A 922,746-nucleotide genomic window follows, 5' to 3' on the forward strand; every position below is an offset into this window, starting at 1 on the left:
CGGCGGCGACGATGCAATGACCACGCAGTCGGGCCGCCGCGCTCCTGCCGATCGTCAGGGGCCCGTCTATCGCGGAAGCTGATCCGCAGATCGCGAAGCGCTGGCTCGCCGGCGCTTCGCCTCTCGCCGGGTTTGCACGCCCAGGTCCAGCAATGCTGTCGAAAAGAAGCAGCCCATCACCGCAGACAGGATGATGAAAATCGACGCTGCATCGACGAGCAAGCCGAAGTATTTGAACAGCAGCAGGCAACTCGCGAGCAACAGCAGGTTGAGCAGCAGGCCGAGGACCGCGGACGCTTTCGGCACGGCCCGCACGAATGCCGCAAGACGCGAATCGGTATGCGGCAGATACCAGATGATCAGAATCCCGAAGGCGAGGACGAAGATCGTCTCGGCCCACTTGAGCCAGACAGGGCGGCGCAGGAAACGCCCGTCGAAAATCGTCTCGATGATCTGAGCCTGAATCTCGATACCCGGCACCAGTTCGCCCAGCGCGGTCGTGCGCATGTCGGTGTTGCCCGTTCCCGTCAAGCCGACCAGCACCAGCTTGTTATGAAAGCGGTCGGGATCGACCTGGCCTTGCAGGACGTCGCGCGCGGAGACGTAGCGATGTTGCGTCGAGCGTATCGACGCGAAATGCAGCCAGATGTCGCCGTCGGGCTGGGTGGGCACTTCCACATCCGCGACGCCGACTGACTGCATGCCCGTCGTGTTCGCATACACGTCGACAGCCGCCGATCCCGTGACGACGCGCAGCATTTCGACGGGCATGCACGGCACGAGCTTGTCGCCCAACCCAAGGATGAGGGGGATGCGCCGGACCGTGCCCTGTTCGAGCGCGACATTGAGCATCGCCTGTCCGTGCGCCGCCGCCTGCAATTCCGGCAGGCTCGCGAGCACGTAGTTGTACCGCTTCACGCGGTTCAGCGGATCGACGCCGTGCACGAGGATCGGCGCGCTGCGCAGGTCGGTGCTGGTGTCGAACGCGGCGTGATCGACGGCGGCGGCGCCGAGTATCGAAGGCGCGGCGCGTAGCGAGTTCGCAAGAATGGCCTCGTGGCGAGGCAGCGCGCGCAAGCCCGCTGCGAGCGTGGCGGCCGAGGCGGGCAGGTTGTCGGCGACCTTGTCGGGCGAGGTCTGATCGGCTTCCGGCATATAGATGTCAAGACCGATCGCGAGCGGCTTGTGCACCGCGATCGCGTCGACGAGGTTCGCCAGCCGGTTGCGCGGCCACGGCCATTGACCGACGGCCGCGAGCGTCCTGTCGTCGATCGCGACGATGGTCACAGGCTGCGAGGCGGGCACGCGCGGGAAGCGGCGCTGGTAGTGATCGAACAGCAGTTGCCGCGCCGTGCCGAACGTATCGGGCACCATGTCGTCGAGCTTGTCCAGCAGCGCCGGTCGCGGAATGACGCCGGGCGATTCGCTGTACAGGTTCAGCAGACTCAGGCCGAGCAGCACCGCGAGCGCGACGGGGCGGCCTTGTCCCGCCCTCATCAGCTTCATGAAAAAAATCAGCCATGAGTAGTCGCGAAAGCGTTTCATGTCGGCAGCGGCAGATCAGTGCGCTTGACAGGCGCAGTGACGGATCACCCGGATCACTGGATTGTAATGACGACGCGCCGATTCATCTGGTTAGGGACGCCGTCCGCGGTGTGCACGAGTGGTTCGCGCTTGCCGCGTCCCGCCGTTTCGATTTCTTTCGCGGGGATGCCCGCCTTGATCAGAAACTTCGCGACGGTCTGCGCGCGCTGCATCGACAGCTTGTCGTCGTATTCCTGCGAGCCTGCCAGATCCGTATGGCCCACGACGGTCAGATGCGGCGCGGGCCACGTCGCGAGCGCCGCTTTCAGCTGCTGGACGGTCGCATTGGACTGCGGTGCGAGTTCCGTCGCCGAGTCGAACAGGAAGTTGATCGTGAAGGTCTTCGGGCGCGGCGGCTGCGCGGCGAGCACGTCGCCATAGCGTGTTTCGACATTGGCCGCACTGCTTGCCGTCTGCTCGATCGCGCCGCCTTTCGCGACTTCGGCCGTCGCGTAAGCCTTGTCGATGACTTGCGTCTTGTTGCCGCTTCGCACGATCACGCTGCCGACCGTGCCGTCCGGATTGGGCAGCAAGGTGATCTTGTCGGGCGTCGAGCTGCATGCCGAAACCAACGCGAGCGTCGCGCAGCTTGCGCACCACGTGAGCCTTCGCCGTTGTGCCGCGGGCTTCAATGCCCGTTCTCCCCGTCGCCGACCTCGATGATGAATTCGGTGCCGCGCACGCCGAGCGTCGTGGTCGGCGTGCTGAAACGCACCGCTTCCGGATGGGCCTTTGCCAGCTTGCCGTCGACGACCGCGAGCGAGCCGCGCCGGATGGTTGCATCGAGCGTGCCGTCGTGGGTGGTGGTATCGAAGGCGAACTGGTTGAGCTCGAGTACCGAACTGGAGCCCTCGGAAAGCAGCGTATTGTCGCGCAGCGTGATGCCGACGGAAGACGCGGGGCCCGTTACGATGCGGTCGCTTTTGAACACCTCGCTGCCGACGGCGGCGTCCATGCTTTGCGCCGTGCGCTCGATATGAACCGAGCCTTTCACCGTCTTGACGACGCCGATCGAATCCGCGCCGAATGTGTCGATGGCCGCTGCGCATCCGCAGGCGAAAACCAGTGCATAGTTGACGGCTTGCTTGTGCATGGGTGACGACCGTGATGGCGGTTGGACGACGCGCGCCAAAGCGAAGGCCGCGCGGCAGAAGCGGGCGCGGTTCGCGGTGATCTTCGGGAGAATAACGTGCCGCGACCGATCGTTCCGTGCGCTGCCGCGCATTTCGCGAGATTGATGGGCATGTTTCTGGCAAAAGACTTGCAGAGCTTCGGGCGCTGGTCGCCACCCGAAGCGGGCTGCTACGCGTGACGCGATGGCGCGTCAGTTCGCGGTGCACCGGCGCATAAAGGTGCGCAACGTCATCGACTTTTACGCGGCGGTTTTCAATCAGGAAGCGTATTGAAAGCGTTGAAGCCAGAGGCGGCGCTCACGCCTCGGCGTGCGGCTGTTTCATGTCGCGCAGGTTGGCTGCGGACGCGCTGAGCATCTGCGGAATCTCTTCCCTCAGAAACTCGACGAAGGTCTTGATCTTCGCGTCGAGATAGCGGCGCGACGTGTAAAGCGCATAAGCCGAGAGCGGCTGCAAGTGATAGTCCGGCAGAACGCGCATGAGCGATCCGTCGCGCAGCGCCGACACGGCCGTCGACATTGGCACCGCGCCGATACCGATGCCTTCCTTCAACGCGACGGCAAGCTCGTCCGCCGAGTTGATGCGAAAACCGCCGGCCGGCAGATGCACGGTCTCGATGCCATCCGGTCCTTCGAGCAACCAGCGGTCGGTGGGATAGACGGAGGAGACGAACTGGAAGCATGCGTGCTGCGTCAGTTCATGAACCTCGCGCGGCATGCCGTGCTCGCGCAAGTACGCGGGCGCGGCGCACAGCACGCTATGCACCGTGCCGAGCCGCTGCGCGACGAGGCTCGAATCGGGCAATTCGTCAACGCTCAACTGGACGCTCACGTCGTAGCCTTCGTCGATGATGTCGGGCATATGCTGCGACAGCGTCAACTCGATGGAGACGGACGGATAGCGCTGCCGGTAGCGCACGATAGCAGGCGTCACGTACGTTTGGCCGAAGCTCGACGTCGCATGCACGCGCAACTGGCCGGTGGGCCGGACCTGTGCATCGGCGGCTTCGGCTTCGGCCTGATCGACGAAAGCGAGAATCTGCTCGCAGCGTTGCAGATAACGGTACCCCGCTTCCGTCAGAACGACCTTGCGGGTGCTGCGGTTCAACAGGCGCGTGCGCAGATAGGCTTCGAGCGCGGACACGGCACGCGATACGGCGGGCACCGTGACGTTCAAGCGCTGCGCGGCGCCCGTGAAGCTACCTTCCTCCGCTACGCGAGCGAAGATCCGCATGCTGGTGAGAGTATCCACTGGTCAAACGCTCCACAGTGCGCGCCGCGCACCTTCCTCAAGCTTGCACACTGCAAATCTGCAATTGATGTTGATGACGCTTTGCAGAATACGCGATCAATCGATTTGCCGCTGGTAGAGCGCAAAGAGCCCGCCGCAAAGCGAGAGGCCGATCAGGAAGTAAAAGCCGTCCAGTGAGCTCAGAAAGCTCGCCTGTTGCGAGACGACGCGGCTGAGCTCGACGAGCGCGAGGCCCTTCGCGTCGCCAGCCGTGTGCCCCAGCCCTTCGAATGCGCGTGTCAGGCCGTCGAAGGCATTCTGGAACGCGGGATTGAACGGATTCACGAACTCGGTCAGGCGCGTCTCGTGCACGGCCTCACGGTGCTGTTCGAGCATGATGATCGTCGCGGTCGAGAACGAGTAGGTCAGTTGCTTGACCATGTTCTTGAAGCGGTAGCCGTGGTTGTACTCTTCGACCGAGAAGATGCGGAATGCGAGATTAGCGACGGGCAATACGATGGACACGAGCAGCAAGCCGCGCAGCAGAAGCGGCGGTAACAGCCACGGCATGCTGACGTCGGGCGGCATGCTCGCCATCCAGCCGCCGATCAGCGCGGCGATCAGAAAGCCGGGGACGATCAGCCAGCGCTTATGCTTGATGAGCGGGGAAACGCGGAAATAGACGAACGCGAAGGCAAGCGACCCAAACGACGTGAGACCCACGAGCCGCCCCGCGTTTTCGACGGGATAGCGAAGTCCGCCTTCGAGAAAGCGCGAGACCAGATAGCTCATCGCATTGCTGATGTAGTAGAACAGCACGTACAGCGCAATGCCCGTCTGGAATGTCCGCTCGCGCAACGCGTGAAGCCGCACGAGAGGCGCGGGATGATGCCATTGATGCCACGCGAACCAGCCGAGCGACAGCAATCCCGCCACCGTCAGTCCAACCAGCGTGGGCGAACTGAAGAACAGCTCGAACCGCACCTGTTGCATCGCGATCTGCAGCGCGCCCTGCGCGAACGCAAACACCATATACGGCCAGAAGTGCGCTTCGCCGCGCGCTTCGGGAAGCAGCTTGCCAGCGGGCGGCACGACGAGCAGCACGAGGAGCGCAAGGCCGGCGGCCGCGAGCGTCGTGCAGGTGAAGAGTGCGCGCCAGTCGAACGAAGCGACCAGATAGCCGCCCGCGAGCGGCGCGAGCGCGCTCGCCAGCAGGATCATGCTCAGGAACGCGCGCACCGCCGAAGACCGCCGCTGCGGCGTGAAGCTGGTCTGAATGAGAATGCGGCACGCGCTCATCATGGGGCCGATGAAGTAGCCCTGCGCACCGCGCGCGAAGGCGAGTTCGATCGACGATTCGCTCAGCGCCGCCGCTACGGAGCCCGCCGCGAACAACACCAGGCACCCGCCGATATAACGCCGGTAGCCGACCCGCTCGACCCACCATTGCTGCTGAAGAATGGCAAGTACGGAAGCGACGGCATACGCGCTCGACGACCACACGAGTTCGTCTGTCGATGCGTTGATGCCGCCCGCGATATAGCTGGTGAAGAAAGAGAAGATCGTGTTGTCGAAATACTCGAGACCGGTGGCGAGCGCAATGACCCAGGGGAAGAGGTCCTCGCGAAAGCGCCTGGCGACGACGGGCGTGTGTGCGGCCGGCATGGCGGTTACGTGCCGCTGTGCGACGCCCCAGCAGCGTGCGTAAGGAGCGTGGCGCCGATCGTGACGACGGTGGGGGTTTTGGTGGACATGCGCGAAATGCTGCTGCGATACGGTCAGGAAGCTCCGCATTATACGTCAACGTGAACGTTCGCGTACAGGTTTGGCCGTGCCACGGGATTGTCGTGGCATGCGCGTTAGCGCATCGAGGCGGTGGAAAAGACGCAGCGTGACGGGCGAATCAACCGCGCAGCACCGCTTCACCGTGTTCGGCATACGCGCGCAACAGATGATGCGCAATCGCGAACGGCTTCGGCGCGGACAGGTTGTCCGCATGCGTGCTCTCGAGCATCGCGGTGACTTCGGCGCGCGTGAACCAGCGCGCGTCTTCGAGTTCGTTGGTGTCGATGACGATCTCCCGGCTGCTGGCGCGCGCGAAGCAGCCGATCATCAGCGACGAAGGAAACGGCCACGGTTGCGACGCGAAGTAGACGACCTCCGCGCATGCCACGTGGGCTTCCTCATGCACTTCGCGGCGCACTGCGTCTTCGACGGTTTCGCCCGGTTCGACGAAACCTGCGAGCGCCGAGTACATGCCCGGTGCGAACTGGCGCTGGCGTCCGAGCAGACAGCGCTCGCCGTCAATGGTCAGCATGATGACGACGGGGTCCACGCGCGGGAAGTGGCGCGTGCCGCACGCGTCGCACAGGCGTTGCCAGCCGGCCGCCGTCGCGCGGCTCGGCGAGCCGCAGTTCGCGCAGAAGCGATGGCGGCGGTGCCAGTCGAGCATCGATTTGGCCTGGCCAAGCACACCGAGCATTTCCTGTGCGACGAGGCCTTGCAACGCGATCGAGCGCAGATCGATGCGATCGTGCAGCTTTTCTTGCGGTTGCCCTTCGTGTTGCGCGAGACCGGATGCGAAGCCGAGCGCGAAACGTCCGCTGCCGTCGCTGTCCTGGCCGAGAAACACGCGTTGCAGCGGCTCGCCGAACGCGGCCGCCTCGCTTGCGGAGAACCAGGCTTCGTGCGTGTCGCCGCGTTTGAGCAACGGAATGTCGCCATCGAAGACGAGAAAGCGCGCGGTGGGAGCATCGTGCAGGCTGGCAATGAAGGCGTCGTCGTCGCGTTGTTCGGAGCGGCGGTCGAGCAGGTTGAGATTGAAGCCGATGGAAGCGGAAGGGACGATCATTACGTTCGAATGTGGGCCGGGACGATCCGCAAGTATGGCACGGCGTCCCGCCCTGCGCAGACGGCTGGCGCTTCGGGACGAGCCGCCCAGCCGTCTGCGCGCGAGAGCGTCAGATCTGCTTCACTGCTGCGAGCGCATCGGCGAGGCCCGCGCCCGTCGCGCCGTCTTCGCCGACGCCCGCCGGCACGCCCGCGCCTTGCGGATCGCTCGCCGGGTTGGCGTGGCCCTTCGTCACGTCGCGCGCGGTGCGGCGCAGGATCGCCTTGATGTCGCCCGGCGACAGGTGCGGGTCTGTCTGCAACAGCAGCGCGCACAGGCCCGCCAGTTGCGGCGCAGCCGCCGACGTCCCGCTGAACACACCCCAGCCGTCGTTGGGCGCGGTGCCGTCGAAGGCGGCGTTTTCACGGTCGATCTCGCAACCGGCCGAAACGGGCAGCGAGATGTAGGTGGCGTGCGGCAGCATGCCGACCAGCCCGCAGACGTCGGGCACGCTGCGGCCCGAGTAGATCAGGCTCGTGAATGCGCTCGCGTAGTCCGATGCGCGCATCGCGCCGTGCTGATCGACGAACACGCCCCCCGCTGAAATGATGTCGGGCATCTGGCCGGGAAACGAATAGTGGCCGTTGCCCGCCGAGAAGACGATCACGATGCCGCGCTTCACCGCCGCCTGAATTTCCGCCTCCAGCGCGACGAGTCCGTTCGGCAGCGTTTTCAGCGGCGTGTCGCCGGGGCCGCGCAGGTCGTAGCCGAGGCTCACCGAGATCACCTGCGGGTCATGCTTGAGCGCCTCTTGCAATCCTTCGAGCACGGAAGCGCCGCTCGAAGGATCGGCTTCGTTGTCGAGCTTCACGCCGATAAAGGTCGCGCCCGGCGCGATCGCGAAGATGTTGGCGGATTCGCCCGTGCCGTGGCCGTTGCCGTCGCTGCGGCGGTCGGTGGCGCCGGGCGCGAGCACGATCGACGACGAATAGCCGTGCGCCTTGAAATACGGATGGCCGTGAGCAAAGCCGCTATCGATCATCGCGATGCGCACGCCTTTGCCCGTGATGCCCTGCTGGTGCACGGGCGTCGCGTTGAGCTGGAGCGCGATGTCGGCGGGCGCGGCGAGATGGAAGTAGGGCACGGCGGGCGCCGTCGCGGATGGCGCGCTGGCCTCGTGCGGCTTCTTCGTGGCGGGGCGTTTCCCGGCTGCCGTCGCGGTCTTTTTCGCCTTCGTGCTCTTTGCTGCTTTCGCCGCTCTCGCCATGTAGATGTGCGGCCACTGGATATAGACGTCGTCGAGCAGCGATTTGATCGCGGGGTCCGGATTCCATGGCGCGCCGTCGGGCGGATAGAGCACGGAGCTGAACTGCGCCGCCGACGCGCACGGCGCCTTCATGCGCTTGAGGCGCGTCTGGAACACCGCTTCGAATTGCGCGCGCGTGCAGCGCATCGACGCCGACAGCGAGCCGCGGCCCGTCAGCGTGAAGCCGCGCCGCGCGAGTTCGGCGAGCGCGAGATCGGCCTGCGCGGGATCGGGGATGAACGAAGCGACAGTTTCCGTCGACATGCGCGCGCCGAACCGGGTCGGCCCGCCGTCCGAGCCGGGCCGGTTGAAGGTCACGGCAACGCGGAGTTCTTCATGGGCGGCGTCGCCGCGCGCGGGCCGCGCGGCCGCGTCTTTGGGATCGTAGGCCTTCATCGTTTCTTCTCCAGTGACGACGGCTGCACGCGCGTGAGTGCGTTGGCGTGGACGCCGTCTCATGCAAGACGAATGCGGGTTAATCGAATGAAAGATGCTGCGGCGCTTCGCTGATCGACGCGACGTACGGTTGCAGACTGCGCGGCACGGCAAGGGTTCCGCTCGTGCCGGAAGAACCGGAAAAAAGCTGGCGGAATGCATCATCGGGCATACGCGCGGACAAGGTGGCATGACCTTCGCCGCTGATCTGCATGCCGAGCTGTTCGGCGGCGAGCCGCGCCGCTGCGCGTGCCGCGTCGGTGCGGCAGGGGTCGCGCAGCAGAAGCTGCAGACGATGTACAGGGCAGGTTTCGTTCATCATCGCCACCTCCGGATGGGTCGCAACAGAACGCGCCGTTGTGCCGTCAAGAAGGCTTTCGATCTTACGCCTGCTCGTGCAATTGCGCTGCCTGTGCCGTCTGGCGCGGATGCGCCTGCGACTGCGCGATGAAGCGGTCGATGGCCGTGGCCAGCGCATGCGGATACTGATACATCATCGCGTGCCCCGCCGAGCGCACCACCACTAATTGCGCATCCGGCAGCGTGCGGGCGAGCGCTTCGGCGTTCTGCTTCGACAGGACGGCGTCGTCGTCGCCGGTGAGGATCAGCGTGTCGGTGTGCAGGGTGCGCAGCGCGCCGGCGGCGGCATCGTCCTGTTCCCATGCGCGCAACAGCGCCTTCTGGCCTGCCGTCACGGTCGCGGAGATGGCAGGCGACGCGTACCCCGCGGGCACGAACATGTTCTTGCGGAAGCATTCGCCCGCCGCGTTCGCAGCCGATGGCGGAAACAGCAGCTTCATCACGTCGTCGAACGTGGTGCCCGGCCTGCCCGACAGCATGGCTTCGACGCCGGGCGCGATAGGCACGCCAAGGCGTCCCGGCGCGGGCGCGCTCATCAGCACGATGCGCTGCACGTTCGCCGGGTGGTCGATCGCGAGCTGCGTGGCGACTGCGCCGCCCATCGACCAGCCGAGCACCGTGACGTCGCGCAGCTTCAGCGTGTCGATCAGCGCCGAGAGGTCGCTTGCCATGTCCTGCACGGTGAAGCTCGACGCCTTTGTCAGCGAGCGGCCCACGCCGCGATTGTCGAAGACGACGACTTCATGATGTTTCGCGAGGTCGGCGAGCAAGGCCGCGTCCCATTCGGAGAGCGTCGCGCGAAAGCCGGTTTGCAGGACGATGGGACTGCCGTGGCCGAAGCGGTAATACGCGATGTCGCCCTGTGGCGTGTGCGCGATCTGCTCGCGTGTCGACGGATCGTGGTCCGGGCGGTTCGCGACGACAGGGCAGGCGTTTTCGAGCGGATAGCTGACGGTCCTTGCGTCGGCAGGCGCCGCGATGATGCCGGCGAGCAATGCGGCGAGCGGGACGAGTGCATGCAGACGTTTCATGACGATGATCCTTTCGCGGCAGGCGGACGGCGGCTCGATCAAGCAGTTTGGTGCGCGTTGCTCACAGCAGGTGCGAGGTTTCCGCATGACGAACCACCACGGGACGCCGGCTCGAAACACGCGCCGTTTGCCGCGTGAGCCAGTTGTCGACCTTTTCGGCGGCGATCGCGAGCAACACCGAAACGATCATGACGCTCGCGCCGAGCGCACAGAAGACGAGAAAGGGCGGGTGAAAGTCCATGGTGGCTCCTGATTTCCGTGATGCTCGATGTCGTTGTTTCCAGCTCGACTGTGCGGTCCTGGCTGGCTGTGACGACATCATGCTTCAGGCAAGTGAGGAGAAAATTAGCCGCGCGGATACGGTCCTGGCACCGCTCGCGCCTACCGCGGCGGCGCGTTTTCGCCCTGTCCGACGCCTGCGCGCCCGAGCAGCCAGTGCGTGAAGGCGGCCACCTTCTCGACGCGGGATTCGTTCTTCCGATACGACAGAAAATGCGTGTCGCGCTCGAAGCGCACGAACGCGTCGCTGCGCACTTCGATCAGGTCGCCGCGCACGATTTCGCGCTCGGCGAGCCGCATGCTTTCGAGCACCACGCCCATGCCGTCGGCTGCCGCCGAGATGCCGAGCGCCGCGCGATCGAACGAGGGGCGGGGCGTGGTCGGCATGTCGATCCCGTTGGCCGCGAACCAGTCGGCCCACGTGACGCGACTCAACTGCGTGTCGATCAGCGTCAGTTCGCTCATGCGCGTCTCGACGGGCGTGCCGTCGCCGAGCAGCGCGGGCGAGCAGAGCGGCACGATCGCTTCGCGGCCCAAAGGCACGGTGTCGATGCCGGGACGATCGAGCGCGCTGCCGTACGAAATCTCGACGTCGACTTCCTGCACGCGCGTGAGATCGAGCGGCTCGGCGCCTGTCGACAGGCGGATGGTGATGTGCGGATACGCCTTGTTGAACTCGGGCAGCTTCGGCCCGAGCCATTTCACCGCGAAGCTCGGCGCGCAATGCACGGCGAGCACCTGCGAATCGGGCGCGAGCATGACCTCGCTGCAGGCCGCCTCGACGACGTCGAATACGCGGCTCAGGCTTTCGAGCAGGCGCACGGCTTCGGGCGTGGGCTCGATGCGCCGGTTGCGCCGCAGAAACAGCGGACGCCCGAAATACGCTTCGAGTTCTTTCACCTGATGACTGATCGCGGATGGCGTCAGATGCAATTCCTGCGCGGCGAGCGCGAAGCTCTCGAGGCGGGCGGCGGCCTCGAAGGAACGCAGCAGCACGAAGTTGGGCATCCGCCTCATGTGGTTCCTCTTCAGGTGAATGTCATTCATGCTTTCATGAACAACCATCGTTTGTCAACGCGATCGGCGGGAACGACCATGTGCTTACCTGATGTCCACATGTTCAAAAGGAGCCGACATGTCCGAAGTGATGGAAGCCCCATCGAAAGCGATCGACCTCAAGGGCCGCATCTCGATCTATCAGCCCGAGCAGGACGGCCTGATCTTTCCCGAACTGCCAGATTTCGAGAGCCACGCGCAGCACCGGCAGTATCTGAAGGAGCGTCTTGTCGCCGCGTGCCGCGCGTTTGCGCTGCAGGGCTTCGATTACGGCTTCGCGGGCCATCTGACGGTGCGCGATCCGGAGCATCCCGGCCTCTACTGGACGAACCCGATGGCCGTGCATTTCTCGCAGGTGAAGGTGTCGAACCTGATCTGTGCGGACCACGAAGGCCATGTCGTCGAAGGCGACTATGCGATCAATCGCGCGGGCTTCGTGCTGCATGCGGCTGTTCATGAGATGCATCAGGACATCGTAGCGATGTGTCACGCGCACACCGTGTACGGCACGGCGTTCGCGTCGCTTGGCAAAAAGCTCGATCCCATCAGCCAGGATGCTGCCGCATTCTTCGAAGACCATGTCGTGATCGGCGAGGAAGCGGGGCAGGTGGCCGTCGAAGTGAAGGCGGGCCACAAGGTCGCGCATGCCTTCAAGGGCGTGAAGGCGGCGATCCACCAGAACCACGGGCTGCTGACGGCGAGTCGGCACAGCATCGAGTCGGCCGCGTTCTGGTTCATTGCGCTCGAACGCTGCTGCCAGCAGCAACTGATGATCGAGTCGACGGGCATCAAGCCGCGCTTCGTGACGGAAGAGCGCGCGCGCTATAGCCGCGAGCATGTGGGCAGCGAGTACATCGGCTGGCTGCATTTCCAGACCATCTGGGATCAGCTCGTGAAGACGCAGCCCGACATGTTCGACTAACGCAGGCTCTTGCAGTGCGATGCGGCGGGCGAAATGCAAGGTCCGACCGCCGCGATCAGCTCACGATTAATACACGACGGAGACATCCCCATGAGTTCGATCAGCCAGGACGTGTATCTGCAGCGTTCGGGAACGGGCGTCTATGCGAAGGTTGCATGGCGCCTGATTCCATTTCTGTTCTTCTGTTATCTGTGCGCTTACCTCGATCGCATCAATGTCAGCTTTGCGAAGCTGCAGATGCTGCAGGATCTCGGGATGAGCGATGCCGTCTATGGGCTAGGCGCGGGGATTTTCTTCGTCGGTTATCTGATGTTCGAAGTGCCGAGCAATCTGATTTTGCTGAAGGTGGGGGCGCGGCGCTGGATTGCGCGGATCATGGTGACATGGGGTGTGATTTCGGCGGCGATGATGTTTGTGTCGACGCCTACGCAGTTTTATGTGGTGCGGTTTCTGTTGGGCGTGGCCGAGGCTGGATTCTTTCCGGCGATTCTTTTATATCTGACGTACTGGTTTCCTGCTGGGCGCCGTAGCAAGGTGACCGCGCTTTTCATGACGGGGATTCCGATGTCGGGTGTGATAGGCGGTCCTTTGTCGGGCTGGATCATGCATTCGATGAGCGGCGCGCATGGGATTGCCGGCTGGCAGTGGCTGTTTCTTCTGGAAGGTATTCCGACGGTGCTGGTTGGGATCGTGGCGTACTTCTATCTCGACGACAAGGTGTCCGATGCGCGGTGGCTGCGCGATGACGAGAAGGCGTTGATCGAGGCCGATCTGCAGGCGGAGAGTGGGCATCACAAGCTGCATTCGCTGCGTGATGGGCTCGCGAGTCCGCGAGTGTTGTTGCTGTCGGCGATTTATTTCTTCTTCACGATGGGGTTGTATGGGGTGAGCTTCTGGCTTCCTTCGCTCGTCAAGGCTTCGGGAGTGTCGGGGACATTGAATATCGGGCTGTTGTCGGCTGTGCCTTATGCGGCTGCTGCTGTCACGATGGTGCTCGTCGGGCGTAGTTCGGATCGGTATGGCGAGCGGCGCTGGCATCTCGCGGTGCCGGGTGTGGTTGGCGCGATTGCGTTGTGTGCGAGTGTCGTCTATGCGCATCAAACCGTGCTTGCGATGATCGCGCTGACGATCGGTACTATGGGGGTTATTACGACGATTTCGCAGTTCTGGACTGTGCCGCCCGCTGTTTTGCAAGGTACCGCTGCTGCGGGTGGGATCGCGCTTGCTAATTCGGTTGGGTCGATTTCTGGAGTTGTTAGTCCGTATGTGATTGGGTTTTTGCAGACTTCGACTGGGTCGACCGGGAGTGGTGTGGTTGGGATTGCAGTGAGTATGGTGTTTGGTAGTCTGCTGACGCTTGCCCTTCGGCCGGCGCATGTTAATGTTTTTTCTCAGCGGGAGTAGGTTGGGTTTTTTTGTCTGCGACGCTGGGGTTGAGTTGAGTTGAGTTGGGTTGGGTTGGGTTGGCGTGGCTTTGCGCTGGCATCCGCGTATCGTTAGCGTGCTTCAGGCGTCGCCCCTGTGCGGGGCGGCACCTACTTTTCTTTGCCGCCGCAAAGAAAAGTAGGCAAAAGAAAGCGGCTCACACCGCCAGCGCTAATTCTTGCCTGAGGGCCCCCAAAGGTTCTTACACTTCACACGGCAACCACGTGACCGACGTCCGTTGCCAACGCGCTGAATGAGCGCCCTCACCCGCTTCACGCACCTGCGCTTCAGCACGCCGCGCCAGCCAGTCGGCCGCCGCCCAGGTGGCAAACTGTGTGTAGGCCGTAGTGCCTCGCACGTTTCACTCCGGACCGATAGCGCACGCGTCCCACCTTGTAAGAGCGCCACCCTATACGACGCGACAACCTACACACAGTTTGCCACCTGGGCGGCCCATACCATTCGCTGCCGCCGGCTCATGTACGGGTGCCTGAAGCGGGTGAGGCACCTGTTCGAAGCGTTGGCAACGGGCATCAATAAGCGCGTTGCCGTTTGAAGCGTGGGGACGTTGGGGGCCCGTGGATAACCGTCAAGCACTGGCGGTGTGAGCCGCTTTCTTTTGCCTACTTTTCTTTGCGGCGGCAAAGAAAAGTAGGTGCCGCCCCGCACAGGGGCAACGCGTGAAGCACGCTAACAATTCGCGGATGCCAGCGAAAAGCCAACGCAACCCAAGCCAGCCGAACCCAACCCCAGCGTCGCAGACAGAAAAAACCAAACCTTCACCCAGCTTTAAGCATCTCCCCCAACCTCGCAACAAGATTCTGCCGCGCACTGCTAGTGTGCAACTCGGTAAGCTCAGCAGCCCGCGCGGGATCGCGCGCAGCGATCGCCTCGGCGATAGCCTGATGCTCATCCCAGATCGAATCCCGCAACCGCGAAGACTGCAGCACCGCGCCCATCACCCGGCGCAAATGAACCCAATGCAACTGTGCACTCTCAACGATCAGCGGATTCCCTGACGCCTCATAAATAGCCGAATGAAAAGCAATATCGGCATCGATCATCGCCTTCACGTCCTTGCCCTTCGACACCAGCCGCCCACGCATGATCAACGCGCTATCGATCACAGCGCCACGCTCCGCAGCAAGCCTCGCAGCAAGCGTATCCAGCGCACCGCGCACCTGATAAAGATGACTCGTCCACTCGACATCGAGCGGCGCAACCAGAACGCCCCGCCCCGGCGCATCCTGCACCAGCCCGTCCTTCTTCAACAAACGCAGCGCCTGCAGCACGGGTGACCGCGATACCGCGAACTGCTCCGCAATCTCCTCCTGTGTCAATCGCGTGCCGGGCGCGAGCGACCCGTCGCTAATCGCATCCGCAAGCACCCGATACACCTCCTCGACATAGTCGGGACGAACCTGCAGCTTCTCGAACTTGAGTGTCATCGTGTACCTCTGTACTTTGGATACAGACTACATGGCGCTCATGAGTCGGTCAACCTTAGGTGTAAACCTTGATTGGCGCGGATTCGGCATCTCCTTAATCTTTGTATACAGAGTTCGGTATCCGTATTCAAACGACGGAAGGCAGTCAAAACGGCGGTCTTCAACTACCCACAGTCAAAAGGAGCGGTCATGACGATGAAGTCGGAGCAGATGGAGAAGGGCGGCACCGCGGGCGGCACCGTGGTGAAGAAGCTGATTCCCTACGGCGGCTACTACACGAACAGGATTCCGGCGCACGATGTCGAGCTCACCGAGACGGGGCCCGGCACGCCGACGGGCGAATACATGCGCCGGTTCTGGCATCCTGTCTGCATGTCGATGGAACTCACCGACACGCCCCGCTTCCTGAAGATCCTCAACGAAGAACTGGTCGCGTTCCGCGACGGCAGCGGCCGCGTCGGTCTGTTGCACGCGCATTGCGTGCATCGCGGCGCCTCGCTCGAATACGGCGCGATCCAGCAGCGCGGCATCCAGTGCTGCTATCACGGCATGGTGTTCGACATCGACGGCACCTGCCTGCATGCGCCGTTTCCGAAGGGCGAAGAGGCGGAAGCCGAGAAGTACGCATGCTCGATCCGTCAGGGCGCGTACAAGGCCATCGAGCGCAACGGCCTCGTGTTCGCCTACATGGGTCCGCCCGAAGAGGAGCCGCCGTTCCCCGAATGGGAAGGCAACTTCACCGTGCTGCCCACCGACGAACTCGTTCCCTATAGCAACTTCCAGCACTGCAACTGGCTGCAGGTCCAGGACAACGCCGCCGACAATTACCACACGGCCGCGTTGCACGCGGGCAGGAACGTGGTCGGCGGGCACTACCAGGGCACGACGTTCGACGAAGTCGGCGCGGCATCGATGGAAGTGCCGCCCGACATGCAGTTCGTCCCCGTGCAGCAGGGCCGCAGTCTCGCCTGCGCGGGCGCGCGCCGCGCGGACAAGGATCATCTGTTCGTGCGCGTCCAGCATCAGGTACTGCCGAATCTGAGCCTGCACGCGTACACGTCGGAAGACGGTTTGAACAAGAAGCTGTTCAGCCGCTTCCACATGATCCGCTGGACGGTGCCCGTCGACGACGAAAACAGCAAGATGATCGGCTGGCGCGTGATGGGCCCCGGCGTCGATACGCGCGGCGTCGGCGACAAGTCGATGGTCGGCTATGAAACCATCGACTTCCTCGAAGGCCAGGTGGCGATGCGCAGGCCCGAGCGCTTCGGCAAGTACAAGCTCGAAGACATGCCGCCCATTCCACCCAACCATCGCGAGCGCGCGCACTACAAGGACGCGCAGTACGCACCGGGCGATTACGAAGCGATCATCAGCCAGCGCCCCATCGCCGTGCATTCGCTCGAACATCCGACCAAGTTCGACGCCGGCCTCTATCTGTTCCGCAAGATGCTGCGCGATGCCGTGCGCGGCACGAACCCGGCCGCGTCGCCGGCGGAGTTCGCGCAGTGGCTGCGCGACGTCGGCGCCGCGCCTAACAGCTATTGCTCCGGCAACGTGTTCGAGATTCCCGAGGCCGCGACCGTCGAAGAAGAAGTCGCGCAGCGCCGCCGCATTTCGAAAGCGGTCGTCGCGATTCTCACGCAGAGCGATCACCTGAAGGGCGATGAGCGGGCCGCGTTCGTGCGCGCGAAGATGGACGAGCTGGAGCAGTCGGCGCGCTAGCAGCAGCGATGCGGCGCCCGCATTGGCGATGTGGCGCCGCATTGGCAGGTAGCGCGAACGCAAGTGGCAAGGAGACACCAATTGACAGCATTCAATCAGGCAGCGGCGACGCTGGAGTTGTTCGTGCGGCAGGTCCGCTACGAAGGCCGCAATATCCAGTCGTATGAACTCGTCGATCCCGAAGGCGCGGAGTTGCCGCCCTTCACGGCGGGCGCGCATATCGACGTGCATCTTGCGAACGGTGTCATCAGGCAGTACTCGCTGTGCAATTCACCTGCCGACCGGCATCGCTATGTGATCGCGGTGCTGCGCGACGAAAAAGGGCGCGGCGGCTCGAAGGCCGTTCACGAACAGTTGCAGGTGCAGGGCCGCGTGCGCGTAAGCGTGCCGCGCAATAACTTCGAACTCGCGCAAGGGGCGCGCAAGGTGATCCTGATTGCGGGCGGCATCGGCGTGACGCCGCTCAAGTCGATGGCGCATCAGCTTGCGAATACGGATGACGTGGACTACGAGTTGCACTACTGCGCGCGCGATGCGCAATGCGCGGCATTCACGGAAGAATTGCAGACGCTCGTCGAGCGCGAGCGGCTGCATTTCCACTTCGACGGCGGCGATCCGGCGCGCGGCCTGGATATCGCGGCGCTGTTGCGCGACGAGGCGCAAGACGGCACGCATGTCTACTATTGCGGCCCTACGGGCTTCATGCGCGCCTGCGCCGACGCGTCCGGGCACTGGCCGAAGGATGCCGTGCACTGCGAGCATTTCAAGGCGCCGGAACGCGCGCTAGCGCCAGCCGATCGAAAGCCGGGCGAATTCACCGTCGAGATCGCCAGCACGGGTCAACGTCTGCCCGTGCCCGTCGACAAGAGCATCGCCGATGTGCTCAAGGCTGCGGGCATCGGCGTGCAGACATCGTGTGAAGCCGGCTTGTGCGCGACGTGCAAGGTGCGTTATCTGAGCGGCGAAGTCGAGCATCAGGATTGCATTCTCGACGCAGCCGACCAGCAGAACTTCCTGACCTTGTGCGTCTCGCGCGCGAAAAGCGAACTGCTGGTGCTGGATCTTTAAACATAAAAGGCCCGCGCACGGTCGCCGTGCGCGGGCCTCGCTTCATCGAACGCGATCAGGCTTTCGACAACTCGCCGTCCGTGAGACGCCAGAGGTGGCGCGGATTGTCGTGCTTCAACGCCTCGGGCAGCAGATCGTCCGGAAAGCCCTGGTAGCACACGGGACGCAGAAAGCGCTCGATCGACGTCATGCCGACCGACGTGAAGCGGCTGTCAGACGTTGCCGGGAACGGGCCGCCGTGAATCGACGCATAGGACACTTCCTGCGGATGCGCGAACGCATTGATCACGATGCGCCCCGTGCGTCGTTCCAGCACGGGCAACAGGCGCGCGGCGAGCGCGTGATCGGCGGAATCGATTTGCATCGTCGCCGACAGCTGGCCGCGAAACTGCCTGGCGAGCGCGATCAATTGCTCGACATCCGATACACGCACGAGCAGCGCAGCCGGACCGAACACTTCCTCCGAAAGCGACGCATCGGCAAGCATGCGCGCGCCGTCGATTTCGAGCAGCGCCGCCTGGCCGTCCCACGCGCCTTGCGCCTCGCCTCCCGCCGCGATGTGTTCCGCGCCCGCGTGTTTGCGCCGCGCCAGGTTTTCGCCGTACGACTTCCAGATACCGGGCGTCAGCATCGTGCGCGCGTGCATCGCTTCGACGCGGGCGATCAGCGCCTGCCTCAGTTCCGCGTAGCCGGGCCCGTCGATTGCGAGCAGGATCGCGGGCTTCAGGCACGCTTGCCCGACGTTGACCAGCATGCGTTCGCCGAAGCCGTCGCCGACTGCGCCGCCGCGTGCAGCAAGCGCCGCCGGCAGCACGAAGGTCGGATTGACGCTCGTCATTTCCGTGAACACGGGGATCGGATCGGGGCGCTGCTGCGCGCGCCGGAACAGCGCCATGCCGCCCGCTTCGGAGCCCGTGAACGTCACGCCTTTGATAAGCGGATGATCGACGAGCGCTTCGCCGATTTCATTGCCGCCGCCGCGCAGCATCGAAAACACGCCTTCGTGCAGGCCCGATGCTTCCACGGCCTGCTGGATCACGCGGCCCATGAGTTCGGATGCGCCCGGATGCGCGTTGTGCGCCTTCACGATAACGGGGCAACCGGCCGCCAGCGCCGACGCCGTGTCGCCGCCCGCGACCGAATAGGAAATCGGAAAGTTGCTTGCACCGAAAATCGCGACGGGGCCGAGCGCGATCTTCTGCATCCGGTGATCCATGCGCGCGCGCGGCCGGCGCTCGGGTTGCGCGGGATCGATCGTCGCCTGGCGAAAGCGCCCCTGGCGCACCACCGTCGCGAACTGACGGAACTGCGTGGCCGCTTTGGCGGTTTCCGCCTCGAGTTGCGCGGCAGGCAAGCCTGTTTCCAGCGAGGCGCGCTGCGCGAGTTCAGGCGCAACGGCCTCGAGGCCGTCAGCAATGCGGTCGAGAAACGTGGCGCGTTCGTCGAGCGATGTGTTGTTGAAGCTGTCGAAAGCATCGTCGGCGAGTTGCGCCGCGAGATTCACTTCCGCAACGCCGCCGAACGCGAAATCCGGTTCGATCGCGGCATTCGTCGCGGGGTTCAGCGCCTTCATGGTCCCCGCCGTCGCAGAGACCTCATGCGCGCCGATCAGCAGATTGCCAGTAAGCGTCATGCCTGTGCTCCCTTTGCTTCTTTCACTGCGGGCAACGCGGCGATGAGTTCGGCCGTGTTCAGGATTTCATGTGCGAAGGTCGGGCCGTTCAGTTCGTGCGCGGCGCGCATCATCGCTTCAGAGAAAGCGGCCGTGCTGTCGCGAACGAGCGTGACGTGATAGCCCAGTTCCATCGCGAAGCGGCTGGTGGATTCGATGCACGTATTGGCGAGCAGGCCAACGGCGATTACATGCGTGATGCCATGCTGCTTCAGCTGAAAGTCGAGATCGGTGTTGGCGAAGCCGCTTTGCGCCCAGTGCTCCTGCACGACGATGTCGCCTTCCTGCGGCACGAAATCGGGATGCCACTCGCCGCCCCATGTTCCCTTTGCAAACGTGTGACGTTGTTGAATCTGGCGTTGCGTCGGATTCGGATGATCCCAGTTGTCGTAATCGCCCGGCTGCCAGCGGCGGTGCGGCACATAGAACACCTGGATGCCGGCCTTGCGTGCGGCGGCCACCGTCGCGCGCAGGTTGTCGAGCAGGCGGACGTTGGTGGCGATTTCCTTGATCATCGGAAACAGCTTGCCGCCTTCCGACAGAAAGTCGTTGTACGGATCGACCAGCAGCAGGCCAGTGCGCTCAGCGCGATAAACAGTATTGGGCATTTCAGTTTCTCCATCGAAAAGGGTACGTACGAGTTCGCGTTCCGCACCCGGCGCCGGCTGCCGTGATCGGACGATACGTGACGTCTCGCGCATCGCTAACGTGAACGCAGCATATAACTATGAAAATCATAGTGTCAAGTGCGATGAGGCTTTGCGGGTTGGTTTGCGAGGGTTTCGATTAGCCCTCGAGGGCCGCCAGCAGCCGCGCAGAAGGCGTGTGCGTATGCACGCCAATTTCCGTTTGTGTTACTATGAAATAAAGAGTTTCGATGGGAGAAGGGTCGTGGTACGTGTCGCGGCGCAGGCCAATACGGTGTGTCCGGTGTCGCGGTCGCTGGATGTCGTCGGCGACCGGTGGTCGATGCTGGTCCTGCGGGAGTTGTACATGGGCGCAGCGCGTTTCGAGGAAATTCAGATTCAGACAGAAGCGACGCCGCAAATGCTGGCGACGCGTCTGAAGTCGCTCGAAGCGGACGGCATGATCGAGCGTCATCCGTATAGCGAGAAGCCGCTGCGCTACGAATATCGTCTGACGGAGAAAGGGCGGGCGTTTTACCCCGTGATTCACGCACTGCGCGCGTGGGGCGAAACGTGGTGCAAGGAGCAGCACGAGGACATCGCGGTGCGCTTCGTGCACCGAAAGTGCGGCCATGATGTCGGGCTGGCGAACGTGTGTCCGCATTGTGGCGAACACGTCGAGCGCAAGGATCTGGACTCGACGCTCAGCAGCCAGTTCGCAAGCGAGCGCGCCGAGCGGCGCGCCGCGTTCAAGCGGAAGTAGAGAGCGCGACTTGACGACGCCGCGCTTCGCACCTCAAACGCACTCGGTCTGAACCTCGCTGGATGCCATGGGCGCGGCGGCCTGTACGGCGTTGTTGCGCGTGCGGAAACTCGCCAGCGTGACGAGGCCGAGAATCGCGAGCACGCTGCCGAACCAGAAATCGACGGGAATGCCGGCGTGGTCGACGATCGTGCCGCCCACCGACGAACCCACCGCAATCGCGACCTGAATGATGCCGACGAACAGCGCTGAACCCGCTTCGGGCAAATCGGGCGCGGCTTCCTGCATCCACACGCTCACGCACAGGGGAATGGCGCCGAACGCGATGCCCCACGCAAGCACGATGCCCGTAACGACGGGCGCCATGTCGCTGAGCAGCGGCAGGGTGAGCAGCGCGAACATCAGCAGCACGGTCACCGTGGCGAGCGAGCCCTTGAGCCTGCGCGCGACGAACGTCGATACCGCGAAGTTCGAAAAGAAGCCGATGATGCCGAAGCCGAGCAGCACGGCCGTAATCGTCGACGTGCTGAAATGCGCGTTCTGCAAGAACGGCGCGATATACGTGTACGACGAGAAATGCGCGCCGAAAATCAGCGCGACCATCAACAGGCTCTTGCGCGGGAACGGACGGCGCACGAGCGTCACGAGATCGGCGAAGCGCAGAGCCGCTTTGGACGGCAGCGACGGCAGCAGCGCAATCTGCGAGATGAGCGCGACGCCTACGAGCACGGCCGTCGCGATGAACGACATGCGCCACGAAGCGAGACTCGCGATGAACGTCCCGAGCGGCACGCCGATCACCGTCGCGCAGGTGACGCCGGCGAGAATCGTCGCCGTCGCGCGGGCCGCCTCATGCGATTTCACGAGGCGCCCGGCGGCAGCGAGCGCGAGCGTCCAGAAGCCGCCGAGTGCGGCGCCGAGCAGTGCGCGGCCGACGAGCATCATCGGGAAGTTCGGTGCGAATGCCGACAGTAAATTCGACGCGAGCAGCATCACGGTCAGCAGAATCAGAATCAGCCGGCGGTTCACGCGTCCGGCGGCGAGCATCAGGCCGGGCGCGGAGATGGCGGCCATGATGCCGGGAATCGTCACCATGAGGCCGGCTGTGCCCGGCAATACGTCGAAGGTTTGCGCGACTTGCGGCAGCAGACCGACGGGCAGAAACTCCGTCGTCACGAAGGCGAACGCGCCAATCGTCACCGACGCTACCGCGAGCCATGCTCGCAACGGCGAAGACGTCGCGTCGGCGACGTCCAGCGTGTTGCTCGAAGCGTTGTTTTCGAAGTTCATGTCTTTTCGCTGATAGATGAATGGAAGCGCGACGTACGGCTTCGCACGCTGCACCATTCAGGTGAGCGGGCGACCACACGCGTTGTCGCTATTTGCGCGCACCATATCACCGCTTTTGAAAACAGGCAGACGGATTGCAAATCCCGCGTGGAGCGCGTGGTTTCAGGCGTCTACACGCCTTGTCCCGGTGCATGTGCGAGATTGTGCCCTTGCAGAATTAGCGCATTCTTAGCGCGGCGGTCGTGATGCCCGCGATGAACTGCGCAGCCGTCACGGGACTCGACCTGAGCGGCGTGACGGACGACACGGTCACGATCACATCCGCCGTCGTGCGGCGATGGCCGCGCGCCGTCGTTTCATGACGGGCGGCGCGCGGCCATGAGGCTTCCGGTGGTCTCAGATGGCTTCAGGTAGTCGCAACGAGAAACGCTTCACCCGTCGACGGCCTCAGTCCATCGGACCGGCCCGCAAAGTAGCGCTCGACGAGATCGGCCGTCGACACATGCTTGACGCCCTTGAAACCCGCTTCACGCGCGAGCGTCAGCATCTCGACGGGCTTGAAGAAACTGACGAACGGCGTGCCCGCAGCCCGCGCGCGTTCGTAGACGAACTGATGCTGCGCGCGCTCGGCGGGATCGATGAGATCGAGCGGCAGCAGGAAGGTCATGGCCAGCGTCGAGCCTGGCGCGAGTTTCGCGATCTGGCGCAGCGTCGCCAGATTCGCCTCGCGCGTCAGGTACATCGAGACACCCGTCGATGCGATCACGGCGGGCGCGTCCGCATCGAAACCCGCGTCGGCGATCTGTTCCCACCAGGACTGACCGGCTTCGAAGTCGACGGGCACGAGCCGCAGCCAGTCGGGAACGCCGTAATCGAGTTCGAGCAGGCGTTCGCGCTTCCATGCCGTTGCACCCGGCCGGTCGACTTCGAAGATGCGCAAGCGCGACGCGACGTGAGGCTTGCGCTGCGCGAACGTATCGAGACCCGCACCGAGGATCACGTACTGACCGACGCCCCGATCCGCCTGTTCCGTCACCAGGTCTTCGATAAAGCGCGCGCGGCCCACGATCGACGCGCGATACCCGCGCGTTCCTTGCGCGTCCATGTCGGGACGTTCGCGCCAGCCCGCGTCGGGCGCGGCGAGCCGCAGGCCGGCTTCGTCGTCGAGCACATGCGGCGGCGCGTCGATCTGAACATGCATCGCGCGCCATAGCGCGACGCGTACTGCGGTGCTGTCCGCTGCGACAGTCTGTTTTTGTTCCATGATGTCCCCCTCGGAAATCGAACACCAACGGCCAGAATCTAAACCGTTGGCGCAGATGCCTGTCAACACTTGCGCGATGCAGCCGGATGCTTATCGCATAGGCGGCACGTGACAGCAGGCATGAATCGTAAGCACTCCCGGCGTTTTGCGCGCCAGCACCGTGTCGTTGCAAGCGGGATGCCAGGCCGTGCAGACGCGGGCAGGGCGCGGCGCTATACTGTGGACCCATTTACACACTATAAGTAGCCGGCGTGGCGATGCGTCGAGACGCGCGACAGCATCCACCTGCGGCAACGACATAAGAAATTGGCAGATCACGATCTGAAGCGGCTGAAAATCGACCGGCCCGCCGTCGCCACGGGCGGCCGCCGGCGCAACTGGATCGGCTACGGGGTCATCGCGCTGATCCTCGTCGTCGCGCTCGTCGCTGGGCTCCGGCTGGCGGGGCCGCAGACCGTCGAGACCACCACCGTGGTGTCGGCTTATCCGTCGCAAACCTACACGCTGCTCAATGCAACGGGCTATGTCGTGCCGCAGCGCAAGGCGGCTGTATCGTCGAAGGCGCAGGGGCGCCTCGAATGGCTCGGCGTGCTGGAAGGCACGCGCGTCAAGAAAGACGAGATCATCGCGCGGATCGAGAGCAACGACGTCGAGGCGTCGCTTGCGCAGGCGAAGGCGCAGATCAAGGTCGCGCAGGCAAACCTCGCGTTGCAGCAGGCCGAACTGAAGAACGCCGAAATCAATCTGCGCCGCTCGAAAATTCTGGCGCCGAACGGCGCGATTTCCGCCACCCAATACGACGCCGATCTCGCGCGCTACGACAAGGCCGTGGCATCGATCGACAATAGCCGCGCCGCGATCGTGGCCGCGCAGGCGAACGCGCAGGCCGCGCAGGTCGCCGTCGATCAGACCGTGATCCGCTCGCCGTTCGACGGCGTGGTGATCGAAAAGCACGCGAACGTCGGCGACAACATCACGCCGTTTTCGCAGGCGTCGGACAGCAAGGGCGCCGTCGTGACGATCGCGGATATGGACACGCTCGAAGTCGAAGCCGACGTCGCCGAATCGAATATCGGCAGGATCGCCGTGAACGCGCCCTGCGAGATCCAGCTCGACGCGCTGCCGGACATGCGCCTCGCGGGCAGCGTGTCGCGCATCGTGCCGACCGTCGACCGTTCGAAAGCGACGGTGCTCGTGAAGGTGCGCTTCGTCGATCGCGACGCGCGCGTGCTGCCCGACATGAGCGCGAAGATCGCGTTTCTGTCGAAGCCGGTGCCGCCCGAAGACCGCAAGCCGGTGGTCGCGGCGCAGCCGGCCGCCTTCGTGGAGCGCGACGGCCGCAAGGTGGCGTTCGTGGTCAAGGACGACAGCGTGCGCGAAGTGCCCGTCACGACGGGCGCGACGCTCGGCGAACTGGTCGAAGTGAGCGGCGTGCGACCCGGCGACATACTGGTGCGCGCGCCGAACGAGCACATCAAGGACGGCGCCAAAGTCACCGTGGCGAAGAAACAGTGAGCGAGCCGATCAACGCAACGCCGCCGCTCGTCGATATCCGGCATCTGGTCAAATCGTACCGGCGCGGCGTGCAGACCGTGCCCGTGCTATCCGATATCACGCTGGCCATCGGCGAGGGCGACTTCATCGCGCTGATGGGGCCGTCGGGCTCGGGCAAGAGCACGCTGCTCAATCTGATTGCGGGCATCGACAGGCCGGACGGCGGCGAGTTGCGGGTCGGCGGGCTGGACATCACGCGGCTCAATGAATCGGCGCTGGCGCAATGGCGCGCCGCGCACGTCGGCTTCATCTTCCAGTTCTACAACCTGATGCCCGTGCTGACGGCGTTCGAGAATATCGAACTGCCGCTGATGCTCACCCGCCTGACGCGCAAGGAGCGCCGCGAGCGCGTCGCGCTCGTGCTCGACATGGTGAATCTCGGCAATCGCGCGCATCATTACCCGTCGGAGCTGTCGGGTGGACAACAGCAGCGCGTCGCGATTGCGCGCGCGCTGATCACGGACCCGACGCTGATCGTCGCCGACGAACCGACGGGCGACCTGGACCGCGCATCCGCCGAAGAAGTGCTCACGATGCTGCAGCGCCTGAACCGCGAACTGGGCAAGACGATCATCATGGTCACGCATGACGCGCACGCGGCCGGCGCGGCACGAGCGCTCGTGCATCTGGAGAAAGGGGAGCTGATCGATGGCACGGCTCGCTGAAGCGCGCGCGGCAGTATCGGGAGTCGCGGCGCCATGTTCCTGCTGAAGCTGATCACGCGCAACGCGCTGCGGCACAAGCTGCGCACGACGCTGACCGTGCTTGGCCTGATGATCGCCGTGCTGGCGTTCGGGCTGCTGCATACCGTGATCGACGCGTGGTATGCGGGCGCGGCGGCCGCGTCGAACGCGCGGCTCGTGACGCGCAACTCGATCTCGCTCACGTTCCCGTTGCCGCTCAGCTACGAGAACCGGATTCGCGGCGTGGAGGGCGTGACGCTGGTCGCGCGCTCGAACTGGTTCGGCGGCGTTTATCGCGAGCCGAAGAATTTCTTCGCGCAGTTCGCCGTGTCGGACAACTATCTCGACCTTTACCCTGAATTCATTTTGCCCGCGCAGCAGCGCTCGGATTACGAGCGCGACCGCAAGGGGTGCCTGATCGGGCGGCAGCTTGCCACTGCGTACGGCTTCAAGGTCGGCGACGTGATCCCGATCAAGGGGACGATCTATCCGGGCACGTGGGAATTCGTCGTGCGTGGCATTCTGGACGGCCGCGACGAATCGACGATCACGCGCCAGATGATCTTTCATTGGGACTATCTGAACGAATCGGTGCGCAAGACGCCGGGGCGGCGCGCGGACCAGGTCGGCGTGTACGTGCTCGGCATCGACAATCCGGACGATGCCGCCGCGATTTCCCGCAACGTCGACAACGTGTTCAAGAACTCGCTCGCCGAAACGCTGACGGAAACGGAGCAGGCGTTTCAGCTCGGTTTCGTTGCGATGTCGAATCAGATCATCGCGGCGATCCGGCTCGTGTCGTACGTGGTGATCGTGATCATCATGGCAGTGATGGCGAACGCGATGGCGATGAGCGCGCGCGAGCGCACCACTGAATACGCGACGCTCAAGGCGCTCGGCTTCGGGCCGGGCTTTCTTGCGCTGCTGATGTTCGGCGAGTCGCTGACCATCTGTGCGGTTGGCGCGGGTCTCGGCATGCTCGCAACGCCGCCCGCCGCGAGTTTCTTCAAGCAGGCGACGGGCGGCGTGTTCCCGGTGTTCAGCGTGTCGCGCGAAACGATGCTGCAGCAGGCCGCGTGCGCGCTCGTCATCGGGCTGGCTGCCGCCATCATTCCGGCGCTGCAGGCGGCGCGCGTGCGGATCGTCGAAGGCCTGCGGGCGATCGGCTGAGTTTCAACGCTAAAGGCAAGCACAACGTGGCCATCCCGCTTTCGTATATCGCCCGCAACCTGTGGACGCGCCGTCTGACCACGGCGCTGACGGCGGGCGGCCTCGCGCTCGTGGTGTTCGTGTTCGCGACGGTGCTGATGCTCGATGCGGGACTCAAGAAGACGCTGGTATCGACGGGCGAAGCGGACAACGTGATCGTGATCCGCAAGGGCGCGGAAACGGAGGTGCAGAGCGCGATCGACCGCGGCCAGGCCAACGTGATCGAGATGCATCCCGCCGTGGCGATGGGCGGCGACGGCATGCGCATGGCGTCGAAGGAATCCGTCGTGCTGATTTCGCTGCTGAAGCTCGGCACGGGCAAGCCGTCGAACGTGGTGATTCGCGGCGTATCGCCGGCGGGCATGAGCTTGCGGCCGCAGGTGAAGCTCGTGTCGGGGCGCATGTTTGCGCCGGGCTCGTCGGAGATCATTGTGGGCAGCAGCATCGCGAAGGGCTTCAGCGGCACGCAACTCGGCGAGCATCTGCGTTTCGCGCAGCGCGACTGGACGGTGGTCGGTACGTTCGATGCCGGCGGCAGCGGCTTCGATTCCGAGATCTGGGGCGACGTCGACCAGTTGATGCAGTCGTTCCGGCGCACCAGTTATTCGTCGATGGTGGTGCGGCTCGCGGAGTCCGATCAGTTCGAGCGCTTCAGGGCTGACATCGATGTCGATCCGCGTCTCGCGGAGGAAGCGAAGCGCGAGCAGACGTTTTATAGCGACCAGTCGAAGGCGCTGTCGACCTTTCTCAACATTCTTGGCTTTACGTTGTCGATGATCTTTTCAATTGCCGCGATGATCGGCGCGATGATCACGATGTACGCGTCGGTGGCCAATCGGGTCGCTGAGATTGGCACGTTGCGCGCGCTCGGCTTTCAGCGGGCGAACGTGCTGGCTGCGTTTCTGATCGAGGCGGTGCTGCTGGGGCTCGTGGGCGGCCTGGCGGGACTGGGATGCGCCGCCTTCATGCAGTTCGCGTCGTTTTCCACGACGAACTTTCAGACCTTTGCGGACCTGTCGTTCCGGTTCATTCTCACGCCGGCGATCGTCTTGAAGACGCTGGCGTTTTCGATGACGATGGGGCTCGTCGGCGGCTTTTTGCCTGCGATGCGGGCGGCGCGCATGAATATCGTCGATGCGTTGCGTGCGCGGTGAAATGGCTGCGTGCCGCCGGCGGGCTTGGGTTTGTTCAAGTTGGCTTGTGGGTTTGCTGTTCGATCTCGGCGCGTAGGCGGTCTTCCTGCGCGCGTAGTTCGGGGGTGAACTCGTCGCCGAAGTCTTCGGCCGAGAAGACCTGACGAATCTCGATTTCCGAATCGCCTTCCATTGGATTTGGGCAGCGCCGGACCCATTCAACAGCTTCTTCCATCGATTTCACCTGCCAGAGCCAGAAGCCGGCGATCAGCTCCTTTGTTTCTGCGAACGGGCCGTCGATTACGGTTCGGTTTGCACCTGAGAAGCGGACGCGCTTGCCGCGGGAGCTTGGATGCAGGCCTTCGCCTGCCTGCATGATGCCCGCTTTTACGAGTTCTTCGTTGTATTGGCCCATTGCGGTTAGTAGCTCGGTGGTGGGCATTTTTGCGGCTTCGGAGTCGCTCGTTGCTTTGACGATTACCATGACGCGCATGTTTTTTCTCCTGTCTGATTGGGGTGGGACCGCGGAATGGCGGGTTTCATTTTTGACGACGGGTGAGGGTGGGGGGAATCGACATTCTGGTTTGGTTTTTTTGTTTTTGTCTTTTTGTTTTTTTGCTTTTGCGCTGGCGTCCGTGTTTTGCCTTCGTGGGTCGTGCTTCGCCGGTCGGTGTTTTCAGCCTTTGCGCTGGCATCCGCGAATTGTTAGCTCGCTCCACGCGTCGCCCCTGTGCGGGGCGGCACCTACTTTTCTTTGCCGCCGCAAAGAAAAGTAGGCAAAAGAAAGCGGCTCACACCGCCAGCGCTAATTCTTGCCTGAGGGCCCCCAAAGGTTCTTACACTTCACACGGCAACCACGTCATTCGTGTTCGTTGCAAGCGCTCTGAAAGAGCGCCTCACCCGCTTCAAGCCCCCACGTCACAGCCCACCGCGCCAGACAGTCCGCCGCCGCCCAGGTGGCAAACTGTGTGTAGGCCGTAGTGCTTCTCACGCCTCACTCCGGACCGATAGCACACGTGTTCCACCCTGTAAGAGCGCTACCCTATACGACGCGACAACCTACACACAGTTTGCCACCTGGGCGGCACATACCATTCGCTGACGCTTGACCGGGTACGGGTATTTGAAGCGGGTGAGGCGTTCATTCGAAGCGTTGGCGACGGGCATTGATAAGTACGTTGTCGTGTGGAGCGTAAGACCCTTTGGGGGCCCTCAGGCAAGAACTAGCACTGGCGGTGTGAGCCGCTTTCTTTTGCCTACTTTTCTTTGCGGCGGCAAAGAAAAGTAGGTGCCGCCCCGCACAGGGGCGACGCCTGGAGCGAGCTAACAATTCGCGGATGCCAGCGCAAGGCTGTAAACACCGACCGGCGAAGCACGACCCACGAAGGCAAATCGCGGATGCCATCGCAAAGGCCGAAAACACCGACCGGCGAAGCACGACCCACGAAGGCAAATCGCGGATGCCAGCGCAAACGCCGAAAACCCCAAACGGCGTCGCCAACCAACCCCTACCCCTCCCTCCGCAACTCCGCCGATTCCCGAACCATGGCAATAAGCGCCCTCAACCCAGCGGGCACATGCCTGCGCCCAGGATAATAAAGACACAACCCATCCAGCGGCGGCGTCCAATCCTCCAGCACGCGAACCAGCGTCCCCGCCTGAAGATCCTCAGCGACCGTCCACTCGGACAGATAAGTCAGCCCAACCCCAGCCCGCGCAGCGCTCAACATTAACCCGGATTCATCAAGGGTCAACGCACCCTTGCCATCGATCCGCACCGTCTCCCCATGCCGCTCGAACTCCCATTGATAAATCGTGCCACTCGGCATTCGAGTCCGAATACAACGATGCTGACTCAACTCGTCAGGCGTACGCGGCGGCCGATGCCGCGCAAAATACGCCGGACTGCCGACCACGGCAAACCGCTGCTTATCCCCGAACGGCACCGCAATCATGTCCTGCGGCACCGTCTCCGCGAGCCGGATCCCCGCATCGAACCCCTCGATCACGATGTCGATCAGCCGCCCCTCCGTCACGATATCCAGTTTCATCTCCGGATAGCGCGCGAGGAACGCTATGAAAACAGGCATCGCCTGATGCGCCGCCCCCACGGCCGTGTTGATCCGCAAGGTGCCGCTCGGCGTGTCGCGAAAGCTGCCCGCCTGCTCCAGCGCGACGCGAATCGTCGACAACGCGGGCGCCACACTGTCGACAAACTGCGCCCCCGCCTCCGACAACGACACACTGCGCGTCGTGCGATTGAAGAGCCGCACGCCGATGCGCGCTTCGAGCGCCGCCACAGAATGGCTCAGTGCCGACGTCGAGACGCCCATCTCGTTGGCGGCGGCGCGGAAGCTCCGGTGACGCGCAACAGCTAGCACCGCTTCGAGTTCGCTCAGGCCGGTCGTCTTCATTATCCTGTTTTGCTCAATAGGTCATGTCTGATTGTACGGCTAGTCGCGTCAATCAGGCGCCGCTATCTTTATGGCACTGAAGGCAAGTCACGGGATACGCAGATGCACACAATCGACAGGATCTATATCGACGGCGCGTTCGTCACGCCGCACGGCGACGAATGGTTCGACCTTTTCAACCCCGCGACCGAGCGCGTGATCGGCCGTGTGCGTCTCGCGGACGCAAAGGATGCACGCGACGCAATCGCGGCAGCGAAGCGCGCGTTCCCGGCGTTTTCGCGCACCAGCAAACGCGCGCGCATCGACATGCTCAGGCGCATGCATGCCGCCGTCGTCGCGAAAGAGGACGAGCTCTACGAAGCGATCGTCGAAGAGTACGGCGCGCCCGTGTCGCGCGGCCGCTGGATGGCGCAGCACGCGAGCAATGTGCTGATCGAAGCGGCAAAGGTGCTGGAGCAGTACGAGTTCACGCGCCGCGCGGGCAGCGCGGAAGTCGTGATGCAGCCGCTTGGCGTCGCGGGGCTGATCACGCCGTGGAACAGCAATGCGGGCTTCATCTGCGGCAAGCTTGCGGCCGCGCTGGCGGCGGGCTGCACGACGGTCATCAAGCCGAGCGAAATGAGCGCGCTGCAGACGCAGATCGTCACGCAGGCGCTGCACGAGGCGGATCTGCCGCCCGGCGTGTTCAACATCGTGACGGGGCGCGGCGATTCCGTCGGCGCGCAGATCAGCTCGCATCCGGATGTCGCGAAGATTTCGTTCACGGGATCGACGGCGGTCGGCAAGACGATCCTGCGCACGGGCGCCGATACGCTCAAGCGCGTGACGCTCGAACTGGGCGGCAAGTCGCCCGCCATCGTGCTCGACGACGCGGACTTCGAGCAGGCCGTGCCGCTCGCGATCAACGCGGGCTTCATGAACAGCGGGCAGGCATGCATCGCGGGTACGCGCATTCTGGTGCCGCGCCAGCGTCTCGCTGAGTTCGAGGCGCGCGTGCGCGACGAAGTGGCGTTGACGCAATCGGGCGATCCGCGCGATCCGCGCACCACCGTCGGGCCGATGGTCAGCCAGAAGCAATGGGAGCGCGTGCAGCGCTATATCGGCATCGGCATTGACGAAGGCGCGCGGCTGGTCGCGGGCGGCGAAGGGCGTCCCGACGGGCTCGATGCCGGCTGGTTCGTGCGGCCGACCGTCTTCAGCGACGTGACCAACGACATGACGATCGCGCGCGAGGAAATCTTCGGGCCGGTGCTGTCGATCATCGCGTACGGCGACACGGAAGAGGCGATCAGGATCGCCAACGACACCCACTACGGCTTGCAGGCGTACGTGTTCGGGCAGGACAGGGCGCGCGCGCACGAAGTGGCGTCGCGCATCGAGGCGGGACGCGTGCTCGTCAACACGCTGGCGCATGAGCCGGCTGCGCCGTTCGGCGGATTCAAGCAGTCGGGTATCGGCCGCGAATACGGCACATATGGCATCGAAGCGTTTCTGGAGCCGAAGGCGTTGCTCGGCGTGCTGTGAGCGAGTCGTGACGCATCGAGCGCGGCGGTGAAGGACCGGGTGTCTTTCACCGCCTTTCTTTTGCTCGCGCGTGTTAGCGTAGGACGATCCCCATGCGCCGAGCCCGGACGGCGCGCGCCGCCCGTCGACGCACGCGATCGAGCCAGCACGCATGTGATACGTGAAAGCCTGCGTAAGCGAGCCCTTTGCGGCGAGCCTCCCATCGCGTGGGACGCGTTGTTATCGTTTCGGCATCTTCATTACTGCAACGGCAGCCGCCGTTCTGCCGATCGCCATGATCTCGCTCAAACGCATTTCTCTTCTCGCCGCGCAGGTCGCGCTGACCTGCGCCGCTCACGCGCAAGTGCCGCCTTCGTCCGATTTTCCGCCGCCGCACGACGGCACCGCGCATGACGGCCCGCCGCCGCATGGTCCGGGCTTCGCGGCGATCAACGATCTCGAGCATCTGCAGCGTCTCTATGACATGAGCGGGCGCGATGCCGAGATGATTGCGGTCTATCACGACGTGCTGTCGAAGACGCACGATCCGGCATTGCGTCACTACGTGTATGTCGCGTTGGCGCGCAACCAGCTGAAGCCCGCCAACGTCGATCAGGCGATCGACACGATCCGCAAGAGCCTCGATGAAGATATCGACACGCTCGACAAGCAAGCTGTGCTGCGGCCAAAGCGCTGAAGCATGTCCCTGCTCGCTGCCCGCATCACGCGAGCAGCGAGATCAATCCTCCGATTGTCAGCCCTGCCGCGAGCCACTTGCCTGCGGTGTAGAAGCCGTTGCGCTCGTCGTGCGGCTGGTCCGGCCGCTCCAGTCCCAATGCGCCATAGGCGAATGCCTTCACCGGCGAGACGTTCGCGGGATTGGCTTCCGTGCTGCCCGTAGCATCGTCCGTTGCGGTGGGGTCGTCGATGTCGCTGTCGGTAACGGCCGAGTCCGGCGTGCCGTTGTCCGCTTTCGTTTGTGTGTTGTCCGTGCCTGCGTCAGTGGATGCCGTCGCCTGATCCGTAGCCTGCACACGCGAAGCCGCCGCCGCGCCTTCGGGCGAAATGCTGACCGTGACGCCCGGTTGCGCAGGTTTCGTCGCAGTGTTCTGCTTCCCTTCGTTCTGCTTTTGCGCGGCGCCGATCACATTGTTCGCCGCGGACTGCGCGGCTTGCGCCGATGCTTCGCCGGACACGGAAGCGAGTTGCGTCGACGGCGTCGTCGCCGTCCCATATCCGACACTGCTTACCATTGCACGCCTCCTTCAGTCGCGAATTCCAGTTGCACTGACGGTGCTAACGTCCAGTCGCGCGCGCAACTTGAGGCCTCGTAAGGACCGGTAAGCAAGCCGGGCGCGCACGTCATGCGGCGATGTACACCCACGCATCGATGCCGGACTTCAGCGTGACGAGCACGCGCTTGTAGTCCGACACCTCGTATTCATCGGCGGCGAGCAGCTCCTGCTGGGTGATTTCGAAGACCGTGCCCGCCACTTCGTCGGCGGGATTGGCGCTGGGTCGCACCACGGGATGATGAGTCTTGCCGCTGATCTCCACGACCTTAGGATCGCCGATGGCAAGGAGCGTCTGCGCATAGCCTGGCAATGAATCGGGACGGCCCGCGAGCTCGCGGCCGAAGCTGGAAATCTGTACGTTGCGATCCTGCAGCGTGCCGTACGAGAACAGATAAACGATGCCCGGGGTGTTCAAGTGGCGCTCCTCGATTCGAAAAAGGAAAGTCTACCGTCGCGGCGTGATACACGCGCGCGACCGTCGCGCAACAGCCCGTCGCAAAAACGCGGGAAGCGAAAACTCTCCCTCGACTATCAGGCGCGCGGTGGATACGCCGGGTCGGTTGGCTTCGATTGGAGTGTGTGTTCAGCAAAAAGCTGGATGCGGGCGGGCGCTTCTTTACTGCGCGCTGATGTTGCTCTGACTTCGTTCCGGGTGTAGCTAAAACAGCCCGAACATTCTGGCGTTCGAGCTGTTTTTTTAGCGCTTCGTTTCTTTCCCGTTACCGCTCTCGACGCGCTTCCTATTGCGACGCGCTGGTGTCGGCGGAAGGCGCCGCGATCATCGCCACGCCGCAAAACCAGCCATCGGAAGACGGCTCACGCGCTTGCCATTGCGCGCGTTTGCCCAGCACGTTATCGCATTGCACGGGCGGCACGAGATCTTGCGTCGTGGCCGTGCATTGCTGGACGTCGCGGCCGAGTGCCTGCGATTCGAATGGCTTCGGCTTGTCCGCGGGCTGGCTCACGGCGGCCAGATCCGTGTCCACGGGCCGCGGCGCGCGCGGTTCGTCCGGCGAAGGCTTGTGCAACTGCTCGCGAATCTCTTCGATGCGCGTCGAGTACCAGTCGCTCAGGCACGCGACATCCCTGCAGTTCTCTTCGCGCCACGCCCATTTGCTGTCGCTCTCTTTTCTGTACGCGCGACGGTCGGCGGCCTGGCGCTGTGCGAGCTTGAACAGCTTGCCGAGTTCGTCGTCTGCTCGGGACAGACCGTCGTCGTGGCAGATCAGCGTCTCGGCTGGCGAATGCGCCTTTGCGCAATTGAAGCTGGTGGCATGCGCGCTGGTCATCGCCAGCAGGCCGAGCGCGGCTACGGTGTATCGGTTGAGCTTCATCGTATGCGGATGGCTAGTGACACACGACAACGCATGTGACTGCGCTGATGCCCGCTGCCGCGCCGACCAGGCCGCCGAGCATGAAGGTCTGAAGCGATGTCGCGCATCCTTGCAGACACAGGATGGCCGCGAGCAGGATGGAAGCAGTGGTAAAGCGCATTGGCCCCTCGATGCAGATAGTCTCGATCTGCAAGCATAGGTGCCGTGCGCGTACGCATTCGGGCGAGCAACGGGCGATAAAGCCGGTTGCTTACGAGAAATTGCGCACGCGTCAGGATATGGAAGACATGGCGCGCCGAGCGGGAGCGGAGCGCGCACAAACGTTCAAGACTGTGCGCCGCCGCGCGCGATACGCTGGGTTCCATACGGTAGATCCGGGTATTCAGCGTGAGGGCGACATGACCACTTCCACCACCGTAACCAGACCTCGGGTGCTTCCCGAGATTCGCGAAGCGACGTTCCCCAGCGATACTGCGCCGCTCGTCGCGATCGTTCGCGAATACGTGAGATGGCTCGCTATGGACCTGTCGTATCGCGGCTTCGAACAAGAGATGCAATCGTTCGAACAAACGTATACGTTGCCTTCGGGTATGTTCCTGATCGCGGAAGTTCCGGCGGAGATAGCGGGCTGCGTCGGACTGCTGCGTCATTCGGATGAGGTCGCCGAAGTGAAGCGGCTTTACGTGCGGCCAGCATACCGTGGCTCCGCGCTCGGCGAGAAACTCATGCATGCATTGATCGACAAGGCGAAGTCGCTCGGCTTTGCAAAGCTCGTGCTAGATTCCGTACCTCAAACGGCTTTCGCGCAAATACTCTACGAGCGTTTGGGTTTTGCAGAGACCTCTCCGTACTACGCGAATCCCGTTCCCGGTACGCGCTTTCTCGAACTCGTGCTCTGAAGCGCAAGAGGGCGCGCGCCGCGAACGTTCATCGAACACACGTGCAAGGAATCCATGTCGTCGGCCAACTCACTGCTTCTCTATGTTGACGCGCAATTCGCGAGTCCGTATGCGATGTCGGTTTTCGTCGCGCTTCACGAAAAGCGTCTGACATTCGACATGCGAACCGTCGATCTGGGCCGTCATGCGAACAACGAGCCGGAGTACGCCGCGACCTCCGTCACGCAGCGCGTGCCGACGCTGGTTCACGGCGCGTTTGCGGTGTCCGAGTCGTCGGCGATCACTGAGTACGTCGACGACACTTTCGAAGGCACGCCGTTTTACCCGGTGGATCGAAAACTGCGCGCGCGGGCGCGCCAGATTCAAGCGTGGTTGCGCAGCGACCTGATGCCGATTCGCAGCGAGCGCCCGACGGAAGTCGTGTTCTACGGCGCGCGAGGCGGGGCGCTCTCCGCCGTCGCGCGCAAGGCGGCCGACAAGCTCTTCGCGGCTTGCAATGCATGGCTCTCGCCAGGCGCACAGTCTCTGTTCGATGAATGGTGTATCGCCGATCTCGACCTCGCCTTGATGCTCAACCGCCTCGTGCTGAACGGCGACGACGTGCCGGAACATCTCGCCGATTACGCGCGGCATCAATGGCAAAGGCCGTCGGTGCAACGCTGGGTCCAGTTGCAGCGGCCGCCTCTTTGACGCACGGGCCGCGATTCATTTCCCACATAAAGGGAATAGGCGGTTGCGTTCGCAACATGAATTGCATCGAATGCAAGCTGCCCGCGACCGCAAACGTCAAATGTCAGGCAAAGCGGGCCGGCTGGCATTGACTGCCCGACTGTGCGAATCGATGTGAAGTATTAACCTCAGGCGTTTGCTGCCGTTATACATCGGCAGAGTGACCGAAACTGGCCTGAGTTGACAATGCTTTTCTCCCCGACGGAACAGACGTCCGACGCCGGATTTAGAAGCCGGTTTCACCGACGTTCGCTGGAACATCAGCGACCCCTTTCGACCGTGACGATGGCGTTTACCGTCGTCGCGTTCATCGCCTTCGCTTGCGCGCGCAGTCTCGTCTCCGGACCGGCCGTGCCGCTCGTGTGGCGGCTCGCGTGCGCGATCGTGCTTGCGCTGCTGGTCGCCGCGATTCCCCGGACCCGGCGCACGTCGGTATTCGGCGGCATCGGCGTGGCGTACACGCTCGTCCTGCTGGCGGGGCTCGAGTTGAATGTGGTCGGGCTCGAAGAGCCGCTGTTGTGGGCGCTGCCTGCGATCGTGGTGATCTCCGTCTGCGCCGCGCCGCTGTGGCTCACGCCTGCGCACTTCTGCATCGGCACCGCGCTGTTCTACGCGGCGGGCACGCCGCTGTTGCTGAACCTGCCGGACCCGCACGGCAACACCAGCGTCGTGTGCTGGATGTGGATACTGATCGCGGTGCCGACCTCGGCCGTGTTTCACTTTGGTTTCTACTGGTTCCGGCGCAATCACTTTTTGCTGGAAGACCGGCTCGCCCGCCTCGCCGCCACCGATCCGCTGACAGGCCTGCAAAACCGCCGCGCGTTTCTGGAGCAGGCGGCGATGCGTCTGTCGAAGCTGGATAGCGGCGCGAAGGTCAGCGCGATCTTTCTCGACATCGACTACTTCAAGTCGCTCAATGACCAGTTCGGCCATGCGGTCGGCGATCAGGCGCTGTCGGACGTGGCGCGCGTGCTGAAGGAACTGACGGCGGCGGCCGATATCGTGAGCCGTATCGGCGGCGAAGAGTTTGCGCTGTTGCACGACGCGGCGTTGCGTCCCGCCGCGCATCTGGCCGAAACGCTGCGCGCGGCGATCGGGCGCGTCGCGCGTCCCGATGGCCAGTTGAGCGCAAGCTTCGGCGTGGCGGAATACCGGCCGGGCGAAAGCGTGATGGCGCTGCTCGACCGCGCGGACGAGGCGCTGCTGCGCGCGAAGTATTCGGGACGCAACCGCGTGTGCGCGGAACGCGCGACGCTCGTCGACCCGGTGCGCCTGACGTGGACGCACGTCCACGCCGACGGCGATACGGCGTCGCAGCCGATTCGCCAGCAATGGGACGACTTCTGGCTGACCTCGCATTTCCAGCCGCTCTATAGCCTGTCGCATCAGAAGCAGGTCGGCTTCGAGGCCTTGTTGCGCGGCGAGCGCGAGGACGGCGCGCAGGTGCCGCCCGTCGAGCTGTTTTCCCCGAAGCCCTTCACGGATCAGGGCGAGCTGGACCGCACCAGCCACGCGCTGCATCTGAGCAATGCGCGCCGCCTGATACCGGACGACGCGTGGGTCTTCCTGAACATCCTGCCCGCGACCTTCGTCGCCGACGGCTATCCCGATCAACTCGCACAGATCGCGCGCTCGGCGGGCATTCCGTCCGAGCGCGTGGTGCTCGAACTGCTGGAGTCGCATGGCGGCAGCGTCGACGATATGTCGCGCGCGGCGGGTCAATATCGCGATCACGGCTTCCTGATCGCCGTCGACGATTTCGGCGCAGGCCATTCGAACCTCGACCGGCTGCTGCGTATCCGGCCCGACCTCGTGAAGCTGGACGGCGAACTGATCCGCGCCAAAAGCCCGGGTGCGGATCAGCCGATCCTGCCGAAGCTCGTCTCGCTGCTGCATCAGGCGGGCATGCTGGTCGTGGTCGAAGGCGTGGAGACCACTGAGCAGCTGATACTCGCCGTCGAATCGAATGTCGATTTCGCGCAAGGCTATTTGCTCGGCCGCCCTGCGCCGTCCGTTACGCCGCCCGATGCGGTGCACCGGCGCATCGATCACGCGTTCGACGTGATCGCCGAAGGGCGCGCGCATCAGCATGCGTTGTTCGAATCGGAAGTGCGGCCGTACCGGCAGGCGCTCGACGCGGGCGTCGATGCGTGGCTCAAGGGCGTGCCGCTCAACGACGCGTTCTATGATCTCGCGCAATTGGAGCTGTGCATCAGCTGCTTCGTGCTCGACGATACGGGCCGGCAAATCGGGCATGAGGTGCCGGGCAGGGCGTCCGGCATCGACGGCGGGTCATTGCATCCCGTCGCGAATCCGCGCGATGCGCGCTGGGACCACCGGCCGTATTTCCGCAATGCCGTGCTGCGGCCGGGCGTACCCATCACGAGCAGCCCGTATCTGTCGCTGGCGAGCGGCAGGCCGTGCATTGCCGTGACTGTCGCGTTGCAGTCCGCCGTGGGGCGCTGCGTGGTCGGCGCGGAGCTGGACTGGTCGCTGCAGCGTCTGCCGTGGCCGACGGCTGAGCATTGGTGATGGACGGGTTAGGGCAGAGCTATCTCGTTGCTGGCTGAATGCAGCTGGGCGAGCAGTGCGCAGGCCTGTTCATGGAGATCGGCGCCCGTGGGCCGCAGCGCGAAACGCGTCGATTCGGGCAGCCGCGCAAAATGCTTGCCCGTGCTGCGCGCATACGCGGGGTCGTAGTGCAGATCGATCAGCTGCTCGAATAGCTCGACACGGCGGTCTTCGTCGATCAGCTTGTGCCATTCGCCGATTCGCGCACGCCCATGCAATTCGACGAGCCGCGCGAGTTGCGACTTGAAGAGCGCACGGTCGTCGAACAGATGCGCGTAGTCCTCGAGCAGCAGGCGGATACGCTCGTCGCGCTCCGTGACCACGGCGACACACGAGCCGCGACGAATCTGTTCCGTCAATGAAGCGGGCAACGCGATGGACCCGATACGGCGGCTTTCCGCTTCGACGAACACGGGCCGTTTCGGATCGAAACGGCGCAACGCGCCGACGAGCGCGGTATCGAATGCTTTCTGCGTGGGTTGCGGCTCGTTGGGCAGCGTGCCGAGAATCGAGCCGCGATGCGCGGCGAGCGCTTCGAGGTCGAGGGTCTGCGCATCGGCCCTGGCGAGCGCATTCAGCAGACGTGTCTTGCCGCTGCCCGTGTGGCCCGCGAGCACGATATAGCTGAATTGCCGTGGCAGCGTATCGAGCAGTTCAACCACCTTGCGCCGGTAGGTCTTGTAGCCGCCGTCCAGTTGCCGCGCGCGCCAGCCGATCAGATTCAACCACGTCGCCATCGACCCGGAACGCTTGCCGCCGCGCCAGCAATAGATCAGCGGACGCCAGTTGCGCGGGCGGTCCGCGAAGGTCGTTTCCAGATGCGCGGCGATGTTGCGCGACACCATCGCCGCGCCTCGCCGGGTCGCCTCGAACGGCGACACCTGCGCGTACATCGTGCCGATGATGACGCGCTCCTCGTTCGACAGTACGGGCGCGTTGATGGCGCCGGGAATGTGGTCCTCGGCGAATTCGAGTGGCGTGCGGACGTCGACGATTTCATCGAATTCCGCGATCTGGTCGAGCGTGACGAGAAGCGATTTCAAGGGCTGAAGCAAGAGGCCGCCGCGGCGCGGCGTACGGAACGATTATCGCATGCCGGGCTGTCTTTCCCGTTCCCGCCCGCGACGGGCCGTCGCAAGCGAATACCTCACGTTATGACGTAAAGTCACGGAAAGCGATGTAAGCTGATGGTGTGGAGGCGCAACATGTCGATTTCGTCGGTATTGCACTGGTGTTTCGGAACCCAGCGGCACCATAGGGGACTCGACCACGGCAACGGTGAATCGGGCGACGGCGAACACCGGGCGTTGGCGCGGCAGGACCAACGGCGGGAACTGCTGGACGAACTGCGCCGGCAGGCGTATCTGCACGATCTGCTGCGGCTCACGTGCGCGGATGTGATGCGCAAGCCGCCCGTCACGGTGACCGTCAATGAAAGCATCGGCGGCGCGCTGGCGGCGCTGGACGCGCACCATATCAAGCTGCTGCCCGTGGTCGGTGCCGAAGGGCGCCTCAAAGGCGTCGTCACGCACGTCGATCTGCAACCGCTGGACGAAGTCCTGCCTTTTCTCAAGCTCGCTTCCGACACCATCGCACCCGAGAGCGAAAGGCGCGAATGGCCCGTCACGACCGTGATGTCGAGCCATGCACAGTACGTCGACGCAACGGCGCCGCTAACGGAAGTCATCCCGCTCTTCACGAAGAACGGCCATCATCATCTGCCCGTCGTGGATGAGGACGGGCGCGTCGTCGGCATGCTGACTCAGGCCGATATCGTCAAGCTCATGCTCGGCCATCCGGACAGCGTGTAAGCCCGCCGTTTATCCGGCCTCACGCGCTCAGGCGGCGCAGCGGTTCGCCGCGCGCGGCCAGTTGCCCGATCGCTTCGCCGATCGCGCCGCCCACCAGGATCACGGCCGGGCTGGCAATCTGTTGCGCCGCCGCACGCGCCGCGATGTCGCGCAGCGGCGCGCAGACCCGCTTCTCGCGCGACGTGCCGGCCCACTGCACGACGGCAGCGGGCGTCTCGGGCGCGAGCGTCTCGCCCAGGGCTTCGCTGATGCTGTCGATGCGGCTCGCGCCCATGTAGATTGCGAGCGTCATGCCAGTCGCCGCGAGCGTGGCCCAGTCGGGCTCGGTGCCGTCGCGCAGATGCGCGGTCACGAAGATCACGCCCTGGCAATGATCGCGATGCGTGAGCGACACGCCTAGCGCGGCGGCCGCCGCGAAACCCGACGAGATGCCGTTGACGATCTCGACGTCGATCCCCGCGTGCCGCAGGTCCGCGATCTCTTCGCCGGCGCGCCCGAACAAGAGCGCGTCGCCGCCCTTGATGCGCACGACGTGCTTGCCTTGCAGTGCGTAGCGGCGCATCAGGCGCTGAATGAACGCTTGCGGCGTCGACTTGCAGCCGCCGCGTTTGCCGACCTTGACGACGCGGGCATGCGGCGCTTTCAACGCGGCGATCTCGTCGTTCACGAGGTCGTCGATCAGCAGCACGTCGGCGGCTGCGATCGCTTTGGCCGCCCTGAAGGTCAGCAGATCGAGGTCGCCGGGTCCTGCGCTGACGAGTGTGACTTTGCCCGTGTTCATTCTGTTCTCCATCGTTTGATCGTCGATCATTGGCCGCCAATGCAAAACGGCGTCCCGTCCGTGCATGCACGAAGGGGACGCCGCTGTCCTGACTGATCCTGCCTGTTTTCCATGGCGGGCGCGCAACGCTGCGTGCCCACACTCGATTCGTTGCCGGCGCCTTTGCCGGCGAACACGTTATTGCAAGAACAAGGCCAGTGGTTTCGATGGGCGCGTATAGCATGCGCGCGAGGCGCGGCTGGCTTCGCTGGACGCTTTCTATGCGGAAAAGCACGGCGTGCGTGCAGGTCCGTGGGCCTCGCGCTCGCCGCACTCGCGCAGTGCTGCGGCGCACCACGAACGTGCCTGAAGGCATCATGTTGATACGCGCGGCGTGACCCGCCGGAACGTCTCGACGTCCGCAACCCTCCACCCGGCGTGGACTCGGGCGCATCGCCGCACATATGGCATAGCGCTTGCATCACCGAACCGCCGCGGCATCAACGATGAGCCGCTCTATGGCAAACCTTCGTAACATCGGATTGGACAACGGCGTCCCTTCGGTCTGGTCTCGCACCGGACTGTCGGGACGCCGTTTGCGTTTACTCACGACGGACGACGCACGACAAGCATTTGGAGACCACATGAAACAGCGCATCTCGACGTTGATCGATTTCTTTGTGCGAGACAAGGCGTCGACGAGTCCGCCCGCACACGGCGACGATGGCCCGCGTGACGGCGCGAGCATGCGACCCGAGCGCTTGAGAGACCGGCGTGCAACGCGCGCGCACAGGCGCCGCGGCGAGAGCTACAGGCCGGCACGCGCGGTACGCTGCGCCGGTTGAACCGGCATGACGCCGGCTTGCATCCCGACGTCCTTGAACGTGACGGATTGTGACAATTCGTCTGTACGCCGCGCCTACACTGGGTTTTGGTCCACACACGCCGAAACTCAGCTTCCGCCATGACAGACGCCATTCAGCAGATCCAGAAGAACTACGACGATTGTCCGTATTACTCGTTTCCCTATCACCACAGCGCGCCTGAACATCTGGCGGCAGTCGCCTACGCGTTCGGCCTTTCCGCGCCCGACGTGCGCACGGCGCGCGTGCTTGAACTGGGATGCGCGGCGGGCGGCAATCTCATTCCGTTCGCGGTGCGCAATCCTCAGGCACGCGCGGTCGGAATCGATCTTTCCAGCACGCAGGTTCAAGACGGCTGCAGACGTATCGAGCGTTTGCAACTGGGCAACGTCGAACTGCTCCAGAAGGATCTGATGTCGGTGACAAAGACGTTCGGCCAGTTCGACTACATCCTGTGTCATGGCGTCTACAGTTGGGTGCCGGAGGCGGTGCAGCAGGCGATCCTGAACATCTGCCGCGAGAACCTGTCGGCTGACGGCGTCGCCTACATTGGCTACAAAACCTATCCGGGCTGGAAAGCGCACGAGATCGTGCGCGATGCGATGCTGCTGCGCGCGCATGCGCAGGACGATGCCCATACGCGTCTCGCGCATGGGCGCGGCATGCTCGATTTTCTGCACAAGCACGCGCTGCGCAACAGCGTGCTCGCGCGCGCGGTCGAACAGGACCAGGAAACGGTTCAGACCTACGATGCCGCCTACGTGATCCACGACTTCCTGTCGCCGAACAACGCGCCTTGCTATTTCAAGGACTTTGCGGCGCGCGCGGAGTCGCACGGCCTCGCCTATCTGGCCGACGCCGAGCCGCCGCTGATGTTCGCGACCAACTACGGCGACGAGATTGCGCGGTTGCTGTTCAGCGAATGCGGACACAGCCAGGTGTTGCTCGAACAGTATCTGGACTTCGTCAGCGACCGCTCGTTTCGACGCTCGCTGCTCGTTCACAAGGAACGCGCCGGCGATATCAGCTATCAGATGCAGCACACACGGCTGCGCGAATTGCATGTGGCCGCGCAACTGGAATGCGCCGATGGCGAAGTGCGTATCGACGATTCGCCGCAGCGATTCGGCGCGTCCAATGGCAGCGTAGTCGTGTTCGACACGCCCGTCGCCAAGCTGGCCGCCGATGCGCTCGCGCGGGCATGGCCTTTCACGCTGGGTTTCGAGGAACTGCACCGCATGGCGCAGACGAGCTTGCCTGTCAGCGCCGAGGCGGGCAACGACACGGAAGGACAACTCGTCGCGTTCTTCAACGCGATCGTGGTTCAGGGCATCGGGCGTTATCGGGTGGCGCCGTACGTGCGTCAAGCGGAGAATCCATGCGTCGAACAGTCCGCCCGCGACTATCCCGCCGACCTGCCGCAAGGCCAGGCCGTGCACACCTTCAACGGATGGCACGAGCCCGTCCAGCTCGATCCCGTGGCGCATTACCTGTTGCCGCATATCGACGGCAGCCGGACGCGCGAGGCGCTGCTTGCGTTGCTCAAGCAGGCAGTCACGCAAGGCACGCTCGCGATTCCCCGCAAGGCATCCGCGGTCGATGCGCTCGACGACCAAGCGCTCGCAGCGGAACTGGACCGTGTGCTGGCGCTGCTGTGCGCGTGAATGTCTGCTACTGTTGACTGGTTCGCCGGCGCGCCCTACCAGGCGCGCGGCCCGTTGCGCCCGTTGCTCACACAGAGGATCGTCATCATGCAGACACTGGAATGTGTGTTGCCCGCCGCCGCCGCGCTTGGAGAATGTCCGCGCTGGGACGAGCGCCGCGCGAAGCTGTGGTGGGTCGATATCAACGCGCCCGCGCTGAATAGCTTCGATCCGAAGACAGGCGAGAACAGCGCGATTCCGATGCCCGAGAACATCGGTTGCTTTTCGTTGACCGAGGACGATGGCTTCATCGCGGGCATGCGCACGGGCATCTTTCTGCTCGATGCGAAAGGGCAGGTCGTGCGCAAGCTGTGCGCGAACGCCGAGAACCCCGCAACGAGCCGTTTCAACGACGGCCGTTGCGACGCGCGCGGACGTTTCTGGCTCGGCACGCTCGACGAGCCGAAGGCGGGCGATGCGGCCGCGCTGTATCGCTACGCGAACGGCGCGTTGACGAAGATGGACGCGGGCCTGCTGACGTCGAACGGCATGGCGTTCAGCCCCGATTACCGCTGGTGCTACCACTCGGATACGCCGCGCTTCACGATCTACCGTCATCCGTACGACATCGACAGCGGCGAGGTCGGGCCGCGCGAAGACTGGGTGAAGTTCCAGCCGACGCCGACGGATCGCGGGCGTCCCGACGGCGCGTCGGTGGATAGCGAAGGCTACTACTGGTCGGCGTTGTACGAGGGCGGGCGCGTCGTGCGCATTTCGCCCGAAGGCAAGGTCGTCGAAGAACATCCGCTGCCCGCGCGCTGCCCGACGATGTGCGCGTTCGGCGGCGACGACCTGCGCACGCTTTACGTGACGACGGCCCGGCAGGGCCGTCCTGCCGAAGAGATCGAGCAGTACCCGCAATCGGGCGGCGTGTTCGCGATGCGCGTATCGGTGCCGGGTCTGATCGAAAAGCGCAGCGCGCTACGCGTGACGCAGTAAGCGCGGCGTCGCATCCGTCGCGAAAGGTTGGGTCGTGCGCGCTGCCGTTATCATATGCGCCTGTCCACGAACGCGATCGACCCCTTCAGCATGTCCAGCACTCCACGCACCACCAGGCGCGTATCCCCAACACGCAGCACGCTCGCGGGACCGCCGCGCATGTCCGACGTCGCGGCGCTGGCAGGCGTATCGAAGATGACCGTGTCGCGCGTGCTGGCTGGCCGCGGCGTCGCACCCGCGACACGCGAGCGCGTGCAGCGTGCGATCGACGAACTCGGCTACGTCGCGGACGCTGCGGCGGGCGCGCTGTCCTCCGGGCGCTCGGCGTTCGCCGCCGTGCTGGTGCCGTCGCTTGCCAGTTCCAATTTTTCCGACACCGTGCGCGGACTCACGGCCGCACTCGAACCTTACGGCTTGCAACTGCTGATCGGCGACACCGACTACGACCTCGAACGCGAAGAACGGCTGGTGCGTTCGATGCTGCGTCATCAGCCGCGCTGCATCGCGTTGACGGGCGCGCAGCACACGCCCGCGACGCGCGAGCTGCTGGTGCGCTCGGGCGTGCCCGTCGTCGAGATGTGGGATTTGCCCGCGACGCCGATCGACGCGGCCGTAGGCTTCTCCAACGCCAGAGCGGCACGCGAGATGGTGCGTTATCTCGCCGGGCGCGGCTATCGGCGCATCGGCTTTCTGGGTGGCGCGAGCGAGCTCGACAGACGCGGCATGGAGCGTCTGAGGGGCTATCTGCAGGAAGTGAAGGCGCAGGGCATGGGCGAGCCGCGCGTGGTGCGGCTGGGCGAGTCGCCCATCACGATGAGCCACGGCGCGCCCGCGCTCGAAGCGTTGCTGCAGCAATGGCCCGACACGGATGCCGTGATGTGCGTGAGCGACATGTCCGCGTTCGGCGCGATCATGCAGTGTCACCGGCGCGGCCTGTCGGTGCCCGGCGACATCGCGATTGCGGGCTTCGGCAATTTCGAAATGTCGGCGTGCTGCACGCCCACCATCACGACCGTGTCCGTCGACGCCTACGGCATCGGCACGCGCACGGGCGAAACGCTGCTGGCCGCGCTGGCCGAAAGCGACAGTGCCGCGCGGCATGCATCGGCTCGCCCGGCGACCCGCAAAAGCGTGAAAATCGACTACACGGTGATCGCGCGCGAAAGCGCCTGACACGACTCGTCGCGGCCTTTCGTGCCGCGCGAGTGCCGTGCTACCATGATCGGATGTTACCGATAACGTGCCGTACCCGATACGCCTTTGAAGCGGGGTGGAAGCACCCGCACGAAGCAACGGCGGCACAAGCAAACATGGAGACACGAGATGACGGAGAACACGCAAGCGCGCCGTCTGCGCAGCCAGGAATGGTTCGACGATCCTTCGCACGCGGACATGACGGCGCTGTATGTCGAGCGCTTCATGAACTACGGCCTCACGCGCGAGGAGTTGCAGTCGGGCCGGCCGATCATCGGCATTGCGCAGTCGGGCAGCGATCTCGCGCCCTGTAATCGTCACCACATCGAGCTGGCCGCGCGCACGAAGGCGGGCATTCGCGACGCGGGCGGCATTCCGATGGAATTTCCGGTGCATCCGCTTGCCGAGCAGAGCCGCCGGCCAACGGCCGCGCTCGACCGCAATCTCGCGTATCTCGGCCTCGTCGAAATCCTGCATGGCTTTCCGCTCGACGGCGTGGTGCTGACCACGGGCTGCGACAAGACCACGCCCGCGTGCCTGATGGCGGCCGCGACGGTCGACATGCCCGCTATCGTGCTGTCGGGCGGCCCGATGCTCGACGGCTGGCATCAAGGCAAGCGCGTCGGCTCCGGCACGGTGATCTGGCATGCGCGCAATCTGCTCGCGGCGGGCTCGATCGACTATGAAGGCTTCATGGAACTGACGACGGCCTCGTCGCCTTCCATCGGACACTGCAACACGATGGGCACGGCGCTGTCGATGAACAGCCTTGCGGAAGCGCTCGGCATGTCGCTGCCCGGCTGCGCGAGCATTCCCGCTGCGTACCGCGAGCGCGGCCAGATGGCGTATGCGACGGGCAAGCGTATCGTCGAGATGGTCCGCGACGATCTGAAGCCTTCGCGCATCATGACGAAAGAGGCCTTCGAGAACGCGATCGTCGTGGCGTCCGCGCTGGGTGCGTCGAGCAATTGTCCGCCGCATCTGATCGCGATCGCGCGGCATATGGGCATCGAACTGAGTCTCGCGGATTGGCAGCGTGTCGGCGAGCAGGTGCCGTTGCTGGTCAATTGCATGCCCGCTGGCGACTATCTCGGCGAGAGTTTTCATCGCGCGGGCGGCGTGCCTGCCGTCATGCACGAGCTGACCGCAGCGGGCCTCATACACGAATCGTGCATGACGGTGTCGGGCCGCAGCATTGGCGATATCGCGGCGCGTTCGGCGACAGGCGATCGCGACGTGATTCGCACGACAGCCGAGCCGCTCAAGCATGGTGCGGGTTTCATCGTGCTGTCGGGCAACTTCTTCGACAGCGCGATCATGAAGATGTCGGTGGTCGGCGAAGCGTTCCGGCAAACCTATCTGAGCGAGCCGGGCCAGGAGAATACATTCGAAACGCGCGCGATCGTGTTCGAGGGTCCCGAGGACTATCACGCGCGCATCAACGATGCGTCGCTGGAAATCGACGAGCACTGCATGCTCGTCATTCGCGGCGCGGGCACGGTCGGTTATCCGGGCAGCGCGGAAGTGGTCAACATGGCGCCGCCCGCGGAACTCGTGCGCCAGGGCATCACGTCCTTGCCTTGCATGGGCGACGGACGGCAGAGCGGCACGTCGGCGAGCCCCTCCATTCTCAACATGTCGCCGGAAGCGGCTGTCGGCGGGGGCCTCGCGCTGTTACGCACGAACGACCGCATTCGCGTCGATCTCAACGCGCGCAGCGTGCAACTGCTCGTCGATGAAGACGAACTGGCGCGCCGGCGCGCCAGCATGAAGTTCGACATTCCGCCAGCGCAAACGCCGTGGCAGGAGTTGTATCGTCAGACGGTCGGGCAGCTTTCGACAGGTGGCTGCCTCGAACCCGCGACGCTCTATCTGAAAGTGATCGCCGAGCGCGGGAATCCGCGCCATTCGCATTGACAAACCATGATTGGAGACGCGCTTCATGACAGCATCGAACGAAACGAACTATCTTCCCGACGACCTCGACCGCGCATTGCTGGTTGGCCGCGTGTGGCGCAAGACGGACGGGCATGAAGGGCCGAGCGTCGTAGCCGTGCGCAACGGCGACGTGTTCGACATTACACCGAGCGCGCCGACCACGGCTGATCTCTTCGAACGCGACGACGCCGGCGAGATCGCACGCCATGCGCCGGGCGAACGGCTCGGCAGCGCGGCCGAACTGATCGCCGCGAGCCTCGCGAACGACGCGTCGGCGAGCGTGCAACTGCTCGCGCCCTGCGACGTGCAGCCCATCAAGGCATGCGGCGTCACGTTCGCGGTGAGCCTGATCGAGCGCGTGATCGAAGAGCAGGCGGGCGGCGATCCCGCGAAGGCCGACGAAGTGCGGCAGACGATTGCAACCGTGATCGGCACGGACCTCTCGAAGATCAAGCCCGGCTCGGAAGCGGCGGCGCGTCTGAAGGCGGAACTCGAGCGGCGCGGCGCGTGGTCGCAATACATGGAAGTCGGCATCGGCCCGGACGCGGAAGTGTTTTCGAAGTCGCAACCGATGTCGTCCGTAGGGTTCGGCGCGGACGTCGGCCTGCTCGCGGCATCGACATGGAACAACCCCGAGCCGGAGATCGTACTGGCCGTCAACAGCAAGGCTGTGATCGTCGGCGCGACGCTCGGCAACGATGTGAACCTGCGCGATATCGAAGGGCGCTCGGCATTGCTGCTCGGCAAGTGCAAGGACAACAACGGCTCGTGTTCGATCGGACCGTTCATACGGCTCTTCGACGGCGACTTCACGCTGGATACCGTACGGCGCACGAGCGTGTCGCTGCGCGTCGAAGGCGCCGACGACGGCTTTCTGCTCGAAGGCGTGAGCCATATGTCGGAGATCAGCCGCGATCCCGCCGATCTCGTCGCGCAGACCTGCGGCAAGCATCATCAGTATCCCGATGGCTTCATGCTGTTCCTCGGCACGATGTTTTCGCCGATCAAGGACCGCGACGCGGAAGGCGGCGGCTTCACGCATCACCTCGGCGATATCGTGACGATTTCGACGCCGCAACTCGGCGCGCTGCGCAACACGGTGCAACTGTGCACGGAGATTACGCCGTGGACCTTCGGCGTGCGCGCGCTGTACGCGAATCTCGCGGCGCGCGGGCTGCTCGGTTCGGGCGTGCAATACCCTTAGAATGCATGTTGAAATGGATTGCGTTCAACGCAGCGAGGCGCACCGATAGCGCCGTTTTCAACGGAGAGGATGTTGTGCAATTTCTGAATCGCACGGTTGCCTCGAGCAATCGCGTGCTGCCAATGCTGTGTGTCGCGCTGGCGTTGTGCGCCGGTGCGGCCAACGCCACGCCGGCCGCGCCCAAGGGTAACGAGGCTCATGAGGCAAGCGCCGCGGCAACGCCCGACCGCTTCACCGCCGACGACCCCGTCAAGGTGCGCGACATGCTCGCGAGCCAGATGCCCCCGGCCGCGTCGGACTCGCTGACCACTCGCATCCGCAAGTTCGCACGCGAGCCCTACGACCGCATCGTGCGCGGTCATGCGGCGGGGGCCGAAAATGGGCAGCGCACTTTCCTGTTCATGATTCCGGCGCCGCACGGCATTCTGTATCGCTCGAATACGCATGTGCTGAGTGTGAACGTGCCGCTTGCCAGCGACGAGGACCCCGACGCAATCCAGCTCTACCAGAGCGTCGCCGGCCCGAGCGGGCGCGGTCTCGTGATCGCGCCCGATGCGAAGGCCAAGGGTTTTATCCAGAAGATCGATTCGATCGAACTGGCGACGCAAGGCAAGCCGAAGACGACGGCGCGCGGGCGTCTGACCGTCCCGCAAGCAGTCTTCGAGCAGGCCGACAACAGCTTTGCGATCGTACTTGTCTGCACGCTCGAACCGCCGTATCTGACTGAAACGCGGGAGCACAGCGATCCCACCGACGAAGAGCCCACCGATATCACGCGCCGCACATCGACGCTGCACGCGAACGTTCAGGCTGTCTGGCTGGTGAACCAGAAAGACGGCACAGTGATTGGCAAAGGGCTGCGGCTCGCGAAGTAGCGGCGCAACCGGACCCGATGCGCGTCCAGCTGCATGTCGGAAACGCCGCACGCATTTCCGGAAAAGGCCTGCGTACCCTTCTGCGACTTTTTCTTTCTGATGCGGTAAGGTACTACGTTTCCTGTTACAGCAGCGGCAGTCCTTCGCAACATTTCACATCGGAGAATAAGCTATGAAGGCAAAGTGGGCAGCAGTTCTGATCGCGGCATCGACGTTCGGCGTGATGGCAGGCCAGGCAAGCGCGCAAGTGGCGGGCTCGCAGACCATTGGCGTGAGCGTCGAGCAGGAATCGATCATCGTCAACGGCTGGAGCGCGAAGAAGGGCCTGCTTGGCAAGCCGATCTACAACGAGCAGGGCCAGAAGGTCGGTGTGCTGCACGACATCATCATCGCGCCGGACAATGCGGCTTCGTTCGCGATCGTCGCCGCGCATCAGTTCCTCGGCGTATCGCAGCATGACGTCGCCGTGCCGTTCTCGCAAATCGACTTCACGGGCGGCAAGCTCGTGTGGGCAGGCGCGACCAAAGACGCTGTGAAGGCCATTCCGGCGTTCCAGTACGCGAAGGTCCGCGCAACGCCGATCGCTCGCAAGGAATACAGCGAGCATCACTAAGCGCGTCATGCGGTTCGCTTCGAACTGGAGCGAACCGTGAGCATAAAAAAACGCGGCAGCCCTTGGGCTGCCGCGTTTCGTTTGTGGCGCTGCCGCGCCCATATTGGGCGGCGGCGATGCCGATCAGCTGCGTTCGAGGAACGGGCGCAGCTTGTCCGCACGGCTCGGGTGATTGAGCTTGCGGATCGCCTTGCCCTCGATCTGGCGGATACGTTCGCGCGTCACGTCGAACTGGCGGCCCACTTCTTCGAGCGTCAGTTCCGACGCCGTGTCGATGCCGTAGCGCATGCGCAGCACCTTCGCTTCACGCGGCGTGAGCGCGTCGAGCGCCTCGTCGATCGCGCGGCGCATGTTCGCGTGCACGGCGGCGTCGGCGGGCGACGTCGCGGACGTGTCTTCGATCATGTCGCCGAGTGTCGTGTCGGCGTCTTCGCCCACGGGCGAATCCAGCGAAGCCGGATTCTTCGCGATCTTCAGGATGCTGCGGATCTTCGCTTCGGGCATGTCCATGCGCTCGGCGAGTACCGACGGATGCGGCTCTTGTCCCGTCTGCTGGACGATCTCGCGCTGGATGCGGTTCAGCTTGTTGATCGATTCGATCATGTGAACGGGCACGCGAATGGTGCGCGCCTGGTCGGCGATCGCGCGCGTGATGGCCTGACGGACCCACCACGTCGCATACGTCGAGAACTTCCAGCCGCGACGGTATTCGAACTTGTCCACTGCCTTCATCAGGCCGATGTTGCCTTCCTGGATCAGGTCGAGGAAGTGCATGCCGCGATTCACATACTTCTTCGCGATCGAAATGACCAGACGCAGGTTCGCTTCGATCATCTCGCGCTTGGCCTGGCGCATCTTGCCTTCGGCCGAGCCAAGCTGCTTGTTGATCTGCTTGAGCTGCTGCAGCGGCAGCGCGATCGACGCTTCGATGTCGACCAGCTTCTGCTGTTCCGACTGGATGGCAGGCAGGTGACGCTCGAGCGCCGGACCGTACGACTTCGACTTCGCGGCGACGCGCATCGTCCAGTCGAGATCGGTTTCGTTGCCCGGGAACGACTCGACGAACGCTTCGCGCGGCATGTCGCAGCGGTCCACGGCGATCTGCAGGATGTTGCGTTCGATCGCGCGAACCTGCGCGACCTGCGCCTGCACTTCCGCGCACAGGCGGTCGATGGTCTTCGCCGTGAAGCGGATCGGCGTCAGTTCCTGCTGGATCGACTCGCGCAGGTTGGCGATGGCCGTTGCGCGGCGCTTGTCCGTGACGGGCATGTCGGGCACGCTGGCGAAGAGGTCGCGCACGCGCTGGAAGATCGCGAGGCTGTCCGCCGTCAGTTGTTCGAGGCGCGCGGCGTTGGCTTTTTCGCCGCCGTCGTCCGACAGGTCGCCGTCTTCGTCGTCCGAATCTTCGTCCGAGGCGCTCGCTTCCAGTTCTTCTTCCGCGGCGGCGTCGGCTGCTTCGTCGTCGAGTTCCGCGGCCTCGCTCGTGTCGCTGATGCCGTCGACCAGTTCGTCGATGCGGATTTCACCCGCGACGACGCGGTCCACGTCCGCGAGAATCGTCGAGATGATGGACGGGCACATCGCGATGGCTTGCACCATGTCCTGCAGGCCGCCTTCGATGCGCTTGGCGATTTCGATTTCACCGGCGCGCGTGAGCAGCTCGCTCGCACCCATTTCACGCATATACATGCGGACCGGGTCGGTGGTGCGGCCGAATTCGGAGTCGACCGTGGACAGCGCGACTTCCGCTTCCTCATCGGCCTGATCGTCCGATGCGGCAGCCGAGGGGCCGTCGTTCAGAAGCAGCGTTTCCGCGTCGGGTGCGGTTTCGTACACGGAGACGCCCATCTCGCCGAACGTGCTGACGATGGTTTCCATCGCGGCCGTTTCGGTGAAATTGTCGGGCAAGTGGTCGTTGATGTCGGCGTGCGTCAAATAGCCGCGCTCGCGTCCCAGCGCGATCAGTGCGCGCATCTGGCGTTGACGCTCTTCAACGAGAGATTCCAGCAAGGCCGCATCTTGCGGCGCGGCGGCGGGCTGCGCCTTCGCCTTTGCTGCGCGCTTGGGCGCCTTCGTTGCAGTGATGGTTTCGAACTGGGAGTTGTCCCGGTCAAGCTTTGCCAATACGTTCTCCTCGGCAGGCTGTTTCGCATCCCCGCGCGCGCACACGCGGCAGGCGGGCTGACCTGTCGGATCGTGAGGTGTGGGCGGGGTGTTGCACGAATCGATTGACGCGGAACGGTGTGCTCGAAGCCACTGGCGAACGCTGGCATGCCAGCAGGTTCACCCGGCTTCCGCGCAGTGCCTTCCAGTTAGGACGCAATTCGACGCGTGCTGAAAAGTGAATCTGCGAGTATAGCAGAAAAGGTGGTGCAATGCACCAGGTTTATACAGTTGCCGATGCCCGGTTCTGGTGCATGCGGCCTCACTGCCGATTGCGCGACAGGTCGGACGCGACAATGCCCGCGAGCGCCGCCACCAGCAGGCACCCGACCGTCAGCAGCGTCTCGGCGAGGGCCACGGACACATGCTCGGGCCCGATTACCGCGAACGCGCCGACGATCAGCCCGACGGCCGACAGCGCGAACATCGTCCATGGCGTGCTGCCGTGTTTCGCGGCATCCCGCGCGACGCAGGTCGCGTCCTGCGCGCGTTCGGGCTCGGAAGCGGTAGACGGAGTGCTCACGGCGGAAGCTTCAGACGACGTAGAGATAGAACCTATCTTATGCGACGCATCGTTCATTTCGACAACGTGTTTCTTTCGAACCGGTAACGGGGCAAGACGGGCGTATGCCGTAGGCGGCAGCCGCGCTGCGAGATCCATCATGTTATGACACGACGGCAACGGCGTCAGCGGGCAATGCGCGCGATGTGCAGAAGTACAACGTCAAGGTAACGAGCCAATCCCCCATGTCGCCGCTGCCCAGGGCGCCCCCGCACCGTTTGCCCCTTCCATATTTGAGAGGCGGCGTATCAGTTTTGCGGGTTCCCGTTTTCATGCCGATGCGCCAAAGTTGCGCCACATCGTCCTGATCAACCAAGAGAGCAAGATGTCGACCGTCAAGAACCCGATTGAAAACCACATCGAATCCCGCGTCTCCGCCAACCATTTCGATGCCGCGCGCCTTCTGGCCGACCACGAAATCGAAGAACTGATTCGCCTTGCGACAAAGGCACCTTCGGCATTCAACCTTCAGAACTGGAAGTTTGTCGCGGTTCGCACCGCCGACGCGAAGGCTCGTCTGTTGCCGCACGCGTATGGGCAACAGAAGGTCGTCGACGCGGCGGTCACGTTCATCGTCTGCGGCACGCTCGAGCCGCACCGGACCCTGCCGGTTGCGCTTCAGCCGTCTGTGAGCGCCGGGCTGATCGATGAAGCGACCCGGGAGGGCTGGATCGGTGCCGCGCGCTCGATGTATCAGGACAACCCGGCGCGCCAGCGCGACGAGGCGATCCGCTCGGCGTCGCTTGCCGCGATGACGTTGATGCTCGCGGCGCAGGGGAGGGGACTCGCGTCCGGCCCGATGATCGGCTTCGATCCGGTCGGCGTCGCACGCGAATTTGGACTCGCGTCGACCGACGTGCCCGCGATGCTCGTCACCGTCGGCCATCCCGCGCCGGGGAACTGGCCGCAAAAGCCACGCAGGCCCGTTGCCGACGTATTGCTGTTCGCCTGATCCGGCGCGCCCAGAGGAAAGCGGAACAACTAAGCAATTAATCAGGACTCCATGATGAAAGCCTATGTGATCGAACGGGCTGGCGGCCCGGAAGTGCTCGAACTGCGCGACATGCCGTCTTTCGCACCGAAGCTCGACGAAGTGCGCATTCGCGTGCGCGCCTTCGGTATCAACCGCGCTGAAGCGTATCTGCGCGCCGGCAAGCTCGGGCCGATCGACGCGCCGCGCGTGCCCGGCATCGAAGCTGTCGGCGAAATACTCGAAGATCCGTCCGGCGCGTTTCGCGTCGGCGAGCGGGTTGCAACCGTGATGGGCGGGCTGCAGTTCACGCGGGCGGGGAGCTATGCGGAGGAAGTCACCGTGCTCGCGCGCAATGTTGTGTCGCTTCAGGGCTCGGCGTTGCCGTGGCAAGAACTGGCCGCGTTGCCGCAGGCGTATCTGACCGCGTGGGGCGCACTGCGCAAAAGCCTGAAGATCGAAGCGGGGCAAACGCTGCTGGTGCGGGGCGCCACATCGTCGGTCGGTCTGGCTGCCGTTACGTATGCGAAGGCCTCCGGGGTTCGGGTGCTCGCTTCGACCCGCTCCAGGGAACACGTCGAGCGGCTTTATCTCGCGGGCGCGGACGCGGTCATCGTCGACGACGGGGCGATCGCAGAACAGGTTCTCGACACGCAGCGGGGCGGCCTCGACGCCGCGCTCGAAATCGTCGGCGCCGCGACGCTTCGCGACACCATGAAAACGGTGCGCCCGTTCGGCGCGATCACGGTGGTCGGCATGCTCGGCGGCCCGCCCGTGCTCGAACAGTTCAATCTCGTCGCCGATGTGCCGCCCGCCGCGCGACTGAGTTTCTTTCCGAGCCAGTTGTTCGGCACGGAGGCTTTGCCGCTCACCAACACGCCGCTGAAGTCGCTCGCACTCGACGTGGAAAACAGGCGAATCCCGTCCCACCTGGCCCATGCATTTGGATTCGACGAACTGCAGGACGCGCATCGTCTGATCGAGAGTAATCGCGCGCTCGGCAAGATCGTGGTGCGGCTATGAACGCGTCACGCGAGAGGGCTGTCGCCGTGCGATTGAGCAGATTGCTGGTTCCAGTGCTGTTTGCGGCTGGCGTCGCGCTGCAGGACGCCGCGTCCGCGGCGCCCTCGGGCGACACGGAACGCGCGATCGCGCGACAACTGCATCGCTACGAGCAGGCGCTGAACGCGTCGGACGCAGACGCGATCATGAGTCTCTACGACGACGCGCCCGTCGTGATGGTGCCGAACGCGCCGACGATCGTCGGGCGTGAGGCATTGCGCAACTCGATCACGCACGCCTTGAGCGCGATGAAGCTGAACGTCCGTTTTTCGATCGATGAGATCAAGCCGATGTCGCCCGACTGGGCATTCGCGCGCACGCATTCGACGGGCAGGGTCGACACGCTGACGGGTAAGCACGCGACGCAGCCGGAAGCCAACCAGGAGTTGTTCATTCTGCATCGCGGGCCGGACGGCGTCTGGCGTATCGCGCGTTATGGTTTTTCGTCGACCAATCTGCCCGCGGCCTAAATCTGCCGTCTAGACGCGCCCGGGCACGGCCGTCCTCGTCTGGCGGCGCGCCTCGGCGGCTTCGCTGACGTCCCAGAACGACAGCACCTGCACCGACAGCCGGAAGCGATGCCAGTACATGCCATGCAGGCGGCGCCGTACATTGTTCAGCGTCGTCCAGCTGGCGCCCTTGACGGCGACGAGTGCGGCAGGGTGCTCGTCGGCTGCTCCGACCAGTTCGATATCGCGGCAGTCCGCGTGCGAATAGCGGAACACGAGCGCTTTCACTTCATCGAGCGAGGCCGATTGCGGCAGACCGCTGATCAACAGTTTCATGCCTTGTCCCGTTCAGCCGATGATGCTCACGCCGCCGTCGACGAACACCGTATTGCCTGTCATGCGACGGGCGTAGGGTGTCGCGAGGAACGCGCAGGTGTAGCCGACGTCCATGATGTCGACGAGCTCGCCGATGGGCGCGCGCTCGGCTGCTTCGTTGAGCAGCAGATCGAAGTCCTTGAGTCCCGACGCGGCGCGCGTCTTCAGCGGCCCCGGCGAAATGGGATGCACGCGGATGCGCTTCGGCCCGAGTTCGTGCGCGAGATAGCGGCATGATGCTTCGAGCGCGGCCTTCACGGGCCCCATCAGATCGTAGTTCGGCACGACGCGCGTCGCGCCCAGATAGCTCATGGCGAACAGCGATCCGCCTTCGTCCATCAGCGGCGCGGCGAGCCGCGCCATGCGGATGAACGAGTGACACGAAATGTCCATCGCCACCGAAAAGCCTTCCGCCGAACTGTTCAGCAGGCCGCCCTGCAGATCGGCCTTCGGCGCGAATGCGATCGAATGCACGGCGACGTCGAGCCGTCCCCACGTCGCGCGGATTGCATCGAACACCGCTTCGAGTTCGCCGGGCTTCGACACGTCGAGCGGCAGCAGCAGCGACGCGCCGAGCTCCTGCGCGAGCGGCTCGACATAAGCCTTCGCCTTTTCGTTCAGATAAGTGATCGCGAGTTCGGCGCCAAGCTCGCGGAACGCGCGCGCGCAGCCGTACGCTATGGAATGCTCGTTCGCGATGCCGACCACCAGCACCTTGTGTTGCGCCATCACCTGGCTCGTTGGCGTGTCCATGCTTAACCCTCCAGCCGGCCGAGCGCGTGCCGGGCGATCATCAGTTCTTCGTTGGTCGGAATCACCCAGACGTCGACGGCGCTGTCCGGACTGCTGATGCGCGGACCATGGCGCTGGTTCGCCGCTTCATCGAGAGAGACGCCGAGCCATGCCGCCAGCTCGCCGACGCGCTTGCGCACCGGGTCCGCGCGTTCGCCGATGCCCGCCGTGAACACGATCGCGTCGAGTCCGCCGAGCGCGGCGGCGAGCGAGCCGAGCTCGCGCGAAATGCGATAGCAGAACAGCTCGACGGCTTCGGCGGCTTTCGGGTCGTCGCTGGCGAGCAGCGTGCGCATGTCGCTGGAAATGCCGGACACGCCGAGCAGACCAGAGCGCTTGTACAGCAGCGATTCGATCGCTCGTGCATCCATCTTTGCTTCTTCGAGCATCCACAACACGACGCCTGGATCGAGACTGCCCGAGCGCGTGCCCATCACGAGTCCTTCGACGGCCGTAAAGCCCATGGTGCTCGCGACGCTTTTGCACTGGTCGAAGGCCGTCATGCTCGCGCCGTTGCCGAGATGCAGCACGACGGTTTTGCCTTTCGCGGCACGCTCGTCGAATTGCGGCAGCACGCTCGCAATGTATTCGTACGACAGCCCGTGGAAACCATAGCGCCGCACGCCGCGCTCCGTAATATCAGGCGGCAGCGCGAAGCGCGTTGCGACGGCGGGCTGGGTGTGATGAAACGCCGTATCGAAGCACGCGATCTGCGGCACCTGCGCATTGCGCGCCATGACGGAACGGATGACGGCGAGATTGTGCGGCTGGTGCAGCGGCGCGAGCGGCACGAGCGCCTCGAGATCCTGCATCACCTGCGCATCGACGCGCACGGGCTTTGAATACCTGTCGCCGCCGTGCACGACGCGATGGCCGACCGCGAGGAGTGTGGCGCGTCCTTCGCCATGGCTGCGCAGCCAGTCGAGCAGAAACGCAGTCGCATTGTCGTGCCCGAGCTGCTCGCCTTCGGGCCAGCGTTTGTCTTCGATGACGTCGCCGTTTTGCCGCTTCGCGGTGAAGCGCGGGTTCGTGTAGATCTCTTCGATCTTGCCGCCCGCAATGGGTTCGAGCTGCGCGCCTTGCGCTTCGAACGCGTGAAACTTGATGCTCGACGAACCCGCGTTGATGACGAGGATGACGTCCATGTCACTCCCTCAAGACGTGTCAAACGATGGCGGAAGAAGGTTGCTCGCGCCGCGCGAGCGCGACCAGCGACGCAACGGCGCAGGAAGCCAGCCGCGTGATGACGGAATCCGCGCGGCTCGTGAGGATGATGGGCACTTTCGCGCCGAGCACGATGCCGGCGGCATCGGCGCCCGCGAGAAACGTCAGGCTTTTCGCGAGCATGTTGCCCGCTTCGAGATCGGGCACGACGAGCACGTTCGCATGGCCCGCTACGGGCGACTCGATGCCCTTGATCTTCGCGGCTTCTTCGTTGATTGCGTTGTCGAGCGCAAGCGGGCCGTCGAGTATGCCGCCCTTGATCTGGCCGCGGTCGGCCATCTTGCATAGCGCGGCGGCTTCGAGCGTCGATGGGACCTTGGAATTGACGGTTTCCATTGCCGACAGGATCGCGACGCGCGCAACGGGAAAGCGCAGTGCATGCGCGAGGTCGATTGCGTTCTGCACGATGTCGCGCTTCTCGTCGAGCGTCGGCGTGATGTTGACCGCGGCGTCGGTGATGATGAGAGGCTCGGCGCGGCCCGGCACGTCCATGATGAAGCAATGGCTCACGCGCCGCTCGGTGCGCAGGCCCGTGCCGCGCGCGACCACGGCGCCCATTAGTTCGTCCGTGTGCAGCGAGCCTTTCATCAATGCCTGCGCGCGGCCTTCGTGCACCAGTTGCACGGCGCATTCGGCGGCCGCGTGGCTATGCGGCGCGTCGACGATAGGCAGATCGCCGAGATCGAGGTTGCATTCTTTCGCGGCCGCTTCGATCTTCGCGCGCGGGCCGACCAGTATCGGCGCGATCAGCTTCAGCCGCGCGGCTTCGACAACGGCCGCCAGCGAATCGTGATCGCAAGGATGCGCGACGGCCGTTGGTGTTGGCGGAAGCGTGGCGGCAAAGGCGATCAGACGCTCGTATTTCTCGCGCTTGTGTTCCATCTTCATTGCCCTCGTAGAGGATGTGGCGGGAGTGCGGGCGTGCGCGGCGGACTGTGACCGTCCGCTCGCACACGTGCATGCCATCTGTCATTCGACCTGCTGGCGCGCGGGCTCCGCGCGCCGCGATGCTTTCTTCTTCGATGCCGATTCGAAGATCGTCAATACGCGTGCGAGATCGGCGCGCTCGTGATCGTCGAGCGGCAGCACCGTGCTGAGTTTGTCGATGTCGCGCGCGGCGTTGCGGATGTTGTCGGGCGGCGCGCTGGCGAGCAGCCCCGGCAAGGCCCCGATGGCCGCCTCGCTGTCGAGGCGCAGCAGCGCGGCCTGTTCGCGCACGACATGCTTGAACGACAGAATGCCCCGATCCGACAGCTTGCTCAGCATTTCGCGCGCGAGGTTGAAGCGCCGCTCGTCCGCTTCGCCACGCGTGCGCCGCACATACAGCAGCGCGCGCACGCTTGCTTCGAGCAGGCCGCCCTCCGTCATGTCGTGGCGCAGCCGCTCGTGCTCCGCGACGATCGATGCTTCGCGCTCTTCGGTGTCGCCCGGTTCCTTCAACGCGGCGTTTGCTTCGCTGTCGCTGCGCGGCGGAAGGCCTGCGAAGGCCTGCAGCCAGGGTGCGCCATAGACGGTTTCGAAAATCTGCTCGACGGCGGCGTCGCGCATATCACGATAGAAATCGAACGACGCGATGACGGCATTCGACATGGCCGTCTGCATCTGCAGGAACGGGTTGTCGGCCGTGACGGGCGCGCGCGCTTCCTTCACGCTTTCGGCCGCCCGCGCGACGGACGACGCAAACGGATTGCGATCGGACCACAGTTCGTACGTGACGCGCAGCGGATGCAGCTTGCTGGAGACGTCGGCGGTCCACGGCGTCGTGCAGGCGCGCACCCACGGCTGCAGGAAGCTGCGATACAGGCCGAGATTGACGCGCGACAGATACGCGGCTGTGGCGAAGCGCCGGTCGCTTTCGGGATCGGGCTGCACGATCTCGCGCACGTCGGCGATGGTGCGCGGAGAAATGGACAGCACATACTGGCCCTGCACGAGATCCGCATAAGGCGTCGCGTCCGTCTTCGCGCCCATGTGCGCTTCATAGAGGCCGGACGGCAGCAGGTCGATCAGATCAATATTGCTGACGAACTCGCGATGCTCTTTCTTCCCCGTGCTGCTCGACACGAAGATGCCGAGATGGCCGATGCTGTCGTGCGTCGCGTAGACGATGGTCTGATCGTGGCCGATCAGATCGGCGTCGTCGCGATAGAGATCGGTGATCCAGCCGAGCGCTTGCGGCGGCGGCGTGATGTTGTCGCCATACGAGCAGAACACGACGATGGGTGAGCGGATATTGCGCAGATCGAGCCGCACGCCGTCCGACGTCACGATCTCACCACTGACGAAGCGGTTGCCGACAAACAGGTTGTCGACGATGTACTGCATTTCGCCCGCGTTGAGGAATACGTGGCCGCCCCAGTACTTTTCGAAGCCGAGATAGCGCGGACCTTCCGTGTCTATGTTTGCGTACAGGTTGTACTGCTTGGTCCACAGTGTATTCGCGGGGTTCAGGTTCTCGAAGTTCTGCACGAGCCACGCGCCGTCGAAGCGGCCATCGCCGAGATCGCCCGTGAGCGCCGTCAGCCACGAGCCGCCGAGCATGCCGCCCGAATAGCGCATCGGGTTCTTGCCGCGCCAGCCGGCCCAGTACGACACGGGCGCACCCGCGACGACGATCGGGCCGAATAGCTCGGGGCGCATCGAGGCCGTCATCAGTATTTGCCAGCCCGCCTGGCAATTGCCGATTACGGCGGGTTTGCCGGGGCTCTCGGGATGCAATTCGATGACTTTTTCCAGGAACGCGGCTTCCGCGTGCATCACGTCTTCGACGGTTTGTCCCGGCACGGGGTCGGGCAGGAAGCCGACGAAATAGCAGGGGTGGCCCGCTCGCAGTGCCGCGCCGATTTCGCTGTCGCGCTTGAAGCCGCCGATGCCCGGGCCGTGTCCCGCGCGCGGGTCCACGACCACGAACGGACGCAGGCGGCCGGGATCGTGTCCTTCCGCGAGGTCGCGGTCGGGCTTCAGGTCGTCCGGCGCGGCGATGCGCACGAGACCGTAGTTGACGGGGCGCGGCAGCGTACGCCCATCGACGATGAGCTCGGTGCCGAAGTCGAGCACGTTGGGCACGCGTTCCTGCATGTGCGCCTGATACTGATTGCCGCGTTCGCGCATCACATCGGCGAACAGCACGCTGCGCTGCCATGTGTCGACAGCGTAGGCGTAGCCTTGCGCGAACAGATTGCCCGGCATCGACGCGAAGGGCGTCGACGGTGCGGATGTGTCTGATGTTGCGGAATCGGGTAGAGACTGATTCATGGTCGCATCTGCTCCCTCAAAGAGTCGGCGCCGAGGTCTCATGCGACGCTCACAGGCACGCGCTAAACGTGCATGAAGCGCTTACCCGACGCGCGAGCATCGTTGCAATGAGTCGCGGCCTGAAACCAGGGCGAGACTTCAACGCGCCTCGACGAGGCGCGGCTTCGATCAAGATCAGCGATAAAAATGGCAGAAGCATGACGCATTGATGAATGCCAGCATCGGACTCGCACGTTGCGCGAGCCGGTATGTGTTGCATTGCGTCAACAACCCAGTTTAGGACGGGATGTTTTTTCTGGCAATCTGAAATGTGCCAGCGAGGGCGGGTGGAATTGAAGCGTTGACTTCGATCAAGGCAATTGCATTGCATGCCTTGATCGACGTTTCTGTTCAGACTAGCGGCTTGCGTCGCGGATCATGTTGCGCGCGATCACCAGTTGCTGGATCTGCGTCGTGCCTTCGTAAATGCGGAACAGACGCACGTCGCGATAGAAGCGCTCGACGGCATACTCGGACACATAGCCCGCGCCGCCATGAATCTGCACAGCGCGATCCGCCACGCGGCCGCACATCTCCGAGGCGAACAGCTTGCAGCACGATGCCAGCGTCGATACGTCCTGTTTGTCATCGCGGCGGCGCGCGGCATCGAGCACCATCGAGCGCGCGGCGTAGATTTCCGCGCGGCTGTCGGCGAGCATGGCTTGCACGAGCTGGAACTCGGCGATCGGCTGGCCGAACTGCTTGCGCTCCATCGCATAGCGCAGCGCGTCGTCGAGCATGCGTTCGGCAGCGCCGACGCAGATCGCCGAGATATGCAGGCGGCCTTTGTCGAGCACCTTCATCGCCGTCTTGAACCCGACGCCCTCCTTGCCGCCGATGATGTTCGCAGCGGGCACGCGGCAGTTCTCGAAGATCACGTCGCAGGTATGCGCGCCTTTCTGGCCCATCTTTTTGTCGATCTTGCCGAGCGACAGTCCGGGCGTGCCTTTCTCGACGATGAACGCCGAGATGCCGCTCGCACCTTTGATTTCCGGGTTGGTGCGCGCCATTACCGTGTAGATGCCCGCTTCGGGCGCGTTGGTAATGAAGCGCTTGGTGCCGTTGATCACGTAATGGTAGCCGTCGCGCACGGCCGTCGTACGCAGCGATGCGGCGTCCGAACCCGAGCCCGGCTCAGTCAATGCGAACGACGCGATCAGTTCGCCCGACGCGAGCTTCGGCAGATAGTAGTGCTTCTGCTCGTCGGTGCCGTCGATGATGAGCCCCTGCGAGCCGATACCGTTGTTCGTGCCGATCAGCGAGCGAAACGCGGGCGAGGTCCTCGCAATCTCGAAGGCGGCGAGCACTTCTTCTTCCATCGTCAAACCGAGGCCGCCGTATTCTTCGGGAATCGACAGGCCGAAGAGACCGAGTTCACGCATCTCGTCGACGATGCCGGCAGGGATTTCATCCGTTTCGGCGACTTCGTTTTCGGCGGGCACGAGTCGCTCGCGCACGAAGCGCGACAGCGAATCGAGAAGAATGGACAGTGTTTCCTGATCGCGGATCATCGTTTTACCTGTGTGCTATGACGCGGTTTGCCTGTCGCGTCCGCATGAACGCGTGAAGCGCGCCGCGCCGGGTCTTCTTCAGCGCCGCCCGATGGCGGCCTCCACTCGTTTGACAAGACCCGCAAGGCGCGGGCCGATGTCGTTCTCCAGTATGTCGCGGCTCAGCACGAAGGCGGGCCCGCCGCAGTTGAAGGCCATCTGCGTGCCGTCGGGCGCCGTGAACGGCACGCCGACGCTCGCGATGTCGGCATCCCAGTCGCCATACGACAGGCAGAAGCCGCGCGTGACGTAGTCCTTGATTGCTTCGCCGATGCCGCCTTCGATACGCGGCCAGGCGGTTTCGTCCTGCGCGCGCACCTGGTCGAGCACCGCGCTGCGTTCGGCGTCGGGGGCGGCGGCAAGGTACGCGCGGCCCATCGACGTTGTCGCAATCGGCAGACGCGTGCCGATGCTGCGCATGACGGTGATGGGCGCGCTGCTTCGCACCCATTCGACGTACATCATCGACAGCCGGTCGCGCACGCCGATCGCCACCGAACATCCCGCGTATTCCGCGAGTTCCTGCATCAGCGGCCGCGCGAGGTCGCGAATGTCGAGGTTCGACAGCATCGCGTAGCCGAGCGAGAGCACGCCCGTGCCGAGGCTGTACTTGCCGAGCGGTTCGTCATAGCGCAAATAGCCGAGCTTCGCGAGCGTGCCCGCGAGCCGCGCGACGGTGCCTTTCGGCAAACCCGTCCGGCGCGCCAGTTCGGTCAGGCCGAGATGCCGTTCCTTCAGGCCGAAACAGCGCAGCAGTTCGAGGCCGCGCGCCAGCGCCGTGACGAACTGGCGGTCGGTTTCGTACGGTTCCTCGTCGAAGCGCGCTATGTCGCGTTGCTCGTGCGGCTCGTTTTGACGCACGTCGCGCCTGTCTCCCGTTTTGGTGCTTCGGGCGAATGCTGTCATGTCGCTCAACTCCGTGTCAATCGGCTTCGGGGTTATGGTTCGCATGGCGGACCATTGTAGAGCGGGGTCGACGGATTCGCTAGTTGGCGCTTTAACGCGATCCGGCGTGGGGTTCGTGTCTATTGTGAGATAGCTATAGGTGGGGATATGGCGGGGTTAACCACTAAAGATTACGTGAAGCATCACTGCAGGGAAGAGCACGCAAGTGAACTAGCCGACCGTGCTGATGGTTCGCTGTGCAGACCGGAATGCGAATGCTACCAGGTCCGGACGGAAGGCTGCGTGTTGTCCCTCGGCGAACCGCCCGGGCCGTAGGGATCGGGATTGCCGAAGCGCGACATCGTTCCGTTCTGGCGCGCGCGGCTGAGTTCGTCACGCACTTGGGCGCGCGTCTTCGGTCCATCGCCGGGTGCGGGCGACGGGGCGGCGGGCTCGTGGGTTTGCGCCGTCGATGTCGCAGCGGGGGCGGGCGGCTGCTCGGCGGGTTCGGCAAGGGTCGCGGCAGTTCGCACCGCGGATGCGATCACCGGTTCAGGCTGCGCGGGAGGTTGAACGGGAGCCGTGCCGGCCGCGTGATCGCTTGCCGTTGCGTTGTCCTTCACGCTGTCCGAGCGGATCTCGACGGGCGGTGTTGCGTCGAATGCAGGTTGGTCACGCTCCGAAGTGTCCGTGACATGACGCGACGCTGCCGGTCGCACGTGTGTCGTCTTCGCGGAAGCATGCGCGCGCGCAAGCGGCTGCGCGGCGCTTTGCTCAACTGGCGTGGCCAGCCGCAGTTCCCGCGCCTGCGCTTCGCGCGCGGCCAGTTCCTTTTTCAGCAGCAGCGCTTGCGGCTCGTCACTGCGCATCGTCAGCACCGCGTCGAGCAGCACGTGTGCGGACGCGAGGTCGTCACGTTGCAAGCTGTCGTGCACCGCCTGCAACACCCGCGCGATGCTCGCGTTGCGCGGATCGTCGAGCGTTGCGTCGGGCGTGACGGCGCGCGCGGCGGACGACATGGCGCTATCGACGCGGCCCTCCGTATCTCTTGCGGCCGTCTCGCGATTGCCGAACCGAAGCCCGAGCGTCGCAAGCACCAGCGCGCCGATCAGCAGGCCACCCGCCACGAACATTCTGTTGGACTCACTCAACATCGCGTTTCCCTTCGGGTCTGTCCCGCACACGTCGATACGCGCATCGCCTCACACGCATTCCGTAGACAAAAAAAGCGCGAACTGCGCTGTTATGCAATACGAGTTGTAGCAGCAATTGGATGCGCCGCGCGGGCAAATAAAAATCCGGCGCGCGGCATTCATCACAGGTTTGGCTGATGTGCCGCCATTTTCCAGTAGCATGGCGCCAGGACGCTTTTCGGGGATGCGCATGGGTTATCTGTTGGTTCTCGCCGTCGGCCTCGCGGCGGGCACGCTGAGCGGCGTGATCGGCACGGGCTCGTCGATGATGCTGATGCCCGTGCTCGTGATGCTGTTCGGTCCGCAGCAAGCGGTGCCCGTCATGGCGATCGCCGCGATCATGGGCAATTTCGGCAAGGTGCTTGCGTGGTGGCGCGAGATCGACTGGCGCGCGTGCGGTGCGTATTGTTCGACGGCCGTGCCGGGCGCGGCGCTCGGCGTGCGCACGCTGCTCGCGCTGCCGCCGCATGCCGTCGAGATCGCGCTCGGCCTTTTCTTCGTCGCGATGGTCCCGGTGCGGCGCTGGCTGGCGCGTCGAGCGGTGCGCTTCTCGCCGTGGCATCTGGCGGCGATCGGCGTGCCCGTCGGGTTTCTGACGGGCATCGTGGTCTCGACGGGGCCGATCACGGTGCCTGTGTTCATGGGCTACGGCCTGGTGAAAGGCGCGTTTCTCGCGACGGAAGCGGCCGGCTCGCTCGCCGTCTACGCCGCGAAGGTCGCGACCTTCAACCACTTCGGCGCGCTGCCGCTGCACGTCGTGCTGGATGGCGTGATCACGGGCTCCGCGCTGATGACGGGCGCGTTCTGCGCGCGGCGCATCGTCGTGCGCATGAGTCCCGGCACGTTCAGGCTGGTCGTCGACGGGTTGATGCTGTCGTCCGGTCTGTCGCTGCTGTGGGCGGCGGGACGCTGATCGAAACAGCTACAACAGTGAAGGGAACGACATGATCGAACGAAACATGGTCTCCACGGCCTTCGATTTGCCTGGCTATACCGTCGACACGTCGCTTGGCGTCGCACGCGGCATCATCGTGCGTTCGCGCTCGGTGGTGGGCGCGATCGGTGCGGGGCTGCAGACCATCTTCGGCGGCAATATCTCGCTGTACACGTCGCTGTGCGAGCGCGCCCGGCAGGATGCCTACGAGCGCATGCTGGCCGAAGCGGCGACGCTCGGCGCAAATGCCGTGATCGGCATGCGTTACGATGCAACCGAGATCGGCGCGGGCGTGACGGAAGTGCTGTGCTACGGAACAGCCGTACACGTGCGCCGCAACGTATAACCGAAGTTTTTCAACCAGAAGGAAACGTCAATGCGTCTGTTGCTTGCTCTGCTTTTGCCGTGGTTCCAGTTCTTCACGATTGGCCGGCCGTTCGCCGGGATCATCTGCCTGGTGCTGCAACTCACGATCATCGGCTGGCTGCCGGCGGCGATCTGGTCGGTGTATGCGCTCAGCCAGTACAACACCGACCGCAAGATCGACGAAGCGCTCGGCCGGCGCTCGTAAGCGCATTCGTTGCCAACACATCTGGCCAGGCCCGGTTGCATGCATCGGCCTCAAGCAATCGCGCTTCGAGGCCGATAACCAGACGTTGGGCCTCTGTTGCGGGCCCCAATGCCACGGCCCAGATGAGCACAACACACACGCCCCCGTCCGTCCGCCTTCGCGCACTCGTCGATACGGTGCAACGCAACGAACGCACGTTGCGCCGCTTCCAGGATGTCGAGCTTCAACTGATTCGCGCGCAGGATTTCCCGTCGCTTTGTCGTGTGCTGCTCGACTATCTGCCGCGCGAGTTCGGACTGGAGGGCGTGACGCTGTGGCTCAACGACACGTTGCCGCTGCTGCACGAACTGGCGTCGCGCCACGGGAGCAGCGCGAACCGGCAAAGCAACGAGACTAACGGGATGGCTGCATCGTCGCTCAAGACCTCGCGCGAGATGGGCGATGCCGCCGCGCGGCTCTGTTCTCATGGCCGTCCGTGGCTCGGCACGCCTGCCGCGATGGACGAAGCGGCGCGTCACGCATGCTTCGGCAGCGACGCTCGGCCTGCCAGCATCGCGCTGTTGCCGCTCGCGACGAACGCACAGCCGAGCGGCTATCTGTGCCTCGCCAGCGACAACGAAAGCCGCTTTGCGCCCGGCATGGCGACCGACATGCTGGAGCGTTTCGCCGTGATCGTCGCGGCGAGCCTCGATAACGTCGCGCATCGCGAGCAGCTCGAACGCCTCGGCGCAACCGACGCGCTCACAGGCCTGCCCAACCGCCGCTATTTCGACGAACGTCTGCGCGAAGAAACGACGCGTGCGTCGCGCTACCGGCTGCCGCTGGGCTTTCTGTTCATCGATATCGACGGCTTCAAGCCGATCAACGACGCGCACGGTCACGCCGTCGGCGACCGCGCGCTGGCGATGGTCGGCGCCTGCCTGCGCAAGCAGACGCGCCTCGGCGACACCATCGCGCGCTACGGCGGCGAAGAATTTGCCGTGCTGCTGCAAGGCGACCTGAAGGATTCGCTGGTGGTGGCCGAGCGCATGCGCGCAGCCGTCGCGCAACTCGACCTGCGCGACACGGATGGCGCGGACGAGGGCGCGCGCATCCCGTTGACGGTGTCGATCGGCGTATCCGCGCATGCCATGCAGCAAGGCGCCGATCTCGACGGGCTCGGACGTACGCTCGTCGAGGAGGCGGACCGCGCGATGTACAAGGCGAAGAGCGCCGGACGCAACCGCGTGGTAACGCTCGTCGTGTAAGCGCGGCTGCGCTAGTCGTCGACGAACAGCATCGACACGTAGAGGATCGTCGACACGATGATGATGCCGACGCCGACGAATACCTTCGTGCGGTTGAATTCGAGTCCGCCGTTGATCGCGACGGCAATGCCTGCAACGGCCGACAACGTGCCGATCGCGGCCAGCACGACGTGCGCCTTGCTCCAGATCATTTTGCGGCGTGCTTGGCGCTTCGGGGAATTCCAGGGTTCGATAGGCATCGGGTTGATTGTGCGGGACTGCGAGATGATCTACGACTGCGTCTCGCCGGCATGGCAAAACGCAGTCTTGCAAACGCGCTTTTACTTGATCGGCGTACCGTTGCGCGTGATCTGTACAGCCGTCGCGGACACGTAGGTCGCGCGAATGCTGTCGCCGACCTTGATCCTGGTGAGCGGCACTTCCTCCGACACTTGCAGGACCACGGTGCGCTCGGGCCCGCGCAGCGTTACCTGACGCTTCTTCCGGTCGATCTTCTGCACGGTCGCGACCACCTCGACGTGGCGCGTCTGGGTCGACGCGCCGCCTTGCTCGGGCGTGGTCGTCTGCGATTCGACGCGCGAGCGCACGCCCTTCGCATCGACCTTGTCCGCCGTCAGCAGCAGCGCGCCCTTGTACGAGATATGCACCTCGTCGCCGACTTTCAGCTTCTTCACGTCGCCGACGTCGGGATCGACGTCGACGATGGTCGTCTCGCCGCGCGGCCCGCGGATCGTCACTTCGTTGTTGTCGGCGTCGATCTTGACGATGTGCGCCGTCACGTCGGCGACGGCGGCCGTACCGACGGCATTCGGGGCGGGTGAGGAGGCCGGATTGTCCTGCGCGCGAGCGTCGATGACGGGCGCGGCGAGCGCCGCGCATGCGGCTGCGATGGCCAGGATGCGAACCGGACGGCGAGCTGCAAGTTGCATAGGAGACTCCTCGGTTGGATGGACCTGTGGTCGGTAGGCCGATTGGTCGCGACGAAGCGGGGCGCGAAACCGGCGATCGGGGTCACGCAGGTTCAGGCGGGTTCGGCGACCTGTCTGGCCGCTTTTCTTCTTGCATCTTCATAGACGCGGCGTCGCTCCGCCTCGACCAGCAGGCGCTTGCGCTTGACCGACTGGCGATGGATGGGTGGTCCCATTACCGCGACATAGTCGGCATAGCGATGCTTCTGGTAGCGGCGGAAAAAGTCGGGGCCGGGCAAGCCGTTGCTCAGCGCGAGCAGCACGCCATAATCGATGTCCGACACCTCGCCCAGCGACGCGATGGCGCGCTCGAGTGCGTCGTAGCGCGCGGTGAGCGGATCGCCCGCGCCGAACATGGCGTGAAATCGCTGATAACTGAGGAGACGCTCATGTTCGGCGGCGCGTCGCAATGCCAGCACGATACGCTCGACCCGTTCGCCTTCCATTTTGACCTCCGCGCGTGTTGCGCCCCTCGCGCGAGTATCCGGATGCTGCGCGACGGGCTATTTCGATTAATCGGTTATGCCGTTTATAGGCGAAGTTGTTTCGCGTTGCTGAAATACTGATTTAAATCAATTTTGAAAAAAGCGCTTTTTGAGCGTGCACATATACGCCGCGTTTTAGAGCGGTGAGCAGGGCATGAGTAAATACCATTAGGCGAAGCAATCGAGATATTCGATTTTGAAGCGAGGTCTTGCCATACGACGTTCCCTTGAAAACGTAGCAGGCGCACGGACCAAAGTGCGGGTTGTCAGGCTTGTAGGTACTCGCTGCGAGTAACCGTTACAGCATGCTAGCAAACGATTTCGGTAAGTTCAAGGCGCCATGTAATGCTTCTGAAAAAATATGAGGACTTCTATTGTTGATCGAAATGGTTTGACTGTTTATTGCCGTTAAACGCAACGCAATAAAATCCGCAAATGATTTTTCTATATTCATGAAATTTTACGGATAGCCGACACAGCGGGGCCTGGAACATATATTGGTTTTTGTCTTGTGTCATGTCATGTGCCACGCGGGCCCGTCGTGCTGCACCTTGGGCTTGCGTCTTCCGGACCGTCAACGAGACCCGCTCATGCCTTCACGAAACGACGCATTGCCGACTGTCATGCGCAGGCTCGCGGCGGGCAAAATGCTGATGGAGGGGGCGTCCGTCAGCGACGTGGCCGCGCAGCTGCATATCTCCGAGAACACCGTGCGCAAATATCGCGCGCTCGTGAACGAGGGCGGGCTGGAGTCGTTGCGGCAGATGAGCGTGGGCGGCCGTTCGTCGGTGCTCGACGCGGCCGCGATGCAGTGGATCGCGACCGCGCTGAGCGGGCCCGCGAGCATACACGGCTTTCCGTCCGATGCATGGACGAGCAACCGTCTGCGCGAGCTGATACGCGCCCGGTTCGGCGTCAGCTACTCGCGTGTCTATACATGGCAGATCGCGACCAATCTCGGCCTCGGGCACCGGCTCACCAAGTCTCGCAAGTGAGCACGCAAGTGAGCACCCAAGTAAGCACTCAAATGAGCACGCAAGCGGGTATGAAGGCGAATGCCCGTCGTGGTCCTCAGCGCGATGCAGGCAGCAGTTCGCCCCACGCGACGAGAATCTTCTGGATGCTGCGCGCGTAAGCGTCGCGCTCTTTCGGCGATTCCGAGTGATAGGCGCCGATCGCACGCCAGGTGTTGCCGTACTTCACCATCTTCTGCTTCATGAGCCACGCCGCGACGTAGATGTTCACGCAAGCATCCGTGAGCGCGCGGTGCGGAATGCCCAGCCGCTTCAGATCGCTGAAGTGCACCGAGTTGATCTGCAACTGGCCGACGTCGATCGAACCATTCGCGTTGCGGTTGACGGCAGCGGGGTCGCCCTTCGACTCGTGCCACGCGACCGCGCGCAGGATCAGCGGATTGACGCCCTGATAGACGGCGGCCTGCTCGAAGCAGTCGTCGGCGCGGGCGGCGCCGCACGTCAACGCGGCGAGCGCAAGCGCGAGCGCGCCCGCCGTGCATCGGACCAGGCGCAGCGAGCGGGGCGCGGCGGGGAATCGATGGTTGAACACGTGTGACGCTCCGTTGAGTGTGCGCATCAGCGGTTATTTGCCCAGCGCGAGATCGAGCTGCCTGTCGACCGAGCGCAGATAGGTGCGCGAGGCATCCGATACGACCAGGCGCGCCGCGGGCGCGGCGGGCCGCACGTCGACGGCGGCGCGCACCTTGCGTTTCTTCGCGGCGGGCTTTGGGGCGAGCGGCTCGTCGTCGTCGGTCGTGGGCGGCAGCATCGCGAGCGTGGGCAGCGGCGGGTAGACCTTGTCGGCGGCGGCTGTGGCGGCGGTCGCGCTATTGGCACCATTGGCGCCTGCGGCGCCGTTCGCCGACAGCGCGCCGGCGACGGAGGGCTGACCCGCGTGCGCGGCTTCGCTGATGAAGGCGGTGAGCGCAACCAGGCTCGCCGCGCAGATGACGGTGCGGAACATGACGTGGCTTCCCCTCATGGCGTCGCGGCCGTCGGCCGGACGGACACGCTGTACGGCTGATTTGCGCCCGCCGTCAGGTTTTCCAGGCTGAGCTTCGCTGGATGCTGCGACGGCACGCCGCGCCAGATCGCCTGGTTCAGGTACGGCAGGTCCTGGCCGAGGGCGGTGACGAGAATCGTGGTCGGCTGCTTTTGCGCAGCGGCCAGCGCGCCCGCCTTGGCGAGCACGGCCGACAGTTGCGGATCGCGTGCGCCGAGCGCGTCGGGCGGAATCGTAAAGCTGATGACATCGTTCGACACGGGCGGCTTGTCCGCCTGCGGTGCCGTATTGGCGGGCAATTGCGCGCAACCGGCCAGCGCGGCGAAAACCATACAGAACGCAAGCTGCTTCACGAGCTGCTCCCAGAAGTCGTTGACGCTATTTCGATTTTGTCGGCAGGATCGCGTCGAACTTGATATGCAAACCGCAAACGTTTGCTAAATCGGGAAACTTGACTCAAGAACAGCGGCTGTTCGGAAACTCTGACCGCAGAGGGTTGGGAAAGCGGTGAGGTTGCCTCAGGCCTGGCGGCGCATCAAGACATTCGAGCGCACGACCGGTTTTGCGGGGATTTCATATTTGCAGCGCGTTGTCGGCCGCCAGTCGTCCTGTGACATTGGGCGAATTGGCCGCCCGACATACCCGCGTTACACAGTCATGAAACACAGCGGCCTCAGGATATCGTCCCCATGCCCCGGTTCGCACTGCCGGGTTTCATCTCACGTCGGTTCTGCATCAACCTGTCAAACCCTATGTCAGCGGATTTCATCTGGAGGCTGCTCGCTGCGTTCGCGTGCGGCGTCGCAATCGGTCTCGAACGTCAGATCCGGCAGCGCACCGCAGGGCTGCGCACCATCACACTGGTGGCGAGCGGCGCTTGCCTGTTCGTCACGCTCGGCATGCTGACGGGCAATGGCGTCGCGGGCGTGACGCAGATCGCCGCGTATGTCGTGTCGGGCGTGGGCTTTCTGGGCGGCGGCGTGATCATGCGCGACAAGGGCTCGATCCAGGGCATCAACACGGCGGCGACGCTCTGGTGTTCGGCGGCAGTCGGCGTGCTGTGCGGCGCGGGGCATTACGGACCGGCGCTGGCTGGCACGGTCGTCGTGCTGGCGACCAACACGGTGCTGCGCGAAGTGAGCCGCGCGATCAACGCGACGCCGGTGTCGAGCGCGGACCTCGTGCGCGAATATGTGTTGACCGTTGTGTGCCGCGAACACGACGAAATCCACATTCGCACGCTGCTGTCGAACTCGATGTATTCGCAACCGCTGTCGTTTCAGCGTCTCACGAGCGAAGACGTCGAAGACGATCCGTCGCGTATCGAAGTGACCGCGACATTACGCATGCACCCGAAGGATCAGGCGAAGCTCGAATTGATGGCGAGCCGGATCAGCATGGAGAAGAGCGTGTCGAGCGTCAGCTGGTCCGCGAAGGAAGTGGAGCCGACGCCTGAATAAAAAAGCGCATCGCGCGGCGATGCCGCGATGCGCTTTGCTCAACGTCTGCTTCTATTTGAGCCGTGTGCTTACTGCGTCGCGAGATGCTTGCGCTTGGCAAGTTCCTGCGCGGCCGCGTACTGCGCCTGGATGGCGGGCAGCGCCTTCTGCGCGGCTTCCTTCAACTGCGCGTCACGTCCCGAGGCGATCTCTGCCTGAAACGCCGACAGCGTTTTTTGCTCGCCGCTCAATGCGATCTGCTCGATATACGCCTTGTCGAATTCGGCGCCGCGCAGATTCTTGATGCTGTCGAGCGTTGCCGTATCCGGGTTGTTGTGCGGCACGTCGACGCCGCGCGGGCTTGCTGCGCGCAGCGCATTGGCGATCGTGAGGTTGTCGGCGGCGACCTTTTCGGCGAATGCCTTCACATCGCGGTCCGTCGAACGCGACGTCGCGATGCGCGCGGCATCGCGCTGCGTGGCGACGGCTTGCGTGCCTTCGTTGACGAAGGTCTGATCGGCCGCATGCAGCCGCACGGAATCTGCGGACGCGGCGGGTGCCGGTTGCGTGGTTTGCGCGTTCACCGCCGATGCGAACAGCAACAGACTGGTCGTGGATGCACAGACGATGGAAGCGATGGGCAAACGGATCATGTGTTCTCCTTCAGTGGGCTTAGGAATCAGTCGAAGGCATTCTATGGGCCGCTCCCGCATGCAGGTGAAACGACGATGTCGCTTGTGTAACGGGGCGTAAAGCTTGTGGCGCGTCGCGCGCGGCGATGCAATGCGTTCGCGCGGCGAGCGACGCGAGGCGTTGCGAAGACATGCGCGGTGTGTCGGGAGTATCGTGAGTGGCGCGGCAGATAGTGCCGCCCGCTCTCAAACGCGAAGCATGACGGCTTCGCATACTCGTCAGGAGATCGCAATGGCCAAGGTTCTCGTTCTCTATTACTCGTCGTACGGGCATGTCGAAAAGATGGCGGAGGCCGTCGCGGAAGGCGCGCGTGGCGCGGGTGCGCAGGTCGATGTCAAGCGCGTGCCGGAGACCGTGCCCGAAGAGATCGCAAAGAAGTCGAACTTCAAGCTCGACCAGCAGGCGCCCATTGCGACGGTTGCCGATCTCGAACAATACGATGCAATCGTGGTTGGCACGGGCACGCGTTATGGGCGCATGTCGTCGCAGATGGCGGCGTTTCTCGATCAGACGGGCGGACTATGGGTGCGCGGCGCGCTGAACGGCAAGGTCGGCGCGGCGTTCGCATCGACGGGCACGCAGCACGGCGGACAGGAGACCACGTTGTTCTCGATCATCACGAACCTGATGCATCTGGGGATGATCATCGTGGGCTTGCCGTATAGCCATCAGGGGATGATGAACATGACGGAGATCGTCGGTGGCGCGCCTTATGGCGCTACGACGATCGCAGCGGCCGACGGTTCGCGTCAACCTAGCGCAATCGATCTGGAAGGCGCACGGCATCAGGGCGAACTGGTCGCGAAGACGGCGGCCAAGCTGTTTGGCTGAGCGGCCTCTTGCTTGCTGGAGTCCGCGGCGGAACGCACTGAACGCGCGAAAGCGCACGGGAATTCGCGCGCCTTCAGTGCGCCGTCGTTCACGCTGCGGCGGGTGTTTCCGGCGGCAACGTCAGTTGCGCGACTTGGACGTTGTCGAGCTGTTCGAGCAAGGAAGGCGCGAGCAACAGCTTCGCCTTGCGAATGCCTGCGCCCATCACCACTTGCCGGCGCGCCATCACGCCGGCATCGACGAGCACGCGCCAGTTCGCGGGCAGGCCGAACGCGGTGATGCCGCCGAACTCCATCGCGCTTTGTTCCGTTGCGATCTCGCGCTGCGCGAACGAAATGCGCTTTGCGCCCAGCACGGCTTTTACCGCGCCATTGACGTCGAGCCGCAGCGAGCCGAGCGTCACGATCGCGGCGAGATGCTCGCCTCCATCCTTTTTGTACTTGACGACGATGGTGTTCGCGCAGTCTTCCATCGGGAAGCCGTAGCGCGCGCTGAAGTCGGCTGTGTCCGATGCGTCGTCGGTGACGGCGAACACGACGATGTCGCGGCCTGCCACGGATGCGGCGACGTGCGCGGGAAGATGTGCGCCGATATGCTCGGGCGCGATGATGTCGAGCTTCTGAAGCGGTTCGTGCGAAAGCATGGTGACCTGTGAGCAGTGAGCGGACGAAAACAACGCGCACACATTGTACGATTTGCGGCTGATCCGCGGCCGCATTGCGCGCATGCGGTCAGTCGCCGGGCGAGCGTTGTGGCGCGCTGGCGTTCACGGGAAAAAGATGCACGCTCATGAAGTCGACGAAGGCCCGCATTTTCGGCGTCAATTGCCCGCCCGAAGGCCACAGTGCGCGAAACACGCTGAGCGCGCCGGAGTATTCGCGCAGAACCGGGACGAGCGTGCCGCTCTCCACCTGCGCGCGCACCGTGAAATCCGGCACGCAGGCGAGGCCGAGATCCTGCTCGGCCATCGCGATCAGCGGCTCGACGGCGGTGGCGATGGCGGTCGTGGGCAAGTCGATGTCGATCGACTCGCCGTCGCGTTCGAGCGGCCAGCGGCGCAGCTTCCCCGTGGTCGGAAAGCGATGCTGAAGACACGCATGATGGACGAGCGCCTCGGGCATCGTGAGGGGCGGATGTTTCGCGAGGTACGCGGGTGACGCGACGATCAGATGCACGTAGGTGCCCATCGTTCGCGTGATCAGTTGCGAGTCGTTGACGTCGCCCGTGCGCATCACGACGTCGAAGCCTTCTTCGATCACATCGACCATCCGGTCGCTGAAGTCGATGTCCAGCATGATCTCGGGATAAGCCTTCATGAATTCGCCGATCACGGGCATCATCAGCTTCGTCACCATCGGCATGCTCACACGCAGCTTGCCGCGCGGCGCGGCATGCGCGAGCGCGAGTTCGCTCTCCGCGGCCTCGATCTCCTCGAAGATGCGCTGGCAGCGCGTGAGAAACAGTGCGCCTTCGGGGGTGAGCGTGATGCTGCGCGTGCTGCGATGAAAGAGCCGCGCGCCGAGCCGTGTTTCCAGACGTGAAATGGCCTTGCCGACTGCGGATGCCGAGATGCCGATCTGGCGGCCTGCTTCGGTGAAACTGCGGGTTTCCGCGGCGCGCACGAAGATGTTGAGCGAGCCGAAGCGGTCCATTGCGCCCGTACTCGTCGTGCCGTCGATGGTCGCCGACGACGCGGAGTGCAGCTTGACGGGCGCTGTGCGCGCCACATCGGCTTGTGTAGCCATGGCAGGTCTCCGGAACTCGAAGCGCCGCCCGGCGAGCCAGCGCGGGCGGCGCGTCGCACGCTAGCCGTGCGCGTCCGAAGTGTAGCGCGTGCGCGCCGTGTCGATCATTCGAGGTCGTCGAGCTGATCCGCGAGGATCATCTGCGACATGTTGCGCGGCCGGCTCGACGGACGGCTGAACGGTCCATACACGGCGTCGCCGCGCACGATGCTGGCGCCCGTCAGCGCGCACACGCCGCGCGAGCGCGCAATGCGGCGCACCCACAGCTGCTCGGTATAGCGGCCGGCCGTCGAATCGCGCCAGGTGATCGAAATCGACTTCGCGCCGAACCGTTCGACGAACGTGATCACCGCGTCGCTATGCTGGCTCGCGGCCGCTTGCGCGCGCTCGGCCGTGGCGCTGCGGCGCGCGGCACGCGCGGCGCAAGCGCCCTTGTCGCATTTGTCGGACGATGCGAGCTTGCTGTCCTGCGCGGGCGACTTGCCGAGCCGCGAAATCGTCGCGGTCCACGGGTCGTGCAGCGCGGGCGTGGCGGGCGCAATACCGCCGCCTGCCGGCTCGGACCGAAGATCGGCATAGAGCGTTTCCTTGCGACGCAGTTCCGGCTCACCGTTCGCGCGCCGGTTTGCGTGGGCGCGAGGCCTGGGCTCAGGCGTACTGGCTGTTGCAGTTCCAATCCTGCTCACGTCGACTCCTCGTTAAAGCGTGGCCCGTCGAGGCGGCTCATTCGATCACGCAGAACCTTACGTTCTGCTTTTGATGGCCGCCCGGCAGCCGCATTTGCGGCCACCTTGCGCGCGGGCGAAAACGCATGCGCCGCGCGTCGCTGCGCCCTGACGGCGAACGATGGGGAGCGGCTTCACGCTGCATCACAGCGTTGCAATCAGCTTTCGCGGCCGGCGCGGATGACCGGTCGCATGGCACGCATCCTAGCGGCTTGCCTTTGGCAGATAAATGCCAGCTAAATGAACACTCAATTTATCTAACTCAAACAATGGGACGGGACGGGTATGCCAATCGACGGCAATCGCTTGCCGCATCAGGCTGTCCGGCGATGCATATGCACACCGGTCGGGCGCGCAAACGCCCGATAGCCGCCACGCGGCGCAAGGTCTTGTCTTGACAACGCAAGACGGGCGGCCATACTCGGACGGTACTTCGCCGCCCGGCCACAACCTGTTTCCACCGCAAGGACGCGCCGTCATGCACAAGACAGTGAAGATTCCCGGACCCGATCATCCCATCGCGATTGCAAAAAGCGGGTCACGCGTGGTCGTGTCCGTGGCAGGACAGAAGATCGCCGACAGCACCGACGCGCTGTCCTTCCATGAAGCCTCGTACCCTGAAGTCCTCTACATTCCGCGCAAGGACGTCGACATGTCGCTGCTCGAACGCACCGATCATTCGACGTATTGCCCGTACAAGGGCGAGTGCAGCTACTACAGCATTCCCGTTGGCGGCGAGCGCTCCGTCAATGCGGTGTGGAGTTACGAAAGTCCGTACGAAGCCGTCGAGTCGATCAGGGACCATGTTGCGTTCTATCGCGACCGCGTGGACGCCATCGAGGTCAGCGCGCCATAAACACGCGAACGCGCGGCCAGTTTCCGGCCCACTGCGGTGCCATCGACGCCCTCGTCCGAGGGCTTCACAACTTCACTTCTTCAATCGAATCGCGACGCGCCGTCGCCCGTTTTCCGTCGCATTTTCGTCGTTGACACCACTGTCAAACGCGGCGCACGCATTCAAATTTGACGCGATTGATAAAAAATAAAGACAAGAAAAGTCATTTCCGAAAAGCTCCGTTTATTCACGGCGCAGCCAATCACCCAAATAACATAAAACGCCCGAAAGCCGCATGTATGCACGCTTTCAGGGCATCGGATGCAGCCGGCATTAAATGATTTTTTGTTGATTTTTTTTCGGAACCTTCTTGCCGTAAGCTTTTCGTAAACACCATTGCGTTTGTCCGCGATGGACTGACTCCGTTCAATTGAGAACCCGGCAGGAGCACGATCGATGAATCATCCAAAACGCTTATTGCTTTCCAATCTGGCATGGTCGCAAGAGGTCTCGGCGCGCGAGCCCGAGTTCTTCACGGAACTCGCGCGCGGCCAGCAGCCGCGCTTTCTGTGGATCGGTTGCTCCGATAGCCGCGTGCCCGCCGAGCGCGTCACCAATGCGCAGCCGGGGGAATTGTTCGTCCATCGCAACATCGCGAACCTCTACACCTCCGACGACGGCAACACATCGAGCGTGATCGAATACGCCGTGCATGCACTGAAGGTCGAGCACGTGATCATCTGCGGACATCATCATTGCGGCGGCGTGCGCGCCGCGCTGTCGCCGCCTTCGGATGCGCTGCCCATCGTGAACCGGCGCATTGCAGGTTTGCGCGAGCTCGCCGAACGTCATCGCGACGAACTGCATGCGATCGCGGATTTCGACGAGCGCGTCGACCGCTTCGCGGAGTTAAACGTGATCGAGCAGGTGCGGCTGCTGCGCGAGTCGCCCATCGTGCGCCGCGCGCCGCGTCCGCCGCAGGTGCACGGCTGGATTTTCGGGCTGCGCGCAGGGCTTATCACGCAACTCACCGATATGGATGAAGCCCGCGACATCGCCGAAGCACACGCCGAAGCGCACGCCGAAGGGCACGCCCAAGCGCACGCCGAAGCGTCCCCGTCCGTCGCCGTGCGCGACGCTGCGTAGGGACGCTCGGGCAGTTCTCCCGTTTTCAGACTCACTCACGCCCATTTCACCGACATGTCCATCAAGCCGCCGGCGCGCGACGCCGGGCGGTGTGGCTCAACTCGACCTCGCGGATACCATGCACACTCCACCTGTTTCCCGTTTATCGAACCTGCGCAGCGATGTCTTCGCCGGGATCGTCGTGTTTCTCGTCGCGCTGCCGCTATGTCTCGGCATCGCCACCGCGTCCGGCGTCGATCCATTTGCCGGGCTGGTGTCCGGCATCGTCGGCGGACTGGTGGTCGCGCTGTTGAGCGGCTCGCATCTGAGCGTGAGCGGGCCGGCTGCGGGCCTCGTCGTGATCGTCGTGTCGGCAATCGCGTCGCTCGGCAGTTTCTCCGCGTTTCTCGCCGCCGTGCTGATCGCGGGCGCGTTGCAGATCGGCTTCGGCCTGCTGCGCGCGGGACAGCTTGCCAGCTTCGTGCCCGTCGCCGTCATCAAGGGCATGCTGGCTTCGATCGGCATCATCCTGATCGTCAAGCAGATTCCACTCGGCGTGGGGCTCGTGAGCGGCGCGGATGCCAACGTGGCGCACGCGGCCATGCTGGCGACGCCGTTCGGAAAACTGTCGATAGTGACGACTGCGCTTGCGCTCATCTCGCTGGCGATGCTGTTCGCGTGGGAGACGCCGCGCGCCAAGCGCTACGCGGTCGTGCGCATGCTGCCGGGGCCGCTCGCGGTCGTCGCGCTCGGCATCGGCGTGACGCTCGCGCTCGATGTGCTCGCGCCCGCGCTTGCGGTGCCCGCCGAGCACCGCGTGTCGCTGATGCCGCTGGACTCGTTCGCGGCGCTGACGGGCGCGATTTCGATGCCCGACTTCAGGCAGCTCGTGGACGGCCACGTCTGGCGCGTCGGCTTGACGCTCGCCATCGTCGCGAGTCTGGAGACGCTGCTGAGTCTCGAAGCCGTCGAACAGATCGATCCGAAGCGCCGCCGCGCGTCGCCGGACCGCGAGTTGAAGGCGCAGGGCGTGGGCAATATGGTGGCGGCCGTGCTGGGCGGTCTGCCGCTGACGGCCGTGATCGTGCGTAGTTCGGCGAACGTGAATGCGGGCGCGCAGACGCGCATGTCGGCCGTGATTCACGGCGTGCTGCTGCTGGCGAGCGTGTTCGCGCTGACGGCGGTGCTGAACCTGATTCCGCTCGCCTGTCTCGCGGCGATCCTGATTCACACGGGCTACAAGCTCGCGAAGCCGGCGCTCTTTACGGCGATGGCGCGCGAAGGCGTCGACCGCTTCGTGCCGTTCGCGGCGACGATTGCCGGCGTGCTCGCGACGGATCTGCTGATCGGCATTGGCATCGGCATTGCGACGAGCGCGGTGCTCGCGTTGCGCGCGAACCTGTCGCGCACGTTCACGCTGACGCGTCACGACGATCACTATCTGCTGGTGCTGCGCAAGGACGCGACGTTCCTGTCGAAACCGATGCTCACGCGCTGTCTCGCGCAGATCCCCGACCGCGCGACGGTGCTGATCGACGCGGAGCGTGCCGATTTCATCGACCGCGATATCCGCGACACGCTCGATGCGTTCGTGGGCGAGGCGGCGCAGCGGCAGATTACCGTCGAGCGCCTGCGCTGGCCGGAGCCGGCGGCTCAGGAAGGGCAGGCGCCGCTGCCGTCGCTGGGCGCGACGACGGGCTGAGCCGTAAAAAGGGCGCGATAGCGCGCGGCAGCGCGTTATCGGTGTTGTCGAACAGCGGTTTCGGACAGTGCTGGCCGGAAGGCGAGGGCGCTGACGGGCGGCGCATCCTCGCCTGACCGGCGGAAGGCGGGATTATTCGGCGATCGAAAAGCGCGACGGCCGCGCCTGCTTCGCTTTGCTGGGACGCTCGACACGCGGGCTGGCACCGCGGATGAACAGCACTGCGCACAACGCCACCATGGCCCAGATGCAAAGAATTACGGTCAAGACGTTCATTTCCAGTTCCAGTCTCAGTCTCAGTCTTAGTGGGTCGGCACTACGGACGTTGCCGGGCTGCCACCGTCGGGTTCGGTTCTCGTGGTCGCGCGGGGCGGCCGGTCAATGCGTGGTGTGCTGCGTTTCGCCGTCGAACAGAAGCTCGTCGATCAGCCGGGTGGTCACGGCAAGCTGCTTCTCCAGCGACACACGCGCCAGTTCCGCGCTCACCGCGTCGCCGCGTGCGACGGCGGCGTGCGTCTGGGTGGCGAGGCGCAGCACCGTGTCGGAGGCGAGCTGCAAGCCGCGCATCAGCTCGGACTCCGGGTATTCCCGCTGGCTATTCCACTCCGGCGCGCTGAGCGCGTCGGGCTCGAACGGGTTGCTTCTGTCATGACGGGAAGACATTTCAGGCTCCTCAGTGCACTGGCATGACTGCAGTGTGCGCCGCGTCGCCGGCGTTCAATCGGCCGAACAGAGGCCGATTTCGGATTCATACCGCCGTCATCGAAATGTGCTCGTGCACGGTCAGAATGCCTGCTTCCTGTCCACGTCCCGGCGAATGGTAAGCAACTGTTAGTGCGCGGTCTGCGCGTAAAGGCCCTGGGTTGCGCGGGCTCCTTTCTTGCGCGGGTCGAGTGCGTGGCGCGGCGGGCGTCCCGTCGTATCGAGCTGTAATGCGCCGTCACAAGTGGTCACGCATGTCTTCTGTAGCGTCTGCTCAAATGGCGCTAGAGAAGGGAGAACGATCATGAAAAAGCTTCTGACGCTGGCAGCCGTCGCCATGGCGACAATCGGTTTGGGAGGCTGCGTCGTCGCGCCGCCGTATGGTTATGGGTACGCGCCGGCGTACGGCTACGCGCCGGGGTATTACGCGGGGCCGTCGGTGAACGTCGGCATCGGCTATAGCTGTTGCTGGGGCCATGGCGGCTGGCACCGGTAAGCGCATCCAGACGCATCCCGACGGATCGCGCGATCGAGACCCAAAGAAGCCGGACACGGATGCGTCAGCGTCCCGTCTGGCTTTTTTAATGTGATGCGGCGCGCAGGCCGCGCGGTGGCTGGAGTTCGGCGTCAGGCGGCGCAGATTGCGCGCGCATGCGGCCGCGCGCGCTGCGGGTTGCTGTACGATCTCGGAAAGAATGCGCCCGCGCCATAGCGGCGCGTCTTCCGACGCCACGATTCCGCAACGACATCTACGTTTTCGCACCCCAGCATGGACTACCGCGTTACCTACGAGCACAGCCTCGCCACCGCCCCAGACGACTTCATCGTGAATGTGCCGTCGCAACTGGTGTCGGATGTGCCGTCGAACATTCCCAAGGCGCTGCTGCCCGAAGCGATCGAAAAGCTGATACTCGAACGTTCTCCGCGCATCGGCCGCATCCGCAACCTCCGGCTTATCTGACGTTTTTCTTTCGGCGGCAGGCTTTGTCGTTTTTCTGCTCTGGCCGCCGCGCTTGAAAACGGCTTGCTTGCCCCGCATGTGCGGCTCTCGTTATACGGAGCCTTGTCATGGGAAGCCGTCCCCGTTTTGTCGACGATCTGTCGGGTGCGCTGCCGGGCGCCGCTGCCGCCGGGTCGTCCGATGACGACGCACTCCTCGACGCCTATTCGCGCACTGTCGTCGATGCGCTCGAACGGGTGCGGGCGGCCGTCGTTTTCATCACTGTCGAGCGCCGCGTGCCGGGCGCGCCGGAGCGCCATGCGCGCGCGGGCACCGGCTCCGGTTTCATCTTCACGCCCGACGGATATCTTCTGACCAACAGCCACGTCGTGCACGGTGCGACGCATATCCGCGTGCAGCTTGCCGACGGCACGAAGTTCGACGCCGATCTGGTGGGTGACGATCCGCACAGCGACTTGGCCGTATTGCGGATTGGTTCGCCGGAGCCGCTGCCGCACGTCGCGCTTGGCGAGTCGGGCAAGCTGCGCGTGGGGCAGATAGCGATCGCGGTTGGCAATCCGCTTGGGCTCGAGCAGACGGTGACGGCGGGCGTGGTTTCCGCGCTCGGGCGTTCGCTGAGGTCGAATTCGGGCCGCATGATCTATGACGTGATCCAGACGGATGCGGCGCTCAATCCGGGCAATTCGGGTGGGCCGTTGATCAACTCGGCGGGCCAGGTGATCGGTGTGAATACGGCGATCATTCCGGGTGCGCAGTCGATCAGCTTTGCGACGGCGATCGATACCGCGAAGTGGGTGATCATGCAGATTTTTGCGCACGGGCGCGTGCGGCGCGCTTATATCGGCGTGGCGGGGACGACCTTCGCGCTGCCGCGGCGTGTGCAGCGTTATTTCGCGCTGGAGTCGGAAAGTGGCGTGCGGGTGATGGAGATCGTGAAGGGGAGTCCTGCCGCGCTCGGCGGGCTGCGGACGGACGATACGATCGTTGCGGTTGATGGGCAGGTTGTTGAGGGGGTCGATGCGCTGCAGCGCGTGCTGGATGGGTCCAGGATTGGGCGCTCGGTGAGCGTGAGTGTTTTGCGCGGCGCGCAGCGGGTTGAGGTGGTGGTTGTGCCGGTTGAGCAGAGTGTTTAGGTTCAGGTTTGGGTTTGTCTGCGACGCTGGGTAGGGGCGGCTTTTTCGATGGCATTCCGCGATTTGGCATCGGGGTTCATGCGGCGCCGTTCGTGGGTTTGGGTCTTGGCGCTGGCATCCGGGTTTTGCTTTTGCTTTCGCTTTCGCTGGCATCCGCGCATTGTTAGCGTGCTTCACGCGTCGCCCCTGTGCGGGGCGGCACCTACTTTTCTTTGCCGCCGCAAAGAAAAGTAGGCAAAAGAAAGCGGCTCAAACCGCCAGTTCTTGTGTTTGCCTGAGGGCCCCCAAAGGTTCTTACGCTTCACACGGCAATCACGTGACCCACGTTCGTTGCCAGCGCTCTTGCTGAGCGCCTCACCCGCTTCACGCACCCGCGTTTCAGCATGCCTCACCAGACAGTCCACGGCCGCCCAGGTGGCAAACTGTGTGTAGGTTTTCCCGACGTACACGTTCGCGCTCTTACAGGGTGGAGCGCGTGCTCAATCGGTCTGGAGTGAAGCATGTGGAGCACCGAGGGCCGACACACAGTTTGCCACCTGGGCGGCCCATACCATTCGCTGCCGCAGGCCCGGGTACGGGTAATTGAAGCGGGTGAGGCGTTTGTTCGAAGCGTTGGCAACGGGTACCAACCAAGGCGCTGGTGTGTGAAGGATGGGGACGTTGGGGACCCGTGGGTGAACGTCAAGAATTGGCGGTGTGAGCCGCTTTCTTTTGCCTACTTTTCTTTGCGGCGGCAAAGAAAAGTAGGTGCCGCCCCGCACAGGGGCGACGCGTGAAGCACGGTAACGAATCGCGGATGCCAGCGCAAAAGCAAACGCACGGGGGCGACGCGTGAAGCGAGCTAACGAATCGCGGATGCCAGCGCAAAGGCAAACGCACAGGGGCGACGCGTGAAGCAAGCCAACGCAACGCGGATACCAAAAAAAAGATCAAAACCCACGAACGGCGCCGCATAAACCCCGATACCAAATCGCGGAACGCCATCAAAAGACCAAACCACCCAGCGTCGCAGACACAAGAAAACCTCAGAACAACTGCTTCTGCCCCGAAGCCAGGGTAACAAAATCATCCTTCAGCAAAGGCAAAATCGCATCCGCCACAGGCTGAAGCTGCCGCGTCAGATAATGCCCATAGTCAATATCCGACCGCAGCGTTTCAAGCGGCTCGGGCCCGCTGCCCGTCATCACATAACTGATCCATCCGCCATTCTGATATTGCAGCGGCCGACCGCGCTGCCGGTTGAACTCATCAGCGGAACGCGCAGCACGCACATGCGGCGGCACATTGCGCTCATAGTCGGACAACGGCCGGCGCAGCCGCTTGCGATACACGAGCAGTTCATCGAACTCACCCGCCAGCGTGCGCCGCACATAATCACGCACATAATCCCGATACGGCTGCTGCTTGAAAATCCGCAGATACAGTTCCTGCTGAAAGCGTTGCGCGAGCGGTGTCCAATCGGTGCGCACCGTTTCGAGACCTTTGTAGACGACTTCTTCACTGCCGTCGGCAAGCACGGTCAAGCCCGCATAACGCTTCTTGCTGCCTTCCTCCGCGCCGCGTACGGTTGGCATGAAAAAGCGCTTGTAATGCCGCTCGAATTGCAGTTCCAGCGCGCTCTCCAGCCCGAAACGCTCGCGCAAATGCTCACGCCACCAGGCATTGATTCCGCTCACCAGCTCTCGTCCGATGCGCGCCGCGTCTTCCTCGTCATGCGCGTGGCGCAGCCACACAAACGTCGAATCGGTGTCGCCGTAGATCACCGCATACCCGCGCGCTTCGATCAGCTCGCGCGTGCGGTGCATGATCTCGTGGCCGCGCATCGTGATCGACGACGCCAGGCGCGGATCGAAGAACCGGCAACCCGTCGAGCCAAGCACGCCATAGAACGCGTTCATGATGATCTTCAGCGCCTGCGATAACGGCTTGTTCTGCTCGCGCTTCGCGGCTTCGCGCCCCTCCCACACCTGCGCGACGATCGACGGCAGGCAATGGCGCGCGCGCGAAAAGCGCGCGCCAAGGAAACCGGGCACGGAATGCGCGTCGTCGGGATGACGCACGCCATCGACCAGTCCGACGGGATCGATCAGAAACGTACGGATGATCGACGGGTACAGGCTCTTGTAGTCGAGCACCAGCACGGAATCGTAGAGACCGGGCTTCGAGTCCATCACGAAGCCGCCAGGACTGGCCGCGCCCGCTACGTCGCCCAGATTCGGCGCGACGTAGCCGAGCCGGTGCATGCGCGGCATATATAGATGCGTGAACGCCGCCACCGATCCGCCGCTGCGGTCGGCAGGCAGTCCCGTAACGGTCGCGCGTTCGAGCAGGAACGACAGCAGGTCCGTCTTGCCGAAGATGCGCGTGACGAGCTCGCAGTCTTTCAGGTTGTAGCGGGCGAGCGCAGGCTTGTCCTCGTCGAAGCGGCGCTGGATCTCGTCCATCCGCTGATACGGGTTGTCGATCGACTTGCCTTCGCCCAGCACCGCCTGCGCGACGTATTCGAGGCTAAACGACGGAAAGCTCCACGTGGCCGAGCGCAGCGCCTCGATGCCGTCGATGATCAGCCGCCCCGCCGCGCCCGCGAAGAAATGGTTCTGCTTCAGGCCATGCTCGCGCCACTCCATCACCGCGCCGCCGCGCCCGATGCGCAGCGGCACGCCGCACTGCTGCGCGGTCTCATGCAGCACTTTCAGGTCGAACTGCACGACATTCCAGCCGATGATCGCGTCGGGATCGTGCGCCTCCAGCCAGCCGATCAGCCGCTCGATCAGCTGCGCCCGCGTGTCGCAATACTCGAGCGCGAAGTCGAGGTCCGCAGCGTCGCCGTTTTGCGGTCCGAGCATGTACACCTGACGCTGCCCGCAGCCTTCCAGCGCGATCGAATACAACTCGGCGTGCGCACTGGTTTCGATATCGAGCGAGACCAGCTTGAGCTTCGGACGGTAACCGCTCGCGGGCTTCATGTCGGCGTTCAGCAACGGGCCATGACCGTCTGGATTCGCTTCGCCGCCGAACAGCACGGGCGCAGTGATGAAGCGCTCCATCATGTAGCGCTCGGGCGGGAAGACATCGGCTTCGTAGACGTCGACGCCGCCTTGCTTCAGCCGTTTGTCGAGCGCGGTCAGCTGCCGGTACTGCGGGCAGTACAGTCCCAGCACCGGCCGATGCTGAAAGTCGCACAAATCGAGCGGGCGCAGTTCGGCGCCGCGCGACTGGGCGTTCTTCTCCCGGACCAGCATGTCTTGCGCGCGCTCGCGGTGCGCGGCTGGGATGAACGCGACGTTGGGCTGCGGGCGCAGGCGGATATGGCGCGGACCGCCGTCGGTCGCGAGCCAGAACTCGACCTCGGTTCCGGCAGCCGTATCGCGCCAATGACGGGTGAGAAGAAACCCTTGTTGAAGCTCACTCAAACGAAAACCTCTGCTGAAAACGCTCGGGCCGACACTTTTTTCGGCAATTCTCCCCGCGCGCGAATTGCCTCGCCTGGGGCGCTTTCCCTTGTCTGATAAGGGTTTTGGCCTGTCGATAGAAAATTTAAATAGGGTGCATCGCAACAATCAAATTTATCAAATTCTGCGACTTCTTCATAATCCATCCCATCGCAGTACCCAAACCCACTCAACCGAAGAGGACGCATCAGATGCCGATCATCAACAGCCAGGTCAAACCGTTCAAGGCCACCGCATACCACAATGGCGATTTCGTGACCGTCACCGACGAAAGCTTCAAGGGCAAATGGTCCGTCGTCGTGTTCTATCCGGCCGACTTCACGTTCGTGTGCCCGACCGAATTGGGCGATCTGGCCGACCGTTACGACGAATTCAAGAAACTCGGCGTCGAAATCTACAGCGTGTCGACGGATACGCACTTCACGCACAAGGCATGGCACGACACGTCGGACACGATCGAAAAGATCAAGTACCCGATGATCGCCGATCCGACGCTGGCAATCTCGCGCAACTTCGACGTTCTGATCGAAGAAGAAGGTCTGGCGCTGCGCGGCACGTTCGTGATCAACCCGGAAGGCGAGATCAAGCTGTGCGAAATCCACGACAACGGCATCGGCCGTGACGCTGGCGAGCTGCTGCGCAAGGTGCAGGCTGCGCAATACATCGCGGCACACCCGGGTGAAGTTTGCCCCGCCAAGTGGACGCCGGGCGCAGAAACGCTGACGCCGTCGCTGGACCTGATCGGCAAGATCTAAGTCGCAGGCTCGCTAGAAGCCACACGCTACCCGCTGCAAACCCTGCCTTGAGCGGCGCCGCCTCGCGCGGCGCCGTTGTGAGGCAGTCCGCAAGGTCACAAGCCTTGCGAACTGCCTTACGCGCCGCGTTCGTCGTAACGCATGGCGCGAATCGAACCTCTCATCTCCATCTCGCCACGGACTCGAAAAATCATGCTCGACGCGAATCTGAAGACCCAACTCAAAGCCTACCTCGAGAAAGTCAGCCGTCCCATCGAGATCGTCGCCTCTGTCGACGACAGCGCGAAGTCGCAGGAAATGCTCGCGCTGCTCAACGACATCGCAACGCTGTCGGAGCGCGTCAGCGTGATCGAGCGCCGCGGCGACGACGAGCGCAAGCCGTCCTTTTCGATCGGCGAGCCGGGCAAGGCCGCGGGCATCCGCTTCGCAGGCATTCCGATGGGTCATGAGTTCACGTCGCTGGTGCTGGCGCTGCTGCAAACGGGCGGCCACCCGATCAAGCTCGACGACGCCGTGATCCAGCAGATCCGCGAACTGGACGGCGATTACGCGTTCGAGACGTATTTCTCGCTGTCGTGCCAGAACTGCCCGGAAGTCGTGCAGGCGCTCAACATCATGGCGCTGATCAACCCGCGCATCCAGCACGTGGCGATCGACGGCGCGCTGTTCCAGAACGAAGTCGAGTCACGCCAGATCATGGCTGTGCCGACCATGTTCCTGAACGGTGAAGTGTTCGGCCAGGGCCGCAGCGGCGTGAAGGAAATCCTCGCGAAGCTCGACACCAACGCCGGTGCGCGCGCCGCGAAGGAACTGGAGAAGAAGCCGGTGTTCGACGTGCTGATCGTCGGCGGCGGTCCTGCTGGCGCGGCGGCTGCGATCTACTCGGCGCGCAAGGGGATTGCCACGGGTGTCGTGGCGGAACGCTTCGGCGGCCAGGTGCTCGACACGCTCGCAATCGAAAACTTCGTCTCCGTGCAGGAAACGGAAGGGCCGAAGTTCGCCACGGCGCTCGAGCAGCACGTGAAGAGCTACGAAGTCGATGTGATGGACGTGCAGCGCGCGGAAGCGCTGATTCCCGGCAAGATCAACGAAGTGCGCCTCGCGAGCGGCGCAGTGCTGAAGGCGAAGACGATCGTGCTGGCGACGGGCGCGCGCTGGCGCGAGATCAACGTGCCGGGCGAGCGCGAGTACCGCAACCATGGCGTGGCGTACTGCCCGCACTGCGATGGCCCGTTGTTCAAGGGCAAGCGCGTCGCGGTGGTCGGCGGCGGCAATTCGGGCGTCGAAGCGGCGATCGATCTGGCGGGTGTCGTGAGCCACGTGACGCTGATCGAATTCGGCGCACAACTGCGCGCCGACGAAGTGCTGCAACGCAAGCTGCGCAGCCTCGCTAACGTGACGGTCATCACCCAGGCGCAGACGACGGAAATCACGGGCGACGGCAAGAAGGTCAACGGTCTGACCTACACGGACCGTGCGTCGGGCGAGCCGAAGCATGTCGAGCTCGAAGGCGTGTTCGTGCAGATCGGCCTGGTGCCGAACACCGAATGGCTGAAGGGCACGGTCGAGCTGTCGAAGCACGGCGAGATCGTCGTCGATGCGAAGGGCGCGACGTCGGTGCCGGGCGTGTTCGCCGCTGGCGACGTGACCACGGTGCCGTTCAAGCAGATCGTGATCGCCGTGGGCGAGGGCGCGAAGGCATCGCTGGCCGCGTTCGATCATCTGATCCGCACCAGCGTCGAAGATCTCGAAGACGCGCAGGCAGCGGAACTGGCCGAGGCCTGATCGACGGGTGTTGGGTTCGCTGCAAAAGCAAACGGGCTAGCTTCGGCTAGCCCGTTTGTCGTTGTGCGCCGCGCTTACTGGCTGGCGGCGGGCGTATGCACCTGCTTCGATTTTGCCGTCTTCCCGTGGCCGTGATGCTGGTGCGCGGATTTCTGCGCGGTCTTTTCGGCAGGAGCGTCGACGTTGTGCTGGGTATCGGGCCGCGCCTGGATGTCGCGAGCGTGCTGCTCGATCTGGGCGGCGACGTTGCTGTCGTGGGTCGTCACGATGCCGTCGCTGGAAGTTTGCGCCGAGGCGACGCCTGCAACGGCCAGCAGCGAAACGAGCACAGCGGCAGAAATTCTGTTCATGGTTGTTTTGATTCCGGTTGATTGGTGAGTTCAATGCGCTTCGCGCGCATGGGATTGTCCATTGGAATGCCCGTGTGACGCGTCAAAGTGTGTCAAGGAAAGTGCCGCAAATCGTCAAATTCGCTTGACCAATCTTTACAATCCAGACGTTTCCGCTGTGCTACCGTTTTTGACTATCCATTCGGAATGCGAATCGAATGAGGGTGGATTGAAGCTCAAACAATCATGGAGGAGAAAGCGGTGAACAATCTGGCAAAACTGACCGTGGTCGGTGTCTCGCTGACCAGCTTGACGCTGATGGGGTGTGGCAAGAAAGAGCCGCCATCGCACGAAGCCGCGCAACGCAACGGCGGTGCAGCGGAGCAGGTGGTGACGATCGGTCACGCGGGGCCGCTCACGGGCGGCAGCAGCCATCTCGGCAAGGACAACGAGAACGGCGCGCGGCTCGCTGTGGAGGAAATCAACGAGACGGGACTCGTGATCGCCGGGCAGAAGGTGCGTCTCGAACTCGACGGCGAAGACGACGCGGCCGATCCAAAGACGGGCACGCAGATCGCGCAGAAGTTCGTCGACGAGCATGTCGTCGCGGTGATCGGCCACCTGAACTCGGGCGTGTCGATTCCCGCGTCGCGCATCTATAACGAAGCGAACATCGCGGAGATTTCGCCGTCGTCGACCAATCCCGAGTACACAAAACAGGGTTACAGAAGCGCGTATCGCGTGGTCGCGACGGATGCGCAGCAAGGGCCCGCGCTCGGCGGTTATGCGCTCAAGTCGTTGAACGCCAGGACCATTGCCGTCGTCGACGATGCAACGGCCTACGGCAAAGGCCTCGCCGACGAGTTCGCGAAGGCGGCGCAGGCGGGCGGCGGGCGCGTCGTCGCGCGCGAGGCCACGACCGACAAGTCCACCGACTTCCGCGCCATTCTCACCTCCATCAAGAGCGCGCATCCGGATGTCATCATGTTCGGGGGGATGGATTCGACGGTCGGCCCGTTCATTCGTCAGGCGGCGGCGCTTGGCTTGAGCGCGAAAGTTCTGAGCGGCGACGGAGCGTGCACGGAAAAAGTAGCGGAGCTTGCGGGCGACGCCGTGAGCAATCTCGTTTGTTCCGAAGCAAGTCTTGCGGTATCGCGCATGCCGCAGGGTGCCGAGTTCGAAAAGCGCTTCGAGGCGCGTTTCAACGGTCCGATTCTCTTCAACGCTCCGTTCGCCTACGACGCTGTGTACCTGGTCGTCGACGCAATGAAGCGGGCCAACACCACTGACGCCGCGAAGGTGCTTGCCGCGATGCCGACGTCCGACTACAACGGCGTGATCGGACATATCGCTTTCGACGCGCATGGCGACATGAAGGAAGGCGCGATCAGCCTATATCACTATCAGGACAGGAAGAAGGCGCTGCTTGATGTCGTGAGGTACGGCGGCGGTTCTATTTGAGACCGGGTGACGGGCGCGGCGTCTATTTTGCTGAGGCCGCGCCTTTGCTTGTCTGCTTACCGTTTGCGGCCACGTCGCGTTTGCCGATTTGAGATGGGCTGACGCCGCCCAACATCAACTGTTCGTCGGACCAGCGGTAAAACACGTCTGGGCGGCGAGCCGCTTTCGCTCTACGGCGGGTCTTGTGCGAGGGCTTTGACGCCTTTTGAGCAGCTTTGGGCTTTTTGAGCGTCTGCGTCGCCGGGCGGTGCGCTGCGCTCTCTGCCAGGAGCGTATCGGGCTTGAGTTGTGCGGCGAAAGCGTCGGAAGCACACCAGGCGACGATGCACGTGGCCATTGCGATATGCCGCGCGACTACGCCGGTTTTCTTCCTTCTCGACGCGTGTGCATGAGCTATCGCCGTCTCCCGGTTCAAGATTCCGATCCACCGGATGCCGTTCGCGTGTCTGCCTGCTTTTCGACGCGTTCGATCTGCACGTTCATCGACGGTGCTCGCGTCAGGCCGAGTGCACTCGCCGCCGCATAGGACAAATCGATGACGCGTCCCTTCACGAACGGGCCGCGATCGTTGATGCGAACTACCACCGTCTTCGCAGTGGACAGCGACGTCACGCGCACATAAGTGCCGAACGGCAACGTACGATGCGCAGCCGTCAACGCTTGGCCGTTGTAACGTTCGCCATTGGCGGTGCGGCGCCCTTCGAACTTGCGCGCATACCATGATGCTTGGCCCGTTTGCAGCGCGTCGCCGGCTGGCCGCAGCGCGACGATCTGAGCTTGGGCCGGGGCGTTATCCGACACGCTGTCGGCGTCGACGGGTGCGATGGGCGTCGACACGATGCCTGTCGTGCTCGAAGCCTGATGCTCGGACGGCATCTGCGCGCAACCGGCAAATAATCCGAAAATTCCTAGTAATCCAAAAAGACGAACGGTTGACACGACAGACCATGAGTTAGCAAAAGAAGCAGGTCTAACGGTCTCAAAAAGTTCGGGTTGACCGCATGCGACAGCCACGGCGGCGCTTTGACAAATCTCTACATGCGCGCAACGCCGAACCGGCGGCAGTCAGGCGCCGTCGAACGACACCTGACCCAGTACGACGAACGGTTACTTGCCCATCACGGCTTCGAGGGATTCGCCCTTGACGACAATCTCGGTACGCCGGTTTCGCGCACGGCCTTCGGGCGTGTCGTTGTCCGCCACGGGGCGATCGAACGCGTAGCCGACCAGTGTGATGCGCGACGCGCTGATGCCGCGGCGCTCCAGTTCATTCGCAACCGATTTCGCGCGCGCTTCGGACAACTGCTGGTTGTATTCACGCGTACCGACGTTATCCGTATGGCCTTCGACGATCATTGGCTTTTGCGTGCGGCTCAGCACGACCACCACGCGGGCAATAGCGGGGCCCGCGTCGGGACGCAAGCTCGATTCGTTGAAGTTGAACAGGACCTTCTCAGGCAGACGAACCTGCACGCCTTCCTTGGTCTGCGTTACTTCGATCCCGGCTTGCTGGTTCAGCGCCTCTTCCTTGTTGCGGTCGAGCCCGCCGCACGCGGCGAGCATCGACAGGGAGAGGGCGCAGGCTGCGACGGTCAACAGTTTTTTCATGATCTTGATGGCCTTGTTGGAGAAAAGGAAAAACCGAGTCAGACCGGGATTTTTCATCAAATAGAGCGGAACGTTGATAAGGCATGCAAAGTTTTTCAAAATTTGACACGGAGTTGTCGCGCGGACGCACCGAAGTGAGAACAAACGTGAAAACTTGCGTCCGACAGCACGCAAAGGTCGACAGTTCGGATCAAATGGCGTTGGTCGGAAACAGCGTCGCCCGCGAGTTCAGGCACCTGAAGGCGGACGGCGTTGTGCAGTCTCTCGTTATCCACTTGAAAAGGAAGGACCCGCAACATGAGCATCTTCGGAAGCATCGTCAGCAAGATTTTCGGCAAGGCCAAACCGGCTGAGCCCCTGCCCGCCGAACCCATCGCCCCGGCTCCTGCGGACGCATCGGCTGGCGCGCCCGTCGCGCCTGTCTCGACGGCGCTGGCGGACGTCGACGTCGCGGCCGTGATGGACCAGCTGGCGGCGGCGAACCCGCAAAAACTCGACTGGCGTCGTTCGATCGTCGATCTGATGAAGCTGCTCGACGTCGACAGCAGCCTGGAGCATCGCAGGCAACTGGCGGGTGAATTGAAGTACGGCGGCGACACGAACGATTCGGCTTCGATGAACATCTGGCTGCACAAGCAGCTGATGACGGCGCTCGCCGCGAATGGCGGCAAGCTGCCCGCCGACCTGGCGAGCTAAGGAGCCGACATGAGCATTCCCGGCACACTGGGCGAGATAGCCGGCGCGGCTGCAGCCGTCGAAGCACTGGAGAAGGCGGACCCGAATGCGTCGTTGTTGACGAAGGGCATGGCGGCAGTCGCTGGCTTCAAGGGCGCTGGCGCGCTCGAGGCACTGATCGAGCGCAAGACGCAAGACGGCGCAGGCGACAGCGAACAGGCGGAGCAAGCGTAATTCACATTAGCCGCCCGCATCCATTCGGCGATCGGGCGGCTCGTCGACAGACTCGCCTGACAGCTTCCTTGCAGCAACGGCGAGCGTGCGGACAGAAGAAAAACTAAAGCACCCGCCAGTTCCAGACCGTGTGACATCCGGTCGCACATCTATCACCGTCCTTCGTGCCGCGTCCTTGACGCGGATCAGGATTTCAAACGCCGTGCGTCCATAGAATCGCGGGGCACATAGGACCTTGTGCGCTTTGCCTTGCAAACCCCACACGTGTTCAGCGTGGTTCAACGATTATTGGGCAAACATGTTAGCCAGAAAAACCTTAAGAGCTTGTCTCTTACCGGTCAGCATCGGTCTGACCGCGTTTCTCACGGGATGTCAACTTGAAGTGCTCGACCCGAAGGGCAGCGTCGGCGTCGCCGAGAAGTCGCTGATCGCGACAGCGACGTGGGCGATGCTGCTCGTCGTCGTGCCTGTCATTCTGTTGACGTTGCTTTTTGCGTGGCGCTACCGCGCGTCGAACAAAAGCGCGGTGTACGCGCCGAAGTGGGCGCACTCAACTGCAATCGAAGTCGTGGTGTGGACGATCCCTGCGCTGATCATCCTGTACCTCGGCATCCTGACATGGCGGACCACGCACGAGCTCGATCCGTACAAGCCGCTCGAATCCAGCGTGAAGCCGATCGACGTCGAAGTCGTGGCGCTCGACTGGAAGTGGCTGTTCATTTATCCCGATCTGGGCATCGCGTCGGTGAACCAGCTGGCGATGCCCGTCGGCACGCCCGTCAATTTCCACATCACGTCGGATTCGGTGATGAACTCGTTCTTCATCCCGCAACTCGGCACGCAGGTTTACGCGATGGCGGGCATGCAGACGCGCGTGCATCTGGTCGCAGATGAACCGGGAGACTACGCAGGCGTGTCGGCGAATTTCAGCGGCAAGGGCTTCTCGGACATGAAGTTCCGCACGCTCGCCGTGAGCGCCGCCGATTTCAACGCCTGGGTGCAGAAGGTGAAGGCATCGCCGGAACGGCTCGACATGGACGGGTACTACGCGGTGGCGAAGCCGAGCGAGAAAGACCCGGTGCGCTATTTCTCCGCGGTCGACCCGAAGCTGTTCCGCAACGTCATCGCGAAATACAACAGCGGGCATGTCGTCGATTTCCGTGACGCCAACTGCATCACGAACACTTCGAAGGAGTAACCCATGTTCGGCAATCTGACTTTAGAGGCGATTCCGTTCGACCAGCCGATCATCATGGGCGCGGCCGCCCTGATGGGGCTGATCGTGCTGGCCGTCGTCGTGCTCGTTACGCGCCTGAAAAAATGGCGCTGGTTGTGGACGGAATGGCTCACGTCCGTCGATCACAAGCGCATTGGCGTGATGTATATCGTCGTCGCCGTGCTGATGCTGCTGCGCGGTTTCGCCGACGCCGTGATGATGCGGCTGCAACTCGCGCTCGCGAGCGGCGGCGCGACGGGTTATCTGCCGCCGCATCACTATGACCAGATTTTCACCGCGCACGGCGTCATCATGATCTTCTTCATGGCGATGGCGCTGATGGTGGGACTCTTCAATATCGTCGTGCCGTTGCAGATCGGCGCGCGCGATGTCGCGTTCCCGTTCCTGAATTCGCTGTCGTTCTGGATGACGGCGATCAGCGCGATCCTGATGAACATCTCGCTGGTGATCGGCGAGTTCGCACAGGTCGGCTGGCTCGCGTACCCGCCGCTGTCCGAGTTGCAGTTCAGCCCGGGCGTGGGCGTCGATTACTACATCTGGGCGCTGGAACTCTCCGGTGTCGGCACGCTGATCACGGCGATCAACTTCTTCGTGACGATCGTCAAGATGCGCGCGCCCGGCATGACGCTGATGAAGATGCCCGTGTTCACGTGGACGGCGTTGTGCTCGAACGTGCTGATCATGGCGACGTTCCCGATCCTGACCATCGCGCTGGCGCTGCTCGGCCTCGACCGTTACGCGGACATGCACTTCTTCACGAACGAAGCCGGCGGCAACGCCATGCTCTATCTGAACCTGATCTGGGCCTGGGGACATCCGGAGGTGTACATCCTGGTTCTGCCCGCGTTCGGCATCTACTCGGAAGTGATTTCGACGTTCGCGAAGAAGCCGCTGTTCGGCTACAAGACGATGGTGTATGCGAGCTGCGCAATCATGGTGCTGGCGTTCCTCGTGTGGGCGCACCACTTCTTCACGATGGGCTCGGGCGCCGACGTCAATGCGTTCTTCGGTATCGCGACGATGATCATCGCCATTCCGACGGGCGTGAAAATCTTCAACTGGCTCTTCACGATCTATCGCGGCCGCCTCGAATTCACGGCGCCCGTGCTGTGGACGATCGGCTTCATGGTCACCTTCACGATCGGCGGCATGACGGGCGTGATGCTCGCGATCCCGGGTGCGGACTTCGTACTGCATAACTCGCTGTTCCTCGTCGCGCACTTCCACAACACGATTATCGGCGGTGTGGTGTTCGGCTATCTGGCCGGGTTCAGCTACTGGTTCCCGAAGGTGTTCGGCTTCAAGCTCAACGACAAGCTCGGCAAGAGCGCATTCTGGTGCTGGTTCGTCGGTTTCTTTGTGGCGTTCACCCCGCTGTACGTGCTCGGTTTCATGGGTGCGACGCGTCGTCTGAATCACTACGACAATCCCGCCTGGCAGCCGTTGATGATCGTCGCGGCATGCGGCGCCGCGCTGATCGCGGTCGGCGTCGTGTTCCAGGTCGTGCAGGTGGTGGTCAGCATCATCAATCGCAACAAGCCGGAGTATCGCGACGTCACGGGCGATCCGTGGGGCGGCCGCACGCTCGAATGGTCGATCTCGTCGCCGCCGCCCGTCTATAACTTCGCGACGATTCCCGTCGTAGAGGAACTGGATGCGTTCGCGCACATGAAGGAAACGGGCAAGGGCCTCGGGATTCAGGCGGCGTATCAGGACATTCACATGCCGTCGAACACGAGCGCAGGCTTCTTCATCGGCGTGTTCAGCCTCGCGTTCGGGTTCGCTGCCGTGTGGCACATCTGGTGGCTCGCGATCGTCTCGCTGGTGGCGATTGCGGCGACCCTGATCGGCCGCAGCTTCGGTCGCGACGACGGTTATTTCATCCCGTCCGACGTGGTGCGGACAATCGAAAACAAAGGCCGCACGCCGCTTCCGAAGCATGTGGAAGTGTCGCCGGCGCTCGCGGAGGTCGAGTGATGCTGCAAAAAGTTCACGCCGCAACCCTGAACGAGGTCGATGGCCACGGCCATCATGGCGAATCGCATTCGGTGTTCGGCTTCTGGCTGTACCTGATGACCGACTGCGTGCTGTTCGCATCGCTATTCGCGGTGTTCGCCGTGATGGCGCATCAGTTCAACGCCGGGCCGACCGGGAAGGATCTGTTCGACATTCCCGGCGTCGCCGTCGAAACGGCTGCGCTGCTGTTGAGCAGCATCACGTACGGCTTCGCGATGGTCGCCGCACGCGGGCGGAACTCGCGCGCCGTGCTCGGCTGGCTCGCGGTCACGTTCGTGCTTGGCCTCGTGTTCCTGAAGCTCGAACTGAGCGAGTTCTCGCATCTGCTCGCGGAAGGCGCGGGCCCGTCGCGCAGCGCGTTCCTGTCGTCGTTCTTCGTGCTGGTCGGCACGCACGGCCTGCACGTCGCGACGGGGCTGATCTGGATGGCCGTGCTCGCCGTGCAGGTGGCGCGCGCGCCGCAACTGACCCAGCGTGAAATCACAAGGCTGACCTGTCTGAGTCTTTTCTGGCACTTCCTCGATGTCGTGTGGATTTGCGTGTTTACTTTTGTCTACCTCGGGAGCGCGATCTAAATGGCTCACTCGAATTCCCATGCGCTTCATGGCGAAGCGGGGCACGGCGGTATCGGCGGATATGTGATCGGGTTCGTGCTGGCCGTGGTGTTGACGGCCGCCGCGTTCGGCATCGTGCTGCAAGGCTGGCTCCCCGCCGCATCGGCGCCGTTCGCGCTGGCGGCGCTCGCCGTCGTGCAGATCGTCGTGCATCTGGTGTTCTTCCTGCACATGAGCGTGTCGACATCCGGGCAGCGCTGGAACACGCTTGCGCTCGCCTATACGGTGCTGGCCGCGATGTTCCTGGTGTTCGGGACGGTGTGGGTGATGCACAACGTCAGCATGAACATGATGTCGCGCTGAAGCCGTTGCGGATGCATCGGGGCCTTGCGCGCGAGTGCGATGCACGGTGAACGGAAGCCGAAGGACAAGCGTGTCCTTCGGCTTTTTTGTTGGCGTGGAACGCAAAAAAAAAGCGGCAAGCATACGATGCTTGCCGCTTTCATTTACTGCGTATATTCGTTGGTAGGCTCGATTGGACTCGAACCAACGACCCCCACCATGTCAAGGTGGTGCTCTAACCAGCTGAGCTACGAGCCTAGCGAAGAGCGCGAATTATAGAGACACACTTTCGATCGCGCAAGGGCTCGCGGCAATTTTGTTGTCGATGGCGGAATCGCCCGACAACGGCCCATGACAAGGGGGATGAAAAGCGGGCGCGCGCGAAGGTCCTCCACAGAGCAGCGCGAGACGGCTACGATGGGCGCTGATGCATCTCGGAGGCGAGCCGGGCCATGAAGAAAAATGTTCGTCAGCATTTTCCGCGAGTCGTTCGCGACCATACCCATGCCGTGTGGCGCGATCTGGCCGTGTCGTTTCTGCCGTTCGTGGTGATCTTCGCGATGCTTGCCTGGCTCGTGATATGGCTGGTCGATCCCGCGCCGCCGCGCTCGATCACGATCAGCGCCGGCCCGCACGACAGCTCGTTCATGCAGTACGCGCAGGAGTATCGCAAGATCCTCGGGCGCAATGGCGTGAAGCTCAACGTGCTGGAATCCGATGGCTCCGTACAGAATCTCGACCGGCTGCTCGACCCGAAGCAGCGGGTGGATGTCGCGCTCGTGCAGGGCGGCGTCTCGGCGGGCCGGGATACGACGTCGCTGATGTCGCTCGGCACGGTGTCGTATGTGCCGCTGATCGTCGTGTACCGCGGCAAGGGGCTGTCGCAGTTGTCGGATCTGGAAGGCAAGCGGGTCGCGATTGGCCGCGAAGGCAGCGGCACGCGGATGCTGTCGCTCGAACTGCTCGAGGCGAACGGCATCGTGCCGGGCGGCGATACGACACTCTTGCCGCTCGACGGGCTCGACGCCGCCAAAGCGCTCGTGACCAACCAGATCGATGCGGCGCTGCTGAGCGGCGACTCGACCACGCGCGCGATGATCCTGCGCCTGCTGACCATTCCGGGCGTCTCGGTGATGAATTTCAACGAAGCGGATGCCTATACGCGGATCTTTCCGTATCTGGACAATCTCGATCTCCCTGTTGGTCTGCTCGATCTGAGGCGCCGCATTCCGCCCGAACCGCTTCATCTGATCAGCCCGACGGTCGAACTGGTGGCGCGCTCGAACCTGCATCCGGCGATATCCGATCTGTTGATCGAAGCCGCGCAGGAAGTGAACGGGCCGGCGGGACTGCTGCAGAAGGCAGGGCAGTTTCCGAATTCCGTCGCGCGCGAGTTCCGCATCAGCGAGGATGCGACGCGCTACTACAAATCGGGCAAGAGCTTTTTGTACCGGACGCTGCCGTTCTGGATCGCGACGGTGGTCGACCGTTTGCTGGTGTTGCTGCTGCCGATCGCCGTGCTGCTGATTCCCGCGTTGCGGCTCATTCCTGCGCTGTTCACCTGGCGTGTGCGCTCGCGGATTTACCGGTACTACGGCGCGCTGATCGCGATCGAACGCGACGCGATGCGCAGCTCCTCGGACGAAGAACGCGCGAAGCTGCTTGCGGAGCTGGACGGCATCGAGGCGTCGCTGAACACGCTGCGGATGCCGCTTGCTTATGCAGACGGATTCTATGTGTTGCGCGAGCATGTCCGGTTCGTGCGGGAGCGGCTGGAAGGCGTGCGGGAGCGCGTGCATGCACAGCAGTAGCGGACGTGCTGCATGAGGGCGTCGTGAGGAAAAATCGTGATGCGTCAGGGGGATAAGGCGCGAGTCCGGGTGTTGTCCACAGGGTTATGAACGAAAACTGTGGATAACGTCGGGGGCGTGTTGCGAGCGACATCGGATGCATCGGGTGCAATCTGAATGGCATCAACGAGTTGCGTGAGTCTTGCGCAGGATACCCACAGGCTTATGAACGGAAACTGTGGACAACCTCGCGGCGTATCCGCGCGCAGAGGAAGCGTGCGCGAGTGACGCGAGGCGGATGCATCGGATGCAATCTGAATCGCGTCAATGACTTGCGTCGGTCTTGCCCAGGTTACTCACAGGCTTGTCACCAGAAACTGTGGAGAACTCCACTCGCCGCGCCGCCATCTCCACGCGTCACAGGTGTTGAATCCTCGGCACCGGGCAAGACATTTGCTGCGCAGTTATCACCTGCGCCTTTCCCGCTGCGCTGACGCTGGAGATTCCATGCGCGTTCGCCCCATCCTGATCGCGATTTGCGTCGTTCCGCTTGCCGCCTGTGCGGCGTCATCCAATACGCCCGAAGAAGCGAGTTTCGGCCCATCGCCAACCCTGCCCGCGCCCGACAAGTCGCTTGTCCCGACGGTCCACATTGCGCCTGTCGAACCGCGTGCCGCCGGCACGCATCCCACCGCGCCGCCCGGTTTCGCCGTGACGCCATTCGCCGCGAATCTCCAGCATCCGCGCTGGCTCTACACGCTACCGAACGGCGACGTACTGGTGGCCGAGACCAATACACCGCAGCCGCATGACAACGGCGGCGGCGTCGTCGGCTGGATCACGAAGCAGTTCCAGAAGCGCGCGGGCGCGGGCGTGCCGAGTCCCGACCGGATCGTGCTGCTGCGCGACGCCGACGGCGACGGCAGCGCCGAAACGCAAGGCGTATTCATCGACAAGCTGCATTCGCCGTTCGGCATGGCGCTGATCGGCAACCAGCTGTATGTCGCCGATACCGACGCGTTGCTGCGCTTCGATTACGTCACGGGCGAAACACGGATCGCCGCGCAGGGCGTGAAGGTCGCCGATCTGCCTGCCGGCCCGATCAACCATCATTGGACCAAAAATATTCTGGCGAGCCGCGACGGCAAACGGCTCTACATCACGGTCGGCTCGAACAGCAATGCAGCGGAGCACGGCGTCGAAGCGGAAGCCGACCGCGCCCGCATCCTCGAATTCGATATCGCGAGCGGCACGATGCGGCCTTACGCAACCGGCCTGCGCAATCCGAACGGCATGGCGTGGCAACCTCAATCGGGCGTGCTGTGGACGACCGTGAACGAACGCGACGAACTGGGCAACAATCTCGTGCCCGACTACATGACGTCGGTGAAGGACGGCGCGTTCTATGGCTTCCCGTTCAGCTATTACGGCCAGCATGTCGATTCGCGGGTGAAGCCGCAGAACCCGGACATGGTCGCGCGCGCCATCGCGCCGGACTATGCGCTCGGCAATCACACGGCATCGCTCGGATTGGCGTTTTATGACGGCAGGCTGTTTCCGGACCGCTACCGTGGCGGCGCATTCGTCGGTCAGCACGGCTCATGGAACAGAAAGCCGTTTGCGGGCTACAAGGTGATCTTCGTGCCGTTCGAGAATGGCAAGCCGTCGGGTGGACCGGAAGATTTTCTGACGGGATTCCTGAGGCCGGACGGGCACGCGGTTGGGCGGCCCGTCGGCGTGGCGCTGGATGCGCGCGGCGCGCTGCTGGTTGCCGACGATGTCGGCAACGCGGTGTGGCGAATCGCGCCCGCTACGGGGACAGCGGGCCCGAAGTAGATGCCAGAAGGGCGGCGAAGTGAAGCGGGTATCGACGCGGTTTACGGATGGTTGTACATCGCATTCCAGTCCGCCGCCGACACGCCCGGGCGGCCCGCCTGCGATGCGTTCGCGACACCGCCGTAACCGCTCGCCGCACCGTTCTGCGCGTTCACGCGCGCTTGCGCGGCCTGGATCTCATCGGGGTAGTGCGCTTCCGTGCCTGCGCCCGGACGATAGCCGGCCTGTTCCAGTTGAACCAACTCGGCGCGGACCTGAGCGCGAGTAACAGGCTGGTTCGACTGGGCGAACGACACGGCGGGGATAGCGAGCACGGCAGCGACGGCAACAGCCTTGATCAGCGACTTCATGATGAACCTCCAACTTTGTTTTCGACTTTGCGAACAGCCCTGTTCGCAATCAGTTGTAATAAGTGTAGGTAAGTAGCCGCTTAAGATTAAGCCCATCCGGTGGAAGTGACTTTTCCAGATTTCAGGGTTTACCCCTAAATGCCCGCCGGGCGGGCGTCAGCGCCGTTCGAGCGACAGTTTTTTGCCGTAGCCGGTGAGTTCGAGGTAGCCGTGCCCGGCTGGCTGCCCGTCACGGCTGATGGCGACGGCGCCTTCCCAGTAGAGCGCGCCCGTCGATTCGCTCGAATCGAGTTCCTGATCGTCGAGCAAGGGCGTCAGTTGCCAGCGGGTGTCGCCCGTACGTACGACGGTCGCCACCGGGTATTGCGTGTTCGTGCGCGGCGAACGCCATTGGCGGGTCGGCGAAAAGTCGACGTCGCTGGGGCCGTATTGCGTGACGTGTCCATCGGCCGTGCGCAGCGCGGCGTGCGCCCAGACCGCGTGTCCATCGGCGGCGCGCACCTTGAACGCCATCAGCGCCGCGCCGCCCGTCAGGTTCGCGCCGAGCCAGTCCCAGCCGACGGCATCGGACGCGAGCAATGTGCTCGACCATTCGTGATCGAGCCATGCGCTGCCCGTGACGGACGTTGGCGCCGGCGCGCGGCTCGCGCCATCGGCGGATGGACGTGTCACGCTGCCCGTCACGCGCAATTGGGGTTCGCTGTAGTAGTAGCTCGCCTGTTCCGGCAGCGGTCCTTTGCGCGAGTAGCCGTGGTCGCCCTGAAGGAGCGGCGCCTGGGTCGGCGTGAATGTCAGATGCAACGCGAAGCCGCCGGCGTCGGCGTTCACGTCGTAGTGGCCGTCCGGCGCGCGGACCATCCGCCAGCTATCGAGCCGGACGTCGGTGTTGTCCGGCTTCGCGTAGGCGAGGCCGAAGCCTTGCCGGGCGATCTTCTGGTCGTGCACGAGCCGGCCGAGTCGCGGATCGCTGAGCGCGGCGTGCGCGATGATCAGCTGCGTCGGCGCGAACCCGCTCGGGTCGCTCGCAGGATGCCCCGTCGCTGAGCGGAAGAAGGTGATCTGAAAGCCGAGCGGCTGATGATCGGGCGTCTCCAGCCAGCCCGTCGCGTACCACCATTCGGTGCGAAACGCGGGATGCGCGCCCGTGTCGCGAGGCAGTTCAATCGACTTGTCCGGCGCAACGGCCGCGAATTGCGGTTCGGCCGCGAAACCCGCCGATCCGCGAAGCAGACACGCGAACACGAGCAACAGAATACGGGCGGCATGCATCACCAGTCCTCCCTGACCGCGCGCACGGCATCGATGGAGACAGCGCGGCGGCCCGCCGCGACGGCCGTCGTGCACGACGACGCGAGCATCACGAGCGCCAGCACGGATAGCAGCGTCCACGGCACATGCAGCGACATGCTCCAGTGAAACGACTGCGGGTTGACGACGAACACGAGGATCAGGCTGATCGCAAAGCCGAGCACGCAGCCCATCGCGATGCCGAGCGCGGTGAGCAGCCCGCCTTCCATCGCGAGCAGCGCGAGAATCTGTCCACGCGTCACGCCCACGTGCCGCAGCATGCCGAACTCGCGCGAGCGCGACAGCGTCTGTGCCGAGAACGTCGCCGCGACGCCGAACAGTCCGATCACGATCGCGACGGCCTCCAGCAGATACGTGACGGCGAAGCTGCGGTCGAAGATGGTCAGCGTGCGTGCGCGGATGTCGCCGGGTTGCGCGAAGTCGAGTGCGCTGGCGAACGGCAATGCGCGCAACGCGGTGATCGCCTGCCCGGCGCTCACGCCGCGCTCCAGGGTGAGGGCGGCGTCGGTAGCGCCGGTGTCACCCGTGAGGCGCCGGTAATCGGCGAGACGGATTTGCAGCGCGCCTGTCTGCCGCACGTAGTCGCGCCAGATGCCCGCGACGACGAACACGGCGCCGTGCTCGCCGATCGGCAGCATCAGCCGTTGACCGACGTGATAGCCGTACAGATCGACCATCGCTTCCGACGCCCACACGGGTGTTTCGCCAGCGCGCAACGCGGACGGCGGCAGGATCGCCCCGGTGATCTGCAGATTCGCACCGGGATCGGCGGCATCGATTTCGCGCGCGAGCAGGGCAACGGACGGTCGCGACGGATCGAGCGCCAGTTGCGAGGTGCGCGCGAACGCCGCGTGGCGGATGCCGGGCGTGGCGGCCAGCATTGCCTGCTGCTGGGGATTCAGCCCGCCCGTGTCGCCGTTCGGCGCGACGCGGACATAGACGTCGGCGGACAACAGGTGCGCAAGCCAGTCTTCGACCGACACGCGAAAGCTCGACACCATAATCGCCATCGCGACGATCAATGTGAAGCTCGACAGCACGCCGCCCATCGCAATCGATGCCTGGCCCGGCGCGTTCGCGAGGCGCGCGAGCGCAAGCGCAACGACGGGCGCGGCGGTGCGCCGTGTGTCGCTTCCATCGAGCGGACGGCTCAGCGCGCGAAACAGCAGCGACGTGACGCGCGGCATCAGCGCGATGCCGCCGATCAGCAGCAGCGCGACCGCGAGATAGCCCGCAATCGGCACGTCGAACACGGGCGGCGTCTGCGTCAGCGCCACGCCGAGAGCGATGCAGACGAGCGCGGGCCACGGCGTCGACAGCTTGCCGAGCGCGGCTTCCTCGCCGCCCGCTTTCAGCGCGGGCGCGGGATGGGCGCGCGCCGCTTCGAGCGCGGGCACCAGACTGCCGAGCAGCGACACGGCGATGCCGAGCACGACGAAAATCGCGCTGGCGACCGGCTCGAAGCCGACCGTCGGTTGAACGCCGGGGAAGTAGCCGCCGCCCAGATCGCTGCCGAAAAAGCGCAGCACGACATAGGCGAGCGCGAAGCCGAGCGCGATGCCCGCCGCCGAGCCGAGCGTGCCGAGCAGCGCGCCTTCGAGCAGAATCTGCCGCAGCAACTGTGTGCGCGTGAGGCCGAGCACGCGCAGCATCGCGAACTGCGCGCGCCGGCGCACCACGCCGAGGGCCTGCGTCGAGAATACGAGAAACGCGCCCGTGAACAGCGCGACCAGCGCGAGCACGTTCATGTTGATCCGGTAGGCGCGCGACAGCCGGTCGGTGCGGCTTTCTACGTCGCGCGTTTCGCCCACGGCGAACCGGCTGCCGAGCTGGTCCTGCAACGCGCGCCTGAACCGTTCGCGATCGACGCCGCGTTCGAGTTGCAGATCGACGCGCGACAGCTTGCCGAGGCGCGCGAAGCGCCATTGTGCGGCCGCGATGTCCATCACCGCGATGCGTTGCCCGGGCCGCGCCCTGACGATGCTGCCCGCCACGCGCAGATGCACATCGGACGTACCGCTGCGCAACGTCACGGTCTCGCCGGCGCGCACGCCGAGCCATTGCTGCGCGGCGGGCGAGAGGAAGATGGCGTCGCTGGCGAGGGCGTCGAGCGGGCGGCTGCTGTCCGTCACACCCGTCAGATCGGGCGCGATGCGGCTCGCGCGGAACATGTCGATGCCGAGCACTTTCAGCGGCGCGGTGCGATCCGGCACGGTCACGTCGAGTTCGAGCACGGGGCTGGCGAGCGCGACGCCGGGTTGTGTCGCGAGTCGTGGATAGGCGCTTTCATCGAACGTGGGCTGTGCGCCGCGCACCTGCAAGTCAGCCTGGCCCGACAGGCTGCGCGTCGCCGCCGAGAATTCGTTGAACGCGGCGCTGTTGATCAGTTGCACGGCGTAGCCGAGTGCGACGCCGAGCGCGATGGTCGCAATCGCGATCAGGGCGCGGCCTTTGTGGCTGTGCCACTCGGCGGCTAGCAGCCAGCGCGTGAGCGTGCGCAGTCCGTGGCGCGTGGGGTGCGCGGTTGCGCTGAACGCTGTGTCATTCATGGTTCTGGCGCGAGGCGTGGGGCGATGTTGCGTGCATCGCGTGCAGTTTGCCTTCGCTCAGGATGAGTACGCGGTCGGCGACGGCGGCGGCTGCTTGCGAATGCGTGACCATCATCGTTGCTGCGCCGTTCGCTTTGGTTTCTTCGCGCAGCAGCGCGAGCACTTCATGCGCGGTGTCGGGGTCGAGATTGCCTGTGGGCTCGTCGGCGAGGATCAGCGTGGGACGGTGCACGAGTGCGCGAGCGATGGCGACGCGCTGCAGTTCGCCGCCCGATAGCTGGCGCGGCATATCGTGTCCGCGTCCTTCCAGACCGACGGCGGCGAGCATGTCGAGTGCGCGTTGCGGCGGGATGCCGTTCAGCAGTAACGGTAGCGCGACGTTTTGCGCGAGCGTCAGATGCGGCAGCACGTGGAACGCCTGAAAGACGAAGCCGAGTTTTTCGCGGCGCAGGCGGGTGGCGGCATCGTCGTTCAGCGTCGAGACGGGCGTGCCGTCGATGAGCACTTCGCCGCTATCGGCGCGGTCCAGGCCCGCTATCAGGTTCAATAGCGTTGATTTGCCGACGCCTGAGTCGCCCATGATGGCGATGAATTCGCCTGCTGCCAGTTTGAAGTCCAGGCTGGACAGGACTACGCGGTTTGTTGCGTAGGCTTTACTCAGCGAGCGGCATTCCAGGGCGGGGGGGAGGGCCGGGGGCGGCATGTGGGTCCTTGAGGTGTGTTGGGTTTTTTTTTGTCTGCGACGCTGGGGGTGGGTTTGGTCTTTTCGCTGGCATCCGTGTTTTGCTTTCGCTTTCGCTTTCGCTGGCATCCGCGAATTGTTAGCGTGCTTCAGGCGTCGCCCCTGTGCGGGGCGGCACCTACTTTTCTTTGCCGCCGCAAAGAAAAGTAGGCAAAAGAAAGCGGCTCACACCGCCAGCTCTTGACGTTTGTCCAGGGGCCCCCAGCGTCCCCGTACTTCGCACGGTAACGCTCGGGCCCGCCTGCGTTGCCAGCGCTCTCTCTGTACGCCTCACCCCCTTCATACATCCGCGTCCAGCACGCCGCGCCGGACAGTCTTCCGCCGCCTAGGTGGCAAACTGTGTGTCGGCCTTCGCGCAATACACGCAGCACTCCGGGCTGGAAAGCAAGGTTGGTGTCCGTTGTAGAGCGCCGGCTTCTGCGTCGCGACAACCTGCACACAGTTTGCCACCTGGGCGGCATATAACGTTCGCTGCCGCTTGAACGGGTACGGGTATTTGAAGCGGGTGAGGCGTTCATTCGAAGCGTTGGCAACGGGCATTGATAAGTACGTTGTCGTGTGGAGCGTAAGACCCTTTGGGGGCCCTCAGGCAAGAACTAGCACTGTCGGTGTGAGCCGCTTTCTTTTGCCTACTTTTCTTTGCGGCGGCAAAGAAAAGTAGGTGCCGCCCCGCACAGGGGCGACGCGTGAAGCACGCTAACAATTCGCGGATGCCAGCGAAAGCAAAAGCAAAAGCAAACCGCGAATGCCAGCGCAAAGGCCCGAACAACCAAACCGCGAACGCCAACACAACCCCCAGCGTCGCAGACAAAAAAAACTCAAAACGTCAGATCATGCAACTTCTTCATCCCATCCAGCAGCCATTGAAAAATCGACTGCTCGGATTGCGCAACAGGCGCCGGCGTCCCGAGCTTGCCCAGCGTATCCTGCCTCCGCGACAACATCTGACACATCTCCCTCGCGACATCTGGCTTATCCTTCAGCAGCGGCGTCAAATCTTCCTTCTTCAACTGATAAACAGTCGCCGACGTAAGCGCCGAGATCGTCACGCGCGCGGGCATACCTGCCAGCAGACCGAATTCACCCATCGCGTCGCCAGGACCCAGACGAGTCACTTCGACAGGCCCAGACGTATCCTGCGCCACCACAGACAGCACCCCCGAATCCACAATGGTCAAATGGTCGAGCACCGTGTCCGGCGTGACCACCGTGTCGCCACGCTCATAAGAGCGACGGGACAGCATAGGCGCAAGACGCTGCAACTCGTCCGCCGTCAACGCGGCAAAAATCTCCACGCGCCGCAGCAGCGCAACGCGCGGATCGATCTGCTGCGTCGGCAAGGCCGAAGGCGAAGGCGCATACCCGCCCCCAAGCGGCTTCAGATCGACGCCCGCCGCCTGCAACTGCCGGTAGCACAAGTCAAACAGCTCGTTCGTGACGGCGAGCTTCTTGCTCATGTCGTCGACATACGCAGTCGCCTCGTATGTGACGGACATGATGCTGGTCCGCTTCACGATCGCATACGGCGCCGGGTCGGCGATCACCGCGCGCACGCCCGCCAGCGCGCGTTCGAGCGCAGCCAGCACCACGCTCGGACGCGCTTCGGGCGTGATCTCCAGCATGAGGGTCACGCCGTGCAGCGCCGGCGGCCGGCTGCTGTTCGTGATCTTCGCCTTCGCCGCCACGGCATTCGGCACGATCACGATATTGCCTTGCGATGTCAGCAGATGCGTCGCGCGCCAGTTCATCTCCAGCACCTTGCCCTCCACGCCGTCGATGATCACCCAGTTGCCAATGTGATACGGCTCGGTCGTGTTGATCACAATGCCGGCAAACACGTCGCTGAGCGTGCTCTGGATCGCAAGGCCAAGCACGATGGCGAGTGCGCCCGATGTCGCGACCAGCCCGCGCACCGGCAGTTCGAGCACGAAGCCGAGCGCCGCGACGGCAGCCGCGAGAAAAACCACCGCGCCGAATACGTCCGAGAAGAGCCTTTGACGGCGCCAGGTCTGCGGCAACAGCAACGTGTCGAGCGCAAGGCTGAGCAGACGCGCGCCCATCAGCCACCAGATGATTTCAAGCACCTGGCCAAGCACGTGCAACGGCTTCGAATCCGCGTAAGGCGCCTGCGAGAACGGACTCAGGCCCGAGCCGAACAGCAGTGCGCTGAGCGCCGCGTAAATGCACAGCCGCACCAGCAACCGCGCGACTTCGTTTTTTGGGGTGGTGCAACGCCAGATCACGACATCGACTGCGACGAGCGCAAAGCCAAAAATCAGCGGATTGTTCACGCACACTCCATAGCGGGGTTGAACGGTCAAAGCGACGTGCAGGCCGGCCGCGTGCAACGGCTGTTTCAATGCCCGCTTGCAACGGCTCCTCGCGACAGTAGCACGGCCTGGTGCAACGCGGCGTCATGTCCAGTTTCATGACGCCGCGCGTCGCGCATTCAGCCCATTTTCTACGACATTTTCAATCGCGATGCAGCAGAGCGTACGTGGTGTTCGGCGCGCCTCATCACTTCACGTTGAACGAGTAATCGCCGTGCGTGCGATGTCCGTCCGACGCCACGGCCACCCAATGCACCGTGTATTTCCCCGCGGCCAGCGCGGGCAGCGCGACCGACGCGACGCTCGGCTGCTGCGCATCGATCGTCGATTTCGCGGTGCTCACCTGCTTGCCCGCTGCATCCGTGACGGTCAACGAACTGAAGGCGGGTTCGAGCGGGCCGTCGAAGGCGATGGTCACCTTGGCGGGCGCCTCGACGGTCGTGCCCGCGCCGGGCTCCTGCTTCTGCGGAAACACATGGGCCAGCGCCGCGAGCGGCATCAGCGTGAGTGACAGCGCCAGCGCCGCCGCAAGTCGGGTCGTGTTCATGATGGTCCTCGTTATGGGAAAAGCGGTTTGCCGATCGTCGTGGGCGCGATGTCGTCGAAGAACAGGTGCGCCTGCACCAGCACGCCGACATGCGAGCCGCTCGCGTGATTCACGGGGATTTGCGCCTCGATGCCGAATTGCCCATAACGGTTGATCCAGATGACGCCCGGGTTGATCGTGCCCGTGGTTTGCCCCTGGCTGCGCGACAGCGGAATTTCGACGATGGGGATCAGGTTCGCGAGCGGCTGCGGCAAGCCGACGTCGCGCACGTGCTGCTGCAGATAGGGCAGGCTGTATTGCACGGTCACGCCGTAATTGAACGCATTCGGCTGGCCGGCGCCCGTCGTGAACGCGGGGCCCGCCTCGCCCGTGATCGCGACGGGGCGCAGATACGCCAGCGAATCGGGCAGGTCGCCGAAGCCCTTGCCGGCGAAGATCGTCGGCGAGATGGTCGAGAAGCTCTCGCCAATCGCGTGGCTGCCCGTGCCGCCCAGGTCCGCGTCGACGCCTATCGACGTCATGAACTCGTGCGCCTCGTTCACGTACAGCAGGTACTTGAGGCCGACGCTGAAGTTGTCGAAGCCGTGCGCGGTCGGATTGTTCTGCCCGACGTAGGCGCCTCCGAGCGACACCGCGAGGCGCGGCGTAATCAGCTTGTCGTACTCGAAGCTGAAGCTGTTGACGCTCTGGTCGCCATCGTCGCCGCGCAGGCGCTGGTGGCCGTATTCCAGATTGAGTTCGTCGCTGACGCCGGGATCGTCGACGGCCATCGTCGCAGGGAAGACACGGTCGCCCGCAATCGCGTGCGCGTGAGAAATGGAAGGAGCGAGCAGGGCGGCGAGCATGCAGCCGGCGAACGGCAGCCTGCCGCGCCTGAAGTGTCGGGTGTTCATGTGTGTGATCCTGAGTGGGCGCGCGCACCGGCCGCGTGCGCGCGGGGAAGCGGCAACGCGGCGTGCGCGAAAACAGCAACGCCGTGACGGCATTGCGGATACGCGGGTTCGACTCAGAGATGCACGGGCGGCGCGCGCGGCTGCGCGCTTTCGAAGGGAGTGACGAGCGCGACGCTTTCGAAGCGAACTGCGACGCGCTGTGTCATCGCGGCGACCGTCAGCGCGAACGTCGACGGTGCCGCGGGCAGCACGGGAAGATGCGCGAGCAGGCTGCAATAGCCGCATGCATGCCAGTGCGAGGCGAGCGTGTGCGTATTGCCGGCGTCGTCCTCCCGGGTGTCGGCGGGACTGGCCGTTTGGGCGGAGCAGAGCGCGGCGGCGGGGTCATATGCGCCGCGGCTCGCCGCGATGGCCTGCGACACGGTAGGTGCGAGCGCCGCCATCAGGATCGCGAGCAATCCGAGAATGCAGCCAATCTTCCGATGGAACCGGCTCGCCATGTCGATGGAAAACGTGTGTGAAATGCTGCGCGGATTATGACATTGGCGCGGCATGCGGTGCACGCCCGCCGCGCAGCCTGACATGAAAATATTCGCGAAGCTGTCGATTTGCTGTCGCGTCGATCGTCGTCTGTGTAGAACCGGGCAGCGGCGTTTTTTATGCCCGGCATCTGACGATTTCATACAGGAGGCGGCAATGAACTATGTAGATGGATTCGTGGTGGCAGTGAAGGCGGAGAATCGCGAGATATACCGCAAGCACGCCGAGACGGCGGCGGGCGTGTTCAAGGAATATGGAGCGCTGAACGTCGTCGAGTGCTGGGGCGACGACGTGCCGGAAGGCAAGCTCACGTCGTTCCCGCTGGCCGTCAAGCGCGAGCCGGACGAAGTGGTCGTGTTCTCGTGGGTCGTCTGGCCTTCGCGCGCGAAGCGCGACGAAGGCATGAGCAAGGTGATGGCCGATCCGCGCCTGCAACCGGAGGCGATGACCATGCCTTTCGACGGCAAACGGCTGATCTACGGCGGCTTCGAAGTGATCGTCGACGTGTGACGGCGTTCAGCGGGCGCTAGAGCGTTTCCGTGAACATGGGCGTCGTGCCGTCACTGCTTTCGTAGTACTCCGCCGACGCCTGCCCGCTCTGCGCACCTTGCCCGAGCCGGATGATCGTGAAGCCGTGCATATAGATCTTGTCCGCCTCTTTCAGCAGCACGTTCTGCAGAGCGGGCGGGTTGACGATACGCGGGTCCGGCGCGTTCTCGGGTCCGTCGACGATCACGGGCACCGCGCCGTGCCCGATGCAGCGTCCGCGGTTCAATCCGAGGTACGGCTGATAGATGCTCAGGTTGTGCTCGTGGCCCCAGAACCATGCACTGATGGGTTGCTTTGCGGCCTGCGCGAAACGCTGATAACTCGCGAGCAGTTTCGGGTTGTGCGCGATGAGCTTGCCGCCCGTCTGCAACGGTCCGATCTGCGACAGCGCGGAAAAGAGTTGATGATGCGAAAGCAGGATCGTTTTGCCGCTGAATTCGGCGATGCGCTCGACGATCCAGTCCTCTTCATCCTGCTCGATGAAGGTGAGGACTTCCGTTCCGTCGAACGGGTTGTAGTCGTGCAGTCCCGTGTCCAGCGCGATGAACTGCCAGTCGTCGTTGCGCAGGCAGAAGAAGCTGGCGGGCTGAAGGCGCGCGTGATCGTTGAGCGTGTCGATCAGCCCGTAATAGCCGGCGCCGCCTGAATACATGTCGTGGTTACCTGACAGCGTGTAGACGGGCACGTCCTTCGTGCTGCGCGACAGTACGCTATCGACGATGTTCCTGAAGTTCGCCTCGCATTCCTGCGGCGTGCCCGAGTAGTAGATGTCGCCGAGATGAATCACGACGTCGGGGTTTTGCAGCGCGGCCTGCTTCAGCAGATCCACGGCGACGTCCGTTCCCGTTCCCCAGTCGGCGATCAGCGCGACCGTTGCGCCTGCTTTCAGCGGCACCGTGACGGGGCCGATGGCGGCCGCGCGCCGGTAGGGAATCGACGCGCGCTTGCCGTCCGGGCCGAAGAACTGCATGTAGCTCTCGATCACCTTGATCCACGCCGGATCGCAGACGTTGAAGCGCAGGTCGTTCTCGATACTTTCAGCGCCGGCCGCGTCGCCGCGAGCGCGGGCTTCCATCAACGCAAAGCCCATCTTTGCGCAGGTCCAGGCGTCCTGCGCGACTTCGTCCGGCGCGACGTCGGGCAGGGCCGATGCGCCTTGCGACTTCAGCGACGCAATCGTCGCCGCTGCATTGACGAGCGCGTTGTCCGTTCCCGGCCGCGAGGCGAGCGTCGCGGCGGGCGTCGTGCTGCGCACGACCTGATCGACGGCTGACTGGAACAGCGAGACGAATTGATCTCGGAAGCTCTCGGGTTCGGCGGTCATAGTGGTCTCCAACAATCGGATTGGCGAAATCCGTATTGCATATTGCGGCTTTTCGATTCGAATGCGAAAGCCGGGAGTAACGTTCGCGGTATGGAAGCTTGAAGCAGGCGACAGGCTAATGGAGCGATTCAGCCAACACCAAGACGATTGGCTCAAGACAATTTGCATGAAGGGAGGCGCGATTCGATATAGCCATTTCGGGCATGCAATCCGAACATGAATTTCACGATCCGTTTTAACGGCGAATTCGATGCTAACCATGCTGTGTGGCGAATGCATCGCGACGGTTCGATAAATCCACCCGGGCCATCGAACCATTCAAGCTTTTTGCGCCGCTGCCGATAACGTGTCTGGCCGTCCCTCCTGCAAAGCCCTATCAAAGATGCGTTTGTCCAAGACCGAGTCCGTACTGCTCACCGTTGCCGTGTTCGCCGTCGTCAGTTTCAGCGGCTGGCTCCAGAGTGAAATGAAGCATGCCGCGCGCGAGCGCAACCGGCACGACATCGGCACGATCGTCGAAGCCGCCTGCGCGAACTTGAACGCCAGCGAGCTCGAATCCAGCGACAACGGCCAACTGCAATGCGGCACGATCGCGCATGAAGCGCCGCGCGCAGCGTCCTCAGCTCCTGAGGCTTTGACGGCAGCGGCGACAGGCGGCGCATCGACGGTGCCTAATCCTTAAGCGCTTTTGCCGGGTACGCTACACTGCGCGACGCGTGTGGCGAAGCTGCACAGCCAGCGCCGATGCGGGTTTGATCGACAATACCTCACACGCTGATATACTGAATACGTTCACAGTCCGCGTGACGATGAAGGCAGTAGACGGGCGCGGATACGGGAGCGGCGCAGTGCGCCGTTCGAGCCAACTACGGTGCTCACTCGCACCGACCGGATCAGAGGCGATGCATGTCGTCAGAACTTGACAGTCAGCCAGCGGCTACGCCGTTCACCCTGTCACTGCAACCCATCGGGACGAGCGCCAGTCTGCGTGATCGCGCCTACGCGATGCTGCGCGCGGCGATCGCCGATGCCGATATCTATGCGTCGCGTGACGAAATACGCCTCGACGACCGCGCGCTGAGCGAATCGCTGGGCGTGAGCCGCACGCCCGTGCGCGAGGCCATGACGCTGCTCGAACAGGAAGGCTTCGTGCGCACGATCCCGCGCCGGGGCATCTATATTGTGCGCAAGAGCAAGCGCGAGATCGTCGAGATGGTACAGATGTGGGCCGCGCTGGAAAGCATGGCCGCGCGTCTCGCCACGCTGCACGCCACGGATGAAGAAATTGCGCGGCTGCGGCACATGTTCGATCAGTTCCGCGATTCGACGCCGGCCGAGCATATCGCCGAGTACTCGGATGCGAACATTGCGTTCCATCAGGCTATCGTCGAACTGTCGAAGTCGCAGATCATTCTCGACACGATCAAGAACATCTTCATTCACGTGCGCGCGATTCGCCGCATGACGATTTCGCAGAGCGACCGCGCGTCGCGTTCCATCGTCGACCATCTGCGCATCATCGAGGCACTGGAGAAGCGCGACACCGAACTCGCGGAGCGTCTCGTGCGCCAGCACTCGCTCGACCTCGCTGCTTTCATCGAGGCCAATTGCGACTTTCTCGATTGAAGGCAGTCGCTACGCTCTGAACTATCGCGGACATCCGTTCCCGGATGTCCGCATCTTCCCTCATTGCCAACCGGCGAGCTCCTCTGCGCGCCCCGTGCCGTCGCATCCATAAAGGATCGCGAATGCATTCGATAACTTTCTTTAATTATTCCCAATCCCCTGTGCGCTCTTACGATGGGTTGCCCGGATGCGTCCTGCTTTAAGGGTTAACGCGTGCAATGGCGGTGTTTAAGCGCATTGCATTGGGGAAAATCCGCAGGCCGCTGGAATAAAAATGTAAAGACTGAAGCCTGTTTGAATGGTTAACTACACAGGTCTGTCGAAAGTCCCCAGCGCCGGGTAGAAGAAAACAGCAAGGCGGATGCGGGCAGCGCGATCACGGATTGCGCGGCTTGCATCGAAAACATTAGAAATGCGGAGACGATGCTCATGAATGGAAACACCCGACAGGCGACGGGAAGCGGTCTATTTTCGAACCGTTGGTGTCAATTGGTGATTGGCATGCTGTGCATGGCACTGGTTGCCAACCTTCAATATGCATGGACGCTCTTCGTCGCGCCGATGAACGCGCGGCACCACTGGGGCGAAGCATCGATTCAGCTTGCGTTCTCGATCTTCATCGTCACGGAGACGTGGCTCGTACCTGTCGAAGGATGGCTCGTCGACCGTTTCGGTCCACGTCCTGTCGTCGCGGGCGGCGCGATCTGCGCGGGCCTCGCGTGGATGCTGTTCGCGCATGCGACGACGCTGCCCGAGCTGTATATCGGCTCCGTCGTCGCGGGCATCGGCGCGGGTGGCGTGTACGGCACCTGCGTCGGCAATGCGCTGAAGTGGTTTCCGGACAAGCGCGGTCTCGCGGCGGGCTTGACGGCAGCAGGCTTCGGCGCAGGCGCGGCCGTCACGGTAATTCCGATCGCCAACATGATTACGCGCTCGGGTTACGAGCACACGTTCCTGTTCTTCGGCATCCTGCAAGGCGTGGCGATCTTCGTGCTGGCGCTGCTGCTGCACAAGCCGTCGACGCGCGCTGCATCGAACGTCAAGCGCAAGTTCGCGGTCAGCAAGGTCGACTACACGCCGGGGCAGATGATCAGGACGCCCGTGTTCTGGGTGATCTACGCAGCGTTTGTCGCGGTCGCGGCAGGCGGCCTGATGGCGACGGCGCAAATCGGTCCTATCGCAAAGGACTGGGGCCTCGCGAAAATGCCGATGACGATGTTCGGCATGACGCTGCCGCTGCTGACGATGACGCTGTCCATCGACAACATCTGCAACGGCTTCACGCGTCCGCTGTGCGGCTTCATCTCCGACAAGATCGGCCGCGAGAACACGATGTTCGCGATCTTCATCGGCGAAGGGCTCGCGCTGCTCGGCATGATGCAGTACGGCCAGAATCCGTATGCGTTCATGACGTTCGCGGCGCTGATCTTCCTGTTCTGGGGCGAGATCTTCTCGATCTTCCCGGCCATCTGCGCGGACACGTTCGGCAGCAAGTTTGCGGCGTCGAATGCGGGCACGCTCTATACCGCGAAGGGCACGGCGGCGCTGCTGGTGCCGCTCGCGTCGGTGTTGTCGGCGACGGGCGGCTGGAACCTGGTGTTCATCGTCTCGGCGGTGATCACGATTGCGGCGGGCGTGTCGGCGAAGTTCGTGCTCGCACCGATGCGCGCACGGTGGATCGAGTCGGGGACGTCTGCATCCGCGTCGTCGGCCAACGCGTCCCGGTTGAGCGCAAGCTCGGGCGAATGAGGCACGGCGCCCTTGCGGCGCTGCGGGTTCATCATTGAAATAATCTTCAAGCGGTGCGCGGCCCGGAAGGGCGGCGTGCCGCTTTGTCTTTTTGTCCGCAATGAATTTCGCGCGTTTACGCGGAATTCGCTCTCCCGGCAATTGACGCGCCAATAAAAAATCTCCCGCGCTTCGTCAGCGCGGGAGATTGCTTGCGTCCTGCTCGATATACGTCTTGCCGTGCTTCAGGCACCTGCAAGAGCAGGCACGCCGTCATCGGCAAAGTACTGCGAAAACGAAAAGCCGGAACGGTTCGAACGAAGTGCGTCGGCCGGCGCGTCGATGCGCGTCGGCAGCACCTCGGGCGTATGCGCGCTCTTCTTCGCGAGAATCGCCGCGCTCAGAAACTCGGCGCTGTACGCGCTGAGCAAATGCGCCTGATGCGCCTCCAGATAAGCGACGACGCGAGCATGCTCGCCGTCGATCGTCGCAAGCGACGTCAGCGTTTGCGCGTCCCAGCGGAAACGCAAACCGAGGTCGGCGAATGCGCTGTTGAACGCGCACAGTTGCGCCTCGATTGCGCGTTCGTAGTGAGTCCGGTGTTGATCGTGTGCGTTGCGCATCATCCCCTCCAAATCGTCGATTGCGTGAAGACAGCTTAGGCGCGTCGATAGATTCACGATAGTTAAAGTTTTCTTTGAAAACTATTCACTGACATTTATGGAGAGTTTGCTGCAGACCTAGGGTGCAGGAGAATTGGTGGCGACAAGATATGTGATATACAGTATTGCACATATGCAAGACGGTACTTCAAGACATGTAAAAGGCCACGCGACCGCGCCTGATCCGGCGCTTGCGTTGAGCGGGCCGCCACCGTATTCGACAACGAGGAGACACGTCGACCATGTCCACCGACACGCAAGAAAATGTCCGCACGATCCCGTTGAGCCTGAACCTCACGCCGATCAGCGCGACAGCTTCGCTGCGGGATCAGGCGTACGCGCGACTCAAGCACGCGATCGCGAACACCGACATCTATCACTCGCGCACTGAAGTGCGGCTGGATGAGAAGGAACTGACCGAGGCGCTCGGCGTGAGCCGCACGCCCGTGCGCGAGGCAATGACGCTGCTCGAACAGGAAGGCTTTCTGCGCACCGTGCCGCGCCGCGGCGTGTACATCCTGCGCAAGACCAAGAAAGAGATCGTCGAGATGATCTGCATGTGGGCCGCGCTCGAAAGCGTGGCGGCGCGTCTGGCGACACAGCGCGCGTCGAACGAGGACATTGCGGGACTGCGCGCGATGTTCGACGACTTCCATTCCGCAACGCCGACCGATCACATCGAGGAGTACTCCGAGGTGAACATCGCGTTTCACCAGGCGCTCGTCGAGTTGTCCGGTTCGCAGATCATCCTCGACACCATCAAGAACATCTTCATGCACGTGCGCGCGATACGCCGCATGACGATCGCGCAGAGCGACCGCGCTTCGCGTTCGATCGAAGACCACATGCGCATCATCGAGGCGCTGGAAGCGCGCGACACCGAGCGCGTCGAAGCACTGGTGCGGCAACACTCGCTCGACCTCGCGCTGTACGTCGAAGCGCACTGCGATTTTCTGGACTGAGGGCCGCCGCCACCGACAGATAACGACCCCAGGACTATCCCGAACGGGCGCTTGATGCGATGCACGATTCAGGCGCCCAGACCCTTCAGACACAAAGCGCTAGCCAACTTTTGCAATGCAGCAACACCGGATGAGACCTGAAGCACCTGCAAAAATCCGTTGACTAATATTGTGTTTGGAATATTGTATATCACGAGACGACACACAACACCCGGCCAAGGAGGAGACGTCATGGCAGATGTACTTGAGATCAGACCGCAAGAATCCGCTGAAGAGAACGCACAACAAACGACGGACGGTTTCCACCTCGTCATCGATGCACTCAAAGCGAACGATATCGACACGATTTTTGGTCTGGTCGGCATTCCTATCACCGACCTCGCGCGCCTCGCGCAAGCCGAAGGAATGCGCTTTATCGGTTTCCGTCACGAGCAGCACGCAGGTCATGCGGCGGCGATTGCCGGCTACATGACGCAAAAGCCCGGCATCTGCCTCACGGTGTCGGCACCTGGCTTCCTGAACGGCCTCACGGCACTCGCCAACGCAACGACGAACTGCTTCCCGATGATCCTGATCAGCGGATCGAGCGAACGTGAAATCGTCGACCTGCAGCAAGGCGATTACGAAGAGATGGACCAGCTGAACGCGGCGAAGCCGTATGCGAAGGCTGCGTATCGCGTGCTGCACGCGGAAGACATCGGCGTCGGCCTCGCACGTGCGATTCGCGCCGCCGTGTCGGGCCGTCCGGGCGGCGTGTATCTGGATCTGCCGGCGAAGCTGCTGTCGCAGACCATCGACGCCGTGAAAGCGAAGCAGTCGATCATCCGCGTGATCGACGCCGCGCCGCGCCAGCTGCCCGCGCCCGATTCCGTCAAGCGCGCGATCGATCTGCTGAAGGGCGCAAAGCGTCCGCTGGTGCTGCTCGGCAAGGGCGCTTCGTATTCACAGGCCGACAAGGAAATCCGCGCGTTCATCGAGAAGACGGGCATTCCGTATCTGCCAATGTCGATGGCCAAGGGCCTGCTGCCCGACACGCACGAGCAATCGGCTTCGGCGGCGCGTTCGTTCGTGCTGGCCGAGTCGGATGTCGTGGTGCTGATCGGCGCACGGTTGAACTGGCTGCTGTCGCACGGCAAGGGCAAGACGTGGGGCAAGCCCAAGCAGTTCGTGCAGATCGACATCTCGGCGCAGGAAATGGATAGCAACGTCGCGATCGCGGCGCCTATCGTCGGCGACATCGGCTCGTGCGTCGCGTCGCTGCTCGACCAGGTCGGCGACGACTTCCCGCAGCCGCCGAAGGAATGGCTCGACGCCGTCAATCAGAAGAAGAACACGAACCTCGAGAAGATGGCCGCGACGCTCGCGAAGAATCCGTCGCCGATGAACTTCCACAGCGCGCTGCGCGTGCTGCGCGACATCGTCAAGGCGAATCCCGACATCAACGTCGTCAACGAAGGCGCGAACACGCTGGACTACGCGCGCGCCATCATCGACATGTACCAGCCGCGCAAGCGTTTCGACTCGGGTACGTGGGGCGTGATGGGCATCGGCATGGGCTTCGCGATCGGCGCAGCCGTGACGAGCGGCAAGCAGGTTCTAGCAATCGAAGGCGATAGCGCGTTCGGTTTCAGCGGCATGGAACTCGAAACGATCTGCCGTTACGACCTGCCCGTGTGCACGATCATCTTCAACAACAACGGCGTGTATCGCGGCACCGACGTGAACCCGACGGGCGGCAAGGACGTCGCGCCGACGGTGTTCGTGAAGGACGCGCGCTACGACAAGATGATCGAGGCATTCGGCGGCATCGGCTACAACGTGACGACGCCGGAAGAACTGGAGAAAGCGGTCAAGGAAGCCATCGCATCCGGCAAGCCGACGCTCATCAACGCAGTGATCGACGAAGCGGCCGGTACGGAAAGCGGACGCTTGACCAATCTGAACCCGCAAAGCGCGGCAATGAAAAAGTGACATCAGCCAACCACGGAGATACAAAAGTGAGCAAACCACTCGAAGGCGTCAAGATCATCGACTTCACGCACGTCCAGGCAGGTCCTGCGTGCACCCAGTTGCTTGCCTGGTTCGGCGCGGATGTGATCAAGGTCGAGCGCCCCGGTTCGGGCGACGTGACGCGCAACCAGCTGCGTGACATTCCGGAAGCCGACGCGCTGTACTTCACGATGCTCAACAGCAACAAGCGTTCGCTGACGCTCGACACGAAAACGCAGGCCGGCAAGGAAGTGCTCGAAAAGCTGATCAAGGAATCGGACGTGCTGGTCGAGAACTTCGCGCCGGGCGCGCTGGACCGCATGGGCTTTACATGGGAGCGCATCAACGAGCTGAACCCGAAGATGATCGTCGCGTCCGTCAAGGGCTTCAGCGACGGCCACCATTACGACGACCTGAAGGTCTATGAAAACGTCGCGCAGTGCGCAGGCGGCGCCGCATCGACCACGGGCTTCTGGGACGGCCCGCCGACGGTCAGCGCAGCGGCGCTCGGCGACAGCAACACGGGCATGCATCTGGCCATCGGCATTCTCACGGCGCTGATTGGCCGCGACAAGACGGGCAAGGGGCAGAAGGTGGCCGTGTCGATGCAGGACAGCGTGATCAACCTGTGCCGCGTGAAGCTGCGCGACCAGCAGCGTCTGGACCGCGTCGGCTACCTCGAAGAGTATCCGCAGTATCCGCACGGCGAATTCACCGATGTCGTGCCGCGCGGCGGCAATGCGGGCGGCGGCGGCCAGCCGGGCTGGGTGCTCAAGTGCAAGGGCTGGGAAACGGACCCGAACGCGTACATCTACTTCACGGTTCAGGGACACGCGTGGGAGCCGATCTGCCGCGCGATCGGCAAGCCGGAATGGATCGACGACCCGGCCTACATGACGGCGCAGGCACGTCAGCCGCACATCTTCGATATTTTCAACACGATCGAAGAATGGCTCGCCGACAAGACGAAGTTCGAAGCGGTCGACATTCTGCGCAAGTTCGACATTCCGTGCTCGCCTGTTCTGTCGATGAAGGAAATCGCCAACGACGAGTCGCTGCGCAAGAGCGGCACGATCGTCGAAGTGGACCACAAGGCGCGCGGCAAGTACCTGACGGTTGGCAGCCCGATCAAGTTCTCGGACATGAAGCCCGAGATCACCGGTTCGCCGCTGCTGGGCGAGCACACGGAAGAAGTGCTGAAGGATCTGGGCTACAGCTTCGACCAGATCGCCAACTTGCGGGAAGCGAAAGTGGTGTAATTGTTCCCGGCGTAGCACCGGGCTCCGGGTTGCACGGAGAGAGACGGAGCCCACTCGAACAGCGCCCGCGTGGCGCTGTTTTCACTGAACGGCAGCGAGCCCATAACACACGAGCCCCTATATGCAAGCAGCCATCGATTTTGAGCAACTGGTGCACGCGATCGGCGACGCCGTCGTGATTTCGGACCCGCACGGCGCGATTACGCTGTGGAATCCCGCGGCCGAACGCATTTTCGGATTCACGCAGGAGGACGCGCTGGGTCAGTCGCTCGATCTGATTATTCCCGAGCGTTTGCGCGGGCGTCATTGGGAAGGCTATGAAAAGACCATGGCGACGGGACAGACGCGCTATGGCAACGATCTGCTTCGCGTGCCTTCTGTTCACAAGGACGGGCGCGCGCTGTCCATCGCTTTTACGGTTGCACTGTTGTATTCACCCGAGCGCGAATTGACGGGCATCGTCGCAGTGATCCGCGATGAAACCGCGCGCTTTCAGGAAGACCGCAATCTGCGCAAGCGCATCGCGGAACTTGAGGCGCGCGTTGGCGCCTGAATGTGCCTTTTGCGCTTTTTGTATTCGCTCGCGCGGTCAATATCAACGCCTGTCGTCGTTGCGGCGATCGGGTATGGAGAACATCGATGCGTGTGGAAATTGTTGGACCTTATCAGGTCGAGTTGTCGGCGATGCAGTTTATTCATAACGGTGGGTGGGCGGCGTTTGCCGCCGTTCGCAAACTGGATGATGGGGCAGAGGTCGCGGTTCATGTTCTGCCTTTTCAGCATGTTGTTGATCACACTGTGTTTGCTACTGAGGCGGCTGCTATTGCCGCTGCGCGCGGCGCTGTGTTTGAGGTTATTGGGCCGCAGGCGGGGTAGCGGTTTTTGGCCGTGCGGCGGTAGGGTTTTGGGTTGGCTTGGTTTTTGTGTTTTTTGCGCTGGCGTGCGAGGTTCGGGTTTTTTTTAGCCTCTACGCTGGCATCCGCGTTACGTTAGCTCACTTCACGCGTCGCCCCTGTGCGGGGCGGCACCTACTTTTCTTTGCCGCCGCAAAGAAAAGTAGGCAAAAGAAAGCGGCTCACACCGCCAACTCTTCTTCTTGCCCACGGGCCCTCGACGTCCCCACACTTCACGCGGTAACGCACGTTTTCATGTTCGTTGCCAACGCTCTTTATGTGCGCCTCACCCGCTTCATGCGCCCGCGTCGCAGCACGCCGTGCCAGACAGCCACCCGCCGCCCAGGTGGCAAACTGTGTGTAGGCCGTCGCGCCGTATGCGCCTCACTTCGGACCCATTGAGTATGCGTTCCACCCTGTAAGAGCGCTGCCCTGTATGACGGCACGACCTACACACAGTTTGCCGCTATGGGGCCGTGGATATTCCATATCGTGGGTCAGGGCGTCGGTGCGTGAAATGGGTGAGGCGCTCGGTGAATGCGTTGGCAACGCGCGTGGGCAAATTTGTTGTCGTGTGAAGGGCGGGGCCGTTGGGGGCCCGTGGGTAAACGTCAAGAATTGGCGGTGTGAGCCGCTTTCTTTTGCCTACTTTTCTTTGCGGCGGCAAAGAAAAGTAGGTGCCGCCCCGCACAGGGGCAACGCTTGCGCCGCGTAGGCGCGACGCGGATGCCAGCGCAAAGCCCCTCGCAGCGAACAGCAAAAAAACCACCACAACCGTCCGCAAAAACCACAAAAACACAAGCGCCAGCGACCCACCACCCCCTTGGGGTTTATCCCCACTAAAAACCTGGCAAAAAAGCTTGCTCAAATACCGGGCTGTAAATACGATATATCACATATCAGGCGTGTTCAAAGCCCGGGCAAAAACACCCCGGCAGGCGCAAGCAACACATTCAACAAAGATGGGAGACGTAGCATGGGCAAGGCACTCGACGGTGTGCGCATTCTCGATTTCACCCACGTGCAATCGGGCCCGACCTGCACGCAGTTGCTCGCATGGTTCGGCGCGGACGTGATCAAGGTAGAGCGCGCAGGCGCAGGCGACATCACGCGCGAGCAACTGCGCGACATCCCCGACGCCGACAGCCTGTACTTCACGATGCTCAACCACAACAAACGCTCGGTCACCATCGACACGAAGAACCCCGAAGGCAAGCTCGTGCTCGAGGCGCTGATCCAGAAGTGCGACGTGCTGGTGGAGAACTTCGCGCCGGGCGCGCTGGACCGCATGGGCTTCACCTGGGAGCGCATCCAGGAGCTGAACCCGAAGATGATCGTCGCGTCGGTCAAGGGCTTCGGCCCCGGCCCGTACGAAGACTGCAAGGTCTACGAGAACGTCGCGCAATGCGTGGGAGGCGCGGCCTCCACCACCGGTTTCGATGACGGCCCGCCCGTGGTGACGGGCGCGCAGATCGGCGACAGCGGCACGGGCCTGCACCTGGCGCTGGGCATCGTCACCGCGCTCTATCAGCGCACCATGACGGGCCGCGGCCAGAAGGTGCTCGCGGCGATGCAGGACGGCGTGCTGAACCTGTGCCGCGTGAAGCTGCGCGACCAGCAGCGGCTGGAGCGCACGGGTGTGATGAAGGAGTACCCGCAGTATCCGAACGGCACGTTCGGCGAAGCGGTGCCGCGCGCGGGCAATGCGTCGGGCGGCGGACAGCCGGGCTGGATTCTGAAGTGCAAGGGCTGGGAGCACGATCCGAACGCGTACATCTACTTCATCACGCAGGCACCCGTGTGGGTGAAGATCTGCAACGTGATCGGCCGCGAAGAGTGGGCCACCGACCCCGAGTACGCGACGCCCGCCGCGCGCCTGCCGCGCCTGAAGGACATCTTCGCGGAGATCGAACGCTGGACGATGACGAAGACCAAGTTCGAGGCGATGGAGATCCTGAACAAATACGACATTCCGTGCGGGCCGATCCTGTCGATGAAGGAGATCGCCGAAGACGACTCGCTGCGCAAGACGGGCACGATCGTCGAGGTCGATCACCCGGTGCGCGGCAAGTATCTGACGGTGGGCAACCCGATCAAGCTGTCGGACAGTCCGACGGAGGTGACGCGCTCGCCGCTGCTCGGCGAGCACACCGATGAAGTGATGGCCGAACTCGGCTATTCGCGTGAACAGATCGAAGCGCTGCGGACCGTCGGCGCTATTTGAAGAATCAAACCCGATTCAAACTCGTGACGCGGGCGTATTCACCGTGTCGGTCGACAAAAAATGTGTGGAGACAGTTTCGATGACATCGTGGATACGCTTCCGGCAGCCCCAAGGTCATATCGGTTTCGGCGTGCTGGACAAGGGCAGCATCGCCGAGTTCGAAGGCGACATGTTCGGCGAGACAACAGCGACAGGCAAGCAATGGCAACAGGACGACGTCGAGTTGTTGAGCCCATGCCTGCCGACCAAAGTCGTCGCGCTCTGGAACAACTTTCATGCGCTGTCGCAGAAGCTCGGCAAGGCGGCGCCGTCGCACCCGCTCTTTCTGATCAAGCCGCCCATGTCGGTGATCGGCCCCGGCGCGCCCATTCGCCGCCCCAAAGGCTATAGCGGCAAGATCGCCTACGAAGGCGAGCTCGGCATCGTGATCGGCAAACGCTGCACCAATGTCTCGCCCGAAGAAGCGGACGACTATATCTTTGGCTACACATGCATCAACGATGTCACGGCCGTCGACCTGCTGAACGAAGACCCGAATTTCGCGCAATGGTGCCGCTCGAAAGGCTTCGATACGTTCAGCTGCATCGGGCCCGTGATCAAAAGAAACTTCGACTGGCGCAACGCGAATGTCGTGACGCGTCTCGACGATGTCGAACGGCAGAACTACCCGATCTCCGACATGATCTTCACACCCGCCGAACAGGTCAGCATGATCTCGCACGACATGACGCTGATGCCCGGCGACGTGATCGCCTGCGGAACGTCGATCGGGGTTGGCTCGATCAAGGACGGCTCGACGGTCGTCGTATCGATCGACGGCATCGGCGCGCTGCCGAATCAGCTTGCCGCCGCCAGGCAGCTGGAGACGGCGGCCTGAAGAACGCGCACTGAGGAACACACACTGAGCATGCAATGAGAGCCGGACGCGTCATCGCCAATGAGTCGACCATGAATCGATAATGACGATCACGCGCTGCGTCGCGAGACGCCCGGCTCGATCTGACTGATCACTTCTTGGAATGGGAGCAGATAGATGAAGATCTGTGTTTATGGAGCCGGCGCGATCGGCGCCTATGTCGGCGCGGAACTGGCGCTGGCGGGCGCGGATGTCAGTTTCGTCGCACGCGGCCCGCATCTCGCCGCAATGCAACGTAACGGTGTGCGTCTGCTGATCGACGATACCGAGCGTCTCGTCAACGTGCGTTGTTCGTCGGACCCGCGCGAACTGGGGCCACAGGACTACGTGATCATCGCGCTGAAGGCGCATTCGGTGCCCGGCGTCGTCGATGCGATGCAGCCGTTGCTGGGGCCGGAGACGGCCATTGTGACGGCCGTCAACGGTATTCCGTACTGGTACTTCTACAAGCATGGCGGCGAGTTCGCGAACACGACGCTCGAAAGCATCGACCCGGGCGGCACGCAATGGCAAAAGCTCGGACCGCAGCGCGCGATCGGCTGTGTCGTCTATCCGGCAGCCGAGATCGTCGAGCCCGGCGTGATCAAGCATGTGTACGGCAAGAAGTTTCCGATCGGCGAGCCGGACGGCACGCGCTCTGCGCGCGTCGAAGCGCTGTCGCAGGTCATGGTTTCAGCGGGACTGGATGCGCCCATCCGCGACAACATCCGCGATGAAATCTGGCTGAAGCTGTGGGGCAATCTCTGCTTCAACCCGATCAGCGCACTGACGCACGCAACGCTCGATGTCATCACCAGTCACGTCGGCACGCGCGCTGTCGCGAAGACGATGATGCTCGAGGCGAAGTCGGTGGCCGATCGTTTCGGCGTGCATTTCCGGGTGGATGTCGAGCGGCGTATCGACGGCGCGGGCGCGGTGGGCGCGCACAAAACCTCGATGCTGCAGGATCTCGAAGCGGGACGTCCGATGGAAATCGATCCGCTGCTGACCGTCGTGCAGGAAATGGGGCGGCTGGTCGGGCATGAAACGCCGACCATCGATACCGTTCTCGCGTTGATCAAGCTGCGCGAGCAGATTGCGCAGAAGAAGGATGACGCACCAGCGGCAAAGCCGGCACACGCGGCGCCGAGCGCGAAGGCTGCTTAAGTAGCGCGGTGTCGTACGGGTTGTCTCGCGCGCGGGCCGTCACACAGCCCGCGTGCCACTTTTCCATCAGCCGACGCAGGCTTCCTCGCCCCGGCCCACGCTGTGGCCGACCCACAGCCCGGCGTCGTAGGCCGCTTCGAGCGCGGCGAGCACGTCCGGATGCTCCGTCAATCTTTCGATGCCGAGCGCTTCGCGCGCGATCAAGCCGAGCAGTTCGAGACGCTCTTCATAAATGGGGCTTTTCATGGCACCTCCTTCAAGGTTGAAATCGCTGCGGCAGCATTCGCTGGCGTGCCGCGCATCACGACTTTCAGGTCGTGGGTGACGCGGTCTTTCTCATTGCCGTCGGGAACTGAACGTGGGCCGGAAGCAAGCCCGTCAGCGGCAGGAGCGCGATTGCTGCGATCGAAATCGACCTGGAGAGATGCGGTGAGCGCGAATGCGCGTGTTGATCTCTGGCTTCCGTCTCAGGTTGAATCAGTGTGCGATTCAATAGTAGGCAAATGGAGGCTTCTTTGCGCGTGGTCAAGCGCCGCATATCGAAGTACTACTCGAATCGCGTGACAGCGGCGGGTATTCCGGTATTGGCATGACGTGAATGCCCAAGTGGAATGAGCCCTTGGACATTCTTCGTACGATTGACGGCCCCGGTCAGAAGACATGCATCACGCCGACGTAGGCGCCCGTTTGCGATTCGCCAGGCAAGGGGTTCGTGTTCGCGCTGCCCGTGGCATCGCGCGAGGTTGCGAGCAGCGAGAAGTTTGCGTGGCTGCTGTTGCGCATATAGGCGACCGTGCCGTAAAGGAAGGTGCGCTGGCTCAGGTTGTAGGTGGACCCGAGCACGAACATTGTCGCGTGTCCGGCGGGATCGTGCGTGGCGTCGCCGGAGCCTTCGCTCAGATGAACGTAGAAGGCCGCCGCCGTCACGGCCAATTGATGCGTCGCTTCCCACGTTGCACCGAGCCAGTAATAGTCGGCACTGTCGGCGAGACCGGCTGGCGTATCCGGCGCGGCGAGGTGCGTATAGGCGCCCTGTATCTTCACCTTCGATACACGCACATTCGCGCCGACAAAGTATTCGCGCGAACTCGTGAAGACGTTGGTCATGCGTCCATTCACGTCGCGCAGTTCGTCGTAGATGCCGCGTACGTCGAACAGTTGCGAGTGATACGTGAGCATGATGCCGTCCGAGCGGCCGAACTCACCGGGCGCGCCCCGATTGAAGCCGTCGGCCTGATTGCCCAGCGCGTATTGCCCCTGAACATCGAAGCCGTAAAAGACGGGGCTGTGATACTCGATGTTGTTGCTCGTCTGTTGCCAGTTGCGTCCGCGCACGAGCGATGCCGACGAGAAAGCCTGCTGCACGAACGGATCGAATTCCCACACGCCGTCACTGTCGATGAACAGGTTCCGGCCCGCCTGAATCTGCCCGAAGCGCTTGTCGGCGAGTCCGGCATACGCGCGGCGCGAGAACAGCCGGCCGCCGCTCGTCGTGCCGTTCATCACCTGCAGTCCCGTTTCCAGATCGAACACTGACGACAACCCGCCGCCAAGATCTTCCGATCCCTTTAAGCCCAGCATGCTGGTGCCCCAATCGCCGCCTTCGGCCGTCCAGCTCGAGGTGCTGCCGCCCGACGGCGTCGCGATGTGATTCAGATACTGGATGCCGCCATCGATGCGGCCATAGAGTGTCACGCTGCTTTGCGCGAACACGACAGGAGAGGCGAGTGCGAGCAGCGCGGCGAACCGGGTGTGTAATTTCATGGGCGTCTTTTCGTATCCTCGATGCATGGATAACTCATTATCTGGACATTGCGCCCGTGGACGACGCGTTATGCATACATGTGTTGGCGTCCGCGCGGCGAATGTCAGTCGGATGCTAGTACTGTTTGAACAATCGTGCTCGCAGTCGCGCAAAACGCCGACTACCCGGTGATTCAGATGCCATGCGCGGCAAGTGTCCCGCCGGCTGCAATATTTTCGTCCCGGTCCTACACTCGATAGACAACGTCACGAGGCGGGACGGGACGATAGCGCGTTGCGCGCGTCTTGTCCGCGATCCGTTTATCCACGATTGAAAGGAAACCAGATGGATCTCAAGATCAGAAACAAGCTTGCGCTCGTCACGGGCTCGACCAAAGGCATCGGTCATGCAATCGCCGTCGGGCTCGCGCGCGAAGGCGTGAACGTGATCGTCAACGGCCGCTCGCAACAATCGGTCGATCACGCCATCGAGACGCTGCGCGCGCAGGTGCCTGACGCGACCGTGCAAGGCTTCGCCGGCGATGTGTCGGACGCGGCGCAAGTCGCGCGGCTCGTGGAGCGCTTTCCGCAAGTCGACATACTCGTCAACAACATGGGCATCTTCGATCCGAAGCCGTTCGAAGAAATCTCCAATGAAGAGTGGCTGCGCTTCTTCAACGTGAACGTGATGTCCGGCGTGCAGCTGTCGCGCGCCTATCTGCCCGGCATGAAGCAGAAGAACTGGGGGCGCGTCGTTTTCATCAGCAGCGAAAGCGGCATCCAGATTCCAACCGAGATGATTCATTACGGCTTGACCAAGACCGCGCAGCTCGCGCTCGCACGTGGTCTTGCCGAAACATGCACGGGCACGGCCGTGACGGTCAACTCGGTGTTGCCGGGGCCGACCAGTTCGGATGGCGTCGAGGAATTCATCGACAAGCTCTCGGGCGGCCAGACCTTCGAGGCATTCGAAAAGCAGTTCTTCGAACAGGCGCGGCCCAGCTCGATCCTCAAGCGCTTCACGACCCCCGAAGAAATCGCGAACATGGTCGTGTTCGTCTGCTCGGAGCTGTCGTCGGCGACCAATGGCGCGGCGTTGCGCGCGGATGGCGGCGTGGTGCGCGCGGTGTTCTGATCTTCTGTTCTTTCTGTTCTTTCACGCGTCGCCGCAAGGGCACGGGCGCGCCTCATGTGTTCGCTGGGCGCGCCGTGCCTTGTCCGCCTCCGATTGGCGCGATGCGACGATGTGCCGTTGCGCAAATGCCCGCTTGCATCGTCTATGCTGTGCATCATTGCTCTCGCGCGGGATGCGCCAAGGCGTGAACCATGACTACTCGAAAAAAGACGTCGAAGGCAACGCGGATTCATATCGGCATTGGCGGCTGGACTTTCGAACCGTGGCGCGGCCTGTTCTATCCGAAAGGGCTCGCGCAGAAACGCGAACTGGAATACGCGAGCCGCCAGCTCACGGCGATCGAGATCAACGGCACGTTCTACGGCTCGCAAAAGCCCGCCACCTTTGCGAAGTGGCACGACGAAACACCCGACGACTTCGTCTTCGCGCTGAAGGCGCCGCGTTTCGCGACGCACCGGCGCGTGCTGGCGGAAGCCCGCGATTCCATCGATCGCTTTGTCGCGAGCGGCGTGCTCGAACTGAAGAACAAGCTCGGCCCGATCAACTGGCAATTCCCGCCCACCAAACAGTTCGATGCCGATGACTTCGGCCGCTTCCTCGAATTGTTGCCGGGGGAGGTCGATGGGCAGACCTTGCGCCATGCCGTCGAAGTGCGTCACGAGAGTTTCTGCGACGAGGCATTCGTCGCGCTTGCGCGCAAGCATGGTGTCGCGATCGTCGTAGCGGGGGATTCGAAGTATCCGCAGATTGCCGACCCGACGGCGTCGTTCGTCTACGCGCGCGTCATGGGCACGGAAGAGGCGAATCCGCAGGGCTACGCAAAAAAGGCGCTCGACAAATGGGCCGGGCGTGCCCAGACCTGGGCCGCGGGCGGCGCGCCCGACGATCTCGATACCTATGCCCGCGCTGCGCCGAAGAAGGCGCGCGATGTCTACCTGTTCGTGATCAGCGGACACAAGGCGCACAATCCCGCCGCCGCGATGGCGCTGATCGAGCGCGTCAAGGCAGGGCAGTAACCGCGCATCGGCATGACTCAGCGTTCGGGCGCCTCGAGCGTGCAGGACTCGTCGGCGAACGGCGCGATCGCGCTCGCCGCAGCGCGCAGCGGCGGCTCGAATGCGGCCCACTGCGTCCAGTCGGGCGTCGCGCCCGGCGCTTTCAGCCGAAGCGCGCGCGAGCCGTCGGCGAATACCAGCGATTCGAGATCGAAGAGACTCTCTGAAGCGACGCCGCCCGGCGTGGCGCGGCCCATCTGATGGGTGAAGTGGAGATTCCCCTCGCGAAGCAGATCCAGATAGCTGTCGCAATGCGCGGCCGGCGGCCTGACCGTCCACCGGTTCAGCAGTTTTGCGGCGATTTCGGCATCGAACATCGTGATTTCTCCTCGCCTGAGCGACCGCGGGCCTTGCGGGCCGCGGCGGGCTGGTGTCCGCTTCGGGGCGGACTATCCGTCAATGATTGGCGCTCTCGCGGACGCGAAAGACATGTCCACCCACCACTATAGACAAAATTATGGTGCGATGCACAAAGCCGGATTGAGATTGCGGTCTAACCGTTGTTTTTAAAGTCAGATCCGGGTGCGGCGACGTGGCTTGGCGCCTGACGGAAGCGAGGAGAAACGGGAGATTGCTAGCTAAATGGGTGGGTTTTAGCTGAACTTGCGAACAATGGCCGCACAGTTTCTACGACGACGCACGGTCGTTCGTACATGGCGACACCGACGCGCGCACGTCGTGCGACGCGCGCGCAGGCGGGAAACAGCCGCGCAGGTCGCGCGGCACGGCGCCCGTCGAATCGTTATTGGGCGGCAGGATGTGCCGCGCCCGTTTGCGACGAACCCGACGTGTCCGCGCCATAAGCGGATTCGGCGGCGGCGCGTTTGGCGGCGAGCCGCTGCATCGCGTCCTGCACCTTCGACGGATAGGTCGGGTCTTCGCCGCCCCCGGCATGGTAGCCGACGGACGCCAGATCGGCGAGTTCCTGGCGAACCTGTGCGCGTGTGAGGCGAGTGCTGGGTTCCTGCGCTTGCGTAAGGGCGGGTGCGGCGGCGAGCAAGGCCGCTGTCAACATGGCGACGGCGGCGGCAACGGTGGACTTCAAGACGTTCTCCAATAGCGGTCCGAGGATGCCGGCTGTATTGCGTGAGCCGGCAAAACAAGTCTACGGATCGCCGGCGCGGAGAAAAACGGCCGGATCTGGAAGGCAGCCTTCCGTCTCGCAGAACGATGCGGCGCGGCGTTCACGCAAAAAACCCGCCGCGCGGAACGCGGCGGGCCTCGAAACGCAAATCCCGGATAGTCGAAGCCGTGGCGCTTCAGAAGCGATGACGCATGCCGATCGTCGCGACAACCTGGTTGGCCGTCGTCGACGCGCCGCCCGACGTGTTGATGAACGCGACGTAGTGCTGTCCGATGGCGTGCTGATACATCGCTTCGGCGTAGACGTCTGTGCGCTTCGAGAATGCGTAGATGGCCTGCGCATTGACCTGGTTGAACTTCGGATCGGAACCGAAGGTCGGCGAGCCGCTGATGTGGCCGTCGGTGTAGGTGTCGGTGATGCCGAACGTAATCGCGGGCGTGAACTGATACTTGGCGTTCAGTTCGTAGTTGTCGAAGTGCATCGAGCCGTTCGTCATCGCGAACGCGTTGGTTTGCTGATAGTGGCTGTTCGTGTAGACAAAGCCGACCGTCGCCGGACCAAACGCATAGTTGATGCCTGCGCCGAACACGCGCTCGACGCCCGCGCCGACCTGGAAGCCGCCAACCCCGTTTGCCGCCGATTCAGCCGTATCGACTGCGCCGCCCGTGTTCGTCGTGCTGTTCGAGCCGTTGATCTGCAAATAGCCGGCCGCGACGTTCAACGGACCCCACTGGTAGCTCGCGCCCGCGCTGTACGCGCGGTTGATCGCGAAGTCGGTGCTGTTCGAGAACGCGTACAACGCGCCGAACTTGAAGCCCGCGTAGTTGCTGCTGGTGTACTTGACGGCGTTGCTCATCCGCACCGAGTGGTTGAGGTTGTCGTTGTCGAACGGGTGAGCGAAGCCTGTGTCGCCGAACGTGCCCGCCGTGCCCGACAGCGGCGCGACGAAGTCGACCAGCGAGTCATACTGACGGCCCAGCGTGAGCTGGCCGTAGTCGGCGCTGGCGAGGCCCACATACGCCTGGCGGCCGAACAGACGGCTGTGCTGGCCGAGCGTGCCGTTCTGCACGTTGAAGCCGTTTTCGAGTACGAAGATCGCCTTGTAGCCTCCGCCCAGATCTTCAGCGCCGCGCAGGCCGAAGCGGCTGCCGTTGATGGTGCCGCTCGTCGCCTGAAACAGCGAGCCGCTCTTGCCGCTCTTCTGCACGTTGTTGGTGTACATCAGGCCCGCGTCGATGATGCCGTACAGCGTGACCGAGCTTTGCGCGTGCGCGCCCGTTGCGGCCAGTGCGCCGAGCACCGCAACTGCGGCGGGAATTCTTTTCATGGTTGAGCTCCAGCTATTCCAGACAATGAGTGAAAAACAGCCTGGCGAGTATAGGAAAACGCGGGGTTCGATTTAACGCCCTGTTGCTGCAGCAGACTCTTGCGTCACATGGCAGGAAAGAGTCATCAAATCGAAACAATCGCCGGAAAGTTCGCCGCGAAGCGGCGCGCGATCAACCCGCTACGCATGAATTGCGCGAATGAGATTAGCTGGGAGCGGATTTCCGTTTGATGGCAGCCTGCACCATTTGGGCGAATTACAACAGTCTCAGCCGGCGCTGCACACGATTGCTGTCAGGATGAAAGGCAAGACCTGTTTGACGGTCGCTTCGCTGCCCGACTGTTGCACACGCACGCGTACCGACTCCGATGGACCGGACACGACGACGCCATAGATCGAATCGGCCTCTGCCTTGCCGCTGCCTTGCCGGAAGATCGCGTCGTCGCGCTGATAGCCGAGCACGGCATAGACGTGAAAGCCGAACGCCGTGAGATCGCGGCCGCGCTTCGGCCGAAACGCGTTCACCGAATTGGCTTCGACACGCATCGGATTCGGGTCGATGTACTGATCCTCGAGCAGCGGCTGAATGAAGGTGTGCGCGTCGGTCTTGCAGACCAGCTGGTCGTCGAGTTCGAGCGCATGCGCGGGTGCGCAGCACAGTCCTGCGCCCAGGGCGGCCAGCACGGCAATCGAGCGGATGTCATCCTTTGTCATGGAACTGGCGCGAGACCCTGAGCCGGCGATGGCCGGTCCCTGATAGTAGCCCGAACTTGTCACGCACGTCAGCGGACGTCTGTGCGCTAGCGCGCGATGCCGCCATGCGGCCAGGCAGCGCAATGGTTTCTGAAAATTGCGCGCCCACCGCGAAGCGGCCGCGCAAAATTGCGCGAAACCAGAACGCGCGGCTCTCCAGGCTAGCCATCCGTTTATCGTTAAAGCAGATATGAGTATGGGATTTGCTTCGTTGACGCACCCGTACGCTGGCCGTAGATTGAGTCTATCGTTGCAACCCTACAAAGAACATTCAGCGTGACATCCACTGTTTCGTCCTCTCAACACGCCGCGCCGCGCGTGCACCCGGCTGGCGTGCGCCGGCCGCTCGAAATCGTTCCGTTCGATGCGCCCGTGGGCGCCGAAGTGCTCGGCCTCGATCTGAACCAGCCGCTTTCCGCCGAAGATTTCGCGCGCATTCACCGCGCGCATCTCGACTATCACGTGCTGGTGTTTCGCGATCAGCAGATCACGCCCGCACAGCACATCGACTTCAGCCGCCGTTTTGGGCCGCTGCAGATTCACGTGCTGCACCAGTTTCAGTTGCCCGGTCACCCTGAAGTGCTGATCGTGTCGAACATTCGCGAGAACGGCCAGCCTATCGGACTCGGCGACGCCGGCCACTTCTGGCATTCGGACCTGTCGTACAAGGAGAAGCCGAGTCTCGGCTCGCTGCTGCACGCGCAGGAACTGCCTTCGGAAGGCGGCGATACGCTGTTCGCCAACATGCATCTGGCGTGGGACACGCTGCCCGAGCATTTGCGCAAGGCCGTCGAGGGACGCACGGCCGAACACACGTATCTCGCCAAATACGCGGAATTGCAGAAGCGCAGTCCGTGGCGGCCGAACCTGTCGGCCGAGCAGATCGCCGAAGTGAAGCCCGTCGTGCATCCCATCGTGCGCACGCATCCGGAAACGGGCCGCAAGGCGCTGTTCGTCAGCGAGCATTTCACGACGCATATCGTCGGCCTGCCAGAAGACGAAAGCCGCGAGTTGCTGGAAGCACTGTTTGCGCACAGCGTGCGTGACGAACATATCTACCGTCACGCGTGGTCGGAGCACGATCTCGTGTTCTGGGACAACCGCTCGCTGATGCATCTCGCCGCAGGCACGCCCGATCATCTGCGCCGCAAGCTGTATCGCACGACGATCGAAGGCAACGCGCCGTTCTGAGTCACGCGCCGTCCCCATTCCCGTTTTCACCCGGAGTTCCGATGCAGTTTTCATTTCGCCCGGCCGCGGCGCGGCCTTCTTTCGCTCGCCGTTTCGTGTCGACGATGCTCGCGTTGTCGCTCGGCGCAACCAGTCTGGGCATGTCGCTCGACGCGCGCGCTGAAGGGCAGATCCGTGTCGCCGAACAGTTCGGCATTGTCTATTTGCTGCTGAACGTCGCGCGCGATCAGCAGTTCATCGAGAAGGAAGGGCGCAAGGAAGGGCTCGACATCAAGGTCGACTGGGTGAAGCTGTCGGGCGGTTCGGCCGTGAACGACGCGCTGCTGTCGGGCTCGGTCGACATCGCGGGTGCAGGCGTGGGTCCCTTGCTCACGATCTGGGACCGCACGCACGGCAAGCAGAACGTGAAGGGCGTCGCGTCGCTCGGCAATCTGCCGTACTACCTCGTGTCGAACAACCCGAACGTGAAGACGATTGCCGACTTCACCGACAAGGACCGCATTGCGTTGCCCGCCGTCACGGTTTCCGTGCAATCGCGCGTGTTGCAGTTCGCGGCCGCGAAGCGCTGGGGCGACAAGGAATACAACCGTCTCGACAAGCTCACGCAAGCCGTGCCGCACCCGGATGCGGCCGCCGCGATCATTGCGGGCGGCACGGAAATCACGGGGCACTTCGGCAATCCGCCGTTCCAGGAACAGGAACTGGCCGCGAATCCGAAAGCGCATATCGTGCTGAATTCTTATGATGTGCTGGGCGGTCCGAGCTCGGCAACCGTGCTGTATGCGACGGAGAAGTTCCGTAGCGAGAACCCGAAGACGTATCGCGCGTTCGTCAACGGACTGGCCGATGCGGCGCAATTCGTCACGGCGAATCCGGACGCCGCCGCCGATATCTACATTCGCGTGAATCAGGCGAAGACGGATCGACATCTACTGCTTTCGGTGATCCGCAATCCGCAGGTGCAATTCAAGATCGCGCCGCAAAACACGTTCGCGCTTGCACAGTTCATGTATCGCGTCGGCGCGATTCGCAACGAACCGAAGTCGTGGAAGGACTACTTCTTCGACGACCCGGCAACGGCGGCCGGGAGCTGACCTCGCCCGCGTTGCAGAAAAAACCCGCTGTTTCAGCGGGTTTTTTCGTTTCTGGGGCGAATGAAATCGCGATGCTAAACAGGATGCGACGGCTGTCATAGCGCCATTTACGGCGCTTATGCATCAGCGCGCATTGAATATCTACATTCATTGGTTGGTCTTTGCGGAGGCTCACCGTATGTTGTCGTTTTGCTTATGCGGTGCCGTCATTGTGAAAGTCATCTCGCACGCAGTTCAACTCAACGGGGCGCGCTAATGGTCGCGAATCCTTCCGTGCTTTTCCCTGAATCTGCCGCGACGCAGGCAACCGGGCCGGCGCATTCGAGCCGGCTGCTTGCCGTCGATCGCGTCAGTCTCGAATACCGCACGCGCGAGCGCGTGGTGCGCGCCACGCACGACGTCAGCTTCGACGTCTACGGCGGCGATCGCTTCGTGCTGCTCGGCCCGTCGGGCTGCGGCAAGTCGACCTTGCTGAAAGCCGTGGGCGGATTCATCAAGCCGGCGTCGGGCACGATTACGCTCGACGGCGAAACGGTGCGCGAGCCGGGCGCCGATCGCATCGTCGTGTTCCAGGAGTTCGATCAATTGCCGCCGTGGAAGACGGTGCTGGAGAACATTGCGTTCCCGTTGCGCGCGGCGAAGAAGCTGAGCCGCGCCGAGGCTAAAGAGCGCGCGCAGCATTATCTCGACAAGGTCGGCCTCGCCGCCTTCGCCGATGCCTATCCGCACACGCTGTCGGGCGGCATGAAGCAGCGCGTCGCGATTGCGCGTGCGCTCGCGATGCAGCCGCGCGTGCTGCTGATGGACGAGCCGTTCGCCGCGCTCGATGCACTCACGCGTCGCAAGATGCAGGAAGAGTTGCTGCGCCTGTGGGAAGAAGTGCGCTTCACGCTGCTGTTCGTCACGCATTCGATCGAGGAAGCGCTGATTGTCGGCAGCCGCATTCTGTTGTTGTCGCCGCATCCGGGGCGCGTGCGCGCCGAACTCAACAGCCATCAGTACACGCAGGATAGTTTCGGCCGCAGCGACTTCCAGCATCGCGTCGCGCAGATTCATCGCCTGTTGTTCGAAGAGACGGAGTCCGCCCGATGAGCACGCCTTCCACCTTGTTGCCGCCCGTGCGCGCCGAATACGAGCGGCCGCTCGAACCCGTCGGCGAGCTTGCCGTCGAAGCGCCGCTGCCGCTCGCGCGGCGCCTCGCCAACCAGACGTGGCTGAGCAAGACGATCATCGCGATCGTGCTGATCGCCGTGTGGGAAATCGCTGCGCGCGCCATCAACAACGACCTGCTGCTGCCGACTTTCGGCGCGACCTTCCTCGCATTCGTGCAGGGTATCGCGTCGGGCGAACTGCTGCAGAAAACAGCCGTGTCGATGTCGGTGCTGTTGCGCGGCTATCTGCTTGGCGTCGCGCTCGCGTTCGTGCTGACCTCGCTTGCCGTGTCGACGCGCATCGGCCGCGATCTGCTGTCGATGCTCACCGCGATGTTCAATCCGTTGCCGTCGATCGCCTTGCTGCCGCTCGCGTTGCTGTGGTTCGGCCTCGGCACGGGCAGTCTGCTGTTCGTGCTGGTGCATGCCGTGCTGTGGCCGCTTGCGCTCAACACGTATTCGGGTTTTCGCGCCGTGCCCGCGACCTTGCGGATGGCGGGCCGCAACTATGGCCTGACGGGTTTGCGCCATGTCGTGCTGATACTCGTGCCCGCCGCGCTGCCGTCGATTCTCGCGGGCCTGCGTGTCGGCTGGGCTTTTGCATGGCGCACGCTGATCGCCGCCGAACTCGTGTTCGGCGCGAGCAGCGGTAACGGGGGACTCGGCTGGTACATTTTCCAGAACCGCAACGAGCTCTACACCGACCGCGTGTTCGCGGGACTCGCCGCCGTCATCGCGATCGGCCTGCTGGTCGAGCATCTGGTGTTCGACACGCTGGAGCGCGTGACCGTGCGCCGCTGGGGCTTGCAACACTGACACGCTGCACCATGACGAGGCAAACCCAGCGCGGATAACGCTTACGCCTCGTTCAGCCAGTGCTCGATCAACGGACCCTGTGCGCCCCGCACAGGGTCGCTGTGCGGAAACGGCAAGGCTTCCATCGCGGCGCGTTCCGCGGCGGTCAATGCGTCGCGCCGGATGTCCCATTGCTGGCCCGGCGGATACGCGCCGATCACATTGAGCGGCCCGCTCGACGATTCGAGGCAATGTCCGGTGCCCGCCGGCAGCAGAATCACGTCGCCCGCTTCCAGATGCACGACCCGGCCGCCCGGGCCGCCCACGATCACATCCGCCGCGCCCGCGGCGATGCCCAGCACTTCATGCGCCGACGAATGGAAGTGGTGATAGTCGAAGATGCCGTTGCGCCATTTCGGCGGCCAGCCGTTGCGCTGGAACATCGCTTCGAACGCGTTGGCGAGCCGCTCGCCGTCGCCCGAGGCGTCGGGTTCCAGCACGTCCCGATACAGAATGACGGGAAGATGCGCATTATTCGGCACCCAGTCGCGCGGGCCGAGCCGGAACACGTCCGCGTGCACCGCGCCTCTCGTATCTGCTTGCATGTCTGCTCCTCGAACGGATGCTGATGCGCCGTGTATGCCGGGCGAAGATCGCCTCGAGTGAGCGGCGCGGACGTCAGCTAAACAGCAAATCCCATTCCGCAGCAATCAGGGCAAAACCGCATGCGAAAAATGTTCAAGCAAACGTTTTCGTGTGCTTGAGGCATTTTTTTGCGGGCCGGATACATCAAGTTTGCTGTTGCTTACGTCGATATAACAGTTCGAGGCGCAAAACAATCACGGGACGGCACGAGGGCTGATTTATGTGGAATGCCGAGCTGTCGGCAGACGGGACGGGATCGCAATCGATCGACGAGGCGGCGCGCGTGGTGGAGGCACTCGGCGTGCCGTGGGCGTGGTATCGCGCAGGCCAGCATCTCGATCTGGTGCGCGAAGGCGCGACGCCCTTCGACTGGCCGCGCACGATCGTGCCCGGGATGCTGCACGACGCCTGCGTGGAGCGCGGCTGGTTCGCGTGGCCGACGGGCCGCAGCGACCTCGCGCTCGGCTGGCTGCTTGCGCCCGTGTCGCTTGCGGCCGACCCCGCCTTTGCAGCGCTGGCGCGCGCGATCGGCGAACAGATGCAGGCCGATGCGCTGGTGCGCGCGCAAAACGTGCAACGCGTGCTGTACGACATCGCGTATCTCGCGAGTTCGATCAGCGAGCGCGGCGAGTTCCTGCAGGCGATTCACGAGCGTCTCGGTACGCTGATCGACGCGGAGAATTTCTATCTCGCGCTCTACGACGGCGAAACGGGCGCCGTCACGTATCCGTATTACATCGACCTGATCGACACCGAGGCTGTCGATACGAATCACATGGACATGGTCGACCCCGAGCGCCTGTCGCTCACGGGATACGTGCTGACCACGGGCCAGCCGTTGCTGATCGACGAGAAGGGCATCATCGACGCGGCCGCGACGGGACGTTTTTACTGCGTCGGGCACCGGCCGAAGTTCTGGATGGGCGCGCCGCTGAAAAACGCCTCGGACGAAGTGTTCGGCATGCTGACGATGCAGGTGTACGACGCGTCGCGCATCTATAGCGCCGAGGACCGCGCGCTGTTCCTCGTCGTCGCGCGGCACGTGGCCATGGCGCTCGACCGCATTCTGCACCGCGTCGGCCTCGAAGCCGAAGTGGCGCGCCGCACGGCCGAACTGTCGCGGCTGAACGACACGCTGCGCGCGGAAATCGCCGAGCGCGAGCGTGCCCAGCACCTGCAGGCAGCGTTGTTCGAGATCGCCGAGCTGTCGAGTCAATCCGTCGATATCGGCAAGTTCTTTCGCAGCCTGCATGCGATCGTCGGCGGGCTGCTGTATGCGAAGAACTTCTATATTGCGCTGTTCGAACCTGCGACGGCGGAAGTGTCGTTTCCGTATTACATCGACGAAACGCAGCACGACGTGCCTGTGCCGCGCCGCCGCGAGCGCGGGCTGACGGAATATGTGATCCGCCAGCGCGTGCCTTGCCTGCTCGACACCAGCGACGCGGTGCGTCTCGTCGAGGCGGGCGAGATCAAGCTGGACAGCGAGAACATCCGCTTGCGCTCGTGGCTTGGTGTGCCGCTTTTCGACGGCAACGTGGTGCGTGGCGTGCTGGTGGTGCAGAGCTATTCATCGAGCGTGCGTTATGACGGGCGGGATCAGGAACTGCTGACCTTCGTGTCGCGCCACATCGATACGGCGCTGTCGCGGCGGCGCGTCGCCGAGGCGCAGCAAGCGGCGAATCTCGAACTCGAAGCGCGCGTGCTCGCGCGCACGCAGGAACTCGACGCGGCCAACGCGCGGCTGTTGCACGAGAACTATCACGACGCGCTGACGGGCCTGCCGAACCGCTCGCATCTGTACGAGCGGCTCGAAGCGGCCTGGCATGGCTACAGCAGGCGCGGCGATCCGTTGTCCGTGCTGTTCATCGACCTCGACCGTTTCAAGGTGGTCAACGACAGCCTTGGCCATCTGTTCGGCGATGCATTGCTCGTCGAGGTAGCGGGGCGGCTGCGTGAATGCTTGCGGCGCGACGATCTGCTCGCGCGGCTGGGCGGCGACGAGTTCGCCGTCGTGGTGCCGGGGGCGAGCCTGCAAACGGTATTGGCGCTGGCGGAGCGCATTCTTGCGGCCTTCGATACCCCGTTCAACATCGGCGAGCAGACGGTGTTCACGTCATGCAGCGTCGGCGTGGTGAGCGCGGACAGCGCACATCACCGCGAGCCCGCCGATCTGCTGCGCGACGCCGATGCGGCGATGTACCGCGTGAAGAATCGCGGCCGCGACAGCTTCGCGGTGTTCAACCATCAGATGCGCCGTGAGCTGTCGGATCAGATCGAAACGGAGGGCGCACTGCGCAACGCGCTCAAGCGCGACGACGAACTGGTGCCGTATTTCCAGCCGATCGTCGATATTGGCAGCGGGCAACTGGTCGCGCTGGAGGCGTTGATCCGCTGGCGGCAGCCGAACGGCGAGGTGTGGGCGCCGGGGCGTTTCTTGCCCGCGGTGGAAGGGCTGAAGCTGATCGGGCGTCTGGACATGTACATGCTGACGCGCGTGGCGGAGATTCTCGCGCAGCCGGAGCATATCGACTGGCCGCCCGTGCAGGTGAATCTGTCGAGCTACAGCATCACGCGCCCCGAGTTCGCGGACGAACTGCTCGAACTGTTGAAGCGCTATGGCGTGCATCCTTCGCGCATTTCGCTTGAACTGACGGAAGGCGCGCTCGTTGCCGAGCCGGACCTTGCACGCACGACGATGCAAAGTCTCGCGGATAACGGCATGTGTGTCGTGCTCGACGATTTCGGCACGGGCTTTTCTTCATTGAGCTATGTGCATCAGTATCGATTCAGTGGTCTGAAGATCGACAAGTCGTTCGTGTTCGAATTGACGCAGAGCGCGCGCAGCCGCGCGATTGTGCGCGCGATCGTGCGGATGGCGGAATCGCTGGAGTTGACGGTCGTTGCCGAGGGCATCGAGGATCAGGCGACGCTCGAACTGTTGCGCACGATCGGCGCGGCGCACGGGCAGGGCTATCACCTGGCGCGGCCGATGTCGCTGGAGGCGCTGATGTCGTCGCCGCTGGCGCCGCGCTCGCAGGCGATGGAGCAATAGCGCTCCCCGTTTTGTTCTATTCGCGTGGGACGCGGCCCATCAGGTAGAACTCGTCGTTGGGCCGCATCGAGATGACGTTCGCCATGCGGTTCGACAGGCCGAAGAATGCGGTGATGGCGGTGATGTCCCAGATGTCGGCATCGCTGAAGCCGTGCGTGCGCAGTGTGTTGAAATCTTCGTCGTTCGTGGCTGCCGAGTCTCGGCACACCTTGATGGCGAAATCCAGCATCGCTTTCTGACGTGGGGTGATGTCGGCCTTGCGGTGATTCACGGCTAGTTGATCTGCTAGCAGCGGTTGCTTCTCGTAGATGCGCAGGATTGCGCCGTGCGCTACGACGCAGTAGAGGCAGTTGTTTACCGCGCTCGTTGCGACTACGATCATTTCGCGCTCGCCTTTGGTGAGGCCGCCTTCTTTTAGCATGAGGGCGTCGTGGTAGGCGAAGAAGGCCCGGAATTCGTCCGGGCGGTGCGCGAGTGTGAGGAAGACGTTCGGGACGAAGCCTGCTTTGGCTTGGACTTCCAGTATCCGGGCGCGGATGTCGTCGGGCCATTCGCCCGGGGTCGGGACGGGGTAGCGGCTGATCGTTGTTTCTGGCATTGCGGTGGCTCCTTTTTTCTGTGTCTGCGACGCGTTTGGGTGGTTTGCCTGGGTTTGCGTTGGCATTCGCGATTTGCTTTTGCTTTTGCTTTTGCCTTTGCCTTTGCCTTTGCCTTTGCTGGCGTCCGCGGTTCGGGTTTTTTAGCCTCTGCGCTGGCATCCGCGCATTGTTATCTTGCTTCACGCGTCGCCCCTGTGCGGGGCGGCACCTACTTTTCTTTGCCGCCGCAAAGAAAAGTAGGCAAAAGAAAGCGGCTCACACCGCCAATTCTAGTTCTTGCCTGAGGGCCCCCAAAGGTTCTTACACTTCACACGGCAATCACGTGACTGATGTTGGTTGCCAGCGCCCTGAACAGGCGCCTCACCTGCTTCGGACACCCGTACTCGCACAAGCGGCAGCGAATGGTACGTGCCGCCCAGGTGGCAAACTGTGTGTAGGTTGTCGCACCGCAGAGCTTAGTGCTTTTACCAGAAACACCGATCTTGCTACACAGTCCGGAGTGATGCGTGTACGGCGCGAAAGCCGACACACAGTTTGCCACCTAGGCGGCGGCGGACTGTCTGGCGTGGCGTGCTGCGACGCGGGTATATGAAGCGGGTGAGGCGTACGGAGAGGGCGTTGGCAACGGAGGTGAACAGGTGCGCTGCCGTGTGAGGGGTGGGGACGTTGGGGGCCCGTGGATACGAACAAGTGCTGGCGGTGTGAGCCGCTTTCTTTTGCCTACTTTTCTTTGCGGCGGCAAAGAAAAGTAGGTGCCGCCCCGCACAGGGGCGACGCGTGAAGCGCGCTAACAATTCGCGGATGCCAGCGCAGAGGCTAAAAAACCCGAACCGCGGACGCCAGCAAAGGCAAAAGCAAAAGCAAAGGCAAAAGCAAATCGCGAATGCCAACGCAAACCCCGACCAGCGTCGCAGACACCAAAAACCCACTACTTTGTGGTGACCTCTCTCTTTCCCCTAACAATCTCATCCCCGGCATTCGCCGACAACTTCCTGGTAACAAGAATCGAAGCAAAGGAACAAAGCCCGACCACAACAAACGCGGGCCAGAAATCGGACCACTGAAGCGCAGCATGCCCATGCACACCGCGAGTAATCGATAAGACAATCCCCGCGACGGTAACCCCGAGCCCAAGAGAAATCTGCTGCACGACACTACCGAGACTAGTCGCCCGACCCACATCCCGGCTTTCAATCTCCGCATAAGTCATCGAGTTCAAACTCGTAAACTGCAAAGCAGGAAAGAACCCGCCAAGCAGCACGATGACCCATATCAACCATGTCGGCGTCCCGGGGAAAAACGCACCGCATGCCGCAATGGCGATACCTGAATACGCCGCGTTGTACATCAGCACCGTGCGAAACCCCCAGCGTCGCAAGACAGTGGCGGCAAGCGTGCGCATGAACATGCCGCCAAACGCCGAGGCACAGGTAATCAACCCCGATTCGAACGCGCTCATGCCAAGCCCTTCCTGCAGCACAAGCGGCAGCAAAAACGGCACGGCACCCAGCCCGATGCGAAACAGCGATCCACCCAGCACGCTAGCCTGAAACGTCGGCACGCGGAAAAACCGCAAATCGAGCAACGGACGCTCGACACGCCGCGCATACAGCACATAGATACCGAGCATCACAGTACCGATCACCGTCATCACGACGGCCGTCGTGCCCGTGACCAGTTCGCCGTCCGTGAGCGAAAGGCCAAGCAGAAACAGCGACGCGCCGCCCGCCGATAAAACGAAACCCACCCAGTCGAGTGGACCCGGATGCGGCTCGCGTGTGTTCTTGATGTACTTGTTGGTGAGCCAGATGCCCAGAATCCCGACGGGAATGTTGATGAAGAAGATCAGCCGCCAATGCAGGTACGTCGTGATGAAGCCGCCGAGCAGCGGCCCCGCCGCGGGTCCGAGCATCGCGGGCACGCTCAGGTAGTTCATCGCGCGTATGTACTCGGAGCGCTCTACCACGCGGAAGATGATGATCCGTCCGACCGGCACCATCATTGCGCCGCCCACGCCCTGTATGAAGCGCGCGACGGTAAATGTCGCGAGCGATGTGGACGCCGCGCACGCCAGCGAGCCGACCACGAAGATGCCGATTGCCGTGCGGAACACCGAGCGAGCGCCGAAACGGTCGGCGAGCCATCCGCAGACGGGAATGAACACGCCGAGCCCGAGCACGTAGCTGGTGACGGCGATTTTCAGCGTGACGGGATCCCGGCCGAAGGCGCGCGCCATTTCAGGCAGCGCAGTGACGATGACATTCGCATCGACGCTCTCCATGAACATCGCGCAGGCGACGATGACGGGAGCGATAAAAGCCTTGATGGCAAGCAGCACGGGCGGCGAGCGATGTAAGTGAACGTTGATTATTGCATAGCCGGTCTGTCAAAATCCATGACGTTGTGGGGGCAACTGGATTTTGATCTGTTGCTTTTGCTTTTGCTTTTGCTTTTGCTTTTGCTTTTGCTTTCGCGTTTTGCTTTTTGCTTTTTGCTTTTGGCTGGCAGGCGTCGCCACTGTGCGCTTGTTTTTGCGCTGGCATCCGCGTGACGTTAGCGTGCTTCAAGCGTTGCCCCTGTGCGGGGCGGCACCTACTTTTCTTTGCCGCCGCAAAGAAAAGTAGGCAAAAGAAAGCGGCTCACACCGCCAATTCTTGACCTTTGTCCACGGGCCCCCAACCTTCCCACGCTTCACACGGCAAGGTGTCGTTACTTGCCCGTTGCCAGCGCGTCGAAGAAACGCACCACCCACCTCATGCACCCGTACAACGACCAGCGGCAGCGAATCGCATATGCCGCCCAGGTGGCAAACTGTGTGTAGGTTGTAGCACCGCACAGCTTAGTGCTCTTACCAGAAACACCAATCTTGCTACACAGTCCGGAGTGATGCGTGTACGGCGCGAAAGCCGACACACAGTTTGCCACCTGGGCGGCGGCGGACTGTGTGGCACGGCGTGTCACGACGCGGAAGCGTGAAGCGGGTGAGGCGTACAGAGAGGGCGTTGGCAACGCACGCAAATAGATATGCTGCCGTGTGAAGTGTGGGGACGTTGGGGGCCCGTGGATAAGAACAAGGGCTGGCGGTGTGAGCCGCTTTCTTTTGCCTACTTTTCTTTGCGGCGGCAAAGAAAAGTAGGTGCCGCCCCGCACAGGGGCGACGCTTGAAGCACGGTAACGTCACGCGGATGCCAGCGAAAAACCCAAAACCCAAAACCCAAAACCCAAAACCCAAAACCCAAAACCCAAAACCCAAAACCGCGGACGGCGAGCGCAAAGCAAAAGCCCGCGCCCAGCAGTCGCAGACAAAGCCAGCCACGACCCCGCCCAAGAGCAACGCTCGCACCGCGAAATCCCCCCGGCGCATGCGGGCAAAAAAACACCCAACCCCAGATCACCTTCCGTGACGGCTGAACAGCCGACGATGACGCCCATCTGCCCCGGCATCCGCCTCATCACCCCCAATCCAACCGAACTCCACCCGCGTACGTGTAAAGAACACATGCACATTCGCCGCCCGCACGATCTCCAGCAGTCGATCCGCGTCAGCGTCGGTGGCCGCGAGGATCACCTGCTGCGGCTGGTCGCCGAGCGACAGTGCATGCGCAGCATGAAGAGCACCCGCATGCCCGACGCCCTGCGCGCAACTGATCACCGTCGCGCCGCGAATCCCAAGCCCACGCGCCTCGTGCAGCAGCCATTCGCACACGGTCTGATGACCGTGCCGCCGGTTGCGCTCAGTGCAGAAAGTCAATTGACAGCCGTTCATCGCTACGCCCGCGACGCCGAAGCCGACGGCGCCCTGGCGCCCGCATGGCTCACGTGATGCCGTGCATATTCGACCGCTTCGATCAGCACGGAGGCAATTTCACCCACGCGCTCGCGCGGTATCCGTATCTCGACCCATTCGCGCATCGCCGAGCGGCCATACGGCTGGAAGGCGAACGCACGGCCCGTGTCGACCAGCATCGCGGCGCGTTCAGCAGGCAGCTTGATGCCAATGCCGCTGCCGTACACGCAAAACGCGAGATTCGAGCCGACGAACGCAGCCGGGCAGCCGAACATCGCCCCCGCGTGCACCGTCGGGTCCTTGTCCTGAACGTAAGCGAACACCGCATCGAACAGTCCGACATCATGCAAGAGTCTTGGCTCTGTTTTCATCGCGTTTCTCCTGTCGCCCGGATTCGCGTTGCACCGCTAGCGGCCAGGGCGGTAAGCGTGTGCATCGCTGTGTGCGTCAGACGTGAATCAGATTACGCGCATTCACGGGACAGCGCTGCCGAGCACCTCGTAATCGACTGCGCAGCGCGTATAGAAAAGCGGCACGTCGCCTCGCCGCAGGCGCTCGAGCAGCGCATCGACCCGCGCGCTTTCTCCCGCGAGCGTGATGGCGACAGGCTGTTCGGCAAGCTCGACAAAGCGCGCCGCGTGATATTTGCCGTGCACGTCCACGCATTCGCTGACTTCGAACACCGTCGCGCCCTGGATGCCCGCTTGCCGCGCTTCGTCGAGTATCCAGCCGATTGTCGTCTGATGGTGCTTGCGCCGGCCGGTCGTGGCCGCGAACACGGTGAGCTGGCTGCCTTGCATGCCGACCTCCATGCGCTGCGCGCTGACGTGTGAAAACCATTATCGCGCTGTGCACGCGCGCGCGACAGTCTCGCAAGAGCGATGCCCGCCTGCGTTGCGAAGCGTCATGGCTATGGCACGAAGCGACCTCCATTGACCTCCATTCGATGCGGCAGTGCGTCATGGACACGATCATTTGCTCGCGCGTAAATGAATCGTTCACAATGAGGCTCTTCGATACGGCGAATACCGATATGACCGACCCAACGCCCCATGTGCCACATGTTCATCACGCTGCCTCGGAAGGCTATACGAAGGGCGCGGATACTTACGTCAAAGGCCGTCCCGACTATCCGCCCGAACTGGCAGGCTGGCTGAAAGGCGAGCTGGCGCTAGGCCCGGGCAAGACGGCCGTCGATCTCGGCGCGGGCACGGGCAAGTTCACGCCGCGTCTCGTCGAAACGGGCGCGAGCGTGATTGCCGTCGAACCCGTCGCGCAGATGCGCGAAAAAATCGCCGCTGCGCTGCCGCAAGTCGACGTGCGCGAGGGCACCGCGCAATGCTTGCCATTCGCCGACGCATCCATCGATGCCGTGCTGTGCGCGCAGTCGTTTCACTGGTTCGCGACGCCCGCCGCGCTTGCCGAGATTCGCCGCGTGCTGAAACCGGGCGGTCATCTCGGGCTCGTGTGGAACGTGCGCGATGCGCGCGTGCCGTGGGTCGAGCGGCTCGACGCGATCGTCAACGCGCGCGAAGGCGATGCGCCGCGCTATCACACGGGCGAGTGGCGCAAGGTATTCCCGTCCGAGGGTTTCGGCAATCTGGAAGAACGGCACATGCCGCACGGACATACAGGGTCCGTCGAAGATGTGATCGTGACGCGCGTGCACTCGACCAGCTTCATTCTCGCGTTGCCGCCCGAAGCGTGGGCGCAGGTCGAACGCGAAGTGCGCGCGCTGATCGCGTCGGAGCCGGCGCTCGCCGCGCACGATACGGTGACCGTGCCTTATGTGACGTACGCGTTCCGGTTGACGCGCGTGGGTTAGTGCTTGCGCACCAGCGCATCGACGAGTGCGAACGCCGTCTGCCGGAGTTTCTTCGGATCGCCGTAGACGCGCTCCATCACCGCGATGCCGCGCGTCGTCGTCACGATCAGGTTGGCCGCCTGCTGCGGCGGCAGCGTCAATTGCGCGCGCGCTTCTTTCGTGTCGAGCACGCTCAGGAGGGCCGCTTCGAGCGCGTCGAGCATGGTCTGCAACGCCTCGCGCGGACGCGGCGAGTCAGGTTCGAGCTCGACAGCGGTTTTCGTCGACAGGCAGCCGCGCGTGGGCGTGCCCTGCGAGATCGAGCGGATCGCGAACGTGAAGAACGACGTCAGCGCGTCATGCAGATCGGGCTTGTCGAGCGCCTTGCGCGCGTCCGCGACGAAACGCTGCGCATAGCGTTCGAACACGCGTATGAAGATCTCTTCCTTGTCGCCGTATGCGTTATACAGCGAGCCGCGCTGCACGCCCGTCGCCTCGGCGAGGTCCAGCATCGACGTGGCGCGAAAGCCTTTGCGCCAGAAGACATCCAGCGCGTGTGCGAAGGCGTCGTCTTCATTGAACTGACGAACTCCTGCCATGGTTTGCCTCGGTCCTCGAAATGCTCAAAGCCGTATTTTGACACTGTTGGCTAGAATGCACAAAAATGCGGACATCAGCGCGTGCGTTCGCGTTCGTCGATGAAACCCTTTAGCGTGGCCAGCGTGTCGGCGTCGTCGATCGGCTTGTCGGTGCGCCAGCGCAGCATGCGCGGAAAGCGCACGGCCACGCCCGATTTGTGGCGCGGACTCGCCTGAATGCCTTCGAAGCCGAGCTCGAACACGAGCGTCGGCGTGACGCTGCGCACGGGGCCGAACTTCTCGACGGTGGTCTTGCGCACGATGGCATCGACCTCGCGCATCTCCTCGTCGGTGAGGCCCGAGTACGCCTTCGCGAAGGGCACGAGCGTGCGCACGCCGTCGGCCTCGTCCCAGACGGCGAACGTGAAGTCCGTGTACAGGCTCGCGCGGCGGCCGTGGCCGCGTTGCGCGTAGATCAGCACGGCATCGACGGCGTAGGGGTCGATCTTCCACTTCCACCAGGTGCCCGACGCCTTGGTTCGCCCTACGCCATACATCGACGCGCGCTCCTTCAGCATCAGCCCTTCGACGCCGCGCGCGCGGCTCTCGTCGCGCATCGTGGCAAGCGTGTTCCAGTCGGCCGCATCGACGAGCGGCGACACGCGCAGCAGGTCTTTCGCGAGCGTGCCTGCGAGCGCCGCGCCCAGCGCATCGAGCCGGGCACGCCGTTCGTGCAGCGGCTGCATGCGCAGATCGTCGCCGTTCGCTTCGAGCAGGTCGTAGGCGAGAAAGGTGGCGGGCGATTCGGCGAGCACGCGCCTGGTCAGCGACTTGCGTGTGATGCGCGGTTGCAGTCGCGCGAACGGCAGCGGCGCGAGCGCGCCGGGGTCCCACGCGAGGATTTCACCGTCGAGCACGGTGCCGTCGGGCAGCGTCTCGCCCAGCGCGACGACTTCCGGAAAGCGGTCCGTGATCAGGTCCTCGCCGCGCGACCAGACCCATACGCGGCCATCGCGTTTCACCACTTGTGCGCGGATGCCGTCCCACTTCCATTCAGCGAACCACGATGACGGCTCGCCGAGCGTCGCGGGATCGGCCTGCAAGGGATGTGCGAGAAAAAACGGGTAAGGCAGGCCGAGTTCGCTTTCATGGCGGTTATGCGCGGCTTGCGCATCCTCGCTTGCGTCGCCGGAAGGCGCGGGCGCGATCAGGCGCAGATAGCGCGCGGCGTCGGGCGGCTGGCGCGAATCGGTCCAGCCGACCATGCGCTGCGCGATCAGCTTGTGATCGACGCCTGCGACATCGGCGAGCGCGCGCACCACGAGTTGCCGCGCCACGCCGACACGAAACCCGCCGCCGATCAGCTTCGTCAACAGAAAGCGGCCACTCCAGTCGAGTTCGTCCCAGTACGCGACGAGCCGCTCGCGCAGCGCTTCCGGCGACGCGCCCCGCAGCGTCAGGATGCGCTCCTCGATCCACTGGGTGAGGCCAAGCTCCGAGGTGCGCGCGGCGGGCGGCAAGACATGCGCGATCGTTTCCGCGAGATCGCCGACGGCCTGATACGACTCTTCGAACAGCCACTCGGGCAGGCCGGCGCGCGTGCGCGCGATGTCGGTCAGCAGGCGCGTCGGCACCGACTGGCGCGGCTTGCCGCCCGCGAGAAAATACGACGCCCACGCGGCGTCTTCGGGCGGCGCGGCGTGGAAGTAGGTGGTCAGCGCGTCGAGCTTGTCGCGCGTCGATGTCGTGGCATCGAGCGCTGTGTAGAGCGTGGCGAAGCGCTTCATGATGTTTCGGGCGTCGATACGTCGGGCGTCGATACGCCAGCGCTCATGGCAGGTTCGCCTTCGCTGGCCGCTGCTGCGTCAGCTTCGATTGCGTCGTCGCCATACTCGGTTGCGAAGGCGCCTGCTTCGAGGCCTTGCTCGCGCAGCCAGCGCACCATCGGCTCGACCTGTCCATGCGTGACGATCACGCGCTGCGCGCCCGTCGCGGCGATGGCCGTTTGCAGGCCGGGCCAGTCGGCATGATCGGACAGCACGAAGCCGCGATCGACGCCGCGCCGACGGCGCGTACCGCGCAGGCGCATCCAGCCTGACGCGAACGCGTCGCTGTATTCGCCGAAGCGCCGCAGCCACGCGCTGCCTTGCGCGGACGGCGGCGCGATCACGAGCGCCTGCCGGAACGCCTCTTTCTGCTTCGCGGGAATTTCGCTGACGAGGCGCACGGGCGGCAGCGCGACGCCCGCGGCGCGATATGCGCGATTCAACGGATCGACCGCGCCGTGACAGAAGATCGGCCCGATGCCCGCATCGATCCCCGCGAGAATGTGTTGCGCCTTGCCGAACGAATAGCAGAACAGCACGGAGGCGCGACCCGTGGCCGCGTTGTGGCGCCACCAGCTGTCGATGCCGTCGAACACCGTTTGCGGCGCGTCCCAGCGATAGATGGGCAGACCGAAGGTGGACTCGGTGATGAACGTATCGCAGCGCACGGGCTCGAACGGCGCGCAAGTGGGATCGGCGTCGAGCTTGTAGTCGCCGGATGCGACCCACACTTCGCCGCGATATTCGACGCGCACCTGCGCCGAGCCCAGCACATGCCCCGCCGGATGCAGCGACACGGCGACGCCATTGATCGTGATGCGCTCGCCATATGAGAGCGTCTGCAACGCGATGCCCGGCAGCCGCGATTGCAGCACGAGGGCGCCGGGTTCAGCGGCGAGATAGCGGCGATGCCCAAAGCGTGCGTGATCGGCATGGGCATGCGTGATGACCGCGCGCTCGACAGGCCGCCACGGATCGATATGGAAGTCGCCTGGCGGGCAGTACAGGCCTTCGGGACGCGCGACGATCAGGTCTGTCTGTTGGCTCAAGGCTTGTCTCCGCAAAGGAACAGGCGGTGTCGGCAGGCGTGCGCCCGTGCATCAATGGACTCGCGCGACGCGGCGGAAGTTCATCGCGCGCGTCGACGCAAGCGGGCGCGGCAAACGGCAAACGCGAAGCGCCCCGGCGTCGGGACGACGCCGGGGCGCGTGACAGCCGCCGTTTCCTATGACCCGAAGGGCATTACTGTCCGCCCTGGTTCGTGCCGTTCGTGCCCGGCTGCGTCGTGCCGTTCTGCTGCATGGTGCCTCGTTGCTGCATGGTGCCGTTGTGCGAACGGTTCATGCCTGCGCTGTTCGGCGTCGAACCCGTGCCTGTGCCCGTGCCGCCGCCTGTCGCAGTCGTGCCCGGCGTGCCGTAGCCGCTGTCGTTGGTGCTGCCGCGCTGCATGCGGTTCACGCCCGCGCCGGGCGTTGCCACGCCGCCTGCGCCGCCCGCGTTGCCGCCGCCCGCGCCCACACCGTTGCCGGACGAACCGCCGCCCGCGCCGTTACCGCCGCCAGCAGCGCCGCCGCCTGCTCCTTGCGCATAGACACCGCCAGACAAAGCCATGACCAGGGCAGTAGCAAGTACCTTCTTCATCGCGCGTTTCATGGTCGAACCTCCCAGATGGTTTGATCGTCACGAGTCGGTGCTGTTGGCCCGCCCGTGCATGCATTAGCGCAAACCCCGTGCCCCGCTAGCTGCGCGGCCGACTCGTCGTGAGTCACTTCCGTCTGGAACGGTGCTTGCGTAGAACCATCGACGACACAGGCGCAGACGCCCCACGCGTCGCGCGGCTTTCACGCAAAGGAGTTCCATAGATGGCAAACAGGCAGCGTAACCAGCAACCTTCCGCGCCGGCGGAAGATCTCAAGTCGAAGGATCTCGAACGCTCTCGCGTGCGTCCGCAAAACGAAGCGCTGCGCACGAACCAGGGCGTGAAGATCGCGGATAACCAGAACACGTTGCGCGCGGGTCCGCGCGGTCCGTCGTTGCTGGAAGATTTCATCATGCGTGAAAAGATCACGCACTTCGACCATGAGCGTATTCCCGAGCGCATTGTGCATGCGCGCGGCTCGGCCGCACACGGCGTGTTTCAGGTATACGAACCGATGGCCGAATACACCAAGGCTGCCTTTCTACAGGACCCATCGGTGCAAACGCCCGTGTACGTGCGCTTTTCCACCGTGCAGGGCCCGCGCGGTTCCGCCGATACCGTGCGCGACGTGCGCGGTTTCGCGACGAAGTTCTACACGTCGGAAGGCAATTACGACCTGGTGGGCAACAACATGCCGGTGTTCTTCATTCAGGATGCGATCAAGTTTCCGGACTTCGTGCATGCCGTGAAGCCCGAAGCGCCGAACGAAATGCCGACGGGCGCTTCGGCGCACGACACGTTCTGGGACTTCGTGTCGCTCGTTCCCGAGGCCACGCACATGGTGTTGTGGACCATGTCGGACCGGGCGATCCCGCGCAGCCTGCGCACCATGGAAGGCTTCGGCGTGCATACGTTCCGCTTCATCAACGCGCAGGGCAAGATGCGGTTCGTGAAGTTCCACTGGCGGCCCGTGCTCGGCTCGTATTCGCTGCTGTGGGACGAAGCGCAAAAGCTCGCGGGCAAGGACCCGGATTTTCACCGGCGCGATCTGTGGGAAGCGATCGAACGCGGCGACTATCCGGAATTCGAACTGGGCGTGCAGATCATCGAAGAGAAAGATCAGGATTCGTTCGGCTTCGATCTGCTCGACCCGACCAAGCTCGTGCCAGAAGAAATCGTGCCCGTGAAGATCATCGGCAAGATGACGTTGAACCGCAATCCCGACAACTTCTTCGCCGAAACCGAGCAGGTCGCGTTCCATCCGGGTCACGTCGTGCCGGGCATCGATTTCAGCAACGACCCGCTGCTGCAAGGGCGGTTGTTCTCGTACACGGACACGCAGATCAGCCGGCTTGGCGGCCCGAATTTCCATGAGATTCCCATCAATCGGCCCGTCAGCCCGAACGTCAACAATCAGCGCGACGGCATGCACAGGCAGACGATCAACGTCGGCCAGGCTTCGTACGAGCCGAATTCAGTGAGCGACGCGTGGCCGAAGGAGACCGATCCCGCTGCGAAGGATGGCGGCTTCGAGAGCTACGCGGAGCCGATGGAAGGCACGAAGATCCGCGTGCGCAGCGAGTCGTTCGCCGATCATTTCTCGCAGGCTGCACTGTTCTATCAAAGCATGAGCGACGTCGAGAAAGAGCATATCGCGCTCGCATATCAGTTCGAGCTGGGCAAGGTGACCAGGCCGGAGATCCGCGCGCGCGTGGTCAATGAGATTCTCGCGAACTTCGACGCGGGCCTCGCGGCGACAGTGGCCGAAGGCCTCGGCCTGCCGAAGCCCGGCAAAGGCGCGCGGGCAGCCGGCAAGCAAAAGCCTTCGCCGGCGTTGAGCCTGCTGAACCGCGGCGTGCCCGGCGTCAAGACACGCAAGATCGCGGTGCTCGCGGCGCCGGGCAGCGATGGCGCCGCCATCAAGAGCGTGCAGGCGGCGCTGAAGTCGCAGGGCGCGACGCCGTTGCTGGTCGCGCCGACACTCGCGCCCATCGACGGCATGAACCCCGATGCGACGATCTCCGGCATGCCGTCGATCATGTTCGACGGCGTGGTGGTCGTGGGCGGCGCGCAGGGCGCGAAAGCGCTCGCACAGTCGGGCGACGCGCGCCACTTCGTGCTCGAGGCGTTTCGGCATCTGAAGGCGATCGCGGCAACGGGCGCGGGCAAGGACGTGCTGAGCGCGTCGCATCTGCCCGAGAAAGGCGAGGGCGTGTTCATCGGTGACGACGGCAAGGTCGAGGCGGTGTTGAAGCCGTTCATCGAAGCGGTGGGTCAGCATCGCGTGTGGGGGCGCCGGCAGATGGCGGAGAGCGTGCCAGCCTGAAGAAAGCGTCCACCGCTCAGGCGTGGAAATGCCGTTGCTGCAGCCTGCAGCAACGGCGTTTTTATCGAACGAGAGGCGACGGCGGCTAAGGGCTAAGGGGCTAAGGGCCAGGGCCTAACGGCGCATCGAAGGCGAGCCCTCGCGCTCGACGGCCTGCAAGCGCCAGAACCCCGCGACGGCGTCGGGCCGCGAGTGCGAGATCCACGTCGCCTGGCCTTGCGCCGACGTCATGTTGCCGTGCCGGTCGACGCGCACGCCATACAGCGTGACGAGCGGTGCTTCACTGCCGCGCGCGCACAGCGACATGACGTGTCCGTCCTCGCGTACCTCGCCCGACGACGGCAGCTCGACACCGCGTCGGTCCTGCGAGGTCCACGCGTGATTGATCGTGTCGAGCCACAACACCGCGTAGTCGTGATTGACGGTCGGGTCGGATGTATTGATGAGAATCGACAGACGCATGAAGCCTCCATGTCCGCATGATGGCAGCCGCCGGGGCCGCGCGGCCGGCCAATGGCTGTCGCCAGATAAAGCAACGCCTGTTCCAGGTTTTGGGATTCGCCCGCGTTCGCGGTGCAGCAAGGCCCGTCGTCGGAACGCGTGTTGTTGCGCCGCACGGTGTTCTGTACAAACTGCACGGTGACGTTGCCGTTTTTACGCGGCATCCTGATTCGCGGCGCATCGCGATGCCGCGTGCGAAAAAACGTACACTCATCGTATTAGCGGAAACGGCCTTCTTCATGCGGCGCAGCAGAGAACGGTCCGTCATTCAGCAGTCGTTGCACAGGAGACAGCATGGATCTGTTCATGTCGATGGAGGCGTTCGTGCGGGCCGCCGAGGCCCAGAGCTTCGCGAGTGCCGCGCGCCAGCTGGGCGTGGCGAAATCCGTCGTCACGTCGCGCGTGAAGCAGCTCGAAGAGCACTTCGGCGTGCCGCTCTTTCATCGTTCGACGCGCGCGGTGCGTCTGTCGGAGATCGGCGAGACCTATTACCGGGAATGCGCCGAACTCGTCAACAAGGTCCACGATCTGTCCGGCCGCTCGGTCGCCCAGCACGAGTCGCTGGCGGGCACGCTCAACGTGCATGTATTGCCGGGTTTCGCGCTCGGTCATTTCTCGCGCGCGCTGATCGAGTTTCGCGAGGCGCACCCGCGCATCGAGTTCGTCGTGACCGTCAACGACCGCGTGATCGACCCCGTGCAGGAAGGCTTCGATCTCGCGTTGCAGATCTATCCGCCCGCGTCGAATCTGCTCGTCGAACGGCGGCTCTTTCCCGTGCGCGGCGTGCTGTGCGCGGCGCCCGGCTATCTGAAGGAAGAACCCGTCATCGAAACGCCGCTCGATCTGCTGCGGCACGATTTCGCGCGTTACTCGTACTACCCGTGGGGCGACAAGTGGCCGCTGATGAAGGGCAACGAATGCTTCGAAATCGCGTTGAATCCGGTGCTGAAAACCAATAGCGTGCACTTGCTGCTCGAATTCGCGCGAGCGGGCGCAGGGGTCGTCTATCTGCCGACGATGGTCGCCGCCGCCGACCTGCTCGAACGCCGGCTGGAGCGCGTGCTGCCCGATTACGCGGCGCCGCCGCTGTGGCTGTCGGCCGTGTACCCCGCGTCGCATCGCTCGACGGCGAAGGTGAAGGCGTTCGTCGACTTCCTGCGCGGACGTTATCTGCGCGAGCCGCAATGGGACAAGGCGCTCGGCATCGCACCCGACGACGAAGATACGAAGAGCGTCGGCGAGGAACTCGCCGACCAGTGAGCGCGGCACTGCCCATGCTGCCCGCACGGCCCTTCGCGCAGGCCTGAACGACGCCGCCAGGTAATTTCCCTGGGGTCTTCGGCCCGCACCCAGCGTTCTGATTTGCCGAACCTCGGATCATTGCTGTTGCGCCTCCCGGCACTTACTCTTGCGTCCATGGAATCACGCAAGACGACAGAATCAACGCAGATTCAAGGAGGCAGACATGCAGCAGACCTGGTTGGGGAGTCTCGACAACTACCGTAAAGGCTCCATCGAAATCATCAAGGGCAAGCCCGAGCACTACGCGATGTCGAATGTGTTCGAAGTCGCGAGCCATGCCGCGCCGTACGAGAAGATCGTGGTCGGCAAGAACCTCAAGTACGTGATCGAAACGCTGCGCGCGGAAGGTGTGTCGCCGTGGTTCACGGCATCGCACGACGAGTTCTGCGTCGTGATGGACGGCGAGATCGACGTGCATTTCATCAAGCCTTCGGACGGCCCGCTCGTCGATGCGCAAACCGAGGGCAGTGTGCGGCTCGACGGCACGCCTTCCGGCAAGAGCATGGGCTTCGTGCGGCTGCGCCGCGGCCACCAGGCGCTGTTGCCCGCGGGCGCCGCGTATCGCTTCGAGACGGCAGGACAAGGTGTGCTGCTCGTGCAGACCATTCTGGGCCGCTATTCGGTCGAGAAGTGGAAAGACATCTGCATTCAGTAACGCACAACCTTTTCTGGAGTGGGTCATGAGCACAGTCAACACGGTTCAAAACGTCTGCGCCGGCGAGCCGGATGCCGCTACGGGTTATCGCACCTTCCGCCTCGGCGATTTCGAGTTTTCACGCGACGCCTACTTCGTCACCGTCAAGTGGCCCGCGAAAGGCGAACGGCGCTCGCATCAGATGCACGCCGACGACTTCCTGCGCGCGATGATGCGCGACGTCGCGTGGGGCTTCTTCTACGGCTGGGTCAATTTCGACGATGTGATCGGCACGCGCAATCACTACGGCAAGGTCGACATGTATGCGGGCGCGTATAACGCGAGCTTCCGCGACGCGGCTGTCGATCATACGCAGCAGTTCGATACGCCCGTCATCATGGCGACCTTCAAGGCGATTCTGCGTGACTGGGTCAACGAAGGCTTCGATCCGTTCGCCGCGCCGGAAGAGACGGGTTCCGCATTCGGCGCGAAGCATGGCGACAACATCGCGGCGATCGAACGCACGCGCATCGCGACGAAGCGCATGCCGGGACTGGAAGGCGATTCGCCGCTGCGCGACGATTTCCCCGTCAACCGGCAATTCACCGATGTCGCGCAAGACGAGCCGGAGATTCACGCCGCGCCCGGCTTCGAAAAGGAACTGCATGCGTTCAGCCTGTTCAAGTATCTGTCGCGCTCGGATGTGACGTGGAACCCGTCGGTCACGTCGGTGTGCAAGCAGAGCCTGTTTTGCCCGACCACGGAAGAATTCGTGCTGCCCGTGTTTCATGGCAATGATCGCGTCGAGTGGTTCCTGCAACTGTCGGATCAGATCATCTGGGATGTCGCCGACAAGGACACGGGCGAGCCGCGTGCGCGCATCACGATGAACGCCGGCGACATCGCCGCGATGCCCGCCGATATCCGCCACAAGGGCTATTCGCAGAAGCGTTCGATGCTGCTGGTGTGGGAAAACGCGACGCCCGATCTACCGAAGCGGTACGAGAGCGGTGAACTGCCGCCGTATCCGATTCAGCTCTAAGCACTTCCTCTGGCGATCTCCGATACACGGCGCCGGCTAGCCGGCGCCGCGGGGACGCTCACGCCCAAACGCCTCATCGAGCAGGACTGACATGCAAACGCAACTCTTCATCGACGGCCGCTTCGTGCCATCGCTTTCGGGCGAAACACTCGCCACGCTCAACCCTCACGACAACTCGGTGATCGCCGAGGTCGCGATGGCGAATCACGCCGACGTCGATCGCGCCGTCGCCGCGGCGAAAGCGGCGTTCCCGAAGTGGAGCAAGATGGCGGGCGCCGAGCGCGGGCGTCTGCTGCTCAAGCTCGCCGATGCGATCGAAGCGAATGCGGACCGGCTCGCACGCCTCGAATCGATCGACACGGGCCATCCGATCCGCGACACGCGCCATCTCGACGTGCCGCGCACGGCAGCGACGTTCCGCTATTTCGGCGGGATGGCCGACAAGTTCGAAGGCTCGGTGATTCCCGTCGAGCAGGGCTTTCTGAACTACCTGACGCGCGAGCCCGTCGGCATCGTCGGGCAGGTCGTGCCGTGGAATTTCCCGCTGATGTTCACCAGCTGGAAGATGGCGCCCGCGCTCGCAGCGGGCAACTGCGTGATCATGAAACCCGCCGAACTCACGCCGCTCTCCAGTCTGGCCATTGCCGAACTGATGGCCGAAGTCGGCTTTCCGGCAGGCGTGGTCAATATTCTGCCGGGGCTCGGGCATGTCGCGGGCCAGTACATCGCCGAACATCCGGAGATCGGCAAGGTCGCATTCACCGGCTCGACGGCCGTGGGGCGCAAGATCGTGCAGGCGTCGAGCGGCAACCTGAAGAAGGTGCAGCTCGAACTGGGCGGCAAGGGCGCGAATATCGTGTTCGGCGACGCGAATATCGATGCCGTCGTGCAAGGCTCCGCGTTCGGCATCTTTCATAACCAGGGGCAGGCGTGCATCGCCGCGTCGCGGATGATCGTACATGAGTCGGTCGCGGACGAGGTGCTGGAAAAATTCGTCGCGCTCGCGCGTTCGATCCGCATCGGCGATCCGCTCGATCCGTCGACGGAAATGGGCCCGCTGACGTCTCGCCAGCATCGCGATCGCGTGCTGTCGTATGTCGATATCGCGCGCGAGCAGGGCGGACGCGTGCTGTCGGGCGGCAAGTCGCCGGACAACACGGCGCTCGCGAATGGCTGCTATGTCGAGCCGACCATCGTCGAAGCGAAGCCGACTGACCGCGTGTCGCAGGAAGAAGTGTTCGGGCCGTTCATGAGCGTGACGACGTTCCGCACCGACGAAGAGGCGCTTGCCATTGCGAACGGCACGGAATACGGCCTCGGTGCAGGCCTGTGGACGCGCGATCTGCAACGCGCGCATCTGATCGCACGCGAGATTCATAGCGGTATGGTGTGGGTCAACTGCTATAAGCGCGTGAGCCCGGGTTCGCCGTTCGGCGGCGTCGGCGCGAGCGGTTATGGGCGCGAAATGGGCTTCGAAGCGATGCGCGAGTACACTCAGGCCAAGTCGGTGTGGATCAATGTCGATGCGCAGATCCCGCCTTATTATCCGCGCTGAATTGTGCTGAATCGCTAACGACATGGAACCGTTCGTCTATCAGGGCTTGCCTTCGCGCGTCGTATTCGGCGTCGGCAGTCTCGATCATCTGGACCGCGAGATCGAATTGCTCGGCGCGCAACGCGCCATCGTGCTGGCGACGCCGCAGCAGCGCGCACAGGCCGAGCAACTCGCGGAGCGCATCGGACCGCGCGCGGCGGGCGTCTATGCCGAAGCCGTGATGCACGTACCCGTCGAAACGGCGCGCGCGGCACGCGAATACGCGGCGCGTGTCGGCGCCGATTGCGCGATCGCCATCGGCGGCGGTTCGACGACGGGCCTTGGCAAAGCAATCGCGCTCGAAACGTCGCTGCCCATCATCGCGATTCCGACCACGTACGCGGGGTCCGAAATGACGCCGATCTACGGCCTCACGGAAAGCGGCGTGAAGAAGACGGGCCGGGACTTGCGCGTGTTGCCGAAGACCGTCGTCTACGATCCGTCCTTGACCGTATCGCTGCCGCCCGCGCTGTCGTTGACGAGCGGCATCAACGCGATCGCGCATGCCGCCGAAGGCCTCTACGCGCAGGACGCCAATCCCATCATGAGCCTGATGGCGGAAGAGGGCATACGCGCGTTGGGCGAAGGCTTGCCGCGCGTGATGAAGACGCCTGACGACCTCGATGCGCGCGGCGCGTGTCTCTATGGCGCATGGCTGTGCGGCGCGGTGCTGGGCAGTGTCGGCATGTCGTTGCATCACAAGCTGTGTCATACGCTTGGCGGCACCTTCAATCTGCCGCATGCCGAGACCCACACGATCGTATTGCCGCACGCGCTCGCCTACAACCGCGCGGCAGCGCCGCACGCGATGCAGCGTATCGCCCGCGCCCTGCACGCCGACGACGCTGCGCAAGCTGTGTACGATCTCGCGCGCGACAACGGCGCGCCGATTGCGCTGAAAGACATCGGCATGAAGCAAGGCGATATCGACATCGCGCTCGATCTCGCGTTGAAGAGCCCGTACTGGAATCCGCGTGCAGTGGAGCGCGAGCCGCTGCGCGCGTTGCTGGAAAATGCATACGAAGGACGCAGGCCCGCATAGCGCGGGCGGTACATCCATCAAGCAGCAAACGACACAACGCGCGCCTACAGAGCGTGAGGACATCATGAGAGAGACAAACGGCAACTCCGCAATTCACCCCACTACCGACATCGTGCTCGCCACGCTTTCGGGCTGCGCCGACGCGCGCCTGAAAGAGATCATGACGGCGCTCATCAGGCACGTGCACGCGTTTGCCGAAGAAGTGCAACTGACAGGCGACGAATGGCGGCGCGGCATCGAGTTCCTCACGCAGACGGGCAAGCAATGCGACGGTATCCGGCAGGAGTTCATTCTGCTGTCCGACACGCTCGGCCTGTCGATCATGCTGGACGCGATTCATCGCCGGCACGACGTGACGGAATCCGCCGCCACGGAGCACAGCCTGCTCGGGCCGTTCTATCGCGAGGGCGCGCACGACGAAGCGTTCGGCGCGAACATCGCCCGCACGGAAGGCGAGCCTGCGCTGTTTCGCGGGCGGCTGATCGACGAAGCGGGCAAGCCTGTGCCGGACGCGCTGATCGAAGTGTGGGAGACGGCCAATAACGGCATGTACGAAGGACAGGACCCGGACCAGCCGGAGAGCAATCTGCGCGGGCGCTTCCGCTCGGGGCCGAACGGCGAGTACGCGTTCCGTTCGATCAAGCCGACGCCCTATCCGATTCCGACGGACGGTCCCGTCGGCCAGATGCTGCTCGCGCTCGGCCGTCATCCGATGCGGCCCGCGCACGTGCATTTCCTGATTCAGGCGCCTGGCTACGACACGCTGACCACGGCCCTGTTCAGTTCCGACGACCCGTATGTCGATTCGGATGCGGTGTTCGGCGTGAAGCCTTCGCTCGTGGTCGACTATGTGACGAACCCGAGCCGCGCCGATGCGAACGAGTGGGACTTGCCGAGCCCGTTCTTCGACGTGCAGCGCGACTTCGTGCTGACGCGCTCAGACGGAGCGGCGTGATGATGACGGCAACGGCGTTATGTCCGCTCGATGACATCCCCGATGGCGGCGGCAGGCAGGTCGCGCCCGCGGCAGGGGGCGAGGCTGCCATCGTCGTGCTGCGCCGCGGCGATCGTGTGTGGGCCTATCGTAATGTGTGCCCGCACTTCTCGATCCCGCTCAACTACGAGCCGGACACTTTCTGGACCTATGACAGCGAGCATCTGATGTGCGCGCACCACAGCGCGATGTTCCGCTTCGAGGACGGCGTGTGCGTCGACGGGCCTTGCCTCGGCGCGGCATTGACGCGCGTGCCCGTGCGGGTCGAAGCGCGGATGGTGATCGAAAGTCAGGAACACAAGGATGTTTGACAAAACCGCGCGCGTAGCCGCTGGAACGTCGGATCGGGCAGAGTAACGGCGTGGCGGGGCGGTATCTGCTATCGTTCGCGTCTATGCTACCCATCATCTCGGTCTCGAATCTGTCGAAGACATACGCATCGGGTTTTCAGGCCCTCAAGCGTATCGACCTCTCCATTCGCCAAGGCGAAATCTTTGCATTGCTCGGGCCCAACGGCGCGGGCAAGACCACGCTCATCAGTATCATCTGCGGCATCGTCAATGCGAGCGAAGGCACCGTGACCGTCGACGGCCGCGATATCCGCAACGACTACCGCGCCGCGCGCTCGCTGATCGGACTGGTGCCGCAGGAACTGACCACGGATGCGTTCGAAACCGTCTGGGCGACAGTTTCATTCAGCCGCGGCCTGTTCGGCAAGCCGAAGAATCCGGCCCATATCGAGAAGGTGCTGCGCGACCTGTCGCTGTGGGAGAAGCGCAATAGCCGCATCATCCAGTTGTCGGGCGGCATGAAGCGGCGCGTGCTGATCGCCAAGGCGTTGTCGCACGAGCCGCGCATCCTGTTTCTCGACGAGCCGACAGCGGGCGTCGACGTCGAATTGCGGCGCGACATGTGGAGGCTCGTACGTTCGCTGAGTGCGAACGGCGTGACGATCATCCTCACCACGCATTACATCGAAGAAGCCGAAGAGATGGCGGACCGCATCGGTGTGATCAACGGCGGCCAGATCATGCTCGTCGAAGACAAGGTGGAGTTGATGCGCAAGCTCGGCAAGAAGCAGTTGACGCTGCAGCTCGAAACGCCGCTCGCGAGCATTCCGGCGTCGCTTTCGCACTATGGGCTGGAGCTTGCGAACGACAACGGCGAGCTGATCTATACCTACGACGCCGAACGCGAGAAGAGCAGCAGCATCGTCGCGCTGCTCAACGACCTCAGCGAAGCGGGTATCCGCTTCAAGGATCTGCATACCACACAAAGCTCGCTCGAAGACATCTTCGTGAGTCTTGTGCACAAGCAACAACAAGAGGAGAGCGTGCGATGAACCTCCATGCCATCCGCGCCATCTACCGCTTCGAAATGGCGCGCACCGGGCGCACGCTGATGCAAAGCGTGATCGCGCCCGTCATTTCGACATCGCTCTATTTCATCGTGTTCGGCTCCGCGATCGGCTCGCGCATTCGCGAAGTGGAAGGCATCAGCTACGGGTCGTTCATCGTGCCGGGGCTCATCATGCTGTCGCTGTTGTCGCAGAGTATTTCCAATGCGTCGTTCGGCATCTATTTTCCGCGCTTCACGGGCACCATTTACGAGCTGTTGTCCGCGCCTGTGTCGTATCTGGAGATCGTGATCAGCTACGTCGGCGCAGCGGCGACCAAGTCGATCATTCTCGGTCTGATCATTCTGGCCACGGCGGGTCTGTTCGTGCCGTTGCAGGTGCAGCATCCCGTCTGGATGATCGCGTTTCTCGTGTTGACGGCCGTCACCTTCAGTCTGCTCGGCTTTATCGTTGGTATCTGGGCCGACAACTTCGAGAAGCTGCAACTCGTGCCGCTGCTCATCATCACGCCGCTGACGTTTCTCGGCGGCAGTTTCTATTCGGTCGCGATGCTGCCGCCCGCGTGGAAAATCGTTACGCTGTTCAACCCGATCGTCTATCTGATCAGCGGCTTTCGCTGGAGCTTTTTCGGGCTGGCGGATGTCAGCGTCGGCATCAGTCTCGGCATGACTGCGTTGTTTCTTTGCATCTTCCTTGCGGTGATCGCGTGGATATTCAAAACGGGCTATCGCCTGAAGTCGTAGTAGGATGATCGTCGTTGGCGCTAAGCCGACATGGGAGCGGGCTGCCGGTCGTCCATCGCAGCCGTTCGATATCGCAGCATGGCGCTATAGGCGAGACGCGAGCGACAAATGGCAACGACGCAATCACGACCGCTCGGCGCATTCGCCGGGCACATCCGCAAGAACGAGATCGAGCTCACCGAGCGCTGGATGAAAGCGGTATTCAGCGACGTCGAGCTGACGGAGCCCGATCGGCTGACGAACGAGCAGTTGACGGACCACGTTCCCGACATTCTCGATTCCATGTGCCGCGCGATCGAGCAGCAGGACCTCGAAGAGCTCGAGTCCGAGATCGAGCGCAAGGCAAAGCTGCACGGCAAGATGCGCTGGAAACAGGGCTACCGCATCGACGAGCTCGTGCGCGAACTCGATCTGTTCCGCCAGGTGCTGATGGGCGCTGTCGTGCAGTACGCGGAGGGGCATCCCGCCTTTACGCGGCGTCATGAAGAGCGCGCGCGTTATTTCATCGACGAGGCGATCAGCTTCGTCACGCTGACGTCGATACGCGAAGTCGTCACGGAGCGCGATCGCAAGATCGACGACTATACGGGGCGGCTGGAGCGCGCCAATCACGAATTGCTCCTCAAGCAGAAGCTGGTCGGCGAACTCTACGAGTCGCGCATGCAAATTACGCGCAGCGTCGTGCACGATCTGCGCAACTTTCTGAATGTGTTTTCGATGGCGTTGCAGCTCGTCGCGCGCGCGCCGTCGAAAACCGAGGCCGCGCTCGCGCTCGCGAACCGGCAAGCCGCCGACATGAAGGTGTTGGTGGACGAACTGGTCGAGTATTCGGTCGTGCTCGGCGACACGAATCAGGTCGCTGTCGAAACCGTCGATCTGCACGCGCTGTTCGACGAACTGGTCGCTTCATGCGGCCCGGCGATCCGCGAGAAGGGGCTCAAGCTGAATCCCTCGTTCGACGGGCAACTGGCTTCCGTGCAGTCCAACCGCCTCAAGCTCAAGCAGATCGCGATCAATCTGCTGACGAATGCATCTAAATACACGAACGCGGGCGAGGTCACGCTGGAAATGAGGGCGCGCGGCAACGACGCCTGGTGTCTGCGCGTGTCGGATACGGGCGTGGGTATCGGCGCGTCGGATCGCGACCGTGTGTTCAAGGAGTTCGAGCGCGCCAATGACGACGATGTGCCCGGCGCGGGTCTCGGCCTCGCGATCGTCAAGGAGTTGTGCCGCATGCTCGACGGCGAGTTGCGCTTCGATTCGCAGCGCGGCGTCGGCACGACGTTCGAGATCACCTTTCCGATGCAGCTGCCGCCTGCGGAAACAGCAGGCGCGCCGAAGTTCTAGCGCAATAAAAAAGGCCGGGCAGCGATGCCCCGGCCTTCTTCAAACTGCGGTGCTGAAATCGGCTCAGCCGAACAGCTTCATCGCCTGCAGCAGCGTGTTCACCACGCCCCACGTCAGCGGAATCAGCACATACACCCAGAACACGGCCAGCAGACCCTTGTTCGTCGGATGAGGCGTTTGCGTCGACATTGTGTTTCTCCTTGGTCCGACCTTATTTGGCGGCCGCGAGTTGCGCGTCCGTCATGTGATGCTTTTCGTGCACGTGCTTGACGAGCAGGTTGCAGATGAAGCCGATCACCAGCAGCACCGTCATGATGTGCACGGTCATCGTGTACGCGTCCGCTTTCGCGACGCCATGCGCGACCTGATACGCACGGATGTAGTTGACGAGCACGGGGCCCGCGACGCCCGCTGCCGCCCACGCCGTCAGCAGACGTCCGTGAATGCCGCCGACGAATGCCGTGCCGAACATGTCCGCGAGGTAGGCGGGCACGGTCGAAAAGCCGCCGCCGTACATCGACAGGATCACGCAGTAGCACAGCACGAACAGCGCGATGTTGCCCGACGACGCGAAGCTCGGCACGAGCCAGTACAGCACGGCGCCCAGCGCGAAGAAGATGAAGTACGTGTTCTTGCGGCCCACGTAGTCCGACGCCGAGGCCCACACGAAGCGGCCGCCCATGTTGAAGAGCGACAGCAGGCCGACGAAGCCCGCGGCTGCCGCGGCGCTCACCGTGTCCTTGAAGCTTTCCTGGATCATCACGGAAGCCTGGCCGAGAATGCCGATGCCGGCCGTCACGTTCAGGAACAGCACCAGCCAGATCAGATAGAACTGGGGCGTCTTCAGCGCCTGGTCGATGTGCACGTGGTTGCGCGTGATCATCTTCTGGGTCGTGGTGGCGGGCGGCGTCCAGCCGGCCGGCTTCCAGTTGGCGGGCGGCACGCGGATCGCGAGTGCGCCGATCGACATCGAAATGAAGTACGCGATGCCCAGCACGATGAACGTTTCAGCCACGCCGATGCTCGTGGCGCTCTTGAAGTGGTTCATCAGCGCGACGGACAGCGGGGCGGCGATCATCGCGCCGCCGCCGAAGCCCATGATCGCCATGCCCGTCGCCATCCCGCGACGGTCCGGGAACCAGCGGATCAGTGTCGACACGGGCGACACGTAGCCGAGCCCGAGCCCGATTCCGCCGATCACGCCATAGCCGAGATACAGCAGCGCGATCTGGTGCGTCCATACGCCCAGTGCCGAGACGATAAAGCCGCCGCCGAAGCAGCACGCGGCCGTGAACATGGTGCGGCGCGGGCCGACTTTTTCGAGCCATTTCCCCGCAAACGCCGCCGACAAGCCAAGGCAGACGATCGCGAGCGAGAAGATCCAGCCGAGCGTGGTCAGCGACCAGTCGTCCGGCGCTGACTGCGTGATGCCGATGACTTTGGTGAGCGGCCCGTTGAACACGGAGAACGCATAGGCCTGGCCAATGCACAGGTGCACGGCGAGGGCGGCAGGCGGCACCATCCAGCGGGAAAAGCCAGGTTGGGCGATCGTTGCCTGTTTTGAAAAGAATGATGGCGAGCTGGCGTTACCGCCGGGCTCAGTGATGCTGCTCATGGTCGGTCTCCGATCGGGCTGAACGTCTGGTTATCGGTTGCAATTGCCGAAACTTGAGGTAGCGCAACTTTTAGAAGATATGTTGGGCTGCAACATATTAAAAACGTGCTACCGGGGGCCAAATTCGGCAATGGCGAGACGATAGGTGCCCGGGACCCGCTTGGCAATATGAGAATTAAGTACATATGGAAACGGCTGCGACCGTTGTGCATAGCGGGATACAGCGATTTCAAGCGGCATGCCGCCGCAGGCGACCGCGTGACGCAGTTCGGCAGCGCATTCATTTCGGGGTGGAATCGGTACGGGCGTGCAGTTTGCTGCGTTAGCACATGGAAAGGCCCGCACGCGCTTTTTTGAGATGGCAATCGGCCTTGTTTTGCTGTTGACGAACCGTTCTAAAAGTACAGTTCTCAGCCCAGGAAAAAAGTACAGTAAGCGCTCTGACGGCCAGCCATGGCGGTTCCGGGCATGGCGTGCTACGTTGGGATTGTTGTCGCCGCTGAACAACTGTGTCTGATATACCACATACAAGATACTTGATTTTTTCCGCGACGCAGCATATGATTGAGTCATCCAATCACTCAATGACCGGAGCATCAAATGGATTTCGTGTCGCTCGCATTCTTCGCCGTCGCTGTCGTGGGCCTGGGTTCGGCCGCAACCGTGCTGCTGACCCGGTGGATTCCGCAGCATGTCGCCGAGCTGGCATCGAAGCATGGCCGCTACGTGGGTCTCGAAGCCGCCACGGTGCGTGAAGCAACGCCGTACCGCGCGCGCGTCGAAGCCGCGATGAACGCGGTTGGCTCGTCGAACTAAGCAGTGTCCACACCCGCACTGAACCTGCCTCTGGCGCTGCAACCCATCGGTAACAGCGCCAGCCTCCGCGATCAGGCCTACGCGTTATTGCGTCAGGCCATCGCGGATGCGGACATTTACGCGTCGAGCGAAGAGATTCGCCTCGACGAGCGCGCGCTGAGTGAATCGCTGGGCGTGAGCCGCACGCCCGTGCGCGAGGCGATGACGCTGCTGGAGCAGGAAGGTTTTCTGCGCATGGTGCCGAGGCGCGGCATCTATATTGTGCGCAAGAGCAAGCGTGAGATCGTCGAGATGATCCAGATGTGGGCCGCGCTGGAAAGCATGGCCGCGCGTCTCGCCACGCTGCACGCCACGGATGAAGAGATCGCGCGGCTGCGGCACATGTTCGATCAGTTCCGCGATTCGACGCCGGCCGAGCATATCGCCGAGTACTCGGATGCGAACATTGCGTTCCATCAGTCCATCGTCGAACTGTCGAAGTCGCAGATCATTCTCGATACGATCAAGAACATCTTCATTCACGTGCGCGCGATTCGCCGCATGACTATTTCGCAGAGCGACCGCGCGTCGCGTTCCATCGTCGACCATCTGCGCATCATCGAGGCACTGGAGAAGCGCGACACCGAACTCGCCGAGCGTCTCGTGCGCGATCACTCGCTCGGACTGGCGGCTTTCGTCGAAGCGAATTGCGATTTTCTGGATTGAGCGTTTCTGCCTGACGTATCCAAAGGCCAGCGGACCTGACGGTCCGCTGGCCTTTTTCACATCGTCACTGCATGGCCTTGAGCATCGTCTCGCCGAGCGCCGCCGGCGACTGCGCGACGTGAATGCCCGCCGAGCGCATCGCGTCGATCTTCGCGCCCGCCGTGCCCTTGCCGCCCGAGATGATCGCGCCCGCGTGGCCCATCCGCCGTCCGGGCGGCGCGCTGGTGCCGGCGATGAACCCCACCACCGGCTTGTTCGAACGCGCGTCCTTCAGGAACTGCGCGGCGTCCTCTTCGGCCGAGCCGCCGATTTCGCCGATCATGATGATGCCTTGCGTGTCGTCGTCGGCGAGGAACATTTCCAGACAGTCGATGAAGTTCGTACCGTTGACGGGATCGCCGCCAATGCCGATACAGGTCGTCTGCCCGAGCCCCGCCGCCGTGGTTTGCGCGACGGCTTCGTAGGTCAGCGTGCCCGAACGCGACACCACGCCGATCTTGCCTGGACGATGAATATGCCCCGGCATGATGCCGATCTTGCACTGGCCCGGCGTGATGACGCCCGGACAGTTCGGTCCGATCAGGCGCGTCGCCGAACCCGCGAGCGCGCGCTTCACGCGCACCATGTCGATGACGGGAATGCCCTCGGTGATGCAGACGACGAGGGGGATTTGCGCGTCGACGGCTTCGAGAATCGCGTCCGCTGCCATGGGCGGCGGCACGTAAATCACGGACGCGTTCGCGCCCGTTGCATCGACGGCATCGGCGACGGTGTCGAACACGGGCAGCCCGAGATGGGCCGCGCCGCCCTTGCCGGGCGTGACGCCGCCGACCATCTGCGTGCCGTAGGCGAGTGCCTGCTCCGAGTGAAACGTGCCCTGCGATCCCGTGAAGCCCTGGCAAATCACTTTGGTGTTGCGATCGATCAGTACGGCCATGTCAGTTCGCCTCCGTCGCGTTGTTTTCCTTCACTGCGGCGACGACTTTGCTCGCCGCGTCGGCGAGATGATCGGCCGAGAGAATCGGCAGCCCCGAGTCGCGCAGAATCTGCTTGCCGAGTTCGACGTTCGTGCCTTCCAGCCGCACCACGAGCGGCACGCGCAAGTCCACTTCGCGCGCGGCGCTGACGACGCCTTCGGCAATCACGTCGCAGCGCATGATGCCGCCGAAGATGTTGACCAGAATCCCTTCCACTTTCGGGTCGCGCAGAATCAGGCGGAACGCGGTCGCGACGCGTTCTTTGGTGGCGCCGCCGCCTACGTCGAGAAAGTTCGCCGGCTCGCCGCCATAGAGCTTGATGATGTCCATCGTCGCCATGGCGAGGCCCGCGCCGTTCACCATGCAGCCGATGTTGCCGTCGAGCGTGACGTAGTTGAGGCCATGCTTCGCGGCTTCCAGTTCGGCGGCGTCTTCTTCCGCTTCGTCGCGTAGCGCTTCGATGGACGGATGGCGGAAGAGGGCGTTGTCGTCGAAATTGATCTTCGCGTCGAGCGCGATCACGTCGCCTTGCTGCGTGACGACGAGCGGATTGATCTCGACAATCGACGCATCCAGCTCGACGAACGCGCGATACGCGTTGGCGATGAACTGCGTCGCCGACTTGATCTGCTTGCCCGTCAGCCCGAGGCCAAACGCGATCTGGCGCGCGTGGAACGGTTGCAGACCCGTCGCGGGATCGATCGCGACCTTCAGGATCTTCTCGGGCGTGCGCGCGGCCACTTCCTCGATCTCCATGCCGCCTTCCGTCGACGCCATCACCGTGATACGCGACGTGCTGCGGTCGATCAGCATGCCGAGATACAGTTCGCGCTCGATCGCGCAGCCTTCCTCGATATAGACGCGCTTCACTTCGCGCCCCGCCGGCCCCGTCTGCTTCGTGACGAGCACGTGCGACAGCATCCGCGCCGCGTTCAGACCGACATCGCTGACCGACTTGACGACGCGCACGCCGCCCTGGCCGTCCGGATCGTCGGCGAAACGGCCCGCGCCGCGCCCGCCCGCATGAATCTGCGATTTCACGACCCACACCGAGCCGCCCAGCGCGAGCGCCGCGTCCTCGGCCTCCTGCGGCGAGAACGCGACGCGACCATTCGGCACGGCGACGCCGTAGCCTTTCAGCAGTTCCTTCGCCTGATATTCGTGAATATTCACCTGTCTCCTCGCTAGATGGATTCGACGCTCGGCGGCGTCAATTGATAGGGCGGTCGGCTCAGGGTTGAAATATGGTATGTGATATATCAGAGATGCTCAAGCGGATAAATTGATCGGGGTTTTCCCTTTGTGAAGCCGGTCCTTAACCCGCGATTCGGCGTCTTTGCCTTGTCTCGCAAGGCTCCGGGCGATTCAAGCCGGTTCTTCTTACGAAGGTGAAAGCGCTTGCAGCGATTAGATATATCACATACCGTATAGAACACGGACGATCGAAAACAGAGCGTCAAGTGCTCGGAGGGGACAGACATGGGTAAAGCACTCGACGGTGTGCGCATTCTCGATTTCACCCACGTGCAATCGGGCCCGACCTGCACGCAGTTGCTCGCATGGTTCGGCGCGGACGTGATCAAGGTAGAGCGCGCAGGCGCAGGCGACATCACGCGCGAGCAACTGCGCGACATCCCCGACGCCGACAGCCTGTACTTCACGATGCTCAACCACAACAAACGCTCGGTCACCATCGACACGAAGAACCCCGAAGGCAAGCTCGTGCTCGAGGCGCTGATCCAGAAGTGCGACGTGCTGGTGGAGAACTTCGCGCCGGGCGCGCTGGACCGCATGGGCTTCACCTGGGAGCGCATCCAGGAGCTGAACCCGAAGATGATCGTCGCGTCGGTCAAGGGCTTCGGCCCCGGCCCGTACGAAGACTGCAAGGTCTACGAGAACGTCGCGCAATGCGTGGGAGGCGCGGCCTCCACCACCGGTTTCGATGACGGCCCGCCCGTGGTGACGGGCGCGCAGATCGGCGACAGCGGCACGGGCCTGCACCTGGCGCTGGGCATCGTCACCGCGCTCTATCAGCGCACCATGACGGGCCGCGGCCAGAAGGTGCTCGCGGCGATGCAGGACGGCGTGCTGAACCTGTGCCGCGTGAAGCTGCGCGACCAGCAGCGGCTGGAGCGCACGGGTGTGATGAAGGAGTACCCGCAGTATCCGAACGGCACGTTCGGCGAAGCGGTGCCGCGCGCGGGCAATGCGTCGGGCGGCGGACAGCCGGGCTGGATTCTGAAGTGCAAGGGCTGGGAGCACGATCCGAACGCGTACATCTACTTCATCACGCAGGCACCCGTGTGGGTGAAGATCTGCAACGTGATCGGCCGCGAAGAGTGGGCCACCGACCCCGAGTACGCGACGCCCGCCGCGCGCCTGCCGCGCCTGAAGGACATCTTCGCGGAGATCGAACGCTGGACGATGACGAAGACCAAGTTCGAGGCGATGGAGATCCTGAACAAATACGACATTCCGTGCGGGCCGATCCTGTCGATGAAGGAGATCGCCGAAGACGACTCGCTGCGCAAGACGGGCACGATCGTCGAGGTCGATCACCCGGTGCGCGGCAAGTATCTGACGGTGGGCAACCCGATCAAGCTGTCGGACAGTCCGACGGAGGTGACGCGCTCGCCGCTGCTCGGCGAGCACACCGACGAAGTGATGGCCGAACTCGGCTATTCGCGTGAACAGATCCAAGCGCTGCGGACCGTCGGCGCGATCTGAACGAAGCACGAAGCGAAACATGGAACGAACCAGCGCGTAGGCGCGACGCAAGGAGATGACATGCCGGAAGGTGCGGGTTTCATCGCGTGGTCGGGACTCGAGCGCCTGGAGCTATATGTGTTCGTGTTCTCGGGCGCATTGCTGCTGGCGATCGGCTCGACCGCATTCGTCAACCGGCTCATGCATCGCGGGCGGAACATGCGGCAAGTCGCGGCAGGCGACAAACTCGTCGATCTGCTGGCGATGGGATTGTGTATCTGGCTCGGTTACGCTTTTGTCAACGAGCCTGCGCAATTGCCGGGCATCGCGGCGCTGTTCGCCGTGAGCCTGCTGGCTGCCGCACTGGGCGCGCACGTGATGCTGACCACGCACGAGCACCCTATGCGCGCGCCTGCGCATTGCGGCATGTTGGCGAGGCGCGGTGGGTCGTTGCGCGTCGCGTGGGACGGCGACCCTGCACGCATGCAAGTCGCCGACGATTTCACGCAGCGCTGGATCTGGACGAGCAATCCGCGCCGCACGCAGGCGCGCTGTATGTCAGCCGCGAGAAGCCTGCATATGACGCACGCGGCGATGCGCGTGCGCAGCCGTCAACGTTATCAGGTCAAGCGTCACGGAAGTCACTGAATAAAACACATGACGGCCGTGCTTCGTGAACCGCCGTTAAGGATTCACGAAGCGCGGCCGTCGGAGAGAGTCATCGATGAACTGCAACCCTGCGTCATTGAGCGACGGACTCGCGATAGAACTGGCTCTTCCGGTCGAAGATCAGTTGCGCGAGAAAGTCGGCGTCATAGGCGTTGAGCAGATGCGATTGAAAGCGCTCGATATAGGCGGTGATGCGCGCCATTTCATTGCTGACGTCGTCGAAAAAATCAAGCGTGGCCTGGCTCCAGCGAAACCGCAGGCCCAGATCGCTGAACGCGGCGTTGTAGGCGCTCAGCAGCGCTTCGTTGTGCAGATCGGCAGACTGATTCATTGCAGGACTCCCATGTCGAGTGACGAGGCTCGACAGAAGCATAGGAGCCGCAATGAATCCGCAATAGTTAAAGTTTTATTGGCTATCCATAGCCGGTCACTTATGGACGGCCAGTTGATTGACGCGCGTGATCTGTTCGATCAGGGCCGCGCCTTCTTCCATCAGAAAGCGCTTGAACGCCACGGCAACGGGCGGCAACCGCTTGTTCTTGCGATGCACGACGTACCAGTTGAGCATCACCGGAAAGCCTTCGACATCCAGCACGACGAGATGCCCGACCTGCAATTCGAGGCTGATCGTATGCGCGGACAGAAACGCGATGCCCATGCCCGCGATCACGGCCTGCTTGATGGTCTCGGTGCTCTTGATTTCCATCGCGATCTTCAGGTTCGTGAGGCGCCCGGCAAAGCCTTCTTCCATCGAATTCCACGTGTCCGAGCCGCGTTCGCGGACCACGAAAGCCTCGTTCGCAAGCTGGCTCATCTTGATGTTGCGCCTGTTGGCGAGAGGATGCGTGGGCGCCGCGACGATCACATACGGATGCGGCGCGAACACTTCGTTGATCGCATCCATTTCCTGCGGCGGACGCACCATCACAGCGAGATCGGTCTGATTGGTCGACAGCTGATGCAGCAGTTCTTCGCGATTGTGCACGGCAAGATTCAACTCGACGCCCGCGTAGCGGCGCGTGAATTCTGCGAGCAGCCGCGGAAAGAAGTAGTCGCCCGCACTGATCACCGCGACGTTCAGTTTGCCGCCCGATATGCCTTTGAGCTGGCCCATCGCTTCGTCGACTTCATGAAATTGCTGAATGATCGCGCGGCTGTAGTGGAGCATTTCGGTGCCCGCCGGCGTCAGGTAGATCTTCTTGCCGAGCTGCTCGAAAAGCGGCAAGCCCGCATGTTCTTCCAGTTGCCTGACCTGGGTGGAAACGGCGGGCTGCGTGAGATGCAGTTCCTCCGCCGCGCGCGAAAAGCTCAGATGCCGCGCCACTGTTTCGAAGACTTTCAGCTGGCGGAGGGTCGCGTTACGCATTGTCATGGCGGATGTATAAGCGAAGGTGAATCCTCATGGTAACAAACTTTAATTATCAGTAATTCAGCATTGACCCTAGCATGGATTCTGTAATGGACGATTCGCTGCACGAACATCGGGTTAACGCTTAAAAACAAGGCTCCGATGCGAAAAATACACAAGCCGGTGACGGCGGCTTTTAACAGGCAAATAAGGCAGGCGATAAATCGGATTAAAGGTTTTTTATAAAAGAAGTAGTGGAATTGGCATTGCGAATTACCCCGAAGCAGCCCGTTTGGGGACACAACTATAAGGTGGCATGCATACAGACCGGCGCTTTGGCCGGCTGCCCTAAATAGATAGCGGAGACAGGCACATGAACAGCATTTCGCAGCAAGCTCCCGTTGCGTTCTGGCGCAACCGGTGGTGGCAACTGGCATTTGGCATCTTGTGCATGGCGCTGGTCGCCAACCTTCAATACGCGTGGACGCTGTTCGTCACACCGATGAGCACAAAGCATCATTGGGGGCAGGCTGAAGTTCAGCTTGCGTTCTCGATCTTCATTCTGACCGAGACGTGGCTGGTGCCGGTGGAAGGATGGCTCGTCGACCGTTTCGGTCCTCGTCCCGTCGTCGCGGGCGGCGCGATTTGCGCGGGCCTTGCATGGGTGATGAATTCCTATGCGACGACGCTGCCAGAGTTGTACGCCGCGTCCGTGATCGCCGGTATCGGCGCGGGCGGGGTGTACGGCACATGCGTCGGCAATGCGCTGAAGTGGTTCCCGGACAAGCGCGGTCTCGCAGCAGGTTTGACGGCAGCAGGTTTCGGCGCGGGCGCGGCCGTCACGGTGATTCCGATTGCAAACATGATTACGCGCTCCGGTTACGAGCACACGTTCATGTTCTTCGGCATCCTGCAGGGCGTCTGCATTTTCGTGCTGGCACTGCTGCTGAGAAAGCCCGACGGCGCCAAGGCACCGCCCGCCAAGCGCAAGTTCGCGGTCACCAAGCAGGATTACACGCCGGGCCAGATGATCAAGTCGCCGGTGTTCTGGGTGATCTATGCATCGTTTGTCGCGGTTGCTGCAGGCGGCCTGATGGCGACGGCGCAAATCGGTCCGATCGCAAAAGACTGGGGCCTCGCGAAGCTGCCGATGACGCTGTTCGGCGCCACGCTGCCGCTGCTGACGATGACGCTGTCCATCGACAACATCTGCAATGGCTTCACGCGTCCGCTGTGCGGTTTCATCTCCGACAAGATCGGCCGCGAGAACACGATGTTCGCGATCTTCATCGGCGAAGGGCTCGCGCTGCTGGGGCTGATGGAGTACGGCCAGAACCCGTATGCGTTCATGACGTTCGCGGCGCTGATCTTCCTGTTCTGGGGCGAGATCTTCTCGATCTTCCCGGCCATCTGCGCGGACACGTTCGGCAGCAAATATGCGGCGGCGAATGCGGGCACGCTCTATACCGCGAAGGGCACGGCATCGCTGATCGTGCCGATCGCTTCCGTGCTCGCGGCGACGGGCGGCTGGAACCTGGTGTTCATCGTCTCGGCGGTGATCACGATTGCGGCGGGCGTGTCGGCGAAATTCGTGCTGGCACCGATGCGCGCGCGCTGGATCGCTTCATCGAACGAGGCATCTCGCGAACTCGAGCCGGAACTGGCGGCAAACGGACCGGGCCTGCGTCACTGGCCGGAACAGACGGGCGAATAAACCCGTTTCACTTCAACATGGCGACCTGAACACATGAACGTATCATTGCAGCAATTGAAGGTGTTCGTCGCCGTCGCGCGTCAGCGGAGCTTCACCCGTGCGGCGCGCGAGTTCGATCTGACGCAGTCGGCCGTGAGCCGGTGCGTGCGCGAACTCGAAGAGGCAATTGCATTGCGTCTCTTCGATCGCACGACGCGTCAGGTCGAACTGACGACAGCGGGCTCCCGGCTCGAACGGCGCATCGCCCGGCTGATCGAGGAAATCGAGCTGACCTTGCGCGAGGAGCGTGCCGCGCACGAGGAGCACACGGGCGTCGTGGTGGTGGCGTGCGATCCCGTGACGTCGTCGGGCTGGCTGCCCGAGCGGCTCGCGCGCGGCGCCGCGATCTTCCCCGATCTGATCGTCACCGCGAAGGAACAGCCTCAACATGCCGTGCTCGCCGCCATCGAGCAGGGCGAAGTCGACTTCGGCGTACTGTGCGACGCGCACGTTGCGGGCGCCGATGCCTTTCACATCCAACCGCTCGTTTCGACGCCGCTGTGCGCGGTGCTGCCGCAGGCGCATCCGCTTGCCGCCGGCGCCGCGCTGCACTGGGAAGCGCTGCGCAATACCAGGACTGTCACGCAACTCGTTACGCTCAATGCGGAAGCGGGCACGCGCAATGTAACGGAGCGGGCATTGAACGTGCATCGTATCGATGCGGCGCGCGCCAACGAATGCGGGCATCTCGCCGCGGCGCTGCGCATGATCGAACTCGGTCTCGGCATTGGCGTATTGCCTGTCGACATGCAAGCCGGCGCGCTGCCGGCGTCGCTCGTCGCGCTTCCGCTCGTGCCCGAGGTGTCCGTGACGACGGTGCTGGTGCGCCGCCGCAACCGCTCGTTGCGACCGAATGCCGAAGCCGTCTGGGCGCTGTTTGCCGGCAAGGAACTGCCCGATCATGCTGGCGCGTCGGCGGCGTCTGGCGCAGCATCTGTCAATCCAACCATAAAAGGAGCCACCCACGAACCGATGCCGTGCGTACCCGATGAAGAGGCGTTGATGCGTGCCTCATAAGCGCGAGGGTGCGGGCGGTTCAGCCAACGGTTCGCGAAGCAGCCATATCGCAATCGCAAGGAGTACGAGATGGACACTGAAACCGACCTCAGACGCTACGATCTGCTCATCGACGGCAAGCGGCTGCCGCCCGGCACCGGCGAATACACTGTCGACATCAACCCCGCGACTGAAGAGCCGATAGCGCTCGTCGCGCAAGGCAGCGCGCAGGATGTCGATACGGCCGTCAAGGCCGCGCGCGCCGCGCTGAAAGTGTGGAACGGCATGCGCGCCGCCGAGCGCGGCCGGATTCTGATGCGCTTCTCCGAACTGCTACGCGAGCACCAGGACGAAATCGTCGCGCTGGAAAGTCTCGACGCGGGTAAGCCGCTCGCCTCCGTCAAGCGCCAGGACGTGCCCGCCGCCATCGATACGCTCGCGTACTACGCCGGCTGGTGCGACAAGATCAACGGCCAGGTCGTGCCCGTGCGCCCCGATGCACTGACCTACACGGTGCGCGAGCCCGTCGGCGTGGTCGGCGCGATCGTGCCGTGGAATTTTCCGCTGATGATCGGCATGTGGAAGATCGCGCCCGCGCTCGCATGCGGCTGCACGATGGTCGTGAAGCCCGCCGAGATCACGCCGCTGTCGGCGTTGCGGATCGGCGAGCTCGCGCTGGAAGCGGGCGTGCCGCCCGGCGTGCTGAACATCGTGACGGGTAAGGGGCGCGTGGTGGGCGATGCGATCGTCGCGCATCCGGGTATCGACAAGGTGACGTTTACGGGGTCACCGTCGGTCGGGCGCGGCATTCTGCAGGGCGCGGCGGGCAACTTCAAGCGCGTGACGCTGGAACTCGGCGGCAAGTCGGCGAACGTGATTTTCGCCGATGCGAATATCGACAACGCCGTCCGCGCCGCCGCCTCGGGGATTTTCTTCAATACGGGTCAGGTGTGTTCGGCGGGCTCGCGCATTCTTGCGCATCGCGATGTCTACGACGAAGTGGTCGAAAGGCTCGCGGCGCGTGCGAAAGGGCTCAAGGTCGGCGATCCGTCCGAGCGGGAGACGACCATGGGCCCGCTCGTCTCGGCTGCGCAGATGAAGACGGTGCTCGATTACGTGGACATCGGCAGGAACGAAGGGGCGTCGCTCGTGACGGGCGGCGCGCGCATCGGGCAGAAGGGCTTTTTTGTCGAGCCGACGGTGTTCGCGAACGTCGAGCACGAAATGCGCATTTCGCAGGAGGAAATCTTCGGGCCGGTGGCGAGCGTCGTGCGTTTCAACGACGAAGAGGACGCCGTGCGCATCGCGAACGGCACCGCGTACAGCCTCGCGGCGGGCGTGTGGAGCGCGGATATCGGCCGCGTGCATCGCGTCGCGCATGCGCTGAAGGCGGGCACGGTCTGGATCAACACCTACGGCTATACCGACGTGCGCCTACCGTGGGGCGGCTCGGGCGATTCGGGCTTCGGCCGTGAACACGGCGATGCCGCGATCGAAAACTTTACGGAGCCGAAGTCGATCTGGCTCGCGCTCGAACATTGATCGCGGCGCGGCAATGAAAAAACGGATCGGACGTTTTGTGTCCGATCCGTTCTTTTTTCTGGCGCCGCAGCGAGGATTCAGCTCGAACGCCGCACCAGCAGGAAGCTCACGCCGACCGCGCCGAGAAATGCGCCGCAGCAGCGGTTGAACCAGCGGCGCACGGTGGCACGCGTCAGCCATTTGCCGAGATACATGCCCGCCCACGAATACAGCGCGATCGCGAGCCATTCGAGCACGAGAAAGCTGGCGCCGAGCACGGCGAATTGCGGCAGCATCGGCTTCGAAATATCGACGAATTGCGGCAGGAACGCGGTGAACACCAGAATCGCCTTCGGGTTGCCCGCCGCGACAAAGCATTCCTGGCGCGCGATGCGCCACAGCGAAGCGTCGTCCTGCTTCATCCCGTCCATCGGTCCGGCGTCGCTGCGCCACAGCTGGACGGCCAGCCAGATCAGATAGGCGGCACCCACCAGTTTGATCGCAAGGAAGAACACTTCGGATGCGTGCAGCACGACGGCGAGGCCCGTTGCAGCGAGCACCAGCATGCCGGCAAAGGCGACCAGCCGTCCGCTGCCGGCGACGAACGCCGTCATGAAGCCGTGCCGGGCGGCAACGTTGATCGACAGCAGATTGTTGGGCCCGGGCGCCATGTTGATCGCGAAGCACGCGGGAAGAAAAAACAGCCAGGCGGTGAGAGACATGACGGCTCGCTCGGACGGGCCGCCGCGCGGCGTTGGTTCGCACAGCGCGCGGCGGTAAATGCAGAGGGAAATATCCGATTGTAGCGAAATGTCGGCTGCGGCTACGCCGCAGCGCAAGAGAATTGCGCCGCCGCCGGCAGCGCCAGCGCGAAGCGGAACGCGCCTGTTATTCGACCGGCTGTAGCGATTGCTGAAACGACGGATCTCTGACGATCGTATCGACGCTGATTTTCACGACGTCGTCGAGTGCGAGCGCGGGGTTCGTGAACTTCTGCCGGAACAGATGGACCGTATTGCTCTTGACGTAGACAGTCTGCTTCGTCGACGCATTGGTGACGAAGTAGCAGATGGTCATCGTCCACGTGGCCCGCGGCCGCGCATCGTCCACCGACAACACCTCGATCCGGCCACTCAGCACCAGCTTGTCGTGGGTCGTCACGGCGATGCCCGACTTGCGCCATGCGGACACGACAGCGTCGCGCACCGCCGACTCGACACCTTTCTTCAGCAGGATGGACGTCGTCGCCGTATTGGGAATGCGATCGAAGCTGACGTGGCCATCGCGCGCGGGCATGTACGCGAAGTCGCGGGCGGAGGCGATGACGAGCGCGTTGTCGGCAGGCGTCGAGGTCGACGCGGTGGAGCGGGGCACGAAGAAGGAGCAAGCGGAGCTGAGGAGCGCGAAGCAGGCGATGCTGGATCGTTTGAGCAGAAGCGGGTTCACGGCGATGGCGCAGCAGGCGTGTCGCTGCGGTATGAAAGTCGAAAGGCGAGAGTGTGTCGCGCGGGCCTAAGCGCGAATATGAGACGCGTCCTAAAAATACGGTCGCTGCATCGGATCGACAACGTCGGCAGGCCAACAATTGAATACGGTCAAAGCACGCGCGATGGGGGCCGAGTCCAGCCAGAAGGGCCGGCTTCACGCGATCCGGCTATGTTCGCGCCAAGTTTTTTGAGCGGTGTCAATGTTGCAGGTCCGCATCTCAAAAACGCACCCCTCTTATCGCATTAAGAGTCTTCTTACAGTCTTTTTTTGGATAGTCCGCGATACTCATCGACGCTCATTTTCATCCAGACAAAGAGACCTCCATGCTTGACTCGTCCGCGCTTCAATCGATGAAACCGCTTTTCATGACGCCATGCTACGGCGGCAACGTCATGGCGAATTTTGCAAACAGCCTGCTCGCCCTCAATAACGCGATGTGGCAGACGGGCATGCAGAGCTCGGTGCGAATCCGTTCCGGCGAAAGTCTGATCACGCGCGCGCGCAATGAGGCCGTCGCGGAATTTCTGCTCGATCCGGGCTACACGCATCTGTTCTGGATCGACGCAGACATCGGCTTTTCCGTCGATCAGGTGTTGCGGCTGCTGCTAGCCGATCGCGATGTCGTGGCGGGCGTCTATCCGCTCAAGCGTTTCGACTGGCCGGGCGTGCTGCCCGGCGGACTCACGCAGGAAACCTTCGCCGCACGCTACCTGCGCTATCCCGTGAACGCGCACGACGGTGTGTCGTCCGCGATCGACAGCGACGGCTTTCTCGAAGTCAGCGAAGCGCCGACGGGCTTCATGTGCATCAAGCGCAGCGCGATCGAAGCGATGATCGCGCGCCTGCCCGAACTGAAGTACGTGCCCGACGGTCCGCCCGATTCGCCGCTCTACGACCTCTGCTACCGCTTCTTCGATGTGATGGTCGAGCCTTCCACTCGCCGATACCTGTCGGAAGACTATGCGTTCTGCCGCCGCTGGCGCGATATTGGCGGGCAGGTATTCGTCGATACGCAATCGAAGCTGTCGCATCAGGGCATCTACACGTGGCACGGCGACTTCGGCGCGTCAATGGCGACGAGCCCGCTGACGGCGATTGGCGGCGAGTGCTGACCCGCGACGGCTCGACACATGAACATGGAAACCAACGAACTGAGCGTGCGCGCGCGTGGCGGCACGGAATTGATGCTGCGAGCGCTTCACGCGCGACTCGATCCGGAACTGGTGCGGCAGTTTCAGATCATTCCTTCCCGCGTGCGCGGACTCGACCCCGACCGTAAGCGCATTCTTTGGCTGCACGACAAACCAAGCCGCGAAGAATCCAGCTTCCTGGAACAGGCTGAAAATCGTGCAGCGTTTGCGGGCATTGTGTGTGTGTCGCATTATCAGGCGGCGCTGTATCAGATGATTCCTGGCGTGCCCTATGCGGAGATGAGCGTCTTGCAAAACGCGATCGAGCCATTCGGCGCCTATGTTCCGCGACGCAGCGAGCGCATCCGGCTGATCTATCACACGACGCCCGATCGCGGCCTCGAAATCCTCGTTCCCGTCTTCGAGTATCTGGCTGAGCGCCATCCCGACATTGAGCTGGACGTCTTTTCGAGCTTCAGCATCTACGACTGGACGGAGCGCGACGCGCCATTTCTTCCGTTGTTCGAACGATGCCGCGCGCATTCGCGCATCCGTTACCACGGCGCGCAGCCGAATGCGGTAGTGCGCGAGACGCTGAGCGAATGCGACATCTTCGCGTATCCGAACATCGAACCCGAGACGAGTTGCATCGCCGCCATCGAAGCCATGTCGGCGGGCTGTCTCACGGTCTGCGCGGCGTACGGCGGCTTGCCGGAAACCTGCGCGAATTTCGCGAGGCTCTACCCGTTTACCGAAAACCGGCAGGCACACGCGCAGCGCTTCGCCGCCGTGCTCGACGAGGCAATCGAAACCGTCCGGCTGCGCAAAGCGGAAGACGAGTACTGGCGCGCGCATCAGGTCGAATATTTCACGCGCTTCTATTCGTGGGACAGACGCATCGGCGAATGGGATGCCTATTTGCGCAGCCTGCTTTGACGGGCGGTTGTGACTGAAGCCGAAGCCGTCGTCTGCGACGGACGATGGCTGATTTTTCTTAATGCAAGTGCGTTCAAACCAAGACAGTTTTAAGAAAATTAAGAGTTAACCGATTCGGCTCGCGTCCTCCGCCCCGTAAACTTTAAAAATCACTTGTCGGGCTGCGCGGCGCGATGGAGCGACCAGCCGGTCGCGGGATCGATCGATCCATCTTTGCCTCGCCACGCGCCGTAGCCGTGCCTTCCCGGTACAGCCGCTCATGCCCGCCGCCCTTTGATTCCAACGCGAGAACCTGACGTGAAACATCTGCGATCATTCCTCGCGCGCAGGCAGGGCATCTCTATGGCAGCGGTTCGTCCGCTGTCCGTCAAACGCAAGGCGCTTTCGAGCGCGGCCGCTTTTTCGGCATTGTGGATCGGTGCTTCCGTCGTGCCTGGCACGTCCACCGCCGTGGCCGCCCCGAAGGCACACAAGCATGGTTTCGCTCACAAGCAGCGGCGCCATCATGCACTTGCACAAGAGATGACATTGCCGGGCGCGCAACCCGCCACTTCGTTCAATGCCGCAGGACCTTCGGCGCGCGACGCCGATCGCGCGCTGGCCGAATCCATTGCCCAATCGGCCGACGATGCATCGCCGGCGCCTGCCGCCGCTCACCCGGGCGACCCGGCCACGCTCGCGCCCGCATACTCGACGGCCTCGATCAACGTGCGGATGCCGTCGAACGAACTGGTGCTCGGCACGGTCTGCGCCACCACGCCGACGATGTGCGTACCCGTTGCGCATGATCGCTCCGACGATGGTCACGAATGGTCGGGCCGCGTGACGCCCGAAGGCGCATCGGGCGATGTTGCACGGGCGACGACGCCATTCGGCGACGCCGCCGGTTTCGGCATGAGCCACGATGAGCTTCGCTCGAGCGCCGGCCCGATCAGCACCACGCTGCGCGAGTCGCTCGCACAAGCGGGTTTTCCGGCGACGGTCGTTGCGCAAATCGGCGGGATCTTTGCTGGCCGCGTGGATGTCGATGCGCCTGCGCAGGCGGGCGACGAATACCGGATCGTGATGGACGCAATGAGCGAATCGGGTGCATCGCGCATTGCTTCGCTAGAAGTCCGCCTGAACGGCCGCACCTACGACGCCCTCTGGTTCACCGCGCCGGGCGCGTCGCAAGGCGCGTACTACACGCTCGACGGCGGCCTGATCGCGAGCGAGCCGTTCGCGATGCCGCTCGACTACCGGCGCGTGAGTTCGCCGTTCGGCATGCGCATCCATCCCGTCTTCGGCGAGCCGCGCTTTCACACGGGCGTCGATCTGACCGCGCCCGCCGGCACACCGATCTACGCGGCAGCCGCGGGCACCGTCGAGACGGCGGTCAACGGCCATGGCTACGGCAAGCACATCGTTTTGCGTCATGACGACGGTTATTCGACCTACTACGCGCATCTGTCGCTGTTCGCGGGCGCGCTGAAGGCCGGTCAGCGTATCGAGCAGGGACAGCTGATCGGCTATGTCGGCCGCACGGGCACGGCAACCGGGCCGCACCTGCACTTCGAAGTGCGCAAGGACGACCATCCCGTCGATCCGCTGACGCTCACTGCGCGTCAGTTCGTCGCGCCGCTGTCGGGCGCCGCGCGCGTCGCCTTCAACGAGCGCGTCGAGGCTGCCCGCACGAGCCTTGCGGCGCTGCCGTCGCCGGCTGTGCGGATTGCCCTGATTCTCCAGCCGCCGCGCTTCTTCTGACGCGGCAATGCGCTGGCGCGCCCTGCGCCAGCGTTTCTTCCCTCTCATCGGTGCAGGTGCCGTGGCCCTTCTGCGGCGCACGGACTTGCGCACCCGTGCGCCGCAGGATTTAATACAGTCGATCCGATAGACGTTTGCGGTCCGGCACCCTTTGCGCGGATCGGCTGCACCGGCGCCGCGCCTCGAACGATCCATCCACGCCAGCCCGAAGCGGTCGCAGTCGCGACACGCCCCGGCGGCACGCGGTTGCAGTGCGCCCCGATGCAAGCTGTTTCACAAGAACGGAGAAAAGCATGAAGGCCAGCACCATCGCGGAACGGGAAGCCAGCGGGCGCGCGGCCCGCGAACACGCAAAACGCTCCAGTCACCGCGCCATCGGCCATATGCACCGCAATCCCGTCGATCTGCTGCGGCAAAGCAGCGAAGGCCGCGTCGAGCGTCTCGTGCCGCTGCGTTACGGGCGCATGGCCGTGTCGCCGTTCACCTTCTATCGCGGCAGCGCGATCCTGCAGGCGCACGATCTCAGCATGACGCCGCACACGCCGCTGACGCTGCCCATTTGCGGCGATGCGCATCTGCTGAATTTCGGCGGCTTCGCGACACCCGAGCGTCAGCTGATCTTCGATCTGAACGATTTCGACGAAGTATCCACCGCACCGTTCGAATGGGACCTGAAGCGGCTCGTCGCGAGCTTCGTGGTCGCCGCGCGGCACATGCGCTTCAGCAGCGGCGCCGCCTACGATCTGGTGATGACGGCCGCCAACCAGTATCGCGACCGCATGGCGCAGTACGCCGGATGCGGCGCGCTGGAGCTGTGGTACGAACGCATCACGTTCGATCGCATGGTCGATATGGCGGTGAACGCGGAGAATCGCCGGCTGATCCGTCGAGGGATGGAAAAGGCGGCCACCCGCACGCACGAAAGCATGCTCGACAAGCTGTGCGAGCGCGAAGGCGACCGCTACGTGATGCGCGACATGGCGCCCAGCCTGTTCCACGTGCACGGCTCGGGCACATTGTTCGATGCCGAGGACGACTGGTTCCGGATCGGCGACTGGCGCAAGCTGATGCACGATACCTACGAAGGCTATCTCAAGACGCTCAACGAAGATCGGCGCGAGCTGCTGGAGCAGTTCGTGCCGCACGATCTCGCATTCAAGGTGGTCGGCGTCGGCAGTGTCGGCACGCGCTGTCTCGTGCTGCTCACCGTCGATCCCCTCGGCAAGCCGCTCTTTCTGCAGATCAAGGAGGCGCGGCGCTCGGTGATCGCGCAGCATTTCAAGGCGGGGCCGCGCAAGTCCGAGCCGAAGCACGAGGGCGAGCGCGTCGTGCTGGGCCAGCGCATGCTGCAGGCAGCTAGCGATATCTTTCTCGGCTGGTCGACGGGTCCGGCGGGCCGGCATTTCTACTTCCGGCAATTGCGCGACATGAAGCTGACGCCGAGCGTCGATCTGTTCGACGTCGACCAGTTGAACGGCTATGCGCGGCTATGCGGCTGGGCGCTGGCGCGCGCGCACGCGAAGGCGGGCGGCAAGGCGATCGAGATCAGCGCGTATATTGGACGCAGCGACCAGTTCGCGGAAGCGCTCGCCGGGTATGCGGCGGCGTATGCGGATCAAGTCGAGCGGGATTATGACGTGTTCATGAAAGCGTGCCGAAGCGGCGAACTCGAGGCGCGCACCGACGAGGACATGGCCGCCGATTTCCGCATTTGACGGAGATTGGGCGTCCGGCGTTGGCGCTGGAATCCCGCCGACGATGGCGCGCGTTCGCCAGCCTGTGTCCGATGGCGCGCGTCCCGAAACGGTACAGTCGCGGCATGCGACGGGAAAAGGGGCAGGGGCCGCATGTCGTCTGTAGCGAGCAGTAGCAGCGTACCGTGGTGCTAACTCTGATCGGAGGTTTGCATGCTTTCCCTCATTGGCACAATAGTCGTCGGGTTGATCGTCGGTCTGATTGCGCGCGCGCTCAAGCCGGGCGACGACAGCATGGGTTGGATCATGACGATCATTCTCGGCATTGCCGGCTCGCTGATCGCGGGCTATGTCGGGCGCGCGCTCGGCTGGTATCAGCCGGGGCAGGCGGCGGGCTGGATCGCGTCGATCATCGGCGCAATCGTCCTGCTCGTGATCTACCACCTGGTCCGGCGGCGCGCCTAGGCGTTCGACCTGCCGCGCGCGGCGCTGTCCGTCAGGCGTCGCGCGCCTCGCGCAGCGTCACGAAGCGCAGTCCGCGCGCACGCACGGTCTCGATCAGACGCGGCAGCACGTCGAGCACGACGGGCTGGCCCGACGCGTCCTTTGCTGCGCTCGCGTCGTGCAGAAGCAGGATGTCGCGCGCGGCGAGCCCATCGACGAGCCGTTCCAGCACGCGCTGCGGGTTGCGCTCGCGGGTGTCGAAGCCGCGCCGCGTCCAGGCGGCGAGCCGCAAGTCGAGCTTTTGCAGCACCGGCTCGAGAAATACGTTGCGCAGGCCGGCGGGCGCACGGAAAAACAGCGGGCGTTCGCCCGTCACCGCTTCGAGCGTGTGCTGCGCGGCGTCGATTTCCCGCGTCAGCCCGCGCGGCAGCGTGACCGAAAACGTGTGAACGTGGACCTGCGAGTGGTTCTCAACCGCGTGTCCGCGCACGACGATCTCGCGCATCAGCGCCGGATGACGCTGCGCACGCGCGCCGATGCAGAAGAACGTCGCGCGTACGCCGTGCGCGTCGAGCAGGTCGAGCACTTGCGGCGTGACGACCGGGTCGGGGCCGTCGTCGATCGTCAGCGCGACGGCGTCGGCGTTGCGTGCCGTGTCGGGCAGGCGCGTCCAGTTCGGGCCGAGCAGCGACGAGCGCGGCCACAAGCCGATCGTCACGACGACCATATGACTCGCCAAGATGCCGGCGAGCCACCACGGCCAGGCGATGGGCGTGAGCGCCCAGCCCGCGAGCATCGCGGCGTGCCACGCGATCGTGGCGTTGAACATCGGCGGATTGCCCGTGCGGGGCCAGCGGCGCGCGGGCGCGGCACTAGCGGCGGCGCCCGGCAGCGGCGGATTCGGTTGATTCATGATGCGTTCGGTCTGCTGGATTCCGTTTCGTCGTACCAGCAGGACAGTCGTGATGCTCGTCAAACGCGAACGATACCATTCGCGCGCGTCCCGTCTCGAAATTGGCAGGGTTGGAAAGAGATTTCGGGCGGCGGGCTCGAAGTATCGACGCAAAGGGGCACGACGGAACGGAACCGTAACGGAACCGTAACGGACCCGCAACGGCACCGTAACAGACCCGGAGCCAGTATCCTTACCCCCTTTCCACCGACCCGCCGCCCCGAATCCGCGCCATGCGCCTGCGCCACATCGAAGTTTTCCACGCCATCATGCGCACGGGCTCGCTGTCGAAAGCAGCCGAGCTGCTTTGCGTTTCGCAGCCCGCCGTCAGCAAGGTGCTCGCGCACGCGGAGCGTAGCACCGGCCTCACGCTGTTCAACCGCGTGCACGGCCGCCTTCAGCCGACGCGCGAGGCCGAGCTGCTGTTTTCCGAAACGCAGAAGCTGCAGGTCAATCTCGACAGCATCCGCGATCTCGCTCGCAATCTCGCGCTGCAACCCGAAGGGCATTTGCGCGTTGGTTGTCTGCCGAGCCTGGGTCTGAGCCTGATTCCGCCTGCCGTCGAGGCGTTTCGCGCGGCTTATCCGCGGGTGTCGCTGCGAATACAGACGCGTCATACGGAGGAACTGCTGAACGCGCTGCTCACACGCGATCTCGATCTGGCCGTCGCGCTGAATCCGCCGGCGCGGCCGGGCATCGCGTCCGCCGAGCTGGGGCGCACGCCTGTCGTGTGCGTCGGCCCGCGCGATGAAGCCGCGGCCGACGCGCCAATGACGCTGCAAGCGTTCGTCGAAGGCGACTGGATCGGCATCGGCAATGCCGATCCGCTTGGCGAGATGATCGGCAATGCGCTGGAAGCACTGGGCCTCGACGGCCATGCGCCCGCCGTCGAGGCGCACACGTGGCACGTCGCCCGTGCGCTGGCCGCGCGCGGCATCGGCCATGCGCTGCTCGACGAGCTGACGGCGAAGAGCGGCGCGGAAGCCGTGACGGTGCGGCCGGTTACCCCGCCGTTGTCGGTCGGTGTGTTCGCCTTGTGGCGCGACGGCGGTCTGACGTCGCAGGCGGGCAGCGCGTTCGTCGACATGTTGCGCGCGCGTTTCGTATAGCCGCCGGCGGCGCGGCCCGTGCGCCCTTAACCGCAGGTTATGCAGCCGTGCATCTGGTCATTTGATACGCCGTTTTCGGCGCGCCACACTCGGCTGCCATGTCATCGCAAGGTAGTGAGCATTCATGCATGTCTGTGTCCTCGGAGCGGGCGTCGTCGGACTGACGACGGCCTGGAGCCTGGTCCGCGACGGCCACGACGTCACGATCGTCGAGGCGCGCGGCGGCGCGGCGCTGGAAGCGAGCTTCGCGAACGGCGGCCAGCTCAGCTACAGCTACGTCGCGCCGCTCGCCGATCCCGCCGTGCTGCCCAAGCTGCCCGCCTGGCTAGTGCAGCGCGACTCCGCGCTGCGCTTCATTCCGCGCCTGGACGTGCAGCAGTGGCGCTGGTGTGCCGCGTTTCTGCTCGCATGCCGCAGCCGCCGCGCGCGGCAGACGGCGCTCGAAATGCTGAGCCTCGGCGCGCTCAGCAAGGCGGCGCTGCATGAGATCGTCGAGCGCGAGTCGATTGCGTTCGACTACGTGCGCAATGGCAAGCTCGTCGTCTATCGCGACCCGCACGAGTTCGAGCGCGCGCGCCGCAAGATGGAACTGCTGGTCGCGGCGGGCTCGGATCAGCGTGCGCTCGACGGCCACGCGTGCGTCGCGCTCGAACCCGCGCTCGCGCACGCACAGCCGCTGATCGCGGGCGGCATCCATACGCCGTCGGAAGAAGCGGGCGATTGCCATCGCTTCGGCGTGGCGCTCGCGGATGCGCTGCAGCGGCGCCATCGCGTGACGATCCGCTACGAGACGCCCGTGAGCGAACTCGTCCACGCAGACGGGCGTATCGTCGCGGCGCGCACAGCGGCGGGCGATATCGAAGCCGATGCGTTCGTCGTCGCGCTCGGGCTGGGCAGCGTGCCGTTGCTCGATGCGCTTGGCGTGCGTCTGCCTGTGTATCCGCTGACGGGCTACAGCCTCACGATTCACCCCGCCGATCCGCTGCATACGCCGCACGTCAGCGTGACGGACCTGCATCGAAAGATCGTATATGCGCCGCTTGGCGGGCGTCTGCGGATTGCGGGCATGGTCGAGATCGCGGGCCTGAGCGATGCGCAGCGGGCAGGGCGCGTCGAACTGCTGAAGCGCCAGGCGCAGGAAATCTTCCCCGCTGCCGGCGACTACGCGAGCGCGCAGACCTGGTGCGGCCATCGTCCCGCCACGCCCGATTCGAAGCCGCTGATCGGCAGAACGCCGTACGGCAACCTCTGGCTCAACACGGGCCACGGCGCGCTGGGCTTCACGCTCGCGTGCGGCAGCGCGCGGGTGATCGCGGATATGATTGCGGGCCGCGCGCCGTCCGTCGATGTCGATGCCTACGCATACGACCGCTGATTTCGTTGCACACACATCCATAACAGGAGACACCATGAAAAAAACGATGATGAAGCATGCAACGCTCGCGGCACTGATCGCGGCCACTCTCGCCGGCGGCAATGCGCGGGCGCAGGACTCGAGTGCGACCTTGAAGAAGATCCGCGAAACGGGCGCGATTTCGCTCGGCGTGCGCGAATCGTCAGTGCCGTTCTCGTACTACGACGAACAGCAGCATGTGATCGGCTACTCGCAGGCGATCGCGTTGAAGATCGTCGACGAGGTGAAGAAAGAGCTGAAGATGCCGGACCTGAAGGTTCGCGAGATTCCCATCACGTCGCAGAACCGCATCCCGCTCGTGCAGAACGGCACGATCGATATCGAATGCGGCTCGACCACGCATACGAAAGAGCGCGACAACCAGGCCGCGTTCTCGAACAGCTTTTTCCAGTACGGCGTGCGCATGATCGTGAAGAAGGACTCGGGCGTGAAAGACTTCGGCGATCTCGCCAACAAGACGGTCGTGACGACGGCGGGCACGTCGGAAGAGCGTCTGCTGCGGCAGATGAACGCCGAGAAGTCGATGAACATGCGCCTCATCAGCGCGAAGGATCACGCCGAGTCGTTCCTCAACGTCAAGACGGGACGCGCCGTCGCGTTCGTGATGGATGACCCGCTGCTGTACGGCGCGAAAGCGAAAGAGGCGAACGCCGACGACTACGTGATCACGGGCACCTCGCCGATGTCCGAAGTGTATGGCTGCATGTTCCGCAAGGACGATCCGGGCTTCAAGAAACTGGTCGACGGTGTGATCGCGCGCTTGCAAACTTCCGGCGAAGCGGCGAACCTTTATCAGAAGTGGTTCACGCAACCCATTCCGCCGAAGGGCATCAACCTGAACTACCCGTTGTCGGCGGAGATGAAACAGCTGTTCGCGAAGCCGAACGACCGCGCGCTCGATTGACGGGCCTGCGTCGCGCTGCATCGCGGGCCGCACGACCTGGAGAGACGGTGTGACGCAGACAGCAGAGACAACGCAAGCAGACAAAGTGGCGCTGGTGACGGGCGCGGGCAGCGGCATCGGCAAGGCGACGGCGCTCAAGCTGCTTGCCAGCGGCTATAGCGTCGTGCTGACGGGGCGCAGGCAGGCCCCGCTCGATGCGCTCGCAACCGATGCACAGGCACGCGGCCAGGACGCTCTCGCCGTCGCCTGCGACGTGACGGATGCCGCGAGCGTCGCCGCGCTGTTCGACACGATCCGGCTGCGCTACGGGCGGCTCGACGTGCTGTTCAACAACGCGGGCCGCAATGCGCCGCCCGTCGAAATCGACCAGATCGAACTCGACGACTGGCGTTCCGTCGTCGATACCAATCTCACGGGCGTGTTCCTGTGCACGCGCGCGGCCTTCGCGATGATGAAGGCGCAAACGCCGCGCGGCGGCCGCATCATCAACAACGGCTCGATCTCCGCGCATGCGCCGCGGCCGCACAGCATCGCGTACACGGCGACCAAGCATGCGATCACGGGTCTCACCAAGTCGGTCTCGCTCGATGGCCGGCCGTACGACATCGTGTGCGGCCAGATCGACATCGGCAACGCCGCGACGGAAATGGCCGAGCGGATGGCGCGCGGCGTGCCGCAGGCCAACGGCACGATCGCCGTCGAGCCGCTGATGAACGTCGAACATGTCGCCGATGCCGTGCTGCATATGGCGAACCTGCCGCTGTCGGCGAACGTGCAGTTCATGACGATCATGGCGAGCAAGATGCCGTTCGTCGGCCGCGGATGACCCGCCTGTGACGCAACGCGGAGCGGGCACTCGACGTATACTTGACGCTTCCCGAACCACTGGAAGCAGATGTGACTGCAGACGAGGCCATGCACCCGGGGGCGCCGGCCGCCGCCGATCCGCGCCCCACGCCGCCCACGCGGCCCGACCCCAGCGAATGCTGCAATAGCGGCTGCGATCCGTGCGTGTTCGATCTGTACGCGGAAGAGGTCACGCGGTATCGCGCGGCGCTGGCGGCGTGGGAAGCGCGGCACGCGCAGCCGGTTGAGCACGAAGGCGAGCCGGGCAAGAAGCGCTGAGCGTTCGCCTGTTGACCCGTTTGCAACCACTCTCTCGCGCCGCTTCATCGACTCTATGTCCACGCTGATCGAACCTCACGCGCTTGCCGCTTTACATGACTTCGTCGAACGCCATCCGCGGCTTTTCGTGCTGACGGGCGCAGGCATCAGCACCGATTCCGGCATTCCCGGCTATCGCGACGAAAACGGCGAATGGAAGCGCTCGCCGCCCATCACGTTGCAGGAGTTTCTTGGCTCCGTCGCGTCGCGCCAGCGTTACTGGGCGCGCAGCACGGTCGGCTGGCCGGTGGTCGCGAAGGCCGCGCCGAATGCCGCGCATCACGCGCTCGCGCGGCTCGAAGCGGCCGGACACGTCGGCGCGCTCGTGACGCAGAACGTCGACGGGCTGCATCAGCGCGCGGGCAGCAGCGACGTGATCGAACTGCATGGCAGTATCGGCGCAGTGACGTGTCTCGATTGCAATTCGCATCACACGCGCGCGTCGATCCAGCAAACCCTGATCAACGCGAACCCCGCGCTGCTCGATGTGATTGCCGAACCGGCCGCCGACGGCGACGCGCATCTCGAATGGCACGACCTTGGCTCGTTCCGCATTCCGGCGTGTCCGCACTGCGGCGGGCTGCTCAAGCCCGATGTCGTGTTCTTCGGCGAGAACGTGCCGAAGGCGCGCGTCGAGGCGGCCACGCGCGCGCTCGATGCCGCCGACGCGATGCTCGTGGTCGGCTCGTCGCTGATGGTGTATTCGGGCTACCGTTTCTGCGTGTGGGCGCAGAAGATGGGCAAGCCGGTCGCCGCGATCAACCTCGGGCGCACGCGCGCAGATGCGCTGCTGTCGCTGAAGATGGAAGCGCCATGCGGCGATGCGCTCGCCGCGCTCGCGGGGCGTCTCGCGGCCGGCTGATGCACGCCCGTGCCCGCCAGCTTCATGTCAATTCACAAGGACCGCCGATGCTCACGTCGATAGAAGAACTGGAAGCGCTGTACGGGCAGCCGCACGAGCGCTCGATACGCAAGGAGATTCCGTACGTCAACGACTGCTATCGCGCGTTCATCGAGCAATCGCCGTTCATCGTGCTGGCCACGGCGGGCCCCGAAGGACTCGACTGCTCGCCGCGTGGCGATGCGCCCGGCTTCGTGCGGCTGATCGACGAACGCACGCTCGCCATTCCCGACCGCGTCGGCAACAACCGTGTCGACAGTCTGCGCAACGTGATCGTCAATCCGCATGTGGGGCTGCTGTTCGTCGTGCCGGGTGTCGGCGAGACGCTGCGCGTCAATGGACGCGGGCGCGTATCAGCCGACCCGGCGCTGCTCGAGAGCTTCGCAGTCGATGGCAAGAGGCCGCGCACGGTGCTGATCGTCGATGTCGACGCGGTGTACTTTCATTGCTCGAAAGCGCTGGCCCGCTCGAAGCTGTGGGACCCGGCGCGCCACGTCGAGCGCTCGCGGCTGCCGAGCGCGGGCGACATGCACAAGCGCATTTTCGGTGAGACTTTCGACGCGCTCGCGTATGATCGCGACCTCGTTGAACGGATGCGAACCGGTCTCTACTGATTGAACCGCCATGACTATGCCTGATCTCAACCTGCGCCAGCACGCGCCTTCCGCCGAGCGCAACCGCGAGCCGATCCTCGCCGTGCTCGAACGCGTGCTGCCCGCGACGGGCACCGTGCTCGAAATCGCGAGCGGCACGGGCCAGCACGCCATCCACTTCGCGGCGGCGCTGCCGGATCTCGTCTGGCAGCCCAGCGACCTCGACGGCGAGGCGCGCGCGTCGATCGCCGCATGGACAGCCCATAGCGGGCTGACCAACGTGCGGCCGCCGCTCGCGATCGACGTGCGCGACGCGTCGTGGGGCATCGAAGCCGCCGCTGCGATCGTCTGCATCAACATGATCCATATCTCGCCGTGGGCGTCCGCGCAGGGGCTGATCGGCGGCGCGGGGCGGCTGCTGGGACCGGGCGGCGTGCTCTTTCTGTATGGGCCGTACCGGCGCGGCGGCGCGCATACGGCGCCGACCAACGCTGCGTTCGACGACCAGTTGCAACGCCGCAATCCCGCATGGGGCGTGCGCAACATGGAAGACGTGATGGCGCTGGCGGAGGCGGCGGGCTTCGATGCCGACGAGCCAATCGCGATGCCCGCCAACAACTTCAGCCTCGTGTTCAGGAAACGTTAGCGGGCACGGCGGGTCTGACGCTTCACCGTGTGCTCGACCCCTTGCCGTTGCACGACAAACGTTCCCGGCCCGTTTCGCGGACTAAGCTTGATAGAGCCCGCAGCGGGCCGCGAAAGCGCGGCGAAAGCCCGCATGCATCGGCCGTGCCGGACACGAACAGGACAGGCGGGGAGTACGCGAGCGTCATCCCGTCATTTCTTTTATCCTTTCATCCTCGACGCCGCGCCCTGATGGTGGGCGCAGCTTCACGACTTACCGCCGCGCTGCGGTGGAATCAGGAGAATTCACATGGGCAAACAGGCAATCGGCGTAGTGGGGCTGGCGGTGATGGGCCGGAATCTGGCGCTGAACATCGAAAGCCGCGGTCACGCGGTCTCCGTGTTCAACCGCACCCGCGAGAAAACCGACGAACTGATCGCGGAGTTTCCCGACCGTAAGCTGGTCCCGACTTTCACGCTGGAAGAATTCGTCAACTCGCTGGAAAAGCCGCGCCGCATCCTGATGATGGTGAAAGCGGGCGAAGGCACCGACGCGACGATTGCATTGCTGCAGCCGCTGCTGGAGAAGGGCGACATTCTGATCGACGGCGGCAACACGCATTTCACCGACACCATCCGCCGCAATCAGGAACTGGCGAAGTCCGGCTTGCACTTCATCGGCACAGGCGTGTCGGGTGGCGAAGAGGGCGCGCTCAAGGGCCCGTCGATCATGCCGGGCGGCCAGCGCGAAGCGTATGACCTGGTCGCCCCGATCCTCACCGAAATCGCGGCGAAGGCGCCGGACGGCGAGCCGTGCGTCGCGTACATGGGCCCCGACGGCGCGGGTCATTTCGTGAAGATGGTGCACAACGGCATCGAATACGGCGACATGCAGCTGATCGCCGAAAGCTACTCGGTGCTCAAGCAGGTGGTCGGGCTGTCGAACCAGGAACTGGGCGCTGTCTACACGGAGTGGAACAAGGGCGAGCTGGACAGCTACCTGATCGAAATCACGTCGAAGATCTTCGACAAGAAGGACGAGGAAACGGGCAAGGACCTCGTCGACGTCATCATGGACCGCGCCGCGCAGAAGGGCACGGGCAAGTGGACGAGCCAGAACGCGCTCGACCTCGGCGCGCCGCTGCCGCTGATCACGGAGGCTGTGTTCGCGCGCGTGCTGTCGTCGTTGAAGGATCAGCGCGTGGCAGCCAGCAAGGTGCTCGAAGGGCCCGTGGCCAAGCCGTTCTCGGGCGACCGCGCCGGGTTCATCGAAGCCGTGCGCCGCGCGTTGTACTTCAGCAAGGTGATTTCGTACGCACAGGGCTTCGCGCAACTGCGCGCGGCGTCGGACGAATACAAGTGGGATCTGGACTACGGCACTATTGCGAAGATTTTCCGCGCCGGCTGTATCATCCGCGCCCGCTTCCTGCAGAAAATCACCGACGCCTACTCGAAAGACAAGCAGATCGCCAACCTGCTGCTCGATCCGTATTTCCGCGACATCGCGGCGAACTACCAGGGGGCGCTGCGCGACGTCGTGATTGCCGCGACGTCGGCGGGCGTGCCCGTGCCGGCGTTTTCGTCGGCGATCGCGTATTTCGACGGCTACCGCTCGGCGCGTCTGCCCGCCAACCTCGTGCAGGCGCAACGCGACTTCTTCGGCGCGCACACGTTCGAGCGCCTGGACAAGCCGGGCAGCTTCCACGCGAACTGGTCCTGAGCGGGACGGGCTTTGTTCGCGCAGTAAAGCGCGGATCGCTCTGAGTTCAAACGCCCCGGCGCCTCACGGCGCCGGGGCGTTTGCCTTTGCGCCGCTGATTGTTTCAATCAGTGCACACTTTTTGGAACACAGTGTTGCAATTATATGATCTTAAAAAGTGGGCTGTGCGCTGAATTGGATGAATTATTTCAATATTCGCAACATAGTTTAGCGAGATAGGGGATTTCCCTAGGACGTTTCCTTCCATAGACTTGCATCAACGCTGACGGACACGACGTTCGCAGCGAATCCAAAAAACAAGTTCTCGGAGGTTGTCCATGAAAGCCCTGATTTCCGCAGTCGTTCTTGCCGCCGCTGTTGCCGCTCCCGTTGCAGCGTTTGCTCAATCGAGCCAGCAGCCGCTGACGCGCACCGAAGTTCGCGCCGATCTGGCCCGTCTGGAAAAGGCTGGCTACGATCCGCTGTCGGATCGCCAGAACTACCCGAACAACATCCAGGCCGCGGAAGCGCGTGTCCACGCAGAAGACGCCAACGCAAGCGGCTATGGCGTGCAGACCAACGGCACGTCGCAGGCAGGCCGCTCGCTGGCCGACGAGAAGGGCCCGCGTTCCGTGTTCTTCGGCAACTGATCGCCGGCGGAGCCGACACCGTCGCCAGATCGACGGCGCCCGTTGGGGTCCGCGAGCCCCAATCGACACGCGCAGGTAAAAAAACGCCGCCCAAGGTAAAACCGGGGCGGCGTTTTTTTTGCGTCCGACGCGGGCGAAACCCGTCGGGCAGCGCGTCGCCTTACCGCGGCATATGCGGAATCGACTCGTTGTTCGCGACGTTCAACTGATGCACCTGCCGATGCACCTTGTTCAACTGCGCCTGCGCGGCCGTGCGTTGCGCCTCGAGTTGCGCGAGGTCCTTGCGCAACTGATGCTGCCGGTTCGTCACCGCCTGATCCTGCTCGGTCGTGCGCTGCAAGCCCTGACGCAGCCGTTCCGCGTGCGCTTCGGATTCAGCGATGGCCCGCTTCATCTGCTCGTTCTGCGCTTCGAGTTGCAAGCGACGGGTCTCACCGTCGGAAAGCCGTGTCGCCTGATCCTGCATATGGTGGAACAGTTGCCTCGCCGTATTGATGTCGGTGGTACTCAACACGCGCCATAGACGGTCTTCCTGAAACAGTGCGGCGAAGTATTTCATTTCTTTTGGGTAAAACAGCAGGCTGACCGAATAGTCAAAAGTGCGAAACGTGTGGAAGGTCGTGAGCTCGGCGTTGTCGATCATGCGTTCTACATCGGCTGCGTCGGCCAGTTGCACGGTGCGTCCGTTCGGCGCCGAGGGCGTGACCTGCACCGCATGCAGCGGCGTGACGGGACGCGGCGGCGGGCTGACCGGGCGCGCTTCGATGGTTGCGCCCGCATCGCTTTCGCTGGCGGGCAGGTCGTCGAGCCGTGCGGGTTCGGCTTGCGGGGCGTGCTGTGGCGGGAAGTGAAAGTGAGCCGCGGCGCCATTGCTGACAGCCGTGCGACGCATGTTCAGGAGATTTTTCACGTTCGATCCTCGGTAGGCGGCCGGGAAGCCATACCGCTTAAGGGTTGCGGGCGCATCAATGCAGCGTGCGTTGCCTGCGCGCGATATCGTCGAATAGTGCATGGCCTGGTTCCAGTGCGAAGAGCCACGACTGGTCGTATTCGCTGAGCGCTTCCAGCGCCTCGCGCAACTGTTCCAGGGCGACCGCGGGAATCTCGACGCTCGCTTCCACGCCGCTCGACAGGCGGCTCACGCTTGCCAGTTGCACGAGGGCATCGGCGGCCTCGGCGACGTCGACGGCGAAAACGAGATGCGCATTGAGCAGTTCGACCAGCGCAGGCGATGCAGTCATCTCGTCGACATTCAGTTGTACGGCAAGAAACAACGCCTTGTTCATGGAACCTCCTCGTCAGATGGAAACGCTGAAGTGGAATGAACCGTCTCGCCGCGCATCGCGCTTGCGGGCATGCGCATGTTTGTTGACCGCAGCAAGTTTCAGTATAGGCGAGCACTCCAGCTATGCAATGGCCCCGCAAGCCGCATGTATCGGTCTTGTCCAGCCATGTGAGCAAGACGCGTGCATGCGCGCGAGCGCCACTATAATGACCAATCCGACCCACGTCATTGCGCAACACCGACATGAAAATCGTCCGCAGCAGAACGTTCAAGGCAGAGCGTCCATGGGGCGCGCTCGATATCGCCAACATGAACGGCATCACCACGCGCCTTCACTGGACCGACCAGCCGTACAAATGGCACGTCAACGATGGCGAGGAAGTCTTCGCCGTGCTGGACGGGCGCGTGGAGATGCGCTACCGCGAAGCGGGCATCGAGCATTCCACCGTGCTGGAGACGGGCGATGTGTTTCACGCATCGGTCGGCACGGAACACGTTGCGCATCCAATCGGCGAGGCGCGCATTCTGGTGATCGAGTCCGAAGGCAGCGTATGACCCGTCGTTTTCGCTGATGGGGCGAAATTGATTGGGATTGCAGAAGGAATCATCGAGCAGGCCGAAGCAGCAGTGCGGACGAGTTGTGCGCCGGCGACTGGCGTGTCGGGGCCGTGCCATCCGCGCCTGTCCGCTCGTCATAATGTCGGCGGACAGTCGAGGCATAATATTTGCACTGCATATCCCGCTACACGTTCAAACGACGCGCGGCCCCTATGAGCCGCCGTCCCATACCGCGTCGAGGGCCACAAAAATGACAGTAAAACGGCAATACGTCGTCACGCAGGCGTTGGTCTCGCTAGCCGTCGCGAGCATGCTCGGTGCGTGCACCACGTACCCGTGGGAAGCGGCGCCGTCGCCGGCGCCCACATACCGGACTTCGGGCGGCGCGGCCGCCAGTGGCGTGCCGGCCGGGTTCTATCGCGTGAATCCGGGCGATACGCTGCAAAGCATCGCCGGCGCGTACGGCCAGCGCACCCAGGACATCGCGTCATGGAACGGTCTGACGTTGTCGTCGCCTGTTGCGCCTGGGCAGTTGCTGCGAGTCGGCCCGCCCGCCTATGCGCAGACCACGCCCGTGCCGACACCCGCGCCGACCACCACGCCCGTTCAGCCCGCGCCCGTTGCGCCCGCGCAGGTGACGCTCGCATGGCCGCTGCGCGGTCCGATCCTCAAGCCGTTCGTGCCGGGCAAGTCGAAGGGGATCGTGATCGGCGGGCGTCCGGGCGATCAGGTGCGAGCGGCCGCGACCGGGCGGGTCGTCTACGCGGGCACGCTCGAGGCCTACGGGCCGCTTGTCATCGTCAAGCACGACGATACGCTGATCACGGCGTACGGCCAGAACAGCCGGCTGCTGGTGCAAGAGGGCGATGCCGTCACGCAAGGCCAGCCGATCGGCGAAGTCGGCGTCGACAACAACGGCGTGCCGTCCATCCAGTTCGAAGTGCGCAAGGACGGCAAGCCTGTCGATCCGCTTGCGTGGCTGCCGCGCTGAATCGCATGGCGAGCCGGTGACGGACGCCCAACACCTCGACAGCCGACAGTTGGTCCGCAGCGTTCAGTTGGCTTCTCCAGTATCGATGAAAGGCCCGTGACAGCGGGCTGTGCCGCGTTTGGCATGGTGCGTGCAGCACGGCTATCGAGCGTGGCGTAGCGCGCGCGCTCGCCAACCTTGACCGTTACTGGAGACGCATCATGACTCACCTGCTTGTGAAAGACCTGTCGAGGGTCGACGAACTCGACCGCGAAACTGCCAAAGCCGTGCGTGGCGGCATGCTCACCGTTACCAAGCCGACGGAGCCGAGCCCGTGGCCGGGTTTCCCCGAGGCGCCGAAAATGCCCTGGCCGCCGATGCATCTACCCGTTCCGCCCGTGTATGCGGGCGGCGGGCCGGTCATCATGCCGTATCACGGCGACGTGCCGCCGGAAGTGCATCCGGTTTGATGGGCGCCTGCGTTCGGCCCAGCGAGGCGAGCCATCCCGTGTGGCTCGCCTCTTCTTGTTGACGGTGCGGGTGTGAGCGCGCGAACAGGAAGGGGCCGATCCACGTCCCATCAACCGCAATGCGACGCTCATGGCGTCATGCGCTGTCGCTTCGCATTGCGTCGGCAGATATCTGCCCGCGGACCGGCCGCCGATACTCTGTCACAACCGCCCAGGGCGGACTATCGGGATTCTTCGAAACTGGTGTGAGACTGTTCCGACTCACGTCAATGCAATCTGCACCACCTTCACGATCACGAGCGCGACGGCCACCACCAGATAGCCGCGCAGCGCACCCATCCAGATACGGCGCGAGAGCGTCATGATGGGCTTCGACAGTGTGTCGAGCGGCGGCGTGCGCCATGTTGCGCGTTCGGCTTTGCTGACGAACGGCGCGCCGTCCGTCATCGGTGCGCCCCGCAGCCGCCGCAGCGCTGTCGCCGCGACGAGCGCCACCACGGCGAGCAGCGTGCCGCCCGCGAGAATCTTGACGATCGCGTGTCCGCTGATGTCGGGATAGACGACAGACGCCGTGAGCACGATCGAGAGCAGCACCAGCGCCCACACCACACCGCCCGTGAACAGGTTCAGCCCTTTCGAGTTGACCCACGGCCCGAGCACCGCGCGGTCGTTGCACAGCAGAAGCAGGAATACGGTTGCGCTCGGCAGCAGCACGCCCGCGAGCGTCTGCACGGCTTCCGTCAGCAGACCGAGCGGGCTGCCCGGAATCAGCACGAGTCCTGCCGCCGCCGCCACGATGCCGAAGTACACGAGATAGAAACCCTTTGCATCGGCGACGCCGCGATGCAGCGAATGACGGATCTTGAACACGTCGCCGATCGCATAGGCCGTCGACAGCGACACGGCCGCCGCGCCGATGATGCACGCGTCGATCAGCGCGATCGCGAACAGCACCGCGGGCGTGCGGCCCGCATACCGTTCGAGGCCGGCGATCACGCCGCCCGCATCGGTGAACTGGCCGAACTCCGGCTTGCCGCCGAACAGCGCGGCGCTGAACGAGATCATCGCGATGGCGCCGATCAGCACGAACACGATGCCGATCCACAGGTCGGCCTTTTCGTACTTCATGAAGCGCGGCGTGATGCGCTTGTCGATCACGTAGCTCTGCTGGAAGAAGAGCTGCCACGGCGCGACCGTCGTGCCGACGATGCCGATCACCAGCAGCATCACGTCCGAGAGCCTCGCGTGCGCGGGCCATGCGGGAATGAACAGATGGTGCGTCATCTGCGAGACGGGCGGATGGATCGTCACGAGCACGGGCACGAGCAACAGGCTCAGCAGGCACAGCACGATCGCAAAGCGCTCGAAGCGTTTGAAGTCGCCGGTGCTGACGGCCGCCATCGTCAATGCGGCCGCGATACACACGCCCGCCACTTTCGATACGCCGAAGAAGTCGAGCACGAACGTAATGCCGATGAACTCGGTGACGATGGTCAACGCATTGAGGATGAACAGGTCGATGACGCTGAACGCGCCCCAGAACTTGCCGAAGCGCTCGAATATCAGGCGCGCATGACCGACGCCCGTGACGGCGCCCAGGCGCAGCACCATCTCCTGATTGACATACAGCACGGGCACGAGCAGCAGCAGCGTCCACAGCAGCGTGGTGCCGTAGTTCTGCCCGGCCTGCGTATAGGTGCCGAAGGCGCCCGCGTCGTTGTCGCCGACCATCACGATGAGGCCGGGTCCGACGATCGCAAGCAGCGTGCGCAAACGCGCGCCCCAGCTGTTGCGGGGCGCAGTGTCGTGATGCGCGATCGTACCGAGTGCGCCGCGGATATCGCCGACATGCGCGTCGTCGAGAACGGCGGGGCGCGTCGGCAGGGCTTGTGGTGGTGTTGCCATTGTTATTCTCCCTTGAACGGATATAGGTCGAATGATTTCCGTTTATGTGGCTTGCCGCTTGCGCAGGCGGGCGGCAATGCTGCTGAGCGTGCTGGCGAGCTTCGCGGCTACGTGGCGTCGCTCTTGATGCAGCGAAAGGAACGCGTCGTAGTGCGCGCGCGCTTCGCGGGTTTGCGGCAAGGTCGAAAGAAGCAGGAAGTACATATCGGTTCTCCGGCACGAGGGGCTCGTGCATGTGAGGCGGCAGGCGCGGGAGAATCGATGGAATCGAAAGCGGTCGGCTTGCCTGCCTCAGGTCGTTAAAGGCATGGCTGGGTTCAAAGGATGACTGTCACTGTCGGGCATGGCGGCTCCCGGTTCATTGAAAAAACGCATCGCGATTGGCGAAACGCACGTTGGCGAGATGCGTGGCTAACAGACAGGTAGACAGGTAGACAGGTCGAACTTTCGCCGCGCTGTTACGGCGGCGTTGAGCAGGCACGCGCGCGCCGGCGCAGGCACGCGAGCCGAAGCCGCACATGTCACGAAAGCGGCTGCGAATCGCGCGCGAACGCGCTGCGCCGGGTGCTGAACCCAACGACGCTAAACAGGATGCACGAGGAGGGAAACTGCGACGCGCACCGTCTGCCTGCTGGCTAGACGGCGGCTAGATGAGAAAGCGCGGACGTCTGCCGTTCAGGCGGCGAAACTGTTCGAAAACGTACTACTGCAACTGTCCAAGGCAACGCCCCTCAAATTTCAAGATAAGAGAATTCTATGCCCGCGCGCAAAGCCGAGTCAATGCACTTTCTTAAGCAGAACCGAAATATGCGGTGAAGCGCACGTCGGGTGTGGCGCGATGTCCACGCACGTTCGCTGCGCTTTTCGCGAGGCGCTTTCTATACTGGGATCAGCCGTCAGCACAACGGATCGCGCGTACTAAAGATCCGAAAGGTCCGACCATTCATCCGGCTTTCAGGTCGCTCAATAGCAGCTAACGACGAGGCGATCACTGGAGGGAGACATGAGCGTTTCAGCCACGCACCCCGGCTCGGGCGCGATCGGCGCGCCTGCGCCGCACAAACCGGCGCTCCGTTCGCTGGCGCTTGCCGCATTGGGCGTCGTCTATGGCGATATCGGCACGAGTCCGCTGTACACGCTGCAAACCGTGTTCGCGTCATCGGGCGGTTTGCCGCTGACGCCGTTGAACGTGATCGGCATCGTGTCGCTGATCTTCTGGTCGCTGACCGTCGTCGTGTCGCTCAAGTACGTGACGCTGATCCTGCGCGCGAACAATCACGGCGAGGGCGGCATCATGGCGCTGCTCGCGCTGGCCGCTTCGTCGGTGGTGGACCGGCCGCGCTTGCGTCATGTACTGCTGATCGTCGGCGTGATGGGCGCAGCGCTCTTTTACGGCGACAGCATCATCACGCCCGCCATCTCCGTGCTGAGCGCGGTGGAAGGGCTGGAAGTCGCCGCGCCCTTTCTGAAGACCTGCGTGATACCCGTGACGCTGGTCGCGCTCGTCACACTGTTCGTGATGCAGAAGCACGGCACGTCGGGAATCGGCGCGGTGTTCGGGCCGGTGATGGTGGTCTGGTTCGTGGTGCTGGCGGTGGTGGGCGTGACCAACGTGATTTCGGCACCCGCGATTCTCGCCGCGCTCGACCCGCTCGCCGGTCTCGCGTTCTGCCTGCGTCACGAGTGGCTGGCGTTCGTCGCGCTGGGGGCCGTCGTGCTGTCGCTGACGGGGGCGGAAGCGCTCTATGCCGACATGGGCCACTTCGGCGCGCGGCCGATCCGCATTACCTGGTTCGGCCTCGTGTTTCCGGCGCTCGCGCTGAACTATCTGGGGCAGGGCGCATTGCTGATCGCCGATCCGACCGCGCTGCAAAACCCGTTCTACCGGCTCTTTCCGCAATGGGCGCTGTATCCGATGATCGTGCTCGCGACGATCGCAACGGTCATTGCATCGCAAGCGGTGATCTCCGGCACCTACTCGATGACCAAGCAGGCGATGCAACTGGGCTTCCTGCCGCGCATGAACGTCGTCTACACGTCGGAGAAAGAGATCGGCCAGATCTACGTGCCCGGCATCAACTGGACGCTGCTCGCGGCCGTGGTGGCCGCCGTGCTCGGCTTCGGTTCGTCGACGGCGCTCGGCTCCGCGTACGGCATCGCGGTGACGGGCACGATGCTCATCACGACGCTCTTGACCTTCTTCGTCGTGCGCTACGCGTGGCACTACAACTGGCTGCTGTGCGTGTTCGCGACCGCATTCTTCTTCGTGATCGACGCGACGTTCTTCTCGGCGAATCTGCTGAAGATCGTCGAAGGCGGCTGGTTCCCGCTGATGATCGGCTTCGTGATGTTCACGATCATGGCGACATGGGGACGCGGCGGGGAGATCATGCGGGCCGAAGCGCGCGTGCACGCGGGCACGATGCCGCTCAAGGCGTATCTGGAGAAGCTGATCGCGTGTCAGCCGGTGCGCGTTCCCGGCACGGCGATCTTTCTCACGCCGAATCCGGACAGCGTGCCGCATGCGCTCGTCAACAACCTGATGCACAACCATGTCCTGCACGACCGCGTGGTGTTCCTCACCGTGAACAACGAGGAGATTCCGTGGGTCGACGAGCACGAGCGCGTCAGTCTGCGCACGGTCTGCGAAGGCTGTTATCAGATCACGATCCGCTACGGCTTCAAGGACGAAGTCGATCTGCCGAAGGCACTCGCAACCGCGAGCACGCTGGGTCTCGATTTCGATCCCTGCGCGGCGTCGTATTTCCTGAGCCGTGCGACCGTCGTGCCGACGCCGGGTGCCGGCATGGCGATGTGGCGCGAGCGTCTGTTCGCGGTGATGCTGCACAACGTTGGCAACGTGGCGGCGTATTTCAAGTTGCCCGCCAATCGCGTGATCGAGGTCGGCGCGCGGGTGGAGATATGAGGCGGCGAGGATGTCGGACGCGCTGCGGCGCGGCATGCGTTTGCATTCCCCAATTTGCCCGACCATACTGCGCGGGTGTCGCATTCTTCAGGTGGAACGCAGATGAGCCATGACGCTACACAGCAACACGACCACGACCACGACCACGACCATGGGCATGACCATGAGCACGAAGGCAGTGCGCTGTCCGAGATGGATCTGCGCGTACGTGCGCTGGAGTCGCTGCTGATCGAAAAAGGCTACGTCGATCCGCAAGCGCTCGACGTGCTGATCGAAACCTACGAGCACAAGGTCGGTCCGCGCAATGGTGCGCGTGTCGTCGCGAAGGCATGGTCCGATCCCGGCTTTCGTCAGTGGCTGCTCGACGATGCGACGGCCGCGATTGCGTCGCTCGGTTTCACGGGGCGGCAGGGCGAGCACATGGTTGCGCTGGAGAATACGCCGGGCGTCCACAACATGGTGGTATGCACGCTCTGCTCGTGCTACCCGTGGCCCGTGCTCGGCTTGCCGCCTGTCTGGTACAAGTCGGCGCCGTATCGTTCGCGCGCGGTGATCGATCCGCGCGGCGTGCTCGTGGAGTTCGGCGTGGCCTTGCCCGACGACACGGAGATTCGCGTATGGGATTCGACGGCGGAAGTGCGCTATCTCGTGCTGCCGATGCGCCCTGCCAACACGGACACGCTGAACGAGGCGGAACTCGCCGATCTCGTCACGCGCGATTCGATGATCGGCACGGGACTCGCGCTCGCGCCGGGCGAAGTGAAGCCCGCAAGCGGAGGCCGGCCATGAACGGCGCACAGGACATGGGCGGCATGCAGTCGTTCGGGCCCGTCGCACCCGAAACCGACGAGCCGTATTTCCACGCGGACTGGGAGCGTCGCGCGCTGGCGCTGACGATCGCGATGGGCTCGACGGGCAAATGGAACATCGACATGTCGCGTGCCGCGCGCGAGAGCCTGCCGCCCGCGCAATATCTGTCGAGCAGCTACTACGAGATCTGGTTCGCGGGCTTGTGCAAGCTGCTCATCGACACGGGACTCGCGACGCGCGACGAGATCGATAGCGGCGTGTCGCAGCGCGCCGGTGTGCCCGTGCCGCGCGTGCTCGCCGCCGGGCAGGTCAATCCGATGCTGTTTCGCGGCAGTCCCGCGTCGCGCGACGAGCCGCATCCCGCGCGCTTTGCCGTGGGCGACGCGGTGCGCACGCTGACACTCAATCCGCCCACACACACGCGCCTGCCGCGCTATTGCCGGGGCAAGCGCGGCCGGATCGTCGCGGTGCGCGGCGCGCATGTGTTCCCCGATTCGAACGCGCTCGGACGCGGCGAGGACCCGCAATGGCTGTACACGGTGCGCTTCGATGCCGCCGAGCTGTGGGGCAAGGATACGACGGCGTCGTCGGTGTGCACCGATTGCTGGGAGCCGTATCTCGAAGCGGACGGGACGGCATGAGCGCGCCCGCATTCACGACGTCGCAGGAAGTGTCGCGCGAGTTGCTCGAGGCGCTGCCCGGCATCCCGCGCGACGGTGCCGGCCCGGTCTTCGCCGCGCCGTGGCAGGCCGCGGCATTCGCGATGACGCTCGCGCTTCACGAGCGCGGCGTGTTCACATGGCCCGAATGGGCCGCCATGCTCGCCGATGCGATCCGCGACGCGCAGGCGCAAGGCGACCCCGATCGCGGAGACACCTACTACACGCATTGGCTGACGGCGCTCGAACGCATCGCGACGGCCAAGGGCTGCGTGACGCGCGAGGGGCTGATCGAGCGCAAGGACGCGTGGGACGCGGCGGCGCGCCGTACGCCGCACGGCCAGCCGATCGGGCTGGGGTGAGTGCGCTGGCGCATCATCGGACTGTCAACGGACTGTCAGCGGGCTGTTACCGAAGCACCGGGTCCTTGTCGGGCGGACCTTCGGGACGCTGCGGCTCGTCGTTGTGATGACCCGGCGACGGCGGCGTGAGCGGGTCCCCTTCGGGGTCGCGCGTCGGATCGGCGTTCGGATCGGGAATCGGACTGGTGTGCATGGTGTGACCTCGTGGCGTTGTGGCCGGTCGATGCAGCAACCGGCGGCGGACGCATTCGCGCTGCTCTCGCGGCAAGGTACGAAGCGTCCTGCTTTCACTAGCGTAGGCGATGACCGCGAAGACTGCTGGCGTGATCGCTGAAGTAGCGCTTCGATCTGGTTCGATACGGCTCAATGCCTGGCCCGGCGGGCGCCCTGCCGGTCCACTGTCAGCCGCCAGTAGCGCTCCTCGGCGTACACGTCGTCGTAGCCGTGTGGCCCGAACGCGCGCAACTGGCTCTCGTACGCCGACACGGCTTCGCGCTTGAGCAGCGCCTGGCGCTCGCGGTCGAGTGTGTGTCCGGCCGCGGGGCTGGCGGGCGTCGCGACGATGCCGCGCCCGGCCAGATCGACGAGCCGCTGCTGGACGAGCCCCGGCATCGGGCGATAGATCGCTTCCTCGTAAGCGAACCATTCGAGGTGCGACATGCGCGGCAGAATCTCGCAACACGCCTCGAACACGCGGCCGTGGTCGTCGTGAAAGAGGCCGAGCGGCATCAACAGCGTATTCGACGTCGAGCCGTAGATGGCTTCCTCCAGCGCGGCGGCGAGCTGGCCGATCGACGGCGAATCGCGGTATTGCGCGTCGCGAAACGGCAGCCGCAGAGGGATGGCGTCGAGCACGGCGAGCGCGTCGTTATCTTCGAGCGTGCGCGCGTGGACCGATTCGTACGCGCTCGCGAAGCCGGCCTTCTCATCCCAATCGGTACGCATGTCCTGTGCGGGCGGCGCGGCGAACACGGTGCAGACGGCGGCATCGGGATGCGCTGCGAGCAGCGCGCCGCAACCGAAGACGGCGTCGTCGAAATGCGGCGACACGATGAACAGACGCGGGCTGGTTTCGCTCATGAGATCCTGGACTGGATGCGGGAGGGGCGCCGGCGGCGATGTATTGGCGGCGTGGCGGCATCGTGGACAGCTTAGACCAACGATGCAATGCGTGCTCGCCGGTTTTCGCGCTGCAGCGCGCAAGCGCCGTGCCTGGGGGGCGCATGGTTCGGCGATCTTTCCCGTATTGGCTCGCCTCATCGGCGTTGCGCTCCCGGATGTTCTCACCGTGCGCGGGCGGTTATGTCGACGATGTGGGCGCGAGGCGACTAGACGTTGCGCAGGTCTTCCGGCGTGTCGATATCGCTGAGCACGCCGGGGTCGTCGACCTCGATGCGTTTCACGGGGTGGGTGGCGAAGAGTGCGCGTGCGCCGGTGTCGCCGTCGAGGGCGAGCAGGGCGTCGCGATGCTCGATTCCGAAGCCGACGGGATGACCGCGCTGTCCCTGATAGTAGGGCGCGACGATGGGCGCGCCGTCATCGACTGCGCGCGCGACGGCTTCGATGGAGGACGTGGCGATGCGGGGCATATCGGCGAGCGCGACGATCCAGCCGTCGGCGTCGTCGCTCGCTTCGATGCCGGCGGCGAGGCTGGCGCCCATGCCGCGCTCGGCATCGGCGGAAAAGATGACATGACAGCCTGCGTCATTGAGTACGCGGGCGAGCATTTCCGAGCCGGGGCGCACGATCGCGATGACGTGCGGGACGACAAGCAGCAGCCGATGCGCGGATTCGAACGCGACGGGGGTACCGTCGGGCAGGCGGGCGAGGAGTTTATTGTGGATGCCTTCCGGGTCGAAGCGCGATCCGTAGCCGGCCGCGAGCAGCACGCCGGTAGCGAGGGAGGCGTATGCCATGGGTGGCACCAGAAGGTGGGGGGTGAAGAGGGATTGTGCGGTGCAACGGGGGAGGGGGCAAGGGTTTTGTTTGGACCTGCGGTGCGGCGATGCCGGTTGGGCCTTTGCGCTGCTGGCAGCTGGGTTTTGTTGTCGCGGTTCACGCGGTGCACATGTGCGTTTGACTTTGCGCGGGCATCCGCCTCACGTTAGCGTGCTTCACGCGTCGCGGTTCGGTGTGTTTGCCTTTTCGCTGGCATCCGCGTGTTGTTAGCGTGCTTCAGGCGTCGCCCCTGTGCGGGGCGGCACCTACTTTTCTTTGCCGCCGCAAAGAAAAGTAGGCAAAAGAAAGCGGCTCACACCGCCAGGTCTTGACGTTTGCCCTCGGGCCCGCAACGTCCCCACCCTTCACACGCCAGCGCCCGGTTGATGCCCGTTGCCAACGCTTCGAATAACCGCATTTTGTTGCCGCGGTTCACGCGGTGCACCTATGCGTTTGACTTTGCGCTGGCATCCGCGATACGTTAGCTCGCTTCACGCGTCGCCCCTGTGCGGGGCGGCACCTACTTTTCTTTGCCGCCGCAAAGAAAAGTAGGCAAAAGAAAGCGGCTCACACCGCCAGTGCTTGACCTTTGTCCACGGGCCCCCAACGTCCCCACACTTCGCACGGCAACGCCCTTATTCGTGTGCGTTGCCAGCGCGCTGAATGCGCGCCTCACCCACTTCAAACACCCGTACATGAGCCGGCGGCAGCGAATGGTATGTGCCGCCCAGGTGGCAAACTGTGTGTAGGTTGTCGCGTCGTATAGCGTGGCGCTCTTACAAGGTGGGACGCGTGCGCTATCGGTCTGGAGTGAAGCGTGTGGAGCACCGACGGCCTACACACAGTTTGCCACCTGGGCGGCGGTGGACTGTCTGGCGCGGCGTGCTGAAACACGGGTGGGTGAAGCGGGTGAGGCACTCAATCAGCGCGTTGGCAACGAACGTGGGTCACGTGGTTGCCGTGTGAAGTGTAAGAACCTTTGGGGGCCCTCAGGCAAGAACAAGGGCTGGCGGTGTGAGCCGCTTTCTTTTGCCTACTTTTCTTTGCGGCGGCAAAGAAAAGTAGGTGCCGCCCCGCACAGGGGCGACGCTTGAAGCGAGCTAACGTAACGCGGATGCCCGCGAAATCAAAGGCCAAAACACCGATCGGCGAAGCCAAAACACGGACACTAGCGCAAGCACAAACACCCCAGCGTCGCAGACAAAAAAAACCAAAAACCAAAACCAAAAACCTCACTCCGCCCCAAGATAAAAAAACCGAAACAAAAACACAGCAGCAATAACCCAAACAACGAGCTTGACCTGCCGCGCCCGCCCGGTAAGCAACTTAAGCCCCGCATAAGAAATAAACCCAAACGCGACCCCATTCGCAATGGAATAGGTAAAAGGCATCATAAGAGCGGTAAGTGCAGCAGGCACGACTTCAGTCGCATCATCCCATGGCAGATCAGCCATCTCCCGCAACATCAGACACGAAACGTAAAGCAAAGCCGGCGCCGTGGCATAACCCGGCACCACCCCCGCCAGCGGCGCAAAGAACAGCGCCAGCAAAAACAGCACAGCAACGGTAATCGCGGTAACACCCGTACGCCCACCCGCCTGCACACCCGAAGCGCTTTCGATATAAGCCGTCGTCGACGACGTACCCAGCACCGACCCGGCGAGGATCGCCGTACTATCGGCCAGCAGCGCTCGGTTCAAGCGATGCATCTTGCCATGCACCAGCAGCCCCGCGCGGTTCGCGACACCCATCAGCGTGCCCGTCGCATCGAACAGTTCGACGAGGAAGAACACCAGAATCACATTCAGCACGCCCGTCGACAACGCGGCCTTCACGTCGAGCTGGAACAGCGTCGGCGAAATTGAAGGCGGCATGGACACGATGCCGTGAAACTGATTGCCGCCGAAGAAAAAGCTCAAGATCGTCACACCGACAATGCCGATCAATATCGCCCCGCGCACGCGCAGCACATCGAGCATGACGATTACAAAGAAGCCGATGATCGCCAGCACCACGTGCGGATCGTGCAGGTTGCCCAGCGTGACGAGCGTCGCCGGACTGCCCGTCACGATGCCCGCCGTCTTCAACGAAATGATCGCGAGAAAGAGCCCGATGCCGCCCGTGATCGCGACGCGAATCGAATGCGGAATGCCGTTGACGATCACCTCGCGCACGCGGAACAGCGTGACGATCAAAAACAGGCAGCCGGAGATAAAGACCGCGCCCAGCGCAGCCTGCCACGTGAAGCCCATCCCCTTGACGACTGTGTACGCGAAGTACGCGTTCAGGCCCATGCCCGGCGCGCACGCAATCGGGTAGTTAGCGTAGAAGCCCATGATCAGCGAGGCGAGCGCGGCGACGAGGCAGGTCGCAACGAACACCGAGTCTTTGGGCATGCCCGCATCGCCGAGAATCGCCGGATTGACGAAGATGATGTAGGCCATTGTGAGGAAGGTGGTGACGCCTGCCAGCACTTCCACGCGCAGGGTCGTGCCCGCTTCGTCAAAGCCGAAATACCGTTTTACGGAGTCCATGAGCCGAGTCTCTCGTCGTTTGAAATGTCGTTGGTCACTGCTTGTCGTGCAGCCTGTCTTTGCCTGCTACCGCGCTTCGTCAGCCGCGTGATGACGCCCCGTCCCGCATGGCGGCGCGCGCGGGCTTCGCCGCCGCGTCGGCCATCGTGACGCCACGGGCGGATTTAATCACGATTGGTCAGCAATTACCGCATTTGCCGCGCGCGCGTGGAGCCTATGCAACACTCGGTACGCGTGCACGGCGCGCCACGGCGACGGGCAGGCCCTGATCCATTTTGCTGGCGAAGGGGCGTGATGATACCTGACGCGGCGCGTCAGGCCGGATTACGAGGGGAGCGGAAAGGAAGGAAGCGCGGCCAGAGCGGCCCTGCGCAATGTCACGATGGCAACCGCACGCGACATCGCGTTGAGCGTCTCAAACGGGGGGCAATGGAATGCGGGACGCGCGTCGAATGAGCGCGTCCCGCAACCATCGATATTACTGTTGCGTGCCCTGCGCCTGCGCGCGGCGTTGCGCGACGACGCGGCCTGCGGCGATCGCATTGGCCGGGTAGTTGATCCAGTCGAGCGGATCGTAGCCCGCCTTGCGCCATTCGACGAGATCCGCTTTCACTTCGGCGCGGGTCTTGGGTGTGTTCTGATCATAGACGCGCGACGTCTGCGCAAATGCCGACGACACGGCTGCGACGCCGATGAGCGCGCCCAGAACCATACGAGGAATCAGCTTCATGGCAAGGGCCTGAAAAAGTTAGGATGACCCTTTTATTCTAGGTTCTGTATTCGCGATGAGTAAGGTTCGTAACTGAAATGAACCGTTGCTCAGTTTGCATCTAGTCTGCATCTGTCGCCTTGCACAAGGCGTGGTTCATGCATGCGCGAGGCGTTTCTCATTCGAATGCCTGAGCGGAATTCGCGCGCCCAGGCATCGACTAGCCCATATGCTGAGAAGGCTTGCTCATCCGGTCTATCACAGCCGTCAACAGATCGACGGGTAACGGAAACACGATGGTCGAATTCTTGTCGGCGGCAATGGTTGTCAGTGTCTGCAAATACCGCAATGTCATCGCCTGCGGTTGTTGCGCGAGCATCTGTGCGGCCTGCAGCAATTTCTCCGACGCCTGCAACTCGCCTTCGGCGTGAATCACCTTGGCGCGGCGTTCCCGCTCCGCTTCCGCCTGGCGCGCAATCGCGCGGATCATCGTCTCGTTGATATCGACATGCTTGATCTCGACATTCGATACCTTGATACCCCATGCATCCGTTTGCGCATCGAGCACGCGCTGGATGTCGGTGTTGAGCTGCTCGCGCTCGGACAGCAGTTCGTCGAGTTCATGCTTGCCGAGTACCGCGCGCAAGGTGGTTTGCGACAGCTGGCTGGTCGCTTCGAAGTAGCGCGCAACCTGAATCACCGCGCGCTCCGGATCGACGACGCGAAAGTACACGACGGCATTGACCTTGACCGATACGTTGTCGCGCGTGATCACGTCCTGCGGCGGCACGTCGAACACGACGGTGCGCAGATCCATCCGCACCACCTGCTGCACGACGGGAATGATCAGCACGAGACCCGGTCCCTTGACCTTCCAGAAGCGGCCGAGCATGAACACCACGCCGCGCTCGTACTCGCGAAACACGCGCACCGCCGAAGCGATCAGCACGATCGCGAGAAGAATCAGGATGCTGCCGAAGCCGAAAGTGAAACCGATCATGTGTGCTCTCCCTCTTGTGATGGATTGCTTGCGGGAACCACGGTAAGCATCAGGCCGCGCCGGCCCGTCACGCGCACGGCGTGGCCCGCCGCGAGCGGCGAGGTGCTGCGCACGCGCCAGCGTTCGCCATGCACGCGCGCCCAGCCGACGCGGTCGGGTTCGCCATGCAGCAGGCTGTCTGGCGGGCCGTCCCGCGAGCCGTCGGCGCGGCCTGGCGCCGTATCGGCGACGAGGCCGTCGTCCAGCACCACGCCGACGCTGCCGATCATCGCTTCCGCGCCCGTCACCACGGGCCGCCGCCGCGAGCGCAGCACCATTCCCGACACGCCGAAGATAAACAGCACGCTGAACACGATGACGGCCGCGATCATCGGCAGCGGCACGCCGTAGCCGGGCACGTCGGTGTCGATCAGCATCAGCGCGCCGATCGCGAACGCGACGATGCCGCCGAAGCCAAGCGTGCCGAAGGTCGGCAGGAAGGCTTCGGCAATCAGAAACGCCAGACCGAGGAAGATCAGACCGAGACCCACGTAATTGACGGGGAGCAATTGCAGCGCGAACAGACCCAGCAGCAGGCTGATTGCGCCCGCGACACCGGGCAGCACGAAGCCGGGATTCGCGAACTCGAAGAACAGGCCATACATGCCGATCATCAGCAAGATCAAGGCCACGTTCGGGTCGGTGATGACGGCGAGGAAGTGGCTGCGCCAGTCCGCCTCGAGCGTGACGACGGGCGCGTGCGCCGTCGTCAGATGCTTCGCGCCGGCGGCCGTGTCGTAGGTGCGGCCGTCCAGCTGCCGGAGCAGGTCGGGAATATCGCGGGCAATCAGGTCGACGACCTTCTGTTCGAGCGCGTCGCGTGCCGACAGGCTCACCGCTTCGCGCACCGCGCGCTCGGCCCACTCGACGTTGCGCCCGCGCAGTTGCGCGAGGCCGCGTATGTAGGCTTGCGCGTCCTGAAGCTGCTTGCGCAGTTCCGTCGACTGGCTGTCGAGCGGCAGCGCGCCGGATGCGGCATTGTCCTTCTGGGCCGGGCCGGACGCAGGCGTCGCGCCCGGCAACCCGGGCGGCTGGCCGGGTTTCGGCGCATCCTGGCCGCCGATGCCCAGCTGCACGGGCGACGCGGCACCGAGATTGGTGCCGGGCGCCATCGCCGCAATGTGGCTTGCATAGGTGATATAGGTGCCCGCGCTCGCGGCGCGCGCGCCGCCTGGCGCGATATACGTCGCGACGGGCACGGGCGACGCGAGAATCGCCTTGATGATCTGCCGCATCGACGTGTCGAGCCCGCCCGGCGTGTCGAGCTGCAGGACGGCGAGCTGGGCGCGATCGTCGGCGGCGCGGGCGAGGCCGCGCACGATGAAATCGGCGGTGGCGGGGCTGATTGCGCCCGCGACGGGAATCACCACCACGCTGCCCGGCGTAACAGGCGGTTGCGCGGCGCGGGCGGAATGCGCGAACGCCGCCGCAGCGCAGAACGCCAGCACCAGCAACCAAGCGCGCTGCAACAGCCTGGCCGCCGCGCCGGGGATGACGCGCGGAGTGCGAGCCCATGCGGCACGGGGCGCGGCAGCCACGAAAGCGCCGCGCGTGCGGCGCGGCGTGCGTCGCGAACCCGCTTGCCGGATCGGGAGAAGCCGGTACGTTCCCATCGTCGACGGCCGGTGCGCCGTGCTGCGACGGATCACGTTCGCATCGCGGCGCGCCAGGCCTGAAAAGAGCTGGCCTGTCTTAAGCTTAGTCGGATTCCGCGCGTTCCGCCCGGCGGGAGATACCCGCGCCTGCCGCGTGCGCATTCACCGCCCGGTAATCCGCCGGCCGCATGCCCGTCCACTTGCGAAACGCCCGGTGAAACGCGCTCGGCTCCGCAAACCCGAGCGTCGCCGCGATATCGGCAACCGACTGGCCGCCGCGCTGCAACTGCGAAATCGCGATGTCGCGCCGCAAGTCGTCCTTGATCGACTGGTACGTATAGCCTTCCTGCTTCAGGTGACGCCGCATGGTCGCCTCGGCGACGTGCAGCCGCTGCGCCATCTCGTCGGAGCCGGGCCACGCGGGCATCGGCAGCGCACGCAGCGTCTTGCGCACCCGCGCCGCGAGCGAGCCGGGATTGCGGTACTTGATGATGAAGCTCGCGGGCGCGTCGCGCAGGAAGGGCTTGATGGACTTCGTGGTCTGCACGACGGGCAGTTCCAGAAAGTCCGGCGCGAGATCGACATACGACTCGCTCTGCCCGAACGACAGATCGTCGCAGAACATCAGCCGGTACTCGTGCGCGGCAGGCGGCTCGGCGCAGCGAAAGCGCGCCTCGATCAGCGGGATGCGCCGCCCGACCAGCCAGCATACGAGTCCGTAGACCAGGATGAAGTACGTTGCGTATGCAAACATGGCCGGCTGCGGCGCGCCGTCGCGATGCGCGAACTGGAGGCGCACGCGGTCGTCGCGCGTGACGATCTGCGCGCACATGTCGTCGAGCACGAGACGCATGAAGTTGACGGCACGCGTAAGCGCCTGGCCGCCGTTGCGCGCCGTCAGCGCCATCTGCGTCATCGCGATGAAGCTGCCGCTCTTCATCGCGTGGGCATCCTGGCCGAAGAATTCGTCGTCGAGCGTTCTTGCGATGTTGGCCCACAGCGCGCCGTATTGCGCCGGCGTCACGCGGCTTTTCGCGCTCGCAAGCACTTGCGGCGCGATGCCCGCCGCTTCGACGATCGGCTGCACGTCGACGCCGCGCGCACGGGCGAGCGCCAGCGTCTCTTCGACGAGACTCACGGAGATCGTGCCTCTTTCGGTTTTCATGCGGTCCAGGTTCCTCGCGCAGCCCGGAAGTGGGCGTTTCATGAATTCTGGCAAATGCGCTCATGTGAATTGCCGCGAGCGCCTGCCGGAACCGCCATTCTGCAGCATCGGGTCCACGCGCGGAATCCACTTATGGCAAATGCGCTCACGAAAATTGAGCGGACGCGGCATCGAATCCCGCTTTCGCGCCGCCTACACTGGTTTCCAGCAGACGCGCCGGGTGTGCAGTGCAGCAGGCGCGCAGAAGACAATCGGAGCGAGACACATGGACGAGTTCTATACCGACGAGCAGCGGATGATCCGCGACGCGGCGCGCGACTTCGCGGTCGAACGCCTCGCGCCGAACGCGGCGCAGTGGGACCGCGAAGGCCAGTTGCCGGCGGATGTCGTCGGGCAGATGGGCGAGCTGGGTTTTCTCGGCATGATCGTGCCGCCCGAATGGGGCGGCTCGTACACCGACTACATTGCGTATGCGCTCGCACTCGAAGAAATCGCGGCCGGCTGCGCCGCCTGCGCGACGATGATGAGCGTGCACAACTCGGTCGGCTGCGGGCCGATCCTCAACTTCGGCAGCGACGCTCAAAAGGACCGCTATCTCGCCGATCTCGCAACGGGCAAGCGCATCGGCGCGTTCTGCCTGACCGAGCCGCACGCGGGCAGCGAAGCCAACAACATCCGCACGCGCGCCGTGCTGCGCGACGGCCAGTGGGTCATCAACGGCAGCAAGCAGTTCGTGACGAACGGCGCGCGCGCCAGCATTGCGATCGTGTTCGCCGTCACCGATCCCGATGCGGGCAAGCGCGGCATCTCGGCTTTCATCGTGCCGACGGATACGCCGGGCTTCAACGTCGGGCGCCCGGAAAGCAAGCTCGGCATTCGCGCGTCGGATACCTGCCCGATTGCGCTCGACGATTGCGCCGTGCCCGAAGCCAATCTGCTCGGCGCGCCGGGCGAGGGCTTGCGCATCGCGCTGTCCAACCTGGAGGGCGGGCGCATCGGCATTGCGGCGCAGGCGATCGGCATTGCGCGCGCGGCCTTCGATGCGGCCCGCGCCTATGCGAACGAGCGCGTCCAGTTCGGCAAGGCGTTGAAGGAACATCAGACCATCGCCAACATGCTCGCCGACATGGCGACGCGCCTGAACGCCGCGCGGCTGCTGGTGCATCATGCGGCGCGCTTGCGCAGCGCGGGGCGGCCGTGTCTGTCGGAGGCATCGCAGGCGAAGCTGTATGCATCGGAGATGGCTGAAGAGATCTGCTCGAAGGCGATCCAGATTCACGGCGGCTATGGGTATCTGGAGGATTACGCTGTCGAGCGGCATTATCGCGATGCGCGCATTACGCAAATCTACGAAGGCACGAGCGAAGTACAAAGAATGGTTATCGCGCGGCACGTTTGAGCGCAGAATAATCCGCCAATAGAGCGCGACCGCGCCGGGCGCAACCGCGCGAACAATGGAGACGACGATGACGGCAGCCCAAAGCTTTTTCGACGCGCGCGACCTGTTGTTGCGCCACCGCACCGACTATGAGCGCGCGTACCGCGAGTTCAGATGGCCGGAACTCGGCGAGTTCAACTGGGCGCTCGATTATTTCGACGTCGTCGCGAAAGGCAACGACAACCCGGCGCTGTGGATCGTCGATGATCCGGCGCAAGAAGGGCTGAAGCTCTCATATGCGCAGATGTCGGAGCGCTCGTCGCGGATGGCGAATTTTCTGCGCGGGCTGGGCGTGGCGCGCGGCGACCGGCTGCTGTTGATGCTGCCGAACCGGGTCGAACTGTGGGACGTGATGCTCGCGGCGATGAAGCTCGGCGCGATCGTGCTGCCCGCCACGACGCAACTGTCGCCCGACGACGTGCGCGACCGCGTGCAGATCGGCGGGGCGAATTTCGTCGTGGTCGATAGCGCGGAGACGGGCAAGTTCGATGCGCTCGATACGCCGTTGCAGCGCATCTCGGTTGGCGCGCCGCGCGAAGGCTGGACGGATATCGCCGCCGCGTATGCAGCGTCCCCCGTCTTCACGCCGGACGGCGCCACGCGCGCCGCCGATCCGATGCTGCTGTACTTCACGTCGGGCACGACGTCGAAGCCGAAACTGGTCGAGCATACGCACGAAAGCTATCCCGTCGGCCATCTGTCGACGATGTACTGGATCGGCCTGCAACCGGGCGACATTCATTGGAACATCAGCTCGCCTGGCTGGGCGAAGCACGCGTGGAGCTGCTTCTTCGCGCCTTGGAATGCACAGGCGTGCGTGTTCGTCTACAACTTCGCGCGCTTTGCGCCGAAAGACACGCTCGACGTGCTGGTGCGCTACCAGGTCACGACGCTGTGCGCGCCGCCCACCGTGTGGCGCATGCTCGTGCAGGAGCCGCTCGCGTCGTATCCCGTGAAGCTGCGCGAGATCGTCGGCGCGGGCGAGCCGCTGAACCCGGAGATCATCGAACGCGTGCGGCATGCGTGGAACATCGTGATTCGCGACGGCTATGGGCAGACGGAAACCACCTGCCAGATCGGCAACCCGCCGGGGCAGCCTGTCGTGCCGGGTTCGATGGGCCGCCCGCTGCCGGGCTACCGCGTCGAACTCGTCGATGCCGACGATCATCCCGTGACGGAAGGCGAAATCGCGCTGCCGCTTGGCTCACGTCCGCTGGGCCTGATGACGGGCTATGCGAACAACGCGAAGGCCACCGAACACGCGATGCGCAACGGTTACTACCACACGTCCGATGTCGCGATGCGCCGCGACGATGGTTATCTCGTGTATGTCGGCCGCTCGGATGACGTGTTCAAGTCGTCCGATTACCGGCTCAGTCCGTTCGAGCTCGAAAGCGTGCTGATCGAGCACGAGGCGATTGCCGAAGCGGCCGTGGTGCCGAGCAACGATCCGCTGCGGCTGTCGGTGCCGAAGGCATTTGTGACGGTGCGGCATGGCTTCGAAGCGGGTCCCGAACTCGCGCGCGACGTGTTCCGTTTTTCGCGTGAAAAGCTTGCGCCGTACAAGCGTATTCGCCGCCTGCAATTCAGCGATCTGCCGAAGACGATCTCCGGCAAGATTCGCCGCGTCGAACTCAGGCGGCGCGAACTGGAGCGCACGGCGGAGCCGGCGCGTTTGCAGGATGAATACTGGGAAGAGGATTTCCCCGAGCTTCGCAATGGGAACGGAAACTGAGCGGCACTGAGCGGCAACTAAGCGGCACTGAGCGGCACTGAGCGGCACTGACCGACCAACGGGCGACCGATATCTACTTCAGGAGACATGCAGAATGAGCGCAATTCCTTCGACTCTGGCTGACCGCAAGGTCGACACGGTCAAGCTGTTGATCAACGGCGAATTTGTCGAGTCGAGCGCGACCGAGTGGCGCGACATTGTGAATCCGGCGACGCAGGAAGTGCTTGCGCGCGTACCGTTCGCGACGAAAGCCGAGGTGGACGCGGCGATCCGTTCCGCGCATGCCGCGTTCGCGACTTGGAAGAACACGCCGATTGGCGCGCGCATGCGGATCATGCTGAAGTACCAGGCGCTGATTCGCGAGCACATGCCGCGCATTGCGAAGACCTTGACGGCGGAGCAGGGCAAGACCTTGCCCGATGCCGAAGGCGACATTTTCCGCGGGCTGGAGGTGGTCGAGCATGCGTGTTCGATCGGCACGTTGCAGCAGGGCGAGTTTGCGGAGAATGTGGCGGGGAGTGTCGACACGTACACGCTGCGCCAGCCGATTGGCGTATGCGCGGGCATTACGCCGTTCAACTTCCCGGCGATGATTCCGCTGTGGATGTTCCCGATGGCGATCGTTTGCGGCAACACGTTCGTGCTGAAGCCGTCGGAGCAGGACCCGCTATCGACGATGCAACTGGTCGAGCTGGCCATTGAAGCGGGCGTGCCGAAGGGTGTGTTGAACGTGGTGCATGGCGGGAAGGAAGTCGTCGATGGGTTGTGCACGCATGATCTGGTGAAGGCGATTTCGTTTGTCGGATCGACGGCGGTGGGCACGCACGTGTACAACCTGGGCAGCCAGCACGGCAAGCGCGTGCAATCGATGATGGGCGCGAAGAATCACGCTGTGGTGCTGCCGGATGCGAATCGCGAGCAGACGCTGAATGCGCTGGTGGGTGCCGGGTTTGGCGCGGCTGGTCAGCGGTGTATGGCGACATCCGTCGTGGTGCTGGTGGGGGCGTCGAAGGAGTGGTTGCCTGAGCTTGTGGCGAAAGCGAGGACCTTGAAGGTGAATGCCGGTCATGAGGCCGGCACGGATATCGGGCCTGTTGTTTCGCGTTCCGCGAAGGAGCGGATTTTGGGCCTCATCGAGGCGGGTGTTAAGGAGGGGGCGACGCTGGCACTCGATGGGCGTGGTGTTGATGTGCCTGGCTACGAGGCCGGTAATTTTATCGGGCCGACGGTTTTTAGTGATGTTTCCGTTGAGATGGATGTCTATAAGACCGAGATTTTTGGGCCTGTGTTGTGTGTGATGAGCGTGCCGACGCTGGACGATGCGATTGCGTTGGTGAATAGCAATCCGATGGGCAATGGTGTGGGACTCTTTACGCAGAGCGGCGCGGCGGCGCGCAAGTTCCAGAGCGAGATCGATGTTGGGCAGGTTGGGATCAATATTCCTATTCCCGTGCCGGTGCCGTTTTTTAGTTTTACCGGTTCTCGCGGGTCGAAGCTTGGGGATCTTGGGCCTTATGGTAAGCAGGTTGTGCAGTTTTATACGCAGACTAAGACGGTCACTGCGCGGTGGTTTGATGATGTCACTGTTAGTGATGGTGTGAATACGACTATTAGCCTTCGATAGGGGGTTTTTGTTTGTCTGCGACGCTGGGTGGTCTGCTGGTGTTTGCGCTGGCATCCGCCTTTTGCTTTTGCTCTTGCTTTCGCTGGCATCCGCGTTACGTTAGCTCGCTTCACACGTCGCCCCTGTGCGGGGCGGCACCTACTTTTCTTTGCCGCCGCAAAGAAAAGTAGGCAAAAGAAAGCGGCTCACACCGCCAGTGCTTGACCTTTGTCCACGGGCCCCCAACGTCCCCATGCTTCACATGGCAGCAATTCTGTTTGCGTGCGTCGCCAACGCGCTGAATAAACGCCTCACCCGCTTCGATCACCCGTACCAGGTCAAGCGGCTGCGAACGGTATATGCCGCCCAGGTGGCAAACTGTGTGTAGGTTGTCGCGTCGTATATCTTGGCGCTCCTACCGGGTGGGATGCATGCGCTATCGGTCTGGAGTGAAGCGTGTGGAGCACCGCGGGCCGACACACAGTTTGCCACCTGGGCGGCCGTGGACTGGCTGGCGCGGCATGCCGAAACGCAGGTGCTTGAAGTGGGTGAGGCGCTCATTCAGAACGTTGGCAACGGGAGCGAATGACGTGATTGCCGTTTGAAGTGTAAGAACCTTTGGGGGCCCTCAGGCAAGAACTAGTGCTGGCGGTGTGAGCCGCTTTCTTTTGCCTACTTTTCTTTGCGGCGGCAAAGAAAAGTAGGTGCCGCCCCGCACAGGGGCGACGCCTGAAGCACGCTAACAATTCGCGGACGCCAGCGAAAAGGCAAACGCACAGGGGCGACGCCTAAAGCGAGCTAACGTAACGCGGATGCCAGCGCAAAGCCAAACCACAAAGACGAAACCCCAAACCCCACCACAACAGCAAAAAAACCCGGACCAACCCAGAGGATCGAACATGAAAATCGGCTTCATAGGACTAGGCAACATGGGCGCGCCGATGGCGCTAAACCTGCTGAAAGCGGGCCACACGGTAACGGTCTTCGACCTGAACCCACACGCAGTGCAATCACTAACAGAAGCGGGCGCCACAGCAAAAAGAACTCCAAAAGAAGCCTCGACAGACGTCGAATACGTCATCACGATGCTCCCCGCGGCAGCACATGTAAAAGCAGTGCTAACAGGTGAAGAAGGCATCCTCGCGGGCATCGCGAAGAACGTAACGATCATCGACTCGAGCACCATCGACCCGGCCAGTGTAAAAGCCTTCGCCGCCCTGGCGACGCAGAACGGAAACACCTTCGTCGACGCACCCGTCTCAGGCGGCACAGGCGGTGCAACAGCCGGGACGCTGACATTCATGGTCGGCAGCACCGCGGAAACATACGAACAGGTAAAACCAGTTCTCTCAGCAATGGGCAAAAACATCGTCCATTGCGGCGAAACCTCGACCGGCCAGGTCGCAAAGATCTGCAACAACCTGGTGCTAGGCATCACGATGGCCGGCGTGTCGGAGGCGATGGCACTCGGCGAGAAACTCGGCATCGACCCCCAGGTACTGGGCAAGATCATCAACACATCGACGGGCCGCTGCTGGAGCTCGGACACCTACAACCCGTTCCCCGGCGTCATCGACACCGCGCCGTCCACGCGCGGCTACACAGGCGGCTTCGGCACCGACCTGATGCTCAAGGACCTCGGCCTCGCCACCGATGCCGCAAAACTCGCGCGCCAACCCGTCTACCTCGGCGCGCTCGCGCAACAGCTCTATCAGACCATGAGCACGAACGGCGCCGGCAAGCTCGACTTCTCAGCGGTGATCAAGCTGTATCGCAAGGATGGAGACGCGTAAATGATCGAACTCGACTACGCCCATGACGGCAGCGTCGCCCTGCTGACCCTGAAGCGCCCGCCCGCGAATGCATTCACGCCGGATGGGCTATTGCAGTTGCAGCACACCATCGAACGCCTGAACGGCGACGCGCAAGTGCGCGCCATCGTCATCACCGGCGACGGCCCGAAGTTCTTCAGCGCGGGCGCCGATCTCAACACCTTCGCCGACGGCAACAAGGAAATCGCGCGACAGGCGGCATCGCGCTTCGGCTCGGCGTTCGAAGCGCTGCAGAACGCGCGGCCCGTCGTGATCGCCGCAATCAACGGCTATGCGATGGGCGGCGGCCTCGAATGCGCGCTCGCCTGCGATATCCGCATCGCCGAGCAGCACGCGGTAATGGCGCTGCCGGAAACCGCCGTCGGCCTGCTGCCGTGCGGCTGCGGCACCCAGACGCTGCCGTGGCTCGTCGGCGAAGGCTGGGCGAAGCGCATCGTGTTGACGGGCGAGCGCGTGGATACCGCGACGGCACTGCGCATCGGGCTCGTCGAAGAAGTGGTCGAGAAAGGTGCGGCACGCGAATTCGCGTTGCAGATGGCGGCGCGCGTCGCGGGCTTGAGCCCGCAGGCCGTTACGTTCAGCAAGGATCTGATCCAGCAGGCCCGCAACGGCGTGCCGCGCACGGCGGCGCTGGCCGTGGAGCGCGAGCGCTTCGTCGATCTGTTCGACGGCGCGGACCAGCGCGAGGGCGTCAATGCGTTCCTCGAAAAACGCGCGCCGCAGTGGCAAGGCGTGCAATCGAAGGAGTCGCAGCGATGAACGCTGTTCTCAACGAGGCAAGCGCGCACGAACCCGACGTGCTGTTTCGCGTCGTCAATCGCGTCGCGATCGTCACGCTGAACCGCCCGGCCGCGCTGAACGCGTTGTCGCACGAGATGGTGCGCGAACTGGCCGTGCTGGTCGAGCGCTGCCGCACCGATAGCGAAATCGTCGCCATCGTGCTGCGCGGCGCGGGCGCGAAAGGCTTCTGCGCAGGCGGCGACGTGCGCGCGCTATACGGCATGCGGCAGCGCAACGAAACGGACTGGCAGCAGTTCTTCATCGACGAGTACCGCCTCGATTACGCGCTGCATACCTTCCCGAAGCCCGTTGTCGCGCTGCTCGACGGCATCGCGATGGGCGGCGGCATGGGCCTCGGCCAGGCGGCGCGGCTGCGCATCGTCACCGAACGCACGAAGATCGCCATGCCCGAGACGCGCATCGGCTTTCTGCCCGACGTCGGCGCGACACGTTTTCTGAGCGTGATGCCCGCCGAGATCGAACTGTATGTCGGACTGACAGGCGTGACGCTGACGGGCGCGGAGGCATTGTGCTTCCAGCTGGCGGATCTGTGCGTGCCGTCCGAATGGCTCGACACGTTCGAGGAGCGTCTGTTGCGCATCGCAACGGCCGACGTCGCCGCCGACGAGCTGCTGCGCGCCTTGCGCACCGTATTCGAGCCGCCATGCAACATCGTCCCGCACGCGGGGCTCGGCGCGTTCACGCAGTTGATCTTGCGGCACTTCGACCGGCGCTCGGGCGTCGAGCGGATCGTCGCGACGCTGCGCCAGGATCTGGAGCGAGAGCACGTACCGCAAATGGGCCAGCGCGAGGTGCGTCAGTGGCTGCAGGCAACCTATGACGCGTTGACTTCGCATTCGCCGACCATGCTGTACGTCACGCGCGACGCGCTGTTGCGCGGCCGTCAGATGACGCTCGCCGAATGTTTCCGGATGGAACTGGGCATCGTCACGCGTGCGATCGAAGAGGGCGATTTCAGCGAAGGCGTGCGCGCGCATCTCGTCGACAAGGACCGCAAGCCGCGCTGGGCGCCCGCGACGCTGGCCGAAGTGCGGCCCGAGCGCGTGCGGCATTTCCTGTCGTCGCCGTGGCGGACGCAGGCGCATCCGCTGGCCGATCTGGGCGTGGAGCAGGCGCTTGCATGAACGCGGCGGCGCCGCTAGAACCGGTAGCCGATACCACCCATCAGCACATCCGTATCGCGGCTGTAGCGCGTGACGACGCGATTCCACGTCACGCGCGCCGCCCAGTGCTGCGTGAAGCGATACGACGCCGACACCGACACGAGGCCCGACAGGATGCCGTCGCCCGTCGAGCGTTCGTCGGGGTCTTCGCCGTGATGGATCGCGGCGTACGCGCCTGCGCCGATGCCGAGTGTCAGCTGATCGTCGAGGAACGCGCGCGTGAGCCATAGCTGCGCAGTGAGGCCGTCGCGGCGCGCTTTCAGGCCGCCGCCCTCATGCAGATAGCCGAACGTGCCGTCGAGCCAGTGCGTGAGCCCGCGCCGGTATTCGATCGACTCGGCTATCGACGTCTGCGACTCGAGGCTGTTGAGAATGGTCTGCCCGACCAGCACCGTGACTTCGTTGTTCGTCACGTCATGCGTGCGCGGCAGCGCCCAGGCGCGCGGTCCCGGCTCGTCGGGCGCGTCGAGCTGATAGCCGGCGCCGAGCAGCACGGCCGTCGTCGAAGGTCCGTTCGACACCTGCACGCGGTTCAGTTGCAGGCTCGTCGTCCAGCGGCGCGATGTGTACCAGGTCGCCCGCGCGCTGAACAGGCCGCCCCAGCCGTGGGTGTTCGAGTAGCCCTGGCCCTGTTCGGCCGCTTCCGTATCGAAGTAGCGATACGGCCCCACGCCGACCGCAATCACGAAACGGTTCTGCGCGAGCGGCAAACGCCCCCAGATCTGCACCGCCTGCCCGTCGCGGTGATGGTCCGGCATATGGCCTTCGTTCAACCATGTGATGCTGCCCGCGAGGTATCTTCCAAAGCCTTCCGTATAGTCGATCGCCCACGAATACGTGTTCGTGCCCGCGCCTCTCAGCCAGCCGCCGTACAGCGCGATTTCCTGCGCCGACGCGCTTCGGGCCGACAGCAGGGCGCAGGCTGCGCCCATCAGTAGCAACGGTTTCAGACGGCGGCGCCGTTTCCTTTTCATATTCTTCACTGTCATGCGCATTGAATCGAAATCGTTCTGGCGGGGCGAGCGATGTATGCGCTGTAGCGGGCAGATGTAACCGTCACGGAGTTTTTGCAGCGCGGCGTGTGCGAGCCCGGGTATCGCGCTTGCTGGGCTGGTCAGTCTGTCGATATAGATCTGACGTTTGATCGGCATCCGGATGGCGCAAGGGCAGCACGTCTGACATGCGGAGGGTTCACCGGCGCGCCCGCGAATGGGGGCCTATACTTTCCGCTTGTCCATCGGTGCTCCACGGTACGGCGACGGCGTCGCGCGATCGTGACACGCGCCATCTGGCATTCGACCGTCTTCCTTCCGATCGTCCCATTCCGATTGCTGCATGGAGATTTCCCGATGCCCCACACCATTGCCCGACCTGAAGTCACTCCACCCGGCGACACCCCCCACGCGCAGCCGTCGTCCAGCGTCACGATTCCCGTCGAACTGAACGTGAACGGCACGGCTTACGCGCTCGCGCTCGATCCGCGCACGACCTTGCTCGACGCGTTGCGCGAGCATCTGCATCTGACGGGCACGAAAAAAGGCTGCGACCACGGCCAGTGCGGCGCGTGCACGGTGCATGTGAACGGCCGCCGTGAAAACGCATGTCTGTCTTTCGCTGCGACGCACGAAGGCGACACGATCACGACCATCGAAGGCATCGGCGAGCCCGATGCGCTGCATCCGATGCAGGCCGCGTTCGTCGAATGCGACGGTTATCAGTGCGGCTACTGTACGTCCGGCCAGATCATGTCGGCCGTCGCGCTGCTCGACGAGGCGATCGGCCCCGACGACGCCGACGTGCGCGAAGCGATGAGCGGCAACCTGTGCCGCTGCGGCGCCTACCAGAACATCGTGACGGCCATCCAGACCGTGCGCGGCAAGCGCTAGGAGGCCACGATGGAACTGTTCCAGCTTTCGCGCGCGAACGACGTGCGCGACGCGATCGTCGCGGGCGCGGCGTCGCAAACCGCGCAGCAGGGCGCGCAGGTGCGCTTTCTCGCGGGCGGCACGACGCTGCTCGATCTGATGAAGCTCGACGTGGAGAAACCGGCGCGCGTGGTCGATATCCGCCGCTTGCCGCTCGACCGCGTCGAAGTGACGGATGACGGCGGCGTCAAGATCGGCGCACTGGTGCGCAACGCCGACCTCGCGCTGCATCCGCTGATTCACGAGCCGTATGCGGTGCTGTCGCAGGCGCTGCTGGCAGGCGCGTCCGCGCAACTGCGCAACATGGCGACGACGGGCGGCAACCTGCTGCAACGCACGCGCTGCGTCTACTTCCGCGATACCGCGATGCCGTGCAACAAGCGCGCGCCCGGTTCCGGCTGCGCTGCAATCACAGGCTTCAACCGGACGATGGCGATACTCGGCACGAGCGACGCATGTATTGCGACCAATCCGTCGGATATGAACGTCGCGCTCGCGGCGCTCGGCGCGACGGTGCAGATTCAGGGGACGAAGGGCGCGCGCAGTGTCCCGATCGACGATTTCTACCTGCTGCCGGGCGACACGCCGGAGCGCGAAACCGTGCTCGAACCGGGCGATCTCGTCACACATGTCACGTTGCCTCCCATTCCGGGCAGCCGTTCGCTGTATCTGAAACTGCGCGACCGCGCGTCGTACGAATTCGCGCTGGCTTCGGCGGCTGTCGTCGTCAATGTTGTCGACGGGCGCATCACGCGCGCGCGTGTCGCGCTCGGCGGCGTCGGCACGAAACCGTGGCACGCGCGCGAAGCCGAAGCCGAACTCGCGGGCGCCGTGCCCGACGCCGCCAGCTTTGCGCGCGCCGCCGACGCCGCGCTCGCCAATGCGAAAGCGCAGAGCCAGAACGGCTTCAAGATCGAACTATCGAGGCGCTGCCTGATACATGCATTGACGCAGGTCATGCAGTCTGTCTGAAACTTTTTCGAGGACTTCTTTCCATGTCCACTGTGTCCGATTCCTTGCTGTCCGTGATTGGGCAGCCGCAGTCGCGCGTCGACGGTCCGCTGAAAGTGAGCGGACGCGCGCAGTACACCTCCGATATCGATTTGCCCGACATGCTGTACGCGGTGCCCGTATGCGCGACGATCGCGAGCGGCCGTGTCACGTCGCTCGAATTCGCCGCCGCGCAGGCGATGCCCGGCGTGCGCGTGATTCTGCATCGCGGCAACATCGGCCGCTTCTACCGCATTTCGGGCAACTCGATGGAGACGGGATTCGTCGACGAAGCGCGTCCGCCGTTCGACGACGATGTGATCCGCTATTACGGGCAGTACGTGGCCGCCGTCGTCGCCGAGACGTTCGAGGCGGCGAGCAACGCCGCGGCCGCCGTGAAAGTCGGCTATGACAGGACGGCGCATGACGTCAGCGACGAACTCGAAGCGAAGGGCGAGCCGCATGTCCAAAGCGAGCGTGGCGACGCGGCCTCCGCATTCGAAGCCGGCGAAGTGACGCTCGACGAGACGTACGTGACGCCCGTCGAAACGCACAACCCGATCGAACTGCACGCCACTGTCGCGCAGTGGGACGGCGAGGGCTACACCTTCTATGAGACGACGCAGGCCGTGTCGAACCATCAGGGGACGCTGATGCAGATGCTCGGCTTGCCGAAAGAGAAAGTGCGCGTGATCTCGCGCTATCTCGGCTCGGGCTTCGGCGGCAAGCTGTGGATGTGGCCGCATTCGCTGCTCGCGGCGGCTGCGTCGCGTCACACGGGGCAGCCGGTGAAGCTGGTCGTGAGCCGCAAGATGATGTTCCAGAACGTCGGCCATCGTCCGACGACGCAGCAGCGCATGCGTCTTTCCGCCGATCGCAGCGGCAAGCTCACGTCGCTTCGCCACGACTACCTGAATCACACCGCGATGGCCGACGACTACGAGGAAAGCTGCGGCGAGATCACGCCGTTCTTGTACAGCGTGCCGAATCTGCGTGTGACTTCGGGGCTGGTTCGGCGCAACGTCGGCTCGCCGACGGCGATGCGCGGACCGGGCGCGGTGCCGGGTCTGTATGCGCTCGAATCGGCGATGAACGAACTTGCCCGCAAGCTCGATATCGACCCTGTCGAATTCCGTTTGAGGAACGAGCCGAAAGTGGACGAATCGACGGGCTTGCCGTTTTCGTCGCGGCATTTCGTGGAGTGTCTGACGACGGGCGCGGAGAAGTTCGGCTGGGCGCAGCGCACGGCCGAAGTCGGTTCGATGACGCGCGACGGGCTGACGCTCGGCTGGGGCGTCGGCGCGTGCGGCTGGCCGGGGCTGCGTTTTTCCGCCGAGGCAAGCGTCGATCTGCGCGCGGACGGCACGGCGCGCGTCGTGTGCGGCACGCAGGACATCGGCACGGGCACGTACACGATCCTCGCGCAACTGGTGGCGGGGCACACGGGCATTCCGCTCGACAAAATCGAAGTCGTGCTCGGCGATACGATGCTGCCTGTAGGGCCGATATCCGGTGGTTCGGCCGCGACGGCTTCCGTGATTCCCGCCGTGCTGCAGGCGGCGCGTGCGGCAACGGAGATGGTGCTGGCACGCGCGGCGGCTGTCGACGAGTCGCCATTCAAGGGTGTGGACAAGGACTCGCTCGCGTTTGGCGCGGGGCGGGTGCATCGCAAGACGGAAGCGGCGGAGAAGGGGGTGCCGTTTGCGCAGATCCTGCAGGCGGCGAAGATGCATGCGGCGTCGGGGAAGGGCAGTGCGCAGGGCGGCTTTGACGATCCGTTGAAAAAGCACTATTCGATCTACTCGTATGGCGCGCATTTCGCCGAGGTGACGTGGCAGCCGGAGACGGCGCGGCTGCGCGTGAACCGTGTCGTGACGGTGATCGACGCGGGGCGGATTCTGAATCCGCGCGCCGGGCGCAATCAGATTGAAGGGGCTGTGGTGATGGGGGTTGGGATGGCCTTGTTCGAACATACGATGTATGACGCGCAGAGCGGTGCGCCGATCAATAGCAATCTTGCGGACTATATTGTTGCTTCGCATGCCGATACGCCGGCGCTGGATGTGACGTTTCTTGATTATCCTGATCCTGTTTTTAATGAGTTGGGGGCGCGGGGGATTGCAGAAATCGGGCTTGCTGGTGTCGCGGCGGCGATTACGGATGCCGTGCATCATGCGACAGGGGTCAGGGTGCGGAGGTTGCCAGTGATGATTGAGGATTTGCTTTTGGGGAGTATGTAGCGCCTTCGCGGCGCGGGCGGTTTGGTTGTGGTTTGGTTTTTGTTTTTTGTTTTGGTTTTGGTTTTGGTTTGCCGGTTTTTTCGCTGGCATCCGCGTTACGTTAGCTGGCTTCACGCGTCGCCCCTGTGCGGGGCGGCACCTACTTTTCTTTGCCGCCGCAAAGAAAAGTAGGCAAAAGAAAGCGGCTCACACCGCCAGCTCTTTTTTCTGCCTGAGGGCCCCCAAAGGTTCTTACGCTTCAAACGGCAATCACGTGACCCACGTCCGTTGCCAACGCGCTGAATGAGCGCCTCACCCGCTTCACGCATCTGCGTTTCAGCATGCCTCACCAAACAGTCCACCGCCGCCCAGGTGGCAAACTGTGTGTAGGCTTTCGCGCCATACGCGCCTCACTCCGAACCGATAGCGCACGCCTCCCACCCTGTAAGAGCGCCAAGCCATACGACGCGACAACCTACACACAGTTTGCCACCTGGGCGGCCCATGCCATTCGCTGGCGCCGGCTCATGTACGGGTGTTTGAAGTGGGTGAGGCGCGCATTCGAAGCGTTGGCAACGAGCACCGACCAGGGCACTGGTGTGTGAAGTGTGGGGACGTTGGGGGCCCGTGGGTAAAGGTCAAGGGCTGGCGGTGTGAGCCGCTTTCTTTTGCCTACTTTTCTTTGCGGCGGCAAAGAAAAGTAGGTGCCGCCCCGCACAGGGGCGACGCGTGAAGCGAGCTAACGAAACGCGGATGCCAGCGCAAAGGCCGAAAACCCGAACCGCGACGCGTGAAGCACGCTAACGTAAAGCGGATGCCAGCACAAAACACAAGCAAACCACCAAAATGCGTCGCAGACAAAAACCCCACCCCTACCCATGAACACCATCCCCAAACACCGACAACCGCCGCCGAATCCAGTCGAGCAATTCCATCGGCCCAGGCGACAGCAGCCGACTCGTCTTCACGAGCAAACGCGCATGCGTACTCTGTAAAACAGGATGATCGACAGGCACCGTAGTCAGTTCACCGCTTGCCACTTCACGCCGCGCGGCGAACTCCCCAATCAACGTGACAAAGTTCTCCACCGCAACCATGCGTTTAAGCACAGCAAGCGAATTAGTCGTCATGGCCGGCTCGATCTGCATGCCTTCGGCAATTTCCAGCATCTTCACCGCGTGTCCAATCCCAAACGTCTGCGGCATCATCGCCAGCGGAAACGCTCGCAAATCATCAATCGTAGCGGCCCGCTTCCGCATCGCAAGCGGATGCTCCCGCCGCAACAGCAACACCGCCCGCTGAACCGAACTCGCCAGACACTGAAGCCGCGGATGCGGCGGCGGGTTATAAGCCAGCCCGATGTGCGCCCGGCTTTCAGCCACCTCCTCGACAATCCCGTCGCGAGCCAGCATGCTCATCTCAATCGTCAGCGCAGGATACTTCGCGCAGAACGGCGCGAGCACTTCCTCCGTCAACGTATCGACGAAACCTTCGCTCACTGCCAGTTGCACCCGCCCGTGTCGCAGGCCGCGAAAGGCGTGCAGCTGGTCCTCCAGTTTCTCCTGCTGCGACTGGCAACCCTCCCAGAACTCCAGCAGATGCGCCGCCGGTTCCGTCGGCCGCGCGCCTCTGGCGCCGCGCTCGAATAGCGTCACGCCCAGTTCCTCCTCGAGCAGCCGGATCTGCCGCGTGATGACCGACGGCGACGTGTTCATGTCGTCGGCGGCGCCGCGAATCGAGCCTTGCGTCAGGACCGCGTAGAAATACCTCAGGCGCTGGTGATTGATTGTTCGCATCGTTGTCAGACCTATGAAATCTCGGGTGTTGCCCGCAGGGCAACAGAGAGTGAGCACAGTTGCTGTTGTGTCAACGATGCGTTCCTGCCACCATGCGCGGCACGTTAACCCGCATCCGATGGCCGGCGTGACGCGTGTCGACGCTGCTCATTTGAGCAGCGGGATGTATCCGTCACATGTCGTGAAGTGGCGCGCAAGCAATGTTTTGTATCGGCGAGTGTGGGCCGGATACATCCGCGTACGAAGGCGAGAAGGGTGCTGCTCTGCCGCCGCGTCGCGCCGTCAGTGCAAGGCGGGCGCAGCCCGTTTCGCCGCAGCCGCATTCGTTGAACCTGTCATGAAGAAGCTCGAACACGTGTTGATCGTCGATGACGATAGTGAGACCCGCGAACTCGTCGCCATCCATCTGCAACGCAACGGCATGCGGGTGTCGCGCGCCTCCAGCGGACGCGAGATGCGCGCGGCGCTCGGGCGCGACACCCCCGATCTCATCGTCCTCGAACTGAGACTGCCGGATACGGATGGCCTGTCGTTGTGCCGCGAATTGCGCGCAGGCGAATTTCACGCGATACCCGTCGTCATGCTGTCCGCGCGCCACGACGAAGCGGACCGCATCGTCGCCCTCGAACTGGGCGCCGACGACTACATGTCCAAGCCGTTTGCGATCCGCGAACTGCTGGCGCGCATCCGCGCCGTCCTGCGCCGGACCAACATGCTGCCGCCCGGCATGCGCGTCGCCGAAGCGGCCACCGTGCTGCGCTTCGGCGAGTGGCGGCTCGACACGGCGGCGCGCCGTCTGCTCGACCCCGAAGGCACGGTGGTCGCGTTGAGCGGTGCGGAGTATCGGCTGTTGCGCGTGTTCCTCGATCATCCGAACCGCGTGCTCACGCGCGACCAGTTGCTCAACCTGACGCAAGGCCGTCACGCCGACCTGCTCGACCGCTCGATCGATCTGCTCGTGAGCCGCGTGCGTCAGCGGCTGCACGACGGCGTGCGCGACGGACGCTACATCAAGACGCTGCGCAACGAAGGCTATCTGTTCTCGGCGACGGTGATGCGTGTCGAAAGCGATGTCGCGCATGCGCCTGCGATGACCTGTATCGCCTAGGGAATCAGCAACAGCTTGCCCATGGTCCGGCGGCTCTCCATATCGGCATGCGCGCGTGGGGCGTCCGCAAGCGGATAGACGCCGCCGATCCGCACGTCGAGCACGCCCGCGATGATCCAGTCGAACAACTGCTTCGCCCGCGCACGCAACAGGGCAGGGGTGTGGACGTGATCGGCGAAGGTCGCGTAGCCGATCTTGATGCTCTTCGGCAGGCTCGTGATATGAAGCGGGCCGGCCGCGCCCAGCACCGGCCCATACCAGCAGAACGTGCCCGAGCGCCGCAGCGATGCGAGCGAGCCCTGGAACGTCGCCGGTCGATGACGGCTTTGACCGGGCCGGCAACCGGTTCGCCGCATTCGGCCAGCCGAAGCTTCTCGGGTCCTCCCGGACCGTCCATCACGATGGTTTTCATCCCGTGCGCCCCCGTATCAGTGCGCGTGGCGCGCTGCTGCGATGATCGCGTTGGCGACGGCTTCGGGCTGACTCAGCATCGCGACGTGACTCGCGTCGACGCGCGTCACCTGCGCATGGATCTGCGTCGCCATCTTCGCCTGCAGATGCGGATCGATCATCTTGTCGCGGCCGGGAATCACGAAGTACGACGGCTTCTCATGCCAGGCGGCCTGCGTCACCTTGTCGTTCGCGCAACCCGAAAACCACGGCCCTTGCGTCGCCGCGACGATGCGCTGCTGCCCTGCGGGCAGATCCAGCGCGAAGTCGTCGCGCACGGCCTTGTCCGACAGCGTCAGATAGCGCGCCGAATCCTTTCGCAGTTCGTTCGCCCAGGCTGGCGGCTTCATGCCTTGCGTGATGTCGGCGATCGACTGATTGGCGTCGGGCGCGAAGGCCGCGACGTAGACGAGCGACTTCACCTTGTCGTCGTTGCCCGCCTGGCTGATGACCACGCCGCCCCACGAATGACCGACCAGAACCACGGGTCCCGTCTGCTGATCGATGACGCGCTTCGTGGCCGCGACATCGTCGGCGAGGGAGCTCAACGGATTTTGCACGGGGACGACATGCAGCCCATATGCTTCGAGTAACGGGATCACGCGGTTCCAGCTCGACCCGTCGGCGAATGCGCCGTGCACGAGAACGATATTGGTGCCTTTGAGATCGGCTGGCGTGGCCGCGTCCGCAGTCTGCAACGCGAACAGTCCGCACAGCATCGTGGCGAACGCGAGGATGGCCCTGAAGCTTCTTGTCATTGTGTTGCCCCTGAATACCGCGTTATCAATAGATGTTTTTCTGCTGCGTCAGCCGCGCGCTCCGTTACGACGCATGCGCAGGCATGCATCGGTAACGGAGCAGCGGCGATCACGAGTGCGCGTAGACCGGTTCGAGGCCGAGCACGTCCTGCTGCGGAGCGGGCGTTTGCGCGGTGTCGCGACGCGCGCCGGAACTCGATTGACCCGCTGCGACGCCGCCATACGCCGCGCCCTTTTCAGCCTGGAGGCGCGACAGCGCGGCTTCGATGTTCTTCGGATATTGCGTGTTGTCGCTCGCCGGGTTGTAGCCGGCCTGCTGCAACTGGATCAGCTCGGCGCGCACCTGCGCGCGGGTCACGGGTTGGTTCGACTGCGCGAACGACACAGCGGGAGCGGCGATCAAGGCTGCAACGATGAGGGATTGAACGAGTTTCATGAGTCTTTCTCCAGTAGTGAAGCGGGTTTGCGTTGATGTCATCCCGGGCGGTCATCGCGCTTTGCGCATTGGCTTCGCGCCCGGTCAGTCGCACTGTCATGAATCAACCTTGCGTGTCGTTATTTGAACCCGCTCACGTATCTGGCTTGTTTCCAGAACGCGCCGGAATGTAAGCCAGTATTTCTCGATGGGCGATATATACATTGAGGTACAAATCCCGGGCCGCCGGTTGCCAGTTGTCGGTGACGACGCCCGATGCCTGGCCAATGACAAACGCCACTGCGCCGCGAAAGCGCAGTGGCGTGGCTTGAAGCGCTGCCGCCAGGCGTCAGCCGAACGTGAAGGAGAAGGCCTGCACGCCCGGATCGAGAAACTCGATCGTAAAGGTCCGGTCGCGCACGGCGTCACGCTGACGCACGAGTTGATACAGACGGGCACTGGTCACGACGCCGCTGCCGTCGGTGGCGACATCGGCGCCATGCGAGTCGCCGGGCGCCGCGCCGTCGATCGTGACGCGAAAGCGCACGGGCTTGCCATTCGCGCCCGGGCCGAGCACGAGATGCAGATCGCGTGCGTGAAAGCGATAGGCGATCCGTCCATGCGCGTCGTCGAGCACGGCCGCTTCGGCGCCCACGGTCCACTTGCCGCCGAATGCCCAGCTATTGAGCGGCAATTGCGACGGCACGGTGTACGCGGCGACGTCGTCGGGCCGGAGGTCTTCCGGCGATGCGAAGCCGCGCGCCTGCTGATAACCCACATAGGTCTCGCCCGATTCGACGTTCGGGTTATCCGCCGCAGCCTGCGCGCCGGCGCCCTGAATGGGCGGCAGATCGCGCGGCTGCATGGCGTGTCCCGACTCCGCCAGCAGTTGCTGGATCACCTTCTCGGCTTCGGCATAGCCGCCTTCGCCGAAATGGTGATAACGGATGCGGCCTTGTGCATCGACGATATAGAACGCGGGCCAGTACTGATTGCCGAACGCTTGCCAGATCTTGTAGCCGTTGTCGATTGCGACGGGGTAGTGCACGCCGAGGTCGGCGACGGCGCGCTTCACGTTCGACGGATCGTGCTCGAAGGCGAACTCCGGCGTATGCACGCCGAGCACCACGAGACCGTCGTTGCGATAGCGGTCCGACCACGTCTTCAGATACGGCAGCGTGCGCAGACAGTTGATGCACGAATACGTCCAGAAGTTGACGACGGCGACCTTGCCGCGCAACGCGTCGCTCGTGAGCGGCGGCGAATTGAGCCAGCCCTCGGCGCCATCGAGCGACGGCAGATGGCCTTCCACAGGCAGCGCGGACGGAACCTTCACACTGATGCGCTGGATGTGCGGCTTCGGCGTATCCGGTTTCCGGGCAGGGTTGGAAGAAAGCAGGCCCACCAGCCGGCTTTCGACACCCGTCGTCGATGCCGACGGCACATGCGCGAGCGCGCGCGTGTCGAAGCCGAAGCCGATAGCCGTCACGCTCAGCAGCACCAGCGCGCCCATCGCGCGGCGCACCCGCTCGCCGAGGCCGAGCGAGCGCTTGAGTCCATCGAGCGCCTGCTTGCCGAGCCCCGACACGACGGCGAGCGAACTCGCCGCGCCGAGCGCATACGCGGTCAGTGCCGCCACCGTCGCCCAGCTCGCGCCATGCAGCGCGGCGCCCGTGAGAATCAGGCCGAGAATCGGGCCTGCGCAGGGCGCCCACAACAGGCCCGTCGCCACGCCGAGCAGCAGCGCGGAGCCGACCTGGAAGCGCGTGCCGCGCATTTGCGACAGCGCGGCGACGCGGTTGCCGATGCCGAAGAACGGGCGCGACAGCCGCGCCGACAGCGTCGGGAACAGCAGCGATGCGCCGAACACGCCGAACAGCGCGAGCGATATCCAGCGCCCGTAGTGGTTCAGTTGCGCCGCGCCGCCAAGACCGGCGATGCCGACGCCCGTGACGAGCGCGAACGTGACGGCGAGGCCGAGCAGCAGCGGCAGCCGGCCCGTCACGAACGGCTTGTCGGAACGGGCGAAGACGAATGGCACGACAGGCAGGATGCATGGGCTCAGGATGGTGAGCACTCCGCCCAGAAACGCAATGACGATGAGTAACATGGAATCGACCTCCTGATCCGGAAACGGTTGACTCAACCGGTCTGCACGCAGCGCATGTCGGTCTCGCGCGTGCTCTTGTGACGGATTAGAGCCCGCACATGTATCCGGCGAATGTCAGGAAGGCGAGGGTGCGTATCGCGATGTATCGGCCTGGCGGGCCCGATACATGGCGATACAAACGAGGGCTGTTTTTATGACGCAGGCGTGGCTAAAGCGCCGTCATGCGCCACGAGACGCTGACGGTTTCAGCACCGCGCCGCGCATCACGCATGCTGCCTGGCGCGTGCTTCCTCGACAGCCTTCACCGCTGACGAGAACACATAGCCTTCGTTGCGCAGCGTCTTGATGTAGCGCGGCACGCGGGCGACGTCGCGGAGCCTTTGCCGCAGACGGCTGACCAGCAGGTCGATCGAACGATCGAACGGTTCGGCGTTGCGCCGCTGCGTGAGATTGAGCAGCTGGTCGCGCGTCAGCACGCGCTGCGGGTGATCGAGAAATGCGCGCAGCAGGCGGTATTCCGCGCCGCTCAACGCGACCACGGCGTCCTCGGTGTCGATCAGGTGACGCGCCGTCGTATCGAGCCGCCAGTCGCCGAACCTCAGCATCTCCGTCGATTCCTCCACCAGCATGCCGGGCGGCAGCATGCGCGTGCGCCGCAGCACCGCGCGGATGCGTGCCAGCAGTTCGCGCACGGCACACGGCTTGGCCAGATAATCGTCCGCGCCCATCTCCAGGCCGATGATCCGGTCCATCTCGTCGCAATGCTCGGTCACCATCATCACGGGCACCGCGCGATGGCGGCCCGCGCGCAGCCCGCGGCATAGCGCGAGCCCGTCTTCGCCTGGCAGCATGACGTCGAGCAGGATCACATCGGGCGTATGCCGGTCGAGCACGGCATGCATGTCGCGTCCGCTGGACGCGAGCGATACGCGCATGCCGTTTTTCTCCAGATAACTGGCGACGAACTCGCGCATGCCGCGGTCCTCGTCGACGATCAGAACGTGGTCGGGTTGGTCCATGATGTCAGGTTGGGCGCGACGATAGGCGTGGGTTGGTTGAATGCATCGCGATCAAAGGCGGGCGACCTGCAATACCGCTTCGGCGAATGCCTGAGGCGCTTCCTGCGGCAGGTTGTGGCCGATGCCGCCGCTCACGTTGCGGTGCTGATACTTGCCCGTGAACATCTTCGCGTACGCGGATGGATCGGGATGCGGCGCACCGTTCGCGTCGCCTTCCATTGTGATGGTCGGCACACCGATGGTGGGCAGCGCCGCGAGACGCTGCTCGATCTCGTCGTATTGCGGCTCGCCCTGCACGAGGCCCAGACGCCAGCGGTAGTTGTGAATCACCACGGCCACGTGATCGGGGTTGTTGAACGATGCCGCCGTGCGCTGGTAGGTGGCATCGTCGAAATGCCATTTGGGCGACGCGAGTTGCCAGATCAGCCGGTTGAAGTCGTTGCGGTTGGCTGCGTAGCCCAGCTCGCCGCGCTCGGTGGCGAAATAGAACTGATACCACCATGCGAACTCTGCCTTGGGCGGCAAGGGCTTGCGGTTCGCCTCCTGGCTGCCGATCAGATAGCCGCTCACCGACACCAGTCCCTTGCAGCGCTGCGGCCACAGTGCGGCGATGATGCACGCCGTGCGCGCGCCCCAGTCGAATGCGCCGAAGATCGCCTGATCGATTTTCAACGCGTCCATCAGCGCGATGATGTCGACGGCGACGACGGCCTGCTGGCCGTTGCGCGGCGTTTCGTTGGCAAGAAAGCGTGTCGATCCGTAGCCGCGCAGAAACGGCACGATCACGCGATACCCCGCCGCAGCGAGGATCGGCGCGACGTCGACGAAGCTGTAGATGTCGTACGGCCAGCCGTGCAACAGGATGACGGGCTGCCCGTCCTTCGGGCCCATGTCCACGTAGCCGACGTTCAGCGTGCCGGCGTCGATCTGCTCGATCGCATCGAACGATGTATGGTGAGCCGCTTTCTTCGCGGCGTGCGCGCTCTTCGTGGCTTGCGCGTGCGCGAGATTGCCGAGGCCCAGTTCCAGCAGCCCGATGCCTGCCGCTGTCGTGCCGATCAGTCGACGGCGACGCAGATTCACGGTGTCTTGCATGTGCGTTCTCCTTTTTTTCTCAACCAGTTTTTTGTCAGAGTCGTTCGGGCGGCTTGCTCCGCTAACGCAAGGCAAGATGGCCGATCGCCGCTTCAAAGCATCGATGTGCAAAGAGTAGACTGCCGGCTCGATGTGTTCCATACAATCTGCATCTAGCCAGCTGATTCATCCGGATGGGCAACCGCATACCTTCGTATAGGGTTGTGTCGAGTCTATCCGCAGGCCGGCTCCCGTCATGCTTTCGTCATGCCAGTTGCGCGCTCATGCGGCAGGCAACGGGGCGCTCAGAAACTGATGAATCTCCGCGACGACGGCGGCGCCGTCGCCCACTGCCGCCGCGACGCGCTTCGCCGATGCATTGCGCACATCGCCGATCGCAAATACGCCGGGCACGTTGGTCTGCAACGCGAAGCATGCGGTGTCGGCGCGTACGCCCGCCGCCAGGCCCGTTTTGACGAAGCCCCGGTCGTCGATCTCGACGCTGCAATCGCGCAGCCATTGCGTGTTGGGGCTCGCTCCCGTGAACAGGAACAGATGCCGGGTATCGAACACGAGCTCGCCTTCGGGCGTGTTGCACATGACGGCTTCGAGGCCCCATGCGTCGCTTCTGACGGACGCGACGACGGTCCGCGCATGCAGCACCACGTTACCCAGCGACGCGAGACGATCGATCAGATAGCGCGACATGCTGGTCTCCAGACTGTCGCCGCGAATCAATATGTGGACACGGCTTGCGTGCGTCGACAGGAATACGGCGGCCTGTCCCGCCGAGTTGCCTCCGCCGACGAGGACCACTTCCGCGCCTCGGCACAGGCGTCCTTCGATCGACGAAGCCCAGTAGTAGACGCCGCGGCCCGCGACTTCGTCGAGACCTTCGATGGCGGGCTTCCGGTAAGCCGCGCCCGTCGCGATCACGACCGTGCGCGACGCGATGCGCTGGCCGCCTTGCAATTCGAGCTGAAGCGGCGCCTGCGCGCAATCGAGCCGGTCAATGCGGGTGGGGATCACGACTTCCGCGCCGAACTTCACTGCCTGCGCGAACGCGTTCGCCGCCAGCTCGCGGCCCGACACGCCCGTCGAAAAGCCGAGGTAGTTCTCGATCCGCGCGCTGGCGCCTGCCTGTCCGCCTGGGCCGTGGCTGTCGAAGACGATCACCGACAGTCCCTCGGATGCCGCATACACGGCAGCGGCTAGTCCGGCCGGTCCCGCGCCGACCACGGCGACGTCGTAGGTGCGCGCCGAGTCAAGCTCGGGCAGCAGGCCCAGGCGCGCGGCCAGTTGGCGTTCGTCGGGGTCTTGCAGCAGCGTGCCGTCCGCGAGCATCACGACGGGCTCGCCGTCGCGCCATACGCCCCATTCTTCGAGCAGCGCGCGGATGTCGGCATCCGTCGCGGGGTCCGCGACGGAGTACGGATGGCCGAGCCGATGCAGCAGCCCTTCGAGCGCGAGCAGTTTGAGATCGCCGGAACGTCCGATCAGCACGGGGCCGGCGCCTTCGCGCACGAGACCGAAACGGCGCAGCAGCAGCGAGCGCATGATTCGCTCGCCCAGCTGCGCCTCGGCGACGAGCATGTCGCGTATCTGTTGCGGCGCGATCATTAGTGCTTCGACGTCTTCGAGTGCGAGGCCGTCGGCGAGCGCGGGCTTGCCCGTGAGCTGCGCCACTTCACCGAGAAACTGGCCTGCGCCCAGCTCGACGATGGTCTGCGACCGGCCGAGCCCATCGCGCCGCGACAGCCTGGCACGCCCGCTCAGCAGCACGCGCATGCCAAGTCCCGGCTGGCCGGTACGGAACATCACGTCGCCCGCGCGCCAATGCTCAATCATGCCGAAGCGCATCATTTTTTCGATGTCGGCGGCGCTGAAGCGCGGGTAACGGTCGTCGGCGGGCGCGGCCTTCGGAGCCGCATTCGAATCCGCTAGCGGCTCCATCGGGGAAGGACGCTTGCCTGCCTGCGGATCGTCGCTGCCGTCTCGATGCTGACTCATCGCATTCCTCTATTTGCTATTGCGCTGGAATAATCGCGGCTATGGGGATTGGGGTCAATCCAAACGAAAGTATGATAGGCACCGCGCGTATATTCATTCCCTCGCGCAACTTTAAGTTATTCGTACTGTTTTAATCGCTGCCTGTTACGAACAGGTACACCGCGGACAAACGCGAGATACATTCGTCGTTTCAAATGAGTGGGACGCTTCGGGCCATTCGCTTCGCAAGCGGTCAAGCATTGCTCTGCCAGTTCTCTCACATCGTCGTGCAACTCGTCGCGCACGGATGCCCACTCCTTGGAAACAGGATGACAAAGCATGTCTTCAACTCCGTTCTCGCCGATGCGGCGTAACCTGCTGGCCGCCGGGGCGGCAGCGGGCGCAATGGCGTTATTTCCCGAAGCGCTTTACGCCGCGAACAACGCGGGGAATATCCGTCCATTCAAAGCCAATATTCCCGATAGCGATCTCGCCGATTTGCGCCAGCGTCTGGCCAGAACGCGCTGGCCAGGCAAGGAAACGGTCGCCGACGAGTCCCAGGGCGTGCGGCTCGCGCGCATGCAGCAACTCGTTCAATACTGGGGCAGCGAATACGACTGGCGAAAGGGCGAAGCGAAGCTGAATGCTTTGCCGATGTTCGTGACGGAGATCGACGGGCTGGATATCCAGTTCATCCATGTCCGCTCGCGGCACAAGAACGCGATGCCGATGATCATGACGCACGGCTGGCCGGGTTCGATCTTCGAGCTGATCAAGGCGATCGGTCCGCTCACCGACCCGACTGCATACGGCGCCAGCGCCGACGACGCCTTCCATGTGGTCGTGCCGTCCTTGCCCGGCTTCGGCTTTTCGGGCAAGCCGACCACGCCGGGCTGGGGCTCGGATCACATCGCGCGTGCATGGGGCGTGCTGATGGAGCGGCTCGGTTATGCGCGCTTCGTGTCGCAAGGCGGCGATTGCGGCTCCGTGGTGTCGCACCGTATGGCGATGCAGCACGTCAAGGGCTTGATCGGCATTCACGTGAACATGCCCGCCACCGTTCCCGCCGATATCGCGCGCTCGCTGGCGCTCGGCGATCCCGCACCGGCCGGCCTGTCGCCCCAGGAGAAGAACGCGTACGAGAAGCTCGCCGTCTTCTATCGCGACAACTGCGGTTATTCGGCGATGATGGTCACGCGCCCGCAAACGGTCGGCTATGCGCTCGCCGATTCGCCCTCCGGACAGGCCGCGTGGATGTACGACAAGATTTCGCAGTGGACCTATAGCGGCGGCGTGCCCGAGCGCTCCTTGACGCGCGACGAGATTCTCGACGACATCTCGCTGTACTGGCTGACCGATAGCGCGACGTCGTCGGCGCAGATCTACTGGGAAGATCACTCGAACAACTTCAATGCCGTCGATATCTCGCTGCCCACCGCGATCACGGTCTTCCCGGGCGAAATCTATCAGGCGCCGCGCAGTTGGGCCGAGCGTTGTTATCACAACCTGATCTATTTCAACGAGGTCGACAAGGGCGGTCATTTCGCGGCGTGGGAAGAGCCGCTGCTGTTCGCCCAGGAAGTGCGGGCCGGGCTCAGGCCGTTGCGTTGAGATCCCGAAGGCCCGCGTTGCCTCGTCTGCGACGTGCAGATGCCGGACATGGACGGCATCGAGTTAGTCGACACGCCAAAGCGCAACGGCCTGCGCATCCCCACCATCTTCATTACCGCCTTCGCCACGGTTCGCATACGCGAGCGCGTGCAGGCGGGCGCGGTGCTTTGCACGATCGAAAAGCCGATCGAACACACAGGCGCTGGAAAAAAAGTGGATCGGCCGCGCGCCCGGCTACGGATGACGACGGGAGCGCGTCGCTGAACGCGTGATGCGTGCGCAAGTGCAATGCAACTGTAATCCCGATACATTTGGATACGTCGAGGAAAAACAGACGACACATTCGGCGCTTCTAATCCTTGGCAGGCATCGACGTTAGCCGGTTCGATGGCCTGCAAACCCGTTCTACAACGACAAGGAAAAGACAATGAACCTCCGCCAATTCGTGATGGGCAGCGGCCTCGCCGCCATGCTCGCATTGTCCTGCACGCAGGTATTCGCTGCGGACGCGGCTGCTTCCGCAACGGACACAAGGGCGGCCGCTCCCGCCGCGCCGTCGAAGAAGTCGGTTCGCGTGGCGAATCGCGCGTTCTCGAAGACCGTTCAAAAGACGCTGCTGAAGACGAAAGGGCTGGAAGATACGTCGATCACCGCATTCGGCAACGCGAAGACGGGTCAGGTGACCCTGGCCGGACAGATTGCCAGCGAAGACCAGGACCACCTCGCCGTCGAAACGGCGAAGCAGGTGCGAGGCGTCACGGCCGTTGTCAGCAAGCTGACGCTGCGCCAGCAAGGCGGCGGTTGATCGCGACGTAGTGGACCGATCGCGAACGGCCTTGCCCGCATGCGTTCCGCAGGGCCGCCGCCCGTCAGATCAAAGACGTTTTCACGCTATGACCCGCGACAGGGACGGGAGATGAGTCGATGAATGCGCTGTCCGAAGACAATATCGTGGTACGCACGCTGCTGAATGTGCTGGACCCTTCCACCGAACAGCGCGACGCGTGCGCGGTCAACCGTTATGCGGCGCTGAAGAAGCTGCGCGTCAGCATTCCGTCGCCCGTCGCTGAAGGTGCGAGCAACGCGCCGTCACGGCCCGCGCATACCGTGGTCGAGGAGCGGCTGTCGTCGTGCACGATCAGCGTCTCGTGGAGCGATCCCTGCTCCGGGCGATACAACGCACAGATATGGCGCAGCGGACTCGCGCGCGACGCAGCCGTGTGCGCGCTGACGGGCCGCGCGATCAGTCGCGGCGACGAAGTATTCCGTCCGCGCGCGCACGACTTTCATGTGCCGTCCAACCGGCATCAGATGATCCTCGCCGCGACACTCGATCCGCACGCGGAACAGCCTGGCGCGTGAGGCGTATCATTTCCAGTCCGAATCTTTATCGGGGGCAACATGAGTGAACTATGGCGCCTGTCGGCGGCTGAACTCGCGAAGCGTGTCCGCAGCCGCGAGGTATCCGCGCGCGAGGCGGCGCAATCCGCGCTGGCGCGTCTCGATGCTGTGAATCCCACGATCAACGCCGTCGTCGCGCACAAACCCGAATGGGTGCTGCGCCAGGCGGACGAGATCGACCAGGCGATCGCGCGCGGCGAGGACCCGGGCCCGCTCGCGGGCGTGCCCGTCACCGTGAAGATCAACGTCGATCAGGCCGGTTTTGCGACCACGAACGGCACGCGGCTGCAGGAAAACCTGATCGCCGAAACGAGCAGTCCTGCCGTCGACAATCTGTCGAAGGCGGGCGCGGTGCTGCTTGGCCGCACCAATTCGCCGACCTTCGCGCTGCGCTGGTTCACGTCGAACCAGGTGCACGGGCGCACGTTGAATCCGCGCAATGCGAAGCTCACGCCGGGTGGCTCATCGGGTGGCGCGGCGGCGGCCGTCACGGCAGGGATCGGGCAACTCGCGCTCGGCACCGATATCGGCGGCTCGGTCCGCTATCCCGCCTATGCGTGCGGCGTACATGGGCTCAGGCCGAGCTTCGGGCGTGTGCCGGCGTTCAACGCGTCGTCGCCGGAACGCGCGATCGGCGCGCAACTGATGTCGGCGGCGGGACCGATTGCACGCACCATTGACGATCTTCGTCTCGGCCTGCTTGCGCTTGCCGCGCCGGATCTTCGCGACCCCTGGTATGTGCCGCTGCCGCTGGAGGGGCGAGCCGTGCCGTTGCGCGCAGCGCTGTGCCTGCGCCCTGGCGGTTTGCAGATCGCGCAGGAAGTGGAGGATGCGTTGCTCGATGCGGCGCGCCGGCTCGCCGATGCAGGCTGGAGCGTCGAGGAAATCGACGACGTGCCGTCGATCCGCGAAGCCGGGCAATTGCAGGAGCGCTTATGGCTGGGCGACGGCTTCGACGCGCTGGCCGATACCGTGGCGCGTGACGGCGATCCGGGCGCGGCTGCCGTCGTCGCGGCGGCGCACCTGAAGGTACAGGGCCTGCCCGCCGATGTGATCAGCCGTTCACTGGTACGGCGCTCGACGCTGGTGCGTCAGTGGCGTCTGTTTCTCGATCAGTATGCGGTGGTGCTGATGCCCGTCTCCGGCGAGCTGCCGTTTCCCGACGACCTCGATCAGCGCGGCGGCGAAGGTTTCGACCGTGTATGGGAAGCGCAGCTCACGATGCGCGCGCTGCCGGCGATGGGTCTGCCGGGGCTGGCCGTCACGACGCAACTGGTCGACGGCGTACCCGTTGGCGTGCAGATCGTCGCTGCGCATTATCGCGAGGATTTATGTTTGCTGGCGGGCGAAGCGATCGAAGCGCGCGGTGTGCCGCCTTCGCCTATCGATCCCGTGGTGTGAGCTTGCCGGGCGGCAATGGCCGCCCGGTCCACACGCGCCTTATCAGACATCAGGAAAGGGGCGCGGTGACGGCCACGATTGCGGAGCCGCGCAGCCGTTCGGCCAGATCGAGATGAACGGGACGCCCGCCCCACCAGCGCGCGAACCCCGATTGCACGCGATGACCGATCACCACGATATCGGCGTGGAATGCCGTGACGTGTAGCGGAACCACGTCCACGGTGCGTCCGAACTTCATGAAACCATGCGCGGTGACGCCGAGATTCACGAGATGCGCGACGGCGACGTCGAGCGCTTGTTGTGCGTGTGCTTCCATGCTGCTGCACGCAAGGTCGGACAGCATGCCGGCGCAGGTCGCATTGGCCGTGATCGAATCGACGACGGAAATCACATCGACGTGTGCGGACAAGGCCAGCGACAATTGCGAGCAGCGTTTTAGCGCGGCTTGAGCTTCTGGCGTTCCGTCGTAGACGAGCAGCATTCTTGAAAAGGATGACATGTTCTTTCGAGGCCGTAACGGAGCGCGAAGCGGCTCGTACTCCGATTGAAAGTGAGGAATTCGTAATGCGAGCCGGATGCGTCCGATGCTGGATTTCCTATGCTCTTTTCAACAACGCTTAGCCAGGCGGATCTATTCCGAACACGTTTTTCTGGAAAAGGTGTTGTGTAGAGGGAGAACGTTTCTTCGCCGCACAATGCCGCCGCGCATGGCCCATCGGATCGTCGCGCCAGATCGAATAGACGATCGAGAACATCCAGTCGAGCGGCGATGTGTCGGGAGGCCGTGTGTGTGAGTCTTCCAGCCCGCGCGCGCAGGCCTGATGAACCAGTTCTTCCGCTTCATATTCGTTCTCTGTGAGCCGTAAGGCGAAAGACCAGAGCCGGGGAAGCATGTCCGGAAGAACGAGCGAAAGTTCTGTGCACTGCATTGCAATCGGGAAACGGATTGACTGAGGGAGAACTGCCAACTTTAGCGTTTCCCATTGACAGATGGCTTGTCTATGTGGCGCATTTTTCTTGTCTGGGACGCGCATTCGAACGCAAGATCTTTGAAACTGGATGCGCCCTGAGCGGCAGCAGATACATTACGACATATTCCTGCGCCAAAACCAGGCTATAACCGGGTATCCGTCAGAAAGCGCGTTTTGGACAAGCGATCGAATTGCCTTGGACAATTTCCGAAAGAGTCGAATCACTACACTGAAAAATCAGAGGTTCCTGGCGTTAGCGGAATCCGTTGGTGGGTTTCAATCCGGCATGACGGCATATGACGGGTGCCTGCTTCGAAACCCTTTCAGTGTAGATGTCGAAGATTTTCAATCGGAAAGATCATGACCGAGTACTCCACCGCACTTTCGTCGAATGTCCGCAGTCGCTTTTTCATTGATGGCGAATGGGTATTGAGCCATTCCGATGCGCGCCATGTGCTGATTTCTCCTGCTACGGAAGAACCGTTCATGTCCGTTCCGCTCGCGGATTCCGTGGACGTCGAGCGCGCGGTCGCCGCGGCGCGCCGGGCGTTCGACAAGGGACCGTGGCCGAAGCTGTCGGGCGCTGAGCGAAGCGTTTATCTGAAGCGGCTGACGGAAGAAATCCGCCAGCGCTTGCCCTTGCTCGCGCAACTGTGGACCGATCAGGTCGGCGCGCCGATTACATTTGCAAGCGGCCTGCTGCCCACGGGCATCACACGCTTCGAATTCTTTGCGTCGCTTGCACAGACGTTCGAATTCGAGGACGCGCGAGCCACGCGACGCGGCCACGCGCGCGTGCGGCGCGAACCTGTCGGCGTTGCCGCGTTGATTGCGCCATGGAATGCAACCTTTCCGATCGTGTCGCACAAGATCGCGGCGGCGCTGGCGGCGGGGTGCACGGTCGTCGTCAAATCGCCGCCGGAGAGTCCGCTCGATGCGCTGATCATTGCGGAATGCGCGGCGGCTGCGGGCCTGCCTCCGGGCGTGCTCAATGTCGTCACGGCAGGCCGCGACGGGGGCGCGCAACTGGTGCAATCGCGCGATGTCGACAAGATCAGCTTTACGGGCAGCGTGGCAACGGGGCAATGGATCGCGCGTGCGGCCGTCGACAGGCTGGCGCGCGTGACGCTGGAACTCGGCGGGAAATCAGCGGCGATTCTGCTCGACGACGTCGATCTGCCTTCGGCGCTGGCCGCGCTGACGCCGTTCACGATGCCGTTTTCCGGTCAGATCTGCTTCGCGCAGACGCGCATTCTTGCGCCCAGGGCGCGGCATGACGAGGTCGTGAGCGCGTACGCTGAGATCATTTCGAAGCTGAAGCTCGGCGACCCGCGCGAGGCCGATACGCGTATCGGGCCGGTATTGAACGCAGTGCAGCGCGAGCGCGTGCGCGGTTATATCGAGCAGGGCATCGGCGAAGGCGCGCAGAGGGTGTTGGGCGGAACGGGCAATGGCGGCTTCGCGAAGGGCTACTTCGTCGAGCCTACGGTATTCGCTCACGTCACGCCGGACATGACGATTGCGCAGCAGGAAATCTTCGGTCCCGTCGTTTCGATTCTGCCGTACGACGACATCGACGACGCCGTGCGTATCGCGAACGCCACGCCGTATGGTCTGAGCGGCTCGGTGTACAGCAGCGACGTGGAGCGGGCTTACGCGCTCGCGTGCCGCATTCAGGCGGGCCATATCGGCATCAACGGCATCGAGCTGGCGGCCAATGTGCCGTTCGGCGGTTACAGGTTATCAGGAGTGGGCCGCGAAGGCGGCCGCGAGGGACTGGAGGCGTACCTCGAAACCAAGGCAGTGTTCATGCCGACGGCGGCTGGATGACAGGCAGACAGGCGCGGGCGCAATCGATTCTTTGCGCCCGCGCCAAAGCCCTGCGCATGCCCGTCCGTTTTGATTCATGGGACGTTTTCATGCACTTCGACACGCACGAGATGACTTTCGACACCGTTCCGGGCGCAGGCGAACGATGGTCGGACATCATGTTGAACAGCCGCGGCTTGAGATGCGCATTCGATCCACTGCAGTCGATCGACTCGACCGTCAAGAGCTGGACCCTGGGTGAAGTCGGCGTGTCGCTGGCCGACCTGTCCACGCAAACGCTGTCGCCCGTCGGCGAGGAATGTCCGTCGTGGCAAGGCGGCTGGCTGTTCGTGAAGCTCGTGACGGAGGGCCATGTGCATGTGCAATCGCGCGGTCTCGTCGAGCGCTTCGAGGCGGGCAGCATGTTCATCATCGACCCCGTCTATCCGTTTGTCGAAGTATTCCCGGAGCGCGCGGGAATGACGGTGCTGCGGGTGCCGAAAGCGCGTTTGCGCGAGCGTGGCGTGCATCGGTCGAGTGCGGGGCCGCTGGTGGGCGATGCGCGGTCGCCCGATGTCCGCGCGACCCGCGATCTCATTCAGTGCATTGCGCGGCAATCCACCGCGCCGAGCGTCGTCGCGCAAAACATGATGGGCGAGCAATTGCTCGAACTCATCGAGTTCGCGATGATCGATCCCGGCGCACGGTCGAAGCGACGCTGCCCCGAAGCGTTGGTCCATCAGGCGAAGCGTTACATCGAAAACCATCTCGGTGAGGCTGGGCTGGACGTCGCTGCGATTGCGAATGGCGTGCATGTTTCTTCGCAACACTTGCAGCGCCTGTTCCGTGCAAAGGGCATGTCGCTGATGCGGTATCTGTGGCAGGCGCGGCTCGAGCGCGCGGCGCTATTGCTGCGAACGCGCGGCGCGCACGACGGTTCGATTCAGGAAATTGCGTGGCAATGCGGATTCACCACGGCAGCGCATTTCAGCCGCCTGTTCAAGCGGCAATACGGCGTGTCGCCATCGGATTTTCGCTTTGCGGGCAATCAGTCGTAACAGCGTTCACTCACAGGAAAACATCGTGTACAAGGCATGTTTCGCTGCAGTGGCATTGAGCAGTGCAATCGTATCGACGGGTTTGCATGCGGAAACCATCAAACCCGTCAAGGTTTCGAAAGCCGAACTGGCCGGCGCGATATTCAACCGCAACGACGCGGTGAAGAAGGATGACGGCGGTCATCGAAGTACCGACGTGGTCACTTTCACGTCGCCGGATAACGCGTATCAGACAGGCGTCTATAAATCGGGTCCGTTGCACGAGGACATCAAAGGCCCGCAAGGCCTGCCGTATAGCGAGTTTCTTTATTTTCTTTCCGGCAGCGTGAAGCTGACCTCGTCGGACGGTTCGGTGATGGTCGTGAATACGGGCGAAGCCGTCACGCTGCCGAAAGGATGGACGGGACAGTTCGACACGCAGGGCTACACCAAGCTGTACGTCACCTACGATGCAGACGAAGCGAAGAAGCAGTAAGACGGTCCGGAAGGCTGAGCGCGTTTCCCGGGCCGCCATTCACGACGTTTTTGTATCCCAATGTATCTGCGCCGCCGCCTGATACATAACGACTCATTGGCGGACATTGCGGACAAACCGCAGATACGTCCGACATGTTTAATACCTCCATGCCAGCGGTGCTGGCGTTGCGAACGGGAAGCGCGAACAGGCGTTCGCGCCAAACGCACTGAGGCACTGAGCGACGCTCGCGCTGATCGCGTTGCGCGTGCTGTCGAATCAACAGGCTGCGCATCTGACCCGAGCGCGCAGATGTCATTCATGCAACCGTACCTGAGGAAAAAAACATGTCGGATCAGATCAACACTCGGCGCCGCCGCCTGCTCGGGACGACCGTTGCAGGCATCGGCCTGCTGGAACTGGGCTTGAGCGGACTCGCCAATGCACAGACCAGCGTCAAGACGGGCGGACGTGCCGCTTCGTTCGACACGATCAAGCAGATCAATGCGGGCACGCTGAACATCGGCTACGCGGAAGCGGGCCCGCAGAACGGCCCGGTTGCGATTCTGCTGCACGGCTGGCCGTACGACATCTACAGCTTTGCCGAAGTCACACCGTTGCTGGTCGCCGCCGGTTATCGGGTGATCGTGCCGTATCTGCGCGGCTACGGCAGCACGCGCTTTCTGTCCGCGGATACGCCGCGCAACGGCCAGCAAGCCGTGATCGCCGTCGACATCATCGCGCTGATGGATGCGCTGAAAATCGACAAGGCCGTGCTGGGCGGGTTCGACTGGGGCGCGCGCACGGTGGACATCATCGCCGCGCTGTGGCCGGAGCGTGTCAAGGCGCTGGTGTCGGTGAGCGGTTATCTGATCGGCAGCCAGCAGGCGAACCGCGCGCCGCTGCCGCCGAAGGCGGAGTTTGCGTGGTGGTATCAGTTCTACTTCGCGACGGAGCGCGGTTATGCGGGCTACGACGCGAACCGCCACGACTTCAACAAGCTGATCTGGCAACTCGCCTCGCCGAAGTGGAATTTCGACGACGCGACGTTCGATCGCACGGCCGAGTCGTTCGCCAACCCGGACCACGTTGCTATCGTGATCGACAACTATCGCTGGCGTCTCGGCCTGTCGCGCGGCGAGGCGAAATACGACGAACTGGAAAAGCGCCTCGCGGCGGCGCCGACCATTTCGGTGCCGACCATCACGATGGAAGGCGACTCGAACGGCGCGCCGCATCCGGACCCGTCGGCGTACGCGAAGAAGTTCACGGGCAAGTACGCGCACCGGAACATCGGCGGCGGCGTCGGGCACAACCTGCCGCAGGAAGCGCCGAAGGCGTTCGCCGACGCGATCATCGACGTGGCGCGTTTCTGAACGGACGACGGGGAGCCATCCAATGCGACCAAAGCGAGCCATCCGGACCGCGTATGTCGTCCTCAGCACGGCGCTGCTGCCCGGCGCCGTGTCGGCGGATCAGGCGATTGCCGAATCCGCCAAACCCGCCGCTGCAACCAAAGCGGCATCGCCGATTTACGGTGTCACGATTCCCGACGGATACCGCAAGTGGCAGATGATCGCGCCCGCCGAGGAAGCCGCGCCGCTCGACGAGCTGCGCGTCGTGCTGGGCAACCCCGCTGCGATCAAGGCGATCGAAAGCTCGACACTGCCGTATCCGGACGGCACGATCCTCGTGAAGCTCGCGTACAAGCGCAAGCAGTCGCCCGATTTCGAGTCCGCGACCGTGCCGGGCCAGGCGACCACGGTGCAGGTAATGGTGAAGGACTCGCGGCGCTATGCATCGACGGGCGGCTGGGGGTTCGGGCGCTTCATCAACGGACAGCCCGCCGATCTCGCGCAGCATCAGACCTGCTTCGCCTGTCACGCGGCGAAGGTGAAGGACCGCGACTACGTCTTCACGCGGTACGCGCCGTAAGCGCGGGCGGGGCTTGGCAGGTTGTGGGATTGCGGCGTGCCTGAAGGCTGTGTGGGATAATCGCGGTTTGCCCAGGGCGCGACTCACGAGGTTGTTTGCACGGGCGCACGAGGGGCCTTTATTCCCGCGGCCCGCTTTCTCTACGCGATAACTCTCCCACAACCACGATGCCCGCATACCGTTCCAAAACCTCCACCGCCGGCCGCAACATGGCTGGGGCGCGCTCGCTGTGGCGCGCCACCGGCATGAAAGACGAAGACTTCTCGAAGCCGATCATCGCGGTGGTCAATTCGTTCACCCAGTTCGTGCCGGGTCACGTGCACCTGAAGGACCTGGGCCAACTCGTCGCGCGTGAAATCGAAGCCGCGGGCGGCGTAGCCAAGGAATTCAACACCATCGCCGTCGACGACGGCATTGCAATGGGTCACGACGGCATGCTGTATTCGCTGCCGAGCCGCGACATTATCGCGGACTCCGTCGAATACATGGTCAACGCGCACTGTGCCGACGCGATGGTGTGCATCTCCAATTGCGACAAGATCACCCCGGGCATGCTGATGGCCGCGATGCGGCTGAACATTCCCGTGATCTTCGTGTCCGGCGGCCCGATGGAAGCGGGCAAGACGCGCCTAGCGAATCCGAAGACGGGCACCATCGAGTTCAAGAAGCTCGACCTGGTAGACGCGATGGTGATCGCGGCCGACCAGTCCTATTCGGACGCCGACGTGGCCGAAGTGGAACGCTCGGCTTGCCCGACCTGCGGTTCGTGCTCGGGCATGTTCACGGCCAATTCGATGAACTGCCTGACGGAAGCACTGGGCCTTTCGCTGCCGGGCAACGGCACGGTGGTCGCGACGCACGCGGACCGCGAGCAGCTGTTCAGGCGCGCGGGCCGCCGTGTGGTCGAACTGGCGCGCCAGTACTACGAGAACGAAGACGCGCGCGTCCTGCCGCGTTCGGTCGGCTTCAAGGCGTTCGAGAACGCGATGACGCTCGACATCGCGATGGGCGGCTCGACCAATACGATCCTGCACCTGCTCGCCATCGCGCGTGAGGCGGAGATCGACTTCACGATGACGGACATCGACCGTCTGTCGCGCATCGTGCCGCAGCTCTGCAAGGTGGCGCCCAACACGAACAAGTACCACATCGAAGACGTGCATCGCGCGGGCGGCATCATGGCCATCCTCGGCGAACTGGACCGCGCGGGCAAGCTGCACACCGACGTGCCGACCGTGCACGCGGCGACGCTCAAGGATGCGCTGAGCCAGTGGGACATCGCGCTCACCGACGACGAAGCCGTCAAGACGTTCTATATGGCGGGTCCTGCTGGCATTCCGACGCAGGTCGCGTTCAGCCAGAACACGCGCTGGCCGAGTCTGGATCTGGACCGTGCGGAGGGCTGCATTCGTTCGTACGAGCATGCGTTTTCGAAGGAAGGCGGCTTGGCCGTTCTGACGGGCAACATTGCGCGCGACGGTTGCGTGGTGAAAACGGCGGGTGTGGACGAGAGCATTCTCGTGTTCGAAGGTTCGGCGCATGTGACGGAGTCGCAGGATGAGGCAGTGGAGAACATCCTCAACGACAAGGTCAAGGCGGGCGATATCGTGATCGTGCGTTACGAAGGGCCCAAGGGTGGTCCCGGCATGCAGGAGATGCTGTACCCGACGAGCTATATCAAGTCGAAGGGGCTCGGCAAGGCCTGCGCGCTGTTGACGGACGGGCGCTTTTCGGGCGGCACGTCGGGGCTGTCGATTGGGCACTGTTCGCCGGAAGCGGCGGCGGGTGGCGCAATCGGGCTCGTGCGTGATGGCGATCGCATTCGTATCGATATTCCGAACCGTACGATCGACGTGCTGCTGTCGGATGAAGAACTCGCGCGTCGCCGCGAGGAGCAGAATGCGAAGGGCTGGAAGCCAGCCAAGCCGCGTCCGCGGAAGGTGTCAGCTGCGCTGAAGGCCTATGCGAAGCTGGTGATGTCGGCGGACAAGGGCGCGGTGAGGGATTTGTCGTTGCTGGAGGATTGATTCTGGCTGGTGCCGGGTTGGGGTTGGGGTTGGGGTTGGGGTTGGTTTGCATTTGCTTTCGCTGGCATCCGCGATGCGTTATCTAGCTTCATGCGTCGCCCCTGTGCGGGGCGGCACCTACTTTTCTTTGCCGCCGCAAAGAAAAGTAGGCAAAAGAAAGCGGCTCACACCGCCAGCACTGGGCCTATCCGTCATTTTGTGGGCGAGGCATATCATGAGAGGTAAAAGTCATGGATATGCCAATGAAGAAGAAACGCACGGTGGCGTCTCAGGCAGCGGCCCGAGGGCCGCTGCCTGAACTGCCCAAAGCACTGCTGGACGAGCTGGTCAAGGGGCCGATGACGCCGACCGAGGTGCAGGATCTGATGCTGGCGTTTAACAAGGCGATTATCGAACGCGCGATGGGTGCGGAGATGAATCTGCATCTGGGGTATCCACCGGGCGAATCCAAACCCGCTGGCCAGGCCAACGAGCGCAACGGCGCCAGCCGCAAGACGGTCATCACCGATCGTGGCGTCGTCCGGGTCGAGTTGCCGCGCGACCGCGACGGCAGCTTCGAGCCGATCCTGATCCCCAAACACGAACGCCGCTTCACCGGCTTTGACGAGCGCATCATCGCGATGTACGCGCGTGGCATGAGCGTGCGCGAGATCCAGGCCTTTCTGGCCGAGAGCTACGGCACCGAGGTGTCGCCCGATTTCATCAGCTCGGTCACCGACGAGGTGATGGCCGAAACGCTGGCCTGGCAGAACCGTCCGCTCGAGACGATGTATCCGGTGGTCTTCTTCGACGCGTTGCGGGTCAAGATCCGCGATGACGGTGTGGTCAGCAACAAGGCGGTGTATCTGGCTCTGGGCATTCAGGCGGACGGCCAGCGCGATGTGCTGGGCCTGTGGATTGAGCAGACCGAGGGCGCGAAGTTCTGGCTCAAGGTGTTCAACGAACTCAAGACCCGCGGCTGCCAGGACATCCTGATTGCGGTCGTTGACGGCCTGAAGGGGCTGACCGACGCGATCGGCGCAGCTTACCCGAAGACGGCGGTGCAGACCTGCATCGTGCATCTGATCCGCAACAGCCTGGAATACGCTGGCTGGAAGGACCGCAAGGCTGTCGCCCAGGCGCTGCGTCCGATCTACGCAGCTGCCAGCGAAGAGGCAGCGAAGCAGGCTCTGCAGGCCTTTGCTGATGGGCCATGGGGCGCGAAATACCCGACTATCGTGCAGTCCTGGCAGCGCGCCTGGGAGCACGTCACGCCGTTCTTCGTGTTTCCACCCGAGATCCGGCGGGTCGTGTACACCACGAACGCCATTGAGAGTCTGAACATGCAGTTGCGCAAGATCATCAAGACCCGCGGTCACTTCCCCAATGACGAGGCTGCAATCAAGCTACTCTGGCTGGCATTGCGCAACGTCCTGGCCAAAAACGTGCGCTCAGCCTTCGACTGGAAGTCAGCCATGAACCAGTTTGCTATTCTGTTTGGCGATCGATTTACGCAGGCGCGCGGCTAACGATTCCTTTAACCGCCTCGCCCACAAAAATGCGGACAGGCTCCCAGCACTAGTTCTTGCCTGAGGGCCCCCAAAGGTTCTTACACTTCAAACGGCAATCACGTCATTCGCTCCCGTTGCCAACGCTCTGAATGAGCGCCTCACCCGCTTCACCCACCCGTGTTTCAGCACACCGCGCCAGCCAGTCCACCGCCGCCCAGGTGGCAAACTGTGTGTCGGCCCTCGGTGCTCCACACGCTTCACTCCAGACCGATAGCGCATGCATCTCACCCTGTAAGAGCGCCAGGCTATACGACGCGACAACCTACACACAGTTTGCCACCTGGGCGGCACATACCGTTCGCTGCCGCCAACCCTTGTACGGGTGTCTGAAGCGGGTGAGGCGCCTGTTTGAAGCGTTGGCGACGGGCACCAGCCAGGGCGTTGCCGAGTGAAGCGTGGGGACGTTGGGGGCCCGTGGATAAGAACAAGGGCTGGCGGTGTGAGCCGCTTTCTTTTGCCTACTTTTCTTTGCGGCGGCAAAGAAAAGTAGGTGCCGCCCCGCACAGGGGCGACGCGTGAAGCGAGCTAACGTAAAGCGGATGCCAGCGCAAACACCGGCAAACCACCCAGCGTCGCAGACAACGAAAACCAAAACCAAAACCAAAACCAAAACCGGATGCCACTCAGCACAAAGGCGGACGCCTGAATCACGCTAACAACTCGCGGACGCGAACAGCAAAGCAAGCGAACCACAATCAAAAACCTTCAGTTCCCCGCCGCATCAATGCGCCCGAACACCCCACTCGTCTTGCTCGGCCCCGCCGCATAGAACAACGTATTCTTCGGCTGATTATCGACATCATTCCCGAAGCTGATCCCCCACAGCCCCTGCTGCGCAAACGGCTGTCCATCATGCAACATAAGCTTTCCAAGATCCTTCGCACTGTTCGGATCGAACGCCTCAATCGTGCCGTCGCCGAAATTCCCCACCAGCAAATCGTTGCTCAACGTACCAAAGTTCGCGGGTGCCTGCGCAAGGCCCCACGGCGCATTCAGTACGCCGCCCATCCCAGCGAACTGCCTGACGAAGTGGCCGCTGAGATCGAACTCGTCGAGCACGCCCAGCCCTGCGCCCACAACCTGCGCGCTGGCCGTCGCGTTCTGCTTCGCGTAGCTGACAAAGATGTTGTTGCCGATCGCCTGAATGCCGAACGGCGCAAAGCCTGCCGGCAGCGTCGGGTCCTTGAACTGTCCGTCGAGCTGGACCTTCGTGAACGCGGTATTGAACACGTCGATCTTGCCGTTGTGAAAGTCCGCCGCGTACAGCAGGTTCTGACCGTTCACGGCGGCCGCCGTCAATCCCTTGTAATTGGCGCCTGCGCTGCCGTCGTCGAATGCAGTCACGGCCTGCGTCGGCAGCACTTTCGGCGACCAGGCGGCGATCGTGCCGGCGTCAGTGGCCCAGATGAAGACGGCACTGCTGCTGTTGCCGCCGCCGCTAATGGTGAAATCCGTCGTCGAATTGAAGATGATCCCCGTCGGTCCCGCGGGGCCGTTCTTGCCATCGGGAATCGTCACGACGAGCGATTGCACGACGCCATTGCCGTCGTACAGCGTCGACTTGTGAGTCGTGTTGTCCGACACCCAGAAGGTGCCTTTCGGATTGAACGCCACGCCCCAGCCGTTTTGCAGGTTCGGATCGGTATGTGCGGCGGCGATGCTGCCGTCGGAAACCAGTGCTGTCGACGTAAACGGGCTGGCGGGCGGTGCGGACGGCGCGGGCGAATCGTTTCCGCCGCCGCATGCCGCGAGGCCGGCCGCCAGAGCGCTGGCGAGTGCGATTGCGAATAAAGGTCTACAGGTCTTCATCATCGACTTCCTCATTCGTTGTGATGCATGTAGATAGGATCGCTAATAAAAAGAACTGGGATGTTCTCGATCGATCAAAATGGTCCCGATTGAGCCAGGACCTCTCTACATAACAACTGCCGCGGCCTGCCTATTCCAAGGTTTTTGCGCTTGAACCGTTCGAGCATTGCATCCAGTCCCGCCTTCGCATCCGACGATGCGACTTCGCAGCGCGCACTGAAATGCGAAGCGCCAGCTGCTATTCACCAGAGCATCGGAATTTCGGACGCGTTGATGGAATAAGCGGAATTCGTCAGGCGTTCTTCGAAGTACTACCGCCAACGAAACATGGAAGGACCTTATGAATTCATTAGCCGAACCCGTCATGATCCGCGCCGCGCGTTCGCTGGGTGCAATGGAAAAGTTCTTTTATCTGTTGAATCAGAGTCATCCAAATCATTTCGCCATGATCGGCGAGGTGTCGGGGCCCACGCGCGTTCATCAGTGGCAGGATGCGCTCGATCTGGTCGCGCACCATTCGCCGCTCGTGTGGTCGCGTGTCGAGCGGGACATCAACGGCACGCCCGCATTCGTGCCCGTGCCGCATGGTTCGGTCCCGATGAAAGTGGCGGCGGTGGGTTCGACAAACTGGACGGACGAAGTCGCCGCGCAAATCGCGCAACCTTTTGATGAACTGCATCCGCCGCTGCTGCGCGCGACGCTGCTGCACGGCGAATCACGTTCGGTCATCGTGCTCGTCGCGCATCATTCGGTCGGTGACGGGCTGTCGCTGACGTCGTTGCTCGGCGATCTGTTGCGTGCGGTAGCGGGCGAAAATCTGATGCGCAGCAGCGAGACGAGGGCACTCGAGCGTTTGATCGAACTGAAGCATGGCGCGCCGAAACTCCCTTCGAGCGCGCCGGTGCCGTTGGATGAGCCCATGCGCGCGCCGCTGGAGATGCGGCGGCCGGACGGTTCGGCGCCGCATGTCGAGTCGCTGCGTCTGACCTCCACGATGACGCGCGCGCTGCGCGAGCGCGCGAGGGCGGAGCGTACCTCGGTTCAGTCGGCGCTGATCGCGGCGTTCACGCGGGCAATGTGCTTTCTGAAGGCAGGCGCGCAGAAGGAACTGCGCGTGCTATCACCCATCGATTTGAGGCGTCGCCTGCTCGACGGCAGCGATCATCTTGCGATGTGCGCAAGCGGTGTCGTTCACGCCGACGACAGTCCGCGCGACGCGAGCCTGTGGAGCCGCGCGCGCCACGCCGCACAGGCGTTCGCCGATATCGAGTCGACGGAGGTACTGGCGGAGCGCGTGCTGACGGCACATGCGCTGCTCGACACGGTGAATGGAACGGCCGACGCCAAAGCCGTTTTCGCGCAGGCATTCGCGAACGATGCAGTGGTCACGAATCTCGGCGTCGTGAATCTGCCGAGGCGCTTCGGCCCGCTCACGCTCGACGCGGTCTGGGGGCCTTCGGTTTCGGTGGGTGTCGTCGACGAACAGGTGATCGGCGCGGCGACGTTCGGCGGGCAACTGCATCTGGTGCATACGAGCTATATGCCCGTGCTGGGGTTGCTCGACCAGATGGTGGCGGAGATCACGGCGGCGCTAACCAACGAGAACGCGAACGAAAACGCGATCCAAAATGCGGACCAAAGCGAGGCCGCCCGCGAATAAAGTTTTCGACGCGAAGGGGAGGGGCGGCGAACTCAATCGTCGCAGCGCACGTCCTTCTTCTGCACGACGATAATCACGGGATACGTCTGGCCATGTTCGAGTTCGATGCGCGCGACCACCGACATCGTCGCGCTGTCGATATCGTCGTACACGCTCACCTTTTCCTTGCGAAGATTCTCGACGCCGACGCAGCCGGTTGCGCGCCCTTCGTCGTTCACCTGGCATTGGATCGGGTGCTCGGAAATGTAGCGATAGCGGTCGCGGTCGGGTGTCGCGAGATATTCACGCATGCTGTCAGCCGCGCCGCCGACGCCCGTCACATAGCCAATCGCGCAACTGAGGTTATCGTTCGCGCCGGAGTCCGCGGCAATCGCAGCCGTGCTCGCGACGGCGATTGCCGCCGCGAGTGTCGATGCAGGAAGGAATTTCATCGCGCAGTGTGCCTCGCAGTGTGCCTGTTACGATCGAAGTGCTGGATTGTAACGGCAACGCGCGAAACGGGTCTTGCTACGCGAGGTCAGGCGGTGCGGCCTTCAGCACGTCCACATGCTTTGGAATCAGCCCAAGGTCGAGGAACGTATCCGCAATCTGCTGCTGCTCGGCGAGGATCGCGCGCGTGATGGGCTGCGTGCCGAACTGCTGACGCGCCACGGCCACATCGACGACGGTCTTGGGCAAGCCCCACAACTGCGCGAGCTCGCCAGTTGATCCTTGTTGTGCGCGCCCCACTCATCGACCTTGCCGAGTTCCTCGATCACGATGCGGATCACGTCGGCATTTTTCGCGGCATACGTCTGCGACGAAAAGTAGTACGCGCGATTGCCGACCACGCCGCTCGCATCGGCAACCACGCGAGCGCCGAGCGTTTTCTCCGCTGCGGCGAAGAACGGGTCCCAGATGACCCATGCGTCGATGGAGGCACGCTCGAACGCGGCGCGCGCGTCGGCAGGGGCGAGGAACACGAGGTTCACGTCGCCGTACTGCAAGCCGTGCTGACGCAGCAGCTTCACCAGAAAGTAGTGGACGTTGCTGCCTTTGTTGAGCGCGATCCGCTTTCCCTTCAGGTCCGCGACCGTGCGGATGGGCGAATTCGGCGGCACGAGCACGGCTTCGGATTGTGGCCGCGTCACCGTCGCTCCCACATACGCGAGCGGCGCACCCGCCGCCTGGGCGAAAATGGGCGGCGCTTCGCCGACGTCGCCGAAGTCGATCGAACCGACGTTCAGCGCTTCCAGTTGCACGGGGCCTGCGGAGAACTCCGTCCAGCTCACGGATACGTTGAGGGGCGCGAGCCGCTTTTCGAGCGTGCCGCGTCCCTTCAGCAGATTCAGATAACCCTTCTGATTGCCGATGCGCAGCGTGCGCGGCGAACCCTGCGCGAAGGCGGCGGGCGCGGCCGCCGCCGCGGCAGCGGCGAGCGACTGTTTCAGGAACGAACGTCGGTTGGTCATGGACATGGCGTGCGCCCGCTTAGTGCTGCGGTGCGCCGTCCCATGCGGGCAGCGTGGCGCCGTGATAGACGGTCAGGATCGACGAAGCGACATTGGCCTGCTGGTAGCTGTCGACCAGCGTCTTCACCCAGGCCGCCTTCGCATCCTTGGCGTTGACCGCGATGAAGTTGCGATACGGGTTGCCCGGCACCTTCTCCTGCGCAATGCGTTCCTGCGGAATCTGGATGCCCGCCTTGATCGCCCAGTCGGTGTTGACGACGGCAGCGTCCACGTCGCTGATCGCGCGGCCGACGATGCCCGCGTCGAGTTCCTTGATCTGGATGTGCTTCGGATTCTCCGCGATGTCGCGGGCGGTGGGCAGCAGGCCGACGTCGGGGCGCAGCTTGATGAGCCCGTTGGCCTGCAACAGCAGCAGCGCGCGGCCTTCGTTGCTCGGGTCGTTCGGCACGCCGATGGTTGCGTTTTGCGGCAGCGCCGCGACCGACTTCACCTTGCGCGAATAGAGACCGATCGGCTGCACATAGGTGAAGCCGACAGGCACGATGTCATAGTGGCGCGCGGCGATCTGCGCATCGAGATACGGCTTGTGCTGGAACGAGTTGGCGTCGAGGTCGTGTTGCGCGAGCGCCTCGTTGGGTTGCGTGTAGTCGGAGAAAGTCGTGATCTTGACCTTGATGCCGTGCTTCGCCGCGTTGGCCGCGACGGCGCGCCACACGTCCTCGTCTTCGCCGGACATGATGCCGACGCGCACCGTCTGGTCTGCGGCGAGCGCCGCTTGTGCGCTCACGATCCCGCATGTCAGCAGAATGGAGAAAAGTGCGGCCTTGAGCGTCCTGGTTGTTTTCATGATTCAGAAGTCATCGGTTGAAGATGCCGAGATCGTAGAGAGCCGCTCGGGGCCGCGCAAATAATATCGAGCGCTATCGTTATCGCGTATGAGCGCAAGGGTTTCAAGGCGGGGTTCCGAAGTAGCAGAGTGCGAGCGCGGCCGCTGTCGTCGTCAGGAAGTCGCGCAGAACGCGCGACTGCGTGAAGGAGGTGAAGCGTCGAATCCGTGCCATAGATCGCCCTCTCGCCCGGCTGTGATCGAAGCCTTCAATCTAGCGAAGCGGAGCGCGCGAGCGAACCAATCAATGGTCAGAATCAAAGCAGTTCCGGCGCTTTGGGCGCCGTTTGCGGTATGTGGACCGCCGGGCACGCGGCGCGGTCCAGCGCGCGCCGGCTTCGAATGAGTGAGCAATTTGCCGGTGGCGGGTTGACCTAATATTGGGTGGGCAACAGTCACGGGAGGCCATGCAATGCCGTCAACGCCCGCTATCGCGTATGTGCTGGTTGTGCGGGTTGTGCTGGTCACGGCGGCTGGCGCCGCGACAGCGCACGCGGCCGACGCCGCCGCTCCCGTCGACACCGCGGCAAGCGAACCCAAAACGCTCAAGGAGCGTCTGGGCGACAAGGCAAGCGACGACCAGCGCGTCGACAACTGCAAGGTGCCCGTCGCGGAGCGTGGCAGCAAGCTGCGCCCGGACGACTGCCAGCACGGGCGCAGCGCTGCAAACTAGCGCGGCTGCGTGGGCTTTGGTTTCATGAAGCTAGTGCGACACCTTCGCTGGCCGCTGCCGAAAGAGTGTTCCGCAAACCAGAATGAACAGGACGAGTGCGATTGATGCGCCATAGCGGCTCATGGCGAGACCGCCGTTCGCGATGGGCTTGTCGAGGAAATCGCCGACCACGGCGCCGAGCGGACGCGTCAGGATGAACGCGGCCCAGAACAGCAAGGTGCGCGGTATCCGTGTCGCGTAGTACGCGATGACGAGCGCCAGCAGCAGGCCGCCGTAGATCAGCGCCGCGCCGGCATAGCCGAGACCTTCGGTGTCGGCTGTCCAGTCGCCGAGCGCGGTGCCGAGCGTCTGCGAAAACATGATCGTCAGCCAGTAGAACATTTCGGCCTTCGAGGACGAGACGGTCGTCACGGAGACCGACCCCATGGTTCGATACCAGACCAGCAGCGAGGCGAGCAGCAGGCCCAGCAGCAACGCGCTGCCGCCCGCGTAGCCGATGCCCAGCGAGCGATCGGCAAAATCGGCGAGGGTCGTGCCGACCGTGGTCGTCGCGATGATCGTGATCCAGTACAACACGGGATTGAAGCGGTCCGCCTTGATCTGCGCGGTCACGGCGACCAGAAATATGACGCCGAAGATCAGCGTGCTGACGAGATAGCCGAGGCTCATCGACATCGAGGCGGCATCGCCGCCCGTTTCGCCGAGCGTGGTGGCGGCAATCTTGATGATCCAGAACGCGAGCGTGACCTCGGGGACTTTGACGACGGCGTTGTTCGGTTTTTCCATGGCGTCGGGCGTGAAAGCGGGTGAAGGGCGCGCCGCGTCGAGCGTGGTGTTTCGATGCTGCAACGCGGCACAAAGGCCACAGATTAGGGGGCGTCTGCTTAAGAGAGCCTTATTTCTTCAGCTTTCGACCGCGCGGCATCCGCCATGAAAACCGCGCGCGTCAATTCAGGCGGGCCTTGGGCCTGGACACGAACACGCGCGCCCACAGTCCGCCTTCGGGATGATTGCCGAGCTTGAGTTTCGCGCCGCAATGCTGCGCGAGCCGGCCGACGATCGCAAGCCCGAGTCCCCAATGCTCGCCGTGCGTCATGTGCGGCTCGCTGCTTTCGCCGCCCGTTTCGTTCGACGCGAGACGCACGAAGGGCTGCGTCGCCGCGGCCAGGTCGCTCGCGCTGATGCCCTTGCCGTGATCGCGCACGCTCAGCATCCACGTGCGCACGCCGCGCGCCGTGCAGATTTCGACGGGCGGCGCGCCGTGCGCGAGCGCATTGCCGACCAGATTGCCGACGAGCCGCTCCAGCGCGTCGCGCGGCAGCTTGAAGTCCGCGCCCGCATTCAGGCGCAGCACGATCTGCGCATTGTCGAGCGTGGCGCCGTGCACGAAGCGGTCGTGCAGCCATGCATCGACGCACACCTGCGCCGCCTGCGTTTCGCTGCGCCCCACGACGTCGACGAACTGACGCGCGACGTTCGAGAACAGATCGATATCTTCGATGAACCCCACGCGCCTGTGCCATTGCGCGACGTTCAGCGCACGCGTACGCAAGCGGGCGACGCGCGCGTCGATCTGCCGGGAGAAGGCGGCGAGCGCCGTCGACTGTTCATCCAGTGCCCGGCTGTGGCGGCCCATCAGGTCGTTCAACGCGCGCGCGAGCACGCGCACGTCGCACACGCCGCGATCGGGCGCGCGCAGCGCGGTGCCGCCTGCGTCCGCGTGGCGCGCCAGCTGCGCGAGCTCGCGCAGGTTGCGGCGCATCTGGCTGAACCAGTAGGCGCACAGCGCGATCAACGCGGCAGGCAGTGACAGGATCAGCGGCGCGAAACGCGGGTCGTACGCGTAGGAGAGGGGTGCGTAGTCCCAGCTATCGGGAGATTCGGTGTCGGCCAGTGCGAGCGCGCTCATTGATTTGGACAATGAGGTGGTCAATGAGGCGGACATCGGCGCGGCGTTCCACACGGCGGCGCGCAGGCTGGGCGTGACGGGCGCGCCGAGATCGACGATGTGCGGACGGATCGACAGCGCGGGGCTGATGCCTGCTGCGTCGGCTGTATCGAGGAAGGTGTCTTCGCGCGCGGCGTAGGACGCGCCCGCTTGCGGCGTGCTGGAAGGAAAGCCGTCGGCGGCTAAAGAAATCGACTCGATCAGCCGATAACCGACATGCACGGTAAGCAACATCGCCACCGATAACAGCACCGTTCGTGCGAACAAGGTATTCACGTCTTTCTCTACGTCGATGATTCGCTCAGGTCGCGCCGCAAGGCGCACGCGCGCCTGCGGATTCAAGCGATGATCGCCGCAAGAGGCTGTTTCCAAAACGCGGAACAGCCGTGAAAAGAGGCCTTTCCTTACCAGATGTTGCCGCCGCCGTCGCTGATGTGCGGCAATGCTCTACACGCTGCCCGCCTCGGCCATTTCCATCATCAGCCGGATCACTTCGCCGCGCACCCAACGGTTCGCCTGGTCCTGCTCGCCGCTGCGATGCCAGTACAGATGCCATTCGAGTTTCGCGAGCGGGAACGGCAGCGGCAGAATGCGCGCGTCGTAGCGTTGCAGTAGTTGCACGGGCGCGGTGAGCGCGAGATCGGTGCGCAGCGCGATGAGCGGCGCGACCATGTAGTGCTGCACGCGCATCTGCAACTGGCGGCGCTTGCCGAGCTTGTGCAGTTCGGCATCGACGAGGCCGCTGCCCTGGCGGCGGCTCGATACCTGAATGTGGCCGAGCGCGAGATAGTCGTCCATGGTCAGCGTGTCGCCCGCGAACGGATGATCGTGGCGCAGCATGCACGCGTAGCGGTCGCTGCCAAGCGGCATCTGATGCAGTTGCGGATCGTCGATGAGAGGCACGTCGATTGCGAAGTCGATCTTGCCTGTCGCGAGCGCGGCGGCCACTTCGCTGCGCGGCGTGAAATAGCTTTCGATGCGCATGCCGGGTGCCTGCTGCTGCAGCACTTCGCCGAGCGCGGGCAGGAGAATCGCTTCCGTCAGGTCGGGCATGCTGAGACGGAAGGTGCGCTCCGATGCGGCGGGCACGAACACGTCGCCTTCCGTTGCGCTCGTTTCCAGCAGTTGCAGCGCTTCGCGTACGCGGCCGATGATGTTCTCGGACAGGGGAGTGGGCACCATGCCCGACGGCGTGCTGACGAAGAGGGGATCGTTGAACGCCTTGCGCATGCGCGCGAGCGCATTGCTGACGGCGGGCTGCGTGATGAACAGCATGTCGGCGGCGCGCGTCAGGTTGCGTTTGTCGTAGATCGCTTCGAATACGACGAAGAGGTTGAGGTCGAGTTTGGGTGGACGCATCGCGGGGTCTCCTATCGCGAGACATGATAAGCGAGGGCACTGAGGCGTTGCGTCCGTATCTGCGTTCAGTCGCGCGGCGGCACGGTCAGGTACGCGGCGGCGGCTCCCGGCGTCGCTTTGCTTTGTGCGAGTTCCATGCGCGCGATGGCCTGCAGGTGGACTTCATCGGGACCGTCGGCGTAACGCAGCGCGCGACCCCAGGTCCAATGATCGGCGAGCGGCGTGTCGGGGCTGAGGCCCATCGCGCCGAACACCTGCATTGCGCGATCGCAGACGGTGGTGTGCAGTTGCGGAACGAGCGCCTTGATCATCGAGATTTCCTTGCGTGCCGCTTTGGCGCCGACTTCGTCGATGAGCCACGCGGTTTTCAGCACGAGCAGCCTTGCCTGATCGATTTCGATGCGCGACTTCGCGATCCATTCGCCGATCGTGCCGTGCTGATGCAGATACTTGCCGAACGTCTTGCGTTCCTGCGAGCGCTCGATCATCAGTTCGAGCGCGAGTTCCGCCGCGCCGATCGAGCGCATGCAGTGATGGATGCGCCCTGGCCCGAGCCGTGCCTGGGCGAGCGCGAAACCGCTGCCTTCTTCGCCTAGCAGGTTCGTTGCGGGGACGCGGACGTTCGTGAACGTCATTTCGCAATGCCCTTCCGGTGAGATGTGATTCATCACGGGAATGTTGCGGATCACTTTGACGCCGGGCGTTTCGGCCGGCACGAGAATCATGCTTTGTTGCTGGTGTGTTTCCGCGTCCGGGTTTGTTTTTCCCATCACGATGAAGATCTTGCAGTTCGGATGCGCGGCGTTTGTGATGAACCACTTGCGGCCGTTGATCACGTAGTCGTCGCCGTCGCGGCGGATCGATGTCGTGATGTTGGTGGCATCTGATGACGGGACGTCGGGTTCTGTCATCGCGAAGGCTGAGCGGATCGTGCCTTCCAGTAGTGGCTTGAGCCATTGCTCGCGTTGCGCGGGTGTCGCGAACATGTGGAGCAGTTCCATGTTGCCGGTGTCGGGGGCGTTGCAGTTGAAGACTTCCGGGGCCCAGGAGATGCGGCCCATGATCTCGGCGAGCGGCGCGTATTCGAGGTTCGTCAGGGCTGTGCCGGGTTCATCGTGCTTCAGGTGTGGCAGGAACAGGTTCCACAGGCCTTCTGATCTGGCTTTTGCTTTTAGCTCTTCCATGAAGGTGGCGGGGAAGCAGCCCGCATGCGTTTCGGCGAGCCACTGGGCGTGGCGGGGCACGATGTGCTCTTTCATGAAGGTGCTTATGTGGTGGCGGAGGGTTTCTACTTTTTGGCTGTAGCCGAAGTTCATGATGTGGTTCCTTTGTTTAATCTGGGTTTTAGGGTTTTAGGGTTTTAGGGTTTTAGGGTTTTAGGGTTTTAGGGTTTTAGGGTTTTAGGGTTTTAGGGTTTTAGGGTTTTAGGGTTTTAGGGTTTTAGGGTTTTGGGGTTTTGGCCTTTGCGCTGGCATCCGCGAATTGCTTTTGCTTTCGCTTTGCGCTGGCATCCGCGAATTGTTATCTAGCTTCACGCGTCGCCCCTGTGCGGGGCGGCACCTACTTTTCTTTGCCGCCGCAAAGAAAAGTAGGCAAAAGAAAGCGGCTCACACCGCCAGCGCTAATTCTTGCCTGAGGGCCCCCAAAGGTTCTTACACTTCACACGGCAACCACGTGACCCACGCTCGTTGCCAACGCTCTTGCGGTGCGCCTCACCCGCTTCACACGCGCGCACTTCAACATACCGCGCCAGCCAGTCCACCGCCGCCCAGGTGGCAAACTGTGTGTCGGCCCTCGGTGCTCCACGCGCTTCACTCCAGACCGATAGCGCACGCGTCGCACCCTGTAAGAGCGCTACCCTATACGCCGCGACAACCTACACACAGTTTGCCACCTGGGCGGCATATGCCATTCGCTGCCGTTAGCCCGGGTACGGGTGATCGGAGCGGGTGAGGTGCTTCTTCAGCGCGTTGGCAACGCGCGCGAACAGAATTGCTGGTGTGTGAAGTGTGGGGACGTTGGGGGCCCGTGGGCAAATGTCAAGAATTGGCGGTGTGAGCCGCTTTCTTTTGCCTACTTTTCTTTGCGGCGGCAAAGAAAAGTAGGTGCCGCCCCGCACAGGGGCGACGCGTGAAGCACGAAAGCAAGTCGCGGATGCCAGCGCAACGGCCGACCCCAGAACCCAGAACCCAAACCCCAAACCCAAAAACCAAAAATCACGCGCGCCCGAGCAAGGGCAGAAAAAAACCCTTAGACGGTCAGTCCTCCATCGACCACTACACACTCCCCATTCGTATAGCTAGCCGCATCAGAAACGAGATACAACACAGTCCCTGCCATTTCAGCCGGCTCCCCATGCCGCCGCAGCGGAATACTATTGACCCATTGATCATAGATATCCTTATTCTCGAACAGCGCACCAGCAAACCTGGTCCTGGTCAACCCAGGCAAAAGCGCATTAACCCGAATCCCCAACGGCCCGCATTCTCTGGCAAACGCCTTGGTCATATTGACGACAGCCGCCTTGGTAATCGAATAAATCCCTTGCATATCGCCAGGCCTTAGCGCGTTGACAGACGCCGTATTGACAATCGCGCCGCGTCCACGCTCTCTCATCAACTTGCCCGCTTCCACCGACATAAAAAAGTACCCACGCACATTCACCTCGACAGTCTTGTTATAAGCAGCAAGATCCGTATCAAGAACATGCCCAAAGTAAGGATTCGCGGCAGCGTTATTCACGAGAATATCCAGCCGCCCATATTTCTCGCGAATGTGCGCGAACGTCGCCGCAATATCCTCCATACGCCCGATGTGACACGCAAATGCTTCGGCGCGTCCGCCCGCCGCGCGGATATCCGCCGCGACACGCTCGCATTCTTCGAGCTTGCGGCTCGACACAATCACATGCGCGCCTTGCTGCGCGAGCAGCCTGGCAATCGCCTCGCCAATGCCGCGACTCGCGCCCGTCACGAGCGCAATGCGGTCCGTCAGGTCGAAAAGATTCGTGCTCAAGGTTGTCTCCTTCATGTTCTCGTCGATGTGTGTGTTCGAAGCTCACGCGATCAGATCGGCGGCAAGTTGCGCGAGCGGCTCGACCATCGCGCCAACCTCATGCGCCTGCGCACTCGATGCATTGCCTTGCAGCGCGCGCGCCTTGACACCCTGCGCAATCGACGCGAGCCGGAAGAAGCTGAACGCCAGGTAGAACGGCCAGTGATCGATCGCAGGCAACCCGCGCAACGCGCAATACTGGGCGACGATCTCTTCCTCGTCGGGCACACCCAGGACCGCGCGATCCTGTCCGCGCAACCCTGTGATATGACCGCGCGCGGGAAGCCGCAAGCACATGCAGAAGTACGCGAGATCGGCGAGCGGATTGCCGAGCGTCGACAGCTCCCAGTCGAGAATCGCGCGTACGTGTGGCGCGTCGTGCGCGAAGATCAGGTTGTCGATGCGAAAGTCGCCATGCACGAGCGATGCGCGCAGTTCATCGGCAGGGCAGTGCGCCGGCAACCAGTCGATCAGCGCTTCCATCGCATCGATGCGTCGCGTTTCGGCAGCGCGGTACTGCTTTGTCCAGACGCCAATCTGACGCTCGAAGTAATTGCCCGCGCGTCCGTAGTCGGCGAGTCCCACTGCTTGCGGATCGACGTCATGCAACGCTGCAAGCGTCCTCACGATCGACGCGTAATAGTCGCGCCGTGCGCCGCGCTCCAGTTCGGGCAGCGCCGGGTTCCAGAAGATGCGGCCGTCCTCGTAGCTCATCACGTAAAACATGCTGCCGATTACATCGCGGTCCTCGCACAGATGCCAGGCGCGCGCGACCGGCACGGGCGTATCGCCGAGCGCGCTCAGCACACGGAATTCGCGGTCGACGGCATGCGCCGATTTCAGCAGCTGTCCGGGTGGCTGGCGGCGCAGCACGTAGCGGCCGCCTGGCGCGTCGAGCAGATACGTCGGATTGGACTGCCCGCCTGCGAATTTCGTCGCGCGCAGCGGGCCGCGAAAGCCCGCGACGTGTTGCTCCAGGTAGCGTGCCAGGCGGTCGAGGTCGAGCGTGGTGTCGTGGTGATCGCAAGTCATGTCGTTCGATGCGTAATGCCCCGGATTAGCCATAGGTCTGAAAGGCGCTGCGCTGCGGATCGTCGAGATGGCCGATGCCGTTGAAGCTCGACAGATGCAACGAGTCGCGATTGAAGAAGTAATGACTGACGCTGCTGTTGCGAATCTGCATGTTGAGCGCGATGGCCGTGGCGGCGGGCGCCTGTAAGGCCTGCTGGGTCAGCGCAGCGATCACGCCACCGGAACTGACGACCAGCACGCGCTGGCCGCTGCCTTGCTGGATCGCAGCGCGGGCATCGGCGACGCGTTGCTGGAACGCGGCCCAGGTTTCGGGCGCGCGGCCGTCGAGCGCGCCTTCCGTCCACAGTTGCAGGACCTCGCGCAAAGCCTTGAAGAAATCGCGTGGACTGCGCGTGGCGCGTTCGGCCAGTGCGCTGTGCTCGTCGCCGAGCGCGCGAAACAGTGCGTGAAAGTCGTATTCGTCGAGACCGGGATGGATCTCGCAATCGATGCGGGGCACACCGAGGCCACGCCGGATCGCATCGACGGTCTGCGCATGGCGGCGCAGGGTGCCCGTCATCACGCGGTCGAACGCCATATCGCGCTGCGCGAAGTATTCGCCCAGCCAGATGCCTTGCTGCTCGCCTACGTCTGAAAGCTGGTCATAGTCGTCGGCGCCCAGAGACGCTTGGCCATGCCGTACCAGATAGAGTTCCGCCATCGCTGCTTCGCCCTGGAAGAGGTGAAGCCAGCTTAGCGGGGGTCGATGTATTTATAAAATTTATTTACTGAATCAGTCGCCATACATTTCAGTGATGGTGCCAGCCTCTTGAATCGCAACTAACCGTCAGCCTCCACCAACCCCCGCCTTCTCCGCGGCGCCCGTCAGAGGCAGCGCGACGCGCCTGCTCCGCGCGTGACGCCGCACGTCATCAGCCACCCGGCGCGTAGTCGGCTCAACGGTTGCCGTCAAGCAAATCGTTGAGGATCGTGTCGAATTCGGATTGGGCGTCTTCCAGTTCCTGCAGCGCGGCGTCGAAAGTCTGCAACGCGATCTGCGATGGACGGCCGCTGCCGTCCGGCGGGAATTGCGACTGCAGCGCGGCGAATGCCGTCTGCACCTGTTTCGTTGCGTTCAGAACGCGCTCCATGGCGCGGGTTTCTTCGGCTCGCGCTGCTGCGTGGTCCATGCCAATGCTCCGTGATTCATCATGCCGTGACGGCGAGGCGCTCACTATGCCACGACTCGCCGCGCATTTCGCGCCGCGCGTCGCAGGGTTCAACTCAAGGGCAAGCCGCCGTTCGCCTTCACCTCGCGCAGCGACAGCGACGATTCCACCGAAGTCACACCCGGCAAGCTGCGCATCTCGTCGCGCATGAACGTCCCGTAATCGTCGAGATCGCGCGCGACCACTTGCAGCACGTAATCGGCGCTGCCCGATACGTTGTGGCACGACAGGATGCGCGGAATGGCCAGCACCTCGCGCTCGAAGCGCGTCGCCGTGGCACGGTCGTGCACGGCAAAGCGCACGTACACGAACGCGACGACGCCATATCCGAGCGCCGGGCGCGACAGCATCGCGCGATACCGTTCGATAACCCCGTCGTTTTCGAGGCGCTTGAGCCGTCGCGCGCAGGGCGTTTCGCTCAGACCGACGGTTTCGGCGAGTTTCGCGTTGGACATCCGGCCGTCCGCCTGCAAAGCGGCGAGGATGGCGCGGTCTGTTTTGTCGAGTTCGATCATGTTTGGCGGAAACCTTTAGCGTAGAGGCATACTTTAGGGCAATTCTCTAATTTATAATGTTTGGTGGTAGTAAAACGCCAATATTCGCTACTCGCTCGAATGCATCATGAATGCCTCGAAACGTGAGGTTCCCATGATTTCCGCTCATCTTCTGATCATGTATGTCACCGCTCTCGTCGTGGTGTTTGCGCTGCCCGGACCGGACATGGCGCTCGTGCTGCAGACGAGCATCGGACGCGGCGCGCGCAATGGTTTCGCCGCCGCCGTCGGCCTAGGCCTGTCGCGCGCGACGCATGTCACGCTGTCCGCGTGCGGCGTCGCCGCGCTGCTGCGCAACGCGCCGTGGCTCTACGAAGTCGTGCGCTACGGCGGCGCGATCTATCTGGCGTGGGTAGCCGTGCAGATTTTCCGCTCGCCCATGTTCGCGCTGCCGTCGAATGGCGCGCAGGCAGGCGACGACGGCGCGTTGCGGACGGCGTTCGTCAAAGGGCTGTTCACGAATCTGCTGAACCCGAAGGCGCTGCTGTTCTGTTCGGTGCTGTTGCCGCAGTTCGTGCGACCGGAAGCGGGGCCCGTCGCATGGCAGATGGTCGAACTGGGTGTCGTGCTGGTTGCGCTGGGCGCGTGCTTCGACGCCGTCTATGCGATCGGCGCCGCGCGGATCGCTGGCTGGGTGCGCGCGCATCCGCTTGCGCAGTCTGTGCAGCGCTGGACGTTCTCCGCCGCGCTGATCGGTTTCGCGCTGCGCCTGTCGCTCGATTGACGGGCCTGTGACGCGCCCGCGTCGAGCGGGCTTATTTGCGGATCATCGCCGCGCGTTCCGGCTTCTGGTCGATGACCTTGCGGCGATGCTTGTCTTTCATCTTCTTCCAGCCTTTGCATTCCTCCTTCGTGCGCAGGCAGCCAATGCAATAACCGGTCTTGCTGTCGAACTTGCAGATGTCGATACAGGGCGATTTGACACTCATGCTGGCGTGCTCGTGATCGTTTGAATGGAGGATGAAAGGTCAATGTCGCATGGCGCGCCGGCGGCAGGCAAAGTGATTGTGTTAATAAAGGCGATAGACTGCACGGCCAAAGCCGTGTCGCCGTATGTCGTCGTATTGACCGATCACCTCAATCCCGCCGATGAAGACCCTGTTGCTCTACGTTATGACCGCGATCGCCGAGATCGTCGGCTGCTATCTGCCCTGGCGCTGGCTCAAGGACGGCGGCCCCGCGTGGCTGCTGTTGCCGGGCGCGTTGAGCCTTGCGCTGTTCGCATGGCTTCTGACCTTTCATGGCGCGGCGGCGGGCCGCGTCTATGCCGCATACGGCGGCGTCTATGTAGCGGTGGCGATCCTCTGGCTATGGTGCGTCGACCACGTGCGTCCGAACGCATGGGATCTTGTGGGCGCCGCGCTGACGCTGGCCGGCATGGGCGTCATAGCGTTCCAGCCGCGCGTCTGACTGGCAGCGGGCCGCGCCTTATCCACGCCGACGCCCACGCCCACGCTCGAGCCGCGATGCGCGAAACCCGGCTGATCCAGTTCGCGCATTACTCGCCAATAGGTCCCTTCAACGTTAGCTGTTGGGCTTGCCGAGGAAATCGAGCTTGCCGAGTTCGACGCCGTTATGACGCAGGATGTCGTACGCCGTCGTGACGTGGAAATAGAAGTTCGGCATCGCGAAGCCGAGCAGATAAGACAGGCCGCTGAACTCGACCGGGCCGGTGCGCATCTTCAGCGTGACGGTGCGCGTCTCCGAGCCGTCGATCTGCGCCGCGTTGAACTCCTTCAGATAATCGATCGTTTTCTGAATGCGCGCGTGCAGCTCGTCGAAGGTGAACTCCACGTCGTCGAACTTCGGCGCTTCGACACCGGCCAGCCGCGCTGCGCAACCCTTCGCGGTATCCGTTGCGATGTGCACCTGACGCGCCAGCGGGTGCATGTCCGGAAAGAGACGGGCGCCCGTGAGCACCGACGGGTCGATCTGTTTTTCTGCCGCGTGCGCCTGTCCCTTACCGAGAATGGCCTGCAGGTTCGTCAGGCCGCGGATCAGCACGGGGATGGATGCCTGAAACATCGAGATGGTCATGGAGGGTCCTCGAATTCTTGGGGTTCCGCGCGCTCTCTGGCACGCGGTCGCATAGCGTAACGCAACGGCGTAAAAGCTGCTGGAGCAGCGTAACCCCGATTGATCCATGCCGGAAGCTAGCCGATCGGCCGGGTGTCGCACGCGCTGGAACTGTGTTCGAATGGATTGGTCGGACGGATGTCGTGGCTTCGCATCAGTCGCCGCAACCATGCTGGATAAGACGGGGCGCGCTAAAGCGCTCACGTCGACACAGGGAGAATCGCAACCATGTCGAAGCATCCATTGCCCGGCAGCGAGCGCAAGCTCGCGCCCGGTTCGAAGGTGATCGCGCAGTGCGATCCGTCGGAAACGATTCAGGTCGTGGTCGTGCTGCGCCGCAAGGACGAGCAGCAGTTCGCCCAGATGATGAAAAAAATCGAAGCGGGCGCGGCGGATGCAAAGCCGCTCACGCGCGAGGAACTCGAACAGCGCTTTGGCGCTTCAGCGGAAGACCTTGCAAAACTGAAGGCATTCGCTGCGCAGCACGGGTTTGCCGTCGTGCGTGAAGACCCGTCGGCGCGCACTGTCGTGCTGAGCGGCAAGATCGATCAGTTCCAGAAAGCGTTCGACGTTCAGCTGCAGCACTACGAGCATCAATCGATGGGCCAGTTTCGCGGCCGCACGGGCGCGATCAGCGTGCCCGACGACCTGCATGGCGTCGTCACGGCCGTGCTCGGTCTCGACGATCGCCCGCAGGCGCGGCCGCATTTCCGCATTCGCCCGCCGTTCCGGCCGGCGCAGGCGCAACAGGCATCGTCGTTCACGCCGTTGCAACTCGCTTCGCTGTACGGGTTTCCGCAGGGCGACGGCAACGGCCAGTGCATCGGCATCATCGAACTGGGCGGCGGCTATCGCACGGCCGACCTCGACAACTATTTTTCGAGCCTCGGTGTGGGCTCGCCGAAAGTCGTCGCCGTCGGCGTCGACCAGGGTGGGAACCATCCTTCTGGCGACCCGAACGGACCGGACGGCGAAGTCACGCTCGACGTCGAGATCGCCGGCGCCATCGCGCCGGGCGCGACGATTGCCGTGTACTTCACGACCAACAGCGACGCGGGCTTTATCGACGCGGTCAGTCGCGCGGTGCATGACAAGACCAACAAGCCGTCGGTGATTTCGATCAGTTGGGGCGCGCCGGAAAGCGTGTGGACGGCGCAGTCAATGAACGCGTTCAACGATGTGCTGCAATCGGCGGCGGCCGTCGGCGTGACGGTCTGCGCGGCATCGGGCGACAGCGGCTCCGGCGACGGCGTGGGCGACGGCGGCGACCATGTCGATTTCCCAGCGTCGAGCCCGTACGTGCTGGCGTGCGGTGGGACCAGCCTGCAGGGCTCGGGGCAAACGGTCTCGCACGAAGTGGTGTGGAACGACGGCGCGAACGGCGGCGCGACGGGCGGCGGCGTGAGCGGCATGTTCCCCGTGCCGGCGTGGCAGGAAGGGCTGTCCGTCGCGGGCGCGCAAGGCAAGCGGGCGCTGACGGGCCGCGGCGTGCCGGACGTGGCGGGCGACGCGTCGCCGCTCACCGGCTACGACGTGATCGTCGACGGCAACAACACGGTGATCGGCGGCACCAGCGCTGTCGCGCCGCTGTGGGCCGCGCTGATCGCGCGCATCAACGGCGCGAAGCGCGTGCCCGTCGGCTTCGTCAATCCGAAGCTGTACAAGGCGGCGGGCGCCTGCAACGACATCACGCAGGGCAACAACGGCAGCTATGCCGCGACGACCGGCTGGGATGCATGCACGGGATTGGGCAGTCCCAATGGTGTGAAGGTGGCAGCGGCCTTATAGTTTGAAGAGAGTTTGAAGAGCGGGTTTGAAGAGCGGGCGCTCGCGGCTCGGGCGCCGTGCTTTTGGCGGCGATCAACGCATCGCAACAGTGGGCAACATATACAGGCATTCGATGGAGCGATCATGACGAATACAGAATCAGCTTCCGGCAGTTTGCAGTCGCCTCACAATTCACACGCCGGGCAGGAAGCCTCTGCTGCGAGCGCGTCCCACAAGCCCGGCGATCACCCGTTCTTCGATCCCGTCGCATACGGCAACGGGCCCGACGACTCGGTCACCGACATCGGCGAAGGCGCCGCGATCACGAAGCATTCCATCACCATCGGCGGCAAGAAGATCAACTACACGGCAACGGCCGGCCATCTGGTGACGGTCGATCCGTCCAGTTCGCTGCCGAGCGCGAAGATGTTCTACGTCGCGTTCACGCAGGACAACCAGAAAGAAGAGAGCCGTCCCCTCACGTTCTTCTATAACGGCGGGCCGGGCTCCTCGTCGGTGTTCGTGCTGCTGGGGTCGTTCGCGCCGCGCCGCATCAAGACGTCGATGCCGAGCTTCACGCCGCCCGCGCCGTATCAGATGGAAGACAACCCGGACAGCCTGCTCGACAAGAGCGACCTGATTTTCATCAACCCGGTCGGTACCGGTTACTCGGCCGCCGTCGCGCCGCGCAAGAACCGCGATTTCTGGGGCGTCGATCAGGACGCAGACTCGATCAAACAGTTCATCAAGCGCTATCTGACGAAGAACAACCGCTGGAATTCGCCGAAGTTTCTGTTCGGCGAATCGTATGGCACGGCGCGCAGTTGCGTGCTCGCCTACAAGTTGCATGAAGACGGCGTCGATCTGAACGGCATCACGCTGCAATCGTCGATCCTCGATTACACGCAGGCGGGCAACCCCGTCGGCGCGCTGCCCACAGCCGCCGCGGACGCGTGGTATCACAAGAAGCTCGGCGTCGCGCCCCGGCCCACGAACCTGGGCCAGTTCGTCGAAGAGGTCGCGCAGTTTGCGCGCACCGACTACCTGAACGCGCTGCGCAAGTTTCCGACCACCGACAGCGCCGTCGTCGAAAAGCTGAGCGAGTACACCGGCATCGACAAGGCCACGCTGCTGGCGTGGAGCCTCGACATAGCCGGGTACGACAGCCGGGGCAATTCGCTGTTCCTGACCACGCTGCTCAAGTCGAAGGGGCTTGCGCTCGGCGCCTACGACGGCCGCGTCACGGCGATCGAAACGGGCATCGCGGGCAAGATCGATCCGAACTCTGGCGGCAACGATCCGACCATGACGGCCGTCACGGGCGTCTACACGACGATGTGGAACGTCTATCTGAACGAACAGTTGAAGTTCACATCGAACTCGGCGTTCACGGATCTGAACGATCAGGCCTTCAAGTTCTGGGACTTCGGCCATATCGATCCGACGGGCGAGCAGAAGGGCCTCGACAGCAAAGGCAACATTATTCTCTACACGGCGGGCGATCTCGCTGCCGTGATGGCCCTCAACGTCGATCTGAAAGTGCTGTCGGCGAACGGGTTCTATGACTTCGTCACGCCGTTCTATCAGACCGTGCTCGATCTGCAGCAGATGCCGCTGCTGAGCCAGCAGGTGCGCGACAACCTGTCCGCGCGCTTCTATCCGTCGGGGCATATGGTGTATCTCGACGGCGGCTCGCGCACCGCATTGAAAGCCGATCTCGCGGCGATGTACGACAAGGCGGTGAGCAATACGGAAGCGCTCGGGCGGGTGCGCGCATTGCAGGCGCTGACGGCCGCCAAGATGCATTGAGCGAGTTTGTTTTGACGCGCGTCATGGCCGCGCTTTCGTGCGTCGGCAAGACGCCGCGGCGAGGGCATCGCAGCGCCATGGCGATGTCCTCGATGCCGCCGGCATCGAAAAAGTGAAGCGATTCAGTCTGGCTGTATTTACGTCATGCGTCCCGGATGTGTTTTAATTGCCCTGCGAATTAACTCTTCCGCGCTACTAAAAGGCGCGCTGATTAATGAACGAAGGGAAGAAGAACGCGCTCGAGCAGGCGCACAGCATCAGTCGGATCGAATCGACCACCGGTGACGCGGGCCGCGTCACGGGGCTCGCGGGAACGATGCGCCTGCGCGCCATGGCGCTCGTTGCCGTGTCGGCGGGCTTGTATCTGCATGCGTCGGCGTCATTCGCACAAGACGCGTCGATGCTCGACGAGCGCGTCTCGCAGCAGAACATCGCCACGACGATATGCCGGCCCGGCTACGCCGACACGGTTTCGCCACCGTTCGACGACATGATGGAACTCAAGGACCGGATGCTCGCCGAACGCGGCATCGATGCCGGGCACGGCGCGCGTTACGCGCTGGACCGGCGCGTGCCGATCTTGCTGGGCGGATCGCCGGATGCGCAGGACAACCTCGATCTGTTGCCTTGGGGCGGACACAAGGGCGAGCGTCGCAAGGCGTTGCTGACGGCGAAGCTCAAGCGTTGCGTGTGCGAAGGGCGCATGTCGCTGGGTGAGGCGCAAGCGGCCATCGCCGGGAACTGGTCCGCACATTATGCGGGCTTCGGCAGCGCGCCGTGCGGCGGCGACAGCGGCGTCGCGTCGATCGGCAGCGATGGCCCCTGAGCCTGGCCGCAAAATTCACCGGCACGTTCAATCCGCTTTCCTCGTGGCCGCGATGCGCGGCCAACCGTCACATTCTGGAGAATCAACATGAAGCAATCATTCATCGCTGCCGTCGTGGCCGCGCTTGGCTGCATCGGGGCGAGTCATGCCGCGTTGGCCGCATCGTCGCCATGTGGCAAGGACGACGCGTTGCAGATTCGCGGCGACACGCCGGGTGCGATCAGCTACGACGTGTACCGTCAGTTGCGCCCGCTCGACGCGCATCGTCTCGCGCTCTTTCAGGACGCCGGCACCGTGAAGCGTTTGGCTGACGGACTCGACGTTTGCGAGATCGCCGATGACGGCGTAGCCGATCCTTCCGCCGTGCTCGTGCATGTGCCGCAAGGCAAGATGGCCTGGTGGGTCAGCTCAGCGAACGTCGAGAACGCAGACTGAGTTCGGACCGGGCTTGCGGACCACGCGCGGGTGCCGTGTGTCGCCTGCGTTGCTGCGGGGCACGTTTCTGGCTACGCTGAAGGTCGAAACAATAACGAAACAGCACAAAAACAGCACGGCTTCGAAGTCCGGCATGCAGCGCCGACCCGGCCAGCGGCATGACCACCATCAACTGAGAGCGTGGCGCGTATGAAGATCATCGTGTGGAATATTCCCGAGACTTGCTCCGAGCAGGAAGTACGTGATTTTCTCGGCCACGAACTCGGTCACTATGCAAAAGACATCGAGGTGTTCGAGCAGGGCACGTCGAACGCGTACGCGAAAGTCGATGTCGAAGCGGACGAAGCCTATGTCGCCGAGGTTATTGCGCAACAGTTCAACGGCAAGCAGCTGGATGGCGTGCCGCTGCAGGTGAGCGCCGTGCCGTTCGGGGGCGACGAAACGCCACCGCGCAAGTAGTCGGCACGGCCGCGCGTTCAATCGAATGGCGTATAAGGCAATGCGCGCTTGTGATGCGTGCTGTCGTAAAAGCGCATGACGGTGTCGAATACCGCGTCGCTCACCGGCATGCCTTCGAGAAAATCGTCGATGTCGTCGTAACGGATTCCGTAGGCGTCCTCGTCCGGACGTTGAGGGCGCAACATTTCGAGGTCGGCGGTCGGCACTTTGTGCGCGAGCGCGTCGCTGGCGCCGAGCGCCCCGGCGAGCGCGCGCACCCGCCGCTTGGTCAGGCCCGCGAGCGGCAGCACGTCGGCGCCGCCGTCGCCGAACTTCGTGAAAAACCCCATCACCGATTCCGCCGCGTGGTCCGTGCCGATCACGATGCCGCGCCGCGCGCTCGCCGCTGCATACTGCGCGATCATCCGCTGGCGCGCCTTGATGTTGCCGTGCACGAAGTCCTGTTGCGACGCGTCGGCAAACGGCAGGCCGCTCGCGCTGAGTGACGCGAGCATCGCGTCGGCGGCGGGGCGGATGTCGACCGTCAAGGTGTCGTCGGGGCGGATGAAGGCGAGCGATTGCTGCGCATCCGCTTCGTCATGCTGGACGCCGTACGGCAGGCGCATCGCAATGAAGCGCGCGTCGTAGTGCGCGTCGCGCAGACGCTCGACGGCGAGTTGCGCGAGCCGCCCCGCCGTCGACGAATCGACGCCGCCGCTGATGCCGAGCACATAGGCCGCGAGTCCGTTCGCACGCAGATAGTCGGCGAGAAAGGCGACTCGCCGCTCGATTTCTCGCGCGGCGTCGAAATCATCCGCGACGTGCAGTTCGGCTGCAATCTGCCGCTGGCGCGCGGTGCGTTGCTGCTGGTCCATCGATGATCTCCTTGCAAATGGCGCAGATATCACGGGCGATGATCGCATGAAGTGCTGAACTCGATGCGCCGTCACACATTGTCTGGTCTAATGTGGCATACCCATAATTAAATCTGAACGATAAGCGCTTTAAATCGACAGATGCAGTAGCCGTCCGAAATCGGACAGCGCGAAAATACGGCACGGGCACGACGTTCCCGCGCCGGAAGACGCCCGGCAGCACGCCACGAGTGGTTGCACGGGTTGGGTGACTGGCAGTGACGTTCGAACAAAATGACCAGCAAAAAACAGAACAGAGTAGTCATTCCGCCTGCACGAGAGAGGGCGGATGCGCAGAGCGGCGCACTGCGCGGTGGTAACGGGGATAGGGCGATCGCTGTGATCGCATCGGTTTCGCGCGTGCCTTCATGCGGGCGACGATCGGCGTTAGCGCTTTCGCTGACTGCGGCGCTTGCCCTTGCCACGCTCGCGCAAAACGCGCATGCCGCCGACGCGCCGCAAGTCGCGTCCAGTGCTGCCGTCGACGCCTCTGCCGTCGCCGCGCACGATGCCGCCGGCCGCGTGGACCCGCGCCGCGCGCTGTTGATGCGCGACGTATTCGCGCGCAGCGTGACACGCCGTCTGAACGTGCCCGCCGTCGAGCAGCGCGCATACGGCGAGCGCCTCCAGCAGGCGCTCGTGCAGAAGGAGTTGGGCAATCTGTCGGGCGAGTATGTGGTGCTCGTCGATCGCAACGAGAACGTGCAGGCGCTCTTCATCTACTTCCGCGCGGCGCCCTCGGACGCGTGGCAGATGATCGGCGCGTCGCCCGTCGCAACGGGAAGGCCGGGGCAATTCGATCACTTCATCACGCCGCTCGGCGTATTCGAGCACACGCCGGGCAATATGGATTTTCGCGCCGAAGGCACGATGAACCAGAACGGCATTCGCGGCTACGGCGGCCACGACATGCGCATCTTCGATCTCGGCTGGGCGCAGGGCGAGCGTGGCTGGGGCAAGGGCGGCATGTCGCAGATGCGCTTCCAGATGCACGCAACCGACCCCGACAAACTCGAGCCGATTCTCGGCATCCGCCATTCGAAGGGCTGCGTGCGGATACCGGCGTCGCTGAACGTGTTCCTCGATCACTACGGCATACTCGACCGCGACTACGAGGCGCTCGTCGCCGACGGCCGCTCGCTGTGGGTGCTGCATTCGGACCGCGTCGCGACGCCGTGGGCCGGACGCTATATCGTGGTCGTCGATTCGCAGCGCAAGGGGCGACCCGCGTGGTCGCCCGCGCCGAGCAGCAAGGTCCGCGCAAAGGTGCCGGCGAACGCCGACACGGCGGATTGATCGAAGCGGCGCGTGGGCCGGCGGCGCGAGAAAACCGCCGCCCGCCGGCGCGATCACGAGCGCGCGAGCAGCACGCCGATCAGCGCGACGACGAAGCCGGCCACCTGCACCGCCGTCAGCGTTTCGCCAAAGCCGACGTAGCCTTCGAGCGCGGCGAGCGGCGGCGCGAGAAACAGCAGCGCCGTCGCGCGCGACGCGTCGCCGCGCCGGACCATCCACACAAGCAACGTGACGCTCACACCCGACAGCATCACGACGCCCCACGCGAGCGACACCCACAGCGCCGGCGACGGAATCCATCTGTGCTCGCCGAGCGCCAGCGCGAACACCAGCACGACGAGTGCCGCGCCGACATTCTGCACGGCGCTCGCGCTGCGTATATCGGCTTTCGACAGCGACGTCTTCTGGATCAGCGTGCCTGCCGTGATGGCACACACGGCGAAAATCGACACCGTCACGACCAGCCATTCCGGTACGTTGCCCGCCTGATCCGGCGCGACGGTCGCAGCCGTGGCGGCGAGCTTCGGCTCCAGTACCAGCACGACGCCCGCGAGACCCAGCAGCATGCCTGTCCAGCCGCGCCCGGACAGGCGTTCGCCGAACAGCGGCGCCGCGACGGCCGCCGTCAGCAGCGGCTGCAACGCGCCGAGCAGCGCCATGATGCCCGCGCTCATCCCTTGCGCGACGGCCCAGTAGCCCGCGCCCAGATACACGCCTTGCAACAGCGCGCCCGCGAGCAGATGCTTGCCGAGCGCGCGGCCCCTCGGCCATTCGACGCGCGCAACGAGCGCAGCCGCCATGAACAGCAGCGCGGTGCCGCCGAAGCGCGCGAGCAGGAAGAGATTTGGATCGGCGTAGGGCTTGATCGCGCGCGCGACCACGAAGCCCGTCGACCACAGGACCACGAACACGACGGCATTGAAAACAACCAGCATCGGATGACTTGAACGGCGGACACGAGGCCCGCAGTATCCGTCAAAGCGCGCGTGGCCGTCTTGTTCGAAGCTGCACTTCGCGCAGCTTGAGCAACGACGCGTTTCGAGACGAAGCCGCTCAGTACGCGAGCAGCACGGCAATCGCGCCGAGCAGTCCGCCGCAAACCGTGCAGGCCCACAACAGCGAACGCGTGCGCCGATATTCGATCAGCACGTCGCTGACCAGCTGGGCCTGTTGCCTGACCGTCGTGACTTCGTGCCGATGCTGCAGATAATGCACCGTAAGCTGCGGAATGCGCGGCACGAGATGCGCGAGATGCGGCAACTCCTGCGCGAGATGCTTGATCCAGCCGCGATGATCGAACTCGCGGCGCGCGAGCGTAGCCAGCACCGAACGCGCGATCTGCCACGAATCGACGCCCGGGTGCAGCGCGTTCGCCAGCATCTCCGCCTGGCCGAACGCGCGCTGCGCGGCGGCGAGCCGTGGCGGCACGTCGCCGCCGAACGGATGGACGGCGAACAGCAGATGATGGAACAGCGCGCCCGCCGAGCGTTCATGCGACTGCGGCGCGAAGTGCGCCTCGGCGCGCGTGCGCAGTTCGGCTTCGAGCTTCTCGGGGCGCGTGTCTTGCGACACATGGCCGGCATCGCGATGCAGGTGCGCGAGCCTTCCGTAGTCCTGGTCGAACAGCGCCGTCGCGCCGTGCACGAAGAACTCGCGCTCCTGCGACGAAAGACTCGACATCACCGCGAAGTCCGCGAGCACGATGCGCCCGAGCGTGTCCTGCTCGATGCTCACACGCACGCGCCGTGCGTCGAGCGTCGCGTGGAAAAAGCCGTGCTCGAAGGCCTGCTCGGTGACGACTTCGATAATGTGTCCGGCGAGCGGCGCGAGCTTCACGCCGCGCGCCGACAGACCGCCGAGATCGAGCGCGGGCAGCGATTCGACATGCTGCATCGCCAGCGTGCTGTCGGTGCAAAGCTCCCAGATCACGGCGGGCACGGCAAGACGCTTGTCGCCGTCGAAATGATGCGCGGTCTGGCTCAGGTTCGCGGCTTCGGCGCGCAGATCGAAGCGGCGCAGGATTTCCTGTGTGAAGGTATTGGCGAGTTCGCGCAGGCGCAGACGGCGCGCGTTCTTCGAGAGCTTTTCCATCCAGCGCGCGACCCAGCGCAGCAGCGCGGCCTCGTCGGCGATTTCCTGGACTTGCGCGACGCGCACGAGCTTGAGCGCAATGTCGCGATGCCCTTCGATCGGCTCGGCCAGCCGCGCGACATGCGTCTGTTCGGCAAAGCCGTTTTTCGCGGGCGTCAGATCGATCGATGCAAAGAGCGTCGGCACCGGGCGTCCGAGCGCCGCTGCTATCGCCTGTTCGACCTGCTCGGGCGGCAAGGGCGTTTCGAGGTGGCTGACGGCATCGATCGCGTCGTGCAGCGTGCCCGTCGCGAGTTCGGGGCGGCGCGCGAGCGCTTCGGCGAATGCGCTCGCTAGCGGGCCGAGATTGGGCAACGCGCGATGCACGCCGGCGCGGCCGCCCGGCGACGCGTGCACGCGCGAAACAAGCGTGACGATCCAGTGCAGCTTGTGATGCTCGGGCGCGGCTAGCCAGATGAGCCGCGCGCCATAGCGCAACGCGTGGAACAGCAGTCGTAGTCGGCGAAACAGAGGAGGCATCGGCGGTTGGTTCGAGCGCATCGGCGATGCGAGAGAAGACCGCTCAGATTAGCAGGGATGCGGCGCGCGGAACATCGGCAGCGTTACGGCGCGGGCTGTTCAGGGCAGATGAGGGGCATAGGAACGGCATACGCCTGCCGTCCGCCAACGGCAAGCCAACGAAGCCCCACGGCCAGCCTACAGCCAGCCCACAGTCAGCCCACAGCCAGCACACGTTCCCTCCGCGCCGTGCCGCCATGCGTAATACAATACGGCGCGGGCTTGCCCGATCCTTGAATACACGCTCGCCGCCTTGCAGCGGCCAACACAACCGATGCTGGCAGAACAACGTCATCAATATATTCTGGCGCAGGTCACGAAGACGGGCGCACTATCGGTCGCCGAGCTGGTTCGCGAGCTCAACGTATCGCGCGAGACCATCCGCCGCGATCTGAACGCGCTCGCCGAGCGCGGTCTGATCGTGACCACCCACGGCGGCGCACTGTCGAGCGACCGGCGCGAGCCGGACCTCGATACGCGCGACGCCGCCAACGCCAGCGCGAAGCGCGCAATCGGCGAGCGCGCGGCGCAACTGGTGCCGGACGGCGCGTCGGTCATCATTGATTCGGGCAGCACGACGCACGCGGCCGCACGCGCGTTGACCGACCGCCACCGGCTCACCGTCTACACGAACGACTGGCGCATCGCGCTGCTGCTCGGCCGGCGCAACGACAACCGCGTGACGCTGCTCGGCGGCGAACTGTCGGACAACGAAGACGCCGCCTTCGGCCTCGATACGATCACCCAGCTGTCGCACTATCACGCGGACTTCGCGCTGATCGGCGCGGGCGGCATCACGCCCGACGCACAACTCTCCGATTACTCGCGCATGGCGGCAGAAGTGCGCAGCCGGATGATCGGCGCGGGCAATACAGTCATCGTCGTCGCCGACAATTCCAAGTTCGGCCGCGTGACACCCGTACGCATCGAAGGGATGGAGAAGGCGCGTTACGTCGTCACGGAACTTGCGCCCGACCGCGCGCTCGCGAAGGCGATCACCGCGCGCGGCCCCGAAATCCTGATCGCGTGAGTGTCGCGCTTCGCATTGCTACCGCCTCGTTTACTTCACGCTGATGCCGAGGCTCGCCAGCGTCCGGCCGATCGCGGCAACGGCGTTGTGCATCTCGTTCGTGTCGATCGCGCCGATGCAGCCGACGCGGAACGTCTCCACTTGCGTCAGCTTGCCCGGATAGAGGATGTACCCGGCCTCGCGCACAGCTGCATAAAACTGCACAAATTGCCACTTCGGATCGCGCGGCGCGTGGAACGTGACGATCACGGGCGCCTGCGCGTCCGCCGGCAGAAACGTCTCGAAGCCGAGCGCCTTCATGCCGTCGACCAGCGCCGCGCAGTTGCTCGCATAGCGCGCGCCGCGCGCGGGCTGACCGCCTTGCGCGATGAACTGGTCCAGCGCCGTGCGCAGCGCGGCAACCACATGCGTCGGTGGCGTAAAGCGCCATTGTGTGGTCTTTTGCATGTATGCGAACTGGTCGTACAGGTCCAGCGCGAGCGACGGCGAACGGCCTTCGCACCCTTCGAGCACGCTGCGCCGCACGATCACGAAGCCCATGCCGGGCACGCCTTCCAGACACTTGCCGCTGGCCGACACCAGCGCGTCGATGCCGCTGCCGCGCAAGTCGATGGGCAGCGCGCCGAACGAACTCATCGCGTCGACGATCAGGCACTTGCCGTGGTGCTTGCAGACGGCGGCGATCGCGTCGAGCGGATTGAGCAGGCCCGCGCTCGTCTCCAGATGCACCTGGGCGACGTGCGTGATACGCGGGTCGCCGTCGAACGCGTCTTCGATCGCGGCGGCGCTCACGGGTTCGTCTTCGCGCAGCGGCAGTTCCACATACGCGATGCCCATGCGCTGCAGCACCTTGATGATGCGCGCGCAATAAGCGCCGTTGTTCGGCACCAGCACGCGGCCGTCGCGCGGCACCAGCGTGCCGAGCGCCGCTTCGACGGCGAACGTGCCGCTGCCCTGGAGCGGCACGCACACGTAGTCATTTTCGCCATGTACGATCTCGACGAGATCGGCGCAGACGCTGTGCGTCATGCGGTTGAATGCGGTGTCCCACGATCCCCAGTCGCGCAGCATCGACTGACGCGTGACGGGCGAGGTCGTCAGCGGTCCCGGCGTGAGCAGGATCGGGTCGTTTCCAGAAATCACAGAGCCTCCTTCGAATGGATCGGTTGCGCCGTTGCGGGCGCACATTGCATCGGCAGTTGTATTGACGGCTGCTTTGCATATTATTGGCTATTTGTGTCATTTTGTGGAAATCGGCAGAATCTTCACGTCCGTGTCACAAAAAAAGACGATCCTTGCCGGGCCCATTCAGGCAAGGCAGCCAGCAACGCGTAATCGTCGGAGGGATGCCTTGGCGCAAACGCCGCAAAAAAAGTTGTCAGCAATCTGCAATCTCTGCGGCTCCCGGCCGCGACGTCAGGCGGACCGCGCGCCCGAAGCGCGGTCCGGACACCACCACTAACGGGTTACCCACAGGTTTTTGCCTTTCGGAGAGAACGACATGAAAAAGACGGATCACCTTCGCTCGACGGGCCGCGTTGGTCGTATTGGCCAGACGGCTCGCAAGCTGCTGCCCGCGCTGGTCGCGGCAGCCGCGTTCGGCGGCGCGATGTCCGCGCACGCGGCGGGCGCGGTCGTGCTGTACACGGCTGACGGCCTCGAAAATCTCTACAAGGACGTGCTGCCCGCGTTCGAGAAGCAGGAAGGCGTGAAGGTCAACATCGTGACGGCAGGCAGCGGCGAAGTCGTGAACCGCGCAACCGTCGAAAAGGACGCGCCGAAGGCCGACGTGCTCGTCACGCTGCCGCCGTTCATCCAGACGGCGGCGCAATCGGGCTTGCTGCAGAACTACGAGAGCGTGAACTACAAGAACGTGCCCGCCATCGCGAAGGCGTCGGATGGCGCGTGGGCGACGTTCGTGAACAACTATTTCTCGTTCGCGATCAACCCGGAAGTGGTGAAGAACCAGCCGAAGACGTTCGCGGATCTGCTGCATCCTGACTACAGCGGCAAGGTCGCCTACTCCAACCCGGCAACGGCGGGCGACGGCATGGCCGTGATCATCCTGACCACTTCGCTGATGGGCGAAGACAAGGCCTTCGACTACCTGAAGAAGCTCGAGCAGAGCGCCAAGTTCCACACCAAGGGCACGGGCTACCTCGACGTGCTGCTTTCGCGTAACGAAATCGCGGTGGCGAACGGCGACCTGCAGATGGATCTCGACGACGCTGCCAACGGCGGCCTGTCGATCAAGCCGATCTTCCTCGCAGCCGATGCGGGCGGCCAGCCGACCACGTTCCAGTTGCCGTACGCCATTGCGCTCATCAAGAACGGCCCGAACCAGGCCGCGGGTAAGAAGCTGATCGACTATCTGATGTCGACGGAAGTGCAATCGAAGGTGCCGGACATCTTCGGCATTCCGGGCCGCACCGACGTTGCGCTTTCGGGCAAGAACGGCGCAGCCGTCAAGCAGGCAATCGCGGGCGTGAAGCTGATCCCCGTCGACTGGAACCAGGTGATGGCGAAGAAGGCTGACTGGACGGCCCGCTGGAAGGGCGAAGTGATCGGCAGTTCGGGCAAGCAGCTCGAAGTCGTCAAGCCGAAGTAATCGAAGCATCGGATGGAAGGCGCGGCGCGATGCTCGTTGAAACGCTCGTCCCGCCGCGCAAAAAAGCATGCTGGCGCTAGCATGCGCCAAAACCAAAGTCACCAACGCAGGAGGATGGCCCGGTGAACACTGCAACTCTCGCGGATTCGGGCGCGCCAGTCGCCACGCCGCGCGCGCAAGGCGTCGCGCAGACGGGCGCGCCGGGCGGCGTGCAGATCGAACATCTGACCGTGCGCTTCGGCTCGCGCACGGTGCTCGACGATCTGTCGCTGACGATCGAGCGCGGCGAACTGTTGACCGTGCTCGGCCGCAGCGGCTGCGGCAAGACGACGTTGCTGCGCTTCATCGCCGGTTTCATCGAGGCGGACGGCCTTGCCGGCACGTTGACGGTCGCGGGCCGCGACCTCACGCATGTGCCGCCGCACAAGCGCAATCTGGGGCTGCTGTTCCAGAGCTATGCGCTGTTTCCGCATTTGTCCGTGTTCGAGAACGTCGCATTCGGTCTGCGCGCGCGCCGGATCTCGACGAAGGAAATCGCGCGGCGTGTCGCCGATGCGCTAAAGCTGGTGCAACTCGGCGACGCCGGCCACGTGATGCCCGCGCAACTGTCGGGCGGCATGCAGCAGCGCGTGGCGCTGGCGCGTGCGCTCGTGATCGAGCCGGATGTGCTGCTGCTCGACGAACCGCTTTCCGCGCTCGACGCCAATCTGCGCGCGTCGGTGCGCTCCGAACTGAAGGCGCTGCATGAGCGCCTGCCGAATCTGACCATCGTCTGCGTGACGCACGACCAGGACGACGCGCTCGTGCTGTCCGACCGCACGCTGCTGATGCGCGAAGGCCAGATCGCGCAGCTCGGCACGCCGCAGGAACTGTACGACCAGCCGAACGACGCCTTCGTGGCGCGCTATCTAGGCGCGGCCAATCTGCTGCCGCCGAGCGTCGCATTTGCACTCGGTGATGCGCGTTACAGCGAGCGCGAGCGCGTCGCGTGTCTGCGTCCCGAGGCGATGCGTATCGTGCCGCTCGGCGAAGGCCAGTTGCACGGCACGATTTCGACGGTCGAATGGTATGGCTCGGTGCTGGCCGTCCAGGTCGCCCTCGACGCGATGCCCAACGAACCCGTGCAGGTGTCGATGCAGCGCGGCACCGGCATGACGCCCGAAAAGGGCGCGCGGATCTCCCTGCGTTACGAGGCAGACGATGTCGTCCTTATTCAGCCCTGACGCCGGCTCCGACGCGCTCGCGCAAGCGGCTGACGCCCGCCGCGCCGCGACGGCCGCCTCGCACGCGGCCGCAAAGCGCCGGCGCGAGCGCCTGTCGCAATGGCATCTGGCGTTTCTCGCTATTTTCGTGCTCGGCCCGCTCGTGATTTATCCGCTCGTGCGGCTCGTGTTGCTGAGCCTGTCGGGCGAGCATGGACTGGGCTTTCACGCTTATTCGACGTTTTTCCGGAACCCGGAGACGAGCGGCGTGATCGGCACGACGCTGTGGATTCTGTTCGCCAGCGCCGGGCTTGCGTCGCTGCTCGGCGTGGCGCTCGCGTCGCTGCTGTTCTTCAAGCCGTTTCCGGGCGCGCGGCTCGTCACGCGGTTTCTGGAACTGTTCGTCGCGTTCCCGTCGTTCCTCGTCGCGTTCACGCTGATCTTTCTGTACGGCTCGCAAGGCTCCGTCAGTATCGGGCTGCAACGGCTCTTTCATCTCGAAGCGCCGCCGCTCGACTTCCTGTTCGGCATCGGCGGCGTGATTCTCGCGGAAGTGGTGTTCTACGCGCCGTTCGTCGTGCGTCCAACCCTTGCGTCGTTCGCGACGCTCGACATGCGTCTGATCGAAGCCGCGCGCAGCCTCGGCGCGAACGGCTGGATGGTTGCGTTGCGCGTGATCGTGCCGCTCGCCTGGCCGGGTATCGCCGCGGGCACGATTCTGTGCTTTCTGCTGACGCTCAATGAGTTCGGCATTCTGCTCGTGCTCGGCAGCGCGCATCTGATCACGCTGCCCGTGGCGATCTACAGTTCGGCCACCGTCGATCTCGATCTGCCCACTGCCGCCGCCGGCGCCGTCGTGATGCTGGCAATGTCGCTGTCGTTGTATGCGCTGTATCGCCAGGTCAACAAGCGCAAGGTGCGAGGAGCGAAGTAATGTCCGATCTCGATCAAACCGTGCTGCCCGCCGTGCCGCATCGCGCGCGGCCCGTTCAACACGGATTCGTCGCGCGCGTCGCGGGCGGGCTGTTCATGGGGTTCGCCGCGCTGTTGTGCTTCTGGCTGTTCGTGCTGCCCGTGATCGTGGTCGCGCTGTCGAGCGTGGCCGCGCACTGGTCGGGCACGATCCTGCCGGACGGCTTCAGCATGCGCTGGTTCGAGCGGCTCGGCGGCAGCGATTTCGATGCACTCGTGACCAGCCTTCAGATCGGCTTCGGCGTCGCGATCCTCGGCACGATTCTGGGCCTGTGGCTCGCGCTTGCGCTCGAAGGGCGCGACCGGCGCGGCCTCGGCGCGCTCGTCGACACGATCGCCATGGTGCCCAACGGCGTGCCGAGCGTCGTGCTCGGTCTGGCCGTGCTGATCGCGTATCACAAGAAGCCCCTCGATCTGTCGAGTTCCGCTGCCATCGTCGTGTTCGTTCAGCTCGCGCTGGTGTTGCCGTTTTGCTATCGCTGCGCGGCGGCCGCGCTGCGGCCCGAGCTGACCGTATTGCGCGAGGCGGCTGCGAGCCTCGGTGCGCCGCCGTCGATGGTGCTGCGCCGTGTCGTGCTGCCGCAGCTGGTGCCCGCGATCCGCGCGTCGCTCGCGCTGGGCTTCGCGCTGTCGCTCGGTGAACTCGGCGCAACGCTCACCGTTTATCCGCCGGGCTTCGCCACGGTGCCAATCGTCGTGGTTGGACAGGTCGAGCGCGGCTATTACCTGCCGGCGTCGGCGCTGTCGCTGATTCTGCTGATCGCGTCGCTTGCCGCGCTGGTGCTGATTGCCGCCCGCGTGCCGCGTCGCCGCGTGGACTGACCGTCAACGTTTCCTGATTTTTCGTGAGGTGTGTCGAGGTCGGCACACCACGCATGTAGATGTGGCAAATATTGTCGAAATGACCGAAAATATGGAAATTGACCCGGGCGATCGGATCGATGTGGTCAGGCGGCATTCGCTGACGGCGCTGGTGCGCGACGAGATCGAGCGGCACATCGTCGACGGCAAGCTGGCGCCCGGCGACAAGCTGAACGAAACGGAATGGGCCACACGGCTGCAGGTGTCGCGCGGTCCGGTGCGCGAGGCGTTTCGCGCGTTGGAGCAGGCGGGGCTGGTGCGCAACGAGAAGAACCGTGGCGTGTTCGTGCGGACCGTGTCGCTGGCGGAAGCCGACGAAATCTACGCGGTGCGCGCGGTGCTCGAAGAGGCGGCGTGCCGGATGCTGGCATCGCGTATCGATGCCGCGCAACTGGCGGCGCTGCGCGCGCATGTCGACGCCATGCGCGCCGCGCTCGATGCCCGCGATCACGACGCCTATGCGCGCGCGAACGTCGCGTTTCACGACGCGATTGTCGCGACAGCGGGCAACGGCAAGTTGTACGAGACGTATCGCAGGCTGGTGGGTGAATTGAGTCTGTTCCGGCGCGCCGCGCTGGGCGTGCGGGGTGATGCGATGGAGCGCTCGCTCGCCGAGCATCGCGCGATTCTCGCGGCGCTCGCCGCGCGCAACGCGGACGAAGCCGCGCAACTGATGCTCGCGCACGTGGACGGCGGCAGGCAGCGCGCGCATGAGGCCGCGCAGGGCATTGCCGTGCCGCGCGCGTCGAACGGAACGGACGAAGGCAATGACGGCTTGAGCGCGCTGCTCGCCTGAACGGGCCTGAACGAATCAAGAACACGCGTCGGCGACGCGCAGGGAAGAGTGCAATGGCAATCCAATTCGAACGCAGTGTTGAAGTGAATGGCCGCAGCTACCGGCTGCCCGTCAAGCCGACGGTGGTCGTGTGTGTCGACGGCTGCGAGTACGACTATCTGGAAGCGGCTGTGAAAGCGGGCGTGGCGCCGTATATCGGCAAGATGTTGCGCGACGGCGCGGCGTTCAAGGGCGACTGCGTGATTCCGTCGTTCACCAACCCGAACAACCTGTCGATTGTCTGCGGCGTGCCGCCCTCGGTGCACGGCATCTGCGGCAACTACTTCTGGGACCCGCAGGCCAACGAAGGCAAGGGCGCCGAAGTCATGATGAACGACCCCGGCTATCTGCGTGCGCCGACGCTGCTGGCCGCTGCCGCCGACGCGGGTGCCGCCGTCGCCGTCGTGACGGCCAAAGACAAGCTGCGCCGTCTGCTGGGCAACAAGATGAAGGGCATCTGCTTTTCGGCGGAAAAGGCCGACAAGGTGACGCTCGAGGAGAACGGCATCGACGACGTGCTCGGGCTGGTCGGTCTTCCCGTGCCCGACGTGTACAGCGCGGGGCTGTCCGAGTTCGTGTTCGCGGCGGGCGTGCGGCTCGCGCAGACGCGCAAGCTCGACCTGATGTATCTGTCGACCACCGACTACATCCAGCACAAGTGGGCGCCCGGCACGGAAGGCGCGAACGCGTTCTACGCAATGATGGACGGCTATCTGGCGCAACTCGACGCGCTCGGCTGGGTGATCGGCCTCACCGCCGACCACGGCATGAACGCGAAGCACGATCCGCGCACGGGCGAGCCGAACGTGATCTATTTGCAGGACGTGATGGACGAATGGCTCGGCCCCCGCGCGGCCCGCGTGATTCTGCCGATCACCGATCCCTACGTGGTGCACCACGGCGCGCTCGGTTCATTCGCGACGATCTATCTGCCGCGCGATGCAAACGCGCGGCAGTTGATCGAACGCCTTGGCGGCTTGAAGGACATCGAAGTCGTGCTCGACAACCAGGCGGCGTGCGAGCGCTTCGAGTTGCCGAACGACCGCGTGGGCGACATCGTCGTCGTCAGCAAAAAGAATACGGCGCTCGGCACGCGCCGCGATGAACATGACCTGTCGGGCTTGACCGTGCCGCTGCGTTCGCACGGCGGTATCTCGGAGCAGGTCGTACCGCTGATCTTCAATCGACGCATCGACGAAGCACGCGTCGCGGGCAAGCGTCTACGCAATTTCGACGTGTTCGACCTTGCGTTAAACAATGTGGCGGCCTCATGAACGCAATCCTGCAGTCCAACGACCATCCCGCGTTTCGTGCGGAAGCGCTGCGTTTGAAGGGCGAGCGCGCGGCCCGCGCACGCACGCTCGACGTGTTCGATCCGTATTCGGGCATGCGCGTCGGCACGGTGCCGATGGCGAGCGTCGACGACGTGCGCGCCGCTTTCGAATACGCGTCCGCTTATCAGGCGACGCTCTCGCGTTACGAGCGCTCGCAGATCCTCGAGCGCGCGGGCAACTTGCTGCGCGAGCGGCTCGAAGCGGCGTCGGATCTGATCTCGCTCGAATCGGGCTTGTCGAAGCAGGACTCTCGCTATGAGATCGGGCGGGTCGCCGACGTGCTGAAGTTCGCGTCGATCGAAGCGCTGCGCGACGACGGCCAGAGCTTCTCTTGCGATCTGACGCCGCACGGCAAGAAGCGGCGCGTGTTCACGCAGCGCGATCCGCTCGCGGGCGTGATCGTCGCAATCACGCCGTTCAATCACCCGATGAACCAGGTCGCGCACAAGATCGCACCTTCCATCGCGACGAATAATCGCGTGATCCTGAAGCCGTCGGAGAAGGTGCCGCTGTCGGCCTTTTATCTCGCCGATATTCTGTATGAAGCCGGCTTGCCTGCGCCGATGCTGCAGGTGCTGACGGGCGACCCGCGCGAAATCGCCGACGAACTGATCACGAATCCGCTCGCCGAACTCGTCACCTTTACGGGCGGCGTGGCGATCGGCAAGCATATCGCCGAGCGCGCGGGTTACCGGCGCGTGGTGCTGGAGCTCGGCGGCAACGATCCGCTGATCGTGCTCGAAGACGCGGATATCGAACGCGCGGCCACGCTCGCCGTGCAGGGTTCGTACAAGAACTCGGGGCAGCGCTGTACGGCCGTCAAGCGGATCATCGTGCAGAAGAGCATCGCGGCGCGCTTCACCGAGCTGGTCGTCGAGAAAACACGCGAATGGACGTACGGCGATCCGTTCGATACGTCGAACCAGATGGGCACCGTGATCGACGCCGACGCGGCGCGTCTATTCGAAGCGCGCGTGAACGAGGCCGTCGCGCACGGCGCGCGCCTGTTGACGGGCAATCAGCGCAAGGGCGCGTTGTACGCGCCGACGGTCGTCGATCAGGTCGATCCGTCGATGACGCTGATTCGCGAGGAAACGTTCGGCCCCGTCTCGCCGATCATCACCTTCGACACGATCGAAGACGCGATCCGTATCAGCAACGGCACGCCGTTCGGTTTGTCGTGCGGACTGTGCACGAACCGGCAGGACGCGATTCCGCGCTTTATCAACGAACTGCGCGTCGGCACGGTGAACGTGTGGGAAGTGCCCGGGTATCGCGTCGAGCTGACGCCGTTCGGCGGCATCAAGGATTCGGGGCTCGGATACAAGGAAGGCGTGCAGGAAGCGATGAAGAGCTTCACCAATCTCAAGACCTTTTCTCTTCCGTGGGAGTGATGTCGTGGCACTGAATCTCGACGACATTCGCGGACTGTTCGAAGCGCACGGGCAGCTTGCCTATAGCGGCGAGCCGGTGACGCAGCTCGAGCATGCATTGCAAAGCGGTGCGCTGGCGGAATCCGAAGGCGCCGCCGATGAGCTGATTGCGGCGGCGTTTCTGCACGACCTCGGGCATTTGCTGAACCGGCAGGGCGAGACGCCGACCGCGCGCGGTATCGACGATCTGCATCAATACTTTGCGTTGCCGTTCTTGCGGCCGGTGCTGCCGGAAGCGGTGCTGGAGCCGATTCGGCTGCACGTCGATGCAAAGCGCTGCCTGTGCGCTATCGATGCGGCGTACTTTGGGAAGTTGTCAGTGGATTCCGTGCGCAGTCTCGAACTGCAGGGCGGCATATTCAGTGACGACGAGGCGCAGGCGTTCCTGAAGAAGCCATTTGCCGAGGACGCGCTGCGTTTGCGTCGCTGGGACGATCTCGCGAAGGAAGCGAATCGCGCCACGCCGGATCTCGATCACTATCTGAATGTCGTCTCGCGCGTGATGGAGAGGCATGCTGGCCTTTGACGTATATCTGCACAGGCAGGGCGCGTGTACTTGCCTCATATGTCATGCGTTTTACGCACATCAAAAAACCACTTGCAACCCCGCATGCAAGTGTCTAGAATTCCGGTCTTTCGCGCTGCGGCCAACGCGGCGCGAAGCAAACGAGGAAGGCGGGAGAGCCAGCATTGACGGGGCTTTCCGGTGGAGTCGGCGGGTTGGGAAGTTAAAAAAACCGGTTGACGAAGCGAAAAAGGTTCTTCATAATCTCGTTTCTCTGCTGCTGAGGCAGCAACGTGGTGAAAGCAAGGCGCTTCCCGCGAATGTTCTTTAACAATCAACAGCCGATAAGTGTGGGCGCTCGATGACGAAGCGCGCGGTGATCTTCGGGTCACTGATAGCGAAAGTAATCGAGTCTCACACGGAAGAAATTGAGGAAGGTTTGACTGGGTTGAAAGGCCCAGCGCAGATCTTTCGTCAGTGATTTTGAGTGAGCGACCGGTTCTTAGATGAACCGAAAAACAGTAACAGGTTTGAACTGAAGAGTTTGATCCTGGCTCAGATTGAACGCTGGCGGCATGCCTTACACATGCAAGTCGGACGGCAGCGCGGGGGCAACCCTGGCGGCGAGTGGCGAACGGGTGAGTAATACATCGGAACGTGTCCTGGAGTGGGGGATAGCCCGGCGAAAGCCGGATTAATACCGCATACGCTCTGTGGAGGAAAGCGGGGGATCTTCGGACCTCGCGCTCAAGGGGCGGCCGATGGCAGATTAGCTAGTTGGTGGGGTAAAGGCCTACCAAGGCGACGATCTGTAGCTGGTCTGAGAGGACGACCAGCCACACTGGGACTGAGACACGGCCCAGACTCCTACGGGAGGCAGCAGTGGGGAATTTTGGACAATGGGGGCAACCCTGATCCAGCAATGCCGCGTGTGTGAAGAAGGCCTTCGGGTTGTAAAGCACTTTTGTCCGGAAAGAAAACCGCTTCTCTAATACAGGGGCGGGATGACGGTACCGGAAGAATAAGCACCGGCTAACTACGTGCCAGCAGCCGCGGTAATACGTAGGGTGCAAGCGTTAATCGGAATTACTGGGCGTAAAGCGTGCGCAGGCGGTTCGCTAAGACCGATGTGAAATCCCCGGGCTTAACCTGGGAACTGCATTGGTGACTGGCGGGCTAGAGTATGGCAGAGGGGGGTAGAATTCCACGTGTAGCAGTGAAATGCGTAGAGATGTGGAGGAATACCGATGGCGAAGGCAGCCCCCTGGGCCAATACTGACGCTCATGCACGAAAGCGTGGGGAGCAAACAGGATTAGATACCCTGGTAGTCCACGCCCTAAACGATGTCAACTAGTTGTCGGGTCTTCATTGACTTGGTAACGAAGCTAACGCGTGAAGTTGACCGCCTGGGGAGTACGGTCGCAAGATTAAAACTCAAAGGAATTGACGGGGACCCGCACAAGCGGTGGATGATGTGGATTAATTCGATGCAACGCGAAAAACCTTACCTACCCTTGACATGTACGGAACCTTGCTGAGAGGTGAGGGTGCCCGAAAGGGAGCCGTAACACAGGTGCTGCATGGCTGTCGTCAGCTCGTGTCGTGAGATGTTGGGTTAAGTCCCGCAACGAGCGCAACCCTTGTCCCTAGTTGCTACGCAAGAGCACTCTAGGGAGACTGCCGGTGACAAACCGGAGGAAGGTGGGGATGACGTCAAGTCCTCATGGCCCTTATGGGTAGGGCTTCACACGTCATACAATGGTCGGAACAGAGGGTTGCCAAGCCGCGAGGTGGAGCCAATCCCAGAAAACCGATCGTAGTCCGGATCGCAGTCTGCAACTCGACTGCGTGAAGCTGGAATCGCTAGTAATCGCGGATCAGCATGCCGCGGTGAATACGTTCCCGGGTCTTGTACACACCGCCCGTCACACCATGGGAGTGGGTTTTACCAGAAGTGGCTAGTCTAACCGCAAGGAGGACGGTCACCACGGTAGGATTCATGACTGGGGTGAAGTCGTAACAAGGTAGCCGTATCGGAAGGTGCGGCTGGATCACCTCCTTTCCAGAGCTTTAGCGTTTCACAAGTTGAGCGCTCACACTTGTCGGCTGTTAATTGAAGACAGGCTCAGGGGTCTGTAGCTCAGTCGGTTAGAGCACCGTCTTGATAAGGCGGGGGTCGATGGTTCGAATCCATCCAGACCCACCAGCGTCTTGTCTGCGGTGGCTGATCGCGAAACCCCCTGTGTACTGTATGACTGGGGGATTAGCTCAGCTGGGAGAGCACCTGCTTTGCAAGCAGGGGGTCGTCGGTTCGATCCCGTCATCCTCCACCAATCCTCAATGCCTAGTGTTCAGTGCGAACTGAGCCTTATGCATTGGCGATTGAGCCAGTCAGCGAGTGATGTAAGGCATAGCGCCTTGTATCGGCTGTCGTTCTTTAACAATCAGGAAGAAGTAGTAAAGAGATTCACGAAAGCGTGCTTAGAGATGGGCGCGCGAGTAGGTGAATCAGGGTTGTGATTGTATCAATGTATTTTTTGAGTTCATCGAAAGACGAACCTGGAATACGGCACAACGCGAATACTCAGCCTGTAGCGAGTGAGTCTGTCGTGGCAACACGACGAGACACACCCGTTATAGGGTCAAGCGAACAAGTGCATGTGGTGGATGCCTTGGCGATCACAGGCGATGAAGGACGCGGTAGCCTGCGAAAAGCGGTGGGGAGCTGGCAAACGAGCTTTGATCCACCGATATCCGAATGGGGAAACCCACTCCTTATGGAGTATCCATGGCTGAATACATAGGCCATGTGAAGCGAACGCGGTGAACTGAAACATCTAAGTAACCGCAGGAACAGAAATCAACCGAGATTCCCAAAGTAGTGGCGAGCGAAATGGGACCAGCCTGTACTCTTTATCTTCGTTGTTAGCCAAACGCTCTGGAAAGTGCGGCCATAGTGGGTGATAGCCCCGTAGGCGAAAACAGCGAGGAAGAACTAGGTGTACGACAAGTAGGGCGGGACACGTGAAATCCTGTCTGAAGATGGGGGGACCATCCTCCAAGGCTAAATACTCGTGATCGACCGATAGTGAACCAGTACCGTGAGGGAAAGGCGAAAAGAACCCCGGGAGGGGAGTGAAACAGATCCTGAAACCGCATGCATACAAACAGTCGGAGCCTCGCAAGGGGTGACGGCGTACCTTTTGTATAATGGGTCAGCGACTTACATTCAGTGGCGAGCTTAACCGATTAGGGCAGGCGTAGCGAAAGCGAGTCCGAACAGGGCGATTCAGTCGCTGGGTGTAGACCCGAAACCAGGTGATCTATCCATGGCCAGGATGAAGGTGCGGTAACACGTACTGGAGGTCCGAACCCACTAACGTTGAAAAGTTAGGGGATGAGCTGTGGATAGGGGTGAAAGGCTAAACAAACCTGGAAATAGCTGGTTCTCTCCGAAAACTATTTAGGTAGTGCCTCGTGTATCACCTTCGGGGGTAGAGCACTGTCATGGTTGAAGGGTCCATTGCGGATTACTTCGCCATAGCAAACTCCGAATACCGAAGAGTGCAATCACGGGAGACAGACATCGGGTGCTAACGTCCGGTGTCAAGAGGGAAACAACCCAGACCGCCAGCTAAGGTCCCCAAATATGACTAAGTGGGAAACGAAGTGGGAAGGCTAAAACAGTCAGGAGGTTGGCTTAGAAGCAGCCACCCTTTAAAGAAAGCGTAATAGCTCACTGATCGAGTCGTCCTGCGCGGAAGATGTAACGGGGCTAAGTCATATACCGAAGCTGCGGATGCGTGCATTGCACGCATGGTAGGAGAGCGTTCCGTAAGCCTGCGAAGGTGCGTTGAAAAGCGTGCTGGAGGTATCGGAAGTGCGAATGCTGACATGAGTAGCGATAAAGGGGGTGAAAGGCCCCCTCGCCGTAAGCCCAAGGTTTCCTACGCAACGTTCATCGGCGTAGGGTGAGTCGGCCCCTAAGGCGAGGCAGAAATGCGTAGCTGATGGGAAGCAGGTCAATATTCCTGCACCAGTGTGAAATGCGATGGGGGGACGGATCGCGGAAGGTTGTCCGGGTGTTGGAAGTCCCGGTCGCTGCGTTGGAGAAGGTGCTCTGGCAAATCCGGGCACGGAATTCAAGGGCGTGGCGCGAGCTCCTTCGGGAGCGAAGCAATCGGAAGGGGTTCCAGGAAAAGCCTCTAAGCTTCAGTTTCACATTGACCGTACCGCAAACCGACACAGGTGGGCGAGATGAGTATTCTAAGGCGCTTGAGAGAACTCGGGAGAAGGAACTCGGCAAATTGGTACCGTAACTTCGGGATAAGGTACGCCCCTGTAGCTTGACGCCCCTGCGGGCGAAGGGTGAAGGGGTTGCAATAAACTGGTGGCTGCGACTGTTTAATAAAAACACAGCACTCTGCAAACACGAAAGTGGACGTATAGGGTGTGACGCCTGCCCGGTGCCGGAAGATTAAATGATGGGGTGCAAGCTCTTGATTGAAGTCCCGGTAAACGGCGGCCGTAACTATAACGGTCCTAAGGTAGCGAAATTCCTTGTCGGGTAAGTTCCGACCTGCACGAATGGCGTAACGATGGCCACACTGTCTCCTCCCGAGACTCAGCGAAGTTGAAGTGTTTGTGATGATGCAATCTCCCCGCGGCTAGACGGAAAGACCCCATGAACCTTTACTGTAGCTTTGCATTGGACTTTGAACCGATCTGTGTAGGATAGGTGGGAGGCTATGAAGCTGGAACGCTAGTTTCAGTGGAGCCGTCCTTGAAATACCACCCTGGTTTGTTTGAGGTTCTAACCTTGGCCCGTGATCCGGGTCGGGGACAGTGCATGGTGGGCAGTTTGACTGGGGCGGTCTCCTCCCAAAGTGTAACGGAGGAGTACGAAGGTACGCTAGGTACGGTCGGAAATCGTGCTGATAGTGCAATGGCATAAGCGTGCTTAACTGCGAGACCGACAAGTCGAGCAGGTGCGAAAGCAGGTCATAGTGATCCGGTGGTTCTGTATGGAAGGGCCATCGCTCAACGGATAAAAGGTACTCTGGGGATAACAGGCTGATACCGCCCAAGAGTTCATATCGACGGCGGTGTTTGGCACCTCGATGTCGGCTCATCTCATCCTGGGGCTGTAGCCGGTCCCAAGGGTATGGCTGTTCGCCATTTAAAGAGGTACGTGAGCTGGGTTTAAAACGTCGTGAGACAGTTTGGTCCCTATCTGCCGTGGGCGCTGGATATTTGAAGGGGGCTGCTCCTAGTACGAGAGGACCGGAGTGGACGAACCTCTGGTGTACCGGTTGTCACGCCAGTGGCATCGCCGGGTAGCTATGTTCGGAAGAGATAACCGCTGAAAGCATCTAAGCGGGAAACTCGCCTTGAGATGAGATATCCCCGGGGCTTCGAGCCCCTTGAAGGGTCGTTCAAGACCAGGACGTTGATAGGTCAGGTGTGGAAGCGCAGTAATGCGTTAAGCTAACTGATACTAATTGCCCGTAAGGCTTGATCCTATAACCGGTGTGTTTTACGCATCAGGTTGAGATCGGTGTTGTGCCAGAAACAACACAACCCCATACCCTCTTTACGCTTCTTCCCGATTGGCTGTGGCGCGACCAGGTTACCCAACCTCCAGCGCGACGCAGCAACCCGTCATGCCTGATGACCATAGCGAGTCGGTACCACCCCTTCCCATCCCGAACAGGACCGTGAAACGACTCCACGCCGATGATAGTGCGGATTGCCCGTGTGAAAGTAGGTAATCGTCAGGCTCCTTACCCAAGACAAGACCCCGCCCTCAAAAGCGGGGTCTTGGCGTTTGGGGCACATGTTTTTAATGTCGAGCCAGCGGCCCTGCCAAGAGCCGCAATTATCCCCATCGTCCCCCGTCGACATCACGCCGTATAACCGTCACGCGATAGCCGTAACAACACCGCCTTGTCGACAGACAACTGTCATACGCAGATCCTGCTCAGCCGACGACCCAGCCAACAACGCAAACCCGCCGGCCACGCATCTCACCTCACGACTTAACCCGCCGTGTAGCAACGCTACCTTCACTCGTGCGCAGTACATCATCGGCGGCAACATTCTGGCGGCCGACTTCTTCCAGCAGCGCGACATCGCGAGCAATAACCTGCGGCAAATGCGTCCGCAAAAACTCCACCCAGGTCCGCGTCTTCGCATCGATAAACTTGCGCGACGGATACAGCGCATAAACATTCATCTTCTGCAGCGTGTACTCCGGCAACACGCGCACGAGTGACCCTGTCCGCAATCCATCGATGGCGGCGTACAACGGCAATATCCCGATCCCAATTCCCTCACGAATCGCGACGATCAGCGATTCGGCGATATTCACCTGCACAGGCCCATTCACATTCAGCACTTCGCTGCCGTTAGGGCCATCGAGTGTCCATTCGCTGGTCGGAAAAGCGGGGGTCTTGAGCAACAGACAGTCATGATGCAGCAGATCGGCGGGCGTTTTTGGCGCATCGTGTGCGTGAATATACGCAGGCGACGCGCACAGAATGCTGAACGTCGTGCCAAGCAAGAGCGACACGAGATCCGAATTGGGCAGCGTCGACGCCCCCACGACAGCCACATCGGCGCTTCCCTCGAACAGATCGGGCAACTGCTGCGAGAGCGTCAGTTCGACGGCCACTTCAGGATACTGCGCGCGATACCGCGAAATGGCCGGCAACACATAATGCTGCCCGATGCTCGCAAAGCTATGCATCCGCAGCACGCCCGACGGACGCTCATGCGCGCCACTCGCCTCCTCTTCGGCATTGTCGATATCAGCAAGAATCTGCTGACATCGCTTCAGATATGTCTCACCGGCAGTCGTCAAAGCGAGGCGCCGTGTCGATCGATTCAGCAGACGCGTCCGCAAATGCGCCTCGAGTTCTGAAACCGCACGAGACATCGCGCCCGTCGTCGTATTGAGTGACTGCGCCGCTGCCGTGAAGCTACCCGCTTCGACGACGCGCACGAACACTCGCATGTTTTGTAACGTATCCATCAATCCTTCTTGATCGACATCAAAACGTTATTGTCCGCCTGCCGCGGGTCGCCATTGTTGAGCGATCTGGAAGGGACGTTCCCGACGCCTCCCGTTAATCCACGCTTTGTCGGCTCCTACAATCGGCGCTTTCAGGCCAGGCGTGCGTCAGGACATTTCGCGCATTCCTCCGACTAGGACCCAGCGCGGTATCAATCTATGAAACGCCAGCATGCGATCAAGCAAGTGTCGTCCGATACTTTCGGATCGCGAGCTGGCATGCTGCGTGCGATCGCCGACGCCGGCGCGGAGTGGGCGACCACCGACGGCCTCATCTGGCTTCATCTGTTCAAGACGGTATTGGCCGCGCTGCTCGCACTGGGCATCGCGATGCTGCTCGAACTGCAGCAACCGCGCACCGCGATGACAACGGTGTTCGTTCTGATGCAGCCGTTCAGCGGGATGGTGCTGGCAAAGAGCTTCTATCGGATCGTCGGAACGTTCGTCGGCATGCTGGCCGCGCTGCTGCTGGGCGCGCTGTTCGCGCAGCAGCCCGAGCTGTACATGCTCGGCATCACGGCCTGGATGGGCGCGTGCGTGGCGGCGGCGGTCCGGTATCGGCATTTTCGTTGGTATGGCTTCGTGCTGGCTGGCTATACCGCGGCGTTGATCGGCATTCCGACCGTGATGGAACCGAATGGCCTGTTCCTCGCCGCGTTGACGCGCGCCGCGGAAGTGGCGATCGGCATTGTCTGCTCGGCGGCTGTCAGCGCGCTGATCGTGCCGCGTCGATCGAGCCTCGCGCTGCAAAACGCACTGCAATCGAGGCATCTCGATTTTACTGCTTTCGCTATGAACGTGCTCGATGGGGCCGTCGAGCGCGGCACGTCCGAGCGCTATTTCGCGGACCTCGTCGATGAAGTCGTGGGCTTCGAGGCCACGCGCGCGTTCGCCGCTTTCGAGGACCCTGGCATGCGCTCGCGCAGTCAGGTGCTTGCAAGGTTGAACCACGAGTTCATGGACATTTGCGCGCGACTGCATGCGCTGCATCAGTTGAGAAAGCGTTTGCGCGGCAATCCGTCTGTCCAGGTCGTGCAAGCGACTGCGCCGTATTTTCACGAGCTTTCGCAATTACTCGGTGTACACAAAGAGCGCCGCTTCGATTCATCGGATGCCGCTCGCATCGCGATCAGACTCAAAGCCTTTCAGGCGACGCTGCCCGTAAGAATGCGCGCGACACGCCGTCCGCTGGAATCGGATGAGCCGCAATGTCTGCCCGATTTCGATACAGCGGGCGAACTGCTGTATCGCTTCGTCGTCGAGTTCATTCGCTACATCGACACGTATGCGTCGCTGGAGACCAATCACAATCCGGCGCGCGAGCGGCCGCCCGTGCGCTACGTCAGCCGAACCAATGCGTTCGTGGTCGCTTGCACGTTCGCGCGCACGGCGGCGGTGGTTGGCGCGATCAGCGCGTTCTGGATCGCGACGAACTGGCCGAGCGGCGGCATGGCCGTGATCGGCGCGGCGCTCACCTGCGCGCTGACTTCATCGGCGCCGAACCCCGTCCGGCTTGCGCTGCAGATGGCGGTCGGCGCGGCGTGCGCGACGCTCGCCGGCTATCTGGTCACGTGCTACGTCTATCCCGCCGTCGATGGTTTCCCGCTGCTGTGCGCGATGCTCGCGCCCGTGCTCGCCGTCGGCACCTTCTTCGCGTCGCGGACGAAGACAGCGGGTTACGGCGTCGGATTCACAGTCTTTTTCTGCCTGCTCGCCGCGCCCGACAACGTCGTGGCCTACGCACCCGATCTGCTGATCAACAACGGCATCGCGATCGTCGTGTCGATGCTCGTGACGGCGATTGGCGCCGCGATCGTCTTCCCGGTGCAGATGCCGTGGCTGATCGCGCGTATCGAAGGCGACTTGCGCGGCCAGGTGACGCTTGCGTGCACGGCGCCGCTGACGGGCCTCGCGCAACGTTTCCAGTCGAGTACGCACGATCTGATGCACCAGCTGCGCATGCTGTTGCCGAAGCGCTCGCGACGCCATCGCAACGCGCTCAGATGGATGCTCGTCACGCTCGAAGTCGGCCATGCCGCCATCGATCTGCGCAGCGAGATCGAGCGTGCCACCTACGCAAGCGACGCGCACGCCCGATGGAAGCCGTCTCTGGATCGCGTCACGCGCGATCTCGCGCAGCTGTTCGAGCGGCCCGACCGTGCCCATGCCGAGCGAACGCAAATCTCCGTGCGTGCGGCGATGCGGGTGGTGCAGCAAGTGCTGGAAGCCGTCCACACGGATCGCGAGAAACGTCACGATCAGCAGCGTATCCTCAGCTGCCTGCATTTCATCCGCACGGCGCTGCTCGACAAAGGCGCGCCATTCGATACGCGTTGATCCCGGCAAATCTCGAACGGCGCAATCGACACAACAGTCTTTTGCGCCGGCACGACGCCCGGCGCAAACGCGACAATCTCCGCCCAAACCGATCTTGCCGCAACCAGGAAGAATGCCTTCCAGCCGTCCCTCTTAATCCACGTCGATCTCAGTCATATATTGGAATCACTGCTTACGCAGCCATTGAAACAACTGGAGAGATTGAAATGAAAGCGCTGAAGTGGGTCCTGATTGCCTGTTCGTTGTCCGCCGCGGCGCTTGCGCACGCGCAGACGGCGCCGGCGGACGAAAGCGCGCAACAGGTCGCACAGGCGAACGCAGCAAGCGTCGCGCAACCCGAAGCGCAGCGTCCCGTCGTGAAACGGGCGAAAAAGGCCGATGAGTGTGTCGGTCCCGTGAGCTACTGCGTGATGTATTTCGGTAGCTGACCAGAACGGCATCGCGCGGCCGCCTGACGTATCAGGCGGGCTGAGCGGAAATCGAGCGGCAGCCGGACGACGCACACCGACAACAAGACGTGCACTCCGGCTTTCGCGAGCGTGACATCGGAGAGACTTTCATCATGTACGAAGACCGGATTCGCTGCGCCGCGGTGCGCGGCAAGATCACATCGGCGGCGCAGGCAGCGCTGCTGATCGACAATGGCATGCGCGTCGGCGCGAGCGGCTTTACGCGCGCGGGCGATGCAAAGGCGGTTCCCGTTGCGCTGGCCGAACGCGCGCGCAGCGAAGGCAAGCCGCTGCGTATCACATTGATCACGGGCGCCTCGCTGGGTCATGGCGTCGACAGCCTGTTGACGGATGCGGGCGTGCTCGCGCGCCGTCTGCCGTTCCAGGTCGACAACACGTTGCGCAAGGCGATCAATCGCGGCGACGTGATGTTCGTCGACCAGCATCTGTCGGAGACCGTCGAAATGTTGCGCGCCGGCCAGCTCGGCAAGCTCGACGTCGCGATCATCGAAGCCGTCGCGATCACCGAGACAGGCGGCATCGTGCCGACCACATCGGTCGGCAACTCGGCGAGCTTCGCGATTCTCGCCGACAAGGTGATCGTCGAAATCAATCTGGCGCAGCCGCTCGCGCTCGAAGGCCTGCACGATATCTGGATTCCGGGCCGCCGTCCGCATCGCGATCCGCTGCCCCTGGTGCGCCCGAGCGATCGTGTCGGCACCACGGCGATCGAGATCCCGCCTGAGAAGATCGCCGCCATCGTCATCACCGACAAGCCTGACAGCCCGTCGACGGCATTGCCCGCCGACGAAGACACCGCGCTGATCGCCGCTCATCTGATCGAGTTCCTGCAGCACGAGGTCTCGCATGGACGCATGCCTTCGCCGTTGCCGCCGTTGCAGGCTGGCATCGGCACGATTGCGAATGCTGTGCTGGCCGGTTTCGCCGACTCGCCGTTCGAGCCGTTCACGATCTACTCGGAAGTCCTGCAGGATTCGACCTTCGATCTGATGGATGCGGGCAAGGTTACGTTCGCATCGGGCGCGTCGATCACGTTGACGGAAAAGCGCCAGGCCCAGGTGTTCGGCGATCTCGCGCGCTATCGCGACCGGCTCGTGCTGCGCCCGCAAGAAGTCAGCAACCATCCGGAGGTGATTCGCCGTTTGGGTCTGATCGCGCTGAACACGGCGCTCGAATTCGATATCTACGGCAACGTGAATTCAACGCATGTCGGCGGCACGCACATGATGAACGGCATCGGCGGTTCGGGCGACTTCGCGCGCAACGCGTCGTGCGCGATCTTCGCGACGAAATCGATCGCGAAGGACGGCGCGATTTCGAGCGTCGTGCCGATGGTGCCGCACGTGGACCACAACGAGCATGATGTCGATATCGTCGTGACGGAGATCGGCCTGGCGGACCTGCGCGGACTCGCGCCGCGCGAACGGGCGTCGCTGATTATCGACAAGTGCGTGCATCCGTTGTATCGCGATCTGCTGCGCGATTACTATCGCGACGCGCTGCGCTTCGGCGGGCAAACGCCGCACGTGTTGCGCGAGGCGTTCGCATGGCATGCGCGTTTTCAGGAAACGGGATCGATGCTGCCGGAGCGAAACGTCACAGCGTGAGGTAAGGGGAGTAACTAACGTCAGGCGCCGCCGCCGACCAGACGCAAGCGTGTAATTTCCGACGGCGCGCCCAGACGCTTGGGTGGTCCCCAATATCCCGTCCCGCGGCTCGTATAGACCCACAGGTCGTCGAGCCGTGACAGACCGGCCACAAAGGGCTGTTGCAGCCGTACCGCAAAATTCCAAGGGAAGAACTGGCCGCCATGCGTATGGCCGGACAGTTGCAGCGTGAAGCCTGCATCGGCCGCCGCTTCCGCCGAGCGCGGCTGGTGGGCAAGCAGCACCTTGATCAGCACGTCGCCAGGCGCGCCTTCGAGTGCCGCAGCGGGATCGCTCTCGTGCGCGGGATCGAAGTGCCCCGCGGAAAAGTCGGTGACGCCCGCGATCACCGCTTGCGCGCCATCGTGCTCGACGACGACATGCTCGTTGAGCAGCACATGCAGGCCGAGCCGCTGAAACTCGGCGATCCACGCATGGGCGCCTGAATAATATTCGTGATTCCCCGTCACCAGATACGCGCCATGTCGCGCGCTCAGTCGCGACAGCGGACGCGTGTGGTCGGCGAGATGCTCGACACTGCCGTCGACGACATCGCCCGTCACGGCGATCAGATCCGGTTCGAGCCGGTTCACGGCATCGACGATCGCATCGACGTAACCGCGCTTGATGGTCGGCCCGACGTGAATGTCGCTGATCTGCACGATCGTGAAGCCGTCGAGCGCGTGCGGCAGGTCTTTGATCGGCACGTCGATCGACACGACACGCGCACGGCGCCGCGCATTGAAAAAGCCAATGGCTGTCGACAGCAGCGCGAGCAGCGGCACTGCGCTCGCGCTATTGATCTCCCAGCGCGCGGGATTCAGCGCTTCTGGTGAGATCGCGTGAACGATCATCACGACGAGCAGCAGCAGTTCGCGCGCGAACGTCAGCACGAGCAGGGACGAAAAAAGTCCCAGCGCGATCAGCCCCGCCCACGCGAGCCAGTCGCCGAGCGGCTGCCGCTGGAGCGAGCGCGCGACCATGCCGACGGGAATCAGCAGCACGGACAGCACGAGCCACAGCGCGCACAGCCCTTTCACGGCGGCATCGACGGGCAGTTCGGGAATGATCCGGATGCCGACATACACATGCAGCAGGATGCCGATGGCAATGATCCGGATGAAGAACGATAGGCGGCGCATAGGTGGAAGTGGGGCGCGGATCGCGCGGCAGGTGAGTCGCAGAAAGCGCGCGCCGTTTGCAGAGCGGCGGCCAGTCATTCTACAAGTAGTTCAGCGCGCTTGCCGAAGCCGTACGGACATGTCGAGGCACGCGCACTATTTGGGCGTTGCAATGCAGCATACGTGTGTCGTAAGTTGTTCGTCATGCCGATTAAATGCTTATTAAATGGCTATTGAATTGAGCGCATGTACGGACTATTCTGGAATTGAGCGTGACTGCTGGAAGCAGGCGTCGCGTCGGTTCCCGGCGGGGCTGGGCGCGCGAAACTCCCCTGCAGGCGGCAGCAGCGCCTGATCGCCCAATCGGTTTGCGGTTCGGGAGGAGACGAATGATGAAAACGACAAAATTCGTGCATCGCGAGCATCACCTCGGCCACGAAGGCAGTCATGTGATGCTGCCTATGGTCGTGCTGTCGCTGATGGCGCTTGGCGTCTACTACGGCGTCCAGTACGTCGACTTTTCCGAACTGGGGCGCACCGCGCTCTTCTACGTCGTGATGGTGTTCGTCGCGCTCGGCGTGGCGGGCCTGTTCGGCGTGGTCGCGGCATGGCTGCGATCGCGCGGCGACGAGGCGGAAGAGGGTTTCTGCTTCGTCGGCGCGCTGATCGGCGCGATCGTGTTCTACGTTGCGCTGATGGCAAGCTGACGCGGCCCGCGCGAGGCGCGCAGGGCGACGTCTACGCGCGTCATATGATTTGCGCTGCTTCGTCGAACGAGAAACGCGGGCTGCGCGGGAACAGCTTCGACGCGTCGCCGTAGCCGAGATTGATCAGGAAGTTCGACCGGATCGTCGTGCCGGCGAAGAATTCGGCATCCACTTTCGCTTTGTCGAAGCCGGACATCGCGCCCGTGTCGAGACCGAGCGCACGCGCGGCCATGATCAGATAGCCGCCTTGCAGCGTCGAGTTGCGAAACGCGGTGTCGGCGATCGCGGCTTCGTTGCCCGCGAACCAGCTGCGTGCGTCGGCGTGCGGGAAGAGCTTCGGCAGATGGTCATAGAAGGCCATGTCCATGCCGACGATCACCGTGACGGGCGCGGCCATCGTCTTTTCCAGATTGCCTGCGGACAGCGCGGGACTCAGCCGCGCCTTGCCTTCTGGCGTCTTCACGAACACGAAGCGCGCGGGGCTCGAATTGGCCGAGGTCGGGCCGAGCAGAACGAGCTCGACCAGCTGCCTGAGAAGCGCATCGTCCACGGACCGCGGCTGCCAGCCGTTGTGCGTGCGAGCGGTGCGGAAAAGTTGATCGAGAGCGTCGTCGGAAAGAATCATGATGATGGGCTGAATGACGAAAGTCGAATGAAAGCGCAAGCTGGCGGATGACCCGCTGCCGCGGCGCGTTCGATAATACCCGCTGTTTCCTGTGAAGAGAGGTTTCGCGAGCGCCATGCGGTGTTGTGCGCCCGCGATCGCAACGCAATGTCCGCCGATCTGTTCGACGATGTGCCGACGCCCGATGTGGCGTGGTTTCCCGACTGGCTCGCGCCCGATGCCGCCGCCATGCTGCTTGCGCGCATCGTCGGCGAAGTCGCCTGGCAACAGGATTCGATGTTCACGCCGGCCGGCCGCGTGCCGTTGCCGCGCCTGACGGCATGGCAAGGCGAGCCCGACGCCGTCTATGTGTATTCGGGTATCCGCAACGTGCCGTCGCCGTGGACGCCCGCCGTGGCGGAGCTGAAAGCCGCCGTCGAAGCAACGTGCGGCGCGGCGTTCAACAGCGTGCTGCTCAACCGCTATCGCAGCGGCGCCGACAGCATGGGCTGGCACGCGGACCGCGAGCCCGAACTCGGCAAGGAGCCGGTGATCGCGTCCGTCAGTCTCGGCGCGGCACGACGCTTCGACCTGCAGCACAACAAGACGCACGTCGTGCAGTCGTATCAGCTGAAGGGCGGCAGCCTGCTCGTGATGCGCGGACGGACGCAGGCCGAGTGGCGGCATCGCGTGCCCAAGGAGCCGAAAGTGCAGGGCGAACGCGTCAATCTGACTTTCCGCTTCGTCACGCCAGGGCGCTAGCCGCGCATGCGCTTGCTACACGCGCATTAAAAATTTAAAAAATTTATGCGCATAAGGAATCGCTTTCAGGCGGCCGATTCGAGGCGTCGATGGATAGTCGGCGCGAGCCGCTCGAAGGGCAGTGTGCTCGCGGCAATCGCGGCCGTGTCCGGATACTGCTCCCGCACGATATCGGTCAGCACCTGGCCGGGCGGGGCTTCGACGGCCACCTTCGCGCCCATTTCGATCATCACGGTCAGCGCGTCGAACCAGCGGACCGTGTGGCGCATGTTCGTGGCGAGATCGTCGCGCACGGCATCCGCCGTATGCAGCGCCCGGCCGCCGCGATTGCCGATATAGCCGCTCGACGGCGCGCGAAACGGGACACTGCGCGCGTAGTCCGTCAGTGCGTCGGCGGCTGCCGCGAGCAGTTCGCAATGCGACGGCACGCTGACGGCGAGCCGCGTCGCCTTGCGCGCGCCTGCCGCTAGCGCGCGCGCGTTGAATGCATCGAGCGCGGCGTCCGAGCCGGCCATGACGATCTGACGCGGTGCATTCACGTTGGCGACGTACACGCGCGCGGCGGCGTCGCGCGCCTGCGCGTCGGCGAGCTTCTCGATTTCATGTTCTGTGAGCCCGGCAATCGCTGACAGGCCATAGCCGCGCGGATACGCGGTTTCCATCAGTTCGGCGCGCTTGCGCACCATCAGCAGCGCGTCCGCGAAGTCGATTGCGCCGCAACTCACAGCGGCGGCGTAGGCGCCCACCGACAAACCCGCGCTCAGTTCGGGCGCCAGTCCTTCGGCCGCGAGCGCGCGCTGCATCGCGACGCCTGCGATCAGCAGGCCCGTCTGCACGGCGACGGTCGATTCGAGCGCTGCTTGCGTGTCGAGCGTCAGCACGTCGAGGTTCAGCACCGCGGATGCTTCGTCGAGCGTTGTCTGAATAGCCGGTTGTGTGCCGAGGCGATGCAGGAAGCCTTCCGTTTGCGCGCCCTGGCCCGGGAAAAGATACGCGAGCATTACAGCGCCCACGGATCGACGATGAGCCGTGGACCGCTCGCATGCCGCGCCATTACACGCGCTTTTCCAGACGCGTATTCGGCGAGCGCGACGCCGCCAGCGGGCGTTTCGAGCTGTACGTCGATGCGGATGCCTGCGTGTGCGGCATGTTCGTCAAGTCTTGCCTGGAGGCATTGCGCTTCATTGCGTGATAAATGATTCGGTATCCGTATCAATAGATCGAGATCGCTGGTTGCAGTGGCCGTTGGCATCCGGGTCGCAAGTTCGAAACCGACGCTTCCTGTCGGTCCCCAAATGAAAGAGCCAAGGCTTGACGTGTCGCGTCGCAACGCATCCAGCGCGACGAAAACAGGCAAGCCAGCGCGATCCGCAGCCAGCGCGCAAGGCAGCGACGACAGCGCTTCGGGGCTCAATACAACCTCGATATCGTCGCTACGCGCCCATGTTCCATACCGCTCATTGCGCGCCGCGCCGCGCAGCCCGATGGCTATCCATCCCGCCGACGCCTGCGCCCGCCGCACGACGGCGAACGGGGCGCGCGCGAACGCGGCGCGAACCCACGCCGGTTCGTTATCGAACGATTCGAGCCGCCGCAAGCGCACGATGTCGTGCGCTTGCCAGCGCAGAGCGTCGGCAATGGGCGCATCGTCCGGAGCAAACGGAGCGGCCGCGCAGACTCGCATCACGCGGCGTCCCACTGTTCGGCGAGCCGCCGCCGCACTTCGATCGACGCAGCGCGCGTCTTTTTCGCCGCATCCGACTCCAGCCGCCGCGACAGCCCGCGCGTATCCGAGCGTGCGCTGTTCGCCGCTTCCGCGAGCACGCTGCGCACGCTTTCGACTTGCGCCGGAGTGGGCGCGTCGGCATCGACGCCTTCGATCAGCTTGTCGAGCAACCCGAGCTTCGCGAACGACGCCATCGTGTACGACATCGGCGTGATGGTTTCGCCGAGCTTGTCGAGGTCTTCGACTGTGCGGCGCGTCACGCGCGCGGCGGCTTCCTTGCCCATCGCGTGCACCAACGTGCCGGGCGCATCGAGCGCGACGATCCGGTTCGCCTGATAGCCGTGGGCGAGGAATGCGCCCGACATCGCCGGACCGACGATCAGCGCGACGACAGGGTGCCCCGCGTCACGCGCGCTCGCATACGCATCGACAGCCGATGCGCACGCCAGATGAATGCCGAGCGTCTCTTCGCGATATCCATACGCCTGGCTTTTGACATCGACGATCGCCACGATGGGCCGCTTGTGTTCCGACGACGCATCGCGCGCCACCGCTTCGCGCACCGCTTGCGCAAGCTTCCAGCCCTGTTCGAGTCCGACGACGTTGTCGCGCGCGCGCGGAAAGCGATTGTCGGGGTCGGGGACCACGGAGAAGAAGGTCGCCGTCTCGTTGCCGAGCGAAGCCTCGCCGGACCAGACGGGCGCGGCCGTCGACGTGTCGCCTGCGAGCGCCTTGAACCAGCGCATGCCGCGCGTCAGTACCGTATCGCTCATCATTGCTCCTTGCGCGGCGTGGCCGCTTCGTTTGCCTTGAACACGTCGCGCATCGTGTCGGGCGTGACGTTGGCGGGATCGATGCGTGCGAGCCGCTCCAGATACTCGGCCACCTGTTCCGTGCGATGCGCCGCCGGCACGCCGCGCGCGAACACGTCGCGAACCGCTGCCTGGACGGCGTGCGTGTCGTCGTCGACGAGCGCGTCGGCAAGACCCGTCGCCGCGCGTTGCTCACCGCCGATCATCTGCCACACGCGGCGCCGGTCGCTCGAATCGAGTTCCTCGATGCCCGCTTCCTGTTCGATCACCTCCGGGCCGTTCATGCCGAGGCGCCCCTGTTTCGTCGCGATCAGATACGAGCACAGCCCGGCCGCGAGCGACATGCCGCCGAAGCATCCGACCATGCCCGCGATCACGCCGACCACGGGCACATAGCGCCGCAACGCGACGATCGCCGCCTGCATCTCCGCGATCACGGCCAGCCCCAGATTCGCTTCCTGCAAGCGCACGCCGCCCGTTTCGAACAGCACGACGGGCCGCACGATCTTGCCGCGCTCGCAATCGCGCAGCGCGAGTTCCAGCGCCGCCGCGATCTTGCTGCCCGACACTTCGCCGATGCTGCCGCCCTGGAATGCCGACTCGATCGCGGCGACCACGGCGGGCTGGCCGTCGATCGTGCCGCGCGCGATCACCGCGCCGTCGTCGGCCTGGCAGACGATGCCTTGCAACGGCAGCCACGGCGATTCGATGCGGTCGAACGGGCCGAGCAGTTCGCGGAACGTGCCTGCGTCGAGCAGCGCGCGGGCGCGCTCGCGTGCCGTCAGTTCGATGAAGCTGTCGCGCAGCACGGGCATCGGCGGCGGGTTCTGTATCGTGGCGGTGCTCATGCGCTTGCTCCTTCGTCTGCCGCCTCGATGGCTTCTGCGAGACGCAGCGCCACCACGCCCGGTGTCGCGCCGAAGTCGTTGATCTCGATCTGCGCCGCGCCGTCATAGCGCGTGAAGAAGCGGTCGAGCACGCTCTTCCAGATATGCCCATAGCCGTCGACGCTGGTGCGCACCGTCACGGTCGCTTTCATCGCGCCGGCGGGCGACAGCAGCACTTCGAGATCGCCCGAGCCGACCACGCCCACATGCGAGCGCGTCGTGATCGCGCGTTGCGCCGGATAGTCGAAAGTCATCTGTTCCATCAGTTTTCAGCTCCCGCTGGGGCGTAACGCGCCAGCTTGTCGATGAAGAGGGTGGCGGCGAGCAGATCGGCTGCGCCGCCGGGAGAAGCGTTGAGCGAAAGCAGCGCGGTTTCGAGCGCGTCGAACGCGGCGCGTCCCGCCGCCGTCGTGACGCCGCCCGCCGCGAGCACGGCCCGTGCGCCGCGTTGCCCCGCATGCAGACCGGCGAGACCGGCGCGATGCAACAGGCAGGTATCGTCGAGCGAGGCCATGATCGCGAGCAGCGTGTCGACACGCGCGGCGTTTTCGCCGATGCCTTTCGAGCGCGCCGCGCGCAACGCGGGCAGGCCGACGCCGATCACGTGCGGGAAACCGTCCTGCGCTTCCTGACGCGCGCCGCCGACGTTGAACCGTCGACGCACGCGCTCGCCGTGGCTGTCGACGGGCGCGGCGAAGCGGTCCGGAAAGCAGGCGATCCGCGCACCGAGTTCACAGACGCGCGCGGCGTGCGAATGCGTGCGCTCATAGGGATGCAGTTCGCGCAAGGCGTTGGCGTCATCGGCGGCAACGATGGCCGCGCCCGCCACCAGCAGGCCGACGATCCAGATCGCGCCGCGATGTGCATTGCTGCCGTTCGTCGCGCGCATCATGTCCAGTTCGCCAGCGCGTCCGATCTGCGCCAGCTCCGCGCGCAGCGTCGCCGACGGCAGGCGGCCGCGCGAAGCGCGCGCGAGCGCCGCGAAAGCCGGTTCGAGCGAGCGGGCGGAGCGCAACATCAGCGGCAAGTCCAGATCGCGATGCGCGCCGCTGCCGCGCCCATCGACGAGCGCGGGTTTCGGCGTCAGTTGCGCTTCGTCGATCAGCGACTCGACCGCGAACCGCGCGAGTGTGGCATCGCACGGCGCGGCATCGGCGCGAGGCAGACAGCGGGCGTTGGCACGCTGAAGCGCGCCCGCGTCGAGCGGGATAGCGTATTGCACGGCCATTGCATCACCAGCTGCGGAAACGCGCCGGCGGCGTATAGAGCCCGCCCGACCACGTGACGAGATCGTCGATGCTGCGCGCCGCGAGCAGCGAGCGCTTCGCTTCGCCGCGGCGAATGCCGAGATCTTCGGGATACGCGACGATGCCGCGGCGGCGCAGTTCTGCCGTCTTCTCCGGCTTTGCGCGCAAGCCGATCGGCGTCACGCCGGCGACGGCCGCGACAGCCGCGCGCCGCTCTTCGACGCCTTCGGCCTTGTGCAGATGCGCGATGCCTTCTTCCGTCACGACGTGGCTGACGTCGTCGCCGTAGATCATCACGGGCGCGATGGGCATACCGCTTTTCGCGCCGACGGCTACGGCGTCGAGTTCATCGACGAAAGTCGGCTCGCCGCCTTTCTTGTAGGTTTCCGCCAGTTGCACGACGAGCTTCTTGCCGCGCGAGACGGGGCCTTCGTCTTTCAGCAGCTTGAGCCACGCTTCGCTCGAATGACGGCGGCCGCGCGGATCGTGGCCCATGTTCGGCGCGCCGCCGAAGCCCGCCAGACGCCCGCGCGTGACCGTCGACGAATTCGCGTCGCCGTCTATCTGCAGCGTCGAGCCGATGAACAGATCGACGCCGTATTGCCCGGCCAGCTGGCACAGCACGCGGTTCGAGCGCAACGTGCCGTCGCTGCCCGTGAAGAACACGTCGGGGCGTGCCTCGACATACGCCTCCATGCCGACTTCGCTGCCGAAACAATGCACGCTGTCGACCCAACCCGATTCGATGGCGGGAATCAGCGTGGGATGCGGGTTGAGCGTCCAGTTGCGGCAGATCTTGCCCTTCAGTCCGAGCGATTCGCCGTAGGTGGGCAGCAGCAGCTCGATGGCGGCCGTGTCGAAACCGATGCCGTGATTCAGCGACGTCACGCCGTACGGCTCGTAGATGCCCTTGATGACCATCATCGCCGTGAGCACCTGCAAATCGCCGATATGGCGCGGATCGCGTGTGAAGAGCGGCTCGACGGCGAACGGGCGGTCGGCCTCGACGACCACGTCGACCCACGAAGCGGGAATGTCGACGCGCGGCAGTTCATCGACGATCTCGTTGACCTGCACGATCACGATGCCATGCCGGAACGCGGCGGCTTCGGCGATGGTCGGCGTGTCTTCCGTGTTCGGGCCGGTATAGAGATTGCCGTGCCGGTCGGCCTTTTCCGCGCACAGCAGCGCGACGTTCGGCGTCAGGTCGACGAACATGCGTGCGTACAGTTCGACGTAGGTATAGATTGCACCGATTTCGAGCCGGCCGTCTTCGAGCAGTTGCGCGACGCGCAGGCTCTGCGGGCCAGCGAATGCGAAATCGATCCGGTGCGCAATGTTTCTCTCGAAGAGCGTCAGATGCTCCGGGCGGCTGATGCTCGAAATCAGCAGATGCACGTCGTGCACTTTCTGCGGATCGACCTTCGCGAACGAGCGCGACAGAAAGTCGGCCTGTTTCTGGTTGTCGCCTTCGAGCGCGACGCGATCGCCGGGACGGATCAGCGTTTCGAGCGCATCGATGATCCGGTGCGCGGGCAGGATGCCGTCTTCGAGCCAGGGCGCGATCGCGGCGAGCCTGCGTCGCTTCTCGTCGCGTTTGGTGGTCCAGGAACGCACGGCATTCGAGCCCGGCTGCGCTCCCGTTGACTGTGCCAGCTCGAGCCTGGCTGATTCGATTCGCTGATTCATCGGTGCTTCAACTCCCGATAGTGGTTGGAGTGCGCGCGGGCCGCCCGCGCTTTCTGCGCGGCGTGGCTGCGGCGGCTTCCGCCTGCGCGCGTTCCGTCAAGAAACGATAGACCAGTTCGCCCGTGCCCAGCAGGTGAGCGGAGATGAGCGACTGGGCGGCGGCGATGTCCTTGCGCTCGACGGCGGCAAGGATGTCCAGGTGTTCGGCATCGGATTCGCCCTTGTAAGCGGGCAAGCCGAATTTCAGTCTCAGATAGCGCTCGCCGCGCCGGTGCAGCGCCGCGATCATCTCCGCGAGCTGAGGGCGGTTGGCGGGTGCATACAGGGCGGTGTGGAACGCTTCGTTGCGCGCCACGTAGCGGGTGGGGTCCGGTTCGCTCTCGGCGGCCTTGCAGAGGGCCGCCGCTTCGCGCAGCGACTCGGCCGTGTGATTCGGAATGGCCAGCGCGATGGCGAGGCTTTCGAGCGCCGAACGGATCTCGTAGATTTCGCGCGCTTCGGCGGGCGTGAGCTGCGCGACGCTCGCGCCCTTGTTCAGCTCGACTTTCACCCAGCCTTCGCTTTCCAGCTGACGCAGCGCCTCGCGCACGGGAATTGCGCTGACCGAGAAGTGCCGCGCGATCGCGTCCTGGCGCAGCGGCGCGCCAGGCTGAAGCGTGCCTTCGACGATCGCCGTGCGCAGCGCCTCCGCGATCACACGCGAAGTGCTGGGCCGCGGCTCATGTGCCGTGGGCAGCAGGGGGACGCGCGGGGCGCTGTCCAGGGGAAAACCACCGGTTGCGTTGTTCATGACATCAAATATTATATATAAAAACGACGAATTTCTAGCGGGCAAACCCGGGGTTTTCAAAAAGGCACGGCGCTGACGCGCGTGTTCTCTTGCATGCGGCGGCCCGCACGCAACAGGGGATGTCGTGCCGTGACGGTTACCCAATCCAACCGTAGTACATGGAGGAGCAGGAGCATGTTGAATTCTTCGATATCGGACCGTGCGGGAACCGTGCGGCAGAAGACGCCGCTCAACCGGTCGCAGATCGCCGGTTTTTGGGGGGCGTGGGCGGGATGGACGCTGGACGGGATGGATTCGTTCATTTATGCGCTGGTGCTGACGCCGGCGCTGACGGAGCTGCTGCCGCGCTCGGGTTATGCGGCGACCCCCGCGAACATTGGACTTGCCGGTTCGATTCTGTTTGCGCTGTTCCTGGTGGGTTGGGGGTTGTCGTTCATCTGGGGGCCGCTCGCGGACCGATTTGGCCGCACGAAGGTGCTGGCGGGCACGATCTTTACGTTTGCGATCTTCACTGGGCTGTCGGCGACGGCGCACAACGTGTGGGAGTTGGGCATTTATCGCTTCATTGCGGGGGTGGGCATCGGCGGGGAATGGGCGTTGGCGGGGACCTATGTGGCCGAGGCGTGGCCGGAGGATCGCCGCAAGATGGGCGCGGGGTATCTGCAGACGGGCTACTACGCGGGCTTTTTCCTGGCTGCCGCGTTGAACTACACGATTGGCGTGCATTTCGGCTGGCGCGCGATGTTCCTGACGGGCGCCGTGCCCGTGGTCGTTGCGATCATGATTCTCACGCGGGTGAAGGAGTCGGACAAATGGCAACGGGCCGAGTCGCGCGATGCGGTGCGTGCGAGCCCGATGCGCGAGATTTTTGGGCCGACGTATCGGCGCCGTACCTGGGTTATGTGTGCGCTGTTGACGATCGCGATTATTGGGTTGTGGGCGGGTGCTGTGTATGAGCCGTCGGCCGTCATTCAACTTGCGACGCGGGCTGGCATGGCGAAGCCTGAGGCGTTGAAGATGGCTTCGATCGCGACGGGGTTGCTGTCGATCGGGACGATTCTTGGGTGTCTTGCGTTGCCGCCGCTTGCTGAGCGGTTTGGGCGTAAGAAGACGCTGGCGGTGTATTTTGCCGGGATGGCGGTGGCGATTATTGGAAGCTTTGGATGGGCTTTCTATTTGCCTAACGGGTTAGCGCCGTTTATTGCGTGGCTGTTTGTGCTTGGGTTCTTTGGTGGGAATTTCGCGCTGTTTAGCCTGTGGCTGCCGGAGTTGTTCGAAACGCGCGTTCGCGCAACCGCTTTTGCTTTTTGTACTTCGTTTGGGCGGTTTGTCGGGGCGGGGGTGAATTTTCTGCTCGGGGCGGCTGTGCTCAGCATGCATACGCTTGGGGTGCCTGTTGCGTTGACGGCGGTTGCGTTTGTTGTCGGTTTGCTTGTGATTCCGTTTGCTAAGGAGACGAAAGGGGAGGTTTTGCCGCAGTGATTTTTTTGTGGCGCCTTTGCGGCGCGGGCTGGTGTTGCTTTGCTTTCGCTTTTCGCTGGCATCCGCGAATTGTTAGCGTGCTTCAGGCGTCGCCCCTGTGCGGGGCGGCACCTACTTTTCTTTGCCGCCGCAAAGAAAAGTAGGCAAAAGAAAGCGGCTCACACCGCCAATTCTTGACGTTTGTCCACGGGCCCCCAACGTCCCCACACTTCACACGGCAACGCCCTTGTTCGTGTGCGTTGCCAACGCTTCGAATGAGCGCCTCACCCACTTCAAACACCCGTACATGAGTTAGCGGCAGCGAATGGTATGGGCCGCCCAGGTGGCAAACTGTGTGTAGGTTGTCGCGTCGTATAGGGTAGCGCTCTTACAGGGTGGGAGGCGTGCGCTATCGGTCCGGAGTGATGCGTGTGAGGTACTACGGCCTACACACAGTTTGCCACCTGGGCGGCGGTGGGCTGTCTGGCGTGGCATGCAGAAACGCCGGTGCGTGAAGCGGGTGAGGCGCCCAGGAAGAGCGCTGGCAACGAGCAAGAATGATGTGATTGCCGTGTGAAGCGTAAGACCCTTTGGGGGCCCTCAGGCAGGAAAAAATGTTGGCGGTGTGAGCCGCTTTCTTTTGCCTACTTTTCTTTGCGGCGGCAAAGAAAAGTAGGTGCCGCCCCGCACAGGGGCGACGCGTGAAGCGCGCTAACGTAACGCGGATGCCAGCGCAAAGGCCGAGAATACCGAACGAAGAGGCGTGAAGCACGAAGACATAACGCAGAAGCCATCGCAAGCCACAATCAAGCGTCGCAGACAAAAAAAACAAAAAACCGACCCTAACCCGCGCGCAAGCGCAAAACCGACACCAACGGCCACCCCAGATTAACCCCAAGACTGGCAACAACAATCAACCCCATCCCACCCATCTGCAAAACCCCGAGCGCCCGCCCATAAACAATTGCATCGACGGCAATCGCCGTCAGCGGATACACGAACAGCAGAACCGCGATCACAGGCGTCGAGAGCTTCGGCAGCGCGCCATAGATCAGCACATAAGAAAGCCCTGTGTGCAACACACCCATCCCGATCAACCAGAACCACTGCATCGGCGCGATATGCTCCGCGCCCAGCGGCGCAATAAAAGGCAGGCACACGACACCAACAGCACATTGCGCAAGCGTCAGCAGATGCGGCCGCAGATCGCCAAGGCTCTTGGCAATAAGCGTGACACTCGCATACAGCACGGAACCGGCGAGCGCCTCCCCAATCCCGATCAGATAGCTCGAATGCCCCTGCAATGAACCCGCTCCCGCGACACCCGACGCAAGCACAAGCCCGACGAACGCCGTCGCGATCCACCCCAACCGGTCGACACCAAGCCGCTCATTGAACAGCGCAGCGCCAATCAGCACCACCCAGAACGGCTGCACGTGAAACACGACGGTCGCCACCGCGATACTCGTGCGATGGATCGCATCGAAGAAACCGACCCATTGCGTCACCATCAGCACGCCAGAAAGCCCCGCGAGCAGCACCGTGCGTCGCGTGAAATAACGGCGCGCGAAATATCCCTGCCACGCGCAATACGCGGCCAGCGACAGGAAACCAAACAGGCAACGAAAAAACACCAGCGTCAGCGCGCCAAGCCGCGCTTCCTCGACGAACACGCCAATCGTGCCCATCAGCAGGCCGCCACTCGCAAGCGTGAGCGCCCCTTGCTGGCTCCGGCTGAGCGATATCGACGAACCCGACGACAAAGACATGACAGTCAACTCCTCGATCACGTTGCATGCGTCCGAGTATCGATCCATTGCCTTAACGCGACAAACGAATAAAATTGAGAAATTCCATAAGCTGGATTGATAAATCATGCACCCCGAGTTCGATGTCGATCTGCTGCGTACCTTCGTCGCCGTCGTCGAGGCGGGCAGCTTCACGAAGGCGGCTGTCACCGTGCATCGCTCGCAGGCGGCCGTCAGCATGCAGGTCAAGCGGCTCGAGCGAATGCTCGGCACGACGCTTTTTGCTCGCGATACGCGCAACCTGTCGCTGACGCGGCCCGGTAACACGTTGCTCGAATATGCGCGGCGCGTGATCGATCTGCACGAAGAAGCGTGGTCGGCCATCGTGCGGCCCGAGGTGACGGGGCGCGTCGTGCTCGGCGCGCCGGACGACTACGTGTCGTCGCTGTTGTCGCCCGTGTTGCGGCGCTTCTCGAACCTGTATCCGCATGTGGAGATCGAGATCGTCTGCGCGCAGAGCACCGCGCTCGCGCCGATGCTCGCGGACAACAAGATCGACCTCGCGTTCGTCACGCGCGACCGCAAATTGCGCGGCGAATTCGTGCGCAGCGAGCCGATGGTGTGGGTGGGCGCGTCCGAAGATACTTCCGTGCTGAACGTGTCGCCGTTGCCAGTCGGGCTGTACGAGCCCGGCTGCGTCGCGCGCTCGAATACGCTCGCCGCGCTCGACCGGGCACGCATCCGCTATCGCGCCGCCTACAGCAGCGCGAGCCTGAGCGGCCTCGTCGCGACGGTCGACGCGGGGCTGTCCGTGATCGCGCTCGCGCGTTGCAGCGTGCCGTCGCGGCTCGCGATACTCGGCGCCGAGCAAGGCCTGCCCGCAATCGAGCCGCTCGATATCGTCGTCGCGCGCAGCGCGAAATCGGATCGTCCGACCTGCGACTATTTCGCCGCGCAGATGTTGCAGGATCTGTCGGTGCGCGGGTCGCCGCGCGAGACCAGGGAAGGGCGCGAAGGGCGCGAGGGGCGAGCGAGGGCGTGAAGCGTAGCGTGCATGCCGCGCGCGGCGCGGCGCTGGGCACCATCACGCGCACTGATGCAGTGGTCGAAAGCGCAGGCCCGCGTTTTGCCGTGCGTGATCACGCATCATGACGTCTGACGAAAGCGCGAACGCGTGCCGTGCCCGTTTGTCGAACGGACACAAACGAAGCATCGAGTCGAGACGAACGTCACACATCCGACACATGACAGGAGGGCCAGCCATGAAAACACGTACTCTCTGCGCCGCGCTACTCGCCACCGGCCTGTTCGTGAGCAGCGCGAGTTTCGCGCAACTGAACCTTCAGCAATTCGGCATCGGCGGCGGCAATTCGTCGGGCAATGCAGGCGCGGCCGCTTCGTCGGGCGGGATCGGGCAATTGCTGCAGACCTACGTCGGCGCGAACCAGCAGGTCTTGAGCGGCCAGTCGAGCCTCGCATCGGCGATGGGCCTCTCGGGCGCGGCGAGCCAGGCGCAGCAGGCATCCGGCCTGTTGAGCGGCGGCACGCCGTCGGCTAGCCAGTTGTCGCAGGTCGGCAGCACGCAGCAGTCGTTGTCGCAGACGTTGACGCAGGCGTTCACGAGCCGCGCGTCGGACCCATCGACACCCGTCGACAAGCAGGCGTTCACCAACGGCCTCGCATCGCTGGGCCAGGGCGTGAGCCAGTATGCGAGCCTGCAATCGAGCCTCGGCGGCGTCGGGCAGATGAATCCCGCGTCGCTGCTGCAATCGGGCATGAATCCCCAGACGGCGCAGGCCGCGTCGTATATCGCGCAGTCCGCGCCGGGGCAGTTGCAGTCGCTCGCATCGACGTTGAGCGCGGCCGTGCAGTTCGCGTCGAGCCATGGCATCAGCGTGCCGTCGATTGCGACTTCGGCGCTCAAAGGTTTCTGACACGCGTTCAGGATGTTCGGGCGGCGCGTGATGCATTGCAGCGTCTTGCAATCCATCAGCTCTCGCCGTGCGCGATGCGATGATCGGCGCGTATGTGTTCGATCGTCCGTTCGACCGTTCGTAAATGGGCCTTCGTAAATGAGGGCTTCGCGCACGGCGCGGCTCGATGACGGTACGCTGTCGCTGATCCTTGCAGCGCATATGAGCAGACAAGCAGCGGCAACGCCACCCACGCTAACCAGGAGCACCGGATGTCCAGCACTCTCGATCTCGACCGCTATTTCAGGCGTATCGGCTATACGGGGCCGCAGGCCGCGACGCTCGACGTATTGCGCGAGTTGCAACGCTTGCATCCATTGTCGATTCCGTTCGAAAACCTTGATCCGCTGACGGGCCGCCGCGTCGATCTGGCTCTGCCCGCCGTCGTCGACAAGCTGATCGAGCGGCGGCGCGGCGGCTATTGTTTCGAGCAGAACGGTCTGTTCGCGCACGTGCTGATGCAACTCGGCTTCGACGTGACGCCGATGATCGCGCGCGTGCTGTGGGGCCGCGAGCCGGACGCGATCACGCCGCGCACGCACATGCTGCTGCGCGTGACCGTCGACGATCAGCCGTGGATCGCCGACGTCGGGTTTGGTGCCGTGACGCTGACGTCGCCGTTGCGGCTGCAAACGGGCGTCGCGCAACAGACCGCACACGAGCCGTTCCGTCTTGCCGATGCATCGCAGGGTGCGTTCGATCTGGAGGTGCAATCGGGCGAGACGTGGCTCAAGACGTATCGTTTCGACCTGCAGCGGGCGGAATGGATCGATTACGAGGTATCGAACTGGTACACGTCGACGCATCCCACGTCGTTCTTCACGACGAGCCTGGTCGTATGCCGCGTGACGCCGGAAGGTCGGCTGACGCTGTTCAACGACCGTCTTACCGCGCGTTCGATAGATGGCGAAGCGATCGAGCGGCGCATCGAAAGCGCGCATGAGCTTGAAACGTGCCTGCGAGAGACGTTCCTGATCGAGCTTGGCGATATCGATGTCGCGGATATTTACCGGCGCGTGTCGACGCAAGGTGCGGACTCCTAGGTCGAGCGTGATGATCGCGCGGCTCATCGTTCAGACGGTGTTGTGGCTTGCGGGGATGGGGGCCGTGCTGTTCGGGGCGGCTGGCACGCTCGCGTGGCCGGGGGCGTGGTGTTACCTGTTCGAAATGGGCGCGCTCGGGTTGTGGGTGGGCGTGTGGCTTGCGCGCCACGATCCGGCGTTGCTTGCGGAGCGGCTTGGTTCATTTATTCAACGTGGGCAGGGCGCCTGGGACAAGTTCTTTATGGTGTGCGTTGCCGTTGCGTGGTGTGGGTGGCTGGTGTTGATGGGGCTCGATGCGCGGCGGTTTAATTGGTCGTCGATGCACCCATCGCTGCAGGTTGTGGGCGTGCTTGCTATTCTCGTTAGCATGGTTGCTATGCGGTCGGTTTTTCGTGCTAATAGCTATGCTGCGCCTGTCGTGAAGATTATGGCCGAGCGTGGGCATAAGGTTAGCGATAGCGGACCGTATGCTTATGTGCGGCATCCGATGTATGCGTGGGCTATTTTGTTTCTGCTCGGTACGCCGTTGTTGCTGGGCTCTGTTTGGGGGCTGGCTTGCGTGCCGCTTTTGGTTGTTGGACTGGGCTATCGCGCTGTGCTCGAGGAGCGGATGTTGTGCGCGCAACTCGCGGGGTATGAGGAATATGCTGCGAGGGTTCGGTATCGGTTTGTGCCGTATGTGTGGTGATTTTTTTTGTTTGTCTGTTTGTCTGCGACGCTGGGTGGTTTGCTTTGGTTTTGCGCTGGTATCTGCGTTATGAGTTTTCGCTGGCATCCGGAGTTTTCGCTGGCATCCGCGATTCGTTATCTAGCTTCACGCGTCGCCCCTGTGCGGGGCGGCACCTACTTTTCTTTGCCGCCGCAAAGAAAAGTAGGCAAAAGAAAGCGGCTCACACCGCCAATTCTTGACGTTTGCCCACGGGCCCCCAACGTCCCCACGCTTCACACTGCAGTGCCCAGGCTGGTTCCCGTTGCCGACGCTTTGAATAAGTGCATCACCCGCTTCAGGCAACCGTAGCAGAAGTTGGCGTCAGCGAAGGGTATGCGCTGCCCAGGTGGCAAACTGTGTGTAGGCTTTCGCGCCATACACGCATCACTCCGGACTGGTAGCAGGATTGGTGTTTCTGGTAAGAGCGCTAACCTGTGGGGCGCGACACCCTACACACAGTTTGCCACCTGGGCGGCGGCGGACTGCCTGGCGCGGCGTGCTGCGACGCGGGTACATGAAGTGGGTGAGGTGTACAGAGAGAGCGTTGGCAACGCATGCGGGCCCGAGCGTTACCGTGTGAAGTGTGGGGACGTTGGGGGCCCCTGGATGAAAACAAGTGCTGGCGGTGTGAGCCGCTTTCTTTTGCCTACTTTTCTTTGCGGCGGCAAAGAAAAGTAGGTGCCGCCCCGCACAGGGGCGACGCCTGAAGCGAGCTAACAATTCGCGGATGCCAGCGAAAACTCCGGATTCCAGCGAAAACTCATAACGCAGATACCAGCGCAAAACCAAAGCAAACCACCCAGCGTCGCAGAAAAAAGAACCCCAAAAACCCATTTCAAGGAACGCTCATGGCAAAGACCACAGTCGCGGATTACCTTGCAAAAACCTTAGCCGCCGCAGGCGTCAAGCGCATCTGGGGCGTCACAGGCGACAGCCTGAACGGCCTGGCGTTCAGCCTCGACCAGGTCGGCTCGATCCGCTGGATGCACACGCGTCATGAAGAAGCAGCCGCCTTCGCAGCAGGCGCCGACGCCGCCGCAAGCGGCCAGCTTGCCGTCTGCGCAGGCAGCTGCGGCCCAGGCAACCTGCACCTCATCAACGGCCTATACGACTGCCACCGCAACCAGCAACCCGTCCTCGCGATCGCCGCGCACATTCCATCGACGGAAATCGGCCTCGGCTACTTCCAGGAAACGCACCCGACCGAAATCTTCAAGGAGTGCAGCCACTTCGCCGAACTGGTAGTGAACGCTTCACAGTTCCCGCGCGTCCTCGAACGCGCAATGCGCAGTGCAATCGAACAGCGCGGCGTCGCCGTGATCGTGCTGCCCGGCGATATTGCCTTGAGCGAAGGGCCGTCGCTGTCGCCCGTCTGGAATCCGACCGCGCCGTCCGCCATCCTGCCGCCCGACAGCGAACTCACCAAACTCGCCACCATGCTCAACGACTGCGAAGCCGTGACGATCATGTGCGGCAGCGGCGTCGCAGGCGCCCACGACGAAGTGGTCAAACTCGCCGACACGCTCGGGGCGCCGATCGTCCATGCACTGCGCGGCAAGCAGTTCATCGAGTACGACAATCCGTTCGACGTCGGCATGACAGGGCTGATCGGCTTCAGTTCCGGCTATCACGCCATGATGTCCTGCGACGTGCTCCTGTTGCTCGGCTGCGACTTTCCCTACCGGCCGTTCTATCCGCCCGACGCAAAGGTCGTGCAGATCGACTGGAAGGGCTCGCAGCTCGGCAAGCGCGCACCGCTCGCGATGGGCCTCGTCGGCACCGTCAAAGAGACCGTCGCCTCGCTGCTGCCGAAGCTCAAGCGCAAAGACGACCGCACCTTCGTCGATATGGCCACCGCGCACTACGAAGAAGCACGCCGCGATCTCGACGAACTCGCCACGCCTTCCGACCCCGGCGCGCCGATCCATCCGCAGTATCTGACGCGCATGATCGACGAAGCCGCCAGCGACGACGCCATCTTCACGGCCGACGTCGGGACGCCCACGCTGTGGGCGGCGCGCTATCTGACGATGAACGGCAAGCGGCAACTGCACGGCTCGTTCAATCACGGCTCGATGGCCAACGCGATGCCGCAGGCGCTCGGCGCGCAGGCGGCACATCCGGGGCGGCAGGTGGTGTCGCTATCGGGCGACGGCGGACTGTCGATGCTGCTCGGCGATCTGCTTACGGCGCGTCAGCTCGAACTGCCCATCAAGGTCATCGTGTACAACAACAGCCTGCTGGGTTTCGTTTCGATGGAACTGAAGGCGGGCGGCTATCTCGACACGAACGTCGACCTGAGCAAGACCGATTTTGCGCAGATCGCGAAAGGTGCGGGCATTTTTTCGCTGCGCGTCGAGGATTCCGAAGAACTGGAGGGCGCGCTGAAAGAAGCCTTCGCACATCAGGGCCCGGCGCTCGTCGACGTCGTCACGGACAAGCATGAACTCGCCATGCCCCCGACTATCGAGCTGTCGCAGGCCAAGGGTTTCAGTCTTTACATGCTGCGCGCGATTCTCAACGGCCGCGGCGATGAAATCGTCGAGCTGGTGAAAACCAACCTGCGCTAATCGTCACACAACGCCGAAGCGGCGCGCCTCGTCAGCCGATGCGCGCCGCGTTGCAGTGCAGCGGAAGACCATTGCAGTCTCGTCGCAAAGGTCTATAACTGAAGCAGCAGTGCGGACCTCTCTGCGCAGCCGATAGTCAAACAATCAGAAACCGGCGTTCTCGCGCCGCGCTGCGCCGCCCGACAGACTCGGGGGCTTTGAGCCAATCAATCGCATCTAGAACAAAAGCACGCTGCGGCGTGGGTGGCCGTTGCGCGCGATTTCACGCCTGCGGGCATCGGTCGAAACGATGCGGATGGCGCAGGCGTCGGTGGGCGTCCGGCGAATCGCGATGCAGGGCGTGGCGATTCGTCTGCATGGAAGGAGTTCGACATGAAGATCCTGATGGCGTTACCCGTGGCGGGTGCATTGCTGATGGCCATGCCTGTCGCGACGATGGCCGATGACATCGCGCAGAGTAGCGATGCATCGAAGGCCTCGATGCAGAACAATGCGAATGCGTCGGCGCAAGCGACGACGGACATGTCGTATGGCGGCGCAACGGATACCCGCACTTCATCGGGCAGAACGATGCAGGCTACGCGTAATTGCTCGACGGGCCCGAATTGCAACATCTTTTTTGGCAATTGAGCCGATTACCTGCAACGCGCACGCGGCGCGCCTCGTGGGCGCGCCGCTTCGCATCCAGCGCCCGCGTCTGGCGCGGGCGTCGATGATCACTGCTGTGCGTGCTTCGCGGCATCCTCGATCACGGCCGCGACCTGCTGCGGACGCGATTCGTAGACCGAGTGGCTGGCGCCCGGAATCACCGTCGTGTGACTATGTGCGCGCTGGTAGTACCAGCGCTCCAGATCGGGATTGATGATCTTGTCGCCGCCCGCGACGATGCCCCAGCTCGGCTTGGTCGTCCAGGCCGCGGCCGTCAGCGGCTGCGAGAACACTTTCGCGGCCGTCAGCATCTGCGAGCGCGCTTCGAACTGCGCCTGCTTCAGCGGCAGGTCTCCCGCGAAGTCCTTCGGGAACACGGACGGGTTCAGGTACGTGTAGCCGTCGTCCGTCTTTTCGATTGCGCCCGGCTGCTTCGACGTGTAGCTGGGCTTGCCCTTGCCGAGCGCGGCTTCGTCTTCGCCGACGTTCGGCGCATGCGCGGCGACATACACGAGACCGACTACATGCGGATCGACGCCTGCTTCCGTGATGATCGAGCCGCCGTAGCTGTGGCCGACGAGAATCGTCGGGCCGTTTTGCAGGTCGAGGACACGCTTCGTTGCCGCGACGTCGTCGTCGAGCGAGGTTAGCGGTTCCTGCACCAGTGTGACGTGATAGCCGTCTTTGGTGAGGATGTCGTAGACGGGCTTCCAGCCCGAACCGTCTACCCAGGCGCCATGAACGAGAACGATATTCCTGACAGGAGCGTGCGCCGGTTGGGCGTCCTGCGCCATCGCGCCCGAAGAGGCGAGAAGACCAGTCGACAACGCCAGGGCCGCGGTTACGAGCAACGAACTTTTCACAAGAGACTCCGTAAATCGGAAACAGAAAACAGACACGAAGGGGATGCTTGCGCGACCCTGCGCCTGACAGTGGGGCGCAGGGTCATGTGCGCGCCATTTAGCTGCCGAAGAAAATATTGCAGTAGCTGACGGGGCCGACGCACGCGTTGTTGTTCGAAGCGGAACGCGAGGACTTGCCCGACGACGAGGTACCCGTCATCGCGACGCCGCCAACCGCGTTGTTCGTCAGATTGTGGTTATCCTGCGCGGCGATCTTCGCTTCGGCAGCCTGGATGTCGGACGGATAGTTGATGTCCTCGCCACGGCCCGGCTGATAGCCGGCCTGTTCGACGCGAACGAGATCGGCGCGAACTTCGGCGCGGGTAACGGGGCCATTCGATTGAGCAAAGCTCAGGGCGGGAGCGGCGAGTGCACCGGCGGCAACTGCGAGGCAAACAAAAATGTTCTTCATGATGTAACTCCTGAATGAGTGTGTTTAAACGTCCTGCTCATCTGCATGCCGATATTGATTCGGCATCCTGAACGAATGGTGTTCAATTCGAACCGGTCAATGAGCTTGCAAACGTCGTTAAAGCTTCTGCATCAACTGCTGTCGTACGGCTGTCTGGTCGTGCCCTTCTGTCAATCCTGTTTCGATGTCGCTTGCTACATAGAGGCAAACATGGCGACTTCGACTTTCATTCCCGGCAAGCCAAACTTTTTATCGTGGAGCGGATGGGCCCTGCTGGATCAGCCCTTGTAGCCCGGCTCCTGCGCCAGCCATCAGATCGGCCAGCGGTGTATGCAATGTAATGCGGCGACGATCTGCGCTCCAGTCGTACATATGAACGAGTGGAGACCAACTAACGTTGTGTCCCCTGACCGTCTGGATGGTGAAAACGCTGCCACGTCATGCCGTTGTCTGGCGCTATGCCGCTTCGGGGATGAGCGGATCAGGCCAAAGGTTCCCGTCTGCCATACCTGCGTATGACTACTGCGCGGATGCGCGAAGTTTGCTTTCGCCGCTGCAAGGTTCGCCGATGCAAGGCTTCGGCGTGCCAATCCGGTGCAAAGGCAGCACCGCAATCGCCAACCTGTCTAGTCAGCTGCACCAGCATGGCGCGGCCAAAACGTACTCTTGTGCGGCAGCTCTGGCACGCCCGAATCCCTTTGCATAAGGGCTTACCCGAACAATTCAATAATTTTTTGGGATTTCAGTTGCGATCATTTTTGACCTCATGCAGACTTGTCTATACATGTCCGGCACGCGACAAGCGAAGGGACCCGTTCAGACGAAAAGGAGATTCGACGTGAAGGTGAACAAGGCAAGCCGCACTATGTTGTCGAAAGTATTGATGGGCGCGGTGCTGGGCGCCGTGGCGCTCGCTGGCGCGCCCGCGCAGGCGAAGGAATGGAAGTCGGTGACGATCGCGCTGGAAGGCGGCTACGCGCCGTGGAACCTCACCTTGCCGGGCGGCAAGCTGGGCGGCTTCGAGCCGGAGCTGGTCGCCAATCTGTGCGAGCGCATCAAGCTGCAGTGCAACCTGGTTGCACAAGACTGGGACGGCATGATTCCCGGGCTGCAGGCAGGCAAGTTCGACGTCTTGATGGACGCGATCTCCATCACGCCTGAGCGCGAAAAGATCATCGCGTTCTCGCGCCCGTACGCGGCCACGCCCGCCACCTTTGCCGTCTCCGATACGAAGATCATCCCGAAGGCGACCCCGGGTGCGCCCGTCGTCAAGCTGACGGGCGACCCGAAGACCGACAAGCCGACCGTCGACGCGCTGCGCAAGCAGTTGAAGGGCAAGACCATCGGTATCCAGTCGGGCACGGTCTACACTAAGTTCATCAACGAAGGCTTCAAGGACATCGCGACGATCCGCGTGTACAAGACCTCGCCGGAACGCGATCTGGATCTGGCGAACGGCCGCATCGACGCATCGTTCGACGACGTCACGTACTACGCCGCCAACTCGGACAAGAAAGAGTCAGCGCAAATCTCCATGGCGGGACCGAAGATCGGCGGCCCGATCTGGGGCCCGGGCGAAGGCCTCGCGTTCCGCAAGCAGGACGCCGACCTGAAGGCGAAGTTCGATACGGCCATCGCCGATGCGCTGAAGGACGGCACCGTGAAGAAGCTTTCCGACAAGTGGTTCAAGACCGACGTCACGCCTTGATCGATAGCCGTATGCGCGTGCCGCAGCGGTGCGCGCTTGCTCGAACGACCTGTTTCGGCGAAGCAGGTCAATCAACGAAAGCAGGGATGAGGAGTAAGCCATGGCTCTGATCGAGACGCTCGGCTTCGGGCAGGAAGGCTGGGGCGGCGTGCTGCTGCTCGCGGCATTGATGACCGTCGCGTTGACGCTCGCGGCGCTCGCTGTCGGCGCGGTGTTCGGCGCGATCATCGCGGCCGCGAAGCTGTCGCGCTTTCGCACGGCGCGCGTGCTGGGCGATCTGTACACGACGGTGTTTCGAGGCGTGCCTGAGCTGCTCGTCATCTATCTGTTCTACTTCGGCGGCTCGACGCTCGTGACCACAGTGGGCCAGTGGTTCGGCGCCGAAGGGTTCGTCGGCGTGCCGCCGTTCGTGATCGGCGCGCTGGCGGTCGGCATGATCTCGGGCGCGTATCAGGCCGAGGTGTATCGCTCGGCCGTGCTCGCGGTGTCGAAGGGCGAACTCGAAGCGGCACGCTCGATCGGCATGCCGACCATGACCATGGCCCGCCGCATTCTGATTCCGCAGGTGCTGCGCTTCGCGCTGCCGGGCATCGGCAACGTGTGGCAGCTGAGTCTGAAGGACTCCGCGCTGATTTCGGTGACGGGTCTTGCCGAACTGCTGCGCGCAAGCCAGATCGCCGCCAGTTCGACGCACCAGTACTTCCTGTTCTTCGTCGTGGGCGGCGCGCTGTATCTGGTGATGACGGGCATTTCGAACCGCGTCTTCAACCGTGCCGAAGCGCACGTGGGCAAATCCTTCCGGCGCAACTTCGCGCGCAACTGACGAGGAGCGCCACCACCATGTCTTTCGATTTCGACTTCCTGCTCGACACGCTGCGCCAGTTGCTCGCCGCCGTGCCGACCACGCTGGGTCTGTTCTTCGCGTCGCTGGTGCTGGGCGGGTTGCTGTCGCTCGTGATCGTCACGATGCGCGTGTCGCCGCACTGGCTGCCGAACCGCTTTGCGCGCGCGTACATTCTCGTGTTTCGCGGTTCGCCGCTGCTGATCCAGATGTTTCTCGTCTACTACGGCCTCGGCCAGTTCGGCGTGATCCGCGAGAGCTTCATGTGGCCCGTGCTGCGCGAGCCGTATGTCTGCGCGGTCCTGTCGCTTGCACTGTGCACGGCGGGCTATACGGCGGAAATCATTCGCGGCGGTCTGATGGCCGTCCCCGTCGGACAGATCGAAGCGGGTTATTCGATCGGCCTGTCGGGCTTCTCGCTTCTGCGCCGCATCATCGGCCCGATCGCATTGCGCCAGTGCCTGCCCGCGTATTCGACGGAGGCCGTGCTGCTCGTCAAGTCGACGGCGCTCGCGAGTCTCGTCACCGTGTGGGAAGTGACGGGCGTCGCGCAGCAGATCATCCAGCAGACGTACCGCACCACTGAAGTGTTCATCTGCGCCGCACTGATCTATCTGTTCCTGAATTTCGTTGTCGTGCGTCTGCTCGGTTTGCTCGAACGGCGTCTGTCGCGCCATCTGCGCGCAGCGCCTGTGAACGCTGCGCCGCGCGCGATTCCGCCCGCTACCGAAGCACGTCGTGCCGCACCCTGACGGCCCATCCAGGAGAATCTCATGAACGCTACGGCACCCGTTGCACTGTCGGTCAAGAACATTCACAAGTCGTTCGGCGACCATCACGTTTTGAAGGGCATTTCGCTCGACGCGCATGAAGGCGACGTCATTTCGATTCTCGGCGCCAGCGGCTCGGGCAAGAGCACGTTCCTGCGCTGTCTGAACCTGCTCGAAACGCCGGACGACGGCAGCGTCGCGCTCGCGGGCGAAACGCTGAAGATGAAACGCCGCAAGGACGGCAAGCTGCAACCGGACGACCGCAAGCAGGTCGACCGGATTCGCTCGCAGCTCGGCATGGTGTTTCAGAACTTCAATCTGTGGTCGCACATGACAGTGCTCGACAACCTGATCGAAGGGCCGATGCGCGTGCAAAAACGCAGCCGTGCGGAGGCCGTCGAAGAAGCCGAGGCGTTGCTCGCGAAGGTCGGCCTTGCAGAAAAGCGCGGCCACTATCCGGCGCATCTGTCGGGCGGTCAGCAGCAACGCGTCGCGATTGCGCGTGCGCTTGCGATGCATCCGAAAGTGATGCTGTTCGACGAGCCGACTTCCGCGCTCGATCCCGAACTGGTCGGCGAAGTGCTGCGCGTGATGCGTTCGCTCGCGGAAGAAGGCCGCACCATGCTGGTCGTGACGCACGAAATGGGCTTTGCGCGGCATGTGTCGAACCGCGTGATGTTCCTGCATCAAGGGCAGACGGAATGCGACGGCACGCCCGACGAAGTATTCGGCGACCTCAAATCCGAGCGCTTCAGGCAATTCGTGTCGAGCCATCATTCGCGCACTGCAAACTGAGCGGTGTTTCGCTCCGCTTGAGAACCTGAGATTCAACAAAGATTAGAAAAGCAGTACACGTACCGACAAAGGCAACATCATGGCAGTCATCCGATCCGACCGTCCTCTGAACTGGCGTGAACTGGCCGCGGTCGCGGCGGGCGAGCCGCTCGTGCTCTCCGATGCGGCGCGCGCGCGCATCGCGGCGGCGCGCGTGCTCGTCGAACAGATCGTCGAGCGCGGCATTCGCGCGTATGGCGTCAACACGGGCGTCGGCGCGCTGTGCGATGTGATCGTGTCGCCGTCGGAGCAGCGCACGCTGTCGCGCAATATCCTGATGAGCCATGCGGTGGGCGTCGGCGCGCCGCTCGGCGTCGCGGAAACGCGCGCGATCATGGCCGCCGCGATCAACAACTTTGCGCACGGCCATTCGGGCATTCGTGTCGAGATCGCGGATCAGCTGGTCGCCTTGCTCGATGCAGGCTATATCCCTGAAGTGCCCGCGTTCGGCTCCGTCGGCTATCTGAGCCATATGGCGCATATCGCGCTGGTATGCATCGGCGAAGGGCATGTTCGGCACGGCAGCGAACGGATCAGCGGACGCGAGGCGCTCGTGCGGCTCGGGCGCGAACCGCTCGTGCTCGAAGCGAAAGAGGGCTTGAGCCTCATCAACGGCACGCCGTGTGTGACGGGACTCGCGGCGTTGGCGCTCGCGCGCGCCGAACGCGTGCTGGACTGGACCGATGCGATCGCCGCGATGAGCTTCGAAAACCTGCGTGGGCAGCTCGCCGCATTCGATGCCGATTCGCTCGCGTTGCGGGTGTCGCCGGGATTGAATCTGGTCGGCGAGCGGATGCGCAATGCGCTTGCCGAGAGCGGCATTCTTGCGTCGGTAGTCGGTCAGCGTACGCAGGACCCGCTTTCGATGCGGACGATCCCGCACGTGCACGGCGCGGCGCGCGATGTGCTCGATGCGACCGTGGTCGTCGTGAACCGCGAACTGGCGTCGATTACCGACAATCCGATCGTTGCCGGTACGCCGGATGCGCCGCGTGTGTATTCGCAGGCGCATGCCGTGGGCGCGTCGATTGCGCTGGCGATGGACAGCCTCGCGACGGCCATCGCGCAAGTCGCGGCAATGGCCGAGCGCCGTCTCGACCGGTTGGTGAATCCGCTCGTGAGCGGCTTGCCCGCGTTTCTCGCGGAGCCGGGCGGTACGTGCTCCGGCTTCATGATCGCGCAGTACACGGCTGCTTCGCTGGTCGCGCAGAACCGGCGGCTGGCCGCGCCCGCGAGCCTGGATGGCGGCATCACGTCGGGCTTGCAGGAGGACCATCTGTGTCACGCGACGCCCGCCGCGCTCAAGGCATTGGAGATCGTCGACAACACCGGCCGCATCATTGCGATCGAGTTGCTGGCGGCGGCGCAGGCGTACGACCTGCAACCCGTCGACGCGCCGCGTGCGCCGCACACGGACGCGTTGTGGCGCAGGGTGCGTGCCGTGGTGCCGACGTATCGCGACGATCGTCCGCTGGCCGACGATATGGCCGTTGCGTTCCGCCTGATCGGCGAGGCAGCGCCGCCGTTGCCGCCCGCTTCGGGCAACCTGCCGTCGACGCCGACGCCTGGCGATCACACTGGCTTTGCCGCTCACGCCGCGAATGATCCGAAGGCCGCCGCGCTGCACGCGCCGCAATCCGCCGCATAAGAATGCGATCAACCCACGAGGTCGACGTGAACATGACGATAAACGGGCAACTGGAGAGGGCAGAGGAGCATTCCAGTGGTACGCGCACGACGCCTGGCAAAGCGATGCCCGCGTACGAGCAGATCAAGCGTTACGTGATAGCGCGGATCGAAGAGGGCGTGTGGAAGCCGGGCGGACTGATTCCGTCGGAAGCGGAGCTGGTGAAGGAGTTCGGCGTTGCGCGCATGACGGTATCGCGCGCGCTGCGCGAGTTGACGACGGAGCGTGTGCTGACGCGTGTGCAGGGCTCGGGCACGTATGTCGCGCCGCAACGCTATGAATCGACAGTGCTCGAAATCCGCAACATTGCCGACGAGATCACCGCGCGCGGGCACCGCCATTCGGCGCGGGTGCTCACGCTCGAGGCGAGCGATGATCCGCTTGCGCTGGATGCGCTGGTGCTCGCGCATGGGCCTGTTTTCCATTCGCGCATCGTGCATAACGAAGAGAGTGAGCCGATTCAATACGAAGACCGGTATGTGAATCCGCGCGTGTTTCCGGACTACTTGAATCAGGACTTCACGGTCGAAACGCCGAATCACTATATGGTGAGGCTCGCGCCGATCCAGCGCGCGGAGTTCCGCATCTATGCCCAAAAGCCTACTGCGCATGTGCGCCGGCATCTGATGATGGAGATTGGAGAGCCTTGCCTGATGCTGTGGCGCAGGACATGGGTGGGGGAGCAGGTCGCGACGTCGGTGCAGTTGTGGCATCCGGCTTCGCGGTTTCATTTGGCGGGGAATGTGTAGGGGTTTGGGTTTGGGTTTGGGTTTGGGTTTGGTTTTGCTTTTGCTTTCGCTTTCGCTTTCGCTTTGGCTTTGCGCTGGCATCCGCGTTACGTTAGCGTGCTTCAGGCGTCGCCCCTGTGCGGGGCGGCACCTACTTTTCTTTGCCGCCGCAAAGAAAAGTAGGCAAAAGAAAGCGGCTCACACCGCCAGCGCTTGACGTTTGCCCACGGGCCCCCAACGTCCCCACCCTTCACATGCCAGCAATTCTGTTCGCGTGCGTTGCCAACGCTTTAAATGAGCGCCTCACCCGCTTCAAACACCCGTACATGAGCCAGCGGCAGCGAATGGTATGTGCCGCCCAGGTGGCAAACTGTGTGTAGGTTGTCGCGTCGTATGGCTTGGCGCTCTTACAGGGTGGGATGCGTGCGCTATCGGTCTGGAGTGGTGCGCGTATGGCGCGAAAGCCTACACACAGTTTGCCACCTGGGCGGCGGTGGACAGTCTGGCGCGGCGTGCTGAAACGCAGGTGCGTGAAGCGGGTGAGGCGCCCAGGGAGAGCGCTGGCAACGAGCAAGAATGATGTGATTGCCGTGTGAAGCGTAAGAGCCTTTGGGGGTCCTCAGGCAAGAACAAGGGCTGGCGGTGTGAGCCGCTTTCTTTTGCCTACTTTTCTTTGCGGCGGCAAAGAAAAGTAGGTGCCGCCCCGCACAGGGGCGACGCCTGAAGCACGCTAACAAAACGCGGATGCCAGCGCAAAACTCAGAACACCGAACGGCGACGACGCGTGAAGCAAGACAACGCATCCCGGATGCCAGTGCTCTGCGCGAAAACAAAGCCTACCCTTGCCTCTGCGAAGTATCCGTCGCAAACCGGCACCCCAACCTATACCTCGAGCCCGGATGCACGAACCGCGCAAACGTCACCGCGACACCGCTCGTCCACGTGCGGCGCATCAACGTGAGGCAGGGCTCTTCAGGCGCGATCTGCAGCAACTCAGCTTCAGCGCGGCTCGGCAGCCCCGCATCCACCACATGCTCGACATCATGCGCGGGCACGACGCTGAACAGATATTCAGACGGACGCACCACCGCAAAATCCTGCTCGATGAAATCCGGCGCGATGGCGGGATTCACGTAACGGTCCTCGAGCTGCACCGGCAAGCCATTCTCGCGATGCACGCAAATCACATGAAACACCGACGCACCCAACGGCAACCCCAGCGCGTTCGACACATTGACAGGCGCCACCTCGCGCCGCATGAGCACGGTCTGATAGCTGTATTCATGGCCCCGCGAGCGGATCTCATCGCCGATATGCGCGATCATCAGCAACGTCGACTGCGGCTTGGATTCGGCAACGAAAGTGCCCACACCCGAGACCCGCGTCAGCAAGCCTTCATTCGTGAGCTCGCGCAACGCGCGGTTGACCGTCATCCGCGACACGCCGAGCGATTCGACGAGATCCAGTTCCGATGGAATGCGATCGCCCGCGCGCCGCTCGCCGGACTCGATCGTATTGCGGATGTATTGCTTCACCTGCTCGTAGCGCGCAGCAGGGGCGCCGTTCGGTGCATCGGGCGTCATCGCGTGAGCATTCGGCCCGCGAGCCTTGCGTGCTTTCACAAGGGCTCGCGTGCGCAGCTTGTCGCGGATGGCGGGCATCGGCTTTATCGGCTGAGCCGCGCGCTCATACCGGGGCCGCGCTGTCCGCGCCGCGCGACCAGAATGCGTTCCGGTCGAAGTAGTTTTGCAGGAACTGGCGCAGGCGCGGCTGGTTCGCGTCGTGAAAGACATCGTGCGGCTTGCCTTGCACGGCGATGCGCCCCTGGTCGATGAACACGACCTTGTCGGCAACCTGCGCGGCGAAGCCCATTTCATGCGTGACGACAGCCATCGTCATGCCGTCGCGCGCAAGCTGCTTCATCACCTGCAGCACTTCGCCGACCAGTTCCGGGTCGAGCGCGGAAGTCGGCTCGTCGAACAGCATGATGTGCGGCTCCATCGCGAGCGCGCGCGCAATCGCGACGCGCTGCTGCTGACCGCCCGACAGCTTCGCCGGATACGCGTCGCCCTTGTGCGCGAGGCCCACCGTTTCGAGCATCGCATTGGCGCGCTTTTTCGCATCGTCGCGCGACAGGTTGCGCACGCGCAATAGCGCCTCCATCACGTTGCCGAGCGCCGTCATGTGCGGCCACAAGTTGAACTGCTGGAACACCATGCCGACGTTGCGGCGCACGCGGTTGATCTCGCCCTGCGACGCGCGCACGCGCTTGCCGTTGCGTTCCGTATAGCCGAGCAGTTCGCCTTCGATACGCACGTCGCCGTGATCGTAAGTTTCCAGCGCGGCGAGGCAGCGCAGCAGCGTGCTCTTGCCCGAGCCCGACGGCCCGATGATGCACACCACTTCCGAGCGCTTGATGTCGAGATCGACGCCGCGCAGCACTTCGACGTCACCGAAGCGCTTGCGCAGATCGCGCACTTCGATCAGCGGCGCCGGGCTGGATTGCGTCATATCGAGCGTAGAAGAAGCAGGCATGTCGACGAGTGCATTCATGATGAACCTTGATTATCGATTACGCCATGAAGCGGGCAACGCGCGCTTCCGCCCACATGCCGGCGCGCGACGTGAGTTCGACGAGCGCGAGATAGCACACGCACAGCACGAGCAAGGTTTCGACGAACGCGAACGTCGCGGAGCCGATGCCCGTCAGCACGAACGTCAGTTCGGGCACGGTGACGATCGACAGCACGGCCGTTTCCTTGCTGAGCACGATGGTCAGGTTGGTCAGCGCGGGCACGATCAGCACCAGCATTTGCGGCACCTGGATGCGCAGCACGGCTTGCCAGCGCGTGAGGCCGAGACATGACGCGGCTTCGAGATGCCCACGCGGTATCGATTGGAAGCCGGAACGGAACGCTTCCGCGAAATACGCGCTGCCGTACAGGCCGAGACCGAGCATGCCCGCCGTCAGCGGTTCGAGCGTCAAGCCGAACGACGGGCCGCCGTAGTAGAGCAAAAAGAGTTGCACGAGAAACGGCGTGCCGCGAAACAGCTCGATATACGCGCGCAGCACGCCGCGCACCCAGCGCCCGCAAAACAGTTGCAGCACGGCGATCAGGAAGCCGATCAGGAGCCCGAGCGCAACGCCGACGATCCATGTGCCGAGCGTCGCCGCGAGGCCGGCGGCGATGGGTTGCAGATTGTGCGTGATGACGGTGGGATCGAATTGCTGCATCGTCCGGTCCTCAGGTGTGTTGCAGCCGATGCTCGGCGGCGTGTGCGACGAGAGCAAGCGCACCGCAGATCACGAAGTAGATCAGTCCCGCCGCGACATAGGCTTCGAGCGGCCGATATGTGCTCGCCGCGATGTTCTGCGCGGTGCGCGTGATTTCGGCCACCCCGACCACGGAGATCAGCGACGACGCCTTGATCAGCAGCACCATTTCATTGACGAGCGAAGGCAGCGTCATGCGAAAGGCTTGCGGCACCTGTATGCGCCGCAGCATATCGATAGGGGAAAGGCCGAGCATGCGCGCCGCCTCGATCTGGCCAGGCGGAATGTTCAGAAAGCCGCCGCGCAGTATCTCCGCGATATACGACGCCGAACAGAGCGACACCGCGCTGATCGCGGCGACGATGGGCGACACGTTGATGCCGACGAAGGGCAGCAGGTAATAGACGAGCAGCAGTTGCACGAGCATCGGCACGCCGCGAAAGAAGAACACATAGGCGCCGCCGAAACGTTGCGCAATGACATTCGACGACAGCCGCGCCGAGCATACGCCGATGCCGACGAAGAAGCCGATCACGAGTCCCGTCAGCGAAATGCCGATGGTTGCGAGCGCGGCTTGCAGAAGCAGCGGAAAACCTTGAGCGAAAACGTGGGCGCTGAACATGGCCTGTTGCCTGCAAGAAAGGACATGTGAGCGGCGCGCCCGAAAGCGGGTGCGCCGCGCGATTCAGGGCATCAGTAGTTGGGCGTGGGCATCGTGGTCGGTGCGTCCATTGCCACGCCGAACCATTTCTTCTGCAACGATGCGAGACGGCCGTCGTTGTGCATCTTGACCAGCGCGGCGTTGAACGCGTCGGCGAGCGGCTTGCTGTCGGCATCCTTGCGCAGGCAGTAGGCGAAGTACACTTTCGCGCCGAACGGCGGCGTCACGACGGCGAACGCTTCGGGACGCTGCTTCGCGACGTAGGCGATGTTCGTCATCGAGTTCGCGACGGCAGCGATGCGGCCCGCTGCGAGATCCGCATACGCCTGATTGTTGTCGACGTATTCGCGCACTTCGGGTTGCTTCGGCAGTGTCGCGATGTAAGCCTTCAGCTGATCGAGCTGCGCGGAGCCCTTGCCCGCGCCCACCGTCTTGCCGACGATGTCCGACGACTGCTTGATGGAGGTGTCGTTGGCGCGCTTGAGAAGCGCGTCGGTCGCGTCGGCGACGGGCAGTGTGTACGTGTAGCGCTCCATGCGCGCTTTCGTCACCGTGAGCGGGCCGCCCACCATATCGAACTTGCCCGCTTCGAGACCGGGCAGCACGCTCGGCCAGGGCAGATCGATGAAGCGCACCTTCACGCCGAGTTCCTTGCCGACTTCGGCGAACAGGTCCTTGTTGAAGCCTGCCTGCTGGCCGTTCTCGAGAAAGTCGAACGGCGCGAACTGCATCTCCGTGCCGACCACGAGTTCGCCCGCCTTCTTGACCTTCGCGAGTTGGTCTTCCGCCTGCGCGCCGGCGCTGGCTACGGACGCAGCGGCGCAGAACGCCACCATCGCCAGACGACACTTCCAGCCTGCAAAGATACCCATTGATATTCTCCCGTTGGCAATGTGTGTCGCGCTCGACGTGGCAGGGCGCGAATCATGCGAGGCAGTATATACCGCTGGTTTTGCGCGAAAAAAATAATCGCATGCTGTCAAACCCTAATGCCGCTGGCGTATCTTCTGCAGATCGATGCAGCCAGGTGCAACGCAACTTGCGATTGCGCTTTTGGCGGTATATACAACGTGAAACCCTCGCCCATCCGCACGCGGTGCGCGCAGCGACGCATGGAATCATCAGTTCAATCTTCGTGATGAAGGAGTTCCGCAATGCAGCCAGCCACTCGCATTCCGATCGTCGATCTGGCCGGCGTGCGCGCCGGCAACCGCGACGCGCTCGCGCGCGCGGGCCGCGAGATACGCGATGCCTGCACGACGATCGGCTTCTTCTACATCGTCAATCACGGCGTGCCGCAAGCGGTGATCGATCGTGCGGAACAGGCGGCGCGCGAGTTCTTTGCGTTTCCCGTCGAGACGAAACGGCGCGCGGCCGTGAATCATCGGCATCGCGGCTTCAATGCGCTGGGCGACGCGACGATGTATCAGGCAAAGCGCCCCGATTACAAGGAGTTCTATAGCATCGGTCTGGAGTTGCCCGAGAGCGACCCCGACGTGCTGGCGGGCCAGGCGCTGCGCGGGCCGAACAACTGGCCGGACTTCATGCCGGCGTTGCAGCCCGCGCTGTACGGCTATTACGAGGAGGTCGGCGCGTGCGGCGCGGACTTGCTGCGCGCCGTGGCGACGGGCCTGGGCGTTCCCGAAGATTTCTTTGCGCCGCGCTACACGAAGCGGATGCAGCGCACGCAGATGGTCTACTATCCGCCGCAGCCGCCGCAATCCGATGACGAGCAGTTCGGCGTCGCGCCGCATACCGATTACGGTTGCATCACGCTGTTGTGGCAGGATCGCGTCGGCGGGCTGCAGGTGCGTGAGATTGCTAACGAAACATGGATCGAGGCGCCGCCCATCGAAGGCAGTTTCGTCGTGAACGTAGGCGACCTGCTGGCACGCTGGACGAATGACCGCTTCCGCTCGACGCTGCATCGTGTCATCAACGCGTCGGGCCGCGAGCGCTATTCGATCGCGACGTTCTATGATCCGACCTACACGTCGAACGTCGACCCGCGCGATCTCGGCACGCCCGACACCGACAGCAAATATGAACCCGTCGCTGCGGGCGACTATATTCTGGGCCGCATCAACAGTTCGATGGGGTATCGGAAGAAGCTCGCCGCAGAACAAGGAACGACATAAGGAACCGCATGACAGTGAACGAACGGGCCGCCCTCACATCGACTTTGGCCGCGTTGCGCGAGGCGTTGGGCGACGACGCGGTACGCGTGGGCGATGAAATCGGCGAGCGCTCGATGACCGACTGGACGCGTCACGAGCCCACGCGTCCCGCGGCCTTGCTGTTGCCGCGCACGACGGAGCAGGTCGCACGCGCGCTGATGATCTGCAATGACGCACGCCAGAGCATCGTGCCGCAAGGCGGCATGACGGGCCTTGCGGGCGGCTCGATTCCGCGTGCGACAGATATTGCGTTGTCGCTGGACCGCCTTGCCGGCGTCGAGGAAATCGACAGCTCGGCGGCGACCCTCACGGTGCGCGCCGGCACGACCTTGCAGGCCGCGCAGGAAGCGGCGGCGCAAGCGGGCTTCGAACTCGCGCTCGATCTCGGCGCGCGCGGCTCGTGTCAGATCGGCGGCAACCTTGCCACGAACGCGGGCGGCAATCGCGTGATTCAATCGGGGACTGCGCGCGATCAGGTGCTGGGTCTCGAAGTCGTGCTGGCGAACGGCGCGGTGCTGAGTTCGCTGAACAAGATGGTGAAGAACAACACCGGCTATGACCTGAAGCACTGGTTCATCGGCTCGGAAGGAACGCTTGGCGTGATCACGCGCGCGGTGCTGAAGCTGCAGCCGCAGCGCGCGTCGCGGCATACGGCGCTCGTTGCGCTGAGCGACTATGAGCAGGCCGTCAGTCTGCTGCGCCGGCTGTCGATGCGCTTTGGCAACGACATCGGCGCATTCGAGATCATGTGGCCGGACTTCTTCGACTTCGGCGTGAAGCTGACGGGCGCGCGCTCGCCATTTTCTGAGGCACATCCGTTATACGCACTGATCGAACATGCGAGCTTCGACGCGCATGACGACGGTTCGCGTTTTTCCGCCGTGCTGATGGAAGCGCTCGACGAAGCCGCGATCCGCGATGCCGTGATCGCGCAGTCGGTTGCCGATACTCGCGCGTTGTGGGCGATCCGCGAATGCACGGCGGAATTTCCCGTCAAGCTCGATCCGATCAACTTCGACGTGAGTTTGCCGATTGGTGAGATCGGCGCATTCGTCGATCGTTGCCGCGCGGCGATCGACCACGCCTGGCCGGGAAACGCGTCGTATTTCTTCGGCCATATCGGCGATTCGAATCTGCATGTGACCGTCGACGGGCATTCCGTGCCGGGCGTCGATCATCACGACGTGTATGCGCTCGTTTATGACATGCTTGCGCCGCTGCGCGGCTCGGTGTCGGCGGAGCACGGCATTGGCTCGCTCAAGCGTGAGTTCCTGCCCGTGTCGCGTTCGGACGAAGAGCTCGCCGTGATGAAAGCGATCAAGCATGCGCTCGATCCAAACGGGATCTTGAATCCGGGCAAGCTGTTCTAGCGTTGTTACGGGCGACGGTTCGTCCTGAATGCCACAGCATCCATGACGAACCGTCATCTGCGCTCAATGCGCGTCCAGATACCTGACGATAGTCGGGAAAACATCGAGCGCCGCGCGCTTGCCGAACACGCAATCGATGTGTCCATATCCGTCGATCACATGTCGTTCGTAGTTCTCGGGCCCGAACCGTTCCACCAGAAGATCGTAGGTCGTCTCCGTGCTGGTGGGGAGATAGCAGAGATTCTTTGCGCCATGAATGAAAGCGATGGGCAGTTTCATGCCTTCGATGTTCGGCATATACACATCGTCCCCATTCGCATCGACCACGTGTCCCGCGCGCACCATCGCCGCGAGCTGATTGAATAGCTCGACATCGTGAATACCGAATAGCTCCTGCAGGTTCGCGTGCAGTTGCTCGTCGAGTTGCTCGTGCTCGTAGAGCAGGCCATACAGGAATGTCGCGCGATGGCACACGGCACTGTTGCACGTTTCGTCGTGCTCGACGGGGAAGAACTTCAGCGCATCGTCGAGCAGGTTGTGCGGCCATTTCTCGTGCCGGGTATACGCGGTCATATCCTTGATGCCCAGATGCTGAAGAATCTGCGGCGTGTGCAGTCCCGCCTTGACCCGCTGCAACAGTCCCGGCACGGGATGCGCCGACACCTGCGACATCACCGCGGAGCGCACGCCTTTCAGCCCCGACATCAGCGACATGCTCAGGGCCAGCCCGCCCAGGCAATGCCCGATGACCTGGATCCCGGCGGCGCCCGTCAGTTCGCGCACCTTCGCGACAGCGGCGGGGATGTCGAAGCGCGCGATTTCATCGGCGGTGGTGCGTTCGGTCGCGCTCGGCAGTTCGATGCTCACGCGCAGGTCGACGAGCCAGACGTCGTAATGCGCGGCGCACAGGAACTCGACGAGGTTCGTGCCGATCAGGTCCGTCGAGAAGATGCGGCTGGATACGCCGGAGCCATGAATCAGTAGCAGCGGGCCCTTGTCGCCGCCGTGATAACGGGCAAGCCGCAATGTCTTGCCGTCATCGGTCTTGAAGTAGGTGATCTGCGGCGCGGGCGCGCGCAACGCACGGCGCACGCGCGGCGGCGCGTCGGGATCGAAATACTGCAAGGGCGCCGCGACGCCGCCGTATTCCGTGTACAGCACGCCCGCAAAAAAGCGGCCGAATTTCAGCGTATACGCAAGGCGCGTTTCGAGGTCGGGCGTATTCGTCACTTCGATCGTGCGCTGTTGCTTGAGGAAGTTCTCCGGCGTGATGATGAGCGTCGCGTGACCGATGACGGGCGCGTCGTCGGCATCGGACTCACGGATCGTCGCATAGAGCGTGTTCGTCTGCGTCCACAGTTCCGTCAGCGACGTATGCGTGATGATCTTCTGACCGGTCAGATAAAAATGCTTGCCGTCGACAGTGTCGAGCGTCATCCGGTAGTTCATGTTGCGCCGCTCGACGTTGGTTTCGTCGACGACGAACAGGTTGAAGATGCCGTCGTTGACGGTCATCGGTTGCGGCGACAGGGCGGTGCAGGTTAGCGTGCCGATCATGTGCGCCTGATGCTTTGGGTTCGCGAGCATGTCGTCGAGATCGTCGGAGACGACGGTCACGGTGAAGCTGATGGGCGTGCCTTCCGCCGGATCGTCCCGTTGGCCGGCCGGCTTCGCGTCGCCAACAAAGTATGTGCCGATCATCGTCTCCGTGAAGCGCAGGCCGATTTTCAGCGCAGGCGGCGGGGCGGTGTGGCCCGCCACGTCATAGTCGATCTTCCAGCCGCGCGACTGCGCAAGCTGCGCGCAATTGCGCTCGGCCAGCGCCGAGATCGTCAACAACGGGTTCACGCCGAGCGACAGCGGCATCACCGCGCCGTCCATCACGTAGAGCCCTTCGTGGACCGCGTTGCCGTCCGCGCCGGAAAACACGCGGCCCGCCTGATCGACGACGCCGTGCGCGGCATCTTCCGCCATCCCGCAGCCACCCAATGGATGCACGGTGACGGTGCGGTTCTGGAACAGATCGGCGGATATCGGGTTGCGCACATACGAGCCGCCCAGCGCGCCCGTTGCTTCGATCAGCGTCTTTTCGACGGTTTCGTAGATCGGCTGCTTGCCCGCGTTCGGCCAGCTCACGCGCGGGCGGCCGCTTTCGACCGTGATCTGGCCGCTTTCGTCGTCGTGCGCCATCACGAGGAATGTCTGCGTGTTACGCATCGCGCCGTGATACGGGCCGCGCAAGATGCTTTCGGCGATGCGCGCTTCGTCCGCGAACGGCGCATCGCCTGCCGGGTCCGGCATGTCGACGCCTTCGGCAGGCGCCGCGAGGCCGAGCACGCCCATCAGGCCGAGGCCGATCGGTGCGGCAACCGATCCTTCCTCGATCACGAAGCCGTCTTTCACATCGGGCGTGTTGCGATGGTCGATGATGCCCGTGATGCACGGGCCGACAGGCGGAATGTCGCCCGCCGGATGCGTGCCCCAGCCGACGCCGTTGATCACCTTGTCGGTGTTGAACGCGAACGCGAGTACGTCGCCGTTGCCCGTGAAGTGCTTGCCGAGTTGTTTCGACACGGGCAAGCCCGCTTCCTGCGAGCGCAGCAGGATCGCCGTCGAGCCGAGCGTGCCCGCTGACAGGATCACGATGTCGGCCGTGACGAACAGTTCGGGCGCGTCATACAGCTCGCGCTTCAGATCGGCGGGCTGATAGCGCACGCACCATACGCCGCGCGCTTCGTCGCGCACCACCGAATGCACGGCCGCGCCCGTGAAAATCTGCGCGCCATGCGCGGCGGCGTCGGGCAGATAGTTCATGTGCGTCGAGTTCTTCGCGCCGTGATTGCAGCCCGAATTGCAGTCGCCGCAGCCGACACAGCGGTTCTGGTCGACGCCCGCCGCGTTCTTGCCGTCCTTGAACGTCACCGTGATGGGCGGACGGTAGAAGCGGTCGCTCATGCCGAGCCGTTTCGCCGACAGTTCAAGCGCATCGAGTTTGGGCAGATTGGGGTAGTCGTCGGGGACGGGTGTCGCGCCGAGCATCGTTCTGGCGCGCTCGTAGCAAACGTCCAGATTCGCCTGGTCTGCGCGCAAGGCGGCGGGCCAGCGCGGATCGTCCCACAGGCGCGCGTCGGGCTTGAGCGCGACGTTCGCGTTGATCAGCGACGTGCCGCCGAGTCCGCAGCCGACCACCACGTTTACATCGGGATTCACGTGCACTTCGAGCAGTGCGAGCGGCGAGCCGATCTGCGCGACGCCCGTGTTGTACTGCATTTGCGCGACACCTTCGAGCGGTGTGGCGGGAAAGTCGCCCGCCATGAACTCGCGGCCGCGTTCGAGCAGGCACACGCTGCGTTTCGCGCGGGCCATGCGGCTCGCGGCGATCGCGCCGCCATAGCCGGAACCCACTACCACGACCTCGTAATGGTCCTTCATCGCCGAAAGGGCGCTGGACAAGCGGTTCATTCGACCACCTCTTTATATTGGATGTGCGCCGGGGTGGGGGGAACCCGGCGATATGGACGGCTGGCTGGCGCTCGCAGCCCCTTAATCCTGGACGTCGCGCGGCGAAATGCAAAGGGAAAACGCGCGTTTAGCCGCGTGATTCAAAAAATGCTGTGATTGCAGGCGTGGAGTGCTTTCGTGCGGACGGGTGCCATCAGGCAGCGGTCGCGCGAACTGCACGCAAGATGAAACGTAGAGCCGGGCTCGTGCCGATTTACGACGCGTATTGAGCGAGCCGGATTGTCAAAAGCGAATCGATGGCGGCGATTGTTAAATGTTAAGTGCGTGAAGTGCGTCGGGTTTGAACCAGCATGCCGGGGCCGCTCACGCCGCCGCTTCGATCAACTCGTCGTCGGGTGCGGTGGCGGCTTGCGTCGCTTCGGCTGCGAGCAGGTTGAACACGACGAGGATCGCTTCGCGGTTTTCAGCGTGAATTTCAATGCCGAGCTCGTCGCGCAGCCACTGACCGATCTTCGTGTTGGAAAACTGCGCGGCGTCGTCCGTCTTCTTCATCGTGACACCGAGCTTGACGGCACGATAGTGATAGGAGGGCACCCGATGCTGCGCGGCCACCGCCGACAGACCGCCTTTCGCTTCCGAGCACCAGCCGAGGCTGCCTGCCAGCACGATGCGCTCGGGCGAATCGAGCGATGCGATGAACTCGCGCGCGGCCTGGCGCACGCCGCGTTCGCTCAGGCCGTATTGCAGCAGCACGCTTTCGACGGGATCTTCGAGCGCCTGCGCGCGCAGATCGATCTCCTGCATCATGCCTTCGTGTTCCATCGAGACATTGCGCTGATGGCTCGCGCTCCTCAGGCAGTCGATCAGATAGCGGCGGAAGTAAGCGCAGATCGCGTAGCTGTTGGACGGCGCGCTTTCCGGCGTCGCCTTCGATTCGACATGGCCGGGCGCAAGACGCAGCACCTTCGTATAGATGAACTGATGCACGAGCTCTTCCTTGTCTTCGCCGAGCGCGTGCAATTCGAGCGGGTGGTAGGTGCGCAACGCGCGCTTCACGAGGTCGTACATCGACATCATTTCGTCGTCCGTGAGCTGCGTGCGGCGGCGCCACAGGTCGGGAAGAACGGCTTCGTCGAGAGTGCGTGCGAAAACCTGGCTCGGAACTGCGCCCATGAAGGCCTCCATCGGTAAGGGGCAAGGAGCGCGGTGGCGGCGGGGGATGCCGCCAGTAGAGCCTCGACAAACAGGCATGAAACAGGTCGTGGAGCTGAACCTTCAGAGGCTGTTGGCCGCGCTTGAATGTTGAATCGTTGAACCCAGTATGCTTTTTGCACGCGGCGCCGCCTATATGGATTAAGTGATAGCTGAAGGGTAAACCGCCGGTAAGACGGGTAAACTATCTTTAGACTGTACCGGGTGCTCTTTATAGGACGCGTGACGCCCGCGTTTTATTCCCAATCTGGCGCAGTCGGCGGCGGTTTGACAGAAAACGAAACGACCAGCAAATCTCGACCGAACGGGAGCGATCGCCACAAGCACGCGTTCCCGCCGACCGCACAATCAATTGCATGGACAAGAGCGACGCGCCCAGGCGCCAGCTCCTGCCGACAAGGAGACCGCACGATGCGGGCCGATCCCATCCAGCGCGCGATCGACGAAGACCTCGTGCGCGTGCTGTACGCGCAGGACCCGATTGCTTTCTTCACGCACTGGTTCTCGATTGCAGTGCTGGTGGCGATCTACTGGAATAACATCCCGCATCCGCATCTTTTCGCGGCCTGCTTCATCTTCTATGGCTTCGCCAATTGCGCGAGCCTCGCGCTGTGGATGTGCAACCGGCGCTGGCCGGAGTCGGTGACGCCGCGCACGTGGATCAACCTGCACGCGGCGCGCGGCGCGCTGCTCTACAGCGCGCCTGGGCTCGCAATCTGGTTCGCGTTCCAGAGCCCGCACACGGACCTCCCCATTCTGCACACCGTGATGCTGGTGACGCTCGCGGCGGGCGTGTTCATGTCGAACGGTTTCGACGTCGCCAACTTCGCGACGGCGATCCCGTTCCTGTTGCTGCCCGCGATCGTGCTGCACTTCGGCACCCATACGTTCGACCGCACGATCCTCGCGATCGTCCTCGCGTTCTTCTTCTGCGCGATCAACGTCTACGCGCTCAGCTATCGCAAGCTGTTTCAGCGCGTCGTGCAGGCGCGCGTCGATCAGCAGGCGCTCGCCGAATCGCTCGCCGCGCAAAAACTCGTCGCCGAGGAAGCGAGCCTTGCGAAGACGCGCTTCTTCGCCGCCGCGAGTCACGATCTGCGCCAGCCGCTGCATGCGATCGGGCTGCTCGCGGCGTCGCTGAACGACACGTCGGCGACGCCCGTGCAGCACGCGAAGACGGCCAATAACATCGCCAACAATGTCGAGGCGCTGAACCAGCTGTTCAACCAGGTGCTCGATCTGGCGCGGCTCGAAAGCGGCGTCACGCAGGTGATCAGGCTGCATTTCCGGCTGTCCGAACTGTTCGATCGCGTGGGCAGCCAGTATTGGCCGCAGGCGGCCGCAAAAGGGCTCGCGCTGCGCATCGCGCCGACGGACGCCGTGATCCACGACGACCCCGTGCTGCTGGAGCGGATCTTGAGCAACCTGCTGTCGAACGCGGTGCGCTATACGGAAAGCGGCGCGATCTGGATGGGCTTCAGACGCGCGGGGCGCAACGAGGGCGGCTATATCGAGGTGCGCGACTCGGGGATCGGTATTCCGCCAGCCGAGCAAGAGCGCATCTTCGAAGAGTTCTATCAGGTCGCCAATCCGCAGCGCGACGCACGGCAAGGGCATGGACTCGGGCTGCCGACCGTCAAGCGGCTCGTCGAAATGCTCGGCGGGCAACTGCAATTGCGCTCGGCGCCGGGGCGCGGCTCGGTGTTCCGGTTCCCGGTGCAGCCGGGCGATCCGGCGCGGATCGTCGCCGGGTTGAACGATTCCGTCGCGAGCGGCGCGGCGGCGCTCGGGCGGCACGTGCTGTGCATCGACGACGAGCCGGCCATCCTCGAAGGCATACAGAGTCTGCTCGGCCGCTGGGGCTGCGTCGTGCGCGGCGTGCCTGACGAGCGCCACGCGCTGCTGGCCATCGACGAAGGCTTCATGCCCGATGCCGTGCTCTGCGACTATCAGCTGGCGAACCATCGCACGGGCGCGCAGGCGCTCGGCGCCGTGCGCGACGCGCTCCGCAGGCGCGGCCGGGAGCGCGTGGTGACGCTGCTGATCACGGGCGATATGGCGTCGGTGGAACTGGAGGCGCTGGCGTTGCAGGGCATCCCCGTGTTGCACAAGCCCGTCACGCCCGCGCGGCTGCGCCGTACGCTGGAAATGCTGTGGCAGCAGCCGGGCGCGGTAGCGGACAGGCCGGCTGATCGCGCGGAATCTGTCGCTTCCGAACAGCCGTTGACGACCCGCGGCTGACTCTCGCCGGCGGCGACACGCCGGGTTTTTCCGTCCGGCTTCCCATTGACGTCGAAGGCTCGCGCCATGACGCGGGCCTCTGACGTCAACCATCGACCATCCCTTCATGCTGCCAACGTCGCAATGTCGCGCCGTTGCGCCTCCGTTTTGCCGTCGGCGCTCGATCGCGTCTTCTCGCTCATAAGCTTTTTTGAGAAGTATCTGATCGACCGGAGGTATGCCTGGCTGCTGAAATAGGCTGTTTCGCGATAACAGCGGCTCATTGCTCGTTGGCCGCCGCGAACGTTTCCGGCAACCTTCGCGTCCGGCCCATCGGCCCGGCGCGGCTTTCGAATCAATGAGGTGTAGAAGTGAACGGACATCCATCCGACAAGCTCGTCGCAGGCGTGCTGGTGGGCGCGCTGCTGACGACCGTTTTCGTGGTCGGCATGTTGTATTTCGGCATTCCCGCCGAGCACCACGCGAACATGGCCATGCGCCTGGGCGCGCCCGTCGCGCTGTCGTGCGCGTTGCTGTTTCCCATGCCGCTTCTGTATCGCACGGTGTTGCGCGAGCGCCGCAGCGAGTTCCTGCTCGACGAGGACCTCAACGCGATGCTGTTGGGCCGCGCGATCGGCGTGATCGGCGGCGTGGCGCTGGGCGTCACGCTGGCGACGGAAATGCTCTGACGGGCATGTATCGAACGCGGCGGCAAAGGCCGCTGCAAATGCAGTTTCCTGCCGAAGGCGACATTCTGTCGCCTTCTTTTCTATTCGCGATCAGAGCGTCTTTCCGGCTTCGAGCCAGCCGTTGATCACGGCAATGGCGGTTGCGCGGTTGTGCACGCCGAGTGCGCGGAAGATTACCGAAAGATGGACCTTGATCGTGCCTTCGGCGACGCCGAGATCGCGCGCAATCATCTTGTTGGTCCAGCCGCGATGCACGAGCCGCATGATTTCCTGCTGACGCGGCGACAGGTTCTCCAGCAGATGTTGCTGATGCGGCTGCAGCGCCTCGATGCGAACGGGCGCCGCTTCGGGCGGCGCGGCCGTCGTCTGTCCGGCGACGGCTGTTGCGTTCGCCGACGTCGCGGCTTCCGCCGTGGCAGTCGCGGCCGCCGTCTCGGCGCTGCGTGAGCCGAGCAGGCTGAGCGCTTCCATCGGCACATAGGCACCGCCCGACAGCACCAGCTCGATTGCCTTGAGCATCACGCTGGCGGGCTGGCGCTTCGGCACGAAACCGAGCGCGCCCGCTGCGAGCACGGCGCGCATTTCGTCCGGCGACTCTTCCGCCGACAGCACGACTACGGGCAGTGCCGGATTGGCTTTCAGCAGGGCATGCAACGAAGAGGCACCCGTCATGCCGGGCATGTGAAGGTCGACGATGGCGAGGTCGTGGTTGGCGTCGGGCCTTGCGGCGGCGGCCAGCGTCTCCCAGGTATCGGCTTCGTCGAATACGGCGTCGGGATCGAGTCCGCGTAGCAGACCTTTGACGCCCTGGCGGATCAGTTCATGATCGTCGGCTACAAGAAACTTCATGATGTCTCCGCTATGGATCGGAGTTGGCAATTCAGCGCCTGACTCCGACCCCTTGCAGGCGCTCGGCCCTGCCGGTGTTGTGCCCAGTTGTCGGTCGGGACGAGGGCGGAGCGCACGCTCCCCGTGGCGCGTGCTCCGTCCATAAGGCCGCGCCGCACCCGGACGTGACCGCCCGCTGCGCCTCGCAACCCGCTGCACTCCCTGCGGCCCGACCAGCGGTGGGCCGTCCATGCAGCAACAGCTTGTTTTGCTTCCCAAGCCGCGATCATATGCCGGATCGCCGGATGGGTCATGCTTGTCGCCCGGCTGCGCCTGCCTTGCGGCCAGCGCCTGCCGCGCTCCATTGTTTGCGCCGGCCGCCTGGAATGCAACGGCGTCGGCGCGGTTCGATCAGTTGCTTTGGTCTCGCTCGCGCAGCCGCTGCGGCCTCGCCGGAAAGTCCGGCGCAGTCGTCGCGGTTGGGGCGCGTGTGGTTTTCCCTGGTTTGTACGGCACTGCATCGGAGGCCAGGAGGATGGTGCTCTCGCGGCCTGCTACGTAGACGAGCTTCGCGGAAGGATTTTGAAGGCAAGCGGGCAGCCTCGACGGGCCGCCGGGCAGGTTATGCGCGGCGGATGCGCAGCAAGGTATGTGGCCCGTTGTCAGCCGTTCAGGTAATGGCGAACAGCGTCGCGTTCATCAGCGCCTTGAACGCATAGCCGACGATCATGGCGCTGCCGACGCCGCCGCACCACAGCGCGACGAACCACAGCCAGCCTGGCAGCCGCACCTGGCGCGAGCGGGAGGGGGCGGGCTTAGTGGTAATGGGCGTCGCCATGGCGCACCTTGCCGCGGAAAACCCAGTAGCCCATCGTCGTATAGCCGATGATGATGGGGATGATGATGGCCGCGCCGACCAGCGTGAACATCTGGCTCGAACGCGGAGCGGCCGCTTCCCAGAGCGTGAGGCTCGACGGAATCGCGTACGGCCATAGGCTCACGAGCAATCCGACATAGCCGAGCAGCACCAGACCGAGCGCCATCATGAACGGCGTGTTGTGATGCCGGTCGCGCACTGCGCGGCGCATGAAGAACGCGCAGATGGCGACGAGGAACGGCACGGGCAGCAGGCGCCAGAAGATGCCGGCGTCGAACCAGCGCTGTGCGATCTCGGGTTCCTGCAGCGGCGTCCACAGGCTGACGACGACGATGAAGCCGAGCAGCACGATCGTCAGCGGCCACACGACGCGATGCAGCCGCCGTTGCAGATCGCCTTCCGTCTTCGCGACGAGCCAGCAGCAGCCGAGCAGCGCATACGTGACGACGAGGCCGAGACCCGTGAGCAGCGAGAACGGCGTGAGCCAGCCGAAGGCATCGCCCGCGAAGCTGCCGTCGACAACCGGGATGCCCTGCAGGAACGCGCCTAGCGCAATGCCCTGAAAGAACGCCGCGCCCGTCGAGCCGCCGATGAACGCCAGATCCCAAAGATGCTTCGTGCGATTCGCCTTGGCGCGGATTTCGAACGACACGCCGCGGAAGATCAGGCACACGAGCATGAAGACGAGGGGCAGATAGAGCGCGGACAGCACCGTCGAATAGACGATGGGGAACGCCGCGAACAGGCCTGCGCCGCCGAGCACGAGCCATGTCTCGTTGCCGTCCCAGACGGGCGCGACGGTGTTCATCATCAGATCGCGTTCTTTTTCGTCGGGGAAGAACGGAAACACGATGCCGATGCCCAGATCGAAACCGTCCAGCACGACGTAGATGAATAGGCCCAGTGCGATGATCGCGGCCCAGACTATGGTCACATCCATTTTTCTCTCGCGGTTTTTCGAATGAAGGATCAGGCGTCGATCATCTGGTCGACGGCGGACAGCGGGCGGCGCGCAGTGCGACCGGGCGCATCGGGGATGCCATCCGGTGTGTGGCCGGGCAACGCCGGGCCGGAGCGCATCAGCTTGAACATGTAGTAGATGCCCGTGCCGAACACGAGGAAGTAGATGACGACGAACGCCATCAACGAAATGCCGACCTGTTGCGCGGAAAGCGGCGACACGGCTTCGACGGTGCGCTTGACGCCATACACGACCCAAGGCTGGCGGCCGACTTCCGTCGTCACCCAGCCGGCGAGCAGCGACACAAAGCCAGTCGGTCCCATCGCGATCGCGATGCGATGGAACCACTTCGCGTCGTACAGCTTGCCGCGGCGGCGCAGCGCCCAGGCGGCGAGTGCGAAGGCGATCATCGCGACGCCGAGGCCCGCCATCACGCGGAAGCTCCAGAACACGACGGTCGAATTTGGGCGGTCTTCTTTCGGGAAGCTCTTCAGCCCGCGGATTTCGCCGTCCCAGCTATGCGTGAGGATCAGGCTGCCGAGATGCGGAATCGACACGGCGTACTTCGTGGTTTCCGCCTGCATGTCGGGGATGCCGAACAGGTTCAGCGCGGTGCCGCCTTTCTCGGTGTCCCACAGGCCTTCGATCGCCGCGATCTTCGCGGGCTGGTGTTCGCGCGTGTTGAGTCCGTGCGCGTCGCCGACGATGGCCTGGACGGGCGCGAGGACGAGCAGCATCCACAGCGCCATCGAGAACATCTTCTTCACGGCGTTGTCGCGCCGTCCTTTGAGCAGATGCCATGCGCCGACCGCCGCGACGACGAGCGCCGTGACGATGAACGCGGCGATCGCCATGTGCGCGAGGCGGTAGGGGAAAGAGGGGTTGAAGATGATCTTGAACCAGTCGACGGGGACGACATGGTTATCGACGATATCGAAGCCTTGCGGCGTCTGCATCCAGCTGTTGGAGGCGAGAATCCAGAACGTCGAGATCAGCGTGCCGATGGCGACCATCAGCGTTGCGCCGAAGTGGGCACGCGGGCTGACGCGTTGCCAGCCGAACAGCATGATGCCGAGAAAGCCAGCTTCGAGGAAGAACGCGGTCATCACCTCGTACATCAGCAGCGGGCCAGTGACGGGGCCGGCGAATGACGAGAAGCCCGACCAGTTCGTGCCGAACTCGTAGCTCATGACGACGCCGGAGACGACGCCCATGCCGAAGGCCACGGCGAAGATCTTCGACCAGAACAGACAAAGATCTTTGTAGTAGGCCTTACCGGTTTTGAGCCAACGCCATTCGAGGACGGCGATGAAGCTGGCGAGCCCGATGCTGAGTGCAGGAAAGATGATGTGAAACGAGGCCGTGAACGCGAACTGCATGCGTGCGAGGTCGAAGGCGGAGATTGCGGTGGTCATGTGTCCGAATCCGGGTTCGTGCAGATGACCGCAAGCGTAGGGGAATGTTTGTTGTTTTGCTGCGGCGCTTTGTGTGGCGATTTGGCGCAGATTGGCGCGGATGCGGGTGCGGTTTTTTTCTGTAAGCAGTTGATCTGCATCAGGATTTGGTTTTGCTGGTCTGCGCGGCGGTCGCGTGCGTTTGCGGGGGAAGTGCGGCAATCGACCGCGTCGCAGCACGCTGTTTGTCGATGTCGCGCGACGCGGGTGTGTGGTGGGATGTCGCAGGGGCTTTGTTTTTTTGTCTGCGACGCTTTGGGGTGGTTTGATTGTGTTTGCGCCGGCATCCGCGTTGCGTTAGCGTGCTTCAGGCGTCGCCCCTGTGCGGGGCGGCACCTACTTTTCTTTGCCGCCGCAAAGAAAAGTAGGCAAAAGAAAGCGGCTCACACCGCCAGCGCTAATCCTTGCCTGAGGGCCCCCAAAGGTTCTTACACTTCACACGGCAACCACATGACCCACGTTCGTTGCCAACGCTCTTGCGGTGCGCCTCACCTGCTTCACATTCCATCATCACAGCACGCCGCTCCATGTAGTCCACCGCCGCCCAGGTGGCAAACTGTGTGTCGGTTGTCGCGTCGTATAAGGTAGCGCTCTTACAGGGTGAGACGCGTGCGTTATCAGTCTGGAGTGGTGCGCGTATTACGCGAAAGCCTACACACAGTTTGCCACCTGGGCGGCCCATACCATTCGCTGCCGCTTGCCCGAGTGCGGGTAATTGAAGCGGGTGAGGCGTTCATTCAGCGCGTTGGCAACGGGCAGCAACCGGGGCGCTGACGTGTGAAGTGTGGGGACGTTGGGGGCCCGTGGGCAAGAAGAAGAACTGGCGGTGTGAGCCGCTTTCTTTTGCCTACTTTTCTTTGCGGCGGCAAAGAAAAGTAGGTGCCGCCCCGCACAGGGGCGACGCTTGAAGCACGCTAACGCAACGCGGATGCCAGCACAAACACAAGCAAACCACCCTTAACGCGTCGCAGACAACGAAAAAACCCTTACCCAACATCAGACCAGAGCTTCCCGCCCGTAGCCCAATTCTCCCGCTTGACATCAACAAGCACAATATCAACAGAGCCCGGCTCGACATTCAGCGACTCGCACGTCGCCTTCGTGATGGCCTCCACGAACTGACGCTTCTGCTCAACAGTACGACCTTCAAAAAGCTCGATATGAAAAGTAGGCATGTCCAGTATTCCTTAGAAAAAAATCTCAACCCTTATAAGAAGCATCGATGCGATCAAGCTTCCGCAACAACGCTGGCCATTCAATGGCACCTTCAACCGCGCCTCCATCGTAAAGCTGTTCAGCCGTGCGCTCAGCCACGGCCTCCGACGGCAACACCAGCGCGCCGCCGCCCGCCTGCGCCTGCAATTGAATCTCGCAAGCCTTGATGAGCGTCGCCATCAGCACATACGCTTCCGCAACCGTGCGGCCCGTCGTCAGCGTGCCGTGATTGCGCAATAGCATCGCCGGCTTGTCGGCGAGATCGGCGACGAGGCGCTCGCCTTCCGCCGGCGTGAAGGCGAGCCCCTCATAGTCGTGATACGCAAGATACCCATGAAAGCGCAGCGCATGCTGCGAGCCCGGCAAGAGCCCATCCTTTTGCAGCGACACGGCAATACCCGCCGTATTGTGCAGATGCATCACGCAAAACGCGTCGGCGCGCGCCGCATGAACCGCCGCGTGCAACGCGAAGCCGGTCGCGTTCACCGGATGCTCGCTCGCCCCGACGATGTTGCCCGCGATATCGATCTTCACCAGATTCGACGCGCACACTTCATCGAACGAGAGGCCGAACGGATTGATCAGAAAATGACCGGGCTCGTCGGGCACGCTCGCCGAAATATGCGTGTAGACGAGATCGTCCCAGCCGTTGAGCGCCGCAAGCCGGTACGCAGCGGCGAGATCGACCCGCGTGCGCTGCTCCGCTTCCGACATCGGCTTAGACTGCGCGATGCGGCCCGCAGGCGTATGAGCAAACGACGACATGACTTCTCCTGTTGCTGGCCGCTTCAGCCCCCAGGCGAAACGGCACGGGTTGCTTTCCGTCGACGCCCTGCGCCCGCAGATCTGTCGATCGCGGAATCAGGCACGCGGCTCAGGTTGCTGGTGTTCGAGCGGCGAGTATCGCGCATCAGCAAGCGAATCGTCCACGTCGCGACGACGAACGGCGCTGTCATCGCCGGCAGGCCCGATACGATTGCGGCGTGCTGCATCGCGACGGATACACCCACGCCAGCGAGCGCCGCCAGCACGCCGCAATCGGCTAGAGCGAGCGCCGCGAGCGCGCCATTGAATCCTAACAGGCCCGCGCCGAACGATGCGCCGTCCGCGCCGATCAGCCAATGCGCAAGGGTCGCGAGCGCCGCACCCGCGAGCGCGAACAGCGCGGAACGCACCGACGACAGTGCAATGCCGCCAAGTATCAACGCCCCCGGCAGCGCACCGCACGCAAACGATGTCTGCGCCACACCCGTCAGCAAGCCGCGCATTGAATCGAACCCTGAAATCGCATCGCTCGCTGCTACGTGCGCCGTCGGCAAATAGACAAGCGGCAGCCACGCCCACGTCACAAGCAGGCAAGGGCTCGAATAGAAGCCAAGACCGCGCGAGCGCAATAGCCGTTCCCACGGGCCGAGCAGCCATGCAGCCGCCGTCGCCGCGATTATCGCAACGGCCATCGCGGTGGCGTCGTCGTCGATAAAGGTGGATGCGGCAAGTCCCGCGAGCGCGCCGTTGAAGCCGTGCAGTCCGTCGTGTGTATCGGCGGGATCGTAGCCGCGCAATACGGCGCCCACGTTCGCCGCGATCGCGCCCGTCAGTGCGGCGCATGCGAGGCGCACATCGCTGACTAGCCACCCCGCCAGCACGCACGCACCCGTCGCTGCGTTCCGTTGCAGGACGATCTGGCTGAAGCTGCGCAGCAACGTGCGCAATGGATCGAAGGGTGCTTCATGGTGCGCGGCGGACATGGGTAATACCGTTTCAACTGACGTGACGAAGACGTGACGACGCCGCGCGAGGCGGAACTCACGCGGCGCTTTCGATTCGAAGCAGACGAACCGCGAGCATAGGGCAGGCGAGACGCGAACGGCATGCGCACGCGTTGATAGCGGCTATTTGAGCGAGCCGGTCGCGCGACTCATCGGTCCGCGTGGCGCGTTACGATCACATCCATGGTCGCATCATTCCCGGCGATCCCACAGGAGACAGATTCATGCGTGAAGTGCGATGGACCCCGGAAGAGGGCGAAGGCGTCGAGCATCTCGCATTCGACGCGCGCGCCGACGGCTTTTACGCCGAAAGCGTGCTGGTCGGCGAGCGCGATGGCCGCGCATACGGCCTGACGTATCGCGTGAAATGCGATCCGCAATGGCGCACGCTGCATGCGTGGCTGAAGGTGACGGGCGGCCCCGAACTCGAATTGCACGGCGACGGCGAAGGCAACTGGCGCGATGGGCATGGGCTCGTATTGCCGTCGCTGGCGGGCTGCATCGATATCGACATCGCCGCCACGCCGTTCACGAACACGCTGCCGATCCGCCGCTTGAAACTGGCCAAGGGCGCGCGCGAGCCGATTGGCGTCGTGTTCATTTCGACGCCCGATTTACAGGTCTCGCGCGTCGAGCAGGCCTACACGTGCATCGAGCCGGACAGCGAGTACCGCTACGAAGGCATCGACACCGGCTTCGCGGCGGAGCTGAAAGTGGACGGGGACGGACTGGTCATCGACTATCCGACGATGTTCACGCGCACCTTGCCGCCAGTCTGACGCGACGCTTCACGCCCGCCGTCGAACGCGTCGATGCATTCCGGCCTGGTGCGCGCTTTAGTCGCTGGCCGCTTCTGCGTCGGCGGGCAGTGCGTCGCTGCCTTGTCCGAGCGCACGCTGCATCACCGTCGAGTCGAGCCAGCGACCATGCTTGAAGCCGACGGCCTTCAACGTGCCGACCAGTTCGAATCCTGCATTACGGTGCAGCGACATCGAGCCGCCGCGTCCGCCGTCGGCGATGACGGCGATCATCTGGCGCCACGGGCCCTGCTCGCATCGATCGATGAGTTCCGCGAGCAGCGCGCGTCCGACGCCGCGGCCACGGCACGCATCGTCGATATAGATCGAGTCTTCGATCGTAAAGCGATACGCGATTCGCGGACGATAGAGCGTCGCATACGCGTAGCCCGCGATCTTGCCGTCGACGATCGCCACGATATACGGCAAGCCATGCGAAAGCACGGCGGCGCGGCGCTGCCGCAAATCGTCGACGGACGGCGGCGTCTCTTCGAACGAAGCGACGCCTGTCAGCACGTGGTGCGCGTAGATGGCCTGGATGGCGTGGAAGTCGGCGTCGGTGGCGTCGCGGATGACGGGCGCGGCGGCCGGAGAGGTCTCGCTCATTGTGTCGGGTTGCGGTGTCGAGGCTGGAAACGCTCACTATGCCTGCGGCGCGCAAGGAAATGAAGCGGGTCAAAAATGGCGGCGGCCTGCGCGACGGGCGCCGATGAGGGTGAGCCGATCCAGGAGGGTGAGCCGATCCAGGAGGGTGAGCCGATCCAGGATGGTGAGCCGATCCAGGAGGGTGAGCCGATCCAGGATGGTGAGCCAATCCAGGATGGTGAGCCAATCCAGGAGCCATGGCTGCCGCTCGTCTGCGCCGATCGAGGCGCCGGTACAATTCGAACCAGCCACGCCGATGCCAGTCATAGAGTGCCTTCCCGCCTGCAGGAGCAGCCATGTCGACCGCTTCGTACGCCCACAAGCCGCTGACGCCGTTTCGCCGCGCGCTCGCGCGCTTCTCGCTTTCGGAAAACGCCAAGTACGTCAAGCTCGCGCTCGGGCTATGGATCGGCTTCTGGGTTCCGTATAGCCTCGGTTATCCCGAGGCGGCCGTCGCGCTCGCCAGTTCGACGATGCTCACGCTCGCGCTCGGCAGTTCGATCTCCGCCGCACGCGGCTACTTCTATCGACGCGTGATGTCGAACGTCGTCGCGATGCCGATCGCCACGCTCGTGATCTGGCTCACGGCGCCGCATCTGTTGCTTGGCACGCTGCTGTTGCCGCTTGTGATCTTCGCGATCGTGCGCCTGAGGCCGTCGCTGTTCCAGATGACGAGCATCACGATTCCGATGACGCTCGTGCTCTACACAGGCGAACATATTCCGCTGCTCGAACAGCGCCTGATCGGCGTCGTGCTGGGCATGCTGCTCGGCTTCATCATCCAGCAGGTAGCCTTTCCGCCCGATCACGGCTTCTGGGCGAACCGCCTCGTCAACGACGGCAACGAACAGGCGTTGCAAGCGCTCGGTCAGATCGCGTCGGGCCAGCACGATCCGGCGCAACTGAAAACGCTCATCGGCCAGTTGCGCAAGACGAGCACCGACCTGAAGGAATCGCACGATCTGCTCAAGCTCGATCTGCAGCAGGCGTGGATGTCGCCGCATCTGCAGCGCAATCGCGACCGGCTGCCGCTGTTCTGGTGTTACCACGAACTGTTCGACTCACTCGTCAACTTCCTGGAGACGGTCGATACGTTTCACGAGCAGTTCGCCGCGCTCGATCCCCGCTGGCGCGAAGCGTTCCTCGCCGGGCTCGCCAGGCTGCTCGAAGCGCACGGGAAGCTCGCGCTGGTGGCCGATCTGCGAGTCGAGCGCGCGGCGCTCGAAAAGAAGCCCTTGCAGATGGACGCATTGCGCGAGATCGTTGATACCTTGCCCGCGCCCGGCGTGTTCACGAGCGTCTATCTGGGCCATCTGGCGGGTTACGGGATTCTGCTGTGCCGGCTGAGCGACATGCATACGCAGCATCTGGCGGCCGCGCAGCCGTCAAAGGCGATGTGAGGCATGCCGCAAAAAGGCGGCGCGGCCAGCGGCATGTGAAGAAGCCCTCTATACCACGGGCCGCCCGCCTGCCGGACTGTCGATTAACATGCGTGCTCTTGCAACGTTCGCCTCGCCGATGCGAGCTTTCTCATGAACCTGCTGTTACGCCTGTTCCTCACTTTCCTGTTGAGTCCGCGCCGCGGGCATCTGCATGTGCTCGATACCTGCGTCACGCCGTTTCGCGTGTGGCCGAACGATCTCGACGTGCTGCGCCATATGACGAACGGCCGCTACTTCACGATCCTCGATCTGGCGCGCGTCGACCTGATGATCCGCTCGCGCGTCTGGCCGCAGATCAAACGGCAGGGCTGGTATCCCGTCGTCACGCTGGAGACGATGCGCTTTCATCGCTCACTGGAGTTGTGGGACCGCTATGACGTCGCGACGCGTGTGATCGGCTGGGACGAACGGCACGTGTTTCTCGAGCAGGCGTTCATCCGCGATGGCGTGCAGGTTGCGCTGGGCGTCGTGCGCACGCGCTTTCTGAAGCGCAGCGGCGGCACCGTGCCGACAGGCGAACTGCTCGGGCTGGCGGGTGTCACCCAGGCGTCGCCCGCGTTGCCCGAGTGGGTCGTGCAGTGGAGCGCGGCGGAAGGCGGGATGACGCCGCCCGCCGCACCGCGCGAGATGTCCGCACGCAGTTGAACGGCACGCGACGCGCTTGCCGAGGTGCGCGCCGCGCGGCGCCGGGCCAGGGTCAGGCGCGCGCCGTTGCATGCGGCACGACGGCCGCGCCGTGCGGTCCATCGCCTCCCGGTCCTCCGCCAGGACCGCCGCCGCCAGGACCGCCGCCGCCGGGCCCACCGCCGTGGCCCGGTCCGCCGCCGTCCCAGCCAGGCCCCGGTCCCCACCAGCATCCGGACAACGTGGCGGTCAATGCGGCCATGACGGCCAGAATCGCGAGCTTGCGCATCGATTGCTCCTTCAATGGGTTGTGCATGTCGCCGCACCGCTGCGAACATGCGCGGCGCAGTGCGAAGCCGCACCTTACCCATCCTGGGACAATCGCGTTTAACAGCCTCGTTACAGATTCAACAGAAGTTTGCGAGCCGCGGCGTGCCCAACGTGCCGTGGAAGGGCGCCCGAAGGCCCGCCGCGCATGGCGTTGCACGTCTGCGCTACGCGGCGGCGTCCGTCACGCTCTGTCTGACTTTGTAAGGGACGTTAAGGCATTCGCAGGCGGACTGCGTCGCCTTACTTCTTGTTGCGCCGCTTGCTGTTCGTGTCGCGCCATTCGATCATCGCGCGCAGCAGCACGACGCTCTGTTCGTCGATGATCGCGCAGAGCTGCTTGAGCCGCGCACCGTCGATCGACTTCCACTGCAACGCCGCCAGTGCCGTGCAGCGCGTGAGATGAAAGGACACGAGCTGTCCGTTGATCGCCAGCAGGCGGATCACCGTTTCGGGATCGTCAGCCGGCTTGCCCAGCAGGCGCCCGATGATTTCCGAGCTCACGCTCAAAAGCGGCTTGCGCATGCGCTCGTTCAGGCGTTCGGCGGCGAACGCCGGGCCGAGTCCCGCCTGCTCGCGCGCCATGAATAACCGCCAGGTGGCAGGCGTCTCCGTCGTGAACAGATAACTGGCGACGCGCGCCTGAATCGCGCGAAACGCGTCGATCAGCTCGTCGTCGGAAGGGTTGGCGTCGAGCACGGTTTGCGCGGCCGCGACGGCATCCGCGAAGTAGTCCGCCACGTTCGCCATGATGTATTCGACGCAGGCCTGATAGACGCCTTCCTTGTTGTCGAAGTAATACACCAGCGCGGGCGCGTTGACGCCCGCATGCTCGGCGATGTCGCGCGTGGATGCACCTTCGAAGCCGCGTTCGCCGAACAGGCTCAGCGCCGCCTCGATGATTTTCGCGCGGGTCTCTTCGCCGCGCTGGTAGCCGCCTTCCGCTGCGGGGCGGTGTCTCGGTGTGCGTGTCGTCACTTCGTCTGAGGGTGGATAGGAGACAAGCGGAAAGGTAAATGGTAAGGATCGTAAAAACAATATTGTTGACTAAATTGTACCAACTGGAATAATTATAACGAACGGTATAAATTTATCTGGGGTCAACATGTCAGCCACTTTGCCCGTCGAAGACTCCGAGCGCGCCGCGAGCGCGCAACGGTCCAGAAAGAAGGGCGTATTTCTCATCATCGGCGGCGTCGCCGTGCTTGGCGCGATTGCGTGGGGCGCGCACTGGTGGACGGTGGGGCGCTACATCGAAAGCACTGACGACGCTTATCTTCAAGCCGACGGCATGACCGTTGCGCCGAAGGTGTCGGGCTACGTGGCCGACGTGCTGGTCGGCGACAACCAGTCCGTCAAACGCGGCGAGCCGCTTGTGCGGCTCGACAGCCGCCAGTACGACGCGGTGCTCGAACAGGCGAACGCGACCATTGCCGCGCGCCGCGCCGACATCCTGCGGGGTGAAGCGGAACTCGCGCAGCAGCAGGCGGCCATCGCGCAAGCCCGCGCGCAACTCGACGGCGCGAGCGCGAACGAGGCCCACGCGGCCGATCAGGTCAGGCGCTACGAGCCGCTCGCCGCGACGGGCGCCGAGACGGGCGAGCGCGTCGCCGAGCTGCGCAACTCGCAGCGTCAGGCGAGCGCCACGCGCGCCGCCGATGCCGCCGCGCTGCAAAGCGCCGAACGCCAGATCGCGACCACGCACGCCGCGATCGCACAGGCGCGCGCGCAGCTGGCCGCCGCCGAAGCAAGTGCGCGTCAGGCGCAACTCGATACGCAGGACACCGTGCTCAAGAGTCCCATCGACGGACGCGTCGGCGACCGCAGCGTGCGCGTCGGTCAATACGCGCAGCCGGGCTCGCGCTTCATGACGATCGTGCCCGTGCAGGACGTGTATCTCGTCGCCAACTTCAAGGAAACGCAGATCGGCATGATGCGCGTCGGGCAGCCTGTGACGCTGCGTATCGACGCGTTGCCGGGCACGAAGCTGCACGGCAGGATCGACAGTTTCTCGCCGGGCACGGGCTCGCAGTTTGCGTTGCTGCCCGCGCAGAACGCGACGGGCAACTTCACGAAGATCGTGCAGCGCGTGCCTGTGCGCATCCGGCTCGACGTCGGGCAGGAAACCCGCAAGGTGCTGCTGCCGGGGCTGTCGGTGAATGTCGACGTGGACACGCGCGGCGCGCGCGACAACGAAGCGCGTATCGAACGCGAGAACGGCCGTGGCTGAGCACGCCGCCGCGAAACCTGCCAACGCCACTGCCGCCGACTGGACGGCCGTGGCCGCGGGCGCGCTCGGCGCGCTGATGGCGACGCTCGATATCTCGATCACGAACTCCGCCTTGCCGCAGATTCAAGGGCAGATCGGCGCGACGGGCACGGAAGGCACATGGATATCGACGGGCTATCTGATGTCCGAGATCGTGATGATTCCACTCGCCGCGTGGCTGACGCGCGTATTCGGGCTGCGCAATTTCCTGCTCGGCAACGCGACGCTCTTCACGCTGTTTTCGATTCTCTGCGGGATGTCGCACAGCCTGCCGCAGATGATCGTCGGGCGGATCGGCCAGGGCTTCGCGGGCGGCGCGATGATTCCGACCGCGCAGACCATCGTTGCGACGCGGCTGCCGCGTCATCAGATGCCGATCGGCATGACGATGTTCGGTCTGATCGTGCTGCTCGGGCCGTTGCTTGGGCCGGTGGTCGGCGGGTGGCTCGCGGAGAACATCGACTGGAGCTGGTGTTTCTTTCTCAATCTGCCCGTGGGCGTGGCGCTCGTCGTGCTGCTCGTTGCGGGACTGGACAACGCGCGCACCAACTGGCAGCAATTCGTGCGCGCGGACTGGCTCGGTATCGTCGGGATGGCGGCGGGTCTGAGTTCGCTGACGGTGGTGCTCGAAGAAGGGCAGCGCGAGCGCTGGTTCGAATCGCCGATGATCGTGTGGCTGAGCGTGGTCGCCGCCGTCGGCATTGTGCTGCTGCTTGCCGCGCAGTTCGTGTCGAAGCAGCCAATCGTGCGTCTGAAGCTGCTCACCAACGCGCGCTATGCGAGCGTGATCTTCATCGTCTTCACGGTCGGCGCCGGGCTGTACTGCGTGTCGTATCTGTTGCCGCAGTTTCTCTCCGGCGTGGCGGGCTACAACGCCCAGCAGTCGGGCGCGGTGATGCTGATGTCGGGTCTGCCCGCGTTTCTGATGATGCCCGTGCTGCCGCGTCTGATGGGGCGCGTCGATACGCGGCTGCTCGTGATGGCGGGCCTGGCGTGTTTCGCGGGCAGTTGCATGCTCGATATTTCGCTGACTGCGCAAAGCGCGGGCGACGACTTCACGTGGTCGCAACTGCTGCGCGGCGTCGGCCAGGTGCTCGCAATGATGCCGCTCAACCAGGCATCGATGGCGGCCGTGCCGCGCGAGCAGGCGGGCGACGCAGCAGGTCTCTACAACATGGCGCGCAATCTGGGCGGCTCGGTGGGGCTCGCGCTGCTCGGCACGTTCATCGACCGGCGCAATACGTTTCATGACGACATGATCCGCGAGTCGGTGACGGCGAACTCGCTGATCGGTCAGGAGCACGTCGCGCAGAGCGCAGCGGGATTCTTCGCGGAGCATGGCGACATGGCCTACGCGAAGATGCAGGCGCTCGGCCAGCTCGCGGCGCAAATGCAGTTGCAGGCGAGCGTGATCACGTTTTCGGAAACCTTCTACGTGCTCGCCGTCGCGCTGCTGCTGTGCATTCCTCTCGCTTTACTTCTTAAGAAGCCCGCACCGGGCACGCCGTCGGCCGGACATTGACACCTGTGATGAAGCCAATTGATTTTGCCGCTCAGCGCGGCGCTGCTGCCGCGCGCTACGATTCCCGTTTCGTGTCGCGTCGCGTTTCGCCGCTCGCGTCGATGCTTTCGCCTGTCGCGGCTGCGCTGACGCTGCTGATCGCGGGCTGCACGGTCGGCCCCGACTACAAGGGCGCGCCCACCACGGCCAGCGCCAGCAGCTTCAAACGTGCGCCCGCCGGCGTCCTGGCGACTGCGCCGGGTGTCGCCGCGTGGTGGGTCGCGCTCAACGATCCGCAATTGACCGCGCTGATCGAAGCGGGGATCGACAACAGCCCGGACCTTCGCGCGGCACAGGCGCGCGTGCGCGAGGCGCGCGCCGGGCTGACGCAGCAGCAACGCAACGCCTTGCCGAAAGTCGGCGCGAGCGCAGCGTATCTGCGCATGCGCGAGCCCGATCTGTCGTCGCTGGGCAGCGACGGTTCCGGCTCGTCGGGCGGGCGCGGTCCTGTCGCGCTGTATCTCGCGGGCTTCGATGCGAGCTGGGAACTCGATCTGTTCGGCGGCACGCGTCGTGCCGTCGAAGCGGCGTCGGCGGAAGCGGACGCGTCCGAAGCCGATCTCGCCGATACGCACGTGCAGCTCGCCGCGGAAATCGGCAGTACGTATGTCGGCTTGCGCGATCAGCAGCAGCGCATCGCGATCGTGCGCAAATCGGCGGAACTCGAAGAGCGTGTGCTGTCGCTGACCGAGCAGCGGCGCGAGCGCGGCGTGTCATCGCAAGTCGACGTCGAACGCGTGCGCACGCAGGTCGAGAACACACGCAACGCGCTCATTCCCCTCGATGCGCAAATCGCCGAATCGCTCGATCAGCTCGCTTTGCTGACGGGCCGCGAGCCGGGCGCGCTCGACGACATGCTCAAGCAGCCCGCGCCGCTGCCGGCGTTACCGCAGACGGTTGCCGTCGGCGATCCGGCGCAATTGCTGCGGCGGCGTCCCGATGTGCGCGCAGCCGAGCGGCGGCTCGCGTCGCAGAGTGCGCAGATCGGCGAGCGCGAAGCGGACTGGTTTCCGAAAGTCACGCTGTTCGGCAGCCTGAGCTTCAGCGCCGCGGACCCCGGCCATCTGGTGCGCAAGGACAACCTCACATGGCTCGGCGTGCCGTATCTGCAATGGAACGCCTTCGACTTTGGCCGCACGAAAGCGAAAGTGGATCAGGCGCGCGCGTCGTTCGACGAAGCGCAGGCGAAGTACGAGAGCACGGTGCTCGGCGCACTGCGCGATGCCGATGTCGCGCTGTCGCGTTACGGGCACGAGCGCGAGAACGTGGTCAGCCTGCGTACGGTCGAAGGGTCCGCGACACGCGCAGCGACCTTGACCGAGCAGCGCTATCGCGCGGGCACGGCGACCGCGCTCGACTGGATCGACGCGGAACGCACGCGCTATACGGCCGAGCAGAATCGCGTGCAGAGCGACGCGCAGCTGATCAAGGACTACGTCGCGTTGCAAAAGAGCCTGGGGCTTGGCTGGGAAGGCAACGCGTCTGCGCAGTAGTCACGGAACAGCTCGAAAAAAAACGCCACGGCGCGAAGTGTGCCGTGGCGATTTTTCTGATGGTCGCGTCAATGCGATTTCACTTGCCGCACAACAGCAGCAGACGCTCCTGATCGGAGCACGGACGTTTGTTCACTTTCGGCGCAGCGGGTTGCTGCTGCGCCGCCGTCGCACCGCCCGCCGGCATCGACGCCCGGCGCGCGATGCACGAGCGCAAGTGCCGCTCGATAGGCGGATAGTATTGCCAGCCCTTCGTCAGCGGCGGCAGTTCGAGCTTCACCTGTTTCCACTTCGGATGGCCTTTTTCCTGCAACACGTCGAAGTTCTCGCACAGTGAATCGGCGAAGCGGTTCAGGTTGCTCACCGTGTCGCGCAGGCCGTAGTCATAGGTGACGAGAAACGCCTTGACAGTCAGCGTTGGCACGTCTTCCTTCAGCCAGTTCGGATAGCTGCTCTGGCGGATCGTCGCTGGAAAATATGTTTCTTTTGCGCGCGTGGTTTCGGCCGCGTTGGGGTCGGCGCGCAAGATACGGATCTGCGAGAGCAGATCGGGGTTCATGTCGGTGAAGAGCTTGGCCGGCTGTCCCGCGACGATCACGGCCACGTCGATCTTCTTCACGACGAGCGCGGCAATCGCGTCTTCGTTGGAAAGACTCTGGACGTTCTGCTCGGGAATCGGCTGATTGAACATCAAATGGTAGAGCGTAGTCGCCGATTGCGCCGTGCCGCTGCCGATCGGACCGATGCTGATGACCTTGTCCTTGATCTCGTTGATCGTCTTCATCGACGAGTCGTCGCGCACGACGAAATAGATCTCCTCGTTGTAGAGCGGCATGATGAGCCGCAGCGGGCGGATCGTCGTGCCCGCGTCGGCATTGCCGGAATTGGCCATGTCGATATACGCCTGATACACATCCGATTGCACGAGCGCGAGCTTCACGCCCGGCTCGAAACGCATGCGCTGCACGTTCTCCGCGGAGCCTTTCGACGGCATCACTTCGAGGTCGATGCCCGCAGGCTGCGCGACATACTTCGAGAGATCGGCGCCGATCTGGATGTACGTGCCGCGCTCCTGGCCCGTCACGATCTTGTAGTGCGCGCTGACCCCGGCCGCGACGGCCAGCGACGCGATCATCAAGCACAACAGTCCCGTCAATCCCGTCAGCATTTTTTTGAGCATGGTCTACCTACCTCATGGTGTGTTGAACAGCATGCGCCAACGGCTGACGCGCATGTTCCGTTACATCAGGCATTGCAATGCGTTGAGTAGCTTCGTTTTCTCGATTGCGTGACGTGCTCTACTGTTTGTTCGCTGACGGCGCCTTCTTCCAGCCCGATTCACGGATCGCGCGCATTTGCGCTTCGACGCCGCTGGCGGCCGTGTTCGTTGCAGCAGGCGCTGCCGTGTTGTGGGTGGGCAGCGTGGGCGGTGGTGCCGCGCTCGTCGTGGCTTGCGGCGTCCCGGCGCGCGGCGCCGACGCGGCTGCGCCCGCCAGCGGTTTCCAGCCCGTGGTCAGAATCACGCGTTCGAGCAGCGCCTGAGCGTCGGCGCTGCTGACGTCGATGGCAAGCGCTTGCGCTGCGCGCTCGCGCACGCAGCCCCACAACTTGTCTTTCGCACAGGTGGTCGCAGCGCCGAGCGCAATGTCACGCTTGTTCTCGCGATCCTTCAGGTCGCTTTGCATCTGCATCGCATCCGCATTGCTCGCGTCGACGGACAGTGCGTCAGATAGCGCGGACTGCGCTTCGGCAAGGTTGTTGTGCGCGAGCGCGGCGCGCGCCGCACGCAATGCATCGGGCACGTCCCGGTAGTGCTGCGTCACGCGCGGGCGCGGCGGCGCGATGGGCGCGGGCGGCGTCTTCACGGCGGGTACATTGGTCACGTTGGCGGTCGGTGTGTTGCGCGCGTTTTGCGGCGCCGTGTACGGCGAAATCGATCCGCCCGAGGTGCTTGCGCTGTTCGTCGCTTCGTCCGTGGGCGCGTCTTGCCTGTGGTTGTCGCCGAGCAGCAGATAGCCCGCGTAGCCGAGCGCGACGATGAACAGCAGCAACACCACGCCCTTCGTGGCGATCCAGCGGCCGGCAGATTGCCGTAGCGGCTGCGGCCCTTCGGGCGGCGGAACGGGAAGGTCGGGCGATGCGAGCGACGGGAGGCCGGCTGCTTCAGCGGGATGGGCTTCGGCAGGCGCGGGCGGCGGGGTCTCGACGGCTCTCAGTTGCGTACCGGCGCGCTTGCGCTGGGGTCGTTCGAGAGGATGATCGGCGCCGCAGTAGGGGCAGAATTCGACATGCTGGTACAGCACGCCCCCGCACCGCGTGCACGGCGTGGGGAAACCCTGGGCAGGTGACGTTTCAGCAGACATGCTTAACCCCAACCAGTTGTAGGCGATGCCATTTCGGCATGCTCAGGATCGAAGTTGAAGCAAACTCGCAGTTGGCGGAACTCGCGATCCACATGCGCTGGGTAGCGGCCGGCCCAGTCCTTTCGTTACGGGGCCGCTGTGTGCCAATATGGTTTCTTTCGCTCGTCGCGTCAATCGACGTTGTTACCTACCGAACACAGATGTGTCGTGATTTCAGGGGGGAAACGATCGTGCATCAGGGTTTTTGCATAGACGCGAATACAACGCGCCGCGTCACGGATTAATCATAGGAAACACATCGTTCATATAAAAGGCCGGCGTGCAAGGCAGCCGGCCTTTGTATGTAAAAACCGCAGAGCACGCCGGATGAATGCCGCACGTATTCCATGCGTGACGCCGTGCGTGACACCGGGCGCGCGTGGGCTTTTGTTTGCTAGCGTTTGTCCGTTTTTACCGGGCTCTACTGCTTGCGCAGCGGATGATCTCTCAACAGCCAGGCAAGCGCGAACGCCAGCACCACCACGCATGCCGCGACGATATACACCGTGTGCAAGGCGCTCGCGAACGCTTGCAGATAATCGTCGCGCAACGCGGCAGGCAGGTGATGGATCGCAGCAGGGCCGAGCGCGTGCGGCAGTTCGGTGTCGGGAGGAATCAGCGCTTGCAGGCGCGAAGCGAGTCCGTTTGAAAAGATCGCGCCGAACGCGGCGACGCCGACCGAGCCGCCAATCGAACGGAACAGCGTCGCGCCAGAAGTCGCCGTGCCCAGATGCTTGAACGGCACGGCGTTCTGCACGGCGAGAATCAGCACTTGCATCACCATGCCGAGACCGCAGCCGAGCACGGCCATGTACGCATACATCACATGAACAGGTGTCGAGAGCTTGAGCGTGGTCAGCAGAACCATCGCGACGCCGACGAGAAACGTGCCCATGATCGGGAACATCCGGTACTTGCCGATCCGGCTGATGATGCGGCCCGTGATGATCGACATCAGCAGCACGCCGCCCATCATCGGCAGCATCTGCATGCCCGCTTCCGACGGCGTCGAATTCTTCACCACCTGCAGATACATCGGCAAAAACGTCACCGAGCCGAACAGCGACACGCCGACGATGAACCCGATCGCGCTCGACAGCAGGAACGTGCGGTCGCGAAACAGTTCGAGCGGCATGATCGGCTCGACGGCGTGCCGCTCTTCATAGATGAACCCGCCGATGCAGATGAACGCGAGCAGCAGCGTGCCCCACAGTTGCGGGGACGTCCATGGCAGCACCGTGCCGCCCTGGCTCGTGAACAGGATCAGACAGGTGAGCGCGCCCGCGAGAAAGGCTGCGCCCATGTAGTCGATGGTGTGCTTCACATGCGCGACGCGCGGCTTGAACACCGCGCCGATCACCAGCAGCGCGACGATGCCGAGCGGCACATTGATATAGAAAATCCAGCGCCACGACAGATGGTCGACGAGAAAGCCGCCCATCATCGGGCCGATCACGGTTGCAAGCCCGAACACGCCGCCGAACACGCCCTGATAGCGGCCGCGCTCGGCAGGCGGAATCACGTCGCCGATCGCCGCCATCGTGATCACCAGCAGTCCGCCGCCGCCCAGCCCTTGCAAGGCGCGCAGCAGGATCAGCTGCGTCATGTTCTGCGCGACGCCGCATAGCGCCGAGCCGATCAGAAACAGCACGATCGCTGTCTGCAGCACGACCTTGCGGCCGAACAGGTCGCCGAACTTGCCGTACAGCGGCACGACGATGGTCGACGTCAGCAGGTACGCGGTGACGACCCACGACAGGCTGTCCAGTCCGCCAAGCTCGCCGACGATAGTAGGCAGCGCCGTCGACACGATGGTCTGGTCGAGCGCGGCGAGCAGCATCACCAGCAGCAGCGCCGGAAACAGCACGCGCAGCGACGGGCGCTCGATGGCTGCGGGCGCGGCTTCGGCAGGAAGAGTGGGGCTGTCCATCTGGGCTTCCATGGCGTTCACGATGCCTTGAAATTAATTAACATGCAGATTAATATATGACATATTCCAGCGTTCGTCAAATTCATGGTCATGGCAACAAAATCGGCAGCGGCAGCGGGTTCGGATCGGGCTGAGCAGGCGTCCCGGATGCAGGACGGCGACAACGCAGGCGCACTGGGCGCACTGGGCGCAGCGGGCGCACCTGCTGCGCGCCGGCCCGGCCGTCCTTCCGGCAGCGGGCGCGGGCCGGAGCAGCGCGCCCGTCTGCTGGACGCGGCGCTTGCGTTGTTCGCGCGGCAGGGCATCGTCGATACGACGCTCGGCCAGGTCGCGCGCGAGGCAGGGTTCACGCCCGCGATGATGCATTACTACTTCAAGACCCGCGATCAGCTGCTCGACGTGTTGATCGACGAGCGCTTCCTGCCGTTGCGCGCGAAGCTCAGCGGCTCTTTTCAGGCGAATCCCGACGACCCGATTGCCGGCATCACGCTGCTCGCGCAGCGGCTCGTCGAAGTGGCGGGCGATTACCCGTGGTTTCCGTCGCTGTGGATCCGCGAAGTCATCAGTGAAGGCGGCCTGCTCAAGCAACGCATGCACGAGCGCTTCGGAAACGCGAACCAGAAGAGCGGCATCGAGTTCATCGAGAAATGGCAGAAGGAAGGCAAGCTCAATCGGGAGCTGGAGCCGTCGCTGGTTTTTCTGTCGGTGATCGGGCTCACGATTCTGCCGCTCGCGACCTCGTCGATGTGGCGCAACGACCCGGCGCGCCGCAAGCTGACAGCCGACGATATCGCGCGTCATGCCGTCGCGCTGCTCACTCACGGCGCCACCCCGCCCGCTGCAACCTGAGCCGCGGTGGATCAAAATAGCACCCGTCGCGCGCAGGGTCCGGCGCGGCACGCAACGTGCTTCATGCTATCCGTTTCGCATGTCGGCTTGCGGGCGGTCAAGAGAAGCGCCTTGCTGAATCGTCACCATGGCGCGGTGTGTCTTGCCGTCAAGCTATATGCCGAAGTGGACAAGCGCACAGTCGCGTGCAACTCGTTCCGTACAATTGAGTCCGAATGAACGATATAGGTGCCGCGCGACGGCGCGCGCGGGCACGAATTTGCGAAACAGGGGAGTTTGTCGGACGAACAGCGCGTCCGTCACTCGTTGGTAAGAACGTGCATACGAGAGTAGAAACGTTGAACCGTTTTCCGCTGCCGGCGCTGGCGCGGTACACATTGCGTTAGATACATCATGGCCACGTCAGAGTGCATAACCAGCTTTTCAAGCCATAACATCAAGATGAACGGAGTATTGAGGCTCGATCAGGCCACGATCGTGCTCGTTGAAGACGATCCGCAGAACAGGGAATCGTTGAAGATTTTGCTCGAATCGGAAGGCGCCCACGTCATTGCCGTGGCGGATGCGGAAGAGGGTGTCGAGGCAGCCGTGCGGGCGCTGCCCGATGCCGTCGTCTGCGATCTCGATCTGCCCGCCATGGATGGCTTCTATCTGATTCAGCGCCTACGGGATCACGAGATTCGCGGCGATCATTCACCTTCGGTCGCAGTGGCCCTGACGGGCCATACCGATGAAGCCTACCGGCTGCGCAGCATCGGCGAAGGATTCCAGCATTTCATGACGAAGCCGGCGCCGCCCGAGGCGCTGGTGACGCTGTTGCATGACGCGATAGGCGCGCGCGCCGCCGGTTTGACCTGACGCTCGAACCGCGGTGTCTTGATGGGTGATCAGTTGCCGGCGGCTTGCGCCGCCTGGCACGCTGAGCACAGCCCTTTCAGCTCGATTCCGTCACCGGCGAGCCGGTATCCTGCGTTTTCGATTTGCGCGACCAGTGCCTCGCGCAGCGCCGGCTGATGCAGCTCCGTAACGTTGCCGCATTGCTGGCACACCACCAGAATGCCGTGCTGGCATTGCGTGAGATCGTGGCAGACGGCGAATGCGTTGATCGACTCGATCTTGTGCACGAGGCCGGCTGACAACAGAAAATCCAGCGCGCGATACACAGTGGGCGGCGCGGAGCCAGGGTGAATCTGACGCATGTCGTCGAGCAGCGAATACGCCTTGGTGGCGCGGCCCGACGTCAGCAGCAACTCCAGCACCTTGCGGCGGATCGGCGTGAGCTTTTCGCCGCGCTCGCGACAGTATTCTTCGGCCAGCGCGAGCGCCGCCTCGGCCGAGGCAGGCGTGCCGTGCGTGTGATCGTGATGCGAGTCGTCCGCGTGCGCATGCGCGTGTTCTGCCGCATGCGCGTGATGAGGAAGACCCGGCGGAACACCCGGCGAATGCCCCGGTGTGGATGCAGCGTCGGCAGCGGTTGGCTTGGCGTTTTTCATCCGCTGATTATACGGTGCGTCAATCGAGCTTCACGTCGAATCCGCGCTGCACGCCCGGACGTGCGAACAGCGTGTCGTACCAGCGCTTCACGTTCGGATACTCGGCGAGATCGACCTTGTGGCGCTCGTGCCGCCACGCCCAGCCGAGAATCGCGAAGTCGGCGACCGACAGGTCGCCCGCCACGTATTCGCTTTTGGCGAGCCGCGCGTCGAGCACCTTGTAGAGCCGCCGCGTTTCGGTGGAAAAGCGCTTGAGGCCGTAGCGCTTGTCGTCTTCCGAAGCGAGCGCCGCGAAGTGATGCACCTGGCCCGGCATCGGGCCGAAGCCGCCCATTTGCCACATCAGCCATTCGAGCACGGGCACCCGGTCGCGCAGGCTCTGCGGCAGGAACTTGCCCGTCTTTTCGCCGAGATACAGCAGGATCGCGCCCGATTCGAACACGCTGATGGGCTTGCCATCCGGTCCGTCGGGGTCGACGATCGCGGGAATCTTGTTGTTCGGGCTGATCGCGAGAAAGTCCGGGTCGAACTGCTCGTCTTTCGTAATGTTGATCGGCCTGACGGTGTACGGCAGGGCCATTTCTTCGAGCGCGACGCTGATCTTGCGGCCGTTCGGCGTGCCCCACGCGTAAAGCGAGATAGTCATGTTCAGGTCAGATCGAAGTCGACGTATTGCTTGAAGCCGGAGCGGGTGGACAGCCGCTGATACCAGCGTTCGAGATTCGGCAACGACGGACGTTCGACGCCCGGCAGCCCGAACCAGCGCTTTGCATACGCACCCAGAACGATGTCCGCGAGCGTGAACTTCTCGCCTTCGATGAAGAAGCGCCCTTGCAGTTGCGCGTCGAGCATCTTCCACAGTTTGCCGACGTTGTCGATGTCGGCGGCGAGCTTCGCGCTGTCGCGCCCGGCCTCGGGCGTGCGCACGATGGTCCAGAACACGGGGCGCTCGGCGGGCTGTAGCGTGGACAGCGACCAGTCGAGCCAGCGGTCGATGCTGGCGCGCGCCTTGGGCTCGTCGGGGTAGAGCACGCTGGATTCGCCGTACTGCATGACCAGATAGCGCAGGATCGAGTTCGACTCCCACAGCACGTAGTCGCCGTCGACGAGCGTCGGCACCTTGCCCGTCGGGTTCATCGCGAGGTATTCGGGTTCGTCGTTGCGGCCGAACTGCAGACCGGCGTCGATGCGGTTGTAGGGCAAGACCAGCTCGTCGCACACCCACAGGATCTTCTGCACATTGACGGAGTTGGCACGGCCCCAAACTGTAATCATCCGGTAATCCTCTTTCGTCTTCTCGATTGGCAAGCCGCGCTGCGCGCGGCGTTCAACCAGTAACGATACACGAAGCGGCTTTTTTCTTCCGGCAGTGCCCAATGCCCCTACACGCGTTGCGTACAATGGGCCCACTCCATTTTTGACGAGGCGCGCATGGCCCGCATTGTCCCCGACGACTGGAAGAGTCTTGCCGCCACGGGCGCGGCCGCGCGCGAGCGCGAAACGCTGGCGCTGCTCGAAGAAGCGCTGCCGCGCGAGTACACGGTCTATCACGGCGTGCACTGGACGCGCTTGCACGAAGGCTTTTCGGTGTTCGGCGAGGCGGACTTCGTGATCGTCAGTCCGGCGGGGCGGGTGATGATCGTCGAGCAGAAAACGGGCTTCCTGCGCGAGACGCCGAAAGGGCTGGTCAAGGTCTACATGCAGACCGAGCGCAACGTGGCGATTGCGCTCGCGCGCACCATCGAAGGGCTGCACCGGCGCTTCACTGCGGCGTTCGGCGCAGGCACGTATTTCATCGAAGAACTGCTGTACTGCCCGGATCACATCGTCAGGGACGCGGCAATTTCAGGCGTGAACCCTGCGCGCATCGTCGACGCGACGCGCAAGGACAAGCTCGTCAGCATCATCCGCGACGCGCTGCCGGAGGACGAGGCGCGTCTGCCGTGCGCGTCGAAGATTCACCATTTCCTCGCCGACGAACTGGCGCTCGCGCCCGACGCGAGCGCGCTGGTCGGTCAGGCGGGCACGCTCGTCACGCGGCTCGCGGGCGGCCTCGCCACCTGGGCGCGGCGGCTCGAATTCGCGCCGTTCCGGCTGCGCGTGATCGGCACGGCGGGTTCGGGCAAGACGCAACTCGCGGTGCAGGTGATGAAAGACGCCGTCGCGCGCGGTGCGCGTCCGTTGTATGTGTGCTTCAACCGGCCGCTTGCGGATCACATTGCGCGCGTCGCGCCGCCCGAGGCGAAGGTCGCGAACTATCACCAGCTGTGCGACTGGATCGTGCGGGATAGCGGCCACGCGCCGGACTTTCAGAGCAGCGACGTGTTCGAGCAACTCGAAAGCGCGTTCGCCGGCACGCCGATCGACGCGCGCTTCCAGTACGACGTGCTGATCGTCGACGAAGGCCAGGACTTCCAGCAGCCATGGGTGCCCGCGCTCGAACGGCTCCTGAAGCCGGGCGGCGCATGGTGGTGGCTCGAAGACCCGCTGCAGAACCTGTATATGCGCGAGAGCGTCGCGCTGCCCGGCTGGACGGTGCTGCGCGAATCGACCAACTATCGCAGCCCGCGCGACATCCTCGACTATCTGCGCGGCGTGGTCGGCGCGACCGTGCCGCTGGCGGCGGGCCTCGCGGCGGGCAGTCCGTTCGACGGCTCCGATATCTCGCTGTCCACCTACGACGAAACCCAGCTGCCCGAAAGCTGCATCGACGCGACCAAGCGCGCGATCACCCAGGCGCTGGCGCTCGGCTTTCGCAAGCAGGACATCGCGGTGCTGTCGTTTCGCGGACGCGAAGGCTCGGTGCTGTGGCCGCTCGATCATCTCGGCCCGCACCGGCTGCGCAGCTTCACGGGCAAATACGATCTGTTCGGCAATCCCGCGTATCGGGAAGGCGACGTGCTGCTCGACTCGATCTACCGCTTCAAGGGGCAGTCGGCGCCGTGCGTGATCCTGAGCGAAGTGGATTTCGACGCGTTCGACGAGCGCAATGCGCGCAAGCTCTTCGTCGGCGCGACCCGCGCGACCATGAAGCTGATCGTCGTCGCGTCGCAGCGTGCGGCGCGGCATCTGCAACTCGGGGACACGAAGGAGCCGGCGGGCTGACGAAGCACGAGCGCGGCGCGCGTCGGCAAGCTCAGCGCCAGGCCGAGGCGCTGATCAGCGTGCCCGTGTGCTTGAGCGCGTCCCACCAGATCACGCGCAACAGTGGCGCGAGCTTCGCGATGAGGAGCGCCTGCACGGGGTCGCTTTCGATGAAATGCGTGACGCCGCAGCTCAACGCCGCGGCGGCCTTGTGCGCGGCGGCGCCTTCGGACGTTTCGTCATGCGCGTCGGGCGTGCGCATCACCAGTTCGAGATGACCGAAACCGTGCCGCTCGAGCCACGCGCGCGTGCGCGCCAGGTCGGCGTACGGCCGGCCCGTGATCACGGCGCGCACTTTCTGCAGATCGACATCGGGCAAGACCTCATAAGGCAACAGCGCGTCGCGCTCGTTCAAAGCGGCGGCGAGATCTTCGTCATATCGTGACAGCGGCACGTCGGGCAGCAGGATGCCGTCCAGATCGATTGCGTAGGTTGCGTATTCGTGGTCATCCGCCATTTTCTCCGCCGAACCGGACTCGACTTTCAGCCAGTCGTCGCGATAGTCGTCCGTATAGGCCTGGCGCTCCCACGGGAACAGCGCGAAGAAGCCCGTCGCGTCGTTTGCGAAGTCCGGGCGGATGCGGCTGATTTCGTCGAAGGCGGCCGTCAGCGTCTTCACGATCAGGCCGTGCTGCTCGAGAAAGGCGATGCAGTCGACCAGCGTGAAACCACGGCCCGCGATGTCCTCGCACAGCAGCACCTTCGAGCCGGGCGGCGGCAGCGGCTGGGCCGAGTCCCACGTGACGTGGCGCGCCCTGCGGTCATAGCTGAGAAACGCGACAGGCACGCCGATCGCATGCGAAGCCATCAACGCGAGCGGTGCGCCGCCCCGTAGAATGCCGACAGCGGCGGCGAAGCCCTCTTCGAGCAGTGCGGGCTGCAACGATTCGATCCAGTGGTCGAGCTGTTCGTAGGTCAACGGTAGAACCGGCTTTTTCATGACGGATGTTGCGCTTGTGGTGGGCCGGAAGAACGTGCGTCGGCGAAGCGGCTTTTTTGAGATGGAGCCGATATTATGCACGCCATGTAAAGATTCTGTGTCGGGGCAGGTCCTGCCGCGTTGTAGTTATCGTCCGATGACGTTGTCAGGCACAATGCGGTCACGGCTAACAACAAGACCACACTAGAGGGACCTGAAAGTGCACTACAAGACATGCGGAGGGCGGCGTGCGTTCGCGCTGATGTCCGCGCTGGTCACTGTCCTGGCGCTGGCGTTCGCTTCGTACGGAGCATCGGCCGCGCCGCTGACGACCACGCTGGCGCTCGACGTCAAAGGCAAGATTGCGAAGACCAACGACGACGATCACAGCGTTTTCCACTTTTCCGAAGCGCAGTTGCTCGCGCTGCCCGTGCATACCATTTCGACGTCGACGACATGGACGGCAAAATCCACCTTCACGGGACCGCTGCTCGCGGATATCCTCAAGACGGTGGGCGCATACGGCGATCAGATCGAAATCCATACGCTGGATGACTACACGTACACTGTTCCCGTGTCGGACACGAATCGCTACGGCGTGATCGTCGCGTACAGCATGAACGGCAAGCGCCTGCAGGTCAGCGACTTCGGGCCGCTGTTTCTCATCTATCCGCGCGACCAGTTTCCCGGCGAGCTGGCGGGGGCGTCGGCGGACGCGAAATTCGTATGGCAGATCAAGGCACTCATCGTCAAATAGGACGGCGCCCGCTGCGCCGTGTGGTGCTCGTCGTCATCTGGATCGCCGCGCTCGCGGCGCCGACTGCGGCGATCAGCTATCTGCTGTACTCAGCCCTTCTCAATCCGCGCGCAACCCAGCAGCTGACAGGCACTTACGACGGCTTCTATTGGGACGCGGCGCAACTCCAGATTGCCTACGCGCGGCTCGAAAGCCAGCTGCTGCAATACCAGACGGGCGCCGATAGCGACTATCAGCGGCTCATGCTGCATTTCCAGGTGCTGCAATCGAAGCTGCGCGTGATGGCGGGCTCGACGCAGCGCCTCGCCGCGCAGACGGAAGCCGTGCAGCGCCAGCAGGAAGAGATCGCGGGACTCTCGGAGATGCTGGTCGCGATGCAGCCTTCGCTCGACGCGCTGCCCAATTCGCCCGCGCTCGCGTCGCAGATGGTCGAAGAACTGCGCAAGCACTGGAAGGAAGTCAACGATCTCGCGCTGAGCCGCCGCAACGTCGACTTGCAGGACCGCGAGGCGATGAATTCGGATTTCATCGCGAAGCGCCGGATGCTGTTCGCGGGCGGGCTGGTGCTGCTGTTGCTGTCGGCGGCGGCGACTTCGCTGCTGGTGGTGAACGGCCGGCGCCGGACCAAGCTGATCCTCCAGCAGCACGCCGCGCTCGATGCCGAGCATCAGGCCAGCCGCGCCGCGCGCGAGGCGAGCCTCGCCAAGGACGCGTTCCTCGGCATGATCAGTCATGAGTTGCGCACGCCGCTGCATGCGATCGTCTCGTCGATCGAACTGCTCGGCTTCAACTTTCACTCCGACGCGGACCGCAAGGTGATCCAGCGGCTGGAGACGGCTGCGCGCCATCTCGAAGCGCAGATGAGGGATCTGACCGACTATGCGCGCCTGGGCGCCGGCAAGCTGGAATTGCGCAACGAGCATTTCGATCCGCGCGAACTGCTGACCTCGATCGTCGACGAGCACGAGCCGTTCGCGCGGGCCAAGGGTCTCGTGTTCGAAGGCAGCGCGAGCGGCCGGGCGGGACTCGTCGATTCCGATCCGCACCGCATCCGGCAGATCGTCAACAACCTCGTGACCAACGGCATTCGCTATACGGAGCGCGGCACCGTCACGCTGCATTTCGACCAGCGTGACGACGCGCTGGCCATCGTCGTCACCGACACGGGCGCGGGCGTGCCCGACAAGCAGATTCCGCTGATCTTCAAGGAGTTCACGCAGCTCGACGCATCGCGCACGCGCCGCTTCGAAGGCGCGGGGATGGGGCTCGCAATCGTACAGGGTCTGGTCGATCTGTTCGGCGGGACCATCGGTGTCGAAAGCGAAGTGGGCAAGGGCACACGCTTCACGGTGACGATCCCCGTGAAGCCGGTCGCCGCGCCCGCCGGTGCGTCCGTCGCGGCGCATCCGGCGCACGGCGAAGGGCGTCCGCGGGTGCTGATCGTCGACGACAACCAGCTGATTCGCGAGTCGCTGTGCGAAATGCTCGCACACATGGGATGCGATGCGGCCGCCGTCGCCAATGCCGACGACGCGCATGCATGGCTCGCCGCGCGGCAATGCGATCTGGTGTTGCTCGATCTGCACATGCCCGACAAGGACGGCTACGCGTTCATGACCGAATATGCGCAGAAGGCGCAAAGGCCGGGCGGGGCGGCGCGCACGCCCGTGATCGCCGTGAGCGCGTACGCGCCCGAGAGCGGAGCGCGCACGGAGGGAGATGAGTTTTTCGACAGCCTGACCAAGCCCGTCCACTACGAGGTGCTGCGCGACGCCGTGCAGCGGGCGCTGGCGGCGCGGCACCGCGCGTCCGTCGCGGGCTGACTGGCGAGCCCGCGCGTGCGTGAGGCGGCGACTTAAGCGCGGCTCAGACGCTTGGACAGATCGGCGACGAGAATCGCCATGCGTGCGGGCTTCTCGTAACAGGCCACGTCGTAGTTGCGCACGATATCGCTGATTTCCGACTCGCTCGCCTTGCCCGTCAGCAGTTCGCCCGTCAGCACGAAGATGGGTGCATCTGGATTCTCCGACGCGCGCACGGCGCGGATCGCTTCCGCCGACGTCTGCGGGCCGAACAGCCAGTCGATCACCACGCCGTCGAACACCTGCGTCTGCAGCGTTTCGGCGAATGCCGCGAGCCCGTAGATCGCGATAGCCGCGAAGCCGCTGCGTTCGAGATAGTCGCGCAGATTGTCGGCGGACGCCTGATCATCGTCGACGACGGCGATCAGCGGCTTGTCGGTTTCGGCGCGGCGCGGATAGATCTCGATCTTGTGGACTTCATAGGCGTTCTGATACAGCGCGCCGTCGTGCCGCACGACACGCCACTGGTCGAGCTTCGACCACGCGATGAATTCCGGCCGGCTGCCTGCTTCGATCGGCGCGCCGATCCACGCGGTGCACGCCAGCTCGATTCCGCCGATCGCGAACACCGCCTCCTGCGCGGTGGCGCCGACCATGCCGGGATCGAGCGATTGCGCGCCGAACAGCTGCGCCGCCGGCTCACCAAATACCTCGGCGACCTTCTTGATCTGCGAGAGCGTCCACGGGCTGTTGCCGCGCAGCTTGCGGTGGCCCTGCGAGAAACTCAAATCGAGGATCCGGCAAAGCTCGCTGGTTTGCTGACGCTTGCCGATGCCGTGACGGCTCATCAACTCGCGCACGCGTTCGGCGACGGCGAGCGAGTCGGTTGAGGTGGCTTCGTTGGACATGCGCGGAGTGTGTGTCGGTATAAATAGTTGTATATGACGCGGTGTCGTGACGGCGGCGCGGTGCCGCGCGACACGCCGGCTGAGCGTGCTGCCCTCGCAGGACCGCAACTGTACCGCAAGACTTCGGGCGCGCCTGGTGTCGCGCCTTATCCGCATTGCTCGAGCTTTTTTCGATGAACCTGCCGATTCTAATGAGTTCGACCGCCTCACGCGAATGAGGCGGTGTTCGCGCTATGCGAAGACTGTCTATTTTAGCGGTGAAGTATATGCAGATCGCATGAAATTAATCGGTAAGACTTTGGATTTTGCCTGGTTTTTGCGTCGAGTCATCAACCGTGTTGGGATTGACGCGGGCGCGGCGGTTCGCGTGATGACGGCTTTTCTGGCTGGGATTGCGGCGCGCGGGCGGGCCTGAGAAGATGCTGTCCCTCGACACGGCCTTGGCGCCCTATCTTTCTCGCATTCCCGATGACGACCACCTATCCGCTGCACGCCAATCTGAGCCCGGCTGACACGCCGTTTCCCGATCAAGCCGACGTCGTGATTGCGGGCGCGGGCATCATGGGGTGCGCGGCGGCGTACTACCTGGCGCGCCGGGGCGTGAAGGCGGTGGTGCTGGACAAGTCGCGCATCGCGGGGCAGCAATCGACGCGCGCGTGGGGTTTCGTGCGCCAGCAGGGCCGCGAGGCCGCCGAAGTGCCGTTGATGATGGCGGGCATGCGGATCTGGGAGCAGCTCGAACGGGAGCTGGATTTCGATCTCGAATGGCGGCAGGGCGGATGTCTGTACGTGGCGGACAAGGAGGAAGACTGGACTTCGTTCCAGCAGTGGATGGATGTCGCGAAGCAGTACGGACTGGATACGCGGGTGCTCGACCGCGCGCAGATCGACCAGCAGGTGCGGGGCATGCAGGGCAAGGTGCTGGGCGGGCTGTATACGCCGAGCGACGGCCAGGCCGAGCCGCGCCGCGCGGCGGCGGCTTTCGCGGCACGGGCGATCGAAGCGGGTGCGCGGTTTTTCGAGGGTTGTGGCGTGATCGGGATAGAACGGGGCGCGGGCGCCGTGACGGGGGTCATTACCGAGCGCGGCACGATCCGCACGCGGCAGGTGATTTGCGCTGCGGGCGCGAGTAGCTGGCGGTTGCTCGATACGCTGGGTATTGTTTTGCCGCAGCAAGCCGTGCGTGGGACGTGCATGCGGACGAATCCGTTGCCGGCGATTACTGCTTCCACATTCTGGGGGCATGGGCTCGGGATTCGGCAGCGTGCGAATGGCGCGATCAATCTCGCTGACGATATGCAGGTCGATGTCGATATGACGTTTGGGCATTTTCGGGCGCTCAAGTGGTTCTTGCCCGAGCTTTGGGCGCAGCGCGAGAAGTTCAGCTTTCATCTGAATGGCGCGTTCGTGCGTGATTTGCGCGAGCGTGTGCCGGGGTTTTTGTCTGCTGACGAGCGGGTGTTGCATCCGCGCGATCCGAATCCGCAGCCGAATCGTGCGCATGCGCCGCGGGCTTTGCGGAAGCTGCGTGAGTTGTTTCCGGCTTTGAAGGATGCGCAGGTGGTTGAGTCGTGGGCTGGGTTGATCGATGTGTTGCCGGATGGGATTCCGGTGCTCGATGCTGCTTCTCAGGCGCAGGGCCTGTTGGTCGCTACCGGGTTTTGTGGGCATGGCTTCGCCATGGGGCCCATTGTTGGGCGGCTTATGGCTGAGTGGATCGTTGATGGGCAGCCTTCTATTGATCTTTCTGCGTTTCGGTTGCAGAGGTTTTTTGATGGGACGATGCAGAGGCCTCGGAGTATGTTGTGATTTTTTTTGTTGTCTGCCGGTGGTTGGAGGGGGTTTTGCGCTGGCGTCCGCGATTTGACTCTGCGCTGGCATCCGCGAATTGTTAGCTCGCTTCAGGCGTTGCCCCTGTGCGGGGCGGCACCTACTTTTCTTTGCCGCCGCAAAGAAAAGTAGGCAAAAGAAAGCGGCTCACACCGCCAGCGCTAATTCTTGCCTGAGGGCCCCCAAAGGTTCTTACGCTTCACACGGCAATCACATCATTCTTGCTCGCTGCCAACGCTCTTGCGGTGCGCCTCACCCGCTTCACGCTCCCGCGTCACGGCACGCCTTGCCGGGCAGTCCACGGCCGCCCAGGTGGCAAACTGTGTGTAGGCTTTCGCGCCATACGCGCCTCACTCCGGACCGATAGCGCACGCACCCCACCCGGTAAGAACGCCACCCTATACGACGCGACAACCTACACACAGTTTGCCACCTGGGCGGCACATACCATTCGCTGCCGCTTGACCGGGTACGGGTATTTGAAGAAGGTGAGGCGTTCATTCGGAGCGTTGGCAACGGGCACTCACCAGGGCACTAGCGTGTGAAGGATGGGGACGTTGGGGGCCCGTGGGCAAAGGTCAAGAATTGGCGGTGTGAGCCGCTTTCTTTTGCCTACTTTTCTTTGCGGCGGCAAAGAAAAGTAGGTGCCGCCCCGCACAGGGGCGACGCCTGAAGCGCGCTAACGAATCGCGGATGCCAGCGCAAAGGCCGAAAACACCGAACGGCGACGCGTGACGCACGCTAACAAATGGCCGCCCGGCGACCCCCGAACCGCAAACCCAGACCGCGAACGCCAGCGCAAAGGCCAAAACCCAAAAACCCAAAACCCAAAAACCCAAAAACCCAAAAACCCAAAAACCCAAAAACCCAAAAACCCAAAAACCCAAAAACCCAAAAACCCAAAAACCCAAAAACCCAAAAACCCAAAACCCAAAAACCCCGCCGCGCCCAGCGGCCCCTCACCCAAACCGTTCCACCCGAAACGGCCTCGGATCCGCAAACGGCGTCTCGCCAGTCATCATCTCAGCGAGCAGCCGCCCAGTAACAGGCCCGAGCGTCAGCCCATGATGGTTATGCCCGAACGCGAACCACAGCCCGCGATGACGCGGCGCCCGTCCAATCACAGGCCGCATGTCCGGTGTGCACGGCCGCATCCCGAGCCACGGCTTCTCGTCGACGCGCTCGCCCAGCCCGAACGTCGCGCGCGCGAGCGGCTCGACGCGTTCGAGCTGAATGCCCGTCGGCGGCGCGCCGCGCTCCGCGATCTCGACGCCCGTCGTCAGCCGCAGGCGATTGCCTTCCATCGGCGCGATCACATAGCCGCGTTCCGTATCGACGATGGGCACGGACAGCATCTGCCGCGACGGCCGATAGTGCATGTGATAGCCGCGCTTCGCGCGCAGCGGAATGCGATAGCCGAGCGGCTCGAACACGGTATCGGACCACGGCCCGAGCGCGAGCACGACTTCTTTCGCGCCGAGCGTGCCGTGTTGTGTCTCGACCGTCCAGGCATCGCCCGATGAACGCAAGGTCGCCGCGTCGCCGTTGACGAACGTGCCGCCGTTCGCTTCGAACAACCGCGCATAGCCCTTCACCAGTGCGCCCGGATTCAGCACACTTTTCGGGTCCTTCCAGTGAATCGCGCCGCAAATGCCTTCGCCCACGGAAGGCTCCTGCGCACGCAGCGCCGCGGCGTCGAGCACGCTCACATGCAGGCCATGCTCGCGGATCGCGTTCTCCGATGCGCTCGCTTCGCTGTCGAACGCGGCCCGCGTGCGGAAGGCCTCGATCCAGCCGCCGTCGTGCACCAGCCGGCCAACACCCGCGCGCGCAATCAGCTTGTCGTGCTCGTCGACGCAGGCGCCTATCAACGGCATCAGGTCGCGCGCGGCAGCCGCGAGCCGCTGCGGCGACGATTCCCACCAGAAGCGCGCCAGCCACCCCGCGTAAGCGGGCAGCGCCTTGTAGTCCCAGTAGAGATCGGTCGACTGGTTGCGCATATAGCGCAGCAGCGTGCCGAGCTTGCGCGGAAAGCCGTACGGCACGAGCGACGAGCGCTCGATCAGCCCCGCATTGCCGAAGCTCGTCTCCTCGCCGGGTGCGCGCCGGTCGACCAGCGCGACGCGCCGTCCGCGATCCTGCAGATGCAGCGCCGACGACACGCCGACGATACCCGCGCCCAGCACGATGACGTCGAAATCCATAACGATTGAAATGAGGTTGTGTGAGGCGTCAGAAGCGCAACGAGCGCGTGTCGCCACGCGCTCGCGCATTGAATCGACCGGGCCGCTTTCGATGCTGCCCGCTTCGGCTCAGCAGCGTATCACTTCGCGATGATGTCGCGCTTGAAGTACTTCTGCGACAGCGCTGTCAGCGTGCCGTCCTTCTTCAGTTCGGCGAGCGCGGCATCGACTTTCGCCTGCAGTGCCTTGTCGCCCTTGCGAAGCCCGAAGCCCGTGCCTTCGCCGAGTGTAGCCGGGTCTTTCAGCGGCTCCCCGACCATGTCGAAGCCCGCGCCCGCCGGCTTGCTCAGGAAACCGTCGTGGGCTGTCTGCGCTTCCTGCACGGCGGCGTCCAGACGTCCCGCGGCGAGGTCCGCGTACACCTGATCCTGGTCCTGATACGACACGATCTGCACGCCCGCATTCGCCCAGTGCTTCTTCAGGAAGTCTTCCTGCGACGAGCCTTGCAGCACGCCGACGCGCTTGCCTTGCAGCGTCTTCACGTCCGGCAGCAGATTGGAGCCGCGCTTCGCGATCATCACGATGGGCACCACATAAATGGGCGGCGTGAACGCGATGCTTTCCTTGCGCTTGGCCGTGATGTTCATCGCCGAGTTGATCACGTCGAACTTGCGCGCCTGCAATGCCGGAATCAGCCCGTCGAATGCGTTCTCGACCCACACGCATTTCACCTTCATCTTCGCGCAGACCGCGTTGCCGACCTCCACATCGAAGCCTTCGAGCTGGCCTGACGCGGTCTTGCTTTCGAACGGAGGATAGGCGGCTTCGATGCCGAAGCGCAATGTGTCGGACGATTGCGCACAGGCGGCGCCCGCCGTCATGGCAAGGACGGCGGCGGCGAAGGAGAGCTTCAGGTTCATGACGGTTCCTGTCGTTGATGATCGGACCACGCGACGAGCGGCGGTACAGTTGAAATATAGACTGAAAGTCCAGTATGGACTATAGGGAATACGATAGTCCAGTGATCAAAAATACCGTTCTGGTTGCTTCGAAGCCTTTTAAACAAACGGCGAGGGCGGCGAGAGGCATAGCGATGCGGAGCGCCTCGCGCTCGCTGCACGAGTTCAAAACGAGACTTTTTTGTCCAAATCTACGCAGTCTCAAGTAGACTATAAGTCTACATTCCGGTCGAACGCCGACCGGAAAGGAATTGCAATTGACGCATCACGCGCAGACTGAGGAGAAGATTTCGATGATGACCGCCTTGCCGCTCGCCGTTGACGAACAGGCCGTTCGTGCCGCGCTGCCCGCGCTCGACGTGCGCCGCGCGCTGACCGCGATGTTTCGCGCGCTCGCTTCCGCCGAGGCGGTGCAGCCGCCGCAAACGCTGACGCTGTTCCCGAACGGCGCCGGCGACTTCATTACGTATCTCGGCGTGCTCGCCGACGCGAAGGTGTTCGGCGCAAAGCTGTCGCCGTACATCGTGACGGGCGGCAAGCCGGTGATCACGGCCTGGACCGCGCTGATGTCGATGGAAACCGGCCAGCCGCTGATGTGGTGCGACGCCGGTCTGCTCACCACCGAGCGCACGGCGGGCACCACGGCGCTCGCCGTCGACCAGCTTGCGCGCGCCGATGCGAAGCGGCTTGCGATCATCGGTGCGGGCGCGGTCGGGCTCGCGCATCTGCGGCATGTCGCGCCGCTGCGGGCATGGGAATCGATCCGAGTGTATTCGCCCGATCTCGCGGCCAGCGACGCGAAGCGCGCCGCCGTCCAGGCCGCCGATGCGCGCGCCGAAGCCAGCGCGAATGTCGAAGCGTGCGTGAAGGACGCGGACGTCGTGATGCTGTGCACGTCGTCGGGCACGCCCGTGCTGCCGCGCGACGCGCTGACGAAGCCCGCGCTCGTCACGTCGATCAGCACGAATGCCGTAAACGCGCACGAAATCGATCCGGCGTGGCTGCCGGAGATGGACGTCTACTGCGACTATCGCGCGACGACGCCCGCGAGCGCGGGTGAGATGAAGCTCGCCGCACAGCACGGCTGGTCGCCGCAGAAAGTGAAGGGCGATCTGCCGTCGCTGCTGGCGGGCACATGCGAGAAGCCCGCGTACGCGCGGCACGCGTTCTTCCGCTCGATCGGCCTCGGCCTCGAAGACGTCGCGATCGCCAGCGAGCTCTACCGTCATCTGACGGATCGTGGAGACCAGACACAATAGCTACAATGGCGATCAGCCGCCGCTGCGGGGCGAGCGTCACAACCGCAGCGGCATCATGAATACCCGCGAAGACTGCCCCTGCCCGCCGATGCGCAAGAAGAATACGTCCCCCGTCAAGGATTTGCTGCTGACCCGCTATGCGCCCATCGCGGACGGCATCGCCGCGCTGTTCTTCCCGTATGCGGAAGTCGTGATCCACGACCTGCACGATCAGACCGTGCTGTATCTCGCGAACAATCTGTCGAAACGGGAAATCGGCGACGATTCCGCACTTGAAGAAACGGAGCATTCGGCGCGCGAGCGCGTGATCGGCCCGTACGAGAAGCTCAACTGGGACGGCCGCCGGATGCGCTGCGTGAGCAACGTGCTGTTCGACGACAGCGGCCAGCCGGCGGGCATGCTGTGCATCAATTTCAACATCGCCGTGTTCGACGACGTGCGCTCGACGCTCGATCTGTTCATCAAGGGCGCGGGTGTCGTCGCGCAGCCGGAAGAACTGTTCCGCGACGACTGGCAGGAGCGTATCAACACGTTTCTGCATGGATGGCTGCGAGAGCGGCAGATCGGTCTGAACGGGCTCACGCGCGAGCACCGGCGCGAACTCGTCGAAGCGCTCTACGCGGAAGGCGCGTTTCGCGGCAAAAGTTCGGCGAACTATGTCGCGAACGTGCTTGGCATGGGGCGTGCAACAGTCTATAAGCACCTGAAGCAGATGAAAGAGGGCGCGAGCTGACGCGGGCGGCGACGTGCCGCGCGCTGCTTTGTCCAATCATGCATCTGTGAGGAAACGACTGTGACCGTACGCTATCGACACTACAAGGGCGGCATTTACGAGTTCATCTGCGAGGCGACCCTCGAATCGGACCCGAGCGTCACGATGATCGTCTATCGCGCCGACAACGGCACCATCTGGACGCGGCCAGCGCAGGTATTCTTCGAGATGATCGAGCACGACGGGCAGACCGTGCCGCGCTTCGCACCCATCAACTAGCGCTGATCCACTAGAAGCGCCTGACGGGCGGCGTAGCGGGCGCGGAGGGGATATCGGCGGCGTCGGGCGCGTCTAACACCAGATCGCTTTGCGCGACGGCCACGCACGGCAGGATATAGCCCTGCGCCTTTTCTTCGGCGCTGACGCCGGGCCATTCGACCGTGTAGCGCACGCTGCCCGATTCCAGCCTGCACAGGCAGGTCCGGCATGTGCCGTTGCGGCACATGCGCGGCAGATGCAGATTCGCGAAACCCGCGGCTTCGAGAACGGAGAGCGATTCGGGCGCATCGAACGTGCGGCCGAGCGGCTCGACGCGCACCGTGAAGGTCCGTTCCTCATTCGATTCATGCAGCGGCGCGCTGCCGGACGGTTCTTCGCTGGACATCGCGTTCACGAGATGGATACGCCCAGCAGGCGCCCGACGCCGAACGTGAAGGCGGCCGCGATCAATCCGATCACGATCTGACGGAAGGCGGAGAACGCGGCGCCGCGTCCGTTGAAGAGCGACGTGAAGACGCCGACAGCGGCGAGCCCTAACGCGCTCAACGCGACGCACTGCGCGATGGCCGGCGTGCCGTGCGTCCACAGAAAGGGCATCGCCGGAAAAATCGCGCCCAGCGAGAACAGACAGAACGACACGCCCGCCGCCGTCCACGGATTGCCGCCCAGTTCCGCCGGATCGAGGCCGAGTTCCTCGCGCGTCAGCGTGTCGAGCGCATTCTGCTTGTCGCGCATGACCTGCGCGGCGACGCGCTTCGCTTCGTCGGCGTCGATTCCCTTCGACTGGAAGATCAGCGCCAGTTCGTGCTGCTCGGCCTCGGGCGTGTGCTCGATTTCGTCGGCCTCTTTGGCGATCTGCGTGCGCGCGAGTTCGCGCGCATTCGTCACCGACAACCATTCGCCGAGCGCCATCGAGCACGCGCCGGCAATCAGCCCGGCCAGCGCCGTCAGCAGGATCGCCTTGTTGCCCGAGCCCGCGCCCGCGACGCCCATGATCAGACAGAAATTCGACACCAGGCCGTCGTTCGCGCCGAGCACGGCGGCGCGCAGATCGTTGCCCGACGTCACGTTCCTGTGCCACGACTCGGCGGCCGCGATCTGCGCACCTTTCGACGGCAGCGCTTGTTGACCTTTGACGTCGGCGACCATCTGTTGCATGACGGCGGCGTGGTGCTGCTCGTCCTTCGATAGCTGCGCGGCGTCGGGCTGGTTCGCGTACTTGTCGCGGTCCGCATATTCGGCGGCGGCAAGCGACGGCAAGACGAATTTCGGCCCCAGCGTGTGAATCAGGCCGCGCATCAGATGCGTCTTGATGCTGTAGCGGTGCGGCGGCACGCGCGCGCCGTTCGCGTGCAGCTTGTTCGCCCAGAGGTTCGCGTGCACGCGCTCCGCGCTCGCGAGCTGCGCGAACAGCGTGCGGCGCTGCGGATCTTTTTCGACGCGCGACAGCGTTTCGTACAGCGCGGCGCTGTCGAGTTCGTCGGCGAGGTTCATGCGATAACGTTTGAGTTCGTGCCGTGAGGCCATCCGTCGATGCGCGACCGGAGTCGGGATTCGTGGGGTCAGGACGAAGCTTAACGCAGCGCGGGGCGGCGCGCTGCGTGCAGGAGAGCGCAATGGGTGTTCAGTGCGACGTGCGGATGCGCATGTAGCGGTAGACCGTGTTGCGCGCGAGGCCGAGCTCGCGCGCGGCCGCCGAGATGTTGCCGTCGTTGCGCGCGAGCGCCTGTTCGATCAGCGTCGCCTGCAACTCTTCCATGCTCGCGGGCCGCGACGGCGCGGACGGCTCGACGGCGGCAGGCAGCGCGCGCAACGGCTCGTCGCTTGCTGGCTCGCAGTCGTGGAGGAAATCGTCGGGCAGATGCTCGACGTCGATTTCTGCGGCGCCTTCGGCCATGATGCCCGCCGTGCGCAGCACGTTGGCCAGCTGGCGCAGATTCCCCGGCCAGCGGCATCGCGCGAAGCACGCGAGCACTTCCGCCGACACACGCGTGGGCATGCGCTCGCTGTCGGGCTCGTCGTTGCGCAGCCGCGCCAGAATCCGCTCGACCAGCACGGGGAGATCTGTCCGCTCGGCGAGCGCGGGCAGGGTGACGACGAGGCCGTTGATCCGGTAATACAGGTCTTCGCGGAACGTGCCTTCCTCGATCATCGCGCGCAGGTTGCGGTGCGTCGCGCAGACGATGCGCACATCGACGGGCACGGCACGCGTGCCGCCGAGCGGCACCACGCAGCGCTCCTGCAGCACGCGCATCAGACGCACCTGCTGGGCGAGCGGCATGTCGCCGATTTCGTCGAGAAACAGCGTGCCGCCGTCGGCCTGCACGATCTTGCCGGCGTTGCCGCGCTTTCGTGCGCCCGTGAAGGCGCCGTCCTCATAGCCGAACAGTTCCGCTTCGATCAGCGTATCCGGCAGCGACGCGCAATTGACGGCGACGAACGGCGCGGCGCGGCGCGGCGATTCTTCATGCATCGCGCGCGCGAGCCATTCCTTGCCGGTGCCCGTCTTGCCGAGCACGAGCAGCGCGATGTCGCGGCCGCGTACTTTCTCGACGCGGCTCAGGACGGCAGCCATGCGTGCGTCGCCTGTGTCGAGCGTGGCGAAGGTGATGGCGGCTGCGCGCGGCTTGCCCGGCGTCGGCGCGACGGATGAAGAGGTGGCCGTGCGCGGGCCGGATGAGTCGGCGGAAAACGCGGGGCGTGCCGCATACTCGGCGCGCGCCAGTACGCGCACGCCGCTTGGCAGCATCAGCGTCAGGCATTCTCCCGGCGCGCGCAGCGCCTGCTGGAGCGCGGCTGGGAAGGCCGAGCCGAACAGCATCTCGAAGGGTTGGCCGAGCAGCGTGTCGAGCGGGCGGCCGAACTGGAACAGCGCGCTGCGGTTCGCGGCGAGCAGCGCGCCGTCGGCGCCGAACGCGGCCAGCCCTTCGAACAGCGTGCCGATGAACTCGCTGCGCGCATGAAAACGCACGCGCACGGCATCGCCGAACTGGTTTGCGAACAGCTGGTTTTCGATGATCTGCGCCGACATGCGCACCAGCGCCAGCGTGTGCTTGTTGAAGCCGCGCGGGTCGCCGCTCACGTCGAGCGCGCCGATGGTGCGGCCGTATGGATCGGCGATCGGCGCGCACGAGCAGGTCAGGATGTGATTGGCCTGCAGAAAATGTTCGCCGCCGTGCACGACGGTTGGCTGGCCTTCGGCGAGCGCGGTGCCGACGGCATTCGTGCCGCGATGCGCCTCGGCCCACGACACGCCCGGACGCAGCGCGACGCGCTCCGCTTTCTCGACGAAATCGCTGTCGCCGAGACTGTGCAGGATCACGCCGTTGCTGTCGGTGAGGAGCACCATGCTGTCGGTATCGACGATTTGCGCATGCAGTGTTTCCATCACAGGCAAGGCGTGCGCATACAGCGAGCGGTTGCAGTCGACGAGATCGCGCAGCGCGAGCGGCCGCAGCGGATGGAAGTCGGGCGCCTCGGACGCGCGCAGGCCGAATTCGCGCGAGCGCGCATGCGCCTGTGCGAGCACATCGGCGCGGCCCGTGACGGACGGCGTGACGGAACGTTGGGTCACTGCATGTCTCCGATGTTGTGCATTCTGCGTGCTGCCGCGCAGGGAAAGCGAGCGCGTCGCTTTTGCACTGCAGCACCGCATGCCTGATGAAAGCTGCGCAGTGAGGCTGCGCCAGCCGGGGAGGCCGCCGGTCTATGCCGACTCATGCCGGTCCATATTACAGGAGGACGCGCGGCGCGTGTTCCGCTTGCCTTCTGGCACAGAAGTGCAATGATCGTAGACAGGCATGCGTTCGCGCCGCACGCCGCCGCTGGGACCAGGTTAGCTATGTCCCGGACAGCGCCATTTCGAGGAGAACGTCATGGTGCGCCTGGAGTTGAGAGTGGTTCTCGCCACGGTTGCGATCTTCATCGCACTGGGCGGCATTGGACTGTCGATTCACGGTTCGCTGTACTACCTGAATCACGAGATATGGGTGGGTGTGATCGCGATTGCGATCGGCATTGCGGGGTGCGTGACGATGCTGACGCTGTGGCCCCGTGATCTTCCCGGCAAGACACCACCCGAGCATCCTGCCGGCGATGTCGGGCCCGAACATCATCCGCATTTGCCGACCCAGTTCTAGGCACGCACGCGGTTACGCTGCGCTGCGGCATTATCGAGGGTTTTCACGCGGGCAATTGTCCTGGGGCGTGGCGCCCCTGCGCATGCGATTGGTGCCGTTTGCGGTGCATGGCGGCACCATACTGGCGTGTGGCGAAACAAAACTTGCGGCGCGCCGGAAGTCGTCTACAGTGTTGGAATCAACTGCGGGCGCACGCGATAAAGGCGTGTATTCGCGGTTGACAGCCCGCGCTGCGATCCATAACGGAGGCTTGAACAGGGGCACGCGCGGTCCTCGGCGGTGTGTTGTTCGACCAAGGTGTTCCCCATGCAGATCATTTTCCCGAAAGAAGTCCCTGAGTACTCGGGGCGCGAGCTGACTCTGGCGTTTCCGGCTATGGTCGATGGGCAAAGGGTGGAATGCACGATCACCGCTGAGGCTCTCGAGGATCACTTTGGCGCGGCGTCGCCGCGGCTCGAAGACATGATGGGTGCGTTTTCGACGCATCGCGAGAGGATTGAGGCCGCTACGCGGCGGTTGTTGTCCGAGACGCGGGCGCAGTGTGTTGTGCTGCGTAGTGGGTATGTTCGGTTTTATGAGGCTAACTGGCGGAATTAGTGCGCATTTGCGGGGCTAGTTGTGGTGGTGGTGGTTGTTGCCCGTTTGCGCTGGCATCCGCGGTTTGGCTTTGCGCTGGCATCCGCGATTCGCTAGCGTGCTTCACGCGTCGCCCCTGTGCGGGGCGGCACCTACTTTTCTTTGCCGCCGCAAAGAAAAGTAGGCAAAAGAAAGCGGCTCACACCGCCAGCGCTAATTCTTGCCTGAGGGCCCCAAAAGGTTCTTACACTTCAAACGGCGATCACGTGACCCACGTCCGTTGCCAACGCTCTGAATGAGCGCCTCACCCACTTCAAGCACCCGCGTTTCGGCATGCCGCGCCAGCCAGTCCTCCGCCGCCTAGGTGGCAAACTGTGTGTCGGCTTTCGCGCCATACGCGCATCACTCCGGACCGATAGGGCACGCGTTCCACGCGGTAAGAGCGCTACCCTATACGCCGCGACAACCTACACACAGTTTGCCACCTGGGCGGCACATACCATTCGCTGCCGTAAGCCCGAGCATGGGTATTTGAAGCGGGTGAGGCATTCATTCGAAGCGTTGGCAACGGGCCATTAACCTGGGCGCTACCGCGTGAAGTATGGGGACGTTGGGGGCCCGTGGGTAGACGTCAAGGGCTGGCGGTGTGAGCCGCTTTCTTTTGCCTACTTTTCTTTGCGGCGGCAAAGAAAAGTAGGTGCCGCCCCGCACAGGGGCGACGCGTGAAGTGAGCTAACAAATCGCGGATGCCAGCGCAAAGCCAAATCGCGGATGCCAGCAAAAGCAAAGGCCAACACACCGAACGCCGAAGCCCGAAGCCCGAAGCCCGAAACCCGAAACCCGAAACCCGAAACAGACCCCGCCCCCAAGCCCCGCGCACCGCGGCAAAAAAAAATCAAACCATAACCACCTTATCAAGCGTAATAGGCAAGTCCCTGACCCGCACGCCGGTAGCGTGATAAACCGCATTCCCAATAGCCGCCACCACGCCAGTAATCCCAATTTCCCCAATCCCCCGAGACCCAAGCGAATTAATAAAAGGATCAGGCTCATCGAGCACAAGCACATCCAGCGCCCCAACATCCGCATTCACAGGCACGTGGTACTCAGCAAGATTGGCGTTGATAAAACGCCCATACTGCTTATCGAGCGTCGTCGCCTCTTCGAGCGCGGCACCGATTCCCCAAACAAGCCCACCCATCAATTGACTGCGCGCAGTCTTCACATTGAGCATCCGCCCAACGTTATAAACGCCGGTGAGCCTGGCCACTCGAATCGACCCAAGATCTGCATCGACATGGACCTCGGCGAACACAGCACCCCAGGAATGAAACGAGTAACGCTGCTTCTCGTCGCCGGGCTTCGTGCTGGTCGTCGCTTCGATCGGCTGCCCGCCGGCGCGCGCAAGAACCGCGGCTATCGGATCGCGCTTCGAAGGATCGGCACGGCTCGTGACCCAACCGTTCTGCACGACGACATCTTCCGGCGTCACGCCGAACACGGGCGAGCCACGATCGGCCAGCGCCATTGCCACCAGCTTGCCGCGCGCCTGATCGCACGCATCGCGCACGGCGGGCGACACGCTCGCGACCGACTGCGAGCCGCCCGAGACAGGCGCCTTCGGCAGCGACGAATCACCGAGACCAAAGCGGATGTTCTCCGGCGCAATGCCGAGCGCGTCCGACGCGACCTGCGTCATCACCGTGTACGTGCCCGTGCCGAGGTCCTGCGTGCCGGAAACCACCATCGCCGTGCCGTCCGGCAGAATGCGCGCAAGCGCCGCCGCTTCGCTGCGATTGGCAGGATACGTCGCCGTCCCCATCCCAAGTCCGATCAGCGTGTTGCCGTCGCGCATCGAACGCGGCTGCGGCTTGCGACGCGACCACCCAAAACGTTCCGCGCCCACGCTATAGCACTGGCGCAAGGCCTTGCTCGACCACGGCCGGTTTTCCTGCGGGTCGTTCTCCGCATAGTTCTTCAGGCGCAGCGCGACAGGGTCCATCTTCAACTCATACGACAGTTCGTCCATCGCCGTTTCGAGCGCCCATGAACCCGTCGTTTCGCCCGGCGCGCGCATGAAGGTCGGCGTGCCGACGTTCAACTGCACGAGACGATGCGTCGTCACCTGGTTCGGTACCGCGTACATCATCCGCGTGACCATGCAGCAGGTCTCCGTCCAGTCTTCGATCACCGACGTGTTCGAGAAGCTGTCGTGCCGCATCGCGGTCAACGTGCCGTCGCGCTTCGCGGCGATCACCATGCGCTGCTCGGTGAACGGCCGCCCGCCGACGGAGCCGAACATCTGCGGACGCTCCAGCGCGAGACGCACGGGCCGCCCCGTCTGTTTCGCGGCCATCGCGCACAGCACCACGTGCGACCACGCCGAGCCCTTGCAGCCAAAGCCGCCGCCGACGAACGGCGAGATCACGCGCACGTCGTCGGGCGACATACCCAGCGTCTTCGCGACGGAGGTGCGCGTGCCCGTTACGCCTTGCGTCGAATCGTAGAGCGTCAGTTGCGGGCCGTCCCATACGGCCATCGTCGCGTGCGGCTCCATCGGGTTGTGATGCTCCATCGGCGTCGTGTAGACGGCGTCGACGCGCACCACGCCCGCCGCCAGCCCCGCGTCGTAATCGCCGCGCGAGGTGTCGGTCTGACGGCCTTGCGGCTTGTCGGGCGCATGGGCGCTGGACTTGGCCTGCGCGAAATCGAGCGCCGCCGGTTGGGCCGCATAGGTGATGCGCAACTGCCGCGCGGCATCAGTTGCATGTTCGAGCGTATCCGCGACCACCACGGCGATCGGCTCGTTGCTGTAATGGACCTGGTTGTCCTGCAACAGCGACAGATGCCGTCCCGCCGGCGGCGAGAGCGCGGGCCGTCCGCCGTTCGGCAGGCGCGGCGCATTCTGGTATGTCATCACGAGCAGCACGCCCGGCAACGCCGACGCACGGCTCGTGTCGATCGACGCAATCGCGCCTTTTGCAATCGTGCTCGTCACCAGCACGCCATGCGCCAGACGCGCTTCGGGAAACTCGGCCGCGTAGCGTGCTTCGCCCGTCACCTTCAGCAAGCCGTCCGTGCGATCGAGCGGATGTCCGATCATCGTATTCATGCGACACCTCCCGCCGCCTGGTTCACCGCGCGCACGATCGCGTTCTGCGCGAGCCGCACCTTGAACGCGTTGTCATGCAGCGGCTTCGCGTCGTTCAGTGCCGTGGCGGCGGCGTTTTTCAATGTGGCGCTATCGAGCGGCTTGCCCGCGATCATCTGCTCGGCTGCCGTCGCGCGCCATGGCTTGTGCGCGACGCCGCCCAACGCGATACGCGCGCTGCGGACGTGGTTGCCGTCCATCTGCAGCGCGGCCGCGACGGACACCAGCGCGAACGCATAGCTCGCGCGGTCGCGCACCTTCAGGTAATACGCGTGCTCGCTAAAGAGGGGCGGCGGCAGATCGACGGACGTGATGAGTTCGCCGGGACGCAGCGTGGTGTCGAGATCGGCGCGCTCGCCCGGCAACCGGTGAAACTCGCCGAACGCGATCACGCGCTCGCCTTGCGGGCCGCTCACGCGCACGTTCGCATCGAGTGCGGCGAGCGCGACGCTCATGTCGGAAGGATTCACGGCGATGCATTGCGTGCTCGCGCCGAGAATCGCATGCGTTCTGTTGTGGCCGTTGATCGCGGCGCAGCCGCTGCCTGGCTCGCGCTTGTTGCAGGCGGTGAAGGCGGTGTCGTAGAAGTACGGGCAGCGCGTGCGCTGCATCAGGTTGCCGCCCACCGTGGCCATATTGCGCAGTTGCGCCGATGCGCCCGCGAGCAGCGCCTGCGACAGCAGCGGATAACGCGCGCGCACCAGCGCATGATTCGCGGCGTCGCTATTGCGTACCAGCGCGCCGATGCGCAGGCCGCCGTCCGGCAGCGTCGATACGCTATCGAGACCTTGTATGCGCGTGATGTCGACGAGTCTGACGGGCCGCGTCACGCCGCCTTTCATCAGATCGAGCAGATTGGTGCCGCCGCCGATGAACATCGTGCCCGGCTGCTGCGCGGCGCGCACGGCACTGGTGATATCGGCGGCGCGTTCGTAGGAGATGGCATCCATGATGGTCTCCCCGTTACGCGACGTCGCTCGTCTTGATGACGAACGTCGAGTACGTGTAGTCGGTGCCGCTGCCGACCGTGCCGCGATGCGCGGACTGCACGGCCGCGACGATATTCACGTACGCGCCGCAGCGACAGATGTTGCCGCTCATGCGCTCGCGGATTTCTTCATCCGTCAGTTGCGGCGGACGGCGTCGCACGTCTGCGGTGACCGTGCTGGCCGTGCCGGCGTCGAATTCCGTGAGCAAGGCCGTCGCCGAACAGATTTGCCCCGGCGTACAGTAACCGCACTGGAACGCATCCTGTTCGATGAACGCGCGTTGCACCGGGTTCAGCGTGCCGTTGCTCGCGAGTCCTTCGATCGTCGTGATCGCTTCGCCTTCGTGCATCACGGCGAGCGTGAGGCACGCGTTGATGCGGCGTCCATTGGCGAGCACCGTGCAGGCGCCGCACTGTCCGCGATCGCAGCCTTTCTTCGTGCCCGTGAGGCCGGCGTATTCGCGCAGCGCGTCGAGCAGCGTCACGCGCGGCTCGAGTTGCAACGTGTAGTCGCGTCCGTTGATGTTGAGCGTCACGGCGCGCGGCGGCACCGTTGCGCGTGCAACGGGCTGCGCGGCGGCGGGCGTTTGTGTCTGCGCTTGCGCGTAAGGTGCGGTGCCCACTGCGGCCGCGGCCGCGGCGGATTGCAGGAAGCGGCGGCGTGAAGTGCTGGATGGCGAGACGTCATGCTCGTCCTGGCGGGACGCGTGCGCATCGTGTTGCGCGCACGGACCCTGGCAGTCGTTGTGGTGGGACATGATGTTCTGCTTGCTCCTGGAAGTTCGATGCAAGCTCACGCCGCATCGAACCCGAAGCGGGCGCCCGGTGCATGGCAAGCCTTGTCAATGAGCAATTTCGATGCCGCTGGTGCAGAACATCACAATGCGACCGCACGCGCGGCGAACTGCTTTCTCAAACGACTTCACGCCGCACCCGGCGTCGCGCAACGCAAAGATTGCGGCGTGTTTGGGCAGCGTTGAAAGCACGTGTCGATCGTGGCACATCTGCCGTGGCGCAGCGGTGACGGATGGATGGCGCGAAGATGGCGGGGAAATGGCGTGGGCGCCATGCGCCGAACGACGTCGGGCGCGGTGCAAAAACAGAAACGCGCGTCGAACCTCAACGCGCGTTTTACATGAGCCAGCAGCGGCTCAGCCTGTGAGCCAATCAATCGATACCATCAAACACCGCATCGTCGGGCCCGAGATACGCGGGCGGACGCCACGCGGCATCGCGCATCGAGTGTTGAACCAGCTTCTCGACGCCGAGCAGCACCGCGAAGATTGCCATCCGCACGGGAATGCCGTTGTCCGTCTGGCGGAAGATCGCGAGGCGCGAATCGTGGTTCAGGTCGGTGCTCAGGTCGTTCGCGCCGGGGCGACTGTCGCGCGGCAGCGGGTGCATGATCAGCGTGTCCTGGCCGCACACGGTATCGACGAGCGCCTGGTTGATCTGGAAGTCGGGCGTATAGCCTTCGAACGATTCATCCGCGAAGCGCTCCTTCTGGATGCGCGTCGCATAGACGACGTCCGCGCCGCGCAGGCCGTTGGTGAGATCGTGCGTCTGTTCGACCACATGACCGTTGCGCGAAATCTGATCGACGATGTACGCGGGCATTTCCAGCGTAGGCGGCGAAATCAGCGTGAACTTGATGCCGCGATACAGCGCGAGCAGCTTCACGAGCGAATGCACGGTGCGCCCGTACTTCAGGTCGCCGACCAGCGCGATATGGGCGCCGTCGACGATCTTGCCCAGACGCGAGAACTCGCGCTGGATCGTGTACAGGTCGAGCAGCGCCTGGCTGGGGTGCTCGCCGGGGCCGTCGCCGCCGTTGATCACGGGAATGTTGGTGGCGCGCGCGAATTCGGCCACGGAGCCCTGGTCCGGATGGCGGATCACGAGCGCATCGACGTAGCCGGACATCACGCGGCTCGTGTCGTAGATCGACTCGCCCTTGGCCATCGACGAAAACGTGAAGCCCGTCGTGTCGCACACCGAGCCGCCCAGGCGGCAAAACGCCGCGCCGAAGCTGACGCGGGTGCGCGTGCTGGCCTCGAAGAACAGATTGCCGAGCACCGCGCCTTCGAGCACGCGCGAGATTTTCCGGCGGCGCGCGATGGGCTGCATGATGTCGGCGACGCGGAACAGCGCTTCGACGGCGTCGCGCGAGAACTGATCGACGGACAGCAGTTGCGGCTTGCCTTCGAACAGCATCTGGCTCGCCAGTGACTGCGAATCTACGCTCTGCGTATGTTTTTCAGCGGGCGCGCCGTTGACGACGATCTCCGACACGAAGCGCTCGACGATTTCCGGCATCGCGCGCGATTCCTGCGAATCGTCGGGCAGCAGCCACGTATCGAGCGCACGCTTCGACACGCCGATACGTGTCGCGAAGCCGTCGCGGGTGAGGTTCAGACGCCGCATCGCGTCACGGAGAAATGCTTGTTGCGGGACGCTCATGGGCTGCCTCTCTTTTCGTCAGGAGATAGGGTAGATATACGCGATGCGTATATTAATTCGCTGGGCGAGGAAGTCAAGGAATTTCGTGCACCGATGTGTCCGAGCGGCTGGTTTCCCCTGCGCTGGCGAAAACGCGCGGCGGCAAGCGCAGTTTTGCGGTTACACTGCCCGACATGGAAAACGGCTCATTGCTTCGTGATCGTGTGGAAACAGGTACGCCTTTGCGTGCCGTGCCCGCACGCGCCGCTTCCAAAGCCAAAAAACAGTTGCTCATCTGACCGGAGCTGCTGTTCCGTCAGATGTGCGACGGAACAGCCTCGATCAACGGTCCTCGACACCCCCCCGCTTCCGATCCTGCTTCCTCGCCGCTGAACGGTTCCCATACGGTCGCCTTCGAGGAAAGTCATGTCCAATTTTTCGGGTATCTGGATTCCCCTTGTCACGCCGTTTGCCGCCAACGGTGCCGTCGATCACGATGCGTTGCGCCGCCTGATCGGGCTCTACGCCGACGCAGGCGTCGCGGGAGTGGTCGCGCTCGGCACGACGGGGGAACCGTCTTCGCTCGAGCCCGGCGAGCAGGAAGCCGTGCTCGCGACCACGCTCGACGCGGCAGGCGGCGCGCTGCCGGTGATCGCCGGCGTGTCGGGCAACAACCCGCGCGCCGTGCGTGAGCGCGTGTCGCGTCTGAACGCATTGCCGCTCGCGGGTGTGCTGATTTCGGCGCCGTACTATGTGCGGCCGTCGCAAGCGGGCATCGCCGCACACTTCACGATGCTGGCCGACGCAAGCGAGCATCCCGTCGTGATGTACGACATTCCCGCGCGCACCGGCGTGCGCATCGAACTGCAGACGCTGCTTTCGCTTGCCGCGCACCCGCGCATTCAGGCGATCAAGGACTGCGCGGGATCGCTCGACACCACGCACGCGCTGATCCTCGACGGCCGTCTGCAGGTGCTCGCCGGCGACGAGATCCGTATCTTCGACACGCTCTGCATGGGCGGCAGCGGCGCGATTTCGGCGTCGGCGCATCTGTGGCCGGAGCGTTTCGTCGCGCTCGATCGCGCGTTGAAGGCGGGGCGTCTCGATGAAGGGCGGGCGCTTTTCCACTCGCTCGTGCCGTTGATCGGCGCGCTGACGGCCGAGCCGAACCCCGCGCCCGTGAAGGCGGCGCTTGCCGTGCAAGGTCTGATCGAAGGAGAAGGCGATTTGCGCGCGCCGATGACGCAAGCAAGCGAAACATTGCGCGAGCGTTTGCAGAAACTGCTTGCCGTCTGACATTCGTTCGACGGTTTGCGATTTCTGTCTACGTCGAACGCGCCGCCTCTCGCGGATCGATGCGGCGGTGCGAGCGCACTGAACCTGATGCGGATATGCGACGAATCCGATGTCGTCCAATTTGAGATGAGGGCCTGGCGGATGGCGTGATAATGCGCGCCACCGTTTTTCCCCATCAACGAGATCTGTTCGTCATCCTGCGTATGCCGGTTCACCGCAACACCGCGCCGCCCGCCGCGCGTACCACGACACGCGCCGCGTGTTGGTCTTTCGCAAGCATGCCGCCGTGCGCCGTCACGGCCGGGACGCGGGGCGGCTGCTGATGTCGCTGATCTGGGGAACCGGCAAGCGCCTGACGAACGGCTCGGTGCGCTTCGTCACGCGGCACACCGCGGTGACCATCGCGACACTCGCCGCCTGCTGCAGTTCGGCGCTGGCGTTGACGGCGGGGATCGTGATCGGGCGCGATCATCCGAAGCGCGACGCGGCCACGCAAGCCAGCGACAGCCGCGTCGCGCGTGACTACACGATTGCGGAACTCGGCAAGCTGAATGCGGCGATCGAGCAGATGGAGCCGCGTCTGACGCAGCTCGCCTCGCAGGTCGCGACGCTGCACGATTTCGAAACCCGTCTGAAGACGATCAAGACCTTGCCGCGCCCGGTGTTCGCGCCGCCTGTGCTGTCTGCGAGCGACGTGCTCGGCGACGACGCGGGCGACGATGTGTCCGACGCCGCGCAGCAGAAGGCGCGGAAGGCTGGGCGGCCGGCGAAGGGTGGCGCGCCCGCCGCTCCGAAGCGCGATGCGGACCACGATGATGGCCCGTCGACCGGGAAACCCGCCGGGCAGCCAAACGACAAGGCCAGCGAACCCGCAGCGGAAAGCGCCGAAGGCGGCCCGTCGCTGCCGCCGCGCCGTTGCGACGAATTGCTCGGCCACCCGGCGCGCGACGCAATTGCGCTTCACGAGCACATTGCCTGTCTCGTCACCACGCTGTCGGCGCTCGAACAGGAAGCGACGCTGCACGTCGCGAACTGGGCGTCGTTCCCGGGCCGCATGCCCGTCGACGGCGCGCGCTTCGGCTCGCCGTTCGGCAATCGCGTCGATCCGTTCACGCATCACCTGAGCTTTCACCCGGGCGTGGATCTCGTGGCGCCGCCGGGCACGCCGATTCTCGCCGCAGCGGGCGGCCGCGTGATTCACGCGGGACCGCAGGGCGGCTACGGCAATGCCGTCGAAATCGACCACGGCAACGGCCTGATCACGCGCTATGGCCATGCTTCGCGGATCGTCGTGCAGGAGGGCGATCTCGTGCTGCCGCGCCAGCATATCGCCGATGTGGGTTCGACGGGCCGCTCGACGGGCCCGCATCTGCACTTCGAAGTGCTCGTCAACGGCGCGCCCGTCGATCCAACCGACTATCTCGCACTTTTCATGGGGCCGTCTCATGGCTGATTTTCTTCGCTCGGGCGGGCGGCGCGGGCACGGGCATGTCCGTGGGCATGTCGTCACGCAGCGTGCGTATGTGTTGCAGCCCGTGCGCTCGCTGCCGATGCGCATCGGCGTGTGGGCGATGGTTTGCATCGCGTGTGTGTCGGCAGGGGCGGCGGCGATGCGTGGCTATGCGACATACGCGGATTCAGCGGCACCGCCGGCTGTCGTGCCCGCAGCGCACGACGAGTTGCAAGACGCGCTGGCGCGCGCACAGCTCGCGCTGAAGCAGGAAGCGGCGTCGCGCGCGAGCGTGCAGAAATCCGCCGACGCGCTCACCGTCGAAGTGCGCAGGCTCCAGGCGCAAGTGCTGTTTCTCCAGGGCCAAAGCCGTTCGCGCCGCTGAGGCGCGGCGTATTTTCAACTTCATCCCGGTATCGAATATGTTCAGCAAGAAGAAGTCACCCGGCGTCTCCCAGAACAAACTGGCAACCCTCATTGCGCACGACGTATACATCACAGGCGACGTCGAATTCAGCGACGGCCTGCGCATGGATGGCCACGTAAAAGGCAACGTCTCGGGCAAGGCGGGGTGCGAGACGCTGCTGGTGCTGAGCAATCGCGGCTCGATCACGGGCAATGTGTATGGCTACGACGTGATCGTCAACGGCAGGATCACGGGCGACGTCATCGCCGATCACTTCGTCGAGTTGCAGGAGAACGCGCACATCACGGGCAACATCTACTATCAGCAGCTGCGGATGGATGTGGGCGCGTCGGTGGATGGCAAGCTGACGCGGCGCGATGCGGCGCTCACGTCGGCAAGCCCGCATTTCGAGCCCGCGACGTTCGCGCCCGAACAGTCCGGCGCATCGGCCGCAGAACAGTGACGGCCCGGACGGCGGCTCACGTCACGCCGTCGACATGCGCTCCTGAAGCAGATCGCTGAAGGCGTCGGCCGTGAGCGGCTTGCCGAGCAGGAAGCCCTGCATTTCGTCGCATTGCAGGTCCTTGAGCTTGTCGAGTTGCGACGCCGTTTCGACGCCCTCGGCCACCACGTCCATTTCCAGCGAATGCGCGAGCGCGATGATCGCCTGCACGATCGCGCTGCCTTCGTGGCCGTCGGCATCGAGCCCGCTCGTGAAGAAGCGGTCGATTTTCAGCTGCTTCACGCGAAAGCGCTGCAGATAGGCGAGGCTCGAATAGCCCGTGCCGAAGTCGTCGATTGAAATTTCGAAGCCGCTGCTCTGGAACTCGCGGATCATTTCGGTCGTCTTGGCGGCGTCCTGCATGGCGACCGTCTCGGTGATCTCGAACATGATCTGCATGCAATCGACACCTTCCGCGCGCACGATCTCCAGCATCCTTGCGACCAGATCCGGCTGCGCCATCTGGCGCGGCGACAGATTGATCGCGACTTTCATCGACGGCAGGCCGGCGCTTTCCCAGCGGCGGATCTGGCGGCAGGTCTCGCGCACGACCCAATAGCCGATCTCCACGATCTGCCCGGAGCGCTCGGCGATCGGGATGAAATCCATCGGCGCGAGCACGCCGATCTCGGGGTGATTCAGGCGGATCAAGGCTTCCGCGCCCGCGACCTCGCCGCTGTCGCCGCGGAATTTCGGCTGGAAGTGCAGCGAGAAATAGCCTTTGCCGAGCGCTTCGTGCAGCGCGCCCTGGATCTTCAGCGTGCGCATCGCCGCTTCGTTCATGTGCGCTTCGAAGAAACGATAGGTGCTGCGTCCGCCGCGCTTCGCTTCGTACATCGCGGCGTCGGCATGCTTCAGCAGTTCGTCGACGGAATGGCCGTCCTGCGGATACAGCGCAATGCCGATGCTGGGCATGATCTGCAGCATCTGGCTTTGCGTGCTGATGCCTTCGCGCATCCTTTCGAGGACGGCCTCGGCCATCCGTTCCGCGTCGCGCGGCGCGCTCAGGTTCTCGGCCAGCACGACGAACTCGTCGCCGCCGAGTCGCGCGACGGTGTCGGCGTTGCGCACGCACTGCCGCAGGTGCTGCGCGAACGATTTCAACACTTCGTCGCCGAATGCGTGGCCGAGCGAATCGTTGATCGTCTTGAAGCCGTCGAGGTCCATGAAGAGGATCGCAAAGCCGCGGCGGCTCAGCTTCGATGCGTGGATCGCGTGCTCGATGCGCTCGTTCAGCGTGCGGCGGTTCGGCAGGTCGGTGAGCGTGTCGTAGGTGGCAAGCCGCACGATCTGATTGTTCAGCGACGAAACCGAACCGGCGAGGAAGCTTGTGCGCGCATCGAAGCGCGACAGGATCAGCGTGACGATCAGAATCACGAACGTGAACAGGATAATCGTCGTCGCGAGCCACTGCGCGTTGACACCGCGCGCCGCGCCGCACACCGAGCCGGGCAGGAAGTCGGCGGCGGCCATGCCTGTGTAGTGCATGCCCGTGATCGCGACGCCCATCACGCAGGCCGCGCCGATGCGCTTGAGCAGCACGCCGTGCTGGCTCGAATCGCGCAGCGTGTGGGCGATCCACAGCGCGGCCATCGACGCTGCAATCGCAATCACGACGGAAGCGGTGAACAGGCCGGGGCGATAGTGGATGCCCGGCTGCATCTGCATTGCCGCCATGCCGGTGTAGTGCATGCCCGCGATGCCGAAGCCCATCAGCAGGCCGCCGGTGACGAGGCGCCTGGCGGAGAGCGTCGGGCGCGCCACCTGGACGAGCGCGAAGTACGAGACGATCATCGCGATGATCAGCGAGCAGGCGGTGATCGCGAAATCGTAGCCGAGCGGGATGGGCAGCGAGAAGGCCAGCATCCCGATAAAGTGCATCGACCAGATGCCCGTGCCCATTGCTGCCGCGCCGCCCGCGAGCCAAAGATGGCGCAGGCGGGCGGAGGCCATGGTGGAAATACGTCCGGCCAGGTCGAGCGCCGTGAATGAAGCCAGTGTTGCGACGGCGAGCGACACGACAACCAGACCGAGATGATAAGTGCTCTGCATGTCAGTTCCGTCGCGAGAGGAAGTTCCCTCGACTGGTTAACGGCAGCATGTCTAAAACATTGAGCACTTTCTTAAAAGTTTTATTCGAATGATTTAGTGAAACATTTTGAAAGCGCTTTAGCAGATTTTGAAAGTGATGGGAACCATTTTCGCGGATCGGAAAATGGACCATGTGCGGCAGGGCCGATACGCTGAGCGCGACGATGCGCGGCGCGCGCCGGTGGCGTTGGCGGGGCGTGAGTCAGCCGCCTAGCGCGATGATGATCGCGAGCAGCACGACGCCAATTCCAGACATTGCCACGCCGGACAACCACGGTCTTCCGCTCGTGTAGCGGCCGAGCGCATAGCCGCCAATGAACAGCGTGACGACTGCCAGCAGGTTCGAGATGCGCAACGCCAGCACGATCTGCGAAACGAAGATGAACGGGACGACGACCGGAAAAGTCGCCAGGACCACCAGAGCGAAGATGCCGAATGCCGCGGCATAGTCTTTCCCGCCAAGCCGGATAGTCGGCTCGCGCACCGTAAGCAGTTCCTGATGCAGCGCGTCTAGCGTCGCGGGCTGGACGACGGTTGCGAAAAGTTGCGGGAGCGCATCGGCAATCAGCTGGCGTGTCTGGGTTTTGTCATGTGCCGCCTGAAGCTGCATGAGCAACATCTTCTTTCGCCGCCGCTCAGTGGCCGTGCGTATCAGGTACATGACGGCATCCACGAGCCCCCAGGCGAGATTGCAACCGAGCGCTGTGAACATCATCGTCCGGACTTCCTGGTGTCCGGCCGTCGCAACGCTGAGCGCGCCCGTAAACGAGAGCGCCATCAGTACACCAAAGACGATCTCGGACACTCTGTCGATGGGGTCGAGCAAGGGCACGCGTTCGTTTGACATGGGAGGCGCTCCTTGTTGTTCTTGCCTGCATCAAGCCGATGGCTCGCAAATTCGTCGCAATCGCGTTGAGTCAATAGGCTTGCCTCGTATGCCGAGTATAGACGTTGTGCAGATCAACGCTGGCAGTAGCGCCTCGTGCGAACAGGTGCATTAATAGAGCCGGTATTGCCGGGATCTTTTCCAGCTCAAACATTCGCGCGGCTCTACCGTCTCCCTGTCGTGACCCTCATCTGGGCGGTTCTGCGAGGCGCGCAATGATCCGCTCGGCCATCGCGCGGTTTGTCGTTGGACCAAAGTCCAATACAACATTTCATTGGGCATGTATAGGCTGAAAGCTCCATTCATGCAGCGCAGGCAAGCCACGACAACCGTCGGGAGAATGCTTGCCCGCGGCGGTCAGGGAACCGGCGATGAAGCACTTCGCACACTATGTCGCAATGGTGTTGGCGGGCTTTCTCGTCCTTCTCCAGACGAAAGTCTTCGCAGCGGACGGCGACACGCTCATGCAGATCCGGGCGCGCGGCGTGTTGCGATGCGGTGTCAGCGAAAGGGTGGATGCAGGTTTTCGACCCATCTACGGGAGATCACATCATGCGGGAATGGAACCGTTGCTTTACTGCCCTGCTAGCTGCGATGTTTCTGGCGGCGTCTTCGGGAATGTCCTGGGCGACGGAGCAGGCGCAACAACGCCGGGCCGGGCGCGACGTTCGCCAGGATACACGTCAGGGGAGCCGTCACACCAAGCAGGACTGTCGCGCCGCGGATCAGAAAAGCAATTCGCAATGCCGCCAGGACAAGCGGCACACCAAGCAGCAAGGACGGCAGACGGCCCGCGACATCAAGTATTGAGTGGCGAATACTGGCAGCCGTCTATCTTGACGTGAACCAGACCGCCGTTTTGATTTCATTGAATTGACTGACAGAAAAGCGGCGGCGCAAATGGCGTATAGCCGTCTAGCCAGTACATTTCAGCGGACAGCTAATGCTGGACTTTGCGCGCAAATCGAGGCGATTTATTGTCCTTTTTTGAGGGTGCCCTAGACTCAGATTGACGAGGACGTCGACAACATCTCCTTGTAGCGGCTGCACGTCTCCCATGAGGGGTCCCCCGAGTGCCCGACCTCAACTGGAAGCGGTGCGCAGCCGACGGACAGTTCCTCGTATCTCCCGAGTTCCGGCGGCGCGCTTGCGAGAGAGCATGACGAGCCCTGGCCGGTTGCGGCCATGCGGGCAAACCGGGTTTGCCGTCGGGATACCTTCTCGACGACCTGCGAGGAGACGATCGATGCTGACCACGCCAACTACCCAAAAGGTGTTGTCCAGAGAGATGCTCGATGTACTGATCCGTGCTGGATTGATCGCGGTTCTCGCGATGTTCTGTTTCCGGATCTTTGCCCCGTTCCTCGACCTGATGGTATGGGCACTGATCCTCGCGATCACGCTCTATCCGATTCAGGCGCGGCTCGGAAACCGGTTCGCCAACAAGAACGGCCTGATCGCCAGCCTGATCATCCTCGTTGCGTTCGGCGTCATCCTCGTGCCGACGTATCTGCTGGGCGTCGCCGTCGCTGGCTCGATCGAGCACGCAATGGCGATATTCAGGAGCGGCAGTTTCCGCATTCCGCCGCCTGCCGAATCGGTCGCGAGTTGGCCTCTGGTCGGCCAGCGCGTGTATGACTTCTGGGCGCAGGCCTCGACTGACCTCACGGGTCTTGCGCAGCGATTCGCACCGCAACTCAAGGAAGCCGGCCTCGCTTTGCTGGGCACGGTCACCGGTCTCGGAGCGGGCCTGCTGATATTTTTCGTCGCGCTGATCGTGGCGGGCATCTTCATGGCGCATGGCGAGAAAGGACACCGCAGCGCAGTACTGATCGCCTCACGCATCTCAGGACCTGAGAACGGTTCGCAGATTGCCGATCTATGCACGTCGACGGTACGCGCAGTTGCGCAGGGCGTGGTCGGTATCGCGTTCATCCAGATGCTGCTGATCGGCATCGCGTTTATCGTCATGGGCATTCCAGGCGCGGGTCTGCTCTCGCTCGCCGTTCTGCTGATCGGCATCATGCAGTTGCCCGCCACACTGATTACCGTTCCCGTGATCGTCTTCGTGATTGTTACGAAAGGTGTGAGCACGGCGACCATCGTCTTCTCGGTGTATGTGTTCATCGCGGGCCTCGCCGACAACGTGCTCAAGCCGCTGCTGCTCGGGCGCGGGGTCGCCGTACCGATGCCCGTGGTGCTGATAGGCGCGCTCGGCGGCATGGTGACGGGCGGTGTCATCGGCCTGTTCATCGGTCCTGTGATGCTCGCGGTGGGCTATCAGCTGTTCTGGCGATGGGTAAAAGATCAGCAGGATCCCCAGCAGTGCCAGAAGCAGCAGCGTTGAGTTGCCGGAACCGCGCCGTGTCGCCTTCGACCCGCGCATACGGAATGGCGGCACTGCATGCGGCAGCTTGCCTGAGCGGATGCATGCGCGTGGGGCCGGACTTTCATCCGCAGCATGAAAGCTGGAGCGAACACTGGAGCAGCACGTCGATCGAGCAGGTCACGCAGCAGGCGGCGCAGCCTGACGTGCGGCAGTGGTGGCAGATATTCGACGACGGGAATCTGGAACGTCTGATTGCCGAAGCCGACGCAAACAATGGCGACCTGAAAATTGCCGGCCTGCGCGTGGTCGAAGCTCGCGCGCAACTCGGCGTCGCGCTCGCGGGGCGCTACCCTCAGGTGCAGCAAGTCAACGCCGACGTGCTGTATTCGGCGCGCAAACGCTCGGATGGATTCAATCCGCGCTCGGGTGGTTACTGGCAGTACGGCGCGGGCTTCAGCGTCGGATGGGAGCTGGACTTCTGGGGGCGTTTCAGCCGGGCCATCGAGTCGGCCGACGCCGCCTTCTTTGCCGCGCAAGCCAATCGCGATGCCGCCCTGGTCCTGTTGCACGCACAGGTCGCCGATACGTATTTCACGCTGCGCACCGCCGAGGCGCGGCTGCACATCGCGCGTGAGAACGCCCAGTTGCAAAAGCGCAGTTACGAGATCGCGCAAAAGCTTTTCAAGAGCGGGGAGACGGATGAACTGGACCTGCAGCAGGCGAAGACGCAGTATCTGGGCACGTTGAGCAGCATCCCGGAGCTCGAAAGCCAGGCCGTGCTGTCGCGTCACGCGCTGTCCGTGCTGCTGGGCCGGCCGCCCGGTCCGTTGCCGGAACTCGACATGCAGCCAGGCAAGGCGGGCGTGGTGCCGCTAGTGGACCATGCCGTGCTGCAGGACGTTCCGGCCGATCTGCTATTGCGCCGGCCCGACGTTCGCGCTGCCGAGTATCAGATGGCCGCGCAATCGGCGCTCATCGGCGTGGCAAAAGCCGACCTGTATCCGTCCGTGTCGCTGGTGGGCTCGCTGGTCTGGAGCGCGAGTTCGCTCACGGGATCGCCGAACACGCTGGCGGTCGTAGCCGGCCCGAGCGTCACGTGGAACGTGTTCGATCATGGCAGGATCATCAACAACGTGCGCGTCCAGGATGCCCGGCTGCAACAGTTGACGGTCGGCTATCAGAACATCGTGCGCGAAGCGGCGCGCGAGGCCGATGACGCCGCGACGGCGCTGATCGCCGGGTTGCAGCGGGACCGCATCCTGAACGACGCGCAAGGCGCGGCGCGTCGCTCCCTGAAGCTCGCCAATACGATCTACCGCGAAGGCTATTCGGACTTCCAGCGCGTACTCGATGCGCAGCGCGCCCTGTTTGCCCAGCAGGACGCCTATATCGTGAACCGCAGCAATGCCGCAGGCAGTCTGATCGCGCTGTACAAGGCGCTTGGCGGAGGCTGGTACACGGAGCAGCCTCTCGTCGATTCCGCGACCCGCGCGCAGATGCAGCAGCGCACCGACTGGGGCGACTTGCTCAACGAGCCGGACGCGCCGTCGGCGGCAGCGATTCCGTCCGCAGGTTCGTCCCGATGAGCGACACGCCCGAACCCTCCAATGCCGCACCGGCACCCACAGCGCCGCCCGGCGCCGATCGCTCCGGGAGGGCCGTGAAGTGGGTGGTCGGCCTGATCGTCGTGAGCCTGATCTGGTATCTGCTCGCCGACCGCTTTACCCCTTATACGCAACAGGCGCGCGTGCAGGCGTATGTGGTGCCCGTGGCCGCGGAAGTATCGGGACGGGTGACGCGCGTCCTCGTGCATAACAACCAGGAGGTCAACGCGGGTGACGTGCTGTTCGAAATCGATAGCGAGCAATACCGGATTGCAGCCGACCGCGCGCGCGCCGACCTCGAGTCCACGCGCCGTCAGATTGGCGCCAGCACGGCGGGCATCGATTCGGCGTTGGCATCGCTGCGTGCCGCCATCGCAAACGAGGTCAAGGCGCGACAGGACAGCGAGCGGCTCGAACGACTGTATCGCGAAGACGAGGGCACGATCTCGCTGCGGCGCCTGGAGGTGGCGCGAGCGACCCACGAGCAGGCCCAAAGCCAGGTGTCGGCCGCGCGCGCCGAGGTGCAGCGCGCACGCGAGCAGCAGGGCGGTCAGGACACGGAGAACGCGCAATTGCGCAGCGCGGCCGCCGCCGTGCAAAAGGCCGAACTCGATCTGGCACACACGCGGGTAACGGCTCGCTCAGGCGGCGTCGTTACCGATCTGCGTGCCGAGGTCGGCCAGTTCGCGGCGGCCGGCAGTGCGGTGATGACGCTGATCGCGATTCGCGACGTCTGGGTCAGTGCGGACATGACCGAGAACAATCTGGGCCACCTGCGGCCGGGCACGCCTGTGGCGATCGCGCTGGACGCACTGCCGGGCGAAGTTTTCGAAGGACGGATTCGCAGTATCGGCTATGGCGTGAGCGTGGGGCAAAGCACGCCGCCCGGCAGTCTGCCTACGGTGCAGAACAGCCGCGACTGGCTGCGCCCCGCGCAGCGCTTTCCGGTGATCGTCGAGTTCGAGCGGGACGAGCGCGCGCGTCTTCGCAACCTTCGGGTCGGCGGGCAGGCTGAAGTGATGGCATTTCCGGGTCAGGGCAATCCCCTCAATCCGCTTGGGCGCGTGTTTCTGCGCGCGATGAGCTGGGTCTCGTACCTTTATTGACGACGTCCATGGAAAACACGCTCGAGGTGCCCAGTCGTCGTGCGCTGCGTGTTGCGACAGGGACGGCGCTCTGCCTCACGATCAGTTTCGCGCTGGATCTGCCGATTCCCGTGGTCGCGCCCGTGTTTGCCGTCTTTCTGCTCGCGACGCAGAACCGGCCGCTGTCGCTCAGGGCAGGACTGGCTTTCGCATTGGTCGTCGCATTGACTACGGGCAGCGGCCTGCTGGTGGTGCCGTTACTTCGGTATTACGCGTTCGCGGGCGTGCTGATCATCGGGCTGATGCTCTTTCTTGCCTTTGGATATGGACTACGCGGCGGGAACAATCTGGTTGCTACGTTTCTGGTGGCGGGACTGACGATGGTCTCCGCAGCGGGCACAGCCGACTTCCAGCTAGCCATGACGGTAGTCGGCGCACTCGTGAAGGGGCTTCTGCTTGCCGTGCTGATGGCGGCCCTCGTTCATGGTCTGTTTCCCGAACCCGCGAGCACGCAGCCCGCGCCCGCCAGGAAGGCATTGCCCAACGAACAGGCCGTACGTATCGCGCTGCGCGCCGTGCTCGTGGTCATGCCTGCGTACCTGCTCGCGATGACCGATCCGGCGAGCTACATGCCCATCATCATGAAGTCGGTCAGCCTGGGGCGGCAGAGTTGCACCACCACGGCGCGCAGTGCGGCGCGCGAACTCATCGGTTCGACGCTGCTGGGTGGCTTGCTCGCAATCGCATGCTGGTTTGCACTCAGGCTCTTCGTGCACTTGTGGATGTTCTTTCTGTGGATGCTGCTGTTCGGTCTGCTGGTAGGACGCAAACTTTATCGCATCAGCCCGACACGCTACTCGCCGGGTTTCTGGCTGAACGGGCTCGTCACGATGATCATCCTGCTCGGCCAGTCAGTGCAGGATAGCGTGGCAGGCAAGGACGTCTACACCGCGTTCGCGGTGCGCATGGGACTCTTCCTTGCCGTGACGGTCTACGCGTGCCTGATGCTTCAGCTTTTTGACCGTTACGGCCGCGCGCGATGACGGGAGTCCGCGCGCATTCGCGGCGGGAACGGCTCGCATCTTTCAGGTGCCCGATTTGCCCAGATGGTCGTCGACGGCAGTGCCCAGGGTCGGATGAAATCGTTCGTCGCCAATGAGGTCCATCAGTTCGAAACGCTTGAGCTTGTCGCGCACGGGGTCCTTCAACTCGGCGAAATGCAGCGCGATGCCGCGCTCGCCCAGAATCCGGATCAGTTCCCGCAGCATGTCGGCGGAGGTGACGTCCACGCTGGTCACGGGTTCGGCGGCCACCACGACCCTGCGTACGGGTGTTGGCGATTCGTCGACGGCCTCCAGCACGCGCTCCTGGAACAGTTCGGCGTTGGCGAAGAACAACGGCGCGTCCCAGCGAAACAGCACCAGCCCCGGAATCCGCGTGGCGTGCGGATAGCGCTTGATGTCGTGGTATCCGCGCACGTCTTCCACGCGGCCAAGAACGGCGTAATGGGGTCGCCAGCCGTCCCACAGAAACTCGATGACCGCGATCGCGATTGCGATGCCGATGCCGGGAATCGCGCCGAAAACGGCAACACCGGCAAAGCAGACAATGGAGAGCCAGAACTCCCATTGCTGGATGCGGTAGATACGCCTGAGATCGGCGAACTCGAACAGGCCGATGGCAGCTGCAATGACGACGGCGGCGAGGGCGCTGTTGGGCAGGTATCGCATGAGATTCGGAGCCGCCATCAACAGTGTTGCGACGGCCAGCGCGCCCACCACGCCCGTCAATTGCGTTTTCGCGCCGGCCGCTTCCGCGACTGGCGTGCGCGACGAACTGCTGCTGATCGGGAAACCCTGGAAGAACCCGGCCGCCAGATTGGCCGCGCCGAGGCCCACCATCTCCTGGTTCGGATCGACGCGACTCTTGAAACGTGCCGCAAAGCTCCGCGACAGCACGCTGGTATCGGCGAACGCGACCAGCGCAACGGCGCAGCCACCCACCACGATTTTGCCCAGATCGGCGCCGCTCGCCCAAGGTAGTACGAAGGACGGCAGTCCTTGCGGGATCTTTCCAAGCACTTTGACGCCCAGGCTATCGAGGTCGAAAACGCTGACGCTGAGCGTCGCGAGAATGACCGCGATCAGAATGCCCGGTACTTTTTCGAAACGTTTCAGGAAGAGGATCAGTGCGAGGCTTCCGGCACCCACTGCAAAGCTGTACCAGTTGGCTTTCCCATCCGCGATGGCCGTGCCGAGGCTCAGCAGGTCTCTTAGCGGACCTCCCTCGTCGATGGAAATGGCGAACAGCTTGGGCAACTGGCTGATCAGAACAGTGATTGCAATGCCGTTCATATAACCGTACCGGATGGGCTTCGAGAGCAGTTCGGTAATGAAGCCTAGACGTAACAACCCCATGCAGATGCAGAACATGCCTGAGACGACAGCCATCATGCTGGCGACGGCAATGGCGCGCGCCGGATCGCCCGGTGCGATCGAGATAACCACGGCCAGAATCGGCGCTGCAAGGGCGGAGTCCGGGCCCAGTACGAGAATACGGCTGGGTCCGAAAACGGCATACACGAGCAGCGGGACGATCGTCGCATAGAGCCCGTAGACGCCGGGCACGCCGGACGCCTCGGCATAGGCGATACCGACAGGCACCAGCATGGTGGTGAGGACAAGTCCGGCGGCGATATCCCTGGGCAGCCAGCTGGCCTGATACTCCCTCAGCATGGCGAGGCCGGGCAGCCAACGCAACCATCGGCGGGTTCCGGTTGCAGCATGCCCGGCGCGGGAGATCGATGTGTCGGGTTGCATGATCGCGATGTGATTGAACGGTAGTGGCAAGCCAGACTGGGGAGTCATCGTCTAACGCCTAGAATAGTTCAGGCATGCAAAAGACAACAGAACGCGGGACTATCGTAAGTACTAGTGCGGGTATGGGTTCTTTTGCGTGTTTTCCCGGTGCTTTCCTCCTATGTAACTGCGCCTGGTCGACAGGAAATGAAAGATCTCTGGTTCAGATCACGTCGACGGCAACCCGTGGCGTTCCTGCAAGATGCCGCTCGCGCAGATTGGACCAAGGTCCAATACCCCCATTGCTATCTAACGAATAGACTGATTGGCGACGATATTCCGTGCCCGCTCACGATTGTGCATTGCTGCTTCATGCAGCCATTTATGTGAACTGCGGTAAGCGTCGTCTTTGAGATGTTGGGTTATCGCATTTGTCCACCGCAAACATACGTCGACCCTGAGTCACGACGGAGGCGAACATGAACAGAAGAGGCTTTGTACAGATGGGCAGCACTGCGCTTACGGTCGCGGGCCTGACACTCGCGGTTTCCCCGCTGACCCTGAGTGACGCGTTTGCCGGTGAGTCGAACGCGGCTAAACGACAGGAAATCGATGCAAAGGTGAACCGGACCCTGTCACGGCTATACGAGACAGTAAAGGGTTCAAAGGAACTCGTCGCAAAGGCGAATGGTGTTCTCGTGTTCCCCTCTGTGCTGAAGGTCGGTTTTATTGCGGGTGGCGAATACGGTGAAGGTGCGTTGCATGTGAAGGGAAAATCGGCCGGCTATTACAGCACGGTGTCGGGCTCGTTCGGCTTGCAGGCAGGTGCACAGTCGAAGGCCGTCATCTTCCTGTTCATGACGCATGATGCACTCAACGACTTTCGCAATTCAAAAGGGTGGTCGGTTGGTGGTGAAGGGTCGGTGGCGCTGTTAAAGGTTGGAGCCAATGGAGAGATCGATACAACAACGGCCACTGCACCCGTCGAAGCGATCGTGCTGACCAATGCCGGCCTGATGGGGGACGTGTCGCTTTCCGGCACCAAGGTGTCGCGACTAAAGATCTGACGGCCAGACAGCGGGTTCGTCCGATCCGGTTATTTTCGATTGCTTAAGGCCGCGAAATGACCGCTGGCAGCACTTGACGCGATGAAGTTAATCCCGTGAGCCCGGTAGAAAATATGCCGTAAAAACGAATGAAATTGAGACGATCCTGCTTTTTTATACCGATATCGCCGATGCGTGGCCGATGGGTGACTAAACTTAGCGAAGGTGTTGCGCACTGACAGAAGGCAGACACCACATGCGGCTCGCGCACGTCAGCAGGCAACGCCGGAGAAGTTGGATACGGCCCGAATGGGCCATCAGCACCAGCAAGGCAACGCCATGGAATTTCTGTTATTGGCCACGATTTTCCTTACTTCGACTGGATTTCTTGTCAACGCAGGGGTCTCGCAGGCCCCGTCGGCGGTTACTGCGCCTGCGTCTGCGTCTGTGTCTGTTTCCGGCGCTAGCGAAGGCGGGGCTATGCTGCAGCCCGCTCCTGAATTCCCAGGCATGAATGGCTTTCTTCTTGCGCAGCCTGATAGGGCGACTGTTGCCAGCGCATCGCCGAACTAATGCCTGAAGGTGGCGCCGATTGCGGCCACAACGATGTCCTCGAACAAGGTAAGTTGAAGTCGGAGTCGAGAATCAAAAAACGGTCGAGTGATACAACTTTTATCCCTGACCGTCATTCGACTCGTGCCAGAAACTTTGACCTCAGCCTGCGAGCTGCGACAGCAGCAGGTTCATCGAGTGCGGCTGCCGGACGGTCGCCGCAACGAATTTGCCTCCCACTGGTCCGATCCGGACACGACCGCCGCCCACGACCGACGCGATGTTGACCGACCGCATGCCTTTGACGGTCCGATGGCGTGATGTTACCGCGAGTAGTCGCTTGCGCCACTGTCGTGCGTTGCTATCGAGGCGGAAAATGCACCTCATTGCAACTGATCGAGGAGCTACAAGATGTCACCCGTCACCGCTGTTGCCGCTGCTGATAGCACGGCCGCGCTTGCGCATTTCGCGGCGTCGCTCGCCTTCGAAACCGATTGTGCCGATGTGCACGCGGCGTTGTCAGGAGGCCCGAGCACAACCGATTTCGTGTTGCTCGATGTACGAAGTCCGGCGATGTTCGCGCGAGGTCATGTGCCGGGCGCCGTTAGTCTTCCGCATGGCAAGATCGTCGCGTCGAAGCTGACGGATTATCCTTCCGACACGCTGTTCGTGACGTATTGTGCGGGTCCTCACTGCAACGGCGCGACACGCGGAGCCATCCGGCTGGCCCAGCTCGGTCGCCCCGTGAAGATCATGGCCGGAGGCATAACCGGATGGATAGATGAGGGCTTTCAACTCGCGACCGTCGAGGCCGCATAGTGCACGCGAGTTTGGGAGTGTGGTGCGAGCGCCGCACGGCAGGCAGGGAGAGATTTCGCCAGTGACCGGTGACCGGAAAGCGGGCCGCACGCCCGCGAATGGCGCAACTTCTGATCTCCGGTAATATCACGCCATGCAAGATCATCTCGTCGCGGCGCTCGTCTACGACCGCCTGTGCACTTTCGAATTCGGTTGCGTGACCGAACTGTTCGCGCTCGAGCGCCCGGAACTCGGCGTGAAGTGGTATCGCTTCGCCGTTTGCGCGGTCGAAGCGGGGCCGATTCGCGCGGCGGGCGGGATCGGTATTGCTGCGCCGTATTCGCTCAAGATGCTCGATCGGGCGTCGACGATCGTCGTGCCCGGCTGGCGCGATCCCGACGAGCGTCCGCCCGAGCCGCTGCTGAAAAAAATCCGCGCGGCCGTGGGGCGGGGCGCGCGTGTCTGTTCGATCTGCTCGGGCGTGTTCGTGCTGGCTGCGGCGGGCGTGCTCGACGGCAAGACGGTCACCACCCACTGGCGGTACGCGGACAAGTTGCAGCAGCGCTATCCGCAACTGCGCGTGAAGCCCGATGCGCTCTATGTCGACGAAGGCCAGGTGATTACGTCCGCGGGATCGGCGGCCGGGCTCGACATGCTGTTGCATCTCGTGCGGCGCGACTACGGCAGTGCGATTGCGAACCGTGTCGCGCAGCGGCTCGTCGTGCCGCCGCATCGCGACGGCGGCCAGGCGCAATTCGTGCCGCGTCCGATGCCGCAGGACGACGGCGGCCGTCTCGCGCGGCTGATGGACTACGTGCGTGCCAACCCTGCGCTCGCGCATACGCTGGCGTCGCTCGCGGGCCAGGCGGCGATGAGTCCGCGCACGTTGCAGCGGCAGTTTCGCGACGCGACGGGCATGGCGCCTTACGACTGGCTGATTCGCGAGCGCGTGGCGATCGCCCGCGAACTACTGGAATCGCCCGCCGATCTGCCGATGTCGCGCGTCGCGGAACTGGCCGGCTTCAGGTCCGAGGAATCGCTGAGGCGGCATTTCCGGCGCATCGCGTTGACGAGCCCCGGTGCGTATCGGAAGAAGTTCGGTGCGTCGGCTGTGGCGTGACGTCGCTGCGCCATGCTCGATGCGACAGGGGACGATTGCATGACAACGGAGTCGAATCACGCACGCGACGCGGAAGTCGCGCGGCTGCTCGATCACGCGCCGCAGCGCAACGCAGCCGATACCATCATGTTCGCGCGGCTGATCGGCGCGAAGCTGGCGAGCGGCGAACTGCTGCATCTCGGCTTGACGCGGGCTGCGCTCGAAGCGTTGCGCTCACGTCATTTCCCGGACGCGAAGTCCTTGCATGCCGTGCCCGAGCCTATCGCCGTGCACGAACATCGGCCTTTCGTCGATGCATTGCACGCTTTCCTGCTGCATCACGAGTCCTCGCTTGCGGCGACGGATGACGACGCACTATGCCTCGCGACGATCATCGCCACGGCGTGTCTGCGCCCCGATCACTTGTGGCGCGATCTTGGACTCGACGGACGTGCCGATGTCACGGCGATCCTCACGCGCCACTATCCGCAACTCGTCGCGCGCAACACGGATAACACGCGCTGGAAGAAATTCCTCGCGCGCGAGCTGGCGGGTTCCCAAGGCCGCGAGCCTGCGCCCGCGCCGGGCTGCCCCGGTTGCGAAGACTACAGCTTCTGCTACCCATCGCGCTAAACCTGTTGCCATGCTGCGCGTAGGCAATCGCGCAAACCCGGACGTAGACACTCGAAGTTGAGCGAGACTCCTACCCGGCATCAAAAAACATCGCTTCATCGTCGAATAAAACGGACCGCACAATCGCGATGCCATGTCACGCCCCTGCGTCGGCGCGGCGGGTCGCGTCATCCGCGCGGCCGATCACAACCTGATTCAAGACCTTCCATGCAGATGGATTTTCATGGGCATCCGGAGATGTGGAAAACGTGGGTGCCCGCCAATGTCGCGGCGAAGGTGCGGGCGGGCCTGGCGGGCCGATTGCGCAACATCTGGGTCGGAAAAGTTGGCGGCGTGGTGAAAACAAAAATCGGCCGCGCCGCCGCTGTCATATAGAATGACGCGCTTTGCCCGTTCTCGCCATGTGGTTCAAGAATCTACAGCTTCACCGTCTTCCCGCTCCGTGGAAAGTGAGCGTCGAGCAAATGGAAAAGTGGCTCGAGCCGCACGCGTTCCAGCCGGCCAACAGCGTCGAGACGACGCGTCAGGGCTGGGCGTCGCCGCGCAATGACGGCTCGCTCGTCTACTCGACCAACAAGCAGCTGCTGCTCACGTTCCGCGCGGAAAAGAAACTGCTGCCCGCTTCCGTCGTCACGCAGGTGACGAAGGCACGCGCGCTTGAACTCGAAGAGCAGCAGGGTTTCAAGCCCGGCCGCAAGCAGATGCGCGACCTCAAAGAGCAGGTCACGGACGAACTCCTGCCGCGCGCATTCAGCATCCAGCGCGATACGCGCGTGTGGATCGACACGGTCAACGGCTGGCTCGCGATCGATTCCGCCTCGCAGGCGCTTGGTGACGATGTGCTCGGGCTGCTGGTCAAGTCGGTGGATCGTCTGCCGATCACGAGCGTGCGCGTCGCGCAGGCGCCCGTTTCGGCGATGACCAACTGGTTGCTCGCGGGCGACGGCCCCGTCAATTTCACGCTGGACCAGGATACCGAGCTGCGCTCGCCCGCCGAAGGCAATGCGACGGTGCGCTATGTCGGTCACGCGCTCGAAGCGGACGACATGCGCCGTCATATCGAAGCGGGCAAGCAGTGCATGCGTCTGGCGATGACGTGGAACGACCGCGTGTCGTTCGTGCTGACGCCGTCGCTGACCATCAAGCGCGTCACGCCGCTCGACGTCATCAAGGAAGCCGCCGATCCGACCGCGCAGAATGACGACGAACAGTTCGAGTCCGATTTCACGCTGATGACGGGCGAACTGGCGAAGATGCTGGACGGCATCGTCGAAGCGCTCGGCGGCGAACTCGACGACGGCATCGCGTCGGCCAAGGCCGCATAACGCGCGCCGCCGTGCCGGCGCGCTGTCACGCCAGCCGACACAGAAAGGCCCGCGCGAAGCGGGCCTTTCAGTTTGCGCAGGGTGCCCGGCGCGCCGCGTCAATCAGTCGAACATGTTCCTGAACGCAACGGCGACGATCACGGGCACGCACATCACAAGCGGTATGGCGAAGTAAGGCACTTCGAGATCCACGTACCAGCTATAGACGAGCCAGCCGATCCCCGCACCCAGCGTACCGATGCCGATGAGCGCGGTCATGACGTTCAGCAGCGTGGGCGACGGTTTCCAGCGCGTCTTTTGTTCTTTGGGCGAAGGCGGGTTCATTGCGGCTCCGAAGCAGATCGTCACGAGTTGCTATTCGTTCGATTTTACTCCGGCGGCTTGCGCGCGGCTCAATAACCGTCGCCCGTCGCGGCTGCCCCGAAAGGCTCATGAAGGGCGGCACGGGTGTCGGCCGCCAGACTTATTCGAACGCCTTGTCGTTCGGATTCTTGTAGAGGGCGCGCAGGTTCTCGCTCATCGGAAAGTCGAAGTTCATGTTTTTCGGCGGCACGGGTTTCATGAACCACCTGTCGTACATTGCGTCGATCTCTCCGCTCTTCATGACCTGCGCAAGCGTGTCGTCGACGATCTTGAGGAAGGCCGGGTCGCCCTTGCGCAGCATGAAGCCATACGCTTCCGACGACTGCGGCGTGCCGGTGATCACCCAGTCAGCAGGCTTCGCCGTCAGCGTGCGCGTGCCCGCGAGCAGCACGTCGTCCATCATGTAAGCGACGGCACGGCCCGTCTCCAGCGTCATGCGGCCTTCGCCGTAGTCCTTCGCGCTGATGATCTGCATGTTCATCTTCTTTTCTTCGTTCATCTTGCGCAGGATGCGTTCCGACGTCGTGCCCTGATTCGTCACGACGGTCTTGCCGGCCAGATCGGGAAAGTCCTTGACGCCGGAATCCTTGCGTGTGAGCAGCCGTGTGGTCGCGACGAAGAACGTATCGCCGAACGCGACCTGGTTCTGACGCGACGTGAGGTTCGTCGTCACGCCGCATTCGAGATCGACGGTGCCGTTCTGCACCAGTGAAATACGATTCTGCGACGTAACGGGAATGAAGCGCACCTGCAGGTTCGGCTTGTGTGTTTTGGCCTTCACTGCGTCGATGATCCGGTTGCACAGATCCTGCGAAAAGCCGATCACCTGATTGTTCGCATCGACATATGAGAACGGCACCGACGTCTCGCGATGGCCGATCGCGATCAGATTGGCGGCCTCGACTTTGGCGAGCGTCGGCTGCGCGTCCTGCGCGGTGGCAACCGTCGTTGCGGTGAGGCAGGGCGCCGCGACGCACAGGGCAAGCGCGAGCGAAGTCAGTCGGTTCATTGCAGGTCCTCTGGTTGAATCGGTAGCGTGTTTACGAATGTTGCCATGAAAATAATTATTGCAACATATGTTTTACCCTTAAATGTATTGGTGGCAGCGGCTGGGCGCAGTCAATGTGCATGGCACGCGGCGGTGGCATGATGAATGCGGCCGTGCTTTCCACTGTGGCCCTGTGTACCTGTCCATCAACGAGATCAAGGAGAAAACCGATGCACGCCGTTCGCCAATGGATCGCTGGCGTTGCCCTTGCCGCGACGCTCGCCGCGCTGGTTCCGTTGCCTGCCGCTGCGCAGGCCAACGCGGGCGCTCCGCCGCCTGCACCCGCCGGGGACGGCACGTTCTTGCTGACGATCTTTCTGAAGCACGACCAGTCGAAGCCGCTGCCGAAGATCAACCAGCAACTGGCCGAGCAGGGCTTCTACAAGGCGTTTCCGCCGCCCGGCATCGAAGTGGTGTCGTGGTACGTGATGATGGGGATCGGGCAGGTCGTTACGCTACGCGTGCCGGCCGACCGGCTGCGCGAAGTGAACCGTGCGATTGAGGAGACCGCGTGGGGCGGTTACAGCACCGATTTCTACCCGACCTATGATTACAAGGCGATTGCCGAGCAGGCGCGGGCGAAAAATGGCAAATGAGTTGCCGGTTGGTACCACGGTTTGTCGGTTTGCTTGATTTGCTGTTGGCATCCGCGATTTGGCTTTGCGCTGGCATCCGCGTTACGTTAGCGAGCTTCACGCGTCGCCCCTGTGCGGGGCGGCACCTACTTTTCTTTGCCGCCGCAAAGAAAAGTAGGCAAAAGAAAGCGGCTCACACCGCCAATTCTTGACGTTTACCCACGGGCCCCCAACGTCCCCATCCTTCACACGCTAGTGCCCTGGTGAGTGCCCGTTGCCAACGCTCCGAATGAACGCCTCACCTTCTTCAAATACCCGTACCCGGTCAAGCGTCAGCGAATGGTATGTGCCGCCCAGGTGGCAAACTGTGTGTAGGTTGTCGCGTCGTATAGCTTCGCGTTCTTACCGGGTGGGGCGCGTGCGCAATCGGTCTGGAGTGAAGGGTGTGGAGCACCGAGGGCCGACACACAGTTTGCCACCTGGGCGGCGGTGGACTGTCTGGCAGGGCGTGCTGTAACGCGGGTATATGAAGTGGGTGAGGCGTACAGATAGCGCGTTGGCAACGCACGCAAATAGATATGCTGGTGCGTGAAGCGTGGGGACGTTGGGGGCCCGTGGACAAACGTCAAGAGCTGGCGGTGTGAGCCGCTTTCTTTTGCCTACTTTTCTTTGCGGCGGCAAAGAAAAGTAGGTGCCGCCCCGCACAGGGGCGACGCCTGAAGCACGCTAACAATTCGCGGATGCCAGTAACAACCCAAGCACACCAAGCAGCCGCTGTCGCAGCAGCACAAAGACAAAGCAGGGTGCCGCCCCGCACAGGGGCGACGCCTGAAGCACGCTAACAATTCGCGGATGCCAGTAACAACCCAAGCACACCAAGCAGCCGCTGTCGCAGCAGCACAAAGACAAAGCAGGGTGCCGCCCCGCGCAGGGGCGACGCCTGAAGCACGCTAACAAACCGCAGATGCCAGCATCAAATCAGTCAAACCACACCAAAAGCGTCGCAGACAACAAAAAACCAAAAACCCAAAAAACCAAAAAATCATGCCGCCCGCGCCGCAGGCGCAGAACACGCCGACAACAAAACCGGAATCGACTTCGAAGTCGGCGTATTACAAACATCAGCAACACTGGACAACGGCACAAGCGGATTAGTCTCCGGATAATAAGCCCCGAGACACCCACGCGGAATATCATACTCAACGAGCAGGAACTGCTCAGCCCGCCGCTCGATCCCATCATCCCAGATGGTTTCCATATCAACCCATTCGCCCGGCTTGAATCCAAGCATCGCGATATCCGCAGCATTCGCAAACACGACGCGCCGCTGGTTATAAACCCCGCGATAGCGATCATCGAGCGCATAGATCGTCGTGTTGTACTGATCATGCGACCGTGTCGTCATCAGGACCATCGCACGTTCACCGTGCAACTTCCGCGCGCGTTGGATCGGCGTATCGCGCTGAATCTGATGCACGACGAAGTTCGCCTTCCCCGTCCCCGTCTTCCAGTCGCGTTCACGCGAAGCAACCCGCAGATGAAACCCGCCCGGCTGCTCGATCCGCTTGTTGTACTCGTAAAATCCATCGACCGACCACTCGATCGCATCGCGAATCTTCGCGTAATCACTCGCGTAAGCAAGCCAGTCCACCTTCGCGCTGCCAAGCGTCGCCTCGGCAATCTGCGCAACGATCCGCGTTTCCGACATGAGATTGCCCGACGCAGGCGTGTTCATCCCGTACGACACGTGAACCATGCTCATCGAATCTTCGACAGTCACACCCTGCGCAATGCCGTTCTGCAAGTCGATTTCAGTGCGCCCGAGCGTCGGCAGAATCAGCGCCGCCTTGCCGTGCACCAGGTGGCTCCGGTTCAGTTTGGTCGTGATGTGCACAGTCAGGTCGCAGGCGCGCAGCGCGTCCCACGTGCGCGGCGTGTCGGGCGTCGCGATCGAGAAATTGCCGCCCAGCCCAATAAACACCTTCACGTGGCCTTCGAGCATCGCTTCGATCGTCTCGACCACGTCGTAGCCGTGCCCGCGCGGCGGCTCGAAATCAAATACCTTGCCGAGCCGGTCGAGAAACGCGTCGGTGGGCTTCTCCTCGATGCCGACCGTGCGATTGCCCTGCACGTTCGAGTGGCCGCGCACCGGGCACAGGCCCGCACCCAGCCGGCCGATATTGCCGCGCATCATCATCAGGTTCGACAGCATGTGCACCGTCGGCACGGAATGCTTGTGCTGCGTGATGCCCATGCCCCACGTCGAGATCACACGCTTGCCGTTCACGTAGATGCGCGCGAGGTTCTCGATGTCTTCGCGAGACACACCCGATTCTTCGACCAGCGCTTCCCACTCCTGCTCGCGAAGATCGGCGGCGAACGCTTCGAAGTTCGCCGTGTGTTCGTCGATGAACGCAACGTCGAGCACACGCTCGGCGTTCTGCTCGACAGCGAGATCGTCGAGTTCCAGCACGCGCTTGGCCACGCCCTTGATCAGCGCGAAGTCGCCGCCGATCTTCGGCTGGATGAACGTCGACGCGATCTGCACACCCGAAGTCAACATATCCGCCACGTGCTGCGGGCTCGCAAACCGTTCGAGCCCGCGCTCGCGCAGCGGGTTGATCGATACGATGGTCGCGCCGCGTTTCGCGGCGTCGCGCAGTTCGTTGAGCATGCGCGGGTGATTCGTCGCCGGATTCTGGCCGAAGATCAACAGCGTATCGGCGTGCTCGAAGTCTTCGAGCAACACCGTACCCTTGCCGATGCCGACCGTGGCCGGCAAGCCGCGGCTCGTCGCCTCGTGGCACATGTTCGAGCAGTCGGGGAAGTTGTTCGTGCCGTACATGCGCACGAACAACTGGTACAGGAACGCGGCTTCGTTGCTCGCGCGGCCCGACGTGTAGAACGCGGCACGATGCGGGCTGTCGAGTCCTTTTAGATGCTTCGCGATCAACTGATACGCGGCGTCCCACGAAATGGGCTGGTACTTGTCCGTCAGCGGGTCGAACACCATCGGATCAGTCAGGCGGCCATGCTGTTCCAGCGTGTAGTCGTCCTGCTTCATCAACTCGTCGACGGTGTGCTGCGCGAAGAACTCAGGCGTCACGCGCTTGCTCGTTGCTTCCGCGGCAACCGCCTTTACGCCGTTTTCGCAGAACTCGAAGGTGGACGCGTGCTGGCGGTCCGGCCACGCGCAACCCGGGCAGTCGAAGCCGTCCGGCTGGTTCTGCTTGAACAGCGTCTTGTACTTGCCCCCGGCGACCTTCTCCTTGACGAGATTGATAGCGACGTACTTCAATGCGCCCCATCCGGCGGCAGGCCCCGTGTACGGCTCGATGCGGCCAGGCTTGGTGATGGTCTTGTCCATGTGTTCTCGTGTCCGGTGTGGCTTGATGTTGAGGCTAGGGTAGTGGGGAATACGCGTACCCGGCGTGTACACAATGTGCGATAGAAAAAGAGTACAGTTGCGACTGTTATCGTCTGAAACGCTCGAATTCGGTGAACTGTGCTCAAAAATTGGGCGGGACGCCCGTCCGCTGTGCCTACGACAGAGGCCTCTCTTGAAGCTTTACGAAGAACTGGCGAAGGAAATCGAAGGGCAGATCCGGCGCGGCGTGTTCCGGCCGGGCGAGCGCGTGCCGTCCGTGCGGCAGACCAGCCAGCACCGGCAAATCTCCATCACGACGGTGTTGCGCGCCTACCTGATGCTGGAGAGCAAGGGCGTGATTCAGAGCCGCCCGCAGTCGGGCTACTTCGTGCGGCTCGGTGCGAACGATGCGCCGCCGCCCGTGCAGGAACTGGACGTATCGAAGCCGATCGCCGTGTCCGCGCAGGTCGACGTGAGCCGGCTCGTGCTGTCGACGCTGCGCTCCATCGGCAGCGACGAGGCCGTGCCGCTCGGCTCGCCGTATCCCGATCCCAGTCTGTATCCGTTCCAGAAGATCAACCGCTACGCGCACTTGATAGGCCGGCGCAAGACGCAATGGGGCGTCACCGATGAATTGCCGCCGGGCAATCCCGACCTGATCCGGCAGATCGCGCGCCGTTATCTGGAGAACGGCATCGCGATCGATCCGAACGAGATCGTCGTGACGGTCGGCGCAACGGAGGCGATCAATCTGTGTCTGCAGGCGGTCGCGAAACCGGGCGACACGGTCGCCGTCGAATCGCCCACCTTCTACGCGATGCTGCACGCCATCGAGCGCATGGGCATGCGCGCGATCGAAGTGGCGACGCATCCGCGCGAGGGCATGGACCTCGGCGCGCTCGCCCACATTCTCGACAAGCGCAAGATCGCCGCGTGCATGGTGATGCCGAACTTCCAGAATCCGCTCGGTTTCCAGATGCCCGACGACAAGAAGCGCGAACTCGTCAAGCTGCTGACGCGGCACGATGTGCCCGTCATCGAGAACGACGTTTATCACGAGCTGTACTTCGGCGACGTGCATCCCGGGGCGCTGAAGAATTACGACAAGAACGGGCTGGTGCTGCATTGCGCGTCGTTTTCGAAGACGCTCACGTCGGCGTACCGGATCGGCTGGGCGATGCCGGGCCGCTACCGCGAACAGGTCGAGAAGCTCAAGTTTCTCAACACGCTCACCACGCCGTCGATCCCGCAGCTCGCGATTGCCGAGTATCTGAAGCAGGATGGCTACGAGCATCATCTGCGCAAGCTGCGCAAGGGCCTCGCGCAGCGCGCGAAACTGATGACGACATTGGTGACGCGCTTCTTTCCCGAGGGCACGCGCGTGTCGCATCCGATGGGCGGCTACGTGCTGTGGGTCGAGCTGCCGCGCAGCGTCGATTCGATGCATCTCTACAAGCTCGCGCTGGAGCACGGCATTACCGTCGGGCCCGGCTATATGTTCTCGACCACGAACGGGTATAGCCATTGCATCCGCTTGAATTACAGTTATGCATGGTCGCCGGAAATCGAGAGCGCACTGATGACGGTCGGCAAACTGGCGGCCGCGAGCCTGCGCGAATGAGCTGACCGAATGAGATGACGATTAGTCGAGAGGAGAACCGGCTTGAATCCGAATGATGCGGCACACGACAAGCATTGCGAAGACGATGACGACGATCACGAACTCGACCCCACCGTCGAGCAGTTGCTGATGCTGCTATGGGAAGCGTCTCGCGAATCGCCCGGCAAGCCGTGGTCGCTCGCGAAGATCAGCAAGCGCGCCGATCTCCCCATGAGCACGTTGCGGCGCTATTTCACGCAGTTGCAGTCGGCGGGCGTGATAGTGGTGCAGATGGACGAGGAAGGGCGCGGCTCGGCGTCGCTGACGGGCGAAGGGCTGGAGTTGTGCGAGGCGCTGTTCGGCGAGCCTTGACTGGCGTCGAGGCGCACCGGGCTGCATAGCAAGCTGCGCGGCGCTTACGGCGTGGCTTCTTCCGAAACCGGCAAGAACGACAGGCGCGACGCGAGCAGCATCACGCACGTGAGAATCGCAATGCCCGTCACGATGCCCGCCAGCCGCATCAGCGCGGCGTGCGGATCGGCGGACCACGCGTGGTCCTGCACGAAAACCATGATGAAGGCGATCGTGAACTGCCGGCCGAGATAGCTCGCGCCCTGTTTGCCCGTCTGCACGTGGCAGCCTGCCCATACGCCCGCAGCCAGCGCGAGCAGCGACGGCACGATCTGGCCTTGCATCAGCGGCAATAGCGCGATCCCGATGGCGCCCGCGATCAGGCAGCCCACCATGCGTTGCACCATCTTGTCGGCGACAGGCTTCTGCGAGCGCACGACGACGGACGTGGGCGGCAGGATCATCACGGCGATCGTCGTCACGAGCGCCTGCGCGAAACCGGGTAGATCGAATGCGTAGGTGAGCGCCGCGAGAATCGCAACGGCGATGCCCGCCTGCACGCCCAGCACCATGCGCGCGTGGCGCAAGGTCTCGAAGGTGGGCGGCGGGGCGTTCGCGGTAGCGGCAGCCGCCGCGACGACTTTCGATGCGGGCCGGCGCCGCTCATACCAGCTGATGCCGATATGAAACGCGCCCGACACGAGCAGGCACGCAAACGTGCCGACGCACACTTCGGCGACCCGCAACATCGCAAACGACGCCGTCGGGCCGAACGCGATCAGCTTGTGCGCCTCGAATGTGACCAGTACCCACGTGATGCCGCCCAGCACCCACGCATACGACGCCGACGAACCATTGCCGCGATAGACGCAGATCGCGCCGATCACGCCCAGCACGGGCACGAACAGCCACGGACGATCGCCGATCACCGGGCCGAGCAGCGTGCCGAGCAGGCCGCCGAGGATGGTGCCGAGCACGCGATGCAGCGCGCGTTGCGCGGAAGCCGAGAAACGCGTCTGCATGACGGCGAAGCCGCTGATGGCGGCCCACCAGGTATACGGCAGATGCAGCAGATGAGCGAGCGCCACCGACAGCACCACTGAGATCACCGCTTCGACGCCGAACAGCGCGCGCTCGGGCGTCGGCTTCCAGGCGGCCAGCTCGCGGCCGAGCGCGGACACGGCGTCTCGACCGATCTGCGTGAACATGCGGGCGCGCATGCGAACCTCGTCGAGATGGAGTGTGCGAGTTCAGCGCGTGGCGATGGCGGCCGCGGCGCCCGCCATCATCGCCGCGCTGGTGCGGTTCGCGATCTTCACCGCGCGGCGGCTGGTCAGCAGCGCGCGCGCCTTGACGGCGGCAAGCGCCCAGATGAAATCGACGGACATCAGCACGGCCAGCATGGTCAGCGTCAGTTCCAGCCACGCGAGCGTGCCGACCCGCGACAGGTCGACGATGGTCGGCAGCAGCGCGAGGTAGAAGACCATGATCTTGGGGTTGCCGAGCGTGACCATCAAGCCCGCGACGAACATGCGCCACGGCGACTGGCCGCTTGGCAGCGTGCTTTCGTGGACGTCGGTGGGCGCGAGCCACATCTTCCACGCGAGGAACAGCAGATACGCGACGCCTGCGAACTTCAGCGCGACGAACACCAGCGCGAAGCTATGCGCGACGACAGCAAGGCCGGCGACCGCGCAGGTGAGCCACAGTGCTTCGCCGATCCACATCGCGGCGAGAAACGGCAGCACGTCGCGAAAGCCGTTGGTGAGCACGCGCGCAACGAGCGCCGCGATGCTCGGGCCGGGCGAGCCCGCGGCAACGATCAGCGCGAGCGCGAAGACGAGAAGACCGGAAAGCGCCATCGAACGACTCCTCTGCGAAAGGGTCCGTGGCTGGATTATATCGGCGCGGCGGGTTGAGTTGCGCGGGCAAGCAGTGTCAATATGTCCGCTGAGACTCTGCCAACCTACCCGATGCAACCGCCCGTCGTTCACTACCGGCCCGCCGTACCCGAAGATGTCCCGTCGATTCGCGTCGTCGAATACGAGGCTGCGCAGCGTTTCGTCAGCGTCGGGCTGACGGGCATCGCGGCCGCGCGCCCGATGGACGCGCCGTTCGTGCTGAAGAAGGTGAGGGCGTCGGAAGTGATCGTCGCGCAGTGCGACGGCGAATGCGTCGGCTTCGTGATGTTCGCGACGCTGCCTGCGCGCATCTATGTCGAAGCGCTCGACGTCTCGCCCCGGCATGCGGGGCGGCGGATCGGCGCGGCCTTGCTCGACCAGGTCGACGCAAGAGCGCGACAGACGGGCGCGACACATGTCGATCTGTCCACATTCCGGCATGTGCCGTGGAATGCGCCGTACTATCAGCGGCTCGGCTTTGACGTGCTCGAAGACGATGAGCTCGATGCCGCGCTGCTGCGTATCCGCAATCTGCGGATCGCGCGCGGCGTGGATGAAACGAAGCGCGTGTTCATGCGGCGCGCGGTGAAACCCGCTGCGCATGAATGAAAAAACGCGGCGAGAATCGCTCCCGCCGCGTTCGTTGCGCTACCGGCTGTCAGTGTCCTGGGCGGTGCGAGATCAGTTGACCGCTTCCAGCGCCGGATAGTCGGTGTAGCCGGCTTCGCCTTGCGCATAGAACGTTGCGGGAACCGGCTCGTTCAGCGGCGCATCCAGCTCGAAGCGACGCACGAGGTCGGGATTTGCGATATACAGCTTGCCCCACGCGACAGCGTCCGCTTCGCCCGCGTCCAGCACTTTTTGCGCGCTTTCCTTCGTGAACTTTTCGTTGGCGATATACACGCCGCCGAATGCCTTCTTCAGCAGCGGGCCGATGCGATCGTCGCCGAGCGCTTCGCGTGCCGCGATGAATGCGATCTTGCGCTTGCCGAGTTCACGCGCGACATAGCCGAACGTCGCGGCGGGATCGGTATCGCCCATGGTGTGCGAATCGCCGCGCGGCGCGAGGTGCATGCCCACGCGATCCGCGCCCCACACGTCGATACACGCGTCCGTCACTTCGAGCAGCAGGCGCGCGCGGTTTTCGATCGGGCCGCCGTATGCGTCGGTGCGCTTGTTGGTGCTGTCCTGCAGGAACTGGTCGAGCAGATAGCCGTTCGCGCCGTGCACCTGAACACCGTCGAAGCCCGCCTTCTTCGCGTTTTCCGCGCCCTTGCGATACGCGGCGACAATACCCGGAATCTCCGAGATGTCGAGCGCACGCGGCGTCACGAACGGACGTTGCGGACGCACGAGGCTCACGTGGCCTTCCGGCGCGATTGCGCTCGGCGCAACGGGCAGTTCGCCGTTCAGGAACACCGGGTCGGACACACGGCCGACGTGCCACAGTTGCAGGAAAATCTTGCCGCCTTCCTTGTGGACGGCGTCCGTTACGAGCTTCCAGCCTTCCACCTGTTCATCCGACCAGATGCCCGGCGTGTCGGCATAGCCGAGGCCTTGCGGCGTCACGGAGGTGGCTTCGGAAATGATCAGGCCGGCGCTTGCGCGTTCGGCGTAATACTTTGCCATCAACGCGTTGGGCACGCGCACGTCGCCGGCGCGTTGACGCGTGAGCGGCGCCATCACGATACGGTTCTTCAGCGTGAGGTCGCCAATCTGGAGCGGGTCGAAAAGTGTCGGCATGTTGTGTCAATCCTTGCGGGCGCACGGCCCGATGTGTCGAGACTGCATTCTGGGAAGGCGAAGACGCAGGCGTGAGTCAGAGGTCCGCGTTCATGTGTGCGAGGAACGCCTCGATGACGGCCTCGTTGCGCTTGAAGAACACCCATTGACCCACGCGTTTCGACGTGATCAGCCCCGCGCGCTGTAACGCGGCGAGGTGCGCCGACACCGTGGACTGCGACAGCCCACAGCAATCGTCGAACTGTCCGGCGCAGACCCCGTGCTCGTACGAAAGCTCCTGCTCCGGGAAATACTTTTCCGGCTCGCGCAGCTTCGCAAGAATCACGCGACGCGCCGGATTGGCCAGCGCCTTGTGGATCGCGTCGATGTCGATATCAGTGGTCTTCGGGTTGGGCTTCGTGCTCATGAAACAGCGGACAGACTCTCTGGCCGGAACGTCGGCGTCTGAATCGCTATGGACCGAATCTTATATCGGAATTTAACGATATGTGTGGATGGCCTTACAGACAATGGGGGTGATAGTTTTCGGCACGCCAGGCCTCGGCGCACCGCGCAGCCTTAGTGAAGCACCGGATCGAGGCACTAGTCGGATGGACGCTCGATGTTCCTGGCGGACCGCTGATCGACAGGCATGCCGCTCGCGTTACCTCTTGCTGCCCGTGTCGATTGTTGCCGTTCGGACAACATGGTGCACGCATGCGGGACGCTACTGGCGTCGGTCCCGCCTCACTAGAATCCGTCACACACGGTTGGTCGAAACGCGAGCCGAACGAAGCGCGCGCAGTTCGTGGTCGTGCTCGTGAGTGCGCCGCCCGGTGCCGCTTACCCCACTTAATCAACAGGACTATCGAAGATGAGCGAAACAACCCGCAATGTGCAGCCGGTTACCGCCAGCCTTGGCCGCGAAGGCTCGGGCGAACTCGTGCCTTCCCGCTACGCCGTGCGCGTGGGTGACGTCGACGTCGTGCTGATCAGCGATGGCATTCTGCCGTTGCCGACCTCCACCATGTCCACGAATGTGAGCGTAGCGGACCGCAACGAATGGTTCGATGGTCGTTTCCTGCAACGTGACATGTTCGACTGGGCTCTGAACATCGCGCTCGTGCGCAGCGGCGAACGTCTGATCCTGATCGACTCGGGGGTGGGCGACGGTTTCGAATACTTCACGCGCGCCGGTCAGTCGGTGATGCGCCTGGAATCGGCTGGGATCGATCTCAGTGCGCTCAGCGATATCGTGATCACGCATATGCACATGGATCACGTCGGCGGGCTGAATGTCGATGGCGTCAAGGCGAGGCTGCGCCCGGACGTGCGGATTCACGTATCGGCCGCGGAAGTGGCGTTCTGGAAGAATCCGGACTTCAGCAAAACGGTGATGCCGGAAGCGGTTCCTCCCGCGCTTCGCAAGGCGGCTGCAAAGTTCGTGGAACTCTATGGCGAAAACATCGTGCAGTTCGATCGGACGGTGGAAGTCGCAGCGGGCGTGTCGGCGCGCGTAACAGGTGGGCACACGCCGGGGCACTGCGTCGTGGACGTCGCATCGAAGGGTGAGAAGCTGACGTTCGTGGGCGACGCGATTTTCGAAGTCGGCTTCGACAATCCCGAATGGCAGAATGGCTTCGAGCACGATCCCGAAGCGGCGGTGGACGTGCGCATTGCACTGCTCAACGAAGCCGCTGATACAGGCGCTCTGCTGGCCGCCGCGCATGTCGCGTTTCCGTCCATCGGTCATATTGCAAAGAGCGGTGAAGCCTTCCGTTTTGTGCCCGTTCAATGGGACTACTGAGATCGACTGGAAACCGGCCGCGGCATGTCCGCACGAATTCGGCCGGCTCCCGTTGTTCTTGCCGGGACGAATTCAACGGGCGAACGAGGTCTCTTTTTCGCTCGAACTTCGTTTCGCCATCCGGCCCCGCGTGCGCCGGGTAATGGCGATCACGGCCAATACGACGGGGCCGATGGCGATGCCTTCGGCGAGTTCAGGCTCAATCGGAATGCTTAGAACGTGCAGCGCCTTGAACGCAGCGGCGACCAGTGACAGCACGTAATAGGAGATGGCCGCGACGGACAGGCCTTCGACGGCATGCTGCAAATGCAACTGGTTGCGAGCTGTACGCTCCATGCCGGCGAGCAGGCGAGTGACGTCCTTCTCTTGTGCCAGATTGACTCGCGTGCGCAACAGGTCGACGGCACGTGCAATGCGGGCGGCAATCTGTTCGTGGCGCGCCCAGACGCTTCGGCAGGTTTCCATCGCAGGCGCAAAGCGTCGCTCCATGAACTCCTGGATCGTCGGCATCCCCTCGATTCGCTCTTCCCGCAATTCCTGTATTCGCGCGAGAACCAGTTTTTCGTAAGCCCGCGAAGCGCTGAAGCGTCCTCCTGACCCCGACAGCGATTCGAGGCGGACCGCGAGATGCGTGAGCTTGACGAGCAACTGCGAATCATCGCCATCCACGCCAGGCGAGTCCATGCGCTGCATCAGTGATTGAAGCGAGGTATGAATGTCGTCGAGATCCCGGCTTAACTTGCGCGCGATGGGCAGCGTGAGCAGAGCCATCATCCGGTACGTTTCGATTTCGTAGAGCCGCTGCAGCAAGCGGCCGCCCTGTTCTTCACGAAAGTCCTCGTCAATCACGACGAACCGCATGAAGCCATCCGCACGCACGCTCCAGTCGCAGAAGACACGGCCCCCGCCGAGTACGCTGCTACCGACGAGAATAGGTCCGTCGATCCACTGAGTGGGCGCTTCACGTACCGAACGGGCATGGTCGCCCGACAACAGTTCCATACGGCAGGCGACGAACCGGTTGCCGGCAATCTCCTCGAACCAGCTCGCAGGAATGCCTTCTATCCCCGTATCACTGAAGTAATCCGTGTCGCTGCGCGGAACGACGAAGGTAAACGTGGAAAATTCAGTGTGCCGCTCCCACTTCAGATGCCACCCGAACGAGGATTGCACCGAATGATGCGTGGCGCCATTCGCGGGCAGCGGGATGCCCGTGCCGCAGCACAACGCGCGTAATGCCGTTTCGTGAATCGATGGATTGTGCTCGGCGTAGATGGCGTAGTGCACCAGAGAAACAGACTCCGCCAGTTTGAGAAACGGGCGAGCATGCAATTCCGCAGCCAGTTCGGCGCGCAGTGGATGATCCATCACGATGGGTTTCACGGGTTCGTGCTCAGGTTGCGGTTGACGCCGCAGTGCGGGTCCTTTCAGCAACTTTGGCAGAACTACGCCAACAAGAGAATCTCATTGTTTTGATCAACGTCTTCAGATTTTCTGATAGGCATCCGGTCGAGTGACGGGTTTCCCTCTGCGATCGTATTCAAGGAGCCGGCCACTGTATCGACGCACAGGTGAAATATCGATCAAGTCGCCAGTTAGTTAGCCGGGTTGCTAGCGTACCAGGCGCGTTAGTGGCGGGGGGCCGCCATCGAGTTGAGATGCGCAAGTTGCCCGTCCACCTCCGCATGCACGGATTGCTGATAAACCTGTGCGGGAGTCCTGGCCGGCGTCGGCCCGCTATACGGCGGTACCCATCGACCGGCTGGCAGGCCGGCGGAACGGCTGGCAGGCAACTGGAGCGAGTTGTTGGCGGGCTGCGCGACGGAAGGGACGCCGCGCGGCAATTGCGCAAACGCCGTCGACACTGTGAGACCCAGAACGATCGCGATAACCGTATGTTTCATTTCGACCCCGGCAGTTAGGGAACGGTCCCAGTGACTGGGAGCTGGATACCACATGAGACCGGGGGTACGCTTTTTCGTTCAGACGCATGCGTATTGACGCTTTTGGCGGCGGGGGAATTCAGTCCGACGGACTCGCAGATTTGCCGGAGCCGCGGGTCGCGTCGACTGGCGTTTTACGATCCCTTTCCCGCGAGAGCAACTCCTGCTTCAACGCGAGTGCCTCGTCATTGTCGTGCTGCAACGACAGCGCCCAAAAAACTCCCGAGCGTGCCATGCGCAGGTCGTTTTTCTCGAGGCCGCTGCGTGCCCGCGCAAGTGCGAGGGCCAGCAGCCTGTGATTCTTGTCGCTATCTCTCCCGCTGTTCGAAACTGAACTCTGCGAGGACGTTGATTGTGATGGTGGCGATGTCGAGATCGGTGGCTGAGCCGGTTCGGGCACGGCACCCGACGCGACCAGCGCAGGTGTTGTTCCCGCTGTCGTTGTCGGGCTCTGCGCCACCGCGGCATTTTGCGCCGGGCCACGCGCGGCTGCCTGTGCATCGACTGCCGCGGCACGCCCCGCCTGGCTCGTGCCATTCGTCGTTACGCTACCTTGCGTTGTGTTCGATGCTGCTGTCGGCTCTCCGTCGGCGCCGCCGTCAGGGCGATGCAGTGACACCACCGCGACGCTGAGCACGGCCAGGGCCACCAGAATCAGCGCTGCCCCCGTTTTCATACGCGAACCACGCAAATCGAACGATGTCAGCCGAGACCGCCAGCTCTGGCCCCCAGGTGCAACGCTTGGACGCGCGGCTGTCGCACTTGCCGCTTTAGATGCGGTTGCGGCGTCGGGCTTGTTCGTCGAGGCGCGTGTGCTGAACGCGAGCCTCGCGGGCGCGCCGCATTGTGGACAAAAATTGACAGGCTCGGACAACCTACCGCCGCAACGTGCGCACGTGGTCGAAAAAATCGGGCGACGAGCGGTTTGAGCGTTCATCGTTAATTGTTCCCCCGTATAAACGCGACGGCATCCATGGTGCGGACGGATGCTGCGATCGCAATAAGATAAGACGAATCGAAAACGGAGCGGGGCAGTTTGCCAATATCGGTCAGCGGCGCAGCAGCGTCAACCCGCCAGCCCGAATTACGCAAGCACGCATCGGTCATAAGTTAGCGCTTCGACGCACAACGGAAGATTGATCGTTAGTGGGGTCGATGTGTCATTTTTTTGCCGAATTGCCGTCCACACATTCGTCTCATGCAACGGGGACGACTCCCTCAGTCGATGACTGGCACGCGTATCCCGATTCGACATACGTTTAGGAACCGATAGTAAATGACGAACCAACATAATTCGGCATTGGCTTGAAATACGCACGGTGTAACGTATGCTCCCTTCGTGTACGCCTATCTCCTTGGGCAGCGCCGCGAATGTGAGACTGCCCTCGGGTTTGAAGCGGTCGCGCAAAAACAGGAGGGTAAGACCATGGCTGCCGACATGAGCGCGAGCGACAATCGTTGCGGCGACTCCGCGCGCAGTGCGCTGGACCCGGATGCATTGCGGCGCGGCGTGCTCGACAATCTCATCTGCCTGCAGGCTCGTCCGCCCGCCATTGCTACGCCGCACGACTGGTATATGGCGCTTGCCTATAGCGTGCGCGACCGCATGCTGGCGCGCTGGGCCGCCACGATCCAGACCTATGCGGCTCGCGAGCTGAGGGTTGCGTGTTACCTCTCTGCGGAGTTTCTGATCGGACCGCAACTCGGCAACAATCTCGTGAACCTGGGCATCGAAGCCGAAGCGCGTGCTGCCATGCAGTCACTCGGTCAGGATCTCGACGCACTCATCGCATTGGAGGAAGAGCCCGGACTTGGCAATGGCGGGCTCGGAAGGCTCGCTGCCTGTTATCTGGACTCGCTGGCCACGCTGCAGATACCGTCCGTCGGATACGGCATACGCTATGAGTTCGGTATCTTCGATCAGGTGATCCGCGATGGCCGGCAGGTCGAGGCCACGGACAAATGGCTGCAGAAAGGCAACCCATGGGAAATCGTGCGCCCCAACGTGAACTACTACGTGCGCTTCGGCGGACACACGCAGAGCGAGAACGATGCGCAGGGCCGCTACCGCGTGCGCTGGATACCGGCGCACATGGTAAAGGGCGTGGCTTGCGATACGCCGATGCTCGGATTCCGGGTCAATACCTGCAACACGCTGCGCCTATGGAAGAGCGAAGCGGTCGAGTCTTTCGATCTGGAGGACTTCAACGCGGGTGACTACTACCAGGCCGTGCAGGAAAAGGTGATATCCGAAACGCTGTCCAAGGTGCTCTATCCCAATGACGAACCCGAAGCCGGCAAGCGGCTGCGCCTCGCGCAGCAGTACTTCTTCGTTTCCTGCTCGTTGCAGGACATGCTGCGCCTGCTCGATATCAAAGGCGAACCCATTGTGCGCTTTGCCGACATGTTCACCGTACAGTTGAACGATACGCATCCTTCAATCGCAGTCGCGGAACTGATGCGCCTGCTCGTCGACGAGCGGCAGGTCCCCTGGGATGAAGCCTGGGATATTACCCGCGACACGCTGGCCTATACCAACCACACATTGCTGCCCGAAGCGCTCGAAACCTGGGGGCTGCCGCTTTTTCGCAGCCTGCTGCCGCGCCTGCTCGAAATCATCTACGAGATCAACGGGCGCTTTCTCGACGAGGTCCGGCAGCGTTATCCCGGCGACGATGCACGCGTGGCGCGAATGTCGATGATCGACGAGGCCGGCGAGAAGAAGGTGCGCATGGCGCATCTGGCAACTGTCGGCTGCCATGCCGTGAATGGCGTGGCAGAGCTTCATTCCGCGCTGCTCAAGCAAACGGTGCTGCGTGACTTCGCGCAACTGTGGCCCGGGCGCTTCAAGAACGTCACCAATGGCGTCACACCACGTCGCTTCATGATGCTCAGCAATCCCGGGCTTGCGCGGTTACTGGACGAGACAGTGGGCGAGGGATGGGCGACCGACCTCGCACGGCTTCGCGCCCTCGAATCGCACGCGGACGACCCGGCCTTTCTCGACAGGTGGCGCCGCGTCAAACATTCGAACAAGGCGATCCTCGCGCAGCACATTCGAAGCGCGACGGGCGTCGAGGTGGACCCTGCCGCATTATTCGACATTCAGGTCAAGCGCATTCACGAATACAAGCGACAGCACCTGAACGCGCTGTACATCGTCACGCTGTATCAGCGTCTGCGCCGCGATCCGCTGCTTGCTGTCGCGCCGCGCTGCTTCGTATTCGGCGGAAAAGCGGCGCCGGGATATGCGATGGCCAAACTGATCATTCGCCTGATCAACGGCGTGGCGGAAGTCGTGAATAACGACCCGTCGTTGGGCGGTCGGCTCAAGGTGGTGTTCTACCCGAACTTCAATGTGAAGAACGCACAGTTCATCTATCCGGCAGCGGATCTTTCCGAGCAGATCTCGACTGCGGGCAAGGAGGCATCGGGTACAGGCAACATGAAATTCATGATGAACGGCGCACTGACCATCGGAACACTCGACGGCGCGAACATCGAGATCCGGGAAGAGGTCGGCGAGGAGAACTTTTTCCTGTTCGGCATGACCGATTCACAGGTGGAGCAAAGGCGGCGCGATGGCTATTGTCCGGCAGAATTCGCGGCTGGCAACGGCGAATTGCGCGATGCGCTGGATCTGATTGTCAGCGGGCATTTCTCGCGCGGCGACCGCGATATGTTCCGGCCGCTGGTCGACAATCTGCTGCACGCCGATCCGTTTTTCGTGCTGGCCGACTACGCGGATTACGTGGCTTGCCAGGAACGCGTGAACGACGCATGGCACGACGTGCGACGCTGGACCCGTATGTCCATCTTCAATACCGCACGTTCGGGTAAGTTCTCCTCGGATCGCGCGATCAGCGAGTACTGTAGCGAGATCTGGAAAATCGGTCCTGTGAGTGTCGACCTTGAGCGGCTCTGAGAAACGCGACGCGAGCTCGCGACTCAACCGGGTGAACCCATCGACGACTGCTGATAGTTCTGGATTCCAACCTTGTCGATCAGGCTGATCTGTACCTCGAGCCAGTCGATATGGTCTTCAGTGTCGTCGAGTATGTCCGAAAAGATCGTTCTCGAAACGAAGTCCTGGACTGATTCACAGTAAGCGATCGCCTCTTTGCAATGGGCCTGGGCGGACTGTTCGAGTTTGAGATCGCATTGGAGGACCTCCAGCGTATCCTCCCCGACGAGCAGCTTGGCCAGATCCTGAAGATTGGGCAAGCCGTCGAGCATGAAGATTCGTTCTATGAGCTTGTCGGCATGCTTCATTTCCTCGATCGACTCGTCGTACTCATGTTTGCCGAGTCCTTCGAGACCCCAGTGCTTATAAAGCCGCGCATGCAGAAAGTACTGGTTGATGGCCGTCAGCTCGTACTTCAATTCGGCGTTCAGATATTCAATAACTTTTGGATCGGCTTGCATGACAGCTCCCGTCATTCCGCAGAGTTCCATACAGGATAGGCCGCTCGTACGAGCGCGGCGATAACGAGACAGGGGGCGCAAATGATTCTCCTTATGCCGCCGTTCTTTATCGTCGGGTGAATAGCGGATCTATTCGGCACGGATTCGCGAAGTACTTCACTCAGAAATGTCGTCAAGAATGACGCATTTAAGCCAACAAAAAACCTTGCATTCCTTGGCGGAAAAACTATTTTCAAATAACAAAATCATTCCTGGCTCGGCAACTGAGGAGACCCATGCCGGCTACCCGTATGATGATTGCGCGTCGCGCCGGCGTCAGCGTCGCCACGGTCGATCGTGTGCTGCGCGACGACCAGGGCGTGCGCCCGGAGACAGCCGAACGCGTTCATCTCGCGCTCGCGACATTGCGCGACGAGCGTGCAAGTCGTGGTCGCCCGGCAAAAGCAACGTCGTTTCGGGTCGCATTCGTTCTGCCGCAAATCAATTCCCGTTTTCTCGATCAGGCCGAGCGCGATATCGCGCTGTCGGCGAGCTTCTTTCGCGAGCATCGCATCGTCCCGTCGTTTTATCGATGCGACCTGTCGAACCAGCGAGACGCTGCATCCTTCGCCCAGCAGTTGACCGACTACGACGCACTCGTACTCGTGCCGCTCGATTACCCGTGGGTCGTGCGAATGATCCAGGACATGACCGACGGGAACATGCCCGTCGTCACGGTGTTCTCCGATTTGCCGTCGAGTGCGCGTGCGGCTTACGTCGGCGTCGACAACCGCATCGCGGGACGAACGGCCGGGCTGCTGATGGGCCGGTTCGTCGGATCTCGCATTGGTACGGTCGCGGTGCTGTCCGCGTCTTCACGGTTGCACGATCAGCTGGAGCGCCGCACGGGTTTCTCGCAGGTTCTCGAAGAAGATTTTCGCAACCTGCGCTGGGTCACGGAGCCTGATTTCGCCGAAGACGACGACAGTGCCGGTCTTGCTGTTCAAGGCCTGATGGCCGGACACCCGGATCTGGTCGGCGTGTATGTGACGGGCGGCGGCATTTCCGGCATTGCGTCCGCATTGCAGGAATCCGGCGACAAGGCGCGCGTCGTTCTGATCGGCCACGAATGTACCGCCGAGACGCGGGTGCAATTGTCCGAGCGCGCAATCGACGTGATCCTCGATCAGGACGTGCGCGGCATCGTCCATTGGGCGGGCCTCGCGGCCATCAATTTTCTTAACGACGTGCGGGGCGTGCTCAACATCCCGACGCCCGAAACCCGGATTTATCTTCGTGAGAATGCGCATGCCTGACGCTCGCGACACGCGGACTGCTTTGTGAATCCGCCAGAGCCCGAATACGGCGTCCGGCGCATGGACGCTGTCTGTCATCAGGTTGGAGACCCGAGAAAGACAAGGAGAAGACAAATGTTACGTCTTACGTCAGCAAGGGTAGTCGCGGCCGTCCTCGCATCATTGGGACTTTGCCTGGGATCGACGGCGCACGCCCAGGGCAAGCAATTGACATTGTGCTGGGCGGCCTGGGACCCCGCCAATGCACTCGTTGAGTTATCGAAAGACTTCACGGCCAAAACCGGCATTGCAATGAAGTTCGAGTTCGTGCCATGGACGAGCTACGCGGACCGCTTCCTCAATGAACTCAATTCGCACGGCAAACTGTGCGATCTGATCATCGGCGACAGCCAGTGGATTGGCGGCGCCGCCGTGAATGGGCACTACGTGAAGCTGAATGACTTCTTCGCGAAGAACAAGATCTCCATGGATGACTTCGTGCCGGCAACCGTGGTCGGCTACGCAGAATGGCCGAAGAACACGCCGAACTACTGGGCCTTGCCTGCCATGGCGGACGCAGTGGGCTGGACCTATCGGAAAGACTGGTTTGCAAGACCTGAACTGCGTGCCGAGTTCAAGCAGAAATACAAACGCGAACTCGAACCGCCAACCACGATGGACGAACTCAAGCAAACCGCCGAGTTTTTCCAGGGACGCAAGATTGATGGAAAGACGGTGTACGGCGTGTATATCTTTACGGAGCGCGGCTCGGAAGGTATCACGATGGGTGTGACGAACATGCTCTACAACTTCGGCTTCGAGTACCAGGACCCCAAGAAGCCCTATCACCTCGACGGCTTTGTGAACTCACCCGGCGCCATCAAGGGGCTGGAATTCTATAAGGCACTGTACAAATGCTGCACGGCACCGGGCATGACGAACGCGTACATGCAGGAAGGACTCGATGCATTCAAGTCCGGTCAGGTTGCCATGCAGATGAACTGGTTCGCGTTCTTCCCGGGGCTGTACAAGGACCCGAATGTCGGCGGCGACAAAATCGGCTTCTTCGTCAATCCAAAGGAAACGAAGCAGTTCACGCAACTCGGCGGGCAGGGCATCTCCGTGGTGTCGTACTCGGATCATAAGGCGGACGCGCTCGAATACATCAAATGGTTCGCACAAGCCGACGTGCAGAAGAAATGGTGGCAACTCGGCGGCTATTCGGCGGCGAAGTCGGTCGTGGATGCACCGGACTTTCCGAAGAGCGCACCGTTCGCACCCGCGTTCCTGAAGTCGATGTCGATCGTCAAGGACTTCTGGGCGGAGCCGGCCTACGCAGAGTTGCTGCTCGATATGCAAAAGCGCGTGCACGATTATGTGGTTGCCGATAAAGGCACCGCAAAAGAAGCACTCGATCTGCTGGTCAAGGACTGGAACAAGGTCTTCAAGGCGGAAGGAAAGTAGAGGCGCGTTAGCGATCAAGGTATCTCGGCTCGCGGATTAGCGGGCGGGTCATCCCAGCTAATCCGCGAAAAGGAGTCGGCATGTTGGCAAACAAGCCTTTTGCGCCGGAAGGGTTGCAGGCGAAACGGCCGCCGCGCGCGGCTGCGCGCCAGCGCGGGCTGTCCGACAGGACAATCGCGTGGCTGTTCATTCTTCCGACCATCGTATTGCTGCTCGCGATCAACATCTTTCCGTTGATCTGGGCTTTGCGGCTGTCGTTCACGAACTTCAAGTCGAACATGCCGAGCGTGCCCGCGCGCAATGTCGGCATCGACAACTACACGGACATTCTGACCGACGAAGACATCTGGTACGCGATGCAGGTCACCGCGCGCTTCGTATTCTGGTCGGTCGGACTGGAAGTGCTGCTTGGGTTCGGGCTCGCGCTGCTGATCAACCGGCAGTTCAGAGGCCATAGTTTCTGGACCACGCTGATCCTGCTGCCGATGATGTTGTCGCCCGCCGTGGTCGGCAATTTCTGGACCTTCCTGCTGCAGCCGCAAACCGGTCTCTTCAACGACATCGTCAGCTTTTTCACAGGCATTCCGCCCAGTTCGTTCCAGATGATCGGCGACGTGCCGCTTGCGCCATGGACGATCGTAATGGTCGATACCTGGATGTGGACGCCGTACGTGATGCTGATCTGTCTTGCCGGGCTGCGCTCGATTCCTGACTACATCTACGAAGCAGCGGAAGTGGACCGCGCTTCGCCGTGGCGGCAGTTCTGGTCGATCACGCTGCCGATGACGCTGCCGTTCCTGATGCTCGCAGTCCTGTTTCGCGGCATCGAGAACTTCAAGATGTTCGACATGGTGAATCTGCTGACGTCGGGCGGCCCGGGCTCCGTGACGGAAACCGTGTCGATCACCCTCAAGCGCGCCGCGTTCGAGAAGTGGCAGACGGGCTATTCGTCCGCGCTAGCGATCATCCTGTTCGTCGTCGTATTCGGCGCCGCGAATATCTATGTGAAGGCACTCAACAGGGTGAAACAGCGATGACAGACCTTGCCCTTCAACAATCGGTCGTCGCTGCGACGCCGCGCAGCAAGACGTTTGCCGCCGTCGTGGTGATCGCGTACGCGCTCGTTGCGACCTTGCCGATCGTGTGGATCATTCTGACGAGCTTCAAGACGCAAGAGGACGCGATTGCCTATCCGCCCGTCGTGATGTTTCAGCCGTCGATGGAAGGCTACGTGAACCTCTTCACGATCCGCTCGCGGCAGACGCCGGAGTTCATCGCGAGCCTGCCGCCTGCACAGACCTGGTACGACCGCGATGTGCGCAAGCGCAACATGGTGATTGCGGGACCGTCGAAGGTCTTGCCGCGCTTCGTCAACTCACTGGTGATCGGCTTCGGCTCGACGTTTCTCGCGGTGTTTCTCGGCACGCTCGCGGCCTACGCGTTCTCGCGCTTCAAGGTGCCGCTCGCCGACGATCTGCTGTTCTTCATTCTGTCGACGCGGATGATGCCGCCCATCGCCGTCGCGATCCCGATCTACCTGATGTACCGCGCGCTCGGGCTCGCGGACACGTACCTGGGCATGATCGTGCTCTACACGGCCGTGAATGTGTCGCTGGCCGTGTGGCTGCTCAAGGGTTTCATCGACGAGATCCCGCGCGAATACGAAGAGGCCGCGCTCGTGGACGGCTACACCCGTATGCAGGCTTTCATCAAGGTGGTGCTGCCGCAGGCGATCACGGGCATTGCCGCCACTGCGATCTTCTGCCTGATCTTCGCGTGGAACGAGTACGCGTTCGCGCTATTGCTGACCAGCGGCGACGCGCAGACGATGCCGCCGTTCATTCCGTTCATCATCGGCGAGGGTGGTCAGGACTGGCCGGCCGTGGCGGCCGCCACCACGCTGTTCGTGCTGCCGATCCTCATTTTCACCGTCGTGCTGCGCAAGCATCTATTGCGCGGCATCACTTTTGGAGCGGTGCGCAAATGAAAGCCCTACCTGCCACGCCGCGCCGGCGCTTCCTTCGCAGACGCTACTGGGAAGGCGCATCGACAGCACTCATTGGTCTGGGCATTGCCATGCTCGTTCAACCGTTCACCGTCGGCCTCTATACGTGGTCGTTTCCCGTGATTCTGGTGGGCGCGCTGGCCTTTGTCGTGACCAGCCACTTCCCGGACTGAGCCATGTCGACGATCGTTCTCTCCAATCTCCACAAGCGCTTCGGCGAATTCACGGCCGTGCACGATACGAATCTCACGGTCGGCAACGGCCGTTTCGTGGTGCTGCTCGGACCGTCCGGCTGCGGCAAGACGACCACGTTGCGGATGATCGCCGGACTCGAACTGCCTACGTCGGGTCAGATCCTGATCGACGGCGAAGACGTCACGGCGCTGAGAGCCCGTCAGCGCGACATTGCATTCGTGTTCCAGATGTTCGCGCTCTATCCGCATATGACCGTGCGCAACAACATCGCTTTTCCGCTGAAGAACGAGGGCATCTCGCGCAGCGAAATAGCGGCGCGCGTCGACACGGCCGCGCGCATGCTGCGCATCCAGCATCTGCTGGATCGAAAGACGGGCGGCCTGTCGGGTGGCGACCGTCAGCGCGTTGCCTTGGGACGCGCCATCGTGCGCCATCCGAAGGCCTTTCTGATGGACGAACCGCTCGGCACGCTCGACGCGGACTTCCGCGAACTGATGTGCCTCGAGTTGCGCAAGCTGCATAACGCGCTCACGGCGACCACCGTCTACGTCACGCACGACCAGAGCGAAGCGATGGCCATGGCCGACGACATCGTCGTGATGAATCGCGGCGAAGTGCTGCAGTCCGCCTCGCCGCATGAGATCTACCACTTTCCTGCGACCGTGTTCGTCGGCAGCTTCATTGGCAGCCCCCCGATGAATTTCCTCGCGGTGGACGGCGGCGTTCCGGCAGGCGCGGAACAGGTCTCGCTTGGCGGTGCGGCCGTGGCCGTGCCGCGTACCGACGCATCGGCCGCGAAGGCGCTGGTGGGCGTGCGGCCCGAGCACGTCGTGATAGACGATCGCGGCGCGTTGCGCGGGCGTGTGATCGCCGACGAATATCTCGGTTCGCATCAGATTCTGGTGGTCGAGACGGCGCTCGGCATCGTGCGCGTGCGGGTCGGCAAGGACGAGGGGCGCGCGGCGGGTTCGCAGGTCGGGCTGTCGTTTCACAAGGAACGCACACTGTTGTACGACGCGGAGAGCGGCAGTCTGCTGCCCGGCGCGGCACGCCAGATGGCCTTTAACGGTAGCGGTAACGGCAGCGGAGGCGCTTATGTCTGAGATTCGCCTGCACAACGTGACGAAGCGGTTCGGCGATATCGTCGCGGTGGACGACGTGTCGATCGACGTGAACGAGGGCGAGTTCGTCGTGTTGCTCGGACCGAGCGGCGCAGGCAAGACGACCACATTGCGGCTCATTGCGGGCCTCGAACGGCCCGACGAAGGCGAGATATTCATCGACGGCGAGGCGGCCACGGACATGCATCCCGCAGACCGCGACGTCGCCTTCATTTTTCAGCAGTATTCGCTCTATCCGCATCTGACGGTGTTCGGCAATCTGGCGTTTCCGTTGCGCTCGCCGCGGCGCCGCACGAGCGAGGCGGAAGTCAGCGCGCGCGTGCGGTCGGTCGCGCAGATGCTGCACATCGAGTCGAAACTCGCCAACATGGCGACGCATCTGTCAGGCGGCGAGATGCAGCGGGTGGCGATTGGCCGCGCGCTGGTGCGCGAGCCCAAAGTGTTTCTGATGGACGAGCCGCTGTCGTCGCTCGATGCCAAGCTGCGCGAGGAATTGCGCATCGAATTGAAGCGGCTGCATCGCTCCATCGGCGCAACGATCATCTACGTCACGCACGACCAGGTCGAAGCAACGACGCTCGCGGATCGCATCGGCATTCTCGAACACGGTCGCATCGTTCAGATGGGCACGCCGCGTGAAGTCTATGGCAACCCGGCGTCGCTCAGCGCGGCGCAACGTCTCGGCTCGCCGCCCATCAACCTGCTGCCGTCCGCGCTGTTCGATCCGGCGGCGATGCCGGCGGGCACGTCGACTGTCGCGATCCGCCCGGAAGACATCGTGCTGCACGGCACCGATGCGCGCGACGCGCTGAACCTTCGGGTGCTCGAATATTCGCCGCTTCGGCATCTGCTGATTCTCGACCGCGAAGGCACCGCGATCGTCGCGACCACGATGACGGAACGCAACTTCACGCCAGGGCAAACGGTCGGCGTGTCACTGCCGCCGCGCAGCCTTCTTTATTTTCGTTCCGACGGCAGGAGGATTCCGGCATGAACGGCAAAACGGTCATGGCGTGCATCGAGGCTGCGCATGCCACGCTAAAGGAACACACTGAGGAGATCGCCGCGCTCGATCAGCAGATCGGCGACGGCGATCACATCTTCAACCTGTTGCGCGGCGCCGATGCGCTGCTCGGCCTGCGTGCCGATATCGAAGCGGAAGCATTCGCTCCGGCGCTGAATCTCGCCGCGTCGAAACTGCTGTCGACGGTGGGCGGGTCGTCGGGGCCGCTGTTCTATTCGCTGTTGCACGGCATGGCGAAAGCCTCGGGTGAGAGCGGGGACGTCGCCAGCGTACAGGACGCGGCGCGCATCTTCGCCGCGGGTGTCGATGCCGTTGCGCAGCGCGGCAAGGCTGGTCTCGGCAGCAAGACGATGATGGACGTGCTGATTCCCGTGGCGTCGCGCCTGGCGGAACTGGCGGACAGCGACGCTTCGCCCGAAGCCGTGCTCGACACCCTGCCGGGAGTCGCGGAGCAGAGCATGCTCGCGACGCGCGACATGCTCGCGACCAAGGGGCGCGCATCGTTTCTCGGCGAACGCTCGCGAGGCCACATCGATCCCGGCGCGCGATCGAGCCAGTTGATGATCGACGCCGTATGTGCGCGGCTCGCGCAAGACAGAGCGTAGAAGGAGCGCAGACCATGAAGAAATTCATCAATCACGTCGACGACTTTCTGGTCGAGAGCCTCGCGGGATTCGGCGCCGCGCACAGCGATCTCGTCGTGCTCAATCAGGAACCGGTGTTCGTGCGGCGCAAGACGCTCAAGCCGGGCAAGGTCGCGTTGATCTCGGGCGGCGGGTCGGGGCACGAGCCGCTGCACATCGGCTTTGTCGGCTATGGCATGCTGGACGCCGCGTGTCCCGGCCAGGTCTTCACGTCGCCGACGCCCGACCAGATGATGGCTGCCGCGCAAGCCGTCGATACGGGCGCGGGCACGCTGTTCATCGTCAAGAACTATTCGGGCGATCTGATGAACTTCGAAATGGCGTCGGAGATGTCGGAGCTGCCCAATGCCATGGTGCTGATCAACGACGACGTCGCCGTCGAAAATTCCAGCTACACGACGGGGCGGCGCGGCGTGGCGGGCGCCGTGATCGTCGAAAAGCTGGTGGGAAGTCTTGCAGAAAGCGGCGCGGACCTCGAACAATGCAAGGCGTTCGGTGACCGGATCAACAAGCATACGGCGTCGATGGGCGTCGCGTTCTCCAGTTGCACCGTGCCGGCGGCGGGCACGCTCACGTTCAAGATCGGCGACGATGAAATCGAAGTTGGCGTCGGCATCCATGGCGAGCCGGGGCGCCGGCGCGCGCGTTTCGCCGCGGCCGACGCAATTGCGGGCGAGCTGCTGACGGCCATTGTCGCGGATCTCAAGCCGCCGGCGGGTGCCGAACTGCTGGTGCTGATCAACGGATTGGGCGGCACGCCGCTCGGCGAACTCTATCTGTTGTTCAATTCCACCCGCTTGTGGCTGCAGCAGCGTGACCTGAAGATTGCGCGCGTGCAGGTCGATTCGCTGACGACTTCGCTTGAAATGGCGGGCGCGTCGATTACGTTGTGCGTGATGAACGACGAAATGCTAAGACATTGGGATAGCGCAGTACACACGCCGTCGCTGAGGTGGGGTATGTAGCGGGTATTGAATGACGCTCTCCTGCGTGAAGGAAGGCCGCCTGCACGCCTCGCGCGCATGAGTTTTCGACATGATGCGCATGCGCATATTTCGCTTGTTGCGTGATATTGGCAAACCTACAGTCGGTTGTCGCGCAACGCCTTCGCACCGTGCCGCAGGTTCACGTGAGACAGGCAGTGGACACCGATTGTTCATCAGGAGATCGTCATGCAAGACATCAAACGGGGCAGAAGGCAGGCAATCAAGACGATCGGCGCGGCACTCGCGGCTTCGACGTTGCCGATGCCGTTCATCAACGTGCGCGCCCAGCAGCAACAGAATTTCTCCGGAAAGACCCTGCGTCTGCTCACATGGTCTGACGATACGGGCACGGCCGCGCTGCGCAACATTGCCGCGACCTTCACCGCGAAGACCGGCGCGAAAGTGATCGCCGACCGCGCCGACGGAACGTCCGGCATGGTCGCGAAGGTCAAGGCGGCGGGCGATCGCCCCACCTACGACGTGATCACGCTGGCAGGCGTCGGCGCGTCCGGGCTCGGCGATGCGGGCCTGCTCGTCAAGCCGGATCTCGACAAGCTGCCGAACCTGAAAGACGTGGCGCCGCAATACCGCACGGGCGCGAACGGCTTCGGCGTCGGTTATCTGCTCTGGTCGGACGGCCTGATCTACAACACGTCGACGGTGAAGACGCCGCCCGACTCGTACGAAGCGCTGTGGGACCCGAAATACGCGGGGCGCGTGTTCCTGCCGCCGCCGGAGTGGGCCGAGGCAGTCGATCTCGCGATCATCGCCGCGAAGCTCGCAGGCGGCTCGCAACAGAACATCGAGCCGGGTTTCAAGAAGCTTGCGCTGCTGAAAGATCATGTGATGACGCTCGGTGAAAACCCGAATCAGGTTGCCGATCTGTTTCGCACCGGTTCGCTCGATATCGGCGGGATTTATTCACCCGCGTTCTTCCCCGATCAGATCCGCAAGCCCGAGTACAAGATGGGCGTGACCTACGGGATGAAGGAAGGCTTCGCGACGCAACTGATGTTCACCGTCATTCCGAAGTCACACCCGGGCGATGCCGACCTGATCCACGCATTCATCAACCATTCGCTCGATGCGGGCGTGCAGGGCCGGATGGCCGCTGACGTCCTGAACGGCCCGGTCAACTCGAAGGCCGCGATTCCCGCCGAGAGCCGCGCCTATGTGCCGAGCCCGAAGCAGATCGCCGAAAAAGCGGTGCTGCACGACGACAAGGCGCTCGCGGCGGTGCAGCCCGCGTGGATCAAGCGTTACACGGAAATCTTCTCGGCATGAACGGCATGCCCGCGCTCTTTTCGCGGCGCGGGCGCGCTGACGTCGCGCCGGCGGGATCGACGGGCGTGCCCGACGGGCACGCCGCGAGCGGTGCCGGCAGCGCGTCGGCGCGCGCGAGGCCGTGGCTGCTGCTGGCGCCGATTCTCGTGTTTCTCGCCGTGCTTGCCGCGGCCGCGCTGGTCGTGGTGCGAATGAGTTTCGGCGTGTCAGGCAACGAATGGCGTGCGTATACGCTGCATAACTATGTCGAACTCGCCGACAGCTATTTCGTCAAGTCGCTGTGGCTGACATTGCGGCTCGCTTTTCAAAGCATGGTGTGTGCGGTGCTGCTCGCCATTCCCGTTGCGCTTGCAATGGCGCGCACCGAATCACGCCTTGTGCGACGCCTGCTGCTCGCGGGCGTGCTGCTGCCGCTGCTGGTGAATCTGCTGTTGCAGGGTTATGGGTGGCTCGTGATCCTCGGCCCCGCCGGATTGCTCAACCATGCGTTGCTCGGCAGCGGCCTTGTGTCGCGTCCCGTCATGTGGCTCTATCGCGAACATGGCGTGCTGCTCGGTCTGATCCAGACGGCGTTTCCGCTGGCCGTGCTGCCGATGTCGAGCGCGATGCGCGCGATTTCCGTTTCGTATGAAGAGGCTGCGGCGACGCTCGGCGCGACCCGCTGGCAAACCATGCGTGATGTCGTGCTGCCGCTCGCGATGCCCGGCATCGTCTCCGGCGCGCTGCTCGTCTTTGCCTATAACGCGAGTGCGTTCGCGGTGCCGCTGTTGCTGGGCGGACGACGCGTCCCGATGCTCGCGGTGCTGGTGCACGACCAGGTTTCGCCGCTGTTGAACTGGCCTGCGGCGTCGGCATCGGGCGTCGTACTGATGGTCGCCACGCTTGCGTTGATGGCGCTGTCTCAATGGCTGCTGCGCCGCATGCGGCGTCTGGAGGGTTCTACCTGATGAGTACGCAAGGTGTGTTGCCTCGCCGGCCGCTGGGCGCGCTGAGGCCGTCCTCGACGATGCCGGGCCGGCTTGGGAAGGTCGCCGCCCTGGCGGCTGCCATCGTGCTGTTTCTGGCGGCGCTCCCCATTCTGACGATGATCGCGATGTCGTTCAGCGCAGCCGACACGCTTGAATTTCCGCCGCATGCGTACAGCTTGCGGTGGTATCGAGCGGCGTGGCACACCTTTGTTTCGCCCGACGCAAGCGATGCGCTGTCGATGGGCGCGGCGCTCGGAACGAGTCTGCTCGTCGCGGTGTCGACGATGATCGTTGCGACGCTCGTGTCCGTGCCCGCCGCGTACGCGCTGAGCCGCTACCGTTTTCGCGGCAAACGGCTCGTCGAACAACTGGTCGCGCTGCCGCTCGTCTATCCGCTCGTCATGCTCGGGCTGTCGCTGCTGCTGGTGTTCAACGTTCTGCCCGTCGAACTCGGCGTGTTCCGGCTGATCATCGCTCACGTGATTCTCGCGTTGCCGTTCACGGTGAAGAACTGCGCGGCGTCGGTGGCGTCGATCGGGCCGGAGTTCGAAGAGGCCGCTTACGTGATGGGCGCGAGTCCGCGACGCGCGCTCGTCGATGTCGTGTTGCCGCTGATGCGGCCCGGCATTCTCGCCGGCATGCTGTTCGCGTTCATCATCTCGTTCAACGAATTCACGGTGACGTTCTTTCTGTATGGCATCGACACGATGACACTTCCCGTATGGCTGTATAGCCGTACGGTGTCTTCGCTCGATCCGACCGTGTTTTCATTCGCGGTGTTCGTCGTCGCAATCGATTTTGCGCTGATCTGGCTGCTCGAAAAACTGGTGGGCGACAAAGGGATTGCGCTGTGATTGCGCTGCTGCAATCCCGCATCATCGCGCCTTGCCGCGAAACCGACTGGAAACTGTCATGACTCATCTCACGCTGCAGGCCGTCACGAAACGTTTCGGCGCCGCGCATGCGGTCGACAACGTCGACCTCGCGATTCCCGAAGGCAAGCTGGTGTGCTTTCTCGGACCGTCGGGCTGCGGCAAGACCACGCTGTTGCGGATGATCGCCGGCCTCGAACAGCCAACGTCGGGGGCGGTGATGTTCGCCGGTCGCAATATCACGCACCTGAGCGCGAACCGGCGAGATTTCGGCATGGTGTTTCAGTCGCTCGCATTGTTCCCGCATATGACCGTGGCGGAGAACATTGCGTATCCGCTCAAATTACGCAAGACGGGCAAGAGCGAGCAGGCGAGGCGGGTCGCCGAACTGCTCGACATGATCCAGTTGCCGCATATGGCCGGGCGTGCCGTGACGCAACTTTCGGGCGGCCAGCGGCAGCGCGTGGCGATTGCTCGCGCGATTGCGACGTCCCCCAAGCTGCTGTTGCTCGACGAGCCACTGTCGGCGCTGGATGCAAAGCTGCGCGAGGCGATGCAGATTGAAATTCGTCTGCTGCAACAGCGTCTGGGCATCACGACGATCATGGTCACGCACGATCAGCGCGAAGCGATGACCATGGCCGACCTCATCGTCGTGATGGAGAAAGGCCGTATTGCGCAGGTGGGCAAGCCACTCGATATTTACCGCGACCCCGTCAGCGAATTCGTGGCCGACTTCATTGGCCTTGGCAATATCTTGCCCGTCACAAACGACGAGAGCGGGAAAGTGCGTCTGCCGGGCGGGCAGCAGATCGTCGTCGCGAACCCGGCGCCGACGTCCGTCGCATCCGGCGACATTCGTCTTCTGATCCGGCCGGAAGACGTGCATATTCAACTGGGCGCCGATCAGGCCGTGCATGATGCGAATTGCGTCCGGGGCACGGTGCGGTTCATTCGCGACGTCGGCGCCTCGCTCGAAGCCACCATCGAATGCGCAGGCTTCACGTTGACTGCCGCGACCACCCCGCGCGAAGTGCCGGGTCTCGCGCCCGGCGTGCCGGTGCTGGCAGGGCTGCCGGCGCATGCATGCAAGCTCATCTCTGCGCACGGAGTGCGTGCGTCGGCCTGACGCATGCTTGCGTCAAGCTGGTTACGTTGCACACCCTTTCTTCGAGCGCTACTCTGCTGCTCCTCATCTAGCGGTTCCTCGTAGCGACGCAGCCGCGCCGTCGTGCTGCACGGGGAACCGATTCAAATCCGCGACACCGCCCCTCGCGGGCACGCTGTTTACACCCACTCTTTGCTCGATGCATCCGCGCAATGTCATGGCGCGTATAACCTGTCGCAACGTACTTGCCGATTTACGTTAGAGGAGCTTTTGATGTCTCCTGCTGCCGCAGCGTCGCTCGCGTTCGTGGTACTCGTCGCGCTGTTCGCTGCTTTCTGGGCGTGGCAGCTGAAAAGCGAAAACGCGGGGATGATCGATCCGATATGGGCGTTCTCGCTGGGCGCAATCGCCGTGTTCTACGGCATGGCGAGCAACGGCGATCCGCTTGCCCGTGCGCTGGTCGCGGCGGGCGGCGGTATCTGGGGCGTGCGGCTCGGATGGCATTTGTGGCGGCGTAATGCGGGTAAACGGGAGGACCCGCGTTATCACCGTTTCCGCAAGCAATGGGGTGCGGCGGCCGGACGGAAGATGTTCTGGTTTCTCGAGTTTCAGACGGTCATTTCGATGGTGTTGTCGCTGGCGTTCGCCGTGCCTGCATGGCGCACGGATACGCCTTCCGTTTCATGGGTCGCGCTTGCGGTAGCGATCTGGCTGATATCGGTGGCGGGCGAATCGGTTGCGGACAGTCAGCTCAGACGCTTCGTCGCCGACCCGGCGAATCAGGGTGAAGTGTGCCGCGTCGGCTTGTGGCGCTATTCGCGGCACCCGAATTATTTCTTCGAGTGTTTGCATTGGGTGGCTTATGCCGCGCTGTCGATCGGGTCGCCGTGGATCTGGTTGACGCTACTCCCACCCGTGCTCATGGCATGGCTGCTGATGAAGCTCTCAGGCGTGCCGATGCTCGAAGCGCATCTGGTCCATTCGCGCCCCGGTTACGCCGAGTACATGCGCGAGACCAGCGCGTTGATACCGTGGCCGCGGCGACGCGGCTGAATCCCTCCCTCTACGCTTCCACTACATCCGAACGGTGCCCCGCCATGACATTTACGGCAACTCAGCCTTCGACGGACAAGCCGCTTTTTGCCAGGGAAGACTGGCTGATCCATGCGTGCGAGCGCGGATGGGTGCCGGATCGCGTAATCCGCTTCGGCATGCGCCGCCTGATGCGGCAGCGTCTCGTCGAAGAAGGCGCATCCGACGGCGAGCTTCGTTCGCAACGCTTCAACGCGCTGCTCGATGGGTTGCGCACCAGTCCCATTGCGATCGAAACCGATGCCGCCAACACGCAACACTACGAATTGCCGCCTTCTTTCTTCGAGGCGCATCTGGGAGCGTATCTGAAGTACTCCTGCTGCCTGTTTCCACGTGGCGACGAGACACTCGAAGAGGCGGAACAGGCGATGCTCGCACTTTACGCAGAGCGGGCAAGGATCGAAGACGGCCAGACCATTCTCGATCTCGGTTGCGGCTGGGGTGCGCTGGCATTGTGGTTGGCCGGGCATTATCCGCATGCCCGAATCGTCGCGCTGTCGAATTCACGCAGCCAGCGCGAATTCATTGAGGCGCGTGCGGCGTCGGCTGGCATCACGAATCTGCGCGTCGTGACGGGCAACGTTGCCCAGTTCGATTTCGAAGATGAGTTACGCGCCGGGTATTTCGACCGGGTGCTGTCGGTCGAGATGTTCGAGCATATGAAGAACTACGGCCTTTTGCTGGAACGTGTTGCGCGCTGGATGCGCTCCGATGGGAAACTCTTCGTCCACATGTTCGCGCATCGAACGCTCGCGTATCACTTTCAGACCCGGGACGCCACCGACTGGATGTCGAAGTACTTCTTTACCGGCGGCACGATGCCATCCGAAGCCTTATTGCTGCACTTTCAAAACGACCTCCGGATCGACAGGCAGTGGTGGATCGGCGGCGCGCACTACGCACGCACGGCGGAGCTATGGCTAGCGAATCTCGACAACGCACGCGAGCGCGTGATGCCAGAACTGATTCTGACATACGGTACGGATAACGCGCGGCTCTGGTTGCAGCGCTGGCGCATGTTCTACATGGCTGTGTCCGAGCTTTTTGGCTATGCGCGAGGCAATGAATGGGGCGTTGCGCACTATCTGTTCGGCAAGCGGTGATGCGATGAAAGCTACGCGTGTTGCTCTGGCACTGGCCGCCGTCGCTGCGACGGTCACCCTGATGTCGGCCTGCTCGCAGTCGCCGGCCAATCCCAATCCGCGCGCAGACATTCCGCTAAAGCCAGCAAGTGTGGATCTGCCTCGCTACATGGGGCGCTGGTACGTCATTGCCATCATTCCGTATTTTCTTGAGAACAAATACGTGGGCAGCTATACGGATTGGTCGCTGCGCGAAGACGGAAAGATCGACGACCGGTACACCGCACACAAGAGAACATTTGACGCGTCGCCGTCGACGTTTCATTTCGTCGACAGCGTCGTGCCGGGCAGCGGAAACGGCGAGTGGAAGGTGCGCATTTTCTGGCCGGTATATGTCACGCAGCAGACGCTTTATGTCGACGACGAGTACCGCTACACACTGCTTGGTCTCGGCGACAAGAGCCTCGGCTGGATTTTCGCGCGCGAGCCCGATATCAGCGAAGATGTTTACCGCTCGCTGCTCGCGCGATTCGATGCGATGGGCTTCGACGCATCGCGCTTTCGCCGCGTGCCGCAGCATCCGCAACAGATCGGCCAGCCTGGGTTTCTGCCGGCAGGCGAGTGACGGCTGCTTCACGCCGCGGCTCCGATGAGCTCGCGCTTCACGGCGCAGCAGTCAGGATGAATTGCCTGACGTCCGTGCGCCGCTCGGCGAAGCCCGCTTCGCAATACGCGAAATAGAGCCGCCATGTGCGGATGAACAGGTCGTCGAAGCCTAGTGTCCGCACAGCGTCGAGGTTCTCCTCGAAGCGTGCATGCCAGCGCTGCAAGGTGCGTGCATAGTCGAGCCCGAACGATAGTGACTCGACGCATGCCATACCCGCGCGTCTGGCGGCGGCGTGAAAGCGTTCGGCGCCCGGCAGCATGCCGCCCGGGAAAATGTACTCGCGGATGAAATCACTCGAAGACCGGTAAGCAGCAAAGCGCGAATCGTCCATCGTGATGGACTGGACGAGCGCTTGTGCGCCCGGCTTCAGCATGCGCCCGAGGACACTGAAAAACGCAGGCCAATAGCGCTCTCCGACGGCTTCGAACATCTCGATCGACACCGCTGCGTCATAGATGCCGCGCAGATCGCGATAGTCGCGCAATTCGATCGTCACGAGATCGTGGAGACCGGCACGTGCCACGCACTCGCGCGCCCATTCGTACTGTGCGGCAGAGATCGTCACACCGTGCACGCGTATGCCCTGGTGCGCCGCGTGCAGCGCAAAGCCGCCCCAGCCGCAGCCGATCTCCAGCACGCGCATGCCGGCGCGCAACTGCAACGCATCGACGATGCGCTGATACTTGGCTGCCTGAGCGTCTTCGAGTGAACGGGTGGCATCGTCCTCGAACAGTGCGCTCGAATAGGTCATGGTCCGATCGAGCCAGAGCGCGTAGAAGGCGTTGCCAAGATCGTAGTGCGCGTGCACGTTACGTTCGCTACGGCGCCGCGTATTGGGACGCAGCCAGTGGCGCAATCCATAGAGCAGGCGCGCAGGGGCACTGCCCGCTACCGTGCGCGGCAACGCGGTTTCATTGCGCATGGCGAGCCGCGCCAGCGCCACGATGTCGGGCGTGTCGGCCCATCTGGCGCGATACGCTTCGGCAAATCCGATGTCGCCCGCCTGCAGGATCGCGCGGCATGCCCGCCAGTCGCGCAGGATGAGTTGCGCGCCGGGTTGGGCATGAGGATCGCCGTACACGCGTTGCTGGCCGTCTGGCGTCGTCAGGACCAGATGGCCGACGCGCAAACGTTCCAGCAGTGCGAGGAACAGGCGGGCGAACAGGGGCGCATTGCCGGCGGCATAGAAGGCGCGTGACAACGTCATGGTGACGATTCCTCGTTGATCGATGTTGGTCGTGAGTGAGGCGACGGCGGCCGGCTCCCGTAGAACGGCACTTTCTTGAACCACAGGCGCAGCGCCTGCCAGTGGATGCGGAGGATGACGCCGACCGTGAGAAGCGGTTGCCGCATGAGTGCGCGCAGCGCGTGCCCGCGCGTGAGCGGGTGCTTTCCGAGCGAAATCGCGGTGCGGATCAAAAGTCCTTGCGCGTCGTGATAGTCGATGGAGATCGAAGAGCGGTGTTCGGTCTCGTGGATACCAAAGACGTAATGTCCTTCGACATCGCAAAACGGCGACACGTGTAGCGCTTTTACGCAGTGGAGCTGGGTGTGCGCGTCGATGGGGCCGTTGTCGCGCGCTTTCAGGAGATACGAGTGACGTTGTCCGAACGTGTTGCGTACTTCAGCGAGCAATGCGCGCAGGTTGCCGTCGCGGTCGTGACAGAACCAGAAGCTGACAGGGTTGAACGCGTAGCCAAATATGCGCGGGAAGGTTTGCAACCAGACAGCGCCGCCGTCCAGGTCGAGGCCTGCGTCTACGATCTGCCCGCGGACCCACCTAAGCAGGTCGGTTCCATCGCATGCGCCGTAGTCGCGCGTTCTGAGGCTCAATGGCCGCAACCGGTCGACGCCCAGCCACCAGCCCTCCAGTTCATGAAGCCTTGCCAGATCGCAACGGATGCAGAACACGGGGTAGACGAAGCGATGACGCACGGGCCGTAGCCGCTCGTGCATCACGCGCCCGGACATCAGCCAACCGGCGCGATCGGAAGAACGGCCGTTCATCGTACGGACCACGACGGTTCGACGCCGAAGTCGCGAGCAATGCGCAGCGCCGACTTCAGTCCGTCTTCATGAAAGCCATAACCTGTCCACGCGCCCGCGAACCATGTGCGTCTTGCGCGCTGTATCGAAGGAAGGCGGCTTTGCGCTGCCACGGCCGCACCGTCGAGCAGTGGATGATCGTACTCGAAGCGCTTCAGCACCGTCTCGGGTGAGGGCGGTCGCGACGGATTGAGTGTCACGATCACAGGTCTTTTGAAGGGCAGCGGTTGCAGGCGGTTGATCAGATAACTGACACAGACCGGGCGCATGCCGTCTGTCCCGTGCGTCGACAGGTAGTTCCACGCGGACCATATCCGCTTGCGGTGCGGAAGCAAGGTTGGATCGGTATGCAGCCACGCGACATTGGGCTGATAACGGATCGCGCCCAGGATATGGCGTTCGTCGGGATCGGGGTCCACGAGCATGCGCAGGCTGTCGGGCGCGTGCGTGGCGAGAATCGCCGCGTCGAAGCGCTCGCAGCCGGTTTCGGTCGCTACGTGGACGCCGCCTCGCTCGCGGCGCACCGCGACGACCCGTTCATTGGTGCGCACGTCATCGAGGGTGGCGACGATCCGGCGGACATACTCGCGCGCACCGCCTGCGACGGTCTTCCAGCGCGGGCGGCGATTCACCTGCAACAGTGCATGGTTGAGGCAGAAGCGCAGAAAGGTCGCGGCGGGGAAGCGCAGCACGTCGGCGCTCGCGCACGACCAGATGGCGGCGGCCATCGGCAACAGGTAGTTTTGTCTGAAGGGATCGCCGTAGCGGCCAGCTGTCAACAGATCGCCGACGGAGTATCCGCGGGCGGATGCCGCTTCGAGATGCCTTTCAGCCGTTGCATTGAAACGCAGGATGTCGCGCAACATGCCGAGAAAGCTGGGCGAAAGCAGATTCTGCCGCTGGGCGAAGACGGTGTTCAGATTGGTGCCTGCCCATTCGAGCCGTCCGTGATCGAGCGAGACGGAGAATGTCATGTCGCTTTCGTGTGACGCGACATCGAGTTCGTCGAAGAGTGCGATCAGGTTGGGATAAGTGCGATCGTTGAAGACGAGAAAGCCTGTATCGACGGGATGGGTGAGGCCATCGAGCTCGACGTCGACAGTATGGGTATGTCCGCCGGCGTAGGTGGCGGCCTCGTAAAGCGTCACGCGATGGCGGCGCGCCAGCAGATACGCACTCGCAAGTCCAGCGATGCCCGAGCCGACGACCGCAACGCGGCTGCCCGGCGGAACGGGATGGGTTTCCGTCTGCACATCCATTGCGTGTTCTCCATCGGCGGCGCGTCATTCCTCTCGCGTCATTCCTCTTTTACGCACGGCAACAGCAGACGGATGCAGCCATGCGGCGGTGTTCCCGGTTCTACGGCGAACCGGTACACGCGAATACCCGCACCGCCGATGCGTGCCGCGTCGGAAGCAGTACGTCGCACGAACGTCCGGACTGATTGTTGGATCCGTGAAAAATATAGCTGGATACGGAGGGCGGAAATGGAACAGGAGTGGGACGCGGATGGGAACAGATGGCCAGGTTCGATAAAGGGGGTGACAAATGTCGACTGTGCCTAATAAAGTGGCATCGAAAGATTTTCGTCGATCGTTCGAAATAAGTGCTTGACAGCCCCCAGGGGGTTCCGCATAATTCGGCCTCTCCAAACGACGGAGACGCAAGAAAGCAGCAGAAAACAGCGGCTTTTTAGCGAATGTTCTTTAACAATCAACAGCCGATAAGTGTGGGCGCTCGATGACGAAGCGCGCGGTGATCTTCGGGTCACTGATGGCGAAAGTAATCGAGTCTCACACGGAAGAAATTGAGGAAGGTTTGACTGGGTTGAAAGGCCCAGCGCAGATCTTTCGTCAGTGATTTTGAGTGAGCGACCGGTTCTTAGATGAACCGAAAAACAGTAACAGGTTTGAACTGAAGAGTTTGATCCTGGCTCAGATTGAACGCTGGCGGCATGCCTTACACATGCAAGTCGGACGGCAGCGCGGGGGCAACCCTGGCGGCGAGTGGCGAACGGGTGAGTAATACATCGGAACGTGTCCTGGAGTGGGGGATAGCCCGGCGAAAGCCGGATTAATACCGCATACGCTCTGTGGAGGAAAGCGGGGGATCTTCGGACCTCGCGCTCAAGGGGCGGCCGATGGCAGATTAGCTAGTTGGTGGGGTAAAGGCCTACCAAGGCGACGATCTGTAGCTGGTCTGAGAGGACGACCAGCCACACTGGGACTGAGACACGGCCCAGACTCCTACGGGAGGCAGCAGTGGGGAATTTTGGACAATGGGGGCAACCCTGATCCAGCAATGCCGCGTGTGTGAAGAAGGCCTTCGGGTTGTAAAGCACTTTTGTCCGGAAAGAAAACCGCTTCTCTAATACAGGGGCGGGATGACGGTACCGGAAGAATAAGCACCGGCTAACTACGTGCCAGCAGCCGCGGTAATACGTAGGGTGCAAGCGTTAATCGGAATTACTGGGCGTAAAGCGTGCGCAGGCGGTTCGCTAAGACCGATGTGAAATCCCCGGGCTTAACCTGGGAACTGCATTGGTGACTGGCGGGCTAGAGTATGGCAGAGGGGGGTAGAATTCCACGTGTAGCAGTGAAATGCGTAGAGATGTGGAGGAATACCGATGGCGAAGGCAGCCCCCTGGGCCAATACTGACGCTCATGCACGAAAGCGTGGGGAGCAAACAGGATTAGATACCCTGGTAGTCCACGCCCTAAACGATGTCAACTAGTTGTCGGGTCTTCATTGACTTGGTAACGAAGCTAACGCGTGAAGTTGACCGCCTGGGGAGTACGGTCGCAAGATTAAAACTCAAAGGAATTGACGGGGACCCGCACAAGCGGTGGATGATGTGGATTAATTCGATGCAACGCGAAAAACCTTACCTACCCTTGACATGTACGGAACCTTGCTGAGAGGTGAGGGTGCCCGAAAGGGAGCCGTAACACAGGTGCTGCATGGCTGTCGTCAGCTCGTGTCGTGAGATGTTGGGTTAAGTCCCGCAACGAGCGCAACCCTTGTCCCTAGTTGCTACGCAAGAGCACTCTAGGGAGACTGCCGGTGACAAACCGGAGGAAGGTGGGGATGACGTCAAGTCCTCATGGCCCTTATGGGTAGGGCTTCACACGTCATACAATGGTCGGAACAGAGGGTTGCCAAGCCGCGAGGTGGAGCCAATCCCAGAAAACCGATCGTAGTCCGGATCGCAGTCTGCAACTCGACTGCGTGAAGCTGGAATCGCTAGTAATCGCGGATCAGCATGCCGCGGTGAATACGTTCCCGGGTCTTGTACACACCGCCCGTCACACCATGGGAGTGGGTTTTACCAGAAGTGGCTAGTCTAACCGCAAGGAGGACGGTCACCACGGTAGGATTCATGACTGGGGTGAAGTCGTAACAAGGTAGCCGTATCGGAAGGTGCGGCTGGATCACCTCCTTTCCAGAGCTTTCGCGTTTCACAAGTTGAGCGCTCACACTTGTCGGCTGTTAATTGAAGACAGGCTCAGGGGTCTGTAGCTCAGTCGGTTAGAGCACCGTCTTGATAAGGCGGGGGTCGATGGTTCGAATCCATCCAGACCCACCAGCGTCTTGTCTGCGGTGGCTGATCGCAAAACCCCCTGTGTACTGTATGACTGGGGGATTAGCTCAGCTGGGAGAGCACCTGCTTTGCAAGCAGGGGGTCGTCGGTTCGATCCCGTCATCCTCCACCAATTCCCAATGTTGGTTTCATTGGCGCGAGCGTCGAAAGATGCTGGCGGTTCAGTGTGACAAACATTGGCAATTGAGCCAGTCAGATGCGGTATTGCAGTTAGATATCGGCTGTCGTTCTTTAACAATCAGGAAGAAGTAGTAAAGAGATTCACGAAAGCGTGCTTAGAGATGGGCGCGCGAGTAGGTGAATCAGGGTTGTGATTGTATCAATGTATTTTTTGAGTTCATCGAAAGACGAACCTGGAATACGGCACAACGCGAATACTCAGCCTGTAGCGAGTGAGTCTGTCGTGGCAACACGACGAGACACACCCGTTATAGGGTCAAGCGAACAAGTGCATGTGGTGGATGCCTTGGCGATCACAGGCGATGAAGGACGCGGTAGCCTGCGAAAAGCGGTGGGGAGCTGGCAAACGAGCTTTGATCCACCGATATCCGAATGGGGAAACCCACTCCTTATGGAGTATCCATGGCTGAATACATAGGCCATGTGAAGCGAACGCGGTGAACTGAAACATCTAAGTAACCGCAGGAACAGAAATCAACCGAGATTCCCAAAGTAGTGGCGAGCGAAATGGGACCAGCCTGTACTCTTTATCTTCGTTGTTAGCCAAACGCTCTGGAAAGTGCGGCCATAGTGGGTGATAGCCCCGTAGGCGAAAACAGCGAGGAAGAACTAGGTGTACGACAAGTAGGGCGGGACACGTGAAATCCTGTCTGAAGATGGGGGGACCATCCTCCAAGGCTAAATACTCGTGATCGACCGATAGTGAACCAGTACCGTGAGGGAAAGGCGAAAAGAACCCCGGGAGGGGAGTGAAACAGATCCTGAAACCGCATGCATACAAACAGTCGGAGCCTCGCAAGGGGTGACGGCGTACCTTTTGTATAATGGGTCAGCGACTTACATTCAGTGGCGAGCTTAACCGATTAGGGCAGGCGTAGCGAAAGCGAGTCCGAACAGGGCGATTCAGTCGCTGGGTGTAGACCCGAAACCAGGTGATCTATCCATGGCCAGGATGAAGGTGCGGTAACACGTACTGGAGGTCCGAACCCACTAACGTTGAAAAGTTAGGGGATGAGCTGTGGATAGGGGTGAAAGGCTAAACAAACCTGGAAATAGCTGGTTCTCTCCGAAAACTATTTAGGTAGTGCCTCGTGTATCACCTTCGGGGGTAGAGCACTGTCATGGTTGAAGGGTCCATTGCGGATTACTTCGCCATAGCAAACTCCGAATACCGAAGAGTGCAATCACGGGAGACAGACATCGGGTGCTAACGTCCGGTGTCAAGAGGGAAACAACCCAGACCGCCAGCTAAGGTCCCCAAATATGACTAAGTGGGAAACGAAGTGGGAAGGCTAAAACAGTCAGGAGGTTGGCTTAGAAGCAGCCACCCTTTAAAGAAAGCGTAATAGCTCACTGATCGAGTCGTCCTGCGCGGAAGATGTAACGGGGCTAAGTCATATACCGAAGCTGCGGATGCGTGCATTGCACGCATGGTAGGAGAGCGTTCCGTAAGCCTGCGAAGGTGCGTTGAAAAGCGTGCTGGAGGTATCGGAAGTGCGAATGCTGACATGAGTAGCGATAAAGGGGGTGAAAGGCCCCCTCGCCGTAAGCCCAAGGTTTCCTACGCAACGTTCATCGGCGTAGGGTGAGTCGGCCCCTAAGGCGAGGCAGAAATGCGTAGCTGATGGGAAGCAGGTCAATATTCCTGCACCAGTGTGAAATGCGATGGGGGGACGGATCGCGGAAGGTTGTCCGGGTGTTGGAAGTCCCGGTCGCTGCGTTGGAGAAGGTGCTCTGGCAAATCCGGGCACGGAATTCAAGGGCGTGGCGCGAGCTCCTTCGGGAGCGAAGCAATCGGAAGGGGTTCCAGGAAAAGCCTCTAAGCTTCAGTTTCACATTGACCGTACCGCAAACCGACACAGGTGGGCGAGATGAGTATTCTAAGGCGCTTGAGAGAACTCGGGAGAAGGAACTCGGCAAATTGGTACCGTAACTTCGGGATAAGGTACGCCCCTGTAGCTTGACGCCCCTGCGGGCGAAGGGTGAAGGGGTTGCAATAAACTGGTGGCTGCGACTGTTTAATAAAAACACAGCACTCTGCAAACACGAAAGTGGACGTATAGGGTGTGACGCCTGCCCGGTGCCGGAAGATTAAATGATGGGGTGCAAGCTCTTGATTGAAGTCCCGGTAAACGGCGGCCGTAACTATAACGGTCCTAAGGTAGCGAAATTCCTTGTCGGGTAAGTTCCGACCTGCACGAATGGCGTAACGATGGCCACACTGTCTCCTCCCGAGACTCAGCGAAGTTGAAGTGTTTGTGATGATGCAATCTCCCCGCGGCTAGACGGAAAGACCCCATGAACCTTTACTGTAGCTTTGCATTGGACTTTGAACCGATCTGTGTAGGATAGGTGGGAGGCTATGAAGCTGGAACGCTAGTTTCAGTGGAGCCGTCCTTGAAATACCACCCTGGTTTGTTTGAGGTTCTAACCTTGGCCCGTGATCCGGGTCGGGGACAGTGCATGGTGGGCAGTTTGACTGGGGCGGTCTCCTCCCAAAGTGTAACGGAGGAGTACGAAGGTACGCTAGGTACGGTCGGAAATCGTGCTGATAGTGCAATGGCATAAGCGTGCTTAACTGCGAGACCGACAAGTCGAGCAGGTGCGAAAGCAGGTCATAGTGATCCGGTGGTTCTGTATGGAAGGGCCATCGCTCAACGGATAAAAGGTACTCTGGGGATAACAGGCTGATACCGCCCAAGAGTTCATATCGACGGCGGTGTTTGGCACCTCGATGTCGGCTCATCTCATCCTGGGGCTGTAGCCGGTCCCAAGGGTATGGCTGTTCGCCATTTAAAGAGGTACGTGAGCTGGGTTTAAAACGTCGTGAGACAGTTTGGTCCCTATCTGCCGTGGGCGCTGGATATTTGAAGGGGGCTGCTCCTAGTACGAGAGGACCGGAGTGGACGAACCTCTGGTGTACCGGTTGTCACGCCAGTGGCATCGCCGGGTAGCTATGTTCGGAAGAGATAACCGCTGAAAGCATCTAAGCGGGAAACTCGCCTTGAGATGAGATATCCCCGGGGCTTCGAGCCCCTTGAAGGGTCGTTCAAGACCAGGACGTTGATAGGTCAGGTGTGGAAGCGCAGTAATGCGTTAAGCTAACTGATACTAATTGCCCGTAAGGCTTGATCCTATAACCGGTGTGTTTTACGCATCAGGTTGAGATCGGTGTTGTGCCAGAAACAACACAACCCCATACCCTCTTTACGCTTCTTCCCGATTGGCTGTGGCGCGACCAGGTTACCCAACCTCCAGCGCGACGCAGCAACCCGTCATGCCTGATGACCATAGCGAGTCGGTACCACCCCTTCCCATCCCGAACAGGACCGTGAAACGACTCCACGCCGATGATAGTGCGGATTGCCCGTGTGAAAGTAGGTAATCGTCAGGCTCCTTACCCAAGACAAGACCCCGCCCTCAAAAGCGGGGTCTTGGCGTTTTTGGGCGCCAAACCTGAGTGTGCCTGATTCTCGGCTCGCACCGGCCGCAATTCGCCTGATTGCCGTCGATACTCGCAATTGAGTTAGTCCCCTCCGCACTTCGGCAACGACTGCTGGGCAAATCTTCGTCCTCGATGTCCCTTTGCGGCTTCGCTACAGGTGTCCGAGAAACCGCACGCGCATCAGGCTTCGTTCGAGACCACTGAACGCATTTCGACCCGATCGTTGGCGCTTTTTTTCCAGCGTGCTGTTGCGAGCACAGATGCCATTACCATCAACCCGCCTCCGACCCAGCCCCAGATAGACAGGTGCTCGCCAAGCCACGCATACGCGAACAGCGCACCAAAAGCCGGTTCGCTTCCCATCAGCAGCGCAACCCGGGTCGGGCTACTGCGCTTGACGGCAAAATTCTGCGCGAAGAATGCGAACAACGTGCACGCAGCCACCAGATAGCCGATGCTCATCCAGAAGCCGGCGTGTCCAGCGAACGTTGGCAGCGCAGGCCACGGCTGCGACGGACACACGAACGCCGCGATAACACTGCCAACCGCGACGGTGCCTGCCTGTACCGCCGTCACCGACAGTGGAGCGAGTGTCGAGTCGCGCATGACACGCCTCGTCACGCACATCATTAGCGCGCGGAGCAGCGCAGCCAAAAGAATCAGCGCATCGCCTGCAGTCGGAATGAAAGCGCCGCCACTCACCAACACGGCGCCAGCTAACGACAGCCCGACGGCAATACCTTCAACGCGCGACGGCTTTCGATGCAGCAGCACCCATTCGACGAGCGGCGTGAGCACGACACACAAGCTGATAAGAAACGCTGCGTTCGAAGCACGTGTCAGCGATATCCCAAACGTCTCGGCCAACAGGATGCTGAGCAGTAGCGCACCCGTGGCAAGCGTGCCCGCCAGTTCGGACGCCTTCGCCTGCCGCAGCGAACGCAAAGCGGGCGACAACACCACGAAGGTCAACCCAAAGCGCAGCGCCAACAGTCCCAGCACGGGATAGAACGCGAGCGCGCTCTTCGCGACGCCATAGCTTGTGCCCCACACCATCGCGACCGCGAGCAGCATGAGGTCGGAAATCCAGAGCAAGCGTTTTTGCTTCGACATGGCGGACCGTCTATTTCTGTTAGCACAGTCCAAATTGTCGAGTATTGCGTCGAAAACTATAATTGGGTCTCGCGGAACATCTTTTATGTCGCAGGTGCACAGATGTGTCGATGTGAGCACGGCAATGAATCCCACTGAGCTTTTTGCGTTGTTACCGGACATGGCGACTTTTGCCCGGGTCGTCGACGCAGGCAACTTCTCGGTTGCCGCGCGCCAGTTGGGCAGCACGCCGTCGACGGTAAGCCGGCAGATCAAGCGCCTTGAAGAAGCGCTTGGCACGCGCTTGCTGGAGCGGTCGACGCGCAGTGTCCGGGTCACCGACTCGGGCGCGCAGGTCTACCGGTATTGCCGCGACATGGTGGGCGCGGCGTCAGGTGCGGTCGATGTCGCGGGCCAGATGGTTGGCGAGCCGCGCGGCAGGGTCAGTATTAGCGCGCCAATTGCATTTGCCCGATCCGTTATCCATCCGCTGATCCCTGGATTTCTGCGCAGCTTGCCGGACGTAGACGTCCAGTTGATTTTCGCCGACCGCGAAGTCGATCCGTTACGCGACGACGTCGATATCGTGATTCGCCTGACCCGTTCGCCTCCGCTGGGTCTCGCTGCCCGGCGGCTCGGAACCGTGAAATGGCTGCTATGCGCGTCCCCCGCTTATCTCGAGGCACATGGGACGCCGACCGAACCGCGCGATCTTGCCCGCCACGAATGCCTGTTTCTCGGAGAAACGGCTGACGACAATCGATGGCATTTCCGGCGTGCCACCGAGACGCAGACGCTGGAAGTAAGAGGGCGTTATATCGCCAATCATGCGGGCGCCCGTCTCGAGGCGGCGTTGCAGGATCTGGGCATTGCGATCTTGCCTGACTTTGCTGCTGTAGAGGCGCTGGAGCAAGGCGGCCTCGTTCAGTTGCTAGTCGATTGGGAGTTTGAGGCGCGCTCGTACATGGGGCCCGTCTGGTTGTTGTATCCCCCTAACCGCTTTCTTCCGTCGAAGGTGCGAGCGCTGATCGATTACCTCGCAAGCCACTTGCACGATAGCGCGGATGACTGAGGTGTCCCGGCAGCGCTGACATGGGTATTGTATTCCGTGACAGAAGGCCGCCCGTGCAGTTCGGAATTGCCCTTCTGCCGGATTTCATGCTGACGGCATTTACGCCTGAACTATACCGGCGGCCGGAACGGGTATTGGTCGTCGGTCGGCGAATGGATTGAGGAAACCGCTGGCGTTTGGCTGGCTGCGGTATTCACCGTTATTGCAGGGGCTGGAACGATCCTCCAGATCGTTCTTCTGCTAGTGCCCATCTGGAATCGGGCTATTCGAAGGCTGCACTCAACGACAACTGCACCGCATTTCCGCTGGGTCTTGCCTTGGCGGAAAATTCGTTGACCCATCGGAGATTCGCGGAAACGGGTGTTTTCCCAATCTTGCCGGCCCAGCCTATCGTTGGACCCATGCCGAGGGAATAGCCCTTCGCGCCACCGATCAAATCAGCGGTGGGGCCAGTATCGTTGCCGAGCTGCTGAATCCACCCACCTACGACGCCTACGCTCCATCCGCTCCTGAAGCGTTTGAGCGCCAGCACATCGAGTACGCTGACTGCGGCATTGTGATAGTTCGTGGCGCTATTCGTTGTGTAGAACTCGACACCGTAATTGATGGTCAGCTCGAGGTTGTTGCTGGGAAACAGCCTCGTATAGGCGATACCCGGTGTAAATGTCCAGGTGTTCTGACCGGCATTGGCAATACGATCGGGATTGTAAGCGCCCGTCGGTGCATAGATTTGCAGACTGAGTGCAGTGTAGTCAGTGGGCGAGAGACGATATCCCGCAATGACAGGTGCAAAGAAGAGATCGGCGAACTGGGTGGCACTGTCTGGACGCAGAAGTCCGTTGAACGACGACGCATTGGAATATTGAACAGGTACGCCAATGGATGAAGCAAAGTTCCATCCACCCAGGTTGACTCCCCAGGTCTTCACCAGGTTGGCGATCGTGTAGACGACCTGATAATCGAGGCCGCCCGTTATCTGATTCCCGGTAGATACTTTCTTGCTGGCGCTAAGCGATCCATCGTAATAGATGGTCGCCCACGAGACAATCCACTCGCTGTTGGGCGGGACGATTCCCCCGTATGGCGTTACCTGCTGACCGGTTATGGGGCGACCAACGCCCGTTTCAGTCGCCGACGAATTTTGCGTCATGCCGGCCACACACAAGATCGCCAGCAGACTATCGGTCATGTATTGAATCAAGCGACGCTTATGCATAGTGTTGTCTCACGATTCTGCTTGGTGTTCACGATGGGCTGAAGGGCGCAGACTGGCCTGCCGCAATGAGTGGGCATTCCATGAGGTTTAGCGGGTTAACGTGTGTCTGCGCGTAAAGGCCGGGAGTAGGGGCCGACCCGGGATGCTTCCAGAGATCGGCCCGTCGCTCAGGTTCGGTGAGGCAATCAGGTTCTTGCCGGATCTTTCAGATGCACGCGAACCGGGCCGCCGATGCTATTGAAGATGAGGTCGCCATTGGGTGCGTACTGGATGATTGCGTAAGCGCCGTTGCCGAGATTGTCTTTGCCGAACTCGACGCGCTGTACGGTTTTACCCGTGTCCCAGTCAAGACCTGTCAACTCCCAGCCGGTCTTCTTGTAATAGCCATTCACAAAGACGATACCCGACGCTGAACTGACGCTCGGTACCATGCTGATCGAAATCACATCGCCTCTCGTCCAGACGGATTGCCACCGATGCGCCTTCGGGTCCCACTCGAAACGCTCCGTACCGTGGCCCGGCTGGTTGACGGGACCAAGCGCCAATACGTCGACAAGCTTGTCTTTTTCGCCGGATTGCGAAATGTTGTTGACGACAAAAGCGCCATAGCCCTTCACGACCACCGACTGTTCTGTCTGAATGAATTTTGGCAAGGGTGTCAATCCGGCCGTCACGGCGATCTGGCCTGCAATGCGGCGCGATTTCGCTCCAGCTGGCGTTTGCCAGCCGGTCGGGATTTTATTGCGCCAGAAGGCGACCAGATGCATGCGATTTGCGCCGTCGGTGATCACGACAAGCTGGTCCTGATCCCGTCCGAATCCCATCAGCGTAGGCGTGGAGCCTGTGCCATTGCCAAGCTTGATGGTTGGGGGTTGATCGCCAGTGTCGTAGGGCGACGTCCAGGCGCCGTCCGCAGGATCATCGGAGAGTCTGGTGCCCGTCCAGACGAGCTTATGCATGATTTTGTTCGAGGCGATGTAGATGCCATTCTGATCGTCGATCGCAAATGAGTTAGTCACGACTTCACCCGGTGCGAGACGTATCGTTCGGGCCTTGCCTTCGAGTGAACGGTCGAGAACACTCACCGTGAAATTGGAGGCGACGACGAGCTTTCCGTCATAGGTGATGCCAGTGCCAACGAGGTACGCGTCCGGACCGATCACTGAGCGCATATCGATCGTTTTGATGACCTTTATCCCGGCAGATGGGTTCTTCTCGTCGATCAGACTGAATTTCGTCAAGAAGCCGTCGGCGGTGTTGTAGTACACGCCGTTATCTTTATCCACGACCGAATAGACGCCATTTACTGCGCGTGTCCAATCGAGGCCGTAGATATCGGTCACCGCTTTTTGCACTTGCGCGGCATTACTGAAATGCTGACCCAGAACCCTGTCGTGCAACTGTGCAGAGATGATCTTCTGGCCTGGCGCCGCGATGCGAGCGACTTCCTTGAATCCGCCGTTCGACACGTCGATGTAGGTGACGCCTTCACTGGAGACACCCCACATATAAGACGGAGACGTCGACGCCAGCGTCATGATGTTGACTGGCCCCGCAACAATCCGTTTCTCCTTGCGAAGATCGACCTCGAACGTGCCGCGTGGAACGGCATACGGAAAAGAATCGCTCTGGGACGAATCGAAATGGGTAATGGCGTATTTTTCTGCGGCCAGATAAGGATTGGGTTTTGGGTTGGCGGGGAGGTCTTGCGCAAGGAGAGTGAATGCAGGAATGAGGGTGGCGATACCTGCCAACAAACGAAAGCGCTTCGACATGAATTATCCTTTATCGCGGAATTGCGATCATGAAGTGTCCGCAACACGGAGACACAAGAATGAGCAAACCAGATCATCTACTTGGCTGGACAAACGGATCGCACGGAACCTGTGCAGCGATTCGAGTGGATTGGTGATGACGGATCTTGGCGGTGACCCGGATCACGCGCCAGATTCCGGGTAGATTGATAATCTTCGGGTAGCGAGGTCTCGCTCACTCGCCAGCCGTTCTCCAAGATTGAAGCCATACGAAGCCGTGCATAGCGTGGTGTGGTGATGAAATCCTCTCCAACCCCGGCCCGAATAGTGGTCAAGTCCGAAATCCTGCCGAAGTTCCTCGTGGTCCCGATCCGTGCGCCAGTGGTAATGGGCGGCTGCGACGAGATCATTGATCGACGTGTCTTCAGGCAGTGTCGAAAGCCAGTATCTGACCGGTTCCGGTTCGCCCAGCGGCCACTTCAATAGCAGCCATTGCAGTGGCTGCAGTCGCGCCCAGCATGCATGGCTGTCGGCATGCTGCACCCGCGCCACGCCAAAGCGGCTGCTTCTCAGATTGCCATTTCCTTCGCGCCAACTGATCGTCTGCAACGCATGTGCCGGCATCTCCATGGCCAGCGCTCTGACGCTGATGGGGTAGTGATCGGCCGTACGCCATGTTTGCGACGGCAGACGTCCCGTTTCCCTGTATCCCGTTGACGGCAGCGCTTCGGCCTGCGGGCGCCAGATGCGTGCCTGCGACGTGACACCCAATACGTACGGCAAGCCGAGGTCGATTAACCCTTGCCTGAACTCCGGGTCCATGCCGTAGCTGACATCGGCGAGCACGGGGCGCGAGGGCGTTCCCCCGGCAAGCAGCTTCTCGACTTGTTGAAGCGCAAGTTTCGGCCTGGTCGCAAACTGCACGTCGGCGGGGACGCCTGCCTTCCTGCGCCGGATCGGATCGTCGGCCCATGCGCGCGGCAAATACAGTCGCCAGCCGATCGGAAGGCTGGCGCTTTCGCAGGCTAGCGAAACACTCACGGCAATTTGACATTTGTCATATCTGCCCGATGCTTCGTGATTTTGTCTCGCGACGCCCACTGGCTGGCTGCCACGCTTTGGAAACGTATTGCAGCCGATGATCCACCAACCGCTGCGGGATAAGCCCGCCATTTGCGGGGTCACCCAGCGGGCGACCTGTCTGAGCAGTTCGTCATCGCACCACGGGGCCCTGGCCACGAAATGATGTAGCGCCTGACGCATTGCTGCCGCGCGTGCAGGCTGAAGATCTTCCGCAATGGCATTCGTGCTCTTTCGCTCTAACGGTCGCATTAGACCCGTGCAATAGTCGCGCAGGCCGGCAATATGATGCTTGTGTCGAAACCCTTGAGAAAGATATTCCAGGTATTCATCGAACCGTTGAGATGTACTCATTGCATTGAAATTGCTTCATTGGACGCCGGGCGTTACTGTCGCATTCGCGAAATATTGCATGAGCGAATCGCGGCTGCGGAAACCGTGGAAATTCGATTCATGTAGCTTGACGTTTGAACGCTGCGTCTGCATGAGGCGAACATGACATTCCTGTCATGTTCGACGCGGCGTGAGGCTTCTGAAGAACGACAGAGGAGAAGCAGACTTCCACGGAAACCATCGCTTTGCTATTGTTGTGCGCCTGCTGGAAGGTCTTCGGACCGCAAGTGATTCAAACGAGGTACCAGGTGATGCGAATTCTGATTGTCGAAGACGAGGGCAAGACCGGCTTATATCTACGCAAGGGTTTGACGGAAGCAGGATATGTCGCCGACTGGGTAGAGGACGGCATTTCCGGACAGCATCAGGCTGAAACGGAGGACTACGACCTCCTTATCGTGGATGTGATGCTGCCAGGGCAAGACGGCTGGACACTGTTGCACAATCTCAGGCGCAGCAAGTCGACGCCGGTTCTCTTTCTGACCGCGAGAGACGACGTAGGAGACCGCATCCGGGGGCTCGAACTCGGCGCTGACGACTATCTCGCGAAACCCTTTGATTTTGTCGAACTGACTGCACGCGTAAAGTCGATCCTTCGCCGCGCGCGGCCGCAGGATTCGAATACGCTCCGTGTGTCCGACCTCGAACTCGACCTCACACGTCGTAAGGCCACGAGGCAGGGAAGAGTCATTCTGCTGACCGCAAAAGAGTTTGCGCTGTTGTGGCTTTTGATGCGGCGCGAAGGGGAGATCCTCCCGCGCGCGATCATTGCGTCACAAGTCTGGGACATGAATTTCAGCAGCGACACGAACGTGGTGGATTCGGCCATCCGCCGGTTGCGCTCCAAACTGGACGACCCTTTCGAATCCAAGCTGATCCATACCGTCAGGGGCATGGGCTACGTTCTGGAAGTCCGAAGCCAGGCGACACCGTGATTCGCTCGTGAAGCACGGGTACGTGTTTTCAATCGATGCAATGTGCTGACGAGTGCGCGTTTAATATGCATCGCGAATTCTTTGTGCTTTCTCAAAGTTGCCCCTGTTGCCCGCGTGCTTAATCCCATGGCAGTGGCAGGCGCAGTACTATTCTTTCGTCCGCAGCGCGGATGAGGCGGGCCGAGTCGGCATTGCGACGCGTATCGAAAGTCAGCGCTCTGCGCGAGCCGTTGCTTCGTCAGGAATGGGCTGATGCTGAACGGCAAGGTGAGCGATGGACCGGACACTTGTCGGCGGTCGGAACGGGAAAGCAAATGTGTCGTGGATGCGCAATTCTGACGTGGTCGGCGTGTGCATGCTGCCAGAAAGACGCGGGCACAAGATTGGCAGCCTGTCGGTTCACGGCTTGTAACTCGCGGCAATAGCGTGTGGCAACCAATCATGCTTCGCTATTTGCCAGCTAGCCTGCGTATCCGGCTCACTGTGCTGATCGCTTTCTATGCATCCATAGCGTTCGCCGTCAGCGGATTTGTGGTCTATGAAGCCATGATGAGTCGTGTCGAAGCGAATGCAACCGACAAGATGGAACAATTGATGTCGGCACTCCAGGTTCACCTTGTCGAAGTGAAATCGACGGACGGGATTACACGCGATCCCGATGCCTGGACAGAGCATGTGCATGGGCGCGAGTACGTGGCATTCGCGATGTTTGACGTGGCTGGTAAGGAGTTGCTTTCGACGCGAGGCTTTCGCAATTACCCGCCGGTTCTGGATGTCCAGACGCCCCGCAATCCTGTCAATCTCTCCACACCCACTACCGCATTGCGATATCTCGTGGCCATCGTGCCGCTCAACGGGCGTGACAGCCCGGCGGTTCGTGTCGCCGTACAGTACGACAGCAGTGAAGAGCACGAGTTGGTAAGGTCGAATGCCGAGATCATTTTTATCATGGGGACAATAGGCATTCTGCTTGCGGCTATCTCGGCCTACGGCGTGACGATGCTCGGGCTAAGCCCTCTGCGTCGCATTGTCACGCGAGCTGAGCAGATGTCGATCGACGGGCTCGGGCAACCGTTGCCGAAGCTCACAAGCTCAACCGAGCTGTTGGAACTCGGACAGGCGTTCAACGGTATGCTGGCGCGTCTGGACGACTCGTTCACACGCTTGAGCGAGTTCTCTTCCGATCTCGCACATGATTTGCGCACCCCGCTCACGAATCTGCGAGCGGCGGCTCAGGTCGCTCTCGCGCAGTCGCGTGCTGCGCCCGAATACCGCGAAGTGATTGAATCGAGCGTAGATGAATACGAGCGCTTGTCGAGAATGATCGACGATATGCTGTTTCTTGCGCGCGCGGAGCGCGCTGACCTGTCGCTATCGATCTGCGAGTTCGACGCAGCAGCGCAAGCGCGTCGCGTCAGCGGTTTTTACGAATCACTGGCGCAAGCGGCCGATATCGCCATCGATGTCCGTGGGCAGGGAATCATTCACGCCGACTTGCTGTTGTATCAGCGCGCGGTCAGCAACCTGCTCGCTAACGCGATCGTGTATGCGCCACGCAATTCGACTATCGACATTGAATGTTGGGAGCAGCCGGATGCGGTCGTGGTTCTGGTGTCCGATCGCGGTCCGGGGATTGCGCCGCCGAATGCGGAACGGATCTTCGAACGTTTCTACCGCGCCGATCCACCGCAGGGAAAAGCCATTTCCCACGGTGAGGGACTCGGGCTTGCCATTGTCAAATCGATCATGAATCTGCACCACGGAGCGTGCGGCGTGAAAAGTGACCCAGCCGTCGGAACGACATTCTGGTTACAGTTCCCTGTTGAAAAAACTCATTGATGCACGGCATGGCAGGCGTGATTGCTTTGATGTTAGAGGGAAAGCATCAAAGCGGGCGAAACTGGAGAGCGAAGTTTTGACACTATTGAACCGTGTGCGAATCGAGAAGATGTGTATTCGTCGGGACAAAGGCAATGTGGAGCACCCTATATCGAAACACGTACCGATCTATTTATGTCTTTTAAAACAACTGTCTATGCATCCTGGTCACGTAGCAGTTCCATTTCGATGGTATATCGCGGTGTCACACTAAAGCGAAAGTGCTTCAAATAAATGGAATACTCGGCAATCTGATTCGTCAGATTTCCGATTGCTTCTGCCATATGAGCAATCGGGAGATTTCCATGTACTAAGGAGTTTGAAGCATGAAACAACAAATCGTTCTCGCCTGCGCTGTGGGTGCCTTTGCGGTGAGTGCGCACGCACAAAGCAGCGTCACTCTGTATGGCTCGATCGACGCCGGCATCACGTATGCGAACAACGTCAGCGGAAAGAGTGTCTGGCAACAAGGTAGCGGCAATCTGTCGAACAACTACTTTGGCTTGCGCGGTGCCGAAGAACTCGGCGGCGGCCTGAAGGCCGTCTTTACGGTAGAAAGCGGCTTCGATCTGAACAACGGCGGCTTCCATAACAACGACGATATCTTTAACCGTCAAGCCTTCGTCGGACTGAAGAGCGACCGATATGGCGCTGTGACGCTGGGACGTCAATACGATTCGACCTCGGAATATCTCGGGCCGCTGTCGGCTGCAGGTGCTGGCTTTGGCAACAATCTCGCCGGCCATCCGTTCGACAACGACAATCTCGCGCAAACATACTCGACCAAGAACGCGGTCAAGTACACCAGCCCGAACTATGCGGGTGTCGAGTTTGGCGGCATGTATGGTTTCAGCAACGACGCGAACGGCTTTGCGAACGGCCGCACGTGGAGCCTGGGCGCGAGGTACGGGACTGGTCCACTGAGCGTCGCCGCAGGTTACACACAATCGGATAACTCAGGTGGACTCGGCGGAGCGAACAGCGCAGCGTCGGCAAGTCAGAACATTTCGGCGACGCTGCAGCGCACTTACGGTTTGGGCGCCACTTATGCGTTCGGCCCGGCACAGGTCGGTCTGGTGTGGACGCATTCGCAGATCGACGGCCTCGCGAGCCTGTCGAGCGGCGGTGCTGCACTGCCTGGCCTTACGGGGATGAACCTGCATCTGGACAATTATGAAATCAACGGGCAGTACAGGCTGACGCCGGCACTGGCAATCGTCAGTTCGTACACGTTCACTGACGGCACGGTGACAGGCAGCAACAGCGGCAATTCGCCGAAGTGGCACACATTCGTGTTGGGTACCGACTATTCGCTGAGCAAGCGGACGGACGTGTACCTGGCCGGCGTGTACCAGCACGCTTCTGGCTCGCTCGGTTATGACGCGAACGGTAACGGCATCGCGAACGTGGCGTCCATCAACCTGCTGTCGCCGTCGTCAACCAACAACCAGGCCGCAGCAACGATCGGACTGCGCCACCGCTTCTGATCGACGGGAGATCGGGCAGATTGCAGAATCCGTGATCTGCCCTTTGCGAAGCGAGGGGAGTGCGAAGTCGAAATCCGCCCGCATGGTTGGTGGGTCTTCGCTGGTAGAAGGACGGTGAAGGCCCGTCTGGTAGTGCATCGAAAGTACTGTTCGAGGCCGCTCGCGAACCTTCAGGTTCAGATCGACGCGTCATGGACTGAACCTGCTCAGCGGGACGATATGCGCGGATGCGCGTTTCAGGAAGGTGAATTGAAACTGGGCCGTCCGAGTACCGGACTGCGCTCACGAACATCCGGATGCATGTGCAGGCACATGCATCCGGCAGCGATGGAATCAGAACCGGTACGCCAGTCCTACCGATCCGAAGATAGCAGCCTTGTGTTCGACGACTGGGCTGTCGGCTGCGTCGCCCACCAGACTGGACACACCCAGCACGGCAGCCGTGCTCCAATGCGGGTTGAGCTGATGCTTCCACGTAACGCTGGCGTCGACACCCTTGATGCCCCCGGAGGGCGAATATCCGGCGAGCCTCGACTGGCTTGCAAGTGACTCCTGCTCGGTAACGCCGAAATAAGTATTCATGTAATCCCCATTACCGAAGGTTGCGCCCACCGCCAGGTGGACCGTGTTTTTCGGCGTCGCCAAAGCAGCGTAACTGCCCGCGAGACGGACCTTAAGACCATATCCACTGTGAGTCGCCTGCAGCGCATTGAGCGACGCGTGCCACTTGCCGCGACGCCAATCCACGAACGCGCCGACGCGGGCCGTATTTGAGATATCGTTGGTTCCGGCAAGGCGAGATGAATCGTCCGCGTCCCGCCCAAAATCGAACTGCGCAATCAAACCCGTCGAAATGCCGGCTCCGATCGGATAGCGTATTCCGGCTGAGAGTCCGGAAACAAAAAAGAGTCCATTGTCGTAGGCGAATAATGGCAATGGCAGTGCGCGGTACGATGCCGCACCATCGTATTTGGGCATGACATTGACTTGTGCGCCAAGCGAGGCCTCGGCGGAGTGGGCAAATCTTGATGAAATCACCATGGCCGCGCCAATGGTTAGCGCTGCTGCGGCGTGGAGATATCGCATGTTCGATTCCTTAATGATCGATCTGAAATCCAGGACCGACAATGGCGCGCTAGAGCGTCCACCATGGGCGAGACGCTGGAGTTCGATCAGTTGAATAGGGTTACTTAATAAATAGAACGCGTTTGAAAAATTGAAGCGATATGGAATCTATTTTCCGGAGACGCGTTTGTTCATCAATTGATATTCAGATCGGGTGTGTGGATTAAATAGGTGCGTTGACCGGGCCGGAATGAATTTTTACTCTACCTTCGTTCTGAGGATTGGGTCGTCCATATTGGTCATTTTTCGATCCGGACTTTTATTTGAATAAGGAAATTTATGTTTTATCAATGATCTTACTGTTACTTGAATTTCAAACTGTAGGTCGTGTTAAAAAATGGCGTCTAGCGTATGCGTGTGAAGAGAACCCAAGGAACTTCCAATGAGTTACTGGCAGGTGTTGATACATACGGCCAGGGCGATCCCGATCCTCCTGGTCGATCACAGTCTATGGCGCTCGATCCGCACACACCTCTTGGGGTTGACTATCGATATTTGCGAGATCGCGGGGCGCGTCGGTGCTGTTCTTCTTTTTCCCGTTGTCGTGCCGATTGTGTCGCTTCTGATTGCAGCGTCAATGCGCCGGGAACGATGCGAACGGGAAAGCACTTCGAGTTCCGTGGGCCTGGGCGATCGTGATGTCGGAGGAGACCGGAAAGTTGTCTGGCGTGCGCCGCGCGAACCGCTATCGGAATAACCGGGGTGAGTTACCTCGAGAAAAGAATCCCTTTAAACAGGACAATTCGGATGATTAAAGCAACGACGTTGGCAGTGGCGGTTATCGTTAGCATGAGCGTCGCGCCGTGGGCGAGCGCGCAGACCGCTCAACCCGCTTCGGGTGTGCAAGAGCAATCCGCGCTTGCCGCACGGGTACAGGCGCTTCTCGCCACGGCGCCACCCGTGGAGATCAAGGCACGGATCGCCGATATCGACCGTGCATCGCGCATCATTACCCTGCATGGTCCGAAGGGACACGACATCGATGTTGCGATAGGTCCGCAAGTCGAAAATTTCAATCAACTCCGCGTTGGCGATCATGTTGAAGTGCTCTACAAAAACGCGTTGCTCGTGTCGGCGGACAAGGTCGCTGATGCGGACAAGGGGATTCGCAAGCGCGTCGATTCGAGCGTGTACCAGTCGACACCGTCGGGATACGGCGCCGCGCGTCAGATCGAGGTTCAGGCCACAGTGCTCGATATGAACGCCAGCAAGCGCGAGGTGCGGTTGCGAGGGGCCTATCAGGCAGTCACGCTCGTAGTCGGTCCTGACATCGACTTCAAGACTTTGAAGGTGGGCGATACCGTACATGCCGTGTTCGTATCGGCGTATGCGACGCGGGTGACGCCTATTAGTGCGCATTAGGGCGAGCCTGCAAGCAGCAGCTGGACACGCAAAGAAGTCTATCGGCGCGTACAGGCACTTCTCTGACTTTCCGGCACGGGCGACGCTCGACAAGAACGAGGCAATTGCGTAACCGATGAACAATCGATTCTTGCCGCGAACTCTGGGGGCGAGGTTAACCGCTCTGATTTTTTTCTCTACCTCGGTCATTCTGGCACTCAGTGGCGCCGCGCTTTATGAGGCCCTGCGCAGTCGAATGTCCTTGGCGGCGAGCGGTCATATGCAGGCGACGCTTGAGGCACTGCAAGCCGATCTCGCAAACGTGCGCGCGACGAGTCGCATCTCGAACCATCCCCATGTCTGGACCGATCAGATGGAGGGCCATCAGAACATGGATATGGCCATCTACGATATGGCCGGACGCCGTCTCGTCAGCACGCGTGGCTTCCAGCCATTTGCACTGCTCGGCGATCTGCCGCCGGATCGCCGGAATGCCGCGTTCGATACCCGAGGCGCGAGGTTTCGCTATATCACGGCACTGGCGCGGCTCGCCGGAGACTGTGTATCGGTGCGCGTCGTGGTCCAGTACGACAAATCGGAAAACCTTGCCTCGTTGCGCGCGCACGCGTGGACGATCATGCTGATCGAAGTGGTGGGTGTAGGAATCGCAGCAGCATTTGCGTACGCCATTACCGTGTTCGGGCTCAGCCCGCTTCGACGCTTCGTCTCTTATGCGGAGGAGATGTCCACGTGCCGTCTCGCGCAACCTTTATCTGGATTCGATACATCGCAGGAGTTGAAGGAACTGGAGCACGCTTTCAATGGCATGCTTGAAAGGCTGAACGATTCGTTTACGCGCCTCGGCCAGTTCTCCTCGAATCTCGCACATGATATGCGTACGCCGTTGACGAATCTTCAGGCAGCGGCGCAGGTGGCACTGTCGCTGCCGCGCAGCACGGAGGAATACCGTGACGTCATCGAGTCGAGTGTGGAGGAGTATCAGCGTCTGTCGGGAATGATCGAAGACATGCTTTTCCTTGCACGCTCGGAGAAAGCACACACGCTAGTCAAGGTCTGCTTGCTTGACGCCGTAGTCGAGGCCGGACGGGTGGCGGGCTACTACGAGACCGTGGCATCCGATGCGGGCGTCACCATCGAACTGAGCGGGCGCGCCGAAGTTCGCGCGGACCTGCTGCTTTTCCAGCGTGCGTTGAGCAATCTGCTTTCCAATGCGCTGGCCCATGCGCCTCGCGGGTCGGTTATTTTCGTCACATGCCGCGAGGAAGCCGGTGCAGCGGAAATCGCGGTCACGGATACGGGCGAGGGCATTGGGCGAGAGCATGTCGATCGCATCTTTGAACGGTTTTACCGAATCGATCCGTCGCGGCACAATCGCGGCTCGGGAACCGGCCTCGGACTCGCGATCGTGAAATCGATTATGGAAAACCATGGTGGCCAATGCGGTGTGGAGAGCTGTCCGGGCGTGCGCACTACGTTCTGGCTCCGATTTCCTTTTGCAGACGTGAACCGGGAAGCGGGTTCCGGCGACACGTCCTGAATTCGCGACGCAGGTGGCGGGCTCTACCGCCACACCTTCAATCAACTGCTATCGCTGAACGTTTAAAGCGTCGCGCTCGTTCGTCTGGTGCCGCTCAAATGCAGATGTCCTCGCGCATTGTGGCGCGCGCTCCAACGCTGAAGAAGTCCTTCGGGAGGTGATTGCCAGGTCGAGTACATTGCCCACCTCCGACGACATCGAGTTTGACGGCAATGCGACTGTGACGCTGGTCAATCTGTAACCATCCCATCCATGTCTGGACACGACGAGCGCGGTGACCAGACATGTCATGTGTGAACGGAAATGTTCGATAGAACCCATCATCCCCTACGAGGACACGAGAGTGGCTGATCGGCGGGCGTGGCAGACGGAAGTCAGATTCGAGTTGTTCACACAGTTTGCCAATTGATCGTGCCGCCGGATCGCCGACCATGACGCGTTTATCATGTCTGCGTCATGCAAGAGCAGCGACGGGACGGCATGCTATGTACTCCGCCCGTCAATCGCACGATTTCATGATTTCCGAACTCGCACTACTCGAGCAGCTGAGGCTGGCTATCGCCCGTAAAACCCTGGAGGTGTTTTATCAGCCCGTCATCAGGCTCGCCGACAACACCTGCGTCGGTGTCGAATCGCTACTCAGATGGCGGCTGCACGGCCAGGATATCTCGCCGGAGATCGTCGTTGGCTTGGCGGAACAGCATCAGCTGATGGGACCATTGACCGATCTCGTGCTCCACAAGAGCCTTGACGACCTGGCGTGCGTACTGAGCTCGGATCGATCGTTTCGCGTTTCGATCAATGTGGGCAGCGACGACCTTCGCAGCGTCCGCTTTCTGGATGTTCTCGCGCAGGCGTTGAAATGGACGGGCGTCCGCGCTTCGCAAGTGGGCATCGAAGCCACAGAAAGAGGTTTCATGCATCCGGATGCGACGCGTAGCATCATTGCCGCGCTCAGATGGGCGGGGCATCCTGTGTACATCGACGATTTCGGAACAGGATATTCCTGTCTTTCTTACCTGGGGACATTTCACGTCGATGCGCTGAAGCTCGACAAGGCATTCGTCAATCCCGTCGAGAATGCGCACGCCAGCAGCGTGGTCGCACCGCACATCATTGCGATAGCACATGATCTGGGAATGGAAATCGTCGCCGAGGGCATCGAATCGGCGGCGCAGGCGGAGTATCTGATGCGCAAGGGGGTGCAGTATGGACAGGGCTGGTACTTCGCGAAAGCGATGCCTGTTGTTGAATTATTGCCGTGGCTAGCGGAACATGCGCAATCGGTGAAGCGGGATGAGCGCAGGCGTTGTGCCCGTTCTCCACGTTTGCAGCTATTGCGCACGCCATAGAAAAGCGCGAAACGCGCGTTTCGATCGCCGATTCGAGATCGAGGTCCACCGTGGTCACAGGCGTATTGATACTTTGTGCGCGCATCGATGTCAGCGTGTCGAGGGCGGGCTGGGCTCACACGGCAAATACGTCGTTCACGTCGGGATTTGCTTTTAGGGTTTGGGTTTCGGTTGGGCTGGGTTGGTTTTTCGCTGGCATCCGCGAATCGTTAGCGTGCTTCAAGCGTCGCCCCTGTGCGGGGCGGCACCTACTTTTCTTTGCCGCCGCAAAGAAAAGTAGGCAAAAGAAAGCGGCTCACACCGCCAGCGCTAATTCTTGCCTGAGGGCCCCCAAAGGTTCTTACGCTTCACACGGCAATCACATGACCCACGTTTGTTGCCAACGCTCTGAATGAGCGCTTCACCCGCTTCACACACCTGCGTTCCAGCACGCCGCGCCAGATAGTCCCCGGCCGCCCAGGTGGCAAACTGTGTGTAGGCTTTCGCGCCATACGCGCACCACTTCGGACCGATAGCGCACGCGTCCCACCTTGTAAGAGCGCCACCCTATACGACGCGACAACCTACACACAGTTTGCCACCTGGGCGGCACATACCATTCGCTGCCAGTGGCACATGTACGGATGTTTGAAGCGGGTGAGGCGTTGATTCGGAGCGTTGGCAACGGGCACTCACCAGGGCACTAGCGTGTGAAGGATGGGGACGTTGGGGGCCCGTGGACAAAGGTCAAGCACTGGCGGTGTGAGCCGCTTTCTTTTGCCTACTTTTCTTTGCGGCGGCAAAGAAAAGTAGGTGCCGCCCCGCACAGGGGCGACGCGTGAAGCGAGCTAGCGCATCGCGGATGCCAGCGAAAAGGCCATAACACCGAACGGCGACGACGCGTGAAGCAAGACAACAAATCGCGGATGCCAGCGCAAAGGCAACCCAAGGATACCAGCGCAAAGCCAACCAACCCAACAACCCCGCGCAACAACAATCAAAAACCCTCACGCATGCACACTAACCCCACCAATAGAATTACTAATCACCGCATGCGCAAGCGGCGCGACCTGCTTACGCCGCTCCCGCGTAGGAGCAGTACCAAAAGCATCCCGATAGCTCTTACTAAAATGACATGCCGACTGAAACCCGCACGCCATCGTGATATGCATGATCGACATATCCGTCTGCAACAAAAGCTCCCGCGCGCGCCTTAACCGCAAAGTCAGATAGTAATGAGTAGGCGTCATCCCAAGATGCTCCCGGAACAATCGCTGCAACTGTCGTTGCGACATATTCGCAAGCCTCGCGAGTTCTTCCCGCGATAGCGGCTCTTCAATATTGTTCTCCATCAGAGCAATGACTTCGAACAACGACTTGTTCGCAGAACCGAGCCGCGCCACCAGCGGCATCCGTTGCTGCGCGCTGTTATCGCGCACATGCTCGACGATAAACTGCTCGGCAATCTGCGTGACACGCGGCGTGCCGACGCGCGCGGCAATCAGGTTGAGCATCATGTCGAGCGGCGCAACCCCGCCAGTGCACGTCACGCGATCGCGATCGATGACGAAGAGCTCTTTCAGGAACCGCGTGTCGGGAAACTCCTCCTTGAGCGCCGACATGTTCTCCCAGTGAATTGCGCACGCATAACCCGCCAGTAATCCCGACTTGGCGAGCGCATACGTGCCCGTGCACAGGCTGCCCAGCGCAACGCCCGCGCGCGCGAAGCGCCGCAGCGTCGACTGATGCTCAGGCGTGGTCACGCGCTGCACGTCAATGCCGCCGCATACGAACACGATATCGGGTGTGCCCACGCAATCGGCCGGGCCAGTATCCACGGACAGACCGTTGCTGGCGCTGACAGGGCCTCCGTCCGGGCTGATGATCGACCAGCGGTAGAGCGTCTGCCCGCTGAGATAGTTGGCCATGCGCAGCACCTCGATCGCATTCGTGAACGCGATCATCGTGAAGTTGGGCAGCGGCATGAACGCGAAGTGCGACAACGACGCGGTTCGATCGGGCGACATGGTTCGGGCGTTCCTTCAGCTCGATGTTCTGTTACGGCCGAGTGGGGAAACGGCCTTTCTTATTCTGCGAGTGAGCGCAACAAGCATGCCATACGGCTAAACCCTGGCTGGATAACCTCGTTGCGGCAGTGCATTCGCGCGATCGCACCGGCGCTGTGCAATGTTGGCACTGTCCGCGAGCCTGACGCGCTCCCATGCGGTGCTCCTTGCACGAACAGATAACCGCCGGACGCTGCAACGCACCATCGCGAAATCGCATCACTTTACTGCATTGACACCACGGATAAGCACGACCGGTCGATTCCGTCACTTGTCCAAAACGGACTTGCATGGCGGAAAAGGCAAAGAACGCGTCTGAAATCGTAAATTGACCGGGCAGGCGAAAGACAAGAATAGAGTCGTCGGTGGAGGTGGTGCAAAGCCAGTCCAGTCAAGGGATAGCGCGGAATCGGACAGTTGGCCTCGCACTCGCTTTTCGCTTTTCAGCTATCAACGGTCAACTGAACGGAAGCCATGTCGAACGCCAACCCATTCTTCTCGCAGTCCCTCGCCGAGCGCGACGCAGCCGTACGCAAGTCGGTCCTCAAGGAACTCGAACGCCAGCAGTCGCAGGTCGAGCTGATCGCGTCGGAAAACATCGTGTCGCGCGCCGTGCTCGAAGCACAAGGCTCGGTACTGACGAACAAGTACGCGGAAGGCTATCCCGGCAAACGCTACTACGGCGGCTGCGAATTCGTCGATGAAGTGGAAGCGCTCGCCATCGAACGGATCAAGAAGCTCTTCAATGCAGATTTTGCGAACGTGCAGCCGCACTCGGGCGCGCAAGCCAACGGCGCCGTGATGCTCGCGCTCGCCAAGCCGGGCGACACGATCCTCGGCATGTCGCTCGACGCAGGCGGGCACCTGACGCACGGCGCGAAGCCGGCGCTGTCCGGCAAGTGGTTCAATGCGGTTCAGTACGGCGTGGATCGCGAAACCTTGCGCATCGACTACGACCAGGTCGAAAAGCTCGCGCACGAGCACAAGCCGTCGCTGATCATCGCGGGCTTCTCCGCTTATCCGCGCGTGCTGGATTTCGCGCGCTTCCGTGCGATCGCCGATAGCGTCGGCGCGAAGCTGATGGTCGACATGGCGCACATCGCCGGCGTCATCGCGGCAGGCCGTCATCCGAACCCGATCGAACACGCCCATGTCGTGACCTCGACCACGCACAAGACACTGCGCGGTCCGCGCGGCGGCTTCGTGCTGACCAACGAAGAAGACATCGCGAAGAAGATCAACTCGGCCGTATTCCCCGGTCTGCAAGGCGGCCCGCTGATGCATGTGATCGCGGGCAAGGCCGTCGCATTCGGCGAAGCACTCGAAGACAACTTCAAGACCTATATCGACAACGTGCTGGCAAACGCGCAGGCACTCGGCGAAGTGCTGAAGGAAGGCGGCGTCGACCTGGTGACGGGCGGCACCGACAACCATCTGCTGCTCGTCGATCTGCGCCCGAAGGGCTTGAAGGGCACACAGGTCGAACAGGCGCTCGAACGTGCGGGCATCACGTGCAACAAGAACGGCATTCCGTTCGATACGGAAAAGCCGACGGTCACGTCAGGCATTCGGCTCGGTACGCCGGCGGGTACGACGCGCGGCTTCGGCGTTGCCGAGTTCCGTGATATCGGCCGCCTGATTCTCGAAGTATTCGACGCACTGCGCACGCATCCCGACGGCGACGCGGCAACGGAACAACGCGTGCGCCGCGAGATCTTCGCGCTGTGCGAACGCTTCCCGATCTACTGAACCGCTCTATCCATATGAAAGCCCCACAGCTACGGAGTCAACAATGAGCAACCTGCACGACAGCAGCATCATTATCGACGGTCTGAACATTTCGAAGTTCGACCGCTCGGTGTTCGAGGACATGAGAAAGGGCGGCGTCACCGCGGTCAACTGTACGGTCTCCGTGTGGGAAGACTTCCAGAAGACCATCGACAATATCGCGGAAATGAAGCAGCAGATCCGCGAGTACAGCGAGATTCTCACGCTCGTGCGCACGACGGACGACATTCTGCGCGCCAAGAAAGAGAACAAGACGGGCATCATCTTCGGCTTCCAGAACTCGTATGCGTTCGAGGATAACCTCGGCTATATCGAAGTGTTCAAGGAACTCGGCGTGAACGTGGTGCAGCTTTGCTACAACACGCAGAACCTCGTCGGCACCGGCTGCTATGAACCGGACGGCGGCCTGTCGGGCTATGGGCGCGAAGTGATTCAGGAAATGAACCGCGTCGGCATCATGGTCGATCTGTCGCATGTGGGCGGAAAGACTTCTTCCGACGCAATCGCCTGCTCGAAGAAACCCGTCACGTATTCGCACTGCTGCCCGTCGGGTCTCAAGGAGCATCCGCGCAACAAGAGCGACGAGCAACTGAAAGAGATCGCCGACGCGAACGGCTTCGTCGGCGTGACGATGTTCGCACCGTTCCTCAAGCGTGGCCCGGATGCGACCGTCGAGGACTACCTCGAAGCGATCGACTATGTGATCAATGTGATCGGCGAAGACAAGGTGGGCATCGGCACCGACTTCACGCAAGGCTACTCGACCGAGTTCTTCGACTGGATCACGCACGACAAGGGCCGCTATCGCCGTCTGACGAACTTCGGCAAGGTGGTGAACCCGGAAGGCATCCGCACGATCGGCGAATTCCCGAACCTGACGGCTGCAATGGAAAAGGCCGGCTGGAGCGAATCGCGCATCAAGAAAGTGATGGGCGAGAACTGGCTGCGCGTGTTCGGCGAAGTCTGGAACGTCTGATAAGCGAAACCCGAGAGTACAAGGAAACCTGCAATGCAACCGCAACTGCCCATCGACGTCGATCCGAACACGGGTGTCTGGACCACCGACGCGCTGCCGATGCTGTATGTGCCGCGTCATTTCTTCACGAACAATCACGCGGCCGTCGAAGAAGCGCTCGGCGTCGAAGCGTATGCCGAGATTCTCTACAAGGCCGGCTACAAGTCCGCGTACTACTGGTGCGACAAGGAAGCGAAGCAGCACGGCATCAGCGGCATGGCCGTATTCGAGCATTACCTGAACCGCCTGTCGCAACGTGGCTGGGGTCTGTTCAAGATCATCGAAGCCGACCCGGCGACGGCACACGCGAAGATCGAACTGCGCTATTCGTCGTTCGTGCTGCAGCAGCCGGAAAAGAGCGGCAAGCTCTGCTACATGTTCGCCGGCTGGTTCGCGGGCGCGATGGACTGGGTCAACGACACGACGGAAGGCGGCAAGAAGGCGCCGCGCAGCCTGTCGAAGGAAGCTCAGTGCGCGGGCGAGCATTCTGACCACAAGCACGATCACTGCGTATTTGAAGTATCCCCGCTTGCAGCCTGACAACAGAAGTACAGGCACGCAGCGGCGCGCGCATTGGCAATGCGCTGGCTGCGTGACTGAAACAAGAGACTGAATCGAACCCGCCCGAGGTCGCCCGCAATGCGTTACCCCAATCTGTTCAAACCCTTGACGCTCAATCAGCTGACGTTGCGCAACCGCATCGTCAGCACCGCGCACGCCGAGGTATACGCCGAACCGGGCGGCCTGCCCGGCGACCGCTATATCCGCTATTACGAGGAAAAGGCCAAGGGCGGTGTGGGCCTCGCCGTGTGCGGCGGGTCGAGCCCGGTGTCGATCGACAGTCCGCAAGGCTGGTGGAAGTCGGTCAACCTGTCGACCGACAAGATCATCGACCCGCTGTCGCGTCTTGCCGAAGCGATGCATCGCCACGGCGCGAAGATCATGATTCAGGCGACGCACATGGGCCGCCGCTCCGCATTTCATGGCGAGCACTGGCCGCATCTGATGACGCCTTCCGGCGTGCGTGAGCCCGTGCACCGCGGCAACGCGAAGATCATCGAAGTGGAGGAAATCCGCCGCATCATCAGCGACTTCGCGGCGGCTGCGAAGCGCGTGAAGGACGCGGGCATGGACGGCATCGAAATTTCGGCCGCGCACCAGCATCTGATCGATCAGTTCTGGAGCCCGCGCACGAACTTCCGTACCGACGAATGGGGCGGCTCGCTCGAAAACCGTCTGCGTTTCGGCGTCGAAGTGTTGCAGGCGGTGCGCGAAGCGGTCGGCAAGGACTTCTGCGTCGGCCTGCGCATGTGCGGCGACGAGTTCCACGAAGACGGTCTCGATCACGAGCAACTGAAGGAAATCGCGCAAGCGATGTCGGAAAAAGGGCTGATCGATTACATCGGCGTGATCGGTTCCGGCGCGGACACGCACAACACGCTCGCCAACTGCATGCCGCCGATGGCGCTGCCGCCCGAGCCGTTCGTGCATCTCGCGGCGGGCATCAAGTCGGTCGTCAAGCTGCCCGTGATGCACGCGCAAAGCATCCGCGATGCGGGGCAAGCGGAACGTCTGCTGGCGAACGGCATGGTCGACCTCGTCGGCATGACGCGCGCGCAGATCGCCGATCCGCACATGGTCATCAAGATCCGCGATGGCCGCGAAGACGAAATCAAGCAGTGCGTCGGCGCGAACTACTGTATCGACCGCCAGTACAACGGTCTCGATGTGCTGTGCGTGCAGAACGCAGCGACTTCGCGCGAAGCGACGATGCCGCATGTCATCGAGAAAACGCGTGGGCCGCGCCGCAAGGTGGTGGTGGTCGGCGCGGGCCCGGCGGGACTGGAAGCGGCGCGCGTTGCGCGTTCGCGCGGTCACGACGTCGTGCTCTTCGAGAAGAGCGATGCCGTCGGCGGTCAGATCATGCTGGCGGCAAAAGCGCCGCAGCGCGAGCAGATGGCGGGGATCGTGCGCTGGTTCGATATGGAAACGAAGCGTCTGGGCGTCGACCGGCGTCTGGGCGTCGAAGCCGACGAGAAGATGATTCTCGCCGAGAAGCCGGACATCATCGTGCTCGCCACGGGCGGTTCGAGCTTCACGCAGCAGGTGCCCGCGTGGGGTGTCGAAGAAGGTCTCGCCGTGAGTTCGTGGGACATTCTGTCCGGCAAGGTCGAGCCGAAGCAGAACGTGCTCGTCTACGACGGCGTGAGCACGCATGCAGGCGCGGGCGTGGCCGACTTCATTTCGAGCCGCGGCTCGAAGGTCGAGATCGTCACGCCGGATGTGAAAGTGGCCGACGACGTGGGCGGCACGACATTCCCGATTTTCTATCGGCGCCTCTACGCGCAAGGCGTGATCCACACGCCGAACTACTGGCTCGACCGCGTGTACGAGGAAGACGGCAAGAAGATCGCCGTGATCCGCAACGAGTACACGGAAGAGCAGGAAGAGCGCGCCGTCGATCAGGTCATCATCGAAAACGGCAGCACGCCGAACGACGCGCTGTACTGGAAGCTCAAGCCGGAGTCGGTGAATCGCGGGCAGGTGGACGTACACAAGCTTTTCGCAGCGGAACCGCAACCGTCGCTGTCGGAAGAACTCGGCAACGGCCGCTTCCTGCTGTTCCGGGTCGGCGACTGCATCTCGATGCATAACATCCACGGCGCGATCTACGACGCGCTGCGCCTCTGCAAGGACTTCTGACGATGAGCCCGGCGTTTCTCATCACCGCATTGTTGTGGGTTTCCGTCGCCGGCCTTGCGTTCGCGGTCGCAAAACGGTCGGCTTACTGGCGTCTCGGACGGGCAACGGCAGCCGGCGCATTCGGCTGGACCAACCTGTTGACCATTCCGAAGCGCTATTTCGTCGATCTGCATCATGTCGTCGCGCGCGATCCGTACATCGCGAAGACGCACGTCGCGACGGCGGGCGGCGCCATTGCAGCTTTCGCGCTGGTCTTCATCAACTACGGCCTCGCGATCTATTCGCCGTGGCTCGACCGGCTGATCTTTCTGGCCGCGCTGATCATGCTGGTGGGCGCCGTGTTCGTATGGCGCCGGCGTCACGCGAAGGACGTGCCCGCACGTCTGTCGCGTGGTCCGTGGAATACGCTGCCCTGGCTGCTCGGCTCGTTTGCGCTCGGTCTGCTGCTGTACACGTTGTTGCCGGCGTCGGCGATGTCGGGTGGACTCGCGATCATCTTCGCGCTGCTGATCGCAGCGGGTGCGTTCGCGATGACGTTCGGCGCGGCGCGCGGCGGTCCGATGAAGCATGCGTTGGCCGGTCTCCTGCATCTCGCGTTTCATCCGCGTCAGGAGCGTTTTGCGGCGCAAGGCGACGTGCGCCGCGAAGCGGTCGTTCCGCCCACCGCGCTCAAAGCGCCTGTGCTCGAACAGAACGAATACGGTGTCGGCAAGCCCGTCGAGTTTCGCTGGAACCAGCTGCTGAGCTTCGATGCCTGCGTGCAGTGCGGCAAGTGCGAAGCGGCGTGTCCCGCGTTTGCGGCCGGCCAGCCGCTCAATCCGAAGAAGCTGATTCAGGATCTCGTGACGGGTATGGTCGGCGGCACGGATGCAGCGTATGCGGGCAGCCCGACGCCTGGCATCAAGGTGGGCCAGCATGGCGGCGAGCCGCAGCGTCCCATCATCTCGAGCCTGATCGAAGCCGATACGGTCTGGTCGTGCACGACGTGCCGCGCCTGCGTGCACGAATGCCCGATGCTGATCGAACACGTGGACGCGATCGTCGACATGCGGCGCAACCAGACGCTCGTGCACGGCACGGTGCCGGGAAAGGGCCCCGAAGTGCTCGCGAATCTGCGCGAAACAGGCACGATGGGCGGCTACGACAAGGCGGCGCGCTACGACTGGTCGGTCGATCTGAGTTCGCCTGTCGCGCAGCCGGGCAAGGCTGTCGATGTGCTGCTCGTCGCCGGCGAAGGCGCGTTCGACATGCGCTACCAACGCACGCTGCGCTCGCTCGTCAAGGTGCTGAACAAGGCGGGCGTCAACTATGCAGTGCTGGGCGCAGAGGAAACGGATACGGGCGACGTCGCGCGCCGACTTGGCGACGAAGCCACGTTCCAGCGCATGGCGAAGCAGATGATGGGCACGCTCGCGACGCTCGATTTCAAGCGCATCGTCACCGCCGATCCGCACGTCATGCACAGCCTGCGCAACGAATATCGCGCGCTTGGCGGGCGCTACGACGTGCTGCATCACACGACGTTCCTCGCGGAACTCGTTGCGAGCGGCAAGCTGTCGCCGAAGGCCATCGCCGCATTCAACGACAAGACCATCACGTATCACGATCCCTGCTATCTGGGCCGCTACAACGGCGAGACGGAAGCGCCGCGCCAGTTGCTGAAGACGATCGGGATCAAGGTCGTCGAGATGGAGCGGCATGGCAAGCGCGGCCGTTGCTGCGGCGGTGGCGGTGGTGCGCCGCTGACGGATATCCCCGGCAAGCAGCGCATTCCCGATATCCGCATCGCTGACGCGCGCTCGATCGGCGCGGACGTGGTCGCGGTAGGCTGCCCGAACTGCACGGCGATGCTCGAAGGCGTGGTCGGTCCGCGTCCCGAGGTGCTCGATGTGGCTGAACTCGTCGCGGCTGCGCTGGAGTGAACGATGACTACGACTATCAAACGTATCGACCCGCGCCGGCCTTTCGTCATCACGGCGGCCGGACTGAAGCGCATCACGCTCGGCGCGGAGCATGTCGCGGGTGCAGCGAATGACCACACGCTGCATGCGGGGGCACATGGCCATGCCGCTGTCAAAACGTTGCGCACGACGCAAGCGCCGCAGCGCTGTTTGCTCGTCGTCGCGCACAGCGACCGTGGCGGTCTCGACGATCACGCGCGTCAGGCGCTGGCGGCTGCCGCGCTGATCGCGGATGCGGCGACCCAGGTCGCGCTGCTGGTGCTCGGCGAACTGAAAGATGACGCCGCCGCGCTCGGCGCGGACAAGGTTATCGAGCTGCCGTCGTTCGACCGCCGCACGTTTGCGCCGGAACGCGAAGTGCAAGCCGTCGCGGCGTGCGTCGCGCAACTCGCGCCTGCGCACATTTTCATACCCGACAACGCGACGGGCGACGGCGATCTCGGCCGGCGCTATGCGGCGCTCGCGGGCGCAAGCATCGCGACGCATGTGGTGCAGATCGACGCGAAGCAGGTCTCGTCGTATGCGCAGGCGAAGCAGGCCTACGCGACGCGCGCATTGCCCGACGTGATCCTGCTTGCGGCCGGTGCAGTCGATACGCGGCTGCCGTTTATCGGTGCAGGCGAGCGGCTCGAACTCACGGCGTTCGCACAGACGAGCGACGCGTCGAGCAGCGTCTACCGCGATCTCGGCATCGAGGAAATCGACGCCGCGCAGGTCGCGCTGGAAGAAGCGGACTTCATTGTGTCGGCGGGTAACGGCGTAACGGATGTGGCCGCGTTCGAAAAGCTCGCGAGCACGTTCGGCGCGGCAATCGGCGCGAGCCGGGTTGCTGTCGACAACGGCATGTTTACGCGCGACAAGCAGATCGGCGCGACGGGCAAGACCGTCGAGGCGAGCGTCTACATCGCGTTCGGCATTTCGGGCGCGGTGCAGCACTTGCAGGGCATCAAGGATTGCCGCCACGTGATCGCGGTGAATCTGGACGGCAGCGCGCCCATCGTCAAGCGCGCGAACCTGACGATCATCGGCGATACGCAGTCGACCATCGCGTCGCTGATCGACGCGATCGACCAGGCGCGCTCGGGCCGTGGCGCGGGCGCTGCGCCCGCTGTGAAGCAGATCGTCGAAGGAGTCGCGGCATGAACGGCAAGCTCGAAAAAATCGCGGTGCTCGTCTCGGTCGGCAAGCATCCTGTCAGCGGCGTCGCGCGTTATAGCCGCAACGATGCCGCTGCACTCGAAATCGGCCGTCAACTGTCGAACCAGCACGCCGCGCGACTGGATGTGCTGCACGCGGGCGATCCGGGTAATCCCGCACTCGAAGAGTATCTGGCGCTTGGCGCCGAGCGCGTCGAAGTGCTGACCTGCGGGGACAACGGCGATGCCGTCAGCCTGCTCGCGGCCCGGCTGAAAGGCTATGACCTCGTGCTGACGGGCACCTGTGCCGAAGGCGCGTTCGACAGCGGCATGCTGCCTTACCGGCTCGCGGATGCGCTGGGCGTCCCGCTGGCCGGCACGGCCGTCGACGTGACGATAGCGGGCGGCCGCGCGACGGTGCGGCAATTCTTGCCGAAGGGCGTGCGCCGCCGCGTCGAGGTCGCGTTGCCCGCCGTCGTCGCCGTGCATCCGCTCGCCACCGTCACGCCGCGCTATGCGTACGCGCGGCTGCGCGCCGGCACGATCGCGCCGCAGCGCGTGGAGGCAGGCGCAGACGCGGAAGCGGCGCAATGGACGCTCGCGCCCGTCGCGCGCAAGCCCGTCCGGCTGGCCGCCGCCGAGAAGCGCACGGGCCATGCCCGCATGCTGTCCGCGACGACCACGGAAAGCCGGGGCGGCAGCGTCGTAATTGAAGGGACTTCGGTCGAAAAAGCACAAGTGATACTCGATTATTTGCGCGAGCATCAACTCATCGAATACTGATTTTGCGCCGCACCCACACGGCCTCGGAACCCGGAGCACACATGAAAGTATCGGCAGACATTCGCGCGCTGGTCGATCGGCGCAAGAAGGGTTACAGCCTCGAAGCACCGTTTTATCTGAGCGACGAAATTTTCGCGCTCGATATGGATGCGATTTTCCGTCAACACTGGATTCAGGTCGCCGTCGAGCCGGACGTTCCCGAGCCGGGCGATTACGTGACCGTCGAATTGGGCAACGATTCGATCCTGATCGTGCGCGACGACGATATGCAGGTCCGCGCATTCCACAATGTGTGCCGCCACCGCGGCGCGCGCCTGTGCAATGAGGACAAGGGTTCAGTCGGCAATATCGTGTGTCCGTATCACAGCTGGACGTACAACCTGTCGGGCGAGCTGATGTTCGCCGAGCACATGGGCGAGAAGTTCGACCGTTGCAAGCACAGCCTGAAGAGCGTGCATGTCGAGAACCTGGCCGGTCTGATCTTCGTGTGCCTCGCGGAACAGCCGCCCGTCGATTTCGCCGTGATGCGCGCCGCGATGGAGCCGTACTTGCTGCCGCACGATCTGCCGAACTGCAAGATTGCTGCGCAGATCGACATCATCGAGAAAGGCAACTGGAAGCTCACGATGGAAAACAACCGCGAGTGCTACCACTGCGTCGCGAACCATCCCGAGCTGACCATTTCGCTCTATGAGTACGGCTTCGGCTATCAGCGCTCGCCCGCGAATGCGGAAGGGATGGATGCATTCGAGCGCACCTGCATCGAGCGCGCGAAGCAATGGGAAGAGATGGATCTGCCTTCCGTCGAAATCGATCGACTGTCGGACGTGACGGGTTTTCGCACGCAACGTCTGCCGCTCGATCGCAGCGGCGAATCGCAGACGCTCGACGCGAAGGTCGCCTCGAAGAAGTTGCTCGGCGAATTCCAGCAGGCCGACCTGGGCGGGCTGTCGTTCTGGACGCAGCCGAATTCCTGGCATCACTTCATGAGCGATCACATCGTGACGTTCTCGGTGATTCCGCTGTCGGCGGGCGAAACGCTGGTGCGCACGAAGTGGCTCGTACACAAGGACGCGGTGGAAGGCGTCGATTACGACGTGGCCAATCTCACGGCCGTGTGGAACGCGACCAACGACCAGGACCGTGCGCTCGTCGAATTTTCGCAGCGTGGCGCGTCGAGCAGCGCTTACGAGCCGGGTCCGTATTCGCCGTACACAGAAGGGCTGGTCGAGAAATTCAGCGACTGGTATGTGCAGCGGCTTGCTGCGCATGTCGAGAGCCCGGTGGCGGAGCAACGCACGATCAACATCAAGGCCGTTTAAGGCCGGCTGCAGATAAAACCAACCGGATGCCTGGCGGCAAATGGAGCAAGCAATGATGCGCGATGCAGCAACCTTCGGACCCGTCGAAAGCCGCGTGACGAAGCCCGAATTCTGGAGTGCGTTGCCGGCGCGCTGGACGAGCGATGTCGAGGAAACGCTGGTCTGCTGCCAGGTTCGTCAGGAAACGCATGACGTGAAGAGCTTTTTCTTCCGTTCGCCGGAAGGCCGTGCGTTCGTGTTCGAGCCGGGGCAGTTCATCACACTGGAACTGGAGATCGACGGCGAGACGATCAACCGTTGCTACACGATTTCGTCGTCGCCGACGCGGCCGCATACGATTTCGATCACGGTGAAGCGTGTGCCTGGCGGCAAGGTGTCGAACTGGCTGCACGACAACCTGCAGGCGGGTGCGCGCGTGCGCGTGCTGGGGCCTGCGGGTGAGTTTACGTGTGCGCGGCATCCGGCGCGGAAGTATCTGTTTTTGTCGGCTGGGTCGGGCATTACGCCGTTGATGTCGATGAGCCGCGCGCATCATGAGTTGAGTGAGGATCGCGATATTGTGTTCGTGCATAGCGCTCGCACGCCGGACGATATTATTTTCTCGCGGGAGCTCGATCTGATTGCTTCTAATCAGGTCAATTTCAGGACTTCGTTTGTGTGTGAGCGGGTTGGGAATCGGACTAACTGGCCAGGTGTTACCGGCTTTTTGACGCTGCCGCTGCTGAAGTTGATTGCGCCGGATTTTATGGAGCGGGAGATCTTTACTTGCGGTCCAGCGCCTTATATGCAGGCTGTGCGCAATCTGCTCGATGAGGCTGGGTTTGATCGCAAGCAGTATCACGAAGAGAGTTTTTCTTTCGAGACGCTGATTGAGAACGAGCCTGAAGTTGCGGCTGAGGTGTTGGAGGCCGAAGAGAAGGCCAACGGTGCTTCAAATGGCGCGCAGATGTTCTCGGTGAGCTTTTCGCGTAGCAACCGGTCGATTGAGTGTGGCTCGTCGCAACATGTGCTGGATGCGGCCCGCCAGGCCGGGGTGCGGTTGGCTGCTTCGTGTACTCAAGGGATGTGTGGCACCTGCAAGGTGAAGCTTGTTTCAGGGCAGGTGGAGATGAAGCATAACGGTGGGATTCGGCAGAGGGAAATTGATCAGGGGATGGTGTTGTTGTGCTGTAGTAAGCCTTTGAGTGATCTCGTGGTTGATAAGTGAGTTTTTTTTGTCTGCGACGGCTGGTTGGTTTGTTTGGGTTTTCGCTGGCATCCGCGTTGCGTTATCTCGCTTCACGCGTCGCCCCTGTGCGGGGCGGCACCTACTTTTCTTTGCCGCCGCAAAGAAAAGTAGGCAAAAGAAAGCGGCTCACACCGCCAATTCTTGACGTTTACCCACGGGCCCCCAACGTCCCCATCCTTCACACACCAGCGCCTTGGTTGGTGTCCGTTGCCAACGCTTCGAACAAACGCCTCACCCGCTTCAATTACCCGTACCAGGTCGAGCGGCTGCGAACCGTATATGCCGCCCAGGTGGCAAACTGTGTGTAGGTTGTCGCGTCGTATAGCCTGGCGCTCTTACAGGGTGGGATGCATGCGCTATCGGTCTGGAGTGAAGCGTGTGGAGCACCGAGGGCCGACACACAGTTTGCCACCTGGGCGGCCGTGGACTGTCTGGTGAGGCATGCGGAAACGCGGGTGCGTGAAGCGGGTGAGGCGCTCAGCAAGAGCGCTGGCAACGAGCAGGAATGATGTGGTTGCCGTGTGAAGTGTAAGAACCTTTGGGGGCCCTCAGGCAAGAACAAGAGTTGGCGGTGTGAGCCGCTTTCTTTTGCCTACTTTTCTTTGCGGCGGCAAAGAAAAGTAGGTGCCGCCCCGCACAGGGGCGACGCTTGAAGCCAGATAACGCATCGCGGATGCCAGCGAAAAGGCGTATAGACCGCCCGCGCGGCGGACACCTGAACCACGAAGGCAAAGCGCGAATGTGATCACAAACCATAGCAGACCACCCAGCGTCGCAGACAAAAAACCCACGCGTCGCATACAGACAAGTAAACGTCGCAAACCCGACCACCTGATGCATTCTGGTTAGCGATTCTAAAGCCACACCGCGGCAAGCGGCCACAAGGAGATCGACCATGAAGCACCTTAAAAAACTGATGTTATGCGGTGCACTGCTCGCCGCGATGAGCGCAATCGGCACGGGCACGGCGGCAGCCGACACCAAACCGACAATCAAGATCGGCTACGTAGAAGGCTGGGACGACAGCGTCGCCACATCGAACGTTGCTGCACAGATCATCGAAAAGCGCCTCGGCTATCCAGTGCAACTCGTACCCGTAGCGGCAGGCATCATGTGGCAAGGCGTGGCGCGCGGCGACCTGGACGCGACACTCTCGGCGTGGCTGCCCGTCACGCACGGCGCGTACTGGGATCAGTTCAAGGGCAAGGTGCAAGACCTGGGAGCCAACTATAACGACGCCAAGATCGGCCTGATCGTGCCCGCCGACGTGCCGGAAAAGACCATCGGCGATCTGCAGGCACACAAGGCAGACTTCGGCGGACGCATCGTCGGCATCGACGCCGGCGCGGGCGTCATGAAGAAAACCTCGGACGCAATCAAGGCCTACAACCTCGACTATCAACTCATGCCGAGCTCGGGCAGCGCCATGACAGCGGAACTCGCGCGCTCGATGAATGCCAATAAACCTGTGATCGTCACAGGCTGGATACCGCACTGGATGTTTGCCAAGTGGAAGCTGAAGTTCCTCGAAGACCCGAAGAAGGTGTTCGGCGAATCCGAGCACGTGGATAGCGTCGTCAATCCGGGCCTCGATACGAAGGCGCCACAAGTAGTCGCGTTTCTGAAGAAATTTCAATGGAAGCCGGGCGAAATCGACAGCGTCATGCTGGCGACCGAGAACGGCGCCAAGCCTGCCGACGCAGCCGGATCGTGGATCGCCGCACACGGCGACCGCGTGAACAGCTGGGTAGGCGGAGCACAATAACCGTCCTTCCTTAACGCGTTCTGTTGAGCGTTTTGTGGTGATGCCGATGCGCTGCGCGCGCATCGGCATCACCGATGTGTCTTTCGGTTGTTCGTGTTCCAGCCAGCGCGCAGGCTCCTTCTCATTCTAAAGACGGAGACTCTGGATGGATCAGGCAAGACTGCGTACCCGCAGTATCGAAGGCGCTGCCGATGGCGCCGAACATGAAGGTCATTCGCTGCAACGCGGCCTGACCTGGAAAGACGCATTCTGGGTGACCAGCGGCGTGCCCGGCGGCGTGCTGTTTACGATCGGCGGCGTGTCCGCGACGATCGGTCAACCCGCGTGGGCCATATGGGTCGCCGCGATCCTGATGGGCCTGATTCAAAGCGCGACTTACGCCGAAATTTCAGGGCTTTTCCCGCACAAGTCGGGCGGCGCGTCGGTATACGGCGCGATGGCTTGGGTGCGCTACAGCAAGACGATCGCGCCCGTTTCGGTGTGGTGCAACTGGCTCGCCTGGTCGCCGATGCTCGCATTGGGCACGGGCCTCGCCGCCAATTACGCGCTGTCCAGTCTCTATGCGCCCGATGCTGCGATCAACACGTGGCGTCTGACACTGCTCGACCTCAGCTTCATCAAGCAAGGGCTGTCGCTGCGCATCAACGCGACGTTCATCATCGCGGCGATCTTTCTGCTGATTACATTCAAGCTGCAGCACAGCGGCGCGTCGAAGGCCGCGAAGACGCAGCGTATTCTCGGCATCGCTTCGCTTGCGCCCTTGCTGATCGTCGGCATCGTGCCGTTCGTGACGGGCGACGTGCCCGCTGCACATCTATGGCCGCTGCTGCCGCTCGGGCACGATGCGCAAGGCAACGTGACGGCGTCGACGTTCGGCTCGTGGAATGGCGCGGGCATCACGATGGCGTTCGGTGCAATGTTCATGGCGGGCTGGGCCGCGTACGGCTTCGAAACGGCCGTCTGCTACACGCGCGAGTTCCGCAATCCGCGTAGCGATACGGTCAAGGCGATCTTCTGGTCCGGCATGGCGTGTCTGGTCGTGATGACGCTGGTGCCGCTCGCGTTTCAGGGCGTGTTGGGCACGAAGGGCATGCTCGATCCGAAGATCGCCGACGGCACGGGCGTGGCGGCCGCCATGGCGCATATGGTCGGCGGCGGCGCGATCGTGTTCGACGTGGTCGTGATCATGCTGATGCTGACCATCCTGCTGATCGTGATGACCTCGATGATGGGCTCGTCGCGCACGCTGTATCAGGCGTCTGTCGATGGCTGGCTGCCGAAGTATCTGTCGCACGTCAACGAGCACGGCGCGCCCACACGCGCAATGTGGACCGACCTCGGCTTCAATCTGATCCTGCTGCTGATGTCGGACTACATGACGGTGCTGTCGATCTCGAACGTCTGCTACATGATCTTCGTGTTTCTGAATCTGCAATCGGGCTGGATTCACCGGCTGGATCGCGCGGATGCGGACCGGCCGTTCCGTTGTCCGGCGTGGCTGCTCGCTGCGGGCGCGCTGTGCGGTTTTCTGGATCTCGCGTTCATTGGCGCGGGCGCGGACATGCAGGGCGTGGGAACGATGCGCAACGGCCTGATCGCGATGCTGCTGATCGTGCCCGTGTTCATGTTCCGTCATTACGTGCAGGACCGTGGGCGTTTCCCCGCACGCATGCAGCAGGATATGGAGTGGAAGGGCGGTATGCGGCCTGCGGGGCTGCGCGGCTTGCTGCCGTATGGTGCGTTGGTGCTGGCCGTGTTCGTCGTATGGTTCTCGCACTATCTGGCGAAGCCGTTCCTTTGAGCGCCCTCAGGTGATGTTGCCGCCGCGTCTGCCATGCAGCGCGGCGGCTTTTGCGCTCAGAGCACCACGGTTCGGTCGCCATTGATGAACACGCGTCGTTCGACGAACGCCTTCACGGCACGCGCCAGCGTAATGCATTCGACGTCGCGGCCCACGGCCAGCAGGCGCTCAGGCCCATACGAATGGTCGACGCGCTGCACTTCCTGCTCGATGATCGGGCCTTCGTCGAGATCGTCGGTGACGAAGTGCGCCGTCGCGCCGATCAGCTTCACGCCGCGCGCGTGCGCCTGATGATAAGGCCGCGCGCCCTTGAAGCCGGGCAGGAACGAGTGATGGATATTGATCGCGCGGCCTGCGAGCTTGCGGCTCGTTTCGTCGGACAGAATCTGCATATAGCGCGCGAGAATCATCAGCTCCGCGCCGCTCGATTCGAACAGGTCGAGAATTTGCGCTTCCTGTTGCCGCTTCGTTTCAGGCGTCAGCGGCAAATGATGGAACGGCAAACCATGTTGCACGGCAAGCGGCTCGAAGTCGGGATGATTCGATGCAATACCGACAATGTCCATTTTCAGTTCGCCCATGCGCCAGCGGAATAGCAGGTCGGCAAGGCAATGCTCGAGCTTCGACACCATGATCAGTACTTTGGGCCGCGTATCGAGATCGTGCATCGCCCACTGCATATCGAAGTCGGCGGCGATGGGGTGGAACTCGCGCCGCAATGTGTCGATATGCAGCGCCGCTTCGGGCGCGCTCGCCACGCCATGAAACACGCAGCGCACGAAAAAACGCGCGCTGATGTCGTCGTCGAACACAGTGAGTTCGTCGATATAGCAGTGGTGCCGATCGAGAAAGCCGACGACGGCAGCGACCTGGCCGGCGGCGCTCGGGCAGGAAAGGGTCAGCGCGAACTGATGCGGGCGTTCGGTGGTGGGCATGCGGGTCCTCCGTCATTCGATATGGGATTCCCGCATGACCGTGCCATTGAACCTGTAGCGCAGCACGGCGCGGCAAGCGGGATGATCAAGTAAATCAGCCCAATTTGCGCGCGCATAGAACCGATGCGCCGTGCTCGTGGTATCGGAACGTCAGGCGTGTGTGTGCTGGCCGACGTCGATCAGTTCGTTGAAAACCCAGCGCCGGAACAGCGGCACGGCGGCCGGCGCGGGGCGCGTGGGCGGGCAGACGAGGTAATAGCCGCGTTCGGTGGTGACGGGCGTATCGAGCAGGTGCACGAGCAGGCCGGATGCAATGAGTTCGTCGGTCAACGGCGTCCAGCCGAGCGCGACGCCCTGGCCCATCAGTGCTGCCTGCACGACCAGCGAATAGCTGTTGAACATCATGGCCTGGCTGTCTTCCGGCGCTTGCAGACCGTGCGCGGCGAACCATGTGTGCCAGGCAAGCCAGCGCTCGGGGTCGGTGGGCTGCACGTGCAGGAGCGGCAATGCGGCAAGGTCGGCGGCAACGCGCACGGATGCGTGAAGATCGCGAAAAGCGGGCGAGCAGACGGGCGTGACGGCTTCGGCGAAAAGCCGCGTGGAGGTGCAGGGCGGCCAGTGGCCGTCGCCGAATGCGATGGCGATATCCGCGTGGTCGCGGTGCGGATCGTAGCCTAGTTGCGACGTGACGATCTTCACGTTGGCGCCGGGCATCGACGCCTTCAGGCGGGCCAGGCGCGGCAAGAGCCAGTAGGTGGCGAAGCCGGCGTCGGTGAGGATCGTCAATGCACCCGTCGCGCGGCGCGCGCGGATCTCGGTTGTCGCTTCGCGGATCGTGTCGAGGCCGCTGCGCACGGCTTCATAGAGCAATACGCCTTCGGGCGTGAGTGTCACACCGCGATGACCGCGTTCAAACAAGGGCGCGCCGAGGTCTTCTTCGAGCTGCACGATGCGCTGGCTCACGGCAGGCTGGGTCGAACCGAGCTCTCGCGCGGCGGCCGTGAAGCTCGCGAGGCGCGCGGCTGATTCGAAGGCCGATAAGGTCTGCATCGGCGGAAGACGGTCTGGTCCCGGCATAACATTCCCTTATGGGCCGATAAGCGCACGCCGCCTTCACAACGGTTTAATGAGCGGCAATAGTGAAGTGGTCGCGGCGCTCGCTGAAAAGCGCCGCTGGACCTCGATACGTAACCACACGATTCTAATCCGCCCCGTTCATGAGCCTTAATACAAAGCAGAATATCGTTATCTTGATGGCCGACCAGATGACGCCGTTCGCGCTGCGCGCCTATGGCAATCAGGTCTCGCTGACGCCGCGCATCGACGCGCTGGCGAAAGACGGCGTCGTATTCGATTCAGCGTACTGCGCGAGCCCGCTGTGCGCTCCCTCGCGCTTTTCGATGATGGCGGGCAAATTGCCGGCCGCAATCGGTGCTTACGATAACGCCGCCGAATTGCCCGCGCAAACCCTGACGTTCGCACACTATCTGCGCGCGTCGGGCTATCGGACGATCCTCTCGGGCAAGATGCATTTCTGCGGCCCTGACCAGTTGCACGGCTTCGAGGAACGCCTGACCACCGACATCTATCCCGCCGATTTCGGGTGGGTGCCGGACTGGGAACACCCGGACGTGCGGCCCAGCTGGTATCACAACATGAGTTCGGTGCTGGACGCTGGCCCATGCGTGCGCACGAACCAGCTCGATTTCGACGACGAAGTGACCTACACGACGCGCCAGAAGCTATACGACATCGTGCGCGAGCGTGCGGCGGGCGGCGACGCGCGGCCGTTTTGCCTTGTCGCGTCGCTCACGCATCCGCATGATCCTTACGCCATTCCGCAGCAATACTGGGATCTGTACCGCGATGAAGAGATCGACATGCCGCGTATGACTTTGACGCGCGAACAGAGCGATCCGCATTCGAAACGTCTGCGCGATGTCTATGAAGCGGATATCACGCCGCCGACCGAACAGCAGATCCGCGACGCCCGACACGCATACTATGGCGCGCTTTCGTACGTCGACGCGCAATTCGGCGCGATTCTCGACACGCTGAAAGCAACCGGTCTCGCCGAAGACACCATTGTCATCGTCACATCGGATCACGGCGAAATGCTGGGTGAACGCGGCCTCTGGTACAAGATGACTTGCTTTGAAGGCGGTGTGCGTGTGCCGCTGATCGTGCATGCGCCAAAGCATTATCGCGCGCATCGCGTGGCTGCATCCGTCTCGCACGTCGATCTTCTACCGACTTTGGTCGAAATGGCAACGGGTACGCCGCGCGCAGAATGGCCCGACGCCGTGGATGGACGGAGCCTTATCCCGCATCTGCACAACGACGGCGGGCACGACGAAGCGCTTGTCGAGTACTTTGCTGAAGGCGCAATTGCTCCGATGATGATGATCCGGCGCGGCAAGTACAAGTTCATTCATACGCCTGTCGATCCCGATCAGCTTTACGATCTTGCGAACGATCCGGGCGAGCGCATCAATCTCGTGCAAGATCCGAAGCATGCCGCGCTCGTCGACGCGTTTCGCAAGGAGATCGCGCAGCGTTGGAATATTCCCGCACTGCATCAAGCGGTGGTCGCGAGCCAGCGCCGCCGGCGCTTTCATTTCGAAGCGACGACGCAAGGCACGATCCGCTCATGGGACTGGCAGCCTTTCACCGACGCCAGCCAGCGCTATATGCGCAATCACATCGAACTCGATACGCTCGAAGCGATGGCGCGTTATCCGCGCGTCGCCGGCGGCCAATGACAGGCAAGAGAGAAGTCTTCGATACGGGAGCCACACGATGAACATACGCTGGAGAAGTTCGCTTGCGAAGGGCGCATTGATGCTGACCGCATGCTGCATTGCATTGACAGGATCGTCGCAGGCAGCAGAGCCGCAAAGCTGCACGCAGGTCCGCATGGCAGACCCCGGCTGGACGGATATCGATGCGACCAACGCGGTCACGGGCGTGTTGCTGAAGGCGCTCGGCTATCAGCAGAACGTGTCGAATCTGTCGGTGCCGATCACGTATCAGGGCCTGAAAAAAGGACAAATCGACGTGTTTCTCGGCAACTGGATGCCCGCGCAAGCTCCGCTCATCAAGCCGTTCGTCGATGAACGTTCGATCGACGTGCTGCATGCGAATCTGACCAACGCGAAGTTCACGCTTGCCGTTCCCGACTATGTCGCCGCTGCGGGCGTGCATTCGTTTGCCGATCTCGTCAAGCATGCCGACCAGTTCAACGGAAAGATCTATGGCATCGAGCCAGGTGCGCCCGCCAATCAGAACATCAAGAAGATGATTTCCGATAAGGCATTTGGACTTGGCGACTGGAAGATTGTCGAGTCGAGTGAAACGGGAATGTTGACGCAGGTCGAGCGTGCCGTGCGAGACAAGCAATGGATCGTGTTTCTTGCGTGGGAGCCGCATCTGATGAACACGAAATTCCACTTGACCTATTTGTCGGGCGGTGACGCGTATTTCGGTCCGAACTACGGTGGCGCGACGGTGAATACGGTAACGCGCGCCGGTTTTTCCAGTCAATGCACAAATCTCGCCAGGCTCTTTCAGCAATTGACATTCAATGTCGATCTGGAAAACCAGATCATCACGAATGTGCTGCAAAACAAGGTGGATATCAATACCGCGGCGTCGAATGCGTTGAAGAGCAATCCAACTTTGCTGAACACATGGCTCAAAGGCGTGACGACCGCAAATGGGAGCGACGGATTGCAGGCAGTGCAGACACAACTCGGCATTCATTGAATTGACATTGTCGGGACTGTCAAATGACGCGCGGCTCCGCAAGGGGTCGCGCGTTTTTTTATGCGGTACGTTTGTTCCTTTTGTTGTGTGTGTCGCTAACAGACCAAAGTACGTCGTGTTTGGTCGAGTTGCCAGAAAAATGGATTTGTACTGTGCATTCATCGTCGTGCGAATTGAACAAGCCGCGAAGTCAGCTTCGCATCCCTATCCCCTCAAAGTCAGGCAAGAGAGAACCACACAATGAAAAAACTGAATGCCGCAGCACTGACGGGCGTCGCACTCGCGCTCGCTGGAATGTCGAACACGAGTCACGCGCAGAGCAGTGTCACGTTGTATGGGATCGTCGACGCGGGTATTACCTGGGTCAATAATACGGGCGGCTCGCATGTCGTGAAGTTCGACGACGGCATCTCATACGGTAACCGCTTCGGCGTCAAGGGCACGGAAGATCTGGGCGGCGGCTTGCAGGCGGTGTTCGTGCTCGAAAGCGGCTTTCACCTCGGCAATGGGCAACTGGGCTTCGGCAGTGCGTTATTCGGGCGTCAGGCCTATGTCGGGCTGAAGAACCAGTGGGGCACGATTTCGTTCGGCAATCAGCTGGATATGACGGAAGAGATGGTGTACCTGTACAACGTCTCGGCGTGGGGAAGCGGCTACGCGATTCACCAGGGCGACTTCGACCGCTTCAATGGCGACCGCCTGCCGAATTCGGTGAAGTTCCTGTCGAATGAATTCGCCGGCTTCATGTTCGGCGGCATGTACTCGTTCGGCAATGTCGCGGGCGATTTCCACCAGGACAGCGCATGGAGCGTCGGCGCCCACTATGCGAACGGACCGTTCACAATGGGCGCGGCCTATACGCAGCTGAATAATCCGCACGGCATCTACGCCTTCGATCCGTACGCCATGCTCGGCGTGCACACCTTCCTCGGCCAGCAGACGGTGACCGTCGATCCGGCGACTGGCGCGAGAACCGATCTCTTTGCGAGCAATCCGTTTCCCGTGGACAAGCAGGGCACATTCGGCGTCGGCACGAGCTACGCGATCGGCGACGTGACACTGATGGGTAACTTCACCTATACGACGATCAAGGGCCTGGGCGTCACGTCGCACATGAAGGTGGGTGAAGGCGGCGCGAGCTGGCAGGTGACGCCGGCGTTCAGCGTGGTCGGCGGGTACCAGTACACGAACTTCGAAGGGCATCACTGGAATCAGGGTTCGCTGGGTGCGCACTATCTGCTGTCCAAGCGCACGGACGTCTATATTTCAGGTGATTATCTGAAGGCGTCGAGCGGCGTGGATGCGGTGATCGGCTATAGCTTCACGCCGTCCACCACGACGACCCAGGCCGATGTGCGTATCGGCATGCGGCACTCGTTCTGACGCTGGTTTGATTTGCCTTGTTCGCAAAGAACAAGGCAAATCGGTCAAATAGCACCGCATTCAAGGCACTGCGCTTTCTCGTGGCATATTTGGATTGCCACCACCACCATGACGCAGCGGACTCCGGTCGCTGCGCGGACTCGTACCGAACCGCGCGCGATAGGTCCGCGAGAAGTGCGACGGCGACTCGAATCCGCACGCCACGCAGATCGCCGTAATCGACATGTCCGTCTGCCTCAAAAGCTCGCGCGCGCGATCCAGCCGCAATTGCAGATAGAAATGCGTGGGCGTGTCCTTTAGCGATGAACAGAAAAGCCGCTCCAGCTGTCTGCGCGTGACGCCGATTTCCTGCGCGAGATCGGCGGGCGCGAGCGGTTCTTCCATGTTCTGCTCCATGACACCGATCACCTGAATCAGCTTGCGGTTATGCACGCCGTAACGCGCCGCGATTTCCATGCGCTGATGATCGGAGCGCTGGCGGATGCGGCTTACGACGAATTGTTCCGAGATCGACGAAGCGAGCGCCGCGCCATGACTGCGCGAGATCAGGTCGAGCATCATGTCGATCGAAGCCGTGCCGCCCGCGCAGGTGATGCGCCGCGCGCCGATCTCGAATAGCTCTTCGCTCGCATTCACCGACGGGTAGCGCTCGCGGAATGCAGAGAGCGCTTCCCAATGCAGGGTCACGCTGTCGGTGGCGCGCAGCAGTCCCGCTTCGGCCAGGATGAACGCGCCTGTGTCGATGCCGCCGAGCGTCGCGTGGGTGTGGTCGAGCCGCCGGAGCCAGTCGCCGAGCGCGCGGCTGTAGCATGCAAGCGGATCGAAACCGGCGACGATAAAGACGGTTCGGACGTGATCGACATCGCCGAAGGCGGCTTCGGCGTTCATCGAAATGCCGTTGCTCGCGGCGACAGGCGCGCCGTCCACGCTCAGAATATGCCAGCGGTACAGGTTTTCGCGAAAGCGGTTGGCGACGCGCAGAGGCTCGATAGCCGACATGAAGCCGATGGCGGAAAAGCCCGGCAGCAGCAGAAACGAAATGTCTTCGGGCATCGCTCGATCTTCTGGATGTCAGGTTGGCCGGATTCGTCGAATCCGGCGAGCGTAGCAAGCGGCATGCAATGCGGCAAGCCGACAAAAAACCCTACGCGTATGGCGCAGCGCACCATCGCGCCGACGCATGCTGGTTTTCCCTCATGGTCGCGCGCAAGCAAGAACGGGTCGCTGATAGTCGATTTTGCCGGAATATGGATTTGTACCTTTAATGCACGTCGCGTCTTTCCAGAGTCGTCTCACTCGCCGCCCGTTACGCGGGCGTTCCAGAACATTACGAGCTGTGTCGAAGGGGATCGTCATGAAGTTGATCATCAAAGCCGTTTCCGCATGTCTTGCTGGCCTGCTGGCCGCACTGTCGCTGCCCGCGCTCGCGCAGGACCCGCCGAGCTGTCGCGCCGTCCATTTCGCGGATATTGGCTGGACCGACATCACGTCGACTACGGCGCTCGCGTCGACGGTCTTCGAAGGGCTCGGTTATCAGCCGGTGACGACGGTGGCATCCGTGCCGATCTCGTTTGCCGGGTTGAAGAGCAAGCAGCTGGACGTCTCGCTCGGGTACTGGTGGCCTGTACAGGAGAAAGCGCTTGCGCCGTTCGTCGACGCGAAGTCGATCAACGTCTTGCAGCCGCCCAATCTGACGGGTGCGCGAGCGACATTTGCGGTGCCCACTTACGAATACGACGCGGGACTGAAGACTTTCGCCGATATCGCGAAGCATCGTGCGGAACTCGACGGAAAGATCTATGGCATCGAGCCGGGCAGCAGCGCGAATGCCGCAATCCAGAAGATGATCGCGACCAATCAGTTCGGTCTGGGCGGATTCAAGCTGATCGAGTCGAGCGAGGCGGGCATGCTCGTGACCGTCGACCGCGCGGTGCGTGAAAAGAAATGGGTGGTCTTTCTCGGCTGGCAGCCGCATCCGATGAACATTCAGATTGATATGAAGTACCTGAGCGGGAGCGAAGGCGTATTCGGTCCGAACGATGGCGAAGCGCGTGTTTATACGCTGACGTCGCCGGATTTTCTGACGCGCTGCCCGAATGCTGGAAAGTTGGTGAGCAATCTTCGCTTTACCACGCAGCTCGAGAACGTCGTGATGCAGTCGGTGATGAACAAGGAGAAGCCCGCCGAAGCTGCTAAAGCGTATTTGAAAAAGAATCCGCAAGTACTCGACGAATGGCTCGCAGGCGTCAAGACGTATGACGGCAAGGATGGTTTGCCTGCCGTGAAGGCTTATCTCGGTCTTTGAGATCCGACATTCGAATACGGGAAGTACTTTTCCATTGCAACCAGTCAGATCCCACAGTTAACAGGAATTTCACGCATGAACCATGAAGTGATCGTGACCTGCGCTGTCACGGGTGCAGGCGACACCGTCGGCAGACATCCCGCCATTCCCGTCACGCCCAAACAGATCGCCGATGCCGCAATCGAAGCCGCAAAAGCAGGCGCAACCGTCGCGCATTGCCATGTGCGCGATCCGAAAACGGGACGCGGCAGCCGCGATCCGAATCTGTACCGCGAGGTCGTCGACCGTATTCGCTCCGCGGATACGGATGTCATCATCAATCTGACGGCTGGCATGGGCGGTGACCTGGAAATCGGTCCCGGCGAAGATCCGATGCGCTTCGGCGCGGGCACCGATCTGGTCGGCGGGTTGACGCGGCTTGCGCACGTCGAAGAGCTTTTACCGGAAATTTGCACGCTCGATTGCGGCACGCTCAACTTCGGCGACGGCGACTATATCTACGTATCGACGCCCGCTCAATTGCGGGCGGGTGCAAAGCGTATTCAGGAACTCGGCGTCAAGCCGGAACTGGAGATCTTCGATACGGGCCACCTGTGGTTCGCCAATCAATTGCTGAAAGAAGGTCTGCTCGATGCGCCGCCGATGTTTCAGCTGTGCCTCGGCATTCCATGGGGCGCGCCCGCCGATACGACGACCATGAAGGCTATGGTCGACAACCTGCCGGCCGGCGCGCAATGGGCGGGCTTCGGTATCGGCCGCATGCAGATGCCGATGGTCGCGCAGGCGATGCTGCTGGGCGGTCATGTGCGCGTGGGTCTTGAAGACAACATCTGGCTCGACAAGGGCGTGCCTGCGAGCAACGGCTCGCTCGTCACGCGCGCCGTTGAAATCATCGAACGGCTTGGCGGCCGCGCGCTGACACCTGCGGAGGGCCGCAAGAAACTCGGCCTGCGCGCACGCGGCGAACGGCTGCTCGAAAAGCGCGCCGCAGAACAGTTCGCATAGCAGTTGCAATAACGCTTTGAATCATTCGAGAGGATCATCGGCAATGGCAGTGATTACGGATATCAAGACTTTTGCAGCAATCGGCGCAGGCGTGATCGGTAGCGGCTGGGTGGCGCGCGCGCTCGCGCATGGGCTCGACGTCATTGCATGGGACCCCGCGCCGGGCGCGGAGAAGCAGTTGCGCGACAACGTCGCGAATGCGTGGCCCGCACTCGAACGTGTCGGACTCGCGGCGGGTGCTTCGCAGGAGCGCCTGCGTTTCGTGAAGACGATTGAAGCGTGCGTCGCGGATGCCGACTTCATTCAGGAAAGCGCGCCTGAGCGCGAGGAATTGAAGCTCGCGTTGCACGAGCAGATCAGCCGCGCGGCAAAGCCTGACGCGATCATCGCGTCGTCGACATCGGGCCTGCTGCCGACCGATTTCTATGCGCGTGCGCTGCACCCCGAGCGCTGCATTGTCGGGCATCCGTTCAACCCTGTGTATCTGTTGCCGCTTGTCGAAGTACTGGGCGGTGAACAAACCGCGCCGTCGACCATCGACGCCGCGATGAACATCTATCGTGCGCTCGACATGAGGCCGCTGCATGTGCGCAAGGAAGTGCCGGGCTTTATCGCCGACCGCCTGCTCGAAGCGCTGTGGCGCGAAGCGCTGCATCTGGTCGACGAAGGCGTCGCGACGACCGGGGAAATCGACGATGCGATCCGCTTTGGCGCGGGCATCCGCTGGTCGTTCATGGGGACGTTCCTCACGTACACGCTTGCTGGCGGCGACGCAGGCATGCGGCATTTCATGCAGCAATTCGGGCCCGCGCTGGAATTGCCGTGGACGAAACTCGCCGCGCCGAAGCTGACGGACCAGCTGATCGACCGCGTGGTGGACGGAACGGCAGAGCAGGTGGGTCCGCGTTCGATCAAGCAGCTCGAGCGCTATCGCGACGAATGCATCACGAACGTGCTGTCCGCGATTGCCGAAACGAAAGCGCGTCATGGCTTGCGTGCCGACGAATAAGGTCGAGTAATATCTGTGCGTGTGCGGGGCATTGAAACCGATATCCCGCGCGTGCCGTACCTCGTTCAAAGCGACGGAGACATTCGCCATGCCGCGACACGCGGAATTGCCTGCGTATCAGGACGTCGTGCGCGCCGAGTGGGTCGATTACAACGGCCATCTGCGCGACGCGTTCTATATGCTGATTTTCAGCTTCGCCACCGATGCGCTGATCGACCAGATCGGCCTCGACGACACCGTGCGCAAAGCGCGTGGCCGCTCGATCTACACGCTCGAAGCACACATTCACTATCTGCACGAAATCAAGGAAGGCGCCCGGGTGCGGGTGGAGATGCGTGTGCTCGCGTATGACGCCAAGCGCATGCACCTGTACCTCGAAATGTTCGCGGACGACGGCGCTGAAGCCGTCGCGGCGGGCGAGCAGATGCTGTTGCACGTCGATATCGGCGGGCCGCGTTCAGCGGTGTTCGACAGCGACGTCGAAGCGCGCGTGCGCGCGCTCGTCGATGCGCAAGCGGCGCTGCCTGCGCCGCAATACGCGGGGCGCGTGATTGGCTTGCCGGGGCAAACGCGCAAATAGCGCCGCGCGCATTCGCGTGCATGATCGGACAACCTGAGCGGAGCATGCCAGATGCTCGAACCTGAGATGATCGCGTTCGTTGAGCGCACGAAGGGTCTTTATCCGCGCGATCGATCTGTATCGACGTTTGCCGAACAGCGGGCGGTGTACGAACAGTACGCCGCCGCGCTAACGCCGCCATTGCCCGATGGCGTGACGACTCACGACGCGCCTTTCACATCGCCCGATGGACACACGTTCGGCGTGCGCCTGTACGCGCCCGCTGAGCGTGCGCGGTCGATGGGCACGGTGCTGTATTTTCATGGCGGCGGGTTCGTTGTCGGATCGCTCGACAGTCACGCCCTGATCACAGCGCGCATCGCGGCGGATACCGGCTTGTGCGTGTTGACCGTCGATTATCGGCTTGCGCCCGAGCACGCCGCCCCGGCCGCGCACGACGATTGCCTTGCCGTGACGCGTGCCGCGCTCGACGGCCGCCTGCCGTTCGGCCCTTTGCCGCGATCGCTGCAACTGGCAGGCGACAGCGCGGGCGGCACGCTCGCGGCGAGTGTCGCGATGCGTCTGCGCGACGAGGGGAAAGCGGGCGTGGACGGCGTCGCGCTGGTTTATCCGATGCTGGGCATCGAACCGCAATGGCCCGCGCGCGACTCGGAAGCCGATGCGCCGATGCTCACGCTTGCCGATGTGCGACGCTACGGCGCGCTGTATTGGTCCAGTCGGGCACGCGATCACGCGTGGACTGTTCCGCTCGAAGCATCACGCTATGATGGATTGCCGCCGACGCTTGCGATCGGCGTCGAGCACGACCCGTTGCGCGACGACGCGCGGGTCTTTGCGGAACGCATCCGCGCGGCGGGAGGACAGGCGAGTGCGCCCGTCGGCATCGGCCTCGTGCACGGCTCGTGGCGCGCGCTGGCGACGAGCCCCGGCGTGCAATGGATGCATCGCGAAGTGTGTCGCTTCCTCGTCGAACACGCTGCCGGTTGACGGCGGGAATCCCGGCCGCCGATTGTTGCCAGAAACGCTGGTTATGCAGCGAATGCGTGCTCGAGCACTTCGGCCGCGATCATGGCGGCGGCGTTTGCGGGAGCAGGGCGTTCGGCTGGCTTGAAGACGGCGTCGCCACGCCGGATCTTTCGGCGCGAAACCGCGCAGGTACCGGAGGTGTGCGCCGAGCGGCGGCGCCAGCGCTGCTCGCCGTAGTGGCAGCGGCCGGGTTCGATCCAGCGGATCACCAGCGTCGTGTCAGAGTGTTCGAGAATCTCGATGCGCAACCCGTTAGCGCCCATCAACGGTAAACACTCCAGAGTGGTCATGGTCGGCTCCGTATTTGTGGTGTGCCGAATGTAGACCCACGCGCGCGTGAGAGCCATTGTGCCCGCGTAGAAACACTGTTCCCGATTCCGCAATAATGAGATGGTGGACATGCACACGAACGGTAATAAGGGGATTTGCGGCTCGTCATAGCGATTACACGCAAATATGCAACGAACTGTTGTATGAAAGGCAGAAAAGGGCCGGACCGTTTGTCTGGTCTGCCGGGGAACGTTGCATCCTTTAAGATGGACGGCTGGCAACCCCGCGGCGAGCACGCGCAGGCATCGCGCATGCGCGTGCGTTGGCGATGCTGCCCGCCCCACCATTGCGATGCGCGATCGTTGAACGCGCATCGAGTTCCATCACGAGGTCACATGAACCAACGCCCGCCCGACGTTCCATCCGAGGCCGACATGCCGAATCGCCGCAAGGCGCAGCGGATTGCTTCGGCGGCGCTGTATGCCGTCATGGTGGCGCTGGCGATCTGGGTGATCCGCGATTTCGTGCCGGCCATTGCCTGGGCTTGCGTGATCGCGATTGCGCTGTGGCCGGCGTTTCACCGGATCGAAGAGCACAGGCTGTTCAAGGGGCGCTCGACGCTGATCGCGACCGTTCTGACCATTGCCATCGGCTTGCTGTTTCTGCTGCCTGTCGGAATCGGGATTGCGCAGGCGGCGGCCGAGGCGCACGACGTGATCGAATGGGCGCGCGACGTCCAGGAGAACGGCATTCCGTTGCCGGACTTCGTTCAGCATTTGCCGTTTGGCGCGGCGCAGATCGGGGCGTGGTGGCAGGAAAACCTGACGCAGCCGCTGCGCGATTCGCCCGCCATGAAGGGCTTGCACGGCGGCGCGGTCGTCACGTTCGGCCGGCATTTCGGCGCGCGGGCGGCGCACGCGCTGATGCTGTTCGGCTTCATGCTCGTCACGCTGTTCGTGATCTTTCAGGCGGGGCCGAAGCTGTCGGGCGAATTGATGAAGGGCGTGCGGCGCGCGTTCGGCTATGACGGCATGCATCTGGCCGAACGGATGGCGGCGGCTGTGCGCGGGACGGTGTCGGGGCTGGTGGTCGTCGGGATCGGCGAGGGCGCGTTGCTGTTGCTCGCGTATATGTTGACGGGCGTGCCGCACGCGGCGTTGCTCGGTTTCGTCACGGCGATCGCTGCGATGCTGCCGTTTTGCGCGCCGATCGTATTCTGCGGCGCCGCGCTGTGGCTCTTCATCGAGCAAGGCGCGCTCGTGCCCGCGATTGGCCTTGCTGTGTTCGGCTTCGTCGTCGCGTTTGTCGCCGAGCACTTCGTGCGGCCGGTGCTGATAGGCAGTTCCGCGCGGCTGCCGTTTCTGCTCGTGCTGTTCGGGATTCTTGGCGGCGCGGAGACGTTTGGGCTGCTCGGGCTGTTCGTCGGCCCGGCGCTGATGACGGTGCTGATGGTGCTATGGACCGAGTGGGTCGAGCGCTGATGTGGCTTTCCTGATTGCAGCGTTGAGTTTGGCGTGGCTCGCGTGACGGGCTGATCGCCGATCTCAGGCGGGCCCCGAGCCGCGCAGGCGCAGCGTCAGTACGCGCGAGATCGGCACCGATACTTTCGCGACGGCGAACAGCGAGCCGATCGCGACGGCATCTGCGACGAGACCGAGCGGTACGTTCAGATAGCCGTCTGTTGCCGTATAGAGCAGCGAGTCGACGACCAGCGAGATCACTGTCCCCGCGACGAAACACAAGAGGCCTTTGCGCCCGACAAGTCCTATCCACGGCAGGCGTTGAGCCAGCGCTCGCGCCCAGCCGATGCGCACCATATTCGCGACGAGCCATGCGATCGCGAGGAAATTGACCGCGCGCAGCCACGACAGATTCTGTTTCAGGCTGCTGTCCAGCGGCCCCACTTCCACGAAAAGCTTGAACCAGGCGGCAGCTGCGACGATGCCGCAGGCGAACACTGTCAATAGCCACCCGTGGCGGTGCGCACTCGCGCGCTGATAGACGGGTTGCGTCTGCGCGATCACGCCGAGCACGAACATCAACTGCCACGCGAAGGGGTTGAAGTCCCACTGCGCGTCTTCCGCGACAGGGAGATGGGGGAGCAACGACGGCGCAATCGACCACACGGCGAGGCTGCCCGCCAGCAGCAGCCACGGCTTGCTGCGCGCGAGCGGCAGGATGGCGGGCACGGCAAACGCGAAAAACGCGTACATGGGCAGTACCGACGCCAGGTACGGCTGGCGACGGAACAGCAGGATGTCGCGCAGGACCGCAGTGGGCGTGTCCATCATGTCGTCGAGATCGGTCGTGGCCATGTTGGGCGCGTCGATGCTGAACGCGCTCATCACGGCGCTTACGAGCAGCATCAGGACGGCTGTAATCAGAAACGCCCTATACAGCTCGAGCGAACGCTTGAAAAAGCGGTTGCGTGCGTCGGCTTCCGTGTGGCGTTTCGCAAGCGAAGCGTAAGCCGTGGCCGTCGCGAATCCACCGAGGAAGACGAAGACTTCGGCCGCGTCGCACAGCGCGTACGCGTGCAGCGTCGCGCGCGACAGGATGCTGCCGCCGATGTGGTCGACGACGATAAATACAAGAACTAGCCCCCGGAAGAAGTCCAGTTCGATCAGACGGTTTTTGGATGTCTGCATGCGGTTTTTCGGGCGAAAACGCCTCCGCGAGACGGTGCGCGGGTGACGCGCAGCGCAGGCTCGGTGAGGCTGGAATTGGGGTGTTGCTGTGTGGCTGTTGCGCTGGTCGCGGTCCCTGTGCTGTGCGTGGGAGGGCTTTGGCGCGGTAGCGCGGCGTTGCTTCGTGGCGGTTTCTATGAGGTTTCGCAGCATAGGGACCGGACGTGGAATCGCCGCACGACCCCATGTGGACCGACATTATCTCTCAGAGTTCCTCCTGGTTGTGTTTTTGTTGGGAACGTGGTTGGGGTGGGCGAGGTCGGGGCTTGAATTTGAGATGGGGGTTGGCGAAAACGGTTCGGGTATTGGCGGGAAAGGTGGTGGGTGGGTTCGTATGCTGGCGGGTCGCTGAAATGCAGCATGTTTTGTGATGCATAGGCGGAAGCGGGAATCCGACGGTACACATCGAACACCTATGGACGACGAGGGGAGTCCTGGCTCGATCGGCGTGACGGTGTGCATCGATGCTGAGCTCTGTGCGACAGAACCGCGACGCGATCGTCTGAGGGCGGGGGCGAGTGAAGATAAAAGGATGGGCAATGAAAGCGGCTTCAAATGTACCGCGCAATCGATCGAGCTTGGGCTGCTGGTTTGCAGCAGTGATCGCGGCGTGTGCGGGATTGTCTGGGTGTGCAATGGCGCCTGGTATGAAGATGACTCCCCCAGTCGAATTGTCGACGAGCGCGATGGGTGTTCAATCCAGCGTTAAGGACTCGTTCGTGCCCATCTCCACCATAGACGCCGCTCTGATCGCGCGGATGAAGGACGACCTGTCGCGTACAAGTTCGCTCCAGATACAGAGCCTTTTAACAACGGCCGAACCTTACGCGCTCGGTAAGGGCGATGTTCTTCAGATTACGGTTTGGGATCATCCCGAGTTAGTGCAGGCGCAAGGTCCCCTCGGCCAAACAGCTACTCGGCCTTCCGATCCTGTGCCCGGATTCGTGATTGACCAGGATGGCAATCTGGATTTTCCGTATGTCGGGCCAATTCATGTCGAAGGTCTGAAGCCTGAGCAGGTCCAACGACGTCTGGCCGTGGCGCTGACAAAGGTTTTCGTCAAGCCGCAAGTCACGGTGCGTGTTGCTTCGTTTCGCGCCAAGCAGATCTATGTCGATGGCGAGGTACACACGCCGGGCACGCTGCCGCTTAACGATATTCCGATGACCCTTTATGACGCTGTGAACCGGGCGGGTGGATTTGCAGCGACGGCGGATCAGAGCCGGATGGTACTCGTCCGCGATGGACATTCTTATTCGCTTGACCTTACCGGGATGTTAGAGAAAGGAGTCAACCCCGCAAGGATCGTTCTGAAAAATGGCGACCTCCTACGTGTGGTCGCACGTGACGACAATGGCGTATTCGTAATGGGCGAGGTGAACAAGCCTGTCACTGCTGTGCCAATGAAAAGCGGAAGGTTGACGTTGAGCGAAGCGATTTCCCAGGCGGGAAGCTTGAATAACGCAACTGCAGATGCATCGGAAGTGTATGTCATTCGCGACTCCATGAGTCCGACCCCGCAGATCTATCACCTTGATGCAAAGTCCCCGGTCGCGATGATCTTCGCGAACCAGTTCGAACTCAATCCTCGTGACGTTGTGTATGTCGATGGTAATGGACTCGTGCGCTTTTCTCGCGTGCTGAGCTTGCTATTGCCCGCCGTCAACGCGGCGCTAGCTGGTGCGATCGTGGCCAAATGATCAAGTCGATACTAGTCGTATGCGTCGGCAACATCTGTCGCAGCCCGATGGCTCAGAACCTGATTAGTCGCGAAGTCCCCGGCGTCACTGTGGTGTCGGCCGGGCTCAACGCCGTCATAGGTTCGGCGCCTGATCCGATGGCGATACGCGTCGCTGCCGAAGCGGGGCTCGACATCGCCGCGCATCGAGCACAGCAGTTGAACGTCGAACTAGTTCGGTTCGCCGATCTGATCCTCACGATGGAAGCGACGCACAAGCACCAGATCATGCGCCAGCACCCAGTCGCATCGGGCAAGGTATTTCGGATTGGAGAGATCGGGCGTTTCGACGTGCCCGACCCGTACAGAAAGCCCGTGAAACACTTCCACGAGGCGTTCGAGTTGATCCGGATGGGCGCCGATGCATGGGCGCCACGCATAAAAGCAATGGCATAGCGAGAGAACAAGATGAACAAGCAGTCCGACCTGATGGTCGAGGACCACACTGACGAGCACGACGACCTCATTCGCTACCTGGACATACTGATCGCCGGTCGCTGGCTTATCGCGAGCGTCTTGGCAGCCGTTGTTCTGCTGGGGGGCGCTTATTCATTTCTAGCAAGGCCGACATACGAAGCGGACATCATGATTCAGGTCGAAGAGGATAACCCGACGAGTGCGAGTTCGCTGCTCGGCGACGTGTCTTCGCTGTTCGACGTGAAAACTCAGGCCGAAGGTGAGTTGGAGATCCTGCAATCGCGGACGGTGGTCGATCAGGCGGTGAATAACCTGCGTCTCTACATCGATGCGCGGCCACGTTATTTCCCGCTGATCGGCTGGCGTGTCGCCGACAACGCGAAATCGCTCTCCATTCCGGGCCTGATGGGGTGGGGGGGATTCTGCTGGGGAAACGAATCGATTGACGTGCGTGAATTCGACGTGCCGAAAGAACTGGAAGGCGAACGCTTTCGGCTAACGCTGCTCGGGAACCAGCGCTTCCGATTGACGCAGTCCGACCTAGACTCGCCGATCGAAGGCATCGTTGGCAAGCCACTGGACATCGAGCAGAGCGTCGGCCATCTTCACCTGCTCATCGCAGGCGTGCACGCGAAGCCGGGCGCCGCATTCTATCTGACTCGCGAATCGAAGCTCAAGACACTGACCGATCTGCAGCAAAGGCTCAATATGCAGCAGAAAGGCAAGCAAAGCGACATCATCACCGGCACGCTGCGTGGCGGCGATCCGCAGCAGATATCAGAAATTCTCAATGAGATAGGAGATGCGTACGTCGCACAAAACGTGAAGCGGAAAACTGCTGAAGCGGACAAGTCATCGCAGTTTCTTGAAGCCTTGTTGCCGGCACTGAAGCATGACCTCGAAGTCGCGGAGAAACGATACAACGCTATGCGCAACCAGAGCGGTACGTTTGATGTTAGCGTCGAGGCGCAAACCTATCTACAACAAAGCGTCGTCGCACAAAGCGGCCTGCTCGACCTGCAGCAGAAGCGCGCCGATCTCGCAACACGATACGCGCCGTCTCATCCTGCCATTGTTGCACTCGACCAGCAGATCGATGCGATGAAAGCCAAGGTGAGCGACGTGAATGACCGCATGAAGCTCTTGCCGAATCGCCAGCAGGATGCGGTGTCGCTGATGCGCGACGTGCAGGTCGCTCAAGACATCTACGTCGGAACGCTAAACAACATCCAGCAGTTGAAACTAGTTGCGGCGGGCAAGGTCGCCAGTGTTCGTCAGGTAGACGAAGCACGCGTCCCGGAAGAGCCGGTATCGCCGAAGAGGCCACTTTTTATCGGGCTTGCGGCAATCGCGGGTCTGATGCTCGGCATCGGCACCGCGTTTGTTCGGGAGATGCTATACGGCGGTGTCACAGACGCGCAGGACATCGAGCGTTACGCAGGCCTCAATGTATATGGCGCGATTCCCTTTTCGCAGGCTCAAAAATCGCTGAACGCGGGCATGCAATCAGGCAGGCCGGGCAAGTATCTGCTCGCTGAATCGAATCCAGACGAGCCATCAATTGAAAGTCTGCGTAGTCTGCGCACCGCGTTGAGCTTCGCGATGCTCGAAGCGCCGAACAATCGTTTGCTGCTGACCGGCCCTGCACCGGGTATAGGTAAGTCGTTCATCTCCGCCAACCTCGCCAGCGTGCTTTGTGGTGGCAACAAGCGGGTGCTGCTCGTCGACGCGGACATGCGGCGCGGTCACCTGCATCAGTATTTCGGCAGGGAACGTGGTCAGGGCCTGTCAAATGTGCTTGCTGGCCACTCCGCCGCCGAGACCGTCATTCAGCGCGAGGTGTCGCCGGGTCTCGATCTGCTGACGACTGGCAGCATTCCACCCAATGCGTCGGAGCTTCTATTAAGCGATAGGATGAACAGTCTTATGGAATTGCTTGGCTCGCGATATGACATGGTAGTCATTGATACGCCGCCAGTGCTAGCGGTCTCTGACACTCCGACAATGGCTGCCATCGCTGGTACGGTTTTCCTCGTTGCACGCTTTCAAAAGACGGCGATCGGTGAGATCAGTGAGAGCGCGCGACGACTGCAACGCGCAAACGCGTCACTCAAGGGCGTGATATTCAATGGTGTAGATGCGCGCGCATTTGGATATCGATCGAAGTATGGCGCATATCGCTACATTGCTTATCAGTATCAGAAGACGAAGAGGTGAAATCATGAACGGAGTGCGCGCGAAGCGGCGTCGGGCTCTGCCCTTCCTTTGGTTGCTTCTCGGAGGCGGCGCGATCGCGTGTCTCTTCGCCGCGCTCTATCACGGTGATGCCGAGACGTTGACCGTCTGTCTTCTGCTGCTTGTCGCCGCGAGCATCTGGTGGATCAAGGCCGATAGCGAGTTGCTCCGCCTATGGCGGCTGTTCGCGCTTGCGTATTTTTGCGTGCTGCCAGCAGGCCAGTTGATCGCACGCGATGAAATCTATTTGACGCTCTTACCCGAACAAAACTCCGCGACGATCACGTGGTTTGTGTTGAACATCGCCGGAATCTGGGTGATGAACTTTTGGCTTCTCGCGATGCGTCGCAAGTGCAGGGCGTCCGCCGCGATGGCCGCCATGTGTCCATCCGCCGCCGTCGTGAGTCGCTGGGTATATGGATATGCGGTGCTCGCTCTGGCTGCACTCGCGTTCATCTACCTGAAGCTCGGCGGCTATGCTCAGATCGTACAGCTTTACGCGGATCGTCTCGAAACGTCGGTGACAACAAATGATCCCTTAGAGGGGCTCGGCGTCGTGCAGGCGTTCGCCAATACCGCCCCACTGTGGGTTTTTGTGTGTGTCACCCTCAGGCCGTGGCGCAGCCGTTTGATAAGGATTGTTGCATTCGTCCAACTGATCGTGCTTGGATGGCTATCGTCCGGTGTGTTCGGCAACAGACAAGGCATTGTGTTTGTCGTGCTGTTCGCCTGCCTCATCTATCACACGTTCGTTGTGCGCATCAGCCGTCGTGCAGCGAAGATCATTGGCATTTGTGTCGCCGCTGGTGGTCTGGCAATGCTCCCACTGAAGTTTGGCATCGACTATTCGCAGATTGGAAGTTTGTCGAAAAACTTCGCAGACCAGCGGATGCTCCAGTTGTCGATGGGGCCGCTTAGCTTTTTCCTGTTTCGCGATCTCTCACGTTTCGACGTGCAAGTACAGGCACTCGATTCGGTGTCGAAGCCTGGCTACACACTAGCCATGGGCCGAAGCTTGGTTGGCGGGATGGCGGCAATTGTCCCGAAGGCAATCTGGAAAGACAAGCCTGAAACCTTCGCTCGCGAGAAGAGCGATATTGTTCGAGAAACAGAGACCAACCAGTCCGACGAGACGACACTGCTGTTTGGAATGCCGGGGGAGTTTCTCGTTAATTTCGGCATATTTGGTTATCTTCTGTCGTTCATCGTACTGGCATGGATGATCGCGAAGATCACGATGATGGGGGGCGGATCAAGCTGGCGATGGATGCCCGTCAAGATTGTGTCGTATCCACTGCCTTTCCTGTTTCTTCTGTTCGACTCGAACGTCCTTGCTTACTACGAAATGCGATGGATCGTGTTATTCGCTTTTCCAATGGCGCTGCTGCTCAGACAAAAGAAGGTGCGGATCATGCCGCTTTCATCGAAAGGCAGGGGTGCGCGTTGAAGATAGTCCACGTAGTTGAAACTTGGGTGGGTGGTATCTCGAGTTACGTGACAGCGCTGATGATCGAACAGCGCAGTTACGGGCACAACGTAGTGCTTGTATGCGACCCACACAACATGGACGCGGCAAGGTTCGAAGTTGATGGCATTAACGTCGTGCCTTACCGGTCTAGTCGCAATCCACTCAGGTTCGTCAGTATCTCGTGCGCAATACGCAAGACTATCAAGATGCTACATGCGGACGTGATTCACTGTCATAGCTCCTATCCGGGCGTATATGTACGTCTCGGCTCGTTCGGTGAAGCGAAGGTGCTGTATACACCGCACGCGTGGTCCTTTATGAAGAAGGACATCTCGCGCATGACCGCGTTCGCCTTCGCGATGATTGAGAAATGGCTGGCGCGACGTTGCACGCGGATTCTCTGCATGTCGTTTGACGAAGTGCGTGCGGCAAACAAGTATGGTATTGAGCAGGACAAGCTCGAACTTGTATATACGGGCATCCCGACAGACATGGCGGCTGAGCAAATCGACACCGATACGGAGGCGGTCGGACACTCTGCTCGGCATATACATGTTGGCTATTTCGGTCGACTCGACTATCAAAAGGGCTTTGACATTCTCGTCGACGCTTTGCCACTACTCAAGGATCACCTGCAGGTCCACGTGTTCGGGACCGCAGTACGCGGCGGCGTGGCGATGCCAGACGGAACCCCGTGCGTTACGTATCACGGGTGGGTTGGCCCGGAAGAGGCGGGGCGAGCGATGCGGAAGATGGATGCGATCGTAGTTCCGTCACGCTGGGAAGGACTCGCGCTTGTACCGATCGAAGCTATGCGAGCTGGCAAGGTGCTGGTCGTATCGAGCGAGAGTTCGCTGCCGGAGCAGGTCATTCATGGTTACAACGGTCTAATGCTGCGCCAACTCACGGGTGCTTGCCTTGCCGAGCAACTTAACTCACTGTCCATTGACGAATGTCGTCGCATGGGCGCGAATTCGCGCCACGTATTCGATCAGGCGTTTAGTGCAGAAAAGTTTTTCAAGTCCTTGATGAATTACTATGAGAGTGCCTGATATCTATCTGTTGCACGCGTACAGCTCGCGAAACAGTGGCGATGGGCTGTTGGTTAAATTGAGCTTGCGCGCTATTCGCGAGGCCGGTTTCAAGCAGATCGTCACTGTCGTGTGTCTGGATCCGGCGTCATTCATCGGCTATCTTGACGATTCGAAAATCAGCCTGATTTCACTAGGTCAGTTCGTTATACGAACGATGACGCATGCGTGGCGCCGGCGCGGCGCGATATTCTTCGGTGTCGGCGGCGGCTATTTGCGCGCTGGTACATGGAAAGAAGGCTGCAAGACGCTAACTGCGCATGGATTGCAGATTGTCTGCGCATCCTTATGGGGCCCCCGCGTGCGGATCTATCTCCCGCAAAGCGTCGGACCTTTTTCGACGGGGCCGGGCTGGGTGCTCAAGTGGCTCGTGCGCCATCATGTCGATACCATCTTCCTGCGCGACGACAAGAGCGTGCGTGAACTGAGTCATCGGCATGCGGTGCGGATCGGCGATCTTGTCGTGCTGGAAATAAGCAAGCGGCCGCATGCGTTGCAACTCGCGGCCGGAAAATCTTTCACATCCAGTGCGCGACGCAAGGTATATTTTGTATTTCGCGACTTGGGTGAGAAGCCGTACGCGGACGCCTATATTGCGAAGCTGCGGCATCTGATCGCACTGACGCCGGACGCAAGCCTCGCCCTACAGAGCGCGGGGCGTGGGAATAGCGATGACGTGTTCTATCACCACGTGCTCGGCGACGACTCGGCGCCTGCGCTGCGCGATGTAATCCGGGACGAGGATGCGATCGTCGTGTCCGTGCGGCTGCATGGGAGTCTCGAAAGTGTGCTTGGCGGGCTGCCAAGCATTCATATCGCATACGAGCGAAAAGGGCAGGCTGCGTATGGCGACCTCGGCGTGTCTGAATACGCGTTCCATGCGGAAAGCTTCGATCCCAATGCTGTTGCTTCTGCAGTTGAAGAACTCCGGTGTAACCCGGCCCCTTTTTGGCAGAAGTTGGCTAGCTCATCGGCGAATCGTTACGCGGAACTCGTGAAGGTGCTCCAGGACGAAAGCAGCCCGTCCGTAACACTTCTGATTGATGGTAACTTCCAGAAGGTCGGCGATCAGATATATAGCCCACACATGGGACATCGCAAGTTTGCGGCGCGCTTCACGGAGAGCTTCGCAAAGGTGAGGATCGCGGCCCGGTCGTTTCCGGTGCTGCACGCACGGGGCGAACTCGTTACCGGTACAGGCGTGCAATTCATTGATCTTGGCGATCCACGCGGCGTCAAGGCGTGGATCACACAGTTGCCGCAGCTGGTGTGGGGTATCTGGAATGTGATTCGCACTGCGGATCTGCTGGTATTGCGATTTCCGGGAAATCTTTCGCTGCTAGCGATGTTGCTGTGTCACGCGAGATGCAGGCCGTTTTCCGCGGAGATCGTTGCCGATCCGGCCGACTATTTCAGCGATTCAGCTTCGCGTCATCCACTCCGCCGTATCGCCCGCTGGGTACATTGCTGGGCTACGCGTCATGCGGCCAAGTACGGACGGACTGTGCGCTATGTAACAGACAGCGCGTTGCAGATAGCATATCCACCACGAACGCAGGCACGATCATTCGGTTTCAGTGATGTGTATCTCCCTGCCGAGTTGTTTGACCGCTGCGACGATGCGTGCAACGTGCACGACGACGGGGGTGTATTCCGCATCGTCAATGTCGCAATGATGCACAACGAAAGCAAGGGCCACGGGATTTTGCTACACGCGGTGGCTGCGCTGCGTGAACGAGCGCTGAATATCGAACTCACGCTTGTCGGCGATGGTGTGTTACGCAAAGATTTTCAACAATTGGCAGTGCGACTTGGCCTTAGTGATGTTGTGCGTTTCGCGGGTGCATTGAATGGGGACGATGTGCTCAGCACTGTGAGCCGACATGAACTCTTCGTTCTGCCGTCGCTACAGGAAGGCATGCCGAGAGCGCTGCTCGAAGCCATGGCGGTTGGGGTTCCGGTCATAGCGACACGCGTAGGCGGCGTTGCAGAGGTGCTTGATCCCCAGAGTCTAGTGGCGCCAGCTGACATTGGCGCGTTGACAGAAAGAATCGCGAGCGCCTTGACGGATGTGAAATGGCGTGAGCAGCAGAAACAACGGCAGCGCGAAGTGGTGCGGCGGTTTTGCTATACGGAGTTGCAAGCGCATTACAGCCGCTATTGCGAGGCACTGAAAGCGCATGGCTGACATGAATCGAGATGTAGTCTACGTAATGCTCGCGTCGGCATTGCCCGCCTTCGGAAATTTCGTAGCGGTAGCACTTGCGCTGCGTTATCTAGACGCGGTGTGGCTGGGTAAATCGTACGCGCTGTTGGCATTCTTTTTCGTCGCAATCGACCTTTTTAATTTCGGATCGCCTCGGATCTTCACTGTCGAGAAAGTGCGATCGCGCGTATCCACATTGATTTTCCTTGATTGCATCAGCGCGGTGGGTTCGACGGTGGTGTTCTCGGTTTTTGGCACGCTGTTCGCGCATTACGGTGTATTTGCGAGCACGCAGCTTGGCGTGCCGATGGTGCTGGCGCCGATGTGTTATGGGTTGTCGCACTACGCGCTAGGCGTTATGCGGTTTTACAGGCGCAGCGGCACCGTCTGCGTGATCTCGACGGTATCCGCGGTCAGTCGAGTGCTGATCGTCGTATTGCTGATCAAGAAACGCTCTCTCGATCCATTTCTCCCAGATCTGCTGTTGTTTGTGGAAACCATCTATGGGGCGATGTTACTGATCGCGTATCTGCACTCGACGCGTCGCGGGCCTCCGCGCGGATCTGAATTCTTCCGCCCTGAAGCGGAACATTTCAATTTCCGCACTTTTGGATATCAGACGTTCTTCTGGGAGAATCGCAAAGAGATTCTAGGTAGTTGGTACGGGAATGCGATCTTTTCTGGGGCGAAGCACATAGACATAGTGATCGTCAATTTGATCCTCGGGCCGGGGGCGGGATCGTTGTATCGCGGCGTGAAGAGCGTGCACAACCTCGCCTTTAATTGTGGCCAAGGCGTAGCCCTTGTTCTTACCGGTGGATTTATGCGGATGATGTCCGCGATTCTGTTTTTGCCGCAACGCCACGTCATGGCAGCGGGCGCTGTAATTCTCATGGTCTTCATGTCAACGGCGAGCTGGTTTGCATGCCGCGTCCATCTGTTTCCGACTGCAGTGCTTGGCTCCCATGCGACGCAGTTGGTCTTCATGTTCGTCGCATTCCTCGGCGCCACGTTGATTTTCCTGTGCCGCGTGCTGTCACTTATCGTTTTTTCCGCAGACCGCGCATCATTCGTCAGAATCTCAACATTTGAAGTAGGTGCATCGCTCCTTTTAGTTTCGGTACTGTCGCGGGGATTCGGGGTGCTCGGTGCGCTGATGGGTGCCGTGATCACAGGCATGCTCGTGCTGATTTTTTCGTTGCTATCTAGTCGACGCGCGGCGCGACATTTGCTCACGACGCCATACGTGGCCCCTGCACCGACGAGCGTCACGTCCCGAGGTCGCAGAAATGAAACGTAGAACGTTACTTTTGGGATGCTTGAGTATTCCGTCCGCCTGGATGGCTTCACGTGTATCAGCGCTACAGCCAACGAGCAAGCGGGTGTTTGCACACTATATGGTCGCGTGGCCGCGCGGCGGCCCGAACGCGAGCGTTGACGACTATATTGCTGAGTTCCGGGACGCACAGGAACGTGGCATAGATGGTTTCGCCCTGAACTGCGGCGGCTGGAATCGCAGCGAGCCGCTTTATCGCGCACGCGTGCTGAAGATGTATCGTGCCGCCGAGCAACTCGGAAGCGGCTTCAAGCTTTTCGTGTCGGCGGATGGTAAAGCTCAATACGAGCTGGACGACATTGTAAAAAGTACCGCTGGCCTCCCCGGGCAATTGATGGTCGGCGCACGACCGGTGGTTTCGGCGTATGCGTTGGGAGGAAAAAATCCTGCGCGCTGCGAATCACTGATCGAGCAAGCGGAATTGCTTGGTGTGTATTTCGTCCCTCACTTCGCACCGTCTACAGGTGAAGCAGAAATCACGGGTGCCGTCGCGAATGAAGTCGTGAATCGGTGCCTTTCGACGCAGGGCTATTTCTATTTCGGCGCAGCCGGCGAACCGGATTCACTGGCAAGGTCCGTTAAAAATCTGGCAACCTCGCTGAAGTCGGCAGGCAAGCTGTTTATGGCATCGGTCACGCCATATTATCGAGGCCTCCCGACCGGTACGAACTACCGTGCGTTCGAAACCGATGGTTTCGCGGGCATGGCGACCGAATGGCTCTCTGCGATTCGCTCGAATGCGGATTGGGTGCAAATAGTGACATGGAACGACTGGGCGGAATCAACATATGTCGCCCCGATCGGCAGTAATACCCGTGCGAATGTCTATGACCCTCGCTTCGGTGCTTTACTGAGTCACCGTGCATACCTTGATGCGAGCCGCTATTTTATTGAGTGGTTCAAGCTCGGTGCTGCGCCCAAGATCATTCAGGATAAGTTCTACTATTTCTATCGTCTGCATCCGGTGGGCGTGAGCGAAATGAAGGGAATCGGCGCGTCCTTGGGCATTTTCGCTGCACCACGATCCCGTACTATATTGACCGAACAAGTCCATGTAACGTTATTCCTGACCAGCTCTGCGACGCTCGTCATCGGACTGGGCGACAGATATACGACGCATGATCTGCCGGCTGGCGTCAGTGAAGTCACCTCACCATCATTACCTGGTGCCCCACGCTTCACGCTTATTCGCAACGGCAGGATAATCGCCGAAAAGAGAGGCGAGGAGCCCATTCGTACAGGCGACTTCAGTGGCGCATTCAACTACTTTGGCGGTTCGTGGGATCCGAGCTAGGTGAGATGCAGGGGCCACGTCCTTTTGCGTCGCCATTTGTGTACTGTATCACCTTACGCCAGTCGAGCCAGAGTAGGGGATCCCGGTCGCCGTCAGGGAGCATCTATCTAGCCTGTTATCGGAATCTGTTTGAGAGCGTGCCAAAGAGATGTGAGATAAAAAGCGAAAATAAAAAATGGGTTGCAACGTTGGTTTGGAAGAGGATGGCGGGCGAAAACAAACATATTAGTAGGCGCCGTTCCCCACAAAGCCTTTGAAAATAGTCAAAGCAATAATTTTCATATCGAACCAAAACGTCCAGTGCTGGATGTAATGCATATCGAACCTGACCCGGGCTTCCATCTGCTCGAGTTGCGCTGTTTCGCCTCGGTGGCCATTGATTTGAGCCCAGCCTGTGATCCCAGGCTTGATCCGGTAGCGAAACATATAGTGTTGAACAAGCTCTTTGTAATACTCGTCATGCTCGACAGCATGAGGGCGCGGCCCGACTACTGACATTTCACCCTTAAGGACGTTGAAGAATTGAGGTAATTCATCGAGGCTCGTGCTTCGCAGAAACCGACCCACTTTAGTCACCCGGGAATCGCCCTTGCGCGCCTGAACGACAGTGCCGGGCTTGTCTGCTCCATGGAACATCGTCCGAAACTTGTAGATCGAAAAGACGTCTCCGTTCATACCCTTTCGGTGTTGTCGGAACAACACAGGGCCTGGCGACGATAATTTCACGGAAATTGCGATCGCCATCAGAAGCGGTGAGATTAATAAAAGGACGCAAAAAGAAAATATACGATCGAACAATTCTTTAGGAACGACATCCCATCCTCGATCCGGCGCTGCCATGATGTTCAGGATGGGAACCCCACGGTAATCTCCCATTACGGCCGCATTCGAGATATTTCCATCGGACATGGGAAGGACTCTGATATTGATGAATGCGTCACGGAACTCATCGAATAGATGTTCGACAGAAATGGGTTCAAAAGGCGAATTGATGATCCAGATCTCCATAAGCTTTCGTGTCCGAACGATCTGCTTAAGGGTATTTAGTTCTCGAACTGCTGGAATGTGATCAATTATCGTGTCCATCGGTAGGGACGGATCGAAAATGACCTCTGGGACGAAGGCGTTTCGCGTCCGTGGAGCGATGCGTTCGAGCAAATCGCCGTTCGCGGCGAAAGGGGCGACGATTGCGATCCGGGGCGGTGCGAATCGCCGCGAGCGAAGCAGCAAGGGCAGTGCGTGGACAGCTAAACGTCCAACGATGATCGTGCACGCGGCTATGACCGTCCACCACAATAGCCATTGCTCCCGTATCTCCCGGCCAGGATAGCCGTGTGAGAGCGCAGTCAAAATGAATTGGGCCAGAAACCAGCCAAGAAGCGCCCGAAACGCGCTATTGAACGCCGAATCGTAGCGAAATGGCCGATAGACACGTGTCAATTGAAACGTGATGAATGGGAGCACAAGCCCGAGCAGTCCCAGTAGACCATCAACATTTGTGAATGTTGCGTGGTCGTGAAAGACGATGATTTGTGAAACATAAGCGGATGTCGAAATACATAGGAAATCGGTGGCTTTGGAAATAGGTGTTAGCATTGTTTTAATGTGCCAATTGCGTTCCGGAAGGCGTGTCTAGTCGATTCACGGATTGTCACGCTCCTGCGTGAGTTGCTTGAAATCCGTTCCGATACTCCGTCGGCGAAATGTGCCAGACCTGCCGAAAGAGTCTCGCAAGACACTCCCCACTGGTCAGCCCACAGCGCCGCGCGATCTTGTCGACCGGCAAGTCACTCGATATGAGCATCGCCGCAGCGAGCTCAACGCGCGACCGTCGCAGATGCTCAGACGGCTTCACCCCCATTTCCGCTCGAAAATGCCGCAAATACGAGCGGTCGCTCATCCCTGCCATCTGCGCGGCGACCGTAATCGAAATTGGCCTATTGCAGTTGCGCGTGATCCACCGCGCGCTCTCGTGGATCTTCTCCGTGATCGACTTGGCACCGTTGGCAGCGATGGCATTGAATTCAGCCAATCCAGTATCAGGAAGATGTTCAAGCACGCGTCGCAACACGGACAAACCAAAGTCCTGCCTGATCAATCCAAGCGCGTGCCGCACTGCTGACCGCGATGCATGATCTGACGTGTTGTTGCCCGTGGGGCCGCCTGGTTGGAGGCCACCAGCATCCGTCCGAACCCGTGGATTTTGAATTTGGCTAGACGCGACGACATCCAACGAAGCATCGCCGTTTCCAATAACGAAAACCTCATCAACGTGTGACGTCGTGCCGCGAAGCCATCCACTGATCTTCACATCTCTTGTAACGTCCACCGCCATTTCTCCGCCCGCGACAAATACCGCCCGACCGGACCGAAACAGCTCGACTGATTGTGTCAACACATCGATACGCGCGGAACTGGACACACAACCACCGTCGCTCGAAACAAAAACGGTCCTATAGCGAGGCGCGTCATCATGCCCAGCAGCCAGAACCTGATTCGCCTTGTCGAATACGTCGACAACTTCCACTGCCGGCAACAGCGAAAACCCGTCGAAGACGAAGATCCCGATAACGTGAGTACCAGGGCTCGCAGTGTGATTTGAAAGTGTGCGGTTCGGACTACGCGAAACATCGTGGTAAGTCGTTTTCATCAATGCCTCCCGGCCGCGTATCGGTGAGCCTTGGCGCGAAGCATGATTGAGCGTTGAGACGAACGGTCGGGTCCAAAGCTCTGTCGTTAGCTTAAGCGCGCGCCACATAGAGGCGCAGAGAATACGAATCCCTTTCCGCAAGTCCTATCGGACGATTCCGATTCACAGTGTAGAAGTTTCGTGCGGGAGAGCTTTAGCGAAAATACGCGACGAGATCTCGAACTTCCCCTACGGACCAATTCAATCCCACGAATTGATGCACCATTCGTGGGCATTTCACAACGAATTTCGTCCCGGTCCGTAGTACAACTGGACTACATGGTTGCGCTCGGGCAGCATCACGTCCGTTGCACGCACCTGTACCAGGAAGCGCGTGCAAACAAATCGGCAACAAAGCTGAACGAATATTAAGCATGCCGAACAAAAGTGTTAAAAACACAAAACGCACCAGCCACCATATCTACCAAAATCGGAGATCGTCTAATGAAGAAACAGGTCATCGCGCTGGCTGCTACAGCCGCCTTCACAGCTCCCGTGTTCGCACAGAGCAGCGTCACGCTATATGGCGTGATCGATGAAGGTATCAACTATACAAATAGCGTCGGCGGCCACAGCGTCGTCGAATTGCAAAGCGGCTATGCGCAAGGCAGCCGTTGGGGCCTGAAAGGGGCGGAAGATCTGGGCGCTGGCAACAAGGCGATCTTCCAGTTGGAAAACGGTTTCGACGTGAATAGCGGCCGTTTGGGGCAGGGCGGCCGCATGTTCGGCCGTCAGGCGTACGTTGGTGTGTCGAACGACCGGTTCGGTACGGTCACGCTGGGCCGTCAATACGATTCCGTCGTCGATTACCTCGCGCAAACGACGTCGAACGGCAACTGGTCTGGCTATCTGTTCTCGCACCCGTTCGATAACGACAACACGGACAACTCGTTCCGCGTCAACAACACGGTCAAGTACGCGAGTCCTGACATCGCCGGCTTCCAGTTCGGTGGCACGTACAGCTTCAGCAACGACACGAACTTTGCCAACAACCGTCAATACAGCTTCGGTGCACAATATGCAACGGGCAGCCTGTTGCTCGCCGCCGCTTACTTGCAGGCGAACAACACGGGCGCAACGTCAAGCGGCGCGATCGCAACCAACGACGCCAGCTTCCTCGCCCAGCGCATGCGTGTATTCGCCGCAGGGGTCAACTACACGTTCGGCTCGGCGACGGTCGGCTTTGCTTATACGAACTCGACCTACAACAACCCGACGGGCAACGGCTATCTCGGCACGCCGGGCGCGATCGTCGCGGCAGGCTCGACGCTCAACCGCCTGAGGTTCCAGAACTTCGAACTGAACGCGAAGTATCAATTGACGCCCGCGTTCTATGTCGGCGGCGAATACGTGTACACGCTGGAGAACTACGATTCGTCGACGGGCAGCGCAAAGCCCAAGGTTCACACGGTGGGCCTGATGGCGGACTACAACATCTCCAAACGCACGGACTTCTACGTTCAAGGTGTGTACCAGAAGGTCGCAGGCGACAAGACGAATTCGATCATGGACAACGCGTTCATTCTCGGAACACAGGCTCCATCGTCGACATCGAACCAGCTCGCGTTCCGCGCAGCGATTCGCCACAAGTTCTGATCGCGCGATGTAGCAAGCGACATTCGTGTCGTGAGATTTCCATGCATTTCCCGTCGCGCCTCATCAGAAGCCCGACGGGTTTTTTTATTCGCGCATTTCGTGCGCCGCTGTGCCTTCATTCACAAACAGATGAAGCGCCGCGTACTGCAACAACATGATGGTCTTGCCGTCCACTATGTCGCCTTTCGCGATCATTGCTAATGCATCGTCGAAGGGCAGTTCGAGTACTTCGATATCTTCGCCTTCATCGGCGATTCCTCCGCCACGGCTGATGCGCGCATCGGCATCGTATTCGGCGACGAAGAAGTAGAGCTTCTCGGTCACCGAGCCCGGACTCATGAACGCTTCGAACACCTTGCGCACGCATGCCACGCGATAGCCGGTTTCCTCTTCGACTTCAGCGCGAATCCTTTCTTCCGGCGATGCCTCTTCGAGTAATCCGGCGGGCGTTTCGATCAACATCCCTTCGTGTCCATTGACGAACGCAGGCAAGCGGAACTGCCGCGTCAGCACGACGGTCCGTCGGCGTGGGTCGTAGAGCAGCAGCGTCGCACCGTTGCCGCGATCGTATGTCTCGCGGCTCTGCCGTTGCCAACTGCCATCTGCCCGCCGGTAGTCGAACACGGTCTTCTTCAGGACGTACCAGTCGTCGGACAGCACCTGCACATCGACGATACGCACGCGGTCGGCCGTTTTGTCCATGAATCCTCCTTGTCCCGAACGGAACCATGGTATCGTGCAGGTTCATGCAAAATCAAGAAAATTCGTGCAGTCCGGAAAAACGGCACCAACAGACAAATGCTGACTTCCCAACGTAAGAAGCTGATTCTCGATGCGCTCCAGCGCGACGGCCAGGTGCTGGCCAAACCGCTGAGCGAGGCATTCGGCGTCTCCGAAGACACGGTGCGCCGCGACCTGCGCGAGCTTGCCGCAGAGGGCAAGCTGCAGCGCGTGCACGGCGGCGCATTGCCTTCATCGCCGGCGGTGGCGAATCTCGCCGGGCGCCAGGCGATCGGCTCGGAAGCGAAGGCGGCGATCGGCCGGGCCGCCGCGCGGATGATCGCGCCGGGCCAGATCGCCTTCATCGACGGCGGTACGACTGCTGTCCAGCTGGCGCGCCATCTCCCCGCCGACCTGCGCGCGACGATCGTGACGCACAGTCCGAGCGTCGCGGTGGAACTCGCGGCGCACGAGGCGCTGGAGGTTGTGATCATCGGCGGGCGGCTGTTCCGTCATTCGATGGTGACAGTCGGCGCGGCCGCGATCGAAGCGCTCGGCCACATTCGCGCCGATCTCTATTTCATGGGTGTAACGGGCGTTCATCCCGAGGCAGGGTTGAGCACAGGGGATCTCGAAGAGGCTTACGTGAAGCGCGCGCTGGTGGCGCGCGCGGCAGAGACAGTCGTGCTCGCGTCGTCGGAGAAGTTGAATGCCGCGTCGGCATACATGATTGCGGGCATCGACGCAGCGAGCACGATCATCGTCGAGAAGGGCGCGTCCGCGTCGACCACCGCGCCATTCGAAGCGCTCGGCGTGACGATCGTGCGCGCGTGAGTCCAGCGGACTCTATTGCTGCTCGAGAAAGCGCTTCAGTTCAGCGAGATCGCGTCCAACCCACTGCGCGTCCGCGGCGAATTGCGCGTCGCTCATGCCTGCTGTCCGGAACAGCGTAAACAACACTTCGCAGCCTTCGCGATTCGCAATCACGCGCATCGGTATATAGATCTCGTCGCCCTGTCCGGTGCTCACATAGTGATCGAGCACGCCATATGGATTGCGCGGCGTGAAGCGCACATCGACGGGCTTGCCGTCCGCGCTTTCGAATGTCCATTGGGCGCCTTTGCCGCGCAATGGCTTGCCCAGCCCCGACGCCCACTGCGCGAATGACAGTGGATGCTCCATGAACGCGTAGACCTCCCGCCAGTCACGCGCGATCGCCACGCTGATCGTTTTCGATTCGCTGATGCCGGCCATTGATCTCTCCGTGTTGACTGCCTCGACGGGTGTGTCTCAAGTTTCACGCGCGTCGTGCCGATATGAGATAGAGCGGTTTTATGACGCGTGGTTTAAAAGACAGTCGATAGGGTAGGGATCTACCCGCCAACCACCGAAAATTACCGCGATTAAACATTTTGTATCAGAGTGTTCGCGCGCCGCGTTTTCCGGTGGCTGCACTTTACAATGCGGCTTTGATTAAGAAGGCTATTCCGACCCCTTTAGCGGAAGATCGCATCAGATGTGACGCGGCTCCCAGCAGGATGACGGAATGGCCCCGGCATGGCGCCGGACGGTTGAGGCCGCAACGAGGCGGCATGCTGCACGCCTCCGTGGGTGTCTTTCGACATCCGCTGATTGGGCGAGCCGCGCGCCTTCGGTCATTGAACGAATCATGCGGGAGAGCATATGTCGAAGAATGGATTCGACAGGACCTGGGCCAGTTTCGCGAGCTTCACGCTCGCCTTGATGTTGGGCGCCTGCGCGCACGTCGGCGATCAGGACGCGAACAAGAACGACGCGGTATCGGTCGCGCAGACGGCAGCCGATCCGGCGCCTGCAGCGCCTGCGCCCCAGTTGGTGGCGCAGCCGGTTCCGCCCGTCGTCTATAAGGTGCGTCGCGGCGATTCGCTGGCGCGCATCGCGCGCAGCCATAACGTGACTGTCAAACAAGTCCTCGCGTGGAATCATCTGAAGCCGTCGTCTCGCTTGCATATCGGGCAGGCGCTGAAGGTATCGTCGCCGGATGCGGTGAAGATGGTCGCTGCTCCGGCTGCTCCTGTGGGTCCGGCTGCGGCGCAGGGCGCGACACCGCCCGGCGCAAATAGCGCCGCAGCGGCTTCGAACGGTGCGTCGAGCGCCACGGTGGGCAACGCAGCGGCCGGCAACACGAGCGGCAGTTCGAGCGCGACGGCATCGGCGCCCGCCGCAGGTGCCCCCGCGCCGAGCGCCGCCGACGCCCGTGAAGTCAACGCCGAACTGGCGCGTCACGCGAAGGGCGTGGCGCTGATCTGGCCGGCGCAAGGTAATGTGGTCGAAGGCTTTCAGGCTGGCGAGACACGCGGCATCGAAATCGGCGGCAAGCCGGGCGACCCGATCCGCGCCGCGGCCGACGGCAAGGTCATGTACGCCGGCATGGGGCTCAACGAGTACGGCAGTCTCATCATCGTGCAGCACAACAAGGATTTCCTGACGGCCTACGCGCATAACCGCAAGCTGCTCGTGAAGACGGGTGACATCGTGCGCAAGGGTCAGCAGATCGCCGAGATGGGCAGCGAGAACAATTCGCGCGTGTCCGTGCTGTTCGAACTGCGCCGCGACGGCAAGCCCATCGATCCGATGCCGTTCCTGCCGCATCAACGCGGATAAGGCTCGCGTCGGCCTAACCCGCTGACGCTCGGTCTATCCACCGCAACACAGCGGCGACGATCGCTTCCGGCGCGTCTTCCTGCATCAGATGCCCGGCATTCTGCACCGGCTGAAGACGCGCGTGCGGAATGACGCTGGCCAGATGCCGCCCGCGTTCGATGGGAATCCACTGATCCTCTTCGCCCCATAGAATCTGCGTGCGGCAGCGTATCTGCGGATAGCGCGCTTCGACCTCATCGGTGTAGCGCTGGTCCATTTGCGCGATCTGTCGATAGAACGCCGGTTGTCCCACGTCGCCTAGCCACGGCATGGCATAGGGCGCAAGCTCTTCGTCAGTGAGGGTCCTTGTGACCGCGCCGCGCAGGTACGCTTTGACGACGGCTTCATGGATATACGCGGGTACCCCGGCAAAAGCCGCCGCATGTTCGCGCACATGCCGCACGAACGGCGAGCCCCATGGCGCGACCGCGACGGGATCGATCAGCGTAAGGCTTTTGTAGTCGCAACCGTCGATCAGGTGCGCGCGCAGTGCCGTCGCCCCGCCGAAGTCATGTGCGACGACATCGGGCGCAGCGAGTCCCCAGTGTTCGAGCAGTGCAGCAAGCAAGCCGTTCTGCACGCCGAGCGACACATCCCCGCCTTCGCGCTTCTCCGATTGCCCATAGCCGAGCAGATCGTACACATGAACCTTGCGGTCATGGGCGAGATGCGGCGCGATCCGGTGCCATACCCATGACGAAAACGGCGTGCCGTGTATCAGCACGATGGGCGGACCATCGCCGAAGACCCGATAACGAACGGTTTGATCGCGATACGTGAACTGCTGATCGAGCGTCCAGTGTGTCATGCGTGTTCCACTCCGTTCGATAGTCGTGCGAGCGTGGTTCGTTTTTGAGTCGATAAGAGTACGGGTGTGCTGCGGCGTAGCGTGCGCTCCCGCAGATTCTCACCCTCGCGAATCTGAACCCTGCCGGAATCATTCTGCCGTGCCCGATTCCGCGTTCCACCGCACTTGAAGCGGACTATGCAAAGGTGAGGCAATACAGGAGCCTATGCGAGTTTCCGTTTCTCATACGTCGACTCAAATGCGAAACAAACGAGTCGATTAATCAACCCGCTTCAAGCGCTTTCAATATGGGTGCGATTTGTCCATGCGCATGCAGTATGTCGGGACTGTTCTGCAAAATTTGCCGATAATGCGGCAGGAAAAGGTTGCCTGGCAAATCTCCCGAGAAAAGAGCGGCCACAGATTCAACGGCGCCAATACGATCGGCGCTGGTTGCTTCATCATCATCGAGAATCTCGTCGACATTCGCGATCATTACCGACAACGGATTGAGCCAGCGGAAGCCCGACCCATTGATCAACACCTGCAGGAACGCGGCCGGCGTGACGGGTCCGAACTCCTTCTCATACAAGGCGCGCTCGTGATCGAGTATGGCCTTATGCAGCACGAGTAGCGGCTTGCGAATTTCGCCGAGAAACTGAATGGCGCGCTCGTCGTTGATCTTCATCGTCTAACTCCGGAAGCAGTAATGCATTGAAAGATACTTAAGCTGACTTGCCTCTAAGGCATGGAAGAAAATGCGTATTTCGAATGAAACATTCAATGAACTGCCCAGAGCCGACGCAAAAGAGCAAGCGCAAAATAAACGTTTCGTCGTCTGCCTTCCACATCAGAAACCATGCCGGTTGCTTTTTTATAGGCAACTGAACGATGCTATGCTGGCGACGCCCATTATGACCATTCGCTGAACATGGCAGTCTGTCTGCGTGACGGTGTCCGCTAGTGGAAGCAGCGTCTTCCCGTCAAATCCTACGCACACGTCATCAACCTCTCGGACATGCAAGACGAACACACGGCAACCTTGCTCGACTATTACACGCGACATCAGACTTCTGTGCAATGGCGCGGCTTTCTCACCGCACTCGCCGAAGAGTTCGAGACGCAGATCGACACGTCACAGTTGCGCATGCTGATGTCGCGCATTGGCGCGCGCTTCGCTGCAAAGCGCCCGGCGGGCGAGTGCACGACGCTCGACGATCTCGCGGCGTTTCTCAACAGCATATGGTCCGGGCTCGACTGGGGCTTCGTCCGCCTTGCCGAACGCGACGACTATCTGTCCATCGAACATTCCTGCGCGCCGCTTGCCGCATTCGGCGAACGGGCCGCGCCGTGGGTTTCCGCATTTCTCGAAGGCGCGTATCAGCACTGGCTGCGCGAACTGGGCGCGGGCTCGCTGGCACTGCAGGAATATCAAGGCGTCAACGCGCACACATGCGAATTCAGACTGTTGAAAGCGCCCTGACTAAACTTGAGTCCAACGACGACGTTAACCATATAGTGAAACAGTGGGTGGGCAGCTAACGCTGTCGCAGTACAGGGATGCGCAGGACAAGCACAGGAAACATCATGAGCGTTTCAGACGACGTCGGTAATCTGTTCCGGCGCTTCGGCGGCGACGCCGGGCAATATCAGGAGGTGACGCGGGACGACGACGCGAAGCATGCCGCGCTGCGCTGGCCGTTGCTGAACGCGCTCGACATCGCGCACACCACGCCCGTGCCGGACGCGGGCCGTCCCGTGTCGCCGGCGGCACGCGTCGAGCCGGCCGCTCAGGCGTCGCCCGCAACCGCGGCGCAACCGGCCGCCGCGGCCGCCCGCTCCGAATCCACCGGACCGGCGCGCCCGCCGCTGTTCGCGCGCGGCCATCGCCACGCGTCGATGCCCCCGCCCGTCGCTCCCGCGCAAATGGGCGCGAACCGCTTCAGCGCGCCGCCCTCCGTCGCCGCTGCCGTGGACCGCGGCAATGCCGCCGCCAACGCGCCAGGCACGTCGGCTGTGCCCGCTGCTCAGGCGCACGCAGCCGTCCCGCCTGCACCCACCGTCGACGCCGCGCCGTCGACGAAACCGGCGTCGCCCGATGCCGCGCCACGGCGTGAAGCACAACCCGTCCAGGCCGCCCCTTTTTTCGTGCGCCATCAAACGTTTGCTCGTGCCCCATTTGAAAATCCCCCGCTGGAACCGGCGCGCGCCAGGCCGCCGGCCACCTCGCAACCGCAGGGCGGTTCGATCCTCTCGGGGCTGTTCGGCGGCACGAATGCATCCCAGCCGGCGACACCCGCCAATGCGCCGTCGAAAGACCTGTCATCGCTCTTCGCCCGCCTGTCGCATGGATCGGCGGCGCCTGGTCGTTCGTTGCGCGACACCTTCAGAGCGCGCTTCAAGGCGGATGGTGACGCATGAGAGTCGTTTCGGTTGTTTCGGCTAAAGGCGGTGTCGGCAAGACGACGCTCGCCGCGAATCTCGCCTCGGTGCTGGGCTCGAACGGACGCCGTGTGATTGCCGTCGATTTCGATCCGCAAAACGCGCTGCGTCTGCACTTCGGCATTCCCATCGACAATTACGACGGCGTCTCCCGCGCGACGCTCGCGGGCGCATCGTGGCGCACGGTGATGTTCGACGGCATCGACGGCATTACGGCGCTGCCGCATGGCGCGCTGAACGAAGACGACCGGCGCGTGTTCGAAGCGCAACTCGACGCCGATCCGTATCTGATCCGCGCATCGCTCGAAGCGCTCGCGCTCGACGCCGACGACATCGTGCTGATCGACACGCCCCCGGGCGCGACGGCCTACACGCGCGCCGCGCTGCTGGCTGCGGACTTCGTGCTGAACGTCGTGATCGCCGATGCCGCTTCCTATGCGGCGATTCCGCAGATGGAGCGTCTGATCCAGACCTACGCGTTGCCGCGTCAGGACTTCCTCGGCTACGGCTACGTGATCAACCAGGTCGACCAGAGCCGCAGTCTGACGAAAGACGTCGTCAAGGTGTTGCGCGATGCGCTCGACGACCATCTGTTCCCCGGCGTGATCCATCTCGACCAGGGCGTGAGCGAATCGCTGGCGTACGACACGACCGTGATCCACTACGATCCGCACAGCCAGGCGGCCGCCGACCTGCGCGCCTGCGGCGACTGGCTGGGCACGCGCCTGAACGGTCAGGCCCGGCTGCCGAGGAACGCTGCATGAGCACCGCCCCCGAAGACATTCTCGACGCCGCCGACAACGCGGCGCCGCGCCGCTCGCGTTTCGATCGCCTCGCTTCGCATCTGATCGACGGACGCATTCTGGGCAGCAAGCCCGTCACGATCCTGCTCGTACTGTTCGCGCTGGCGGCGCTGTTCTTCGTGTTCACGGTGCCGCTCGCGTTCGGCGAGCAGCTCACGTTTGCGATCTGCTGCTTTGTCTGCGCGCTGCTGTTTCGCCGCGCGCAAGGGCACTATGCGACGCTCGTGATGATCATGCTGTCGGTGATCGCGACGGGCCGCTACATGTACTGGCGTCTGACGGAGACGACCTACTGGGAACGGCCGCTCGACGCCGTATGGGGTTTGCTGCTGGTGTCGGCGGAAGTGTATGCGGCGCTCGTGCTGATGCTCGGATACTTCCAGACCGCGTGGCCGCTCAGGCGCAAGCCCATGCCGCTGCCTCTGGACCGCAGCGCCTGGCCGACCGTCGATATTTTCATTCCCACTTACAACGAGCCGTTGTCGGTGGTGAAGCCGACCGTCTACGCGGCGATCGCGCTCGACTATCCGAAAGACAAGCTGTCCATTCACGTGCTCGACGACGGCCGCCGCCCCGAGTTCAAGGCGTTCTGCGAGGAAGTGGGCGTGGCGTGGACGATCCGCTCGCACAACCGCCACGCGAAGGCGGGCAACATCAACGAGGCGCTGAAGATCACCGACGGCGAATACTTCGCGATCTTCGACTGCGATCACATTCCGACGCGCTCCTTCCTGCAAGTGGGCCTCGGCTGGTTCCTGCGCGACAGGAAGCTGTCGATGCTGCAGACGCCGCACCATTTCTTCTCCGCCGATCCGTTCGAAAAAAACCTCGGCACGTTCCGCAAGGTGCCGAACGAAGGCGAGCTGTTCTACGGTCTCGTGCAGGACGGCAACGACCTGTGGAACGCGACGTTCTTCTGCGGCTCGTGCGCGCTCCTGCGCCGCACGATGGTCGAGGAAATCGGCGGCATCGCCGTCGAGACCGTGACGGAGGACGCGCACACGGCGCTCAAGCTGCACCGCAAGGGCTACACGACCGCGTACCTGTCGATCCCGCAGGCCGCGGGCCTGGCGACGGAAAGCCTGGGCGGCCACATCGGCCAGCGCATCCGCTGGGCGCGCGGCATGACGCAGATTTTCCGCATCGACAATCCGCTCACGGGGCGCGGCCTGTCGTTCGGCCAGCGGCTGTGCTATCTGAACGCGATGATGCACTTCTTCTACGGCATTCCGCGTCTGGTGTTCCTCACCGCGCCGCTGTCGTTCCTGTTCTTCAACGCGCACATCATCCAGGCGGCGGCGGGCACGATCGCGATCTTCGCGTTGCCGCACATGTTCCACGCGAACATCACGAACTCGCGGATGCAGCAGAAGTTTCGCCATTCGTTCTGGTCCGAAGTCTATGAATCGGTGCTCGCGTCGTACATCACGGCGCCGACGCTGCTCGCGCTGATCAACCCGAAGCTCGGCAAGTTCAACGTGACGGCGAAGGGCGGGCGCATCGACGAGCAATACTTCGACTGGGGCATCTCACGCCCGTATCTGATTCTGCTGGCGCTGAACCTGCTCGGTTTCATCACCGGCTGCGTGCATATCGCGCTCAACGCCAGTTCGCACAGCGAAGTGCAGACGACGGTGCTGAACCTGGCATGGACGGGCTACAACATGCTGATCCTCGGCGCGAGCGTCGCGGCGGCGCGCGAGCAGCGCCAGGTGCGCTCGACGCATCGCGTGGCGATGCGCATTCCGGCGTCGCTGCGCTTCTCGACGGGCCGCACGCTGGTGTGCGAAACCGTCGATTACGCGGAAGGCGGCGTCGCGCTGCAACTGCCTGCCGCGATCCAGGTGCCGTTGCACGAGAGCGTGGTGGTGTCGCTGTTTCGCGGCCACGAAGAGTTCGTGTTTCCCGCCGACGTCACCTACTCGGTGCCGGGCCGCGTCGGCCTGAAGTTCGCGCCGATGACGCGCGAGCAGGAACTCGACTTCGTGCAGAGCACGTTCGCGCGCGCCGACGCCTGGACCGGCTGGGCGGAAGGGCGCGAAGTCGATACGCCGCTCAGGAGCCTGTCGCATGTGATGCGGGTTGGCGTGGGCGGTATCGGCGGGCTGTTCGAACATCTGTACGCCGACCTGCGCACATGGAGCGGCAGACGCAAGACGGCAGCAAACGACACGAAGAACGGAAAATAAGTATGGGGATCTTGCGATACGACGACGCCTGTTCAGCGGCGAAGAGGGCGGGTTTGCGTCGAGCCGCGCGTTCGCTGACGCGCAACGGCTTGCGCTTGCCGCTGCGCGCGACGCTGGCCGCGACGCTGTTCGCGCTGCTGTTCGTGACTACCGTGCCCACTGTGCAGGCCGCATCCGATGCAGCGCCGTCCGCCTCACCGGGCGCGATTCCCGCCACGCGCGCCGAACTGGCGGCGAAGCCGGGAACGACGCCCGCCACGACGCCGCTCGTGCCGTCCGCGCCCGCCAGCAACGGCTTGCCGCCGCTGCCCTCGGCGAAGCCCGTCGATTCGCGCGCCGGGCTGCAGCCCGCGTTCGCCGAGCCGGCGCCGCAACCCTTTGCCGTCGTGCGCGGCGGCCGCGACACGATGCCGACCACGGCCGACAACGGCACGGCCGTATCGGGCGGACGCCGTCAGACCTTCACGTTCGCCCAACTCGGCGCGCTCGATCCGCTGCAACTGCGCGGCGTCGACGGCCAGAACGGCGTGCCGTTCTCGGTACGCGCCGATGAGGTCGTGACAGGCGCGAACCTGCATCTGATCTATAGCTATTCGCCGTCGCTGCTCTCGAACCTGTCGCATCTCAAAGTGCTCGTGAACGGCGAAGTCGCCGCGACCCTGCCGCTGCCGCGCGAGCAGGCGGGCACGCTGCTCGCGCGCGACATTCCGCTCGAACCGCGGCTGATCACCGAGTTCAATCACCTGAACGTCCAGCTGATCGGCCACTACACGCAGGGCTGTGAAGACCCGGCGAGCAGCGCGCTATGGGCGACCGTCAGCAACGCAAGCACGCTCGATCTCACCTTCGCGTCGCTCGCAGCCAAGCCTGATCTCGGCGCGCTGCCGCTGCCTTTCTTCGACCGGCGCGACATCCGCCGCCTCGAACTGCCGTTCGTGTTCTCCGCCAGACCTTCGCCGCAAGCGCTCGAAGCGGCGGGCGCGGTCGCGTCGTGGTTCGGCTCGCTGGCCGGCTATCGCGGCGCGCTGTTTCCCGCGCAACTCGACAACGCGCCGCTGGCGGGTAACGCGGTCGTGTTCGCGACCAACGACGAAAGGCCCGCAGGCGTGACGCTGCCCACCATCAACGGCCCGATGCTCGCGGTCGTCGATCGCGAAGCGCCCGCGCACGGCAAGCTGCTGCTCGTGCTGGGCCGCGACGCGCGCGAGCTGAAGATCGCCGCTAACGCGCTGTCGCTCGGCGAGGCGGCCCTGTCGGGCACCGTGCAGACCATCACGCATGTCGACGCGCCGCGCGCGCGTCAGCCGTACGACGCGCCCGGCTGGCTGCCGACCGATCGCCCCGTGCGCTTCGGCGAACTGGCCGTGCCGAAGGACCTGTCCGTGCGCGGCTATAACGGCGACGTCGTGCGCGTGGATCTGCGCATTGCGCCCGATCTGTTCACGTGGCGCACGAAGGGCGTGCCCATCGACCTGCGCTATCGCTTCACCGTGCGCCCCGCGCCGGACCGCTCGACGCTCAACATCAGCGTCAACAACAACTTCGTGCAGGCGCTGCGGATTCCCGCGCAGTCGTCGTCGATGCTCGATCTCGGCCGCTATCTGAACCGGATGCTGCCCGATCACACGGCGCCCGCATCGAAAGAAATCTACATTCCGCCGCATCTGCTCGCGTCCCAGGCGCAATTGCGCTTCCACTTCTACTACGACATGCCGAAGACGGGCGAATGCCAGGGGCAGGTTCTCGACAACGTGCGCGGCGAGATCGATCCCGATTCGACCATCGACCTGTCGTCGTTCCCGCACTATATGGCGCTGCCCGATCTGGCCGCGTTCGCGAACAGCGGCTGGCCGTTCACGAAGCTTGCCGACCTGTCGCAGACGGCTGTGATCCTGCCCGTCAACGCGAACCCGAGCGACTACAGCCTGTATCTGACGGTGATGGGCCGCATGGGCGCGTCGACGGCGTATCCCGTCACGGCCGTGACCGTCGCGACGTCCGCCGACGTGCAGCGTCTCGCCGACAAGGACCTGCTCGTGATCGGCGCGCCCGGCCAGCAGCCGTTGCTGACCAGCTGGGAAGCGAACATGCCGTTCTCCGCCGCCGACGACTCGCGCCGCATGCAGTTCTCGAACGTGTCGTTCCGCATCGCTAACTGGTGGCACGGCGATCGCGGCGGCGTGCGCACCGCGGGGCGCGCGGATCTGTCGCTGGTGAGCTCGTCGGGCGATGCGATCATCACCGGCTTCCAGTCGCCGCTGGAAAAAGGCCGCAGCGTGGTCGCGCTGATCTCGGCGCCCGGCCAGTCCGACACCGATCTGACCAACGCGCTGCTCGACGCCGATCTCGTCCAGTCGATCCAGGGCGGCTTGACCGTGGTGCGCGGCAGGACGCTCGAAGTCGTGTCGAACGGCGACGTGTATTACGTCGGCCATCTGTCGCCCATCGAGTACATGCGCTGGGCGTTGTCCGTGCATCCGCTGCTGTTGCTGCTCGCCGGGCTGATCGCGGCGCTGATCATCGCGGCCGTGTTCTACCGGCTGTTGCGCGCGGTCGCTGCGCGCCGGCTGAAGGATTGACATGAGGGCATCGTTTTTCTCACGCCCGTTGCGCGCCGCGCTCGCGTGCGCGGGCGTCATGGTCGGCATGTTGGGCGAGGCGCACGCCGCGGCGTGCGACGACTGGTCAGCGTATCGCGCGTTCGTGTCGCGTTTCGTGCAGCAGGACGGGCGCGTCGTCGATTTCTCCACGCCCACGCTGCAGACCACGTCGGAGGGCCAGTCGTACGGCATGTTCTTCGCGCTCGTCGCGAACGACCGCGCGACCTTCGAGCGTGTGCTGCGCTGGACGCGCGCGAACCTGTCGGCGGGACGTTTCGACGGCGACGACGTGAAGCTGCCTGCATGGCAATGGGGCAAGAAACCGGATGGCTCGTACGGCGTGCTCGACCCGAACTCGGCGGCGGACTCGGACCTGTGGATCGCCTACGATCTGTTCGAGGCGGGCCGTCTGTGGCATGAGCCGGCGTATACGAAGCTCGCGTATGCGCTCGTCACGCAGATCGAGAGGCAGGAAGTCGCCGATCTGCGCGGGCTCGGTCCGATGCTGCTGCCCGGTCCGCAAGGTTTCCGCAACGGCAACACGACGCGCCTGAATCCAGGCTACCTGCCGTTGCCGCTGCTGCGCGCGCTCGCCGCGCAGTCGCCCAACGGTCCGTGGGCGCGCGTCGCGGACAATGCTTTCAAGCTCGTCAAGACCACCGCGCCGCTCGGCTTCGCGCCGGACTGGGCCGCTTATCGTGACGGGCAATTCATCGTCGATCCGCAAAAGGGCGATGTGGGCAGCTACGATGCGATTCGCGTCTATCTGTGGGCGGGTTTGACCGCGCCCGCCGATCCGCTCGCCAGGCCGTGGCTCGCTGCATTGCACGGCATGCGCGACCGGATCGCGCAGACGGGCGTGCCGCCCGAGAAAATCGCGACGACCACGGGCAACGCGACGGGGGAAGGCCCGATCGGTTTCTGGGGCGCGCTGTTGCCGTATTTCCGCGCGTTCGGCGACACGCGCGCAGCGGGGCTCGCGCAAACGCATCTGGCCGCGCTCGCCACGCCGACACCCGCGCCTGCACCAGGCGCAGGCCAGGCCACGCAAAACCAGCCTGTCTATTACGACGAGGTGTTGATGCTCTTCGGTACAGGGTCGGCAGACGGCCGCTACCGCTTCGATGAAAACGGCCGTCTCGTGCCGCGTTGGGAGAACACATGCCAATCCGCCAACGCGCGCTCGTAATCGGCGTCGCGCTCACGCTCGGCGCGGGCGCGGCGGCGTCGGCATTCGCGCAGGCGCAGACGAACGATCCGATGAACGTCCTGATCGATCAGGGCAAGTACTGGCAGTCGCACAAGCGCGGCGACCTCGCCGAGCAGGCGTGGCTCAAGGTCTTGCGCATCGATCCGAAGCAGGCCGACGCACTGTACGGCATGGGTATCGTGATGGCTGACCGCAAGGACGGCGCGGGTGCGCAGCAGTATCTGGCGCGCCTGCGCCAGGCCGCGCCGAACTATCCGGACATCGACGAACTCGCGCGGCGTCTCGGGCAGTCGAGTCCCACGGACCAGGCCGTCAACGACGCGCGGCGTCTCGCGCAGGCCGGGCAGCAGGCGTCGGCGGCGCAGGCCTACCGGCAGGCGCTCGGCACGAAGCCGACCAATCCGCAGCTCGCACTGGAGTATTACCAGACGCTCGGTTCGTCGCCGCAAGGCTGGGAAGAGGCACGCCGCGGGCTGGAGCAACTGGCGCGCGAACATCCCGACGATCCGCGCTTCGCGCTCGCCTATGCACAGCATCTGACGTATCGCGAAGCGAATCGGCGCGAGGGTATCGGGCAGCTTGCGCAGTTATCGAAGGATTCCGTTGTCGGCGCGCAGGCGAAGGCGGCCTGGCGCCAGGCGCTGTTGTGGCTCGGCGTGCGTGCCTCCGATGCGCCGCTTTTTCAGGCGTATCTGTCCACTGTTCCCGACGATGCCGCCGTCAAGGCGCGTGCCGATTCGATTGCGGAACAGGACCGGCGCGCAAGCGAGCGCGCGCAGCAGAACGCGGGCGCCGACGCGCGCGGCCGCACCATCGCCGAAGGCTTCACGGCGCTCGATCGCGGCGACCTCGTGACGGCGAAGGCGCGCTTCACGTCGGTGCTCGCCGGTGCGCCGAACGACGGCGACGCGCTCGGCGGCATGGGTGTCGCGTTGCTCAAGCAGGAGCAGTTCGCGCAGGCCCGCGACTATCTGCTGCGCGCATCGCAGGCGGGCGGCGCGGCGCGCTGGCGCGAGGCGCTCAATAGCGCGACGTACTGGATGTACACCAGCGAGGGCCTTGGCGAGCAGAGCAACGGCAATCTCGCGCAAGCGAAGGCGTCGTTCGAGAAAGCGATTGCCGTGAGTCCCGGCGATGTCACGGCGCAAACCGCGCTGGGCGATCTGCTGATGCAAAGCGGCGACCCGCGCGGCGCGGAAGCGGCGTTCCGGATGGCGTTGCGCCGCCAGGCAGATAACCCCGATGCGATACGCGGCCTCGTCGGCGCGCTTGCCGCACAGGGGCGCGGCGACGAAGCGCTCAGCTTCGCGAACCAGTTGACGGATGAGCAGCGCAAGAAAGTGGGCGGCGCGGACCGTCTGCGCGGCGAGGCGCAAGCGGCGCAGGCGCGTGCCGCCGAAGCGCGCGGCGATCTGGGCAATGCGCGCAGCCTGTTCGAGGACGCGCTGCTGAGCAATCCCGACGATCCGTGGCTGAGGCTCGACCTCGCCCGCATCTACGCGAAGCAGGGCGCGTATGCGAATGCGAAAAGCATCATGGATGGCTTGATCGCGTTGCATCCGGACATGCCCGATGCATTCTATGCCAGCGCGCTGCTCGCGGCCGACATGCAGGACTGGCGCTATGGACTGTCGCAACTCGAACGCATTCCGCTCAACAAACGCACCGACGCAATGGCGGTGCTGCAGCATCGGCTGTGGGTTCATCAGCAGTGCGACGAAGCCGTGGCGCTGGCGAAGAGCGGGCGCGTCGCGCAGGCGCGCGGCTTGCTGCAGAACGCGGAGCCCATCGCGGGCACGAATGCCGAACTCATCGGCGCGATCGCGTCGGCCTATGTGAATACGGGCGATACGCCGCGTGCGCTGATGATGGTGCGCAGCGCCGTGGCGCGTTCGCCGAACGATCCAGGGCTGCTGCTCACCGACGCGGGCATTCTGCTGAACGCGGGCCAGGACATCGAACTGGGCGAGGTGATGCGGCGGCTCGCGTCGATGCAATTGACAGGGCAGCAGCGCAGCGACTTCGAGAAGATCAACGTGGCGATCGTCGTGCGGCGCACGGACGCGCTGCGTCAGGCGAACGACCTGGCGAGCGCGTATGACGTGCTGTCGCCATGGCTTGCCGCGCGGCCGAACGATCCGGACATTCTGGCGGCGCTCGCGCGTCTGTACACCGCGAACAACGACAACGCGAATGCCCTCGCGACCTATCGCCTGGCGCTCGCCCAGAATCCGACCGACATGGGCTTGCTGCTGAACGCGGCGGGCGCGGCGACGCAGATTCGCAAGTTCGATTTCGCCGAATCGACGTTGCAGCGGGCGTTGCGCATCGCGCCGAACAATCCGGATGCGCTCGCTGCGATGGGCCGCATGTATCGTGCGCAGGGCAGGAACAGCCTGGCCGCGCAGTATTTCCAGCGTGCGCTGATTGCGCAGAACGCGCCGCTCGCGCGTCCCGGCGCGACGGCCGCGGGCGCCAATGGACAGCCCGTGCCGAGCGGCTGGGATGTGCCGTTGCGCCCGAGAGGGCCGATTCCGTTGCCTGGCACGAATCCTTTTGCGAACCGGGCGTCGGCGGATACGTCGAACAGTGTGCCGTTTCCCGCGCAGAATACCGGTCTCACGACCCAACCGTCTCCGATGTCAGCCATGCCTGCCTACATTCCGCCGACGCAGCCGGTCACCGCGCCTTATGCGCCGTACGTCGCGCCGCAGCCGCAGCCGGCCTCGCAGATCAACTCGCTGGAGACGCTCGCGCCGCAAGCTGCGGCGACGGGCAGCCCGACACCCGGCGCGGACGGCTACGGCCCCGATCAATACGGCTCGTCGCAGTCGGGCGGTGGGCTCGCGCCGGGCCAGGCGTATCCGGCGCAAGGCTATGCACAGCCTTATCAGCAGCCTTATCAGCAGCCGTATCCGCAGGGTTATCAGCAGCCGGCGCCCGCGCAGCAGTATCAGCAGCCGGCGTATGCCCAGCCTAACGACGCGTACGCAAGCACGCCGTGGCCGATGTCGCCGCAGGCGCAGGCCGCCGCTCAGGCCCAGGCGACCCAAGGAATGAACGCGCAGCCGGCGTCGAAGAAGCGCACGACGAAGAATGCGCGTGCGACGAACGGCAATGCGGCGTATGCGCAGCAGCAGGGCGGGTATGTGTCGGGCGGCGCTCCGCAACAGGGTTATGCGCAGCCGTATCCACAACAGCAGGCTTATCAGCAGCAGCCGTATCCACAACAGCCGTATCCCCAGCAGCGCACGTACGCCCAGCAGCCGTACCCGCAGCAGCAGTCGTATCAGCAGCCTTACCAGCCGCAACCGCCGCAGCAGGCATATGCGCAGCAGGCCTACACGAATCAGGGCTACGGTCTTGTGCCGTACGTCCCGCAGCCGCCCGCGCCTTATCCGATGCGTAACACGCAGATGCAAGACGAGCAGACCCGGCAATATCCGCAGCCGGCGCAACTGCAGCCGTTGACCGTCGAGGAAGAACTCGCGCAGATCAACCGCGAGCAGACCAGCACGGTGAGCGGCGGCATCCAGTTCCGCAATCGCGACGGCGAAAACGGCCTGTCGAATCTGACCGATATCGAAGCGCCGCTGCAAGGCCGCATCCGCGCGGGCGACGGCCACGTGACCATCGAGGTCACGCCCGTCACGCTCGATGCGGGGACGCCGGCCAACAGCGTGAACACGCTGGCGCGTTTCGGTTCGGCCCAGGCGTTCGGCACCAGCACGGTGCTGCCCGGCTCGCAGACGGCGAGCGGCGTGGGTGCGGACGTCGGCTATGAGTGGCGCGGTCTGAAGGCAGATATCGGGGCGACGCCGTGGGGTTTCCGCGAGCAGAACATCGTGGGCGGACTGCAGTATCGCGGCAACATCACCGACAAGGTGTCGTACAAGCTGACGGGCGCGCGCCGCGCGGTCACCGACAGTCTCGTGTCCTACGCGGGCGCGCACGATACGGCGATGGACCTCGACTGGGGCGGCGTCACGTCGAACGGACTGCGTGGCGATCTCGGCTGGGACGACGGCACGAACGGCCTTTACGCGAATGCGTCGTGGGACTATCTGACGGGCCGGAATGTCGCGTCGAACAATTCGGTGAAAGGCGGGGGCGGTGTTTATACGCGGCTCGTGAAAGACGCGGACCAGACGTTGACGGTCGGCGTCAATGCGACGCTGATGCACTATGACAAGAACCTGTCGTACTTCACGTTCGGCCAGGGCGGGTATTTCAGCCCGCAGCAATATGCGATTCTGAATCTGCCGATCGAATACACCGGTCGAAACGGGCCGTTCACCTACGATCTGAAAGCGTCGATCGGCGTGCAGCATTATCGTCAGGATGCGTCCGACTACTTCCCGACCAACAGTACCTATCAGCGCGCGGCAGCCAACGCCGCCAAGGTGGCGAACGCGGCAGCGGGCTCGACGGTCGTCGATCCGGACGCCGTCTATCCCGGCCAGAGCAAGACGGGCGTGTCCTACTCGATCGATGCCGTCGGCGAGTACCAGCTCGCGCCGCAACTCGCGGTGGGCGCGGCGGCTTCGTTCGGCAACGCCTATCAGTACCGCGAGTTCGTCGCGGCCGTCTATGTGCGATATGCATTCACGAAGCAGACGGGCCTGAGCATGTTCCCGCCGTCGCCCGTACGGTCGTCGTACCTTCCTGTGAACGACTGAGCGCGTTCTCCGAAGACGCAACGCGGTGAGCCGTGTTGCGTCTCTCCACTCCTTACCGCAAGCATGCCTGCAGCCGTCCGCGATTGTCGCCGACAGCTGCAGGCACTTCGCACGCACGTTTTTTTACCTCCCACTACAATCGACCGACCCGATCCCTGAATGTGCATGCGTAACAGATCGACGCAGCGCGTATGCGCTCGCCGGACGCGCGTGATTAGCGCGCCACGTCTAACAAAGTGCGGTTGTCGAGCGGATTTTGTTGGGCGTCGCGGATAAACAAAAACCCCCCACTTACGGATACGCTCATGGCAACGCTGAACATCAACGGCCAGTCTCATACCATCGACGCGCCGCCCGACATGCCCGTGCTCTGGGCGCTGCGCGATATCGTCGGTCTCACGGGAACGAAGTTCGGCTGCGGCATCGCGCAATGCGGCGCCTGCACCGTGCATCTGGATGGCGTTGCCGTGCGCTCGTGCGTGCTGCCCATCGCAGCTGTCGGCGACAAGAAGATCACGACCATCGAAGCCGTCGGCGACACGCCCGCGGGCAAGAAAGTGCAGGCGGCGTGGCGGCATCTCGACGTCGTGCAATGCGGCTATTGTCAGTCCGGGCAGGTGATGCAGGCGGCGTCGCTGCTCGCGCAGAACCCGAACCCGAGCGATGCCGATATCGACGCGGCGATGGCAGGCAACATTTGCCGCTGCGGCACGTACAACCGCATTCGCGCTGCTGTGAAGCAGGCAGCGAAGGAGGCGTGACATGTCGCAGGGACTGCTCGATGCACAAAACGGCAAGCCGCGCGACGACGATGCTGCGCGAGTCACACGCCGTACGTTTCTGAAATTCAGCGCGAGTGTCGCCGCGACGGCGGGCGGCGGCCTGATGCTGGGCTTCAGCATGCCTGCTCAAAGCCAGGGCGATGTGCGCAAGTCCGTGATCGGCGGCGATGGTGTCGAGACGCCGCAAAGCGGCGTGCTGGCGCCGAACGCTTTCGTGCAGATCGACACGGCGGGCAAGGTCACGCTGATCATCCCGAAGGTCGAGATGGGGCAAGGCGTGTACACGTCGATTCCGATGCTGATTGCGGAAGAGCTCGAAGTGCCGCTAGACAGCGTAACGATCGACCATGCGCCGCCCGACGAATCGCGCTTCACGGACCCGCTGCTCGGCGGCCAGCTGACGGGCGGCTCGACGTCGATCCGCTATGCATGGGAACCGATGCGGCGCGCGGGTGCGACCACGCGCGTGCTGCTGATCAACGCGGCCGCGCAGCAATGGCAGGTCGACCCGGCGTCGTGCCATGCCGAGAACGGCCAGGTGATTCACGCGGACACGAAGCGCAGCATTGCCTACGGCCAACTCGTCGATGCCGCCGCGAAGCTGCCCGTGCCGCAGAACGTGCCGCTGAAGAACCCAAAAGACTTCAAGCTGATCGGCACGCAGGCGAAGCGCCTCGATTCGCCGGAGAAGGTGGACGGCAGCGCGATGTTCGGCCTCGACGTGCGTCTGCCCGACATGGTCTATGCGGCCATCGTCAATTGCCCGGTGTTCGGCGGGACGCTTGCCAGCGTCGACGATACGGCCGCGAAGAAGATTCCCGGCGTGCGGCAGATCGTGAAGATCGACAACGGCGTTGCCGTGATCGGCGATCACACGTGGGCTGCGAAACGCGGCGCATCGGCGTTGAAGATCACATGGAACGAAGGCGCGGGCGCAGCCGTGTCGATGAAGACGATCGTCGACGACATGGAGAAGGCGTCGCAGAACAACGGTGCGGTCGCGCGCAAGGACGGCGACGTGAACAACGCGTTCTCGCAGGCGAAGACACGCGTCGACGCCGTCTATCAACAGCCATTCCTCGCGCACGCAACGATGGAACCCGTCAACTGCACGGTTCACGTGAAGCCCGATAGCTGCGACATCTGGGTCGGCACGCAGGTGCCGACGCGGGCGCGCGATGCGGGCGCGAAGGTGACGGGGCTGCCGCCGGACAAGATCGTCGTGCACAACTTTCTGCTTGGCGGCGGCTTCGGACGCAGGCTCGAATTCGACATGGTCACGCAGGCGGTGAAAGTGGCAAAGCAGCTGAACGTGCCCGTGAAGGTGACGTGGACGCGCGAGGAAGACATCCAGCACGACATGTATCGCCCGTACTACTACGACAAGATCTCTGCGGGGCTCGACGCGAACGGCAAGCCGATTGCGTGGCAGCATCGCATCGTCGGTTCGTCGATTCTGTCGCGGTTCGCGCCGCCTGCCGTGAAGAACGGCGTCGACCCCGATGCCGTCGAAGTGGCTGCCGATCTGCCGTACGACCTGCCCAATCAGCTCATCGATTACGTGCGACAGGAGCCGCACGCGATACCGACTGCGTTCTGGCGCGGTGTGGGTCCGACGCGCGGCACGTTCGTCGTGGAGAGCTTCATCGACGAACTCGCGGCACAGACGAAGACCGATCCCGTGAAGTACCGGCGCGATCTGCTCGGCAAATCGCCGCGCGCGTTGAACGTGTTGAACGTCGCGACGCAGGCGGCGGGCTGGGGCAGCACGGTGCCGAAGGGGCAGGGGCGCGGGGTGTCGGTGATGCACGCGTTCGGCAGTTTCTTTGCGATGGTGGCCGACGTCACGGTCGATCAGGGCGAGGTGCGGCTGAACCGCGTGGTGTGCGCCGTCGACTGCGGGATGGTGGTCAACCCGAACACGGTGGAGGCGCAGATTCAGGGCGGCATTATCTTCGCGATCACGGCGGCGCTGTACAGCGAGATCACGATCGATCGCGGCCGCGTGCAGCAGAGCAACTTCACGGATTACCGGATTCTGCGCATCAACGAAACGCCGACCATCGACGTGCATATCGTGAAGAGCAGCGAGGCGCCGGGCGGCATTGGCGAGCCGGGAACGGCAGCGGCGCAGCCCGCGATCGCCAACGCGATCTACGCGGCGACGGGCAAGCGGTTGCGGCAGTTGCCTGTCGGTAACCAGTTGATGAACGCGTAAGGGGCCGACGATGAAAACGACATTGAAGGCATTGGCGCTGGCTGCTGGATTGACCGTTTCGCTCGCGCTTCCCACGTTGGCTCACGCCGCCGACGACGCGCTCGTCGCACGTGGGGAATATCTGGCGAAGGCGGGCGACTGTATTGCGTGTCACTCTACGCCGCACGGCAAGCCATTCACCGGCGGCCTGAAAATGATGACGCCGATGGGCGCGATCTACTCGACCAATATCACGCCTGATCCGCAGACGGGCATTGGCCAGTACAGCGAGGACGACTTCAAGCGCGCGATGCGCGAGGGCGTTGCGAAGGATGGACACAACCTGTATCCGGCGATGCCCTATCCGTCGTACGCGAAGGTCAACGACGACGACATGCATGCGCTTTACACGTATTTCATGCATGGAGTGGCGCCTGTCAAGCAGGCGAACCGCGAGCCGGATATCCAATGGCCATTGAACATGCGCTGGCCGTTGAAGTTCTGGAACATGGTCTTTCTGGAGAAGGGCGTGTACCAGGACAAGACGGGCAAGGACGTCGCATGGAATCGCGGCGCGTATCTGATTCAGGGGCTTGGGCACTGTGGTTCGTGTCATACGCCGCGGGGCATTGCGTTTCAGGAGAAGGCGCTCGATGAGAGTGGGACGCTGTATCTGTCGGGCAGCCCGATCGACAACTGGTTTGCGTCGAACCTGACGGGCGAGCATAACGTTGGTCTGGGTCGCTGGTCCGAGGCGGATGTCGCGCAGTTTCTGAAGACGGGGGCGAATCAGCACGCGTCGGCGTTTGGTTCGATGACGGATGTGATCAACAACAGCACGCAGGCGCTGACGGATGTCGACGTTGCTGCGATGTCGCGGTATCTGAAGTCGCTGCCGGCGGCGGGCGGCTCAGGCGGGGCGGCTTATGCGTATGACGCGAAGGCGACCAAGGTTTCGCTGACGCGGCCTGCTAATGATGCTGGTGCGCGGGTTTATACCGCGTTCTGCATGCATTGTCATGGGGTGGATGGGCGTGGGTTTGCGCCTATGCTGGCGCCGCTGGCTGGGAATCCTAATGTGCTCGAGAAAAATGCTGCTTCGTTGATCAATGTCACGCTTAATGGTACGGGCGATCTCGTGATTGGTGGGGTTCCGGCTGCTTATCCTATGCCCAAGTATGGGCCTGTGCTGAATGATCAGCAGATCGCTGATGTGCTTACTTTTATTCGGGCCGGATGGAATAATGGGGCGCCTGCTGTCGGCGCTGGGGATGTGGCTAAGGTTAGGAAAGCTACGCAGTAAAAGGGCTTTTTTGTCTGCGACGCTGGGTGGTTTGCTTCGGTTTTGTGCTGGCATCCGCGTTTTGTTAGCGTGCTTCAGGCGTCGTGGTTTGGTGTATTGGCCTTTGTGCTGGCATCCGCGTTACGTTATCTAGCTTCAGGCGTCGCCCCTGTGCGGGGCGGCACCTACTTTTCTTTGCCGCCGCAAAGAAAAGTAGGCAAAAGAAAGCGGCTCACACCGCCAGCGCTAATTCTTGCCTGAGGGCCCCCAAAGGTTCTTACGCTTCACACGGCAATCACGTGACCCACGTTCGTTGCCAGCGCTCTGAATGAGCGCCTCACCCGCTTCATATCCCCGCGTTTCAGCATGCCGCGCCAGGCAGTCCGCCGCCGCCTAGGTGGCAAACTGTGTGTCGGCTTTCGCGCCATACGCGCACCACTCCGGACCGATAGCGCATGCGTCCCACCCTGTAAGAGCGCCAAGCTATACGACGCGACAACCTACACACAGTTTGCCACCTGGGCGGCCCATACCATTCGCTGCCGCTGGCTCATGTACGGGTGTTTGAAGTGGGTGAGGCGCTCATTCAGCGCGTTGGCAACGCACACGAACAAGGGCGTTGCCGTGTGAAGGGTGGGGACGTTGGGGGCCCGTGGACAAACGTCAAGCACTGGCGGTGTGAGCCGCTTTCTTTTGCCTACTTTTCTTTGCGGCGGCAAAGAAAAGTAGGTGCCGCCCCGCACAGGGGCGACGCCTGAAGCACGCTAACGAATCGCGGATGCCAGCACAAACGCTAAAACACCAAACCGCGACGCCTGAAGCACGCTAACGAATCGCGGATGCCAGCACAAACGCTAAAACACCAAACCGCGACGCCTGAAGCACGCTAACGAATCGCGGATGCCAGCACAAACGCTAAAACACCAAACCGCGACGCCTGAGGCACGCTAACGAATCGCGGATGCCAGCACAAACGCTAAAACACCAAACCGCGACGCCTGAAGCACGCTAACAAATCGCGGATGCCCGCACAAAGGCCAATACACGCCAACGACGAGGCACAAAGCCCCCCAGCGTCGCAGACAAAAAACCCACTACCTCTGCTGCGCTATCTTCTGCCGCCGCTCCAAAACCCGCGCATACCACGTAAGTGGAAAACACATCGCAAAGTACAGCAACGCGACCATCCCATAGATAGGAAATGGCCTGAACGCCGCATTAGTAATCATGGTCCCGGTCTTGGTGAGCTCGGTGAACCCGATAATAGAAGTGAGAGCAGTGCTCTTAACAACTTGAACGAGAAACCCAACAGTAGGCGCAACAGCAATTTTCAGGGCCTGCGGCCAGACAATAAACCTCAACTGCTGAGAAAACGTCATCCCGAGACTTGCGCCTGCGGCCCACTGCCCACGGGGCACAGCCTCAACGCATCCACGCCAGATATCCGCAAGATACGCACTCGTATAAAGCGTCAACGTAACAGTAGCCGCGACCCAGGGCGACACATCAACCCCCATCAACGGCAACCCAAAAAACGCGAGAAACAGTTGCATCAGCAAAGGCGTGCCCTGAAACAACTCGACATAAAGCACGACCACACGCCTGAGCCAAGGCAAAGGAGACACACGCATGGCGAGCAACACCAACCCGACAACCCCGCCCCCAACAAACGCAATCAACGACAACAACACCGTCCACCGCGCCGCGAGCAGCAGATTGCGCGCAATATCCCAAAGCGTGAATTCGATCATGACGAGCGCTCCGTCGTCGGTGCGGTGCGTGCGCCGCGAATCGCAAAGAGCGTACGCAACAACCCGCGCGGAGCATCGGACGACCGCGCCGCACGCCCCGCGAAAAGGCCCTTGCCGAGCCGGTTCAGCACTTGCCGCAATACCACCGACAGCACCAGATACGTCGCGGTAATAATCACGTACGCCTCGAACGAACGGAAGTTACGCGACTGGATATAGTTCGCCGCGTAAGTCAGATCGGGCACCGAGATCTGCGACACCACCGCCGAGCCAAGCATCACGATCAACACCTGGCTCAACAAGGCAGGAAACACGTTGGCCACCGCCTGCGGCAACACGACATGTCGAAACACCTGGCGTTGCTGAAGCCCAAGCGCCTGCGCCGCCTGGATCTGGCCGCGCGGAATCGAGTCGATGCCGGCACGCACGATCTCGATTGCGTATGCACCAAGATTGACCGTCATCGCGAATATCGCGGCCTGGATTTCGTCGATGTGAATGCCGAGGCTAGGCAGCCCGAAAAATACAAAGAACAACTGCACCAGAAACGGCGTATTACGGATCAACTCGACATATGTCGCGATCAGCCCGCGTGCCCATTTCGGCCCGGACACGGCCACCACCGCGCCGCCGATGCCAACCAGCCCGCCCAGCACGGTCGATACGGCCGTCAACCCGAGCGTCACGCCGACGCCACGCACGAGCATCCCCGCATACATGTCGAAACTGCTGAAATCGAACGTATAACTCATCGCATGCGGCTCATCGTGACATCGGCTGATCAAAAGAACTGGCTTAGAGGTTTTCCGGCAGCGGCGCGCGCAGCCACTTCTGCGAAATCGCGTTCATCGTGCCGTCCTTGCGGGAACGCGCGATGGTCTCGTCGACTTTCTTCAGGAGGCGCGGCTCGTTCTTGTTCAGGCCGACGTGATCGGGCGAACTGAACAGCGAGAACTTCTGCTCCGGGTCATTGGCGGGATGGCGCGCGAGGATCGTCGCGCCCACATCGTTACCGACCACCATCAACTGTACCTGACCAGAAAGAAATGCAGAAATAGCGCCGTTCGGATCATCGAACCGTTTGATGTTCGCCGACGGCGGCGCGATCTTCGTCACGCTCAGGTCCTCCAGCGTGCCGCGCGCAACGGAAATGCTCTTGCCCGCGAGATCGTTCGCGTCCTTCACCTTCAGCGACTTCGGGCCGAACACGGCAAGGTAGTAGGGCGCATAAGGCTGCGAGAAATCGATCACCTTCTCGCGCTCGGGCGTCTGGCCGACGGAGAGCAGCATGTCCGCCTTGTGGTCGGCGAGGTAGGCCATGCGGTTGTCGCCCGTCACGGCCACCAGCTCCACCTTCACGCCGAGCGACTTGCCGATCAGGTTCGCGACGTCGATGTCATAGCCTTGCGGCTTCATGTCCGGGCCAATCGAGCCGAACGGCGGATAGTCCATGAACACGCCGACGCGCACGACGCCCGCCTTCGTGATCGTGTCGAGCGCGTCCGCGTGCGCGAGCGGCGCGAACGCCGACAGCGCGACGCCCGCGAAGGCGAGCGAGGCGAACCCTTTGCAGAAGCGGCGACGGAGGAGAGCGGCGGTGGTCATGGGTGCGTCCTTTTTGAATGTTGAGACAGTGATGAAAGCCACTCTAGGTATGCAAAAAACCTGGAACAACCGAAATCTGCGCATGGAAGCCATGCGTTACGCTCATGCCGTAAGGGTTCTCCCGGCCACGATCGCGCATGAGTCTGGCGCATGACGGCACGATCCGCGGAATTTTGGATCGCGTATGCTTTGGGATTGTCACGCGTGTGACCGGAGAGCAAAGCGGCACGCGCGATGAATTTTCCTGATGCGATCCACCCCCATGCGACGACTTCCGCCCCTGAATGCCTTGCAGATCTTCGAGACCGTGGCGCGCCATCGCAGCTTCACGCGCGCGGCGGAGCATCTGTGCCTGACACAAGGCGCCGTGAGCCGGCAGATTCTCGCGCTCGAGGACTACTATCAGTTCCCGCTCTTCAAGCGCCACGCGAAGGGCCTCACGCTGACCGCGGAAGGCGAATTGCTGCTGCCCGCCGTCAAGGAGAGCTTTGCGCGCATCGAAGAGATTTCGCTGCGCCTCACGCGCCAGCGCACCGATCTCGCGCTCAAGGTGCCGACCTGCGTGATGCGCTGGATACTGCCCAAGATCATGCAGTTCCAGGCGGAATATCCTGATCTGCACGTGCAGATCACGACGACCTGGCAGCACGATGTCGACTTTCAGGTCGAACCGTTCGATGCCGCGATCGTCTATGGCACGTCAGCGGGCGCGGATGTGCAGGCGGTGCCGCTCTTCGAGGAACGCCTCACGCCCGTCTGCGCGCCCCAGTTGCTGCACGACAAGCCGCTCGGCAAGGCCGCCGACCTTTCGCGCCACACGCTGCTGCACCCTACGCGCGATCATCGCGACTGGAAAATGTGGCTTGAATACGTGGAAGCGCGCGATGTCGACGCGAATCACGGTCCCAGCTTCGATACGCTCGATCTCGCCACGAACGCAGCGCTCCAGGGCTTCGGCGTGGCGATCAGCGATCTTGCGCTGATCGACGAGGACGTCGCCGCGCAACGGCTCGTGCGGCCGTTCGAGGCCGTGCTCACGACGGGCGCGCGCTACTACTTCGTGTACCCGGACAGCGTCGCGCATCAGCAGAAGGTCAATCTGTTCCGCGACTGGATCGACCGGCACTGGGCGCAGTGAACGGCGCTCAGGGCGCGAACGAGAGAAACAGATACGCGGCGAACAGCGACAGGTGCACGGCACCTTGCAGGATCGTGGTGCGCCCGGTGCCGAGCGTCATCGCGCTGATCAGCAACGTCAGCGTGAGCAGCACCGTGTCCTTGCCGTCGATGCCGAGCACGAGCGGACGCCCCGTCCAGATGAACACCAGCGCGACGGTCGGAATCGTCAAGCCGATGCTCGCGAGCGCCGAGCCGAGCGCGAGGTTGAGACTGGTCTGCAGACGGTCGGCGCGCGCCGCGCGCACGGCGGCGAGTCCTTCGGGCAGCAGCACGAGCGCCGCGATCACGATGCCGACCACGGCTTCAGGCGCGCCTGCTTCGAGCACCGCGCGCTCGACGACGGGCGACAGCACCTTCGCGAGTAGCACGACGGCGACGAGACTCACCACCAGCAACGCGCCGCTCGTCAATGCGACGCGCGAACTGGGCGGGGCAGCGTGCGCGTCTTCGTTGGCGGCATGGGCGTCGGCGAGAAAATAGTCGCGGTGACGCACGGTCTGCACGAATACGAACACGCCATACAGCACCAGCGACGACACCCCCGCGAACGCCAGCTGCGAGTCGCTGAGCGCGGGGCCGAGCTTGACACTCGTGTAGTTGGGCATCACCAGCGACAGCACGGAGAGCGACGCCAGCACGGCCAGCGCCGCGTTGGCGCCACGGAGCTGGAAGTCCTGCTCGCGATGGCGCAATCCACCCACCAGCAGACAGATCCCGACAATCCCGTTGCACACGATCATGACGGCGGCGAACACGGTGTCGCGCGCCAGCCCCGCCTTTTCCGGCCCCGCCGACAGCATCACCGATACGATCAGCGCCACTTCGATCACCGTCACGGCCACGGCCAGCACGAGCGTGCCGAAGGGCTCGCCGACGCGATGCGCGACCACTTCGGCGTGATGCACGCCCGCGAACACCGAGCCCGCCAGCGCAAGCGCGGCAACGGCGGTCAGCAGCCCGTTGCCGGGCAGCGCGTAGGCGGCGCCCAGCACGATCCACGCGAGCAAGGGGGCTGCGATCGTCCAGCGGGGCAATACGGGCGATGTCGATGCCATGTGATCAGTCCGTCAGTTGTTGTTGGTGTGTGGTTCGCGACAGGACGCCGCTACATCGGCTTGCGGGCGGCTCGCATAGCCGTGAGATTAAACCAGCCGGTCGTACAGGCGGTATGACGGCACGACAAAAATGCGCGTTGCAAAGAAAAACACCGCTCTTCGCGACGAAGAGCGGTGCGTTGTCCAACCTGGCGCCCGCGCGCGGGCGCCAGCAGGCGATGCGCGGTTTACTGGCCGACCGGGCGGATCGTCAGTGCGTTCTTCACCGACGTCACGCCTGCCACGCCTTGCGCGACTTCCGTCGCCTTGTCGACTTGCGGCTGCTCCGGCACCGAGCCCTGCAGCGTCACAGCACCGCTACGTGCGCGAACCGTGATGTTGGCGACGCTGAGGTCCTTTGCCTTCGCCAGTGCGCCGCGAACCTTGCGCGCCAGCGCGCGGTCAGCCGACTTGGCTGCCTTTGCGGTTTGCTTGGCGCTCGGTTGAGCGGTCATGTCGGCATCGCTTGCCTGCGCGTATGCGTTGATCGACGCGAGCACCACAAATGCGCCAGCTGCCATCTTGATTGCCTGAATCGCCTTCATTCACTTTCTCCTGTTGTCATGATTTGCGACGGTGTCGCGCCTGAAACGCGCCCGGCTAGCGGGCTCTTCACGCGTGATACCACTGCACTACCACTTCTTTGCTTCGGGATGAAAACGGTTGCGGGTTGTCCATACGCCGCGCGGCTGGCCGACCGGACGGGCCTGCCTGGGTCGCCGATGCGGCTAGCCGGACAGTAACGATACCTCAATTGGTTCCATGGTGAAGATAAGGGTCCGCCGGATGCGGCATTGCTACAACGGATCGATGCCGCCCGAGCCATCCGGCTTGCGCCGTGCATCGAACCGCACCGCGCGTCATCATGCTGCAAACTGCGTGGCTCACGCGGACGGCCACAGTTCATTCCGGCGCATCATCGCATGAAGAAGACGACGCTTTCCCTCTGTCCTCTACACCGCAACGATCTCCCCATCGATACGGTTGACCTCGCGCGCTTCCTGCTGGGTAAATACCTGGTCCACGACCTGGACGAGGGGCGGGCAGCGGGGCGGATCGTCGACACCGAGGCGTATCCCATCGGCGATTCGACCAATCATGCGTATCCGGGGCGGCGTGCGTACAACGGCTCGATGTTCCTCGAACACGGGCATGCTTATGTGCGGCTCACGTACGGCATCTACAACGTGATCAACGTGGTCAGTGAACGGGAAGGCACGGGCGCTGCCGCGTTGATTCGCGCGCTCGAGCCGGTCGAGGGCATCGAACAGATGCAGGCGCGCCGGCCGGACGCAAAGCTGCGCGATCTGGCGCGTGGCCCGGGACGGCTGGCGCTCGCGCTGGGCATCGATCTGAGCTTCGACGGCGCCGACCTTTGCACCGGGCGCGGGCTATGGCTCGGCGCGGCGGGCAACGCGCACACGCCGATCGCCGTGACGACGCGCATCGGGATCGCGCGGGAGACGCATCGGCTGCTGCGCTTCTATGTGCCGGGTAGTCCGTTCGTCAGCGGGCCGCGCAGGTTGCTGTCGGCAGAAACGCTGCCGCCCGCGTGAGGTCGCGTGCTGCGACGAGTCCTGGGGCGCAGCGTCGAACCCGTTCATGCGTGTGGCATCCATCGCGTTTGCCACATATTGAGATGCGCCGATCCGCCCCGACATTATTACGTGTCGCCGCGCGCCAATTGACATCCGGCTTGCAAAGCGCGCGGACTCTTTCACTCAGTGCAATTAAGTATCTCCGGAATAGGGGTTTTCCCTTGGTGTGCCGATGGCTACACTGTTCTCACTGGCTTCACACACGGTTGTGTGAAGCGGCTGACAAAACAACTTTCGGAGGTAGTTACCATGAAATCGCTGATCAAGGCTGTCGCCATCGCTGCTGTTCTCGCCATCCCCGCCGTCTCGTTCGCCCAGTCGAACCAGCCCGTGACCCGCGCGCAAGTCCGCGCCGAACTGGTCCAGCTGGAAAAAGCGGGCTACAACCCGGCAACGGCTGTCGATTCGACCTATCCGGCCGACATCCAGGCTGCTGAAGCACGCGTTCAGGCGCAAAACGGTGCGGTTGCGCAAGCGCCTGTCGCCGACACGGGCTACGGCGCGTCGACGAACGGTTCGTCGCAATCGGGCGCGGCCAAAACGCTGAGCCCGGCGCAAGACGTCTACTTCGGTCATTGATTCCGGAGTGCAAGCCGGACGGCTGCATCGGTCCGGCGGGCGCGCCTTCACTGCAGATGTGAGGCGCGCAACCAGAATATCGACGGCGGCGTGGCGGTGTCCGGGCACGGTCGTCGCGCGTCCGTCCAAGAAAGCATGAACCTCCGCCGCCGTAAGGTGGCTTAGCCCAACCTCGCGGATTGGGCTTTTTTTGCTGGCTCTCGCGGCAGGCGCAGCAGGGCGCACCGCAGGCGCAGCGGCGAAAACGCCATTGCAGCGGCGCGACGCTCAGCTGCTATGGATGTAATGTTCGAGCTGCTGGATGGTGAACTGCTGCTCGGCGATGATGGTTTTCACGAGGTCGCCGATCGACACCATGCCGATCAACTGTTCTTCGTTGTCGAGCACAGGCAGGTGACGCATGCGGCGCTCGGTCATCAACGCCATGCATTCGTCCGTGGTCTGGTCCGGGCGCACGAAGCGCACGGCGCTGCTCATGATGTCGCGCACGGGCGTCGTCTTCGACGAGCGATCCATCAGCACGATCTTGCGCGCATAGTCGCGTTCGGTGACGATCCCCGCGATCGCCCCGTTTTCCTTGACGATCAATGCACCGATCTGTTTTTCGGCCATCAGCTTGATGGCGTTGTAGACGGAATCGGATGCCTCGATCGTGTGGACCTCTTGAGTCGGCTTCGATTTGAGGACTTGTGCGACGCTAGTCATGGAGCGGCTCCGTTTGCAGTGCAGCACGCCTGGCCACGGCGCGCTGGGGTGAAGGAGAGGCACGTCAAGCGCAGAACAGGCGCAAATCAAGTATAGGCGTCGACAACGCGCGCGGCGACGCTCGCTTCGCCTGGTTTCGTGGGAACCATCACGCATGTCATGCGATTTGCGGCAATGAGCATGCTGCGTTTCTCGTCGCGCATGCGCGCAGTGATGCACCGCGATGGTCCGCCGAGATGGTCCGTATGGGGCTGCCCGCGCACCAGCGCAGAGCGGCTGCCAGGTACAATTCGACGTTTAGCGGTAAACTCCGCTTCTGTACTTTATCCCCGGTAGCTCACGGGTTCATGTCCGCAATTCCGCTAACGCCATGCCCATGTCTCACGATCCGTCGCTCGCTGACGGCGCAATCACCGGCGAATGCGTCACACTCGACGCCTGCGCCACGCTTCCCACCCGCTACGGCACCTTCGAATCTTATGTGTTCCGCGTGAACGACTCGGGCGCCGAGCATTTCGCGCTCGTGATGGGCGATGTCGAGAATAAACAGTCGGTGCTCACGCGCCTGCATTCGGAGTGTCTGACGGGCGACGTGCTCGGTTCATACCGTTGCGACTGCGGCGAGCAACTGGACCTCGCGCTGCGCTACATCGCGGCGGAGGGCTGTGGCGTGCTGCTGTATCTGCGTGGCCACGAAGGGCGCGGCATCGGCCTGTCGAACAAGATCCGCGCGTATGCGCTGCAGCAGCAGGGCCGCGACACCGTCGAGGCGAATCTCGATCTCGGCCTGCCCGACGACTCGCGCGAGTACGATTCGGCGGCCGCGATTCTGCGCCTGCTGAAGGTGACGTCGGTGCGTCTGATGAGCAACAACCCGAAGAAGTTCGACTCACTGTCGAAGCACGGTATCCCCGTTTGCGAACGTGTCGCACTCGCCATTCCGATGCGCGAAGAAAACGAGCGTTATATCCGCACCAAGCAGGTGAAGTTCGGGCATTACTTCGAGGAAAACGAATAGTGAGAATTCCCGATCTGTCTGTCGTCTTCCAGAGAGAGCTAAAATAACCCGCAAGTGATTGAAAATAAAATGGAAACTGTCGATGTTGGCCGTCCGGGTCGGCACAATGACGCTTGTCTCCATACGTCTGAACTCGTGATCCCGGCGTAGGTTTCACGAGGGGGGAGATTGTCGCTATGGAGAGCAACCGAGATCGCCGACGAAAGCGATGGTCTTTGGTGGACGATTCCCAAACGAAAGACGAAGGGGCTTCATAACGAGAAAGCAACGGATCTGCGCGTGCCGCTCGTGGGCCGCGCAGAAGTAATTGTGCGGCGACGCCTCGATCAGGCCAAAGGGACGGTACTGTTTCGTTCGTCGCGTGGGGAAGCGATGGATCAGACCGTGGTCCAGCACGGCATCTATTATCATCAGCCTTACTGCAAAATTGCACCGAACCATGATCGTCTGCGGTTGCCCGTGACTCATTGGTCCGCCCACGATCTTCGACAGACAACACGCACGCTGCTTGCAACGCTTTGTTATCCGAACGAAATCACCGAGGCAGTGCTTGGCCATGTTCAGCCTGGAATAATCGGCGTCTATAACCGACATACCTACGACAGAGAGCGGCGTCAGTGGCTCGCGCAACTGTCACATCGCCTCGAAGATATTGCAGCTACATATCCGCCGAAAAAATAGCAACGTGAAGTTGATACGTGTGCACGGCGCCCGGCCACGTCGTGTGGTACTCGCTGCTTGCGGCCTCAACGTCAGCCTTTGGTGTAGTGTGGCCACACATCAGACCCCATGGCTTTGATCGTTCTTATTCGGGAGACACTGACGAATCCCGCGCACATTCGGATACTCGTTCCGTGAGTCCTTCCGCGTCAAGCTTCAGGTCTTCGAGCATGAGTTCGCGGATCACGACAGCGGAGCCGTCCAGCCGCGCCGCAACCATCCGGTTACCGAGCATCGGCGACAGATGTCGCGCGCCTTCCAGAACGCGCTTCGCGTTGTCTGGTGGCATGCTCGCGTCGTCCTGTCGAGGCGCCTCAGAACCAACGGCTTCCTTGATGTCGACGACCGGCGCGACGGCACGCTTGACGCGATTGCGCGCACTGGTTGGGAACGCTTCGCACGCCTCCTCAATACTGCCCGGATGATGCTCACCTAGAAAGCCGATGACAAGGGCAGCCTGCTGCAGATCCTCGATGGACTTCGTGCTGTCGTTCGTGCGTAACTGGGAGACGAGCAGCTTGTACGCGGCAAACCGGTTGGCGTCAGGCACGCGTACCGGCACTGCACCGTGGCGCGAGAGCAGCACGCCGTTCTGCGAAGTTCCAAGGACGTAGCCGAGGTATGGGAGGCCGACGGCATGCGCTTTAAGTTCGGGTACTGGGCGGATCGTAAAATTCTCGTACTGAGCTCATGAACATGCGTCCATGAGTTCGCCCCACGCGAAATCGACCTGATCGGGAAACATCGGTACGACCCCCGCGCCAGGTGTGAAAGTCAGTTCGCCAAAAAACAGCGCATTGTCCGGGGCATAGAGATCGACGCGCACGTAATCGAAATCCCGCGAGAGTTTGTCCGCTGCTACAAGGATCTCGGACAGGTTGGGCGGCGGCGGTTCGGGTGTCGCGCTGCGCGCATAGTCTCCAATCGTGACGTCGAGATAATTCCAGTCGACGTCATACACGTTGCCACGCGGAAACGGGCCGAAGCGGTCGGAGATCTGCACGATGTACATCACGGGACGCATGCCCTTGCGTCGGAAGACATGCACCTTGTAATCGGCGGGCACCTGGCCCGACCTGTCGAGCAGCAGTTTTTCGAAGAACAGTCTCGGCTGGATTTCCTTGTAATGGCGCTCGCGCGACACATGGTAGAACTCCGTTGTCAGCCAGCGGTCTGCGAGACCCGCCAGATGTTCGTACGTCACCTCCGATTTGTCGCGCACGATTTCGACGAACGTGCTGCCGTGATTTGCCTTCATGACGAACGATTGCGGCAGGGAGTTGAAAACCTCGCGAGTGAATTCGCCTGGAACCGCAATCAGCGGGATAAGATAAGACTCGCCGAGCGTGCGCGCGACGTAATCGCGCACAGCGATCTTGTCGGTCAAGGCGGCATAGCGCGGATCGGGCTTAAGGCTCCGCATGAGAATATGTTCGTTGAACGTGCGCGGCCGTCGAAGGTTGGGGTAGCGGCCCACGAGTTTCCGATGCAATAGCGAGAGAAATAGCAGATCGGGCAATAACGTCTTCATCTGCTCTTTCAGGCGCCAGGCCGCACGGTTCGCTATTCCATCGACAGCGCTAGGTGTTTCGGCTCCTCCCGACCGCATCGCGTCGGCGCGCGGATAAGCGAGAACATCGCTCGAATGTCGTAGCCTACGGGACATTGGTGTGGCCTCCATAATCTCCATCAATACGGTGCGTCCGTAGGCGCGCGGCTGCGCGCAGGAGACACAATGTAAGCCGGTTCAGTGGACAGCTCGACGCGGATCTCGCCGACGCTGATCACGGCCCCTTGGGGCGCATTCGGCCCGTTGACCCGTTCGAGCGTCACGTAGTAGTCGCGCGACGCGCCATTTCCCGACTTCAGCAACGAAGCCGTGGCGGGATAGTCGAGCATGACCATGCCGTGATGCGATGCCCCGGCGATTTCGAACGCGCCGAACGTGCCTAGAAGGTTTTGCTGGCGCGCCGTATCGGTGTCGAACCTGTCGGGCAGATTCAGATAGACGTTGTAGTAATAGCCGCCCGCCGCGCCCGCTTGCGTCAACGAGATGTCGTCGAACACGATCCGCACCGAACGGTATCGTCCGGCTGCTGCTCCGTTGACAGACGCAGCCGAGGAGCGATCGCCGTGTTCAGCGGCCGCGAGCGGCGCGGCTGTGGCGGATAGCAGCTGCTGAACAGGCGCCGTCGATGCGGCCTCGCCGGTGACGCGCGCCGTCGTCGACTGTTCGCGCAGCGTGACGCCTTTCACGCCGCCGATCGAGCGCACGCCCGTGTCGATGTTGCGAGCAGCCGTGGCGGGGAAGGAGCCGGTTGCCGGGCGACTGCGCGAAAGGCCAATGCTTGCCTGCACGCGAATGATGCGCCCCACCTGTGCCTGCGGCGGCATGGTCGTCGGACGCGACGCTCTGTCGTAGTCGTAACCCAGACGGGTACGTGCCGAGTAGGTCTGCTCCTTGAGGATCGTCAGGCCGCTTGCGTAAGTGAACGTGCCCGCCCAGTACGGATCGCTTGGCACGGGCATCGTTCGACCGTCGGGGAGCGCCCATGCATGCCACAGACGGTCGACGTTCGCGTGATGCAGATAAAAGATCGGATCGCGAGGCGACTGCATTGTGGCCATCGCATTGCCAATGATGTTGTGCACCGGGTTGTGCGGCGCCGTCTCGAACTTTTCTTCGAACGAGTTGACGGTGCCGCGCTGGAAATTCACGGTACTGGATGCCCAGGGTGAAAGATCGAGCGCGCTATAGACATTGGTGTTCAGGCGAGGACAGTAAAGCGGATTGCCACTCGCCTGATCCGTGAATTCGGCGGGCACATGTGGATTCGTGAACCAGTCCCAATACGGCAGAGTAAAGCCCACATCGCCCGAAACGAGCCTTATCTGGCGCTCGAGGTAATACAGATAACCGCGATGCCACGCGAGAAAGTACGGCTGCTTGTGCGGACAATAATTGGCGTGAACGTTAGTCCAGTATTGCCAGGAATTCGGGTCCGCCGCGTTCGTATTCGCCTGCATGGTCCGGACTGCGTTGAGAAACGGCGCGTAATGCGGTGTCGTTACGAATGTCTGCCATTCGACACGAATCAGGTTAGTCGTGGTGGCAGCGCGTGCGTAAAAGGGTAATGTAGCCCACGTAATGGCCGATGCAGCCCCGCCTAGAAACGCTCTCCGATTGATTCGATACGACATGATTCCTCCACTTGTTCGGGGCGCTAATGCGTACGCTCGGTGATGCGTACATGGAAACGATGTTTCCCGGCGCCTTTGTTTTGGTGCTTGAGGCAGGTATCGCAACTGAGATCGAAAGAACGAATTACGTGCAAGCGGATTCAGACAAGAACCTTTCGACGTCATGCTACTAGACGAATGCCGAATGCTTAATCTTTTTACTTCGTCAATTGGCGACAGCCTGGCTGAAAAAGCTGACGAGGTCGGTACATCGCGCATTGACTATCAAGGTGACGCCTATCTGCGAACCCTGCTATTTCAGGGCGCACGCTCCGCGGTCCTGACGGCGCACCGACGCAACGACCGGCTATCGCGCTGGATCGTCCAGTTGCAGGCACGCGTGGGCTATAGCAAGACACTGGTCGCCGTGGCCAACATGCACGCACGCATCCTTTAGCCGGTGTTCGCTAGGGGCGAACGATTCGATCCGTCCCGGCCGCTGTTCCGTGTTCCTGTTGGTCTCCTCCGAACTGGCAATGCAGGAGCTTAACGAATGACCCACTAAACCACGGCTTGCAAAAACGGGGAGGTCCTTATAGAGGGGTAAGACTGGAAGCCCGTCGATTCCGATTGTGGCGATGCGGCGCATTTACTTCATGGAGTGGTTTTGGTCTGTCAGATCCGGCGTTGCAAGAGGCGCTTTATGACGTGCCGCTATATCGTGATCTTGCGGGGCTGGACGATGACGTGCCGATGCGCGTCGACCAGGCTCACGGGGCAACTGACAAAACCGATCGACTGGGCCACGCGTGCAATGTGTGCATCACTCACTGACAGTCAGCTGCCGCAGGGCACTAATTCGTTCCGTTCGGAATCTGCTTTGACGCCGCAAGGCAAACTCGCCGATACCCGTGCAAGCCGGAAATGCCGCTTTGATTTCATCGTGATGGTGGTGAAGGCGTGATCGCGAATCGGAGCGCAGCTTCACGTCGCCATGGCGCACGTGTCCGGTGGCGACGGCCGCTCGAGACGAATACGCGGATGTGCGCTTCCGAGAAAAAAAGGGCGAGAATCGAGGCTCGCCCTCAGAGATCACGGGGTCACCGTACGTGGAGCGTGCGACCCGCTGCCGGTCATTAATGCAACGCCGGGTTTACTGCGTTTTCGCGGCATCGACCTTGGCGTCGGCGGCCTTTTTGTTTGCGTCGCCTTGAGCCTCGACCTTCTTCTTGTCGGCCTTCGCTTGGGCCACATTTGCATCCTGGGCGGCTTCGTGTTTCTTCTTGTCAGCCTTGGCCTGCGCGTCGTGCTTCTTCTTGTCGGCCCGGGCCTGCGCCTTCATGGCGTCTCCGCGCGCGTCAGACGCTTCCTTCGGTGTTGTTGCCTTTTCCATCTTCGCGGCCTTTTTGTCAGCGTCGGCTTGAGCAGAGGCCTTGTCCTCGTTCGCCGTCGCCTGAGCCTTGTCGGCGTCGCTCTGGGCCTCAGCCTTCTTCTTGTTGGCGGTAGCCTGTGCTTCGCTCTTCTCGCTGTTTGCCTTCATTTGTGCCTTGCCGGCGTCCGAGGGCGCGGGGGTCTGTGCGAATGCCGTGGTAACGAGTAGGACGGATGCGAGTGCTGCGACGATCTTCTTCATGGTTTTCTCCCTTGGAAGTGCACTGCGCTGGACAGTGCTGGCTGTATAAACGTCCATTGAGTCGCTAACGTTGACTCTTATCTCGTGACAAACGGTAAGCAGACGAGACGAAATGCAACGCCAAAGTGCGACCAAGGTCCGCCATAGCATCGCCTCGTGCCAGCTGAACAATTCCGACGGCAATGGAAGCAAGACCGCCCAGAACCAGAAGCTGCAAGGCAACCATCGAGCCGCCTGTCGTGTGGTATCGACGATTTGCGTTCCGTTCAGCACGCACGACCGTTCTTGAGATCAAGCCACCTTCGCGCGCTACCACTCGGCACATGCAGGGTTTCATCAGCATGGCTATAGAGAAGTAAAACGTACACATCCATCGCGCTACGCGGCAAAACATACCGAGGCCTGCGCTCTGTTGGGTCGTCCCAATGTTCCACAGTAGATGCACCGATTCTCTTTCTGGCGGTTGTCGGGCACAGTCGATTGCTGGCAGATAAGCTCACGTCATTTTTTGCAGTGCATGATCCCATCGCAGTACCGCAATCTGCGACTGCCCACATGATGGTTGCCCGGCCAACAAATAGAAGAAGCACAAAAAAAAGCTGGGTCATGCAGGCAGAACTCCAACAAGCAAAAACCTCTTATTTGTGACGGATGAGGCAGATATGGAAACTTCCGCAGTCGAGCTACCGCATCAGTCCAACGATCGATTTGTCCAGGTGGCTGCTGCGCTTCGCGCGCTGCGGCGTGGCGACATGTCCTGTCGTTTGCCGGATGCGTGGGAGGGCGAGGCGGGCAAGGTTGCGTCAGAGTTCAACATGTTGGCCGCTGTCACGGGCCGCATTTCGCACGAGGTCGCGCAGGTGTCGCGAGGCGCTTCGGGCAATAGCGCGATGCCGACGGAATTCGCCGTTAGCGGCGAAGCGCTGGCGGGTGCCTGGCTCGACAACGTGGGGCATATCAACGCACTCGTCGAAACAGTCAGGACGGGACACGACTGCACGAAGACGATACTGTCGGCGTTGATCGCGCTGCAGAAAGGGCAACCCGCGACACTTCCGCTGGACTGGACGGGCGTACATGGGAAGCTCGCGCAAGTATTCAACGAGGTGGTCGAGCAGAACCTGCGGATGTCCGAGGAACTGGGAAGACTTAGCCGCGTGGTCGGCAAGGAAGGCCGTCTGAAGGAGCGCGCGGCGCTGCCCTACGCAAGGGGTTTCTGGAGCGAGTCTATAGACGCGGTCAACTCGCTGATAGCCGATCTGGTTCATCCGACCAGCGAGGTGGCGCGCGTGATCGGCGCGGTTGCGCAAGGCGACCTGTCGAAGAGCATGGCGCTCGAAGCGGAAGGCAGAGCATTGCAGGGCGAGTTTCTGCGCACCGCGAAGACGATCAACACAATGGTGGACCAGCTCGGCACGTTCGCCGTCGAAGTCACGCGTGTCGCCCGCGAAGTCGGCACGGAGGGCAAGCTCGGCGGCCAGGCCGATGTGCAGGGTGTCGCGGGCACATGGAAGGACCTGACCGACTCGGTCAACTCGATGGCAGGCAATCTGACCAGCCAGGTCCGCAACATCGCCGAGGTGACGAAGGCCGTCGCGGCCGGTGATCTGTCGAAGAAGATCACGGTGGACGTGAAGGGTGAGATTCTCGAACTGAAGAACACCATCAACACGATGGTCGACCAGTTGCGCTCGTTCGCGTCCGAAGTGACACGCGTCGCGCGTGAAGTCGGCACGGAGGGCAAGCTCGGCGGGCAGGCGGACGTGCGGGGCGTCGCGGGCACATGGAAGGATCTGACCGACAACGTGAACTTCATGGCAGGCAATCTGACGAGCCAGGTGCGCAACATTGCCGAAGTGACGAAGGCCGTGGCAGCGGGCGACCTGTCGAAGAAGATCACCGTCGATGTGAAGGGCGAAATTCTCGAACTGAAGAACACCATCAACACGATGGTCGACCAGTTGCGCTCGTTCGCATCGGAAGTGACACGCGTCGCACGTGAAGTCGGCACGGAAGGCAAGCTCGGCGGCCAGGCCGATGTGCAGGGCGTTGCGGGTACGTGGAAAGACCTGACCGACTCGGTGAACTCGATGGGCAGTAACCTGACGGGGCAGGTGCGCAACATCGCGGACGTGACGACGGCCGTTGCAGCGGGCGATCTGTCGAAGAAGATCACTGTCGATGTGAAGGGCGAAATCCTTGAACTGAAGAACACCATCAACACCATGGTCGACCAGTTACGCTCGTTCGCATCGGAAGTGACGCGCGTCGCGCGCGAAGTCGGCACGGAAGGGAAACTCGGTGGACAGGCCGATGTGCAGGGCGTCGCGGGTACATGGAAAGACCTGACCGACTCGGTGAACTCGATGGGCAGCAATCTGACCGCACAGGTGCGCAATATCGCAGAAGTCACGACAGCCGTGGCGGCAGGCGACCTGTCCAAGAAGATCACCGTAGACGTCAAGGGAGAAATTCTCGAGCTGAAGAACACGATCAATACGATGGTGGATCAGCTCAGCTCGTTCGCGTCAGAAGTGACGCGCGTTGCTCGCGAAGTGGGCACGGAAGGCAAGCTCGGCGGGCAGGCCGACGTGCAGGGCGTCGCGGGCACATGGAAGGATCTGACCGACTCGGTCAATTCCATGGGCAGCAATCTCACCGCCCAGGTCCGCAACATCGCGGACGTCACGACGGCGGTTGCGGCTGGCGACCTGTCGAAGAAGATCACGGTGGACGTGAAGGGCGAAATCCTTGAACTGAAGAACACCATCAACACCATGGTCGATCAGTTGCGGTCGTTCGCATCGGAAGTGACGCGCGTCGCGCGCGAAGTGGGCACGGAGGGCAAGCTCGGCGGGCAGGCAGATGTGCAGGGCGTCGCGGGTACGTGGAAGGATCTGACTGACAACGTGAACTTCATGGCGGGCAATCTGACGAGCCAGGTGCGCAACATCGCCGACGTGACGAAAGCGGTGGCGGCGGGCGACCTGTCCAAGAAGATCACTGTGGACGTGAAAGGCGAAATTCTCGAACTGAAGAACACGATCAACACGATGGTCGATCAGCTTGGTTCATTCGCTTCAGAAGTGACACGCGTTGCGCGTGAAGTAGGCACAGAGGGCAAGCTCGGCGGGCAGGCCGATGTGCAGGGCGTCGCAGGTACGTGGAAGGATCTGACTGACAACGTGAACTTCATGGCGGGCAATCTGACGAGCCAGGTACGCAACATCGCGGACGTGACGAAAGCCGTGGCGGCGGGCGACCTGTCGAAGAAGATCACGGTCGACGTGAAGGGCGAGATTCTCGAACTGAAGAACACGATCAACACGATGGTCGATCAGTTGCGCTCGTTCGCGTCTGAAGTAACGCGTGTGGCGCGCGAGGTGGGCACGGAGGGCAAGCTTGGAGGACAAGCCTATGTGCAGGGCGTTGCCGGTACATGGAAGGATCTGACCGACAACGTGAACTTCATGGCGGGCAACCTGACCGGCCAGGTGCGCGGCATCGCAAAGGTGGTGACGGCCGTCGCGAACGGCGACCTCGCGCGCAAGCTGACCGTCGAGGCAAAGGGCGAAATCGCGGCCCTCGCCGACACCATCAACAGCATGACGGATACGCTTGCGACCTTCGCCGACCAGGTGACGACCGTGGCGCGCGAAGTGGGCGTCGAGGGCAAGCTGGGCGGTCAGGCGAAAGTACCCGGGGCATCGGGCACGTGGAAAGGGCTCACCGAGAACGTGAACCAGCTCGCGGCAAATCTGACTACCCAGGTGCGCGCAATTGCGGAGGTCGCGACCGCGGTCACGCAGGGCGACCTCACGCGTTCGATCACTGTCGAAGCGCTCGGCGAGGTCGCGGCGCTGAAGGATACGATCAACGAGATGATCCGTAACCTGAAGGACACGACACAGGTGAACACTGAGCAGGACTGGCTGAAGACGAACCTCGCGAAGTTTAGCCGCATGCTGCAAGGGCAGAAGGATCTGGTTGCTGTCGGCCAGCTGATCCTTTCCGAGCTTGCACCCGTGGTCGGAGTTCAACAGGCGGAGTTCTTCGTGCTCGATTCGACGGCCGACTCGGCGTCGCTGCGGCTGAGAGCAAGCTACGCTTCGAGCGGTCATCCTTCGCACGGCAAGCGTGTGCAACCCGGCGAAGGATTGATCGGGCAATGTGCGGTGGAGCGGCGCAAGATCCTGCTCGAGCCAACGAAGGACGACGGCTTTCACATCACGTCTGGCCTCATCAGAGTCGTGCCGCACAATGTGCTCGTGCTGCCGATCGTCTTTGAAGGGCAGGTCAAGGGCGTCATTGAGCTTGCGTCAACGGAGCGCTTTAATCCGACGCACCTCGCGTTCCTTGACCAGTTGACCGAAAGTATCGGCATTGTGATCAATACGATCGAAGCGAATACGCGCACGGAAGACCTGCTCAAGCAGTCGCAGTCGCTTGCGCATGAGCTGCAAAGCCGCCAGGAAGAGCTGCAACAGACCAATCAGGAATTGCAGGAAAAAGCGCGACTTCTCGCCCACCAGAATCAGGAAGTGGAGCGCAAGAACGAGGAAGTCGAGCAGGCGCGCCAGGCGCTGGAAGAGAAGGCCAAACAGCTTGCGTTGACGTCGAAGTACAAGTCGGAGTTTCTGGCGAACATGTCGCACGAGCTGCGCACGCCGCTCAACAGCTTGCTGATTCTGTCGGACCAGTTATGCAAGAATCCCGAAGGCAACCTGTCGCAGAAGCAGATCGAGTTCTCGCGCACGATCCATTCGTCCGGCAACGAACTGCTGATGCTGATCAACGACATTCTCGACCTGTCGAAGATTGAGTCAGGCACCGTCGCAATGGATTTCGCCGAGCATCGGCTTGCCGATCTCACGTCGTATGTGGAGCGCACATTCCGGCATGTAGCCGAGGCGCGCAGCGTGGAGTTCGCGATTCACGTTGGCAAGCGTCTGCCACCATCGATTCGTTCCGACATCAAGCGATTGCAGCAGATTCTGAAGAACCTGTTGTCGAATGCATTCAAGTTTACGCTCCGGGGGCATGTGACGTTGTCAATCGAAGAAGTGTTCGGCGGATGGACCGTCGATAACGAAAGCCTCAACCGCGCGCAGGACGTGATTGCGTTCTCGGTGTCTGATACGGGCATCGGCATTCCGGTCGACAAGCAGCAGATCATCTTCGAGGCGTTCCAGCAGGCTGACGGCAGCACTAGCCGTAAATACGGCGGTACAGGCCTGGGGCTCGCGATCAGCCGTGAACTGTCGAAGCTGCTGGGCGGCGAGATACGTCTTGTCAGCTCGCCGAACAAAGGAAGCACATTCACACTGTATCTGCCGCTGTTGGGCGAGATGGGCCGTGTCGCCCGCAAGACGGTTGCGATGACCGACGGCGATACCGCTGTCCCGCCGGTGGCAGGCAGTGTGCCGATCAGCGAGGCCGACGCGCTCGCCGCGCACGAGTTCGTCGATTTGGTGATGAGCGACACACGTGAATTGCAGGCCGCGCCGGAAGACGACCGCCTCGCTATCATGCCGGGCGAGCGTGTGCTGCTGATCGTCGAGAACGATCTCGCATTCGCGCATTTCCTGCTCGATGCGGCGCGCGAGCGGGGCTTCAAGGGGCTTGTCACGCCACTCGGCGCGTCCGCGCTGACGCTCGCCAACCAGTTCAAACCCGATGTGATCACGCTAGATCTGTTCCTGCCGGGCATGGACGGTTGGCGCGTTCTCGCGAGGCTCAAGCACGACCTCGCGACGCGTCATCTGCCCGTCTGCGTGATCTCGACCGACGAATCACGCGAGCGGGCGCTGCAATCGGGTGCATTCGCGTTTCTCGGGAAACCGATTCAATCACGAGAAATATTGGACGATGCGCTCGTCGCGCTAGCACACTACGTCGACGGGACACCGCGCAAGCTCGTAGTGGCGCTGCCCGAGTCGGCCGCACGCGAGCAGTTCATCGCGTTCATCGCGAGCGAGCGTCTCGCGCCCGTGCTGGTGTCATCGCCCGAGCAACTGTTGACCACGCTGACCGACGACAGTCCATATGCGATCGTGCTCGACGCGCAGCTGTTTGCCTCATGCTCGCACGAGATCGAAGAGATTCTGGCGAACCGCAAGCGGCTCGCTCCAGTTCAAGTGATCGTCTATGCGCCAGGCGATGATTCGAACGTGGCGGCGCATACGGCTGAGCATTTCACACTTCATATCGCTTCCGACGTGAACCGTCTTCTGGACGCGACGATCGCGTCGCTGCACATCGACTGGCAATGGCTGGCCGATCCTGCGCGCGAGGCGATCGACAGCCTGCGTGGACGAAGCGCCGCTCTGTCAGGACGCAAGGCGTTGATCGTCGATGACGACATGCGCAATATCTTCGCGCTCGCAACGGTGCTCGAGGACCACGGTATGCGCCATGTGTGGGCGGACAACGGCAGGGACGCAATCCGGCTGGTCGAAGCGGACGGCGAAATCGACATCGTGCTGATGGACATCATGATGCCGGAGATGGATGGTCTCGCGACGATGCGGGAAATCCGCAAGCGTCCCGTCGGACGCACATTGCCGATCATCGCTGTGACGGCCAAAGCGATGAAGGGTGATCGCGAACGCTGCATCGAGGCAGGCGCGTGGGACTATCTGTCGAAGCCTGTGAACCGCGAGGGCCTGCTCGCGGTGCTTTACGCGTGGTTGCACCGCTAGGAGACCGCGATGGGGCCTGTGTCTGCAATCGCGCAGCAGCCAGTCAACATCCTGGTCGTGGACGATTTGCCTGCGCAGCAGGTCGTGATGCGGACAATTCTCGAAGAACTCGGCGAGAACGTGATCGGTGTCTGCTCGGGGCGCGATGCGCTGAAGGCGGTGCTGGAACGCGACTTCGCCGTCATCCTGCTTGACGTCAACATGCCGGGGATGGACGGTCTGGAGACGGCATCATTGCTGCGGACCTATCGGCGCACAGCCAGCACGCCGATCATCTTCGTCACCGCGTATGTCGACGATCATGAGATGAAACACGGCTATTCACTCGGCGCAGTCGACTATATCTCAGCGCCCGTCGTGCCAGAGATCTTGCGCTCGAAGGTCAGGGTGTTCGTCGAAATGCATCGGATGCATCGCGAGCTGTTGCTGCGAGCAGCGGAACGTGAGGCGTTTGTGCGCGCCGAAGCGGACAGGGCGGTGGCGGTGAGGGCGCGCCAGCGCGCCGATTTTCTGGCCAATGCGAGTCATGTGCTAACGCGATCGCTTGAAGTCGATATGACATTGCAGCGCATCGTCGAGCTGGCGTCAGCAGGCATGGCGGACATCGCTTTCGTTGCGGCGAGAGGTATCGGGGACGCAGCGGGCGGGTTCGGCACCCGATCGGCGAGACGCGATCAGCAGCCTGCTCCTGATCTCGCATCATTCTGCGCCGGGACACTCGCGAACGCTTTCCCCGAAGTCGATGGCTTCGTACAACGGCTGCTCAATGAAGAGACTGCAGACAGCGAGATCGCTGCCATCGAATTCGTTACCCAGCGTGCGCCAGAAGGTGCGACTGCGGAAGGAATCACGCGCGTGAGCGCGTTCCCGTTGCTGACAGGCCGACAGCGCGGTGTGATCGTACTGTGTTCTTTCGATGGCGCGTTGCCGGTTGAGCAGGCGACGCTTGCCCAGGAATTCGCGGGCCGCGCCGCGATTGCACTAGAAAACGCGGTGCTGTTCTCCACAATCATCGAAGGCGATCGCCGAAAGAACGAGTTTCTCGCGATGTTGGCGCACGAACTGCGCAATCCGCTTGCACCGATTGCGAATGCCGTCGCGGTGATGGGCAGCGCAAAAGAGGGCGACCGGGACGTGCTGCGCTGGGCATGCGAAATCATCGGAACTCAGGTAGAACATATGGTACGTATCGTTGAGGATCTGCTCGACGTGTCGCGTATCGCAAGAGGAACGGTCGCGCTTCGCACGGCGCCCGTGTCGTTGTCGGTCGTGATCGGGCGCGCAGTGGAGACGAGCCGTCCTCATTTCATTCGTCGCTCCCAAACTCTGGTGTGCGATGAAGGCGCTGTCGACACCGTGGTCGAAGGCGACGTCGTGCGGCTTGCACAGATCGTGTCGAACCTGCTGAACAACGCGTCGAAGTTCACACCACAAGGCGGACATATTTCGCTATCGACGCGATTTGTCGACGGTGTTGCGTCGATCACGGTTGCAGACGACGGACTTGGGATCGATGCCGCGTTTCTACCGCATGTGTTCGATCTGTTCGCTCAGGCCGATGCGTCGTTGCATCGCTCGCTCGGCGGGCTTGGGATCGGTCTGACGCTGGTCCGGCATCTGACGCAACTGCACGGTGGCTCGGTCGAATGCCACAGCTCAGGGCTTGGAAAGGGTGCCGAGTTTGTCGTGCGCTTGCCAGGAACGACGGCTGAGCGCACGTCGCCCGCGCTCGCTCCCGTGGTGCATCTAAACCGCAGGCTGGCGACGCGGGTGCTCGTTGTCGACGACCTCGTCGCCTCCGCGGAGAGTCTCGAAGCGCTGCTCACAATACACGGCTATGTCGTCAAGTGCGCATATGACGGCAAGTCTGCATTGCGGCTGGCCGAGTCGATGACACCTGATGTCGTCGTACTCGATATCGGCCTGCCCGATATGACGGGCTACGAACTCGCGCGCTCATTGCGTGAGACGAGTGCATGCGCACAATCAATGTTGATCGCGCTGAGCGGCTACGGGCACGACGAGCATATCCGTCGCGCCATGGACGCAGGTATCGATCACTACCTCGTCAAGCCTGCGGATCTTTCCGTGCTGCTGAACCTGATAACGACGGCGAGTCCAGAAGTCGATGGTGACGGAATGGCGGCCGCCAAGTAAGAACGTACACGCGGTACATCGCGCGCGCGAGGCTTGGTAAGCATTGCTGTCTGCACCCCGTGCATCTCGTTCTCGAGATCTGCGGTGGCGTCCGCTTGGTGATTCGTGTCGTTTAGCAGCGTAATCGCTGATCCGGGGTCGATCTTGTAGCCTTACTCGCGGAGTACGCCCGGAAAGTCAGTCAGGAAGACAGCCCGACGCAGAGGCGTCGCCGGGGTTTTCGCTTCCGTGGTTGTTCAAAAGCGACACTGATTTACGAAAGAGTTACGATGTAATTCCGGCGTAGGCTTTGGCGTAGGTTTGCAGCCGAAATACCGCTATGAAAGGCTGCGTCACTACTTCGAGGAAAACGAATAACTTCTGTTGCCTGGACTTGCCGGGCAATGTGAGCAACGTGCAATGGCCTCGCGACAACGCGAGGCCATTTGCTTTACGGCGTCAGAAGATCATGGAGTCGTCATTGCTGTCCGGGATCGCGCTCAGCAGTTGCTCCAGCCGGTGCCAGCCGAGTCGCGCGGCAAGGGTCGTCACGAGCTTGTACAGCATGCCCGCCAGGTCTGAAGGGCGCGCGTGACGATGTTCGATCGCGCGTATGAAAGAGCAGCACTGCATGCCATGCTCCTCTCATGCGTTGATCGTCGACACGAGCGCTGCAATAACGTCGCGTAATTCAGTCGTGCCGAAGCGCCGCTCAGTGCCCGCTTCGGCATCGATGCGCCCCGAGTTCTGCGCGTCGTACAGATCGACGATCAGCTTTGCGTGATTCGCATCGAGGCCCGCGCGCAGCAGCGTCGCCGTCCATTGGTCGCGCGGCAGCGCGTGCGCAACGATGTCGCGTCCACCTGCCTCGCCGAGCGCGCGTGCGACATCGTTGGCGTCGTAACGGCGCGGACCTTCCACGCTCACGACTCGAACGCCTTCTTCATTCAACCCGTCGCTCAGCAATTTCGCGGCGACGCTGCCGACGTCGCGCGCGGACACTGTCGGAAAGGGCCTGTCGAGCGGATGATGCAGGCTCGGCAGCTGGCCCGTTGCGAGCGCGACAGGCACCACGCGCGCCCAGTTCTGCATGTGTTCCGCCGAACGCAGCAGCGTGAGGCGCGGCGCAGCCTCCGTGAGCGCTGCTTCGAGGTGATGAAACAGCAGCGTGATGCCCGTGCCTGCATCGAGCTCGGCGCCATAGTCGGACAGCGCAACGACATGCAGATGCGGATGCGCGCGCAGCGCACGCGCGGCCGTCTCGATCATGCGATGCATCGCTCCCGCTGGATCGGGATCACGGTGCGGCAGTGGACAGAGCATCTGTACGGCCTGCGCACCGTCGAGCGCGCGGTGAATCGACGCCTCGTCGTTCAGGTCGCCGGTGACGACTTCGCAGCCGATGCGCGTCAGCGTTTCGCCTTGCGCCGGATTTCGCACGACGGCGCGCACGGCGTGCCCCTCGTGTCTGAGCGCTGCCGCCGTCGACTGTCCCACTTTGCCCGTTGCGCCAAAAATCACATGCATCGTCTGTCTCCGCTGGTTTCATGGGAACCGAGCGTACGCGGCGGCGCATCGGGAATCGCGCATGGAAGGATGACGGGCAGCAGATCCGGATGACGATCCGCGCGCGCAGCCGTGCCCCGGAGCAACGGCCAGCACGCAAGCGCAAAACGCAGCACAATGCGGCAATCGGACGATGGAACGAGGTGCAAGCGATGAATGCAGTCCACCCTGCGTTGGTGCCGCACTCCGGCGCGCGCGCGAGCCTGCTGTCGAGCGCGTCGCTCGGCTGGTCGGGTTTCGGCGCGGAAATGCTCGGAATCGCGGCGGGCGCGCATCGCATTCCGGCGATCGAGCATCATCGCGTCGGCGTGCATGTCGGCGCGCCCGTGAGAGCGGTCTGCCGATGCAACGGCCAGCGCGCGTCGCGCATCCAGGCGCACGGCGATGCCGACGTGATTCCAGCGGGCCTCGACGGCGAATGGTCGGACGACGGCAACTGCACGATCCTGCGCATCTGGTTCGCCGAAGACTTCGCGCGCCATACGTTCGATCAGCTCGGCCTGCGCGCTGCCGATGCGCAGATTCGCCCGCAGTTCCAGTTGCGCGACGCGCGCTTCCAGCATCTGGCGTGGGCGATGCGCGCGGAACTGGAAGCCGAGGACGCATCCGATCCGCTCTACGCCGAAAGCCTGTGCACCGCGATGATCGTGCGGCTCGCGGGCGCTTCGATATCATCCGACGACAAACGACGCACGCTGTCGGCGCGCGCGGCGGCGCGCGTGATCGACTATATCGAGGCGCATCTCGACGAACGCCTGACACTGAGCGAACTGGCCGCGCTCGTCGAGTTGAGCGTGCCGCATTTCAAGGTGCTGTTTCGCGAGACGATGGGCGTGCCCGTGCATCGGCATGTCGTGCAGCGGCGTGTCGAGCGCGCGAAGGTGTTGTTGCTGCAAGGGCGATTGAGCACGAGCCAGGTCGCGCTCGAAGTCGGCTTCTCGCATCAGAGCCACATGGCGCACTGGATGAAGCGGCTGCTCGGCGTGACGCCGCGCGACATCGCGCGCAACGATGCGCTGCGGCTGTTCGTTACGCGCTAACATGCGCGTAGTGCGCGTTGTGCGCGTTGTGTGCTTCAGCTTTTGATACGGGCGGAAGCGGGATCGTAGGGCGCTTTCAGATGCAGCGTCGCGGGCAGCCATTCTCCGGCGACGTCGATCTGATAGCGGCCGTTCGTGAGCCAGGCGGCGTCGAGCGCGGCGCCGTCGTCGCGCTTCACATAGCCCATCGCGACGGGACAGCCGAGCGTATGCCCGAACGCCGCCGAACTCACGAAGCCGACCGCCTTGCCGTCACGCAGGATCGCTTCGCCGCCCCACAGCATGCGGTCGCTCGCGCCCTGCGCGGTGAACACGACGAGGCGTCGCTGTAGCGGTTCGTCGCGCAGCCTCACGAGCGCATCGCGGCCAATGAACGGCATGTCCTTGTCGAGCTTGCAAGCGAACGCGAGGCCCGCTTCGAACGGATTCGTATCCGGCGACAGCTCGCGTCCCCACGCACGATAACCTTTCTCGATCCGCAGCGACTCGAGCGCATAATACCCCGCGTTTTTAAGGCCAAAACGCTTGCCCGCCGCGTGCAGCGTTTCGTACACGCCGACCGCGAACTCGACGGGCACATACAGTTCCCAGCCCAGCTCGCCGACATATGAGAGGCGTGTCGCACGCACGGTTGCGTAGCCGATATCCACCTCGCGGCTCTGCCCGAACGCGAATCCCTCGTTGCTCCAGTCGGCCTTCGACACACTCGCGAGCAGATCGCGTGCACGCGGCCCCATCACGGCGAGCACCGCATACTGGCTCGTCACGTCGACGAGCATGCAATGGCTATCGGGCGGAATGTGTTTGTCTAGCGTGTCGAAATCGCGCGTGGTTTGCGCGGAGCCCGTGACGAGCAGGTATTGATCGTCGGTGAGGCGCGTGAGCGTGAAGTCCGACTCGTAGCCGCCGCGCTCGTTGAGCATGCCCGTATAGACCGTGGTGCCCGGCGGCACGGCCACATCGTTCGCGACGATCCGTTGCAGCACGGCTTGCGCGTCGCGTCCCTTGACGAGAAACTTGGAGAAGGACGTCATATCGAACAGCGCGACGCCTTCGCGGCACGCGCGATGTTCTTCGCCGCTCCACGTCTGCCAGTTCTGCTGGCCGAACGCATAGTCGATGCGTGCCTCGTCCTTTGACGGCGCGAAGAAATTCGGCCGTTCCCAACCCATCTTGCTGCCGAAGCACGCGCCTTCGTCGCGCAGCAGCGCATAGAGCGGCGAGCGGCGGAAGGGCCGCGCGCTATCGAGTTCGCGGTTCGGCCAGGGCATCGCGTAGTGCAGGCCGAGCGTTTCCTTCACCCGGTCGTGCAGCCAGGTATCGTTGCCGTTGAAGCGCGCGAAGCGGCGGATGTCCACCGGCCACAGGTCCATCGTCGGCTCGCCCGCGACGATCCACTCGGCGAGCGCCATGCCCGCGCCGCCCGCCGACGCAATGCCCATCGAGTTGAAGCCCGCGCCGACATAGAAGTTGCGCAGTTCGGGTGCTTCGCCCAGCATGAAGTTGTTGTCGGGCGTGAACGATTCGGGCCCGTTGTAGAACTGGCGCACCTGGGCTGTCTCCAGCGCAGGCACGCGTTGCAGCGCGTTTTCCATCAGGATCTGAAATTGATCCCAGTCGTCGGGCAATAGCTGGAACTCGAAATTGTCGGGGATGCCGTTCATGCCCCATGGTTTCGCGTCAGGTTCGAAGCCGCCCATCACGAGTCCGCCCACTTCTTCCTTGAAATAGATGTAGCCGTCGGGGTCGCGCATCACGGGCAGATCGGGATGCACGCCTGCTATGCGTTCCGTGACGATGTAGTAGTGCTCGGCCGAATGCAGCGGCACCGTGACGCCGCACAGACGGCCGACGGTTTTGGCCCATTGCCCCGCGCAATTGACCACGATCTGCGCGTCGATCGCGCCTTCGTTGCCGTCCTCGTCGCGCCATGCGACACCGCTGGCTTCGCGGCCCTTCGACGCAGCCCGCGTGTGGATCGCGGTAACGCGCGTGTTCTCGACGATGCGCGCGCCGCGCTGACGGGCGCCGCGTGCAAGCGCCTGCGTGAGATCGGTCGGATTCGCCTTGCCGTCGCCGGGCAGCCAGACTGCGCCGTGCAGGTCGTCGGTGCGCATGGGCGGCCACAGTTCGCCGGCTTCCTTCGGTCCGATCACCTCGCAACTCACGCCATAAGCACGCGCGACGGCGGCTGTGCGTTTGAGTTGCGTCATCCGTTCGGCCGTGCGCGCGACCGACAGCGAGCCGCATTGCTTCCAGCCTGTCGCCAGGCCCGTGTCGGCCTCGAGTTCGGCGTAGAGCGCCGTCGAATAGCGGATCAGCTTCGTCATGCTCTCCTGCGCGCGCAACTGGCCGACGAGACCGGCCGCATGCCATGTCGTCCCGCACGACAGCTGTCCCTGTTCGAGCAGCACGACATCCGTCCACCCCAGCTTCGTGAGGTGATACGCGACCGAACATCCGATGATGCCGCCGCCGATGACGACGACGCGCGCCTGCGTCGGAAGGTGGGTTGACATGAGGAGGCTCGCGGAAAGTTGTGGAAATGATTGGAAATATGTGGGAACGCGTTGCTGCGTACTTTGCCGCAAAAGTGCTTGAAATGCAACGTTGCCCGACAACTATGAGGCGGCGGACAGTGGGGGCGCATGTGGGATTGCGTGGATTCGTGTTGGAGCCGGGCGGGCAGGTTTGCTAGACTGGCGCCAATTTCCAGACCCCGTCCACGATGTTCGCCACTCACCGACAGAACGAGATCCTGCGGCTGGTCCGCGCGCAACAAACCTGCACGATCACCGATCTGGCCAACACCTTCGCGGTATCCGACGAAACGATCCGCCGCGATCTCAAGCCGCTCGTGGCCGAGGGGCTGCTTGTCAAGGTGCATGGCGGCATCATGCTGCCGGCGCAACTGGACGAGCCGCCGTTCCGGCGCCGCATGGTGGAGCAGCGCGACGCCAAGCGTGCGATCGCCGCGCGCGTCGCGCAACTGGTTCGCGACGGCGATTCGCTGATGCTCGACGGCGGCACGACCTGCGTGCATATCGCGCAGGCGCTCGAGGCGCACGCGCGTCTCACGGTCGTGACCAATTCGGCCGAGGTCGCGCGCCTGCTTGCGCCGCGCAACGAGAACCGCGTGATGATGGCGGGCGGCGAGCTGCGCGCGGACGATGCGTCCGCCGTTGGCGAGAGCGCGCTTGCGTTCTTCCGGCAATTCCATGTGCGCCACGCGATCGTATCGGTGACGGCCATCGACGCCAAAGGGCGCTTCATGGACGCCCAGCCCGCCGACGCCGAGCTCGCGCGCGCGGCGTTCTCGCAAGCCGAGCGCCGCATCGTCGCTGTCGATCACACGAAGTTCGGCCATAACGCGCTCGTGCATGTGTTCGGCGCGGACGGCCTCGACATCCTGGTCACGGATGCGGCGCCGCCATCGGGACTGTCCAGGGTGCTGACGGGCGCTGGCGTCGATGTGATCTGCGCGTTGCCCGCTGCGGACGACACGAATGAGGAAGTCGTCTGATCGCGCGTTAAAGATTTGCGCCGCGCGTCGTCTATCGTGCATGGGTGTATCGATATGCGGGCCTCACGAGGTTGCGCCGGGCCCTAAAGTGCAGTGCGGCAAAAGCCGCTAACCGAATTGAGTGCAGTGCTTTCGACCGCGAATTGCCCATATGGCACCGATAAGTCCGTTATCGGTATCATCGGTCCGATTTAACGAAATGACTGTGTCGCCACATAAAAATGGCAAGATTAATTGACTGATTCAATTCGTTCTAATAATCTTCACCCCGATTTAAATCGAATGCGTCAGCGGTGACGCACGAATTGTTAAATCGCACGAATATTGGCACGAAATTTTATTCCAATGTGTGGAATCGGACACACAAAACGGACGTTTGTGATGTAGCGCCTCGTGTATCGGCAGCGTGATCTGTCGATCAGCTTTCAGTCGTAGCCAGATCATTTCCAGCCGCAAAAAAGAAGTGCCACGTACGTCCCCCAGGCGCGTGCCGTCATGTTCTTGCAGCATGGCGCGCGACACGCTCCGGCGGACGATGCGGGCAGTAAAACGCAAGAAAAAAATTCCGCTTGTACTGCGCGGTCAAAAGAAGTGGGTTGTGCGCCTGTTTAATTGTGGTTGTTCCATTGTCGCAATGAGGCGTGCAGGCATTAAGGCAATATCGGGCTATCGAGGCGTTGTCTGGCAATCTGAACCAATTTGCCGGCATTCGGTGTAGGGCGTGAAGAACAGAGCGTATGTGGATTTCAAATGTCATATTCGCGAGTCGTCATCCCTTCATCGGCGATTACCCGGTCGGACGGAAACAACGAATTAGCGTTGCGGGGTTTTATGAGAATTGCAGTTCTGGAGGAGACTCAGGCGCAAGCCGACTTTGTGTGCAGGACCTTGTCGGCGGCGGGACACACATGTCATGCATTCGACGACGGCCGGGCACTCGTCGGACAGTTGCGCAGCCAGCCATTCGATCTGCTCGTGCTGGATCGCCATACGCCGGGATTGTCGGGCGACGAGGTGCTGCACTGGATCCGGCAGAATCTCACGGAGCGTTTGCCCGTGCTGTTCATGACCCGCGCGAGCGATGGCGTGCATCGCGACATCGACGCTGACGATCATCTGGTCAAGCCGGTGAGCGCGGCGGCGCTGCTCGCGCGCGTCGGCATGCTGTTGCGCGGCGCGTTTCATCGCGAGCCCATGGCGGAGAAAGAAGTGTTCGGCGAATACGAATTCGAGCCGGGCGCGAAGCGCGTGCATGTGCGCGGCAATGCCGTCACGCTGACGCACAAGGAGTTCGAGCTCGCGCTATTGCTGTTCAAGCATCTGAGCCGGCCGCTGTCGCGCTCGCACATCCTCGACGCCATCTGGAAGCAGGCCGCGACCATTCCTTCGCGCACGATGGACACGCACGTATCGATGCTGCGCTCGAAGCTCGGTCTGCGGCCCGAGAACGGATATCGTCTGATGCCGATTTACGGCTACGGCTACCGGCTGGAACGCATCGAGAAGGGCGAGGCCTGAGCAGGCCTCGAAACCGCCGTTTAAAACGGCTTCAAACGCGCGCTAGACCCTCTGACCGGCGCCGCCTTCCGGCTGCGCTTCCTTGCACGCGGAAGGCTCCTCGGGCCACCTGTTGTCGAACACGCACGCGCCCAGCGGCTTGCGTGCCGCCCAGCCCTCGGTTTCGAGCATCGGCTCCGGATAGAAACGCTCAACATGCCCAAGGCACAGCAGCGCGACGGGCCGCGCGCCCGGCGGCATGCCGAGCAGCGCGCCCACTTCACCGGCGTCGAACAGCGACACCCAGCCCATGCCGAGGCCTTCGGCGCGCGCGGCGAGCCACATGTTCTGGATCGCGCACGCAACCGACGCGAGGTCCATCTCCGGCAGTGTGCGCCGTCCGAAGACGTGTTTCTCGCGGCCGTCCATCAGCGCCATCACCAGCAGCTCGCCGCACTCGAGCATGCCTTCCACCTTGAGCTTCATGAACTCGTCGCGCCGCTTGCCGAGCGCGTCCGCCGTCAGCAGCCTTTCGCGCTCGACGGCGTCATGCAGTTGCGCGCGCAGCGCGGGATCGGTGATGCGCCCGATCCGCCACGGCTGCATGTAGCCGACGCTCGGCGCATGATGCGCGGCGTCGATGAGACGCGCGAGCACGGCGGGATCGACGGGCGCAGGCACGAAGTGGCGCATGTCGCGCCGTTCGTAGATCGCGCGGTAGACGGCGGCGCGTTCGGCGTCGTCAAAAGGCTCGGCCATGGAAGAGAGCAGCCGCGAAGGCTGGATTGGACGGCCAGTAGCCGTGCATGTAAGTGGCGACGATCGAACCCCGGCGATAGACCGCTTCGCCGGGTGCGTCGGACTGGGCGCGCGTCGCATGGCCGACAGGGGCGAGCGGCGTGCTCACGCGCGAATAGTGGAACGTGTGACCCGTCAGCATGCCGTGCACGCCGTCGTCCATCTGCTGCATGCCGAGCGCCGTGAAGCGCGTCTGCATGGCCGCGCTGCCCGGCAGCAGGCCGAGCATCGGCGTGGCGACGCCTTGCGTGTCGGTGACGCTGTCGAGCAGATAAAGCATGCCGCCGCATTCCGCGACGACGGGACGGTTCGCCTCCGCATGTGCGCGGATCGATGCCGCAGCGCGCGCGTTGGCCGCAAGCGCGCTGGCGTGCAGTTCGGGATAGCCGCCGGGCAGATAGAGCGCGCTCGCATCGGCGGGAGCGGTTTCGTCGGCAAGCGGCGAGAAATAGGTGAGACGCGCGCCGAGCGCTTCGAGTAGCTGCACATTCGCCGGGTAGATGAACGAAAACGCGGCGTCGCGCGCAATCGCGATGTGCATGCCGGCGAGCAGTCGCGGCAAGGGCGCGTTGCCGGCGTCGTCTTCGAACGTGACGGCAGGCGGCAACTGCGCGAGCGCGGTCGACGCAAGTGCATCCGCCGCGCGATCGAGGCGCGCATCGAGGTCGTCGATCTCCCCGGCCTGCAGCAGGCCGAGATGACGATCGGGCAATCCGATCGCCTCGGTGCTCGACAGATGGCCGAGCATGGTCAGGTCGGACGGCAACGCTTCTTCGAGCATCTGCGCGTGACGCGCCGAGCCGACCCGGTTCGCGAACACGCCATGAAACGGCACGTCATCACGAAAGCGCGCGAGACCGAAGGCGATCGCGCCGAACGTCTGCGCCATTGCTTTTGCCGAGATCACGGCGGCAACGGGCACCCTGAACTTCGCGGCGAGGTCGGCGCTGCTCGGCGTGCCGTCGAACAGGCCCATCACGCCTTCGATCAGAATCAGATCGGCTTCGCGTGCGGCCTGCGCGAGCAGCGCACGGCACGCGCGTTCGCCGACCATCCACAGGTCGAGCGACAAAACGGGCGCGCCGCTCGCGTGCGCGAGGATCATCGGGTCGAGGAAATCCGGGCCCGTCTTGAACACGCGCACTTCACGCCCCATCCGCCGGTGATGCCGCGCAAGCGCGGCCGTCACCGTCGTCTTGCCCTGGCCCGACGCCGGCGCGCTGATGAAGAGAGCGGGGCACGCGGGCATCGTTCAGAACTCCACGCCGCGTTGCGCTTTCACATGCTGCTCGCGGTACGGATGCTTGACGAGGCGCATCTCGGTGACGAGATCGGCGGCGTCGACCAGCGCGTCGGGCGCGTGGCGGCCCGTGATGACGACATGCAGCATCTGCGGCCGCGCGTTCACTACGTCGAGCACTTCTTCGAGCGGAAGATATTCGTACTTCAGCACGGTATTCAGCTCGTCGAGAATCACCATCTGGTATTCGCCGCTTTCGATCATGCGGCGTGCCTCGTTCCAGCCCTTGCGCGCCGTCGCCATGTCGGCTTCGCGGTCCTGCGTGTTCCAGGTATAGCCGTCGCCCATCGTGACGAAATCGCAATTCGCCTGCGCGCCGAGAAAATCGCGCTCGGATGTATGCAGCGCGCCCTTGATGAACTGCACGACGCCGAGTTTCATGCCGTGGCCGAGCACGCGCACGGCCATGCCGAAGGCCGCCGTCGATTTGCCCTTGCCCGTGCCCGTGTTGACGATCAGCAGCCCCTTCTCGACGTTGGCCTGCGCCTGCTTCTTTTCGTGGCCTTCGCGGCGGCGCTGCGTCATGCGTGCATGCGATTCGGGATCGGTCTTCATCGATGTTCCTTGATTCTGGTTGTGTCGGTGGAATGAGGGTGTGCGGCAGCGCACGCGATGGCGACAGTCACGCCGTCGCTGGTCTGTTTGCGCACGAGCAGTTCGCCGCCTGGCGCGGCGAGCAGCGCGCACGGCTCGCAAACGCCGTCGACGCCGAGATGCGCGCGCACATGCGGCGATGGGGCGACCGGTGCATCGAGCGCGGCGATGGCCGCGCGCGTGAAGGTTTGCAACGGCAGCGCGTGCCGTGCGCAGAATGCGATGAGTCCGGGCTCGCCGGCTTTCGTATCGACGGAAGCAACCGCTGTCAGCGCCGCGAACGGCAGCGTGCCGCCAAGCGCGTCGCGCACGGCGGCTTCGATCTGTTCGGCCGATACGCCGCGCCGGCAACCGATGCCCGCGATCAGCGCCTTCATGGCTTGAGCACGGCATCGACGGGCGCCGCGAGCGACGCGACGCCGCCGATCACGACGATCGACGGTGAACCGAGCTGCGCCTGCGCGACGCGCTGCACGAACTCGCTCAACGTCGCGCGGACATGGCGTTGCTCGGGGCGCGTCGCCGATTCGATGGCGGCGCAGGGCGTGTCGGGCGGCATGCCGGCGCGCAGCAGCGCGTCGACGATCTCGTTGAGCCGCCGCATGCCCATGTAGATGACGAGCGTCATGTGGGTGGCGGCGAGCGCGCGCCAGTCCGCCTCGTGCTCGCCCGCGCCGTGGCCGGTGACGAAGATCACGCCCTGCGCGTGGTCGCGATGCGTGACGGGAATGCCGACGGCAGCGGGCGCGGCGATGCCCGCCGTGATTCCGCTGATGATTTCGACGTGAATCCCTGCGGCCTGCAGCGCCTGTTGCTCTTCGCCGCCGCGGCCGAACACGAATGGGTCGCCGCCCTTGAGCCGCGCGACGCTGCGGCCCGCGCGCAGATGATCGAGCATCATCGCGACGATTTCGGATTGGGGTGTGGATTGCTGTCCGCCGCGCTTGCCGACATGGACGATCTGCGCGTCGTCGCGCGCGAACTGCAGGACCTCGGGATTGACGAGATCGTCGACCAGCACGACGTCGGCCAGCGCGAGCGTGCGCGCGGCTTTGAGCGTCAGCAGTTCGACGTCGCCGGGGCCGGCGCCGATCAGCCAGGCGCGGCTCATGGCGAGGAGGGCGCCGCTGCACGGGCAGGCGCTTGAATGTGACAGGTCATGCGATGTTGCTTGTGACGCGCGACGGCTGCTCGAGCCGGTGCCGCGCGTGGGCGCTGGTATCCGTTTCCCGCGGTTCCAGCGAATGGCGATGAGATTCTCGCCCCCTTGCAACTGGCCGGTATCCGGGCTGGCGGCTCATCGCGTTCGCCTTCCCACCTGCGGATGGCAGGCAGTGGCCTTGAACGCACTGCGCGAAACATGCTTCATTCCGCTCGCCGCGTGACCGTTGCGGGGACAGCACAGGCTTGGCGGCTTCATGTTTCGCGTGGTTCGCCCGTGTTGCGGCCGCGATGTGAAGGCGCTTCCCTGTTTCCCGTTTAACCCCGCCGGCCTTCGAGCCAGCGCGGGGCACCAGATGCGCCGATACGATAGCACACACGCCCTGCCGGCGGGCGGCGCGGGACCGTGCGACGGGCTCGCCCGACGACGATTCTCACCGTGTTCCAAGAAGTTCGAAAACTGTTTTCAAGTGTTGTCGGTAGTAAATCCTAAGGGTGGTCATTTATAGTGACCGGAAGTGGAATGACCGTTTTTCCGGTATCAAATATCGGATACCTAATTAAATTTCACGCCAATCCGGATTGGCGGTGCCGGGCACCGCTTTTGACTGCATCTGCCGTCGAACCGGCAGATTAACTTTAGGGAGAAAATCAACATGAAAATAACAGCGATTGCGTCGGTATTGCTGGCGGCCATGCTCACGGCGACCTCAGTGCAAGCCGCAGACTCGCTCGCACGGGACGCGGATAAGCTCGTGGAAGCGGCGCCGCCCGTGCACCTGAAGGCGCGCATCATCGCCATCGACGCAGGCGCCCGCGCAGTCACGCTGAAGGGCGAGGACGGCATCGAGGTCACGATGCTGGTGGACGGCAAGATGCCCGGGTTCGACAAGCTGCGCGTAGGTGACAAGGTCGACGTGCTGTACAAGAATGCACTGCTCGTCCAGGCCGAAAAGGTCGACCCCGCCGGCAAGGGCATCCGTGAGCGTGTCGATGCGCAGGTGACGGTGCGCGGCTCGGACGGCCGGGACTCGCTGCATCAGGTCGAAACGCTGTCCACCGTGCAGAAGATCGACCCGGCGAAACGCCTGCTCACACTGCGCGGTGTCTACGAGACGCAGGTCATCAAGGTCACGCCGGATTTCGACCTCAAGGATCTGCACGTCGGCGACACGATCCACGCGGTTTTCGTGTCGGCGACGGCTATCGAAGTCACGCCGCAAGCTACTGCGCACTAATTTCACACTCAGTCTCCACTGAGTCGTGCCTCTCCACGGCTGTCGCAGGGCGGCAGCCGGCGGACCCTCTCTATTGCGATCCACGCAACCGAACGACGGCATCGGCCAACCCTGATGTCGTCGTCTCACCTTGACGCTACCTGCCGCCGGGCCTAAACTCGCACGCACTCTGGTGCTCGCGTGCGCTCTCTGCGCGCGCAGTTAAACGGGAAATAGCGGGCCGTGCGCACAGCCGCCGGCCAAACTATGCTGCTCCCCGCAACGGTAGGTGAAGGCATCGCGCAGACGATGCAGAGCCGGCCTCGCTGCATGTGCGTCCAATAGCGGCCCATGCAGACAATCCACTGCGCGAAAACGCTCGCGCGGGAAGGAGAGGCGGCGCTTTCATCAGCCCGGATACCGGCCCGAGAAAACGACGCCATGCTGCGGGGATGCGGCACCGTGTCGACTGTTCCTCATGTGTCGCAGTGTGCTTGCGCGTCCCGTCGTTCGGGTGGCGCGACGCGCATGCGGCGCCGTTTTCGTCCCCATGTATCACTGAAGCCTCGCAAAAGCGCATGCCGGACGGCGCGCAATGCGGAGGTCACTCGAACCTGTTTCGAGCAGCGGAGCCATCATGCAGACACAGATGCGCAAGATTCCGGTGACGATCGTCACGGGCTTTCTCGGCAGCGGCAAAACGACGTTGATGCGTCACATTCTTCAGCACGCGGGCGGCCTGCGCATCGCGGTGATCGTCAACGAGTTCGGCGAGCTGGGCATCGACGGGGAGATTCTCAAGGGCTGTGGCATCGGTTGCGATGAAAACGGCAACGAAACGGAAGGCCAGCTATACGAGCTTGCCAACGGCTGCCTGTGCTGCACCGTGCAGGAAGAGTTCTTCCCCGTCATGGAGCAACTGGTGGAGCGGCGCGACCAGATCGATCACGTGCTGATTGAAACGTCGGGCCTCGCGCTGCCGAAGCCGCTCGTACAGGCCTTCAACTGGCCGTCCATCAAGAACAGCTTCACCGTCGATGCCGTCGTGACGGTCGTGGACGGTCCGGCTGTGGCCAGCGGTCAATTCGCCGAAGACCCCGTCGCCGTCGATCAATTGCGCAAGGCCGATCCGAATCTCGACCATGAATCGCCACTGCATGAACTGTTCGAAGACCAGTTGTCGGCCGCCGATCTCGTGATTCTCAACAAGACCGATCTGCTCGACGAAGCGCAGCAGGCGAGCGTCGAAGCCGTCATCCGCGAAGAGATTCCGCCGCAGGTCAAGGTGGTGCGCGCGCACATGGGCCAACTCGATCTGCATGCGCTGCTCGGGCTCGAATCGGCTTCGGAAGACACGATTCATCTGCGCCACGATCATCACGGTTCCGCCGACGATCCCGAGCACGCCGACCATCACCACGACGAATTCGACTCCGTCGTCGTCACGGCGCGCGCGCCTACGCGCGAGGCGATGATCGCGGCGCTGCAGCGGGTGGTCGAAGGCCACACGATCTATCGCGTGAAAGGCTTTGCCGCGTTGCAGGACGCGGCGATGCGTCTCGTGATTCAGGGCGTGGGCGGGCGCTTCGACAGCTATTTCGACCGGCGCTGGCAGGCGGGCGAACTCGATGCGTCGCCGCTGAGCCGCTTCGTGCTGATCGGCGCAGACCTCGATCAGCCTGTGCTGCAACGCGCGCTCGACGCAGCCTTGAGCGCTCAGGCGCAACAGGCTTAAGTCACCTTAAGGCACCTGAAGGCACCGCGATGCATCTGCTGCGCACCGTCCCTGGCGGTTTCGTCGACGATACGAAGGGCGTGATCCGTATCGACCAGAAGCCGGCCGATATCGTGATCCTCAGTTCCGCCGACACCACGCTGTCGCTGCTTGCGAGCGTCGTGCCGCGCCTGGGCGACGGCTTTCCGAGCGTGCGCCTCGCGAACGTCACGTATCTGCGGCAGCCGGCTTCGGTGGACTTTTACCTCGACGACGTGTTGCAGCATGCGCGCGTCGTCGTCGTCGATCATCTGGGCGGCGAGGCATATTGGCCGTATGGGATCGAACAGGTCGTGGCGCTGGCGCAGCGCAGGCAGCAGACGCTCGCGATGTTTTCCGGCGACTTGCAGGAGGACCCCAACCTGCTCGCGCGCAGCACGGCCGACGCGGACCTGTGCCATCAGTTGTGGCGCTATCTGCGCGAAGGCGGCGCGCATAACGCCGAATCGTTCTTGCGCTGCATTGCGTGGCGCGGGTTCGGCTGGGGCAAGGAGCCTGCGCCGCCGAGTCCGTTGCCGGCTGCCGCGCTGTATCACCCGGCGCGTGATATTGCCACGATTGAAGACTGGCAGGCGCGCTGGAAGCCCGACGCGCCCGTCGTGGCGATCCTATTCTATAAAGCGCATTTGCAGGCGGCCAACACGGCCGTATTCGATGCGTTGATCGACGCGCTCGAAGCACGCGGGATGAACCCGTTGCCCGTCGCGATCACGTCGCTGAAAGACACGATCAGCCGCGATGTCGTGCAGCAACTCGCCGCGCAGCATCGTATCGCGCTGGTGCTGAATACGACGGCATTCGCCGCCTCCGCCATCGACGACCCCGAGCCGCTCGCATTGGCGGGCGACGCGCCCGTGATGCAGGTGATTCTGAGCGGCGGCAATCGCGAAGACTGGGTGAACGACAATCACGGCCTCAATTCGCGCGACATCGCGATGCACGTGGCGCTGCCCGAAGTGGATGGCCGCATCATTACGCGCGCGATAAGCTTTAAAGGGCTCGCGTATCGCTGCCCGCATACGGAAGTGGATGTGGTCCGTTATCAGCCGGATCACGAACGCGTTGAGTTTGTCGCGGAGTTGAGCGAGCGCTGGTGCAGGTTGCGCGTCAAGTCGAATGCGGACAAGAAGCTCGCGCTGATCCTCGCGAACTATCCGATGAGCGAAGGGCGTATCGGTAATGGCGTCGGGCTCGATACGCCAGCCTCCGTCGTGAACATTCTGAAGATGCTGCGCGACGAAGGGTATCGCATCGACGACGTGCCTTCGAGCGGCGGCGCGTTGATGAACGCCTTGACGCAAGGCGTGACCAACGATCCCGTCGTCCGCGATCTGCGGCCCGCTTTGCAAAGCCTTGCGTTGAGCGATTACATGCAACAGTTCGCGCGCTTGCCGCAGTCTCTGCGCGACGCGTTGAACGCGAAGTGGGGCGCGCCTGAGCAAGATCCTACTGTGCGGCGCGGTCGCTTCATGATTGCGGGCTGGCGATGCGGGCACGTGTTCATCGGCATCCAGCCGCCGCGTTCGCGAGAGCAGAACGACTACGCGAGCTATCACGACGCCGAACTGGTGCCGCCGCACGCGTATCTTGCGTTCTATTTCTGGCTGCGTTATCAGTTCAATATCGATGCCGTCGTGCATGTCGGCAAGCACGGCAATCTCGAATGGTTGCCGGGCAAGAGCGTCGCGCTGAGCGATGCGTGCTGGCCCGATGCGATACTCGGGCCGCTGCCGCATCTGTATCCGTTTATCGTCAACGATCCGGGCGAAGGCAGCCAGGCGAAGCGGCGTACACAAGCCGTGATCGTCGATCATCTGATGCCGCCGCTGACGCGCGCGGAGAACTACGGGCCGTTGCAGGATCTCGAACGCCAGGTCGACGAATACTATGACGCGTTGATGGTCGATCCGCGCCGCGCGAAGCTGTTGCGGCGGACTATCCTCGACACGATCGTCAAGCATCGGCTCCATGAAGAGTTGAGTCTCGAAGCGCCGAGCGATGCCGACGCGGAAGACTCGTTGCTGACGCGTGTCGATGCATGGCTATGTGAGCTGAAGGAAGCGCAGATTCGTGACGGCCTGCACACCTTCGGGCAGTCGCCTGAAGGTATCCAGCGGCGCGACACGTTGCTCGCGCTCGGGCGCTTTCCCGTAGGCGATGGGCAGGGTGCGAAGGCGGGCATTATCGACGCGCTGGCGCGCGATCTGAATGTGGATCATCTGTTCGATCCGTTGTCGGCGGATTGGTCGGCGGTGTGGGATGGCCCACGTCCTGTGCTGCTGCAACGGGTCAGCGACGCACCTTGGCGACACAACGGCGACACGCGCGAACGGCTCGAACTGCTCGCAGCTTCGTTGCTCGACGACATGTGCGCAATGTCGCCTGACGCGCTCGCAACCATAAAAGAACTGCCGCAAGCCGCGCGTGTGCTCGAACGCCTGCGCGACGATATCCTGCCGCGTCTGGACGCATGCGGTCCGCACGAACTGATGCACCTGAAGCGCGGACTCGAAGGGCGTTTCGTGCCGCCGGGCCCGAGCGGCTCGCCGTCGCGCGGGCGTCCCGACGTGCTGCCCACGGGCCGCAACTTCTATTCCGTCGATACCCGCGCCATTCCGACCCAAGCCGCGTGGTCGCTGGGACTCAAGTCCGCGCAGACGCTGATCGAACGGCACGTGCAGGAGCATGGCGACTATCCGCGCGCGATCGGTCTTTCCGTGTGGGGCACGGCGACGATGCGCACGGGCGGCGACGATATCGCGCAGGCGCTCGCGCTGCTAGGCGTGCGGCCGAAGTGGGCGCCGGGCAGTCATCGCGTGACGGACTTCGAGATCATGCCGATTGCGGCGTTCGATCGTCCGCGTATCGACGTCACGTTGCGGGTGTCGGGGTTCTTCCGTGACGCGTTTGCGAACGTGATGCATCTGTTCGATGCCGCCGTGCAAGCCGTTGCCGAACTCGACGAGCCCCAGGACGTGAACCCGATTCGCGCGCGCGTGCTGCGCGAGCGCGATGCGTGGATCGCGCGCGGCGTCGCGCCCGACGAAGCCCGCCGGCGCGCGGGCTTTCGCGTGTTCAGCGCGCGTCCGGGTGCCTATGGCGCGGGCTTGCAGCAGATGATCGACACGCAGCAATGGCAAACGGATGCCGATCTCGCGGACGCGTATCTGTCGTGGGGCGGTTATGCGTACACGCAGAAAAGCGCCGGCGAAGAGGCGCGGCACGCATTTGGCACGCGTCTCGCGGCCATGGATGTCGTATTGCAGAACCAGGACAACCGCGAGCACGACCTGCTCGATTCGAACGATTACTACCAGTTTCAAGGCGGCATGACGGCGGCCGTGCGGCATCTCGCGGGCAGTCAGCCGCATGTGTATCACGCCGACCACAGCAACCCCGATGCGCCGCGCGTTCGTACGCTGCATGAAGAAATTGCGCGCGTGATCCGTTCGCGGGTGGTGAATCCCAAGTGGCTGGATGGCGTGAAGCGTCACGGATACAAAGGCGCGGCGGAGATCGCTGCAACCGTCGACTATCTGTACGGCTACGACGCGACGGCGCGCGTGGTCGCCGATCATCAATACGCGCTCGTCGCGGATGCGTATCTGAACGACGCCGATACGCGCGAGTTCATGCGCGAGCACAATCCGTATGCGCTGCATGGCGTCTGCGAGCGCTTGCTCGAAGCGATGCAGCGTGGACTATGGCAACAGCCGGGCGAGTATCGCGCGCAGGTCGAACAGCATCTGCTGGATAGCGAACAGCACATCGAAGGATCACGATCATGAGTGAAGCCAGCGCGCGGCGTGCGGCGTTTCCGTTTTCTGCGCTGATCGGTCAGGCGCCGCTTCAGCAGGCGCTGCTGCTGGCGGCCGTCGATCCCGGCATCGGCGGCGTGCTGGTCAGCGGTCCGCGCGGGACGGCGAAATCGACGGCGGCGCGCGCGCTGGCCGAGTTGTTGCCCGAAGGCCAGTTCGTGACGCTGCCGCTCGGCGCGAGCGAGGACCGTCTGATCGGCACGCTCGATATCGAATCGGCGTTGCGCGATGCGTCGGTGCGTTTTTCGCCGGGATTGCTCGCGAAGGCGCATCGCGGCGTGCTGTATGTCGATGAAGTGAACCTGCTGCCCGATGGGCTCGTCGACGCGCTGCTCGATGCGGCAGCGAGCGGCGTGAACACGGTCGAGCGCGATGGCGTCTCGCATACGCATGATGCGAGTTTCGTGCTGATCGGCACGATGAATCCGGAAGAGGGTGAGCTGCGTCCGCAACTGACGGACCGCTTCGGTTTGATGGTCGAACTGGCGAACTGTTACGAAGCGCAGACGCGTCAGGCCATCGTCAAGGCGCGGCTTGCGTTCGATCTCGATCCGGTTGCATTTCGTGCGTCACGTGCGGCGGAGCAGGATGCGTATGTCGCGCGGCTTCGGAATGCACGGGCCGCGTTGCCGAGCCTTTCGTTCGACGATGAAGTGCATGCGCATGTCAGTGCGCTGTGCATTGCAGCTGGTGTGGACGGACTACGCGCCGATCTCGTGATGCTGCGCGCGGCGCGTGCACTGGCCGCGCTCGAACAGGCCGATGCTGTGACGGTTGCGCATGTCGACCGGGTGTCTGAGTCGGTGTTGGTGCATCGGCGCCGTCTGCAAGACGATGCTGAGCAGCCGGAGGGGGTGTCTTCCGCGTCTTCCGCTTCATCTCACGAAGCTACCTCGACCGATAGCGCGAGTACTTCGTCAGAAACCGACTACGGCTACCTTCCGCCTGAACCGACAGGTATCACGCGCGTGAAAGGCGTCATTCCCCTCAACGCAAAAAAACGCTGAGCCATCGAAAGAGCGCGGCCGCGCGCGCGATGCGCAGCGGTTTTCGATGGCGGCAAGGCGCTGGCGATGCGACGCGAGGCGGTTCGGCCGGCGCGCGACGCATTGCATGGCCACGCACGCTCGCGGCGAAGCGCAATGCTTCGTTACAGCCCGAACACCTACGGTTCGTGCACGAAGAGGCACGCGGCGGCGTGCTGCATTGCTTCGTCCTTGATTGCTCCCATTCGATGCTGGCGGGTCAACGGTTGGCGCTCGCCAAAGGACTGCTCGTCGCGCTGTTCGATCAGGCGCGCGCGACTCGCGCGGAGGTTGCGCTGGTGTGTTTTGGCGGCGTTGGGGCGGAGGTGCGCTTCGGTCCTGCCGTGCCGCGCTGGTGGAACGAGCGGTGGCTCGCGACTGTAGGTGGCGGTGGCGGCACGCCTTTCGTGCTGGGTATCGAAACGGCGTCTGCGCTGCTCGAACGGGCGGCGCGCAAGCATCCGGCACAGCAACGCTGTCTATGGATTTTCTCGGATGGCCGCAGCAGCGGTTCGCCCATGCGCCCAGCGGCGGCCGACCGTGTCCAGTTCGTCGACTTCGAGCATGACAGCGGGGTGCGCACCGGGCGCTGCGCGCGGCTTGCCGACGCGTGGGGCGGCGAGTGCATCAGCCCGCACGAGTTGCTCAGCTAGACATGCGGCGCCGCCGTGCGTCGGCATTGCCGGTTTTAACCATTCCCAATTTGCCAATCTGAAGCTTGCCTGAGAGCGGTCCGATTTGACCGCCTGGACAACGCGATCGCCTCGCAGCACTTATTTCACGCCTGATATTTCACTGTTGGATGGCTGTTAAATGATGTCATTAGTAATCCAGATTACTAAAGTCGACATCGTACGATTTTTGAAGGATAGCGCCTACATCAAATGGAGATTTGTAGGGATGTATGTAGGCTTTCTTCGATATTTGATTTCGAACGTTCCTATTGGGATTGATCCTATTTCCGTCGATTAGTCGTCTCCCATACCGTTCGTCACCGGCGAATTGACTGTCTTCAATTGATCTGAAATTCAATCAGTTGGTCGCGCAATTCCCGTTTGTTGCACGACTAAGCACCGTGGATTTTTCCTTTGTCGTCACCGGGTGACGGCAAACGGAGAATCCTCGTCCGATGCAATGAGTGCTTCGCTGTGAAGGCCACACGGTTGTAGACGGGTGTATGGGAAATATCTTTAATAAAATAAGGATGACGAATGAATAAGGTGTACCGGTCAGTATGGAATGAGTCGACGCAAACATGGGTTGCTGCTCACGAGAATGCGACTGCGACGACAAAGGGCGGCTCGAAAAGGGATGGCGCTGCCGAACTGCCGCGGTCGTTCCGGGTAGGGGTTGTTGCGGGAGCCTGTCTCTCGGCATTTTCGCTATCCGCTTCTGCGAGTGTCCTGTGTCTCAGCGATCAGGTTGGGATACGGACCTACGGAGCGGCGTCGTCGAGTTGGACCGGTTGCGGAAGCTGGGTTACGGGTCTCAGCGGTACCTATGCCGTGCTTGACTCCGGACAGACAACGGGCGCGCAATCGTCGTCGGCACTGGTGTTGACGTCGGGGAAAGCAACGTTCTATCTCAATAATAGCAAGCAGACGACATCGAACGTGATGACGGCTACGGCGTCGAACGGCAACGTGCTGCTCACCGGCCTGGATCGCGGCGCAGTTACGTCGGGCAGCCTGGACGCGATCAATGGTTCGCAGCTGTACGCGACCAATCAGAATGTGTCCAACCTCAGCAATGTCGTCAATAACATTGGGGGCGCCAACGGCGTCAAGTATTTCCACGCCAATTCGACGCAGACCGATTCTTTGGCATCGGGCACGGAGAGTATTGCCGTGGGCGTAGCGGCCGTATCTTCGGGTGCCGCGTCGATTGCACAGGGCGCCATGGCGAGCGCATCGGGCAATAATTCGGTCGCGCTCGGCACAGGCGCGAGCGCGACGGGTTCGAACTCGGTTGCGCTGGGATCGAACTCCGTCGCGAGATCGTCCACGCTTGGATCGGCGGGCTTCAACGCTGGCAGCGCCGCTTTGTCCGCGGCAACCGCGAGCGGCGAACTGTCGATCGGCGGCGTGGGAACGGAGCGCCGGATCACCAACGTGGCGGCAGGCTATAGCGCGACGGATGCGGTGAACGTCAGCCAGCTGATGTCGGAAAACGCGAAGGTCAACCAGATGGGCGCGAACACTGCCGCAGCAATGGGCGGCAATTCGAGCTTCAATTCGACGACGGGCGCGATCACGAATCCGACGTACGTCGTCGCCAAGGGCACATATAACAGCGTCGGCGCGGCGCTGACGGCGCTCGACAATTCGAAGGGCGGAGATAACCCCCTTGCCGTCGCCTACGACGATACGTCGAAGAACCAGATCACGCTGCAGGGCGCGAACGGCGCGACGAAGATCGCCAATCTCACGGCCGGCACGTCGCCGAACGATGCCGTCAACGTGTCGCAACTGAGCGGCGTGACGGCGGCGCTGGGCGGCGGTGCAGCGGTGAATGCGGACGGCTCGGTCAAGCCGCCGTCGTACACCGTGTATGGCAATACGTTCTCGAACGTGGGTGATGCGCTGTCGAATATTTCGAGCAGCACGGCGAACCTTGTTCAGAACGTGAAGTACATCAAGTTTGGCGATAGCATTGCTGACCAGGCGCAGGCGTCGGGTAACAATTCGATTGCGCTCGGCGGCGACGCATTCGCAAATGCGGACAACTCGATAGCAATCGGCACGGGCGCGCGCGCGATGGCGGCGAACTCGGTCGCATTGGGCGTTGGTTCGACCACGAATGCTGCCAATACGGTTTCCGTTGGAACGGTGACCGCTCAACGCCGGATCGTGAACATGGCCGACGGTGTTGGCGATAGCGATGCGGCAACCGTCGGTCAGATGAACCAGAGCGATGCTGCACTCCAGGCGCAGATCTCGGCTCTGGCGACCCCCAAGCTCCTTAAGTCGTCTGCACTGCTCGGTGCGACGAGCGATAGTGATCCCGCTACAGTCGGGCAGCTGAAGGGTGTGGCGAACGCGCTTGGCGGGGGGGCAACCGTGGCAACAGATGGTTCCGTCAGTGCGCCAGCCTACGTTGTGCGCGGTGCAACGTACTCGAACGTGGGCGATGCGGTCGCCAATGTCGCGAAGGTCACGGACAAAATAGCCTTTGGGCCTGCATCGGGCAATTATGCGCAAGCATCGGGCACGGATTCAATCGCGGTTGGCGGTGGTTCTTTTGCGACGAGTAACGGCGCTGTTGCGATGGGCCTCGGCGCACGTGCGATGGCGCCTGGCTCGGTGGCGATCGGTTACGGTTCGGCGGCTACCGTTGCCAACACCTTCGCTGTGGGCAGCAGCACTGCGGGACGCAGGATCGTAAACGTTGCAGACGGCATCAACGACACCGACGCCGCAACGGTCGGCCAGGTGACATCCGATATCCAGGCAGCCATCTCCAACCTGCAGGCTTCGACTGTACAAAATCCGACGCTGCTCAAATCGGCGATGCTGCAGTCGCCGCAGCTGCTCGGCCAGACGTCGAGCCTGACACCTGACCAGATGCTGATGGCCGGTCCGACACAAAAGGGCGGCGGGATTCAGGCAACGGGCACGGATTCGGTCGCAATTGGTTTGAGCGCCAAGGCGACGGCGGATAGCGCACTGGCCATCGGCTCGGTGGTCACAGTGACCGATAACATGGGCGTCGGTATCGGCCAGAACATAGCCGCCAAGGGGACGAACACCGTTGTAATCGGTTCGAACACTTCCGCGCTGGGTTCAGGCGTGATCGCGATCGGTAACAACTACACGGCAGTCGACGGCGACGGCGCAGTCGGTATTGGTAACAACGTCAACGTAGGCGCGCTAAATTCCGTTGCTATCGGCACAAACACGGTCGCGTCGGGAACCAACAGCGTGACCCTCGGTTATGCCAGTACGGATGGCGGACGCGCAAACGTCATTTCCGTCGGCAATACGAAAACGGGCGGCCAACGCCAGATCATCAACGTAGCAGCCGGCACGCAGAAGACCGACGCCGTGAACGTATCGCAGCTCACGGGCGTAACGGCTGCACTCGGCGGCGGCGCAACCGTGAACACGGACGGCTCGATCAAGCCGCCGACGTACAACGTGCAGAACACGGCAGCAACCGACGTCGGCACGGCCATCGCCAAGCTCGACGGCGCAGTCACGGGTCTGGGCAACAACCTGACGACGCTGAACACCACCGTCAACAACATTCTGAACGGCGGCGGCATCAAGTACTTCCACGCGAATTCCGCCCTGGGCGATTCGTCGGCGAGCGGTGCGGAATCGGTGGCGATCGGCGGCGGCGCAGTCGCGACGACAGCCAATTCGGTTGCGCTGGGTTCGAACTCGGTGGCTAGCTCCGGTACGCTCGGAGCGTCCGGCTTTGCTCCGGGCGGCGCAACGCTGACGGCTGCAACGGCCTTCGGCGAAGTGTCGGTAGGCGCATCGGGCAAAGAACGCCGCATCACGAACGTGGCAGCGGGCTATGCCGCGACGGATGCCGTGAACGTGAGCCAGTTAATGGCTGAAGACCAGAAGGTCAACAACGTCAGCGCCAACGTCAGCAACCTGAGCGACACGGTCAACAACATCAAAAAGGGCGGCGGCAGCCTGACGTATTTCCACGCGAACTCGTCGCTGACGGACTCAACGGCATCGGGCGTGAACTCGATTTCGGTGGGACCGCAAGCAACGGCAGCGGGCACCAACGCAATTGCGGTCGGCTATAACGCGAGCGCAACGGCTGCCGATTCGGTGGCGCTCGGCTCGAATGCGACAACGACGGCGAACCTGTCGGCGACGGCCTACAACCCGGGTAACAGCACGTTGTCGGGCACGACGGCGTCGGGCGAAGTGTCGGTGGGCAATGGCAGCTTCAACCGCCGCATCACCAACGTTGCGGCCGGCTCGGCGGCAACGGATGCAGTGAACGTCAGCCAGTTGATGTCGGAAAACGCGAAGGTCGACGCGCAAGGCGCAGCGACGGCAGCGGCGCTGGGCGGCGGCTCGAGCTATACGCCGACGACGGGCAACATCAGCGCGCCGACGTACATCGCGGGCGGCACCACGTACAACAACGTGGCTGGCGCGATCACGAACATCGATGGTCGTCTGGCGAACGTGACGGGCGGCACCGGCGACGGTATCAAGTACTTCCACGCGAACTCGTCGCTGGCTGATTCGTCGGCAGCGGGCAAGGACAGCGTGGCGATCGGCGGCGCGGCAACGGCATCGACGTCGAACTCGGTGGCGCTGGGCTCGAACTCGCTGGCGAATTCGACGACGCTCGGCTCGGCTGGCTTTGCACCGGGCGGCGCAACGCTGTCGGCTGCAACGGCATTCGGCGAAGTGTCGGTGGGCGCAGTGGGCAAGGAACGTCGCATCACGAACGTGGCAGCGGGCTACGCTGCAACGGACGCGGTGAACGTGAGCCAGTTGATGGCTGAGGACGGCAAGGTCAACAACGTGTCGAACAACGTCACGTACCTGAACAACCTGGTGCAGAACTTCAGCAACAACATCTACAACGGCGAAGGCGTCAAGTACTTCCACGCGAACTCGTCACTGGCAGATTCGTCGGCAGCGGGCAAGGACAGCGTGGCAATCGGCGGCGCGGCGACGGCATCGACGGCGAACTCGGTGGCGCTCGGTTCGAACTCGACCGCGAATTCGACGACGCTCGGCTCGGCTGGCTTTGCACCGGGCGGCGCAACGCTGTCGGCTGCAACGGCCTTCGGCGAAGTGTCGGTGGGTGCAGCGGGCAAGGAACGTCGCATCACGAACGTGGCAGCAGGCTACGCTGTAACGGACGCGGTGAACGTGAGCCAGTTGATGGCGGAAGATGCAAAGGTCAACAACGTCAGCAACAACGTCAGCGATCTGAACAACGCCGTCAACAACATCCAGGCTGGCGGCGCCAACATGAAGTACTTCAAGGTGAACTCGTCGCTGGCGGATGCATCGGCAGGCGGCGTCAACAGCGTTGCGGCCGGCCCGAATGCTTCGGCGACGGCCTCGAATGCGGTGGCGCTGGGCGCGAACGCCGTGGCTGACCGTGCTAACACGGTATCGGTTGGCACGTCGGACTCGCAGCGTCAGGTCGTCAACGTGGCAGCAGGTACGAACGCCAACGATGCGGTCACCGTGAAGCAGTTGTCGGGTGTGACGGCGGCACTGGGTTCCGGGGCCTCGGTGAATGCAGACGGCTCGATCAAGGCGCCTGCATACGCCGTGCTTGGCAACACGTACTCGAACGTTGGCGATGCGCTCTCCGGCATCATGAGTGCATCGAGCAATCTGCAAACCGCCATCAAGTACATCAACTTCGGACCTTCGACGGCCGGGCAGGCGCAGGCTCAGGGCGCCGATGCTGTCGCAATCGGCGGCGATGCATTCGCAAACGGCAACGGAACGCTGGCAATCGGCGCCGGTGCACGCGCAATGGCGCCGAACTCGGTCGCGCTCGGTGTCGGTTCGGTGACCAGCGCAGCGAACTCGGTCGCAGTCGGCAGCGCGACCGCCAAGCGCCGCATCGTCAACCTGGCGGATGGTGTGGACGATTCGGACGCCGCAACCGTTGGCCAGATGACGACGGACATCGCATCGGCGATCGCCGGTTTGCAGAGCTCGCTTCAGACCAAGCCCGTGCTGAAGTCGTCTTCTCTGCAGTCGCCGCAACTGCTCGGCCAGACGTCGAGCCTGACGCCTGACCAGATGCTCATGGCCGGTCCGACCGTGAAGGGTGGTGGGATTCAGGCTACGGGTACGGACTCCGTCGCAATCGGTCTGAGCGCGAAAGCCACGGCTGACAGTGCGTTGGCAATCGGCTCGGTAGTGACCGTCACCGACATGCAGGGCGTGGGTATCGGCCAGAACATCGCGGCCAAGGGAGTGGGAGCGGTCGTCATCGGTTCGACGATTTCGGGGCTGGGTTCGAATGTCATTGCAATCGGCAACAACTACACCTCGGTCGAGGCCGACAACGCGATCGGTATTGGTAACAACCTGAATATCGGCGCAGTCAACGGCGTTGCGATTGGTAAGGACATCATCGCTACGGGCAGCAACAGCGTCACGCTCGGCTATGCCAGCAACGACGGCGGCCGCGCCAATGTCCTCTCGGTCGGCAACACCAAATCCGGCGGCCAACGCCAGATCATCAACGTCGCAGCCGGCACGAAGAACACCGACGTCGTGAACGTATCGCAGCTCGCAGGCGTAGCAAGCGCCCTGGGCGGTGGCGCATCCGTCAACCCGACAACGGGTGCAGTCGTAGCACCGGCATACACCCTTGCGGGCAACACCTACGTCAACGTAGCCGCCGCGCTGACCTCGCTGGACACGCGTATCGCTTCGAGCGGCGACCCGCTGGCCGTTGATTACGACACCGCAACGAAGGATCAGATCACGCTGAAGGGCGCAACCGGCACGAAGATCACAGGTCTGACAGCAGGTGCGTTGAGCGCGTCGAGCACGGAGGCCATCAACGGTTCGCAGTTGTTCGCGCAGGGCACGTCGATGGCCAAGGCACTCGGCGGTGGCGCGTCGGTCAACACGGCGACGGGCGAGATCACGGCACCGGCGTACACGTTCGGCGGCGGCACGTACACCAACGTGGCGGATGCCTTGACGGCGCTCAACAACGCCGCGGGTTCGGGCAATGCACTCGGTGTCGTGTACGACAGCGACGCCAAGTCCCAGATCACGCTGGCAGGCGCAACCGGCACGAAGATCACCAAGGTGGCAGCGGGCGACGTGAACGCATCGAGCACCGACGCGATGAACGGCGCGCAGCTGTACAACGTGGCGGCATCGACGGCTGATGCAATCGGCGGCGGTTCGACGTTCGATCCTTCGACGGGCAAGATCACGAACCCGACGTTCAACATCGGCGGCAAGACGATCACGAACATCGCCGGGGCGATCACGAACCTCGACGACCGTGTGTATGCGAACGCGACCGACATCACGAACCTGCAAACGCAGATCAACGAAGGCGGCATCGGTCTCGTGACTCAGGACGCAACGAGCAAGAACATTCTCGTAGCATCGCAGACGGACGGTTCGATCGTCGACTTCGCGGGAACGAAGGGCGCGCGCAGGCTCACGGGCGTGGCGGCAGGCAACGTGAACGCATCGAGCTTCGACGCGGTGAACGGCACGCAGCTGTATAACGTGGCGGCATCGACGGCTAATGCGATCGGCGGCGGTTCGACGGTGAAGACGGACGGCACGATCAGCAACCCGACGTACATCGTGGGGGGCTCGACGGTCACGACGATCGGCGGCGCGATCACGAACCTCGACGCACGCGTGTATGCGAACAGCACCGACATCACGAACCTGCAGACGCAGATCAATGAAGGCGGTATTGGTCTCGTGACGCAGAATCAGTCGAGCAGGAACATCACGGTCGCATCGCAGACAGACGGTTCGATCGTCGACTTCACGAACAGTACGAAGGGCGCGCGTGTTCTCACGGGCGTCGCCGCAGGTACGGGCGACTTCGACGCTGTCAATGTCGCGCAGTTGAAGGCGGCGGGCATCATCAACCCCGATGGCGTGACCAAGGCGGCCGTAACGTACGACACGACCACCGACAACACCGGCAAGACGGTGACCAACTACAGCAGCATCACGCTGGGTGACGGTTCGTCGGGTGCTGCGCCGGTGACGATCCACAACGTTGCAGCGGGCGAGAAGGACACCGACGCGGTGAACTACTCGCAGTACGCGGATCTGTTGTCGAAGGTCAACAGCATCAGCAACGCGGGCACGGGTGTCGATACGTTGTTCGTCGGCGATGGCGACCGCAACACGGAACAGGCGAAGGCAGGCGGCACGCACGCCACGGCAATGGGCGCGCTGTCGGTCGCGAACGGTCTGCAATCGGTCGCAACGGGCTACGCATCGAACGCATCGGGCAGTAACGCCGTTGCAATCGGCGCGAACTCCACGGCCAGCGGCAACAACTCGGTTGCGCTCGGCGCAGGCTCGGTCGCCACGGAAGACAACACCGTGTCCGTCGGTTCCGCAAGCCAGCAGCGTCGCGTCACGAACGTCGCAGCGGGCACGGCAACCACCGACGCAGTCAACGTCGGCCAGTTGAACGACGCGATCACGAACGCCAGCAACAACACGGTGAACCAGGCGGTCCAGCAGTCGAACTCGTACACCGACAGCCAGTTCAACAAGATGAACGACAAGATGAACTCGCTGGGTGCAGCCGCGATGGCAGCGACTTCGTTGATCCCGAATGCGCGCGCGGAAGGCAACTTCCAGATGTCGGCGGCAGCCGGCACCTATGGCGGGGCGGCAGCCGTCGCCGTGGGCGCGAATTACTGGGTCAACGATCGTTTCCTCGTGAACGCACACGTGACGCGCGCCACGGGCAACGGCGCAAGCACCGGCGCGTCGGCAGGCGTGACGATCGGCTTCTGATGGCCTGATACGTCCGCCGCGCGACAAGCGCGGCGGACGTGGAGAAATCTATGAGAAAACCAACATTACGCGGAACAGTGCGCTCCCGGTTTGCTGTGACGCTCGCCGCAACGCTTGCGGCGGCGTTCGCCGCACCCGCCGCGTTTGCTCTCCCCGCCAGCATCAAGAGCCAGGCTGAGGCGCTGATGCCTGCCGCGCAGAAGATTGCAGATCCCTACCGTCGCGGTGTGGCGGAAGGCTTCCTCGAAATCGCCGGGCGGCAGGACAGCCACGTTCTCGTTTCGCGCGTCTACAACAATGCCGCGCAACGGGCATTGGGCAACGCGCGCTACCTGATCGACCAGAGCACGCCGTGGGAGCCGCTGTATACGGCGAAGAACTGGCCGACGCGCGACAAGTGGGTGCAGGCGATCCGCGCTATCGAAGCCACCAACGCGCGGGTATCGGCATCGGCATGTAAAGGCGAGTCGGCGGGCCGCCTGCTGGCGCTCACCGACGAAGTCTGGAAGGAGCAGGACGAGACGCACGGCACGCACTGGGTGCACGGCTGGGACGCGATCGAGCGCGCGCAGAAGTTGAGCGTGCAGGTGAATCAGGAACTCGATCACTGCGCGCCGCCACCGCCGCCTCCGCCACCCATCGTCGATGCCGCCACACCGATCGCGTTGTCGGCCGATGCGCTGTTCGATTTCGACAGCGCGAAGCTCAAGGCGGAGGGCACCACCGCGATAGACGCGCTCGCCACGGATCTGAAGCGCGCGCAATCGATCGATGTCGTCACGGTGATCGGCTACACGGACCGCTTCGGTTCGGTCACGCACAACCGCGACCTGTCGCGGCGCCGTGCGCAGGCCGTAGCGGACGCGCTGAAGGAACGCGGGCTGAACCCCGCGCGCTTCGACGTGCGTGGTGCGGGATCGACTGCGCCGATCGCAACCTGCCCGGGACGCAAGTCCGCTGCTGTCATCGCGTGTCTGGCGCCGAATCGCCGCGTCGAGATTCGTGTGAGCGGGCAGTCTGTTTCAGCAGTGACGCCTGCACCCGCTACAGCCGCTGCACCCGCCGTGCCGCAGTCACCAAGGCCGCAGCAGATGAAACAGGAGCAACCGCAACAGCCGTCGCAATCGCAACAGCTCCAGTTGCAGCAGCTTCAACAGCCGCCGCAGCGACAACAGTGGCAGGTGGCGCCGCAATCGCTGCAAAAACCGCCCGCGCAGTAATAGCGGTCACGGGGGCCGCTGCCGTCGAGGCGGCCCACAAGCCAAACGGCCCGGTCATGCAAATGACCGGGCCGTTTTTTTCAGCAAAGGAAAGCAGTGCGGCTTACTTCGGTCCGCTCGTCCAGAAGATCACATCGTCGATCCGGTCGAACACATAGACTTTCAGCGCCATCTGCTCGACCTGGTTGAGCTGGTCGAACTCGATGCCGTGAGTGGCGGGCTCGCTGGGTTTCGAGCCTGGCTGCACGTTGCGGATCGTCGCGGTGGTTTCGATCGGCGTTTCCATGTCCTTCGAGCGCAGCGTGAACGCGACGCGGATGCGCTTGCCGACTTCCCCGACCGTCCACGGCGCGGAAAACGACATGCCCATCGCGCTCACGCTCTGCACGAGGCCGAGGCTTTCGTAGCCCGTGCCTTGCGCTTCGATGCTGAAGCGCAGCGGCAGGCTCGCGCGCACGCGCACCGACTTGCGCTCGCGCAGCCGGCGGACCACGCCCGGTTTCGACAACACGAGATAGTGGAACGGCACCTGGCAGACGGAATCGACGGTGCACACGAAGCGGAACACCGCCTGGCTCGCAATCGCGACGATCTCGACGTTCTCGCCGACGGACAGCAGCATCGGCTTGCCATCGACGAGCGGCGGCGTGACGAACAGCGACTCGTTCGGCGCAAAGCCGATGATGCGCGACGGATGCATCGGCGCGCCCATTCCGACCTGCGAGCGCACGCCGATCAGCGCGCCGATCGTCAGATGCATGTCCTTGAGCGCGAGCGATTCGGCTTCGCCCTGCCTGGCTGCCGCCCGCGCGGCACGTGTGGCGTCGTCGTTCGCGGTGGCCAGATCGCCGCGCTGCGGCTTGAAATGCTGGAACAGAAAGCGGTGTTCATCCGCGCCGATCACGACCGCGCCGCGATCGAACAGCAGCGCGCCATCGCTGTCGAGAATCGGAAACTCGAGCGGCGTACCGACGGGTACGGCATCGGGAGAAAGCTGGCGCGCAGCGGGGACAGGTGCGCTCACGTCTGTATCGACGGTGTCTTCACTGGTTTGCATGGTGGGCGAACGAAGCGGTGGCCGGAGATAATCGTTGTATACGTCGCACTATGGGAAAAGTTTAATTTATTTTTCTTTTGCACAGTTTCAATCTTCCTTTCAGCCGGTTGATTGAATATCAACAACTGGCTGATTCAATTCAATGCAAACGTTAAAATCGCCTCCTATTCATACCAGCGCGGCGTGTAGACCCATTCCCGGCCGCTTCCGGCGGGTTTGAAAGCGCGGGTCGTCGACGAGCCGATTATTACCATCGTCCGCATATCGACATCGGCGGATTTCAATCCGGCGAGCGTCGTTGTTTTCAATGTGGCGCCGGGACGGCCAATATCGCGGCCGAGCACGACGGTCGTCGCGGGCGCGCGATATTCACGCACGATATCGAGTGCCTTGTCGAGCTGCCACGGACGGGCGCGCGAAATCGGGTTGTAGAACGCCATGACCAGATCGGCCTCGGCCGCATGCCGCAGCCGCTTTTCGATGATCGACCACGGTTTCAGATTGTCCGACAGCGACAGCATGCAGAAATCGTGGCCGAGCGGCGCGCCCGCCTGCGCGGCCGTCGCCAGCGCGGCGGACACGCCCGGCACGATTTCCAGTTCGACGGCCGACCATGCCGCGTGTCGTGCTTCTTCGCGCGCGCCGTCCAGCGCTTCGAGCACGGCGGCCGCCATCGCGAACACGCCGGGGTCGCCTGACGACACCATCGCCACATGCCGCCCGGCGCTCGCCAGCTCGAATGCATGGCGGGCGCGCTGCATTTCCTCGCGATTGTCCGTGCCGTGCACGCGCTGGTCCGCGCGGAACGGGCCCGCCATCTTCACGTAGGTTTCGTAGCCGAGGATGTCGGTGGCCTGCGTCAGCGCCGCGCGCGCAGTGGGCACCATCAGCGACGCGTCGCCGGGCCCGAGGCCGATCACGCTCAGCTTGCCGCGCGCGCGGCCGACTGTCGCGGGATCGAGCGGCGCTTGAGCGACGGCGAAAGCGATGGGCGCGTCGCCGGGCGCGTCGAGCGCTTTGTGAGGCACGCGTAAGGTTTGGCTGAGCATCTGGGCCGCGCTATGGTCTGCATCGTGGTCCAGGCTGCTGTCAGTGGTGAAGCGTAGTGCGACCTGCAACTCGTCGGCTGCCTGCCGAAGCGCGGGATCGCCCGTCAGCGTAGCGGGCGCGAGCAGCACCGCCAGCGCTTGCGCCGCCAGCCCATGCGTCTGCGCCGCTTCGCGTATCCGTTGAGGCAACGATCCGGCGCCGGAGCGGGTTGCACGCACGGCGACCACGACACTGCGCGGATGAATCACCAGTTCGTCCGTCGCGCCGTGCCATGCCAGCGGCGTGACGCGGATCGCGCGTTGCGCGTCGTCGGCAAGCGGCAGTTGCACGCCGTCGAGCCACGGCGCGTCGCCTTCGATACGCGTCGCTTCGCCCGCCAGCAGATCCGACACGAAGCGCTTGCCCTGATCGAGGCTCGCGAGCGTGTAGCCGTCGGGCGGGTTCAGCACGCATGCGCCGAAGCGTAACTCGCCGCTCGTCGTGATCGCGGGCGGCACGTCGAGCGCGGCGGCGATTTCGCGCGCCATCGCATTGACGCCCGACAGCCCGCCGAGCAGCGGCACGACGGCACTGCCGTCCTCGGCGACGGCCAGCACGGGCGGCTCGGCGCCCTTGTTCGCGAGCAGCGGCGCGACGCAGCGAATCACGATACCCGCCGCACACAGCGCGATGATCGGCGTGCCGCTCGCGTAAAGCTCGCGCAGATGCGCGTTGAGTTCCGTGTAAGCGACATCGGCATCGGCGACCCGGCCCTGCAGGCCATGCACCTGCGCGCCGTCATACAGCGATTGCACGCGCCGCGCCGTGTCCCGCGCGCCGACGCCGAGTATCACGATCGCGGGCGGTGCTGTCAGCCTTGCCATTTTTCCCCCGGCACGACGAGCAGCGAGAAGTAGGGCGACGCCATCGGGTCGACTTCGGCGAGCGGCACGATGCGCTGGTTCGCCATCGTCGCGCGTTCGACGTATAGCGCGCGCTCCGCGAGCCCCAGTTCGTCGAGCACGCGGCGCACCTTGTCGAAATTGCGGCCGAGCTTCATCACGACGGCGGCGTCGGCGGCGGCGAGACGGCGCTTGAGTTCGTCTTCGGGCAACACGCCTGAAAGCACCGACAAGGTCTGGTTGCGGTACACGAGCGGCTGGCCGAGCACGGCGACGCCGCCGAGCATCGAGCACACGCCCGGCACCACTTCGCCTTCGAAGCGCGGCGCGAGCCGGTTGGCGAGCCGGTCGTGCAGGTACATGTACGAGCCGTAGAAGAACGGGTCGCCTTCGCAGATCACGGCCACGTCGCGCCCGGCGTCGAGATGCTTCGCGACCACTTCGGCGGCCGTGTCGTAGAAGTCGGCGATGATCGCTTCGTACGACAGCGGCGGTTCGAGTGCTTCCGTCGTCACGGGATAGACGAGCGGCAACTGCTCCTGCTCGCTCGACAGATGCGACTCGATGATCGAGAACGCGTTGCCTTTCTTGCCCTTCGCGACGAAATACGCGACCACGTGCGCCGATTTCAGCAGCCGCAGCGCTTTCACCGTGATCAGTTCCGGGTCGCCGGGGCCGACGCCGAGACCATAGAGACGCCCGCGCGTGCTGTTCGCCTGATCGGCCATTATTCGTCCTCCGATGCGAGCGCGTTCACGGCAGCCGCCGCCATCGCGCTGCCGCCGCGCCGGCCCTGCACGGCGACGAACGGCACGCCGCGGCTATTGGCGGCGAGCATCGCCTTCGACTCCGCGGCGCCGATGAAGCCGACCGGGAAGCCGAGAATCAGCGCTGGGCGGGGCGCGCCGCCGTCGAGCATGTCGAGCAGATGAAACAGCGAGGTCGGCGCATTGCCGATCACGACGACGCTGCCTTGCAGGCGCGGGCGCCACAGTTCGAGCGCCGCCGCCGAGCGGGTGTTGTTCATCTCGCGCGCGAGCCCGGGCACGGACGGATCGGCGAGCGTGCAGATCACGTCGTTGTGCGCGGGAAGCCGCGCGCGCGTGATGCCTTCGGCGACCATGCGCGCGTCGCAGAGGATCGGCGCGCCGCTGGCGAGCGCCTCGCGTCCCGCGCGGCCCGCGCCGTCCGAAAAGCGCAGGTCGCTGGCGATATCGACCATGCCGCACGCGTGGATCACGCGCACGGCGAGCTTTTCGAGGTCGGCGGGAATGCGCGACAGGTCGGTTTCCGCGCGTATCGTCGCGAACGACTGGCGATAAATTTCCTGTCCGTCGCGGATGTAGTCAAGCATCGAATGGCTCATCAGTTGGGGGAAGGGCGGACGCGTTCAGTGCATCCGCCGCTTCGTCGATCGTCAGACCGCGCGCGATGCATCGGCCGAAGCCGTTGGACTCGCGCGGGTCGTGTGTGTGGTACAGGTCGTAATGGCCGTCGGCTGCCGCGAGCAGCGTGTAGGGCGCGCGATGCGCCGCCGCGCATGAACGCGGGCAGCCGCTGAGATGCACTTGCGTATGCTCGGGTACCTGTGCGGCCAGTTTTAGTGCGTCGGCTTTCGTGTCCGCCTGGCTCTTCGCGCAGCCGGCCGAGCCGGCGCATGCGATCACCCGGGTCAGCGGATTGTCAGCGGTGGTGGCGAGACCGAGTGCTTCGAGCTTCCGTAACGTTGCGTCGAGGTTCACCGTGTCGATGTCGGTGAGCAGCACGCTTTGCCACGGCGTCATGCGCAGCGTCGCGCGCGCATTGCCGCCGGCGAGTTCGGCGAGGCCGCGCAACGTCGTGCTGTTCATGCGGCCCAACGCGGGCTGCGCGCCGACATGCCAGCGCTGTCCGTCGTTTTGCCGATGCGCGCCGAGCCGTCGCTCGGCATCGGCGGGTTCCCGGCGCCAGCCTCGGATCGACGCGTCGCGCAGCAGGCTCACACCGCTCCTGCGTTCGGCGTGCCCGATGATGTTCTCGATGGAATGCGCGGCGAGCAGGTCGCGCATGCGGGCATCGTCCGGCGCGGCGAGGTCGAGGAACGTGTGCACGAGCGCTTGCGTGAACGTCGCAAGATCCGCAGCCGTGACGGCGGCCAAAGCGCTGTCATGGTCCGCCGTAACGGGCGGACAGCCAGCGAGTCCGATTGCGAACAGCACGTCCGGACGGTCGCGCTGCAGCATCGCCGAAAACCAGATGTCGTGCGGATGATCGAGCATCATCAGACGCTCGCCGCCGTCGAGCATCAGCGCGAATTTCGGCGAAAGCGCGGCGAACCGTGTGTCACCTTGCAGCAGCGTCAACAGATTGCCAGCTAGCGCGCTCGTGTCGTATAACGCGCTTGCGTCGCGGCCCGCAACCGGGCTGACCATCACATTGCGCACGTCGTCGGCGAATGCATGCTCGGCGTTCTGCGGTCCGAGCCCCGCGTCGAGCAGCGCTGCAACGAGCGCAGCTTCATGGCCGCGCTTCACGCCGCGCAACTGCAGATTCGCGCGATTCGTGATGTCGACGACACCCGACGCGTGTTCGTCGATCGCCCCGGCCATGGCGCGTGCCTGCGTCGCGCTCAATTCGCCGCCCGCCAGCTTCACGCGGCACAGGCCGCCGTCGAGCGCGGGCACGATGCGCAACAGCCCCGGACAAGCCGAAGGGCGCAAGGCGGAAGCGTCGGACGAATCGAAAGCGTGGCTCAAGACATTACGGGGTTTACGTCGCGCGACGGCCCGGGCATCTCGAAGGAGAGCGGCTCGGCATCGGTACACCCCGCCCGATGTTGGCTGGCACGAACTGTTGGCCGGCAGGTCTTCTGACTCACAGGTCGCTGCACACGCCGGGCCTTCCCGGTATCACCAGTGGCGCAAATTGGCGTGGACTCGCTGCATACAGTTGCGGGGGCAGTCACGGTCATCGCAGTGATGTGTGTTCCCTCTTAGGCCCCGAAAGGCACCGGCGAACGGGTATTATGCCTTTTTTCGAACAGCACAACGATGCCGCAGCCTTGAAACACGGCCCGCAGCAGCGTTTTCAGTACAGCAAGCAGATGAGGATCGACGCATGTCAGCGTGGCTGACCGTAGTGGGAATGGGCGATGACGGTTTTGCCGGCCTGGGGAAAACGGCGCGGCGCGCGTTGATCGACGCGTCGGTGATCTATGGCGGCGAGCGGCATCTGGCGATGCTGCCCGTGTGCCTGTCCGCCGCGCGCGAGCCATGGCCGCATCCGTTCGACATCGCGCCCGTGCTGGCGCGGCGCGACACGCCCGTGTGCGTGCTGGCGAGCGGCGATCCGATGTTCTACGGCGTCGGCGCGACGCTCGCGCGCCACGTTCCCGCCGACGAATTGCGCGTGCTGCCCGCGCCGTCGTCGGTGTCGCTTGCGGCGGCGCGCCTTGGCTGGGCGTTGCAGGATGTGGCGACGGTGTCGCTGGTCGGCCGGCCGCTTGCCGCGTTGCAGATGCATCTGCACGATGGCGCGCGCGTGTTCGTGCTGAGCGCGGACGGCGCGACGCCCGCCGCCGTGGCCGCGTGGCTCGTCGAACGCGGCTTCGGCGCGACGCGCATGATCGTGATGGAACATCTGGGTAGCGCGTCCGAACGCATCGTCGACGCGCGCGCGCACGACTGGTCGATTGGAGAGTCGGCGGCGCTGAACCTGATCGCGCTCGACTGCCGGCGCGATGCGCGGGACGCGCCGCGGCTCGCGCTGACCCCCGGGCTGCCCGACGACGCCTATCGTCACGACAGCCAGCTCACCAAGCGCGACGTGCGCGCGCTGACGCTCGGACGCCTCGCGCCAGCGCCTGGCGAACTGCTATGGGACGTCGGCGCGGGCTGTGGATCGATCGGCATCGAATGGATGCGCGCGCACGCCAGTTGCCGCGCGATAGCCATCGAAGCGAACGGCGAACGTCAGCGTTTCATCGAACACAATCGCGACGCGCTCGGCGTGCCGGGGCTGCAACTGGTCGCTGGCAAGGCGCCCGACGCACTGCATGGCCTGCCCGCGCCGGATGCCATTTTCATCGGCGGCGGCGTGACTGCGCAGGGTGTGCTCGACGGCTGCTGGGGCGCGCTGAAACAAGGCGGGCGGCTGATTGCGAACGCCGTCACCCTCGAAGGCGAGGCGGCGCTCGTCGCGTGGCGCGCGCGGCACGGCGGCGCGCTGACGCGCGTCGCCCTGGCCGAAGCGCAGCCGCTGGGCGGCTTCGAGACGTGGCGCGCCGCGCTGCCAATCACGCTACTCGACACCCGCAAACCGTGATGCGCGACGAAACGCCCGAACAGCCCGCGCCGCTGCGCAGCGGCTACACGACGGGAAGCTGCGCGACGGCGACGTCGCTGGCGGCGGCGCGTTTGCTGCTGTCGGGCGTGGCGAGCGATGTCGCGGAAATCGTGCTGCCGAAAGGCCAGCATGTGCCGATGCCACTCGTCTTCTGCCGCCTGATCGACGGCGGCCAAGGCGGCGCCGAAGCGGGCACCGTCAAGGACGCGGGCGACGATCCCGACGTTACGCATGGCGCGGTGGTGTTCGCGCGCGTGCGTCTCGCGGATCAACCCGGCGTGCGTTTTCATGCCGGGCCGGGCGTCGGCACGGTGACGCGCGCGGGCCTCACGCTGCCCGTCGGCGAGCCGGCCATCAACCCGGTGCCGCGTCAGATGATGACCGCGCATCTGAACGAACTGGCCGCCGAGCATGGTTACGCGGGCGGCTTCGAAGTGACGATAGGCGTCGAGAACGGCGAGGCGCTGGCGCAGAAGACGATGAATCCGCGTCTCGGCATTGTCGGCGGGCTGTCGATACTCGGCACGACGGGCATCGTGCGGCCGTTCTCGTGCTCGGCGTATATCGCGTCGATCCATCAGGGCATCGACGTTGCGCGCGCGAACGGCTATCGGCATATCGCCGCGTGCACGGGCAATGCGAGCGAGGACGCCATGCGCGCTTACTACCGGTTGCCCGATATTGCGCTGATCGAAATGGGTGACTTCGCGGGCGCCGTGCTCAAGCATCTGAAGCGCGCGCCCGTCGACAAGCTCAGCATGTGCGGCGGTTTCGGCAAGCTGAGCAAACTCGCGGCGGGGCATCTCGATCTGCACAGCCGCCATTCGAGCATCGACTTACCGCAACTCGCCGCGTGGTCGGCGCAACATGCCGCGAGCGACGCCGCGTTGCAGGCCGCTATCGTCGGCGCGAACACGAGCCAGGAAGCGCTTGCGATGGCGCGGAAAAAAGGCGTGCCGCTCGGCGATATCGTCTGCGCACGCGCGCGCGACGTGGCGCGCGACATCGTGCCCGCGTCGGTCGAAGTCGAGATGTTTGCGATCGACCGGCAGGGCAACATCATCGGTGTGGCGCGATGAAACGTCTGTTATTGCTCGGCGGCACGGGCGACGCATTGCAGATCGCGCGGCAACTCGGGCGGCAGCATGTCTATAGCCTGGCGGGGCTCGGACGTGTGCCGGACGGGCTGGCGTGTGAAGTACGGGTCGGCGGGTTCGGCGGCAGCGAAGGGCTTGCGCGTTTTATCGAAAGCGAAGGCATTGCGCTCGTGATCGACGCGACGCATCCCTATGCCGCGCAAATGAGCGCGAACGCGGCTGTTGCGTGCCGCGAAGCCAGCGTGCCGTGCTGGGCGCTGCGCCGCGTGGGCTGGACGCCGCAAACGGGCGACGACTGGCGCATGGTAAGCGGCTGGAACGAACTGGTCGATGCGATCCGACCGTTTCGGCGCGTGCTGTTCACGTCGGGGCGCGAGCCGCTCGCGCATCTCGACGAGATACCCGCGCATCAGTACTGGATCGTGCGCTGTCTCGACGCGCATCCGGGCAACGGGCGCGCGCGCATCATCGACGCGCGCGGCCCGTTCGATATCGACGGCGAGCGGGCGCTGTTCGCGCTGAATCACATCGATGTGCTGGTGACGAAGAACAGCGGCGGCGCGGCGACGCAGGCGAAGCTCGAGGTCGCGCGGGAACTGAAGGTGCCGGTCGTGATGATGCGGCGTCCTGCGCTGCCCGAGGTCGATCGGGCGTTCGACAGTCCGGCGCAACTGCTGCGCGCATTGAACGAAGAAGATTGGAGTACTGTGAAATGACGGTGTTTTTTATCGGCGCGGGACCGGGTGATCCTGAACTGATCACGGTGAAGGGGCAGCGCCTGGTGCGTACGTGTCCGGTGATTCTCTATGCCGGTTCGCTTGTGCCGGAAGCTGTGTTGAGCGGGAACGTCGCTGAAAAAGTGGTGAACACGGCCGAGCTCGATCTGGATGGGATCATTGGTCTGCTTGCCGAAGCGCATGCGAAGGGGCAGGACGTCGCGCGCGTGCATTCGGGCGATCCGTCGTTGTACGGCGCGATTGGCGAGCAGATTCGCCGCTTGCGCGCGCTTGGGATTCCGTATGAAATCGTGCCCGGTGTGACGGCGACGGCGGCCTGCGCGGCTGCGCTCGGGGTCGAGCTGACGTTGCCTGATGTGTCGCAGACGTTGATCCTGACGAGATATGCGCGGAAGACTTCGATGCCTGAAGGCGAGCAGCTTGCGGATCTTGCGCGGCATCGCGCGTCGATGGCGATTCATCTTGGGGTGCGCCATATTGCGCTGATTGTCGATGAATTGATGCCTCACTATGGGGGCGACTGTCCCGTCGCGGTGGTGTATCGGGCAAGCTGGCCGGATGAGGAGAAAGTTGTCGGGACGCTTGCTGATATTGTTGAAAAGGTGCAAGCGACGGATATAGAGCGTACCGCGTTGATTCTGGTCGGGCGGGTGCTGGAGGCGGAGGATTTCGCGGAGTCGACTTTGTACTCCAAGTAGGGCGCGCGGGGGGCAAACCTACCTGGCTAACGCCGCACCGCTGCCCCCCGAACCCGAAACCCCCGGCGAAGCCCAGAACCAGACCCCGAAATCACACGGCAGCCAGTTGCGCAGCCGCACTCCTCAACGCGCTCCGCAGACCTTCCTCGACAACAGGATGATAAAAAGGCATCGCGAGCATCGCATCGACGGTCAGCCCCATCTGCAGCGCCCACGAAAGCAGATGCGCGATATGCTCGGCATCCGGCCCGATCCATTCGGCACCCAGGAACCGCCGCGTAGCGCGATCCACGTAGACATGCATCAGCCCGCGGTTGCGCAGCATCACGCGGCTGCGGCCCTGGTCTTCGAAGCTGACTTCACCCGTCACAAACGACCCGTCAGCAAGATCCAGAAACCGCGCACCAACCATCGCAATCCCCGGCTCGGAAAACACCACTGAAATCGCCGCCCGCCGCACAAGCGGCTTCACATCGGGATACCGAGCCGCATTCTCGCCCGCAGCGCGGCCTTCATCCGCCGCTTCGTGCAGGAGCGGCAGCACATCATTTGCATCGCCGGCGATGAACACAGGATGCTTGCCCGCCTGCAACGTCAGCGGATCGAACACAGGCACACCGCGCGCATCGAGCTCGATCGTCGTGTTATGCAACGCGAGCTTGTCCATATTCGGCCGACGGCCTGCCGCAACCAGCACATAATCGAACGTGTCTTCGTGCAATTCCCCCGCGCCATCGCGATAGCGCAAACGCACCGTGTCACCTTCCCGCGTCGCCGCTTCCACCTGCGCGTGGGTCTCGAAGTGAAAAGAATCCTTGAACACATCGCGCGCATAATCCTTGATTGCCGGATCGCTCAACGGCCCAACGCGCCCGCGCGCGCCTAGCATCGTCACGTCGACACCGAGCCACGCAAGCGCCTGACCCAGTTCCAGCCCGATCACGCCCGCGCCGATCACGGCAACCTTGCGCGGCAAGTCATCCCAGGCAAACACGTCGTCGTTGACGATCGCGCGCTCGCCCAGCGCCTGGTACATCGCGGGCACGTACGGCGACGAGCCGGTCGCGATCACGACGCGCTTCGCGTGCACGCGGGTGTGCTCGCCCACTTCGAGCACGGTGTCGTCGATGAACCGCGCGTAGCCGATCAGCCGCTCTGCATCGGGAATGCTTTCCGTCGATTCGACGACGAACCCGACGAAGCGGTCGCGCTCGCGCTTGACGCGCGCCATCACTTCGCGGCCGTCGACCCGCACGGCGCCATCGACATGCACGCCGAACGGCGCCATGCTGCGCGCCGCATGGGCGGCTTCGGCGGCGGCGATCAGCAGCTTCGACGGCATACAGCCGACACGCGCACAAGTCGTCCCGTACGCGCCGCCTTCGATCAGCACGACACTCGCGCCGGCGGCCTTCGCGGCGCGGAAGGCGGACAAGCCCGCGCTGCCCGCGCCAATCACTGCGACATCGATATGAAGCGTCTTCATGATGTTCCTCGCTCTGACGGGCGGTGGCGGAATCAGTGTGCTGTGCCGCGCGCGTCGCTGCCGTCCAGTAGAATCGGTTTGCATTGCACGGCTTCACTGTACGGTCCTGCGTGGGCGTTGCTAATCCTCGAACGATTCAAAAACATGCTTAATCGGCTCAACTCGCGGCTCAACTCGCGGCTCAACCGGCGGCTCGAATGGATCTGCTGAGCCGCTTTCTGTCGCTGATGCCCGTGAGCGGGCGTGTCGACGTTCGCTGCCACTTCGGCGCGCCATGGGCGATCGAAGAAGGCCCGGCGGGCGTGCGCGAGATTCCGTATCACGTGCTGCTGTCGGGGCGCGCGGTGCTCGAAGACGGCAACGGGCCGCCCGAGCATCTGGCCGCGGGCGACATCATCGTGTTTCCAACGGGCAGCCCGCACCGTATCCACGACGGCAGCGGCGCGCCGCCCGTGCCCGTCACGGAGCGGCGCAACATCATGCTGAGCGTCGCGGAGAACAGCGGCACGGGCGACACGGTCGACATCCTGTGCGGCCGCTTCCTGCTCGGCGCCGTGCCGGACCGGCTGCTGCGCGATCACTTGCCGTCACGGCTGGTGGTGCGCAGCGGCGCGCGTACCACCAGCAACGGCGACGCCGCCGCCAATGGCGAACAGCCGGGCGGCGTCGCGGGCTCGCGGCTCGCGCGGCTGATTCAACTGATGCGCGAAGAGGCCACGGACGAATGCCCCGGCAGCGAAACCCTCGTCAATCATCTGTCGGCGGCGCTGTTCGCGTTGACGCTGCGCTTCGCGAGCGAGGCCGCGCATCCGCCGCACGGGCTGCTGGCGCTGGCGGGGCGTCCGCGCTTGCAGGCGGCCCTGTCGGCGATGTTCGAGTCGCCCGGCAAGCCCTGGACGCTCGACCAGTTCGCCGCGCTGTGCAACATGTCGCGCGCAACTTTCGTGCGGCAATTCCAGGAAGCGATCGGCCGCTCGGCAACCGACGTGCTCACGGAAGTCCGCATGACGATTGCGGGCCGCATGCTGCTCGAATCGACCACGCCCGTCGGCGATATCGGCGAGACGGTCGGCTATCAGTCGGAAGCGGCGTTCCAGCGCGTGTTCAAGAAGCAGATCGGCGTGACGCCCGCGCGCTGGCGCGCATCGGGCGGACCCATGCAGCCGGCGCAGGAGGCCGCGGCCGCTGACGCTGCGGCTGACGCGGAGCAATAGAGAATTTCATTAATCGCACAGCATGCGCCGGGGCCTCTGCGACCGGCCGCGAGCGTTGCCCGTCAAGCCTTGCCGCACAAGGCGTCGAGCGATCACCCGGAAGCCGCGCATGGCGCTAGCGGCGCGTGCGCCGAAAAGCCGTGAGCCGATCGAGCATGTTCATGAGACGCGCCGACATTAACGGCCATCCGATGCGCGCCTACAGTTGAGCCATCCCGTCGCCGACGGCAACGCTTCTCAAAGGTGCTCAACATGAAACGCGTCTATCAAGCTCTCGTTCTTGCGGCTGCATTGGGTCTGCCGCTCGCAAGCCACGCTGAAACCCAACCGGCGGCCACGCGCACACAGGTTCGCGCCGAGTTGATCGCCGCGCAGCAAGCCGGCCAGTACCCGCAAAGCGACACCCGCTACCCGGAGCCCGCGAACGATCCGGCCGCTGCGCCGCACGTGTTTCATCGCTCGCATGATCTGATCGCGACTTCGTATGGTCCGTCGGCCAGCGGCAGCGCCGGTTCGGGCTTCCGTGCAGCGCGCGCGCATTCGCTGGCAGGCGCATCGTCCGCATTCGACGACATCTATCGCGGCCAGTAACGCGCCGCATTCAATACGCTCAATACGCTCACGGAGATAACCATGTCCGCAATCACGATCTACACGACTCCGACGTGCCCGTACTGTCTCGCCGCGAAGGCGCTGCTCAAGAAGAAAGGTGTGTCGTACGAGGAAGTCAACGTGCAGGGCGACCGCGCCACGGCGCTTGCATTGATGGAACGCACGGGACGCCGTACGGTGCCGCAGATTTTCGTCGGTGAGACCCATGTGGGTGGTTTCGACGATCTCAACGCGCTGGAAACCGCCGGCAATCTCGATCCGCTGCTCGAAGCGAACGCGGTGCGTTGAGCGCAACGCGCGAGCAGGGCAAGACCCAGCCGCGCACGGCATCACGCCGTGCGCGGCTTTTTGCTGTGCGCCGGCGCGTCATGAACCCACGCGCGGCAAATAGCTGCGGGATGGACGGGCTCGCACTCCTTGCGGACTTCGAATTGCATCGAGCCGTTGCCATGGTCGGTTTCCGCCATCTCGGCGATCGTTTCGCCGCCTTTGATGTTGGCTCCTTCTTGTTACAGGGCTTCGCCTATTTGCCTTTTACGCGCGCAATGGTGTTGTGATGCGTGGATGGCTGGATGGCATGGCGCCACGCTGCCGCGCTCATGGACGGCGCTTTTTCCACGCGTAATCGGCGGGCGGATCGGACGCGCCGGGCTTGCCGACCGAGCGCGGGTTCTCGCTGCAGAGCGTGACGAAGCTCACGTCTTCGCCGGCAGCCTGCTGCTTGCGCAGCGTTTCGGTGAATGCGAGCGCCTGGGTCATCTGGTCGGCGGCGAACCGCTCGAAGCGAGCGGTTCCCGTCGACGTGCCTTGTTCCAGCCAATACACGACGAACATGTGTTTCCTTTCATACGGCTTCGCAACGGCATCACGCGAGATCGAGCGCGCCCGTCAGATCGCCGATGGGCGTCAGCCCATTCTGCACGAACGCGCGGTCACGCAGCGCGACGCCATCGAGCGGCGCCAGGCCATGCACGCGGCTGATCAGACGCAGGATGGAGTTGGTGTCGTACACGCTGTGATCGACATAGCCCTTCTTCGCGAGCGGCGAAATGACGAGCGCGGGAATGCGAGAGCCCGGCCCCCAGCGGTCGCCCTTGGGAGGCGCGACGTGATCCCACCAGCCGCCGTTTTCATCGTGCGTGACGACGATCACGGTGTTCTGCCATTGCGGGCCGCGCTGGATATGCTCGATGACGTTCGCGATATGCCGGTCGCCGGACTCGACGTCCGCGTAGCCCGCGTGCATGTTCAGATTGCCCTGCGGCTTGTAGAAGGTCACAGCGGGCAGGCGTCCCGCGTCGACATCGGCGATGAAGCGGTTGGTGGACGCGTCGTCGCCAACGCCGCCGTCGCGCAGATGCCGCGCGCGTGCCGCCGTGCCTGGCGCGAAGTTCGCGAAGTAGTTGAACGGCTGATGGTGATACTGGAAGTCGGGCACGGCACCCGTATCGCGATGATCGAGCGCGTATTGCCAGGCGCCGCTATACCACGCCCAGTCGACGCCCTTGTCGCTCAGCCGGTCGCCGATCGTCGCGTAGCGCTGCGGCGGCAGCACCTTTGGGTCGGCCGGATTGGCGAGCGCGGGGTCGCCGCCCTCGGCGGGCCGCACCATGCTCGGCTGATAGGGCGGCGCCATCGTGTTGACTGCATAGCCGTCGGGCGTGAACAGGCCGTCGCTGACGAACACAGGCGGCCCGTCGAGGGCCGTCTTCGGCGAATTGGGCGCCTGCTTCAGGCGCGTGCCCGTCGGGTCGTCGCCTTCGACGACGGACACGAGTTTCTTCCCCGGGCCGTTGCCGATGTCCGGCACGAGCGGCGCCTGCGCGGAAATCAGAAAGATGTGGTTTAGCCACGAGCCGCCGAACGCCGCCATGAAGAAGTTGTCGCACAGCGTGTACTGCTGCGCGAGCGCCCACAGCTTCAGCGATTCGCCGGAACTGCGGTAATGGCCCATCACGAGGCCGCCCGAATCGCCCCACGCGGCGAATTGATTGTTGCGGCCCGCGTTGATCTGCATCTGGTTCTGATAGAAGCGGTGCACGAGGTCGCGGGTGATCACGCTGTTCGGCAGCGGCGCGCCGTGCGCGTCGGTCAGATGGAATGGCTGGTTCCGCAATCCGGTGATATCGCGCTCGGCAATCATGTAGCGCTTGCCGTCGACCTCCTGCGCTTGCGGCACGAGTCCGCCCCAGATTTTCGGCAACGTGGCGAGCGGCGTGTTGCCGTCGCGGTCCAATTGCACGTAGCGCTCGGGCGTGACGGCGGACAGCGGATACTGTACGCCCGGGAAGTTGCCGTACAGGTTGGCGAAGCTGCGGTTCTCCGCGTAGATCACGACGATGCGCTTGACCTGATCGCGCAACGCGGCGTCAAGCCGGGCGTCGGCCGCGCTGCGCGGCGCGCCCGTCGAGGCGCTGTCGACTGACTGGCAGCCCGCCAGCGCTAGGCCGAGGCCCGCTGCTGCAAGCCCGGTGAGGACGCGGCGGCGGTCGGGATCGTCCGGGCGGTCGTCGGTGGGCAGGTCGGCAGCAGCGGGCGGATTGGGGGCGTCGTGCTCGTTCATCGGTCAGTCTCCTGGCACAGTGAATCGCAAAAATGGGCAAAGCGGGGCAGGGCGCAAGGCGGCGCGCCCTGGCGTCGGCCGCGCGCCAACCGCATCGTCGCATTCGTTCAGGGCGCTTCGCAACCCGTTTAGCGGCCTGGCGGGTGGCTGGTGGGTGCGTGGTCAGGCAAGGGTTTGCGTTCTGGATAGCTTGTCGATCTGACCTGGCTCAGCCATCCGTCGGGCCAGGCCACACGTTGATGGCGCGCCGGCGGTTCGCCGCGATCATGCACGGCAAACCGGTTCGATTCCAGTGGTTACACGCTTCCGTTCAGGTCATCGAGCGGCACGCCGAGTTCGCCCGCGAGGCGCGTCACAAGTGCCTCGAGCCGTTCGACGCGCTCGCTCAGCTCGCGCTGCTGCGCGCGCAGCCCTTCGAGCTCGCCGGGTGGCAGCGGATCGTCGGAGAGTGCCCCGGCGCCGATCTGCTCGGCCGTCGGCTCGCCGCACAGCAGATGCATCCAGCGGCTCTCGCGCTCGCCCGGCGTGCGCGCCAGCTTGACGACGCGCGGCGGCACATTGGCGGCGAGTTCTTCGAGAAACGCCTCGACGGACGACGTATCGGCGAAGCTGTGCAGGCGCGCGGTGGCGAGCCGCAGTTCGGCGGCCGTCTGCGGGCCGCGCAACAACAGCGCGGTCAGCAGCGCCGCCGACTGGCGCGGCAGTCCGAGCACCCGCTCCATGTTGTGCTCGAAGCGCGGCACGCGGCTGCTGCTGCCTTCGAGCACCAGCGAAAGGCGCTTCATGGAGTTGATCGCGTCGAGAATCTCGGATTCGCTGACGTTCATCACGGGCGAGCGCGAGGTCTTCTGATTGCAGCCCGACGCGAGGGAATTGAGCGACAGCGGATAGGTGTCGGGTACGGTGTGCTGCTTCTCGAACAGCACGCCCAGCACGCGGGCTTCGAGCGGCGTCAGGGCGCGCATGGCGGGGCGCGGGGTATCGTCGGTGGTGGAATTCATGGGCAATGGACTCGATAGAAGGCCGCGTGTGCAACGGCGCGAGCACACGGGCTCGCGCGTTAGCATAGTCTATTGCCCCGGCGGCGGGACCGGAAGTGTCCGGCCGTCGCTGCGTTGCGGGCGCTACCGCATGTCGTAGGGGTCGTCGGGCATGTCGAAGACGGTATCGTCCACGTCGAGTTCGATCGAACAGTTGTCCGCTGGATATGAGCGACCAGGATGCCACTGTCCCGTCGAGCACGCGTCACGTCGCGCGCCGTGCGGGCCCGCCGTGCCGATGACAGGCTGTCACAGGCCGCGCGGTACACTGCAGGCTTGCCATTCGTCCATACTGAACGACACACAGGTGCCACCCAAAGGAGAGTCGCATGCGTACCAGCGCCCGTAATCATTTCGCCGGCCAGGTCACGGCCGTCAAGGCCGGCGCCGTCAACGACGAAATCACGCTCCGCACTCAGGACGGACTCGAAATCGTCGCCGTCATCACGCACGGCAGTGCGTCGTCGCTCGGACTCGCGGCGGGCAAGCCGGCGTTCGCGCTCGTCAAGGCGTCGTCGGTGATCGTGATGGTCGATGCCGACAGCAGCAAGGTGTCGGCGCGCAACTGCATCGCGGGCACGGTCGCGTCGGTCACGAAGGGCGCCGTCAACAGCGAGGTCATCATCTCGTCGGCAGGCGGCGCGCAGGTCGCCGCGATTGTCACCAACGACAGCGTCGAGCGTCTCGGCCTTGCCAGCGGCAAGGCGGCCGCCGCGATCTTCAAGGCTTCGAGCGTGATCGTCGGCGTCGACTGAGCGCCAGTCAAGCATCGGATAGGCGCCGACGCGCTGCGGCAGCACGCACGCCTGACGGCCGATCCATTCGACCTGCGCTGCTACACGACGAACCGCTACGACGAAGGCGCGCCCATCCTGTTTTCAGCGGCTGACATTCTGCCCGCGTCGCGTCATGTGAAACGGCTCGGGCTCGTGCTCGAGCTTTGATGCGGTCGCGGTGGCCATCGCCGTGAACGTGAGCATGAGCCGCGGCGCACGGGTGCAAGTGCCGATTGAATTCCAGCATATGGCATCGTGTATGCTTGCGCGCATGAGTCAACGGCGAACAACATGAAGACATCGGCACATCCGAAGCCCGAAGTGCGCTTCAGAATGCGCATTCAGCAGGAAGACACGATCGCGCTGGGACCGGGAAAGGTCGCGCTGCTCGAAGCGGTGCGTGAGCATGGTTCGATTTCGGCGGCGGCGCGCAGCCTGAACATGTCGTATCGGCGCGCCTGGCTGTTGATGGATGAATTGAACCGCTCGCTGAAATCCCCCGCGACGGTATCCGAGCATGGCGGCCAGAGCGGCGGCGGCAGCGCGCTCACGCCCGTCGGTGAGGAGATCATCCGGCTCTATCGCGGCATCGAAGCGCAGGCATACGCCGCCTGTGCCGACGATATCGCCGCGCTCACGAAGATGGTGCGGCGTTGATCGGCGAGTGATTTCGATGTCGCGTGAAGCCTAGCCGTGGCGCAGGCAGAAGCGCGGCGCTCCACCCGATTGGGTGTTCGTCTGCGCATCGGCATTGAGCCGCCCGATCAGTTCGACGAAGCTCGCGACGCTCGCGGTGCGCAGCGGATGCCACGCAATGTGGCTGCGTTCGCAGACTCGCTTGAGCATGTTCATCGAGTCGTGATCGATGCAGTCGAACCCGGCCTTCCGCCCACATACACGATACGCATGCGTTCCAGAATCGCCAGCGAGGCCGAACGCCCGGACGGGTCGTCGCCCGCCGTGGCCTGAAGCGTGCGTTCCAATGCGCTCGCTTCGGCTTGCAGCGTCTTCATGAGCGCGTCCATTTCATCGGGCCGCGCGCGCAACGCGCGGCTTGCGCTTCGTTTGCGAGCATCGACAGCAATTCGCGCAGCGACGCAGAAGAAAGGCCGCCGGCCATCGACGCAGTGTCCCGCGTCGCCGCGAACATCTGCACGAAGCGCGTGACGCTGCTGCGTAGACGCTGGAACGCATCGACTACGTCACGAATCTGCTGCGCGCGCACGTCGGCCGACATCGGCTTGAGCGTGCTGATTTTCCCGGATAGCGCATCCGTTGGCGCATCGCGACGAGTGCTGCCCACCCCGATCTCCGTCAAACGGCGATTCGACCGTTGATTCGATACTCAGCGGCGGCTGATCGCAAGCGCGATGCCGCCGAGTATCGCGGCCGCGCTCAATGCGATTCGCGCGGTCAGCGGTTCGCCGAGCAGCACGATGCCGCCCACGGCGGCGATCAGCGGCACGCTCAGTTGCACGGTTGCGGCCGTGGCGGCCTTGATTTCCTTCAACGCGGCGTACCAGATCACATAGCCGACACCCGACGTCAACGCGCCGGATATCGCCGCGAAAAGCAGACCCGTTCTGTCGATCGATGCGCGCGCAAACATCGCGGCGCTGATCGCCGCCGCGAACGGGATGGCGCGCATGAAATTCCCTGCCGTGGTGGCCGTCGGATCGGCGGCGCGTTTGCCGCGCAGCGAATACGCGCCCCAGGCGACGCCCGCGCACAGCATCAGCAGCGACGCCAGCAGTGGCGGCGCGCTCACGCCGGGCAGCACGAGCCCGACGAGCCCCGCGAGCGCGCATGCGAGACCCGTCCATTGCAGCATGCGCAGATGTTCGCCGCGCCAGAGTGCGTAGCCGATCATCGTCGCCTGCACCGCGCCGAATAGCAGCAGCGCACCCGTTCCCGCCGACAGCGATACATAGGCGAACGAGAACGCCGCCGCGTAGACGAATAGCGCGAAAGCCGAAAGCCAGTTACCGGAGATGGCTTGCGACGGGCTGCGGCTGCGCAGAATGATCCACAACACGATAGCCGCTGACACGATGCGCACGGACGTAAACGTCGCGGGATCGATCGACGTACCCTTCAACGCGATGCGGCATAGCAGCGAATTGCCCGCGAAGGCGAACATGGCGACGATCGTCAGCAAGGCGATGCGCATGCGCGGCATGGTGCGTTGGGCGCGTTGAGCGGAAAAGGAGCGTGATGGGCGTGCACGCTACTTTAGCGTGAGGCGCTGCAGCCGCGCATGACGCGGTGCAATGTGAAGAGAACAGAGGCGTTGAAAAGCAATGCCGGACAGCAACGCCACCACGATTGCTATCCGGCACGTCACACACGCGGCGTTCAGGCCATGGCGGATGGCTTGATGTTCTGGTTATGGCGGAACAGGTTCTGCGGATCGTAACGGTCTTTCACTGCGACGAGCCGCTCGTAGTTCGGACCATAGGCCGCGCCCACGCGCGCGGATTCTTCTTCCGTCATGAAGTTCACGTACACGCTGCCGAGCGCGAACGGCGCCGATGCGTCGAAGAACGCGCGCGACCATGCAATGCAGCGCTCGTCGTCGGCGGCTTCCGTCCAGCGGCCATGCACGTTCATCACGTACTTCGCGTCGCGATTCGAGTAAGCCGTCGCATCGGGCGCCGCGCGCATCGTCTGCCCGCCGATCGCGCCGAAAAAGATCTCGCACTGAGGCGAAGGCAGATTGGCGATGGCATCGACGAACGCGTCGATCAGGCCGTCGTCGAGCGTTGCGAGATTGTGCGACTTCCAGTAGTTGCGCGCGCCCGGCGTCAGTAGCGGATCGAAGGCCTGTTGCCACGCGGTGAACGGCATCGGTCCGAGATGTTCGCCGTAGGGCGTGCCGAACTTGCGCACTTCATCGACCACGGCTGGACCGTTCGCGACAGGGCCCGTGTAGCAGACCGCAAACGCGATGATCGGCTTGCCGTGCACCTCGGCGGGCAGGAAGGGCAGCGGCGGCGCGAAGCGCGCGACGGCCCAGACAGTCAACTCGTCGGGCCAGGTTTCGAACGCAGTGCGGTATTTGACGAGCGCGTCGCGCGCCTGGTCCATTGGCAGCACGACGAGGCCGCCGTAGACCTCGGGTCCCACTTCGTGCAGCTTGAACTCGAACATCGTGACGACGCCGAAATTGCCGCCTCCGCCGCGAATCGCCCAGAACAGATCTTCATGCGAATCGGCGTTGCAGCGGATCAATTCGCCGTTGGCGGTAACGACGTCAGCGGAAATCAGGTTGTCCACCGTCATCCCAAAGCGCCGGCTGATCCAGCCGAACCCGCCGCCGAGCGTGAGGCCCGCGACGCCCGTCGTCGAATTGATGCCGAGCGGCGTGGCGAGCCCGAAGGCTTGCGCTTCGTGATCGAAGTCGCGCAACAGACAGCCCGGCTCGACATAGGCGCGGCGCGCGACGGGATCGATGCGCGCCGACTTCATCTGCGACAGGTCGATCACCATGCCGTCGTCGCATACGGCGCTGCCTGCGATATTGTGGCCGCCGCCGCGCACGGCGAGCAGCAACTTGTTGTCGCGCGCGAAATTGACGGCGCGACGAACATCGGCCGTGCCTGCGCAGCGAACGATGATCGCGGGGCGACGGTCGATCATTCCATTCCAGATGCTGCGTGCTTCATCGAACGTTGGATCGCCGGGCAATACGACCTGGCCCCGCGTGAGAGCTTTGAATTCGTCGATTGCACTGCTGGACAGATTCGCCATGCTACACCTCCGGTACGGACAAACAACGTCCGAACCCCTCGATCATGTCTGATCAAAGTAGTTCGGACGACCTGGCTTTCGTTCAGTAAACGAGGCTGGCCGGCGCGCACAAATTAACGTATACCCGCACGCCTTCGCGTGTCATCCGGGTTCCTTTGAATACGGGCTCGAACGGGTGAAAAGCCCGCAAAACAAGGCACTTTCCGCACGGACTCACGGATGGAGTGCTTCGTAAATAGCGAGTCCGGCTCGCGCCTCACTCACGCCGCGACGTTTCGCCCATGCACCAAATCAACCACGTGAAACCCTAAGCCTGCTGTCTTTTTCATCGCGCGAGAATCGAACGCATGCGATTGACTCGCGCACACGAGGTGCGGATAGCCGGACGGCCCGTTTCGACAGGTCAGACGAACCCGGCAGCTGCTCCAGCCTGTGGTTTGTCTTCTGTTACGCTGACCGCCAACTTTCCATCTGTAAGTAAAACGGCGTCAATGCGTAATAGATTGTTCTACTGGCCGTAAGTACAGTAGATGGCAGTTGTTCACGTTTTGTATGGTTAACCCCGATTTAAACGTAAACGAACAAAAGAGAACATTGTTGCTGTTGTTTTGATTTCCTTTTTGAACATGGGTCGTGTGGCCTGTTTTTGAAGTACCCGAATAAGAAAAGCATCGGGACAATGGATCGACAACGGCTTCTCCGGCGCCCCTGGGCGCTATCCCTTGCCCTGCCTCTCGTCAGCAACCCGGGCCGCGCCTTGCGGCGCCCGGCGTATGCGAACGCCGTATCCGAATCATTGCTGTAGCCGTACCCAAGCATCTGCATTGGCATCGACGCCGCGGTTGAACACAGAACAAGCAGAAGAAGAGCGAAGCTGCAACAGAAGCATCGAACAAAGGAGAGCAATTTGGTTTTGGAACTCGAGCGGGTCACCGTCGTTTCGGGCGGGCTGACGCATCTATACGGCGTCGATCTGCGGCTCGTCCCGGGGGCGATCAATGTGCTGCTGGGTCCCACTCAGGCAGGCAAGACCACGTTGATGCGCGTGATGGCAGGACTCGACAGGCCCACGACGGGGCGCGTGCTGGCCGACGGCCAGGACGTGACGGGCGTGAGCGTGCGTCAGCGCAATCTCGCGATGGTCTATCAGCAGTTCATCAACTATCCCGCGATGACGGTGTTCGACAACATCGCTTCGCCGCTGAAGCTGCAAAAGACGGAAGCGGGTGAGATACGCCGCCGCGTGAACGAGGTCGCGTCGAAGCTGCATATCGAGCATCTGCTCGACCGGCGTCCCGGCGAACTGTCGGGTGGCCAGCAGCAACGTTGCGCATTGGCGCGCGCACTCGTCAAGCGCACGTCGCTGGTGCTGCTCGACGAGCCGCTTGTGAATCTCGACTACAAGTTGCGCGAGGAGTTGCGCGCCGAACTCACGACACTCTTCTCCGACGGCAAGACCACGGTCGTATACGCGACGACCGATCCGCTCGAAGCGTTGCTGCTAGGCGGCTACACGGCCGTCGTCGACAAGGGCCGCGTGCTGCAATTCGGCCCGACGCTCGACGTCTACAACGCACCGGCGAACGTCGATGTGGCCGCCGTTTTCAACGATCCGCCCATGAACATGCTGACGAGCGAACTGCTGGAGAACGGCGACGCGCGTCTGCCCATCGGCATCGACGTGCCCGTGCGCCGCGCGGCGGCGACAGCTGTCGGAACGGGCACTTGCCGGATCGGCATCCGGCCCGGCCACTTGCGTCTTGCGCCGCGCAACGCGCATTCGTTTGCCGTGCCCTGTCTGCTCGAACTCGCCGAACTGAGCGGCTCGGAAACGTACCTTCACTTGCATACGCGTCACGGCGGCATCGATCTCGTCGCGCAGTTGCAAGGCGTGCATCAGATCGCGCTCGGCACGCAGCTCGACGTTTATATCGACCCCGACGAACTGTTCGTGTTCGGCGCGGACGCCAATCTTGTCGCGCGTCCCAAGGTGCAGGAGGTGGCATATGGCGCGCATTGAGTTTCAGAATCTCGGTCACGCGTACCGGCCCAACCCCGCCTCGCTCGACGACTACGCACTGCAGCCGATGAGCATGGTGTGGGAAGACGGCGGCGCTTACGCGCTGCTCGGTCCTTCGGGTTGCGGCAAGTCGACGTTGCTCAATATCGTGTCGGGCCTGTTGACGCCGTCGGAAGGCAAAGTGCTTTTCAATGGACGCGATGTCACCCTGCAAGGCGCGCGCGAACGCAATATCGCCCAGGTCTTCCAGTTTCCGGTGATCTACGACACGATGACCGTGTTCGACAATCTCGCCTTTCCGCTGCGCAATCGCGGGCTGCCTGCCGCCGAAGTCCGCACGCGCGTGCATGAAGTGGCCGACATTCTCGACATGGCGCGTGAGTTGCCGCGCAAGGCAAGCAATCTGTCGGCGGATGCAAAGCAGAAGATTTCGCTTGGACGCGGACTGGTACGCAAGGACGTGGCGGCGATTCTGTTCGACGAACCGCTGACCGTCATCGATCCGCACATGAAATGGATGCTGCGGCGTCAGCTGAAGAAGATCCACCAGCAATTGAAGCTCACGCTGATCTACGTGACGCACGATCAGGTCGAGGCGCTGACATTCGCGGACGAAGTGGTCGTGATGACGAATGGCCGCGTCGTGCAAAAGGGTGGGCCGGAAGCGTTGTTTCTTCGTCCCGATCACGCGTTTGTCGGCTATTTCATCGGTAGTCCAGGGATGAACCTGTGTCCCGTGAGTCTCGATGAAGGCGCGATCAAGCTGGGCTCGCAGCGCGTCACTGTCGACGCGAGTACGCTCGCGACGCTCAAAAGCACGAATGGCGATCTCAAGCTCGGCATTCGGCCCGAGTTCGTGCGTCTTGCCGGCGACGGCGAAGCGGGCGCAGTCCGCGCGCAAGTCACGCGCGCGCAGCAGCTCGGCAACTACCAGCTCGTGACGGCGAACTGCGAAGGTCACGTATTCAACGCGAAGATGGAGCCGGGTTTGCGTGTGATGGATGGCCCCGTGTGGTTGCGCGTCGCTGCGCCCGAAACCGTCTATTTCAGCAACGACGAACGCATTGCGGTGCGAGCCGCAGGAGGCGCGTGATGAACAAGCCGCTCAACCAGAAGGCGTGGCTGCTCGTCGTGCCTGTTTTCATCTGCGTCGCGTTCTCAGCGATCCTGCCGCTGATGACGGTCGTCAACTACTCCGTTCAGGACATCATCAGCCCGACGCAGCATGTGTTCGTCGGTACGGAGTGGTTTCGCAACATCATGACCGATCCCGATCTGCGCGGTGCATTGGGCAGGCAGATCATTTTCTCGGCCTGCGTGCTGCTGTTCGAGATTCCGCTCGGCGTCGGGCTGGCACTCGCGATGCCGGCGTCCGGCTGGCGTGCATCGGCGGCGCTCGTGGTGCTCGCGATGCCGCTGCTGATTCCATGGAATGTGGTCGGCACGATCTGGCAGATCTTCGGCCGGCCCGATATCGGTTTGCTCGGCTATGTGCTCAATCGCATCGGCGTCGACTACAACTACACGGCGAGTCCGACCGACGCGTGGGTCACGGTGCTGGTGATGGATATCTGGCACTGGACGCCGCTCGTTGCATTGCTCTGCTATGCGGGTCTGCGCGCCATTCCCGATGCCTTTTATCAGGCCGCGGAAATCGACGGTGCAAGCCGTTTCGCGGTGTTTCGCTATATCCAGTTGCCGAAGATGCGCGGCGTACTGATGATTGCCGTGCTGTTGCGCTTCATGGACAGCTTCATGATCTATACGGAGCCATTCGTGCTGACGGGCGGCGGCCCGGGCGACTCGACCACATTCCTTAGCCAGTACCTGACGCAAAAGGCCGTCGGTCAATTCGATCTTGGACCCGCGGCGGCTTTCTCGTTGATCTACTTCCTGATCATCCTGTTGCTCTGCTTCATTCTCTACAACTGGATGGAGCGCGTAGGCAAGGGCGGTCCTGCAACGACGGGAGAAGACAATGCGTGACAACCGCCGCTGGATACGCGCGCTGGTCCTGCTCGGCTATATCGCGTTCGCGTTGATTCCTTTGTACTGGATGCTGTCGATATCGCTGCGCACCAACGAGGAAACGATGTCGGCGTTCTCGATCTGGCCGCACCAGGTGACATTCGAGAACTTCAAGGTGATCTTCACCGACCCGTCGTGGTACTGGGGCTACATCAATTCGATCGTTTATGTATTGATGAATACGGTGATGTCGGTGCTGGTCGCATTGCCGGCCGCGTACGCGTTCTCGCGCTATCGCTTTCTCGGTGACAAGCACATGTTCTTCTGGCTGCTCACCAACCGGATGACGCCGCCCGCCGTGTTCCTGTTGCCGTTCTTCCAGCTCTATTCGAGCGTCGGACTGATGGACACGTATGTCGCCGTCGCGCTCGCACACATGCTGTTCAATGTGCCGCTCGCAGTGTGGATACTCGAAGGTTTCATGTCGGGTGTTTCGCGTGAAATCGACGAGACCGCTTATATCGACGGCTATTCATTTCCGGCGTTCTTCATCAAGATTTTTCTTCCCTTGATCAAGTCGGGTGTCGGCGTGACGGCGTTCTTCTGCTTCATGTTCAGCTGGGTCGAACTGCTGCTCGCGCGCACGCTGACCACCGTCAACGCAAAGCCGATTGCCGCCGTGATGACGCGCACGGTATCGGCGGCGGGGATGGATTGGGGCGTGCTGTCCGCGGCGGGCGTGCTGACCATCATTCCCGGCGCGCTCGTCATTTACTTCGTGCGCAACTACATCGCGAAGGGCTTCGCGATGGGGAGAGTGTGATGTTCACGTGGATGTACTGGACACCCGAAGTCGCGATCTTCTTCGGCTGCGTCGTCGCGATGCTCGCGGGCATGACGCTGTGGGAGATGCGTGCGCCGACTATCGAACGCAAAGGCTTTTTGCCGATTGCGACGACGCGTGGCGACAGGCTCTTTATCGGACTGTTGACGGCCGCTTATGTGAATCTCGCGTGGATTGCGATCAGCGGCGAAGGCGCGAGCGCATGGCCGGGCTTTGCGGCGTCTGTCGTCGTGCTGCTCGCCATCATGTGGAAGGGATAAAGCGTCAAGAATAAACCGGTTTCGTTGATGCCCCGGGCGGCAACCGGCTGATGATCCAAAGGGGTGTGGAGACACAGGAGAAGACCATGCAACACAGGAGACGGATCGTCGCGCTCGCGGTGGCAGGAGTGGTCGCGGGGGCTTGTGCGAATCACGCTGCACTGGCAGGCACGCCAGAAGCGCAGAAATGGGTTGATAGCGAATTCCAGCCGAGTACGCTGTCCAAACAGCAGCAGATGGACGAAATGAAATGGTTCATCGACACGGCTGCGAAACTCAAATCGCAAGGCGTCAAGGAAGTGCACGTGGTGTCGGAAACGATCGACACGCACATGTATGAATCGAAGACTCTTGCCAAGGCATTCACGGAAATCACGGGCATTCAGGTCAAGCACGACATCATTCAGGAAGGCGATGTCGTCGAGAAATTGCAGACCTCGATGCAATCCGGTCAAAGCATTTACGACGGCTGGATTTCGGACTCGGATCTGATCGGCACGCACTATCGCTATGGCGTGATCGTGCCGCTGTCCGATTACATGGCGGGCGAGGGCAAGGAGTACACGAATCCGGGCCTCGACCTGAAGGACTTCATTGGCACGAGTTTCACGACCGCGCCGGACAAAAAGCTCTATCAGTTGCCCGACCAGCAGTTCGCCAATCTGTACTGGTTCCGCGCGGACTGGTTTGCGCGCAAGGATCTGCAGGACAAGTTCAAGGCAAAGTATGGCTACGATCTCGGCGTGCCCGTGAACTGGTCCGCGTATGAGGATATCGCCGACTTCTTCACGAACGACGTGAAGACCGTCGACGGTGAAAAGGTCTACGGCCACATGGACTACGGCAAGAAAGATCCGTCGCTTGGATGGCGCTTCACAGACGCATGGCTTTCGATGGCAGGTGAAGCCGATAAAGGCATTCCGAACGGCATACCCGTCGACGAATGGGGCATTCGCGTGACGCCGGACGGTTGTCATCCCGTTGGCGCATCCGTGTCGCGCGGCGGCGGCACGAATAGCCCGGCTGCCGTCTTCGCGACCACCAAGTACGTCGACTGGCTGAAGAAGTATGCGCCGCCCGAAGCATCCGGCATGACGTTCAGCGAAGCCGGCCCGGTTCCCGCGCAGGGCAAGATCGCGCAGCAGATCTTCTGGTACACCGCGTTCACGGCGTCGATGCTCAAGCCCGGCAACGTGACGAATGCGGACGGCACGCCCAAGTGGCGCATGGCGCCGTCGCCGCATGGCCCGTACTGGAAGGACGGCATGCAGAACGGCTATCAGGATGTCGGCTCGTGGACTTTCTTCAAGTCGACGCCCGCGAATCAACGTGCTGCCGCGTGGCTTTACGCGCAATTCGTGACGTCGAAGTCGGTGTCGCTGAAGAAGTCGATTGTCGGTCTCACGTTTATTCGCGACTCGGACATTCATAGCGATTACTTCACGAAGAACGCCGACAAATACGGCGGCCTGATCGAGTTCTATCGCAGCCCGGCGCGTGTCGCGTGGACGCCGACGGGCAACAACGTGCCCGACTATCCGAAGATGGCGCAACTCTGGTGGAAGAACGTCGCGACGGCGGCTGCCGGCGAGAAGACGCCGCAAGCCGCGATGGACAACCTCGCGAAGGAAATGGACCAGGTGCTGGGGCGTTTGCAGCGTGCCGGGATGAAGGTGTGCGCGCCGCAACTGAACGCGGAAAGCGATCCGTCGAAATGGCTTTCGGATCAGCATGCGCCGTGGAAGAAGCTCGCGAACGAAAAGCCGAAGGGTGAAACGGTCAAGTACGACCAGCTGCTCGCAGCGTGGAAGGCGGGCAAGGTTCGGTAGGCATTTGATGTAGAAAAGCGGGAAGGTTGAAGCGGGCGGTGTCGAAAGACGCCGCCCGCTTTTTTATTGGTTTTAATCAGCTTGAAATAAAGATTAAACAAGTACGGCTAATCCATTAATAGAAAGCAATTTGTCATCTGAAAGACTGACGCGCAATGACCACACATGCATTACGGATGATTGCGAACCATTAGCGTTCATGTAATGATACCGATTCTCATTTAGAAGGGCCGGCCGGGGGCAGTTACCGGCGGGGCGGTTCGCGCGAATACGCGAGCCGGACGGGCAGGCACCGCCCGTTGCACCAAGAAAAAATCAGTTACAACGACAGGGAATCGCGATGCTTCGAACCACGCCACTCGCAGCGGCCGTCATGGCCGTCTTTGCGACGCCGCTCTACGCCCAGACGACGACGCCGGCCACACCGGCAGTGCAACTTGCCCAGGCTTCATCGTCCGCTTCTCCCGCCAGCCAGCCCTCCGCCAGCCAGCCTTCCGATAGCAACACACTGCCCGCCGTCAAGGTGACGGGGCAGACCGACAACGCCACCGACTTCCAGCCCGACAAATCCAGTGTCGGCGCCAAGGTCCCGACCGCGCTGCGCGATATTCCGCAGGCTGTCACCGTCATTCCCAAGGCCGTGCTGCAATCGCAGGCTGCGAACTCGTTCTCCGACGCGCTGCGCAATGTGCCCGGCATCACGATCGGCGCAGCCGAAGGCGGCCAGATCGGCAACAACATCAACCTGCGCGGCTTCTCGGCGCGCACCGACATCTACCTCGATGGCTTCCGCGATCGCGGCCAGTACTATCGCGACACGTTCAACCTCGAATCGATCGATGTGCTGTATGGTCCGTCGTCGCTGTATTTCGGACGCGGCTCGACGGGCGGCGTGATCAACCAGGTCAGCAAGGAGCCGACGCTGAAAAAGCGCGCCGACGTCTCCGTGCAGGCGGGCACGCATGACCGTTACCGCACCACGGTCGACCTCGACACGCCGATCACCGACACCTCCGCGTTCCGTATCAACGCATTCGGCCAGAGCCTCGGCTCGTCGCGCGACGTGATGAAGAACAAGGACTACGGCGTCGCGCCCGAAGTGAAGTTCGGTATCGGCACGCCGACGGAAATCACGCTGTCTGCGCTGATCCAGCACAACCGCGATCAGCCCGACTACGGCATTCCGCCGCTGAACGGCCACCCCGCGCCCGTGAATCGCGGCACGTTCTACGGCTACACGGACGACCGCACGATTCAGGATGTGCAGACCTTCAGCGCGCGCATCAAGCATCGCTTCAACGACGACGTGACGGTGCGCAACCAGACGCAGTTCAGCCACTACAGCACGGAAGCGCGCGCGACCAATGCGGCGTCGGTGCTGACGGGGCCGCTCTCGACGTCGACGGCGCTCACCAACGGCAACTTCACGACGATCGATCCTTCGAAGCTGTTCGTGAAGCTGCAGGGCAAGGACCGCAACATCAACGACCATTCGGTCTACAACTCGACCGACGTCGAATGGAAGTTCAACACGGGGCCGGTCAAGCATGACCTGCTCGCCGGCGTCGATCTGAGCCACGAGACGTACAGCAACCAGAGCTTCACGGCGACCTCGCCGGGCATGACGTCGAACACGATCGGCGTGGTGCCGCTGATCGATCCGCCGTACACGCCGCGTCCCGCGAACGTGAAGGAAGTGGCGACCAATCTCGCGGAATCGAGCGCGAATGGCGTGGGCCTGTACTTGAACGACACGATTTCGCTCGGCGAGCACTGGAAAGTGGTGGGCGGCGTGCGCTGGGACCGCTACGAAGCGTCGATCAAGAATACGATCAACCTGCCGCGTTACGCGACGCAGACCAACTACTTCACCAGCGTGCGCGGCGGCATCATTTATCAGCCGGCCGACTGGCAGTCGTACTACGTGTCGTACGGCACGTCGTTCGACCCGTCGCTCGAAGCGCTGACGCTCACCAACGGCCAGCAGAACCTGCCGCCCGAGCACAACAAGTCATACGAAGTCGGCGCGAAGCTGGACCTGCTCGGCGGCGGTCTGTCCGTCACGCAATCGCTGTTCAACATCGAAAAGACCAACGCGCGTACCGCGAACCCCGACGGCAGCTACACGCTCGACGGCGATATCCGCGTGCGCGGCTATCAGCTCGGGCTCGCCGGTCATATCACGGACAAGTGGCAGGTGTTCGGCGGCTACACGTATATGGACGGCACGATCCTGCAGGCGTTTGACGGCACGCAAGGCAAGACGCCCGCGAATACGCCGCGCAATACGCTGACGCTGTGGACGACCTATCTGTTCACGCCGCATTGGGAAATCGGCGGCGGTCCGACGTACATGTCGTCGCGTTACGCGGCGAACAACAACCTCGTGCAGGTTGGCGGCTACACTCGCTGGGATGCGATGGCCGCTTATCACGCGAAGCGTTACGACGTCCAGATCAACGTGTTGAACCTGACCGACAAGAACTACTACGACGCGCTGATTCCGTCCGACGGCGGACGCGCGGTGCCGGGTTACGGCCGTACGTTCCTCGCGACGCTAAACTATCGCTTCTTCTGATCGCACGAAGCGATAGCCCACGGCACGCCGCGCGCCAGGCCGCATGAAGCGATTCATGCTCGAGCGCGCGGCGCTGCCGCTTATGCAGGAACGTTGAACGATGATTGTCTCGATCCCCGACGTACTGAGTCCCGCCGAAGCCGCCGCGATGCGTGCTGCGCTCGAAGCCAGCGATGCATGGGTGGACGGCCGCGCGACGGCCGGCTACCAGGGCGCGCCCGTCAAGCGTAACCAGCAGATCGCGGAAGGCTCGCAGATCGCGCTGGAAATGGGCGACCGGATCGTCGCGTCGCTGGAGCGTCACCCGCTGTTCATCAGCGCCGCGCTGCCGAACAAGGTGTATCCGCCGCTCTTCAACCGCTACGAAGGCGGGATGCACTTCGGCAGTCATGTCGACGGCGCGATCCGGCTGGTGCCGGGCAGCGGCGTGCGCGTGCGCACCGATATTTCGATCACGCTGTTTCTCACGCCGCCTGACGAATACGACGGCGGCGAACTGCTGGTCGAAGATACCTTCGGCGTGCAGGAAGTGAAACTGCCTGCCGGGCATGCAATCGTGTATCCGGGCACGAGCCTGCATCAGGTGCGTCCCGTCACGCGCGGCGCGCGCGTGTCGAGTTTCTTCTGGGCGCAAAGCCTCGTGCGCGACGACACGCAACGCGCGATGCTGTTCGACCTCGACGGCGCGATACAACGCCTCAACGCATCGAACGGCGATGAAGCGGCGCGCCGCACGCTGGTGGGCTGCTACCACAACCTGCTGCGCATGTGGAGCGAGACCTGAACATTACGCGGTACGTCGTGCCACGGTTGCAGTCTTCTGCGGATTACGCCCGCTTTGCAGCAGGAACACGCCGCCAAGAATGCAGGCCATCGCGAGCAGGTCGAGCGGTTGAATGGGTTCGTGCGCGACCAGCACGCCGATTCCCAGCGCAACGACGGGCGGAATATACGTGACGCTCGAAGCCGCGAGCGCGCCGAGCCGCTGCACGATGAAGTAGTACAGGATATACGCGGCGCCCGTGCCGAGCAGTCCCAGCCCGAGCACGATGCCGACGGCGGCGCGCGTGTCGTGCGCGATGCGGGTGATGCCGTCGAACGGCGTCACGCAGGCAATCGTCAACAGCGCGAAGCCGATTTGCCATGTGGACAGCGCGACGGGCGACATGTCGAGCTTCGACAGAAAGCGCCGTGCGTAGACGAATGAGCAGCCCACGCTCAGCGAGCCCGCCGCCATATACGCGACGCCGCTCAGATCGATGCTCGCGACCGCGCCATTCCATGGCCGCGCGATCAACAACACGCCCGCGAAACCACCCACCACGCCGACCAGCGCGCGTGGGCTGGGCCGTTCCGCGCGCAATAGCACCCACGCGCAGACGAACGAGAAAAGCGGAATGGCGCCGCTCAACATGCCCGCCACGCTCGACAGCAACAGCGACGCGCCTTTGGCAAACGCATAGTAGTAAACGGTCGTCGCGAGCAGCGACATCACGATGAAATGGTGCGCATGTCGCAGCTGTTTGCACGCGAGCGCCTTCGTCGCGAGCGCATAGACGAGCAGCGGCAGGAACCCGGACAGCACGCGCAAGAACACGATCTGCGCGGGCGTGATCCACAGGCTGGCCCACTTCATGAACAGAAAATTGCTGCCCCAGATCAGGCCGAGCAGCGCGAACGCGAGATAAGCGGGATTCATGGCGAACACCATCGGATGCAAAGGACGATGCGCCGATTGTGCTGCGCGCACGGATGCGGTACAAACGATTTGTTCTCGTCGATACCGTAGAAAAACTATCCTATGTCCGCCACGCCACCCCTGAAAGCGCTGATCGCGTTCGAATCCGCGATGCGTCTGAGCAGTTTTTCTGCGGCTGCCGATGAACTGAACGTGACCCCCGGCGCAGTTGGCCAGCAGATCCAGAAGCTCGAGGCGTGGCTCGGTGTGGTGCTGTTCGCGCGTCAGGTGCGGCAGATCATCCCAACGGATGAAGCGCGCGCCTACTACGCACAGATTCAGCCGGCACTCGCGCAGATCATGCATGCCAGCCGCCGCGTGCGCGAGAATCAGGGCAAAGGCGTGCGCGTGTCGATGCCGCCCAGCTACGCGGCCAAATGGTTCGCGCCGCGCATGACGGACTTTCTGATCGCGCATCCGGACATCGCACTGGAGCTGAACACCACGACCGCGATGGTCGATTTCGAATTGCAGTCGATCGATCTCGCAGTGCGTTACTTCGACGGCAATGCGCCCGATCTGCATGTGCAACTGCTGCATGCCGACGAAGCGCGCGTCTATTGCAGTCCATCGTACGCGAGGCGGCTGAAGCTGAAGGCCCCCGACGATCTGCAACGTGCAACGCTGCTGCATAACACGCTGCATCCGCACTGGACGACGTGGCTGAAGAAATTCAGCAAGCTGTCTGCGCGGCAGATCGACGGCATGGCGGGCATTCACTTCGACCAGTCGCTGATGGCGATCGAGGCGGCAGTGCGCGGACAGGGCGTCGTTCTCACGAGCGCGGTATTGACGGAAGCGGAGACGGCGGCGAAATCGCTGATCGATCCCTTCGGTCAGAGTCTGCCTTTGAAGACCGCGTACTACCTCGTGCATCCGAACTCGATCGAACTCAAGCCGGGCGCGGCGACCCTGAAGGCATGGTTCACCGGCGAGCCATGAACAGAAACGCCCGCTCAGGAAAGCGGGCGTTCATCAGGCGCGGTGGAACGGGAAGATCAACCCGGCAACATGCCCGGCAGCACGTAAGCCTGCAACAGCGTGATCAGACCGACGATCACCGCGAACAGCAGACTATGGCGCACCGTGAAGCGGAACAGCTCCGACTCGCGTCCGACGAGCCCCGTTGCCGCGCAAGCAACCGCGATCGACTGCGGCGAGATCATCTTGCCCGTCACGCCGCCCGTCGTGTTCGCCGCTACGAGCAAGGTGTCCGACACGCCGATCTGATGCGCGGTCGTGTGCTGGAGCGAGCAGAAGAGCGCGTTCGACGACGTGTCCGAGCCCGTCAGGAACACGCCGAGCCAGCCGAGCACGGGCGAGAAGAACGGGAACGCAGCGCCCGTTCCGGCGAGCAGCAGCGCGAGCGTCGACGACATCCCCGAGTAGTTCGCGACGAAGGCGAACGAGAGAACCAGACCGATCGACAGCACGGGGCGGCGCAGTTCCTTCAGCGTGTCGACGAATGTCGCGAGCGCGTCGCGCGGCTTCACGCGCAGCAACACCATCGAGATCAGTGCCGTCGCGAGGATTGCCGTGCCGACTGCCGGGAGCAGATCGATCTTGAGCACGGCTTCGTACGCTTTCGGCGTCGCGACAATGGGCGCCGTCTTCATCACGAGCTGATCGAGCGCGGGCACCTTGAACTTGAGGATGCTCCACGCCAGCGCACCGTTCGCGGCGAACAGCGCCTTGAACGGTTGCAGGCTCCAGACGGTGACGACGGCGGTCAGAATGCCGAACGGCGCCCACGCGCGGATGGTCTGAAGAAGCGTATAAGGCGACGCGCGACGGCTGACGCCCGCAGCGCCATTCGAACCGCCTCCAAAGCCACCCGTGCCGCCAAAGCCCGACAACGCCGCTGCACCGCCACTCACCGCGCCGCGTGCGGTATCGCGAGCGCGGCGCGGCTGCCAGACCTTCAGGAACGACGCGAGTGCGACGAGGCTGACGAGCGCCGACGTGATGTCGGGCAGTTCAGGTCCGATGTGGTTCGACGTGAAGTATTGCGTGACGGCGAAGCTGCCGCCCGCGACCAGTGCGGCCGGCCACGTTTCCTTGAGGCCGCGCTTGCCGTCCATCATGAACACGAGCCAGAACGGCACGGCGAGCGACAGCAGCGGCAACTGGCGGCCCGCCGTCGCGCCGATCAGAAACGGGTCGATGCCCGTCACCTGGCCCGCGACGATGATAGGAATACCCATCGCGCCAAACGCGACGGGCGCGGTGTTCGCGATCAGGCACAGACCCGCGGCCTTGAGCGGATCGAAACCCAGCCCGACGAGCAGCGCCGCCGTGATCGCGACGGGCGCGCCGAAGCCTGCCGCGCCTTCGAGAAACGCGCCGAACGAAAAGCCGATCAGCAGCAGTTGCAGACGCTGGTCGTCCGTCAGCGCGAGCACGGATGCGCGGATGATGTCGAACTGTCCCGTCTTCACGACCAGCTTGTAGAGGAACACGGCCGTGACGATGATCCACGCGATCGGCCACAAGCCGTAGGCGAAGCCGAAGCCCGCCGCCGCGAACGCCTGCTGCGCCGGCATGCCATACGCAAAGATCGCGACAGCCAGCGACAGCGCCAGCGTACCTGCTGCCGCGACATGACCCTTCAGGCGCAGTCCCGCCAGCGCGATGAAGAAAAAGATGATGGGGATGCTGGCCGCGAGCGCGGATAGCCAGAGGCTGCCGAGGGGCAGGTAGGTCTGATACCACGGGTGCATGTCGGTCTCCTCCGAATATGCTGTCAATGAATTCTTTTTGGCGGCACGCAGCCGCGCCCGGTGCATCGCCGCGAGGGCGATGCACGTGTGTCGTTCAGCGGTTGAAAGCGCGTTACTCGGGTTGGCCGCGCTCGCGCATCAGATCATGCAGACTGCGCGCCGCGGGCTTCAGCGGCTCGCGGTGGCGGGTCCAGCCCATCTGGTGCTTCGGCGCGAATGCGCGCAGCCTGGTCGCCGCCCAGCGCAACACCTTGTACGCGCGCGGATGCGCGAACGCGCCGCTCCAGAAACGCCATACGAACTGTTCCTCGCGGCTGAACTTCGCGCCCTGTCCGCGCAGCGGATGCGCGACCACTTCGTGCGGATTGCGATTCGCTTCCGTGCGCAGCCGCACCAGCAGTTCGGGAATCGGAATGCGCACCGGGCACACTTCGCCGCATGCGCCGCACAGGCTCGATGCCGTCGGCAGGTCGGCCGTTTCTTCGAGACCGAGCAGATGCGGCGAAATGATCTTGCCGATCGGACCCGGATACGTCGTGCCATAAGCGTGTCCGCCGATACGCGTGTACACGGGGCAATGATTCATGCACGCGCCGCAGCGGATGCATTGCAGCGTCGCGCGCAGTTGCTCGTCCGCATAGGCCTGCGTGCGCCCGTTGTCGAGCAGCACCACATGCATTTCACGCGGACCGTCGCGCTCGCCTTCGCGGCGCGGTCCGGTGATCAGATTGAAGTACGTCGTGATCGCCTGGCCCGTGGCGGAGCGCGTCAAGAGGCTGGACAGCGGCACGATATGCGAGAGCTTCTCGACCACTTTCTCCATGCCCATGATCGCGATATGCACGTCGGGCACGGTGGTCGACAGGCGTCCGTTGCCTTCGTTCTCGACGAGCCACAGCGTGCCTGTATCCGCCGCCGCGAAGTTGACGCCCGACAGTCCGATGTCGGCATCGACGAATGCGCGGCGCAGCGCACGGCGTCCCGTCTGGATCAGTTCGTCGACGTCTTCCGTGTAGCGTGTGTCGGGAATGTGCTGCTCGAACAGTCCGGCGATATCGGCCTTCGTCTTGTGGATCGCGGGCATCACGATATGCGACGGCTTTTCGTGCGCGAGTTGCACGATGTACTCGCCCATGTCCGACTCGATACAGTCGATGCCGCGCGCTTCGAGATAATGGTTGAGCTCGATTTCCTCGCTCGCCATCGACTTGCCCTTGATCACACGCTTCGCGTGGTGCGATTGCACGATGCCGTGGATGATCGCGTTCGCTTCGGCGGCGGTTTCGGCCCAATGCACGTGGACGCCGCGCGCGGTGAGACTGGCTTCGAGCTGCACGAGGAGATCGGGCAGGCGCGACAGCGCATGACGCCGCACCGCTTCGCCGAGATCGCGCAGATGCTGCAACTCGTCGTCGTCGGGAAACTGCGCGCGGCGCTTCGTTTGCAGAAAGTCCATCGCGCCGCGAAAGCTGCTGCGCAGTTTGAGATCGTCGAGCGCGGCGCGGGCGCGCGCCTTGAAGTCCTGCGACGGCACGAAGTGCATCGGGGTGGCGTTCATGCTGCGTCTCCATCCGTGGCGGCAGCCGCATCGTCCTGATGTTCGACGATCACGACCCACAGTTCGCGCGGGCCATGCGCGCCATAGGCGAGCGTTTGCTGGATATCGGAAGTCTTCGACGGGCCGGAGATCATCACGAGGTTGGTCGGCATGCCCGCCTGCCAGTGCTCGGCGCGCATCGCGGCGTGCAGGTCGGCGTGCAGCGAATGCGCGTAGACGAGGGCGATATGCAGCGGCGGCACGAGCGACATCGTGCGCGGCGAACCGGCGTCGGGCGCGACGATCAGCGTGCCCGTCGACGCGAGACCCGAACGCGCGACCGTGAAGCCTGCGTCGATGGTGTCGAACAGTTCGCCTTTCCAGTTTTCGATCGGCTGATCGTAGTGGCGCGTCGCCACGGAAGCGGGCAACGCCTGCTTCAACGCAGCACCTTCCGCACGCGACGTATCGAGCAGCAGGCGCTTCACGTTCGCATCGCGCAAACGTTGCGCGATCAACCCGGGCCACGTGCGATCCGTCGCGCGAAACACTTCGGCATGCGAGGCGGTCAGCGCCGCTTGCATCGATTCGACCAGCGCGTGCGTCGGCAGCGCGGCGCGGCGGCTGTCGTAATGCAGGTCGATCCGTTGGTCGAGGCGTTCCAGTTCGTCGCCTGAAACCTGAGCGGGCGCAGCGGCGCGCAACCGTCCGAGCATGCGTTCGCGCGCGTTCATGCTTTGCTTCCCGTGTTTTTTGCATCGGCGCGTTGCGTGCGCCGCCACAGAAAACTCGCGATATGTTCGACTTCGACAGGCGCGCCCTGGTGACGGGCCGCATGGCCGATGTTCAGCAGGCAACCGCAATCGGCGGAAACGATCCGCTCGCAGCCCGTCGCGCAAGCGGAGGCGACCTTGTCGCGTACCATCGCGCCGGAAATGTCGGGATGTTTCAGCGAAAACGTGCCGCCAAAACCGCAACATTCCGATTCGCGCTCGTGTTCGATGCGCGTGACGCCCGGCAACGCATCGACGAGTTCGACGCCGTGCACGCGCGTGCCCATTTCGCGCCGCGCCGCGCACGACGTGTGCAGCACGACGCGTTCGGACGGCGCGTCGGTGGAGGCGGGTAGTTCGATCTGCAGCACGCGCAGCAGGAATTCGCTCAGCTCGTACACGCGTTCGCTGAGCGCTTGCGCTTTTTGCGCCATCGCGGGATCGTCGGCGAACAGCTTGGGCCAGTGGTGGCGCATCATGCCCGCGCACGAACCCGACGGCACGATGACAGGCCACGGTTTCGAGAAGAGATCGAGCTGGGCGCGCGCAACGTCGCGCGCCTGTTCGGGATTGCCGCTGCTATACGCGGGCTGGCCGCAACAGCTTTGCTCCTGAGGAAAGTGCACGACCAGCCCTTCGCGTTCGAGCAGCTTCACCGCGTCGAGCCCGGCTTCGGGGACGAACAGATCGACGAGGCAGGTCGCGAACAGATAGACGTCGCGTGGGGCCGCCGGATAGTGCCTTTCCTTCATATCTCGCTCCAGAGTACTTCCGCTTGTTCGTCCGCTTTGTGCGCTGTCGGCATCGGATGCGGCTCGCGCGGATCGCTTGAATCGTTGACGCATGATTCCCAAATGTGCGCGACAATACAAATTGGTTGGACCACTTAAGCATGAGCGACGCAGCAAGGGAAGCGTATGGCGACGGGTACGAGAGAGCGGGGCAGGGTGGAGGGCGTGATGCGGCAGATGGAAACGTCGCTGCTCGACGGCACATGGCCGCCGGGTTCGCGGCTGCCCGCCGAGCGCGCGCTGGCCGAACAGTACGACGTGTCGCGCAACACGGTGCGCGAAGCGATCCAGCGGCTGGCGGCGCGCGGCCTGTTGCAGAGCCGGCGCGGCGCGGGCGTGTTCGCGACCGACCAGTTGCGCGCGGGCATCGCATCGCCGTGGGGGCAACTGGTTGCGGATCACCCGGTCTTGCGCGACGACATTCTCGAATTTCGCCGCGTGCTGGAAGGCGCAACAGCCTACTTCGCGGCAATGCGCGCGACGCAGGCGGATATCAGGCGCATCCGTTCAATGATGCGCGAACTGGAACGCTCGCACGCTTGCGACGACAAGGACAGCGAAGCCGCCGCCGACGCGCAGCTGCACGACGCCATCGCGCTCGCGTCGCACAACACGATGTTCCTGCATCTGCATACCAGCGTGCTCGGCATGCTGCGCGAACACATCACGATCAGCGGCACGGACGTGCGCCTGCAGGGCCCGGCGGAATCGGAGCAACTGCTGATCCAGCATCGTGCGGTGAGCGATGCAATCTGTTCGCGGCGCCCGGAAGAAGCGCGCACCGCAATGCACACGCATATCGACTTCGTGCGCAGTATCCGCGAACGGCAGGGTTGAGCCGCTGTCAGCGGCTCCAAAGTGGTCCAACCAGATCCCTGCGCCGAACCATCAGACCACGGCGTCGGCCACCTGGAAGGCGTCGACCGAGGTCTTCAACCGCCCAGCCTGCTCGGTCAGCGAATGCGCAGCGGCGGCTGCCTGTTCGACGAGCGCCGCGTTTTCCTGCGTGAGGCTGTCCATCTGCGTGACGGCGAGATTCACCTGATCGATACCCGCGCTCTGTTCGGCGGCGGCTGCGGCGATTTCCTGCATCACGCCCGTGACGCTCGCAATTGCATCGCGGGCCTGCTGGATCGTCGTGCCCGTGCGTTCGACGAGGCCCGCGCCGCTGCCGACCCTGTCGACGGCGCGGCTGATCAGTTGCCGCACTTCCTTGGCGGCGCCCGCGCTGCGATGCGCGAGCGTCCGCACTTCGCCCGCGACGACGGCGAAGCCGCGTCCCTGTTCGCCCGCGCGCGCCGCTTCGACAGCGGCGTTCAACGCGAGAATGTTGGTCTGGAATGCGATGCTCTCGATGACCTCGATCACCTCGACCATCTTCTGCGATTCCGTCGAGATATCGCGCATCGTCGTCACCGCCTCGCCGACCATCACGCTGCCCTGGTTCGCGATCTGCGCGGCGCTTTCGGCCAGCTCGCTCGCGGTGCGCGCGTTTTCGGCCGTTTGCCGCACCATCGACGTCATCTGCTCCATGCTCGCCGCCGTCTCCTGCAGCGAAGCGGCCTGATTCTCGGTGCGCGACGACAGGTCCGCGTTGCCGCTCGCGATTTCTCCGGCGCCCGTCGCGACGTGATCGGCGGCGTGCTTGATGGCGCGGATCGTGTCCGTCAGCGTGTCGCGCATGCGGCGCATTTCTCGCAGCAGGCTGCGCTCGTCGTCGGTGCGCGTGTCGATCGACACGGTGAGGTCGCCGACGGCAATCGCGTTCGCGACGTCCGCCGCATAGCCGGGATCGCCGCCGATCGTGCGCTGGATGCTGCGATTGGTCAGCGCGACGAGCGTGGCCAGCAGCAACGCAATGGCGGCGAACACGCCGCCAATCAGATACAGCGAGCGCATGAAGGCCGCGTCGATATCGTCGACATAGGCGCCCGTTGCGATGATCCAGTCCCACGGCGCATAGCGCACCACGTAGCCAATCTTGTCGACGGCTTCAGCGGGCCCCGCTGCCGACGCCGGGCGCGAATGCGGAAACACGTAATCGACGAAGCCGCCATCGGGCAATTGCGCGACTTTGGCGAAAGCCACGTAGTGATGGCGGCCGTCCGCGTCGGCGGTGCCGGCGAGATCCTTGCCGTTCGTCGCAGGCTTGATCGGATGCATGATCATGCGCGGCGTCGAATCGATCACGAGGAAGTAGCCGTCCTCGCCGTAGCGTATGTCGCGCAACCGGGCGAGCGCTTCCTGGCGCGCGTCCGCTTCGCTCAGCTTGCCGCTCTGGGCGAGCTTCGCGTATTCCTCGACCAGCGACAGCCCGACGTGCGCGACGTTCACGAGGTCGTTCTTGCGTTCCTCGATGCGCGTTTCGCGCGACAGATACGCCGCCGACACCGACACCAGCAGCAAGGCGATCAGACTGATGACGAGCGGCAACCACAGTTTCTGGGTAAAACTCAGCTTCAGCATTCGGACGCCTCGCTACGTGGGCGATATATGAAATGTGGACGCGCCGCGCTGCAATGCGGCACGCATGTCTCCATCTGATATATCGACAACTGAGGCGTGGGCTTGCGTACAGGGAAACCCTGTCATGGATTGTGCGGAGAGCGGCGATCAGCGCGCGTCAAAGCGCGCGGCGAGCCGCCGCTCACGGAACGCTTCGACGACGAAATCGACGAACACGCGCGTCTTGGCGGGCAGCAGCTTGCGGTTCGGGTAGTAAATCGTGAGCGGGCTGAGTTCCGCGTACCAGCCGGGCAAGAGCCGCATCAGCTGGCCGTTTTCGAGCCACCGCGCGGCGTGCGGCGTCGGCAGGAATGCGACGCCGAGACCGGCCAGCGCCGCGTGCGCCATTGCTTCGGGATCGTCGAAGATCATCCGCGTCTTGCATTCGGCGAGCGCTTCCTCGCCGACCTGATTGCGCATCGTCCACGCGCGCAGACGGCCCGTGCTGCTGGAGCGCCGCGCGATGCCGTCCAGTTCGGCGAGATCGGACGGATGCGCGGGCAGCGGCCGGCCCGCCATATAGGCCGGCGACGCCGCGACGATCACGGCGGGCCGCGCCAGATCGCGCGCGACCACGCCTTGCGTCAACTCGATCCCGCCGCCGATCGCCGCATCGAAGCCGCCCGCGATCAGGTCGACGGCCCGGTTGTCGAAGTGCCAGTCGGGCACGATGTCGGGATAGCGTTCGAGGAACTCGCCGAGCAAGGGCAGCAGATACTCGCGCCCGAACGCGACGGCCATGCTGACCTTCAGCACGCCCGACGGCTGGCCGCCTTGCTGCGCGGCGCGCGCAAACGCGTCCTGCAGGCTGGCGAACGGACTGCCCGCGTCGGCCCAGAGTTGCTCGCCGCCTGGCGTCATGGTGAGCTTGCGCGTGCTGCGATGAAAGAGCCGCACGCCAAGATGCGTTTCGAGCCGCGCGACGTTCTTGCTGACGGCGGCGGGCGTCAGGCCGAGGCGCCGCGCCGCCGCCGAAAAGCTGCCCGTTTCGGCGGACTGTATGAAAGATTCAATGAGGTTCAGCGCTTCCATGTGATATCCGTCGTGATGCTGCCGTATCTGTAGCTTATACCTGCGGTTGAAACTGTTAGTCGTGATTCGATACTACCGGCAATGCAATCCGCTCGCCATACTGGCCTCACCTGATCAACAAACCCACTGGAGCACAACATGAACTCGAATCTGCAAGGCAAGGTAGCTTTCGTCACGGGCGGCGCGCGCGGCATCGGTGCGGCGGTTGTGCGCCGGCTGGCAAGCGAAGGCGCGACGGTCGCTTTCACTTATCACAGCTCGGCTGCGGGCGCGAACGAACTCGTCGCGAGCATCGAGAAGGCGGGCGGCCGTGCCGTTGCCGTCAAGGCGGACGTCGCCGACGCAGCGGCGCTGACCAACGCGATCAACGAGACGGCGCGCCAGCTCGGCAAGATCGATATTCTCGTGAACAACGCCGGCGTGCTGCGCCTGGGCACGCTCGACGTCTTCTCGCTCGAGGACTTCGACGCGACCGTGCAGGTCAACGTGCGCGCCGTGTTCGTGGCGTCGAAGGCGGTGCTCGCGCATATGGGCGAGGGCGGACGGATCATCAATATCGGCAGCACGAACGCCGATCGCATGCCGTTTGCGGGCGGCGCGGTCTACGCGATGAGCAAGTCGGCGCTGCAAGGGTTCGTGCAAGGTCTCGCGCGTGATCTCGGCCCGAAGGGCATCACGGTCAACAACGTGCAGCCCGGTCCCGTCAATACCGACATGAACCCGGAGGCAGGTGAATTCGCGGAGTCGCTGCATGGTCTGATGGCGATCCCGCGTCACGGGAAGGCCGACGAAATCGCCGGCATGGTCGCGTATGTCGCCAGCCCGGAAGCGGCCTTCGTGACGGGCGCGAACCTGATGATCGATGGCGGCTTCAGCGCCTGAGGTCTCGCCTGACTGACAGGTTCCTCGCGACGCTTGCAGGCAGGGCGTTGCGGGAGCCTGTCAAAACGCTGTCAAGGCTTCGACAAATACACGTCAAGCAGCTGTCACGTAACGTTTCTGCCGTTTGCTCATGTCAGAATGACGCTTTCGCGGACCCCACCTCGAAACGCACATGACTTTGAACCTGGCGCCCGCCACCTATGGGGCCGACCGCTCCGGCCTCGTCTGCGGATTCCGCTTTTCACCCGACAAGCCCGGCCTGGCCGTCGATACCGACACAGCAGCCGAATGGCTCGCCGAATGCCGACACGAGGCGAAAGGGTCGGGCGCCCATCCGGGCGAATTCCTCTGGCTGCATTTCAATCTCGCGCATGTGTCGAGCGAGCGCTGGATGCGCACGCACCTCGATCTGCCCGACACCTTCTTCGAAGCCCTGCGCGAAGGCTCGCATTCGACGCGTATCGAGCACCAGCATGGCGCGCTGCTCGCCGTCGTCAACGACGTGATGTACGACTTCGAGCAGACGCCTTCCGAAATCGCGACGCTGTGGGTCTACACGCACAAGCGGATCATGGTGACGGCGCGCCTGAAGCAGCTGCGCTCGGTCGACCGGCTGCGCGCGTCGGTGCGCAACGGCGAGAGTTTCGATACGGCGGCTGAACTGCTGATCCATCTGCTGCGCGACCAGGCCGATCTGCTGGTGGAAATCGTGCGCAGAACCAGCGTCGAAGTGGACCGCATCGAAGATCATTTTCTATCGCAGCGCGCCTGGCAAAGCCGCCGCGACCTCGGCGCGATGCGGCGCGTGCTCGTGCGGCTGCAACGGCTGCTCGCACCGGAGCCGGGCTCGATCTTCCGGTTGCTGGTGCGGCCGCCTGCGTGGCTGTCGCCCGTCGATGTGCAAAGCCTGCGCGATTCGACGGAAGAGTTCTCGCTGGTGCTCGGCGACCTGTCGGGCCTCGCGGAGCGCATCAAGCTTCTGCAGGAAGAGATCGCCGCGCGCCTGAACGAGCAGACCAACCGCACGCTGTTCACGCTGACCATCGTGACGGTGCTCGCGCTGCCCATCAACATCATCGCGGGTCTGTTCGGGATGAACGTGGGCGGCGTGCCCCTCGCGGAAAACAAGCACGGTTTCTGGGTGATGGTGCTGCTGGTGGTGAGCTTTACCGTGCTGGCCGGCTGGTGGGCGTTGCGCCGGCGTCCGTCGGCATGACGGGCGGGGCGCTCGCGGCGCCGCGTCTGGAATGCGTCCCTTCGACACGGGAATGGCAGATGCCGAGCGTAAAATCCACGCACCGTCGACCTGGCAGCATGTGGCATCAAGCAACCTTGCACTGAACGTCCGTTTCAGGAGGCCTCACATGGCAAAGCTCATCGCGCTCTACAAGACCCCAGCCGACCGCAACGCATTCGACGCCCATTACTTCGACAAACACGTGCCGCTCGCGAAGTCGATTCCCGGCTTGCGGCGCTACGAAGTCAGCGTCGGGCCGGTGGCCGTCGCGAAGGGCGAATCGCCTTATGCGCTGGCGGCCATCCTCAGCTTCGACAGCTTCGAGTCGCTGCAGCAAGCGCTGGGCACGCCCGAAGCCGCCGCCACCACCGCCGATCTGCAGAACTTCGCGCAGGCGGGCGTCGAACTGCTCGTGTTCGACTCGAAAGACGTCTGACGCGGATACGGCGTTCCCGCGCGCGGTCTTTTCCGCTCTCGTTTTCCTTCGCCTCTCCGTACTATCCCTGGCGGACTGCGCCAGATGATAACGCTACCATCCGTCGATCCCGTCATCGTTTCGCCGTTGCGAAAGACTGTCCATGATGTCCCGCCGCGTGTCTGTACGGCCGGAAATGATAGCGTTACCAAGGAGACTGATTTGTCCTCGAATCGCAAGAAGCCTGAAGAGTTGCGCAGCTACCGCTGGTATGGCGTCAACGATCTCCGTTCGTTCGGCCACCGCTCGCGCACCGCGCAGATGGGCTATCACTCGTCGGACTACATGGGCAAGCCGGTGATCGCCGTCGTCAATACGTGGAGCGAGATCAACTCGTGCCACACGCACTTCAAGCAGCGCGTCGAGGAAGTGAAGCGCGGTATCTGGCAGGCGGGCGGTTTTCCCGTCGAAATGCCCGTGATGACGCTTGCCGAGCCGTTCCAGAAGCCGACCACGATGCTCTACCGCAACTTCCTCGCGATGGAGACGGAAGAACTGCTGAAGTCGTATCCGTTCGACGGCTGCGTGCTGATGGGCGGCTGCGACAAGACCACGCCCGGTCTGCTGATGGGCGCGATCAGCATGGACTTGCCGGCCATCTATCTGCCCGCCGGCCCGATGCTGCGCGGCAACTGGAATGGCCGCACGCTCGGCAGCGGTTCGGATACATGGAAGTACTGGGCGGAACTGCGTGCGGGCAAGATCACGGAAGACGAATGGAAGGGCATCGAAAGCGGCATCGCGCGTTCGCCGGGGCACTGCATGACCATGGGCACGGCCTCGACGATGACGAGCGCGACGGAAGCGCTCGGCCTCACGCTGCCGGGTTTCTCGTCGATCCCCGCCGCCGATTCGCGGCACGCTCAATTTGCATCGCTGACGGGCCAGCGCATCGTCGAGATGGTGTGGACCGACCAGAAGCCGTCGGACCTGCTCACCGCGAAATCCTTCGATAACGCCGTCACCACCGTGCTCGCGATGTCAGGCTCGACGAACGCGATCGTGCACCTCGTCGCCGTTGCGCGCCGCGCGGGCATCGACCTGACCACGGCGCGTTTCGACGAGCTTGCGCGCGTGACGCCCGTGCTCGGCAACATCCGCCCAGCGGGCCAGTATCTGATGGAGGATTTCTATTACGCGGGTGGCCTGCGCGCGCTGCTGGCCGAACTGGGCGAACTGATCGACGGCACGCAGATGACGGTGAGCGGCCAGACGCTCGGCGAGAACATCGCGGGCGCGGAAATCTTCAACGACGACGTGATCCGCAAGCGCGGCAATCCCGTCGTCGAACGCGATGGGCTCGCCGTGCTGTCGGGCAACCTCGCGCCCGATGGCGCCGTGATCAAGCCCGCCGCGATGGAACCGCATCTGCACAAGCACCGGGGCCCGGCTGTCGTGTTCAGGGACTATGGCGACATGGCCGCGCGCATCGACAGCGAAGACCTCGACGTGACGGCCGATTCGGTGATCGTGCTGCAACATGCCGGACCCGTCGGCGCGCCGGGCATGCCCGAGTGGGGCCAGCTGCCGATCCCGCAAAAGCTGCTCAAGCAGGGCGTGCGCGACATGCTGCGCATCTCCGATGCGCGCATGAGCGGCACCAGCTATGGCGCATGCGTGCTGCACGTGGCGCCGGAGTCGTTCGTCGGCGGCCCGCTTGCGCTGGTGAAGGACGGCGACATCATCGAGCTCGACGTAACGGCCCGCCGCTTGCATCTCGACGTCAGCGACGCCGAACTCGCGACGCGCAAAGCAGCATGGAAGCCGCCGAAGCGTCCATTCGAACGCGGCTTCGGCGTCATGCATCAGTTGCACGTGACCCAGGCGAACAAGGGTTGCGACTTCGACTTCCTCGAAGAGAAACTGGCGGCGCCTTCGCATGAAGCCCACGAAGCGAACAGCAATGAGCCGGAAATCCACTAACACGAACACTGTCATAGCCCACACAAAATGACCGCATCCGAAACGACCGTGAGCGCCGAGGCGCTCGAACAACTCCGTCACGTGAGCACCGCGACGCTCACCACGCAACTCTTCAAGCGCGGCCTGCGCAACGTGTTCCTGCAAGGCGTCGCGCCGCTCGTGAAGCCCGCGCCGGGCGCGCCGAACCTGGTCGGCCCCGCGTTCACGCTGCGCAATATCCCCGCGCGCGAGGACATCGATCATGTCGGCGTGTTTCAGGACCCCGACCATCCGCAGCGCAAAGCGGTGGAAACGGCGCCGCCCGGCAGCGTCCTGGTGCAGGACTGCCGCGGGGATCGCACGGTGGCATCGACGGGTTCGATCCTCACGTTGCGCCTCGCGAAGCGCGGCGTCGCGGGCATGGTGTCCGACGGCGCGGTGCGAGACAGCGGCACGATCTCCGAACTGGGCCTGCCGATCTGGTGCGCGGGCGCGAGTGCCCCGTTGAACCTCGCGAAGCACCATGCCGTCGACATGAACGTGCCTATCGCCTGCGGCGGCGTAGCCGTCTATCCGGGCGATATCGTCGTCGCGGACGTGGACGGCGTGGTGATCGTGCCGCGCGAAATGGCCGAAGACGTCGCGCGCGACGCGACCGAGCAGGAGCAGCTCGAAGTGTTCATCCAGCAGCGCATCGCCGAAGGCAGTCCGCTGCGCGGCACGTATCCGCCGAACGAGGAAACGCTGGCTGCCTACAAGGCGTGGCGCGAAGCGCAGAAGCAGTAACGCACGCAGCGTCGCAACGAAAACCTGCACAACGAGGCCCGCGCGCATGCAGCCGGACCCGGGAGACACCGTGAACACCGTCACTTCAGCGATCGACGAATCGCGCCTCATCAATCGGCTCGGCTTGCGGCTCATGCCCTTGCTTGGCCTGCTGTATCTGGTCGCGTATATCGACCGCTCGAACATCAGCTTCGCGAAGCTGCAGATGCTTGGGAGCCTCGGGTTGTCGGAAGTAGCGTATGGGTTGGGCGCGTCGCTGTTCTTCATCGGCTATCTGATCTTCGAAGTGCCGAGCAACGTGCTATTGCACAAGTACGGCGCGCCAAAGTGGATGGCGCGCATCATGTTCACGTGGGGCGTCGTGACGATCCTGCTGGCGTTCACGCAGAACGCGACGATGTTCTATGGGCTGCGCTTTCTGCTGGGCGCGTCGGAAGCGGGGCTTTATCCCGGCGTGATCTATTACCTGACGCTGTGGTTTCCGCAGCGGCATCGCGTACGGATGCTCGGTTATTTCACGGTGGGCAGCAGTCTGGGCAACATGGTCGGCGCGCCGATCTGCGGCTGGCTGCTCGACAAGGGCGGTGTGCTCGGACTCCAAGGCTGGCAGCTGGTGTTCGTCGTGACGGGCATTCCTTCCGTGCTGCTGACGCTCGTCGTGCTGTTCTGCTTGCCCGCATCGCCGCGCGAAGCGAAGTTCCTCGACGACGAAGAGAAGAACTGGCTCGCGCGCACACTGGAAAGCGAAAGCGCGCAGGCGCGCAAGAGCGCCGCGCGTCACGGCACGCTCCTGAGCGTGCTCACCGAGCCGCGCGTGATCGGCATGGCGCTCTACTACATGATGCTGTCGATCTCCGTCTACGGCGTCAGCTACTGGCTGCCGACGCTCGTGAAGGGCTTCGGCGTCAGCAACACGACGAACGGTTTTCTCAACATCATTCCGTGGCTGATGGCGACGATCGTGCTCGCGTGGCTGCCGTCGAAACTGCGCGCGGGCAATCGCGCGATCATCGCGATGCTTGCTTCGTCGCTGCTGGGCATGGTGTTCTTTCTGTCGTCGGTGTTTTTGCCGACCAACACGTTGCGCTTCGTCGCGCTGTGCTTCGGCGCGCCGTGCATGTATTTGCTGATTCCATGCTTCTGGACGTTGCCGCCGAAGTTCCTGTTCGGCGCGCGCGCTGCGGCGGGCATCGCGGCGATCAACTCGCTCGGCAACATTGGCGGCTTCATCGCGCAGAACCTCGTGCCGTTCGTCAAGCAGACCACGGGCAGCACGCAGGCGCCAATGCTGATTCCCGCTGCCTGCATGCTGATTTTCGCGTGCGTGACGACGTTCGTTCTGCGGCGTAGCGGGCGTGCAGTGCAGGGCGTCAACGCCGCGCCCGTCACTGAATAATTCACGATTGCGCCATTGGCTACAATAGCCGCGCAACGTCATCCCCTCCATCACTCATGCCGACCGCCAAGCCAACCGACGCACCGATCGATCTCAAGGCAGCGCCCGCGCGTCGCACGCGGGGCGGGCCGAAGGGCTTGCGCATCACGGATGTCGCGGCGCAGGCGGGCGTGTCGCCCATCACGGTCTCGCGCGTGTTCAACAATCCGGCGTCCGTTGCGCCTGAAACGCTCGAACGCGTGCGGCAGGTCGTGCAGAAACTCGGCTATGTGCCGAACCGCCTGGCGGGCGGTTTGTCGTCGGCGCGTTCGCGGCTGATTGCAGCCATCGTGCCGACTGTCGCGCACTCGCTGTTCTCCGAGACCATTCAGGTGTTCAGCGAAACCATGTCGCGCGCGGGGTATGAAGTGCTGCTTGCGCTGAGCGGCTATAGCGACACGAACGAAGAAAGCCTGCTCGATACGGTATTGAGCCGACGTCCCGAAGGCGTGCTGCTGACGGGCGTCGCGCATACGGATTCGCTGCGTGAGCGGCTGCGCAATGTCGGCATTCCTGTGGTCGAAACGTGGGACATGACGGACACGCCGATCGATATGCTGGTCGGCTTCTCGCATTACCAGATCGGCGTCGCGGTGGCGGAGCGTTTTCTGGCGCGCGGCGCGAAGCGGCCCGGGTTGATTTCGGCGAGCGACGTGCGCGCGCTCGCGCGGCGCGCGGGCTTTCGCGAGCGGCTCGCGCAGGCGGGTATGACGGAGGTGGCCGAAGCGATCGTCGCGCCGCCTAGTTCGGTGGCTACCGGGAAGAGTGCGTTGCCCCGGTTGTTGCAAGATGCGCCTGATGTCGATGCTGTATTTTGCGGCTCGGACTTGCTGGCAATTGGAGCGTTGGGCGCGGCGCGGCGCATGGGTCTTGAGGTGCCTGGGTGTCTCGCGATTTGTGGTTTCGGCGATCTTGAGTTCGCGACGGAAACGATGCCGCAACTGACGACGGTGCGGGTGGATGGGATGAGGATTGGCTTGAGCGCCGCCCGGGCGCTGCTTGATCGGTTGGATGGGGGGCTGGAGCGGGCGTTCGTTGATGTTGGGTTTCGGGTGGTTGGGCGTGAGTCGGGGTGAGGGTGTGGGTTTTGTGTGGGTTTTGGTTTTGTGTGGGCTTGACTTGGCGCTGGCATCCGCGATGCGTTAGCGCGCTTCACGCGTTGCCCCTGTGCGGGGCGGCACCTACTTTTCTTTGCCGCCGCAAAGAAAAGTAGGCAAAAGAAAGCGGCTCACACCGCCAACATTTCTTCTTGCCTGAGGGCCCCCACAGGTTCTTACACTTCACACGGCAACCACGTGACCCACGTTCGTTGCCAACGCTCCGAATGAGCGCCTCACCCGCTTCACGCAACCGCATTTCAGCACGCCACGCCAGACAGTCCACCGCCGCCCAGGTGGCAAACTGTGTGTCGGCTTTCGCGCCATACGCGCATCACTCCGGACCGATAGGGCATGCGTTCCACGCGGTAAGAGCGCCACCCTATACGACGCGACAACCTACACACAGTTTGCCACCTGGGCGGCGCATACCATTCGCTGCCATTTGCACGAGTACGGGTAATTGAAGCAGGTGATGCGCTCATTTGAAGCGCTGGCAACGCACACGAACAAGGGCGTTGCCGTGCGAAGTGTGGGGACGTTGGGGGCCCCAGGACAAACGTCAAGAATTGGCGGTGTGAGCCGCTTTCTTTTGCCTACTTTTCTTTGCGGCGGCAAAGAAAAGTAGGTGCCGCCCCGCACAGGGGCAACGCGTGAAGCGCGCTAACGCATCGCGGATGCCAGCGCAAAGCCAAACCCACACAAAACCAAAACCCACACAAAACCCACACCCTCACCCCGACTCACGCCCAACCACCCGAAACCCAACATCAACGAACGCCCGCTCCAGCCCCCCATCCAACCGATCAAGCAGCGCCCGAGCGCGTTTCACTCCGGCCGCTTTCCATCGCCGCCACGCGGTTCTTCCCATCGCGCTTCGCACGATAGAGCGCGAGATCGGCAGCTTCAATCAGCGCCGTCATCTGCGCGTCCGGCGCGGGAACCTGCGTCGCGCAGCCGACGCTGATCGTCACGTATTGCCCCGACGGCGATCCCGCATGCGCAATGCGCAGCGCTTCCACTTCGAGCCGGATCTTCTCGGCAAGCAGGCGCGTGCCGCCCGCCGACGTGCCCGGCAGCACGACCGCGAACTCCTCGCCGCCGAACCGCGCCGCGAGATCGCCGGGCCGCCCGAGGCAGCCCTCCACCGTCGACGCAATCTGCTTGAGCACTTCGTCGCCCGCGACGTGGCCGTAGGTGTCGTTGTACGGCTTGAAGTTGTCGACGTCGATCATCAGCATCGACACTTCCGTTTGCGCGCGCATGCCACGCCGCCATTCGGCGTTCAGATATTCGTCCAGATAACGGCGGTTCGACAGCCCCGTCAGCCCGTCCGATTGCGTCAGCTTGCGCAGTTCGAGATTCGCTTCCAGCAGTTGCTGCTGCGATTCGCGCAGCGCACGATACGCCTCGTCGCGCTGCAGCAGGTTCACATACGAGCGCGAGTGATAGCGGATGCGCGCGACCAGCTCCATCCGGTCGGGCAGCTTGACGAGATAGTCGTTCGCGCCCGCCGCGAAGGCCGCGCTCTTGATGGTCGGCTCTTCCTTGGTCGACAGCACGATGATGGGCACGTCGCGCAGCTTCGCGTTCGTGCGGTACGCCTTGACCAGCGTGAGCCCGTCGATGCCGGGCATCACGAGGTCCTGCAGGATCACCGTGGGGCGCGTGTGGGTGGCCGCATGGATGGCTTCGTCGGCGCTCGCGCAGTAGTGCAGGTCGATGCCGTCTTCATTCGCAAGCGCGCGCCGCACGGCTTCCGCGACGATCGCCTGGTCGTCGACCAGCAACACCATGATCGGCACGTCGGACAGCGCGGCCGTTTCCAGCGCGGCGCGCGCGGCTTCGAGCGCGGCATTCGCGCGGTCGGCCGACGTCGATGTGGAACCCCCCTGGTCCCGTGCCCCGATTTGATCGAAGTCCATGTGCGTACCCCTGTCGGAAGTGCTGGTCATGCGTTGTCCCGGTGTTTCACTGCGTGCCGCTCCTGCATCGAATGCCTTGCTGCTGCTGTCTTTGCCCCTGCCGTCTCGCGCGAAGTCAGCCTCGCGCGAATGCCGCCAGCTGACCGGCAATGCCGCCCAGCGGCAGAATCCGGCGTGCCGCGCCCAGCGTCGCGGCCGCCTTCGGCATGCCGTAGACGGCGCACGTCGCTTCGTCCTGCGCGATCGTGTCGTAGCCTTTCGCGCGCATCGCCTTCAGCCCGATCGCGCCGTCGCGGCCCATGCCCGTCAACAGTACGCCGAGTGCCTCGCCGGGCCAATGCTCGACGACACTATGAAAGAACACGTCGACGGAAGGACGGTAGGGCATCTCGGCCGGCTCGCGAGTGTAGTGCAGCGCGCCGTTCTGTGTCAGCAGCATGTGATCGTTGGTCGCCGCGAGCAGCGCGACGCCTGCCGCCGGCAACTCGCCTTCGCGTGCGGTGCGCACCGGGATGGACGTCTGCCCGTCGAGCCATTGCGCCATGCCGTCGGCGAACACCTTGTCGACGTGCTGCACGATCACGATGGGCGCGGCGAAGTCCGCAGGCAGGCTGCCCAGCACGGTCGCGAGCGCGGCCGGCCCGCCCGCCGACGCGCCGATCGCCACCAGCCGCCGCGCATCGCGCGTGAGCGGCGCGATGGCCGTTTGCCGGGGCGCCCAGGGCTTGTCCATCAGCTGGCCGATCTGGTCGATCTTCTGCAGCATCAGCAGCGCCGACTCGCCGATGCCGCGCCCGCCGAGCGTCGGCGTATCGACGGCATCGAGCGCGCCCGCGCCCATCGCCTCATAGACGCGCCACGTGTTCGCGCCAACGCTGCTCGTCACGATCAGGATCGGGCAGGGCGTGCGCGCCATGATGCGGCGCGTTGCTTCCACGCCGTCCGTCTTCGGCATGATCAGGTCCATCAGCACGACGTCCGGCGTCTGCGCGGCGCAGAAATCGACGGCTTCCTCGCCATTGGCGGCGACCCACAGCACGCGATGCTCGGGGCGCAGCGCGATCACGCGGCGCAACGCTTCGACGGCGAGCGGCAGGTCGTTGGCGATGCCGATATTCATGCTGATGCCTCTCCAATCAGGTCGCGTACCGCATCGAGCAAGGCTTCGTCATGGAAGCTGCCCTTCGCGAGATAGTAGTCCGCGCCGGCTTCGAGCCCGCGCCGGCGGTCCTCGTCGCGGTCCTTGTACGACACGATCATCACGGGCACGGACTTGAACAGCGGGTCGCGCTTGATCAGCGTGACGAGCTCGATGCCGTCCATGCGCGGCATGTCGATATCGGTGACGACGAGATCGAATGTGCCGTCCGCCTGGTTATGCAGCGCGTTCCAGCCGTCCATCCCGTCGACGGCGACCGTCACCGCGTAGCCGCGTTTTTCCAGCAGCTTGCGTTCGAGTTCGCGCACCGTCAACGAATCTTCGACCACCAGCACATGCTTGCGCTGGCGCGCGGCGACGTCGTGCGCGCGGCCGATCCGGTCGAGTTGGCCGCCGCGCACGAGCTTGTCGACCGAACGCAACAGGTCGTCGACGTCGACGATCAGCACGGCATCGCCGTTCTCCATCAGCGCACCCGCCGCGATGTCGCGGATCTTGCCCAGACGCGGGTCGAGCGGTTGCACGACGAGCATGCGCTCGCCGAGAAAGCGGTCGACGGCGACCCCATACGTCTCCCGTTCGTCGCCGATCACCACGACGGACACCGACTCGCGCGCCACGCCCGCCTGCGCGCCGAGCAGCTGATGCGCGGTGACGAGCCCGACGGGCTTGCCGTCGAACGCGAAGTGCTGCTGGCCTTCGAGCATGTCGATATCCGCGCGCGCGAGTTCGAGCGTGCGGCGCACATGCGCGAGCGGAAACGCGTAGGCCTCGCCGCCCACGTCGACGAGCAGGCTGCGCACCACGGAAAGCGTCAACGGCAACTGCATCACGAAGCGCGAGCCGCGGCCCGGCTCGTTGACGATGCGCACGGTGCCGCGCACGGCCTTGACCATTTCATGCACGGCGTCGAGGCCCACGCCACGGCCCGAGACGTCCGTGACCTGCTCGCGCATCGAAAAGCCCGGCAGCAGCAGGAAGTCGAGCAGTTCCTGTTCGGACAGGCGCGCGGCCGTGTCCGCATCGGCGAGCTTGCGGCGGATCACCGACGCACGCACGTTGTCGAGATCGATGCCCGCGCCGTCGTCGCTGACGCTGATCAGCAGCTTGCCCGCGCTGTGGCGCGCTTCGAGCGTCACGTGCGCTTCGGCGGGCTTGCCGCGCGCGATGCGCGCGTCGGGTGACTCGATGCCGTGATCGAGCGCGTTGCGCAACAGATGGCCGAGCGGCGCGTCGAGCATGTCGAGAATGTCGCGGTCCACCTGCGTCGACGTGCCGACGATCTCGAACTTCACACGCTTGCCGAGCGAGCGCGCCAGATCGCGCACGACGCGCGGGTAGGCGTGCGTCGCGTCGCCGAACGGTCGCATCCGGCACTGCAGCGCTTCGTCGTACAGCAGTTGCGCGAGATTCGCGCTGCTGCGGTCGAAGCGGTCAAGTTCGTCGAGACGCGCGCCGAGCGTGTGCTGCATGCTGTTGAGCGAGGTGCGCACGTCGGCGAGCGCCGCGAGCGCGGCATCGTCGAGATGCTCGGCGAGGGTGTCGTAGAGCGCGTCGAGCGCGCGTGAGGTTTCGCGCTGCGTGCGCTTGAGGCGCAGCATCGAGGTCGCGAACGGCTTGAGCCAGCGCGATTCGACGAGCACTTCGCCCGACAGGCTCAACACGCGGTCGAGATTCGCGGCGCGCACGCGCAGCATGCGGTCCGGGGTGCGAGCCGAGGCATGGGTGTCTTGCTGCGCGGGGGCGTCGGACGGGACAGTGGGGTCGGCTTCAGGCGTTTCCTGCCGTTGCGCGAGCGCTTCGGCCTGCAACTGCGCCTGGAGTTGCGTGTACACGTCGACGTCCGGCGCGGGTTGCGGCCCGTCACCGTTGGCCGTTTCGTGCGCGGCGCTTTCGGGCGACGCCATCCGCGCCACGAACCCGTCGATATCGGCGCGCGTGACTGGCGCGTCCGGCTTCGCTTCGCCCACGCGCAAAAGCATATCGACGCCGCGCAGCAGCACGTCGATATGCGCGGGCGTCAGTTGCAGTTCACCGCGTTGCGCGCCGACGAAGCACTCTTCCATCACATGCGCGATATCGACGCCGTCCTGCAAGCCGATGATGCGCGCCGCGCCCTTGAGCGAATGCGCGGCGCGCATGCAGGCTTCGAGCGCGGCAGCGTCGGCGGGGCGATGTTCGAGCGCGAGCAACCCGTCGGACAGCACGCGCGTCTGCGCGGCGGCTTCCTCGCGGAACAGTTCGAGCAGCGACTGATCGTCGTCGGTCATCGCAGGCTCCGGGCAATCGAGTCGAACAGCCGCGCCGGCTCGATCAGCCCGACGGTTGCGCCGCGCCACGCGAGCACGCCTCGCGCGTGCGACGCGGTGGCATGCGCGAGCGTCGCGGGCACGGGCAGCAGTTCAGCGTCCGCATAACGGATCACACCTTCGACTTCGTCGACGGGCAAGGCAACGGGCGGTGCACCGGGCTCGCTGTCTTGCGCCGCGACCAGCATCCGCGCGTAGCCGTTGCGCGCGGCCTGCTTCGTGTCGGCGGCGCGGTCCATGTTCAGCAACTCGCCGAGCGAGACGGCCACGGTCAGTGCGCCGCGCACGTTGACGACGCCGAGCACGGCGCGCGAACGTTGATGCGGCAGCGAATGGATCGCGCGGATATCGTCGATCTCGCGCAGCACGCGCGTCGGCAGCGCGAGCCACTCGCCCGCGACGCGAAAGGCGAGGGCGGATTGCGTCTGCGCGGATGCTTCACGCGCTGCCGCTCGGGGTGCGCTCGATTCCGCACGCACAACGAGGTCCGCGTCGCTCAACGGCCGGTCGAGCAACCGTGCCGCGCTTTGCGCGAAGACCGGGCAGTTCAGGCAGCGAAAATGGTCGGCGAGGCGCGGGCAGGTGTTGTCGCCACGCGTGCCAATGCGGTTCCAGCAGTCGTCGACGCGCACGGCCGCGCTCGAATGATCAGGAGCGTCGTGCAGCATGGAGTCCTCGTGAACGTTGCGCGTCGTCGGTTGATGATTGTGTCGATTGAGCCGCGCGCGCAGCCGAGCGTTGCGCGCGCTGCATCAGATTCTGCGCGCCTGCCCGATCGCCGCCGATGTCGAGCAATGCGGCCAGATGCGTGAGCGCTTCGTAATGCGCGGGCTCCAGATAGAGCGCCTTGCGATAGAAGTCGGCGGCATCGGCGCTGCGGCCGCGCGCATCGGCGATCAGGCCGAGCAGGTAGAACGCGTCGACATTCGGGCCATGCGCGATCGCGTGCTGATGCGCGAGGCGCTCGGCTTCGTCGAAGTCGCCCGCGTCGGCGTGACGGCGCGCCGCAGCCAGCAATGGTTCCGCAGCGGCGGGCGGGGTCGACGCGGGCGGCAATGTTCGCACGCTCTGTTGCGCGCGCGCGGGCGGCGGCGCGAGGGCGCGGCTCGCAAGCGGCGGTTTTGCGGGCGCGCGCGTTGCCGCCGTGAACGCGGGCGTACGCGTGGCTTGCGCCGTCAGGTTTGCCGCGCTCATGGCAAGCGGTTTGGCCGCGCGCGCCGCATTCGTTTCTTCGGGCGTGCTGCGCCGGAACGCAAACGCGAGCGGAATGCGCGCGGAGCTCATCGCGTGCCGCATCATCAGGCCGGTTTCGGCAGGGCCGACGAAGATCGTGCCGCCGCTGGCGAGATTCGCGTCGAGCACGCGGATGGCGCGGTCCTGCGCTTCGCGGTCGAAATAGATCAGCACGTTGCGGCAGAAAATAAAGTCGTACGGCGCCTGCGCGCCCGCCTGCAAGTCGAACAGGTTGGCGTGCGAGAACCGCACCGTGTCGCGCACGCGCTCGCTCAGCTGCCAGCCGTCGTCGAGCGCCGTGAAATGCCGGTCGCGAAACGCGAGCGGATGGCCGCGAAACGAATTGCGCCCGTAGCGGCCCGCGCGCGCATGCTCGATCACGCGGGCGCTGATATCGAAGGCATCGACGGCGAAGCGGTTTTCGCCGATGCCCTCGTCGAGCAGCGTCATCGCAATGGTGTAGGGCTCCTCGCCCGTCGAGCAAGGCAGGCTCAGCACGCGCAGCACGTGCATCGGATCGCGCACGAGCCGCTCGTTCGCGAGCCGCGCGAGTGCCACGTACGCCTCGCGATCGCGGTAGAACCACGTTTCGGGCACGACGAGCGCCTCGATCAGCGCCTGCCGTTCGTCGCGCGACACGTTCAATTGCTGCCAGTACGCTTCGATCTCGGCGGGATCGATGGCGACGCTCGTGTCGTGCGCGGCGAGGCCAAGGCGCGTCACGCGCACGCGTTCGAGCACCGCGCGCTCCAGCGCGTTGATGCCCAGCGACGACGCGTCGATCCCCGTCTCCCGCAGGAGCCAGGTTTCGAAGCGCGGCACGATGGCGTTCGCGGCGTTCATCGCTTGTGAGGTTCGGGTTGCGGGAAGAGCAGCGCTTTCACGTCGTCGTCGAGCATCCGCTGCACGTCGATCCATTGGATCAGGCCGGACTCGTCGCTCGCGACGGGACCGAGCCAGCGCGCATGCGGCGTCGCGATGCCGCTGTGGGCGAAGTGCCCGCGTTCGATCCGGCGCGTCTGCGTCGCGCGTTCGACGATCAGGCCGAGCAGCCGCGGGGGCGAGTCCGCGTCGCCGGGTTCAAGGGTGTGGCGCGTGTCACGATAGTGGACGAACACGAGCCGGGTGGAGCGCCAGTACTGCGACGCCCGGCCAAGCGCGAGTTGCGCGAGATCGATCACGGGCACGGGTTCGCCGTGCCGCTCGATCACGCCTGCGACCCACGCGGGCGCGCCGGGAATCGCCTTGGTGGCCGTCAGCGTCTGCACTTCGACGATGTCGGCGGCATCGAGCGCATAGCGGTCGCGGTCGAGTTCAAACAGAAGGAAGAGCATCGCTGTGTCAGTCCCCGTCGCGTGCGCGCATCGGCATCACGCTTCGATCTTGAAGCGCGACACACCCGTGCGCAGCTGGTTCGCGACGAGCGTGAGATCGTCGATCGCCTGCGACGACTGACGCAGCGATTCCGCCGTCTGCTGCGCGGCCTCCGACAACTGCGACAGCGCCTGGGTGATCTGCTCGGCGCTCGTCGCCTGCGTGTGCATGCCTTCGTTGACGAGCTGGAAGCGCGGCGCGAGCGTCTGCACTTCGTGAATGATCTGCGACAGCTGCTCGCTGACCTGCTGCACGTCGCGCATGCCGCGCCGCACTTCTTCGGAGAACTTGTCCATGCCCATCACGCCCGCCGACACGGCCGACTGGATCTCCTTCACGGTCTGTTCGATATCGAACGTGGCGACGGCCGTCTGGTCCGCAAGACGGCGGATTTCCGTCGCCACGACGGCAAAGCCGCGGCCGTATTCGCCCGCCTTCTCGGCTTCGATTGCCGCGTTCAGCGACAGCAGGTTGGTCTGATCGGCGACCTTGGTGATCGTCGCGACCACCTGATTGATGTTGACGGCTTTCTCGTTGAGGATCGCGAGTTTCGCGTTCACCGAGCCGGCTGCTTCCATCACGCTGCGCATCGTGTCTTCCATCCGCGTGAGGCCGTTCTGGCTCGCGCCCGCGAGCGTCGCCGACTGATCCGCGACGGCCGACACTTCGTTCATCGTGCGCAGCAGATCGCGCGAGGTCGCGAAGATTTCGCGCGAGGTCGCGCCGATCTCCGTGGTGGTCGCGGCCGTTTCCGTCGCGGTCGCCTGTTGTTCCTTCGACGTCGCCGCGATCTCGGCCACCGACGTCGTCACCTGCAGCGACGACTTTTGCGCCTGCGCAACGAGGCTGTTCAGTTCCTCGGCCATGCGGTTGAAGCCCGCCTCCAGCGTGCCGAATTCGTCGCGGCGGCCCAGCTTCAGGCGCTGCGTCAGGTTGCCCGTGCGCATCACGTTGTGCACGTCGACGAGGCTCGCCATCGGCACCGTGATCGCGCGGTACAGCGAAAAGCCGGTGTAGAGCGCGACCAGCAGCGTGACCCCGAGCGCCGTCGCGAGCGTGATTTCCGTGCCCGTCACCGAGTCGCGGATCGATTTTGCGGATTCGTCGGCCTGGGTGCGGTTTTCGTTGACCAGCGCGTTTGCCGCGCGGATCACGCTTTCCCAGGCGGGCGCGAGCTTGATGAAGGTGGCCTGTGCATCCGCCTTCGAGGCGGGTGCCGCGTGCATCGCCTCGTTGAGTTGGGGCAGATATCGATCCCAGGCGGCGCGGAAGACGCGGAAGTGCTCGCGGTCCGCGTCGCGAAAGAGCGTGGCCTGGTACTCGGCCGACACCTGATCGAACTTCTGCAGCAAGGCCGGCATCCGTTCGAGATCCTGCTTCGTCGCCGCCTCGCTGCTGTCGACGAAGAGCGCGCGTTCGAGCGTCGAATAGCCTTCGTTGGCGGCCGCGCGCAAGGTCGTCGCGAGATAAAGGCCGGGCACCGAGTCGTGGCCCATGCTGAGCGCTTCGTCGTCCATCACGCGCAGCCGGCTCCACGAGATCGCGGCCATCACCAGCATCAGCACGAACAGCGCGCCGAAGCTCAGCATGATCCGGTTGCCGAGCGTGAAACGGGCCGCGTGCCTGGGGTCGAGCAGGGTGGTGTCGCTGGTGCGGGGCGTCGCTGTGGCCATTGTCGATGAGTCTTCCGATGTGAATGGTGTAAGGCGGCGTTGCGGATGGCGATCATCCGGACGGTCCACGCCGACGCTAACTGGAAATTACCTGATTCCCGTGCGAATCATTATCCCAAAAAGCTCGCGAAACCTGTGCCAGATCGGCGCATTGAAAGGGAGGCTGGAAGATTTGCAGCAACGCGCACGCATGGCCTGGCTGGGCTGCGCCTTGACTGACAACCATGGACGCCGCGTTGCCGCGCTTCCGGCGATGCCCGCGCCCAATCCGAAAGCTCGCACCGCCGTTGCGAAATGCATAAGAAGGCTTTGCGAGCGCGGTTTTGTCGCCCAGAATGTTCCGTAACACAGCATGCGCTGTCGGATACGCACTCTGGCCGGGTGTCGACCGCGAAATGCCTTCCGCTGATTGACGCGAAGCGGGCGTGCGCGGCGTGGGATGAGGGTGGTTATGACCGGGTGTTGCAGTGGTATCTGCAGGACCTGCAGGCGCGGCGTCAGACGCGTTATACGTCGCCGTTTCTGTTCGCGGAACTCTATGCCCGGCTGGGCCAGGCCGACGCGATGTTCCGCTGGCTCGAGGTGTCGCTCGCGGAGCGCTCGCCGCGACTGTGCGAGCTGCGCACGAATCCGTGGTTCAACCGCTATCGGTCGCTGGGAAAATTCAGGAGCGTCGAGAAGCGGATCGGTTATTGACGCGCGCCGGTTCCAGGCGCGATGCGCCGCGAAGGCCGCGGTGCATCGCATGCATGGTGCTCACTTGCCGTGATAGAGGCTGGCGTTCAGCCGATGCTGCTCACCCGACTGCTCGGAGTGCAGCAGGTCCTGATAGACGTCGGCGCGTGTGGTGCCCATCGCGCGTCCGGACTGGCCGGACGACGTGTCGGGCATGCCGCCGACATCCTGCGCCGTTTGCGCGACGGGCACGGTTGCGGATTGATCCTGCGCCCCTGCGTGCCCAACATATCCCACTGACAGAGCGACCGCGCAGGTCGCCGCGATGCGAAGCGTCTTCATGATCTGACTCCTTCGAAACGATGCGGGTACGGTCAGCGCTGACTGGCCGGCAGGCCCGCGCCGTCCCCGGTGAAAGCGGCGGGCGCGGCGGGATTCGCTGTTGATATGGTGCGAGCCGCACGAGGATGGCGCTATCGACAGATCATGAAGAAATCATCAAGCCGCAGCCGCGCGGCGCGGGCGCACGCGGCCTACAGCGTCTCCCACCGCCAGGCTTGTGCGAGCCGCTCGCGCAGATAGTCGACGAAAGCGCGCACGCGCGGCGCGAGATGCTGGCTGTGCGGATAGATCGCGTGCAGCGGCGCGGCGGACATCGAATGTTGCGGCAGCACGCGTCGCAGCTTGCCGGCGAGTATGTCGTCGCCGACGTCCCAGATCGACTTCACCGCGATGCCCGCGTCGGCAAGCGCGAACAGATGCGCGGCTTCGCCGTCGTTCGTGACGATCGCGGCATCGACGCGCACCGCGATGCTCTCGTCACCTTCGAAGCGCCATTCCGCGCGCCGCTGGTCGCCGATCAGGATGCAGCGGTGCGAGGTCAGATCGTCGGGATGCTTCGGCGTGCCGTGCGCCTGCAGATACGCGGGCGAGGCGCACAGCACGCGAAAGTTCGGCGCGAGCGAGCGCGCGATCAGCGATGAATCGGCGAGACTGCCGAAGCGGATCGCGAGATCGAAGCCGCTTTCGACCAGATCGACGACGGCGTCCGTCAGTTCGAGCTGGACGGTGAGCTGCGGATGCAGCCGCTGGAAATCGGCGATCAGCGGCGCGATCTTCTGCCGGCCGAGTTGGCCTGGCGCCGTGACGCGCAGCAGGCCGCTCACTTCCTGGCGGCGTTGCGACAGCAGTTCTTCCGCCTGCTCGATCTCGTCGAGTATGCGCACGACGCGCGCATGGAACAGCGCGCCTTCTTCCGTCAGCGTTTGCCGGCGCGTGGTGCGCTGGATCAGACGCACGCCGACGCTTTTCTCCAGTTGCGCGAGCCGCTTGCTGACGACGGACAGCGGCAGGTCCATTTCGCGTGCCGCCGCCGACAGACTTCCCGCCGAAACCACGCGGGAGAAGGCAATCAGGGCCGGCAGACTGTCGATGCGGGTGTCGCTCATTCTTCTCAAAAAAGAAAGGATTCATCAGTCTTGAAGTGGTATTTCTTCCATGGCGCGAAGACTAGCATACCCATCAATCCGATCCGTTGCTTTTCTTCAAGGAGCCCATCATGTCGTTTCGTCCTGCTTCTCCGTTGCGCCGCCTGCTGGGCGCCGCGCTGGCTGTCGGGTCGATTGTGGCGGCGCCCGCTTTTGCCGCTGTTTCGAACGATTCGCTCGTCGAGCCCCATCAACTGACCGTCGATCACAGCCTGCCCAAGGCACAGCGCGACGCGCAGATTCTCGCCGCGCGCCGCTACGACACGTTCTGGAGCACGGGCGACGAAGCGCTGGCCCGCGCCGCGCTCGCGCCCGGCTTCACCGATCGCACGTTGCCGCCGGGCCGCGCGCAGGGCATCGAAGGGCCGCTTGCCGCGTCGAAGTTCGTGCGGGCCGTCGTGCCTGATCTGCAGGCCGAGATCGAGCAGATGGTGGTCAGCGGCGATCGCGTCGTCGTGCATCTGCGTTTTCACGGGCACTTCACGGGCGAGTTCAAGGGCGTGCAGGGGCAGGGTCAGAATGTCGATTTCATCGCCACCGATATCTACCGCGTCGCGAACGGCCGTATCGCCGAAAACTGGCATCTCGAAGACAACCTGACGTTTTTGCAGCAGCTTGGCGTCGTCGCGCAGTGACGGCCGAAGTGACGGCGCAATCCATTCACTTTCTTGAGCAAGGAGATACAGATGAATTCGCTTGAATCGAAACGCGTGCTGATCGTCGGCGGCAGCTCGGGCATTGGTGCGGCGGCGGCAACGGCTTTCGCGGCGCTCGGCGCACAGGTGACGATTGCGTCGCGCAATGCGCAGAAGCTGTCGGCGGCGGCACAGGAAATCGGCCACGGCGTGCAGACGGCCGAGATCGACACGACGGACGCCGCAGCCGTCGAAGCGTACTTCGCCGCGCAGCAACCGTTCGATCACGTCGTGATTTCGGCGGCGCAGACGCCGTCCGGCCCCGTGCGCCAGTTGCCGCTCGACGACGCCTACAAGGCGATGGACAGCAAGTTCTGGGGCGCCTACCGCGTGGCGCGCGCCGTGAAGATCGCCGAAGGCGGGTCGTTGACCTTCGTGTCGGGCTTTCTCGCCGTGCGGCCGAGCAAGACGTCCGTTTTGCAAGGCGCGATCAACGCGGCGCTCGAAGCGCTCGCGCGCGGCCTTGCGCTGGAGCTGTCGCCCGTGCGCGTGAACACGGTGTCGCCGGGATTGATCGCGACGCCGCTCTGGTCGAAGCTCACCGACGAGGAGCGCGACAGCATGTTCGAAGGCGCTGCGAACCGGCTGCCCGCGCGGCGCGTCGGCCAGCCCGAAGACGTCGCGAACGCGATCGTCTATCTGGCGACGACGCCTTACGCGACGGGTTCGACGGTGTTGATCGACGGAGGCGGCGCGATCGCCTGAACGTGCTGGGCGCCTGCGAAAAGCGCGTTACGCGAGCGTCGCTCCCCGGTCGGCGAGCAGCTCGCGCAGCACGCTGCGATGGCAGCGGTTTTCATGCTCGCAATAGCAGCCGACCGAAAAATTCGCGGTGGCGGACAGCGCGGCGAGCGTGTCGAGCACTTTCGGCGCGTCGCCGTGATTCATCTCCGCGCGAAACTTGCGGACGAAGGCCTTCCACTCGGCGTCGCTGCTGGCGGACAGGGCTTCGCTGACGAGTTCCGGCGTGGGCGACAGCGTCGGCAGCCAGACGTCGTAGAAATTGCGGCTGCCGAACTCGGCCTTCGGCACGCCGCGCGGCGGACGCCGCACGGTGCCGATGCGCACGCCTTCATCCGGCGCGCGTTCCGATCCGAGTCGAACGATGCGTATGGCCATGGGTTACCGTCTCCTTTTCCGGTTTGCTCGTGCGGTGTTCAGCCGAGCGTGTTCTTCATGCCCAGCACGTCGATGCGGCCGATCTGCGGCGGCCCCGTGAACAGGTCGTCCGCGACGCCCATCAGCGCCTTCGCGATCGGACCGTCCAGATGCGCCTGGCGGCTGGCTTCGTCGGGGAAGGCGTCGAACACGCCGTAGGTGCGCTCGGCTATCTTCAGCGCGAACCAGATGGGCGTGGTGGTTTCCTGGTTGGCCAGTTCCAGTCCCTTCTGCAGAAATGCCTCGACGTCCGCTTCCTTGCCGGGCTTCGCTTCGAAACGCGCGAACAGTGCGTACTTGATCATCGTCTGTCTCCTTTCGATGCGGCTTGTTGCCGATCTTCCAATGTAACCGTATGTCGGCTGCCATGGCGACCGCGTTGGCGCATGCGGAAACCGTTGTCAAACGATTTCATGGAAAACACCGAGTCATCGAAAAGTTGTTTGACAACATTGCGACGCGGGTGATAATTTTCTGGCTTGTCAGCCACCCTCCGAACTACGAGATCTTATGAACGAGTCCCAGATCGTCGAGCGCGAGTTCGCGTCGACCGTGATGGCAGTCCCGCCGCTTGCGCGCCGCTCGAATCTGTCGCTCGACGTCGATGCCAACCAGAAACTGATCCGCCATATCGAGGCGGGCGGCGTGCGTACGCTGCTGTATGGCGGCAACGCGAATTTCTATCACGTAGCCGTCAGCGAATATCGCGACCTGCTCGACATGCTGGCGGAGAGCGCGGCGTCGACTACGCGCGTGATCCCCGCAATCGGCCCGGATTTCGGCAAGATGCTGGACCAGGCGCGCATCCTCGCCCAGACCTCGTATCGCACCGCAATGGTGTTGCCGCTGTCGGGCTTCACGACGCCGGCGGGGGTCGAAGCGGGCCTGACGCGCATCGCCGACACAGCGGGCATGCCGCTCACGCTCTATATCAAGAGCGAAGACTATGTGGACGTCGACACGCTGGCGCGACTCGTCGAGCGCGGCACGCTGATCGCCGTCAAGTATGCGATCGTCCGCCAGAACCCCGCGAACGATCCCTACCTGCGCCGTCTGCTCGAGAGCGTGAGTCCGGCGCGGGTGATTTCCGGCATGGGCGAGCGTCCCGCGCTCACGCATGTCCGTGACTTTGGTCTTGCCGCATGGACGACGGGCAGCGGCTGTATCGCTTCGCATGCCGTGACGGGGTTGCTGGCCGCCGCGAAGCAAGGCCGCGACGCTGAAGCGCAGCGTATCTATGACGCATTCATGCCGCTTGAAACGCTACGCGACAACATCTCGCTGATTCGCGTGTTGCACGATGCCGTCACGTTTTCCGGTATTGCTGACATGGGTTCGATCCTGCCGCTGCTGAGCGAAACGCCTGTCGAGCATCATGCCGCTGTTGCGCAGGCGGCGCGCGAGCTGCTCGAGTTCGAGCGTAAGTTCGCGGGCAACGTCTCCGCGTGACCGGTTTGAACGCATGCGCCGCGCAGCGATGCGAGCGCGGCGCGGCAGCATTGCGGTGCCATTGAAGTGGGATTGAAGCAATACCTGGAGTGAGACGACGTGAGCAACAACGGCAACGAACGCAAGAAAAAGTCCCCCGACGAACTGCGCAGCCACCGCTGGTATGGCGTGAACGATCTGCGCTCGTTCGGCCATCGCTCGCGCACGGCGCAAATGGGCTACAGCCGCGAGGAGTACGCGGGCAAGCCGGTTATCGCGATCCTCAACACATGGAGCGAGATGAACCCGTGCCACACGCACTTCAAGCAGCGTGTGGAAGAGGTCAAGCGCGGCATCTGGCAGGCGGGCGGCTTTCCGATCGAGTTGCCGGTGCAGACCTTGTCGGAGCCGTTCCAGAAGCCCACCACGATGCTCTACCGCAACTTCCTCGCGATGGAAGCGGAAGAGACGCTGCGCTCGTATCCCGCTGACGGCGTCGTGCTGATGGGCGGCTGCGACAAGACCACGCCCGCGCTGCTGATGGGCGCGATCAGCATGGACCTGCCGACCATCTTTCTGCCCGCCGGCCCGATGCTGCGCGGCAACTGGAACGGCGCGACGCTCGGCTCGGGCTCCGACACGTGGAAATACTGGGCCGACCTGCGCGCGGGCAAGATCACGGAAGAAGACTGGCAGGGCGTCGAGGGCGGCATTGCGCGCTCGCCGGGCCACTGCATGACGATGGGCACCGCTTCTACGATGACGAGCGCCGCCGAAGCGCTCGGCTTCACGCTGCCGGGCTTCGCGTCGATTCCCGCGCCGGATTCGCGTCACGCGCAGATGTCCGCGAAAACAGGCATGCGTATCGTCGAGATGGTGTGGGAAGACCTGAAGCCGTCGGACATCCTCACGGTGAAGTCGATCGACAACGCGGTGACGACCTGCCTCGCGCTGTCGGGCTCGACCAACGCGATCGTGCACATGATTGCGCTGGCGCGCCGCGCCGGGATCGAACTGACGCTCGACCGCTACGACAGCATTTCGCGCCGCACGCCGGTGCTGGCCAATATCCGGCCGACGGGCGCGTATCTGATGGAAGACTTCTATTACGCGGGCGGCCTGCAGGCGATGCTCGCGGAGCTGGGCGAACTGATCGACGGCTCGCAGAAGACCGTGAACGGCAAGACGCTCGGCGAGAACCTGGAAGGCGCGCAGATTTTCAACGACGACGTGATCCGCCGCCGCAGCCACCCGCTGATGCCGGACAACGGTCTGGCCGTCCTGCGCGGCAACATCGCGCCCGATGGTGCCGTCATCAAACCGGGCGCGGCCGAGCCGCATCTGATGGTGCACACGGGCCGCGCGGTGGTGTTCAAGGACTACAACGACATGGCCGCGCGCATCGACGACGACGCGCTCGACATCGACGAAACCTGCGTGATCGTATTGCAGCATGCAGGGCCCGTCGGCGCGCCGGGCATGCCCGAGTGGGGCCAGTTGCCGCTGCCGAAGAAGGTGCTGCAAAAGGGCGTGCGCGACATGCTGCGCATTTCCGATGCGCGCATGAGCGGCACGAGCTATGGCGCATGCGTGCTGCACGTGGCGCCGGAGTCGTTCATTGGCGGGCCGTTCGCGCTGGTGCGCGACGGCGACATGATCGAACTCGACGTGCCGCAGCGCAAGCTGAACGTGCTGGTATCGGATGAGGAACTGGCGCGCCGCAAGGCCGAGTGGGTCGCGCCCGCGCCGAGGTTCTCACGCGGCTACGGCGCGATGCATCAGGTGCATGTGCTGCAGGCCGACAAGGGCTGCGACTTCGACTTCCTGCAACGCGATGGCGCAAGCGCTGCGGCGGGTGAGCCGGAGATTCACTGACCATCCCGGCATCCGGCGATAAAGGCGCAGCGCCGTCCGTGTCGGGAGACAGGAACAGAACAACAAGAACGCGCACGCAGCGCGACGACAACACGCAACAACATCAATAACCAAGCCCAGGAGGGGATACGGATGGAGAAGAAACACTACGCAGGCGTCAAGGCGGCGCTGGTGGTTGGCGCGTCGCTGGCCACGGCGGCGCCTGCGTTCGCGCAAAGCAGCGTGACGCTGTACGGCATCGTCGATAACGGCATTGGTTATCAGTCGAGCTCGACGACGCTCGGTTCGACCACGGGCGGTCACTCGTCCGTCAAGATGGTCACGGGCGTGTGGGCGGGCAGCCGCTTCGGCCTGAAGGGCGCAGAAGACCTCGGTGGCGGCACGAAGGCGATCTTCACACTGGAAGAAGGCTTCAGCGCGAACAACGGCGCGATGTCGACGAGCAACCTGATGTTCAGCCGCCAGGCGTTCGTCGGCGTCACGAACGACAACTACGGCTCGCTGACGGCTGGCCGCCAGTACGCGTCGTACTACCAGCTGCTGTCGCCGTACAGCCCGACCACCTGGCTCACCGGCTTCTATGGCGCGCACGCGGGCGACGTCGACGGTCTCGATACGATTTATCGTGCGAACAACACGCTGCTGTACATGTCGCCGAAAATCTACGGCTTCAAGTTCAGCGGTTCGTATTCGTTCGGGGGCGTGGCGGGCAGCGCGTATCAGGGCTCGACGTGGAGCACGGCGGTCCAGTATGCACAAGGCCCGATCGGCATCGCGGTCGGCTTCTCGAAGATCAACAACTCGAACGTGAATGGCGGCACGTTCGGCGCCGATACGGCGACGTCGAATGCAGGTGCGCAGGCGGGCGTTTCGGCCGTGACCAACGGCTACCAGTCGGCACGCGCGCAGCAACGCTTCGCGGTCGGCGCGGGCTATACGTTCAACAGCCAGTTCGACATTACGGCGACGTATTCGAACGTGCAGTACATTCCGGGCATCGGGTCGGGCTTCCACGACCTGTCGATCTGGAACTCGGGCGGCGTCGTGCTGCACTGGAAGCCGACGGCGGCATGGGACTTCGCGACGGGCTATGCCTACACGCGCGCGACGAAGGCCAACGGCATCACGAGCAACGCCTCGTATTCGCAGGTCAACCTGTCCGAGTATTACTCGCTGTCCAAGCGTACGGGTCTGTATGCGTTGCAGGCGTATCAGCGCGCGAACGGCCAGACGCTGGGCACGGGCGGCCGCAGCATCATCAACGCGACGGCGACGATCGGCGACGGCTTCAATTCGACGCCTTCGTCATCGCGCAGCATGGTGGGCGTGGGCGTCGGCATGGTGCACCGGTTCTGACACTGGTTGACATTGCAGAAGCAGGACAGGGCGCCGCGATTGCGGCGCTTTTTTTATGGAGTGCGCGGGTTAGTCGAAGTAGTCGGAGCACAGAACAAAACCCGCCCGACGCATGAAGCGAACGGGCGGGTTCTGGTGCCAATCAGGTGCTCTTATCCAGCCGCCTTGAACCTCGCCGCAAGCTGCTCGGCGTTACGGGCAAGCAGTCCGATGTCGGACCCGACGGCCGTGAACAGACAGCCGAGATCGATATAGTGGCGCGCAAGCGCTTCATCGCCGGTCAGAATGCCCGCAGGCTTGCCCGTTGCGGCGATGCGCCTGATCGCGTCGTCGACGGCTGTCTGCACAGCGGGATGCTTGAGGTCGCCCACATGTCCGAGTGCTGCCGACAGATCGCCCGGACCGATAAAAATGCCGTCGACACCTTCGACAGCCGCAATCCGCTCCAGATTCTGCAAGCCGAGCCGGCTCTCGATCTGCACGAGCACGCATAGCTCGCTCGCGCAAAGCTTCGGATAATCCTTGATGCGCCCAAAGTCCGAGGCTCGCGCCGTCGACGCATAGCCGCGCACGCCTTCCGGCGGATAACGCGTGAAAGACACGGCATCGCGCGCTTCGTCTTCGGTTTCGACGTAGGGAATCAGCAAGGTCTGCGCGCCGCTGTCGAGCAGGCGCTTGATCGTCACCATGTCGTTCCACGGCGGCCGCACGATGGGATGCGTCGGTGTGCCCGCACAGGCTTGCAACTGGCTGTGAACCATCGGCAGTTCGTTCGGCGAGTGTTCCATGTCGAGCAGCAGCCAGTCGAAACCCGAACCCGCCAGGATTTCGACCGACACGTGGCTCGCAAGGCTCGACCACAAGCCGATTTGCTGGCGCCCGGCCCGCAGCGCGCGTTTGAATGGGTTCTCCGGAAGCTTCATCGTGCTCTCCATGGAAGGGAACCGTCAGGGACTTCAACACAGAGTGCGCGGCGCGGCCGTCAGCGACGGAGGTTGCGCTGCTCGGGCGGCGTGTAGTCGATCGTGACGAAACTGCCGCCTTGAAAACGCTGCGCGACGGGATCGAGCGGATTCGGCTGCTTCAGGATTTCGTCGGCGTAGTCTTCGGCGTTTTGCCGTGGTTGATAGCCGAGCGGCGCGGCGGCCGAATTGTCCCAGTAGCTGCGCGTGTTGTTCGACACGCCCCAGACCACCTGGAAACCAAGGTCAGGCACGTTGATGCAACGGTCGATGAGATGCAGAAAGTCGTCGTGACCGAGCCAGGTGCTGAGGTGTCTGAACTCCGTCGGCTTTTCAATGCAACTGCCGATGCGGATGCACACGCTCTCGATGCCATGCTTGTCCCAGTACATGCGCGCAAGCGATTCGCCCCACGCCTTGCTCAGCCCGTAGAAGCCATCGGGGCGGAACGCGCAGTCGAGCGTGAGCTTGTCCTCCACGGGATACATGCCGATCGCGTGATTCGAGCTCGCGAAGATGATGCGGCGCACGCCATGGCGACGCGCGCCTTCATACACCTCGACGAGGCCGCGCAAGTTGTTTTCGATGATCTCGGGCAACGGCCGTTCGACGCTCGTGCCCGCCATGTGAATCAGCACGTCGACGCCTTGCATCAGCCGGTCGACCACGGCGGGGTCGCGCAGATCGCCGTGCATCACGTCCTCGCCGTCGAACAACGGCTCCAGCGCGCGCGAGCCCGCCGCGGACCGCAAGTTCACGCCACGCTCGTTCAGCGCGGCGCGCAGGAAGCGGCCAAGCTGACCGCCCGCACCGCTCAACGCAATCTTCGTCATGATCAAACCTTATGGCAGATAGCAGGTATCGAGGAAATCAGCGGCCCGATGTGGTCCGCCCGGCGAGTTCCACAGGCACGCCCGTCAGTGGCGGCGAGAACGACTCGCCATGCGTGATCAGCTTCCACGCGAGAGTCGCGCCGATGATGTCGAACAGCATCAGACAGACGAACAGCGGGTTATAGCCGAGAGTAGCCGCCAACGCGCCGACGATCAACGAGAAGATCATCCCGCCCAGCCAGCCGAACATGCCGGAGAAGCCCGTCGCCGTGCCGACTTCGTGCTGGCCGAACACGTCGGATGCCAGCGTGAACAGCGCGCCGGAAATGGCTTGGTGAGCGAAGGCGCCCATGCAGAACAGCGCGATCGCGACATACGGGCTGGCCGCGAGGCCGATGCACGCGGGACCGGCCATCAGCACCGCGCCGCAGATAATGACCAGTTTGCGCGACGTGATCAGCGACGCGTTGAAGCGGCGAATGAAGAACGGCGCGAGATAGCCGCCGACCAGACACCCGAGGTCCGCGGCAAGGAACGGCATCCAGCCGAACAGCGCGATCTCCTTCAGGTTCATGTGACGCACGGTGAACAGGTAGAGGGGAATCCAGAAGTTGAAGGTCTGCCATGCCGGTTCGGCGAGAAAGCGCGGAATGGCAATGCCCCAGAAGCGACGCGTCGACAGCACGTGACGCCAGGACGGACGCGCCGTCGCGTCTTGCGCGCGCGGTTCCTGGCCGGACAGGATGTATTGACGCTCGTCGGTCGACAGATTCGGATGATCTTCGGGCTTGCGGAAGAACACGAGCCACAGCGCCACCCAGATCAGCGCCGAGCCGCCCGTGACGACAAAGGCCATCTGCCAGTTGAACGTGAGGATGCAGTACACGACGAGCGGCGGCGCGAGCATCGCGCCGATCGACGTGCCCGTGTTGAGCCAGCCTGTCGCGATGGAGCGTTCTTTCGCGGGGAACCATTGGCTGATTGCCTTCATGCCCGCCGGGAAAATGGCGGCCTCGCTCATGCCGAGCAGGCCACGGAAGAACGCAAGCGAGGTCCAGCCGGTGGCAAGGCCGTGCAGCATGTTCGACGCGGCCCATGCGATAGCGAAGATTGCAAAGCCGATCTTGAGCCCGACGAAGTCGAGGATATAGCCCGCGATGGGCTGCATCACCGTGTAAGCGCCCTGGAATGCCGCGACGACGTACGAGTATTGCTGCGTCGTCATGTGCAGCTTGTCGGTGAGCGTCGGGGCAGCGACGGACAGCGAACTGCGCGCGAGATAGTTGAAGACGGTCCCGAGCATGATGAGCCCGATGATCCACCAGCGTAATCCTTTGATCGTATGGCGTTGCACTACATGTCTCCTGCGGATGACGGGCATCGAGCCGCTTGCGATGCCGTCTGGATGAGTCTGTGTTGGGTTGGCGCGAGGTGGTGACCGCTGCGGCTTGCGCCACGCCGCAGCAGCGTGATCCATGAATCAGAGGTAGGCCGGGCGCTGCTGCGAACGCATGACCGCGCAAGGGCGCTGGATCATGCTTTTCTATGTCTGACATCGTCGCGTTCGCTTGATAAGTTGTCAAGCAAATATTGCGTTGTCCCAGGGGCATCCCTGACCCTCGTCGGCTCCCGATAAATCGCTAAAATCCGCTTGTAATCTCAATATAACCATTTGTGACAGGATTCTGCGGAACGGGAGAAGTTGAAGAAACGCGCTTGACACCACTAAAGTTGTTTTACAACAATCTCTCCGTCGCGATTCGGCAGAACGTGTCGACTGCGCGATCGATCCCAGCGAAGCAGGCAGACTACGAGGAGACATCGGTGACGACGCACCACAGAAGCAGTCGCGCAAACAGGGCAGGCTCGAGCACATCCAGCGCAGGTTCAGACGGTCCGCAATCGCCGCAACGGCGCACCTTCATCGCATTCGCGGGGGCCGCTGCGGGCGCCACGCTGCTCGGCACGCTGCCCGGTTGCGGCGGCGATCATTCGGATCCTCCGGCGCCAACGGCAAGCAGCGACCCGATCTGGGGCAGCACGGGCGCCGCCGGGCAGATAATCGCGTCGCTGCAGAAGGTTTCGCAGTCGATGTTTCCGCCCGTCGATTTCGTCGTCACCAGTTACGGCGCACAGACTTGCGCGGTGATCGCCGCGACCAATCCGTACGCCGCTTCGGCGTCGTCGCCAGCCAGCCCTGGCGCCGACCAGACCCACGCGCCCGGATCGTTCGATTCGCGTGCCGCGTTCCTTGCCGCCATCGCTGCGTGCAACGCGGCAGGCGGCGGGCGTGTCGTGGTGCCGTCAGGCACGTGGTATTGCGCGGGGCCGATCGTGTTGCAGAGCAATGTGAACTTCCATCTGGGCGCGAACTGCACGATCTATTTCAGCCCGAATCCCGCCGACTACGCGAAAGACGGCCCTGTCGATTGCGCATCGAACGGCAAGCTCTATTACAGCCGCTGGCAGGCAAACGATTGCCTGAACTTCGGCGCGCCCGTCTACGCACGCAATCAGACCAATATCGCGATTACCGGCGAGGGCGCGACCTCCGTGCTCAACGGCCAGGCGATGACGCCGTTCGCGGGCAGCGGCAGCTCGAGCACCTGCTGGTGGACCTGGAAAGGCACGAAGAACGCCTATGGCTGCACCGGCTCGACGACACCTTCGCAGGCCTATACGAACCCGAACAACGTCGACCTGAAAACGGTCGCGCCCGCTTTGCCGGATGCGCTCTACGCCTTGTTGACCAGCACCGCCACGCCCTGGCAGCAGGACCAGAACTATCTGCCGGCGCTATCGGAAGCGGGTGTGCCCGTCGAACAGCGGATCTTCGGCGTCGGGCATTATCTGAGGCCGTGCATGGTCGAGTTCCTCGGCTGCACGAACGTGCTGATGGAGAACTACCGCACCAACAACACGCCGTTCTGGCAGCACCATCCCACCGACTGCGCGAACGTCGTGATACGCGGCGTGACGGCGGACAGCATCGGTCCGAACAACGACGGCTTCGATCCCGACGCCTGCAACAACGTGCTGTGCGACGGCGTCACCTTCAACACGGGCGACGACTGCATCGCGATCAAGTCCGGCAAGGCGCTCGACACCACCTACGGCCCCGCGCAGAACCACGTGATCCAGAACTGCACGATGAACAGCGGCCACGGCGGCATCACGCTGGGCAGCGAAATGGGTGGCGGCGTGCAGAACATCTATGCGCGCAATCTGCAGATGCTCAACCAGAACTGGCAGACCAATCCGCTGAACATCGCGATCCGCATTAAGACGAACATGAATCGCGGCGGCTATGTGAAGAACTTCTACGTCGATAACGTCACGTTGCCGAACGGCGTCAATCTGAAGGGCGGCGGCTACGGCAGTGCGTTGCTCGCGGGCAGCCCGATCAACGCGACGGTGCCGCTGGGGGTGGCGACGGCCTCTGCCGCCAATCCTTCGGCGGCGCAGGGCGGGCTGATCACATTCGATTGCGACTATCAGCCCGCCAACGATGCCGTGCGCACGCGTCCCGCACTCGTGCAGAACGTGAACATTTCAAACGTGACGGCCAGCAACGTCACGGTGAACGGCGTGACGGCCTCGTGCTTCCAGGCGATCGTCGCGCAGGGCCCCGTCGCGTTCGACTACAACGGCGCCGCTCCCGCGCCCGCGATTCCGCCCATCTCGGGCGTCACGATCACGAACTGCAATCTCGGCACGCCCGCATGCAACGGCACGGCCAGCGCGACCACGCCGGGGCCTGTCTACGCGTACAACGTGAATGCGATTTCGCTGTCCAATGTGACCATCGGCGGGACGGTCTGCAACAGCTCGGTCGTGGACTCGCGATGAACCTCGAAACCCTTGTCGCATAAGGCGATGCGTCGCATGACATGAGTCGACATAATTCGTCGATAGCCATCATCCGGGCGCTCGACCATACTGCGTTCCGCGTGCAGAGCTAACGGAACACAACAACAGAACGACACCGGCGATTCACGCAACCGTGACATCGCCGATGTTGCTTCTGGTGAAGCCAAATATCGGACGATCTGCTTAATCTTCTGACCGATGACAGGACTTCACATGTTTGCAGCTCTCAACTCCGTTCGTGGCAAGACCCTTCGCAGCGCTTGCGCTGCAATCGCCTTCAGCGCGATGCTGCTGAGCGGCTGCGCGGCCGCCAGCGTCACGAACACCGCCCAATACTCGACGCTCACGCAAGCGAACCCGCAGAACGTCTATGTCTACACGTTCGCGAGCAATCCTGAATCCGTGAAGCTCGACAACAGCGGCCTGATTCACAAACTGAGCGCAAGCTTCCCGGGTTCGTCGCAATCGTCGCAAACACAGGAAGCCGCGGAGGCAAGCAACGCGCTGACGGACGAAATCGTCGCAAAACTCCAGTCGATGGGCGTGCACGCGATCCGCACCGACGCGCCGCCGCCTGCCGACCAGAACGTGCTGATCGTCGAAGGCGCGGTCGGCTCGATCGACGCGGGCAACCATCGCCGCCGCACGTTGATCGGCCTCGGCGCCGGCAAGAGCGAGGTGACGGCGCACGTGCAGGTGCTGTACAAGCCGGCAGGCGGCATGCCGCAACTGGTGCAGACCTTCGACGCCGACGCGAACAGCGGTCATATGCCGGGCGTCGCGGAAACGGCGGGCGTCGGCGCGGCAGTAGGACACGTGGCGACGTCGGCGGCCGTGGGCGGCGCGCTGCACGTCGGCTCGGAGCACAAGAACGATACCGTCACGAGCGACGCGAAGAAGCTGGCCGACTCCGTGGCGAAGCAGGTTGCGCAGATCGGCGTCGCGCAAGGATGGATGCCGGGCGAACTGGTGAAATAACGCGGGAAACCGGGAACAAGCGGGGAATCGGGGCCGCGCAGGGTCGCGGCCTCGATGCGAGGAGACGGATGGCGATGCCCCGATACGTTGAGGCATCGCCATTTGTTTTTCGTACGGCGATCAGCCTTCGCGGAACAGGAAGCTATAGGCGTTCAGCGCGGGCACGCCGCCCAGATGCGCATACAGCACCTTCGATCCTTCCGGAAACTCGCCGCGCCGCACTTTGTCGATCATCCCGTGCATCGACTTACCTTCGTAGACGGGATCGGTCATCACGCCTTCGAGCCGCGCGCACAGGCGGATCGCCTCGAGCGTGCCTTCGTTCGGCAAGCCGTATTCCGGGCCGCCGTAACGCGTGTCGAGCACGACGTCCTGCGCGGTGATATCGCGGCCCAGATCGACCTGTTCGGCCGTGCGCTTCGCGATGCGCGTAATCTGCTCGCGGGTGTGTTCCGGTTTCGCCGAGGCGTCGATGCCGATCACGCGGTCCGCGCGTCCGTCCGCCGCGAAGCCGACGATCATCCCGGCCTGCGTGCTGCCCGTTACCGAGCACACGACGATGTAGTCGAACCTGAAGCCGAGTTCCGCTTCCTGCTGCCGCACTTCCTCGGCGAAGCCGACGAAACCCAGCCCGCCGAGCGGATGGTCCGAGCACCCGGCGGGAATCGCATAGGGCTTGCCGCCTGCCGCGCGCACGCTGTCGAGCGCATCTTCCCAGCTCTTGCGAAAGCCGATGTCGAAGCCGTCCGGCACCAGCCGCACGTCCGCGCCCATGATGCGCGACATCTGGATATTGCCGACGCGGTCATACACGGCGTCGGAATAGTTCACCCAGTTCTCCTGCACCAGCACGCACTTCATGCCCAGATGCGCAGCGACGGCGGCCACCTGGCGCGTCTGGTTCGACTGGATGCCGCCAATCGATACCAGCGTGTCGCAGCCTTGCGCGAGCGCTTCGGGAATCAGGTATTCGAGCTTGCGCGTCTTGTTGCCGCCGAACGCGAGACCGCTATTGCAGTCCTCGCGCTTCGCGTACAGCTGGACCTTGCCGCCGAGATGATCGGAGAGGCGCTTGAGCGGCTGGATCGGCGTCGGCCCGAAGGTGAGGGGGTAGCGGGGGAAACGTTGCAGGTTCATGGTCGAGGTCCGTTGTCTGGAAGGGCGCGAACGGTGCCGCGCTGACAGACATGATAGGAAAGACCCCGCGAAATGAGCTTGCGAAATAATTTGCTCGACGCTACTTTAAAAACGAATCTCAAACACCCTGCCTATCTTCATTTCTTAAAGTTATCCATGTGCGCAACAAAATTACGCGGTGACTCCGCTCGTGAAGCTACGCCGCTGTCGCAACTCGACCGCCTCGATCGCGCGATCCTCAAGCAGCTCCAGCAGGACGCGTCGATCTCGAACGTCGCGCTCGCGGCGAAGGTGAAGCTGAGCGCGCCCGCGTGTCTGCGGCGCGTCGAGCGGCTCAAGGAAATGGGACTGATCCGCGCGACGGTCGCGTTGCTCGATCCGAAAGCGCTCGGCGCGGGGATGCTGGTGGTGATCGGCGTCGTGCTCGACCGCTCCACGCCCGAAACCTTCGCGGCGTTCGAGAAGGCTGCACAAAAAGTGTCGGGCTGCATGGAGTGCCACGTCGTGACGGGGGAATTCGATTACTTCATGCTCGTGCGCACGCGCGACAGCGAGAGCTTCAACCGGCTGCACGCGGAGCAATTGCTATACCTGCCGGGTGTGCGGCAGATCCGCAGCTTCATGGTGCTCAAGGAAATCCTGTCGACGACCAGGTTCCCATTCTGACGCGCCCGAAGTCGCGCTTAAGGCGGCAGGCATAGGGTTTGATCGGCATGCCGGCAGCCTGCCGGTGCTTATACAATGACCGCGCAGAGAGAGAGCAGACAACAGGCAATGAGCGACGACGACAAGGACCCCGGCAGCGCGGCAAGCGGGCATGCGGAGCCGCCCGAACCGCACGCGGACCACAGCGCCGCGGCGAGCGGCACGAACGCGCCCGCCGCCTTCAGCAGCGAATGGCTGCGGCTGTGGGCCGAATCCACGACGGACTATTCAATTTTTGCGCTGGCCCTGGACGGCACCATCATCAGCTGGAACCGTGGCGGCGAAGCGATTCAGGGTTACCGGCCCGACGAGATTCTCGGCCAGCACGTGCGCGTGATGTACACCGCCGAAGACCAGCGTGCAGGCCTGCCGGAACTCGGGCTTCAGCGCGCGCGTGAAGACGGCCGCCATGAAATGGAAGGCTGGCGCGTGCGCAAGGACGGCAGCCTGTTCTGGGCGAACGTCATCATCACCGCGCTCTACGCACCCGACGGCGAGCTGCTCGGCTACGGGCGCGTCGTGCGCGACATCAGCGACAAGAAGAAAGCCACCGACGCCGCCCTCGAAAGCGACCGGCGCTTCCGGCTGCTGGTGCAGGGCGTGAACGACTACGCGATCTTCATGCTGTCGCCGGAAGGCTGCGTCACCAACTGGAATCCGGGCGCGCGGCGCATCAAGGGCTATACCGACGAGCAGATCATCGGCTCGCATTTCTCGTGCTTCTACACGCCCGAAGACGCGGCAGCGGGCGTGCCGCAGCGCGGCCTCGCGACGGCCGAGCGCGAAGGCCGCTGGGAGGCCGAAGGCTGGCGCGTGCGTCGCGACGGCAGCCGGTTCTGGGCGCACGTCGTGATCGACGCGATCCGCGACGAGAACGGCGTGCTGATCGGCTTCGCGAAAATCACACGCGACATCACCGAGCGCCGCCAGGCGGCGGAACTGCTCGACCAGACCCGCAACGCGCTGTTTCAGTCGCAGAAAATGGAAGCGCTCGGCAAGATGACGGGCGGCGTCGCGCACGACTTCAACAATGTGCTGCAAGTGCTGCGCGGCAATCTGGAACTGCTCGGCGCCCGCCACGACGATGCGTGGAGCCGGGCGCGTATCGGCCGCGCCATCGAGGCGGTCGAGCGCGGCTCGAAGCTCGCCGCGCAACTGCTCGCGTTCGGGCGCCGCCAGGCGCTGCAACCCGTCACGACCGATCTCGGCGGCGTGCTGCACGGCATGGACGACCTGTTGCGGCGCGCGCTCGGCGAGCGCGTCGAGGTGCGGGTACACGAATCGCATGCGAGCGGCGAGCTGTGGAACGTGCTGGTCGACACGCATCAGCTGGAAAGCGTCGTGCTCAACCTGGCCATCAATTCGCGCGATGCCATGCCCGAGGGCGGCGTGCTGACCTTCGGGCTGTCGAACGCGGTGCTGTACGCGCAAGCCGCCGTGGCCGCGCAGGTCGAGCCGGGCGAGTACGTGAAGATGACCGTCACCGACACCGGTGCGGGCATGAGCGCGGACGTCGTCGAGCGCGCGTTCGATCCGTTCTTCACGACCAAGCCCGAAGGCCAGGGCACAGGGCTGGGCCTGAGCATGGCCTACGGCTTCGTGCTGCAAAGCGGCGGGCACATCGAACTGGCGAGCACGCCGGGCGTCGGCACGACGGTGACGATCTATCTGCCGCGCTCGACTGATCCGCTCATCGAGCGGCCCCTCGCTCAGTCCACGTCCGAGTCCGGGAAAGACCTGCGCGGAGACGAAACCGTGCTCGTCGTCGAAGACGACCGGCGCGTGCAACTGACCGTGGTCGACATGTTGTCGCAACTCGGTTACGGCGTGCTGACGGCCAACGACGCGACCGAGGCGCTGACCGTCTTGCGCAGCGGCGCAAGAGTCGATCTGCTGTTCAGCGATGTCGTGATGCCCGGGCCGTTGTTGAGTCCCGAAATGGTGCGTCAGGCGCGACTGATACGGCCGTCGTTGAAGGTGCTGTTCACGTCGGGCCATACGCGAGACACGACGGGGCTCGACGCGCAACTGCGGCGCGGCGCCGATCTGCTGCAAAAGCCGTATAGCCGTTTGCAGCTCGCGCGGAAAATACGCGAGGTGTTCGACGGCCCGGCGCGCGCGACGCACGACGCGGCGCAGTGCGACACGCCGGGCAAGCTGCACATTCTCGTCGTCGAAGACGACCGGGACGGCCGCGATGCGCTGTGCGAGCTGCTCGGACTGCTCGGTCATACCTGGGACGCCGTGGCCAATGCCGAAGAAGCGCTGAAACGCCTGCAACTGCATCCGTTCGATGTGCTGCTGACCGATCTCACGCTGCCCGGCATGTCGGGCCTCGACCTCGCACGCGCGGCGGTCGCGATGAACGCCGCGCGGCACATCGTGTTCGCATCGGGTCGCGATGTGCCTGTGCACGACGAATCGCTGCCGTTCACCTGGACGGCGTTGCGCAAGCCTTATTCATTCGAGCAACTGAAGGCCGTGCTCGACGCGCAACATTGACGCGGGACCGTTCGCTTGCCGCGCTTCATCCGTCGCTATCGCGCGCGGCTTCGCGCCGCGCGAGCTTGCCCGCTTCACGCAATGCCGCGACGATGGCGGCATAGGCGCGTTCGCGCGTCGCTTGATCCGGTGCACGCAGCGCGAACGATGGATGATAGGTCGGCACGACGCGGCGCCCGCCGTGCTCGAGCACCTTGCCGACGACGGCCTGAAGCCGCGCGTCGCGATCCTCCAGTAACGCCTTCAGCGCTGTCGCGCCGAGTGCGACGATCGCGCGCGGACCGACGGATGCCAGTTCGCGCTCCAGCCAGTAATGACACGCGTCGATCTCGCGTTGCGCGGGCGTCTTGTGCATCCGGCGCTTGCCGCGCGGTTCCCATTTGAAATGCTTGACGGCATTCGTCACGTACACGTCGTGGCGGGCGACGCCCGCTTCCTTCAACGCGTCGTCGAGCAGTTGTCCGGCAGGGCCGACGAACGGCTTGCCCTGTTGATCCTCCTTATCGCCTGGTTGCTCGCCCACCATCATGATCGGCGCGTGCTTCGGGCCGGTCCCGCCGACCGCCTGCGTCGCGCGTGCCCACAACGCGCAGCGGCGGCAATCGTCGAGGCGCTTTGGCTGCTGGCCGGGGTCGATCGGCGGCGTTTGTTTTGCCGGGGCTTGCGGTCGGCCGGATTGGTCGTCGGCTGGCGGGGCGGGTGTGCGTGTGCTCATATCGTCTTCGCTCGAAGATGCGCGCGCTGCATATGCAGCCATGGCGAGCAATGCGTGTTCCCTTCGGTTCTCTTCCGTGCTCTTCAATGAGCAAACGGGCAAGTGAGCAGTGAGTGACATTGCGGAATGCTTCTTGCGGCCTCATAGCGACGCAGCATCCCGAACAACCCACTGTGGAGGTCAGCATGAGCACACTCAATCCCGATGACGAACAACGCCCCGAGCCCAGGCAGCCGGGACACGACAACGCCTCGCTCGGGCCGAGCGATTCGTCGGATAGCGGCAGCGACGTTGCGGGCGCGAAGCGTCATGAATTCGATGTCGATGGCGAACTCGACAATCACGCGCTCGAAACGGGCGAAGCGGAACTCGCGAGCGACACCGACCGCTTCGGTACAGGCGAACGCGCCTCCGCCGATGGCGATTCGACGCTCGAGGACAACGAGGACATCGAAGTAGACCGCGTGATCAGCGCGGCGGGCGAAGAAGATGCCGACGGCATGGCGGACGAACTCGCCGACACCCCGGGTGAAGACGCCGACGAAGACGCGAACCTCGACGACGCACCACGCGAACGTCGCAAGTGAGCCAGGCGCATGCCTTGCTCAAGTCGTCATAGCGGGACGGCGCGCGCCGCCGTCCTTTATCGAACGAAGTCTGGAACCAGGGAGGCATCATGTCGCTTATCGTTGCCGCACGATTCACCACGTTTCCGGCGGCGGAATCGGCCGCCGAGCGGCTTTTTCGAGCGGGTTTTGTCGAAGAAGACGTGTCGCTGTTCTTCGTCAATCCGCGCGGGCAGCATGCGCGCTTTCCGATCGGCGGCGATGAAAACAAGGACGCCGCCGCTACCGATGCGCCCAAAGGCGCCGGCATCGGCGTGACGATCGGGGCCGTCGTGGGCGCCGTGGTCGGGGTCGGCATCTTCACTGTATTCTCGGCGCCCGTGCTGGTGTCTGCGATCGCGGCGGGCGTCGGCGCGTATATCGGCTCGCTGATCGGCGCCATGTACAAGACGCGCGGCGGCGGCAAGGGCGCCCGTCACGAGCGGGCGCATCATGAAGAGCGCGATTCCGGCGTGCTGCTAGCCGTGCACGTGACGCCCGATACGCAGCAGATGGCCGCGAACGTGCTGCGCGAGGCGGGCGGCACATCGATCGAGCGCGCTACGGGGCGCTGGCAGCAGGGCCGCTGGGCCGACTTCGATCCGACCCAGCCGGTGCAGCCGGTACAAGGCGAGCGCGGCATCGACGGGCGCGTAGAGCGGCCCGCCGAACGGCCTTCCGAAAGGCACGCGTAAAATAAATTCAATCGCCCGACAACAAAAACGCAGCGCGCGGCATGACGCCGCGCGCTGCGTTTTTTCTTACGTCTCCGTCAGTTCACCAGACGTCAGCGGGAGCCTTCCGCATCGTCCTCTTCTTCATCGTCCAGGTCGTCCTCGAGATCGTCGTCGTCGAGTGTGATCCGACCCATGCCGACACCCGCATCCTTATCCGCATACGGTTGACGTGGGGCGTTTTCGTCCGGGGCGTAATTCTTTCTGACCATTGGCTGCTCCATGAAGAAAGTTGAACGAAGCCGCAGAGCGCGCAAGCGATGCGCCTGCACTCACCGCGAACTTCTAATGATGCTCCCGTGCGATCCGCGCGACCAGCGGTAAGTGATCCGATGCGGCACGTGCGAGCGTGCTGCGGTGCACCGTCACGTCGATCAGACGGTCGGCGGGGTGCATCCAGATGCGGTCCAGCGCGAACACGGGCAGGCGCGCCGGAAAGGTGCGCGGCGCGGGCGCCGCCCGAAAATGGGTAACGAGCATGCGCAACGCGTGGCCCCAAACGAACCACTCGTTGAGGTCGCCCATCAGCAGCACGGGCATGCGCGGCGTATCGAATGCGGCAATCAGCGCGCGGATTTGCGCGCGCCGCTCGCGCGCCGACAGGCCCAGATGGGTCGCCACGACCCGTAATCCCGAACCGGGGCCGTCCGTCTCCACATCGACGTCGAGCGCGCCGCGCGCTTCGCGTGTGCCGAACGACAGATCGAGCGAACGCGTCGCGCAGATGGGCAGCCGGCTAAGGATTGCGTTGCCATAGCGTCGTTCGGGCGTATCGAGCGTCGGCCCGGCAATCGCGTTCATGCCCGTCATTTCGCGCAAGACAGGCAGCGCATTCGGCGCAAAGCTGCCGCCCAGCGGCACTTCCTGCAACGCGACTATATCGGCGTCCAGTTCGCGGATCACGCCCGCGATGCGTTCCGCCGACGGGCGGCCGTCGGCGCCGACCGTGCCGTGGATGTTGTAGGTGGCGATGCGCAACGCGCGAACGTCCTGGGCAGCCGCCTGTTCGCGCAAGCCGGGGGCGATAGCGTTCATGAGCGGCGCGCGAAGAAGCGTTGCAACGCGACCGACAGTCCGATCAACGCCGCGCCGATCAGCGCGACGAGCACGAGCCCCGACATCGACGGATGACGGACGGCGGCGACGAGCTGATGGGCGAAGGTCGTCGCGAGCACGATGCCCGGCGTCATGCCGAGCACGGTGCCCGCCAGATAGTCGCGCAGGGAGATATGCGACGCGCCTGCCGCGAGATTGATGATCGTGAACGGCGCAACGGGCACCACGCGCAGCACGAGCACGGTAATCAGCCCTTTTTTGCCGAGCTTTTCGCTGATGCGGTTGATGCGGCGGCCTGCGAGCTTGCGCACGGCATCGTGACCGAGCGACGCCCCGGCATAGTAGGTAATGCACGCCGAGATCATCGTGCCTGCGAACGCGTAGGTACTGCCCCATAGCGCGCCGAACACGAAGCCGCTCACGGCGATCAGCAGCGTGACGGGCACCGAGACGCTCGCCGCGAGCGCATACATCGCGACGATCGCAAACGGCCCGAGCGGCGACGCGTGCACCCGCTGCGCGCCGTGCACGAGGGCCGTGAAGCTGACCGCATCGCGCAGCGGTGTAAAGCGCCACAGCAAACCGAGTGCGACGACGATCAGCGCGAGCGAGCCGAGCGCGAGCAGTTTGCCCATGAGCGGGCGGCCGCGCTCCTCGGGCAGAAAATGCCGCACGAGTTCATGCGGCGCAACGGGCGCTTCCGGATCGAGCACGGACACGTTCGAAGCCAGTTCGTCGAGGTCGCCGGATATGACGGGATCGAGCGGCATCAGCGTGCGTTCGCCGTGCCGCAGGTGCGCGATGGCGTCGTTCAGACGACGGGTGTCGAGCGCGGCCTGCACATCGGCGGGCGCGACGTCGAGGTGCTCGGCCAGCAGCCGGTTGCGCACCGAGGCGATGGCGGCCTGCACGCGCGGATCGCCGCGCGCTTCGAGCGTGATGTTGCATTCCGTGTCGAGCACCATCGAGCGATTGTTGAGGTTCGCGCTGCCGACGATCAGGACGTCGTTATCGACGGTCATCAGCTTGCTGTGCACGTTGATGATCTGACTGCGCGTGCCGCTCATGCCGGCAATGGTCGGTGCATACATCGCGTAGCGCTGGCGGCCGTCGGCCTGTTTCAGCAGGCGGTGAAGGCGCGCGCGCAGCACGCCCATCGTCGCTTCCTGGAGCCAGCCGCTCGTTCTTTCGGGACCGACGACGGCGATGTCGGGGCTGTCGGCATCCGCGAGACGCGCGGCGAGCGCGGCACCGACGCGGCTCGCCGTGAAGTACTGGTTCTCGATGTAGATGGCGTGCTTCGCGGCCGCGATCGCATCGACGTAAAGCTGCTGGATCTGCTCGACGAGAGGCCGTCCTTCGAACGCCGGTTCCGTCAGCGAGATGCCGAGTTCGACGTCTTCGATATCGGCTGCCACGTCGGCGGGCCAGATACGGGCGTTGCCGTTCGAGTCAGGCGAGACCTCGAGCGGCTTGCCCGTCGCGAGACGCCAGCGCTCGCGCACGAGCCGGCTGACGGCATGCGCGGCGGGGCCGTCGAACATTGCCTGCACGTCGTGCATCGGTTGATAGGGCGTGTCGCCCGCGTTGCGGCGCAGGGGCGCGTGCGGATGATGCTCGGGCGTGTCCCAGCGCGAACTGGTGAGATCGATGCCGCCGACGAACGCGAGCGCGTCGTCGATCACGACGATCTTCTGATGATGCGACGCCCCGATGGGATGCCGTCCATCCTGCCGGAAGCGGATGCGCCGATGCGTGCGCCAGCCCATCTTGTACACGGGCAGCCATTCGCGCTCGAACGCGTAGAGCATCGCGAAGTCCCACGCGAGGATGTGGATGCGCAGATGCCGGTTGCGCTCCGCAAGCGCGCAAAGGAAGTCGGCGAGACCGGCGGGAAGACCATCGGGCGCACCGCCGGGAACCAGTTGCAAACGGCTGTCGATGTCCCAGCCGACGATATGAATCGTGTGGCACGCGCGGGCCATCGCGTTACGCAATGTCGAGAAGTAGTCGGCGGCGTCGATCAGGATGCGAAAGTGCGGCGCCTGCTCCAGCCATTCGCAGTTGCGGTTCACACGCAGCAGGCCCGGCGCTGCGCGGGTGTTGATCGTCGACGGTTCTGCTGCGGCGGCGGTGATGGTCGGGGTTTGCGTCATCGTCGAAGTGTGCTTTTCGTTCGCGTGCAACGGGCCGTTGCGCATGCAAGAAAGAGTCCATCGCGAACATTCAGGAAATCTGCAGCAAACGCTGTTCCTCGCGTGCGAGGGACGCGTCACATGCGCCGACAGGAACGCCGCTTGCCGCATGAAGGACGCGCAAGCGTGTCACGCGACACGCGACGCGTGTTCCACTTCGAAGAGGACAAGACCATGAAACAGGCGATCAGCACGCATCAGGCATCACCGAAGCAAGCACCGAAGGCAGCACCGAATCATCCCGCGAATCCGCACCAGCCGACTCGCGATGGCGGACAACAACCGCAGAACCAGAAGCCACCTGAGCATCAGGGCGGTCAGCGCCAGCCTTGAAGCGCGAAAGGTACGCTTCGCGTGCAGGCATGCAATCCTTCCACGCCCGCATGTAGATATTCCCGCGCGGGTACGGCTTCTATCATGACTACGGCTTTGCGGCCAGGGGGCACACAGATGGACGAAAAGCATCCGCAAGAGCAGGACGACGCACGACGCACAGGCACGACAACGGAGCCTGGCGAGCCGACGGAAACCGCGAAGGCGACCAATCCGCCGCGCTCGAATCCGCATCCGAAACAAACGGCCGAGGTGCCGCTGGGGAGCGGAGATCGGCCGGAGCCGCCGGGCGCCGGCGGGCATCCTTCGCATAGCAGCTGATGGCGGACGCGCAGCGCAGCCGTTGCGCCGCGTTACTCCACACCGTGCATCGCATGACGTACGAATCATGACGTACGAATCGCGATGCACGGCGCGATCTACATCGACGCTTCCGCTCAGGCGGACTCGGCAATGTTCATCGCGTCGGCGAGACTCAGTGAGTGGCGCATCGCTTCCACGAGCATGCCCGTCTGCTTCTCGCGATTGCAACCGATAGCCGCCACCAGCTTTCCCTTCTCGCCGAGCAGCGCGATAAATTCGAAGGTATCCGGCGTTCCCGTGAACTTCGTCTGATCCCAGTGTTTCGCATGGCCGAGATACTCGAACGTCTTGCCGAAGTGATACGTCCAGAAGTACGGCACGTACGGTTCCCTGGGCGGCATGCCGAGCATGGCGTGCGCCGCGATGCGCGCATGCTGTTGCGCAACGCGCCAATGCTCGATCCGTACGCGCTCGCTGCCGGGCGATGGCCACTCGAAGCGCGCGATGTCGCCCGCTGCATAGAGATCGTCGGCTGCGCGCATCGACAGATCGACGTTGATGCTCCTGTCGTCGTTGCGCTTCACCCCTTCGATGAAATCCGTCGCCGGGGTCATGCCGACACCCGCGACGACGAAATCGCATGCCAGCGCTTCGCCGCTGTCGAGCGTCACGCGCAATGCGCCGTCAGCGCCGCCCGCCGCCACGGAACGCGCGTGATGGCCCATGCGCACGCGTACACCGTGCACTTCATGCAGGCGCATGAACAGCCTGCCGATTTCCGGGCCGAACTGTTTTTCGAACGGCACGTTGCCGGGCGCGACGACCGTCACGCGCAGCTTGCGCTCGCGCAGCGCCGACGCGACTTCCAGTCCGATGAAACTCGCGCCCAGCACGAGCGCGTGCTGCCCTTGCGCGGCCGTCTCGACCAGATGTCGCGCGTCGTCGCGATTGCGCAGCAGGCAGATGCGCGACTTCACGCCGGCTGCATCGGCGCCTTGCAGTGACAGCCGCTTTGGTATGCCGCCCGTTGCAACGAGGGCCGCGTCGTAGTGAAGGGAAGGCGCGCTGCCGATGTCGATGCGCCGCGCCGTCGCATCGAGCGTGGTGACCTCGGCCTGAATCACGTCTATCGAATGGGCGGCGAAGAAATCGTCGGGCAGCAGCGGCGGAATCTTATCGGGCGCCATCTCGCCGGACGGCACGAATTTGCTCAGCACCGTGCGGTCGTAGGGCGTGCGCGCCTCGCGATCGATCAGCGCGATGCGTCCCGCAAAGCCCGCTTCGCGCAGCGCCGCACAGGCGGCCGCGCCTGCCGCTCCCGCGCCGACGATGGCGAACGTGCGCTTGTCCGCAGCCGTGGATGTGGCGGGCTTCGACGGCTCCGCGTTGGCGTCGACGAGCACGTCGTCCTGTTCGACGCGCGCCGGATAGCGCGTCAACGGCAGCAGCGCGGGCGGTTCGACGAGTGCGCCCGTCTCGATGTCGAAGGTTCCCTTGTGCCACGGACAGATGAGCCGCCCGTTGCACAGCGCGCCCTGTTCGAGTGGCGCGCCCGCATGCGGACAATCGGCGCTGTATGCATGCACGGTGTCGCCGCGGCGTATCAGCAGGACTTGCGTGCCGTTCACCTCGACGCGCTTCATGCCTGGGTCGGCGAGGTCGGAGAGCAGGGCGACCTTTTGCATGCTGGTGTTTGGGTTCGTGGCCATTGTTTTCCTCGTTGGAGACCGGGCGCGCGGCGCATGCCGCCACTCGCGCGAAGTGCGATTGCCGAAGCGCGTTTTTCCGGGTTGCGCTTCGATAACGGGTGCGATCAAGGGTGCAATCGGCATGCCGTGTCGCGCCTGGCATCCGCAGACGTCCAACGACAGCTTACGTCGGAACGGCGCAGGCGGCGTTGCATGGGCATGCCGCTTGCGTCGTCGCTCGTAAGGCACCTGTCCGATCGACGGGTGTATCGACGGACCCAACACTCTCACCAGGCTTGCGATGGAGGTTTGCATGAACGATATCGGCCACGATCCCCTGCGGCGCGCCGCGCCCGCTGCGTGGTACATCAACAGCGGGCTGCGTCTTTCCGACGAGGAACCGGACGCCGACATCGAGCCGAGACGTTATGCGCTCGTGCCTGCCCTCGAGCGTTATCTGGCGAACGTGCGCTTCGGTGACGAACAGGCAGCCAGCCGCGCGGCCACGCTCGACGCCTTGCGGGCGCGCGGCATGGACTGGCTGCCGCTGCCGGGCCGGGGCGAAACGGCGACGCGCTGGCGCGGTCTCGCTGCCGTTGCGGCGTGCGATCTGTCGCTGGCGAAACTCTACGAAGGGCACACCGACGCGCTCGCCATCCTCGCGGAATTGGGGCGCTGCGACCTCGCGGACGACGGCAGCTGGGCCGTGTGGGCTGCCGAGCCGCCGAACGCGAAGCTGATCGCGCATGCGGCGGGCGGCAACGCGCTGACGCTCGAAGGCACCAAGCCCTGGTGTTCGGGCGCGCCGCATGTCACGCATGCGTTGGTCACGGCATGGCGCGGCGACGAGCCGGTGTTGGCTGCCGTCGAACTGTCGCAAGCTGCCATCGCCGTCGATCCGGGCGGCTGGCAAGCCGTCGGCATGCGCGCGACGGGCACGAGCAGCGTGCGCTTCGATGGCGCGCGCGCCGTGCAGGTCGGCGGCGCCGGCGCGTATCTGTCGCGCCCGGGCTTCTGGCATGGCGGCGCGGGCATTGCGGCCTGCTGGTACGGCGGTGCGGCGGCGCTCGCATCGATTCTGCGCGATAGCGTCAAGCGTCGCGACGAGCCCCACGCGTGCGCGCATCTGGGTGCCGCCGATGCCGAACTATCCGCCGTGGCCGCGCTGCTGCGCGAGTCGGCGGCATGGATCGACGCGCATCCGCGCGACGACGCGCAGCAATGCGCGTTGCGTGTGCGCGTCGCCGTCGAGCAGGCCGCGGAACAGGTGATGCAGCATGTGTCGCGCGCGCTCGGCGCCGTTCCGTTCTGCACGGACCCGTGGTTCGCACGCGCGATTGCGGATCTGCCTGTGTTTCTGCGCCAGAGCCATGCGGAGCGCGACGAGTGCGCACTGGGCCGGACGCTGCTCGACGACGAAGCGGGCGAGACGTGGAACCTTGGACTTCATCCTGGACGCGACTGAGGTTCCCGCGCATGACTTTTCCCGCCGCCTATTTCGACGATCTGTACCGACAGGACGACGACCCCTGGGACTATCGCGCAAGCTGGTATGAGCGCCGCAAGCGCTGGCTGACCATCGCGGCGCTGCCGCGCGAGCGCTACCGGTCGGGCTTCGAACCGGCGTGTTCGAACGGGGAGTTGTCCGCGCTGCTCGCGCAGCGTTGCGATAGCCTGTATGCGTGCGACATCAGCGATCACGCCGTGCGTCTCGCGCGCGAACGTCTTGCAGGACTGCCCAACGTCACCGTCGAACCGCGCGCGATGCCGGACCAATGGCCCGACGCGAGTTTCGATCTGATCGTGATCGGCGAGTTGTGCTATTACCTGTCGCGCGAAGCGACGGCCGAACTGGCGCGGCGCGCGTGCGCATCGTTGACGGCGGACGGCACGCTGGTCGCGTGTCACTGGCGTCACCCGTTCGAAGGCAGGCTGCAAACCGCCGACGCTGTCCACGCGAGCTTCGACGCACTGCCCGCGCTGAACCGGCTCGTGCAACACGCGGAGCACGATCTGCTGCTGGACGTGTGGTCGAAGGACGGGCATTCGGTTGCGCAGGGCGAGGGGCTCGTATGATCGGCATCGTGATACCCGCGCACGACGAAGAGGAACTGCTCGCCGATTGCCTGCAGGCGGCGCGGATCGCGGCTGCGCATCCGGAGTTGCGCGGCGAGCGGGTGAAGATCGTCGTGGCGCTCGATAGTTGCACGGACCGGTCTGAGTCGATTGCGCGCTGCTTCGACACTCATGCATTGACGCTCGATGTGCGCAACGTCGGCAAGGCGCGGGCAGCGGGCGCGGCGACGCTGATCGAGCAGGGCGTGCGCTGGCTCGCGTTCACCGATGCCGACAGCCGGGTCGCGCCGGACTGGCTGGTCGCGCAACTTGCGCTCGATGCGGAAGCAGTGTGCGGTCCCGTGCTCGTCGAAGACTGGCGCGAGCACGATGCACTAACCCGCGAAGCGTTTTATCGCGCGTACATGAATGCGGATGGCCATCGGCATATTCATGGCGCGAATCTCGGCGTGTCGGCGCGAGCGTATTGCCGCGTCGGCGGATTTCCGCCGCTCACGTGCAGCGAGGATGTCGCGCTGGTGGGACTGCTGGTCGAGACGGGGGCGCGGATCGCGTGGAGCGCGGCGCCGCGTGTGGTGACGAGCGCGCGGATTGCCTCCAAGGTGCGGGGCGGGTTCGGGGATACGCTGCAGGGGCTGATGGCGCACGAATGATGCAGGATGTGCGGTATCAGTCCGTGCCGTTCGAAGCCGCCCTGTAGCGCGCCAGAAACATATCCGCCGACGACTCGGCGACCTGCTTCTGTTCCTCCGCCGTCAGCGACGGCTGGCCCATCGTCACTTGCGGCCAGAACGCGAAGCCCTTCACCAGACCATGCAACTGCTGCGCGGCGAACGCCGGGTTCGGCGTATCGAGCCTGCCATCGGAGGCGGCTGCGCGTATCCACACGGTCAGTCCTTCCTCGCGTTCACCGATACGCGCCACCATGTCCCGCGCGCGCTCCGGCGAATGAATGCCCGCCGCGATCGCGACCCGCGCGAGCGACATGAATGCCTCGTCGTTCAGCAGCCGCAGTTTCTGTGCGAGCAGTTCGATCAATTGCGGGCGCAACGGCAGGTCCGCGCGATAGCCGGGCGCATCGCCTGCCTTGCTGGCGTCCCATAGCTGCTGAAGGATCGCCGCGAACAGCGCCTCCTTGCTGGGAAAGTGGTTGTACACGGTGCGCTTCGACACGCTCGCGCGCGCGGCGATCCGGTCCATGCTGGTCGCGTCGAAACCGGCCGCGCGAAATTCGTCGATGGCCGCTTCGATGACGGCCGCGCGTTTGCGGTCGGTCAGACGGGGAAGGTTGGTGCTGTCGTCCATCGGCTAATTTTACACCGATGGGTTTACTTTTCGAGATAATAAACTACACTGTGCAGTCTACATTCTGTCGCGAGTGACGCTTCGTATGAAATCGATCATCGGCTCCATCAATCAGGTTTTGGGATTCGCGGCGGCGCAGCGCAGCCGTGCGTTGTCGAGCATGTCGCCGCAGCACGATGGCGAGCGCTTTCGCAATGTGAAGCCGCGCCCTGTCGAGGGATTGGGCAAGACGTTGCGGATTGCGTGGAATGTGATCTTCAACAAGCCGCGCGGCACTGAGCCGTCCGGCGCTTTGCCCGTCGATGCGCTGACGCGCGCGGACCTCGATGCCGCGCCGGACAGGAGCCTGTTCCGTCTTGGTCATTCGACGATGCTGCTCAAGCTGCGCGGCCAGTTCTGGCTGACCGATCCGGTATTTGCGGAACGCGCGTCGCCGTTCAAACGGATGGGGCCGAAGCGTTTCCATGCGCCGCCGATCGCGCGCGATGCGTTGCCGCCGTTGCGCGGTGTGATTCTGTCGCACGATCACTATGATCATCTGGATCGCGAGACGGTGCTTGCGCTGGCCGAAACGACGGGCGTGTTTCTGACGCCGCTCGGGGTTGGCGACCGGTTGATCGAGTGGGGCATCGATGCGTCGAAGGTGCGGCAGTTCGACTGGTGGCAGGGTGTTGAGATCGACGGCGTGCGGTTGACGGCGACGCCTTCGCAGCATTTTTCGGGGCGTAGTCTGTTCGACGGGAATAGCACGCTGTGGGCGTCGTGGGTGATTGTCGACGGTGACTTGCGGGTGTTTTTTAGTGGTGACACCGGGTACTTCGATGGTTTCAAGGCGATTGGCGAGCGGCTCGGGCCGTTCGATGTGACCTTGATGGAGACGGGCGCGTATGACGCGCAATGGCCTTACGTGCATATGCAACCCGACGATACGGTGCAGGCGCATGTCGATTTGCGTGGTCGCTGGCTGGTGCCGATTCATAACGGGACTTTTGATCTGGCGATGCATCGGTGGCAGGAGCCGTTCGAGCGTGTCGTAGGGCTGGCCGCTGCGCGCGGTATTGCGCTTTCGACGCCCCGTATGGGGGAGAGGGTTGATCTGGATGCGCCGCATCGCGGGGAGCGGTGGTGGCGGGATGTTGTTGAGGTTGGTGCGCCTAAGGCGGCGCGGCGGGTTTTTTGTCGGGCTGCCAGGGTGGAGTGATTTTTTTTTGTCTGCGACGCGTTGGGGTGGTTTGCTTGCTTTTGCGCTGGGGTTCGCGGTTTTGGTGTTTCGGTATTTGCGCTGGCATCCGCGAATCGCGTTTTCGCTGGCATCCGCGAATTGTTAGCGTGCTTCAGGCGTCGCCCCTGTGCGGGGCGGCACCTACTTTTCTTTGCCGCCGCAAAGAAAAGTAGGCAAAAGAAAGCGGCTCACACCGCCAGCGCTAATTCTTGCCTGAGGGCCCCCAAAGGTTCTTACGCTTCACACGGCAGCCACGTGACCCACGTTCGTTGCAAGCGCTCTGAAAGAGCGCCTCACCCGCTTCATATCCCCCGCGTTTCAGCACGCCGCGCCAGACAGTCCACGGCCGCCCAGGTGGCAAACTGTGTGTAGGCCGTAGTGCCTCACACGCCTCACTCCGGACCGTTAGCACACGCGTCCCACCCGGTAAGAGCGCCAAGCTATACGACGCGACAACCTACACACAGTTTGCCACCTGGGCAGCGCAAACCATTCGTTGCCGCCTGACAGGGTACGGGTATTCGAAGCGGGTGAGGCGCCTGTTCAAAGCGCTGGCAACGGGCAGCAACCAGGGCGTTGCCGTGTGAAGTGTGGGGACGTTGGGGGCCCGTGGACAAAGGTCAAGCGCTGGCGGTGTGAGCCGCTTTCTTTTGCCTACTTTTCTTTGCGGCGGCAAAGAAAAGTAGGTGCCGCCCCGCACAGGGGCGACGCCTGAAGCGAGCTAACGTAACGCGGATGCCAGCGATAACGCGGATGCCAGCGCAAACACAGCCAAACCACCCCAAACGCGTCGCAGACCAAAATCCCCACCAAAAAAAATATCCACGCTAAGGTATAGCATCACGAAAACCAAAGCCCATCAGCGCATCCACGAACCCCCAACCAGGAGCACAAAAACCATGACCGAACCCACCCAGTTCTGGATGATCGAAGGCGCGCCGACGCCGGTCGGCCCTTTCTCCCATGCAACGGAATCAGGCGGCTGGGTCTTCGTCACGGGCCAGATGCCCACCTCCCCAGACGACGACACAGCCCCCCTGCCCGAGGGCGTCGCCGCGCAAACCAAACGCGTCATGGACAACCTCGTGCTGGTCCTCAAGGGCATCGGTCTCGGCCTCGAACACGTCGTGTCGGCGCGTATCTTCCTCACTGAATTCAAACGCGACTACGCAACCATGAACGCCGTCTACGCCGCGCATTTCCCGCCGGGACGGCTGCCCGCGCGCACCTGCGTCGGCGTAACCGGTCTCGCACGCGACGCACTCGTCGAGATCGACTTCATCGCGCGCCGTCCGGGCTGACGCAAAGTCGATGCGTTCCCGTCGACCGTCCGCGCGCCGCGATTTCCTGCAGCGCGCGCTAACGCTGCCCCTCGCGATGTCCATTCCGTCGCTGGGCGCCGCCCAGCAAAAACCGCCCCCACGCATGGAACGGCGCGCCATTCCATCGACAGGCGAGCCCTTACCCGTGGTCGGCTGCGGCACCTGGCGCACCTTCGACGTCGGCGACGATCCGAACGGCCAGGCGCGGCTCGCCGACGTGCTGAAAGTGCTGTTCGCAGCGGGCGGCTCGGCAATCGACTCGTCCCCGATGTACGGCTCGTCCGAAGCCGTCGCCGGCACGCTGCTCACGCGGCTCGACGCGCACCACAAGGCGTTCGTCGCGACCAAGGTGTGGACGCAAGGCAAAGCCGCAGGCATCGCGCAGATGGAAGAGTCGATGCGCCGCCTGCAACAGTCGACAATCGACCTGATGCAGGTCCACAACCTCGTCGACTGGCGCACGCAGCTCGCCACGCTGCGCGACTGGAAAGCGCGTGGGCGCGTTCGCTATATCGGTATCACGCACTACACGTCCGGCGCGTTCGATGACGTCGCCAGCGTGATGCGCAGCGAAAAGCCCGACTTCGTGCAGATCAACTACGCAGCCGACGATCGCGATGCCGGGCAGCGCATCCTGCCGCTCGCACGCGACCTCGGCATCGCCGTCGTGATCAATCAGCCGTTCGGCGGCGGCGGGCTGCTGTCGCGCGTCAGCAAGACGCCGCTGCCTGCGTGGGCCAACGACATCGGCTGCGTGTCGTGGGCGCAACTGCTGCTGAAATTCGTGCTCGCGCAACCCGCCGTCACCGTCGTGATTCCCGGCACGGGACGCCCCGAGTACATGGCCGATAACGTGCACGCAGGCGTGGGTCCATACCCCGACAAGGCGATGTGCAAGCAGATTGTCGAAGCCGTCGGCGGGTAGTAGACAATCACGACGCGCGGCGCGGCGCCATCACGAAGCCGACGCCTTCAGCAACACGGGATCGCTGCGATAGACATCCGGGAACATCTTCTTCAGATAATCGATCTTCGGCAGATCGTTGATCGCGATGTACGGCGAGTCCGGGTGCAGCACCAGATAGTTCTGGTGGTACTGCTCGGCAGGATAAAAGCCCTTGAAGTCCTCGATCTTCGTGACGATCGGCGCGGAAAACACCTTCGCGCCGTTCAACTGCGCGATATAAGCCTGCGCGATGACTCGCTGCCCGGCATTTTGCGGAAACACCACCGAACGATACTGCGTGCCGTGATCCGGTCCCTGGTAGTTCAACTGGGTTGGATTGTGGGCGACCGAGAAGAAGATCTGCAGCAGCCGGCCATAGGTGATCTGCGTCGGGTCATACGTGATCTGCACCGACTCCGCGTGCCCTGTGTCGCCGCCGCTCACGGTCTCGTACTGCGCGGTGTTCGCCGCGCCGCCCGCGTAGCCCGACGCGACCTGCTTCACGCCCTTGACGTGTTCGTACACGCCCTGAACGCCCCAGAAGCAGCCGCCCGCGAAGACGGCCGTTTCCGTGTGCGCGCTGCCCGCTTTTTCGTCTTGCGCGGGCGGCGGAATCCGCACCGCCTGTTCCGCCGACGCAACGTGTTGCCACGCAATGGCGCCCGCGCCGATGGCGACGAACGCCGCAATCCGGGTCCAGCCCAATGCGCTTGCGATGAGTTTCTTGTTCACGGTGATAGTCCTCGAATAACAGATGAATGTGCAGTCGGTCGGGATGCCATTAGCCGAAGGTGAACGCATATGCCTCGACGCCCGGATCGAGAAACTCGATCGCGAAGGTGTGGTCGGCCACGTCGCCCGTCTGGCGCACGAGCTGATAGAGCCGCTGTTCCGTCACGATGCCCGTGCCGTCGGCGCTCACGTCGGTGCCGCGCGCAGCACCGGGCGTGACGCCGTCGATCGTCACGCGAAAATGCACCGGCTTGCCGGCCGCGCCCGGCCCGAGCACCAGATGCAGGTCGCGTGCGTGGAAGCGATAGACGATGCGTCCGTTCGGCGCGGCAAGGGTTGCGTGCTCGGCGCCCACTTTCCACATGCCCGCGAGTCCCCAGTCGTTGACGTCGGGGCTCGACGGCGCGGCATAGGTGCGCGCGCGGTTGCGCGCTTCGCCGCCCGGCGACGCGAAGTTCTCGGCACGCGCATAACCGATGTACGTTTCCGGCGACATCATGTCGTTGCCGTCGGCGGCCGCCTCGACGCCTTTCGCGCGCTGCGCGAGGCCCGTCGCCACCTGCGCCGCCTCGGGATGACCCGCTTCCACGAGCAGTTGCTGGATCACCTTCTCGGACTGTTCATACTCGCCTTCGCCGAAGTGATGATGACGCACGCGCCCCTGCGCATCGACGAAATAGTGCGCCGGCCAATACTGGTTGCCGAACGCGCGCCAGATCGCGTAGTTGTTGTCGATGGCGACCGGGTAGTCGACGCCGAGATCGTGTGTGGCCTTCTTCACATTGTCGATATTGCGCTCGAACGCGAATTCAGGCGCATGGACGCCGATCACGACGAGCCCCATGTCGCGATACTTCTGCGACCACGCTTTCACATACGGCAGCGTGCGCAGGCAGTTGATGCACGAATAGGTCCAGAAGTCGACCAGCACGACTTTGCCCTTCAACTGCGCATTCGTGAGCGGCGGCGAGTTCAGCCATTGCACGGCGCCCGTCAGCGACGGCAGCGTGCCTTCGACGGGCAGCGGTGCGGCCGTCGCCGAGGCGCGCATCATCGTGCCCGCGGGCAGCGTGGTGTTGGCTGAGGCAGCTTGCGTGTCGGAGGTTTTCATCATGGCGGGACCGCCGGTTTGCAGATTGGCCGACATCATCGCTTCGCCTGCCGGTTTGCGCGGCGACAGGCGGTCGACGAGGTGCTGCTCGATGCCGCTCGTCGCCACCGTCGATACCTTCGTCAGCACGCCCGTATCGAGGCCGAGCGCGATGGCCGCAACGCCGCACAACATGGCTGCGCCGATTCCGCGCCGCACCCATTCGCCCGCGCCGAGCGAGCGCTTCATGGCGGTGAAGACGCGTCCGCCGATCAGCAGCGCAATGGCCAGCGAGGTCGCCGCGCCTGCCGCATACGCGAGCAACAGCAGCGTCGTGCCGACGCTTGCGCCGCGCAGCGCCGCGCCCGTCAGCACGAGACCGAGGATCGGGCCCGCGCAGGGCGCCCACAACAGGCCCGTCGCGATGCCGAGCAGAAACGACGAGCCGATGCGCGGCTTCGCGCCGTCCGCCTGAGCCATCTCGGACAGGCGGTTGCCCGCGCTGACCAGCGGGTGCATCAGTCGGTCGGCGAGACGCGGCAGCAGCAGCGTGAGGCCGAACACGCCCAGCAGCACGATCGCGATCCAGCGGCCGTACTGGTTGGCCTGCGTGACCCAGCCGCCGCCGATGGCCGCCAGCGTCGCGACGAGCGCGAACGTGAGCGCCATGCCGCCGAGCAGCGGCAAGCCGGAGCGCACGAACGGCTGGTCGGCGCGCGCGAAGACGAAGGGCAGCACGGGCAGGATGCACGGACTCAGGATCGTGAGCGCGCCGCCGAGGTAAGCGAGAACAATGAGTAACATGATCGTCTGGATGGTTGATCGTGCGAAATGGGGCGATGAAAGACGATCTCAGGCGGCGCGCGGCGTGAAGGTCATCGCGAGTCCGTTCATGCAGTAGCGCAAGCCCGTCGGCTTCGGGCCGTCATCGAACACGTGTCCCAGATGGCCGCCGCAGCGCGCGCAATGCACTTCCGTGCGCGTCATGCCGAACGAGCCGTCCTCGCGCGTCGCGACGGCGTGATCGAGCGGCGCCCAGAAGCTCGGCCAGCCCGTATGGCTGTCGAACTTCGTGCGCGACGAAAACAGTTCGCGGCTGCAACCCGCACAGGCGAACACGCCGCTGCGATGCTCGTCGTTCAGCGGGCTGCTGAACGGGCGCTCGGTGCCTTCCTCGCGCAGCACGTGGTATTGCGCGGGCGTGAGCTGCGCGCGCCACTGCGCATCGGAACGCGTGACTTCGAAGCGCGCGGGCGCGCCGCCCGCTGCGTCCTGCGCGTCCGCTGCGCCCGGGGTGCCCGCTGCAAACGCCCGCCAATGCGTGAGCGCGGCCAGCGCGGCGAGCGCGCTGCCGCCCGATAACAGAAACCGCCTGCGGCTTTTCATCGTGTGCTCCTTGGTGCGACTCGATTGAATATGGCGTAGCGTAAGTCGGCTGTGATATCCGGGTCCTCACGAAAACTTAAATTAATTGTGATAACCCGGCGGCCGGAAATTCTGCACAATGTCAGTGCTGTCAACGTTGTATGGCAACGTTTAATCCCTGCCTTCAATCCCACGTTCAATCAAGCCAGCCGATGGACCACCCAAAGCGCGTACTGATCGTCGAAGACGATGTCGACATAGCGAATGTGCTGAGCCTGCACCTGCGGGACGAACGCTACGAGGTCGTCCATAGCGCCGACGGCAACGAAGGGCTGCGGCTGCTGGAACAGGGCAACTGGGATGCGCTGATCCTCGACCTGATGCTGCCGGGCGTCGATGGCCTGGAAATCTGCCGGCGCGCCCGCGCGATGGCGCGCTATACGCCCATCATCATCACCAGCGCGCGTTCGAGCGAGGTGCACCGCATTCTCGGGCTGGAACTCGGCGCGGACGACTATCTCGCCAAGCCTTTCTCCGTACTCGAACTGGTCGCGCGGGTGAAGGCGCTGTTGCGGCGCGTCGATGCAATGGCGAAAGACGCGCGGATGGAAGCGGGCAGCCTGAACCTCGCCGGGCTGTTCATCGATCCCCTCACGCGTGAGGCGAGCGTCGACGGCAAGCGTATCGAGCTGACGCCGCGCGAGTTCGATCTGCTGTACTTCTTCGCGAGCCGGCCTGGCAAGGTGTTTTCGCGCATGGATCTGCTGAACGCCGTGTGGGGCTATCAGCACGAAGGCTACGAGCACACCGTCAACACGCACATCAACCGGTTGCGCGCGAAGATCGAGGCGGACCCGGCGCAGCCCACGCGCATCCTGACGGTGTGGGGTCGCGGCTACAAGTTCGTCGCCGACCCTGCGGCGCACGAAGGAGACGCGTCGTGAATCTGTCGTTGACACAGCGGTTGTCGCTGGTGTTTTCCATCTTGCTGCTTGCGTGCTGCGGCGCGTCGGCGTGGCTGCAGATACGTTCGAGCGATCTGCACGAAAAGGAAGTGATCCAGAGCCTGTCGCGCGATCTCGCCTCGCATATCGCCGGCAGTCCGGCGCTGTCGGGCGACGGCAACGACGGCTCGCGCAAGGACGCATTGCGCGAGATTTTCGGGCAGCTGATGGTGGTCAATCCGAGCGTCGAGGTGTATCTGCTCGATCAGAACGGCCATATCGAAGGCGACGACGCGCCCGCCGGGCACCTGAAGCGGATGCAGGTCGACATGCGGCCGGTGCGCGAATTCATCGCCGGCGATCCGCTGCCGATACTCGGCGACGACCCGCGCAGCGTCGACGGCCGCAAGGTATTCAGCGCCGCGTTGCTGCCGCACGGGAGCAAGCGGCCGCCCGAATACCTGTACGTCGTGCTGCAAGGCGAAGCCCACGATGCGCTCGCGGCGCGCGTCGCGGCCAGCTCGGTGTTGCGCACGACGTTGTGGTCGATGGCGCTCGTCGCGCTGCTCGGTCTGGTGGCGGGGCTGATGGCGTTCGGGCTGATCACGCGGCCGCTGCGCCGACTGACCGACGCGATGCGCAAGTTCGATGCGAACGGCGAGCCGGATACACAACCGTCGATTGCCAATGCGGCACGCCCGTCGCATTCCAATTCGCGCGACGAAATTGCAACGCTCGAATCGACGTTCGCGCAGATGGCCGAGCGCATCGGCCAGCAATGGCGCGCGTTGACGCGGCAGGACCAGGAGCGGCGCGAACTGGTGGCGAACATTTCGCACGATCTGCGTACGCCGCTGACATCGCTGCACGGCTATCTGGAAACGCTGTCGATGAAGTCGGACACGCTGAGCGACGCCGAGCGCAAGCGTTATCTGGCTATTGCGCTTGGGCAGAGTGTGAAGGTCGGCAGGCTGGCGCAGTCGCTGTTCGAACTCGCGCGGCTGGAGCATGGCAATGTGCAGCTTGCGCTTGAGGATTTTTCGCTGGTCGATCTGTTGCAGGACGTGTTTCAGAAGTTCGAGCTGTCTGCGGAAGCGCGGCATATCCAGTTGCGTGCGGGCATTGCGCCGCGCTTGCCGAGCGTGACGGCGGACCTTGGGATGATCGAGCGTGTGCTGACCAATCTGCTCGATAACGCGATTCGTCATACGCCGGATGCGGGCGCTGTCGATGTGGATCTTGCTGTGCGCGACGGCAAGGTGTCGGTGACGGTGAGCGATACGGGGCCGGGTATGTCGGAGGAAGTGCGGGCGGGGTTATTCCAGCGTGCGTTTACGTCGGGCGGCGCGCATCGCGGCGGGCTCGGGTTGTTGATCGTGCAGCGGATGCTGCAGTTGCATGACAGTCAGATACGGCTTGTTGAGAAGGGGGGCGCGGGCGCCGCGTTTTGTTTTGAATTGCATCCGGCGGGGAAGATGCAGAAGGGGGGACGCGCGGTGGCGTCCGTGTAGTGGTTTTTCTTTGGTTTTTTTCTGGCATGTGTGCGTTTGGCTTTGCGCTGGCATCTGCGATTTGGGTTTGCGCTGGCATCCGCGTTACGTTAGCGTGCTTCAGGCGTCGCCCCTGTGCGGGGCGGCACCTACTTTTCTTTGCCGCCGCAAAGAAAAGTAGGCAAAAGAAAGCGGCTCACACCGCCAATTCTTGACGTTTGCCCACGGGCCCCCAACGGCCCCACGCTTCACACTGCCGCATATCTATTTGCGTGCGTTGCCAACGCTCTGAATGAGCGCCTCACCCGCTGCACACACCCCGTGTTTCAGCACGCCTCACCAGACAGTCCACGGCCGCCCAGGTGGCAAACTGTGTGTCGGCCCTCGGTGCTCCACGCGCTTCACTCCAGACCGATAGCGTACGCGTCCCACCCGGTAAGAGCGCTACCCTATACGACGCGACAACCTGCACACAGTTTGCCACCTGGGCGGCACATACCATTCGCTGACGCTGGCCCGGGTACGGGTAATTGAAGCGGGTGAGGCGTTTGTTCGAAGCGTTGGCAACGGGCACCAACCACGGCGCTGATGTGTGAAGGATGGGGACGTTGGGGGCCCGTGGGTAAACGTCAAGAATTGGCGGTGTGAGCCGCTTTCTTTTGCCTACTTTTCTTTGCGGCGGCAAAGAAAAGTAGGTGCCGCCCCGCACAGGGGCGACGCGTGAAGCTAGATAACGCATCGCGGATGCCAGCACAAAGGCATAAGACCAAAACCAAAACCAAACCCGCCGCGCCGCGAAAGCCGCCCCTGATCCACCTCTTTCCAGCACACACATAAAACCAAACCAAAACCAAAAGCAAAACCAAAAGCAAAAGCAAAAGCAAACCAAAAACCAAACACCAGTTTGAAACACGCAAAAAAACCCCCGCGAACACCTCTCCTTTCCCCCGGTAATTTCCCGAAACACGATTTGAAAAGTGCAAGCACTCCAATCGTTAAAGAAGCGGCCCTGCAGGCCGTTATCTGCAGACAGACCACAACAGGGTATATTTTGACGCGCGCGATTCCGCTAGACTGCTGTTCCTTCTCCCGAAGAAAAGCGTCGCGCGTCCCTCGCCAGCGACCGAACGCCGTTTCCCTCGTATGTGGCGGCCGCATCCCCGCCATCGAGCCGATGCTGCCCAAGTGAGCGCGTTGAAGTGCATTGAAGTCGGATCGCAATAAGGACAGACGAAATGCGGTGGTGCTACTCAAATGCATGTGTCTGGCGACGCGGCATGTCTGCCCGCATGGCGCACGCGGCCGCCCGTCCCAATCGTTTCCTTGACGCAGTCATCCTTTTTGTCGGCTGCTGCATGCTGATCGCGCACGCGTCGGCGGCCGAGAACGTGCTGCGCGTGCTCGCATGGCCGGGCTATGCCGACCCCGACGTCGTGAAAGGTTTCGAGAGCCGGTATCACGCGAAAGTCGAAGTCACGCTGATCGATTCCGATGAGGCGCTGTGGGACAAGATGCATCAAGGCAAGACACCGCAATTCGACGTGCTCGCGGCGAATACGGCTGAAATCCAGCGCTACGCACACGACAATCTGCTCGCGCCGCTCGACCTCGGCAGCCTGCCGAACACGAAGCGTCAGTTGCCGCGCTTTCGCGCATTGTCGTCGATCGCCGGACTGACGAAGCAAGGCGCCGTCTACGCAATTCCGTTCACCTATTCGACGATGGGCCTCATCTACGACCGCAAACAGGTCAGCGTCGCGCCGCATTCGATGAACGAACTGTGGAATCCGCGCTATCGCGGCAAGGTGCTCGACTACAACAGCGCGCAGCACAATTTCTCGTTCACGGCACTCGCGCTCGGCTACCCGGACCCGTTTCAGCTGAACAGCGCACAGATGCAGACCATCACCCGCAAGCTGATCGATCTGCGGCGCAATCTGCTGACCTACTACAACCTGCCGGAAGAGGCCGCTGCGTTCTTCGTGCAGCACAAGGTCGCGCTGATGTTCGGCAACTACGGCACGCAGCAACTCGAACTGCTGCGCCGCGCGGGCGCCGACGTCGGCTATGTGATTCCCGACGAAGGCGTGCTCGCATGGCTCGACTGCTGGTCGATGACGAGCGCGGCAGCGAACCGGCCGCTCGCGCTCGCATGGATCAACTACATGCTGGAGCCCGATGTCAGCCGGCTATTGACGCAGCGCCAGGGTCTCGCCAATACGCTCACCGAACCGCCCGAAAGCACGGGCAAAAGCCACATTCTCTGGATCGAGCCCGTCGAGAACATCGACAGACGCGAGGCGCTGTGGAGCCGCATCGTATCGGGCGACCGCCCGGAGCGTTTCTGATGATGCGCCACGGGCTCACCCTCAAGCTCTCGGTGCTGCTCGCGCTGATCGGCGTGCTCGCGTCCGGCACGACGGGCTATTACGCGTATCGCGCGAACCGGACCATGCTCGTGCACGAAGCGGAGCGCAGCCTGCTCACGTCGACGGAACTGCTCGGCCAGCGCTTCACGATGGCGATCAACGACATCGCGGCGGACGCCCTGGTGCTGTCCACCATGCCGTCGGCCGCAACCGTCGCCCTCGACGACGACGGCAGGTCCGTCGACAACCCGACGCGCGACCGGCTCGCGCAGGTGTTCGAGAGCTTCATTGCGCAGCATCCCGAGTATCTGCAGGTCAGGCTCATCGCGCGCAATCACTATGGGCTGGAACTGATTCGCATCGACCGCGAATCGGGCGGCACGGTGCGGGTGCAGGAAAGCGCGCTGCAGGAAAAAGGGCAGTTCGCGTATGTGTTCGATACGCTCGCGCTGCGGCCGGGGCGCATCTATATTTCGCCGATTGCCGTCAATCACGAGCACGGCGCGCACGCGGCGGAAGGCAAGCCGACGCTGCGGGTCGGCACGCCCGTCGCCGACGCGCGCGGCGGCGTGGTCGGCGTGGTCGTGATCGACGTCGATCTCGCGAGCCTGTTGCGGCTCTCGCAAGCCGATCTGCCCGCCGACTATCAGGTCTATCTGGCCAACGAATGGGGCGACTTTCTCGTGCATCCCGACTCGTCGCTGACGTTCGGTTTCGACAAGGGCCGGCGCGTGTTCATGCAGGAAAGCTTCGCGGCGACGAAAGCGCTGTTCGAGCAGTCGACCCGGCCCGTGCTGCTGAACGGTCTCACGCAACCGAACGAAGCGGCGAACCACGTATTCTCGTTCGTGCGCCGGCCGTTCGGCGAGTCGCAGGGCAATCGCTTCATCGTGATCGGCCTCGGCAAGCCGCTGCACGACGTGCTCGTCGGCGCGAACATGCTGGGCAACAGCATCGTGCGGATGGTGCTGATTTTCAGCGCGTTCGCGATCCTGCTCGCCATTCTGTTTGCCCGCGCGTTGACGCGGCCGCTGCATATCCTCGCGGACGCCGCCACGCATTTCTTCTCCGAGCACACGGTGGACGCATTGCCGCTCAGGCGCACCGATGAAATCGGCGTGCTCGCGCGCTGCTTCGACCGCATGCGCCGCGAGATCCGCGTGCAGATGGACGAGTTGCGCAGCAAGCAGCACGAGCTCACGCATCTGGCGAGCCACGACGGACTGACGGGTCTGCCCAACCGGATGCTCTTCATGCAGAAGCTGGAAGAAGCCATCGACCGGGCGCGGGGGAGCGGCGAGCGGCTCGCCGTGCTGTTCATCGACCTGAACCGCTTCAAGCAGATCAACGATCAATACGGCCATTCCGTGGGTGACGACGTGCTCGCGATCGTCGCGCGCCGCTTGCGAGACGTGCTGCATAGCGGCGACTTCGTTGCGCGGCTCGGCGGCGACGAGTTCATCGTGCTCATCAGGGGCGAACGCTCTGCCGACGCGGCGCCCGCAATCGCCGCGCGCATCGTGCGCACACTCGACGACGAACTGACGATCGACGACCAGCCGATGACGGTCGGCGCGAGCATCGGCATCAGCCAGTTCCCGGCGGACGGCGATTCCGCCGAAGCGCTGCTGCTTAACGCGGACGCCGCGATGTACGCGGCGAAATCGGGCGGCTCGGGCGCATGGGTGTCGTATCGCGAACTGGTCGACATACGGCGCGCGCGGACGGGACGCGGCAAGCGCCGCCGGAGCGAGCGCGAATCCGAAAAGGTCGAACCCGCCGACGACGGCGCCGACGTCATCGCATAAGGGTTGAACAGAAGCATTGGGTTGTGTGGCCTTGCGCGCGGCATGGTTCTTGCAAAACGCTTGCATGTCAAAGCGGAAAGGAGAATCCGATGACCTTGGCCATTTACCTGATCGGCTGGCTGATTTTCATTGGCGGCGTGTCGTGGGCCCTCGTCACGATGCACGTCGCGCAGCACTACGTGTTGATTGTCGCCGTCATTCTGCTCGGCATCGGCGTCGTCACGGGCGCGACCCGCGCGCGTGGCCGCGACCGTTCTTCATAGCATTTCGTCGCATGCATGCAGGTCACGGCGCAGGCATTTTTTGCACGCCGCCGTGACCTGTCGTGACATGGGTTGTGACATTTTCCGACATAGTTTTTGAACTGACCTGAAGGGCAGTTTCTTCTACGATTCACTCCGTCGCCACACTGCAAACGCGAAGTGGCCCGAACCGTGAAGGACACTGCCGTGAAAACCCGCTCGCACATCTTCGCTTCGTTGTCTGGTCTGCTGAATCGCTCGTCGGCATCTGCTGTGCGTGGCGTTTCGTGCCGCATGTCGCGCCGCATCGCGCTGGCGGCGGCAGCAACGGTGATCGGCGCGAGCGCCTCGCTCGTCAGCGCGCCCGCCTGGGCCGGCTGGTACGGCCACGGCACCGCGTACACGTCGCGCGGCGAATACAACGGCGCGCACGGCGGCTACTGCAGCGGCGGCACCTGCAATCACGCGGGCGGGGTAGTAGGCCCGTACGGCGGCGTCGCGAGCAACTCGGGCAGCGTCACGCGCACGTCGCCGGGCCAGTTCTCCAACTCGGGCACGGCCTACGGACCGAACGGCCGCTCGGTCCAGCATTCCGGCGACACCAGCTGCGCAAGCGGCACCTGCTCGCACACGGGCACGATGACGGGTTCGGACGGCAGGACAGCGTCGACGTCGGGTGAAGTGACGCGCAACGGCGCGGGCCAATACTCGTCGTCGGGAACGGTGACGGGCGGCAACGGCAACAGCTATAACCACTCGGCATCGACGAACTGCGGCGGCTGGACGTGTTCGCGCTCGGGTACCGTGACGGGCAGCAACGGCGGCACAGTCACGCACTCGGGCAGTGCGACGAGCGTGGCGCCCGGCGTGGTCGTGACGTCCGGCAGCGCGACGGGCACGCACGGCAACACCGTGACGACGAGCGGCACGGTCGTGCATGGCGGCGTCGTCACGACGGGCGGCACGGCGGTGGTGACGGGTACGACGACGGTCGGCGCGGCCGTCGTGGTGCCGCCGCCCGTGATCGTCCCGCCGCCTCCCGCCGTGGTCGTCGCCGCGCCTGTGCCCGCACCTGTCGTCGTGGCTCCGCCGCCGCCCGCGCATGTCGTAGTCGTCGCTCCGCCGCCGCCCCCGCATGTGGTCTATGTCGCACCGAGGCCGCGTCCCGCGGTCTGGATTCCGGGGCACTGGATCGGCCGCGTGTGGATTCCGGCGCACTGGGCGTAAATGAACAAGGCAGACGTACAGACACAAACGGCGCGTGAAGCGCCGTTTGTGTCTGGTGTGAGAAGAGGAGGTGCGGTGAAAGCGGAAGATCAGCTCGGCTTCATGCCGTGCCCGACTGTCACGGTTGGATCGACAGGCACGGTTTCCGCAACGGCGCTTGCGGGCACGAGCGGTTTGCTGCGAAAGCGCGCGCGAAGGCGCCGCCGCATCGGCTCTTCGAAATACGTGAACACGATGACGCTGAACAGCAGCGTGAACGTGAGTGGAATCCACCCGTTGCTCGCACGAAAACCCACCAGCCACGCGAGATACGCAAGCGGCACGTGAATCAGGAAAAGCGCGTAGCTCGCTTCGCCGAAACGCACGAGCCAGCGCTGATTCAGCAGCCCGATCACGGGGCGCTCCAGCAGCGCGAGGCCGAGTATCAAGGTCGCGAAGAACGGGCTTTGCGGATAGAACACGGGTGTCGTCGGCTGCCACAGCGCGAGCACGATCAGCACGACGACGGAACCCGACACCAGCGCAATGCCACGGCCATGCATCGACACGCCGCGCGTGCGCAAGGTCTGGAATGCGAGCGCCGCGCCGATGCCCAGCATGAATTCCGCGATCCGGCACAGCGGCAGCGTGCCCGCAAGGAAGTGACTGCGCGCGACCGGGAACACGGCCATGATGAACAGGATCATCAGGCCCTGCGCGACCCAGATGCCGATCAGCGTGACGACGAGTGTCGATGCGCGCATCTTCACGAAGCGCGCCAGGATCAACGGGAAAAGCGCGTAGAAAAACGCCTCGCACGACACGCTCGACGCAGGGCCATTCCACGGCTGATTGATCGCGGCGAACGGGAACCAGGCGGTGATCAGGAACACCTGGCAGATGAAGCTCACCACCAGTGAAAGATTGATCGACGTCTTCAGCGCGAACCACTTGAGCAACAGCACATCGTTGTGCGAGATGACGAGGTACGCGGTCGTGACGGATGCGATGGCGAGCGCGAACAGGATGTTCGGATAGATACGGGCGACGCGCGCGACGTAGAAGTTATGCGGACTTTGCGTCGCGAGTTCGTCGCGATACGTGTACGTGAGAATGAAGCCCGAGAGCACGAAAAAGAGGGAAACAGCCGAGCGCCCGCCGTCGACGAAATGGAAGAACGAAACGGGCGTATTGAGGAGTTCGAGTTCGCGGTAATGCGACAGGACGACGGTCAGCGCCGCAAGAAAGCGGATGCTCGTCAGCGCAGGAACGATGCCGTTGGCCTGAGTGGTCGTCGCTCGCATTGGGCTCTCATTCTTAAAAGGATGCGCCAAAAGTTTCCGCATCGACAGTTCAGTTTAACGGTCCGCCATCACCTTCTTTCCGGTTGCACCCCCAGGTGTCGGAAAACACCGAGACATTGGCCGAGCGATCCCCGTTGCGCGTTGTGTACAGGCACTGATTCATTGTTACGACTAATGAAACACGTCCTGTCGCGAGCCGTCTCGCGATGCGTGCTGCATGGCAATTTCTGACGGTCTTTGTCCGATCCAGACAAACCCTGATTGCTGCGCCGAAAGCGCCGCTGATATCGTGCGCAGGTCATGTGGAAGCGCTTCCACTCCGGCTTTCGTTTCGTTGCTCGATTCGTTTCAGACACGCATCAAACCATTTAGCGAGAGGAGGTTCCGTGGCATACGAGGCAGTGGCACCTGGCGGCGTTCAGTCCGACAGTCAGCAAAGCGATCCCTTTACGCCGTCCGCCGATTCCGTGCTCTGGCGCAAGGACTTTCTGCTCGGCGCGGCAACGGCCTCGTATCAGATCGAAGGCGCCGTCGACGAGGACGGTCGCCTGCCGTCCATCTGGGACACGTTCTCCGCGACGCCGGGCAAGGTGCTCGCGGGCGATACGGGCGCCGTGGCCTGCGATCACTATCACCGCTGGGAAAGCGATCTCGACCTGCTGTCGCGGCTCAACTTCGAGGCGTACCGGCTGTCGGTTGCCTGGCCGCGCGTGATGGACGAAGCGGGGCGTCCCAACGCGAAGGGTCTCGATTTCTATAAGCGGCTGCTCGGCAGGCTGAAGGACAAGGGCTTGCAGACTTTCGTCACGCTGTATCACTGGGACTTGCCGCAGCATCTCGAAGATCGCGGCGGCTGGCTCAACCGCGAGACGGCCTATCGCTTCGCCGACTACGCGGACCTGATGAGCCGCGAACTGGCGGGTCACGTCGATGCGTGGATGACGCTCAACGAGCCATGGTGCTCGGCGTTCCTCGGATATGGCAACGGCCATCATGCGCCCGGTCTTGCGGACATCCGCTACGCGACGCAGGCGATGCATCATCTGCTGCTCGCGCACGGCCAGGCGACCCAGGTGCTGCGCGCGAACGATCCGTCGTCGATGAAAGGCATCGTGGCGAACGTGGGGCGCGGTACGGCCGCAACGCAGAGCGAGGCGGACCAGCGCGCCGCGCATCTGTTCGAAGTGCAGCACAATGCGTGGGTTCTCGATCCGCTTCTGAAGGGCGAGTATCCGGCCGATCTCTGGGAGCTATGGCCGGGCGCCGAGCCGCTCGTGCTCGAAGGCGACCTGCAAACCATCGCGGCGCCGCTCGATTTTCTCGGCATCAACTATTATTTCCGCACCAATGTGAAGAGCGACGGCGCGCACGGCTTCATCGACGCGCCGCTGGCCGGTGTCGAACGCACGCAGATGGGCTGGGAAGTCCATCCGGACGGGCTGCGCGACCTGCTGACGGGCTTTCACCGCACGTATCCGAACCTGCCGCCCGTCTATATCACCGAGAACGGCATGGCCTCGGACGACCACGTGCGGGACGGCCATGTCGAGGACCCGCAGCGCATTGCGTTCCTCAAGCGCCATCTGGCCGCTGTCGATCAGGCCGTGAAGCAGGGCGTCGATATTCGCGGCTATTTCGTCTGGTCGCTGCTCGATAACTTCGAATGGGCGTTCGGCTACGAGCGGCGCTTCGGCGTCGTACATGTCGATTACGGCACGCAGCAGCGCACCGTCAAACGCAGCGGCGAGCTGATCGCGAAGTTCATCGAGGCGCGCAGACAGCAGCGCTGATCATGACGCGCTGACACGCAGTCACAAGAAGCTGATAAGCAGTCGACCTGATAAATCGGGCTTCGAGCCTGAAGGAGACGGAATGAACAGCAGAAAACAGTGGGCGTTGAGAAGCGGTATCGTACTCGCATTGGCCATCACTGGCGTCATCGCGCAAGCGGAGCCGTTGAAGGCGAATGTGATTCACTGGTGGACGTCGGGCGGCGAATCGGCGGCGATCCGGCAGTTCGCCGACGCGTACAACCAGGCGGGCGGCCAATGGGTCGACAACGCCGTGGCGGGCGCGGACCAGGCGCGTGCGACTGCGATCAACCGCATTGTCGGCGGCGATCCGCCCACGGCTGCGCAGTTCAACACGTCGAAGCAGTTTCATGACCTGATCGATCAGGGCCTGCTCAACAACGTCGATGCCGTTGCCACGAAGGAAAACTGGCCCGGCATCTTCCCGCAATCGATACTCGACAGCATCAAGGTCAATGGCCATTACTATGCGGCGCCCGTCGATATCCACATGCCTGCGTGGTTCTTCTATTCGAAGCCGGTGTTCGCGAAAGCGGGCATTGCGGGCGACCCGAAGAGCTTCGACGAATTCGTCGGCGATCTCGACAAGCTGAAAAAGGCGGGTGTGATTCCGCTCGCGCTGGGCGGCCAGCCCTGGCAGGAGAAGATCACGTTCGATGCCGTGTTCGCCGATGTCGGCGGACCCGATCTGTATCTGAAGGTGTATCGCGACCGTGACCAGAACGCGGTGAAATCGGATGCGTTCAGGAAGGTGCTCGCCTCGTTCAAGAAGCTGCATGATTACGTCGATGCCGGCTCGCCGGGGCGCAACTGGAACGACGCGACGGCGCTCGTGATCTCCGGCAAGGCGGGTGTGCAGATCATGGGCGACTGGGCGAAGGGCGAGTTCTCGGCGGCGAAGCAGGCGCCCGGCAAGGACTTCGGCTGTTTCCCCGGTTTCGGCCCGCGCTCGCCGTATCTGGTGGCAGGCGACGTGTTCGTGTTCCCCAAGACGGACAACGCCACCGCGATCAAGGCGCAAAACCTGCTCGCCACGGTGATGACCTCGCCGCAGGCGCAGGTCGCGTTCAGCGCGAAGAAAGGCTCGATCCCGATCCGGCCCGACGTCGACGTGAGCCAGCTCGACATGTGCGCGAAGGAGGGCATCGCCATCATGAAGGACAAGTCACGCCAGTTGCCCAACCCCGAAATGCTCCTGTCGCCTGACATGCAGGGCGCGTTGACGGACGTCATCACGAACTTCTGGAACAAGAACCAGTCGGTCGACGATGCACAAAAGGCCTTTGCCAGCGCGCTGAAGGGCTGACACGTCATGGGCACGCTCAAGTCGCATGCCTTGCCCGAGATGGCGGCCAGCCGCAGGCCCGTCGCGACGACCCGCGCGCGGCCGCTGGGCAAGCGCTGGTCGCTCGCCGCGTGGATCGCGCTGGTTCCGATGATGGTGACGGTCGTCTTCGCGTATCTCGGCACGATGCTGTGGACGGCGCGCGTGTCGCTCAGCAACTCGCGCACGTTTCCGTCGAACGATTTCGTCGGCTTCGCGCAATACGTGCGGCTGTTTCATAACGACCGCTGGCTGGTGTCGCTGCAACACATCGCGATGTATGGCGTGTGTTTCATCGTCGCGTGCCTCGTGATCGGCATGCTGCTCGCGATCTTCATCGATCAGCGCGTGATGGCGGAAGGCGTGTTGCGCACGGTGTTCCTGTATCCGTACGCGATGTCGTTCGTCGCGACGGGGCTCGTGTGGCAATGGATTCTCAACCCCGAGCTCGGCGCGCAGTCGTTGCTGCACAAGATGGGCTTCACGCATGCGCGCTTCGACTGGATCGTCGATCAGGACTGGGTGATCTATACGATCGTGATCGCGACCGTGTGGCAGGCGTCGGGCCTCGTGATGGCCGTGATGCTCGCGGGCTTGCGCGGCATCGACGACGAACTGTGGAAGGCCGCGCGCATCGACGGCATTCCGCGCTGGCGCGTCTACGTGAGCATCGTGATCCCGATGCTCGGCCCGTCGGTCTCGACCGCGTTCGTGCTGCTGTTCGTCGCCGTGGTGAAGCTGTTCGACGCCGTGGTCGCGATGACGCAGGGCGGGCCCGGCACGGCGAGCGAAGTGCCCGCGAAGTTCATTATGGACTATCTGTTCGGGCGTGCGAATATCGGGCTCGCGTCGGCCGCGTCGATCGTGCTGCTTGCGACGGTGCTCGCCATTCTGGCGCCGTTCCTCTACGCCCGCAGTCGAAGCGCGTCGCGCAAGGAGGTGTGATGAGCACGACGCTTGAATCTTCCCCTCGCGTGTCGCGGCGGCGTCATGCGCGCAAGAAGCGCTTTTCTCCGTCGCGGCTCGGCATCTATGGCTTTCTGGTTATCGCCGCGCTGTTCTTCCTGTTGCCGCTCTACGTGATGCTCGTGACGTCGGTGAAGCCGATGGACGAAATTCGCCTGGGCAATCTGCTCGCGCTGCCGGCGCATTTCACGCTGCAACCGTGGAGCGACGCGTGGCAGTCGGCGTGCACGGGGCTCGATTGCAACGGCATCCGCGTGGGCTTCTGGAACTCGGTGCGTATCGTCGTGCCGAGCACGCTGTTCTCGATCGTGATCGGCGCGATCAACGGCTATGCGCTGTCGTTCTGGCGGCCGCGCGGCGCGGGCGTGTTGTTCGGCGTGCTGCTGCTCGGGGCGTTCATTCCCTATCAGGTGATGATCTACCCAATGGTGCGCGTGCTGGCGAGCGTGCATCTGTTCAGTTCGCTGCCGGGCATCGTGATCATTCATACGATCTTCGGCATGCCCGTGATGACGCTGCTGTTCCGCAACTACTACGCGGGCATTCCGCTGGAACTGTTCAAGGCCGCGCGCATCGACGGCGGCGGATTCTGGCGCATCTTCTTTCAACTGATGCTGCCGATGTCGCTGCCCATCATTGTCGTCGCGATGATTCTGCAGGTGACGAACATCTGGAACGACTACCTGCTCGGCCTCGTGTTCGCGGGCACGCGCAACCTGCCGATGACAGTGCAGCTGAACAACATCATCAACACGACGACGGGCGAGAAGATCTACAACGTCAACATGGCGGCGACGATCCTGACTTCCGTGGTGCCGCTCGCCGTGTATTTCATTTCGGGCCGCTGGTTCGTGCGCGGCATTGCGTCCGGCGCCGTGAAGGGTTGAAGGGGCGAATATGGCTACCGTATCGAACATCGCGAACGCGAACGTTGCAAACGTCGCGGTCCGCGACCTGAAGATCCAGCTCGGCGCGAACACGGTGATCGACGCGCTCGATCTCGACGTGCGCGCAGGCGAATTCGTCGTGCTGCTCGGACCGTCGGGTTGCGGCAAGTCGACGCTGCTGCACAGCATTGCCGGATTGATCGACGTGACGGAAGGCAGCATCGAGATCGGCGGCGAGGACATGACGTGGGCCGATCCGAAAGACCGGCGCATCGCGCTCGTGTTCCAGTCGTATGCGCTGTATCCGACGATGAGCGTCGAGCGCAATCTGTCGTTCGCGCTGCGCATCAACGGCACGCCGAAAGCGGAGATCGAGCGGCGCGTGGCGCGCGCATCGGACATGCTGCAACTCGGGCCGCTGCTCAAGCGCAAGCCGTCGCAGCTGTCGGGCGGACAGCGGCAACGGGTGGCGATCGGCCGTGCGATCGTGCGCGAAGCCGACGTGTTTCTGTTCGATGAGCCGCTCTCGAATCTCGATGCGAAGCTGCGCACGGAATTGCGTCGCGAGCTGAAGCAATTGCATCAACGTCTCGGCGCCACGATGATCTACGTGACGCACGACCAGGTCGAAGCGATGACGCTCGCCACCCGCATGGCCGTGATGAAGAGCGGCGTGATCCAGCAGTTCGGCACGCCCGCCGAGGTGTACGCACGCCCCGCGAACCTGTTCGTCGCGACCTTTCTCGGCTCGCCGGCGATGAATCTGCTGAACGGCGCGCTGCATGTCCAAGGTGCGGGCGTGCGCTTCGCGGGCGCGAAACTCGATCTCGACGTGTCGCAATACGCGTTCGGGGGGCAGCCCGACTACGGCAAGCCGTGTGTGCTTGGCGTGCGGCCCGAAGACGTGCGGGTGCGGATCGGCGCGGACTCGAATCAGCGCGGGCAAGTGTCGCTTATCGAACCAATGGGCAACCACCGGGTTATCTGGCTCGATTATCATGGCACCCAGATAGCGTCGATCGATCAGGAGAAAACGCCCGTCGCCGTTGGCGATTCAGTGGCGTTCGCGATCGATGGCGCACATATATCGCTGTTCGACGAGGCGGGCGGGGCGCGCCTCTGAACGGCGCGCCCAACACTACAAGCGGACGGAGACACCGTGGCGACCCTCAAAGATGTAGCGGAGCTGGCGGGCGTGGGGCTCTCGACGGCCTCGCGCGCCATTTCCGGCAAAGGACCCGTATCGGCGGATGCAGCGGCGCGGGTGCAGGCCGCGATCGCCGAACTCAACTTCCGGCCTTCGTCGATTGGCCGCGCGATGGCCACGCAGCAACTGGGCATCATTGGCCTGTTCGTGCCGACCTTCTTCGGCTCGTACTACGGCACGATTCTCAAGCAGACCGATCTCGAACTGCGCTCGGTGCATCGGCACGTCGTGGTGGCGACGGGGTGCGGCGAGTCGACGCCGCGTGAGCAGGCGCTCGAAGCCGTGCAGTTTCTGATCGGGCGCGATTGCGATGGCGTCGTCGTGATCAGTCACGACCTGCACGATGAAGATCTCGATCAGTTGCACCGGATGCATCCGAAGATGGTCTTTCTCAACCGTGCGTTCGATGCGTTGCCTGATGCGTCGTTCTGCGCGGATCATCGGCGCGGCGGTGAGATTGCGGCGGCGACGCTGCTGGAGCACGGGCACCGGAAGATTGCCGTGATCTCGGGGCCTTATACGGCATCTGACAATATCGAGCGGCTTGACGGTTTCTTCGATGAGCTGGCGCGTCACGGCATTGCGCGTGAGTCGGTGCCGTTGATCGAATCGGACTTTTCGCCGGAAGGCGGGTATGCGGCGACGTGCCAGTTGCTTGAATCGAACGTGCCGTTTACGGGGCTTTTTTGTGCCAACGATACGATGGCTGTCAGTGCGCTGGCGCGGTTTCAGCAGTTGGGGATTTCGGTGCCCGGCGATGTGTCGGTGATCGGTTACGACGATGATTATTCGGCGGCTTATTCGGCGCCTGCTTTGACGTCGGTGCATATTCCGACTGCTGAACTCACGCAGAATGCGGTGCGCTGGCTTATCAACCAGTGCTATGGGACGAAGTGGGATATCTTTCGCGAGTTTCCGGTGACGGTGTCGATGCGGGCTTCGGTGGGGCCGCCGAAAGCGGCGTGAAAATTTGCCGGTGGTTTGGTTTTTGTCTTGCTGGTATCCGCGATTTGCTTTTGCTTTTGCTTTTGCTTTGCGCTGGCATCCGCGTTACGTTAGCGCGCTTCACGCGTTGCCCCTGTGCGGGGCGGCACCTACTTTTCTTTGCCGCCGCAAAGAAAAGTAGGCAAAAGAAAGCGGCTCACACCGCCAATTCTTGACGTTTGCCCACGGGCCCCCAACGGCCCCACGCTTCACACTGCCGCATATCTATTTGCGTGCGTTGCCAACGCTCTGAATGAGCGCCTCACCCGCTGCACACACCCGTGTTTCAGCACGCCGCGCCAGATAGTCCACGGCCGCCCAGGTGGCAAACTGTGTGTCGGCCCTCGGTGCTTCACACGCTTCACTCCAGACCGATTGCGCACGCGCCCCACCCGGTAAGAGCGCCAAGCCATACGACGCGACAGCCTACACACAGTTTGCCACCTGGGCGGCGCATACCATTCGCTGCCGTTTGCTCGGGTACGGGTAATCGAAGCGGGTGAGGCACCTGTTCGAAGCGTTGGCAACGGGCACCAACCAGGGCCACTGGTGTGTGAAGTGTGGGGACGTTGGGGGCCCGTGGGTAAACGTCAAGGATTGGCGGTGTGAGCCGCTTTCTTTTGCCTACTTTTCTTTGCGGCGGCAAAGAAAAGTAGGTGCCGCCCCGCACAGGGGCGACGCATGAAGCGAGCCAACGTAACGCGGATGCCAGCGCAAAGCCTAAAACACCGAACACCACCGCGCGAAGCACAAAGGCACAGACATAGCGCGGACGCCAGCGCCCCCCAAAAAAAACCAAAAAACCAAACCCAAACCCCAAGCGTCGCAGACAAAAAAACACCACCTCCCGGCATACTTCCCAGCAATCAGCTAACATCAACATTCCCTCAAAGAATTCCAGCCCACGCGCGCAGCGCGCAAAAAATCCTCAGGAACACAGCATGGTCACATCCAGCAGCTACACTGATACCCGCCTGTTGATCAACAACGAGTGGTGCGACGCCGCCAGCGGCAAGACCCTCGACGTCGTCAATCCCGCCACGGGCAAGCCGATCGGCAAGGTCGCGCACGCGGGCAAGGCCGATCTGGACCGCGCGCTGGAAGCCGCACAGAAGGGCTTCGAAGCATGGCGCAAGGTGCCCGCCAACGAACGCGCCACCACCATGCGCAAGGCCGCCGCCTTCGTGCGCGAGCGCGCCGACAGCATCGCGCGCCTGATGACGCAGGAGCAGGGCAAGCCGTTCGCAGAAGCACGGATCGAAGTGCTGTCCGCCGCCGACATCATTGAATGGTTCGCGGACGAAGGCCGTCGCGTTTACGGCCGCGTCGTGCCGTCGCGCAACCTGAATGCGCAATCGCTCGTCATCAAGGAGCCGATCGGCCCCGTCGCCGCCTTCACGCCGTGGAACTTCCCGGTCAACCAGGTGGTCCGCAAGCTGAGCGCCGCGCTCGCAAGCGGCTGCTCGTTCCTCGTCAAGGCGCCTGAAGAAACGCCCGCGTCGCCCGCACAGCTGTTGCAGGCGTTCGTCGATGCTGGCGTGCCCGCCGGCACGGTCGGCCTCGTGTTCGGCGATCCCGCCGAGATTTCGAGCTACCTGATTCCGCATCCCGTCATCCGCAAGGTCACGTTCACAGGCTCGACGCCCGTCGGCAAGCAACTCGCCGCGCTCGCCGGCCAGCACATGAAGCGCGCGACCATGGAACTCGGTGGCCATGCGCCCGTGATCGTCGCGGAAGACGCGGACGTCGCGCTCGCCGTCAAGGCAGCGGGCGGCGCGAAGTTCCGTAACGCGGGCCAGGTCTGCATCTCGCCGACCCGTTTCCTCGTGCACAACAGCATCCGCGAAGAGTTCGCCGCGGCGCTCGTCAAGCACGCCGAAAGCCTGAAGGTCGGCGACGGCCTCGCTGAAGGCACCCAGCTCGGGCCGCTCGCGAACGCGCGCCGTCTGACGGCGATGGCGAGCATCATCGAGAACGCGCGCGCCACGGGCGCGACGGTCGCAACGGGCGGCGAGCGCATCGGCTCGGAAGGCAACTTCTTCGCGCCGACCGTGCTGACGGACGTGACGCTCGAAGCCGACGTGTTCAACAACGAGCCGTTCGGCCCGATCGCCGCTATCCGCGGCTTCGACAAGCTCGAAGACGCCATCGCCGAAGCGAACCGTCTGCCGTTCGGTCTCGCGGGCTATGCGTTCACGAAGTCGTTCCGCAACGTCCACCTGCTGTCGCAGAACCTCGAAGTCGGCATGCTGTGGATCAACCAGCCCGCCACGCCTACGCCGGAAATGCCGTTCGGCGGCGTCAAGGATTCGGGCTACGGCTCGGAAGGCGGACCGGAAGCGATGGAAGCCTATCTCGTGACGAAGGCCGTCACCGTCATGGCCGTCTAAAGTCTGCTGAAAACGCAGACATGCCGCCCGCTGCAATGGCGGGCGGCCAGTTGTCGGATGCGTATCCCGAACGCTACGTCGAGCCGGTTCGTCGGACGAATCGAAAGCTGTTGGTAAAACTCCCGATTGGTAGCATCGTCTCCCGCTTCTAGCATGGCGTTCGATGCCGCACGCTCGCGCATCGCGTGCCTGCACGGTCGCTTCGCTTTCAAACGCGGCAGATCGCTTCCGTTCTACTACTCGCTGGATTGCTGCTGCAAGCTGGACGTATGCGGCGATTGGCTGCTTTGTCCAGGCCGCGCGCGTGAAAAGAAAAACGAAAACGCACGACGCGCAGGCCCCAACGTGAGGCGCCATTGCGTCTGAACGTGGTCCGTTATGTCACGAGTCACTGGAGAGTTTCGATGATCTTTCACGCGTCCATTCCTACGCAAAATCCCGAGCGCGTCGCGCGCACGCTTGCCGAAGTGTGGGGCGGTTTCGCCGCACCGTTTTCGCCTTTTGAAGGCGCGTGGATGGCGGTGGCGGGCGACGACCGCGGCACGATCATCGAGACCTATCCGAGCAACCTCACGCTCACGCCTGGCGACACGCAGGAGCCGCTCGCCTCGATGGCGAACACGCGCGCGCAATACAGCGGCTTTCATATGGCCGTCGCGTCGCCGCTGTCGGCGGAGCAGGTGATCGCGATCGGCGAGCGCGAAGGGTGGCGAGCGGTGCGCTGCACGCGCGGAAACAACTTTTTCGACGTGATCGAATTATGGATTGAAAACAGCACGTTGATCGAAGTGCTGACGCCCGAGATGCAGGCGCAGTATCTGGGTTTCGCGACGCCTGAGAACTTCCGCGCGCTCGCCGAGCAAGCTTCCGCTTCAGTTGTTGCATCGCAATGACTACACTGCGCTGATGTTCCATCACGGGAGTCTGCGATGACTGATGTAGCGAAATGTCCCGCTTCGGTTGCGACGTTCAGGAGCGAGCACGGCTTCTCGAACACGGTGGCGCGGTTGCGCGGGCTGCTCGCCGACAGAGGCATGACGATCTTCGTCGATATCGATCAGGCGGACGCCGCCGCGCAAGTGGGCATGACGCTGCGGCCGACGCGGCTGATCGTGTTCGGGAACCCCAAGGGCGGCACGCCCGTGATGCAGGTGAACCCCTTGGCGGGGTTGCTGTTGCCGCTCAAGGTGCTTGTGTGGGAGGACGACGCGCGCGTCACATGGCTTGCTATTGATGACATCACTGGCGTGCTCGTGGACGGATATGGGGTTCAGGCGTCGCTCGTCGAGCCGCTCGCGAAGGCGAAGGCGTTGATTCAGATGGCGGCGGAGCGTGATTCCGGGTGAGTGGCGACGGAGTGGTTGTTTTTGTCTGCGACGCGTTGGGGTGGTTTGCTTGCTTTTGCGCTGGGGTTCGCGGTTTTGGTGTTTTGGTGTTTGCGCTGGCATCCGCGCTTCGTTAGCGTGCTTCAGGCGTCGCCCCTGTGCGGGGCGGCACCTACTTTTCTTTGCCGCCGCAAAGAAAAGTAGGCAAAAGAAAGCGGCTCACACCGCCAGCGCTAATTCTTGCCTGAGGGCCCCCAAAGGTTCTTACGCTTCACACGGCAATCACATCATTCCTGCTCGTTGCCAGCACTCTTGCTGAGCGCCTCACCCGCTTCACGCACCTGCGTTTCAGCACGCCGCGCCAGATAGTCCACGGCCGCCCAGGTGGCAAACTGTGTGTCGGCTTTCGCGCCATACGCGCCTCACTCCGGACCGTTAGCACACGCGTTCCACCCTGTAAGAGCGCTACCCTATACGACGCGACAACCTACACACAGTTTGCCACCTGGGCGGCGCATACCATTCGCTGCCGCTGGCTCATGTACGGGTGTTTGAAGTGGGTGAGGCGTTCATTCGAAGCGTTGGCAACGGGCACTACCCAGGGCACGGGCGTGTGAAGTGTGGGGCCGTTGGGGGCCCGTGGATAAGAACACGGGCTGGCGGTGTGAGCCGCTTTCTTTTGCCTACTTTTCTTTGCGGCGGCAAAGAAAAGTAGGTGCCGCCCCGCACAGGGGCGACGCTTGAAGCGAGCTAACGAATCGCGGATGCCAGCGCAAAGCAAAGGTAAACGGACAGAGGCAGCGCATAACCATAAGAAGCCATAACGCGCATGCCAGCCCATAGGCACAAAACAAAAAACCCAAAACCAAAACCCAAAACCAAAACCCAAAACCGCCCAGCGCGCGCAGCGCTATCTCACTTCACTCCAATCCCGCTTTGCGTCTTCCGATCCCAGATCTTCAAACAAACCCCAAGAAACTGCGCAAACCCATCAGCAGGCGGCGACAACGACCGATCAACAGGCCGATAGACACACACTTCCCGAATCGTCTCCGGCTCGACGACGCGCCGCATCACCAGCCCAAACGTCTGCGCAAGCGGCTTCACATAAAGCGGCGCAAGCGTAACAGCAAGCCCCTGCGCAACGAGCCCAAACGCGGTAGTCACATTATCGACAACCTCAACGGGCGCAATCCGCGCATCGGACGGCTGATCGACCAACATCTGCGCGACACTCGCTTCATGATCGCGGCCCGTCGCGACGATCGGTGTGCCATGCAGATCTTGCCACCGCAAGCGCCTCTTCCGCGCCAGCGGATGCTGCTCAGCGCACCACAACACCCACGGGCTCTGAAAGATCGGCTCGCGCTGCACGCGGTCGCCCGTCGCGCGGTCCGGGCCCACGGCAAGATCGACGTCGCCGCTCGCAACACGCTCCACCAGCTGCTCGACATCCGTATCGACGACCCGCACCACGACCTTCGGCTTCTCAGTCGCATAGCCCGCTATCGCAAACGGAATCGCCGTGCTCGCCAGCACCAGCGGCGCACCGACCCGCACGATGCCCGCCGCACGGTTGCGGATGTCGCTCGCCGTCTGCTCGGCGGCACGCAAATGCCGCAGCACCGATTCCGCCGAAGAGAGAAAATCACGGCCCGCCGTCGAAAGACTCACGCGCCGCGTCGTGCGGTCGAACAGCCGAAAGCCCAGTTCGCGCTCCAGCTCCGCCAGCAACTGGCTCACGGCCGACGAGGTCAGCCCCAGCCGCTGCGCCGCAGCGGCAATGCCGTTCTGATCGACAATCGCGAGAAACGCCTCGAACTGGCGTATGGTGATGCGTGTGAGGGCCATCCGTCGATTCTAAAGCGTAACTTACGAATCGTGCAGAATCGATTGATTGTGACAGGAAGCGCTTTTCGACACACTGTTTCGCACGCGTCGGTGCATGCCCTCGCAACCTCTCGCACAGTTCAGCAACATCCAGCACACATAGACTGAGACACAACCATGTTCGAACACATCCCCGCGTATCCCGGCGATCCCATCCTGACCCTCAACGAGGACTTCCAGCGCGATCCGCGCACCAACAAGGTCAATCTGAGCATCGGCATCTACTTCGACGAAAACGGCACGCTGCCCGTCATGGCATCGGTGCGCGAAGCCGAGGCGGCCATCGTCGCCCAAGGCACGCCGCGCTCCTATCTGCCGATGTCGGGCCTGCCGTCGTACCGCGACGCCGCGCAGACGCTCGTGTTCGGCGCCGCGAGCGCCGCGCGCGCCGCGGGGCGCATCGCGACGGTCCAGACGGTGGGCGGCTCGGGCGCGCTGAAAGTCGGCGCGGATTTCCTCAAGCGTCACTTCGCAAGCTCGCAAGTGTGGCTGAGCGATCCGAGCTGGGAAAACCATCGCGTCGTGTTCGAAGCAGCGGGCCACACGGTCAACACCTATCCGTATTACGACGACGCAACGGGCGGCCTTCGCTTCGACGCAATGCGCGATACGATCGACTCGCTGCCGGAACGCAGCATCGTGCTGCTGCATGCGTGCTGCCACAACCCGACAGGCGTCGACCTGACGGCCGATCAGTGGCGCGAACTGGTGCCCGTGCTGCAGCGTCGCAATCTGATCGCGTTCGTCGACATGGCGTATCAGGGCTTCGGCGACGGCCTCGAAGAAGATGCCGCCTGCGTGCGCATGCTCGCGGACGCCGACGTGCCGATGATCGTCGCGAACTCGTTCTCGAAGAATTTCTCGCTGTACGGCGAGCGTTGCGGCGCGCTGAGCGTCCTCTGCAAGGACGCAGCCGAAGCGCAGCGCGTGCTCGGCCAGCTGACCTTCACGATCCGCGCGAACTATAGCAATCCGCCGATGCACGGCGCGCGGCTCGTTGCGGGCGTGCTCGGCGACGCGAAGCTGCGCGCGTCGTGGGACGACGAACTACGCGTGATGCGCGAGCGTATTCATGCGATGCGTCACGCCATTCACGATGGGCTGGCCGGTCGTGTCGATGAAGTGATGCGCGCGCGTTACATCGCACAGGTCGGCATGTTCACCTACACGGGACTGTCGCCCGAACAGGTCGAAACGCTGCGGCTGGAACACGGCATCTATCTGCTGCGCTCGGGGCGTATGTGTGTCGCCGGTCTGAACCGCAACAACGTCGCGTACGTGGCATCGGCGATCGCGGCTGTCGCCGGGTCGGGCGCACGCCAGTAAGGAGGCAAGAGATGGAGATCATGGAGCGAGACGAGCGGGCCTCGGGCACGGCAGCGATGCACCCCGACGAATGGCAGGCGCGCGTTCAATTGGCCGCCTGTTATCGCGTCTTCGATATGCTGGGCTGGACGGAGCTGATCTACAACCACATCACGGTGCGCCTGCCCGAAAGCGTGGCGGGCGAAGCGAAGCAGTTCCTGATCAATCCATTTGGCCTGCATTACAGTGAAGTGACGGCGCGCAATCTGGTAAAGATCGATGCGCAAGGGCGCATTCTCGACGGCTCGACGTATCCGGTGAATCCCGCAGGCTTCACCGTGCACGCGGCGCTGCACGAAGGCATACCCGATGCGCATTGCGTGATGCATACGCATACCACGGCAGGCGTTGCAGTCGCGTGCTCGGAAGACGGCTTGCAGCAGACCAACTTCTACAGCGCGCAGTTGCATGAACGCATTGCTTATCACGACTTCGAAGGCATCACGATTCACGCTGAGGAAGGGCCACGCCTCGTCGAACATATCGGCGACCGGCAGGCGGTGATTCTGCGCAATCACGGGCTGCTGTCGTGGGGCACGACATTGCCGCAGGCGTTCGCGATTCTGTGGACGCTGAACCGCGCGTGCGAGATTCAGGTTGCGACGTTCGCGATGGGGCGCGCGCGGCCCGTGCCCGAGGCGGTCGCCGCGCAATGCTCGCGCGACGCGCTGCAGTTCGACGTACGCTACGGCGCGGGGCAGGACGTGTTCGACGCGCTGGTGCGCAAGGTCGATAGAATCGACGCCAGCTACAAGGATTGAGGAAGAACAACGATGAAGGTTTGCATTTACGGCGCCGGCGCGATCGGCGGATGGATGGGTGTGAAGCTCGCGCAGGCGGGCTGCGAGGTGAGCGTGGTGGCGCGCGGCGCGACGCTCGACGCGTTGCGCGAACACGGCTTGCGCCTGAAGGAAAACGGCGAGACGCATGCGGTCCGCGTGCAGGCGAGCGACAAGCCGGAAACGCTCGGCGTGCAGGATCTGGTGGTCGTCGCGGTGAAAGCGCCCGGCATGGCCGCCGTCGCGCAGCATATCGGGCCGCTGCTCGGCGCGAATACGCTCGTGCTGACAGCGATGAACGGCGTGCCGTGGTGGTTCTGTGCGGGCTTGCAGGGCGAGTTCGCGGGCGCGCGGCTCGCTTGCGTCGATCCCGACGGCTCGATTGCCGCCACGATCCCAGCTGAACGCACGCTCGGATGCGTCGTGCATGCGAGCTGCCGTGTCGACGCGCCGGGCGTCGTCGCGCATCATCAGGGACGCGGCTTGATCGTCGGCGAAGCGACGGGACGGGCGAGCGAGCGGGTGGCGTCGCTCGTCGAACTGTTGCGCAAGGCCGGCTTCGATGCGAGCGCGACTAATCAGATCCAGCGCGACGTCTGGTACAAGCTATGGGGCAACATGACGATGAACCCCATCAGCGCAATCACGGGCGCGACCACCGACAAGATTCTCAGCGACCCGCTCGCACGCGATTTCGTCACGCGCGTGATGCTCGAAGCGAAAGCCATCGGCGCGCGCTTCGGCATCCCCATCGAGCAGGCGCCCGAAGACCGCCACGCCGTTACGCTCAAACTGGGCGCAATGCGCACGTCGATGTTGCAGGACGTCGAAGCGGGCAAGGCCGTCGAACTCGATGCGCTGGTCGGCGCAGTGTGCGAACTGGGCAAGCTGACGGGTGTCGACACGCCGTATGCGAACGCGCTGTTCGGGCTCGCTCGTCTGCACGCTCGCGTGCGTGGGCTGTATCCTCTCGACTGACGCTGCACCTTCAATCCTTTAAGCCCCGCGCATCAAAGCATGAAATTCACCGATCTGTCGTCCCCGGCTTACTTCGACAATCCGTATCCGTTCTATGAAGGCATCCGCAGCGCGGGCGCCTTCGTGCCGCTCGCGCCCAGCATCGTGCTGACGGGCCGTCACGCCGTCATCGACGCACTGTTGCCCGACCGCCGCATGGGCAAGACATACATGCCCAGCGTGGTCGCGCGCTACGGCGAAAGTGCACGCGAACAGCCGGTGTTTCAGGCGCTCGAACGCACGTTCCTGATGATGAACCCGCCCGCCCACACGCGCCTGCGCGCGCTGCTGATGAAGGCATTCAATGCGCGGCAGATCGAAACGCTGCGCGCCATCGCCGAAGAAACGACCGACAGTCTGATCGACGCGATGCAAGGCAAGCCTGAAGTCGATCTGGTCAGCGAGTTCGCGATGCCGCTGCCATTGCAGATCATCTGCCGGCTGCTCGATGTGCCCGTCGAGGATGGCGTGCGCTTCGGCGACGCGGCGAGCCTGCTGGTGTCGGCGTTCGATCTCGCGCCGATGTCCGCCGACGCGCTCGCGCACGCAAACCAGGCGGCGCTCGATCTCGAACAGTATTTCCGCGCCGTGATCGCGCAACGGCGCGCCGCGCCCGGCCACGACATCGTGTCGTCGTTGATCCAGGCGGAAGAGGGCGGCGAGCGGTTGTCGGAAGACGAGATCGTGTCGAACGTGATCTTGCTGTTCGTCGCGGGGCACGAGACCACGTCGAACATGCTGGGCAATGCGCTGATCGCGCTGCATCGGCATCCGGCGCAACTGGAAAGGTTGCGGGGTGATCCGTCGCTGGTGTCGAAGGCGGTGGCCGAATGCGCGCGTTATGACACCGCCGTGCAGATGGTCGTGCGCACCGCATTCGACGATATCGAGGTGGAAGGGCAGACGCTGCCGCGCGGCTCGATCGTTTTCATGCTGCTCGGTTCGGCCAATCGCGATCCGGAGCGTTTCGACGCGCCGGATACACTCGATATCGGCCGCGAGCCGTCAGGCCATCTGCTGACGTTCGGCGCGGGCATTCACTACTGCCTTGGCGCGCGCCTCGCGATGATGGAACTCGAAATCGCGCTGCACAAGCTGCTGACGCGGTTGCCTCAGCTGCGTCTGACGAATCTCGACGCATTGCAGTGGCGCAGGCGGAACAACCTGCGCGGCGTCGAGACGCTGCTCGCCGCGCTGTGACGGGCGAGCCAGGAAGGCGTGAGGTCCGTGCGGCGCTCACGCCATCTCGCGATGCCAGCGTTCCAGTTGCTCGATGGTCGTAGCCGCCCCGCCGCACACGATCACGAGCACGGTGTCGAAGCGTTGTAGCGCATCCGTCTGCCCGTAGACGAGGGCGAGGCTCGCGCCGCAAGCGGGCTCGACGAGCACGCGGTGATCGTCGACGAAACGGCGCGACGCATCCACGGCTTCGGCGTCCGACACCACCACGCATTCGACAGGGTGCGTCTGCGTCAGCATGAACGCCTGCTCGCAGACCTGCTTCGCACCCAGCGACGTCGCGACGCTCGTAATACCCGGCAGCTCGATCCGCCGGCCCGCGCGCACTGACTGCGCCAGCGACGACGCGCCTGCCGTTTCGACCGCGATCAGCGGCACATGGCCGAGACCGTTACGCCGCAAGCCTTCGATCGCACCCGCCATCAACCCGCCGCCGCCCACCGACAGCACGACGGCATCGAACTTCGCACCTGCCCGCACGACCTCGTCGATCATCGACGCATGACCGTGCCACAGGAGCGGGTCGTCGAACGGATGAATGAACGCGTCGTCGGGACCGGCCTGTTCGAGCGCGAACGCGTTCGCTTCCTGCCAGGTCGCGCCGTGCACGATCACCTCCGCGCCTTGCAAGCCGATCAGTTCCTTTGCGCGCTCGCCCGTGCTTTGCGGCACGACGACCGTGACGGGGATCGACAGCGCGCGGCCCGCATACGCGACCGCGATGCCCGCGTTGCCGCCCGACGACGACACGAAGCGGCGCTTGCCGCGCTTCGCGTGTTCTTCGCACGCGTAGCCGATGCCGCGGATCTTGAACGAGCCGGGCGGCTGCAGCGCGTCCATCTTGAGCAGCACGCGGCGGCCCAGATGCTGGCTGAGCGTTTGGGATTCGAGAAGCGGGGTGTCGATGTGCAGGGTCATGGCGGTGTTGCCGGAAGCGGCTTCGCTGAAGCGTTGAATCGCAGATGATAGCAAGCGGAAGCCGTCGGAGCTTGCTGCATCCGCGCATAAAAAAGGGCGGTTCGAAACATCGAACCGCCCTTGATCTCGTTGATCGAGCGATGGCTCACTTGCCCGCGATCAGGCTAGGATCGCCGGCAAACCGCTCGCTGCGGCTCGCGGGCCCGTCGTCGAGCAGACCCTTGGTCAGCTCCAGCGCCTGCCGTTCGAACAGCCGCCGGTACACGCCGTTGTCGATACGGATCAGTTGCTCGTGGCTGCCTTCCTCGACCACGCGACCCTTGTCGAGCACCAGCAAACGGTCGAGCGCACGCACTGTCGAGAGCCGGTGCGCGACGACGAGCGTCGTGCGTCCAACCATCAGCCGTTCCATCGCCTGCTGGATCAGCACCTCGCTTTCGCTGTCGAGGCTCGACGTGGCTTCGTCGAAGATCAGGACCGGCGCGTCGGCGAGGAACGCCCGCGCGATCGCGACCCGCTGGCGTTCGCCGCCCGACAGCTTGACGCCGCGCTCGCCGACCAGCGTGTCGTAGCCGTGCGGCAGCGCGTCGATGAAGTCGTGCGCGCTGGCAAGCTTCGCGGCCTGGACGATCTCGTCGAACGATGCGCCGGGCCGCGCGTACGCGATGTTCTCCGCCAGCGAGCGGTGGAACAGCACGGGCTCCTGCTGCACGATTGCGATGTGCTGGCGCAGCGACGCCTGCTGCACATCGGCGATGTTCTGCCCGTCGATCGTGATGCGGCCTTCGTCGATGTCGTACAGACGCTGAATCAACTTGATGAACGTCGTCTTGCCCGAGCCCGAATGCCCCACGAGGCCGATCCGCTCGCCCGGCGCGATGCGCAGCGAGAAGTCGTTGTAGAGCGCCGTGCGCTGCGCGCCATAGCGGAACGTGACGTGCTCGAAGCGGATTTCACCGTGCTCGATAGCGATGGCGGGCGCGCCCGCCTTGTCTTCGATACCGAGCGGCTCGCGTTCGAGCGCGACGAGTTCTTCCATGTCGTTCACCGAGCGCTGCAGGTTGCGCACATGCATCCCGACATCGCGCAGATAGCCTTGCAGCACGAAGAACGTGGTCAGCGCATACGTGATGTCGCCGACACTCGCTTCGTCGCGCAGCCATAGCAGCAGCGCCGCGCCGAGAATGGCCGCCTGCATCAGCGCCAGCATGCCGCCCTGTACGCCGCCATTGGTCGTGCCGCGCTGCCACGTGCGGCGCGTGCGCTGCCGCCACTTGGCGATCACGCGATCGAGCCGGCTTTCCTCGCGTTCTTCCGCGCCGAATGCCTTGACGACGGCGTTGCAACTGACGGCGTCGGCGAGCGCGCCGCCCATGCGCGTGTCCCACAGATTGCCGAGACGCGCGGCAGGCGCGACGTAGCCTAGCGACAGCGCGACCGTCACCGCGACATACGTAAGCGACCCGACGCCGACCACGATGCCCATCACGGGCCAGTGAATGCCGAGCAGCACGGTCGATCCGGCGAGCATCAGCAGCGAAGGCAGCAGCGCGATCAGCAGCGTGTCGTTGAGCAGGTCGAGCGCCCAGATGCCGCGCGTGATCTTGCGCACCGTCGAGCCGGCGAAGCTGTTCGCATGCCAGTCCGTCGAAAAGCGCTGCACGCGATGAAACGCGTTCGCGCAGATCTCACTCATCATCTTGAGCGTCATCACGATGATGCTGCGGTAGACCAGTTGCCGCAGCAACGTGCCGCCGATGCCGAGCGCAATCAGCACGCCGAACGCGACCAGCGCAGGATGCGATGCGACGTCCTTGCCGAGCGTGCGGCCCGACGCGAGCGCGTCGACCAGACGACCCGCGAAGAGCGGCGTCAACACATCCGCGAGCGCGGCCGACAGTGCGAACAACGCAATGCCAACCACGCGCACGGGCTGCTTGCGCCAGTGATGAAACGTGAAGCCGAGAACGCTTCTGAACGCTTGCGCGCCAAAGTCGAGTTTTTTGCTAGCCATGTATGTCAGCGTGCGGCGCGAGGCGGCGCAGCGCTATCCAGTCAGGAGATTCGGAAGTCGACGACCGATGCCCGCCAACGTGCGGCGGCGACAAAGAAAACCGGTAGTCTGATAAAGGCGCGGGCGCTTGCGAGCCAGCGCGGACGGCAACCTAGCTAGGGGAGCAGAGGAAGCGTCGCGACATCCCGCGAGAGACTGCGATGTACATTGCGTGCATGGAATGCCTCCCTTGGGTGAATGAGTGGATGAAGAACAACTGCGTTGAGGCTTGAATTCTAGCAGGAAAGCTTGCGCAAGGTGACCGCAATGCGCGTTGACATCACACAAAGTGTTGGTTTTATGTGTGCCTCATCGAATCACGGCGGCCCGGCTTTGCAACCCGTCCCACGCGTGCCGGATACAATGCGGCAGCGCCGAACTACACCAACACCGCGTCCGTGCCCGACCGAAGCACGGACTCAACCTGATCGACCTCAACACATGTCCAGTTCCACCCGGGCCTTTTTGCTGGGCCCGTTGCTCAAAGGGGTTTCCCGTTCTTTCTATCTGACGTTGCGCATTCTGCCCGCCGGCATGCGCGATCCCATCGGCCTCGCGTATCTGCTCGCGCGCGCCGCGGACACGATCGCCGATACCGCGCTGATTCCGCCCGGGCAGCGGCTTGCGTTGCTGCTTGCGTTGCGCGAGCAGGTCAACGGCGCGACCGACGACGGCGAGCTTGCGCAACGCCTCGCGAGTGAAGTGGCGGGGCAGCAGACGCAATCGGATGAAAAGGTCTTGCTCGAATCGATCGCGCCCGCGCTCGACGTGCTTCAGCAACTCGATGCCTCCGACCGCGCGGCGGTGCGCGAGATCGTCACGACGCTGACCACGGGCATGGAATTCGACTTGCGCACCTTCCCCGACGAACGCTCGGGCCGCATCGTCGCGTTGCGCGAATGGGACGAACTGGACCGCTACACGTATCTGGTCGCGGGCTGCGTCGGCGAGTTCTGGACGAAGATGACGTACGCGCATCTGCCGGGCACGCTGAAAACCGACGAGCCCACGATGCTCGAGCGCGGCGTGCGCTTCGGCAAGGCGCTGCAGATGACCAACGTGCTGCGCGATTGCGGCAAGGACTTGCGCATCGGCCGATGCTATCTGCCGTCCGCGATGCTCGATCGCCACGGCCTGACGCCGCAAATGCTATTGGAGCCGCAAGCATCGCAGCGCGCGCAACCCTTGATGCACGAACTGGTGCGCAAGTCGCTCGATCACTTCCGCGCCGCGCTCGACTACACGCTCGCCATTCCGCGTTTCTCGTTGCGCTTGCGTCTCGCGTGCGTGTGGCCGATCGTGATCGGACTCGAAACATTGCTGCTGCTGGTCGATAACGCGCACTGGCTGGAACCGTCGAAAGTGTCGAAGATCCAGCGCAAGCAGGTGTACGGCATTCTCGCGCGCTCGCTGCCCGTGTCGGTGTCGGATGCGGGGCTGCGTGGCTGGATCGAAGGGCTGATCGGCGCGATTGAATCGCGCATCGGCGTTCGATGAAACGCGCTTCCGTTCAATCCCGGTTTGTTCATACAGCGGTGGAGCGCCTATGATGAACCTCGCACAACCCGAAACGAAGGACGGCCCCGGCGGCAACGTATCATGACGGCAATCGCCAGCTGGCACGCGCATGTGTATTTCGATCAGGCGACCCGCGACGCCGCATGGACGCTGCGCGAAGCCATCGAGGCGCAGTTCCACGGCAGATTCGAAATGGGGCGTTTTCACGAGCGTCCCGTCGGTCCGCATCCGATGTGGTCGTATCAGCTTGCTTTCGCCCCCGAGCTACTCGCGGAACTGTTTGCGTGGCTCGCGCTCAATCACGGCGCGCTCGACGTCTTCATCCATCCGAACACGGGCAACGCGCTGCGCGACCACCGCGATTGCGCGGCGTGGATCGGGCGCTCGTATCCGTTGAATCTCGCCGCGCTCGGCGGTTAGCGCGTAGTCGGCGCGGCGCATCGTTGCGCGCGCAGCGCGCATGGAGGTCGGCTCATGACGGTCACCAACGCGGTGTCGGGCACCAACGTCCATGAAGTCGCGGACGGCATGTACCGGATCAACACGCCTGTGTTCTTCGAAGGCGGGCCAGGCGGCTTCTCCTTCAACCAGTATCTGATCGTCGACGACGCGCCGCTGCTCTTTCATACCGGCCCGCGCAGGATGTTCGCGCTCGTGCGCGAAGCGGTCGCGTCCGTGTTGCCGCCCGAGCGGCTGCGGCATATCGCGTTCTCGCATGTCGAAGCGGACGAGTGCGGCTCGCTCAACGAATGGCTCGCCGCCGCGCCGCAGGCGCTGCCGCTGTGCAGCGGCGTCGCCAAGCTGGTGTCCATCGACGATCTCGCCGACCGGCCCGCGCGCGGCCTCGAAGACGGCGAAACCGTCGATCTCGGACGCCACCGGCTGCGCTGGCTCGCGACGCCGCATCTGCCGCATGCGTGGGAGTGCGGGATGCTGTTCGACGAGACGACCCAGACGCTGCTGTGCGGCGATCTGTTCACGCAAGGCGGCGCGGAGTTGCCCGCCGTGACGGGCGCAGACATTCTCGGTCCCAGCGAGGCGTTCCGGCGCAGCATGGATTACTACTCGCACACGAAACATGGCGACGCGATGCTGGAGCGGCTCGCCGCGCTCGAGCCGCACACGCTCGCGTGCATGCACGGCAGTGCGTGGCAAGGCGACGGCGCCTCGCTGCTTCGCGCGCTGGCGGTGTCGCTGCGCGAGTGAGCGGGCCGCGCTGACGTATTGATGCATTGACGCGGTGGCGCGGCACGCCCAGCGCTTGCGCCGCAGCGCAGCAAATGTTTTTTCGCGCGCGCTGTCGATTCCCGTCGTCGCCGCTCGTCGTCATGGTAAGCGGGCATATCGTCCGCTATTTCCCAGCAAGGACGACGACGATGACCTTGACGCTCTACGCCCATCCATTTTCTTCGTACTGCCAGAAGGCGCTCACCGCGCTCTACGAGAACGGCACGCCGTTCGACTACCGCCGGCTCGACGAACCCGGCGCGATGGATGAACTCGCCGCGCGCTGGCCGATCCGGCGCTTTCCGCTGCTTGTCGACGACGGACGCACGATCGCCGAGGCGACCGTCATCATCGAGCATCTCGGCCTGCATCATCCCGGCCCGGTCCAACTGCTTCCCGACGATCCGCGCGCGGCGCTCGACGTGCGTTTCATGGACCGTTTCTTCGACAACTACATCGCCACGCCGCAGCAGAAGATCGTCTTCGACAGCCTGCGCAGCGAGAGCGAACGCGATGCCCGCGGCGTCGCCGATGCGCGCGCGCTGCTCGATGTCGCGTACGCGTGGCTCGACAACAGGATGAAAGACCGCGAGTGGGCGGCAGGCAAGCACTTCAGTCTCGCGGATTGCGGCGCGGCACCGTTTCTCTTCTATGCCGACTGGACGCACCGGATCGACCCGAAGTTCGAATACGTGGTCGCGTATCGCAAGCGTCTGTTGAAACGGCCTTCGTTCGCGCGCGCCGTCGAGGAAGCGCGGCCTTATCGTCATCTGTTTCCGCTCGGCGTGCCGGAGCGCGACTGATTCCGTGGCTCGTCAACTGAATGGGAGGCTCTGATGTCTTCTGCATCTTCTCTTGTGCCCGCCGCCGAGCTGGCCAAGCGCAACGGCCGGCACTATCCGAACGAGAGCGTCGAGTACCGCCGCGCCCGCGACGCACTGCTCGCGGAGGAAATCGAATTGCGCCGGCATATCGAACGCGTCGCGGAACAACGCCGCGCGCTGCCGCCGGGCGGCGACGTGACGGGCGATTACCGGTTCGTCGGCGAAACGGGACCCGTCGATCTCGCCGGGCTGTTCGGCGACAAGGACACGCTCGTGATCTACAGCTACATGTTCGGTCCGCAGCGCGAGCGGCCGTGTCCGATGTGCACGTCGCTACTGAGCGCGTGGGACGGCGAGGCGCGCGACATCGCGCAGCGCGTCGCGCTGGCCGTGGTCGCGCGTTCGCCGATCGAGCGGCTCCTGGCGTTCAAAAAGGAGCGCGGCTGGCGCGATCTGAAGCTGTATTCGGACGTGAACGGCGAGTACAGCCGCGATTTTGGCGCAATCAGCGACGACGGCGGCGACGACGCGGCGTTTCAGGTCTTCACGCGCCGCGACGGCACGATCCGTCATTTTTATGCGGTCGAGATGGGCTTCCCGACTGTCGATCCCGGTCAGGACCCGCGCGGCGCGCCGGATCTGATGCCGATGTGGACGATCTTCGACATGACGCCCGAAGGTCGCGATCCGCATTGGTATCCGAAGCTCGACTACACCCGGTGACGTCAACGCGCGGCTCGCCGCCGACCAGGTAGCCGCGTGCACATCAAGACAGGCATGAGGGCGAACGTGATCGCGCCGCGAGCATGCGGCGCTCGCGCTGTTCGCAGGCGGGCGCAGGTGCTAGTCGGCGACGCGCTTGTCGGCGAGCGCGCGTTCGCAGTCGCCGAGCACGGCGACGACGAGGCGCGCCTGAGCGTCGAGTTCGTCGGTGTCGAGAATTTCTTCGACGGCATCGCGCGCCCAGTCGGCTTCCACAAACGATGCGTGCCGCTGCGCGATGTCGAGCGCGATGGCCGACAGCCTCGCGATGCATAACCAGTCGGCTGTGCGCCCGTGCCGGTCGAGCCACTTGTGCGCGGCCTCTACGTGGAAGGACGGTGAGGGCCAGGTCTCGTTCAGATACCAGGCACCCAGGCTTCCGCACGTGAGCCAGCACAGCAGCTCCACGCGGTCGCGTTGGCTTAGAAGATGGCGTACATCACTCATGGCGACGCTCGCGAAGGTAACGGATATGACGTGAGTTCCGCGTAGCAAAGCTCGAACCCGTGTGTGTACGACAATAACACGACGTTGTGCCTTGCACGACAGGGTTTAACCGGATTCTGGCTGCCCGGGTGATGGGGAATGTGGGTTGACCGACAATCACGCGCGCTTGCTGCACTGCATTGCACGGGCACAGTGCAGCGCGGCTCGCGTGCTAGCGCGAGCAGGTCGGCTGTGAATCGGCCGATGCGTCGAGGCGGATCATCTGGCCGTGATGGAGAACGGTGAATGCATCATCGGGCAGGCCGGCTTCGTGAGCTGCTTCGGCGAGTTTTTTCGGCGGTTCGTCGAGCGCCTCGTCGGTCAGTTCGAACGTGCCCCAGTGAATGCCGATCGCCTTTTTTGCGTGCACGTCCTGGAAGATCTGCACGGCCTGCTGCGGGTCCACGTGCTGCGCGCCCATGAACCAGCGCGGCTCGTACGCGCCGACGGGAATCAACGCGAGATCGACACAGCCGAATGCGGCGCCGATCCGCTTGAAGTCGTTCGAGTAGCCGGTGTCGCCCGCGAAATACACGGAGAAGGGGTGCGCTGCGCCCGCGGGCGTTTTCACGACCCAGCCGCCCCACAGCGTCTCGTTGCGGTCGGTCAGGCTGCGCGCGGACCAGTGCGTCGCGGGCACGAACCAGGAGTCGAGACGGGCGACGCTGGTTTCGTCGCCCCAGTCCAGTTCCTGCGCATTCGTGATGCCTTTTTTCGCGAGCCAGTCCTTGATGCCGAGCGGCACCAGAAAGAGCGGCGGCCCGCCGGGCTGCGCGTTCAACGCCTCGACGGTTGCGGTGTCGAGGTGGTCGTAGTGGCTGTGCGAGATCAGCACGACGTCGATATGCGGCAGTTCTTCGAGCGCGAGACCGGGCGGCACGCGCCGCTTCGGCCCGGCGAACGCAAAGGGCGACGCGCGTTCCGAAAACATCGGATCGGTGATCACGTTGACGCCGTTGATCTGCAGCAAGGCGGTCGCGTGGCCGATCCACGTCATCGTGTCGTCCCTGCGGTTCGCCTTGATCCACGCGACGTCAGGGTGATCGACGGGAAACGCGTAGCCGTTCGCGGGCGGTGGCGGCAAGCCGTGCGTCCAGCGGTTCCAGCGCCATGCCCATACCGAGCCGCGCGCGAGCGGCCCGTCGTTGTTCTCGTAGCCGTTGCCGGTGTGCGGCGCGTGATGGATGCCGCTCGCGGCGAGCTGGTCGGGCCTCGGGCCGGATGGCGGCGCGCCGGCGGCGCAATGCGCCGATGCGCCGCACAAGGCGATGGCGGCGCAGACGAGGCGCGAGCGGAACGGGAGTGGCATCGTGTATCGAATCGGCTGCCGCCGTAGAATCGATGGTGCGACACTGTAGACCGGACGCCGCGTCCTACGCCCGCGCGGTGGCGGACGGTCGTCACCCGCGATCGCGTCCCCGCTGCGGGATCGTTCATCGGCACGCCATCTGCCGCGCGCAATCTCGATCGGGTTCGGATCGCGGTCATTGCTGCAGAGTGGAACGATTGTGCTTGTTCCCAAATCGTAAAATGCAATGAAGTGCCGTTTGCGGTGACGAAAAAGCAGCGAAGCCGCGCAAATCGTGCATTTTTTTGCCTTAAAGGCGATTCAACCGGCACGATTCAAACCGTCAAAATCCAAAATGAGGCAAAATTCGGGGCATTCGCGTCGGCCGTGGCGTCGCCGGCGGCATTTCCCAACCTTTCTCGACCAAGAGCAAAGCGATGAGTAACAAGCAACCTACGATCATCTACACCCTGACCGACGAAGCCCCGCTGCTCGCGACGAGTGCTTTTCTGCCGATCATCCGTACATTTACCGCTCCGGCTGGCGTCCATGTCGAGACCAGCGACATTTCCGTGGCCGGCCGTATCCTCGGCGAGTTTCCGGAATTCCTGACGCAGGAACAGCGCGTGCCGGATAATCTGGCCGAGCTGGGGCGCCTGACGCAAGACCCGGACACCAACATCATCAAGCTGCCGAACATTTCGGCGTCGGTGTTCCAGCTCGTCAGCGCGATCAAGGAACTGCAGTCGAAGGGCTACAAGGTCCCGGATTATCCGGAAGACCCGAAGAACGACGAAGAAAAAGAGATCCAGAAGCGTTACTCGAAGTGCCTCGGCAGCGCGGTGAATCCGGTTCTGCGCGAAGGCAACTCGGACCGCCGCGCGCCCGCCGCCGTCAAGAACTATGCGAAGAAGCACCCGCACAGCATGGGCGAGTGGAGCATGGCGTCGCGTACGCACGTGGCGCACATGAAGCACGGCGACTTCTACCACGGCGAAAAGTCGATCACGAACGACAAGGCGCGCGAAGTCCGCATGGAACTCGTCACGAAGCGTGGCGAGACGATCGTGCTGAAGCCGAAGGTCAAGCTGCAGGACGGCGAGATCGTCGACAGCATGTTCATGAGCAAGAAGGCGCTGGTCGAATTCTACGAAGACCAGATGGAAGACGCGCGCAAGACGGGCGTGATGCTGTCGCTGCACGTGAAGGCGACGATGATGAAGGTTTCGCACCCGATCGTCTTCGGCCACGCCGTCAAGGTGTTCTACAAGGACGCGTTCGCGAAGCATCAGAAGCTGTTCGACGAACTGGGCGTGAACGTCAACAACGGTCTGGTCGATCTGTACACGAAGATCGAATCGCTGCCTGAATCGCAGCGCGACGAAGTGATCCGCGACATGCACGCGTGCCACGAGCACCGCCCCGCGCTGGCGATGGTCGATTCGGCCAAGGGCATCTCGAACCTGCACGCACCGAACGACGTGATCGTCGACGCATCGATGCCCGCGATGATCCGCGCGGGCGGCAAGATGTGGGGCGCCGACGGCCGTCCCGCGGATACCAAGTGCCTGATTCCGGAAAGCACGTTTGCGCGCATTTACCAGGAAATCATCAACTTCTGCAAGACCAACGGCGCATTCGATCCGCGCACGATGGGCACGGTGCCGAACGTCGGCCTGATGGCGCAGAAGGCGGAAGAATACGGCTCGCACGACAAGACCTTCGAGATCGCTGAAGACGGCGAAGCGCGCATCGTCGACAACGCGACGGGCGAAGTGCTGAGCGGCCTGACGCAGCAGGTCGAGCAGGGCGACATCTGGCGCATGTGCCTTGTGAAGGACGCGCCGATTCGCGACTGGGTCAAGCTCGCGGTCACGCGTGCGCGCAACTCGGGCATGCCCGTGGTGTTCTGGCTCGACCCGTACCGTCCGCATGAGAACGAACTGATCCACAAGGTGCAGACGTACCTGAAGGATCACGACACGGATGGTCTCGAGATCCACATCATGTCGCAGGTTCGTGCGATGCGTTACACGCTGGAGCGCGTGATCCGTGGTCTGGACACGATTTCGGCGACGGGCAACATCCTGCGCGATTACCTGACCGACCTGTTCCCGATCATGGAACTGGGCACGTCCGCGAAGATGCTGTCGATCGTTCCGTTGATGGCGGGCGGCGGCATGTACGAGACGGGTGCGGGCGGCTCGGCGCCGAAGCACGTGAAGCAGCTGGTCGAGGAGAACCACTTGCGGTGGGATTCGCTGGGTGAGTTTTTGGCGCTGGCTGTGTCGCTCGAAGAGCTGGGTATCAAGTCGGGGAATGCACGCGCCAAGGTGCTGGCGAAGACGCTGGATGCTGCTACCGGTAAGCTGCTCGACAACAACAAGAGCCCGTCGCCGAAGACGGGCGAGCTCGACAACCGTGGCAGCCAGTTCTACCTCGCTATGTATTGGGCGCAGGAGCTGGCCGCGCAGACCGATGACGCTGAACTTGCTGCGAAGTTTGGCCCGCTGGCCAAGGTGCTGACCGAGAACGAGAAGACTATCGTTGGGGAACTGACGGACGTTCAGGGTAAGAGTGTTGATATCGGTGGCTACTATCAGCCGGACTTTGCGAAGCTGGAAGCGGTTATGCGGCCGAGCAAGACGTTGAATAACGCGCTGGCAGCTGTGACTGTCTAAGTCTTCTGACTGTAGTGATTTAAGCGGAGCCCGCGCATGATGTTTTGATGTGCGGGCTTTGTTCTTTTGGCCTTTGCGTTGGCATCCGAGGGGGCGATTTCGCGGTGCGAGTGGGTGGGTTTGCTTGTGTTTGCGCTGGCATCTGCGATTTGCTTTTGCTTTCGCTGGCATCCGCGAATTGTTAGCGTGCTTCAGGCGTCGCCCCTGTGCGGGGCGGCACCTACTTTTCTTTGCCGCCGCAAAGAAAAGTAGGCAAAAGAAAGCGGCTCACACCGCCAATTCTTGACGTTTGCCCACGGGCCCCCAACGTCCCCATCGTTCACACACCAGCGCCTTGGTTAGTGCCCGTTGCCAACGCTTCGAACAAACGCCTCACCCGCTTCAATTACCCGTACCCGGGCCAGCGTCAGCGAATGGTATGTGCCGCCCAGGTGGCAAACTGTGTGTAGGTTGTCGCACCGCACGGGTTAGCGCTCCTACCAGAAACACCGATCTTGCTACCCAGTCCGGAGTGGTGCGTGTACGACGCGAAAGCCGACACACAGTTTGCCACCTGGGCGGCGGCAGACTGTCTGGCACGACGTGCTGTGACGCGGGAGCGTGAAGCGGGTGAGGCGTACAGAGGGAGCGTTGGCAACGCACGCTAACCGGTGCGCTGCCGTATGAAGCGTGGGGCCGTTGGGGCCCGTGGACAAAGGTCAAGGGCTGGCGGTGTGAGCCGCTTTCTTTTGCCTACTTTTCTTTGCGGCGGCAAAGAAAAGTAGGTGCCGCCCCGCACAGGGGCGACGCCTGAAGCACGCTAACGTAACGCGGATGCCAGCTCAAAGGCAAACACACAGGGGCGACGCCTGAAGTACGCTAACAATTCGCGGATGCCAGCGCAAAGCCAAATCGCAGACGCCAGCGAAAGCGCAAACTCACAGCCCCCCCATGAAGCCCGCTAACGAATCGCAGATGCCAGCGCAAAAAGCAAACGAAAACCCCAGGCAATATGCAAACCCCAACGAAATCAAAACCCACCCCCCACCCCGCGTCCAACGCATAAAACCAACCCCATGCGCGCTCACCACCAGGCGTTCTTCGCGTCACTGTTCTTCTCGCGGCTCGCAGACCAGATCCTGCTATTTCTCGTACCGCTAGTCGTCTTCCAGACGACCCAACAGACGACATGGTCAGGCATCGCATTCTTTATCGAGGCGTTCCCGCGCTATCTCGTGTTTCCCGTGTGCGGCGCACTCTGCGATCGCATGTCGCCCGTCGTGGTGCTGCGCGCGAGCCAGCGGTTTCGCGCGATGGCATGCGCCGTGGGCATTGCAGGCTTCGCGATAGCAGGCGGAATCGGCTGGCTGATCGCGCTGTCCGCCATATGCGGCGCACTCACCAGCCAGGGGCTGGTCGCTCGCGAAGTGCTGCTGCCGCAGGTCTTCAAGTCCGAGCGCTTCGAGAAGGTGCTGTCCTATGCGCAGATCGCCGATCAGGTCGGTGTGGTCCTCGGCCCAATGCTGGCCGGATTGCTGCTCGGCTGGTCGCGCTGGGAATACGTGGTCGGCGTCGCGGCCGCGCTGTTTTTCGCCGCCGATGGCGCAACCCTGTTCTGGCAGCGCGCCAGCGCTTTCGAATGGACGCCGCACGGGCATGCGGCCGGCGACTGGCTCGCGCCCGTGAAAACGGCTCTCGCCCACGTGGTGCGGCTGCCGGGGCTGAGTCGGCTGGTCGCCCTGGCGGCCGCCGAAAACCTCGTGATCGGTGTGACGCTCGCGACCTCGGCGGCCATGGTGACGGGACTGCATCGCCGGTCGGATGCGTTTTATGCGTTCGTGCAGACGGCGGGCGCAATCGCGACCATCGTGATTCTGCTGCTGATCGCCCGCGTGCGGATACCGCGCAAGGCGCTCGGGCTCGTGTCGTTTCTCGCGATTTTCGCGGGCGGGCTGCTGGCTGGCGTGAGCCCTTCCATTTGGGGCTACGTCGCGGGCTTTCTGCTGATCGTCGGCTTCGACAAGATGTTCAGCATCTATATCCGCAGCGTGCGCCAGGCCATCATTCCCGCAAAGGACTACGGTAAGACGCTCGGCGTCGTCATCATGCTCAACAATCTGACGCAGCCGCTGGCGGGCTTGCTGGTCGGCATGTTTTCGGGGAATGGGCGCATGAGCGCCGTCGTCGTGGCGATCTCGCTCGGGATGGGCGCGTTGGGGATGATCGTCGTGCTCGCGGGCATCGGCGCAGGGCGGCGGCGCGTGCACGTTGCGCAGCTGCAGAAGCAGACGCCCGACAGCGCCGACTAGCGTGCCCTGTCACAATGAGACGTTAGCCCTTCATCAACGGAGCGCCATCGGCATGCCATCTGACGACGAGTTGAAACACTTCGAAGCGCACGGGGCGGCGCCACTGCCCGAAGCACAGGAAGAAGGTTGCGTGGACAACGCGGGCGCACGCATCGCCTGGTCCACATATGGCGTGGGCTACCCCGTGGTGCTGTTGCATGGCGGCCTCGGGCATCGCGGCAACTGGGGTTATCAGGTGCCCGCGCTCGTTGTGGCGGGCTGCCGCGCGATCCTGATCGACAGCCGCGGACATGGCCGCAGCACCCGCGATGCACAACCGTATAGCTACGAGTTGATGGCGTCCGATGTCCTCGCCGTAATGGACGCGCTGCAAGTACAGAAAGCCGCCTTCATCGGCTGGAGCGACGGCGCCTGCACCGCGCTGATTCTCGCCCGCCGCGCGCCGCAGCGCGTCGCGGGCGTGTTTTTCTTCGCGTGCAACATGGACCCGGGCGGCGCGAAGCCTTTCGTGCCGACGCCCGTTATCGACGGCTGCTTCAGGCGGCATCGCGCGGACTACGAGGCGCTGTCGGCAACGCCAGGCGAGTTCGACGCGTTCGTTGCCGCCGTCAGCGAGATGCAGCGCACGCAGCCCGATTATTCCGCCGACGATCTCGCGCAGATCCGCGTGCGCGTGACCGTCGCAATCGGCGAGCACGACGAGTTCATCAAGCAGGAACACGCCGTGTACCTGGCGCAGACCATCCCGAACGCCGAACTGATCGTGCTGCCGAACGTCAGCCATTTCGCGCCGCTGCAACGGCCGGCGCTGTTCAATGGCGTGATCGAGCGGTTCGTGGGAACCGCCTTCGAAACGGACGATTGAAACCGCTCAGTCGGCCTTGGCGCCGACTTTGTCGCTCGCGCCGGCCTCCTTCTTTTCGTCTTCTTCCCAGCCGCCGCCGAGTGCGAGAAACAGATTGACCTGATCGACGGCAACCTGGCCTTCGGCCGCCGACACCTGCGCCGCGACGCTGGTGAGCGTGCGCGTCGCGTCGAGGTCGTCGATGAACGTGTCGCGGCCCGCAGCATACAGACGATGCGTTTCATCCGCCGACTGCACGGCCGACTTGTACGCGGTGCGCAATGCGTCGGCGCGCGTCGTATCCGATGCGTAAGTCGACAGGCTCGTCTGCGTTTCGCGCAGCGCATTCAGCACGACGCCGTCGAAGCGCGCGAGTGCGCCGCCCGTCGCGGCTTCCGCTTCGTGAACGCGCGCGCGCTGGCCGTTGATCGGGAATGTCCAGCTGATCAACGGGCCGAACGCCCAGCGGTTCGTGGTCGGGCCGAACAGATCTTCGACGACGCCGACCGAGCCCGCCGATGCGCCAATGCTCACGGTCGGATACAGCGCCGCCGTCGCGACGCCGATGCGCGCCGTCGACGCCGCCAGCAGCCGTTCGGCCTGGCGCACGTCGGGCCGGCGCTTGAGCAGCGCCGCGCCGTCGCCGACGGGGATCGGCTGCTTCAGATGCGGCAGCCGGCTGCAGGCGAGGGCGGCGGGCGGCAGATCGGACGGCGCGCGCGCGAGCAGCATCGCGAGCCGGTATTGCGCGGCGCGGCGGCGCGCGATGAAGCGCGGAATGTCGGCGGCGAGCGTGTCGGCCTGCGTCTGGCCGCGCGTCACATCGGGCTGGTTGCCACGGCCCGCGTCGCGCAGCCGCTGCGTGAGCTTGACACGTTGCTTTTGCAAAGCCAGGGATTGCTGCGCGATCTCCAGTTCTTCGGCCGCCGAGCACGATTCGACATAGGCGCGCACGACATCGGCGACGACCGTGATGCGCGCGAGATCGCTTGCGGCTTCGACGGCTTCGTCGTCGGCCTTCGCGGCCTCGACGCCGCGCCGCAGCTTGCCGAACAGATCGATTTCGTACGACACGCTCAGATCCAGCGCGCCTTCGTTGACGACGGGAATCTTTTCCGACAGCAGGTACTGTTCAGCGGATTCCTGCGCGCGCTGAAAGGCCGCCGAGGTCTTGCCGGAAAAACCGCCCTGTTCGTTCGCGAAGTCGAGCTGCGCGCGCGAGCGCGCGAGATTGGCCGCCGCCACGCGCAGATCGGTGTTCGACGACAGCGCCTCGGTCACCAGCTGATCGAGCACGGGGTCGTCGTACAGACGCCACCACTTCGAGGGCACGGCCTGCTGCGTGACGGGCGCCTTGTCCGCGCCGTCGATGGCCGCGTTCGCATACGGCGCGTTGACCGCCGCGTTGTCGGGCAGCTTGTAGTTCGGGCCAACCGTCGTGCAGCCGTTCAACGCGAGCGCAACAGACAACAAAGCGGGCAACAAGGATGGCGGCAACGCCAGGCCGGCGCGCGTCGCCGTGAGGGACGGAAAGCGTTTCATTGCGATGCGCCCGAAGCAGAATGGGTGGCGCTAGCCGGCGCGGTGCCGACGATGGCCGCGCCCGTGGTCGAAGCACCGCCGGGCGAGGCAGCCGAAGCCGCCGCGGCATCCGACGCCGCCGGGCGGCGTCCCATCGAAGGCCCGATGCCGCGCACCGACACCGTCGCCGTGCGGCCCGCGATCATGCGGAAGTCGGCGGGCACCTCGTCGAGCGCAACGCGTACGGGAATGCGCTGCGCGAGACGCACCCAGCTGAACGCGGGATTCACGTTGGGCAGCAGGTTCGGGCTTTGCTGGCGGTCGCGGTCCTCGATCGCCGCGACGATGCTCAGCACATGGCCGCGCAGCACGCCCGGCTCGCCCATCACCTTGATGTCGACAGGCTGGCCGATGTCGATGCCGTGCAGCTTGGTTTCCTCGAAGTAGCCGTCGACGCGGAACGAATGCATGTCGACCACCGACAGCACCGCGTGTCCCGCCGAAACATATTCGCCCACACGCGGCGCGCGATCGTTGAGATAGCCGTCCACCGGACTCACGACCACCGTGCGCTGCAGGTTCAGGCGTGCCGTGTCGATTGCGACTTCGGCGTCGGCGAGCGCGGCCGTGGCCGTTTCGACGCGCGAGTGCGTCTCCTCGACGGCTTCGCGCGCGACGAGATTGCCGAGCGCGCGGTTGCGGGCATCTTCGCGGCGTGCCTGATCGAGCGTCGCGCGGCGCTGCTGCGCGGTGGCTTGCGCGTTACGCAGCGCAAGCGCGTAGCGCGCCTGGTCGATCACGAACAGCACTTCGCCTTGCTTGACCTGCTGGTTGTCGACGACTTTCACCTGGGTGATGAGGCCGGATACGTCGGGCGCAACCTGGATGACGTCGGCACGCACGTGGCCGTCGCGCGTCCACGGCGCGAACATGTAGTAGTCCACCAGCTTCCACAGCACGGCCGCTGCGATCACGACGACGATAAGGGTGAGCAGGATCTGCCCGACGGAGAACCAGGTTTTTTTCACGTTATGAACCGGTGCGAAACGATGACGACAAGCCCCAGCAGCAGAACATAGATGCCGAGATCGAAAATGGAACGGTGCCAGATGAAGCGGTAAACGCCGATGCGCGCGAACACGTTGCGCACGACCAGGTTCATCAGATAGGCGATGAACATCAGCACCAGCACGGCTGGCACGAACACGCCGAGAATGTCGATTTCGCCGATCATTTGCGTCGACAGAAAGTGAGAGAGGGGTTTCGCATCAGGCTGCGGTCTCCGGTTGTGGCGGCGCATGGCTGCCGGGCGCGGGATGCGGCGGGAACAGCGACAGGCGCATGCCGACCAGCGCGTGCAGCGTCTCGCGCAGCCAGCGCTCGCCATGCGGCGTGACGGGCGGGGGCGCCGGCGCAGCGCCCGGTTCTGCTTGCCCCGGCTGCGCGCCGCCTTGCGTCTGCGCGATGTTGCGCGTGGTCACTTGCGCGACGGCGGCATCGATCGTTTCGATCAGCGCGGCGGGCACCGGCTGCCGTTCGCGGCGCGCGATGCACTGCTCGAAATACTGCCGCACGCCGGCGAGCACGTCATCGATGGAGCCTTGCAGGTCGTAGGTCAGCTTGCGGCGCGTGCGCCGGAGGTCGAGCGCGTTCAGCGCGACGCGGAAGTCGCGGAAGCTTTCGATCGCCGGATGGCGGTTCGAGTCCGAGGCCGCGTGGCGCGGCAGCAGCTGCATCAGCCGGTCGAGCATGCGCGAATACAGATTGCGCTGGTCTTCGATCGCCGCCGTCGACGCGCTCACCACGACGTCGGCCCATGCGGACCGCGTGAGCCGCCCGGCCGCCAGTTCGGCGCCGAACGGCCGCGTGATGCGCGTCCAGATGAAAGCGAACAGCAAGCCCGCGACGCCCGCCAGATTGCTGTTGATGAACACGAAGAAGTCGGCTTCGTAAGCGCTCTGAATGCTGATGAAGGTCGCCGTGTTGACGGCCGTGAGCAACGTCACGAGCGTGAATTGCGGGCTCGGGATCAGCGTGCCGATAATGAGGAACGGCCCGGAGAAGATCACGACCAGCATCGCGAAATCGTGCACGTGCGGCAGCACCACGAACACATACAGCCCGGCGAGCACGACGCTCGCGCAGGTCGCGAGGAAGAACTTGAAGACGGAGGGCGCGGGATCGTCGAGCGCCGCGAAGAAGCAGCAGGAAACGGCGGCGAGCGTGACGGCGGCTGCGCCGTCGTTCCAGCCCGACGCGATCCACAGTCCGCACGCGACGATCACCGCGCCGACGGCCGATGCGGTGGAAAACAGCATCATGCCGTAGTCGAAGTAGCGCTCGGTGCCGCCCAGCCGCCAGTGGCGAAAGTGTGGCCGCCACAGGACCGTTTCGTGCACGATGGCCGCGCGCAGGCAGCGGATGTCGCGCCAGACGTCGATGACCTGGCCCAGACGCCACAGCGCGTTCGACAGCAGCGCGCCGTCCCAGCTCGCGAGCGCCTGGGCGGAGGGCCGCATCGCATCGACGCGCGCGCGCAGCGCTTCGGCTTCGTGATCGGGCTCGTCCGCGTGTTTGGCTTCGAGCGCGGGCGCCTTGATCCACTTCGCGACGTCCGCGAGCAGCGTCTCGAGTTCGGGCGTATGCGCGCCGCGCTGCCGTACCAGCTCGATCAGCGGATCGGCCATCGACGATATCAGCGGCAGGAAAATCTGCATGCGGCCTTGCAGGGCGCGCGCCCGGCGCACGATGTCGGGCCGCGTGTGATCGTAGGTCAGTTGACTCAGCAGGAATTCGAGCCCGTTGACGGTGGCCGCGAGGCGCTGGCGCGAGGCCGAGATCGTCGCGCCCGCGATATGGCCGGACAGCGTTTCGCTGGCGTAGAACGCGGCGTCGCGGAACCACGCGTCGGTGCGCTCGATCAGCGTCGGCGCAAGGCGGCTCGGAAACACCACGCTGCCGACGATGCTCGCGACCACGATCCCCAGCAAGATCTCTTCCGTACGCGTGATGGCGAGATCGAAGACGGTGGTCGGATTGGTGACGGCGGGCAGCGCGATCAGCGGCAGCGTGTAGCCGGCGAGCAGGCACACATAGCTGCGCGCGGTGCGGTCGTTCAGCGACACATAGAGCATCGTGCCCGTCCACAGCCCGACGATCGTGCTGAACAGGAACGGCGACTCGACGAAGGGCGGCACGATCAGCACCGCGCCCGCCGCACCGAGGGCCGTGCCGAGCGCGCGGTACAGCGCCTTCGAGCGGGTCGCGCCGACGAACGGATTCGAGACGATATAGACGGTCGCCATCGCCCAGTACGGACGGGGCAGTTCGAGCGCAAGGCCGATGTACAGCGCGATCATCGCGGCCGCGAAGGTCTTGGCGGAAAACAGCCAGTCGCGGACTGAGGGATAGGCCATGGCGGTTATGCGTTGCGTTTGCTGCCGGATCGTGCGGCTGCGGCTGGCTCGTCGGATACGCCCTTGTCGGAGGTGACTGTAGCATCCAGCGACGCGTTGAAGGCATTCAGGACCCGCAGGGTCGTCTCCAGGTCTTCGCGGCTCACACCTTTGAGCACGCGCGCGCGCAGGTCCATCAGCCGCTCTTCCATGCGGGCCGTGACGGCGCGGCCTTCGTCGGTGAGGGTGATGGTCTTGGCGCGCCTGTCGTCGGGATCTTCGTCGCGGCGCACGAGGCCCGCCGCGCACAACTGATCGAGCAGCCGCACGAGTGACGGGCCTTCGATCCCCACATGTTCAGCAAGCGTCACCTGACGCACGGCCTCGCCCAGGCGATGGGCCGTCAGCAGAGGACCCGCGCACGCTTCCGACACGTTGTAGGCAGACAACACGCTATGGCTCGTGCGGCGCCAGCGGCGCGCGGCGACGACCAGCGTGCTGCTGACGGAGCGGCGTAGAAGGTGGAGATTGACCATGGGCCGGGATTGTATGTCGATTTTTATTCGTTAGCATCCTATCGACATAAATTTTTAAGGAAATACTTCAAAATTTGCTTGCGCTGTGTTTGGCAGGCGAGCGCTGGCGCGGCGCTTGCCCGCCGGAGGCAGCTTGTCGAGCGTCAAGGCGGACTTACGCGTCGTTCAGACCTTTGCCGTCGAGAATCATCGGCAGGCATTTTTCGATTCGCGATTCCCGGGTTTTCGATTGCTTCGCCGAAGAGAAGTGGAGCAGATAGGCGCGTTGGCGTCCGGGCGTTAGTGCTTCGAAAGCTTTTTTCAGCGTGGGCGTTTTATCCAGCCTGTTCTGGAATTCCTCGGCGACTTCAAATTCTTCGGTCGATTTGTGAACCACTTTCAGGCCGGCTTTTTCGACTTCGATCGCCGCGCGGATGTAGGTCTTCAGAACCGCTTGCAGCTTGACGATTTCCTGCAGGCTCGTGAACCGTACCTGCCGGGCCGACTGCACGTTCTCCGTCTGCTGGATCAGGATGCCTTTCGGGTCCTTCAGCAACGCGCCCTTGACGAACAGGATCGCGCAGTATTCCTTGAAGCCGTGAATGAGCACGACGTTTTTGTCGTCGACCGTGTAGCAGGGAACGCCCCATTTCAATTCTTCCGTGACGGGGCATTCCAGCAGGATCGCTCGGAGTTTTTCTGTTTCTTCACGCCACTTTTCGAGCTTGTCGATATAGGCGTCGACCTTGGGATTCATTTTTGTCCCTCAGGAAAAAGGCGAGCCTATGGTACCGCCCGCCGCCGGGGGCGGCAAACCGGGCTTCCAGCCCGCCTGGAAGCCGGACTAGAAGCGGGGCTAGAAGCGATCGGCGCGGAACGGATGAGGATCGGTGACGGTGGCGGCGCCCGTCATCATTTCCGCGAGCAGGCGCCCCGTGACGGGCCCGAGCGTCAGCCCGTGGTGCGCATGGCCGAACGCGAACCAGAGGTCCTTGTGGCGTGTCGCGGGGCCGATGATCGGCATCATGTCCGGCGTGCACGGTCGGCGGCCGAGCCACGGACGCTCGTCGAGCCGCGCGCCGAGCGGAAAGGTCGCGCGCGCGATGGGTTCGATCGCATCCAGTTGCACGGGTGTCGCGGGCGCGTCGCAGGCGGCCAGTTCCGCGCCCGTGGTCAGCCGGATGCCGCGCGCCATTGGCGTGATCATGTAGCCGATCTCGGTGTCGAGCACGGGTTGATTCAGCCGCGCGCCGTCCTGCGCCGCGTAGTGCATGTGATAGCCGCGCTTGACCGCGAGCGGCAGACGGTAGCCGAAACGCGCGCTGACGGTATCCGACCAGGGTCCGAGCGAGATGACGGCCGACTGCGCGTCGATACGGCCCGCGTCCGTATCGACGCTCCAGTGCGGTTCGAGTGTCGACGCATCGCCGATGAAGACGCGGCCGCCAAGCTGCTCGAAGTAACGCGCGTAGGCCGTGACGAGCGCGTTGGGATCGCTGACGGACTCGGCGTCGGTGTAGCGCAGCGCGCCCAGCAACGCGTGGCTCAGCGACGGCTCCGCGCGCCGCAGCTGCGTGGCGTCGAGTGCGTCGAAGGTGACGCCGTACTCAGCTTGCCAGCGTTCGACGTCGCGCAACGCGGCGTCCTGCTTGCGCGCGCTGCGAAACACTTTCAGCCAGCCGCCCGTGCGCACCAGCGCCTGCGCGCCCGAAGCGTCGATCAGCGCCCGATGCTCGCTGACGCAATGCTCGATCAGCGTCGCGTACGAGCGCGCGATGGCCGTGTGACGATCCGCGCGCGAGTAGTGCCAGTAGCGGTAGAGAAACGGCAGCAGCTTCGGCATCGCGCTGAAGTGATAGCGGACATCGAGCGAGCGGTTGCGCGCGTAGCGCAGCAGCGTGCTGGCGTCGCGCGGAAACGCATACGGGTAGACGCCTTCGCGCTGGATCAGCCCGGCGTTGCCGAACGACGTCTCGTTGCCCGGCGCCTTGCGATCGACGAGCGCCACGGTCAGCCCGCGCTTTTGCAGATGCACGGCAACCGACACGCCCACCATGCCGCCGCCGAGTACGACAGTATCGAACTTCATTGCTGCGTATCCTCGTGCGATGACCTCATGCGAGCGCCGTCACGGCGATTTCGACATCGAGGCCCGGTTTCATCAGCAGGGCCTGCACGCAGGCGCGCGTCGGCGCGTGGCCCGCGGGCACCCACGCATCCCACACGGCGTTGAATTCGTCGAAGTGCTTCGGGTCGCTGAGCCACACGTTCGCGGTGAGCACGCGCGTCTTGTCGACGTTCGCGGCTGCGAGCAGCGTGTCGATGCGCGTGAGGATTTGCGTCGCCTGCACGGTGATCGACGCGCCCGCCGTGTCCGGCACCTGGCCGGACAGATGGACGACGCCGTTGGCGATCACCACCTGGCTCATGCGGGCGTTGGTTTGCAGTCGTTGGATCTCGTTGGACATGATGGATTGCTATGAGTCAGACGGATGATGTGCCGGCTTGCGCTTCGCCGGTGGAATCGAAAATGGGCGGCGCGGTGACAATCGACTTGAGCGCCGGGTTCGGCTTTGCGAGCCGCGCCAGATCGGGACGCGGGCGGCGCAATGCGGGGTGTGTGTCGAAAGCCTGTTCCATCGCGCGCGCGACGGCCAGCGTCTTGAGATCGCCATGAAACGGCCCGACGATCTGCAAGCCGAACGGCATGCCCGCAGCATCGACGCCGCATGGCAACGACAAGGCGGGATGCGTCGTCAGCGTCACGACGTAGGTCAGCGCGAGCCAGCGGTAGTAGTTCTCCTGCGCGCGGCCGTTGATCTGCGCCGCGTAAAGCTCGCGCCACGGGAACGGCGAAACGGGCGTGGTCGGCGAGAGGATCACGTCGTAACGGTCCAGCGCCGACTGGAAGCGCCGGAAAATCCGCGTCTGTTCCGCTTGTGCCCATGCGCTGTCGGCGAGTGTCATCGCGGCGCCCATCTCGTAGTTCGCGCGCGTGTTCGGACCGAGCGCGCCCGGGTCGCGCGCATACGCGTCCCGCAAACCCGCGACGAAGCTTTCCGCGCGAATCACGTCGAACGCGCGGTGCGCATCGCCGAGATCGAACTGGACCGGTTCGCAGGTTTGCACCATCGGCGCGAGCGCCGCCACACGTGAGCGGAAGAGGGCGCGGATGCCGTCGTCGACGTCGCAGCAGCCGAAGTCTTCCGTATAGCCGACGCGCAGCGTGGCGAGATCGAGCGCAGGCAGCGTTGCAAAACCGAGGGGATCGACTTCGTAGCTAAGCGGATCGCCTGTCGAGAGGCCCGCCGTTGCCGCGAGTTGCAATGCCGTTTCTTCGACATCGCGGCCCATCGGCCCGACCACGGAAATAGGCGTCCAGCCTAGTAGCCGGCGCGAATTGGGCACGAGCCCGGCGGACGGCCGGAAGCCCACCACGCCGCATTTCGACGCGGGAATGCGCAGCGAGCCGCCCGTATCGGAGCCGGTGCAGACGGGCAGCATGTCGCAAGCGAGCGCCGCCGCCGAGCCGCCCGATGAGCCGCCCGCGTTCAGTTCCGGATTGAACGGATTGCCTGTCGCGCCCCACACCGGATTGCGCGTGTTCGCGCCCGCGCCCAGTTCGGGCACGTTGGTCTTGGCGACGAGAATCGCGCCCGCCGCGCGCAATCGTTCGACCAGCACGACGTCGCGCGACGGCACATGGCCGCGCGACATCGGCGAGCCGTAGGTGGTCAGCAGGCCCGCCGTGTCTTCGAGGTCCTTTACGCCGAGCGGCAGCCCGTGCAGCAGCCCGAGCGGCTCGCCGTCCAGCACCTTGCGCTCGGCGGCCTTCGCGGCCTTGCGCGCGTCGTCGTAGCAGGTCGCCGTGATCGCATTGACGGCGGGGTTGATGGTTTCGATCCGCTCGATGCAGGCTTCGAGCAGTTCGACGGGGGAAATCTCTTTCGCGCCGATCATCCGGCGCAATTCGACGGCGTTGCGGGCGACGAGGTCGTCGTTAGCGGACATGGTTCAGGTTCCGGGTTGTGCCTGCTCGTTCATGCTTGTTCATGCTTGTTCGAGATGACGGACAAGTTCAGTCGAGCGCTTCGCCCGTGCGGTCGCGCAGCCAGATCACGGGTACGAGCGACACCGCGCAGGCCGCCGCGACGTACCACGCGGGCGCGAGCGGGTTGCCCGTCAGCGCCACGAGCCAGCTCGCGACGAACGGCGAAAAGCCGCCGAAGAACGACGCGCTCACCACATAGGTTAGCGCGATGCCCGTCGCGCGCACATGTTTGGGGAACAGTTCGGGGATCATCACGAGCACGGGCACGATCTGCCCGGCGACGAACAGCGCGAGAAACGCGGACACGGTGCACAGCGTCAACGTCGAAGGCTGCGCCGACAGCCACGCGAAGGCGGGATACACGGCGAGCAGCAGCGTCACGCGCGATATGACAAGCACGCGCTTGCGACTGAAGCGGTCGGCGAGCCTGCCCGCGACGGGCGCAGCGACGAACAGCACCAGCGAGCTGATCACGCCCGAAGCAACAGACGCCGTCGACGACAGATGCAGCGTGCGAACCGCATGACTCGGCAGAAAGAACGCGGTGATGTAGACGGAGACGGAGCCGCCGAGTTCGGCGAAGGTGCCGAGTATCGTCAGCTTCAGATGGGTGGTGAGCGCCGCTTTCAATGCGCCGCGGCGATGCGTGCTGGCGGACGACGCGTCGCTGAGCGTCTCTTCGAGACGCCTGCGGATCAGCATGCCGACGGGCGCCGCGACGATGCCCAGCACGAACGGAATGCGCCAGCCCCATGCGAGCAGCGCATCTTTCGGCAGCGAGACGTTGACGAGCGTCGCGACGGCCGCGCCGAGCGCGAGGCCCAGCGCGGTCGCGGCGAAGTTCCAGCTGGCGAAGAACGCGCGCGTCGAGTCCGACGCGTATTCGACCAGCAGCGTCGTGCCGGGGCCGAACTCGCCGCCTGCGGCGAAGCCCTGTATCAGGCGCGCCGCCAGCACGATGAAAGGCGCGGCCATTCCCGCCACCGCATAGGGCGGCGCACAGGCGATCAGCGCGCAGCTCAGCGCCATCAGCATGATGGTCAGCACCATCGCCTTCTTGCGGCCCGCGCGGTCAGCGTAGGCGCCAATCACGATGCCGCCCAGCGGACGCACGACAAAGCCGACACCGAACACGCCGATCGACAGCAGAAACTGGTTCACGGGCGACGCGGACGGGAAGAACAGTTGCCCGATCTGGATCGCGAAAAAGCTGTAGATGGTGAAGTCGTAGAACTCCAGCGCCGTGCCGAGCGTCGTCGCGGCGATGACCTGGGTTTTCGACAGACCGGCTTTTTCCAATGCAAGCGTTGACACGTCGAGCGCTCCTGAGTGGAACTGCATGGGACTGGAATCGATGCGAGTTATCATATACGAGAAAAAATAAATTCTCGTATACGACAAAACTCTTTGTCATCTCTGAGTATCGCCATGGCCAGATCCGTCGCACGCAAGCAATCCGAACCTGTCGAGCCCACGTCGCAGATCGATCATCAGGTGGTCGGCGCGCGGCTGCGCGACGCGCGCAAGGCACGCGGACTGACGCTGATGCAACTGTCGGAGCAGTCGGGCATCGCCGTGTCGACGATCTCGAAGGCCGAGCGCGGCGACATCGCGCTGACCTACGACAAGTTCGCCGCGCTCGCGCATGCGCTGCAGCTCGAATTCGATGCGATTTTCGGCCGCGCGAAGCACACCAGAGGCTCGGGTGCGAGTCCCATCGTGCCGACGTTCACGGCGTCCGGGCAGCAGATGATCTACGACACGCCCAACTACGAGTACGGGATGCTCGCCAACGACCTCACCGGCAAGCGCATGGTGCCGATGCGCGCGCACGTGCGGGCCCGCAAGCTCGCCGATTTTCCCGACTATATTCGCCACAGCGGCGAGGAGTTCGTGTTCCTGCTGGATGGGACGCTCGAACTGCGCTTCGAGACGGGCGCGGTGTTTCAGTTGAAGCCGGGCGATAGCCTGTACTTCGACAGTTCCGTTGGACACGTGTATCTGAGCACGGGGAAAAAACCGGCGGAAGTGCTCGTGTGCTGCGTGGACACGGACGCTCGCCGGCCCGCCGATGCGATCTGAACACAACACCCGACGCGGGTAACATCGCGGCTCGAGCGATCTTCGGCGAGGGCGCTTCGTGATTTACGCGAGCGAGCAATAGCGCGGGCCATGCGACATCGCGATCGGAAGAGGCGGCGCGATTCAAGACCGCGTAAGCAACAACGTCGAAGGCCACCCGCGGGTGGCCTTCGATTCTCGTCATCCGCGCAGATCGGCGAATGCGTCAGATGCGTTGCCGAAGCGTTCGCGCAGCCGCCACCATGTTCTTCAGCGCGGGAATCACTTCATCCCATGCGCGCGTCTTCAAGCCGCAATCGGGATTGACCCACAAGCGTTCCGCAGGAATCCGCCCGGCCGCCTTCTGCATCAGATTCACGATGTGGTCCTGACTCGGAATGTTGGGCGAGTGAATGTCGTACACGCCCGGCCCGATCTGGTTCGGATAGTCGAAGTCGTCGAATGCATCGAGCAGTTCCATATCCGAGCGCGACGTTTCGATCGTGATCACGTCGGCATCCATGTCGGCGATCGACGCGATGATGTCGTTGAACTCCGAATAGCACATGTGGGTATGAATCTGCGTTTCGTCCTGCACGCCGTTCGCGGTGATACGGAACGACTCCACTGCCCATTGCAGATAGTCGTTCCACTGCGAGCGGCGCAACGGAAGGCCTTCACGCAGGGCCGCTTCGTCGATCTGGATCACGCGCACGCCCGCCTTTTCGAGGTCCAGCACTTCTTCGCGGATCGCGAGCGCGAGTTGGCGGCACGACACCGCGCGCGGCTGGTCGTCGCGCACGAACGACCAGTTCAGGATCGTGACGGGACCCGTCAGCATGCCTTTCATCGGCTTCGTGGTTTGCGACTGCGCATACCGGGTCCATTCGACGGTCATGGCCTTCGGGCGGCTGATGTCGCCGAACAGAATGGGCGGCTTCACGCAACGCGAACCATACGACTGCACCCAGCCGAACTGGCTGAACGCGTAGCCATCCAGTTGCTCGCCGAAGTATTCGACCATGTCGTTGCGTTCGGCTTCGCCATGCACGAGCACATCGAGGCCGAGGGCTTCCTGTTCTTTCACGGCGCGCGTGATCTCGCGCTCCATCGCGGCCTTGTAGCCGGCCTGATCGAGTTCGCCCGCCTTGTACTGGCTGCGCGCGCGGCGGATGTCGCTCGTCTGCGGGAAGGAGCCGATCGTGGTGGTCGGGAACGCAGGCAGGTTGAGAATCGCGGACTGCTTTTCCGCACGCTGCGGATAAGCGCTCACGCGCTCGCCGAGCGCCGCGTCGATACCCGCAACGGCAGCCTTGACAGCCGGGTTGTGCACACGCGGCGACACCCGACGGCTTTCGATTGCAGCGGCGTTCGCTTCGAGCGCAGCGGCCACCGACTCGCGCCCGTCGTTCAGCGCTCCCGCCAGCGTCGTCAGCTCGTCGAGCTTTTGTAGCGCGAATGCGAGCCACGATCTGATGTCGGCATCGAGCCTCTGTTCACTGTTCAGATCGACAGGGGTATGCAGCAGCGAGCACGAAGGCGCAATCCAGAGCCGGTCGCCGAGCGAGCGGTGCAGCGGTTCGAGCCATTCGAGGACTGCGTGCAGATCGGCCTTCCAGATATTGCGGCCGTTGATCACGCCCACCGACAACACCGTTGCATCCGCGAGTTTCGCAGCGACCGCCGCGACTTCATCGCGTGCATTGATCGCGTCGATATGCAGGCCGTCGACGGGCAGCTTGCACGCGAGTTCGAGGTTGTCCTGCAACTGCCCGAAGTAGGTGGCGAGCAGCAGTTTGACGCGGCGTGCCGACAGCGCATCGTAGGCGGTGACGAACGCGTCGCGCCACGTCGCGTCGAGTTCCGTCACGAGCAGCGGCTCGTCGATCTGCACCCAGTCGATGCCTTGCGCCGTGAAGTAGTCGAGCAGCGCCGCATAGACGGGCAGCAGGCGCGGCAGCAGCGCGAGCTTGTCGGAGTCGTCCTTTGCCTTGCCGAGCCACAGATACGTGACGGGCCCGATGATGACGGGCTTCACGTTGACGCCGAGCGCGCGGGCCTCGTTGATCTGTTCCAGCAGACGCGAAGGATCGAGCGTGAACTGCGTGTTCGCGTCGAACTCAGGGACGATGTAGTGGTAGTTCGTGTCGAACCACTTGGTCATTTCGCCTGCCGCGACACCGCCGCAGCAGGCACCGTGTGCTTCGGCGTTCTGCGCCGAACGTCCGCGCGCGACGCGGAAAGCGTTGTCGAGCGTGTCGCCTTGAAAGCCGCGCACGCGCTCGGGCAGATTGCCGAGCGTGAAGCTCATGTCGAGCACCTGATCGTAGAACGCGAAATCGCCGACGGGCACGAAGTCCATACGCGCCTGATCTTTCCAGTGACGCTGACGAAGCTGTGCGCCAACGGCCTTCAGCTCATCGCGCGTCGCTTCGTTCTTCCAGTATTTCTCCAGGGCGAATTTCAGTTCGCGTTTTGCGCCGATGCGCGGAAAACCCAGATTGTGTGTCGTGACCATCGCTATTCCCCGTTCGGATAATGAATCTGGAAGCGATGATAGAATTTTCGATGTATGAATAAAAATGGATTTATTTCATACAACGATTAATTCTGTTCATGAGGTGGTCATGCTGGAGCGCAGTCATCTGATGGTGGTCCGGGAAGTGGAGCGGCAAGGTTCGCTCACAGGCGCCGCCGACGTGCTGAACCTCACGCAGTCGGCGTTGAGCCATACGGTGAAGAAGCTCGAACAGCAACTGGGCACGCCCGTGTGGACGCGCGAGGGCCGCTCGATGCGTCTCACGCAGGCGGGCCAGTACCTGCTCGGCCTCGCCAACCGGCTGCTGCCGCAATTCGAGCTCGCGGAAGAACGCATGAAGCAATACGCGCAAGGCGAGCGCGGCACGTTGCGTATCGGCATGGAATGTCACCCGTGCTACCAGTGGCTGCTGAAGGTCGTGTCGCCGTATCTCGCGCGCTGGCCGGATGTCGATGTGGACGTGAAGCAGCGCTTTCAGTTCGGCGGCATTGGCGCGCTGTTCGGCTATGACATCGATGTGCTCGTTACGCCCGATCCGCTGAAAAAGCCGGGATTGCGCTTCGAGCCCGTGTTCGATTACGAGCAGGTGCTGGTCGTCGCCGACGGGCACGCTTTGTCCAGCGAGGCTTATGTGACACCGGAGCAACTGTCGGCGGAGGTGTTGATCACCTATCCCGTCGAAACCGACCGGCTCGACATTTACACGCAGTTCCTCACGCCCGCCAACGTCGTGCCGAGACGGCACAAGGTGATCGAAACGACCGACATCATGCTGCAGATGGTCGCGAGCGGCAGGGGCGTCGCGGCGCTGCCGCGCTGGCTCGCGGAAGAGTACGCGGGATGGATGCCGCTCACGCCGCTGCGCCTGGGCAGGAAGGGCATCGCGAAGCAGATTTTTCTGGGCACACGCGAGGCGGACGATGCGATCGATTATCTGAGCGCGTTCGTCGCGATGGCGCGCAAGGCGGATTGGACTGGCGCGCGGTTTCGGGAATAGGACTGCGGCGCGCGCGCCGCGTTCTGGGGCTGACAACTGAGGCTCAGCGCGCGAGGCGCCGAGCTTGACGCTTATTCCGCCGGCACCACCGACACCGACGCTTCGCCCGTCAGCATCAGGAAAGTCAGCGATTCGCGCAGATAGAGGCGCACGGCCGAGTCCGTATGGCTCTGATAGCCAATCGACACATCCTGCCCGAGATGCAGTTCGTAGTCGCCGCCGCGCATCGACAGCACGCTGCCGCCTTCGATCGCCGGTGCCCAGATGATGTCGCCGTTCACGAGCCGTTTGATGTGTTCCAGCACGGGGTAGCCCTGATCGCGCGCTTCGCCGAGCGCCGTGTACGCGTCGGCGCCGAGCAGCACGGAGTAGGGTCCATCGACGCCCGCCAGCCGCAGTTGCTGAAGCGCGCCGCCGATCGCATCCGGATAGTCGGCGACATCGGCAGGTAGCGTGAGCGACGCATTCGACGAACCCTCGCGAATCCCGACAATCCCCGCGGCCTTGTAGCCGTCGAAGATCGCGCGGTCTTCGGCATAGGCGAGTTGCTTCGCGGCATCCTTGGCGGGCTGCCAGTCCGAATCGTTCGCGCCGCGCTCGACGGCATCGATTGCGTCGCGCGACAGTTCGAACGGCACGTTCAGCTCCACGAGCGCCTTGACCTCGGCCAGCTTCGCGATCACGCCGTGATGCGGGGCCGCGATCGCCGCCTGATGGCCCGTGCCGACGCTGGACAGATCGACTCCGCCCGGGCCCTTCACGTCGACCACGCGGCGGCCCGCGACCGAGCGTTTGAAAGTGCGCGCCACTTCCTCTTCGATTTGCGACCAGGCTTCACTGGAGATCGGGGCAAGCTCGCGATGCAGGTTATTCATATTGAGAAGTTCCTTTCAAAGAGCCTATGTTCAGCGAGCCGTTGTGAGTCGGCCCGGCGGATGCGGGGAGGTCGAACGGCGCGCTCGGGCTTGCGTCGGCTGCGGTGCTGGCGGCTTGCGGATCGCGATCGGCGAGCGCCTCGAGCAGCGTCGCCGAAGGCACGAAGAACAGTCCGCCCGTGGCGGCGCGGCTGAAGTCGAGCAGCCGGTCGTAGTTGCCGGGCGGGCGTCCGACGAACATGTTCTCGAGCATCTTTTCGATGGGATCGGGCGAGCGCGCGTAGCCGATGAAGTACGTGCCGAACTCGCCGGAGCCGGGCCGCCCGAACGGCATGTTGTCGCGCAGAATCTTCACTTCCTGTCCGTTCTCGACGAGCGTCGTCAGCGAACTATGCGACGAGGTCGGCTTGACGGCGTCGTCGAGCTCGATGTCGGAAAGCTTCGTGCGGCCGATGATGCGCTCCTGTGTCTCGACGGACAGCGCATTCCAGCCCGCCATGTCGTGCAGGTACTTCTGCACGAGCACGTAGCTGCCCGATACGAATTCGGGGTCTTCGTCGCCGATCATCGTGAAGTCGACGGCATCGCGTCCCGTCGGATTCTCGGTGCCGTCGACAAAACCCACCATGCTGCGCAAATCGAAATAGCGAAAACCATGCACTTCGTCGACGACCTTGACCGACTCGCCGAGCCGGTTCACCAGTTGCGTGGCGAGTTCGAAGCACAGGTCCATCTGGTCGGCGCGGATATGCAGCAGGATGTCGCCCGGCGTGGCGATCGCGCGGCGCTCGCTCGGGCCGAACTCGCGAAACGGGTGCAGTTGCGCAGGGCGGGGCGCGCCGAACAGCGTGTCCCACGCGCCGGAACCGAAGCCGACCACGCACGACAGGTTGCCGGACGGCACACGCTTGCCGACCGAGCGGACGAGCGCGGCGACGTCGGCGCACCATGCGCGCGCGGTGGCGGCATGCTCTTCGCCCTGGGCCAGCGTGGCAACGATGAAAATCGCGCTGCGGTTGATGGGGGTGGTGACGGCTTGGGGTTCTGGAATGTCGTTGGGCATCGGACCATGTCCTGTTGAAACCATTGCGGATTGCGTCGTGGCAGAAAAGGTGCCGGATTAGGAGAGTACCTCGAACATGGGGTGTTTGTCGTACGAGAGGTCGGAGCGGCCGCGTGGGAAACGCGGCGCCGCGCTCAGGTCGGACCGACGTGACGTGATGGTGCGGCAAGCCGCCTTGTCATGCTTTTGCGGGGCGCGCGCGATTCTGAAATCGCACGGTGGGCCGGGTCGCCGGACGCACGACGTTCAACTCCAGTCGTCCATGTCGTGTTTGATCGTATGACGGTTGGCGATCAGCGTGTCCACGCCCGGTTCGTTGCTCATCGCCCGCCGGATCGCGAGTTTGGTTGCTTCGTAGTTCGTGCGGTACATGTCCTTCTTGTCGAGATTCGCATCGGTGACGCAGCGCGGATCGATCCAGACCAGACTGACGATGCATAGCTCATTCGCCTGGTCTTTCGGCAAGATGCCTTCGATCAGGCAATCGACGATCGCATCCGCCGTGGCCGATTGCACGACGCCGCCGAACAGTTCGATAGTCGCCATGTCGCGCAGCGTCACCTTGGGGACGATCATCGTCGCGGGCCGCACCATCTGGTTGCAGGCGCGAATCGCAAACATCGCCGTGTGCCCTTTGCTCTGCGCCATCATGTTCGCAAACGCATGCCCGACCGGGCCGTCTACGCGGCCGATCAGGATTTCGGGCATGGCGTCCGTCACCTGGCCGGGCGCCGCGAAGACGGTGGCTTCACCGGCGCGGAATGTCAGATCGATGCTCATCGTGAACCTCCTCGTTGATTGGACGATATGGGAGGTGCGATGAATGCAAGGGCGGTGCCATTGATTTCGACGCGCGGGAGCAGGGCGGCGCCGTCAGGCGCTTACGCACCCTGTTACGCAATATGTGCCGGGCTCGTGACAGAGTGACAAATGGCCGCGGAGTGCGTGCTACGCTGCGACAAAGACCGTCGCGCCCCGATCCTCGAAGTGCGCGGCGCTGCGAACGAAGCGGTACTTCTGGCCGCCAATTTCGAGGTGGTTACGTCCGCAGCGGGTCAGCCTGAGAATGTCGTCGACGATCGATGCACTGATCGCGCCGTGATACCGCCACTGATCCTGGGCCTTCGTCGCGTCGCCGACGTAGATCGCACAGAGGCCGTCGCACATCTGCATCACGAGCACGCTGCCGCCGTTATCGAGCGATATTTCCAGGTACGCGGCCAGCGTCAGCAGTGACTCGGTCGTCGGCATGATGACTTCCCCAAGAAACGCAGCTTTGCGGGTGTCGTTCGGACTCACCCATCAACCGATCTGCCTGGTGGGGGCGGCCGGTATTTTTCAGAGCCCGGCGAGCAACGCGTTGATGTGCTCGGGACGCGTATCGAGCAAAACGGGCTTGACCAGCAAGGGCGCGAAAAGCGGTTCGCCCAGGCGGGTCATTGCCGGCGTCCGATGAACTGACGGATCGATGAGTCGCCGCGCCATGGTACTCCATGCATGGCCCATGCGCTGCGCATTCGGGCGGGCATCGGCGTCTACGTGAGATGCCCGTTTCAGGCGGGTGGAAAGCAAAGTTTCGCTGTACAAATGCCTGAATGCGCGTACGATGGACTGAGTCCTCGCACCTCGCGCTCATTTCGGTTTTCATTTCCGTTATATCGCCCGCCTGAATGCACCGCAACGCTGTCGCCCGACAGTCGCGTGTGCGCCGATTCGCGACGCGGCCATTGGGTCCGCGCTCGTCCCACCTGCATGATCTTCGCCGCACATTGCGGCTAAAGAGGTGTCTCATGGAAGCCGCTGCCTATCTGTACAGGGGGCTTGAAGTTCGTCTGCTCGTCTATCCGCGTCAACGCACGATGGCGGGAACGGGGCACAGCTACGATCAGGGCTTCGATGCCGCTGTCCGGATCAACGAACCAGGGCAGAAGGAAGTGGAAGGGCGCAGCCGCGTTTTTCAGCTCAAGGTTGAACACGGCTTTGAAAACATCGGCGATGCGAGAAGGGCGTCGACGGCTTATGCCGAACATCTCATCGATGCGTGCCCTTCGGGCCGAACCATCTGGGATGCCGAAGTGTGAGTAGCCGATGGTGCGCGCGGTGTTCGATGGTTCTACCGTGCATCGCGGGCGTGCTTCGATTGATGACGGATGCCTGGCGTTGTTGGTTGGTGTGCATTGATGATACGCACGCCGCGAGTTTGCTGAAAACGGACTGTGTACTCGCGCAGCGCGCGATGGGAGCGTTGTATGTATCTCGATTCTGCACTGTTTCGAATAGACCCTACGCCACGTCGAGCCGATGGCGAATACATGGCTCACGCCATGATCAGTGGTCCGCTGCCGGACGGCCAGCCGTTCATCCATATGAGCGGTGATCTGGCGGGTTTCGATCTTCGCCAGGATGCTGTTCAGTATGCGACCGACTGGGCAAACGACTGGCTGCAGAAAAGCTTCGACGACTCGCGTGATGGGCCGCGCGGTTCGATGGGGATGAAGGATGTATAAACGGAAAGCTGGTGGTCAGGGTTCATGTCGTTTTGTGATTTGACATAAGATAAATTATCAACAAAAAATCTGTAGCGGCTCTATCCTAATGTCGTGTTCTGGCTATTTACAGATGTCGTGTTTCTGAACGCTGGCAAGCTGGCACCGTGCTGCAACCATGCGGGAGCCAGCCATGAAGCCGGACACCACACTGGTGAGTCTGAGCATGCGCGAACTGGACAGGCTGAAGGTTATCCAGGCCATCGTTGAGATCGGCCTGAAGCCCGGCCGTGCCGCCGAACGGCTGGGCCTGACCGTGCGCCAGGTCGAACGTCTGGTGACCCGGTATCGGGAGCGTGGGCCATCCGGCGTGGCCTCCGGCAGACGTGGCCGACCGGGTAACCGCAAGCTCGACGCAGGGCTGGCGGTGCGGGCCCTGACGATCGTCCGCGAGCGCTACGCGGATTTTGGGCCGACGCTGGCGCGCGAGAAGCTCGAGGAATGTCACGGCATCCGGCTGGCCAAGGAGACGGTCAGGCGACTGATGACCGAGGGCGGACTGTGGGTGCCGCGCAAACAGCGTCCGCCGAAGCTCTACCAGCCACGGGCGCGGCGCGCCTGCCTGGGCGAACTGGTGCAGATCGACGGCAGCGATCACCGCTGGTTCGAGGACCGCGCGCCGGCCTGCACGCTGCTGGTGTATGTCGATGATGCGACCAGCCGGCTGATGCAGTTGCACTTCACGGCCACCGAGTCGACCTTCAGCTATTTCGAGGCGACGCGCGCGTACCTCGAGCGCCATGGCAAGCCGGTGGCGTTCTACAGCGACCGCGCGAGCGTGTTCCGCAGCACGTGCGCCGGCAAGACGGGGCGCAGCGTGACGCACTTTGGCCGCGCGATGTACGAACTGAACATCGATACGTTCTGCGCGAACTCGAGTTCCGCGAAGGGTCGTGTGGAGCGTGCGCACCTGACGCTGCAGGACCGGCTCGTCAAGGAGTTGCGCCTGAAGGGCATCAGCACGGTCGCTGACGCCAACGCGTACGCGCCCTGCTTTATCGCGGCCTACAACGCGCGTTTCGCGAAGCCGCCGAGAAGCACGTTCGACGCACACCGGCCGTTGCGTGACGATGAGGATCTGGACCGGCTGATGACCTGGCGCGAGACGCGCCGTGTGACGAAGTCACTGACGGTGCAATACGACCGGGTCATGTACCTGCTGGAAGACACGCCGGCCAACCGCGCGCTGGTTCACCGCTACATTGACGTGTGGGAGTACCCGGACGGGCGCATCGAGATCCGCGCCGATGGTCAGGTGCTGGCGTGCCGGCGCTACGACAAGCTCGCGGAAGTCGATCAGGGCGCGGTGATCGAGCACAAGCGGCTGGCTCACGCGCTACAGGTCGCGCAGGCGCTGCAGGCGCAGCGTGATGACCGGCGCATCTCGGGCTCGCCGTCGCGTACCAACCGGGGCGTGGCACCGCGCGCGAAGGACCGGCTGCCCGGCACGAAGAAACCGCGCGAGTTCACGCGCGACGATCTGGATCAGGCAATCGTGCAGATCGCGCAGCCCTCGAAGGCGCCTTCCACACCTGGCCAGCGGTCCGCACGCACTCACTGAACGGACTGACACGCCCTGCCCGTTCAATCCGCATCCTTCGACACTGCGTGAGATTCAAACCATGAAAGACAGATCCAGACCCAACGTCAGAAACACGACATCTGTAAATAGCCGGCGCTACGACATTTCAATCTGGCTTTGACAAAATCGAGTTTCCAAAAACAGAACCCGATAGAACCCAGACGCGCGAACGACACCTTATCCCAGCGACCTACGATACCGAATCCGCGCAGGCACCAGCCGCGAATCCGGCGCGCCGTCACCTTGAAGCAGAGCAAACACGCAACGCAGACTGTGCTCGGCCAGTTGTGCGCTGTCCTGGATAATCGCGTCGATCTTGAAAGGCAAACAGTCGAGCAGCTTATGGTCATCGAACGTCATCAGTTGTCCTGGCGCCTGCGCCAGTTGATGCGCGTCGTTCATAAACTGCAGAACGCCTTCGAGCAACGTAATCGAGCCTGCGAACAGCGCTTGCGGATATCGCTGGTGTTCGGCGAACCATGACTTCATCAGCTCGTAACCCGATTCACGCTGGTAGTCTCGCTCGAACACCCAGTCGGGTTGCTCTTCGAGACCATGTTGACGCAGCGCCTGCCGGTATCCAGCCAGACGGTCGCGGCTTGCCGACAATTCCGGCTGACCGCCAAGATAGACCACCTCACGCGCGCCGCGCGCAATACTCTCGCCCACCAGTGTCGCGACCGTTTCAACCGCGTCGGTGACGACGTACGGTATCCGGCTCGACTCGACGCGTCGATCGGCAAACACGAGCGGCAGGCGCTTCATCCATTTCTCGTAGCGCTTCGCATCGCCCGTGCACGGCACCACGATCAGGCCATCGACCTGATGCGACACGAGGTGCGCGATGCCTTCCGTCTCGCGCACCGGGTTTTCATCGCTGGTGACGAGAACGAGCTGATATTGATAGCGTTCGCGGCATTGCCATTCCATCGCTTGCGCCAGTGCTGCGTGCGCGGAGTTGGTCAAATCGGGAATCACGAGACCGATCGTATTGCTTCGACGTGTGCGCAACGCCCGCGCCGACTGCGAAGGCGTGAAATGATGGTCTTTGGCGACCTGCAGCACCCGCTCGACAGTCGCCGCCGATATCCGGTAGCGCTCGGCATAGCCGTTGAGCACCATGCTGGCCGTGGTACGGGAAACCTTCGCGAGGCGGGCAATGTCGTCGATGGTCAGACGCTCGAACTGAGTCACGCGGGCTTCCTGCAGGTCAATGAGTCAAGCGCAAGCGCACCGCTTCGGTGAGCGGTGCGTGCGTACGATATAACTTCGTCGGGGATTCGCCGCCCAATCTCGATCGGAGGCAGAGGCAGGCGCGCAGCGACGTGAGTCCTGGCGCCTGATGGTACTACGGGAAGGGACAGATGAGAACTTACTGCTTGTAGAGGTTCAGCGGCACCGGGATGAACTTGTCGACCGTCTGGCCATCGACCAGCTTCTTCGCCGTCTGCACACCGTACTGGCCGATCAGTTCCGGCTGCTGCTGCACGGTCGCCGCCATCTGGCCGCCCTTGACGGCCGTGATGGCGTCGCTGGTCGCGTCGAAGCCAACCACCGCCACGTTCTTCAGACCCGCCGCCTGCAGCGCCTTCACTGCGCCAAGCGCCATCTCGTCGTTCTGTGCGAACACACCCTGAATGTCCTTGTTGCTCTGGATGATGTTCTCCATCACCGACAGCCCCTTCGCACGATCAAAGTCGGCAGGCTGTTTTGTCGTGATCTTCACGCCGCCCTTCGCCGCCACTTCGTCGTCGAAGCCGGCGCCACGCTCGTTGGCTGCCGACGAGCCAGGAATGCCTTGAAGCTCGACGATATTGCCCTTGCCGCCCAGTTTTTCGGTGAGGAAATCAGCTGCCATCTTGCCGCCGGCCTTGTTGTCCGAGGCGATGTGCGAGCTGACATCCGCGCCGTTCACGCTGCGGTCGAGCGAGATGACCTTGATGCCCTTGCTGGTCGCTTCCTTGACGACGTTCGCCACGGCCGACGAATCGGTCGGGTTGATCAGGATCACGCTGACCTTCTTTTCGATCAGGTCTTCTACGCTCGCCTGCTGCTTCGCGGGATCGTTCTGCGCGTCGACGGTGATCAGCGTCACGCCGTCTTTGGCAGCCTCGTCTTCCGCGCCCTTGCGCAGCGAGACGAAAAACGGATTGTTCAGCGTCGAGATCGACAGCCCGACCGTGATCGCGCCGTTTGCAGCCGGCGCCGATGCCGCGCTGGCCCCGGCATCCGCCGACGCAGCCGGGCCCTCCTTCGAGCACGCAACCAGACCAGCCATCAGCGTGCTTGCGCACAGCGCGGCGAAAAGCTTCGAGAATCGCGGCGAAACGGGTTTCTGCATTGTCTTCCTCTTCTTCCTTGTGTGGTGAAACCGGGTTTTGCTGTCCAGCAATCGGTAATAGATAAAGCGGACAAAACTCTGGGGAACGGCACTACGCCCTTCCCTCGTCGACCTGCGTCACGTCTTCTTGTTGCCACGGTCGATCAGCACGGCAAGCAGGATCACGCCGCCCTTGATGACCTGCTGATAGAAAGACGACACGTCGAGCAGATTCAGGCCGTTGTTCAGAACACCGATCAGCAACGCCCCAACGAGCGTGCCGAAGATCCAGCCGCGTCCGCCCGTCAGACTCGTTCCGCCGAGCACGACGGCGGCGATCGCGTCGAGTTCATAGCCTGTGCCCGCCGTCGGCTGCGCGGAGTTCAGACGGGAAGTCAGCACGACGCCCGCCAGCGCGGCCATGACGCCCGAGATCGTGTACACATAGAGCTGGATGCGATCGACCTTCACGCCCGAGAGCTTTGCCGATTCAGCGTTGCCGCCCGTCGCGTAGATGTGACGGCCGAATACGGTCTTGCGCAGCAGCACCCAGAAGATCGCGAACATCACCAGCATGAGGACGACGGGAATCGGCACGAGGCGGGCCACGTAGCCGCCGCCGAGCAGCGAAAAGAAGTCGCTGTTGAAGCTGCTGAGCGGGCTGCCGTTCGACAGGACCAACGCCAGCCCCCGCAATACCGTCATCGACCCGAGCGTCGCGATAAACGGCGCGACTTTGCCTTTGCTGATCACGAGCCCGTTGACGAGTCCCATCAGGCCGCCTGCGACGAGTCCGGCGAGCGTCGCGAGACCTGCCGGCATGCCCGACGTCAGAAGGCTCGCGATGATGACCGACGACAGCGCCAGCACCGAGCCCGCGGAGAGATCGATGCCGCCCAGCAGAATCACCAGCGTCATGCCGAATGCGATCAGCGCATTGATCGACGCCTGGCGCATCACGTTCAGCAGGTTGTCGACGGTCAGAAAATTGTGACTGACGATAGACAGTCCCACCGCAATGACCAGCAGGGCAATAAACGGCCCGAGCTTCTGCAGCGTCGCGCGGTTGGTCGGTGTGATACTCAGTTGCGCCATGATGTGTCTCGCGTTGTGTCCCTTCGCTTGTGACGGGACCATTCAAATGGATGCACGGCGCGCTGCCAGTCGCGCAGCCGTCATGGATCGGGATGTGGGGTGTCTATGCAGCAGCCGGGACGGGTGTCGCATTGCCGCCCGCCGCTGCCGTCATGATGAGTTCCTGCGTCGCGCCCTCTGCATCGAACAGGCCGCTCTGGCGGCCCTGATGCATGACGAGAATCCGGTCGCTCATCGCAAGGACCTCGGGAAGCTCCGACGACACCATGACGATCGCCACGCCGCGCTCAGCCAGCTGGTTGATGATCGTGTAGATTTCCGCCTTGCCGCCCACGTCGACGCCGCGCGTCGGTTCGTCGAGCAACAGCACCTTGGGCGGTCGCGCAAGCCACTTCGCGAAGACCACCTTCTGCTGATTGCCGCCGGACAGCGACTTCACGTCCAGTTCGGCATCCCGCGTGCGTACCCGCAACTGCTCGATCAAGCCGTCGACCGCCTGGCGCTCGGCCTTGCTGTCGACGAAGCCGAGCTTCGCATAACGTTCGAGATGGACGAGCGTCGCGTTCTCGCGCACGGACATACCCAGCACGAGCCCCTGCCCTTTACGGTCTTCCGTGACGAAGCCGATGCCCGCCGCGATCGCAGCCGATGCATCGCGGACGTCGAGCGGCTTGCCATCCAGCGTGACGGTTCCCGCTGTCTTCCGGTTGGCGCCGAACAGCGTTCTGAGAATTTCGCTGCGCCCCGCCCCCATCAATCCGGCGATGCCGAGCACTTCGCCTGCACGTACGTCGAACGAAACGCCGGAGATGTTGCCTTGATCCGCGAGGCCGTCGACCTGCAAGCGGACCGCGCCCGCCTTGTGCTGCCGCTTCGGGAAACGCTCGCCGAGTTCGCGGCCCACCATCAGCCTGACGATCTCGTCGAAACTGGTGTCCCTGATCGCGCGTTCGCCGACGAAGTGACCATCGCGCAGGACACTGATCTTGTCGCAGATGCGGAAGATCTCTTCCATCCGGTGCGACACGTAGACGATCGCCACGCCGCGAGCCTTCAGCGACAGCATGATCTCGAACAGCGTGTCGATCTCGCGATTGGTGAGCGCGGCCGTCGGCTCATCCATCACGACGACGCGCGCATCCAGTGAAAGCGCTTTGGCGATTTCGACGAGTTGCTGCCGGCCGATCGACAGTTGACCGGCTTCCGTCTGCGGATCGATGTCGCGCGCGCCAACCATGTCGAGCCACTTGCGTGCCTCGCGCCGCATCTTCGCGTTGTCGACGATCCCGAACCGGCTCGGTTCGCGGCCCAGGAAGAGGTTCTCCATCACCGTCAGTTGCGGGATGAGGTTCAGCTCCTGGTGGATGATCGCGATGCCGGCATGTTCGGCTTCGACCGTGTTGCGAATCTGCGCGGCGCGGCCATCTATCAGGATCTTGCCCGCGTCGGCCTGATAGACCCCGCACAGAATTTTCATTAGCGTCGATTTGCCGGCGCCGTTTTCGCCCATGAGCGCGTGGATCTCGCCCGCACTGATGTGAAAATCGACGCCCTCGAGCACGCGTACCGGTCCGAAGGCCTTGCCGATGCCCTGCATCAACACTTCCATGGTGTGCCTCTCAGAAGATGACGCCGGAATGCAGAATTACATTCGCGTAAGGACTGCACTCGCCCGTGCGAATGATCGCTTTCGCCTCGCGCGAGCGCTGCTTGAACGCCTCGTGCGGCACCTGTTCGACTTCGATCTTGCTGGACGCCATCTGTGCGATGCGCTCCACGACGGCGGCGTTGTGCTCGGCGCTCTCGCTCGCGAACACCGCGCGTTCGACCTTGAAATCGGCGAGCACGCTATCGAGCACGTCGAAAAAGCCCGGCACGTTGAGCGCGAGCGATACGTCGATGCACTCGACGCCTTCGGGAATCGGCAGGCCGCAGTCGGCAATCACGAGGCTGTCGGTATGGCCCATCGATGCCAGCACGCGCGCAATGTCGCGATTCAGATGTCCAAGCTTTTTCATGATCGGGCGTCGAGAAAAGTGTTCAGTTCGGCAAGCGTCGGCATGCCGCCTTGCGCGCCTGCACGCGTGACAGAGAGCGCTGCCGCCGCATTGGCGCGGCGTACTGCTTCGTCGATCCCGAGACCCCAGAAGGCGGCGAGCGCGCCGTTGAACGTGTCGCCGGCACCCGTCGTATCGACGGCGTCGACCGCGAAGCCGGATTGGTGCACGAGCTTGCCGTCCTTGTCTGCGTAGCACACGCCATCCTCGCCGCGCGTCATCGCGATCTGGCCGGGGCGCCGCGCGAGCTCGTCAGCCCAGAGCTCTTCACGCGTTTGCAACGCGGTCGCGAGTTCATGCTGGTTGGGCGTCAGCAGCGTGACGAGATCGAGCAGTTCGTCGCTCAGCGCGACGGCGGGAGCCGGATTCAGAAAGAACGGCTTGTTGAGCGCACGGGCGCGGCGCGCCGCATGCAGGACGGTCGCATACGGCACCTCGAGCTGGGCCAGTACGACATCGGCCTGCTCGAAAGCATCGGCGGCACGGTCGATATCTTCGGGCGACAGTTCATAGTTGGCGCCCGGCACGACGACGATCGCGTTATCGCCGCCCGTCAACGTGATCGATGCGATACCCGTTGCCTGGCGCGCGGTGGTGACGTGGCGCACGTCCACGCCTTCGCGCACGAGCGTCGCCTTCATGTCTTCACCGAAGGCGTCCGCGCCCACCCGGCCGACCATCGTCACCTGCGCGCCAAGTCGAGCCGCCGCGACGGCCTGGTTCGCGCCTTTGCCGCCGGGACTCGTCGAAAAACCCGTGCCGAACAGTGTCTCGCCAAGCCGGGGAAACGTATTGGTGACGACCACCATGTCCATGTTGATGCTGCCCACCACAACTACGCGCGCCATGCCATTCCTTTCAAACGGTCCCGCTGAACCTTGCCAATCTTGCAAGAAATCGCCGTGCTAAAACGTCATCAGCTACGGAGCGCAATTTATAGCAGAGTCGGCGGTCGCGCGGAATAGCACCTAGGGTTTTACCCGATACGGCGTCGGAGGTTGCACTGCGGCGTCCGCGCGCCGGACATAGCGCGCTGTTCGGACGCGGCCAGCGCCGCGCTTTCGAAATCGTCAGGCCAGGGTAAACATCCACCTGTGCACGAAGCGCTTGGAAATGGTTGGTGTACGGAGTATATTCGGCGTCAAGATGACACGCACTACCTGGAGGAAGACACCATGCAATTTCATCTCAACGGTTTTCGCGTCGGCGATCCGACCATCGAACCGGCCGCCGGCAATGCGCCTCAACTCGAGATGCCCGATACGGTCGACGTGCTGATCGTCGGGAGCGGTCCTGCGGGACTCGTGCTGGCAGCCCAACTCTCGCAATTCCCGTCCATCCGCACCCGCATCGTCGAGCGACGTTCGGGACCGTTGCAGATGGGACAGGCGGACGGTGTCGCGTGCCGGACTGTCGAGATGTTCAACGCATTCGGCCTTGGCGATCGCTTGCAGCGGGAAGCGTATTGGGTCAACGAAACGGTGTTCTGGCGCCCCGACGCACAGGACCGCGGTGCGATCAGGCGTACCGGACGTGTTCAGGATACCGAAACAGGCATGTCGGAGTTTCCGCATGTGATCGTCAATCAGGCGCGCGTGCAGGACTATCTGCTCGATGTGATGCGTCGTTCCGCGCCGCGGCTCGAACCCGACTACGATCTGGAAGCCGTCGACGTGCAACGCGACGATACGGGCGACTATCCCGTGCGCGTGACGTTGCGCCGTACGGATGAAGCGCGGCTTGGCGAGGAAATCACTGTGCGTGCGCGTTACGTCATCGGTTGCGACGGCGCCCGCAGCCGCGTGCGCACGGCCATCGGACAAACGCTGCGCGGCGATGCCGCGAATCATGCGTGGGGCGTGATGGACGCGCTCGCCGTCACGGACTTTCCTGATATTCGCCTGAAGGCCGCCATTCAGTCCGCGAGCAAGGGCAACCTGCTCATCATTCCGCGCGAAGGCGGATACCTGGTGCGCTTCTATGTCGATCTGGGCGAGGTCACGCCCGAGAATCGCGACAGCATCAAACAGACCACCGTCGATCACATCATCGAGACGGCCCGGCACATCCTGCATCCCTATACGCTCGACGCAAAGGAAGTCGCGTGGTTCTCCGTCTATGAAGTGGGACAGCGCCTGACCGATCGCTTCGACGACGCCATCGCCGCCGACGGCACTTCTCGCGACCCTCGCGTGTTCATCGCCGGCGATGCCTGCCATACGCATAGCGCGAAGGCGGGCCAGGGCATGAACGTATCGATGCAGGACGGCTTCAATCTCGGCTGGAAACTCGGCGCGGTGCTGCTGGGACGCAGCGACGCCCGTCTGCTGCGTACGTATTCCGACGAACGCCAGCCCATCGCGCAGGAGTTGATCGACTTCGACAAGGAATGGTCGGCGATGATGGCCGCGCCGCCGAAAGACCCCGGCCGGCCCGAAGCAGGCGGCGTCGATCCGGCTGAACTGCAGGCCTACTTCGTTCGCGCGGGCCGATATACGGCGGGCGTCGCGACGCACTACCGGCCGGGTGTGCTGACAGGCGAAGCGACGCATCAGGCGCTCGCCAGCGGATTCGTGATCGGCACGCGTTTTCATTCAGCGCCCGTGGTTCGTCTCGCGGATGCGAAGCCCGTCCATCTCGGACACGCGGCATGCGCGGACGGCCGCTGGCGCCTGTACGCGTTCGCGGATGCGAAACGGACTGCGCTCGATGCGCTGTGCGAGCATCTCGCGACATCGCCCGAGTCAGTCGTGCGGCTCGTCACGCCAGAGCACGCCGACGTGGATAGCGTGTTCGATCTGCGCGCGGTGCTGCAGCAGCCGCATCGCGAGGTGCGTCTAGACGGGCTGCCCGGCCTGTTGCTGCCGCGCAAGGGACGCTACGGCCTCATCGACTACGAGAAAACATTTACGAGCGACGCCACGACTGATATCTTCGACGCGCGCGGCATCGACCGCGAACGGGGCGCGCTCGTCGTGGTCCGTCCGGATCAATACGTCGCGCATGTTCTTCCACTCGATGCATACGCGGAACTGAAGGCCTTTTTCCGGCCGATATTCCGCATGCGCTAACCCGCTCCTGTACTCCGAAATTGCCGACCAGACACGACAACCCCGCAGCGCTCTCGAAATTCACGGGCAGTCTCGTGCGCCGCGCCCAGCAGCGCCACGTAGCGGTATGGCTCAGCGAAGTTTCCGCCGAGGTCACGAGCGTCCAGTATGCGGCGCTCGAGATCCTGCAGAAAACACCTGGCGTCAATCAGCGGCAACTCGGCGATGAACTGGACGTTGACCGTTCGACCATCGCCGATCTCGTCGCGCGCATGGTTCGCAACGGCCTGATCGAACGTTCCGATGATCCCGTCGACAAGCGCAGCTACGTGCTGTTTCTCACAGCGGACGGCAAGAAGCAGCTTGCGAGCTTGCGTCCGCGTGTCGAGGAAGTCGAGCGCATTCTCACGGCGAGGCTGACGCAGCGGGAATGTCTGGAGTTGCGGCGTCTGCTTCTGGCGCTGTTGCCGCCGCACGAATAGATGCGTGCATGACGGATTGACCGCGTCTGCTGTGCGCGACGTTCGATGCGCCGCGCTCAGGCGGCGGCTGCCCGCAAAGGTGCCGGCGGAACGACAGTCTCGATCTTGCCGGTTTTGACGTCGTAGACGAGCCCCGACACCACCATGCCATCGGGCAGCGCCTTGTTTGCCCTGAGCGCTGCAACATCGAGGGCGACCGCCTTGTAGGGCTCGGTGATCGCGAGATCGTCGAGCGCCTCCGTTTCGACATCGAGATGCCGGGCGAGCAAGGCAGGCGCATGCCGGTGGCAGCCGATGATCCCGCAATCGGTGTGCTGGAGCAGCACGAGATTGCGTGCGCCATCCGGTCGTCCCGCCGATGCCGCGACGACGCTCAACACCGCCAGCGTTTCGAGCAACGATTGATTGATGCGGCCGCCGACATTGCGGATCACAGCCGCTTCACCTTGCTTCAGGCCCAGCACGTTCACGGGATCGACGCGAGGATCGACACAGCCGATGACAACCGTCCCGGTCGACGGGAGCATTTTGAGCTCAGGCGCAAACTCGGTCTCGGCGAACCGGGCGTTGCGCTCCAGCGTGACATCATTGAAGTCCATTTCTGCTACTCCTTGATAATTGGGCAAGATCGCTCGACACGCCATGTGTCACGCGAGGATGTTCAGCGTGCCCGGCCGCGAAACGGCATGCGGCGCGGAACGAACGTGAACGAAGCGACGGGAATGACAGTATCGAGCGTGAGTACACGCCCTTCAGGCGAGTACTTCGAGATCCCTGACGGGCTCTTCGCCAGCCGCACGCAGTGTGCGCTCGATGACGTGCGTCTTCGGCGTGCGGTCGATCACCAGCCCGAGCACGTCGGGACGGCTGTAATGGCCGCGCGAATCCATCATGCGTTTGCGCTTGTCGATCTGCCAGAAATCGAGGTCCGCGATGATCTCGCCCTCGCCTTCGCGCAGCGGCGCACCACCCATGTACTCGCCGTCGGGCGAAACGATCGCGGTGAAGCAGCCGCTCGAGATCGGGCCCAACTGGGTGGTATTCGTATCCTTCAGGATCTGCTGCTGTTGCTCAGGGGTCAGCCACGCCGTCGCGTTGACAACGAAGGCGCCCGCCTCCAGCGCATGCTGGCGGATGTTGACCGAGATCTGCTCGGAGAACAGATCGCCCGCAAACGAACCGGGATACATCGCCGAATGGATTTCCTCGCCGTCGGCCATCAGCGCGTAGCGCGCCAGCGGGTTGTAGTGCTCCCAGCAGGCAAGCTGACCGACGCGGCCCACGGCGGTATCGATTGCGCGCAGACCTGAGCCGTCGCCCATTCCCCAGACCATACGCTCGTGATAGGTCGGCGAGAGCTTGCGGCGGCGTTGCACGAGTGTGCCGTCCGCGTCGAACAGCAGTTGCGTGTTGTAGAGCGTGCCGCCGTCGCGTTCGTTGACGCCGATCGAGACCACCATGTTGGCCTGACGCGCCGCTTCGCCGATGGCGCGCGTCGTCTCCGAGGGCACGACCACGGCCTGGTCCAGAAGCTTGTAATGCTCGGCGCCCATCGCAAACGGAGATTCGATGAACGAGAAATACGGATAGTACGGAACGACAGTTTCAGGGAAGGTCGCAAACTGGACGCCCTGCTTGCCGAGTTCGAGAATTTTCTTGACGACCTTATCGACGGTGCCTTCCCGGCTGTAGAGAACGGGCGCGATCTGAACGGCTGCGGCCCGGATGATCTTCGACATGATGGTGTTCCTTTCGCTGGTGCGAGACAGATGATGAAGTGCTTGTACCTTATCGCCTCCGCCCTTTACGATCTATGTCGTTGTTGCCACCATTCATGACGTGCGTCGCCGGGGCCGCGGAGGTTCGCGGCATCGAGAAGGAATCCGCGAGTCTGACCGTGGAATGACACGAACTTGCGGCAAGGTGCGCAAGCCGGACTTCATCGGGAAACCCTATGCATCGGATTGGCTTTATCGTGCCGCAACGATTCCAGATGATGAGTCTTGCGGCGCTAACGGCGTTCGAGATCGCGAACCTGCCGCCGGCGGGTCCGTGCTACGACGTCCATGTGCTGTCCGCGCATGGCGGTCCCGTCCGTTCTTCGGGCGGCATGACGCTGGAAACCGAGGCGTTCGGAGATCCGGCTTTCGATACCGTCATCGTGGGCTCGATCACCGAAATGAAAATGCCCTCGTCCGATGCCGCCGTGATCGCGTTCGTTCAGGAGGCAGCCAAGGCATCGCGACGGATCGCCTCGATTTGCAGCGGCGCATTCGTACTCGCCGAGGCGGGGCTGTTGAACGGCCGGCGCGCCACCATGCATTGGGCCCATGCGTCGGAATTCAGGGCCCGCTTTCCGGAAGTCATCACGGAAGAAGACCGGATTTACGTCAATGACGGTCCCATCTGGTCCTCGGCGGGGATGACGGCCGGCATCGATCTCGTGCTGGCGTTGATCGATAACGACCTCGGTCCCGAGGCCGCGAAAATGGTCGCGCGGCTTCTGGTCATGAATCAGCGCCGGCTGGGCGGACAGATGCAGCATTCCGCGCTTCTCGACATGACACCGAAGTCGGACCGGATCGAACTGGTGCTGGCGCACATCCGCCGGAACCTGCGCAATCCGCTGACAGTCGAGGAACTTGCCGCGGTCGCCAACCTCAGCCCTCGCCAGTTCAGCCGCGCGTTCGTGGCCGAGACCGGCCAGTCGCCCGCCAAGGCCGTGGAGCAGCTACGGCTGGAAGCGGCCCGATTCATGATCGAACAGGGCCGGCACACGATCAACGTCGTCGCGCAGGAGACGGGGTTTGCGGATCGGGAGCGCATGCGCCGCGCCTTTGTCCGGACGTTCGGCGTGCCCGCCGACATGCTGCGGCGGAACGCTCGACGGGAACCTGTTGCCGGCAACTGAGAAGTTCAGCCGCGCCCCTTCACGTCTGCGAACTCTGGCCCGAAAAAAATAGTTGAACCGGGCTCTATTCTTTTGGCAGCCGATGCCGATAAGAGCGCTCATAAGCCCCTGCCAGACGAGCCATGCCAATGCGAATCGACCTTATTGCCTGCCGCCCCGCCCGATTGAAACGCACGCTGATCATGCTGGTCGGCTGTGCCGGCGTACTCGCCAGCCTGTCCATCTGGGGACGGGTACCCGCCGATGCACTCGCCGATGCCGACAGAGAGGTCGCCCAATCCGGCCCCGCGCTTCCCGGCTCCGCGTGTACGGCGGAAGGCGCGGTTTCAAGAGATGCCCACGGCACCTTTCTCATGTGCTGGAGGCTGGTGTGGAGCAAGCCATAGTGTCTGAGTCCATATCGACGCAGCGCTGGCGCGACGTGTGGTGTTCAGCCCGCACGGCGTGAGACCGCGCGCGACGGACGCATGCCGCCGCGTCATGTTTCATTCCAGACGCATGCGATTGAGAAGGTTCGGTTGGGAAGCGCACGCAATGACATGGCTAGCGTGCTTTTGTCGCTGGAGACGTTGTACGATTCGCCATCAATAACCATAAAGGGAGGCCTCATGGACACACGCTTGAGGCAGACTTTGGCCGGCGCGTTTGTCGCCACAGGTTGCCTGGTTTCGGCATCATCCCACGCGTACAGCGCGGCCGACGACGCCGAGGCCCAGGACCGCGAGGTGAAGGCGGCCTACGATCGAGGCTACAAGGCAGCGAAAGAGGAACTGGCGCGCGAGGCCGCTGCAAAGGGCACGGCCGCCACGACGCCACCCGCACCACCCGCAACGCAAGCGCGGGCGCAGAAATCGACAAGCGAGACTGCTCGCAAGCCCATCCTCGACATCAAGCACGTTTACAGCGACGCGAGCGATATCGAAACCGTGCAAGAGGTGCCCGTCACGTCGAAGCCGCTCGGCGAACAGCCAGGCGCACAATCTTCTGCAACCAGCAGCACTCGCGTCGCGCCGCCCAAGCCGGTTGCCCGCCGCTCTCCCGTCGCGACAGCCGACGCCTGGACGGATACGGACTCGCTGCAGAACCCGCAACCGGTTCAACGCATCAACGCGCCGCCGCAAAATGGCGGCATCGTGCGGTCTGCGGGACGCGTGCAACAACAGCATGCCATGCCGCCCGAAGCGTTCGCTGATGACGAAGGCGACGACGTTGTGATGCCGCGTACTGCACAGGTCTACACGACCGGGCCACAGTATGCGCGACCGCAAACGCAGTACGCGCCGCCGCCCGTAGCGATGCCGCCTGCGCCTCAAGCCTACGGCTACGTGCAACGGCCAACCAGCGTGGCCGCCCGTCCATATGCCTACTATGCGCCGCCCGCTGCCTGGGCTGGCGAATACCAGCCGGCGCCGTATGCTGGCCGCTGGTACTGGTCGCCGGAGTATGGACGCTGGCTTTACTACTGACCCGTCACGATCTTCACCAGCAAGGTGAAGATCGCCTGCGGCAGCCTGATCGCTGCCGCCGCCCGCTTCAAACCGCCAGACAAACTTTGCCAAAATGCTTGCCCGCCGCCTGATGGCGGAACGCATCGGCAATCTCGCCGAGCGCAAACGTGCTGTCGATCACCGGCTTGATCCCGTTCGCGTCGATCGCGCGAATCATGTCGGTCTGGTGCTTCCGGCTGCCGACAATCAACCCCTGCAACTTCTGCTGACGACGCATCAGTTCAGCCGTCGGCACCTGTCCGGCCAGTCCCGTCAGCACGCCGATCAACGCGATGTGCCCGCCGATCCGGCAAGCCTGGATCGACTGCGCAAGCGTGTCCGGACCACCCACTTCGACCACGTTGTCGACGCCGCGTCCGTTCGTGATGTCGAGGACCTTCGCAGCCCAGTCCGTGTCGCGCTTGTAGTTGATCAGGTGATCGGCGCCGAGCGCGCGGGCCTTCGCCAGTTTCTCGTCGGACGACGACGTTGCGATCACTGTCGCGCCCATCTGCTTCGCGAACTGCAGCGCGAAGATCGAGACACCGCCCGTGCCCTGCACGAGCACGGTGTCGCCCGCCTTCAGCGCGTAATCGACGACCAGCGCGCGCCATGCGGTCAGGCCAGCCGTGGTCAACGTCGCCGCCTCCGCGTGGCTGTAGCCGCGCGGCGCGTGCGTGAACCACTGTGCGGGACGGACGACGCTCTCGCGAGCGTAGCCGTCGACGCCGTCACCCGGCGTCGTCGAAAAATCGGCCACCGTCGGGCCGCCGTCGAGCCAGTACGGGAAGAACGTCGAGACGACGGCATCGCCGACCGCGAATTCCGTCACGCCGTCGCCGATCGCTTCGACGATGCCCGCGCCATCCGACATCGGAATGCGGCCGTCTTCCGTACGCATGCGCCCCGTGACGACACCCAGATCGTGGAAATTCAGCGAACTCGCATGGATGCGCACGCGGATTTCGCCGGGCGCCGGCGCGCCGGGATCGGCAAGGTCCACGCGTACGAGATTTTCCAGTCCGGCGGGCTGGCGCAAGGTAATGGCTTTCATCGAGGCAACTCCTGATAGTCGATTGACGGACTGACGATGCACGATGCCGCATCGCCGTCGAAAAGGCGCTCGCGCGCTGATTGGCGCACGAGGTCGCGACCGATCCGCGACCACGTCGTGATTGTCCCGTCGCACGTCGATTACCACAAGAAGGTACAATTATGGCCAGTACTATCAATTATGTAGGTATGAATGCCATGCGACCCAAACGCCTGGACAGCAAAAGCGGCTGCGCCGTCGAAGTGACGCTTTCGGTAATCGGCGGCTTATGGAAGCCCGTGATCCTGTTTCATCTGATGCATGAAAAAAAGCGCTTCATGGAGCTGACCCGGCTGCTGCCGAACACCACGCAGCGCATGTTGACGCTGCAATTGCGCGAACTGGAGGCGGACGGGATCGTGGCGCGGCATGTCTATCCTCAGGTTCCGCCGAAGGTCGAATACGAATTGACGCCGTTCGGCAAGACGCTCGCCCCCGTGCTGATCAGCCTCAGGCAATGGGGCGAGTCGTATCAGGCGCAGCGCGCGAGCGATATCGCGCCGATCCAGGAAGTGTCGAAGCCAACGACAACGCGGCGGCGTCGTACCAACGCGGCGGGGCACGTTGCGTGAGCGAACCCGTGGCTCGATCAGGTTTCACGCCCGCGAGCCGAATCGCCTCGTGAACATCGCATCGAACAGCAGTACGATAGACAATCGACCGATGCAATCGAGGAGGCACCATGAACGCGGTATGCCCGCTACACGGGCCGACCACCATCATCCGCACGAACGCATACGGTTTTCCCGTCTACGCGTGTTGTTGCAACGACGTGCCGTACGCCACGCCCCCGGACGCCTGCACGAGAGCGCCGACGCAACGCGGAAAAGACCCGCAGCCGCAACCCGACCAACCCAGGACAAAAAAAGAATGACGGGTCGCGGGACGTCTATCAGTGCGGCGTTTTCCCCGCGAGCCACAGTGCGACATTGATTGCATATCGGTGCGCATCCTGCAGCGCCTGTTGCTCCGTCTGCATTCCGTCGCCGGGCGGCTCGTCCACGAAGCTCGGACAACCGAGCCGCGCGTCCCAGTTGTAATCGGCAAAATGATGAAACGTGCTTTGCGCGACAGCAGGTCCTCCGTCGCTGGACGGCTCAAAGGCAACGGCAAGATTGAAGCGCTTGCCCGTGATCTTGCTATTGCCTCGCGCGATCACGCGGGCCGGTTCGTCGCCGGGTGCATCGACAGCGCCTTCGTGCGGGTGCGCGGGCAGATAGCGAATTGCGCCCGTCGGTGAATCGGCGTTCGTCAGTATGGGATGGGTCGGCCCGACCACGGCGACTTCCTGATAGTCCCCATTCGCGCCCGAGTGAAAATTGGGCCATGAAATATGCGTGGAGAACGGATCGTCGCATACGCAATGCGACTGGTCGGGGTCGACGTTGCGCGTATGAAAATGATGTGCCTTGCCGACTGCACCCAGGCTGCACAGCGAACAGCCCACATCCATGTGATCCCTCGTCACCATCAGACCGCGGCCTGCCTGGCGGAATCGCGTAATGCCTGCGCAGTCTTCGGGTGTCAGACCGTCTCCGTTGTCGACGGCAAATAGCCACAACTCGTCGAACCCGGTTTCGTCCAGACGGGAAAGCACCGGGTCGGGCTCTCCGTTTTGCTCGCGGTCTCTCGCGACGACGTCGAATACGGCGCGCCCTTGCGTATCGCGATGGTTGCGCAGCAGTTCGGCAAGGCGGCTGAAGCGCGCGATCGACCAGTCGTCGGCGATGGACGGAATGGTGGTTTGTAGCAGGATCTTGATGGTATCCATGATGGTCACGCAGCACGCTGCGCCCGTTTGAGCATGCCACCATGCTAGACGGATTCGAATGGGGACAGTAGACATGGGGACGGATACACCGTGTTGCCTCGTGGACACCTGGCGCAAGCCTGTCCGCTCCGCCCCCTTTCTGCACGAATCTGATGATGCTGCTAGATTGTCGCCAGCAGAACTCTCGAGCGAGACTTCCATGGCTGACAGACCCGGTTCACCCGCATCCGCTGCCCGCTCGCTGGCCTTGATTGCGATCATCGTCGGCGTCGTGGCGATTGCGTTTGCCTATACGGCAGGCTGGCTCACGCCAGGCCGGCTGACACCGCCGAAGATCGTCAATGCGCTGGCGCCGCCGGGCGGCCCGGCTTTGGGTTTCCGGCGCAATCATGCAAAGGGCATCTGCTTCACGGGCACCTTCGAATCGAATGGAGCCGCCGCTGCATTGTCGAAGGCGCCCATGTTCGCGCAGGGTTCGTCGCGCGTGACGGGACGCTTCAATCTCGCCACACCTGACCCCAACGCGCCCGACGCGACCGTGCGGGTTCGCGGCCTGAGCCTGCGCGTGGTCGCGCCGGACGGCAGCGAATGGCGTTCGGCGATGATCGACGCGCCCTTCTTCCCCGTCGCGACACCGCAAGCGTTTTATGCGTTGCTCGAAGCCGCGGGACGCAAGGACGATCCCGATGCGATGAAGCAGTTCATCGCCGCGCACCCCGAGTTTGCCGCGTTCGGCGCATGGGCGACGACGGCGCCGTGGACGGCATCGTTCGCGCAGGATCAGTACAACAGCCTCAACAGCTTTGTGTTCACGAATGCCCAGGGGCAGGACCAGGTCGTGCGCTGGTCATTCGTGCCGGCGGCGAAGCCGGAGGCCGTGTCGCCCGACGTCCTCAAGCAACGCCCGGCGAACTTCCTCGACACCGACATCACGCAACGCGTGCAGAGCGGGCCGCAACGCTGGACGATGATCGTCACCGTCGCCAATCCGGGCGACCCGACGGCCGACCCGAGCAAGGCATGGCCGGAAGACCGCCGCAAGGTGGAAGCCGGCACGCTGGTGGTCAGCGCCATCGAACCGGAGCCAGATGGCCCCTGCCGCGACCTCAATTTCGACCCCACCGTCCTGCCAGCGGGGATGCACGTTTCCGACGATCCGTTCCCCGCTGCGCGTTCGGCGGCTTATTCCGTTTCGTTCAATCGCCGGACTGCCGAAGACAAGCACTATCCGCACACGCCCGCCGAAGGAGCGAAGCCATGAAAACGACTCTCGAGCGCTTTACGCCGTTGCAGCGCGCGCTGCACTGGATCATGGCGATCTGCATTCTGGCGATGCTGTTCATCGGGGTCGGCATGGTGTCGACGATCCGGCCTGACTATCTGACGCTGGTCTCGATTCACAAGCCGCTCGGCATGGTGATCCTGATACTCGCGCTGATCCGTCTGGTAGTGCGGCTTACGCGCGGCGCGCCGCGACTCCCGCCCGACATGCCCGAACCGATGAAGCTCGCCGCTCATCTGTCGCATCTTGCGTTCTATGCGCTGATGATCGCGTTGCCGCTGATTGGTTGGGGCATGTTGTCGGCGGCGGAGTATCCCGTGATCGTGGCCGGCATCCAGTTGCCGTGGATACTGCCGCACAGCAACGAACTGCACACGCTGCTATGGAACGCGCACCGGTTCCTGGCGTTGTGCTTTTTCGCGTTGATTCTCGTGCATTTCGCGGCCGCGCTGTTTCATGCGCTGGTCAGACGCGATGGTGTGTTTCAGGCGATGGCGCCCTGGCGCTGAGCGCCCGGCCCGATGTCGCGGATCTTGCGCGCCGGCACGCCGCCCACCAGCGTGTGAGCCGGCACGTCCTTCGTGACGACTGCGCCGGCGGCAACCACCGCCGCCTCGTGAATCGTCACGCCGGGCAGGATGGTTGCGCCTGCACCGATCCACACCCTGTTGCCGACGCGGATCTCGTGGTGATCGAGTCCGCGCCCGATCTCGGGCTCATAGACAATGTCATGCGTCGCCGTTTCGAACGACACGCGCGGCCCGACCTGCACGTCGTCGCCAATCGAAATCCGGCTGTTGCGGCAAGCGAGTCGCGTCTGCGCGTTCAGATAGACGTTGTCGCCGATCGAGATTCCGCAGATCGTCTCTTCGTTGAGGCTCAGTTCGAGGTTCAGCGGACCGATGATCGTCACATCGCGACCGATGGCCATGCCTGCCTGACGGAACATCGAGGCACGCATGCGATTGAAGGGACCGTAGGCCGGCATTGCGTTGCCGAGGGTGATGAAGAGGTGTCGTTTGAATGCCGTCAGAAGTTTCATCGTCCGCGTATCGAGAGACAGCGGGCATGGCCGCTCGATCCGTCCTTAAAAGAGCGATTTTACTGACGGGATGCGCGCCTATGTGCATTGGGTCGCCGACGTGGCGTGTTGTGCGGAGGTTTTGTCGCGAATCCAGGCGCGTTTTCATCTTTCATGCGGCCCATTTGCGCTGGCCCGTTCCATCCGCTTGATGGCAACAGGCGCAAAAGCTCTCATAGACACCTGCTCCCGGCAACTCGATCTCCCCCGTGTTCAGCGCGCGCACGCTCTGAAGCGTCGCCTGCCTGGTCGCGACATTGACGTGCCCGCCTTGCTCCAGCAAGAAACGCGCACGACCCGTCGACCGAGCCGGATGGTTGCCGTAAGAAACAGTGGCTCGTGAGCCGACACGCGCGAACAGGCGGCGGTCGTACGATTTACATCACGACATGCGATATTTACACGCGGCGCCAGCTATCGTCATCGCGCGATTGACCGATGCCGTGCCTAGTCTTTTCCGCCCGGAATCACGGACCCGAGCACCTGGCGCGCCGTGTTGGCGATCACGCTGCCTTCTTTCGGATCGCCTTCCATCAAGGTGCGCGCAAATGCGCGTGCCTGCGCGAGCGTCACGTGCGGCGGCAGCGGCGGCACCTCCGGGTCCGACTTCACTTCCAGCACGACGGGGCGCCTGGCAGCCAAAGCCGTCTCCCATGCGTCGGCCAGCTGCTCCGCCTGATCGACATAAATGCCCGTCAAACCCAGCATTTCCGCAAAGCGGTGATAAGGCACATTGGGCACCTGCTGCGACGCGTCGAACTTCGGATCGCCTTCCATCACGCGCTGCTCCCACGTCACCTGATTCAGATCTTCGTTGTTGAGCACCATGCAGATCCAGCGCGGATCGGCCCATTGCTTCCAGTACTTCGCGACGGTAATGAGTTCCGCCATATTGTTCATCTGCATCGCGCCGTCGCCGACCATCGCGATCACGGGCCGCCCCGGGTGCGCGAACTTCGCGGCAATTGCGTACGGCACGGCGGCGCCCATCGACGCCAGTCCGCCCGACAACGACGCCATCATGCCGCGCCGGATCTTCAGATCGCGTGCGTACCAGTTCGCGCAGGAGCCGGAGTCGCTGGTGAGAATGACGTCGTCGGGCAGGCGTGGCGACAGTTCCGTGAAGGCGCGCTGCGGGTTCACGCCGTTGCTGGCGGGCTGATGCGCCCGTTCATCGAGCGTGTCCCACCAGCGCGAAGTCCAGCGTTCGATACGCGAGCGCCACGTATGGCTATCCTTTTCTTTGAGCAAAGGCAGCAGCGCGCGCAAGGTTGCCGCGCTATCGCCGACGAGGTTCACTTCCATCGGATAGCGCAGGCTCAACATGTCGGCCTTGATGTCGATCTGCACACCGCGCGCGTCGCCTTCCTTCGGCAGGAATTCGGCGTACGGAAAGCCCGAGCCGATCATCAGCAGGGTGTCGCACGCGGTCATCATTTCGTAGCTGGGCTTCGTGCCGAGCAGACCGATCGATCCCGTCACCCATGGCAGATCGTCGGGCAGCGCGGCCTTGCCGAGCAGCGCTTTGGCGACGCCTGCGCCGAGCCGGTTGGCGACGGCGATGACTTCATCGGTGGCGTTCAAGGCGCCGGCGCCGACGAGGATCGCAACCTTATGCCCGGCGTTGAGCACGTCGGCGGCGCGTTGCAGATCGTCTGGTACGGGAATGACGGACGGCTGCGAATAGCCGACACCCGAATGCGCCGTGCCGTGCTTGCGCGCGGGCGGCTCATATTCGAGGTCCTGCAGATCGTTCGGCAGGATTAGCGCCGTGACGCGCCGTTCGGAGAGGGCAATACGTATCGCGCGATCGACGAGGTGACGCACCTGCGCGGGCACGCTGGCCTGCTGAACAAACGCCCCGGCCACGTCCTTGAACATCGCCGCGAGATCGAGTTCCTGTTGATAGTGCGAGCCGAGTGCCGCGCGTGCCTGCTGTCCGACGATGGCGAGCACGGGCATGTGATCCATGCGTGCATCGTAGAGGCCCGTGATCAGATGGGACGCGCCCGGCCCCGACGTGGCGATACAGACCCCGAGTTCGCCGGTGAACTTTGCGTGGGCGCTTGCCATGAACGCGGCCATTTCTTCGTGTCGCGCCTGCACGAACTGGATCTTTCCCTCCGCGCGATTCAAAGCGCCGAACACACCGTTGATACCATCGCCGGGGTAACCGTACATGCGCCTGACGCCCCACTGATGCAACCGTTCGACGATGAAGTCGCCTACTGTCTTTGCCATGGAAAGCCCCACGAAAGAGAATTCGCACACGAGTCGAATGGGCAAGTGTGTCTGGTAGTCGCTGAATCAGCACCAACCAGCAAGTGTCGGGCCGCGGCGTGAGCCTGCAAAGAAGGCCTACGCTCCTGTCTCTTTCGATTGGGTTTGGGATTCCTGTTTTTTCGCCTGGCATCCGCGTGATGCCGTCGCGCTTCTCCTACTGCTCCTCATCCTCATCATCGTCCTCGGGCTCGAGATCCTGCAACTCGACCATCTCCCCATCAACGACCATTTCCGCGCCTGCCTCGAGCGTTTCGCCGAGCACCGGGTCACCGTCCACGATCAACCGGACGGGCGCATCGCCTTCGTTGGCTACTCTCACTTTCATCATCGTGCTCCCTTCAGGACAAAGTCACGCGGCTTCACCGCGACAGGATGCGTCAAACAACTCTTCGCGCAGTAGCAAGTTGCGGATGTGCTTGCAAGATATCGGCCAGCCCTGCCTGGGATCGTGGTACGCGCGACGGGGAACGAACCTTGCTGATTCCGTCATATACGGATGACCCACACGGGGCCGGCGGCGCGACGCGTCGCAGCAGGTTCGACAAGGGAGGGCGCGACGATGAAATCGAGCACACGTTACGTATCTGCCGCATTAGCGGTGGCGGCGCTCGCGTGCGGCACTGCCGGCTGCAAGAAGGTAGACGAGAAAAGCAGCAACACCATGGACTCAGCCAGCAGCGGCGTGATGAGCAATACGTCGGGCATGAGCGGTGCGCCGGGTCAAAGCGCGGCGGCACAGCGCGCGAGCGAGACCGCGACGGCAGCGAACGGCCCGGCGGCCTCGAGCGAGGCGCCCGTCGCCGCTACGCCTTCATCGGCGGCCAGCGCCGTGCCATCCGGCGCCAGCCAGTAAAAGATTGCTGCCCGTCCATTACCGGCGAAACGTGAGGCTGTTGTCGCCCACCAGTTTGCTGCCTGCGGCATCGAGCTTCTTCATCAGCCTCTCTTTCTCCGCCGCCATCACTTCGCCGAGTCGCACCAGGTTGACACCGCTTTCGCGCAGTTCAGGAAAGAGGCTCGATTCCTCTTCCTCGATATGGTGGAGCACCATCTCCGACAGCACCTTGAACGTTGCATCGAACCCATGGTCGCCCGGCTTCAGCGTGTCGAACTTTTCGATCAGTGTCTTCGCGAGAAAGTGCTCGACGTAGGCTTCGTCGACGTCGATCTCATCATCCTTGCCGAGCGCCTTGTGCGCGGCGGGATAGAGGATATTCTCCTCGATCATCGTGTGGACGGTCAGCACCTCGCACGCGCGGCGCGCCAGCGTACCCTTCGCTTCCAGGTCGGAATCGCCGGCCTTTTCGAACGCGTCGAACAGTTGCTTTGCCACGCGATGGTCCGCTTCGAGTAACTCTATTGCGTCGAGTGCGGTGTTTTCGATTGAAGCGTCGGCCGCCAGTTCCTTGTTTGCGTCTTCGTTCATGATTGCCTCCCGGGAATTATCGTCAGTGAACAGTCAGCGATGACATGCACAGCAAACGCCATTCCGCGCCGCTTTCTCCCTGGGGAAAACAAGGTTCGACGGCACCCTGCACCACGAAGCGTCAACCCGCCCACTTCCAGTCGCGAATCTCTTCGCTATCGATCCCCTCGCTATGCGCATAATCAAGATGCCGGATCTTCTGATCGCGCAGCCGTTCCTTCGCGTGATCGCCGACACCACGCAAGCGATGCACGCGATCAATCACGTCGATCGCTAGTGAAAACCGGTCGATACCATTGATGATCGCAAGTTCCAGCGGCGTATTGATGTTCCCCTTCTCCGCATAGCCGTGCACGTGAATATTCGCGTGATTCGTGCGGCGATAGGTCAGCTTGTGCACCAGCGACGGATACGAATGGAAGTTGAAAATCACCGGCTTGTCCGTCGTGAACAGCGAATCGAAATCGCGCCCCGACAAGCCATGCGGATGATCGGAATCGGGCATCAACCGGAACAGATCCACGACGTTCACAAAACGGATCTTCAGATCGGGAAAAAGTCCCTTGAGAATTTCCACGGCTGCGAGCGCCTCCATGGTCGGAATGTCGCCCGCGCTCGCCATCACGACATCCGGCTCGTGATCCAGATCCGTCGACGCCCAGTCCCAAATGCCGATGCCTTTCGTGCAATGCGTGATAGCCGACTTCATGTCCAGATACTGCAAATGCGGCTGCTTGTCGGCGACGATCACGTTCACATAGTCGCGCGAACGCAGGCAATGATCGGCGACGCTCAACAGACAGTTCGCATCGGGCGGCAAATAGATGCGCACGACATCGGGGCTCTTGTTCGTCACGACATCCAGAAAACCGGGGTCCTGATGCGTAAAACCGTTATGGTCCTGGCGCCACACGAGCGACGTGATCAGCAGATTCAGCGACGGCACGGGCTGCCGCCAGCGCAGCTCGCGCTTGGCTTTTTCCAGCCATTTCGCGTGCTGGTTGAACATCGAATCGATGACATGCACGAACGCTTCGTATGTTGCAAACAGACCGTGCCGCCCCGTCAGCGTATAGCCTTCGAGCCAGCCTTCCAGCGTATGCTCGCTCAGCATTTCCATCACGCGGCCATCGGCGGACAACTCGCCGCCGTCGCGATCCGATTCGACGATCTGCGCGAGCCACGTCTTCCCCGATGCTTCGTAAATCGCCGTGAGTTTGTTGCTGGCGGTTTCGTCGGGGCCGAACACGCGAAAGCTCGTCATATTGCGGCGCATGACGTCGCGCAGAAACTGGCCGAGCACATCCGTGGGCGACACGTAGCTCGTAGCGGGCTGGCTGACGTCGACGGCATAGCCGGCGAAGTCCGGCAGGTCCAGCGCCTTGCAGAGCGCTCCGCCGTTCGCATGCGGATTGGCGCTGATACGTCGCGGCCCTTCGGGCGCGAGCGCGCGCAACTCGGCGACCAGCCGCCCCGATTCGTCGAAGAGCGTTTCCGGCCCGTAGCTGCGCAGCCATTCCTCGACGAGCTTCAGGCTCTTGCCGTTGGTCGCGGGATCGGCAATGGGCACCTGATGCGCGCGCCACGAGCCTTCTATCTTGTGCGCGCCGAATTCGCGCGGCCCTGTCCAGCCCTTCGGCGACCGCAGCACGATCATCGGCCAGCGTGGCCGCTGCGCGTCGACATTGCCGCCTTCCTGACGCGCGCGCTGCTGGATCGCGCGAATTTCATCGATGCATTCGTCGAGCGTCGCCGCCATCTGCTGATGCATCTTCTCCGGCTCATCGCCTTCGACGAACCACGGCTTGTAACCGTATCCCGTGAATAGCGCTTCGAGTTCTTCGTGCGGAATACGCGCGAGTATAGTCGGGTTCGCGATCTTGTAGCCATTCAGGTGCAGAACGGGCAACACCGCGCCGTCGCGCGCCGGATTCAGGAATTTGTTCGAATGCCACGACGTGGCGAGCGGCCCGGTCTCCGCCTCGCCATCGCCGATCATCACCGTCACGATCAGATCGGGGTTGTCGAACGCCGCACCGTATCCGTGCGACAGGCTATAGCCGAGTTCGCCGCCCTCGTGAATCGAGCCCGGCGTTTCAGGCGTGCAATGCGAGCCGATGCCGCCCGGAAACGAGAAGAGCTTGAAAAGACGCGCCATGCCCTCTTCCGTTTCGCCACGGTCCGGATAAATCTCCGAGTAGCGCCCTTCCAGATAGCTGTGCGCGAGCGTCGCGGGTGCGCCGTGGCCCGGCCCCGAGATGAAGATCACGTTCAGATCGCGCTGTTTGATGACCCGGTTCAGATGCACGAGCACGAAGCTCTGTCCGGGATCGGAACCCCAGTGGCCGAGCAGACGCCGCTTGATGTGCTCGGGCTTCAGCGGTTCGCGCAAAAGGGGATTCGCGCGCAGGTAAATCATGCCGGCGGACAGATAATTGCAGGCCCGCCAGAAGCGGTCCATGTTGCGCAGTTCATCGGCTTGCAACGGCGTGGGTTGCGGGCGGGTGTCGTCCATTGTGCGTCTCCATGCAGGGGGTTCGCGGTACGCAGTGCCTTCCTAATCATAGAAGGTGGTTTGCGCATGTCCATTGACGTATGTCCATTGCCAATGCATGCGTGTTCGGCGCAGGCGGCACAACGATTGCAGGACGGCTTGCATGGCCCGCCATCCACGGGCTGCGTGCGCTGCAACCGTCACGCATGCATCAAAGGAAGGAGACACAACATGGACGTGCTGATGACGCTATTCGGCGAAGGCAAGGATCTCACCGCCCTGCAGACGGCCATGCGCGCGGTCGTCGTGTTCTTCGCGACGCTCGTGTTCATCCGCATCTCGGGCAGGCGCTCGTTCGGGCAACGCTCGCCGTTCGACTACGTGGTCGCAATCCTGCTCGGCGCCACGCTGAGCCGGGTCATCGTCGGCGCATCGCCTGTGGTGCCGACGCTCGCGGCGGCGCTGGTGATCGTGCTGATTCATCGCGCGCTCGCGTGGTGCTGCGTGCGCTCGCCAAGGCTCGAATCGCTGGTGGTCGGGGTCGAACGGGAGGTATATCGCGACGGACAGTTCAATAGCCGTCAGATGTCAGCTGCGCTGATTACGCGCACGGACGTGTTCGAGGCCGCGCGTCATGAACTTCACGCGCTCGATCTGCACGACGTGCACGCGGCGATTCTCGAACGCAATGGACAGATGAGCCTGATTCGCAAAGGTGCGAACCGGAAGGATGGAAAGACGGACGCATGGACAGGACAGTGTGACGCGTGACGTCACCCGTTAAAAGAAACGGGGCGGGCCGCGCGAGCTTCACGCGAGACCCGCCCCGTCAGCAGCCAGGCTTACTCGGTATCGTTCTTCAGCTGCGGCAGCGCCGACGACTCGCCCGGTGCGAGCAAACCGACCTGCGCGTAGACGCGCAGCTTGTCGCGCGTATCGGTGATGTCGAGGTTGCGCATCGTCAGCTGGCCGATGCGGTCACGCGGCGAGAATGTCGAAGCGACCTTCTCCATCGACAGGCGCTCGGGCTGATACGTGAGGTTCGGCGACTTCGTGCTGAGGATCGAGTAGTCGTTGCCGCGACGCAGTTCGACGGTCACTTCGCCCGTGATCGCACGCGCGACCCAGCGTTGCGCCGTTTCGCGCAGCATGATGGCCTGCGGATCGAACCAGCGGCCCTGGTACAGCAGGCGGCCGAGACGGCGGCCGTTTTCACGGTACTGCTCGATCGTGTCTTCGTTGTGAATGCCCGTGACGAGGCGCTCATACGCGATGAACAGCAGCGCCAGACCCGGGGCTTCGTAGATGCCGCGGCTCTTCGCTTCGATGATGCGGTTCTCGATCTGGTCGCTCATGCCGAGGCCGTGACGTCCGCCAATACGGTTCGCTTCCAGCAGCAGTTCGACGGCGTTCGGGAACGTCTTGCCGTTCAGCGCGACGGGCTGGCCTTCTTCGAAGCGGATCGTCACTTCTTCCCTGGCGACAGGCACGTCGTCGCGCCAGAATGCGACGCCCATGATCGGGTTGACGATCTTGATGCCCGACTCCAGGCTTTCGAGATCTTTCGCTTCATGCGTCGCGCCGAGCAGGTTCGAATCGGTCGAATAGGCCTTTTCCGCCGACATCTTGTACGCGAAGCCCGCCTGGCGCATGAACTCCGACATTTCCGCGCGGCCGCCGAGTTCGTCGATGAACTGCTGGTCGAGCCACGGCTTGTAGATCTTCAGATCCGGATTGACGAGCAGGCCATAACGGTAAAAGCGCTCGATGTCGTTGCCCTTGTACGTGCTGCCGTCACCCCAGATGTTGACGCCGTCTTCCTTCATCGCGGCGACCAGCATCGTGCCCGTCACGGCGCGCCCGATGGGCGTGGTGTTGAAGTAGGTGACGCCCGCCGTCGAAATATGGAACGCCCCGCATTGCAGCGCCGCAATGCCTTCCGCGACCAGCTGCGCGCGGCAGTCGATCAGGCGCGCGCCTTCGGCGCCGTATTCCGTGGCGCGGCGCGGAATCGAGTCGTAATCTTCTTCGTCCGGCTGACCGAGGTTTGCCGTGTACGCGTACGGCACGGCGCCCTTCAAGCGCATCCAGTGCAGCGCGGCGCTCGTGTCCAGGCCGCCGGAGAACGCAATACCGACCTTCTGGCCGGTCGGAAGATTTTCGAGGATTGTGCTCATAATCAAAACCGTTGAATCGACTTTTGAAGGGAATAGGCGGAACTTTATCAGACATGCCCGTCTGCGAGCCGGATTCGGCGGAAAACGGGCATGATGCGATGCTGCGGCGCTACCGCAAGTCAGGCATCGGGATGCAGCGGGTCGTCCAGCAGCGACGCCGGCACCGTGTCGGGATCGGTGGCTTGCGCGTCGTTGAAACACTGCTCCGCCAGATCGATCATGCCGACGGCGGCGTCGATCAGCTCGTCGAGGCGATCCAGCAACGCGCCGCGCGCGCCGGCTTGGCCGGAAGCCGCCGGTTGTCCACCCGGCTGACCGTCAGGCTGAACGTCCGGATGCCCGTTCAACTGCGCGATCAGCGATTCCGCCGCCTGCAGGTACGGAATCGCCTCATGGTAGTTCTCGATCGACACCAGCGCGTTGCTGCGCGCGCCGACCAGCAGGCTGCGGTAGTGATCCGCAAGCTCGGACTCGCGGCTGATCCGGGGCAGTTTGTCGGAAATGCGCTGCAGGCAAGCCGGCACCTGCTCGTCGAGCGCGGCTGCGCGCTGCCGCAGATCGGCGTATTCGGCGAGCAACTGGGCCTGGTCGAACGGGGAAACGCTGTCCATCGTGGGCGGCTCGTTGTCTGGTGAACCCAGCATCTTACTGCACGCGGCAAAGTCGCTGCGCGCCGGGGCCGATGACCTACACTACGCACTACCGCGCCAGCATCGGAACCCGCTATCGACGTACCGCAGCGGAACACCGGCCGCCCCGCGTCAACCCGAGCTGTTGCGTAGTCGATAGCCGCACCGTCGCCGACTGAAATGCGGAGGCCTCGCGATCATGGGACACGTTGCCAGCCGCTTGCGGATTCCCGTGCTCGACTGGATGCACGGCTATCGCAAGGAGTGGATCAAGCCAGACCTCGTCGCTGGCGTCACGGCGGCAGCCGTCGTGCTGCCCAAGGCCCTCGCCTATGCGTCGGTGGCGGGGCTGCCCGTCGAAGTCGGGCTGTACACCGCCTTCGTGCCGATGATCATCTATGCCCTTTTCGGCACCTCGCGGCCGCTCAGTGTCAGCACCAGCGCGACGCTCGCCATCCTGACGGCCGCCGCGCTCGCTCAGGCCGTTCCCGGCGGCGAAACGGCCGCGCTGATGCGCGCCACGGCGACCCTCACGCTGCTCGTCGGCGGGATGCTCGCGCTGGCCGCGATGCTGCGGCTCGGGTTCGTCGCGAACTTCATCTCCGATCCCGTTCTGACGGGCTTCAAGGCGGGGATCGCCGTCGTCATCGTGCTGGATCAACTGCCGAAGCTGCTCGGCATCCACCCTGAGAAGGGTTCGTTTTTTCACAATGTCGCGGCACTGGCGATGGGCATTCCCCACGCGTCGTGGTGGACGGTCGCCGTCGGCGCGACGACGATCGCCCTCCTCGCGGCATTCGAGCGCTACTATCCGCGCGCGCCCGCACCGTTGATCGCCGTCGGGTGCGCGATCGGCGCGGTTGTGCTGCTGGACTTGCCCGCGCATGGCGTCGGCGTGGTGGGCCCTATTCCGACGGGCTTGCCCTCGGTCGTGATACCCGATTTCTCGTTGCTCGGCTCGCTCTGGAAGGACGCCGCCGGCATCGCGCTGATGAGTTTCACCGAAACGATCGCGGCCGGGCGCGCATTTGCGGCCAACGGCGAACCCATGCCGAAGCCGAACCGCGAACTGTTCGCGACAGGTCTCGGCAACGCGGCGGGCGCGTGGCTCGGCGCGATGCCCGCCGGCGGCGGCACGAGCCAGACGGCCGTCAACCGGCTGGCAGGCGCGCGCTCCCAACTCGCCCAGCTCGTCACGGCGGCCGTCACGCTCGGCACGATGCTGCTGCTCGCGCCCTTGATCGGCCTGATGCCGCACGCGACGCTGGCCGCCGTCGTGATCGTCTATTCGATCGGCCTGTTCAGTCCGGCCGATTTCCGCGCAATTCTGCGGATACGCCGCACCGAATTCCTGTGGGCGCTGGTGGCGCTGGCGGGCGTCGTGCTGCTCGGCACCTTGCAGGGCATACTGGTGGCGATTGTGGTGTCGCTGGTCGCGCTCGCGCACCAGGTGGCCGATCCGCCCGTCTACGTGCTGCGCCGCAAGCCAGGCACGAACGTGTTCCGCCCCGTCTCGGACGAGCATCCCGACGACGAAGCGTTCCCGGGGCTGCTGGTGCTGCGGGTCGAAGGGCGCGTGTTCTTCGCCAACGCCGAGCACATCGGCCAGAAACTGCGGCCGCTGATCGACGCCGCGCAGCCGGAGGTCCTTATCCTGGAGATGAGCGCCGTGTTCGATCTCGAGTACACCGCGCTCAAGATGCTGATCGAAGCCGAGAAAAAGCAGCGCGAGCGCGGTATCGCGACCTGGCTCGTGAACCTCAATCCAGGCGTGCTCGCGGCCGTGCAGCTTTCGTCGCTCGGCGCGACGCTGGGTCATGGACGGATGTTTTTCAACCTCGAAGAAGCGCTGGCGGCATGGCACGCGCTTCATGCGCCGGATGCGGCGAACAGCGCATCGACGAAACGTTAGACGCTTGCGTCAAACGCCCTTCCGCCGTCGCGCGATCCGGCGGCGGGCTGATCCTCGCCGATCAGCACCACGGGCATCGGCACATCGACGCCCCGGCCGGGCGGCAAAGGCTTGAGCACATTGTCGGCCAGCCCGGCGATGAACGTGTCGACCGCGAAGATGATGGTCGCGGCGCTCGCGCCCCCGGTGGCGAACACGAAGATGATCACGGGAATCGTGACGAGGGTGGACGGCAACTGCATGATGCCGATCAACAGCACCGCGAGCGCGATCAGGCCCGCGCGGATCAGCACGTCGAGCATGCCGCGCGCAAGCGGCTTCTCCGAACTCTGGATGGGCAGCATCGATTTTCTCCGCTGAGTCACTGCGCGATTACCCGCGCTAACCGTTCGCTCCCGCTGCCCGCGAGATGCGCTGCCGCACCACGCTGATGGCCTGCTTGAGCACATAGACGTCGTGCAGATAACGCGTCGGCACGCGTATCTGGCTCGCCTGCGCGTCGATGCTCTCGAGTTCGTTGTGCCATTGCGAGAGCTGCTCCGCGGATGGCTGCGCGGTGATCCAGATTTCGTCTTCCAGCGCCTTGAGCTCGCGATACCAGACCACGAAGCGTTTCTTGACGCGCGACTCCAGTATCCGCGGCAGCGCCTGCACCAGCCCGATCAGCACGGCCAGGAACGGCACCAGAATCAGCAGACGCCGTTCGACGAAGCTCGCCAGCCAGAACGGCAGGTAGCGCTGAAGGAATGGACGTCCCGACTTGAAATAGCGCTCGCTCTCGCTGGAGACGGGGAATTCGTCCGTATTCAGATTGGGGAAAGTGCCGAGCGGCGTGAAGTAGTCCTCGCCCGCGTGCGCGGTTCTGGCTGCGTCGAGCAACAGGTAGACGAGCGCGGGATGCAAGGTGTCCTTCGCAACCAGCAGCGCCGTCGCGGCCAGCAATGTAACGTCCGTTTGCGGGCGATCGTCGACGACGCTGGTCGACGCGCGCGGGAACACCACCTTCTTCAGCGACGGGAATTTCTGCACGAGCGCATCGGCCTGAGCGAAGCTCATCAGCTTCAGGTCGCTGTTCAGCAACATCTGCTGCATCGGCGCATCCGGCCTGCCGATGAAGAACGCCGCATCGAGGCAGCCGTCTTCGAGGCAGCGCCAGGCCTTCGACGCATCCATCTCGAACAGCTGGGTATTGTCGCGCGTGACATCGCTGTAACCCAGCAACACCCGCGAGACCTCCAATAGCCCGCTGCCCGGCACGCCGACGCCGATCCGTTTGCCGCGTAATTGCGCGAGCCGGTTGATGGTCTGCGCGTCACGATAGAACACCCAGACCGGTTCGTACGAAACGGCGGCAATCGTTTCCAGATGATCGCTCTCCTGCGGCACGGTGGTGCCCGACTGAACGAAGCCGACCTGGTACTCGCTCGCGGGGTCTTTGAGCCGATCGTAGTTCTCGACAGAACCGGACGAACTGCGGATATCGAGCGTCACGCCGTCGCGTTTGAGGATTGGCGCATAGCGCTCCGCAAAGCCGCGATAAATGCCCTTGTCCGCACCCGTCGTGATGACGATGCGCGTCTGAAAAGCCGGTTCGATGACGGCATACAGTCCCCAGCCCAGCGCCGCCAGCGCGATGACGGCACCAACGGCGTAAAGCCACCGGCGCCGCGGCGCGACGGGTGGCCTCTGACTGCGGTGAAGCGCTGGGTTGTCCCTGGGCATCGCCTGGCCCTCTCTTTCGCCAGGGTCCGTTCACCTGTGTGAAAGGACATTCGGATCGCATGTGTCGGAGCGCATGTGTCGCGTATGGGTCGCATCAGGCGTCCAGCGTTCTGTTCAGCGTAATGCACGATTCCGGGGATCGGTATTGGACCAAAGTCCAATGGTGCGGGCCGAGCCGTTGCCAGATACTCGCTGCGTGAAGCCCGCGCTTTCGGTCGCGGCGTGTGCGCAGACATGCCGCGCAACATTGCGGACCTGCGCATTCGCTGTTCTCCCGCCCAGCGGCGAACACGGTGACGGCGCGAAGGAGACCTTCGAAGCAGCCAGGCGACTGGATGTTTTGGCCCGTCAACACAATTCGAACCTGGCTGCCGCGGCGCGCGAGCGCGCTCGTGTTGTCGCGTGATACACGGCACGTATGAGCTTGAATGGGGAGGCGCTCATGGCGTCTTTGTCGTATTGGCGATCGAACTGTTTCGGTCTTGCTATGAGTCAACGTCCGGCGCGCAGGCGGCTGCTGATGCCTCTCGCGCTGCTGGCACTGGCATCGCTCACCGCCTGCAAAAAAGCCCCCACCGAGCCCCCACGCCCGACCATCGAGGTCACCGTCGTGACGGTGCATCAGCAGGAAACCCCCGTCGACTTCGAGTTCACCGCGCAGACACAAAGCTCGCGCGAGGTGGAAATCCGCGCCCGCGTGGACGGTTTTCTCGAGCGGCGCATGTACACGGAAGGCGCGCTCGTCAAGGAAGGCCAGGTGCTGTTCGTGATGGACAAGAAGCCGTTCGAGGCCGCGCTGCAGTCGGCCAAGGGCGCGCTCGCGCAGCAGCAGGCGCGCCTGCTCGTCACCAAGCAGAACCTCGCCCGCGTGATTCCGCTGGCCGCGCAGAACGCGTTGAGCAAGAAGGACCTCGACGATGCCACGGGCAACGAGAAGCAGGCCGAAGCCGCCGTGATCGCCGCGCAGGGCGAGGTGCGCACGGCCGAGCTGAACCTGAGCTACTGCACGATCAGTTCGCCCCTCAAGGGCCTCTCCAGCTTCGCGCGCGTGCAGGACGGCAGCTATGTGACGCCGAACCAGTCGGGCCTGCTCACCTACGTCTACCAGCTCGACCCGATGTGGGTGAACTTCAGCATCTCCGAGAACGAACTGCTGGGCTACCGCGACCAGATCGCGAAGGGCCTGCTGCGCTTTCCGGCCAACAACCAGTTCGACGTGACGATCATCGAGGCCGACGGCTCGGTCTATCCGCAGCAGGGCCGCATCGACTTCGCGAACCCCGCGTTCAACCAGCAGACGGGCACCTTCCTCGTGCGCGCGGTGTTCGCCAATCCGAAGGGCACGCTCAAGCCGGGCCAGTTCGTGCGCGCGAAGGTCTCGGGGGCGGTGCGGCCCAATGCGGTGCTGGTTCCGCAGCGCGCCGTGCTGCAGGGCGCGAAGAGCCACTTCGTGTGGGTGCTCGACCAGGACTCGAAGCCGCATCAGCGCGTGGTCGACGTCGGCGACTGGCACGGCGACGACTGGTTCGTCAACGAAGGGCTGAAGGCGGGCGAGCGCGTGGTGGTCGATGGCGCGATCCGTGTGTCGTCGGATGCGCACATCAAGGTGGTGAGCGCGGCGCCGGGTGCGCCGGGCACGCCTGGCACGCCCGCCTCCGCGCCACCCGCAGCGAGCGCCGCCGCCGCGTCCGCACCGGCCGCGACATTGGCGCAGACGGCAACGTCAACGCCAGCGGGCCGCAGTCCCACGCGCCCCAGCCCATGACCGCCCCGACGACCCGATGACGACCGACGCCATCCGGCGCACCCCGACCCGATGAACATCTCCCATTTCTGCATCGACCGGCCGATCTTCGCCTCGGTCATCTCGATCGTGATCACGCTGGGCGGCGCGCTGTGCATGCTCGCGCTGCCCACCGCGCAGTACCCCGACATCACCCCGCCGCAGATCACGATCTCCGCCACCTACCCCGGCGCGAGCGCCGACGTGGTGGCCAACAACGTTGCCGCGCCGATCGAGCAGCAGGTCAACGGCGCCGACAACATGATCTACATGAGCTCGTCGAGCTCCTCCACCGGCAACCTGACGATCAACGCCTACTTCCAGATCGGCACCAACCCCGAACTCGCCCAGGTCGACGTGCAGAACCGCGTGAACCTCGCGCTGCCGCAACTGCCGCAGTCGGTCACCAACCAGGGCGTGCAGGTACAGAAGAAGTCGCAGGCGTTCATGATGGTGATCGCGATCTACTCGCCCACCGAGCGCTACGACGCCACCTACATCGCCAACTACGCGAACGTCTACGTGCTCGATGCGCTCAAGCGCATCCCTGGCGCGAACCAGTCGAGCATCTTCGGCACGCCCGACTACGCGATGCGCATCTGGCTGCGCCCCGACCGCATGGCGCAGCTGGGCATCACGGCCGCCGACGTGCAGCGCGCGGTGGCCAACCAGAACCAGCAGTTCGCCGTGGGACGATTAGGCCAGTCGCCCACGGGCAATCCCGTCGAACAGTCGTTCGCGGTCACCACCACCGGACGCCTGACGGAACCCTCCGAGTTCGAGAACATCATCATCCGCGCGCAGAGCGGCGGCGCGGCGATCGTGCGGCTCAAGGACATCGGCCGTGCCGAACTGGGGCAGAAGGACTACTCGATCCGCAGCCGCTTCCAGGGCAAGCCCGCCACCGTGATCGCCGTCTACCAGCAGCCGGGCGCGAATGCGCTCGATGTCTCGAAGCAGGTGCGCGCCACGCTCGCCGAGATGAAGAAGTCGTTCCCCGAGGGCATCGACTACGAAATCGCGATGGACACCACCGAGTTCACGCGCGCGTCGATCACGGACGTCGTGCACACGTTCTTCGAGGCCGTCGTGCTGGTGGTGATCGTCGTGTTCGTGTTCCTGCAGAGCCTGCGCGCCACCCTGATCCCCGTGCTGGCCGTGCCCGTGTCGATCGTCGGCACCTTCATGGGCATGGAGGCGCTCGGTTTCTCGATCAACATGCTCACGCTGTTCGGCATGGTGCTCGCCATCGGCATCGTGGTCGACGACGCGATCGTCGTGATCGAGAACGTCGAGCGCAACATGACGGTGAACAGGCTCGATCCGAAGACGGCCGCCAAGCAGGCGATGGACGAAGTGGCGGGCCCCGTGGTCGCGATCGTGCTGGTGCTGTGCGCGGTGTTCGTGCCCGTGGCGTTTCTCGGCGGCATCACCGGCCAGATGTACAAGCAGTTCGCGATCACGATTGCGATCTCCGTGGTGATCTCGGGCATCGTCGCGCTGACGCTCTCGCCGGCGCTCGCGGCGCTGCTGCTCAAGCCCGGCCATCACGAGAAGAAGGGCTTCTTCCGCTGGTTCGACAACCAGTTCGCGCGCATGACGGCGGGCTATACGCGCGCCGTGCGCCTGATCATCAGGCGCTTCGTGGTCGCGCTGCTACTGTTCGCCGGCATGATCGCGCTGGCCGTCGTGATGATGCGCGACATACCCACCGCGTTCCTGCCGCCCGAGGACCAGGGCTATCTGCTGGGCGCCGTGATCATGCCCGATGCCGCGTCGCTCGATCGCACGGGCCAGGTGTCGGACCGCGTGTCCGAGTACTTCATGAAGCAGCCGGCCGTGGGCAGCATCACGACGGTGGATGGCTTCAGCATTCTCGACAGCCAGAACAAGAACAACTCGTCGACGTTCTTCGTCGGCTTCAAGAGCTTCGAGGACCGGTATTCGTCGGCCAATATCCGCACCCAGAACGCGCGCGCCGTGCTCGTCGATGCATACAGGACGCTCTCGCAGATCCGCGAGGGCATCGTCGTGCCGCTCAATCCGCCGTCGATTCCGGGGCTGGGCACCACGGGCGGCACGGAGATGTGGATCCAGAGCAAGGGCGATGCGACGATCGCGCAGTTCGCCGCCGTCGTCGACGACTTCGTCGCGAAGGCGAAGCAGCGCCCCGAGCTGACGGGGGTCACGTCGACCTTCAATGCGAACTCGCAGCAGCTGCTGGTCGACGTGGACCGCGACAAGGCCGAGACGCTCGGCGTGCCCGTCCAGGACGTCTACAGCGCGATGCAGACGATGTTCGGCTCGCTGTACGTGTCGCAGTTCAACCGTTCGAGCCGGCTGTGGCAGGTGATCCTGCAGGCCGAGCCGTCGTACCGGTTGAAGCCCGACGACCTGACGCAGGTCTTCGTGCGCAGCGCGAACGGCAGCATGGTGCCGCTGAAGTCGGTGGTGACCTCGCGCTACGTGACGGGGCCGGACCTGATCACGCGCTTCAACAACTTCCCGGCCGTGAAGATCACGGCCAACGCGGCGCCCGGCTACGCATCCGGCCAGGTGATCAGCGCGCTCGAAGAGGTGGGCGCGCAGATGCCCTCGGAGTACGGCATCGCCTGGAGCGGCGAGGCGTTCGAGGCGAAGCAGTCGGGCGGCACCTCGGGCCTCGTGTTCGTGTTCGGTCTGATCATGGTGTTCCTGATTCTCGCGGCGCAGTACGAGAAGTGGAGCCTGCCGTTCGGCGTGCTGATGGCGGTGCCGTTCGCGCTGTTCGGCGCGCTGCTGGCGATCCTGCTGCGCGGGCTGAACAACGACGTGTATTTCCAGATCGGTCTGACGATGCTGGTGGCGCTCGCGGCGAAGAACGCGATCCTGATCTTCGAGTTCGCGGTGCTCAACCGCGAGGCGGGCAAGTCGGTGTTCGACGCGACGATGACGGCGGCCGAGGAGCGGCTGCGGCCGATCGTGATGACGTCGCTGGCGTTCATCCTGGGCTGCGTGCCGCTGGCGATCGCGACGGGCGCGTCGGCCAACAGCCGGCATTCGATCGGCACGGGGGTGATCGGCGGGATGCTCGGGGCCACGGCGATTGCCGTGTTCTTCATCCCGATGTTCTTCTATGTGCTGGAGACCATGTCGGAGCGCTCGGAGAAGAAGAAGGCCAAGAAGGCTGGCGATGCGCCGCCTTCTGCGCCGGGATCGGGTGCAGGGCCGGGTTCAGCGTCGGGCGAGCCGAAGGTGCCGCCGTCGGCGGGCGGCCCCACAGTGGGCGGTGGGCCGACGACGAACCCGTCCGCACCGCGCGAGGATGACTGACATGCGCCGCGCCCTCGTTCTCTGTGTGCCCTGCGTGCTCGCCCTGAGCGGTTGCCTGCTCGGGCCGGACTACTCGCGCCCGCCGCTCGACGTGCCCGCCACCTACCGCTTCCCCGACAACTACGCGGCGGACATCGCCAACACCGAATGGTGGAAGCAGTTCGACGACCCGGTGCTCGACGACCTGATCACGACCGCGCTGGCGAACAACAACGACGTGAAGATCGCCGCCGCGCGCGTCGACCAGTTCCTCGGCCAGTTCGTGACGACGCGCGCCGCGCTGTTTCCGCAGGTCGGCGCGGGCTTCGATGCCGGACGCGAGCGCATCTCGACGTCATCCTCGCCGCTGCTCGCGAATGTGCAGAACCCCGTGTTCAACACGTACACGGCGGCGCTCTCGGCGTCATGGGAAATCGACCTCTTCGGCCGCAACCGGCGTCTGACGGAATCGGCGCGCGCGAGCCTGCTGTCCACGGAAGAGGCGAAGCGCGGCACGGTGCTGACGCTGGTGTCGTCGGTGGCGTCGTCGTATATCGACCTGCGCAGTCTCGACCGGCAGCTGGAGATCGCGAAGGCGACCACGGCGAGCCGCGCCGAATCCGTGCATGTGTTCGAGCTGCGCTTCAAGGGCGGCGAGGTCTCGCAGATGGAGCTCGCGCAGAGCCAGTCCGAGTATGAGGCCTCGCGCGCGGTGATTCCGCAGATCGAGGCGCAGATCGCGCAGCAGGAAGACGCGCTCTCGGTGCTGCTCGGGCGCAATCCGGGCGATATCCTGCGCGGGCGCGCGCTCGCCGAACTCGCGGCGCCCGCCGTGCCGGCGGGGCTGCCCTCGGACCTGCTGGAGCGCCGTCCCGATCTGCGGCAGGCCGAGCAGGATCTGGTCGCGGCGAATGCGCAGATCGGCGCGGCCAAGGCGCTGTACTTCCCGCAGATTTCGTTGACGGGGCTGTTCGGCACGCAAAGCGGGCAGTTCTCGAAGCTCTTTACGGGGCCCGCGCGCGTGTGGTCGTTCGCGGGCTCGGTCGCGCAGCCGATCTTCGAAGGCGGGGCGATCGTCGGACAGGTGAAGCAGGCCGAGGCGGTGCAGCAGCAGGCGTTGTACGCGTACCGCAAGGCGATCCAGGTCGCGTTCCAGGAAGTCAACGACGCGCTGATCTCGTCGCAGAAGGTGCGCGAACAGTTCGACGTGCAGGGCCGGCAGGTCGAGGCGCTGGCGACCTACGCGCACCTCGCGCGGCTGCGCTACGAGGGCGGCTATACGAGCTATATCGAGGTGCTCGATGCCGAGCGCAGTCTCTTCAACGCGCAGCTGACCCAGACGCAGACGCAGGCGGGCGTGCTGGTGTCGTATGTGAACCTGTACAAGGCGATGGGCGGCGGCTGGGTCGTCACGGCCGAAAGCATGACCACCCAGGCCGCGCAGCATGGCGGCGATCCGGCCGCGCAGGGTGCGAAATGAGCGACCTCGCCCGCCCCTTCACACGCCTCGCCCGCAACGTGAGGCAAGCGTCATGAACCGCCCGCCCGAGCTACCCGAAGCCGTCGCCGTGCCGCGCAAGCGCTGGCGCATCCAGTGGATCTGGCTGGTGCCCGTCGTCGCCGTGCTGGTCGGCATCTGGCTCGCGGTGCAGGCGGTGCTGTCGCAGGGGCCGACCATCACGATCAGCTTCAAGACAGGCGAAGGGCTCGAAGCGGGCAAGACCAAGATCAAGTTCAAGGACGTCGACATCGGCGTCGTGAAGAAAGTCGCGCTGTCGAAAGACTATAAAAACGTCATCGCAACCGCCGAACTCACCCGTGACGCCACCGACATGCTCGTCGACGACACGCGCTTCTGGGTCGTGAGGCCGCGCATCGCGGGCGGCACGGTGTCGGGGATCAGCACGCTGCTGTCGGGCGCGTTCATCGGCATGGATATCGGCCATGCGAAACAGGAGCGGCGCGACTATTCAGGGCTGGAAGTGCCGCCCGTGTTCGCGAGCGACGTGCCGGGGCGCGAGTTCGTGCTGAAAGCGGCCGACCTGGGCTCCGTCGACGTCGGCACGCCGGTCTATTTCCGACGCCTGCAGGTCGGACAGGTCACCTCGTTCGATCTCGACAAGGATGGCGGCGGGGTCACGCTGCACGTGTTCATCAACGCGCCGTACGATCGCTACGTGAACAGCGACTCACGCTTCTGGCAGGCGGGCGGCATCGACGTGACGCTCAACACGGAAGGCGTACAGATCAACACGCAGTCGGTGGTGTCGATCCTGGTGGGCGGCCTCGCGTTCGAGACGCCGACCGCGTCGCTGAGCCGTCCAGAAGCGCCCTCGAAGGCCCTGTTCCCGCTGTTCGCCACGCGCGCCGATGCGATGAAGCAGCACGACCGGATCGTCGAGACCTACGTGTTCAATTTCCAGGGTTCGGTGCGCGGCCTCGTGGTGGGGGCGCCCGTCGATTTTCGCGGCATCACGGTCGGCGAAGTGTCGGCGATCTCCACGCGCTTCGATCCCGCCACGAAGCAGATCAGCATTCCCGTCGAGATCAAGCTGTTTCCGGAACGCTTCACATCGCGTTACGCGTCAGAGCCGAGAGGCGGCCGTCTCGCGGACGACCCGAGAGCGCTGGCCGATTTCCTCGTCGAACGCGGCTTGCGCGGGCAACTCAAGACGGGCAGCCTGATCACGGGCCAACTGTATGTCGCGCTCGAGTTTTTCCCGAACGCGCCGAAAGCCCATATCGACTGGAACCGCACGCCCCCCGAACTGCCGACCACGCCGAGCGGCCTGCAATCGCTGCAGGAGTCGATCAACCGGATCGTGGCGCGTCTCGACAGCCTGCCGCTCGAACAGATCGGCAAGAACGCGCAACAGACGCTCGCCAGCACCGCGCAGTTGATGCGCAATCTCAACACGCAAGTGGTACCGCAGGCGAAGAGCGCGCTAACGGCGGCGCAGGCGACGCTCGATTCCGCGAACACCGCGCTGCAGCCCGATTCGGCACTGCAGCAGGACACCAGCGACGCAGTCCGCGAGCTTGCGCGCACGGCCGCATCGTTCCGCGCGCTGTCGGACTATTTGCAGCGACACCCTGAAGCGCTGCTACGCGGCAAAACCGGGGACGCGAAATGAACCGCGCGAGAGCCCATTGCTCTCGCGCGACGAATGCGTGTGCTACGCGATGCGTCGATAGCCTTCAGAACTTCTCGCGCACATAACGGACGGGCCGGTCGGAAGGGCGATATCCCCCCGCCTTTTTCCGCTTCGGCAGCTTGATCTTCGGGCGCGGCATCGCCTTGTACGGAATGCTTTCCAGCAGATGCGTGATCAGGTTCAGACGCGCGCGTTTCTTGTCGTCGGAGCGCACCACGTGCCACGGCGCCTGATCGGTGTCGGTTGCCGCGAACATGTCGTCCCGCGCGCGCGAGTAGTCATACCAGCGGCTGTACGACAGCAGGTCCATCGGCGACAGTTTCCAGATCTTCCGCTCGTCGGTAATGCGCGCTTCGAGACGGCGCGTCTGCTCGTCCTCGCTGACCTCGAGCCAGTACTTCAGAAGAATGATGCCCGACTGAATGATGGCGCGCTCGATCAGCGGGGCGGCCTTGAAGAAGTTCTGCACCTGATCTTCCGTGCAGAATCCCATGACCCGTTCGACGCCCGCGCGGTTATACCAGCTTCTGTCGAAGAGAATGATCTCGCCCGCAGCAGGCAGATGCGGAAGATAGCGCTGGATATACATTTGCGATTTCTCGCGATCCGTCGGCGCCGGCAGCGCGATGACGCGAAAAATGCGCGGGCTGACGCGTTCCGTGATCGCCTTGATCGTGCCGCCCTTGCCTGCGCCATCGCGTCCCTCGAACACCACGCAGACCTTCGCGCCCGTTTGCACGACCCATTCCTGCAGTTTCACCAGTTCGATATGAAGCGACTTGAGTTCTTTTTCATAGTCCTTGTTCTTCATTCGTCCCGGCGCTTTCGTGCTTTCACGCGCGCCACTCGACTCTGCGCTGCGTACGCTGTTCTTTTCGTTCTTCAATTCAGGCATCGCTCGTCTCCTGTGACCGCCGTGTCGGTTCGGCTCGCGGCCCATGCCGCGCATGGACCGGACCGGTTTCAGGATTCGTCCCGCGTGGGCACGACCTGCACCGTCAGCGTGCGGCTTTTCCAGAACATGTTGTGAACGCGCGGCTGCAGACTCTGCAACACATGCGCGCCGACGTTATTGAACTCAAGCACGACCGCGGGACGCTCGCCCGTTCCTTCCACGCGCCGGATCGAATCGAACGGCGGAAACCCGTAGTGACACAGGAACGTTTTGATTTCTTCGTCGGTCGTGTTGTCTTCGATATTGCCAACCCAAAGCTCAGCCATAACGACGTTCTCCTCATTGAAAGTCAGCCCATCGAACAAAGCGCACAACGTTGACAAGCCGGCGATAACTTATCGGGTCCTTCAAAACCAGTTCGGTGCATGCAAACAGTCTATGACTTTCCACGCGCGTTGTCGGGTTTCCGCAAGCGTCTCAACAATACGAATTGCACAACGCTGAAGGTGATCTCCGCAAAAACTGAAACGGCGCCCATCAAGGCGACGATGCCGGCTTCGCGCTTTCCTGCTTTTGCGGTTCGTCAGGGACTGCCGCCCGCTCGTCTTCCTTCTTTGCCTCGCGCGCCTTCTGTTCGGCCTTGCGCTGCGCGTCCTGCATCGGCTTCAATGCGGACGGTTGCGCAACGGCCTGTTGCAACGGCGCCAGAGAAACGGAAATACATGTGGCTGCGGCCAATAAAAGCAGATAGATCTTCATCAGTTGACTCCTGCGTTTCGCTAAAGACCGTCACATCTTTCCGATCTTAAAGAGCGCGCATGGCGGCGTCGATACGCAATCCCCCGGGCGGCAGATCGGAGCGCCGAAAGCGCACCAGCGCGAAGGCGCGCATCTGCGGCGTGACGCCGGGAACGCGTACGAAGTGAAACTCGATATCGTTGCCCCCTTTCGTCTCGCCTTCCCGAACCACGTTCATCATATCGATGCGGATGTGCCGGCTCTTGATGTAAACGTATTCCGCCGGCTTGCCGAACACTTCGCAAATGCCTTCGAGTTCGTGTTCGACGATATTGGTGGGCACTCTGAGCGCGGCAAGGCTCTCGGCGTTCTGCGCGATCTGCGACTGCACATGCGCGAGTTCGCTCACTTCGACAGCGTCGCCGCTGCCCGCGACGGAGGCCAGGCCCGTGCCGCCGCGATGCAGCAGCGCAACGCGTTCCTGCATCAGTTCGCGCCCGCGCGCGAGGCGCGCGGCGCGCGTGGACGCCAGCATCGACAGTCCTTCGAGCGCCAGCTGATCGATCAGTCTGCGCTCGATTTCTTCGCGTAGCGACGTTTCGGTTCGCCCGCAGACCCTCACGCGGTGGTCGCCGAAACTCAGCGTGGTTTGCGCGACGTCGTGATGCAACGTGTCGCCGTCCAGCGCGACGCCCAGCACGTGCCGCTCGGTCAGGGCCATGCCGAGCGTACCGTGCACGTCGACGGCGTCGGGATTCGATTCGAAGAAAGCGCGCACCTCTTGCGAGCGGCCGAAGGTATCGGCGATATCGTCGGGGGTGGCGAAGAATGCGCGCAGGCTCGGATTGCCGGCCCACGCGTCGGCGCTCGCATCGAGCGTGGCGGGCAGCGAGGCCATCAGTTCGTCTGCGTATTCCAGCGTCGCTGCAACGGGTTGTGTGAGGCGATGCCGGTAACGGCTGACAACGGCGATCCGCGGATGAATCGCGACAATGCGTCCGATTGCCTCGTCGATGCGTGCGGCTGGCATCGGCGGCACCGATGAGCTATCGCGATGAAATAGCCGGGTCAACAGGCCCATTGCCGCTATCTCCGTGAAATGAGGCACAGGTCGGAACCCATTGCACTCCGTGAAGTGAGGCACAGGTCGGAACTCATTGCACTCCGTGAAGTGAGGCACAGGTCAGAACCCATCGCACTCCGTGAAGTGAAACACAGGTCAGAACAGCGTCGATCGAAAAACAGCATACCGCATGAAAAGTCCGCTGCGTGAGCGCGTCGCGTCTGACGTGACCATGGGCCGCAGCGCGATGCATTGCCACTAGCCGTCCGCGACCTGCCTGAAATCATCGAAGCGCGCGAACGGCGGCGCCAACTCTTCCACCTCCATCCTGTCGACGAGCGCTGCCGGCATGCCGTCGGCCATCCAGTCACGCATCTCGTTCACTGCCGTTGCCGCGCCCTGCAATAGCGCCTCGACAGACCCGTCCGCATGGTTGCGTACCCAGCCCGTGATGTCGAGCGACTGTGCGTGCTGGACGCATGCGGCTCGGTATCCGATGCCCTGTACCGTGCCATGCACGCGTATTAGCAGCGTTTTGATGAGGTCATCGGGCTCTTTTGCCATTCTTGGTCTCCACTTTCTGGCATTGGGCGATGGTGCGGCAGCCTGATGTGCAATATGCACGTCGTATGGGGTTTTTATGTCGCCTGGCCAGGTCGAACGTGACGCTTAATCTTCATATTAAAACGCTGGCTGGACCGCGGAACGTCGCTCTTACGCTGGCATCCGCGATTCGTTAGCGTGCTTCAGGCGTCGCCCCTGTGCGGGGCGGCACCTACTTTTCTTTGCCGCCGCAAAGAAAAGTAGGCAAAAGAAAGCGGCTCACACCGCCAATTCTTGACGTTTACCCACGGGCCCCCGACGTCCCCATCCTTCACACACCAGCGCCTTGGTTGGTGCCCGTTGCCATCGCTTCGAACAAACGCCTCACCCGCTTCAATTGCCCGTACCCGGGCCAGCGGCAGCGAATGGTAAGTGCCGCCCAGGTGGCAAACTGTGTGTAGGTTGTCGCGTCGTATAGGGTGGCGCTCTTACGGTCTGGAACGCGTGCGCTATCGGTCCGGAGTGAGGCATGCGAAGCACTACGGCCTACACACAGTTTGCCACCTGGGCGGCGGCGGACTGTCTGGCGCGGCATGCTCAAACACGGATGTGTGAAGCGGGTGAGGCGCTCGTTCAGAGCGTTGGCAACGAACGTGGGTCATGTGATTGCCGTGTGAAGCGTAAGAACCTTTGGGGGCCCTCAGGCAAGTATTAGCGCTGGCGGTGTGAGCCGCTTTCTTTTGCCTACTTTTCTTTGCGGCGGCAAAGAAAAGTAGGTGCCGCCCCGCACAGGGGCGACGCGTGAAGCACGCTAACGTAACGCGGATGCCAGCGCAAAACCAAATCCCGCATGCCAGCGCAAAACCAAATCCCGGATGCCAGAAAAAACTACCAAACCACCGACTCAGCAACGCGCAATCCACCCCCCCAATCAAAAGCTAGACACCGCCCTCCCCGCCCGGTGTCCAGACACCCGTCGCCGCCGTCGCACGCACATAATCTCCGAACTCACGCGGACGCCGCCCGATCGCACGAACCACCCCGTCCTGCACGGAAGCGTTGCGCCCGTCGAGCACCTCGGCGAACAGATAGCGAATCAGCCCGATCATGTCAGGCGGCAGTTGCGCCGCTTCCATCGCGGCAACGTATTCGCGCATCGTCACGCGCGTGAAGCGGATCGGCCGTCCAGTAGCGCTGGCGATCTCCGCGACAGCCTCGCCGAAGGTCCACAGCCGCGAGCCCGTCAACTCGTAAAGCTGGCCCGCGTGGCCATCCTCCGTAAGCGCGGCGACGGCCACATCGGCGATATCGTCGGCATCCACAAACGGTTCGCCGATATCGCCAACCGGCAGCGCCAACTCGCCCGCGAGTATCGGCTCCAGAAAATGCGCCTCGCTGAAGTTCTGCGCGAACCAGCTCGCGCGCAGCAACGTCCATTCGACACCCGACTCGCGCACGATATCTTCGCAACGTCGCGCTTCCGTCTCGCCGCGCCCCGACAGCAGCACGAGGCGGCGCACGCCGCTTTGCACGGCGAGACGGGTGAACGCCTGGATTTCGTCAGCGGCGCCGTCGACGGCGAGATCCGGGAAGTAACTGATATACACGGCCTTCACGCCTTCCAGCAACGGTCCCCAGGTCGCCCGATCCATCCAGTCGAAAGGCGGCGTGCCGGAACGCGAGCCGTGCCGTACGGCGGCGCCGCGCGCCATGAGCCGCTCCGCCACGCGGCGGCCTGTCTTGCCCGTGCTGCCGAGCACGAGAATGGCGTCTGCTTTCATGGATCATCTCCGTCTGAAGGCCGCGACGTGTGGCGACCGTGAATCCAGAATAGCGACGCGTCTCTGGACGGACAATGATCCGATATCCGCCTTTCTTGATCGTTCGTCCAGACGTTTGGACGACCGTCTTCCGCCGTCTAGACTGTCTCCATGAGCGAACTGCCACCATCCGGTGATCCCCTTGGCGAAGCGCTGCACTTCCTGCGCATGAGCGGCACCTTCTATTGCCGCTCGGAATTCACGGCGCCCTGGGCGCTCGAATTGCCGCCGTTCGAGCGCTCGATGATGTTCCATGTGGTGACGTCGGGCGAATGTCTGCTCGAAGTGGATGGCGCCGAGCGCTGCGTGCTACGCCCCGGCGATCTCGCGCTCGTGCCGCACGGCGCGGGGCACCGGCTGATGAGCGCAGCGGGCGTCACTGCCGGCAAGCTTTTCGACCTGCCACGCGAAGCCGTCAGCAACCGCTACGAAATCCTTCGTCATGGCGAAGGCGGCGCGCCGACCACGATGATCTGCGCGCTCGTGCGCTTCGATCACCCCGCCGCGCAACGACTGATCGGCCTGCTGCCGGCGCTGATTCGCGTCGACACGTGGCAGTCGCCGGAAATGGAATGGATACAGAGCACGTTGCGTTTTATCGCAGCGGAAGCGCAGCAGTTGAACGCGGGCGGCGAAACGGTCATCACGCGGCTCGCCGATATCCTCGTGATTCAGGCCGTGCGCGCATGGATCGCGCATGCGCCCGCCGCGCAGGCGGGCTGGCTCGGCGCGTTACGCGACGGGCAGATCGGCCGCGCGATCGCGATGATTCATCGCGATCCGTCGCGCAACTGGACGGTGGCGGCACTCGCCGACAGCGTCGGCATGTCGCGCTCGGCGTTTTCCGCGCGCTTCACGCAACTGGTCGGCGAACCCGCCATGCGCTACGCGGTGCGCTGGAAAATGCAGGCCGCGCTCACGCAATTGCAGGAAACGGATGCGTCGCTGCTGGAGCTTGCGCTGCGCCTCGGCTATGACTCCGATGCCGCGTTCAGCCGCGCGTTCAAGCGCATCGTCGGCGTCACGCCGGGCGCGGCGCGACGCCATGCGCGCATGCAGGTCGACAACGCGACGGTGCCGTCAGCCGGCTGATACGCTCACGACTGCTTCAACGTCGGCGGACTCATCTTCGCCAGATCGATCGTGCTGGCGCCGTGCGTCGGCGCGGCCTTGTCGGCGGCCTTCGTCACGTTCGCGCCCAGCCCCGTGCCGTCCGATTTGCGCCGCGCCGCATGCCGCTCGATGATGCGCTGAAGCAGGCAGAACGCGCACAGCAACGCGCCGATCACGATACGCGTCCACCATGAACTGAGCGTGCCGTCGAAGGTAATCAGCGTCTGGATCGTGCCCAGAATGCCGACACCGAACACCGAGCCGATCACATAGCCGACCCCGCCCGTCAACAACGTTCCGCCTATCACAGTCGCGGCAATCGCGTCGAGTTCCATGCCTTGCGCCTGCAAGCCGTAGCCGGACAACACATACAGCGTGAACACGAAGCCGCCGAGCGCCGAGCAAAATCCGCTCAACGCATACACGCCGATGCGCGTGCGCGCCACGGGCAAGCCCATCAGCAGCGCCGAACGTTCGTTGCCGCCGAGCGCATACACGTTGCGCCCAAAGCGCGTGAAGTGCGCGACGAAAATCGCCGCGGCCAGCGTCAGCAGCGCGATCAGCGCGCCCGACGTCAGCGAGCCGCCGCCGATCGGCACGCTGAAGCCCGCCATGGCGTGAAAGGTCGACTCGTTGATCGTGATCGACTGCGTGGTGATCAGAAAGCAGGCGCCGCGTGCGAGGAACATGCCCGCCAGCGTGACGATGAACGGCTGCAGACGGAAGAAGTGGATCAGCGCGCCCATCGCCGCGCCGTACAGCGCGCCGAACGCGAGCACCAGCGGCGCAATGACCCACACGGGCCAGTGCAGGCGCTCGGCGCAGATCGCGCACAGAATGGTCGTCAGCGCGACGACCGAGCCGACGGACAGATCGATGCCGCCCGACACGATCACGAACGTCATGCCGATCGCGACGATCAGCAGGAACGCGTTGTCGACGAGCAGTCCGAGCAACACCTGCAGCGAGAAAAAACCGGTGTACATCACCGAGCCGAAGCCGAACAGCACGGCGAACAGCACGACGGTAACGACGATGGGCAGCGTGCGCGGATCGAGCAGACGCCCGAGCAGATTGTTCATTGTGGCGTCCCCGTAAGCGGCTTTGTTTTCATGAACGCAAACGCGCGCAGCAACTGACGCACGAGCATCGCGCGCGCGACGCTCGACTGGATCACGCTGACCAACAGCACGACGATGGCCTTGACGACGAGCGTCGCTTCGGGCGGCACGCCGATCGAGTACGTGGTGTACGTGAGCGTCTGGATGATGAGCGCGCCGAGCACGGTGCCCGCGAGACTGAACCGTCCGCCGAGCAGCGACGTGCCGCCGAGCGTCACGGCCAGAATCGCATCGAGCTCGAGCAGCAGGCCCGCGTTGTTGCCGTCTGCGCTGCGCACGTTCGAACTGGCGAGTATGCCGGCGATAGCCGCCGTCACGCCCGAGAACACATACACGCTGAACACGATCGCGCCCGAGCGCAGACCGACCAGCCGCGTCGCGACGGGATTGACGCCGATGGCGCGGATAAAGAGGCCGAGCGCCGTGCGATTGACGAGCAGCGCCGTCGCGGCCGTCACGCCGAGCGCGATCCACACCGAGCAGGGCACGGTCGCGAGATAGCCGCCGCCGAACACCAGATAGCCCGGCGCGCCGATCGGAATGATCTGCCCGCCCGTCAGCAACTGCGCAACGCCGCGCCCCGCCACCATCAGGATCAGCGTGGCGATGATCGGCTGCATGCCGACGAACGCGACCAGCATGCCGTTCCAGATGCCCGCCAGCACGCCCACCGCTAGCGCGGCGCCGAGCGCGGTGCCGATACGCGTCGGATCGTCGGCGAGCACGACGGCGGCCGCCGCGCCCGCGATCGCGACGATCGCCCCGACGGAGATGTCGATGCCGCGCGTCGCGATCACCAGCGTCATGCCGAGCGACACGATTACCAGCGGCGCGGCGCGGTTGAGAATGTCGATGGGCGCACCGAACAGATGCCCGTCGAGCAGCACAATCGACAGGAAGTTCGCGCGATGCGCGACGTCGATGGCAAACAGCGCGATCAGCGTCAACGCGGGCCACACCAGCTGATGCCTGAGCACCGCCTGAATCTGCTTCATTCGCTTCCCCCTGCGATCAGCCGGTAGACCTGATCTTCGGATACCGCGCTGCCCGTCACGTCGGCGATCTTGCGACGGTCGCGCAGCACGGCGATGCGATGGCTCACGCGCACGACCTCGCCCACTTCGGACGAAATGAACAGGATCGCGAGACCTCGTGCGCATAGCGCGAGCACGCGGTCCATGATTTCGAACTTGGCGGCGACGTCGATGCCGCGCGTGGGTTCGTCGAGAATCAGCATCTTCGGTTCGGTGGCGAGCCAGCGCGCGAGCACGACCTTTTGCTGATTGCCGCCCGACAGCAGGCCGATGGGCTGCTCGGCGTCGTGCGCCTTGATGCCGAGGCGTTCGATATACGTGTCGGCGATTTCGCGCTGCTTCTTGCGGCCTATCACACGCAGCCAGCCGCGCCGCGCCTGGAGCGCGAGGATGATGTTCTCGCGGATCGACAGCGCGGCGACGATGCCCTCCTTCTTGCGGTCTTCGGGGCAATAGCCGATGCCGTGCCGCACCGCATCGTGCGGCGAACTGAGCTTCACGTTCTTGCCGTCGACGCTGATCGTGCCCGCGTCCGCCTTGTCGACGCCGAACAGCAGACGCGCGGTTTCCGTGCGCCCCGAACCGAGCAATCCCGCGAGACCGAGTATCTGGCCAGGCTGCACGTCGAGATCGATGGGATTCATCACGCCGCGCCGCGCGACGCCTTGCATCGACAGAAACGGCGCGGCGCCCGCGCGCTGCTGCGGCGTGTCGGGCGCGCCGCCCTTGAGGCGCTCCGTCATCCGGTTATGGCCCACCATCTTGGCGACGAGCTGTTCGACGGGCAGATCTTTCGCGAGATATTCGCCCTCGCGTTCACCGTTGCGCATCACGGTGATGCGGTCCGAAATCGCGTACGTCTGCTCGAGAAAGTGCGTGACGAACAGGATCGCAATGCCCGCCTGCCGGATATTGCGCAGCACGTCGAAGAGCCGCGCGACTTCGCCGTCGTCGAGGCTCGAGGTCGGTTCGTCGAGAATCAGCACGCGCGCCTTCACCGACATCGCGCGCGCAATCGCGACCATCTGCTGCACGGCAATCGGATACGCATCGAGCGACTTCGTGACGTCGAGCGACACGTTCAGTTCGGCAAGCGCCTCCTCGGCGCGCCGATGGATTGCTTTCCAGTCGATCGCGCCGCGCCGCTTCGGTTGCCGGCCCGCGAAGATGTTCTCCGCCACGGAGAGATTCGGGCAGAGATTGATCTCCTGATACAGCGTCTGGATGCCCGCGGCTTCCGCTTCGAGCGGCGTGGCGAAACGCACGGTTTCGCCCGCGAGGCGGATTTCACCCGCGTCCTGCTCGTGCACGCCCGTGAGCACATTGATGAGCGTGGATTTGCCCGCGCCGTTCTGGCCCATCAACGAATGGATTTCGCCGGGAAAAAGCCGGAAGTCGACGCCCGACAGCGCCTTCACGCCGGGAAACGTCTTGCTGATGCCGATGGTTTCGAATAACGGTTGTGCGGCCATATCAATGACGCAAGGAGCGTGAGGCGATGACGTTTCATGAAAATCCGGCGCGCCTCGATGCAGGACGCGCCGGACGTATGCAGCGGCTCAGCCGCTCAATACTTGCGCTGCGGCAGAATCTGCGCGGCGACGTTCATCGGGAACACGGTCTCGTTGGTCACGATGCGCTTGGGCAACTGCTTGCCCGCGACCACGTCCTTCACGGCCGTCATCAGCTGCGGCCCGAGCAGCGGGCTGCATTCGACGTCGACGTTGATCTTGCCCGCGATCATCGCTTCGAAGCCGCCCTTGGTCGCGTCGAACGACACCACGCTCACGTCCTTGCCGGGCTTGATGCCTGCTTCTTCCATCGCCTGGATCGCGCCGAGCGCCATGTCGTCGTTATGCGCGTAGACCACGTTGATCTGCTTGCCGTAGGTCTTCGCGAACGCTTCCATCACCTGCTTGCCGCCCGCCAGCGTGAAGTCGCCGCTTTGCGACGCGATGATCTTGAACTTCGGATCGTTCTTGATTACTTCGATGAGGCCCGCGTGCCGGTCGTTTGCGGGCGCCGAGCCGACCGTGCCCTGCAGTTCGGCGATGTTGATCGGGCCTTTGTCGTCCTTGTACCGCTCTTCGAGCCATTTACCCGCGCGGCGGCCTTCTTCGAGGAAGTCGGAGCCGATCATCGTCACGTACAGCGACGTGTCTTTCACGTCGATCGAACGGTCGGTGAGAATCACGGGGATTTTCGCGTTCTTCGCTTCCGTCAACACAGGTTCCCAACCGGACTCGACCACGGGCGAAAACGCGATCACGTCCACTTTCTGCGCGATGAACGAGCGGATCGCCTTGATCTGGTTTTCCTGCTTTTGCTGCGCATCCGAGAACTTCAGGTTGATGCCGGCGTCCTTCGCGGACGATTTCACCGACACGGTGTTCGCAGTGCGCCATGCGCTTTCGGCGCCGACCTGCGAGAAACCCAAGGTGATCTGCTTGTCCCCGGCGAAGCTGTTGACGCTCGCTGCAACGGTGAGCGCCGCTCCGACGAGCATGCCGGCGATCAGACGCGTGGCGACTTTCATATGTTGTCTCCGATGTGGTTGTTTTCCAGGCGCTGCTTTTTCGTGTGCGCGACGACAGCCATGACGCGCGACGAACGCTTTGCGCCAACTCTTGCTGCAAACCTGCAACTGACAGTCAATCTGGAAATCACAGTCCGGACGGCTTCCGGCACGGATGCGCGCTCGTGGCGAGCACCCTGCGCGCCGCGCAGGCCCCGGAGCATCGGCGGGGTCGCATTTCGCGCGTCTGACTTTTACTTATAGCCAAACTATATGTTTGGCGCCGCGCGCTTTCGATTAGCGTTTTCCCGACCTTCGCGTCGATTGATGTAACCTCGCCGGCGACGGAATCGTCGTGCCGATCCCGCGCTGTCCCACGTTTTAGGCAGATATGAAAAAACGGATCGGGTGTCGCGGGGCCGCTTTCAGATGCGGTGCGACGATGCGTTCTGATTGGGTCGCCGTGAATTATAGTAATACTATAAGGCGTCAGATTACGTTTAAATCGCGGCGCAACCGCTCGGGCAAGTCGTGGTCATTCGTCGCCCGCGCGGCGTGCGCTCAGGATGCATGCAGGTCAATCGAAGTCGAACATATCGAACAGTGACTTCTTCTTGCGGCGCGGATCGTAGTGTTTGCGCTGATCGCCGTGGTAAGAATCGTTGCGCCGTCCCCATTGCGGGTCATGGTGGCCATCGCGGTCCCCGTAGCGCGCGTCGCGCTCGACCTGATTACTTCTGCCTTCCGTTTCGGGCGCGTCCTGCATCTGGGTCAACAGCTTGTCCAGTTCGCCACGGTCGAGCCATACGCCACGGCACGTCGGGCAATAGTCGATCTCGATGTTCTGACGTTCGGTCATCAGAAGATCCGGGGTCTTGCAAACGGGGCACTTCATTGCGTTGCTCCTTTCGTAACGTTCACACCTGTGTGCTGCTATTCGGGGCGGCGCTCCACCGCCCCGGTACTTCTGTCATTCCGCTTCAAGCTGTTTCGGTCCGCTTCGGCTTTCACGCTCCGCTTCCAGCACTGCCGCCTTGTGCTCGCGCTTGTCCTTTCTGCGCCGCGTCAGCATGTTCATGCCTTCGACGAAGCCTGCGAACGCCATGGCCGTGTAGATGTAGCCCTTCGGCACGTGCGAGCCAAAACCTTCGGCAATCAGCGTCATCGCGATCACCAGCAGGAAGCTCAGCGCAAGCGTGACGATGGTCGGGTTACGCTCGATGAACTTCGACAGCGGGCGAGCCGCGAACAGCATCGCCGTGACAGCGGCAATCACTGCAATGAACATGATGGGCAGGTGCTCCGTCATGCCGACCGCGGTGATGATGCTGTCGACCGAAAACACGAGGTCGAGCAGCAGGATCTGGCCGATCGCAGCCGTCACCGTCAGGCCGCCGACGCCCATCGCGGAATTGGCATGCGCATCGGCGTCGCGGCTCACGTGATGGTGCATTTCACGCGTGGCCTTCCACACGAGGAACAGGCCGCCCGCAAGCAGGATCAGGTCGCGCCACGAAAACGCGTGATCGAACACGGAAAACACCGGCTGAGTGAGTTGCGCGATCCACGCGACGGTGCCCAGCAGGCCGAGCCGCATCACCAGCGCCAGCATGATGCCGATACGCTGCGTGCGCGCGCGTTGCGCTTCGGGAAGCTTGTTGCTCAGAATCGAAATGAAGATCAGGTTGTCGATGCCAAGCACGATCTCCATCACGACGAGCGTCACGAGTGCAGCCCATGCAGCGGGATCGGCGGCCAGGGTCAATAGGGATTCCATTTGCGAGCGTCGTTGTCCGGTTGAGAAGAAAGCGGCTGATTACTGGGTCACAGCCTGTGGGAAGTATGATCGCCTGGCTCCGCGATCGTAAAAACCAGTGATAAGCTGAGCATTGGTTCGGTTTTTCCGAAGTGAGGCCACGCATGCTCAATTTCCGGCATTTGCACTATTTCTGGGTCGTCGTGAAGGAAGGCGGGTTCGCCCGGGCCGCCGAACGGCTCGACATGGCGGTGCAAACCATCAGCGCGCAGGTGCGCGAACTGGAAAAATCGCTCGGGCATCAACTGCTGAAGCCCGCGGGGCGCGGCGTCGCGATGACGGAAGCAGGACAGGCGGCCTATGCGCGAGCGGAAGAAATCTTCCAGATCGGGCGTGCGTTGCACGACGAAGTGCGCGAAGCGGCGAGCGGGACCGTCGCACGCTTCGCGGTCGGCTTGACGGACGGCATTTCGAAGCTGGCTGCTCATGCCATTCTCGCGGGTGTGCTCGATACGCCCTCGCTGCGTCTGCTCTGTCACGAAGGCGAGGCGGAAGATCTGCTGGCCGAACTGGCACATCATCATCTCGATCTCGTGCTGTCCGGTCAACCCGCGCCGCACAATTCGAACCTGCGTCTATCCAGCGAGCGCCTGATCGCCTCGCCGATCGACTGGTACGGGCCGGCCGCCCTGGTGCGCAAGACGCATATTGATCACTTTCCGCAATGCCTCGCGTCGCTTCCGGTGCTGCTGCCAACCGGACACGCTTCGCTGCGCGCGCGCCTCGACCGCTGGTTCGAAGCGGAAGGCATCCGGCCACGCGTCGCGGGCGAGTTCGAGGACAGCGCGTTGATGGCGCTGTTCGCGTCGCGCGGCATGGGTGTGTTTCCGCTCGCGGCGTTCGGCGCCGAGCGCAACGATCCCATGCATCGCGGCTTGCGCTGGCTCGGCCGCTCGCCGGAAGTGAAGGAGGAAATACACGCCATCGTGTCGCGGCGCGGGCGGCATCATCCTTTGACGCAAAAGGTGTTGAGCGCGGCGCATGCGTGATTGCGCTCGCCTTCAAGAAATCCGGTTCGCTTTTTCCGAAGTTGAGGTTCCGTAATTACTGCTTTTTCCTCGCCCCTCCTCACCGTACTCTTGAGCCGTACCCACGAAGGAGGTGTCTCATGCAAGTCATGTTCAAGTCCCGCGATCGCGAAGCCGTCCTTTTGCGCAGTTTCGCGCGCCAACGCATCCGGTTCGTGTTTCGCCGCATGGACTGGCTGATTTCGAAAGCGACGGTCAGCATGTCCGACATCAACGGCCCGCGCGGCGGACTCGATAAACGCTGCCAGGTGCAGGTTCAGACGCCCGATGCGACGCCCGTCGTCGTGACGTCGATCGCCAGAGACTGGCGCGGCGCGCTCGATCTGGCGCTGGCCCGCGCAGCGCGCGCGATCATCCGCAAGCAGCAGGCGCGGATCGCGACGCGGCGCATCGGTCAGCGCGAAGCCGCGTGGACGACCCAACCCGATGCCGTGTAAGCCGCGCGGCGCATCGGCGCACACGCGACGGCGCGCGATACGGCGCCGTCCGCCATGACTACATTGACCGGTCGAGCAGTTCGAGGCCGTCGATCGCGCCTCGTGCCAGCCCGATCCCGCGATGCGGCGCGATGCCGAAATCGCGTGGATTGATGCGGATCACGCGCGGACCGTTTTGCTCGCTGAAGTCGCGCACGGTGGGTATCGCCTTGCCCGCGCCGATTTCGATCACGACGGGACGCTCGAGCTTCGACAACCACGCCTGCAGCCGCACCTCCTGCTGCTCGGTGCGCAACGCGATCCAGTCGTAGTCCCCGAACATCAGAATGTTGGGCCGCGCCACCGCACCGCACTGCGGGCAGCGCGGCAGATCGCTCACGAGCTCGCATGTCGATTCGTCGACCACGGGCTGCACGCCCGTAGCCGGCCACAGCCCGGCGTGGCAGACTTCCGAGCATTGCAGCACGTGAATGGAGCCGTGGCATTCCGCAATCATCCCGGAGTCGAAACCCGCCGCCTGAAACTGCCCGTCGACGTTGCTGGTGAACACGGCAAGGCCGCGCGGCAACGACTTCGCCCAACGAAGCAGAATATCGAAACCGCGATGCGGCACCGTGCGCCGATACAGATCCAGCCGATGCCCGTAGAAGCCCCAGCAAAGCCGCGGATGCAGCGCCATTACGCGCGGATTGGCCATGTCCCGAAAGGTCAGCCGATGCTGCTTCAAGGGGGGATACGCGCGCCAGAAACCCTCGGTGCCGCGATAATCGGGCAGGCCCGAATCGACGCCCATCCCCGCCCCGGCAGTCACCAGCATGCCATCGGCCTCGCGCAGCCACGACACGGCGCGCCTGATTCGTTCGTTTTCGTCCATCGCGCCACTCTATCAATTCGCCCGACGATCGTCTTGTGAGCGGCGCGGCACTATTGGACAATAGCGTCGCAGTGGCGCGTTCATGCACCCGCGCGTTTTGGCCGTTCCCTTTCCGTTTTGCCGACCGCAACCGAACCGGAGACGTGCAGATGCCTTCGTTGATGAGCCACCCGCTGTTTCTGTTCATCGTGTCGTTCGTGGCGATGTCGATTGGCGCATATGCCGGCGCGATGCTGGCGCAGCGGCAGCGCGAGCTCGCCGACGACATGCGCGACGACTTCAACGTCGTGCAGGCCGCGACGCTAACACTGCTCGCGCTGATGATCGGCTTTACCTTCTCGATGGCCGTGAGCCGCTACGACCAGCGCAAGAACTACGAGGAAGAAGAAGCCAACGCGATCGGCACCGAATACCTGCGTGCCGGCCTGCTGCCCGATACCGATGCGCAGCGCGTGCAGACCCTGCTGCGCCGTTATCTCGATCAGCGCATTCACTACTGTCTGGCGAACGACGACGACGGCATCGCGCGGATCAACGCGGCGACGAACCAGCTAGAAAACGATCTATGGATGGCCGTTCGCAACGTCGCCGTCAAACAGCAGACGCCCGTGATCGCGCTCGCGGTGTCCGGCATGAACGACGTCATCAACACGCAGGGCTATACGCAGGCGTCGTGGTGGAATCACATTCCGTTGACCGCGTGGTCGTTGATGCTGGGCATCGGCCTCTTCTGCAACCTGCTGATCGGCTATGGCACGAGCGGACAGATCAGGCGCAACGCCGTGCTGCTGATCTTGCCTGCCGTGATCGCGCTTTCGTTCGCGCTGATCGCGGATATCGACAGTCCGCGTGGCGGGATGATCCGGCTCTCACCCATCAATCTGATCTCGCTCTCTCAATCATTCGGGTCGAACTGACGCGCGCGCCAGCGCAGACGCGTTGCAGCGGTTGCGCGTTGCATCTATTCTTCCGGCACGCGCGCGTTCATCGCCCGGCGCTCCTCGCCAGGCTCTCGCGCCGAAAGCCGCGCACAAGGAGACAGTTCGATGTCCGCATCCGCCGCCGTATTCGCCATTCTCGTCGCGTTGTTGCTGGGCGCGATGATTCCCGGCCCGAGTTTTGTTCTAGTCGCGCGAAATTCGATCAGCCTGTCTCGCGGCGACGGGTTGTCGACCGCGCTTGGCATGGGCATCGGCGGCATATTCTTTGGCGGCCTCGCGCTCGCGGGTCTTTATACGCTGCTGGTCGCCGTCGAATGGCTGTATATCGGATTGAAAGTGGCGGGCGGTTTGTATCTGATCTACATCGCGTCGAAAATCTGGCGCGGCGCGGCCCGCCCGATTGCGATGGACAACGCCGGTGCAGCGCACAGCCGTAGCGCGAAAAAGTCGTTCTGGATGGGCTTGACGACGCAGCTCAGCAATCCGAAGACGGCGATCTGGTATGGCAGTATTTTTGCCGCGCTGTTGCCGCAGCATCCGCCCGTGTGGTGCTACGTCGTGCTGCCGCCGCTGGTGTTCGCCGTGGAGTTCGGCTGGTACACCGTGGTGGCGCTGTGCTTTTCGAGCCGGGGCCCGCGCGAGGTTTATCTGCGCGCGAAAACGTGGATCGACCGGATCGCGGCAGGCGCCATCGCGGCGCTTGGACTGCGGCTGATCTTGGCGGCTCGAAAAGCCGGCATCTGAGCGCAGCGTCACCAACGCCGCCCCGCGCGATGATGACGCGGCGAAGCGCTGATAAACAAAGGGGAGTTCAAATCGAACTCCCCTTTTGATGCGAAATGCTTAGCGGCGATACGCTTCAGCGAGAACCGCGCAGTGCTGCAAGTGCAGGTCGACGGCGCGGATGGCGAGTTCGCGCAGACGCGAAAGCCAGCTCGTGGACGGGGCAGCGGCGGTCGTAGCTTGTTGCATGGCGAACTCCTTGTGCGGGTAACACCCTAGGTAATAACCCTAGTATATCCGCGCGCATGTCGCGCCGCAACAAAATCAAAAAACTTTTCTCCGGCGTGCCGTTGCTGCCACCCTCCTGCCGGGGCCGCACGAAGCTGTAGCCAACCCCGTGTCGCGCGAGTCGATTGCTTAATTCATCAATCAAATCTCATCCGATTATCTGGAACACCAATCACGGATTATCTGACTTGCCAGTAATCCAATACGTGACATCCGTATTTCGGTTTTGCGTCATCGATATGTCGCTCACGAAAACACGTTATGCCGAATTTCACAATGATTGACGCTTCATTGCACATGCCTGACAGGCCGCGTCACTGTTGCGTGTGGACCAACGGTGTATTGGAGAAATTAATGTGATCCCGAAAAAACTTTTGCTCTAAGATTCGCGGTGCTCCAACAACGCCCAATGCCTAAGAGGAAGTTCATGGACATCAAATCAATCCGGCAATCCGCATTTGCGATGCCCGTTCACAATCCCGCCTATCCTCGCCCGCCGTTCCGCTTTCTCAATCGCGAGTACTTCATCATTTCGTACGAAACCGACATGGATGCGCTGCGCGCCGTCGTGCCGGAACCGCTGAAACCTGAAAACGCACTGGTCCATTACGAGTTCATTCGCATGCCTGATTCGTCGGGCTTCGGCGACTACACGGAAAGCGGCCAGGTGATTTCGGTGCGCGACATGGAAGGGCGCCTTGCGAACTACACGCACTCGATGTACCTCGACGACGAAGGCCCGATTGCCGGCGGCCGCGAAATCTGGGGCTTCCCGAAGAAGTTGGCGCGCCCCAGATTAGGTGTCGACGGTAACGACACGCTGCTCGGCACGCTCGATTACGGCACGCAACGTATCGCCACGGGCACGATGGGCTACAAGCATCGCATGATCGATATCGAAGCCGAGCGCGCCAAGCTCGCCGACACGCCCAACTATCTGCTGAAGGTGATTCCGCATGTCGACGGCACGGCGCGTATCTGCGAACTCGTGCGCTTTTATCTGCGCGACGTCACGGTGCTGGGCGCATGGAGCGGCCCGGCCGCGCTCGAACTGCATCCGCATGCGCTCGCGCCGATTGCCGATCTGCCCGTCAAGCGCGTGGTCGGCGCGCGGCATGTGATCGCCAATCTCACGCTCGATATCGGCGAAGTCGCATTCGACTATCTCGCGCCTGCGCAAGCTGAAACGCAGAGCGCAAAGAAGTCGAATGACGACGCGCTCGAACTCGCGCTCTAACGCTCTCCAAACTTCTATAGGGAACACACAATGTCACTGCAAAACAAGGTCGCGCTCGTGACGGGCGCAGCAAGCGGTATCGGTGAACAATGCGCTCGCAAGCTCGCCAGCCTCGGTGCTGCCGTCGTGATTGCGGATCTGAATCTGGAGAATGCGCAGAAGGTCGCGTCGAGCATCGTCGAAGGCGGCGGCAAGGCCATCGCGGTCGCGATGGACGTGACCAATGAAGAAGCCGTCAACGCGGGGATCGAGCGCACGGTGAAGGAACTCGGCAGCATCGACGTGCTCGTGTCGAACGCTGGCATCCAGATCGTCGCGCCGATCGAGGAATACGCCTTCGCAGACTGGAAGAAGATGCTCGCCATTCATCTGGACGGCGCGTTCCTCACGACCAAAGCCGCCGTCAAGCACATGTACGACAGCAAGCGCGGCGGCTCGATCGTCTATATGGGCTCGGTGCACTCGCATGAAGCCTCGAAGCTGAAGTCCGCCTATGTCACCGCGAAACACGGTCTGCTCGGCCTTGCGCGCGTCGTCGCAAAGGAAGGCGGTCCGCGCGGCGTGCGCGCGAATGTCGTGTGCCCGGGCTTCGTGCGCACACCGCTCGTCGACAAGCAGATTCCCGAGCAGGCCAAGGCGCTCGGCATCAGCGAAGAGGAAGTCGTGAAGAACGTGATGCTGAAGGAAACGGTCGACGGCGAATTCACGACGGTCGAAGACGTCGCGAATACTGTCGCTTTCCTTGCGGGCTTCGAATCGTCGGCACTGACGGGTCAATCGGTGATCGTCAGCCACGGCTGGTCGATGAAATAAGGAGCACGTATGCGCAGCAACACAAAGAAAGCCATCCCGCAGCCGGAACCGTTTGTGTTGCCGCGCTACGACGAGATTGCGCTCGTGCTGCAAGGCGGCGGCGCGCTCGGCTCCTATCAGGCGGGCGTGATCGAAGGGCTCGCCGAAATGAAAGTCGAGCCGCACTGGATCGCAGGCGTGTCGATCGGCGCGCTCAACACGGCGATCATCGCGGGCAATGCGCCGGAAAATCGCGTGGCTGCATTGCGCGGTTTCTGGAATGCGATCTGTCATCCGCTCGACTGGGTGGGCAGCGTAAGCGCGTGGGCGCTGCCCGGCCTGGGCTTGCATGACCTGTCGCGCAAGTGGGCCAGCATGTGGGCCGCCGGCCGTGCGTTGACGGAAGGCCAACCCGGTTTTTTCGCGCCGCGCTTTCCGTTGCCCCTGGCGGGCCTCGGCAAGCTGGAGCCTAGCCGCGTCAGCTACTACGATACGGCCGCGCTGCGGGCAACGCTGCTGCAATTCGCAGATTTCGACCGCATCAACGACGGCCCCATTCGCGTGTCCGTGGGTGCAGTGAATGTGCGCACGGGCAATCTGACGTACTTCGACAACCGCAAGATGCGTCTCACGCCGGAGCATTTCATGGCGTCGGGTGCGTTGCCGCCGGGCTTCCCGGCTGTCGAGATCGACGGCGAATACTACTGGGACGGCGGACTCGTTTCGAATACGCCGCTCACGGAAGTGCTGCGCGATTCAGATCATAAGGACACGCTGGTCTTTCAGGTCGACCTGTGGAGCGCGCGTGGCAATGCGCCCGGCGACTTCCCCGACATTTCCGAGCGAGCCAAGGACATCCAGTATTCGAGCCGGACTCGCGCGATCACCAACATGCTCGCCGAGCGTCAAAAGCACGCGCGCTTCATCAAGGAACTGCTCGAGCATGTGCCAACGTCGGTGCTGAAGGCGGACCCGCTGTTCCGTCTCGCCCAGCAGGCAGCGGACGGCAGCGCGATCAACGTCGTGCATCTGATCTACAGGAACAAGCCGTACGAAGGCCATTACAAGGACTACGAGTTCAGCGTGGACACGATGCTCGAACACTGGCAGAGCGGCCTCGACGATATTCGCGACTCGTTCTCGCATCGTGACTGGTTCGACGTGCCGAGCCGCGAACTGGGTTTCGTCACGCATGACGTGCACCGCCCCGCCGGGTCCGTGCCCGAGTCCGACAAACCGCCCGTCGAAACCGAACTCGGCAAGCGACGCAAGACGGCAGCTTGAACGCTGCCGTACGGCGCGCATCATGAATTGCGGCTCTGCGACACACGTCGCAGAGCCGCAATTGCATCGAGCCGTGCAAACAGCGCGCAGAATTTACATGCCGCCAGGGAATCCTAGCGCGGTCGCTTTCGCGCGCAAGTCGGCAAAGCGTCCGCCGGGCGCGTTGGCCGCCGCTGCCTGAGATGCTGCCTGAGACGCTGCCTCAGGTGCCACCTGAGATGCCGCCTGAGAGTCCGAGGTAGACGGCACCTGCTGGCTGTGATCCACGCCCCCCAGCCCCGGAATGATGCCCGCTGTCGAGCACGCGACGCCGAACGTGCCTTGCGTCACCGCAATCGCGGGCGCGTCGGTTCGCGCGGCGTCGGTGAAGTCGAGCGCGTACGCCATGTTGAAGGTGCTCGTGTCGCTCGCGCGCACGCCCAGCGGATCGAGGCCGAAGCGCCACGCAAGCAGTTGATGAATCGAACTGGGATCGAACGGATAGCGCGACACCATGTTCGCGCGCACGCGCGGCCCGAGTAGCATGCACGGCACGCGAAAGCCGAGCCGTCCGTCGTTGCCGACAGCCTGCTCCGCCGCCGATACGGGCTTGACAGGCGGGACCGCGTGCTCCATGAAGCCGCCCCACTCGTCATACACGAGAATCATCAGCGTCGTGCTCCAGTTCGGACTGGTGCGCAGCGCGTCATAGATCCGGCCGAGCAGTACCTGACCGTTGCGCACGTCGGCGTGCGGATGATCGTCGTTCGACGTGCCTTGCGCCTCGCCCGCGAAACTCGGGTCGACCATGCAGAACGACGGCAGATTGCCGGAGGCCGCATCCGAGAGAAACTCCGCGAACAGTTTCGAGCGGCCGACATAACGTGAGCCATACAGTGCGGTGAACGGAACGTCGTGGAAGTAATACGTCGATGAGACGCTCTTCGCATCGAGCCGGTCCCAGATGGTCGGCAGCGTCGACGTATCGACGCTGTCGTCGAGTCGGTCGGTCTCGCCGCTATGCAGATAGAGACGGTTCGGAAACGTGGCGGACAGAATGCCGCTCATGTAATAGTCGCAGACCGTGTATTGCGGGACGGCGCCGCGGTAGAAGTCGAGATCGCCTGCGCCGAGATAGCCGATGGGCAGCAGGTCGCCGCGCATGAGGCTCGTACCCGGCGTGAGCAGAAAGCCATTCATCGCACCGTTGGCAAGATGCGTGCGCCCTGCGCTGTACAGATGGTTCGGGTCGGAAAAACTGCAAGCCTGGAAACCGTACGCGTCGTTCGACGTCAACGCGAACGACGACCGTGTTTGACCGAATGCGTCGGTAAACTGGCGGGCCTGCTGATGCTCCGCGTTCGGCACCCAGCCAAACATATGATCGAACGAACGGTTCTCCATCGTGACGAGCACGATGTGATCGATGCCCGACGTGGCGGGAGCCGGCAACGCCGGCCGTGGAAGGCTTGCGCGATCGGGCGGAATGCCGTTCGTCGAACCCGCGCTGCCCGACGAGCCGCCGCCCCCTCCCCCACCACACGCCGATAACGCGACACTGCCCGCGAGCGCTGCCAGGATCTTGCGGCGTGTGGGATCGGGTGCATTCGAAGAGTTTGAATCGCTCATGGCCTTACCTCCGTTGTTATCGGTCGGTTCGCCGTTGCCTGATCGCGCGGCGGAGTCAGCCTTTGTCAGCACTTTACGTACCCGTGTGCGACGCAAAACTTGCACTGCGGCGCAGCGCACATCGTTCCTTCCCATCGATACAGGTTTTGAACTGTATTTTTAATTTACAGTTTATAGACTGTATCTTGCTAATACAGGCTTTGACCTGTATTCTGTATCGGCAGAGGCAGCGCGTTCGGCGCCAGCGGCGTGCTGAAGCTCTACCCGCATCTATCCGTCTAATTGAGACCAGCCGTGGACTATTCCGTCAAGACGCTCAGCCAGTTGCGACCCGTTCTGCGCGGCTTTCGCAAAGCCGCAGGACTCACGCAGGCCATGATCGCCGAGCGGCTCGGCATCACGCAGCAAAGCTATGCGCAGTTCGAGGCAGACCCCGCCGCCGCAGGGGTCGAGCGGCTCTTCAAGGTCTTGCGGCTGCTGAACGCCGGGATCACGCTCAGTCAGGACGAGCCTTCGCTCGCAAGAGCGGCGCCCGTGGCAAAGATGGCATCGTCGAACCGCGTGAGCGCATCGCGCCCTGCCGCGTCAAAAGCAGCGCCGGAAACGGCGCCGAAACCAGCGGCGCGCAAGCACGCAGCGCAGCCCGCAACTGAACGCGCCGCACCCGCCCTGAAAGCGATGCAACGCGCGCCCACAGGCGTGGCCGCGCAAGGCGCCCGACCCGCGCCGCGCAAGCCCGCGGCCACGCCGGATACGCGCGCTGCCGCACGCGCCCCGCGCACGGCTAGTGCACCGAAGAAACGGGAGCAGTGGTAAGCATGGGGCGCCCGTCACAGACTCAACGCCTCGACCTGTGGATGAACGGCCTCGCCGTCGGCTACTGGGAAAAGTCCAGCGGCGGCGAGCGTCTTGTCTACTTCGACGACTGGATCGCCGACGAACAGGGCCGTCCGCTGTCGCTGTCGCTGCCGTTCACGCCAGGCAATCAACCGTATCGCGGTGCCGTCGTGTCGGCGTTTTTCGACAACCTGTTGCCCGACAGCGAACCCATCCGACGCAGAATGGCGCAGCGCTACAGGACGGGCAGCACGGCGCCGTTCGATCTGCTCGCCGCGCTCGGGCGCGATTGCGTCGGCGCGATCCAGATGCTGCCGCCGGGTGAAGCGCCCGCCCACCTCTACCGCATCGGCGGCGACACGCTGACGGGCGATGACATCGCGCGGCTGCTGCGCGACACGACCGCCGCGGCCCCCCTCGGCCAGCGCAACGAGGCAACCGACTTGCGCCTCTCCATCGCCGGTGCGCAGGAAAAGACGGCACTGCTGCGGCACAAGGGCCGCTGGGTGTTGCCCACAGGCAGCACGCCGACCACTCATATCCTGAAGCTGCCGCTGGGGCTGGTCGGCAACATGCGGGCCGACATGCGCACGTCGGTGGAAAACGAATGGCTGTGCTCGAAGATCGTCGCCGCCTACGGCCTGCCTATCGCCGCGTGCGAGATCGCGCGGTTCGGCGATCAGAAAGCGCTCGTCGTCGAACGCTTCGACCGAAGGTTGGCGAGCGACGCCACGTGGATCGTACGCCTGCCGCAGGAAGACATGTGTCAGGCGACAGGCACGCCGCCCATTGCCAAATATCAGGCCGACGGCGGGCCGGGCATCGACGCCGTGATGCACATTCTGGCCGGTTCGGACGATGCCGCCGAAGACACCACGCGCTTCTTCACGACACAGCTGATCTTCTGGCTACTCGCCGCCACCGACGGCCACGCGAAGAACTTCAGCATCGCGCATCTGCCGGGCAACCGTTATCGCGCGACGCCGCTCTACGACGTGCTGTCCGCGCATCCCATCATCGGGCGCGGCGCGAACCGCATTCCGATGCAGAAGGCAAAGCTGGCAATGGCTGTGCGCGGCACGAGCAATCATTATCTGATCGGTCAGATACTACGGCGGCATTGGATCGCGCAAGGGCAACAAGTGGGCTTGCCGCCGGATGCCGTCGACACAATGATCGACTCGGTTACACACGCCACGCAGCGCGTGATCGATACCGTCGCCGCGCAACTTCCTTCGGGCTTTCCGGAAGATCTGGCAGTGGCGATCTTCGACGGCATGTTGAAGCAGAACAAAAAGCTCGCGGCCGTTTGAACCGGGTTCTCCAATGCCTATCACCGCATAGGGGCATTTTTGGCGAGCGTTGTCATCAAGATGTCACGTCTCATACTCAACATCGGCGGACACTATGGGCGCATGGCGGCTGAGAGCGCCATCGCATCGCGCGGCATGGGGCGTGCTGACGCTGCTTTCGCGTCCCTACATGGAAGAGACACTGTGAAGCAACGTGCGACTGTCGTGTGCCGGATGGGCACGCGCATTCTGCTGGTCGGCAAGGCCAACTCGCGCTGGTCGCTGCCAGGCGGCAAAGCCAACGCCGGCGAGAGCTTCGAAGCCGCCGCCGTGCGCGAACTGATGGAAGAAACTCGCCTTCAGGCGACGGGCATGCAATATCTGTTCGAGTTCGCGGGCGCGCGCACCTGTCATCACGTGTTCGCCGCGTATGTCGACGAGCGTCAAACCCCCGTGCCCAGCAACGAGATCACGCGCTGCACGTGGGCCAAGGTCACCGATATTTCCGATCTGGACACGAGCGTTTCGACGCGCGGCATCGTCGACGTGCTCGCGTTGAACCGGAACTACGATCCGCGCGTACGGAGCCGCTATCAGCGCGCCGATGCGTTCGTGCAGAATCTGCGCGAGGCGTTGCAGGATGCGCGGCTGCGAGGATGGACACCGGCGCTGTGGTAGTCCCGTTTCAAATGCGTCTTTCTTGATTTATTTCGACATCCATATCAACTGGATGCAGGCCTATCAAAACAAAACCGCCAGCCTTATCCAGACCGGCGGTTTCATCGATTCAACCTCTTCTTACACGGATAGCGTCGACTGATGGCGCGCTGCGCGTGCCCGGCGCGAGCGCGCTACGATCTTCGCGATCGTCACGCGGCCCAACGATCGACGTGTGTTCGATGCGAGATTCGCGAGCCGCCTGTCGCTCACGCGATGACGCGCCCACACGAACGCCGCAATCCAGCCAATCACGGTCCAGCCGAACAGCACGTTGAAGATTGTCAGCGCGAATGCATCTTCACGTTCGCGCGCATCGGCGACGATGGCGGGCAGAAAATACGCGACGACTGCCGCCAGCAACACCACGCCTTCGAAGAATGCTCTCATGGGATCACCTCCTGCTTCTTTTGGGCGCGGCGAGCATTGCCCGCCGCGCGCAGCGATCAATGACCCTTGAACACGTTGACGTCGTTAGCGGCTTGCGCCGGCTGACGGCTACCCGATTCCGACAATGCGCCCGTCACGCCGCCAACGGCCTCGTTCGCCGCAGCCTGATTGCGTTCGGCGGCGAAAGTCTGCGCGCTGACGCCACGTTGCGAAGCGGGCGCGCCAACGGACGGACGATAAAACGGCGCCGGACCATAACCCGATGCAAAAGCGGGAGCGGCGACAGCGGCGGACACGGCGACCAGCAAGGCTGCGATAAGGCGGGTTTTCATGACGTAACTCCAGAGAATATTGAATCAGGGAGGCGTCGCAACCGGAAGGATCTGGCGCGGCGTCGATTGAGAGTGAGTTTAGTCGAGCTCTATCGAATTTCTATGCTCATAGATTGAAATCACAGTTCCCAAATTCCAAACAATGGGACGGGAGGCACGGGCGTGCGGTCCTTGTCCATTGCCCGGTGGGATTTGCGGCGCGATGCTAGGATCGGCTTCCATTGAATCGCCGCCATCGCGGGCATCCCGCCGACGGCGGCAAAGCAGGCAACCGTCGATGAGCGCCGCCAAATCCACAATCGATCACCGGGTATTTTCTGCAGGCCGTCTGTCGCTCGGACTGACGCTGCCCTTGTTGCGCGCGGGCGAGATCGTCGCGGACTTTCGCGAGCAGATCGGATTGGCGGCGCTGGCCGACATGCTCGGTTTTCGCGCGCTCTGGGTGCGCGACGTGCCGTTGAACAGCGCCGACTATCCCGATCCCGTCGGGCATCTCGATCCGTGGGTGCTGCTCGGCGCGCTCGCCTCGCATACCACGCAAATCGCGCTCGCGAGCGGCGCGATCGTGCTGACCTTGCGCCATCCGTTGCATATCGCGAAGGGCGCGGGATCCGTGCAGACGCTCTCGAATGGCCGCTTCATACTCGGCCTCGGCTCAGGCGACAGGCCGCCTGAGTACGCCGCGTTCGGGCGCGATGCCGAAGCACGGCGCGAACTGTATCGAACGCACTGGGACACGGTCGCGGCTGCACTCGGCGACGCGCCGCGCGTGATACCCGACCTGCGGCCGGAAAATGCACCCGACTTCATGCTGCTGCCCGAGCCGCCGTTGCCCGTGCCGATGCTCGCGGTCGGCTCGGGCGGACAGAGCGTCGACTGGATCGCGCGGCATTCGATCGGCTGGATGACCTATCACCGCGAGCCCGAGACGCAGCGCGCACGGCACAGCATGTGGCGCGCGGCCGTCGATCGTCTGCCTGCGCCTGCGTTTCGCGCGTTCGGCGTCGCGATGCGGCTCGATCTGAGCGACAACCCGCACGAGCCGGCAACGCCATTGTCGTTGGGATATCGCGCGGGACGGCATGCGTTGCTGGCTGTGCTGGACGACATGCGCGAGAACGGCACACATCATGTGACGCTGAATCTGGGTTCAGACCGGCCAGTGCGGGATGTGATGGAGGAGTTGGCAGCCGACGTCCTGCCGAAGTTCCACGCGTGACGCCTTTGTCGATTCGGGCAGCGTGAGATTATTTTCCGGTCTTCCTTGACGCGGCTGCGGTTGCCGTTCGGGCCGCGCTTCGTCTGGCAGCAGTTTTCTTCACTGCAGTTTTCTTCACTGCAGTTTTCTTCACATTGACCGCGCGCGCATCGAGATCCAGCACAACCCACGTAGGAGCATGATCGCTAGCATGCGGCTCCCCTCTCACCCAGCGGTCGACGCCCGCGTCGCGCATCATCGCGGCGACCTGCCCGTTTAACAGCAGATGATCGATGCGCAAGCCTGAATTGCGCTGCCAGTGCTGCCGGAAGTAATCCCAGAACGTGAAGACCTGTTCATCGGGAAAGCGCACGCGCAACGCGTCTGTCCACCCCTGCTTCAGCAGCCGCGCATAACACTCGCGGCTTTCCGGTTGCAGCAGCGCGTCCTTGAGCCACGAGCGCGGGTTATAGATATCGAAGTCGGTCGGCACGACGTTGTAGTCGCCCGCCAGCACGACGGGATGTCCGGAATCGAGCAACTTCTTCGCGTAGGCGATCAGCCGCTCGAACCACGCAAGCTTGTAGTCGAACTTCGGCCCCGGCTGCGGATTGCCATTGGGCAGATACAGACAGCCGATCAGCAGGCCTTCGACAGCGGCCTCGATATAGCGGCTATGCGTATCGTCGGGATCGCCGGGCAGACCACGACGCGTTTCGACAGGCTGGGCATCTTTCGCGAGAATCGCAACGCCGTTCCACGACGTCTGTCCATGCCAGATCGCACCGTAGCCGGCGCGATTGATCTCGGCCTCGGGGAAGCCCGCGTCGGGTGCCTTCAACTCCTGAAGGCACACGACATCCGGCGCTTCCCGTTCCAGCCATGCAAGCAATGCCGGCAAACGCGAGCGAATGCCGTTGATGTTGAACGTGGCGAGCTTCATGATCCCGCGCCGCCGCAAGTCGCGTGCCTGCGAAGCCACGCGACACGCCCGCGCGAACCGCTCAGTTCTTCAGATCGTCCGGCACCTTGCCGCCGTTGTCGGCGAGCTTGATCATCACCTGTTTGTGCAGCCAGATATTCATCGATGCGGAATCGTTCATGTCGCCGCTGTAGTCCAGTTCCTCCGCGAGCTGCTTGCGCGCGCCGAGACTGCTATCGAGCCCCAGCAGCTTCATCAGATCGACGATCGATGTGCGCCAGTTCAACTTCTCAGAATTCTGTTCGGCGAGCGCCGTGAGGATCGCTTCGACATCGACAGGCTCCGCCGGCGCGGCAGCGGGAGCCGACGCGGGCGCGGCATCTGCGGCTGGCGCCGCGTCCGGCGTCGAGGCAGGCTGGACGGCCGGATGGCTCGACGGGAAAATCTTGCTGAGGATCGTGCTGAAAATGCTCATGGCTTGCCTCCGGGAAACGGTTGAACGCAATAGCGCGCACGGGCCGAGCGGCCGTGAAGACCCGCCGAGTCCTCGCACAACACGAAACGCTGGCGAACATAGCCAACGAACGCACGTCCAGGCCGCATTGCACGTACCCGGACGCTCCCATCCTCGCCGCAAAAAATGACAGGACGATGCCGCTTATTCTTACGCGAGGACGTAAAATCCGGCCGCCAAACTTGCGCAGGAATCAGACTTGGAACCGGCGACGGCTCACAACAAGGCAAAATACGGGTTTTGACGCGGACATATCGAGCGATATCGAGCGCGCGTCCGCCCGCTAGCGGCGGCCGCCACCGTCCGCCCCGAATTCCACGCCGCCGCGCGACAGCCGCGCGGCGCGACCGTATCCCCAAGAATCAGGAGCGATCTTTCATGACCGAACCGAACGTTTCGTTGCTGGGCAGGCTGTCGCTTGCCTTCGGAACATTTTTCAGCATTCTCGGCGATCGCGACTTCGCCGCCAGCGTGCTGCGCCTGCGCAGCGGCGCGGTGCCCACGCCGGCACCGGCCGCCGCGCCCGTAGCAGCCCCGGCGCCCGCCCCGGCACCGGCGCCGGCGCCCGTCGTCATCAAGGAAGCCACGCCCGAGGCCGCGCTCCAGTTGCTCGGCCTGCTCCAGCGCGATGCACGCTTCATCGATTTCGTCGAGGAAGACATCGCGAAGTATTCGGATGCCGACATCGGCGCGGCCGCGCGCCTCGTCCACGACGGCTGCCGCGCGACGCTGCGGGAGCACTTCACGATTCAACCGGTGCGCGACGAAGCCGAAGGCAGCCGCGTGACGATCAACGAAGGCTTCGACGCGACGGCCATCCGCCTGACGGGCAATGTGGTCGGCAAGGCGCCGTTCACGGGCAGCATCAGCCATCGCGGCTGGCGCGTCGCCGACGTGCGTCTGCCGAAGCTCACGCAAAGCCACGACGCCGCCGTGCTCGCCCCTGCCGAGGTGGAACTATGAGCGAGCCGCGCTATTCGATCGGTATCGATCTGGGCACCACGCACTGCGCGCTGTCGTACGTCGATCTCGCCGCCAGCGACGGCGAAAAGACTGAGCAGCAGGTGCTGCCCGTCACCCAGCTGACCGCGCCCGGCGCGATCGAAGATCTCGATCTGCTGCCGTCGTTTCTGTATCTGCCGCACGAAAGCGAGTTGACGCCCGGCGATCTCGCCTTGCCGTGGACGGGCGAGCGCAGCTTCGCCGTCGGTGAAATGGCGCGCAGCCGGGGCGCAGGCACGCCGATCCGGCTGGTGTCGAGCGCCAAAAGCTGGCTGTGCCATCCCGGCGTCGACCGCCGAGCGGCCATCCTGCCCAGCGACGCACCGCCTGAAGTCACGCGCGTGTCGCCGCTCGAAAGCTCGGTGCGCTATCTGACGCATCTGCGCGAGGCCTGGAACCACGTGCATCCCGATGCGCCGTTCGACCAGCAGGAAATCACGGTGACGATTCCCGCATCGTTCGATCCCGCCGCGCGCGAACTGACGGCGGAAGCCGCCAGCGCAGCAGGCTACGGCCAGATGACGCTGCTCGAAGAGCCGCAGGCCGCGCTCTACAGCTGGATCCAGAAGAGCACGGGCGGATGGCGCAAGCAGGTCAAGGTGGGCGACATCATTCTGGTGGTCGACGTCGGCGGCGGCACGACCGACCTGTCGCTGATCGCCGTGATCGAGCGCGAAGGCAATCTCGAACTGCATCGCGTCGCGGTCGGCGATCACATCCTGCTCGGCGGCGACAACATGGACCTCGCGCTCGCCCACGTGGTCGCGCGCAAGCTGGCGTCGCAAGGCACGCAGGCCGATCCGTGGCAACTGCGCGCCCTCACCTACGCATGCCGTGGCGCGAAGGAAACATTGCTGTCCGATCCGTCGACGGATGCCGTGCCGCTCGTCGTGCCGAGCCGCGGCTCGAAGCTGATCGGCGGCTCGATCCGCACCGAGCTCACGCGCGACGAACTCACGCAGACGATCCTCGAAGGCTTCTTCCCGCAAGTCGAGTCGTCGGCCCGGCCGATGACCCGCACGCGCGCCGGCCTCACGCAGCTCGGTTTGCCGTACGCGCAGGACGCGGGCATCACCCGCCATCTCGCGGCGTTTCTCGGCCGCCAGGTCGCGGCGCTCGCCGAACTGCAGGGCACGCAGGCGCCCGGTCAGTTGCCGCTCGAAGCCAGCGCGACGTTCCTGCATCCAACGGCCGTGCTGTTCAACGGCGGCGTGTTCAAGTCGCCGCTGCTGGTCGAGCGGATCATGACGACGCTCAACGGCTGGCTCACGGCCGACAACGCCGCGCCCGCGCGCCTGCTCGAAGGCGCGGACCTCGATCTCGCCGTCGCGCGCGGCGCGGCGTACTACGGCTACGTGAAGCGCGGCCGCGGCGTGCGCATTCGCGGCGGCACGGCGCGGGCGTACTACGTCGCCATCGAATCGGCGATGCCCGCCGTGCCCGGCATGGAGCCGCCCATTTCCGCGCTGTGCGTCGCGCCGTTCGGGATGGAAGAAGGCACCGATGCGCCGCTGCCGGAACAGGAGTTCGGCCTCGTGGTCGGCGAGCCGGTGCATTTCCGCTTCTTCGGCTCGTCGGTGCGGCGTCTCGATCAGGTCGGCACGATGCTCGATTACTGGTCGCCGGATGAATTGCAGGAACTCGAGGAGATCGAGGCGTCGCTGCCCGCCGAAGGCCGCACCGTCGGCGAAGTCGTGCCCGTCAAGCTGCATGCGCGCGTGACGGAAGCGGGCACGCTCGAACTCGAAGCGATTCCGCGCGGCACGAACGAGCGCTGGAAAGTCGAGTTCGACGTGCGCGGCGGCGCGCAGGCCTGAGCGTCAAGGCTTCGATGAAGCAAAAGCAGAAGCAGTCAGCCGCGCGCTTCACGGTCGGCATCGACCTCGGCACGAGCAATACCGTCGTCGCGTACGTGGAAACAGGTTCCGACGACATCCGCGTGTTCGAGGTCGATCAGCTCGTCGCGCCCGGCGAAGTGGCGGCGCGGCCCCTGTTGCCGTCGGTGCGCTATCACCCGGCTGCGGGCGAGCTGAATCCGGGCGATCTGCAACTGCCGTGGCCGCAGGCCGATTCGCAAGCCGCTGACGCGCCACGGCCCGTCATCGGCCAGCTTGCGCGCGCGCTCGGCGCGCAGGTGCCGGGGCGCTTCGTCACCAGCGCGAAAAGCTGGCTGTCGCATGCATCGGTGGACCGGCTCGCGCCGATCCTGCCTTGGGGCGCGCCCGACGACGTCGCGAAAGTCTCGCCCGTCGCCGCCAGCGCGAGCTACCTCGCACACGTGCGCGCCGCCTGGAACACGCACTTTCCCGACGCGCCGCTCGAACAGCAGAACGTCGTGCTGACGGTGCCCGCATCGTTCGACGAAGGCGCGCGGGCGTTGACGCTCGAAGCCGCGCGTCTCGCGAAGCTGCCCACGCTGCGGCTGCTCGAAGAGCCGCAGGCCGCGTTCTACGACTGGCTGTTTCATCATCGGGTCGATCTTCGGGATGCGTTGAACGACACGAAGCTCGTGTTGATCTGCGACGTCGGCGGCGGCACGACCGATCTCACGCTCATCAAGGTTCACATCGACGCGAGCGGCGAGCCGCAGTTGACGCGCATCGGCGTCGGCAATCATTTGATGCTTGGCGGCGACAACATGGACCTCGCGCTCGCGCGGCTGGCCGAAACACGTCTTACACAGTCGCAGGACGGTCAGGCGCGGCTGTCGGCGGCGAGTCTGTCGCAACTGGTCGAGCGCTGCCGCGTCGCAAAAGAGCAATTGCTCGATGCGAACGCGCCCGAGTCGGTGGCGATCACGCTGCTCGGCTCGGGCTCGCGCCTGATCGGCGGCGCGCGCACCACGCATCTGACGCGCGACGAGATCGCGCGCATCGTGGTCGACGGATTCTTTCCGCAAGTGTCGGCCGACGACATGCCGCGCCGCTCGCGCGCCGCCATCGTCGAGTTCGGCCTGCCGTATGCCAGCGACGCCGCCGTCACGCGGCACGTCGCGGCGTTTCTGAAGCGGCTCGCCGCGCAATCGCGCGAGGCGCTCGGCCCGGCTGTCGAGAACCCGGACGACACGCTGCCCGTCCCCGACACACTGCTGCTGAACGGCGGCGTATTCCGCGCGCACGCGCTGACGCGAAGACTCGCCGACACGCTCGGCGGCTGGCGCGGCAAGCCGCTGCATGTATTGCAGAACGATCATCCCGACGTCGCCGTCGCGCGCGGCGCGGTCGCCTATGGGCTCGCGCGCGCGGGCAACGCGCCGCGCATCGGCGGCGGCTCGGCGCGCAGCTATTTCCTCGTGCTCGAAGGCGATCAGGGCATCTGCCTGTTGCCGCGCGGCACGGAAGAAGCGCACGAAGTGCATCTCGACGACCGCGTGTTCGCGCTGCGGCTCGGGCAGCCGGTGCGTTTTCATCTGATGTCGACAGTTGCCGATACGCGCTTCACGCCCGGCGAACTCACCGATCTGTCGCAAGGCGATTTCATCCGGCTGCCGCCCATCGCGACCGTCGTGCAACGCCAGCAGACATCCGATGCCGACGAGCGGCCCGTGAAGCTCACCACGTCGATCACCGAAGTCGGCACGCTCGAAGTGAACTGCATCGCCACGGACGACCCTTCGCAACGCTGGCTGCTGCAGTTCGAACTGCGGCGCGACGAGGCGTCTGCGACGCCCCATGAAGGCGGCGAACGCGCACGCCACGCGTCGCTCGGTCAGGCGATCGAGCTGATCGAGCGCGCGTTCGGCGCGCGTTCGTCGAATGTCGGGCCCAGCGAGGTCAAACGTCTGCGCGCACAACTCGAACACACGCTCGGCCCGCGCGAAAACTGGGATGTAGCGCTCTTGCGCGAACTGTTCGGTGCATTGTGGGAGCGCGCCAAGCGCCGGCGCCGCTCGGCGGATCATGAGCGGCTGTGGCTCAATCTCGCGGGCTATTGCCTGCGGCCAGGCTTCGGTTATCCGCTCGACGAATGGCGCGTCGAGCAGCTGTGGTCGATTTTCGACGACGGCATCCAGTACATCCACGAAAGCCAGGTGTGGTCCGAATGGTGGACGCTATGGCGTCGCGCGGCAGGCGGCCTGAGCGAGGACGCGCAGTTGCAACTGCTCGACGCAATGGAGTTCCTGCAGGCCGCGAGCATCAAAAAACAGAGGCTGCCGTTCGATCCCGCCAAGGTCGGCTATGCGGACATGATTCGCGTGCAGGCTTCGCTGGAGCGCATTTCGGTGGAGCGCAAGATCGCGCTCGCGCAGCAATTGCTCGAACGGTTGCGCAAGCCTTCGGAGAATCATCCGACGTGGTGGGCCATCGGGCGGATTGGCGCGCGCCTGCCGTTCTACGGCAGCGCGCATGGCGTCGTGCCGCCCGAGGTCGCGCTGAACTGGCTCGAAGCCGTGCTTGCGCTGGACTGGAAGAAGGTCGAACCCGCGGCGTTCGCTGCCGTGCAGCTGTCGCGCATGACGGGCGACCGTTCGCGCGACCTGCCCGACGCCGCGCGCGAAACGGTCATACGGCGGCTCGAAACGCTCGGCGCGGCGCCCACGTGGATCCAGATGGTCCGCGAGACCGTCGCGCTCGATGAAGCCGACACCGGCCGCGTATTCGGCGAATCGTTGCCGGCGGGGCTGAAGCTGATCGGCGGCGCGTAGCCCGCTCAAAGGGTTTGCGCGCGAGCGGATCCGCTCGCCCTGGCCTGCTGACGGCGATGTGCCTGGTCGTCCGCGGGCCCGTCGCGGCGCGTATCGGCTGTTGCCGAGACCAGCACCGCGCGACGCGTGCAGCGCGCGATCACGTCGCTCATCCGCTCTTCCCAGAAGCGCCATTTCGAGCCATGCCCCGCGCCGACCACGATCATGTCCGCGTCGAGTTCATCGGCGAACCGTGCGATTCTGCGGCCCACGCTGCCGCCTTCGAGCGGCACCGTGACGGACTGCGTATGAATGTCCCATGCGTCGAGCTCGAACACTTCGTTGCAGCGGCGCTCGACCGTGCGCTCCAGTTCCTCGACCATCTGTATCGACTCGAGGCAACCGTGCTCGACACCCGCCATCGCCCACCACGGCATCGTATCGACGACATACACGGCCGTCAGCCGTGCGCCCGTGTGGCGGGCCTTGTCGATGGCGGACTTCAATACGCTGTTGTCCGGGTTCGTGCCGACCGCTACCAGAATGTGCCTGATCATTTCGTGTGCCTCCGTCGTTGCGTTACTCCATGCGATGCATGATGCGACGCGAGACTTAGCGATAAATGAGCGAGGCGGAGCACGCTGCGGAGCGCGATTTGAACTGAGGATTCAGACGGCACGCGGACGGCGCGGAGCGCGCCATCCGTGGCATGTGATCAGACCAATACGAGAACGAATGCGAGACGGGTGCGCTTAGATAATAAGGCGGGAAATCTTCGAGCCTTCCAGCGATACGCCCGCCATGAGCCCCGCGTTCGTGAGCACGAACGCTTCGACGGGACTCATTGCCGTCGACGTATCGACATTGCCGTTCGCGCCGACGTTCACGAGCGCGACCGACGCATCGACGCCCGCCGACCACCCCTGGCTGCGCGTGAAGTTGTTGAGCGCATCATCCGTCATGAACAGCATGACGATCGCCTTCGACTGCGCGCCGATCTGCAAGCCGAACGACGCCGCCGCGATGCTGTAATAGCCCGACGTCTGCCCGCCGACGCGCAGCGCGCCTTGCCCGTACTGCCCGCCGATCCAGAAGCCAGCCGAGATCACCGAAGGAAATACGAGAATGCCGCGCGACTTGTCGGCGAGTTCGCGCGAGCCGCCGATGGTATTGAACAGACGCGTGAGTGTTCCGTCGACATCGGCATCGATCGACCGGCGCTTGCCCGCGTTCGCCTCGGGCGACGCATCCGACGACGGCCCCGTGGTCGTGCAGCCCGCAAGCGCCAGTCCGCCCGTCGCGAGCGCGGCCGTGGACATGGCGATGAATCGGCGGCGGTGCATTGTCATTGTTTCTCCCTTGCTTGATGCCGTTGTTGCTACCGTGGTTGATCCCGGTAGCGGGTGTGGTCGATCGTTCTGTCTCGATCCTTTGACGAACGTCAATCCTATCCGATGACAGCCAATGCCACGTTCGAGTTCCTTACGGCCCGCATTTCAAGCCCTGACGATACGCGCATGCACCGCGCGGCAATGGCGCACCAGTTCGGGCCGCGACAGCACATACGCCTTGAGCGGCGTGTCGATCTCATAGAAGTAAATATTCGCGACGAAGCCGTAGATCGCCGCGTCGATGGTCGCCGGTTCGGGGCCGAACACGAAGCCGCTATCGCCGAGCAGATCGGCCACCACCCGCAAATCGCCGATGCCCCGCGCGTACACCTGATCCGGCTCGTAACGGCCGATGCCCTGATAGTGATAGCGCTGCCTGTTGTACTCGCGCGCCGCATCGAGGTCGCTCGCGGCGACGTCGGGGTGCTCGCGCAGCACGGCGTCGCGAAACGCCGGCCAATAACGATCGTCACGCCAGCGCGAATAGCTCATCGGCCAGTAGAGATCGTCAAGTGTGCGGCGCACGAGAAAGTCGAGATTCGCCTGCCCTTGCGACAGCCCGCTGTCGATGCGCGGATCGTACTTGTCCTTCAGATACGCGATGATCGCGTCGCTGTCGCCGATCGTCTCGCCGTCGTCCGACAGATACGGCAACTGGCCGCGCGGCGCGCGCGCCGTATCGAGAATATGCCGGTGCTCGAAATCGAGCCCGCACAGCCGCATGAACGCGTAGACCTTCAGGCCGAACGCGTTGTTGTCGGCGACGCCGAACAGATCGGGGTACGAATACAGCGTCAGCATGAATGGAGCCTCCGGGGCCGGTGAAGTGCGTGACTATCGCGTTCTGCGGGCGCTCTTCATGCCCGCAGCGGTGTGCCACTGGCACGTCTTTAACACCATTGCGCGCCGCGATGCGTGCGACACCCCACATTCGGGCGCCCCGTTTTTTTATTCGGTTTTAATGCGAATCGCGCTACGCTAGATTCGTTGTCAGTCTGGAGAAAGGGCATGACGAAGACCCGAGCCATTCTGCGCGCCATTTTCGGCGTTCACCCTCGTCACGACGATATTGCGCGGCGCCGCGCTTCCGGTCGCAGCGTGATGATGCGCGTGACGCTCGACGCGCAACACGTGACACCGCTGCGCCGCGCGTTGACGCGCGACTGTGCGGGCCAGCCATGGACCATTCGCATCGCGACGCTGCCGCATACCGAGCGCGTGCAGCTCTCGCTATATCTGCCGAAAGACGCGGTCAACGGCGCGATCCAGCAGGTGACGCGCATTGCGCCTGCCGCGCAGTTCGGTCATCTGTTCGAGATTCCCGACACGCCGACGGACGGCTGGCGCGACCTGCTGCGCGCAACCTCATGGGCGCAGGCAGCGAGCGCGTTGCGCCCCGCGAAGCCGCCTGTCAAAACCGGCGACGACGACGTCGAGACGCTCGACCGCCTGCTGAGCCCCGGCAATGTGCTGCTCGACGCGGCCGCCGTGGATCGCGCGGCGCTGTTCGCGCAACTCGGCGCGTTTTGCGAAACGCACTATGGCGTGCCCGCCGGCCAGGTGATCGAAGGACTGAACACGCGTGAAGCGCTCGGCTCGACGGGGCTTGGACAAGGCGTCGCCGTGCCGCATAGCCAGATCGCGGGCTTGCTGACGGCCGTCGTGCTGTACGTGCGTCCGCGCATGCCGCTCGATTTCGACGCGCCGGACGCGAAGCCGGTGCGCGACGTGATCGCGCTGCTCGTGCCCGAAGGCGCGAACACGATGCATCTGAATCTGCTCGCGGACGTCGCGCAGCGCTTTTGCGACCAGCATTTTCGCGAGCGCCTGCACGCGTGCGCCAGCGCGACTGAAGTGTGCCGGCTGTTCAGCAGCGCCGCCGAGCCCGCGGACGTCCCTTCACTGATGCCGCATCCCGCCGCGCGTGGCGATGCGTCCAGCGCGCGGCTGCGGGCGTGACGCCCGCGTCGCCTGTGTTGGGCATCTTGCCCCTTCATTCCCAGCGGGCTTCTTCGCGGTCTTGCAACGCCGCAACCCGCAAGGTTTCCTGCGTACGCCGGAACACGCGCGGCGGCACGCTCGGCGAGTCCTCCGCGAGCCGATCGAGGATATCGCGCACTTCACTCACATAGCGGCCGTCGCGCGCACCGGGGTCGCCCGCGTAGATTGCTTCCAGCCTGCGCCGCACCGCACCATAGCGCGCCCCCGCCGAGCGATGCTGCTCGGCACGCTCCGCATAGCGCAGAAACGTCTGCAACGCCGCCGACACGGCCGCCGCGATGCTCACCAGGCCGACGACGAGCCGCACCCAGGGCGAATCCGCCGACGCCACCAGCGACAGAAACACCGTCGTCCCGACCACGGCCGACACGGCCGTCACGCCGATGCCGAACATGCGGTTGCGCGCGGCAAGCAGATCGGCCATGTCGTAATGGCTCTTCTGCGACTCGCGCGCGCGCCGAATCCACTTCAGCAGCAGCTCGTCCTCGTTGACGGGCGGCCGGTACCCGGCGCCCCCGCTCGAAGCTGGATCTGGACGCGAGCCCACACGGGGGCCCGGCTCCGCATGCGTATCGACCGTCGTCATGCACTTGCCTTCCTTCGACGAAGAGAGGCCAGCATAGCATCGCCGCTTGCGCGCGCGGCGACAGGTGCGTGCCGCGAAAGTTGGTAGGATTATGGGATTCGCAGGGGCATCGATGGCAAAGCGTGAAGTGGAGTCCTGGTATCGGCCGCCGGTGGAAGAAGCGTGTCCATTGTGCGGCCGCGCGATTCCAGCCGATCAGCGCGACGAGCATCATCTGGTTCCAAAGACCGAAGGCGGCCGCGAAACGGTCGCGCTGCACCGGATCTGCCATCGGCAGTTGCATGCGCTCTTTTCGGAGCGCGAACTGGCGACCTCTTATGCATCCGTCGATCGCCTGCTCGAGAACGAACAAGTCAGAGCTTTCGTGAACTGGGTACGCACGAAGCCCGATGGGTTTCACGAACGGACGCGCAGCAGCCGGCGCAAGCGCTGAAACATATCGTGCACATCGGGCGCGTGGTGCCTGTGGTGTCGATAACAACGGAACAAGTCATGCCTGTCTACGACTACGAGTGCGCCGAATGCGGCACCTTTGAAGCAGTACGGCGCATCGCCGAACGCGACGAACCGGCCGGTTGTCCGCGCTGCGGCACGTCGGCGGAACGCGTGCGGGTGGGCGCGCCGGCGTTGCTAGGCAGCGCCTCGGGCGGCTCGTCGGGCGGCGCATCCGAAGGCGAAGGCGGATATGGCATGCGGCATCGCGGCTGCTCGTGCTGCCCATGAGCGGGTGCGAACGGCGCGGCATGCCCTCGCGTAACGCTCGCGGCGCCCGGCACGCCGCCTGTCTCTAGCCACGCCATGCTGGCTGCGCCGACTGCCTCGCGCGACATCCCTTCCCTTCACCCACGACGCCCAAAGGTTGCGCCATGCCGCTTCGCCTGCCCCCGCTGAACTCGCTGCGTTTCTTCGAGGCGGCGGCGCGGCACGGCAGCTTCAAGCTCGCCGCCGCCGAACTGAACGTGACGCCGAGCGCCGTGAGCCACGGCATCGTCGCGCTCGAAGAAGCGCTCGGGGTCGCGCTGTTCGCGCGCGAGCCGCGCAAGCTGTCGCTGACGCCCGCGGGCGAACAATACTTCCCATACATCGCCGAGGCGTTTTCGCTGATCGCGCTCGGCACGCAGCGGCTGCCTGACAACCGCACGCACCGCACGGTGACGGTGAGCTGCGCGCCGACGCTCGCGATGCGCTGGCTCGTCCCGCGCCTGTTCGAGTTTCGTGCGCAGTGGCCGAACATCGACGTTTCCGTCGATACTTCGCGCCGCCAGGTAGGCTTTCCCGTAGACGGTTTCGACTTCGGCATCCGCCTTAGCCGCGGGCCGGTGCCGGGCAGCGACTGGAGCCGGCTGTTCGGCGAGCGCCTCGTGCCCGTCTGCAGTCCCGCGTATCGCGACACGTTGCGCGACGCACACGGCAACATCGACTTGCGCCGCGCGACCCTGATTCATGTCGACACCGCGAGCGAAGACTGGCAGGCATGGCTGGACGGTGCGGGGGTCCGCGATATCGACGCGGCGGGCGGCGTGCGTTTCGACACGATCCAGCTGGCGCTCGAAGCGGCCACGACGGGCATGGGCGTCGCGATCGGCAGACGGCCGCTGGTGAACCGCGAGCTGGACGCGGGCACGCTCGTCGAAGCCAGCACGCCGACCGTCGATGCAAAGACGGCATACTGGCTGGTCAGCGCGGAAGGCACGGACGAGCGGCCCGATCTGCAGGCATTCAAGCGCTGGCTGCTTCACGAAGCGCACACGTTCGATGACGCCGGTTCAACGGGCGAATCCACGCATTTCACGACGGCAAGCCGCTAGCGCCCGACTCGCCGCGCGAGTGAATTTTCTTCATCTGTCGCCGAAAACTTTTCGTTTGTCGCGTCTGCTGGCTGCTGCGACGATGCCGCCAGGAGGAAACGAAACATGTCAACGGCCAAACCCGCTTACGCAGTTCCCCTTAAAAACCCGACGTTTTATGTGATCGTCGCCGCCGCGCTGATCATCAGCGCGGCCATGGGCATCCGGCAGACCTTCGGCCTGTTCATCGGGCCGTTTTCGTACGATCGCGGCCTGCCCGTCACGCTCGTGGCCTTTGCAATCGCGCTGCACAATCTCGTGTGGGGCTTCGCGCAGCCGTTCGCGGGTGCCGCCGCGGACCGCTACGGCGCCGCGCCCGTCGTCGCGTTCGGCGCCACCACCTTCGCTGCGGGCCTTGCGCTCGCGGCCGGTTCGCCGTCCGCCGTCGCGCTGATTGCGGGGCTTGGGCTGCTGGTCGGCATCGGAGTGAGCTGCACGACGTTCGGCGTCGTGCTGACGGCCGTCGGGCGCGCCGCGACACCCGAGCAGCGCAGCATGGCGATGGGCATCGCGAGCGCGGGCGGCTCGCTGGGACAGGTGCTGATGGTGCCGTTCGCGCAACTGCTGCGCGAAACGTCGGGCATATCGACGTCGCTCTATGCGCTCGCCTTCCTGATGCTGGTCGCCGCGCCCTTCGGCATGCTGCTCGACCGCCGCAAGGACGTCGGCGCGACGCACGTGGCCGCGTCGCCCGCAGCGGCCACGGTCGCGCCGCTGCGCGAGACGCTCGCGCACGCCATGCGCCATCGCGGCTACCGGCTGCTGACGCTCGGCTTCTTCACCTGCGGCTTCCAGCTCGCGTTCATCGCCACCCATCTGCCCGGCTATCTGAGCTTGTGCCACATGCCGATGGGACTCGGCGCCACCGCACTCGCGCTGATCGGCCTGTTCAACATGGCGGGAAGCTGGGCATGCGGGTGGCTTGGCGGGCGCTTCCGTCAGCAGCATGTGCTCGGCTGGCTGTATCTGATTCGCGGCGCGACGATTGCCGCGTTCTTCCTGCTGCCGAAGTCGACGGTTTCCGTCGTGCTGTTCGCCGCCGTGATGGGCCTGACGTGGCTCGGCACCGTGCCGCTCACCAGCGGCCTGATCGCCAAGGTGTTCGGCACGCGGCATCTCGGCACACTGTTCGGCGTCGTGTTTCTCAGTCACCAGTTGGGTTCGTTCCTCGGCGCGTGGCTCGGCGGCTACGTGTTCGACGCGACGGGCTCGTACACGCTGATCTGGGCCGCGACGGCATTGGCGGGACTGTTCGCCGCGCTGCTGCATTTCCCGATCGACGACACCGTCCACGCACCCGTCGAAGCGGCGCGCGCCTGACTTTCCCGGAGGCTTTTCCAGAGGCCAGTGTTCAGTATTGGCCATTGACGCGGACGGCTCGCGCCGTCCGCTTTTTTCTCTGCGCTCCCGCTCTCATGCCATGGCGGCGGCGGTTGCAGCCTCGCGTTTGCGCGTCGCATAGCAGCGCCTGACGAACATCGCCGCCTGCCGCAGCGCCTGATTCGCCTCGGGCAGAAATGGCGCGAAACACGGCAGCGCATGCGGCACCGCATGCCATTGGGCGACCTGCACCGTCACGCCCACGCGATTGAGGCGCGCCGCGAGCGCGAGCGCATCCTCGTACATCGCTTCCGCGTCGCTGATCTGCAGATGGATGGGCGGCAGATCGTGCAAATCGCCGCGCGCAGGCGACACATACGGGTCCCACGCGCTCGCGTCGCCGATGTACATTTGCGCGGCGCGTTGCATCGCGATACGCGTCGTCGGTCCGGCGCCGCGCGCGGCGCGCCATGTCGTGGTCAGATCGGCCCACGGCGAAAACAGCACGGCGCCCGCCGGCAAGGCGTCGCCCGCATCGCGCAGCGCAACCAGCAACGCGAGCGCCAGCCCGCCGCCCGCCGAGTCGCCCGCGACGACGATCGAATTCGCCGCGATGCCGCGCGCGATCAGGGTGCGGTACGCGTGCAGCGCATCATTTAGCGCGGCGGGAAACGGATGCTCGGGCGCGAGCCGGTAATCGGGCGCGAACACGGGCGCGCCGCTATGCGCGGCGAGCGCCGTGGTCACCGCGCGATGGGTCGCCGACGATCCAAAGTAATAGCCGCCGCCATGCAGGTACAGAATCGCGTTCGCGATCGGGCCGGGCCGGGTGGACGGTAACGTCCACAGCCCGTCGAGACCGCCGTCGCTCACCCTGCGCGAACGCGGATTGAAAAGCGCCGCTAGCCCCGCGCCCGGCAACGACAGCCAGTGCGAGCGCACGCGCAGCCGCGCGACATCGGGCGCCACGCAGCGCGCACGAGCGCACCGCCCGACGAACAGCGGCATGACCATGAGAACGGCACGCGCCTGCCAGCTCGCGGCCATGCGATCCGTGAGACCGTCGAGAGCCGGATGGTTCGACATGGCCAAGCCTCAGCGTTGCGTCGAACCAAAACCGTCGCCCCAGCCGGCGCAACGCGGATAACGCACGCGTACGCCGATACGGCACCGCGCAGGCTGCATCCGGTACACGCGCGCGGCATAGACGGGCGCGCGCAGGTCCGCGCCAGCGGCGCTGCATGGCGGCATGCAGTCGATATGCACGGCGATCCGCGTGCGGGTGCTGGGGGCGTACCTATCGAATGTGGCCGGCGTGTCGTTGAACGCATCGTTGCGCCCGCCCGCTGCCGTGACTTCTGGAATGCCTTTCATCGCTCTCTCCTCGCCGCGCGTTTCAGCGTGATTGCTGTGCGGTCGAGAAGATTGTGTCGATGCAGAGTGAGGGAAGAATGAGGATGCGCAGCCTTCAGGTTTTCGGCGCTTCGCCGAGCATGACGGTCCAGCCGAGCCCGCGCACATTGCGAATCACCGACTGCCCGAACTTCTTGCGCACGGAGTGAATGAGCACGTCGACGGCATTGCTCTCGACTTCCTTGCCCCAGCCGTACAGCTTGTCCTCCAGCTGGTCGCGCGACAGGATCGTGCCGGGCCGTTCGAGAAACGCGAGCATCAGCGCGAACTCGCGCGCCGACAATACCGACGACACCCCATTGCAGCACAGCGTGCGCTTGTCGAGATCGAGGTTCAGCGCGTCGTCGCCGAGACGCGACGACGCATAGCCCGCCTTGCGCCGCAACACGGCACGCATGCGCGCCATCAGCTCGGGGACGTCGAAGGGTTTGAGGACGTAATCGTCAGCGCCGACGTCGAGGCCCTGCACGCGCGCGTCGAGGTCGTCGCGCGCCGTCAGGATCAGCACGGGCACGGTGTTGCCCGCCGCGCGGGCCGACCTCAGCAATTCGATGCCGCCCATGCCCGGCAAGCCGAGATCGAGCAGGACGACGGTATATTCGGCGGCAGCGATGGCGGCGCTGCCCGCATTGCCGTCGCGCACCCAGTCGACGCTGTAGTCAGCGTCCTGCAGCGCGCGCATCAGACTTTGGCCGATCTGCAGATCGTCTTCAACCAGTAGCACTCGCATGATGTCGTGTCCACAGCAACGAAGCGTTGTCGTTGGCCGCAGCGCAAGGACCCGTCAGCCGCGCGGCGCGCGGCGCATCGCGCGCGGGCGGCGGTTTGCGATTCCGGGCCGTGGCTGCCGGTGCGCCCCACTCCCGCGCACCCGCCAGATCGCATGATAACCGAGCCCGCACAGGCTAACCCGTCCGGTGTCGACAGCAAAAAAAATGCCGACTGCATACGCAGTCGGCCGAAGGATTCTGGCGTGCACCGATCGCCGTGCCAGAACCAGAGGGGCCTGCTCCAACAGTTCCCATCTTAGGCACGAAGAATTAGCAAAGAATGAGCGGCGCGGCTGATGACACCGCTTACGGCACCGAGGGAAAACCGATCGACGCGACGATCCCCGATTGCCCGTCCGCACGATTGCGCAGGCTCGCTGCGCCGCCGTACCGGTTCACGATGGCCTGCACGATCGACAAACCGAGCCCGCTGCCCTCGATCTGCGCATTGGCGCGGAAAAACCGGTCGAACACGCGCGGCAGCAGCGCCTCGTCGATGCCCGGCCCGTTATCGACCACTTCGATCCACACCATCCCGTCGCGCACCTGGATGCTCAGATCGACCTTGCCGCCATCCGGCGTGTAGCGGATCGCGTTGCTCACCAGGTTGCGCAGCGCGATGCCGATATCGGCGTCGTTGGCGCGCACGAAAGCGCTCGTCATCTCGTCGGCGCCGATGTCGATGCCGCGCTGCATCGCGATCGGCAGGACTTCGGCCACGGCGTCGACGACCACCTCCGACACGTCGACGCGCGTCAGCGTGTCCGCCTTCATCGGCGCATCGGCGCGCGCGAGCCGCAACAACTGCGCGATCATCCGGCCGCTGCGCCGGATCCCGCTTTGCAGTTCGCGGAAGCGCTCCTGGTTGCCGGGCGCGATATGCGGCTGCAGATTGTCCGCCTGCAACTGCAACGCGGTGAGCGGCGTGCGCAGTTCATGCGCCGCGTCGGCAATGAACTTCCGCTCGCTCTCGATGGACTGTTCGAGACGCCCGATCATGGTGTTGATCGACAGGATGAACGGGCGTATCTCCGTCGGCACGCCCGAGGTCGACAACTGCTCGAAATGCGCCATGTCGATGGCCTGTACCTGTCTGCCGAGCCGCGTCAGGCGCCTCAGTGCGCGCCGCACGACGAGCAGCACGGCGAGCCACACCAGCGGCACGAGCACGATCATCGGCCACAGCGTGTTCAGCGAACGCGCTTCGGCAAGCTCCTGGCGCACGCGCGAGCGCTGTGCGACCTGGACGACCATCGACGGCTCGCGCAATGTGTAAATGCGCCAGTTCTCGCCGTTCACCATCGCGTTCGAGAAGCCCGGCTCCGCATCGCGCGGCAACGCAAGCGACGGGTCGGTCGAGCGGTAAGGCGTATCGATGCCTTCCTTCCAGACCGTGAGATAGACGTCGCGCTCCGGCTGCGAACCGCGAGCGGGCGTGGTGGGCAGCGCATCGGCGAGGCCGCTGTGATAAAGGCGCGTGGCCACCTGTTCGAGTCGCAGATCGAGCAGCGCGCTCATGCCGGCTTTGGCAAGCTGCCATGAACTGATGCCCTGCACCACGCCGACGATGCTCACCAGCACACAGAGGGCGAGCACGAGTTGATTTCTGAGGGAGCGGATCTTGGGCATGGACATGGTCTGATGCGTGCCGTCCGGTGAGAGTTGTGCAAACGGGATTGAACGCCGGGGCTGACGTGCCGCTTCGGCGCCGATAGCGGCGTGCCCGTTCGGCGAGCCTTCCGGCGAGCCTCTCGGCGAGCCTTTCGGCGAGCCGATTCTACACCGCACAGCACACGCTTCTGGTTGCAAAGACAATGATGCGGGCGCGCAGAATTATCTGCGCGCCCGCGGGTTCATATCGGCTTGACCGGCTGCTTCGGCGGTGCCTCAGCGGCCGTTCAGTGACCGACGTAAATCGACTTCATCCCGACATCGTACTGAGGATGAAACGCCGCTCCGCTTTGCGATGTGCCGTCCGCGACGCCGCCATATCCGTCCCCGTGCTGTGCGTCGAGTCGCGCCTGCGCAGCTTCGAGGTTCGCTGGGTAGTGCGCCTTGTCGCCACTCGGGTTGTAGCCAGCGCTTTCCAGCTGCGCGAGTTGCGCCTCGACTTCGGCACGCGAAACGGGTGCCGTCGTTTGCGCAAACGAGGCGATGGGCAGCGCGAGCAACACAGCGACTGCAGCCGTCTGAATGAGCGTTTTCATGATGTTTCCCTCCGGGTGATTGGCTCGATGAGCCTTGCGATGAAGTGGATCGTAGCGACCGAAAATTAGAAATAAATGAGCGCCCGTCATGGCACGCTCGCCGTTTGCCTAACGCCAGTAGCCGTAGCCGTAATAGCCGCGATAGGCATAGTGCGGATGCCCCCAGTAACCGACCATCACGGGCGGCGCATACACCGGCGCAGGCGGCGCGTAATACACGGGCGGCGGCACATACACGGGCAGCGGCGCGACGGAGACGACGGGCATGACAGGAACGACAGGCGCAACGGGTCCAATCCCGACGCCGACGAACACGTGTGCCTGCGCGGCGCTCACCAGTCCCAGGCCGAGCGATGCGGCGACTGCAATGTGGCGAATCCCTTTCATGTTGTTCTCCTCGACGTTCGATGCCGTGTCAGTGATGCATCGGATGGTTCGCATTCTGCGCGCCGACAGTGAGCAAAGAATTAGCCTTTGAATCAGGCTCGAAACGGGTTATGGCACACCGTGACATAACGTTTCAGCGCATGTCCGGCGCACTCATTTCCGGCTAACTCACCCCGCCTACGATGCATTCCGTCGATGCAGCGTCATGGTCGAAACCGACGAAACGGCAAGCAGCACAAAGCCCGCGCATCGCCGTCACGCAGCCGTGCGGATCCCCATTTCGCCAGCGCGTTTCCTTATCGCACTACTGAAGGAGCACATCATGTTCAACCAGCTCGCACACCGTCTCGGCATGCTGTTCACGTCCTCGCGCGACAGCGAACGCGAAGCGTGGCTCGCGTCGTCGACCGATCTCGCCGATCTCGAACGCCGCCAGCGCATGCTCGACGACAGCAGCTATCCGTTTCACGTGCACTCGAACCTCGCGCCGCGCGACTGGATTGCGTGATGCGCCGCGCCGTCAATCGAATCGAAGCAAAGGAGAGATGAAATGCGTCACTATCGAAGCGACAGTCCCGAAGCAGCGGCCCGCATCGTGGCCGCCTGCCTGCTGTCGGACGGACACGTCGGCGCCGACGAGCTCGAAGCGCTGGAGCGTTGCGGGATGGAAGCGCGGCTGAAGATGAACCGCGGACAACTGCTCGGCGTCATGCAGCAGATGTGCGAGGACCTGACGTCGACGGCCTACCTGAACTGGGGCGACACCTGCCGCCTCGACCCTGCCGTGATTTTCTGTCTCGCGCAGGACATCAAGGACTGGCGCATACGCCGCGAAGTCATCGCGCTATGCAACGAAGGCGCGCACGCGGATGGACACCTGTCCGAAGGTGAAGCGGCGTTCATTCAACTGTTGCGCGCGGCGTGGCAAATACCCGAAGCCTGCGACATGCACGACACGCGGAGCTTGCGCCGCAAACTGAAGCTCGTTCCCGTCCAGCCGGGCTGAACTGCCGCGAGTTTGCTCTTAGACCACCGTGCTTTCCCGCCGACGCGTCCTGTGCCGAGGCGGGAAAGCATCGCGCGCATGGGTTCGACGGACAGCATGGAACGGTTGCCTGTTCCCCTCGGGCAAGCGTGCCGCTCGCATAGCACGAATCAACCTATCGATAGCGCAATCCGCCTGCACACCTTCGCACGAAATGTCAGTTCTCTTTGCGCGAGCGCGCTGCTTGAATGGACGTTCCCACTTACACGGAGACGTCAGATGTCGAATACGCAAGCGGGTTTCGCCCCATCGAACGCAGGCGCGATTGCCACACACGCTGCGCACGAAACGCTCGATCTACGCCGCGTCGCCGGCCGCATCGGCGCCGAGATTCGAGGCGTCAGACTGTCCGGCTCGATCGACGCGCAGACCTTCGATGCGATCCACGCCGCACTGCTGAAGCACAAGGTGCTGTTCTTTCGCGGCCAGCAGCATCTCGACGACACGGAGCAGGAAGCGTTCGCGCGGCGCTTCGGCGAGACCGTCGCGCATCCGACCGTGCCGTCCGTCGACGGCAGCCGCCATCTGCTCGAACTCGATTCGCAGCATGGCGCGCGCGCGAACTCATGGCATACGGACGTCACCTTCGTCGATGCGTATCCGAAGATCTCGATCCTGCGCGCCGTCGTGATTCCGCCGTACGGCGGCGACACGGTCTGGGCCAACACGGCGGCCGCTTACGAGAACCTGCCCGAGCCGCTGCGGCGTCTTGCCGACACGCTCTGGGCGCTGCACACGAACGCCTACGACTACGCCTCGTCGCACGTGAACGCCGACACCGAGCAGCTCAAGCGCTACCGCGAAGTGTTCACGTCGACCGTCTACGAGACCGAGCATCCCGTGGTACGCGTGCATCCGGAAACGGGCGAGCGCTCACTGGTGCTAGGCCATTTCGTGCAGCGCCTGAAGGGACTGTCGGCGGGCGACTCCACGCATCTGCTGCAGACTTTCCACGATCACGTCACGCGGCTCGAGAACACGGTGCGCTGGAACTGGACGCAAGGGGACATGGCAATCTGGGACAACCGCGCGACGCAGCACTACGCGATCAACGATTACGGCGACGCGCATCGCGTCGTGCGGCGCGCGACCGTGCACGGCGATGTGCCCGTCAGCATCGACGGGCGGCAGAGCGTGGTGCTGCGGGGTGCGGGCGCGACACTGCAATGAGCGGCGTGTTGCCAGCAGACAGCAATGGCTAAAAGTCGCCACGGCCGATCGTGGTCGGCTTTACGGTGCTGCCCGGCAACGCGTAGAGCGTGATGCTCACGTTGGTCGCGTCGACGCTGTTGCCGACGGCCTGTTCGCTGAGTTCGAAACCTTGCGACTTGTACAGGCCGCCGTCGTCGAGATTCTGATAGCGGACGTCGTACGCGCCCGGCGCGACGCCGATCAGCGTGAAAGTCTTTCCGGCCGGAACGAAGAAATGGCGAACCGGCTGGTCGAAGACCGACGCGTTGTAGACGAGCTTGCCGAACACGTCGAAGCGGTTGACGGAGTTGTCGACCGTCACCGACGAATGCCCGCCCGCCGCGCCCACTGGCATGCCGTCGAGATAGGACGGCTTCGACGGCCATGGCACGCCGTTCGGCGCGAGCGTTGGCCTCACGAACAGCGCATGCGAGACTGACGGATCGCTGCTCGCGACGGCCCCGTCGCCGGACCACGGCGATGTCGCCGCCTGTGCCGACGACATCGCTGCAAGCCCGCGCCGCTTGCCATCCGGGGACGTGGCGTCATCCGGCCCGGCATGACTGCGCGTACCGTAGGGCGAGCCGTACGAAGTCGTGTTGCGGGTGAACGGCCATGGCGTCGTCGATTCCGAAATCGCGACATAGCCGAAGAATGCGCAAACGCCGATCACCGTCCAGCTTCGCAGCGAAATCTTGCGCAGCGAAAAACCGGACGCCGCGCGCGGCTTTCGCTTCGCGGCACGCGGATCGATATGAGCCTGCGACGTCCATGTGCTGGAACGCGGCGGAACTTCGCGCCGGCTCTGCGCGGCGGCCGACTGCCAGTTCGTCCGCTGCGACGCGGGCGCCGGCTGACGCGGCGAGCGTTGCAGCGCAGCCGCTGCGGCCGCTTCGCGTTCCTTGCGCGCGAGCCATTCGTCGTGCTCCTTGCGTTGCACGGGGTCGCTCAGAACCGCATAAGACGCGTTGATGATCTTCATCACCCGCTCGGCATCGGGATCGTCGATCCGCCGGTCAGGATGATATTTCTGACTCAAGGTCTTGTAGGCCGCGCGGATCACCTCTTGAGGGGCGTCCCGCGAGACTTTCAGATTGTCGTAGTGGCTGTGAATCTTCACGCCCTTCCCCGATTTGCCGTGCTGGTCTTTTATGATGATTCTACGCGAGCGCCGACCTGCCGACCGCTCGCGAACGCGGCCGGAAGCCGGCTTTTCTATCGCCGTTGTGGGCCAGGCCGCATTTCGCGCAGCGCCCGGCCGTATTGCATTGCGGCATGCGCCGCGCCGTTCAGGCCGTTTTCTGATCCTGCAACCGGACGTCCGCCTCTCCCGTCGTTTCACGGCGCTGTTGCTGTTCGTTCCAGATCTGGCTGTCCGGGAACCAGAATGCGCCTTCGCGCGGCGGCACGGCGAGTTTAACCGGAAGCGACAGATTGAACATTTTGGACCAGGCGGACAAATACGACGGGGTCTTAACCAGATAGCCGCAACTCGCGAGGAGCAGACTCGCGACCAGCGCCTCGCGTCCGATCGCCAGTCCCGGATGACCGCTGAAGTGCACGGGCGTGCTACCCGTTGCGAGCAGTCGCGCGGGCGCGACGCTGACGGGCACGGGAAACGCCCATTTGACGAAGTAATCGATGAACGCCTGCTCGTCGCTCGACACGAAAATGTTGGTCAGTTGCGGCTCTTCGGCCAGCGTCTTCTCGACCAGACGGCAAAACGCCTCCCACGCGATGGTATGCGCTTCGGCCTTCTTGTCGGTGCCGCGAAAATGCACGCCGAGCGTCGACGCGCCGATGCCGAGGCGCTTGCGGATCGCGTCCACTTCGTCGCGGATCGGCGCAGCGGGCTGGTAGTAAGAGCGGAACAGCGCGCTGGCGTGCCGCAGATCGAGCCTTGGCTCATAACGCCGGCGAAATCCGAGCCCGCCGAGATCGCGCACGACCGACGTACGCAACCGCACGCTCGACGACGGCAGCGGCGCCGCCCCAATGGTGTCGAAGTATTCTGAGAACCAGTCGACCTTGCCTTCGGCGTCGCCGTAAATTCCGCCGCGCGCGGAAATGAGCGGCGTGAGGCGCTTTTCCTCGCAATACATCAGGATGAACAGCACCATCTGCATCACTGAAAAGAAGCCGGAGTGCGCGCGAATCTCGATCGCAAAGTAGCCGCGGTTCAAACGCTGTTGCGCGTGCAACGTGATGCGGCCCGGTGTGCTGATCGAATGTTTGAAGCGTTCGCTGCGTCGGATGTGTCTCGCGATGTCGATCAACTTGTTCAACATGCCACGTCCCTCTCGTGCGCCGGGCAGCCCTTCCCGGCAAGCCGTCTGTGTTCGAAGAAATCAGGCACGTTGCGGCGCGGTGTGCGACGCAAGCGAGGCGTCCAGCATGCAGGCAGGTCCTGCCGCACCTCGCTCGTCATGGCTAACGGGCCGCTTGCCCGATGCAATATCAGCCAGCAAATAGACGTGTTGCGTCACGCGCCATCTTATCGGGCATAAACGCGATGGTCGAGCGTCGCAAAATTGACTGTGTGCGAAGTCATACACTCGGCAGTTCGCGCTGCTAATCGTATGAACTTATCGGGCGGCGGGATGGGGATGAAACTGATGAGCGGGTTCGCGACGGTCCGCCCGCTTCACGCGACGCGCGCTGCGCGTCGCGCCTAAGCACCAGCGGAACGCAGGATGCGGGATCAACCTTTCATGTCGACCCAGATGCGGCCCCAGGCGGTCGCGTACCTGAGCGCCTGTTCGCCGTCGTAGAAGTAGTCGAGGGCGTTGAAGATGCGGGCCGGCAGGCCCGGTTTTTCGATGATCAGATCGGCGGCGTGCAGGCCGTCGTCGCGAATTGCGGCGCTGGCTTGCAGGCGATAGCCACGGTGTGTGGTCAGCATGGGAATGGTCATGAATGCGTCTCTGGCTTCAATCGGGATGGCTGGCGCTGCGCGCGGCCGACGCCGTGCTTCACGCCCGTCCCGATTGCTCTCAGGCCAGCATTCGCATTATCGCGACGCCCCGTTACTGTTCAATGACGGCTGCCGTTCTCGCGCACTGGTACGCTTTTATGCGTTTAATCTGATCAATCGGCGATTGGCTTACCGGATGCGTCCTTGACCTTGGCCTTCCATTGCGTGCGGATTTGCGACACGACGCCATCCGGCAGCGGGATGTAGTCGAGTTCCTGCGCGGTCTGGGTGCCGTTCCTGAACGCCCAGTCGAAGAACTTGAGCGTTTCCTTGCCGTGATCCGGCTTGTCCTGCGACGCATGCACGAGCACGAAGGTGGCGCCGACCACGGGCCATGCATCCTTGCCGGGCTCGTTGGTGAGGATCTGATAGAACGACTTCGACCAGTCCGCGCCTGCTGCCGCGGCCTTGAAGCTGTCCGTCTTCGGCTCGACGACGGCGCCCGCCGCGTTCTTCAGTGACGTGTAGGTCATCTTGTTCTGCTTCGCGTACGCCCATTCGACGTAGCCGATCGCGCCCGGCAGCCGCTGCACGAACGCCGCAACGCCGTCGTTGCCCTTGCCGCCCGTGCCGGTCGGCCAGTTGACCGTCGTGCCTTCGCCGACTTTGCTTTTCCACTCGGGGCTCACCTGCGCCAGATAGTGTGTCCAGATGAAGCTCGTGCCCGAGCCGTCCGCGCGACGCACGACGGCGATGTCGGTATCGGGCAGCTTGACGCCGGGATTGAGCGCGGCGATGGCCGGGTCGTTCCACTTCTTGATCTTGCCGAGGTAGATGTCGCCGAGCAGCGGACCGGAGAGCACCAGCGCGCCCGGCTTGACGCCCGGCAGATTGACGACGGGCACCACGCCGCCGACCACGGTTGGAAACTGGAACAGGCCGTCTTTCGCGAGTTCGTCGTCCTTGAGCGGCGCGTCGGAGCCGGCGAAGTCGACGGTCTTGGCGAGCACCTGCTTGATGCCCCCCGACGAGCCGATGCCCTGGTAGTTGACCCGGCCGCCGCCCGTTTTCTGGTACGCGTCGGCCCATTTGGTGTAGATCGGGGCCGCGAAGGTGCTGCCTGCGCCCGTGACGTCGGCCGCGTGCGCGACGGAACCGGACAGTGCGCCGAGCAGGCTGGCGGCTGCAAACAGAGCGATTTTCATGGTTTGCCTCCTGTCGACGGGCGTTAGCGCTTCAGCGCTTACGCCCGTCCCATGCCGTGTCGGCCGGAGTTGGCGCTTTAGCGCCTACACCGGCCCCACGGCGAGTCGACGGGCGTTGGCGCTTTAGCGCCTACACCGGCCCCACGGCGAGTCGACGGGCGTTAGCCCTTCAGCGCTCACATCCGTCCAATACCGTGTCGGCCAGAATTGGCGCCTCAACGCCTGACTCAAACCCACGCAAGCGAGTTGCTGAAAGCTTTGTATGGGATGCTTTTCGAAGTTAGTCGCGCATCGTGACAAAGCGGTGACGGATGCACCAGTCGTCGGAGCGCAGTTCGCATTGACAAGTCCGCACACGCCTGGCGCGCCTTCCCAACGCGTCCCGGCCGTCAGGCGACTTCCCCCGCGAGGCGTCCGAGTTGACGAAGCGCCGCGTCCATCCGTTCATCGAACGGCCCCGGGCAACTGAGGCGGATAAAAGAGCGAAAGCGCTCCGAGTTCGAAAATATCGAACCCGGCGCAATCCGGATACCGTGCGGCAACGCAGCTTCAAAAAGCGCATCCGACGACTTGCCATCCGGCAGTTCGACCCACAGCAGCAGCCCGCCAGGCGGCAGGCTCAGCCGCGTGCCAACGGGAAAATACCGGCTGATCGCGTCGGCGCTCGCCTCGCGCTGTACGCGCAGCTTCTCGCGCAACCGGTGCAGATGCCGGTCGTACGCGCCCGAGCCGATGAACTCCGCCGCGACGAACTGCGCCAGCGACTCGTTGTTCCGCGTCTGCGCGAATTTCAGCAGCCGCACGCGCGCATGCCAGCGCCCCGACGACATCCAGCCGAGCCGCATGCCCGGCGCGAGCACCTTGTTCAGCGACGCGCAGTAGATCACGCCGCCGTCGCGATCCCAGGCCTTCAACGGCCGCGCGGGTTCCGTCGATTCGATCAGCTCCCGATACGGCTCGTCCTCGATCAGCGCGACGCCACGGCCCGCGCACAGCCGCACGAGTTCGGCCTTGCGCGCGTCCGGCATCACGCAGCCGAGCGGATTCTGCAGGTTCGGCACGACGACCAGCGCCTTGATGTCCGGGCACGCGGTCAACGCGATGTCGAGCGCTTCGAGCGACAGGCCCGTGGTCGGGCTGGTCGGTATTTCGAGCGCGCGCAGCCCGAGACTTTCGAGTATCTGCAACAGCCCGAAAAACGCCGGCGATTCGACGGCAATCGTATCGCCCGGCTGCGCCACGGCACGCAGCGCCAGGTTCACCGCTTCGACGCCGCCGCTCGTCACCAGCACATCGTCGGGCGAGGCCGTGACGCCCGTCGACAACGCACGCCTGGCGACGGCCTGCCTCAACTCCGCCGCGCCGCCGTCTTCGCCGACCTCCGTCAGCAGCGTCGGCCGATGGCGCAGGATGCGTGAAGCGAGCGCCTGCAGCCGCGCGGTCGGATAAAGCGCGGCGTCGGCCGTCGCGCCGCCGAGATTGAGCGCGTCCGGAAAGGCCTGAGCCCGCTCGATCACGCGCGAGATGCGCTCGTGCAAGCCGACGTAGCGCGCCGGCTCAGCCAACGCGGCAATGTCCGGCTCCGCAACGGCCGCCAGTTTCGAAGCGGGCGCGCGCCGCACGAAGTAACCCGCACGCGGCCGCGCCTGCAGCCAGCCGCCGTCTTCGAGACGGCGAAACACCTGGATCGCCGTCGACAGACTCACGTGGTGCTGGCTCATCAACGCGCGCACCGACGGCATGCGGTCGCCGGGCGCGAGCGTGCCCGACGCGATCACCCGGCGATAGTGCTCAGCGAGCCGTTCATAGAGCGGCGCGCCCGTGTCGGGCGGCGCGAGAAGAGGTTCATCGTTCAGCAAGATCATCCTTCGGATCGTGCCTGCTGCGTGGATAGATCGCCAGATACAGACCGTGGCAATTCAGACGGAAACAGGGCAACCAAACCGGCGCCTGTATCGGTACAGATTCTAAACGCGTGAGTCTGTTGCGGTCCGATGACTGTCTTTACGCTTTCGACATGTGGCCCGCCGAACCTGCTATCGCTGGGCCGATCCGTTGACTGCTTTCGGACTGAGTTCTCGATGAAACCCTTCGAACACCGATACGCCCCCGGCCAGATCCACGCCGCATGGTTCAGATGCGGCAGCGCGATCGTCGCGCTGGAAGGCACGCTGCGACTGACTTACCGCGATGCATCGCTGGATTGGCTGCTGGGCGACGCACCCAAGGTGACGGTCACGCTTTGCGAAGGCGACTGCCATGTGCTGCCGTATGAAGCGTTCGTCGAGGTCCTCGCGAGCGGGCAGCGTGCCGCCATTGCCCGCATCGATACGGGGCCGCGAGGATGGCCGATGGCCGCGACGATCGGGCGCTGGCTCGTTTCGCGCTGGCTCGTTGCGCGCTCGCTCGTTGCGATTAGCCGCTTGAGCGGCGCACTGTTTCGGCGAGGTTGAAGCGGTGGCGTTGGGGATGCGCGCGCTGCTGTCGCAACTCAAGCCGTGAATGGCAGTTCGGCCTGTATGGGCAACGGCGGAGCCTGCTCGCTCGCGAGTGAGAGCCCGCTCACGCGCACGCCGAGCAGCCGCAGCTTGCGTGTCAGCGCGACGCGTTTCAGGCACTCGGTTGCGGCGCGCCGGATCGCTGCCGCGTCCGAGGTCGCGGCGGGAATGGTCAGATCGCGCGTGACTGTGGAGAAATCGTCGAAGCGCAACTTGATGCCGATTGTGTGTCCGACGTAGCCCTTGCGCTGCAGGTCCTCCGCGACGCGCACGCACAGACGCGTGAACGACTCCGACAGCGCGGGCCGGTCATGGCGCGGATGCAGGTCGCGTTCGAACGTCGTCTCGCGGCTCATCGACTTCGGCTCGGATTCGACGACGACAGGACGCTCGTCGCTGCCTTGCGCGACATGTGTGAGCCATGTTGCGTATTTGAGTCCGAAGTTGGCCTGCAGCAGATCGGGCGCAGCATGCGCCAGATCGCCGACCGTGTTGATACCGAGCGCGGCCAGCCGATCGCTCGCCTTCGGTCCGATACCGTTGATCTTCCGCGCGGCTAGCGGCCAGATGCGCGTGGGAATGTCTTCTGGCGTCAGGATGGTGAGACCGTCCGGCTTGTCCAGCTCGGAGCCGATCTTCGCGAGCAGTTTGTTCGGTGCGACGCAAATCGAACACGTCAGGCCTGTTGCGCCATGTACGGCCTGCTTGATGCGCGAGCCGATGTCGGCGGCATCGCCCGGTACGTCCGTGAGGTCGATATAGATTTCGTCGATGCCGCGATCTTCGATACGCGTCGTGAACCTGGCCACTTCCGCCTTGAAGAGACGCGAGTAATGACGGTAGGAATCGAAGTCGGTAGGCAGCAGAATCGCGTCCGGCGCGAGTTGCGCGGCCTTCATCATGCCCATTGCCGAGAACACGCCGAATGCGCGCGCCTCGTAGGTCGAAGTCGTGACCACCCCGCGACCCGCGTAGTCCTTCAGCTTCGCAAAACGGCGCGTGCCGTCAGGCAAGGTTTCCGGTATCGCATTGCGCCCGCCGCCGATCACGACGGGCTTGCCACGCAACTCCGGATAGCGCAGCAATTCGACGGATGCGTAGAACGCGTCCATGTCGAGATGCGCGATACGGCGGACGATGACACTCATGTTGCGTGATGCGGTTGGCGAGGGAGGACTGTGGTTGGTGCACGCGACGCCGGATTATTCCGCCTGCGCCGCTCACGCGAGCCACGGCGCGACAAACGGCCAAGGGGCAAGGGGCAAGAACAAGCAGTTTAGCAAGTTGCCCGCGCGACATGGATGAAGCGCCCGCCGCCTTTGCATCCGTCAAACGCGAAACACATTGCCATCCGGACCGATCTTGCGTGGGATGCTTCTGTTGCCGAGCCGCTTTGTCGCCACCACCGACGAAGCGCTGTGCCCCGCCTGTACGCTGCCGGGCTCGGTGACCTTTCTCGCAAGCCTTGGCGCTCCCGGCTTTTGCGCATGCGGACGCAATGGCTTTTGCACGGCCCGGGCCGCCGAATGACCCCGCGCTTCCGGCGGATTCCAGATTTCGACGTACTTTTCCGCGTGCGCCGCAGAAGTCAAAACCAGCGCAATGATCCCGACGCACAGACGACCTGCCTTCATCGCTCACTCTCCTTGCCTGGAACTTCCTGACGGGCTTCGCTTGCCGGGGTGCGCGCAGGATCTTGCGCGAAGGCATGTGTCACTGCCGGGCGCGCCGTGCCGACGGACCGGCCATTCTCGCATGCATAGAACGTGGGCTCCCCCGCTTTCCCGCGACGGATCGCCTCGTCGATCTCCCACTCGCCGAACGCCGACTTCAGGTCCGCGACAAACGCCGCGATCTCCGGCATCGGATGACCGGCGGGTTGATGCACACGCATTTCCATGACGCACGCTCCTCTTGAATCGCATGCCGATACTGTATATTCATACAGGCTTTTGCGCAATTGATATGCGGCATTCGCGGTCCGAACGGCGCACGAAAAAACGCCGGGTCGTCGCAATCTCGCAACGCCCGGCGTCAAGTCGTGATGAATCGCGGCAAATCGCTTGCCGCGTTCAATGAAAACGTGGTCAGAACGCGTGACGAATACCCACCATGCCAACGAACTGCGACGGTCCCGACGAAGGCGTCGTGTTCTGCGAATCGCCGACGACAGCCACCGCGTCCGCGATCTTCACGCCCGAACCCGACGCGATCAGCGACTTGCCGCGCGCCAGTTGGTACGCCTCGAGTGCGTAGAACGTGGTGCGCTTCGACAGGCTGTAGGTCTGCTCCAGCGAAATCTGGTGATACTGCGCCGGGTCGTCGATCCCGTTCGCCTTGCTTGCGCGCGTGTAGCTATAGCCGATCCCCGCGATCACCGACGGCGTGAACCGGTAGGTCGCGATCGCGCCATACGTGTTGAACACTGCCTCGCTCGCGAACAGCGAGCGCGAACCGGGCGCGTACTGCACGTTCGAGTAGTTCACGCCGACCATCAGGTCGCTGATGTTGTAGCGGGCGGCCGCCGCGATCATCTGCGTGCTGCTCGCACTCGCGTAGCCGTTGTTGACGGGCGAATTGATCGCGAAGCTGCCGAGCGACTGGCTCGTCGTGATGTCCTTCAGCTTCACGTAGCCCGCCGCGACCGAGAACGACTGATAGTCGTAACGCAGCGCCGCGCTCAGATTGCTGCCGTTCGTCACGCTGCCCGGCACGCCGCCGAGCCCGTACTGCGCGGCGAATGTGAGCCCCGCGATATTCGGCGATGCATAGGTGATCGAGTTGTTGAAACGCAGCGTCGTGTCGAGCGCATCGAGATCGCCCGGATGGGCGCCCGTGGCGCCCGTCAGCACGCCCGTCGGGCCGAGCGCGCCGACCATGTTGAAGTAAGGCGTGTACTGGCGGCCGAGCGTCACCGTGCCGTACCTGTCATTGCTCAGGCCGACATACGCCTGCCGGTTGAAAAGGTTGCCCGCGCTGCTTTGCGCGCCCGTCAGTGAATTGAAGCCGCTTTCCAGGCGGAAGATCGCTTTGGTGCCGCCGCCCAGTTCCTCTGCGCCTAGCAGGCCGAACTTGCTCGCCTGCAGGTTGCCCTGGCTCATGTAGAAATTCGAATGGCCGCGCTGATTGCTGACATAGCTGAATGCGTTATCGACGACGCCGTACAACGTGACGCTGCTCTGCGCGAAAACGCCAGTCGACAGAACCGCGCCCGCGAGCGGCAGGCATGAGAGGGCCATTGCACGCGTGCGCGTGCATTTCAAAGTCTTCATTGCTGGTAGTCTCCTTGCGACGGAGCAGGCGCTTCAACGCTCTGCTCGCGTCCCATGCAACATGGTGGTGGATTGGATTGGCGACCTGCCGGTCGCGTCGTGTGTCGGATTTATGGATGCGCGAGACGCAGCGTCAGTCGGCGCCAGCCGCTCACGATTGAATCGCTGATCACTTCGCCGTTCGTGCAGATGGCCACGCGGGTCTCGGATGAAGGCACGCTGAGTCGCACGTCGTGTTGCTCGAACGGCATCTGCCCTTCCCGGTCGATAGCGATACGCAGTGTGGTGGCATCGCTTGCAATAGCGACCTTCCAGTGCCCTTGCGCGCCATCGCGCCATGCTTGCGTTTCGCCGTCGTCCTCGACACAACCGCCTTGCGCCGTCCCGGCGCCTTCAAATGGCAGCGCAATGAACGCGCGCTCATCAGCGGGTCGCGCAAAGTGCTGCTCCGCGACGTTCAACGGCATGACACCGCCTTCGCGCAGCAGCATCACGGGTTGCTCGAACGGCGCCGGCAGCGTCACGCCCTGCCCGCCCTCGAACACCTCGCCGCTCCAGTACGACGCCCAGCGCGCGCCCGCCGGCAGATACACGTCGCGCTTGCTTTGCCCTTGCTCCACGACAGGCGCAACGAGCAGCGACGCACCGAGCATCATGTCATCACCGTCCGCGAGGCAGCGCGGATCGTTCGGAAACTCCGCGAACAGCGGCCGCAGCACCGGTTCGTACGAACGGTGCGATTGCCACAGCAGTTCGTACAGATACGGAATCAGCCGATACCGCAGCTTGATGAGCCCGGCAATCTGCGCAGTCGCTTCGGGATACATCCAGGGTTCGTTGACGGTGCCGTCGTCGTTCCACGAATGGATGCTGAAACGCGGCAGAAAAATGCCGAACGCGACCCAGCGCAGCAGCAGTTCCGGCTCGGGCGCCGGACCGGAAAATCCGCCGATGTCATGACCGCTGTTCGACACGCCCGACATCGCGAGGCCAAGACCCATTTTCAGGTTGTAGCGCAGCGTCTCCCACGACGTGTAGTTGTCGCCGGACCACGTCTGCACATAACGATGCATGCCGACGCCGCCCGAGCGCGACACGAGGAATGGCCGCGTGCCGGGCGAGTGCTCGCGCTGCGCGTCGCGTGACGCGCGCATCATCAACTGTGTCTGCAGCACCTTGGCCTGGTGCGCCGGGAACGGCTCGCCGAAGCCCTGCGCGATCGCGTCGGGCGTCCAGATTTCGAACTCGTTGTTGTCGTTCCACGTCGATGCAATGCCATGGCGCAGCAGACTGTCCTTCACGCGTGCTTTCCACCAGTCGATGGTGGCGGGATTCGTGAAGTCGAGATACGCGCCCACTTCGTCCCAGAACTGAACCCATGCGGGCTCGCCGTCGCGGGATTCGATCAGCAACCCCGCCTGTGCGGCTTCGTCGAATGCCGGGTGATCCTGCAACAGGCACGGCTTGATGTTCGCGCACAGCTTCACGCCCTCGCGCAGATAGCCGTGCACGAAACCGTCGATGTCCGGAAATTTCTCGTGATTCCAGTTGAATATATAACGCTTCGCGCCAATCGACGTGTAGCCGGACGACAGGTGGAACGAATCGCACAGCACGTCATGCTCGCGGCAACGCGCGATGAATTCGCCCATCTTGTGTTGCGCGTCGGGCGCGTCGGTATAGCTCATCGTCGAGCCGGAATAGCCGAGGCCCCACTTCGTCATCAATGCGGGCCGGCCCGTGAGCCAGGTGAAGCGGCGCACCGCGTGCAGCGGCGTATCGGCCGACGCGATGAAGTAGTAGTCCAGGTCGCCATGCTCGGCGACGAAATGACGGTAGTGGCCGTGATAGTTGTCCAGTTCGCGGCCCATGTCGAAGCGGCAATCGGCGAGCGTGTCGTAGAACAGACCGAAGCCCATCGATGTTTGCGGCTGCCACGTCACGTAGAACGGGATGTGCTTGTATAGCGGGTCCGTGCTGCGCGCGCTATAGCCCATCGCGTCGATGTTGCGCATCTCGTAGCTCTGGTTCGCGCGGTCCAGCGTGCCGGCGCGTTCACCGAGGCCCACGTACATTTCGCCGCGCTGCCGTTCGACGTAGTGATAAACACGCTCGTCCCACCAGCCGAAGTTGTACGCCTGCGTCTTGCGGTCGTTCATCACGTCGTGCCACGCGCCGTCGCGCGCGATGGCCCACGAACAGAAGCCGCCGTCCAGCGCGACGGTCAGGCGGATCTGCGCCGTTTCGACGACCAGCCGTTGCGCGTCGCGCGTCGCGCTGAACACCGTCGGCCCGAAGCCGCTCGTATCGCGCCGGTCGCGGCCGTCGAGCGGCACGTCTTCCAGACCGGGCGCAATCGACCAGGTGCGCGGTCCGCGAAGCTCGCCCGTCGGCAGCACGAGCACGCGGATGATGTCGTCGGCGAGAACGAACAGTTCGATCCGCGCGCCATCGGCAGCGGACAACACGATCGGGTTGCCGGCTGGTACGGGAAGCGCTTCGGCGGGCGCTTCGGCGGGCACTTCAATGACGGAAAACTGCGGTCGGTTCTTCAACGTAGCCATGATGTGTTTCCAGGTCAGTCAAGTTCAGGCCGCGCTGCCCGCGCCGTTTTCGACGCGTTGCAGACGGGCGTCGCGCGACACGCCGCGCATCAGGATCACCAGCAGCGTCGCGCCGATCAGGTCGAACGCGCCGAGCGCGCCAAACAGCGGCGTGTAGCCGATCTTGTCGGCCAGCGCGCCCACCATCAGCGAAAAACCCAGCCCGCCGATCCACGCCGCCATGCCCGCAAAGCCCGCTGCGGTGCCGACTTCACCGGGTTCGAACACGTCGGCGGCGAGAGTGTTGACGAGCGCGGAAATCATCTGGTGCGCGAAGCCGCCGACGCAGAACAGCGCAATGGCCTCGTACGGCGAAGCGACCAGCCCGATGCACGCCGGACCGATCATCATGAATGCGCCCAGCACGACGCCCGCGATGCGCGACCAGATCAGCGGCACGCGCAGCCGCTTCATCAGGAACGGCGACAGATAACCGCCGAACAGACCGCCGAGGTCGGCTGCGAGGAACGGCAGCCACGCGAACATCGCGATCTGCTTCAGGTCCATGTGGCGCTCGGTGGCGAGATAGAGAGGAATCCAGAAGCTGAAGGTTTGCCAGGCCGGCTCGGCGAAAAAGCGCGCCTGCGCGATCGCCCAGAAACGGCGCGTGCCGAGCACTTCGCGGATGCGGCGTTTGTCCTGCCCATGGGCGGCGGGCGGCGTCTGCCCTTCGACGATGGCCGCGCGTTCTTTCTCGCTGATGCGCTTGTGGTCGGCGGGCGCGCGATAGAACACGTACCAGAGCGCCGCCCACACGAAACCCAGCGCGCCCGTCACGGCAAACGCGCTCTGCCAGCCGTAGCGCAGCGAGAGAAACACCACCAGCGGCGGCGCGAACAAGGAGCCGAGCGACGTGCCCGCGTTGAAATAGCCGACAGCCACCGACTTCTCGCGATTCGGAAACCACTCGGCAACCACCTTCATGCCGGCAGGAATCGCGACGGCTTCCGACAAGCCCATCAGACCGCGCAATGCGGCGAGCGACAGCCAGCCGCTCGCGAGACCATGCAGCATGCCCGTCGCCGACCACAGGCAGGCGAACAGCGCGAAGCCCAGACGCAGCCCGATCAGATCGATGATCAGGCCGCAGACCGGCTGCATGATCGTGTAGCCGATCTGGAACGCGCCGACGACATACGAATACTGCTGCGTGTTCATGTGCAGCAACGTCTTCAGCTCCGGCGCCATGACGCCGAGCGCGTTGCGCGACAGGTAGTTGACGATGGTCCCGAGGCACACGAGCGCGATGATCCACCAGCGCAGGCCAATGATTGTTCTCAAGTCAGTCTCCATTTCCTTGTACAGACCGGGTCCGAGGTTGGCCGGCGGTGTCGCTGACGGATGCGCGAATTCGAACATTCAATCAGCGTTTATCGTCGGTCATCGTATCACTCAAACGTCTGTCGGATACCAGGGAAAACCATGTAGTACACGGACTAGTCGCGACGACAGGCCCGTCAGATGGCCGTTCTGCGCAAATTACGGGCGGCTGTGTTGCGAAAGGACAAAACGCGGACCGCGCGCAGGATGTTCATTCGAACATCGGATTGTTCTCTTGTGCGCTAAAAGGAAGATTGGAACACTGGGAAATTGTCCGCAAGGTTGGGCGAGAGCGGTCCCATCGTGCTCAAAGTCTCGCAAAACGGGAAACAAGCCGGAGAAATAGCTATGCGGTCGGAAAATTCGTTGAGATACGTCGTCGTACAAGTATCGACAGTCGTACAGCGGCAAAAAATGAGCCGATACTTTCTTTTACCTTTCTTATTTCTTTCGATTTAGACTAGCGCCACCACCCAGAACACTACGGAGCGCTACATGGGGAATTTAGGAGGTTTCATGCAAGGTGCAGTCGCGTTGGGCGGCTGCATAGGACTATTCGCGACGGTCGTCTGTCTCGTCGAACTGTTCAGCGGCTGATCGCCGGATCGAGCGCTGGAGACCACATAGCAACAAAGAGCCGTCGCCAATCGACGGCTTTTTTTCACTCATGTTCGACGGCGTGGGCTTCTTCCATCGTCGACGCCCTCACCCGCTCGGCGAAGCTCTGCAGCGCCGCCAGCGATCCATGCACACTGTGATATTCCTGTCGACCGATCCGTGCTTCGAGCACGACCGTCATGCCTGCTTGTCGCGCTACATCGAGGATGTCCATTTCAATCTCCACCATTCGTCCGAACGCCTGAATCGCCTGGCGCCCTCGAAACCGGCGCGCCTTGGTATCTATTCTATGAATCCCTCGTCAAGCATCAATCGTATGCGCGGGGAATCTATGTTTGCGTGGCGACAACAATCCGCGCGTCGTGCTGGCACGAAAGTCCATGCGCGCTGAACTGGCCGGATTCACCTCGCGCACGCGTGCCTGTACGATCGCAGTTGCCAGCCACGCGCAGCGCACGCAGCAGCACAAAGGCGCATGAGAGGACGTCATGATCGTTTACAAGTTCGGCGACGGTTCCGGCGCAATGCCGCCCGATCTCAGTCCATTCGTCGTCAAGCTCGAAACGTGGCTGAGGCTGTCGGGCATTCCGTACGAAGGACGCATCGGCAAGCTCAACGCGATGCCGAAAAAAAAGCTGCCCGTCGCCGAGATCGACGGCGTGACGATCTGCGATTCGTCCGCGATCATCGCCTACCTGCAACGCCGCCACCCGAACGCACTCGACGACGCGCGGCTCGATCCGCAGCAGCGCGCGCGATCGGCCACGATCAAGGCGCTCTTCGAAACGCATCTGTATTTCGTGACCGTGTATTTTCGTTGGGCTGTCGAGCGCAACATGGCGGCCTACACGCCGCTTCTGATCGACTACGCGCGCCTCACGTCGCCGCCGCCCGTCCGCCCGCTGATCGGCATGTTCGCGCCGCTGCTGATGCCCGTGATTCGCCGCAAGGTGTTACGCCAGGCGTGGGAGCAAGGTACGGGACGGCATAGCTACGACGAAGTCGCGCAGATGGGCATCGAAGGCTGGCAGGCCGTCGCCGGTCTGCTCGGCGACCAGCGCTTCCTGCTCGGCGACGAGCCGACGACGATCGACGCCACCGGCTTCGCGTGGGTCCACACGGCAATCGCGCCGCCCTTCGACAGTCCCGTGCGCGATTTCGTCTCGCAGCATCCCGCCTTGATGGCGTATCGCGAGCGGATCGCCGAACGCTGCTGGCCCGACCTGACGCGAGCGCCGCGACGCTGAACGGGTGACGCTGTCATGAACCGTCAGTGCCGCTGGCCCGCCTTGCGCACCGCGAACTGTCTATTCCGCGCGACGCACGCAGCACCGACAATCTCCGCTAACCCCATTTTCCGCGCCCATCCCATGACCAGCCTTCCGATGCTCTCCGCGAACGTCCTGTTCGCCTACTCCGCGTATTTCGTCGGCACGGCAAGCCCGGGGCCGAGCAATCTGGCCATCATGTCGATCGCGTCAACGGACGGGCGCAAGGCCGCCTTCGCGTTCGCGGCGGGCGTCGTGTGCGGCTCGTGCTTCTGGGCGATGCTGGCGGCGCTCGGGCTGTCGGCGGCGCTGCTGGCGTTCTCGGGAGCGATGGTCGGGCTGAAGATTGTCGGCGGCTGCTATCTGCTGTGGCTCGCGTTCAAGTCGGGCCGCGCGGCATGGCAGCCGCGCGCTGCGCGGACGCAGGCGGCGGGCGGGCAACTGACGTTGCGCCGCATCTACACGCGCGGCTTGCTGCTGCATCTGACGAACCCGAAGGCGATTCTGGTGTGGATTTCGGTGGTGGCGCTCGCCTCGCCTGCGAACGGCGGCGCACCGCATATGCTGGCCATCGTCGCCGGATGCCTCGCGATCGGCATGCTGGTGTTCGGCAGCTATGCGGCGCTGTTCTCGACACCGCTCGCGCGCCGCGTGTACCTGTCGATTCGCCGCTGGCTCGACGGCGGCCTCGCGATCGTCTTCGGCCTCGCGGGTTTGAAGCTGTTGACCTCGCGCACCTGATCGCTCAGATCCCGCGCGCCTTCACGACTTCTACCAGTAGCACACGACGCCCTGCTTCGCGCTGCTGTCCGAGGCATACGGCACGAAGCCTTTGGCACGGCTGCGCGCGAACACACGGCGCGCTTTCGCGGCCGCATCGCAACCGCCGACATAGTCGAGCGTCGCAATCCAGAACGCGTGTCCATTCGGCCTGAGCGCCAACGCTTGCCACGCGCCCAGTTCCGCTTCCGCCGCAGCGTCGTACTTCGGCGCATACACCTCTTCATGCGCGACGCCATCGAGCAGCGATGCGAACGCGATGCCGCCCGTCATGCCCTCGCGCGTCGTGCGGCCGGTGGCGTTCTGCATCACGAAGACGAGTGCCGGGTATTTCTCGCGCAGCTTGCGCACGAGATCGAGGCCGCCTTGCGCGCACGCGGCGTCGCACGGGCCGTTGCGCGTCGACGTACCGTGTTCGACGATTTCGAGGTTGTCGAGATAGAAGCCGTCGGCGCCCTGCGCGACCAGACGCGGCGCGACGTAATCGACGATGAGCCGCTGATAATCCGCATTCGACAGGTTCATCCACGTCTCCTGCCGGTAGCCGCGATACGCGCCCGCGTGCGCCGCCTTGTTCGCCCCGCATGACACGAAGCCTTCCGGCACGTCGCGCCAGTACGAGCGATACGTTTCGCACGATCCGAGGTTCAGGTAGCTCAACACGATGTTGCGGCCGTCGTGCTTGAGCGCGGCGACTTCGGCGGGCGTGAAGTTGTCCGCGTCGGGATCGAGATCGACGTCGATGACGCGAAAGGTCGACGCTGCCCGTGTCACGCTGCCGAGCGCCGCTGCATCGCCGTAATACGACATCCACGGCGACGCGTCGAATGCGCGGGTCTGCACGAGGCCGGCGGGTCGATCGACGGACTGCGATGCCGGCGGCGCAGCCACGCTGGCATCGGCCAGCGAGAACGCCAACGTCAACATCAACGCCGCAACCAGCACGGCGCAACCACGCCGCGCACCATCAAACGCGCTCTTCAGAACTGCGTCCACGCATCGCTCGCAAGGGAAAAAACGAGCGCCAGTGTAACCGCCCCGCGTGAACGAACGTGAAGCCGCATCGATCAGAGGCCCGCCTGCAGCCGCTGCGCTTCGCGCGCGAACTCGCCCGGCACGACGGGCCGGCCGAACAGATAGCCCTGCTGCCGCTCGCAGCCGATCGAGCGCAGAAACGCCGCCTGCTCGCTGGTTTCGACGCCTTCCGCCGTCACGTTCATGCCGAGCGAATGCGCCATCGCAACGACGGCATGCGTGATGGCGACGGCATCGCGATGCCCGGGCAAACCCGCGACGAACGAGCGGTCCACCTTCAGACTGTGCAACGGAAAGCGCTTCAGATAGGACAGCGACGAATAGCCGGTGCCGAAATCGTCGACGGATATGCGCACGCCCATGCGCGCGAGCGTCGTCAGCAGCGGCATGACGGCATCGCTGTCGCTCATCAGCACGCCTTCCGTAATCTCCAGTTCGAGCGCCGACGCTTCCAGCCCCGCGTGCTCCAGGCTCAACGCCACATGCCCGATCAGCTCGCCGTTGATCTGACGCGGCGACAGGTTCACGGCCATCATCAGATGCGGCGTGATCGTCCGGCGCCATTCGACGGCCTGCAGGCACGCGTTCTCCAGCACCCAGCGGCCGATATCGATGATGAGGCCGGTATCTTCGGCGACGGGAATGAATTCGGCGGGCGACACATTGCCCAGTTCGCCGTTATGCCAGCGCAGCAGCGCTTCGGCGCCGACGATGCGCCCCGTCGCGCCCTCGACGATCGGCTGATACGCGAGGCTCAGTTCGTCGGCGACGAGCGCGCGCCGCAGCAACTGCTCGATCGCGAAGCGCCGTTGCAGACGCTGGCTCAACTCGGCCGTGAAGAACTGGAAGTTGTTGCGGCCGCGCTGCTTCGCGTGGTACATCGCCGAGTCGGCGTTGCGCATCAGCGTCTGCGCGTCGTGTCCGTCTTCGGGATACAGGCTGATGCCGATCGACGCGCCAAGGTAATACTCGTTGCCGCCGACCGCGAACGGCATTGCGATCGTGTCGAGCACGCGCTGCGCGAACGAAGTCAGGAACGATGCGTCGTCATAGCCGCCCGTCGCGATCACGAACTCGTCGCCGCCGACGCGCGCAAGCGTGTCCTCGCGGCGCACGCAGGCCGCGAGCCGCGCAGCGACGCTGCATAACAGCGCATCGCCCGCCTCGTGGCCGGCGATGTCGTTGACTTTCTTGAAGCCGTCGAGATCGACGAACAGCACGGCCAGTCGCGTCACCGCCCGTCGAGCCGCCCCGGCGTCGTGCCCGTCGGCGCCCGCATGCGGCGCGAGCAGCGCGCTCATCCGGTCGGCGAGAAACGCGCGGTTGTAGAGCCCGGTCAGCGAATCGCGCGTGGCGAGGTGCTGCAGTTGCGCACGCGCCGAGCGCACCGCGCTGATGTCGTTGAACGATATGAGCACGGCGTTCGGCTCAGTCTCGCCGGGCTTGACGATGGGCACCACGTTCTCGGTGATCCAGAGCGATTCGCCGCCTGTCAGCTCGAGCCGCAGCGTCATGCCGACCACGGGATTGCCCGTGCGCAGAACGCGCTGCGTCGGCTGGTCGCCTGGCTTGACGGGCGAGCCGTCCTCCCAGTACGCGGCGCGAATCACCTTGTAGATGTCCTGGCCGATCACTTCGCCCGTCGCCCGCAGCATGCGCCGCGCACTCGGATTGCAGGCCAGCACGATGCCGTCGCGCGTCTGCACGACGATGCCTTCGTTGAGATGATCGACGACGAGCCTGTGATGCTCCTCGCTTTCCGCGAGGCGCTTGCGCATCAGATCCTGATGAACGGCAAGACCGACACTCTGGCCGATCTCGCGCAGCAGCGCATGTTCGTCTTCGTCCGGACCCCGGCGCCTGTCGTAGTAGACGCCGAACGCGCCCAGCACCTGACCCGCGTCGTCCTCGAACGGCACCGACCAGCAGGCGCGCAGCCCGAGCGGCAGCGCGAGATGCCGGTAGTCCGCCCACAGCGGATCGCTTTCGATGTCCTCCACGATCACCAGCCGCCGGTCGTACATCGCCGTGCCGCAGGAACCGGCGCACGGGCCGATCGACATGCCGTCGATGGCCGCGCTGTACTGCGCCGGCAGCGACGGGGCCGCGCCGACCCGCACGGTGAAGCCATCCGTATCGAGCACGAGGATCGAGCAGCGCGAGCCCTCGCCTAGCAGCGTTTCGGCGCGGCGGCACACCTCCGCCAGCAGTTCGGGCAATGGCGTGCTGCGCGTGAGCAGGCGCAATACGCTCTGCTCCGACGCCAGCACCTCGACGGCCAGATCGGACCGGTGGCGAGTGCTGTCGGATGGTTTGTCAGTCGCGATGTCTGCAGTCACTGGACGACTCATGGTTGCACTCCCTTCATGCAACAACGGCAGACGGACGCGCGCTGCGTATCAGGGTTTATACGGAGCGCGTGGCCGTGGACGTGCAACGCTACTACGTTCCATGCGGATCGAATGGCCGTGCCTCGATCCCGCCACCCTTCGCGACGATCGCCGTCGATTCCGGTATTTCCTCCCACCAGCCTTCCAGGTCGACGAGCGGCTCGGACAGCACGAGGAACGCGTCTGCGCCGACGGCGGCAAGACGCGGATCATCAGGATACAACTCCATCAGATGACGGATCGAGGTGCTGTGGAAGAGCGAGCGCGACTGCCGCTCGCTCGAATAACGCACCGACACGATCTGTTCGCCGTCCGTCGCGCAGACGGTCATGTTCAGCGGCGCCTCGATGCCGTGCCGCCGCCCCGTCTGCTCGACGAAGCCCGCCATGCGCTCCAGTGCGAGCACCGGGTCGATTTCGAGTCCGAAGGTGAGCGCGAGAAAGAACATGACTTCGGAATCCGTCGAGCCTTCGATCGATGCGAACAGGTCCGGGTCGATGCCGAGCATCAGGTCGCGCCGCACTTTAGGATAGTCGCGCACGAGGCCGTTGTGCATGAATAGCCAGCGGCCATAACGAAACGGATGGCAGTTGGTTTCCTGCGAAGGGGTGTCCGTGGCGGCACGGATATGCGCGACGAACAGCGACGCGCGCACGGCCCGCGCGGCGTCGCGCAGATTGCGGTCGCTCCATGCGGGATGCGCGCAGCGGTAGCGGAACGGAATGTCGCTCGGATGGCTGTACCAGCCGACGCCGAAGCCGTCGCCGTTGGTGGTGGTCTGCCCGAGCCGCGAATGCAGGCTCTGGTCGATCAGCGAATGCTTGGCCCGGAACAGCACGGCTTCGAGCTGAATCGGGTTTCCTGTGTAAGCCAGCCAGCGGCACATGATCGCTCTCCTCGATGAAAAACGCCTACGTCCGCGCCGGTTTCAAACTGTCACATACGGGGTCGCGTCCGCCACGACTCCGAAGTTCATCCGTTCAACCGCCTGCCCGGCCACTGGCGATCGGCGCAAGAAACTCGGCCAGCCCCGTCAGGATGATCTGCACGCCAATGCAGAGCAGCAAGAATGCGGACACGCGCAGCGCCACCTTGGTGCCTTCCTTGCCCAGATAGCGGCCGAGCGTGGCGGCGTGGTTGTACGTGAACCAGACCGCGAGCATGACAAGAAACGAAATCGTCACGGACGCGATCGACGACATCACGAACTCCGACAGCTTGTGACTGCGGTTCGCGTTCAGCGCGATGGCCGTGGCCATCGTGCCGGGGCCGGTGGTGAGCGGCACCGTCAACGGAAAGAAAGCCTTCGACATCGCGTTGTCGGGATCGACGGGCTTGACGGCCGCTTCGTTCGGCTGGCGTTCCGGCGCATTGAGCATATTCCACGCGCTGACGGCCACGGCGAGGCCGCCACCGATACGCAGCGCTTCCATTGAAATGCCGAAGAAATGCAGGATCGGCGTGCCGACAAAGAATACGACCAGCAGCACGAAGAACGCATTGATGGACACGCGCTTGGCGAGCGCGGCGCGCTCCGCGTCGGTCAGCGAATCCGTGCGGTCGAGAAACACGAAGGCGATCGCGATCGGATTGATGATGCTGATCAACCCGGTGAAGCCAAACAGAATCTCCGAAATCAGGCTCGAGATCATCGATGAATTTGCTCTTTGATGGTTTTGATTTTTGCGCCGCGCAACGGAGCACGAGGGCCGAACAGTGTAAATGCAACCAATTGCGCACGCCATGCGAGAAGCACCTTCTTCATGCAATGCAGCACGCCTGCGATGCATGCCGATACTCACGGGCACTGCGTTTGCGCATGTTCCTTTCAATATACCTGCATATTTTTGGCGACCTTTACCGGAATATGGCTAGAGGCATACAGTCGGTGCGCGGCATCCCAGTCATTGCTTCAGGAATTGACGTTCATCGAGACCGGCTCATTCTCATTCGAGGAGTTGTCCCATGTCATTTCGTCTGCTCGCCGTGCTGCCGTTCATCGGCATTCTGCTCGGCGTTCCGTTCGTCAACCGGGTCGAGCCGCTCGTGCTCGGCATGCCGTTCGTGCTTGCGTGGATCGTCATGTGGGTCGTGCTGAGCTCGATCATCATGGCCATCGTCTACCGGTTCGATCCCGTGAACCGGCAAGCGCATTCCGGCGAGGAGGTGCGTTCATGAGCAGCGCACTCGCAATCATTGTCGCCGTCACGCTGTTCGCGCTCTATCTTGGCGTACGCGCCCGTCGCGGGCATGACATGAGCCTCGAGCAATGGACGGTGGGCGGCCGCAGCTTCGGCACCGCGTTCGTGTTCCTGCTGATGGCGGGCGAGATCTACACGACGTTCACCTTCCTTGGCGGCAGCGGCTTTGCATATGGCAAGGGCGCGCCCGTCTATTACATCCTCGCGTATGGCACGCTGGCGTATGTGCTGTCGTACTGGATGCTGCCGCCCGTCTGGCGATTTGCGAAGACGCATCGCGTGGTGTCCCAGCCGCATTTCTTTACGCGCAAGTACGATAGCGCACCGCTTGGGGTGCTGGTTGCCGTCGTTGACGTGGCTGCGCTGATTCCGTATCTCGTGCTGCAACTCAAGGGGCTGGGCATTATTGTTTCGACGGCTTCCTATGGCGCGATTTCGTCGTCGGCGGCGATCTGGATCGGCGCGGGCGTGGTGACGATTTATGTGATCGTGTCGGGTGTGCGCGGTTCCGCGTGGAACTCGGTCGTCAAGGATATGCTGATACTCGGCATCGTGCTGTTTCTCGGGATCTATCTGCCGATGCATTACTACGGCGGCCTCGGGCAGATGTTCCATGCAATCGATGTAGCGCGGCCCGGCTTTCTCACGTTCCCCGAGAAGGGGTCGAGCGTGACGTGGTTTCAGTCCACCGTGCTGCTCACGGCGCTCGGGTTTTTCATGTGGCCGCATACGTTCGGGTCTGTTTTTACCGCGAAGGATGAACGCATCTTTCGGCGTAATGCGATTGTGTTGCCGCTCTATCAGTTGATCCTGCTGTTTGTGTTTTTTGTCGGGTTTGCTGCGGCGCTCAAGGTGCCGGGACTCAAGGGCGGCGATATCGATCTTTCGCTGTTCAAGCTGTCGCTGCAGACTTTCGATCCGTGGTTCGTTGGGGTGATTGGTGCAGCAGGCATACTGACGGCGCTCGTGCCCGGGTCGATGATCCTCACGACGGCTTCGACGCTGCTCGCCAATGATATCTATCGCGGGCTCGTGCAGCGCAATGCTTCTGATGAAACTGTTGCCAAGCTTGCGCGCGTGTTTGTGCCTGTGGTCGCGGTGGTCGCCGTGCTTTTCACGCTGCACGGCGGGGAGACCATCGTTGCGCTGCTTTTGATGGGGTATAGCTTTGTTACGCAACTGTTTCCCGCTGTCATCTGCAGTCTCGCGCCGCGGAATCGGGCTACGAAGCAAGGGGCGTTTTGCGGGATTCTCGCCGGCGTAGCTGTCGTCGCGGTCACGACGATCTTCAAGATGAGCATCGGGCAGTTGATGCCGTTTTTGCCGGATGCGCTGAAGGACGTCAATATCGGCTTTATTGCGCTGGCGGTGAATGTCGTTGTGTTCGTCGTTGTTAGTGCGGTGACGCAGCCTCATGCCGAGGCGGAGCGGGCTCGCGCGCAGACGCATTAGGTTTGGTGTGTTTTGTTGCTGACGCTTTCGTTGTGGCTGGCGCGGTGCGGCGCGGGTATTCGTGTTTTGTTTTCGTCGTAGCTGGACACGTCGACCGAACACGCCCGTCGCCGCCTGCCGTTAAACGGAGACGTCAACCTTCCGCATGCGGCGGCAAATACTCCATCTTCGCTTCCTCATAAAGCCGATAGATCAGCTCCAGCATCTCGGTCAGATCTTCTGACTCATCGAGCATCCGCATGCTCATGATAATCGGCGACACGAGGTTAGCGTCGTCCAGCTCCTTGTAGCTGACATCGTCGCGCTTGAGTCCATACACACTACTCGGCACAACCGATATCCCCTCTCCCGCCGCAACCAGCCCGAGCGCAATCTGTAACTCCCGCGTCTCATAGATGCGCGCCGGCTCCAGGCCACGATCGCGGAACGCGGCCAGCACCTGGTCGGCATAGCTGGGCCGTGGCGCCTTGGGGAAAATAATCAAGGTCTCGTTGATCAGATCGTGCAGTGACAAAACGGGCTTCACTTCAGACAACGAATGCCCAAATGGCAACGCAACAATCATCCGCTCCTCGCGTAACACGATCCGCCTGATACTCGGGTCCTCGTGGCGAATGCGCCCAAACCCGACATCGATCGTGCCTTCCTTGAGCGCCTTGATCTGGTCCATCGTGGACATCTCGTGTAACGTCAATTCGACCGCACTGTGCTCGGTACGAAAGCGCCGAATGATCTTCGGCAACATTCCGTACAACGTCGAGCCGACAAACCCCACAGAAAGACTGCGCTCGATCTTGCCGACACGCCGCGTCATCGACTCCAGCTCGGCCGTTTCCGCGAGCAGCTTCACTGCGTGTGAATAAAAGAACCGCCCCGTGTCCGTCAACTCGACCGGCCGCGAATTGCGCACGAACAGTTGCACGCCAAGCAGTTCTTCCAGTTGCTGCATCTGGCGGCTAAGCGGCGGCTGCGCGATATGCAGGCGTTGCGCGGCGCGCGTGAAGTTGCGCTCCTCAGCCACGGCGACGAAGTAACGCAGATGGCGCAACTCCATGACGATACCCCTGAGATATTGAACTGATACTAAATCAGTGTTGGACGCTCTGTATGTGCGCCAACTACTCTTCACTCACACGCAGCGCCCTAACAAATTATACCTTTCGGGTAGCCACCGAACGGGACGCGAGCGCCGACATCGAACTGGAGACTTCCGATGATCCCCATCTACCCGGACCGCAGTCCGAAGCTCAAACATATCGACGACTATCTGGTCGAAGACAGCACGCGCGGCGACTACCGCCTGCACCGCAGCGCATTCACCGACGAAGCGCTGTTCGAGCTGGAAATGCAGCACATTTTCGAAGGCAACTGGATCTACCTCGCGCACGAAAGCCAGATTCCGTCGAACAACGATTACTTCACGACCACGATGGGCCGTCAGCCTATCGTCATCACGCGCAACCGTCAGGGCGAACTGAACGCGCTCGTCAATTCGTGCACGCATCGCGGCGCGATGCTGTGCCGCCACAAGCGCGGCAACAAGGCGACCTTTACCTGCCCGTTCCACGGCTGGACCTTCAACAACAGCGGCAAGCTGCTGAAGGTGAAAGACCCCGAAGGCGCGGGTTATCCCGAGTGCTTCAATCACGAAGGCTCGCATGATCTGAAGAAGCTCGCGCGCTTCGAAAGCTATCGCGGCTTTCTGTTCGGCAGCCTGAATCCCGATGTGAAACCGCTCACCGAATTCCTCGGCGAAGCCGCCCGCATCATCGACATGATCGTCGATCAATCGGAAGACGGTCTCGAAGTGCTGCGCGGTTCGTCGACGTATACGTATGAAGGAAACTGGAAGCTGACGGCCGAAAACGGTGCGGACGGTTATCACGTGTCGGCCGTGCACTGGAACTACGCGGCAACCACCAGTCAGCGCAAGGAAAAGAACGCGGCCGAAGACAAGATCCGCGCGATGGACGCAGGCGGCTGGGGCCGTCAGGGCGGCGGCTTCTACGCGTTCGAACATGGCCACATGCTGCTGTGGTCGCGCTGGGCGAACCCCGAAGACCGCCCGAACTTCAATCGCCGCGATGAATTCGCCGCGCGTTGCGGCGGCGAAACCGCCGACTGGATGATCCAGAACTCGCGCAATCTGTGCCTCTATCCGAACGTGTATCTGATGGATCAGTTCGGTTCGCAGATTCGCGTGTTGAAGCCGCTGTCGGTGAACAAGACGGAAGTGACGATCTACTGCATCGCCCCCAAGGGCGAATCCGATGAAGCGCGCGCACGCCGCATCCGCCAGTACGAAGACTTCTTCAACGTGAGCGGCATGGCGACACCCGACGACCTCGAAGAATTCCGCGCGTGCCAGCAAGGTTATGCGGCGCGCTCCGTTGAATGGAACGACATGTGCCGCGGCTCGACGCATTGGATTGAAGGTGCCGACGAAGGCGCGCAGAAGATCGGACTCAAGCCCTTGCTGAGCGGCGTGAAGACGGAAGACGAAGGGCTTTACACGATCCAGCACCGCTACTGGGTCGAAACGATACGCGACGCACTCGCGCGAGAAAGGAGCGCAGCATGAGCACGATCATCACGGCGCCCGCACTCGCGGACATCCAGGCATTTCTGTACCGCGAAGCGCGTCTTCTCGACGACGAACAATGGGACGAATGGCTCGATCTCTATCACCCCGATGCCGTCTTCTGGATGCCTTCATGGGACGACACCGACCAGTTGATCACGGACCCGCAACGCGAGATCTCGCTGATCTACTACCCGAGCCGCCAGGGCCTGGAAGACCGCGTGTTCCGCATCAAGACCGAGCGGTCGAGCGCGACGATTCCCGACACGCGCACGTGCCACAACATCAGCAACGTTGAACTTGAGAGCCACGACGACGGCGTCTGCACGGTGCGCTTCAACTGGCACACGCTGAGCCATCGCTACAAAACCAATTACAGCTATTTCGGCATGTCGCGTTACGTGATCGATTTCAGCGGCGCTGCGCCGCGCATCCTGAACAAGTATGTCGTGTTGAAGAACGACTACATCAATCAGGTGATCGATATCTATCACATCTGAGCGCGTTGACGATCGGCCACGATACACAGCAGCATCAGGCAGCACAGGAGCAGTCCATGGAACATCGCATCGCCCTCCAGTTCGAAGATGGCGTCACGCGCTTCATCACGTGCCGCGACAACGAAACCTTGTCGGACGCAGCGTACCGGCAGAAGATCAACATTCCGCTCGATTGCCGCGACGGCGCGTGCGGTACGTGTCGCGGCTTCTGCGAATCAGGCACGTACGACCTGCCTGAATCGAGCTATATCGAAGACGCGCTGACGCCCGAAGACGCGGCGCAAGGCTATGTACTCGCTTGCCAGACGCGTCCGCGCTCCGACTGCGTGATTCGCGTGCCGGCTTCGTCGGCGGCCTGCAAGACGGGCGTTGCACGTCACGAAGGCACGCTTGCCAACGTGCAGAAGCTCTCCGATTCGACAATCGAATTTTCAATCGACGTCGATGCACCCGATCAACTGAGCTTTCTTGCAGGCCAGTATGTCAACGTCGAGGTGCCAGGCAGCGCGCTGACGCGTTCGTATTCGTTCAGTTCCGCTCCGGGCGAATCACGCGTGTCGTTCGTCGTGCGCAACGTGCCCGAAGGCAAGATGAGCACGTATCTCAGCCAGCACGCGCAGCCGGGTCAACGCGTCGCGTTCTCCGGGCCGTACGGCGCGTTCTATCTGCGCGAAGCGACGCGGCCCGTGCTGTTTCTCGCGGGCGGCACGGGCATCGCGCCGTTCCTGTCGATGCTCGACGTGCTCGCCGCGAAAGACGGCGCAACGCAGCCGGTGCGGATGGTGTACGGCGTGACCAACGACACCGATCTCGTCGCGCTGCCGCAGCTGGATGCGGCGCAAAGCACGCTGCCGGACTTCGCCTACCGTACCTGCGTCGCCGATGCCGCGAGCGATCATCCGCTCAAAGGCTACGTGACGGCGCACGTCGATCCCGCGTGGCTCAATGGCGGCGACGTCGACGTCTATCTGTGCGGCCCCGTTGCGATGGTCGATGCAGTGCGCGGCTGGCTCGGCGAAATCGGCGTCACGCCCGCGAGCTTCCACTACGAAAAATTCTCTGCCACCAACGCGGCCTGACCATCATGAATCAACGTTTCGAAGGAAAAGTGGTCGTCGTGACGGGCGCGGCGCAAGGCATCGGACGCGGCGTCGCGATTGCGGCCGCGCGGCAAGGCGCGACGGTCGTGCTATGCGACCGGTCGGATTTCGTCCATGAGGTGGCAGCCGAAGTCTCCGCACCGGGCGCGCGCTGCATCGCCGTGACCGCCGATCTGGAAACCTATGCAGGCGCATGCAAGCTGGCCGATGCCGCGCTCGGCGCGTTTGGCCGTATCGATGTGCTGATCAACAATGTCGGCGGGACGATCTGGGCCAAGCCCTATCAGGAATACGAGGAAGCGCAGATCGAAGCCGAAGTGCGCCGCTCATTGTTTCCGACGCTATGGTGCTGCCGCGCCGTGCTGCCTTCGATGATCGAGCGTCGGCATGGCGTCATCGTCAACGTATCGTCGATTGCGACGCGCAGCATTTATCGCGTGCCGTATGCGGCTTCGAAGGGCGGCGTCAATGCGTTGACGGCGAGCCTCGCATTCGAGCATGCCGCCGACGGCATCCGCGTCAATGCCGTCGCAACGGGCGGCACGGAAGCGCCGGCGCGGCGCGTCCCGCGCAACACGGAACAGCAAACGGAACAGGAAGCGCGCTGGTATCAAAGCATTGTCGATCAGACGAAGGCAACGAGCCTGATGCATCGCTATGGAACGATCGATGAACAGGTTGGCGCGATTCTCTTTCTCGCTTCCGACGAAGCCTCGTACATCACGGGCACCGTGCTGCCCGTAGGCGGCGGCGATCAGGGCTGACGTGGTCAATGCAAATCGACACGCGAAAAAAAACGCGGCACGAGGCCGCGTTCAAGCGTGTTGTCCGCTGCGTGCAGACAGGATGAAACGCCGCAAAGTCTAACGCATTGCGCGAAACGATAAAGCCCGCAATAGACAATTATTTATCATTGTTTCTGCAATATTGCCGCACGCACCATATTGCCGCGAAATATTTGCGGCAATACGCGGTAATTTTCGTTTGGTAAAAACAATCTGCTCGGGCATGCCTGAAGAAAGGCGAACGCGGCAATACTGTTTGTATGAAGCCGCAATAATTGCGCTATTTCGTGTTGTGAATTTCACTAACACCGCTTTTTGGCTTTTTTACATTTTTTGTGTGCGCCTTTAGTCTCTCGCTCATTCAACGCTTTACCACACGCAGGAGAAGAGAAGAATGAAGCGCACCGCCCTCTCGATGATCTCACTGGCCGCACTGGCCACGGCCACCAGCGCCGCTCACGCACAGACCAGCGTCACGCTGTACGGCACGATCGACACGGGGATCACTTACGTTCACAACGCATCGGGCAATAACAGCCTGTGGTCGCTCGGCAATACCAGCGCAGGCAATCTGTCAGGCACGCGTTGGGGCCTCAAAGGCAGTGAAGATCTGGGCGCAGGCCTGAAGGCGATCTTCCAGCTCGAAAGCGGCTTCGACCCGAGCACGGGCAAGATGGGCCAGGGCAGCCGCCTGTTCGGCCGTCAGGCATTCGTCGGCCTTTCGCAAGATCAATACGGTTCCATTACGCTCGGCCGTCAATACGATCCGCTGATCGACCTCGTGCAAGGCATCACCGCCGACAACTACTTCGGCAGCGCCTTCGCCACGGCAGGCGACGTCGACAACTACGACAACAGCTTCCGCGTGAACAATGCAGTGAAGTACACGTCACCCGTTTTCGCGGGACTGCAATTCGAAGCGATGTACTCGCTAGGCGGCGTGGCGGGCAGCACGGGCTCGGAGCAGTCGTATTCGGGCGCAGTCGCCTATAACAACGGCCCGATCGGCCTTGCGGCTGGTTACTACTACACGTCCAACAGCCCGGCATCGGAAGGCATTCGCACCACCTGGAACAGCACCTCCGACGGCACGTTCGACGGTCCCGTCAATCTCGGCTATCAGACGGCGCATTCGATCGGCATTGCACGCGTAGCGGGCCAATATACGGCCGGTTCGTTCACCTTCGGGCTCGGCTACAGCAATGCGCAGTATCGCCGCGACGACAGCTCGGTGTTCGGCACGAACGAACGCTATAACACGGGCCAGGGCTTCGTGAACTATCAGGCCACGCCTGCGATGCTGCTGGGCGTCGGCTATAGCTACACGCATTCGAACGGCGACACGTCGGCGACATACCATCAGGTGTCACTCGGCGCGGACTACAACCTCTCCAAGCGTACCGACCTCTACATGACGGCCGCGTATCAGCACGCGAGCGGCCAGACCCGTGACGCGAACACCAATACGATCACCGACGCGCAGGCATCGATCGGCTCGTATGGCTATGCGGGCACGAGCCATCAGGAGATGGTGAATCTCGGCATTCGTCACAAGTTCTAAAACGCTTCGCTAATCGTCACCGACGGCGGTTTGGTTCCGGCACGCGGATGTTGCCGGAACGGAGCCGCCGTTTTTCTATTTCCATCGCCTGCCGATAATGGCCTAATCGTTCTTTCGATAATGGATCTTTGTGTGGTCCATTATCCGTCTTACTCTGCGTACAGGGGCGCAATGGCCCGGCATACACGGAGATCATCGGATGGAAACGAAAGTCTTTCTGGCAGGCGCAGCGGGCGCGATCGGCAGCGCACTGGTGCCGCTGCTGGTCGATGCGGGATACACCGTGTACGGCAGCACACGGCGCGCCGGGCGCGCGTCCCAGATCGAACACGCGGGCGCAACGCCCGTCATCGTCGACGTGTTCGACGCACGCGCGTTGACGCAAGCGCTGCAGCGCATCGAACCCGCCTGCGTGATCCATCAGCTGACCGACCTGCCGCCCGCGCTCGATCCCGCGAGAATGCAACAAGCAGTTGCAGCGAACGCGCGCATCCGCGACGAAGGCACGCGCAACCTGATCGCCGCGGCGCGCGCGGCAGGCAGCAAGCGCTTCGTTGCGCAAAGCATCGCGTGGGCGTATCGCGAAGGCGCGCAACCCTACGACGAGACACAGCCGCTCGATACGGAAGCCCAAGGTAATCGCCTCGTCACCGTGCGCGGCGTCGTATCGCTCGAAACGCAGGTTCTGCGGGCGCCGTTGATCGGCACGGTGTTGCGTTATGGACAACTGTACGGCCCCGGCACGGGCAGCGATGTTGCAAAAGGGGCAAGCCCGGTTCATGTCGAAGCGGCTGCGCACGCCGCCGTGCTCGCGCTGCGGCATGCGCGAGCGGGCGCGTTCAACATCGCCGAGGACAATCCCGTCGTGTCGACGGAAAAGGCAAAGCGCCAGCTCGGCTGGTCGCCCGACTGGCGGCGCAGCACGGCGAGCGCACTGCGCGAGGCGCAATGAGCCGCGCCCGCCTGTTCACGAGCGCGAGCGAACGCGACGGGCATCAGGTCTTGTAGAGCATCTTCTGCAGAACCCGCGCGAGCGTCCGGGCGCCTGCGTCGATCTCGTCCACGCCGACGCCCGCAAAGCCCAGCACCAGGCCGGCGGGCGCCGCGCGCTCGACCGCGTACGACGACAACGGCCGCGTTTCGATGCCCGCTTCGGCGGCCAGACGCGCGGCCAGCGCATCGTCGGCACCCGCGGGCAAGAACGCGGGTGCATCGAGTCCGGCGACAATCGGCGGCAACGCGAGCAGCCCTGTCCAATGGCGGTGCGCCGCGTCGCGCAGCGCTTCGGCGCGCTCGCCGTACAGCTCGCGCATGCGCCGCACGTGACGGCCCGCATGCCCTTGCGCGATGAACGCGTGCAGCGTCGACTGCTGATCGAGCGGCACGTGCCGGCCCGTCAGCGACCATGCGGCGACGAACGGGTCGACGAGGCGCTCCGGCAACACCGCATACGCAATGCGCAGCGCGGGAAACAGCAGCTTGCTGAACGTGCCGCAATAGATCACATGGCCCGCACTGTCGAGACTCTTCAGCGCGGCAAGCGGTCTTCCTTCGAAGCGGTACTCGCTGTCATAGTCGTCCTCGATCACCAGCGCGCCGCGCGCGTGCGCCCAGTCGAGTAACGCGAGCCGCCGTTCAAGCGACAGCGCGGGACCGAGCGGCGCCTGCCGCCCGGCCGTCACGTACGCGAGCCGCGCATCGGGCGCGAGCGCGCGGCCCGCCGCCACGTCGATGCCGCTGGTATCGACGGGCACGGCGGCAATGCGCGCGCCTGCCGCTTCGAGCACGAGGCGCGCGCCCTGATAGCCGGGGTCCTCCATCCACGCGGCGTCGCCGGGGTCGAGCCACAGACGCGCGGCCAGATCGATCACCTGCTGCGCGCTGCCGACGATCGCCACGTGATCCGCCGTGCACGCGATGCCGCGCGCCATGCGCACATGCTCAGCGATCGCTTCGCGCAACGGACGGTAGCCTTGCGCTTCGCCGTCGGCGAGCATCGAGCGGTTCGACAGACGCGAGCGGCGCGCCGCGACGCGCGCCCACAATGCGAACGGAAAGCACTGCAAATCGGGCTGGCTCGGACGAAATGCGCGGGTCGGAAACGAGCGGCCTTCCAGGGCGAACGCGCTGCGCGCCAGCAGGCGGCCGCGCGCGGACAAAGCGATGCCTGCGTTGCCGCCCGTGTCCGCCTTCTTGCGTGCACGCCGTGCCATATCGGACACGGGTGCGGACTCGAAGCGCGCGTCCGGCAATTCGCTTGCAACAAAACTGCCGCGCCCGACCGCGCCCGCCAGATAGCCTTCCGCCGCGAGTTGCGCGAACACGCCCAGCACTGTGCCGCGCGATACGCCGTGACGCGCGGCTAAATCGCGCGTGGCGGGCAGGCGCGCGCCCGGGCCGAGCCGCCCTTGAAGAATCGCCGCGCGCAGTTCGCCATAGAGCCAGCGCTGTAGCGGCATCCCGTCGGGCCGTGCATTCAATGCCAGGTCGATTTCCGTTGCGCGCCGCATGCCGTTTCTCCGTAATTGGATCAATGCCCGAAGCCATAAGCAAAACCACGACCAGGCCAATTTGAGATTATGCCCGCCGCGCCGCCTCGCCGCCTTCATGCAAATGCGCGCGATGCAGTTGATACACTGAACTGAACCCGGCTGGAGGTGGCCAGAGCTGACATGGGCCGCTCGTCCTGCGCCCGGGTCTGCGTCTTGCTTACAATAGCTGCCCTCGTATCGATCCCACGGTCAACCGGCACACGCCATGAAAGTTCCGCTCACCCCGCACCGCCCATCGACCAACCGCGTGTATCCGCCGGGATCGCCGGGGCTGCACGGCCTCGCGTCGGTGATTACCTTCGTCGTCGTGGTCAGCGGCTTGTACTTTGCGCGCGAGGTGCTGATTCCGATCACGCTCGCCGTGCTGCTGAGTTTCCTGCTCGCGCCGCTCGTCAGCCTGTTGCGGCGTCTTCATTTCGGCCAGCTGCCTTCGATCTTCGTCGCGGTGCTCCTTGCCGTCATCACGCTGCTCGCCGTCAGCACGCTGATCGGCGCGCAGATCGCGCAGCTTGCGGGCTCGCTGCCGCAATATCAGGCGGCCATCGAGCGCAAAGTCGAGACCGTGCAGGAGAAAACGGTGGGACGCGCCGATGCGCTGCTGTCGCGCGCCGCGACTGCGCTGGCGCGCGTCGCGCCCGATCGCGCCGCAGTGCCCCACGAAGCGGGTCGCTCGCAGAAGCCGACCGTCGCGGCACCGCTGCCCGTCGAAGTGCACGAACCCATCCCCTCGCCACTGCAACTCGCGCAGCGGGTGTTCTCGCCCGTTGTCGGGCCGCTCGAAACGATGTTCATCGTGCTGGTCGTGACGATCTTCATCCTGCTGCAGCGCGAAGACCTGCGCGACCGGCTGATACGCCTGTTCGGCGCGCGCGACCTGCACCGCACGACCACCGCGATCAACGACGCGGCGAGCCGCCTGTCGCGCTACTTCGTCGCGCAGCTCGGCGTGAACCTCGGCGCGGGCGCGACGATCGCGATCGGCCTCGCGATCATCGGCGTGCCGGGGGCGCTGCTGTTCGGCGTGCTGACGGCACTGCTGCGCTTCGTACCGTATATCGGCACGTGGATCGCGGCACTGCTGGCCGTGATACTCGCGGCGGCGATCCAGCCGCAATGGACGATGGCCGTGTGGACGATCGTGCTGTTCGTGAGCATCGACGTCGTCGCGGGCCAGGTGGTCGAGCCGCTGCTGTATGGGCATAGCTCCGGCCTGTCGCCGCTCGCCGTGGTCGTCGCGGCGATTTTCTGGAGCTGGCTGTGGGGGCCGATCGGCCTCGTGCTGTCGACGCCGCTCACGCTGTGCCTCGTCACGCTGGGCCGTTACGCGGAGCGCCTGAAGTTCCTGACCGTGCTGCTCGGCGATCAGCCCGCGCTCACGCCTGCGCAGAACTTCTATCAACGGCTGCTCGCCGACGATCCACACGAAGCCATCGTGCAGGCCGACCGGTTCCTCAAGGAAATGTCGCTTACCCGCTATTACGACGACGTCGCGCGCGAAGGCTTGCGGCTCGCGCGCAACGACACGCTGCGCGGCGTATTCGCGCCCGAGCAACTGGCGCGCATGAACGAAACCTTGCTCGATATCATCGAGAATCTCGAGCAATTCGACGGCATGCCCGAAGAGAAGCCCGATCCGAATGCGCCCGATGCGCCGCCTGCCGTGCTGCCGGAAGACGCCGCGCAGTTGCGCCTCGTGTGCGTCGCGGGCCGCGGCGCCTTCGACGAAGTGACGACGGCGATCGCCGTGCAATTGCTGGCGCGCCGCGGCTTCGCGCCCGTCACGGCGAACTACGCGCAGTTCCGCCGTGGTCATACGGATACGCACGGTATCGACGGCGCGGCCATCGTCTGCGTGGTCACGCTCGACGCCCCCGAAGCACCGCCCTATCTGCGCAATCTGCTGCGGCGCATCCGCGAGCGCGCGCCCGGCGCGCAACTGATCGTCGGGATTGGCGGGCAATCGGAACGGGTGGACGAAGTCGGCGCATTGAGCGACACGCAAAACGCCAACGGCTTCAGCGATCTCGTCAATCAGTGCGTGCAGGCAGCAGCGAACGCGGTGTCCACGCCGCTCGTCGAAAAGGCGCCGCGCAGCGTCGGCGCCTGAAATGCGCGCGAATGCGCGCGCTGTTGCGTTGCACGCGAATACACCATGCACTTCATACGTTCGACGGACCTGCGCAACTGACGCGTCGTTTGTCCGCACCTTCGTGCGGCAAAGCACTCACGCGGTGATAAGCTGAATGAAAGCGCGCGTCATGCGGCCCGCAAGCTGACGCGCGCTTCTTTCATCGCCGCCGGGAGGCTCATGTCCGCGACCGCCCCGAAGTGCAGGCAGCAAATCCGGCTGTGCACGGCGCACGACGGCGCGCGCATCGCCTACGCGACCTGCGGCAGCGGGCCGCCCATCGTCAAGGCAGCAAACTGGCTGAGCCATCTGGAGTTCGATCTCGCGAGCCCGGTATGGAGTCACATGATCGCCGAGATGTGCCGCGACCATACGCTGATCCGCTACGATCAGCGCGGCTGCGGCCTGTCCGATCACGACGTCGCCGATATTTCATTCGACGCCTGGAAGCAGGATCTGATCGCCGTCATCGATGCGAGCGGTGTCGACCGCTTTGCGCTGCTTGGGATTTCGCAGGGGGCGTCGATTGCCGTCAGCTATGCCGTCGCGTTTCCGGAGCGCGTCTCGCATCTGATCCTGCACGGCGGCTACGCGCGCGGCCGGCTGGTCCGCTCGCGCACCGAGCAGGCGCGCGATGAAGCCGAAACGCTCGCGAAGCTCGCCGAGATCGGCTGGGGCCAGCACAACCCCGCCTTCCGCCAGTTCTTCACGACGCAGTTCATTCCGGGCGGCACGCCCGAACAGCACCGCTGGTTCAACGAGCTGGAACGCATTTCGACCACGCCTCGGAACGCAGCGCGCATCATGCGTGTCTTCAACTGCATCGACGTGGTCGATCTGCTGCCGCATGTGCAATGTCCGACGCTCGTCCTGCACGCCGTGCGCGACGCACGCGTGCCGTTCGAGGAAAGCCGCCTGCTGGCGAGCCTGATTCCCAATGCGCGCTTCGTGCCGCTCGAAAGCGAGAATCATCTGACGCTCGAATGCGAGGACGCATGGCAGCGCTGGCGCGACGAAGTACGCGCCTTCCTGCCGCCCGCGAGCCACGCCAACCCCGTGTTCTCTTCGCTCACGCGGCGCGAGCGCGAGATCGTCGAACTGATCGCGGGCGGCCGCGACAACGCGCAGATCGCCGCGCGGCTCGGTCTATCGGAGAAGACCGTGCGCAATCACATCACGAGCATCTTCGCGAAGCTCGAAGTGGAAAGCCGCGCGCAGGCCATCGTGATGGCGCGCAAGGCGGGCTTCGACGCGCCCGCCGCCTGATTGTTTGCTCGACGCGTTGCATCACGGGGCGCCTGTCCCGGCTTGTCCCGGCTTGTCCCGGATTTCCCGGCTTTGTTGCAGTGCTCACCGCGAGCACCGGGACTCGCGTCTCATTTCCGATCCGATGCCGATCCGCACAATGCGTATCAGCGTTTCGCTACGGCATGCAACACACCACGGCGCAGCGCTTTGAGTCGGCGCCGTCTCTCTTCGTTCTTCTTTCGGCGCCACCCCACTGCAATCCCGCCGAACTGGAGTTCTCAGATGCAAGCTGTAGAGTATCAACTGCCTTCCCATCGCTACGCCAAATGCGTCGAAGTGTCCAAGCGAATCCGCTGGGATATCGACAACGACGTGATCCGCGGGCGTACGTTCGATATCAATCAGAAGTTTCTGCCCGATGGGCTGTCACAGGTGTATCGCCTGCCGTTTCTGAACGACGCCGAGCGCCGCTTCTATTCGCAGGTTCAAGGCCGCACGTACGCGAACATGTTCAAGCTCGTCGAACGCTTCATCGGCGCGAAGATGCTCGAACTCGGACGCGACCATGCACTCGGCGACCAGATCGCACTCGAAGCCGTCGTGCGTCTGACCGACGAAGAACTGAAGCACCAGGAGCTGTTCCGCCGCATCGAGTTGCTCGCGGGCGCGGACATGCCGGCAGGCTATCGCTTCCTGCCCGACCCCGACGACATCGCCATGTTCGTGCTGGGCAAATCGACGTGGGGGATTCTCGCGCTGACGTGTTTCATCGAGATCTTCTCGCAGGTGCATTATCGTCAGAGCATCGAAGCGGACGACACGCTCTCGCCGCTATTTAAAGACGTGTTTATGTACCACTGGAAGGAAGAATCGCAGCACGCGATCATCGACGAACTCGAATGGATGCGCGAGGACGCGAAGCTCGACAAGCCCGCGCGCGATGCTGCCGTCGACGATCTGATCGCGCTGGTGGCGGGCGTCGACGGCGTGGTGCAGATGCAGGCGAAGGAAGATGCCGCGTACTTCTGCCAGCATATGGAGCGTACGCTGCAGCACGCCGAGGTCGCGGAGGTGCAGGCGGCGATGCTCGACGCGTATCGCTGGCAGTACATTGTTTCCGGTGTCGAAGAGCCGCGCTTTCGCTCGCTGCTTACGAGTGTGATCGACGAGGAGCAAGGTCAGCGCATTTTCGCGGCGCTGGCGCCGATCATGAAACCGACGCTTGATCGACCGACGTTGCCGCTTGTCTGAGCGGGCATCGGTTGCACTACGCGTGACACGCAAACGGCGGGCGCCTCAGGGCGCCCGCCGTTTTTCATGTGTTGTCGCCGCGAGCGCCAGACGGATTTTCCCACCCTCGCCGATATGCGACACTACGCACGCAAACCTAGGGCACCGCTAGCGCAGAGGACGTATGAAGGTTCCATACCGATACCTGTCCGCAATGGTCGTCAATCTCGCGCTGCCGTGGCTCGCGTACCGGCTGGCGCTGCCGCATTGGGGCACGACGGGTGCGCTCGCCGCATCGGCTGCGCCGTTGATTGCGTGGATCGCATGGGACCTGTACCACTCGCGGCATTTCGATGCATTGAGCGCCATCGTGCTAGCCGGCATCCTGCCGCTGCTGGCATGGGCGCTGATCGACCGCGGCGAGCACCGGCGCGCGCTCGAAGACCCGATGGTCGCGGCCGTCATCGGCGTCACGTTTCTGCTGTCGCTGCTGCTGCGCAAGCCGTTGGTTTACTATCTCGCGCGTTCGACGGCGTCGCGTGAATCGCGCGAAGGTGTCGAAGCGTTCGAGCGCCACTATCGCGAGCGTCCCGCGCTCGTCGCACAGATCCGCCGGATGACGCTGGTATGGGGCATCGGTCTGACGGCCGAGAACGCCGCGCGTTACTGGGTCGTGACGAACCTGAGCGACGCCCAGCTGGCGTTGCAAATTTCAACGGCGCTGCGCTGGAGCGTCTATGGCTCGCTCACGCTATGGACCCTCTGGACGCGACGCCGCCTCAAACGCATTGACGCTGAGAGAAAAATGGAGTCCGCATGACAGAGCCGCTGTTGATCGTCGATGCACGCTTGCCCGATGGCACGCGCGTCGACGTGTCGATCGTCAATGGCCGCATCGATGCGATCGGCCCTGATTTACAGGTCGAAAACGATGTCGCGCGCGAACATGGCCATGGCGCGCTGTTGTTGCCCGGCTTCGTCGAAGGCCACACGCATCTCGACAAGACGATGTGGGGCATGCGCTGGTATCGCAACGAAGTGGGTCCGAAGCTCACCGATCGCATCGAAAACGAGCGCCGCTTTCGCGCGCAAAGCGGACACGACGCGGCCGCTGCATCGCTCGCATTGGCCCGTGCCTTCCTGCAGGCGGGCACGACCCGCCTGCGCACCCACGTCGATATCGATACCGACGCCGGCCTGAAGCACCTCGAAGGCGTCCTGAAGACGCGCGACGCACTGCGCGACGTGCTCGACATGCAGACGGTTGCATTTCCGCAATCGGGCATGCTCGAACGTCAGGGCACCGTCACATTGCTCGACAAGGCGCTGCGCGGCGGCGCCGACGTGCTCGGCGCGCTGGACCCGGCCCTGATCGACGGCGACCCCGTCGCGTCGCTGAACGCGACTTTCGATCTCGCCACACGTCATCAGAAGCCCATCGACATCCATCTGCACGAACCCGCCGAAATCGGCGCCTTCACGCTAAAGCTGCTGCTTGATCGCGTCGAGGCGCTCGGCATGCAGGGCCGCGTCGTGATCAGCCACGCGTTCTGCCTCGGCGCACTCGCGCCGCGCGAGCGCGATCCGCTGCTCGAGCGGCTCGCCTTGCTGGACGTCGCGCTGCTCACGACGGCGCCCGCTTCCGTGCCCGTGCCGCCGCTCGCCGCCTGCATCGAGAAAGGCGTCACGCTCTTCGGCGGCAACGACGGCATCCGCGACACGTGGAACCCGTTCGGCTCGCCCGACATGCTGGAGCGCGCAATGCTGATCGGCATGCGCTACGACTTGCGCCGCGACGATGCGCTCACCATCGCGTTCGATTGCGTGAGCCACACTGCTGCGCGCGGCTGCGGGTTCGCCGACTACGGGCTGCACGCGGGCGCGCGCGCGGACCTCGTGCTCGTCGATGCAGAAACGCTCGCGCATGCCGTTGCGGCACGTCCCGTGCGCAAGCTGGTCGTGGCGAATGGGCGGATCGTTGCGCGCGACGGCGTGCTGGCCGAAGGCGTGTGAACGCCCTTCCTGATAAACAGACAAACAAAAAGCCCCGGCATCTGAATCATGCCGGGGCCAGGTTTGCGCTGTTCTATACGTTACCGCTCACGCCGCTTACGACGCCACCATGACGGGCACGACAGCCGCCGGATCGCTGATGCTCGTCTTGCCCGTTTCGACGTGACCCGCAAGGCGGCGCTGGAACGACGCGTCATCGTTGTCGCTCACCGTCAGGTCGTACCAGTGATGGCTCGCAGACAGCACCCAGACCTCTTCGATCGACCCGTTGGGCGGCACGATCACCGGACGCGGATGCGCGCCATACGCGTTATCGACCACCGACAACCGCGCGATGCTGTCGCCGTGATTCGTGAACTTCAGATACACATTGCCGTTGCCCACGTCGTAATGCGTCTTCACTTCCGGCAACGCTGGCTTGCGCTTATGGCCGAATCCGCCCTGCGCACTGGCCTGGTTCGACTGCGGCTGCGCGTTGCCTGCAAAGCGGCGCACGAACCCGTTCGGACCGTACACGGTGAACGCATACACGCCGTTCGTCGACGACAGGTTGAACACGTCCTTCAGCGTCTTGCCCGCTTCCACCGTATAGCGCCACGGACCATCCGTGCGGTTGGTCGAATACACATAGAAGTGCGCACCCTGGTCGCCCGTATTGCCGATTTCGATCGTCAGCGAGTTGGCCTTCTCGTCGACCTTGCCGTTCACGTGCAACTCGTACGGCAAGGCACGCGCGAAGCGAATGCCCGGTTCCTGCGGATCGATTGCACCCGGCACGGCAGGCACGGTCGGCGCGGGCTGCGTCGCGCACTGGTTGTCGGCCATGCTCTTGTAGTTGCTCGTATCCGGCAGCGGCGGCATTTTCGCGTCCGGCGTGCGGAAATCGAATGCCGTCGTGAGGTCGCCGCACACCGCGCGGCGCCATGCCGTGATGTTCGGCTCATGCACGCCGAAGCGCGTTTCGATGAAGCGGATCACCGACGTGTGATCGAACACCTGCGAGCACACGAAGCCGCCCTTCGTCCACGGCGAGACAATCGTCATCGGCACGCGCGGCCCAAGACCGTACGGCAGGTTGTCGGCCGTATAGCTGCCGCCGCGGCCAGGATTGACAACGTCGTGAATCTCGCCGTCCGCCGTCACCGTCGAAAGCCCTTGCGCGCGCGACGTCGCCACTTGCGGCGGCACGACGTGATCGAAGAAGCCGTCGTTCTCGTCATACATGATGAAGAGCACGGTCTTGCTCCACACCTCGGGGTTCGACGTCAGCGCGTCGAGAATCTGCGACGTGTACTCCGCGCCGTACGCGGGCGTGTACTTCGGGTGCTCGGAATACGCGGCGGGCGGGCACAGCCACGACACTTGCGGCAGGCGGTTGGCCTGCACGTCGGCCTTCAGGTCGTCGATCGTGCGTACCGTCTGCGCGCGCTGGAACAGCGACGAGCCCGGCTGCGCGTTGATGAAGTTCTCGAAGTTCTGCAGGATGTTCGTGCCGTAGTTGCCGTTCAGCGGGTCCGAGCCGTCCGTGCCCTGCTGATAGATCTGCCACGAGATGCCGGCCGCTTCCAGACGCTCCGGATAGGTCGTCCACGACAGCAGTTGATACTTCGGCGGCACGTCGCCATCCACGAAATCGTTGTTGTCGAGCAGCGGGCCGCCCTTCGTGCCCGTCGGGTCGACTGTGCCCGTCATCAGGTACGAGCGGTTCGGGTGCGTCGGTCCCGGCAGCGAGCAGAAGTACGCGTCGCAGATCGTGAACGCATCGGCCAGCGCATAGTGGAACGGAATGTCCGAGCGCAGGTGATAGCCCATCGTCATGTCCGTCTTGTTGGCGGGCCACTGGTCGTAGCGGCCGCCGTCGATCGCGCCGTGCGTCTTGTACCACGAGTGATCCAGATCGCCGACGCATTGCGCGCTGGTGGTCTGCGTGTTCAGGTGGAACGGCAGCACGGGCCGGGTCGGATCGGCCTTCGACGGCTGATACCAGACGGGTTTGCCGTTGGGCAGCGGAATCGGAAAGCGGTCGTTGTAGCCACGCACACCACGCATGTGCCCGAAATAATGATCGAACGAACGGTTCTCCTGCATGAACACGACAATGTGCTCGACGTCACGGATCGAGCCGGTGCGCGAATTGGCCGGGACGGCAAGCGCGTTGCGGATCGATTCCGGCAGCATCGTCACGGCGGCAGCGGCGCCCGCGGACGTTGCGGCGGTCTTTAGAAAACGGCGACGGCTATTGGATGTCATGATGTTATTGCCTTCTTCTCGGGGGATAGGAATTAACAAGGGAATAACCACGCGTATTCACGCGCGTTTCTTTTTCTCTTTGATTCTGTATTGCGTGAACGTCGATTCAATGGCTCTCTTCGCCCGGCGCGTAGCGCAGAACAGGCGCGACCTGCTGGTTGTCGGCGGCGAGGCTTGCCTGCGCGCTGAGAATGGCGGCGCTGTCCTGCGCGTCGCTTCGCGTGTTGCCGCTGGCGTTCATGCCGCTCGCTTGCGGCGTATTGAACGCGTTGGCGGGATTGCCCGTCGTGGAAGACGGCGGCGTTAATGCAGGCAGCGACGCGGAAGGCGCAGCGGGACTGGCTTGCGATGCCGTGGGCGTCGCGTTGCTGACCGTGGCGGCGTCGTCTGCCCCGCACGCCGCGAGCGCGAACGATGCAAGCGCAACGATTGCGCTCACGCGCAAGGAAGAGAGATGAAGTCCGTTCATTCGAGCGTCCAGGTTCCAGCGGAATCGACGGATGACGGCTTGCATGGGAGGGCGGGCCGTCGCTGGAAACGCAGTCTGAAGTCGAATGAAGAAGTTATTGTGAAACGTTTGACAAGGGAACGAAATACCTTGAAATATTATTTATCGGAAAGCTATCAGAAAGCGAAAAGAAACACGAAAGTCATCGTGTGAAGTGCTTTAAATCAATTCGGCATTAAATGCCGCATTGCTTTCGTTCCGATTCGCATGAACGGCATATTCGACCGGCGACGCTTCATGTCTTGCGCTTGCCGGCGTGGCGAGCGGCGTACCTCGCGCAAACTCGACACAGCATCTCGCGAGCACGTCCGTCGGATCGACGAGATGCGCGCTACGGCCTTTGCGCGTCACCGTCGCCGCTTGCGGAAAAAGCAGCGGCAACTCGGTGCAGGCAAGCAGAATGACTTCGACCTGTTGCGACAACAGACTGTCGACGGCCGCGACGATGTCGTCGGCGCATTCGCCCGCCGTGAAGCCTGCCTTCACGCCCCGCGTGCCGTAGATCGCATTCATCACGCGCGCCTGCATGGCCGGCGGCGGCAGCACCTGGGTCATGCCGCGCGCTTCGAGCGCCGTGCGATAGACGCCGCTTGCGATCGTGCCGTCCGTGGCGAGCAGGCCGATACGATCGACGGCGGGAAACGTCGCGCGCAGATAGTCGGCCGTCACGTTCATCATGTTGATGATGGGCACGCGCAAGCGCGCTTCGATCGGCTCGATGAACGCATGCGCGGTGTTGCACGGAATCGCAATCAGATCGGCGCCGCCGTCTTCGAGCTTCTTGCATGTCGCGTAGAGCGCGAGCGTCGGGTCCGCGCCATCGCCCGTCAGATGATCGGTGCGGTCGGGAATCTGCGGGTTCTGCTCGACCATCACCTTGATGTGGTCCTGATCGCGCGCGGCGGGTGTATTGCGCACCACCTTGTGCATGAAGTCGACCGTCGCGGCGGGCCCTACGCCGCCCACCACGCCAAGCCTGATCTGGCGCGCCGGCCTGCGCTGTTCCGCGAACAGCAGATGTTGCGCGTACACCGAATAGCTGTCGACGACCGGCACGCCGAGAGCGCCGAGCCGCCGCAGCGACAACGCGCTATCGGTGCAGCCCGGCAGCAGCACATCGACGCCCTGCCCGATCAGCGTTTCGCATGCTTCGCGCAACCCGTCCGCGCCCTTCAAGGGAACGCTCACAATCTCGACACGGGCGCGCGCGCCATACCGTTCGAACAGACGTCGCTCGCACAGCACCGGCGAGCTCAGCACGCCGACGCGGCGCGCAAGCGGATAGCGTTGGCGAATATGTGCAAACAGCGCGGCGATCATGTCGACGATTGCGAGCGTGGTGTTCTGCTGCAATTCGTCGATAAACAGATGGCTTTCGAAGCATGGCAACGCAACTGCGGGCAAGCCGCGCTGTTCGAAATCGCGTATCGCGTCGAATACGCCCAACTTGTGTTTCGCTGAACCCGCGACATAAGAAATTGACGCGCGGCGCTCGATATCCGATATGCGTTCGACAGCAATATCGAGTGGCTGAAACATACGCGCATTGGCATTGGCGTCATGCATTTTGCGCAACACCTCCACGGTTGCCAGACGCGCCGCGCCGCCGACCATGCCGAGCGCACGCCGTCCCATCCCAGACGATGTATTCATAGTCCCTCGCTTCGCTGTCTTATTGAAAGCGCGCATTGCGGCGCCCGCCGTGTTCAGGCCACTGGCGCCTTACATCGAATCCCGTATCGCGGCGCCGATCAGAATATAAATCCGAATCGGCATTTATGTCGCATGAATAAGACGGGAAGTCTCCGTATAAACAACAGGCTTAGCTAATTCGCCTTTTTAACCGTCGCCAATTGCGTCTGGTTAACCCCTACATGCGCCGAAATTGACAATTAACGGCAATTCATTCCATTCCGGACGGCAACCCTGTGCTCGCTTTCCCGGCTCGTTTCGGGTCCACCCCTTGCTGAATTCGCAGACTCAGGACGCTAAAAGACAACACAGCGAGACGACACAGCGGCGAACGGAGATCCGCGTATATGGAAACGAACAATCCGCACGACACCGACGACGAGTTGCAATGGCGCGCGATCGGCGCGCACATGGCCGACAACCGGCGCGTGCTGGTCGTCGACGATTACGCCGATGCCGCCGACGCCCTGCAACTGCTGCTGTACGCCAACGGCTTCGAATGCCGTGCGATGCACGGTGCCGAGGACGTCTGCGAACTCGCGTCCCAGTGGCAGCCATTTGCCGTCGTGCTCGACATTGCGATGCCCGGCGTCGACGGGCTGGAGCTTGCGCGCCGCCTACGCGCTTCGGAATCGACTTCGCATATGTTGCTGATTGCCTGTACGGGCTACGCGTCGCAACTCGATCGCGAGCGGGCGCGAGACGCCGGCTTCGACGCGCATTGCGCCAAGCCGCTGACGCCGCAACGTCTGCTCGAACTGTTGAAGCGGGCCACCTCTGACGACGCCTGACGTGTGTGTAATTCATACAGGCATGTTTGCGCCGTGACGTCGTCTCCATACCGCCAGGGACTAGTCACGCGCCTTCACGGATCATGGACGGCGACATGACAGGGGCAGGCACGCGAACTGCTGTCGCAATGTCAGCCCTCGCCGCACAATGGTTTAGCGCGCCCGGGCGGCTGCGGCGAAGCACCGAGGGAGGCGCTAGCCGGGATATCGCGTTGACAGACAGGAGAACAACGATGCATAGAAGAAATTTCATACTGAGCACCGGCGCCGCACTCGCTGCAGGCGGTCTTGCCCTCTCAGGCTGCACGATGACGGGATCTCATTCGACGAGCAGCACCAGCAATTCGGACAAACGCCGTGCAATCGATTCGAGCGTCGATGAAACGCTCTCACGGCTTTACACGACGGCGCACGGCTCGCGCGAACTGGTCGCGAAAGCGCGTGGCGTACTGGTGTTCCCATCCGTCGTTCAGGCGGGCTTCTGGATCGGCGGACAATATGGCCAAGGGTCGCTGCGCGTCGGCGGGCAAACGGTGGGTTACTACAGCACGGCTGCGGGCTCGTTCGGCCTGCAGATCGGCGCGCAGTCGAAGGGCGTGATCTTCCTGTTCATGACGCAGGACGCACTCGACAGCTTCCGCAACAGCCAGGGCTGGTCGGTCGGCGGCGATGCGACCGTGGCGCTCGTGAAGGTCGGCGCAAACGGCAACATCGACACGACCACCGCCACCAAGCCCGTCGAGGCATTCGTGCTAACCAACGCCGGCTTGATGGCGGGCGTGTCGCTTGAAGGCGCGAAGATTTCGCGGCTCGATATCTGAGCGCTAAATAGAGCGCGGATGTAGTACGGGGGACGGGGCGCGCAATGCGCCCCGTATCAGGTCGCTCCGGCGCACTTGTGTAAAACCCTCACGGTGTCCGATGGCTTTTACATCCGGACAGTAACGCACCGTTCATCACGCGCACGTTCACCAAGTTGACGCATTTCATCCTCTACAGTGCTTCATGCACCGCAGTCCCGCGCCCCGTAAAGATCTGAAGAAAACGCCAGGCCGCGCCGCAGCGGCTTCACGACCTGCGCGTACAGATGGCACACCGCTTGCTGCGTTCCGATGCCGCCGTCCTCGCCTAACGCCGACCCGGTCCGCTCCACGGATCGCGCCAGCCATTTACGGCGGCATTCCATTCCAAGCGTCCCACTCAATTCACTCTTTTCACCAGGAGTCACTACCTTGACGCTGAACGTCCTTCTCGTCGCCGCGGAGGCGATGCCGCTGGCGAAGTCCGGCGGTTTGGGCGATATGGTGAGTGCCTACGCCGCCGCGTTGCGCGACGCGGGCGTCGCTTCGACCATTCTGTTGCCTGCGTACCCTGCCGCGCTCGAACGCGCGGCGGGCGTAACGCCGATCTGCCGCATCAGCGGCCTGCCGGGCGGGGACGCGCGGCTGTTACGCGCGCACATGCCCGATACGGGTGTGCCCGTCCTGCTCCTGCAGATGGATCATCTGTTCAAGCGCGACAACCTCTATCAGGACGAGCAGGGCCGCGACTATCTCGACAACGCGATCCGCTTTGCGTCGCTCGCCGCGGCCGCGACGCGCATCGCGCGTGGCGTGCGCGGCGTGCAGACGCCCGACATCGTGCATGCGCACGACTGGCACGCCGGCCTCACGCCGCTGTTGATGAAGCTCGCGGGCGTCGCGGCAAAAAGCGTGTTCACCGTGCACAACCTTGCTTTCCAGGGCAACTATCCGCTCGCGCTGGGTAGCTGGATGGGCGTGCCGCCCGAACTGCTCGCGCCCGCCTTGACGGACCCGCGCAGCATCGAGTTCTACGGTGCGCTCAGCATGATGAAAGCGGGCATCGTGCACGCGGACAAGGTAGTCACCGTCAGCGAGAACTACGCGCGCGAAATTCTCACGCCGCATTTCGGACATCTGATGGAAGGCGTGCTGCAGGCGTGCTCGCACAAGCTGTCGGGTATCACGAACGGAATCGACAGTGTCACTTGGAATCCCGCTGCCGACCCGCTGATCGCACGCGCTTATTCCGCCGACGATGTGCGCGGCAAGCAGGCCTGCAAGCGCGATCTGCAGCAGACCTTCGGCCTGACGGTCGATCCATTCGCGCCGCTGGTTGCGATCGGCAGCCGTCTCACGTCGCAAAAGCTTGCGGACGTCGTGGTCGAAGCGCTGCCGTTGCTGCTCGCACGCCATCCGCGGCTACAGGTGGCGATTCTCGGCAAAGGCGAAGCGTACCTCGAAGCCGCCGTGCGCGATCTCGCCGCCGCGTGGCCGCAGCGCGTCGGCGCGTACGTCGGCTATGACGAGCGGCGCGCGCACATGCTGCACGCGGGTGCCGACGTGTTGCTGCATGGCAGCCGCTTCGAGCCGTGCGGGCTCACTCAGCTCTACGCGCTGCGCTACGGCACGATTCCCGTCGCGTCGCGTGTCGGCGGGCTGCGCGACACGATCGTCGATTACACGCCCGAGCGTTCGCCCGAACTCGGTTTGCCCGAAGAAGGCGCAACGGGCTTCCTGTTCGACGGCGAAACACCCGAGGACGTCGCGGCGGCGGTGCAGCGCGCGCTCGACGCGTTCATGCGGCCTTCGTCGTGGCATGCGCTGCAGCGCAATGCGATGCGGTGCGATTCCAGCTGGCGCAAGCCGGTGCAGGCGTATCTGAAACTCTATGGCACGCTGACGGACGCACGCCCGGCACAACCGCGTGTCGATGTCGACCGCGTCGCAGCGGCCTCGACGCAACGTCGCGCGAACGCGAACGGCGCAGCGAGCGCGCAGACGGTGTGGAGCAATGGCGCCACGGCGCAGGACACGGTGGCGCGAAGCGCTTGAGGATGACGCAGCGGGCCACGCGCGGAGCGCGCAGATAGCAACGGACCTCTTCTCGCGAAGAGGTCCGTTTTTTTACCGCTATCACTTCCTCTCAGGTCCGCCACTACGCCTATAGATCCGCGCCGGCAAGGTCACACCTTCGAGCCGCTCACTCCGTCAAACGCTCTTCGAGCCGCTGGAAGATCCGCTTCGTCTCGCCCTTCGCATGCAACGAGAACAGCAACAGCGAACGGCCCGTCACCTGATACACGTCACCCGATTCGAAATCGGGCAACTCGTCGCGCTCCGGCGCGTTGGTGTCGATCATGCAGCTCCACCGATCGCTGCCCGGTATCTCCGGCAACGTGAAGTCGACGACGTCGTGATACGCGTTGATGACAAGCAACAGCGTCGCGTCGGAAGCTGGACGCCGGATGCCGCTCGCCTGCGCGCGCCCGTCGATCACGAGGCCAAAGCAGCGCATCGCCGAATCGTCCCACTGCTCGCCCGTTAGTTCGACGCCCGCCGGGCTCAGCCATTTCACGTCCTTCACGCCCATGTCTTCGCGCATCTCGCCCGTCAGAAAGCGATTGCGCCTCAGCACAGGCAACGCGTGACGCAGCGTGGTCAGCTTGCGCACGAACTCGGTGAGCGCGCGGCCGTTGTCGTCGATACCCGTCCAGTCGACCCAGCTGACCTCGTTATCCTGGCAATACGCGTTGTTATTGCCCTTCTGCGTGCGGCCGAATTCGTCGCCGGCAAGCACCATCGGCGTGCCTTGCGAAAACAGCAGCGTCGCGAGCAGATTGCGTTTCTGCCGCTCGCGCAGTGCGATCACTTCGGGATCGTCGGATGGTCCTTCCTCCCCGCAATTCCACGAGCGGTTGTCGCTATGGCCGTCGTTGTTGTCTTCACCGTTCGCTTCGTTGTGGCGCTCGTTGTACGACACGAGATCGTTCAGCGTGAAGCCGTCATGCGCGGTGATGAAGTTCACGCTCGCCCACGGGCGCCTGCCGCGCCGGTTGAAGAAGTCGCCCGAAGCGGTGAGGCGCTTCGCGAGATCGGCGGCGGACGCTTCGTCGCCCTTCCAGAACGAGCGCACCGTGTCGCGATAGCGATCGTTCCATTCGGCCCAGCCAGGCGGAAAGCCGCCCACCTGATAGCCGCCCGGCCCGCAGTCCCACGGCTCCGCGATCAGCTTCACGCTGGAGATGATCGGGTCCTGCCGGCAACTGTCCAGAAAGCCGCCGCCTTCGTCGAAACCGTACGGCTCGCGCCCGAGGATGGTCGCGAGATCGAAGCGAAAGCCGTCGACGTTCATCTCCGTCACCCAGTAGCGCAGACTGTCCGTGACCATCTGCAGCACGCGCGGATGCGACAGGTTCAGCGTGTTGCCCGTGCCCGTGTCGTTGATGTAATAGCGGCGCTCCTCAGGCATCAGCCGGTAGTACGACGCGTTGTCGATGCCGCGAAACGACAGCGTCGGCCCGCGCTCGTTGCCTTCCGCCGTGTGGTTGTATACGACATCGAGTATCAGTTCGAGACCGGCGTCGTGCAGCCGGTCGATCATCTCCTTGAACTCCTCGATCACGCCGGGGCCGCGCGCGAAGTAACGCGGATCGGCCGCGAAAAAGCCGATCGTGTTGTAACCCCAGTAGTTCGTCAGCCCTTTGTCGAGCAGGTACGAATCGTTGACGAACGAATGAATGGGCAACAGTTCGATCGTCGTCACGCCGACGCGCCTGATATGGTCGATCACGGCTTTCTGCGCCAGGCCGTCGAACGTGCCGCGCATCTTTTCCGGCACGCCGGGATGCATCTTCGTATAGCCGCGCACGTGGGTCTCGTAGACGATGGTGCGATCCCACGGCACGCGCACGCGCGTCGGATGGGTCCAGTTGAACGTCTGGTCGACCACCTGGCACTTCGGCATGAAAGACGCGCTGTCGCGCTCGTCGAACGTGAGGTCGTCTTCCGTTTCGAGCGTATAACCGAACAGCGACGGGTCCCAGCGCAACGACCCGACATGCGCCTTCGCATACGGATCGAGCAGCAGCTTGTTCGGATTGAAGCGATGGCCGGCCTCGGGCTCGTACGGACCATGCACGCGATAGCCATACACGGTGCCGGGCTTCAGGCCGGCCATATGCACATGCCACACTTCGTCCGTGTATTCGGGCAGTTCGATGCGTTCGAGTTCCTTCTTGCCTTCGTCGTCGAACAGGCACAACTCGACCTTCGTCGCGTGCGCGGAAAAGAGCGCGAAGTTGACCCCTCTGCCGTCCCAGGTCGCGCCGAGCGGAAACGGCAGGCCCTCGGAAATGCGGGAATCGGTGGGCATGGTTGTGTTCCTCAGGCGAATGGAATGGGCGGGGCGTATGACGATGTCTGCATGGACACAGCAGCGTGAAACCGTTAGCAATGTGTGTGCCTGGCAAGTCAATGAAATCCATGATGGGCGCGCCAGCGTCAGGGCCTCTTGCCGCGCTCCGCGCGCGGCACCCGTGCCGCTGCAGGCGCTGGCGGCGCCGCGCGAAGGCATCCTGATTGGCCGAACAAGACCCGCAGCGTGGCCGAACTTACAACGATGCAGAAATTTTTTGCCAAACCCTCTTACTTGCAAAACAGCCGCGTCGCGCGAGCCGTTCACGCCGCCAAGGGCGCGCAACGTCTGGCTCGAAAGCCCGTTGCGCATGACATCAGGCTATGTGCGGCGGCGCGGCGATCCCGCCACGCACGGCGTCAAACGGGTCGCCGGGAGGTCGCCGACGGGATTGGCACGCGTCATGCATACGTGCAAACCAATTCACGATGACGTTTCGCTCGCACCCGAACCCGGCTGCGAGATCAGAAGTTTGCCTGTACATATGGATTCGAACGCACTGTCGGATAGTCACCTTCCTACCATCCTGCTCATCGATGACGAGCCGGACCTGCTAATCGCGTGGGCGCTCCTGCTCGAACTGGAGGGTTTTCACGTACTCACGGCTTTCGAGCCGCACGAAGGGGTCGAGCTTGCGCAGCGGGTGCACCCCGCGCTTGTCATCACGGATCTGATGATGCCCGGCATGGATGGCGCGGAGGTATGCCGTACGCTCAAGAGCGATCCCGGTCTCGACGGGATGCCCGTGATCCTGTGGAGTGCCTCGACCGACATTCCCACCGACCTGGATTGCGAATGCACGCTGCACAAGCCCGTTGCGCGCGAGACCTTGCTGGATCAGGTCGATCTGCTGCTGGGCCGCCTGCGCGACGGCGCCAGGCCCGTGCGCGGCGGGGACGATGTGTCGTTGAACTAGCCGTCGTTGAACTAGCCGTCGTTGAACTAGCGTCACGCACCCCGCGCACCCCGCACACACCGCGCAAATCCGGCATGACGCCACCATAAGAATGGGCCGCGTTACCACGCGGCCCAGCGGGCTTCGCCCGTCTACTTGTTCGCTCCCTGCGATCGAACGGCCGGGCGGCCAGAAGCCCCGCCCGGCACGCCGCGATCAGTGATGCTTGCGGTCTTCGCGGGCGATGTCCTTTGCGTCTTCCTTCGCATCGCCATACGACTTCTGCACTTCGCCGGCGCCTTGCTGCAGGTCGCCCTTCAGTTCCTGGCTACGGTTGCCCGTGGCCTTGCCGACAGTCTCGTTGACCTTGCCCTTCACCTTTTCGACCGTACCCTTCACTTGATCCTTGTTCATGGCTGACTCCGTCTGGTTACGCCGACGCAACGGTTGCGCCAGTCATGGCCGATAGAGCATCCGCTGTGCCTGAGTGTGACGCGCACGCGGCGTCAGCCCACGGCGGGCGCGCGCGCTTCGAGCGCCCGCAACAATTCGTCGAGCTTGTGGGCGCGCGTGCGTTGCGACGGCACCAGCCGCGCCGCGAGCACGGCGTTGAGCCGCGTGCGCCAGTACGACAGTGGGAAACGATGCTCGGCTGCCATACGGGCGAGCACCCGTTCGAGATGTTGAAGCTCGCTTTCCAGTTGATAGTTGTCCATTGTCGGTCCCCGGATGTTCTCAGTCTGAGGGGCATGTGCGTGGCGCCTGTCACGTTGAGGGCGCCGAAAACGAGCACGCACGCGCTACCCTCAGGACAGCACCCGCCATACCCGGATGCACTGCGCATCGCGGGCGTGCTAGACGTAGGGGCGCTCACGCATCCATTTCGTCATGATCCACTTGTCGCCGCTCGTGACAGGCGCGCCGCCGTGCAGCGTCAGCGGATCGAGCTGGCGTTGCCCGTTCATGTAGCGGAAGTAGATCGCGCCGCCTTGCCGCGCCATCACGGCGAGCCCTGCGTCCGGAAACACCGTTTCGCCGCCCCCTTCGACGTCGCTCAGGTACACGATCAGCGTTGCGACACGCTGGCCGCCGCGCGCCGTGTGCAGCACGCTGCCGTTCTGGCCGGGCGGGAAATAGTCGAAGTGCGGACGGTACTCGCCGCCTTGCCGGTAGTGCAAAATCTGCAGGCCTTCACCGTGCTCGAGCGGCCAGTTCATCAACGCGGAAATGCGCCGGTCCAGGCGTTCGATGAACGCATCCTCGCAGCGCTGGAACCAGAAGCCTTCGCTGGTGCGCAGCTGGATCACGTCTTCGCTGCCATTCTCGGGATTGACGGTAGTGGAGCGCTTCAGCCGGTGCCGTGCGCGTTCGATCAGCTCGGCGCATTCCTCGCCCGACAGCACGTCGTCGAACGCGATCACCTGCGGGCGTTCGAAGCGTATGCGCACCGTCACGTCACGGTCGTGCGCGTGCACCGTGTTGCCCGCGGCGACGGGACAGGCATCGTAGTGATAGGCGCGCGCTTCCTCTTCCGGCGACGCCGCAACCGTCGCCGCCGCGCCTGTCTCCGATGCGGCGCGGCGCACGATCTCCCGCGCCGCATCGATCTCGAAGCCGCCCTGCACCATCGCTTCGATCATCGATTCCTGAGTGCATCCGCGGCTCACGTTGGTCGCGAGCCATTCACGCCATGCTGCATCCATCTCGCGCATCACATCCCCCGCAACTTCGTTTGTCTCGCTCGCCAGAGCCCGGTCAGGACCGGCTCAGCGCGCGCTCATGCTCCGTTCATGCCGCTTTCGCGCGGAACGCGGCCAGCCCGCGCCTCGCCTGCGCGCGGATCGCGTTCTGCACGAACGGCGTCCAGCCGAGCAGCGCCCCCTTCGCGCCCAACGCCTGACTCGCCCAGCGCCACAAGTCGAAACGGTCGTGATGTTCGACGATCAGTCCGTCGCGAAACACGAAACGCGCGTCGATCGGGTTGACCACCGTTCTGCCTGTCTGGCTGAACACATAACTCGCGACCCAATGTGCGCTGCCGCTGTCGCCGTCGGCGGCGACATGGCTGAAGGCGAGCGTGAACTCCTGTGCGCGCGACACCAGCATGCGCCACATGTCGATCACTTCGCCGCCGTGCAGACCGACGAACACCGGGTCGCTGAACGTCACATCGGGCGCGTAGCACGCTGCCATCGCATCGACATCGCGCCGCTGGAATGCTTCGTAGAAACGCTCGATCAATGCCGCATTGGGATGGGTCATCTCGGTCTTGTGCTCGCCGTTTTCGTTTTTGCCAGGCCATATCAGCCGATATCAGCCCGTGTTTTCCTGAGCCTGCCGCTTCGACAGCGCCGCATTGCGGCGCGTCGTTCCGGGCGTCAGTGCCATTCACCCAAGGTACAACACGCTCACGCGATTGCGCAATCGTTCAGATGTGTCGCCGTCTTACGCCGCCTCCGGGTCCGAACGATGTATCGCGATGCCTTCCAGCGGGTCCGGCTCCTCGCGCCACGGCGCGCGCTCGATCATCCGTTGCGCGTCGGCATGGCCCGCTTCCCAGCGCCGCCGGATGCCGTCCTTCGAAAAGTCGATGTCCTTGTGCATATCGTCGCGCCCGAAGTTCGGCGCATCGAACTCGATCACCTGCATGGTGGTGCCGCAACCCCAGTCCAGCAGTTCCTTGACGGCAGCCGCGTCGCGCTGGTCGTCGGGCAGATGCTTGCCCAGTTCGCGGATCACATGCCGCAGCCGGTGAATCTGCCGCTGCCGCTCGAGATGGCTTTCGGCGCGGCTCGAATACTGGATGTCGCGCTGGCGGTTCATCGCCTGCTGGATCGACGCAGGCTCGTCGCCATGCGCGGGCCACAGTTGCACGGTGAAGATCACGGAGCTGTGCCGCGGCCGGTCGTCGAGCACGGCTTCGAGCGGCGTGTTCGAATAGATGCCGCCGTCCCAGTACGCCTCGCCGTCGATGCGCACGGAAGGAAAGCCCGGCGGAAACGCCGCCGACGCCATCACATGCCCGACGTCGAGCGGTGCGTCGCGATTGGTGAAATAGCGCATATGGCCGCTGCCCACGCTGACCGTGCCGACCGTCAGCCGCGTCTCCTTGCGGTTCAGGTAGTCGAAATCGATCAGCGACGCGAGCGTCTCGCGCAACGGCTCCGTGTGATAGAACGCCGCCCGCTCGATGCCGACGGGCGCATCCAGCGCGAGCCATGCGTCGGTGCGCGGCGTGAAGAAGGCGGGCAAGCCTTGCGACATGATCGACAGGTTGCGCAGCCACTGCTCGTAGCCGGGCATCCATGCGGCCCAGGCGGTGGCGAGATACGCGGGCAGACCGAGCGCCGCGCAGGCGGGCGCGCAGGCCGAAAGCCAGTTGGGCGCCTGAGGCCCCGTCCACGTGACGCGCTCCCAGAACGTGCGCAGACGGCTCATCCGGTCTTCGGGCCGGTTGCCCGCGATGATCGCGCCGTTGATCGCGCCGATCGACGTGCCGATCACCCAGTCGGGCTCGATCCCGGCATCGTGCAGCGCTTCAAACACGCCCGCCTGATAGGCGCCCAGCGCGCCGCCGCCTTGCAGCACGAGCACGACCTGGGCGTCGATGCCGTGATGCGCCGACGTGCCGCGCGTTGCCTCGCTGTTGCGCACCCGTGCGGCGGCGCGCGATGCCTGCGCAGAGGGCTGCGCGGCCGCGTGCGCCGCGGTTTTCTTGACCATCGTGCTTCTCCGTCGGGAAACGAAGCGTTCATCGGGAGACCTGCGGCCGCGCCGCAGGCAGTCACACGATAGCGCACCTTTATTTCGCGCGCACTTCAAGGCGCGCCTGTCACGGCAACGCCACATGTCCCGCTCCCGCCGCTACTTCGCGATGCGCAGGATGGCCGAAGCCAGTTGCGCGTAGCACGGCTTGATGTCGTCGGTGGTCGCCGCGTAGCAGTACACGCCGACGGGCTGCTTCGCGTCGTAGCAACGGCTCGGGCCATCCGCCACGTTGGCGATGCACTTGAGAATGTCCTGGCCGAGCTCGCCGCTGCCCGCACCCGTCCTCGTCAAGAGCGACGGGCCGTAGCCGAGCGCGAACACAAAGATGCCTTCTGCGCGCGCTTTCGCCGCCATCATTTCCATCAGGTTGCGCGCCGCGTTGTTCACGTTGGTGAACTTCGTCGTCATGGCGCTGACCTGCGCGGGGCTCGGCTTGCCGTTGTTCACCGTGCCGACCGTGGGCATCTGGCCGTTGACGGGCCGCGTCAGCGTGCCTGCGACGGGCGACGCCGGCGTAATGGGCAGAGTGGCCGAAGCGTCGGATGCAGCGTGCACGTCGTAGGTAGCGGGCAGGCTCTTCACGTTGTCCGCATACTTGTCGTAGCAGCTGCTTTGCTGGTTTTGCGCCGTCATGCTGTCGAATGCGCTGGGGTTGCCGTTCCAGTTGTTCGTATCCTTGCCCGTCGTGGACGGCGGGGTGTCGCCCGTCATGATCGTGTATTTGCCCGCTGCGCACGTCGTGTTTGCCGCCGCGAACGAAGCTGCGAAGCTGTTCGGCGCGCCGTCCGAGAAGAACACGATCACGCGCAGGCTGGACGGCTGCGTGATGACGTGATCGAGCTGGTACTTCGCGTTCCAGATCGCATCCACGGACGCCGTGTTACCGCCGAAGCTGTAGTTCGAGATCTTGTTCGTCATCGTCGCGCGGTCGAAGCCCCGGCTCTGATCGCTCTTGAAAGGCACGTCGACGACCGTGCCCGCCGCGAAGTGCATCAGCGAAACGCGGTCGGTCGAGGTATTGAAGTTGTTGAGAAACGCGGTCGACCCCGAGCGCACGGCCGCCTGCGTCTTCGTATCGCTCATCGAGCCCGTCACGTCGACTACGAACGACATATCCAGATCGCGCCGGATCGCCTGGCCTGTGGTCGCCACATTGAGCAGCTTGAAACCCTGAATCTGCATCAGCGTGAGCGGCACGCTCGCCTGCGCGGCGAGGTCGATGGTCACCGTGCCCTTGTTGATCGTCACCGACGGCGCGCCGAGCGTGGCCGTCGAGCCGAGAAAGCCCTGCGGATAGTTCGCGGCAAAGAACGCATTCGCGGCCGTGGTCGCGTTGGTGATCTGCTCGTCCTGGGTCGAGCCGCGCGTGACGGCCTGACCCGCCGCGACCAGCGCGCCGTCCACCGCCGAATCCAGCCGCGCCTTGACCATGTAGCCGAGGCCCGAGTCGATCGCGAGTCCCGCGATGCCCAGCAGCGCGATCAGCGACACCGCGACGAGTATGCTCACCGAGCCTTGCTGGCGCCCGAGCGCGCGCGTGTTTCTTTTGAATGTTTTCATTGCTTCCCCCGGTGCTTCGAACTGCCCGACCTTCAGAACACGCTCATCGAATACAGGTTCGGCGACAGCGCGGGCGTCGTGATGCCGCCGCCCAGGTTGATCGCGCCGATCAGCGGCTGCTGCACATAGAAGCTTTCGACGGCATACGCGATCTGTCCGTCGGAGAGCTTGCCCTTGAGCAGATCGACCGCCTGCGCGGGCGTCTTGCCGCCGAGGCCGTTGCACGCGCCGCTGCCGTCCGTGGCCCACGACGTGCCCGCTGTCGAGCAGTTCCAGATCTTGCTGGCGGCGCCAGCGTCGCTGCCGCCCGTCCATTTCCATTGCGCGACGACCGTTCCCGTGCAGCCGTTGCCCTTTGCGTCGCAGCCTTGCGAGCCCATGATCTGCGTGATGTAGATCATGCCGTTCGCGCTCATGTTGAGCGGCGGCGTCGTCGCCGCGAGCGACGCCATGATGGTCTGCATCGGATACGTGGCCGCCGCGCGCGACGACAGGTTCGCGCCTTCGCGGCTCACGTTGATCAGGATCATCTGCGCCTGAACGTTGCGCGCGATGTCGTAGAGCGGCAGCGCGATGCCGAGCAGCAGCGGCAGCAGCAATGCGAACTCGACGCTGACGATGCCTCTGGTATTGCCTCGTGCGTAACGGCGCGCCTCGAGCCGTGGTCTCGTCTTCATGTCAGAAGCCCTCGTTGCGCATGGTCGCGGCGACGCTGAAATTGAAGAAGCCGCCGGGAAAGAACGAGCGGATCATCGGCGTGATCATCGGCCACGCGCAGTTGATCTGCAGCACGACGATGTCGCCAGGATTGCCGAACATGCTCGACGTGTAGCTCGCATCGCTCGCATAGCTCTGCGCCTTGCCGCTGTTGATCGTGATCGCGTAGCTCGGATTGACGAGGGGATACAGCCCCATCGACTGGTCCTTGATCTCCTGAATCACGGCGAGATACCGCTGCGGGCTCTTCTGGTTCGGGTCGAGCCCTGTCTGCCCCGTCACCGCGTAACGCGCGCCTTCGCGCACCGCGTATTGCATGGTCAGGTTCACCCACAGCGCGACGCCGAGATCCATCACCATGCACAGCAGAAAGAACAGCACGGGCGCGATAAACGCGAATTCGAGCGTGGCGACGCCGCGTTGCCTGCGGCGGCATGGCTGGGAACGGCTCGCGCGTGGCGCGCGCAGATGAGGACGCGTGGTTGTCATCGTGTCTCTCCCGCCATGGGCTCAGTGCATGCCGCCCATCGTCGGCAGCAGTTGCCGCGCGACCTGCATCGCAGCGGGCCCGATCAGCACCATGATCAGCGTCGGGAAGATGCAGAACATCAGCGGAAAGAGCAGCTTGAGCGCGATCTTCGCCGCCTGTTCTTCGGCGCGCAGCCGGCGTTTGGTGCGCAGCGTGTCGACGAACACGCGCAGCGAATCGCCGACGCTCGTGCCGAAGCGGTCCGCCTGAATCAGCATCGACGTGAGGGTGTCGATATCCTCGACGCCCGTCCGCAGCGCGAGGTTGCGCAGCGCCTTGTCGCGTCCCGCGCCCGCGCGCAGTTCCAGCAGCACCAGTTCCAGTTCTTCCTTCAGCGCGTGGCTCTTCACGCCGATTTCCTCGGCGACGCGCTGCATCGCCGCGTCCAGCCCGAGGCCCGCTTCGACGCAGACGGTCATCAGATCGAGCGCATCGGGCAGGTCTTCGAAGAGGCTGCGCTGGCGCATCTCGACGAGACGGCTCAGCACCACGTTCGGCAGATAGAAGCCGAGCGCCGCCATCGAGAGCGTGGCCAGCAGCAGGAACTGCCGCGCGTCGGGCCCGGCGAACAGCGTGATGCCGAGCAGCGCGAGCGCGGGCAGCACGAGCGCGAGCAGCGTCTTCGCGGCGAAGTAGATCGCGGGCGCGGCTTCGCCGCGCATGCCGGCAGTGGCGAAGCGCCGCCGCAATGCGGACTTGTCCCAGTCGTCCTTCGGCAGCGACAGCTTCGCGACGTGTTGCGAGACCTTCGTGACCGTCTCCATCCATGCCGGGCTGTCGTCGCCTTCCATGTCCGGCGTGGCCGCCGCGGCCCCCATCGTGCCCGCCGCCGACGACGCCGCAATCCCGTCGATACGGCGTTTCAGCGGATCGGGACGCAGCAGCGACATGGCCTTCCACGCCGCGCCGAACACGATCGCGAACATCGCGGCCAGCAGGGCAAGCTGTTCGGTTTCCATGATTTCCCCGTGTTATTGCGTTGCTTATCTGTTCGAGTCGCTGCCCGGCTGCTACACGCGGATGCGCACCGTCTTGCGCAGCCACAGAATGCCGAAGAACATCATCCCCAGCCCGAGGCCCGCGATCTTCTGGCCCGTCGGGTCTTCCCAGAACACCTTGCAGTAGTCCGGGTTCAACACCGACAGCGCGGCGATCACGACGAACGGCAGCAGCCCCAGAATCCACGCCGACAGCCGCCCTTCCGCCGACAGCACGCGTACCTTGCCGAGCAGCTTGAGCCGTTCGCGGATGATGCCAGCGATGTTGCCGAGGATCTCGGCGAGATTGCCGCCCGCCTCGCGCTGGATCAGCACGGCGATCACGAAGTAGCGCACGTCTTCGACGGGCACGCGGCTGACCAGATTCATCAGCGCATCGTTCATCGACACGCCGTAGTTGATTTCATCGAAGGCGATGCGAAACTCGCCGCCCAGCGGATTGGGCAACTCGTCGCCCACCATGCCGAGCGCGGCGGGAAACGAATGGCCGGCGCGCAGCGCGCGGGCGATCAGATCGGCGGCATCGGGCAACTGCCGTTCGAGTTGCACGATGCGCTTCGCGCGCTTGCCGCGCAGATACACGAACGGCAGCAGCGCGGCCGCGCCCGCCACCACCAGCGAAACCGCAAGCGGCAGATGCATCGCGCCCACGCCGAACACGAGCGCCGCGAACCCGAACGCGACCGTGTAGCCGACGAAGCGCCCGACCGACCACGTCAACCCCGACTGTTGCAGATACAGATCGAGCCGATGCACGCGCGGCACGCGCATCAGCATGCGCGTGAGGGCCGGCGATTCGCTCAGCAGGCGCTGCTTGAGAATCGACATCTGTTCGCCGCCGATGTGACCGCCCGCCGACATCGCACGAATGCGCGCGTCGGTGCGCTTGACGACCGGGCCGTGGCGGCTGTTCCAGTACAGGTACGCGCTCTCGATCAGCAGCACGATCGCGACGAAGCCAAGAACGGCAAAAGCGAGCAGTGTCGTATCCATCTCCGCCTCCCGGGCGTCAGACTTCGAAACGCCGCGTCGGATCGAACATCTGATCCGGCAATGCAAGACCGAACGCAGCGAGGCGGTCGGCGAACTTGGGCCGCACGCCCGTCGCGCAGAAGTAGCCCTTGACCGTGCCGTCTTCTGCCACGCCCGTGCGTTTGAAGGTGAAGATTTCCTGCATGTTGATGATCTCGCCTTCCATCCCGGTGATCTCCGAGATGCTCATCAGCTTGCGGCGCCCATCCGTCAGGCGCGACGCCTGCACGACCACCGTGATCGCCGATGCGATCTGCTGACGCATCGCCTTGATCGGCATCGTCAGGCCCGCCATGCCGACCATGTTTTCGAGGCGCGTGAGCGCGTCGCGCGGCGTGTTCGCGTGCAGCGTCGCCATCGATCCTTCGTGGCCCGTGTTCATCGCGTGCAGCATGTCGAGCGCTTCGGCGCCGCGCACTTCGCCGAGCACGATGCGGTCGGGGCGCATCCGCAGCGCGTTGCGCACCAGCGAACGCTGCGAGATCTCGCCCTTGCCTTCGATATTGGGCGGGCGCGTTTCCAGTCGCAGCACGTGCTCCTGGCGCAGTTGCAGTTCGGCGGCGTCCTCGATCGTGACGATGCGCTCGTCGTTCGGAATGAAGCCCGACAGCAGGTTCAGCATGGTCGTCTTGCCGCTGCCCGTGCCGCCCGAAATCAGCACGTTGAGCTTGGCCTTGATGAGCGCTTCGAGCAGTTGCGCCATGGCGGGCGTGAAGCTCTGGTTCTTCACCATGTCGTCCACTTTCAGCGGATTCACGGCGAAGCGCCGGATCGACACGAGCGGCCCGTCGATCGCGGAAGGCGGAATGATCGCGTTGACGCGCGAGCCGTCGGGCAGGCGCGCGTCGACCATCGGCGTCGATTCGTCGATACGCCGGCCGACGCGCGACACGATGCGCTCGATGATCTTCATCAGGTGGGCATCGTCGAAGAACGTGATGTCGGTGTGTTCGAGCTTGCCGTGCCGCTCCACGTACACGTGGCGCGGCGTGTTGACGAGGATGTCCGACACGCTCGGGTCGGCGAGCAGCGGTTCGAGCGGGCCGAGGCCGAACATTTCGTCGTGCACGTCCAGGGCGAGCCGGCGACGCTCGAGTTCGTTCATCGGAATCTTGTCTTCGTCGACGATCCGCTCGACCAGTTGCGCGAGTTCGCGTTTGATCTGCTCGGGCGTGAGGCGTTGCAGCTTGTCGAGTTCGACACGGTCGATGATCTTCTCGTGCACGTTCATCTTCAGTTGCTGATACGCGCGGCGCGCGGCGATGCTTTCGGCGCTGTTGCCGGCCGTGGCGGCAGCCGCCGCGTCGAACGGCATCGATCCGCTCTGTAGTTTCAGTTGATCGCGCAATGACATGGTGTCGCTCCCCGGTCCTGGTGTGTGGCGCTTCTCGTCAATTACCCGGCGTCAATGATTCGTCTTCAGTTGCGGCACGTCGCGCGGCTTCGGCGCGAAGAGGCGCGCGAGGCCGCCCTTCTTCTCTTTCTGCGGCGCGGGCCACAAGGTGTGCGCGAACGCGACGATGTCCTGCGCGAGCGCGCTGCCCTTCGCGATGCTCATGATGGGCAGCCCCTGATCGAGCGCCGCGCCTGCATGTTTGTCGTCGCGCGCGAAGCGATGCGCGACGCCCACGCCGAAGCTCTGCTCGAACGCCTGCAGGTTGACGGGCGCGTGCTTGTCGTACTGGTTCACCAGCACGCTGACCTTGCCCGTCGCGTAGCCGAGCTCGTGAAAGATATCGAGCATGCGGCGGCCCGTGCGCAGATACAGCACGCTCTGGCGCACCAGCATGCAGATGCGGTCGCTCTGGTCGAGCACGTGGATCGCGAGCGGATTGATGCCGAGACCGAGATCGACGATCACCGCGTCGTACTGCGCGCGCGCGAGCGTCAGCACACGTTCGAGCTGCGCGGGGCGCAGCTCGCCGGCGCGGATCGGATCGCCCGCGCCCGCCAGCACGTCGAGGTTGTCGTTCACGTGCATCACGCAGGCGTCGAAAAATGCGTTGTCGAGCCGGTCGATCTGCGCGCACAGATCGGCGAGCGTCGCGGCGGGCGTCAGGTCCGACATCAGCAGGCTCGCGTCGGCGAACTGCTGGTTCGCATCGACGAGCAGCACGCGCTTGCCACGCTGCGTCGCGAGCGCATGCGCGAGGTTCATCGCGATGAAGCTCGTGCCCGTGCCGCCCTTGCACGACGTCAGCGCCACGACACGCCCTTCGCGGCGCGCGCCCGCCGTCTTCTTGCCCCACACGTGCGAAAGCTCGGCGGCGAACGCCTGCGCGTCGAGCGGCCACGGCAGCACGTGACGCACGCCTGCGCGCATCGCGGCCATCAGCAGCGCGGTCGATGGCGCGGGCGTGACCAGCATGCAGCTCAGTTGCGGCACGTGCGAGACGGCTTCTTCGATCGACGCCATGTCTTGCGGTTCAAGACCGACATCGTCGACAATCAGCAGATCCGCCGACTTGATGGACGCCGCGTGCGCGCGCAGATGCCGCACCGAGCCGTGCACGGCCCGCACGCGATGCGCGACGCCGCATCCTTCCAGCAGTTGCTCGATCTGGCGCGAGCGGTCTGGGCCCGATGAGATGAGGAGGATGTCGATCATGTTCAGTCTCCGCGTGCGGGGCGTGGGGTGTCGTGCGTCGTTTCTGTTGCGGTTGCGAATTGCGAATTGCGAGTTGCGATCACGGTCGCGCTCGCGCCGCGCGTGCGGCGCACCCGGTCAGTTCGAGCCGGGCAAGCCGACCGCGAACACGTTGATGGGCGGCGGCGGCGTCGTGAACGACTTCGCGTAGTTCTTCTGGATTGCATGAGCTGTCGGGCCGTCGACGCCCGCCACGGGGTCGGTGTTCATGCCCGCGTTCGGATTCAGCGTCTGCATTTCCTTCAGCTGCGAGACGGAACTGCCGAACGTCTCGTCCCAGTGCGGCGTCGAGGTCAGGCAGCCGGCGAGCGTCAGGCTCGCCGCTGCGCACAGCGACGCGCGGATCAATGTCTGGATGGTTTTCATGTCGGTCTCCCGGTGTTCGTCAGAGGCAAGTCGCGTTCACTGCGTGCGGCGCTCGTCGTTGCTTTCGCGTGCTTGCTGGGTGCCGGACGGCGCGGGTTGCGTCGCGGGTTGCGTCGACAGAGGCTGCACGCTGACGCTCGCCGTCTGCACGGCGGCCGCATGCACGGTGCCGTCCGCCGGTTCGGTGCGCGTGACGGGCCCCGATCCGTCGCCCGCGCTGCCGCTGCCCGTCGAGCGCGGCGTGGCAGGCGCACGGATCGCGTCCGACGCGGGCTGGGTGCGCTCGGGCGCAGGAACGGGCGACGGCGCCGTCGTGCCTTGCGAGGTGATGATGGGCGTCAGGACCACGGGTGCCGCCGTGCCGCCAGCCGCCGCAATCGCGCCGCCCTTGACGGGGATGGGCGACGGGATCGCGGCACCCGTCGACGGCGTCGCCGGCTCGGCGGCAGGCTGCGGCTTCTTGCCTTCCATGTTGCCCGTGAAGAACACGCCCGCTTCCGTGACCTTGCCGAAGTGATCGGTGGGCAGCGGATAGTTCTGCGGCAGCGGTTTCGCAAGACGCGGCGTGACGACGAACACGAGTTCCGTCTTGTCCTCCTGGAAGTTCGTGCTGCGGAACAGCGCGCCGAGCACGGGCACTTCGCCGAGGCCGGGCAGGCCCTTGAGCGTGCCCGTCACATTGCTCTTCATCAGGCCGCCGATCGCGAAGCTCTGGCCGTCGTACACCTGCAGCGTGGTCGACGCGCGGCGAGTGGTGATGAGGGGCAGCACGGCCGTCGTGCTGACGGTGCCCGCCGTCACGGCGACGCCCGTCGGCGACAGTTCCGACACTTCCGGCGAGACCTTCAGATTGATGCGGCCGTTATCGAGCACGGTCGGCGTGAAGGTCAAACCGACGCCGAACGTTTCTTCCTGCAGGATGATCGTCGAGCCCGCCGCGCCGTTGCTTTGCGGCACCGGGATGAACACCTTGCCGCCCGCGAGAAAGCTCGCTTCCTGGCCGCTGATCGCCATCAGGTTTGGCTCGGCGAGCACCTTGACGAGCTGGTCGGTTTTCTGTGCGTCGAACGCGAAGTTCAGCGGCTTGTTGTTCGCCTTCGAGCCGATCAGCGCGGCCATGCCGCCCGACAGGAAATCGGCCAGCAGGCCGAAGCTCCAGCTGCCCGTGCCGCCCTGGATGTTGGCGGCCATGCCGAGCTGGTCGATCAGCGTCTTCGACACTTCGGCGACCTTCACTTCGAGCATGACCTGCTGCGGCGCGGCCACGTGCATCATGTTGACGATGCGTTCGTTGTTGCCGTTGCCCGAGGCGCCCGCCGTCTTCATCACGGCGGGAATCATCGCGCCGCCCTGGGCGCCTGCCGCGTTGGCGGGCGCGGCGACGGGCACGGGCGAAGTCTGGCGCGACACGTAGGCGCGCGCCAGGTCGACGATGCGCTCGGCCTTCACCGAATCGGAGACGGTGCCTGTCAGCACGAGCGTGTCGGCGGCGGCCTTGACCTGCACGCCCGTCTCTTCGGGCATCAACACGGCGAGCGTCTGCTGCAGGCCGCCCGGATCGGCGCCGACGGCGACGTCGATGATCGTGCAGGTGCCGCTCCTGCCCTGCACGATCATGTTGGTCGTGCCGACGTCGGTGCCGAGCAGATAGAGCGTTTGCGGCGACACGAGCATGGCCTGCACGATCGACGGATTGCCGACCGTGCGCGTTTTCACCGACTCGCGGATGTTGACCATCAACGACTTGCCGACGGGAATCGTCACGCTCTGGTGATCGGCGATCGTGCCCGTGCAGTTCGGGCCCCGCGCGCCTTGCGTCATGCCAGCTGCACCGGCTGGCGCGGCGCCGCTCATGCCGATCGTCAGATGCACGGCGCCGCCGTTCGACGCCATGCTCATCGGCAACGGTGCCTGGCCCGGCAGGCCGGCCTCCTGGCTCGCAGCCTGCGCGGCAGGCAGCGCCCACAACGCGGCGCCGATCAGGCCGCAGGCGCTGGCCTGCGCGAGGCGTGAGCGGTGCGCGGACGTAGCGGCTTGCGTCGTGTCGCGCTCACGCCTTGCATGCGCGCGCTGGTTCTCTGTGGCATTCATGTCCTTCCCCCGTATTGGCGCCGTGGTCCGGTCTCGTCACGGCTTGCGGTTCGCGCCTGGGTCTATGCCCGCGCGGTTCTCGATTACGTGCCGCTCAAAAGCATTCCTGTCTGGCCTGCGATCCGTCGATCACGCTCACGCAGTTCGACGGCGCCCGCGCAACGATCTTGCGCACCACCGGCTTCGGCGCGGGCGCGGCGGGCGCGGGCGGCACGGCGACGGGAATCTTCAGCAGCGAAGCCTTGGTCGCGCCCGCCGTGGTCGCGTCCTGCGGATCGACCTGGTTGCGCAGCACCAGCGACAGCGAGCCGATGCTGCGCGCGAGGTCGATTTTCTCGGCCTGCTCGGGCGTGACTTCGAGCGTCACGGCATCGACCACTTTGGGTTTGGTTTCATCGCGGCCGGCTTCCTGCGCGACGGCCAGCACGAGGATCTTTTCGAGCACGATCTTCGAGATGTTCTGGTCGCGTCCCGTCGCCGTGCCGTCCTTGTTGTCCTTCTCGGTGTTGACGAGAATGTCGACGTAATTGCCCGGCAGCGCGAAGCCCGCGACGCCGATCACGTCGTTCACCCGCACGGTGATCGCGCGCTTGCCCTCGTTGATGACGGCCGACAGCCCGCCGACCGTGCCGACGGGCGAGAGCTTCGCCTCGAGCACGGGCTCGCCGCGCGCGAGGCTCGTCTTCAGCACGCGGCCTTCGAGCTTTTTGACGTCGTTGAAGGTGCCTGCCGGCACGCTGCCGGCGGGCCAGTCGGATACCTTCAGCATGTCGGGGGACACGCGCTGGCCGAGACTCATGTCGGCCGATGCGATCACCACCTTGGTTGTGGTCGTCGACGACTGCTGGATCATCCAGCGCGACGCGAACACCACGGCCGCAAGACCGGCCGCCGTCGCGACGACCAACATCACCAACGCGCGAGCGTTCTTCATGTCGTTCTCCTGACTCTCGCCGTCGGCGACGGCGCTCTAGGGATCGTGTTGCAGGGATTGCGCAGCGAGTCTGTCCGTCAGTCCATCAGATCGCGGTCGCGGTCCGGCGGGCTGTGCGCGTCGTCTTCGTCCGTGCTTGCGGCGCGCTGGTATGCGGACAGCTGCAAGGCGGCCTGCAACGGCGCGGCTTGCTGCGCGCGGCGTTGCGCTTCGCGCTTCGCCAGCCACTGCGCGACGACGAGTTCCTCGAGCAGCGCTTGCAGCGCGTATTCGCGCTCCAGCCGGCCCGCTGGCGTGAGCAGCGCGCGCTGACGCAGATAGATGGCGGGATCGGTCGTGTAGAGCAGTTCCGGCGCCGCGTCCACGTAGTACATTGCGTACGCCGTGGACGCTGCCTCCGTGCGGTCTGGCCGGTTCATGGTGCCGGTCTCGATGCCGCAGCCGTTGTCCGCCGATGCGGGACGGCTCCCCCGTGTTGCCGATGTATTGGCATTGGCCGTCTTGCGGCCTGAATCGTTCGTCTTCATCACTTCCCCCGTATCTGGCCGGCCTTCCTGCGAAGGCTCTTTCCAGGTGGACGACCCCGCGTCCACACCCCGTTCCTGGATTTGCTTCAAGCCTTTCTGCGAAGGCTCTGTGCCGCTGTTTCTCTTGCCACTGCTGCTGCGTTTTATGCTGCGCTCCGGTGGGCTTCGGCTGTTGTTCGCCGTTCGCCTCTTGTTCCCGGTTGGTCACGCTGTTTGTCGTTATGCACTGCCGCCCTGCCCTGATTTGCCTGCTGGCCCCGTCACTGCTTCCCCGTCGGCATCCTGTTGTTCTTGCCCCGTGCTGCGTGATTCCTTGTTCTTTCTTGTTGCTTGCCGCTGCGTCATACGTTCATGAACAGCGACAGCATCGTGCCGATTGCAATGGCCACGCCGTACGGCAGCGTGCCCGTCGTCGGCCGTCTCGTTCTCGTGTTGCCCGTGTTACCCGTGCCCTGCCCGCTGTCGCCGCGCGGCGCGCCGCCCGCAGGCATCGACACGTCGATCAGCACGGCAGCCATGTTGTGCAACCCGGCCCGCATCTGCCGATGCCGCAACATCTCCGCCAGCGCCCAGACGCCGCCGACCATGCACACCATCAGCGCGGCTTCGAAAGCGCCGCTCGCGCCGCAAAAACATCCGACCGCCGCCATCAACTTCACGTCGCCCGCCCCCATCATCCGCAGCAGATAACCCGGCAGGAGCACGGCGCCGCCCGTCAGCGTGCCGCCCGCCCACAACAGCATCCCGTCGATCGCGCCATGCAGCGCGCACTGAACGACGAGCCCCGCGCCCAGACCGATGACGACCAGCCAGTTCGGAATGCGCCGCGCGTGGAGGTCGTAGATCGCGGCAATCACGACCAGCGCCAACACGCACGGACCCACTGGAAAAGGCACACCGTTCATCGAAAGCTCCGCTGGTTGAATCGACTTTTCTGTTTGCCGCTGCCGGCCTCGATCGACCGTGTTTCGTGGCCCGGCAGCGGCCGGGTGACGCGAACGCGAAGCAGCCTGGATCAGGACGGTTGGGTGATGCTCACCAGCTTGTCCTTGACGTAGCCGAATACGCGGTCGAGATTGGTGCCGATCAGCCCGACCGTCGCGACGATCGCCACCGCGATCAATCCGGCCAGCAATCCGTACTCGATTGCCGAAACGCCGTCTTCTTCGCGCAGAAAGTTCTGAACTGCATTTTTCATGGTCTTCCCCGTTGAGATGTGGACTGATGCGAACTGGACCCGGCCACGTTCAGGTCGGTTGCGTGATGCCGACCAGCTTGTCCTTGATGTAGCCAAAGACGCGGTTCAGGTTGGTGCCGATCAGGCCCACCGTCGAGACGATCGCCACGGCGATCAGCCCGGCCAGCAGCCCGTATTCGATTGCCGACACGCCGTCTTCTTCACGCAGAAACTGGTTGATTGCGTTCTTCATGGTTTCCCCCGTAGGAAATGAGATGTCACATGGCCGCCGCGCCCCATGCGCATTGAGCCGCAAAACCGCCCTTTCGGACGGATACAACCGGCAGGTGCCGCGAAGGTGTCGTCATGGTCGCGAATGGCCGTACGTCGTACGAACCATTCGCGCCACTTTCTGCCGACGTCCGCCCCCCATTGGCTCCGCCGCCCCCACAGCCGCATCTGGCAAACCCCGGCCGCGACTGCGAAGTTCTGTGCTGTTGCCGGAGACTTCCTTTGGCCTTGCTTTCCGGCAGCAGCGCTTTCGTCGTGACTGCCATATCGCAACGGGTATGCCATGTGCCCGCAAACCCTTGTCGGGCCGTGATCGGGCTTGAGCGTCAGGTGGTTTTCGGGAGGCCTGCCGTTCGCAATGTTGCGAAACCGTAACGTGAATTCGCGGCGCGGCGCGGGCGTTCGCCAGGTCACATTGCCGTCGGCGCGCGCTCAAAGATGCGATCAATCGGGCCGCCAGGCCCGATGCAATTGGGCTCCCGGTCAGAAATACCGTTCACAGGGCCCTGCCACGAGGTCTGGAGAACCGGTCGTCGAATGTGTCGCAGAGTTGAGACGGCGGGAAAAGCGCGGCTGCCGACGAGCGACAGCCTTGTGCAGCAAGGCTGTCGCGTGTGAGGGCCGCTGGCGCGCAGCGGCAGGCGCGACAGGTCGCAAACGATTTAAGCGCCGGTAGAAATTGCAGAACGGCGGCATCTGCATCCAGATTTACGCTTATACAAAGCCCCTACCCATTCATTTATCTTTGTTTTCACCGTGCATTTCATGCGACGATAACTTCGCGTTGCGAAGCATGTATGCAGCGCAAGCGCATGGCGACATTGCGGCACTCATGACCCGCATATACAAGAAGGTGAAAAATGATGGGGTTCACTCAGGCGAACCCTCAAAACACCGCATCGTTTTGCCGTAGTACAAGGATCACTGACCTTGCTGCGCGACGCGCAAGGGCGACGTCCACACCCGGGGGTAACATGAATTCCACTTCCACAACGGGCGCTTCTGACCGCACTGTGCTTTGTATGGCCCCGACGCCCGACGAAGCACTCGCAGCCTTTCTCGGCGCGGCCGGATGGCAGGTCGTGCACGCCAGAACCACGGCCGCTGCGGAGAAACTGCTCGATCGCGGCGACATCAAGGTCGGCCTCGTGACGCTGCCCGACGATGTCACGCAGCAGCAGCTGTCGGCGCTCGAAGCCTGCATGCGTCACGGCGAGGCGAACTGGATCGCGCAAATCGCGCCCGGCCATGCCACCGACGACCTCACCAGCCGCTTCATCCTCGATTACTGCTTCGACTTCGTCACCGCGCCGTGCATGAACGACCGGCTGATCTTCGCGCTCGGCCACGCACACGGCCTGTCGAATCTGCGCCGCGCGAGCTTCCGGCCGCAGCCGTCGCTCGGCGCGCACGGCATGGTCGGCCATTGCGAGCCGATGCAAAAGCTGTATCGCCGCATCGACAAGTGCGCGCAGACAGACGCGCCGGTGTTCATCGCGGGCGAATCGGGCACGGGCAAAGAACTGACGGCGCGCGCGGTGCACGACGGCTCGGCGCGCGCGCAACAGGCTTTCGTCGCGATCAATTGCGCGGCGATTCCGCCTACCCTGTTGCAGGCCGAGTTGTTCGGCCATGAGCGCGGCGCCTTCACGGGTGCGCTGCAACGCAAGATCGGCCGGATCGAGCATGCGCATGGCGGCACGCTGTTCCTCGACGAAATCGGCGACATGCCGCACGAATGCCAGGCCGTGCTGCTGCGCTTCCTGCAGGAAGGCACGATCGAGCGCCTGGGCGGCAATACCTCCGTCAAGGTCGACGTGCGCGTAATCTCGGCGACGCACGTGAATCTGGAAGCCGCCGTGAAGGACGGGCGCTTCCGCGCCGACCTGTATCACCGGCTGTGCGTGCTGCGGCTCGACGAGCCGCCGCTGCGCGAACGCGGCAGCGACATCCGCCTGCTCGCCGACTATGCGCTCAGCATGTACAAGCAGGACGGCACGCACAAGATTCGCGGCTTTTCCAGCGGCGCGGTCGTCTCGATGTCGAATTACGACTGGCCCGGCAACGTGCGCGAACTGATCAACTGCGTGCGGCGCGCAGTCGTGATGACGGAAGGACGCTTCATCACGGAAACCGATCTCGGCTTGCCGGAAGTGTCGGGCGCGCGCGCGAAGACGCTCGCCGAAATCCGCACCCAGGCGGAAATCGAGGCGATCGAAGAAGCGCTGCGGCGGCACGGGCACAACCTGTCGGGCGCGGCGGCCGACCTCGGCGTGTCGCGCGCGACGCTCTACCGGCTGATGAACGCAAACCGCATGAACCCGGACGCGAACGCCATGCGCTCGATGCGCCGCAGCGGCGAAGGCCGCACCGATGGCGCCACGGACGGCTCATCCGATCCAGGCGGCGCGGACGACAGCGACGACAGTGATGCGGGCTCGCACAGGCCGCGCGCCGTCGCAGCGATGCCGGTGGGCTGAGTTCGCTGTTGTTCCGCTTCGGTTGTTCTCCCGACTTTCTTCCGTGGGTTTTCTTCCGCTGCGTCGCGCGGCGGCCGTCGCGTCATCCAGTTATTGCTGAACGGCGTGGCGCCTGACGTGTCCATTGCATTGTCGATCGCACCGCAATGGAGTGGACACCCGTCATGTCCGACCACGCTTCTCTGAACCACGCGCGCGACAAGCCGCACGCCTTCCCTGCCCAGGCCAGTCCCTGCGACGATCTCGCGATCCGCGCGCAACCCGCCGCCGGGATGCCGTGCCGCCGCAAGCGCCTTGCGCTCGGCGCGACGATACTCGGCTCCAGCATGGCGTTCATCGACGGCTCCGTCGTCAACGTCGCGCTGCCCGCCATTCAGAGCGAGCTCGGCGCCAGCGTCGCAGCGATGCAATGGGTCGTCAACGCGTATCTGCTGCTGCTCGGGTCGCTCGTGCTGGTCGGCGGCGCGCTGGGCGACAAGCTCGGGCGGCGCACCGTGTTCGTCGCGGGCATCGTGCTGTTCACGGTGGCGTCAGCGGCCTGCGGCCTCGCACCGGGACCCGCCGCGCTGATCGCGGCGCGCGCCGTGCAAGGCGCAGGCGCAGCGCTGCTGGTGCCGGGCAGCCTCGCGATCATCGGCACCGTGTTCGACGAACGCGAGCGCGGCCGCGCGATCGGCACATGGGCCGGCTTCGGCGCGATCACGTCGGCGCTCGGTCCTGTCGCGGGCGGCTGGCTGGTCGACGCGTTCTCGTGGCGCGCCATCTTCTATCTGAACGTGCCGATTGCGGCCCTCACGGTTGCGCTCGCGCTGTTGTCGATACCGGCCAGCCGCGGCGAAGGCGCTGCACAGCGACTCGACTTGCCGGGCGCGCTGACGGCGGCACTGGGGCTCGGCCTGTTGACTTACGGTCTCACGCTCGCTTCGTCGCATGGTTTTGGCGATGCGATCGTGATCGGCCTGATAGCAGGCGGGCTGGCGCTGTGCGTCGCGTTCGTCGCCATCGAGGCGCGCAGCCGTGACCCGATGATGCCGCTCGATGTGTTTCATTCGCGAGATTTCAGCGGCGCGAACCTCGTGACGCTGCTGCTGTATTTCGGCCTGGGCGGCGCGCTGTTCTTTCTGCCGTTCACGCTGATTCGCGCGCACGGCTATACGGCGACGCAGGCGGGCGCGGCGCTGCTGCCCGTGCCCGTCGTGATCGGCGTGCTGTCGCGCTTCACTGGCGGGCTGGCGGCGCGTTATGGCGCGCGCCGGCTGCTGACGGCAGGGCCTGTGATCGCGGCAGCCGGCTTTGCGCTGCTCGCGCTGCCCGGCTGGCTCGATATCGACCGCGCGCGCTACTGGACGAGCTATTTCCCCGCCCTCGCCGTGCTCGGCCTCGGCATGACCGTCACGGTCGCGCCGCTCACCACAACCGTGATGACGTCCGTTGCCGCCGCGCGCACGGGGGTCGCGTCCGGCATCAACAATGCCGTCGCGCGGATCGCGAGCCTGCTGGCGATCGCGGTGCTCGGCATCGTGTTCGTCTGGTCGCACGACGCGGCGCTGTCGATGCGGCTCGAACAGCTGCACATTCCCGCCGATCTGCATCGCGAGGATCAGCTCGAACCGCACGCGATGGCGGGCGCGCATGCTGTGCCTGCCGAGATCGTCGCCGCACAGTCCGATGCGATCGACGCGGGGTTGCGCGCCGTCGCGCTGGTGTCGGCGCTATGCGCGCTGCTGGGCGCGGCGTGCGCGGCGGCCACGATTCGCGGCCAGCCGAAGCCGCGAGGCGAGCCGTAGCGCAAGGCACATCGACACTTCCACCCAGCCTGAAACATCGCGCGCCACGCGTCACGGATACTGACCGTCAGCCATGCCACGGCAACCACGACGGGAGTCTCCATGACAATCACCTGTTTCATCCGCTATCAGATCGATCCGTTCCAGCGCGACGCGTTCAGGCAATACGCCGAGAACTGGGGAGACATCATTCCGCGCTGCGGCGGCCATCTGCTCGGCTATTTCCTGCCGTACGAAGGGACGAACGACATCGCGTGGGGCCTGATTGCGTTCGACAGCCTCGCCGCTTACGAAGCGTATCGCGCGAGGCTGCGCACCGATCCCGCAGCGGTCGAAAACTTCGCCATGGCGCAGGCCAGGCGCTTCATCCTGCGCGAAGAACGGACCTTCACGGAAGTTGTCGGCGGGACGCTCGGCAAGCCCGCTCACGCGTAACGCGCACCAGGCGCCAGCGACGCCGCCGCACTCCTCATCAGCACAAAAAAACACGAAAAAGCGTGCATCGCACGCATTCATGCGCATTGGATGATCGGATTCGCTGCTTTGCGGAACTTATCGTGCGCCGCGAGGGTCGCTTTATTTTCCAGTCGAATCGTGGTGGCTCCCGGCGCCGCATCGCGTCCAGCCGTACGCGCATCGCCGCCGCCCACCGGCCCTACATGCGCAAATTTCTCCTGCTCTGCCTGCTCGCGCTGTTCTGCGCGCCCGCCTTCTCCGCCGTGACGGCGACGACCAGCGCGTCCGGCGCGTCCGCCACCACCGTCACGCTCACGCCCGACCAGGCCCGCCAGGCGCTGCAGGTGCTGAACGACCCCAAAAAGCGCGCGCAGATCGAAGACACGCTGACGGCCATCGCCGCCGCAGGCGCGCTCGCGACGCCGGCCGCACCCGTGTCGGGTGCATCGGCGGCGGACGCGGCGTCGGGCGCGAGCGTGCCCGCCGCGTTCAAATCGAATGGGCTCGCGTCGCAACTGGTGCGCCAGGGCGCGCACTGGATCACGGAAGGCGGCATGAACCTCAAACGCTCGGTCGCCGTGCTGCTCGACACATCGTCGGCCCGCTACTGGTGGAACGTGCAGCTTTCCGATCCGCACGAGCGCGCCAAGGTGTTCAGCGTGCTGCTCGCGCTGATCGGCACGCTGCTGCCCGCAATCGCGCTCGAATGGCTGGCGCGCAGGCTGTTGCGCCGGGCGCGCGCCGCGATCATCTTGCGGCGCGAGGCACGTGAGGCTCGCGAAGCGCGCGAGCACGCACGCGAAGCCGCAGCCTCGGATCATGCCGCGAGCGCCGAAACCGCTGAAATCGCCGAAGCCGCGGAAACCGCCGCCGCGCAGGCGGCAGCCGGCGTCGCGGCGAGCCCGGCCGTGCCGTCGATGTCGACGCCGCCCCGGGCGTCGGCCGAATCGTCGCAGCCCAGGCCCGACAACCCCGGCAACCAGCAAAAAGAAGCCCGCAGCAAGCGCCAGGCGGAACATCACTGGACCACGCTGCAGCGTCTGCCAAGCGCGGCGCTGCAATTGCTCTTGCGGGTGCTGCCGCTCGTCGTGTTCGTCGCGGCCGCGAGCGCGCTGATGTCGATCTTCACCGAGGACGGCACGGTTCAGGACGCGGCGCTCAACGGACTGATCGACCTGTACATGATTTGCCGCGCGATCGTGATCGCCGCAGGCTTTTTCCTGCAGCCGGACGCGCCGGGGCTGCGCCTGCTGCGCGTGCCCGATAGCTGGGCGCTGTTCATGCAGCGCTGGGTGATACGCGTGGTCAGCGTGATCGGCGCGGGCGGCGCGATGATCCAGATCGCCACCGCGCTCGGCCTGAGCGACGCCGCGCATCTGCCCCTCGTCAAGCTGCTGGCGCTGGTCGGGCATGTGATGGTGTCGATCATGATCCTGCAATGCCGCGCGCCGATTTCCGCCTTGCTGCGCGAGCGCACCGGCGAGACGGACGCCGACAGCCAGCGCACCGTGACGATGCTCGCGCACGGCCTGATCGACATGTGGGCGTGGGTCGCCGTGTTCATCGTGATGGCGCTGTGGTTCGTGTGGGCGCTCGACGTGCACAACGGCTACCGCACGTTGCTGCATCTGGGCGGCCTGTCGCTCGCCGTGCTGGTGGGTGCGCGCGTGGTGGCGATCGTGCTGTTCGGCGCGCTCGGGCGGCTCTTTCATGTCGAAGAAGGCGAGCAGCGTTCGCTGGTGCATCAGCACGCGTACCGCTACTACCCGTTGATCCGGCGCGTCATCTCCGCGCTCGTGGTGGTTGTCACCGCGCTCGTGCTGCTGCAGCTGTGGGGACTCGACGTGTGGCAGTTCTTCCGGCCCGGTGCGATCGGCCACCGCTTGACGTCGGCCATCGTGACGATCTGCGTGTCGGCCGTGATTGCGCTGGTGGTATGGGAGATCGCGAACGTCTCCGTTGAAAAACGCCTCGCGCAGTGGACCAAAAGCGGCGACCTGATGCGCGCCGCGCGGCTGCGCACGCTGGTGCCCATGCTGCGCTCGGCGCTGTTCGTCGTGATTGCGCTGGTCGTCGTGATGACGGGTTTGAGCGAGCTTGGCGTGAACACAGCGCCGCTGCTGGCGAGCGCGAGTATCTTCGGCGTCGCGCTCGGCTTCGGTTCGCAAAAGCTCGTGCAGGATTTCATCACGGGGATTTTCCTGCTGATGGAAAACGCGATGCAGGTCGGCGACTGGGTGACGCTCGCGGGCGTCTCCGGCACGGTCGAATATCTGTCTATCCGCACGGTGCGCCTGCGCGGCGGCGACGGCTCGCTGTACACGGTGCCGTTCAGTTCGGTGTCGACGGTGAACAATACGAATCGCGGACTCGGCAACGCCGCCGTTCGCGTCAGCATCGCGTACGGCGAGGACGTCGACCTCGCCATCGCGACGCTCAAGGAAATCGGCGCCGCGCTGCGCGACGACGAGCAGTTCAAGGACGGCATTCTGTCGGACTTCAGCTTCTGGGGCGTCGATGCCGTCGACGGCGCGTCCGTCACGCTCGCCGGCCAGATTCAATGCCGCGACTCGTCACGCTGGCCCGTGCAGCGCGAATTCAACCGGCGCATCGTCGAGACGTTCCGCGCGAAGGGCATCGAGATCGCAAATCCGCAGCGCAGTTTGCTGATCACGGCCAGTCCCGCGCAAGGCGGTTCCGATTCCGCTAACGACGACCTCGAAGGGCCGCCGCGTCCGTCGAATGTGCCGGATGGACCGCAACAGGCGCAAAAGCCGTCGTCGAAGGTGGCGCGGCACTGAGCTTTCATGACGCGGCCCCCGCCTGCCCGCCTCAGGACGAATGTTCGACGCCGAGCAGCCGCGCGTCGAGCAGATCGGCCAGCGCTTCGCCGCCCCGCTGCATCACGTAGTCGTGATTCCATTTGAAGAACGGGCGCGCGATCGGCGCAAGCAGGTTCATCCAGCCGCGCTTCGTGCGTACGCGCCATTCGTAGCGCACCACCGTCGCTTCGCCGTGCGTCGAGAACTGCCAGCGCCCCGTTCCTTCGACGTCGCCGCACGCTTCGCCTTCGAGGGCGGCGAACGGCTCGACGCGGGTCACGCGCATGTCGAACGCGACGCGATACGGCAAGCGCCCTTTCCACGTGTAGCGATGCAAGGCGCCGACGCCGTCGCTCGCGCCCGGCTCCACTTCGATCACGCGCTCGACGCAGGTCCACCATTGCGGCCAGCGCGCGGGGTCGTGGATGGCATCCCAGACGGCCGGTAGCGGCGCGTCGACGCGCCAGATCGTCGTGAAGCGGTATTCGCCTGGGCGCACGGCGTGTCTCCCGTTCTTGTTGCTATGTCGCTATCTTCCACCAGCGCGGCAACAGGCGCTTCACATCCGCGCGCCGATACCGGTCGTCGATCAGATGCACGACGCCCGCATCGTGCTCGGTGCGAATCACGCGCCCCGCCGCCTGCACGACCTTCTGCATGCCCGGATATAGATACGCATAGTCGTAGCCGTTGCCGAACTGCGCATCGAAGGTGCGGCGCATCTGTTCGTTGACGTCGTTCATCTGCGGCAAGCCGAGCGTCGCGATGAACGCGCCGATGAGCCGTTCGCCGACCAGATCGATGCCCTCCGAAAACGCGCCGCCCAGCACCGCGAAGCCCACGCCCGCGCCGCCCGTCGCGAAGCGCGCGAGGAACGCGTCGCGCGCGCGCTCGTCCATGCGCGGCTCCTGCGTCCAGATGGGCACCTGCGGATGCCGTTCGCGCATCGATCCCGCGACGCGCTGCAAGTAATCGAAGCTGCTCAGAAAGCCGAGGTAGTTGCCCGGACGCGCGGCGTACTGCTGCGCGATCAGATCGACGATCGGTTCGAGCGAACGCTCGCGGTCGCGCCAGCGCGTCGACACGTGATGCGCCACATGCACATTCAGCTGCTCCGACCTGAACGGTCCTTCGACGTCGACCCAGCCGGTGTCGGCGGGCAGGCCGAGCATGTCGCGATAGAAATGCTGCGGGCTGAGCGTGCCGGAGAATACGATCGTCGCGCGGGCGGCGGCGTAGCGCGGCTTGAGGAACGGCGCGGGAATCACGTTGCGCACGCAAATCTGCGTGGCGGGCTTCGCGCGGGCTGCGCCATGCGGTGTTTCGAGCGTCACGTCGACGATCGAA

The 922,746-nt window shown here is 63.4% G+C and carries 822 protein-coding genes, 5 tRNA genes, 6 rRNA genes, 9 pseudogenes and 3 riboswitches (2 of these 845 only partly in view); of the genes and pseudogenes, 450 read left to right on the plus strand and 392 right to left on the minus strand.

All coding sequences use genetic code 11. From position 1 onward, the window contains the following. Positions 1-82 carry the final stretch of a hypothetical protein gene (locus C2L66_RS18985; RefSeq protein WP_060603784.1) on the plus strand. 200 nt of this gene lie to the left of the window's left edge, so only the last 82 of its 282 coding nucleotides appear in the window; its start codon lies off the left edge, out of view; it ends in the stop codon at positions 80-82. Here C2L66_RS18985 and C2L66_RS18990 read toward each other — a convergent pair. The 11 genes from C2L66_RS18990 to C2L66_RS19045 form a co-directional block, all read right to left on the minus strand. Next, on the minus strand, positions 67-1,506 hold the full coding sequence (locus C2L66_RS18990) for a CHASE2 domain-containing protein (protein ID WP_225031871.1): 1,440 nt from the start codon (positions 1,504-1,506) through the stop codon (positions 67-69). The two genes, C2L66_RS18985 and C2L66_RS18990, sit on opposite strands and share 16 nt — an antisense overlap. Before the next feature lie 92 nt (positions 1,507-1,598). Beyond that, on the minus strand, positions 1,599-2,216 hold the full coding sequence (locus C2L66_RS18995; protein ID WP_054932700.1) for an OmpA family protein: 618 nt from the start codon (positions 2,214-2,216) through the stop codon (positions 1,599-1,601). Further along, entirely contained in the window at positions 2,213-2,677 is a 465-nt protein-coding gene (locus tag C2L66_RS19000) for a FecR family protein (RefSeq protein WP_007730315.1), read from the minus strand. Before C2L66_RS19000 ends, C2L66_RS18995 begins: the two co-directional genes overlap by 4 nt. A 337-nt stretch (positions 2,678-3,014) precedes the next feature. Further along, a complete protein-coding gene (locus C2L66_RS19010; RefSeq protein WP_060603779.1) occupies positions 3,015-3,968 on the minus strand; it encodes a LysR family transcriptional regulator in 954 nt (317 codons plus the stop codon). Between the two features lie 96 nt (positions 3,969-4,064). Next, positions 4,065-5,612: an MFS transporter gene (locus tag C2L66_RS19015; protein ID WP_060603776.1), complete on the minus strand. Its 1,548-nt coding sequence runs from the start codon at positions 5,610-5,612 to the stop codon at positions 4,065-4,067. A 238-nt stretch (positions 5,613-5,850) separates the two neighbouring features. Continuing rightward, the gene (gene nudC, locus C2L66_RS19020) at positions 5,851-6,798 is read right to left on the minus strand and encodes an NAD(+) diphosphatase (protein WP_060603773.1); all 948 of its coding nucleotides are present in this window, start codon (positions 6,796-6,798) and stop codon (positions 5,851-5,853) included. A 109-nt stretch (positions 6,799-6,907) separates the two neighbouring features. Continuing rightward, on the minus strand, positions 6,908-8,479 hold the full coding sequence (locus C2L66_RS19025) for a S8 family serine peptidase (protein ID WP_060603770.1): 1,572 nt from the start codon (positions 8,477-8,479) through the stop codon (positions 6,908-6,910). A gap of 79 nt (positions 8,480-8,558) precedes the next feature. Further along, positions 8,559-8,840, minus strand: coding sequence for a hypothetical protein (locus C2L66_RS19030; RefSeq protein ID WP_060603767.1), 282 nt, complete (start codon positions 8,838-8,840; stop codon positions 8,559-8,561). Positions 8,841-8,901: 61 nt separating this feature from the next. Then, a complete protein-coding gene (locus C2L66_RS19035) occupies positions 8,902-9,909 on the minus strand; it encodes an alpha/beta fold hydrolase (protein WP_060603765.1) in 1,008 nt (335 codons plus the stop codon). Between the two features lie 61 nt (positions 9,910-9,970). Next, positions 9,971-10,150: a hypothetical protein gene (locus C2L66_RS19040; RefSeq protein ID WP_060603762.1), complete on the minus strand. Its 180-nt coding sequence runs from the start codon at positions 10,148-10,150 to the stop codon at positions 9,971-9,973. Positions 10,151-10,290: 140 nt separating this feature from the next. Continuing rightward, positions 10,291-11,205, minus strand: a complete 915-nt coding sequence (locus tag C2L66_RS19045) for a LysR substrate-binding domain-containing protein (protein WP_060603760.1) — start codon at positions 11,203-11,205, stop codon at positions 10,291-10,293. 118 nt (positions 11,206-11,323) lie between these two features. Here C2L66_RS19045 and C2L66_RS19050 point away from each other — a divergent pair, with 118 nt between their 5' ends. Both C2L66_RS19050 and C2L66_RS19055 read left to right on the plus strand, forming a co-directional pair. Continuing rightward, a complete protein-coding gene (locus C2L66_RS19050; RefSeq protein ID WP_060603758.1) occupies positions 11,324-12,166 on the plus strand; it encodes a class II aldolase/adducin family protein in 843 nt (280 codons plus the stop codon). Positions 12,167-12,256: 90 nt separating this feature from the next. Then, positions 12,257-13,570 (plus strand): MFS transporter, encoded by a 1,314-nt coding sequence (locus C2L66_RS19055; protein WP_060603755.1) that lies wholly within the window; start codon positions 12,257-12,259, stop codon positions 13,568-13,570. Positions 13,571-14,370: 800 nt separating this feature from the next. On the opposite strand, the gene C2L66_RS19060 is transcribed toward C2L66_RS19055, so the two are convergent. Next, complete coding sequence (locus C2L66_RS19060) at positions 14,371-15,039, minus strand: GntR family transcriptional regulator (RefSeq protein WP_036002267.1); 669 nt, start codon at positions 15,037-15,039, stop codon at positions 14,371-14,373. A gap of 189 nt (positions 15,040-15,228) precedes the next feature. Between C2L66_RS19060 and C2L66_RS19065 the strand changes: the two genes are divergently transcribed. Both C2L66_RS19065 and C2L66_RS19070 read left to right on the plus strand, forming a co-directional pair. After that, the gene (locus C2L66_RS19065; protein WP_060603753.1) at positions 15,229-16,764 is read left to right on the plus strand and encodes a Rieske 2Fe-2S domain-containing protein; all 1,536 of its coding nucleotides are present in this window, start codon (positions 15,229-15,231) and stop codon (positions 16,762-16,764) included. Positions 16,765-16,845: 81 nt separating this feature from the next. Continuing rightward, positions 16,846-17,832 carry a PDR/VanB family oxidoreductase gene (locus tag C2L66_RS19070; protein WP_060603751.1) on the plus strand — a complete coding sequence of 329 codons (987 nt, stop codon included), beginning with the start codon at positions 16,846-16,848 and terminating at the stop codon, positions 17,830-17,832. Between the two features lie 55 nt (positions 17,833-17,887). Here the strand turns inward: C2L66_RS19070 and C2L66_RS19075 are convergent, their stop codons facing one another. Beyond that, the gene (locus C2L66_RS19075; RefSeq protein WP_060603748.1) at positions 17,888-19,465 is read right to left on the minus strand and encodes an aldehyde dehydrogenase (NADP(+)); all 1,578 of its coding nucleotides are present in this window, start codon (positions 19,463-19,465) and stop codon (positions 17,888-17,890) included. Continuing rightward, a complete protein-coding gene (locus C2L66_RS19080; RefSeq protein ID WP_054932689.1) occupies positions 19,462-20,112 on the minus strand; it encodes a cysteine hydrolase family protein in 651 nt (216 codons plus the stop codon). Before C2L66_RS19080 ends, C2L66_RS19075 begins: the two co-directional genes overlap by 4 nt. A 283-nt stretch (positions 20,113-20,395) precedes the next feature. On the opposite strand from C2L66_RS19080, the gene C2L66_RS19085 reads away from it, so the two are divergent. Beyond that, positions 20,396-20,893, plus strand: coding sequence for a winged helix-turn-helix transcriptional regulator (locus tag C2L66_RS19085; RefSeq protein WP_060603745.1), 498 nt, complete (start codon positions 20,396-20,398; stop codon positions 20,891-20,893). Positions 20,894-20,926: 33 nt separating this feature from the next. Here the strand turns inward: C2L66_RS19085 and C2L66_RS19090 are convergent, their stop codons facing one another. Both C2L66_RS19090 and C2L66_RS19095 read right to left on the minus strand, forming a co-directional pair. Beyond that, positions 20,927-22,183 (minus strand): MFS transporter, encoded by a 1,257-nt coding sequence (locus C2L66_RS19090; protein ID WP_060606910.1) that lies wholly within the window; start codon positions 22,181-22,183, stop codon positions 20,927-20,929. A 406-nt stretch (positions 22,184-22,589) separates the two neighbouring features. Continuing rightward, positions 22,590-23,447, minus strand: coding sequence for a class I SAM-dependent methyltransferase (locus C2L66_RS19095; protein ID WP_054932687.1), 858 nt, complete (start codon positions 23,445-23,447; stop codon positions 22,590-22,592). A 306-nt stretch (positions 23,448-23,753) separates the two neighbouring features. Between C2L66_RS19095 and C2L66_RS19100 the strand changes: the two genes are divergently transcribed. From C2L66_RS19100 to C2L66_RS19115, 4 genes are read left to right on the plus strand one after another with little or no spacing between them, the layout of a single operon-like run. Further along, positions 23,754-24,962, plus strand: a complete 1,209-nt coding sequence (locus tag C2L66_RS19100) for an efflux RND transporter periplasmic adaptor subunit (RefSeq protein ID WP_054932686.1) — start codon at positions 23,754-23,756, stop codon at positions 24,960-24,962. Continuing rightward, positions 24,959-25,666 (plus strand): ABC transporter ATP-binding protein, encoded by a 708-nt coding sequence (locus C2L66_RS19105; protein WP_054932685.1) that lies wholly within the window; start codon positions 24,959-24,961, stop codon positions 25,664-25,666. Before C2L66_RS19100 ends, C2L66_RS19105 begins: the two co-directional genes overlap by 4 nt. A gap of 33 nt (positions 25,667-25,699) precedes the next feature. After that, positions 25,700-26,854, plus strand: coding sequence for an ABC transporter permease (locus C2L66_RS19110; RefSeq protein ID WP_060603741.1), 1,155 nt, complete (start codon positions 25,700-25,702; stop codon positions 26,852-26,854). A gap of 26 nt (positions 26,855-26,880) precedes the next feature. Next, positions 26,881-28,047: an ABC transporter permease gene (locus C2L66_RS19115; RefSeq protein WP_060603734.1), complete on the plus strand. Its 1,167-nt coding sequence runs from the start codon at positions 26,881-26,883 to the stop codon at positions 28,045-28,047. 34 nt (positions 28,048-28,081) lie between these two features. Here the strand turns inward: C2L66_RS19115 and C2L66_RS19120 are convergent, their stop codons facing one another. Together C2L66_RS19120 and C2L66_RS19125 are read right to left on the minus strand one after the other, a co-directional pair. Continuing rightward, positions 28,082-28,519, minus strand: a complete 438-nt coding sequence (locus C2L66_RS19120) for a YciI family protein (protein ID WP_060603731.1) — start codon at positions 28,517-28,519, stop codon at positions 28,082-28,084. Between the two features lie 1,015 nt (positions 28,520-29,534). Continuing rightward, positions 29,535-30,440, minus strand: coding sequence for a LysR family transcriptional regulator (locus tag C2L66_RS19125; RefSeq protein WP_060603727.1), 906 nt, complete (start codon positions 30,438-30,440; stop codon positions 29,535-29,537). 102 nt (positions 30,441-30,542) lie between these two features. Here C2L66_RS19125 and C2L66_RS19130 point away from each other — a divergent pair, with 102 nt between their 5' ends. Both C2L66_RS19130 and C2L66_RS19135 read left to right on the plus strand, forming a co-directional pair. Further along, the gene (locus C2L66_RS19130) at positions 30,543-31,964 is read left to right on the plus strand and encodes an aldehyde dehydrogenase family protein (RefSeq protein WP_054932667.1); all 1,422 of its coding nucleotides are present in this window, start codon (positions 30,543-30,545) and stop codon (positions 31,962-31,964) included. A gap of 274 nt (positions 31,965-32,238) precedes the next feature. Continuing rightward, positions 32,239-32,640: a hypothetical protein gene (locus C2L66_RS19135; protein ID WP_233445008.1), complete on the plus strand. Its 402-nt coding sequence runs from the start codon at positions 32,239-32,241 to the stop codon at positions 32,638-32,640. 25 nt (positions 32,641-32,665) lie between these two features. Here the strand turns inward: C2L66_RS19135 and C2L66_RS19140 are convergent, their stop codons facing one another. The 4 genes from C2L66_RS19140 to C2L66_RS41270 form a co-directional block, all read right to left on the minus strand. Beyond that, entirely contained in the window at positions 32,666-33,196 is a 531-nt protein-coding gene (locus C2L66_RS19140; RefSeq protein WP_054932665.1) for a hypothetical protein, read from the minus strand. A 109-nt stretch (positions 33,197-33,305) separates the two neighbouring features. Next, positions 33,306-33,653 (minus strand): gamma-glutamylcyclotransferase family protein, encoded by a 348-nt coding sequence (locus C2L66_RS19145; RefSeq protein WP_060603721.1) that lies wholly within the window; start codon positions 33,651-33,653, stop codon positions 33,306-33,308. A 325-nt stretch (positions 33,654-33,978) separates the two neighbouring features. Beyond that, a complete protein-coding gene (locus C2L66_RS19150; RefSeq protein ID WP_054932663.1) occupies positions 33,979-34,572 on the minus strand; it encodes a lysozyme inhibitor LprI family protein in 594 nt (197 codons plus the stop codon). A gap of 13 nt (positions 34,573-34,585) precedes the next feature. After that, entirely contained in the window at positions 34,586-34,732 is a 147-nt protein-coding gene (locus tag C2L66_RS41270; protein WP_007745195.1) for a hypothetical protein, read from the minus strand. A 238-nt stretch (positions 34,733-34,970) separates the two neighbouring features. Here C2L66_RS41270 and C2L66_RS19155 point away from each other — a divergent pair, with 238 nt between their 5' ends. From C2L66_RS19155 to C2L66_RS19165, 3 genes are all read left to right on the plus strand, one after another. Then, a complete protein-coding gene (locus C2L66_RS19155; RefSeq protein ID WP_054932681.1) occupies positions 34,971-35,471 on the plus strand; it encodes a GNAT family N-acetyltransferase in 501 nt (166 codons plus the stop codon). A 54-nt stretch (positions 35,472-35,525) separates the two neighbouring features. Then, a complete protein-coding gene (gene yfcF, locus C2L66_RS19160; RefSeq protein ID WP_060603718.1) occupies positions 35,526-36,161 on the plus strand; it encodes a glutathione transferase in 636 nt (211 codons plus the stop codon). Between the two features lie 225 nt (positions 36,162-36,386). After that, positions 36,387-38,732 carry a bifunctional diguanylate cyclase/phosphodiesterase gene (locus C2L66_RS19165; protein WP_060603715.1) on the plus strand — a complete coding sequence of 782 codons (2,346 nt, stop codon included), beginning with the start codon at positions 36,387-36,389 and terminating at the stop codon, positions 38,730-38,732. An 8-nt stretch (positions 38,733-38,740) separates the two neighbouring features. Here C2L66_RS19165 and mnmH read toward each other — a convergent pair whose 3' ends face one another. Further along, complete coding sequence (gene mnmH / locus C2L66_RS19170; RefSeq protein ID WP_060606907.1) at positions 38,741-39,814, minus strand: tRNA 2-selenouridine(34) synthase MnmH; 1,074 nt, start codon at positions 39,812-39,814, stop codon at positions 38,741-38,743. Between the two features lie 162 nt (positions 39,815-39,976). Here mnmH and C2L66_RS19175 point away from each other — a divergent pair, with 162 nt between their 5' ends. After that, on the plus strand, positions 39,977-40,582 hold the full coding sequence (locus C2L66_RS19175) for a CBS domain-containing protein (RefSeq protein WP_060606903.1): 606 nt from the start codon (positions 39,977-39,979) through the stop codon (positions 40,580-40,582). A 19-nt stretch (positions 40,583-40,601) separates the two neighbouring features. Here C2L66_RS19175 and cobA (C2L66_RS19180) read toward each other — a convergent pair whose 3' ends face one another. After that, positions 40,602-41,363, minus strand: coding sequence for a uroporphyrinogen-III C-methyltransferase (gene cobA / locus C2L66_RS19180; protein WP_054932678.1), 762 nt, complete (start codon positions 41,361-41,363; stop codon positions 40,602-40,604). Positions 41,364-42,306: 943 nt separating this feature from the next. On the opposite strand from cobA (C2L66_RS19180), the gene C2L66_RS19190 reads away from it, so the two are divergent. The 7 genes from C2L66_RS19190 to C2L66_RS19220 all read left to right on the plus strand — a co-directional run bounded on the left by C2L66_RS19190 (position 42,307) and on the right by C2L66_RS19220 (position 50,671). Further along, complete coding sequence (locus C2L66_RS19190; protein WP_060603711.1) at positions 42,307-43,869, plus strand: methyltransferase regulatory domain-containing protein; 1,563 nt, start codon at positions 42,307-42,309, stop codon at positions 43,867-43,869. Between the two features lie 87 nt (positions 43,870-43,956). After that, positions 43,957-44,847, plus strand: a complete 891-nt coding sequence (locus tag C2L66_RS19195; protein WP_054932677.1) for an SMP-30/gluconolactonase/LRE family protein — start codon at positions 43,957-43,959, stop codon at positions 44,845-44,847. A 159-nt stretch (positions 44,848-45,006) separates the two neighbouring features. Continuing rightward, positions 45,007-46,020 (plus strand): LacI family DNA-binding transcriptional regulator, encoded by a 1,014-nt coding sequence (locus C2L66_RS19200; protein ID WP_060603708.1) that lies wholly within the window; start codon positions 45,007-45,009, stop codon positions 46,018-46,020. Positions 46,021-46,170: 150 nt separating this feature from the next. Further along, complete coding sequence (locus C2L66_RS19205) at positions 46,171-47,958, plus strand: IlvD/Edd family dehydratase (protein WP_060603706.1); 1,788 nt, start codon at positions 46,171-46,173, stop codon at positions 47,956-47,958. A 25-nt stretch (positions 47,959-47,983) separates the two neighbouring features. Then, a complete protein-coding gene (locus C2L66_RS19210; protein WP_060606900.1) occupies positions 47,984-49,183 on the plus strand; it encodes a fumarylacetoacetate hydrolase family protein in 1,200 nt (399 codons plus the stop codon). 74 nt (positions 49,184-49,257) lie between these two features. Further along, positions 49,258-50,058 carry a hypothetical protein gene (locus C2L66_RS19215; RefSeq protein WP_233445009.1) on the plus strand — a complete coding sequence of 267 codons (801 nt, stop codon included), beginning with the start codon at positions 49,258-49,260 and terminating at the stop codon, positions 50,056-50,058. 172 nt (positions 50,059-50,230) lie between these two features. Next, positions 50,231-50,671, plus strand: a complete 441-nt coding sequence (locus C2L66_RS19220; protein ID WP_054932656.1) for a PRC-barrel domain-containing protein — start codon at positions 50,231-50,233, stop codon at positions 50,669-50,671. A 123-nt stretch (positions 50,672-50,794) separates the two neighbouring features. Here the strand turns inward: C2L66_RS19220 and rpoD are convergent, their stop codons facing one another. Beyond that, on the minus strand, positions 50,795-52,795 hold the full coding sequence (gene rpoD, locus C2L66_RS19225) for an RNA polymerase sigma factor RpoD (RefSeq protein WP_060603700.1): 2,001 nt from the start codon (positions 52,793-52,795) through the stop codon (positions 50,795-50,797). Between the two features lie 301 nt (positions 52,796-53,096). Continuing rightward, the gene (locus C2L66_RS19230; protein WP_224100733.1) at positions 53,097-53,357 is read right to left on the minus strand and encodes a hypothetical protein; all 261 of its coding nucleotides are present in this window, start codon (positions 53,355-53,357) and stop codon (positions 53,097-53,099) included. A gap of 364 nt (positions 53,358-53,721) precedes the next feature. Between C2L66_RS19230 and C2L66_RS19235 the strand changes: the two genes are divergently transcribed. Genes C2L66_RS19235 through C2L66_RS19245 form a run of 3 tightly spaced genes read left to right on the plus strand, consistent with a single transcriptional unit; the run spans position 53,722 to position 55,898 of the window. Beyond that, positions 53,722-54,348 carry a nitroreductase family protein gene (locus C2L66_RS19235; protein ID WP_060606897.1) on the plus strand — a complete coding sequence of 209 codons (627 nt, stop codon included), beginning with the start codon at positions 53,722-53,724 and terminating at the stop codon, positions 54,346-54,348. 54 nt (positions 54,349-54,402) lie between these two features. After that, a complete protein-coding gene (locus C2L66_RS19240; RefSeq protein ID WP_060606894.1) occupies positions 54,403-55,389 on the plus strand; it encodes a zinc-binding dehydrogenase in 987 nt (328 codons plus the stop codon). Between the two features lie 41 nt (positions 55,390-55,430). Then, positions 55,431-55,898: a YybH family protein gene (locus C2L66_RS19245; protein ID WP_233445011.1), complete on the plus strand. Its 468-nt coding sequence runs from the start codon at positions 55,431-55,433 to the stop codon at positions 55,896-55,898. A 9-nt stretch (positions 55,899-55,907) separates the two neighbouring features. On the opposite strand, the gene C2L66_RS19250 is transcribed toward C2L66_RS19245, so the two are convergent. The 8 genes from C2L66_RS19250 to C2L66_RS19285 all read right to left on the minus strand — a co-directional run bounded on the left by C2L66_RS19250 (position 55,908) and on the right by C2L66_RS19285 (position 65,151). After that, positions 55,908-56,213 (minus strand): hypothetical protein, encoded by a 306-nt coding sequence (locus tag C2L66_RS19250; RefSeq protein WP_060603691.1) that lies wholly within the window; start codon positions 56,211-56,213, stop codon positions 55,908-55,910. A gap of 12 nt (positions 56,214-56,225) precedes the next feature. Beyond that, complete coding sequence (gene fabI / locus C2L66_RS19255; RefSeq protein ID WP_054932651.1) at positions 56,226-57,005, minus strand: enoyl-ACP reductase FabI; 780 nt, start codon at positions 57,003-57,005, stop codon at positions 56,226-56,228. A gap of 2 nt (positions 57,006-57,007) precedes the next feature. Beyond that, positions 57,008-58,189, minus strand: a complete 1,182-nt coding sequence (locus C2L66_RS19260; RefSeq protein WP_054932650.1) for an acetate/propionate family kinase — start codon at positions 58,187-58,189, stop codon at positions 57,008-57,010. A gap of 19 nt (positions 58,190-58,208) precedes the next feature. Next, positions 58,209-59,150 carry a phosphate acetyltransferase gene (locus tag C2L66_RS19265; protein WP_054932673.1) on the minus strand — a complete coding sequence of 314 codons (942 nt, stop codon included), beginning with the start codon at positions 59,148-59,150 and terminating at the stop codon, positions 58,209-58,211. Between the two features lie 87 nt (positions 59,151-59,237). Continuing rightward, positions 59,238-61,523 (minus strand): DUF3141 domain-containing protein, encoded by a 2,286-nt coding sequence (locus C2L66_RS19270; RefSeq protein WP_054932649.1) that lies wholly within the window; start codon positions 61,521-61,523, stop codon positions 59,238-59,240. A 395-nt stretch (positions 61,524-61,918) separates the two neighbouring features. Then, complete coding sequence (locus C2L66_RS19275; protein WP_060603688.1) at positions 61,919-63,073, minus strand: acyl-CoA dehydrogenase family protein; 1,155 nt, start codon at positions 63,071-63,073, stop codon at positions 61,919-61,921. Positions 63,074-63,151: 78 nt separating this feature from the next. Further along, positions 63,152-64,018, minus strand: a complete 867-nt coding sequence (locus C2L66_RS19280) for an IclR family transcriptional regulator (RefSeq protein ID WP_082670398.1) — start codon at positions 64,016-64,018, stop codon at positions 63,152-63,154. Positions 64,019-64,275: 257 nt separating this feature from the next. Continuing rightward, positions 64,276-65,151 (minus strand): DUF4148 domain-containing protein, encoded by an 876-nt coding sequence (locus C2L66_RS19285; protein WP_060603685.1) that lies wholly within the window; start codon positions 65,149-65,151, stop codon positions 64,276-64,278. A 229-nt stretch (positions 65,152-65,380) separates the two neighbouring features. On the opposite strand from C2L66_RS19285, the gene C2L66_RS19290 reads away from it, so the two are divergent. From C2L66_RS19290 to C2L66_RS19305, 4 genes are all read left to right on the plus strand, one after another. Further along, positions 65,381-66,103 carry a sulfite exporter TauE/SafE family protein gene (locus C2L66_RS19290; protein ID WP_060606888.1) on the plus strand — a complete coding sequence of 241 codons (723 nt, stop codon included), beginning with the start codon at positions 65,381-65,383 and terminating at the stop codon, positions 66,101-66,103. 31 nt (positions 66,104-66,134) lie between these two features. Then, positions 66,135-66,470 (plus strand): YbjQ family protein, encoded by a 336-nt coding sequence (locus tag C2L66_RS19295; protein WP_060603682.1) that lies wholly within the window; start codon positions 66,135-66,137, stop codon positions 66,468-66,470. 30 nt (positions 66,471-66,500) lie between these two features. After that, a complete protein-coding gene (locus C2L66_RS19300; RefSeq protein ID WP_007586056.1) occupies positions 66,501-66,695 on the plus strand; it encodes a YqaE/Pmp3 family membrane protein in 195 nt (64 codons plus the stop codon). Positions 66,696-66,817: 122 nt separating this feature from the next. Then, positions 66,818-67,942, plus strand: coding sequence for a GGDEF domain-containing protein (locus C2L66_RS19305; protein ID WP_060603679.1), 1,125 nt, complete (start codon positions 66,818-66,820; stop codon positions 67,940-67,942). Between the two features lie 11 nt (positions 67,943-67,953). Here C2L66_RS19305 and C2L66_RS19310 read toward each other — a convergent pair whose 3' ends face one another. From C2L66_RS19310 to C2L66_RS19320, 3 genes are all read right to left on the minus strand, one after another. Further along, entirely contained in the window at positions 67,954-68,181 is a 228-nt protein-coding gene (locus tag C2L66_RS19310) for a DUF2964 family protein (protein ID WP_054932644.1), read from the minus strand. An 81-nt stretch (positions 68,182-68,262) separates the two neighbouring features. After that, positions 68,263-68,871, minus strand: a complete 609-nt coding sequence (locus tag C2L66_RS19315) for a hypothetical protein (RefSeq protein WP_060603677.1) — start codon at positions 68,869-68,871, stop codon at positions 68,263-68,265. A 92-nt stretch (positions 68,872-68,963) separates the two neighbouring features. Next, on the minus strand, positions 68,964-69,356 hold the full coding sequence (locus tag C2L66_RS19320; protein WP_054932642.1) for a hypothetical protein: 393 nt from the start codon (positions 69,354-69,356) through the stop codon (positions 68,964-68,966). A gap of 629 nt (positions 69,357-69,985) precedes the next feature. On the opposite strand from C2L66_RS19320, the gene C2L66_RS19325 reads away from it, so the two are divergent. Next, the gene (locus tag C2L66_RS19325) at positions 69,986-70,390 is read left to right on the plus strand and encodes a helix-turn-helix domain-containing protein (protein ID WP_054932641.1); all 405 of its coding nucleotides are present in this window, start codon (positions 69,986-69,988) and stop codon (positions 70,388-70,390) included. Between the two features lie 76 nt (positions 70,391-70,466). Here the strand turns inward: C2L66_RS19325 and C2L66_RS19330 are convergent, their stop codons facing one another. From C2L66_RS19330 to C2L66_RS19340, 3 genes are read right to left on the minus strand one after another with little or no spacing between them, the layout of a single operon-like run. Further along, positions 70,467-70,988 (minus strand): lytic transglycosylase domain-containing protein, encoded by a 522-nt coding sequence (locus C2L66_RS19330; RefSeq protein ID WP_409372625.1) that lies wholly within the window; start codon positions 70,986-70,988, stop codon positions 70,467-70,469. 6 nt (positions 70,989-70,994) lie between these two features. After that, complete coding sequence (locus tag C2L66_RS19335; RefSeq protein ID WP_060603675.1) at positions 70,995-71,375, minus strand: hypothetical protein; 381 nt, start codon at positions 71,373-71,375, stop codon at positions 70,995-70,997. A gap of 14 nt (positions 71,376-71,389) precedes the next feature. Then, positions 71,390-71,746, minus strand: a complete 357-nt coding sequence (locus C2L66_RS19340) for a hypothetical protein (protein ID WP_007586048.1) — start codon at positions 71,744-71,746, stop codon at positions 71,390-71,392. A 420-nt stretch (positions 71,747-72,166) separates the two neighbouring features. Between C2L66_RS19340 and C2L66_RS19345 the strand changes: the two genes are divergently transcribed. Next, on the plus strand, positions 72,167-72,874 hold the full coding sequence (locus C2L66_RS19345; RefSeq protein WP_060603672.1) for an MgtC/SapB family protein: 708 nt from the start codon (positions 72,167-72,169) through the stop codon (positions 72,872-72,874). Between the two features lie 68 nt (positions 72,875-72,942). On the opposite strand, the gene C2L66_RS19350 is transcribed toward C2L66_RS19345, so the two are convergent. Further along, complete coding sequence (locus C2L66_RS19350; RefSeq protein WP_054932639.1) at positions 72,943-73,506, minus strand: DUF4142 domain-containing protein; 564 nt, start codon at positions 73,504-73,506, stop codon at positions 72,943-72,945. Between the two features lie 271 nt (positions 73,507-73,777). Between C2L66_RS19350 and wrbA the strand changes: the two genes are divergently transcribed. After that, positions 73,778-74,377 (plus strand): NAD(P)H:quinone oxidoreductase, encoded by a 600-nt coding sequence (gene wrbA, locus C2L66_RS19355; protein WP_060603668.1) that lies wholly within the window; start codon positions 73,778-73,780, stop codon positions 74,375-74,377. 88 nt (positions 74,378-74,465) lie between these two features. Here the strand turns inward: wrbA and C2L66_RS19360 are convergent, their stop codons facing one another. From C2L66_RS19360 to C2L66_RS19370, 3 genes are all read right to left on the minus strand, one after another. After that, positions 74,466-75,020 carry a YbaK/EbsC family protein gene (locus C2L66_RS19360; protein ID WP_060603665.1) on the minus strand — a complete coding sequence of 185 codons (555 nt, stop codon included), beginning with the start codon at positions 75,018-75,020 and terminating at the stop codon, positions 74,466-74,468. 88 nt (positions 75,021-75,108) lie between these two features. Then, a complete protein-coding gene (locus C2L66_RS19365) occupies positions 75,109-76,122 on the minus strand; it encodes a LysR family transcriptional regulator (RefSeq protein WP_060603662.1) in 1,014 nt (337 codons plus the stop codon). 104 nt (positions 76,123-76,226) lie between these two features. Next, on the minus strand, positions 76,227-76,808 hold the full coding sequence (locus C2L66_RS19370; protein WP_054932635.1) for a DUF3331 domain-containing protein: 582 nt from the start codon (positions 76,806-76,808) through the stop codon (positions 76,227-76,229). A gap of 517 nt (positions 76,809-77,325) precedes the next feature. Here C2L66_RS19370 and C2L66_RS19375 point away from each other — a divergent pair. The 3 genes from C2L66_RS19375 (at position 77,326) to C2L66_RS19385 (ending at position 80,509) form a co-directional block, all read left to right on the plus strand. Continuing rightward, positions 77,326-77,703: a DUF427 domain-containing protein gene (locus tag C2L66_RS19375; protein WP_060603659.1), complete on the plus strand. Its 378-nt coding sequence runs from the start codon at positions 77,326-77,328 to the stop codon at positions 77,701-77,703. A gap of 435 nt (positions 77,704-78,138) precedes the next feature. Further along, positions 78,139-78,828 carry a carbonic anhydrase gene (locus tag C2L66_RS19380; protein ID WP_060603656.1) on the plus strand — a complete coding sequence of 230 codons (690 nt, stop codon included), beginning with the start codon at positions 78,139-78,141 and terminating at the stop codon, positions 78,826-78,828. A 118-nt stretch (positions 78,829-78,946) separates the two neighbouring features. After that, on the plus strand, positions 78,947-80,509 hold the full coding sequence (locus C2L66_RS19385; RefSeq protein ID WP_054932669.1) for a SulP family inorganic anion transporter: 1,563 nt from the start codon (positions 78,947-78,949) through the stop codon (positions 80,507-80,509). Between the two features lie 132 nt (positions 80,510-80,641). Here the strand turns inward: C2L66_RS19385 and C2L66_RS41275 are convergent, their stop codons facing one another. Both C2L66_RS41275 and C2L66_RS19390 read right to left on the minus strand, forming a co-directional pair. After that, the gene (locus tag C2L66_RS41275; RefSeq protein WP_167352364.1) at positions 80,642-80,785 is read right to left on the minus strand and encodes a hypothetical protein; all 144 of its coding nucleotides are present in this window, start codon (positions 80,783-80,785) and stop codon (positions 80,642-80,644) included. Between the two features lie 102 nt (positions 80,786-80,887). After that, positions 80,888-81,172: a hypothetical protein gene (locus C2L66_RS19390; protein WP_060603653.1), complete on the minus strand. Its 285-nt coding sequence runs from the start codon at positions 81,170-81,172 to the stop codon at positions 80,888-80,890. A 343-nt stretch (positions 81,173-81,515) separates the two neighbouring features. On the opposite strand from C2L66_RS19390, the gene C2L66_RS19395 reads away from it, so the two are divergent. The 3 genes from C2L66_RS19395 to C2L66_RS19405 all read left to right on the plus strand — a co-directional run bounded on the left by C2L66_RS19395 (position 81,516) and on the right by C2L66_RS19405 (position 83,305). After that, a complete protein-coding gene (locus tag C2L66_RS19395; RefSeq protein WP_036000815.1) occupies positions 81,516-81,707 on the plus strand; it encodes a hypothetical protein in 192 nt (63 codons plus the stop codon). 273 nt (positions 81,708-81,980) lie between these two features. Further along, positions 81,981-82,172 carry a hypothetical protein gene (locus C2L66_RS19400; protein WP_036000819.1) on the plus strand — a complete coding sequence of 64 codons (192 nt, stop codon included), beginning with the start codon at positions 81,981-81,983 and terminating at the stop codon, positions 82,170-82,172. 107 nt (positions 82,173-82,279) lie between these two features. Then, a complete protein-coding gene (locus C2L66_RS19405; RefSeq protein ID WP_060603649.1) occupies positions 82,280-83,305 on the plus strand; it encodes a S1C family serine protease in 1,026 nt (341 codons plus the stop codon). 1,025 nt (positions 83,306-84,330) lie between these two features. Here the strand turns inward: C2L66_RS19405 and C2L66_RS19410 are convergent. Beyond that, positions 84,331-86,718, minus strand: a complete 2,388-nt coding sequence (locus C2L66_RS19410; RefSeq protein WP_054932629.1) for a DNA polymerase II — start codon at positions 86,716-86,718, stop codon at positions 84,331-84,333. Positions 86,719-86,948: 230 nt separating this feature from the next. Between C2L66_RS19410 and ahpC the strand changes: the two genes are divergently transcribed. Both ahpC and ahpF read left to right on the plus strand, forming a co-directional pair. Then, a complete protein-coding gene (ahpC, locus tag C2L66_RS19415; protein WP_054932628.1) occupies positions 86,949-87,512 on the plus strand; it encodes an alkyl hydroperoxide reductase subunit C in 564 nt (187 codons plus the stop codon). A gap of 192 nt (positions 87,513-87,704) precedes the next feature. Beyond that, positions 87,705-89,297, plus strand: coding sequence for an alkyl hydroperoxide reductase subunit F (gene ahpF, locus C2L66_RS19420; protein WP_054932627.1), 1,593 nt, complete (start codon positions 87,705-87,707; stop codon positions 89,295-89,297). Between the two features lie 74 nt (positions 89,298-89,371). On the opposite strand, the gene C2L66_RS19425 is transcribed toward ahpF, so the two are convergent. Then, positions 89,372-89,647, minus strand: coding sequence for a hypothetical protein (locus C2L66_RS19425; protein WP_060603646.1), 276 nt, complete (start codon positions 89,645-89,647; stop codon positions 89,372-89,374). Between the two features lie 225 nt (positions 89,648-89,872). Here C2L66_RS19425 and C2L66_RS19430 point away from each other — a divergent pair, with 225 nt between their 5' ends. Next, positions 89,873-91,087: a branched-chain amino acid ABC transporter substrate-binding protein gene (locus C2L66_RS19430; protein WP_409372626.1), complete on the plus strand. Its 1,215-nt coding sequence runs from the start codon at positions 89,873-89,875 to the stop codon at positions 91,085-91,087. A gap of 22 nt (positions 91,088-91,109) precedes the next feature. Here C2L66_RS19430 and C2L66_RS19435 read toward each other — a convergent pair whose 3' ends face one another. The 3 genes from C2L66_RS19435 to C2L66_RS19445 all read right to left on the minus strand — a co-directional run bounded on the left by C2L66_RS19435 (position 91,110) and on the right by C2L66_RS19445 (position 92,695). Next, positions 91,110-91,424: a hypothetical protein gene (locus C2L66_RS19435; RefSeq protein ID WP_060603642.1), complete on the minus strand. Its 315-nt coding sequence runs from the start codon at positions 91,422-91,424 to the stop codon at positions 91,110-91,112. Between the two features lie 74 nt (positions 91,425-91,498). After that, positions 91,499-91,963, minus strand: a complete 465-nt coding sequence (locus C2L66_RS19440; RefSeq protein WP_409372627.1) for a septal ring lytic transglycosylase RlpA family protein — start codon at positions 91,961-91,963, stop codon at positions 91,499-91,501. Between the two features lie 231 nt (positions 91,964-92,194). After that, entirely contained in the window at positions 92,195-92,695 is a 501-nt protein-coding gene (locus C2L66_RS19445; protein WP_054932630.1) for an OmpA family protein, read from the minus strand. Positions 92,696-92,992: 297 nt separating this feature from the next. Here C2L66_RS19445 and C2L66_RS19450 point away from each other — a divergent pair, with 297 nt between their 5' ends. From C2L66_RS19450 to cyoD, 6 genes are all read left to right on the plus strand, one after another. Further along, on the plus strand, positions 92,993-93,391 hold the full coding sequence (locus C2L66_RS19450) for a DUF3597 domain-containing protein (RefSeq protein WP_054932622.1): 399 nt from the start codon (positions 92,993-92,995) through the stop codon (positions 93,389-93,391). Positions 93,392-93,400: 9 nt separating this feature from the next. Further along, the gene (locus C2L66_RS19455) at positions 93,401-93,604 is read left to right on the plus strand and encodes a hypothetical protein (RefSeq protein WP_060603637.1); all 204 of its coding nucleotides are present in this window, start codon (positions 93,401-93,403) and stop codon (positions 93,602-93,604) included. Positions 93,605-93,902: 298 nt separating this feature from the next. Further along, the gene (gene cyoA, locus C2L66_RS19460; protein ID WP_054932620.1) at positions 93,903-94,802 is read left to right on the plus strand and encodes a ubiquinol oxidase subunit II; all 900 of its coding nucleotides are present in this window, start codon (positions 93,903-93,905) and stop codon (positions 94,800-94,802) included. Between the two features lie 3 nt (positions 94,803-94,805). After that, the gene (gene cyoB / locus C2L66_RS19465) at positions 94,806-96,818 is read left to right on the plus strand and encodes a cytochrome o ubiquinol oxidase subunit I (protein WP_060603634.1); all 2,013 of its coding nucleotides are present in this window, start codon (positions 94,806-94,808) and stop codon (positions 96,816-96,818) included. Then, positions 96,818-97,432 carry a cytochrome o ubiquinol oxidase subunit III gene (cyoC, locus tag C2L66_RS19470; RefSeq protein WP_054932618.1) on the plus strand — a complete coding sequence of 205 codons (615 nt, stop codon included), beginning with the start codon at positions 96,818-96,820 and terminating at the stop codon, positions 97,430-97,432. The genes cyoB and cyoC overlap by 1 nt, the downstream gene beginning before the upstream one ends. Continuing rightward, entirely contained in the window at positions 97,433-97,774 is a 342-nt protein-coding gene (cyoD, locus tag C2L66_RS19475) for a cytochrome o ubiquinol oxidase subunit IV (RefSeq protein WP_009770506.1), read from the plus strand. Positions 97,775-97,934: 160 nt separating this feature from the next. On the opposite strand, the gene C2L66_RS19480 is transcribed toward cyoD, so the two are convergent. Next, positions 97,935-98,011 (minus strand) — tRNA-Val (locus tag C2L66_RS19480). A 194-nt stretch (positions 98,012-98,205) separates the two neighbouring features. Between C2L66_RS19480 and C2L66_RS19485 the strand changes: the two genes are divergently transcribed. Both C2L66_RS19485 and C2L66_RS19490 read left to right on the plus strand, forming a co-directional pair. Then, positions 98,206-99,564 (plus strand): TAXI family TRAP transporter solute-binding subunit, encoded by a 1,359-nt coding sequence (locus C2L66_RS19485; RefSeq protein WP_060603631.1) that lies wholly within the window; start codon positions 98,206-98,208, stop codon positions 99,562-99,564. Between the two features lie 486 nt (positions 99,565-100,050). After that, positions 100,051-101,379 carry a PQQ-dependent sugar dehydrogenase gene (locus tag C2L66_RS19490; protein WP_060603628.1) on the plus strand — a complete coding sequence of 443 codons (1,329 nt, stop codon included), beginning with the start codon at positions 100,051-100,053 and terminating at the stop codon, positions 101,377-101,379. Between the two features lie 41 nt (positions 101,380-101,420). Here the strand turns inward: C2L66_RS19490 and C2L66_RS19495 are convergent, their stop codons facing one another. From C2L66_RS19495 to C2L66_RS19530, 8 genes are all read right to left on the minus strand, one after another. Then, complete coding sequence (locus C2L66_RS19495; RefSeq protein WP_060603624.1) at positions 101,421-101,729, minus strand: DUF4148 domain-containing protein; 309 nt, start codon at positions 101,727-101,729, stop codon at positions 101,421-101,423. 156 nt (positions 101,730-101,885) lie between these two features. Continuing rightward, positions 101,886-102,998, minus strand: a complete 1,113-nt coding sequence (locus C2L66_RS19500) for a lipocalin-like domain-containing protein (RefSeq protein ID WP_060603623.1) — start codon at positions 102,996-102,998, stop codon at positions 101,886-101,888. Beyond that, on the minus strand, positions 102,998-105,586 hold the full coding sequence (locus C2L66_RS19505; protein ID WP_060603621.1) for an FtsX-like permease family protein: 2,589 nt from the start codon (positions 105,584-105,586) through the stop codon (positions 102,998-103,000). Before C2L66_RS19505 ends, C2L66_RS19500 begins: the two co-directional genes overlap by 1 nt. Next, positions 105,579-106,289: an ABC transporter ATP-binding protein gene (locus C2L66_RS19510; RefSeq protein WP_054932612.1), complete on the minus strand. Its 711-nt coding sequence runs from the start codon at positions 106,287-106,289 to the stop codon at positions 105,579-105,581. Before C2L66_RS19510 ends, C2L66_RS19505 begins: the two co-directional genes overlap by 8 nt. 857 nt (positions 106,290-107,146) lie before the next feature. Beyond that, complete coding sequence (locus tag C2L66_RS19515) at positions 107,147-108,619, minus strand: mechanosensitive ion channel domain-containing protein (RefSeq protein ID WP_054932611.1); 1,473 nt, start codon at positions 108,617-108,619, stop codon at positions 107,147-107,149. 226 nt (positions 108,620-108,845) lie between these two features. Next, positions 108,846-109,205: a copper resistance CopC family protein gene (locus C2L66_RS19520; protein ID WP_060603617.1), complete on the minus strand. Its 360-nt coding sequence runs from the start codon at positions 109,203-109,205 to the stop codon at positions 108,846-108,848. A gap of 11 nt (positions 109,206-109,216) precedes the next feature. Then, positions 109,217-110,098 carry a hypothetical protein gene (locus C2L66_RS19525; protein ID WP_060603614.1) on the minus strand — a complete coding sequence of 294 codons (882 nt, stop codon included), beginning with the start codon at positions 110,096-110,098 and terminating at the stop codon, positions 109,217-109,219. Between the two features lie 113 nt (positions 110,099-110,211). Beyond that, positions 110,212-110,682, minus strand: coding sequence for a DUF2946 domain-containing protein (locus C2L66_RS19530; RefSeq protein WP_224101711.1), 471 nt, complete (start codon positions 110,680-110,682; stop codon positions 110,212-110,214). A gap of 112 nt (positions 110,683-110,794) precedes the next feature. On the opposite strand from C2L66_RS19530, the gene C2L66_RS19535 reads away from it, so the two are divergent. Further along, positions 110,795-111,148: a DUF1428 domain-containing protein gene (locus C2L66_RS19535; protein ID WP_054932605.1), complete on the plus strand. Its 354-nt coding sequence runs from the start codon at positions 110,795-110,797 to the stop codon at positions 111,146-111,148. 16 nt (positions 111,149-111,164) lie between these two features. Here the strand turns inward: C2L66_RS19535 and C2L66_RS19540 are convergent, their stop codons facing one another. Continuing rightward, positions 111,165-112,511, minus strand: a complete 1,347-nt coding sequence (locus C2L66_RS19540; RefSeq protein WP_060603608.1) for a metallophosphoesterase family protein — start codon at positions 112,509-112,511, stop codon at positions 111,165-111,167. Positions 112,512-112,893: 382 nt separating this feature from the next. On the opposite strand from C2L66_RS19540, the gene C2L66_RS19545 reads away from it, so the two are divergent. The 3 genes from C2L66_RS19545 (at position 112,894) to oxlT (C2L66_RS19555) (ending at position 115,886) form a co-directional block, all read left to right on the plus strand. Continuing rightward, complete coding sequence (locus C2L66_RS19545) at positions 112,894-113,193, plus strand: hypothetical protein (RefSeq protein WP_054932603.1); 300 nt, start codon at positions 112,894-112,896, stop codon at positions 113,191-113,193. Between the two features lie 224 nt (positions 113,194-113,417). Next, complete coding sequence (locus C2L66_RS19550; protein ID WP_036000882.1) at positions 113,418-114,137, plus strand: GntR family transcriptional regulator; 720 nt, start codon at positions 113,418-113,420, stop codon at positions 114,135-114,137. A 429-nt stretch (positions 114,138-114,566) separates the two neighbouring features. After that, entirely contained in the window at positions 114,567-115,886 is a 1,320-nt protein-coding gene (gene oxlT / locus C2L66_RS19555; protein ID WP_054932609.1) for an oxalate/formate MFS antiporter, read from the plus strand. 224 nt (positions 115,887-116,110) lie between these two features. Here oxlT (C2L66_RS19555) and C2L66_RS19560 read toward each other — a convergent pair whose 3' ends face one another. Continuing rightward, positions 116,111-116,488, minus strand: a complete 378-nt coding sequence (locus C2L66_RS19560) for a hypothetical protein (protein ID WP_054932608.1) — start codon at positions 116,486-116,488, stop codon at positions 116,111-116,113. Between the two features lie 281 nt (positions 116,489-116,769). Here C2L66_RS19560 and C2L66_RS19565 point away from each other — a divergent pair, with 281 nt between their 5' ends. The 8 genes from C2L66_RS19565 to C2L66_RS19600 all read left to right on the plus strand — a co-directional run bounded on the left by C2L66_RS19565 (position 116,770) and on the right by C2L66_RS19600 (position 125,916). Continuing rightward, positions 116,770-117,489, plus strand: coding sequence for a GntR family transcriptional regulator (locus C2L66_RS19565; protein ID WP_036000887.1), 720 nt, complete (start codon positions 116,770-116,772; stop codon positions 117,487-117,489). 231 nt (positions 117,490-117,720) lie between these two features. Continuing rightward, positions 117,721-119,460: an oxalyl-CoA decarboxylase gene (oxc, locus tag C2L66_RS19570; protein ID WP_060603605.1), complete on the plus strand. Its 1,740-nt coding sequence runs from the start codon at positions 117,721-117,723 to the stop codon at positions 119,458-119,460. Between the two features lie 26 nt (positions 119,461-119,486). Beyond that, the gene (frc, locus tag C2L66_RS19575) at positions 119,487-120,737 is read left to right on the plus strand and encodes a formyl-CoA transferase (RefSeq protein ID WP_054932601.1); all 1,251 of its coding nucleotides are present in this window, start codon (positions 119,487-119,489) and stop codon (positions 120,735-120,737) included. Positions 120,738-120,858: 121 nt separating this feature from the next. Continuing rightward, entirely contained in the window at positions 120,859-121,290 is a 432-nt protein-coding gene (locus C2L66_RS19580) for a PAS domain-containing protein (protein ID WP_036000895.1), read from the plus strand. A gap of 86 nt (positions 121,291-121,376) precedes the next feature. After that, positions 121,377-121,613: a hypothetical protein gene (locus C2L66_RS19585; protein WP_036002312.1), complete on the plus strand. Its 237-nt coding sequence runs from the start codon at positions 121,377-121,379 to the stop codon at positions 121,611-121,613. A gap of 993 nt (positions 121,614-122,606) precedes the next feature. Further along, a complete protein-coding gene (gene frc, locus C2L66_RS19590; protein WP_060603602.1) occupies positions 122,607-123,854 on the plus strand; it encodes a formyl-CoA transferase in 1,248 nt (415 codons plus the stop codon). A gap of 79 nt (positions 123,855-123,933) precedes the next feature. Continuing rightward, positions 123,934-124,731 (plus strand): fumarylacetoacetate hydrolase family protein, encoded by a 798-nt coding sequence (locus C2L66_RS19595; protein ID WP_060606879.1) that lies wholly within the window; start codon positions 123,934-123,936, stop codon positions 124,729-124,731. A 156-nt stretch (positions 124,732-124,887) separates the two neighbouring features. Then, the gene (locus C2L66_RS19600) at positions 124,888-125,916 is read left to right on the plus strand and encodes a 2-dehydropantoate 2-reductase (protein ID WP_054932597.1); all 1,029 of its coding nucleotides are present in this window, start codon (positions 124,888-124,890) and stop codon (positions 125,914-125,916) included. A 66-nt stretch (positions 125,917-125,982) separates the two neighbouring features. Here C2L66_RS19600 and C2L66_RS19605 read toward each other — a convergent pair whose 3' ends face one another. Then, positions 125,983-126,162 carry a hypothetical protein gene (locus C2L66_RS19605; protein ID WP_054932596.1) on the minus strand — a complete coding sequence of 60 codons (180 nt, stop codon included), beginning with the start codon at positions 126,160-126,162 and terminating at the stop codon, positions 125,983-125,985. 405 nt (positions 126,163-126,567) lie between these two features. Next, the gene (locus tag C2L66_RS19610; protein ID WP_054932595.1) at positions 126,568-127,680 is read right to left on the minus strand and encodes a porin; all 1,113 of its coding nucleotides are present in this window, start codon (positions 127,678-127,680) and stop codon (positions 126,568-126,570) included. Between the two features lie 325 nt (positions 127,681-128,005). Between C2L66_RS19610 and C2L66_RS19615 the strand changes: the two genes are divergently transcribed. Beyond that, on the plus strand, positions 128,006-128,794 hold the full coding sequence (locus tag C2L66_RS19615; protein ID WP_054932594.1) for an SDR family NAD(P)-dependent oxidoreductase: 789 nt from the start codon (positions 128,006-128,008) through the stop codon (positions 128,792-128,794). 191 nt (positions 128,795-128,985) lie between these two features. Then, positions 128,986-129,810, plus strand: a complete 825-nt coding sequence (locus tag C2L66_RS19620; RefSeq protein ID WP_060603599.1) for a DUF72 domain-containing protein — start codon at positions 128,986-128,988, stop codon at positions 129,808-129,810. A 17-nt stretch (positions 129,811-129,827) separates the two neighbouring features. On the opposite strand, the gene C2L66_RS19625 is transcribed toward C2L66_RS19620, so the two are convergent. The 4 genes from C2L66_RS19625 to C2L66_RS19640 form a co-directional block, all read right to left on the minus strand. Next, positions 129,828-130,166, minus strand: coding sequence for a hypothetical protein (locus tag C2L66_RS19625; RefSeq protein WP_054932592.1), 339 nt, complete (start codon positions 130,164-130,166; stop codon positions 129,828-129,830). A gap of 425 nt (positions 130,167-130,591) precedes the next feature. Next, positions 130,592-130,894, minus strand: a complete 303-nt coding sequence (locus C2L66_RS19630; protein WP_082670457.1) for a DUF4148 domain-containing protein — start codon at positions 130,892-130,894, stop codon at positions 130,592-130,594. A 214-nt stretch (positions 130,895-131,108) separates the two neighbouring features. Then, complete coding sequence (locus tag C2L66_RS19635) at positions 131,109-132,260, minus strand: porin (protein ID WP_054932591.1); 1,152 nt, start codon at positions 132,258-132,260, stop codon at positions 131,109-131,111. A gap of 267 nt (positions 132,261-132,527) precedes the next feature. Further along, positions 132,528-132,974 (minus strand): hypothetical protein, encoded by a 447-nt coding sequence (locus tag C2L66_RS19640; RefSeq protein WP_054932590.1) that lies wholly within the window; start codon positions 132,972-132,974, stop codon positions 132,528-132,530. A gap of 357 nt (positions 132,975-133,331) precedes the next feature. On the opposite strand from C2L66_RS19640, the gene C2L66_RS19645 reads away from it, so the two are divergent. From C2L66_RS19645 to C2L66_RS19660, 4 genes are all read left to right on the plus strand, one after another. Continuing rightward, entirely contained in the window at positions 133,332-134,204 is an 873-nt protein-coding gene (locus tag C2L66_RS19645; RefSeq protein WP_054932589.1) for a TauD/TfdA dioxygenase family protein, read from the plus strand. 41 nt (positions 134,205-134,245) lie between these two features. Then, positions 134,246-135,298: an ABC transporter substrate-binding protein gene (locus C2L66_RS19650; protein ID WP_054932588.1), complete on the plus strand. Its 1,053-nt coding sequence runs from the start codon at positions 134,246-134,248 to the stop codon at positions 135,296-135,298. A gap of 255 nt (positions 135,299-135,553) precedes the next feature. Then, positions 135,554-136,390: an ABC transporter ATP-binding protein gene (locus C2L66_RS19655; RefSeq protein ID WP_060603597.1), complete on the plus strand. Its 837-nt coding sequence runs from the start codon at positions 135,554-135,556 to the stop codon at positions 136,388-136,390. Further along, positions 136,387-137,265, plus strand: a complete 879-nt coding sequence (locus C2L66_RS19660; RefSeq protein ID WP_060603594.1) for an ABC transporter permease — start codon at positions 136,387-136,389, stop codon at positions 137,263-137,265. Before C2L66_RS19655 ends, C2L66_RS19660 begins: the two co-directional genes overlap by 4 nt. Positions 137,266-137,306: 41 nt before the next feature. On the opposite strand, the gene C2L66_RS19665 is transcribed toward C2L66_RS19660, so the two are convergent. Continuing rightward, complete coding sequence (locus C2L66_RS19665) at positions 137,307-137,849, minus strand: cupin domain-containing protein (RefSeq protein ID WP_054932585.1); 543 nt, start codon at positions 137,847-137,849, stop codon at positions 137,307-137,309. A 260-nt stretch (positions 137,850-138,109) separates the two neighbouring features. On the opposite strand from C2L66_RS19665, the gene C2L66_RS19670 reads away from it, so the two are divergent. Beyond that, positions 138,110-140,944 (plus strand): sensor domain-containing phosphodiesterase, encoded by a 2,835-nt coding sequence (locus tag C2L66_RS19670; RefSeq protein WP_060603591.1) that lies wholly within the window; start codon positions 138,110-138,112, stop codon positions 140,942-140,944. 16 nt (positions 140,945-140,960) lie between these two features. Here the strand turns inward: C2L66_RS19670 and C2L66_RS19675 are convergent, their stop codons facing one another. The 6 genes from C2L66_RS19675 to C2L66_RS19705 all read right to left on the minus strand — a co-directional run bounded on the left by C2L66_RS19675 (position 140,961) and on the right by C2L66_RS19705 (position 146,130). Beyond that, entirely contained in the window at positions 140,961-141,542 is a 582-nt protein-coding gene (locus tag C2L66_RS19675) for a peroxidase-related enzyme (protein ID WP_036000946.1), read from the minus strand. A 929-nt stretch (positions 141,543-142,471) separates the two neighbouring features. Then, on the minus strand, positions 142,472-143,881 hold the full coding sequence (locus C2L66_RS19680; RefSeq protein WP_060603588.1) for an MFS transporter: 1,410 nt from the start codon (positions 143,879-143,881) through the stop codon (positions 142,472-142,474). Further along, positions 143,781-144,110, minus strand: a complete 330-nt coding sequence (locus C2L66_RS40710; RefSeq protein ID WP_158660359.1) for a hypothetical protein — start codon at positions 144,108-144,110, stop codon at positions 143,781-143,783. The genes C2L66_RS19680 and C2L66_RS40710 overlap by 101 nt, the downstream gene beginning before the upstream one ends. Positions 144,111-144,934: 824 nt before the next feature. Beyond that, entirely contained in the window at positions 144,935-145,294 is a 360-nt protein-coding gene (locus C2L66_RS19695; protein ID WP_233445012.1) for a DUF190 domain-containing protein, read from the minus strand. Positions 145,295-145,311: 17 nt separating this feature from the next. Beyond that, a complete protein-coding gene (locus C2L66_RS19700; protein WP_036000954.1) occupies positions 145,312-145,701 on the minus strand; it encodes a hypothetical protein in 390 nt (129 codons plus the stop codon). A 102-nt stretch (positions 145,702-145,803) separates the two neighbouring features. After that, positions 145,804-146,130, minus strand: a complete 327-nt coding sequence (locus C2L66_RS19705; RefSeq protein WP_060606873.1) for a DUF190 domain-containing protein — start codon at positions 146,128-146,130, stop codon at positions 145,804-145,806. A gap of 203 nt (positions 146,131-146,333) precedes the next feature. Here C2L66_RS19705 and C2L66_RS19710 point away from each other — a divergent pair, with 203 nt between their 5' ends. Beyond that, complete coding sequence (locus tag C2L66_RS19710) at positions 146,334-147,155, plus strand: class I SAM-dependent methyltransferase (RefSeq protein WP_197496884.1); 822 nt, start codon at positions 146,334-146,336, stop codon at positions 147,153-147,155. Here the strand turns inward: C2L66_RS19710 and C2L66_RS19715 are convergent. The 4 genes from C2L66_RS19715 to C2L66_RS19730 form a co-directional block, all read right to left on the minus strand. Then, on the minus strand, positions 147,152-147,733 hold the full coding sequence (locus tag C2L66_RS19715) for a TetR/AcrR family transcriptional regulator (RefSeq protein ID WP_060603582.1): 582 nt from the start codon (positions 147,731-147,733) through the stop codon (positions 147,152-147,154). The genes C2L66_RS19710 and C2L66_RS19715 overlap by 4 nt on opposite strands. A gap of 74 nt (positions 147,734-147,807) precedes the next feature. After that, entirely contained in the window at positions 147,808-149,499 is a 1,692-nt protein-coding gene (locus tag C2L66_RS19720) for an ATP-dependent DNA ligase (protein WP_060603579.1), read from the minus strand. After that, positions 149,496-150,587: a ligase-associated DNA damage response exonuclease gene (locus C2L66_RS19725; protein WP_060603577.1), complete on the minus strand. Its 1,092-nt coding sequence runs from the start codon at positions 150,585-150,587 to the stop codon at positions 149,496-149,498. The genes C2L66_RS19720 and C2L66_RS19725 overlap by 4 nt, the downstream gene beginning before the upstream one ends. Before the next feature lie 193 nt (positions 150,588-150,780). After that, complete coding sequence (locus tag C2L66_RS19730) at positions 150,781-151,191, minus strand: hypothetical protein (protein ID WP_060603574.1); 411 nt, start codon at positions 151,189-151,191, stop codon at positions 150,781-150,783. A gap of 209 nt (positions 151,192-151,400) precedes the next feature. On the opposite strand from C2L66_RS19730, the gene katE reads away from it, so the two are divergent. Beyond that, on the plus strand, positions 151,401-153,503 hold the full coding sequence (katE, locus tag C2L66_RS19735; RefSeq protein ID WP_060603571.1) for a catalase HPII: 2,103 nt from the start codon (positions 151,401-151,403) through the stop codon (positions 153,501-153,503). Between the two features lie 114 nt (positions 153,504-153,617). Here the strand turns inward: katE and C2L66_RS19740 are convergent, their stop codons facing one another. Further along, positions 153,618-153,965 carry a DUF3564 family protein gene (locus tag C2L66_RS19740; protein WP_007735625.1) on the minus strand — a complete coding sequence of 116 codons (348 nt, stop codon included), beginning with the start codon at positions 153,963-153,965 and terminating at the stop codon, positions 153,618-153,620. Positions 153,966-154,298: 333 nt separating this feature from the next. On the opposite strand from C2L66_RS19740, the gene C2L66_RS19745 reads away from it, so the two are divergent. The 10 genes from C2L66_RS19745 to C2L66_RS19790 all read left to right on the plus strand — a co-directional run bounded on the left by C2L66_RS19745 (position 154,299) and on the right by C2L66_RS19790 (position 164,059). Continuing rightward, the gene (locus C2L66_RS19745; protein ID WP_054932571.1) at positions 154,299-155,264 is read left to right on the plus strand and encodes a LysR family transcriptional regulator; all 966 of its coding nucleotides are present in this window, start codon (positions 154,299-154,301) and stop codon (positions 155,262-155,264) included. A 205-nt stretch (positions 155,265-155,469) separates the two neighbouring features. Beyond that, the gene (locus C2L66_RS19750) at positions 155,470-155,961 is read left to right on the plus strand and encodes a cupin domain-containing protein (RefSeq protein ID WP_054932570.1); all 492 of its coding nucleotides are present in this window, start codon (positions 155,470-155,472) and stop codon (positions 155,959-155,961) included. A gap of 25 nt (positions 155,962-155,986) precedes the next feature. Beyond that, a complete protein-coding gene (locus C2L66_RS19755) occupies positions 155,987-156,982 on the plus strand; it encodes a hypothetical protein (protein WP_060603567.1) in 996 nt (331 codons plus the stop codon). 91 nt (positions 156,983-157,073) lie between these two features. After that, entirely contained in the window at positions 157,074-158,537 is a 1,464-nt protein-coding gene (locus tag C2L66_RS19760) for an aldehyde dehydrogenase family protein (RefSeq protein ID WP_060603565.1), read from the plus strand. 22 nt (positions 158,538-158,559) lie between these two features. Continuing rightward, positions 158,560-159,618, plus strand: a complete 1,059-nt coding sequence (locus C2L66_RS19765) for a maleylacetate reductase (protein WP_054932567.1) — start codon at positions 158,560-158,562, stop codon at positions 159,616-159,618. Positions 159,619-159,682: 64 nt separating this feature from the next. Beyond that, positions 159,683-160,573 carry an intradiol ring-cleavage dioxygenase gene (locus C2L66_RS19770; RefSeq protein WP_060603563.1) on the plus strand — a complete coding sequence of 297 codons (891 nt, stop codon included), beginning with the start codon at positions 159,683-159,685 and terminating at the stop codon, positions 160,571-160,573. Then, entirely contained in the window at positions 160,570-160,923 is a 354-nt protein-coding gene (locus C2L66_RS19775; protein ID WP_054932566.1) for a Rieske (2Fe-2S) protein, read from the plus strand. Before C2L66_RS19770 ends, C2L66_RS19775 begins: the two co-directional genes overlap by 4 nt. Before the next feature lie 83 nt (positions 160,924-161,006). Further along, positions 161,007-161,954 carry an ABC transporter ATP-binding protein gene (locus C2L66_RS19780; RefSeq protein ID WP_060603560.1) on the plus strand — a complete coding sequence of 316 codons (948 nt, stop codon included), beginning with the start codon at positions 161,007-161,009 and terminating at the stop codon, positions 161,952-161,954. Then, a complete protein-coding gene (locus C2L66_RS19785) occupies positions 161,951-162,712 on the plus strand; it encodes an ABC transporter permease (RefSeq protein WP_054932564.1) in 762 nt (253 codons plus the stop codon). The genes C2L66_RS19780 and C2L66_RS19785 overlap by 4 nt, the downstream gene beginning before the upstream one ends. A gap of 108 nt (positions 162,713-162,820) precedes the next feature. Further along, positions 162,821-164,059 carry a sensor histidine kinase gene (locus tag C2L66_RS19790; RefSeq protein WP_054932563.1) on the plus strand — a complete coding sequence of 413 codons (1,239 nt, stop codon included), beginning with the start codon at positions 162,821-162,823 and terminating at the stop codon, positions 164,057-164,059. Between the two features lie 63 nt (positions 164,060-164,122). Here the strand turns inward: C2L66_RS19790 and C2L66_RS19795 are convergent, their stop codons facing one another. The 3 genes from C2L66_RS19795 to C2L66_RS40715 form a co-directional block, all read right to left on the minus strand. Continuing rightward, positions 164,123-164,248 carry an MFS transporter small subunit gene (locus C2L66_RS19795; protein ID WP_036000996.1) on the minus strand — a complete coding sequence of 42 codons (126 nt, stop codon included), beginning with the start codon at positions 164,246-164,248 and terminating at the stop codon, positions 164,123-164,125. Between the two features lie 22 nt (positions 164,249-164,270). Then, positions 164,271-165,674, minus strand: coding sequence for an L-lactate MFS transporter (locus C2L66_RS19800; RefSeq protein WP_054932562.1), 1,404 nt, complete (start codon positions 165,672-165,674; stop codon positions 164,271-164,273). Positions 165,675-165,782: 108 nt separating this feature from the next. Continuing rightward, positions 165,783-166,247, minus strand: a complete 465-nt coding sequence (locus C2L66_RS40715) for a hypothetical protein (protein WP_148654592.1) — start codon at positions 166,245-166,247, stop codon at positions 165,783-165,785. A gap of 27 nt (positions 166,248-166,274) precedes the next feature. Between C2L66_RS40715 and C2L66_RS19805 the strand changes: the two genes are divergently transcribed. Further along, positions 166,275-166,490 (plus strand): hypothetical protein, encoded by a 216-nt coding sequence (locus C2L66_RS19805; RefSeq protein ID WP_054932561.1) that lies wholly within the window; start codon positions 166,275-166,277, stop codon positions 166,488-166,490. A gap of 24 nt (positions 166,491-166,514) precedes the next feature. Next, a complete protein-coding gene (locus C2L66_RS19810) occupies positions 166,515-167,195 on the plus strand; it encodes a GntR family transcriptional regulator (protein WP_054932573.1) in 681 nt (226 codons plus the stop codon). Between the two features lie 64 nt (positions 167,196-167,259). On the opposite strand, the gene sucD is transcribed toward C2L66_RS19810, so the two are convergent. Beyond that, positions 167,260-168,132 carry a succinate--CoA ligase subunit alpha gene (sucD, locus tag C2L66_RS19815; RefSeq protein ID WP_060603557.1) on the minus strand — a complete coding sequence of 291 codons (873 nt, stop codon included), beginning with the start codon at positions 168,130-168,132 and terminating at the stop codon, positions 167,260-167,262. Between the two features lies 1 nt (position 168,133). After that, the gene (gene sucC, locus C2L66_RS19820; RefSeq protein ID WP_060603554.1) at positions 168,134-169,345 is read right to left on the minus strand and encodes an ADP-forming succinate--CoA ligase subunit beta; all 1,212 of its coding nucleotides are present in this window, start codon (positions 169,343-169,345) and stop codon (positions 168,134-168,136) included. A gap of 306 nt (positions 169,346-169,651) precedes the next feature. Here sucC and frc (C2L66_RS19825) point away from each other — a divergent pair, with 306 nt between their 5' ends. Together frc (C2L66_RS19825) and C2L66_RS19830 are read left to right on the plus strand one after the other, a co-directional pair. Continuing rightward, on the plus strand, positions 169,652-170,899 hold the full coding sequence (gene frc, locus C2L66_RS19825; RefSeq protein WP_060603551.1) for a formyl-CoA transferase: 1,248 nt from the start codon (positions 169,652-169,654) through the stop codon (positions 170,897-170,899). Positions 170,900-170,959: 60 nt separating this feature from the next. After that, complete coding sequence (locus C2L66_RS19830; protein WP_054932556.1) at positions 170,960-171,526, plus strand: hypothetical protein; 567 nt, start codon at positions 170,960-170,962, stop codon at positions 171,524-171,526. A gap of 94 nt (positions 171,527-171,620) precedes the next feature. Here the strand turns inward: C2L66_RS19830 and C2L66_RS19835 are convergent, their stop codons facing one another. Both C2L66_RS19835 and C2L66_RS19840 read right to left on the minus strand, forming a co-directional pair. Beyond that, positions 171,621-171,878 (minus strand): hypothetical protein, encoded by a 258-nt coding sequence (locus C2L66_RS19835; protein WP_036001019.1) that lies wholly within the window; start codon positions 171,876-171,878, stop codon positions 171,621-171,623. A 96-nt stretch (positions 171,879-171,974) separates the two neighbouring features. After that, positions 171,975-172,919 carry a LysR family transcriptional regulator gene (locus tag C2L66_RS19840; protein ID WP_054932555.1) on the minus strand — a complete coding sequence of 315 codons (945 nt, stop codon included), beginning with the start codon at positions 172,917-172,919 and terminating at the stop codon, positions 171,975-171,977. A gap of 349 nt (positions 172,920-173,268) precedes the next feature. On the opposite strand from C2L66_RS19840, the gene oxlT (C2L66_RS19845) reads away from it, so the two are divergent. The 3 genes from oxlT (C2L66_RS19845) (at position 173,269) to C2L66_RS19855 (ending at position 177,186) form a co-directional block, all read left to right on the plus strand. After that, positions 173,269-174,609 (plus strand): oxalate/formate MFS antiporter, encoded by a 1,341-nt coding sequence (gene oxlT, locus C2L66_RS19845; RefSeq protein WP_054932554.1) that lies wholly within the window; start codon positions 173,269-173,271, stop codon positions 174,607-174,609. Between the two features lie 33 nt (positions 174,610-174,642). Then, positions 174,643-175,665 (plus strand): LysR family transcriptional regulator, encoded by a 1,023-nt coding sequence (locus tag C2L66_RS19850; RefSeq protein WP_054932553.1) that lies wholly within the window; start codon positions 174,643-174,645, stop codon positions 175,663-175,665. A 69-nt stretch (positions 175,666-175,734) separates the two neighbouring features. Then, complete coding sequence (locus C2L66_RS19855; protein WP_054932552.1) at positions 175,735-177,186, plus strand: aldehyde dehydrogenase family protein; 1,452 nt, start codon at positions 175,735-175,737, stop codon at positions 177,184-177,186. Positions 177,187-177,263: 77 nt separating this feature from the next. Here C2L66_RS19855 and C2L66_RS19860 read toward each other — a convergent pair whose 3' ends face one another. Further along, positions 177,264-177,887 (minus strand): LysE family translocator, encoded by a 624-nt coding sequence (locus C2L66_RS19860; protein WP_060606870.1) that lies wholly within the window; start codon positions 177,885-177,887, stop codon positions 177,264-177,266. A 166-nt stretch (positions 177,888-178,053) separates the two neighbouring features. After that, positions 178,054-178,539 (minus strand): hypothetical protein, encoded by a 486-nt coding sequence (locus C2L66_RS19865; protein ID WP_224100442.1) that lies wholly within the window; start codon positions 178,537-178,539, stop codon positions 178,054-178,056. A 437-nt stretch (positions 178,540-178,976) separates the two neighbouring features. On the opposite strand from C2L66_RS19865, the gene C2L66_RS19870 reads away from it, so the two are divergent. The 5 genes from C2L66_RS19870 to C2L66_RS19890 all read left to right on the plus strand — a co-directional run bounded on the left by C2L66_RS19870 (position 178,977) and on the right by C2L66_RS19890 (position 184,621). Further along, positions 178,977-179,765: a hypothetical protein gene (locus tag C2L66_RS19870; RefSeq protein ID WP_060603548.1), complete on the plus strand. Its 789-nt coding sequence runs from the start codon at positions 178,977-178,979 to the stop codon at positions 179,763-179,765. 18 nt (positions 179,766-179,783) lie between these two features. Continuing rightward, on the plus strand, positions 179,784-180,719 hold the full coding sequence (locus C2L66_RS19875) for a glycosyltransferase family 4 protein (RefSeq protein WP_060603545.1): 936 nt from the start codon (positions 179,784-179,786) through the stop codon (positions 180,717-180,719). Between the two features lie 342 nt (positions 180,720-181,061). Beyond that, positions 181,062-182,462 (plus strand): M23 family metallopeptidase, encoded by a 1,401-nt coding sequence (locus tag C2L66_RS19880; RefSeq protein WP_233445013.1) that lies wholly within the window; start codon positions 181,062-181,064, stop codon positions 182,460-182,462. Positions 182,463-182,755: 293 nt separating this feature from the next. Beyond that, on the plus strand, positions 182,756-184,177 hold the full coding sequence (locus C2L66_RS19885) for a DUF2252 domain-containing protein (RefSeq protein ID WP_054932546.1): 1,422 nt from the start codon (positions 182,756-182,758) through the stop codon (positions 184,175-184,177). A 192-nt stretch (positions 184,178-184,369) separates the two neighbouring features. Beyond that, complete coding sequence (locus C2L66_RS19890) at positions 184,370-184,621, plus strand: GlsB/YeaQ/YmgE family stress response membrane protein (RefSeq protein ID WP_054932545.1); 252 nt, start codon at positions 184,370-184,372, stop codon at positions 184,619-184,621. A 31-nt stretch (positions 184,622-184,652) separates the two neighbouring features. Here the strand turns inward: C2L66_RS19890 and C2L66_RS19895 are convergent, their stop codons facing one another. Continuing rightward, on the minus strand, positions 184,653-185,513 hold the full coding sequence (locus tag C2L66_RS19895; protein WP_060606867.1) for a polysaccharide deacetylase family protein: 861 nt from the start codon (positions 185,511-185,513) through the stop codon (positions 184,653-184,655). 272 nt (positions 185,514-185,785) lie between these two features. On the opposite strand from C2L66_RS19895, the gene C2L66_RS19900 reads away from it, so the two are divergent. The 10 genes from C2L66_RS19900 to C2L66_RS19945 all read left to right on the plus strand — a co-directional run bounded on the left by C2L66_RS19900 (position 185,786) and on the right by C2L66_RS19945 (position 194,610). Then, on the plus strand, positions 185,786-186,661 hold the full coding sequence (locus tag C2L66_RS19900) for a LysR family transcriptional regulator (RefSeq protein ID WP_060603538.1): 876 nt from the start codon (positions 185,786-185,788) through the stop codon (positions 186,659-186,661). A gap of 124 nt (positions 186,662-186,785) precedes the next feature. Beyond that, on the plus strand, positions 186,786-188,036 hold the full coding sequence (locus C2L66_RS19905; protein WP_060603535.1) for a D-amino acid dehydrogenase: 1,251 nt from the start codon (positions 186,786-186,788) through the stop codon (positions 188,034-188,036). 46 nt (positions 188,037-188,082) lie between these two features. Further along, positions 188,083-188,979, plus strand: a complete 897-nt coding sequence (locus C2L66_RS19910; RefSeq protein WP_167352372.1) for a glutamate/aspartate ABC transporter substrate-binding protein — start codon at positions 188,083-188,085, stop codon at positions 188,977-188,979. A gap of 49 nt (positions 188,980-189,028) precedes the next feature. Beyond that, positions 189,029-189,805, plus strand: a complete 777-nt coding sequence (locus C2L66_RS19915) for an SDR family oxidoreductase (RefSeq protein ID WP_060603531.1) — start codon at positions 189,029-189,031, stop codon at positions 189,803-189,805. An 89-nt stretch (positions 189,806-189,894) separates the two neighbouring features. Next, positions 189,895-190,104 (plus strand): oxidoreductase-like domain-containing protein, encoded by a 210-nt coding sequence (locus C2L66_RS19920; protein WP_060603528.1) that lies wholly within the window; start codon positions 189,895-189,897, stop codon positions 190,102-190,104. Between the two features lie 55 nt (positions 190,105-190,159). Next, positions 190,160-191,005: an NAD-dependent protein deacetylase gene (locus C2L66_RS19925; RefSeq protein ID WP_054932540.1), complete on the plus strand. Its 846-nt coding sequence runs from the start codon at positions 190,160-190,162 to the stop codon at positions 191,003-191,005. A 47-nt stretch (positions 191,006-191,052) separates the two neighbouring features. Beyond that, complete coding sequence (locus tag C2L66_RS19930) at positions 191,053-191,658, plus strand: pyridoxamine 5'-phosphate oxidase family protein (RefSeq protein WP_054932539.1); 606 nt, start codon at positions 191,053-191,055, stop codon at positions 191,656-191,658. 10 nt (positions 191,659-191,668) lie between these two features. Continuing rightward, a complete protein-coding gene (locus C2L66_RS19935) occupies positions 191,669-192,283 on the plus strand; it encodes a DUF938 domain-containing protein (RefSeq protein WP_060603526.1) in 615 nt (204 codons plus the stop codon). 288 nt (positions 192,284-192,571) lie between these two features. Continuing rightward, positions 192,572-193,981, plus strand: a complete 1,410-nt coding sequence (gene gndA, locus C2L66_RS19940; protein ID WP_060603523.1) for an NADP-dependent phosphogluconate dehydrogenase — start codon at positions 192,572-192,574, stop codon at positions 193,979-193,981. 317 nt (positions 193,982-194,298) lie between these two features. After that, the gene (locus C2L66_RS19945; RefSeq protein ID WP_060603519.1) at positions 194,299-194,610 is read left to right on the plus strand and encodes a DUF4148 domain-containing protein; all 312 of its coding nucleotides are present in this window, start codon (positions 194,299-194,301) and stop codon (positions 194,608-194,610) included. A gap of 160 nt (positions 194,611-194,770) precedes the next feature. Here the strand turns inward: C2L66_RS19945 and C2L66_RS19950 are convergent, their stop codons facing one another. Both C2L66_RS19950 and C2L66_RS19955 read right to left on the minus strand, forming a co-directional pair. After that, positions 194,771-195,520, minus strand: a complete 750-nt coding sequence (locus C2L66_RS19950) for a DUF2968 domain-containing protein (RefSeq protein WP_060603516.1) — start codon at positions 195,518-195,520, stop codon at positions 194,771-194,773. Positions 195,521-195,575: 55 nt separating this feature from the next. Then, positions 195,576-195,896, minus strand: a complete 321-nt coding sequence (locus C2L66_RS19955) for a hypothetical protein (RefSeq protein WP_054932535.1) — start codon at positions 195,894-195,896, stop codon at positions 195,576-195,578. A gap of 242 nt (positions 195,897-196,138) precedes the next feature. Here C2L66_RS19955 and C2L66_RS19960 point away from each other — a divergent pair, with 242 nt between their 5' ends. From C2L66_RS19960 to C2L66_RS19970, 3 genes are all read left to right on the plus strand, one after another. After that, the gene (locus C2L66_RS19960) at positions 196,139-196,450 is read left to right on the plus strand and encodes a cupin domain-containing protein (protein ID WP_060603513.1); all 312 of its coding nucleotides are present in this window, start codon (positions 196,139-196,141) and stop codon (positions 196,448-196,450) included. A 253-nt stretch (positions 196,451-196,703) separates the two neighbouring features. Further along, positions 196,704-197,444 carry a peptidoglycan DD-metalloendopeptidase family protein gene (locus C2L66_RS19965; protein WP_054932534.1) on the plus strand — a complete coding sequence of 247 codons (741 nt, stop codon included), beginning with the start codon at positions 196,704-196,706 and terminating at the stop codon, positions 197,442-197,444. Between the two features lie 200 nt (positions 197,445-197,644). Continuing rightward, positions 197,645-197,893, plus strand: coding sequence for a hypothetical protein (locus C2L66_RS19970; RefSeq protein WP_054932533.1), 249 nt, complete (start codon positions 197,645-197,647; stop codon positions 197,891-197,893). A gap of 261 nt (positions 197,894-198,154) precedes the next feature. On the opposite strand, the gene C2L66_RS19975 is transcribed toward C2L66_RS19970, so the two are convergent. Beyond that, on the minus strand, positions 198,155-199,798 hold the full coding sequence (locus C2L66_RS19975; RefSeq protein WP_060603509.1) for an NRAMP family divalent metal transporter: 1,644 nt from the start codon (positions 199,796-199,798) through the stop codon (positions 198,155-198,157). A 42-nt stretch (positions 199,799-199,840) separates the two neighbouring features. After that, entirely contained in the window at positions 199,841-200,002 is a 162-nt protein-coding gene (locus C2L66_RS40720) for a hypothetical protein (protein WP_156516674.1), read from the minus strand. Between the two features lie 799 nt (positions 200,003-200,801). On the opposite strand from C2L66_RS40720, the gene C2L66_RS19985 reads away from it, so the two are divergent. The 4 genes from C2L66_RS19985 to C2L66_RS20000 all read left to right on the plus strand — a co-directional run bounded on the left by C2L66_RS19985 (position 200,802) and on the right by C2L66_RS20000 (position 204,555). Next, positions 200,802-202,724: a potassium transporter Kup gene (locus C2L66_RS19985; RefSeq protein ID WP_060603506.1), complete on the plus strand. Its 1,923-nt coding sequence runs from the start codon at positions 200,802-200,804 to the stop codon at positions 202,722-202,724. 102 nt (positions 202,725-202,826) lie between these two features. Next, positions 202,827-203,513, plus strand: coding sequence for a nitrile hydratase subunit alpha (nthA, locus tag C2L66_RS19990; RefSeq protein ID WP_176056936.1), 687 nt, complete (start codon positions 202,827-202,829; stop codon positions 203,511-203,513). Further along, positions 203,510-204,175 carry a nitrile hydratase subunit beta gene (gene nthB / locus C2L66_RS19995; protein WP_054932530.1) on the plus strand — a complete coding sequence of 222 codons (666 nt, stop codon included), beginning with the start codon at positions 203,510-203,512 and terminating at the stop codon, positions 204,173-204,175. The genes nthA and nthB overlap by 4 nt, the downstream gene beginning before the upstream one ends. Then, a complete protein-coding gene (locus tag C2L66_RS20000) occupies positions 204,172-204,555 on the plus strand; it encodes a nitrile hydratase accessory protein (protein WP_060603500.1) in 384 nt (127 codons plus the stop codon). Before nthB ends, C2L66_RS20000 begins: the two co-directional genes overlap by 4 nt. A 46-nt stretch (positions 204,556-204,601) precedes the next feature. On the opposite strand, the gene C2L66_RS41280 is transcribed toward C2L66_RS20000, so the two are convergent. The 8 genes from C2L66_RS41280 to C2L66_RS20035 all read right to left on the minus strand — a co-directional run bounded on the left by C2L66_RS41280 (position 204,602) and on the right by C2L66_RS20035 (position 213,535). Continuing rightward, on the minus strand, positions 204,602-204,748 hold the full coding sequence (locus tag C2L66_RS41280) for a hypothetical protein (protein WP_167352363.1): 147 nt from the start codon (positions 204,746-204,748) through the stop codon (positions 204,602-204,604). A 170-nt stretch (positions 204,749-204,918) separates the two neighbouring features. Next, positions 204,919-205,635, minus strand: coding sequence for a PIG-L family deacetylase (locus C2L66_RS20005; protein WP_054932528.1), 717 nt, complete (start codon positions 205,633-205,635; stop codon positions 204,919-204,921). 248 nt (positions 205,636-205,883) lie between these two features. Then, positions 205,884-206,471 (minus strand): nucleotidyltransferase family protein, encoded by a 588-nt coding sequence (locus C2L66_RS20010; protein WP_054932527.1) that lies wholly within the window; start codon positions 206,469-206,471, stop codon positions 205,884-205,886. 1,254 nt (positions 206,472-207,725) lie between these two features. After that, entirely contained in the window at positions 207,726-209,027 is a 1,302-nt protein-coding gene (locus C2L66_RS20015; protein ID WP_054932523.1) for an NCS2 family permease, read from the minus strand. 478 nt (positions 209,028-209,505) lie between these two features. Then, positions 209,506-209,757: a DUF4148 domain-containing protein gene (locus tag C2L66_RS20020; RefSeq protein WP_036001118.1), complete on the minus strand. Its 252-nt coding sequence runs from the start codon at positions 209,755-209,757 to the stop codon at positions 209,506-209,508. Between the two features lie 199 nt (positions 209,758-209,956). Next, positions 209,957-210,736 carry a slipin family protein gene (locus C2L66_RS20025; RefSeq protein WP_036001121.1) on the minus strand — a complete coding sequence of 260 codons (780 nt, stop codon included), beginning with the start codon at positions 210,734-210,736 and terminating at the stop codon, positions 209,957-209,959. After that, positions 210,733-212,388 (minus strand): NfeD family protein, encoded by a 1,656-nt coding sequence (locus C2L66_RS42375; protein WP_082670455.1) that lies wholly within the window; start codon positions 212,386-212,388, stop codon positions 210,733-210,735. The genes C2L66_RS20025 and C2L66_RS42375 overlap by 4 nt, the downstream gene beginning before the upstream one ends. Before the next feature lie 85 nt (positions 212,389-212,473). After that, the gene (locus tag C2L66_RS20035) at positions 212,474-213,535 is read right to left on the minus strand and encodes an AraC family transcriptional regulator (protein ID WP_060606858.1); all 1,062 of its coding nucleotides are present in this window, start codon (positions 213,533-213,535) and stop codon (positions 212,474-212,476) included. Between the two features lie 265 nt (positions 213,536-213,800). On the opposite strand from C2L66_RS20035, the gene C2L66_RS20040 reads away from it, so the two are divergent. The 6 genes from C2L66_RS20040 (at position 213,801) to C2L66_RS20065 (ending at position 222,068) form a co-directional block, all read left to right on the plus strand. Continuing rightward, the gene (locus tag C2L66_RS20040; protein WP_060603497.1) at positions 213,801-214,934 is read left to right on the plus strand and encodes an acyl-CoA dehydrogenase family protein; all 1,134 of its coding nucleotides are present in this window, start codon (positions 213,801-213,803) and stop codon (positions 214,932-214,934) included. Between the two features lie 67 nt (positions 214,935-215,001). Continuing rightward, on the plus strand, positions 215,002-216,708 hold the full coding sequence (locus C2L66_RS20045) for an AMP-binding protein (protein ID WP_060606855.1): 1,707 nt from the start codon (positions 215,002-215,004) through the stop codon (positions 216,706-216,708). 94 nt (positions 216,709-216,802) lie between these two features. Next, on the plus strand, positions 216,803-218,332 hold the full coding sequence (locus C2L66_RS20050; RefSeq protein WP_060603496.1) for a CoA-acylating methylmalonate-semialdehyde dehydrogenase: 1,530 nt from the start codon (positions 216,803-216,805) through the stop codon (positions 218,330-218,332). A gap of 878 nt (positions 218,333-219,210) precedes the next feature. Next, positions 219,211-220,104 carry a 3-hydroxyisobutyrate dehydrogenase gene (gene mmsB, locus C2L66_RS20055; RefSeq protein WP_060603493.1) on the plus strand — a complete coding sequence of 298 codons (894 nt, stop codon included), beginning with the start codon at positions 219,211-219,213 and terminating at the stop codon, positions 220,102-220,104. Beyond that, on the plus strand, positions 220,105-220,902 hold the full coding sequence (locus C2L66_RS20060; RefSeq protein ID WP_060603490.1) for an enoyl-CoA hydratase: 798 nt from the start codon (positions 220,105-220,107) through the stop codon (positions 220,900-220,902). Then, positions 220,899-222,068, plus strand: a complete 1,170-nt coding sequence (locus tag C2L66_RS20065) for an enoyl-CoA hydratase/isomerase family protein (protein WP_060603487.1) — start codon at positions 220,899-220,901, stop codon at positions 222,066-222,068. Before C2L66_RS20060 ends, C2L66_RS20065 begins: the two co-directional genes overlap by 4 nt. A gap of 14 nt (positions 222,069-222,082) precedes the next feature. Here C2L66_RS20065 and C2L66_RS20070 read toward each other — a convergent pair whose 3' ends face one another. Further along, positions 222,083-223,081, minus strand: coding sequence for a hypothetical protein (locus C2L66_RS20070; RefSeq protein WP_060606854.1), 999 nt, complete (start codon positions 223,079-223,081; stop codon positions 222,083-222,085). Between the two features lie 375 nt (positions 223,082-223,456). Between C2L66_RS20070 and C2L66_RS20075 the strand changes: the two genes are divergently transcribed. From C2L66_RS20075 to C2L66_RS20085, 3 genes are read left to right on the plus strand one after another with little or no spacing between them, the layout of a single operon-like run. Next, a complete protein-coding gene (locus C2L66_RS20075) occupies positions 223,457-223,993 on the plus strand; it encodes a (2Fe-2S)-binding protein (RefSeq protein ID WP_060603484.1) in 537 nt (178 codons plus the stop codon). 9 nt (positions 223,994-224,002) lie between these two features. Beyond that, positions 224,003-225,004, plus strand: coding sequence for an FAD binding domain-containing protein (locus C2L66_RS20080; protein WP_060603482.1), 1,002 nt, complete (start codon positions 224,003-224,005; stop codon positions 225,002-225,004). 23 nt (positions 225,005-225,027) lie between these two features. Further along, the gene (locus C2L66_RS20085) at positions 225,028-227,262 is read left to right on the plus strand and encodes a xanthine dehydrogenase family protein molybdopterin-binding subunit (protein ID WP_060603480.1); all 2,235 of its coding nucleotides are present in this window, start codon (positions 225,028-225,030) and stop codon (positions 227,260-227,262) included. A gap of 851 nt (positions 227,263-228,113) precedes the next feature. On the opposite strand, the gene C2L66_RS20090 is transcribed toward C2L66_RS20085, so the two are convergent. Then, positions 228,114-229,037: a LysR family transcriptional regulator gene (locus tag C2L66_RS20090; RefSeq protein WP_060603477.1), complete on the minus strand. Its 924-nt coding sequence runs from the start codon at positions 229,035-229,037 to the stop codon at positions 228,114-228,116. Positions 229,038-229,374: 337 nt separating this feature from the next. On the opposite strand from C2L66_RS20090, the gene C2L66_RS20095 reads away from it, so the two are divergent. After that, positions 229,375-230,145 carry a response regulator gene (locus C2L66_RS20095; RefSeq protein ID WP_060603474.1) on the plus strand — a complete coding sequence of 257 codons (771 nt, stop codon included), beginning with the start codon at positions 229,375-229,377 and terminating at the stop codon, positions 230,143-230,145. Here C2L66_RS20095 and C2L66_RS20100 read toward each other — a convergent pair. From C2L66_RS20100 to C2L66_RS20130, 7 genes and pseudogenes are all read right to left on the minus strand, one after another. After that, positions 230,142-230,456, minus strand: a pseudogene (locus C2L66_RS20100) (zinc-binding dehydrogenase); the annotation flags it as partial. The gene C2L66_RS20095 and the pseudogene C2L66_RS20100 sit on opposite strands and share 4 nt — an antisense overlap. A 117-nt stretch (positions 230,457-230,573) precedes the next feature. After that, positions 230,574-231,353: an alpha/beta fold hydrolase gene (locus C2L66_RS20105; protein ID WP_060603471.1), complete on the minus strand. Its 780-nt coding sequence runs from the start codon at positions 231,351-231,353 to the stop codon at positions 230,574-230,576. 109 nt (positions 231,354-231,462) lie between these two features. Beyond that, complete coding sequence (locus C2L66_RS20110; protein WP_060603468.1) at positions 231,463-231,789, minus strand: DUF4148 domain-containing protein; 327 nt, start codon at positions 231,787-231,789, stop codon at positions 231,463-231,465. Between the two features lie 328 nt (positions 231,790-232,117). Then, positions 232,118-233,878: a cytochrome c biogenesis protein DipZ gene (locus C2L66_RS20115; protein ID WP_060603465.1), complete on the minus strand. Its 1,761-nt coding sequence runs from the start codon at positions 233,876-233,878 to the stop codon at positions 232,118-232,120. Between the two features lie 263 nt (positions 233,879-234,141). Further along, the gene (locus C2L66_RS20120; RefSeq protein ID WP_054932509.1) at positions 234,142-234,897 is read right to left on the minus strand and encodes a response regulator; all 756 of its coding nucleotides are present in this window, start codon (positions 234,895-234,897) and stop codon (positions 234,142-234,144) included. A gap of 51 nt (positions 234,898-234,948) precedes the next feature. Then, positions 234,949-235,992 (minus strand): alpha/beta fold hydrolase, encoded by a 1,044-nt coding sequence (locus C2L66_RS20125; protein WP_060603461.1) that lies wholly within the window; start codon positions 235,990-235,992, stop codon positions 234,949-234,951. Between the two features lie 261 nt (positions 235,993-236,253). Beyond that, positions 236,254-237,981 (minus strand): FAD-dependent oxidoreductase, encoded by a 1,728-nt coding sequence (locus C2L66_RS20130; protein ID WP_060603458.1) that lies wholly within the window; start codon positions 237,979-237,981, stop codon positions 236,254-236,256. Positions 237,982-238,299: 318 nt separating this feature from the next. Here C2L66_RS20130 and C2L66_RS20135 point away from each other — a divergent pair, with 318 nt between their 5' ends. From C2L66_RS20135 to C2L66_RS20155, 5 genes are all read left to right on the plus strand, one after another. Beyond that, positions 238,300-239,571 (plus strand): epoxide hydrolase family protein, encoded by a 1,272-nt coding sequence (locus tag C2L66_RS20135; protein WP_060603455.1) that lies wholly within the window; start codon positions 238,300-238,302, stop codon positions 239,569-239,571. Positions 239,572-239,619: 48 nt separating this feature from the next. Continuing rightward, on the plus strand, positions 239,620-239,835 hold the full coding sequence (locus C2L66_RS20140; RefSeq protein ID WP_233445015.1) for a response regulator: 216 nt from the start codon (positions 239,620-239,622) through the stop codon (positions 239,833-239,835). Between the two features lie 163 nt (positions 239,836-239,998). Beyond that, positions 239,999-240,376 (plus strand): BON domain-containing protein, encoded by a 378-nt coding sequence (locus C2L66_RS20145; protein ID WP_060603452.1) that lies wholly within the window; start codon positions 239,999-240,001, stop codon positions 240,374-240,376. A 119-nt stretch (positions 240,377-240,495) separates the two neighbouring features. Then, positions 240,496-240,933, plus strand: a complete 438-nt coding sequence (locus tag C2L66_RS20150; RefSeq protein ID WP_060603449.1) for a DUF3331 domain-containing protein — start codon at positions 240,496-240,498, stop codon at positions 240,931-240,933. A gap of 39 nt (positions 240,934-240,972) precedes the next feature. After that, the gene (locus tag C2L66_RS20155; RefSeq protein WP_060603446.1) at positions 240,973-242,373 is read left to right on the plus strand and encodes an amidase family protein; all 1,401 of its coding nucleotides are present in this window, start codon (positions 240,973-240,975) and stop codon (positions 242,371-242,373) included. Between the two features lie 49 nt (positions 242,374-242,422). Here the strand turns inward: C2L66_RS20155 and C2L66_RS20160 are convergent, their stop codons facing one another. Then, entirely contained in the window at positions 242,423-242,872 is a 450-nt protein-coding gene (locus C2L66_RS20160; protein ID WP_233445016.1) for a universal stress protein, read from the minus strand. Positions 242,873-242,990: 118 nt separating this feature from the next. Beyond that, the gene (locus C2L66_RS20165) at positions 242,991-243,341 is read right to left on the minus strand and encodes an RNA polymerase sigma factor (protein ID WP_233445017.1); all 351 of its coding nucleotides are present in this window, start codon (positions 243,339-243,341) and stop codon (positions 242,991-242,993) included. Between the two features lie 363 nt (positions 243,342-243,704). Here C2L66_RS20165 and C2L66_RS20170 point away from each other — a divergent pair, with 363 nt between their 5' ends. From C2L66_RS20170 to C2L66_RS20200, 7 genes are all read left to right on the plus strand, one after another. Then, complete coding sequence (locus C2L66_RS20170) at positions 243,705-245,174, plus strand: aldehyde dehydrogenase (RefSeq protein WP_060603437.1); 1,470 nt, start codon at positions 243,705-243,707, stop codon at positions 245,172-245,174. Between the two features lie 89 nt (positions 245,175-245,263). Continuing rightward, on the plus strand, positions 245,264-246,211 hold the full coding sequence (locus C2L66_RS20175; protein ID WP_060606850.1) for an AraC family transcriptional regulator: 948 nt from the start codon (positions 245,264-245,266) through the stop codon (positions 246,209-246,211). Between the two features lie 25 nt (positions 246,212-246,236). Continuing rightward, positions 246,237-246,686 (plus strand): cupin domain-containing protein, encoded by a 450-nt coding sequence (locus tag C2L66_RS20180; protein ID WP_060603434.1) that lies wholly within the window; start codon positions 246,237-246,239, stop codon positions 246,684-246,686. Positions 246,687-247,012: 326 nt separating this feature from the next. Continuing rightward, on the plus strand, positions 247,013-248,041 hold the full coding sequence (locus C2L66_RS20185; protein WP_054932498.1) for an alpha/beta fold hydrolase: 1,029 nt from the start codon (positions 247,013-247,015) through the stop codon (positions 248,039-248,041). Between the two features lie 22 nt (positions 248,042-248,063). Further along, complete coding sequence (locus tag C2L66_RS20190) at positions 248,064-248,600, plus strand: cytochrome P460 family protein (protein ID WP_054932497.1); 537 nt, start codon at positions 248,064-248,066, stop codon at positions 248,598-248,600. Between the two features lie 167 nt (positions 248,601-248,767). After that, complete coding sequence (gene ilvD / locus C2L66_RS20195; protein ID WP_060603430.1) at positions 248,768-250,627, plus strand: dihydroxy-acid dehydratase; 1,860 nt, start codon at positions 248,768-248,770, stop codon at positions 250,625-250,627. Between the two features lie 236 nt (positions 250,628-250,863). Further along, the gene (locus C2L66_RS20200; RefSeq protein ID WP_409372583.1) at positions 250,864-252,135 is read left to right on the plus strand and encodes an IS256 family transposase; all 1,272 of its coding nucleotides are present in this window, start codon (positions 250,864-250,866) and stop codon (positions 252,133-252,135) included. A gap of 747 nt (positions 252,136-252,882) precedes the next feature. Here C2L66_RS20200 and C2L66_RS20205 read toward each other — a convergent pair. Next, on the minus strand, positions 252,883-253,989 hold the full coding sequence (locus C2L66_RS20205; protein WP_060606847.1) for a TIGR03118 family protein: 1,107 nt from the start codon (positions 253,987-253,989) through the stop codon (positions 252,883-252,885). Between the two features lie 337 nt (positions 253,990-254,326). Here C2L66_RS20205 and C2L66_RS20210 point away from each other — a divergent pair, with 337 nt between their 5' ends. Then, complete coding sequence (locus tag C2L66_RS20210) at positions 254,327-255,646, plus strand: phthiocerol/phthiodiolone dimycocerosyl transferase family protein (RefSeq protein WP_060603427.1); 1,320 nt, start codon at positions 254,327-254,329, stop codon at positions 255,644-255,646. Between the two features lie 32 nt (positions 255,647-255,678). Here the strand turns inward: C2L66_RS20210 and C2L66_RS20215 are convergent, their stop codons facing one another. From C2L66_RS20215 to C2L66_RS20225, 3 genes and pseudogenes are all read right to left on the minus strand, one after another. After that, positions 255,679-256,077, minus strand: a complete 399-nt coding sequence (locus tag C2L66_RS20215; RefSeq protein WP_060603424.1) for a hypothetical protein — start codon at positions 256,075-256,077, stop codon at positions 255,679-255,681. Positions 256,078-256,153: 76 nt separating this feature from the next. Then, positions 256,154-257,103, minus strand: a pseudogene (locus C2L66_RS20220) (sulfonate ABC transporter substrate-binding protein). Positions 257,104-257,116: 13 nt separating this feature from the next. Next, positions 257,117-257,944, minus strand: coding sequence for a MetQ/NlpA family lipoprotein (locus tag C2L66_RS20225; RefSeq protein WP_054932487.1), 828 nt, complete (start codon positions 257,942-257,944; stop codon positions 257,117-257,119). A 451-nt stretch (positions 257,945-258,395) separates the two neighbouring features. Between C2L66_RS20225 and C2L66_RS20230 the strand changes: the two genes are divergently transcribed. Beyond that, positions 258,396-258,656, plus strand: a complete 261-nt coding sequence (locus C2L66_RS20230) for a hypothetical protein (protein WP_060603420.1) — start codon at positions 258,396-258,398, stop codon at positions 258,654-258,656. Positions 258,657-258,686: 30 nt separating this feature from the next. Here C2L66_RS20230 and C2L66_RS20235 read toward each other — a convergent pair whose 3' ends face one another. The 9 genes from C2L66_RS20235 to C2L66_RS20275 form a co-directional block, all read right to left on the minus strand. Then, on the minus strand, positions 258,687-259,442 hold the full coding sequence (locus C2L66_RS20235; RefSeq protein ID WP_054932485.1) for a COG4705 family protein: 756 nt from the start codon (positions 259,440-259,442) through the stop codon (positions 258,687-258,689). Between the two features lie 160 nt (positions 259,443-259,602). Continuing rightward, entirely contained in the window at positions 259,603-260,880 is a 1,278-nt protein-coding gene (locus C2L66_RS20240; protein ID WP_233445018.1) for an ATP-binding protein, read from the minus strand. Between the two features lie 171 nt (positions 260,881-261,051). Next, entirely contained in the window at positions 261,052-261,963 is a 912-nt protein-coding gene (locus tag C2L66_RS20245) for a LysR family transcriptional regulator (RefSeq protein ID WP_054932484.1), read from the minus strand. A gap of 65 nt (positions 261,964-262,028) precedes the next feature. After that, the gene (locus C2L66_RS20250) at positions 262,029-263,279 is read right to left on the minus strand and encodes an acyl-CoA dehydrogenase family protein (RefSeq protein WP_060603413.1); all 1,251 of its coding nucleotides are present in this window, start codon (positions 263,277-263,279) and stop codon (positions 262,029-262,031) included. 934 nt (positions 263,280-264,213) lie between these two features. Further along, positions 264,214-264,978, minus strand: a complete 765-nt coding sequence (locus C2L66_RS20255; RefSeq protein WP_054932493.1) for an SDR family oxidoreductase — start codon at positions 264,976-264,978, stop codon at positions 264,214-264,216. Positions 264,979-265,020: 42 nt separating this feature from the next. Continuing rightward, a complete protein-coding gene (locus tag C2L66_RS20260) occupies positions 265,021-266,049 on the minus strand; it encodes a phosphotransferase (protein WP_054932492.1) in 1,029 nt (342 codons plus the stop codon). Between the two features lie 25 nt (positions 266,050-266,074). Next, complete coding sequence (locus tag C2L66_RS20265) at positions 266,075-266,749, minus strand: histidine phosphatase family protein (RefSeq protein WP_054932482.1); 675 nt, start codon at positions 266,747-266,749, stop codon at positions 266,075-266,077. A gap of 235 nt (positions 266,750-266,984) precedes the next feature. Further along, positions 266,985-267,218, minus strand: a complete 234-nt coding sequence (locus C2L66_RS20270) for a hypothetical protein (protein ID WP_007587337.1) — start codon at positions 267,216-267,218, stop codon at positions 266,985-266,987. 89 nt (positions 267,219-267,307) lie between these two features. Further along, the gene (locus C2L66_RS20275) at positions 267,308-267,772 is read right to left on the minus strand and encodes an Lrp/AsnC family transcriptional regulator (RefSeq protein WP_036001241.1); all 465 of its coding nucleotides are present in this window, start codon (positions 267,770-267,772) and stop codon (positions 267,308-267,310) included. Positions 267,773-267,905: 133 nt separating this feature from the next. Between C2L66_RS20275 and C2L66_RS20280 the strand changes: the two genes are divergently transcribed. Continuing rightward, positions 267,906-268,535, plus strand: coding sequence for a LysE family translocator (locus C2L66_RS20280; protein WP_054932481.1), 630 nt, complete (start codon positions 267,906-267,908; stop codon positions 268,533-268,535). Between the two features lie 31 nt (positions 268,536-268,566). Here the strand turns inward: C2L66_RS20280 and C2L66_RS20285 are convergent, their stop codons facing one another. Next, on the minus strand, positions 268,567-268,740 hold the full coding sequence (locus tag C2L66_RS20285; RefSeq protein ID WP_036001247.1) for a DUF1289 domain-containing protein: 174 nt from the start codon (positions 268,738-268,740) through the stop codon (positions 268,567-268,569). A gap of 160 nt (positions 268,741-268,900) precedes the next feature. Between C2L66_RS20285 and C2L66_RS20290 the strand changes: the two genes are divergently transcribed. Then, complete coding sequence (locus tag C2L66_RS20290; RefSeq protein ID WP_054932480.1) at positions 268,901-269,221, plus strand: YnfA family protein; 321 nt, start codon at positions 268,901-268,903, stop codon at positions 269,219-269,221. Between the two features lie 114 nt (positions 269,222-269,335). Here C2L66_RS20290 and C2L66_RS20295 read toward each other — a convergent pair whose 3' ends face one another. Beyond that, on the minus strand, positions 269,336-269,848 hold the full coding sequence (locus C2L66_RS20295; RefSeq protein ID WP_054932479.1) for a DUF1993 domain-containing protein: 513 nt from the start codon (positions 269,846-269,848) through the stop codon (positions 269,336-269,338). Between the two features lie 267 nt (positions 269,849-270,115). On the opposite strand from C2L66_RS20295, the gene C2L66_RS20300 reads away from it, so the two are divergent. The 5 genes from C2L66_RS20300 (at position 270,116) to C2L66_RS20320 (ending at position 275,183) form a co-directional block, all read left to right on the plus strand. Further along, the gene (locus tag C2L66_RS20300) at positions 270,116-271,675 is read left to right on the plus strand and encodes a S53 family peptidase (RefSeq protein WP_054932478.1); all 1,560 of its coding nucleotides are present in this window, start codon (positions 270,116-270,118) and stop codon (positions 271,673-271,675) included. A 123-nt stretch (positions 271,676-271,798) separates the two neighbouring features. Then, positions 271,799-273,463, plus strand: a complete 1,665-nt coding sequence (locus C2L66_RS20305; protein ID WP_060603411.1) for a S10 family peptidase — start codon at positions 271,799-271,801, stop codon at positions 273,461-273,463. Between the two features lie 214 nt (positions 273,464-273,677). Next, a complete protein-coding gene (locus C2L66_RS20310) occupies positions 273,678-274,289 on the plus strand; it encodes a hypothetical protein (protein WP_060603408.1) in 612 nt (203 codons plus the stop codon). Positions 274,290-274,376: 87 nt separating this feature from the next. Then, positions 274,377-274,724 (plus strand): hypothetical protein, encoded by a 348-nt coding sequence (locus C2L66_RS20315; protein WP_060603405.1) that lies wholly within the window; start codon positions 274,377-274,379, stop codon positions 274,722-274,724. 189 nt (positions 274,725-274,913) lie between these two features. Continuing rightward, positions 274,914-275,183 (plus strand): RNA-binding protein, encoded by a 270-nt coding sequence (locus tag C2L66_RS20320; RefSeq protein WP_054932474.1) that lies wholly within the window; start codon positions 274,914-274,916, stop codon positions 275,181-275,183. Between the two features lie 17 nt (positions 275,184-275,200). Here the strand turns inward: C2L66_RS20320 and nadE are convergent, their stop codons facing one another. After that, positions 275,201-276,037, minus strand: coding sequence for an ammonia-dependent NAD(+) synthetase (nadE, locus tag C2L66_RS20325; RefSeq protein ID WP_054932473.1), 837 nt, complete (start codon positions 276,035-276,037; stop codon positions 275,201-275,203). 381 nt (positions 276,038-276,418) lie between these two features. On the opposite strand from nadE, the gene C2L66_RS20330 reads away from it, so the two are divergent. Then, positions 276,419-277,372, plus strand: coding sequence for a L,D-transpeptidase (locus C2L66_RS20330; protein WP_054932491.1), 954 nt, complete (start codon positions 276,419-276,421; stop codon positions 277,370-277,372). A 53-nt stretch (positions 277,373-277,425) separates the two neighbouring features. On the opposite strand, the gene C2L66_RS20335 is transcribed toward C2L66_RS20330, so the two are convergent. Beyond that, the gene (locus C2L66_RS20335; protein WP_060603402.1) at positions 277,426-278,307 is read right to left on the minus strand and encodes a DMT family transporter; all 882 of its coding nucleotides are present in this window, start codon (positions 278,305-278,307) and stop codon (positions 277,426-277,428) included. A gap of 118 nt (positions 278,308-278,425) precedes the next feature. Further along, positions 278,426-279,982 (minus strand): ABC1 kinase family protein, encoded by a 1,557-nt coding sequence (locus C2L66_RS20340; protein ID WP_176056952.1) that lies wholly within the window; start codon positions 279,980-279,982, stop codon positions 278,426-278,428. 313 nt (positions 279,983-280,295) lie between these two features. On the opposite strand from C2L66_RS20340, the gene C2L66_RS20345 reads away from it, so the two are divergent. Continuing rightward, positions 280,296-281,051, plus strand: a complete 756-nt coding sequence (locus C2L66_RS20345; protein WP_036001284.1) for a DeoR/GlpR family DNA-binding transcription regulator — start codon at positions 280,296-280,298, stop codon at positions 281,049-281,051. Between the two features lie 30 nt (positions 281,052-281,081). Here C2L66_RS20345 and C2L66_RS20350 read toward each other — a convergent pair whose 3' ends face one another. Next, positions 281,082-282,191, minus strand: a complete 1,110-nt coding sequence (locus C2L66_RS20350; RefSeq protein WP_098021656.1) for a 2-aminoethylphosphonate--pyruvate transaminase — start codon at positions 282,189-282,191, stop codon at positions 281,082-281,084. Between the two features lie 361 nt (positions 282,192-282,552). Here C2L66_RS20350 and phnS point away from each other — a divergent pair, with 361 nt between their 5' ends. From phnS to rrf (C2L66_RS20415), 13 genes are all read left to right on the plus strand, one after another. Continuing rightward, positions 282,553-283,659, plus strand: a complete 1,107-nt coding sequence (gene phnS, locus C2L66_RS20355) for a 2-aminoethylphosphonate ABC transporter substrate-binding protein (protein WP_060603395.1) — start codon at positions 282,553-282,555, stop codon at positions 283,657-283,659. Positions 283,660-283,781: 122 nt separating this feature from the next. Further along, entirely contained in the window at positions 283,782-284,882 is a 1,101-nt protein-coding gene (gene phnT / locus C2L66_RS20360; protein WP_060603393.1) for a 2-aminoethylphosphonate ABC transport system ATP-binding subunit PhnT, read from the plus strand. Next, entirely contained in the window at positions 284,860-285,795 is a 936-nt protein-coding gene (locus C2L66_RS20365; protein WP_060603390.1) for a 2-aminoethylphosphonate ABC transporter permease subunit, read from the plus strand. The genes phnT and C2L66_RS20365 overlap by 23 nt, the downstream gene beginning before the upstream one ends. Beyond that, positions 285,795-286,655, plus strand: a complete 861-nt coding sequence (gene phnV, locus C2L66_RS20370) for a 2-aminoethylphosphonate ABC transport system, membrane component PhnV (RefSeq protein ID WP_060603387.1) — start codon at positions 285,795-285,797, stop codon at positions 286,653-286,655. The genes C2L66_RS20365 and phnV overlap by 1 nt, the downstream gene beginning before the upstream one ends. A gap of 79 nt (positions 286,656-286,734) precedes the next feature. After that, positions 286,735-287,490 carry a phosphonate utilization associated transcriptional regulator gene (locus C2L66_RS20375; protein WP_060603384.1) on the plus strand — a complete coding sequence of 252 codons (756 nt, stop codon included), beginning with the start codon at positions 286,735-286,737 and terminating at the stop codon, positions 287,488-287,490. A 53-nt stretch (positions 287,491-287,543) separates the two neighbouring features. Then, positions 287,544-288,803 carry a phosphonoacetate hydrolase gene (gene phnA / locus C2L66_RS20380; RefSeq protein WP_060603381.1) on the plus strand — a complete coding sequence of 420 codons (1,260 nt, stop codon included), beginning with the start codon at positions 287,544-287,546 and terminating at the stop codon, positions 288,801-288,803. Further along, a complete protein-coding gene (gene phnY / locus C2L66_RS20385; protein WP_060603378.1) occupies positions 288,800-290,257 on the plus strand; it encodes a phosphonoacetaldehyde dehydrogenase in 1,458 nt (485 codons plus the stop codon). The genes phnA and phnY overlap by 4 nt, the downstream gene beginning before the upstream one ends. A 4-nt stretch (positions 290,258-290,261) precedes the next feature. Continuing rightward, positions 290,262-290,822 (plus strand): phosphonate degradation HD-domain oxygenase, encoded by a 561-nt coding sequence (locus C2L66_RS20390; RefSeq protein ID WP_054932463.1) that lies wholly within the window; start codon positions 290,262-290,264, stop codon positions 290,820-290,822. A gap of 511 nt (positions 290,823-291,333) precedes the next feature. Continuing rightward, positions 291,334-292,864 (plus strand): 16S ribosomal RNA (locus C2L66_RS20395). Positions 292,865-292,931: 67 nt separating this feature from the next. Continuing rightward, positions 292,932-293,008 (plus strand) — tRNA-Ile (locus C2L66_RS20400). A gap of 51 nt (positions 293,009-293,059) precedes the next feature. After that, a tRNA-Ala gene (locus tag C2L66_RS20405) sits at positions 293,060-293,135 on the plus strand. Between the two features lie 307 nt (positions 293,136-293,442). Continuing rightward, a 23S ribosomal RNA gene (locus C2L66_RS20410) occupies positions 293,443-296,324 on the plus strand. Between the two features lie 144 nt (positions 296,325-296,468). Continuing rightward, a 5S ribosomal RNA gene (gene rrf, locus C2L66_RS20415) occupies positions 296,469-296,582 on the plus strand. The 16S, 23S and 5S rRNA genes sit together here with 2 tRNA genes alongside, the layout of an rRNA operon. A gap of 251 nt (positions 296,583-296,833) precedes the next feature. Here rrf (C2L66_RS20415) and C2L66_RS20420 read toward each other — a convergent pair. Beyond that, positions 296,834-297,835 carry a LysR family transcriptional regulator gene (locus C2L66_RS20420; protein ID WP_054932458.1) on the minus strand — a complete coding sequence of 334 codons (1,002 nt, stop codon included), beginning with the start codon at positions 297,833-297,835 and terminating at the stop codon, positions 296,834-296,836. A gap of 198 nt (positions 297,836-298,033) precedes the next feature. Here C2L66_RS20420 and C2L66_RS20425 point away from each other — a divergent pair, with 198 nt between their 5' ends. The 3 genes from C2L66_RS20425 (at position 298,034) to C2L66_RS20435 (ending at position 302,288) form a co-directional block, all read left to right on the plus strand. Continuing rightward, complete coding sequence (locus C2L66_RS20425; RefSeq protein ID WP_060603375.1) at positions 298,034-300,211, plus strand: FUSC family protein; 2,178 nt, start codon at positions 298,034-298,036, stop codon at positions 300,209-300,211. 206 nt (positions 300,212-300,417) lie between these two features. Further along, positions 300,418-300,639, plus strand: coding sequence for a hypothetical protein (locus C2L66_RS20430; protein WP_054932456.1), 222 nt, complete (start codon positions 300,418-300,420; stop codon positions 300,637-300,639). 134 nt (positions 300,640-300,773) lie between these two features. Beyond that, a complete protein-coding gene (locus C2L66_RS20435) occupies positions 300,774-302,288 on the plus strand; it encodes an acetyl-CoA hydrolase/transferase family protein (protein WP_060603372.1) in 1,515 nt (504 codons plus the stop codon). Between the two features lie 20 nt (positions 302,289-302,308). Here the strand turns inward: C2L66_RS20435 and C2L66_RS20440 are convergent, their stop codons facing one another. After that, positions 302,309-303,469 (minus strand): metallophosphoesterase, encoded by a 1,161-nt coding sequence (locus C2L66_RS20440; protein WP_060603369.1) that lies wholly within the window; start codon positions 303,467-303,469, stop codon positions 302,309-302,311. A 371-nt stretch (positions 303,470-303,840) separates the two neighbouring features. On the opposite strand from C2L66_RS20440, the gene C2L66_RS20445 reads away from it, so the two are divergent. Further along, positions 303,841-304,155: a hypothetical protein gene (locus C2L66_RS20445; RefSeq protein WP_054932462.1), complete on the plus strand. Its 315-nt coding sequence runs from the start codon at positions 303,841-303,843 to the stop codon at positions 304,153-304,155. 40 nt (positions 304,156-304,195) lie between these two features. Here C2L66_RS20445 and C2L66_RS20450 read toward each other — a convergent pair whose 3' ends face one another. Beyond that, positions 304,196-304,780: a malonic semialdehyde reductase gene (locus C2L66_RS20450; protein ID WP_060606844.1), complete on the minus strand. Its 585-nt coding sequence runs from the start codon at positions 304,778-304,780 to the stop codon at positions 304,196-304,198. A gap of 147 nt (positions 304,781-304,927) precedes the next feature. Here C2L66_RS20450 and C2L66_RS20455 point away from each other — a divergent pair, with 147 nt between their 5' ends. After that, entirely contained in the window at positions 304,928-305,521 is a 594-nt protein-coding gene (locus C2L66_RS20455; RefSeq protein ID WP_060606841.1) for an alpha-ketoglutarate-dependent dioxygenase AlkB family protein, read from the plus strand. A gap of 65 nt (positions 305,522-305,586) precedes the next feature. On the opposite strand, the gene mdcH is transcribed toward C2L66_RS20455, so the two are convergent. The 8 genes from mdcH to C2L66_RS20495 are packed head-to-tail and all read right to left on the minus strand — an operon-like array spanning position 305,587 to position 312,672. After that, entirely contained in the window at positions 305,587-306,522 is a 936-nt protein-coding gene (gene mdcH, locus C2L66_RS20460) for a malonate decarboxylase subunit epsilon (RefSeq protein WP_060603366.1), read from the minus strand. Beyond that, entirely contained in the window at positions 306,522-307,205 is a 684-nt protein-coding gene (locus C2L66_RS20465) for a malonate decarboxylase holo-ACP synthase (RefSeq protein WP_060606838.1), read from the minus strand. Before C2L66_RS20465 ends, mdcH begins: the two co-directional genes overlap by 1 nt. After that, positions 307,205-308,020, minus strand: a complete 816-nt coding sequence (gene mdcE, locus C2L66_RS20470; RefSeq protein ID WP_060606835.1) for a biotin-independent malonate decarboxylase subunit gamma — start codon at positions 308,018-308,020, stop codon at positions 307,205-307,207. The genes C2L66_RS20465 and mdcE overlap by 1 nt, the downstream gene beginning before the upstream one ends. Beyond that, a complete protein-coding gene (locus C2L66_RS20475; protein WP_060603364.1) occupies positions 308,020-308,907 on the minus strand; it encodes a biotin-independent malonate decarboxylase subunit beta in 888 nt (295 codons plus the stop codon). Before C2L66_RS20475 ends, mdcE begins: the two co-directional genes overlap by 1 nt. Beyond that, positions 308,904-309,209, minus strand: coding sequence for a malonate decarboxylase subunit delta (locus C2L66_RS20480; protein ID WP_035988600.1), 306 nt, complete (start codon positions 309,207-309,209; stop codon positions 308,904-308,906). Before C2L66_RS20480 ends, C2L66_RS20475 begins: the two co-directional genes overlap by 4 nt. Next, the gene (locus tag C2L66_RS20485) at positions 309,209-310,174 is read right to left on the minus strand and encodes a triphosphoribosyl-dephospho-CoA synthase (RefSeq protein ID WP_060603361.1); all 966 of its coding nucleotides are present in this window, start codon (positions 310,172-310,174) and stop codon (positions 309,209-309,211) included. Before C2L66_RS20485 ends, C2L66_RS20480 begins: the two co-directional genes overlap by 1 nt. Positions 310,175-310,178: 4 nt before the next feature. Further along, a complete protein-coding gene (gene mdcA, locus C2L66_RS20490; protein WP_060603359.1) occupies positions 310,179-311,882 on the minus strand; it encodes a malonate decarboxylase subunit alpha in 1,704 nt (567 codons plus the stop codon). 7 nt (positions 311,883-311,889) lie between these two features. Continuing rightward, positions 311,890-312,672, minus strand: coding sequence for a GntR family transcriptional regulator (locus tag C2L66_RS20495; RefSeq protein WP_060603356.1), 783 nt, complete (start codon positions 312,670-312,672; stop codon positions 311,890-311,892). Between the two features lie 174 nt (positions 312,673-312,846). Here C2L66_RS20495 and C2L66_RS20500 point away from each other — a divergent pair, with 174 nt between their 5' ends. Continuing rightward, complete coding sequence (locus C2L66_RS20500; protein ID WP_054932447.1) at positions 312,847-314,154, plus strand: MFS transporter; 1,308 nt, start codon at positions 312,847-312,849, stop codon at positions 314,152-314,154. Between the two features lie 821 nt (positions 314,155-314,975). Here the strand turns inward: C2L66_RS20500 and C2L66_RS20505 are convergent. Next, on the minus strand, positions 314,976-315,878 hold the full coding sequence (locus C2L66_RS20505) for a DMT family transporter (RefSeq protein ID WP_036001393.1): 903 nt from the start codon (positions 315,876-315,878) through the stop codon (positions 314,976-314,978). 130 nt (positions 315,879-316,008) lie between these two features. Here C2L66_RS20505 and C2L66_RS20510 point away from each other — a divergent pair, with 130 nt between their 5' ends. The 6 genes from C2L66_RS20510 (at position 316,009) to C2L66_RS20535 (ending at position 322,806) form a co-directional block, all read left to right on the plus strand. Then, positions 316,009-316,923 carry a LysR substrate-binding domain-containing protein gene (locus tag C2L66_RS20510; protein ID WP_054932443.1) on the plus strand — a complete coding sequence of 305 codons (915 nt, stop codon included), beginning with the start codon at positions 316,009-316,011 and terminating at the stop codon, positions 316,921-316,923. A 220-nt stretch (positions 316,924-317,143) separates the two neighbouring features. Next, positions 317,144-317,815, plus strand: a complete 672-nt coding sequence (locus C2L66_RS20515; protein ID WP_054932442.1) for a hypothetical protein — start codon at positions 317,144-317,146, stop codon at positions 317,813-317,815. Positions 317,816-318,066: 251 nt separating this feature from the next. Then, complete coding sequence (locus tag C2L66_RS20520) at positions 318,067-318,897, plus strand: arylamine N-acetyltransferase family protein (RefSeq protein WP_054932441.1); 831 nt, start codon at positions 318,067-318,069, stop codon at positions 318,895-318,897. A 10-nt stretch (positions 318,898-318,907) separates the two neighbouring features. After that, positions 318,908-319,585: a methyltransferase family protein gene (locus C2L66_RS20525; RefSeq protein WP_060603353.1), complete on the plus strand. Its 678-nt coding sequence runs from the start codon at positions 318,908-318,910 to the stop codon at positions 319,583-319,585. An 869-nt stretch (positions 319,586-320,454) separates the two neighbouring features. After that, positions 320,455-322,176 (plus strand): ubiquinone-dependent pyruvate dehydrogenase, encoded by a 1,722-nt coding sequence (gene poxB, locus C2L66_RS20530; RefSeq protein WP_054932439.1) that lies wholly within the window; start codon positions 320,455-320,457, stop codon positions 322,174-322,176. Positions 322,177-322,548: 372 nt separating this feature from the next. Continuing rightward, on the plus strand, positions 322,549-322,806 hold the full coding sequence (locus tag C2L66_RS20535) for a hypothetical protein (RefSeq protein WP_054932446.1): 258 nt from the start codon (positions 322,549-322,551) through the stop codon (positions 322,804-322,806). Positions 322,807-322,892: 86 nt separating this feature from the next. On the opposite strand, the gene C2L66_RS20540 is transcribed toward C2L66_RS20535, so the two are convergent. Together C2L66_RS20540 and C2L66_RS20545 are read right to left on the minus strand one after the other, a co-directional pair. Beyond that, entirely contained in the window at positions 322,893-323,687 is a 795-nt protein-coding gene (locus C2L66_RS20540) for an alpha/beta hydrolase (RefSeq protein WP_060603350.1), read from the minus strand. A 97-nt stretch (positions 323,688-323,784) separates the two neighbouring features. Further along, entirely contained in the window at positions 323,785-324,138 is a 354-nt protein-coding gene (locus C2L66_RS20545) for a DUF4148 domain-containing protein (protein ID WP_054932437.1), read from the minus strand. Between the two features lie 865 nt (positions 324,139-325,003). Here C2L66_RS20545 and C2L66_RS20550 point away from each other — a divergent pair. The 6 genes from C2L66_RS20550 to hutC (C2L66_RS20575) all read left to right on the plus strand — a co-directional run bounded on the left by C2L66_RS20550 (position 325,004) and on the right by hutC (C2L66_RS20575) (position 330,727). Beyond that, positions 325,004-325,846 carry a transporter substrate-binding domain-containing protein gene (locus tag C2L66_RS20550; protein ID WP_054932445.1) on the plus strand — a complete coding sequence of 281 codons (843 nt, stop codon included), beginning with the start codon at positions 325,004-325,006 and terminating at the stop codon, positions 325,844-325,846. Between the two features lie 100 nt (positions 325,847-325,946). Then, positions 325,947-326,669: an ABC transporter permease gene (locus tag C2L66_RS20555; protein ID WP_007587161.1), complete on the plus strand. Its 723-nt coding sequence runs from the start codon at positions 325,947-325,949 to the stop codon at positions 326,667-326,669. Between the two features lie 17 nt (positions 326,670-326,686). Next, the gene (locus C2L66_RS20560; protein ID WP_054932435.1) at positions 326,687-327,439 is read left to right on the plus strand and encodes an ABC transporter permease; all 753 of its coding nucleotides are present in this window, start codon (positions 326,687-326,689) and stop codon (positions 327,437-327,439) included. 21 nt (positions 327,440-327,460) lie between these two features. Further along, positions 327,461-328,252 (plus strand): ABC transporter ATP-binding protein, encoded by a 792-nt coding sequence (locus tag C2L66_RS20565; RefSeq protein WP_035996618.1) that lies wholly within the window; start codon positions 327,461-327,463, stop codon positions 328,250-328,252. A gap of 79 nt (positions 328,253-328,331) precedes the next feature. Then, on the plus strand, positions 328,332-329,939 hold the full coding sequence (locus C2L66_RS20570) for an HAL/PAL/TAL family ammonia-lyase (RefSeq protein ID WP_060603347.1): 1,608 nt from the start codon (positions 328,332-328,334) through the stop codon (positions 329,937-329,939). Positions 329,940-329,971: 32 nt separating this feature from the next. Continuing rightward, positions 329,972-330,727: a histidine utilization repressor gene (gene hutC, locus C2L66_RS20575; RefSeq protein WP_060603345.1), complete on the plus strand. Its 756-nt coding sequence runs from the start codon at positions 329,972-329,974 to the stop codon at positions 330,725-330,727. A gap of 815 nt (positions 330,728-331,542) precedes the next feature. Here hutC (C2L66_RS20575) and hutC (C2L66_RS20580) read toward each other — a convergent pair. The 5 genes from hutC (C2L66_RS20580) to C2L66_RS20600 all read right to left on the minus strand — a co-directional run bounded on the left by hutC (C2L66_RS20580) (position 331,543) and on the right by C2L66_RS20600 (position 335,513). Then, positions 331,543-332,289: a histidine utilization repressor gene (hutC, locus tag C2L66_RS20580; RefSeq protein ID WP_054935152.1), complete on the minus strand. Its 747-nt coding sequence runs from the start codon at positions 332,287-332,289 to the stop codon at positions 331,543-331,545. 103 nt (positions 332,290-332,392) lie between these two features. Next, positions 332,393-333,259 (minus strand): amino acid ABC transporter ATP-binding protein, encoded by an 867-nt coding sequence (locus C2L66_RS20585; RefSeq protein WP_054935153.1) that lies wholly within the window; start codon positions 333,257-333,259, stop codon positions 332,393-332,395. Between the two features lie 19 nt (positions 333,260-333,278). Then, positions 333,279-333,941 (minus strand): amino acid ABC transporter permease, encoded by a 663-nt coding sequence (locus tag C2L66_RS20590; protein WP_060603342.1) that lies wholly within the window; start codon positions 333,939-333,941, stop codon positions 333,279-333,281. A gap of 10 nt (positions 333,942-333,951) precedes the next feature. Continuing rightward, a complete protein-coding gene (locus tag C2L66_RS20595) occupies positions 333,952-334,602 on the minus strand; it encodes an amino acid ABC transporter permease (RefSeq protein ID WP_060603339.1) in 651 nt (216 codons plus the stop codon). Positions 334,603-334,673: 71 nt separating this feature from the next. Next, entirely contained in the window at positions 334,674-335,513 is an 840-nt protein-coding gene (locus C2L66_RS20600; protein ID WP_054935156.1) for a transporter substrate-binding domain-containing protein, read from the minus strand. 282 nt (positions 335,514-335,795) lie between these two features. On the opposite strand from C2L66_RS20600, the gene C2L66_RS20605 reads away from it, so the two are divergent. Then, complete coding sequence (locus C2L66_RS20605) at positions 335,796-336,779, plus strand: isopenicillin N synthase family dioxygenase (RefSeq protein ID WP_054935157.1); 984 nt, start codon at positions 335,796-335,798, stop codon at positions 336,777-336,779. A gap of 8 nt (positions 336,780-336,787) precedes the next feature. Beyond that, a complete protein-coding gene (locus tag C2L66_RS20610) occupies positions 336,788-338,188 on the plus strand; it encodes an FAD-binding oxidoreductase (protein ID WP_060603336.1) in 1,401 nt (466 codons plus the stop codon). A gap of 63 nt (positions 338,189-338,251) precedes the next feature. Here C2L66_RS20610 and C2L66_RS20615 read toward each other — a convergent pair whose 3' ends face one another. Together C2L66_RS20615 and C2L66_RS20620 are read right to left on the minus strand one after the other, a co-directional pair. Next, complete coding sequence (locus C2L66_RS20615) at positions 338,252-341,650, minus strand: alpha/beta fold hydrolase (RefSeq protein WP_060603335.1); 3,399 nt, start codon at positions 341,648-341,650, stop codon at positions 338,252-338,254. A gap of 363 nt (positions 341,651-342,013) precedes the next feature. Further along, positions 342,014-342,823 carry a hypothetical protein gene (locus tag C2L66_RS20620; protein WP_054935164.1) on the minus strand — a complete coding sequence of 270 codons (810 nt, stop codon included), beginning with the start codon at positions 342,821-342,823 and terminating at the stop codon, positions 342,014-342,016. 450 nt (positions 342,824-343,273) lie between these two features. Between C2L66_RS20620 and C2L66_RS20625 the strand changes: the two genes are divergently transcribed. Both C2L66_RS20625 and C2L66_RS20630 read left to right on the plus strand, forming a co-directional pair. After that, positions 343,274-345,103, plus strand: coding sequence for an ATP-binding response regulator (locus C2L66_RS20625; protein WP_054935160.1), 1,830 nt, complete (start codon positions 343,274-343,276; stop codon positions 345,101-345,103). Between the two features lie 350 nt (positions 345,104-345,453). Next, positions 345,454-345,771, plus strand: coding sequence for a hypothetical protein (locus tag C2L66_RS20630; RefSeq protein ID WP_054935161.1), 318 nt, complete (start codon positions 345,454-345,456; stop codon positions 345,769-345,771). Positions 345,772-345,861: 90 nt separating this feature from the next. On the opposite strand, the gene C2L66_RS20635 is transcribed toward C2L66_RS20630, so the two are convergent. From C2L66_RS20635 to C2L66_RS20660, 7 genes are all read right to left on the minus strand, one after another. Then, positions 345,862-346,620, minus strand: coding sequence for a response regulator transcription factor (locus C2L66_RS20635; RefSeq protein ID WP_060603332.1), 759 nt, complete (start codon positions 346,618-346,620; stop codon positions 345,862-345,864). A gap of 649 nt (positions 346,621-347,269) precedes the next feature. Further along, positions 347,270-347,437 (minus strand): hypothetical protein, encoded by a 168-nt coding sequence (locus C2L66_RS41285; protein ID WP_167352361.1) that lies wholly within the window; start codon positions 347,435-347,437, stop codon positions 347,270-347,272. After that, positions 347,415-348,416, minus strand: coding sequence for a cytochrome d ubiquinol oxidase subunit II (cydB, locus tag C2L66_RS20640; RefSeq protein ID WP_054935165.1), 1,002 nt, complete (start codon positions 348,414-348,416; stop codon positions 347,415-347,417). The genes C2L66_RS41285 and cydB overlap by 23 nt, the downstream gene beginning before the upstream one ends. A gap of 29 nt (positions 348,417-348,445) precedes the next feature. Then, entirely contained in the window at positions 348,446-349,852 is a 1,407-nt protein-coding gene (locus C2L66_RS20645; protein WP_060603329.1) for a cytochrome ubiquinol oxidase subunit I, read from the minus strand. A 1,025-nt stretch (positions 349,853-350,877) separates the two neighbouring features. Next, entirely contained in the window at positions 350,878-351,066 is a 189-nt protein-coding gene (locus C2L66_RS20650; protein ID WP_060603327.1) for a 4-oxalocrotonate tautomerase, read from the minus strand. Positions 351,067-351,091: 25 nt separating this feature from the next. After that, a complete protein-coding gene (locus tag C2L66_RS20655; protein ID WP_060603324.1) occupies positions 351,092-351,871 on the minus strand; it encodes a class II aldolase/adducin family protein in 780 nt (259 codons plus the stop codon). A 23-nt stretch (positions 351,872-351,894) separates the two neighbouring features. Next, positions 351,895-352,854, minus strand: a complete 960-nt coding sequence (locus C2L66_RS20660) for an urea transporter (protein WP_060603323.1) — start codon at positions 352,852-352,854, stop codon at positions 351,895-351,897. Between the two features lie 245 nt (positions 352,855-353,099). Here C2L66_RS20660 and C2L66_RS20665 point away from each other — a divergent pair, with 245 nt between their 5' ends. Then, positions 353,100-353,654 carry a putative glycolipid-binding domain-containing protein gene (locus tag C2L66_RS20665; protein ID WP_060606832.1) on the plus strand — a complete coding sequence of 185 codons (555 nt, stop codon included), beginning with the start codon at positions 353,100-353,102 and terminating at the stop codon, positions 353,652-353,654. Between the two features lie 57 nt (positions 353,655-353,711). Here the strand turns inward: C2L66_RS20665 and C2L66_RS20670 are convergent, their stop codons facing one another. Next, on the minus strand, positions 353,712-354,278 hold the full coding sequence (locus tag C2L66_RS20670) for a GNAT family N-acetyltransferase (RefSeq protein WP_060603320.1): 567 nt from the start codon (positions 354,276-354,278) through the stop codon (positions 353,712-353,714). 69 nt (positions 354,279-354,347) lie between these two features. Continuing rightward, on the minus strand, positions 354,348-354,584 hold the full coding sequence (locus tag C2L66_RS20675; RefSeq protein ID WP_060603317.1) for a hypothetical protein: 237 nt from the start codon (positions 354,582-354,584) through the stop codon (positions 354,348-354,350). 29 nt (positions 354,585-354,613) lie between these two features. Here C2L66_RS20675 and C2L66_RS20680 point away from each other — a divergent pair, with 29 nt between their 5' ends. Beyond that, entirely contained in the window at positions 354,614-355,717 is a 1,104-nt protein-coding gene (locus C2L66_RS20680; RefSeq protein ID WP_060603314.1) for an aromatic acid exporter family protein, read from the plus strand. A 132-nt stretch (positions 355,718-355,849) separates the two neighbouring features. After that, on the plus strand, positions 355,850-356,404 hold the full coding sequence (locus tag C2L66_RS20685) for a thioesterase family protein (protein ID WP_060603312.1): 555 nt from the start codon (positions 355,850-355,852) through the stop codon (positions 356,402-356,404). Between the two features lie 52 nt (positions 356,405-356,456). Here the strand turns inward: C2L66_RS20685 and C2L66_RS20690 are convergent, their stop codons facing one another. Continuing rightward, positions 356,457-356,672 (minus strand): hypothetical protein, encoded by a 216-nt coding sequence (locus tag C2L66_RS20690; RefSeq protein ID WP_060606831.1) that lies wholly within the window; start codon positions 356,670-356,672, stop codon positions 356,457-356,459. A gap of 281 nt (positions 356,673-356,953) precedes the next feature. Then, entirely contained in the window at positions 356,954-357,688 is a 735-nt protein-coding gene (locus C2L66_RS20695) for a CerR family C-terminal domain-containing protein (protein WP_054935175.1), read from the minus strand. Positions 357,689-357,815: 127 nt separating this feature from the next. Here C2L66_RS20695 and C2L66_RS20700 point away from each other — a divergent pair, with 127 nt between their 5' ends. The 3 genes from C2L66_RS20700 to C2L66_RS20710 all read left to right on the plus strand — a co-directional run bounded on the left by C2L66_RS20700 (position 357,816) and on the right by C2L66_RS20710 (position 362,033). After that, on the plus strand, positions 357,816-358,940 hold the full coding sequence (locus tag C2L66_RS20700; RefSeq protein ID WP_060603307.1) for an HlyD family secretion protein: 1,125 nt from the start codon (positions 357,816-357,818) through the stop codon (positions 358,938-358,940). Continuing rightward, the gene (locus C2L66_RS20705; RefSeq protein WP_054935177.1) at positions 358,933-360,501 is read left to right on the plus strand and encodes an MDR family MFS transporter; all 1,569 of its coding nucleotides are present in this window, start codon (positions 358,933-358,935) and stop codon (positions 360,499-360,501) included. The genes C2L66_RS20700 and C2L66_RS20705 overlap by 8 nt, the downstream gene beginning before the upstream one ends. Positions 360,502-360,602: 101 nt before the next feature. Continuing rightward, on the plus strand, positions 360,603-362,033 hold the full coding sequence (locus C2L66_RS20710; RefSeq protein ID WP_060606828.1) for an efflux transporter outer membrane subunit: 1,431 nt from the start codon (positions 360,603-360,605) through the stop codon (positions 362,031-362,033). A 79-nt stretch (positions 362,034-362,112) separates the two neighbouring features. On the opposite strand, the gene C2L66_RS20715 is transcribed toward C2L66_RS20710, so the two are convergent. From C2L66_RS20715 to C2L66_RS20730, 3 genes are all read right to left on the minus strand, one after another. Next, positions 362,113-363,213, minus strand: coding sequence for a TAXI family TRAP transporter solute-binding subunit (locus C2L66_RS20715; RefSeq protein WP_054935178.1), 1,101 nt, complete (start codon positions 363,211-363,213; stop codon positions 362,113-362,115). A gap of 118 nt (positions 363,214-363,331) precedes the next feature. Continuing rightward, positions 363,332-364,396 carry a zinc ribbon domain-containing protein gene (locus C2L66_RS20720; RefSeq protein WP_054935179.1) on the minus strand — a complete coding sequence of 355 codons (1,065 nt, stop codon included), beginning with the start codon at positions 364,394-364,396 and terminating at the stop codon, positions 363,332-363,334. Between the two features lie 460 nt (positions 364,397-364,856). Then, positions 364,857-366,365, minus strand: coding sequence for an MDR family MFS transporter (locus C2L66_RS20730; protein ID WP_054935191.1), 1,509 nt, complete (start codon positions 366,363-366,365; stop codon positions 364,857-364,859). An 84-nt stretch (positions 366,366-366,449) separates the two neighbouring features. Here C2L66_RS20730 and C2L66_RS20735 point away from each other — a divergent pair, with 84 nt between their 5' ends. Both C2L66_RS20735 and C2L66_RS20740 read left to right on the plus strand, forming a co-directional pair. Further along, complete coding sequence (locus tag C2L66_RS20735) at positions 366,450-367,214, plus strand: TetR/AcrR family transcriptional regulator (protein ID WP_060603304.1); 765 nt, start codon at positions 366,450-366,452, stop codon at positions 367,212-367,214. 393 nt (positions 367,215-367,607) lie between these two features. After that, the gene (locus tag C2L66_RS20740) at positions 367,608-368,072 is read left to right on the plus strand and encodes a response regulator (protein WP_054935182.1); all 465 of its coding nucleotides are present in this window, start codon (positions 367,608-367,610) and stop codon (positions 368,070-368,072) included. Between the two features lie 29 nt (positions 368,073-368,101). Here the strand turns inward: C2L66_RS20740 and C2L66_RS20745 are convergent, their stop codons facing one another. Genes C2L66_RS20745 through C2L66_RS20755 form a run of 3 tightly spaced genes read right to left on the minus strand, consistent with a single transcriptional unit; the run spans position 368,102 to position 369,982 of the window. Next, positions 368,102-368,707 carry a Fur family transcriptional regulator gene (locus tag C2L66_RS20745; protein WP_060603301.1) on the minus strand — a complete coding sequence of 202 codons (606 nt, stop codon included), beginning with the start codon at positions 368,705-368,707 and terminating at the stop codon, positions 368,102-368,104. Between the two features lie 19 nt (positions 368,708-368,726). After that, entirely contained in the window at positions 368,727-369,353 is a 627-nt protein-coding gene (locus tag C2L66_RS20750) for a glutathione binding-like protein (RefSeq protein WP_060603299.1), read from the minus strand. 2 nt (positions 369,354-369,355) lie between these two features. Continuing rightward, positions 369,356-369,982 carry a glutathione S-transferase family protein gene (locus tag C2L66_RS20755; protein WP_060603298.1) on the minus strand — a complete coding sequence of 209 codons (627 nt, stop codon included), beginning with the start codon at positions 369,980-369,982 and terminating at the stop codon, positions 369,356-369,358. A gap of 156 nt (positions 369,983-370,138) precedes the next feature. Here C2L66_RS20755 and C2L66_RS20760 point away from each other — a divergent pair, with 156 nt between their 5' ends. Further along, complete coding sequence (locus C2L66_RS20760; protein ID WP_060603296.1) at positions 370,139-371,812, plus strand: ATP-binding domain-containing protein; 1,674 nt, start codon at positions 370,139-370,141, stop codon at positions 371,810-371,812. A gap of 31 nt (positions 371,813-371,843) precedes the next feature. Here the strand turns inward: C2L66_RS20760 and C2L66_RS20765 are convergent, their stop codons facing one another. Continuing rightward, positions 371,844-372,791, minus strand: a complete 948-nt coding sequence (locus C2L66_RS20765; RefSeq protein ID WP_060603294.1) for a phosphoribosyltransferase — start codon at positions 372,789-372,791, stop codon at positions 371,844-371,846. A gap of 199 nt (positions 372,792-372,990) precedes the next feature. Between C2L66_RS20765 and C2L66_RS20770 the strand changes: the two genes are divergently transcribed. Together C2L66_RS20770 and C2L66_RS20775 are read left to right on the plus strand one after the other, a co-directional pair. Further along, positions 372,991-373,527: a putative pterin-binding protein gene (locus C2L66_RS20770; RefSeq protein ID WP_054935188.1), complete on the plus strand. Its 537-nt coding sequence runs from the start codon at positions 372,991-372,993 to the stop codon at positions 373,525-373,527. Continuing rightward, a complete protein-coding gene (locus C2L66_RS20775) occupies positions 373,497-375,350 on the plus strand; it encodes an ATP-binding response regulator (RefSeq protein WP_176056927.1) in 1,854 nt (617 codons plus the stop codon). The genes C2L66_RS20770 and C2L66_RS20775 overlap by 31 nt, the downstream gene beginning before the upstream one ends. Before the next feature lie 32 nt (positions 375,351-375,382). Here the strand turns inward: C2L66_RS20775 and C2L66_RS20780 are convergent, their stop codons facing one another. Then, the gene (locus tag C2L66_RS20780) at positions 375,383-376,237 is read right to left on the minus strand and encodes a helix-turn-helix domain-containing protein (RefSeq protein ID WP_007588675.1); all 855 of its coding nucleotides are present in this window, start codon (positions 376,235-376,237) and stop codon (positions 375,383-375,385) included. A gap of 277 nt (positions 376,238-376,514) precedes the next feature. Here C2L66_RS20780 and C2L66_RS40725 point away from each other — a divergent pair, with 277 nt between their 5' ends. Beyond that, entirely contained in the window at positions 376,515-376,652 is a 138-nt protein-coding gene (locus C2L66_RS40725; RefSeq protein WP_158512165.1) for a hypothetical protein, read from the plus strand. Between the two features lie 53 nt (positions 376,653-376,705). Then, positions 376,706-378,046 (plus strand): NAD(P)/FAD-dependent oxidoreductase, encoded by a 1,341-nt coding sequence (locus C2L66_RS20785; RefSeq protein ID WP_060603289.1) that lies wholly within the window; start codon positions 376,706-376,708, stop codon positions 378,044-378,046. Positions 378,047-379,026: 980 nt separating this feature from the next. Here the strand turns inward: C2L66_RS20785 and C2L66_RS20795 are convergent. Next, a complete protein-coding gene (locus C2L66_RS20795) occupies positions 379,027-380,271 on the minus strand; it encodes an NAD(P)/FAD-dependent oxidoreductase (RefSeq protein WP_060603286.1) in 1,245 nt (414 codons plus the stop codon). 119 nt (positions 380,272-380,390) lie between these two features. Next, a complete protein-coding gene (locus C2L66_RS20800) occupies positions 380,391-381,170 on the minus strand; it encodes an ABC transporter substrate-binding protein (protein WP_054935196.1) in 780 nt (259 codons plus the stop codon). Between the two features lie 332 nt (positions 381,171-381,502). Between C2L66_RS20800 and C2L66_RS20805 the strand changes: the two genes are divergently transcribed. The 3 genes from C2L66_RS20805 to C2L66_RS20815 are packed head-to-tail and all read left to right on the plus strand — an operon-like array spanning position 381,503 to position 383,459. Next, a complete protein-coding gene (locus C2L66_RS20805) occupies positions 381,503-382,468 on the plus strand; it encodes an ornithine cyclodeaminase family protein (protein WP_098021654.1) in 966 nt (321 codons plus the stop codon). 55 nt (positions 382,469-382,523) lie between these two features. Continuing rightward, positions 382,524-383,201 carry a helix-turn-helix transcriptional regulator gene (locus C2L66_RS20810; protein WP_063787040.1) on the plus strand — a complete coding sequence of 226 codons (678 nt, stop codon included), beginning with the start codon at positions 382,524-382,526 and terminating at the stop codon, positions 383,199-383,201. A gap of 60 nt (positions 383,202-383,261) precedes the next feature. Beyond that, complete coding sequence (locus C2L66_RS20815; protein WP_035996524.1) at positions 383,262-383,459, plus strand: DUF1653 domain-containing protein; 198 nt, start codon at positions 383,262-383,264, stop codon at positions 383,457-383,459. A 10-nt stretch (positions 383,460-383,469) separates the two neighbouring features. Here C2L66_RS20815 and C2L66_RS20820 read toward each other — a convergent pair whose 3' ends face one another. The 3 genes from C2L66_RS20820 to C2L66_RS20830 all read right to left on the minus strand — a co-directional run bounded on the left by C2L66_RS20820 (position 383,470) and on the right by C2L66_RS20830 (position 387,033). Continuing rightward, positions 383,470-383,844, minus strand: coding sequence for a 2Fe-2S iron-sulfur cluster-binding protein (locus tag C2L66_RS20820; protein ID WP_054935197.1), 375 nt, complete (start codon positions 383,842-383,844; stop codon positions 383,470-383,472). A 5-nt stretch (positions 383,845-383,849) separates the two neighbouring features. Then, a complete protein-coding gene (locus tag C2L66_RS20825; RefSeq protein ID WP_054935198.1) occupies positions 383,850-384,986 on the minus strand; it encodes a VIT1/CCC1 transporter family protein in 1,137 nt (378 codons plus the stop codon). Positions 384,987-385,083: 97 nt separating this feature from the next. Then, positions 385,084-387,033, minus strand: coding sequence for a sigma-54-dependent Fis family transcriptional regulator (locus tag C2L66_RS20830; protein ID WP_060606823.1), 1,950 nt, complete (start codon positions 387,031-387,033; stop codon positions 385,084-385,086). 301 nt (positions 387,034-387,334) lie between these two features. On the opposite strand from C2L66_RS20830, the gene C2L66_RS20835 reads away from it, so the two are divergent. Together C2L66_RS20835 and C2L66_RS20840 are read left to right on the plus strand one after the other, a co-directional pair. Beyond that, positions 387,335-387,598 carry a DUF2964 domain-containing protein gene (locus C2L66_RS20835; protein ID WP_054935199.1) on the plus strand — a complete coding sequence of 88 codons (264 nt, stop codon included), beginning with the start codon at positions 387,335-387,337 and terminating at the stop codon, positions 387,596-387,598. A gap of 306 nt (positions 387,599-387,904) precedes the next feature. Continuing rightward, the gene (locus C2L66_RS20840; protein WP_007745759.1) at positions 387,905-388,195 is read left to right on the plus strand and encodes a DUF1488 family protein; all 291 of its coding nucleotides are present in this window, start codon (positions 387,905-387,907) and stop codon (positions 388,193-388,195) included. Positions 388,196-389,069: 874 nt separating this feature from the next. Here the strand turns inward: C2L66_RS20840 and C2L66_RS20845 are convergent. Genes C2L66_RS20845 through C2L66_RS20855 form a run of 3 tightly spaced genes read right to left on the minus strand, consistent with a single transcriptional unit; the run spans position 389,070 to position 393,071 of the window. Further along, positions 389,070-391,286, minus strand: coding sequence for a xanthine dehydrogenase family protein molybdopterin-binding subunit (locus C2L66_RS20845; protein WP_060603284.1), 2,217 nt, complete (start codon positions 391,284-391,286; stop codon positions 389,070-389,072). Continuing rightward, positions 391,283-392,275 carry an FAD binding domain-containing protein gene (locus tag C2L66_RS20850; RefSeq protein ID WP_060603281.1) on the minus strand — a complete coding sequence of 331 codons (993 nt, stop codon included), beginning with the start codon at positions 392,273-392,275 and terminating at the stop codon, positions 391,283-391,285. Before C2L66_RS20850 ends, C2L66_RS20845 begins: the two co-directional genes overlap by 4 nt. 13 nt (positions 392,276-392,288) lie before the next feature. Next, positions 392,289-393,071, minus strand: coding sequence for a 2Fe-2S iron-sulfur cluster-binding protein (locus C2L66_RS20855; RefSeq protein ID WP_060603278.1), 783 nt, complete (start codon positions 393,069-393,071; stop codon positions 392,289-392,291). Between the two features lie 87 nt (positions 393,072-393,158). Between C2L66_RS20855 and C2L66_RS42155 the strand changes: the two genes are divergently transcribed. Further along, positions 393,159-393,293, plus strand: coding sequence for a hypothetical protein (locus C2L66_RS42155; RefSeq protein WP_257722143.1), 135 nt, complete (start codon positions 393,159-393,161; stop codon positions 393,291-393,293). A 187-nt stretch (positions 393,294-393,480) separates the two neighbouring features. On the opposite strand, the gene C2L66_RS20860 is transcribed toward C2L66_RS42155, so the two are convergent. After that, a complete protein-coding gene (locus tag C2L66_RS20860; protein ID WP_060603275.1) occupies positions 393,481-394,773 on the minus strand; it encodes an aspartate carbamoyltransferase in 1,293 nt (430 codons plus the stop codon). Positions 394,774-394,868: 95 nt separating this feature from the next. Here C2L66_RS20860 and C2L66_RS40730 point away from each other — a divergent pair, with 95 nt between their 5' ends. The 5 genes from C2L66_RS40730 to C2L66_RS20880 all read left to right on the plus strand — a co-directional run bounded on the left by C2L66_RS40730 (position 394,869) and on the right by C2L66_RS20880 (position 398,367). Continuing rightward, positions 394,869-395,051, plus strand: coding sequence for a hypothetical protein (locus C2L66_RS40730; RefSeq protein ID WP_148654590.1), 183 nt, complete (start codon positions 394,869-394,871; stop codon positions 395,049-395,051). Between the two features lie 127 nt (positions 395,052-395,178). After that, positions 395,179-396,048, plus strand: a complete 870-nt coding sequence (gene dapA, locus C2L66_RS20865; protein WP_060603273.1) for a 4-hydroxy-tetrahydrodipicolinate synthase — start codon at positions 395,179-395,181, stop codon at positions 396,046-396,048. Positions 396,049-396,370: 322 nt separating this feature from the next. Beyond that, the gene (locus tag C2L66_RS20870; protein ID WP_060606820.1) at positions 396,371-397,501 is read left to right on the plus strand and encodes a peptidoglycan DD-metalloendopeptidase family protein; all 1,131 of its coding nucleotides are present in this window, start codon (positions 396,371-396,373) and stop codon (positions 397,499-397,501) included. Then, the gene (locus C2L66_RS20875) at positions 397,494-397,883 is read left to right on the plus strand and encodes a hypothetical protein (protein WP_060603269.1); all 390 of its coding nucleotides are present in this window, start codon (positions 397,494-397,496) and stop codon (positions 397,881-397,883) included. The genes C2L66_RS20870 and C2L66_RS20875 overlap by 8 nt, the downstream gene beginning before the upstream one ends. A gap of 37 nt (positions 397,884-397,920) precedes the next feature. Then, positions 397,921-398,367: a bactofilin family protein gene (locus C2L66_RS20880; protein WP_060603267.1), complete on the plus strand. Its 447-nt coding sequence runs from the start codon at positions 397,921-397,923 to the stop codon at positions 398,365-398,367. Positions 398,368-398,388: 21 nt separating this feature from the next. On the opposite strand, the gene C2L66_RS20885 is transcribed toward C2L66_RS20880, so the two are convergent. After that, on the minus strand, positions 398,389-400,458 hold the full coding sequence (locus C2L66_RS20885) for a putative bifunctional diguanylate cyclase/phosphodiesterase (protein WP_060603266.1): 2,070 nt from the start codon (positions 400,456-400,458) through the stop codon (positions 398,389-398,391). A 241-nt stretch (positions 400,459-400,699) separates the two neighbouring features. Beyond that, positions 400,700-401,344, minus strand: a complete 645-nt coding sequence (locus C2L66_RS20890; RefSeq protein ID WP_054935210.1) for a VIT1/CCC1 transporter family protein — start codon at positions 401,342-401,344, stop codon at positions 400,700-400,702. 591 nt (positions 401,345-401,935) lie between these two features. Here C2L66_RS20890 and C2L66_RS20895 point away from each other — a divergent pair. The 5 genes from C2L66_RS20895 (at position 401,936) to C2L66_RS20915 (ending at position 407,444) form a co-directional block, all read left to right on the plus strand. Further along, on the plus strand, positions 401,936-402,193 hold the full coding sequence (locus C2L66_RS20895; protein ID WP_054935211.1) for a hypothetical protein: 258 nt from the start codon (positions 401,936-401,938) through the stop codon (positions 402,191-402,193). A 436-nt stretch (positions 402,194-402,629) separates the two neighbouring features. After that, positions 402,630-403,730 carry an AI-2E family transporter gene (locus C2L66_RS20900; RefSeq protein WP_054935212.1) on the plus strand — a complete coding sequence of 367 codons (1,101 nt, stop codon included), beginning with the start codon at positions 402,630-402,632 and terminating at the stop codon, positions 403,728-403,730. A gap of 17 nt (positions 403,731-403,747) precedes the next feature. Then, complete coding sequence (locus C2L66_RS20905) at positions 403,748-405,298, plus strand: TolC family protein (protein WP_060603262.1); 1,551 nt, start codon at positions 403,748-403,750, stop codon at positions 405,296-405,298. Further along, positions 405,295-406,422, plus strand: coding sequence for an HlyD family secretion protein (locus C2L66_RS20910; protein WP_060603260.1), 1,128 nt, complete (start codon positions 405,295-405,297; stop codon positions 406,420-406,422). The genes C2L66_RS20905 and C2L66_RS20910 overlap by 4 nt, the downstream gene beginning before the upstream one ends. Positions 406,423-406,430: 8 nt before the next feature. Continuing rightward, complete coding sequence (locus C2L66_RS20915; protein WP_060603258.1) at positions 406,431-407,444, plus strand: DUF2955 domain-containing protein; 1,014 nt, start codon at positions 406,431-406,433, stop codon at positions 407,442-407,444. 42 nt (positions 407,445-407,486) lie between these two features. Here the strand turns inward: C2L66_RS20915 and C2L66_RS20920 are convergent, their stop codons facing one another. Continuing rightward, a complete protein-coding gene (locus tag C2L66_RS20920; RefSeq protein WP_060606817.1) occupies positions 407,487-409,220 on the minus strand; it encodes a SulP family inorganic anion transporter in 1,734 nt (577 codons plus the stop codon). A gap of 458 nt (positions 409,221-409,678) precedes the next feature. Between C2L66_RS20920 and C2L66_RS20925 the strand changes: the two genes are divergently transcribed. The 6 genes from C2L66_RS20925 to C2L66_RS20945 all read left to right on the plus strand — a co-directional run bounded on the left by C2L66_RS20925 (position 409,679) and on the right by C2L66_RS20945 (position 414,652). Then, the gene (locus C2L66_RS20925) at positions 409,679-410,266 is read left to right on the plus strand and encodes a BPSL1445 family SYLF domain-containing lipoprotein (RefSeq protein WP_054935217.1); all 588 of its coding nucleotides are present in this window, start codon (positions 409,679-409,681) and stop codon (positions 410,264-410,266) included. 942 nt (positions 410,267-411,208) lie between these two features. Then, the gene (locus C2L66_RS20930) at positions 411,209-411,616 is read left to right on the plus strand and encodes a rhodanese-like domain-containing protein (RefSeq protein WP_060603253.1); all 408 of its coding nucleotides are present in this window, start codon (positions 411,209-411,211) and stop codon (positions 411,614-411,616) included. Between the two features lie 133 nt (positions 411,617-411,749). Next, on the plus strand, positions 411,750-412,715 hold the full coding sequence (gene ftrA, locus C2L66_RS20935) for a transcriptional regulator FtrA (protein WP_060603251.1): 966 nt from the start codon (positions 411,750-411,752) through the stop codon (positions 412,713-412,715). Positions 412,716-412,754: 39 nt separating this feature from the next. Continuing rightward, positions 412,755-413,327: a nitrogen fixation protein NifQ gene (locus C2L66_RS20940; RefSeq protein ID WP_060606814.1), complete on the plus strand. Its 573-nt coding sequence runs from the start codon at positions 412,755-412,757 to the stop codon at positions 413,325-413,327. Between the two features lie 207 nt (positions 413,328-413,534). Continuing rightward, positions 413,535-413,702 (plus strand): hypothetical protein, encoded by a 168-nt coding sequence (locus C2L66_RS40735; RefSeq protein WP_158512164.1) that lies wholly within the window; start codon positions 413,535-413,537, stop codon positions 413,700-413,702. 26 nt (positions 413,703-413,728) lie between these two features. Further along, positions 413,729-414,652 (plus strand): recombination-associated protein RdgC, encoded by a 924-nt coding sequence (locus C2L66_RS20945; protein ID WP_054935219.1) that lies wholly within the window; start codon positions 413,729-413,731, stop codon positions 414,650-414,652. 102 nt (positions 414,653-414,754) lie between these two features. Here C2L66_RS20945 and C2L66_RS20950 read toward each other — a convergent pair whose 3' ends face one another. Both C2L66_RS20950 and C2L66_RS20955 read right to left on the minus strand, forming a co-directional pair. Beyond that, on the minus strand, positions 414,755-414,976 hold the full coding sequence (locus tag C2L66_RS20950; protein ID WP_036001337.1) for a hypothetical protein: 222 nt from the start codon (positions 414,974-414,976) through the stop codon (positions 414,755-414,757). Positions 414,977-415,115: 139 nt separating this feature from the next. Further along, positions 415,116-416,024, minus strand: a complete 909-nt coding sequence (locus C2L66_RS20955) for a glutamate/aspartate ABC transporter substrate-binding protein (RefSeq protein WP_060603248.1) — start codon at positions 416,022-416,024, stop codon at positions 415,116-415,118. A gap of 209 nt (positions 416,025-416,233) precedes the next feature. On the opposite strand from C2L66_RS20955, the gene C2L66_RS20960 reads away from it, so the two are divergent. Then, complete coding sequence (locus C2L66_RS20960; protein ID WP_060603245.1) at positions 416,234-416,659, plus strand: hypothetical protein; 426 nt, start codon at positions 416,234-416,236, stop codon at positions 416,657-416,659. 1,021 nt (positions 416,660-417,680) lie between these two features. Here the strand turns inward: C2L66_RS20960 and C2L66_RS20965 are convergent. Continuing rightward, positions 417,681-420,005: an FdhF/YdeP family oxidoreductase gene (locus C2L66_RS20965; protein ID WP_060603242.1), complete on the minus strand. Its 2,325-nt coding sequence runs from the start codon at positions 420,003-420,005 to the stop codon at positions 417,681-417,683. 193 nt (positions 420,006-420,198) lie between these two features. On the opposite strand from C2L66_RS20965, the gene C2L66_RS20970 reads away from it, so the two are divergent. After that, complete coding sequence (locus tag C2L66_RS20970) at positions 420,199-421,626, plus strand: aminotransferase-like domain-containing protein (RefSeq protein ID WP_054935223.1); 1,428 nt, start codon at positions 420,199-420,201, stop codon at positions 421,624-421,626. Positions 421,627-421,668: 42 nt separating this feature from the next. Continuing rightward, positions 421,669-421,977 carry a helix-turn-helix domain-containing protein gene (locus C2L66_RS20975; RefSeq protein ID WP_054935224.1) on the plus strand — a complete coding sequence of 103 codons (309 nt, stop codon included), beginning with the start codon at positions 421,669-421,671 and terminating at the stop codon, positions 421,975-421,977. Between the two features lie 44 nt (positions 421,978-422,021). Here C2L66_RS20975 and C2L66_RS20980 read toward each other — a convergent pair whose 3' ends face one another. Continuing rightward, on the minus strand, positions 422,022-423,176 hold the full coding sequence (locus C2L66_RS20980) for an FUSC family protein (protein ID WP_054935225.1): 1,155 nt from the start codon (positions 423,174-423,176) through the stop codon (positions 422,022-422,024). 30 nt (positions 423,177-423,206) lie between these two features. Beyond that, positions 423,207-423,818, minus strand: coding sequence for a LysE family translocator (locus C2L66_RS20985; RefSeq protein WP_054935226.1), 612 nt, complete (start codon positions 423,816-423,818; stop codon positions 423,207-423,209). Between the two features lie 81 nt (positions 423,819-423,899). Here C2L66_RS20985 and C2L66_RS20990 point away from each other — a divergent pair, with 81 nt between their 5' ends. Next, positions 423,900-424,466, plus strand: coding sequence for a GNAT family N-acetyltransferase (locus C2L66_RS20990; RefSeq protein WP_233445020.1), 567 nt, complete (start codon positions 423,900-423,902; stop codon positions 424,464-424,466). Positions 424,467-424,538: 72 nt separating this feature from the next. Here C2L66_RS20990 and C2L66_RS20995 read toward each other — a convergent pair whose 3' ends face one another. After that, positions 424,539-425,600 (minus strand): alkene reductase, encoded by a 1,062-nt coding sequence (locus tag C2L66_RS20995; RefSeq protein WP_054935228.1) that lies wholly within the window; start codon positions 425,598-425,600, stop codon positions 424,539-424,541. Positions 425,601-425,676: 76 nt separating this feature from the next. Continuing rightward, the gene (locus C2L66_RS21000) at positions 425,677-426,006 is read right to left on the minus strand and encodes an ArsR/SmtB family transcription factor (RefSeq protein WP_054935229.1); all 330 of its coding nucleotides are present in this window, start codon (positions 426,004-426,006) and stop codon (positions 425,677-425,679) included. A 447-nt stretch (positions 426,007-426,453) separates the two neighbouring features. Here C2L66_RS21000 and C2L66_RS21005 point away from each other — a divergent pair, with 447 nt between their 5' ends. Continuing rightward, the gene (locus tag C2L66_RS21005; protein ID WP_060603240.1) at positions 426,454-427,386 is read left to right on the plus strand and encodes an MBL fold metallo-hydrolase; all 933 of its coding nucleotides are present in this window, start codon (positions 426,454-426,456) and stop codon (positions 427,384-427,386) included. 72 nt (positions 427,387-427,458) lie between these two features. Here C2L66_RS21005 and C2L66_RS21010 read toward each other — a convergent pair whose 3' ends face one another. From C2L66_RS21010 to C2L66_RS21020, 3 genes are all read right to left on the minus strand, one after another. Next, positions 427,459-428,757 carry a DUF3422 family protein gene (locus C2L66_RS21010; protein ID WP_060606812.1) on the minus strand — a complete coding sequence of 433 codons (1,299 nt, stop codon included), beginning with the start codon at positions 428,755-428,757 and terminating at the stop codon, positions 427,459-427,461. Between the two features lie 257 nt (positions 428,758-429,014). After that, the gene (locus C2L66_RS21015; protein WP_082670393.1) at positions 429,015-429,290 is read right to left on the minus strand and encodes a hypothetical protein; all 276 of its coding nucleotides are present in this window, start codon (positions 429,288-429,290) and stop codon (positions 429,015-429,017) included. Positions 429,291-429,408: 118 nt separating this feature from the next. Beyond that, positions 429,409-430,005, minus strand: coding sequence for a hypothetical protein (locus tag C2L66_RS21020; protein ID WP_060603237.1), 597 nt, complete (start codon positions 430,003-430,005; stop codon positions 429,409-429,411). 750 nt (positions 430,006-430,755) lie between these two features. Here C2L66_RS21020 and C2L66_RS21025 point away from each other — a divergent pair. Then, entirely contained in the window at positions 430,756-433,254 is a 2,499-nt protein-coding gene (locus C2L66_RS21025; protein ID WP_060603234.1) for a glycogen/starch/alpha-glucan phosphorylase, read from the plus strand. A gap of 23 nt (positions 433,255-433,277) precedes the next feature. On the opposite strand, the gene bfr is transcribed toward C2L66_RS21025, so the two are convergent. Then, on the minus strand, positions 433,278-433,754 hold the full coding sequence (gene bfr / locus C2L66_RS21030; RefSeq protein WP_060606809.1) for a bacterioferritin: 477 nt from the start codon (positions 433,752-433,754) through the stop codon (positions 433,278-433,280). 275 nt (positions 433,755-434,029) lie between these two features. Between bfr and C2L66_RS21035 the strand changes: the two genes are divergently transcribed. The 16 genes from C2L66_RS21035 to C2L66_RS21110 all read left to right on the plus strand — a co-directional run bounded on the left by C2L66_RS21035 (position 434,030) and on the right by C2L66_RS21110 (position 449,498). Then, on the plus strand, positions 434,030-435,049 hold the full coding sequence (locus C2L66_RS21035; protein WP_176055163.1) for a LacI family DNA-binding transcriptional regulator: 1,020 nt from the start codon (positions 434,030-434,032) through the stop codon (positions 435,047-435,049). A 114-nt stretch (positions 435,050-435,163) separates the two neighbouring features. Beyond that, on the plus strand, positions 435,164-436,492 hold the full coding sequence (locus C2L66_RS21040) for an ABC transporter substrate-binding protein (protein ID WP_054935233.1): 1,329 nt from the start codon (positions 435,164-435,166) through the stop codon (positions 436,490-436,492). 80 nt (positions 436,493-436,572) lie between these two features. Further along, positions 436,573-437,529 carry a carbohydrate ABC transporter permease gene (locus C2L66_RS21045; RefSeq protein WP_054935234.1) on the plus strand — a complete coding sequence of 319 codons (957 nt, stop codon included), beginning with the start codon at positions 436,573-436,575 and terminating at the stop codon, positions 437,527-437,529. Beyond that, complete coding sequence (locus tag C2L66_RS21050; RefSeq protein WP_054935235.1) at positions 437,526-438,479, plus strand: carbohydrate ABC transporter permease; 954 nt, start codon at positions 437,526-437,528, stop codon at positions 438,477-438,479. Before C2L66_RS21045 ends, C2L66_RS21050 begins: the two co-directional genes overlap by 4 nt. Then, positions 438,476-438,670: a hypothetical protein gene (locus tag C2L66_RS21055; protein WP_054935236.1), complete on the plus strand. Its 195-nt coding sequence runs from the start codon at positions 438,476-438,478 to the stop codon at positions 438,668-438,670. Before C2L66_RS21050 ends, C2L66_RS21055 begins: the two co-directional genes overlap by 4 nt. A 3-nt stretch (positions 438,671-438,673) precedes the next feature. After that, positions 438,674-439,795 (plus strand): ABC transporter ATP-binding protein, encoded by a 1,122-nt coding sequence (locus tag C2L66_RS21060; protein WP_060603231.1) that lies wholly within the window; start codon positions 438,674-438,676, stop codon positions 439,793-439,795. Continuing rightward, complete coding sequence (locus C2L66_RS21065) at positions 439,788-440,807, plus strand: ABC transporter ATP-binding protein (protein ID WP_054935238.1); 1,020 nt, start codon at positions 439,788-439,790, stop codon at positions 440,805-440,807. Before C2L66_RS21060 ends, C2L66_RS21065 begins: the two co-directional genes overlap by 8 nt. Next, positions 440,804-441,442: a dihydroxyacetone kinase subunit DhaL gene (gene dhaL / locus C2L66_RS21070; RefSeq protein ID WP_060603228.1), complete on the plus strand. Its 639-nt coding sequence runs from the start codon at positions 440,804-440,806 to the stop codon at positions 441,440-441,442. Before C2L66_RS21065 ends, dhaL begins: the two co-directional genes overlap by 4 nt. Before the next feature lie 14 nt (positions 441,443-441,456). After that, the gene (dhaK, locus tag C2L66_RS21075) at positions 441,457-442,446 is read left to right on the plus strand and encodes a dihydroxyacetone kinase subunit DhaK (protein WP_035996361.1); all 990 of its coding nucleotides are present in this window, start codon (positions 441,457-441,459) and stop codon (positions 442,444-442,446) included. Between the two features lie 207 nt (positions 442,447-442,653). Then, positions 442,654-443,751 (plus strand): ABC transporter substrate-binding protein, encoded by a 1,098-nt coding sequence (locus C2L66_RS21080; protein ID WP_060603225.1) that lies wholly within the window; start codon positions 442,654-442,656, stop codon positions 443,749-443,751. Then, entirely contained in the window at positions 443,748-444,698 is a 951-nt protein-coding gene (locus C2L66_RS21085) for an ABC transporter permease (protein WP_060603222.1), read from the plus strand. The genes C2L66_RS21080 and C2L66_RS21085 overlap by 4 nt, the downstream gene beginning before the upstream one ends. Then, positions 444,698-445,573, plus strand: a complete 876-nt coding sequence (locus C2L66_RS21090; RefSeq protein WP_035996356.1) for an ABC transporter permease — start codon at positions 444,698-444,700, stop codon at positions 445,571-445,573. Before C2L66_RS21085 ends, C2L66_RS21090 begins: the two co-directional genes overlap by 1 nt. A gap of 58 nt (positions 445,574-445,631) precedes the next feature. Next, positions 445,632-446,720: an ABC transporter ATP-binding protein gene (locus C2L66_RS21095; RefSeq protein WP_060603219.1), complete on the plus strand. Its 1,089-nt coding sequence runs from the start codon at positions 445,632-445,634 to the stop codon at positions 446,718-446,720. Between the two features lie 252 nt (positions 446,721-446,972). Further along, complete coding sequence (locus C2L66_RS21100; protein WP_060603216.1) at positions 446,973-447,752, plus strand: DUF1295 domain-containing protein; 780 nt, start codon at positions 446,973-446,975, stop codon at positions 447,750-447,752. A 44-nt stretch (positions 447,753-447,796) separates the two neighbouring features. Further along, complete coding sequence (locus C2L66_RS21105) at positions 447,797-448,894, plus strand: SAM-dependent methyltransferase (protein ID WP_060603213.1); 1,098 nt, start codon at positions 447,797-447,799, stop codon at positions 448,892-448,894. A gap of 4 nt (positions 448,895-448,898) precedes the next feature. Continuing rightward, positions 448,899-449,498 carry a lipocalin family protein gene (locus C2L66_RS21110; protein WP_054935247.1) on the plus strand — a complete coding sequence of 200 codons (600 nt, stop codon included), beginning with the start codon at positions 448,899-448,901 and terminating at the stop codon, positions 449,496-449,498. Between the two features lie 37 nt (positions 449,499-449,535). Here C2L66_RS21110 and C2L66_RS21115 read toward each other — a convergent pair whose 3' ends face one another. The 3 genes from C2L66_RS21115 to C2L66_RS21125 are packed head-to-tail and all read right to left on the minus strand — an operon-like array spanning position 449,536 to position 452,845. Then, positions 449,536-450,747 carry an SAM-dependent methyltransferase gene (locus tag C2L66_RS21115; protein WP_060603209.1) on the minus strand — a complete coding sequence of 404 codons (1,212 nt, stop codon included), beginning with the start codon at positions 450,745-450,747 and terminating at the stop codon, positions 449,536-449,538. Further along, positions 450,744-451,547: a DUF1365 domain-containing protein gene (locus C2L66_RS21120; RefSeq protein WP_060603206.1), complete on the minus strand. Its 804-nt coding sequence runs from the start codon at positions 451,545-451,547 to the stop codon at positions 450,744-450,746. The genes C2L66_RS21115 and C2L66_RS21120 overlap by 4 nt, the downstream gene beginning before the upstream one ends. Beyond that, positions 451,544-452,845 carry an NAD(P)/FAD-dependent oxidoreductase gene (locus C2L66_RS21125; RefSeq protein ID WP_060603202.1) on the minus strand — a complete coding sequence of 434 codons (1,302 nt, stop codon included), beginning with the start codon at positions 452,843-452,845 and terminating at the stop codon, positions 451,544-451,546. The genes C2L66_RS21120 and C2L66_RS21125 overlap by 4 nt, the downstream gene beginning before the upstream one ends. A gap of 652 nt (positions 452,846-453,497) precedes the next feature. On the opposite strand from C2L66_RS21125, the gene C2L66_RS21130 reads away from it, so the two are divergent. The 5 genes from C2L66_RS21130 (at position 453,498) to rrf (C2L66_RS21150) (ending at position 458,761) form a co-directional block, all read left to right on the plus strand. Further along, positions 453,498-455,028: ribosomal RNA gene (locus tag C2L66_RS21130) — 16S ribosomal RNA — on the plus strand. 67 nt (positions 455,029-455,095) lie between these two features. Next, positions 455,096-455,172 (plus strand) — tRNA-Ile (locus C2L66_RS21135). Positions 455,173-455,223: 51 nt separating this feature from the next. Then, positions 455,224-455,299, plus strand: a tRNA-Ala gene (locus C2L66_RS21140). Positions 455,300-455,621: 322 nt separating this feature from the next. Continuing rightward, positions 455,622-458,503 (plus strand): 23S ribosomal RNA (locus C2L66_RS21145). A gap of 144 nt (positions 458,504-458,647) precedes the next feature. Beyond that, positions 458,648-458,761 (plus strand): 5S ribosomal RNA (rrf, locus tag C2L66_RS21150). Between the two features lie 231 nt (positions 458,762-458,992). Here the strand turns inward: rrf (C2L66_RS21150) and C2L66_RS21155 are convergent. Further along, on the minus strand, positions 458,993-459,925 hold the full coding sequence (locus C2L66_RS21155; RefSeq protein ID WP_060603199.1) for a DMT family transporter: 933 nt from the start codon (positions 459,923-459,925) through the stop codon (positions 458,993-458,995). Positions 459,926-460,049: 124 nt separating this feature from the next. Here C2L66_RS21155 and C2L66_RS21160 point away from each other — a divergent pair, with 124 nt between their 5' ends. Then, positions 460,050-460,976, plus strand: a complete 927-nt coding sequence (locus tag C2L66_RS21160) for a LysR family transcriptional regulator (RefSeq protein WP_060606802.1) — start codon at positions 460,050-460,052, stop codon at positions 460,974-460,976. A 262-nt stretch (positions 460,977-461,238) separates the two neighbouring features. On the opposite strand, the gene C2L66_RS21165 is transcribed toward C2L66_RS21160, so the two are convergent. From C2L66_RS21165 to C2L66_RS21175, 3 genes are all read right to left on the minus strand, one after another. Continuing rightward, positions 461,239-462,165 (minus strand): SphA family protein, encoded by a 927-nt coding sequence (locus C2L66_RS21165; RefSeq protein WP_063803381.1) that lies wholly within the window; start codon positions 462,163-462,165, stop codon positions 461,239-461,241. Positions 462,166-462,377: 212 nt separating this feature from the next. Beyond that, entirely contained in the window at positions 462,378-463,967 is a 1,590-nt protein-coding gene (locus C2L66_RS21170) for a hypothetical protein (RefSeq protein ID WP_060603194.1), read from the minus strand. 162 nt (positions 463,968-464,129) lie between these two features. Further along, on the minus strand, positions 464,130-465,380 hold the full coding sequence (locus tag C2L66_RS21175; protein WP_060603190.1) for an IS701 family transposase: 1,251 nt from the start codon (positions 465,378-465,380) through the stop codon (positions 464,130-464,132). A gap of 290 nt (positions 465,381-465,670) precedes the next feature. On the opposite strand from C2L66_RS21175, the gene irlR reads away from it, so the two are divergent. The 3 genes from irlR to C2L66_RS21190 all read left to right on the plus strand — a co-directional run bounded on the left by irlR (position 465,671) and on the right by C2L66_RS21190 (position 469,719). Continuing rightward, complete coding sequence (irlR, locus tag C2L66_RS21180; RefSeq protein WP_054934602.1) at positions 465,671-466,354, plus strand: heavy metal response regulator transcription factor IrlR; 684 nt, start codon at positions 465,671-465,673, stop codon at positions 466,352-466,354. Positions 466,355-466,795: 441 nt separating this feature from the next. After that, the gene (locus tag C2L66_RS21185) at positions 466,796-468,193 is read left to right on the plus strand and encodes a heavy metal sensor histidine kinase (protein WP_082670392.1); all 1,398 of its coding nucleotides are present in this window, start codon (positions 466,796-466,798) and stop codon (positions 468,191-468,193) included. A gap of 365 nt (positions 468,194-468,558) precedes the next feature. Continuing rightward, the gene (locus tag C2L66_RS21190) at positions 468,559-469,719 is read left to right on the plus strand and encodes a porin (protein ID WP_060603188.1); all 1,161 of its coding nucleotides are present in this window, start codon (positions 468,559-468,561) and stop codon (positions 469,717-469,719) included. Between the two features lie 333 nt (positions 469,720-470,052). Here C2L66_RS21190 and C2L66_RS21195 read toward each other — a convergent pair whose 3' ends face one another. Continuing rightward, complete coding sequence (locus tag C2L66_RS21195; RefSeq protein ID WP_082670391.1) at positions 470,053-470,805, minus strand: MipA/OmpV family protein; 753 nt, start codon at positions 470,803-470,805, stop codon at positions 470,053-470,055. Positions 470,806-471,226: 421 nt separating this feature from the next. Here C2L66_RS21195 and C2L66_RS21200 point away from each other — a divergent pair, with 421 nt between their 5' ends. From C2L66_RS21200 to C2L66_RS21215, 4 genes are all read left to right on the plus strand, one after another. Then, positions 471,227-471,541, plus strand: a complete 315-nt coding sequence (locus C2L66_RS21200; RefSeq protein WP_224101833.1) for a hypothetical protein — start codon at positions 471,227-471,229, stop codon at positions 471,539-471,541. Positions 471,542-471,546: 5 nt separating this feature from the next. Next, the gene (locus tag C2L66_RS21205) at positions 471,547-472,206 is read left to right on the plus strand and encodes a hypothetical protein (protein ID WP_233445021.1); all 660 of its coding nucleotides are present in this window, start codon (positions 471,547-471,549) and stop codon (positions 472,204-472,206) included. A gap of 115 nt (positions 472,207-472,321) precedes the next feature. After that, positions 472,322-473,743 (plus strand): heavy metal sensor histidine kinase, encoded by a 1,422-nt coding sequence (locus tag C2L66_RS21210; protein WP_060603181.1) that lies wholly within the window; start codon positions 472,322-472,324, stop codon positions 473,741-473,743. A 515-nt stretch (positions 473,744-474,258) separates the two neighbouring features. Next, positions 474,259-475,095 (plus strand): EAL domain-containing protein, encoded by an 837-nt coding sequence (locus C2L66_RS21215; RefSeq protein ID WP_060603177.1) that lies wholly within the window; start codon positions 474,259-474,261, stop codon positions 475,093-475,095. Positions 475,096-476,081: 986 nt separating this feature from the next. Here C2L66_RS21215 and C2L66_RS21225 read toward each other — a convergent pair. Beyond that, a complete protein-coding gene (locus C2L66_RS21225; protein WP_060603176.1) occupies positions 476,082-477,101 on the minus strand; it encodes a GlxA family transcriptional regulator in 1,020 nt (339 codons plus the stop codon). Positions 477,102-477,614: 513 nt separating this feature from the next. Here C2L66_RS21225 and C2L66_RS21235 point away from each other — a divergent pair. From C2L66_RS21235 to C2L66_RS21285, 11 genes are all read left to right on the plus strand, one after another. Beyond that, complete coding sequence (locus C2L66_RS21235) at positions 477,615-478,889, plus strand: serine hydroxymethyltransferase (RefSeq protein ID WP_054934611.1); 1,275 nt, start codon at positions 477,615-477,617, stop codon at positions 478,887-478,889. Between the two features lie 43 nt (positions 478,890-478,932). Continuing rightward, complete coding sequence (locus C2L66_RS21240) at positions 478,933-479,904, plus strand: dipeptidase (RefSeq protein WP_042314023.1); 972 nt, start codon at positions 478,933-478,935, stop codon at positions 479,902-479,904. Positions 479,905-479,937: 33 nt separating this feature from the next. Next, positions 479,938-480,483: a DUF5943 domain-containing protein gene (locus C2L66_RS21245; protein WP_060603173.1), complete on the plus strand. Its 546-nt coding sequence runs from the start codon at positions 479,938-479,940 to the stop codon at positions 480,481-480,483. A 99-nt stretch (positions 480,484-480,582) separates the two neighbouring features. Next, positions 480,583-482,646: an NADH:flavin oxidoreductase gene (locus tag C2L66_RS21250; RefSeq protein ID WP_035989162.1), complete on the plus strand. Its 2,064-nt coding sequence runs from the start codon at positions 480,583-480,585 to the stop codon at positions 482,644-482,646. Positions 482,647-482,648: 2 nt separating this feature from the next. Then, positions 482,649-484,568, plus strand: a complete 1,920-nt coding sequence (locus C2L66_RS21255) for a (Fe-S)-binding protein (RefSeq protein ID WP_035989164.1) — start codon at positions 482,649-482,651, stop codon at positions 484,566-484,568. A gap of 3 nt (positions 484,569-484,571) precedes the next feature. Further along, entirely contained in the window at positions 484,572-485,750 is a 1,179-nt protein-coding gene (locus C2L66_RS21260; RefSeq protein ID WP_060603170.1) for an electron transfer flavoprotein subunit alpha/FixB family protein, read from the plus strand. After that, the gene (locus tag C2L66_RS21265; protein WP_060603167.1) at positions 485,747-486,526 is read left to right on the plus strand and encodes a drug:proton antiporter; all 780 of its coding nucleotides are present in this window, start codon (positions 485,747-485,749) and stop codon (positions 486,524-486,526) included. Before C2L66_RS21260 ends, C2L66_RS21265 begins: the two co-directional genes overlap by 4 nt. 41 nt (positions 486,527-486,567) lie before the next feature. Continuing rightward, positions 486,568-487,848, plus strand: coding sequence for an aromatic ring-hydroxylating oxygenase subunit alpha (locus C2L66_RS21270; RefSeq protein WP_060603164.1), 1,281 nt, complete (start codon positions 486,568-486,570; stop codon positions 487,846-487,848). 52 nt (positions 487,849-487,900) lie between these two features. After that, entirely contained in the window at positions 487,901-489,055 is a 1,155-nt protein-coding gene (locus C2L66_RS21275) for an FAD-binding oxidoreductase (protein WP_060606793.1), read from the plus strand. A 916-nt stretch (positions 489,056-489,971) separates the two neighbouring features. Further along, positions 489,972-490,841, plus strand: a complete 870-nt coding sequence (locus C2L66_RS21280; RefSeq protein WP_054934617.1) for a glycine betaine ABC transporter substrate-binding protein — start codon at positions 489,972-489,974, stop codon at positions 490,839-490,841. A 145-nt stretch (positions 490,842-490,986) separates the two neighbouring features. Then, on the plus strand, positions 490,987-492,642 hold the full coding sequence (locus C2L66_RS21285) for an APC family permease (RefSeq protein ID WP_060603162.1): 1,656 nt from the start codon (positions 490,987-490,989) through the stop codon (positions 492,640-492,642). A 56-nt stretch (positions 492,643-492,698) separates the two neighbouring features. On the opposite strand, the gene purU is transcribed toward C2L66_RS21285, so the two are convergent. Continuing rightward, on the minus strand, positions 492,699-493,577 hold the full coding sequence (gene purU / locus C2L66_RS21290; RefSeq protein ID WP_060603160.1) for a formyltetrahydrofolate deformylase: 879 nt from the start codon (positions 493,575-493,577) through the stop codon (positions 492,699-492,701). A 150-nt stretch (positions 493,578-493,727) separates the two neighbouring features. Continuing rightward, on the minus strand, positions 493,728-494,654 hold the full coding sequence (locus C2L66_RS21295) for a choline sulfate utilization transcriptional regulator (protein ID WP_063803372.1): 927 nt from the start codon (positions 494,652-494,654) through the stop codon (positions 493,728-493,730). A gap of 140 nt (positions 494,655-494,794) precedes the next feature. Between C2L66_RS21295 and betC the strand changes: the two genes are divergently transcribed. The 3 genes from betC to C2L66_RS21310 all read left to right on the plus strand — a co-directional run bounded on the left by betC (position 494,795) and on the right by C2L66_RS21310 (position 498,725). Then, a complete protein-coding gene (gene betC, locus C2L66_RS21300; protein WP_060603155.1) occupies positions 494,795-496,339 on the plus strand; it encodes a choline-sulfatase in 1,545 nt (514 codons plus the stop codon). Positions 496,340-496,376: 37 nt separating this feature from the next. Continuing rightward, entirely contained in the window at positions 496,377-497,342 is a 966-nt protein-coding gene (locus C2L66_RS21305) for a choline ABC transporter substrate-binding protein (RefSeq protein ID WP_098021607.1), read from the plus strand. A 240-nt stretch (positions 497,343-497,582) separates the two neighbouring features. Then, positions 497,583-498,725 carry a porin gene (locus C2L66_RS21310; protein WP_054934622.1) on the plus strand — a complete coding sequence of 381 codons (1,143 nt, stop codon included), beginning with the start codon at positions 497,583-497,585 and terminating at the stop codon, positions 498,723-498,725. Positions 498,726-498,785: 60 nt separating this feature from the next. Here the strand turns inward: C2L66_RS21310 and C2L66_RS21315 are convergent, their stop codons facing one another. After that, positions 498,786-499,778, minus strand: a complete 993-nt coding sequence (locus C2L66_RS21315; RefSeq protein WP_060603152.1) for a GlxA family transcriptional regulator — start codon at positions 499,776-499,778, stop codon at positions 498,786-498,788. Between the two features lie 301 nt (positions 499,779-500,079). On the opposite strand from C2L66_RS21315, the gene C2L66_RS21320 reads away from it, so the two are divergent. From C2L66_RS21320 to C2L66_RS21340, 5 genes are all read left to right on the plus strand, one after another. After that, a complete protein-coding gene (locus C2L66_RS21320) occupies positions 500,080-501,030 on the plus strand; it encodes a choline ABC transporter substrate-binding protein (RefSeq protein WP_054934624.1) in 951 nt (316 codons plus the stop codon). Positions 501,031-501,105: 75 nt separating this feature from the next. After that, positions 501,106-502,035: a beta-keto acid cleavage family enzyme gene (locus tag C2L66_RS21325; RefSeq protein WP_060603150.1), complete on the plus strand. Its 930-nt coding sequence runs from the start codon at positions 501,106-501,108 to the stop codon at positions 502,033-502,035. A 43-nt stretch (positions 502,036-502,078) separates the two neighbouring features. Next, positions 502,079-503,044: an L-carnitine dehydrogenase gene (locus C2L66_RS21330; RefSeq protein ID WP_060603147.1), complete on the plus strand. Its 966-nt coding sequence runs from the start codon at positions 502,079-502,081 to the stop codon at positions 503,042-503,044. Between the two features lie 88 nt (positions 503,045-503,132). Next, positions 503,133-503,624: a thioesterase family protein gene (locus C2L66_RS21335; RefSeq protein WP_060603144.1), complete on the plus strand. Its 492-nt coding sequence runs from the start codon at positions 503,133-503,135 to the stop codon at positions 503,622-503,624. A gap of 51 nt (positions 503,625-503,675) precedes the next feature. After that, complete coding sequence (locus C2L66_RS21340) at positions 503,676-504,611, plus strand: alpha/beta hydrolase (protein ID WP_060603141.1); 936 nt, start codon at positions 503,676-503,678, stop codon at positions 504,609-504,611. Between the two features lie 41 nt (positions 504,612-504,652). On the opposite strand, the gene C2L66_RS21345 is transcribed toward C2L66_RS21340, so the two are convergent. Beyond that, complete coding sequence (locus C2L66_RS21345) at positions 504,653-504,940, minus strand: DUF3331 domain-containing protein (RefSeq protein WP_035991149.1); 288 nt, start codon at positions 504,938-504,940, stop codon at positions 504,653-504,655. A gap of 375 nt (positions 504,941-505,315) precedes the next feature. Between C2L66_RS21345 and C2L66_RS21350 the strand changes: the two genes are divergently transcribed. Then, positions 505,316-506,401: an AI-2E family transporter gene (locus tag C2L66_RS21350; protein WP_060603138.1), complete on the plus strand. Its 1,086-nt coding sequence runs from the start codon at positions 505,316-505,318 to the stop codon at positions 506,399-506,401. A gap of 63 nt (positions 506,402-506,464) precedes the next feature. Here C2L66_RS21350 and C2L66_RS21355 read toward each other — a convergent pair whose 3' ends face one another. Continuing rightward, a complete protein-coding gene (locus C2L66_RS21355) occupies positions 506,465-507,568 on the minus strand; it encodes an OpgC domain-containing protein (RefSeq protein WP_060603135.1) in 1,104 nt (367 codons plus the stop codon). Positions 507,569-508,254: 686 nt separating this feature from the next. Here C2L66_RS21355 and C2L66_RS21360 point away from each other — a divergent pair. Genes C2L66_RS21360 through C2L66_RS21395 form a run of 8 tightly spaced genes read left to right on the plus strand, consistent with a single transcriptional unit; the run spans position 508,255 to position 519,392 of the window. Further along, the gene (locus C2L66_RS21360) at positions 508,255-509,307 is read left to right on the plus strand and encodes a polysaccharide biosynthesis/export family protein (RefSeq protein WP_054934653.1); all 1,053 of its coding nucleotides are present in this window, start codon (positions 508,255-508,257) and stop codon (positions 509,305-509,307) included. Then, complete coding sequence (locus C2L66_RS21365) at positions 509,304-509,741, plus strand: low molecular weight protein-tyrosine-phosphatase (RefSeq protein WP_054934632.1); 438 nt, start codon at positions 509,304-509,306, stop codon at positions 509,739-509,741. Before C2L66_RS21360 ends, C2L66_RS21365 begins: the two co-directional genes overlap by 4 nt. A 12-nt stretch (positions 509,742-509,753) precedes the next feature. Next, on the plus strand, positions 509,754-511,979 hold the full coding sequence (locus tag C2L66_RS21370; RefSeq protein ID WP_054934633.1) for a polysaccharide biosynthesis tyrosine autokinase: 2,226 nt from the start codon (positions 509,754-509,756) through the stop codon (positions 511,977-511,979). A 4-nt stretch (positions 511,980-511,983) separates the two neighbouring features. After that, positions 511,984-513,444, plus strand: a complete 1,461-nt coding sequence (locus C2L66_RS21375) for a hypothetical protein (RefSeq protein WP_054934634.1) — start codon at positions 511,984-511,986, stop codon at positions 513,442-513,444. Continuing rightward, positions 513,348-514,517, plus strand: coding sequence for a glycosyltransferase (locus C2L66_RS21380; protein WP_225033090.1), 1,170 nt, complete (start codon positions 513,348-513,350; stop codon positions 514,515-514,517). Before C2L66_RS21375 ends, C2L66_RS21380 begins: the two co-directional genes overlap by 97 nt. Beyond that, the gene (locus tag C2L66_RS41700; RefSeq protein ID WP_082434042.1) at positions 514,504-516,744 is read left to right on the plus strand and encodes a glycosyltransferase; all 2,241 of its coding nucleotides are present in this window, start codon (positions 514,504-514,506) and stop codon (positions 516,742-516,744) included. The genes C2L66_RS21380 and C2L66_RS41700 overlap by 14 nt, the downstream gene beginning before the upstream one ends. Continuing rightward, entirely contained in the window at positions 516,737-518,062 is a 1,326-nt protein-coding gene (locus C2L66_RS21390; protein WP_063787033.1) for a hypothetical protein, read from the plus strand. Before C2L66_RS41700 ends, C2L66_RS21390 begins: the two co-directional genes overlap by 8 nt. Then, positions 518,052-519,392 (plus strand): glycoside hydrolase family 71 protein, encoded by a 1,341-nt coding sequence (locus C2L66_RS21395; RefSeq protein WP_054934636.1) that lies wholly within the window; start codon positions 518,052-518,054, stop codon positions 519,390-519,392. Before C2L66_RS21390 ends, C2L66_RS21395 begins: the two co-directional genes overlap by 11 nt. A gap of 225 nt (positions 519,393-519,617) precedes the next feature. On the opposite strand, the gene C2L66_RS21400 is transcribed toward C2L66_RS21395, so the two are convergent. Together C2L66_RS21400 and C2L66_RS21405 are read right to left on the minus strand one after the other, a co-directional pair. Further along, positions 519,618-520,988, minus strand: coding sequence for an undecaprenyl-phosphate glucose phosphotransferase (locus C2L66_RS21400; RefSeq protein ID WP_060603132.1), 1,371 nt, complete (start codon positions 520,986-520,988; stop codon positions 519,618-519,620). 55 nt (positions 520,989-521,043) lie between these two features. Next, positions 521,044-522,042 carry a helix-turn-helix domain-containing protein gene (locus C2L66_RS21405; protein ID WP_054934638.1) on the minus strand — a complete coding sequence of 333 codons (999 nt, stop codon included), beginning with the start codon at positions 522,040-522,042 and terminating at the stop codon, positions 521,044-521,046. A gap of 483 nt (positions 522,043-522,525) precedes the next feature. Between C2L66_RS21405 and C2L66_RS21410 the strand changes: the two genes are divergently transcribed. Beyond that, a complete protein-coding gene (locus C2L66_RS21410; protein ID WP_060603128.1) occupies positions 522,526-523,677 on the plus strand; it encodes a porin in 1,152 nt (383 codons plus the stop codon). An 84-nt stretch (positions 523,678-523,761) separates the two neighbouring features. On the opposite strand, the gene C2L66_RS21415 is transcribed toward C2L66_RS21410, so the two are convergent. Then, positions 523,762-524,379 (minus strand): NUDIX domain-containing protein, encoded by a 618-nt coding sequence (locus tag C2L66_RS21415; protein ID WP_060603125.1) that lies wholly within the window; start codon positions 524,377-524,379, stop codon positions 523,762-523,764. 96 nt (positions 524,380-524,475) lie between these two features. Between C2L66_RS21415 and C2L66_RS21420 the strand changes: the two genes are divergently transcribed. Beyond that, positions 524,476-525,231, plus strand: a complete 756-nt coding sequence (locus tag C2L66_RS21420; RefSeq protein WP_054934641.1) for a DeoR/GlpR family DNA-binding transcription regulator — start codon at positions 524,476-524,478, stop codon at positions 525,229-525,231. Between the two features lie 12 nt (positions 525,232-525,243). Here the strand turns inward: C2L66_RS21420 and C2L66_RS21425 are convergent, their stop codons facing one another. Next, positions 525,244-525,651: a hypothetical protein gene (locus C2L66_RS21425; RefSeq protein WP_054934642.1), complete on the minus strand. Its 408-nt coding sequence runs from the start codon at positions 525,649-525,651 to the stop codon at positions 525,244-525,246. A 429-nt stretch (positions 525,652-526,080) separates the two neighbouring features. Here C2L66_RS21425 and C2L66_RS21430 point away from each other — a divergent pair, with 429 nt between their 5' ends. Further along, on the plus strand, positions 526,081-527,040 hold the full coding sequence (locus tag C2L66_RS21430) for a peptidoglycan DD-metalloendopeptidase family protein (protein WP_060603122.1): 960 nt from the start codon (positions 526,081-526,083) through the stop codon (positions 527,038-527,040). Positions 527,041-527,053: 13 nt separating this feature from the next. On the opposite strand, the gene C2L66_RS21435 is transcribed toward C2L66_RS21430, so the two are convergent. Continuing rightward, positions 527,054-527,887 carry an alpha/beta fold hydrolase gene (locus tag C2L66_RS21435; RefSeq protein ID WP_060603119.1) on the minus strand — a complete coding sequence of 278 codons (834 nt, stop codon included), beginning with the start codon at positions 527,885-527,887 and terminating at the stop codon, positions 527,054-527,056. A 262-nt stretch (positions 527,888-528,149) separates the two neighbouring features. Beyond that, positions 528,150-528,554, minus strand: coding sequence for a hypothetical protein (locus tag C2L66_RS21440; protein ID WP_263627776.1), 405 nt, complete (start codon positions 528,552-528,554; stop codon positions 528,150-528,152). 330 nt (positions 528,555-528,884) lie between these two features. Between C2L66_RS21440 and bcsD the strand changes: the two genes are divergently transcribed. The 10 genes from bcsD (at position 528,885) to C2L66_RS21490 (ending at position 546,071) form a co-directional block, all read left to right on the plus strand. Continuing rightward, on the plus strand, positions 528,885-529,349 hold the full coding sequence (bcsD, locus tag C2L66_RS21445; protein ID WP_060603118.1) for a cellulose biosynthesis protein BcsD: 465 nt from the start codon (positions 528,885-528,887) through the stop codon (positions 529,347-529,349). 104 nt (positions 529,350-529,453) lie between these two features. Continuing rightward, positions 529,454-530,287 (plus strand): cellulose biosynthesis protein BcsP, encoded by an 834-nt coding sequence (bcsP, locus tag C2L66_RS21450; protein ID WP_054934646.1) that lies wholly within the window; start codon positions 529,454-529,456, stop codon positions 530,285-530,287. Further along, complete coding sequence (gene bcsQ / locus C2L66_RS21455; RefSeq protein WP_035989276.1) at positions 530,284-531,072, plus strand: cellulose biosynthesis protein BcsQ; 789 nt, start codon at positions 530,284-530,286, stop codon at positions 531,070-531,072. Before bcsP ends, bcsQ begins: the two co-directional genes overlap by 4 nt. Next, complete coding sequence (gene bcsA, locus C2L66_RS21460) at positions 531,069-533,300, plus strand: UDP-forming cellulose synthase catalytic subunit (RefSeq protein WP_054934647.1); 2,232 nt, start codon at positions 531,069-531,071, stop codon at positions 533,298-533,300. Before bcsQ ends, bcsA begins: the two co-directional genes overlap by 4 nt. A 2-nt stretch (positions 533,301-533,302) precedes the next feature. Then, the gene (gene bcsB, locus C2L66_RS21465; RefSeq protein WP_060603116.1) at positions 533,303-535,879 is read left to right on the plus strand and encodes a cellulose biosynthesis cyclic di-GMP-binding regulatory protein BcsB; all 2,577 of its coding nucleotides are present in this window, start codon (positions 533,303-533,305) and stop codon (positions 535,877-535,879) included. 1 nt (position 535,880) lies between these two features. After that, the gene (gene bcsZ, locus C2L66_RS21470; RefSeq protein ID WP_060603113.1) at positions 535,881-537,089 is read left to right on the plus strand and encodes a cellulose synthase complex periplasmic endoglucanase BcsZ; all 1,209 of its coding nucleotides are present in this window, start codon (positions 535,881-535,883) and stop codon (positions 537,087-537,089) included. Beyond that, a complete protein-coding gene (locus C2L66_RS21475; RefSeq protein WP_060603110.1) occupies positions 537,062-541,789 on the plus strand; it encodes a cellulose synthase subunit BcsC-related outer membrane protein in 4,728 nt (1,575 codons plus the stop codon). Before bcsZ ends, C2L66_RS21475 begins: the two co-directional genes overlap by 28 nt. A 305-nt stretch (positions 541,790-542,094) precedes the next feature. Further along, positions 542,095-542,550, plus strand: a complete 456-nt coding sequence (locus C2L66_RS21480) for a (2Fe-2S)-binding protein (protein WP_007579117.1) — start codon at positions 542,095-542,097, stop codon at positions 542,548-542,550. Between the two features lies 1 nt (position 542,551). After that, positions 542,552-544,789, plus strand: a complete 2,238-nt coding sequence (locus C2L66_RS21485) for a xanthine dehydrogenase family protein molybdopterin-binding subunit (protein WP_060603106.1) — start codon at positions 542,552-542,554, stop codon at positions 544,787-544,789. Positions 544,790-544,799: 10 nt separating this feature from the next. Then, positions 544,800-546,071 (plus strand): cytochrome c, encoded by a 1,272-nt coding sequence (locus C2L66_RS21490; protein ID WP_060603103.1) that lies wholly within the window; start codon positions 544,800-544,802, stop codon positions 546,069-546,071. Between the two features lie 1,073 nt (positions 546,072-547,144). On the opposite strand, the gene C2L66_RS21495 is transcribed toward C2L66_RS21490, so the two are convergent. Genes C2L66_RS21495 through C2L66_RS21505 form a run of 3 tightly spaced genes read right to left on the minus strand, consistent with a single transcriptional unit; the run spans position 547,145 to position 549,406 of the window. After that, positions 547,145-547,801: an amino acid ABC transporter permease gene (locus C2L66_RS21495; RefSeq protein WP_007579114.1), complete on the minus strand. Its 657-nt coding sequence runs from the start codon at positions 547,799-547,801 to the stop codon at positions 547,145-547,147. Next, entirely contained in the window at positions 547,798-548,553 is a 756-nt protein-coding gene (locus tag C2L66_RS21500; protein WP_035989291.1) for an amino acid ABC transporter permease, read from the minus strand. Before C2L66_RS21500 ends, C2L66_RS21495 begins: the two co-directional genes overlap by 4 nt. A 43-nt stretch (positions 548,554-548,596) precedes the next feature. Further along, entirely contained in the window at positions 548,597-549,406 is an 810-nt protein-coding gene (locus C2L66_RS21505; protein WP_035989294.1) for a transporter substrate-binding domain-containing protein, read from the minus strand. A 262-nt stretch (positions 549,407-549,668) separates the two neighbouring features. On the opposite strand from C2L66_RS21505, the gene C2L66_RS21510 reads away from it, so the two are divergent. Next, complete coding sequence (locus tag C2L66_RS21510; protein WP_060603100.1) at positions 549,669-550,544, plus strand: LysR substrate-binding domain-containing protein; 876 nt, start codon at positions 549,669-549,671, stop codon at positions 550,542-550,544. 7 nt (positions 550,545-550,551) lie between these two features. Here the strand turns inward: C2L66_RS21510 and C2L66_RS21515 are convergent, their stop codons facing one another. Both C2L66_RS21515 and C2L66_RS21520 read right to left on the minus strand, forming a co-directional pair. Next, positions 550,552-551,640 carry a calcium:cation antiporter gene (locus C2L66_RS21515; protein ID WP_054934657.1) on the minus strand — a complete coding sequence of 363 codons (1,089 nt, stop codon included), beginning with the start codon at positions 551,638-551,640 and terminating at the stop codon, positions 550,552-550,554. Positions 551,641-551,867: 227 nt separating this feature from the next. Then, positions 551,868-552,224, minus strand: coding sequence for a BON domain-containing protein (locus C2L66_RS21520; RefSeq protein WP_042309209.1), 357 nt, complete (start codon positions 552,222-552,224; stop codon positions 551,868-551,870). Positions 552,225-552,602: 378 nt separating this feature from the next. Here C2L66_RS21520 and C2L66_RS21525 point away from each other — a divergent pair, with 378 nt between their 5' ends. Continuing rightward, positions 552,603-553,235 carry a DNA-3-methyladenine glycosylase gene (locus C2L66_RS21525; RefSeq protein WP_060603098.1) on the plus strand — a complete coding sequence of 211 codons (633 nt, stop codon included), beginning with the start codon at positions 552,603-552,605 and terminating at the stop codon, positions 553,233-553,235. Positions 553,236-553,526: 291 nt separating this feature from the next. Continuing rightward, entirely contained in the window at positions 553,527-553,856 is a 330-nt protein-coding gene (locus C2L66_RS21530) for a DUF4148 domain-containing protein (protein WP_054934659.1), read from the plus strand. 267 nt (positions 553,857-554,123) lie between these two features. On the opposite strand, the gene C2L66_RS21535 is transcribed toward C2L66_RS21530, so the two are convergent. Next, complete coding sequence (locus tag C2L66_RS21535; protein WP_054934660.1) at positions 554,124-554,561, minus strand: CBS domain-containing protein; 438 nt, start codon at positions 554,559-554,561, stop codon at positions 554,124-554,126. 370 nt (positions 554,562-554,931) lie between these two features. On the opposite strand from C2L66_RS21535, the gene ribA reads away from it, so the two are divergent. Together ribA and C2L66_RS21545 are read left to right on the plus strand one after the other, a co-directional pair. Beyond that, positions 554,932-555,579 carry a GTP cyclohydrolase II gene (gene ribA / locus C2L66_RS21540; protein ID WP_054934661.1) on the plus strand — a complete coding sequence of 216 codons (648 nt, stop codon included), beginning with the start codon at positions 554,932-554,934 and terminating at the stop codon, positions 555,577-555,579. A 183-nt stretch (positions 555,580-555,762) separates the two neighbouring features. Then, positions 555,763-556,260, plus strand: a pseudogene (locus tag C2L66_RS21545) (tyrosine-type recombinase/integrase); the annotation flags it as partial. 169 nt (positions 556,261-556,429) lie between these two features. Here C2L66_RS21545 and C2L66_RS21550 read toward each other — a convergent pair. The 4 genes and pseudogenes from C2L66_RS21550 to C2L66_RS21565 all read right to left on the minus strand — a co-directional run. Further along, positions 556,430-556,645 (minus strand): annotated as a pseudogene (locus C2L66_RS21550) (DUF2252 family protein); the annotation flags it as partial. Between the two features lie 108 nt (positions 556,646-556,753). Then, positions 556,754-556,966: pseudogene (locus C2L66_RS21555) on the minus strand (GSU2403 family nucleotidyltransferase fold protein); the annotation flags it as partial. Positions 556,967-556,987: 21 nt separating this feature from the next. Further along, a complete protein-coding gene (locus tag C2L66_RS21560) occupies positions 556,988-557,830 on the minus strand; it encodes an ATP-grasp fold amidoligase family protein (RefSeq protein WP_233445023.1) in 843 nt (280 codons plus the stop codon). Between the two features lie 158 nt (positions 557,831-557,988). Further along, positions 557,989-559,326 (minus strand): tyrosinase family protein, encoded by a 1,338-nt coding sequence (locus C2L66_RS21565; RefSeq protein WP_060603091.1) that lies wholly within the window; start codon positions 559,324-559,326, stop codon positions 557,989-557,991. 427 nt (positions 559,327-559,753) lie between these two features. On the opposite strand from C2L66_RS21565, the pseudogene C2L66_RS21570 reads away from it, so the two are divergent. Further along, positions 559,754-560,029: pseudogene (locus C2L66_RS21570) on the plus strand (hypothetical protein); the annotation flags it as partial. A gap of 58 nt (positions 560,030-560,087) precedes the next feature. Further along, positions 560,088-560,217: pseudogene (locus C2L66_RS41455) on the plus strand (transposase); the annotation flags it as partial. Positions 560,218-560,632: 415 nt separating this feature from the next. On the opposite strand, the gene C2L66_RS21580 reads toward C2L66_RS41455, so the two are convergent. Continuing rightward, positions 560,633-561,112: a hypothetical protein gene (locus C2L66_RS21580; RefSeq protein ID WP_054934667.1), complete on the minus strand. Its 480-nt coding sequence runs from the start codon at positions 561,110-561,112 to the stop codon at positions 560,633-560,635. Positions 561,113-561,774: 662 nt separating this feature from the next. Here C2L66_RS21580 and C2L66_RS21585 point away from each other — a divergent pair. Continuing rightward, positions 561,775-567,813 (plus strand): HAMP domain-containing protein, encoded by a 6,039-nt coding sequence (locus tag C2L66_RS21585; RefSeq protein WP_176056894.1) that lies wholly within the window; start codon positions 561,775-561,777, stop codon positions 567,811-567,813. A 9-nt stretch (positions 567,814-567,822) separates the two neighbouring features. Further along, positions 567,823-569,970, plus strand: coding sequence for a response regulator (locus tag C2L66_RS21590; RefSeq protein ID WP_060603082.1), 2,148 nt, complete (start codon positions 567,823-567,825; stop codon positions 569,968-569,970). A 438-nt stretch (positions 569,971-570,408) separates the two neighbouring features. Here C2L66_RS21590 and C2L66_RS40740 read toward each other — a convergent pair whose 3' ends face one another. Together C2L66_RS40740 and C2L66_RS21595 are read right to left on the minus strand one after the other, a co-directional pair. Then, positions 570,409-570,582 (minus strand): hypothetical protein, encoded by a 174-nt coding sequence (locus C2L66_RS40740; RefSeq protein WP_158512163.1) that lies wholly within the window; start codon positions 570,580-570,582, stop codon positions 570,409-570,411. 12 nt (positions 570,583-570,594) lie between these two features. Continuing rightward, the gene (locus tag C2L66_RS21595; RefSeq protein ID WP_060603079.1) at positions 570,595-571,476 is read right to left on the minus strand and encodes an NmrA family NAD(P)-binding protein; all 882 of its coding nucleotides are present in this window, start codon (positions 571,474-571,476) and stop codon (positions 570,595-570,597) included. 191 nt (positions 571,477-571,667) lie between these two features. Between C2L66_RS21595 and C2L66_RS21600 the strand changes: the two genes are divergently transcribed. Beyond that, a complete protein-coding gene (locus C2L66_RS21600) occupies positions 571,668-572,555 on the plus strand; it encodes an AraC family transcriptional regulator (RefSeq protein ID WP_060606784.1) in 888 nt (295 codons plus the stop codon). 35 nt (positions 572,556-572,590) lie between these two features. On the opposite strand, the gene C2L66_RS21605 is transcribed toward C2L66_RS21600, so the two are convergent. Continuing rightward, positions 572,591-575,074 (minus strand): GcvT family protein, encoded by a 2,484-nt coding sequence (locus C2L66_RS21605; RefSeq protein ID WP_060603076.1) that lies wholly within the window; start codon positions 575,072-575,074, stop codon positions 572,591-572,593. A gap of 209 nt (positions 575,075-575,283) precedes the next feature. Between C2L66_RS21605 and C2L66_RS21610 the strand changes: the two genes are divergently transcribed. Continuing rightward, positions 575,284-576,078, plus strand: coding sequence for a DeoR/GlpR family DNA-binding transcription regulator (locus tag C2L66_RS21610; RefSeq protein WP_060603073.1), 795 nt, complete (start codon positions 575,284-575,286; stop codon positions 576,076-576,078). A gap of 831 nt (positions 576,079-576,909) precedes the next feature. Next, a complete protein-coding gene (locus C2L66_RS21615) occupies positions 576,910-577,596 on the plus strand; it encodes a response regulator transcription factor (protein WP_060603070.1) in 687 nt (228 codons plus the stop codon). Positions 577,597-577,638: 42 nt separating this feature from the next. On the opposite strand, the gene bluB is transcribed toward C2L66_RS21615, so the two are convergent. Genes bluB through cobA (C2L66_RS21640) form a run of 5 tightly spaced genes read right to left on the minus strand, consistent with a single transcriptional unit; the run spans position 577,639 to position 581,378 of the window. Beyond that, positions 577,639-578,334: a 5,6-dimethylbenzimidazole synthase gene (bluB, locus tag C2L66_RS21620; protein ID WP_060603067.1), complete on the minus strand. Its 696-nt coding sequence runs from the start codon at positions 578,332-578,334 to the stop codon at positions 577,639-577,641. Further along, a complete protein-coding gene (locus C2L66_RS21625; protein WP_060603064.1) occupies positions 578,318-579,622 on the minus strand; it encodes a cobyrinate a,c-diamide synthase in 1,305 nt (434 codons plus the stop codon). Before C2L66_RS21625 ends, bluB begins: the two co-directional genes overlap by 17 nt. 3 nt (positions 579,623-579,625) lie before the next feature. Continuing rightward, complete coding sequence (cobO, locus tag C2L66_RS21630) at positions 579,626-580,228, minus strand: cob(I)yrinic acid a,c-diamide adenosyltransferase (protein WP_060603061.1); 603 nt, start codon at positions 580,226-580,228, stop codon at positions 579,626-579,628. Next, positions 580,225-580,644, minus strand: a complete 420-nt coding sequence (locus C2L66_RS21635; RefSeq protein ID WP_060603058.1) for a cobalamin biosynthesis protein — start codon at positions 580,642-580,644, stop codon at positions 580,225-580,227. The genes cobO and C2L66_RS21635 overlap by 4 nt, the downstream gene beginning before the upstream one ends. Further along, entirely contained in the window at positions 580,641-581,378 is a 738-nt protein-coding gene (gene cobA, locus C2L66_RS21640) for a uroporphyrinogen-III C-methyltransferase (protein WP_060603055.1), read from the minus strand. The genes C2L66_RS21635 and cobA (C2L66_RS21640) overlap by 4 nt, the downstream gene beginning before the upstream one ends. Positions 581,379-581,525: 147 nt before the next feature. Further along, a riboswitch (cobalamin riboswitch) is annotated at positions 581,526-581,800 on the minus strand. 284 nt (positions 581,801-582,084) lie between these two features. Here cobA (C2L66_RS21640) and C2L66_RS21645 point away from each other — a divergent pair. The 8 genes and pseudogenes from C2L66_RS21645 (at position 582,085) to C2L66_RS21675 (ending at position 599,958) form a co-directional block, all read left to right on the plus strand. Beyond that, the gene (locus C2L66_RS21645; protein WP_054934678.1) at positions 582,085-582,666 is read left to right on the plus strand and encodes a hypothetical protein; all 582 of its coding nucleotides are present in this window, start codon (positions 582,085-582,087) and stop codon (positions 582,664-582,666) included. A gap of 153 nt (positions 582,667-582,819) precedes the next feature. Beyond that, a riboswitch (cobalamin riboswitch) is annotated at positions 582,820-583,088 on the plus strand. A gap of 194 nt (positions 583,089-583,282) precedes the next feature. Next, positions 583,283-584,380 carry a cobalamin biosynthesis protein CobW gene (gene cobW, locus C2L66_RS21650; RefSeq protein ID WP_060603052.1) on the plus strand — a complete coding sequence of 366 codons (1,098 nt, stop codon included), beginning with the start codon at positions 583,283-583,285 and terminating at the stop codon, positions 584,378-584,380. 29 nt (positions 584,381-584,409) lie between these two features. Further along, positions 584,410-588,207: a cobaltochelatase subunit CobN gene (cobN, locus tag C2L66_RS21655; protein ID WP_060603049.1), complete on the plus strand. Its 3,798-nt coding sequence runs from the start codon at positions 584,410-584,412 to the stop codon at positions 588,205-588,207. Next, a complete protein-coding gene (locus C2L66_RS21660) occupies positions 588,204-589,244 on the plus strand; it encodes an ATP-binding protein (protein WP_060603046.1) in 1,041 nt (346 codons plus the stop codon). The genes cobN and C2L66_RS21660 overlap by 4 nt, the downstream gene beginning before the upstream one ends. 29 nt (positions 589,245-589,273) lie before the next feature. Continuing rightward, positions 589,274-589,915 (plus strand): vWA domain-containing protein, encoded by a 642-nt coding sequence (locus C2L66_RS21665; protein ID WP_060603044.1) that lies wholly within the window; start codon positions 589,274-589,276, stop codon positions 589,913-589,915. A gap of 558 nt (positions 589,916-590,473) precedes the next feature. Further along, positions 590,474-590,557 (plus strand): annotated as a pseudogene (locus C2L66_RS42380) (ESPR domain-containing protein); the annotation flags it as partial. Between the two features lie 210 nt (positions 590,558-590,767). Beyond that, positions 590,768-598,738 carry a YadA-like family protein gene (locus C2L66_RS21670; RefSeq protein WP_233445024.1) on the plus strand — a complete coding sequence of 2,657 codons (7,971 nt, stop codon included), beginning with the start codon at positions 590,768-590,770 and terminating at the stop codon, positions 598,736-598,738. Between the two features lie 50 nt (positions 598,739-598,788). Further along, a complete protein-coding gene (locus tag C2L66_RS21675; RefSeq protein WP_060603037.1) occupies positions 598,789-599,958 on the plus strand; it encodes an OmpA family protein in 1,170 nt (389 codons plus the stop codon). 103 nt (positions 599,959-600,061) lie between these two features. Here C2L66_RS21675 and C2L66_RS21680 read toward each other — a convergent pair whose 3' ends face one another. From C2L66_RS21680 to cobG, 5 genes are all read right to left on the minus strand, one after another. Next, complete coding sequence (locus C2L66_RS21680; protein ID WP_060603034.1) at positions 600,062-601,015, minus strand: flagellar brake protein; 954 nt, start codon at positions 601,013-601,015, stop codon at positions 600,062-600,064. A gap of 164 nt (positions 601,016-601,179) precedes the next feature. Next, positions 601,180-602,928 carry a precorrin-3B C(17)-methyltransferase gene (gene cobJ, locus C2L66_RS21685; RefSeq protein ID WP_060603031.1) on the minus strand — a complete coding sequence of 583 codons (1,749 nt, stop codon included), beginning with the start codon at positions 602,926-602,928 and terminating at the stop codon, positions 601,180-601,182. Then, on the minus strand, positions 602,916-603,674 hold the full coding sequence (locus C2L66_RS21690; protein WP_009769748.1) for a precorrin-2 C(20)-methyltransferase: 759 nt from the start codon (positions 603,672-603,674) through the stop codon (positions 602,916-602,918). The genes cobJ and C2L66_RS21690 overlap by 13 nt, the downstream gene beginning before the upstream one ends. Continuing rightward, complete coding sequence (locus C2L66_RS21695; protein ID WP_060603028.1) at positions 603,674-604,300, minus strand: precorrin-8X methylmutase; 627 nt, start codon at positions 604,298-604,300, stop codon at positions 603,674-603,676. The genes C2L66_RS21690 and C2L66_RS21695 overlap by 1 nt, the downstream gene beginning before the upstream one ends. Beyond that, positions 604,293-605,681: a precorrin-3B synthase gene (gene cobG, locus C2L66_RS21700; protein WP_233445025.1), complete on the minus strand. Its 1,389-nt coding sequence runs from the start codon at positions 605,679-605,681 to the stop codon at positions 604,293-604,295. The genes C2L66_RS21695 and cobG overlap by 8 nt, the downstream gene beginning before the upstream one ends. An 86-nt stretch (positions 605,682-605,767) precedes the next feature. After that, a riboswitch (cobalamin riboswitch) is annotated at positions 605,768-605,954 on the minus strand. Positions 605,955-606,042: 88 nt separating this feature from the next. Between cobG and C2L66_RS21705 the strand changes: the two genes are divergently transcribed. From C2L66_RS21705 to cobM, 4 genes are read left to right on the plus strand one after another with little or no spacing between them, the layout of a single operon-like run. After that, positions 606,043-607,248 carry a bifunctional cobalt-precorrin-7 (C(5))-methyltransferase/cobalt-precorrin-6B (C(15))-methyltransferase gene (locus tag C2L66_RS21705; protein ID WP_060603025.1) on the plus strand — a complete coding sequence of 402 codons (1,206 nt, stop codon included), beginning with the start codon at positions 606,043-606,045 and terminating at the stop codon, positions 607,246-607,248. Then, positions 607,248-608,348, plus strand: coding sequence for a cobalt-precorrin-5B (C(1))-methyltransferase (locus C2L66_RS21710; protein WP_054934688.1), 1,101 nt, complete (start codon positions 607,248-607,250; stop codon positions 608,346-608,348). The genes C2L66_RS21705 and C2L66_RS21710 overlap by 1 nt, the downstream gene beginning before the upstream one ends. Beyond that, entirely contained in the window at positions 608,345-609,082 is a 738-nt protein-coding gene (locus C2L66_RS21715; protein ID WP_060603022.1) for a cobalt-precorrin-6A reductase, read from the plus strand. Before C2L66_RS21710 ends, C2L66_RS21715 begins: the two co-directional genes overlap by 4 nt. Continuing rightward, positions 609,079-609,801: a precorrin-4 C(11)-methyltransferase gene (gene cobM, locus C2L66_RS21720; RefSeq protein ID WP_060603020.1), complete on the plus strand. Its 723-nt coding sequence runs from the start codon at positions 609,079-609,081 to the stop codon at positions 609,799-609,801. The genes C2L66_RS21715 and cobM overlap by 4 nt, the downstream gene beginning before the upstream one ends. A 91-nt stretch (positions 609,802-609,892) precedes the next feature. On the opposite strand, the gene C2L66_RS21725 is transcribed toward cobM, so the two are convergent. Further along, positions 609,893-611,287, minus strand: a complete 1,395-nt coding sequence (locus C2L66_RS21725; RefSeq protein ID WP_060603018.1) for a dihydrolipoyl dehydrogenase — start codon at positions 611,285-611,287, stop codon at positions 609,893-609,895. Between the two features lie 197 nt (positions 611,288-611,484). Here C2L66_RS21725 and C2L66_RS21730 point away from each other — a divergent pair, with 197 nt between their 5' ends. The 4 genes from C2L66_RS21730 (at position 611,485) to C2L66_RS40745 (ending at position 613,670) form a co-directional block, all read left to right on the plus strand. Then, complete coding sequence (locus C2L66_RS21730) at positions 611,485-612,501, plus strand: AraC family transcriptional regulator (RefSeq protein ID WP_060603015.1); 1,017 nt, start codon at positions 611,485-611,487, stop codon at positions 612,499-612,501. A gap of 252 nt (positions 612,502-612,753) precedes the next feature. Then, complete coding sequence (locus tag C2L66_RS21735; RefSeq protein WP_060606778.1) at positions 612,754-613,092, plus strand: DUF4148 domain-containing protein; 339 nt, start codon at positions 612,754-612,756, stop codon at positions 613,090-613,092. A gap of 42 nt (positions 613,093-613,134) precedes the next feature. Beyond that, positions 613,135-613,401, plus strand: coding sequence for a glutaredoxin 3 (gene grxC, locus C2L66_RS21740; RefSeq protein ID WP_060603012.1), 267 nt, complete (start codon positions 613,135-613,137; stop codon positions 613,399-613,401). Then, complete coding sequence (locus tag C2L66_RS40745; RefSeq protein WP_158512162.1) at positions 613,398-613,670, plus strand: hypothetical protein; 273 nt, start codon at positions 613,398-613,400, stop codon at positions 613,668-613,670. Before grxC ends, C2L66_RS40745 begins: the two co-directional genes overlap by 4 nt. A gap of 40 nt (positions 613,671-613,710) precedes the next feature. Here the strand turns inward: C2L66_RS40745 and C2L66_RS21750 are convergent, their stop codons facing one another. The 3 genes from C2L66_RS21750 to C2L66_RS21760 all read right to left on the minus strand — a co-directional run bounded on the left by C2L66_RS21750 (position 613,711) and on the right by C2L66_RS21760 (position 616,677). After that, the gene (locus C2L66_RS21750) at positions 613,711-613,947 is read right to left on the minus strand and encodes a hypothetical protein (protein ID WP_054934696.1); all 237 of its coding nucleotides are present in this window, start codon (positions 613,945-613,947) and stop codon (positions 613,711-613,713) included. Positions 613,948-613,978: 31 nt separating this feature from the next. Continuing rightward, positions 613,979-615,676 (minus strand): acid phosphatase, encoded by a 1,698-nt coding sequence (locus C2L66_RS21755; protein ID WP_060603009.1) that lies wholly within the window; start codon positions 615,674-615,676, stop codon positions 613,979-613,981. Between the two features lie 296 nt (positions 615,677-615,972). Then, positions 615,973-616,677, minus strand: a complete 705-nt coding sequence (locus tag C2L66_RS21760) for a YceH family protein (RefSeq protein ID WP_054934698.1) — start codon at positions 616,675-616,677, stop codon at positions 615,973-615,975. 368 nt (positions 616,678-617,045) lie between these two features. Between C2L66_RS21760 and C2L66_RS21765 the strand changes: the two genes are divergently transcribed. Both C2L66_RS21765 and C2L66_RS21770 read left to right on the plus strand, forming a co-directional pair. After that, positions 617,046-617,471: a TOBE domain-containing protein gene (locus C2L66_RS21765; RefSeq protein WP_054934699.1), complete on the plus strand. Its 426-nt coding sequence runs from the start codon at positions 617,046-617,048 to the stop codon at positions 617,469-617,471. A 354-nt stretch (positions 617,472-617,825) separates the two neighbouring features. Next, positions 617,826-618,149, plus strand: a complete 324-nt coding sequence (locus C2L66_RS21770) for a winged helix-turn-helix domain-containing protein (RefSeq protein ID WP_035991166.1) — start codon at positions 617,826-617,828, stop codon at positions 618,147-618,149. A 30-nt stretch (positions 618,150-618,179) separates the two neighbouring features. Here the strand turns inward: C2L66_RS21770 and C2L66_RS41705 are convergent, their stop codons facing one another. The 5 genes from C2L66_RS41705 to C2L66_RS21790 form a co-directional block, all read right to left on the minus strand. Further along, positions 618,180-618,344: a hypothetical protein gene (locus tag C2L66_RS41705; protein ID WP_233445026.1), complete on the minus strand. Its 165-nt coding sequence runs from the start codon at positions 618,342-618,344 to the stop codon at positions 618,180-618,182. After that, positions 618,341-618,505 (minus strand): hypothetical protein, encoded by a 165-nt coding sequence (locus C2L66_RS41710; RefSeq protein ID WP_233445027.1) that lies wholly within the window; start codon positions 618,503-618,505, stop codon positions 618,341-618,343. Before C2L66_RS41710 ends, C2L66_RS41705 begins: the two co-directional genes overlap by 4 nt. Beyond that, positions 618,502-618,795 (minus strand): hypothetical protein, encoded by a 294-nt coding sequence (locus tag C2L66_RS21780; protein WP_233445028.1) that lies wholly within the window; start codon positions 618,793-618,795, stop codon positions 618,502-618,504. The genes C2L66_RS41710 and C2L66_RS21780 overlap by 4 nt, the downstream gene beginning before the upstream one ends. A 42-nt stretch (positions 618,796-618,837) precedes the next feature. Then, positions 618,838-619,671: a DMT family transporter gene (locus C2L66_RS21785; protein ID WP_060603007.1), complete on the minus strand. Its 834-nt coding sequence runs from the start codon at positions 619,669-619,671 to the stop codon at positions 618,838-618,840. Between the two features lie 176 nt (positions 619,672-619,847). After that, complete coding sequence (locus tag C2L66_RS21790; protein ID WP_060603005.1) at positions 619,848-621,242, minus strand: FAD-binding oxidoreductase; 1,395 nt, start codon at positions 621,240-621,242, stop codon at positions 619,848-619,850. Positions 621,243-622,149: 907 nt separating this feature from the next. On the opposite strand from C2L66_RS21790, the gene C2L66_RS21795 reads away from it, so the two are divergent. The 8 genes from C2L66_RS21795 (at position 622,150) to C2L66_RS21830 (ending at position 631,525) form a co-directional block, all read left to right on the plus strand. Continuing rightward, positions 622,150-623,262 carry an ABC transporter ATP-binding protein gene (locus C2L66_RS21795; protein ID WP_054934703.1) on the plus strand — a complete coding sequence of 371 codons (1,113 nt, stop codon included), beginning with the start codon at positions 622,150-622,152 and terminating at the stop codon, positions 623,260-623,262. Then, positions 623,249-624,355, plus strand: a complete 1,107-nt coding sequence (locus C2L66_RS21800) for an ABC transporter ATP-binding protein (RefSeq protein ID WP_060603002.1) — start codon at positions 623,249-623,251, stop codon at positions 624,353-624,355. Before C2L66_RS21795 ends, C2L66_RS21800 begins: the two co-directional genes overlap by 14 nt. Beyond that, a complete protein-coding gene (locus C2L66_RS21805; protein WP_035989403.1) occupies positions 624,355-625,248 on the plus strand; it encodes a carbohydrate ABC transporter permease in 894 nt (297 codons plus the stop codon). The genes C2L66_RS21800 and C2L66_RS21805 overlap by 1 nt, the downstream gene beginning before the upstream one ends. Further along, positions 625,241-626,053 carry a carbohydrate ABC transporter permease gene (locus C2L66_RS21810; protein ID WP_060602999.1) on the plus strand — a complete coding sequence of 271 codons (813 nt, stop codon included), beginning with the start codon at positions 625,241-625,243 and terminating at the stop codon, positions 626,051-626,053. Before C2L66_RS21805 ends, C2L66_RS21810 begins: the two co-directional genes overlap by 8 nt. Continuing rightward, on the plus strand, positions 626,053-626,334 hold the full coding sequence (locus C2L66_RS21815) for a DUF2160 domain-containing protein (RefSeq protein ID WP_054934705.1): 282 nt from the start codon (positions 626,053-626,055) through the stop codon (positions 626,332-626,334). The genes C2L66_RS21810 and C2L66_RS21815 overlap by 1 nt, the downstream gene beginning before the upstream one ends. Positions 626,335-626,420: 86 nt before the next feature. After that, positions 626,421-628,163, plus strand: coding sequence for an ABC transporter substrate-binding protein (locus C2L66_RS21820; RefSeq protein ID WP_035989411.1), 1,743 nt, complete (start codon positions 626,421-626,423; stop codon positions 628,161-628,163). Positions 628,164-628,503: 340 nt separating this feature from the next. Beyond that, on the plus strand, positions 628,504-630,741 hold the full coding sequence (locus C2L66_RS21825) for a TonB-dependent receptor (RefSeq protein WP_060602996.1): 2,238 nt from the start codon (positions 628,504-628,506) through the stop codon (positions 630,739-630,741). Between the two features lie 100 nt (positions 630,742-630,841). Further along, positions 630,842-631,525, plus strand: coding sequence for a Fe2+-dependent dioxygenase (locus C2L66_RS21830; protein WP_007587605.1), 684 nt, complete (start codon positions 630,842-630,844; stop codon positions 631,523-631,525). Between the two features lie 3 nt (positions 631,526-631,528). Here the strand turns inward: C2L66_RS21830 and C2L66_RS21835 are convergent, their stop codons facing one another. After that, entirely contained in the window at positions 631,529-632,440 is a 912-nt protein-coding gene (locus C2L66_RS21835; RefSeq protein ID WP_060606775.1) for a DMT family transporter, read from the minus strand. Positions 632,441-632,542: 102 nt separating this feature from the next. Here C2L66_RS21835 and C2L66_RS21840 point away from each other — a divergent pair, with 102 nt between their 5' ends. Then, positions 632,543-633,421 (plus strand): LysR substrate-binding domain-containing protein, encoded by an 879-nt coding sequence (locus tag C2L66_RS21840; RefSeq protein ID WP_060602993.1) that lies wholly within the window; start codon positions 632,543-632,545, stop codon positions 633,419-633,421. A 56-nt stretch (positions 633,422-633,477) separates the two neighbouring features. Here C2L66_RS21840 and C2L66_RS21845 read toward each other — a convergent pair whose 3' ends face one another. The 4 genes from C2L66_RS21845 to C2L66_RS21860 all read right to left on the minus strand — a co-directional run bounded on the left by C2L66_RS21845 (position 633,478) and on the right by C2L66_RS21860 (position 638,261). Next, positions 633,478-635,199, minus strand: coding sequence for a lactate permease LctP family transporter (locus C2L66_RS21845; RefSeq protein ID WP_060606772.1), 1,722 nt, complete (start codon positions 635,197-635,199; stop codon positions 633,478-633,480). Between the two features lie 112 nt (positions 635,200-635,311). Further along, entirely contained in the window at positions 635,312-636,757 is a 1,446-nt protein-coding gene (locus C2L66_RS21850; protein WP_060602991.1) for a LutB/LldF family L-lactate oxidation iron-sulfur protein, read from the minus strand. Beyond that, complete coding sequence (locus C2L66_RS21855; RefSeq protein WP_060602988.1) at positions 636,754-637,470, minus strand: LutC/YkgG family protein; 717 nt, start codon at positions 637,468-637,470, stop codon at positions 636,754-636,756. Before C2L66_RS21855 ends, C2L66_RS21850 begins: the two co-directional genes overlap by 4 nt. Then, a complete protein-coding gene (locus C2L66_RS21860; RefSeq protein WP_060602984.1) occupies positions 637,467-638,261 on the minus strand; it encodes a (Fe-S)-binding protein in 795 nt (264 codons plus the stop codon). The genes C2L66_RS21855 and C2L66_RS21860 overlap by 4 nt, the downstream gene beginning before the upstream one ends. A gap of 165 nt (positions 638,262-638,426) precedes the next feature. On the opposite strand from C2L66_RS21860, the gene C2L66_RS21865 reads away from it, so the two are divergent. Next, positions 638,427-639,137, plus strand: a complete 711-nt coding sequence (locus C2L66_RS21865) for a FadR/GntR family transcriptional regulator (protein ID WP_176056895.1) — start codon at positions 638,427-638,429, stop codon at positions 639,135-639,137. Between the two features lie 51 nt (positions 639,138-639,188). Here C2L66_RS21865 and C2L66_RS21870 read toward each other — a convergent pair whose 3' ends face one another. Both C2L66_RS21870 and C2L66_RS21875 read right to left on the minus strand, forming a co-directional pair. Continuing rightward, entirely contained in the window at positions 639,189-640,766 is a 1,578-nt protein-coding gene (locus tag C2L66_RS21870) for a methyl-accepting chemotaxis protein (protein ID WP_054934711.1), read from the minus strand. Positions 640,767-640,913: 147 nt separating this feature from the next. Further along, a complete protein-coding gene (locus tag C2L66_RS21875; protein ID WP_060602981.1) occupies positions 640,914-641,837 on the minus strand; it encodes a LysR family transcriptional regulator in 924 nt (307 codons plus the stop codon). 138 nt (positions 641,838-641,975) lie between these two features. Between C2L66_RS21875 and C2L66_RS21880 the strand changes: the two genes are divergently transcribed. From C2L66_RS21880 to C2L66_RS21910, 7 genes are all read left to right on the plus strand, one after another. Next, positions 641,976-642,719, plus strand: a complete 744-nt coding sequence (locus tag C2L66_RS21880) for an SDR family oxidoreductase (protein ID WP_054934713.1) — start codon at positions 641,976-641,978, stop codon at positions 642,717-642,719. A 172-nt stretch (positions 642,720-642,891) separates the two neighbouring features. Further along, positions 642,892-643,935, plus strand: coding sequence for a transporter (locus tag C2L66_RS21885; RefSeq protein WP_054934714.1), 1,044 nt, complete (start codon positions 642,892-642,894; stop codon positions 643,933-643,935). A 148-nt stretch (positions 643,936-644,083) separates the two neighbouring features. Further along, complete coding sequence (locus C2L66_RS21890) at positions 644,084-644,392, plus strand: EthD family reductase (RefSeq protein ID WP_054934715.1); 309 nt, start codon at positions 644,084-644,086, stop codon at positions 644,390-644,392. A gap of 201 nt (positions 644,393-644,593) precedes the next feature. Next, the gene (araD, locus tag C2L66_RS21895; protein ID WP_054934716.1) at positions 644,594-646,354 is read left to right on the plus strand and encodes an L-arabinonate dehydratase; all 1,761 of its coding nucleotides are present in this window, start codon (positions 644,594-644,596) and stop codon (positions 646,352-646,354) included. A 27-nt stretch (positions 646,355-646,381) separates the two neighbouring features. Further along, the gene (locus C2L66_RS21900) at positions 646,382-647,119 is read left to right on the plus strand and encodes a ribonuclease activity regulator RraA (protein ID WP_054934717.1); all 738 of its coding nucleotides are present in this window, start codon (positions 646,382-646,384) and stop codon (positions 647,117-647,119) included. 70 nt (positions 647,120-647,189) lie between these two features. Further along, positions 647,190-648,515 carry an MFS transporter gene (locus C2L66_RS21905; protein ID WP_060606765.1) on the plus strand — a complete coding sequence of 442 codons (1,326 nt, stop codon included), beginning with the start codon at positions 647,190-647,192 and terminating at the stop codon, positions 648,513-648,515. A gap of 56 nt (positions 648,516-648,571) precedes the next feature. Further along, positions 648,572-649,630 (plus strand): LacI family DNA-binding transcriptional regulator, encoded by a 1,059-nt coding sequence (locus tag C2L66_RS21910; protein ID WP_060602978.1) that lies wholly within the window; start codon positions 648,572-648,574, stop codon positions 649,628-649,630. An 827-nt stretch (positions 649,631-650,457) separates the two neighbouring features. Here C2L66_RS21910 and C2L66_RS21915 read toward each other — a convergent pair. The 7 genes from C2L66_RS21915 to C2L66_RS21945 form a co-directional block, all read right to left on the minus strand. Beyond that, positions 650,458-651,576, minus strand: coding sequence for a GGDEF domain-containing response regulator (locus tag C2L66_RS21915; RefSeq protein WP_060602975.1), 1,119 nt, complete (start codon positions 651,574-651,576; stop codon positions 650,458-650,460). Positions 651,577-651,691: 115 nt separating this feature from the next. Then, a complete protein-coding gene (gene cheB, locus C2L66_RS21920) occupies positions 651,692-652,696 on the minus strand; it encodes a chemotaxis response regulator protein-glutamate methylesterase (protein ID WP_060602973.1) in 1,005 nt (334 codons plus the stop codon). Continuing rightward, positions 652,693-655,005 (minus strand): hybrid sensor histidine kinase/response regulator, encoded by a 2,313-nt coding sequence (locus tag C2L66_RS21925; protein ID WP_060602970.1) that lies wholly within the window; start codon positions 655,003-655,005, stop codon positions 652,693-652,695. Before C2L66_RS21925 ends, cheB begins: the two co-directional genes overlap by 4 nt. Further along, positions 655,002-655,712, minus strand: a complete 711-nt coding sequence (locus C2L66_RS21930; RefSeq protein ID WP_060602968.1) for a chemotaxis protein CheW — start codon at positions 655,710-655,712, stop codon at positions 655,002-655,004. Before C2L66_RS21930 ends, C2L66_RS21925 begins: the two co-directional genes overlap by 4 nt. After that, complete coding sequence (locus C2L66_RS21935) at positions 655,693-657,120, minus strand: CheR family methyltransferase (protein WP_060602966.1); 1,428 nt, start codon at positions 657,118-657,120, stop codon at positions 655,693-655,695. Before C2L66_RS21935 ends, C2L66_RS21930 begins: the two co-directional genes overlap by 20 nt. Then, on the minus strand, positions 657,117-657,611 hold the full coding sequence (locus C2L66_RS21940; protein ID WP_060602964.1) for a chemotaxis protein CheW: 495 nt from the start codon (positions 657,609-657,611) through the stop codon (positions 657,117-657,119). Before C2L66_RS21940 ends, C2L66_RS21935 begins: the two co-directional genes overlap by 4 nt. A 36-nt stretch (positions 657,612-657,647) precedes the next feature. After that, positions 657,648-659,324, minus strand: coding sequence for a methyl-accepting chemotaxis protein (locus C2L66_RS21945; protein WP_054934728.1), 1,677 nt, complete (start codon positions 659,322-659,324; stop codon positions 657,648-657,650). A gap of 381 nt (positions 659,325-659,705) precedes the next feature. On the opposite strand from C2L66_RS21945, the gene C2L66_RS21950 reads away from it, so the two are divergent. After that, positions 659,706-660,020 (plus strand): hypothetical protein, encoded by a 315-nt coding sequence (locus C2L66_RS21950; RefSeq protein WP_060602962.1) that lies wholly within the window; start codon positions 659,706-659,708, stop codon positions 660,018-660,020. A 60-nt stretch (positions 660,021-660,080) separates the two neighbouring features. On the opposite strand, the gene C2L66_RS21955 is transcribed toward C2L66_RS21950, so the two are convergent. Both C2L66_RS21955 and C2L66_RS21960 read right to left on the minus strand, forming a co-directional pair. Continuing rightward, positions 660,081-660,341 carry a hypothetical protein gene (locus tag C2L66_RS21955; protein WP_054934730.1) on the minus strand — a complete coding sequence of 87 codons (261 nt, stop codon included), beginning with the start codon at positions 660,339-660,341 and terminating at the stop codon, positions 660,081-660,083. Positions 660,342-660,532: 191 nt separating this feature from the next. Next, positions 660,533-661,447: a LysR family transcriptional regulator gene (locus C2L66_RS21960; RefSeq protein ID WP_054934731.1), complete on the minus strand. Its 915-nt coding sequence runs from the start codon at positions 661,445-661,447 to the stop codon at positions 660,533-660,535. Positions 661,448-661,557: 110 nt separating this feature from the next. On the opposite strand from C2L66_RS21960, the gene C2L66_RS21965 reads away from it, so the two are divergent. Continuing rightward, positions 661,558-662,121 carry an ester cyclase gene (locus C2L66_RS21965; RefSeq protein ID WP_060602959.1) on the plus strand — a complete coding sequence of 188 codons (564 nt, stop codon included), beginning with the start codon at positions 661,558-661,560 and terminating at the stop codon, positions 662,119-662,121. A 51-nt stretch (positions 662,122-662,172) separates the two neighbouring features. After that, on the plus strand, positions 662,173-662,886 hold the full coding sequence (locus C2L66_RS21970; protein WP_060602954.1) for an SDR family oxidoreductase: 714 nt from the start codon (positions 662,173-662,175) through the stop codon (positions 662,884-662,886). A gap of 27 nt (positions 662,887-662,913) precedes the next feature. Here C2L66_RS21970 and C2L66_RS21975 read toward each other — a convergent pair whose 3' ends face one another. Together C2L66_RS21975 and C2L66_RS21980 are read right to left on the minus strand one after the other, a co-directional pair. Beyond that, positions 662,914-663,300, minus strand: coding sequence for a DUF488 domain-containing protein (locus C2L66_RS21975; protein WP_035989493.1), 387 nt, complete (start codon positions 663,298-663,300; stop codon positions 662,914-662,916). A gap of 38 nt (positions 663,301-663,338) precedes the next feature. Beyond that, complete coding sequence (locus C2L66_RS21980; RefSeq protein ID WP_060602951.1) at positions 663,339-663,644, minus strand: putative quinol monooxygenase; 306 nt, start codon at positions 663,642-663,644, stop codon at positions 663,339-663,341. 205 nt (positions 663,645-663,849) lie between these two features. Here C2L66_RS21980 and C2L66_RS21985 point away from each other — a divergent pair, with 205 nt between their 5' ends. The 3 genes from C2L66_RS21985 to C2L66_RS21995 all read left to right on the plus strand — a co-directional run bounded on the left by C2L66_RS21985 (position 663,850) and on the right by C2L66_RS21995 (position 667,998). Then, positions 663,850-664,788 carry a dihydrodipicolinate synthase family protein gene (locus C2L66_RS21985; RefSeq protein ID WP_060602949.1) on the plus strand — a complete coding sequence of 313 codons (939 nt, stop codon included), beginning with the start codon at positions 663,850-663,852 and terminating at the stop codon, positions 664,786-664,788. A gap of 99 nt (positions 664,789-664,887) precedes the next feature. After that, complete coding sequence (gene araD, locus C2L66_RS21990; RefSeq protein ID WP_060602945.1) at positions 664,888-666,642, plus strand: L-arabinonate dehydratase; 1,755 nt, start codon at positions 664,888-664,890, stop codon at positions 666,640-666,642. Between the two features lie 132 nt (positions 666,643-666,774). Then, a complete protein-coding gene (locus C2L66_RS21995; RefSeq protein ID WP_060602943.1) occupies positions 666,775-667,998 on the plus strand; it encodes a porin in 1,224 nt (407 codons plus the stop codon). Positions 667,999-668,150: 152 nt separating this feature from the next. Here the strand turns inward: C2L66_RS21995 and C2L66_RS22000 are convergent, their stop codons facing one another. Genes C2L66_RS22000 through C2L66_RS22010 form a run of 3 tightly spaced genes read right to left on the minus strand, consistent with a single transcriptional unit; the run spans position 668,151 to position 671,096 of the window. Beyond that, positions 668,151-668,921 (minus strand): HpcH/HpaI aldolase family protein, encoded by a 771-nt coding sequence (locus tag C2L66_RS22000; protein ID WP_054934751.1) that lies wholly within the window; start codon positions 668,919-668,921, stop codon positions 668,151-668,153. Between the two features lie 59 nt (positions 668,922-668,980). Continuing rightward, positions 668,981-669,793, minus strand: a complete 813-nt coding sequence (locus tag C2L66_RS22005) for an NAD-dependent epimerase/dehydratase family protein (RefSeq protein WP_060602940.1) — start codon at positions 669,791-669,793, stop codon at positions 668,981-668,983. 37 nt (positions 669,794-669,830) lie between these two features. Beyond that, positions 669,831-671,096 (minus strand): MFS transporter, encoded by a 1,266-nt coding sequence (locus C2L66_RS22010; protein ID WP_233445034.1) that lies wholly within the window; start codon positions 671,094-671,096, stop codon positions 669,831-669,833. Positions 671,097-671,617: 521 nt separating this feature from the next. Between C2L66_RS22010 and C2L66_RS22015 the strand changes: the two genes are divergently transcribed. Both C2L66_RS22015 and C2L66_RS22020 read left to right on the plus strand, forming a co-directional pair. Beyond that, the gene (locus tag C2L66_RS22015; RefSeq protein ID WP_060606762.1) at positions 671,618-673,642 is read left to right on the plus strand and encodes a glycoside hydrolase family 28 protein; all 2,025 of its coding nucleotides are present in this window, start codon (positions 671,618-671,620) and stop codon (positions 673,640-673,642) included. Positions 673,643-673,876: 234 nt separating this feature from the next. Beyond that, positions 673,877-674,641, plus strand: coding sequence for a DUF4410 domain-containing protein (locus C2L66_RS22020; protein ID WP_060602936.1), 765 nt, complete (start codon positions 673,877-673,879; stop codon positions 674,639-674,641). Between the two features lie 120 nt (positions 674,642-674,761). Here C2L66_RS22020 and C2L66_RS22025 read toward each other — a convergent pair whose 3' ends face one another. Next, the gene (locus C2L66_RS22025) at positions 674,762-675,778 is read right to left on the minus strand and encodes a 1-aminocyclopropane-1-carboxylate deaminase (RefSeq protein WP_060602933.1); all 1,017 of its coding nucleotides are present in this window, start codon (positions 675,776-675,778) and stop codon (positions 674,762-674,764) included. 156 nt (positions 675,779-675,934) lie between these two features. Between C2L66_RS22025 and C2L66_RS22030 the strand changes: the two genes are divergently transcribed. Together C2L66_RS22030 and C2L66_RS22035 are read left to right on the plus strand one after the other, a co-directional pair. After that, on the plus strand, positions 675,935-676,444 hold the full coding sequence (locus C2L66_RS22030) for an Lrp/AsnC family transcriptional regulator (protein ID WP_054934740.1): 510 nt from the start codon (positions 675,935-675,937) through the stop codon (positions 676,442-676,444). A gap of 108 nt (positions 676,445-676,552) precedes the next feature. Then, complete coding sequence (locus tag C2L66_RS22035) at positions 676,553-678,985, plus strand: hybrid sensor histidine kinase/response regulator (RefSeq protein WP_060602929.1); 2,433 nt, start codon at positions 676,553-676,555, stop codon at positions 678,983-678,985. Between the two features lie 25 nt (positions 678,986-679,010). On the opposite strand, the gene C2L66_RS22040 is transcribed toward C2L66_RS22035, so the two are convergent. Next, positions 679,011-679,700, minus strand: coding sequence for a UdgX family uracil-DNA binding protein (locus tag C2L66_RS22040; RefSeq protein ID WP_060606759.1), 690 nt, complete (start codon positions 679,698-679,700; stop codon positions 679,011-679,013). 185 nt (positions 679,701-679,885) lie between these two features. Between C2L66_RS22040 and C2L66_RS22045 the strand changes: the two genes are divergently transcribed. Together C2L66_RS22045 and C2L66_RS22050 are read left to right on the plus strand one after the other, a co-directional pair. Then, positions 679,886-680,287 (plus strand): chemotaxis protein, encoded by a 402-nt coding sequence (locus C2L66_RS22045; protein ID WP_082670382.1) that lies wholly within the window; start codon positions 679,886-679,888, stop codon positions 680,285-680,287. 89 nt (positions 680,288-680,376) lie between these two features. Next, positions 680,377-681,000, plus strand: coding sequence for a hypothetical protein (locus tag C2L66_RS22050; protein WP_060602927.1), 624 nt, complete (start codon positions 680,377-680,379; stop codon positions 680,998-681,000). Positions 681,001-681,092: 92 nt separating this feature from the next. On the opposite strand, the gene C2L66_RS40750 is transcribed toward C2L66_RS22050, so the two are convergent. From C2L66_RS40750 to C2L66_RS22060, 3 genes are all read right to left on the minus strand, one after another. After that, positions 681,093-681,251: a hypothetical protein gene (locus C2L66_RS40750; RefSeq protein ID WP_156516684.1), complete on the minus strand. Its 159-nt coding sequence runs from the start codon at positions 681,249-681,251 to the stop codon at positions 681,093-681,095. A 73-nt stretch (positions 681,252-681,324) separates the two neighbouring features. After that, positions 681,325-682,074: an endonuclease/exonuclease/phosphatase family protein gene (locus C2L66_RS22055; protein ID WP_060602924.1), complete on the minus strand. Its 750-nt coding sequence runs from the start codon at positions 682,072-682,074 to the stop codon at positions 681,325-681,327. After that, on the minus strand, positions 682,071-684,251 hold the full coding sequence (locus C2L66_RS22060; RefSeq protein WP_060606756.1) for a VTT domain-containing protein: 2,181 nt from the start codon (positions 684,249-684,251) through the stop codon (positions 682,071-682,073). Before C2L66_RS22060 ends, C2L66_RS22055 begins: the two co-directional genes overlap by 4 nt. A 165-nt stretch (positions 684,252-684,416) precedes the next feature. Here C2L66_RS22060 and C2L66_RS22065 point away from each other — a divergent pair, with 165 nt between their 5' ends. After that, complete coding sequence (locus C2L66_RS22065) at positions 684,417-684,623, plus strand: hypothetical protein (protein ID WP_148654589.1); 207 nt, start codon at positions 684,417-684,419, stop codon at positions 684,621-684,623. A gap of 84 nt (positions 684,624-684,707) precedes the next feature. Next, complete coding sequence (locus tag C2L66_RS22070; RefSeq protein WP_148654588.1) at positions 684,708-684,944, plus strand: hypothetical protein; 237 nt, start codon at positions 684,708-684,710, stop codon at positions 684,942-684,944. Positions 684,945-685,060: 116 nt separating this feature from the next. Here C2L66_RS22070 and C2L66_RS22075 read toward each other — a convergent pair whose 3' ends face one another. Further along, positions 685,061-686,635 carry an FAD-dependent oxidoreductase gene (locus C2L66_RS22075; protein ID WP_060602919.1) on the minus strand — a complete coding sequence of 525 codons (1,575 nt, stop codon included), beginning with the start codon at positions 686,633-686,635 and terminating at the stop codon, positions 685,061-685,063. 292 nt (positions 686,636-686,927) lie between these two features. On the opposite strand from C2L66_RS22075, the gene C2L66_RS22080 reads away from it, so the two are divergent. Genes C2L66_RS22080 through C2L66_RS22090 form a run of 3 tightly spaced genes read left to right on the plus strand, consistent with a single transcriptional unit; the run spans position 686,928 to position 689,343 of the window. Next, complete coding sequence (locus tag C2L66_RS22080; protein ID WP_060606753.1) at positions 686,928-688,079, plus strand: acyl-CoA dehydrogenase family protein; 1,152 nt, start codon at positions 686,928-686,930, stop codon at positions 688,077-688,079. A gap of 11 nt (positions 688,080-688,090) precedes the next feature. Further along, positions 688,091-688,690, plus strand: a complete 600-nt coding sequence (locus C2L66_RS22085; protein WP_054934747.1) for a class I SAM-dependent methyltransferase — start codon at positions 688,091-688,093, stop codon at positions 688,688-688,690. Next, positions 688,687-689,343: a glycosyltransferase family 2 protein gene (locus C2L66_RS22090; protein WP_060602916.1), complete on the plus strand. Its 657-nt coding sequence runs from the start codon at positions 688,687-688,689 to the stop codon at positions 689,341-689,343. Before C2L66_RS22085 ends, C2L66_RS22090 begins: the two co-directional genes overlap by 4 nt. Before the next feature lie 16 nt (positions 689,344-689,359). Here the strand turns inward: C2L66_RS22090 and C2L66_RS22095 are convergent, their stop codons facing one another. Beyond that, positions 689,360-689,995 (minus strand): TetR/AcrR family transcriptional regulator, encoded by a 636-nt coding sequence (locus C2L66_RS22095; RefSeq protein WP_060602915.1) that lies wholly within the window; start codon positions 689,993-689,995, stop codon positions 689,360-689,362. Between the two features lie 85 nt (positions 689,996-690,080). On the opposite strand from C2L66_RS22095, the gene C2L66_RS22100 reads away from it, so the two are divergent. From C2L66_RS22100 to C2L66_RS22110, 3 genes are all read left to right on the plus strand, one after another. Further along, entirely contained in the window at positions 690,081-691,196 is a 1,116-nt protein-coding gene (locus C2L66_RS22100) for an MBL fold metallo-hydrolase (RefSeq protein WP_060602913.1), read from the plus strand. A gap of 920 nt (positions 691,197-692,116) precedes the next feature. Further along, entirely contained in the window at positions 692,117-692,518 is a 402-nt protein-coding gene (locus C2L66_RS22105; protein ID WP_035989566.1) for a RidA family protein, read from the plus strand. A 10-nt stretch (positions 692,519-692,528) separates the two neighbouring features. After that, on the plus strand, positions 692,529-693,464 hold the full coding sequence (locus tag C2L66_RS22110) for an aldo/keto reductase (protein WP_054934757.1): 936 nt from the start codon (positions 692,529-692,531) through the stop codon (positions 693,462-693,464). A gap of 30 nt (positions 693,465-693,494) precedes the next feature. Here C2L66_RS22110 and msrA read toward each other — a convergent pair whose 3' ends face one another. Genes msrA through msrB form a run of 3 tightly spaced genes read right to left on the minus strand, consistent with a single transcriptional unit; the run spans position 693,495 to position 696,693 of the window. Further along, on the minus strand, positions 693,495-694,217 hold the full coding sequence (gene msrA / locus C2L66_RS22115; protein WP_054934758.1) for a peptide-methionine (S)-S-oxide reductase MsrA: 723 nt from the start codon (positions 694,215-694,217) through the stop codon (positions 693,495-693,497). Positions 694,218-694,266: 49 nt separating this feature from the next. Continuing rightward, positions 694,267-696,111 (minus strand): cytochrome c biogenesis protein DipZ, encoded by a 1,845-nt coding sequence (locus C2L66_RS22120; RefSeq protein ID WP_060602910.1) that lies wholly within the window; start codon positions 696,109-696,111, stop codon positions 694,267-694,269. Positions 696,112-696,159: 48 nt separating this feature from the next. Then, positions 696,160-696,693: a peptide-methionine (R)-S-oxide reductase MsrB gene (gene msrB, locus C2L66_RS22125; RefSeq protein ID WP_060602907.1), complete on the minus strand. Its 534-nt coding sequence runs from the start codon at positions 696,691-696,693 to the stop codon at positions 696,160-696,162. A gap of 191 nt (positions 696,694-696,884) precedes the next feature. On the opposite strand from msrB, the gene C2L66_RS22130 reads away from it, so the two are divergent. After that, positions 696,885-697,616, plus strand: coding sequence for a response regulator transcription factor (locus C2L66_RS22130; protein ID WP_035989577.1), 732 nt, complete (start codon positions 696,885-696,887; stop codon positions 697,614-697,616). Then, positions 697,613-699,127 carry a sensor histidine kinase gene (locus C2L66_RS22135; protein WP_060602904.1) on the plus strand — a complete coding sequence of 505 codons (1,515 nt, stop codon included), beginning with the start codon at positions 697,613-697,615 and terminating at the stop codon, positions 699,125-699,127. The genes C2L66_RS22130 and C2L66_RS22135 overlap by 4 nt, the downstream gene beginning before the upstream one ends. Before the next feature lie 705 nt (positions 699,128-699,832). Here the strand turns inward: C2L66_RS22135 and C2L66_RS40755 are convergent. Continuing rightward, positions 699,833-700,291 (minus strand): hypothetical protein, encoded by a 459-nt coding sequence (locus C2L66_RS40755; RefSeq protein ID WP_148654587.1) that lies wholly within the window; start codon positions 700,289-700,291, stop codon positions 699,833-699,835. 50 nt (positions 700,292-700,341) lie between these two features. Here C2L66_RS40755 and C2L66_RS22140 point away from each other — a divergent pair, with 50 nt between their 5' ends. From C2L66_RS22140 to C2L66_RS22150, 4 genes are all read left to right on the plus strand, one after another. After that, positions 700,342-701,454, plus strand: coding sequence for an extracellular solute-binding protein (locus C2L66_RS22140; protein ID WP_060602901.1), 1,113 nt, complete (start codon positions 700,342-700,344; stop codon positions 701,452-701,454). After that, positions 701,454-703,283, plus strand: a complete 1,830-nt coding sequence (locus C2L66_RS22145) for a diguanylate cyclase domain-containing protein (RefSeq protein ID WP_060602899.1) — start codon at positions 701,454-701,456, stop codon at positions 703,281-703,283. Before C2L66_RS22140 ends, C2L66_RS22145 begins: the two co-directional genes overlap by 1 nt. Positions 703,284-703,372: 89 nt before the next feature. Further along, the gene (locus tag C2L66_RS41290; RefSeq protein WP_007744500.1) at positions 703,373-703,546 is read left to right on the plus strand and encodes a hypothetical protein; all 174 of its coding nucleotides are present in this window, start codon (positions 703,373-703,375) and stop codon (positions 703,544-703,546) included. A gap of 186 nt (positions 703,547-703,732) precedes the next feature. Further along, complete coding sequence (locus tag C2L66_RS22150) at positions 703,733-704,752, plus strand: hypothetical protein (protein ID WP_060606750.1); 1,020 nt, start codon at positions 703,733-703,735, stop codon at positions 704,750-704,752. An 89-nt stretch (positions 704,753-704,841) separates the two neighbouring features. On the opposite strand, the gene C2L66_RS22155 is transcribed toward C2L66_RS22150, so the two are convergent. After that, complete coding sequence (locus tag C2L66_RS22155; protein ID WP_060602896.1) at positions 704,842-706,035, minus strand: acyltransferase family protein; 1,194 nt, start codon at positions 706,033-706,035, stop codon at positions 704,842-704,844. 386 nt (positions 706,036-706,421) lie between these two features. Here C2L66_RS22155 and C2L66_RS22160 point away from each other — a divergent pair, with 386 nt between their 5' ends. The 9 genes from C2L66_RS22160 to C2L66_RS22205 all read left to right on the plus strand — a co-directional run bounded on the left by C2L66_RS22160 (position 706,422) and on the right by C2L66_RS22205 (position 716,950). Further along, complete coding sequence (locus C2L66_RS22160) at positions 706,422-707,825, plus strand: GH1 family beta-glucosidase (protein WP_060602893.1); 1,404 nt, start codon at positions 706,422-706,424, stop codon at positions 707,823-707,825. Between the two features lie 82 nt (positions 707,826-707,907). Beyond that, on the plus strand, positions 707,908-709,152 hold the full coding sequence (locus C2L66_RS22165) for an ABC transporter substrate-binding protein (RefSeq protein ID WP_060602891.1): 1,245 nt from the start codon (positions 707,908-707,910) through the stop codon (positions 709,150-709,152). 6 nt (positions 709,153-709,158) lie between these two features. Further along, positions 709,159-710,115: a carbohydrate ABC transporter permease gene (locus C2L66_RS22170; RefSeq protein ID WP_082434051.1), complete on the plus strand. Its 957-nt coding sequence runs from the start codon at positions 709,159-709,161 to the stop codon at positions 710,113-710,115. Next, positions 710,115-711,023, plus strand: coding sequence for a carbohydrate ABC transporter permease (locus C2L66_RS22175; RefSeq protein ID WP_060602888.1), 909 nt, complete (start codon positions 710,115-710,117; stop codon positions 711,021-711,023). The genes C2L66_RS22170 and C2L66_RS22175 overlap by 1 nt, the downstream gene beginning before the upstream one ends. A gap of 10 nt (positions 711,024-711,033) precedes the next feature. After that, the gene (locus C2L66_RS22180) at positions 711,034-712,146 is read left to right on the plus strand and encodes an ABC transporter ATP-binding protein (protein WP_054934768.1); all 1,113 of its coding nucleotides are present in this window, start codon (positions 711,034-711,036) and stop codon (positions 712,144-712,146) included. A gap of 36 nt (positions 712,147-712,182) precedes the next feature. After that, a complete protein-coding gene (locus C2L66_RS22185) occupies positions 712,183-713,196 on the plus strand; it encodes a LacI family DNA-binding transcriptional regulator (protein WP_054934769.1) in 1,014 nt (337 codons plus the stop codon). A gap of 959 nt (positions 713,197-714,155) precedes the next feature. Next, the gene (locus tag C2L66_RS22190) at positions 714,156-715,604 is read left to right on the plus strand and encodes an NAD-dependent succinate-semialdehyde dehydrogenase (protein ID WP_054934770.1); all 1,449 of its coding nucleotides are present in this window, start codon (positions 714,156-714,158) and stop codon (positions 715,602-715,604) included. A 404-nt stretch (positions 715,605-716,008) separates the two neighbouring features. Next, a complete protein-coding gene (locus tag C2L66_RS22200) occupies positions 716,009-716,497 on the plus strand; it encodes a hypothetical protein (RefSeq protein WP_054934772.1) in 489 nt (162 codons plus the stop codon). Between the two features lie 36 nt (positions 716,498-716,533). Further along, positions 716,534-716,950 (plus strand): DUF302 domain-containing protein, encoded by a 417-nt coding sequence (locus C2L66_RS22205; RefSeq protein WP_060602885.1) that lies wholly within the window; start codon positions 716,534-716,536, stop codon positions 716,948-716,950. Between the two features lie 894 nt (positions 716,951-717,844). On the opposite strand, the gene C2L66_RS22210 is transcribed toward C2L66_RS22205, so the two are convergent. Next, positions 717,845-718,780 (minus strand): LysR family transcriptional regulator, encoded by a 936-nt coding sequence (locus C2L66_RS22210; protein ID WP_060602882.1) that lies wholly within the window; start codon positions 718,778-718,780, stop codon positions 717,845-717,847. Positions 718,781-718,936: 156 nt separating this feature from the next. Here C2L66_RS22210 and C2L66_RS22215 point away from each other — a divergent pair, with 156 nt between their 5' ends. From C2L66_RS22215 to C2L66_RS22230, 4 genes are read left to right on the plus strand one after another with little or no spacing between them, the layout of a single operon-like run. Continuing rightward, complete coding sequence (locus C2L66_RS22215) at positions 718,937-720,145, plus strand: amino acid aminotransferase (protein ID WP_060602880.1); 1,209 nt, start codon at positions 718,937-718,939, stop codon at positions 720,143-720,145. 11 nt (positions 720,146-720,156) lie between these two features. Then, complete coding sequence (locus C2L66_RS22220; protein WP_060602877.1) at positions 720,157-720,945, plus strand: class II aldolase/adducin family protein; 789 nt, start codon at positions 720,157-720,159, stop codon at positions 720,943-720,945. A 12-nt stretch (positions 720,946-720,957) separates the two neighbouring features. After that, a complete protein-coding gene (locus C2L66_RS22225; protein ID WP_060602874.1) occupies positions 720,958-721,941 on the plus strand; it encodes a 2-dehydropantoate 2-reductase in 984 nt (327 codons plus the stop codon). Between the two features lie 39 nt (positions 721,942-721,980). Then, the gene (locus C2L66_RS22230; protein WP_060602871.1) at positions 721,981-723,180 is read left to right on the plus strand and encodes a cytochrome P450; all 1,200 of its coding nucleotides are present in this window, start codon (positions 721,981-721,983) and stop codon (positions 723,178-723,180) included. A gap of 36 nt (positions 723,181-723,216) precedes the next feature. Here the strand turns inward: C2L66_RS22230 and C2L66_RS22235 are convergent, their stop codons facing one another. Together C2L66_RS22235 and C2L66_RS22240 are read right to left on the minus strand one after the other, a co-directional pair. Further along, positions 723,217-724,137 (minus strand): pyridoxal-phosphate dependent enzyme, encoded by a 921-nt coding sequence (locus tag C2L66_RS22235; RefSeq protein ID WP_060602868.1) that lies wholly within the window; start codon positions 724,135-724,137, stop codon positions 723,217-723,219. Positions 724,138-724,282: 145 nt separating this feature from the next. Beyond that, on the minus strand, positions 724,283-726,151 hold the full coding sequence (locus C2L66_RS22240; protein WP_060602865.1) for an ABC transporter ATP-binding protein: 1,869 nt from the start codon (positions 726,149-726,151) through the stop codon (positions 724,283-724,285). 480 nt (positions 726,152-726,631) lie between these two features. On the opposite strand from C2L66_RS22240, the gene C2L66_RS22245 reads away from it, so the two are divergent. From C2L66_RS22245 to C2L66_RS22265, 5 genes are all read left to right on the plus strand, one after another. Further along, complete coding sequence (locus tag C2L66_RS22245; RefSeq protein ID WP_060602862.1) at positions 726,632-727,687, plus strand: phytoene/squalene synthase family protein; 1,056 nt, start codon at positions 726,632-726,634, stop codon at positions 727,685-727,687. A gap of 102 nt (positions 727,688-727,789) precedes the next feature. Next, complete coding sequence (locus C2L66_RS22250) at positions 727,790-728,128, plus strand: DOPA 4,5-dioxygenase family protein (protein ID WP_035989648.1); 339 nt, start codon at positions 727,790-727,792, stop codon at positions 728,126-728,128. Positions 728,129-728,182: 54 nt separating this feature from the next. Continuing rightward, on the plus strand, positions 728,183-728,914 hold the full coding sequence (locus tag C2L66_RS22255) for an FprA family A-type flavoprotein (RefSeq protein WP_060602860.1): 732 nt from the start codon (positions 728,183-728,185) through the stop codon (positions 728,912-728,914). A gap of 170 nt (positions 728,915-729,084) precedes the next feature. Beyond that, positions 729,085-729,738: a glutathione S-transferase family protein gene (locus C2L66_RS22260; protein WP_060602858.1), complete on the plus strand. Its 654-nt coding sequence runs from the start codon at positions 729,085-729,087 to the stop codon at positions 729,736-729,738. 33 nt (positions 729,739-729,771) lie between these two features. Beyond that, on the plus strand, positions 729,772-730,482 hold the full coding sequence (locus tag C2L66_RS22265; RefSeq protein WP_060602855.1) for a DUF899 domain-containing protein: 711 nt from the start codon (positions 729,772-729,774) through the stop codon (positions 730,480-730,482). A gap of 120 nt (positions 730,483-730,602) precedes the next feature. On the opposite strand, the gene C2L66_RS22270 is transcribed toward C2L66_RS22265, so the two are convergent. Continuing rightward, positions 730,603-730,968, minus strand: coding sequence for a hypothetical protein (locus C2L66_RS22270; protein ID WP_035989657.1), 366 nt, complete (start codon positions 730,966-730,968; stop codon positions 730,603-730,605). 211 nt (positions 730,969-731,179) lie between these two features. Then, positions 731,180-732,316, minus strand: a complete 1,137-nt coding sequence (locus C2L66_RS22275) for an MBL fold metallo-hydrolase (protein ID WP_060602852.1) — start codon at positions 732,314-732,316, stop codon at positions 731,180-731,182. Between the two features lie 416 nt (positions 732,317-732,732). Here C2L66_RS22275 and C2L66_RS22280 point away from each other — a divergent pair, with 416 nt between their 5' ends. The 3 genes from C2L66_RS22280 to C2L66_RS22290 all read left to right on the plus strand — a co-directional run bounded on the left by C2L66_RS22280 (position 732,733) and on the right by C2L66_RS22290 (position 738,129). Further along, positions 732,733-734,976 (plus strand): NADP-dependent isocitrate dehydrogenase, encoded by a 2,244-nt coding sequence (locus C2L66_RS22280; protein ID WP_054934787.1) that lies wholly within the window; start codon positions 732,733-732,735, stop codon positions 734,974-734,976. A gap of 1,055 nt (positions 734,977-736,031) precedes the next feature. Continuing rightward, complete coding sequence (locus C2L66_RS22285; RefSeq protein WP_060602849.1) at positions 736,032-737,264, plus strand: MFS transporter; 1,233 nt, start codon at positions 736,032-736,034, stop codon at positions 737,262-737,264. Positions 737,265-737,316: 52 nt separating this feature from the next. Further along, positions 737,317-738,129 (plus strand): alpha/beta fold hydrolase, encoded by an 813-nt coding sequence (locus C2L66_RS22290; protein WP_060602846.1) that lies wholly within the window; start codon positions 737,317-737,319, stop codon positions 738,127-738,129. A 6-nt stretch (positions 738,130-738,135) separates the two neighbouring features. On the opposite strand, the gene C2L66_RS22295 is transcribed toward C2L66_RS22290, so the two are convergent. The 10 genes from C2L66_RS22295 to C2L66_RS22340 form a co-directional block, all read right to left on the minus strand. Further along, positions 738,136-739,650, minus strand: a complete 1,515-nt coding sequence (locus C2L66_RS22295; protein ID WP_060602843.1) for an efflux transporter outer membrane subunit — start codon at positions 739,648-739,650, stop codon at positions 738,136-738,138. Continuing rightward, positions 739,647-740,657 carry an efflux RND transporter periplasmic adaptor subunit gene (locus C2L66_RS22300; RefSeq protein ID WP_060602841.1) on the minus strand — a complete coding sequence of 337 codons (1,011 nt, stop codon included), beginning with the start codon at positions 740,655-740,657 and terminating at the stop codon, positions 739,647-739,649. Before C2L66_RS22300 ends, C2L66_RS22295 begins: the two co-directional genes overlap by 4 nt. After that, positions 740,654-740,863: a DUF1656 domain-containing protein gene (locus tag C2L66_RS22305; protein WP_054934793.1), complete on the minus strand. Its 210-nt coding sequence runs from the start codon at positions 740,861-740,863 to the stop codon at positions 740,654-740,656. Before C2L66_RS22305 ends, C2L66_RS22300 begins: the two co-directional genes overlap by 4 nt. Before the next feature lie 34 nt (positions 740,864-740,897). After that, on the minus strand, positions 740,898-743,045 hold the full coding sequence (locus C2L66_RS22310) for an FUSC family protein (protein ID WP_060602839.1): 2,148 nt from the start codon (positions 743,043-743,045) through the stop codon (positions 740,898-740,900). 5 nt (positions 743,046-743,050) lie between these two features. Then, the gene (locus tag C2L66_RS22315) at positions 743,051-743,560 is read right to left on the minus strand and encodes a MarR family winged helix-turn-helix transcriptional regulator (RefSeq protein WP_054934795.1); all 510 of its coding nucleotides are present in this window, start codon (positions 743,558-743,560) and stop codon (positions 743,051-743,053) included. Positions 743,561-743,714: 154 nt separating this feature from the next. Next, positions 743,715-744,296: a YdeI/OmpD-associated family protein gene (locus tag C2L66_RS22320; RefSeq protein ID WP_060602836.1), complete on the minus strand. Its 582-nt coding sequence runs from the start codon at positions 744,294-744,296 to the stop codon at positions 743,715-743,717. A 99-nt stretch (positions 744,297-744,395) separates the two neighbouring features. Further along, complete coding sequence (locus C2L66_RS22325; RefSeq protein WP_060602833.1) at positions 744,396-745,628, minus strand: NAD(P)/FAD-dependent oxidoreductase; 1,233 nt, start codon at positions 745,626-745,628, stop codon at positions 744,396-744,398. Positions 745,629-745,653: 25 nt separating this feature from the next. Continuing rightward, positions 745,654-746,007, minus strand: a complete 354-nt coding sequence (locus C2L66_RS22330; RefSeq protein ID WP_054934798.1) for a RidA family protein — start codon at positions 746,005-746,007, stop codon at positions 745,654-745,656. A 16-nt stretch (positions 746,008-746,023) separates the two neighbouring features. Then, positions 746,024-747,550, minus strand: a complete 1,527-nt coding sequence (locus C2L66_RS22335; protein ID WP_060602830.1) for an amidase — start codon at positions 747,548-747,550, stop codon at positions 746,024-746,026. Positions 747,551-747,617: 67 nt separating this feature from the next. After that, on the minus strand, positions 747,618-748,904 hold the full coding sequence (locus C2L66_RS22340; protein ID WP_060606747.1) for an MFS transporter: 1,287 nt from the start codon (positions 748,902-748,904) through the stop codon (positions 747,618-747,620). Positions 748,905-749,018: 114 nt separating this feature from the next. Here C2L66_RS22340 and C2L66_RS22345 point away from each other — a divergent pair, with 114 nt between their 5' ends. Further along, positions 749,019-749,672 carry a helix-turn-helix domain-containing protein gene (locus C2L66_RS22345; RefSeq protein WP_060602827.1) on the plus strand — a complete coding sequence of 218 codons (654 nt, stop codon included), beginning with the start codon at positions 749,019-749,021 and terminating at the stop codon, positions 749,670-749,672. 205 nt (positions 749,673-749,877) lie between these two features. On the opposite strand, the gene metE is transcribed toward C2L66_RS22345, so the two are convergent. Continuing rightward, complete coding sequence (gene metE / locus C2L66_RS22350) at positions 749,878-752,169, minus strand: 5-methyltetrahydropteroyltriglutamate--homocysteine S-methyltransferase (RefSeq protein WP_060602824.1); 2,292 nt, start codon at positions 752,167-752,169, stop codon at positions 749,878-749,880. A gap of 64 nt (positions 752,170-752,233) precedes the next feature. On the opposite strand from metE, the gene C2L66_RS22355 reads away from it, so the two are divergent. Beyond that, positions 752,234-753,187 carry a LysR family transcriptional regulator gene (locus C2L66_RS22355; protein WP_176056896.1) on the plus strand — a complete coding sequence of 318 codons (954 nt, stop codon included), beginning with the start codon at positions 752,234-752,236 and terminating at the stop codon, positions 753,185-753,187. A 71-nt stretch (positions 753,188-753,258) separates the two neighbouring features. Here the strand turns inward: C2L66_RS22355 and C2L66_RS22360 are convergent, their stop codons facing one another. From C2L66_RS22360 to C2L66_RS22375, 4 genes are all read right to left on the minus strand, one after another. Beyond that, entirely contained in the window at positions 753,259-754,062 is an 804-nt protein-coding gene (locus tag C2L66_RS22360; RefSeq protein WP_054934803.1) for a family 1 encapsulin nanocompartment shell protein, read from the minus strand. After that, entirely contained in the window at positions 754,055-755,125 is a 1,071-nt protein-coding gene (locus C2L66_RS22365; RefSeq protein ID WP_060602819.1) for a Dyp-type peroxidase, read from the minus strand. The genes C2L66_RS22360 and C2L66_RS22365 overlap by 8 nt, the downstream gene beginning before the upstream one ends. Before the next feature lie 246 nt (positions 755,126-755,371). Further along, on the minus strand, positions 755,372-755,905 hold the full coding sequence (gene fae, locus C2L66_RS22370; RefSeq protein ID WP_054934805.1) for a formaldehyde-activating enzyme: 534 nt from the start codon (positions 755,903-755,905) through the stop codon (positions 755,372-755,374). 168 nt (positions 755,906-756,073) lie between these two features. After that, entirely contained in the window at positions 756,074-756,376 is a 303-nt protein-coding gene (locus C2L66_RS22375; RefSeq protein ID WP_060606744.1) for a hypothetical protein, read from the minus strand. Positions 756,377-756,915: 539 nt separating this feature from the next. On the opposite strand from C2L66_RS22375, the gene C2L66_RS22380 reads away from it, so the two are divergent. The 3 genes from C2L66_RS22380 to C2L66_RS22390 all read left to right on the plus strand — a co-directional run bounded on the left by C2L66_RS22380 (position 756,916) and on the right by C2L66_RS22390 (position 759,232). Next, positions 756,916-757,206 (plus strand): hypothetical protein, encoded by a 291-nt coding sequence (locus C2L66_RS22380; RefSeq protein WP_054934807.1) that lies wholly within the window; start codon positions 756,916-756,918, stop codon positions 757,204-757,206. A gap of 168 nt (positions 757,207-757,374) precedes the next feature. Then, positions 757,375-757,632 (plus strand): hypothetical protein, encoded by a 258-nt coding sequence (locus C2L66_RS22385; protein WP_060606736.1) that lies wholly within the window; start codon positions 757,375-757,377, stop codon positions 757,630-757,632. A gap of 172 nt (positions 757,633-757,804) precedes the next feature. Continuing rightward, positions 757,805-759,232 (plus strand): ISNCY family transposase, encoded by a 1,428-nt coding sequence (locus C2L66_RS22390; RefSeq protein WP_060606734.1) that lies wholly within the window; start codon positions 757,805-757,807, stop codon positions 759,230-759,232. A 198-nt stretch (positions 759,233-759,430) separates the two neighbouring features. On the opposite strand, the gene C2L66_RS22395 is transcribed toward C2L66_RS22390, so the two are convergent. From C2L66_RS22395 to rbsK, 6 genes are all read right to left on the minus strand, one after another. Continuing rightward, positions 759,431-760,447: a substrate-binding domain-containing protein gene (locus tag C2L66_RS22395; protein WP_060606730.1), complete on the minus strand. Its 1,017-nt coding sequence runs from the start codon at positions 760,445-760,447 to the stop codon at positions 759,431-759,433. A 178-nt stretch (positions 760,448-760,625) separates the two neighbouring features. Next, complete coding sequence (gene rbsB, locus C2L66_RS22400) at positions 760,626-761,594, minus strand: ribose ABC transporter substrate-binding protein RbsB (protein WP_054934811.1); 969 nt, start codon at positions 761,592-761,594, stop codon at positions 760,626-760,628. 117 nt (positions 761,595-761,711) lie between these two features. Next, positions 761,712-762,668, minus strand: a complete 957-nt coding sequence (locus C2L66_RS22405) for an ABC transporter permease (protein ID WP_060606727.1) — start codon at positions 762,666-762,668, stop codon at positions 761,712-761,714. A gap of 103 nt (positions 762,669-762,771) precedes the next feature. Then, positions 762,772-764,277: a sugar ABC transporter ATP-binding protein gene (locus C2L66_RS22410; RefSeq protein ID WP_054934813.1), complete on the minus strand. Its 1,506-nt coding sequence runs from the start codon at positions 764,275-764,277 to the stop codon at positions 762,772-762,774. Between the two features lie 10 nt (positions 764,278-764,287). Next, complete coding sequence (gene rbsD, locus C2L66_RS22415; RefSeq protein ID WP_054934814.1) at positions 764,288-764,686, minus strand: D-ribose pyranase; 399 nt, start codon at positions 764,684-764,686, stop codon at positions 764,288-764,290. Beyond that, entirely contained in the window at positions 764,683-765,573 is an 891-nt protein-coding gene (rbsK, locus tag C2L66_RS22420) for a ribokinase (RefSeq protein WP_103323716.1), read from the minus strand. The genes rbsD and rbsK overlap by 4 nt, the downstream gene beginning before the upstream one ends. A 327-nt stretch (positions 765,574-765,900) precedes the next feature. Here rbsK and C2L66_RS22425 point away from each other — a divergent pair, with 327 nt between their 5' ends. Then, positions 765,901-767,796: an FAD-binding monooxygenase gene (locus tag C2L66_RS22425; RefSeq protein WP_060606724.1), complete on the plus strand. Its 1,896-nt coding sequence runs from the start codon at positions 765,901-765,903 to the stop codon at positions 767,794-767,796. Between the two features lie 20 nt (positions 767,797-767,816). Next, a complete protein-coding gene (locus C2L66_RS22430; protein ID WP_054934817.1) occupies positions 767,817-768,257 on the plus strand; it encodes a MarR family winged helix-turn-helix transcriptional regulator in 441 nt (146 codons plus the stop codon). Positions 768,258-768,313: 56 nt separating this feature from the next. Here the strand turns inward: C2L66_RS22430 and C2L66_RS22435 are convergent, their stop codons facing one another. Both C2L66_RS22435 and C2L66_RS22440 read right to left on the minus strand, forming a co-directional pair. Then, positions 768,314-768,856 (minus strand): carbonic anhydrase, encoded by a 543-nt coding sequence (locus tag C2L66_RS22435; RefSeq protein WP_060606721.1) that lies wholly within the window; start codon positions 768,854-768,856, stop codon positions 768,314-768,316. A gap of 153 nt (positions 768,857-769,009) precedes the next feature. Next, a complete protein-coding gene (locus C2L66_RS22440; RefSeq protein WP_060606719.1) occupies positions 769,010-769,996 on the minus strand; it encodes a nitrilase-related carbon-nitrogen hydrolase in 987 nt (328 codons plus the stop codon). 215 nt (positions 769,997-770,211) lie between these two features. Between C2L66_RS22440 and C2L66_RS22445 the strand changes: the two genes are divergently transcribed. The 3 genes from C2L66_RS22445 (at position 770,212) to C2L66_RS22455 (ending at position 772,634) form a co-directional block, all read left to right on the plus strand. Beyond that, entirely contained in the window at positions 770,212-771,168 is a 957-nt protein-coding gene (locus tag C2L66_RS22445; RefSeq protein ID WP_060606716.1) for a GlxA family transcriptional regulator, read from the plus strand. A 128-nt stretch (positions 771,169-771,296) separates the two neighbouring features. Further along, a complete protein-coding gene (locus C2L66_RS22450) occupies positions 771,297-771,554 on the plus strand; it encodes a hypothetical protein (RefSeq protein ID WP_082434052.1) in 258 nt (85 codons plus the stop codon). A gap of 222 nt (positions 771,555-771,776) precedes the next feature. Beyond that, a complete protein-coding gene (locus C2L66_RS22455; RefSeq protein WP_060606712.1) occupies positions 771,777-772,634 on the plus strand; it encodes a hypothetical protein in 858 nt (285 codons plus the stop codon). 67 nt (positions 772,635-772,701) lie between these two features. Here C2L66_RS22455 and C2L66_RS22460 read toward each other — a convergent pair whose 3' ends face one another. Then, positions 772,702-773,709, minus strand: coding sequence for a zinc-dependent alcohol dehydrogenase family protein (locus tag C2L66_RS22460; RefSeq protein WP_060606710.1), 1,008 nt, complete (start codon positions 773,707-773,709; stop codon positions 772,702-772,704). Between the two features lie 197 nt (positions 773,710-773,906). On the opposite strand from C2L66_RS22460, the gene C2L66_RS22465 reads away from it, so the two are divergent. Beyond that, positions 773,907-774,320, plus strand: coding sequence for a winged helix-turn-helix transcriptional regulator (locus tag C2L66_RS22465; RefSeq protein ID WP_054934822.1), 414 nt, complete (start codon positions 773,907-773,909; stop codon positions 774,318-774,320). 320 nt (positions 774,321-774,640) lie between these two features. Here the strand turns inward: C2L66_RS22465 and C2L66_RS22475 are convergent, their stop codons facing one another. Further along, the gene (locus C2L66_RS22475; RefSeq protein WP_060606707.1) at positions 774,641-775,519 is read right to left on the minus strand and encodes a hypothetical protein; all 879 of its coding nucleotides are present in this window, start codon (positions 775,517-775,519) and stop codon (positions 774,641-774,643) included. A gap of 199 nt (positions 775,520-775,718) precedes the next feature. On the opposite strand from C2L66_RS22475, the gene C2L66_RS22480 reads away from it, so the two are divergent. Continuing rightward, a complete protein-coding gene (locus C2L66_RS22480; protein WP_054934824.1) occupies positions 775,719-776,780 on the plus strand; it encodes a catalase family peroxidase in 1,062 nt (353 codons plus the stop codon). Beyond that, positions 776,777-777,310: a cytochrome b gene (locus C2L66_RS22485; RefSeq protein WP_054934825.1), complete on the plus strand. Its 534-nt coding sequence runs from the start codon at positions 776,777-776,779 to the stop codon at positions 777,308-777,310. Before C2L66_RS22480 ends, C2L66_RS22485 begins: the two co-directional genes overlap by 4 nt. Here the strand turns inward: C2L66_RS22485 and C2L66_RS22490 are convergent. The 3 genes from C2L66_RS22490 to C2L66_RS40760 form a co-directional block, all read right to left on the minus strand. After that, the gene (locus tag C2L66_RS22490; RefSeq protein ID WP_060606704.1) at positions 777,286-777,843 is read right to left on the minus strand and encodes an acyltransferase; all 558 of its coding nucleotides are present in this window, start codon (positions 777,841-777,843) and stop codon (positions 777,286-777,288) included. The genes C2L66_RS22485 and C2L66_RS22490 overlap by 25 nt on opposite strands. A gap of 486 nt (positions 777,844-778,329) precedes the next feature. Then, positions 778,330-780,123: a thiamine pyrophosphate-requiring protein gene (locus tag C2L66_RS22500; RefSeq protein ID WP_060606702.1), complete on the minus strand. Its 1,794-nt coding sequence runs from the start codon at positions 780,121-780,123 to the stop codon at positions 778,330-778,332. A 196-nt stretch (positions 780,124-780,319) separates the two neighbouring features. After that, entirely contained in the window at positions 780,320-780,490 is a 171-nt protein-coding gene (locus C2L66_RS40760; RefSeq protein WP_158512184.1) for a hypothetical protein, read from the minus strand. A gap of 336 nt (positions 780,491-780,826) precedes the next feature. Between C2L66_RS40760 and C2L66_RS22505 the strand changes: the two genes are divergently transcribed. Then, complete coding sequence (locus C2L66_RS22505) at positions 780,827-781,018, plus strand: hypothetical protein (protein ID WP_227244644.1); 192 nt, start codon at positions 780,827-780,829, stop codon at positions 781,016-781,018. Between the two features lie 18 nt (positions 781,019-781,036). On the opposite strand, the gene C2L66_RS22510 is transcribed toward C2L66_RS22505, so the two are convergent. Together C2L66_RS22510 and C2L66_RS22515 are read right to left on the minus strand one after the other, a co-directional pair. Then, positions 781,037-781,591, minus strand: coding sequence for a hemerythrin domain-containing protein (locus C2L66_RS22510; protein ID WP_054934830.1), 555 nt, complete (start codon positions 781,589-781,591; stop codon positions 781,037-781,039). A 121-nt stretch (positions 781,592-781,712) separates the two neighbouring features. Continuing rightward, the gene (locus C2L66_RS22515; protein ID WP_060606695.1) at positions 781,713-784,106 is read right to left on the minus strand and encodes a phosphoketolase family protein; all 2,394 of its coding nucleotides are present in this window, start codon (positions 784,104-784,106) and stop codon (positions 781,713-781,715) included. Between the two features lie 210 nt (positions 784,107-784,316). Here C2L66_RS22515 and C2L66_RS22520 point away from each other — a divergent pair, with 210 nt between their 5' ends. Next, positions 784,317-784,856, plus strand: a complete 540-nt coding sequence (locus C2L66_RS22520; RefSeq protein ID WP_060606692.1) for a DUF421 domain-containing protein — start codon at positions 784,317-784,319, stop codon at positions 784,854-784,856. A 71-nt stretch (positions 784,857-784,927) separates the two neighbouring features. Here C2L66_RS22520 and argG read toward each other — a convergent pair whose 3' ends face one another. Then, entirely contained in the window at positions 784,928-786,262 is a 1,335-nt protein-coding gene (argG, locus tag C2L66_RS22525) for an argininosuccinate synthase (protein ID WP_054934833.1), read from the minus strand. A gap of 119 nt (positions 786,263-786,381) precedes the next feature. Then, entirely contained in the window at positions 786,382-786,873 is a 492-nt protein-coding gene (locus C2L66_RS22530) for a hypothetical protein (RefSeq protein WP_060606690.1), read from the minus strand. Between the two features lie 217 nt (positions 786,874-787,090). On the opposite strand from C2L66_RS22530, the gene C2L66_RS22535 reads away from it, so the two are divergent. Further along, complete coding sequence (locus tag C2L66_RS22535) at positions 787,091-788,803, plus strand: SulP family inorganic anion transporter (protein WP_060606688.1); 1,713 nt, start codon at positions 787,091-787,093, stop codon at positions 788,801-788,803. A gap of 56 nt (positions 788,804-788,859) precedes the next feature. On the opposite strand, the pseudogene C2L66_RS22540 reads toward C2L66_RS22535, so the two are convergent. Both C2L66_RS22540 and C2L66_RS22545 read right to left on the minus strand, forming a co-directional pair. After that, positions 788,860-789,084, minus strand: a pseudogene (locus tag C2L66_RS22540) (AI-2E family transporter); the annotation flags it as partial. A 100-nt stretch (positions 789,085-789,184) separates the two neighbouring features. Continuing rightward, the gene (locus C2L66_RS22545; RefSeq protein ID WP_060606680.1) at positions 789,185-790,525 is read right to left on the minus strand and encodes a TAXI family TRAP transporter solute-binding subunit; all 1,341 of its coding nucleotides are present in this window, start codon (positions 790,523-790,525) and stop codon (positions 789,185-789,187) included. A gap of 487 nt (positions 790,526-791,012) precedes the next feature. Between C2L66_RS22545 and C2L66_RS22550 the strand changes: the two genes are divergently transcribed. From C2L66_RS22550 to C2L66_RS22565, 4 genes are read left to right on the plus strand one after another with little or no spacing between them, the layout of a single operon-like run. After that, positions 791,013-792,290, plus strand: coding sequence for an efflux RND transporter periplasmic adaptor subunit (locus tag C2L66_RS22550; protein WP_233445030.1), 1,278 nt, complete (start codon positions 791,013-791,015; stop codon positions 792,288-792,290). Positions 792,291-792,341: 51 nt separating this feature from the next. Continuing rightward, complete coding sequence (locus C2L66_RS22555) at positions 792,342-795,620, plus strand: efflux RND transporter permease subunit (RefSeq protein WP_060606677.1); 3,279 nt, start codon at positions 792,342-792,344, stop codon at positions 795,618-795,620. A gap of 1 nt (position 795,621) precedes the next feature. Further along, complete coding sequence (locus C2L66_RS22560; RefSeq protein WP_098021649.1) at positions 795,622-797,079, plus strand: efflux transporter outer membrane subunit; 1,458 nt, start codon at positions 795,622-795,624, stop codon at positions 797,077-797,079. A gap of 52 nt (positions 797,080-797,131) precedes the next feature. Continuing rightward, positions 797,132-798,733 (plus strand): PqiB family protein, encoded by a 1,602-nt coding sequence (locus tag C2L66_RS22565; protein ID WP_060606664.1) that lies wholly within the window; start codon positions 797,132-797,134, stop codon positions 798,731-798,733. Between the two features lie 64 nt (positions 798,734-798,797). Here C2L66_RS22565 and ppk2 read toward each other — a convergent pair whose 3' ends face one another. The 6 genes from ppk2 to C2L66_RS22595 all read right to left on the minus strand — a co-directional run bounded on the left by ppk2 (position 798,798) and on the right by C2L66_RS22595 (position 803,774). Next, positions 798,798-799,649, minus strand: coding sequence for a polyphosphate kinase 2 (ppk2, locus tag C2L66_RS22570; protein ID WP_060606662.1), 852 nt, complete (start codon positions 799,647-799,649; stop codon positions 798,798-798,800). A gap of 68 nt (positions 799,650-799,717) precedes the next feature. Next, positions 799,718-799,975: an RNA recognition motif domain-containing protein gene (locus C2L66_RS22575; RefSeq protein WP_060606659.1), complete on the minus strand. Its 258-nt coding sequence runs from the start codon at positions 799,973-799,975 to the stop codon at positions 799,718-799,720. Between the two features lie 211 nt (positions 799,976-800,186). Beyond that, positions 800,187-800,408, minus strand: coding sequence for a hypothetical protein (locus C2L66_RS22580; protein WP_224100939.1), 222 nt, complete (start codon positions 800,406-800,408; stop codon positions 800,187-800,189). Between the two features lie 46 nt (positions 800,409-800,454). Beyond that, positions 800,455-801,468 carry a hypothetical protein gene (locus tag C2L66_RS22585; protein ID WP_060606654.1) on the minus strand — a complete coding sequence of 338 codons (1,014 nt, stop codon included), beginning with the start codon at positions 801,466-801,468 and terminating at the stop codon, positions 800,455-800,457. A gap of 240 nt (positions 801,469-801,708) precedes the next feature. Continuing rightward, the gene (locus tag C2L66_RS22590; protein ID WP_054935277.1) at positions 801,709-802,014 is read right to left on the minus strand and encodes an acylphosphatase; all 306 of its coding nucleotides are present in this window, start codon (positions 802,012-802,014) and stop codon (positions 801,709-801,711) included. Between the two features lie 917 nt (positions 802,015-802,931). After that, the gene (locus C2L66_RS22595) at positions 802,932-803,774 is read right to left on the minus strand and encodes an NAD(P)H-binding protein (protein WP_060606651.1); all 843 of its coding nucleotides are present in this window, start codon (positions 803,772-803,774) and stop codon (positions 802,932-802,934) included. Between the two features lie 150 nt (positions 803,775-803,924). Here C2L66_RS22595 and C2L66_RS22600 point away from each other — a divergent pair, with 150 nt between their 5' ends. Further along, a complete protein-coding gene (locus C2L66_RS22600) occupies positions 803,925-804,905 on the plus strand; it encodes an AraC family transcriptional regulator (protein WP_060606648.1) in 981 nt (326 codons plus the stop codon). Between the two features lie 5 nt (positions 804,906-804,910). On the opposite strand, the gene yjfF is transcribed toward C2L66_RS22600, so the two are convergent. From yjfF to C2L66_RS22630, 6 genes are all read right to left on the minus strand, one after another. Next, a complete protein-coding gene (gene yjfF / locus C2L66_RS22605; RefSeq protein WP_060606645.1) occupies positions 804,911-806,008 on the minus strand; it encodes a galactofuranose ABC transporter, permease protein YjfF in 1,098 nt (365 codons plus the stop codon). Then, on the minus strand, positions 806,005-807,042 hold the full coding sequence (locus C2L66_RS22610) for an ABC transporter permease (RefSeq protein ID WP_060606642.1): 1,038 nt from the start codon (positions 807,040-807,042) through the stop codon (positions 806,005-806,007). Before C2L66_RS22610 ends, yjfF begins: the two co-directional genes overlap by 4 nt. Further along, a complete protein-coding gene (locus C2L66_RS22615; protein ID WP_054934847.1) occupies positions 807,039-808,553 on the minus strand; it encodes a sugar ABC transporter ATP-binding protein in 1,515 nt (504 codons plus the stop codon). Before C2L66_RS22615 ends, C2L66_RS22610 begins: the two co-directional genes overlap by 4 nt. Before the next feature lie 95 nt (positions 808,554-808,648). Beyond that, on the minus strand, positions 808,649-809,587 hold the full coding sequence (locus C2L66_RS22620; protein WP_224101120.1) for an ABC transporter substrate-binding protein: 939 nt from the start codon (positions 809,585-809,587) through the stop codon (positions 808,649-808,651). A 586-nt stretch (positions 809,588-810,173) separates the two neighbouring features. Beyond that, positions 810,174-810,491, minus strand: a complete 318-nt coding sequence (locus C2L66_RS22625) for a TFIIB-type zinc ribbon-containing protein (RefSeq protein WP_054934849.1) — start codon at positions 810,489-810,491, stop codon at positions 810,174-810,176. 75 nt (positions 810,492-810,566) lie between these two features. Further along, positions 810,567-811,373, minus strand: a complete 807-nt coding sequence (locus tag C2L66_RS22630) for a TerC family protein (RefSeq protein ID WP_060606639.1) — start codon at positions 811,371-811,373, stop codon at positions 810,567-810,569. 143 nt (positions 811,374-811,516) lie between these two features. Between C2L66_RS22630 and C2L66_RS22635 the strand changes: the two genes are divergently transcribed. Both C2L66_RS22635 and C2L66_RS22640 read left to right on the plus strand, forming a co-directional pair. Further along, entirely contained in the window at positions 811,517-812,401 is an 885-nt protein-coding gene (locus C2L66_RS22635; RefSeq protein WP_060606637.1) for a LysR family transcriptional regulator, read from the plus strand. Between the two features lie 119 nt (positions 812,402-812,520). Further along, entirely contained in the window at positions 812,521-812,877 is a 357-nt protein-coding gene (locus C2L66_RS22640) for a hypothetical protein (protein WP_054934852.1), read from the plus strand. Between the two features lie 58 nt (positions 812,878-812,935). Here C2L66_RS22640 and C2L66_RS22645 read toward each other — a convergent pair whose 3' ends face one another. Then, a complete protein-coding gene (locus C2L66_RS22645) occupies positions 812,936-813,751 on the minus strand; it encodes an SIR2 family NAD-dependent protein deacylase (RefSeq protein ID WP_060606634.1) in 816 nt (271 codons plus the stop codon). Between the two features lie 149 nt (positions 813,752-813,900). Here C2L66_RS22645 and C2L66_RS22650 point away from each other — a divergent pair, with 149 nt between their 5' ends. Both C2L66_RS22650 and C2L66_RS22655 read left to right on the plus strand, forming a co-directional pair. Next, positions 813,901-814,668: a bestrophin-like domain gene (locus tag C2L66_RS22650; RefSeq protein WP_060607318.1), complete on the plus strand. Its 768-nt coding sequence runs from the start codon at positions 813,901-813,903 to the stop codon at positions 814,666-814,668. 129 nt (positions 814,669-814,797) lie between these two features. Further along, a complete protein-coding gene (locus C2L66_RS22655; RefSeq protein ID WP_060606631.1) occupies positions 814,798-815,436 on the plus strand; it encodes a LysE family translocator in 639 nt (212 codons plus the stop codon). Between the two features lie 99 nt (positions 815,437-815,535). Here the strand turns inward: C2L66_RS22655 and C2L66_RS42160 are convergent, their stop codons facing one another. Then, the gene (locus tag C2L66_RS42160; protein ID WP_257722142.1) at positions 815,536-815,664 is read right to left on the minus strand and encodes a hypothetical protein; all 129 of its coding nucleotides are present in this window, start codon (positions 815,662-815,664) and stop codon (positions 815,536-815,538) included. A 466-nt stretch (positions 815,665-816,130) separates the two neighbouring features. On the opposite strand from C2L66_RS42160, the gene C2L66_RS22660 reads away from it, so the two are divergent. Genes C2L66_RS22660 through C2L66_RS22670 form a run of 3 tightly spaced genes read left to right on the plus strand, consistent with a single transcriptional unit; the run spans position 816,131 to position 819,016 of the window. Next, complete coding sequence (locus C2L66_RS22660; RefSeq protein WP_060606628.1) at positions 816,131-816,940, plus strand: acetoacetate decarboxylase; 810 nt, start codon at positions 816,131-816,133, stop codon at positions 816,938-816,940. Positions 816,941-816,970: 30 nt separating this feature from the next. After that, on the plus strand, positions 816,971-817,753 hold the full coding sequence (locus tag C2L66_RS22665; protein WP_054934855.1) for a 3-hydroxybutyrate dehydrogenase: 783 nt from the start codon (positions 816,971-816,973) through the stop codon (positions 817,751-817,753). Between the two features lie 9 nt (positions 817,754-817,762). Then, a complete protein-coding gene (locus C2L66_RS22670) occupies positions 817,763-819,016 on the plus strand; it encodes a DUF3734 domain-containing protein (protein WP_060606623.1) in 1,254 nt (417 codons plus the stop codon). Positions 819,017-819,109: 93 nt separating this feature from the next. Here C2L66_RS22670 and C2L66_RS22675 read toward each other — a convergent pair whose 3' ends face one another. Then, positions 819,110-820,624 (minus strand): alkaline phosphatase family protein, encoded by a 1,515-nt coding sequence (locus tag C2L66_RS22675; protein WP_060606620.1) that lies wholly within the window; start codon positions 820,622-820,624, stop codon positions 819,110-819,112. 294 nt (positions 820,625-820,918) lie between these two features. Between C2L66_RS22675 and C2L66_RS22680 the strand changes: the two genes are divergently transcribed. The 3 genes from C2L66_RS22680 to C2L66_RS22690 all read left to right on the plus strand — a co-directional run bounded on the left by C2L66_RS22680 (position 820,919) and on the right by C2L66_RS22690 (position 823,431). Continuing rightward, positions 820,919-821,440 carry a helix-turn-helix domain-containing protein gene (locus C2L66_RS22680; protein ID WP_060606617.1) on the plus strand — a complete coding sequence of 174 codons (522 nt, stop codon included), beginning with the start codon at positions 820,919-820,921 and terminating at the stop codon, positions 821,438-821,440. Positions 821,441-821,442: 2 nt separating this feature from the next. After that, positions 821,443-822,774 carry a type II toxin-antitoxin system HipA family toxin gene (locus C2L66_RS22685; protein WP_060606614.1) on the plus strand — a complete coding sequence of 444 codons (1,332 nt, stop codon included), beginning with the start codon at positions 821,443-821,445 and terminating at the stop codon, positions 822,772-822,774. 183 nt (positions 822,775-822,957) lie between these two features. Further along, a complete protein-coding gene (locus C2L66_RS22690; RefSeq protein ID WP_082670450.1) occupies positions 822,958-823,431 on the plus strand; it encodes an NUDIX hydrolase in 474 nt (157 codons plus the stop codon). A gap of 120 nt (positions 823,432-823,551) precedes the next feature. Here C2L66_RS22690 and C2L66_RS22695 read toward each other — a convergent pair whose 3' ends face one another. Both C2L66_RS22695 and C2L66_RS22700 read right to left on the minus strand, forming a co-directional pair. After that, positions 823,552-823,860 (minus strand): superinfection immunity protein, encoded by a 309-nt coding sequence (locus tag C2L66_RS22695; protein WP_054934861.1) that lies wholly within the window; start codon positions 823,858-823,860, stop codon positions 823,552-823,554. Positions 823,861-823,916: 56 nt separating this feature from the next. Further along, a complete protein-coding gene (locus tag C2L66_RS22700; protein ID WP_060606613.1) occupies positions 823,917-824,192 on the minus strand; it encodes a hypothetical protein in 276 nt (91 codons plus the stop codon). A 277-nt stretch (positions 824,193-824,469) separates the two neighbouring features. On the opposite strand from C2L66_RS22700, the gene C2L66_RS22705 reads away from it, so the two are divergent. After that, complete coding sequence (locus C2L66_RS22705) at positions 824,470-825,411, plus strand: TIGR03571 family LLM class oxidoreductase (RefSeq protein WP_060606610.1); 942 nt, start codon at positions 824,470-824,472, stop codon at positions 825,409-825,411. A gap of 28 nt (positions 825,412-825,439) precedes the next feature. On the opposite strand, the gene xth is transcribed toward C2L66_RS22705, so the two are convergent. Together xth and C2L66_RS22715 are read right to left on the minus strand one after the other, a co-directional pair. Next, positions 825,440-826,333 carry an exodeoxyribonuclease III gene (gene xth / locus C2L66_RS22710; RefSeq protein WP_060606607.1) on the minus strand — a complete coding sequence of 298 codons (894 nt, stop codon included), beginning with the start codon at positions 826,331-826,333 and terminating at the stop codon, positions 825,440-825,442. A gap of 61 nt (positions 826,334-826,394) precedes the next feature. Then, entirely contained in the window at positions 826,395-826,787 is a 393-nt protein-coding gene (locus C2L66_RS22715; RefSeq protein WP_054934865.1) for a DUF3597 domain-containing protein, read from the minus strand. A gap of 417 nt (positions 826,788-827,204) precedes the next feature. On the opposite strand from C2L66_RS22715, the gene C2L66_RS22720 reads away from it, so the two are divergent. From C2L66_RS22720 to C2L66_RS22730, 3 genes are read left to right on the plus strand one after another with little or no spacing between them, the layout of a single operon-like run. Next, positions 827,205-827,789 carry a DUF2760 domain-containing protein gene (locus tag C2L66_RS22720; RefSeq protein WP_060606604.1) on the plus strand — a complete coding sequence of 195 codons (585 nt, stop codon included), beginning with the start codon at positions 827,205-827,207 and terminating at the stop codon, positions 827,787-827,789. Further along, entirely contained in the window at positions 827,786-829,645 is a 1,860-nt protein-coding gene (locus tag C2L66_RS22725) for an Hsp70 family protein (protein WP_060606601.1), read from the plus strand. The genes C2L66_RS22720 and C2L66_RS22725 overlap by 4 nt, the downstream gene beginning before the upstream one ends. A 14-nt stretch (positions 829,646-829,659) precedes the next feature. Continuing rightward, complete coding sequence (locus C2L66_RS22730; protein WP_060606598.1) at positions 829,660-832,473, plus strand: Hsp70 family protein; 2,814 nt, start codon at positions 829,660-829,662, stop codon at positions 832,471-832,473. Positions 832,474-832,478: 5 nt separating this feature from the next. Here the strand turns inward: C2L66_RS22730 and C2L66_RS22735 are convergent, their stop codons facing one another. From C2L66_RS22735 to C2L66_RS22745, 3 genes are all read right to left on the minus strand, one after another. Next, positions 832,479-833,009, minus strand: a complete 531-nt coding sequence (locus C2L66_RS22735) for a universal stress protein (RefSeq protein ID WP_054934868.1) — start codon at positions 833,007-833,009, stop codon at positions 832,479-832,481. Between the two features lie 195 nt (positions 833,010-833,204). Then, positions 833,205-833,795, minus strand: coding sequence for a BPSL1445 family SYLF domain-containing lipoprotein (locus tag C2L66_RS22740; protein ID WP_054934869.1), 591 nt, complete (start codon positions 833,793-833,795; stop codon positions 833,205-833,207). A gap of 153 nt (positions 833,796-833,948) precedes the next feature. Further along, on the minus strand, positions 833,949-834,644 hold the full coding sequence (locus tag C2L66_RS22745) for a glutathione S-transferase family protein (protein WP_060606596.1): 696 nt from the start codon (positions 834,642-834,644) through the stop codon (positions 833,949-833,951). 207 nt (positions 834,645-834,851) lie between these two features. Between C2L66_RS22745 and C2L66_RS22750 the strand changes: the two genes are divergently transcribed. Continuing rightward, positions 834,852-835,802 (plus strand): PTS sugar transporter subunit IIA, encoded by a 951-nt coding sequence (locus C2L66_RS22750; protein WP_060606595.1) that lies wholly within the window; start codon positions 834,852-834,854, stop codon positions 835,800-835,802. A 34-nt stretch (positions 835,803-835,836) separates the two neighbouring features. Here the strand turns inward: C2L66_RS22750 and C2L66_RS22755 are convergent, their stop codons facing one another. Further along, complete coding sequence (locus C2L66_RS22755) at positions 835,837-836,430, minus strand: SLATT domain-containing protein (protein ID WP_060606594.1); 594 nt, start codon at positions 836,428-836,430, stop codon at positions 835,837-835,839. 112 nt (positions 836,431-836,542) lie between these two features. On the opposite strand from C2L66_RS22755, the gene C2L66_RS22760 reads away from it, so the two are divergent. The 4 genes from C2L66_RS22760 (at position 836,543) to C2L66_RS22775 (ending at position 839,597) form a co-directional block, all read left to right on the plus strand. Next, positions 836,543-836,863 (plus strand): HNH endonuclease, encoded by a 321-nt coding sequence (locus tag C2L66_RS22760; RefSeq protein WP_054934873.1) that lies wholly within the window; start codon positions 836,543-836,545, stop codon positions 836,861-836,863. Positions 836,864-836,922: 59 nt separating this feature from the next. Next, positions 836,923-837,153, plus strand: coding sequence for an FmdB family zinc ribbon protein (locus C2L66_RS22765; RefSeq protein WP_035988631.1), 231 nt, complete (start codon positions 836,923-836,925; stop codon positions 837,151-837,153). A 143-nt stretch (positions 837,154-837,296) separates the two neighbouring features. Then, positions 837,297-838,238 (plus strand): transcriptional regulator GcvA, encoded by a 942-nt coding sequence (gene gcvA / locus C2L66_RS22770; protein WP_060606593.1) that lies wholly within the window; start codon positions 837,297-837,299, stop codon positions 838,236-838,238. A 105-nt stretch (positions 838,239-838,343) separates the two neighbouring features. After that, positions 838,344-839,597 (plus strand): MFS transporter, encoded by a 1,254-nt coding sequence (locus C2L66_RS22775; protein WP_060606591.1) that lies wholly within the window; start codon positions 838,344-838,346, stop codon positions 839,595-839,597. A gap of 93 nt (positions 839,598-839,690) precedes the next feature. On the opposite strand, the gene C2L66_RS22780 is transcribed toward C2L66_RS22775, so the two are convergent. From C2L66_RS22780 to C2L66_RS22805, 6 genes are all read right to left on the minus strand, one after another. Further along, on the minus strand, positions 839,691-840,683 hold the full coding sequence (locus C2L66_RS22780; protein WP_060606589.1) for an alpha/beta hydrolase: 993 nt from the start codon (positions 840,681-840,683) through the stop codon (positions 839,691-839,693). Positions 840,684-840,692: 9 nt separating this feature from the next. Continuing rightward, the gene (locus C2L66_RS22785) at positions 840,693-840,971 is read right to left on the minus strand and encodes a hypothetical protein (RefSeq protein ID WP_060606586.1); all 279 of its coding nucleotides are present in this window, start codon (positions 840,969-840,971) and stop codon (positions 840,693-840,695) included. Positions 840,972-841,065: 94 nt separating this feature from the next. Continuing rightward, complete coding sequence (locus tag C2L66_RS22790; protein WP_035987902.1) at positions 841,066-841,740, minus strand: response regulator transcription factor; 675 nt, start codon at positions 841,738-841,740, stop codon at positions 841,066-841,068. 346 nt (positions 841,741-842,086) lie between these two features. Next, entirely contained in the window at positions 842,087-843,415 is a 1,329-nt protein-coding gene (locus C2L66_RS22795; RefSeq protein ID WP_060606583.1) for a sensor histidine kinase, read from the minus strand. A gap of 263 nt (positions 843,416-843,678) precedes the next feature. Continuing rightward, complete coding sequence (locus C2L66_RS22800; protein WP_054934878.1) at positions 843,679-843,987, minus strand: DUF4148 domain-containing protein; 309 nt, start codon at positions 843,985-843,987, stop codon at positions 843,679-843,681. 108 nt (positions 843,988-844,095) lie between these two features. Continuing rightward, positions 844,096-844,374 (minus strand): hypothetical protein, encoded by a 279-nt coding sequence (locus tag C2L66_RS22805; RefSeq protein ID WP_060607313.1) that lies wholly within the window; start codon positions 844,372-844,374, stop codon positions 844,096-844,098. A gap of 322 nt (positions 844,375-844,696) precedes the next feature. Here C2L66_RS22805 and C2L66_RS22810 point away from each other — a divergent pair, with 322 nt between their 5' ends. The 3 genes from C2L66_RS22810 to C2L66_RS22820 all read left to right on the plus strand — a co-directional run bounded on the left by C2L66_RS22810 (position 844,697) and on the right by C2L66_RS22820 (position 846,589). Then, on the plus strand, positions 844,697-844,882 hold the full coding sequence (locus C2L66_RS22810; RefSeq protein ID WP_054934914.1) for a DUF3563 family protein: 186 nt from the start codon (positions 844,697-844,699) through the stop codon (positions 844,880-844,882). A 42-nt stretch (positions 844,883-844,924) separates the two neighbouring features. After that, positions 844,925-845,380, plus strand: a complete 456-nt coding sequence (locus C2L66_RS22815; RefSeq protein WP_060606579.1) for a tellurite resistance TerB family protein — start codon at positions 844,925-844,927, stop codon at positions 845,378-845,380. A gap of 258 nt (positions 845,381-845,638) precedes the next feature. Then, positions 845,639-846,589: a TauD/TfdA dioxygenase family protein gene (locus C2L66_RS22820; protein ID WP_060606577.1), complete on the plus strand. Its 951-nt coding sequence runs from the start codon at positions 845,639-845,641 to the stop codon at positions 846,587-846,589. A 28-nt stretch (positions 846,590-846,617) separates the two neighbouring features. On the opposite strand, the gene C2L66_RS22825 is transcribed toward C2L66_RS22820, so the two are convergent. The 5 genes from C2L66_RS22825 to C2L66_RS22845 all read right to left on the minus strand — a co-directional run bounded on the left by C2L66_RS22825 (position 846,618) and on the right by C2L66_RS22845 (position 852,594). After that, a complete protein-coding gene (locus C2L66_RS22825; protein WP_060606574.1) occupies positions 846,618-847,730 on the minus strand; it encodes a J domain-containing protein in 1,113 nt (370 codons plus the stop codon). 169 nt (positions 847,731-847,899) lie between these two features. After that, positions 847,900-848,898, minus strand: a complete 999-nt coding sequence (locus tag C2L66_RS22830) for an O-fucosyltransferase family protein (RefSeq protein WP_054934882.1) — start codon at positions 848,896-848,898, stop codon at positions 847,900-847,902. 413 nt (positions 848,899-849,311) lie between these two features. Next, a complete protein-coding gene (locus C2L66_RS22835; protein ID WP_007743864.1) occupies positions 849,312-849,524 on the minus strand; it encodes a hypothetical protein in 213 nt (70 codons plus the stop codon). A gap of 173 nt (positions 849,525-849,697) precedes the next feature. Next, a complete protein-coding gene (gene pstS / locus C2L66_RS22840) occupies positions 849,698-850,729 on the minus strand; it encodes a phosphate ABC transporter substrate-binding protein PstS (protein ID WP_060606572.1) in 1,032 nt (343 codons plus the stop codon). Positions 850,730-851,118: 389 nt separating this feature from the next. After that, entirely contained in the window at positions 851,119-852,594 is a 1,476-nt protein-coding gene (locus C2L66_RS22845) for an aminotransferase-like domain-containing protein (protein WP_054934884.1), read from the minus strand. A 216-nt stretch (positions 852,595-852,810) separates the two neighbouring features. Here C2L66_RS22845 and C2L66_RS22850 point away from each other — a divergent pair, with 216 nt between their 5' ends. Then, a complete protein-coding gene (locus tag C2L66_RS22850) occupies positions 852,811-853,182 on the plus strand; it encodes a hypothetical protein (RefSeq protein WP_060606570.1) in 372 nt (123 codons plus the stop codon). A gap of 38 nt (positions 853,183-853,220) precedes the next feature. Here C2L66_RS22850 and dinB read toward each other — a convergent pair whose 3' ends face one another. From dinB to C2L66_RS41295, 7 genes are all read right to left on the minus strand, one after another. After that, positions 853,221-854,375 (minus strand): DNA polymerase IV, encoded by a 1,155-nt coding sequence (gene dinB / locus C2L66_RS22855; RefSeq protein ID WP_060606568.1) that lies wholly within the window; start codon positions 854,373-854,375, stop codon positions 853,221-853,223. Between the two features lie 180 nt (positions 854,376-854,555). Then, positions 854,556-854,861 carry a hypothetical protein gene (locus C2L66_RS22860; protein WP_060606564.1) on the minus strand — a complete coding sequence of 102 codons (306 nt, stop codon included), beginning with the start codon at positions 854,859-854,861 and terminating at the stop codon, positions 854,556-854,558. Continuing rightward, complete coding sequence (locus C2L66_RS22865; RefSeq protein WP_060606561.1) at positions 854,858-855,127, minus strand: hypothetical protein; 270 nt, start codon at positions 855,125-855,127, stop codon at positions 854,858-854,860. The genes C2L66_RS22860 and C2L66_RS22865 overlap by 4 nt, the downstream gene beginning before the upstream one ends. Positions 855,128-855,314: 187 nt before the next feature. After that, positions 855,315-856,499, minus strand: coding sequence for a porin (locus tag C2L66_RS22870; RefSeq protein ID WP_060606558.1), 1,185 nt, complete (start codon positions 856,497-856,499; stop codon positions 855,315-855,317). 110 nt (positions 856,500-856,609) lie between these two features. Continuing rightward, positions 856,610-859,063 (minus strand): glycoside hydrolase family 31 protein, encoded by a 2,454-nt coding sequence (locus tag C2L66_RS22875; RefSeq protein WP_060606554.1) that lies wholly within the window; start codon positions 859,061-859,063, stop codon positions 856,610-856,612. A gap of 24 nt (positions 859,064-859,087) precedes the next feature. Continuing rightward, complete coding sequence (locus C2L66_RS22880; protein ID WP_060607310.1) at positions 859,088-860,383, minus strand: MFS transporter; 1,296 nt, start codon at positions 860,381-860,383, stop codon at positions 859,088-859,090. Positions 860,384-861,083: 700 nt separating this feature from the next. Beyond that, positions 861,084-861,254, minus strand: a complete 171-nt coding sequence (locus C2L66_RS41295; protein ID WP_167352369.1) for a hypothetical protein — start codon at positions 861,252-861,254, stop codon at positions 861,084-861,086. Positions 861,255-861,528: 274 nt separating this feature from the next. Between C2L66_RS41295 and C2L66_RS22890 the strand changes: the two genes are divergently transcribed. Beyond that, on the plus strand, positions 861,529-862,287 hold the full coding sequence (locus tag C2L66_RS22890) for a glutathione S-transferase family protein (protein WP_060606552.1): 759 nt from the start codon (positions 861,529-861,531) through the stop codon (positions 862,285-862,287). 123 nt (positions 862,288-862,410) lie between these two features. Continuing rightward, positions 862,411-863,049, plus strand: coding sequence for a LysE family translocator (locus C2L66_RS22895; protein WP_054934893.1), 639 nt, complete (start codon positions 862,411-862,413; stop codon positions 863,047-863,049). A gap of 30 nt (positions 863,050-863,079) precedes the next feature. Here the strand turns inward: C2L66_RS22895 and C2L66_RS22900 are convergent, their stop codons facing one another. The 4 genes from C2L66_RS22900 to C2L66_RS22915 all read right to left on the minus strand — a co-directional run bounded on the left by C2L66_RS22900 (position 863,080) and on the right by C2L66_RS22915 (position 868,165). Continuing rightward, complete coding sequence (locus C2L66_RS22900; RefSeq protein WP_233445031.1) at positions 863,080-864,084, minus strand: endo alpha-1,4 polygalactosaminidase; 1,005 nt, start codon at positions 864,082-864,084, stop codon at positions 863,080-863,082. Positions 864,085-864,155: 71 nt separating this feature from the next. Further along, the gene (locus C2L66_RS22905) at positions 864,156-866,474 is read right to left on the minus strand and encodes a putative bifunctional diguanylate cyclase/phosphodiesterase (RefSeq protein ID WP_060606549.1); all 2,319 of its coding nucleotides are present in this window, start codon (positions 866,472-866,474) and stop codon (positions 864,156-864,158) included. Positions 866,475-866,565: 91 nt separating this feature from the next. Then, on the minus strand, positions 866,566-867,399 hold the full coding sequence (locus C2L66_RS22910; RefSeq protein ID WP_060606547.1) for a class II glutamine amidotransferase: 834 nt from the start codon (positions 867,397-867,399) through the stop codon (positions 866,566-866,568). A gap of 94 nt (positions 867,400-867,493) precedes the next feature. After that, positions 867,494-868,165, minus strand: coding sequence for a MarC family protein (locus tag C2L66_RS22915; protein WP_035987953.1), 672 nt, complete (start codon positions 868,163-868,165; stop codon positions 867,494-867,496). 313 nt (positions 868,166-868,478) lie between these two features. Between C2L66_RS22915 and C2L66_RS22920 the strand changes: the two genes are divergently transcribed. Further along, positions 868,479-868,691: a DUF3311 domain-containing protein gene (locus C2L66_RS22920; RefSeq protein ID WP_054934897.1), complete on the plus strand. Its 213-nt coding sequence runs from the start codon at positions 868,479-868,481 to the stop codon at positions 868,689-868,691. Beyond that, a complete protein-coding gene (locus C2L66_RS22925) occupies positions 868,688-870,166 on the plus strand; it encodes a sodium:solute symporter family protein (RefSeq protein WP_060606545.1) in 1,479 nt (492 codons plus the stop codon). The genes C2L66_RS22920 and C2L66_RS22925 overlap by 4 nt, the downstream gene beginning before the upstream one ends. 133 nt (positions 870,167-870,299) lie before the next feature. Here C2L66_RS22925 and C2L66_RS22930 read toward each other — a convergent pair whose 3' ends face one another. Beyond that, a complete protein-coding gene (locus C2L66_RS22930; RefSeq protein ID WP_054934899.1) occupies positions 870,300-871,220 on the minus strand; it encodes a LysR family transcriptional regulator in 921 nt (306 codons plus the stop codon). A gap of 159 nt (positions 871,221-871,379) precedes the next feature. Between C2L66_RS22930 and benA the strand changes: the two genes are divergently transcribed. The 6 genes from benA (at position 871,380) to C2L66_RS22960 (ending at position 877,645) form a co-directional block, all read left to right on the plus strand. Beyond that, positions 871,380-872,747 carry a benzoate 1,2-dioxygenase large subunit gene (benA, locus tag C2L66_RS22935; protein WP_054934900.1) on the plus strand — a complete coding sequence of 456 codons (1,368 nt, stop codon included), beginning with the start codon at positions 871,380-871,382 and terminating at the stop codon, positions 872,745-872,747. After that, entirely contained in the window at positions 872,744-873,247 is a 504-nt protein-coding gene (gene benB / locus C2L66_RS22940; protein ID WP_054934901.1) for a benzoate 1,2-dioxygenase small subunit, read from the plus strand. The genes benA and benB overlap by 4 nt, the downstream gene beginning before the upstream one ends. Positions 873,248-873,303: 56 nt before the next feature. Then, complete coding sequence (gene benC / locus C2L66_RS22945) at positions 873,304-874,326, plus strand: benzoate 1,2-dioxygenase electron transfer component BenC (RefSeq protein WP_060607304.1); 1,023 nt, start codon at positions 873,304-873,306, stop codon at positions 874,324-874,326. A gap of 5 nt (positions 874,327-874,331) precedes the next feature. Further along, a complete protein-coding gene (locus C2L66_RS22950) occupies positions 874,332-875,111 on the plus strand; it encodes a 1,6-dihydroxycyclohexa-2,4-diene-1-carboxylate dehydrogenase (RefSeq protein WP_054934902.1) in 780 nt (259 codons plus the stop codon). Positions 875,112-875,526: 415 nt separating this feature from the next. After that, positions 875,527-876,693 (plus strand): porin, encoded by a 1,167-nt coding sequence (locus tag C2L66_RS22955; protein ID WP_054934903.1) that lies wholly within the window; start codon positions 875,527-875,529, stop codon positions 876,691-876,693. Between the two features lie 199 nt (positions 876,694-876,892). Beyond that, positions 876,893-877,645 (plus strand): NAD-dependent epimerase/dehydratase family protein, encoded by a 753-nt coding sequence (locus C2L66_RS22960; protein ID WP_060606542.1) that lies wholly within the window; start codon positions 876,893-876,895, stop codon positions 877,643-877,645. Between the two features lie 43 nt (positions 877,646-877,688). Here the strand turns inward: C2L66_RS22960 and pdxR are convergent, their stop codons facing one another. Continuing rightward, positions 877,689-879,203, minus strand: coding sequence for a MocR-like pyridoxine biosynthesis transcription factor PdxR (pdxR, locus tag C2L66_RS22965; RefSeq protein WP_060606540.1), 1,515 nt, complete (start codon positions 879,201-879,203; stop codon positions 877,689-877,691). Positions 879,204-879,450: 247 nt separating this feature from the next. Between pdxR and C2L66_RS22970 the strand changes: the two genes are divergently transcribed. From C2L66_RS22970 to C2L66_RS22990, 5 genes are all read left to right on the plus strand, one after another. Beyond that, positions 879,451-881,352: an AI-2E family transporter gene (locus tag C2L66_RS22970; protein WP_060606537.1), complete on the plus strand. Its 1,902-nt coding sequence runs from the start codon at positions 879,451-879,453 to the stop codon at positions 881,350-881,352. A 201-nt stretch (positions 881,353-881,553) separates the two neighbouring features. Then, a complete protein-coding gene (locus C2L66_RS22975; protein WP_060606535.1) occupies positions 881,554-882,639 on the plus strand; it encodes an alpha/beta fold hydrolase in 1,086 nt (361 codons plus the stop codon). A gap of 264 nt (positions 882,640-882,903) precedes the next feature. After that, positions 882,904-883,872, plus strand: a complete 969-nt coding sequence (locus tag C2L66_RS22980; RefSeq protein WP_060606533.1) for a hypothetical protein — start codon at positions 882,904-882,906, stop codon at positions 883,870-883,872. A gap of 163 nt (positions 883,873-884,035) precedes the next feature. After that, positions 884,036-884,671, plus strand: a complete 636-nt coding sequence (locus C2L66_RS22985) for a VC0807 family protein (RefSeq protein WP_054934909.1) — start codon at positions 884,036-884,038, stop codon at positions 884,669-884,671. Next, entirely contained in the window at positions 884,668-885,864 is a 1,197-nt protein-coding gene (locus tag C2L66_RS22990; RefSeq protein ID WP_060606530.1) for an amidohydrolase family protein, read from the plus strand. Before C2L66_RS22985 ends, C2L66_RS22990 begins: the two co-directional genes overlap by 4 nt. A gap of 96 nt (positions 885,865-885,960) precedes the next feature. Here C2L66_RS22990 and C2L66_RS22995 read toward each other — a convergent pair whose 3' ends face one another. The 3 genes from C2L66_RS22995 to cuyB form a co-directional block, all read right to left on the minus strand. Next, positions 885,961-888,114 (minus strand): phosphocholine-specific phospholipase C, encoded by a 2,154-nt coding sequence (locus C2L66_RS22995; RefSeq protein WP_060606527.1) that lies wholly within the window; start codon positions 888,112-888,114, stop codon positions 885,961-885,963. A 106-nt stretch (positions 888,115-888,220) separates the two neighbouring features. Continuing rightward, positions 888,221-888,583 carry a hypothetical protein gene (locus C2L66_RS23000; RefSeq protein ID WP_060606524.1) on the minus strand — a complete coding sequence of 121 codons (363 nt, stop codon included), beginning with the start codon at positions 888,581-888,583 and terminating at the stop codon, positions 888,221-888,223. 198 nt (positions 888,584-888,781) lie between these two features. Further along, on the minus strand, positions 888,782-890,275 hold the full coding sequence (gene cuyB, locus C2L66_RS23005; protein WP_060606521.1) for a cysteate racemase: 1,494 nt from the start codon (positions 890,273-890,275) through the stop codon (positions 888,782-888,784). A gap of 386 nt (positions 890,276-890,661) precedes the next feature. Between cuyB and C2L66_RS23010 the strand changes: the two genes are divergently transcribed. The 3 genes from C2L66_RS23010 to glgA all read left to right on the plus strand — a co-directional run bounded on the left by C2L66_RS23010 (position 890,662) and on the right by glgA (position 893,960). Next, positions 890,662-891,105 (plus strand): response regulator, encoded by a 444-nt coding sequence (locus tag C2L66_RS23010; RefSeq protein ID WP_054934917.1) that lies wholly within the window; start codon positions 890,662-890,664, stop codon positions 891,103-891,105. A gap of 233 nt (positions 891,106-891,338) precedes the next feature. Continuing rightward, entirely contained in the window at positions 891,339-891,926 is a 588-nt protein-coding gene (locus C2L66_RS23015; protein ID WP_054934918.1) for a BPSL1445 family SYLF domain-containing lipoprotein, read from the plus strand. A 411-nt stretch (positions 891,927-892,337) separates the two neighbouring features. Next, positions 892,338-893,960, plus strand: coding sequence for a glycogen synthase GlgA (gene glgA, locus C2L66_RS23025; protein ID WP_054934920.1), 1,623 nt, complete (start codon positions 892,338-892,340; stop codon positions 893,958-893,960). Positions 893,961-894,108: 148 nt separating this feature from the next. Here the strand turns inward: glgA and glgX are convergent, their stop codons facing one another. Next, the gene (gene glgX / locus C2L66_RS23030; protein ID WP_060606515.1) at positions 894,109-896,280 is read right to left on the minus strand and encodes a glycogen debranching protein GlgX; all 2,172 of its coding nucleotides are present in this window, start codon (positions 896,278-896,280) and stop codon (positions 894,109-894,111) included. A gap of 526 nt (positions 896,281-896,806) precedes the next feature. Between glgX and C2L66_RS23035 the strand changes: the two genes are divergently transcribed. Beyond that, the gene (locus C2L66_RS23035; RefSeq protein ID WP_054934923.1) at positions 896,807-897,238 is read left to right on the plus strand and encodes a response regulator; all 432 of its coding nucleotides are present in this window, start codon (positions 896,807-896,809) and stop codon (positions 897,236-897,238) included. Positions 897,239-897,433: 195 nt separating this feature from the next. Here C2L66_RS23035 and C2L66_RS23040 read toward each other — a convergent pair whose 3' ends face one another. The 19 genes from C2L66_RS23040 to C2L66_RS23130 form a co-directional block, all read right to left on the minus strand. Next, complete coding sequence (locus C2L66_RS23040) at positions 897,434-897,631, minus strand: CsbD family protein (RefSeq protein WP_054934924.1); 198 nt, start codon at positions 897,629-897,631, stop codon at positions 897,434-897,436. Positions 897,632-897,723: 92 nt separating this feature from the next. Beyond that, on the minus strand, positions 897,724-897,933 hold the full coding sequence (locus tag C2L66_RS23045; RefSeq protein ID WP_054934925.1) for a hypothetical protein: 210 nt from the start codon (positions 897,931-897,933) through the stop codon (positions 897,724-897,726). A 138-nt stretch (positions 897,934-898,071) separates the two neighbouring features. Beyond that, positions 898,072-898,929: a 2OG-Fe(II) oxygenase gene (locus tag C2L66_RS23050; protein WP_054934926.1), complete on the minus strand. Its 858-nt coding sequence runs from the start codon at positions 898,927-898,929 to the stop codon at positions 898,072-898,074. Positions 898,930-899,005: 76 nt separating this feature from the next. After that, positions 899,006-899,479, minus strand: coding sequence for a nuclear transport factor 2 family protein (locus C2L66_RS23055; RefSeq protein WP_054934927.1), 474 nt, complete (start codon positions 899,477-899,479; stop codon positions 899,006-899,008). 183 nt (positions 899,480-899,662) lie between these two features. Next, complete coding sequence (locus C2L66_RS23060) at positions 899,663-900,940, minus strand: patatin-like phospholipase family protein (protein WP_060606513.1); 1,278 nt, start codon at positions 900,938-900,940, stop codon at positions 899,663-899,665. Positions 900,941-901,081: 141 nt separating this feature from the next. After that, the gene (locus tag C2L66_RS23065; RefSeq protein WP_060606510.1) at positions 901,082-902,545 is read right to left on the minus strand and encodes a vWA domain-containing protein; all 1,464 of its coding nucleotides are present in this window, start codon (positions 902,543-902,545) and stop codon (positions 901,082-901,084) included. Positions 902,546-902,577: 32 nt separating this feature from the next. Continuing rightward, positions 902,578-903,222, minus strand: coding sequence for a TadE/TadG family type IV pilus assembly protein (locus C2L66_RS23070; RefSeq protein WP_060606507.1), 645 nt, complete (start codon positions 903,220-903,222; stop codon positions 902,578-902,580). A gap of 1 nt (position 903,223) precedes the next feature. Then, positions 903,224-903,751, minus strand: coding sequence for a TadE/TadG family type IV pilus assembly protein (locus C2L66_RS23075; RefSeq protein WP_060606504.1), 528 nt, complete (start codon positions 903,749-903,751; stop codon positions 903,224-903,226). Positions 903,752-903,772: 21 nt separating this feature from the next. Continuing rightward, on the minus strand, positions 903,773-904,750 hold the full coding sequence (locus C2L66_RS23080; protein WP_060606501.1) for a type II secretion system F family protein: 978 nt from the start codon (positions 904,748-904,750) through the stop codon (positions 903,773-903,775). A 51-nt stretch (positions 904,751-904,801) separates the two neighbouring features. After that, on the minus strand, positions 904,802-905,782 hold the full coding sequence (locus C2L66_RS23085; protein ID WP_060606498.1) for a type II secretion system F family protein: 981 nt from the start codon (positions 905,780-905,782) through the stop codon (positions 904,802-904,804). 16 nt (positions 905,783-905,798) lie between these two features. Beyond that, complete coding sequence (locus C2L66_RS23090; protein WP_054934934.1) at positions 905,799-907,175, minus strand: CpaF family protein; 1,377 nt, start codon at positions 907,173-907,175, stop codon at positions 905,799-905,801. 51 nt (positions 907,176-907,226) lie between these two features. Continuing rightward, entirely contained in the window at positions 907,227-908,429 is a 1,203-nt protein-coding gene (locus tag C2L66_RS23095) for an AAA family ATPase (RefSeq protein WP_060606495.1), read from the minus strand. 117 nt (positions 908,430-908,546) lie between these two features. Beyond that, positions 908,547-908,834, minus strand: a complete 288-nt coding sequence (locus tag C2L66_RS23100) for a cyclin family protein (protein ID WP_054934936.1) — start codon at positions 908,832-908,834, stop codon at positions 908,547-908,549. Between the two features lie 36 nt (positions 908,835-908,870). Continuing rightward, positions 908,871-910,925 (minus strand): type II and III secretion system protein family protein, encoded by a 2,055-nt coding sequence (locus C2L66_RS23105; RefSeq protein ID WP_060606492.1) that lies wholly within the window; start codon positions 910,923-910,925, stop codon positions 908,871-908,873. Positions 910,926-911,019: 94 nt separating this feature from the next. Further along, positions 911,020-911,859 (minus strand): Flp pilus assembly protein CpaB, encoded by an 840-nt coding sequence (gene cpaB, locus C2L66_RS23110; protein WP_054934938.1) that lies wholly within the window; start codon positions 911,857-911,859, stop codon positions 911,020-911,022. Positions 911,860-911,936: 77 nt separating this feature from the next. Then, the gene (locus tag C2L66_RS23115) at positions 911,937-912,386 is read right to left on the minus strand and encodes a hypothetical protein (protein ID WP_233444961.1); all 450 of its coding nucleotides are present in this window, start codon (positions 912,384-912,386) and stop codon (positions 911,937-911,939) included. Positions 912,387-912,727: 341 nt separating this feature from the next. Continuing rightward, positions 912,728-913,291 carry an A24 family peptidase gene (locus tag C2L66_RS23120; RefSeq protein WP_060606486.1) on the minus strand — a complete coding sequence of 188 codons (564 nt, stop codon included), beginning with the start codon at positions 913,289-913,291 and terminating at the stop codon, positions 912,728-912,730. A 110-nt stretch (positions 913,292-913,401) separates the two neighbouring features. Continuing rightward, complete coding sequence (locus C2L66_RS23125; RefSeq protein ID WP_054934941.1) at positions 913,402-913,584, minus strand: Flp family type IVb pilin; 183 nt, start codon at positions 913,582-913,584, stop codon at positions 913,402-913,404. Positions 913,585-913,633: 49 nt separating this feature from the next. Then, entirely contained in the window at positions 913,634-913,816 is a 183-nt protein-coding gene (locus C2L66_RS23130) for a Flp family type IVb pilin (RefSeq protein ID WP_054934942.1), read from the minus strand. 1,012 nt (positions 913,817-914,828) lie between these two features. On the opposite strand from C2L66_RS23130, the gene C2L66_RS23135 reads away from it, so the two are divergent. The 4 genes from C2L66_RS23135 to C2L66_RS23150 all read left to right on the plus strand — a co-directional run bounded on the left by C2L66_RS23135 (position 914,829) and on the right by C2L66_RS23150 (position 921,378). Then, the gene (locus C2L66_RS23135; RefSeq protein WP_054934943.1) at positions 914,829-916,334 is read left to right on the plus strand and encodes a sigma-54 dependent transcriptional regulator; all 1,506 of its coding nucleotides are present in this window, start codon (positions 914,829-914,831) and stop codon (positions 916,332-916,334) included. A gap of 164 nt (positions 916,335-916,498) precedes the next feature. Next, entirely contained in the window at positions 916,499-918,121 is a 1,623-nt protein-coding gene (locus C2L66_RS23140; protein ID WP_060606482.1) for an MFS transporter, read from the plus strand. 102 nt (positions 918,122-918,223) lie between these two features. Beyond that, the gene (locus tag C2L66_RS23145) at positions 918,224-918,556 is read left to right on the plus strand and encodes an NIPSNAP family protein (RefSeq protein WP_054934945.1); all 333 of its coding nucleotides are present in this window, start codon (positions 918,224-918,226) and stop codon (positions 918,554-918,556) included. Between the two features lie 224 nt (positions 918,557-918,780). After that, positions 918,781-921,378, plus strand: a complete 2,598-nt coding sequence (locus C2L66_RS23150) for a mechanosensitive ion channel domain-containing protein (RefSeq protein ID WP_060606481.1) — start codon at positions 918,781-918,783, stop codon at positions 921,376-921,378. Positions 921,379-921,409: 31 nt separating this feature from the next. On the opposite strand, the gene C2L66_RS23155 is transcribed toward C2L66_RS23150, so the two are convergent. Continuing rightward, on the minus strand, positions 921,410-921,898 hold the full coding sequence (locus C2L66_RS23155) for an SRPBCC family protein (RefSeq protein WP_060606478.1): 489 nt from the start codon (positions 921,896-921,898) through the stop codon (positions 921,410-921,412). 22 nt (positions 921,899-921,920) lie between these two features. Further along, on the minus strand, positions 921,921-922,746 hold the final stretch of the coding sequence (locus tag C2L66_RS23160) for an ATP-dependent DNA helicase (protein ID WP_060606477.1). Its footprint extends 1,442 nt past the window's final position; the window shows 826 of its 2,268 coding nt (coding positions 1,443-2,268); its start codon lies off the right edge, out of view; its stop codon occupies positions 921,921-921,923.

The organism is Paraburkholderia caribensis (genome assembly GCF_002902945.1).
Classification (GTDB): Bacteria; Pseudomonadota; Gammaproteobacteria; order Burkholderiales; family Burkholderiaceae; genus Paraburkholderia; species Paraburkholderia caribensis.

Bases quoted from the DNA above. Each gene is read 5' to 3' on its own strand.
- C2L66_RS18990 (WP_225031871.1), bottom strand. From the start codon at position 1,506: ATGAAGCTGATGAGGGCGGGACAAGGCCGCCCCGTCGCGCTCGCGGTG.
- C2L66_RS19000 (WP_007730315.1), bottom strand. From the start codon at position 2,677: ATGCACAAGCAAGCCGTCAACTATGCACTGGTTTTCGCCTGCGGATGC.
- C2L66_RS19015 (WP_060603776.1), bottom strand. From the start codon at position 5,612: ATGCCGGCCGCACACACGCCCGTCGTCGCCAGGCGCTTTCGCGAGGAC.
- nudC (WP_060603773.1), bottom strand. From the start codon at position 6,798: ATGATCGTCCCTTCCGCTTCCATCGGCTTCAATCTCAACCTGCTCGAC.
- C2L66_RS19025 (WP_060603770.1), bottom strand. From the start codon at position 8,479: ATGAAGGCCTACGATCCCAAAGACGCGGCCGCGCGGCCCGCGCGCGGC.
- C2L66_RS19030 (WP_060603767.1), bottom strand. From the start codon at position 8,840: ATGATGAACGAAACCTGCCCTGTACATCGTCTGCAGCTTCTGCTGCGC.
- C2L66_RS19035 (WP_060603765.1), bottom strand. From the start codon at position 9,909: ATGAAACGTCTGCATGCACTCGTCCCGCTCGCCGCATTGCTCGCCGGC.
- C2L66_RS19040 (WP_060603762.1), bottom strand. From the start codon at position 10,150: ATGGACTTTCACCCGCCCTTTCTCGTCTTCTGTGCGCTCGGCGCGAGC.
- C2L66_RS19045 (WP_060603760.1), bottom strand. From the start codon at position 11,205: ATGAGGCGGATGCCCAACTTCGTGCTGCTGCGTTCCTTCGAGGCCGCC.
- C2L66_RS19050 (WP_060603758.1), top strand. From the start codon at position 11,324: ATGTCCGAAGTGATGGAAGCCCCATCGAAAGCGATCGACCTCAAGGGC.
- C2L66_RS19055 (WP_060603755.1), top strand. From the start codon at position 12,257: ATGAGTTCGATCAGCCAGGACGTGTATCTGCAGCGTTCGGGAACGGGC.
- C2L66_RS19060 (WP_036002267.1), bottom strand. From the start codon at position 15,039: ATGACACTCAAGTTCGAGAAGCTGCAGGTTCGTCCCGACTATGTCGAG.
- C2L66_RS19065 (WP_060603753.1), top strand. From the start codon at position 15,229: ATGACGATGAAGTCGGAGCAGATGGAGAAGGGCGGCACCGCGGGCGGC.
- C2L66_RS19075 (WP_060603748.1), bottom strand. From the start codon at position 19,465: ATGACGCTTACTGGCAATCTGCTGATCGGCGCGCATGAGGTCTCTGCG.
- C2L66_RS19080 (WP_054932689.1), bottom strand. From the start codon at position 20,112: ATGCCCAATACTGTTTATCGCGCTGAGCGCACTGGCCTGCTGCTGGTC.
- C2L66_RS19090 (WP_060606910.1), bottom strand. From the start codon at position 22,183: ATGAACTTCGAAAACAACGCTTCGAGCAACACGCTGGACGTCGCCGAC.
- C2L66_RS19095 (WP_054932687.1), bottom strand. From the start codon at position 23,447: ATGGAACAAAAACAGACTGTCGCAGCGGACAGCACCGCAGTACGCGTC.
- C2L66_RS19110 (WP_060603741.1), top strand. From the start codon at position 25,700: ATGTTCCTGCTGAAGCTGATCACGCGCAACGCGCTGCGGCACAAGCTG.
- C2L66_RS19120 (WP_060603731.1), bottom strand. From the start codon at position 28,519: ATGCGCGTCATGGTAATCGTCAAAGCAACGAGCGACTCCGAAGCCGCA.
- C2L66_RS19125 (WP_060603727.1), bottom strand. From the start codon at position 30,440: ATGAAGACGACCGGCCTGAGCGAACTCGAAGCGGTGCTAGCTGTTGCG.
- C2L66_RS19130 (WP_054932667.1), top strand. From the start codon at position 30,543: ATGCACACAATCGACAGGATCTATATCGACGGCGCGTTCGTCACGCCG.
- C2L66_RS19135 (WP_233445008.1), top strand. From the start codon at position 32,239: ATGATCTCGCTCAAACGCATTTCTCTTCTCGCCGCGCAGGTCGCGCTG.
- C2L66_RS19140 (WP_054932665.1), bottom strand. From the start codon at position 33,196: ATGGTAAGCAGTGTCGGATATGGGACGGCGACGACGCCGTCGACGCAA.
- C2L66_RS19150 (WP_054932663.1), bottom strand. From the start codon at position 34,572: ATGAAGCTCAACCGATACACCGTAGCCGCGCTCGGCCTGCTGGCGATG.
- C2L66_RS41270 (WP_007745195.1), bottom strand. From the start codon at position 34,732: ATGCGCTTTACCACTGCTTCCATCCTGCTCGCGGCCATCCTGTGTCTG.
- C2L66_RS19155 (WP_054932681.1), top strand. From the start codon at position 34,971: ATGACCACTTCCACCACCGTAACCAGACCTCGGGTGCTTCCCGAGATT.
- yfcF (WP_060603718.1), top strand. From the start codon at position 35,526: ATGTCGTCGGCCAACTCACTGCTTCTCTATGTTGACGCGCAATTCGCG.
- C2L66_RS19165 (WP_060603715.1), top strand. From the start codon at position 36,387: ATGCTTTTCTCCCCGACGGAACAGACGTCCGACGCCGGATTTAGAAGC.
- C2L66_RS19175 (WP_060606903.1), top strand. From the start codon at position 39,977: ATGTCGATTTCGTCGGTATTGCACTGGTGTTTCGGAACCCAGCGGCAC.
- cobA (WP_054932678.1), bottom strand. From the start codon at position 41,363: ATGAACACGGGCAAAGTCACACTCGTCAGCGCAGGACCCGGCGACCTC.
- C2L66_RS19190 (WP_060603711.1), top strand. From the start codon at position 42,307: ATGACAGACGCCATTCAGCAGATCCAGAAGAACTACGACGATTGTCCG.
- C2L66_RS19195 (WP_054932677.1), top strand. From the start codon at position 43,957: ATGCAGACACTGGAATGTGTGTTGCCCGCCGCCGCCGCGCTTGGAGAA.
- C2L66_RS19200 (WP_060603708.1), top strand. From the start codon at position 45,007: ATGTCCGACGTCGCGGCGCTGGCAGGCGTATCGAAGATGACCGTGTCG.
- C2L66_RS19205 (WP_060603706.1), top strand. From the start codon at position 46,171: ATGACGGAGAACACGCAAGCGCGCCGTCTGCGCAGCCAGGAATGGTTC.
- C2L66_RS19210 (WP_060606900.1), top strand. From the start codon at position 47,984: ATGACAGCATCGAACGAAACGAACTATCTTCCCGACGACCTCGACCGC.
- C2L66_RS19220 (WP_054932656.1), top strand. From the start codon at position 50,231: ATGAAGGCAAAGTGGGCAGCAGTTCTGATCGCGGCATCGACGTTCGGC.
- C2L66_RS19235 (WP_060606897.1), top strand. From the start codon at position 53,722: ATGTCGACCGTCAAGAACCCGATTGAAAACCACATCGAATCCCGCGTC.
- C2L66_RS19240 (WP_060606894.1), top strand. From the start codon at position 54,403: ATGAAAGCCTATGTGATCGAACGGGCTGGCGGCCCGGAAGTGCTCGAA.
- C2L66_RS19250 (WP_060603691.1), bottom strand. From the start codon at position 56,213: ATGAAACTGTTGATCAGCGGTCTGCCGCAATCGGCCTCGCTCGATGAA.
- fabI (WP_054932651.1), bottom strand. From the start codon at position 57,005: ATGGACACGCCAACGAGCCAGGTGATGGCGCAACACAAGGTGCTGGTG.
- C2L66_RS19260 (WP_054932650.1), bottom strand. From the start codon at position 58,189: ATGGACGTCATCCTCGTCATCAACGCGGGTTCGTCGAGCATCAAGTTT.
- C2L66_RS19265 (WP_054932673.1), bottom strand. From the start codon at position 59,150: ATGGAACACAAGCGCGAGAAATACGAGCGTCTGATCGCCTTTGCCGCC.
- C2L66_RS19270 (WP_054932649.1), bottom strand. From the start codon at position 61,523: ATGAATCAGTCTCTACCCGATTCCGCAACATCAGACACATCCGCACCG.
- C2L66_RS19275 (WP_060603688.1), bottom strand. From the start codon at position 63,073: ATGATCCGCGATCAGGAAACACTGTCCATTCTTCTCGATTCGCTGTCG.
- C2L66_RS19280 (WP_082670398.1), bottom strand. From the start codon at position 64,018: ATGACAGCATTCGCCCGAAGCACCAAAACGGGAGACAGGCGCGACGTG.
- C2L66_RS19285 (WP_060603685.1), bottom strand. From the start codon at position 65,151: ATGTTGAGTGAGTCCAACAGAATGTTCGTGGCGGGTGGCCTGCTGATC.
- C2L66_RS19290 (WP_060606888.1), top strand. From the start codon at position 65,381: ATGGGTTATCTGTTGGTTCTCGCCGTCGGCCTCGCGGCGGGCACGCTG.
- C2L66_RS19295 (WP_060603682.1), top strand. From the start codon at position 66,135: ATGATCGAACGAAACATGGTCTCCACGGCCTTCGATTTGCCTGGCTAT.
- C2L66_RS19300 (WP_007586056.1), top strand. From the start codon at position 66,501: ATGCGTCTGTTGCTTGCTCTGCTTTTGCCGTGGTTCCAGTTCTTCACG.
- C2L66_RS19305 (WP_060603679.1), top strand. From the start codon at position 66,818: ATGAGCACAACACACACGCCCCCGTCCGTCCGCCTTCGCGCACTCGTC.
- C2L66_RS19310 (WP_054932644.1), bottom strand. From the start codon at position 68,181: ATGCCTATCGAACCCTGGAATTCCCCGAAGCGCCAAGCACGCCGCAAA.
- C2L66_RS19315 (WP_060603677.1), bottom strand. From the start codon at position 68,871: ATGCAACTTGCAGCTCGCCGTCCGGTTCGCATCCTGGCCATCGCAGCC.
- C2L66_RS19320 (WP_054932642.1), bottom strand. From the start codon at position 69,356: ATGGAAGGCGAACGGGTCGAGCGTATCGTGCTGGCATTGCGACGCGCC.
- C2L66_RS19325 (WP_054932641.1), top strand. From the start codon at position 69,986: ATGCCTTCACGAAACGACGCATTGCCGACTGTCATGCGCAGGCTCGCG.
- C2L66_RS19330 (WP_409372625.1), bottom strand. From the start codon at position 70,988: ATGCGCACACTCAACGGAGCGTCACACGTGTTCAACCATCGATTCCCC.
- C2L66_RS19335 (WP_060603675.1), bottom strand. From the start codon at position 71,375: ATGTTCCGCACCGTCATCTGCGCGGCGAGCCTGGTTGCGCTCACCGCC.
- C2L66_RS19340 (WP_007586048.1), bottom strand. From the start codon at position 71,746: ATGGTTTTCGCCGCGCTGGCCGGTTGCGCGCAATTGCCCGCCAATACG.
- C2L66_RS19345 (WP_060603672.1), top strand. From the start codon at position 72,167: ATGTCAGCGGATTTCATCTGGAGGCTGCTCGCTGCGTTCGCGTGCGGC.
- C2L66_RS19350 (WP_054932639.1), bottom strand. From the start codon at position 73,506: ATGATCCGTTTGCCCATCGCTTCCATCGTCTGTGCATCCACGACCAGT.
- wrbA (WP_060603668.1), top strand. From the start codon at position 73,778: ATGGCCAAGGTTCTCGTTCTCTATTACTCGTCGTACGGGCATGTCGAA.
- C2L66_RS19360 (WP_060603665.1), bottom strand. From the start codon at position 75,020: ATGCTTTCGCACGAACCGCTTCAGAAGCTCGACATCATCGCGCCCGAG.
- C2L66_RS19365 (WP_060603662.1), bottom strand. From the start codon at position 76,122: ATGGCTACACAAGCCGATGTGGCGCGCACAGCGCCCGTCAAGCTGCAC.
- C2L66_RS19375 (WP_060603659.1), top strand. From the start codon at position 77,326: ATGCACAAGACAGTGAAGATTCCCGGACCCGATCATCCCATCGCGATT.
- C2L66_RS19380 (WP_060603656.1), top strand. From the start codon at position 78,139: ATGAATCATCCAAAACGCTTATTGCTTTCCAATCTGGCATGGTCGCAA.
- C2L66_RS19385 (WP_054932669.1), top strand. From the start codon at position 78,947: ATGCACACTCCACCTGTTTCCCGTTTATCGAACCTGCGCAGCGATGTC.
- C2L66_RS41275 (WP_167352364.1), bottom strand. From the start codon at position 80,785: ATGAACGTCTTGACCGTAATTCTTTGCATCTGGGCCATGGTGGCGTTG.
- C2L66_RS19390 (WP_060603653.1), bottom strand. From the start codon at position 81,172: ATGTCTTCCCGTCATGACAGAAGCAACCCGTTCGAGCCCGACGCGCTC.
- C2L66_RS19395 (WP_036000815.1), top strand. From the start codon at position 81,516: ATGAAAAAGCTTCTGACGCTGGCAGCCGTCGCCATGGCGACAATCGGT.
- C2L66_RS19400 (WP_036000819.1), top strand. From the start codon at position 81,981: ATGGACTACCGCGTTACCTACGAGCACAGCCTCGCCACCGCCCCAGAC.
- C2L66_RS19405 (WP_060603649.1), top strand. From the start codon at position 82,280: ATGGGAAGCCGTCCCCGTTTTGTCGACGATCTGTCGGGTGCGCTGCCG.
- ahpC (WP_054932628.1), top strand. From the start codon at position 86,949: ATGCCGATCATCAACAGCCAGGTCAAACCGTTCAAGGCCACCGCATAC.
- ahpF (WP_054932627.1), top strand. From the start codon at position 87,705: ATGCTCGACGCGAATCTGAAGACCCAACTCAAAGCCTACCTCGAGAAA.
- C2L66_RS19425 (WP_060603646.1), bottom strand. From the start codon at position 89,647: ATGAACAGAATTTCTGCCGCTGTGCTCGTTTCGCTGCTGGCCGTTGCA.
- C2L66_RS19430 (WP_409372626.1), top strand. From the start codon at position 89,873: ATGGAGGAGAAAGCGGTGAACAATCTGGCAAAACTGACCGTGGTCGGT.
- C2L66_RS19435 (WP_060603642.1), bottom strand. From the start codon at position 91,424: ATGGCCACGTGCATCGTCGCCTGGTGTGCTTCCGACGCTTTCGCCGCA.
- C2L66_RS19440 (WP_409372627.1), bottom strand. From the start codon at position 91,963: ATGCCGTCCGAGCATCAGGCTTCGAGCACGACAGGCATCGTGTCGACG.
- C2L66_RS19445 (WP_054932630.1), bottom strand. From the start codon at position 92,695: ATGAAAAAACTGTTGACCGTCGCAGCCTGCGCCCTCTCCCTGTCGATG.
- C2L66_RS19450 (WP_054932622.1), top strand. From the start codon at position 92,993: ATGAGCATCTTCGGAAGCATCGTCAGCAAGATTTTCGGCAAGGCCAAA.
- C2L66_RS19455 (WP_060603637.1), top strand. From the start codon at position 93,401: ATGAGCATTCCCGGCACACTGGGCGAGATAGCCGGCGCGGCTGCAGCC.
- cyoA (WP_054932620.1), top strand. From the start codon at position 93,903: ATGTTAGCCAGAAAAACCTTAAGAGCTTGTCTCTTACCGGTCAGCATC.
- cyoB (WP_060603634.1), top strand. From the start codon at position 94,806: ATGTTCGGCAATCTGACTTTAGAGGCGATTCCGTTCGACCAGCCGATC.
- cyoC (WP_054932618.1), top strand. From the start codon at position 96,818: ATGCTGCAAAAAGTTCACGCCGCAACCCTGAACGAGGTCGATGGCCAC.
- cyoD (WP_009770506.1), top strand. From the start codon at position 97,433: ATGGCTCACTCGAATTCCCATGCGCTTCATGGCGAAGCGGGGCACGGC.
- C2L66_RS19485 (WP_060603631.1), top strand. From the start codon at position 98,206: ATGAAGAAAAATGTTCGTCAGCATTTTCCGCGAGTCGTTCGCGACCAT.
- C2L66_RS19490 (WP_060603628.1), top strand. From the start codon at position 100,051: ATGCGCGTTCGCCCCATCCTGATCGCGATTTGCGTCGTTCCGCTTGCC.
- C2L66_RS19495 (WP_060603624.1), bottom strand. From the start codon at position 101,729: ATGAAGTCGCTGATCAAGGCTGTTGCCGTCGCTGCCGTGCTCGCTATC.
- C2L66_RS19500 (WP_060603623.1), bottom strand. From the start codon at position 102,998: ATGCATGCCGCCCGTATTCTGTTGCTCGTGTTCGCGTGTCTGCTTCGC.
- C2L66_RS19505 (WP_060603621.1), bottom strand. From the start codon at position 105,586: ATGAATGACACAGCGTTCAGCGCAACCGCGCACCCCACGCGCCACGGA.
- C2L66_RS19510 (WP_054932612.1), bottom strand. From the start codon at position 106,289: ATGCCGCCCCCGGCCCTCCCCCCCGCCCTGGAATGCCGCTCGCTGAGT.
- C2L66_RS19520 (WP_060603617.1), bottom strand. From the start codon at position 109,205: ATGAACACGACCCGACTTGCGGCGGCGCTGGCGCTGTCACTCACGCTG.
- C2L66_RS19525 (WP_060603614.1), bottom strand. From the start codon at position 110,098: ATGAACACCCGACACTTCAGGCGCGGCAGGCTGCCGTTCGCCGGCTGC.
- C2L66_RS19530 (WP_224101711.1), bottom strand. From the start codon at position 110,682: ATGTCAGGCTGCGCGGCGGGCGTGCACCGCATGCCGCGCCAATGTCAT.
- C2L66_RS19535 (WP_054932605.1), top strand. From the start codon at position 110,795: ATGAACTATGTAGATGGATTCGTGGTGGCAGTGAAGGCGGAGAATCGC.
- C2L66_RS19540 (WP_060603608.1), bottom strand. From the start codon at position 112,511: ATGACCGCCGAACCCGAGAGCTTCCGAGATCAATTCGTCTCGCTGTTC.
- C2L66_RS19545 (WP_054932603.1), top strand. From the start codon at position 112,894: ATGCGTTTGTCCAAGACCGAGTCCGTACTGCTCACCGTTGCCGTGTTC.
- C2L66_RS19550 (WP_036000882.1), top strand. From the start codon at position 113,418: ATGTCGTCAGAACTTGACAGTCAGCCAGCGGCTACGCCGTTCACCCTG.
- oxlT (WP_054932609.1), top strand. From the start codon at position 114,567: ATGAATGGAAACACCCGACAGGCGACGGGAAGCGGTCTATTTTCGAAC.
- C2L66_RS19560 (WP_054932608.1), bottom strand. From the start codon at position 116,488: ATGCGCAACGCACACGATCAACACCGGACTCACTACGAACGCGCAATC.
- C2L66_RS19565 (WP_036000887.1), top strand. From the start codon at position 116,770: ATGTCCACCGACACGCAAGAAAATGTCCGCACGATCCCGTTGAGCCTG.
- oxc (WP_060603605.1), top strand. From the start codon at position 117,721: ATGGCAGATGTACTTGAGATCAGACCGCAAGAATCCGCTGAAGAGAAC.
- C2L66_RS19580 (WP_036000895.1), top strand. From the start codon at position 120,859: ATGCAAGCAGCCATCGATTTTGAGCAACTGGTGCACGCGATCGGCGAC.
- C2L66_RS19585 (WP_036002312.1), top strand. From the start codon at position 121,377: ATGCGTGTGGAAATTGTTGGACCTTATCAGGTCGAGTTGTCGGCGATG.
- frc (WP_060603602.1), top strand. From the start codon at position 122,607: ATGGGCAAGGCACTCGACGGTGTGCGCATTCTCGATTTCACCCACGTG.
- C2L66_RS19595 (WP_060606879.1), top strand. From the start codon at position 123,934: ATGACATCGTGGATACGCTTCCGGCAGCCCCAAGGTCATATCGGTTTC.
- C2L66_RS19600 (WP_054932597.1), top strand. From the start codon at position 124,888: ATGAAGATCTGTGTTTATGGAGCCGGCGCGATCGGCGCCTATGTCGGC.
- C2L66_RS19605 (WP_054932596.1), bottom strand. From the start codon at position 126,162: ATGAAAAGCCCCATTTATGAAGAGCGTCTCGAACTGCTCGGCTTGATC.
- C2L66_RS19610 (WP_054932595.1), bottom strand. From the start codon at position 127,680: ATGAAATTACACACCCGGTTCGCCGCGCTGCTCGCACTCGCCTCTCCT.
- C2L66_RS19615 (WP_054932594.1), top strand. From the start codon at position 128,006: ATGGATCTCAAGATCAGAAACAAGCTTGCGCTCGTCACGGGCTCGACC.
- C2L66_RS19620 (WP_060603599.1), top strand. From the start codon at position 128,986: ATGACTACTCGAAAAAAGACGTCGAAGGCAACGCGGATTCATATCGGC.
- C2L66_RS19625 (WP_054932592.1), bottom strand. From the start codon at position 130,166: ATGTTCGATGCCGAAATCGCCGCAAAACTGCTGAACCGGTGGACGGTC.
- C2L66_RS19635 (WP_054932591.1), bottom strand. From the start codon at position 132,260: ATGAAAAGAATTCCCGCCGCAGTTGCGGTGCTCGGCGCACTGGCCGCA.
- C2L66_RS19640 (WP_054932590.1), bottom strand. From the start codon at position 132,974: ATGACAAAGGATGACATCCGCTCGATTGCCGTGCTGGCCGCCCTGGGC.
- C2L66_RS19650 (WP_054932588.1), top strand. From the start codon at position 134,246: ATGCAGTTTTCATTTCGCCCGGCCGCGGCGCGGCCTTCTTTCGCTCGC.
- C2L66_RS19655 (WP_060603597.1), top strand. From the start codon at position 135,554: ATGGTCGCGAATCCTTCCGTGCTTTTCCCTGAATCTGCCGCGACGCAG.
- C2L66_RS19660 (WP_060603594.1), top strand. From the start codon at position 136,387: ATGAGCACGCCTTCCACCTTGTTGCCGCCCGTGCGCGCCGAATACGAG.
- C2L66_RS19665 (WP_054932585.1), bottom strand. From the start codon at position 137,849: ATGCAAGCAGATACGAGAGGCGCGGTGCACGCGGACGTGTTCCGGCTC.
- C2L66_RS19670 (WP_060603591.1), top strand. From the start codon at position 138,110: ATGTGGAATGCCGAGCTGTCGGCAGACGGGACGGGATCGCAATCGATC.
- C2L66_RS19675 (WP_036000946.1), bottom strand. From the start codon at position 141,542: ATGCCAGAAACAACGATCAGCCGCTACCCCGTCCCGACCCCGGGCGAA.
- C2L66_RS19700 (WP_036000954.1), bottom strand. From the start codon at position 145,701: ATGAAAACAGAGCCAAGACTCTTGCATGATGTCGGACTGTTCGATGCG.
- C2L66_RS19705 (WP_060606873.1), bottom strand. From the start codon at position 146,130: ATGCAAGGCAGCCAGCTCACCGTGTTCGCGGCCACGACCGGCCGGCGC.
- C2L66_RS19710 (WP_197496884.1), top strand. From the start codon at position 146,334: ATGAGGCTCTTCGATACGGCGAATACCGATATGACCGACCCAACGCCC.
- C2L66_RS19715 (WP_060603582.1), bottom strand. From the start codon at position 147,733: ATGGCAGGAGTTCGTCAGTTCAATGAAGACGACGCCTTCGCACACGCG.
- C2L66_RS19720 (WP_060603579.1), bottom strand. From the start codon at position 149,499: ATGAAGCGCTTCGCCACGCTCTACACAGCGCTCGATGCCACGACATCG.
- C2L66_RS19730 (WP_060603574.1), bottom strand. From the start codon at position 151,191: ATGAAACGCGCGATGAAGAAGGTACTTGCTACTGCCCTGGTCATGGCT.
- katE (WP_060603571.1), top strand. From the start codon at position 151,401: ATGGCAAACAGGCAGCGTAACCAGCAACCTTCCGCGCCGGCGGAAGAT.
- C2L66_RS19740 (WP_007735625.1), bottom strand. From the start codon at position 153,965: ATGCGTCTGTCGATTCTCATCAATACATCCGACCCGACCGTCAATCAC.
- C2L66_RS19745 (WP_054932571.1), top strand. From the start codon at position 154,299: ATGGATCTGTTCATGTCGATGGAGGCGTTCGTGCGGGCCGCCGAGGCC.
- C2L66_RS19750 (WP_054932570.1), top strand. From the start codon at position 155,470: ATGCAGCAGACCTGGTTGGGGAGTCTCGACAACTACCGTAAAGGCTCC.
- C2L66_RS19755 (WP_060603567.1), top strand. From the start codon at position 155,987: ATGAGCACAGTCAACACGGTTCAAAACGTCTGCGCCGGCGAGCCGGAT.
- C2L66_RS19760 (WP_060603565.1), top strand. From the start codon at position 157,074: ATGCAAACGCAACTCTTCATCGACGGCCGCTTCGTGCCATCGCTTTCG.
- C2L66_RS19765 (WP_054932567.1), top strand. From the start codon at position 158,560: ATGGAACCGTTCGTCTATCAGGGCTTGCCTTCGCGCGTCGTATTCGGC.
- C2L66_RS19770 (WP_060603563.1), top strand. From the start codon at position 159,683: ATGAGAGAGACAAACGGCAACTCCGCAATTCACCCCACTACCGACATC.
- C2L66_RS19780 (WP_060603560.1), top strand. From the start codon at position 161,007: ATGCTACCCATCATCTCGGTCTCGAATCTGTCGAAGACATACGCATCG.
- C2L66_RS19785 (WP_054932564.1), top strand. From the start codon at position 161,951: ATGAACCTCCATGCCATCCGCGCCATCTACCGCTTCGAAATGGCGCGC.
- C2L66_RS19790 (WP_054932563.1), top strand. From the start codon at position 162,821: ATGGCAACGACGCAATCACGACCGCTCGGCGCATTCGCCGGGCACATC.
- C2L66_RS19795 (WP_036000996.1), bottom strand. From the start codon at position 164,248: ATGTCGACGCAAACGCCTCATCCGACGAACAAGGGTCTGCTGGCCGTG.
- C2L66_RS19800 (WP_054932562.1), bottom strand. From the start codon at position 165,674: ATGAGCAGCATCACTGAGCCCGGCGGTAACGCCAGCTCGCCATCATTC.
- C2L66_RS40715 (WP_148654592.1), bottom strand. From the start codon at position 166,247: ATGACTCAATCATATGCTGCGTCGCGGAAAAAATCAAGTATCTTGTAT.
- C2L66_RS19805 (WP_054932561.1), top strand. From the start codon at position 166,275: ATGGATTTCGTGTCGCTCGCATTCTTCGCCGTCGCTGTCGTGGGCCTG.
- sucD (WP_060603557.1), bottom strand. From the start codon at position 168,132: ATGGCCGTACTGATCGATCGCAACACCAAAGTGATTTGCCAGGGCTTC.
- frc (WP_060603551.1), top strand. From the start codon at position 169,652: ATGGGTAAAGCACTCGACGGTGTGCGCATTCTCGATTTCACCCACGTG.
- C2L66_RS19830 (WP_054932556.1), top strand. From the start codon at position 170,960: ATGCCGGAAGGTGCGGGTTTCATCGCGTGGTCGGGACTCGAGCGCCTG.
- C2L66_RS19835 (WP_036001019.1), bottom strand. From the start codon at position 171,878: ATGAATCAGTCTGCCGATCTGCACAACGAAGCGCTGCTGAGCGCCTAC.
- C2L66_RS19840 (WP_054932555.1), bottom strand. From the start codon at position 172,919: ATGACAATGCGTAACGCGACCCTCCGCCAGCTGAAAGTCTTCGAAACA.
- oxlT (WP_054932554.1), top strand. From the start codon at position 173,269: ATGAACAGCATTTCGCAGCAAGCTCCCGTTGCGTTCTGGCGCAACCGG.
- C2L66_RS19850 (WP_054932553.1), top strand. From the start codon at position 174,643: ATGAACGTATCATTGCAGCAATTGAAGGTGTTCGTCGCCGTCGCGCGT.
- C2L66_RS19855 (WP_054932552.1), top strand. From the start codon at position 175,735: ATGGACACTGAAACCGACCTCAGACGCTACGATCTGCTCATCGACGGC.
- C2L66_RS19860 (WP_060606870.1), bottom strand. From the start codon at position 177,887: ATGTCTCTCACCGCCTGGCTGTTTTTTCTTCCCGCGTGCTTCGCGATC.
- C2L66_RS19870 (WP_060603548.1), top strand. From the start codon at position 178,977: ATGCTTGACTCGTCCGCGCTTCAATCGATGAAACCGCTTTTCATGACG.
- C2L66_RS19875 (WP_060603545.1), top strand. From the start codon at position 179,784: ATGAACATGGAAACCAACGAACTGAGCGTGCGCGCGCGTGGCGGCACG.
- C2L66_RS19880 (WP_233445013.1), top strand. From the start codon at position 181,062: ATGGCAGCGGTTCGTCCGCTGTCCGTCAAACGCAAGGCGCTTTCGAGC.
- C2L66_RS19885 (WP_054932546.1), top strand. From the start codon at position 182,756: ATGAAGGCCAGCACCATCGCGGAACGGGAAGCCAGCGGGCGCGCGGCC.
- C2L66_RS19890 (WP_054932545.1), top strand. From the start codon at position 184,370: ATGCTTTCCCTCATTGGCACAATAGTCGTCGGGTTGATCGTCGGTCTG.
- C2L66_RS19895 (WP_060606867.1), bottom strand. From the start codon at position 185,513: ATGAATCAACCGAATCCGCCGCTGCCGGGCGCCGCCGCTAGTGCCGCG.
- C2L66_RS19900 (WP_060603538.1), top strand. From the start codon at position 185,786: ATGCGCCTGCGCCACATCGAAGTTTTCCACGCCATCATGCGCACGGGC.
- C2L66_RS19905 (WP_060603535.1), top strand. From the start codon at position 186,786: ATGCATGTCTGTGTCCTCGGAGCGGGCGTCGTCGGACTGACGACGGCC.
- C2L66_RS19910 (WP_167352372.1), top strand. From the start codon at position 188,083: ATGATGAAGCATGCAACGCTCGCGGCACTGATCGCGGCCACTCTCGCC.
- C2L66_RS19920 (WP_060603528.1), top strand. From the start codon at position 189,895: ATGCACCCGGGGGCGCCGGCCGCCGCCGATCCGCGCCCCACGCCGCCC.
- C2L66_RS19925 (WP_054932540.1), top strand. From the start codon at position 190,160: ATGTCCACGCTGATCGAACCTCACGCGCTTGCCGCTTTACATGACTTC.
- C2L66_RS19930 (WP_054932539.1), top strand. From the start codon at position 191,053: ATGCTCACGTCGATAGAAGAACTGGAAGCGCTGTACGGGCAGCCGCAC.
- C2L66_RS19935 (WP_060603526.1), top strand. From the start codon at position 191,669: ATGACTATGCCTGATCTCAACCTGCGCCAGCACGCGCCTTCCGCCGAG.
- gndA (WP_060603523.1), top strand. From the start codon at position 192,572: ATGGGCAAACAGGCAATCGGCGTAGTGGGGCTGGCGGTGATGGGCCGG.
- C2L66_RS19945 (WP_060603519.1), top strand. From the start codon at position 194,299: ATGAAAGCCCTGATTTCCGCAGTCGTTCTTGCCGCCGCTGTTGCCGCT.
- C2L66_RS19955 (WP_054932535.1), bottom strand. From the start codon at position 195,896: ATGAACAAGGCGTTGTTTCTTGCCGTACAACTGAATGTCGACGAGATG.
- C2L66_RS19960 (WP_060603513.1), top strand. From the start codon at position 196,139: ATGAAAATCGTCCGCAGCAGAACGTTCAAGGCAGAGCGTCCATGGGGC.
- C2L66_RS19965 (WP_054932534.1), top strand. From the start codon at position 196,704: ATGACAGTAAAACGGCAATACGTCGTCACGCAGGCGTTGGTCTCGCTA.
- C2L66_RS19970 (WP_054932533.1), top strand. From the start codon at position 197,645: ATGACTCACCTGCTTGTGAAAGACCTGTCGAGGGTCGACGAACTCGAC.
- C2L66_RS19975 (WP_060603509.1), bottom strand. From the start codon at position 199,798: ATGGCAACACCACCACAAGCCCTGCCGACGCGCCCCGCCGTTCTCGAC.
- C2L66_RS40720 (WP_156516674.1), bottom strand. From the start codon at position 200,002: ATGTACTTCCTGCTTCTTTCGACCTTGCCGCAAACCCGCGAAGCGCGC.
- C2L66_RS19985 (WP_060603506.1), top strand. From the start codon at position 200,802: ATGAGCGTTTCAGCCACGCACCCCGGCTCGGGCGCGATCGGCGCGCCT.
- nthA (WP_176056936.1), top strand. From the start codon at position 202,827: ATGAGCCATGACGCTACACAGCAACACGACCACGACCACGACCACGAC.
- nthB (WP_054932530.1), top strand. From the start codon at position 203,510: ATGAACGGCGCACAGGACATGGGCGGCATGCAGTCGTTCGGGCCCGTC.
- C2L66_RS20000 (WP_060603500.1), top strand. From the start codon at position 204,172: ATGAGCGCGCCCGCATTCACGACGTCGCAGGAAGTGTCGCGCGAGTTG.
- C2L66_RS41280 (WP_167352363.1), bottom strand. From the start codon at position 204,748: ATGCACACCAGTCCGATTCCCGATCCGAACGCCGATCCGACGCGCGAC.
- C2L66_RS20005 (WP_054932528.1), bottom strand. From the start codon at position 205,635: ATGAGCGAAACCAGCCCGCGTCTGTTCATCGTGTCGCCGCATTTCGAC.
- C2L66_RS20010 (WP_054932527.1), bottom strand. From the start codon at position 206,471: ATGGCATACGCCTCCCTCGCTACCGGCGTGCTGCTCGCGGCCGGCTAC.
- C2L66_RS20015 (WP_054932523.1), bottom strand. From the start codon at position 209,027: ATGGACTCCGTAAAACGGTATTTCGGCTTTGACGAAGCGGGCACGACC.
- C2L66_RS20020 (WP_036001118.1), bottom strand. From the start codon at position 209,757: ATGAAGCTGATTCCTCGTATGGTTCTGGGCGCGCTCATCGGCGTCGCA.
- C2L66_RS20025 (WP_036001121.1), bottom strand. From the start codon at position 210,736: ATGATCGGTTTCACTTTCGGCTTCGGCAGCATCCTGATTCTTCTCGCG.
- C2L66_RS42375 (WP_082670455.1), bottom strand. From the start codon at position 212,388: ATGGGAACGTACCGGCTTCTCCCGATCCGGCAAGCGGGTTCGCGACGC.
- C2L66_RS20035 (WP_060606858.1), bottom strand. From the start codon at position 213,535: ATGAAAACCGAAAGAGGCACGATCTCCGTGAGTCTCGTCGAAGAGACG.
- C2L66_RS20040 (WP_060603497.1), top strand. From the start codon at position 213,801: ATGGACGAGTTCTATACCGACGAGCAGCGGATGATCCGCGACGCGGCG.
- C2L66_RS20045 (WP_060606855.1), top strand. From the start codon at position 215,002: ATGACGGCAGCCCAAAGCTTTTTCGACGCGCGCGACCTGTTGTTGCGC.
- C2L66_RS20050 (WP_060603496.1), top strand. From the start codon at position 216,803: ATGAGCGCAATTCCTTCGACTCTGGCTGACCGCAAGGTCGACACGGTC.
- mmsB (WP_060603493.1), top strand. From the start codon at position 219,211: ATGAAAATCGGCTTCATAGGACTAGGCAACATGGGCGCGCCGATGGCG.
- C2L66_RS20060 (WP_060603490.1), top strand. From the start codon at position 220,105: ATGATCGAACTCGACTACGCCCATGACGGCAGCGTCGCCCTGCTGACC.
- C2L66_RS20065 (WP_060603487.1), top strand. From the start codon at position 220,899: ATGAACGCTGTTCTCAACGAGGCAAGCGCGCACGAACCCGACGTGCTG.
- C2L66_RS20070 (WP_060606854.1), bottom strand. From the start codon at position 223,081: ATGAAAAGGAAACGGCGCCGCCGTCTGAAACCGTTGCTACTGATGGGC.
- C2L66_RS20075 (WP_060603484.1), top strand. From the start codon at position 223,457: ATGCCCCACACCATTGCCCGACCTGAAGTCACTCCACCCGGCGACACC.
- C2L66_RS20080 (WP_060603482.1), top strand. From the start codon at position 224,003: ATGGAACTGTTCCAGCTTTCGCGCGCGAACGACGTGCGCGACGCGATC.
- C2L66_RS20085 (WP_060603480.1), top strand. From the start codon at position 225,028: ATGTCCACTGTGTCCGATTCCTTGCTGTCCGTGATTGGGCAGCCGCAG.
- C2L66_RS20090 (WP_060603477.1), bottom strand. From the start codon at position 229,037: ATGCGAACAATCAATCACCAGCGCCTGAGGTATTTCTACGCGGTCCTG.
- C2L66_RS20095 (WP_060603474.1), top strand. From the start codon at position 229,375: ATGAAGAAGCTCGAACACGTGTTGATCGTCGATGACGATAGTGAGACC.
- C2L66_RS20105 (WP_060603471.1), bottom strand. From the start codon at position 231,353: ATGACAAGAAGCTTCAGGGCCATCCTCGCGTTCGCCACGATGCTGTGC.
- C2L66_RS20110 (WP_060603468.1), bottom strand. From the start codon at position 231,789: ATGAAACTCGTTCAATCCCTCATCGTTGCAGCCTTGATCGCCGCTCCC.
- C2L66_RS20115 (WP_060603465.1), bottom strand. From the start codon at position 233,878: ATGTTACTCATCGTCATTGCGTTTCTGGGCGGAGTGCTCACCATCCTG.
- C2L66_RS20120 (WP_054932509.1), bottom strand. From the start codon at position 234,897: ATGGACCAACCCGACCACGTTCTGATCGTCGACGAGGACCGCGGCATG.
- C2L66_RS20125 (WP_060603461.1), bottom strand. From the start codon at position 235,992: ATGCAAGACACCGTGAATCTGCGTCGCCGTCGACTGATCGGCACGACA.
- C2L66_RS20130 (WP_060603458.1), bottom strand. From the start codon at position 237,981: ATGAGTCAGCATCGAGACGGCAGCGACGATCCGCAGGCAGGCAAGCGT.
- C2L66_RS20135 (WP_060603455.1), top strand. From the start codon at position 238,300: ATGTCTTCAACTCCGTTCTCGCCGATGCGGCGTAACCTGCTGGCCGCC.
- C2L66_RS20140 (WP_233445015.1), top strand. From the start codon at position 239,620: ATGGACGGCATCGAGTTAGTCGACACGCCAAAGCGCAACGGCCTGCGC.
- C2L66_RS20145 (WP_060603452.1), top strand. From the start codon at position 239,999: ATGAACCTCCGCCAATTCGTGATGGGCAGCGGCCTCGCCGCCATGCTC.
- C2L66_RS20150 (WP_060603449.1), top strand. From the start codon at position 240,496: ATGAATGCGCTGTCCGAAGACAATATCGTGGTACGCACGCTGCTGAAT.
- C2L66_RS20155 (WP_060603446.1), top strand. From the start codon at position 240,973: ATGAGTGAACTATGGCGCCTGTCGGCGGCTGAACTCGCGAAGCGTGTC.
- C2L66_RS20160 (WP_233445016.1), bottom strand. From the start codon at position 242,872: ATGTCATCCTTTTCAAGAATGCTGCTCGTCTACGACGGAACGCCAGAA.
- C2L66_RS20170 (WP_060603437.1), top strand. From the start codon at position 243,705: ATGACCGAGTACTCCACCGCACTTTCGTCGAATGTCCGCAGTCGCTTT.
- C2L66_RS20175 (WP_060606850.1), top strand. From the start codon at position 245,264: ATGCACTTCGACACGCACGAGATGACTTTCGACACCGTTCCGGGCGCA.
- C2L66_RS20185 (WP_054932498.1), top strand. From the start codon at position 247,013: ATGTCGGATCAGATCAACACTCGGCGCCGCCGCCTGCTCGGGACGACC.
- C2L66_RS20190 (WP_054932497.1), top strand. From the start codon at position 248,064: ATGCGACCAAAGCGAGCCATCCGGACCGCGTATGTCGTCCTCAGCACG.
- ilvD (WP_060603430.1), top strand. From the start codon at position 248,768: ATGCCCGCATACCGTTCCAAAACCTCCACCGCCGGCCGCAACATGGCT.
- C2L66_RS20200 (WP_409372583.1), top strand. From the start codon at position 250,864: ATGCCAATGAAGAAGAAACGCACGGTGGCGTCTCAGGCAGCGGCCCGA.
- C2L66_RS20205 (WP_060606847.1), bottom strand. From the start codon at position 253,989: ATGATGAAGACCTGTAGACCTTTATTCGCAATCGCACTCGCCAGCGCT.
- C2L66_RS20210 (WP_060603427.1), top strand. From the start codon at position 254,327: ATGAATTCATTAGCCGAACCCGTCATGATCCGCGCCGCGCGTTCGCTG.
- C2L66_RS20215 (WP_060603424.1), bottom strand. From the start codon at position 256,077: ATGAAATTCCTTCCTGCATCGACACTCGCGGCGGCAATCGCCGTCGCG.
- C2L66_RS20225 (WP_054932487.1), bottom strand. From the start codon at position 257,944: ATGAAAACAACCAGGACGCTCAAGGCCGCACTTTTCTCCATTCTGCTG.
- C2L66_RS20230 (WP_060603420.1), top strand. From the start codon at position 258,396: ATGCCGTCAACGCCCGCTATCGCGTATGTGCTGGTTGTGCGGGTTGTG.
- C2L66_RS20235 (WP_054932485.1), bottom strand. From the start codon at position 259,442: ATGGAAAAACCGAACAACGCCGTCGTCAAAGTCCCCGAGGTCACGCTC.
- C2L66_RS20245 (WP_054932484.1), bottom strand. From the start codon at position 261,963: ATGCGTCCACCCAAACTCGACCTCAACCTCTTCGTCGTATTCGAAGCG.
- C2L66_RS20250 (WP_060603413.1), bottom strand. From the start codon at position 263,279: ATGAACTTCGGCTACAGCCAAAAAGTAGAAACCCTCCGCCACCACATA.
- C2L66_RS20260 (WP_054932492.1), bottom strand. From the start codon at position 266,049: ATGACTTGCGATCACCACGACACCACGCTCGACCTCGACCGCCTGGCA.
- C2L66_RS20265 (WP_054932482.1), bottom strand. From the start codon at position 266,749: ATGGCGGAACTCTATCTGGTACGGCATGGCCAAGCGTCTCTGGGCGCC.
- C2L66_RS20270 (WP_007587337.1), bottom strand. From the start codon at position 267,218: ATGGACCACGCAGCAGCGCGAGCCGAAGAAACCCGCGCCATGGAGCGC.
- C2L66_RS20275 (WP_036001241.1), bottom strand. From the start codon at position 267,772: ATGATCGAACTCGACAAAACAGACCGCGCCATCCTCGCCGCTTTGCAG.
- C2L66_RS20280 (WP_054932481.1), top strand. From the start codon at position 267,906: ATGATTTCCGCTCATCTTCTGATCATGTATGTCACCGCTCTCGTCGTG.
- C2L66_RS20285 (WP_036001247.1), bottom strand. From the start codon at position 268,740: ATGAGTGTCAAATCGCCCTGTATCGACATCTGCAAGTTCGACAGCAAG.
- C2L66_RS20290 (WP_054932480.1), top strand. From the start codon at position 268,901: ATGAAGACCCTGTTGCTCTACGTTATGACCGCGATCGCCGAGATCGTC.
- C2L66_RS20295 (WP_054932479.1), bottom strand. From the start codon at position 269,848: ATGACCATCTCGATGTTTCAGGCATCCATCCCCGTGCTGATCCGCGGC.
- C2L66_RS20300 (WP_054932478.1), top strand. From the start codon at position 270,116: ATGTCGAAGCATCCATTGCCCGGCAGCGAGCGCAAGCTCGCGCCCGGT.
- C2L66_RS20305 (WP_060603411.1), top strand. From the start codon at position 271,799: ATGACGAATACAGAATCAGCTTCCGGCAGTTTGCAGTCGCCTCACAAT.
- C2L66_RS20310 (WP_060603408.1), top strand. From the start codon at position 273,678: ATGAACGAAGGGAAGAAGAACGCGCTCGAGCAGGCGCACAGCATCAGT.
- C2L66_RS20315 (WP_060603405.1), top strand. From the start codon at position 274,377: ATGAAGCAATCATTCATCGCTGCCGTCGTGGCCGCGCTTGGCTGCATC.
- C2L66_RS20320 (WP_054932474.1), top strand. From the start codon at position 274,914: ATGAAGATCATCGTGTGGAATATTCCCGAGACTTGCTCCGAGCAGGAA.
- nadE (WP_054932473.1), bottom strand. From the start codon at position 276,037: ATGGACCAGCAGCAACGCACCGCGCGCCAGCGGCAGATTGCAGCCGAA.
- C2L66_RS20335 (WP_060603402.1), bottom strand. From the start codon at position 278,307: ATGCTGGTTGTTTTCAATGCCGTCGTGTTCGTGGTCCTGTGGTCGACG.
- C2L66_RS20340 (WP_176056952.1), bottom strand. From the start codon at position 279,982: ATGCCTCCTCTGTTTCGCCGACTACGACTGCTGTTCCACGCGTTGCGC.
- C2L66_RS20345 (WP_036001284.1), top strand. From the start codon at position 280,296: ATGCTGGCAGAACAACGTCATCAATATATTCTGGCGCAGGTCACGAAG.
- phnS (WP_060603395.1), top strand. From the start codon at position 282,553: ATGAAAAAGACGGATCACCTTCGCTCGACGGGCCGCGTTGGTCGTATT.
- C2L66_RS20365 (WP_060603390.1), top strand. From the start codon at position 284,860: ATGTCGTCCTTATTCAGCCCTGACGCCGGCTCCGACGCGCTCGCGCAA.
- phnV (WP_060603387.1), top strand. From the start codon at position 285,795: ATGTCCGATCTCGATCAAACCGTGCTGCCCGCCGTGCCGCATCGCGCG.
- C2L66_RS20375 (WP_060603384.1), top strand. From the start codon at position 286,735: ATGACCGAAAATATGGAAATTGACCCGGGCGATCGGATCGATGTGGTC.
- phnA (WP_060603381.1), top strand. From the start codon at position 287,544: ATGGCAATCCAATTCGAACGCAGTGTTGAAGTGAATGGCCGCAGCTAC.
- phnY (WP_060603378.1), top strand. From the start codon at position 288,800: ATGAACGCAATCCTGCAGTCCAACGACCATCCCGCGTTTCGTGCGGAA.
- C2L66_RS20420 (WP_054932458.1), bottom strand. From the start codon at position 297,835: ATGGATACGTTACAAAACATGCGAGTGTTCGTGCGCGTCGTCGAAGCG.
- C2L66_RS20425 (WP_060603375.1), top strand. From the start codon at position 298,034: ATGAAACGCCAGCATGCGATCAAGCAAGTGTCGTCCGATACTTTCGGA.
- C2L66_RS20430 (WP_054932456.1), top strand. From the start codon at position 300,418: ATGAAAGCGCTGAAGTGGGTCCTGATTGCCTGTTCGTTGTCCGCCGCG.
- C2L66_RS20435 (WP_060603372.1), top strand. From the start codon at position 300,774: ATGTACGAAGACCGGATTCGCTGCGCCGCGGTGCGCGGCAAGATCACA.
- C2L66_RS20440 (WP_060603369.1), bottom strand. From the start codon at position 303,469: ATGCGCCGCCTATCGTTCTTCATCCGGATCATTGCCATCGGCATCCTG.
- C2L66_RS20445 (WP_054932462.1), top strand. From the start codon at position 303,841: ATGAAAACGACAAAATTCGTGCATCGCGAGCATCACCTCGGCCACGAA.
- C2L66_RS20450 (WP_060606844.1), bottom strand. From the start codon at position 304,780: ATGATTCTTTCCGACGACGCTCTCGATCAACTTTTCCGCACCGCTCGC.
- C2L66_RS20455 (WP_060606841.1), top strand. From the start codon at position 304,928: ATGTCCGCCGATCTGTTCGACGATGTGCCGACGCCCGATGTGGCGTGG.
- mdcH (WP_060603366.1), bottom strand. From the start codon at position 306,522: ATGCTCGCGTATCTTTTCCCGGGCCAGGGCGCGCAAACGGAAGGCTTC.
- C2L66_RS20465 (WP_060606838.1), bottom strand. From the start codon at position 307,205: ATGCGAGTCTGCGCGGCCGCTCCGTTTGCTCCGGACGATGCGCCCATT.
- mdcE (WP_060606835.1), bottom strand. From the start codon at position 308,020: ATGAGCGATACGGTACTGACGCGCGGCATGCGCTGGTTCAAGGCGCTC.
- C2L66_RS20475 (WP_060603364.1), bottom strand. From the start codon at position 308,907: ATGAGCACCGCCACGATACAGAACCCGCCGCCGATGCCCGTGCTGCGC.
- C2L66_RS20480 (WP_035988600.1), bottom strand. From the start codon at position 309,209: ATGGAACAGATGACTTTCGACTATCCGGCGCAACGCGCGATCACGACG.
- C2L66_RS20485 (WP_060603361.1), bottom strand. From the start codon at position 310,174: ATGGCCGTGCAATACGCTATCCCGCTCGACGCGGGCGCGCTTCAGCGT.
- mdcA (WP_060603359.1), bottom strand. From the start codon at position 311,882: ATGAATCAGCGAATCGAATCAGCCAGGCTCGAGCTGGCACAGTCAACG.
- C2L66_RS20495 (WP_060603356.1), bottom strand. From the start codon at position 312,672: ATGAACAACGCAACCGGTGGTTTTCCCCTGGACAGCGCCCCGCGCGTC.
- C2L66_RS20500 (WP_054932447.1), top strand. From the start codon at position 312,847: ATGTTGAATTCTTCGATATCGGACCGTGCGGGAACCGTGCGGCAGAAG.
- C2L66_RS20510 (WP_054932443.1), top strand. From the start codon at position 316,009: ATGCACCCCGAGTTCGATGTCGATCTGCTGCGTACCTTCGTCGCCGTC.
- C2L66_RS20515 (WP_054932442.1), top strand. From the start codon at position 317,144: ATGAAAACACGTACTCTCTGCGCCGCGCTACTCGCCACCGGCCTGTTC.
- C2L66_RS20520 (WP_054932441.1), top strand. From the start codon at position 318,067: ATGTCCAGCACTCTCGATCTCGACCGCTATTTCAGGCGTATCGGCTAT.
- C2L66_RS20525 (WP_060603353.1), top strand. From the start codon at position 318,908: ATGATCGCGCGGCTCATCGTTCAGACGGTGTTGTGGCTTGCGGGGATG.
- poxB (WP_054932439.1), top strand. From the start codon at position 320,455: ATGGCAAAGACCACAGTCGCGGATTACCTTGCAAAAACCTTAGCCGCC.
- C2L66_RS20535 (WP_054932446.1), top strand. From the start codon at position 322,549: ATGAAGATCCTGATGGCGTTACCCGTGGCGGGTGCATTGCTGATGGCC.
- C2L66_RS20545 (WP_054932437.1), bottom strand. From the start codon at position 324,138: ATGAAGAACATTTTTGTTTGCCTCGCAGTTGCCGCCGGTGCACTCGCC.
- C2L66_RS20550 (WP_054932445.1), top strand. From the start codon at position 325,004: ATGTTGTCGAAAGTATTGATGGGCGCGGTGCTGGGCGCCGTGGCGCTC.
- C2L66_RS20555 (WP_007587161.1), top strand. From the start codon at position 325,947: ATGGCTCTGATCGAGACGCTCGGCTTCGGGCAGGAAGGCTGGGGCGGC.
- C2L66_RS20560 (WP_054932435.1), top strand. From the start codon at position 326,687: ATGTCTTTCGATTTCGACTTCCTGCTCGACACGCTGCGCCAGTTGCTC.
- C2L66_RS20565 (WP_035996618.1), top strand. From the start codon at position 327,461: ATGAACGCTACGGCACCCGTTGCACTGTCGGTCAAGAACATTCACAAG.
- C2L66_RS20570 (WP_060603347.1), top strand. From the start codon at position 328,332: ATGGCAGTCATCCGATCCGACCGTCCTCTGAACTGGCGTGAACTGGCC.
- hutC (WP_060603345.1), top strand. From the start codon at position 329,972: ATGACGATAAACGGGCAACTGGAGAGGGCAGAGGAGCATTCCAGTGGT.
- hutC (WP_054935152.1), bottom strand. From the start codon at position 332,289: ATGACGCCCGATGCACCGAACGGCGCCCCTGCTGCGCGCTACGAGCAG.
- C2L66_RS20585 (WP_054935153.1), bottom strand. From the start codon at position 333,259: ATGAATGCACTCGTCGACATGCCTGCTTCTTCTACGCTCGATATGACG.
- C2L66_RS20590 (WP_060603342.1), bottom strand. From the start codon at position 333,941: ATGCAGCAATTCGATCCCACCGTCATCACGCACAATCTGCAACCCATC.
- C2L66_RS20595 (WP_060603339.1), bottom strand. From the start codon at position 334,602: ATGTTCAGCGCCCACGTTTTCGCTCAAGGTTTTCCGCTGCTTCTGCAA.
- C2L66_RS20600 (WP_054935156.1), bottom strand. From the start codon at position 335,513: ATGGGTATCTTTGCAGGCTGGAAGTGTCGTCTGGCGATGGTGGCGTTC.
- C2L66_RS20605 (WP_054935157.1), top strand. From the start codon at position 335,796: ATGCAGCCAGCCACTCGCATTCCGATCGTCGATCTGGCCGGCGTGCGC.
- C2L66_RS20610 (WP_060603336.1), top strand. From the start codon at position 336,788: ATGACAGTGAACGAACGGGCCGCCCTCACATCGACTTTGGCCGCGTTG.
- C2L66_RS20615 (WP_060603335.1), bottom strand. From the start codon at position 341,650: ATGAACCGCTTGTCCAGCGCCCTTTCGGCGATGAAGGACCATTACGAG.
- C2L66_RS20620 (WP_054935164.1), bottom strand. From the start codon at position 342,823: ATGGGCGCAGTTCCGAGCCAGGTTTTCGCACGCACTCTCGACGAAGCC.
- C2L66_RS20625 (WP_054935160.1), top strand. From the start codon at position 343,274: ATGCGGGCCGATCCCATCCAGCGCGCGATCGACGAAGACCTCGTGCGC.
- C2L66_RS20635 (WP_060603332.1), bottom strand. From the start codon at position 346,620: ATGAAGTTTCTTGTAGCCGACGATCATGAACTGATCCGCCAGGGCGTC.
- C2L66_RS41285 (WP_167352361.1), bottom strand. From the start codon at position 347,437: ATGGCGACGCCCATTACCACTAAGCCCGCCCCCTCCCGCTCGCGCCAG.
- cydB (WP_054935165.1), bottom strand. From the start codon at position 348,416: ATGGATGTGACCATAGTCTGGGCCGCGATCATCGCACTGGGCCTATTC.
- C2L66_RS20645 (WP_060603329.1), bottom strand. From the start codon at position 349,852: ATGACCACCGCAATCTCCGCCTTCGACCTCGCACGCATGCAGTTCGCG.
- C2L66_RS20650 (WP_060603327.1), bottom strand. From the start codon at position 351,066: ATGCCTACTTTTCATATCGAGCTTTTTGAAGGTCGTACTGTTGAGCAG.
- C2L66_RS20655 (WP_060603324.1), bottom strand. From the start codon at position 351,871: ATGTCGTCGTTTGCTCATACGCCTGCGGGCCGCATCGCGCAGTCTAAG.
- C2L66_RS20660 (WP_060603323.1), bottom strand. From the start codon at position 352,854: ATGTCCGCCGCGCACCATGAAGCACCCTTCGATCCATTGCGCACGTTG.
- C2L66_RS20665 (WP_060606832.1), top strand. From the start codon at position 353,100: ATGCGTGAAGTGCGATGGACCCCGGAAGAGGGCGAAGGCGTCGAGCAT.
- C2L66_RS20670 (WP_060603320.1), bottom strand. From the start codon at position 354,278: ATGAGCGAGACCTCTCCGGCCGCCGCGCCCGTCATCCGCGACGCCACC.
- C2L66_RS20675 (WP_060603317.1), bottom strand. From the start codon at position 354,584: ATGACTGGCATCGGCGTGGCTGGTTCGAATTGTACCGGCGCCTCGATC.
- C2L66_RS20680 (WP_060603314.1), top strand. From the start codon at position 354,614: ATGTCGACCGCTTCGTACGCCCACAAGCCGCTGACGCCGTTTCGCCGC.
- C2L66_RS20685 (WP_060603312.1), top strand. From the start codon at position 355,850: ATGAACCTGCTGTTACGCCTGTTCCTCACTTTCCTGTTGAGTCCGCGC.
- C2L66_RS20690 (WP_060606831.1), bottom strand. From the start codon at position 356,672: ATGCGCAAGCTCGCGATTCTGGCCGTCATGGCCGCATTGACCGCCACG.
- C2L66_RS20700 (WP_060603307.1), top strand. From the start codon at position 357,816: ATGTCAGCCACTTTGCCCGTCGAAGACTCCGAGCGCGCCGCGAGCGCG.
- C2L66_RS20710 (WP_060606828.1), top strand. From the start codon at position 360,603: ATGCTTTCGCCTGTCGCGGCTGCGCTGACGCTGCTGATCGCGGGCTGC.
- C2L66_RS20715 (WP_054935178.1), bottom strand. From the start codon at position 363,213: ATGCTCAAAAAAATGCTGACGGGATTGACGGGACTGTTGTGCTTGATG.
- C2L66_RS20720 (WP_054935179.1), bottom strand. From the start codon at position 364,396: ATGTCTGCTGAAACGTCACCTGCCCAGGGTTTCCCCACGCCGTGCACG.
- C2L66_RS20730 (WP_054935191.1), bottom strand. From the start codon at position 366,365: ATGGACAGCCCCACTCTTCCTGCCGAAGCCGCGCCCGCAGCCATCGAG.
- C2L66_RS20735 (WP_060603304.1), top strand. From the start codon at position 366,450: ATGGTCATGGCAACAAAATCGGCAGCGGCAGCGGGTTCGGATCGGGCT.
- C2L66_RS20740 (WP_054935182.1), top strand. From the start codon at position 367,608: ATGGCCACGTCAGAGTGCATAACCAGCTTTTCAAGCCATAACATCAAG.
- C2L66_RS20745 (WP_060603301.1), bottom strand. From the start codon at position 368,707: ATGAAAAACGCCAAGCCAACCGCTGCCGACGCTGCATCCACACCGGGG.
- C2L66_RS20750 (WP_060603299.1), bottom strand. From the start codon at position 369,353: ATGACTATCTCGCTTTACGCGTGGGGCACGCCGAACGGCCGCAAGATC.
- C2L66_RS20755 (WP_060603298.1), bottom strand. From the start codon at position 369,982: ATGATTACAGTTTGGGGCCGTGCCAACTCCGTCAATGTGCAGAAGATC.
- C2L66_RS20760 (WP_060603296.1), top strand. From the start codon at position 370,139: ATGGCCCGCATTGTCCCCGACGACTGGAAGAGTCTTGCCGCCACGGGC.
- C2L66_RS20765 (WP_060603294.1), bottom strand. From the start codon at position 372,791: ATGAAAAAGCCGGTTCTACCGTTGACCTACGAACAGCTCGACCACTGG.
- C2L66_RS20775 (WP_176056927.1), top strand. From the start codon at position 373,497: ATGGCAGATCAAGGCACTCATCGTCAAATAGGACGGCGCCCGCTGCGC.
- C2L66_RS20780 (WP_007588675.1), bottom strand. From the start codon at position 376,237: ATGTCCAACGAAGCCACCTCAACCGACTCGCTCGCCGTCGCCGAACGC.
- C2L66_RS40725 (WP_158512165.1), top strand. From the start codon at position 376,515: ATGAAATTAATCGGTAAGACTTTGGATTTTGCCTGGTTTTTGCGTCGA.
- C2L66_RS20785 (WP_060603289.1), top strand. From the start codon at position 376,706: ATGACGACCACCTATCCGCTGCACGCCAATCTGAGCCCGGCTGACACG.
- C2L66_RS20795 (WP_060603286.1), bottom strand. From the start codon at position 380,271: ATGGATTTCGACGTCATCGTGCTGGGCGCGGGTATCGTCGGCGTGTCG.
- C2L66_RS20800 (WP_054935196.1), bottom strand. From the start codon at position 381,170: ATGAACCTGAAGCTCTCCTTCGCCGCCGCCGTCCTTGCCATGACGGCG.
- C2L66_RS20805 (WP_098021654.1), top strand. From the start codon at position 381,503: ATGATGACCGCCTTGCCGCTCGCCGTTGACGAACAGGCCGTTCGTGCC.
- C2L66_RS20810 (WP_063787040.1), top strand. From the start codon at position 382,524: ATGAATACCCGCGAAGACTGCCCCTGCCCGCCGATGCGCAAGAAGAAT.
- C2L66_RS20820 (WP_054935197.1), bottom strand. From the start codon at position 383,844: ATGTCCAGCGAAGAACCGTCCGGCAGCGCGCCGCTGCATGAATCGAAT.
- C2L66_RS20825 (WP_054935198.1), bottom strand. From the start codon at position 384,986: ATGGCCTCACGGCACGAACTCAAACGTTATCGCATGAACCTCGCCGAC.
- C2L66_RS20835 (WP_054935199.1), top strand. From the start codon at position 387,335: ATGGTGCGCCTGGAGTTGAGAGTGGTTCTCGCCACGGTTGCGATCTTC.
- C2L66_RS20840 (WP_007745759.1), top strand. From the start codon at position 387,905: ATGCAGATCATTTTCCCGAAAGAAGTCCCTGAGTACTCGGGGCGCGAG.
- C2L66_RS20845 (WP_060603284.1), bottom strand. From the start codon at position 391,286: ATGAATACGATGATCGGACATCCGCTCGATCGCACGGACGGCTTGCTG.
- C2L66_RS20850 (WP_060603281.1), bottom strand. From the start codon at position 392,275: ATGGATGCCATCTCCTACGAACGCGCCGCCGATATCACCAGTGCCGTG.
- C2L66_RS20855 (WP_060603278.1), bottom strand. From the start codon at position 393,071: ATGTCCCACCACAACGACTGCCAGGGTCCGTGCGCGCAACACGATGCG.
- C2L66_RS42155 (WP_257722143.1), top strand. From the start codon at position 393,159: ATGAGCAATTTCGATGCCGCTGGTGCAGAACATCACAATGCGACCGCA.
- C2L66_RS20860 (WP_060603275.1), bottom strand. From the start codon at position 394,773: ATGAGCGTCCCGCAACAAGCATTTCTCCGTGACGCGATGCGGCGTCTG.
- dapA (WP_060603273.1), top strand. From the start codon at position 395,179: ATGTCCAATTTTTCGGGTATCTGGATTCCCCTTGTCACGCCGTTTGCC.
- C2L66_RS20870 (WP_060606820.1), top strand. From the start codon at position 396,371: ATGTCGCTGATCTGGGGAACCGGCAAGCGCCTGACGAACGGCTCGGTG.
- C2L66_RS20875 (WP_060603269.1), top strand. From the start codon at position 397,494: ATGGCTGATTTTCTTCGCTCGGGCGGGCGGCGCGGGCACGGGCATGTC.
- C2L66_RS20880 (WP_060603267.1), top strand. From the start codon at position 397,921: ATGTTCAGCAAGAAGAAGTCACCCGGCGTCTCCCAGAACAAACTGGCA.
- C2L66_RS20885 (WP_060603266.1), bottom strand. From the start codon at position 400,458: ATGCAGAGCACTTATCATCTCGGTCTGGTTGTCGTGTCGCTCGCCGTC.
- C2L66_RS20890 (WP_054935210.1), bottom strand. From the start codon at position 401,344: ATGTCAAACGAACGCGTGCCCTTGCTCGACCCCATCGACAGAGTGTCC.
- C2L66_RS20895 (WP_054935211.1), top strand. From the start codon at position 401,936: ATGCGGGAATGGAACCGTTGCTTTACTGCCCTGCTAGCTGCGATGTTT.
- C2L66_RS20900 (WP_054935212.1), top strand. From the start codon at position 402,630: ATGCTGACCACGCCAACTACCCAAAAGGTGTTGTCCAGAGAGATGCTC.
- C2L66_RS20910 (WP_060603260.1), top strand. From the start codon at position 405,295: ATGAGCGACACGCCCGAACCCTCCAATGCCGCACCGGCACCCACAGCG.
- C2L66_RS20915 (WP_060603258.1), top strand. From the start codon at position 406,431: ATGGAAAACACGCTCGAGGTGCCCAGTCGTCGTGCGCTGCGTGTTGCG.
- C2L66_RS20920 (WP_060606817.1), bottom strand. From the start codon at position 409,220: ATGCAACCCGACACATCGATCTCCCGCGCCGGGCATGCTGCAACCGGA.
- C2L66_RS20925 (WP_054935217.1), top strand. From the start codon at position 409,679: ATGAACAGAAGAGGCTTTGTACAGATGGGCAGCACTGCGCTTACGGTC.
- C2L66_RS20930 (WP_060603253.1), top strand. From the start codon at position 411,209: ATGTCACCCGTCACCGCTGTTGCCGCTGCTGATAGCACGGCCGCGCTT.
- ftrA (WP_060603251.1), top strand. From the start codon at position 411,750: ATGCAAGATCATCTCGTCGCGGCGCTCGTCTACGACCGCCTGTGCACT.
- C2L66_RS20940 (WP_060606814.1), top strand. From the start codon at position 412,755: ATGACAACGGAGTCGAATCACGCACGCGACGCGGAAGTCGCGCGGCTG.
- C2L66_RS40735 (WP_158512164.1), top strand. From the start codon at position 413,535: ATGCAGATGGATTTTCATGGGCATCCGGAGATGTGGAAAACGTGGGTG.
- C2L66_RS20945 (WP_054935219.1), top strand. From the start codon at position 413,729: ATGTGGTTCAAGAATCTACAGCTTCACCGTCTTCCCGCTCCGTGGAAA.
- C2L66_RS20950 (WP_036001337.1), bottom strand. From the start codon at position 414,976: ATGAACCCGCCTTCGCCCAAAGAACAAAAGACGCGCTGGAAACCGTCG.
- C2L66_RS20955 (WP_060603248.1), bottom strand. From the start codon at position 416,024: ATGAACCGACTGACTTCGCTCGCGCTTGCCCTGTGCGTCGCGGCGCCC.
- C2L66_RS20960 (WP_060603245.1), top strand. From the start codon at position 416,234: ATGCACGCCGTTCGCCAATGGATCGCTGGCGTTGCCCTTGCCGCGACG.
- C2L66_RS20965 (WP_060603242.1), bottom strand. From the start codon at position 420,005: ATGGACAAGACCATCACCAAGCCTGGCCGCATCGAGCCGTACACGGGG.
- C2L66_RS20980 (WP_054935225.1), bottom strand. From the start codon at position 423,176: ATGCGCGCCCGCATGTTCACGCAGATCGGTCGAGACGCCGTGTCCGCG.
- C2L66_RS20985 (WP_054935226.1), bottom strand. From the start codon at position 423,818: ATGGCGCTTTCCGGTCTTCTCGTCTTCGCGCTCGCGCTGATCGTTGCC.
- C2L66_RS20990 (WP_233445020.1), top strand. From the start codon at position 423,900: ATGTCCGCTGAGACTCTGCCAACCTACCCGATGCAACCGCCCGTCGTT.
- C2L66_RS20995 (WP_054935228.1), bottom strand. From the start codon at position 425,600: ATGCCGACACTTTTCGACCCGCTCCAGATTGGCGACCTCACGCTGAAG.
- C2L66_RS21000 (WP_054935229.1), bottom strand. From the start codon at position 426,006: ATGAGCACGAAGCCCAACCCGAAGACCACTGATATCGACATCGACGCG.
- C2L66_RS21005 (WP_060603240.1), top strand. From the start codon at position 426,454: ATGAGCGAAACAACCCGCAATGTGCAGCCGGTTACCGCCAGCCTTGGC.
- C2L66_RS21015 (WP_082670393.1), bottom strand. From the start codon at position 429,290: ATGAAACATACGGTTATCGCGATCGTTCTGGGTCTCACAGTGTCGACG.
- C2L66_RS21020 (WP_060603237.1), bottom strand. From the start codon at position 430,005: ATGAAAACGGGGGCAGCGCTGATTCTGGTGGCCCTGGCCGTGCTCAGC.
- C2L66_RS21025 (WP_060603234.1), top strand. From the start codon at position 430,756: ATGGCTGCCGACATGAGCGCGAGCGACAATCGTTGCGGCGACTCCGCG.
- bfr (WP_060606809.1), bottom strand. From the start codon at position 433,754: ATGCAAGCCGATCCAAAAGTTATTGAATATCTGAACGCCGAATTGAAG.
- C2L66_RS21035 (WP_176055163.1), top strand. From the start codon at position 434,030: ATGCCGGCTACCCGTATGATGATTGCGCGTCGCGCCGGCGTCAGCGTC.
- C2L66_RS21040 (WP_054935233.1), top strand. From the start codon at position 435,164: ATGTTACGTCTTACGTCAGCAAGGGTAGTCGCGGCCGTCCTCGCATCA.
- C2L66_RS21045 (WP_054935234.1), top strand. From the start codon at position 436,573: ATGTTGGCAAACAAGCCTTTTGCGCCGGAAGGGTTGCAGGCGAAACGG.
- C2L66_RS21050 (WP_054935235.1), top strand. From the start codon at position 437,526: ATGACAGACCTTGCCCTTCAACAATCGGTCGTCGCTGCGACGCCGCGC.
- C2L66_RS21055 (WP_054935236.1), top strand. From the start codon at position 438,476: ATGAAAGCCCTACCTGCCACGCCGCGCCGGCGCTTCCTTCGCAGACGC.
- C2L66_RS21060 (WP_060603231.1), top strand. From the start codon at position 438,674: ATGTCGACGATCGTTCTCTCCAATCTCCACAAGCGCTTCGGCGAATTC.
- C2L66_RS21065 (WP_054935238.1), top strand. From the start codon at position 439,788: ATGTCTGAGATTCGCCTGCACAACGTGACGAAGCGGTTCGGCGATATC.
- dhaL (WP_060603228.1), top strand. From the start codon at position 440,804: ATGAACGGCAAAACGGTCATGGCGTGCATCGAGGCTGCGCATGCCACG.
- dhaK (WP_035996361.1), top strand. From the start codon at position 441,457: ATGAAGAAATTCATCAATCACGTCGACGACTTTCTGGTCGAGAGCCTC.
- C2L66_RS21080 (WP_060603225.1), top strand. From the start codon at position 442,654: ATGCAAGACATCAAACGGGGCAGAAGGCAGGCAATCAAGACGATCGGC.
- C2L66_RS21085 (WP_060603222.1), top strand. From the start codon at position 443,748: ATGAACGGCATGCCCGCGCTCTTTTCGCGGCGCGGGCGCGCTGACGTC.
- C2L66_RS21090 (WP_035996356.1), top strand. From the start codon at position 444,698: ATGAGTACGCAAGGTGTGTTGCCTCGCCGGCCGCTGGGCGCGCTGAGG.
- C2L66_RS21095 (WP_060603219.1), top strand. From the start codon at position 445,632: ATGACTCATCTCACGCTGCAGGCCGTCACGAAACGTTTCGGCGCCGCG.
- C2L66_RS21100 (WP_060603216.1), top strand. From the start codon at position 446,973: ATGTCTCCTGCTGCCGCAGCGTCGCTCGCGTTCGTGGTACTCGTCGCG.
- C2L66_RS21105 (WP_060603213.1), top strand. From the start codon at position 447,797: ATGACATTTACGGCAACTCAGCCTTCGACGGACAAGCCGCTTTTTGCC.
- C2L66_RS21110 (WP_054935247.1), top strand. From the start codon at position 448,899: ATGAAAGCTACGCGTGTTGCTCTGGCACTGGCCGCCGTCGCTGCGACG.
- C2L66_RS21115 (WP_060603209.1), bottom strand. From the start codon at position 450,747: ATGACGTTGTCACGCGCCTTCTATGCCGCCGGCAATGCGCCCCTGTTC.
- C2L66_RS21120 (WP_060603206.1), bottom strand. From the start codon at position 451,547: ATGAACGGCCGTTCTTCCGATCGCGCCGGTTGGCTGATGTCCGGGCGC.
- C2L66_RS21125 (WP_060603202.1), bottom strand. From the start codon at position 452,845: ATGGATGTGCAGACGGAAACCCATCCCGTTCCGCCGGGCAGCCGCGTT.
- C2L66_RS21155 (WP_060603199.1), bottom strand. From the start codon at position 459,925: ATGTCGAAGCAAAAACGCTTGCTCTGGATTTCCGACCTCATGCTGCTC.
- C2L66_RS21160 (WP_060606802.1), top strand. From the start codon at position 460,050: ATGAATCCCACTGAGCTTTTTGCGTTGTTACCGGACATGGCGACTTTT.
- C2L66_RS21165 (WP_063803381.1), bottom strand. From the start codon at position 462,165: ATGACCGATAGTCTGCTGGCGATCTTGTGTGTGGCCGGCATGACGCAA.
- C2L66_RS21170 (WP_060603194.1), bottom strand. From the start codon at position 463,967: ATGTCGAAGCGCTTTCGTTTGTTGGCAGGTATCGCCACCCTCATTCCT.
- C2L66_RS21175 (WP_060603190.1), bottom strand. From the start codon at position 465,380: ATGAGTACATCTCAACGGTTCGATGAATACCTGGAATATCTTTCTCAA.
- irlR (WP_054934602.1), top strand. From the start codon at position 465,671: ATGCGAATTCTGATTGTCGAAGACGAGGGCAAGACCGGCTTATATCTA.
- C2L66_RS21185 (WP_082670392.1), top strand. From the start codon at position 466,796: ATGCTTCGCTATTTGCCAGCTAGCCTGCGTATCCGGCTCACTGTGCTG.
- C2L66_RS21190 (WP_060603188.1), top strand. From the start codon at position 468,559: ATGAAACAACAAATCGTTCTCGCCTGCGCTGTGGGTGCCTTTGCGGTG.
- C2L66_RS21195 (WP_082670391.1), bottom strand. From the start codon at position 470,805: ATGCGATATCTCCACGCCGCAGCAGCGCTAACCATTGGCGCGGCCATG.
- C2L66_RS21200 (WP_224101833.1), top strand. From the start codon at position 471,227: ATGAGTTACTGGCAGGTGTTGATACATACGGCCAGGGCGATCCCGATC.
- C2L66_RS21210 (WP_060603181.1), top strand. From the start codon at position 472,322: ATGAACAATCGATTCTTGCCGCGAACTCTGGGGGCGAGGTTAACCGCT.
- C2L66_RS21215 (WP_060603177.1), top strand. From the start codon at position 474,259: ATGATTTCCGAACTCGCACTACTCGAGCAGCTGAGGCTGGCTATCGCC.
- C2L66_RS21225 (WP_060603176.1), bottom strand. From the start codon at position 477,101: ATGTCGCCCGATCGAACCGCGTCGTTGTCGCACTTCGCGTTCATGCCG.
- C2L66_RS21235 (WP_054934611.1), top strand. From the start codon at position 477,615: ATGTCGAACGCCAACCCATTCTTCTCGCAGTCCCTCGCCGAGCGCGAC.
- C2L66_RS21240 (WP_042314023.1), top strand. From the start codon at position 478,933: ATGAGCAACCTGCACGACAGCAGCATCATTATCGACGGTCTGAACATT.
- C2L66_RS21245 (WP_060603173.1), top strand. From the start codon at position 479,938: ATGCAACCGCAACTGCCCATCGACGTCGATCCGAACACGGGTGTCTGG.
- C2L66_RS21250 (WP_035989162.1), top strand. From the start codon at position 480,583: ATGCGTTACCCCAATCTGTTCAAACCCTTGACGCTCAATCAGCTGACG.
- C2L66_RS21255 (WP_035989164.1), top strand. From the start codon at position 482,649: ATGAGCCCGGCGTTTCTCATCACCGCATTGTTGTGGGTTTCCGTCGCC.
- C2L66_RS21260 (WP_060603170.1), top strand. From the start codon at position 484,572: ATGACTACGACTATCAAACGTATCGACCCGCGCCGGCCTTTCGTCATC.
- C2L66_RS21265 (WP_060603167.1), top strand. From the start codon at position 485,747: ATGAACGGCAAGCTCGAAAAAATCGCGGTGCTCGTCTCGGTCGGCAAG.
- C2L66_RS21270 (WP_060603164.1), top strand. From the start codon at position 486,568: ATGAAAGTATCGGCAGACATTCGCGCGCTGGTCGATCGGCGCAAGAAG.
- C2L66_RS21275 (WP_060606793.1), top strand. From the start codon at position 487,901: ATGATGCGCGATGCAGCAACCTTCGGACCCGTCGAAAGCCGCGTGACG.
- C2L66_RS21280 (WP_054934617.1), top strand. From the start codon at position 489,972: ATGAAGCACCTTAAAAAACTGATGTTATGCGGTGCACTGCTCGCCGCG.
- C2L66_RS21285 (WP_060603162.1), top strand. From the start codon at position 490,987: ATGGATCAGGCAAGACTGCGTACCCGCAGTATCGAAGGCGCTGCCGAT.
- purU (WP_060603160.1), bottom strand. From the start codon at position 493,577: ATGCCCACCACCGAACGCCCGCATCAGTTCGCGCTGACCCTTTCCTGC.
- C2L66_RS21295 (WP_063803372.1), bottom strand. From the start codon at position 494,654: ATGCCGGGACCAGACCGTCTTCCGCCGATGCAGACCTTATCGGCCTTC.
- betC (WP_060603155.1), top strand. From the start codon at position 494,795: ATGAGCCTTAATACAAAGCAGAATATCGTTATCTTGATGGCCGACCAG.
- C2L66_RS21305 (WP_098021607.1), top strand. From the start codon at position 496,377: ATGAACATACGCTGGAGAAGTTCGCTTGCGAAGGGCGCATTGATGCTG.
- C2L66_RS21310 (WP_054934622.1), top strand. From the start codon at position 497,583: ATGAAAAAACTGAATGCCGCAGCACTGACGGGCGTCGCACTCGCGCTC.
- C2L66_RS21315 (WP_060603152.1), bottom strand. From the start codon at position 499,778: ATGCCCGAAGACATTTCGTTTCTGCTGCTGCCGGGCTTTTCCGCCATC.
- C2L66_RS21320 (WP_054934624.1), top strand. From the start codon at position 500,080: ATGAAGTTGATCATCAAAGCCGTTTCCGCATGTCTTGCTGGCCTGCTG.
- C2L66_RS21325 (WP_060603150.1), top strand. From the start codon at position 501,106: ATGAACCATGAAGTGATCGTGACCTGCGCTGTCACGGGTGCAGGCGAC.
- C2L66_RS21330 (WP_060603147.1), top strand. From the start codon at position 502,079: ATGGCAGTGATTACGGATATCAAGACTTTTGCAGCAATCGGCGCAGGC.
- C2L66_RS21335 (WP_060603144.1), top strand. From the start codon at position 503,133: ATGCCGCGACACGCGGAATTGCCTGCGTATCAGGACGTCGTGCGCGCC.
- C2L66_RS21340 (WP_060603141.1), top strand. From the start codon at position 503,676: ATGCTCGAACCTGAGATGATCGCGTTCGTTGAGCGCACGAAGGGTCTT.
- C2L66_RS21345 (WP_035991149.1), bottom strand. From the start codon at position 504,940: ATGACCACTCTGGAGTGTTTACCGTTGATGGGCGCTAACGGGTTGCGC.
- C2L66_RS21350 (WP_060603138.1), top strand. From the start codon at position 505,316: ATGAACCAACGCCCGCCCGACGTTCCATCCGAGGCCGACATGCCGAAT.
- C2L66_RS21355 (WP_060603135.1), bottom strand. From the start codon at position 507,568: ATGCAGACATCCAAAAACCGTCTGATCGAACTGGACTTCTTCCGGGGG.
- C2L66_RS21360 (WP_054934653.1), top strand. From the start codon at position 508,255: ATGAAGATGACTCCCCCAGTCGAATTGTCGACGAGCGCGATGGGTGTT.
- C2L66_RS21365 (WP_054934632.1), top strand. From the start codon at position 509,304: ATGATCAAGTCGATACTAGTCGTATGCGTCGGCAACATCTGTCGCAGC.
- C2L66_RS21370 (WP_054934633.1), top strand. From the start codon at position 509,754: ATGAACAAGCAGTCCGACCTGATGGTCGAGGACCACACTGACGAGCAC.
- C2L66_RS21375 (WP_054934634.1), top strand. From the start codon at position 511,984: ATGAACGGAGTGCGCGCGAAGCGGCGTCGGGCTCTGCCCTTCCTTTGG.
- C2L66_RS21380 (WP_225033090.1), top strand. From the start codon at position 513,348: ATGGATCGTGTTATTCGCTTTTCCAATGGCGCTGCTGCTCAGACAAAA.
- C2L66_RS41700 (WP_082434042.1), top strand. From the start codon at position 514,504: ATGAGAGTGCCTGATATCTATCTGTTGCACGCGTACAGCTCGCGAAAC.
- C2L66_RS21390 (WP_063787033.1), top strand. From the start codon at position 516,737: ATGGCTGACATGAATCGAGATGTAGTCTACGTAATGCTCGCGTCGGCA.
- C2L66_RS21395 (WP_054934636.1), top strand. From the start codon at position 518,052: ATGAAACGTAGAACGTTACTTTTGGGATGCTTGAGTATTCCGTCCGCC.
- C2L66_RS21400 (WP_060603132.1), bottom strand. From the start codon at position 520,988: ATGCTAACACCTATTTCCAAAGCCACCGATTTCCTATGTATTTCGACA.
- C2L66_RS21405 (WP_054934638.1), bottom strand. From the start codon at position 522,042: ATGAAAACGACTTACCACGATGTTTCGCGTAGTCCGAACCGCACACTT.
- C2L66_RS21410 (WP_060603128.1), top strand. From the start codon at position 522,526: ATGAAGAAACAGGTCATCGCGCTGGCTGCTACAGCCGCCTTCACAGCT.
- C2L66_RS21415 (WP_060603125.1), bottom strand. From the start codon at position 524,379: ATGGACAAAACGGCCGACCGCGTGCGTATCGTCGATGTGCAGGTGCTG.
- C2L66_RS21420 (WP_054934641.1), top strand. From the start codon at position 524,476: ATGCTGACTTCCCAACGTAAGAAGCTGATTCTCGATGCGCTCCAGCGC.
- C2L66_RS21425 (WP_054934642.1), bottom strand. From the start codon at position 525,651: ATGGCCGGCATCAGCGAATCGAAAACGATCAGCGTGGCGATCGCGCGT.
- C2L66_RS21430 (WP_060603122.1), top strand. From the start codon at position 526,081: ATGTCGAAGAATGGATTCGACAGGACCTGGGCCAGTTTCGCGAGCTTC.
- C2L66_RS21435 (WP_060603119.1), bottom strand. From the start codon at position 527,887: ATGACACACTGGACGCTCGATCAGCAGTTCACGTATCGCGATCAAACC.
- C2L66_RS21440 (WP_263627776.1), bottom strand. From the start codon at position 528,554: ATGAAGATCAACGACGAGCGCGCCATTCAGTTTCTCGGCGAAATTCGC.
- bcsD (WP_060603118.1), top strand. From the start codon at position 528,885: ATGCAAGACGAACACACGGCAACCTTGCTCGACTATTACACGCGACAT.
- bcsP (WP_054934646.1), top strand. From the start codon at position 529,454: ATGAGCGTTTCAGACGACGTCGGTAATCTGTTCCGGCGCTTCGGCGGC.
- bcsQ (WP_035989276.1), top strand. From the start codon at position 530,284: ATGAGAGTCGTTTCGGTTGTTTCGGCTAAAGGCGGTGTCGGCAAGACG.
- bcsA (WP_054934647.1), top strand. From the start codon at position 531,069: ATGAGCACCGCCCCCGAAGACATTCTCGACGCCGCCGACAACGCGGCG.
- bcsB (WP_060603116.1), top strand. From the start codon at position 533,303: ATGGGGATCTTGCGATACGACGACGCCTGTTCAGCGGCGAAGAGGGCG.
- bcsZ (WP_060603113.1), top strand. From the start codon at position 535,881: ATGAGGGCATCGTTTTTCTCACGCCCGTTGCGCGCCGCGCTCGCGTGC.
- C2L66_RS21475 (WP_060603110.1), top strand. From the start codon at position 537,062: ATGCCAATCCGCCAACGCGCGCTCGTAATCGGCGTCGCGCTCACGCTC.
- C2L66_RS21480 (WP_007579117.1), top strand. From the start codon at position 542,095: ATGGCAACGCTGAACATCAACGGCCAGTCTCATACCATCGACGCGCCG.
- C2L66_RS21485 (WP_060603106.1), top strand. From the start codon at position 542,552: ATGTCGCAGGGACTGCTCGATGCACAAAACGGCAAGCCGCGCGACGAC.
- C2L66_RS21490 (WP_060603103.1), top strand. From the start codon at position 544,800: ATGAAAACGACATTGAAGGCATTGGCGCTGGCTGCTGGATTGACCGTT.
- C2L66_RS21495 (WP_007579114.1), bottom strand. From the start codon at position 547,801: ATGATCGAATTCACGCTTTGGGATATTGCGCGCAATCTGCTGCTCGCG.
- C2L66_RS21500 (WP_035989291.1), bottom strand. From the start codon at position 548,553: ATGAGTTATACGTTCGATTTCAGCAGTTTCGACATGTATGCGGGGATG.
- C2L66_RS21505 (WP_035989294.1), bottom strand. From the start codon at position 549,406: ATGACCACCGCCGCTCTCCTCCGTCGCCGCTTCTGCAAAGGGTTCGCC.
- C2L66_RS21510 (WP_060603100.1), top strand. From the start codon at position 549,669: ATGCGACGACTTCCGCCCCTGAATGCCTTGCAGATCTTCGAGACCGTG.
- C2L66_RS21515 (WP_054934657.1), bottom strand. From the start codon at position 551,640: ATGGCATCGACATCGCCCGTATTGCCCCGCTGGACGATCGCAGCCCCC.
- C2L66_RS21520 (WP_042309209.1), bottom strand. From the start codon at position 552,224: ATGAAGGCGATTCAGGCAATCAAGATGGCAGCTGGCGCATTTGTGGTG.
- C2L66_RS21525 (WP_060603098.1), top strand. From the start codon at position 552,603: ATGAAGAAGACGACGCTTTCCCTCTGTCCTCTACACCGCAACGATCTC.
- C2L66_RS21530 (WP_054934659.1), top strand. From the start codon at position 553,527: ATGAAATCGCTGATCAAGGCTGTCGCCATCGCTGCTGTTCTCGCCATC.
- C2L66_RS21535 (WP_054934660.1), bottom strand. From the start codon at position 554,561: ATGACTAGCGTCGCACAAGTCCTCAAATCGAAGCCGACTCAAGAGGTC.
- ribA (WP_054934661.1), top strand. From the start codon at position 554,932: ATGCCCATGTCTCACGATCCGTCGCTCGCTGACGGCGCAATCACCGGC.
- C2L66_RS21560 (WP_233445023.1), bottom strand. From the start codon at position 557,830: ATGAAGACGTTATTGCCCGATCTGCTATTTCTCTCGCTATTGCATCGG.
- C2L66_RS21565 (WP_060603091.1), bottom strand. From the start codon at position 559,326: ATGCAGGCGAATACGAACGCGGCGGACCCGAATTCCTGGCAATACTGG.
- C2L66_RS21580 (WP_054934667.1), bottom strand. From the start codon at position 561,112: ATGAAGAAGATCGTCGCAGCACTCGCATCCGTCCTACTCGTTACCACG.
- C2L66_RS21585 (WP_176056894.1), top strand. From the start codon at position 561,775: ATGGAAACTTCCGCAGTCGAGCTACCGCATCAGTCCAACGATCGATTT.
- C2L66_RS21590 (WP_060603082.1), top strand. From the start codon at position 567,823: ATGGGGCCTGTGTCTGCAATCGCGCAGCAGCCAGTCAACATCCTGGTC.
- C2L66_RS40740 (WP_158512163.1), bottom strand. From the start codon at position 570,582: ATGCAGTGCTGCTCTTTCATACGCGCGATCGAACATCGTCACGCGCGC.
- C2L66_RS21595 (WP_060603079.1), bottom strand. From the start codon at position 571,476: ATGCATGTGATTTTTGGCGCAACGGGCAAAGTGGGACAGTCGACGGCG.
- C2L66_RS21600 (WP_060606784.1), top strand. From the start codon at position 571,668: ATGAATGCAGTCCACCCTGCGTTGGTGCCGCACTCCGGCGCGCGCGCG.
- C2L66_RS21605 (WP_060603076.1), bottom strand. From the start codon at position 575,074: ATGTCAACCCACCTTCCGACGCAGGCGCGCGTCGTCGTCATCGGCGGC.
- C2L66_RS21610 (WP_060603073.1), top strand. From the start codon at position 575,284: ATGTTCGCCACTCACCGACAGAACGAGATCCTGCGGCTGGTCCGCGCG.
- C2L66_RS21615 (WP_060603070.1), top strand. From the start codon at position 576,910: ATGAGAATTGCAGTTCTGGAGGAGACTCAGGCGCAAGCCGACTTTGTG.
- bluB (WP_060603067.1), bottom strand. From the start codon at position 578,334: ATGGCCGAGCCTTTTGACGACGCCGAACGCGCCGCCGTCTACCGCGCG.
- C2L66_RS21625 (WP_060603064.1), bottom strand. From the start codon at position 579,622: ATGCCCGCGTGCCCCGCTCTCTTCATCAGCGCGCCGGCGTCGGGCCAG.
- cobO (WP_060603061.1), bottom strand. From the start codon at position 580,228: ATGAAGACCGATCCCGAATCGCATGCACGCATGACGCAGCGCCGCCGC.
- C2L66_RS21635 (WP_060603058.1), bottom strand. From the start codon at position 580,644: ATGAAGGCGCTGATCGCGGGCATCGGTTGCCGGCGCGGCGTATCGGCC.
- cobA (WP_060603055.1), bottom strand. From the start codon at position 581,378: ATGAGCCGCGCCTGGCTGATCGGCGCCGGCCCCGGCGACGTCGAACTG.
- C2L66_RS21645 (WP_054934678.1), top strand. From the start codon at position 582,085: ATGAAAATAACAGCGATTGCGTCGGTATTGCTGGCGGCCATGCTCACG.
- cobW (WP_060603052.1), top strand. From the start codon at position 583,283: ATGCAGACACAGATGCGCAAGATTCCGGTGACGATCGTCACGGGCTTT.
- cobN (WP_060603049.1), top strand. From the start codon at position 584,410: ATGCATCTGCTGCGCACCGTCCCTGGCGGTTTCGTCGACGATACGAAG.
- C2L66_RS21660 (WP_060603046.1), top strand. From the start codon at position 588,204: ATGAGTGAAGCCAGCGCGCGGCGTGCGGCGTTTCCGTTTTCTGCGCTG.
- C2L66_RS21665 (WP_060603044.1), top strand. From the start codon at position 589,274: ATGCGCAGCGGTTTTCGATGGCGGCAAGGCGCTGGCGATGCGACGCGA.
- C2L66_RS21675 (WP_060603037.1), top strand. From the start codon at position 598,789: ATGAGAAAACCAACATTACGCGGAACAGTGCGCTCCCGGTTTGCTGTG.
- C2L66_RS21680 (WP_060603034.1), bottom strand. From the start codon at position 601,015: ATGCAAACCAGTGAAGACACCGTCGATACAGACGTGAGCGCACCTGTC.
- cobJ (WP_060603031.1), bottom strand. From the start codon at position 602,928: ATGGCAAGGCTGACAGCACCGCCCGCGATCGTGATACTCGGCGTCGGC.
- C2L66_RS21690 (WP_009769748.1), bottom strand. From the start codon at position 603,674: ATGGCCGATCAGGCGAACAGCACGCGCGGGCGTCTCTATGGTCTCGGC.
- C2L66_RS21695 (WP_060603028.1), bottom strand. From the start codon at position 604,300: ATGCTTGACTACATCCGCGACGGACAGGAAATTTATCGCCAGTCGTTC.
- C2L66_RS21705 (WP_060603025.1), top strand. From the start codon at position 606,043: ATGTCAGCGTGGCTGACCGTAGTGGGAATGGGCGATGACGGTTTTGCC.
- C2L66_RS21710 (WP_054934688.1), top strand. From the start codon at position 607,248: ATGCGCGACGAAACGCCCGAACAGCCCGCGCCGCTGCGCAGCGGCTAC.
- C2L66_RS21715 (WP_060603022.1), top strand. From the start codon at position 608,345: ATGAAACGTCTGTTATTGCTCGGCGGCACGGGCGACGCATTGCAGATC.
- cobM (WP_060603020.1), top strand. From the start codon at position 609,079: ATGACGGTGTTTTTTATCGGCGCGGGACCGGGTGATCCTGAACTGATC.
- C2L66_RS21725 (WP_060603018.1), bottom strand. From the start codon at position 611,287: ATGAAGACGCTTCATATCGATGTCGCAGTGATTGGCGCGGGCAGCGCG.
- C2L66_RS21730 (WP_060603015.1), top strand. From the start codon at position 611,485: ATGGATCTGCTGAGCCGCTTTCTGTCGCTGATGCCCGTGAGCGGGCGT.
- C2L66_RS21735 (WP_060606778.1), top strand. From the start codon at position 612,754: ATGAAACGCGTCTATCAAGCTCTCGTTCTTGCGGCTGCATTGGGTCTG.
- grxC (WP_060603012.1), top strand. From the start codon at position 613,135: ATGTCCGCAATCACGATCTACACGACTCCGACGTGCCCGTACTGTCTC.
- C2L66_RS21750 (WP_054934696.1), bottom strand. From the start codon at position 613,947: ATGTTCGTCGTGTATTGGCTGGAACAAGGCACGTCGACGGGAACCGCT.
- C2L66_RS21755 (WP_060603009.1), bottom strand. From the start codon at position 615,676: ATGAACGAGCACGACGCCCCCAATCCGCCCGCTGCTGCCGACCTGCCC.
- C2L66_RS21760 (WP_054934698.1), bottom strand. From the start codon at position 616,677: ATGAATTCCACCACCGACGATACCCCGCGCCCCGCCATGCGCGCCCTG.
- C2L66_RS21765 (WP_054934699.1), top strand. From the start codon at position 617,046: ATGCGTACCAGCGCCCGTAATCATTTCGCCGGCCAGGTCACGGCCGTC.
- C2L66_RS21770 (WP_035991166.1), top strand. From the start codon at position 617,826: ATGCGCATTCAGCAGGAAGACACGATCGCGCTGGGACCGGGAAAGGTC.
- C2L66_RS41705 (WP_233445026.1), bottom strand. From the start codon at position 618,344: ATGAACATGCTCAAGCGAGTCTGCGAACGCAGCCACATTGCGTGGCAT.
- C2L66_RS41710 (WP_233445027.1), bottom strand. From the start codon at position 618,505: ATGAAGACGCTGCAAGCCGAAGCGAGCGCATTGGAACGCACGCTTCAG.
- C2L66_RS21785 (WP_060603007.1), bottom strand. From the start codon at position 619,671: ATGCCGCGCATGCGCATCGCCTTGCTGACGATCGTCGCCATGTTCGCC.
- C2L66_RS21790 (WP_060603005.1), bottom strand. From the start codon at position 621,242: ATGGCGAATCTGTCCAGCAGTGCAATCGACGAATTCAAAGCTCTCACG.
- C2L66_RS21800 (WP_060603002.1), top strand. From the start codon at position 623,249: ATGGCGCGCATTGAGTTTCAGAATCTCGGTCACGCGTACCGGCCCAAC.
- C2L66_RS21805 (WP_035989403.1), top strand. From the start codon at position 624,355: ATGAACAAGCCGCTCAACCAGAAGGCGTGGCTGCTCGTCGTGCCTGTT.
- C2L66_RS21810 (WP_060602999.1), top strand. From the start codon at position 625,241: ATGCGTGACAACCGCCGCTGGATACGCGCGCTGGTCCTGCTCGGCTAT.
- C2L66_RS21815 (WP_054934705.1), top strand. From the start codon at position 626,053: ATGTTCACGTGGATGTACTGGACACCCGAAGTCGCGATCTTCTTCGGC.
- C2L66_RS21820 (WP_035989411.1), top strand. From the start codon at position 626,421: ATGCAACACAGGAGACGGATCGTCGCGCTCGCGGTGGCAGGAGTGGTC.
- C2L66_RS21825 (WP_060602996.1), top strand. From the start codon at position 628,504: ATGCTTCGAACCACGCCACTCGCAGCGGCCGTCATGGCCGTCTTTGCG.
- C2L66_RS21830 (WP_007587605.1), top strand. From the start codon at position 630,842: ATGATTGTCTCGATCCCCGACGTACTGAGTCCCGCCGAAGCCGCCGCG.
- C2L66_RS21835 (WP_060606775.1), bottom strand. From the start codon at position 632,440: ATGAATCCCGCTTATCTCGCGTTCGCGCTGCTCGGCCTGATCTGGGGC.
- C2L66_RS21840 (WP_060602993.1), top strand. From the start codon at position 632,543: ATGTCCGCCACGCCACCCCTGAAAGCGCTGATCGCGTTCGAATCCGCG.
- C2L66_RS21845 (WP_060606772.1), bottom strand. From the start codon at position 635,199: ATGCACCCGTGGTATCAGACCTACCTGCCCCTCGGCAGCCTCTGGCTA.
- C2L66_RS21850 (WP_060602991.1), bottom strand. From the start codon at position 636,757: ATGAACGCCACCCCGATGCACTTCGTGCCGTCGCAGGACTTCAAGGCG.
- C2L66_RS21855 (WP_060602988.1), bottom strand. From the start codon at position 637,470: ATGAACGCGCGCGAACGCATGCTCGGACGGTTGCGCGCCGCTGCGCCC.
- C2L66_RS21860 (WP_060602984.1), bottom strand. From the start codon at position 638,261: ATGAAGGAAAGGCACTATCCGGCGGCCCCACGCGACGTCTATCTGTTC.
- C2L66_RS21865 (WP_176056895.1), top strand. From the start codon at position 638,427: ATGGCGACGGGTACGAGAGAGCGGGGCAGGGTGGAGGGCGTGATGCGG.
- C2L66_RS21870 (WP_054934711.1), bottom strand. From the start codon at position 640,766: ATGCTGAAGCTGAGTTTTACCCAGAAACTGTGGTTGCCGCTCGTCATC.
- C2L66_RS21875 (WP_060602981.1), bottom strand. From the start codon at position 641,837: ATGGAAGCGCTGAACCTCATTGAATCTTTCATACAGTCCGCCGAAACG.
- C2L66_RS21880 (WP_054934713.1), top strand. From the start codon at position 641,976: ATGAACTCGAATCTGCAAGGCAAGGTAGCTTTCGTCACGGGCGGCGCG.
- C2L66_RS21885 (WP_054934714.1), top strand. From the start codon at position 642,892: ATGACTTTGAACCTGGCGCCCGCCACCTATGGGGCCGACCGCTCCGGC.
- C2L66_RS21890 (WP_054934715.1), top strand. From the start codon at position 644,084: ATGGCAAAGCTCATCGCGCTCTACAAGACCCCAGCCGACCGCAACGCA.
- C2L66_RS21900 (WP_054934717.1), top strand. From the start codon at position 646,382: ATGACCGCATCCGAAACGACCGTGAGCGCCGAGGCGCTCGAACAACTC.
- C2L66_RS21910 (WP_060602978.1), top strand. From the start codon at position 648,572: ATGCCGACCGCCAAGCCAACCGACGCACCGATCGATCTCAAGGCAGCG.
- C2L66_RS21915 (WP_060602975.1), bottom strand. From the start codon at position 651,576: ATGGACTTCGATCAAATCGGGGCACGGGACCAGGGGGGTTCCACATCG.
- cheB (WP_060602973.1), bottom strand. From the start codon at position 652,696: ATGAATATCGGCATCGCCAACGACCTGCCGCTCGCCGTCGAAGCGTTG.
- C2L66_RS21925 (WP_060602970.1), bottom strand. From the start codon at position 655,005: ATGACCGACGACGATCAGTCGCTGCTCGAACTGTTCCGCGAGGAAGCC.
- C2L66_RS21930 (WP_060602968.1), bottom strand. From the start codon at position 655,712: ATGCTGCACGACGCTCCTGATCATTCGAGCGCGGCCGTGCGCGTCGAC.
- C2L66_RS21935 (WP_060602966.1), bottom strand. From the start codon at position 657,120: ATGAACGCCGCGAACGCCATCGTGCCGCGCTTCGAAACCTGGCTCCTG.
- C2L66_RS21940 (WP_060602964.1), bottom strand. From the start codon at position 657,611: ATGCTCTTCCTTCTGTTTGAACTCGACCGCGACCGCTATGCGCTCGAT.
- C2L66_RS21945 (WP_054934728.1), bottom strand. From the start codon at position 659,324: ATGGCCACAGCGACGCCCCGCACCAGCGACACCACCCTGCTCGACCCC.
- C2L66_RS21955 (WP_054934730.1), bottom strand. From the start codon at position 660,341: ATGAAGACGCTTCGCATCGCGGCGACCTGCGCGGTCGCTCTGTCAGTG.
- C2L66_RS21960 (WP_054934731.1), bottom strand. From the start codon at position 661,447: ATGAGCGACACCCGCATCGACAGTCTGCCGGCCCTGATTGCCTTCTCC.
- C2L66_RS21965 (WP_060602959.1), top strand. From the start codon at position 661,558: ATGTCGTTTCGTCCTGCTTCTCCGTTGCGCCGCCTGCTGGGCGCCGCG.
- C2L66_RS21970 (WP_060602954.1), top strand. From the start codon at position 662,173: ATGAATTCGCTTGAATCGAAACGCGTGCTGATCGTCGGCGGCAGCTCG.
- C2L66_RS21975 (WP_035989493.1), bottom strand. From the start codon at position 663,300: ATGGCCATACGCATCGTTCGACTCGGATCGGAACGCGCGCCGGATGAA.
- C2L66_RS21980 (WP_060602951.1), bottom strand. From the start codon at position 663,644: ATGATCAAGTACGCACTGTTCGCGCGTTTCGAAGCGAAGCCCGGCAAG.
- C2L66_RS21985 (WP_060602949.1), top strand. From the start codon at position 663,850: ATGAACGAGTCCCAGATCGTCGAGCGCGAGTTCGCGTCGACCGTGATG.
- C2L66_RS21995 (WP_060602943.1), top strand. From the start codon at position 666,775: ATGGAGAAGAAACACTACGCAGGCGTCAAGGCGGCGCTGGTGGTTGGC.
- C2L66_RS22000 (WP_054934751.1), bottom strand. From the start codon at position 668,921: ATGAAGCTTCCGGAGAACCCATTCAAACGCGCGCTGCGGGCCGGGCGC.
- C2L66_RS22005 (WP_060602940.1), bottom strand. From the start codon at position 669,793: ATGACGAAGATTGCGTTGAGCGGTGCGGGCGGTCAGCTTGGCCGCTTC.
- C2L66_RS22010 (WP_233445034.1), bottom strand. From the start codon at position 671,096: ATGCTCGGGACCGTCTTCAACTATCTCGCGCGCAGTTCGCTGTCCGTC.
- C2L66_RS22020 (WP_060602936.1), top strand. From the start codon at position 673,877: ATGTTTGCAGCTCTCAACTCCGTTCGTGGCAAGACCCTTCGCAGCGCT.
- C2L66_RS22025 (WP_060602933.1), bottom strand. From the start codon at position 675,778: ATGAACCTGCAACGTTTCCCCCGCTACCCCCTCACCTTCGGGCCGACG.
- C2L66_RS22030 (WP_054934740.1), top strand. From the start codon at position 675,935: ATGTGCGCAACAAAATTACGCGGTGACTCCGCTCGTGAAGCTACGCCG.
- C2L66_RS22035 (WP_060602929.1), top strand. From the start codon at position 676,553: ATGAGCGACGACGACAAGGACCCCGGCAGCGCGGCAAGCGGGCATGCG.
- C2L66_RS22040 (WP_060606759.1), bottom strand. From the start codon at position 679,700: ATGAGCACACGCACACCCGCCCCGCCAGCCGACGACCAATCCGGCCGA.
- C2L66_RS22045 (WP_082670382.1), top strand. From the start codon at position 679,886: ATGAGCACACTCAATCCCGATGACGAACAACGCCCCGAGCCCAGGCAG.
- C2L66_RS22050 (WP_060602927.1), top strand. From the start codon at position 680,377: ATGTCGCTTATCGTTGCCGCACGATTCACCACGTTTCCGGCGGCGGAA.
- C2L66_RS40750 (WP_156516684.1), bottom strand. From the start codon at position 681,251: ATGGTCAGAAAGAATTACGCCCCGGACGAAAACGCCCCACGTCAACCG.
- C2L66_RS22055 (WP_060602924.1), bottom strand. From the start codon at position 682,074: ATGAACGCTATCGCCCCCGGCTTGCGCGAACAGGCGGCTGCCCAGGAC.
- C2L66_RS22060 (WP_060606756.1), bottom strand. From the start codon at position 684,251: ATGACGCAAACCCCGACCATCACCGCCGCCGCAGCAGAACCGTCGACG.
- C2L66_RS22070 (WP_148654588.1), top strand. From the start codon at position 684,708: ATGACTACGGCTTTGCGGCCAGGGGGCACACAGATGGACGAAAAGCAT.
- C2L66_RS22075 (WP_060602919.1), bottom strand. From the start codon at position 686,635: ATGGCCACGAACCCAAACACCAGCATGCAAAAGGTCGCCCTGCTCTCC.
- C2L66_RS22080 (WP_060606753.1), top strand. From the start codon at position 686,928: ATGAACGATATCGGCCACGATCCCCTGCGGCGCGCCGCGCCCGCTGCG.
- C2L66_RS22085 (WP_054934747.1), top strand. From the start codon at position 688,091: ATGACTTTTCCCGCCGCCTATTTCGACGATCTGTACCGACAGGACGAC.
- C2L66_RS22090 (WP_060602916.1), top strand. From the start codon at position 688,687: ATGATCGGCATCGTGATACCCGCGCACGACGAAGAGGAACTGCTCGCC.
- C2L66_RS22095 (WP_060602915.1), bottom strand. From the start codon at position 689,995: ATGGACGACAGCACCAACCTTCCCCGTCTGACCGACCGCAAACGCGCG.
- C2L66_RS22100 (WP_060602913.1), top strand. From the start codon at position 690,081: ATGAAATCGATCATCGGCTCCATCAATCAGGTTTTGGGATTCGCGGCG.
- C2L66_RS22105 (WP_035989566.1), top strand. From the start codon at position 692,117: ATGACCGAACCCACCCAGTTCTGGATGATCGAAGGCGCGCCGACGCCG.
- C2L66_RS22110 (WP_054934757.1), top strand. From the start codon at position 692,529: ATGCGTTCCCGTCGACCGTCCGCGCGCCGCGATTTCCTGCAGCGCGCG.
- C2L66_RS22120 (WP_060602910.1), bottom strand. From the start codon at position 696,111: ATGTTACTCATTGTTCTCGCTTACCTCGGCGGCGCGCTCACGATCCTG.
- msrB (WP_060602907.1), bottom strand. From the start codon at position 696,693: ATGAAAAGCCGCAGGCGGTTTCTGTTATCGGGCGGCAGCGCGCTCGCC.
- C2L66_RS22130 (WP_035989577.1), top strand. From the start codon at position 696,885: ATGGACCACCCAAAGCGCGTACTGATCGTCGAAGACGATGTCGACATA.
- C2L66_RS22140 (WP_060602901.1), top strand. From the start codon at position 700,342: ATGCGGTGGTGCTACTCAAATGCATGTGTCTGGCGACGCGGCATGTCT.
- C2L66_RS22145 (WP_060602899.1), top strand. From the start codon at position 701,454: ATGATGCGCCACGGGCTCACCCTCAAGCTCTCGGTGCTGCTCGCGCTG.
- C2L66_RS41290 (WP_007744500.1), top strand. From the start codon at position 703,373: ATGACCTTGGCCATTTACCTGATCGGCTGGCTGATTTTCATTGGCGGC.
- C2L66_RS22155 (WP_060602896.1), bottom strand. From the start codon at position 706,035: ATGCGAGCGACGACCACTCAGGCCAACGGCATCGTTCCTGCGCTGACG.
- C2L66_RS22165 (WP_060602891.1), top strand. From the start codon at position 707,908: ATGAACAGCAGAAAACAGTGGGCGTTGAGAAGCGGTATCGTACTCGCA.
- C2L66_RS22170 (WP_082434051.1), top strand. From the start codon at position 709,159: ATGGGCACGCTCAAGTCGCATGCCTTGCCCGAGATGGCGGCCAGCCGC.
- C2L66_RS22175 (WP_060602888.1), top strand. From the start codon at position 710,115: ATGAGCACGACGCTTGAATCTTCCCCTCGCGTGTCGCGGCGGCGTCAT.
- C2L66_RS22180 (WP_054934768.1), top strand. From the start codon at position 711,034: ATGGCTACCGTATCGAACATCGCGAACGCGAACGTTGCAAACGTCGCG.
- C2L66_RS22190 (WP_054934770.1), top strand. From the start codon at position 714,156: ATGGTCACATCCAGCAGCTACACTGATACCCGCCTGTTGATCAACAAC.
- C2L66_RS22200 (WP_054934772.1), top strand. From the start codon at position 716,009: ATGATCTTTCACGCGTCCATTCCTACGCAAAATCCCGAGCGCGTCGCG.
- C2L66_RS22205 (WP_060602885.1), top strand. From the start codon at position 716,534: ATGACTGATGTAGCGAAATGTCCCGCTTCGGTTGCGACGTTCAGGAGC.
- C2L66_RS22210 (WP_060602882.1), bottom strand. From the start codon at position 718,780: ATGGCCCTCACACGCATCACCATACGCCAGTTCGAGGCGTTTCTCGCG.
- C2L66_RS22215 (WP_060602880.1), top strand. From the start codon at position 718,937: ATGTTCGAACACATCCCCGCGTATCCCGGCGATCCCATCCTGACCCTC.
- C2L66_RS22220 (WP_060602877.1), top strand. From the start codon at position 720,157: ATGGAGATCATGGAGCGAGACGAGCGGGCCTCGGGCACGGCAGCGATG.
- C2L66_RS22225 (WP_060602874.1), top strand. From the start codon at position 720,958: ATGAAGGTTTGCATTTACGGCGCCGGCGCGATCGGCGGATGGATGGGT.
- C2L66_RS22230 (WP_060602871.1), top strand. From the start codon at position 721,981: ATGAAATTCACCGATCTGTCGTCCCCGGCTTACTTCGACAATCCGTAT.
- C2L66_RS22235 (WP_060602868.1), bottom strand. From the start codon at position 724,137: ATGACCCTGCACATCGACACCCCGCTTCTCGAATCCCAAACGCTCAGC.
- C2L66_RS22240 (WP_060602865.1), bottom strand. From the start codon at position 726,151: ATGGCTAGCAAAAAACTCGACTTTGGCGCGCAAGCGTTCAGAAGCGTT.
- C2L66_RS22245 (WP_060602862.1), top strand. From the start codon at position 726,632: ATGTCCAGTTCCACCCGGGCCTTTTTGCTGGGCCCGTTGCTCAAAGGG.
- C2L66_RS22250 (WP_035989648.1), top strand. From the start codon at position 727,790: ATGACGGCAATCGCCAGCTGGCACGCGCATGTGTATTTCGATCAGGCG.
- C2L66_RS22255 (WP_060602860.1), top strand. From the start codon at position 728,183: ATGACGGTCACCAACGCGGTGTCGGGCACCAACGTCCATGAAGTCGCG.
- C2L66_RS22260 (WP_060602858.1), top strand. From the start codon at position 729,085: ATGACCTTGACGCTCTACGCCCATCCATTTTCTTCGTACTGCCAGAAG.
- C2L66_RS22265 (WP_060602855.1), top strand. From the start codon at position 729,772: ATGTCTTCTGCATCTTCTCTTGTGCCCGCCGCCGAGCTGGCCAAGCGC.
- C2L66_RS22270 (WP_035989657.1), bottom strand. From the start codon at position 730,968: ATGAGTGATGTACGCCATCTTCTAAGCCAACGCGACCGCGTGGAGCTG.
- C2L66_RS22275 (WP_060602852.1), bottom strand. From the start codon at position 732,316: ATGCCACTCCCGTTCCGCTCGCGCCTCGTCTGCGCCGCCATCGCCTTG.
- C2L66_RS22280 (WP_054934787.1), top strand. From the start codon at position 732,733: ATGAGTAACAAGCAACCTACGATCATCTACACCCTGACCGACGAAGCC.
- C2L66_RS22285 (WP_060602849.1), top strand. From the start codon at position 736,032: ATGCGCGCTCACCACCAGGCGTTCTTCGCGTCACTGTTCTTCTCGCGG.
- C2L66_RS22290 (WP_060602846.1), top strand. From the start codon at position 737,317: ATGCCATCTGACGACGAGTTGAAACACTTCGAAGCGCACGGGGCGGCG.
- C2L66_RS22295 (WP_060602843.1), bottom strand. From the start codon at position 739,650: ATGAAACGCTTTCCGTCCCTCACGGCGACGCGCGCCGGCCTGGCGTTG.
- C2L66_RS22305 (WP_054934793.1), bottom strand. From the start codon at position 740,863: ATGATCGGCGAAATCGACATTCTCGGCGTGTTCGTGCCAGCCGTGCTG.
- C2L66_RS22310 (WP_060602839.1), bottom strand. From the start codon at position 743,045: ATGGCCTATCCCTCAGTCCGCGACTGGCTGTTTTCCGCCAAGACCTTC.
- C2L66_RS22315 (WP_054934795.1), bottom strand. From the start codon at position 743,560: ATGGTCAATCTCCACCTTCTACGCCGCTCCGTCAGCAGCACGCTGGTC.
- C2L66_RS22320 (WP_060602836.1), bottom strand. From the start codon at position 744,296: ATGAATCCCAAGGTCGACGCCTATATCGACAAGCTCGAAAAGTGGCGT.
- C2L66_RS22325 (WP_060602833.1), bottom strand. From the start codon at position 745,628: ATGAAGTTCGATACTGTCGTACTCGGCGGCGGCATGGTGGGCGTGTCG.
- C2L66_RS22330 (WP_054934798.1), bottom strand. From the start codon at position 746,007: ATGTCCAACGAGATCCAACGACTGCAAACCAACGCCCGCATGAGCCAG.
- C2L66_RS22335 (WP_060602830.1), bottom strand. From the start codon at position 747,550: ATGTCCGCTAACGACGACCTCGTCGCCCGCAACGCCGTCGAATTGCGC.
- C2L66_RS22345 (WP_060602827.1), top strand. From the start codon at position 749,019: ATGGCCAGATCCGTCGCACGCAAGCAATCCGAACCTGTCGAGCCCACG.
- metE (WP_060602824.1), bottom strand. From the start codon at position 752,169: ATGGTCACGACACACAATCTGGGTTTTCCGCGCATCGGCGCAAAACGC.
- C2L66_RS22355 (WP_176056896.1), top strand. From the start codon at position 752,234: ATGGATTTATTTCATACAACGATTAATTCTGTTCATGAGGTGGTCATG.
- C2L66_RS22360 (WP_054934803.1), bottom strand. From the start codon at position 754,062: ATGAATAACCTGCATCGCGAGCTTGCCCCGATCTCCAGTGAAGCCTGG.
- C2L66_RS22365 (WP_060602819.1), bottom strand. From the start codon at position 755,125: ATGCCCAACGACATTCCAGAACCCCAAGCCGTCACCACCCCCATCAAC.
- fae (WP_054934805.1), bottom strand. From the start codon at position 755,905: ATGAGCATCGATCTGACATTCCGCGCCGGTGAAGCCACCGTCTTCGCG.
- C2L66_RS22375 (WP_060606744.1), bottom strand. From the start codon at position 756,376: ATGCCGACGACCGAGTCACTGCTGACGCTGGCCGCGTACCTGGAAATA.
- C2L66_RS22380 (WP_054934807.1), top strand. From the start codon at position 756,916: ATGGAAGCCGCTGCCTATCTGTACAGGGGGCTTGAAGTTCGTCTGCTC.
- C2L66_RS22385 (WP_060606736.1), top strand. From the start codon at position 757,375: ATGTATCTCGATTCTGCACTGTTTCGAATAGACCCTACGCCACGTCGA.
- C2L66_RS22390 (WP_060606734.1), top strand. From the start codon at position 757,805: ATGAAGCCGGACACCACACTGGTGAGTCTGAGCATGCGCGAACTGGAC.
- rbsB (WP_054934811.1), bottom strand. From the start codon at position 761,594: ATGCAGAAACCCGTTTCGCCGCGATTCTCGAAGCTTTTCGCCGCGCTG.
- C2L66_RS22405 (WP_060606727.1), bottom strand. From the start codon at position 762,668: ATGGCGCAACTGAGTATCACACCGACCAACCGCGCGACGCTGCAGAAG.
- C2L66_RS22410 (WP_054934813.1), bottom strand. From the start codon at position 764,277: ATGGAAGTGTTGATGCAGGGCATCGGCAAGGCCTTCGGACCGGTACGC.
- rbsD (WP_054934814.1), bottom strand. From the start codon at position 764,686: ATGAAAAAGCTTGGACATCTGAATCGCGACATTGCGCGCGTGCTGGCA.
- rbsK (WP_103323716.1), bottom strand. From the start codon at position 765,573: ATGGCGCGCGTAGTTGTGGTGGGCAGCATCAACATGGACATGGTGGTC.
- C2L66_RS22425 (WP_060606724.1), top strand. From the start codon at position 765,901: ATGCAATTTCATCTCAACGGTTTTCGCGTCGGCGATCCGACCATCGAA.
- C2L66_RS22435 (WP_060606721.1), bottom strand. From the start codon at position 768,856: ATGGACTTCAATGATGTCACGCTGGAGCGCAACGCCCGGTTCGCCGAG.
- C2L66_RS22440 (WP_060606719.1), bottom strand. From the start codon at position 769,996: ATGTCGAAGATCATCCGGGCCGCAGCCGTTCAGATCGCGCCCGTTCTC.
- C2L66_RS22445 (WP_060606716.1), top strand. From the start codon at position 770,212: ATGCATCGGATTGGCTTTATCGTGCCGCAACGATTCCAGATGATGAGT.
- C2L66_RS22450 (WP_082434052.1), top strand. From the start codon at position 771,297: ATGCGAATCGACCTTATTGCCTGCCGCCCCGCCCGATTGAAACGCACG.
- C2L66_RS22455 (WP_060606712.1), top strand. From the start codon at position 771,777: ATGGACACACGCTTGAGGCAGACTTTGGCCGGCGCGTTTGTCGCCACA.
- C2L66_RS22460 (WP_060606710.1), bottom strand. From the start codon at position 773,709: ATGAAAGCCATTACCTTGCGCCAGCCCGCCGGACTGGAAAATCTCGTA.
- C2L66_RS22465 (WP_054934822.1), top strand. From the start codon at position 773,907: ATGCGACCCAAACGCCTGGACAGCAAAAGCGGCTGCGCCGTCGAAGTG.
- C2L66_RS22475 (WP_060606707.1), bottom strand. From the start codon at position 775,519: ATGGATACCATCAAGATCCTGCTACAAACCACCATTCCGTCCATCGCC.
- C2L66_RS22480 (WP_054934824.1), top strand. From the start codon at position 775,719: ATGGCTGACAGACCCGGTTCACCCGCATCCGCTGCCCGCTCGCTGGCC.
- C2L66_RS22485 (WP_054934825.1), top strand. From the start codon at position 776,777: ATGAAAACGACTCTCGAGCGCTTTACGCCGTTGCAGCGCGCGCTGCAC.
- C2L66_RS22490 (WP_060606704.1), bottom strand. From the start codon at position 777,843: ATGAAACTTCTGACGGCATTCAAACGACACCTCTTCATCACCCTCGGC.
- C2L66_RS22500 (WP_060606702.1), bottom strand. From the start codon at position 780,123: ATGGCAAAGACAGTAGGCGACTTCATCGTCGAACGGTTGCATCAGTGG.
- C2L66_RS40760 (WP_158512184.1), bottom strand. From the start codon at position 780,490: ATGAAAGTGAGAGTAGCCAACGAAGGCGATGCGCCCGTCCGGTTGATC.
- C2L66_RS22505 (WP_227244644.1), top strand. From the start codon at position 780,827: ATGGACTCAGCCAGCAGCGGCGTGATGAGCAATACGTCGGGCATGAGC.
- C2L66_RS22510 (WP_054934830.1), bottom strand. From the start codon at position 781,591: ATGAACGAAGACGCAAACAAGGAACTGGCGGCCGACGCTTCAATCGAA.
- C2L66_RS22515 (WP_060606695.1), bottom strand. From the start codon at position 784,106: ATGGACGACACCCGCCCGCAACCCACGCCGTTGCAAGCCGATGAACTG.
- C2L66_RS22520 (WP_060606692.1), top strand. From the start codon at position 784,317: ATGGACGTGCTGATGACGCTATTCGGCGAAGGCAAGGATCTCACCGCC.
- argG (WP_054934833.1), bottom strand. From the start codon at position 786,262: ATGAGCACAATCCTCGAAAATCTTCCGACCGGCCAGAAGGTCGGTATT.
- C2L66_RS22530 (WP_060606690.1), bottom strand. From the start codon at position 786,873: ATGGACAGCGTTTCCCCGTTCGACCAGGCCCAGTTGCTCGCCGAATAC.
- C2L66_RS22535 (WP_060606688.1), top strand. From the start codon at position 787,091: ATGGGACACGTTGCCAGCCGCTTGCGGATTCCCGTGCTCGACTGGATG.
- C2L66_RS22545 (WP_060606680.1), bottom strand. From the start codon at position 790,525: ATGCCCAGGGACAACCCAGCGCTTCACCGCAGTCAGAGGCCACCCGTC.
- C2L66_RS22550 (WP_233445030.1), top strand. From the start codon at position 791,013: ATGAGTCAACGTCCGGCGCGCAGGCGGCTGCTGATGCCTCTCGCGCTG.
- C2L66_RS22555 (WP_060606677.1), top strand. From the start codon at position 792,342: ATGAACATCTCCCATTTCTGCATCGACCGGCCGATCTTCGCCTCGGTC.
- C2L66_RS22560 (WP_098021649.1), top strand. From the start codon at position 795,622: ATGCGCCGCGCCCTCGTTCTCTGTGTGCCCTGCGTGCTCGCCCTGAGC.
- C2L66_RS22565 (WP_060606664.1), top strand. From the start codon at position 797,132: ATGAACCGCCCGCCCGAGCTACCCGAAGCCGTCGCCGTGCCGCGCAAG.
- ppk2 (WP_060606662.1), bottom strand. From the start codon at position 799,649: ATGCCTGAATTGAAGAACGAAAAGAACAGCGTACGCAGCGCAGAGTCG.
- C2L66_RS22575 (WP_060606659.1), bottom strand. From the start codon at position 799,975: ATGGCTGAGCTTTGGGTTGGCAATATCGAAGACAACACGACCGACGAA.
- C2L66_RS22580 (WP_224100939.1), bottom strand. From the start codon at position 800,408: ATGAAGATCTATCTGCTTTTATTGGCCGCAGCCACATGTATTTCCGTT.
- C2L66_RS22585 (WP_060606654.1), bottom strand. From the start codon at position 801,468: ATGGGCCTGTTGACCCGGCTATTTCATCGCGATAGCTCATCGGTGCCG.
- C2L66_RS22590 (WP_054935277.1), bottom strand. From the start codon at position 802,014: ATGGCAAAAGAGCCCGATGACCTCATCAAAACGCTGCTAATACGCGTG.
- C2L66_RS22595 (WP_060606651.1), bottom strand. From the start codon at position 803,774: ATGAAAGCAGACGCCATTCTCGTGCTCGGCAGCACGGGCAAGACAGGC.
- C2L66_RS22600 (WP_060606648.1), top strand. From the start codon at position 803,925: ATGAGCGAACTGCCACCATCCGGTGATCCCCTTGGCGAAGCGCTGCAC.
- yjfF (WP_060606645.1), bottom strand. From the start codon at position 806,008: ATGAACAATCTGCTCGGGCGTCTGCTCGATCCGCGCACGCTGCCCATC.
- C2L66_RS22610 (WP_060606642.1), bottom strand. From the start codon at position 807,042: ATGAAGCAGATTCAGGCGGTGCTCAGGCATCAGCTGGTGTGGCCCGCG.
- C2L66_RS22615 (WP_054934847.1), bottom strand. From the start codon at position 808,553: ATGGCCGCACAACCGTTATTCGAAACCATCGGCATCAGCAAGACGTTT.
- C2L66_RS22620 (WP_224101120.1), bottom strand. From the start codon at position 809,587: ATGCTCGTCGGAGCGGCGCTCACCGTTGCAGCGAGCGTCAACAGCTTC.
- C2L66_RS22625 (WP_054934849.1), bottom strand. From the start codon at position 810,491: ATGAAGTGCCCCGTTTGCAAGACCCCGGATCTTCTGATGACCGAACGT.
- C2L66_RS22630 (WP_060606639.1), bottom strand. From the start codon at position 811,373: ATGGAATCCCTATTGACCCTGGCCGCCGATCCCGCTGCATGGGCTGCA.
- C2L66_RS22635 (WP_060606637.1), top strand. From the start codon at position 811,517: ATGCTCAATTTCCGGCATTTGCACTATTTCTGGGTCGTCGTGAAGGAA.
- C2L66_RS22640 (WP_054934852.1), top strand. From the start codon at position 812,521: ATGCAAGTCATGTTCAAGTCCCGCGATCGCGAAGCCGTCCTTTTGCGC.
- C2L66_RS22645 (WP_060606634.1), bottom strand. From the start codon at position 813,751: ATGGACGAAAACGAACGAATCAGGCGCGCCGTGTCGTGGCTGCGCGAG.
- C2L66_RS22650 (WP_060607318.1), top strand. From the start codon at position 813,901: ATGCCTTCGTTGATGAGCCACCCGCTGTTTCTGTTCATCGTGTCGTTC.
- C2L66_RS22655 (WP_060606631.1), top strand. From the start codon at position 814,798: ATGTCCGCATCCGCCGCCGTATTCGCCATTCTCGTCGCGTTGTTGCTG.
- C2L66_RS42160 (WP_257722142.1), bottom strand. From the start codon at position 815,664: ATGCAACAAGCTACGACCGCCGCTGCCCCGTCCACGAGCTGGCTTTCG.
- C2L66_RS22660 (WP_060606628.1), top strand. From the start codon at position 816,131: ATGGACATCAAATCAATCCGGCAATCCGCATTTGCGATGCCCGTTCAC.
- C2L66_RS22665 (WP_054934855.1), top strand. From the start codon at position 816,971: ATGTCACTGCAAAACAAGGTCGCGCTCGTGACGGGCGCAGCAAGCGGT.
- C2L66_RS22670 (WP_060606623.1), top strand. From the start codon at position 817,763: ATGCGCAGCAACACAAAGAAAGCCATCCCGCAGCCGGAACCGTTTGTG.
- C2L66_RS22675 (WP_060606620.1), bottom strand. From the start codon at position 820,624: ATGAGCGATTCAAACTCTTCGAATGCACCCGATCCCACACGCCGCAAG.
- C2L66_RS22685 (WP_060606614.1), top strand. From the start codon at position 821,443: ATGGGGCGCCCGTCACAGACTCAACGCCTCGACCTGTGGATGAACGGC.
- C2L66_RS22695 (WP_054934861.1), bottom strand. From the start codon at position 823,860: ATGAGAGCATTCTTCGAAGGCGTGGTGTTGCTGGCGGCAGTCGTCGCG.
- C2L66_RS22700 (WP_060606613.1), bottom strand. From the start codon at position 824,192: ATGAAAACCCGCCTTATCGCAGCCTTGCTGGTCGCCGTGTCCGCCGCT.
- C2L66_RS22705 (WP_060606610.1), top strand. From the start codon at position 824,470: ATGAGCGCCGCCAAATCCACAATCGATCACCGGGTATTTTCTGCAGGC.
- xth (WP_060606607.1), bottom strand. From the start codon at position 826,333: ATGAAGCTCGCCACGTTCAACATCAACGGCATTCGCTCGCGTTTGCCG.
- C2L66_RS22715 (WP_054934865.1), bottom strand. From the start codon at position 826,787: ATGAGCATTTTCAGCACGATCCTCAGCAAGATTTTCCCGTCGAGCCAT.
- C2L66_RS22720 (WP_060606604.1), top strand. From the start codon at position 827,205: ATGACCGAACCGAACGTTTCGTTGCTGGGCAGGCTGTCGCTTGCCTTC.
- C2L66_RS22725 (WP_060606601.1), top strand. From the start codon at position 827,786: ATGAGCGAGCCGCGCTATTCGATCGGTATCGATCTGGGCACCACGCAC.
- C2L66_RS22730 (WP_060606598.1), top strand. From the start codon at position 829,660: ATGAAGCAAAAGCAGAAGCAGTCAGCCGCGCGCTTCACGGTCGGCATC.
- C2L66_RS22735 (WP_054934868.1), bottom strand. From the start codon at position 833,009: ATGATCAGGCACATTCTGGTAGCGGTCGGCACGAACCCGGACAACAGC.
- C2L66_RS22740 (WP_054934869.1), bottom strand. From the start codon at position 833,795: ATGCACCGCCGCCGATTCATCGCCATGTCCACGGCCGCGCTCGCGACG.
- C2L66_RS22745 (WP_060606596.1), bottom strand. From the start codon at position 834,644: ATGCTGACGCTGTATTCGTACCCCGATCTGTTCGGCGTCGCCGACAAC.
- C2L66_RS22750 (WP_060606595.1), top strand. From the start codon at position 834,852: ATGACGAAGACCCGAGCCATTCTGCGCGCCATTTTCGGCGTTCACCCT.
- C2L66_RS22755 (WP_060606594.1), bottom strand. From the start codon at position 836,430: ATGACGACGGTCGATACGCATGCGGAGCCGGGCCCCCGTGTGGGCTCG.
- C2L66_RS22760 (WP_054934873.1), top strand. From the start codon at position 836,543: ATGGCAAAGCGTGAAGTGGAGTCCTGGTATCGGCCGCCGGTGGAAGAA.
- C2L66_RS22765 (WP_035988631.1), top strand. From the start codon at position 836,923: ATGCCTGTCTACGACTACGAGTGCGCCGAATGCGGCACCTTTGAAGCA.
- gcvA (WP_060606593.1), top strand. From the start codon at position 837,297: ATGCCGCTTCGCCTGCCCCCGCTGAACTCGCTGCGTTTCTTCGAGGCG.
- C2L66_RS22775 (WP_060606591.1), top strand. From the start codon at position 838,344: ATGTCAACGGCCAAACCCGCTTACGCAGTTCCCCTTAAAAACCCGACG.
- C2L66_RS22780 (WP_060606589.1), bottom strand. From the start codon at position 840,683: ATGTCGAACCATCCGGCTCTCGACGGTCTCACGGATCGCATGGCCGCG.
- C2L66_RS22785 (WP_060606586.1), bottom strand. From the start codon at position 840,971: ATGAAAGGCATTCCAGAAGTCACGGCAGCGGGCGGGCGCAACGATGCG.
- C2L66_RS22790 (WP_035987902.1), bottom strand. From the start codon at position 841,740: ATGCGAGTGCTACTGGTTGAAGACGATCTGCAGATCGGCCAAAGTCTG.
- C2L66_RS22795 (WP_060606583.1), bottom strand. From the start codon at position 843,415: ATGTCCATGCCCAAGATCCGCTCCCTCAGAAATCAACTCGTGCTCGCC.
- C2L66_RS22800 (WP_054934878.1), bottom strand. From the start codon at position 843,987: ATGAAAACGCTCATTCAGACGGCTGCAGTCGCTGTGTTGCTCGCGCTG.
- C2L66_RS22805 (WP_060607313.1), bottom strand. From the start codon at position 844,374: ATGAAAGGGATTCGCCACATTGCAGTCGCCGCATCGCTCGGCCTGGGA.
- C2L66_RS22810 (WP_054934914.1), top strand. From the start codon at position 844,697: ATGTTCAACCAGCTCGCACACCGTCTCGGCATGCTGTTCACGTCCTCG.
- C2L66_RS22815 (WP_060606579.1), top strand. From the start codon at position 844,925: ATGCGTCACTATCGAAGCGACAGTCCCGAAGCAGCGGCCCGCATCGTG.
- C2L66_RS22820 (WP_060606577.1), top strand. From the start codon at position 845,639: ATGTCGAATACGCAAGCGGGTTTCGCCCCATCGAACGCAGGCGCGATT.
- C2L66_RS22830 (WP_054934882.1), bottom strand. From the start codon at position 848,898: ATGTTGAACAAGTTGATCGACATCGCGAGACACATCCGACGCAGCGAA.
- C2L66_RS22835 (WP_007743864.1), bottom strand. From the start codon at position 849,524: ATGACCATTCCCATGCTGACCACACACCGTGGCTATCGCCTGCAAGCC.
- pstS (WP_060606572.1), bottom strand. From the start codon at position 850,729: ATGAAAATCGCTCTGTTTGCAGCCGCCAGCCTGCTCGGCGCACTGTCC.
- C2L66_RS22845 (WP_054934884.1), bottom strand. From the start codon at position 852,594: ATGATCTTGCTGAACGATGAACCTCTTCTCGCGCCGCCCGACACGGGC.
- C2L66_RS22850 (WP_060606570.1), top strand. From the start codon at position 852,811: ATGAAACCCTTCGAACACCGATACGCCCCCGGCCAGATCCACGCCGCA.
- dinB (WP_060606568.1), bottom strand. From the start codon at position 854,375: ATGAGTGTCATCGTCCGCCGTATCGCGCATCTCGACATGGACGCGTTC.
- C2L66_RS22860 (WP_060606564.1), bottom strand. From the start codon at position 854,861: ATGAAGGCAGGTCGTCTGTGCGTCGGGATCATTGCGCTGGTTTTGACT.
- C2L66_RS22865 (WP_060606561.1), bottom strand. From the start codon at position 855,127: ATGGAAATGCGTGTGCATCAACCCGCCGGTCATCCGATGCCGGAGATC.
- C2L66_RS22870 (WP_060606558.1), bottom strand. From the start codon at position 856,499: ATGAAGACTTTGAAATGCACGCGCACGCGTGCAATGGCCCTCTCATGC.
- C2L66_RS22875 (WP_060606554.1), bottom strand. From the start codon at position 859,063: ATGGCTACGTTGAAGAACCGACCGCAGTTTTCCGTCATTGAAGTGCCC.
- C2L66_RS41295 (WP_167352369.1), bottom strand. From the start codon at position 861,254: ATGGACATCCTCGATGTAGCGCGACAAGCAGGCATGACGGTCGTGCTC.
- C2L66_RS22890 (WP_060606552.1), top strand. From the start codon at position 861,529: ATGATCGTTTACAAGTTCGGCGACGGTTCCGGCGCAATGCCGCCCGAT.
- C2L66_RS22895 (WP_054934893.1), top strand. From the start codon at position 862,411: ATGACCAGCCTTCCGATGCTCTCCGCGAACGTCCTGTTCGCCTACTCC.
- C2L66_RS22905 (WP_060606549.1), bottom strand. From the start codon at position 866,474: ATGAGTCGTCCAGTGACTGCAGACATCGCGACTGACAAACCATCCGAC.
- C2L66_RS22910 (WP_060606547.1), bottom strand. From the start codon at position 867,399: ATGTGCCGCTGGCTGGCTTACACAGGAAACCCGATTCAGCTCGAAGCC.
- C2L66_RS22915 (WP_035987953.1), bottom strand. From the start codon at position 868,165: ATGATCTCGAGCCTGATTTCGGAGATTCTGTTTGGCTTCACCGGGTTG.
- C2L66_RS22920 (WP_054934897.1), top strand. From the start codon at position 868,479: ATGTCATTTCGTCTGCTCGCCGTGCTGCCGTTCATCGGCATTCTGCTC.
- C2L66_RS22925 (WP_060606545.1), top strand. From the start codon at position 868,688: ATGAGCAGCGCACTCGCAATCATTGTCGCCGTCACGCTGTTCGCGCTC.
- C2L66_RS22930 (WP_054934899.1), bottom strand. From the start codon at position 871,220: ATGGAGTTGCGCCATCTGCGTTACTTCGTCGCCGTGGCTGAGGAGCGC.
- benA (WP_054934900.1), top strand. From the start codon at position 871,380: ATGATCCCCATCTACCCGGACCGCAGTCCGAAGCTCAAACATATCGAC.
- benB (WP_054934901.1), top strand. From the start codon at position 872,744: ATGAGCACGATCATCACGGCGCCCGCACTCGCGGACATCCAGGCATTT.
- benC (WP_060607304.1), top strand. From the start codon at position 873,304: ATGGAACATCGCATCGCCCTCCAGTTCGAAGATGGCGTCACGCGCTTC.
- C2L66_RS22950 (WP_054934902.1), top strand. From the start codon at position 874,332: ATGAATCAACGTTTCGAAGGAAAAGTGGTCGTCGTGACGGGCGCGGCG.
- C2L66_RS22955 (WP_054934903.1), top strand. From the start codon at position 875,527: ATGAAGCGCACCGCCCTCTCGATGATCTCACTGGCCGCACTGGCCACG.
- C2L66_RS22960 (WP_060606542.1), top strand. From the start codon at position 876,893: ATGGAAACGAAAGTCTTTCTGGCAGGCGCAGCGGGCGCGATCGGCAGC.
- pdxR (WP_060606540.1), bottom strand. From the start codon at position 879,203: ATGCGGCGCGCAACGGAAATCGACCTGGCATTGAATGCACGGCCCGAC.
- C2L66_RS22970 (WP_060606537.1), top strand. From the start codon at position 879,451: ATGAAAGTTCCGCTCACCCCGCACCGCCCATCGACCAACCGCGTGTAT.
- C2L66_RS22975 (WP_060606535.1), top strand. From the start codon at position 881,554: ATGTCCGCGACCGCCCCGAAGTGCAGGCAGCAAATCCGGCTGTGCACG.
- C2L66_RS22980 (WP_060606533.1), top strand. From the start codon at position 882,904: ATGCAAGCTGTAGAGTATCAACTGCCTTCCCATCGCTACGCCAAATGC.
- C2L66_RS22985 (WP_054934909.1), top strand. From the start codon at position 884,036: ATGAAGGTTCCATACCGATACCTGTCCGCAATGGTCGTCAATCTCGCG.
- C2L66_RS22990 (WP_060606530.1), top strand. From the start codon at position 884,668: ATGACAGAGCCGCTGTTGATCGTCGATGCACGCTTGCCCGATGGCACG.
- C2L66_RS22995 (WP_060606527.1), bottom strand. From the start codon at position 888,114: ATGACATCCAATAGCCGTCGCCGTTTTCTAAAGACCGCCGCAACGTCC.
- C2L66_RS23000 (WP_060606524.1), bottom strand. From the start codon at position 888,583: ATGAACGGACTTCATCTCTCTTCCTTGCGCGTGAGCGCAATCGTTGCG.
- cuyB (WP_060606521.1), bottom strand. From the start codon at position 890,275: ATGAATACATCGTCTGGGATGGGACGGCGTGCGCTCGGCATGGTCGGC.
- C2L66_RS23010 (WP_054934917.1), top strand. From the start codon at position 890,662: ATGGAAACGAACAATCCGCACGACACCGACGACGAGTTGCAATGGCGC.
- C2L66_RS23015 (WP_054934918.1), top strand. From the start codon at position 891,339: ATGCATAGAAGAAATTTCATACTGAGCACCGGCGCCGCACTCGCTGCA.
- glgX (WP_060606515.1), bottom strand. From the start codon at position 896,280: ATGCCCACCGATTCCCGCATTTCCGAGGGCCTGCCGTTTCCGCTCGGC.
- C2L66_RS23035 (WP_054934923.1), top strand. From the start codon at position 896,807: ATGGATTCGAACGCACTGTCGGATAGTCACCTTCCTACCATCCTGCTC.
- C2L66_RS23040 (WP_054934924.1), bottom strand. From the start codon at position 897,631: ATGAACAAGGATCAAGTGAAGGGTACGGTCGAAAAGGTGAAGGGCAAG.
- C2L66_RS23045 (WP_054934925.1), bottom strand. From the start codon at position 897,933: ATGGACAACTATCAACTGGAAAGCGAGCTTCAACATCTCGAACGGGTG.
- C2L66_RS23050 (WP_054934926.1), bottom strand. From the start codon at position 898,929: ATGCGCGAGATGGATGCAGCATGGCGTGAATGGCTCGCGACCAACGTG.
- C2L66_RS23055 (WP_054934927.1), bottom strand. From the start codon at position 899,479: ATGACCCATCCCAATGCGGCATTGATCGAGCGTTTCTACGAAGCATTC.
- C2L66_RS23060 (WP_060606513.1), bottom strand. From the start codon at position 900,940: ATGGTCAAGAAAACCGCGGCGCACGCGGCCGCGCAGCCCTCTGCGCAG.
- C2L66_RS23065 (WP_060606510.1), bottom strand. From the start codon at position 902,545: ATGAAAACATTCAAAAGAAACACGCGCGCGCTCGGGCGCCAGCAAGGC.
- C2L66_RS23070 (WP_060606507.1), bottom strand. From the start codon at position 903,222: ATGAAGACGAGACCACGGCTCGAGGCGCGCCGTTACGCACGAGGCAAT.
- C2L66_RS23075 (WP_060606504.1), bottom strand. From the start codon at position 903,751: ATGACAACCACGCGTCCTCATCTGCGCGCGCCACGCGCGAGCCGTTCC.
- C2L66_RS23080 (WP_060606501.1), bottom strand. From the start codon at position 904,750: ATGGAAACCGAACAGCTTGCCCTGCTGGCCGCGATGTTCGCGATCGTG.
- C2L66_RS23085 (WP_060606498.1), bottom strand. From the start codon at position 905,782: ATGGATACGACACTGCTCGCTTTTGCCGTTCTTGGCTTCGTCGCGATC.
- C2L66_RS23090 (WP_054934934.1), bottom strand. From the start codon at position 907,175: ATGTCATTGCGCGATCAACTGAAACTACAGAGCGGATCGATGCCGTTC.
- C2L66_RS23095 (WP_060606495.1), bottom strand. From the start codon at position 908,429: ATGATCGACATCCTCCTCATCTCATCGGGCCCAGACCGCTCGCGCCAG.
- C2L66_RS23100 (WP_054934936.1), bottom strand. From the start codon at position 908,834: ATGAAAACCATCCAGACATTGATCCGCGCGTCGCTGTGCGCAGCGGCG.
- C2L66_RS23105 (WP_060606492.1), bottom strand. From the start codon at position 910,925: ATGAATGCCACAGAGAACCAGCGCGCGCATGCAAGGCGTGAGCGCGAC.
- cpaB (WP_054934938.1), bottom strand. From the start codon at position 911,859: ATGAAGAACGCTCGCGCGTTGGTGATGTTGGTCGTCGCGACGGCGGCC.
- C2L66_RS23115 (WP_233444961.1), bottom strand. From the start codon at position 912,386: ATGAAGACGAACGATTCAGGCCGCAAGACGGCCAATGCCAATACATCG.
- C2L66_RS23120 (WP_060606486.1), bottom strand. From the start codon at position 913,291: ATGAACGGTGTGCCTTTTCCAGTGGGTCCGTGCGTGTTGGCGCTGGTC.
- C2L66_RS23125 (WP_054934941.1), bottom strand. From the start codon at position 913,584: ATGAAAAATGCAGTTCAGAACTTTCTGCGCGAAGAAGACGGCGTTTCG.
- C2L66_RS23130 (WP_054934942.1), bottom strand. From the start codon at position 913,816: ATGAAGAACGCAATCAACCAGTTTCTGCGTGAAGAAGACGGCGTGTCG.
- C2L66_RS23135 (WP_054934943.1), top strand. From the start codon at position 914,829: ATGAATTCCACTTCCACAACGGGCGCTTCTGACCGCACTGTGCTTTGT.
- C2L66_RS23140 (WP_060606482.1), top strand. From the start codon at position 916,499: ATGTCCGACCACGCTTCTCTGAACCACGCGCGCGACAAGCCGCACGCC.
- C2L66_RS23145 (WP_054934945.1), top strand. From the start codon at position 918,224: ATGACAATCACCTGTTTCATCCGCTATCAGATCGATCCGTTCCAGCGC.
- C2L66_RS23150 (WP_060606481.1), top strand. From the start codon at position 918,781: ATGCGCAAATTTCTCCTGCTCTGCCTGCTCGCGCTGTTCTGCGCGCCC.